The organism is Metabacillus dongyingensis (assembly GCF_019933155.2).
Lineage (GTDB): Bacteria > Bacillota > Bacilli > Bacillales > Bacillaceae > Bacillus_P > Bacillus_P dongyingensis.
This window is the reverse complement of record NZ_CP082944.1, coordinates 3889826-4812571: the sequence shown is the minus strand read 5'-3', so window position 1 is coordinate 4812571 and position 922746 is coordinate 3889826. Positions and strand designations below refer to the sequence as shown.

862 protein-coding genes, 23 tRNA genes, 3 rRNA genes, 1 other RNA gene, 10 pseudogenes, 16 riboswitches and 2 other annotated features (2 of these 917 only partly in view) are annotated in these 922746 nt (G+C 40.4%); of the genes and pseudogenes, 667 read left to right on the top strand and 232 right to left on the bottom strand.

Annotation, left to right across the window (positions count from 1 at the left end; all coding sequences use genetic code 11):
- The 15 genes and pseudogenes from K8L98_RS23780 to K8L98_RS23710 form a co-directional block, all read left to right on the top strand.
- On the top strand, positions 1-1641 hold the 3' portion of the coding sequence (locus K8L98_RS23780) for a S8 family serine peptidase (RefSeq protein WP_275976727.1). Its footprint begins 588 nt before the window's first position; the window shows 1641 of its 2229 coding nt (coding positions 589-2229); its start codon lies beyond the left edge, outside the window; its stop codon occupies positions 1639-1641.
- Between the two features lie 187 nt (positions 1642-1828).
- Positions 1829-2050: an AtpZ/AtpI family protein gene (locus tag K8L98_RS23775; RefSeq protein WP_070877080.1), complete on the top strand. Its 222-nt coding sequence runs from the start codon at positions 1829-1831 to the stop codon at positions 2048-2050.
- 7 nt (positions 2051-2057) lie between these two features.
- Positions 2058-2426, top strand: a complete 369-nt coding sequence (locus tag K8L98_RS23770) for an ATP synthase subunit I (protein WP_223438645.1) — start codon at positions 2058-2060, stop codon at positions 2424-2426.
- A gap of 20 nt (positions 2427-2446) precedes the next feature.
- Positions 2447-3157, top strand: a complete 711-nt coding sequence (gene atpB / locus K8L98_RS23765) for a F0F1 ATP synthase subunit A (protein WP_223438644.1) — start codon at positions 2447-2449, stop codon at positions 3155-3157.
- A gap of 66 nt (positions 3158-3223) precedes the next feature.
- Entirely contained in the window at positions 3224-3436 is a 213-nt protein-coding gene (atpE, locus tag K8L98_RS23760) for a F0F1 ATP synthase subunit C (protein ID WP_029283354.1), read from the top strand.
- Positions 3437-3603: 167 nt separating this feature from the next.
- On the top strand, positions 3604-4122 hold the full coding sequence (atpF, locus tag K8L98_RS23755) for a F0F1 ATP synthase subunit B (protein ID WP_223438643.1): 519 nt from the start codon (positions 3604-3606) through the stop codon (positions 4120-4122).
- A complete protein-coding gene (locus tag K8L98_RS23750) occupies positions 4119-4664 on the top strand; it encodes a F0F1 ATP synthase subunit delta (protein WP_223438642.1) in 546 nt (181 codons plus the stop codon). Before atpF ends, K8L98_RS23750 begins: the two co-directional genes overlap by 4 nt.
- Positions 4665-4679: 15 nt before the next feature.
- Positions 4680-6188, top strand: coding sequence for a F0F1 ATP synthase subunit alpha (gene atpA / locus K8L98_RS23745; protein WP_223438641.1), 1509 nt, complete (start codon positions 4680-4682; stop codon positions 6186-6188).
- Positions 6189-6273: 85 nt separating this feature from the next.
- A complete protein-coding gene (gene atpG / locus K8L98_RS23740; RefSeq protein ID WP_223438640.1) occupies positions 6274-7131 on the top strand; it encodes an ATP synthase F1 subunit gamma in 858 nt (285 codons plus the stop codon).
- Between the two features lie 69 nt (positions 7132-7200).
- The gene (gene atpD, locus K8L98_RS23735; RefSeq protein WP_223438639.1) at positions 7201-8622 is read left to right on the top strand and encodes a F0F1 ATP synthase subunit beta; all 1422 of its coding nucleotides are present in this window, start codon (positions 7201-7203) and stop codon (positions 8620-8622) included.
- 25 nt (positions 8623-8647) lie between these two features.
- Entirely contained in the window at positions 8648-9052 is a 405-nt protein-coding gene (locus K8L98_RS23730; protein WP_070877088.1) for a F0F1 ATP synthase subunit epsilon, read from the top strand.
- Between the two features lie 263 nt (positions 9053-9315).
- Positions 9316-10632 (top strand): MFS transporter, encoded by a 1317-nt coding sequence (locus K8L98_RS23725; RefSeq protein WP_223438638.1) that lies wholly within the window; start codon positions 9316-9318, stop codon positions 10630-10632.
- A 1029-nt stretch (positions 10633-11661) separates the two neighbouring features.
- A complete protein-coding gene (locus K8L98_RS23720) occupies positions 11662-12321 on the top strand; it encodes a TIGR03943 family putative permease subunit (RefSeq protein WP_223438637.1) in 660 nt (219 codons plus the stop codon).
- A 58-nt stretch (positions 12322-12379) separates the two neighbouring features.
- Positions 12380-12630 (top strand): annotated as a pseudogene (locus K8L98_RS23715) (sugar ABC transporter permease); the annotation flags it as partial.
- Between the two features lie 118 nt (positions 12631-12748).
- Entirely contained in the window at positions 12749-13021 is a 273-nt protein-coding gene (locus K8L98_RS23710; protein WP_223438636.1) for a hypothetical protein, read from the top strand.
- Between the two features lie 101 nt (positions 13022-13122).
- On the opposite strand, the gene K8L98_RS23705 is transcribed toward K8L98_RS23710, so the two are convergent.
- Positions 13123-14322 carry an NAD(P)/FAD-dependent oxidoreductase gene (locus K8L98_RS23705; RefSeq protein ID WP_223438635.1) on the bottom strand — a complete coding sequence of 400 codons (1200 nt, stop codon included), beginning with the start codon at positions 14320-14322 and terminating at the stop codon, positions 13123-13125.
- A gap of 152 nt (positions 14323-14474) precedes the next feature.
- Here K8L98_RS23705 and K8L98_RS23700 point away from each other — a divergent pair, with 152 nt between their 5' ends.
- On the top strand, positions 14475-15461 hold the full coding sequence (locus K8L98_RS23700; protein ID WP_223438634.1) for a Gfo/Idh/MocA family protein: 987 nt from the start codon (positions 14475-14477) through the stop codon (positions 15459-15461).
- 192 nt (positions 15462-15653) lie between these two features.
- Here the strand turns inward: K8L98_RS23700 and K8L98_RS23695 are convergent, their stop codons facing one another.
- Positions 15654-16157, bottom strand: a complete 504-nt coding sequence (locus K8L98_RS23695; RefSeq protein ID WP_223438633.1) for a hypothetical protein — start codon at positions 16155-16157, stop codon at positions 15654-15656.
- Between the two features lie 290 nt (positions 16158-16447).
- Here K8L98_RS23695 and K8L98_RS23690 point away from each other — a divergent pair, with 290 nt between their 5' ends.
- From K8L98_RS23690 to spoIID, 16 genes are all read left to right on the top strand, one after another.
- On the top strand, positions 16448-16822 hold the full coding sequence (locus tag K8L98_RS23690) for an NADH-quinone oxidoreductase subunit A (RefSeq protein ID WP_223438632.1): 375 nt from the start codon (positions 16448-16450) through the stop codon (positions 16820-16822).
- Positions 16813-17334, top strand: coding sequence for a NuoB/complex I 20 kDa subunit family protein (locus K8L98_RS23685; protein ID WP_223438631.1), 522 nt, complete (start codon positions 16813-16815; stop codon positions 17332-17334). The genes K8L98_RS23690 and K8L98_RS23685 overlap by 10 nt, the downstream gene beginning before the upstream one ends.
- On the top strand, positions 17324-18649 hold the full coding sequence (locus K8L98_RS23680; RefSeq protein WP_223438630.1) for an NADH-quinone oxidoreductase subunit C: 1326 nt from the start codon (positions 17324-17326) through the stop codon (positions 18647-18649). Before K8L98_RS23685 ends, K8L98_RS23680 begins: the two co-directional genes overlap by 11 nt.
- A gap of 3 nt (positions 18650-18652) precedes the next feature.
- Complete coding sequence (locus tag K8L98_RS23675; RefSeq protein WP_223438629.1) at positions 18653-19753, top strand: NADH-quinone oxidoreductase subunit D; 1101 nt, start codon at positions 18653-18655, stop codon at positions 19751-19753.
- The gene (gene nuoH, locus K8L98_RS23670) at positions 19753-20757 is read left to right on the top strand and encodes an NADH-quinone oxidoreductase subunit NuoH (RefSeq protein ID WP_223438628.1); all 1005 of its coding nucleotides are present in this window, start codon (positions 19753-19755) and stop codon (positions 20755-20757) included. Before K8L98_RS23675 ends, nuoH begins: the two co-directional genes overlap by 1 nt.
- Positions 20758-20943: 186 nt before the next feature.
- Positions 20944-21363: an NADH-quinone oxidoreductase subunit NuoI gene (gene nuoI, locus K8L98_RS23665; RefSeq protein ID WP_070875395.1), complete on the top strand. Its 420-nt coding sequence runs from the start codon at positions 20944-20946 to the stop codon at positions 21361-21363.
- Positions 21364-21365: 2 nt separating this feature from the next.
- Complete coding sequence (locus K8L98_RS23660; RefSeq protein ID WP_223443730.1) at positions 21366-21878, top strand: NADH-quinone oxidoreductase subunit J; 513 nt, start codon at positions 21366-21368, stop codon at positions 21876-21878.
- Positions 21875-22189, top strand: coding sequence for an NADH-quinone oxidoreductase subunit NuoK (gene nuoK / locus K8L98_RS23655; protein WP_223438627.1), 315 nt, complete (start codon positions 21875-21877; stop codon positions 22187-22189). Before K8L98_RS23660 ends, nuoK begins: the two co-directional genes overlap by 4 nt.
- A gap of 30 nt (positions 22190-22219) precedes the next feature.
- Positions 22220-24088, top strand: coding sequence for an NADH-quinone oxidoreductase subunit L (gene nuoL / locus K8L98_RS23650; RefSeq protein ID WP_223438626.1), 1869 nt, complete (start codon positions 22220-22222; stop codon positions 24086-24088).
- Positions 24085-25602 carry a complex I subunit 4 family protein gene (locus K8L98_RS23645; protein ID WP_223438625.1) on the top strand — a complete coding sequence of 506 codons (1518 nt, stop codon included), beginning with the start codon at positions 24085-24087 and terminating at the stop codon, positions 25600-25602. The genes nuoL and K8L98_RS23645 overlap by 4 nt, the downstream gene beginning before the upstream one ends.
- A 6-nt stretch (positions 25603-25608) precedes the next feature.
- Positions 25609-27099, top strand: a complete 1491-nt coding sequence (gene nuoN, locus K8L98_RS23640) for an NADH-quinone oxidoreductase subunit NuoN (RefSeq protein WP_223438624.1) — start codon at positions 25609-25611, stop codon at positions 27097-27099.
- Positions 27100-27248: 149 nt separating this feature from the next.
- Positions 27249-27479: a DUF1146 family protein gene (locus K8L98_RS23635; protein WP_223438623.1), complete on the top strand. Its 231-nt coding sequence runs from the start codon at positions 27249-27251 to the stop codon at positions 27477-27479.
- Between the two features lie 343 nt (positions 27480-27822).
- Positions 27823-28563 (top strand): YwmB family TATA-box binding protein, encoded by a 741-nt coding sequence (locus K8L98_RS23630; RefSeq protein ID WP_223438622.1) that lies wholly within the window; start codon positions 27823-27825, stop codon positions 28561-28563.
- A gap of 32 nt (positions 28564-28595) precedes the next feature.
- Complete coding sequence (murA, locus tag K8L98_RS23625; RefSeq protein ID WP_223438621.1) at positions 28596-29900, top strand: UDP-N-acetylglucosamine 1-carboxyvinyltransferase; 1305 nt, start codon at positions 28596-28598, stop codon at positions 29898-29900.
- Positions 29901-30076: 176 nt separating this feature from the next.
- Positions 30077-30514: a VanZ family protein gene (locus K8L98_RS23620; RefSeq protein ID WP_223438620.1), complete on the top strand. Its 438-nt coding sequence runs from the start codon at positions 30077-30079 to the stop codon at positions 30512-30514.
- Positions 30515-30638: 124 nt separating this feature from the next.
- Positions 30639-31658 carry a stage II sporulation protein D gene (gene spoIID / locus K8L98_RS23615; RefSeq protein ID WP_223438616.1) on the top strand — a complete coding sequence of 340 codons (1020 nt, stop codon included), beginning with the start codon at positions 30639-30641 and terminating at the stop codon, positions 31656-31658.
- A 974-nt stretch (positions 31659-32632) separates the two neighbouring features.
- Here spoIID and K8L98_RS23610 read toward each other — a convergent pair.
- Entirely contained in the window at positions 32633-33130 is a 498-nt protein-coding gene (locus tag K8L98_RS23610) for a GNAT family N-acetyltransferase (RefSeq protein ID WP_223438614.1), read from the bottom strand.
- A 6-nt stretch (positions 33131-33136) separates the two neighbouring features.
- Positions 33137-33565: a VanZ family protein gene (locus K8L98_RS23605; RefSeq protein ID WP_223438612.1), complete on the bottom strand. Its 429-nt coding sequence runs from the start codon at positions 33563-33565 to the stop codon at positions 33137-33139.
- Between the two features lie 175 nt (positions 33566-33740).
- Here K8L98_RS23605 and K8L98_RS23600 point away from each other — a divergent pair, with 175 nt between their 5' ends.
- The 9 genes from K8L98_RS23600 to K8L98_RS23560 all read left to right on the top strand — a co-directional run bounded on the left by K8L98_RS23600 (position 33741) and on the right by K8L98_RS23560 (position 41095).
- Positions 33741-34673 carry a stage II sporulation protein SpoIIQ gene (locus tag K8L98_RS23600; protein WP_223438610.1) on the top strand — a complete coding sequence of 311 codons (933 nt, stop codon included), beginning with the start codon at positions 33741-33743 and terminating at the stop codon, positions 34671-34673.
- Between the two features lie 448 nt (positions 34674-35121).
- Positions 35122-35397 carry a sporulation transcriptional regulator SpoIIID gene (gene spoIIID, locus K8L98_RS23595; RefSeq protein ID WP_070875369.1) on the top strand — a complete coding sequence of 92 codons (276 nt, stop codon included), beginning with the start codon at positions 35122-35124 and terminating at the stop codon, positions 35395-35397.
- A gap of 149 nt (positions 35398-35546) precedes the next feature.
- Positions 35547-36548 (top strand): rod shape-determining protein, encoded by a 1002-nt coding sequence (gene mreB, locus K8L98_RS23590; RefSeq protein WP_223438608.1) that lies wholly within the window; start codon positions 35547-35549, stop codon positions 36546-36548.
- Positions 36549-36761: 213 nt separating this feature from the next.
- Positions 36762-37580, top strand: coding sequence for a flagellar hook-basal body protein (locus K8L98_RS23585; protein WP_223438607.1), 819 nt, complete (start codon positions 36762-36764; stop codon positions 37578-37580).
- Positions 37581-37593: 13 nt separating this feature from the next.
- Positions 37594-38385, top strand: coding sequence for a flagellar hook-basal body protein (locus tag K8L98_RS23580; protein WP_223438606.1), 792 nt, complete (start codon positions 37594-37596; stop codon positions 38383-38385).
- Between the two features lie 17 nt (positions 38386-38402).
- Positions 38403-38660, top strand: a complete 258-nt coding sequence (locus tag K8L98_RS23575) for a DNA-directed RNA polymerase subunit beta (RefSeq protein WP_223438605.1) — start codon at positions 38403-38405, stop codon at positions 38658-38660.
- A 67-nt stretch (positions 38661-38727) separates the two neighbouring features.
- Entirely contained in the window at positions 38728-39162 is a 435-nt protein-coding gene (gene fabZ / locus K8L98_RS23570) for a 3-hydroxyacyl-ACP dehydratase FabZ (RefSeq protein ID WP_223438604.1), read from the top strand.
- 548 nt (positions 39163-39710) lie between these two features.
- Positions 39711-40682, top strand: coding sequence for a nuclease-related domain-containing protein (locus tag K8L98_RS23565; RefSeq protein WP_223438602.1), 972 nt, complete (start codon positions 39711-39713; stop codon positions 40680-40682).
- A 137-nt stretch (positions 40683-40819) separates the two neighbouring features.
- Positions 40820-41095, top strand: a complete 276-nt coding sequence (locus K8L98_RS23560; RefSeq protein ID WP_223438601.1) for a hypothetical protein — start codon at positions 40820-40822, stop codon at positions 41093-41095.
- Between the two features lie 24 nt (positions 41096-41119).
- Here K8L98_RS23560 and K8L98_RS23555 read toward each other — a convergent pair whose 3' ends face one another.
- A complete protein-coding gene (locus K8L98_RS23555; RefSeq protein ID WP_223438599.1) occupies positions 41120-41575 on the bottom strand; it encodes a YwpF-like family protein in 456 nt (151 codons plus the stop codon).
- Between the two features lie 259 nt (positions 41576-41834).
- Between K8L98_RS23555 and K8L98_RS23550 the strand changes: the two genes are divergently transcribed.
- The 3 genes from K8L98_RS23550 (at position 41835) to K8L98_RS23540 (ending at position 43391) form a co-directional block, all read left to right on the top strand.
- Complete coding sequence (locus K8L98_RS23550; protein ID WP_223438597.1) at positions 41835-42233, top strand: hypothetical protein; 399 nt, start codon at positions 41835-41837, stop codon at positions 42231-42233.
- A gap of 157 nt (positions 42234-42390) precedes the next feature.
- Entirely contained in the window at positions 42391-42738 is a 348-nt protein-coding gene (gene ssb, locus K8L98_RS23545) for a single-stranded DNA-binding protein (protein WP_133312790.1), read from the top strand.
- A 149-nt stretch (positions 42739-42887) separates the two neighbouring features.
- Positions 42888-43391, top strand: coding sequence for a hypothetical protein (locus K8L98_RS23540; protein ID WP_223438595.1), 504 nt, complete (start codon positions 42888-42890; stop codon positions 43389-43391).
- A gap of 372 nt (positions 43392-43763) precedes the next feature.
- Here K8L98_RS23540 and K8L98_RS23535 read toward each other — a convergent pair whose 3' ends face one another.
- Both K8L98_RS23535 and K8L98_RS23530 read right to left on the bottom strand, forming a co-directional pair.
- Positions 43764-46520 carry a DEAD/DEAH box helicase gene (locus K8L98_RS23535; protein WP_223438594.1) on the bottom strand — a complete coding sequence of 919 codons (2757 nt, stop codon included), beginning with the start codon at positions 46518-46520 and terminating at the stop codon, positions 43764-43766.
- Positions 46510-48120, bottom strand: coding sequence for an SWIM zinc finger family protein (locus K8L98_RS23530; RefSeq protein WP_223438593.1), 1611 nt, complete (start codon positions 48118-48120; stop codon positions 46510-46512). The genes K8L98_RS23535 and K8L98_RS23530 overlap by 11 nt, the downstream gene beginning before the upstream one ends.
- Before the next feature lie 221 nt (positions 48121-48341).
- Between K8L98_RS23530 and K8L98_RS23525 the strand changes: the two genes are divergently transcribed.
- The 31 genes from K8L98_RS23525 (at position 48342) to K8L98_RS23380 (ending at position 83718) form a co-directional block, all read left to right on the top strand.
- The gene (locus K8L98_RS23525) at positions 48342-48485 is read left to right on the top strand and encodes a YwzD family small protein (protein ID WP_223438591.1); all 144 of its coding nucleotides are present in this window, start codon (positions 48342-48344) and stop codon (positions 48483-48485) included.
- Positions 48486-48641: 156 nt separating this feature from the next.
- On the top strand, positions 48642-48773 hold the full coding sequence (locus tag K8L98_RS26625) for a hypothetical protein (RefSeq protein ID WP_275976726.1): 132 nt from the start codon (positions 48642-48644) through the stop codon (positions 48771-48773).
- Positions 48774-49003: 230 nt separating this feature from the next.
- A complete protein-coding gene (locus K8L98_RS23520; RefSeq protein ID WP_223438589.1) occupies positions 49004-49753 on the top strand; it encodes a YveK family protein in 750 nt (249 codons plus the stop codon).
- Entirely contained in the window at positions 49743-50441 is a 699-nt protein-coding gene (locus K8L98_RS23515; RefSeq protein ID WP_420828807.1) for a CpsD/CapB family tyrosine-protein kinase, read from the top strand. The genes K8L98_RS23520 and K8L98_RS23515 overlap by 11 nt, the downstream gene beginning before the upstream one ends.
- 129 nt (positions 50442-50570) lie before the next feature.
- Positions 50571-51335 carry a tyrosine-protein phosphatase gene (locus K8L98_RS23510; protein ID WP_223438587.1) on the top strand — a complete coding sequence of 255 codons (765 nt, stop codon included), beginning with the start codon at positions 50571-50573 and terminating at the stop codon, positions 51333-51335.
- Between the two features lie 212 nt (positions 51336-51547).
- Positions 51548-52873, top strand: a complete 1326-nt coding sequence (locus tag K8L98_RS23505; protein ID WP_223438585.1) for a UDP-glucose dehydrogenase family protein — start codon at positions 51548-51550, stop codon at positions 52871-52873.
- Positions 52874-52893: 20 nt separating this feature from the next.
- A complete protein-coding gene (gene galU / locus K8L98_RS23500; RefSeq protein WP_223438583.1) occupies positions 52894-53775 on the top strand; it encodes a UTP--glucose-1-phosphate uridylyltransferase GalU in 882 nt (293 codons plus the stop codon).
- Positions 53776-53791: 16 nt separating this feature from the next.
- Entirely contained in the window at positions 53792-54454 is a 663-nt protein-coding gene (locus K8L98_RS23495) for a sugar transferase (protein WP_223438580.1), read from the top strand.
- A 1-nt stretch (position 54455) separates the two neighbouring features.
- Complete coding sequence (locus K8L98_RS23490) at positions 54456-55715, top strand: hypothetical protein (RefSeq protein WP_223438578.1); 1260 nt, start codon at positions 54456-54458, stop codon at positions 55713-55715.
- Positions 55702-56142: a PssD/Cps14F family polysaccharide biosynthesis glycosyltransferase gene (gene pssD, locus K8L98_RS23485; RefSeq protein WP_223443725.1), complete on the top strand. Its 441-nt coding sequence runs from the start codon at positions 55702-55704 to the stop codon at positions 56140-56142. Before K8L98_RS23490 ends, pssD begins: the two co-directional genes overlap by 14 nt.
- Entirely contained in the window at positions 56078-56617 is a 540-nt protein-coding gene (locus tag K8L98_RS23480; RefSeq protein ID WP_223438575.1) for a glycosyltransferase, read from the top strand. Before pssD ends, K8L98_RS23480 begins: the two co-directional genes overlap by 65 nt.
- Positions 56618-57745 (top strand): polysaccharide pyruvyl transferase family protein, encoded by a 1128-nt coding sequence (locus K8L98_RS23475; protein ID WP_223438573.1) that lies wholly within the window; start codon positions 56618-56620, stop codon positions 57743-57745. It abuts the gene before it with no gap.
- Positions 57717-58796, top strand: a complete 1080-nt coding sequence (locus tag K8L98_RS23470; RefSeq protein WP_223438571.1) for a glycosyltransferase family 4 protein — start codon at positions 57717-57719, stop codon at positions 58794-58796. Before K8L98_RS23475 ends, K8L98_RS23470 begins: the two co-directional genes overlap by 29 nt.
- Positions 58781-60085 carry a lipid II flippase MurJ gene (locus K8L98_RS23465; protein WP_223438569.1) on the top strand — a complete coding sequence of 435 codons (1305 nt, stop codon included), beginning with the start codon at positions 58781-58783 and terminating at the stop codon, positions 60083-60085. The genes K8L98_RS23470 and K8L98_RS23465 overlap by 16 nt, the downstream gene beginning before the upstream one ends.
- 90 nt (positions 60086-60175) lie before the next feature.
- On the top strand, positions 60176-62479 hold the full coding sequence (locus K8L98_RS23460; RefSeq protein ID WP_223438567.1) for a triple tyrosine motif-containing protein: 2304 nt from the start codon (positions 60176-60178) through the stop codon (positions 62477-62479).
- A 307-nt stretch (positions 62480-62786) separates the two neighbouring features.
- On the top strand, positions 62787-63896 hold the full coding sequence (locus tag K8L98_RS23455; protein WP_223438565.1) for an alginate lyase family protein: 1110 nt from the start codon (positions 62787-62789) through the stop codon (positions 63894-63896).
- 42 nt (positions 63897-63938) lie between these two features.
- Entirely contained in the window at positions 63939-64190 is a 252-nt protein-coding gene (locus K8L98_RS23450) for a cupin domain-containing protein (RefSeq protein WP_223438564.1), read from the top strand.
- Between the two features lie 263 nt (positions 64191-64453).
- Positions 64454-65479, top strand: a complete 1026-nt coding sequence (locus K8L98_RS23445; protein WP_223438563.1) for a LacI family DNA-binding transcriptional regulator — start codon at positions 64454-64456, stop codon at positions 65477-65479.
- A gap of 103 nt (positions 65480-65582) precedes the next feature.
- Complete coding sequence (locus K8L98_RS23440) at positions 65583-66902, top strand: extracellular solute-binding protein (RefSeq protein WP_223438562.1); 1320 nt, start codon at positions 65583-65585, stop codon at positions 66900-66902.
- A 73-nt stretch (positions 66903-66975) separates the two neighbouring features.
- Complete coding sequence (locus K8L98_RS23435; RefSeq protein WP_223438560.1) at positions 66976-67893, top strand: carbohydrate ABC transporter permease; 918 nt, start codon at positions 66976-66978, stop codon at positions 67891-67893.
- 5 nt (positions 67894-67898) lie between these two features.
- Positions 67899-68753: a carbohydrate ABC transporter permease gene (locus tag K8L98_RS23430; RefSeq protein WP_223438558.1), complete on the top strand. Its 855-nt coding sequence runs from the start codon at positions 67899-67901 to the stop codon at positions 68751-68753.
- A complete protein-coding gene (locus tag K8L98_RS23425) occupies positions 68750-69997 on the top strand; it encodes a CehA/McbA family metallohydrolase (RefSeq protein WP_223438557.1) in 1248 nt (415 codons plus the stop codon). Before K8L98_RS23430 ends, K8L98_RS23425 begins: the two co-directional genes overlap by 4 nt.
- Positions 69998-70012: 15 nt before the next feature.
- Positions 70013-70768 carry a glycerophosphodiester phosphodiesterase gene (locus tag K8L98_RS23420; protein ID WP_223438555.1) on the top strand — a complete coding sequence of 252 codons (756 nt, stop codon included), beginning with the start codon at positions 70013-70015 and terminating at the stop codon, positions 70766-70768.
- A 13-nt stretch (positions 70769-70781) separates the two neighbouring features.
- On the top strand, positions 70782-71747 hold the full coding sequence (locus tag K8L98_RS23415; protein ID WP_223438553.1) for an aldo/keto reductase: 966 nt from the start codon (positions 70782-70784) through the stop codon (positions 71745-71747).
- An 18-nt stretch (positions 71748-71765) separates the two neighbouring features.
- Positions 71766-72512: a sugar phosphate isomerase/epimerase family protein gene (locus tag K8L98_RS23410; protein WP_223438552.1), complete on the top strand. Its 747-nt coding sequence runs from the start codon at positions 71766-71768 to the stop codon at positions 72510-72512.
- 25 nt (positions 72513-72537) lie between these two features.
- On the top strand, positions 72538-74655 hold the full coding sequence (locus K8L98_RS23405) for a DUF5054 domain-containing protein (protein ID WP_223438550.1): 2118 nt from the start codon (positions 72538-72540) through the stop codon (positions 74653-74655).
- Positions 74656-74817: 162 nt separating this feature from the next.
- On the top strand, positions 74818-75717 hold the full coding sequence (locus K8L98_RS23400) for an ROK family protein (protein WP_223438548.1): 900 nt from the start codon (positions 74818-74820) through the stop codon (positions 75715-75717).
- Positions 75718-76426: 709 nt separating this feature from the next.
- Positions 76427-78448, top strand: a complete 2022-nt coding sequence (locus tag K8L98_RS23395) for an endo-beta-N-acetylglucosaminidase (RefSeq protein ID WP_223438545.1) — start codon at positions 76427-76429, stop codon at positions 78446-78448.
- A 77-nt stretch (positions 78449-78525) separates the two neighbouring features.
- Positions 78526-79398 carry a sugar phosphate isomerase/epimerase family protein gene (locus tag K8L98_RS23390; protein WP_223438544.1) on the top strand — a complete coding sequence of 291 codons (873 nt, stop codon included), beginning with the start codon at positions 78526-78528 and terminating at the stop codon, positions 79396-79398.
- 55 nt (positions 79399-79453) lie between these two features.
- Entirely contained in the window at positions 79454-80350 is an 897-nt protein-coding gene (locus K8L98_RS23385) for a sugar phosphate isomerase/epimerase family protein (RefSeq protein ID WP_223438542.1), read from the top strand.
- Positions 80351-80613: 263 nt separating this feature from the next.
- Positions 80614-83718, top strand: coding sequence for a beta-galactosidase (locus K8L98_RS23380; protein WP_223438540.1), 3105 nt, complete (start codon positions 80614-80616; stop codon positions 83716-83718).
- A gap of 66 nt (positions 83719-83784) precedes the next feature.
- On the opposite strand, the gene K8L98_RS23375 is transcribed toward K8L98_RS23380, so the two are convergent.
- Entirely contained in the window at positions 83785-86004 is a 2220-nt protein-coding gene (locus K8L98_RS23375; protein ID WP_223438538.1) for a helix-turn-helix domain-containing protein, read from the bottom strand.
- 13 nt (positions 86005-86017) lie between these two features.
- Positions 86018-86635 (bottom strand): YesL family protein, encoded by a 618-nt coding sequence (locus K8L98_RS23370; protein WP_223438536.1) that lies wholly within the window; start codon positions 86633-86635, stop codon positions 86018-86020.
- Between the two features lie 398 nt (positions 86636-87033).
- On the opposite strand from K8L98_RS23370, the gene K8L98_RS23365 reads away from it, so the two are divergent.
- The 18 genes and pseudogenes from K8L98_RS23365 (at position 87034) to K8L98_RS23275 (ending at position 105560) form a co-directional block, all read left to right on the top strand.
- On the top strand, positions 87034-87945 hold the full coding sequence (locus tag K8L98_RS23365) for an ABC transporter permease (RefSeq protein ID WP_223443723.1): 912 nt from the start codon (positions 87034-87036) through the stop codon (positions 87943-87945).
- 16 nt (positions 87946-87961) lie between these two features.
- On the top strand, positions 87962-88849 hold the full coding sequence (locus tag K8L98_RS23360) for a carbohydrate ABC transporter permease (protein ID WP_223438534.1): 888 nt from the start codon (positions 87962-87964) through the stop codon (positions 88847-88849).
- A 90-nt stretch (positions 88850-88939) separates the two neighbouring features.
- Positions 88940-90523 (top strand): type 2 periplasmic-binding domain-containing protein, encoded by a 1584-nt coding sequence (locus K8L98_RS23355; RefSeq protein WP_223438532.1) that lies wholly within the window; start codon positions 88940-88942, stop codon positions 90521-90523.
- Between the two features lie 118 nt (positions 90524-90641).
- Positions 90642-91499 carry a sugar phosphate isomerase/epimerase family protein gene (locus tag K8L98_RS23350; RefSeq protein WP_223438530.1) on the top strand — a complete coding sequence of 286 codons (858 nt, stop codon included), beginning with the start codon at positions 90642-90644 and terminating at the stop codon, positions 91497-91499.
- 23 nt (positions 91500-91522) lie between these two features.
- Positions 91523-92581 (top strand): Gfo/Idh/MocA family protein, encoded by a 1059-nt coding sequence (locus tag K8L98_RS23345; RefSeq protein WP_223438528.1) that lies wholly within the window; start codon positions 91523-91525, stop codon positions 92579-92581.
- 69 nt (positions 92582-92650) lie between these two features.
- Entirely contained in the window at positions 92651-93943 is a 1293-nt protein-coding gene (locus K8L98_RS23340) for an alpha-L-fucosidase (protein WP_223438526.1), read from the top strand.
- Between the two features lie 139 nt (positions 93944-94082).
- Positions 94083-95378, top strand: a pseudogene (locus K8L98_RS23335) (glycoside hydrolase family 125 protein); the annotation flags it as partial.
- 439 nt (positions 95379-95817) lie between these two features.
- A complete protein-coding gene (locus K8L98_RS23325) occupies positions 95818-96978 on the top strand; it encodes a UxaA family hydrolase (protein ID WP_223438525.1) in 1161 nt (386 codons plus the stop codon).
- Between the two features lie 21 nt (positions 96979-96999).
- On the top strand, positions 97000-97794 hold the full coding sequence (locus tag K8L98_RS23320) for an SDR family NAD(P)-dependent oxidoreductase (RefSeq protein WP_223438522.1): 795 nt from the start codon (positions 97000-97002) through the stop codon (positions 97792-97794).
- A 22-nt stretch (positions 97795-97816) separates the two neighbouring features.
- Positions 97817-98590, top strand: coding sequence for an SDR family NAD(P)-dependent oxidoreductase (locus K8L98_RS23315; protein ID WP_223438520.1), 774 nt, complete (start codon positions 97817-97819; stop codon positions 98588-98590).
- 38 nt (positions 98591-98628) lie between these two features.
- The gene (locus tag K8L98_RS23310; protein ID WP_223438519.1) at positions 98629-99531 is read left to right on the top strand and encodes a fumarylacetoacetate hydrolase family protein; all 903 of its coding nucleotides are present in this window, start codon (positions 98629-98631) and stop codon (positions 99529-99531) included.
- A gap of 14 nt (positions 99532-99545) precedes the next feature.
- The gene (locus K8L98_RS23305) at positions 99546-99977 is read left to right on the top strand and encodes an RbsD/FucU family protein (RefSeq protein ID WP_223438518.1); all 432 of its coding nucleotides are present in this window, start codon (positions 99546-99548) and stop codon (positions 99975-99977) included.
- A gap of 51 nt (positions 99978-100028) precedes the next feature.
- Positions 100029-100862 carry an amidohydrolase family protein gene (locus K8L98_RS23300; protein WP_223438517.1) on the top strand — a complete coding sequence of 278 codons (834 nt, stop codon included), beginning with the start codon at positions 100029-100031 and terminating at the stop codon, positions 100860-100862.
- 332 nt (positions 100863-101194) lie between these two features.
- The gene (locus tag K8L98_RS23295) at positions 101195-101464 is read left to right on the top strand and encodes an excalibur calcium-binding domain-containing protein (RefSeq protein WP_223438516.1); all 270 of its coding nucleotides are present in this window, start codon (positions 101195-101197) and stop codon (positions 101462-101464) included.
- 116 nt (positions 101465-101580) lie between these two features.
- A complete protein-coding gene (locus tag K8L98_RS23290; RefSeq protein ID WP_223438515.1) occupies positions 101581-102033 on the top strand; it encodes a hypothetical protein in 453 nt (150 codons plus the stop codon).
- A 170-nt stretch (positions 102034-102203) separates the two neighbouring features.
- A complete protein-coding gene (locus tag K8L98_RS23285) occupies positions 102204-102719 on the top strand; it encodes a competence protein ComK (RefSeq protein ID WP_223438514.1) in 516 nt (171 codons plus the stop codon).
- Between the two features lie 100 nt (positions 102720-102819).
- Positions 102820-103614 carry a metallophosphoesterase gene (locus K8L98_RS23280; protein WP_223438512.1) on the top strand — a complete coding sequence of 265 codons (795 nt, stop codon included), beginning with the start codon at positions 102820-102822 and terminating at the stop codon, positions 103612-103614.
- A 143-nt stretch (positions 103615-103757) separates the two neighbouring features.
- A complete protein-coding gene (locus K8L98_RS23275) occupies positions 103758-105560 on the top strand; it encodes a cyclin family protein (RefSeq protein ID WP_223438510.1) in 1803 nt (600 codons plus the stop codon).
- Positions 105561-105658: 98 nt separating this feature from the next.
- On the opposite strand, the gene tagU is transcribed toward K8L98_RS23275, so the two are convergent.
- Positions 105659-106606 carry a polyisoprenyl-teichoic acid--peptidoglycan teichoic acid transferase TagU gene (tagU, locus tag K8L98_RS23270; RefSeq protein ID WP_223438508.1) on the bottom strand — a complete coding sequence of 316 codons (948 nt, stop codon included), beginning with the start codon at positions 106604-106606 and terminating at the stop codon, positions 105659-105661.
- Between the two features lie 234 nt (positions 106607-106840).
- Here tagU and K8L98_RS23265 point away from each other — a divergent pair, with 234 nt between their 5' ends.
- From K8L98_RS23265 to wecB, 21 genes are all read left to right on the top strand, one after another.
- Positions 106841-111190 (top strand): leucine-rich repeat domain-containing protein, encoded by a 4350-nt coding sequence (locus tag K8L98_RS23265; RefSeq protein ID WP_223438506.1) that lies wholly within the window; start codon positions 106841-106843, stop codon positions 111188-111190.
- A gap of 142 nt (positions 111191-111332) precedes the next feature.
- Positions 111333-112658, top strand: coding sequence for a cell wall-binding repeat-containing protein (locus K8L98_RS23260; protein WP_223438504.1), 1326 nt, complete (start codon positions 111333-111335; stop codon positions 112656-112658).
- A gap of 149 nt (positions 112659-112807) precedes the next feature.
- Positions 112808-113590, top strand: a complete 783-nt coding sequence (locus K8L98_RS23255; RefSeq protein ID WP_223438501.1) for an SGNH/GDSL hydrolase family protein — start codon at positions 112808-112810, stop codon at positions 113588-113590.
- A 107-nt stretch (positions 113591-113697) separates the two neighbouring features.
- Positions 113698-115587: a cell wall-binding repeat-containing protein gene (locus tag K8L98_RS23250; protein WP_223438497.1), complete on the top strand. Its 1890-nt coding sequence runs from the start codon at positions 113698-113700 to the stop codon at positions 115585-115587.
- Positions 115588-116051: 464 nt separating this feature from the next.
- Positions 116052-120686, top strand: a complete 4635-nt coding sequence (locus K8L98_RS23245; RefSeq protein WP_223438495.1) for a cell wall-binding repeat-containing protein — start codon at positions 116052-116054, stop codon at positions 120684-120686.
- 194 nt (positions 120687-120880) lie between these two features.
- A complete protein-coding gene (locus tag K8L98_RS23240) occupies positions 120881-122989 on the top strand; it encodes a cell wall-binding repeat-containing protein (protein ID WP_223438493.1) in 2109 nt (702 codons plus the stop codon).
- A 58-nt stretch (positions 122990-123047) separates the two neighbouring features.
- On the top strand, positions 123048-123860 hold the full coding sequence (locus K8L98_RS23235; RefSeq protein ID WP_223438491.1) for a hypothetical protein: 813 nt from the start codon (positions 123048-123050) through the stop codon (positions 123858-123860).
- A gap of 48 nt (positions 123861-123908) precedes the next feature.
- Positions 123909-126143 carry a SpoIID/LytB domain-containing protein gene (locus tag K8L98_RS23230; RefSeq protein WP_223438489.1) on the top strand — a complete coding sequence of 745 codons (2235 nt, stop codon included), beginning with the start codon at positions 123909-123911 and terminating at the stop codon, positions 126141-126143.
- Positions 126144-126479: 336 nt separating this feature from the next.
- Positions 126480-127358, top strand: a complete 879-nt coding sequence (gene galU / locus K8L98_RS23225; RefSeq protein ID WP_223438486.1) for a UTP--glucose-1-phosphate uridylyltransferase GalU — start codon at positions 126480-126482, stop codon at positions 127356-127358.
- Between the two features lie 22 nt (positions 127359-127380).
- Positions 127381-128691, top strand: coding sequence for a UDP-glucose dehydrogenase family protein (locus K8L98_RS23220; protein WP_223438484.1), 1311 nt, complete (start codon positions 127381-127383; stop codon positions 128689-128691).
- Positions 128692-129008: 317 nt separating this feature from the next.
- Positions 129009-130721: an N-acetylmuramoyl-L-alanine amidase family protein gene (locus K8L98_RS23215; protein WP_223438482.1), complete on the top strand. Its 1713-nt coding sequence runs from the start codon at positions 129009-129011 to the stop codon at positions 130719-130721.
- 183 nt (positions 130722-130904) lie between these two features.
- Positions 130905-131912 (top strand): methyltransferase domain-containing protein, encoded by a 1008-nt coding sequence (locus tag K8L98_RS23210; protein WP_223438480.1) that lies wholly within the window; start codon positions 130905-130907, stop codon positions 131910-131912.
- On the top strand, positions 131912-134122 hold the full coding sequence (locus K8L98_RS23205; protein WP_223438478.1) for a glycosyltransferase family 2 protein: 2211 nt from the start codon (positions 131912-131914) through the stop codon (positions 134120-134122). Before K8L98_RS23210 ends, K8L98_RS23205 begins: the two co-directional genes overlap by 1 nt.
- Complete coding sequence (locus tag K8L98_RS23200; protein ID WP_223438476.1) at positions 134082-134558, top strand: hypothetical protein; 477 nt, start codon at positions 134082-134084, stop codon at positions 134556-134558. The genes K8L98_RS23205 and K8L98_RS23200 overlap by 41 nt, the downstream gene beginning before the upstream one ends.
- Before the next feature lie 44 nt (positions 134559-134602).
- Positions 134603-136243: a glycosyltransferase family 4 protein gene (locus K8L98_RS23195; protein ID WP_223438474.1), complete on the top strand. Its 1641-nt coding sequence runs from the start codon at positions 134603-134605 to the stop codon at positions 136241-136243.
- Positions 136244-136326: 83 nt separating this feature from the next.
- Positions 136327-137586, top strand: a complete 1260-nt coding sequence (locus K8L98_RS23190) for a nucleotide sugar dehydrogenase (RefSeq protein ID WP_223438472.1) — start codon at positions 136327-136329, stop codon at positions 137584-137586.
- A 119-nt stretch (positions 137587-137705) separates the two neighbouring features.
- Positions 137706-137954, top strand: a complete 249-nt coding sequence (locus K8L98_RS23185) for a hypothetical protein (RefSeq protein ID WP_223438468.1) — start codon at positions 137706-137708, stop codon at positions 137952-137954.
- Positions 137955-138066: 112 nt separating this feature from the next.
- Positions 138067-138846, top strand: coding sequence for an ABC transporter permease (locus K8L98_RS23180; RefSeq protein WP_223438466.1), 780 nt, complete (start codon positions 138067-138069; stop codon positions 138844-138846).
- Positions 138847-139578, top strand: a complete 732-nt coding sequence (locus K8L98_RS23175; RefSeq protein ID WP_223438464.1) for an ABC transporter ATP-binding protein — start codon at positions 138847-138849, stop codon at positions 139576-139578.
- Positions 139578-140795, top strand: coding sequence for a glycosyltransferase (locus K8L98_RS23170; RefSeq protein WP_223438462.1), 1218 nt, complete (start codon positions 139578-139580; stop codon positions 140793-140795). The genes K8L98_RS23175 and K8L98_RS23170 overlap by 1 nt, the downstream gene beginning before the upstream one ends.
- Before the next feature lie 150 nt (positions 140796-140945).
- On the top strand, positions 140946-142091 hold the full coding sequence (gene wecB, locus K8L98_RS23165) for a non-hydrolyzing UDP-N-acetylglucosamine 2-epimerase (RefSeq protein ID WP_223438460.1): 1146 nt from the start codon (positions 140946-140948) through the stop codon (positions 142089-142091).
- A 59-nt stretch (positions 142092-142150) separates the two neighbouring features.
- Here the strand turns inward: wecB and K8L98_RS23160 are convergent, their stop codons facing one another.
- Positions 142151-143383: a glycosyltransferase family 4 protein gene (locus tag K8L98_RS23160; protein ID WP_223438459.1), complete on the bottom strand. Its 1233-nt coding sequence runs from the start codon at positions 143381-143383 to the stop codon at positions 142151-142153.
- 227 nt (positions 143384-143610) lie between these two features.
- Here K8L98_RS23160 and K8L98_RS23155 point away from each other — a divergent pair, with 227 nt between their 5' ends.
- Together K8L98_RS23155 and K8L98_RS23150 are read left to right on the top strand one after the other, a co-directional pair.
- The gene (locus K8L98_RS23155) at positions 143611-144735 is read left to right on the top strand and encodes a glycosyltransferase family 4 protein (RefSeq protein ID WP_223438458.1); all 1125 of its coding nucleotides are present in this window, start codon (positions 143611-143613) and stop codon (positions 144733-144735) included.
- A gap of 136 nt (positions 144736-144871) precedes the next feature.
- Complete coding sequence (locus K8L98_RS23150; RefSeq protein WP_223438457.1) at positions 144872-145954, top strand: glycosyltransferase family 4 protein; 1083 nt, start codon at positions 144872-144874, stop codon at positions 145952-145954.
- A 1414-nt stretch (positions 145955-147368) separates the two neighbouring features.
- Here K8L98_RS23150 and K8L98_RS23145 read toward each other — a convergent pair.
- Complete coding sequence (locus tag K8L98_RS23145) at positions 147369-148370, bottom strand: LCP family protein (protein ID WP_223438456.1); 1002 nt, start codon at positions 148368-148370, stop codon at positions 147369-147371.
- Between the two features lie 19 nt (positions 148371-148389).
- A complete protein-coding gene (locus K8L98_RS23140; protein WP_223438455.1) occupies positions 148390-149025 on the bottom strand; it encodes a YigZ family protein in 636 nt (211 codons plus the stop codon).
- A 149-nt stretch (positions 149026-149174) separates the two neighbouring features.
- On the opposite strand from K8L98_RS23140, the gene degS reads away from it, so the two are divergent.
- The 34 genes from degS (at position 149175) to K8L98_RS22970 (ending at position 180720) form a co-directional block, all read left to right on the top strand.
- Positions 149175-150332: a two-component sensor histidine kinase DegS gene (degS, locus tag K8L98_RS23135; protein ID WP_223438454.1), complete on the top strand. Its 1158-nt coding sequence runs from the start codon at positions 149175-149177 to the stop codon at positions 150330-150332.
- A gap of 71 nt (positions 150333-150403) precedes the next feature.
- On the top strand, positions 150404-151087 hold the full coding sequence (degU, locus tag K8L98_RS23130) for a two-component system response regulator DegU (protein WP_223438451.1): 684 nt from the start codon (positions 150404-150406) through the stop codon (positions 151085-151087).
- A gap of 347 nt (positions 151088-151434) precedes the next feature.
- A complete protein-coding gene (locus tag K8L98_RS23125) occupies positions 151435-152277 on the top strand; it encodes a DegV family protein (RefSeq protein ID WP_223438450.1) in 843 nt (280 codons plus the stop codon).
- A 508-nt stretch (positions 152278-152785) separates the two neighbouring features.
- Entirely contained in the window at positions 152786-152971 is a 186-nt protein-coding gene (locus K8L98_RS23120; protein WP_223438449.1) for a Myb-like DNA-binding domain-containing protein, read from the top strand.
- A complete protein-coding gene (locus K8L98_RS23115) occupies positions 152968-154434 on the top strand; it encodes an ATP-dependent helicase ComFA (RefSeq protein ID WP_223438447.1) in 1467 nt (488 codons plus the stop codon). The genes K8L98_RS23120 and K8L98_RS23115 overlap by 4 nt, the downstream gene beginning before the upstream one ends.
- Before the next feature lie 81 nt (positions 154435-154515).
- Complete coding sequence (comFB, locus tag K8L98_RS23110) at positions 154516-154797, top strand: late competence protein ComFB (protein ID WP_223438444.1); 282 nt, start codon at positions 154516-154518, stop codon at positions 154795-154797.
- The gene (locus K8L98_RS23105; protein WP_223438442.1) at positions 154797-155489 is read left to right on the top strand and encodes a ComF family protein; all 693 of its coding nucleotides are present in this window, start codon (positions 154797-154799) and stop codon (positions 155487-155489) included. The genes comFB and K8L98_RS23105 overlap by 1 nt, the downstream gene beginning before the upstream one ends.
- A gap of 59 nt (positions 155490-155548) precedes the next feature.
- Positions 155549-155965, top strand: a complete 417-nt coding sequence (locus K8L98_RS23100) for a TIGR03826 family flagellar region protein (RefSeq protein ID WP_223438440.1) — start codon at positions 155549-155551, stop codon at positions 155963-155965.
- Between the two features lie 71 nt (positions 155966-156036).
- Positions 156037-156297, top strand: a complete 261-nt coding sequence (flgM, locus tag K8L98_RS23095) for a flagellar biosynthesis anti-sigma factor FlgM (protein ID WP_070878218.1) — start codon at positions 156037-156039, stop codon at positions 156295-156297.
- A gap of 18 nt (positions 156298-156315) precedes the next feature.
- Positions 156316-156795 (top strand): flagellar protein FlgN, encoded by a 480-nt coding sequence (locus tag K8L98_RS23090; RefSeq protein WP_223438439.1) that lies wholly within the window; start codon positions 156316-156318, stop codon positions 156793-156795.
- An 18-nt stretch (positions 156796-156813) separates the two neighbouring features.
- Positions 156814-158334: a flagellar hook-associated protein FlgK gene (flgK, locus tag K8L98_RS23085; RefSeq protein ID WP_223438437.1), complete on the top strand. Its 1521-nt coding sequence runs from the start codon at positions 156814-156816 to the stop codon at positions 158332-158334.
- Between the two features lie 10 nt (positions 158335-158344).
- A complete protein-coding gene (gene flgL, locus K8L98_RS23080; RefSeq protein ID WP_223438436.1) occupies positions 158345-159226 on the top strand; it encodes a flagellar hook-associated protein FlgL in 882 nt (293 codons plus the stop codon).
- Positions 159227-159268: 42 nt separating this feature from the next.
- A complete protein-coding gene (locus tag K8L98_RS23075) occupies positions 159269-159838 on the top strand; it encodes a DUF6470 family protein (RefSeq protein WP_223438434.1) in 570 nt (189 codons plus the stop codon).
- Between the two features lie 27 nt (positions 159839-159865).
- Positions 159866-160294 carry a flagellar assembly protein FliW gene (gene fliW / locus K8L98_RS23070; protein WP_223438432.1) on the top strand — a complete coding sequence of 143 codons (429 nt, stop codon included), beginning with the start codon at positions 159866-159868 and terminating at the stop codon, positions 160292-160294.
- On the top strand, positions 160294-160518 hold the full coding sequence (gene csrA / locus K8L98_RS23065) for a carbon storage regulator CsrA (RefSeq protein ID WP_223438431.1): 225 nt from the start codon (positions 160294-160296) through the stop codon (positions 160516-160518). The genes fliW and csrA overlap by 1 nt, the downstream gene beginning before the upstream one ends.
- A gap of 182 nt (positions 160519-160700) precedes the next feature.
- The gene (gene hag / locus K8L98_RS23060; RefSeq protein ID WP_223438430.1) at positions 160701-161558 is read left to right on the top strand and encodes a flagellin Hag; all 858 of its coding nucleotides are present in this window, start codon (positions 160701-160703) and stop codon (positions 161556-161558) included.
- 519 nt (positions 161559-162077) lie between these two features.
- On the top strand, positions 162078-162410 hold the full coding sequence (gene flaG, locus K8L98_RS23055; RefSeq protein WP_223438426.1) for a flagellar protein FlaG: 333 nt from the start codon (positions 162078-162080) through the stop codon (positions 162408-162410).
- 14 nt (positions 162411-162424) lie between these two features.
- Entirely contained in the window at positions 162425-164203 is a 1779-nt protein-coding gene (gene fliD, locus K8L98_RS23050; protein ID WP_223438424.1) for a flagellar filament capping protein FliD, read from the top strand.
- 17 nt (positions 164204-164220) lie between these two features.
- Positions 164221-164622, top strand: coding sequence for a flagellar export chaperone FliS (gene fliS / locus K8L98_RS23045; protein WP_223438421.1), 402 nt, complete (start codon positions 164221-164223; stop codon positions 164620-164622).
- Complete coding sequence (gene fliT / locus K8L98_RS23040; RefSeq protein WP_223438419.1) at positions 164622-164972, top strand: flagellar protein FliT; 351 nt, start codon at positions 164622-164624, stop codon at positions 164970-164972. Before fliS ends, fliT begins: the two co-directional genes overlap by 1 nt.
- Positions 164944-165354, top strand: coding sequence for a DUF8042 domain-containing protein (locus K8L98_RS23035; RefSeq protein ID WP_476703493.1), 411 nt, complete (start codon positions 164944-164946; stop codon positions 165352-165354). Before fliT ends, K8L98_RS23035 begins: the two co-directional genes overlap by 29 nt.
- A 207-nt stretch (positions 165355-165561) precedes the next feature.
- On the top strand, positions 165562-166134 hold the full coding sequence (gene hpf / locus K8L98_RS23030; protein WP_223438414.1) for a ribosome hibernation-promoting factor, HPF/YfiA family: 573 nt from the start codon (positions 165562-165564) through the stop codon (positions 166132-166134).
- A 142-nt stretch (positions 166135-166276) separates the two neighbouring features.
- On the top strand, positions 166277-166582 hold the full coding sequence (locus K8L98_RS23025; RefSeq protein ID WP_223438412.1) for a DUF4282 domain-containing protein: 306 nt from the start codon (positions 166277-166279) through the stop codon (positions 166580-166582).
- A gap of 239 nt (positions 166583-166821) precedes the next feature.
- The gene (gene secA, locus K8L98_RS23020) at positions 166822-169332 is read left to right on the top strand and encodes a preprotein translocase subunit SecA (protein WP_223438409.1); all 2511 of its coding nucleotides are present in this window, start codon (positions 166822-166824) and stop codon (positions 169330-169332) included.
- Between the two features lie 57 nt (positions 169333-169389).
- A protein-coding gene (gene prfB / locus K8L98_RS23015; RefSeq protein ID WP_223438407.1) for a peptide chain release factor 2 occupies positions 169390-170491 on the top strand; the annotation gives its coding sequence in 2 pieces (ribosomal slippage) (positions 169390-169461 and positions 169463-170491; 1101 coding nt in all).
- 372 nt (positions 170492-170863) lie between these two features.
- Complete coding sequence (locus K8L98_RS23010; RefSeq protein ID WP_223438405.1) at positions 170864-171730, top strand: YitT family protein; 867 nt, start codon at positions 170864-170866, stop codon at positions 171728-171730.
- Positions 171731-171783: 53 nt separating this feature from the next.
- Entirely contained in the window at positions 171784-172116 is a 333-nt protein-coding gene (gene cccB, locus K8L98_RS23005) for a cytochrome c551 (protein WP_223438403.1), read from the top strand.
- Between the two features lie 435 nt (positions 172117-172551).
- Entirely contained in the window at positions 172552-173238 is a 687-nt protein-coding gene (gene ftsE / locus K8L98_RS23000; RefSeq protein ID WP_223438401.1) for a cell division ATP-binding protein FtsE, read from the top strand.
- Entirely contained in the window at positions 173231-174121 is an 891-nt protein-coding gene (gene ftsX, locus K8L98_RS22995) for a permease-like cell division protein FtsX (protein ID WP_223438400.1), read from the top strand. Before ftsE ends, ftsX begins: the two co-directional genes overlap by 8 nt.
- A gap of 67 nt (positions 174122-174188) precedes the next feature.
- The gene (locus K8L98_RS22990; RefSeq protein ID WP_223438399.1) at positions 174189-175535 is read left to right on the top strand and encodes a murein hydrolase activator EnvC family protein; all 1347 of its coding nucleotides are present in this window, start codon (positions 174189-174191) and stop codon (positions 175533-175535) included.
- Between the two features lie 173 nt (positions 175536-175708).
- Positions 175709-177172, top strand: coding sequence for a S41 family peptidase (locus tag K8L98_RS22985; RefSeq protein WP_223438398.1), 1464 nt, complete (start codon positions 175709-175711; stop codon positions 177170-177172).
- A 282-nt stretch (positions 177173-177454) separates the two neighbouring features.
- Positions 177455-177790: a swarming motility protein SwrAA gene (locus K8L98_RS22980; RefSeq protein ID WP_275976770.1), complete on the top strand. Its 336-nt coding sequence runs from the start codon at positions 177455-177457 to the stop codon at positions 177788-177790.
- 93 nt (positions 177791-177883) lie between these two features.
- Positions 177884-179062 (top strand): PDZ domain-containing protein, encoded by a 1179-nt coding sequence (locus K8L98_RS22975; RefSeq protein WP_223438395.1) that lies wholly within the window; start codon positions 177884-177886, stop codon positions 179060-179062.
- Between the two features lie 929 nt (positions 179063-179991).
- Positions 179992-180720: a MerR family transcriptional regulator gene (locus tag K8L98_RS22970; protein ID WP_223438393.1), complete on the top strand. Its 729-nt coding sequence runs from the start codon at positions 179992-179994 to the stop codon at positions 180718-180720.
- A 37-nt stretch (positions 180721-180757) separates the two neighbouring features.
- Here the strand turns inward: K8L98_RS22970 and K8L98_RS22965 are convergent, their stop codons facing one another.
- Positions 180758-180916 carry a hypothetical protein gene (locus tag K8L98_RS22965; RefSeq protein WP_223438391.1) on the bottom strand — a complete coding sequence of 53 codons (159 nt, stop codon included), beginning with the start codon at positions 180914-180916 and terminating at the stop codon, positions 180758-180760.
- A gap of 157 nt (positions 180917-181073) precedes the next feature.
- Here K8L98_RS22965 and K8L98_RS22960 point away from each other — a divergent pair, with 157 nt between their 5' ends.
- Positions 181074-181394, top strand: a complete 321-nt coding sequence (locus tag K8L98_RS22960; RefSeq protein WP_223438389.1) for a ribonuclease E inhibitor RraB — start codon at positions 181074-181076, stop codon at positions 181392-181394.
- Between the two features lie 162 nt (positions 181395-181556).
- Here the strand turns inward: K8L98_RS22960 and cyoE are convergent, their stop codons facing one another.
- Positions 181557-182471 (bottom strand): heme o synthase, encoded by a 915-nt coding sequence (gene cyoE, locus K8L98_RS22955; protein WP_223438387.1) that lies wholly within the window; start codon positions 182469-182471, stop codon positions 181557-181559.
- Between the two features lie 234 nt (positions 182472-182705).
- On the opposite strand from cyoE, the gene K8L98_RS22950 reads away from it, so the two are divergent.
- The 14 genes from K8L98_RS22950 to K8L98_RS22885 all read left to right on the top strand — a co-directional run bounded on the left by K8L98_RS22950 (position 182706) and on the right by K8L98_RS22885 (position 197755).
- Positions 182706-183119 carry a VOC family protein gene (locus K8L98_RS22950; protein WP_223438385.1) on the top strand — a complete coding sequence of 138 codons (414 nt, stop codon included), beginning with the start codon at positions 182706-182708 and terminating at the stop codon, positions 183117-183119.
- A 246-nt stretch (positions 183120-183365) separates the two neighbouring features.
- Entirely contained in the window at positions 183366-183797 is a 432-nt protein-coding gene (locus K8L98_RS22945) for a MarR family winged helix-turn-helix transcriptional regulator (RefSeq protein ID WP_223438384.1), read from the top strand.
- A gap of 202 nt (positions 183798-183999) precedes the next feature.
- Entirely contained in the window at positions 184000-184950 is a 951-nt protein-coding gene (locus K8L98_RS22940; RefSeq protein ID WP_223438378.1) for an ABC transporter permease, read from the top strand.
- The gene (locus K8L98_RS22935) at positions 184943-185893 is read left to right on the top strand and encodes an iron chelate uptake ABC transporter family permease subunit (protein ID WP_223438377.1); all 951 of its coding nucleotides are present in this window, start codon (positions 184943-184945) and stop codon (positions 185891-185893) included. The genes K8L98_RS22940 and K8L98_RS22935 overlap by 8 nt, the downstream gene beginning before the upstream one ends.
- Positions 185887-186642: an iron ABC transporter ATP-binding protein gene (locus tag K8L98_RS22930; protein WP_223438376.1), complete on the top strand. Its 756-nt coding sequence runs from the start codon at positions 185887-185889 to the stop codon at positions 186640-186642. The genes K8L98_RS22935 and K8L98_RS22930 overlap by 7 nt, the downstream gene beginning before the upstream one ends.
- 22 nt (positions 186643-186664) lie before the next feature.
- On the top strand, positions 186665-187612 hold the full coding sequence (locus K8L98_RS22925; RefSeq protein WP_223438375.1) for a siderophore ABC transporter substrate-binding protein: 948 nt from the start codon (positions 186665-186667) through the stop codon (positions 187610-187612).
- 416 nt (positions 187613-188028) lie between these two features.
- A complete protein-coding gene (locus K8L98_RS22920; protein WP_275976725.1) occupies positions 188029-189234 on the top strand; it encodes an amidohydrolase in 1206 nt (401 codons plus the stop codon).
- Positions 189235-189266: 32 nt separating this feature from the next.
- Complete coding sequence (locus K8L98_RS22915; RefSeq protein WP_223438373.1) at positions 189267-190286, top strand: ABC transporter ATP-binding protein; 1020 nt, start codon at positions 189267-189269, stop codon at positions 190284-190286.
- Positions 190283-191299, top strand: coding sequence for an ABC transporter ATP-binding protein (locus tag K8L98_RS22910; RefSeq protein ID WP_275976724.1), 1017 nt, complete (start codon positions 190283-190285; stop codon positions 191297-191299). The genes K8L98_RS22915 and K8L98_RS22910 overlap by 4 nt, the downstream gene beginning before the upstream one ends.
- A gap of 30 nt (positions 191300-191329) precedes the next feature.
- Entirely contained in the window at positions 191330-192280 is a 951-nt protein-coding gene (locus tag K8L98_RS22905; protein WP_223438372.1) for an ABC transporter permease, read from the top strand.
- Positions 192281-192302: 22 nt separating this feature from the next.
- Entirely contained in the window at positions 192303-193223 is a 921-nt protein-coding gene (gene opp4C, locus K8L98_RS22900) for an oligopeptide ABC transporter permease (RefSeq protein ID WP_223438370.1), read from the top strand.
- A 36-nt stretch (positions 193224-193259) separates the two neighbouring features.
- Positions 193260-194873 (top strand): ABC transporter substrate-binding protein, encoded by a 1614-nt coding sequence (locus K8L98_RS22895; protein ID WP_223438368.1) that lies wholly within the window; start codon positions 193260-193262, stop codon positions 194871-194873.
- 53 nt (positions 194874-194926) lie between these two features.
- Positions 194927-196345, top strand: coding sequence for a M20 family metallopeptidase (locus tag K8L98_RS22890; RefSeq protein WP_223438366.1), 1419 nt, complete (start codon positions 194927-194929; stop codon positions 196343-196345).
- An 18-nt stretch (positions 196346-196363) separates the two neighbouring features.
- Entirely contained in the window at positions 196364-197755 is a 1392-nt protein-coding gene (locus K8L98_RS22885; RefSeq protein ID WP_223438364.1) for a M20 family metallopeptidase, read from the top strand.
- A 328-nt stretch (positions 197756-198083) separates the two neighbouring features.
- Here K8L98_RS22885 and K8L98_RS22880 read toward each other — a convergent pair whose 3' ends face one another.
- Positions 198084-198785: an ABC transporter ATP-binding protein gene (locus K8L98_RS22880; protein ID WP_223438362.1), complete on the bottom strand. Its 702-nt coding sequence runs from the start codon at positions 198783-198785 to the stop codon at positions 198084-198086.
- 13 nt (positions 198786-198798) lie between these two features.
- Positions 198799-200262, bottom strand: coding sequence for an ABC transporter permease (locus K8L98_RS22875; protein ID WP_223438360.1), 1464 nt, complete (start codon positions 200260-200262; stop codon positions 198799-198801).
- A 316-nt stretch (positions 200263-200578) separates the two neighbouring features.
- Between K8L98_RS22875 and K8L98_RS22870 the strand changes: the two genes are divergently transcribed.
- From K8L98_RS22870 to K8L98_RS22825, 10 genes are all read left to right on the top strand, one after another.
- Positions 200579-201283, top strand: coding sequence for a response regulator transcription factor (locus K8L98_RS22870; RefSeq protein WP_223438358.1), 705 nt, complete (start codon positions 200579-200581; stop codon positions 201281-201283).
- Entirely contained in the window at positions 201273-202685 is a 1413-nt protein-coding gene (locus K8L98_RS22865) for a HAMP domain-containing sensor histidine kinase (RefSeq protein WP_223438356.1), read from the top strand. Before K8L98_RS22870 ends, K8L98_RS22865 begins: the two co-directional genes overlap by 11 nt.
- A gap of 238 nt (positions 202686-202923) precedes the next feature.
- Positions 202924-204513, top strand: a complete 1590-nt coding sequence (locus K8L98_RS22860) for a peptide chain release factor 3 (RefSeq protein ID WP_223438354.1) — start codon at positions 202924-202926, stop codon at positions 204511-204513.
- A gap of 15 nt (positions 204514-204528) precedes the next feature.
- Entirely contained in the window at positions 204529-204768 is a 240-nt protein-coding gene (locus K8L98_RS22855; protein ID WP_223438345.1) for a CsbA family protein, read from the top strand.
- A gap of 480 nt (positions 204769-205248) precedes the next feature.
- Entirely contained in the window at positions 205249-207231 is a 1983-nt protein-coding gene (gene uvrB, locus K8L98_RS22850) for an excinuclease ABC subunit UvrB (RefSeq protein WP_223438343.1), read from the top strand.
- A gap of 7 nt (positions 207232-207238) precedes the next feature.
- Positions 207239-210115 (top strand): excinuclease ABC subunit UvrA, encoded by a 2877-nt coding sequence (gene uvrA, locus K8L98_RS22845; protein ID WP_223438340.1) that lies wholly within the window; start codon positions 207239-207241, stop codon positions 210113-210115.
- A gap of 201 nt (positions 210116-210316) precedes the next feature.
- Positions 210317-210637, top strand: coding sequence for a magnetosome magnetite crystal formation protein family (locus K8L98_RS22840; protein ID WP_223438338.1), 321 nt, complete (start codon positions 210317-210319; stop codon positions 210635-210637).
- A gap of 74 nt (positions 210638-210711) precedes the next feature.
- A complete protein-coding gene (locus K8L98_RS22835) occupies positions 210712-211800 on the top strand; it encodes a DUF4097 family beta strand repeat-containing protein (protein ID WP_223438336.1) in 1089 nt (362 codons plus the stop codon).
- A 6-nt stretch (positions 211801-211806) separates the two neighbouring features.
- Entirely contained in the window at positions 211807-212016 is a 210-nt protein-coding gene (locus K8L98_RS22830; protein WP_223438335.1) for a PspC domain-containing protein, read from the top strand.
- Entirely contained in the window at positions 212009-212377 is a 369-nt protein-coding gene (locus tag K8L98_RS22825) for a phage holin family protein (protein ID WP_223438334.1), read from the top strand. Before K8L98_RS22830 ends, K8L98_RS22825 begins: the two co-directional genes overlap by 8 nt.
- A 129-nt stretch (positions 212378-212506) precedes the next feature.
- Here K8L98_RS22825 and mscL read toward each other — a convergent pair whose 3' ends face one another.
- Positions 212507-212896, bottom strand: a complete 390-nt coding sequence (gene mscL / locus K8L98_RS22820) for a large conductance mechanosensitive channel protein MscL (protein ID WP_223438333.1) — start codon at positions 212894-212896, stop codon at positions 212507-212509.
- A 111-nt stretch (positions 212897-213007) separates the two neighbouring features.
- On the opposite strand from mscL, the gene K8L98_RS22815 reads away from it, so the two are divergent.
- A complete protein-coding gene (locus K8L98_RS22815; protein ID WP_223438331.1) occupies positions 213008-213910 on the top strand; it encodes a metallophosphoesterase in 903 nt (300 codons plus the stop codon).
- A gap of 34 nt (positions 213911-213944) precedes the next feature.
- Here K8L98_RS22815 and K8L98_RS22810 read toward each other — a convergent pair whose 3' ends face one another.
- The gene (locus tag K8L98_RS22810) at positions 213945-214652 is read right to left on the bottom strand and encodes an N-acetylmuramoyl-L-alanine amidase (protein WP_223438328.1); all 708 of its coding nucleotides are present in this window, start codon (positions 214650-214652) and stop codon (positions 213945-213947) included.
- A gap of 211 nt (positions 214653-214863) precedes the next feature.
- Between K8L98_RS22810 and hprK the strand changes: the two genes are divergently transcribed.
- From hprK to K8L98_RS22710, 20 genes are all read left to right on the top strand, one after another.
- Complete coding sequence (hprK, locus tag K8L98_RS22805) at positions 214864-215799, top strand: HPr(Ser) kinase/phosphatase (protein WP_223438326.1); 936 nt, start codon at positions 214864-214866, stop codon at positions 215797-215799.
- Between the two features lie 25 nt (positions 215800-215824).
- On the top strand, positions 215825-216643 hold the full coding sequence (gene lgt / locus K8L98_RS22800) for a prolipoprotein diacylglyceryl transferase (protein WP_223438323.1): 819 nt from the start codon (positions 215825-215827) through the stop codon (positions 216641-216643).
- A 4-nt stretch (positions 216644-216647) separates the two neighbouring features.
- Entirely contained in the window at positions 216648-217598 is a 951-nt protein-coding gene (locus K8L98_RS22795) for a nucleoside recognition domain-containing protein (RefSeq protein WP_223438321.1), read from the top strand.
- A complete protein-coding gene (ppaX, locus tag K8L98_RS22790; RefSeq protein WP_223438319.1) occupies positions 217588-218229 on the top strand; it encodes a pyrophosphatase PpaX in 642 nt (213 codons plus the stop codon). Before K8L98_RS22795 ends, ppaX begins: the two co-directional genes overlap by 11 nt.
- A 2-nt stretch (positions 218230-218231) precedes the next feature.
- Complete coding sequence (locus K8L98_RS22785; RefSeq protein ID WP_223438317.1) at positions 218232-218744, top strand: acyltransferase; 513 nt, start codon at positions 218232-218234, stop codon at positions 218742-218744.
- A gap of 347 nt (positions 218745-219091) precedes the next feature.
- Positions 219092-220267, top strand: coding sequence for an ATP phosphoribosyltransferase regulatory subunit (locus K8L98_RS22780; RefSeq protein WP_223438315.1), 1176 nt, complete (start codon positions 219092-219094; stop codon positions 220265-220267).
- The gene (hisG, locus tag K8L98_RS22775) at positions 220260-220901 is read left to right on the top strand and encodes an ATP phosphoribosyltransferase (RefSeq protein ID WP_223438313.1); all 642 of its coding nucleotides are present in this window, start codon (positions 220260-220262) and stop codon (positions 220899-220901) included. The genes K8L98_RS22780 and hisG overlap by 8 nt, the downstream gene beginning before the upstream one ends.
- On the top strand, positions 220898-222166 hold the full coding sequence (hisD, locus tag K8L98_RS22770; RefSeq protein WP_223438312.1) for a histidinol dehydrogenase: 1269 nt from the start codon (positions 220898-220900) through the stop codon (positions 222164-222166). The genes hisG and hisD overlap by 4 nt, the downstream gene beginning before the upstream one ends.
- A 12-nt stretch (positions 222167-222178) precedes the next feature.
- Complete coding sequence (hisB, locus tag K8L98_RS22765) at positions 222179-222766, top strand: imidazoleglycerol-phosphate dehydratase HisB (protein WP_223438311.1); 588 nt, start codon at positions 222179-222181, stop codon at positions 222764-222766.
- The gene (gene hisH, locus K8L98_RS22760; protein WP_223438304.1) at positions 222767-223402 is read left to right on the top strand and encodes an imidazole glycerol phosphate synthase subunit HisH; all 636 of its coding nucleotides are present in this window, start codon (positions 222767-222769) and stop codon (positions 223400-223402) included.
- Positions 223399-224136 (top strand): 1-(5-phosphoribosyl)-5-[(5-phosphoribosylamino)methylideneamino]imidazole-4-carboxamide isomerase, encoded by a 738-nt coding sequence (gene hisA / locus K8L98_RS22755; RefSeq protein WP_223438302.1) that lies wholly within the window; start codon positions 223399-223401, stop codon positions 224134-224136. Before hisH ends, hisA begins: the two co-directional genes overlap by 4 nt.
- The gene (hisF, locus tag K8L98_RS22750) at positions 224133-224891 is read left to right on the top strand and encodes an imidazole glycerol phosphate synthase subunit HisF (RefSeq protein WP_223438301.1); all 759 of its coding nucleotides are present in this window, start codon (positions 224133-224135) and stop codon (positions 224889-224891) included. Before hisA ends, hisF begins: the two co-directional genes overlap by 4 nt.
- Complete coding sequence (hisIE, locus tag K8L98_RS22745; protein ID WP_223438299.1) at positions 224888-225520, top strand: bifunctional phosphoribosyl-AMP cyclohydrolase/phosphoribosyl-ATP diphosphatase HisIE; 633 nt, start codon at positions 224888-224890, stop codon at positions 225518-225520. The genes hisF and hisIE overlap by 4 nt, the downstream gene beginning before the upstream one ends.
- A 685-nt stretch (positions 225521-226205) precedes the next feature.
- Positions 226206-227675 (top strand): tetratricopeptide repeat protein, encoded by a 1470-nt coding sequence (locus K8L98_RS22740; protein WP_223438295.1) that lies wholly within the window; start codon positions 226206-226208, stop codon positions 227673-227675.
- 103 nt (positions 227676-227778) lie between these two features.
- The gene (gene trxB / locus K8L98_RS22735) at positions 227779-228729 is read left to right on the top strand and encodes a thioredoxin-disulfide reductase (protein ID WP_223438293.1); all 951 of its coding nucleotides are present in this window, start codon (positions 227779-227781) and stop codon (positions 228727-228729) included.
- A 340-nt stretch (positions 228730-229069) separates the two neighbouring features.
- Positions 229070-229528, top strand: a complete 459-nt coding sequence (locus tag K8L98_RS22730) for an 8-oxo-dGTP diphosphatase (protein ID WP_223438291.1) — start codon at positions 229070-229072, stop codon at positions 229526-229528.
- Between the two features lie 53 nt (positions 229529-229581).
- Positions 229582-230469 carry an RNase adapter RapZ gene (gene rapZ, locus K8L98_RS22725; protein WP_223438289.1) on the top strand — a complete coding sequence of 296 codons (888 nt, stop codon included), beginning with the start codon at positions 229582-229584 and terminating at the stop codon, positions 230467-230469.
- Complete coding sequence (locus K8L98_RS22720; protein ID WP_223438287.1) at positions 230470-231429, top strand: gluconeogenesis factor YvcK family protein; 960 nt, start codon at positions 230470-230472, stop codon at positions 231427-231429. It abuts the gene before it with no gap.
- A gap of 51 nt (positions 231430-231480) precedes the next feature.
- Positions 231481-232431, top strand: a complete 951-nt coding sequence (whiA, locus tag K8L98_RS22715; RefSeq protein WP_223438285.1) for a DNA-binding protein WhiA — start codon at positions 231481-231483, stop codon at positions 232429-232431.
- Between the two features lie 25 nt (positions 232432-232456).
- The gene (locus K8L98_RS22710; RefSeq protein WP_133312653.1) at positions 232457-232714 is read left to right on the top strand and encodes an HPr family phosphocarrier protein; all 258 of its coding nucleotides are present in this window, start codon (positions 232457-232459) and stop codon (positions 232712-232714) included.
- 1334 nt (positions 232715-234048) lie between these two features.
- Here K8L98_RS22710 and clpP read toward each other — a convergent pair.
- The gene (gene clpP / locus K8L98_RS22705; protein ID WP_223438283.1) at positions 234049-234648 is read right to left on the bottom strand and encodes an ATP-dependent Clp endopeptidase proteolytic subunit ClpP; all 600 of its coding nucleotides are present in this window, start codon (positions 234646-234648) and stop codon (positions 234049-234051) included.
- 688 nt (positions 234649-235336) lie between these two features.
- On the opposite strand from clpP, the gene K8L98_RS22700 reads away from it, so the two are divergent.
- From K8L98_RS22700 to K8L98_RS22690, 3 genes and pseudogenes are all read left to right on the top strand, one after another.
- A tRNA-Arg gene (locus tag K8L98_RS22700) sits at positions 235337-235412 on the top strand.
- 287 nt (positions 235413-235699) lie between these two features.
- Positions 235700-236215 (top strand): annotated as a pseudogene (locus K8L98_RS22695) (peptidoglycan recognition protein family protein); the annotation flags it as partial.
- Complete coding sequence (locus K8L98_RS22690) at positions 236195-236722, top strand: peptidoglycan-binding domain-containing protein (RefSeq protein ID WP_223443713.1); 528 nt, start codon at positions 236195-236197, stop codon at positions 236720-236722. The pseudogene K8L98_RS22695 and the gene K8L98_RS22690, both read left to right, overlap by 21 nt.
- Before the next feature lie 236 nt (positions 236723-236958).
- Here K8L98_RS22690 and yvfG read toward each other — a convergent pair whose 3' ends face one another.
- Positions 236959-237174, bottom strand: a complete 216-nt coding sequence (gene yvfG, locus K8L98_RS22685; protein ID WP_223438281.1) for a protein YvfG — start codon at positions 237172-237174, stop codon at positions 236959-236961.
- A gap of 78 nt (positions 237175-237252) precedes the next feature.
- Between yvfG and rpoN the strand changes: the two genes are divergently transcribed.
- The 9 genes from rpoN (at position 237253) to K8L98_RS22640 (ending at position 246473) form a co-directional block, all read left to right on the top strand.
- A complete protein-coding gene (gene rpoN / locus K8L98_RS22680) occupies positions 237253-238572 on the top strand; it encodes an RNA polymerase factor sigma-54 (protein ID WP_223438279.1) in 1320 nt (439 codons plus the stop codon).
- Positions 238573-238586: 14 nt separating this feature from the next.
- Complete coding sequence (locus tag K8L98_RS22675; RefSeq protein ID WP_223438277.1) at positions 238587-238844, top strand: glutaredoxin family protein; 258 nt, start codon at positions 238587-238589, stop codon at positions 238842-238844.
- 120 nt (positions 238845-238964) lie between these two features.
- Positions 238965-239993: a sugar-binding transcriptional regulator gene (locus K8L98_RS22670; protein ID WP_223438275.1), complete on the top strand. Its 1029-nt coding sequence runs from the start codon at positions 238965-238967 to the stop codon at positions 239991-239993.
- Positions 239994-240045: 52 nt separating this feature from the next.
- Positions 240046-241053, top strand: a complete 1008-nt coding sequence (gene gap / locus K8L98_RS22665) for a type I glyceraldehyde-3-phosphate dehydrogenase (RefSeq protein WP_223438273.1) — start codon at positions 240046-240048, stop codon at positions 241051-241053.
- 133 nt (positions 241054-241186) lie between these two features.
- Entirely contained in the window at positions 241187-242371 is a 1185-nt protein-coding gene (locus tag K8L98_RS22660; RefSeq protein ID WP_223438266.1) for a phosphoglycerate kinase, read from the top strand.
- Between the two features lie 29 nt (positions 242372-242400).
- On the top strand, positions 242401-243162 hold the full coding sequence (gene tpiA, locus K8L98_RS22655; RefSeq protein ID WP_223438263.1) for a triose-phosphate isomerase: 762 nt from the start codon (positions 242401-242403) through the stop codon (positions 243160-243162).
- A complete protein-coding gene (gene gpmI, locus K8L98_RS22650) occupies positions 243155-244690 on the top strand; it encodes a 2,3-bisphosphoglycerate-independent phosphoglycerate mutase (RefSeq protein WP_223438261.1) in 1536 nt (511 codons plus the stop codon). The genes tpiA and gpmI overlap by 8 nt, the downstream gene beginning before the upstream one ends.
- 25 nt (positions 244691-244715) lie before the next feature.
- The gene (eno, locus tag K8L98_RS22645) at positions 244716-246008 is read left to right on the top strand and encodes a phosphopyruvate hydratase (protein ID WP_223438259.1); all 1293 of its coding nucleotides are present in this window, start codon (positions 244716-244718) and stop codon (positions 246006-246008) included.
- 9 nt (positions 246009-246017) lie between these two features.
- On the top strand, positions 246018-246473 hold the full coding sequence (locus tag K8L98_RS22640) for a hypothetical protein (protein WP_223438257.1): 456 nt from the start codon (positions 246018-246020) through the stop codon (positions 246471-246473).
- A 422-nt stretch (positions 246474-246895) separates the two neighbouring features.
- Here the strand turns inward: K8L98_RS22640 and K8L98_RS22635 are convergent, their stop codons facing one another.
- On the bottom strand, positions 246896-247807 hold the full coding sequence (locus K8L98_RS22635) for a nuclease-related domain-containing protein (RefSeq protein ID WP_223443710.1): 912 nt from the start codon (positions 247805-247807) through the stop codon (positions 246896-246898).
- Positions 247808-247942: 135 nt separating this feature from the next.
- On the bottom strand, positions 247943-248872 hold the full coding sequence (locus K8L98_RS22630; protein WP_223438255.1) for a DMT family transporter: 930 nt from the start codon (positions 248870-248872) through the stop codon (positions 247943-247945).
- Between the two features lie 182 nt (positions 248873-249054).
- Between K8L98_RS22630 and secG the strand changes: the two genes are divergently transcribed.
- The 10 genes from secG (at position 249055) to K8L98_RS22580 (ending at position 257180) form a co-directional block, all read left to right on the top strand.
- Positions 249055-249288, top strand: coding sequence for a preprotein translocase subunit SecG (gene secG / locus K8L98_RS22625; protein ID WP_070874455.1), 234 nt, complete (start codon positions 249055-249057; stop codon positions 249286-249288).
- 169 nt (positions 249289-249457) lie between these two features.
- Positions 249458-250201, top strand: coding sequence for an alpha/beta hydrolase (locus tag K8L98_RS22620; protein ID WP_223438253.1), 744 nt, complete (start codon positions 249458-249460; stop codon positions 250199-250201).
- A gap of 20 nt (positions 250202-250221) precedes the next feature.
- Complete coding sequence (gene rnr, locus K8L98_RS22615; protein ID WP_240549804.1) at positions 250222-252606, top strand: ribonuclease R; 2385 nt, start codon at positions 250222-250224, stop codon at positions 252604-252606.
- Positions 252607-252706: 100 nt separating this feature from the next.
- Positions 252707-253177 (top strand): SsrA-binding protein SmpB, encoded by a 471-nt coding sequence (smpB, locus tag K8L98_RS22610; protein WP_223438251.1) that lies wholly within the window; start codon positions 252707-252709, stop codon positions 253175-253177.
- Positions 253178-253346: 169 nt separating this feature from the next.
- Positions 253347-253710, top strand: a transfer-messenger RNA (tmRNA) gene (gene ssrA, locus K8L98_RS22605).
- 815 nt (positions 253711-254525) lie between these two features.
- Positions 254526-254846, top strand: a complete 321-nt coding sequence (locus K8L98_RS22600) for a PadR family transcriptional regulator (RefSeq protein WP_223438249.1) — start codon at positions 254526-254528, stop codon at positions 254844-254846.
- Between the two features lie 71 nt (positions 254847-254917).
- Positions 254918-255259, top strand: a complete 342-nt coding sequence (locus K8L98_RS22595) for a DUF1048 domain-containing protein (RefSeq protein WP_223438247.1) — start codon at positions 254918-254920, stop codon at positions 255257-255259.
- 170 nt (positions 255260-255429) lie between these two features.
- Positions 255430-256191, top strand: coding sequence for an ABC transporter ATP-binding protein (locus tag K8L98_RS22590; RefSeq protein WP_223438246.1), 762 nt, complete (start codon positions 255430-255432; stop codon positions 256189-256191).
- Positions 256192-256941: an ABC transporter permease gene (locus K8L98_RS22585; RefSeq protein ID WP_223438244.1), complete on the top strand. Its 750-nt coding sequence runs from the start codon at positions 256192-256194 to the stop codon at positions 256939-256941.
- 80 nt (positions 256942-257021) lie between these two features.
- A complete protein-coding gene (locus K8L98_RS22580; protein ID WP_223438242.1) occupies positions 257022-257180 on the top strand; it encodes a hypothetical protein in 159 nt (52 codons plus the stop codon).
- Positions 257181-257424: 244 nt separating this feature from the next.
- On the opposite strand, the gene K8L98_RS22575 is transcribed toward K8L98_RS22580, so the two are convergent.
- Positions 257425-258654 carry a cytochrome P450 gene (locus tag K8L98_RS22575; RefSeq protein ID WP_223438240.1) on the bottom strand — a complete coding sequence of 410 codons (1230 nt, stop codon included), beginning with the start codon at positions 258652-258654 and terminating at the stop codon, positions 257425-257427.
- Positions 258655-258976: 322 nt separating this feature from the next.
- Here K8L98_RS22575 and K8L98_RS22570 point away from each other — a divergent pair, with 322 nt between their 5' ends.
- On the top strand, positions 258977-259528 hold the full coding sequence (locus K8L98_RS22570; RefSeq protein WP_223438238.1) for a PadR family transcriptional regulator: 552 nt from the start codon (positions 258977-258979) through the stop codon (positions 259526-259528).
- 807 nt (positions 259529-260335) lie between these two features.
- Here the strand turns inward: K8L98_RS22570 and K8L98_RS22565 are convergent.
- The 7 genes from K8L98_RS22565 to K8L98_RS22535 all read right to left on the bottom strand — a co-directional run bounded on the left by K8L98_RS22565 (position 260336) and on the right by K8L98_RS22535 (position 266445).
- Positions 260336-260536 (bottom strand): IDEAL domain-containing protein, encoded by a 201-nt coding sequence (locus tag K8L98_RS22565; RefSeq protein WP_223438236.1) that lies wholly within the window; start codon positions 260534-260536, stop codon positions 260336-260338.
- A gap of 443 nt (positions 260537-260979) precedes the next feature.
- Entirely contained in the window at positions 260980-261156 is a 177-nt protein-coding gene (gene tatA, locus K8L98_RS22560) for a twin-arginine translocase TatA/TatE family subunit (RefSeq protein WP_223438234.1), read from the bottom strand.
- A 75-nt stretch (positions 261157-261231) separates the two neighbouring features.
- Complete coding sequence (locus tag K8L98_RS22555) at positions 261232-262968, bottom strand: metallophosphoesterase family protein (protein ID WP_223438232.1); 1737 nt, start codon at positions 262966-262968, stop codon at positions 261232-261234.
- 307 nt (positions 262969-263275) lie between these two features.
- Positions 263276-264001, bottom strand: coding sequence for an HAD family hydrolase (locus tag K8L98_RS22550; RefSeq protein WP_223438231.1), 726 nt, complete (start codon positions 263999-264001; stop codon positions 263276-263278).
- A gap of 414 nt (positions 264002-264415) precedes the next feature.
- Entirely contained in the window at positions 264416-265198 is a 783-nt protein-coding gene (locus tag K8L98_RS22545) for a DeoR/GlpR family DNA-binding transcription regulator (protein WP_223438230.1), read from the bottom strand.
- A 234-nt stretch (positions 265199-265432) separates the two neighbouring features.
- On the bottom strand, positions 265433-265792 hold the full coding sequence (locus K8L98_RS22540) for a YidH family protein (RefSeq protein WP_223438229.1): 360 nt from the start codon (positions 265790-265792) through the stop codon (positions 265433-265435).
- Positions 265793-265911: 119 nt separating this feature from the next.
- Entirely contained in the window at positions 265912-266445 is a 534-nt protein-coding gene (locus K8L98_RS22535; protein ID WP_223438227.1) for a DUF6944 family repetitive protein, read from the bottom strand.
- 204 nt (positions 266446-266649) lie between these two features.
- Between K8L98_RS22535 and K8L98_RS22530 the strand changes: the two genes are divergently transcribed.
- The 6 genes from K8L98_RS22530 to K8L98_RS22505 all read left to right on the top strand — a co-directional run bounded on the left by K8L98_RS22530 (position 266650) and on the right by K8L98_RS22505 (position 271542).
- On the top strand, positions 266650-267264 hold the full coding sequence (locus tag K8L98_RS22530; protein WP_223438224.1) for a PH domain-containing protein: 615 nt from the start codon (positions 266650-266652) through the stop codon (positions 267262-267264).
- A gap of 378 nt (positions 267265-267642) precedes the next feature.
- Complete coding sequence (locus tag K8L98_RS22525; protein WP_223438223.1) at positions 267643-268449, top strand: SGNH/GDSL hydrolase family protein; 807 nt, start codon at positions 267643-267645, stop codon at positions 268447-268449.
- On the top strand, positions 268442-269359 hold the full coding sequence (locus K8L98_RS22520; RefSeq protein WP_223438221.1) for an ABC transporter ATP-binding protein: 918 nt from the start codon (positions 268442-268444) through the stop codon (positions 269357-269359). The genes K8L98_RS22525 and K8L98_RS22520 overlap by 8 nt, the downstream gene beginning before the upstream one ends.
- The gene (locus K8L98_RS22515) at positions 269352-270332 is read left to right on the top strand and encodes an ABC transporter permease (protein WP_223438219.1); all 981 of its coding nucleotides are present in this window, start codon (positions 269352-269354) and stop codon (positions 270330-270332) included. The genes K8L98_RS22520 and K8L98_RS22515 overlap by 8 nt, the downstream gene beginning before the upstream one ends.
- Before the next feature lie 212 nt (positions 270333-270544).
- Complete coding sequence (locus K8L98_RS22510; RefSeq protein WP_223438218.1) at positions 270545-270871, top strand: nuclease-related domain-containing protein; 327 nt, start codon at positions 270545-270547, stop codon at positions 270869-270871.
- Positions 270799-271542, top strand: a complete 744-nt coding sequence (locus K8L98_RS22505; RefSeq protein ID WP_223438216.1) for a nuclease-related domain-containing protein — start codon at positions 270799-270801, stop codon at positions 271540-271542. The genes K8L98_RS22510 and K8L98_RS22505 overlap by 73 nt, the downstream gene beginning before the upstream one ends.
- A 44-nt stretch (positions 271543-271586) precedes the next feature.
- On the opposite strand, the gene katA is transcribed toward K8L98_RS22505, so the two are convergent.
- Both katA and K8L98_RS22495 read right to left on the bottom strand, forming a co-directional pair.
- Positions 271587-273044 (bottom strand): catalase KatA, encoded by a 1458-nt coding sequence (katA, locus tag K8L98_RS22500; RefSeq protein WP_223438214.1) that lies wholly within the window; start codon positions 273042-273044, stop codon positions 271587-271589.
- Positions 273045-273262: 218 nt separating this feature from the next.
- The gene (locus K8L98_RS22495; protein ID WP_223438213.1) at positions 273263-275758 is read right to left on the bottom strand and encodes a hypothetical protein; all 2496 of its coding nucleotides are present in this window, start codon (positions 275756-275758) and stop codon (positions 273263-273265) included.
- Between the two features lie 291 nt (positions 275759-276049).
- Between K8L98_RS22495 and K8L98_RS22490 the strand changes: the two genes are divergently transcribed.
- Positions 276050-276706, top strand: coding sequence for a helix-turn-helix domain-containing protein (locus K8L98_RS22490; protein ID WP_223438211.1), 657 nt, complete (start codon positions 276050-276052; stop codon positions 276704-276706).
- Positions 276707-276833: 127 nt separating this feature from the next.
- Positions 276834-277754, top strand: coding sequence for a cation diffusion facilitator family transporter (locus K8L98_RS22485; protein WP_223438209.1), 921 nt, complete (start codon positions 276834-276836; stop codon positions 277752-277754).
- A 141-nt stretch (positions 277755-277895) separates the two neighbouring features.
- Here K8L98_RS22485 and K8L98_RS22480 read toward each other — a convergent pair whose 3' ends face one another.
- Entirely contained in the window at positions 277896-278216 is a 321-nt protein-coding gene (locus K8L98_RS22480) for an ArsR/SmtB family transcription factor (protein WP_223438207.1), read from the bottom strand.
- A gap of 147 nt (positions 278217-278363) precedes the next feature.
- Here K8L98_RS22480 and K8L98_RS22475 point away from each other — a divergent pair, with 147 nt between their 5' ends.
- Both K8L98_RS22475 and K8L98_RS22470 read left to right on the top strand, forming a co-directional pair.
- Positions 278364-278744 carry an ArsR/SmtB family transcription factor gene (locus K8L98_RS22475; RefSeq protein ID WP_223438206.1) on the top strand — a complete coding sequence of 127 codons (381 nt, stop codon included), beginning with the start codon at positions 278364-278366 and terminating at the stop codon, positions 278742-278744.
- Entirely contained in the window at positions 278722-280869 is a 2148-nt protein-coding gene (locus K8L98_RS22470) for a heavy metal translocating P-type ATPase (protein ID WP_223438203.1), read from the top strand. The genes K8L98_RS22475 and K8L98_RS22470 overlap by 23 nt, the downstream gene beginning before the upstream one ends.
- Before the next feature lie 200 nt (positions 280870-281069).
- Here K8L98_RS22470 and K8L98_RS22465 read toward each other — a convergent pair whose 3' ends face one another.
- Positions 281070-282020: an L-lactate dehydrogenase gene (locus tag K8L98_RS22465; RefSeq protein ID WP_223438202.1), complete on the bottom strand. Its 951-nt coding sequence runs from the start codon at positions 282018-282020 to the stop codon at positions 281070-281072.
- A gap of 271 nt (positions 282021-282291) precedes the next feature.
- On the opposite strand from K8L98_RS22465, the gene K8L98_RS22460 reads away from it, so the two are divergent.
- The 10 genes from K8L98_RS22460 (at position 282292) to K8L98_RS22415 (ending at position 293570) form a co-directional block, all read left to right on the top strand.
- On the top strand, positions 282292-283557 hold the full coding sequence (locus K8L98_RS22460) for an ammonium transporter (RefSeq protein WP_223438200.1): 1266 nt from the start codon (positions 282292-282294) through the stop codon (positions 283555-283557).
- Between the two features lie 27 nt (positions 283558-283584).
- Positions 283585-284565: a DUF294 nucleotidyltransferase-like domain-containing protein gene (locus tag K8L98_RS22455; RefSeq protein ID WP_223438198.1), complete on the top strand. Its 981-nt coding sequence runs from the start codon at positions 283585-283587 to the stop codon at positions 284563-284565.
- Positions 284562-285293, top strand: a complete 732-nt coding sequence (locus K8L98_RS22450) for an exonuclease domain-containing protein (protein ID WP_223438189.1) — start codon at positions 284562-284564, stop codon at positions 285291-285293. Before K8L98_RS22455 ends, K8L98_RS22450 begins: the two co-directional genes overlap by 4 nt.
- Before the next feature lie 112 nt (positions 285294-285405).
- On the top strand, positions 285406-286296 hold the full coding sequence (locus K8L98_RS22445) for a diacylglycerol/lipid kinase family protein (protein WP_223438187.1): 891 nt from the start codon (positions 285406-285408) through the stop codon (positions 286294-286296).
- 12 nt (positions 286297-286308) lie between these two features.
- Positions 286309-286620: an iron-sulfur cluster biosynthesis family protein gene (locus tag K8L98_RS22440; RefSeq protein ID WP_223438184.1), complete on the top strand. Its 312-nt coding sequence runs from the start codon at positions 286309-286311 to the stop codon at positions 286618-286620.
- Between the two features lie 508 nt (positions 286621-287128).
- A complete protein-coding gene (locus K8L98_RS22435) occupies positions 287129-288148 on the top strand; it encodes a LacI family DNA-binding transcriptional regulator (protein ID WP_223438177.1) in 1020 nt (339 codons plus the stop codon).
- Between the two features lie 100 nt (positions 288149-288248).
- Positions 288249-290363 carry an amylo-alpha-1,6-glucosidase gene (locus K8L98_RS22430; protein ID WP_223438175.1) on the top strand — a complete coding sequence of 705 codons (2115 nt, stop codon included), beginning with the start codon at positions 288249-288251 and terminating at the stop codon, positions 290361-290363.
- 73 nt (positions 290364-290436) lie between these two features.
- Complete coding sequence (locus K8L98_RS22425) at positions 290437-291687, top strand: ABC transporter substrate-binding protein (protein ID WP_223438174.1); 1251 nt, start codon at positions 290437-290439, stop codon at positions 291685-291687.
- Positions 291688-291827: 140 nt separating this feature from the next.
- The gene (locus K8L98_RS22420; RefSeq protein WP_223438173.1) at positions 291828-292727 is read left to right on the top strand and encodes a carbohydrate ABC transporter permease; all 900 of its coding nucleotides are present in this window, start codon (positions 291828-291830) and stop codon (positions 292725-292727) included.
- A gap of 15 nt (positions 292728-292742) precedes the next feature.
- The gene (locus K8L98_RS22415) at positions 292743-293570 is read left to right on the top strand and encodes a carbohydrate ABC transporter permease (protein ID WP_223438172.1); all 828 of its coding nucleotides are present in this window, start codon (positions 292743-292745) and stop codon (positions 293568-293570) included.
- Positions 293571-293635: 65 nt separating this feature from the next.
- On the opposite strand, the gene K8L98_RS22410 is transcribed toward K8L98_RS22415, so the two are convergent.
- Positions 293636-294088 carry an SRPBCC family protein gene (locus tag K8L98_RS22410; protein ID WP_223438171.1) on the bottom strand — a complete coding sequence of 151 codons (453 nt, stop codon included), beginning with the start codon at positions 294086-294088 and terminating at the stop codon, positions 293636-293638.
- 327 nt (positions 294089-294415) lie between these two features.
- On the opposite strand from K8L98_RS22410, the gene K8L98_RS22405 reads away from it, so the two are divergent.
- Entirely contained in the window at positions 294416-294913 is a 498-nt protein-coding gene (locus tag K8L98_RS22405; RefSeq protein WP_223438170.1) for an ImmA/IrrE family metallo-endopeptidase, read from the top strand.
- A gap of 37 nt (positions 294914-294950) precedes the next feature.
- Here K8L98_RS22405 and K8L98_RS22400 read toward each other — a convergent pair whose 3' ends face one another.
- The gene (locus tag K8L98_RS22400; RefSeq protein WP_223438169.1) at positions 294951-295274 is read right to left on the bottom strand and encodes a hypothetical protein; all 324 of its coding nucleotides are present in this window, start codon (positions 295272-295274) and stop codon (positions 294951-294953) included.
- A 100-nt stretch (positions 295275-295374) separates the two neighbouring features.
- Here K8L98_RS22400 and K8L98_RS22395 point away from each other — a divergent pair, with 100 nt between their 5' ends.
- On the top strand, positions 295375-295863 hold the full coding sequence (locus K8L98_RS22395; RefSeq protein ID WP_223438168.1) for a TlpA family protein disulfide reductase: 489 nt from the start codon (positions 295375-295377) through the stop codon (positions 295861-295863).
- A 38-nt stretch (positions 295864-295901) separates the two neighbouring features.
- On the opposite strand, the gene K8L98_RS22390 is transcribed toward K8L98_RS22395, so the two are convergent.
- Positions 295902-296915: a YeiH family protein gene (locus K8L98_RS22390; RefSeq protein ID WP_223438167.1), complete on the bottom strand. Its 1014-nt coding sequence runs from the start codon at positions 296913-296915 to the stop codon at positions 295902-295904.
- Between the two features lie 517 nt (positions 296916-297432).
- Between K8L98_RS22390 and K8L98_RS22385 the strand changes: the two genes are divergently transcribed.
- A complete protein-coding gene (locus tag K8L98_RS22385; protein ID WP_223438166.1) occupies positions 297433-297732 on the top strand; it encodes a hypothetical protein in 300 nt (99 codons plus the stop codon).
- A 411-nt stretch (positions 297733-298143) separates the two neighbouring features.
- The gene (locus tag K8L98_RS22380; protein ID WP_223443703.1) at positions 298144-298686 is read left to right on the top strand and encodes a dienelactone hydrolase family protein; all 543 of its coding nucleotides are present in this window, start codon (positions 298144-298146) and stop codon (positions 298684-298686) included.
- A 194-nt stretch (positions 298687-298880) separates the two neighbouring features.
- Here the strand turns inward: K8L98_RS22380 and K8L98_RS22375 are convergent, their stop codons facing one another.
- The 4 genes from K8L98_RS22375 to K8L98_RS22360 form a co-directional block, all read right to left on the bottom strand.
- Entirely contained in the window at positions 298881-299747 is an 867-nt protein-coding gene (locus K8L98_RS22375; protein WP_223438165.1) for an RNA polymerase sigma-70 factor, read from the bottom strand.
- Positions 299744-301033 (bottom strand): protoporphyrinogen/coproporphyrinogen oxidase, encoded by a 1290-nt coding sequence (locus K8L98_RS22370; RefSeq protein WP_223438164.1) that lies wholly within the window; start codon positions 301031-301033, stop codon positions 299744-299746. Before K8L98_RS22370 ends, K8L98_RS22375 begins: the two co-directional genes overlap by 4 nt.
- A gap of 399 nt (positions 301034-301432) precedes the next feature.
- Complete coding sequence (locus tag K8L98_RS22365; RefSeq protein WP_108586309.1) at positions 301433-301924, bottom strand: DinB family protein; 492 nt, start codon at positions 301922-301924, stop codon at positions 301433-301435.
- 404 nt (positions 301925-302328) lie between these two features.
- On the bottom strand, positions 302329-302859 hold the full coding sequence (locus tag K8L98_RS22360; protein ID WP_223438163.1) for a GNAT family N-acetyltransferase: 531 nt from the start codon (positions 302857-302859) through the stop codon (positions 302329-302331).
- 751 nt (positions 302860-303610) lie between these two features.
- Between K8L98_RS22360 and K8L98_RS22355 the strand changes: the two genes are divergently transcribed.
- Complete coding sequence (locus K8L98_RS22355) at positions 303611-305071, top strand: pyridoxal phosphate-dependent decarboxylase family protein (RefSeq protein ID WP_223438162.1); 1461 nt, start codon at positions 303611-303613, stop codon at positions 305069-305071.
- Between the two features lie 823 nt (positions 305072-305894).
- On the opposite strand, the gene K8L98_RS22350 is transcribed toward K8L98_RS22355, so the two are convergent.
- The gene (locus K8L98_RS22350) at positions 305895-306236 is read right to left on the bottom strand and encodes a DoxX family protein (RefSeq protein ID WP_223438161.1); all 342 of its coding nucleotides are present in this window, start codon (positions 306234-306236) and stop codon (positions 305895-305897) included.
- A gap of 103 nt (positions 306237-306339) precedes the next feature.
- Between K8L98_RS22350 and K8L98_RS22345 the strand changes: the two genes are divergently transcribed.
- Positions 306340-307050: a Crp/Fnr family transcriptional regulator gene (locus tag K8L98_RS22345; RefSeq protein ID WP_223438160.1), complete on the top strand. Its 711-nt coding sequence runs from the start codon at positions 306340-306342 to the stop codon at positions 307048-307050.
- 88 nt (positions 307051-307138) lie between these two features.
- Here the strand turns inward: K8L98_RS22345 and K8L98_RS22340 are convergent.
- A pseudogene (locus K8L98_RS22340) lies at positions 307139-307563 on the bottom strand (transposase); the annotation flags it as partial.
- Between the two features lie 6 nt (positions 307564-307569).
- Here K8L98_RS22340 and K8L98_RS22335 point away from each other — a divergent pair.
- A pseudogene (locus K8L98_RS22335) lies at positions 307570-307704 on the top strand (MBL fold metallo-hydrolase); the annotation flags it as partial.
- A 253-nt stretch (positions 307705-307957) separates the two neighbouring features.
- Positions 307958-308317 (top strand): winged helix-turn-helix transcriptional regulator, encoded by a 360-nt coding sequence (locus K8L98_RS22330; RefSeq protein ID WP_223438159.1) that lies wholly within the window; start codon positions 307958-307960, stop codon positions 308315-308317.
- A 70-nt stretch (positions 308318-308387) separates the two neighbouring features.
- On the opposite strand, the gene K8L98_RS22325 is transcribed toward K8L98_RS22330, so the two are convergent.
- Positions 308388-308915 carry an NAD(P)H-dependent oxidoreductase gene (locus K8L98_RS22325; protein WP_223438158.1) on the bottom strand — a complete coding sequence of 176 codons (528 nt, stop codon included), beginning with the start codon at positions 308913-308915 and terminating at the stop codon, positions 308388-308390.
- A 1144-nt stretch (positions 308916-310059) separates the two neighbouring features.
- Positions 310060-310734: a cyclase family protein gene (locus tag K8L98_RS22320; protein WP_223438157.1), complete on the bottom strand. Its 675-nt coding sequence runs from the start codon at positions 310732-310734 to the stop codon at positions 310060-310062.
- A 1034-nt stretch (positions 310735-311768) separates the two neighbouring features.
- On the opposite strand from K8L98_RS22320, the pseudogene K8L98_RS26745 reads away from it, so the two are divergent.
- The 4 genes and pseudogenes from K8L98_RS26745 to K8L98_RS22305 all read left to right on the top strand — a co-directional run.
- A pseudogene (locus K8L98_RS26745) lies at positions 311769-312053 on the top strand (class I SAM-dependent methyltransferase); the annotation flags it as partial.
- A 97-nt stretch (positions 312054-312150) separates the two neighbouring features.
- The gene (locus K8L98_RS26735) at positions 312151-312348 is read left to right on the top strand and encodes a hypothetical protein (RefSeq protein WP_338036997.1); all 198 of its coding nucleotides are present in this window, start codon (positions 312151-312153) and stop codon (positions 312346-312348) included.
- A 239-nt stretch (positions 312349-312587) separates the two neighbouring features.
- Positions 312588-313817: an FAD-dependent monooxygenase gene (locus K8L98_RS22310; RefSeq protein WP_223438156.1), complete on the top strand. Its 1230-nt coding sequence runs from the start codon at positions 312588-312590 to the stop codon at positions 313815-313817.
- Positions 313818-314192: 375 nt separating this feature from the next.
- Positions 314193-314720: a GNAT family N-acetyltransferase gene (locus K8L98_RS22305; protein WP_223438155.1), complete on the top strand. Its 528-nt coding sequence runs from the start codon at positions 314193-314195 to the stop codon at positions 314718-314720.
- 278 nt (positions 314721-314998) lie between these two features.
- On the opposite strand, the gene K8L98_RS22300 is transcribed toward K8L98_RS22305, so the two are convergent.
- The 3 genes from K8L98_RS22300 to K8L98_RS22290 all read right to left on the bottom strand — a co-directional run bounded on the left by K8L98_RS22300 (position 314999) and on the right by K8L98_RS22290 (position 317466).
- A complete protein-coding gene (locus K8L98_RS22300) occupies positions 314999-315448 on the bottom strand; it encodes an AraC family transcriptional regulator (RefSeq protein WP_223438154.1) in 450 nt (149 codons plus the stop codon).
- Positions 315449-315806: 358 nt separating this feature from the next.
- Entirely contained in the window at positions 315807-317027 is a 1221-nt protein-coding gene (locus K8L98_RS22295; protein ID WP_223438153.1) for an MFS transporter, read from the bottom strand.
- A 4-nt stretch (positions 317028-317031) separates the two neighbouring features.
- Positions 317032-317466 carry a MarR family winged helix-turn-helix transcriptional regulator gene (locus K8L98_RS22290; RefSeq protein ID WP_223438152.1) on the bottom strand — a complete coding sequence of 145 codons (435 nt, stop codon included), beginning with the start codon at positions 317464-317466 and terminating at the stop codon, positions 317032-317034.
- A 145-nt stretch (positions 317467-317611) separates the two neighbouring features.
- On the opposite strand from K8L98_RS22290, the gene K8L98_RS22285 reads away from it, so the two are divergent.
- Positions 317612-317914: a hypothetical protein gene (locus K8L98_RS22285; RefSeq protein ID WP_223438151.1), complete on the top strand. Its 303-nt coding sequence runs from the start codon at positions 317612-317614 to the stop codon at positions 317912-317914.
- A gap of 37 nt (positions 317915-317951) precedes the next feature.
- Here K8L98_RS22285 and K8L98_RS22280 read toward each other — a convergent pair whose 3' ends face one another.
- Both K8L98_RS22280 and K8L98_RS22275 read right to left on the bottom strand, forming a co-directional pair.
- Complete coding sequence (locus K8L98_RS22280) at positions 317952-319301, bottom strand: GntP family permease (protein ID WP_223438150.1); 1350 nt, start codon at positions 319299-319301, stop codon at positions 317952-317954.
- A 297-nt stretch (positions 319302-319598) separates the two neighbouring features.
- Entirely contained in the window at positions 319599-320444 is an 846-nt protein-coding gene (locus K8L98_RS22275) for a MurR/RpiR family transcriptional regulator (protein WP_223438149.1), read from the bottom strand.
- A 219-nt stretch (positions 320445-320663) separates the two neighbouring features.
- Here K8L98_RS22275 and gnd point away from each other — a divergent pair, with 219 nt between their 5' ends.
- From gnd to K8L98_RS22260, 3 genes are all read left to right on the top strand, one after another.
- Complete coding sequence (gnd, locus tag K8L98_RS22270; RefSeq protein WP_223438148.1) at positions 320664-321563, top strand: phosphogluconate dehydrogenase (NAD(+)-dependent, decarboxylating); 900 nt, start codon at positions 320664-320666, stop codon at positions 321561-321563.
- Positions 321564-321839: 276 nt separating this feature from the next.
- Positions 321840-323372, top strand: a complete 1533-nt coding sequence (gntK, locus tag K8L98_RS22265) for a gluconokinase (protein ID WP_420828806.1) — start codon at positions 321840-321842, stop codon at positions 323370-323372.
- Positions 323373-323390: 18 nt separating this feature from the next.
- Positions 323391-324197 (top strand): 6-phosphofructokinase, encoded by an 807-nt coding sequence (locus tag K8L98_RS22260; RefSeq protein ID WP_223438147.1) that lies wholly within the window; start codon positions 323391-323393, stop codon positions 324195-324197.
- 265 nt (positions 324198-324462) lie between these two features.
- Here K8L98_RS22260 and K8L98_RS22255 read toward each other — a convergent pair whose 3' ends face one another.
- The gene (locus tag K8L98_RS22255; protein ID WP_223438146.1) at positions 324463-324900 is read right to left on the bottom strand and encodes a GNAT family N-acetyltransferase; all 438 of its coding nucleotides are present in this window, start codon (positions 324898-324900) and stop codon (positions 324463-324465) included.
- Between the two features lie 237 nt (positions 324901-325137).
- On the opposite strand from K8L98_RS22255, the gene K8L98_RS22250 reads away from it, so the two are divergent.
- From K8L98_RS22250 to corA, 4 genes are all read left to right on the top strand, one after another.
- The gene (locus K8L98_RS22250; protein ID WP_223438145.1) at positions 325138-325773 is read left to right on the top strand and encodes a lysozyme family protein; all 636 of its coding nucleotides are present in this window, start codon (positions 325138-325140) and stop codon (positions 325771-325773) included.
- 494 nt (positions 325774-326267) lie between these two features.
- Positions 326268-327185: an ABC transporter ATP-binding protein gene (locus K8L98_RS22245; RefSeq protein ID WP_223438144.1), complete on the top strand. Its 918-nt coding sequence runs from the start codon at positions 326268-326270 to the stop codon at positions 327183-327185.
- A complete protein-coding gene (locus tag K8L98_RS22240; protein ID WP_223438143.1) occupies positions 327169-327936 on the top strand; it encodes an ABC transporter permease in 768 nt (255 codons plus the stop codon). The genes K8L98_RS22245 and K8L98_RS22240 overlap by 17 nt, the downstream gene beginning before the upstream one ends.
- 15 nt (positions 327937-327951) lie before the next feature.
- Positions 327952-328908, top strand: coding sequence for a magnesium/cobalt transporter CorA (gene corA, locus K8L98_RS22235; RefSeq protein WP_223438142.1), 957 nt, complete (start codon positions 327952-327954; stop codon positions 328906-328908).
- Between the two features lie 51 nt (positions 328909-328959).
- On the opposite strand, the gene K8L98_RS22230 is transcribed toward corA, so the two are convergent.
- Both K8L98_RS22230 and K8L98_RS22225 read right to left on the bottom strand, forming a co-directional pair.
- Positions 328960-329844 carry an ABC transporter permease gene (locus K8L98_RS22230; RefSeq protein ID WP_223438141.1) on the bottom strand — a complete coding sequence of 295 codons (885 nt, stop codon included), beginning with the start codon at positions 329842-329844 and terminating at the stop codon, positions 328960-328962.
- On the bottom strand, positions 329841-330773 hold the full coding sequence (locus K8L98_RS22225) for an ABC transporter permease subunit (RefSeq protein WP_223438140.1): 933 nt from the start codon (positions 330771-330773) through the stop codon (positions 329841-329843). Before K8L98_RS22225 ends, K8L98_RS22230 begins: the two co-directional genes overlap by 4 nt.
- A gap of 228 nt (positions 330774-331001) precedes the next feature.
- Here K8L98_RS22225 and K8L98_RS22220 point away from each other — a divergent pair, with 228 nt between their 5' ends.
- Positions 331002-332333 carry an FAD-dependent oxidoreductase gene (locus tag K8L98_RS22220; RefSeq protein WP_223438139.1) on the top strand — a complete coding sequence of 444 codons (1332 nt, stop codon included), beginning with the start codon at positions 331002-331004 and terminating at the stop codon, positions 332331-332333.
- Between the two features lie 219 nt (positions 332334-332552).
- Here K8L98_RS22220 and thiC read toward each other — a convergent pair whose 3' ends face one another.
- Positions 332553-334262, bottom strand: coding sequence for a phosphomethylpyrimidine synthase ThiC (thiC, locus tag K8L98_RS22215; RefSeq protein WP_223438138.1), 1710 nt, complete (start codon positions 334260-334262; stop codon positions 332553-332555).
- A 122-nt stretch (positions 334263-334384) separates the two neighbouring features.
- A riboswitch (TPP riboswitch) is annotated at positions 334385-334494 on the bottom strand.
- A gap of 133 nt (positions 334495-334627) precedes the next feature.
- On the opposite strand from thiC, the gene K8L98_RS22210 reads away from it, so the two are divergent.
- The 3 genes from K8L98_RS22210 (at position 334628) to K8L98_RS22200 (ending at position 337711) form a co-directional block, all read left to right on the top strand.
- Complete coding sequence (locus tag K8L98_RS22210; RefSeq protein WP_223443699.1) at positions 334628-334756, top strand: Ger(x)C family spore germination C-terminal domain-containing protein; 129 nt, start codon at positions 334628-334630, stop codon at positions 334754-334756.
- 193 nt (positions 334757-334949) lie between these two features.
- Positions 334950-336794, top strand: a complete 1845-nt coding sequence (locus tag K8L98_RS22205; RefSeq protein WP_223438137.1) for a PAS domain S-box protein — start codon at positions 334950-334952, stop codon at positions 336792-336794.
- Between the two features lie 14 nt (positions 336795-336808).
- Entirely contained in the window at positions 336809-337711 is a 903-nt protein-coding gene (locus tag K8L98_RS22200) for a hypothetical protein (protein WP_223438136.1), read from the top strand.
- 107 nt (positions 337712-337818) lie between these two features.
- On the opposite strand, the gene K8L98_RS22195 is transcribed toward K8L98_RS22200, so the two are convergent.
- Positions 337819-338103, bottom strand: coding sequence for a hypothetical protein (locus tag K8L98_RS22195; protein WP_223438135.1), 285 nt, complete (start codon positions 338101-338103; stop codon positions 337819-337821).
- Between the two features lie 19 nt (positions 338104-338122).
- Positions 338123-338332: an HAD hydrolase-like protein gene (locus K8L98_RS22190; protein ID WP_275976769.1), complete on the bottom strand. Its 210-nt coding sequence runs from the start codon at positions 338330-338332 to the stop codon at positions 338123-338125.
- Between the two features lie 313 nt (positions 338333-338645).
- Here K8L98_RS22190 and fumC point away from each other — a divergent pair, with 313 nt between their 5' ends.
- Positions 338646-340031, top strand: coding sequence for a class II fumarate hydratase (gene fumC, locus K8L98_RS22185; protein ID WP_223438134.1), 1386 nt, complete (start codon positions 338646-338648; stop codon positions 340029-340031).
- A gap of 233 nt (positions 340032-340264) precedes the next feature.
- Positions 340265-340759, top strand: a complete 495-nt coding sequence (locus K8L98_RS22180) for a GNAT family N-acetyltransferase (RefSeq protein WP_223438133.1) — start codon at positions 340265-340267, stop codon at positions 340757-340759.
- Positions 340760-340884: 125 nt separating this feature from the next.
- Here the strand turns inward: K8L98_RS22180 and K8L98_RS22175 are convergent, their stop codons facing one another.
- Together K8L98_RS22175 and K8L98_RS22170 are read right to left on the bottom strand one after the other, a co-directional pair.
- Positions 340885-341193: a TIGR04104 family putative zinc finger protein gene (locus K8L98_RS22175; RefSeq protein ID WP_223438132.1), complete on the bottom strand. Its 309-nt coding sequence runs from the start codon at positions 341191-341193 to the stop codon at positions 340885-340887.
- 109 nt (positions 341194-341302) lie between these two features.
- Positions 341303-342124: an SDR family oxidoreductase gene (locus K8L98_RS22170; RefSeq protein ID WP_223438131.1), complete on the bottom strand. Its 822-nt coding sequence runs from the start codon at positions 342122-342124 to the stop codon at positions 341303-341305.
- Positions 342125-342322: 198 nt separating this feature from the next.
- On the opposite strand from K8L98_RS22170, the gene K8L98_RS22165 reads away from it, so the two are divergent.
- The 3 genes from K8L98_RS22165 (at position 342323) to K8L98_RS22155 (ending at position 346098) form a co-directional block, all read left to right on the top strand.
- A complete protein-coding gene (locus tag K8L98_RS22165; protein ID WP_420828805.1) occupies positions 342323-343993 on the top strand; it encodes a class I adenylate-forming enzyme family protein in 1671 nt (556 codons plus the stop codon).
- Positions 343990-345549 (top strand): acyl-CoA carboxylase subunit beta, encoded by a 1560-nt coding sequence (locus K8L98_RS22160; RefSeq protein WP_223438129.1) that lies wholly within the window; start codon positions 343990-343992, stop codon positions 345547-345549. The genes K8L98_RS22165 and K8L98_RS22160 overlap by 4 nt, the downstream gene beginning before the upstream one ends.
- An 87-nt stretch (positions 345550-345636) precedes the next feature.
- On the top strand, positions 345637-346098 hold the full coding sequence (locus K8L98_RS22155; protein ID WP_223438128.1) for an NUDIX domain-containing protein: 462 nt from the start codon (positions 345637-345639) through the stop codon (positions 346096-346098).
- A 109-nt stretch (positions 346099-346207) separates the two neighbouring features.
- On the opposite strand, the gene K8L98_RS22150 is transcribed toward K8L98_RS22155, so the two are convergent.
- Positions 346208-347557: a sensor histidine kinase gene (locus K8L98_RS22150; RefSeq protein ID WP_223438127.1), complete on the bottom strand. Its 1350-nt coding sequence runs from the start codon at positions 347555-347557 to the stop codon at positions 346208-346210.
- Positions 347557-348225 carry a response regulator transcription factor gene (locus K8L98_RS22145; RefSeq protein WP_223438126.1) on the bottom strand — a complete coding sequence of 223 codons (669 nt, stop codon included), beginning with the start codon at positions 348223-348225 and terminating at the stop codon, positions 347557-347559. Before K8L98_RS22145 ends, K8L98_RS22150 begins: the two co-directional genes overlap by 1 nt.
- A 148-nt stretch (positions 348226-348373) precedes the next feature.
- On the opposite strand from K8L98_RS22145, the gene K8L98_RS22140 reads away from it, so the two are divergent.
- The 10 genes from K8L98_RS22140 to hutG all read left to right on the top strand — a co-directional run bounded on the left by K8L98_RS22140 (position 348374) and on the right by hutG (position 362217).
- Positions 348374-349636, top strand: a complete 1263-nt coding sequence (locus K8L98_RS22140; protein ID WP_223438125.1) for a S1C family serine protease — start codon at positions 348374-348376, stop codon at positions 349634-349636.
- Positions 349637-350010: 374 nt separating this feature from the next.
- Entirely contained in the window at positions 350011-351480 is a 1470-nt protein-coding gene (locus K8L98_RS22135; RefSeq protein WP_223438124.1) for a UDP-N-acetylmuramoyl-L-alanyl-D-glutamate--2,6-diaminopimelate ligase, read from the top strand.
- 156 nt (positions 351481-351636) lie between these two features.
- A complete protein-coding gene (locus K8L98_RS22130; RefSeq protein WP_223438123.1) occupies positions 351637-353418 on the top strand; it encodes a sensor histidine kinase in 1782 nt (593 codons plus the stop codon).
- Entirely contained in the window at positions 353393-354133 is a 741-nt protein-coding gene (locus tag K8L98_RS22125) for a LytR/AlgR family response regulator transcription factor (RefSeq protein WP_223438122.1), read from the top strand. The genes K8L98_RS22130 and K8L98_RS22125 overlap by 26 nt, the downstream gene beginning before the upstream one ends.
- 155 nt (positions 354134-354288) lie before the next feature.
- Positions 354289-356079 carry a carbon starvation protein CstA gene (gene cstA, locus K8L98_RS22120; RefSeq protein ID WP_223438121.1) on the top strand — a complete coding sequence of 597 codons (1791 nt, stop codon included), beginning with the start codon at positions 354289-354291 and terminating at the stop codon, positions 356077-356079.
- 171 nt (positions 356080-356250) lie between these two features.
- Positions 356251-356697, top strand: coding sequence for a histidine utilization transcription antiterminator HutP (gene hutP, locus K8L98_RS22115; protein WP_223438120.1), 447 nt, complete (start codon positions 356251-356253; stop codon positions 356695-356697).
- A gap of 118 nt (positions 356698-356815) precedes the next feature.
- Positions 356816-358348, top strand: a complete 1533-nt coding sequence (gene hutH / locus K8L98_RS22110) for a histidine ammonia-lyase (RefSeq protein ID WP_223438119.1) — start codon at positions 356816-356818, stop codon at positions 358346-358348.
- Positions 358345-359997 (top strand): urocanate hydratase, encoded by a 1653-nt coding sequence (gene hutU / locus K8L98_RS22105; RefSeq protein ID WP_223438118.1) that lies wholly within the window; start codon positions 358345-358347, stop codon positions 359995-359997. Before hutH ends, hutU begins: the two co-directional genes overlap by 4 nt.
- Before the next feature lie 14 nt (positions 359998-360011).
- Positions 360012-361295, top strand: a complete 1284-nt coding sequence (gene hutI, locus K8L98_RS22100) for an imidazolonepropionase (RefSeq protein ID WP_223438117.1) — start codon at positions 360012-360014, stop codon at positions 361293-361295.
- On the top strand, positions 361267-362217 hold the full coding sequence (gene hutG, locus K8L98_RS22095; protein WP_223438116.1) for a formimidoylglutamase: 951 nt from the start codon (positions 361267-361269) through the stop codon (positions 362215-362217). The genes hutI and hutG overlap by 29 nt, the downstream gene beginning before the upstream one ends.
- A 185-nt stretch (positions 362218-362402) precedes the next feature.
- Here the strand turns inward: hutG and K8L98_RS22090 are convergent, their stop codons facing one another.
- Positions 362403-363740: a CitMHS family transporter gene (locus K8L98_RS22090; RefSeq protein WP_223438115.1), complete on the bottom strand. Its 1338-nt coding sequence runs from the start codon at positions 363738-363740 to the stop codon at positions 362403-362405.
- A 417-nt stretch (positions 363741-364157) separates the two neighbouring features.
- Here K8L98_RS22090 and nikA (K8L98_RS22085) point away from each other — a divergent pair, with 417 nt between their 5' ends.
- The 6 genes from nikA (K8L98_RS22085) (at position 364158) to K8L98_RS22060 (ending at position 370846) form a co-directional block, all read left to right on the top strand.
- Positions 364158-365780, top strand: a complete 1623-nt coding sequence (gene nikA, locus K8L98_RS22085; RefSeq protein ID WP_223438114.1) for a nickel ABC transporter substrate-binding protein — start codon at positions 364158-364160, stop codon at positions 365778-365780.
- A 16-nt stretch (positions 365781-365796) separates the two neighbouring features.
- Positions 365797-366741: a nickel ABC transporter permease subunit NikB gene (gene nikB, locus K8L98_RS22080; RefSeq protein ID WP_223438113.1), complete on the top strand. Its 945-nt coding sequence runs from the start codon at positions 365797-365799 to the stop codon at positions 366739-366741.
- Entirely contained in the window at positions 366738-367571 is an 834-nt protein-coding gene (nikC, locus tag K8L98_RS22075; protein ID WP_223438112.1) for a nickel ABC transporter permease subunit NikC, read from the top strand. The genes nikB (K8L98_RS22080) and nikC (K8L98_RS22075) overlap by 4 nt, the downstream gene beginning before the upstream one ends.
- 15 nt (positions 367572-367586) lie before the next feature.
- A complete protein-coding gene (nikD, locus tag K8L98_RS22070; protein ID WP_223438111.1) occupies positions 367587-368414 on the top strand; it encodes a nickel import ATP-binding protein NikD in 828 nt (275 codons plus the stop codon).
- A 191-nt stretch (positions 368415-368605) separates the two neighbouring features.
- Positions 368606-369427, top strand: coding sequence for a nickel import ATP-binding protein NikE (gene nikE, locus K8L98_RS22065; RefSeq protein ID WP_223438110.1), 822 nt, complete (start codon positions 368606-368608; stop codon positions 369425-369427).
- A 102-nt stretch (positions 369428-369529) separates the two neighbouring features.
- Positions 369530-370846, top strand: coding sequence for an MATE family efflux transporter (locus K8L98_RS22060; protein WP_223438109.1), 1317 nt, complete (start codon positions 369530-369532; stop codon positions 370844-370846).
- Between the two features lie 188 nt (positions 370847-371034).
- Here K8L98_RS22060 and K8L98_RS27015 read toward each other — a convergent pair.
- From K8L98_RS27015 to K8L98_RS22050, 3 genes and pseudogenes are all read right to left on the bottom strand, one after another.
- A pseudogene (locus tag K8L98_RS27015) lies at positions 371035-371127 on the bottom strand (hypothetical protein); the annotation flags it as partial.
- A 274-nt stretch (positions 371128-371401) separates the two neighbouring features.
- Positions 371402-372079 (bottom strand): response regulator, encoded by a 678-nt coding sequence (locus K8L98_RS22055; protein WP_223438108.1) that lies wholly within the window; start codon positions 372077-372079, stop codon positions 371402-371404.
- Position 372080: 1 nt separating this feature from the next.
- Positions 372081-373619 carry an ATP-binding protein gene (locus tag K8L98_RS22050; protein WP_338036996.1) on the bottom strand — a complete coding sequence of 513 codons (1539 nt, stop codon included), beginning with the start codon at positions 373617-373619 and terminating at the stop codon, positions 372081-372083.
- Between the two features lie 443 nt (positions 373620-374062).
- Between K8L98_RS22050 and K8L98_RS22045 the strand changes: the two genes are divergently transcribed.
- The 8 genes from K8L98_RS22045 to K8L98_RS22010 all read left to right on the top strand — a co-directional run bounded on the left by K8L98_RS22045 (position 374063) and on the right by K8L98_RS22010 (position 382130).
- Positions 374063-375175, top strand: a complete 1113-nt coding sequence (locus tag K8L98_RS22045) for an ABC transporter substrate-binding protein (RefSeq protein ID WP_223438107.1) — start codon at positions 374063-374065, stop codon at positions 375173-375175.
- Complete coding sequence (locus K8L98_RS22040) at positions 375165-375998, top strand: alkaline phosphatase family protein (RefSeq protein ID WP_223438106.1); 834 nt, start codon at positions 375165-375167, stop codon at positions 375996-375998. The genes K8L98_RS22045 and K8L98_RS22040 overlap by 11 nt, the downstream gene beginning before the upstream one ends.
- A 116-nt stretch (positions 375999-376114) precedes the next feature.
- The gene (locus K8L98_RS22035; protein WP_223438105.1) at positions 376115-376969 is read left to right on the top strand and encodes an ABC transporter permease; all 855 of its coding nucleotides are present in this window, start codon (positions 376115-376117) and stop codon (positions 376967-376969) included.
- Complete coding sequence (locus tag K8L98_RS22030; protein ID WP_223438104.1) at positions 376966-377838, top strand: ABC transporter permease; 873 nt, start codon at positions 376966-376968, stop codon at positions 377836-377838. The genes K8L98_RS22035 and K8L98_RS22030 overlap by 4 nt, the downstream gene beginning before the upstream one ends.
- Positions 377838-378851: an ABC transporter ATP-binding protein gene (locus K8L98_RS22025; protein WP_223438103.1), complete on the top strand. Its 1014-nt coding sequence runs from the start codon at positions 377838-377840 to the stop codon at positions 378849-378851. The genes K8L98_RS22030 and K8L98_RS22025 overlap by 1 nt, the downstream gene beginning before the upstream one ends.
- On the top strand, positions 378820-379659 hold the full coding sequence (locus tag K8L98_RS22020; protein ID WP_243550985.1) for a DeoR/GlpR family DNA-binding transcription regulator: 840 nt from the start codon (positions 378820-378822) through the stop codon (positions 379657-379659). Before K8L98_RS22025 ends, K8L98_RS22020 begins: the two co-directional genes overlap by 32 nt.
- Positions 379660-379789: 130 nt before the next feature.
- Positions 379790-380662 (top strand): Cof-type HAD-IIB family hydrolase, encoded by an 873-nt coding sequence (locus K8L98_RS22015; protein WP_223438101.1) that lies wholly within the window; start codon positions 379790-379792, stop codon positions 380660-380662.
- Positions 380663-380789: 127 nt separating this feature from the next.
- On the top strand, positions 380790-382130 hold the full coding sequence (locus tag K8L98_RS22010; protein WP_223438100.1) for a D-serine ammonia-lyase: 1341 nt from the start codon (positions 380790-380792) through the stop codon (positions 382128-382130).
- 464 nt (positions 382131-382594) lie between these two features.
- On the opposite strand, the gene K8L98_RS22005 is transcribed toward K8L98_RS22010, so the two are convergent.
- The gene (locus tag K8L98_RS22005) at positions 382595-383326 is read right to left on the bottom strand and encodes an AAA family ATPase (RefSeq protein ID WP_420828804.1); all 732 of its coding nucleotides are present in this window, start codon (positions 383324-383326) and stop codon (positions 382595-382597) included.
- Positions 383327-383376: 50 nt separating this feature from the next.
- A complete protein-coding gene (locus K8L98_RS22000) occupies positions 383377-384147 on the bottom strand; it encodes an alpha/beta hydrolase (RefSeq protein WP_223438099.1) in 771 nt (256 codons plus the stop codon).
- Between the two features lie 74 nt (positions 384148-384221).
- A riboswitch (SAM riboswitch) is annotated at positions 384222-384329 on the bottom strand.
- A gap of 215 nt (positions 384330-384544) precedes the next feature.
- Here K8L98_RS22000 and K8L98_RS21995 point away from each other — a divergent pair.
- From K8L98_RS21995 to K8L98_RS21975, 5 genes are all read left to right on the top strand, one after another.
- The gene (locus K8L98_RS21995) at positions 384545-384958 is read left to right on the top strand and encodes a DUF4395 domain-containing protein (protein WP_223438098.1); all 414 of its coding nucleotides are present in this window, start codon (positions 384545-384547) and stop codon (positions 384956-384958) included.
- Between the two features lie 76 nt (positions 384959-385034).
- Positions 385035-385148, top strand: a riboswitch (SAM riboswitch).
- Between the two features lie 84 nt (positions 385149-385232).
- Positions 385233-385340: riboswitch (SAM riboswitch) on the top strand.
- An 89-nt stretch (positions 385341-385429) separates the two neighbouring features.
- A complete protein-coding gene (locus K8L98_RS21990; RefSeq protein WP_223438097.1) occupies positions 385430-386461 on the top strand; it encodes a methionine ABC transporter ATP-binding protein in 1032 nt (343 codons plus the stop codon).
- On the top strand, positions 386451-387101 hold the full coding sequence (locus K8L98_RS21985) for a methionine ABC transporter permease (RefSeq protein ID WP_223438096.1): 651 nt from the start codon (positions 386451-386453) through the stop codon (positions 387099-387101). Before K8L98_RS21990 ends, K8L98_RS21985 begins: the two co-directional genes overlap by 11 nt.
- A 13-nt stretch (positions 387102-387114) precedes the next feature.
- Entirely contained in the window at positions 387115-387945 is an 831-nt protein-coding gene (locus K8L98_RS21980) for a MetQ/NlpA family ABC transporter substrate-binding protein (protein ID WP_223438095.1), read from the top strand.
- A gap of 19 nt (positions 387946-387964) precedes the next feature.
- Complete coding sequence (locus K8L98_RS21975; RefSeq protein WP_223438094.1) at positions 387965-389170, top strand: M20 family metallopeptidase; 1206 nt, start codon at positions 387965-387967, stop codon at positions 389168-389170.
- A 31-nt stretch (positions 389171-389201) separates the two neighbouring features.
- Here the strand turns inward: K8L98_RS21975 and K8L98_RS21970 are convergent, their stop codons facing one another.
- From K8L98_RS21970 to K8L98_RS21915, 12 genes are all read right to left on the bottom strand, one after another.
- Complete coding sequence (locus K8L98_RS21970) at positions 389202-390056, bottom strand: SDR family oxidoreductase (RefSeq protein ID WP_223438093.1); 855 nt, start codon at positions 390054-390056, stop codon at positions 389202-389204.
- 152 nt (positions 390057-390208) lie between these two features.
- Positions 390209-391138, bottom strand: coding sequence for an ROK family protein (locus tag K8L98_RS21965; protein ID WP_223438092.1), 930 nt, complete (start codon positions 391136-391138; stop codon positions 390209-390211).
- A complete protein-coding gene (locus K8L98_RS21960; RefSeq protein ID WP_223438091.1) occupies positions 391116-392084 on the bottom strand; it encodes a 1-phosphofructokinase family hexose kinase in 969 nt (322 codons plus the stop codon). Before K8L98_RS21960 ends, K8L98_RS21965 begins: the two co-directional genes overlap by 23 nt.
- A 7-nt stretch (positions 392085-392091) precedes the next feature.
- Positions 392092-392943, bottom strand: a complete 852-nt coding sequence (locus tag K8L98_RS21955; protein ID WP_223438090.1) for a tagatose bisphosphate family class II aldolase — start codon at positions 392941-392943, stop codon at positions 392092-392094.
- 26 nt (positions 392944-392969) lie between these two features.
- Positions 392970-394160, bottom strand: coding sequence for an SIS domain-containing protein (locus K8L98_RS21950; protein WP_223438089.1), 1191 nt, complete (start codon positions 394158-394160; stop codon positions 392970-392972).
- Between the two features lie 52 nt (positions 394161-394212).
- Positions 394213-395304 carry a DUF3472 domain-containing protein gene (locus K8L98_RS21945; RefSeq protein ID WP_223438088.1) on the bottom strand — a complete coding sequence of 364 codons (1092 nt, stop codon included), beginning with the start codon at positions 395302-395304 and terminating at the stop codon, positions 394213-394215.
- The gene (locus tag K8L98_RS21940; RefSeq protein ID WP_223438087.1) at positions 395301-395942 is read right to left on the bottom strand and encodes a YesL family protein; all 642 of its coding nucleotides are present in this window, start codon (positions 395940-395942) and stop codon (positions 395301-395303) included. The genes K8L98_RS21945 and K8L98_RS21940 overlap by 4 nt, the downstream gene beginning before the upstream one ends.
- A gap of 70 nt (positions 395943-396012) precedes the next feature.
- Positions 396013-397620 (bottom strand): extracellular solute-binding protein, encoded by a 1608-nt coding sequence (locus tag K8L98_RS21935; RefSeq protein ID WP_223438086.1) that lies wholly within the window; start codon positions 397618-397620, stop codon positions 396013-396015.
- A 17-nt stretch (positions 397621-397637) separates the two neighbouring features.
- Positions 397638-398519, bottom strand: a complete 882-nt coding sequence (locus K8L98_RS21930) for a carbohydrate ABC transporter permease (RefSeq protein ID WP_223438085.1) — start codon at positions 398517-398519, stop codon at positions 397638-397640.
- A gap of 12 nt (positions 398520-398531) precedes the next feature.
- Positions 398532-399503: an ABC transporter permease gene (locus tag K8L98_RS21925; protein WP_223438084.1), complete on the bottom strand. Its 972-nt coding sequence runs from the start codon at positions 399501-399503 to the stop codon at positions 398532-398534.
- Positions 399504-399533: 30 nt separating this feature from the next.
- Positions 399534-400691, bottom strand: a complete 1158-nt coding sequence (locus tag K8L98_RS21920) for a Gfo/Idh/MocA family protein (RefSeq protein WP_223438083.1) — start codon at positions 400689-400691, stop codon at positions 399534-399536.
- A gap of 144 nt (positions 400692-400835) precedes the next feature.
- Positions 400836-401903, bottom strand: a complete 1068-nt coding sequence (locus K8L98_RS21915) for a LacI family DNA-binding transcriptional regulator (protein ID WP_223438082.1) — start codon at positions 401901-401903, stop codon at positions 400836-400838.
- 246 nt (positions 401904-402149) lie between these two features.
- Between K8L98_RS21915 and K8L98_RS21910 the strand changes: the two genes are divergently transcribed.
- The gene (locus K8L98_RS21910; RefSeq protein ID WP_223438081.1) at positions 402150-402656 is read left to right on the top strand and encodes an RNA polymerase sigma factor; all 507 of its coding nucleotides are present in this window, start codon (positions 402150-402152) and stop codon (positions 402654-402656) included.
- Complete coding sequence (locus K8L98_RS21905) at positions 402646-403209, top strand: hypothetical protein (RefSeq protein WP_223438080.1); 564 nt, start codon at positions 402646-402648, stop codon at positions 403207-403209. The genes K8L98_RS21910 and K8L98_RS21905 overlap by 11 nt, the downstream gene beginning before the upstream one ends.
- A 54-nt stretch (positions 403210-403263) precedes the next feature.
- On the opposite strand, the gene K8L98_RS21900 is transcribed toward K8L98_RS21905, so the two are convergent.
- The 4 genes from K8L98_RS21900 to K8L98_RS21885 all read right to left on the bottom strand — a co-directional run bounded on the left by K8L98_RS21900 (position 403264) and on the right by K8L98_RS21885 (position 405570).
- Positions 403264-404172 (bottom strand): EamA family transporter, encoded by a 909-nt coding sequence (locus tag K8L98_RS21900; protein WP_223438079.1) that lies wholly within the window; start codon positions 404170-404172, stop codon positions 403264-403266.
- 12 nt (positions 404173-404184) lie between these two features.
- Positions 404185-404499, bottom strand: a complete 315-nt coding sequence (locus tag K8L98_RS21895) for a DMT family transporter (protein ID WP_223438078.1) — start codon at positions 404497-404499, stop codon at positions 404185-404187.
- Positions 404499-404837 (bottom strand): DMT family transporter, encoded by a 339-nt coding sequence (locus K8L98_RS21890; RefSeq protein ID WP_223438077.1) that lies wholly within the window; start codon positions 404835-404837, stop codon positions 404499-404501. The genes K8L98_RS21895 and K8L98_RS21890 overlap by 1 nt, the downstream gene beginning before the upstream one ends.
- Positions 404838-404976: 139 nt before the next feature.
- The gene (locus K8L98_RS21885; RefSeq protein ID WP_223438076.1) at positions 404977-405570 is read right to left on the bottom strand and encodes a TetR/AcrR family transcriptional regulator; all 594 of its coding nucleotides are present in this window, start codon (positions 405568-405570) and stop codon (positions 404977-404979) included.
- Positions 405571-405751: 181 nt separating this feature from the next.
- Between K8L98_RS21885 and K8L98_RS21880 the strand changes: the two genes are divergently transcribed.
- Positions 405752-406930, top strand: a complete 1179-nt coding sequence (locus K8L98_RS21880; RefSeq protein ID WP_223438075.1) for a D-alanyl-D-alanine carboxypeptidase family protein — start codon at positions 405752-405754, stop codon at positions 406928-406930.
- A 36-nt stretch (positions 406931-406966) separates the two neighbouring features.
- Here K8L98_RS21880 and K8L98_RS21875 read toward each other — a convergent pair whose 3' ends face one another.
- On the bottom strand, positions 406967-408361 hold the full coding sequence (locus tag K8L98_RS21875; RefSeq protein WP_223438074.1) for a branched-chain amino acid transporter BcaP: 1395 nt from the start codon (positions 408359-408361) through the stop codon (positions 406967-406969).
- Positions 408362-408623: 262 nt separating this feature from the next.
- Here K8L98_RS21875 and gltP point away from each other — a divergent pair, with 262 nt between their 5' ends.
- From gltP to K8L98_RS21845, 7 genes are all read left to right on the top strand, one after another.
- On the top strand, positions 408624-409874 hold the full coding sequence (gene gltP, locus K8L98_RS21870; protein ID WP_223438073.1) for a glutamate/aspartate:proton symporter GltP: 1251 nt from the start codon (positions 408624-408626) through the stop codon (positions 409872-409874).
- Between the two features lie 328 nt (positions 409875-410202).
- Positions 410203-410354, top strand: a riboswitch (cyclic di-AMP (ydaO/yuaA leader).
- A 33-nt stretch (positions 410355-410387) separates the two neighbouring features.
- Positions 410388-410547: riboswitch (cyclic di-AMP (ydaO/yuaA leader) on the top strand.
- An 80-nt stretch (positions 410548-410627) separates the two neighbouring features.
- Positions 410628-410777: riboswitch (cyclic di-AMP (ydaO/yuaA leader) on the top strand.
- 529 nt (positions 410778-411306) lie between these two features.
- The gene (locus K8L98_RS26930) at positions 411307-411426 is read left to right on the top strand and encodes a potassium-transporting ATPase subunit F (protein ID WP_420828803.1); all 120 of its coding nucleotides are present in this window, start codon (positions 411307-411309) and stop codon (positions 411424-411426) included.
- 27 nt (positions 411427-411453) lie between these two features.
- Positions 411454-413121: a potassium-transporting ATPase subunit KdpA gene (gene kdpA, locus K8L98_RS21865; protein WP_223443691.1), complete on the top strand. Its 1668-nt coding sequence runs from the start codon at positions 411454-411456 to the stop codon at positions 413119-413121.
- 21 nt (positions 413122-413142) lie between these two features.
- Positions 413143-415266 (top strand): potassium-transporting ATPase subunit KdpB, encoded by a 2124-nt coding sequence (gene kdpB / locus K8L98_RS21860; RefSeq protein WP_420828802.1) that lies wholly within the window; start codon positions 413143-413145, stop codon positions 415264-415266.
- Between the two features lie 36 nt (positions 415267-415302).
- Entirely contained in the window at positions 415303-415884 is a 582-nt protein-coding gene (gene kdpC / locus K8L98_RS21855; protein ID WP_223443684.1) for a potassium-transporting ATPase subunit KdpC, read from the top strand.
- A gap of 59 nt (positions 415885-415943) precedes the next feature.
- Entirely contained in the window at positions 415944-417095 is a 1152-nt protein-coding gene (gene kdpDN, locus K8L98_RS21850) for a KdpD-like non-kinase potassium sensor (RefSeq protein WP_223438072.1), read from the top strand.
- A gap of 15 nt (positions 417096-417110) precedes the next feature.
- Positions 417111-417524 (top strand): CBS domain-containing protein, encoded by a 414-nt coding sequence (locus tag K8L98_RS21845; RefSeq protein ID WP_223438071.1) that lies wholly within the window; start codon positions 417111-417113, stop codon positions 417522-417524.
- A 30-nt stretch (positions 417525-417554) separates the two neighbouring features.
- On the opposite strand, the gene K8L98_RS21840 is transcribed toward K8L98_RS21845, so the two are convergent.
- Complete coding sequence (locus tag K8L98_RS21840) at positions 417555-418970, bottom strand: amino acid permease (RefSeq protein WP_223438070.1); 1416 nt, start codon at positions 418968-418970, stop codon at positions 417555-417557.
- 146 nt (positions 418971-419116) lie between these two features.
- Positions 419117-419293, bottom strand: a riboswitch (Lysine riboswitch).
- Between the two features lie 225 nt (positions 419294-419518).
- On the opposite strand from K8L98_RS21840, the gene K8L98_RS21835 reads away from it, so the two are divergent.
- Positions 419519-419695: a twin-arginine translocase TatA/TatE family subunit gene (locus K8L98_RS21835; protein WP_223438069.1), complete on the top strand. Its 177-nt coding sequence runs from the start codon at positions 419519-419521 to the stop codon at positions 419693-419695.
- Between the two features lie 147 nt (positions 419696-419842).
- Positions 419843-421636: a M3 family oligoendopeptidase gene (locus K8L98_RS21830; protein WP_223438068.1), complete on the top strand. Its 1794-nt coding sequence runs from the start codon at positions 419843-419845 to the stop codon at positions 421634-421636.
- Positions 421637-421729: 93 nt separating this feature from the next.
- On the opposite strand, the gene K8L98_RS21825 is transcribed toward K8L98_RS21830, so the two are convergent.
- Entirely contained in the window at positions 421730-422464 is a 735-nt protein-coding gene (locus K8L98_RS21825) for an alpha/beta hydrolase (RefSeq protein WP_223438067.1), read from the bottom strand.
- A gap of 118 nt (positions 422465-422582) precedes the next feature.
- Positions 422583-422725: riboswitch (cyclic di-AMP (ydaO/yuaA leader) on the top strand.
- A gap of 156 nt (positions 422726-422881) precedes the next feature.
- Here K8L98_RS21825 and K8L98_RS21820 point away from each other — a divergent pair.
- The 4 genes and pseudogenes from K8L98_RS21820 to K8L98_RS21810 all read left to right on the top strand — a co-directional run bounded on the left by K8L98_RS21820 (position 422882) and on the right by K8L98_RS21810 (position 426846).
- The gene (locus K8L98_RS21820; protein WP_223438066.1) at positions 422882-424129 is read left to right on the top strand and encodes a dicarboxylate/amino acid:cation symporter; all 1248 of its coding nucleotides are present in this window, start codon (positions 422882-422884) and stop codon (positions 424127-424129) included.
- Between the two features lie 67 nt (positions 424130-424196).
- A pseudogene (locus tag K8L98_RS26925) lies at positions 424197-424268 on the top strand (cation transporter); the annotation flags it as partial.
- 342 nt (positions 424269-424610) lie between these two features.
- A riboswitch (cyclic di-AMP (ydaO/yuaA leader) is annotated at positions 424611-424755 on the top strand.
- A gap of 99 nt (positions 424756-424854) precedes the next feature.
- The gene (locus K8L98_RS21815) at positions 424855-425511 is read left to right on the top strand and encodes a potassium channel family protein (RefSeq protein WP_223438065.1); all 657 of its coding nucleotides are present in this window, start codon (positions 424855-424857) and stop codon (positions 425509-425511) included.
- A gap of 27 nt (positions 425512-425538) precedes the next feature.
- Positions 425539-426846: a TrkH family potassium uptake protein gene (locus K8L98_RS21810; RefSeq protein WP_223443680.1), complete on the top strand. Its 1308-nt coding sequence runs from the start codon at positions 425539-425541 to the stop codon at positions 426844-426846.
- A gap of 33 nt (positions 426847-426879) precedes the next feature.
- On the opposite strand, the gene K8L98_RS21805 is transcribed toward K8L98_RS21810, so the two are convergent.
- Complete coding sequence (locus K8L98_RS21805) at positions 426880-427605, bottom strand: ZIP family metal transporter (protein WP_223438064.1); 726 nt, start codon at positions 427603-427605, stop codon at positions 426880-426882.
- Positions 427606-427782: 177 nt separating this feature from the next.
- On the opposite strand from K8L98_RS21805, the gene K8L98_RS21800 reads away from it, so the two are divergent.
- Entirely contained in the window at positions 427783-429384 is a 1602-nt protein-coding gene (locus K8L98_RS21800; protein WP_223443677.1) for an acyl-CoA dehydrogenase family protein, read from the top strand.
- A gap of 83 nt (positions 429385-429467) precedes the next feature.
- Here the strand turns inward: K8L98_RS21800 and K8L98_RS21795 are convergent, their stop codons facing one another.
- Positions 429468-430469 carry an ABC transporter substrate-binding protein gene (locus K8L98_RS21795; protein WP_223438063.1) on the bottom strand — a complete coding sequence of 334 codons (1002 nt, stop codon included), beginning with the start codon at positions 430467-430469 and terminating at the stop codon, positions 429468-429470.
- A gap of 242 nt (positions 430470-430711) precedes the next feature.
- On the opposite strand from K8L98_RS21795, the gene K8L98_RS21790 reads away from it, so the two are divergent.
- The 5 genes from K8L98_RS21790 (at position 430712) to K8L98_RS21770 (ending at position 434678) form a co-directional block, all read left to right on the top strand.
- Positions 430712-431713, top strand: coding sequence for a FecCD family ABC transporter permease (locus K8L98_RS21790; RefSeq protein ID WP_223438062.1), 1002 nt, complete (start codon positions 430712-430714; stop codon positions 431711-431713).
- Positions 431713-432768, top strand: a complete 1056-nt coding sequence (locus tag K8L98_RS21785; RefSeq protein WP_223438061.1) for a FecCD family ABC transporter permease — start codon at positions 431713-431715, stop codon at positions 432766-432768. Before K8L98_RS21790 ends, K8L98_RS21785 begins: the two co-directional genes overlap by 1 nt.
- Before the next feature lie 76 nt (positions 432769-432844).
- Positions 432845-433654, top strand: coding sequence for an ABC transporter ATP-binding protein (locus K8L98_RS21780; RefSeq protein WP_223438060.1), 810 nt, complete (start codon positions 432845-432847; stop codon positions 433652-433654).
- A gap of 2 nt (positions 433655-433656) precedes the next feature.
- The gene (locus tag K8L98_RS21775; RefSeq protein WP_223438059.1) at positions 433657-434388 is read left to right on the top strand and encodes an IucA/IucC family C-terminal-domain containing protein; all 732 of its coding nucleotides are present in this window, start codon (positions 433657-433659) and stop codon (positions 434386-434388) included.
- Between the two features lie 23 nt (positions 434389-434411).
- Positions 434412-434678, top strand: coding sequence for a DUF2573 family protein (locus K8L98_RS21770; protein WP_223438058.1), 267 nt, complete (start codon positions 434412-434414; stop codon positions 434676-434678).
- 195 nt (positions 434679-434873) lie between these two features.
- On the opposite strand, the gene K8L98_RS21765 is transcribed toward K8L98_RS21770, so the two are convergent.
- A complete protein-coding gene (locus tag K8L98_RS21765; protein WP_223438057.1) occupies positions 434874-435089 on the bottom strand; it encodes a hypothetical protein in 216 nt (71 codons plus the stop codon).
- A gap of 121 nt (positions 435090-435210) precedes the next feature.
- Between K8L98_RS21765 and K8L98_RS21760 the strand changes: the two genes are divergently transcribed.
- On the top strand, positions 435211-435753 hold the full coding sequence (locus tag K8L98_RS21760; protein ID WP_223438056.1) for a GNAT family N-acetyltransferase: 543 nt from the start codon (positions 435211-435213) through the stop codon (positions 435751-435753).
- 89 nt (positions 435754-435842) lie between these two features.
- Positions 435843-436565: a gamma-glutamyl-gamma-aminobutyrate hydrolase family protein gene (locus K8L98_RS21755; RefSeq protein ID WP_223438055.1), complete on the top strand. Its 723-nt coding sequence runs from the start codon at positions 435843-435845 to the stop codon at positions 436563-436565.
- A 277-nt stretch (positions 436566-436842) separates the two neighbouring features.
- On the opposite strand, the gene K8L98_RS21750 is transcribed toward K8L98_RS21755, so the two are convergent.
- Together K8L98_RS21750 and K8L98_RS21745 are read right to left on the bottom strand one after the other, a co-directional pair.
- A complete protein-coding gene (locus K8L98_RS21750) occupies positions 436843-437181 on the bottom strand; it encodes a spore coat protein (protein WP_223438054.1) in 339 nt (112 codons plus the stop codon).
- A 12-nt stretch (positions 437182-437193) separates the two neighbouring features.
- Positions 437194-437463: a hypothetical protein gene (locus K8L98_RS21745; RefSeq protein WP_223438053.1), complete on the bottom strand. Its 270-nt coding sequence runs from the start codon at positions 437461-437463 to the stop codon at positions 437194-437196.
- Positions 437464-437637: 174 nt separating this feature from the next.
- Between K8L98_RS21745 and K8L98_RS21740 the strand changes: the two genes are divergently transcribed.
- Entirely contained in the window at positions 437638-438555 is a 918-nt protein-coding gene (locus K8L98_RS21740; RefSeq protein ID WP_223438052.1) for a proline dehydrogenase family protein, read from the top strand.
- A 476-nt stretch (positions 438556-439031) separates the two neighbouring features.
- On the opposite strand, the gene K8L98_RS21735 is transcribed toward K8L98_RS21740, so the two are convergent.
- Positions 439032-439181, bottom strand: coding sequence for a YuzL family protein (locus tag K8L98_RS21735; RefSeq protein WP_223438051.1), 150 nt, complete (start codon positions 439179-439181; stop codon positions 439032-439034).
- Between the two features lie 199 nt (positions 439182-439380).
- Between K8L98_RS21735 and K8L98_RS21730 the strand changes: the two genes are divergently transcribed.
- From K8L98_RS21730 to yunB, 32 genes are all read left to right on the top strand, one after another.
- Positions 439381-441765, top strand: a complete 2385-nt coding sequence (locus K8L98_RS21730; RefSeq protein WP_223438050.1) for a 3-hydroxyacyl-CoA dehydrogenase/enoyl-CoA hydratase family protein — start codon at positions 439381-439383, stop codon at positions 441763-441765.
- 14 nt (positions 441766-441779) lie between these two features.
- Positions 441780-442955: an acetyl-CoA C-acetyltransferase gene (locus K8L98_RS21725; RefSeq protein ID WP_223438049.1), complete on the top strand. Its 1176-nt coding sequence runs from the start codon at positions 441780-441782 to the stop codon at positions 442953-442955.
- A gap of 31 nt (positions 442956-442986) precedes the next feature.
- Positions 442987-444771, top strand: coding sequence for an acyl-CoA dehydrogenase family protein (locus K8L98_RS21720; RefSeq protein ID WP_223438048.1), 1785 nt, complete (start codon positions 442987-442989; stop codon positions 444769-444771).
- 153 nt (positions 444772-444924) lie between these two features.
- A complete protein-coding gene (locus tag K8L98_RS21715) occupies positions 444925-445284 on the top strand; it encodes an arsenate reductase family protein (protein WP_223438047.1) in 360 nt (119 codons plus the stop codon).
- 61 nt (positions 445285-445345) lie between these two features.
- Positions 445346-445729, top strand: coding sequence for a glycine cleavage system protein GcvH (gene gcvH, locus K8L98_RS21710; RefSeq protein ID WP_070874736.1), 384 nt, complete (start codon positions 445346-445348; stop codon positions 445727-445729).
- A gap of 53 nt (positions 445730-445782) precedes the next feature.
- Positions 445783-446028 carry a YusG family protein gene (locus K8L98_RS21705; RefSeq protein ID WP_223438046.1) on the top strand — a complete coding sequence of 82 codons (246 nt, stop codon included), beginning with the start codon at positions 445783-445785 and terminating at the stop codon, positions 446026-446028.
- A gap of 116 nt (positions 446029-446144) precedes the next feature.
- Positions 446145-446492: a toprim domain-containing protein gene (locus K8L98_RS21700; protein WP_223438045.1), complete on the top strand. Its 348-nt coding sequence runs from the start codon at positions 446145-446147 to the stop codon at positions 446490-446492.
- A gap of 25 nt (positions 446493-446517) precedes the next feature.
- Positions 446518-446826 carry a thioredoxin family protein gene (locus tag K8L98_RS21695; RefSeq protein ID WP_223438044.1) on the top strand — a complete coding sequence of 103 codons (309 nt, stop codon included), beginning with the start codon at positions 446518-446520 and terminating at the stop codon, positions 446824-446826.
- Positions 446827-446987: 161 nt separating this feature from the next.
- The gene (locus tag K8L98_RS21690) at positions 446988-447311 is read left to right on the top strand and encodes an SCP2 sterol-binding domain-containing protein (protein WP_223438043.1); all 324 of its coding nucleotides are present in this window, start codon (positions 446988-446990) and stop codon (positions 447309-447311) included.
- Positions 447312-447387: 76 nt separating this feature from the next.
- Positions 447388-447497, top strand: a riboswitch (SAM riboswitch).
- 70 nt (positions 447498-447567) lie between these two features.
- Complete coding sequence (locus K8L98_RS21685) at positions 447568-448890, top strand: O-acetylhomoserine aminocarboxypropyltransferase/cysteine synthase family protein (protein ID WP_223438042.1); 1323 nt, start codon at positions 447568-447570, stop codon at positions 448888-448890.
- Between the two features lie 104 nt (positions 448891-448994).
- Positions 448995-449106, top strand: a riboswitch (SAM riboswitch).
- Positions 449107-449274: 168 nt separating this feature from the next.
- A complete protein-coding gene (locus tag K8L98_RS21680; RefSeq protein WP_223438041.1) occupies positions 449275-450300 on the top strand; it encodes a methionine ABC transporter ATP-binding protein in 1026 nt (341 codons plus the stop codon).
- Positions 450293-450949, top strand: coding sequence for a methionine ABC transporter permease (locus K8L98_RS21675; protein WP_223438040.1), 657 nt, complete (start codon positions 450293-450295; stop codon positions 450947-450949). Before K8L98_RS21680 ends, K8L98_RS21675 begins: the two co-directional genes overlap by 8 nt.
- A 13-nt stretch (positions 450950-450962) precedes the next feature.
- Positions 450963-451796: a MetQ/NlpA family ABC transporter substrate-binding protein gene (locus K8L98_RS21670; RefSeq protein WP_223438039.1), complete on the top strand. Its 834-nt coding sequence runs from the start codon at positions 450963-450965 to the stop codon at positions 451794-451796.
- Between the two features lie 171 nt (positions 451797-451967).
- Positions 451968-452336 carry a carboxymuconolactone decarboxylase family protein gene (locus K8L98_RS21665; protein WP_223438038.1) on the top strand — a complete coding sequence of 123 codons (369 nt, stop codon included), beginning with the start codon at positions 451968-451970 and terminating at the stop codon, positions 452334-452336.
- A gap of 215 nt (positions 452337-452551) precedes the next feature.
- Complete coding sequence (locus tag K8L98_RS26620) at positions 452552-452701, top strand: YuzK family famiily protein (RefSeq protein WP_476703496.1); 150 nt, start codon at positions 452552-452554, stop codon at positions 452699-452701.
- A gap of 175 nt (positions 452702-452876) precedes the next feature.
- On the top strand, positions 452877-453662 hold the full coding sequence (gene sufC / locus K8L98_RS21660; RefSeq protein WP_223438037.1) for a Fe-S cluster assembly ATPase SufC: 786 nt from the start codon (positions 452877-452879) through the stop codon (positions 453660-453662).
- A gap of 17 nt (positions 453663-453679) precedes the next feature.
- On the top strand, positions 453680-454984 hold the full coding sequence (sufD, locus tag K8L98_RS21655) for a Fe-S cluster assembly protein SufD (protein ID WP_223438036.1): 1305 nt from the start codon (positions 453680-453682) through the stop codon (positions 454982-454984).
- Positions 454984-456204 (top strand): cysteine desulfurase, encoded by a 1221-nt coding sequence (locus K8L98_RS21650; protein ID WP_223438035.1) that lies wholly within the window; start codon positions 454984-454986, stop codon positions 456202-456204. The genes sufD and K8L98_RS21650 overlap by 1 nt, the downstream gene beginning before the upstream one ends.
- Positions 456194-456622, top strand: a complete 429-nt coding sequence (gene sufU, locus K8L98_RS21645; RefSeq protein WP_223438034.1) for a Fe-S cluster assembly sulfur transfer protein SufU — start codon at positions 456194-456196, stop codon at positions 456620-456622. The genes K8L98_RS21650 and sufU overlap by 11 nt, the downstream gene beginning before the upstream one ends.
- Before the next feature lie 81 nt (positions 456623-456703).
- Positions 456704-458101 (top strand): Fe-S cluster assembly protein SufB, encoded by a 1398-nt coding sequence (sufB, locus tag K8L98_RS21640; protein WP_223438033.1) that lies wholly within the window; start codon positions 456704-456706, stop codon positions 458099-458101.
- 422 nt (positions 458102-458523) lie between these two features.
- Entirely contained in the window at positions 458524-458706 is a 183-nt protein-coding gene (locus tag K8L98_RS21635; protein WP_223438032.1) for a helix-turn-helix domain-containing protein, read from the top strand.
- A gap of 312 nt (positions 458707-459018) precedes the next feature.
- Positions 459019-459819, top strand: a complete 801-nt coding sequence (locus K8L98_RS21630) for a M15 family metallopeptidase (protein WP_223438031.1) — start codon at positions 459019-459021, stop codon at positions 459817-459819.
- A 393-nt stretch (positions 459820-460212) separates the two neighbouring features.
- On the top strand, positions 460213-460566 hold the full coding sequence (locus K8L98_RS21625) for a DoxX family protein (RefSeq protein WP_223438030.1): 354 nt from the start codon (positions 460213-460215) through the stop codon (positions 460564-460566).
- Positions 460567-460593: 27 nt separating this feature from the next.
- Positions 460594-461355, top strand: a complete 762-nt coding sequence (locus K8L98_RS21620; protein WP_223438029.1) for a pirin family protein — start codon at positions 460594-460596, stop codon at positions 461353-461355.
- 26 nt (positions 461356-461381) lie between these two features.
- Entirely contained in the window at positions 461382-461825 is a 444-nt protein-coding gene (locus K8L98_RS21615; protein WP_223438028.1) for a MarR family winged helix-turn-helix transcriptional regulator, read from the top strand.
- A 30-nt stretch (positions 461826-461855) separates the two neighbouring features.
- Positions 461856-462407: an NADPH-dependent FMN reductase gene (locus K8L98_RS21610; protein WP_223438027.1), complete on the top strand. Its 552-nt coding sequence runs from the start codon at positions 461856-461858 to the stop codon at positions 462405-462407.
- 742 nt (positions 462408-463149) lie between these two features.
- Positions 463150-466614 carry a S8 family serine peptidase gene (locus K8L98_RS21605; RefSeq protein WP_223438026.1) on the top strand — a complete coding sequence of 1155 codons (3465 nt, stop codon included), beginning with the start codon at positions 463150-463152 and terminating at the stop codon, positions 466612-466614.
- Between the two features lie 746 nt (positions 466615-467360).
- Positions 467361-468218: a DUF72 domain-containing protein gene (locus K8L98_RS21600; RefSeq protein ID WP_223438025.1), complete on the top strand. Its 858-nt coding sequence runs from the start codon at positions 467361-467363 to the stop codon at positions 468216-468218.
- 20 nt (positions 468219-468238) lie between these two features.
- Entirely contained in the window at positions 468239-469063 is an 825-nt protein-coding gene (locus tag K8L98_RS21595) for a sulfite exporter TauE/SafE family protein (RefSeq protein WP_223438024.1), read from the top strand.
- A 15-nt stretch (positions 469064-469078) separates the two neighbouring features.
- Positions 469079-470467 (top strand): bifunctional metallophosphatase/5'-nucleotidase, encoded by a 1389-nt coding sequence (locus tag K8L98_RS21590; protein ID WP_223438023.1) that lies wholly within the window; start codon positions 469079-469081, stop codon positions 470465-470467.
- Between the two features lie 74 nt (positions 470468-470541).
- Entirely contained in the window at positions 470542-470844 is a 303-nt protein-coding gene (locus K8L98_RS21585) for a YunC family protein (RefSeq protein ID WP_223438022.1), read from the top strand.
- Positions 470845-470976: 132 nt separating this feature from the next.
- Positions 470977-471744 (top strand): sporulation protein YunB, encoded by a 768-nt coding sequence (gene yunB, locus K8L98_RS21580; RefSeq protein WP_223438021.1) that lies wholly within the window; start codon positions 470977-470979, stop codon positions 471742-471744.
- 135 nt (positions 471745-471879) lie between these two features.
- Here yunB and K8L98_RS21575 read toward each other — a convergent pair whose 3' ends face one another.
- Entirely contained in the window at positions 471880-472827 is a 948-nt protein-coding gene (locus K8L98_RS21575; RefSeq protein ID WP_223443673.1) for a M23 family metallopeptidase, read from the bottom strand.
- 264 nt (positions 472828-473091) lie between these two features.
- Between K8L98_RS21575 and lipA the strand changes: the two genes are divergently transcribed.
- Positions 473092-473988: a lipoyl synthase gene (gene lipA, locus K8L98_RS21570; RefSeq protein WP_223438020.1), complete on the top strand. Its 897-nt coding sequence runs from the start codon at positions 473092-473094 to the stop codon at positions 473986-473988.
- Between the two features lie 323 nt (positions 473989-474311).
- Here the strand turns inward: lipA and K8L98_RS21565 are convergent, their stop codons facing one another.
- The gene (locus K8L98_RS21565) at positions 474312-474977 is read right to left on the bottom strand and encodes a YhcN/YlaJ family sporulation lipoprotein (protein WP_223438019.1); all 666 of its coding nucleotides are present in this window, start codon (positions 474975-474977) and stop codon (positions 474312-474314) included.
- Positions 474978-475090: 113 nt separating this feature from the next.
- On the opposite strand from K8L98_RS21565, the gene K8L98_RS21560 reads away from it, so the two are divergent.
- Positions 475091-475366, top strand: coding sequence for a YutD family protein (locus K8L98_RS21560; RefSeq protein ID WP_223443668.1), 276 nt, complete (start codon positions 475091-475093; stop codon positions 475364-475366).
- Positions 475367-475390: 24 nt separating this feature from the next.
- Here K8L98_RS21560 and K8L98_RS21555 read toward each other — a convergent pair whose 3' ends face one another.
- Together K8L98_RS21555 and K8L98_RS21550 are read right to left on the bottom strand one after the other, a co-directional pair.
- Positions 475391-475678, bottom strand: coding sequence for a cytosolic protein (locus K8L98_RS21555; protein ID WP_223438018.1), 288 nt, complete (start codon positions 475676-475678; stop codon positions 475391-475393).
- 189 nt (positions 475679-475867) lie between these two features.
- Positions 475868-476134 carry a DUF3055 domain-containing protein gene (locus K8L98_RS21550; protein WP_223438017.1) on the bottom strand — a complete coding sequence of 89 codons (267 nt, stop codon included), beginning with the start codon at positions 476132-476134 and terminating at the stop codon, positions 475868-475870.
- Positions 476135-476333: 199 nt separating this feature from the next.
- Between K8L98_RS21550 and K8L98_RS21545 the strand changes: the two genes are divergently transcribed.
- Together K8L98_RS21545 and K8L98_RS21540 are read left to right on the top strand one after the other, a co-directional pair.
- Positions 476334-476771, top strand: coding sequence for a DUF86 domain-containing protein (locus K8L98_RS21545; protein WP_223438016.1), 438 nt, complete (start codon positions 476334-476336; stop codon positions 476769-476771).
- Between the two features lie 82 nt (positions 476772-476853).
- A complete protein-coding gene (locus K8L98_RS21540; protein ID WP_223438015.1) occupies positions 476854-477624 on the top strand; it encodes a TIGR01457 family HAD-type hydrolase in 771 nt (256 codons plus the stop codon).
- A 257-nt stretch (positions 477625-477881) separates the two neighbouring features.
- Here the strand turns inward: K8L98_RS21540 and K8L98_RS21535 are convergent, their stop codons facing one another.
- Complete coding sequence (locus K8L98_RS21535; RefSeq protein ID WP_223438014.1) at positions 477882-478382, bottom strand: phosphatidylglycerophosphatase A family protein; 501 nt, start codon at positions 478380-478382, stop codon at positions 477882-477884.
- Between the two features lie 167 nt (positions 478383-478549).
- On the opposite strand from K8L98_RS21535, the gene yutH reads away from it, so the two are divergent.
- The 7 genes from yutH to K8L98_RS21500 all read left to right on the top strand — a co-directional run bounded on the left by yutH (position 478550) and on the right by K8L98_RS21500 (position 486541).
- A complete protein-coding gene (gene yutH, locus K8L98_RS21530) occupies positions 478550-479548 on the top strand; it encodes a spore coat putative kinase YutH (RefSeq protein ID WP_420828885.1) in 999 nt (332 codons plus the stop codon).
- Positions 479549-479611: 63 nt separating this feature from the next.
- Entirely contained in the window at positions 479612-480577 is a 966-nt protein-coding gene (locus K8L98_RS21525; RefSeq protein WP_223438010.1) for a 2-hydroxyacid dehydrogenase, read from the top strand.
- 51 nt (positions 480578-480628) lie between these two features.
- The gene (locus K8L98_RS21520) at positions 480629-480802 is read left to right on the top strand and encodes a hypothetical protein (protein ID WP_223438008.1); all 174 of its coding nucleotides are present in this window, start codon (positions 480629-480631) and stop codon (positions 480800-480802) included.
- A 281-nt stretch (positions 480803-481083) separates the two neighbouring features.
- Entirely contained in the window at positions 481084-482382 is a 1299-nt protein-coding gene (locus K8L98_RS21515; RefSeq protein WP_223438006.1) for a homoserine dehydrogenase, read from the top strand.
- On the top strand, positions 482382-483440 hold the full coding sequence (thrC, locus tag K8L98_RS21510) for a threonine synthase (protein WP_223443664.1): 1059 nt from the start codon (positions 482382-482384) through the stop codon (positions 483438-483440). Before K8L98_RS21515 ends, thrC begins: the two co-directional genes overlap by 1 nt.
- Positions 483437-484372, top strand: a complete 936-nt coding sequence (thrB, locus tag K8L98_RS21505) for a homoserine kinase (RefSeq protein WP_223443662.1) — start codon at positions 483437-483439, stop codon at positions 484370-484372. Before thrC ends, thrB begins: the two co-directional genes overlap by 4 nt.
- Before the next feature lie 180 nt (positions 484373-484552).
- Positions 484553-486541, top strand: a complete 1989-nt coding sequence (locus K8L98_RS21500; RefSeq protein WP_223438004.1) for a S9 family peptidase — start codon at positions 484553-484555, stop codon at positions 486539-486541.
- Between the two features lie 42 nt (positions 486542-486583).
- Here the strand turns inward: K8L98_RS21500 and K8L98_RS21495 are convergent, their stop codons facing one another.
- Positions 486584-486805 (bottom strand): NifU family protein, encoded by a 222-nt coding sequence (locus tag K8L98_RS21495; RefSeq protein WP_101568137.1) that lies wholly within the window; start codon positions 486803-486805, stop codon positions 486584-486586.
- Between the two features lie 219 nt (positions 486806-487024).
- Here K8L98_RS21495 and K8L98_RS21490 point away from each other — a divergent pair, with 219 nt between their 5' ends.
- Positions 487025-487348, top strand: coding sequence for a YuzD family protein (locus tag K8L98_RS21490; RefSeq protein ID WP_223438002.1), 324 nt, complete (start codon positions 487025-487027; stop codon positions 487346-487348).
- Between the two features lie 168 nt (positions 487349-487516).
- On the opposite strand, the gene K8L98_RS21485 is transcribed toward K8L98_RS21490, so the two are convergent.
- Entirely contained in the window at positions 487517-488584 is a 1068-nt protein-coding gene (locus tag K8L98_RS21485) for an NAD(P)/FAD-dependent oxidoreductase (RefSeq protein ID WP_223437999.1), read from the bottom strand.
- A 286-nt stretch (positions 488585-488870) separates the two neighbouring features.
- Between K8L98_RS21485 and K8L98_RS21480 the strand changes: the two genes are divergently transcribed.
- Complete coding sequence (locus tag K8L98_RS21480) at positions 488871-489113, top strand: YuzB family protein (protein ID WP_070876045.1); 243 nt, start codon at positions 488871-488873, stop codon at positions 489111-489113.
- A gap of 43 nt (positions 489114-489156) precedes the next feature.
- Here the strand turns inward: K8L98_RS21480 and K8L98_RS26920 are convergent, their stop codons facing one another.
- Positions 489157-489375: a DUF2225 domain-containing protein gene (locus K8L98_RS26920; protein ID WP_223437997.1), complete on the bottom strand. Its 219-nt coding sequence runs from the start codon at positions 489373-489375 to the stop codon at positions 489157-489159.
- Positions 489376-489709: 334 nt separating this feature from the next.
- Between K8L98_RS26920 and dapF the strand changes: the two genes are divergently transcribed.
- Entirely contained in the window at positions 489710-490570 is an 861-nt protein-coding gene (gene dapF / locus K8L98_RS21475; RefSeq protein ID WP_223437995.1) for a diaminopimelate epimerase, read from the top strand.
- Positions 490571-490660: 90 nt separating this feature from the next.
- Positions 490661-491023 carry a HesB/IscA family protein gene (locus K8L98_RS21470; protein ID WP_223437992.1) on the top strand — a complete coding sequence of 121 codons (363 nt, stop codon included), beginning with the start codon at positions 490661-490663 and terminating at the stop codon, positions 491021-491023.
- Positions 491024-491075: 52 nt separating this feature from the next.
- Here K8L98_RS21470 and K8L98_RS21465 read toward each other — a convergent pair whose 3' ends face one another.
- Positions 491076-491603, bottom strand: a complete 528-nt coding sequence (locus K8L98_RS21465; RefSeq protein WP_223437990.1) for a hypothetical protein — start codon at positions 491601-491603, stop codon at positions 491076-491078.
- A gap of 129 nt (positions 491604-491732) precedes the next feature.
- Here K8L98_RS21465 and K8L98_RS21460 point away from each other — a divergent pair, with 129 nt between their 5' ends.
- The gene (locus tag K8L98_RS21460; protein ID WP_223437987.1) at positions 491733-492530 is read left to right on the top strand and encodes a hypothetical protein; all 798 of its coding nucleotides are present in this window, start codon (positions 491733-491735) and stop codon (positions 492528-492530) included.
- Between the two features lie 209 nt (positions 492531-492739).
- Here the strand turns inward: K8L98_RS21460 and yumC are convergent, their stop codons facing one another.
- Positions 492740-493735 (bottom strand): ferredoxin--NADP reductase 2, encoded by a 996-nt coding sequence (yumC, locus tag K8L98_RS21455; protein ID WP_223437986.1) that lies wholly within the window; start codon positions 493733-493735, stop codon positions 492740-492742.
- Between the two features lie 389 nt (positions 493736-494124).
- Between yumC and K8L98_RS21450 the strand changes: the two genes are divergently transcribed.
- The 5 genes from K8L98_RS21450 (at position 494125) to K8L98_RS21430 (ending at position 497451) form a co-directional block, all read left to right on the top strand.
- Positions 494125-495348, top strand: a complete 1224-nt coding sequence (locus K8L98_RS21450; protein ID WP_223437984.1) for an NAD(P)/FAD-dependent oxidoreductase — start codon at positions 494125-494127, stop codon at positions 495346-495348.
- 100 nt (positions 495349-495448) lie between these two features.
- Positions 495449-495931 (top strand): NUDIX domain-containing protein, encoded by a 483-nt coding sequence (locus K8L98_RS21445; RefSeq protein ID WP_223437982.1) that lies wholly within the window; start codon positions 495449-495451, stop codon positions 495929-495931.
- Between the two features lie 163 nt (positions 495932-496094).
- Positions 496095-496220: a YuiA family protein gene (locus K8L98_RS21440; protein WP_223437980.1), complete on the top strand. Its 126-nt coding sequence runs from the start codon at positions 496095-496097 to the stop codon at positions 496218-496220.
- A gap of 102 nt (positions 496221-496322) precedes the next feature.
- Complete coding sequence (locus K8L98_RS21435; protein WP_223443658.1) at positions 496323-496613, top strand: YuiB family protein; 291 nt, start codon at positions 496323-496325, stop codon at positions 496611-496613.
- 139 nt (positions 496614-496752) lie between these two features.
- Positions 496753-497451 carry a 3D domain-containing protein gene (locus K8L98_RS21430; RefSeq protein ID WP_223437978.1) on the top strand — a complete coding sequence of 233 codons (699 nt, stop codon included), beginning with the start codon at positions 496753-496755 and terminating at the stop codon, positions 497449-497451.
- 179 nt (positions 497452-497630) lie between these two features.
- Here the strand turns inward: K8L98_RS21430 and K8L98_RS21425 are convergent, their stop codons facing one another.
- Both K8L98_RS21425 and K8L98_RS21420 read right to left on the bottom strand, forming a co-directional pair.
- Positions 497631-498446, bottom strand: coding sequence for a cobalamin-binding protein (locus K8L98_RS21425; protein WP_223437976.1), 816 nt, complete (start codon positions 498444-498446; stop codon positions 497631-497633).
- 12 nt (positions 498447-498458) lie between these two features.
- Entirely contained in the window at positions 498459-498938 is a 480-nt protein-coding gene (locus K8L98_RS21420) for a divergent PAP2 family protein (RefSeq protein ID WP_223437974.1), read from the bottom strand.
- Positions 498939-499095: 157 nt separating this feature from the next.
- Between K8L98_RS21420 and K8L98_RS21415 the strand changes: the two genes are divergently transcribed.
- From K8L98_RS21415 to K8L98_RS21405, 3 genes are all read left to right on the top strand, one after another.
- A complete protein-coding gene (locus tag K8L98_RS21415) occupies positions 499096-499494 on the top strand; it encodes a DUF309 domain-containing protein (protein ID WP_223437973.1) in 399 nt (132 codons plus the stop codon).
- A gap of 15 nt (positions 499495-499509) precedes the next feature.
- Positions 499510-501000: a leucyl aminopeptidase gene (locus K8L98_RS21410; protein WP_223437971.1), complete on the top strand. Its 1491-nt coding sequence runs from the start codon at positions 499510-499512 to the stop codon at positions 500998-501000.
- A 244-nt stretch (positions 501001-501244) separates the two neighbouring features.
- Complete coding sequence (locus K8L98_RS21405; protein ID WP_223437969.1) at positions 501245-502573, top strand: Na+/H+ antiporter family protein; 1329 nt, start codon at positions 501245-501247, stop codon at positions 502571-502573.
- Between the two features lie 121 nt (positions 502574-502694).
- On the opposite strand, the gene K8L98_RS21400 is transcribed toward K8L98_RS21405, so the two are convergent.
- The gene (locus tag K8L98_RS21400) at positions 502695-502838 is read right to left on the bottom strand and encodes a hypothetical protein (RefSeq protein WP_223437967.1); all 144 of its coding nucleotides are present in this window, start codon (positions 502836-502838) and stop codon (positions 502695-502697) included.
- Positions 502839-503026: 188 nt separating this feature from the next.
- Here K8L98_RS21400 and K8L98_RS21395 point away from each other — a divergent pair, with 188 nt between their 5' ends.
- Complete coding sequence (locus tag K8L98_RS21395; RefSeq protein WP_223437965.1) at positions 503027-503560, top strand: DUF6241 domain-containing protein; 534 nt, start codon at positions 503027-503029, stop codon at positions 503558-503560.
- A gap of 46 nt (positions 503561-503606) precedes the next feature.
- On the opposite strand, the gene K8L98_RS21390 is transcribed toward K8L98_RS21395, so the two are convergent.
- On the bottom strand, positions 503607-504191 hold the full coding sequence (locus K8L98_RS21390; RefSeq protein WP_223437963.1) for a biotin transporter BioY: 585 nt from the start codon (positions 504189-504191) through the stop codon (positions 503607-503609).
- A 108-nt stretch (positions 504192-504299) separates the two neighbouring features.
- Between K8L98_RS21390 and K8L98_RS21385 the strand changes: the two genes are divergently transcribed.
- Positions 504300-504896: a sulfite oxidase-like oxidoreductase gene (locus K8L98_RS21385; protein ID WP_223437961.1), complete on the top strand. Its 597-nt coding sequence runs from the start codon at positions 504300-504302 to the stop codon at positions 504894-504896.
- Positions 504897-505070: 174 nt separating this feature from the next.
- On the top strand, positions 505071-506840 hold the full coding sequence (locus K8L98_RS21380) for an ATP-binding protein (RefSeq protein ID WP_223437959.1): 1770 nt from the start codon (positions 505071-505073) through the stop codon (positions 506838-506840).
- Here the strand turns inward: K8L98_RS21380 and K8L98_RS21375 are convergent.
- Complete coding sequence (locus K8L98_RS21375) at positions 506837-507772, bottom strand: DMT family transporter (protein WP_223437957.1); 936 nt, start codon at positions 507770-507772, stop codon at positions 506837-506839. The genes K8L98_RS21380 and K8L98_RS21375 overlap by 4 nt on opposite strands.
- A 287-nt stretch (positions 507773-508059) precedes the next feature.
- Here K8L98_RS21375 and K8L98_RS21370 point away from each other — a divergent pair, with 287 nt between their 5' ends.
- Positions 508060-508791, top strand: coding sequence for a DsbA family oxidoreductase (locus tag K8L98_RS21370; RefSeq protein WP_223437955.1), 732 nt, complete (start codon positions 508060-508062; stop codon positions 508789-508791).
- 68 nt (positions 508792-508859) lie between these two features.
- Here K8L98_RS21370 and ald read toward each other — a convergent pair whose 3' ends face one another.
- Both ald and K8L98_RS21360 read right to left on the bottom strand, forming a co-directional pair.
- Complete coding sequence (gene ald, locus K8L98_RS21365) at positions 508860-509990, bottom strand: alanine dehydrogenase (RefSeq protein WP_223437952.1); 1131 nt, start codon at positions 509988-509990, stop codon at positions 508860-508862.
- 152 nt (positions 509991-510142) lie between these two features.
- On the bottom strand, positions 510143-511375 hold the full coding sequence (locus K8L98_RS21360; protein ID WP_223437949.1) for a sporulation transcriptional activator AdeR: 1233 nt from the start codon (positions 511373-511375) through the stop codon (positions 510143-510145).
- Positions 511376-512103: 728 nt separating this feature from the next.
- On the opposite strand from K8L98_RS21360, the gene K8L98_RS21355 reads away from it, so the two are divergent.
- Positions 512104-516618: a cell wall-binding repeat-containing protein gene (locus tag K8L98_RS21355; protein ID WP_223443656.1), complete on the top strand. Its 4515-nt coding sequence runs from the start codon at positions 512104-512106 to the stop codon at positions 516616-516618.
- A 162-nt stretch (positions 516619-516780) separates the two neighbouring features.
- Positions 516781-517533, top strand: a complete 753-nt coding sequence (locus K8L98_RS21350) for a (S)-benzoin forming benzil reductase (protein ID WP_223437947.1) — start codon at positions 516781-516783, stop codon at positions 517531-517533.
- Between the two features lie 280 nt (positions 517534-517813).
- Here K8L98_RS21350 and K8L98_RS21345 read toward each other — a convergent pair whose 3' ends face one another.
- Positions 517814-518302 (bottom strand): DinB family protein, encoded by a 489-nt coding sequence (locus tag K8L98_RS21345; RefSeq protein WP_223437945.1) that lies wholly within the window; start codon positions 518300-518302, stop codon positions 517814-517816.
- A gap of 160 nt (positions 518303-518462) precedes the next feature.
- On the opposite strand from K8L98_RS21345, the gene K8L98_RS21340 reads away from it, so the two are divergent.
- A complete protein-coding gene (locus K8L98_RS21340; RefSeq protein WP_223437943.1) occupies positions 518463-519029 on the top strand; it encodes a hypothetical protein in 567 nt (188 codons plus the stop codon).
- A gap of 129 nt (positions 519030-519158) precedes the next feature.
- Here the strand turns inward: K8L98_RS21340 and K8L98_RS21335 are convergent, their stop codons facing one another.
- The gene (locus tag K8L98_RS21335) at positions 519159-519620 is read right to left on the bottom strand and encodes a helix-turn-helix transcriptional regulator (protein ID WP_223437941.1); all 462 of its coding nucleotides are present in this window, start codon (positions 519618-519620) and stop codon (positions 519159-519161) included.
- Between the two features lie 239 nt (positions 519621-519859).
- On the opposite strand from K8L98_RS21335, the gene K8L98_RS21330 reads away from it, so the two are divergent.
- Positions 519860-520393, top strand: a complete 534-nt coding sequence (locus K8L98_RS21330) for an HD domain-containing protein (protein ID WP_223437939.1) — start codon at positions 519860-519862, stop codon at positions 520391-520393.
- A gap of 299 nt (positions 520394-520692) precedes the next feature.
- Here the strand turns inward: K8L98_RS21330 and K8L98_RS21325 are convergent, their stop codons facing one another.
- A complete protein-coding gene (locus K8L98_RS21325) occupies positions 520693-521877 on the bottom strand; it encodes an ROK family transcriptional regulator (protein ID WP_223437937.1) in 1185 nt (394 codons plus the stop codon).
- Positions 521878-522272: 395 nt separating this feature from the next.
- On the opposite strand from K8L98_RS21325, the gene yicI reads away from it, so the two are divergent.
- From yicI to K8L98_RS21265, 12 genes are all read left to right on the top strand, one after another.
- Positions 522273-524591: an alpha-xylosidase gene (yicI, locus tag K8L98_RS21320; RefSeq protein ID WP_223437935.1), complete on the top strand. Its 2319-nt coding sequence runs from the start codon at positions 522273-522275 to the stop codon at positions 524589-524591.
- Positions 524592-524640: 49 nt separating this feature from the next.
- The gene (locus K8L98_RS21315; RefSeq protein WP_223437933.1) at positions 524641-525933 is read left to right on the top strand and encodes an ABC transporter substrate-binding protein; all 1293 of its coding nucleotides are present in this window, start codon (positions 524641-524643) and stop codon (positions 525931-525933) included.
- A gap of 134 nt (positions 525934-526067) precedes the next feature.
- On the top strand, positions 526068-526928 hold the full coding sequence (locus tag K8L98_RS21310) for a carbohydrate ABC transporter permease (RefSeq protein WP_223437931.1): 861 nt from the start codon (positions 526068-526070) through the stop codon (positions 526926-526928).
- Complete coding sequence (locus K8L98_RS21305) at positions 526925-527746, top strand: carbohydrate ABC transporter permease (protein WP_223437929.1); 822 nt, start codon at positions 526925-526927, stop codon at positions 527744-527746. The genes K8L98_RS21310 and K8L98_RS21305 overlap by 4 nt, the downstream gene beginning before the upstream one ends.
- 69 nt (positions 527747-527815) lie before the next feature.
- On the top strand, positions 527816-529123 hold the full coding sequence (gene xylA, locus K8L98_RS21300) for a xylose isomerase (RefSeq protein ID WP_223437927.1): 1308 nt from the start codon (positions 527816-527818) through the stop codon (positions 529121-529123).
- Positions 529124-529212: 89 nt separating this feature from the next.
- On the top strand, positions 529213-530709 hold the full coding sequence (gene xylB, locus K8L98_RS21295) for a xylulokinase (RefSeq protein ID WP_223437925.1): 1497 nt from the start codon (positions 529213-529215) through the stop codon (positions 530707-530709).
- A gap of 185 nt (positions 530710-530894) precedes the next feature.
- The gene (locus K8L98_RS21290; protein WP_223437923.1) at positions 530895-531308 is read left to right on the top strand and encodes a MerR family transcriptional regulator; all 414 of its coding nucleotides are present in this window, start codon (positions 530895-530897) and stop codon (positions 531306-531308) included.
- A gap of 84 nt (positions 531309-531392) precedes the next feature.
- Positions 531393-532727, top strand: a complete 1335-nt coding sequence (locus K8L98_RS21285; protein WP_223437921.1) for a hemolysin family protein — start codon at positions 531393-531395, stop codon at positions 532725-532727.
- A 177-nt stretch (positions 532728-532904) separates the two neighbouring features.
- Positions 532905-534059, top strand: a complete 1155-nt coding sequence (locus K8L98_RS21280; protein ID WP_223443654.1) for an AI-2E family transporter — start codon at positions 532905-532907, stop codon at positions 534057-534059.
- A 203-nt stretch (positions 534060-534262) separates the two neighbouring features.
- Positions 534263-534478, top strand: coding sequence for a spore germination protein (locus K8L98_RS21275; RefSeq protein ID WP_223437919.1), 216 nt, complete (start codon positions 534263-534265; stop codon positions 534476-534478).
- A 94-nt stretch (positions 534479-534572) separates the two neighbouring features.
- Positions 534573-535550, top strand: coding sequence for a LacI family DNA-binding transcriptional regulator (locus K8L98_RS21270; RefSeq protein ID WP_223437917.1), 978 nt, complete (start codon positions 534573-534575; stop codon positions 535548-535550).
- Positions 535551-535680: 130 nt separating this feature from the next.
- Complete coding sequence (locus K8L98_RS21265; RefSeq protein WP_223437915.1) at positions 535681-537735, top strand: molybdopterin-dependent oxidoreductase; 2055 nt, start codon at positions 535681-535683, stop codon at positions 537733-537735.
- Here K8L98_RS21265 and hpaB read toward each other — a convergent pair.
- Positions 537726-539186, bottom strand: coding sequence for a 4-hydroxyphenylacetate 3-monooxygenase, oxygenase component (hpaB, locus tag K8L98_RS21260; protein ID WP_223437913.1), 1461 nt, complete (start codon positions 539184-539186; stop codon positions 537726-537728). The genes K8L98_RS21265 and hpaB overlap by 10 nt on opposite strands.
- A 145-nt stretch (positions 539187-539331) precedes the next feature.
- Here hpaB and K8L98_RS21255 point away from each other — a divergent pair, with 145 nt between their 5' ends.
- Positions 539332-539619, top strand: coding sequence for a hypothetical protein (locus tag K8L98_RS21255; protein ID WP_243550983.1), 288 nt, complete (start codon positions 539332-539334; stop codon positions 539617-539619).
- Positions 539620-539698: 79 nt separating this feature from the next.
- On the top strand, positions 539699-540088 hold the full coding sequence (locus tag K8L98_RS21250; RefSeq protein ID WP_223437909.1) for a YueI family protein: 390 nt from the start codon (positions 539699-539701) through the stop codon (positions 540086-540088).
- Positions 540089-540110: 22 nt separating this feature from the next.
- Here K8L98_RS21250 and K8L98_RS21245 read toward each other — a convergent pair whose 3' ends face one another.
- Complete coding sequence (locus K8L98_RS21245) at positions 540111-540329, bottom strand: hypothetical protein (protein ID WP_223437907.1); 219 nt, start codon at positions 540327-540329, stop codon at positions 540111-540113.
- 220 nt (positions 540330-540549) lie between these two features.
- Here K8L98_RS21245 and K8L98_RS21240 point away from each other — a divergent pair, with 220 nt between their 5' ends.
- Positions 540550-541803: a S8 family peptidase gene (locus K8L98_RS21240; RefSeq protein WP_223437905.1), complete on the top strand. Its 1254-nt coding sequence runs from the start codon at positions 540550-540552 to the stop codon at positions 541801-541803.
- A gap of 150 nt (positions 541804-541953) precedes the next feature.
- On the opposite strand, the gene K8L98_RS21235 is transcribed toward K8L98_RS21240, so the two are convergent.
- Positions 541954-542094 (bottom strand): lipoprotein, encoded by a 141-nt coding sequence (locus K8L98_RS21235; protein ID WP_223437903.1) that lies wholly within the window; start codon positions 542092-542094, stop codon positions 541954-541956.
- Positions 542095-542233: 139 nt separating this feature from the next.
- Between K8L98_RS21235 and K8L98_RS21230 the strand changes: the two genes are divergently transcribed.
- The 7 genes from K8L98_RS21230 (at position 542234) to K8L98_RS21200 (ending at position 549501) form a co-directional block, all read left to right on the top strand.
- Positions 542234-543505 carry a tetratricopeptide repeat protein gene (locus K8L98_RS21230; RefSeq protein ID WP_223437901.1) on the top strand — a complete coding sequence of 424 codons (1272 nt, stop codon included), beginning with the start codon at positions 542234-542236 and terminating at the stop codon, positions 543503-543505.
- A gap of 184 nt (positions 543506-543689) precedes the next feature.
- The gene (locus K8L98_RS21225) at positions 543690-544592 is read left to right on the top strand and encodes an aldo/keto reductase (RefSeq protein ID WP_223437899.1); all 903 of its coding nucleotides are present in this window, start codon (positions 543690-543692) and stop codon (positions 544590-544592) included.
- A gap of 150 nt (positions 544593-544742) precedes the next feature.
- Positions 544743-545186, top strand: a complete 444-nt coding sequence (locus K8L98_RS21220) for an Rrf2 family transcriptional regulator (protein ID WP_223443652.1) — start codon at positions 544743-544745, stop codon at positions 545184-545186.
- Positions 545187-545271: 85 nt separating this feature from the next.
- Positions 545272-545922 carry a DsbA family oxidoreductase gene (locus tag K8L98_RS21215; RefSeq protein ID WP_223437897.1) on the top strand — a complete coding sequence of 217 codons (651 nt, stop codon included), beginning with the start codon at positions 545272-545274 and terminating at the stop codon, positions 545920-545922.
- A gap of 124 nt (positions 545923-546046) precedes the next feature.
- A complete protein-coding gene (locus K8L98_RS21210; protein WP_223437895.1) occupies positions 546047-546682 on the top strand; it encodes an NAD(P)-dependent oxidoreductase in 636 nt (211 codons plus the stop codon).
- Positions 546683-546824: 142 nt separating this feature from the next.
- Entirely contained in the window at positions 546825-547433 is a 609-nt protein-coding gene (locus K8L98_RS21205) for a pyroglutamyl-peptidase I (protein WP_223437893.1), read from the top strand.
- A gap of 88 nt (positions 547434-547521) precedes the next feature.
- Entirely contained in the window at positions 547522-549501 is a 1980-nt protein-coding gene (locus K8L98_RS21200) for a methyl-accepting chemotaxis protein (protein WP_223437891.1), read from the top strand.
- Between the two features lie 20 nt (positions 549502-549521).
- Here K8L98_RS21200 and K8L98_RS21195 read toward each other — a convergent pair whose 3' ends face one another.
- Positions 549522-549812, bottom strand: coding sequence for a YuzC family spore coat inner layer protein (locus tag K8L98_RS21195; RefSeq protein ID WP_223437890.1), 291 nt, complete (start codon positions 549810-549812; stop codon positions 549522-549524).
- Between the two features lie 248 nt (positions 549813-550060).
- On the opposite strand from K8L98_RS21195, the gene K8L98_RS21190 reads away from it, so the two are divergent.
- From K8L98_RS21190 to K8L98_RS21145, 10 genes are all read left to right on the top strand, one after another.
- A complete protein-coding gene (locus K8L98_RS21190) occupies positions 550061-550288 on the top strand; it encodes a hypothetical protein (protein WP_223437888.1) in 228 nt (75 codons plus the stop codon).
- Positions 550289-550529: 241 nt separating this feature from the next.
- Positions 550530-550670, top strand: a complete 141-nt coding sequence (degQ, locus tag K8L98_RS21185) for a degradation enzyme regulation protein DegQ (RefSeq protein ID WP_101567816.1) — start codon at positions 550530-550532, stop codon at positions 550668-550670.
- Positions 550671-550842: 172 nt separating this feature from the next.
- The gene (locus tag K8L98_RS21180) at positions 550843-551754 is read left to right on the top strand and encodes a polyprenyl synthetase family protein (protein WP_223437886.1); all 912 of its coding nucleotides are present in this window, start codon (positions 550843-550845) and stop codon (positions 551752-551754) included.
- Between the two features lie 4 nt (positions 551755-551758).
- Positions 551759-551920: a competence pheromone ComX gene (comX, locus tag K8L98_RS21175; RefSeq protein WP_223437884.1), complete on the top strand. Its 162-nt coding sequence runs from the start codon at positions 551759-551761 to the stop codon at positions 551918-551920.
- A 29-nt stretch (positions 551921-551949) separates the two neighbouring features.
- The gene (locus tag K8L98_RS21170; protein WP_223437882.1) at positions 551950-554262 is read left to right on the top strand and encodes a sensor histidine kinase; all 2313 of its coding nucleotides are present in this window, start codon (positions 551950-551952) and stop codon (positions 554260-554262) included.
- An 80-nt stretch (positions 554263-554342) separates the two neighbouring features.
- A complete protein-coding gene (locus K8L98_RS21165) occupies positions 554343-554984 on the top strand; it encodes a response regulator transcription factor (RefSeq protein WP_223437880.1) in 642 nt (213 codons plus the stop codon).
- An 87-nt stretch (positions 554985-555071) separates the two neighbouring features.
- On the top strand, positions 555072-555758 hold the full coding sequence (locus K8L98_RS21160; RefSeq protein WP_223437878.1) for an SIMPL domain-containing protein: 687 nt from the start codon (positions 555072-555074) through the stop codon (positions 555756-555758).
- 290 nt (positions 555759-556048) lie between these two features.
- The gene (locus K8L98_RS21155) at positions 556049-557107 is read left to right on the top strand and encodes a PQQ-dependent sugar dehydrogenase (RefSeq protein WP_223437876.1); all 1059 of its coding nucleotides are present in this window, start codon (positions 556049-556051) and stop codon (positions 557105-557107) included.
- A 13-nt stretch (positions 557108-557120) separates the two neighbouring features.
- Entirely contained in the window at positions 557121-557510 is a 390-nt protein-coding gene (locus tag K8L98_RS21150; RefSeq protein WP_223437874.1) for a hotdog fold thioesterase, read from the top strand.
- A 68-nt stretch (positions 557511-557578) separates the two neighbouring features.
- On the top strand, positions 557579-558139 hold the full coding sequence (locus tag K8L98_RS21145) for a GNAT family N-acetyltransferase (protein WP_223437872.1): 561 nt from the start codon (positions 557579-557581) through the stop codon (positions 558137-558139).
- Between the two features lie 1806 nt (positions 558140-559945).
- On the opposite strand, the gene K8L98_RS21140 is transcribed toward K8L98_RS21145, so the two are convergent.
- The 8 genes from K8L98_RS21140 to K8L98_RS21105 are packed head-to-tail and all read right to left on the bottom strand — an operon-like array spanning position 559946 to position 566388.
- Positions 559946-560602, bottom strand: a complete 657-nt coding sequence (locus K8L98_RS21140; protein ID WP_223437870.1) for a DNA alkylation repair protein — start codon at positions 560600-560602, stop codon at positions 559946-559948.
- Positions 560603-560639: 37 nt separating this feature from the next.
- On the bottom strand, positions 560640-560999 hold the full coding sequence (gene mnhG / locus K8L98_RS21135; RefSeq protein ID WP_223437867.1) for a monovalent cation/H(+) antiporter subunit G: 360 nt from the start codon (positions 560997-560999) through the stop codon (positions 560640-560642).
- Positions 560983-561267 (bottom strand): Na(+)/H(+) antiporter subunit F1, encoded by a 285-nt coding sequence (locus tag K8L98_RS21130; RefSeq protein ID WP_223437865.1) that lies wholly within the window; start codon positions 561265-561267, stop codon positions 560983-560985. Before K8L98_RS21130 ends, mnhG begins: the two co-directional genes overlap by 17 nt.
- Entirely contained in the window at positions 561267-561743 is a 477-nt protein-coding gene (locus tag K8L98_RS21125) for a Na+/H+ antiporter subunit E (protein ID WP_223437863.1), read from the bottom strand. The genes K8L98_RS21130 and K8L98_RS21125 overlap by 1 nt, the downstream gene beginning before the upstream one ends.
- Before the next feature lie 5 nt (positions 561744-561748).
- The gene (locus K8L98_RS21120) at positions 561749-563230 is read right to left on the bottom strand and encodes a Na+/H+ antiporter subunit D (RefSeq protein ID WP_223437861.1); all 1482 of its coding nucleotides are present in this window, start codon (positions 563228-563230) and stop codon (positions 561749-561751) included.
- Positions 563223-563564 carry a Na(+)/H(+) antiporter subunit C gene (locus K8L98_RS21115; protein WP_070876102.1) on the bottom strand — a complete coding sequence of 114 codons (342 nt, stop codon included), beginning with the start codon at positions 563562-563564 and terminating at the stop codon, positions 563223-563225. The genes K8L98_RS21120 and K8L98_RS21115 overlap by 8 nt, the downstream gene beginning before the upstream one ends.
- Positions 563564-564001: a Na(+)/H(+) antiporter subunit B gene (locus K8L98_RS21110; protein ID WP_070876103.1), complete on the bottom strand. Its 438-nt coding sequence runs from the start codon at positions 563999-564001 to the stop codon at positions 563564-563566. The genes K8L98_RS21115 and K8L98_RS21110 overlap by 1 nt, the downstream gene beginning before the upstream one ends.
- The gene (locus K8L98_RS21105; protein WP_223437859.1) at positions 563998-566388 is read right to left on the bottom strand and encodes a Na+/H+ antiporter subunit A; all 2391 of its coding nucleotides are present in this window, start codon (positions 566386-566388) and stop codon (positions 563998-564000) included. Before K8L98_RS21105 ends, K8L98_RS21110 begins: the two co-directional genes overlap by 4 nt.
- 239 nt (positions 566389-566627) lie before the next feature.
- Here K8L98_RS21105 and K8L98_RS21100 point away from each other — a divergent pair, with 239 nt between their 5' ends.
- Positions 566628-566861, top strand: coding sequence for a hypothetical protein (locus tag K8L98_RS21100; RefSeq protein WP_223437857.1), 234 nt, complete (start codon positions 566628-566630; stop codon positions 566859-566861).
- 114 nt (positions 566862-566975) lie between these two features.
- Complete coding sequence (locus tag K8L98_RS21095; protein ID WP_223437855.1) at positions 566976-567533, top strand: DUF5366 family protein; 558 nt, start codon at positions 566976-566978, stop codon at positions 567531-567533.
- A gap of 33 nt (positions 567534-567566) precedes the next feature.
- On the opposite strand, the gene K8L98_RS21090 is transcribed toward K8L98_RS21095, so the two are convergent.
- The 3 genes from K8L98_RS21090 to K8L98_RS21080 form a co-directional block, all read right to left on the bottom strand.
- Entirely contained in the window at positions 567567-567965 is a 399-nt protein-coding gene (locus K8L98_RS21090; RefSeq protein WP_223437853.1) for a thiol-disulfide oxidoreductase DCC family protein, read from the bottom strand.
- Positions 567966-568017: 52 nt separating this feature from the next.
- Positions 568018-569850 (bottom strand): transglycosylase domain-containing protein, encoded by a 1833-nt coding sequence (locus tag K8L98_RS21085; protein WP_420828884.1) that lies wholly within the window; start codon positions 569848-569850, stop codon positions 568018-568020.
- A gap of 160 nt (positions 569851-570010) precedes the next feature.
- Positions 570011-571189 carry an MFS transporter gene (locus K8L98_RS21080; RefSeq protein ID WP_223437849.1) on the bottom strand — a complete coding sequence of 393 codons (1179 nt, stop codon included), beginning with the start codon at positions 571187-571189 and terminating at the stop codon, positions 570011-570013.
- Positions 571190-571425: 236 nt separating this feature from the next.
- Here K8L98_RS21080 and kapD point away from each other — a divergent pair, with 236 nt between their 5' ends.
- On the top strand, positions 571426-572049 hold the full coding sequence (gene kapD, locus K8L98_RS21075) for a 3'-5' exonuclease KapD (protein WP_223437847.1): 624 nt from the start codon (positions 571426-571428) through the stop codon (positions 572047-572049).
- Positions 572050-572083: 34 nt separating this feature from the next.
- Here kapD and kapB read toward each other — a convergent pair whose 3' ends face one another.
- Positions 572084-572467, bottom strand: coding sequence for a kinase-associated lipoprotein KapB (kapB, locus tag K8L98_RS21070; RefSeq protein ID WP_223437845.1), 384 nt, complete (start codon positions 572465-572467; stop codon positions 572084-572086).
- A gap of 146 nt (positions 572468-572613) precedes the next feature.
- Between kapB and K8L98_RS21065 the strand changes: the two genes are divergently transcribed.
- Positions 572614-572826 (top strand): hypothetical protein, encoded by a 213-nt coding sequence (locus K8L98_RS21065; protein WP_338036994.1) that lies wholly within the window; start codon positions 572614-572616, stop codon positions 572824-572826.
- Positions 572827-573022: 196 nt separating this feature from the next.
- On the top strand, positions 573023-573595 hold the full coding sequence (locus K8L98_RS21060; RefSeq protein WP_223437843.1) for a superoxide dismutase family protein: 573 nt from the start codon (positions 573023-573025) through the stop codon (positions 573593-573595).
- A 36-nt stretch (positions 573596-573631) separates the two neighbouring features.
- Here the strand turns inward: K8L98_RS21060 and K8L98_RS21055 are convergent, their stop codons facing one another.
- The 3 genes from K8L98_RS21055 to K8L98_RS21045 form a co-directional block, all read right to left on the bottom strand.
- Complete coding sequence (locus K8L98_RS21055; protein ID WP_223437841.1) at positions 573632-573946, bottom strand: hypothetical protein; 315 nt, start codon at positions 573944-573946, stop codon at positions 573632-573634.
- Between the two features lie 99 nt (positions 573947-574045).
- Positions 574046-575341, bottom strand: a complete 1296-nt coding sequence (locus K8L98_RS21050) for an ATP-binding protein (RefSeq protein ID WP_223443650.1) — start codon at positions 575339-575341, stop codon at positions 574046-574048.
- Positions 575342-575663: 322 nt separating this feature from the next.
- Positions 575664-576830: a MalY/PatB family protein gene (locus K8L98_RS21045; RefSeq protein ID WP_223437839.1), complete on the bottom strand. Its 1167-nt coding sequence runs from the start codon at positions 576828-576830 to the stop codon at positions 575664-575666.
- A gap of 354 nt (positions 576831-577184) precedes the next feature.
- Between K8L98_RS21045 and K8L98_RS21040 the strand changes: the two genes are divergently transcribed.
- A complete protein-coding gene (locus tag K8L98_RS21040; RefSeq protein ID WP_223443649.1) occupies positions 577185-577439 on the top strand; it encodes a DUF1871 family protein in 255 nt (84 codons plus the stop codon).
- A gap of 42 nt (positions 577440-577481) precedes the next feature.
- On the opposite strand, the gene K8L98_RS21035 is transcribed toward K8L98_RS21040, so the two are convergent.
- Positions 577482-578309 carry an alpha/beta fold hydrolase gene (locus K8L98_RS21035; RefSeq protein ID WP_223437836.1) on the bottom strand — a complete coding sequence of 276 codons (828 nt, stop codon included), beginning with the start codon at positions 578307-578309 and terminating at the stop codon, positions 577482-577484.
- Between the two features lie 376 nt (positions 578310-578685).
- Between K8L98_RS21035 and K8L98_RS21030 the strand changes: the two genes are divergently transcribed.
- The 5 genes from K8L98_RS21030 to yugI all read left to right on the top strand — a co-directional run bounded on the left by K8L98_RS21030 (position 578686) and on the right by yugI (position 583766).
- The gene (locus K8L98_RS21030; protein WP_223437834.1) at positions 578686-579186 is read left to right on the top strand and encodes an Lrp/AsnC family transcriptional regulator; all 501 of its coding nucleotides are present in this window, start codon (positions 578686-578688) and stop codon (positions 579184-579186) included.
- Positions 579183-580349: an aminotransferase gene (locus K8L98_RS21025; RefSeq protein ID WP_223437831.1), complete on the top strand. Its 1167-nt coding sequence runs from the start codon at positions 579183-579185 to the stop codon at positions 580347-580349. Before K8L98_RS21030 ends, K8L98_RS21025 begins: the two co-directional genes overlap by 4 nt.
- A gap of 205 nt (positions 580350-580554) precedes the next feature.
- On the top strand, positions 580555-581112 hold the full coding sequence (locus tag K8L98_RS21020; protein WP_223437829.1) for an RNA polymerase sigma factor: 558 nt from the start codon (positions 580555-580557) through the stop codon (positions 581110-581112).
- Complete coding sequence (locus K8L98_RS21015) at positions 581105-582739, top strand: hypothetical protein (RefSeq protein ID WP_223437827.1); 1635 nt, start codon at positions 581105-581107, stop codon at positions 582737-582739. Before K8L98_RS21020 ends, K8L98_RS21015 begins: the two co-directional genes overlap by 8 nt.
- 628 nt (positions 582740-583367) lie before the next feature.
- On the top strand, positions 583368-583766 hold the full coding sequence (gene yugI / locus K8L98_RS21010) for a S1 domain-containing post-transcriptional regulator GSP13 (protein WP_101569160.1): 399 nt from the start codon (positions 583368-583370) through the stop codon (positions 583764-583766).
- A gap of 318 nt (positions 583767-584084) precedes the next feature.
- Here yugI and K8L98_RS21005 read toward each other — a convergent pair whose 3' ends face one another.
- Positions 584085-584318: a DUF378 domain-containing protein gene (locus K8L98_RS21005; RefSeq protein ID WP_223437825.1), complete on the bottom strand. Its 234-nt coding sequence runs from the start codon at positions 584316-584318 to the stop codon at positions 584085-584087.
- 159 nt (positions 584319-584477) lie between these two features.
- Here K8L98_RS21005 and K8L98_RS21000 point away from each other — a divergent pair, with 159 nt between their 5' ends.
- Positions 584478-585641: an iron-containing alcohol dehydrogenase gene (locus K8L98_RS21000; protein WP_223437823.1), complete on the top strand. Its 1164-nt coding sequence runs from the start codon at positions 584478-584480 to the stop codon at positions 585639-585641.
- 143 nt (positions 585642-585784) lie between these two features.
- Complete coding sequence (locus K8L98_RS20995) at positions 585785-587137, top strand: glucose-6-phosphate isomerase (RefSeq protein ID WP_223437821.1); 1353 nt, start codon at positions 585785-585787, stop codon at positions 587135-587137.
- Between the two features lie 200 nt (positions 587138-587337).
- Here K8L98_RS20995 and K8L98_RS20990 read toward each other — a convergent pair whose 3' ends face one another.
- On the bottom strand, positions 587338-587481 hold the full coding sequence (locus K8L98_RS20990) for a hypothetical protein (RefSeq protein ID WP_223437819.1): 144 nt from the start codon (positions 587479-587481) through the stop codon (positions 587338-587340).
- Positions 587482-587557: 76 nt separating this feature from the next.
- On the opposite strand from K8L98_RS20990, the gene K8L98_RS20985 reads away from it, so the two are divergent.
- From K8L98_RS20985 to K8L98_RS20970, 4 genes are all read left to right on the top strand, one after another.
- Positions 587558-588028 (top strand): DinB family protein, encoded by a 471-nt coding sequence (locus K8L98_RS20985; RefSeq protein ID WP_223437818.1) that lies wholly within the window; start codon positions 587558-587560, stop codon positions 588026-588028.
- A gap of 170 nt (positions 588029-588198) precedes the next feature.
- Positions 588199-588540 (top strand): cupin domain-containing protein, encoded by a 342-nt coding sequence (locus tag K8L98_RS20980; RefSeq protein ID WP_223437816.1) that lies wholly within the window; start codon positions 588199-588201, stop codon positions 588538-588540.
- Positions 588541-588665: 125 nt separating this feature from the next.
- The gene (locus tag K8L98_RS20975; RefSeq protein WP_223443647.1) at positions 588666-589124 is read left to right on the top strand and encodes a 2-thiouracil desulfurase family protein; all 459 of its coding nucleotides are present in this window, start codon (positions 588666-588668) and stop codon (positions 589122-589124) included.
- Positions 589125-589517: 393 nt separating this feature from the next.
- Entirely contained in the window at positions 589518-589922 is a 405-nt protein-coding gene (locus K8L98_RS20970; RefSeq protein ID WP_223437814.1) for a YugN-like family protein, read from the top strand.
- On the opposite strand, the gene K8L98_RS20965 is transcribed toward K8L98_RS20970, so the two are convergent.
- Positions 589919-590911, bottom strand: a complete 993-nt coding sequence (locus K8L98_RS20965; RefSeq protein ID WP_223437812.1) for a potassium channel family protein — start codon at positions 590909-590911, stop codon at positions 589919-589921. The two genes, K8L98_RS20970 and K8L98_RS20965, sit on opposite strands and share 4 nt — an antisense overlap.
- A 12-nt stretch (positions 590912-590923) precedes the next feature.
- Positions 590924-591166: an atypical membrane-integrating protein (Mistic protein) gene (locus K8L98_RS20960; RefSeq protein WP_223437810.1), complete on the bottom strand. Its 243-nt coding sequence runs from the start codon at positions 591164-591166 to the stop codon at positions 590924-590926.
- A 165-nt stretch (positions 591167-591331) separates the two neighbouring features.
- Between K8L98_RS20960 and K8L98_RS20955 the strand changes: the two genes are divergently transcribed.
- The 6 genes and pseudogenes from K8L98_RS20955 to K8L98_RS20930 all read left to right on the top strand — a co-directional run bounded on the left by K8L98_RS20955 (position 591332) and on the right by K8L98_RS20930 (position 598415).
- Positions 591332-592636, top strand: coding sequence for a glycosyltransferase family 2 protein (locus tag K8L98_RS20955; RefSeq protein WP_223437808.1), 1305 nt, complete (start codon positions 591332-591334; stop codon positions 592634-592636).
- A gap of 119 nt (positions 592637-592755) precedes the next feature.
- Positions 592756-594069, top strand: coding sequence for a hemolysin family protein (locus K8L98_RS20950; RefSeq protein ID WP_223437806.1), 1314 nt, complete (start codon positions 592756-592758; stop codon positions 594067-594069).
- Positions 594070-594190: 121 nt separating this feature from the next.
- Positions 594191-595001: pseudogene (locus K8L98_RS20945) on the top strand (dicarboxylate/amino acid:cation symporter).
- 222 nt (positions 595002-595223) lie between these two features.
- Positions 595224-596885: a glycoside hydrolase family 13 protein gene (locus tag K8L98_RS20940; protein WP_223437804.1), complete on the top strand. Its 1662-nt coding sequence runs from the start codon at positions 595224-595226 to the stop codon at positions 596883-596885.
- 202 nt (positions 596886-597087) lie between these two features.
- Positions 597088-597492 (top strand): secondary thiamine-phosphate synthase enzyme YjbQ, encoded by a 405-nt coding sequence (locus K8L98_RS20935; protein WP_223437802.1) that lies wholly within the window; start codon positions 597088-597090, stop codon positions 597490-597492.
- A complete protein-coding gene (locus tag K8L98_RS20930) occupies positions 597486-598415 on the top strand; it encodes an MBL fold metallo-hydrolase (RefSeq protein ID WP_223443645.1) in 930 nt (309 codons plus the stop codon). The genes K8L98_RS20935 and K8L98_RS20930 overlap by 7 nt, the downstream gene beginning before the upstream one ends.
- Positions 598416-598474: 59 nt before the next feature.
- On the opposite strand, the gene K8L98_RS20925 is transcribed toward K8L98_RS20930, so the two are convergent.
- Together K8L98_RS20925 and K8L98_RS20920 are read right to left on the bottom strand one after the other, a co-directional pair.
- Entirely contained in the window at positions 598475-598807 is a 333-nt protein-coding gene (locus K8L98_RS20925; RefSeq protein WP_223437800.1) for a DUF948 domain-containing protein, read from the bottom strand.
- Positions 598808-598867: 60 nt separating this feature from the next.
- Positions 598868-599266 carry an HIT family protein gene (locus K8L98_RS20920; protein ID WP_420828801.1) on the bottom strand — a complete coding sequence of 133 codons (399 nt, stop codon included), beginning with the start codon at positions 599264-599266 and terminating at the stop codon, positions 598868-598870.
- A gap of 170 nt (positions 599267-599436) precedes the next feature.
- Here K8L98_RS20920 and K8L98_RS20915 point away from each other — a divergent pair, with 170 nt between their 5' ends.
- From K8L98_RS20915 to K8L98_RS20900, 4 genes are all read left to right on the top strand, one after another.
- A complete protein-coding gene (locus tag K8L98_RS20915; protein ID WP_223437797.1) occupies positions 599437-600534 on the top strand; it encodes an NAD(P)H-dependent flavin oxidoreductase in 1098 nt (365 codons plus the stop codon).
- The gene (kynU, locus tag K8L98_RS20910; protein WP_223437795.1) at positions 600518-601789 is read left to right on the top strand and encodes a kynureninase; all 1272 of its coding nucleotides are present in this window, start codon (positions 600518-600520) and stop codon (positions 601787-601789) included. The genes K8L98_RS20915 and kynU overlap by 17 nt, the downstream gene beginning before the upstream one ends.
- Positions 601789-602409 (top strand): arylformamidase, encoded by a 621-nt coding sequence (kynB, locus tag K8L98_RS20905; protein ID WP_223437793.1) that lies wholly within the window; start codon positions 601789-601791, stop codon positions 602407-602409. The genes kynU and kynB overlap by 1 nt, the downstream gene beginning before the upstream one ends.
- A gap of 81 nt (positions 602410-602490) precedes the next feature.
- Positions 602491-602751 carry a hypothetical protein gene (locus tag K8L98_RS20900; RefSeq protein WP_223437791.1) on the top strand — a complete coding sequence of 87 codons (261 nt, stop codon included), beginning with the start codon at positions 602491-602493 and terminating at the stop codon, positions 602749-602751.
- 17 nt (positions 602752-602768) lie between these two features.
- Here the strand turns inward: K8L98_RS20900 and K8L98_RS20895 are convergent, their stop codons facing one another.
- Positions 602769-603593 (bottom strand): protein-glutamine gamma-glutamyltransferase, encoded by an 825-nt coding sequence (locus K8L98_RS20895; RefSeq protein ID WP_223437789.1) that lies wholly within the window; start codon positions 603591-603593, stop codon positions 602769-602771.
- Positions 603594-603793: 200 nt separating this feature from the next.
- Here K8L98_RS20895 and K8L98_RS20890 point away from each other — a divergent pair, with 200 nt between their 5' ends.
- A complete protein-coding gene (locus K8L98_RS20890; protein ID WP_223437787.1) occupies positions 603794-605188 on the top strand; it encodes an L-cystine transporter in 1395 nt (464 codons plus the stop codon).
- A gap of 46 nt (positions 605189-605234) precedes the next feature.
- On the opposite strand, the gene K8L98_RS20885 is transcribed toward K8L98_RS20890, so the two are convergent.
- Positions 605235-605699: a hypothetical protein gene (locus tag K8L98_RS20885; protein ID WP_223437785.1), complete on the bottom strand. Its 465-nt coding sequence runs from the start codon at positions 605697-605699 to the stop codon at positions 605235-605237.
- A 13-nt stretch (positions 605700-605712) separates the two neighbouring features.
- Positions 605713-606492, bottom strand: coding sequence for a hypothetical protein (locus K8L98_RS20880; RefSeq protein WP_223437782.1), 780 nt, complete (start codon positions 606490-606492; stop codon positions 605713-605715).
- Positions 606493-606626: 134 nt separating this feature from the next.
- Between K8L98_RS20880 and K8L98_RS20875 the strand changes: the two genes are divergently transcribed.
- The 7 genes from K8L98_RS20875 (at position 606627) to K8L98_RS20845 (ending at position 614004) form a co-directional block, all read left to right on the top strand.
- A complete protein-coding gene (locus tag K8L98_RS20875; protein ID WP_223437780.1) occupies positions 606627-608390 on the top strand; it encodes an ABC transporter ATP-binding protein in 1764 nt (587 codons plus the stop codon).
- Between the two features lie 292 nt (positions 608391-608682).
- Positions 608683-609435 carry a DeoR/GlpR family DNA-binding transcription regulator gene (locus tag K8L98_RS20870; protein WP_223437778.1) on the top strand — a complete coding sequence of 251 codons (753 nt, stop codon included), beginning with the start codon at positions 608683-608685 and terminating at the stop codon, positions 609433-609435.
- Positions 609432-610346, top strand: a complete 915-nt coding sequence (gene pfkB, locus K8L98_RS20865; protein ID WP_223437776.1) for a 1-phosphofructokinase — start codon at positions 609432-609434, stop codon at positions 610344-610346. Before K8L98_RS20870 ends, pfkB begins: the two co-directional genes overlap by 4 nt.
- A gap of 24 nt (positions 610347-610370) precedes the next feature.
- Entirely contained in the window at positions 610371-612239 is a 1869-nt protein-coding gene (locus K8L98_RS20860; protein WP_223437774.1) for a PTS fructose transporter subunit IIABC, read from the top strand.
- 99 nt (positions 612240-612338) lie between these two features.
- On the top strand, positions 612339-612653 hold the full coding sequence (locus K8L98_RS20855) for a hypothetical protein (protein ID WP_223437772.1): 315 nt from the start codon (positions 612339-612341) through the stop codon (positions 612651-612653).
- Between the two features lie 256 nt (positions 612654-612909).
- A complete protein-coding gene (locus K8L98_RS20850) occupies positions 612910-613356 on the top strand; it encodes a DUF6376 family protein (protein ID WP_223437770.1) in 447 nt (148 codons plus the stop codon).
- Between the two features lie 33 nt (positions 613357-613389).
- Entirely contained in the window at positions 613390-614004 is a 615-nt protein-coding gene (locus K8L98_RS20845) for a protein kinase family protein (RefSeq protein WP_223437768.1), read from the top strand.
- Between the two features lie 56 nt (positions 614005-614060).
- Here K8L98_RS20845 and K8L98_RS20840 read toward each other — a convergent pair whose 3' ends face one another.
- Positions 614061-614912, bottom strand: coding sequence for a TetR/AcrR family transcriptional regulator (locus K8L98_RS20840; protein WP_223437766.1), 852 nt, complete (start codon positions 614910-614912; stop codon positions 614061-614063).
- A 319-nt stretch (positions 614913-615231) separates the two neighbouring features.
- Between K8L98_RS20840 and K8L98_RS20835 the strand changes: the two genes are divergently transcribed.
- The 6 genes from K8L98_RS20835 to K8L98_RS20810 all read left to right on the top strand — a co-directional run bounded on the left by K8L98_RS20835 (position 615232) and on the right by K8L98_RS20810 (position 622646).
- Positions 615232-618453: an efflux RND transporter permease subunit gene (locus tag K8L98_RS20835; RefSeq protein WP_223437765.1), complete on the top strand. Its 3222-nt coding sequence runs from the start codon at positions 615232-615234 to the stop codon at positions 618451-618453.
- Positions 618454-618801: 348 nt separating this feature from the next.
- The gene (locus K8L98_RS20830) at positions 618802-619488 is read left to right on the top strand and encodes an MgtC/SapB family protein (RefSeq protein WP_420828883.1); all 687 of its coding nucleotides are present in this window, start codon (positions 618802-618804) and stop codon (positions 619486-619488) included.
- 75 nt (positions 619489-619563) lie between these two features.
- Entirely contained in the window at positions 619564-620550 is a 987-nt protein-coding gene (locus K8L98_RS20825; protein ID WP_223437763.1) for a Gfo/Idh/MocA family protein, read from the top strand.
- A gap of 100 nt (positions 620551-620650) precedes the next feature.
- A complete protein-coding gene (locus K8L98_RS20820) occupies positions 620651-621016 on the top strand; it encodes a winged helix-turn-helix transcriptional regulator (protein ID WP_223437762.1) in 366 nt (121 codons plus the stop codon).
- A gap of 370 nt (positions 621017-621386) precedes the next feature.
- Positions 621387-622400, top strand: coding sequence for a DUF3231 family protein (locus K8L98_RS20815; protein WP_223437761.1), 1014 nt, complete (start codon positions 621387-621389; stop codon positions 622398-622400).
- Between the two features lie 18 nt (positions 622401-622418).
- Complete coding sequence (locus K8L98_RS20810) at positions 622419-622646, top strand: hypothetical protein (protein WP_223437760.1); 228 nt, start codon at positions 622419-622421, stop codon at positions 622644-622646.
- A gap of 244 nt (positions 622647-622890) precedes the next feature.
- Here the strand turns inward: K8L98_RS20810 and K8L98_RS20805 are convergent, their stop codons facing one another.
- The gene (locus K8L98_RS20805; protein ID WP_223437759.1) at positions 622891-623838 is read right to left on the bottom strand and encodes a DUF6454 family protein; all 948 of its coding nucleotides are present in this window, start codon (positions 623836-623838) and stop codon (positions 622891-622893) included.
- 51 nt (positions 623839-623889) lie between these two features.
- A complete protein-coding gene (locus K8L98_RS20800; RefSeq protein ID WP_223437758.1) occupies positions 623890-624117 on the bottom strand; it encodes a hypothetical protein in 228 nt (75 codons plus the stop codon).
- A 455-nt stretch (positions 624118-624572) separates the two neighbouring features.
- On the opposite strand from K8L98_RS20800, the gene K8L98_RS20795 reads away from it, so the two are divergent.
- The 3 genes from K8L98_RS20795 (at position 624573) to tatC (ending at position 627327) form a co-directional block, all read left to right on the top strand.
- Entirely contained in the window at positions 624573-626204 is a 1632-nt protein-coding gene (locus K8L98_RS20795; protein WP_223437757.1) for a PhoX family protein, read from the top strand.
- A gap of 149 nt (positions 626205-626353) precedes the next feature.
- The gene (gene tatA / locus K8L98_RS20790; RefSeq protein ID WP_223437756.1) at positions 626354-626533 is read left to right on the top strand and encodes a twin-arginine translocase TatA/TatE family subunit; all 180 of its coding nucleotides are present in this window, start codon (positions 626354-626356) and stop codon (positions 626531-626533) included.
- A gap of 65 nt (positions 626534-626598) precedes the next feature.
- Positions 626599-627327, top strand: coding sequence for a twin-arginine translocase subunit TatC (gene tatC / locus K8L98_RS20785; protein WP_223437755.1), 729 nt, complete (start codon positions 626599-626601; stop codon positions 627325-627327).
- 312 nt (positions 627328-627639) lie between these two features.
- Here tatC and K8L98_RS20780 read toward each other — a convergent pair whose 3' ends face one another.
- On the bottom strand, positions 627640-627795 hold the full coding sequence (locus tag K8L98_RS20780) for a hypothetical protein (RefSeq protein WP_223437754.1): 156 nt from the start codon (positions 627793-627795) through the stop codon (positions 627640-627642).
- A 254-nt stretch (positions 627796-628049) separates the two neighbouring features.
- On the opposite strand from K8L98_RS20780, the gene K8L98_RS20775 reads away from it, so the two are divergent.
- Both K8L98_RS20775 and K8L98_RS20770 read left to right on the top strand, forming a co-directional pair.
- Positions 628050-629303: an ATP-binding protein gene (locus K8L98_RS20775; RefSeq protein ID WP_223437753.1), complete on the top strand. Its 1254-nt coding sequence runs from the start codon at positions 628050-628052 to the stop codon at positions 629301-629303.
- Positions 629304-629372: 69 nt separating this feature from the next.
- Positions 629373-629522, top strand: a complete 150-nt coding sequence (locus tag K8L98_RS20770; protein ID WP_223437752.1) for a hypothetical protein — start codon at positions 629373-629375, stop codon at positions 629520-629522.
- A 187-nt stretch (positions 629523-629709) separates the two neighbouring features.
- Here K8L98_RS20770 and K8L98_RS20765 read toward each other — a convergent pair whose 3' ends face one another.
- The gene (locus tag K8L98_RS20765; protein ID WP_223437750.1) at positions 629710-630531 is read right to left on the bottom strand and encodes an STAS domain-containing protein; all 822 of its coding nucleotides are present in this window, start codon (positions 630529-630531) and stop codon (positions 629710-629712) included.
- Positions 630532-631269: 738 nt separating this feature from the next.
- Here K8L98_RS20765 and K8L98_RS20760 point away from each other — a divergent pair.
- Positions 631270-631884 carry an undecaprenyl-diphosphatase gene (locus K8L98_RS20760; protein ID WP_223437748.1) on the top strand — a complete coding sequence of 205 codons (615 nt, stop codon included), beginning with the start codon at positions 631270-631272 and terminating at the stop codon, positions 631882-631884.
- Between the two features lie 232 nt (positions 631885-632116).
- On the opposite strand, the gene K8L98_RS20755 is transcribed toward K8L98_RS20760, so the two are convergent.
- On the bottom strand, positions 632117-632935 hold the full coding sequence (locus K8L98_RS20755) for an STAS domain-containing protein (protein ID WP_223437746.1): 819 nt from the start codon (positions 632933-632935) through the stop codon (positions 632117-632119).
- 178 nt (positions 632936-633113) lie between these two features.
- Positions 633114-633998 (bottom strand): LysR family transcriptional regulator, encoded by an 885-nt coding sequence (locus tag K8L98_RS20750; protein WP_223437744.1) that lies wholly within the window; start codon positions 633996-633998, stop codon positions 633114-633116.
- Positions 633999-634232: 234 nt separating this feature from the next.
- On the opposite strand from K8L98_RS20750, the gene K8L98_RS20745 reads away from it, so the two are divergent.
- Positions 634233-635468, top strand: coding sequence for an MFS transporter (locus tag K8L98_RS20745; RefSeq protein WP_223437742.1), 1236 nt, complete (start codon positions 634233-634235; stop codon positions 635466-635468).
- 183 nt (positions 635469-635651) lie between these two features.
- On the opposite strand, the gene K8L98_RS20740 is transcribed toward K8L98_RS20745, so the two are convergent.
- A complete protein-coding gene (locus K8L98_RS20740; RefSeq protein ID WP_223437740.1) occupies positions 635652-635831 on the bottom strand; it encodes a small acid-soluble spore protein H in 180 nt (59 codons plus the stop codon).
- A 486-nt stretch (positions 635832-636317) separates the two neighbouring features.
- Here K8L98_RS20740 and K8L98_RS20735 point away from each other — a divergent pair, with 486 nt between their 5' ends.
- From K8L98_RS20735 to K8L98_RS20720, 4 genes are all read left to right on the top strand, one after another.
- Positions 636318-637889 (top strand): CehA/McbA family metallohydrolase domain-containing protein, encoded by a 1572-nt coding sequence (locus K8L98_RS20735; RefSeq protein WP_223437739.1) that lies wholly within the window; start codon positions 636318-636320, stop codon positions 637887-637889.
- A 143-nt stretch (positions 637890-638032) separates the two neighbouring features.
- Complete coding sequence (locus tag K8L98_RS20730; protein ID WP_223437737.1) at positions 638033-638932, top strand: phosphatidylinositol-specific phospholipase C/glycerophosphodiester phosphodiesterase family protein; 900 nt, start codon at positions 638033-638035, stop codon at positions 638930-638932.
- A gap of 356 nt (positions 638933-639288) precedes the next feature.
- A complete protein-coding gene (locus K8L98_RS20725) occupies positions 639289-640905 on the top strand; it encodes an alkaline phosphatase D family protein (protein ID WP_223437735.1) in 1617 nt (538 codons plus the stop codon).
- A 317-nt stretch (positions 640906-641222) separates the two neighbouring features.
- The gene (locus tag K8L98_RS20720) at positions 641223-642602 is read left to right on the top strand and encodes an amino acid permease (RefSeq protein ID WP_223437733.1); all 1380 of its coding nucleotides are present in this window, start codon (positions 641223-641225) and stop codon (positions 642600-642602) included.
- 401 nt (positions 642603-643003) lie between these two features.
- Here K8L98_RS20720 and K8L98_RS20715 read toward each other — a convergent pair whose 3' ends face one another.
- Entirely contained in the window at positions 643004-643255 is a 252-nt protein-coding gene (locus tag K8L98_RS20715; RefSeq protein ID WP_243550981.1) for a YczF family membrane protein, read from the bottom strand.
- Positions 643256-643393: 138 nt separating this feature from the next.
- Between K8L98_RS20715 and K8L98_RS20710 the strand changes: the two genes are divergently transcribed.
- From K8L98_RS20710 to K8L98_RS20700, 3 genes are read left to right on the top strand one after another with little or no spacing between them, the layout of a single operon-like run.
- Positions 643394-645025 carry a spore germination protein gene (locus K8L98_RS20710; RefSeq protein WP_223437731.1) on the top strand — a complete coding sequence of 544 codons (1632 nt, stop codon included), beginning with the start codon at positions 643394-643396 and terminating at the stop codon, positions 645023-645025.
- Positions 645022-646233: a Ger(x)C family spore germination protein gene (locus K8L98_RS20705; protein ID WP_223437730.1), complete on the top strand. Its 1212-nt coding sequence runs from the start codon at positions 645022-645024 to the stop codon at positions 646231-646233. Before K8L98_RS20710 ends, K8L98_RS20705 begins: the two co-directional genes overlap by 4 nt.
- 22 nt (positions 646234-646255) lie before the next feature.
- Positions 646256-647359 (top strand): GerAB/ArcD/ProY family transporter, encoded by a 1104-nt coding sequence (locus K8L98_RS20700; RefSeq protein ID WP_223437727.1) that lies wholly within the window; start codon positions 646256-646258, stop codon positions 647357-647359.
- Positions 647360-647577: 218 nt separating this feature from the next.
- Here the strand turns inward: K8L98_RS20700 and K8L98_RS20695 are convergent, their stop codons facing one another.
- Entirely contained in the window at positions 647578-648294 is a 717-nt protein-coding gene (locus tag K8L98_RS20695; protein WP_223437725.1) for a vanadium-dependent haloperoxidase, read from the bottom strand.
- 189 nt (positions 648295-648483) lie between these two features.
- Between K8L98_RS20695 and K8L98_RS20690 the strand changes: the two genes are divergently transcribed.
- Complete coding sequence (locus K8L98_RS20690) at positions 648484-649239, top strand: SAM-dependent methyltransferase (RefSeq protein ID WP_223437723.1); 756 nt, start codon at positions 648484-648486, stop codon at positions 649237-649239.
- A gap of 171 nt (positions 649240-649410) precedes the next feature.
- Here the strand turns inward: K8L98_RS20690 and K8L98_RS20685 are convergent, their stop codons facing one another.
- Positions 649411-650337, bottom strand: coding sequence for an NAD(P)-dependent alcohol dehydrogenase (locus K8L98_RS20685; RefSeq protein ID WP_223437721.1), 927 nt, complete (start codon positions 650335-650337; stop codon positions 649411-649413).
- Positions 650338-650641: 304 nt separating this feature from the next.
- A complete protein-coding gene (locus tag K8L98_RS20680; RefSeq protein ID WP_223437719.1) occupies positions 650642-652075 on the bottom strand; it encodes an amino acid permease in 1434 nt (477 codons plus the stop codon).
- Between the two features lie 673 nt (positions 652076-652748).
- Here K8L98_RS20680 and K8L98_RS20675 point away from each other — a divergent pair.
- The 4 genes from K8L98_RS20675 (at position 652749) to K8L98_RS20660 (ending at position 655879) form a co-directional block, all read left to right on the top strand.
- The gene (locus tag K8L98_RS20675) at positions 652749-653459 is read left to right on the top strand and encodes a hypothetical protein (RefSeq protein WP_223437717.1); all 711 of its coding nucleotides are present in this window, start codon (positions 652749-652751) and stop codon (positions 653457-653459) included.
- 40 nt (positions 653460-653499) lie between these two features.
- Positions 653500-654042, top strand: a complete 543-nt coding sequence (locus K8L98_RS20670; RefSeq protein ID WP_223443640.1) for a GNAT family N-acetyltransferase — start codon at positions 653500-653502, stop codon at positions 654040-654042.
- A 133-nt stretch (positions 654043-654175) separates the two neighbouring features.
- Positions 654176-655051 carry an AraC family transcriptional regulator gene (locus tag K8L98_RS20665; RefSeq protein WP_223437715.1) on the top strand — a complete coding sequence of 292 codons (876 nt, stop codon included), beginning with the start codon at positions 654176-654178 and terminating at the stop codon, positions 655049-655051.
- A 144-nt stretch (positions 655052-655195) separates the two neighbouring features.
- Entirely contained in the window at positions 655196-655879 is a 684-nt protein-coding gene (locus tag K8L98_RS20660; RefSeq protein ID WP_223437713.1) for an HAD family hydrolase, read from the top strand.
- 81 nt (positions 655880-655960) lie between these two features.
- On the opposite strand, the gene K8L98_RS20655 is transcribed toward K8L98_RS20660, so the two are convergent.
- Together K8L98_RS20655 and K8L98_RS20650 are read right to left on the bottom strand one after the other, a co-directional pair.
- Positions 655961-657508 (bottom strand): multicopper oxidase family protein, encoded by a 1548-nt coding sequence (locus K8L98_RS20655; protein ID WP_223437711.1) that lies wholly within the window; start codon positions 657506-657508, stop codon positions 655961-655963.
- Between the two features lie 99 nt (positions 657509-657607).
- Positions 657608-658513, bottom strand: coding sequence for an exonuclease domain-containing protein (locus K8L98_RS20650; RefSeq protein WP_223437709.1), 906 nt, complete (start codon positions 658511-658513; stop codon positions 657608-657610).
- Positions 658514-658630: 117 nt separating this feature from the next.
- Here K8L98_RS20650 and K8L98_RS20645 point away from each other — a divergent pair, with 117 nt between their 5' ends.
- From K8L98_RS20645 to K8L98_RS20625, 5 genes are all read left to right on the top strand, one after another.
- Positions 658631-659044: a BlaI/MecI/CopY family transcriptional regulator gene (locus K8L98_RS20645; protein WP_223437707.1), complete on the top strand. Its 414-nt coding sequence runs from the start codon at positions 658631-658633 to the stop codon at positions 659042-659044.
- 1 nt (position 659045) lies between these two features.
- The gene (locus tag K8L98_RS20640) at positions 659046-659897 is read left to right on the top strand and encodes a M56 family metallopeptidase (protein WP_223437705.1); all 852 of its coding nucleotides are present in this window, start codon (positions 659046-659048) and stop codon (positions 659895-659897) included.
- A 59-nt stretch (positions 659898-659956) separates the two neighbouring features.
- The gene (locus K8L98_RS20635) at positions 659957-660346 is read left to right on the top strand and encodes a DoxX family protein (protein WP_223437702.1); all 390 of its coding nucleotides are present in this window, start codon (positions 659957-659959) and stop codon (positions 660344-660346) included.
- Positions 660347-660592: 246 nt separating this feature from the next.
- Complete coding sequence (locus K8L98_RS20630; RefSeq protein WP_223437700.1) at positions 660593-661090, top strand: CBO0543 family protein; 498 nt, start codon at positions 660593-660595, stop codon at positions 661088-661090.
- Positions 661083-661556, top strand: coding sequence for a CBO0543 family protein (locus K8L98_RS20625; protein WP_223437697.1), 474 nt, complete (start codon positions 661083-661085; stop codon positions 661554-661556). The genes K8L98_RS20630 and K8L98_RS20625 overlap by 8 nt, the downstream gene beginning before the upstream one ends.
- A 34-nt stretch (positions 661557-661590) precedes the next feature.
- Here the strand turns inward: K8L98_RS20625 and K8L98_RS20620 are convergent, their stop codons facing one another.
- The 6 genes from K8L98_RS20620 to K8L98_RS20595 all read right to left on the bottom strand — a co-directional run bounded on the left by K8L98_RS20620 (position 661591) and on the right by K8L98_RS20595 (position 667038).
- Entirely contained in the window at positions 661591-662913 is a 1323-nt protein-coding gene (locus K8L98_RS20620) for a 6-phospho-beta-glucosidase (protein WP_223437695.1), read from the bottom strand.
- Positions 662914-662915: 2 nt separating this feature from the next.
- On the bottom strand, positions 662916-663236 hold the full coding sequence (locus K8L98_RS20615) for a PTS sugar transporter subunit IIA (RefSeq protein WP_223437693.1): 321 nt from the start codon (positions 663234-663236) through the stop codon (positions 662916-662918).
- Between the two features lie 12 nt (positions 663237-663248).
- Positions 663249-664565: a PTS cellobiose transporter subunit IIC gene (celB, locus tag K8L98_RS20610; RefSeq protein ID WP_223437691.1), complete on the bottom strand. Its 1317-nt coding sequence runs from the start codon at positions 664563-664565 to the stop codon at positions 663249-663251.
- Between the two features lie 5 nt (positions 664566-664570).
- The gene (locus tag K8L98_RS20605) at positions 664571-664885 is read right to left on the bottom strand and encodes a PTS sugar transporter subunit IIB (RefSeq protein WP_223437688.1); all 315 of its coding nucleotides are present in this window, start codon (positions 664883-664885) and stop codon (positions 664571-664573) included.
- Positions 664886-665241: 356 nt separating this feature from the next.
- Complete coding sequence (locus K8L98_RS20600) at positions 665242-665670, bottom strand: hypothetical protein (RefSeq protein WP_223437686.1); 429 nt, start codon at positions 665668-665670, stop codon at positions 665242-665244.
- Positions 665671-665709: 39 nt separating this feature from the next.
- The gene (locus tag K8L98_RS20595; protein WP_223437684.1) at positions 665710-667038 is read right to left on the bottom strand and encodes a 5'-deoxyadenosine deaminase; all 1329 of its coding nucleotides are present in this window, start codon (positions 667036-667038) and stop codon (positions 665710-665712) included.
- Between the two features lie 209 nt (positions 667039-667247).
- Here K8L98_RS20595 and K8L98_RS20590 point away from each other — a divergent pair, with 209 nt between their 5' ends.
- Entirely contained in the window at positions 667248-667466 is a 219-nt protein-coding gene (locus K8L98_RS20590) for a Rok-like winged helix domain-containing protein (protein WP_070875820.1), read from the top strand.
- Between the two features lie 274 nt (positions 667467-667740).
- Here K8L98_RS20590 and K8L98_RS26615 read toward each other — a convergent pair whose 3' ends face one another.
- Positions 667741-669162, bottom strand: a complete 1422-nt coding sequence (locus tag K8L98_RS26615; RefSeq protein WP_275976723.1) for a TerD family protein — start codon at positions 669160-669162, stop codon at positions 667741-667743.
- A gap of 208 nt (positions 669163-669370) precedes the next feature.
- Here K8L98_RS26615 and fabF point away from each other — a divergent pair, with 208 nt between their 5' ends.
- The gene (fabF, locus tag K8L98_RS20575; protein ID WP_223437682.1) at positions 669371-670606 is read left to right on the top strand and encodes a beta-ketoacyl-ACP synthase II; all 1236 of its coding nucleotides are present in this window, start codon (positions 669371-669373) and stop codon (positions 670604-670606) included.
- A 128-nt stretch (positions 670607-670734) separates the two neighbouring features.
- Here the strand turns inward: fabF and K8L98_RS20570 are convergent, their stop codons facing one another.
- Positions 670735-671634, bottom strand: coding sequence for an NAD(P)/FAD-dependent oxidoreductase (locus K8L98_RS20570; RefSeq protein ID WP_223437680.1), 900 nt, complete (start codon positions 671632-671634; stop codon positions 670735-670737).
- A gap of 346 nt (positions 671635-671980) precedes the next feature.
- Between K8L98_RS20570 and K8L98_RS20565 the strand changes: the two genes are divergently transcribed.
- Complete coding sequence (locus tag K8L98_RS20565) at positions 671981-673105, top strand: acyltransferase (protein ID WP_223437678.1); 1125 nt, start codon at positions 671981-671983, stop codon at positions 673103-673105.
- Positions 673106-673146: 41 nt separating this feature from the next.
- Here K8L98_RS20565 and K8L98_RS20560 read toward each other — a convergent pair whose 3' ends face one another.
- Together K8L98_RS20560 and K8L98_RS20555 are read right to left on the bottom strand one after the other, a co-directional pair.
- A complete protein-coding gene (locus tag K8L98_RS20560) occupies positions 673147-674625 on the bottom strand; it encodes an ATP-binding protein (protein ID WP_223437676.1) in 1479 nt (492 codons plus the stop codon).
- Positions 674626-674732: 107 nt separating this feature from the next.
- Positions 674733-675755, bottom strand: a complete 1023-nt coding sequence (locus K8L98_RS20555) for an FUSC family protein (RefSeq protein ID WP_223437674.1) — start codon at positions 675753-675755, stop codon at positions 674733-674735.
- A 538-nt stretch (positions 675756-676293) separates the two neighbouring features.
- Here K8L98_RS20555 and K8L98_RS20550 point away from each other — a divergent pair.
- Complete coding sequence (locus K8L98_RS20550) at positions 676294-677190, top strand: sulfite exporter TauE/SafE family protein (protein WP_223437672.1); 897 nt, start codon at positions 676294-676296, stop codon at positions 677188-677190.
- Positions 677191-677214: 24 nt separating this feature from the next.
- Here the strand turns inward: K8L98_RS20550 and melA are convergent, their stop codons facing one another.
- From melA to K8L98_RS20515, 7 genes are all read right to left on the bottom strand, one after another.
- Complete coding sequence (melA, locus tag K8L98_RS20545; RefSeq protein ID WP_223437670.1) at positions 677215-678546, bottom strand: alpha-glucosidase/alpha-galactosidase; 1332 nt, start codon at positions 678544-678546, stop codon at positions 677215-677217.
- A gap of 43 nt (positions 678547-678589) precedes the next feature.
- Complete coding sequence (locus K8L98_RS20540) at positions 678590-679420, bottom strand: carbohydrate ABC transporter permease (protein WP_223437668.1); 831 nt, start codon at positions 679418-679420, stop codon at positions 678590-678592.
- A complete protein-coding gene (locus tag K8L98_RS20535; protein WP_420828882.1) occupies positions 679420-680259 on the bottom strand; it encodes a carbohydrate ABC transporter permease in 840 nt (279 codons plus the stop codon). Before K8L98_RS20535 ends, K8L98_RS20540 begins: the two co-directional genes overlap by 1 nt.
- Before the next feature lie 180 nt (positions 680260-680439).
- Positions 680440-681696: an ABC transporter substrate-binding protein gene (locus K8L98_RS20530; protein ID WP_223437663.1), complete on the bottom strand. Its 1257-nt coding sequence runs from the start codon at positions 681694-681696 to the stop codon at positions 680440-680442.
- Between the two features lie 327 nt (positions 681697-682023).
- Positions 682024-683055, bottom strand: coding sequence for a LacI family DNA-binding transcriptional regulator (locus K8L98_RS20525; protein ID WP_223437661.1), 1032 nt, complete (start codon positions 683053-683055; stop codon positions 682024-682026).
- A 315-nt stretch (positions 683056-683370) separates the two neighbouring features.
- On the bottom strand, positions 683371-684618 hold the full coding sequence (locus K8L98_RS20520) for a helix-turn-helix domain-containing protein (protein WP_223437659.1): 1248 nt from the start codon (positions 684616-684618) through the stop codon (positions 683371-683373).
- Between the two features lie 329 nt (positions 684619-684947).
- Positions 684948-689156 (bottom strand): S8 family serine peptidase, encoded by a 4209-nt coding sequence (locus K8L98_RS20515; protein WP_223437657.1) that lies wholly within the window; start codon positions 689154-689156, stop codon positions 684948-684950.
- A 594-nt stretch (positions 689157-689750) separates the two neighbouring features.
- On the opposite strand from K8L98_RS20515, the gene K8L98_RS20510 reads away from it, so the two are divergent.
- The 7 genes from K8L98_RS20510 (at position 689751) to K8L98_RS20480 (ending at position 697988) form a co-directional block, all read left to right on the top strand.
- Positions 689751-690536, top strand: a complete 786-nt coding sequence (locus K8L98_RS20510; protein WP_223437655.1) for a 3D domain-containing protein — start codon at positions 689751-689753, stop codon at positions 690534-690536.
- Between the two features lie 166 nt (positions 690537-690702).
- Entirely contained in the window at positions 690703-691560 is an 858-nt protein-coding gene (locus K8L98_RS20505) for a MurR/RpiR family transcriptional regulator (RefSeq protein ID WP_223437653.1), read from the top strand.
- Positions 691561-691585: 25 nt separating this feature from the next.
- Positions 691586-692731, top strand: coding sequence for an amidohydrolase (locus tag K8L98_RS20500; protein ID WP_223437651.1), 1146 nt, complete (start codon positions 691586-691588; stop codon positions 692729-692731).
- A gap of 17 nt (positions 692732-692748) precedes the next feature.
- The gene (locus tag K8L98_RS20495; RefSeq protein WP_223437650.1) at positions 692749-693585 is read left to right on the top strand and encodes a GNAT family N-acetyltransferase; all 837 of its coding nucleotides are present in this window, start codon (positions 692749-692751) and stop codon (positions 693583-693585) included.
- Positions 693575-694684, top strand: a complete 1110-nt coding sequence (gene menC / locus K8L98_RS20490) for an o-succinylbenzoate synthase (RefSeq protein ID WP_223437648.1) — start codon at positions 693575-693577, stop codon at positions 694682-694684. The genes K8L98_RS20495 and menC (K8L98_RS20490) overlap by 11 nt, the downstream gene beginning before the upstream one ends.
- 165 nt (positions 694685-694849) lie before the next feature.
- Positions 694850-696295 carry a DEAD/DEAH box helicase gene (locus tag K8L98_RS20485; protein WP_223437647.1) on the top strand — a complete coding sequence of 482 codons (1446 nt, stop codon included), beginning with the start codon at positions 694850-694852 and terminating at the stop codon, positions 696293-696295.
- A 232-nt stretch (positions 696296-696527) separates the two neighbouring features.
- Positions 696528-697988, top strand: a complete 1461-nt coding sequence (locus K8L98_RS20480; protein ID WP_223437645.1) for a hypothetical protein — start codon at positions 696528-696530, stop codon at positions 697986-697988.
- 312 nt (positions 697989-698300) lie between these two features.
- Here K8L98_RS20480 and K8L98_RS20475 read toward each other — a convergent pair whose 3' ends face one another.
- Entirely contained in the window at positions 698301-698513 is a 213-nt protein-coding gene (locus K8L98_RS20475) for a hypothetical protein (protein ID WP_223443761.1), read from the bottom strand.
- 137 nt (positions 698514-698650) lie between these two features.
- Here K8L98_RS20475 and K8L98_RS20470 point away from each other — a divergent pair, with 137 nt between their 5' ends.
- The 3 genes from K8L98_RS20470 to K8L98_RS20460 all read left to right on the top strand — a co-directional run bounded on the left by K8L98_RS20470 (position 698651) and on the right by K8L98_RS20460 (position 701347).
- Complete coding sequence (locus tag K8L98_RS20470) at positions 698651-699604, top strand: TRM11 family SAM-dependent methyltransferase (RefSeq protein WP_223437644.1); 954 nt, start codon at positions 698651-698653, stop codon at positions 699602-699604.
- 56 nt (positions 699605-699660) lie between these two features.
- The gene (locus K8L98_RS20465) at positions 699661-700500 is read left to right on the top strand and encodes an MBL fold metallo-hydrolase (RefSeq protein ID WP_223437643.1); all 840 of its coding nucleotides are present in this window, start codon (positions 699661-699663) and stop codon (positions 700498-700500) included.
- Positions 700501-700885: 385 nt separating this feature from the next.
- Complete coding sequence (locus tag K8L98_RS20460) at positions 700886-701347, top strand: GNAT family N-acetyltransferase (RefSeq protein ID WP_223437641.1); 462 nt, start codon at positions 700886-700888, stop codon at positions 701345-701347.
- Between the two features lie 85 nt (positions 701348-701432).
- Here the strand turns inward: K8L98_RS20460 and K8L98_RS20455 are convergent, their stop codons facing one another.
- Positions 701433-701750 carry a hypothetical protein gene (locus tag K8L98_RS20455; protein ID WP_223437639.1) on the bottom strand — a complete coding sequence of 106 codons (318 nt, stop codon included), beginning with the start codon at positions 701748-701750 and terminating at the stop codon, positions 701433-701435.
- Positions 701751-702040: 290 nt separating this feature from the next.
- Between K8L98_RS20455 and K8L98_RS20450 the strand changes: the two genes are divergently transcribed.
- The 12 genes from K8L98_RS20450 (at position 702041) to K8L98_RS20395 (ending at position 720949) form a co-directional block, all read left to right on the top strand.
- The gene (locus tag K8L98_RS20450) at positions 702041-704428 is read left to right on the top strand and encodes an immune inhibitor A domain-containing protein (RefSeq protein ID WP_420828800.1); all 2388 of its coding nucleotides are present in this window, start codon (positions 702041-702043) and stop codon (positions 704426-704428) included.
- Between the two features lie 173 nt (positions 704429-704601).
- Positions 704602-706407, top strand: coding sequence for a cache domain-containing sensor histidine kinase (locus tag K8L98_RS20445; RefSeq protein ID WP_223437637.1), 1806 nt, complete (start codon positions 704602-704604; stop codon positions 706405-706407).
- Entirely contained in the window at positions 706382-707998 is a 1617-nt protein-coding gene (locus K8L98_RS20440) for a response regulator transcription factor (protein ID WP_223437635.1), read from the top strand. The genes K8L98_RS20445 and K8L98_RS20440 overlap by 26 nt, the downstream gene beginning before the upstream one ends.
- Positions 707995-709338, top strand: coding sequence for an ABC transporter substrate-binding protein (locus K8L98_RS20435; protein WP_223437633.1), 1344 nt, complete (start codon positions 707995-707997; stop codon positions 709336-709338). Before K8L98_RS20440 ends, K8L98_RS20435 begins: the two co-directional genes overlap by 4 nt.
- Before the next feature lie 374 nt (positions 709339-709712).
- Entirely contained in the window at positions 709713-710207 is a 495-nt protein-coding gene (locus K8L98_RS20430) for a DUF2798 domain-containing protein (protein WP_223437632.1), read from the top strand.
- Between the two features lie 468 nt (positions 710208-710675).
- The gene (locus tag K8L98_RS20425) at positions 710676-711647 is read left to right on the top strand and encodes an ABC transporter permease (protein ID WP_223437630.1); all 972 of its coding nucleotides are present in this window, start codon (positions 710676-710678) and stop codon (positions 711645-711647) included.
- An 18-nt stretch (positions 711648-711665) separates the two neighbouring features.
- The gene (locus K8L98_RS20420) at positions 711666-712544 is read left to right on the top strand and encodes a carbohydrate ABC transporter permease (RefSeq protein ID WP_223437628.1); all 879 of its coding nucleotides are present in this window, start codon (positions 711666-711668) and stop codon (positions 712542-712544) included.
- Between the two features lie 23 nt (positions 712545-712567).
- On the top strand, positions 712568-714172 hold the full coding sequence (locus K8L98_RS20415) for an ABC transporter substrate-binding protein (protein WP_223437618.1): 1605 nt from the start codon (positions 712568-712570) through the stop codon (positions 714170-714172).
- 102 nt (positions 714173-714274) lie between these two features.
- Positions 714275-715747, top strand: a complete 1473-nt coding sequence (locus K8L98_RS20410; RefSeq protein ID WP_223437616.1) for a glycoside hydrolase family 32 protein — start codon at positions 714275-714277, stop codon at positions 715745-715747.
- 7 nt (positions 715748-715754) lie between these two features.
- Entirely contained in the window at positions 715755-716723 is a 969-nt protein-coding gene (locus K8L98_RS20405) for a carbohydrate kinase family protein (RefSeq protein WP_223437614.1), read from the top strand.
- Between the two features lie 100 nt (positions 716724-716823).
- Complete coding sequence (locus K8L98_RS20400) at positions 716824-720510, top strand: GH32 C-terminal domain-containing protein (protein WP_223437612.1); 3687 nt, start codon at positions 716824-716826, stop codon at positions 720508-720510.
- Positions 720511-720649: 139 nt separating this feature from the next.
- Positions 720650-720949, top strand: coding sequence for a hypothetical protein (locus K8L98_RS20395; protein ID WP_223437610.1), 300 nt, complete (start codon positions 720650-720652; stop codon positions 720947-720949).
- A 158-nt stretch (positions 720950-721107) separates the two neighbouring features.
- On the opposite strand, the gene K8L98_RS20390 is transcribed toward K8L98_RS20395, so the two are convergent.
- On the bottom strand, positions 721108-722466 hold the full coding sequence (locus tag K8L98_RS20390; RefSeq protein ID WP_223437609.1) for a glycosyltransferase family 2 protein: 1359 nt from the start codon (positions 722464-722466) through the stop codon (positions 721108-721110).
- A gap of 1202 nt (positions 722467-723668) precedes the next feature.
- Here K8L98_RS20390 and K8L98_RS20385 point away from each other — a divergent pair.
- The 24 genes from K8L98_RS20385 to K8L98_RS26610 all read left to right on the top strand — a co-directional run bounded on the left by K8L98_RS20385 (position 723669) and on the right by K8L98_RS26610 (position 748871).
- On the top strand, positions 723669-724880 hold the full coding sequence (locus K8L98_RS20385; protein WP_223437607.1) for an ROK family transcriptional regulator: 1212 nt from the start codon (positions 723669-723671) through the stop codon (positions 724878-724880).
- Positions 724881-724924: 44 nt separating this feature from the next.
- Positions 724925-725767, top strand: a complete 843-nt coding sequence (locus K8L98_RS20380) for a sugar phosphate isomerase/epimerase family protein (protein WP_223437606.1) — start codon at positions 724925-724927, stop codon at positions 725765-725767.
- A 13-nt stretch (positions 725768-725780) separates the two neighbouring features.
- Complete coding sequence (locus tag K8L98_RS20375; protein WP_223437604.1) at positions 725781-726773, top strand: Gfo/Idh/MocA family protein; 993 nt, start codon at positions 725781-725783, stop codon at positions 726771-726773.
- Between the two features lie 43 nt (positions 726774-726816).
- Complete coding sequence (locus K8L98_RS20370) at positions 726817-727800, top strand: Gfo/Idh/MocA family protein (protein ID WP_240549802.1); 984 nt, start codon at positions 726817-726819, stop codon at positions 727798-727800.
- Positions 727797-728780 (top strand): Gfo/Idh/MocA family protein, encoded by a 984-nt coding sequence (locus K8L98_RS20365; RefSeq protein ID WP_223437601.1) that lies wholly within the window; start codon positions 727797-727799, stop codon positions 728778-728780. Before K8L98_RS20370 ends, K8L98_RS20365 begins: the two co-directional genes overlap by 4 nt.
- 10 nt (positions 728781-728790) lie before the next feature.
- The gene (locus K8L98_RS20360) at positions 728791-730047 is read left to right on the top strand and encodes an ABC transporter substrate-binding protein (protein WP_223437599.1); all 1257 of its coding nucleotides are present in this window, start codon (positions 728791-728793) and stop codon (positions 730045-730047) included.
- Positions 730048-730112: 65 nt separating this feature from the next.
- Positions 730113-731060, top strand: a complete 948-nt coding sequence (locus K8L98_RS20355) for a carbohydrate ABC transporter permease (protein ID WP_420828799.1) — start codon at positions 730113-730115, stop codon at positions 731058-731060.
- A gap of 18 nt (positions 731061-731078) precedes the next feature.
- Positions 731079-731894 (top strand): carbohydrate ABC transporter permease, encoded by an 816-nt coding sequence (locus K8L98_RS20350; protein ID WP_223437598.1) that lies wholly within the window; start codon positions 731079-731081, stop codon positions 731892-731894.
- A 19-nt stretch (positions 731895-731913) separates the two neighbouring features.
- Complete coding sequence (locus K8L98_RS20345; RefSeq protein ID WP_223437597.1) at positions 731914-732792, top strand: sugar phosphate isomerase/epimerase family protein; 879 nt, start codon at positions 731914-731916, stop codon at positions 732790-732792.
- 4 nt (positions 732793-732796) lie between these two features.
- The gene (locus K8L98_RS20340) at positions 732797-733876 is read left to right on the top strand and encodes a Gfo/Idh/MocA family protein (protein WP_223437595.1); all 1080 of its coding nucleotides are present in this window, start codon (positions 732797-732799) and stop codon (positions 733874-733876) included.
- A 275-nt stretch (positions 733877-734151) separates the two neighbouring features.
- The gene (locus tag K8L98_RS20335) at positions 734152-734448 is read left to right on the top strand and encodes a heterocycloanthracin/sonorensin family bacteriocin (protein ID WP_223437594.1); all 297 of its coding nucleotides are present in this window, start codon (positions 734152-734154) and stop codon (positions 734446-734448) included.
- A gap of 164 nt (positions 734449-734612) precedes the next feature.
- A complete protein-coding gene (locus tag K8L98_RS20330; RefSeq protein ID WP_223437592.1) occupies positions 734613-736550 on the top strand; it encodes a putative thiazole-containing bacteriocin maturation protein in 1938 nt (645 codons plus the stop codon).
- Complete coding sequence (locus K8L98_RS20325; RefSeq protein WP_223437591.1) at positions 736547-738487, top strand: TOMM precursor leader peptide-binding protein; 1941 nt, start codon at positions 736547-736549, stop codon at positions 738485-738487. Before K8L98_RS20330 ends, K8L98_RS20325 begins: the two co-directional genes overlap by 4 nt.
- Positions 738488-738511: 24 nt before the next feature.
- The gene (locus K8L98_RS20320) at positions 738512-740083 is read left to right on the top strand and encodes a SagB family peptide dehydrogenase (RefSeq protein ID WP_223437589.1); all 1572 of its coding nucleotides are present in this window, start codon (positions 738512-738514) and stop codon (positions 740081-740083) included.
- Positions 740084-740362: 279 nt separating this feature from the next.
- Entirely contained in the window at positions 740363-741253 is an 891-nt protein-coding gene (locus K8L98_RS20315) for a LysR family transcriptional regulator (protein ID WP_223437588.1), read from the top strand.
- Between the two features lie 212 nt (positions 741254-741465).
- The gene (locus K8L98_RS20310) at positions 741466-742662 is read left to right on the top strand and encodes a M20 family metallopeptidase (protein ID WP_223437587.1); all 1197 of its coding nucleotides are present in this window, start codon (positions 741466-741468) and stop codon (positions 742660-742662) included.
- Between the two features lie 60 nt (positions 742663-742722).
- Positions 742723-744159 (top strand): YfcC family protein, encoded by a 1437-nt coding sequence (locus tag K8L98_RS20305; RefSeq protein ID WP_223437585.1) that lies wholly within the window; start codon positions 742723-742725, stop codon positions 744157-744159.
- A 53-nt stretch (positions 744160-744212) separates the two neighbouring features.
- Complete coding sequence (locus K8L98_RS20300; protein ID WP_223437584.1) at positions 744213-745964, top strand: M28 family peptidase; 1752 nt, start codon at positions 744213-744215, stop codon at positions 745962-745964.
- 30 nt (positions 745965-745994) lie between these two features.
- Positions 745995-746147 (top strand): SRPBCC family protein, encoded by a 153-nt coding sequence (locus tag K8L98_RS26730; protein WP_338036993.1) that lies wholly within the window; start codon positions 745995-745997, stop codon positions 746145-746147.
- A 6-nt stretch (positions 746148-746153) separates the two neighbouring features.
- Complete coding sequence (locus K8L98_RS26725; RefSeq protein WP_338037049.1) at positions 746154-746447, top strand: SRPBCC family protein; 294 nt, start codon at positions 746154-746156, stop codon at positions 746445-746447.
- A 434-nt stretch (positions 746448-746881) separates the two neighbouring features.
- A complete protein-coding gene (locus K8L98_RS20290; RefSeq protein ID WP_223437582.1) occupies positions 746882-747175 on the top strand; it encodes a hypothetical protein in 294 nt (97 codons plus the stop codon).
- 516 nt (positions 747176-747691) lie between these two features.
- Entirely contained in the window at positions 747692-748237 is a 546-nt protein-coding gene (locus tag K8L98_RS20285) for a DUF4352 domain-containing protein (protein ID WP_223437580.1), read from the top strand.
- Positions 748237-748572 (top strand): hypothetical protein, encoded by a 336-nt coding sequence (locus tag K8L98_RS20280; RefSeq protein WP_223437578.1) that lies wholly within the window; start codon positions 748237-748239, stop codon positions 748570-748572. The genes K8L98_RS20285 and K8L98_RS20280 overlap by 1 nt, the downstream gene beginning before the upstream one ends.
- A 173-nt stretch (positions 748573-748745) precedes the next feature.
- The gene (locus K8L98_RS26610; RefSeq protein ID WP_275976722.1) at positions 748746-748871 is read left to right on the top strand and encodes a hypothetical protein; all 126 of its coding nucleotides are present in this window, start codon (positions 748746-748748) and stop codon (positions 748869-748871) included.
- Positions 748872-749031: 160 nt separating this feature from the next.
- Here K8L98_RS26610 and K8L98_RS27010 read toward each other — a convergent pair.
- The 7 genes and pseudogenes from K8L98_RS27010 to K8L98_RS20250 form a co-directional block, all read right to left on the bottom strand.
- A pseudogene (locus tag K8L98_RS27010) lies at positions 749032-749111 on the bottom strand (Nif3-like dinuclear metal center hexameric protein); the annotation flags it as partial.
- 162 nt (positions 749112-749273) lie between these two features.
- Positions 749274-750008 carry a polysaccharide deacetylase family protein gene (locus K8L98_RS20275; RefSeq protein ID WP_223437576.1) on the bottom strand — a complete coding sequence of 245 codons (735 nt, stop codon included), beginning with the start codon at positions 750006-750008 and terminating at the stop codon, positions 749274-749276.
- 253 nt (positions 750009-750261) lie between these two features.
- The gene (locus K8L98_RS20270; RefSeq protein ID WP_223437575.1) at positions 750262-751176 is read right to left on the bottom strand and encodes a class I SAM-dependent methyltransferase; all 915 of its coding nucleotides are present in this window, start codon (positions 751174-751176) and stop codon (positions 750262-750264) included.
- Between the two features lie 281 nt (positions 751177-751457).
- Entirely contained in the window at positions 751458-751844 is a 387-nt protein-coding gene (locus tag K8L98_RS20265) for a RidA family protein (protein ID WP_223437573.1), read from the bottom strand.
- 24 nt (positions 751845-751868) lie between these two features.
- Positions 751869-753062, bottom strand: a complete 1194-nt coding sequence (locus K8L98_RS20260) for a MalY/PatB family protein (protein WP_223437571.1) — start codon at positions 753060-753062, stop codon at positions 751869-751871.
- Positions 753063-753080: 18 nt separating this feature from the next.
- Entirely contained in the window at positions 753081-754640 is a 1560-nt protein-coding gene (gene malX, locus K8L98_RS20255; RefSeq protein ID WP_223437570.1) for a maltose/glucose-specific PTS transporter subunit IIBC, read from the bottom strand.
- Between the two features lie 309 nt (positions 754641-754949).
- A complete protein-coding gene (locus K8L98_RS20250) occupies positions 754950-755711 on the bottom strand; it encodes a MurR/RpiR family transcriptional regulator (RefSeq protein ID WP_223437568.1) in 762 nt (253 codons plus the stop codon).
- Positions 755712-756283: 572 nt separating this feature from the next.
- Positions 756284-756387: riboswitch (TPP riboswitch) on the top strand.
- Positions 756388-756500: 113 nt separating this feature from the next.
- On the opposite strand from K8L98_RS20250, the gene tenA reads away from it, so the two are divergent.
- Genes tenA through K8L98_RS20230 form a run of 4 tightly spaced genes read left to right on the top strand, consistent with a single transcriptional unit; the run spans position 756501 to position 760080 of the window.
- On the top strand, positions 756501-757184 hold the full coding sequence (gene tenA / locus K8L98_RS20245) for a thiaminase II (RefSeq protein ID WP_223437566.1): 684 nt from the start codon (positions 756501-756503) through the stop codon (positions 757182-757184).
- Positions 757184-757780, top strand: a complete 597-nt coding sequence (locus K8L98_RS20240; protein WP_223443630.1) for an ECF transporter S component — start codon at positions 757184-757186, stop codon at positions 757778-757780. The genes tenA and K8L98_RS20240 overlap by 1 nt, the downstream gene beginning before the upstream one ends.
- Complete coding sequence (locus K8L98_RS20235; protein ID WP_223437564.1) at positions 757758-759353, top strand: ABC transporter ATP-binding protein; 1596 nt, start codon at positions 757758-757760, stop codon at positions 759351-759353. Before K8L98_RS20240 ends, K8L98_RS20235 begins: the two co-directional genes overlap by 23 nt.
- Complete coding sequence (locus tag K8L98_RS20230; protein ID WP_223437562.1) at positions 759343-760080, top strand: energy-coupling factor transporter transmembrane component T family protein; 738 nt, start codon at positions 759343-759345, stop codon at positions 760078-760080. Before K8L98_RS20235 ends, K8L98_RS20230 begins: the two co-directional genes overlap by 11 nt.
- Positions 760081-760510: 430 nt before the next feature.
- Here K8L98_RS20230 and K8L98_RS20225 read toward each other — a convergent pair whose 3' ends face one another.
- The 4 genes from K8L98_RS20225 to K8L98_RS20210 are packed head-to-tail and all read right to left on the bottom strand — an operon-like array spanning position 760511 to position 762947.
- The gene (locus K8L98_RS20225; protein ID WP_223437560.1) at positions 760511-760660 is read right to left on the bottom strand and encodes a hypothetical protein; all 150 of its coding nucleotides are present in this window, start codon (positions 760658-760660) and stop codon (positions 760511-760513) included.
- Positions 760661-760678: 18 nt separating this feature from the next.
- The gene (locus K8L98_RS20220; protein WP_223437559.1) at positions 760679-761692 is read right to left on the bottom strand and encodes an alpha/beta fold hydrolase; all 1014 of its coding nucleotides are present in this window, start codon (positions 761690-761692) and stop codon (positions 760679-760681) included.
- 36 nt (positions 761693-761728) lie between these two features.
- Positions 761729-762151 carry a hypothetical protein gene (locus K8L98_RS20215; protein WP_223437557.1) on the bottom strand — a complete coding sequence of 141 codons (423 nt, stop codon included), beginning with the start codon at positions 762149-762151 and terminating at the stop codon, positions 761729-761731.
- Positions 762152-762173: 22 nt separating this feature from the next.
- Positions 762174-762947 (bottom strand): SDR family oxidoreductase, encoded by a 774-nt coding sequence (locus tag K8L98_RS20210; RefSeq protein ID WP_420828881.1) that lies wholly within the window; start codon positions 762945-762947, stop codon positions 762174-762176.
- Positions 762948-763347: 400 nt separating this feature from the next.
- Here K8L98_RS20210 and K8L98_RS20205 point away from each other — a divergent pair, with 400 nt between their 5' ends.
- Positions 763348-763527 carry an LAGLIDADG family homing endonuclease gene (locus K8L98_RS20205; RefSeq protein ID WP_223437555.1) on the top strand — a complete coding sequence of 60 codons (180 nt, stop codon included), beginning with the start codon at positions 763348-763350 and terminating at the stop codon, positions 763525-763527.
- A gap of 1 nt (position 763528) precedes the next feature.
- Positions 763529-763990, top strand: a complete 462-nt coding sequence (locus K8L98_RS20200; RefSeq protein WP_223437553.1) for a spore coat protein — start codon at positions 763529-763531, stop codon at positions 763988-763990.
- A 425-nt stretch (positions 763991-764415) separates the two neighbouring features.
- Here K8L98_RS20200 and K8L98_RS20195 read toward each other — a convergent pair.
- The 3 genes from K8L98_RS20195 to K8L98_RS20185 form a co-directional block, all read right to left on the bottom strand.
- Positions 764416-764488: transfer RNA gene (locus K8L98_RS20195), tRNA-Ala, on the bottom strand.
- 465 nt (positions 764489-764953) lie between these two features.
- Complete coding sequence (locus tag K8L98_RS20190; RefSeq protein WP_223437551.1) at positions 764954-765448, bottom strand: DinB family protein; 495 nt, start codon at positions 765446-765448, stop codon at positions 764954-764956.
- Between the two features lie 54 nt (positions 765449-765502).
- Positions 765503-767179, bottom strand: a complete 1677-nt coding sequence (locus tag K8L98_RS20185) for an AMP-binding protein (RefSeq protein WP_223443622.1) — start codon at positions 767177-767179, stop codon at positions 765503-765505.
- Positions 767180-767295: 116 nt separating this feature from the next.
- Here K8L98_RS20185 and K8L98_RS20180 point away from each other — a divergent pair, with 116 nt between their 5' ends.
- Complete coding sequence (locus K8L98_RS20180) at positions 767296-768198, top strand: DMT family transporter (RefSeq protein ID WP_223437549.1); 903 nt, start codon at positions 767296-767298, stop codon at positions 768196-768198.
- A 14-nt stretch (positions 768199-768212) separates the two neighbouring features.
- On the opposite strand, the gene K8L98_RS20175 is transcribed toward K8L98_RS20180, so the two are convergent.
- The gene (locus K8L98_RS20175) at positions 768213-769295 is read right to left on the bottom strand and encodes a hypothetical protein (protein WP_223437546.1); all 1083 of its coding nucleotides are present in this window, start codon (positions 769293-769295) and stop codon (positions 768213-768215) included.
- 118 nt (positions 769296-769413) lie between these two features.
- Between K8L98_RS20175 and K8L98_RS20170 the strand changes: the two genes are divergently transcribed.
- Positions 769414-769953, top strand: a complete 540-nt coding sequence (locus K8L98_RS20170; protein ID WP_223437545.1) for a GNAT family N-acetyltransferase — start codon at positions 769414-769416, stop codon at positions 769951-769953.
- Entirely contained in the window at positions 769950-770837 is an 888-nt protein-coding gene (locus K8L98_RS20165; protein ID WP_223437543.1) for an NAD-dependent epimerase/dehydratase family protein, read from the top strand. The genes K8L98_RS20170 and K8L98_RS20165 overlap by 4 nt, the downstream gene beginning before the upstream one ends.
- Before the next feature lie 17 nt (positions 770838-770854).
- Here K8L98_RS20165 and K8L98_RS20160 read toward each other — a convergent pair whose 3' ends face one another.
- Both K8L98_RS20160 and thiT read right to left on the bottom strand, forming a co-directional pair.
- Positions 770855-771052 carry a hypothetical protein gene (locus K8L98_RS20160; protein ID WP_223437542.1) on the bottom strand — a complete coding sequence of 66 codons (198 nt, stop codon included), beginning with the start codon at positions 771050-771052 and terminating at the stop codon, positions 770855-770857.
- A gap of 177 nt (positions 771053-771229) precedes the next feature.
- Positions 771230-771802, bottom strand: coding sequence for an energy-coupled thiamine transporter ThiT (thiT, locus tag K8L98_RS20155; protein ID WP_223437540.1), 573 nt, complete (start codon positions 771800-771802; stop codon positions 771230-771232).
- 106 nt (positions 771803-771908) lie between these two features.
- Positions 771909-772010, bottom strand: a riboswitch (TPP riboswitch).
- A gap of 142 nt (positions 772011-772152) precedes the next feature.
- A riboswitch (TPP riboswitch) is annotated at positions 772153-772265 on the top strand.
- A gap of 101 nt (positions 772266-772366) precedes the next feature.
- Between thiT and K8L98_RS20150 the strand changes: the two genes are divergently transcribed.
- The 33 genes from K8L98_RS20150 to K8L98_RS19990 all read left to right on the top strand — a co-directional run bounded on the left by K8L98_RS20150 (position 772367) and on the right by K8L98_RS19990 (position 791525).
- A complete protein-coding gene (locus K8L98_RS20150) occupies positions 772367-772657 on the top strand; it encodes an MTH1187 family thiamine-binding protein (RefSeq protein WP_223437537.1) in 291 nt (96 codons plus the stop codon).
- On the top strand, positions 772632-773420 hold the full coding sequence (locus tag K8L98_RS20145; RefSeq protein ID WP_223437535.1) for an ABC transporter permease: 789 nt from the start codon (positions 772632-772634) through the stop codon (positions 773418-773420). Before K8L98_RS20150 ends, K8L98_RS20145 begins: the two co-directional genes overlap by 26 nt.
- A 15-nt stretch (positions 773421-773435) precedes the next feature.
- The gene (locus K8L98_RS20140; RefSeq protein ID WP_223437533.1) at positions 773436-774428 is read left to right on the top strand and encodes an ABC transporter substrate-binding protein; all 993 of its coding nucleotides are present in this window, start codon (positions 773436-773438) and stop codon (positions 774426-774428) included.
- Position 774429: 1 nt separating this feature from the next.
- Positions 774430-775176 (top strand): ABC transporter ATP-binding protein, encoded by a 747-nt coding sequence (locus K8L98_RS20135; protein ID WP_223437531.1) that lies wholly within the window; start codon positions 774430-774432, stop codon positions 775174-775176.
- Between the two features lie 317 nt (positions 775177-775493).
- Positions 775494-777031: ribosomal RNA gene (locus tag K8L98_RS20130) — 16S ribosomal RNA — on the top strand.
- A gap of 234 nt (positions 777032-777265) precedes the next feature.
- Positions 777266-780195: ribosomal RNA gene (locus K8L98_RS20125) — 23S ribosomal RNA — on the top strand.
- Positions 780196-780326: 131 nt separating this feature from the next.
- Positions 780327-780442 (top strand): 5S ribosomal RNA (gene rrf / locus K8L98_RS20120).
- Together the 16S, 23S and 5S rRNA genes with 21 tRNA genes alongside form the textbook arrangement of a ribosomal RNA operon.
- Before the next feature lie 21 nt (positions 780443-780463).
- Positions 780464-780539, top strand: a tRNA-Val gene (locus K8L98_RS20115).
- Positions 780540-780605: 66 nt separating this feature from the next.
- A tRNA-Thr gene (locus tag K8L98_RS20110) sits at positions 780606-780681 on the top strand.
- 174 nt (positions 780682-780855) lie between these two features.
- Positions 780856-780931, top strand: a tRNA-Lys gene (locus K8L98_RS20105).
- Positions 780932-780944: 13 nt separating this feature from the next.
- Positions 780945-781025 (top strand) — tRNA-Leu (locus tag K8L98_RS20100).
- A 9-nt stretch (positions 781026-781034) separates the two neighbouring features.
- A tRNA-Gly gene (locus tag K8L98_RS20095) sits at positions 781035-781106 on the top strand.
- Positions 781107-781115: 9 nt separating this feature from the next.
- A tRNA-Leu gene (locus tag K8L98_RS20090) sits at positions 781116-781204 on the top strand.
- A 14-nt stretch (positions 781205-781218) separates the two neighbouring features.
- A tRNA-Arg gene (locus tag K8L98_RS20085) sits at positions 781219-781295 on the top strand.
- Positions 781296-781300: 5 nt separating this feature from the next.
- Positions 781301-781377 (top strand) — tRNA-Pro (locus K8L98_RS20080).
- A gap of 17 nt (positions 781378-781394) precedes the next feature.
- Positions 781395-781470: transfer RNA gene (locus K8L98_RS20075), tRNA-Ala, on the top strand.
- 31 nt (positions 781471-781501) lie between these two features.
- A tRNA-Met gene (locus K8L98_RS20070) sits at positions 781502-781578 on the top strand.
- A 7-nt stretch (positions 781579-781585) separates the two neighbouring features.
- Positions 781586-781662: transfer RNA gene (locus K8L98_RS20065), tRNA-Ile, on the top strand.
- 16 nt (positions 781663-781678) lie between these two features.
- Positions 781679-781771: transfer RNA gene (locus K8L98_RS20060), tRNA-Ser, on the top strand.
- An 88-nt stretch (positions 781772-781859) separates the two neighbouring features.
- Positions 781860-781936: transfer RNA gene (locus tag K8L98_RS20055), tRNA-Met, on the top strand.
- A gap of 3 nt (positions 781937-781939) precedes the next feature.
- Positions 781940-782015 (top strand) — tRNA-Asp (locus tag K8L98_RS20050).
- A gap of 58 nt (positions 782016-782073) precedes the next feature.
- Positions 782074-782149 (top strand) — tRNA-Phe (locus K8L98_RS20045).
- Between the two features lie 40 nt (positions 782150-782189).
- Positions 782190-782265, top strand: a tRNA-His gene (locus K8L98_RS20040).
- Positions 782266-782281: 16 nt separating this feature from the next.
- Positions 782282-782355, top strand: a tRNA-Gly gene (locus tag K8L98_RS20035).
- Between the two features lie 4 nt (positions 782356-782359).
- Positions 782360-782436: transfer RNA gene (locus tag K8L98_RS20030), tRNA-Ile, on the top strand.
- 34 nt (positions 782437-782470) lie between these two features.
- Positions 782471-782545, top strand: a tRNA-Asn gene (locus K8L98_RS20025).
- A gap of 5 nt (positions 782546-782550) precedes the next feature.
- Positions 782551-782641 (top strand) — tRNA-Ser (locus K8L98_RS20020).
- A 14-nt stretch (positions 782642-782655) separates the two neighbouring features.
- Positions 782656-782727, top strand: a tRNA-Glu gene (locus tag K8L98_RS20015).
- 814 nt (positions 782728-783541) lie between these two features.
- Positions 783542-785473 (top strand): 1,4-alpha-glucan branching enzyme, encoded by a 1932-nt coding sequence (gene glgB / locus K8L98_RS20010; protein ID WP_223437529.1) that lies wholly within the window; start codon positions 783542-783544, stop codon positions 785471-785473.
- Positions 785427-786572: a glucose-1-phosphate adenylyltransferase gene (locus K8L98_RS20005; protein WP_223443619.1), complete on the top strand. Its 1146-nt coding sequence runs from the start codon at positions 785427-785429 to the stop codon at positions 786570-786572. Before glgB ends, K8L98_RS20005 begins: the two co-directional genes overlap by 47 nt.
- A gap of 81 nt (positions 786573-786653) precedes the next feature.
- Positions 786654-787682 carry a GlgC family sugar phosphate nucleotidyltransferase gene (locus K8L98_RS20000; RefSeq protein ID WP_223437527.1) on the top strand — a complete coding sequence of 343 codons (1029 nt, stop codon included), beginning with the start codon at positions 786654-786656 and terminating at the stop codon, positions 787680-787682.
- Positions 787679-789130 (top strand): glycogen synthase GlgA, encoded by a 1452-nt coding sequence (glgA, locus tag K8L98_RS19995; RefSeq protein ID WP_223437525.1) that lies wholly within the window; start codon positions 787679-787681, stop codon positions 789128-789130. Before K8L98_RS20000 ends, glgA begins: the two co-directional genes overlap by 4 nt.
- On the top strand, positions 789120-791525 hold the full coding sequence (locus K8L98_RS19990; protein ID WP_223437522.1) for a glycogen/starch/alpha-glucan phosphorylase: 2406 nt from the start codon (positions 789120-789122) through the stop codon (positions 791523-791525). The genes glgA and K8L98_RS19990 overlap by 11 nt, the downstream gene beginning before the upstream one ends.
- Positions 791526-791694: 169 nt before the next feature.
- Here K8L98_RS19990 and K8L98_RS19985 read toward each other — a convergent pair whose 3' ends face one another.
- Complete coding sequence (locus K8L98_RS19985; RefSeq protein WP_223437520.1) at positions 791695-792489, bottom strand: TIGR00266 family protein; 795 nt, start codon at positions 792487-792489, stop codon at positions 791695-791697.
- A gap of 108 nt (positions 792490-792597) precedes the next feature.
- Here K8L98_RS19985 and K8L98_RS19980 point away from each other — a divergent pair, with 108 nt between their 5' ends.
- Positions 792598-793050, top strand: coding sequence for an SRPBCC family protein (locus tag K8L98_RS19980; protein ID WP_223437518.1), 453 nt, complete (start codon positions 792598-792600; stop codon positions 793048-793050).
- Positions 793051-793208: 158 nt separating this feature from the next.
- Here K8L98_RS19980 and K8L98_RS19975 read toward each other — a convergent pair whose 3' ends face one another.
- Both K8L98_RS19975 and K8L98_RS19970 read right to left on the bottom strand, forming a co-directional pair.
- On the bottom strand, positions 793209-793955 hold the full coding sequence (locus tag K8L98_RS19975; protein WP_223437516.1) for a TraR/DksA C4-type zinc finger protein: 747 nt from the start codon (positions 793953-793955) through the stop codon (positions 793209-793211).
- 121 nt (positions 793956-794076) lie between these two features.
- Entirely contained in the window at positions 794077-795012 is a 936-nt protein-coding gene (locus K8L98_RS19970; RefSeq protein WP_223437514.1) for a 1,4-dihydroxy-2-naphthoate polyprenyltransferase, read from the bottom strand.
- Between the two features lie 298 nt (positions 795013-795310).
- Between K8L98_RS19970 and K8L98_RS19965 the strand changes: the two genes are divergently transcribed.
- From K8L98_RS19965 to K8L98_RS19920, 10 genes are all read left to right on the top strand, one after another.
- Positions 795311-796735, top strand: coding sequence for an isochorismate synthase (locus K8L98_RS19965; RefSeq protein ID WP_223437512.1), 1425 nt, complete (start codon positions 795311-795313; stop codon positions 796733-796735).
- Positions 796722-798479 (top strand): 2-succinyl-5-enolpyruvyl-6-hydroxy-3-cyclohexene-1-carboxylic-acid synthase, encoded by a 1758-nt coding sequence (menD, locus tag K8L98_RS19960; protein WP_223437510.1) that lies wholly within the window; start codon positions 796722-796724, stop codon positions 798477-798479. Before K8L98_RS19965 ends, menD begins: the two co-directional genes overlap by 14 nt.
- Entirely contained in the window at positions 798476-799279 is an 804-nt protein-coding gene (gene menH, locus K8L98_RS19955) for a 2-succinyl-6-hydroxy-2,4-cyclohexadiene-1-carboxylate synthase (protein WP_223437508.1), read from the top strand. The genes menD and menH overlap by 4 nt, the downstream gene beginning before the upstream one ends.
- Before the next feature lie 26 nt (positions 799280-799305).
- Entirely contained in the window at positions 799306-800124 is an 819-nt protein-coding gene (gene menB / locus K8L98_RS19950) for a 1,4-dihydroxy-2-naphthoyl-CoA synthase (protein ID WP_223437506.1), read from the top strand.
- Between the two features lie 161 nt (positions 800125-800285).
- On the top strand, positions 800286-801737 hold the full coding sequence (locus K8L98_RS19945) for an o-succinylbenzoate--CoA ligase (protein WP_223437504.1): 1452 nt from the start codon (positions 800286-800288) through the stop codon (positions 801735-801737).
- Positions 801730-802839, top strand: coding sequence for an o-succinylbenzoate synthase (gene menC / locus K8L98_RS19940; protein WP_223437502.1), 1110 nt, complete (start codon positions 801730-801732; stop codon positions 802837-802839). The genes K8L98_RS19945 and menC (K8L98_RS19940) overlap by 8 nt, the downstream gene beginning before the upstream one ends.
- A gap of 397 nt (positions 802840-803236) precedes the next feature.
- A complete protein-coding gene (locus tag K8L98_RS19935; RefSeq protein WP_223437500.1) occupies positions 803237-804163 on the top strand; it encodes a metal ABC transporter solute-binding protein, Zn/Mn family in 927 nt (308 codons plus the stop codon).
- 18 nt (positions 804164-804181) lie between these two features.
- A complete protein-coding gene (locus tag K8L98_RS19930; RefSeq protein WP_223437498.1) occupies positions 804182-804931 on the top strand; it encodes a metal ABC transporter ATP-binding protein in 750 nt (249 codons plus the stop codon).
- A gap of 12 nt (positions 804932-804943) precedes the next feature.
- Entirely contained in the window at positions 804944-806272 is a 1329-nt protein-coding gene (locus tag K8L98_RS19925; protein WP_476703492.1) for a metal ABC transporter permease, read from the top strand.
- Positions 806269-807159, top strand: coding sequence for a metal ABC transporter permease (locus K8L98_RS19920; protein WP_223437494.1), 891 nt, complete (start codon positions 806269-806271; stop codon positions 807157-807159). The genes K8L98_RS19925 and K8L98_RS19920 overlap by 4 nt, the downstream gene beginning before the upstream one ends.
- A gap of 80 nt (positions 807160-807239) precedes the next feature.
- Here K8L98_RS19920 and K8L98_RS19915 read toward each other — a convergent pair whose 3' ends face one another.
- The 3 genes from K8L98_RS19915 to K8L98_RS19905 form a co-directional block, all read right to left on the bottom strand.
- Entirely contained in the window at positions 807240-807398 is a 159-nt protein-coding gene (locus K8L98_RS19915; protein ID WP_223437491.1) for a DUF1540 domain-containing protein, read from the bottom strand.
- Between the two features lie 103 nt (positions 807399-807501).
- Complete coding sequence (locus K8L98_RS19910) at positions 807502-808545, bottom strand: cytochrome d ubiquinol oxidase subunit II (RefSeq protein WP_223437489.1); 1044 nt, start codon at positions 808543-808545, stop codon at positions 807502-807504.
- A 33-nt stretch (positions 808546-808578) separates the two neighbouring features.
- Positions 808579-809934, bottom strand: coding sequence for a cytochrome ubiquinol oxidase subunit I (locus K8L98_RS19905; protein ID WP_223437487.1), 1356 nt, complete (start codon positions 809932-809934; stop codon positions 808579-808581).
- A gap of 207 nt (positions 809935-810141) precedes the next feature.
- Between K8L98_RS19905 and K8L98_RS19900 the strand changes: the two genes are divergently transcribed.
- Both K8L98_RS19900 and K8L98_RS19895 read left to right on the top strand, forming a co-directional pair.
- Positions 810142-810384, top strand: coding sequence for a type B 50S ribosomal protein L31 (locus K8L98_RS19900; RefSeq protein ID WP_101565756.1), 243 nt, complete (start codon positions 810142-810144; stop codon positions 810382-810384).
- 91 nt (positions 810385-810475) lie between these two features.
- On the top strand, positions 810476-811402 hold the full coding sequence (locus tag K8L98_RS19895) for a CobW family GTP-binding protein (protein WP_223437485.1): 927 nt from the start codon (positions 810476-810478) through the stop codon (positions 811400-811402).
- Between the two features lie 46 nt (positions 811403-811448).
- Here K8L98_RS19895 and K8L98_RS19890 read toward each other — a convergent pair whose 3' ends face one another.
- A complete protein-coding gene (locus tag K8L98_RS19890; protein ID WP_223437483.1) occupies positions 811449-812486 on the bottom strand; it encodes a metal ABC transporter substrate-binding protein in 1038 nt (345 codons plus the stop codon).
- Between the two features lie 123 nt (positions 812487-812609).
- Entirely contained in the window at positions 812610-813788 is a 1179-nt protein-coding gene (locus K8L98_RS19885) for a GTP-binding protein (RefSeq protein WP_275976721.1), read from the bottom strand.
- Positions 813789-813919: 131 nt separating this feature from the next.
- Between K8L98_RS19885 and K8L98_RS19880 the strand changes: the two genes are divergently transcribed.
- A complete protein-coding gene (locus K8L98_RS19880) occupies positions 813920-814483 on the top strand; it encodes a beta-class carbonic anhydrase (protein ID WP_223437482.1) in 564 nt (187 codons plus the stop codon).
- On the opposite strand, the gene yidD is transcribed toward K8L98_RS19880, so the two are convergent.
- Complete coding sequence (yidD, locus tag K8L98_RS19875; RefSeq protein WP_223437480.1) at positions 814471-814701, bottom strand: membrane protein insertion efficiency factor YidD; 231 nt, start codon at positions 814699-814701, stop codon at positions 814471-814473. The two genes, K8L98_RS19880 and yidD, sit on opposite strands and share 13 nt — an antisense overlap.
- Before the next feature lie 143 nt (positions 814702-814844).
- Between yidD and K8L98_RS19870 the strand changes: the two genes are divergently transcribed.
- From K8L98_RS19870 to purU, 11 genes are all read left to right on the top strand, one after another.
- The gene (locus K8L98_RS19870) at positions 814845-815318 is read left to right on the top strand and encodes an S-ribosylhomocysteine lyase (RefSeq protein WP_070878755.1); all 474 of its coding nucleotides are present in this window, start codon (positions 814845-814847) and stop codon (positions 815316-815318) included.
- 133 nt (positions 815319-815451) lie between these two features.
- Entirely contained in the window at positions 815452-816273 is an 822-nt protein-coding gene (locus K8L98_RS19865; protein WP_223437477.1) for a nicotianamine synthase family protein, read from the top strand.
- Positions 816270-817568: an opine metallophore biosynthesis dehydrogenase gene (locus tag K8L98_RS19860; RefSeq protein WP_223437475.1), complete on the top strand. Its 1299-nt coding sequence runs from the start codon at positions 816270-816272 to the stop codon at positions 817566-817568. Before K8L98_RS19865 ends, K8L98_RS19860 begins: the two co-directional genes overlap by 4 nt.
- Complete coding sequence (locus K8L98_RS19855; RefSeq protein WP_275976720.1) at positions 817568-818455, top strand: DMT family transporter; 888 nt, start codon at positions 817568-817570, stop codon at positions 818453-818455. Before K8L98_RS19860 ends, K8L98_RS19855 begins: the two co-directional genes overlap by 1 nt.
- An 84-nt stretch (positions 818456-818539) precedes the next feature.
- Positions 818540-820111, top strand: a complete 1572-nt coding sequence (gene nikA / locus K8L98_RS19850) for a nickel ABC transporter substrate-binding protein (RefSeq protein ID WP_223437471.1) — start codon at positions 818540-818542, stop codon at positions 820109-820111.
- A 1-nt stretch (position 820112) separates the two neighbouring features.
- The gene (nikB, locus tag K8L98_RS19845; protein WP_223437469.1) at positions 820113-821057 is read left to right on the top strand and encodes a nickel ABC transporter permease; all 945 of its coding nucleotides are present in this window, start codon (positions 820113-820115) and stop codon (positions 821055-821057) included.
- Positions 821058-821083: 26 nt separating this feature from the next.
- Complete coding sequence (gene nikC, locus K8L98_RS19840) at positions 821084-821908, top strand: nickel transporter permease (protein WP_223443615.1); 825 nt, start codon at positions 821084-821086, stop codon at positions 821906-821908.
- 20 nt (positions 821909-821928) lie between these two features.
- Positions 821929-822948, top strand: a complete 1020-nt coding sequence (locus K8L98_RS19835) for an ABC transporter ATP-binding protein (protein ID WP_223437467.1) — start codon at positions 821929-821931, stop codon at positions 822946-822948.
- Position 822949: 1 nt separating this feature from the next.
- A complete protein-coding gene (locus K8L98_RS19830; RefSeq protein ID WP_223437465.1) occupies positions 822950-823714 on the top strand; it encodes an ABC transporter ATP-binding protein in 765 nt (254 codons plus the stop codon).
- 120 nt (positions 823715-823834) lie between these two features.
- A complete protein-coding gene (locus K8L98_RS19825; RefSeq protein WP_223437463.1) occupies positions 823835-825139 on the top strand; it encodes an MATE family efflux transporter in 1305 nt (434 codons plus the stop codon).
- Positions 825140-825269: 130 nt separating this feature from the next.
- The gene (gene purU / locus K8L98_RS19820; protein ID WP_223437462.1) at positions 825270-826121 is read left to right on the top strand and encodes a formyltetrahydrofolate deformylase; all 852 of its coding nucleotides are present in this window, start codon (positions 825270-825272) and stop codon (positions 826119-826121) included.
- Positions 826122-826182: 61 nt separating this feature from the next.
- Here the strand turns inward: purU and K8L98_RS19815 are convergent, their stop codons facing one another.
- Positions 826183-826308 carry an FbpB family small basic protein gene (locus tag K8L98_RS19815; RefSeq protein ID WP_223437460.1) on the bottom strand — a complete coding sequence of 42 codons (126 nt, stop codon included), beginning with the start codon at positions 826306-826308 and terminating at the stop codon, positions 826183-826185.
- Entirely contained in the window at positions 826305-826475 is a 171-nt protein-coding gene (locus K8L98_RS19810; protein WP_223437459.1) for a Fur-regulated basic protein FbpA, read from the bottom strand. The genes K8L98_RS19815 and K8L98_RS19810 overlap by 4 nt, the downstream gene beginning before the upstream one ends.
- Positions 826476-826725: 250 nt before the next feature.
- On the opposite strand from K8L98_RS19810, the gene rpsN reads away from it, so the two are divergent.
- Positions 826726-826995, top strand: a complete 270-nt coding sequence (rpsN, locus tag K8L98_RS19805; protein ID WP_275976719.1) for a 30S ribosomal protein S14 — start codon at positions 826726-826728, stop codon at positions 826993-826995.
- A 36-nt stretch (positions 826996-827031) separates the two neighbouring features.
- Here the strand turns inward: rpsN and folE2 are convergent, their stop codons facing one another.
- A complete protein-coding gene (gene folE2, locus K8L98_RS19800) occupies positions 827032-827934 on the bottom strand; it encodes a GTP cyclohydrolase FolE2 (RefSeq protein ID WP_223437455.1) in 903 nt (300 codons plus the stop codon).
- Between the two features lie 216 nt (positions 827935-828150).
- Between folE2 and K8L98_RS19795 the strand changes: the two genes are divergently transcribed.
- Both K8L98_RS19795 and K8L98_RS19790 read left to right on the top strand, forming a co-directional pair.
- A complete protein-coding gene (locus tag K8L98_RS19795; protein WP_223437454.1) occupies positions 828151-829158 on the top strand; it encodes a permease in 1008 nt (335 codons plus the stop codon).
- A 19-nt stretch (positions 829159-829177) separates the two neighbouring features.
- Positions 829178-830149, top strand: a complete 972-nt coding sequence (locus K8L98_RS19790; RefSeq protein ID WP_223437452.1) for a TIGR03943 family putative permease subunit — start codon at positions 829178-829180, stop codon at positions 830147-830149.
- Positions 830150-830193: 44 nt separating this feature from the next.
- Here K8L98_RS19790 and K8L98_RS19785 read toward each other — a convergent pair whose 3' ends face one another.
- Complete coding sequence (locus K8L98_RS19785) at positions 830194-831546, bottom strand: S8 family serine peptidase (protein ID WP_223437451.1); 1353 nt, start codon at positions 831544-831546, stop codon at positions 830194-830196.
- A gap of 284 nt (positions 831547-831830) precedes the next feature.
- Positions 831831-831989: a YtzI protein gene (gene ytzI, locus K8L98_RS19780; protein WP_223437449.1), complete on the bottom strand. Its 159-nt coding sequence runs from the start codon at positions 831987-831989 to the stop codon at positions 831831-831833.
- 108 nt (positions 831990-832097) lie between these two features.
- On the opposite strand from ytzI, the gene K8L98_RS19775 reads away from it, so the two are divergent.
- From K8L98_RS19775 to K8L98_RS19755, 5 genes are all read left to right on the top strand, one after another.
- The gene (locus K8L98_RS19775; RefSeq protein ID WP_223437447.1) at positions 832098-832538 is read left to right on the top strand and encodes a Dps family protein; all 441 of its coding nucleotides are present in this window, start codon (positions 832098-832100) and stop codon (positions 832536-832538) included.
- 495 nt (positions 832539-833033) lie between these two features.
- The gene (locus K8L98_RS19770) at positions 833034-833444 is read left to right on the top strand and encodes a phage holin family protein (protein WP_223437446.1); all 411 of its coding nucleotides are present in this window, start codon (positions 833034-833036) and stop codon (positions 833442-833444) included.
- A gap of 69 nt (positions 833445-833513) precedes the next feature.
- The gene (locus K8L98_RS19765) at positions 833514-833846 is read left to right on the top strand and encodes a hydrolase (RefSeq protein WP_223437444.1); all 333 of its coding nucleotides are present in this window, start codon (positions 833514-833516) and stop codon (positions 833844-833846) included.
- Between the two features lie 65 nt (positions 833847-833911).
- Positions 833912-834385, top strand: a complete 474-nt coding sequence (gene ytkD, locus K8L98_RS19760) for an RNA deprotection pyrophosphohydrolase (RefSeq protein ID WP_223437443.1) — start codon at positions 833912-833914, stop codon at positions 834383-834385.
- Positions 834386-834487: 102 nt separating this feature from the next.
- On the top strand, positions 834488-835039 hold the full coding sequence (locus K8L98_RS19755; protein WP_223437441.1) for a hypothetical protein: 552 nt from the start codon (positions 834488-834490) through the stop codon (positions 835037-835039).
- 38 nt (positions 835040-835077) lie between these two features.
- On the opposite strand, the gene K8L98_RS19750 is transcribed toward K8L98_RS19755, so the two are convergent.
- The 4 genes from K8L98_RS19750 to K8L98_RS19735 form a co-directional block, all read right to left on the bottom strand.
- Complete coding sequence (locus tag K8L98_RS19750; RefSeq protein WP_223437439.1) at positions 835078-836046, bottom strand: S8 family peptidase; 969 nt, start codon at positions 836044-836046, stop codon at positions 835078-835080.
- Positions 836047-836260: 214 nt separating this feature from the next.
- Complete coding sequence (locus tag K8L98_RS19745; protein ID WP_223437438.1) at positions 836261-837067, bottom strand: ABC transporter permease; 807 nt, start codon at positions 837065-837067, stop codon at positions 836261-836263.
- Complete coding sequence (locus K8L98_RS19740) at positions 837054-837827, bottom strand: ABC transporter ATP-binding protein (protein ID WP_223437436.1); 774 nt, start codon at positions 837825-837827, stop codon at positions 837054-837056. The genes K8L98_RS19745 and K8L98_RS19740 overlap by 14 nt, the downstream gene beginning before the upstream one ends.
- A gap of 12 nt (positions 837828-837839) precedes the next feature.
- Entirely contained in the window at positions 837840-838826 is a 987-nt protein-coding gene (locus K8L98_RS19735; protein ID WP_223437434.1) for an ABC transporter substrate-binding protein, read from the bottom strand.
- 134 nt (positions 838827-838960) lie between these two features.
- On the opposite strand from K8L98_RS19735, the gene K8L98_RS19730 reads away from it, so the two are divergent.
- Positions 838961-839743 (top strand): alpha/beta hydrolase family protein, encoded by a 783-nt coding sequence (locus K8L98_RS19730; RefSeq protein WP_223437433.1) that lies wholly within the window; start codon positions 838961-838963, stop codon positions 839741-839743.
- A 62-nt stretch (positions 839744-839805) separates the two neighbouring features.
- Complete coding sequence (locus K8L98_RS19725) at positions 839806-840048, top strand: DUF2584 domain-containing protein (protein ID WP_223437431.1); 243 nt, start codon at positions 839806-839808, stop codon at positions 840046-840048.
- A 46-nt stretch (positions 840049-840094) separates the two neighbouring features.
- Here K8L98_RS19725 and K8L98_RS19720 read toward each other — a convergent pair whose 3' ends face one another.
- The 4 genes from K8L98_RS19720 to pckA form a co-directional block, all read right to left on the bottom strand.
- On the bottom strand, positions 840095-840865 hold the full coding sequence (locus K8L98_RS19720; RefSeq protein ID WP_223437429.1) for an arylamine N-acetyltransferase family protein: 771 nt from the start codon (positions 840863-840865) through the stop codon (positions 840095-840097).
- A 42-nt stretch (positions 840866-840907) separates the two neighbouring features.
- Positions 840908-841549, bottom strand: a complete 642-nt coding sequence (locus tag K8L98_RS19715) for a FusB/FusC family EF-G-binding protein (protein ID WP_223437427.1) — start codon at positions 841547-841549, stop codon at positions 840908-840910.
- Between the two features lie 233 nt (positions 841550-841782).
- Positions 841783-842046, bottom strand: coding sequence for a CD3324 family protein (locus K8L98_RS19710; protein WP_223443613.1), 264 nt, complete (start codon positions 842044-842046; stop codon positions 841783-841785).
- A gap of 366 nt (positions 842047-842412) precedes the next feature.
- A complete protein-coding gene (gene pckA, locus K8L98_RS19705; protein ID WP_223437424.1) occupies positions 842413-844002 on the bottom strand; it encodes a phosphoenolpyruvate carboxykinase (ATP) in 1590 nt (529 codons plus the stop codon).
- Between the two features lie 310 nt (positions 844003-844312).
- Positions 844313-844446, top strand: a riboswitch (SAM riboswitch).
- A gap of 186 nt (positions 844447-844632) precedes the next feature.
- Here pckA and metK point away from each other — a divergent pair.
- Both metK and asnB read left to right on the top strand, forming a co-directional pair.
- Positions 844633-845835, top strand: coding sequence for a methionine adenosyltransferase (gene metK / locus K8L98_RS19700; protein WP_223437422.1), 1203 nt, complete (start codon positions 844633-844635; stop codon positions 845833-845835).
- A gap of 153 nt (positions 845836-845988) precedes the next feature.
- On the top strand, positions 845989-847878 hold the full coding sequence (gene asnB / locus K8L98_RS19695; protein WP_223437420.1) for an asparagine synthase (glutamine-hydrolyzing): 1890 nt from the start codon (positions 845989-845991) through the stop codon (positions 847876-847878).
- A gap of 115 nt (positions 847879-847993) precedes the next feature.
- Here the strand turns inward: asnB and K8L98_RS19690 are convergent, their stop codons facing one another.
- The 3 genes from K8L98_RS19690 to K8L98_RS19680 all read right to left on the bottom strand — a co-directional run bounded on the left by K8L98_RS19690 (position 847994) and on the right by K8L98_RS19680 (position 850522).
- Positions 847994-849136, bottom strand: coding sequence for a glycosyltransferase family 4 protein (locus K8L98_RS19690; RefSeq protein ID WP_223437418.1), 1143 nt, complete (start codon positions 849134-849136; stop codon positions 847994-847996).
- A gap of 59 nt (positions 849137-849195) precedes the next feature.
- On the bottom strand, positions 849196-849750 hold the full coding sequence (locus K8L98_RS19685) for a phosphatase PAP2 family protein (protein ID WP_223437416.1): 555 nt from the start codon (positions 849748-849750) through the stop codon (positions 849196-849198).
- Between the two features lie 250 nt (positions 849751-850000).
- On the bottom strand, positions 850001-850522 hold the full coding sequence (locus tag K8L98_RS19680; RefSeq protein WP_223437414.1) for a gamma carbonic anhydrase: 522 nt from the start codon (positions 850520-850522) through the stop codon (positions 850001-850003).
- Positions 850523-850615: 93 nt separating this feature from the next.
- Here K8L98_RS19680 and K8L98_RS19675 point away from each other — a divergent pair, with 93 nt between their 5' ends.
- Positions 850616-851404 (top strand): alpha/beta hydrolase, encoded by a 789-nt coding sequence (locus tag K8L98_RS19675; protein ID WP_223437412.1) that lies wholly within the window; start codon positions 850616-850618, stop codon positions 851402-851404.
- Positions 851405-851453: 49 nt separating this feature from the next.
- The gene (locus K8L98_RS19670; RefSeq protein ID WP_223443610.1) at positions 851454-852503 is read left to right on the top strand and encodes a tetraprenyl-beta-curcumene synthase family protein; all 1050 of its coding nucleotides are present in this window, start codon (positions 851454-851456) and stop codon (positions 852501-852503) included.
- 28 nt (positions 852504-852531) lie between these two features.
- Here the strand turns inward: K8L98_RS19670 and mnmM are convergent, their stop codons facing one another.
- Positions 852532-853110 (bottom strand): tRNA 5-(aminomethyl)-2-thiouridylate-methyltransferase MnmM, encoded by a 579-nt coding sequence (gene mnmM, locus K8L98_RS19665; RefSeq protein ID WP_223437410.1) that lies wholly within the window; start codon positions 853108-853110, stop codon positions 852532-852534.
- Positions 853107-854072 (bottom strand): tRNA modification radical SAM protein MnmL/YtqA, encoded by a 966-nt coding sequence (gene mnmL, locus K8L98_RS19660; protein WP_223437408.1) that lies wholly within the window; start codon positions 854070-854072, stop codon positions 853107-853109. Before mnmL ends, mnmM begins: the two co-directional genes overlap by 4 nt.
- A 180-nt stretch (positions 854073-854252) precedes the next feature.
- Between mnmL and K8L98_RS19655 the strand changes: the two genes are divergently transcribed.
- The 15 genes from K8L98_RS19655 (at position 854253) to K8L98_RS19585 (ending at position 866377) form a co-directional block, all read left to right on the top strand.
- Positions 854253-854516 (top strand): YtzC family protein, encoded by a 264-nt coding sequence (locus K8L98_RS19655; RefSeq protein ID WP_223437406.1) that lies wholly within the window; start codon positions 854253-854255, stop codon positions 854514-854516.
- Positions 854517-854528: 12 nt separating this feature from the next.
- A complete protein-coding gene (locus K8L98_RS19650; RefSeq protein ID WP_223437404.1) occupies positions 854529-854690 on the top strand; it encodes a glycogen biosynthesis protein GlgD in 162 nt (53 codons plus the stop codon).
- 158 nt (positions 854691-854848) lie between these two features.
- On the top strand, positions 854849-855238 hold the full coding sequence (locus K8L98_RS19645) for a GntR family transcriptional regulator (protein WP_223437402.1): 390 nt from the start codon (positions 854849-854851) through the stop codon (positions 855236-855238).
- Complete coding sequence (locus K8L98_RS19640) at positions 855231-856109, top strand: ABC transporter ATP-binding protein (protein WP_223437400.1); 879 nt, start codon at positions 855231-855233, stop codon at positions 856107-856109. The genes K8L98_RS19645 and K8L98_RS19640 overlap by 8 nt, the downstream gene beginning before the upstream one ends.
- Positions 856103-857092, top strand: coding sequence for a hypothetical protein (locus tag K8L98_RS19635; RefSeq protein ID WP_223437398.1), 990 nt, complete (start codon positions 856103-856105; stop codon positions 857090-857092). Before K8L98_RS19640 ends, K8L98_RS19635 begins: the two co-directional genes overlap by 7 nt.
- A gap of 14 nt (positions 857093-857106) precedes the next feature.
- Positions 857107-857805 (top strand): ABC transporter ATP-binding protein, encoded by a 699-nt coding sequence (locus tag K8L98_RS19630; protein ID WP_223437397.1) that lies wholly within the window; start codon positions 857107-857109, stop codon positions 857803-857805.
- Complete coding sequence (locus K8L98_RS19625) at positions 857795-859129, top strand: ABC transporter permease (protein ID WP_223437395.1); 1335 nt, start codon at positions 857795-857797, stop codon at positions 859127-859129. The genes K8L98_RS19630 and K8L98_RS19625 overlap by 11 nt, the downstream gene beginning before the upstream one ends.
- 45 nt (positions 859130-859174) lie before the next feature.
- Positions 859175-859579 (top strand): hypothetical protein, encoded by a 405-nt coding sequence (locus tag K8L98_RS19620; RefSeq protein ID WP_223437393.1) that lies wholly within the window; start codon positions 859175-859177, stop codon positions 859577-859579.
- A gap of 327 nt (positions 859580-859906) precedes the next feature.
- Positions 859907-861097 (top strand): MDR family MFS transporter, encoded by a 1191-nt coding sequence (locus K8L98_RS19615; RefSeq protein ID WP_223437392.1) that lies wholly within the window; start codon positions 859907-859909, stop codon positions 861095-861097.
- A gap of 61 nt (positions 861098-861158) precedes the next feature.
- Entirely contained in the window at positions 861159-861377 is a 219-nt protein-coding gene (locus K8L98_RS19610) for a hypothetical protein (protein ID WP_223437390.1), read from the top strand.
- 243 nt (positions 861378-861620) lie between these two features.
- Positions 861621-861944 (top strand): DUF4257 domain-containing protein, encoded by a 324-nt coding sequence (locus tag K8L98_RS19605; RefSeq protein WP_223437388.1) that lies wholly within the window; start codon positions 861621-861623, stop codon positions 861942-861944.
- 168 nt (positions 861945-862112) lie between these two features.
- Positions 862113-862345, top strand: a binding site (T-box leader).
- A gap of 103 nt (positions 862346-862448) precedes the next feature.
- On the top strand, positions 862449-864863 hold the full coding sequence (gene leuS, locus K8L98_RS19600; RefSeq protein ID WP_223437386.1) for a leucine--tRNA ligase: 2415 nt from the start codon (positions 862449-862451) through the stop codon (positions 864861-864863).
- Positions 864864-865099: 236 nt separating this feature from the next.
- Positions 865100-865414 carry a rhodanese-like domain-containing protein gene (locus K8L98_RS19595; RefSeq protein ID WP_223437384.1) on the top strand — a complete coding sequence of 105 codons (315 nt, stop codon included), beginning with the start codon at positions 865100-865102 and terminating at the stop codon, positions 865412-865414.
- A 540-nt stretch (positions 865415-865954) separates the two neighbouring features.
- Positions 865955-866194, top strand: coding sequence for a DUF2553 family protein (locus K8L98_RS19590; RefSeq protein ID WP_223437382.1), 240 nt, complete (start codon positions 865955-865957; stop codon positions 866192-866194).
- Entirely contained in the window at positions 866195-866377 is a 183-nt protein-coding gene (locus K8L98_RS19585; protein ID WP_070876571.1) for a sporulation protein Cse60, read from the top strand.
- Between the two features lie 13 nt (positions 866378-866390).
- On the opposite strand, the gene K8L98_RS19580 is transcribed toward K8L98_RS19585, so the two are convergent.
- Positions 866391-867668: a BaiN/RdsA family NAD(P)/FAD-dependent oxidoreductase gene (locus tag K8L98_RS19580; RefSeq protein WP_223437380.1), complete on the bottom strand. Its 1278-nt coding sequence runs from the start codon at positions 867666-867668 to the stop codon at positions 866391-866393.
- Positions 867669-867851: 183 nt separating this feature from the next.
- Here K8L98_RS19580 and K8L98_RS19575 point away from each other — a divergent pair, with 183 nt between their 5' ends.
- Entirely contained in the window at positions 867852-869474 is a 1623-nt protein-coding gene (locus tag K8L98_RS19575; protein ID WP_223437378.1) for a putative polysaccharide biosynthesis protein, read from the top strand.
- 37 nt (positions 869475-869511) lie between these two features.
- Entirely contained in the window at positions 869512-870237 is a 726-nt protein-coding gene (locus tag K8L98_RS19570) for a pseudouridine synthase (RefSeq protein WP_223437376.1), read from the top strand.
- Between the two features lie 108 nt (positions 870238-870345).
- Here K8L98_RS19570 and K8L98_RS19565 read toward each other — a convergent pair whose 3' ends face one another.
- Together K8L98_RS19565 and K8L98_RS19560 are read right to left on the bottom strand one after the other, a co-directional pair.
- Positions 870346-870570 (bottom strand): DeoR family transcriptional regulator, encoded by a 225-nt coding sequence (locus K8L98_RS19565; protein WP_029278908.1) that lies wholly within the window; start codon positions 870568-870570, stop codon positions 870346-870348.
- A 473-nt stretch (positions 870571-871043) separates the two neighbouring features.
- Entirely contained in the window at positions 871044-872345 is a 1302-nt protein-coding gene (locus K8L98_RS19560; RefSeq protein ID WP_223437374.1) for an NCS2 family permease, read from the bottom strand.
- Positions 872346-872532: 187 nt separating this feature from the next.
- Between K8L98_RS19560 and pepV the strand changes: the two genes are divergently transcribed.
- On the top strand, positions 872533-873927 hold the full coding sequence (gene pepV / locus K8L98_RS19555) for a dipeptidase PepV (RefSeq protein ID WP_223437372.1): 1395 nt from the start codon (positions 872533-872535) through the stop codon (positions 873925-873927).
- A 208-nt stretch (positions 873928-874135) separates the two neighbouring features.
- A complete protein-coding gene (locus K8L98_RS19550) occupies positions 874136-875314 on the top strand; it encodes an MFS transporter (protein WP_223437371.1) in 1179 nt (392 codons plus the stop codon).
- Between the two features lie 111 nt (positions 875315-875425).
- Here K8L98_RS19550 and cysK read toward each other — a convergent pair whose 3' ends face one another.
- A complete protein-coding gene (cysK, locus tag K8L98_RS19545) occupies positions 875426-876358 on the bottom strand; it encodes a cysteine synthase A (protein ID WP_223437369.1) in 933 nt (310 codons plus the stop codon).
- Positions 876359-876601: 243 nt separating this feature from the next.
- Here cysK and thpR point away from each other — a divergent pair, with 243 nt between their 5' ends.
- The 7 genes from thpR to K8L98_RS19510 all read left to right on the top strand — a co-directional run bounded on the left by thpR (position 876602) and on the right by K8L98_RS19510 (position 883510).
- Complete coding sequence (gene thpR / locus K8L98_RS19540; protein ID WP_223437368.1) at positions 876602-877156, top strand: RNA 2',3'-cyclic phosphodiesterase; 555 nt, start codon at positions 876602-876604, stop codon at positions 877154-877156.
- 52 nt (positions 877157-877208) lie between these two features.
- Entirely contained in the window at positions 877209-877589 is a 381-nt protein-coding gene (locus K8L98_RS19535; RefSeq protein ID WP_223437365.1) for a CidA/LrgA family protein, read from the top strand.
- Positions 877589-878278 (top strand): LrgB family protein, encoded by a 690-nt coding sequence (locus tag K8L98_RS19530; RefSeq protein ID WP_223437363.1) that lies wholly within the window; start codon positions 877589-877591, stop codon positions 878276-878278. The genes K8L98_RS19535 and K8L98_RS19530 overlap by 1 nt, the downstream gene beginning before the upstream one ends.
- A 14-nt stretch (positions 878279-878292) precedes the next feature.
- The gene (locus K8L98_RS19525) at positions 878293-879234 is read left to right on the top strand and encodes a nuclease-related domain-containing protein (protein ID WP_223437361.1); all 942 of its coding nucleotides are present in this window, start codon (positions 878293-878295) and stop codon (positions 879232-879234) included.
- Between the two features lie 126 nt (positions 879235-879360).
- Positions 879361-880278 (top strand): diacylglycerol/lipid kinase family protein, encoded by a 918-nt coding sequence (locus K8L98_RS19520; protein WP_223437358.1) that lies wholly within the window; start codon positions 879361-879363, stop codon positions 880276-880278.
- A gap of 71 nt (positions 880279-880349) precedes the next feature.
- A complete protein-coding gene (gene pulA / locus K8L98_RS19515) occupies positions 880350-882488 on the top strand; it encodes a type I pullulanase (RefSeq protein WP_223437356.1) in 2139 nt (712 codons plus the stop codon).
- Between the two features lie 215 nt (positions 882489-882703).
- Entirely contained in the window at positions 882704-883510 is an 807-nt protein-coding gene (locus tag K8L98_RS19510) for a phosphotransferase family protein (RefSeq protein WP_223437354.1), read from the top strand.
- Here K8L98_RS19510 and K8L98_RS19505 read toward each other — a convergent pair.
- On the bottom strand, positions 883507-883785 hold the full coding sequence (locus K8L98_RS19505; RefSeq protein ID WP_223437352.1) for a YtzH-like family protein: 279 nt from the start codon (positions 883783-883785) through the stop codon (positions 883507-883509). The two genes, K8L98_RS19510 and K8L98_RS19505, sit on opposite strands and share 4 nt — an antisense overlap.
- A gap of 377 nt (positions 883786-884162) precedes the next feature.
- On the opposite strand from K8L98_RS19505, the gene trmB reads away from it, so the two are divergent.
- A complete protein-coding gene (gene trmB / locus K8L98_RS19500) occupies positions 884163-884807 on the top strand; it encodes a tRNA (guanosine(46)-N7)-methyltransferase TrmB (RefSeq protein ID WP_223437350.1) in 645 nt (214 codons plus the stop codon).
- 53 nt (positions 884808-884860) lie between these two features.
- Entirely contained in the window at positions 884861-885709 is an 849-nt protein-coding gene (locus tag K8L98_RS19495; RefSeq protein WP_223437348.1) for a YtnP family quorum-quenching lactonase, read from the top strand.
- A gap of 67 nt (positions 885710-885776) precedes the next feature.
- Here K8L98_RS19495 and K8L98_RS19490 read toward each other — a convergent pair whose 3' ends face one another.
- Positions 885777-886088, bottom strand: coding sequence for a PepSY domain-containing protein (locus K8L98_RS19490; RefSeq protein ID WP_223437346.1), 312 nt, complete (start codon positions 886086-886088; stop codon positions 885777-885779).
- A gap of 360 nt (positions 886089-886448) precedes the next feature.
- On the opposite strand from K8L98_RS19490, the gene K8L98_RS19485 reads away from it, so the two are divergent.
- A complete protein-coding gene (locus K8L98_RS19485; RefSeq protein WP_223437345.1) occupies positions 886449-887522 on the top strand; it encodes a M42 family metallopeptidase in 1074 nt (357 codons plus the stop codon).
- 189 nt (positions 887523-887711) lie between these two features.
- Entirely contained in the window at positions 887712-888239 is a 528-nt protein-coding gene (locus K8L98_RS19480; RefSeq protein ID WP_223437343.1) for a DUF84 family protein, read from the top strand.
- A gap of 5 nt (positions 888240-888244) precedes the next feature.
- On the opposite strand, the gene K8L98_RS19475 is transcribed toward K8L98_RS19480, so the two are convergent.
- Positions 888245-888685, bottom strand: a complete 441-nt coding sequence (locus tag K8L98_RS19475) for a YtoQ family protein (protein WP_223437342.1) — start codon at positions 888683-888685, stop codon at positions 888245-888247.
- 137 nt (positions 888686-888822) lie between these two features.
- On the opposite strand from K8L98_RS19475, the gene K8L98_RS19470 reads away from it, so the two are divergent.
- The 6 genes from K8L98_RS19470 to murC all read left to right on the top strand — a co-directional run bounded on the left by K8L98_RS19470 (position 888823) and on the right by murC (position 895895).
- Positions 888823-889323 carry a hypothetical protein gene (locus K8L98_RS19470; RefSeq protein ID WP_223437340.1) on the top strand — a complete coding sequence of 167 codons (501 nt, stop codon included), beginning with the start codon at positions 888823-888825 and terminating at the stop codon, positions 889321-889323.
- A gap of 139 nt (positions 889324-889462) precedes the next feature.
- Positions 889463-889780: a thioredoxin family protein gene (locus K8L98_RS19465; RefSeq protein WP_223437338.1), complete on the top strand. Its 318-nt coding sequence runs from the start codon at positions 889463-889465 to the stop codon at positions 889778-889780.
- Positions 889781-889814: 34 nt separating this feature from the next.
- Positions 889815-890636, top strand: coding sequence for a DUF1444 domain-containing protein (locus K8L98_RS19460; RefSeq protein WP_223437336.1), 822 nt, complete (start codon positions 889815-889817; stop codon positions 890634-890636).
- Positions 890636-891247, top strand: a complete 612-nt coding sequence (ytpR, locus tag K8L98_RS19455; protein ID WP_223443607.1) for a YtpR family tRNA-binding protein — start codon at positions 890636-890638, stop codon at positions 891245-891247. Before K8L98_RS19460 ends, ytpR begins: the two co-directional genes overlap by 1 nt.
- A 157-nt stretch (positions 891248-891404) precedes the next feature.
- On the top strand, positions 891405-894128 hold the full coding sequence (locus K8L98_RS19450; RefSeq protein ID WP_223437334.1) for a DNA translocase FtsK: 2724 nt from the start codon (positions 891405-891407) through the stop codon (positions 894126-894128).
- A gap of 468 nt (positions 894129-894596) precedes the next feature.
- The gene (murC, locus tag K8L98_RS19445; RefSeq protein WP_223437332.1) at positions 894597-895895 is read left to right on the top strand and encodes a UDP-N-acetylmuramate--L-alanine ligase; all 1299 of its coding nucleotides are present in this window, start codon (positions 894597-894599) and stop codon (positions 895893-895895) included.
- A 39-nt stretch (positions 895896-895934) separates the two neighbouring features.
- Here the strand turns inward: murC and K8L98_RS19440 are convergent, their stop codons facing one another.
- On the bottom strand, positions 895935-897050 hold the full coding sequence (locus K8L98_RS19440) for an aminopeptidase (RefSeq protein WP_223437330.1): 1116 nt from the start codon (positions 897048-897050) through the stop codon (positions 895935-895937).
- A gap of 214 nt (positions 897051-897264) precedes the next feature.
- On the opposite strand from K8L98_RS19440, the gene K8L98_RS19435 reads away from it, so the two are divergent.
- From K8L98_RS19435 to K8L98_RS19420, 4 genes are all read left to right on the top strand, one after another.
- Positions 897265-897711, top strand: a complete 447-nt coding sequence (locus K8L98_RS19435) for a DUF948 domain-containing protein (RefSeq protein WP_223437328.1) — start codon at positions 897265-897267, stop codon at positions 897709-897711.
- A gap of 51 nt (positions 897712-897762) precedes the next feature.
- On the top strand, positions 897763-898281 hold the full coding sequence (locus tag K8L98_RS19430; RefSeq protein ID WP_223437326.1) for a YtxH domain-containing protein: 519 nt from the start codon (positions 897763-897765) through the stop codon (positions 898279-898281).
- A 105-nt stretch (positions 898282-898386) separates the two neighbouring features.
- Positions 898387-898713, top strand: coding sequence for a bacillithiol system redox-active protein YtxJ (gene ytxJ / locus K8L98_RS19425; RefSeq protein WP_223437324.1), 327 nt, complete (start codon positions 898387-898389; stop codon positions 898711-898713).
- 88 nt (positions 898714-898801) lie between these two features.
- On the top strand, positions 898802-899413 hold the full coding sequence (locus K8L98_RS19420; protein ID WP_223437322.1) for a class I SAM-dependent methyltransferase: 612 nt from the start codon (positions 898802-898804) through the stop codon (positions 899411-899413).
- Positions 899414-899632: 219 nt separating this feature from the next.
- Here K8L98_RS19420 and pilM read toward each other — a convergent pair whose 3' ends face one another.
- A complete protein-coding gene (gene pilM, locus K8L98_RS19415; RefSeq protein ID WP_223437321.1) occupies positions 899633-901753 on the bottom strand; it encodes a cell division protein FtsA in 2121 nt (706 codons plus the stop codon).
- A gap of 296 nt (positions 901754-902049) precedes the next feature.
- On the opposite strand from pilM, the gene K8L98_RS19410 reads away from it, so the two are divergent.
- The gene (locus K8L98_RS19410; RefSeq protein WP_223437319.1) at positions 902050-903126 is read left to right on the top strand and encodes a bifunctional 3-deoxy-7-phosphoheptulonate synthase/chorismate mutase; all 1077 of its coding nucleotides are present in this window, start codon (positions 902050-902052) and stop codon (positions 903124-903126) included.
- Between the two features lie 306 nt (positions 903127-903432).
- A complete protein-coding gene (gene ccpA / locus K8L98_RS19405; RefSeq protein WP_223437316.1) occupies positions 903433-904437 on the top strand; it encodes a catabolite control protein A in 1005 nt (334 codons plus the stop codon).
- Positions 904438-904629: 192 nt separating this feature from the next.
- On the opposite strand, the gene K8L98_RS19400 is transcribed toward ccpA, so the two are convergent.
- The 3 genes from K8L98_RS19400 to K8L98_RS19390 are packed head-to-tail and all read right to left on the bottom strand — an operon-like array spanning position 904630 to position 907119.
- Positions 904630-905808 (bottom strand): acetoin utilization protein AcuC, encoded by a 1179-nt coding sequence (locus tag K8L98_RS19400; protein ID WP_275976768.1) that lies wholly within the window; start codon positions 905806-905808, stop codon positions 904630-904632.
- The gene (locus tag K8L98_RS19395; RefSeq protein WP_223437312.1) at positions 905802-906446 is read right to left on the bottom strand and encodes an acetoin utilization AcuB family protein; all 645 of its coding nucleotides are present in this window, start codon (positions 906444-906446) and stop codon (positions 905802-905804) included. The genes K8L98_RS19400 and K8L98_RS19395 overlap by 7 nt, the downstream gene beginning before the upstream one ends.
- A 40-nt stretch (positions 906447-906486) precedes the next feature.
- The gene (locus K8L98_RS19390; protein ID WP_223437310.1) at positions 906487-907119 is read right to left on the bottom strand and encodes a GNAT family N-acetyltransferase; all 633 of its coding nucleotides are present in this window, start codon (positions 907117-907119) and stop codon (positions 906487-906489) included.
- 163 nt (positions 907120-907282) lie between these two features.
- On the opposite strand from K8L98_RS19390, the gene acsA reads away from it, so the two are divergent.
- Positions 907283-909001, top strand: coding sequence for an acetate--CoA ligase (gene acsA, locus K8L98_RS19385; protein ID WP_223437308.1), 1719 nt, complete (start codon positions 907283-907285; stop codon positions 908999-909001).
- A 138-nt stretch (positions 909002-909139) separates the two neighbouring features.
- Here acsA and K8L98_RS19380 read toward each other — a convergent pair whose 3' ends face one another.
- The gene (locus K8L98_RS19380; protein ID WP_223437305.1) at positions 909140-912058 is read right to left on the bottom strand and encodes a transglycosylase domain-containing protein; all 2919 of its coding nucleotides are present in this window, start codon (positions 912056-912058) and stop codon (positions 909140-909142) included.
- Positions 912059-912194: 136 nt separating this feature from the next.
- Positions 912195-912424 (top strand) — a binding site (T-box leader).
- A 50-nt stretch (positions 912425-912474) separates the two neighbouring features.
- Between K8L98_RS19380 and tyrS the strand changes: the two genes are divergently transcribed.
- The 10 genes from tyrS to K8L98_RS19330 all read left to right on the top strand — a co-directional run.
- Positions 912475-913743, top strand: coding sequence for a tyrosine--tRNA ligase (gene tyrS, locus K8L98_RS19375; RefSeq protein WP_223437303.1), 1269 nt, complete (start codon positions 912475-912477; stop codon positions 913741-913743).
- A gap of 313 nt (positions 913744-914056) precedes the next feature.
- Positions 914057-914983 carry a GntR family transcriptional regulator YhfZ gene (yhfZ, locus tag K8L98_RS19370; RefSeq protein WP_275976718.1) on the top strand — a complete coding sequence of 309 codons (927 nt, stop codon included), beginning with the start codon at positions 914057-914059 and terminating at the stop codon, positions 914981-914983.
- 54 nt (positions 914984-915037) lie between these two features.
- Complete coding sequence (locus K8L98_RS19365; protein ID WP_223437290.1) at positions 915038-915382, top strand: PRD domain-containing protein; 345 nt, start codon at positions 915038-915040, stop codon at positions 915380-915382.
- Between the two features lie 15 nt (positions 915383-915397).
- Entirely contained in the window at positions 915398-915760 is a 363-nt protein-coding gene (locus K8L98_RS19360) for a DUF2620 domain-containing protein (protein ID WP_223437287.1), read from the top strand.
- A gap of 26 nt (positions 915761-915786) precedes the next feature.
- On the top strand, positions 915787-917085 hold the full coding sequence (locus tag K8L98_RS19355; RefSeq protein WP_223437285.1) for a YhfT family protein: 1299 nt from the start codon (positions 915787-915789) through the stop codon (positions 917083-917085).
- Positions 917086-917096: 11 nt separating this feature from the next.
- Positions 917097-918008: a phosphotriesterase family protein gene (locus K8L98_RS19350; RefSeq protein ID WP_223437283.1), complete on the top strand. Its 912-nt coding sequence runs from the start codon at positions 917097-917099 to the stop codon at positions 918006-918008.
- 15 nt (positions 918009-918023) lie between these two features.
- A complete protein-coding gene (locus K8L98_RS19345) occupies positions 918024-919139 on the top strand; it encodes an aminotransferase class V-fold PLP-dependent enzyme (RefSeq protein WP_338036990.1) in 1116 nt (371 codons plus the stop codon).
- Positions 919120-920298 carry a YhfX family PLP-dependent enzyme gene (locus tag K8L98_RS19340; RefSeq protein WP_338036989.1) on the top strand — a complete coding sequence of 393 codons (1179 nt, stop codon included), beginning with the start codon at positions 919120-919122 and terminating at the stop codon, positions 920296-920298. The genes K8L98_RS19345 and K8L98_RS19340 overlap by 20 nt, the downstream gene beginning before the upstream one ends.
- Positions 920299-920302: 4 nt before the next feature.
- Positions 920303-921499 (top strand): phosphopentomutase, encoded by a 1197-nt coding sequence (locus tag K8L98_RS19335; protein ID WP_223437281.1) that lies wholly within the window; start codon positions 920303-920305, stop codon positions 921497-921499.
- A 15-nt stretch (positions 921500-921514) separates the two neighbouring features.
- Positions 921515-922746 carry the 5' portion of a serine hydrolase gene (locus K8L98_RS19330; RefSeq protein WP_223437276.1) on the top strand. It continues 49 nt past the right edge of the window, so 1232 of the gene's 1281 nt are visible here — the first part of the coding sequence; it begins with the start codon at positions 921515-921517; its stop codon lies beyond the right edge, outside the window.

The window sequence follows — 922746 nt, the reverse complement described above, 5'->3', positions numbered from 1 at the left end:
GCACCGGAAGCGGAAATCATCGCCTACCGGGCGCTTGGTCCTGGAGGATACGGTACTAGTGAACAAGTGATAGCAGCAATTGAAAAGGCCATTGAAGATAAAGTGGATGTCTTAAACTTATCGCTTGGGAATACAGTCAATGGACCTGACTGGCCTACAAGTCTCGCTTTGGATCGTGCAGTTGAATACGGAATTGTAGCCGTGACATCAAGCGGGAATTCAGGTCCCGGAGTCTGGACAATCGGCTCTCCCGGAACTTCAAGTAAATCCATTTCTGTCGGGGCATCTACACCTCCGCAAAAAATACCTTATTTAAAGCTTAGCGGTACTGGAAAAATGGTTCCAATTACAGCCCTTGCAGGGTCAAAAGAGTGGGACCTTAATCAAGGGGAAGAAATCGTCTTTGCCGGCATCGGTGAAGAACATCAGTATAAATCGGATATGAAAGGGAAAATTGTTCTTGTAGAGAGAGGAAAGATTACGTTTACTGAAAAAGCCCTTTTTGCGGAAAAAGTTGGAGCCAAGGCTATTATCATTTACAACAACATGAAAGGTAACTTTGCGGGAAACCTTGAAATTGAAGTAGGTATTCCGGTTGTCTCTATTTCAAAAGAGGATGGTTCTTGGCTTAAAAAACAATTGGGCAATGGGGCGCTTGTTCGAACATTCTATCAGAATGAGTCCGATCAGCTGGCAGATTTCAGCTCAAGAGGTCCGGTTACTTATACGTGGGAAATCAAGCCGGATGTCGTGGCTCCCGGAGTGGCAATTGACAGCACAGTTCCGAAAGGGTATTTAAGTCTTCAGGGAACAAGTATGTCAGCGCCGCATGTTGCAGGAGCAAGTGCTCTCTTAAAACAGGCGCATCCTGATTGGAACCCGGAGCAAATCAAAGCTGCCTTAATGAATTCAGCAGAGCCATTGAAAGACAAGGAGGGAGTCTACTATGAACCAACCGCGCAGGGAACGGGGAGAATCGATTTAACACGTGCACTGGAAACAGAAGCGCTTCTCTATCCCGGTTCATTGTCATTCGGACAAGTTCCCCTGCACGGTGACCGTATCCGGAAAAAAGTGAAGCTGACTCTTGATAATCAGTCTGATGAAAAAAAGGCTTACACATTTAAATATCCCCCTTACACAAAAGGGCTTCAATGGGGGATCCCGCAAAAAGTAGAGGTAGAACCAAAACAGAAAAAGGATGTATTCGTAACTTTGGATATTTATTCAAATGGAATGGAAGCGGGACTTCATCATGGATGGATGGATGTGGAGGCAGGCGGCCGAATCGAAAAGCTTCCTTATCTATATGTAGTAGATGAACCGGATTACCCCCGTGTGATGGGATTTGAATTTGGATTCGGTGATACAGCAGGAACGTATAAGTACGAGTTTTATCTGCCGGGCGGAGCAGACGAAATGGGAATTGCCCTGTATGACCCGGATACACTCAGATTTGAGGGCTTTCTTGACTGGGGCAGGAATCTTCAAAGAGGAGTTGTCAGGAAGACGTTTAAAAAGGATGAGCTAAAGCTGAAAGAGGGACTCTATAAAGCGGTCATTTTTGCAAGAAAAGGCAACAAGGAAGATACAATGGAAACAGATCTTATCCTAGAAGACTCTGAGGGAAAAAAGCGGTAAAAATCAAATGTGAACTTTTTGTGATAGGCTTTTTTGATTGTCAGTTTTTTGGTTTTAAACCAATTGACTTTGACTAGAGCCTATTGTATGCTAGACGAGGGTAAATGATAAGGTTTTCATACCGCTTTCATATACCGCTTTTATCCCCAGAAAAATCCTTTATTAATCTATTAGCGAGGACTTGTGAATGCGCAAAAAAGAGCGTCATCCAATGCAGGCCATGGCACTAATGACAGGCATTCTATCTCAGCTAGTCGGTTCAACACTAATTGGCATCTTTTCAGGAAGATGGCTCGACCGATATTTCCAGACTGAACCGCTTTTTATGATCATAGGACTGTTCATTGGGCTCGGAATCGGTATTTCCGCGATGATCAAGCTAGTCCACCACTTTTTTTCAGGAGACTGAATCATTCATGTTTGATTTGCACCAGATGTACCACAGATATCGCAAGTATATGTTCTACTTATTGTCCTTTTATGCCGTAGGCTGGGGATTTACCGGGTATCAGTCTGTCTTTTTGGGACTGGCGCTTGGAACAGCACTCAGTTTGTTCAACTTATGGTCAATGGTGCGCAAGCAAGTTCAGTTCGGTGAAGCGATTCAGCAGAATAGGAAGGTCAGGTCATTGGGCACTGCATCCCGATTGGCGTCAGCTGGTTTAGCTGCCCTGCTCGCGATCAAGTTTCCCGAATATCTGAATATGGTTAGTGTCATTATTGGATTAATGACAGTTTATATTGTCATTATGATAGATTATGTTTTTCAACACTCACGCGCTTAGCCGGAAGAGAGGTGAATCTATTGCATCACGAAGCTCCTATAGTAGAGTTTTTAGGCCTTACTTTTAACTTATCCAATGTTTTAATGATCACTGTTGCAAGTGTTATCGTTTTTCTAATAGCGGTACTAGCCACTCGCAAATTGGCAATGAAGCCGACAGGGATGCAGAATTTCTTTGAATGGATCGTTGATTTCGTCAAGGGAATCATCAACAGTTCAATGGACTGGCATACAGGCGGGAAATTCTTGACGCTTGGCGTTACGCTCCTAATGTACATATTTGTATCAAATATGCTCGGGCTGCCGTTTTCAATTGCTGTAAACCATGAGCTATGGTGGAAATCACCTACAGCAGATCCAACAATTACACTGACTCTTGCTGTTATGGTCGTGGCTTTGACACACTATTATGGTGTGAAAATGAAGGGCACAGCTGAGTATGGGAAGGATTTCTTCCGACCGATGGCGTTCCTTTTCCCGATCAAGATCATTGAAGAGTTCGCTAACACGCTGACTCTTGGCTTGCGTCTTTACGGTAACATCTATGCCGGTGAAATCCTTTTGGGACTTCTCGCTGGGCTTGCAGTAACTGGTCCAATCGGCGCTTTATCTGCTGCATTGCCAATGATGGTATGGCAGGCATTCAGTATTTTTGTAGGTTCCATCCAAGCATTTATCTTTGTAATGTTAACAATGGTTTATATGTCTCACAAAGTGAGCAGCGACCATTAATTAATATGTTTCAACAGTTTAATCAGAATCAAAAACTTTTTAATAATTTGAGAGGGGATTTATATAATGAATTTAATCGCAGCTGCAATTGCAATCGGCTTAGCGGCACTAGGTGCTGGTATTGGTAATGGTCTTATCGTTTCACGTACAGTAGAAGGTGTTGCTCGTCAGCCTGAACTACAAGGTAAGCTTCAAACAATCATGTTCATCGGTATCGCATTAGTTGAGGCACTTCCTATCATCGGAGTAGTTATCGCGTTTATCGTATTAGGAAGTTAATAAAGAGACAGGTTCTCTACATAAATGGCGAAGATCGTTTTTTACCCTTCTTCGCCATTGCTTTATGTTTCTATTTAAATATGCGGCCGAGAGTCAAACAGAACAATCTCGTGCTTTTTTTTGATAGTAACCCATCATGGAACTCTTGAAGGGAGTGAAACCGGGCAATGTTAACGTCAAATCTAGTAGTTGGTGCAGGTTTACATTTAAATACTGGAGACATTGTATTCCAGCTGGTCATTTTCTTAATCTTACTTGCATTGCTGAGAAAATATGCTCTTGGACCTGTTATGAATATGATGAAACAGCGCGAAGAGCACATTGCATCTGAAATCAGCGCGTCTGAAGCTAAACACGCGGAAGCTAAGAAGCTTGCTGAAGAGCAGCGTGAACTATTAAAGCAGGCAAGACTTGAATCTCAGGGTTTAGTTGAAAGTGCGAAGAAGCTTGGTGAAAAGCAAAAGGAAGAAATCATCCAAGTCGCTCGTTCAGAAGCAGAACGCCTGAAGCAGTCTGCATTTAAAGAAATTGCTCAGGAAAAAGAGCAAGCTGTTGCCGCTCTGCGTGAGCAAGTAGCTTCATTATCTATTTTAATTGCTACGAAGGTTATTGAAAAAGAATTAAATGAAAAAGAACAAGAAAAGCTTATCCAGGATTATATTAAAGAGGTAGGCGAAGGCCGATGAGTAAAGAAATAGTTGCAGCTCGCTATGCATTGGCTCTTTTTCAAATCGCAAAGGAAAACGGCACAATTGACAAGTTCGAAGAGGAATTGCTTGTTATCCAGAAGGTAACTAAAGAAAATCCTGAATTATTAAACGTGCTTAAACATCCAAAAGTGCTTCTAGAAAAGAAAAAATCCATGATGAGTGAAGCGTTCGCTTCTTTATCTCAACCAATTTTAAGTACAATTTTACTCTTGATTGAACGTCAAAGAATCAATGTGATTCCTGAGCTTGCTGATCATTTTGTGAAGCTTGCCAATGACGAACGCGGCACAGAAGACGCCATTGTCTATTCTGTCAGACTGCTGGATCAAGATGAATTAACAGCGCTGTCTGATACGTTTGCCAAAAAAATCGGCAAAACATCTCTTCGTTTAAGAAATGTTATTGATCAGAATCTGATCGGCGGAGTGAAGCTTCGTATCGGCAATCGCATTTATGATGGAAGTATAAGCGGAAAGCTTGAACGTATAGAGCGACAACTTGTTGCAAAAAGATCGTAGATAGGGGTGAAACTCATGAGCATCAAAGCAGAAGAAATTAGTGCACTGATTAAAAAGCAAATCGAAAGCTATCAGTCTGATATCAAAGTTAGTGATGTAGGTACAGTTATCCAGATTGGTGACGGTATCGCCCGTGCTCATGGCCTCGACAATGTCATGGCTGGAGAGCTTGTTGAATTTTCAAACGGCGTAATGGGTATGGCTCAAAACCTTGAGTCAAACAACGTAGGTATCATTATCCTTGGACCTTACTCTGATATCCGTGAAGGTGACGAAGTTCGCCGTACTGGACGCATCATGGAGGTTCCGGTTGGTGAAGCGTTAATCGGACGCGTCGTAAACTCTCTAGGACAGCCTGTTGATGGCCTTGGTCCAATCGAAACAACACATACTCGCCCAATTGAGAGCCCGGCTCCAGGCGTTATGGACCGTAAATCGGTTCATGAACCATTGCAAACTGGAATTAAAGCGATTGACTCTCTAATTCCAATCGGCCGCGGCCAGCGTGAGTTAATTATCGGTGACCGTCAAACAGGTAAAACATCTGTTGCCATCGATACAATCCTAAACCAAAAGAACGAAGATATGATCTGTATTTACGTTGCAATCGGACAAAAAGAATCTACTGTCCGCGGCGTAGTTGAAACTCTTCGCAAAAATGGCGCATTAGACTACACAATCGTTGTTACAGCATCTGCTTCACAGCCGGCACCGCTATTATTCTTAGCTCCTTATACTGGTGTTACTATGGGTGAGCATTTCATGTACAACGGCAAGCACGTTTTGGTTGTTTATGATGATTTAACAAAACAAGCATCTGCTTACCGTGAACTTTCATTATTATTACGCCGTCCTCCAGGCCGCGAAGCATATCCTGGTGACGTATTCTACTTGCATTCACGCCTTCTTGAGCGTGCAGCAAAACTTAGTGATGCAAAAGGCGCTGGTTCATTAACAGCTCTTCCGTTCATTGAGACACAAGCTGGAGATGTATCTGCATACATTCCAACAAACGTAATTTCCATCACTGATGGACAAATCTTCTTGCAGTCTGACTTATTCTTCTCAGGTGTACGTCCAGCGGTTAACGCCGGTCTATCTGTATCACGTGTTGGAGGATCTGCACAGATCAAAGCAATGAAAAAAGTATCAGGTACACTGCGTCTTGACCTTGCTTCTTACCGTGAGCTAGAAGCATTTGCTCAATTCGGATCTGACCTTGATAAAGCAACTCAAGCGAAATTAAACCGCGGAGCACGTACGGTTGAAGTTTTGAAACAAGGCTTGAACAAACCTCTTGCAGTTGAAAAGCAAGTTGCGATTCTTTACGCTTTAACTCGCGGATTCCTTGATGATATCCCAGTTGAAGATATTAAACGCTTTGAAGAAGAGTACTATGTATTCTTAGATCAAAACCATAAAGCATTGCTTGATCATATTCGAACAACTGGTGGACTTCCTGAAGACAACGACTTCAATGCTGCTATTGCTGCATTCAAAAAAACATTCGCGATTACTGAATAATGAGGTGAAGTATGAAGGCAGGCCTTCATACTTTATCTTAAGATAATGAATCAGGTTGATTTTTATAAAAAGGTGGTGAGAACCTTTGGCATCATTACGCGACATTAAATCAAGAATCACCTCAACGAAGAAAACAAGCCAGATTACTAAGGCAATGGAGATGGTTTCAGCCGCAAAGCTGAACCGCGCCGAAAACAACGCAAAAGCGTTTGTGCCTTATATGGATAAGATACAAGAGGTGGTTGCAAACATAGCTTTAGGCAGTACGGGTGTGTCTCATCCAATGCTTGTCAGCCGTCCCGTTAAGAAAACAGCGTATCTTGTGATCACGTCTGACCGAGGATTAGCTGGTGCCCTTAACAGTAACGTTTTGCGTGCCGTTTACCAGGCAATGCAAAAGCGCCACACGTCGAAAGATGAGTACGCTGTAATTGCAATCGGTAAAATTGGACGTGAATTCTTCAAGAAGCGCGGTGTTCAAATCGCTCTTGAAGTGACTGGTATTGCAGATGACACATCATTTGCTGAGATTAAAGATATTGCAACAAACACAGTTAATATGTTCAATGATGGAACATTTGACGAAATCTACGTGTATTACAATCATTTCGCAAGTGTTATTCAGCAGGACGTAACAGAAACGAAGCTTCTTCCTCTTTCTGATCTAGCTGGCTCTTCTAAGAAAACATCTTACGAATTTGAGCCTTCTGAGGAAGAGATTTTAGAAGTGTTATTACCACAATATGCTGAAAGTCTCATCTACGGAGCACTTTTAGACAGTAAAGCTTCTGAGCATGCTGCGCGTATGTCAGCGATGAAAAATGCGACAGACAATGCGAAAGAACTTATCAACAGTCTTACTCTTTCATATAACCGTGCACGTCAGGCTGCGATTACACAGGAAATTACCGAAATCGTCGGCGGAGCTGCGGCACTCGAATAGACAAACAGGCCCAATATATGGGTTCCATAGACAGAAATGTTCTGCACTAGCAAGTTAGGAGGGAAAACGATGAATAAAGGACGCGTTACTCAAGTTATGGGTCCGGTTGTTGACGTAAAGTTCCAAAGTGGTCAGCTTCCTGAAATCTATAACGCCCTTAAAGTTACATTCAAAGGACGAAGCGAAAATGAAGCAGCGTCAGAATTAACATTAGAAGTTGCCCTTCACCTAGGTGACGACACGGTTCGTACCGTAGCGATGGCATCAACAGATGGCCTTGTTCGCGGAAGTGAAGTTTTAGATACAGGTGCTCCAATCTCAGTTCCAGTTGGAGATGTTACACTAGGCCGTGTATTTAACGTATTAGGTGATAACATTGATTTGGATGAAGCAATTCCTGCTGAATCTCGTCGTGATCCAATTCACAGACTAGCACCTAAATTCGATCAGCTTTCTACTGAGGTAGAAATTCTTGAAACGGGAATCAAAGTAGTTGACCTTCTTGCACCTTACATCAAAGGCGGAAAAATCGGTCTTTTCGGAGGTGCGGGTGTTGGTAAAACCGTACTTATCCAAGAACTTATCAACAACATCGCTCAAGAGCATGGCGGTATCTCTGTATTCGCTGGTGTTGGAGAGCGTACTCGTGAAGGAAATGACCTTTACCATGAGATGACTGATTCTGGTGTTATCAAGAAAACAGCGATGGTTTTCGGACAAATGAATGAGCCGCCTGGAGCACGTATGCGTGTAGCTCTTACAGGTCTTACAATGGCTGAATACTTCCGTGATGATCAAGGACAAGACGTTCTTTTCTTCATGGATAACATTTTCCGTTTCACTCAAGCAGGTTCAGAGGTATCTGCCCTTCTTGGCCGTATGCCATCTGCCGTTGGTTACCAGCCGACACTTGCTACTGAAATGGGTCAATTGCAAGAGCGCATCACGTCTACAAACGTTGGTTCTGTAACGTCGATTCAAGCAATCTACGTTCCTGCCGATGACTATACGGATCCGGCTCCTGCAACAACTTTCGCTCACTTGGATGCAACAACAAACCTTGAGCGTAAACTTTCTGAAATGGGTATTTACCCAGCGGTGGATCCACTTGCTTCAACATCTCGTGCATTATCTCCTGAAATCGTTGGAGAAGAGCACTATTCTGTTGCACGTCAAGTACAGCAAACACTGCAGCGTTACAAAGAATTACAAGATATCATTGCGATCCTTGGTATGGATGAGCTTAATGACGAAGATAAATTAGTCGTGTCCCGTGCACGTCGTATTCAATTCTTCTTATCCCAAAACTTCCACGTAGCTGAGCAGTTTACTGGTCAAGCAGGTTCTTACGTTCCTGTTAAAGAAACAGTTCGCGGCTTCAAGGAAATCCTTGAAGGCAAATACGATCATCTTCCAGAAGATGCATTCCGTCTTGTTGGACGCATTGAAGATGTTATCGAAAGTGCGAAGAACATGGGTGTAGAAGTATAATTTGGGACGCAGGAGGGTATAGAGTATGAAGACAGTACAAGTCAATGTCGTTACTCCCGATGGCCCAGTTTACGATGCAGACGTCGAAATGGTAAGCGTAAAGGCTCAAAGCGGTGAGCTCGGAATCTTGCCAGGTCATATTCCGTTGGTTGCTCCTTTGCAAATCGGAGCAGTTCGGTTGAAAACAGGAAAATCCACGGAACTCGTGGCTGTTAGCGGCGGCTTTTTAGAAGTACGGCCTGACAAAGTCACAATCTTGGCACAAGCTGCTGAGACTGTAGAAGATATTGATTTAACTCGTGCACAATCTGCGAAAGAACGCGCTGAACAGCGTCTGAACAAAAGTACAGACGACATCGATTTCAAGCGTGCCGAACTTGCTTTGCGCCGAGCAATGAATCGAATTAACGTATCACAGAATAAAATCTAAGAAAGAAATCCCTGGGACCTGGTCCCGGGGATTTTTTCGTTTTTCTGGAATGATTTCTCGGGCAGCACATCTTTTTATAAATCTTTGGGATTATGATAATTCGGCTATTTTTTGTCGTTTAAAAATAGAAACAATGGCATGTATACCAATATATAAAATTAATGCTACCATTAACTTAAATTTCAACAAAATTCAAACTATTCTTTGTCGATTTATGGATAATTGTCATAATTCGAACAGATACATCAAGAGGAGGATATACAGTGAATCAATCTAGTGAGCGCGCAAATAAGCGTCGAATAACCGGAAACATTTTCAAAGGTTCAGTTGGAAATTTGATCGAATGGTACGACTGGTATGTTTATTCTGCTTTCGCCGTATATTTCTCTGAAGCGTTCTTCCCCAAGGGAGATCCTACCAGCCAGCTGCTCAACACAGCAGCAATATTCGCGGTAGGCTTCCTGATGCGTCCTTTAGGGAGCTTGCTGATGGGCCGTTATGCTGATCGTCATGGCCGGCGTGCAGCACTGACGCTTTCCATTACCGTCATGGCCGGTGGTTCTCTGATCATTGCCTTAACCCCAAGTTATGCCACCATTGGTGTGATGGCTCCCGCTATTCTTGTTCTCGCTCGCCTGCTCCAAGGGCTGTCGCTGGGCGGAGAGTATGGAACATCTGCAACGTACCTTTCAGAGATGGCCAGCAGCGGCAGACGCGGCTTCTATTCAAGCTTTCAATATGTCACACTTGTTGCAGGACAGCTGCTGGCCCTTGGTGTCCAGATTGTCCTTCAGCAAACACTCAGCGAATCCGATATGATGTCCTGGGGATGGCGGATTCCATTCGTCATCGGAGCAATGGGTGCGTTGGCCGTATTGTGGCTGCGCCGCACGATGGATGAATCAGAGCAATTCTCAAACATGGGTTCAAAAAGCAGGGAGAACGCAGGTACTATCAGAACTCTGATGAAACACCCAAAGGCTGTGCTGACAGTGGTTGGACTTACACTCGGCGGAACAGTCGCCTTCTATACATATACGACATATTTACAGAAGTATATGGTGAATACTGTAGGCCTTGATAAGGAAGTTGTCAGTTTGATTAACTTTATAGCCCTGCTTATATTCGTCGTGCTTCAACCGCTAGCAGGCATGCTGTCTGACAAAATCGGGCGCCGTCCTCTATTGATAAGTTTTGGTATCTTGGGTACGCTGTTCACGGTGCCGCTTTTCTTGATCATGGAGCAGACGAAGAGTCCTATCGTTGCATTCTTGCTTATGATGGCGGGTCTCATCATTATCACCGGTTACACTTCCATTAATGCAATTGTAAAAGCCGAGCTCTTCCCGACTGAAATTAGAGCGCTTGGGGTTGGTTTCCCTTACGCACTCACTGTTGCAGTGTTTGGCGGAACTGCGGAGTTTATTGCGCTATGGCTGAAGAGCTCTGGAGTAGAGACATTCTTTTATTTCTACGTAGCTGCATGTATTGCGGTCAGTTTAATCTCCTACTTGCGAATGGGTGAGTCTTCGAAAGTCTCCCATATCGAAGCCGAGATTGATGCCATGAAAAAACGCTAGCTGTCCATGAGCTTTCAAAAAAGATAAATGATCTTGGATTCGGACCATTTCTTAAAGAAATGGTTCTTTGTTTTTAAGAAAGTCTAACCCGAAATCACGCAATGAGTACACACATTTAGGGTTGAACCAGAAAAGGGAAATCATACGCAAGCAATGACTACTCGATTTCAGGATTGAGCCAGAAAAGAGGAATCATACAAACCCGATGAGTACACAAATTCAGGGTTAATCCAGAAAAGAGGAATCAAACACACCCAATGAGTACACAAATTCAGGGTTGAGCCAGAAAAGGGGAATCATACGGACTCAATGAGTACCCAAATTCAGGGTTGAGCCAGAAAAGGGGAATCATACGGATTCAATGAGTACACAAATTCAGGATTGAGCCAGAAAAGGGGAATCATACGGACTCAATGAGTATACAAATTCAGGGTTGAGCCAGAAAAGGGGAATCAAACACACCCAATGAGTACCCAAATTCAGGGTTAAGCCAGAAAAGGGGAATCATACACACCCGATGAGTACACAAATTCAGGGTTAAGCCAGAAAAGGGGAATCAAACAAACCCAATGAGTACACAAATTCAGGGTTGAGCCAGAAAAGGGGAATCATACGGATTCAATGAGTACACAAATTCAGGATTGAGCCAGAAAAGGGGAATCATTCGGATTCAATGAGTACCCAAATTCAGGGTTGAGCCAGAATAGGGGAATCACATACACCCAATGAGTACACAAATTCATGGTTAAGCCAGAAAAGGGGAATCAAACACACCCAATGAGTACACAAATTCAGGGCTAAGCCAGAAAAGGGGAATCATACGGATTCAATGAGTACACAAATTAGAAATCATACGCAAGCAGGGAGTACGCTGACATTTTCAGACGATGATCGGGTACATTGAAAAATATCAGCACGCGCGAAGTAATTCTGGGATTGGAAGTTTCTGCTTTACGAAACTTCCTTCTTTTTTGTTAAACTAAAGAGAGGGCAGTTCCCGGTAATTAAACGGAGTAGGAGTAATGACTTATGAAAAAGTTTTTAACGGCTTTAGGTCTTCTGATCATAGCAGGTATTGTATTTATGATAAGTATGCAGCCAGAAAAAGAAGAGAGAGAGCCTGAAAAACAAGAAGCAACTCAGGAAAAAGAGGAACCATTGGCGAATGCGAAAGAGTATCTGGAAGATCCTGATGGATATATGAAAAAGTTAGATGAAAAATATAAACCTGATCATGAAGATGATCATCATGCGGAAGATAAACCTGATGAATATTATGAAAATCAGAAAAATGATTTATTGAAAATGGATAAAATCATCCTTTCAAATGAAAATTATATCTCCATATTGGAAGTTCTTGATCGATTTCCAAAGGAGTTTGCGGGAAAACAGGTTGAATTGACTGGTTTTGTCTTCCGTGAAAAAGATTTTTCAGAAACGCAGCTTGTTATTGCAAGAAGCGGTGATCCCTGCTGTACAGATGAGCACGACGGGTTATACGGCCTGCTTTCCAGGATGGAAAATGCAAAAAATCTTCTTGATAGTCAATGGGTTAACGTCACAGGGGAACTAAGTACAAATACGTATTCCGGAGCTGAGGTACCTTATCTGCTAATTAAAAAGGCAGTAAAAATAAAACCTCCCGCACAGCCCTATGTCTATGAGGGTAAAGACACCCATACTGACTGAAGAAGAAACGTCTTTCTTTCGGCGCAAAATAAAAAGGCAGTATCGCTGATGATTCGTTAGCGGTACAGCCTTTGCAGGGAACATGTATGAGCTTGATGCCATTGTAGCCTGTGCCATCGGCGGAACAAGCTTAATGGGCGGAATCGGCACCATTCCAGGCGCCATCATAGGAGCCCTTGTTATGGCAAGTCTTGTTAACGGCATGAGCATGATAAATATCGATGCCTACTGGCAGCTGATTGTAAAAGGAAGCATTTTGGCCTTGATGTGTGGTTTGATATATACAGCCGGAATAAGAAGAAAAGATAGCTTTCGAACGCCTGCACTTTGGTGCGGCGTTTTATTCTTTAAGTTTCTATGTTTTGCAAAAGAAAGAAGCGGGTAATTAAAAGTATGCAACAAATTCACTGCGAAAGGAGCAACTTGTATGAGACAGAAAACTTTAATTTCAGGTATTGCCTTATCAACAGTCGGAGTCGGAGTGACATCCTATTTATTAAAGGATAAATCAAACCGTCAAAAGGTAACAGGATTCGTTCAAAGCGCCAAAAACAAGATTCCCTACTTTGCACGCAAAAACACAGATGCATTCCCTGTTGAAAAAGCGGGTCATCCAGATCCTCATGACGTTGAAGATAATAAAATGGTCTCAGAGGGCTCCATGTATCCCGTTCAATACTATGATGAAAAGAAGAAATAAATGGTGCAGCATTGCCTGATGGCGGTGCTGTTTTTTTGTTTGCTGAAAATCGTTTTTTGCTCCCAGCATAAAAAACAGGAAAAGCCAAAGCTTTTCCCGTTTTATCTATCCAATCTCACAATTTCTGCATCAGGATGAGAGTCATAAAGAATCAAGTCCTTTAAGATTTCAGCGCCAAGCATGGAATAGACGGTTCCATTTCCGCCAAAGCCAAGCAAGTAATAAACATTTTTTTTCTTTGGATGCTTTCCGATGAATGGCAATCCGTCGTCTGATTCACCAAAGCTTGCACCCCATACGGAATCAACTTCCATTTCATAACTCGGATAATGCTCCCTGACTTTGTCCAAAATCCGCTGACCGCGTTCGCGGATCGTTTCTTTGCTGCTTGGAGCTTCCATTCTCTCTTCATCAAGCCCTCCGGCAACAATTCTGCCGTCGACCGTAGTCCGCATATAGAAGTAGGGGCGCTTCGTTTCCCAAATCAGGTTTTTGTCTTCCCAATGATTAAGATAGTGTACTGGGGTAGTGACGATCGCAAAAGTTCGATTCACTTCGGCTCCCAATTTTTTCGCGAATGGAATCGTTTCGTAGCCGGTCGAATAGATGACTTTTTTTGCTGCAATTTTTCCATGTGCAGATTGGAAATAGACGTACTCATCATCTCTGTCAGTCTCTTCAATTTCTGTATTCTCAAAAATCCGGACGCCATTGTGATGAGCGTCCTCCATCAAAGTCTGGATAAATTTATACGGGTTCACTTCGGCATCGCCATCTGTCAAAAGAGCGGCCGGCTTCTCAAATCCAAATCGCTCTTTTATTTCGTCTTTTTTAAAAAAATCTACAGGGAAACCATGTTTAGAAAGAGCTTTAAACTCTTTTTTCAGTTTTGATTTGTCACCTGAAGTGCTTGCATAATACAGGCTTTTTCTTCTGATGAAATCGACTTCTTTCGATAAGCTTTTAGCTGCAAGCTCAAGCTCATCTACTGCTTTTAAACACATTTTATAAAAACGGACCGCTTTCTCTTCACCTATTTTTTTGATGAATTCATGGAGCATCGTATCATTTGAAAACTGCAGGAGCCCTGTATTTGCACTTGAACTGCCGCTGCCGACGGTTCTTTTTTCCACTAAAATTGTATCTAAATCATACTTTGAAAGGGTGTGAGCACACAAAGCACCAGACATTCCCCCTCCAACGATGAGGACATCGCATGTTATGGTATCTTGAAGCTCAGGATATGCCTGAACATGGCTGACCGTTTGAGGCCAATATAGAGAACCGTTATGAAGCTTCATTCGTTTTCCCCCTTAGGATATAACAGGCATATTCCCTCTTTTAGCCAAAGAAAAAACCTCTTTTAAAAAAATATCCAAAAATTGAAAAGGAAATCAGGTGTCCGAAAAGGAAGTTACTATATAAGTGTGAAAAAATTCCGGGAGGGAAAAAAATGATTTCAGTCGCAATGCTGAGCAAATGGCACGTTCATGCCGTTGATTATGAAAGAGATATACATAACAGTTCTAAATTGAATATTACGCATGTATGGGATGAGGACAAAGAAAGAGGGCAGCGGTGGGCAAATGAACTGAATGTTCCATTTGAACCTGAGCTTGAGAAGGTTCTAGGCAATCCTGCTATTGAAGGGGTGGTTGTTGACACGCCGACTAACATGCACAAGGAAGTCATCATAAAAGCAGCACAGAATGGAAAGCACATTTTCACAGAAAAAGTACTTGCGTTAACAACAGCTGATTGCAAAGAAATCTTTGAAGCAGTCGAGAAAGCGGGAGTTTCTCTTGTGGTCTCAATGCCTAGGCTCACCACAAACTATTACCTCTATGCTGAAAAAGCACTGAAGGATGGCTTAATTGGAGAACTCAAAATGGCAAGATGCCGTGTCGCTCATAACGGTTCAGTGCCTTCAGCGGAAAACCCTGAAGGATGGCTGCCTGCACACTTCTACAATGCTGAGCAATGCGGCGGAGGGGCTCTCATAGATTTAGGGGCTCATCCGATCTATTTGCTCAACCGCCTTGCAGGAAAACCTAAAGAAGTATCCGCTCATTTTGATTACGTCTATACAAAAGAAGTCGAAGACCAGGCTTCTGTCATCGTTTCCTATGAGGAAGGTGTAACTGGCGTGATTGAAACCTCGTTTGTTTCACACGGAAGTCCGTTTTATCTAGAATTATACGGAACAGAAGGATGTCTGCTGATTCAGGATGGAAAAGTGGAGCTGAGAAATGGCGAAGGTACTCATGTGATTGAACAGCTGCCAAAAGAGCTTCCGATTCCAATGGAACAATGGGCGGATGCCATCCAGTCTGGAAAAACACCGTCTATTTCGAATGAGGATGCCCTCCTGTTAACGGCAGTGAACGAAGCGGCGATTCAGTCGAATACTGAAAAGCGGAGAATAACGATCATCGTATAAAGACGAAGGACTCTTTTTAATGGTCCTTTTATCAAGAAAACACATTTAATGAAGCATATAAAAAAGTGAGGGAGCCATAATTTTTTATGGCTCTTTTTTTGCCAATAAATTCAAAAATAATGAAAAATATCCATCATCTTAAATAGATTAAATATTCATAATCATATAAAATAAAAGGAACCAAACAAAAAACTAGTTTGGTCCCATTTTCTTCGCTTTTCTCTCATATCGCTTATATAATTGATGCATTTTCTGTCCGGATGCGTCTTTTGCAGTCATGTAGTGATCTTCAAAAAGGTTAGAAAAATAAGTCGCCCTGCGTCCGCACTGCAGTCCCATAACATAGGCGCCTTCAGTAAAAGAATATTCTTTGACGATCCATGAAGCTCCATCCAAGTGAATCGTGACGACTTCACCAAAGTATATGCTCATGCATTCTTCCAAGTCCCTAATGGACAACTGAAAGTCACGGAACTTATTTTCCTGAAAAAATGAAAAGTACACTTCTTCAAGTTCAATTAAACTTTTTACCGAATAGTTTAATGTTAAGCCGAGTTCTGCATATATATCTTCTAATAGAGACAAGTTCTCTTTCCGTTGTTCATAGTAATACACTTTGGCCGCTTCTTCATTTTCAAAGACAGGCAAATTCCTGCCATAATCTGTTTCAATTTGATGATTATAAGATTCTAGCATTCTGTCACCTCGCGTCTTTTGTTCAATTGCAAGTATATCATCCTGATGACTTTAATAGAGCAGCTTACATTAAAGCTACAAAGGAGGTGAATTTTGGATTTATAAAATAAATGAACCCGTTCCGCGTTTCGGGGTGTCCTTTTCCGGTGAATTCTTATCTGCCATGCCTGGGCTAAACAGTCGGTTCCGCATTTCGGATTATATACACGAATTGGATAATGATGTTATAATGTTAGCGGTTACATTTATAATATTTTGAGAATTCTACTATTTTTAACAGGGGGAAATGGATGGAATCACTAAACGTATATTTAAATAATTACTTAATCGTTGTCGTTTTCCTGCTCCTTGGCATTTTGCTTCCTGTTGTCGCTCTCGGAATAGGCCGGATTTTGAGGCCGAACGCACCGAGCGAGGCAAAAGCAACCACATACGAAAGCGGAATTGATCCATACCATGATTCACGCGTGCAGTTTAATGTCCGCTATTATATGTTTGGTCTCCTGTTTGTCATTTTTGACGTTGAAACCGTGTTTTTATATCCGTGGGCAGTCGCATATGAGAAGTTAGGCGTGTTTGCCCTCATTGAAATGCTCATTTTTGTCATCATGCTCGTCATCGGGCTAGTCTACGCATGGAAGAAGAAGGTGCTGAAATGGACTTAAATGTAACGAATATACCTCAGGATGAAATGGAAGAACTGAAGCGCAGCGTCTTTTTAACAACGCTTGAAGAGCTGAAGGGCTGGGCGAGAAGCAATTCCTTGTGGCCGCTGACTTTCGGGCTTGCCTGCTGTGCAATTGAAATGATGGGTGTCGGTTCGTCCCACTACGATTTGGACCGATTCGGATCCTTTTTCCGGACATCACCCCGCCAGTCCGATGTCATGATCGTCTCAGGAACAGTGACGAAAAAAATGGCTCCGGTTCTAAAGCGCCTCTACGATCAAATGCCTGAACCGAAATGGGTCATTGCCATGGGCTCTTGTGCAACAGCAGGAGGTCCCTATATTAAATCATACGCAGTTGTAAAAGGAGTCGACCAGATTGTGCCGGTTGATGTGTACATTCCTGGATGTCCTCCTAATCCTGCCGCTCTTATCTACGGAATTAACAAGCTGAAAGAAAAAATCCGTTATGAGGCGAAAACAGGGAGTGAAATAATCCATGAGCGATGAGAAAGACATCCAGCAGCTAAAACGTGAGGCCGCTCAAAAGGCAAAGGAAGCTGCCCTGAAAAAGCTGGCTGAAAAGCAGGCAAATCAAGTAAACATACCTACAGACAGCACAGAGCTTGCGAAACAGAAGGCGGCAGCTGCTGCAAAAGCAAAGGCCGCGGCCCTTGCGAAACAAAAAGCGCAGGAAGCTAAAGCGAATGAAACGATAGATGACGCTAACCTCGCGAAGCAAAAAGCAGCAGCTGCGGCAAAAGCGAAAGCCGCTGCACTTGCAAAGCAAAAGGCAAAGGAAACAGCTGAACCGGCAGATGAGGCAGCTCTCGCGAAACAGAAAGCGGCAGCGGCCGCAAAAGCGAAGGCAGCAGCACTTGCAAAACAGAAAGCGAAGCAAGCGGAGGGAGCCGGCAACGAAACATCAGATGACTTTGCACTTGCGAAACAAAAAGCAGTCGCAGCCGCAAAAGCGAAAGCAGCAGCATTGGCAAAACAGAAAGCGAAGCAAGCGGAGGGAGCTGGCAACGAATCAGCAGATGACCTTGCACTTGCGAAACAAAAAGCAGTCGCAGCCGCAAAAGCAAAGGCGGCAGCCCTCGCGAAGCAAAAAGCAAAATCAGAAGGTGCTCCGGCAGATGATGTAGCCAAGCAAAAAGCAGCAGCTGTCGCAAAGGCAAAAGCCGCAGCAGCCGCGAAAGCAAAGGCTTCCCGTGAAAATCTTTCAGATGACGAGTTGGCTAAAGAAAAGGCAAAGGCCATCGCAGCCGCAAAAGCAAAAGCAGCAGCTGCAGCAAAAGCGAAGAAACTCACTCCAGAAGAGCAGCCTCAACAAGAAGAACCTTCACCAAATGAGCCCATTTTAGAAAAATATGTAAAAGTAATCGAGGAGCATCTCGGCAAAGAAGTTTTAGAAGAATCCTATATTAATAGGCTGTCTAAAGATAATCCGACACTTGTTGCAAAGAAAGAATCCTATTTTACCATCGCCAAGTTTTTAAAAGAACAGGAAGAATTGGCATTTGATTACGTCTCTGAATTGCATGGCACTGATTTTGAAACACATATGGAAATGTACGTTTATCTTTTTTCCTACGTCCACCGCCATACAGTTGTGCTGAAAGTAAAGCTTGACCGCGACAAGCCTGAAATTGATTCCCTTGAACCGCTTTGGAAAGGAGCGGATTGGCCTGAGCGCGAAGCATTTGATTTGCTTGGGATTCATTTTACCGGCCACCCGAACCTGACAAGAATTATGATGCCGGATGATTGGGTCGGGCATCCTCTTCGCAAAGATTATGAACCCTATGATGTGGAGGTGTAGCTTTTGATACGGACAGAAGAAATGCTCCTGAATGTCGGACCGCAGCATCCGAGCACACATGGCGTGTTCCGGCTGGTGATCAAAATTGACGGAGAAATCATTAAAGAAGCTACACCGGTTATCGGCTATTTACATAGAGGCACCGAAAAGCTTGCAGAAAACCTGCAATACACACAAATCATTCCTTATACAGACCGTATGGATTATCTTTCTGCCATGACAAACAATTATGTGATTTGTCATGCTGTGGAAACGATGACAGGTATTCAGGTCCCTGAACGGGGCGAGTATTTAAGGGTGATTGCGATGGAGCTTGGAAGAGTAGCAAGCCACCTCGTCTGGTGGGGCACCTATTTGCTTGATATTGGAGCAGTAAGTCCATTTTTATATGCCTTCCGCGAGCGGGAAATGATTATTAATTTGCTGACGGAGCTTTCAGGAGCGAGGCTCACCTTCAATTACATGAGGGTAGGCGGCGTGAAGTGGGATGCGCCTGAGGGCTGGATTGAAAAGGTTGCAGAATTTATTCCTTATATGAGAGAGCAGCTGAAAGGCTATCATGATCTCGTGTCAGGAAATGAAATCTTCTTAAATCGTGTAAAAGGGGTCGGCATTTACACAAAAGAAGAGGCGCTTGCTTACTCCTTAAGCGGGGCAAATCTGCGCTGTACTGGAGTGAAATGGGACCTTCGCAAGGATGAACCATACTCGATATACGACCGATTTGATTTTGACGTGCCTGTCCGGACAAAAGGTGATGCTTTCGCCCGCTACGAATGCCGCATGGAAGAGATTGAGGAATCCTTGAAAATCTTAGAGCAGGCTGTTGAACAATTCCCTGCTGAGGGACCGATCATCGCAAAAGTGCCAAAAATCATTAAAGCACCAAAAGGAGAGGCTTATGTACGGATTGAATCTCCACGCGGTGAAATCGGCTGCTACATTGCAAGTGAAGGAAAAAAAGAGCCATACCGTCTGAAGTTCAGGCGTCCTTCCTTTTACAATCTGCAGATCCTGCCAAAGCTTTTGGAAGGAGAAAACATGGCAAACCTCATTACCATTCTCGGTGCCATTGACATTGTCCTTGGGGAGGTGGACGGATAATGGTGGAAGGCTTGCTTCAATCATCGCCGGGCATAGGCAACTTTGCGATATTCTTTGGGCTTGCAACAGCATTTCTGTTCGTCGTCCTTGGTTTCGTCACCTATGGCATTCTGGCAGAGCGCAAAGTGATGGGATTTATGCAGGGACGGATCGGCCCTAACCAGGTAGGGGGCAAATGGGGTCTGCTGCAGACTGTGGCAGATGTTTTAAAGCTTCTGATAAAAGAAGACACGATTCCGAAGCTTGCTGACAGACCATTGTTTATTCTCGCTCCTGTCATCGCTTTTGCTCCGGCTTTCATCGTTCTATCAACGATTCCGTTTACTGACGCTTTTCAGTTTGCAGATTTAGGTGTCGGGCTGCTTTTTTACATCGCCATATCGGGTTTAACCACGATTGGCATTGTAACAGGAGGATGGGCTTCGAATAACAAATACTCTCTGCTCGGCGGGATGCGCGCAGCGGCGCAAATGATTTCCTATGAAATCCCTCTTGTCATGTCGGTCATCGGGGTTGTCCTGTTATCAGGGAGTCTGAACTTAAATACGATTGTAGATGCACAAGAGGACGTCTGGTTTATTTTCCTCCAGCCGATCGGGTTTCTAATTTTCCTGATTGCTTCTGTGGCAGAGTTAAACAGAACCCCGTTTGACTTGCCTGAAGCGGAATCAGAGCTTGTTGCCGGTTATCATGTCGAGTATTCCGGCTTCCGCTGGGCATTCTTCATGCTGTCGGAATATGTGTATTTTTTCGCTATGGCTTCCTTAACAACGGTTTTATTTTTAGGCGGCTGGCATCCGGTTGCATTTCTTGATTTCATCCCTGGCGCAATCTGGTTCGGCCTCAAATTCAGTGTGGTCATCTTCACACTCATCTGGTTCCGCGTCACATTCCCGCGGATCCGTGCCGATCAGCTGATGGAATTCGGATGGAAAGTGCTGCTCCCGGTCGCACTCGCGAATATATTCATAACGGCGATTGTGAAGGAGATTTTCTTTAAATAGGAGACAGCTGGAAAATAGAAAGTAAATTCGCCATTTCGGCAAGTAAATCCCGGATTTTGGCTAGTAAAAGAAGCATTCTGGACAGTAAGCAGCCGCAATCGGCAAGTAAAAGCAAGAAACACCTGCCGCAGCCAGGCCTAAAGCCGGCACACCGGCAGGATCCTCACAAAATCAAGGGGTGAGAGCATGCGAGGTTTAGCAAAAGGTTTAACGTATACCCTGAACAACTTGACGAAGAAAAAAGTGACGTATGATTACCCGAATGATGCACTGGCTCTGCCTGACAGGTTCCGGGGCATTCAGAAGTTTTATCCGGAGAAGTGCATTGTCTGCAATCAGTGTGCGAATATCTGTCCGACGGATTGCATTGAGCTGACAGGCAAGAAACATCCGGATCCGGCGAAAAAAGGGAAAATCATTGATACGTATGATATCAACTTTGAAATTTGCATCTTGTGCGATCTCTGCACAGAGGTTTGCCCGACAGAGGCAATCGTTATGACGAATAACTTTGAGCTTGCGGAGTACAGCCGCGATCAGCTTTTTAAAAATCTCGAGTGGCTGGATGAAAATGATGAGAACATCAGGGAGGAGAATAAGGTGTGAGTATAACCGGAGAGTATGTAGCCTTTGTCGGACTCGCAATGGTGGCAATCGGGGGCGGCATTCTCATGCTGAATGTGACAAAAGTGGTTCATATGGTCGTATCGCTGGTGTTTACGTTCGTGAGTATTGCCGGTTTATATGTTCTTCTCTCCGCCGAATTTGTCGCAGCTGTCCAAATCTTAATCTACTCGGGTGCAATAACGATCATCATGCTGTTTGGCATTATGCTCACGCGTCATGAGGACGAGGAACAATCCACAGCGGGCAACGGAAGAAAGCTCATTACATTTCTTGGAATCGCTGCGTTTGCGCTCGTGATGTATCTTGGAATCTATGATCTAAAGCTCGGTGAGCCGACTGCCAATCTGCATGTGAAAAATACGGAGCAAATCGGAATCTCCCTTTATTCACATTTCGTCATTCCATTTGAGCTTACATCTGTTTTATTGCTTGTCGCACTGGTCGGTGCCATCATACTGGCGAAAAAAGATGAGAAGGAGGAGGAGAAAAAATGAGCTCGATTCCATTATCCGCCTTTCTTGTTCTCGCGATGATTCTTTTTTGCATCGGTCTGTACGGAGCCCTTACGAAACGTAATACGGTCATCGTGCTTATTTCGATCGAACTTATGCTGAATGCTGCCAACATTAATCTGGTTGCATTCAGCAAATACGGAGTCGTTCCGGACATTACCGGGCAGGTTTTTTCTCTTTTTACGATCACGATCGCAGCAGCAGAGGCGGCCGTTGGACTTGCCATCCTATTTGCCCTGTACCGCAACCGTAGATCTGTCAATATTGACGACTATCATTCTATGAAGCACTAAAACCTCTAAACAAGAAGGGGATGGAATACAATGATGCCATATGCCTGGATGATCCCGCTGTTCCCGCTTGTCTCATTCCTCGTGCTGCTCCTGTTCGGCAAACGTCTGAGGGAGGGCAGCGCTAATGTCGGGAGCACTCTTATGCTTTTCGCATTTGCGGGCTCGCTCGCTGTATTGTTCGAGCGATTTACACAGCCAACCTTTAAAGCGGAAACCGTGTGGCTCACAATTGGCGATTTTGAGCTGACAGCGGGCTTTGAAATCAATCAATTAAATGCCTTAATGCTGGTGATCGTTTCGCTTGTAAGCTTGGCTGTACATATATATTCAAAAGGATATATGCATGGGGACGAACGCTTTCCTGTTTTTTATGCGTATCTCGGTTTATTTACCTTCAGCATGCTCGGACTTGTCATGACGACAAACCTGCTTCAGCTCTATATCTTCTGGGAACTCGTCGGAGTCGGATCATTCTTATTGATCGGTTTTTATTTTTATAAAGAAGAAGCAAAGGCAGCTGCAAAAAAAGCCTTTATCATGACCAGAATCGGGGATGTCGGTCTGTTCATCGGCATGCTCCTGCTCTTTTGGCAGGTTGGCAGCTTCGAATATGACCAGATCTTTGCAAGTGTCGCAGATGGCAAGGTGCCGCTTGATTTGATCACCCTGATCAGTCTTTTAATCTTCATCGGGGCGATTGGAAAATCAGGTCAGTTTCCGCTCCATTCCTGGCTTCCGGATGCGATGGAAGGTCCGACGCCTGTTTCTGCCCTCATTCATGCGGCGACAATGGTAGCGGCCGGTGTTTATTTAGTGGCTCTCATGTATCCGCTATTTGCCGCAAGTGAAACGGCCCTTCAGGTTGTCGCAGCAATTGGAGCCTTCACGGCTATTTTTGCTGCAAGCATCGGGCTTGTGCAAAAAGACATCAAACGCGTGCTTGCGTATTCTACTGTCAGTCAGCTTGGCTACATGATGCTTGCCCTTGGTTCTGCAGGCTATGTCGCCGGTGTTTTCCATTTAATGACACATGCCTTTTTTAAAGCCCTGCTGTTTCTCGCAGCGGGCAGTGTGATTCATGCTGTTCATACACAAAACATTGATGAGATGGGCGGCTTGTGGAAAAAGCTGAAGTTCACGGGACCGCTGTTTCTAATCGGGACGCTTGCTATAAGCGGTGTCCCGCTCTTCTCAGGATTTTTCAGTAAAGATGAAATCCTGATTGCGGCGTGGACACATGGAAATCCTGTCCTTTTCTGGCTGGCACTGATTGCCGCCTTCTTCACCGCCTTTTATATGTTCCGGCTCTTCTTTCTCGTTTTCACCGGACGTCCGAAAACAGAGCTTTCAAGAGTAAAAGAATCCCCGTCCAATATGCTGATTCCAATGAGTATCCTAGCCGCGCTCGCCATTTTTTCAGGCTACAGCAACACGCCCTGGTTCGGCACATTTCTTGGAGACTGGCTGACGGAAGGTTCGCCGCAGCTTGGGCACGGCCACATTGAAGGGCCAATGTGGATTATGTTCGCGGCAACCGCTGTTTCTCTGCTTGGCATCTTGCTTGCTTACATGATGTACAGCAAACAATCGATCTCTCCTGAAAAAATAAGATCGCGGGTGCCAATGATTCATTCAGTGCTTAAAAACAAATATTTCATTGATGAACTCTACGGAATGACGATCATATGGCTCACGAATACAATCAGCGTCTTCTGCAAGTACCTCGAAAAATTCTTGGTTGAGGGTGCTGTAAAAGGAGTGGCAGGGATTGTCCGGTCAGCAGGAGCCTTGGGATCGAAAATGCAGAACGGGCAGGTGCAGATGTATGGAACCGTTGCTTTTGTCGGACTCGCTATTTTACTTGTTCTATATGCAGTAACAGGGGGGAACTTCTTATGACATCCATTCTGCTCACGGCCCTTGTTTTCTCGCCTGTACTTGGAATCATCGTTCTTGCTTTTATGAAAAAAGACCAGGAATCATCGTTAAAACTTGTCGGGTTTCTTGCGACTTTGCCTGCTGTCCTTTTATCTGGAATCATGTTTGCACAATATCAGATAGGCAATGACCTCGCCCGATTTGCCGAGAATCACGAATGGATTGCGTTTGGGCAATACCATGACATGCAGCCTGGCGTGTTTACAGTTGATTACGAGCTTGCTATGGACGGCTTTTCGCTGATTATGGTTCTGCTCACATCAATTCTTGCGGCTCTCGCTGCAGCGGCCTCTTTTTCCATTAAAAAGAACTGGAAAAGCTACTTTATGCTTCTGCTTCTTCTTGAAGTCGGCATGCTCGGCGTCTTTATGGCACAGAATCTGATTCTTTTCTTCATCTTTTTTGAAATTACGCTGATTCCGATGTTTTTCCTTATTGGAAAATGGGGCTTCATGGCCCGTGAAAAAGCAGCTTATCAATTTTTGCTTTATAACGGATTTGGGTCGGCTATTCTGCTGATTGTGATCATCCTGCTCTTTTCAAAAACAGGGACAACTAATCTTGCCCTGCTGAGCCAATTGCTGAATACGCCTGACGTTCAGCTGATCGGGCCAATCTCAGAGGATTTTAAGCTTGGATTAATGATTGCTCTCATCATTGCATTTGGAGTGAAGCTTCCAATCTTCCCGCTGCATACGTGGATGCTGAGAGTGCATGTTCAGGCTCCGCCGCCCATTGTCATGCTTCATTCAGGAATTCTTCTGAAAATAGGTGCATTCGGTTTAATTAAATTCGGCCTTGGCTTATTCCCAAACGAATTTTCAAAGCTAAGCACCATTTTAATCATACTTGGGCTTGTGAATCTACTGTATGGAGCCTTTTTGGCGCTCATTCAAAATGAATTCAGAATGGTGCTTGCCTATTCGAGTATTTCACATATGGGCATCGTGCTCATCGGACTTGGTGCACTAAATGAAGCTGGTATACAGGGGGCGATCTTTCAGGTCGTTTCACACGGACTAATTTCTGCGCTGCTGTTCTTCTTAGTGGGAGTATTAATCGAACGAACTCAAACAACTCAATTGGATCAGCTTTCAGGCTTATCGAAAGCCATGCCGCTTGCTACAGGCTTTTTATTGGCAGGTGCAATGGCTTCGCTTGGATTGCCGGGAATGTCCGGTTTCATCAGTGAACTGACGGCGTTCATGGGGGTCTTCGATCAGCATCCGGAGCTTGGGGCAATCGGGGCAATCGGCATCATTTTGACCGCCGCTTATCTTTTGAGGGCTGTTCTTTCAATTACCTTTGGAGCCGAAAAAAAATCAGAGCATGTGCACGTTGATATGAAGTGGTATGAGATTATCCCGGTACTCGTGCTGCTGTTTTTCATTATTTTGATTGGTGTCTATCCGAATGGACTTTCCGTTCCACTGCAGCTGACAATTGAAACCATCATGAAAGGGATAGGGGGGTGATGAACAATGGATATGGAAACCTTGCTCAGCTATAAATGGAGTGTCATGACACCGGAGTTCATCATTCTCGGGACGGCACTGCTGCTGTCTATTATTGATCTTTTTATGGGAGACGGCAAAAGCCGTAAATGGCTCGGATGGATAGGTTTTGCCGGTATTGCGGCTGCAGTAATAAGTCTTGCTTTCATGATTGGTGCAAAGGACGCAGTTATTCTTTATGACACCTTTGTTCTGGATTCCTTTGCAAAAGCGTTCAAATTCATCTTACTGCTTGGAGCAGCGATTATTTTCCTGCTGGCAATTGATTATGAACCCCAGGAAGGCTTGAAAGAGCGGGGAGAATTCTATTACTTGCTGCTAGCAGCGCTTCTTGGAGCCATGATGATGGCATCAAGCCGGGATTTAATCACCTTATTTGTCGGGCTTGAGCTGCTGTCCATTTCTTCTTATATACTTGCTGGATTACGCAAGAAAAATCTGCAATCAAATGAATCTGCCCTGAAATATGTGATAAACGGCGGTATCTCAACGGCCATTACCTTATTCGGGATGAGCTATATGTATGGTCTGACTGGCACAACAAGTCTGACAGAAATGATTCCGCAGCTGAATGCCTTAACAGAATCAGGCTATCTCTATATCTCGGGAATCTCTTTCTTGCTCATTTTTGTCGGTTTATCCTTTAAGATCGCAACGGTTCCTTTTCACATGTGGGCACCGGATGTATACGAAGGGGCACCGACACCTGTCACAGCTTTTCTGAGTGCCGTTTCAAAAACAGCCGGTTTTATTATCATCCTCAGATTATGTCTGTCTGTCTTTGGAAACATTCCGGATGAAGACGGTATGCAATCAATACTAGTGGTCTATCAAGGCTTTATCGCCATTTTAGCTGCGATTACGATGATCGTCGGCAATACGGTCGCCCTGAGGCAGAAAAACATCAAACGCCTGCTTGCGTATTCGTCCATTGCACATGCTGGATATGTGCTTGTCGGCTTCGTGTCATTCGGCGGCTACTTTTACTTTGACGCCATCTGGTTTTATTTATTATCGTACGTCATCATGAATCTCGGCGCTTTTGCGATTGTCCAGGCAGTCGGAAGAAAAACAGGCTCAGAGGATGTCACAGCCTTTGCAGGTCTGTATCACCGTTCACCGCTAGCAGCAATCGCCGTCACCATCTTTTTGTTATCGCTTGCCGGACTCCCTGGTACGGCAGGCTTTATCGGGAAAATCACCATCTTCATGAATGCATTTACCAACAGCACGCCGCAGATTGTTCTTGCATCCATCATGATTGCGACTACCGTTGTCTCGTACTTTTATTACTTCGGCATTCTCACTCAGGTCTTTTTCAGGAAAAAAGAAACCGAGGAGCCATTTAAATGGAGTGCACCGCTTCTGATCGTGACCATCATCTGTATGATTGCAACCGTGCTGCTTGGGATTTTCCCAGGTGCGGCTTTTGATTTTCTGAATTTAAATATTTCATAAATTTGCCACTAATCTTTACAAAAAAACCATCAAAGTGCCGGCAGAATTTTATATAATGGAAGAGGTGTAAAAGCCTCTTCTTTTTTTGTTTTCGTAAAAAGTGCTATGCTTGCTATAAGAATAGCTACATATAGGAGTTGTTAAAACCTATGCTTGATTTTAATCAGCAAGCATTACTTGGCCTTTTGTCACATCTTGTATTCATTCCGGTTACATGGTGGGCACTGCAGGCGCTGCATATTGAAAAAGCCATGAAAAAAGGAAAGGTCATGCAAGCGCGTGCGCTGATGATCCTTCTCACGATCGCCATTTCAGGCGCTGTAAGCAACTTTTTTCTTGATTATTTAATATGGTCCCGCCAGCTGCCTTTTTTATTTTAATGAACTTTTCAGTCAGCAAAAGGCATCAGCTTTTTAAATTAAAGGAAGTTATAAATTGATTTTGAGTATTGAAGCAGAGCTGCAGCGTCTAGATCCTCGGCCAGAACGGCTCCGCCAAAAAAGTCAAAACCTGACGTTTCTGCCGGAACCTTATCTGTCTGCCTGAGCTGGCCAAGGCGATTCCTCTTTTCTGATTAACGTTTAACTAATAAAGAACAGGGGAATATGACCTACAGATTACCAGAGAACAGCCCAGAGATTGTCTAACAATGACGACTTTTTCCACGTATACGCCCTTCTCAAACGGTAACAATGTTACTAAGGAGAGAGGACGTGGATTACGATGAAAAAAGTCAGTCTGGCAATTATTATCTTTTTATTATTTCTTACAGGTGCGGTTGTTGCACAAGCTATTGGGTCTGACAAGAAGGAAGCAGAACTTGGAACCATTGTAGAAGGCATGGAAGCACAGGGAATTGATGTTAAAAAGTGGTCTTTATTTTCAAAGGAAATGATTTCAGCAGAGAATCAGTCTTTTGAAGAATTAACGAAACTTTTGCAAACTCAATTTCGTCATTATAAGTGGTCGAATGAAAGTGTGGATGGCAAGCTACATAAAGCATCGGGAATCTTTTTTAACAAGAAGATGGGTTTTACAGAAAAGCTTCAAATTCAGTCAACCGACACAAACGGACAAAAACAATCGTATATCTTGTATGAGCTCAGCGGGGAAGGTTCAGGGAAAAATTGGATTCAGCTACATGAGTATGCGCAAGCTCGTAGCTTCGACATTTTCCATGAAAATCCTACAATTTTCACTTGTGTAAATGGCCAGCTTGATGATAAGATGAGTAGTGTTTTGCAATTGAAGGTAAATGGTTTGCTCAAACAATTTAACGCGGTGCCAGTTGAACAGCTTAAAGAAGATTCGTTCATATCTGTGTCCGCACGTACGTCAGATTGGGATCACCTGATTCCAACAGATGAAGGCAGCATGAATATTCAAATTGCGCTCAGAGGCGCAGGATTGGGCAGTAATACTAGCGTTACAGTAGGAACACCAATCATAACGTCTGAATATTAATATATAGAAATTGGGACGCGGAGGGGAAGACCTTGGAAAAAATCATCGTCCGCGGCGGTCGTAAGTTAAACGGTACTGTTAAAGTAGAAGGTGCTAAAAATGCCGTTTTACCAGTAATCGCTGCATCTTTATTAGCCAGTGAACAAAAAAGCATAATTTGTGATGTGCCTACGCTCTCCGATGTGTATACAATCAATGAAGTGCTGCGCCATTTAGGTGCAGAAGTACACTTTGAAAATAACCAAGTGTTTGTAGATGCATCTAAAGAGCTAAATATGGAAGCTCCTTTCGAATATGTACGCAAAATGCGTGCTTCTGTTTTAGTTATGGGTCCATTACTTGCCAGAAATGGCCGTGCACGTGTGGCATTGCCAGGCGGCTGTGCGATTGGATCACGACCAATTGATCAACATTTAAAAGGCTTCGAAGCTATGGGAGCTACCATTAAGGTTGGGAACGGATTTATCGACGCTGAAGTCTCAGGAAGACTTCGCGGGGCAAAAATCTACTTGGATTTCCCAAGCGTTGGAGCAACTGAAAATATTATTATGGCTGCGGCTCTTGCAGAAGGCACAACTGTCCTTGAGAACGTAGCAAAAGAACCGGAAATCGTTGACCTTGCCAATTACATTAATGCAATGGGCGGCAAAGTTCGCGGAGCCGGAACTGGAACGATTCGCATTGAAGGTGTAGAAACACTTAAAGGCGTTAAGCATCATATCATTCCTGACCGCATTGAAGCTGGAACTTTCATGGTTGCAGCTGCTATTACAGGCGGAAATGTATTGGTTCGCGGCGCTGTGCCGGAACACTTAACTTCTTTGATCGCGAAAATGGAAGAAATGGGCGTTCAGATTTCTGAAGAAGAAGACGGACTTCGTGTCATTGGACCAGAAAAACTCAAGTCCATTGACATCAAAACAATGCCGCATCCAGGCTTCCCGACAGATATGCAATCTCAAATGATGGCATTGCTGTTGAAAGCTGAAGGAACTTCTATGATCACGGAAACTGTTTTCGAAAACCGTTTCATGCACGTGGAAGAATTCCGCCGCATGAATGGGGATATTAAGATTGAGGGCCGATCTGTCATCATCAACGGTCCAGTTAATATGCAAGGTGCAGAAGTGGCAGCAACAGACTTGCGCGCTGGTGCAGCACTTGTACTTGCAGGTTTAGTTGCAGACGGCTACACTCGTGTAACCGAGCTTAAGCACGTAGACCGCGGATACGTTGACTTCCACGGCAAACTTGCTTCAATCGGTGCTGACATCGAACGCATCACTGAAGAAACTACGATTAAATCCGAGCAGGCTGTAAGCGACATGAACGCTTAAACATACGTACATCTAAAGAAGTTGGAGTCCTCGGATTCCAGCTTCTTTTTATATTGTCCAAAATAAAAATACTTTATTAGTGTTGCTGTTTCTACTATGATTTATACATCAGATATCCTATTTTTTTGCATAAAATACCCGGCAATTGACGACGATGAATGCGAAGGAGGGTTTTCATGAAATTCTTAACGGCTTTATTTTTGATCATCGCATTTTCATTGTTCTCGTTTACGAGTGATTTACTGTCTTTGCTGACGGGAGATTATATCGGTCTCACCATTCGGAGAGACCCCGATTTTTCCGACTTGTTTCTCTATCATGATATAGCCCTGCACAGTAAGTTTTATGTTGTCACAAAAATTGGGCACGCCTTTTTCTTTTTCTTTTTTACGCTTATCATGACTTATATGTACCGGATGCGTACAGCGATTTTATGGGCAGTATTTCTCGCTGTATCCTCAGAAATTCTTCAGCTATATGCTATGCGCAGCGGCAGGATTGTGGATATGATCTACGACCTGACAGGGGCATTAGCAGGAATCATTTTAATAAAAATCATTTTTGCTTATTCAAAACACGTGCAAATTGTCGAAGGAAATCGGCGGAAAATGTAGAAATAGACAGTGAAAGCAAAAGGGAATTCTTCAGATTTAAGAGTTTTTCAGTCATAAATGGTTGTCCACCTCCATAGTATTGAGTAGAGACGGTAAACGACATATCGGATATGGAGGCTCTTAGATGAAATCTTTGAAACCAATACTTTTAGTTCTTGTCGGATTATTTCTTATCATATTAATGATCCCGACATTGTTAGTCGCACCTTTTATGAACCAGACCAAAGGTGAACTATCAGAAGACCTTCAAGCCAAAAAGGATGAACAAGTCATGCTTGCCAAATCAATTATTGATGTACCGGTCTATCGGAGCGGTGCGGAAAAAATCGAGAACATTCCATTAGAAGAATACGTCATCGGTGTCGTTGCCTCAGAAATGCCTGCAGATTTTGAAGACGAAGCGCTGAAAGCCCAGGCACTGGCAGCCCGGACTTATATTGTAAAGCAATTAATGAGCGAACAAACGATAAGTGTTCCAGCCGGTGCAGTCGTCAGTGACACGACAGCTCATCAGGTCTTCAAAAGTGATGCAGAGCTGAAAAGGCAATGGGGTAAGGACTATGATTGGAAAATCAAAAAGGTGTACAATGCAGTCGCCACTACACAAGGTCAAATCTTAACATATGAAAACAAACCAATTGAAGCCTCCTTTTTCTCAACAAGCAACGGATACACCGAAAACTCCGAAGACTATTGGGCAGCATCCCTGCCTTATTTAAAGAGCGTGGAAAGTCCATGGGACGAAAAATCACCGAAATACTATGACCAAATCGCCATCAAAGTGAGCGATTTCGAGAAAAAACTTGGAGTGAAACTCGATTCAGACGGAGAAGTAGGGAAAGTCATTGAACGAACCTCAGGGAAACGAGTAGCTCAAGTCGACATCAACGGGAAAAAACTGAACGGCCGAGATATCCGTGAAAAGCTGGGTCTCCGCTCAAGCGACTTCACATGGCAGCTTAAAGGTGATCAAGTCCTCATCACCACAAAAGGCTTCGGCCACGGTGTCGGCATGAGCCAATACGGAGCCAATTTCATGGCGCAGGACGGAAAAAAATACAAAGACATTGTCAGCTACTACTACCAGGGAGCACAAGTGGCGAATGTTGAGCCGTTTGTTACTCAGTTTACGGCCCGGAATTAAAAAAGAGCGCAGGGAAGTTTTTTTCCTGCGCTCTTTTTGTGTCTTAGTTTAGGAGATGATTGGAAAAAGGAAAGTATTTCTTTCAAATTGGAAAGTATTTTTCCTATTTTCGCCAGTAAGAATGGCATTTCGGAAAGTAAAAGTAAACTTTTGGAAAGTAAATCGATATTTTCCTGCTCCATGCACTCGTTATGAAGCACTTATTTCAGGGTAAAGACAATTTTCCTGCTCCATGCACCCGTTATGGCGCACTTATTTCAGGGTAAAGACAATTTTCCTGCTCCATACACCCGTTATGAAGCACTTATTTCAGGGAGGAGCCGATTTTCCTGCTCCATGCATCCGTTATGAAGCACTTATTTCAGGGTAAAGACGATTTTCCTGCTCCATACACCCGTTATGGCGCACTTATTTCAGGGTAAAGACAATTTTCCTGCTCCATACACCCGTTATGAAGCACTTATTTCAGGGTGAAGACGATTTTCCTGCTTCATGCACCCGTTATGGCGCACTTATTTCAAGGTAAAGACGATTTTCCTGCTCCATACACCCGTTATGAAGCACTTATTTCAGGGAGGAGCCGATTTTCCTGCTTCATGCACCCGTTATGGCGCACTTATTTCAGGGTAAAGACGATTTTCCTGCTCCATACACCCGTTATGAAGCACTTATTTCAGGGTGAAGACGATTTTCCTGCTTCATGCACCCGTTATGGCGCACTTATTTCAGGGAGGAGCCGATTTTCCTGCTCCATGCATCCGTTTTGACGCACTTTCAGGGTGGAGTGCATTTTCCTGCTCTATACACCCGTTATGAAGCACTTATTTCAGGTTGGAGTCACTTGTCGGTAAAATTTATATCGAAAGCACAATCGAATGGTATAAAATGGAAGATAAAATTAGAGGACACCATCAAAATAAATGGATTAGAGCAACAAAAAAACGAGCTTGAAGTCGCCCAAGCTCGTTTTTACGTTATTCTGCTACTCTTTTCCCGACAATCACCAAATCACGTTCAATGCCATCAAGCTCCGCGATACCAGGCATGTTCGCCCACTGCTCAAAGCCGAAGCGTTTAAATAGGCGCAGACTTGCTTCGTTATGGCCAAAGACAAAGCCGAGCAGCGTTTTAATGCCAAGCTCAGGGCAAGCATCAATCGCCGCCTGCACGAACGTGGTGCCGATTCCTTTGCCGCGCACGTTCTGATCAATATAAATGCTGACCTCTGCAGTATATTGGTAGGCAGCTCTGCCGTAGAAGGATTCAAAGCTCAGCCAGGCAACAATTTGATCTCCGTCTTCCATGACCCAAAGAGGACGCTGATCTGTGTGCTGATGAAACCAGCCCGCGCGATCTGCAACGGTAACAGGTGTTAAGTCTGCCGTAACGGCTCTGCTTTCTATCGTGGAGTTATAAATCTCAACGATGGCAGGCAGGTCGCCGATCACGGCTTTTCGAATAGGTAAACTCATAGCTGATCACTCCGCATCATTTAACTTTTGAAAAATAGAGGTTATAAAAGAAGGGCGTTTTGCAAAATACGTCACCTTCATAATATAAAAAGATACAAGAACGCCAATAGCATCCTTTACTAAATCAATAACTGTTGCAGACCGGTACGGAACAAAGTATTGATGAATTTCATCTGTTGCCCCATATAGAATGGAAACGATGGCTGCAAGGATACTTGCTTTCATGGTCCAGCTTTGATGAGCCGCAAACGCCAATGCAATCAGCCAATAGAGAATGCCGAACTCAATCAAGTGAAGCGATTCCTTCATTAAGCGGTCAAATGAAAAAGGCGTGTTGATAATCGCATCTGCAGGCAGGCTTGATAGAATCCATATGAGAATCATATAAAGAATGGGTGCCAGAGTCAGCATCCATTTAAGGATGGGTTTCTTCATTATCGTGCTCCTTCAGGTTGCTGATGGAACATAGTATACCATGACTGAAATAAAATTTTTAGAATCTATACATAATTTTATTAAGGGAAGCAGAAAATAAGTTTTTAACTTTTTTTGATAGAGGTGTATATATTTTCAGAATTTTGTTCAGAATGATTGCTGAGGTGATGATAGAATGAGAGAGGAAGAAACTAAACGTACTTCTCAAAACTCGAAAATGCAACAATTCTTCAGAAAGCGTTGGGTATTCCCAGCAATCTACTTAGTAAGTGCAGCATTGATTTTGACAGCCGTGTTATGGTATCAGGCTTTAGGCAATGGAGATTCAGCAAATGATCCGATTGACCAAGGAACATCTTATCAAGATGAGCCGACTCAAGAAGTAAACTCAGCTGTAGAAAATTTCGCAATGCCGGCAGTTGATTCAGACGCAGTATCAGTTATCCGCAAGTTCTATGAAAAAGATGCAACAGCAGCAGAGCAAGAAGCAGCACTCGTTTCCTATAATAATACGTACGAGCCTAGCAAAGGAATTGACTTGGCAAAAGAAGATGGCAAGGAATTCGAAGTTGCAGCTTCACTAAGCGGAACTGTTACGAAAGCTGAAAAAGATCCATTACTTGGAAATGTCATTGAAATCGAGCACAAAGATGGCGTGACAACAGTTTACCAATCTTTAGCAAGCATGATGGTTGCAGCTGGTGACGAAGTTGAGCAAAACGAAATCATCGGACAAGCTGGAAAAAGCCTGATCCAAGAAGAAGATGGCGTACATGTTCACTTTGAAATCCGCAAAGATGGCGTTGCAGTCAATCCATTAGACTTCATGGACAAACCACTTACTTCTTTAAACGACGTGAATGTTGAAAAAGAAGCTGAGCCTGTAAAAGAACAGCCAGTTAAAGAAGAAGAAGGTACTGAAGGCGAAGAAAAAGGTGCTGAAGAAGAAAAAGGCACTGAACAAGAAAAAGAAGACGCTGAAAAAGGCACTGAAGACAAAAAAGGTGCTGAAGAAGACAAAGAAAAAGAAGACGCTGGTAAAGAAGGATCAGAAAAAGGGAATTCACAAGACCAATCTGAAGCTTCAATCAGCACAAAAAACGCTTAATAAGCTACAACATATAGATTGTCTATCCAATAGGGATAGACTATTTTTTTTGTTTTACGTTCAGTCCCCTGGCCTAAATCGACAAATTTCTTGGGAAATAACGAAAGCAATGAAACATTCTAATTGATTTAAATTTCTCCAAAGTTCATTTCTTTCCACATATTTTCGGATGCAATAACCCGAATTTCTGCCTTTAAAACCGCAATTTATAAAAAAATTCGCACAAATCCCTTGTCCCTCTTGACTTTTTAGCATATATCTTCATCCAAGCTAATAAAATGTTACAAACCTAACAAAGAGAGTGTATGAGGTGAGGGATCGTGAATATTTTTCGTAAACGCAGCAATGGTGCTATTATACATTCAGCTACGCGGAAAATGGCTGCTGTAATTAAGTATGCGAGTCTCATTTCACACTTCTCACATCCATTTTAGGGAGGTCGAGTGGTGTGCACGATTACATCAAAGAACGTACTATCAAGATTGGAAAGTATATCGTGGAGACGAGGAAAACTGTTCGCGTGATTGCGAAGGAATTTGGCGTTTCTAAAAGTACTGTCCATAAAGATTTGACTGAAAGACTGCCTGAAATTAATCCAGAGCTTGCGAATGAAGTGAAAGAAATCCTTGATTATCATAAATCGATACGCCATTTAAGAGGCGGGGAAGCAACGAAGCTTAAGTATCGGAAGGAGGATATCCTTCAGGAAGAACCAGTAAAATAAAGAAATCACCTGTCTTTCTTGCAATTTCGACAAATCCCAACAGGAAATTTTACAATTTCATACTTTTTTTAGTGATTTATGATACAATATGAAATTAGGGCACAAAGTAGGAATTGCTGGGATCAGATTGCAAGGAGGATATGGTAAGAATGTTTGCAAGGGATATAGGAATTGACCTTGGTACTGCAAATGTACTAATTCACGTAAAAGGAAAAGGCATCGTCTTAAACGAGCCATCTGTAGTTGCACTTAATAAGAACACGGGCAAGGTTCTTGCTGTTGGAGAAGAAGCAAGAAGAATGGTAGGACGTACTCCTGGGAATATTGTTGCGATTCGTCCATTAAAAGACGGAGTCATCGCTGATTTTGAAGTAACAGAAGCTATGCTCAAGCATTTTATCAACAAATTAAATGTAAAGGGTTTATTCACGAAACCGCGGATGCTCATCTGCTGTCCGACGAATATCACCTCTGTTGAGCAAAAAGCCATTAAAGAAGCTGCTGAAAAGAGCGGCGGAAAATACGTTTATCTTGAAGAAGAACCAAAGGTCGCAGCAATTGGCGCCGGCATGGACATTTTTCAGCCAAGCGGAAATATGGTAGTAGATATTGGCGGTGGAACGACAGATGTCGCAGTCCTTTCAATGGGCGATATTGTCACCGCCTCTTCTATTAAGATGGCTGGGGACAAGTTCGACATGGAAATCTTAAATTACATCAAAAAAGAGTACAAGCTCTTAATTGGTGAACGTACGGCTGAGGATATTAAAACGCAAGTAGCGACAGTGTTCCCAGGCGGACGCAACGAAGAAATTGCCATTCGCGGCAGAGACATGGTATCAGGTCTGCCCCGTACCATTACCGTTAATTCTGAAGAAGTTGAAGGCGCACTGCGTGAATCAGTAGCCCTCATCATTCAAACTGCAAAAAGCGTACTCGAGCGCACACCTCCTGAACTCTCTGCGGACATCATCGACCGCGGCGTCATCTTAACAGGCGGCGGAGCCCTTCTGAACGGTCTGGATCAGTTGATGGCAGAAGAATTAAAGGTTCCTGTCTTAATCGCAGAAAATCCAATGGACTGTGTAGCAATCGGCACAGGCATCATGCTTGATAACGTCGATCGCCTTAGTAGACGCAAGTTTGGATAATTGATTATTGAAAAACATCAGTTTTTGGACTGGTGTTTTTTTGTTTTTTCTCACTTCCTATAAACCTTTCGTCAATCGTGCCGATTTTAAGAGTGTACCTTCGATTTTTTATGAAACTTATAAATTTTTACGGTGATGTTCCAAATAGTCAGATATAATGAAAATAGAAAAAATTGTCGAAAAAAGAGAATGAATCTCTTATGAGGTGAAAGAATGCTACGAGGTTTTTATACAGCGACAGCAGGGATGCTTGCCCAGCAGCGGAGAACAGAGATGCTGTCAAATAACATAGCCAATGCGAATACACCTGGATATAAATCGGATCAGGCAGCGCTAAAGGCATTCCCGGAAATGCTTTTGAAAAGAGTTGAAAGCAGCAAGGTTCCTGCTCCTGCCACGCAGGCTGTCGGAACGCTGAATACTGGCGTGTATCTTCAAGAGATGATTCCTCAATTTACACAGGGCGATCTCCGTGAAACAGGTCTCTCCAGCGATGTTGCCTTAGTTGAAGAGCTGGTTCCCTATAATGAGGAGACGAATGCGAAAGGTGCTTTGCTTTTTGCAGTGCAGAATCAAGCTTTTGAATTGCGCTACACACGCAATGGACAGTTTACACGAAATGAAAACGGCGAGCTTACTCTTGCAGGCAACCCTGTTTTAGGAACGAACGGCCAGCCCATTTCAGTTGCTTCAGATCAATTCGAAATCACATCAGACGGAACGGTTAGAGTGGATGGGGTTGAACAGGCACAAATCGAAATTGTCTTTGCCGGTGACACAAGAACGTTAATTAAAGAAGGAAATGGTCTTTACCGGACCGAGGATGGAAATGGATTGCCGACTGCGGTCAATAATCCTGAAATTTCGTATCAGCTAAAGCAGGGTTATGTGGAAGGCTCAAATGTCGACGTTTCCAAATCGTATACCGAAATGATGACAGCTTACCGCGCTTTTGAAGCGAATCAAAAAGTGCTGCAGGCTTACGATAGAAGTATGGATAAAGCCGTGAATGAAATCGGCAGGGTAAGATAATAGGGGGATAAGCATGCTACGTTCGATGATTACGGCTGCAAATACATTAGGTCAGCTGCAAAAACAGCTGGATCTGATCGGAAATAACATGGCAAACATTGATACACAAGGCTACAAGCGCACACAAACAGGCTTCTCGGAACTCCTTAATCAGCAAATAAACAATGCCGGACTTCAGGACGACCCTGCTGGGCGGTCGACAGCTCTTGGCGTTCGGCCTGGAGTCGGAGCGATGGTAACGGGACAAACCGTGTATACCCAAGGCAGCATCAAGGTGACAAATCGGGAGTTTGACCTTGCCCTGACAAAGCCTGGCCAATTCCTGCAAGTAGAAGTAAGCGGTGAGGTGCAGTATACACGTGATGGAGCTCTATATTTGAATCCTGCAGAAAATGCGCAGCTTCAGCTTGTCACATCTGAAGGCCACGCTGTTCTTGATGAAAATCAAAATCCGATTTTCTTTGATGATACGTTTGAAAATATGAAGGTAACACCTGATGGCAGATTAACGGCAGATCCGGGCAATCAGTCCGTTCAATTAGGAATAGTTGGGGTAAATCAGCAATCTATGCTTGAAAAACAGGGCGGAAATCGGTACGCTTTAAATGAGAACGCACCAAACGGCACGATCGAGTTTTTGAACCGTGATCAAATTGGCGTTCAGCAAGGTGCACTTGAAATGTCAAATGTCGATCTTTCAAAAGAAATGACTGAGCTGATGGTAGCTCAGAGGTCTTATCAATTAAACTCAAAATCTATCACCATGGGCGATCAAATGCTCGGGTTAATCAATAGCGTGAGATAAACAAAGGGGTTTTTACAGTGAGTACAAACGAACGGTCTCGTGAAGAAATGAAAGAAACGAAAAAAACAGAAGAATCCAGCAGCCGCAAAATCAGAATCAGACTATTTCCGATCTGGCTGCGCATTGTTTTATTGCTTTTTTTCATGGCCATTGCCGCAATCAGCGGTGCGATGATTGGCTACGGTGTACTCGGTGATGGAAAGCCAACAGACGTCTTCGATAAAAAAACATGGCAGCATGTCTTTGACCTGGTGGAAAAAGAATCTGAAAAATAAGGAGGGCTAACCCCCTCCTTTTTGTGTATAATAGAACTAATAGGTTGTACTAGGAGGAGGTACTAAAATGCTAGACATCACACAAATCAAAGAAATCATTCCGCACCGTTATCCATTCCTGCTCGTCGATAAAATCCTTGAAGTAGACGAAGGCAAGCGTGCAATCGGACTAAAAAACGTAACAGCAAACGAAGAATTCTTCAATGGCCATTTCCCAGAATACCCAGTCATGCCAGGCGTCCTAATCGTTGAAGCACTCGCCCAAGTCGGCGCTGTTGCCATGCTGATCAAAGAAGAAAACCGCGGCCGCCTTGCCTTCTTTGCAGGCATCGACAACTGCCGCTTTAAAAAGCAAGTAACACCAGGCGACCAGCTCCGCCTCGAAGTTGAAATCATCCGTCTGCGCGGATCACTCGGCAAAGGCAAAGGCATCGCTACAGTAAACGGCGAAGTCGTATGTGAAACAGAATTGATGTTTGCGCTGGGTGAAAAGAAAGAATAGATTTGCGAGCGATCCTTGTCGGGATCGTTTTTTTGTGCTGATTTTTAGGTGGTGCCTGGAAAAAAGAAAGTATTAGCTCCAAACCGGAAAGTATTTACCCGGTACTCGCTAGTAAAAGAGGCATTCCGGCAAGTAAAAGTCCCATTTTGGAAAGTAAATCAGATTTATCCTTGGATCTGAGCGGCTAATCACAGTCAGATTCCATCCAGTTCAAAAGAAAAAACTTAAATAGCCAAGTGCAAATAGAAAAAGCCTGATTGCCGGCAGAAAATAGAGAACTTGAACAGAAAATAGGATTGAACGGTGATCATAGCCTTCGTACCTAGGAGGTATCTGGAAAAAAGAAAGTATTAGCTCCAAAAAGGAAAGTATTTACCTGATTCTCGCTAGTAAAAGAGGCATTCCAGCAAGTAAAAGTCCCATTTTGGAAAGTAAATCACTTCATCCTTGAATCTGAGCAAAAATAAAATTCTATTTTGCCGCGCTGCAAAGGAGTTTAAAAATAAATCTAGAAATAAACAAAATTAATAAAGAGAAGGAGTGATCTTTTGATAAAAAAAGAAAAACAATTACCTGTAAAAATTCAAAAGCTGCAGGCTTTACTAAGGAGGCTGCTCCAGAACCATATAATAAGAGCTAAAATTGAAGAGGAGTATGCTAAAAGTATGGCGGGGTATCGCGGTGAACAGTCAATTGATTATCATTTGCTACCGTTATCAAGTAAAGAGTTCCTTGTGCTGCACGATATTAGACTGCTGAATAAAGAACATTATTTTCAATTAGATATTGTGATCCTAACTAGATCCTATATTCTAATTCTTGAAGTCAAAAACATGAGTGGAACGCTATGTTTCGATCAGACATTTAAACAACTAATACGAACACTAAATGGACGAGAAGAAGCATTCCCTGATCCAATTCTTCAAGTAAGGCGCCAACAGAAAAATCTTCAAACATGGCTGTCTGAACACAATTACCCCAGTATGCCGCTGCATTCTTATATCGTCATCAGCAATCCCGCAGCTATTCTTAAAACCATTCCAAACTACTCAGAAACAGTATTGAAAAAAGTGTTACATGCAGGATCACTCCAAGATAAAATTCGTTTACTGGATAATCGGTATAAAGATCAGATTTTAACAATTAAGGATTTAAATAAGCTGTCAAGGCAACTTATTAAACACCACTCACCAAATAACCCGGATCTACTTCAACAATTTCAACTATCAAGGTCAGATTTAATAACAGGTGTTCATTGCACACAATGCTTTTCAATCCCGATGAAAAAAATTAGCGGAAGCTGGGTTTGCAAAAAATGCATGTTCACATCTAAAGAAGCTTATATCGCCTCTTTGAATGATTACGCTTTGTTACTTGGGCCGACCATTACAAATAAAGAAATAAGGCAGTTTCTAAGAATCTCTTCAATGAGCTCTGCGTCTAAATTATTAACTGTACTAAACCTCCACCACACAGGCTCCTATAAAAACCGCAAATACCAGCTCCCCATTTTAAAATAAACGTTTACATTTCCACATATGTGGTAAATAAATACTGTAACACCTGCTTTAGACAAATTTTCCGAATAAACCTAATCATTCTGGACACCCTAACCACGACCGCTGGATAAAGGTCTAATTAAGGAAGGAGTATGATTATGAATACGAAGTGGATACTTAAAATTTCTGGTACATTATTAGCAGCTATGCTGATTGCGGGCTGTGCGGACGATCAGGATCCTGCACCACCGGAAGATAACAATATTGAAGAAGAAGTGCCAAATGATGACACGCCTCCTGTTGAGGACGAAACAGAGAAGGACATGGAGCAGGATATGGAAGAAGACATGCAGAAAGATGAGAACAACATGGAAGAAGACGAGAAAGATATGGAACATGACATGGAAAACGATATGAAAGACGAAAACAAATAGCAGCATAAATAGAAAAAGTCCCGCTCACGTTTGAGGGGACTTTTTCACGTTTAATTCTCTTTGTTCTTTTAGCTTTTGTTTGAAAGCCTTCTTTAGGTCTTCACCGTGCAAACCTTTTGTCAGCAAATCCTCAAGCAATTTTTCAGGCTCGTTCTTTGCTTTTCGCGCGAGCATCCGCCCCTCAAATAAGACAGAAATATGTTCTTCCAGGACCATGATGGATTTAATCTTCGCCACGATCTCGGCGGGTTTGTTTGTTTTTTTGGAAATTGTTACATAAATATGCAGTTCATTTTTCTTTTGCGAGAGTGTTTCAAAGTATGAGCGGTGTTCCTTTTGTAAAAGAGCCTCAATCATCCAATGATTTTCCCCGTCTTCTTTGTTGATGATCAGTCCGTCCGATAAGGGGATTTCTTCTAAACGAGCACCGTTTTCTCCTTGCACTTCAATTGTCAGCCCTACGAGTCTAAACGTTTTCATAAATACCCTCCTTAGTCCAGTTTATCGTTCATGTATGGTTATTGTTACATTATATCATACAGAAAGAGTGAAGCACCAAACGGAGGGATGAGCAGAATGAATCAATTAAACAGATGAAAAAAAGAGGAAAAAAGAGGAAGAGAGAGGTTTAATACAAAATATGACAATATATGAGTAAAAATGCCTATATCCGGCATTTTTCATAAACTCGTAAATTTGCTATGGTAAAATAGCAAACTTTAAGAAATGAGGCTGATCAATGGAGACGATTAAGTTAAAAACAATTTCAGTAAAAGATCTGCAAAAAACGAGTGAAATAGTGAGAGAAAGGTTAGATGATAAATCATTATTATTAAAAGTAGGGGAGATCATTGCCGGCAAAACAAAGTACCACCACTTCCAAGTACATAGGGAAGCGTCAGTAGAAATATTATACGAAACAAAAGACAAGCTTCAAATCGTAAGAATTCTTTTTGATTTATTAAAAAATGAAATGTCCATCAAATCTTACGTATGGATCGAACAAACCAAGCGTTATGAAGAAACAGCCATTCAGAATGAACTCATCGCATCACAAGCATTTCAAGCTATTCTCCAAAGCATCACTTTTTCAGGTCATGAACAGCAATCCTATTTATTTCAAATACATAGAAAATAGCAGCAAACATAACGAATCGTAAGAAATGAGCCTAGAAAACACTGAAATTCTACTGGGAAAATCACTTTTCAAAACCCAAAAACGACATTTTCAAGATTTTTCCTAATTCCAATTACCCGCTACAATAGCCTTGTAAGCTAAAGAGAGGAGGAATTAGGTGATTAATTCAGTCACGCTGGTCGGACGCTTAACAAAAGACCCGGAAATGCGCTACACAGCGGAAGGGGCGCCTGTCGCCAATATCACACTCGCAGTGAGCCGGTCATTTAAAAATGCAGCGGGTGACATGGACACAGACTTCGTCAACTGCACCCTGTGGAGAAAAACGGCAGAAAACACAGCGAACTATTGCCGCAAGGGTTCAATCGTAGGCGTATCCGGGCGCATCCAGACCCGCAACTACGAAAACTCGGAAGGCAGGCGCGTCTATGTCACAGAAGTCGTCGCTGACTCCGTACGCTTCATGGGCGGCAAAACCCGTGAGCTTGCAGTAACAGAAAAATAACAAAGTTACAAACCCTCAAAACCCCTCACAGAAACAGAATCAAGGAACTCCCCACTTCCTCACTTAACTAGCCGGAACTCTCCGGCTAGTTCTTTCTTGAGAAGGGGAAAGTAGGATATAATAAGACTAAGAAAGCGAGGTATCATTTGATGAATGAAGAGTTGCTAACCCGAATTCTCACTGGTATCGACGGGATTAGAGTAGAAGTGTCAGAGATAAAAACAGACGTTGCAAATTTAAAAACGGACATGTCAGAAGTGAAAGCGGATGTCTCAAACCTAAAAACAGACATGTCAGAAGTGAAAGCGGATGTCTCAAACCTAAAAACAGACATGTCAGAAGTGAAAACAGATGTCTTGAGTTTGAAAACAGAAATGTCTGGAATGAGGGCAGAATTGCTTAAAGAGATGGCAATCATAGAGGGCAAGATTGACGACAATGAAGTAAAAAGCGAAAAAAGAGACAACATGCTGCTTAAAGAAATGGCCGCATTAGAAGGGAAAGTCAATGACAACGCAGCAAAAAGCGAATCTAGAGATAAGACGCTCCTAAAAGAACTGTCATATCAGCGTCTTGAACTAGAATATTTAAAGAAAAAATCAGCAGAGCATGACATAGAAATCTTTAAATTGCATGAACTCAATCAGCCTTAAAAAAGAGGTTGATTTTTTCATGTTAAATTAGGAGGTATCTGGAAAAAAGATAGTATTTACTCTATACTGGCAAGTATTTGTCCGATTCCCGCTAGTAAAAGAGTCATTCCGGCAAGTAAAAACCCCATATTGGAAAGTAATCCAACTGTCTGACGGAATTACCTTACCAACAGCTTCCCCAAAACCTTTAAATACCCCACTGCATCTAGAAAAACCACTAAAAAAATACAAAAAACCAGCCCAATACGGACTGGTCCCAACATAACCCTATTTCCCAACCTTCTTAGCAATCAATTCATACAGCTTCTTCCACTCTGCACTCATTGTTTCTTTCTTCAAATCTTCTTTTTTCTTGCTCATGTCGTGCGCCTCCTAGCTCATGGAGAGGGTGAAGAGCTCTTCCAGTTCGTCTGTGGACAGCTCTGTGATCCAGCTCTCGCTTTGAATAATTTCATCGTTCAGCGATTGCTTTTTATCCAGCATGCCATCGATTTTCTCTTCAATAGTTCCTGTAGTAATCAGCTTATGCACGTGAACGAAACGATTCTGCCCTATGCGGTATGCACGGTCTGTAGCCTGGTTCTCAACAGCAGGGTTCCACCAGCGGTCATAATGAACGACATGGTTCGCAGCGGTTAAGTTCAAACCAGTTCCTCCAGCTTTCAGTGACAAGATCAAAATCGAATACTCTTTATTCTGGAACTGCTCCACCATCTTATCGCGCGCATTTTTTGCCACACTGCCGTTTAAGAACAAGACTTTCTCTCCAAACTCACGCTCAAGCAGGGATTGAATCATCTCGCCCATGCCAATATACTGCGTGAAAATCAAACAGCTTTCATCCTGCTCCCGAATCGCCGTCACAAGCTCAAGCAGCTTCTCAATTTTATGAGAGCGGGTCGTCACTGCTTCCGCACGTTCCTCTTTCAAATAAAGTGCCGGATGATTACAGATCTGCTTCAGCTTTCCGAGCATCTTCAAAATCAAAGCCTTCCGCTGCATTCCAGCAAGCTGTGACACCTGATCAAAGGTATCCTTAACGAGCTGTTCATAAAGAGATGCCTGCTCAACCGTAAGCGGGATATACTCTTTCTGCTCCTGCTTCTCAGGCAGATTCAGCGCAACCTGTTCATCACGCTTCGTCCGGCGCAGCAGGAACGGCTTAATCAGCTGCTGCAAGTTTCCGATAATCGCCGGATCCCGATCCTTCTCAATCGGCAGCACAAATCGCTTATGGAAACTATGCAAACTGCCAAGAAATCCTGTATTGATAAAATCAAAAATCGACCACAATTCCGTTAAGCGATTTTCCATTGGAGTTCCTGTCAGGGCAATATGATGCTGGCCCTTCAATTTCCGAATCGCACGGGACTGCTTAGTGTGCGCATTTTTAATATTCTGCGCTTCATCTAAACAAATCGTGCTCCACGCAACAGAAGCAATCTCTTCATGGTCGGCGTGAGACAGGCCGTAAGACGTCAAAACAATATCCGTATCGGCAAGCGATACATTAAAATCTTCACCCTTTGCCCGATTAGGACCGTAATGAAGATGAACCTTCAAACTAGGAGCAAACTTCTCAATTTCCTTCTGCCAGTTACCGAGAACCGAAGTTGGAGCAATGATTAAAAATGGTGTTTCTCGTTTTTCGTGTTCTAATACATAAACAAAATAAGCGATCATCTGTATCGTTTTCCCGAGACCCATATCGTCCGCTAAACAAGCTCCAAAATGGAACTTCCGGAGAAACAGCAGCCAGTCAACGCCTTGCTGCTGATAAGGACGAAGGTCACCGTGAAACGTCGAAGGAACATCGTGCTTCGGAATATCCGTTATCTCCGTAAGCTGACGAAGCATCGACTTCATCTGTCGGCTAAGCTCAATATGAATATTCGCAAATGCTCTTGAATCAAGAACCTCATCATCACTATCACGTGCGTCAGCCAGCTCCTGCTGCAGAATATCGGAAAAATGCAGACCTTCTTTTTCCGCCTTTTTCAAAATCGACTGCACATGCTTGATAAAAGCAGGGTCTAACTTAATCCACTGTCCTTTAAAATTCACAAGACGGCGGTTATCATTCACCATCCCCATGAATTCTTCCTCGCTCATTTCCACGCCATTCGTCGCAAAGCGCCAGTTGAAATCAATCAGCGAGTTCATGCCGACAAAGGATTGTCCACGCGGGGCCGACGACATCTTCGCCTTCAGCATCACCTTTGAATCACGGACAACCTGCCACCATGATGGCAGGAGAATCTCGACACCGGTATTTACAAACGTTTCACTCGCACTTGTTAAAAAGAGCCACGCCTCATCCTCGGTAATATGCGTGTTTCCATTTTGAAAAGAAAGCCACGGCACAATTTCCTCAAAGCGCTGCTGCTCGCGTTCAATCCGGTCCATATAACCTCGCCAAGGAGTCGGCAAATCCTTTAGCCCCTGAAATAGATGAAACGAATCCGGGTTCTTTCGGTCCCGTAAAAACAGCTCAAGCTTCCAATCGTCGCCATCATAATCAGGCTCGTTTAACCGCAGGCCAATCGTAAACGGAGCATCATCAATTAAGAAGCCAATCTTCTCCAGCCAGTCGCGCTCGTCAAGAAAATGACCTTCAAACTTTTCAGTAGCGGTATAAGCCTCAACAATGTCACTCCATGCCCGCCCTAGATCCGGATTCCTCTCAATTAAATCGCTCACAGCCGCAGACAGCCAATCAGCTGTAAACCCTTCAAGCTCACCAGCAGTATCACGCCATCCAAAAGAACCACTTTTCCACCGTTCAAAATCTGGCATAAACTCGCCGTTCACAATGCAATCGTAAATGGCCTCTGCTGCATCAATCAGCGGGACAGCATCGCCGCTGTACTCGATATCAGCCAGCGAATTCGTCGTATCTTTTCCGATCAGCTCAACCATCATCCATGGGGAAAGCAGAACAGAAGGGACCCCAATGTAGCTCACATCTTCCAGCAGCGATCCAAAGAAAGAGGATTCATGCCATGTGAACAAGTAGCGCCGCATATGATTCGTTCCGAGCGTTTTCTCATCCTTCGTTGTGCACCATACGTAAAAGTGAAAATTCTCGATTTGTTCCGTATGGACGGAGATCTTCAAATCATTCAGCATGAATCAACTTTCCTCTCTTAAGCTCCTCTTGAAAAGCACGCAGGCGCCGGTGCTCATGTGAAAGCTTTTCAAGATAGATTTCAAATTGCGTTTCATTCTTTATCTTCTTATATAACGTACGCACTTTCTTTAAATAGCGCACCGCAAGCTTATAATTCGTTCGCGTCCTGAGAGCGATCTCCTGGCGTATCGCATGGTGATATATGGTCAGCAGCGACTCAGGACTTTCCTTCTCTATCATCTTTAACAAATCACGGTCAATCTCATACAATTCAAACCCAAGCAGCAAATGCAGCTCTGCCCATGTTCTGAATTGCTTACGGTTCACGAGAAAATGATGATACTCTGCGTAGCTAAATGGAAGAAGATTGCGGCAGGCATTCTCATACAGCCGTTCATCCTTGGTCTGAGTCGAATACTCTGACAGCATATCAAGGAAAAAACGAATCGAACGGCGCTTTTCTTCATATGGAATGTCACTATTTAAAAAAGCATCCGATTTCCCAAGCAAATACGTAAACCATTTCGCAGCACGTTTCCAATTTTTCCGGGAAACAAGATCGCCAACCCAGTCATACAAAATCGGAAAAGCTCCATCATTAAAGACTTTCATCTTCTCAAACAAAGCATCATCATCACCCTGCAGGAAATCCATATGAATCAAAGCAAGACGATATTCAGGAACATCCCGTTCACTTAACTGCTCATTCAGCCAGTCAACCTCTCGCTCAATCCACTTCTTCCGATTAAGCAGACCGATCCAAAGAGCACGGTAAAGACTGATCCGTTCAAACTGCAAATAACTGCTGACATCAAGCAGCTGATGAAAAACTTCGATGCTCTCCTCAAAAAGTGAGTCCAGAGAGAAAGGCAACGCGAATTTCCGCATCTCCCGAAGCTCGTATGTAATGGATTCAATACACTCTTCAAAATAAGAATGATAAACATGGTGTAACAAATGATCATTTGGTTTCGTCTCATTAAGTAGACGAAGCATGTAGAACAATGTCGTAAGGTTTGCATGTATAGTATAAAACCGTCTGAGGTCCGCATTTTTCGGAGCCTTCTTCTTCAACACGGGATAGTAATGGTTGTACAAGCTTTGAATCTGCTGAATGCTGCGCGGCCGATTTTGAGCCCAGCGCTTATATTCAAACTCAAAAAACGATAGCCAGCTTGAAAGCGAATCATCGTTCCAGCTCACAGACGGTATCATTTGGCTGGCTGGCTTCAGCTGGGCAAGAATCGCCTGCTGCGTCTTGGCATTCCAAGCGTCCATATATGTACCGACTCGTTCGACGCTTGCATATAAATAGAGAAAAGATGCCATAACATGACGGCAGGGGAAATCTGCAGGACAGGAACATGAACTCATCGTAAAAAAATCAAGCTCAAGCACAACCCGAACAGGCGTTACATCCTGCACATTGGCGCTCACTGTGTGTCCATCTATTTTAACGTTGTACACGCTGCTCTGCCGATACAGCATCAGCCCTTTTTTAACAAGATTGCGATCGTCTTCTAACTCAGGCGAAAGCTGATCCTGCAGCTCTTCACCCGCATGCAGAATCAACTCTTTATCCAGTTCATGCTGAAGCATGGCACACCGCTCCTTTTTTATTCAATTCTTTCATTATAACTGATATTGAACAAAGGATAAAATGGAAAGGGAATTTTCGGTAAGGTTTAGAGTTGAGAATATTCGGGGACATAAAAGATAGTTCGACACGAATGGTATAAATAGTTGCCATACGACAGAAAACGCAGTATAATCTGCTTGTTGTATAAAATTGTAAAATACAAGAAAGGAAAATTTGTAGAATGAAAGAAAATAGCCTTAAACAAGAAGAACTTCTGCAAATTTTAATGCACGCTTACCAAAAAGGCGAGCATTCAAATGAAATTACCACCAAAGAACTGCTGGATGAGCTGATTCTTCAATTTAGAAAAGTATACGCATCATAATAGATTAACACCGAAAAAAGTCCGCAATGAAAAATTTGCGGACTTTTTTCGGTACCATATGACAAAAGTTCTATTACACTATTAGTATTCCCTCCGATATAATAATCATAAACATTTTGACAAATATCGACAGGTTTCGAGGGGGGATTTAGACAAATGAGTCATTGGATTACACCAGAAGAAATGGAAAGAAAAAAAGAGCTGAAAAAGCGTATCATGACAGTTTCCATTCCATTTTTCACAATTTTACTTACAGCGATTGTAACCGTTTTAATTAACGGCCTATGATAAAAAAGGAGATTCGCAAAAAAGCGAATCTCCTTTTTGAATGGACAAAAAATTAATATACAATTTACAATTCCTTGTTATAATTGTATTTGTTGTTCAAAAAAAGATAATAAACGACAAAATATAAGTAAAATATCACTTTCATTGTAAAATTTTGTAGATATCAACTAGGTCTTTTATTATAATAAGCTTTGTGTTTTTTTTATTACAAAAATTAACTGGAGGTCAACATGGAAGAAACAATCAGTTTGAAAGAACTGTTTCAAACCTTAAAGAAACGTCTTTCTCTCATCATTATTATCACGGCAATCGCCGCAGCCACTAGTGGAATCATTAGTTACTTTATTTTAACTCCTATCTATCAATCTTCTACCCAAATTCTCGTGAATCAAGCAAAAAGTGATCAGCAGGCATTTAATCCTGGAGAGGTGCAAACGAATCTTCAATTAATTAATACGTATAATGTGATTATTAAAAGTCCAGTGATTCTAGATAAAGTTATTCAACAATTAGATCTGAACATGACTAGCGGACAGCTAAATGAAAATGTAGCTGTAGAGAGTGAGCAAAATTCACAAGTTGTAACCATTTCTGTTCAAGATGAAGATCCAAAGCAAGCAGCAGAAATTGCAAATGCAATTGCAGCTATATTCCAAAAAGAAATAGCAACGATAATGAATGTAGATAACGTTAGCATTTTATCAACAGCTGATTTAGGTATCGATCCATCACCAATAAAACCAAAGCCGGTATTAAATATAGCTATTGCATTAGTTGTAGGTCTAATGGCAGGTGTGGGTTTAGCTTTCTTATTGGAATACTTAGATAACACAATTAAAAACGAGCAAGACATTGAAAAACACTTAGGCTTACCAGTTTTAGGAGCGATTACTCGCATAGATATGGAACAAGAAATGAAAGATCAAAAGAATGCAGGAAATAAGATAACAAGAACAAGAGGTGAGTCTATTGGCTCGTAAAGACCGAAAGCAAATGTTTCAATTACAAAGCAGAAGTTTAGTTTCGATGACAACACCTAAATCGCCAATAGCTGAACAATATCGCACAATCCGCACGAATATACAATTCTCAACGGTAGATGAAGAAATTTGCTCTATGATTGTTACCTCTGCTGGTCCCGGTGAGGGAAAATCAACAACTGCAGCAAATCTTGCAGTAGTATTTGCTCAACAGGGTAAAAAAGTCCTCTTAATAGATGGAGATCTGCGAAAGCCTACTGGCCACCATACATTTAAAGTTGATAATCATGTAGGACTTACGAATATATTAACTAAACAATCTACCTTAAGCCAAGCTGCAAAATATACAGATCAGGATAATCTGTTTATTTTGACTAGTGGACCCATTCCTCCTAACCCTTCAGAGCTTTTAGCATCTAAAGGGATGAAACAGCTGATTGAAGATGCTAAAGGAGAGTATGATTTCGTCTTATTTGATACTCCACCAGTGCTTGCGGTAACGGATGCACAAATTCTCTCGAATGCGGTTGATGGAGTTGTCCTTGTTGTAAGCAGCGGGAAAACAGAGTTAGAATCAGCTAAAAAGGCAAAGGATGCTTTAGAGCAAGCGCAGGCTAAAATTCTTGGAACAGTCCTTAACAACAAAAAGCAACAGGATAATCAATATTATTATTACGCATCAAAATAAATGATTATTCGACAAAATACACCCCTTTTGGACTAGTTCTTTTTATGCTATTATCTCAAAGTATTATACATGTATAGGTATTAATGCATTTCATAATACCTATACAATTAACAATGGGCGGTGGTTCTTATGATTGATATTCATTCACATATTTTACCTGAAGTAGATGATGGGGCTGACAGTTTAGAAGAATCAATTCAAATTGCTAAAGCAGCTGTTATTGAGGGTATTACAACTATTATTGCAACACCCCATCATCAAAATGGAAAATACATTAACAATAAACAGAACATTCTCGAAAAAGTCGAAAAACTAAATCTATCATTAAAAAAAGAAAATGTTCCTCTAACCATTTTGCCAGGGCAGGAATCAAGAATTCATGGAGATCTGCTGATTGAACTGGAAAATGATCTTATTCTGCCACTAAACCACACAAACTACGTATTTATTGAGCTGCCTTCTGGACATGTACCTAGATATACAGAACAAATGCTATTTGACATCCAAATGAAGGGCCTCACGCCAATCATCGTCCATCCTGAACGAAATTCAGAAATTATAGAAAATCCGGATCTTTTGTACAAGCTAGTAAGCAAGGGAGCACTTACTCAAATCACAGCTTCAAGCCTAACGGGTCATTTTGGAAAGAACATCAAAAAATTCACGCTGCAGCTCATTGAATCTCAGCTGACCCATTTCTTAGCCTCGGACGTTCACAGCCTTAAAAATCGTCCATTTCGACTGGCTAATGGATATGGTGTTCTTAATCATGAATTTGGATCTGATGCAGTATACCTTTTTAAAGAAAACGCAGAGTTACTGATTAAGAATTTGACAGTTTATAGAATGGATCCAAGCAGAATCAAAAAGAAAAAGTTTTTGGGTATTTTTTAAGCAAGAACTGGTGATACCTCCTCCACCATTATCAATGGAGGCACTCGGCTGTTTTATAGGTAGAAAGACCTTAGACGCTTGTAGTCATGGGTGTAGTTTGATGCACAATTTAAATATTTTACTTAAGATATTTAACGAAAGAGTACTTAAAAAAGAGTACTTTTCCGTTAGATATTTTTGAAAGAGAAATTATAAAGAAAAGGTGAAAATAGATGAAAATCGCAGTAGTAGGAACTGGATATGTTGGATTAGTGACAGGTACTTGCTTATCTGAAATTGGACATACAGTTACATGCATTGATATTGATCAAGAGAAAGTAAACAAAATGCGTGAAGGTATATCTCCAATCTATGAACCAGGTTTAGATGAATTAATGAAAAAGAATATACAAGGAAGAAGATTGTTCTTTACAACAAATCATAATGAAGGATTTGAAGAGGCTGACGTAATTTATATTGCGGTGGGTACTCCAGAAAAAGAAGATGGTTCGGCTAATCTATCATTTGTTGAGCAAGTAGCAAAAGATATTGCGACTCATGTTAAAACAGATGTAGTGGTAGTTACAAAAAGTACAGTCCCTGTAGGAACAAATGACTGGATCAAAGAAGTGATTCAAAACAATCTCGTTCATAATGTAAAAGTTGATCTTGTATCAAATCCTGAATTTTTACGTGAAGGTGCTGCAATCTATGATTCTTTTAATGGAGATAGAATTGTAGTTGGAGCAAGTAATGAAAGTGCAGCTAGTATTATAGAAGAAATTAATAAACCTTTTGGCATTCCTGTATTTAAAACGAATGTTCGAAGTGCTGAAATGATTAAATATGCGGCTAATGCTTTTCTTGCAACAAAAATTAGCTTTATTAATGAAGTCTCAAACATTTGTGAAAAAGTAGGAGCAAATGTAGAAGACGTTGCGAATGGAATGGGACAGGATAGTAGAATCGGTTCACAATTCTTAAACGCTGGAATTGGTTACGGTGGTTCTTGTTTCCCTAAAGATACAAAGGCACTTATCCAAATTGCGGGTAACGTAGAGTATGATTTTGATTTACTAAAAGGTGTTGTCAGAGTTAACCAAAAGCAACAAGAAATCCTCCTAGATAAATTGAACAAACGGTTTAACAGCTTAGAAGGAAAGAAAGTTGCAGTTTTAGGATTAGCATTTAAACCAAATACAGATGACATGAGAGAGGCAGCATCTATAGTTATTACGAAACATTTAGTTGAAAAAGGTGCGCATGTTGTAGCCTATGATCCAGTTGCTAAGGAGAATGCGACGAAAATATTAGATTCGAATGTGAAATATGCGACAAATACTGTTGATGCATTAAAAGATGCTGATGTTGCGTTGATTTTAACAGAATGGAATGAATTTAAAGATTTAGAAATAGGTACGTTTGTAGAAAATATGAAACTACCAGTAATATTTGATGGGCGTAATTGTTATGATCCTAAAATTGTTGAAAACTATTTTGTTGAATACCACTCAATGGGAAGACCTTCAGTTAAAAATTTACAGTTACTTAATGTTTGATAAGTCAAGGGGGATTTAAAGTGAAAAAAGTTAGGAAAGCGATTATTCCAGCAGCGGGATTAGGGACACGTTTTTTACCAGCAACAAAAGCAATGCCTAAAGAAATGTTACCAATTGTGGACAAGCCTACGATTCAATACATAATTGAAGAGGCAATTGAGTCTGGGATTGAAGATATTATTATTGTGACAGGTAAAGGGAAACGTGCGATTGAAGATCATTTTGATCATAATTTTGAGCTTGAACAGAATTTAATGGGTAAAGGGAAATTTGACCTTTTAGAAAAAGTACAACATTCATCAGAAATTAATCTTCATTTTATACGCCAAAAAGAGCCAAAAGGATTAGGACATGCAGTATGGTGTGCTAGAAAGTTTGTTGGTGATGAGCCATTTGCGGTATTACTTGGTGATGATATTGTTGAAGCAGAAACTCCTTGTTTAAAGCAGTTAATTAATGAATATGAGAAAACGGGGTCTTCTGTGATTGGTGTTCAATCAGTTGCTGAAGATCAATCACATCGATATGGAATAATAGATCCGCTAGAAAAAGATGGAAAACTCTATAAAGTAAACCGTTTTGTAGAAAAACCTGCACAAGGAACAGCACCATCTAATCTAGCAATTATGGGCAGATACGTAATAACTCCCGAGATTTTTGAATTATTAGAAAATCAAGAAACAGGTGCGGGTGGAGAAATACAACTAACAGACGCTATTCAACACTTAAATGAGAAACAATCCGTATATGCTTTCGACTTTGAAGGTACTCGATATGATGTTGGTGAGAAGTTAGGATTTATTAAAACAACAATTGAGTTTTCCTTAAAACATGAGGATATTAAGGACGACATGATCAGATACATGGAAGACCTATTAAATGTAATGAAAGTTAAAGGGTAAGAGGTGAAAGTAGTATATGGAAGGCTACTCTATTACAGTTATAGAGCCAGAAATTGGAGACGGATTAGAATTAAAACGTCTATACGAAAAGAGAAAGAGAGTTATAGATATTATTGGTTCTTTTATCGGAATAATTTTATTGTTCCCTATCTTTTTACTAGTAGCAATTTTAATCAAATTGGAAGACCCGAAAGGTAAAGTTTTCTTTATTCAGAAAAGGGTTGGTAAAAATGGCAAAGAATTTAATATGATCAAATTCAGATCAATGGTTCATGATGCAGAAGATAGATTAAAAGAATTATTAAAGCATAATGAAGTTCCTGGAGCTATGTTTAAGATGAAGGACGATCCAAGAATTACGAAGATTGGGAAATTCATACGAAAAACTTCTATCGATGAACTTCCACAATTGTTTAATGTATTTAAAGGTGAAATGAGTTTGGTCGGACCACGTCCGCCGTTACCTAGAGAAGTAGAAACTTATAACGAGAACCATTTACAAAGACTACTAATAACACCAGGATGTACGGGACTCTGGCAGGCAACAGAAAGAAATAATGTTGGATTTGAAGAAATGGTTCAACTAGATCTTTATTATCTGAAAAATAGGACGATACTCTTTGACTTTAAAATTATTTTTATGACAATAAAAATAATTTTAATTCCTAATGGAGAATAAAATGAGCAGAATTGTTATTCAAATTCTTTTAGTAGTCTTATTATTTCAGGAACTATTAGCTGTAAATATACATCCAATTATTGATATGACAGATGAGATCATTGTTGTTTTCTTAGCATTTTTGGTTTTGGTTAAATTAATTAAGACTCAAACCATATCAAAACATACAATGATAGTATCTTTACTAGCTATAGCATTTTTAATAATTGGTTTTATATCAAGTTTTTTAAGAGACGGAATCACAATAAATTCTATCATTAGCTCTTTCCTAGTAGTGAAGGGGTTTATTGTATATTTAACAATCTTCGAATTAACGGGAAAAAATGAAAATAAAATTAAGTTAATATTAAAAACAATGATAGTTATTGGATACTTACTTATGTTTTTTGCGGTGATTGACTTTTTATTTTATGAAAGATTTAGAGCATTATTAAATCTGGAATATCGTGCAGATATTAGGGCCGGTTTAGTAAGTGTACAGTCTTTAATGACACATCCAGGTGTCTATGGATGGTTTATGAGTTTATGTGGAATTATTATGTTCTCGAAGTTTTTAAGTAATAAAAACAAAAAAAATATTATTATATCCATTATCTTTTTCTTGTTTGCAATTATTTCGTTACGTTTTAAAGTAATCATGTTACTAGCGTTTCTTATTTCCTATTTACTTTTTAAATCAAAAAATAAGATATTAGGAATAATAGTAGTCATTTTATTTGTAGCACCTACCTTTTTATTTTTCTTTGGCGATTTATTATCATTGACGATTGAAAGATATATCCAAATTGACTATGATGAGTCAGCGAGAAAGGCTTTATATTTATTTTCGTTTGTGATAGCAAAAGATTACTTCCCATTCGGCACTGGCTTTGGAACGTACGGAACATTTCAGTCAATTGATCCATATAGTAGCGTTTACTATGAATTCGGATTAAATCATGTTTGGGGATTAAGCCCAGATAATCCAATGTGGCTGACTGATACTTTTTGGCCAGCGATACTTGGAGAAACAGGATTATTAGGGATCATCCTTTATGGTTGTGTGTTTTTAATTATTTTTAAGAAACGAAAACAAATTAAAAAAAGATTAAATAGTTACTACTATTACATTTTTATCTTTGTTTTTATTCATGCTTTCTTAGAATCTTTAGCTGAACAAATATATTTTTCAAGTCCGCAATTTATCATTATTTTTACATTGTTGGGCTTAATTTCTGCGGAATTAAAGGAGAAAAAAGTTGAAGAAAGTGTTGATAGCTAGTTCAACAGGTGGACATTTTACTCAAGTTAATAAAATAGCTGCGGCTTTAAATAAGGAGGATGTTGCCTATTTGGTTGAAAAGCATCCTTCTATAATGCCAAAGGATGATATGTACTTTTTAAATATGTTTAATAGAAAAGAAAATTTTGTGAAGACTATTATTGCAAACACAAGAATTTCTTTTCATGTATTAAGAAAAACAAAGCCTAAATATATTATCTCTACTGGTGCAGGTGCGGTTATTCCTTGTATGATCCTTGGGAAACTTATGGGTTCAAAAATTATCTTTATTGAAAGTTTTGCGAAGGTAAAATCCCCTACTTTGACTGGTCGACTAATGTATTTCATTGCAGATCGATTTTATGTACAGTGGCCAGATATGCAAAAAGTATATAAAAAAGCTATTTACAGAGGTGGTCTTTATTAAGAAGATATTAGTTCTTTTAGGTACTCAGAAATTTGGATTTGAAAGATTAATAAATCATTTATCTACTTTAGCCGATGATAGTAAGAAGTATGAGTTTACTATTCAAACTGGTTATAGTTCCCCTCCAAAAAATAGTGATATAATTTGGTTTGATTTTAAAAATGCTGAGGAATTAAATGAGTTAATCAAAGCTTCGAATCTTATAATAACTCATGCAGGCACCAGTTCAATTAATCAAGCGTTAACTTTGAAAAAACCAATTATTATTGTACCGAGAAGACAGAAGTATAATGAACATGTGGACGATCATCAATTAGAGATGTCAGATTATTTTCATGGGAAATATGAAATTCCTGTCATTCATGAAATTGAAGATCTTAATGCTGAACTTTTAAATAAGGATTTAAAAATCGCAACGATAACAAATGAAAAAAATCTTATAGATGATTTAATAAATTATATGGAGATTGGTTAAATGAAGATAGCGATTGTTGGTAATTATGGTAACCGTAATGCTGGTGATGATGCGATTTTATCAGGATTAATTCATACAATGTTTACGATTAATAAGGATATTGAAATAACGGTTTTTACGAATAATAAGGATAATACAGATACAGTTGAAGGTGTAGTGAAAGAAAGTCTGATCTATAAAGAGAAAAAATCTAAATTAGTCAATATCATATTTTCTATAAAAGAAATACTCAAATTAAAACAAAAGTTTGACATTGTTATTTTAGGTGGCGGGGGTATTCTAATGGATATGTATCCAAGAGATTTACCTTTGTATTGGTTTATTGTGAAAAATATTGTTAAACGAGATGGCACACTTATTGTGCATGGGGTAGGAGCAGGTCCCCTAAAAACATCTTTGGGTAAGAAAATTGTAAAAAACATCTTAAATTCTTCTAAGGTAATTAGTGTAAGGGATGAAAAGTCCAAAAAAATCTTGAATGAACTGATCTCAGGGAACCGTTCAATCGAAATTATTGGTGACCCAGCCTTTGGCAATGAGCACTTAGCTATATCAAGAGAAGCTGGAGTAAAAAAAATTGGGATAACGGTATTACCCTATTTTGCGGATTATTATTGGCCAGAATATGATAAAGAAAAGTTTGAACAATATAAAAATAACATTATCAAGTTAATTCACGGCCTTTCTGAAAATAAAAATAATCAAATCTACTTATATAGCACAAAGTATCCTGATGATCATAGACTTGCAAATGAAATTTATCAGGAAACAAAAAAACAAAATGTAATTTTGAATGAAGAAATACTTAGTCCAAAATCTTTGATTGAATTCACACAAGATTTAGATGTAGTCGTAGGTACGAGACTGCACTCCCTTATCATTGGTTTATTAGTCAATGCATCTATTTACGGTATCGGTTATCACCATAAAGTAGAAGGCTTTTTTGGTGAAATGGAATTAGAGAATAATTTCTTTAAAATTGATGAGTTAAATGTTGATAAACTTATCGAAGAAATCAATCAATCAGAGAGTAATAAAAATAATATCATTAAGGCGAATTCTATCTATCAAAGCAAATTTGCAAAGGGTGTAAGCATTCTTGAATCAGTTATCGAAGAGAAAAAGTAAGAATAATGAAGTCTTATTAGTAAGTAATATGTTTCCTTCTAAAGAAAATGCTGCGTTCGGTTCATTTGTTTATAACCATTATAAAAGATTAAAAGAGAGTTTTCATATCGATAAGATTGTGATTGATAATCATCGGAAAGGCAAAAAAAATGTTATATCAAAATATTTAACGTTTTTCCTTGAGCAATTAAAAGTGTTCCTCTCTTCTAAAAAATATCAAATTATCCATTTCCATTATGTTTTTCCTACTGCATTATTGATTGACCTTTTCAAATTTCTTGGTTCAAAAACAATCGTCACAGTTCATGGCGGAGACGTTGACAATATGGCAAAGAGGACGAAGCTTCATAAATCAATGACAAAGCATATTTTAAATAGGGCAGATTGCGTTCAATGTGTTAGTGACTATCTAAAGAGTCTTATTGTCAAAGAGTTTGAAGTAAATCCAGAAAAAGTTGTTGTTTTTAATATGGGAATTGATGAATCATTCCTTACCATCCCAAATGAAAAAACAAAAAATTACGATATATTGTTTGTAGGGAATTTTATAAAGTCAAAAGGTGTTATAGATTTATTTGAAGCATTAAAGAATTATCCTCAATTGAATGTTTGTATAGTAGGGTCTTTACATGATAAGAGTGTTTATGAGAAATGTACGGAAATCATAAATAAATATAATTTGAATGTAGAATTTACAGGAGTAATTGGAAAAAGAGAACTAAAGGAGTATTACAGTGCTTCTAAAATGCTAATTTTGCCTTCTCACAATGAGGGTGCTGGTCTAGTAACCTTAGAGGCTATGGCAAGCGGTCTGTTAGTTCTTGGTTCAAATGTCGGTGGTTTATCAGAACTCTTAGCAGAAAATAGAGGGATTTTATTTGAAGCTAAAAATGCAAATGATATTTCTTCTGCGATTAAAAAGGGATTAACAATCGTAGAAAGTGAAGATATGGATAAAATTACAAAAGAAAATATGAAATATGCTCGCAGTATGACCATATCTCAACAAGTATCAAAAGTAGAGAGGCTATATAAATGTTTCCTAAAATAACAAAAAATAAATATTTTGTCTTTATTGTGATCGGAATATTGTCGTTTCTTGGGAAAATTGTTGGCTTCGTTAGAGAACTTGTCATTGCAAATGAATTTGGTACGACACTTATAGCTGATAATCTATCTTTACTATTAAGTATTCCAACTTATGTTTATTTAATAATTGGCGGGGCATTATCAACTTCCATTATTATATTTGCCAATTCGAAAAATAATAATTCAGGTTTTATGAAAGGTTTAAAAACGATTTATAAACATATTGGAGTTGCTTCAATATGTTTATTTCTGTTGATTTTAACCATTTATTTCGTATATAAAGACTTCATTCACCCATCTATTTTAGTGATCTACTGGTCTATTCCTGCCTATGTCTTTTTATCACTTAGGACGAGCTTATTTAATATGATCTCAAAACCGGTATATCCGCAAATTTCGTTGATTATCGCAAATGTGTTTTTTGTCATTTTAATCTATCTTGTTCCCTTGGACTTTTTTAAATGGGATATTTACGTTACATTTAGTTTAGCTTTCACCTTAAGTACAATCATTGGTTGGCTATCATTGTTAATGATGAAAGCTGCATTTGTAACAAAAGAGCCAGTTTATATTAAACCTAATAAAGTAGAAGAAAATGAAATGACTGTAAAAGAGTTTTGGGGCATATCATTACCGATCATTTTTGGCGGGGCTTCATTACAAATAAATAACATACTTCAACGAATGTATGCAACCCATTATGAAGAAGGGGTAGTCTCAGCTGTAAATTATTCGACTAAGTTAGTATCAATCCCGCAAGGTATGATGCTAGTAGGTATTGGAGCGATGATCTTCCCATTAATCTCAAGGAAAATAAGAGAGGGCAAATTAGCATATTTAAAAAATTTGTATTCTAAACTCTGTGTTAGCCTATTTGTTTTATTTTCCATTGTCGCTATTATTATGTTTATGTACTCTGAGTTAATTACAAAACTTGTCTTTATGAGAGGGGAATTTGATCTTGGCTCAGTTAGTATAGTATCTGATGCACTTGGCATTTATGCCTTTACAATACCTCTTTCTATTATTATGATTTTACAAACTAGATTTCTGTACGGTTTTAAAATGCAAAAAGCAGTCAATTATGTCTCGTTAATTTTTCTAGTCATTATTTCAACAGCGGGTTTTTATGTTTTCAAAAGTACAACTTCATTTTTACTAATACCTTATATTAATATTGGTGTACTTTTGATCATGGTTATTATTTTTCATGTTTTGTTGAGGAATAAATTGAAAACAGAACAAAGCTAAAAAAATAAATAAGGTAAATAGTTTAATCGCTAGAAACTATTTACCTTATACATTTATATTTTTATAGAATTGTTTTTTACGGGGGAAACCATGAAATTGCATCAAGTAAGAACAATAATTAAGATTCTTGCAATGATTGTACTGATAAGTACTACAATTTCTTCGCATAGTTTGGCTGTTGAGGATTTGACAGCGCCGGCCTTGGAAAAAGTAGAGCTTGGTACAACTGAATTAAATGCAGGAGATAGTAACAGCATTTATATAACACCGAACGATGACATTTCGGGAGTAAAGTATGTGTTTTTTCATGCAGAAAGTCCGTCAGGTAATCAATCATACGGAGCAAATATCTATTCTGTTGACGAACAAGGAAGATGGTACGGGACAATTCCAATTAATGCGAATGCTGAAGGCGGTACTTGGAAGATAGATATGATTGCATTAACGGATCATGCTGGAAACACCAAATATTATCATAGTGGACAAGACTTCACAGCTGAATTTAGTGTAACTAGCCCAAATGCCGATTCGTCAGCTCCATCATTAGAAAATGTAGAGTTAAGTAAAGCTGAAATAAATGCAGGAGAAAGCAACAGAGTCTTTATAACACCAAAAGATGATATTTCGGGAGTAAAGTATGTGTTTTTTCATGCAGAAAGTCCGTCAGGGAATCAATCATATGGAGCAAATATCTATTCTATTGATGAACAAGGAAGATGGTATGGGACGATTCCAACGAACACAAATTCCGAAGGCGGTACCTGGAAGATAGATATGATTGCATTAACAGATCATGCAGGGAATACCAAATATTATCATTATGGACAGGATTTTACGACTGATTTTAGTGTAACTAACCAAAATGCTGATATATCTGCTCCGTCATTAGAAAATGTAGAGTTAAGTAAAGTAGAAATAAAAGCCGAGGAAAGTAACACCATTTATATAACACCGAAGGATGATATTTCTGGAGTAAAGTATGTATTTTTTCATGCAGAAAGTCCGTCAGGGGATCAATCATATGGGGCAAATATTTATTCTGTTGATGAACAAGGAAGATGGTATGGGACCATTCCAACTAACGCAAATTCCGAAGGCGGTACGTGGAAGATAGATATGATTGCTTTAACAGATCATGCAGGTAACACAAAATATTATCATTATGAACAGGATTTCACAGCAGACTTCTACGTGAACAGTGGAAATGACCATGTAGATTCAGTTACATTATCAGTTGATCATACCGGTCCGGAAGAAATAGGAACACCTATTAAATTAACGGCAAATTCAGAAGGAAGCGATCGTCCCGAATATCGGTTCTTTATAAGAGACGAAAAAGGGGTCTTAACTACAATCCAAGAATATGGAGAAATGAATTCAGCAACGTGGACACCAACTATCCCAGGAACATATAAACTAATCGTTCATGCAAAGGATCAGAGCGGAACTGGCACAGAGAATTATTATGAAGCTAGAGCTGATATGAGTTTCAAGGTGGAAGGTTCAAAGGTAACTGGAGTTAAATTAAACACAGTTACAGCTTCTCCACAACAAGTTGGTTCCTCCATTAAACTGACGGCAGCTGCAGAAGGTGGGACAAATCCAGATTATCGTTTTTTTGTACGTGATGAAGAAGGAATTCTTACGACAATCCAAGAATATGGCAATGGAAGTAATGTAACCTGGACTCCAACAGAACCAGGAACATACAAAATTATTGTGCATGCAAAGGATAAGAGTAGAACTGGTCCAGGAAATTACTATGAAGCCAGGACGGATATGAGCTTTAAAGTAGAAGGAATAAAAGTAACAGGCGTTCATGTAAATGCAGATGTAGTTTCACCTCAAATCATCGGGAATTCGATAAAATTAACTGCGTCAGCTGAGGGTGGAACCAATCCAGACTATCGATTTTTGGTACGTGATGAAAAAGGAACTCTCACCACAATACAAGAATATGGCAATGGAAGTAATGCATCATGGACTCCTACAGAACCAGGAATATACAAAATTATCGTACATGCAAAGGATTCAAGCAGAACTGGTTCAGGAAATTACTATGAAGCTAGAACTGAAATGAAGTTTATGATTGAAGGAATAAAGGTAACTGGAGTTCAAATAAACTCAGATGCAGCTTCTCCACAATTACATGGCCATCCCATAAAATTGACAGCAACTGCTGAGGGTGGAACCAATCCAGACTATCGATTTTTGGTACGTGATGAAAAAGGAATTCTCACTACGATTCAGGATTACGGAAATGGCAGCAGTGCAATATGGACGCCAACAAATCCAGGCACATATAAAATTATCGTGCATGCAAAGGATCGGAGCAGAACGGGCCAAGGAAATTATTATGAATCCAGGAATGAATTACGTTTTATTATTGAGTAAAAAAATTGGTCGATTTTATATCTAAAATCTTCTACAGAATAAAGTCTAGTTGAATGAAATAATCTACATAACAGATTTAACTACTCGTGATTTTATGGATACTTTATCATTCACTCATAAAAGCGTCATTCCAATTGGAATGGCGCTTTTATATGCATTGTAAAGAAAAAAGGATTCAAAAATTATATATATTTTTATAATAAGTGGTAATTTAAAATGAAAAGGTACCTTGGAAGAAGGCTATAGCGTGATGAAAACAGATATTCTGAAGATCTATTATTATATGAATGAGAGGAGGTCACGAAAATTGTTTTTCAAAAGATTCTTTGTTCTCATTTTAATATGTATTATTTTGATTAGTGCTATTTTTTTCCGAGAGAATGAATCTTATGGAATTTATAGTGAACAAGAGTTTCATGAAGTGAAAGAGATGATAAAGAAAGATGATCAAAGACTCGAAGCCTATATACAATTTATTGAACTAGCAAACAATTACTTAAAAAGAAAAGCTAATCCAGTAGATTACTTGTATATTCCCCCAACTTATGTAGATAACAGCGGCCATGCAAAAGCCCGAAAAGATATTACTGAAGATGCTTATGCAAGTTATATATTAGGGCTTGCATGGAAGTTAACAGACCAAGAGATATATGCAGAAAAAGCAATAGACATATTAAATCATTGGTCAAAAACTAATAAACAAATCTCAGCTAAAGATGATACTCCACTGGTAGCTGCAAATAGCGGAATAGGATTTATATATAGTGCTACATTACTACATGATTATAAAAAATGGGATCAATCACAATTCCGAAAATGGGTTGAATCTACATACTTGCCTACCATTCAATTCGCCCGAAATAGATCAAATAATTGGGCGAATTGGGGTAATTTGGCCTCTCTTACTACTTATAGTTATTTAGGTGATAAAAGTAAATTAGAAAAGGAAGTTATGTACACCAAAAAAATAATTGTTTCACAAATTGATGCAAATGGAAAAATGAAGGAAGAAATTGCTCGAAAGGCAAAAAGTATGAGATATACATATTTTGCATTAGCACCACTTACACAATCAGCATTTCTTATTTATAACGAAACAAATACTAATTTATTTGATTTAAATAGTTTAGAAGGTAAAAGAATAAAAGCGGCATTCGATAAATTATATAATGCAGTTGAAAATCCAAATAATTGGCAGTATTATACTAAAACGGATCTAGAAAAACCAAATATGGAAGGAAACAACAATTGGCCGGGTAGTTTAATTGAAGCTATGTCACATATATACCCTCAAGAAAATTATAATCATTTAATAACGGAATATAGGCCGATATTAGGAGGATATATAGCTAACAGGGGACCACATCATTTAGCTTGGAATTTCCCTACACTAATCCCTCCAATAATTTCAAATTAAAGTTAAATGTGGAAGTTCAAACTGTAGCCAGCCGCAACAAAGATGAAAGATGTAACCATTACGACTTTTATAGAAGAGCAGTATTTTACTGTCTGCAAGTGGGAAGTAAATGGACAAGCGTCATTTACGCAGGATCAGCCTTTTCTTCTTTGCAGTGTGATTGAAGGAGATGGCGAGCTTATTCATGATCGTAAAAGCTATCCGATTCCAAAAGGAACTCATTTTATTCTGCCTGCTGAAACTGGAACTTTTTCAATTAGCGGTAAATGTAATTTAATCGTTTCTCATATATAAGAAAAGACAAGGGTTCCGGTGCAGGAATCCTTGTTTTAGCATTCTATAAATTTATTAATCTGAATATTGACTGAATTAAAACTATTTACTATAATGAAGACAGATTAATGAAACCGGTTCGATTCATCTAGAGGAATATTCTACATAAACAGAAATATATTTTAATAGTATCTTCAATAACCCATGAAATACTTCTTTAATATTTCATTATTTTTTTACTGTTAATGAAACCGGTTCGACGAAATGTGGAAGAGGAGATCTTAATGGTCACAATAGGTGATGTAGCAAAGCAGGCTGGTGTATCTAAAAGTACGGTTTCGAATGTATTCAGCAAGAAGCGTCCGATAAGTGAGGATGTGACAAAGCGTGTGATTCGGGTTGCAAAGGAATTGAATTATGTTCCCAATCACATGGCGAGAAGTCTGGCTATTAAAAAGACAATGATTATTGGTCTTAAGATGCCGACTGTCAAAGATTATGAGTTAAGCAGCTTTGAAACGAAAGTGATTAATGGGGTTGTGAAAAAGTCTTCGGAAAGCGGATACCGGGTTCTTTTGGACCGCATTTATGAAGGAGACGACCAAACGAACTTTTCAAGGGATCCTGTTGACGGTGTGATTCTATTAAATCCCCGTGAAGATGATGCGCGTATTGTGCAATACAGGGATTCCAGCATGCCCTTTGTCCTGATCGGGCGGCCAGACAGAACGGACATGGATATCAAATGTGTAGATAATAACAATATTGAAATGGCGAAAGAGGTCGGGGAATATTTAATCGGCAATGGCCATCGCGAGATTTTGTTTTTAAATGCTTCTTATCATATGACGGTAGCAGAGGACAGAAAAGCTGGGCTGATGCAGGCCTATGATAATTACAATATGCCGTTTGACGAGGGGAATGTTGTTTATTATGATCAATCGACCTTTTCAAACGCATCTGAATATGGGTATGTTTCTTTTTTAGAAAAGATAAATGAGAAGAAGTATACAGCGGTCATTGCGGATTCGGATCGTGTTGCACTTGGGGTAATGAGAGCCGCAAGGGAAATGGAAGTGGATATTCCGGGAGATGTTTCCCTGATTGCTTTGAGCAATAATGAGACCCTGGCTCTTGAGACGACTCCTAACTTAACGAGTGTCGAGCTGTTTCCTGAGAAGCTGGGGGAGGAAGCGGCTGAGGTTCTGATTAATATGCTGAACAAACAGCTTGTTCCAAGAATCAGAACAATCCCTGCAAAGCTGGTTATTCGCGATTCTTGTCAAGATATGAAGCATCAAGAAGCGTAATGGATGAAGCATGAGAGGAGGGGAGACCAGGAATCTATCGAGATTCTACATACTAAATTGTAAGGGCTTACAGTAATTAACAACGATTAACAGGGGGATTATGATGAAAAAACTGATATTTTTAGTACTTGCTGTTTTTCTTGTTTTATCAGGGTGTCAATCGAGCACGGGCAGCTCGGGCGGCGGGAAAACGGAACCTGTAAAGGCACCGGATCGCGATTTAGCGGCAGACGGCTTGCCGGAGTTTAATGAAAAGGTTGGAGAATTGGGGAAAACGGATTTGGAAATTTGGCTGGCAGCTGACTATGCCAATACAGCTCCAATTCAAGATGCAATCAAGGAATTTAAGGAAGTCTATCCGAACATTTCAATTAAAACGGTTGGAATTGAATGGGGAGATATGAGCAATAAAGTAAAGCTTGCGGTTTCCAGTGGAGCGGTTCCTGATATGGCTCATGCCCATGCCTTTGCAATGGGTGCACAGGGTCTTGCTGAACCGGTTGATGATCTGTGGGAAGAGTGGGGCGAAGAGGATAAATTTGTTCCAGGCGGTATTGAAGATACGACCTGGGAAGGTGTTAAATACGGAATGCCGATTGATGTAAATACTACAATCTACTTGTATAACAAAAAGGTTTTTGAAGAGAACGGCATCAAAGAAGCGCCTAAAACGCTTGATGAGTTAGTGACTGTTTCAAAGAAACTGACAAAGAAAGATGGATCCAGATATGGAATCGTGACGAGTGCGAGCGGATGGAGTTTCTTCGGAAATGTCATCGCAGCGGGAACGAACACGCTGAAGTTTGATGGGGACAAGGTGACAGCAAATCTGAATGATCCAAAGATTGTTGAAACCATGGCGAAATATACAGGCTTAGCAACGGAGGATAAATCATCTCCTGTTCCTCCGCCGCAAGAAAGACAAACCGATCATCCTGTAGCGATGTTTGGAACAGGAAGAGCTGTTTCCTTCATTTCTGGACCTTGGGATATCGCAAGAATTAAAAATGAGTTTCCAGATTCCTATAAAGACCTTGCAACAGCTCCGCTTCCTGGCGATGGAAATGGTTCTGTATTGGGAGGAGGCAGCTTGTTTGTTCCAAAGGGATCTAAAAACAAAGTCGCTTCCTTTGAGCTGATGAAATGGTTTGTTTCAGACAAGTATGGAATTCGGTTAGCTAAAGAGCAAGGCCGTCATCCGGTGAAAACACATTTATATGAAGATGAAATGTACAGTGATCCATTATTGAAGCCATATGTAGAGACGCTGCAAGAGGCTGTACCGTATAAATTGGAAGCGTATCCAGAAGCAAATGATGCATGGGGTAAAGCTTTGCGTGCTGTGTTTGACGGGGCTGATCCGCAAAAAACGCTGGACGAGGCACAGGGAATTGCCGAAAAGGCTGTTAATTCAGCTAAATAGATACTTTTAAAAAGAGTTGATTTTGAAAGGGTATGTGAAGACATGCCCTTTCCCTTTAAAGGGAGTGATGATAATGAAAACAGAAATGGCTTCTCAAATGAATACTGAAATAAAAACGAAAAAAGAGTTTCATAAATTAAAAGATTATATCGGGTCTTATCTATTTGTTTTACCTGCACTTAGTTTCTTATTTATATTCTCCATAGCGCCTATTCTCTATTTAATTTGGCTGAGCTTTCATGATTACAGCCTGCCTAATCCCGCTGTGTTTACTGGCTTAAAGAACTTTTCTCAAATGCTTCAAGACAAGCTTTTCATTAAGAGTCTCGGAAACACAATCGTTTATACAGCCGGTTCCATGTTTTTAGGGCTGGGCGGCGCGATTGCCGTTGCTGTGCTTCTTAATAGAAAGCTTAGAGGCTTACGATTTTTTAAAGTGTTTTATTTTCTGCCGACGATCACCTCTGAGGTGATTACAGCCATGATCTTTTTGTGGGTGTTTGATAATAACCTGGGCATCCTTAACTATTTGCTGAAGGTTGCAGGTGTCGAAACACCGCCGGCCTGGCTTTTGCAGCCGGCTACAGCGATGATCATTCTGATTCTGATTGGAGCATGGAGAGGCACAGCTTATAATATCCCGATTTTCTTGGCAGCCCTTCAGGCCGTTCCTCAATCTTTATATGAAGCAGCAAGGATTGATGGAGCTAATTCCTGGAAGCAGTTTATACATATTACACTGCCATCGATCACCCATATATTAGTTTACACCATGGTTATGTCTGTCATTGGATCGTTCCAGGTCGTAGCGGTTGTAGATATTTTGACAAACGGCGGACCGATGGACAGCACGATGGTAGTCATTAAACATATTTGGCAGCAGTCGTTTGAATTTAACTATGTTGGCTATGGAGCTGCACTGTCACTTGTTCTATTCCCATTCTTGCTTGCAGTGACCTGGCTTCAATTAAAGCTATCCGGAAAGGACTAAATTCGATGAAAAAGTCAAAAATCCTGAAAAACTTCATCCTGTATTTTTTGCTGACGTTTGTCTTATTCGTGTTTTTAGGTCCATATATTTGGATGCTGATGACGGCCGTGAAGTCTCAGGGTGATGTCATGGTTTGGCCGCCCAAAATTTTGCCAACAGAATTTCATTGGGAAAATTTCCTGAGAATCTGGCAGGAAACAAACTTGCCGAGAGCTTTCTTAAACAGCTTTATCGTATCAGCTTTAGCTACAATTATTAACGTGTTATTTGCGTCGTTGGCGGCTTTTGCCTTTGCAAGACTGACATTTCCGGGAAGAGATAAGCTTTTCCTCTTAGTGCTTGCGACGATGATGATTCCTTCTGGCTTAATGGTTGTTCCGCTCTTTTTCATGATGAAAAATGTACCGTTCGCTGGGCCTGATGGATGGCTTGATTCCTATGTGGGACTCATTCTTCCCTTTGCAGTCACAGGCTTTGCCATTTTTCTGATGCGTCAGAACTTCCTTGCCATACCAAGAGAATTGGATGAGCAGGCAACGATTGACGGCTGCTCAAAGTTTCAAATTTATTGGAAAGTGATCATGCCTTTAAATAAACCGGCGATCGCATTAGTGGCAATCTTTAGCTTCCTGAGTCACTGGAACGAGTATTTATGGCCATTGACGATTGCGAGATCGCAGGAAATGTACACGATACAGATAGCTCTTAAAGCATTCCAGGGCCAATATAACATCGATTGGCCGTTAATCATGACGGGGGCAACTACTGCAGCTTTGCCGATGATTATTTTGTACTTTATTCTACAGCCTCTATTTGAGCAAGGACTGGGAGGACTGGGTTCGGGAGGAAAAGAATCGTGAGCCAGGTTCACAAAGTCACCCTGTCTAAGTGGATTGAACATTCTCAGCAGGGCGAGTACATCACTTTACCTTTCTCTGTCCCGGACGATATTGAAGAAATAAAGGTAGAGCTGTCTTTCAGTCATGCTGATGAAAATATTATTGACTTGGGTTTGGAGGATCCCAATGGTTTTAAGGGGTGGAGCGGCGGTGCCCGCAAGGATATTTTTGTCCGTGAAGACCGTGCGACACCAGGCTACACGTTAGGCGAACTTCCTGCCGGCGAGTGGGGGGTCATCCTGAATGCTTACCGTGTTCCTGTGGCGTGTGAGGTCAATGTTTTAGTCACTCTTATGATGAGCGAAAAGAGATGGTTGAAAGGGGATCTGCACCTGCATTCCAATCACAGTGATGGTGCCTTTACTCTTGCAGAAGTAGTCGAAAATGCCAGGCATGCTGATTTAGATTTTGTGGCATTAACGGATCATAATACGTTCAGTCAAAACTACCAGTATCCGCTGGTTGAAGATCTGGCTGTCATTCCGGGAGTTGAGCTGACGACAAACCGCGGGCATTGCAACTTTTACGGCGTGCACAAGCCCTTTGCCGATTTTCGCTGTGCAACGAAGGAAGATGTTCAAGAGAAGCTTGATGAAGGGATGGCAAACGGCGCCGTTATTTCCATCAACCATCCGCACTGTTCGTTTTGCTCGTGGGAATGGGGCCTGGAGCATTTCGATGTGAAAATAGTGGAGATTTGGAATGGCCCTTGGAGCAAGCAAAATCAAGCTGCTTTAACATGGTGGGATCTGCAATTGCAGCAAGGGAAGAAAATCGTGGCGATAGGCGGAAGCGATACCCATCGCCTTCATGAAACCATTAAATATGGAACGCCAACGACATGGATTTATTCGGATATGCATACGCCAAGAAAGCTATTAGAAGCTTTAACAGCTGGCCAAGTGAGTATTGCCGGCCGTCCAACTTCCCCTTGGATTCAAATGCAGACGGGTGAGACATTGATGGGCGGCACTTTTAAAAGGAATCATGACAGGACACTTATAAAAATTGATATTCCGGAAAGTACTGGCGGTCTTTTGAAAATCATTACGGATCAAGGGGACGTTTTTAAAAGCCATAAACCCGCAGGAACATTGTCTAGAACTGTTGAGATTCCAGACAGCAGCTTATATGTGCGTGCTGAATTATGGGACGCGGAAACCGACACTCCAATTGTCATCAGCAATCCGATTTATTTTTCATAAGAAGCAGGTGAAAAGGTGGATAGAATCTTTCAAGGCAAGAACAGAGCTCTAATTGGCGCTCATCGCGGTGCATCTGCGTATTGTCCGGAGAATACGATGTCGTCTTTTAGCAAAGCCCTGGAGCTGCAGGCTGATATGCTTGAGCTTGATGTCCAGCTGACAAGTGACGGGCATGCGGTTGTCTTCCATGATTTTTCACTTGAGAGGACAACAAATGGAACAGGATTTGTGAGTGAACACACTTTATCTGATTTAAAAAAATTAGATGCAGGTATGTGGTTTTCAGAGGAGTTTGCAGATGAACAGATTCCGGTACTCGAGGAAGTTTTAGCATGGGCAAAGGGGAAAATCGTGCTCAGCATCGAACTGAAGCAGATGGAGCACCTGAAAGAACCATTAGCTAAAAGAGTCACAGATTTAATCCGAAGCTATCAAATGGAAGACCAAATCCAGCTCATGTCCTTTAACCATGCATCCTTAGCTGAAGCTAGGAATCACAGCAAGCACATCCTCACAAATGTCATTTGCTCTTCGCGATTAGCAGATCCTGTCCGTTATTTGAAAGAACTGCAGGCACAAGTATTAAATGTGCCGATCAATCAATTATCTCCAAGTTTAATAGAAGAGCTTCATCAGGCCCGCTATTATGTGCATGGAAGCATGAGCGACGATATCCGTGTATGGAAAACGCTTCAGGAATGGAAAATCGACGCGATGGACACGAATCTGCCTGACGTCATGATAAGAGAAAGAACGATTCATCATTCATAAAGGAGGCCTTTAAATGGAATTTCACAGTTTAAAAGGAATTATCGATCAAAAATATGTTGAGAAAGCATGTTCAAGGTTAATTATGGGGACGGCTCATTTCTATCAATATGACAGCAGGCAGCAGGCATTCGATATGCTGGATGAGTACTTCAAAATAGGCGGAAATATGTTTGATATGGCTCATCAGTACAGAGACAGCGAGGTTATTTTTGGGGAATGGCTGGATTTGAGGAAGAATCGCAGTGAGGTTCATATTTTAACAAAAGGGGCTCATCATGATGATGGTGAACCAGGTCCCCGCGTAAATCCGTCAGCCATTTCTAAAGATATCTCAGAAAGCCTAGAGCGATTGAATACAGACTATATTGATTTCTATGCCCTTCATCGTGATGATGAAAGCGTAGAGGTTGGCGTGATTATGGATGTTTTAAATCAGCATCTTGCTGCAGGGCAAATTCATGCGATTGGGGCTTCAAACTGGTCGCACCAGCGCATACAGGAAGCAAATGAATATGCTGCAGCGCACGGATTAATAGGGTTTACCTTTAATAGTCCGAACCTGAGCCTTGCAAAATGCAGGGAACCAAGATGGCCCGGATGTATTTCAGTGGATGAGCACATGGAGAATTGGCACAAAGGCTCACAGATGCCGCTGCTCTCATGGTCATCTCAAGCAGGCGGCTTCTTCAGCGGAAGATTTGCTCCTGACAGAAAAGATCATGAAGAAATGGTTCGGGTCTATTACACCGAGGATAATTGGAAAAGGTATGAACGGGCTAAGAAGCTTGCTGAAGAGAAGGGTGTTACGGCTATTCAAATCGCACTCGCTTATGTGTTGAATCAGCCATACCAAACGGCAGCCATCATAGGGCCGGAGAATTCAGAAGAATTAATGTCATCAGTAACAGGTTCAGTGATTAAGCTGACGGCTGGGGAAATGAACTGGCTCAATTTGATGGAACGAGAAGCAAGTGTTTAAGGAAAGGAGCGACCAGAAATGAAGCATAAATTCGCTGCCCAATTATATACGCTGCGAAATGAAATTCAGAATGATTTTCCAAGCACATTAAGGGTGTTAAAAAAAATGGGCTGGGAAGCTGTTCAAATTGATGGCCTGTATGGGTATTCACCTGAAGAGATTGCCGGGGTTCTTAACGAAACAGGGTTAAAAACGGCCGGCATGCATGTCAGCTTAGACAGGCTGACTCATGAACTGGATGAGGTGTTAAAGGAAGCCAGACTGTTTCAAACATCAGAAATCATCTTGCCTTATTTAGACGACCATTTAAAAAATGAAGAAGGATACAAAAACGTCAGAAAAGACCTGCTCGCCATTTCTAAAAAAGCAGTGCCGCAGGGATTTCGAATCGGCTATCATCATCATGATTTTGAGTTCGAAACTGAGATCGATGGGGAATATGCTCTGGATTACCTTCTGGCTCCGCCAGAGGTTTTTCCGGAAATTGATACATATTGGGTGAAAAAAGCAGGACTTGATCCATTAAGTTATATTCGCCGCTTTCCAAATCAAATGCCTATTCTGCATTTGAAGGATATGACCAGCGACGGAAAAGAAAATTTTGCAGAGATAGGCGCAGGCTGCATCGATTTTGAACCGATTCTTAAGTGGGGAGAACAAAACGGTGTAGAGTGGTATGCGGTTGAACAGGATATTTGTGAAGGGAGCCCATTCGATAGCTTGGAGCTCAGCCTTGCAAACCTGATCAAAATGACAGCCAAATGAGAGACATACAAGGGGTGACATCCATTTGAGAGAGATTGAAGTTGTTCATGTCGTATTTAAAACACATCTTGATATCGGTTTTACAGATTTAGCAGAAAATGTGACGAATCAATATATTCAGTCCTACATACCCAAGGCGATTGAATTAAGCCGGGAGCTTGAGAAGGAGAAAGACAGTGCCGGGTTTGTATGGACTACGGGCTCTTGGCTCATTCATGAATACTTAAAACGGGCAAATGCTGATGAAAAAAAGGTCATGGATGATGCCATATCTAGAGGATATATCGCCTGGCACGGCCTTCCTTTCACGACACATACGGAATTGATGGACAAAAATCTGTTTAAATACGCATTAACGATCGCGAAGAATCTTGATGCGGAATATGGAAAAAAGACGATCGCGGGGAAAATGACAGATGTCCCGGGACATACAAAGGCTATGATTCCTCTGCTCGCTGAAAGTGGAATCAAGTATTTGCATTTTGGAGTAAACCCCGCCTCAAAGGTCCCTTCCGTCCCTAACCTGTTTGTATGGAAAGCGGAGGATGGCTCTGATGTCATTGTTAATTATGCAGATAATTATGGGGATGTCTTAAGGATAGATGGATTGAATGAGGTGATGGTCTTTGCCCACACCGGCGACAACTGCGGACCGCCCTCGATAGAGGATATTAAACAAGAGTTTGCTGGATTAAGAGAACGATTCCCGAATGCCAGTATTAAAGCTTCTACTATGGATGCCTTTGCAGAAAAACTTCTCGCGATCAAGCATACACTCCCAGTTGTGCATGAAGAGATAGGCGATACATGGATTCATGGAGCGGGCACCGATCCGAAAAAAGTTGCGGAATACCGTGAGCTGATCAGGCTTCGAAATACATGGATCACACAAGGCAGACTTGAAGAAGACAGCGAAGAATTCAAGGAGTTTTCGGATTGGTTATTGTTAATTCCTGAGCATACATGGGGCCTTGATGAAAAAAAGTATTTAAATGACTATAAACATTATGCAAAACAAGATTTTAAGTCGGCTAGAGAGCGGGACTTGATTTCAAAAGATGCGGTTCCTGATAAATACGGCTACATTGGTTCATTTGCAATGCATGAATTTGATAATATGTCCAAGCAGCTTTTTTCAACCACATGGGAAAATAGAAGCTACAGCTTATTTGAAAGTTCATGGAAGGAACAGAGAGGGTTTCTTCAAAAGGCTGTTGGCGCGCTTTCTTCTGACAAACAGCAGGAAGTGAAGGCAGCCCTTGAGGCATTAGTGCCTGTTAAGAATGAAGGGAACTTTTTAGGGGAAATGAGAACAGGCGCTGTATATTCACTTGGGGAGTTCCAAGTATCCTTCTCGGATGATGGCTCCATCTCCCGATTACTTGATCAATCAGGTAAAGAGTGGGCCAGTCAAGATCAGCGGCTTGGTGTATTTTCCTATGAATCTTTCGGAACAGAAAACTATCAGACGTGGTTTAAGCAGTATGTAGAAAATCTTCATCAAACCTACCGCTGGTCAGAGGCAGATCAAGGGAAGCCGGGCATGGAGCTGGTAGAGCCCATTCCTGTACATACTCTTTATCGTCCTGAATTAATTTCCCTGACAAAGCATAAAGATCAGAGCTTAGATCGAGTCTATGTAAACCTTCGTTTGCCGGTTCAGGCTGCAGAGCTGTACGGTGCTCCAAGAGAAGTTGAGATTATCTATACATTTTTAAAGCATGAGCCAACGATTGATATTGAAATGAATTGGTTTGAAAAAGATGCAAACCGTCTTCCTGAAGCGATATGGTTCTCATTTAGTCTGCAGGTAGATAATCCGTCTCTTTGGAAAATGGATAAAATGGGCACCCTGATTTCTCCATATGAGGTTGTAAAAAACGGAAACCGCAACCTTCATGGCATACAGTCGGGAGTAACTTACCATGGAGCCGACGGATGGGCTGTCATTGAAACAAAGGATGTCCCTCTTGTGTCTCCTGGAGAGAAACGATTATTACAGCTTGATAATAAACCTTCGAATTTAGAAAACGGCTTTCATTTTAATTTATACAATAATGTATGGGGAACGAATTTTCCAATGTGGTACGAAGAAGATGCTAAATTTAGATTTTCATTGAAGCTTCATTCATATGAAAAATAAGAAGTTGTTTTTAATAGATCGTTTAAAGAATAAACCTCGGTGAGCTGGATCTCATTGAGGTTTTATTATTAAACGAGAAAATAATTTCAATTTTCCTGTTGTGCACAAGAAGCATAGACAATATGATTAATCTTATACAAGTTTGATGGGATGGTGGGGGAAATGAACATCGGAGTCGATTTAGGCGGGACAAACATTCGGGTGGCAGTAATGGATGATAACGGGATTATTATAGAAGAGCTTGGATGCCCGACAGAAGCGGAAAATGGACCGCTTCCAGCTATTGAAAAGATCATTGCAATGATACAATCACTGCAGGAAAAACATGCTGTACGATCAGTAGGTATTGGAGCGCCAGGACCATTGGATGCAAAAAAGGGAATCATTATTGAACCTCCCAATCTTTCCAGCTGGAAAAATATTGAGTTAACAAAAATGATTGAGTCTGCCATTCATTTGCCGGTGTATCTTGAAAACGATGCCAATGCAGCTGCACTTGCAGAAGCACTGATCGGTGCTGGTAAAGAAGCAGAAAGCGTCTTTTATATAACCGTTTCTACAGGCATTGGCGGGGGGTACGTTTATAACGGAAAGCTAATATCAGGGGCTCAGGGAAACTGCGGTGAAATTGGAAATATGATAGTAGATCCACATGCAATAGATGCTCCTAACCTTAACAAAGGAGCATTAGAGGCACTTGCAAGCGGCACGGCAATTGGGAGAAAAGCTGAGTCTGTATTTGGGCCAGGCCACGGTGCAAAAGAAGTGTTCCTGTTTGCTCAAGAAGGCAATCAAGAGGCAGCTGAGATTATTGATGAAGCGCTTAGCTATTTGGCAATGGGGATTGCCAATATTGTTCATACTTTAAATCCCGAGGTTATCGTTCTTGGAGGCGGAGTGATGAAATCTAAGGATTTGATGCTTGATCCTTTAAAGGAGAAAGTGGTTCCGCTTTTGTATCCAAGTCTTAGACCCCATTTAAAATTAAAGCATGCTTTATTGGATCAGAAAGCTGGAGTGGTTGGAGCGGGGATGATCCCAAGGCAATTTTTGCAGAATTAGCAGATGGAATAACCTAAAAAAACCTTGAGTATATCAAGGTTTTTTAGGTTGTTTTTTTATCTGAAGATTCCCCAAATTCTACAAAAATCCAGACTTGGATACTCATAGACCCCCTATGCTTCCCAAAATTCTACAAAATACCTGACTTGGATACTCATAGACCCCTTATGCTTCCCCAAAATCTACAAAAACCCAGACTTGGATACTCATAGACTCTCTATGCTTCCCCAAATTCTACTAGACCCCAGATTTGGATACTCAAAGACCTCTTATACTTCCCCAAAATCTACAAAAATCCAGACTTGGATACTCATAGACTCTCTATGCATCCCCAAATTCCACTAAACCCCAGACTTGAATACTCATAGACCCTCTATGCACCCCAAATTCCACTAAACCCCAGACTTGGATACTCAAAGACCTCTTATGCTTCCCCAAAATCTACAAAAACCCAGACTTGGATACTCATAGACCCCTTATGCATCCCCAAATTCTGTACTGCACGCCTTAACTAAAATATACACATTCCCAATTTAGCAGAGAATTGTCAGTTACGACACATTAAAAAAAAGATACATATATAAATAATGCTATTAATTTGCAAAGCTATAAATAATTAATTGTTAGATTGGAGGCTGTGTTTAAAAAATCACTTTACTTCATGCTGTGACATTGAGGTATTAATTATTTATTAGGGAGGAGAGAAACGTTGACTAATAGTGTTAAAGGCAGAGAAACGAATCCGGTTCGTCTTCATGGCTATAATGTGAATGATATTAAAAATTGGAGTGCTGAGTCAGATCCCTTTGCAAAATATAATCGGTCCCGTGTTCCATTGGCAAAGAGAATTCCATTTTTTGCACCAACTCAAGTTAATCCCAAACTCAGTCCGCTTCCACAGGTAATGAATTTATCAGCAGATTATGATAAATCAGCAATCAGTTTTAAATACGGTAAATCTTTTGCAAAGAACCTCCTTAAATTTTGGCAGTATACAGATATTTACGGGGCATGGCATGGGCTGCCTATTTTAGATTCACAAGAAGAGAATCCTCAATATGGTGTGATCAATTTACCTAACCCCGCTTATACGGACGCTGCACATCGGAACGGTGTCTTAAGCTTAGGGAAATGGTTTTGGCCCCGTGAAGGCCAAAAATTTTCTGAATGGGTTGAGGAGAAAGAAGATCATACCTTTCCAGTTGCCGACAAACTGCTGGAAATGAGTGAATATTTCGGATTTGATGGATACTTTATTAATCAGGAAGCTACGATCACACAAGAAGACAGTGAGAGTTTAATGAAAATGATGAAATACATGCAAAAAAAAGCATCAAAGCCTTTTCATGTTCAATGGTATGATGCCATTCTTAAAGATGGAAAGTTAAACTATCAGAATGAGTTTAACGAAAAAAATGATAGATGGGTAAGAGATGGGGCAGAAAGGGTCAGCAACAGCATTTTCTTAAATTATGCGTGGAATGATAAGCGATTGGAGTATTCTAATAGCCATGCTGAAAAAATAGGTTTAGACCCTTATACAGAAGTATTTGCAGGAACAGAAAATGATAAATATGGATATAATCCCCCGTATGATACGAGACTGATATTCCCTGAGAACGGTGAGCCTAGAACAGGCTGGGCTCTGTTCGGCACAGATTTTGTATGGAATCGCTACGATAATAAATTGGACCCAGAAGATCAAGAAGAAGTATATAGACGAGAAAGACGTTATTGGTGCGGTCCTACAGAAAGTCCTTTAGATCCTATAGGGAGAACGTTATATAAGCCGTACAAAGATGAATATAAAGCAGTCAATCCTGAAGAGTTTCGCTGCTGGGACGGTGTTTCCCGTTATATACCTGAGAGATCTGTTATTGGTTCCTATCCTTTTCTTACAAGTTTCAATACAGGGCATGGGAAAAGATTCTTTGTAAATGGGAAACTGGCAAGCGCGGAAGAATGGAATAATGCCAGTATTCAAGATATTTTGCCAACATGGCAATGGTGGGTGACAAACAGCAGGTCCGATCACTCAATCTCTGTTTCTTATGATTACCAAACAGCCTACGATGGAGGCTCATCACTTAAAATAAGCGGAGATTTAACGGAAGATCAAGCAGCAGAAATAAGACTTTTTAAGACATGCTTACCAGTAGATGATGATGTTTCTCTTTCATTTACATATAAAAGCAATCTAAAAGATCACTCAAAAGACTTTAAGTTTGGTCTTATTTTTGAAGATCAGCCATATCAGTTCTATTGGGTGGACAGTGAAGAAAAAATGACCTCTGATTGGACTTCAAATTCTCTTTCACTGGCAAACTTTAAAGGGAGAGTAATAGCAGCTATAGGAATACAAGTTGCTAACGGCCAAAGAGATTATTGTCTGAATCTTGGACAAATTCATTTGGCAAAAGGAGAACAAACAGACAAACCAAAAGAGCCAAAAGGGTTTACAATTGATCATCTGAAAATGAGTGAGGGAACAGCCGATGTATTCCTATCCTGGGACTTCGATGCGGAAAATGTCTTATTTTATGAAATATACCATGTAACAGGAGAGAGGAATCGCGAATTAGTAGGTAGAATTTATGATGAAGTTTACTATATTCATCAATTAAAAAATAGACATCATGAACGAAAAACCTATTTAGAATTGCTGGCTGTCAGCCCTGATCATTCGAGAAGCACGGCATTGTGCAAAGATATTACCTGGTCAGCAAACTAGTTTTATCTCTCAATTAGCTTTAAACAAGCAAAAAAACTTATCTTGCAGAATCTTAAAATATAAGGAGTGTATGAATAGTGAAAGTTGGAATTAGTTCTTATAGTTTATTAAAGGATCTTACAAATGGAAGCCTTACCATATTGGATGTTGTACAGTGGGTAGCTGAAAATGGGGGTACTCATCTTGAACTCGTTCCATACGGTTTTTCGGTAGTTGACAATATCGAACTGGCAGATGCAATAAGAGAAAAAGCTCTTGATGCAGGAATCGAATTATCTGCCTATTCCCTCCCGGCTAATTTTATCCAGGAAACGGAACAGGCGTTTTTAGAAGAAGTAGAAAGATTAAAAAAACATGTGGATGTTGTGAACCGAATGGGCATTAAAATTATGCGGCATGATGTTACTTCATTTAGACTAGAGCAAGAAGAAATGACCATACACTATTTTGAAGAGCACTTTGAGCAGATGGTAAGAGGAAGTCAGCTGATTGCTGATTATGCAGATCAATTTGGCATAACAACAACAATTGAAAATCATGGCTTCAACGTACAATCTAGTGATCGTGTACAGCGCGTGCTTCATGCTGTAAAGCGGGATAATTTTAAAACAACCCTTGATATAGGTAATTTCTTATGTATTGACGAAGACCCTCTGGTGGGAGTAAAGAAGAATGTCAAATATGCCAAGACAGTCCATGTCAAAGATTTTTATATACGCCCTTACTATGAGAATCCCGGCGGCGGTGACTGGTTCAGAACGGTAAACAATAATTATCTGCGCGGGGCTATTGTTGGGCATGGAGATATTAATATCCGTGAAGCATTAAGGCTGGTCAAGCAATCAGGCTACGATGGCTATTTAACTGTAGAATTTGAGGGGATGGAAAACTGTCAGGAAGGCACCAGAATTGGCATGGATAACGTCCGCCGAATCTGGGATGAAGTTTAATTTTAGAGTGTGAGTATGACTGAACAGAACTGCTTATAAAGGAAGGAGAGTTAAAATGGATACCAAGAATATAAAAAAATTAAAGAATAAAACGGGTATTATTGTTGACAGTTTGCAATTGCCGCTTGAAGAGGGTTTAATAACAGCAAAAAAGCTCGGTGCGGATGGTGTTCAGATCTACGCTGTTTCAGGTGAAATGAGTCCTGAAAATGTATCATCTGCAGCCAGAAAAAACCTTAAATCAATGATAGACGGATTAGGTTTAGAGATAAGTGCCCTTTGCGGGGACTTAGGCGGACACGGATTTCAAGATCATGGTCTTAATCCCTTAAAAATTGAGAAATCAAAAAGAATACTAGATTTGGCAGTAGAGCTGGGTACAAACATTGTGACTACTCATATTGGAATCATACCTGAAGATCCTGATTCCAGAATATATGATTCTATGCAAAGGGCATGTGAGGATCTGGGTGTTTATGCGAAGAGCCTGAATGCTTACTTTGCCATCGAGACAGGCCCTGAAACGGCTAAACGGCTGAAATCATTTTTAGACTCGCTCAGTACAAATGGTGTTTCCGTTAATTTTGATCCTGCAAATATGGTTATGGTAACTGGAGATGATCCAGTTGAGGGTGTGAAATTGCTTAAAGAGTATCTCGTCCATACTCATGTCAAAGATGGAATCCAATACAAACCAGTTGATCCAAGGAATGTTTATGGGTTCCTTGGCCATGACAGCGGAACGGATCATGAGAAAATTGCCGAGATGGTTAGTTCAGGAGAATATTTTATGGAAGTGCCGCTGGGTAAAGGGCATGTCAATTTTACAGATTACTTCGCAGCTCTTCAAGAGGCAGATTACAGGGGCTACCTGACAATAGAGAGAGAAGTTAAAGCAAATCCCATCCAAGATATTACGGAAGCAATTGCTTTTATACAAAAGTTTAAGTAAACAATGGCCAGGGTGAGGGATGACAAGTTCCTTTCCCTTTTTTATTTGCCTTTTTAAAAAAATAGGCTGTTACTGTGGAGAGAATTTAAATAGATGCCGCAAGAGCAGCAGAAATATCCGGTCTATAATGGAAAGTAAATTCTTACAAAGCCTAGTCATAATACACATATTGTACGAATCAATAGGAATGGTAAACTGATGCAGAGCTTTTCAATAATGAGGTGCTCTTTTATTATCGGCAAACACATATGGGGGGATTTTAGTTGAAGCAGGTTCTGGTATTTTATGATGAAGCGTTTCCCTTTGCTGGATTAAGGCCAACACGTGAATGGTTAAATCTTTTAAAGGAAAAGTTTACTGTTGTGGATTCGAAGAATTTGGAAATGGAACTTAGGAATCCTGTATACAGCAGTTTTATCCACATGCATGGTCCTTATTTTCCTAAAAGATCTTGGGGCCATATATCGTCATTTTTAGAAAAGGGTAAGGGGCTTTTATATCTTGGCGGCATTCCTTTTCGCAAGCCATGCAACTTTATAAATGGTTCGTGGGAAATAGAAAGAGAACAAACCGGATATCACATGCATCTAAACATACATGAAGCGCTCTCAGTAAAATCTAAAGATGTAAAAACCCTGAATCATAATAAGGAAATTCCATTACTTGATGGCTTTGAAGCCCTATTTTCTAAAGAAGACACCTATAATTTTATTTTGCATGTAACAAAAAAAAGTTCGATAGAAAAAGAGATGGGTTCTAACGGACCTATGGATGCCAGAATTTATCCTTTGCTTACAGGTGAAAATAAGGGAGAAAGAAAAATAACGGCTCCTGTTGTATTGATAGAAAATTATAAGGGGAAATTTCCGGGCGGAAGATGGATTTTTATTAATCAAGAGCTGGCAAATCCTTTTTATAATGAACAAAGCATTCACCTGTTAGAAAATCTTTCCCAATACATGAACTGCGGCGTTACAGAAATTTGGCTGAAAACTAATTATGCCTGTTATGAAGTGAATGAATCACCAGCAATTTCTCTTCAATTTCAGTCCATTCATAAGAAGAGCACAGAATGGACCTTTGAGTTAAAAATTACAAAAGATCATGCTGAAGTATTTACTCATAGTTTTCAAGCAACGGTTTCAAGCTACTTGGGTTTTAAAAGAATTCATCCTGATATTACAATATCACCTGGCTTATATAATGTTGTGTGTACGGCGACTTCAAATGCAGGAGAAAAACTGATTTATAAGCAGGGATTCTGGGGAATGGACCGATCTTTATTAAGTAAAGGGGAGCCTTTAGCAGTCGATCGGGATTATTTCCGAAAGAACGGGAAGCCTTTGCCTATTGTTGGCATGACTTACATGACCTCAGATGTATCGCGCTATTTTTTATTTCTGCCTAACCCTGCGGTCTGGGATCGTGATTTTGCCCAGATGAAAAAGGCAAATATTAATTATGTAAGAACAGGCATCTGGACCGCTTACCGCAACATCATGTTTGTGGACGGGCATGTAAGTGAGGAAGTCTTGAGAGCTTTAGATGCGTTTGTTCTTTGTGCAAAAAAGTATGAAATTGATGTTACTTTCTGCTTTTTCTCATTCACGCCGGAAATGTGGGATGGAGAAAATCCATACTTAGATCCAAGGAGTGTAGAAGCACAAAAACGGTTTATTACAACAATTGTGCAAAGACATAAAGAGACGAAGAATTTAAATTGGGACTTAATTAATGAACCATCTATGTTTGATCCAGATCGCGGATTTTCCGGACCGAGATCTCTTCATGATTCATACGATAAAAAGGAATTTCGCAAGTGGTTAAAGAATAAACATCGAACAATTGAAAACCTTCAAGAAAATTGGAATGCAACTCCGGCAGAAATTGCTGATTTCAACAGCATCGATACCCCTGAACCTAGTGAAATCAACTCACATATTCAAAACATGGCTTGGGGAAATCGCGGACTAAAATGGTTTGACTATACCTTCTACACTATGGATATGCATAATAAATGGGCAAAAGATTTAACAGCTGCAATTAAGCATTTCACACCGGATCAATTGGTAACAGTGGGACAGGATGAAGCATTGACGTCTCAAAGACCCTCACCGATGTTTTATGAAGAGGCTGTAGACTATACAACGAATCATTCGTGGTGGTTTATGGATCAGCTTTTATGGGACAGCATCTTTACGAAAGCTCCAAATAAACCAAATTTAATTCAAGAAACAGGAATCATGTATGTCGAGCGTCCAGATAATATCGCAAAGAGAACGGAAGAAGAGTTAAGGAATATTCTCGAAAGGAAATATGCTTATTCTTTCGCCGGGGCCGGGGCTGGCGCTGTTCAATGGATATGGAATACAAATTATTTTATGAACAATATAAATGAGTCTAATATTGGAGCATTAAGAGCCGATGGCACAGAAAAGCCGGAGGCTGATGTATCGTATGATTTTGGGGCGTTTATGAAAGACATCAGCCATATATTTGAAGGAAGAAAAATGGAAGAAGTAGCTGTTATTTTCCCATTTTCCAATGATTTTTCAAATAGGCGTTTGGCTTTTGATTCTACTGCACGATTAACTAGAGTTATGGCCTGCGAATTAAATGTAGCTTTTCGGGCAATAAGTGAATATCATTTGGATGATTTAAGGATAAATCCATCTAAATTAATCATAGTGCCAAGTGCGCATACCTTTAATACAAATGCTTTTGAAAAGCTTCTTGAAATAGTGGAGGCTACTGGAGCTACATTGTTATATACCGGGCCAATAAGCTTGGATGAGTATTGGAATAAGACTGAAAGAGCAAAGCGAATTGTCGGAAAAACTTCAGTCGGAAATATTAGAAGAGAAGAATTTATGTTCATTAATAATACAAGGCATCTCGCATCGTTCCCAGACAAACGAATAGCAGAAGTAATGAAGGAGATCCCGCTGGATTGTATCCAGCCAACAGAGATTCAGCAATACAAGATCGGAAAAGGGAAGCTTTTGTGGTCTCCGTTATCAATTGAACTAAACGAAAGAAATGAACCAATTTCCGAACTTTATAAGTATGCTTTGAATGTTGCTGGTGTCACTGAAGATTTAAGATGGATAAAAGGCAATTATCCAGGTATATATGGACGCAAGCTCAGTTTTCATTCTGAGGATCTGTTTATCTTTGTTTCCGAATGCGGGGAAGATATTGAGATGGAAATACAAAACACGCAAAACGGAACAACATATGAGTTCCTGCTGGAAGCTGAACGGTCTGTGCTTTTTGCAGCCGGGAAGGATGGAAAGCTAATAGGTGTATATCGTGACCATGAAGTATCTGCAGCGGTCATTCAATCTGGTTTCACCCACATTAAGTAGTACAAAGAAAAGAAGCCTTTCCCCATTCAGGAAAAGGCTTCTTGTGTTAGTTTGACTGTCCCTGTGTTATTCCGTGGTTTTTGTATATAATTTTCTGAACTGCCCAGGTGTAATACCTTCAGAGTTTTTGAATTTCCTGATAAAGTTCGGTACATCAATATATCCTACCTCAGATATAATTTTTTTGATGGAAGAATTAGTCTGAAGCAGTTGTTTCTTTACTTCGTCTGTCCGTAAGTTCCATACATACTGTGAAAAAGTTGTTCCTGTCTGTTCTTTTATAAAACGGCTCAGATAAGAGCTTGATAAGCCAAATTGCTCTGCCATTCCTTCTAGGCTTAATTCGTACTCAGCGTAGTGGTTTGAAAGATAATCGAGAATATTTTGCTCTAATTGGTTTTTTTGAGATTCTTTTGTTTTTGAAATTTCTGCACAGATATCAATTGTCATTTCAATTAAGTTTTTTTCAATCTCGATAAATGACTGTCTTTCTATCAATTGATAGATTTTGCCGAAATTACACGGTACATTCATGTCATTCACTGTTTTAGTGATTGTGTTTACTACGTCATAGGTCATCCCTTTTAGTAAATGAATAGATGAACTGTTGTCTCGAAGCCAGTTAAACAAAGTTATGATTGTTTCAGATGCAATTTCAGCATCCCCCTGTTTATAGCTCATCGACAATTTTAAAAGGTATTCTTTTGGGATCCACATTTTTTCATTGAGTTCATCTATTTCTGTAAATGCAATGATATCTCTTTTCTCGCTTAATTTTGCGAATTCCAAGGCTGCTGATGCTTCAATAAAAGAACGATTTATGTGATTAATTCCTTTATACGTTTCACCTACACCAATTTTGGGATTGGGATTGTGCTTCATTAGGATTCTTTGAAATTCATTAATAAGTCTTTCTTTAACAGAAGGATTATCAGAATTTCCATTGGCCACATAAACCATAGTCTTATTATTGATTAATTCAACACTAAAAATAGTTACCTCTTTTATTAAACTGCTGGAAGAAAGCTCAAGTTTCTTCATATCTATGGTGCTTAGCTGCCTGCTTGTTAATTCTGTCGTAAATACAAATGAATAGGGACCATCAATTTGAATGTTCAGCGATTCCAATAAGCCTTCTGACTGCATATATTTATCCATCTGTCCTTGCAAAAGCATCATTAGGCATTGATCACGTACGAGTGGCTCCTGGTGCAATACGATTTTATTTAACTGTTCCTGATTGAGATAAATGTTTTCTAAAGTGCTGCGTACGGTATCCAGTTCGTTATTACTCGAAAATTGTAAGCTTTCATCTTTATTTTTAATAAATTCAATTATTTTTTTGATCGGACGATATTGGTATAAGCCCAGCATGATGGCAAGAATTGAAGCCGCGGTTGCGATCCCAAGTATAATCAGCCATATAAACGTGCTGAATTTTGATACTTTTCCATAAAATTGCTCAGTAGGTATGGCTGCAACAAATGACCAGTTACTTCTTTCTGAGTTTACGGATGAAATAGAATAGGAGTTTCCATCAATTTTAAGTTCGCCAATAAATGATTTTTTTGAAGAAGCGATCTTTTCAATCTGGTTTAAATCGATGGTTTCGGAATACCTATTGTTGGTCGCAATTACTTTATTATTATGATCTAAAATAAAAACTTTCCCCTCGTATGTACCAAGAATATTGTTAATCATGTCTTTAAAGAAAGAGTCTTTCAGTTTAAATATGACACTGCCGTATTGCTTTACAGCTCCTGAGGGAAGCGGATAAATATAGGCGGTTGTATTGTTGGATAATTTCAGATTATTGCTTATAAAAGGGTAGGTTGAGGACTCTATATCCATCAAAAATGTCTTCATTTCCGTATAGGTTGTCTTGTATTCTATGAATGTATTTGTTGACATTAGTCCTTCAGAAGAGTAAATATGATCCTGATCATTATAGTAGAGATAAAGGTCCGTTATGATAGAACTGTTTTCTTTATATTTATCCAGGCTTTTTTTTGCCTCAGGGTGATTTTCCTTCATCTTTATCATATAAGGTGTAAGATTTGGATCATATGATATAAGAGTTCCGATCTTACTAAGCTCCTGCATGCGATTATCTGTCAGGTTTTTCACATGATTTAAATTATGCAAATTTGACAGTTCAATTTCTTCTCTTATACTGGAAACAGAATTGTGATATAAAATGAGGGCCATTACAGAAAATGGAACAAAAAATATAATTAAATAAGAAAAGATGTATTGCAGCAATAATCTCGAAGTCATCTTTTTCATAGCAACACCCCTTTTAATTCATTGATTTTGCTTCTAATTTGTTAAAGGAATGCAGGGAAAACCACATTATTGGAAGAGTTACAACAGAGATCCCCATGAATAAAAAGATAATAGGGATATACAGCGAAAGGATATACGCTGTTACGATCCATAATAAAATGGCCATTACACACAATGGCTGTGCCAGTGATAGGATAAATGCCTGCTTAATATGCTGAAAGATTTTTAAATCATAGTGCACATAGACAGGAAAGAATAAGATCATGGTGCTGCTTAATAACAAACCAAACAGCAGAAGAGGTAAATGGATAAGAGCAGATTTAATAGTAAGTTCATTCAGCTGCAGATCAACCAGCAGTACAGTGCTTAAACATAAAAATATTAAGCCTGCCAAATTTGTCGTTTTCCAGCTTGATTTATAAACGGACAGGAAAAAAGGGAAGGTTTTCAAATCTGTCTCCCCTTGAAGCCACTTCCTAATGATTGAAAAGACAGCTGTAGATGAAGGCATAACCCCTAATACAATTCCTCCTGCTAAAGTAAAAATGATCCACAGCAAATGCAGATACATAGCCTTTAATATCCATTCTGCCAGAGTGTAGAATTTTCCAATCAAAGTGTTAGACCCCATTAACTATCACCACCGTTCGAAATTATTTCTGATTAAGAAAGCGTTAACAAGATTGAAAATTCTAAATAAAATCTATCATAAGGATAACAATAAACCGCAGATTTTTAAATAGAGTCTTTATGAAACCGGCATATGTAGAATTTAACGTGAATGTGTAAAAACGATTATTTATTTGGATTTCCACTATTTTTAAGCGCTTACATAACGAAAATATATGACATATTTACCCCGTATTCAAAATTGTGAAAAAATGAAAACAGAAAAAATATCAAATAAAGGGAGGGGAATTCTTGGGTGTTCTTAATAAGAAGAATGAGGGTGCATCTGCTGAAACTTTAAAGCCTGCCAGTAAAATTATCAAGTTTAGAAAAAAGAAGGAAGATCAGGAGTTTAAAAGAATACAGCGAAAGAAAACCAAGAAAAATGTCAGAGAGAATTGGCAATTGTATCTTTTTGTACTTCCTTTAGTAACGTACTTGATCCTTTTTCACTACATGCCGATGTATGGCATACAAATCGCATTTAAGGATTATTATCCAGTACAAGGTATTTGGGGGAGCCCCTGGGTAGGATTTGAACATTTCAAGAGATTTTTTGAATCCTATTATTTCTGGGACCTGATTAAAAATACGATCGAAATCAGTGTATATAGCCTGATTGTAGGCTTTCCCATTCCTATTATTCTAGCACTTGCGCTGAATGAAATACGTGATGGCATGTTTAAGAAAACAGTTCAAACCGTCACATACGCACCTCATTTCATTTCTATTGTTATTATGTCTGGGATGATTATTACATTTTTATCTCCAACAACAGGAATGATTAATAATCTTATCGAGATGCTGGGGATGGAACCTATTCCGTTTCTGACAGATCCTAAATGGTTTTCGACTGTTTATGTAATGTCGGGAATTTGGCAAAACGCTGGTTGGGGAACCATCATTTATTTAGCGGCATTAGCCGGCGTTGACCAGCAGCTGCACGAAGCAGCCATTGTAGATGGTGCATCAAGATGGCAAAGGATTTGGAATATCAATATTCCGGCTCTAGTTCCAACAATGGTTATTCTGTTTATTCTGGATGCAGGAAGCTTATTATCAGTAGGGTTTGAAAAAGTGCTGCTTCTTCAAAATCCTTTGAATATGGAAGCATCTGATATCATATCTACCTTTGTCTATCGTGTCGGTCTTTTAGAAGGTCAATATAGCTTCGGTGCTGCGGTCGGATTATTCAATTCCGTCATTAATGCAGCCTTGCTCATAATTGTTAACCAAATTGCCCGGAAAAAATCGGAGACAAGCTTATGGTAAAAAGAGGGGTGTTGGAATGATTAAAGATACAGCTGCTGACAGATTTTTTAAGCTTTTATGCTACTTCTACCTATCACTGGCACTTATCATCGTAGTGTATCCGCTAATCTACATTATCAGTGCGTCTGTTAGTGATCCGAAATTTGTGAACTCAGGGGAGATGTGGCTTCTCCCTATCAACCTGACATTTGAAGGATATGAACGTGTCTTTCAAAACGAGCAAATCTGGCTTGGCTATAAAAATACCATCATCTACACAGCAGTAGGAACAGCAGTTAATCTGATGGTGACAATCCCTGCTGCCTATGCGTTAGCCAGGAAAGATTTTGTTGGCCGAGGCTTTATCATGGGAATGATGCTTGTCACTATGTTTATCAGCGGAGGCCTGATTCCAACCTATATTATTGTGAAAAGTCTTGGGTTAATGGATTCTATGTGGGCTTTAATCCTTCCTGGTGCAGCTTCAGTCTGGAATATTATTGTTTGCCGCACTTTTTTCCAAACGTCAATCCCAAATGAATTGGAAGAAGCGGCAAAAATCGATGGATGCAGTAACTTCAATTTGTTTCTCAAGATCATTCTTCCACTATCAGCTCCTATTATTGCTGTAATGGCCTTGTTTTACGGAGTAGGACATTGGAATAGTTATTTCGGAGCGCTTATTTACTTAAGAGATCAGGATTTATATCCTTTACAATTGGTCTTAAGGCAAATCCTTGTCTTACAGGAAATGAGTGCAGATATGTCTGGGGCGACTGCTGAGGCCTTGCAGCGAAAAGCTGAAATTGCGGATATTGTGAAATATGCCGTCATCATTGTAGCAACTTTGCCAATTATCATCATCTATCCGTTTATGCAGCGTTTCTTTGTCAAAGGTGTGATGATTGGTTCTGTTAAAGGATAAATGCCTGCTTTTTTTGGAGGCAGCGAATGCTGATAGAAAAAGCGGCGGTAAGTTCAAGACTACTATCTAATTATTATGAGGGGGATTACTGTGAAGAAAAGATTAGCTTTACCAATGATTTCAATTCTATTGGCAGGTATGCTCTCTGCATGTTCAAACAATCAGGAAGCAAGTTCTGAAAAAGGCAAAAGTGCAGAGATTAACAGCGAAGGTTTTCCGATTGTTGATGAGAAAGTTACATTATCTATGTTTGGCCCCAATGTTGGCCGAGCGAAGTGGGAAGATATGAAATATTTTAAAATGATGGAGAAGAAAACAAATATTCATTTTGAGTTTGATACGCCTCCCAATGATAGTTTTGAAACACAAAAGAATCTCTTATTTGCCAGTAATGAACTTCCTGATATATTTTATGGCGCTTCCTTGACGAACAGTGAAATTATAAAATACAGCGAACAGAAATTGTTAGTTCCATTAGATGACTTAATTGAAAAGTATGCTCCAAATATACAAGCGATGTTTAAAGAGTATCCGGACGTAAAGAAAAGTATAACTGCCCTGGATGGTCACATTTATGCTCTGCCGACTGTAGATAGAACCTTGCAGTGGAATATTCATCCTATGTGGTATAATGGCTCATTTTTAAAAGCTTTAAATGTGAAAGAACTGCCTAAAACAAGTGAGGAATTGTACGACTTATTAGTACGAATTAAAACAGAAGATCCTAATGGAAATGGAAAACAAGATGAAATTCCGCTAACTGCAGCTGAGATGTGGGATATTAATCAATGGTTTATGGGATTCTTTGGTGTTGTGTCAATTGGAGTAGGCACCTATGACGGCGAAGTGAAGTATGGAGCAGCTCAGCCAGGGTTTAAGAATTACCTGGAATTTATGAATAAGCTTTATAAAGAAGAGTTACTGGATAATGAAGTATTCTCTCAGTCTTGGGACCAAAAGGGGGCAAAAGGAAAAGCTAATCGCGTCGGATTGTTTGCAAACTGGGCGCCTGGAGATTTTCTTGGTATGCCAAATGGTACAACAAACCCTATGATGCAGCCTGTTACCGGTAAGGGTGCTGATAAACCTGTTATTGCCATTAGCCCCGGACAAAGTGTCGGACAGTTTGCCATTACGAATGTCAATAAAAACCCTGAAGCTTCTATGCGCTGGGTGGACTATTCTTATTCCAAGGAAGGAAACGAGTTCCTGAGCATTCTGGATGAAGGAGATATTTGGGAGTGGGCAGATAAGGATAAGAATCTAAGAAGACAAATACCTCGTGAAGATGGAACATCGATTGAAGATTACAAAGGAACTTTAACACCAAACTATGGGATAAATGTTCCTACATGGGCTCATTTAGATTCTCCAATTGTATACGAAGGAAATGAATATGATCCATTTGTTGTGGCTGAAACAAAAAATAAAATCAAACCAGTTGGACAAGTAGCAATGCCGCAGGTTTTTCTAACTCCTGAGGAGCTAAAAGAAGTTGCTGCTATCAATGCTGATCTTGAAGCTTATGTAGAGCAAATGGAAGCTAAGTTTATCACAGGACAAGAGCCAATTTCGAAGTGGGGCGAATACATCAAAACCATTGATAAAATGGGCGTGGATAAATTGGTTAAAATCTATCAGAAAGCATACGACCGGTATAAAGAAGAGAAATAAAAGGTCTGGCTTCATTCCCATTCATTAAGGGGATGAAGCCTTACTATTATTTGGTTTACATAAAAAATACTTGATCTCAATTGTTTCTCATTTCCCATTCATACTATGGAGGTTATCTATGAAACTAGGTGTAAGTTCTTACAGTTTTTATTCCGCACTTCGATCAGGAAATATGAACATTTTAGATGCGATTGATTGGCTTAAAGAACATGGCGGAGAACATATCGAAATCGTCCCAATTGGTTTTACGCTAAGTGATAATAGCGCATTGATTAGCGATATTGTAGAAAAAGCAAAAGAAGCAGGGATTGAGATCTCTAATTATGCAGTAGGCGCCAATTTCGTTGACAAAGATGAAGCTCAATTTAATCAAGAAATAGAACAGCTGAAAATGCAGGTTGACATAGCACATGCTCTTGGAGTAAAGCGAATGCGCCATGATATTGCATCAAGAGAAAAAGAAAATACTTCTATTGAACGGTTTGTGAAGGATTTGCCGATTATTATCAAGGCTTGCAGAGAAATTGCTGACTATGCTGCACAGTATGGAATTATTACCAGCATCGAAAATCATGGTTTTCATGTTCAGCATGCAGACCGGATTAGACAGATTGTCCACTCGGTTGATAGAAAAAACTTTAGAACAACTCTGGATATTGGTAATTTTCTATGTGTGGATGAAGATCCATTATCTGCAGTAAAACGCACGATTCCTTTAGCATCAATGGTCCATTTTAAAGATTTTTATATCCGTCCGCATACTCAATTCCCCGGGGAAGGATTTTTCCAGACAAGTGCTGGAAACTTTTTAAGAGGTGCAATTGCAGGACAAGGTGATTTGGATATTTCAGGAATTATTCAAGTTCTCAAATCTTTTGGGTATGACGGGTACATTTCACTTGAATTTGAAGGCATGGAAGATTGCCTCAAGGCCATTGAAATTGGTTTGAACAATATTAAAAGGTTATGGAAGTAGATTTTAAATCGGAGGGATTATCAATGAGGAAACTTAAAATAGGGGTTATTGGTGCGGGTTCAATTGCAGAAATGCATTTAGGCAGTTTTTCAATGCATGAGTGTGCAGAACTTTACGCTGTGTGCGATCTAAACGAAGAAAGAGCAAAAACAACAGCAGAAAAATACAATGCAGAAAAATACTATACGGACTATACAAAACTATTAGAAGACAGAGAAATACAAGCTGTCAGTATATGCACATGGAATAATACACATGCTGAAATTGCCATTGCAGCGCTGAATGCCGGAAAACATGTTTTAGTTGAAAAACCATTAACCACAAGTGTTGAAAAAGCTCTTGAAATTGAAGATGCAGTCAAAAAAAGCGGGAAAATTCTTCAAGTCGGATTTGTAAGAAGGTTTGCAAGCAATACCCAAATTTTAAAAACGTTTATTGAAGCTGGAGAACTCGGCGTGATTTATTATGCAAAAGCTTCAAGTATTCGCCGTTTGGGAAACCCGGGAGGATGGTTTTCTGATAAGGAGCGTTCCGGCGGTGGTCCACTAATAGATATTGGTGTCCACGTAATAGATTTATGCTGGTATTTAATGGGCCGCCCAAAGGTCAAATCTATTTCAGGCAACACTTATGATTTATTAGGGAATCGTTCAAATGTTAAGAATCTCTCTTTTTATAAAGCTGCAGATTATGACGCGACAAAAAATAATGTAGAAGATATGGCAAATGCTCTTATTCGCTTTGAAAATGGGGCTACTCTTTTTGTAGATTCAAGCTTCACCCTGCATGCTAAAAAAGATGAGACAACAATAAAAATTTATGGGGATAAAGGTGGAGCAGAAATAGAGCCTTCCTTAGAAATCATATCTGAGAAAAACAATACGATCCTTAATATTACGCCTCAAATCAATCATGCAACCTTTAACTTTACAGAAGCTTTTCATTCAGAAATCAATCATTTTGTTGAATGCGTGCTTGAAAATAAAGAGCCGATTAGTCCTGTACAGGATGGAGTAGAGATAATGAAGATTCTTTGCGGAATCTATGAATCCAGTGAAAAAGGCATAGAGGTAACCTTTTAACAATCTGCTTTATGAGAGATGACATCCCGCCTGCGGGCATTGTATTTGGAATAAGAAGGAGTGGAGTTTATGACGGAACGCGTATATGACTGGCCAGATCATTACGGAGATTTTCAGTGGTTTATAGAGGATCGATTTGGTCTGTTTATTCATTGGGGATTGTATGCATTGCCTGCAAGACATGAATGGGTGATGACGAAAGAGAAAATACACCCAGAGCAATACAAAAAATACATGGATCGATTTAATCCCGACCTTTTTAACGCGAGGGAATGGGCTGTAAATGCAAAAAAGGCAGGCATGAAATATGCTGTTCTCACAACAAAACACCATGAAGGATTTGCCATGTGGGACTCAGACGCAACGGACTATAAAGTTACAAATTCACCCTATGGAAAAGATATTGTAAGAGAGTTTGCAGATGCGTTCAGAGCGGAAGGAATAAAAATAGGGTTCTATCATTCCCTCATCGACTGGCATCACCCTGAGTTTACGATTGATGGCTTGCATTCACTTCGTGAAAACGAAGAAGAAAAGGCTAAAAAAAGAGAGTTTGACCAGTATGTGCAATATCTGCATCAACAAGTTCATGAATTGTTAACGTCTTATGGGAAAATCGATTATCTATGGTTTGATTTTTCCTATCCGGACAGGGACTGGGACTGGTCCAAAGGCAAAGGGGCAAAAGATTGGAAGGCTGAGGAGCTTGAAGCATTAATTCTTAAACTGCAGCCGCATATCATTTTAAATAATCGGCTGGATCTGAATCGGGGTGTTTATACACCCGAGCAATATCAGCCTAAACGGTCCATAAAAAAAGACGGCTTAGATATCGTGTGGGAAGCCTGTCAAACCTTGAATGGAAGCTGGGGATATGACCGGGATGAACTTCATTGGAAGTCGCCAGAAATGGTCATAAAGATGCTGATCGATACTGTATCTAAAAATGGAAATCTTTTATTGAATATAGGTCCAACCGCCAGAGGAGAATGGGATTTAAAATCGATGGAAATTATGGAAAGAATTTCAGAATGGATGAAGTATCATGAGTCATCCATATATGGTGCAGGGGAAAGTGAGTTTCCTTCTCCTCCAGATTGCCGATTAACCCAAAAAGATCAAACTATTTATCTTCATATTTTTTCTTGGCCATTCAGGACAATCCATCTAAGCGAACTGGCAGGAAAAATAGAATATGTTCAATTTTTACATGATCATTCCGAAGTGAAATTCTATGAATATATGGAGTCTGATATACACCACCATAACGTACCGGTAGTTGAAGATGGAGAAGTGGTTCTTGAAATCCCGGTTATTAAACCCGATGTTTTAGTTCCAGTCATTGAGATCAAATTAAAATAAGAGGACTTGAAACCACAGAAGGCTCATATTATTTCCCATTCACATTGGGACTAGCAATGGTTTATGTTTCAAACCATTGCTGAGGAAAAGATATGACCCTATGAAATTATCACACTAGGATGCAAGGGGGGAATCATTTATGAAAAATAAAGTCATTCCAGCATCACTAAACAGGTTAATTGCACTTGTTAAAGAAACGTTTCCTGAGGATGCAAAACTGCAAACGATGTTTGAACAATGCTTTGTTAATACGTATGAAACAACTTTAAAGTCTCAGAAGGATGGGACAACATTTGTCATCACTAGTGATATTCCTGCTATGTGGCTTCGTGACTCTGCAGCACAGGTGCGCCCTTATCTAATGGCAGCAGAAGAAGACGAAAATATTGCTGAGATGATCGAAGGGGTGATTAGACGTCAATTGCAGTTCATTAATATAGATCCTTACGCCAATGCCTTTAACGAATCTGCAAATGGAAAAGGGCATCAGACTGATCAAACAGAAATGCTTCCCGAAATTTGGGAGAGAAAATATGAAATTGATTCCCTCTGCTATCCTATTCAGCTCTCTTACCTATTTTGGAAGTCTACAGGCAGAGTGGAGCACTTTGATCATTTATTTGTTGAAGCATTGAAAAAGATTCTAAATGTATGGACGGCAGAACAGGATCATGAAAATAACTCCCCATATTCATTTATTAGAGAGACCAACCGTTATTATGACACACTAATACGTGATGGAAAGGGATCGAAAACAGCGAAGACGGGAATGACTTGGAGCGGCTTCAGACCAAGTGATGACGCTTGTTTATACGGATTTTTGGTGCCGTCAAATATGTTTGCAGTTGTTGTATTAAAATACGCTGCAGAGATATGTGGCGAAGTAATAAAGGATATGGAGCTGAAGCGAGCCTGTGAGCAGCTTGCTGATGAAATTAACACAGGGATTGAAAAGTATGCTGTCTTTAATCATCCAGTATTTGATTCTATTTATGCTTATGAAACAGATGGGCTCGGGCGATTTAACCTTATGGATGATGCAAATGTTCCAAGTTTATTATCTATCCCCTATCTTGGTTACACAGGTTTTAGGGACGAAACTTATCTAAAAACGCGCAGCTATATACTGAGTCGGGAAAATCCCTATTACTATGAAGGGGTAAAGGCTAGAGGAATTGGAAGTCCCCATACTCCTGGACAGTATGTCTGGCCTATTGCATTGTCCATTCAAGGGATGACTGCTGTTTCATATGAAGAAAAGTTGAATATTCTTAAGATACTAACTTCCACAGATGGAAATACGGGTTTTATGCATGAAGGTTTTCATGCAGATATGCCTGAAAAGTACACGAGAGAATGGTTTTCCTGGTCCAATTCTATGTTCAGTGAATTTGTTCTTAGTCTTTGTGGAAAAGTGGTGAAAGGGAGTCCGTTACATCTTTCTATCAAGAATAAAGAAAGTTATACAATTGATCTATATTTGAATTATAAAAATGAGACTGGAAATTCATTGCTCTCAGGGGGGAATTATTTCATGGATTCGGTAAATCAATTAAAGGGATCTCAAATATCATGTATTGTCATGAATGAAAATGATAACGTTATCACTCTGCTTAAAAGAGCAGACAAAAATGAATTGCTTACATTCAGTATGGATATAGACGGTCAGCCTCAAACTTTAAGGGCTAGACAGGCTGCTCCATTTGGACATAAACTTGCCCTGCGGAAAATTATAGAAGGTGAAGAAATCATAAAATATGGGGAAGTTATTGGACGGGCAACAGCTGATATAGAAGACGGGGAACATGTTCATGTACATAATTTAATAGGCATTCGCGGCAGAGGAGATCAATCAAATTTAAAGGAGAATATCAATGGCAGCCATTAAAGGATACCGTCGTCCGAACGGAAAGAGCGGCATAAGAAATCATTTGCTGCTAATGCCCACAGTAGTATGTGCAAATCAAGTTGTAACAAAAATTCAACAGCAGATCCCAGGGTCAATTGCCATCCCTCATCAGCATGGCTGCAGCCAAGTAGGCGAAGACAAAGATCGAACACATAAGGTCCTTGTAGGCATGGGAAGAAACCCCAATGTTGGAGCTGTTCTATTAGTCAGCCTTGGCTGCGAAGTGATGGATGCGAAACAAATTCAAAAAGAAATTGCAGAAACCGGAAAACCAGTTGTTTGGATCGATATTCAGGAAGAAGGCGGATCTGTAAATACAATTCATAAAGGAATAGAAATAGCAGATCAGTTAATAAATGAGATTAAAAACACCCCATTGGTGGATATTCCATTATCAGAGCTCATAGTAGGAGTTAAATGCGGAGGATCTGATGCAACATCAGGCTTGTGCAGTAACCCAGTACTTGGAAGAGCATCGGATCTTATTATTCAAGAAGGCGGAAGCATTGTGATGGGGGAAACCACTGAAATAATAGGAGCTGAACATATTTTAGCAGAAAAAGCAGTGAACAATGACGTTAAAAACAAACTCTATCAATCAATCGCCCGGTTTGAAGAAGAAATTAATAGAATGGGTGTAGATATGCGCGGCGGCAACCCCAGTCCAGGAAATATTGAAGGTGGATTGTCCAGCATAGAGGAAAAATCCTTAGGGTGTATAAGCAAAGCAGGGACAGCTCCATTGCAGGGGGTAGTAGATTATGCAAGTGAAATACCTGGAAAAGGATTTTATTTTATGGACTCTCCGGGGAATGATATTGAATGTGTTTCAGGTATGGCAGCAGCTGGAATTCAATTAGTTTGCTTTACTACTGGGCGTGGAACACCTACTGGCAACCCAATTGTACCAGTGATAAAAATCTCTGGTAATGAAGAGATGGCAAGAAGAATGTCAGATAATATTGATGTTGATGTCAGTACAGTATTAACAGGAAAAGAAAATCTAGATCTAGCTGGAAAACGATTATTCAACGAAATAGTAAACGTTTCTTCAGGTCATTTGACAAAAGCCGAGATTCTTGGGCATCAAGAATTCAGCATTAGCCGTATAGGCATCAGTTTGTAGGACAGGGAGGGATTAAAGGAGATGAATAGATTACTGGATAAGGTTGCTTTGGTTACTGGCGGAAGCAGGGGAATAGGTGAAGCGATTGTTATTAGGTTAGCAGAAGAAGGGGCAAACATCGCCATTAATTTTAACTCTGAACGTTCACGCATTCAAGCAAACGATGTGAAAAAAAGAGTAGAAGCAATTGGAAGAAAAGCAATTGTAATTAAAGCCGATGCAGGCAAGAAAAACGATGTGGAAGAAATGGTAGCATTAGTTGAAGAATCACTAGGGGAAATAGATATTCTAGTTAACAATGCCGGAATTGCTCCTTTTGAATCGTTTATGCAGCTCTCCGAAGATACTTGGGACCGAACCTTTAATACAAATGTGAAGGCAATCTATCTCACTTCTCAATCAGCAGCCAGGAGAATGATTCCAAAGAGGAGCGGGAAAATCATTAATATTTTATCCACAGCAAGCTTAATGGTAACAAGCCCTGTCATACCGCATTATCAAGCCTCAAAAGCAGCAGGGCATATGTTGACTAAGGGGCTGGCCATTGAACTGGGGAGGTATAACATTAATGTGAATGCTGTCGGCCCAAGCACTGTGGATACAGATATGTGCACGGACTTTCTATCTGATCCAGAGATCAGACAAAAGGAAACAGAGGCAAATCCAATGAAGCGTTTGGGAACAGCAAGGCAAATAGGAGATGCCGTTGTTTTTCTGGCTTCAAATGAAGCCGATCAAATCAATGGCCATTTATTAATGGTCGATGGCGGTTTAACAGTAAAAGCAGCTCAGCCAGAAGACCGCCTGGAACATTAATAGCAAAGGAGTTTAGCGTATTATGAGATTGAGAGATAAGGTAGTTCTCATAACCGGGGCAGGTTCTGGCATTGGGAAGTCTTCGGCATTATTATTTGCAAGAGAAGGTGCGTCAGTCGTTGTAAATGACCTGGATTCAGTAAAAGGCGGTAAAACTGTATCAGAAATTATTGAATTTGGAGGAGATGCATTTTTTTTACAAGCTGATGTAACAAATCCCATTTCCGTGAAAACTATGGTTGAAGAAGCAATAAATAAATATAAACGAATCGATGTTCTTTTTAATAATGCTGGAATTAGCGGTGTCGGAAAACTTCACGAAACCAACCTAAACGAATGGGATCAAACAATTCGCGTAAATATCAATGGGGTTATGCTCCCTAGCAAATTTGTATTGCCTTATATGATGGATCAAAAAAAGGGATCCATTATAAATATGTCATCATGCATAGCAGAAATTGGGTTAGGCAATCGAGCATCTTATTCTGCTTCGAAAGGAGCAGTTTTAGCACTGACGAAGTCGATGCAAGTTGATTATGCTCCTTATAATATCCGTGTTAATGCGCTCTTGCCTGGTACAATCTTAACTCCATTTGTAGAAACTTATTTAAAAGAGTCCTATGCTGATCCAGAGGAAGCCATTGAGAAAATAAAAACACGTCAATTAAGCGGAGGATTAGGCAAGCCTGAGGATGTTGCTTTTGCTGCGCTTTACCTGGCATCAGATGAATCGAAGTTTATGATGGGGTCCCCCCTTTATATTGATGGCGGAGTGGTTTTTGGGAAAGATGCTTAAAAAATAATTTGAATATTCTTGTAAAAGGAGGTTGTCTTTTGAAGTTTCTCACATTTATAAAAGAAGGAAAAGAAACATTAGGCATTCTTACTGAAGAGGGAGTCATTGATTTGGAAGCTGCATTAACTGAAGAACCAGTCAAAGACATCCCAACTAATATAATGGATGTTATATCATCCGATACAGATACTTTATCTTCGTTAAGTCATTTTGTGAACAGCCTTTTAGAGTCAAATAATTATTCTTATATGATTAAAGAGCATGAACTGCATTTTGGACCATGTGTTACCCGGCCAAATAAGATTGTCTGTGTGGGTTTAAATTATCGAAGGCATGCGGATGAAACAAATGCTCCTTATCCGGAAGTTCCGATCTTATTCAACAAATTCAGCAATACGTTAACAGGTCATAAACAGCCAATTGCTATCCCGAAAGTTACTGATCAATTAGATTATGAAGTTGAGCTTGGGGTAGTAATTGGAAAAACAGCAAAGTATGTGACTAAAGAAAAAGCGTTAAGCCATGTTTTCGGATATTGCACGGCAAACGATTTGTCAGCGCGAGACCTTCAATTAAAAACCCCTCAATGGCTGTTAGGAAAAAGCTGCGATGATTTCAGTCCAATAGGTCCGTATTTAGTCACGGCAGATGAAATTAGTGATCCCAACAATCTGCGGATGAAAACTTATGTTAATGGAGAACTGAGGCAGAACTCAAGCACATCTGATATGATCTTCCATGTTGATGAGATTATCAGTTATATCTCACAGCATATGACTCTTTACCCAGGAGATATCATTCTGACGGGTACTCCTGAGGGAGTAGTATTAGGGAAATCCTCTGATAAGCAAGTATATCTAAAACCAGGTGATGTAGTGTCAGCAGATATTGAACATTTGGGCACGTTGACCAATTCTTTTATTGAAGAACAATTAGTTTGAAGTGGAGGAATCTTATGCTTAAGAATATTCCTGAGATTCTATCGCCAGATATACTCAAAGCCATCTGTGAAATGGGGCATGGTGATGAAATTGTGCTTGCAGACAGAAACTTTCCTGCAGCAAGCCATGCTCAAAAACTAAATAGAGCGGACGGACATACTATTCCTGATTTATTAGATGCACTATTATACCTCTTTCCCTTAGATACATATGTTGATAAGCCTGTTACTTTAATGAAAGAGGAGCCAGGAGATCTGGCCGAATCTAAGTTATGGGACGAATACAGCAAGATTATTAATAACCGGGAAGAAAGAGATATCCAATTTGAGTGGATTGATCGCTTTGCTTTTTATGATAGGGCCCAGAGAGCTTTTGCTATTATAGCAACTGGTGAAAAAGTACCTTATGCGAATATTATCTTAAAGAAAGGTGTTATAAAAACGTAAATGAGTCTTGAGTGTTTTCAAATGTTCTTTTGAAAAGGAGAAGAAAACATTATGGGGATGAAAATTGATTCACATCAGCATTTCTGGATGTATACAAAAGAAGAATATCCTTGGATTAACGAGGAAATGTCTTTGCTAAAACGGGACTTTTTACCAAATGAGCTTGAGCCTTTATTGAATAAGATTGGTTTTGATGGATCGATTGCGGTACAAGCCAGGCAATGCCTAGAGGAAACAAGGTGGCTGCTTGGTCTTTCGAACAAGTACAGCTTTATAAAAGGCGTTGTTGGCTGGGTAGACCTTTGTTCAAATGAACTTAAGCAACAGCTGGATGAATTTACAGCAAATCCTCTGTTTAAAGGCGTAAGGCATATCCTGCAAGATGAGTTTGAGGATCAGTATATGCTTAAAGAGCAGTTCCAAAAGGGCATAAAACTGTTAGGGGATTATGGATTGCCTTTTGATCTTCTTATTTATCCCAGACATATACCTTATGCAGTTGAACTAGTTAAAAAGTTTCCTGATCAGAAATTTGTCCTGAACCATATAGGAAAGCCAGATATTAAACATAAAGTGATCATGCCTTGGAAAGAAGATATCCAAAGACTCGCGGAAAGGGATAATACTTATGTGAAGATATCAGGACTAGTGACAGAAGCTGATTGGAACGAATGGAAAGAGAAAGATTTCAAAGTATATTTAGATGTTGTGTTTGATGCCTTTGGGCCTGAAAGGGTAATGGTTGGATCTGATTGGCCTGTATGCACTCTTAGTGAAGATTATGCTGCTACAATAGATATTGCAGTAAATTATGTAAATCAGTATGCCTCTAAATATGAGCCGCACGTACTTGGGGGAAATTGCGGAAAGTTTTATTCCATTTAAAATCAGATAGATAAAATAAAAAAAAAGACCTTTATAATGCCAACGCAAAGAGTGATCGTGATTAAGATTTGATTGCCTGTGAGAAATAAAAAGAGTTAGTGGGGCCTTTCATTTCGAAAGGCATTAGGTTAGTTTAATAGAAAATAGTACTAAAAAAGATGACTGGATTTCATATGAACCCAGTCATCTTTTTTAGTACATTATGACAATCTCTTGATTATTGGTTTCCTTCACATTTGAAAATTTAATTTTGAGTGCAACATTGCCTTGTAAAATCTAAATTTATCCATTAAGATAAGAAAAAAATAGATTGTGAGAGGAATTAACTACATATGAAGAAAATTTTTACTATTGGGCTTTCTTTAGCACTAGTTTTTGGTTTTTCTTTTACTTCAACAGATACAGCAGAGGCAAAAGCAAAAGCGAAAACGTATAAAAATTGCACAGAGTTGAACAAAGATTACAAAGGTGGCGTGGCGCAGTCATCTAAAGTGAAAAATAAAGGCGGTAAAACAAAGTATAAGCCTTTTGTTTCAAAAGACCTTTATAATGCCAACACAAAGAGTGATCGTGATAAAGATTTGATTGCTTGTGAGAAATAAAAAGAGTTAGTGGGACCTTTCATTTCGAAAGGTCTTTTTTATTTAACAAACCTTTTCGTATTAACCTTAAAACTCCCTCATACACTGTCTTAGACATGCTTAAAAGGGTGATAATCATGCGAAGACGTAAACCTTTCCCTCTTATTCCGATCGTAATGATCGGTGCTGCCATTCTCCTGCTTATCGGGCTGTTTCATCTATTCACGCCATCCTCTCCAAAAAAGGCTGTGCAGCTCTTTTATACTGCTGAACAGACTGGAAACTTTGGCGGTGCCTGGGATCTGTTTCACCCATTGATGCAGGATCGTTTTACAAAGAATGCTTATGTGACAGAGCGGTCTCATATCTATATGAGCCATTACGGGGTTACAACGTTTTCTTTTGAAATTTTAAAGGAGAAAAAAGTTCGCAGGTGGAGGATGGCAAAAGGCGCACCGGTATTTAATGAGGCGCGCCTCATCAAAGTCAGGCAGACTTTTAAAAGTAAGTTTGGAACGTTCGATGTAATGCAGGATGTATATGCAGTGAAGGAAAAGGGAGATTGGAAGATTGTGTGGCTATATGAGTGAGGCCTCTAGAATGGAGGTCTCTTTGTTTGTTTTAATCTAGTGTAAATGTATTATTGATTTATAGTAAAATTTTCCTAGTTTTTGAGTCTTTCACTGAATCTTTCTGTAAAATAATGTTGTGGAAAATTTTTCATGATAAAAAACAGAAGATTGAGGTGGAGAGAATGCTGATGAAAGAAAGTTATGGAGTATGGAGAGAAACAATGGTTGTGAAACCGATGTACACGGAAAATGGGGAGTTGTGGTCTGTTGTACATGAGCTGTACAGAAAGCTGATTGTAAAGATGTCACCCAGGGAAATTATTAACCTCAGCTGTGTTCATGCCGGAGCCTCTTATCAGGGGATGATTGATGCAGCGAAGCTTATTTTGCCGGGCAAAAAAATGCTCCCGGTATGTATTTCACCGGGCTACAGGATATGTATGCTTCCGACTTTATCTCCAGACAGTGAAGAGTGTATTTGGGTTTCCTATCATCATGTGAAACAGGCTTTTGGGAAGAACAATAGAACATTCATTGAATGCAGAAATAGAGAAGAAATTGAAATCCAGGGAAGCGTCGAAAGTTTTTTAATGAAATCGGGACATGCTCAGCAGCTCGTACTGACTTATTTGGACCGTCAAGAAGAGATGTGGGAACTATCTTCCTGTATAGCTGAGTCATATGAGGGGTATGAAGTTTATTAACAGAAAGCAGCCAAGTTCCTTTGAGAATTTGGCTGCTTTTTATACTAAATCCTTCGTGTCTTTAGTAAAATAGAACAAATAGAAAAAAATGGGGTATATCATGGCTGAATTATTGATTGGTCTTATCGGATGTACGGGGCTGTTCTATTTGTTATTTATATTGCCGACACAATGGCTGAAAGTTGAACATATTGATGTTCCGCTTGGAATTAATAAAAAGATCCTGCAGTTATCAGATCTTCATATTGAAAGAAATCGGATTCACCCTGAAAAAATGAAAGAATTGCTTCAAAAGGAAAAACCTGATTATGTGTTTATCACCGGTGATTTTACCGCAAGAGAAAAGCATATTCCGCGCATTAAACCTTATTTAGATGTTTTCAATGAATATGGGATTGAAGTGTATGCGGTATTTGGCAATCACGACTATCGGACTTTTCAGCTGAGTTTGCGGCTGCGGCCATGGCTCGAAGAAAACCAAGTAAAGGTTCTTGTAAATGAATCGATTGAACTGCCAGACTTTACATTGATAGGATTGGATTTTTATAGAGAAGATGAGCTCGGATTGACTAAAGCATTTTCAAAAGTAAAAGGGGATAAGCCGAGTGTTGTTCTATGTCATGATCCCAATGATATAGCTGAAGTTGCAGAGCCATTTGATTTAATGCTTTCCGGCCACTTGCATGGAAAGCAATTCAATGTTCCGTTCTTCTTTACCTTTATCTCAAAGGGAGAGCTTGCGAAGCGAGGAATTTACCAAGGCTTCCATAAGATTGATGGGTCTTATCTTTATATTTCAAAAGGAATTGGACAGGCGCACTGGAATTATCGGTTTGGGGTGAGGAGTGAGGTGACGGTTCTTTCTTTAAATGGCGAGAAAAACAATTCAAATTAAAATCGTACAAAACCGCAGAACTTATTTCTGCGGTTTTTCATATTGAAATGGTTTTAATTTTGCGTGATTTCTTGCGTACATTGAATTCTGCTCGATTTACTGGCACAATAGACAAGGGAATTAGGAATAAAAGGAGTTAACAAATGGATATCGGACGCAACGACCCGTGCCATTGCGGCAGCGGGAAAAAATATAAGAAATGCTGTATGAAGAAAGAAACTTCGCTTGAGGCTATCCGCCATGAGGATCTTGAGAAGCTGCAGATTGAATTGATGGAATTTGCTTCTGCAAATTTTTCGAGGCATATGGATGAAGCAGTTAAAGAAAAAATGGGTAAGCTTGATCGCGATAAGCATCAAAATGTGTACGGTGCTCTATTAGTATGGGCTGTCTTTTCTGCCTCATTTGTTCCCGGACGGGTGATTGAAGCCTTTGTTCATAAGAAGCAGAAAGAAGAAATAAGACCATCTACACTGTCTCAGCTTAAACAATGGACAGAAGCTGCACCTTCGTTTTCTGTCATTGAAAGCATCATTGATGACGAGTGGTTTAATGTAAGAGACATTTTTTCAAATGAAGAAAAGAAAGTAAAAGTGGTACAGGGAGCATCGTCATTTGAAGAGGGAGGTCTGCTGCTTGGCTATCTGCTGCCATACGGGGAGTACCACTCTTATTATTTAATGCAGCTTGAGTTTGAGAAAAATCAAACAGCACACAATAAAAAGCTGACTTTAGATTTATTTAAGGAAAGTGAGTTCATCGATCCGAAAGCATTTATGGAAGATAACTACCCAGAGATGATTATTTCCATGCTGACAGAGCCTGAAGAGATGAAAGCTGAGTCAGAAAAAGAGCTTATTTGGGATAATATGAACTATGAGCTCCCAGTTCGTTTATTAGAAGAAAAATTGACTGCAGGAGATTATTTTGAGGACATTGAATTACTTGAAGAAACAAGGGGGCTTGCAGTACAGCTTATGCACTCTTATTTCCACCGGTTGAATCCATCTATTAAGAAACATGAAATTTATGCAGCCGCTATGCATTATTTCATCGAAAAACACATTCATAAGATGGGACTGACTCAGAAGGCACTTGCTGATATGTACGGAGTAAGCACAAGCTCCCTTTCTAAGCTGTATCGGGAGTTAAAAGGTGAGATGGAGCAGGACTTGCAGGATCTTCAACAAGAAAAAGAGAAGCAACCATCATCACATCATGCTTCTGCTCGGGATCAAGCACAGAAATTGATTTTTCAGGCCATGAAAAGTGATCCGGCGATGAGATTAAAGCTTGCCGAAGAAGCGATAAAAATTTATCCTTATCACCCTGATGCCTACAGTATTCTGGGGGAGGCCGAGCAGGATCTCAAGAAACAGCTGCAATTCTTCAAAAAGGGAATGGAAGCTGGAGAAACAGATCTTGGCAAGGACTATTTTAAACAGAACAAAGGGATGTTCTGGGGTCTCACTGAAACTAGACCTTATATGCGGGCGAAATTTAATTATGCAGTGCTTGAAGCTGCAGCGGGTAACTTAGAAATAGCCATTAAACAATGTGAGGAATTGCTTGACCTCGATGAAAATGATAACCAGGGAGTGCGCTACACACTCTTTGCCATGTATATGGATTTAGGAATGTACAAGCAGGCTGAAAAATTGATGGAGAAGTATGATGAAAGTCATATGGCATCAGGAGCTTACAACCGAGTTTTACTTGAGTTTGCTCTAAATGGAGTCACTTCTAATTTAAAGCAGCTTGTCAATAAGGCGAAAGAGATTAATCCATTTGTTTTTGATTATCTGACAGTCAAGAAAAGTCTTCCTGCTCCTCCTGATTCCTTTGGAATTGGAGATCAAAATGAAGCCGTTCAATATGTTTATGAGAATGAATATATTTGGTCGAAGCATCCTAATCTGATTGAATGGGTGAAGAACAACAGCTGATTATTTTGTAAAGGTGAGGATAGATAAATCTATGTCGTTTTTCTATCATCCTTTTTGCAGAAAAAAGAGCGGATTTCATATGAAATCCGCTCTTTCTATTAATTAGTAGATGCCGTACTAGGTTCAAGCTCCAAATGCTCTTTCAGCTGATTGGATAATCCGGTTCGTTCCTCTTCAGGCACGATATAATAATAAACTCCGCCGATCATATCGCCTTTTCCTTTTATCTGAAATTGCTCCATAGAATTGCGTGCATCTTTGTAGTTTTCCTGAATGCTCCACATTTCGTTCATATCTAGATTTGTCTTCACGTTATTCTCGACGACTTTAAACATTTCCCCGAACTTTGTTAAGGAAGAAATGTTTGCACCTTTTGCGATAACTGCCTGAATGATTTGACGCTGACGATCTTGGCGTCCAAAATCACCGCGCGGGTCTTCATAGCGCATTCTTGTATAACTCAAAGCACTTTCACCATCTAATGAAATGGATCCTTTGTTAAATGTTTTGCCGTCTTGAGTAAATTCAAGCGTATTATTAACTTCTACACCGCCGACTGCATCTACAATATCTTTAAAGCTTTCCATATTGACCTTCACAAAATAATCAACAGGCACGTCAAGGAAGTTCTCAACGGTATTAATGGCCATTTCAGTGCCGCCGAAAGCATATGCATGGTTGATTTTATCTTCTTTGCCTTTTCCGATGATTTCCGTTCGTGTATCACGAGGAATGCTGACCATGTTCATGGATTTTTTATTCGGATTGACTGTTAATAGAATTAATGAATCAGAGCGTCCGCGGTCTCCTTTTCTTTCATCAACACCTAATAGAAGGACAGAAATAGGGTCTTTATCTTTAAATGCCACAGCTTCTGGACGTTTTTCGGATACATCCCTTCCAATATCCTCTTGAATTTTTGCAACAGTATCTGATGCAGTTTTATACAAATAAAAGGCATAGCCTCCTGTACCCAGCACGAGCAATCCAATGATGCTGAGCACAATCCAAAGCCATTTGCGCTTTTTGTTTCGGTTCTCTCTCATAGTACCATCCTTTAATTGAATTAATAACCTATACACATTATATTTTTACCGAATCATGGAAACAATACTTTTTTTGTAAAAATAAGAGATATCTTACTATGAGACGTTGTTCATGAGAGAAAAGTTTCATGAATTTGTAGATTTTTGTCTATAGAATCAAATATACAAGTGATTTTTTCATAACTATAATAGGTTTATATGTTTATAAGAAACTAGGGGGATTACAAAATTACTATGAAAAGAATGCTGTCGATTTTCATGATTTTATCTTTGCTTGTTACAATGGCATTGCCCTATACGGCAGCAGCTGAAGCAGGGACACTTATTGGGTTTCATTCGTATAAAAACACAGGGAAAGGGATTCAGTTATTGTGGACAGTAACATCGGTGTCCGTTGAACCTGAAACATTTATCCTGAAGAAAAATGATCAGGAGAATGGGATTGAAGCCAAGCTTGTAGATGAACTTAAAAATAGAGATGGTTCAACTGCGAGAACATACGAATACATTGATGAAGATGTAAAAGAAAAAGAAACGTATACATATCTTGTAAAGCTTGCCGGGGATGAATCCGTTCAGACAGAGGCGATTACTGTTGTGTACAAAAAAGGCAATGATGACAGCGGAACTCCTGTTAACCCAGGTGAACCAATTGTTGTCGATGATAAATTTATCTTAAATACAAGAGCTGAAGGCACATCTATTATCGTGTCCTGGCCAAAATACAATGTAACTGAAACAGTGGAATATCAATTGTTTCAGGACGGGAAATTTGTTCAGAGCTTCAGTGAGGCAGGTGAATACGTCTCTAAAGATTTAGCGCCTGACACAACCTACGCATTCACAATGAAAGTGATAGCGGGAGACAAGCTTCTCGATACAAAAGAAACAAGTGCTAAAACAGAAGAGGCGCAAAAACCAAACTACACGGTGTTCTTTTACCAAGTAAATGATTCATCGTTTGAAGCAAGCTGGTTTTTAGACGGCGCAGTTACTTATGATGTGTATTTAGACGGGAAATTAATGTTAGAGAAAACAAAAGAAACAGAAAATATCTTCACTGATTTGAAGGCAGCTACTGTTTATGAAGTGAAAGCGGCCGCATTCGATAAAGATGGAAAGATGATCAGCGAAGCAGCAGTTAAAGGAAAAACGAAGGATGCAGCTAAAGGTATAACGATTGAGTTTAAGGACAAAAACCTAAAGCTTGCCGTACAGGAGCAGCTTCGAATTCAAAGAGATGTCACGGAAAGTGATTTAGAAAAGCTGACTTATTTAAATGCTTCTCCATATGAAATCAAGGATTTGTCCGGACTTGAATATGCAGTGAATTTGCAGCATTTAGAACTTGCAGGAAACAGATTGAAAAGTATTGGAGCGTTAAAATCATTTACCAAGCTCGAGTACCTGGATTTATCAATGTCTGGTGCAACTGATTTTTCACCGCTTAATTCTTTAACAAACTTACACAGTCTGCTGCTTGCAGATACAAGCTTCAAGGACCTTAAACACATTCAGAAGCTGACGAATTTAAAGCTTTTGGATTTAAGCTGGACAGGCGTGAAAGATGTGTCTGTTTTAGAGTCATTTCATCAGCTGGAGGAAATCAACCTGTCTTATACAGAGGTTAAGAGTATTAAGGTGCTGGCTAACCTTCCATCTCTTCAAAAGGTCATTATTTATGGATCTGGCTACATCGATATTCTTGATGAGACCGGCCTCTATAAAGACTCTGTGGAATTTGTCTATGATGACAGCTTGAATATGTATATTAATCAAGTTAAGCCCGGAGATACAAACGCAGTTCTTGAATGGGATTATGAAGGCGAGGGGCGGATTGCTTCATATGAATTGATGCTCAATGAGAAAAAAGAAAAAATAGAAACAAGCAAAAAATCATACCGTTATGAAGCATCAGGCTTGAATCCGGATACTCAGTATTCTTTCTCCGTAAAAGCTTTTAATAAGGAAGGAAAGCTGATTGGTTTTACAAACGGTATGTTCTCTACTTTAAAAACGCCGTCTGGAGAAAAAGTGATTTTTGCAGATGCTAACCTTAAAAAAGCGATGAAAGAGTACTTTGGCTTTAAAAGGGACATCGTAGAAAGCGATATGGAGCATCTGACAGAGCTTGACCTGACGGGTGCTGAGATTCGTGATTTATCTGGCTTGGAAACAGCTAAAAATCTGAAAATGCTTGGCTTATCAGGGAATGATCTTAAAAACCTAAAACCTATTGAAAGCCTGACAGGAATGACGTTCCTTCTTTTGGACGGAAACCGTCTGCAGGATTTTTCATCGATAAAGAAATGGCCGAACCTGCAGTATTTAGACCTTTCTGATACAGGTATTAAAGATCTCTCTATCCTTGCTTCATTGAAAGAGCTGGAGACACTTGGTCTTGCTTATAATGAGCTGGAAGATCTTTCTGAAATGCCTGCGCTTGAGCAATTAAGTTCTCTTTATATAGGAGGCAATGACCTATCCTCACTTAACGGGATTGAAAGATTAAAAGGATTAACTGAACTCAGTCTGAGCGAAAATGAATCCCTTACAGGAATTGAAGAGCTTACTGCTCTAAAAGATCTGCAATACCTGGATCTTTCGTTAACATCGATAGAGAGCATACAGCCATTGCTTGCGCTTGATCATTTGGTTATGGTTTTCTTAATGGAAATAGAAACGCTTGATTTAACAGATGGATCAGAGGGTTTGGAAGTCATCACACAGCTCAGGGATAAAGGTGTCTATGTTGAGTATGAGTATGAGGAAGAAGAGTTTTGGATTTATGCTTCAAGATCAACGGAAGACTCACTTGAAATCTCTTGGGATTACTTTGGGGAAGAAGAACTGGATCATTACAAAGTACTAGTCAATGGTGTAGTAATAGCAGATAAAGTAGACGGCTATGAGTACAGTTATTGGATCAGAGGTCTTGAGCCTGAGACATCTTATGATATTGAGGTACAAGCTTATGATTCGGATGGTGAACTGGTTGCCAGCGCAGAAACCACTGAAACAACAGAGTCGGCTCCAACAGGTCCTGTTGTAAAATTCAAAGACAGTGCTTTAAGAGATGTCATAAAAGAACAGCTTGGATTAATCCGTGATGTCCGCGCGAGCGATATGGAGCGTCTTCAGGATTTATTCCTTGCAGATATGGATATTAAAGATTTGACAGGCTTGGAATATGCGTCAAATTTAATGTTTGTGTATCTTATAAACAATGAGTCAGAACTGGATTTATCTCCGCTAAGCGGTCTGTCATCACTAGCAGACTTGCATATCGAAAACACGAAGCTGAAAAGCTATGAAAAGATTGCAGATATAGAAAGCCTGGATTCCCTCTCGATTAGAAGTAATCAGCTTAAAGATCTTTCATTTTTAAAGGGTATGGAACAGCTTAATTATCTTGATCTTTCACATAATAAGATCCGCGACATCTCCGTTCTATCTAATTTAAATGAATTAGAAGGCTTAGTACTGAACGAAAATCAGATCGAGCATTTAGGAGATGAAGGTTTAGAAGGGCTCCTAATCTTAGAAATGTCCAAAAATCCTCTCAAAGATTTAACTGGATTAGAAAGATTTGAGTCACTGGAAACTGTCACATTGGAGAGAACAGACTTAACAAATATTGATGAGCTGTTGGATCTTGAAGCCTTGAGCCTGGTCTCCCTCTACGGAATCAATACGCTTGATCTGTCCTCCGGATCAGATGCTGATCTGGTCGTTCAGGAATTGAGAGAGAGAGGCGTCACAGTCCAGATAGATAGTACGAACTATCCTGAGATCCATATTAATGATGTGACTCAGCATACCATTGCTTTCTCATGGGATAAAATGTTTGAAGGAACAGAAGGTTCTTATACAGTAATCGTTGACGGAGTGTATACAGGAGAAGAAGAGCCTCTGCCTGCATCAAAAACATCATACGAGTTAAAAGATTTAGAGCCTGGTACGACATATCTCATTGAAGTTTATGGGGAAAATGAAGAGTTTGGAAATTTTGCATCGATGGAAGTAACGACTCTTCCTGAAGACGAAGAAGGGATGAAGCAGGCTGAGCTATATCTGATAAATGAAGCTGACCGGCCAGTTGACGAAGCTGAGTTTATGCTAGCTGGACTTGATGAAAACAATGAAGACATTGTATATGATGGCTACTCTGATGAAAATGGCAAGCTGATTGATGACTTTCAGGCAGCTGATGGGGAATTCAATCTGAAAGCCGGTGCCTACAGCCTCTTTGTTTACAGTGAAGGCGTCGAGTACGAATATGAATTTGAAATTGAATTAGATCAAGACTATATGAAAAATCCGCTGCGGTTTGTTTTAGGTAATGATAAGCCTGTGACAGGAGAGACACCGGAGTCTGGAGAAGAAGCTCCGGATAAAGAAGAGCAGCCGGAAAACGAAAGCGGGAATCAGCCAATTTTGCCCGAGAAAGCAAAACCTGCTTCTGGCATTAGGGAGAATGAACTTCCAAAGACAGCTACAACGATGTATCAGTCAGTCTTTTTTGGAGCAATCCTTATGATGGCAGGTGCTGCCTTGTATGCAGCTCGTCGAAAAAAGGTGTAAATAGGAAGCAAAAGACAGCGGAAACGCTGTCTTTTTGTTGTCTATCATCGAATGAGGCAGCAATTTGTAATATACTTGTAAACTGTCTGACTATTAAACTGTTATATAATAGGAAAGGGTAAAAACATCATAGGAGAATGGTATGAAGCGAATAACTATTACAATGTTGAGCTGTCTCAGTCTTTTGATGATTCTTTTGATCTCTCAGCCTAAAGAGGCAGAAGCAGGGACAACAAGCAGAATCTATGGTCAGGATCGTTATAAAACGTCAGTAGCAGTTTCAAATAAGACCTTTCCAAACGGCACATCCAATGTCGTTATTGCAGTCGGAAACAACTACCCTGATGCTTTAGCAGGAGGACCGCTTGCTTATAAGCTTAATGCGCCAATCCTTCTAACGGGAAAAGACGCAATGCCTGCAGCAATTACTATTGAAATTACAAGATTAAATGCTAAAAATGCATACATACTTGGTGGTGAAAGTGCAGTCTCTGCAGCAGTAGCCGGCAAACTGAAAAATATGGGCCTTACTGTAACCCGTATATCGGGCCTCGATCGCTACGATACATCTGTAGCCATTGCAAAGAAATTAAAATCATTGGGAGCTGCATCTACAACAGCCTTTATTACAAACGGAAGCAATTTCCCAGACAGTCTTTCAGTATCTGCGGTTGCTGCGAGGCAGGGCTCACCCATCCTGCTGGTTAAGAAGACAGGCGTTCCAACGTCAGTGAAAAACTATGTAAATGGTTTTACTAAATCATATGTAATCGGCGGAACAGGCGTTATTGCATCGGGCACAGCTTCCCAGCTGCCGTACCCTGAACGTATTGCAGGAGCGAACCGCTATGACACATCAGCAAAGGTAGCAGCTAAGTTTGCAAGCTTCTCTGCGTCGCGTGCCTTACTTGTGTCTGGTAATACGTATGCTGATGCATTAACAGGTTCTATCTATGCAGCAAAGCAAAACATTCCAATGCTTCTTACAAATCAATCAACCCTTCCAGCTGAAATTGGCAAATTAATCGATACTAAAAATGTACAGACCGTCACCGTGATCGGCGGATCGAGTGCAATCAGCAACAGTGTGCTTACCTCGATTTATTTTCCAGTAGACAAGCTTATTGAAACGGCAAAATCCCTGCAAGGCGTGCCTTACAAATACGGAGGCGCAACAACATCAGGATTTGACTGCAGCGGGTATACACAATATGTTTTTGACAAGCATGGAGTGGATCTTCCGAGAACTACGGTTGATCAATGGAATGAAGCTACAGTAGTAGCCGTTCCGGAAAAAGGCGACCTCGTATTCTTTGAAACGTATAAAGCAGGCCCTTCGCATGTAGGAATATTTATCGGGAATAATGAGTTTATCCATGCCAGTTCTTCAAAAGGTGTAACGATATCCACCATGGATAACGTATACTTTGAACCGCGTTACTTAGGCGTGAAAAGTGTGATTAATTAAGCAGTGAGCACTCTCACTGCTTTTTATTATAGAAAGAATAGTAAAATATTGATAAATTAATAATAATTTCCCTTTAATTCTCTTGCAGGTTCTTATATAGATAACTATGATAGAATGTAGAACTTTGTAGATTTTGGAGGAACTTTGACATGAGTAAAGTAATTACAATGTGTGTCATAATCTTAACGGTATGCGCACTTGTACTAGGCAACTATCATTGGAAGCAGAAAATAAGCTCAGCTCAAGAACAGCAGATAGATTCTAAATCAGAAGAACCAGCAGCAAAAGAAGAACAGCCAGAGTGGATGGCCAAAGCTGCTAATCTGCCGGCGCCGATAAAAGAAAAAATGAAGCTTGCAAAAGAAAACGGCAAACCATTAAAAATCGTGGCAGTTGGTTCAGAGAGCACTTCTGTACAGAGCACAGGCTGGCCGGCATTATTGCAAACGAATCTACAGAAAGCATATGGGGAGGAAATGTTCACTCTTCAAGTTTTATCATATCCTGAGGGAACAACCAGAACATTTATCAATGAAAATCATGGTGAAGAAGTCAATAAACTTCAGCCGGATATCCTATTATTTGAACCATTTTCCTTAAACGATAATGGAAATGTTGGTCTGACAAATACTTTGCAGAATTTTAATGGAATTATCTCTGGCTTTAAAGAAAAGAACCCCAAGACATTCATCTATATTCAGCCATCTCATCCAATCTTCAATGCAACCTTTTATCCAAAAGAAGTGGCTGCTTTAAAAGAGCTTGTAAAAGAAAAAGGGCTGACATACCTTAATCATTGGGATAACTGGCCAGATCAGAAAGACGAAAAAATAAAAAATCTGCTGAATGAAGATCAAGCAGCACCAAATGAGGAAGGAAACAAGATCTGGGCAGAATACTTAACAAACTACTTTGTGAAAACCACGGAATAGATCCTATAAAAAGGGATCTATTTTTTTATCTAATTTTGGAAACTAATACAAAACCTGTTGGATTATGTTAAGATTTTACTAGAATCTAAATTTTGGAGGCAATGTACGTGTATTTAAAAAAAATCACCCTTTTCATGTTTATGTCAGTTGTTTTCGTTTTTCTGCTCCCGTCACTGTCTCAGGCCAGCACGCCTGATTTTAATAGCGTGCAGCAAAAAGTCAGTCAGAAGTGCAAGTATAATCCGCAAACAGAATACGGGAAGTTCATTCCTTATCAAACAGGAAATTGTCTTTTGACGAATGCTGCCTTGGAGCTTGAAGTTCCTGCGGAAATTGTAAAAGCTGTTGCGACTAAAGAAAGCATTGACTGGCAGCAATTTAAAAACGGAGAACCTATTCTATCTGGCGATGGCGGTATAGGCATCATGCAGATAACGGTATACCCTGCAGCAGATGAAGAAAATTTGAAAAAGAATGCGATTTTTAATATCTACTCAGGGGTTAAGAGATTAAAAGACTACCTGACTGTACCTGTCGGCTCCAATCAATCTGCACCTCTCGTGCAAAAGGACGATCCAGCTGCATCATATCTTGAAAGATGGTATTTCTCTGCCTTGCGGTACAACGGAATCAAGCCTGAGAACAGTCCTCTCGCAATATGTGAAGGGAATGGGGAAAGAAATTCTGGAGCTTATCAAGAAGAACTATTTGAACTGATTAAGACTGATGAAGGCAAAGGGATACAGGATATCAATACTAAGATTGCCTTAATTGATATGAAGCCTGCAGACTTCACTTATACTTGTAAAACTAGTGAAAATATTACTTTCAATAAAACAGATTTTAAACTAAATGCTCAAATGACAGAAACAAAGCATCTTTTTAATAAAAACGATACTCTTATCACGTTTAATGAAGATGCCGCAGATCCAAAAATTCGTCAGGGCGCAACTGGGTCTTCTCCTGTAGTTAAAGCAGGAAAAGGGATTGTTGTAAAACCCACTGGGGAATTTGTTTATGACAGCAGTGCCGGTTCATCCAACCATTTCGTCTGGTATCCAGTTCAGGTGAAAGATTCACAAACTAAAGGATATGTAGCATCCAGTTATTTAAAACGTATTTTAACGAGATTGGAAGGCGCGAGCCGCTATCATACAGCTGCAGAAATCTCTAAAGAGGGCTGGAAGCAGTCAGATACAGTGGTTCTTGCGACAGGAAGAGATTTTCCCGATGCTTTATCAGGAACGCCTTTAGCTGCAAAATATCATGCACCTCTTCTGTTAATAGACGGCAAATCAAAAACCATTCAATCAAAGAACAATCTTCCGGCTAAACAAGAAATCACAAGATTAGGAGCCAAAAAGGTTATTATTCTTGGCGGAAATGGTGCAATACCATTAGAGGTAGAAGGCGAACTTCGGGGATTAGGCTTATCAGTTACCCGTATTTCAGGATCTAATCGATTTGAAACTTCAGCTAAAATAGCAGAAAGTCTGCCTTCCACTACAGCAATTGTTGCCACAGGAAGAAATTTCCCTGATGCTATATCTGTTGCGGCTTATGCATCTAAAAAAGGCTACCCAATTCTGCTCAGCGAAGTGGACACGATCCCTGAAAAGATTAAAAAGTCATTAACAACAATATCTAAGACAGTCGTAATCGGAGGGGAAAATGCCATTTCAGCTAAAGTATTTAATGAGCTGAAAAGCAAAAATGCAATAAGAATCAGCGGTAAAAATCGATATGAAACAAGCATACAAGTTGCCCAGCAATTAAAACTGGGGCAAAACGAGATCTTCACAGCAAGAGGAGATCAATTCCCGGATGCACTTTCGGGAGCGGTTCTCGCCTCAAAGAATAATGCATCTGTTCTGCTTGTAAATGATACATCATCAAAAACTTTAATCGACAAGTATCAATCGGCTACTATTCTTGGCGGACAGGGAGCAGTAAATGCTGACATCGAAAAAGAAATGATCAGCCTATTAAAAAATTAAACTCTGCTGCTAGACATAGACTGTCAGGTCCTCATCTGACAGTCTTTCTGCATTTTATAAAGAATTTAGTAAAATAAAAATAATTCCCCGGGAAAAGTGTTGAAAAATGCCTGAGAAAAGTCGAACGGCATCAGGACTTTTGCCCCTCCCTTCAAAATCTATTCCAATATACAAATCAATGGATATTTATAATCTTTGTTTAGACGCAGAGCTGTCATCATTTTTTATCTGTTTTTCACTTTAAAACACTGATGCATCAATGTATAACGAGCATCTTAAGGTCCTGGTTTTTGTCGGAATTTGTCCTTAGCACACTAGTGAATAAAAGTTTTCGTAAATGTTTGACTATTCAATATTTTACAAATAAAATGAAAGAGTAAATAATTTCTATATATGTTAAAGGAGGGATAAATTAGTATTTTTTTAGTGAAACACACTGCTAAATTACTAGGGGGGTCAAGTAGTTGAAGGTTAAACTGAAAAGATCGGTATTTTTACTGTTCGCGTTCTTGCTGGTTTTCTCAAATGCAGCATTAGCAGCGGTTCCGACACCGCAAAAGGGAAATGCCAATACTGAGGTTAAGAAAAATGCCGGCAAGCAATCTATTAAAAAATCAGACGCTGAAAAACAATATAAGAGTACGGACAAAGTTCGTGTAATTGTCGAAGTCGAGGGCGAGCCCGCAATTACATATGCAACAAAGCAAGGAAAGAAATTCGGTGCTCTTGCAAAATCAAAGCAGGAAGAGCTGAAAGCAAACGCTTTGAAGGAGCAAAATGCGGTTAAAAACCAAATCGCTACTAAAAGCATCGGAATGAAATTCGAGCAGGAGTTTACAACTGTAGTCAACGGCTTCTCCGGAGAAGTTGAATATGGAAAGATCGCTTTGCTTGAAAAGTTAACAGGCGTTAACAAAGTAACGATCGCTCATGAATACGATCGTCCGGCTGCAGAACCTGAAATGAAATACAGTAAAGACTTAGTGGAAGCACGCGAGTCTTGGGATTTAGGCTATGACGGTGAAGGAATGATCGTAGGTATCATCGATACAGGGATCGATCCAAGTCACAGAGACATGATTCTAAGTGAAGATACAGTTCCTGCTTTAACAGAAGGTTCTGTAGGAGATGCTGTTTCAGACCTTAACTTGCCAGGAAAGTTTTACACAGAAAAAGTGCCGTATGGTTATAACTATATGGACGAAAATGAAGAAATTCTTGATTTAGGACCAGGTGCATCGATGCATGGAATGCACGTAGGGGGAACGGTTGGCGCAAATGGAGATGAAGAAAACGGCGGATTAAAAGGCGTGGCTCCCGAGGCACAGCTTTTAGCTCTGAAAGTTTTCGGAAATGATCCTGAAATGCCTTCTACATGGAGCGATATCTATGTGAAAGCAATTGATGATTCCATTCAATTGGGGGCAGATGTATTGAATATGAGCTTAGGCTCAACAGCATCATTCGTGCTGCCTGAAGATCCTGAGCAGCAAGCTATTGCAAGAGCAGTTGAAAACGGAGTGGTCATGTCTGTTTCTGCAGGTAACTCAGCTCATTTAGGAAACGGCTGGGCAAATCCTTATGCAAGCAATCCTGATGTGGGATTAGTTGGATCTCCGGGTCTTTCTTATGATTCCCTGCAGGTTGCTTCCATTGAAAACTCAACAATTGATCTTGATGCGATGAAAGTTCAAGTAGACGGCGCTGATTTTGGAACTATTGGGTACCAAAAACAGGACGGACCGAAATTCCTTGATAAATTCAAAGGTCAAAAGCTTGATATTGTGTATGTAGGAGATGGACAGCCTGCACAATATGAAGGGAAAGATGTAAAAGGTAAAGTTGTCTTTGCCGTTCGTACAGGGGGATATTTCTATGCAAATATCCAGAAAATGGCTGAAGCGCAAGGCGCTGCCGGTGTAATCATCCGCGGATTGCCTGCACATGGCGACTATGTAAGCATGGCTTTAGACAAACCTTCGATTCCATTAGTTTCTTTAAGCATTGCAGATGGTAATGCCCTTGAAGCTCAAGCGAAGGAAGGCAAGAAACTTGAAGTGACATTTGGAGATGACAAAGTAGCTGCTCCAAATGCTGATGCAGGAAAAATGTCTGCCTTTACATCATGGGGAGTGACTCCTAATCTTGATTTCAAACCTGAAATCACAGCTCCGGGCGGAAAAATCTTATCTACATTCAATGATAATCAGTACGGAATTATGAGCGGAACGTCGATGGCTGCACCTCATGTGGCTGGAGGATCTGCGATTGTGCTTGAGCGCGTAGACGAGTTATTCAATTTAGAAGGTGCAGATCGTGTCCTTATGGCGAAAAACATCTTAATGAATACATCTCAGCCTGTTATCGATAAAGGATTGGTTAATGACGCTTTTAAATGGGAACTTCCTTATTCTCCTCGCCGTCAAGGTGCGGGATTAATGAAACTCTATTCTGCACTTAATACACCTGCAGTTGTAACAGAACCAAAAACAGGTGAAGGAAAAGTGGCATTGAAAGAAGTTGGAGATAAAGTGGAATTTTCGCTTGATCTTAAAAACTTCAGTGACAAAGCCGTTTCTTATGACGTAAAAGCAAATGTTCAAACGGATTTCGCCAATAAGGGATCTCTCGGATATGACTATGATGAGCTTGAAACACAACAATTACTAGATGCTGTTATTAAAGTAGACGGCAAGGACACTGCAAAAGTAGAAGTTGCTGCCGGGGAAACAAAAACAGTAAAAGTCACACTTGATACTGAAAATGCAAAAGTCTTAGGGGATGACTTTGAAACTCCTGTACCAGTGAAGGATGTCTTCAAAAACGGTTACTTTGTAGAAGGATTCGTGACATTCTCTGCTGAAGGTTTATCACAGCTTACCGTACCTTATGTAGGCTTCAATGGAGACTGGGGTAAAGCTCCAATTCTTGATGCGATGAACTTTGATGCTGAAAACGAAACTTTCTATGGGATTTCTGGAGTTGTAGCAAAGGATGGCGAAGACTTCAATTTCCTTGGATATGATGCGTTTAACGAAAAAGTTCCATTCGATGGAAGCAAAATTGCGATTTCTCCGAATGGCGACGGCAGCAATGACCAGTTAATACCGGTTCTTTCATTCCTGCGAAACGCTAAAGAGGTAAAATACAATGTTCTTGATGAGAACAAAAAACAATTGCGTACTATTCGCACGGAACTTGAGGTGCGCAAGCATTACTATGATGCAGGCTCAGGTTCAATGTACACGCTAAATCCTGCAAACCAATGGGATGGAAAGGTGAAAAACGCTCTTGTAAAAGACGGTCAATATTACTTTGAAATTGCTGCAGCTGTAGATTATGCAGGGAAAGCGCCTCAAAAGGTTCACGTTCCTGTTATCGTGGATACAGTTCAGCCAACTTTAAATGCCGAATTTAAAGATAATAAAGTAACATTTGGTGCAGCGGATGAGCGTTCAGGAGTTGCATACATTGATGTTCTTGTTAACGGCCAATCTGTCGTTGGCAAAGATAAAGAAGGAAATCCATTAACACTTGCGCCAACAACAACGGAATTCAAGCTTGAGAATCTTGTGACAGGTTCAACTGTAACGGTTCTTGCAGTAGACAATGCAGGCAACACATCTGCAAAAGAGTTCAAAGGTGTGAATGATGGGACAATTCCATCAATCATTGCCGAGCTTCCTGAAGCCCTCGGAACATATGATACGAATGAAGTTCCTGTAAAAGGCTATGTAACAGATGAGTCTAAAGTGACTAACTTCACGGTAGACGGCCAATCAGTTGAATTGAAATGGAATGCTGAAACAAAACGCTATGAGTTTGAAACGACTCTTACACTAGAAGATGGATTCCATAAAATCAGAATTGCAGGTTCAGATGAAGCAGGCAACGAAATTTCTTTCTTAAAGCAATTCTTCGTTGACACAACTGCACCTGAGCTATCTGTAAGTGCACCTGCAAGTGTAAGTGCTGCTGCAGAAAAAGCAACAATTACAACAAATGTTTCGGATAATTTTGATGAGCTTCGGGTGGCTGTTGACGGGGACGAGGTCTTCTACAACATGCTGAGAGAGCCATATGAAATGCGAGGCATTGAGAAAGAAATCAAGACAGAAGTTGCGCTTCAGCCGGGTGAAAACACATTCATGGTAGAAGCGACTGACTTAGCTGGCCACAAAACAGTTAAAGAAGTAAAAGTATACCGCGGAGATGATAAAGTTAGCCGCATCAGCGGAGAAAACCGCTATGAAACAGCAGCAGCCATCAGCTCTGAAGGCTGGGAAAGCTCTGAGCTTGTCTTCCTTGCAAAAGGACAGGAATTTGCTGATGCATTGGCAGGTGTACCGCTTGCAGCTCAATATGATGCTCCAATATTATTAACAGATTCAAAAGGGTTATCAGGAGCTGCAAAAGCTGAGCTTGAAAGGCTGGGTGCAGAAACAGTTGTGATCCTTGGCGGAACAAGCGCTGTTTCTGTAAAAGTAGAAGATCAATTAGAAAATATGGGTCTTGAAGTAGACCGCATCTTCGGTAAAGACCGATGGGCAACTGCCGCAGCAATTGCTAAAGAAGTCGCTCCGGATGGTTCAGAAGATGCAGTTGTTGTAAACGGAACAAGCTTTGCAGATGCTCTGGCTGTTGCTTCTTATGCAGGTCAGTACGGTATGCCGATCGTATTGTCTCAAAAAGATAAACTTCCTGCTGCATCAAGTAAGGTTCTTGAAGAACTGGGAGTTGAACATACATTGGTAGTCGGAGGCCAAGTGGCTCTGTCTGACAGTGTGTATAAAAAACTTCCAGATGCTGAAAGAGTGTATGGAAAAGACCGCTATGCAACAAGCGTAGCGCTTGCAGATTACTTTGAGCCATCATTAGATGTGGTATATGCCGCAACTGGGCAAAACTTTGCAGATGCATTGGCGGGAGCAGGATTAGCTGCTAAGCATGAAAGCGGAGTAATCCTTGTTGGCAAAACCTTATCTTCAGAAGTTAAAAATTTCTTCGGAGGCAATGAAATTGGACAAGTGAAAGTGTTTGGAGGAAAAGGGGCTGTATCTGATGAGGTCCTTACTGAGATTCATAAATTGATCCAATAAAAAATTCAATTACCTTCCAGCTGCTGGGCTTATTGGCTCGGCAGCTTCTTTTTGCTTATCTGACAAAAGATCTATGTCCTCTAATGCCTTAATGCCTAATTAGCGTTAATGGACATAATCTTATAAGAATGAGAGATTGCGGGTGCTATAATAGGAGAGTAGTAGCGAAAATTGTAGAAAAAGGAGAGTGAATGATGAAAAGCAGCAAGTCATGGGCACTGGGCGTCTTTCTATTTTTAATGCTCTTATTTGCCCCGAATACGGGTTTTGCTGAAAAAGTCCTTGTTATTGATCCTGGTCATGGAGGGAAATTCAGCGGTACATGCGGTTTAACTGGGAACACGACTGGTTTTTGCGAGAAAAAAGCCAATCTGATTGTGTCGCAAAAAGTGAGAGATTACCTTATAACTAGCGGCATTAAAGTTTATTTAACAAGAGATACGGATATGGAATTTGCACCATATTTGAAGAAAGCGGACGGTAGTACAGATGGCGGTGACTTCGATCTCAGAATGCAAAAGGCGAACAGTTTTGCAAAAGGAAATAATGATAACAGCGTATTTATTTCCATTCACCATAATGCTCATCCAAGCAACCCCTACGTAAAAGGATACGAAACCTACTTTTATAATGGCGTAGACCACGCTAAGGAAGAATATCCTCACGATCCCCTGCAAATCAGATACTTAGCAGATAATCAGCGTTTAGCAGGTGAAATTCATCCGGCTGTTTTAGCTAAATTAGGTTCAATCGACAGAGGAATTGCCGATGATCAAAGCTTCTATGTCATCCGCAATGCACAAATGCCTGCTGTCTTGGTGGAAATGGGCTACATGACCAATCGTGAAGAAGAAGCACGAATTAAAACGTCAGATTTTCAAAATAAGGCAGCTCAAGCCATCGCTTCGTCCGTCGTGAATTACTTTAAAGTCTATGAAGTATACGATTCCGGCAATCATAAATTATTAACGACGAAATCGAAGGATCAGGCGCTGCAATTTGCCAAAAAACAGACGAAACCAGTCAGAGTGTTTGATAAGTATGCTCAAAAAGATATCTATAAAACAAGCACTCTATATGAAGTGCACCACAGAACGAATGGAAAATTAGGAGAGTTCTATACATCAAGCGAAGCTATGGCTTTTGCACAACGCTACAGGAATACGAGACTAGTCTATAAAAGCAACGGCTTTACCCTTTGGTCGAACTTCCTGCCTAAAAAATATGATCTCTATGTAAATGGTGCAAAGAAAGCAGGCTACGTCGATTTTGAGCACGCACGTTACATTGCAGGAAAAAATGCGCCAAATGCGAGAGTTGTAAATAATATTTCAGGTGAAGTAGTATTCACAAATATCGCAAACGATAAAGTTACAAGAAAGCTGCCATTAACGAAATTAGTTGGTGCAGATCGTTATCAAACAGCAATCAATGTTTCTAAGAAAATGTATCCTGCAGGTTTTGCAGACAGTAAACCGGATAAAACCATCATTATTGCAACAGGCACAGGATATGCTGATGCATTATCAGCAGGTCCCCTATCAAGAAAGCACGGGGCAGCGCCAATCCTTTTAGTAAAAGGAACTGGAATGGATTCTTACATAACAAATGAAATCACCCGTCTAAAAGCAAAAAAAGCGATCATCATTGGCGGTGAGGGTGCCGTCTCTAAAGGTATTGCCGCACAGCTTCAATCAATGCATCTGACGGTTGAAAGAGTAAGCGGAGCGAATCGTTTCGAGACAAATCAGCTTATTCTAAATCAAATCGGAAATGTAGATGGCTACTTTGTCACATCAGGACGAAACTATGCGGATGCTCTTGGCGCAGCGCCTATAGCTGCTCAGAAAAACTGGGCCATTATGCTGTCCGATACAAATAGTCTTTCAAGTGAGGCAAGAGTGAAACTTAAAGGCAAGCAGGCTCTTATTCTTGGAGGAAATAGCGTTCTCACTTCAAATATTGATACTCAGGTAAAAAATGCAGCTCCAGCAAGCTATGCACGTTTAGCTGGTAAAGACCGCTATGAAACACTTGCAAAAGTACTGTGGCGTTTTGATCCATATCTAAACTCAGATTCTATTTTAGTATCAACCGGAGCAAACTTCCCGGATGCATTAACAGCAGCACCTTTATCATTAGTGACAAAGGCACCGCTGATCCTGGCAGGTTCAACGTTTAACAAATCCCTGGAAACATACATCATGGAATATGGCGGCAAGCATCATATGAAGGAAGTTACGCTTATCGGCGGAGCTGTACCTGATGTGATAACAGGCGAGATTTTCAACAGAGTAAGATAATTCAGATTGATTCGGGCCCACATAAGCCCGAATCTTTCTTAAGTTAAGGATGATTAAAATGAAAAAAATGCTGTCTGTTTTTTCTCTAATTCTCTTATTTTTAGCAGGATGTGCAGCAAGTGAAGAAGAGGCAGGAAAGCAAGAGGAGCAGAAAGAGAAGAAAGCTTCAGTGACTGAACCTATTGATAAAGAAGAACCAGTTAATAAAGAGTCTGATCAAACTCAAACATCGTCAAAAGAAGAACCTGATCAAGAAAAGGCAGAAGAAAATGATCAGAATTCAAAAGGTGAAACAGAAGTAAGTTCAGAAGAAAAAACGGAAAAGCCTAAAGAATCTCCAGAAAATACCGATAAAAAAATGGAGAGTGAACAAAGTACGGCAGGTCCATTTTTGGAATATCGTCCTGAGACGGGAGCAAAAAAACAATTTAAAGAAGGCGGTGTCGTTTTACTCACAGAAAATGTAGTGGCAGCTAATGAAGAGTTTGTTCAAATTGCACTGACATTGGGTGACTCAACAACCACTCAAATTTTTAAATGGACAGGTTCCGAAATTACCCTCGTATATGAGGAGCGTGATCTGCAGGATCATTCTGTCAGTCTGCTGGATTCATTTGAACCGAATATGAATGAAAAGCTGCTGGGCGATGGTGCGGATTGGAAACTGCTTGAAAAATCAGCTGCAGTTGAAACAGATTACGGAAAACTGAAAAATGTTTTCGTCATTCAGAAAATATCAAATGAAGTAGTAGACGAGGAAACCATTTTCACAAGATATTATGCTCCTAAACTCGGACTCGTAAAAGAAGATTTCGAACTTACCGGAGAAAATGGGTACAAGGGTGAGTCAAGTTTGTCTTCTGTGGAATAAACTGCTAATGCTAGAAGCTCTCAATCTATCATAGCGGAGGAACTACTTTTGAATAAGGCTTTTATGTCAATTGTTGCATTAACTCTATTCTTTTTGTTTGCGGAAGAAAATGCGTTTGCTGCTAATAGTAATCCTTCAGAAGTGTCTGTTAATCTCAAACACTATGTCGGCAATGCCAAGGAAGTGACGGTATTGGTTGAAGGTGAATACTATTTGTCCGGAGAAAATGATTTTAAATTAAAAGAAGGCAATACCTATAAAGTCAAAAATGAAAATGGCGCATTGGTCTTGTATAATGGCAGCGTTAAGAAAAAGACTCTAAACAGTTCTGCAGCGTTTATGCCTGCAAAATACGGTACAGGAAATTATATGAAGATCAATGGCCGTTCTTATTTAGGCACGATGAAATTCAAGGTTGAAAACAGTCAATATGTCCGACCGGAAAATGAGCTGCCTCTTGAAGATTATTTAAAAGGGGTTGTACCGGGCGAAATGCCTGCAAGCTGGTCTGTTGAGGCATTAAAAGCTCAAACTGTAACAGCTAGAACGTACGCATTAAAAAGAATGAACCAAACGATTGATGATACGGTGAGCTTTCAAAAATATGAAGGGTATATTTGGACATCTTCCCTTTATAACAATACGAATGAAGCGGTAAACCGCACAAAAGGCCAAGTTCTGAAGATAAATGGGAGCTTGATTGACGCACTGTACAGTTCAAGCAACGGCGGAAAAACAGAAAATAATGCAAATGTATGGACGAGCGGAACACCGCTTTCTTATTTCCCTGCAAAAAATGATCCGTATGATCCTAGAGTAAGCTGGACAATCAGAATGAACGAATCACAAATTGACCCGGCATTGCTTGATTTAACAAAGCCAGGCTATTGGTGGGGAACGGTCAAAGAAAAAGACGCAAAGTATTCAAACAATATTAAGACTTGGTTAAAAACAGACAAAAACTTCACTGGCAAAGACCTCAAAATTGTTAAAGTGACGAAGCTTGCTGTTTCTAATGAAAAAACAAGCGGAGATCGACGTAAAACAGGAAGCTACCGCATTGAATTTTATGTCAAAAATGCAAATGGCACCTATCAAATGAAAGACGGCAAGATTGAAACCGTCGTTAAAGAAGGTACAAACGTTAACGTCTCTACCCTTCGCTCTATGTTCGGCACTGTGGATTTCAAAAGTCATCTGATTGATTCGCTGACATATGAAAAAGGTGTCTATACGTTTAATGGCCGAGGGTTTGGCCATGGAGTCGGAATGAGCCAGTACGGCGCAAAGGTAATGTCCGATCAAAACCAAAACTACATGGAAATCACCAATTTCTATTACCCTGGCACAAACTATGATAATTATATCGATCAAGCCGTTGAAGAAATTGAAGGCGAAGATCGCTATGAAACAAGTGCAGCCATTGCCGAGTTCGGCTGGTCATCTGCAAACACGGTCTTTATCGGCAGAGGAGACAACCCGGTAGATGCATTAACGGGAAGCGTCCTTGCAAAGAAATACAACGCACCACTGTTATTATCAAATCCTAATCAATTATCTGAGTCAGTTAAAAAAACATTAGCGAATCTGAATCCTGCATCCATCTATATTCTTGGCGGCAAATCAGCTATCTCGGACGCAGTTGAAGCCGAACTTAAGGCAATCGCTGCAAATGTTCACCGCATCAGCGGTTCAACACGGTATGATACGGCAGCTGCTGTGGCAAAACAAGCAGGCCACTCAGGCTCGATCTTTATCACATCCGACAGCAGTGACTCACCGGATGCTTTATCGATTGCATCGTATGCAGCTGCTGAACAGATGCCGATTCTTTACACAAAAACTTCTGCTGTTCCAAAAGCAGTAACGGATTTTATAAGAGGCAGCGGTGTACGCAAAGTAACGATTGTCGGCGGCGAGACAGCAGTCTCAGCAAGCGTTCAAACACAGCTTGAGGCTTTAGTAGGTCCAGGCAATGTTGATCGCGTTTACGGAAAAAACCGCTACGAAACCAGCGTGAATATCGTGAAGAAATACAATCTGGACAATCGCAAAGTCTTCTTTGCAAGAGGTACAGAATTTATTGACGCACTTCCTGGATCCGTACTCGCAGCGAATAATCGCGCACCAATAATTCTAGTGGAAAAAGATACAGTTCCAGTGCCTGTCGCAAGTTACATTTATGATCACATGACATTCATTCCGCATATTCATTACCTTGGCGGAAAAGGAGCCATCTCAGAGCAAACTCGCAGCAGTCTGCAAAACTGGTTTCTTCAATAAAAGTTATTAATAAAAACTGGCCCTAAAATCGTTGAAAAGCGTATTAGGAGTCAGTTTTTTTTATTCTTTCAGAAATGATGCCGTTTTTTAACAATGTTGAGGCCTAGCTCAAATCTTTCATACTATACGAAATGCTATCTAACTATCCGGAACGGAACCGGGATCTTCCTATCAGAAGGCCAATCTCATTATCCGAAACAAACCCGGACTGATCTGCCGGACAATTATCTGATGCTTTTTGTGTTTACCAAACATTTAAAAAACGTTAAAGGAATAACTTGTATAAATGTTGTAATATAAGGAGAGAGACTTTTGACATAATCAGGGGGTAGACACATGCATGTAAAAAAAGCGATCATACCGGCTGCGGGTTTGGGAACAAGGTTTTTGCCTGCTACGAAGGCCCAGCCTAAAGAAATGCTTCCTATAGTTGATAAACCTACCATTCAATACATCATTGAAGAAGCGGTTGCTTCCGGAATTGAAGATATCTTAATTGTTTCAGGACGAGGAAAAAGGGCGATTGAAGATCATTTTGATAAATCCTATGAACTTGAAGAGACCCTAATTAAAAAAGAGAAATGGGATTTGCTCAGCAAGGTCCAGGGCATTTCAGAGCTTGCCAACATACATTACATTCGTCAAAAAGAGCCTCTTGGTCTTGGGCATGCCATTTATTGCGCCAGAAGATTCATCGGCAATGAACCTTTCGCTGTTATGCTTGGAGACGACATTGTTCAGTCTGACGTTCCTTGCTTAAAGCAGTTAATTGATGTTTATGATCGATTTCAAAGCACGGTAATCGGAGTGCAGAATGTGAAGCCTGAAGATGTTTCGAAGTATGGAATTGTAAGCTATGATCAACAAGAAAAAAAGGCTGACAATGTTTATAAAGTGAAAGATTTAGTAGAGAAGCCAAAACGGGAAGATGCCCCGTCTAATACAGCTATTTTAGGACGATATATCCTGCGTCCAGAAATTTTTGATATTCTCGCAATGCTTAAACCTGGTTCGGGCGGAGAAATTCAATTAACAGATGCTTTAAAAGAGCTTGCCCATAAAGAAGAGGTAACGGCATATCATTTCATCGGCAAAAGATATGATGTCGGAGACAAGCTTGGCTTTATTCAGGCGACAATTGATTTTGCCATGGATAACGATGAGCTGAGAGAAGATATTCTGCAGTACATAAAAAATAAAGTGGCAAATAGTTAGAGAGAGGTCAGGGGATTATGCAGTGAGAATATCAGTTGCTGGAACTGGATACGTCGGGCTGGTCACGGGTGTATGCTTAGCTGAGATCGGCCATAAGGTAACGTGTGTGGATATCGATGTTAAAAAAGTCGCACTGCTGAATAATGGAGTGTCTCCTATTTATGAACCGGGTCTAGAGGAATTAATGAAGAAAAACGTTCAAACAGGAAGGTTGGCTTTTACAGCAGATTCAAGCTCTGCGTATGGGGAGAGCGAAATCATCTTCATCGCTGTCGGGACGCCTGAAAATGAGGATGGTTCTGCTAATTTGACTTATGTTGAAGCGGCTGCTGTTCAAATCGCTGAACAGATTCAAAACGATGTGATTATCGTTGTTAAGAGCACTGTTCCCGTCGGCACGAATGAACATATTCTTGAGATTGTTAATCAGCATAAGCCGCCATCGATCCATGCGGAAGTCGCTTCTAATCCTGAATTTCTCAGAGAAGGGTCTGCTATCCATGATACTTTTCACGGAGATCGCATCGTCATTGGATCACGCTCGGTTTTTGCTGGGGATACGCTTGAAGAAATCTATAAACCGCTTGGTATTCCTGTAGTACGGACGGATATAAGAAGCGCTGAAATGATTAAATATGCGGCAAATGCGTTTTTGGCTACAAAAATCAGCTTTATCAATGAAATTGCCAACATCTGCGAAAAATTAGGTGCGGACATTGAAGATGTGGCAGAAGGCATTGGCAAAGACGCCAGAATTGGATCACAATTTTTAAAGGCCGGAATCGGATATGGCGGCTCATGTTTTCCAAAAGATACGAAAGCGCTCGTCCAGTTAGCGGGCAACGTGCAGCATAAGTTTGATCTGCTGAATTCAGTCATTACCGTAAACAATCGCCAGCCGTTAAAATTAATCGAGTCTGCCAAAAAGCATTTAGGTTCTCTTGAAGGTAAAAAAATCGCTCTTCTTGGTTTAGCCTTCAAACCTAATACAGATGATGTCAGAGAAGCTGCTTCGCTTGTGATTGCGAAGGAGCTGGTTAAGGAAGGTGCGGTCGTGACAGGGTATGATCCGATAGCTCTGAATGAAGCTCGGAAGGTTTTAAAGGAATCAATCACATATAGTGACAATCTTGCTGAAGCAATCACGAATGCGGACGCTGCTTTTATTGTGACCGAGTGGGATGAAGTCTGCACGGTTCCTATGAACATCTATAAGGAAAAAATGAGCACCCCAATCCTGATTGATGGAAGAAACATCTATCGGCTGAGAGATATTCCTGAATGGATGACCTATGTATCCGTCGGACGCAAAGAGATGATCAAAACGAACTAAAGAGGGCTGTTCTTATGTGTTGAATCACACTTGAGGACAGCTTTTTTCTATTTTTTTCTCCCAAACCTCCAGATACTGTCCAAAATCGGAAAAATACTTGCTGGAATAGCTTTTTTACTTGCTGTACCAAATGAAATACTGGCCGATTGCATCACTTTACTTTCTTTTTTCAACTATCTCCAAATTAACATCCATACATTTTTTTCTAAATAACCCTAAAGATTTCCCGGATTCACTCGATATATAAGCTGAGCAGGCTGTGCGGAAAGTCCCGGGCAGTTGTGCCAGTTTACAAACATCCGGGAGGAAATAATTGAATGAAAAAGCTTTTAACCAGTGTGATTGCCGTTTTTTTACTTGCTGCAGGAATGATTGAATTTTGGACGCCTCAAAAAGCAGAAGCCTCAACTGTTCAATTTACATACTATGCAAAAAATGAGTTTGAATCTTGGACCGGCCCTGGAGACCGCTTCCCAAAAGCCGGAAGAGTCGAATTTCAAACAGCCTTTAAAGTAAAAAAAGGCGGAATAAAAGGCGGTTGGGCGGAAATTCAGCTAAGCGGAAGAACCATGTATGCAAAGGCTGAGGATATTACGAATAAAAAGCCTTCACAGCCAGTTTACTTTAACTATTACACCAAGGAACCTGTGAGTTTTTACGGAGGAAGAGGGACTCAGTCGAAAAGATACGGTTCAATTGCAGAGGATGCTGTCATTAAGGTTGCTAAAGGAACGGTTCTGAATGGCTGGGTGGAAATCCATCATAAAGGAACAAAGTATTATGCTGATTACTCAAAACTGACATCAGCACAGCCAGTATTCTTTACATACTATGCCGTTAAAGATTTCACTTTATATAATGAGAGAAATACAAAAACACCAAAGACGAAAATTGCGCCAGGTTCTGTTGTGAAAGTTAAACAAGGCAGTGTCATCAAAGGCTGGAGCAGAATCGAATACAATGGAGTTAAAGGGTATGCACCATACAGCAGCATCTCCAGTAAGCCTAAATATTTCACTTATTACGCAAATAAAAACACTAGCATTTACAGTTCGAAAAGCACAGCTTCTTCAGTACTTGCTAACTTGACAAGAAATGGTCAAATGAAAATCAGACAGGGCGGCATTTCAAATGGATGGGCTGAAGCCGATTACAATGGCAAGACAGGATATTTAAAATCATCAGATATTGTAAATAAGCCAGTTGCTGCAGAAGAAATTACACCCGAGGAACTAAAGTACTATGTACGCGAGAACTTGAGTCTTCGCTCTCAAAAAAGTACAAGCTCTTCCATCATCCTGACAATCCCGCAAGGAAAAGAAGTTAAAGTGCTGAATCCCTCAGAGCTTAAGGATGATTGGGCATCGGTTATTTATAATGGGAAAACAGGATATGTCTCAGCCAAATATCTAACCCTCGAGCCTATAGCTAAAGAAACAGAGCTGAATAAAGTGATTGTTCTTGATCCTGGTCACGGAGGAAAAGATCCGGGAGCTATCGGGAATGGCCTGCAGGAAAAAGATATTACCCTTGCAGTCGGAAAGCTAACAGCGGATAAGCTTAAGAAACTGGGCTACGACGTTCATATGACCCGAACAGATGACACTTACCTTTCTTTAAATGAACGCACCGATTTCTCATACAGCAAAAGCGCCGGCGTATTTGTCAGCATTCATATGAATTCAAGCACAGCTCCCTCGGCCAATGGAACGGAAACTTTTGCAACAAACGGCAGCTCAAGCTTTAGTACGGCATCCATGACGGATAAAGAAAAAGCGGACAGTGCAAAGCTTGCAGTCTTTATCCAGTCAAGATTGGTTAAGGCGTTAGATACGAGAAATCGTGGAATAAAGGAAGAAGCTTTTTATGTCATTGATAAAAATTATACGAGATCTGTCCTGATTGAAATGGGCTTCATTTCGAATAAAAATGATGCTTCTATCTTTAAAACAAACGATGGCAAGGATGGAGCAGCTGAGGCTATTGCACAGGGAATTAACGACTTCTATCAATGGAAGAAAAATAACTAATACCTTAAGCCTGCAATCTTCGTTTTTGATTGCGGGCTTTTTTTATGGTTGTTAACGAAAGACACTTTTCGATATAATAAGTAGGGCCTTACAGAATACATAGAATAATTCTGCAAAAACTACAATTAAAGAGAATAGAAATTACGTCATTGCCATTTCACATAGCTAATTGGAGGAGTTTCTTTGAGTAAACTTATTATAGATCGTGTTAATGAAGCATATTATGGAGCTTTAGGAACAGATTTCAGCAAGAAAACAAGAGAGCGCATAAATTGGATTGTTACACATGTCTTAGGCAGCAAAGTGCTTGATATTGGTTGCTCACAGGGTATAAATGCCATACTATTAGGTCGGGAAGGCAAAAAAGTAGATGGAATCGATATCTCTCATGAGTCAGTAGAATATGCAAAAACAGAGCTTGGTAAAGAACATCCGTCTGTACAAGCCTCCGTTTCATTTAAAGTTTCTAACTTTATGACAGACCAAGATATAGACACTAATTACGATACGATTTTACTTACAGAAGTTCTAGAACATATCAGTGACCCAGATTCTTTTTTGAAGAAAACGGTGTCACATTTAAAGCCGGGCGGAAGATTAATCGTAACCGTTCCTTTTGGCATTAATGATTTTATAGATCATAAACGTACTTATTATTACTCATTATTAGCTGAACAATTAGGTGCTCATTTCAAAATTGAATCCTTTGAGTATTTGGGAAGGTGGACAGGTGTAATTTGCACAGCTGTTCAAGAAAATAATCAATCTTTTTATACAGCAGAAAACACGAAGCAATTAGAGCAGGGTTTTTATTGGCTGGAAAGAGATTATATGCAGCGCATCGGAACGCTTGCTGGTCAAGCTGCGAAAAATGAAAAAGAACTAAAAGAATTAGAAAAAGTGAAAAAATCATCTGAAAAAATAGAAGTGTTATACGAAGAGCTGAATAGGCAGATAGCTGAAAAGGATGAATACATCCGTCAGCTGCAAATTGAAACGGTCGAGGTGCTTAATCGTGAAGAAGAAGCATTGAGAGCTGCACTGGCCTATTCAAACAAAATTGAAGATCTGAACAGAAAAGTAACGAATCTGGAGCATCGCTATAATGTTCTGAGAAAATCCCGATTTGGCAGAGTTCAATTAAAATATTGGGAATTAAAGAAAAAAATAGCCGGAAGAGGTAAGAAATAATGCTTAAAGTGGAAATACTCAAACGTTTAGAGAAAGTCCGACTAACACGAGCTATGAAAATGGGGTATGACATTGAAAAGGAACATGTCCGAAAAAATGACAAGCCTCTTTATGATAAAGGAATCAGCATTATTTTGCCTACCTACAAAGGTGAAAATGTCATTGTTAAATGCTTAAAATCCCTTGCTGATCAGACCCTTGATGCTGCATTATTTGAAGTCATTGTTGTTATCAACGGAGAAAAAGACCGCACGGAAGACCTGATCAATCAGCTGATTTCTGAAAGAAACCTGACAAACATCCGAGTCATTGCAATGGATGAAGCAGGAGCATCAATCGCAAGAAACAAAGGAATTTCACTTGCTTCACGTGAATACTGCACATTCCTTGATGACGACGATTATCTGTCAGAGAATTTTCTAGAAGAAATGTACAAGCAGGCAAAGCCGAATTCCGTGGTGATTTCTCAAATTTTTAACGTTGAGCCAGACGGGAATGTACAATCCTCCAATCCAATTAATCGCCAGATTTTAAAATCGGTTATCAGCAAGCAAAGTCCCTACATGAAGCTTCATACCGTCTTAACCATCAACGCATGTAAGCTGATTCCGACTTTATATGTACAAAAGTACAAGTTTGATGAAAGTCTGCAAAGCGGAGAAGACGTTGTATTCTTCTCGGAGCTTCTTATTAAAAATGACTTGGAATTTGTTGTAGCGCCAATAACCAAAAAGGCAGTTTATTACAGAACGCTTAGAGAAAACTCTATTTCCAGACAAGCTATGACGTTTGACTTTAATGTGAGACAGCGTGCCGCTTGTATTGCGAAACTGAATGAACTTCTGCAGATTCCTGATATTTCTCATGGAAAACGCGATTTTGTCGAGCGGAAAATAAACGCACAAAGTTCGTTCATTGTAAAATACTATGAACAGCATAAGGATGAATACGACCGGATTATTGAAGAAGTTTCATCCAAAAGACTAACTTACTTCCCGTACCATCTGCTTAACAAGGATAAGGTAGAACAATTGGTCGTTTCTTATTGCTTCCCGCCTTATAACGACACAGCCGGAAACGTTATGGCGAAACGTATGAGGGAAGCAGGCAAGGTATCTGATGTTATCTATAATACAATGGACAAAGTCCGCACAAGAAATACATCATTGAACCAAATGGTGGATGATTTAATTCATACTAGGCTTGCAATCAACTCACCTTCAAGCTTTTCTCACTGGGCCCATATAAAAACGTTTGTAGACATGGGCATGAAAGGCGCAGACGAATTGGTTGAGAAAAATGGTGTTCATAAGCAGGTGTTCAGCCGTGCAATGTGGGCTGCCTCCCACTTTTTAGCGTATGAATACAAAAAGAAATATCCGCAAACGAAGTGGATTGCTGAGTTTTCAGATCCTTTGATCTATGACATTGAAGCGAAGAAACGCCTTGTTGATATCACAGATCAGGGGTATCTAAAACAGCTGGAAGCAGATGTGAAGAAAGCGGGATACCCTTCACCAAACGACAGCAGTTTGTTCGTATGGTGTGAATATCTTCCGTATATCTTTGCGGATGAATTAATTTTCACCAACAAAAATCAGTTCCAATATATGATGGACATGTTCCCGATTGAGGAAATCAAGTCAATCATTAAGCAAAAAGCTGTCATAGAGCCGCATCCGACACTGCCTGAACGTTATTATCATATGGAAGAGTTTAATTATCCTCTGCTTTCGGATGACCATGTAAATGTTGCCTATTTCGGTAATTTTTACAGCAAGAGAAACTTGAACGATCTGTTCTCAGGGTTAAAAGAAGCGAATGAGGATACACAGCGCAAAGTGCTTATCCATGTATTTACCGCTAAACCGACAGATCTCGAGGATCAGCTAAAAGATGATCCGCTTGAAGATTCCATTATTGTCAATGGCTTTGTCGACTTCTATACGTTCCTGAATCTGTGCACAAAATTTGACTGCTTAGTTGTTAATGACTCAACTACGAAAGACAATAAGCCTATAAATCCTTACCTGCCTTCAAAACTTAGTGATTATAAAGGCAGCGGCACTGATATTTGGGGTGTGTATGAAGAAGGAAGTATTTTAGGCCAAAGTGACGGCATTACCTACTTATCACCTCTTGACGATGCGAAAGCAGCTGCAGGCGTTTTTGAAAAAATGGTTTCAAAAAAATTTCCCAGGCGCAGCTGACAATGAAGTCAGCAATATAGTGCCTAAGACCGGGGTTGTTTTTGAAAGGAGCTGGATGAAAACGATGGAGACAGCGAATCATCAGATGACGGGCACAGATAAAGACGAATGTGAACGTTTGAGCCAATTAGCAGACCGTCTGATTCAAGATAAGAAGGAAATGGAAAAGGAATTCAAGGAAATTCTTGCAGCAATTGCCGATGACATTGAATCCCGCGAAAACCTGGGTCAGCTCATCAAAAAACAGGAAGCTGCAGGATTAAAGGCAGCTGGTCTATCCATTGAGTCGATTTCAGCAGGTCAGGAAGAGCAGAAAAAGCTTTTAGAAGAAAAAGACCGGACAATAAATGAGCTCAGAACGAAATTGACAAGACTGCAAAATTCCAAACTTGGAAAATTACAATTGAAATATTGGGAACTGAAACGCAGAAAATAGAGGTAAGTCTCAAATTTTTTATTTGAGGACGGGAGGGGACAGTCTTGATAACAAAAGAGCCGGTTAAAACGGATTCCTTTTTTGATAAATGGCCCAAAAAAACAACGTCAAGCTTTGATGTACAGATAGAGGGCAGTGACCGTCTGGATATTAAGATCACTCAGCTTAAGAAAGACGCCAATCCGATCATCCTTTACTACAATAAAAGTAATAAAGTTGACCGCAGCTTGAACGCTGAGTACACGTATATTGCTAAAATAGACGGAAAAACGTACAGCGGCGTGCAGGTTCAGCAGGTTATCGTCGGTTATGACAAAGATAACAATAAGGTGTATGTTCAGTACAATCCATTAGGCAGTGAAATGAACCTGAGCTTTCCGAAAAATGTAGCCAGCTATTCATTAGGGCTTAGGCTTTCAGGAACCGGAGAAGCGGTGATTACGGATTTTTCTGTTTCTGCCTACAATGTTCCGACTGAAGAAAGCCAGAAGGAATTGTTTTTGAGATATCCTGAGGCGGATTACCTGATTGTGACAAATGTTTATCCTGAAAAGAACACGTACTACCAAAATATGTTCGTGCATAAACGGGTGCTTGCGTATAAAGAGAACGGAATTAATGCAGCCATTTACCGGCTGAATACGTCACCTGCAAGCATTGCTCATTATGTATATGATGGTGTACCTGTCTTTATAGGCGGGGAAGATGCGCTTACGAACCTTTTAAATGCAAAGCCCTACAAGAAAGTATTATTTCACTTCATAAATGAAAGAATGTACAGAGCTGTCAGAAAGTCAAAAGCCCGTTATACTCCGAAACTTATCTGGGTTCACGGGTTCGAAACAACAAAATGGTACCGCCGCTGGTTTAATTTCTACCAAAGCACCAAAGAAATACGCAAAAGCCTTGAGTATGCGAAAAGGAACCAGGAGCAGCTTGACTTTATGGCGGATCTTTATACGGCAAAAGATGACGATATTAAATTCATCTTCGTCTCAAAATGGTACAAAGAAAATGTTGCTGAAAAAGATACAAATACGATCATTAAAAACTACAGCATCATCCACAATGCAATTGATGATGAATTGTTTAATTATGTAGAGAAACCAGAAGAGCAAAGAATGCGGATTTTAACCATCAGGCCGTTTGCTTCAAGGACGTATGCGAATGATTTGACCGTAAAAGCCATTCTTGAGTTAAAAGACAAGCCGTTTTTTAATGATCTTACCTTTGACATCTACGGTCAGGGACCGTTGTTTAATGAAGTGGTTGAGCCAATCAGAGACATTCCGAATGTTCATCTTCATAACTATTTCTTATCTCAGCAGGATATAGCTGAACAGCATAAGTCACATGGCATCTTTTTAAGCCCGTCGAGAATGGACTCTCAAGGTGTTTCCCTTGGAGAGGCGATGTCGAGCGGATTGGTGCCTGTAACATCCGGTGTATATGCCATTCCTGAATTCATAGATGATTCTTGCGGATTTTTAGCTGAAAGCGAGGACTATAAGGGTCTTGCCGAAGCCATTGAATACCTTTATTATCACCCGAAAGCCTTTTTGCAAAAATCCGAAGAAGCTGCACATATCGTCAGGTATCAATGCGGAAAAAACAAAATGATTCAGGCAGAACTTAAAGAAATAACAGAAACGAAAAATGAGAAAGTTCTCTTAGAGCAGCCGTAACTCAAATCATTGACATGCTGTTTTCAAAGCTGTACTGTTGTATGAGAGAAATTTTTTGAACAATCAACTGGAGGAGAATTCACATGAAGATCGCAACACTTGGTCTTGGTTATATTGGACTGCCAACTTCTATAATGTTTGCAAAGCATGGCGTAGACGTGCTTGGTGTAGATGTTCAGCAGCAAGTTGTTGATTCATTAAACCAGGGCAAAATTCATATCGAAGAGCCTGGTCTGCAGGATGCATTAGAAGAGGTTATGGCATCTGGCAAATTCAAGGCAGCAACGAAGCCTGAAAAAGCAGATGTATTCATTATTGCTGTTCCAACTCCAAATAAAGATGATCAATATAAATCTGTAGATTTAAAATATGTTTTAAGTGCTGTTGAAATGATGATTCCTTACTTGGAAAAAAACAACACGGTTATTGTTGAATCAACAATCGCTCCGCGTACAACGGACGATCATGTAAAGCCGCTGCTTGAAAAACATGGCTTTACGATCGGGGAAGATATCTTCTTAGTACATTGCCCAGAGCGCGTGCTTCCTGGACAAATTATGCACGAATTAATTCACAATAACCGCATCATCGGCGGTGTGACAGAAGCTTGTAAAAAAGCCGGAGCAAAAGTATACAGCACATTTGTTGAAGGCGAGCTTATTTTAACAGATGCTAAAACAGCGGAAATGTCCAAACTTATGGAAAATACATTCCGTGACGTAAACATTTCACTTGCAAATGAGCTTGTAAAAATCTGTACTGAGCTTGATATCAATGCACTTGATGTAATCGAAATGGCAAACAAGCATCCGCGTGTAAACCTTCATCACCCTGGACCGGGCGTTGGCGGACATTGCTTAGCTGTTGATCCGTATTTCATCGTTGCTGAAGCTCCTGAACAGGCGAAGCTTATCTATCAGGCACGTGATATCAACGTTTCTATGCCTTCATTTGTTGTAGAAAACGTATCTAAAATGCTTGGCGGCTTAGACGATAAAAAAATCACTGTATTCGGTCTGACATATAAAGGAAACGTAGACGACATCCGTGAAAGTCCGGCAATGGATATCTACCAGCAGTTAAAAATGGCTGGTGCAAACGAAGTGATCGCTTACGACCCGCATGTTCAAAAAGACTGGGTAGAAAAAGACCTTAAAGCAGCAGTTAACGATTCTGATCTTGTTTTAGTTCTGACAGATCACAACGAATTCAAATCAGTCGATGCTGCTGACTTTGCAGGCATGAAAACAAAGAGAATTTTTGACACGAAAAACATTGTAAAAGAGTGCCCGGAAGAGATCACTTATATCAACTTCGGAAACCTTTATAAATTTGTAAAGTAAGTCAAAATTGAATCTACAATGGACCATATTCGTTTATGGTCTTTTTTTATTCTGCCGTAAGGTTTTGGGATGCGAAATTTAGGGGTAATCTAGACAGATAATAGAGGGGAATTCTATTTTTGCTGGTTCTGGTCATGCGCTGGAAAAGGACACGTTTAGCATGTAAAGGAGCTTTCTGCGGCTGCCTGATTTTGCCGTTTGAGCAGTTGCGTGATTACCCTATTACAGAGTTTCAGCTGTTAAAAGGCATATACCATTCCTGCGGTTACTCAATCTCAAGTTTTAACCTGCTGAGGGTTATTATTCAGAGCAATAGAGCAGCATCTGTCATACAATGGTTTCCGCAAAGTACAGCCGGTTTCTATTAGACGTTTTTAATTCGTGTCAATCCTTTTACAATTTGGAGTAAAACTTGAAAGGTGATTTAAGTAAGTATATTATTATTAAGGTGCAACATTTTGCTAGTTAGGAGAACATCTTATGCTATTAGATACAATAAAAACCATAAAAAACAATAAAGACTTAATATATCACTTGACTACTTCAGACTTTAAAGCAAATAACTCAAGGACATATTTTGGTTTTCTATGGTGGATTCTTGATCCGATTTTTTATATGGCAATTTTCTACTTATTAGTTGTTGTCATACTTGATAGAGGCACGCCAGATTATCCAGTCGTCATCTTTACTGGTTTAATTCCTCTGAAATTTTTTACTGCTGCTTTAGTAGATGGAACGAATTCCATCTCCTCCAAAGGGAATATTCTGCAGCAGGTGTATGTACCGAAAATTATTTTTATATTGGTCCGCTTGCTTGTTAACTGTATTAAATATTTGATAAGTGTAGTCGTTCTCTTTTTGTTTTTGGCTATTTACGGTATCGACTTTACTTGGAACGTGCTGTATTTCCCGCTCATCTTTGTCCTGAATGCATTTTGTTTGTTGGGGCTTATGATTTTCTTGGCACATCTTGGCGTCTTTATCCGCGATGTGAAAAACATGATGCAGTATATTACAAGGACTATGATGTATCTGTCCCCTGTATTGTTTGAATTGAAGACCGTTCCGGAAAAATTAATTCCGCTGCTTTATCTGAATCCTTTAACGACTTTTATAGAATCATATCGGGACATTCTGGTGTATGGAAAACCTCCAGAGTTCATGCCGCTGGCTATCTTAACCATTCTTTCAATGGCCGTTTTATATTTAGGCATCCGCTTGCTGAACAAAAATGAAAAAGAATATGCTAAGGTGATTTAATTGAGTGAAAATATAATTGAAGTAAAAGATCTTTGGGTTTCGTACCCGGAGCATACAGAAAAACCATTAAAAAAACTAATCAGTGTTCATAAAAAAGAGGACCGGTTCTGGGCGCTGAAGGGTCTGAACTTCGAAGTGAAAAAAGGCGAGGTTCTTGGCGTAATCGGCCGAAACGGTTCTGGTAAAAGTACGCTCTTAAAGCTGCTCAGCGGCCTGATTTCTCCCGATAAAGGCGAATTCAGCATCATGGACGAGGAGCATCCAGTTCTTCTTTCATTGGGAGCGGGATTTCAGCCTGAGCTGCCTGGGATTGAGAATATCTATCTGAATGGCCTCCTTTTAGGTCATAAAAAGAAAACGATTGATGAAAAAATCGATGACATTATAGAATTCTCCGAGCTTGGCGATTTTATCTATAAACCTGTCCGCACGTATTCTGCAGGAATGAAATCAAGACTCGCTTTTGCTACTGCTATTTCGCTAGATCCTGAGATTCTGCTCATCGATGAAGTTTTAGGAGTAGGCGACACGGCTTTTCAGATGAAATGCCGTGAAGCGATTATGGAGAAAATCAAACAAGAAAGAACGGTTATTCTTGTAACCCACTCATCGAACTTAGTAAGAGCGATCTGTGACCGTGTTGTCTGGATTCATCTTGGCGAGCAAAAGGCTGTTGGCGAAACAGGCCCGATCGTCAAGGAATATGATGAGTTTATGAAAAAGGCAAGATAATGAATATTCTCATGCTGCTGTATAAGGATATTCCTTATGATGCGAGAGTAAAAAGAGAGGCCTTGGCATTAGCTGATGCAGGACATGCCGTATACTTAGCCTGCGTCAGAGAATTCCAGGAGCCTGATCCTTTTTTACATAAAAACATTCACTTGATTCGGATTGGCATTTCAGTTAAAAGCCTGAAAGCTACTATGTCTAAAGGGAACGCCGGCGGCCAAACACGACAATCAGCAATAAAAAAGCTGATCGTCCGCACTGCCAGACTGCCGATTGTTAAAATACCTAAAGACTACCTTGCCTACTATGAGTTTTATAAAAAGGTCAAAGCGAATTTAAAAGATGTCTCGATTGATGCCGTTCATTGTCATGATTTAAATACGCTGTGGCAGGGGCACATGCTCTCAAATGATTTCTCTGCAAAACTAATCTATGATTCACATGAAATCTTCAACGAGATGGCCGGGCGTAACCAGCTTGACCGCATCGTAGGGTACAGCATGGAAAAACGGCTTTTTAAAAAGATAGATTATTTTATTACTGTGAATCCTTATCTGAGAGATTATCTGTTTGAAAAAAACGGTGAAAAACCATGTGTGCTCATTCAAAATATCCCTCTTTTTCACAAGGATATCCTGAATCAGGATAAGCAAATTGACTGGGATTATAGGTTTAAGGAAGAAGATACGATTCTGCTCTATCAAGGGGGATTCTCTCCGTACCGCGGACTCGAATTGATCATTGATGCGATGGCTAAGCTTCCTGAAACCTTTAAACTTGTGATGGTTGGTTCTGGTATTTTGAAAGAAGAACTTGTTAGCCGTACTCATTCCCTTGGACTGTCAGACCGGGTCTTTTTTCACGATCAGGTATCTTCTGAGGATTTAATTCATTATACAGCGAAGGCTGACATCGGCCTTGTGATGTATGAGAAGGTTTCTAAAAACAATTATTATTCAACACCTAATAAAATTTTTGAATACCTTCAGGCGGGCGTTCCTGCTGTTTCTTCCAATCATCCCGGCAAGTCTGTCATTATTGACGAGTACAATACCGGCGTGCTGGCAGAGGAAACGCCGGAAGGCATTGTAAATGGCATTTTGGAGATTATGAATCAATATTCTTACTATCAGCAAAACTGCCTGCTTGCCAGAGAGGTTTTAACTTGGGATGCGGAAAGTAAAAAGCTGATACAGATGTATGACAATTTATCGTAGTGGATGTGGGGTTATAGCACCACATCTTTTTTATAAATATTTAATTAAAATGAAATGAAATTCTAATAATAAAGAAAAATACTCTTTTTCAGGCACATGATATAATGAGACTAGCTGCCTAAATTGGACTATAAAAGGAGTTTCGTATATATGGATCGCAAATTAAAAGTCATGACTATTTTCGGTACAAGACCGGAAGCCATTAAAATGGCACCGCTTGTGCTTGAACTTGAAAAGTATCCGGATGAAATTGATTCAATCGTTACTGTAACTGCCCAGCATCGTCAAATGCTTGATCAGGTATTGGAATTATTTGAAGTCACTCCAGATCATGATCTGAACATTATGAAGGACCGCCAGACGCTGACAGGTGTAACAACAAAGGCGCTCGAAGGCTTAGATGAAGTGATGAAGGAAGTTAAGCCTGATCTTGTACTGGTTCATGGCGATACAACGACAACGTTTGTTGCAAGCTTAGCTGCATTTTATAATCAAATTGCTGTCGGGCATGTAGAAGCAGGGCTCAGAACATGGAACAAATACTCTCCGTTCCCTGAAGAGGTTAATCGTCAAATTACAGGTGTGATTGCAGATCTTCATTTCGCTCCAACGGACAAAGCGGAAGCCAATCTGCTTCAGGAAAATAAAAAAGGCGAGACGATTTACATAACAGGCAACACCGCGATTGATGCTTTAAAAACAACTGTTAAGGATTCCTATACTCATGAGGTGCTTGAGAAGGTAGGATCTGACCGCATGATTCTATTAACCGCTCACCGCCGCGAGAACTTAGGAGAGCCAATGAGAAACATGTTCCGTGCGATTAAGCGCCTGATCACAGAGCATAATGATGTGCAGGTTGTTTATCCTGTCCATTTAAATCCGGCTGTTCGTGAAGTTGCGGATGAAATCCTTGGCAATGATCCTAGAATTCATTTGATCGAACCGCTTGGCGTTTATGATTTCCATAACTTTGCTTCTAAAGCTCATATTATCCTGACAGATTCAGGCGGCGTACAGGAAGAAGCGCCATCTCTCGGAGTGCCTGTCCTTGTCTTGCGGGACACAACAGAGCGCCCTGAAGGGATTGAAGCAGGAACATTGAAGCTAGCGGGTACAGATGAGGAAACGATCTATAAGCTTGCATACGAGCTGCTTAACAATAAAGAACGCTATGAAGAGATGTCGAAAGCCTCTAATCCATATGGAGACGGAGAAGCTTCCAGACGTATCGTGGAAGCCATCCTGCACTATTTCAAAAAGCGTGATGAAAAGCCTGTGCCGTTCCAAGTATAATAAGAAAAGCGCGAAGCTTTATGTTTCTTTTAAATCAAAAAAACGACCTGATCCAAAAATCAGGTCGTTTTTTTTATGCGGTTGATGCTTTGAGATTCATTGCAGCAGTGCAGGGCTTGAGAAAGCTCTGCTGCCTGTGTTTCTCTATTAAAAGATTGAAGAAGATGGTGACGCAGGTTTTTCTTCATTTCTTTAAGTGTCTCTGGCTGACTTTGAGCGATCTTGAGTGCACGGATAAAGTCTTCCGGATTCTCTGGTTCAAATGTGAAGCCGGCATGATTTTTCTCTACGATCTCTCTGGCTTCACCCTCAACACCGATCAGTACCGGCAGTGAAACCGCCATATAATCAAACACCTTGGATGGAATGGTGATTTCGAATAATGGGTGCTTTTTTAAACTGACAATGCCAAGATCAGCGCTGTCGTAGTAGGAAGCCAATTCTTCTTTTCTTTTGCTGTCCAGAAAGAGCACGTTGGTTAAACCATTTGCTTTCACTTGTTCCATTAAAGCTTCTTTTTCAACACCTTCACCTATGAACATAAAGCAGACAGAAGGGTCATCCTTCAGCTTTACTGCAGCTGTTATGATGGTCTTAAGACCTTGCGCTGCCCCAATATTGCCTGTATAAAGTACGAGGAATTTATCTTCGATCCCGTATTTCTTTTTCACATCGTTCCTTTTTATAACAGGTTTTAAGGTATTTGGATTCACTCCGTTTGGAATGACGATGATCTTATCTGCTGAAATACCCAGGTCTATCAGACGATCTTTGTAGCCGTGAGTGACGACAACAATCAGATCCGCTTTTTTATAAATGAAATTCTCAAGCTTTCTGGCGAGATTCAGTAATTTTTTGTTTTTAAATTGACCTAAAATTTCAGCGAAGTCTACCCATAAATCACGGACTTCAAAAACGAACTTTGTTCTGTGGATGCGGCTCAGCACATACCCGGTTACTCCTTGAAAGAGCTGTGGGGAGGTTGCATAAACGATATCCGGTTTTTTTACGAACAAGCCGCTGAAGATGCTTGAGCACATGAACGACAAGTAGTTGGCTAAACGCCGGATTGAACTTTTTTTAGTATCACGTATGCGAAAAGAGCGATAAACGGATAGCTTGTTCACCTTCTCTTTGCTGTACAATTTAGAAGTTGACTCATGATTTGGAAAGGCCGTAAGCACATGCAGATCATGCCCCAAGTTTGAAAGATTCGTACTCATATCAAAGGCACGGCCTTGTGCTGCACCAATTTCAGGCGGAAAGTGCTGTGTTATATAAACGATTTTCATAGTAATCCCTTTCCATTAAAAATTAGGATATGTCAATATAATAGTGTAAAGTATAAATTGAAAAGTTACAACTTAGAGATGAGAAAAGCAGAAGTGCTTTGTTCAGCTCTGAAAGGCAGATTATGCTCTGGCTGAAAAGTCCGGGAGCCGAGGAGCCGGGCACTGGAGAGAACATCAATGCGCTGAATGTTATACTCTGCTATAACTTTAAAAAGGAATGGATATCTATGAAGAAAATCTGTGTAATCACGTCTGTTCATAACGCATATGACGGCCGTATTTATCATAAGCAATGCAAATCTCTTGTTAAGGCGGGGTATGATGTCTCGCTTGTTGCACCAAAACCTGAGAAGATGCTGGAAGATTCAATAAGGCTTATTCCAATCGAAAAGCCAAAGCAGGAATTCAAGCGTTTTTTACATACGTTTACCGTTTTCAAAGCAGCCAGAAAAACAAATGCAGACCTTTATCATTTTCATGATCCGGAGCTTATTCCAGTCGGCGTTCTGCTCCGTATTTTTACCGGAAAGCCTGTAATCTTTGATGCCCATGAGCATTACCCTAATGCGATTATGAGTAAAAAATACTTGAAAAGATGGATGAAAAAACCTGTCCGTTTTATTTACGAGACCATTGAGAGAATTTCCCTGCCTATTTTGTCAGGCGTTATTTATACGACGGACGAAGTAGGGGAGAGGTATCAGAGATATAACTCCTGCAAGATTGAAAACTACCCTTTGACTGAAATGTTCACGCTCAATCACTCTGCGCTGAAAGATCCTGACATGATTCTTTATCTTGGCGGTATAACTCCCATCAGAGGGATTGAACAGTTAACAGAGGCCTTTTCATCAACAGCGGACAAACATCCTGATGCAAGGTTTGTTTTTGTTGGAAGATTTGAGTCTGACGCATTCGAACGGAAAATCAAACAGAAGGTAAAAGCTTACGGATTGGCAGACCGCGTGGAGTTTATGGGAAGTGTGCCTTATTCAGAAATCGAAACCTACCTATCAAAGGCATCAATAGGCATTATTCCTTACTTACCTGAGCCCAATCATTTGGTCTGTCTGCCCAATAAACTATTTGAATATATGGCAGCAGGTGTTGCGATTTTGGCTTCTGATTTCCCTCATTACCGGAAAGTGGTGGAAAATTCACGCAGCGGACTTTTGATTGATCCTGAGAAGCCTGAATCCATTGCAGATGCACTAAATGTGCTGCTGGATAACCCGGAAAAGACAAAAGACTTTGGTATAAATGGAAGAATGAGTTTCGAAACAACCTATAACTGGGAAACAGAAGAAAAGAAGTTAGTGTCATTTTATAAAAAATTGCTGAAACAGCAATAGCGATTATTATTTTTGTTCAAAAAGAGTTCATACTTAGAATAAAGCGTAGACTATCTTAACAAAATAATAATTGCAAGTTTATATATTTTTGCTATGATGGAGGAAGTGAAAATATCTCACACAAGTTGGTGTAAGCATGTTAGATTATTCTAATTATATTATAGCTTTTATAGTATCGTTTATAGTGGCTGTATCTATTACACCACTTATAAAAAAACTTGCGATAAAAATCGGGGCGGTTGATAAGCCCAACAGCAGAAAAATCCATCAGGGCCTCATGCCAAGGCTTGGCGGTCTTGCCATCTTTATCGGTGTTGTGGCAGGCTACCTCTACTTGCGTCCTGAATCAATGTATATGAAAGAGATTATAATCGGTGCTTTCATCATTATCATTATTGGTATTCTTGATGATCGCTTTACTCTTTCGGCAAAGTATAAGCTTGCAGGGCAGTTAGCTGCAGCTGCAGTCGTTGTCTCATCCGGATTGCTTATTAACAAGATTACCCTTCCGTTTTTCGGACTGATCTATCTTGATTACTGGAGCTATCCTGTAACCATTCTCTGGATCGTCGGCGTCACAAACGCCATCAATCTGATCGATGGATTAGACGGGCTAGCAGCGGGCGTTTCTTCTATAGCGATGACCAGTATCCTGATCATGGCGTTTACTAATTTTCAATTTGCAGTTGTATCCCTGTGTGTGATTCTGATCGGAAGCACGCTCGGATTCCTGATTCACAATTTCTACCCGGCGAAAATTTTTATGGGAGATACCGGAGCACTGTTCCTCGGTTATTCCATTTCTATTCTGTCGACAATGGGATTATTTAAAAACATCACGTTATTCGGTTTTATTATTCCGATCATTGTTTTGGCTATACCTATTTTTGACACACTCTTTGCGATTGTGAGAAGACTGGTGAACAGACAGAATATCGCTGCACCCGATAAGCTTCATTTGCACTATTGTTTAGTGGACATGGGATTCAGCCACAGAAAGTCTGTGCTGCTTATTTACTTCTTCAGTGCATGCTTTGGACTGTCAGCTATTGTTTTCTCAAATGCAACGATGTGGATGGCTCTGCTTATCATGATGATTCTGCTGTTCTTTATCCAGATTACAGCTGAGCTCGTCGGATTAATCGGGGAAGGCCATAAACCCCTTATAAATGCATTCAGAAAGCTTATGGCTAAGCCGAAGCCTCAAAAAGATAATTAATTCCGCATAGCTGCTGCTGTGCGGTTTTTTTTGTTTTCTTCATTGGAAATGGAGCTTTGCGAGTTGGAAGCCCGTTTCTGCGAGTTGGACAGGGGTTCTTTCGAGTTGGAAGCTTATTTCTGCGAGTTGAACAGGAATTCTTGCGAATTGGATAAGGTTTTTTGCTGAATGAATGTCGTTTTTTGCGAGTTGGATGCTCTGAAACGAGAGGGAGATGCCTGCACAGCGGAATATCATTCGTTTTCAGCAGCAGCATCGATGAAATGGACAAAACAGGCATTTTTTAATGTAAGTTTTTCCGTTGAAAATAAGGCTTGCGAGTTGGAAGCCCATTTCTGCGAGTTGAACAGGGATTCTTGCGAATTGGACAAGGTTTTTTGCTGAATGAATGTCGTTTTTTGCGAGTTGCATGCTCTGAAACGAGAGGGAGATGCCTGCACAGCGGAATATCATTCGTTTTCAGCAGCAGCATCGATTGAATGGATAAAACAGGCATTTTTTAATGTAAGTTTTTCCGTTGAAAATAAGGCTTGCGAGTTGGAAGCCCATTTTTGCGAGTTGAACAGGGATTCTTGCGAATGGGATAAGGTTTTTTGCTGAATGAATGTCGTTTTTTGCGAGTTGGATGCTCTGAAACGAGAGGGAGATGCCTGCACAGCGGAATATTATTCGTTTTCAGCAGCAGCATTGATGAAATGGACAAAACAGGTATTTTTTAATGTAAGTTTTTCCGTTGAAAATAAGGCTTGCGAGTTGGAAGCTCATTTCTGCGAGTTGAACAGGGATTTTTGCGAATTGGACAAGGTTTTTTGCTGAATGAATGTCGTTTTTGGCGAGTTGCATGCTCTGAAACGAGAGGGAGATGCCTGCACAGCGGAATATCATTCGTTTTCAGCAGCAGCATCGATTGAATGGATAAAACAGGCATTTTTTAATGTGAGTTTTTCCGTTGAAAATAAGGCTTGCGAGTTGGAAGCCCATTTTTGCGAGTTGAACAGGAATTCTTGCGAATTGGACAAGGTTTTTTGCTGAATGAATATCGTTTTTTGCGAGTTGCATGCTCTGAAACGAGAGGGAGATGCCTGCACAGCGGAATATCATTGTTTTTCAGTAGCAGCATTGATGAATTGGACAAAACAGGCATTTTTAATGTAAGTTTTTCCGTTGAAAATAAGGCTTGCGAGTTGGAAGCCCATTTTTGCGAGTTGAACAGGGATTCTTGCGAATTGGATAAGGTTTTTTGCTGAATGAATGTCGTTTTCTGCGAGTTGAGTACCCTAGATGGAATAATACCAAATTTTCATTAGAGCTAGAAAGTCAGTGACCGTCCTCTATAACCGGTTTACAGATCCGCTGAAGCTTTGTTTTAGAATAAAGAAAACTCCAGCCAAGTTTGGCTGGAGCTTTTTCGGTATTAATTGCTGTCTAAGTTATCGTCTTCTGCTGATTTAAGCTCTAAATGCTCTTTTAATTCATCTTTTACTTCTTCAAGGCTTGTATCATCCGGAATCCAGTAAGCGGCGTTGCCGATATATTCCCCTACACCTTCAAGCTTTACAGTTTCAATCTTATTAGTATTAAAGTTGTTGTACTTTTTATAAAAACCTAATAGCTCTGACATTCTCATGTTGGTTTCAACGTTCTTTCCAACTTCATTTGTCAGCTTGTCAACCTTCAGGAGAGTGCCTGCTGATACAATCTCATTGATGACCTCTTTTACAACCTGCTGCTGTCTTTCATTTCTGCCAATGTCATTGTTAGGATCCTGCAGCCTCATTCTTGCATAAGCCAAAGCGTATCTTCCATCCATTTTCATTGGTCCTTCAGTAAACTCAAGTTTTTCGGCTTTTGGATCATCACTGTTTTGAGTGAAATCAAAAGGTACGTCCACTGTTATGCCGCCTACAATATCGATTATGTTTTTAAAGCCTTCGAAGTTAACTGTTGCATAATAATCAATTGGAATATCCAAGAAACCTTCGACCGTTTCAATTGTCAGTTCTTTCCCGCCAGTTGAATAGGCAGAGTTGATTTTGCGCTTTGTTTCTTTTCCTGGTATTTCTACGCGTGTATCACGCGGAAGACTTAACAGTTTCATCGTCTGATCCTTTGGATTAAAGGTAGCCACCATGAGTGTATCTGCCCGTCCGCCGGATCCGCCGCTTGAGTAGTTTTCTACGCCCATTAACAGAATGGAAACGGGATCGTTTGAGATGCTCACGGCCTCATCGCGCAACTTGGATTTATCTCTTCCTAAATCGTCATATGAATTGTTAGCGGCCTGATAGGTTTGATAAAAGACATAGCCTGCATATCCGCCAACTAAAAGAAATAGTATGAAGAACAAAAATAAAATTCGTCTAAAAACGCTTTTTTTCTTCTTTTTCTTTATTTTCTTAACTTCCTGCCTATTCATAAGTTACTCCTCTGTACGTTTAAATTTTTGGCTGTTCTAAATAGATTTGAGTACCTTCGCTGATTTCACCCTGGCCATTTGTCAGCTCTGTCATCCATTCTATGAATTGATCCTTCTGGCCTTCTTCGACAAACGTCTCAACCTCCACGTTATCAAGGTAATGAATTTCTTTAAGCTGATAATGTGAATTTCTGAGTTCATTTTCCACTTTCCCAAGCCATGTATAATCAATCTTAGTATGCATCACACGTGTTAACTTACGCTCGACAATGCCGATTGCGTTCAGTGCTTCAGAGGTTGAGCTGCCATATGCGCGGATCAGTCCGCCTGCGCCGAGCTTTATGCCTCCGAAATAACGGGTAACAACGGCAACTGTATCTTTTAATTGTCTCTTTTTAAGCACTTCAAGGATAGGCACGCCGGCGGTTCCACTTGGTTCCCCGTCGTCATTTGCTTTTTGAATCAGATCATGTTCGCCGATTAAATAGGCTGAGCAGTTATGTGTCGCATCCCAATGCTTCTTTTTTATCTGCTGAATGAAGGCCTGCGCCTCTTCTTCGGTTGCTGCGCGGTTTATATAACAAATAAAACGTGATTTCTGTATGGATATTTCATGCTCTCCGTATCCTTTTACGGTATAATAGTGTGAAAGCATGCTTGTACACCTCCTTGCAAGCTTATAGAAGGCAAATGGAATTATAAATGCACATTCTTATATTATAAAGCGACAAAATTTTCACTTCAATCATTATATTGTGTAATATTGTGTGAAGTTTATTTTAACCCATTAGTGGAGGAGATATAGTGGACTCCAAGAAGCTTGACTGCAAAGTGCTTGATCAAATTCTGGATAAGATGGTATCGACGGTAGACGGCAGCAAAGGCGAAATTTTTAAGATCGGCGAGCAGTCCCGTCAGCAATACGAAGAGCTTGTAGAAGAATTAAAACAAATTAAGATACAGGTTAATGATGTGATTGAACAGGGAGACAAGCTTGAGGTTCACGCCAGGTTTGCCAGAAAGCGTCTGTCTGAGGTGAGCAAGCACTTTAAGCAATTCAGCGAGGAAGAAATAAGGGAAGCTTATGAGAAGGCTCACAAGCTTCAGGTGGAGCTCACCATGCTTCAGCAAAAAGAGAAGCAGCTCAGAGACCGGCGGGATGATTTAGAGAGAAGGCTGCTTGGGCTTCAGGAAACGATTGAGCGGGCAGAGGTGCTTGTGAGCCAAATAACGGTTGTCCTGAATTATCTGCATCAGGATCTTCGTCAGGTCGGCATGCTGATTGAGGATGCACATCAGAAGCAAGATTTCGGTCTAAGAATCATTGAAGCTCAGGAAGAGGAACGCAAACGCGTTTCAAGGGAAATTCACGACGGACCTGCTCAGATGCTTGCGAACGTGATGATGCGTTCAGAGCTGATTGAACGGATTTTCAGAGAGCGGGGGTCTGATGAAGGCTTTAAAGAAATCCGCAGCCTTCGCCAAAATGTCCGCAATGCCCTGTATGAGGTTCGGAGGATTATCTATGATTTAAGGCCAATGGCACTGGACGACCTTGGACTCATTCCCACCCTCAGAAAGTACCTTTATACAATCGAAGAGTATAACGGGAAAACCCGTATCTTATTTTCAAGCCTCGGCGATTTTGAAGAAAACAGGCTTCCGCCCCGTTTTGAAGTAGCGTTGTTCAGGCTGGCTCAGGAAGCAGTCACGAATGCTTTAAAGCACGCCGAAGCCCGTGAGATTCAGGTTAAAGTTGAGGTGAATCAGAATAATATTATTCTGATGATCAAAGATAACGGCAAAGGCTTCGATACGAGAGAAATGAAGCAAAATCAGAAGAAATCATTCGGTCTCCTTGGGATGAGAGAGCGTGTAGAGCTTTTAAACGGCCGAATCACAATTGATTCTAAAATAGGTCTTGGGACATTCATTATGATACAGGTGCCTCTCAATGTCTGAAAAAATAGACCAAAGGCATATTGACGGCATCACCGTATAATAGACTAGAATAAAAAATGGGAGGCGTATGCATGAAGACTAGAATTGCGATTATCGATGATCACCAATTATTCCGAGAAGGCGTTAAAAGAATCTTGGATTTCGAACCAAGCTTTGAAGTTGTATCAGAAGGCGATGATGGCGAAGATGCATTAGTCATCGTTGAAGACAGCAAGCCTGATGTTGTCATCATGGACATCAACATGCCAAAAGTAAACGGCGTGGAAGCTACAAAACAGCTGGTGGAAGCAAATCCGGAAACAAAAGTAATCATCCTGTCGATTCACGACGATGAAAACTATGTAACTCACGCTTTGAAAACAGGCGCTCGCGGCTATTTGTTAAAAGAAATGGATGCAGACACACTGATCGAAGCTGTAAAAGTCGTTTCTGATGGCGGGTCTTACTTGCATCCTAAAGTAACACATAACCTTGTGAATGAATTCAGACGTCTTGCTACAAGCGGATCAGGCGGAGGGACAACAACCATCACGACTGAAATCAGACGTCCATTACATATTTTAACTCGCCGTGAATGTGAAGTGCTGCAAATGCTTGCGGACGGAAAAAGCAACCGCGGCATCGGCGAAGCCCTTTTCATCAGTGAAAAAACAGTTAAGAATCACGTAAGCAACATTCTTCAAAAAATGAACGTAAATGACCGTACTCAAGCAGTAGTCGTTGCCATCAAAAACGGCTGGGTGGAAGTGCGATAAAACCTGCTTCGGCAGGTTTTTTCTTTTACACGGCGCTTTTTAAAAATTGCATATCTATATCTCGCAAATCCCTGTTATAGTAGATAGCAGGGATTTTTATTTAGAAATAAGAAAGTATAAAGTGTTGCACATTAGCTCCATCGCCCAACTTCTCGGCCAGAACAAATCCGGCAAAAAAGTCAAACCCGGACGACCGGATTCTTATCTGTCATGCCTGAGCTAAACGGGCGCTTGCACAATTCTTATTTCTTCACCATTTATTTACATACAAAGTAATGAAATTAGAAGCAATTTCTTATAGAATGAAAAGTACAATAAGAGAAGTCGATTACAAGGATGGTACATATATGAAAACGGCAATAGTTACGGATAGCACTGCTTATATTCCAAAAGAAATACGGGAGCGGTTAAATATAAAGATGATTCCGCTGAGCGTGATTTTTGGCGGAGAAGTGTACCAGGAGGAAGTTGAAATAACAGCTGCAGACTTTTACGAAGAAGTCAAAAACAGAGGCGAGCTTCCGACTACGTCACAGCCGTCAGTTGGCAAATTTGTTGAATTATTTGAAGAACTTTCTAAAGAATTTGATGCAGTCATTAGTGTTCATTTATCAAGCGGAATCAGCGGTACTTATAACGGAGCTGTGTCAGCAGGTCAAATGGTCGATAACATTGATGTTTATGCATTCGATTCGGAAGTCAGCTGCATGGTCCAGGGTTTTTATGCCATTGAGGCTGCGGAGATTGCTGCAGAAGGCAAGACACCTGATGAAATCATCACACGTCTAAACGAAGTGAAAAAATCAATTCAAGCTTATTTCATGGTAGATGATTTATCACATCTTCAGCGCGGCGGACGTTTAAGCGGCGCACAGGCACTGATCGGCAGCCTGCTGCAGGTAAAGCCAATCCTGCAATTTGTCGATAAACTGATCGTCCCTTTTGAAAAAATCCGCACACGCAAAAAAGCGATCAACCGTATATATGAGCTTTTTGATGAAGTAGCTTGCGCAGGAGACCCGATGCGCGCGGTCATCATTCATGCCAACCGCCCGGATGAAGCTCAGCAAATGAAAGAAGAACTTGAAGCAAAGTATCCCCATGTAGAATACTCCATCAGCTATTTCGGACCGGTTATCGGCACACATTTAGGTGAAGGTGCAATGGGTCTTGGGTGGTATAAGAGGTAAGAGGCTGACTCAAAAAGTCGCAACATGCGACTTTTTGGGTCAGTTTTTTTGTTGAAGCCGTATTTGTTCACAATTATCCGGGATGATTTGTGGAAGTCTCAGAATTAATTCGGAAAGTCTGGGAATTAATGCGAAAAGTCTTGGAATTAACACGGAAAGTCTCGGAATTAATAGGAAAAGTGTTGGAATCGGAAAGTCCGGGAATTATTTTGAGAAATCACACGAGAAAATAAATTTATTGAAAGTCAAAATGAAGAATTGATAAATAATTCTCTTCAAAAACAAGGCTCAACCGCTTCCGATTTCTTTACCTTTTCCTTGATTTAGGAGACCGCCATACTATTTCGCTTGTCGAAATAACAACTTTTAAAAAATCAACGAAAAAATAACGAAATTCGCACCGAAAATTTGTTTTCCGCATTTTGTAATTAATGTGACAAGACTAGACAATTTCTGCAAAATTTAACATACTTATGATAATGATTAATTAAACTAGAGGAGTGGTCACATGCAGGAAATTGACTTACAGAAACGCGCCTACCGTCATTGGACAACATTAGAAGACAAAAAGTTAATGGATTTAAGAAAGCAAGGTGTTAAATTCCGGGATATTGCAAGACAGCTAAACCGAACACCCATCAGTGTTGAAAAGAGATTCAGAAAAATTGAAAAAACCAAGTTCAATGAAGAATGAAATTCCACATACATAATGGATTGTTGAAACCCACAGAGAATGACAAAGAAGGGCTTCCAATTTCAAAACATAACCTCCGTGTTAGCCAAATCAATCCATCGTTTACATATTCTAAAGACCTCCAAAAACACCTTCAGGGAAAAAAGCTGCTCATAGATGAAATTCCATTTCCGTTCGAAATCATACACCGGCATTATGAAAACGGCTATATTGAGTATGCGTATGGCTTGGAGAAAACGAATAAACAGCTTAGATGCAATCGCTGCAATAACAGCGATCAAAGCTTGATCGGATCCTTTAAGTGTGCAAGGTGCGGTGAATATTGTTCGTATTGCCGCTCCTGCATCCTTATGGGAAGAGTCAGCGAGTGTACCCCTCTCCTTAAATGGACCGGTCCGGAATCAGACATCCAGCATAAAAAATTTGATGCCATGCACTGGAATGGACAGCTATCAAGAGAGCAGCAAAAAGGGTCAGAAAGAATGCTGCATGCCCTGAAAAATCAAAGCGATTTGCTCATTTGGGCTGTATGCGGTGCAGGGAAAACAGAAATGCTTTTCAAAGGAATTGAACAAGCTTTAGTAGAGAATAAGCAAGTCTGCATCGCTACGCCGCGGATGGATGTTGTCCTGGAGCTTGCCCCAAGGCTTCAGTCCGTTTTTCCTCAAGCAGAAATTGCTGCTCTATATGGAGGAAGCGAAGATCGGTTTAAGCAAGCTAACCTCACTATATCCACGACTCATCAGCTCCTCCGTTTTGAACGAGCGTTTGATTTGATGGTCATAGACGAAGTAGACGCATTTCCCTACTCAGCTGATCAAAGTCTCCAGTTTGCTGCGGGGCGTGCAAGAAAAGAACAAAGCTCCCTCATTTATTTAACGGCAACACCATCCAACAACCTGAAGAAAGAAATTGCCAATCAAGTCAAAATCCCTCAAAGATACCACGGTTATCCGCTTCCTGTACCTGGTTTTTCATGGTGCGGGAACTATAAAAGGGCTCTTCGAAAAGACAAACTTCCTTTAAACGTTCAAGAATGGATTTCCTCCCATTTGGAATCAAAAAAACAAGCTTTTCTATTCGTTCCATCCATACCGTTATTAGAAGAAACGACGGCTCTATTAAAAAAGCAGGATCCCTTAATAGAAGGGGTTTATGCTGAAGATCCTGGTCGTAAAGAAAAGGTACAGCGCTTCCGAGATGGAGAAATTCCCATTATTATTACCACCACTATATTAGAAAGAGGAGTCACCATTCCTAATTCTGATGTCGCTGTGCTGGGGGCAGAGGACAATGTTTTTACAGAGAGTGCGCTGGTGCAAATTGCCGGCCGTGTCGGAAGAAGTGCGAAGCACCCAAGCGGAGATGTGCAATTTTTTCATTACGGTAAAACAGAAGCGATGATTCGTGCCAAAAAGCATATCCAAATGATGAATGCTGAAGCGAAAAGAGTGACTTTGTAACTGTTTAAGGGTATATTTCTATCCAACATATTCTGTCTGTGGCATAATCATCTACAAGATAATGTAGATGGGGGTAGAGCGGTGGTAGTTAATGCGATGGAACGAATCATGATCGATTTATTAGATGAATATAAGACTGCTCTGCAGATGAATTGTACGTGTGAGGAATGCTTAAATGACGTGCTTGCCCTTGTTTTAAACAGGGTTCAGCCGAGATACGTAACCAACCCGGATAAGGTTGCTTATGTGAAAGCGGAATTTGTCGACAAACAGCAAATGACGACTTTAATTGTCAAATTAGCGGAATGTGCAAAGATGGTCTCCGATACGCCGAAGTGCGAAACTTATGTAAGAGGTGAGTGATGAACAAATGTCTTATTTGCCAGGATGAGCTTGAAAAAGCTGTATCCTGGAGGAGCGTATTTTTTTTAGATGAACAAGAGAATGCATGCTGTGCTGATTGTTCATCTAAGTTCTGTTTGATTGAAGGTACTGTATGTCCAATTTGCGATCGGCCCCAATCTGAGGAAAAAGCTTGCTATGACTGTGAAAGATGGAAAGCAGATCCCCTGTTTGGCAGCGTCCTTGCGAGTAATCATTCTGTGTATCATTACAATGAATTCATGAAAGAATTAATAGCCAGATACAAATATAGAGGCGATGCACAATTAGCTGAACTCTTTTACGAGCCCTTCCGAAACGTCTTCTCTAAGCATTTCTCAAAGAATTCCCTTCTTATCCCCATTCCACTCAGTAAAGAGCGGCTTTATGAACGCGGATTCAATCAGGCACGCTTGCTTGCTGACTTACTCAATGCCCCAATTCACGAACCTCTCATGCGTATTCACTTAGAAAAACAATCCAAGAAAACAAGAACTGAACGCCTTCAGACTGAAAATGTTTTTTTCATAAATGGCGGCTCTGAATTTTCCGGGAAAAACCTTCTTCTGATTGATGATATTTATACAACAGGAACTACGATCAGACATGCAGCCAAACTGCTTATAGACCATGGTGCCGAAAGTGTTTCATCTTTAACGCTCGTTCGAGGCTAAACGTTTTCAAACTGATTCCGATAGTAAAGATATATAGTACAATGATAGGAGAATCACCAATGGGAGAACTATCGAACTGTCCGGAATGCTACAAGCTATTTGTGAAAACACAATTTAAAACGGTTTGTGATGCATGTTATAAAGAAGAAGAACATAAATTTGAAGTCGTTTACGGCTTTTTAAAGCAGAGTAAAAATCGTACAGCCACTCTATCAAATGTCGAAGAACATACGGGAGTTGAAGAAGAGCTGATTCTGAAATTTATCAGACAGGGCAGAATTCAGCTCGCCAACTTCCCGAACCTCGGTTATCCTTGTCAGAAATGCGGAAAACTAATCAGAGAAAATAAGCTTTGTATTTCTTGCGGAAAAGACATTAAAACTCAGCTGTTTGAATTAGAACAGGAAGAAGAACGCCGTCAAAAAGTCACAGAAAAGCAAGCGACCTATTATACCTTTCAGCCTAAAAATATCTAACTATATTAACAACAATTATTTTCAGCCGATATAGAAAGTAACGAGAAGAACGAAAGAATGGAGGAAAAGGGATGAAGATCAATCACTTAAACTCAGCAGGGATAAACCCTTATAAACGAAATACAGAGAAGCAGCAGGAAGCAGCACAGCCGGCTAAAAAGCAGGATAAAGTTGAAATTTCAACACAGGCTAAAGAGCTTCAGCAGCAAAATGCCATTGACCAGGCAAGACAAGAAAAGGTAGCTGCAATAAAAAAACAGGTTGAAACCGGCACCTATACAATTGATCCAAAAGCTATCGCAAACAGCGTCATAAAGCATTACCAAAAATAGATTTCGGGAGGACTTGCAGTGTCAGCACAGTCATTAATTCTAAAGCTTGAGAAGCTGCTCGGGCTGAATCGGCAGCTATACCAATTAGCGCAAACAAAAACAGAAGCCTTGAAAACAGAAAACCTGACTGTGTTGCAGCAAACACTCAAGCAGGAACAAATCTATGTACATGCCATTAAGCAAGTGGAAAATGAACGGATCGACCTTGCTTCGGCTTATTTAAACCGGGAAGATGACTTAACTTTATCGGCATGCATAGAAAAAGCAGCGGGAGCAGATAAAGAAAAATTCTCAGATCTTTTTCAGTCATTAACAGAAGTAATGGAGAAGCTGAAACACGCGAACAAGCTGAATCAGCAGCTTACCATCCAGGCCCTGCAGTTTGTCTCCTTATCAATGGACATGCTGATGCCAAAGGAACAATCTCCAGCCTACAAGCCTCCCGGCGGAACGGCTTCAGCACCGAAACGAAGATCTTTATTTGATTCAAAAGCCTAATGCTCGGAGGAATGAACCATGCGCTCGACTTTTTCTGGTCTTGAAATCGCAAAAAGAGGAATGTTTACACAGCAAAGCGCCTTAAACACAACTGGACACAATATTGCAAACGCCAACACGCCCGGCTACACAAGACAGCGTGTTAATTTTGTGCAGACTGAGGCATACCCTGCACCATCCATGAACCGCCCTGAATTTCCGGGCCAAATTGGAACAGGCGTTGAAGCGGGAACAATTGAACGGGTTAGAGACAGCTTTCTCGATATACAATTCCGCTACGAAAATAACAAAGTAGGCTACTGGGATTCCCGTGCTGATTCTCTATTAAAAATGGAAGAAATCATGAATGAGCCATCTGAAACGGGTCTTTCCAAAAGCTTTGACCGCTTCTGGCAGTCCATGCAGGATCTCGCATTAAATCCTGCAAATGCAGGGGCACGTGCGGTTGTCCGTGAACGCGGGGCTGCAGTAGCAGAAACGTTTCAGTACTTATCGACTTCACTTAAAGCTGTTCAAGGAGAACTGAAAAGTGAATTAGAGGTATCGACAAAAGAGATTAACTCACTTGCAAACCAAATTAACAGCATCAATAAACAAATCTCTGAAATCGAACCGCATGGCTACTTGGCAAACGATCTGTACGATGAGCGTGATCGTCTTCTCGATCAGCTTTCAGGCCTTGCAAACATCAAGATTTCAAACGAAAAAAGCGGCGGAAACTCACTTTCTATCGCAGAAGGCTCTGTCACAATTGAAATCATGGATGCGAGCGGTAAATCTCTTGGAACTTTAGTTGATGGCAAGAGTAAATCTGTCAATGAAATCAGCGTTGGTTTTTCTACTGATAATGGATTAGTAGATTCGGTTTCGATAGGAACAAATGCTATAAATATAAAGGATTTTAGCAGTGTCGGGGAAATCCGCAGTTTGATTGATTCTTATGGGTACAATTCAGACAGTTCCGCAAATGGATTGTATCCGGATATGCTCGGACAGCTTGATGAATTGGCATACAGCTTTGCGACAGAAGTGAACAAAGTTCAGGAAGCGGGGTACAGCATCAAGCGGATTGAAGAAAATGGAGCAAACAGTACACCGTTTTTTGATTTTACTAACCTGACAGATCCGCCTAAAGATGCAGCGTCTATGTTAACCCTTCATCAATCTATCATAGACTCAACTGATAATATTGCCGCATCTTCAAACGGCAATATAGGTGATGGGAAAAATGCGCTTGCGCTTTCAGAAGTAAAAAATCAAACCTTCACAATCGGCGGGAAAACGACAACCATCCAGGATTTCTATGAAAGCTTAATAGGAGGCATGGCAGTTGACGCACAAGAAGCAAACCGTCTGGCTAGCAACAGTGATGTGCTCCGTTCTGCAGTTGACCAGCGCCGTCAATCTGTCAGCGCCGTTTCATTGGATGAAGAGATGACAAACATGATCCAATTCCAGCACGCATATAATGCTTCAGCAAAAATGATTTCATTGCAGGATGAAATGCTCGATACAATTATTAACGGACTAAGAAGGTAGGTGAACAATTATGCGCGTAACTCAAAGCATGCTCGCAGGCAGCTCGCTCCGCAACCTAAGCAAAAGCTACGAAAAAATGGGCACCTACCAGGATCAGCTCGCAACCGGCAAAAAAATCAACCGACCATCTGATGATCCAGTTGTCGCAATGAAGGGAATGCACTATCGCACGAACTTAACCGAAGTCGAACAATATCAGCGCAACATTTCTGAGGCCTATCAATGGATGGAAAACTCTGAAGCCGGAATAGAACAGGGCACACAAGTTCTTCAGCGGGTACGTGAGCTGATGGTTCAGGCCAGTAATGGAACGAACGGCCCAGAGGATCTAAAAGCTATAGGTGCAGAGATTAAGCAGCTGAAGGAAGATTTAGTTGGTTCTGCAAATACCCAGGTGGCAGGGAATTATATTTTTAATGGGACGCAGACGAAAGAAGCGCCTGTTACTCTTAACGCTGATGGAACAGTATCAGTAAACATTGATAAATCATCATTTGAAATTGAGGTTTCTAAGGGTGTTCAATTGAAAGCGAATATAAATTCTGACAATGTTTTCAGCGAGGACTTATTTGCGGTGATGGGTTCGATTGAAAAGGCATTAAGTTCAGGTGACGCATCTGAATTAGACGGATTGCTTTCTGACCTTGACGGTAAAATGGACTCCATGTCAGCGGAACGTGCAGAACTCGGAGCCAGATACAATCGCCTGGAGCTTATTGAAGATCGAGTTGGAAAACAAGAGATTGTTTCAACACGAATTCTATCTGAGAACGAAGATGCTGATTTAGAGAAGGTCATCATGGATTTAACTGCACAAGAAAGTATCCATCGCGCTGCGTTATCTGTCGGCGCAAGAATCATTCAGCCGACATTAATGGATTTTTTAAGATAAGCTATCTTTTATAAGGTAGCTTTTTTACTAGGGGGAAAATATATGAACATTCCTCAAATAAGGATAGAAAGCAGATTCGCTAAACTAGGGCTAGAAACGGTCAATGCTTCACTTGAAATTCAGCAGCCTAAAGCGGACCTGTCTATCCAGCAGCCTAAAGCAGAGCTGTCCATTCATACAACGCCAGGCAAGCTAACAATTAATCAAACAAAAGCCAGGGAAGATGTTGATTTAAAGCATATTTCAAAGCGAATAGCAGAAGCAGCGGATCAAGGTCGCCAAGACGTTCTTTCCGGCATTGCAAGACGCATTCAGCAAGGTGATGAACAGATGCGGATCGAAAACGGCGGTAAACCTCTGACTGCCCAGACGAAAAAAAACAGCGAACGCGAAATCAAGCAATTCAACATCGGATTTATCCCATCTCATTTCAGCGTCAAGCTTGACTATCAGCCTGCAGATGTAAAAATCGATGTGCAGAGAAATGCTCCGATCATTGAGAGCAAAATCAACAAGCCGATCATGGATTATAAAGCTGGAGAGGTCAAAGTTGCACTCGCTGAGAGAAACCAGCTGAAAATAGACTTCGTTTCAATCGACAAAAAGATTTAATAGACTTTAAACAAAGGAATGTGAAGCATGTTAATTCAAACGAAATATCATGGAGAAATTACAATTGATGAAGCGCAAAAAATTACCTTCGAACATGGGATTCCAGGATTTGTTAATGAGAAGAACTTTATCTTGCTGCCGCTTGAAGAAGGTTCTTCCTTCTTTATTCTTCAATCCATTCAATCGCAAAACACCGCATTTGTCGTCACAAGTCCCTTTTTCTTTTTCAAAGACTATGAATTTGATTTGGATGAATCAACAAAATATCTATTAATGATAGAATCTCCGAATGATGTCGAAGTGTATGTTATTTTAACAGTCAGTGACCCGTTTACAAACTCAACAGCGAATTTACAAGGTCCGTTGATTTTAAATAAAGGAAAAAGATTGGGCAAGCAGCTTATCCTTAACAAGACAGCACATACAACTAAACATCGTCTATGGGAGGGAGCATAATGCTTGTTTTAACAAGGAAAACTGGAGAAGCCATTCAAATTGGCGATGATATTGAAATCACGGTAATCTCTATCGCTGGCGACCAAGTGAAAATCGGTATTAGCGCTCCTAAAAATGTTGATATCCACCGCAAAGAAATCTATCTTTCCATTCAAGAGGAAAATAACAAAGCAGCAGAAGTTTCACTAGATATGCTTGCTCAATTAAAGAACAGAAAACCTTAAGCACATTCGCTTAAGGTTTTTTTATGAAATATTTTCTAAATACTATAAAACAACTCCTGATCATGTCGATATAAGTAGTGTAACAAGCAGAACCAACAGGCGGCCGACCGTTGCGACTGTGAGTATATAAGAATTCACATGGATGTGGATTACTACAATTATTTCAAGGAGGAAATTTCAAAATGAGAATTAATCATAATATTGCGGCTCTTAATACTTACCGTCAGTTGAACAGTGCTTCTGGTGCACAGTCAAAATCTATGGAAAAATTATCTTCCGGCATGCGTATCAACCGTGCAGGGGATGATGCAGCTGGTCTGTCAATATCTGAAAAAATGAGAGGTCAAATCCGAGGATTAGATCAAGCATCTCGCAATGCACAAGATGGTATTTCATTAATTCAAACAGCTGAAGGAGCATTAAATGAAACTCATTCTATGCTTCAACGTATGCGTGAATTAGCTGTACAGGGTTCAAATGATACAAATACAACTGAAGACCGTACTGCAATTCAAGATGAAGCTAACCAATTAGCAAAAGATATAAATCGAATTGCAAAAGATACCCAATTTAATGGTCAAGATTTATTAACTGGTAAAGGTGGACCAGGAGGAACTGGTGCTTTTACTTTCCAAGTGGGTGCTAATGAAGATCAGCAAATTACACTTACTGTTGCAGATATGACTGGTGGAACTGGTTTATCTATCGCTACTGGTGATGACGAAGCAGCAACTGCTATTGATATCTCTTCAACAGCAGCAGTTGCAACAGCTGCAATTACAACAATCAATGACGCAATTAAAACTGTTTCTGCTGAAAGATCTAATTTAGGTTCTTATCAGAACCGTTTAGATTATGCAATCAACAATCTAAACACATCTTCTGAAAACTTAACTGCCGCAGAGTCTCGTGTGCGTGACGTTGACATGGCGAAAGAAATGATGAACCAAACAAAGAATTCTATTCTTTCTCAAGCAGCACAAGCAATGCTGGCTCAATCCAATCAAATGCCTCAAGGAGTTTTACAACTTCTGAGATAATTGATTAGAAGGGCGTCCAGTTTGGTAACGAACTGGAGTATCACTGGGTGAATTGCTGGAACTTCCTAAAGCTTCATCAACCACAGCGTAGTTGGAAACGACAGGCGTAAAGGTTTGAAAATGATGAAGATGAACAATGGATAATCAGCAGCCAAGCTCCTGGGAGGAAACTCTGGAGAAGGTTCAACGACTAGAGAATACGGTCTAAGGCGAGAAGCTATGACTATGAATCTCGTAGGGCAGTGAAAGCTGTTCGAAGTGCCCAGCCCCATAGTAGTTAAGGGTGAAGATATAGTCTATTCTATGACCGAAAGGCGTAGCGGCAAAGCAAGCCAACCAACAACCACAAGGTGTTCTTCAATTACTTCGTTAATTGGATGAAAGACTCTAGCCATGCTAGGGTCTTTTTTTATATTCAGCTATTCAATATTTAAACTGAATTTAAACTTTAAGACTTCAAAAACCTATATGTACAACCGATATAACCATTAGAACATAAATCCCAAGGAGCGACCCACCATGATGATCGATAAAATGTCATCCCAGCCCGGTCCGCGCATCTCAGAAATCGACACGAAACCTATTAAACTTCCAGAATATAAAAAAGAAGAAAGCATACCCGCATTTCCAAAAGAAGAATTAGAAAAAGTCGTTAACGGCATTAATGATTTTCTTCAGCCAGCTAACACGCATATTCAGTTTCAGCTGCATGAGAAACTGAATGAATATTATGTAACTGTTGTAGACAATCAAACAAGAGAAATCGTACGGGAAATCCCATCAAAAAAAATGCTCGATCTATACGCAGCGATGACTGAGTTTCTAGGCTTTGTTGTCGACAAAAAAATCTAGAGAGGTGATTCAGCATGGTTCGAATAGGTGGTTTGGCAAGCGGAATGGACATTGATTCGCTTGTTGCCGATCTAATGAAAGCAGAGAGAATGCCGCTTGATAAATTAAAGCAAAATAAACAAACGCTTGAATGGCAGCGGGACGGCTATCGTGAAATGAACAGCCTGCTGTTTGCATTCCGCAATGCGACGTTTGATATGAAGCTCTCCGGCAACTACCGTGCACGTGCAACGAACAGTTCGAATTCTGATAAAGTGACAGCCGCTGCTACTAGTTCGGCGAGCACATCTTCTTACAGCATTTCAAAGGTAGAACAGCTTGCGACAGCAGCGACTAAGGTAAATGCAGGTGCGATTTCAGCAGATGGATCAAAGGTTGATCCGTCGAAGTCACTTTACGAAATGAAAGATTCTTTCGCGAACCAGAATTTCAACTGGCAGACAGGTACCGTGAAAAATCAGACGATTACCGCTGATGCAGATGGAAGCACGTTTAATCTCAAATTAGAGACCGGAGAGGTTCTGAAAAACTTCGATAAAGATGCGGTCATAAAAGCAGATGGAAAAACTTTTACGCTTGTAACAGGAACACCGCAGGCTGGAGAAGCAAAGATTGATAGTGACGGGACTCTTACATTCGGCGAGTCGATCAAAAAAGGAAGCACTATAAAAGTAGAGTATGTAATAGACAGTACAGACAATTATATGTCCTTTGATATGCAAACACACACATCCAAAGGGCAAATAAAAGAAAATTTTCTTATACAGGGTACAGAATCATTAAATACCGTTTTTAATAAAATCAATTCATCTGAACTTGGTGTCACCGCTTTATACGATTCTTTTTCAGATAAAATTACGCTTACTAGAAAAGAAACGGGTGACTTTAACACGGCTGGTAATGAAATCATTACTTCAGCTGGTTTCCTGAATAATGTGCTGGGATTTGGTTCTGGAACGGAAACTGGAGGCCAAAACGCAAAATTCACGATCAACGGCCTATCAACTGAACGTACCTCCAACACTTTCGAAATGAGCGGAGTCACTTTCACTTTAAAAGACACATTCGCAGCAACAGACCCTGCAGTATCAGTAAACGTCACAAACGATACGAACGCAGTCTTTGACAACATTAAAAAGTTCGTGACCTTATATAATGAAACAATCGCAAAAATTCAGGCCAAAACAGATGAAACACGCTACCGTGATTATCAGCCGCTGTCTGATGAAGAGCGCGAATCTCTAACTGATAAACAGCAGGAACAATGGGATGAAAAAGCGCAAAGCGGACTGCTCAGAAGAGACTCAATCCTCACAGGTGCACTAAGCCAAATGCGTACAGATTTTTATTCCACTCTATCTGCAGCAACCGGCTCGTCATTCACTCATTTGTCTAACATTGGCATCTCGACAACTTCGAACTACCGTGAAGGCGGCAAGTTAATCATCGATGAAGCGAAGCTGAAAAAAGCGATTGAAGAAAATCCTGAAGGTGTTGAAAAGCTCTTCACTAGCAACGGGCCGACAAGCAGTGAAAAAGGGATTATCACAAACCTTTATAACAACTTAAAAACAACGATGGACAAGCTGAATGCCAGGGCTGGAACGTCCAGTTCCACTAGCCAGCAGTTTACAATCGGCAGGAACCTATCCTCCATTGACTCTCAAATCGACCGGTTTGAAGACCGCTTAACCCAAGTAGAAAACCGCTATTGGGCACAGTTCACGGCGATGGAAAAAGCCATTCAGCGTTCAAACGATCAAATGAATTATCTTATGCAGCAATTCGGTTAATAAAGGAGTAATGAGAAATGGCACTTAACAACCCTTATCAAGCGTATCAGCAAAATTCTGTGAGTACTGCTTCACCGGGCGAATTAACGCTGATGCTTTATAATGGATGTCTAAAGTTTATCAAGCAAGCACGCCAGGCAATTCAGCAGAAAAAAACGCAAGAGAAAAACCTCAATCTTCAAAAAGCACAGCGGATTATTCAGGAACTGATGATTACATTAAATCCTGAAGCTGCCGTATCTGAATCGATGATGTCGATGTATGAATATATGAATCGCCGTTTAGTAGAAGCCAATATTTCAAATGACTTGGTTATTCTTGCTGAGGTGGAAGAGTATGTAACAGAGTTTCGTGATACTTGGAAGCAAGTGATTCAATCGGCCCGAAAGCAGCAGTTCGGACAAGGCGGTCAAGTCTAGTGAGTGCAGTAAACAAACTGCACCAGCTTACAAAGCAATTACTGTCAGAGGTAAACGGTGCACCAGATAAAGACATGAGGGACAGCCACATCGTTAACATCCAGGATTGGATTGAGCAGCGTGACAGTCTGATCAACCAGCTCAAGCCTCCGTACAATCGTGAGGAAAAACAGCTTGGCAAAGAAATTACCGAATGGAACGCCATTATTCATGACAAGCTGAATCTGCTGAAGCAGGAAATTAAAAACGATATTACCCAGCTCAAAATTCAAAAAGCATCGAATCAAAAATACATCAATCCTTATCAGAACGCATCAGTCGATGGCATGTACTATGATAAACGCAAATAAATCCCTCACTCAAAGGGAATATGAGCTCTTTTATTCCTATAATGAGCTGCTTAATTGTATTGAGGAGGATATATATGATTTGATTCAGAGCTTTGAATCCATGGAGTACACAGAAGGCGAGCGTATCATGGATGATCTTGTTGATGCGTTCATTCAAATTGATACCACTCATTCCGGCATGTTCCACCTGGCAGGAGATAATGAGCATCTCCAAAATCAAATTCTCTTATTTGATCAGATCATCGGCGAATTGAAGCCGTTTACATTGAATAAGGACGATACTCTTTCTTTTCAGATCTATATAAAAGATGAGCTTTCCGTATTATTCATCCAATGGAAAAATGAGGTTCAGGCATACCTATTGCCATACCTGCTTCATTAATCTCATCTGCATCCGGATGGGATTTTTTCTATAGCATAAATAAAGATTAACTGTCATATTCTATTCTCATCCTTCTCCGGCAGTCATTCAGCCGCAATCTTCAACAAATTTCACATAGTTTTAACATTATTTTAACGTTTGAGCAGGAATACTAGAGGGAAAGAGAGAAATAGGTTTACATATCCTTAACAAAAGGAGGAGTTCATTTTGAATTATAACGTCAGAGGCGAAAACATTGAGGTAACTCCAGCTTTAAGAGAGTATGTCGAGAAGAAAATCGGCAAGCTAGAACGCTATTTTGAGGATTCAATCGATGCAAACGTAAATGTAAATTTAAAATTCTACAATGATCAAGAATCAAAGATTGAAGTAACGATTCCAATGACCAATTTAGTGTTGCGTGCTGAGGAATACAATGAGGATATGTACGCTGCCATCGATCTTGTGACAAACAAGCTTGAGCGTCAAATCCGTAAACATAAAACGAAAGTAAACCGAAAATTGCGCGAGCAGGGTTCAGCGAAATTCATGTTTACAAATGGGGCAGTTGAGGCAGAGGGTGAACAAGCTCAGCCGCCGGTTCAGGAAGAAGATGACTCCATCGAAGTTGTCCGCACAAAGCGCTTTAACTTAAAGCCAATGGACAGTGAGGAAGCGATCCTTCAAATGAACATGCTTGGCCATAACTTTTTCGTTTTCACAAATGCTGAAACGAATTCTACGAATGTGGTTTATCAGCGCAAAGACGGCAAATATGCGATTATCGAACCAACTGAATAATACCAATAAACCAATGCAGTCCGTTCTATGAGCGGGCTGCGTTTTTATTGTTTGTATTTCTATATTTTTACAACTTTCCTTTCCGCAGCTCATATTTAGTGGTCCTATGGTCATATACATATGGAAAGGAGGAGATGTCTGAATGCAGGATTTTTTAAAATTTAATAAAATGATTACGCCTACTATTATCTCTGTTATTTTTTATGTGGGATCAGCCATTAGTGTCATTGCAGGGTTTGTTTCGATTATTAGCGGGGCTAATGCCATATACGGAGGCGGCGCTCAAATATTTGCAGGGTTATTTATGATCTTGCTTGGTCCTTTTGTTATCCGAATTTATTGCGAGCTGTTAATTGTCATATTTAAAATGAATGAGGCTCTGCAGGATATAACAAAGAATGTTTCATTAAAGGGAAAAAGCAGTGTCTCGTCAAGTGAAACTCTATAATTTCATACATAGAGAAGAAGCCTGAGCATGTCAGCTTGGGCTTTTTTGTTATTTATCAGAATCCTCCTTCAAAAGGGGTTTTTGGCTTTGAATAAGGATAAACTGTTGATATTATTTAAAATATGGTAAAATAGAATTTAGTTTTGAAATGCATAAAAAGATACAGTGAGATGTGAAATACATTCCGATATTACAGTATCTTCATGTATGGCACTTCATTAGACAGAGGAGCGTATAAAATGCTTGGAATCTTAAATAAGGTGTTTGATTTTAACAAACGTGCATTAAATAAATATGAAAAAATGGCTAATCAAATAGAGTCTTTATCATCAGACATGGAAAAGCTTTCTGATGAAGATCTAAAGGCGAAAACACAGGAGTTTAAAGGCCGCATTGCAAAAGGTGAGAGCGTCGATGACCTTTTGACTGAATCTTTTGCTGTAGTCCGCGAAGCTGCAAAGCGTGTTCTTGGCTTATACCCTTATCCTGTTCAGCTTATGGGGGGCATCGCGCTTCATGAGGGCAATATCTCTGAGATGAAAACAGGGGAAGGTAAGACGCTGACGTCCACCATGCCTGTTTATCTGAATGCTCTTTCCGGAAAAGGCGTTCATGTTGTAACAGTCAATGAATACTTGGCAAGCCGTGATGCTGTTGAAATGGGCAAGCTGTATGAGTTTCTTGGATTAACAGTAGGCTTAAATACGAACGGCCTTTCAAAAGAAGAAAAGCGCGCTGCTTATGCCGCTGATGTAACTTATTCTACTAATAATGAATTAGGATTTGACTACTTGCGCGATAACATGGTGCTTTACAAAGAGCAGATGGTTCAGCGTCCGCTTCACTATGCTGTAATCGATGAAGTTGACTCCATCTTAATTGACGAAGCGCGTACGCCGCTGATCATCTCCGGTTCTGCTGCAAAGTCAACGATGCTTTATGTGCAGGCAAACGGTTTTGTGCGTTCTCTTAAACGTGACGAGGATTATACGTTTGATGAAAAAACAAAAGGTGTTCAGCTGACAGAAGACGGTATGTCTAAAGCTGAAAAAGCATTCCATATTGAAAACCTTTTTGATCTTACACATGTTTCATTAAATCATCATATTAATATGGCATTAAGAGCACATGTGGTAATGCACAATGATGTTGACTACGTTGTTGAAGAAGGTCAGGTTGTCATCGTTGACCAGTTTACAGGCCGTTTAATGAAGGGCCGCCGCTACAGCGATGGTCTTCACCAGGCAATTGAGGCAAAAGAAGGTCTTGAGATTCAAAATGAAAGCATGACGCTTGCAACGATTACGTTCCAGAACTACTTCCGCATGTACGAGAAGCTTTCTGGTATGACGGGTACAGCGAAAACGGAAGAAGAGGAATTCCGCAACATTTACAACATGCAGGTTGTTGCGATCCCTACTAACCGTGATGTTGTCCGTGATGACCGCGCTGACCTTGTGTACCGTTCAATGGAAGGCAAGTTCAAAGCAGTTGTGGATGATGTAACGACGCGTTACTTTGCCGGTCAGCCAGTATTGGTTGGTACGGTTGCTGTTGAAACGTCAGAGCTTATTTCAAAGCTTTTGAAGAAAAAAGGCGTTCCGCATAACGTTCTGAATGCGAAGAACCATGAGCGGGAAGCTGAAATCATCGAAAATGCCGGTCACCAAGGTTCCGTTACAATCGCAACTAACATGGCCGGACGCGGTACGGATATCAAGCTTGGACCTGGTGTTATAGAGCTTGGCGGTTTAGCTGTTATCGGTACAGAGCGCCACGAATCCCGCCGTATTGATAATCAGCTCCGCGGACGTTCAGGCCGTCAGGGAGACCCTGGTGTGACTCAGTTCTACCTTTCAATGGAAGATGAATTAATGAGACGCTTCGGTTCTGAGAATATGATGGCAATGATGGATCGTCTCGGAATGGATGATTCACAGCCGATTCAAAGTAAAATTGTTACCCGTGCGGTTGAATCTGCGCAAAAACGTGTTGAGGGCAATAACTTTGATGCACGTAAACAGCTTCTGCAATATGACGATGTGCTTCGTCAGCAGCGTGAAGTCATTTACAAGCAGCGCTTTGATGTCATCGATTCAGAAAATCTTCGCAGCATCGTAGAAAGCATGGTTACATCAACAGTTGAGCGCGTGGTTGCCATGTACACTCCTAAGGACGAGCTTCCTGAGGAATGGAATCTTGAAGGATTGCTTGATTATCTCCATGCCAATCTTCTTGAAGAGGGTACCTTTACGGTGAATGATTTCAAAGGGAAAGAATCGGAAGAAATCACTGAACTTGTGTTAGAGAAAACAAAAGCACGCTACAGCGAAAAAGAAGAAGCGTTCGGCGAAGAGCAGATGCGCGAATTCGAAAAAGTAATCCTGCTTCGAGCGGTTGATACGAAATGGATGGATCATATTGATGCAATGGATCAATTGCGTCAAGGTATTCACCTTCGCGCATATGGACAGACAGATCCGCTTCGCGAGTATCAAATGGAAGGCTTTGCGATGTTTGAAAACATGATTGCATCGATTGAAGAAGATGCTGCAAAATATATCATGAAAGCAGAAATCCGCAACAACCTTGAGCGCGAGGAAGTTGCAAAACCACAGGAGGCCGTTCACCCGAAAGAGGGAGACGAGGCGCCTAAGAAAAAACCTGTTAAAAAGCAGATGGAAATTGGCCGAAATGAAGCATGTGTTTGCGGAAGCGGCAAAAAATACAAAAACTGCTGCGGTAAGTAAATCAGGAAAGAGAGGTGTCAGTCACCTCTCTTTACCCCATTTTAGAGGAGAATTATGATGGAATTATCAGATATCCGGAACGAACTTGAAAAAATGGCTAAGAAATTAGCGGCTTTTAGGGGGTCTCTTTGACCTCGACCACAAACAGGCTCGTATTGATGAGCTAGATGAAATGATGTCCCATCCGAATTTTTGGGACAGCCAAAGTGAAGCACAGGCCGTGATTAATGAAAGCAATGCTTTAAAAGAAGCGGTCAACCAATTCAATGAAATGAACGAAACACATGAGAATCTTGAAGTGACGCATGAGCTTTTAAAAGAAGAGCCAGACGCTGAGCTTCACGCTGAGCTTGAAAATGAAGTCGTTGAACTGACTGCGGCTATGAACGAATTTGAGCTTCAGCTTCTATTAAGCGAGCCTCATGATAAAAATAATGCGATTCTTGAGCTTCATCCAGGAGCTGGCGGCACGGAGTCCCAGGACTGGGGTTCCATGCTGCTCCGCATGTATACTCGCTGGGGCGAAAAGAAAGGCTTCAAGGTTGAAACCCTTGATTACCTTCCTGGAGACGAAGCCGGTATTAAGAGCGTCACGCTTCTATTCAAAGGACATAACGCATACGGTTACTTGAAAGCTGAAAAAGGTGTACATCGTCTTGTCCGTATTTCACCATTCGATGCCTCGGGCCGCCGTCATACATCGTTTGTATCATGTGAAGTTATGCCTGAATTCAATGATGAAATCGACATTGATATCCGCACAGAGGACCTGAAAATTGATACGTACCGTGCGAGCGGTGCCGGCGGTCAGCATATCAATACAACTGACTCCGCTGTCCGTATCACTCATATTCCAACCAATACGGTTGTAACATGCCAAACAGAGCGCTCACAGATCAAAAACCGTGAGAGAGCGATGAAAATGCTTCAAGCGAAGCTCTATCAGCTGAAGCTTGATGAACAGCAGGCAGAGCTTGACGAAATCCGCGGCGAGCAAAAAGAAATCGGCTGGGGATCTCAAATCCGTTCTTATGTATTCCACCCGTACTCTCTTGTAAAAGATCACCGCACAAGTACAGAGAGCGGAAACGTTCAAGGCGTCATGGACGGCGATTTAGATCCATTTATTGATGCATACTTGCGTTCTAAACTTTCATAAAAAGTTATTACGGCTGTCCTTTTGAGGGCAGCTGTTTTTTATTTTTAGGAGAAAAATGCACAAAAGACAGTAAAGCGTTTATAACCGCAAGTATTTTATTAATTCCCGCAAGTAATAGAGTCATTTTGGACAATATTTTCTCTACTTTGGAAAGTAAGCACGATTTAAAGCAGTTTTATAACGAATATTTATCACAGAAAAAAGTTTCAAAACCAAATATGGCTAAATCCATCATTATTAGCAAAAACTAACCTCAGCCCCTTTACCTCTTTAGCACGTTATTACACTGTTATTTACAGCTTGTTCAGACGGGTGCTATACTCTGAAAGGTTATGTCAAAAAACAAGTGTTTTCATAGATGGAGGATACAGCATGTTTCAGCGTAAACGCACTCGTACTTACAATCCGGCTTTAGAAAAGATCACTTCATATTTGTTTATTTTGCTTGGTTCTGGAATCGTTGCCATTGCCTTTAATTTGTTTCTCCTGCCTAACCGCATTGCATCTGGCGGAGTCAGCGGCATCAGTACTATTACAGATTTCTTATTTGGATTTGAACCTGCGTATGTTCAGTGGGCCTTCAACATTCCTTTATTTATCGCAGGAGTTCTGCTCCTTGGAAAGCAATTTGGTTTAAAAACGTTAATAGGAACCATTTTCCTTCCTTTTGTAGTCTTTTTAACAAAAGAAATGGAGCCTGCAACGACAGATCCTTTGCTTGGAGCCATTTTCGGCGGAATCGGCGTAGGTCTTGGTCTCGGTCTTGTTTTTCGCGGAAAAGCTTCAACAGGCGGGACAGATCTTGCGGCACAGATTATCCATAAGTTCACAGGACTCTCTCTTGGTACATGTGTAGCTTTAATAGATGGACTGATCGTGCTGATGGCAACTTTTGTTTTTGATATAGAACGCGGTCTATATGCACTTGTAGGCCTTTATGTGACCAGCAAAACCATTGATATCGTTCAAGTTGGACTTGGACGTTCTAAGATGACGATGATCATTACCAATCAAGAAGAAGAAGTCAGAAAGGCAATTCTGAGTGAAATTGACAGGGGAGTGACCAAATTATCTGCCTTCGGAGGCTATACGGACAATGAGCGGCCGATTTTAATGTGTGTGGTTGATCAAACAGAATTCACCAAATTGAAACAACTCGTAAAAAGCATTGATACGTCTGCATTTGTCGTTGTAATGGATGCTTCTGATGTACTCGGCGAAGGTTTCAAGCGGGCGTAGATAGGATATAATAGAAATGTATTTTATATCCTTATTTGAGGAGGATTTTGGCAATGAAAACAAAACTATTCGCACTATTATTTGGAACATCACTTGCGCTCGCTGCATGCGGAGGCGGAGATAATGCCGGAGAAGAGCCCAAAGAAGATTCAGGAACTAAGGATACGGCAAAAGCTGAAGAAATCGTACAGCAAAACTGCATCAGCTGTCATGGACAAAATCTTGAAGGCGGCGGGGCTGCACCTAGCCTGGAAAAAGTAGGCGGTAAATATGATGAAGATAAAATTGAAAGCATCATTAACAAAGGTCAGGGCGGAATGCCTGCAGGTCTTATTAATGAAACAGACGCAGCTGTAGTAGCAGAATGGCTTGCGCAGAAGAAGTAGCTTCTATAAAAGCCAGCCTGAAAGACAAGGCTGGTTTTCCTATTTTCATCCCCGCTCATTTAACCTAATTCTATCCAATCCGCAAGTAAAACCTTTCGACACTCAGAAAAATTTACCATTATTTAATTCCTAATAAAAGATTGTCTTTTTAGTCAGAAAGTTCTAATATTTAGATTAAAGCGTTTCCAATATCTCCAACAATGGAACCATAAATAATTGTAAATCGATAAAATTCTACAATTTACGACGTTGAAATGAAACTGTAATATTTTTAAGTCTATTTTTGCCGAACTTTGATGTTATAATATTTTTTGTGGGTAATCTTATTAATATATGAAAATATTGGATACATATTCCGAGACACTCTCTTAAATACAATACGAACCAGCGGACACCACGTAATCTACAAAATAAACAGCTTTGGGTGATAAAAATATGATCGAAATGACAGACGTTTTTAAAACGTATTCAAATGGCGTTCTTGCCATTAATGGAATAAATGTAAAAATAGATCAGGGCGAATTTGTTTATGTTGTCGGTCCGAGCGGTGCTGGTAAATCAACATTTATTAAAATGATGTACCGTGAAGAAAGACCAACAGACGGCAAAATCGTGATCAATGGAATAAATCTTGCTAAATTGCGGGAAAAGAAAGTTCCATATTTAAGAAGAAGCATCGGCGTTGTTTTCCAGGACTTTAAACTTTTGCCTAAGTTAACTGTTTTTGAAAACATTGCATTTGCTCTTGAAGTTATTGGAGAGAATCCTAGAATTATCAAAAAGAGAGTGCTGGACGTTTTAGACCTTGTTCAGCTCAAGCATAAGGCTAGATTTTTCCCTAATGAGTTATCAGGAGGAGAACAGCAGCGCGTTTCGATTGCGCGGTCAATTATTAACAATCCTGGGGTTGTCATCGCTGATGAGCCGACAGGAAATCTTGACCCCGATACATCTTGGGAGATTATGAGCATCTTTGAGGAAATCAACAATCGAGGAACGACTGTTGTGATGGCTACACACAACCGTGAGATAGTAAACACCATGAAAAAACGAGTCATCGCGATCGAAGATGGAAAGATTGTGCGTGACGAGGCTAGAGGGGAGTATGGGATTTATGATTAGAACCCTTGGGCGTCACTTCAAAGAAACGTTAAAAAGCTTAAGCCGTAATGCCTGGATGACATTTGCGTCAGTCAGTGCCGTAACTGTCACTTTAATCCTTGTCGGAACGTTCCTGGTTATTATGATGAACTTAAACAACTTTGCTTCTAAGGTTGAAGAGGACGTTGAAATACGGGTGCTGGTAGATGTGACAAGCACTCCGGAGGAACAAAAGCAGCTGAGGACCAAGATTGATAACCTCAGCGGAATTAAAACAGCAAAACTGTCACCAAAGGAAAAAGAACTTGATAACCTGATCAGCAGCATGGGAGAACAAGGGAAATCTTATCAGCTTTTTGAACAGAACAATCCTTTGAATGATGTTATTGTGATCAAAACGGAAGATCCGCGTGAAACCCCTCAAATTGCGAAGAGGATTGAGGGATTTACTGGAGCTTATAAAGTTCTGTATGGTAAAGAAGAAGTAGAAAAACTATTCAATTTTGTTGAAATCTCAAGAAATATCGGCATCGGATTAATCATCGGATTAGTCTTTACAGCCATGTTCCTTATCTCAAATACAATTAAAATTACGATTTTTGCCAGAAGGCATGAAATAGAGATTATGAAACTAGTAGGTGCAACAAATTGGTTTATCCGCTGGCCGTTTTTCCTTGAAGGTTTAATGCTTGGAATTATGGGATCAATTATTCCGATTGTGCTCGTAATGGCTACGTACAACTATTTATATACATGGGTTGAACCGAAAGTTGCAGGTTCATTTGTTCAATTACTTCCGTTTAGTCCATTCGTCTTCCAAGTATCAGCTATTCTGATCTTAATAGGCGGATTAATCGGAGTGTGGGGAAGTTTAATGTCTGTCCGAAAGTTCTTAAGAGTATAAACTGGCAATCTGATAGATTGCTGGTTTCCTCGTTCAGAGGATGATAGATAAAGGGAGGAACTAGAGAGTGAGAAAGAAAATCTTATCACTTGGGTTGGCTGTTATAATAGGGACAAGCTCTGTTATTATTCCAATTACCCAAGAAAAGGCTTATGCAAACGCTGATCTTGAAAAGAAAAAAGCAGATATTCAAAATGAGCGTTCAGGCGTAGATTCAAACATCCAAGAAAAGCAAGGCGAGTTATCAAAGCTTGAAGAAAAAGAGAAAAGCTTAAATAACGAGATTGAAAAACTTGATAAGCAAACAGCGGATACAAATGAGAAAATCCGTGAGCGTCAAGCTGAAATCGATGAAACGAAACAAAAGATTGAAGAATTAAAGGTTCAGATTGCAGAAGTGAAAGAGCGTATTAAAAAGCGTAATCTACTTCTAGAGGACCGTGTACGTTCTCTACAGGAGAGCGGCGGTGTAGTAAGCTATTTAGATGTGCTACTAGGTGCTCAGGATTTCGGTGACCTTGTTACACGCGTAAGTGCTGTAACAACGATTGTCGAAGCAGATAAAGAAATTATCAAAGCCCACGAGGAAGACAAAAAACTTCTAGAGCAAAGTGAAGCAGAACTAAGTAGCCAGCTTCAGAAGCTTGAAACAGCTTTAACTGAGTTAGAAGCATTAAAACTGCAGTTAAAACAGCAAGCAGCAGAAAAAGGCAAATTAATTGAGCAAGTTAAAGCACAGCATCAGGAAACAGAAGCAGCGATCTATGAATTAGAAGATGAATCAGCATTCTTAAAAGAGCAGGAAGCAGCTATTCAAAAAGAAATGGAACGTCAAAAACAAGCAGAAGAACAGCGCAAACGCGAAGCTGCAGAAGCAGCTGCCCGTGCTAAGCAGGAAGCTGATGCACAAGCGGCAGCAGCAAAAGCAGCGGCTAGTAAGCCAGCAGCAGCTTCATCAAACAGTTCTTCAAATGAATCATCAGCACCTGCTCCTGAACCGGAACCAGCACCTGCACCGGCAGTAACTGGCGGCAAGTTCATGTGGCCTGCACAAGGTACATTTACATCAGGATATGGCCATCGCTGGGGTAAATTGCACGCTGGTATTGATATTGCAAACGCAGCAAGCAATGTACCAGTTGTGGCAGCAGCAGCAGGAACTGTTATACGTTCATACTACTCAAGCAGCTATGGAAACTGCGTTTTCATTTCACATAACATCGACGGTAAAGTTTACACAACTGTTTATGCACATTTAGAAGCGCGCCATGTAAGCAGCGGACAATCTGTCAGCAAAGGTCAGCAGCTTGGCTTCATGGGTAACACTGGCCGTTCAACAGGCAAGCATCTTCATTTCGAAATTCACGATGGTGCTTGGAAAAACCCAGTTAACCCAATGCAGTTCTTACAATAATAGCCAAAACCCTAAAACTTCATGTTTTAGGGTTTTTTTACGTTCCTGTATTTTTTAGATAAATCATCTTGTCCTACATGATTTATCCTTTTTTCACATATACTAGAGATACGAGTTTATTTGTAAAGTTCAGGTCCTACATAACGAAGTTAACCTTTAGAAGGAGGAACAAGATGAAGCAAAAAGTCACAGCTCTTATGATGACTCTCTCAATGGCACTGGGTGCGGGCGGCATGTACGCCGGCATGCAGTTTATGGAACATGATCAGCAGGATACAAAAGCAGAAGAGCTTGCCGTTCCTGCTGTGACTGATGTATTAAAGCAAGATCGGGATCAAGAAGTAGAAGGACTCGAAAAAGTGAAACAGGCTTATGAGTTAATCTCGAGCAAATATGTTGAGGAAGTTGACGAGGAGGAGCTGCTTGAAGGAGCAATTCAAGGCATGCTGACCACTCTCGATGATCCTTATTCTGTCTATATGGATAAAGAAACAGCCAAACAATTTTCCGATAGTCTTGATTCTTCTTTTGAAGGCATCGGTGCAGAAGTGGGAATGGATGGCGGCAAAATCATTATCGTCTCTCCATTTAAAAATTCACCTGCAGAAAAAGCAGGTCTGCAGCCGAATGATCAGGTCATTACCATTGATGGTGAATCTGTCGCCGGGGGCGACCTCAACGATACCGTTCTTAAAATCCGCGGAAAAAAAGGAACAAAGGTTAAAATTGAAGTGCTGCGGAACGGTTCAAAAGAAAAACTGAGCTTTGAAGTGACACGGGACGAAATTCCGATTGAAACGGTATTCAGTTCTGTTAAAACAAAAGGGAAATCGAAATATGGCTATATTGAAATCACCTCTTTCTCGGAAGATACAGCTAACGATTTCACAGAGGAATTAACAAAGCTTGAGCAAAAAAACATTAAAGGACTGGTCCTCGATGTTCGCGGAAATCCTGGCGGGTATTTGCAAAGTGTAGAAGAAATTCTGAAACAATTTGTGACCAAGGATCAGCCATATATTCAAATTGAAGAGCGCAACGGCGATAAGAAACGCTATTTCTCCAATTTGACTGAGAAAAAAGACTATCCTGTTACAGTCCTGATTGATAAAGGAAGTGCATCTGCTTCTGAAATTCTGGCAGGAGCTTTAAAGGAAGCCGGCCAGTATGAGATTATTGGAGAGACCTCTTTTGGAAAAGGCACTGTTCAGCAGGCAGTTCCTATGGGCGACGGAAGCAACATCAAGCTGACTCTTTATAAATGGCTGACACCTGAAGGCAATTGGATCCATAAAAAAGGTGTTGAACCAACAATCAAAGTTTCACAGCCTAAGCACCTTGTTACTGCACCGATTCAGCTGGAAAAACCGCTCGCTGTTGATATGAATGATGAGCAAATCAAAATAGCGCAGATTCTTTTAAAAGGATTAGGCTATGACCCAGGACGAGAAGATGGATATTTTGGGAAGAAAATGGCTGTAGCCGTCAAGGATTTCCAAAAGAAAAACAAGCTTTCCGCTACTGGAAATATTGATGTTCAAACGGCAGAGGCCATTAATCAAAAGGTTTCTGAGCAGCGTTTAAATGGAAAACATGATCTTCAGCTTGAGAAAGCAATTGAAACTTTATCCAGATAAATAGTAGAGCCGGCTTGCAAACTAGGGAGCTGGCTCTATTTTTATGGAATTTTCTAACAAAATAACTACATTTAGGATGATTTTTAGATTTTTTGTAAGAATAACGACGAAAATCAGAAAGAATTTCCGTATTTTTATAATTAGTACAGACTTTTCGCGCACAAAAAAATGAAACTTTAGCTAGTTGATTAATCGGGATATTAGTTTTACGATGGAAGTACTGTTCTACAACACACTCTAAAAACAGAAAGATGGGGAGATCAATTGAAAAAAAGGGCAAGTGTGATGAGAGAACAAACTTATCGACAGTTGACAGAAGAATTTAAAGAAAGACTACAAACTGCAAATTCCTCACATGCGAAGGTCAGCAAATGGGTTCAGCTGTTCTGCATGTACTTGGCAAACTACACAGACGTTAAGAGACTGCAGGAAATCGATAAAGTTTGCATTCAAGAATACTTTCACTATTTAACGGAGAACTACAAGCGTCTTTCGTTAAACCTCACGGATATAAAACGGTCTATGCAGCTGATTGAAGAAGTGCTGGATATAAAAGTAGACGACTCACTCCTTGATTTTTCACTTTCGAATTTGCATCTTTGGAGCAAATTAAAGTAAACTCGGTGATATTCATCCTATACTATATCTGATAAAATAGCATTAATCGTTTACTTACTAAGTGACGAAAGCAATCAAGGTGGTGTATGAAGTTTGCTTGAAAACTGGTTGCTGGAAATTCTATTGGCAATGGGAAGGTTTTTTATTCATCCTCTCGTTTATTTTTTCCTTATTTATTCCCTTGTACTTGGGTTTATTCGCATAAAGCGGGAGCGTAAATCCTTCCATACAAGAATTCAAGATATCTATGAAGAAGTACGGTTTACATATTCAAAAGGACTGCTCACAGGTCTTCTATTGTCTGCAGTGACATTTGCTCTTGGCACGATGATTCCGCTTGGTTCAATCATCCTGCTTGCAGCCGTGACAGTTATTCTGTCTCTGACTTTTCAGCTGCGCTTTCTTTCGCCTGCTTACACAATGGGATTAACCATCTTTTCGGTATTTCTTTTGATGCAGGCAGATGCTGTCTCTTTTTTACCAGATCTAAATGAGACAAGCTTTTCAATTCTCGCAATATTAATGGGACTGCTTATGGTTGCGGAGGGTGTCCTTGCTTATCGGACAGCTCATTTAAAGACTTCGCCATTTCTATTAAAAAGCAGCAGGGGTCTTCCAATCGGGAATCATGTTGCAAATCGAACATGGCTGCTGCCGCTGTTTTTACTCATTCCAGGAGGATCCTTAACGGAAAGCCTGTCGTGGTGGCCGGTACTGACTATCGGAGATGAGCCATTTCTTTTTGTGTTCATTCCTTATATCATTGGGTTTCATCAAAGAGTTCAGGGTTCATTGCCTAAAGAAAGTATTATGGTCACGTCTAAGCGCATCATCTGGCTTGGAATGATTATTTTTGCCGTGGCGGTCGCAAGTGTCTGGTTTATGCCGCTTGCATTTGCAGCAGCACTGCTTGCCATCATCGGGAGAGAATTTTTGACTGTCCGCCAGCGGATGAATGATAATTCGGCAGCCTTCTATTTCTCAAAGCGGGATCACGGCCTGATGGTGCTTGGCATTTTGCCGCATTCACCTGCCGTTAAGTTTGAGCTCGAAGTTGGCGAAATCATTATGAAAACAAATGGAGCCTCGGTTAAGACGGTCGATGAGTTTTACCAGGCCCTGCAAATTAACGGTGCTTTCTGTAAAATGGAAGTCATTGGCTTAAATGGAGAGATCCGCTACGTCCAGGGAGCCGTTTACAAAGGCGAACACCACGAGCTTGGCATTCTGTTTGTACAGGATGAGAAGAAGTGGGAGACAGAGGCGGTATAAGCTGTCAGATAATCACTCAGACTATTGTTTGAGTGATTTTTTTGTATGGTTGTAAACTTATGTGCCTTGAAGGCGTAACAGCTCTAATTGGATACTCAAAGGGCATCAATGATTCTTTAAAAAGGTGAAAATGAACAGAATGGATACTCAAAGAGCATCTATGATTCTTTAAAAAGGTGAAAATGAGCAGAATGGATACTCAAAGGGCATCAATGATTCTTTAAAAAGGTGAAAATGAACAGAATGGATACTCAAAGAGCATCTATGATTCTTTAAAAAGGTGAAAATGAGCAGAATGGGGACTCAAAGGGTATCTATGATTCCTTAAAAAGGTAAAAATGAGCAGAATGGATACTCAAAGGGCATCTATGATTCCTTAAAAAGGTGAAAATGAGCAGAATGGATACTCAAAGGGTATCAATGATTCCTTAAAAAGATGAAAATGAGCAGAATGGATACTCAAAGTGCATCTATGATTCCTTAAAAAGGTGAAAATGAGCAGAATGGATACTCAAAGGGTATCAATGAGTCCTTAAAAAGATGAAAATAAGCAGAATGGATACTCAAAGTGCATCTATGATTCCTTAAAAAGGTGAAAATAAGCAGAATGGATACTCAAAGGGTATCAATGATTCCTTAAAAAGATGAAAATGAGCAGAATGGATACTCAAAGGGTATCAATGATTCCTTAAAAAGATGAAAATGAACAAAATGGATACTCAAAGGGTATCAATGATTCCTTAAAAAGGTGAAAATGAGCAAATTGAGTATTCGAGGGCAGGTAAGATTCCCAGAAAGGCCCAAAGCCAATAGTAAGAGAATCAGCTGCAATAAAAATTCCAAACTCTTAATTAAAAAGCTAAAAAAACTAATTGACTCTAACGTAACGTCATACCTTAAAGTAAATAGTGAAGGGAGGCTGACAGCTTATGAAAGTAAAAGAAGTCGCGGATTTAGTTGGAATTAGTGTGCGCACACTGCATCATTATGATGAAATCGGATTGTTAACGCCAGATGGGGTAACTGATTCTGGATACCGGCTTTATTCCAATGAAAATCTCGAAACGCTGCAGCAGATCTTATTTTTTAAAGAGCTTGGTTTCCCTTTAAAGAAAATAAAAGAAGTCATCAGCAGTCCTTCATTTGACCGGGAAGAAGCGCTCAGGCTGCACAGGAAAATGCTGCTTGAGAAGCGGAACCGGCTTGATCAGATGATTGCAACAGTTGAGAAAACTATAAAACATGCGAAAGGAGAAATTGAGATGTCACAGAAAGAAAAATTTGAAGGTTTTGACTTCAGTCAAAATCCTTATGAACAGGAAGCGCGCGAACGCTGGGGCGACGAGGCGGTTGATAAAGCTAACGCTAAAGCAGCGGGCATGACCAAAGAAATGCAGGATAATTTTAATAATCTTTATAGAAAGCTTGCAGATCTTCGTCACGACTCACCTTCATCTGAAGAGTCACAGGCTGCAATCGGAGAATGGTATGAGCTTCTGAACGAGTTTGGCGATTATTCGCTTGATGCTTTTAAAGGACTCGGACAAATGTATGTAGATGATGAACGGTTTACAAAAAACATTGATAAGTTCGGTGAAGGGTTAGCTGCATATATGAGAGATGCAATGGCTGTTTACGCGGATAACCATAAGAAGTAAAAACAGAGCTCAGCCGTTTTTTGGCTGAGCTTTCGTTTTATATGCAAATCTTAAATAAAATAAAGTCCGCGCATACTTTCTTCCTTGGTACATCAGAATATAATTGATACGTTTCGTTAAACTTCATTCTTTTATGAAGCTCCTCTTGCTGCCATTTTCTTAGTTCCTCTAAAACATAAAAGTTGTCTGTACCCATCGTTTCAGCCTCCTTTTGTTCCTTTTATTATATGGAAAAGATTCTTTGAGAAAATTCACCATTGGATTGAAGTTTTCTCAGACTTTAGATGGGGATTGCAATTTCAGATTGTTATAAGATAATGAAGATGCACTTTTTATAAAAAGGAGGAGATACTATGAATTTTCCAAAGGATGAGGATGGAAAAGTACTGAGTATGCTGTACAAAGAAGGTCTTAATTTTAAGAAGCCTCATATGATTGATTTTTATGTGGCGGTTCCGGATCAGGAGAACGGGGAAGCCATTTTAAAGGCACTTTCTGATAAAGGCTACAAATTCATGATGGAGTATGACGATGATGTGGAAGAATGGACATGCTTTGGCTCCGTTAAGATGCATTTAAAGCATAATGAGATTGTGGCCATGCAAAAGAAGCTTGATGCGATTACCAAGCCGCTTGGCGGCTATGCAGATGGATGGAGCGTCATGACTGAATAGAAAAAAGCCAGCCGAAGGGCTGACTTTTTTAAGTTATGGCAAAGTACTCGTATCCAGCTCCTAACTCCTCGGTTGAACGGATCCGCCAAAAAAGTCAAATCCGGACTTTTCCGGCGGGTCCTTATCTGCCTGTCGGAGCTGACCAAGGCGCTTCCGCTTTTCTTATAGAAACGAAACAATAATTAGCATAGTGAAAATGATCGTTAAATGATTCAGTGAGAAGATAAACATCATCGTTGCCCATTTGTAATCATCCATCTTTTTAAAACTGATGATTCCGGCAAGCATCCAGGCAAGTGTCAGGGCGAACATGGAGAAAGCGACGACTTTGCTGAAGGATAAGAACAGGAATGATGATGCAAGAAGCAATATTAAATAAACGATTGTTTGAATTTTAGCACGCGGTGTTCCTTTTACAACCGGAAGCATCGGGACGCTTGCATTCTTGTAATCTTCTAAACGTCTGATGGCAATCGCATAGAAATGAGGAGGCTGCCATAAAAACATTAAAACGAATAGTCCAAGTGCTGCAGGGTGGAACATGTCAGGCGAAATCGCTGCCCAGCCAATTAGAGGGGCAATGGCGCCGGATAAGCTTCCTACCTCTGTGTTATAAATTGTTTTTCTTTTTGTCCACATTGTGTAAGGGACAAGGTATAAGAATAATCCAAGAGCTCCAATAAAAGCCGTTAAAGGTGAAATCAGGAACAAAAACACAATTCCGCTTATTGAAAGCGCGGTGCCAAGCCATAATGCAAACTTGGGATGGATGGATCCTGTAACTGTTGGTCTCTCCATCGTGCGTTTCATAAGAGAATCGATATCGCGGTCGTAATAGTTATTAATCGCACCGGCACCGCCAACAACAGCTGCCGTACCCAGAAGAGCAAGAATGACGACCAGAATATTATCCACAAAACTGATATTATATACAGACAACGCTACTGAAAGGCCTGCAAACATACCGAGAAGGTTTGATTTCACAATGCCGTCTTTGACGATAGCCTTAAAATTACTCCAAGAAAAGATGCTTTTTATAGAAAGAGAATCCTCTACGATTACCTCTGTACTTTTCATCACAATTCTCCTTTTCTTTTTAAATCCAAACCCTTACTAACATACTTGATTATCTAACATATTAACAGTTATTTGTACTGGAAAGTAATAGTCGGGAGCATTTGACAAAAAGATGTCGTATCTTTGTGAACATTTTCTATACGTTTTCTTATTCTTCAGATAATTACCCGATTGAGTATTAGGAAGCTGTCCACTATAATGACAGTATCATCCATTGCGAAGGAGTGTTTGTTTATGAAGCATCAAGCAACACCTTATTTAATGTTTAATGGAAATGCGAAAGAAGCACTGGAGTACTATAAAGGAGTTTTTGGCTGCGAGATTGAAGTAATTCAGACGTATGGCGAAGCCGACTATCCTACTCCTCCTGAGGCAGAACAAAAAATCATGCACGCCCGTCTGAAAAAAGATGATCTGCTTCTAATGATTTCAGATGCTTTTCCAGGCAATACAGTTGAAATCGGCAACAATCTATCATTGGTGTTGGAGTTCGAATCCGAGGATGAAATCAGAACCGTTTACAGTGCTCTAATTGAAAAAGGCACGATTTTGATGGAGCTTCAGGATACATTCTGGGGAGCCACTTATGCTAAAGTGAAGGATGCATTTGGAGTAATCTGGGATCTGAATCTTGAGAAAGTTAAATAAGAATAATCAAAAAGGACCTGCCTGGTAATGCTTTTACATAGTTATCAAGTATTTATGTCTAGCTTGACCGTCCAGCTCCTGGGCCAGAACGGATCCGGTGAATAGTCAAACCCTGACTTTCCGTCGGATCCTTATCTGTCCGCATGCCTAAACGGGCGTTTCCGCTTTTCTTATGAAAACACTTGCATAAACTAGCTTCTTCCTCTACCATTATTAATGGACAGATTGTAAAAGGAGTGTGCAGCTATGAACAATAAATATTATTTGGACAACTCACTCGGATATAAACTGTTCCATGCTTCAAGGCTCATATGCAGCCGATTAAATCAAAACTTAAGAGACTATTCTGTTACGTATGAACAGTGGCAAATCCTGTGCAGACTTTATGAAAAGGATGGCCAAACGCAAAATCAGCTGGCTCTGCTTAATGAAAGAGATCAGCCAAGTGTTTCACGGCTTATTGATAATATGATCAAGCGCGGGCTGGTGAAACGAGTTCCGCACGAAAGTGACGGGCGCATCAACCTTATTTTTTTGACTGAAGCAATGATAGATCTTCAATCTGAGCTCGAGGGGTTAGCAGGTCAAACCATTGCGGATGCTTCAGCAGAGATTAGTGAACACGACATGGAAATCTGTCTGACGGTGCTCGATAAAATAAGAAATAACTTAAAATAAATGTTTTTTGCATAAATACTTGTTTAAACAAGTAAATTTATATTGACAAATGATAATGAAAATCATTATCATTTAAAGTGGATAATAAAAAAGCGAAAGCTTCTTTTTTTTAGGGTTATATGAGAATGATTATCTTTACCAGAGCGAATGAGGTGATTACCCAACATAGAGCTTCAAAAATAAAGGGATGTAAGGAAACATTATGAAAAAGAGATATTTGTTTTTAGCGCTAATAATTTTATCAATTTCCTCCATTTTCATCGGGGTCAAGGACATTACCCCTCTAGATCTTCTGAATCTGCAGGATGATCAGGTGCAAATCCTCCTGATAAGCAGACTGCCGCGGCTCATCAGCATTTTGATTGCCGGTGTTAGTATGAGCATCTGCGGCTTAATCATGCAGCAGTTAACGAGGAACAAATTTGTCTCTCCGACCACAGCAGGTACTATGGACTCTGCTAGATTGGGCATTTTAGTTTCGCTGATGATATTCACTTCGGCAAGTCCGCTTGAAAAGATGGGTGTTGCCTTCGTTTTTGCACTAGCCGGTACGTTCATTTTTATGAAGATTTTAGAGAGAATCAGATTTAAAGATACGATCTTCATTCCGCTTGTAGGTTTAATGTTCGGCAACATCATTGGTTCCATTACAACCTTTTTCGCCTACAAAAATGATTTGATTCAAAACATGTCATCTTGGCTTCAGGGCGATTTTTCTATGATTGTAAAAGGGCAGTATGAGCTGATCTACATAAGCATTCCTCTTGTTATTGTTGCGTATTTCTTTGCGAATCGATTTACGGTAGCGGGAATGGGAGAAGAGTTTTCAGCCAATCTGGGACTGAATTATAAGCAGGTTGTCAATATAGGTCTTGTGATTGTAGCTCTTGTGACAACGGTCGTTATTTTGACCGCAGGCGTCATTCCTTTCCTCGGATTAATCATTCCGAACATCGTCAGCATTTATTTAGGGGACAATCTGAAGAAAAGCCTGCCGCATACAGCTTTGCTTGGTGCAGTATTTATCCTGTTCTGTGATATTTTAGGGCGTATCATCATTTATCCGTATGAAATATCGATTGGTTTGACTGTCGGTGTGATCGGAAGCATCATTTTCATTTATTTACTGTTTAGGAGAAAGGCATATGAATAATAAAACGAAGCTTATCATCCTTGGAGTCATCGCCGTATTATTCGCTGCAATTTTCCTATTCTATGATGTTGGACGGAACCCGGACTATGTTCTTCCAAAACGGGGAGTCAAGATTTTGGCCATTGTTTTGACAGGAAGCTGCATCGCGTTTTCTACGATGATTTTTCAAACGATTACAAATAACCGAATCTTAACTCCGAGCATCATTGGATTAGATTCACTCTATCTTTTTATTCAGACGTTCATCATCTTTGTTTTTGGTTCTCAATCACTGACGATGGCTAATAAGAATGTAAACTTTCTTTTATCTGTCGGGTTAATGGTGCTATTTGCCCTCCTGCTCTTTCAGCTTCTTTTTAAAAGAGAAGGGAGAAACATTTATTTTCTCCTGTTAGTCGGGATTGTGTTTGGAACGTTATTTGGAAGCATGTCCTCGTTTTTGCAGGTGCTGATAGATCCGAATGAGTTCCAGATCGTGCAGGACAGGATGTTTGCAAGCTTTAACAATGTGAACACAGATCTTCTCCTTGCTGCGATTCTTATAACAGCTGCGATTGCGGTTTATTTTATGAAATTCAGTCATTTCCTCGATGTGCTCTCGCTCGGAAGGGAGCACGCTGTAAATCTCGGCATCGACTATGATGGAGTGGTCAGAAGACTGCTGATTATTATTGCCATTTTAGTCTCTATCGCAACGGCTCTCGTTGGCCCGATTACATTCCTTGGCCTGCTTGTTGCAAATGTGGCACATGAGTTTTTAAAAACACATCAGCATAAGTACTTGATTGCAGGGTCGATTTTAATCAGCATTATTGCTTTGCTCGGCGGTCAATTTATCGTTGAGAAAGTCTTCACCTTTTCAACAACATTAAGCGTGATCATCAATTTCATAGGCGGCGTGTACTTTATTTATCTGCTGCTCAGGGAGAATAAATCATGGTAGAAGTCAGCAAGGTTTCAAAACGGTATGGAAATAAGAATGTAGTGGAAGATGTATCAATCCGGGTCGAAAAAGGGAAAATCACCTCTTTTATCGGACCGAACGGAGCGGGAAAAAGCACGCTGCTGTCGATGGTCAGCCGTTTGATTAAAAAGGATACGGGACAGGTATTTATTGACGGCACTGACATTGAAGAATGGAAAAGCAATGATCTTGCGAAAAAAATCTCAATCCTGAAGCAGTCCAATCATTTGAATATCCGTTTAACGATCAGAGACCTGGTCAGCTTTGGACGGTTTCCGTATTCTCAAGGTAATCTCTCAAAGGAAGATATGAAGCACGTTGATGAGGCCATTCAGTATATGGAGCTTCAGGACATGCAGGATAAATACTTAGATCAGCTGAGCGGAGGCCAGCAGCAGCGCGCATTTATTGCCATGGTCATCGCCCAGAATACAGAGTATGTCCTTCTTGATGAGCCACTGAACAACCTCGACATGAAGCATTCCGTGCAGATTATGAAAGTGCTGAGAAGGCTTGTGGATGAGCTTGGAAAAACAGTCGTGATAGTGATTCATGATATCAACTTTGCTTCCTGCTATTCGGATTTTATTGTCGCATTAAAAGACGGGAAAATTGTGAAGGAAGGTCCTGTTGAAGAAATCATTACATCCCCTGTTTTAAAAGAAATTTATGAGATGGATATTGATATTCAAACGATAAACGGCAATCGCATTTGTGTTTATTTTTAAAAAAATAATAGAGGTGAAGAGAATGAAGAAGAATTTATTAGTAGTCCTTTTAACGGTAGTACTGGCTGTTTTTGCAGCAGCGTGCGGAACAAAAGAGGCAGAAAAAACTTCTGCCAGCGGTGAGAAAGAGAAAGAAGAAATAACAGTGAAGCATCAATTAGGGGAAACAAAAGTACCTGAAAATCCAAAAAAAGTCGTTGTTTTTGACTTCGGAACATTGGATTCATTAGATAAATTAGGCATTGAAGCAGCGGGAGTGCCTCAGGAAAACATTCCTTCTTATCTTTCAAAATATGAAGATGCAAAATACGAAAATGTCGGCGGCTTAAAAGAGCCGGACTTTGAGAAAATCAATGAAATGGAACCAGATCTCATCATCATTTCAGGCAGACAGCAGGATTCCTATGAAGAGATGAGCAAGATTGCCCCGACCATTTTCATGGGCGTGGATACAACGAAGTACATGGAATCATTTAAAGAAAATGTAACAACATTAGGCGAGATCTTCGGCAAGGAAGAAGAAGCAGAAAAAGAGTTTGCTAAAGTAGAAGAGTCTATCAAAGAGCTTAATGAGAAAGCATCAGCAGGCGGTGAAAAAGCATTAATCGTCCTTGCAAATGACGGCAAGGTAAGTGCTTACGGAGCAGGATCACGCTTCGGCATTATCCATGACGAATTCGGCTTCGCAGCAGCTGACGAAAAAATCGAGGTCTCTACACATGGACAAAGCATTTCATTTGAATATATTGCAGAAAAAGACCCTGATTACCTATTTGTTATTGATAGAGGAGCAGTTGCCGGCGGAGAGTCCTCTGCGAAGCAGGTAGTGGAAAATGATTTGGTTAAAAATACGAAAGCCTATAAAAATGGAAAGATTATTTATTTAGATCCTGACTATTGGTACCTATCAGGCGGTGGTCTTGAATCTGTTGCCGGGATGACGGAGGAAGTATCGGGTTCAATTGAATAGGGATTAATTGGTGAGACCGCAGAAATGTATTCATTCTGCGGTCTTGTTTTTTATGTAAGAGAAGGAAACCACCATAAGGAATGGTTTGATTGTGAAATGTTGTTCCTTATGTATTTTGTACATTAGGAGTGTAACGGTGCAGACACTCAATAGTTTGTTATATAATCTTCCATTTTCACATCTCTATAAGGATGGATGAAAATTAATACTTATATTAATATTATTTGTCATATAAAGTAACATGATTATTTCAACATCTATTTATATATGATAAGTTATTGAAAAATATAAATGATAGGAGCTGTATAACCATTATCAAAAATATCGGTGCTGAAGGACAAGTATGGTTTTAATTATCTGAATAATATTTAAATTAAGATTATTCAATCTTTATTGTGAGGAATGGAGGAATGAGCGTGTTAAAAGCATGGCATGATCAAGCAGAGGAAATGTTTAGTCAAATGGTGGAATGGAGGCGGCATCTTCACCGCAATCCTGAGCTTTCCTTCCAAGAAGTTGAAACACCGAATATGATAGCGGGTATTCTCAAAGACTATGGAATTGAAGTTCGCACTGGCGTAGGCGGAAGGGGAGTAGTCGGGAAAATTTATGGCGGGAAACCTGGAAAAACGATTGCACTAAGAGCTGATTTTGATGCTCTGCCCATTCAGGATGAAAAAGAAGTCGAATATAAATCGACTGTTCCTGGTGTGATGCATGCCTGCGGACACGACGGTCATACAGCAACACTATTGGCTGTCGCAAAAATATTAAGTGAAAATAAGCATCTTCTTGCAGGGAATGTAGTACTTATTCATCAGCACGCAGAAGAACTTTACCCTGGCGGTGCCATTGCAATGATAGAGGATGGCTGTTTAGAAGATGTCGATGTTGTATACGGAACGCATTTATCGTCAAGAGGACCGCTTGGGACATTTGCCTATCGCAGAGGCTATTCAATGGCCTCGGCGGATTCGTTTGAAATAAAAATCATTGGAAAAGGCGGTCATGGCTCATCCCCTCATGAAACAGTTGATTCAATTGCGATTGGCGCCCAAGTAGTAAATCAGCTTCAGCATGTTGTCAGCAGAGGAGTAGATCCCCAAAAATCGGCTGTCTTATCAGTAGGTTCCTTCCACGCTGGAAATGCAAACAATGTTATTGCTGATTCAGCGGTCATTACTGGAACCGTTCGAACGTTCGACGAGGAAGTAAGGACATATGTTGAAGAGGAATTAAAGAATATTGTAAAGGGAGTTTGTCTTGCCTTCCATGCTGACTGTGAAGTCTCTTATCAAAACGGCTATCCTTCAGTATACAACCATAATGAGGAAGTTGAAGTATTTAAAGAGGTTATCTCTTCTTCATTAGATAAAGGGATGCTGATGGAAACTCCGCCAATTATGGGTGGTGAGGATTTTGCCTATTATTTGTTAAATAAACCAGGAATGTTCTACCATACGGGCGCCAGAAACGAAGAAACAGGAGCAGCTTATCCCCATCATCATCCTAAATTTGATTTTGATGAACGTGCAATGGTGTATGCCGCAAAATCATTGCTGGGACTCGTCTATCATTATGCTGCTGTAATTCCGGAAGAGAAGGCGATTGAAATTGTTTAATATCAGCACGACTTTATAGGGGGGTGTAAAAGGTGTCAGATCCTTTTTTTAAGGTTGATAAATTAAAGACGGCTTTTTCAACAGATAAAGGGGAAGTCGTTTCTGTAGAGGAGGTTTCCTTTGAACTTGAGAAGGGGGAAACCCTCGGAATTGTAGGAGAATCAGGCTGCGGGAAAAGTGTCACCTCTTTATCCATCATGCGTTTGCTGGGGAAGCACGGATACCTTAAAGAAGGTTCAATCATGTTAAACAAAACGGATTTATCCAAATTATCGGAAGCGGAAATGAGGAAGTACCGCGGGAATGAAATTTCCATGATCTTTCAGGAGCCGATGTCGTCACTCAATCCGGTTTTCACGATTGGAAATCAGCTCGTTGAATCGATCAGGCTTCATACGAACATGAATGCAAAAGCAGCCAAAAAGTATGGTGTCCAAATGCTTGAGAAAGTAAAAATCCCAAGAGCAGAAGAAATAATGGATCAATACCCTCACGCACTATCTGGAGGCATGAGACAAAGAGTCATGATTGCGATGGCATTGTCATGCAATCCAAGTTTATTAATAGCGGATGAACCGACGACAGCCTTGGATGTCACGATTCAAGCGCAAATACTTCAGCTGATGAAGGACTTACGTGAAGAATCTAAAACAGCGATTATATTGATTACCCATGATCTGGGAGTTATAGCGGAAATGGCCGATAAGGTGCTTGTCATGTATGCAGGGCAAGTTGTGGAGGAAGCGGATGTGTTTACCTTATTCGATGACCCAAAGCATCCCTATACGAAAGGGCTGATGCAGTCTATTCCGCATTTGGAGTCGGACAAGCATGAGCGGCTTTATTCCATTCCCGGTGCTGTCCCAACGCTGCAGAATATGCCGAAGGGCTGCCGCTATTATGCCAGATGTCCATATGCACGTGATAAATGTTTATCCGAAAACCCAGCTCTGGATTCTTTAGATGAAAACAATCCTCATAAAGTTAGGTGCTGGTTATATGAAGGGCAAAGGAGCAGCGAAGCAGCTTCTGACATGGAGGTACAAGTATGAGTATTCCAATTGCTGAAAAAGAAAGATTCATTCCCGAACCGAACATGGACAAGCCGCTAATTGAAATCAAACAGCTGGAAAAATATTATCCAATCAAGAAAGGGATTATTTCCAGAACTGTTGGCCATGTCAAAGCGGTCGATGGCTTGAATTTTGAAATTTACCCTGGAGAAACACTTGCACTAGTAGGGGAATCGGGTTGCGGAAAGTCTACAACAGGCAGATCAATTGTAAAATTGGATGAGCCGACTGGCGGTCAAATCATTTTCAACGGAAGGGATTTATCATCCTTAAATGGCGCCGATTTGCGAAAAGCCCGCCTCGATCTGCAGATTATTTTTCAAGACCCGTATTCTTCACTGAATCCCAGAAAGAGGATTGGAGATCTTCTTGCTGAGGCGCTGCTTGCTCATAAGCTTGCTAGCAAGGAGGAGGCAGTCAAAAAAGTTGATGATATGCTCGAAATTGTCGGTCTCACAAAATCTCATAAAAACCGCTACCCCCATGAATTTTCAGGTGGTCAGAGACAAAGAATCGGCATAGCCCGTGCATTAATTCTTGAACCAAAGCTGATCGTTTGCGATGAGCCAGTGTCGGCACTTGATGTATCGATCCAAGCTCAAATTTTGAATCTGTTAAAGGATTTGCAGAAAAAATTCCGCTTAACCTATTTGTTTATTGCTCATGGTTTAGGCGCTGTTAAATACATAAGCGATCGCATCGCGGTTATGTATCTTGGGAAAATTGTCGAAATTGGCAAAACGGAGGATATTTTTAAGAATCCGAAGCACCCGTATACACAAGCCTTATTAAATGCATATCCCATACCAAATCCGCATTTCAGGAATCGGGAAAGAATTGTATTGGCGGGTGATGTCCCGAGCCCGGCAAATCCGCCGAAAGGATGCAGCTTTCATACAAGATGCCCGATAGCGAAGGATATTTGCAGGCAGCAAACGCCAGAGCTATTAGGAGGCAGCCAATCAATCGCATGTCATTTTCCGCTGAACTAAGAACAGTCATAGATAAAGGAGGAGATCAGAGTGTTCCAGTATATAGTGCGCAGAATTCTTATTGCCATACCTGTCTTATTTGGTGTGACAGTATTCAATTTTTTCATTGTGAATCTGGCACCAGGCGATCCTGTAGAAATGTATATTAACCCTGATGCAACAGAACAGGATATTGCCATTAAGAAAGAGGCTCTTGGATTAAATGACCCTATCTATGTTCAATACTGGCACTGGCTCGTCAACATCTTGAAGGGTGACTTTGGAAATTCATTTACGACATATGAACCTGTAATCAATATGATATCTGAAAGGGTTTTTCCAACTCTTCTGCTTATGGGGACGGCTTTGATTATAGCTTACTTAATTGCGATTCCAATCGGCATTATTAGTGCGGTAAAACAGTATTCATGGACAGATTATCTCACTACAACTTTCTCATTTCTTGGTGTATCGATTCCGAGTTTTTTCCTTGGACTCGGTGCCATCTATATTTTCTCCTTGATATTGCAAGTGCTGCCAACAGGAGGGATGAACACTCTAGGCGGATCGAGCGGGTTTTTTGATACATTTCTTCACCTCATTTTGCCTGCCTTTGTACTTGGGACTGGGATTGCAGGAAGTATGGTCCGTTATGTGAGGTCAAGCATGCTTGAGGTGTTAGGGCAGGATTACCTTCGGACGGCCAGAGCTAAAGGATTGAAGGAATTTGTTGTTACAAATAAACATGCACTTAGAAATGCTCTTATCCCCATCATCACCATTATAGGTATGGATATTCCCTTACTAATTGGGGGCGCTGTCGTAACCGAACAGATTTTCCAATGGCCAGGACTCGGCCAATTAACCATTCAAGCCATTGGATCAAGGGACTACCCAACCTTAATGGCAATAAATTTACTGGCCGCAGTTAGTGTGCTGTTGTCCAACCTGCTCTCTGATGTTCTTTATTCTGTAGCAGACCCGAGAATCAAGTACACCTAACTTTCAGAAAGGAGTGCGTGCCATGTCTTTTGCTAACCCGAAGGTTGAAGTTGAGGTTAATCTGCCGCCGCGAGAATTGAGAGAGGATTTAGGGAAAGAAGAAAGCAATTTCAAAGAAATTACCAAGAGGTTTTTCAAGCATAAGCTAGCGGTTGTGGGCCTCGTTATTTTTACGATTATGGCAATAATCGCAGTGTTTGCGCCTGTTTTTGCTCCGCTCAGTCCTTATGATATCAAAGGAGAGTTTTCCTCAGCGCCTTCCTCAACACACATTCTAGGTACTGACCAGGTTGGGAGAGATTTATTAAGCCGCCTCATTTATGCATCACGAGTGTCCCTGTCAGTTGGCATTGGAGCCGTTGCCATTTACATAACGATTGGGACAATCCTCGGTGCCTTAGCTGGTTATTTTGGCAAGTGGGTTGATATGATCATCATGCGTTTAACAGATATATTTATGTCTTTTCCTTATTTAATGGTCATTCTTGTTCTTGTCAGTGTGGTAGGTCCCAGCCTTTTTAACATTATCCTAGTTATTGGACTCCTGGGCTGGCCGTCAGTGGCGCGCTTAGTCAGGGGATGCGTACTGTCAGTAAAAGAGATGGACTATATTAAATCCGGTGTTGCGCTTGGATATTCAGCTCCTAAAATTGTTTTTCAGCATATTTTGCCAAACTGTCTTGCGCCTATTCTAGTAAATGCAACGTTTGGAATTGCTTCTGCCATTATCCTTGAAACCTCGTTGAGTTTTCTGGGCATGGGAGTACAGCCGCCAGCTGCCAGTTGGGGAAACATGCTGACTGAGGCACAGTCCTTAACCGTGCTTGGCACGCAGCCCTGGCTTTGGATTCCGCCTGGTTTAATGATTATCCTGTCAGTTCTTTCGATTAATTTCATGGGTGACGGACTGCGTGATGCATTAGATCCGAAAAGCTTTAAATAAAATCAAAACGATTATAGTGAATATGGGGGGAAAACAATGAAGTTGATCAAAAATTCGATCTGTATGATTTTAAGTCTTTTGTTACTCGCAGCCTGCAGTGCGGGTGGAACAAGTACAACAAGCAGTGGTGGTTCAGGAGATAGCAGCATGTTCATTGGAATGGTAAATCCTCCTGTAACCTTTAATCCGATTAATTCTACTGATGTTGCTGCACAATTTCTTGAGAAATTTATGTTTGATACGTTTTTGGATATGGATGCGCCGCAAAGCTTCACACCAAAGCTTGCCGAATCATTTGAGACCACAGATCAACAAAATTACACCGTCAAGATTCAAAAGGATGCCAAGTGGTCTGATGGTGAACCTGTTACTGCTGCTGATGCAATTTTCACAATGAATCTTGTCGCAAATCCTAAAACGGAAACAAGCGTAGGTAACTTTCTCACCATTATTGATGGATTAGATGATAGCGGAAAGCTTCCGGAAGGTGAGACAGAGATCCCTTCAATTGAAGAAGTTGATGAAAAAACATTTACTTTTAAAACGAAACAGCCTGTTGACCCAAATATGGTAAAAGAGCAGCTGGGAGCTAAATTTATGATCTTGCCTAAGCATGTGCTGCAAGATGTAAAGCCTGAAGATCTGTCAAAAGATCCTTTCATGCAAAAGCCAACAGTTACAAATGGACCTTTCAATTTCGTCGTTTATAAGAAGGATCAGTACGTAGAATATGAAGCAAATGAAAATTATTATTTAGGTAAGCCAAAGCTTAATAAAATGTTTGTGAAAATAATGCCGGCAGCTAATATCGTTGCTCAATTGCAAACGGGAGAACTTAGCATGAACGCAGCGGGAGGAATAGGGAAGATCCCTGCAAATGACTATGAAACAGTAGAAAAGTTCCAAAATGTAACGACTAAATTTGAAAAAACATATGGCTATCAATCTATTATGTTCAACACAGAATCGGTTGCAGATCCGAAAATCAGGCAAGCTGTTGCTTATGCAATTGATCGTAAGGCGATTGTGGACAAGCTCCTGAAAGGTGAAGGCGAAATCGTTGATGGTCCCTATACCTCTGTCAGCCCGTATCTAGATAAAGACCTTAAGACGTATACGTATGATCCTGAGAAAGCAAAGCAGCTGTTAAAAGAAGCAGGATGGGATTTTAACAAGCCGTTAAACATCATCGTTCCGACGGGCAACAAGGTCCGTGAACAATCTGCAGATATTATTACTCAAGACTTGAAAGCGATAGGATTAAAAACAAACGTGACAACGTATGACTTCCCGACCTTGCTGGCAAAAGCCAAGGCAGGGGATTATGATGTTATGTTTATTGGATTTACGAATTCGCTTGATCCAGATATTTCCTCCATGTATAAGTCAAATGCGCCTTCAAATTATATGAAATACAACAGTGAAAAGAGTGATGAATTGCTGAATAAGGGGAAATCTGAGCCTGATGTGGAAAAAAGAAAAGAAATTTATTCAGAGCTGCAAAAGCTTTGGAATGAAGACCTGCCTGTTTTCACCTTGTATTCAGATAATGATTTTTCAGCTGTCAGCAAAGAAGTGAAAGAGGGAGAGCCTAAAGTATTTGGCTTTCATAAAAACCTTCAAAATTGGACGATGACAGGGTCCAATTAGCCTTTGAATCATTTTTTTATATGAAGTAAGAAATTTCAAGGAGGAGGCCGATCATGCAAGAGCAGCAAGCAGCTGAAAGAATATCGAATAAGGTTTCGAAAATGATTGAATCGAAGAAAGATATTTTCATATCGATAAGCGATCAAATATGGGAATATGCGGAGACACGCTTTGAAGAATATAAATCGGCAGAGCTTCTTTGTAAAACGCTTGAACAGCAAGGTTTTACAGTAGACAGAGGTGTTGGGAATATGGCTACCGCATTTATTGGAAGTTTTGGAGCAGATGGACCCATTGTTGCTATCTTGGGTGAATTCGATGCCCTCGCCGAGTTGAGTCAGAAAAAGGGGGTGGCGGATCATGATCCCGTCACTCAGGGAGGGAATGGACACGGATGCGGGCACAATTTACTTGGATCAGGTTCACTGGCCGCGGCAGTCGCTGTTAAAGAATTTATGGAAGCGAACAATCTGCCAGGAACAATCCGCTACTATGGTTGTCCTGGTGAGGAAGGCGGGTCCGGCAAAACCTTTATGGTCAGGGAAGGACTGTTTGCAGATGTCGATTATGCGCTGTGCTGGCATCCGGGAACGGGAAACGGTGTCATGAACGGCAGCTCTCTAGCTAACTATCAAGTTTATTTTAAATTCAAAGGCCGCTCGGCTCACGCAGCACAAAGCCCGCACACGGGGCGAAGCGCTCTCGACGCGGTTGCTATGATGAATGCCGGAGTCAATTATCTGAGGGAACATGTCATTCAGGATGCCAGATTGCATTATTCGATTACAAATACAGGTGGTTTTTCACCAAACGTTGTTCAGTCTGAAGCAGAAGTGCTTTATCTGGTTCGTGCGCCAAACGTCAGCCAAGTTGACGAGATTTATAAGAGAGTCTGCAAAATTGCCGAAGGAGCAGCACTGATGACTGAAACCGATCTTGAAATTATTTTTGATAAAGCCTGCTCCAATCTCATTCCTAATAACACGATTCAAAAGGTGCTGCATGAAAAGTTCATAGAGTTTGGAACACCCAAGTTTAATGAAGAAGATTTACAGTTTGCGAAAAACATCCGCGCAACGCTGACTGACGAGGATAAAACATTTGGCCTGTCTAAAGAAATGAAGAATAAGGATTTAGCTGATTCTGTCATCCCTTTGGACGTCACGGTGAACATTGCAGGCTCTACAGACGTTGGCGATGTAAGCTGGGTTGTGCCTACCGGACAGATTCAAACAGCATGCTTTGCTGCAGGCACAGCGTTTCATACATACCAAATTGTAGCGCAGGGTGCCATGCCGCTTGCTCATAAAGGCATGCTTCACGCAGGAAAAGTCATGGCAGCAGCAGCTCTTGAAATCTTAAACAGTCCTGAGTTAATCACTCTGGCAAAACAGGAGCTGGCTGGAAAAACCCAAGATGACCCTTATCGTAATCCAATACCAAATGATGTTGTTCCGTCCGCCAGAAAATAGAAAAGGAGAAATCGAATCATGAGTATCCCTTACTATGAACGTTTATCTCAGCTTATTGAAAAAAAGCGTGACCTATTCATTCACGTCAGTGACGAAATTTGGAGCTATGCCGAAACTCGATATGAAGAAGTTCAGTCTGCTGAACAAATGGCAGAAACATTGGAAATGGAAGGTTTTGAGGTTGAGAGGGAAGCAGGCGGCATATCAACGGCAGTTGTCGGAAGCTGCGGAAACGGAAGTCCTGTCATTGCGATTCTTGGGGAATATGATGCCCTGTTTAATCTAAGTCAGGAAAAAGGGATCTCACATAAATCTCCAATTGAAAATGAGGGGAACGGACACGGATGCGGGCATAATCTGCTTGGGACAGGTGCGCTTGCAGCGGCAGTTATATTAAAGGACTACATGCTGGAATCGGGTTTACAAGGTACAATCCGCTTTTACGGTTGTCCGGCTGAAGAAGGCGGCGGCGGAAAAGGGTTCATGGTCAGAGCGGGATTGTTTGACGACGTGGACGCAGCGCTGACATGGCATCCAGGATCCACTAACCATATTCAATCCTCAGGAAACTTAGCGACTTGCCAGATTTATTTCACTTTTAATGGGAGAAGCTCACATGCTGCAGCAAGCCCTCATTTAGGAAGAAGTGCATTAGATGCAGTCGAACTGATGAATTTAGGCGCCAATTTTTTAAGAGAGCATCTTATTCAGGATGCCAGGCTTCACTACGCCATTACGAACTCAGGCGGAAAATCGCCAAATGTTGTTCAGCCGTTTGCCGAAGTCTTGTACAAGCTTAGAGCTCCAGAATTTGCACAAGTGCAGGAGATATACGAAAGAGTGTTAAAAATTGCTGAAGGAGCAGCGTTAATGACGGAAACAGAGCTAGATGTCCGCTTTGATGCCGGTTCTTCCAATCTCGTATTAAATAAAACGCTGGAATCTGTCATGTTTGAAAACTTCCAAAAAATCGGTCTTCCGAATTTTACGGAACAAGAGCAAGACTTTGCCAAAGAAATTCAGTCAACTTTCTCTAAGGACACATCGTATCCTTATTTATCAGATGAACTAAAACCATACAAATATAATGAGGGTTTTTCTTATGGATCAACAGATGTCGGAGATGTCAGCTGGCTTGTGCCAACCGCACAGTGTTCAGTTGTCACAGCTGCTGTAGGAACTCCTTTTCATACGTGGCAGGTTGTTTCACAGGGGGGAATGAGCATCGGTCATAAAGGCATGCTTCATGCAGGGAAAGTACTTGCTGCGACAGCTGTTGATTTGCTTGTTCACCCAGGGAAAGTGAAGGAAGCCAAAGAAGAACATGCAAGAGCACTAAACGGAAGGCACTATCTTTCGCCGCTTGCAGCTGAAGCAGAACCACAGCCGATCGCAAGTGTTATTTTCTAACGAAGTTCAACTTCGATTCTTCACTCAGTTATTTAAAGAAATTGGGGAAATGTACTTCATTTTAGGCGGAATTCCAATTATGAGCGTTTTAATAATGAGGATATCGTATAGGGTTAGGAGGTAATTGGAAAAAAGAAAGTAAAATACTGCATTTAGAAAGTATTTCTTAATTTTTTTCAAGTAAATAGGACGATTTGGAAAGTAATTACCCTGTATTGGAAAGTAAATGGATTATTTGACGGAATCTTGATTGACACGTGCCCCATCAATTGTAAAATATAAAAATGCCCGCTCCGATCATCTTAGATGAGCGGAACGGGCATTAATCTTAGCTTTTTAAACCAACCGCTTCCCTATTTTGACTCACATAAAAACTCCCCTTAGAAAGCTTCACTGTCACATCGGAAATCGCCGCAATATTTTGATCATGGGTGACAACAATAATACATTTATCTTCCTTATGGGCAAGGTCTTGAAAGAGGCGGACAATGTCTTTGGCTGTGTCCTCATCTAAATTCCCCGTTGGCTCGTCTGCAATGATTAATTCAGATTGACAGGAAAGCGCCCTCGCGATGGAGACGCGCTGCTGCTGTCCTCCGCTTAAGGTCAGCACTTTTTGTCTTGCCTGTTTCTCGGAAATGCCAACTTTCTCTAAGATCTGCAAAGCAAATTCATTTTTGTTTGGCTGGGCCGATCCAGTGATCTCCATAGCCGTCGTGACATTCTGAAGGGCTGTCATATAAGGCAGGAGGTTATAGGATTGAAAAACGATCGATACATATTTATTGCGAAAGTTTGAAAGGCCGATTTTCTTAATGTTTTTGCCTTCATATAATACGGAGCCTTCTTTCGCGACGTCAAGTGCGCTTGCGAGTGCGAGAAAGGTTGTTTTTCCTGAACCTGATGGTCCGACAATAGTATAGAAGCTTCCTTTGTTAAAACCAATGGAAATATCGTTCAAAATCACATGTTTTTTATTTTCATGATGGTACCAGTAGCTGACATTTTCAAATTGCAGCAGATTAGTCATGTATTGTTCCTCCTTAGTCTTGTTTCGTTAAGATTGTTTTTGGCTGAAGTCTCAAAACAGATAAAGCTGGAATTAGTGCTGAAATAATAGCGATTAACAGCCCTATGCCAAAGAGAATGCCTAAGTCCTCTCCGGTCACTTCAATTTGAAGTTCATCAATCGGATCTGCATCTGCAGCAGACTGCTGCATGCCAAACGGTCCGCCCATTCCCATGCCGCCTCGTCCGCCACCGAATGAAGCAGGGTTTGATGCGGTTTCTTCTGTTTGAGTAAGCTCCTGAGACAGCAGCTGATCTCCGAACTGTTTTGCCACAGCTTGACCGGTTACGGATGAAACGCCAAGAGCCAGAACAGCGATAATTAAAATTTCAAACAAGAATTGACCTACTAGCTTCCACTTCTTTTCCCCAATCGCAAGCAGGACGCCCATTTCATATTTGCGTTCACGAATAGACATCATAATGATGAGGCCTAAAATGACTGCACCGGCAATGGTTACTAAATACACAACATTTTTTGAAAAAGAGGCTACATTATTAATCGGACCGATCATTTGCTGATATGTCTGATCATTGGCATCCAATTTGAACGTTTCAAAATCGATGCTGCTGTTTTCTTTTGCCTCATCCACGAAGCTGTCAATTTTCTCAGGATCGTTCATGTAATAAACTGCCTGATCAATGGTTCCTTCGTAATCAGCTCCCTTAAGAGCAGTTGCTGCTGTATATGGAACATAAAGCAGGTTGTATGGATTCATAGCTGTGACGTTTCTGCCTCCAAGATCTGAGCCTGCAGAGGCAGTTTCGTAGATTCCCACAATCTCAAGTTCTAATGATGTCTCTTCATCAGCAGTTGATTGCACAGTGACCTTATCGCCAACTGCTAACTCATTTTCTTCAGCGAGTGTTTTTTCTATGACCGTTACCTTTTTCTCTAAATCTTCATCTGTCAGGTGGCGGCCTTCTACAATAGCAGATTCACTGTTTAAGAAGGATTGGACAGAATCCGTAAACATGACACCCTGCAGTGTAAGATCAGCGGCAGCCATTGCCCCGCCTCCCATTCTGCCCGGAGCAGCTTCTTCTGTTTCTGCAGCATCCGCGGATTCATTTTCGATTGGCTCGAAGTCCGCTGCTGTTCCAAATGTAGAGGATAAGAAGTTATAGCCTTTTACTTGTGAATAGGAGGTCAGCTCCTCAGCTGATTCTTCCTGTATGGGAACAGGCTGAAAGCGAACTCTCTCGCCTTCTTCCGTACTTTCGCTGCGCTGCTGTTCCATCAGTTTTTCCATGTCGACATTAAGAGTCACTTCGCCTCCAAGCGACTCTCTCGCAAGCACACTTGATTTTTCAGCAGCTGACTGAATTGACAGCCCTGATAGGACAAACACGCAAATGACAGTAAAAATAAAGACTTGCAGCAGGCTTTTTCCTGCACGTGCTTTCACACTTAAAAAACCGCGTTTCATAAAATTCATTTTATTACTCCTTTGTATTAGAATAAGTACACTAGTTTTTCTATAATGTTCTCGGTGTCCAGCTCCACTACTAACCCTTCGGTCAGAACAGATTCACCAAAAAAATCAAAACCGGACTTTTCCGGTGAATCCTTATCTGCCTGTCGGGGCTAAACAGCAGGTTCCACTTTTCTTAGAATAGTAGTTAGAAATGAACAAACTATGTCTAAACTATTTCTTAACCTTTAAAAAACAGGGAAGAATTTAGAAAACTGTTGCGAAACATGGAAATTCACTTTACTTTGAAAAGAAAGTCATATTTTTGGATGGTGTAAATATGAAGGTTTTAGTCATAGAAGATAATCAGAGTGTCAGTGCAATGCTTGAGATGTTTTTTTCAAAAGAAGGCATCCAGGGTGCTTTTATAAATGATGGGCTTGAAGGCTACAATGTATTTAAACGCGAAGACTGGGACGTGCTGATTATTGATTGGATGCTGCCGGGGATGGACGGGGTTACCCTTTGCAGAAAGATCAGGGAAGAGAAGAGCTCCGTTCCGATTATTATGCTGACAGCAAAGGACAGCGAATCTGATCAGGTTCTTGGGCTTGAAATGGGAGCCGATGATTATGTGACGAAGCCATTCAGCCCGCTTGCACTTATGGCGAGGATTAAAGCAGTGTCCCGCAGGCACTCAGTCTCGCATGCACCTAAAAAAGAGACAGGCAGTCTTGAAACAGCTTATTTCAAAATCAGCAAACAAACACGAGAGGTCTTGCTTGAAAATAAAAAGGTCGAAAACTTAACGCCAAAAGAATTTGATCTCCTTTTTTATTTTGCGGAGCATCCCCGGCAGGTTTTTTCGCGAGAGCAGCTGCTTGAACGGGTTTGGGGCTATCAATTTTACGGGGATGAACGAACGGTAGACGTTCATATTAAACGATTGCGGGCTAAGCTGGGCTCGCAAACCAGGCCTTTTTTCCATACCGTATGGGGAGTGGGCTATAAGTTTGATGAAACGGTAGATCCGAATGAGAATTAAGTATATTTATCAGCTGTTTTTAAGTCATATCAGCATTCTGATCATTGCTTTTATGATCTTGAGTCTTGTTGTAGCCCAATATGCGGAATCCTTTGTTTATGAAGACAAGGTGGAAGAACTTGAGCAGTATGGCAACAGAATTTTAACAGACGTGCAAAATAACAGAGGAGAGCGCGCTTTGAAAGAGTATGAGCAGGTGCTCAGTGCGAGAGGCATACGGTTTAGTCTTTTTGATGATAAAGGAATGATTTTCTATCCGTATGCAGGGAACGCTCCAAGGTTTCAGCCGACAGAAGAAGAATGGCAGAATCTAAAGGAAGGCGAGAGAATCGTCGTTAAGCATGAAATCAAACGCTTTAACCAGGAGGTTTCTTTAGTTGCCCTGCCGTATCTTGAAAACGGCAATCTTTCAGGAGGAATTCTGTTAGTTTCGCCGATTAAAGGTTCCAGAGAGACAATCAGCGAGATTAACCGCTATCTTTTATATACTATTTTAATCTCCTTATCCGTTTCACTTTTGTTAAGCTGGTTTCTATCAAACGTTCATGTAAAAAGAATTCAGCGGATCCGAAACGCAACCTCAATGATTGCGGAAGGGAAATACGATATTTCGGTGCCATCGTCCAACATAGATGAAATCGGCGAGCTTGCGAACGATTTTAATAATATGGCGGAGCAGCTGAAGCAATCAAATCAGGAAATCGAAAGTTTAGAGAATAGAAGAAGAAAATTTATGGCGGATGTCTCTCATGAACTAAGGACTCCTTTAACAACAATCAGCGGAGTAATTGAAGGGCTTAAAAATAACATGATTGAAGAGGGCGAAAAGGAGAAAGGCATCCAGCTTGTCAGTCAGGAAGCAAAACGCCTGATCAGACTCGTGAATGAAAACCTGGATTATGAAAAAATCCGCTCCAATCAGGTGAAGCTTTTCAAAGAAGAAATTCAGCTTACAGAGGCATTTGAAATTATTAAAGAGCATTTATTTTTTCAGGCAGAGGAAAAACAGGTGGAATTAAAGATTGATGGGAATGAAGAAATAACGGTCTTTGCTGATTATGACCGCCTCATTCAAATCTTAATTAATATTACAAAAAACAGTATTCAATTTACAGAGAGCGGGACCGTTTGGCTGCGCGGAAAAAAGGGATATAAGGAAACAATTATTGAAATAGAAGACACCGGTATCGGGATGGACCCCAAAGAGGTTGAATCTATATGGCAGCGTTTTTATAAGGCGGATATGTCCAGAACCGGCCATCAATTTGGCGAATTCGGTTTGGGATTATCAATTGTTAAACAGCTTGTTCACCTGCATCAGGGAGAAATCGTGATTGATAGCAGGAAGGATCACGGCACCAAATTCATCCTGAAATTTCCTGATAAAAAACATGATTTATAATTGTTAATAATTTAGACATAATTACTTGATAAACTAGTAAAAACAATGCAGTAGGAGGAAAAAAACATGAAGAAGAAGGATACAGCATTTATTATTATCGGTGCGCTAGTGATGGCTGCAGTGAATGTGCTCTTTTTTACAGCACCTGTGTAAGCATGAGAAAGTCCAGAGTGAAATTGTTCTATTGCTCCAAATATGATATATTTCAAACGAAGTAAACTTTGTGAGGGTAATGTAAATGAACATAGATAAAGAAATATCAAAGAGACGGACTTTCGCCATCATCTCCCATCCGGATGCGGGAAAGACGACGTTAACAGAGAAATTATTATATTTCGGTAAAGTCATCCGTGAAGCAGGTACGGTTAAAGGGAAGAAGACCGGCAAATTTGCGGCTTCTGACTGGATGGAAATTGAAAAGAAACGCGGAATTTCTGTTACATCAAGTGTAATGAGCTTTCCATACCATGATTTCCACGTAAACATTCTGGACACTCCAGGACATGAGGATTTCAGTGAAGACACATACCGTACGCTTACGGCAGTAGACAGCGTAGTGATGATCATCGACTCTACAAAAGGGGTCGAGCCCCAAACGATCAAGCTTTTCAAAGTCTGCCGCATGAGAGGCATCCCTATTTTTACATTTATTAATAAGCTGGACCGCGAAGGAAAAGATCCGCTTGAGCTTCTTTCTGAAATTGAGGAAGTGCTTGGAATTGAATCCTATCCGATGAACTGGCCGATTGGCATGGGCAAGCGATTCCTTGGGATTATTGACCGCGAGCAGCATACAGTCGTTCAATTTAAAGGAAACGAGCAGGAAGAGATAATTCCTTCAGATGAAGTAGATGCAACCGAAATTGGGAGTCATCCAACTTATTTGGAAACGAAGGATGAGCTTGAACTTCTTGAGGAAGCGGGCAATCAATTCGACGCTGACCGTGTTAAGCGCGGGGAATTAACCCCTGTTTTCTTCGGAAGTGCGCTTGCTAACTTTGGTGTAAAATCATTTTTTGATGTGTTTTTACAGTATGCCGTTCCTCCGCAGCCGAGAAGAACAAATCAGGGCTTCATTGCACCTGAGACAGAAGAATTCTCTGGCTATATCTTTAAAATTCAAGCCAACATGAACCCTGCCCACCGCGACCGCATCGCCTTTCTTCGGGTGTGCTCAGGACGATTTGAGCGCGGCATGAGCGTACAGCTGAGCAGAACGAATAAAACGCTTAAGCTGAACCAGACGCAGGTGTTTATGGCTAAAGACCGAGAAACGGTTGATGAAGCATTCGCTGGCGACATCATCGGAATCTATGATCCGAACGTTTACCAAATCGGTGATACACTGACGGTCGGAAAAGAAGGCTATCATTATGATGAGCTTCCGCAGTTTCCGCCGGAGATGTTTAAAAAGGTGCGCGTGAAAAACGTCATGAAGGCAAAGCAGTTCCGTAAAGGAATTGACCAGCTGGTTCAAGAAGGGGCCATTCAGTATTTCCGTCAGGATTCAACGGACGACATCATCCTTGGCGCTGTCGGACAGCTTCAATATGAGGTATTTGAATACCGTATGAGAGCCGAGTACAACGTTGAGATCGAATTTGTTCCTATGGGCGACCGCATCCCAAGATGGATCGGCAATGAAAAATTCGAAAAACGTTTCTTTGATTCAAGAAGCCTGCTCGTGCGCGACCGCAATGATCAATATGCTGTCCTCTTTGAAAATGATTTTACCTTCAGGCATTTTAAAGAAAATCATAAAGAGATTGAACTTATCGATCTTCTGCAGGAAAACGACTACCAAAGCTTTTCTGCTTCAGAGAAGTAAGCAGGAGCTGATTCCATGTTACTAAAAGCCGTTCTGGCCCTGACTCTGCCTTTTATTATTTTGACTTTGTTTGCCAGAGTCTCATATAATCACTACGTTGCGACTGTCCTGACCATTGCTCTTTTAGCTGCAGCTTATTCGAAAGGGTATATGGAATCATGGATTATCATAGTACTGGATGCGATATCTGTCGCCGCAGGATTTTTGTATGCTGCGAAAATGGCAAGACGCACAAGACGTGAAAAAACGAATTGAGATTTGAACCTGTTCCCTTTGGGAGCGGGTTTTTTTTACACCATAATTTGTATAGTTTCCAGCATTTATGATTAGCTCCATCGCCCAACTCCACGGTCATAAGCAGTTGTTCACATTTGTACGGGATTATTTTGGTAAGTCTCGTAATTAATCCGTAAAGTCTCGGAATTAATTTTAAAAGTCTTGGAATAAAGTTAGAAAGTCTCGGAATATGTTGGGAAAGTCCTGCTTGTTGAAAAGAGCACTTTTAACAGTAAGCGGGTACTAAATTGCTGGGCGTGAGGTTGCTCTCGGTTTACCAGCTGCCCAAAAAAGGTAATGAAAAAGATAAGCCAGGCATTTAAATAGAAAAATCCGGCGATAATGATAGAATCAAAATGTCGAAAGAAACATGCGAACTATAGTTCGTATTTTTGGTGATTTTCCACCTGTTTATGGTAAAATATAAATACTGATTACATATGAATGGAGGTCCTCCTGTTGAGCGATCGTTTTGATTTAATCTCGAATTATAAGCCAGAGGGCGATCAGCCCGAGGCGATAAAAAAGCTAGTCCAGGGCATAAAAGAAGGGAAGAAGCATCAGACGCTTCTTGGTGCTACAGGTACAGGGAAGACGTTCACCGTTTCAAACGTCATCCAGGAAGTAAACAAACCGACGCTGATTATTGCTCATAATAAAACATTGGCAGGACAATTATACAGCGAATTTAAAGAGTTTTTTCCAAATAACGCAGTAGAATACTTCGTCAGCTACTATGATTATTATCAGCCGGAGGCCTATGTGCCGCAGACCGATACATTCATCGAAAAAGACGCAAGCATTAATGATGAAATAGATAAGCTCAGACACTCCGCAACAGCCTCTTTATTTGAGCGTAGGGATGTTATTATCATCGCGAGTGTCTCGTGCATTTACGGCTTGGGTTCACCTGAAGAATACCGTGATCTGGTGGTTTCTCTTCGCACAGGCATGGAGATTGAACGCAATCAGCTGCTCAGAAGACTTGTTGATGTGCAGTATGAAAGAAATGATATCGACTTTAAACGCGGGACGTTCAGAGTGCGCGGTGATGTAGTCGAGATTTTTCCTGCTTCAAGAGATGAGCAGTGCATCAGGGTTGAGTTTTTCGGCGATGAAATTGACCGTATTAGAGAAGTGGATGCTTTAACAGGCGAAATCAAAGGAGAACGCGAGCATGTCTCGATCTTCCCTGCATCCCACTTCGTCACCCGCGAGGAAAAGCTGAAGGTTGCGATTACAAATATTGAACAGGAGCTTGATGAACGGCTGAAAGAGCTTCATGAGAATGGAAAGCTGTTAGAAGCGCAGCGCCTTGAACAGCGTACCCGCTATGATCTTGAAATGATGCGGGAAATGGGCTTTTGTTCAGGAATTGAAAACTACTCAAGACACCTGACGCTTCGCCCGGCAGGTTCCACTCCTTATACATTGCTTGATTTCTTTCCTGAAGATTTCATGATTGTCGTGGATGAGTCCCACGTTACCATGCCTCAGATCAGAGGGATGTATAACGGTGACCAGGCAAGAAAACAGGTTCTCGTTGACCACGGGTTCCGCCTGCCTTCAGCGAAAGATAACCGTCCGCTTCAATTTGACGAGTTTGAAAAGCATATCAATAACATCCTGTTTGTATCGGCTACTCCTGGCCCGTATGAGCTTGACCATACACCTGAAATGGTTCAGCAAATCATTCGCCCGACAGGACTTCTTGACCCGACAATTGATGTGAGACCGATTCAGGGTCAGATTGATGACCTGATTGGGGAAATTCAGGCAAGGACAGAACGCAATGAACGTGTCCTTATCACAACATTAACGAAGAAAATGTCGGAGGACCTGACGGATTATCTGAAGGACATAGGCATCAAAGTTAACTACCTGCATTCTGAAATCAAAACACTGGAGCGGATTGAAATCATCCGTGAGCTGCGGCTTGGTAAGTATGACGTTCTAGTCGGAATCAACCTTTTAAGAGAAGGTCTTGATATTCCTGAAGTATCACTAGTTGCTATTTTGGATGCAGACAAGGAAGGGTTCCTGAGATCTGAGAGATCGCTGATCCAGACTATTGGACGTGCGGCAAGAAACTCAAATGGACACGTTATTATGTATGCTGACAAAATGACCAAATCAATGGAAATTGCATTGAATGAAACGAAACGGCGCCGTGAAACGCAGGAGGCTTTTAATAAAAAACATGGCATTGAGCCAAAAACGATACAGAAAAAAATTCGCGAGGGTATACGGGCTACGATTGCACCAGAGGACGGGGAAGAATTCGATGCACAAGTTCCAAAGCTCGGCAAGCTGACGAAGAAAGAACGCGAAAAGGTGATCGGACAAATGGAAGCAGAGATGAAAGAGGCAGCAAAAGGCTTGAACTTCGAGCGTGCAGCTGAGCTTCGCGATCTGATTTTAGAGCTAAAAGCGGAAGGATGAAACTAGAATGGCTATTGATAAAATTATTGTGAAAGGTGCGCGAGCTCACAATTTAAAAAATATAGATGTGACGATTCCGCGGGATAAGCTTGTTGTTCTGACTGGCTTATCCGGTTCAGGAAAATCGTCGCTTGCGTTTGATACGATTTATGCAGAAGGCCAGCGCAGATATGTTGAATCTCTTTCTGCTTATGCCCGGCAGTTTCTTGGTCAAATGGATAAACCGGACGTTGATTCAATTGAAGGACTTTCACCGGCGATTTCTATAGATCAGAAAACAACGAGCCGAAATCCTCGTTCAACGGTAGGGACCGTGACAGAAATCTATGACTACCTGAGACTTCTTTTTGCGCGTGTCGGCAGACCGACCTGTCCGAATCATGACATTGAAATCTCATCACAGACGATTGAGCAAATGGTCGACCGGATTTTAGAGTATCCTGAGCGAACAAAGCTTCAGGTGCTTGCACCGATTGTCTCCGGCCGAAAAGGAACACATGCAAAGGTGTTTGAAGATATCAAAAAGCAAGGTTATGTCAGGGTTCGCGTAAACGGGGAAATGATGGAGATCGGTGATGAGATCACTCTTGAGAAAAACAAGAAACACAGCATTGAGGTAGTGATTGACCGGATCGTCATTAAAGAAGGAATCGCTGCGCGCCTTGCAGATTCCCTTGAAGCTGCACTTGGCCTTGGTGAAGGCAGAGTCATGATTGATGTAATTGGAGAAGAAGAGCTTCTTTTCAGTGAGCATCACGCTTGTCCGCTTTGCGGATTTTCAATCGGCGAGCTGGAACCGAGAATGTTTTCGTTCAACAGTCCGTTTGGCGCATGTAATGAGTGTGACGGCCTTGGAACGAAGCTTGAAGTCGATGTAGACTTAGTACTTCCAAACAAGGATTTATCATTAAAGCAGCATGCGCTGGCACCATGGGAACCGACGAGCTCTCAATATTACCCTCAGCTGCTTGAGGCTGTGTGCAATCATTACGGCATCCCGATGGATGTTCCTGTAAAAGAAATCCCATCCCACTTGCTGGACAAGGTTTTATACGGCAGCGGAAACGATGAAATTTACTTTCGCTATGAAAATGACTTCGGTCAGGTGCGTGAAAATTATATTCTGTTTGAAGGCGTCATCCGCAACGTAGAGCGCCGCTATAAAGAAACAAGCTCAGACTACATCCGTGAGCAGATGGAAAAATATATGGCTCAGCAGGCATGCCCTAAGTGTAAAGGGCATCGTTTAAAAAAAGAAAGCCTGTCTGTGCTTGTTGATGGCAATCACATTGGAAATGTCACTTCTTTATCTGTTCATGAAGCAATCGATTTCTTTGAAAAGGTCAATCTTACGGAAAAAGAAATGCAGATTGCAAGACTGATTTTAAGAGAGCTTGAAGAGAGGCTTGGCTTTTTAAACAATGTCGGTCTTGATTACCTGTCTTTGAGCCGTGCTGCAGGAACACTCTCAGGCGGGGAGGCTCAGCGAATCAGGCTTGCTACTCAGATTGGTTCAAGATTAACAGGTGTTCTGTATATACTTGACGAGCCTTCTATCGGGCTTCATCAGCGTGACAATGACAGGCTGATTCAAACGCTCCAAAGCATGAGGGATATCGGGAATACTCTGATCGTTGTTGAACATGATGAAGACACGATGCTTGCTGCGGATTATTTAATTGATATAGGTCCCGGTGCAGGGGTTCACGGAGGGGAGATTATTTCTGAAGGGACACCTGAATACGTGATGAATGATAAGAATTCATTAACCGGACAATACTTATCAGGCAAAAAATTCATTCCCCTGCCGGTTGAACGCCGGAAGCCGGATGGACGTTTCATCGAGATAAAGGGCGCAAGCGAAAATAACCTGAAAAACGTTTCAACGAAGTTTCCGCTTGGCACATTTGTGGCCGTTACAGGCGTATCGGGATCTGGTAAAAGTACGCTTGTAAACGAAATCCTTCATAAATCTCTTGCTCAAAAGCTGAACAAAGCAAAAACGAAGCCTGGCGAGCACAAAGAAATTAAAGGAATTGAAGAGCTTGATAAGGTGATCGATATCGATCAATCGCCAATCGGACGGACACCCCGTTCCAACCCCGCGACTTATACAGGTGTTTTTGATGATATTCGCGACGTCTTTGCTACAACAAACGAAGCGAAGGTGCGCGGCTATAAAAAAGGCCGATTTAGCTTTAACGTAAAAGGCGGACGCTGCGAGGCATGCCGAGGTGATGGAATCATCAAGATTGAAATGCATTTCCTTCCTGATGTCTATGTCCCATGCGAGGTCTGCCATGGAAAACGGTATAACCGCGAAACTCTTGAAGTGAAATACAAAAACAAAAATATTGCTGACATTTTAGAAATGACCGTAGAAGATGCAGTGGGATTCTTCGAAAATATTCCAAAAATCAGCCGAAAGCTCCAAACCATTTATGATGTTGGCCTCGGCTATATTACACTTGGTCAGCCTGCAACAACGCTGTCTGGAGGAGAAGCGCAGCGTGTGAAGCTTGCTTCAGAGCTGCATCGCCGTTCAACAGGACGTTCCCTTTACATTCTGGATGAACCGACAACCGGCTTGCATGTAGACGACATTGCAAGACTCTTGAAAGTGCTTCAGCGTCTCGTCGAGAATGGAGATACTGTTTTAGTGATTGAGCATAATCTTGATGTCATTAAAGCAGCCGATTATCTAATCGATCTTGGACCGGAAGGCGGAGATCACGGCGGGCAAATCGTTGCAACGGGAACTCCGGAACAAGTTGCTAAGGTAGAAGGTTCATATACAGGGAAGTATTTAAAGCCTATCTTAACAAGAGACCGCGACCGGATGAAAAAGGCAATCAAGGAAAAAGAAGCTGTAGCTAAAGCATAAATGGGAGACCCTTAACAGATTTAGTTAAGGGTCTTTTTGCGGTAAACGCTGTTTGGCTGAAAAATCTTTTAATTTCAACGATTAATTAAAAAAACAGGCAGATAATTCCTGAAAATCGGTTGATATTCTAACTGCTCACAGAAATTTAATGAAACTTATCTATTACTCAATCGTATACTTGTTATAAGGAGTTGAAATAAATTGAATACAAATAAATTGCTCTCATCATTATGCTATTTCAGTATTTTTTTCGCACCGTTTTTATTTCCGATTATCGTCTACTTTATCTCTGATGAGCGTGAAGTGAAGCAGCATGCAAAAAAATCATTGCTGTCACATATCATTCCAATCGTAACAATTATTGTACCGTTCTTTATGATTTTGTTTGCAGGAATGTCTGGTGCACCAGAAGCTTTTGCATTCGGAGTTGTCATTTTTGGATTTATCCTGATTGGCATAGTGAACCTTGTTGCGTTTATTTATAACATTGTACAGGGTATTAAAATTTTAAAAACGGTTTAATCACAAAGGCTTTGGGTTTCTTGCTCAAGGCTTTTCTTTTCAAATACATACTCAAATACTGGGGGATGGAAAAAGTGAAGGAACAAAGAAAACGCATTTTGGATCTAGTTGAACAGGGAAAGCTGTCGGCAAGTGAAGCACTGACACTCATTGAAAAGCTGGAAGAGGAGTATAGTCATAAAGAAAGCGAAATGATGACGTCGATGTCTGCAGATGTTTTTTCAAAAGATGCTTTTGTTGAAAAAGAGAAATCCTCACAATCTTCTCTTCCCGCAAAGCTTGTGACTTTCATTGAAACAGCAGTGAAGAAGGTAAAGGAGCTTGATCTTGATTTGAACTTTGGCGGTTCTCTCAATGTTCAGCACATATATCAGTTCAAAGATGCTGATATCCGGGATTTTGATATTCAATTAATCAACGGAAGTGTGAATCTGCAGGCATGGACACAAAACGATGTTCGCGTCGAATGTGATGCAAAAGTATTCCGTGCGGAGAATCAGGAGCTTGCAAGAGAAACCTTTATGCAAAATGTTGATTGCACAGTGGACGGTTCGAAGTTCCGTTTTTACACTGAAAAGAAAACAGTAAAAATCAATATGACCCTGTATGTTCCTGAACAGCAGTATGAGCTTGTTAAAATTAAGCTGTTTAATGGGCCGATCAGAGGGGAAGATTTAAACGTAAGGGATTTTAATGCGAAAACGGCAAATGGTGTTATTACTGTTCTGAATTTCAAGGGTGAAAAAATAGAAGCTGAAACAGCAAATGGTCAAATCCGCCTGACAAACATCGAGGCAGCCCATACTGAAGCGGAAACAATAAATGGGCTCATCCAATTAAACGGAAAAAGCGAGAGAATTGATGTTCAAAGCTTTAATGGAAATATCGTCGTTAAGCTTGAGGACGAAGGATGTCATACTCTGTATGCTAAAACAGCCACTGGAAACGTGGACGTTTATGTTCCGGAAAACGTGAAAATTAATGGGGAACTTAAATCAAATTTAGGTTCAGTAGCTGCTGATTTAAAAGATCTTGAGGTGCTTTTTGAGAAGAATGAAACGATTCAAAAGGAACTGAGGGTTAAATCAAATACAGCAGGTGAACAAACGATGTCTGTTTTTGCAGATTCTAAAACAGGGTCTATTCTATTAAAAGAGAGGTAATTCAATATGAAAAAGAAATTATATAGATCCAGATCTAAAAAAATGGTTGGCGGTGTCATTGGCGGATTGGCCGATTACTTAAGCATGGACGTAACATTGCTCCGGATTTTATTTGTAATTTTGCTGCTCACCACTGCCTTTTTCCCATTCGGTCTTATTTACTTGATCATGATCTTCATCGTACCGAATGAGGGAGATGTCATTAAGCATGATTAGATGGGCCATCAGTATTTTGGTCAATGCCCTCATACTGATTGTTGTATCAGGGTACTTTGAATCGTTTCATATCAGCGGTGTAGGAGCCGCCATTCTTGCAAGCTTACTTATATCTGTTTTAAATGTTTTAGTGAAGCCTTTTCTCATCTTGCTGACCTTGCCGGTCACGGTGGTGACGCTTGGACTCTTCCTGTTTGTCATCAATGCGATTACTCTGATGATCGCGCAGGGGATAATGGGAGACTCCTTTAACATTGATGGTTTTGGCACAGCGATTTTAGCTTCTATTGTTATTTCTCTGCTCCATTTGCTGATTCAAAAAGGTGTCATAGAACCCCTTAAAGAAAGTAAAAAGAAATAGAAAAAAAGGCCGGATCCCATGGATCCTGCCTTTTTTGTTTAAGCCGGAATTTATATAGCTTCCAGCATCCTTGGTTTAGCCCGGAGCGTCTAGATCCTCGGTCATATCAAGGCGTTTGCGCTTTTCTTTCTAAAATTCTCTTTCCTCATGTACATCCTTTTTCAGCAAATCACGGATTTCTGTCAGCAGCTTCTCTTCATTTGTTAATGTAGGCACAGGCTTTTGCTCGTCTTTTCGCTTAAACCGTTCAAAGAATCGAATGAATAAAAACACGGAAAAAGCAATTATAAAGAAATCGAGAACGGTCTGCAGAAATACTCCGTATTTTAAAGGGGCATCTCTAAATGTATATTGGAGCCCCGAAAGATTTACTCCTCCGAGCAGGATCCCGATCAACGGCATCACAATGTCATTCACAAGAGAAGTGACAATCTTTCCGAATGCAGTTCCGATTATGACCCCGACAGCCAGATCAATAACGTTGCCCTTTATGGCAAACTTCTTAAATTCATTCAGCATATGTATGTCTCCTTGTTTTGGTTTCCATATCTAGTATAGACCAATGATCATAAATGTAAATCGTGAACATAAGGACACGCTAGATGGGTACGCTAAAAATGGGTGAAGGTTATGAAAAAAACTCTTATTGCGGCAGTCCTGCTGCTTTGTCTATTTACAACTCCTGCGTACGCGAAATTTTCATTTGAAGATGGCGATGTGACGATTGTCTGGCTATCAGATACTCAATATTACGCAAAAAACTATCCGGAAATCATGATTAAACAAATACAGTGGATTATTGAAAACCGGGACAAATATAATATTCAATATGTTTTTCATACAGGTGATCTGGTGGATCATGCTAATGATGATGTGCAATGGGAAAGAACCGATCAAATACTGAAAATGCTTGATATGACGAGAATTCCATATGGTGTTTTGGCAGGGAACCATGATTTGGTTCATACAGAACAGCCTTATAAGGTGTTTACAGATCATTTCGGCTATCATCGTTTTATTCGGCAGCCGTTTTACGGCGGCTCTTTTGAAAATAACCGCGGCCACTATGATCTTCTGACGATCCACAATCAGCCATATATCATGATTTATATGGGATGGGATGTAAATCGCAGTGCGCTTAATTGGATGAATAAGGTACTTAAGGATTACCGGAATCACACGGCGATTTTAGCTTTTCATGATTATTTGAATTATAAAAATGAGCGAAGTCCTGCAGGAGAAGAACTTTTTCAGAAAGTCGTTTTGAAAAACCCAAACGTGAAACTGGTTTTATCCGGTCATTATTACGGAACGGGTTTTTTAGAAACCCGCCTCTCTGAGGAGCAAAGAGTTTTTCAGATGCTTGCGAATTATCAGGCTGAAAAGCATGGCGGCAACGGTTTTATGCGTCTTCTATTTTTTAAGGCAAGTCAAAAGGAAATTCAGGTTGATACTTATTCTCCATACTTGAATAAATTCCGGCCTAAAAAGCACCTGCCAAAGGAGAGGTTTCTTTTAAAATTAAAAGAGTAGAGACAGTTGTAAGAAATATACTGTCTCTACTCTTTTATTCGTAAAGCACGATGACGCTGTAGCCTCTATTTTTTAATTCATTGGCCAGGGCCACGGCGTTTTCTTTTTCTGCAAATGCACCGACTTGCACTTTGTACAATTTTTCCGGTTCAGGAGACGGAGCAGGAGCTGGGTCGGGTGCCAGCTTTTTCTTAAGCTTATAAAAGGCAGCAAGTGCTTCGACAATAGCTTGCGCACATGTTTTGCGGTAAGCGGCAGATTTTAAAGCCTGCGCTTCCTCTTGATTTGTCATAAAGCCGCACTCAATTAAAATCGCCGTCATATTGGTTTCCCGCAAGACATGGAAGTTGGCAAGCTTAACCCCCCGGTCCTCCCGTTTTGTTTTTTCAATCAGCTTCTTCTGAACCGCTCCCGCAAGAGCAAAGGACTCCTGTGGTTTTGAATCGTGAGCATACGTTTCAATGCCCTTTACATTATTCCATGCTGTGCCTTTTCCAAATGCATTGGCATGAATGGATACAAACACATCTGCTTTTGCAGCATTGGCCTTATCCGTTCTCTCTTTCAGCGGGACATCACGTGTGTCTGAGTGAGTGAAAAGGATTGAAACATTTTCATATCCAGCGAGAAGGTCCCTCATTTCATTTGCTGCAGCACGATTAAATTCATATTCTCTCATACCGTCTGGCGTTCTTTTGCCGGATGTTGTGTAACCATGTCCGGCGTCAATTGCAATCTTCACGTACAGTCCTCCTATTAATTGGTCTTTACCCTACTAATATATTGCAGGATGTGCAATAGAGTAGCGGTGATTGTCCTATGTTTTTTAAAAAATAGGAAAGAAAGATTAAATTGCCGGTAAAGGATTCCCCGTTTCCGTTTAATATGTAAAAGTGCTAAAATAAGAGAGGATTTTATTGGTACCCCTTGAAAGAAAAAGGAGGAGCAGAAGGATGGCAAAAGTTCGAACGAAAGATTTAATTGAAAAATTCCATTTAGAGCTGATCAGCGGTGAAGAAGGAATTAATCGTCCCATTACAACAAGCGATTTGTCCCGCCCAGGGCTTGAAATGGCTGGCTTTTTTACATATTACCCGAAAGAACGCGTGCAAATACTCGGAAAAACAGAGCTGACGTTTTTTCAAAAGCTGACAGATGAGGAAAAGAGAAACCGGATGGATCAGCTATGTACAGATTCAACACCGGCTATTATCGTTTCACGCGAAATGGAGATCCCGCAGGAGTTAATAGACGCTTCAGAAGAAAAGTCTGTTCCGCTGCTTCGTTCTCCTTTAAAAACAACCCGTCTATCAAGTCATCTGACGAACTTTTTAGAAGGAAAGCTTGCTCCCACCACTGCAGTTCACGGCGTTTTAGTAGACGTCTACGGCGTAGGTGTGCTGATTGTCGGCAAAAGCGGAGTCGGTAAAAGTGAAACGGCTCTTGAACTTGTAAAGCGAGGCCATCGTTTAGTTGCAGATGACTGTGTTGAGATCCGCCAAGAGGATCAGGATACATTGATCGGAAATGCACCAGACTTAATTGAGCATCTCTTAGAAATCCGCGGGCTTGGCATCATTAATGTGATGACGTTATTTGGCGCAGGCGCAGTCCGCAGTTATAAACGGATTACCCTGATTATTGATCTTGAAATCTGGGATCCTAAGAAGCAATATGACAGATTGGGCCTTGATGAAGAGAAAATGAAAATTATCGACACAGATGTTCCTAAGTTAACTGTGCCTGTCCGCCCTGGACGAAACTTAGCGGTCATCATTGAAGTGGCGGCTATGAACTTCAGATTAAAACGCATGGGTCTGAATGCTGCTGAACAATTCACAAATAAATTAACAGATGTCATAACAGATACTGAGCATGACGACGCATAATCATCGTTAAGGGGGAATAGAGACAATGGAGGAAAATTTTACGCCTATCGATCCGGTTTTTCTTGAGCTTGGACCCATTCAGGTGCATTGGTATGGCTTGATTATCGGGATAGGAGCTTTGCTTGGTCTTTGGCTTGCTGTCCGTGAAAGTGAGCGGAGAGGACTTCATAAAGATACGTTTGTAGATTTAGTGCTGTTTGCCATTCCAATCGCGATTATTTGTGCGCGTATTTATTATGTGATTTTTCAGTGGGATTATTACTCACAAAACCCGGGAGATATCGTGAAGATATGGAACGGGGGCCTGGCCATTCATGGCGGATTAATTGGGGCATTTGTAACAGGCTATATCTTTGCAAAGGTGAAAGGGATCTCGTTTTGGAAGCTTGCTGATATTGGAGCTCCGAGCATCATCCTTGGGCAGGCCATCGGACGCTGGGGAAACTTTATTAATCAAGAAGCCCATGGCGGCGAGGTAACCCGTCAATTTTTAGAAGGATTGTTTCTGCCAGAGTTCATTATCAATCAAATGTACATTAATGGTGCTTACTATCATCCGACGTTTTTATATGAATCTCTGTGGAGCCTTGTCGGTTTTGCCGGACTTATGCTTCTCAGAAAAGCCAATTTGCGCAGGGGAGAGCTTTTCCTCACCTACATCATCTGGTATTCAATCGGACGCTTTTTCATTGAAAGTATGCGTACCGATAGCTTGATGCTGACGGAATCGCTGCGGGTTGCACAAGTTATTTCTCTAGTATTAATTGCGCTTGCGGCTGCAGTATTAATTATCAGGAGAGTCAAAGGATATTCAAAGGAAAGGTACTTAGAATCAGCTGAGTAAGGGGATGTTTCTGATTAATAGCTTAAAAAAAGGACTTCAGGCAGGGCTTCAAACAACTTGGACGCTTGGCAAGGTTATTTTTCCGGTTACCTTGATTGTGAGTCTTCTTCAGCACACACCGGTTCTTCCGTGGCTGATCAAGCTTATTCAGCCGGTCATGGGAATTTTCGGTTTATCAGGTGAAGCCGCTATTCCGCTGGTGCTTGGGAACATGCTGAATTTGTATGCTGGTATAGCAGCAATCCTGACACTTGATCTATCTGTTAAGGAAGTGTTTATTTTAGCTGTTATGCTTTCGTTCTCACATAACTTGATTATTGAATCAACGGTTGCTGCAAAGGTGGGAATCAAGCTTTGGATCATTCTTGCTGTAAGGATTGGGCTTGCGGTCAGCTCTGCTATTATGATCAATCTGCTATGGCAGGGCGGACAGGAAACGGCACAGTATGGGTTTATTCCAAAGAATACAGCCGATCCGTCCGGCTATGTTGAAATTGGTTTAAGTGCTGTTCAGAAAGCAGGTCTTGGCATTGTGCAGCTCGCCTTAATTGTAATACCGCTGATGATTATCATCCAGGTGCTTAAAGATAAAGGTTTTTTAACTATTTTTTCAAGATGGATGGCACCTGTTACAAGGATGCTCGGAATGAATGAAAACACCTCCATGACAATGGTTGCCGGTTTAACGATAGGGCTTGCATACGGAGCTGGGGTCATGATTCAGGCAGCGGAAGAAGACGGGGTCAGCTATAAAGATTTAACGCTCGCCTTTATTTTTCTTGTCTCCTGTCATGCTGTAGTGGAGGATACCCTGATTTTTGTGCCGCTTGGCATCCCGGTGCTGCCTCTGTTATTGATCCGGATTGTAACAGCGGTCATTCTGACAATGGCAGTAGGAGCGATTTGGAGCCGATTTGAACATACAAACAGAAAGGAAGCAACTTATGAGAATTAACACGGTACTGTTTGATTTGGATGGAACTTTAATTAATACAAACGATTTAATCATAGAATCTTTCCTGCATACGCTGAATCTCTATTATCCGAATCAATATGGACGCGAGGATGTCCTGCCGTTTCTAGGACCTACCCTTCATGAAACGTTTGTAAAAATGGATCCGCTTCGTGTCGATGAAATGATCAGCACCTACAGGAAGTTTAATCATGATCAGCACGATCAATTGGTTACTCAATTTGAAACGGTTTATGAAACAGTTCAGGCACTCCACGAAAAGGGCTATAAGCTTGGCATTGTTACAACTAAAATACGTGATACCGTGAATATGGGTCTTAAGCTCACGGGTCTTGGCCAGTTTTTCGAAACGGTCGTGACACTTGATGATGTTAAAAACGCAAAGCCGCATCCAGAACCGGTCCTGCTTGCTTTAGAAAAACTGAACAGTTCTCCTGAGGAAGCGATTATGGTCGGCGATAATCACCATGATATTGATTCCGGAAAAGCAGCAGGCACCAAAACGGCCGGTGTGGCTTGGACAATTAAAGGCGTGAAGTATCTAGAAGGGTTTAAACCTGACTACATGCTGAACAAGATGAGTGATTTACTGAACGTGCTTGGAGCGGAATAAGTGTGAGAAAAACAACGAGATATCCTGTTAAAGGCCCGAATTCACTTTGGCATGTTTACAAAACAGTTCCATTTTGGAAGGTCGTCCGCAACTTCATTGTCATTCAGGTGGCTCGCTACACCCCATTTCTTTCATTGAAGAGTTGGATGTACCGGAGTTTACTCGGAATGAAGGTGGGGAAGCACACATCATTTGCTCTGATGGTCATGCTGGATGTGATGTTTCCTGAAAAAATCAAAGTTGGCCGGAATACGGTGATTGGCTACAACACGACACTGCTTGCGCATGAATATTTGATACGCGAGTACAGACTTGGTGACATTGTCATCGGTGACGAAGTCATGATCGGTGCCAATTCCACTGTTCTGCCGGGTGTTGAAATCGGGGATGGAGCCGTCGTTTCAGCGGGAACGCTCGTCCACAAAGATGTTCCGGCAGGAGCCTTTGTAGGCGGAAATCCGATGAGAGTTATCTTTTCAAAGGAAGAGATGGAACGGAGGGACACCAGCTTTTAGAGCTGGTGTCTTTTTATTTTATCCAAATGATCCTATTCGCCTTTCTAACTCGCCAGCAAGCATTTAAACCTCAGAACAAATTAGTTCGAAAAAAAAGACCGGCCAACTACTGCTTGGCCGGTTTTCTATGTTAATGGGGGGAAATAATACTTTTTATTTACCCGATTTTCATCGTAATAAACCTAATCAAACGTTTGTTTAAACATTTCTTTTTAGAGGAAATTCGCCAAAGAAAGAGAATGATAAGGAATATTCATACTTGCGAACCTTTCTTTATTTTGGTAGCATGTTACTATATTAGCGAGCTAAAGGATTCGGAACTTTTTGTGAAAGAGGTGCAAGTCAGCATGTTTATGTTTGAAAAACCTCTCGGGATGAGAGATACATTGCCATTATTGTATGAAACGAAAAAACAGCTTCGTCAAAAAATGACGGGTGCAATAGAGAAATGGGGCTTTCAATTTATTGAAACGCCAACGCTTGAATTTTACGATACGGTAGGTGTTCAGTCAGCGATTCTTGAAGGACAGCTGTTTAAGCTGCTTGATCAGGAAGGGCACACGCTGGTTCTTAGACCTGATATGACAGCACCAATAGCAAGGGTAGCGGCTTCAAGATTTTATAAGGAAAATTATCCGCTCAGACTTGCTTATGATGCGAATGTGTTCCGTGCGCAGCAGCGTGAAGGCGGACGTCCTGCTGAATTTGAACAAATTGGGACTGAATTGATCGGCGATGCAACAACAAGCGGAGATGCAGAAGTTATTGCACTTATGATTGCCGTTCTTAAAGAGGCAGGTCTTCAGGATTTTAAGGTCGCAATCGGACATATAGGTTACGCGGATGCTTTATTTAAAGAGATTCTAGGAAATCAAGAGCGGGCAGATGTTTTAAGAAGGTACTTATATGAAAAGAATTATGTCGGCTATCGCGAGCATGTGAAGTCATTGCCGCTGTCGTCTATAGATAAAGGAAGGCTGCTTCAGCTTCTGCAGCTGAGAGGCGGAGAGGATCAGCTTGCAGTTGCAGCCGACCTGGTTTCAAGCAGGGAAGGAAAAGAGGCTGCAGCAGAACTTGGCAAGCTGTGGTCGCATCTTCAGGATTTTGGGGTGCTGGAATCTGTAAAGCTTGATCTAAATCTTGTCAGTCATATGAGCTATTACACAGGAGTTTTATTTGAGGTCTATGCAGGGAATGTCGGCTTTCCGCTTGGAAACGGCGGCCGTTATAATCAGCTGTTCGAACGGTTTGATACACCTGCAGCGGCAACGGGCTTTGGAATCCGCTTAGACAGGCTGATCGAATCTCTTGGAGAACAGGAAGAGACTCCTGACATTCATTGTGTACTTTACAGTCAGGAAAGAAGAATGGAGGCTCTGAAGTCTGCAGATGAGCTTCGAGGACAGGGGAAAAGAGTGATTTTACAGGATATATCCGGAGTAAATGATGTAGATGCCTATACAAAGCAGTTTGCCGATGTAGCTTATTTTATTGGATCGAGAAAGGAAGAGCAGGATGGGTAATATGCTTACAATTGCGATGCCGAAAGGAAGAATATTTGATGAAGCAGCAAACTTGCTCAGAAAAGCAGGATATAAGCTGCCGCCTGAATTCGATGAGTCCAGAAAGCTTATTTTAGAAGTTCCGGCTGAAAACATGCGTTTTATTTTAGCGAAGCCGATGGATGTCACAACATATGTTGAACATGGAGTTGCGGACATTGGCATTGCGGGCAAGGATGTCATGCTTGAGGAAGAGCGTGATGTTTATGAGGTGCTGGATCTGAAAATAAGTGACTGCTACTTGGCTGTTGCTGGCTTGCCTAACATGAGCGGCTCAGATGTTGTTGCCCCTAAGGTTGCAACAAAGTACCCTGGTGTGGCGTCTTCTTATTTCCGCGAACAGGGGGAACAGGTGGAAATCATCAAGCTGAACGGTTCGATTGAGCTTGCTCCTTTAATTGGCCTTGCTGACCGCATTGTCGATATTGTCTCAACGGGCAGAACGTTAAAAGAAAACGGTCTGGTTGAACTTGAACGAATTTGCAGCATTACTTCAAGACTCATTGTCAATCCTGTCAGCTACCGGATGAAGGATGCCCAGATTGATGAACTGGTCAGCCGATTATCAGAAGTTGTGGAAGGAGAAGCAAAATGAGAATTAAAAGATTATCGGGGAATTTTGCCTCTCTGAAGCGTTCGATCGACTCTGGTACAGAAGCACAGAGAGAGGCTGTTAAAAACATCATTGGAGATGTTAAGAAAAAAGGTGATGCTTCTCTTTTCGCCTATGCGGAAAAATTCGATTCTGTCAGTTTGTCAAGTCTGAGAGTGTCTGAAAAGGAAGTGGAGGCAGCTTATCAGGAGCTTGATCAGGACTTAGTTGAGATTATCAGGGAAGCAGCAGAAAATATCCGTTTTTTCCATGAAAAACAAAAACGTGAGTCCTGGATTACATATAAAGAGGACGGAACGATGCTCGGACAGAAGATTACTCCTCTTGATGCTGTTGGGGTATATGTACCTGGAGGCACTGCCGCTTATCCTTCATCCGTTTTAATGAATGTCATCCCTGCACAAACGGCTGGGGTAAAACGAATTGTTCTGATTTCTCCTCCAAACAGGGAAGGTACGCTGCCTGCAGGAGTACTTGTTGCTGCAAAAGAGCTTGGTATCGGGGAAATCTACAAATCAGGCGGTGCCCAGGCAGTAGCTGCACTAGCATATGGAACGGAAACAATCAGGCCGGTTGATAAAATTGTTGGTCCCGGAAATATCTATGTTGCTCTTGCGAAGCGGGAAGTATTTGGGGATGTCGATATAGATATGATTGCCGGACCAAGTGAAATTGTTGTTTTAGCAGATCATACTGCTAAAGCAAATGAAGTGGCTGCCGATCTGCTGTCCCAGGCTGAACATGATGTTCTTGCCTCAAGCGTACTTGTAACAGATTCAATGGAGCTTGCAGAATCCGTATCAGCAGAAGTCACGCGGCAGCTTGAGACTCTTCCGAGAAAAGAGATAGCAGGTCCTTCGATTGAGCAATTCGGATTTATTTATGTGGCAGAGTCAATGGATGAAGCTATTAACGCTGTGAACGAGCTCGCACCGGAGCATCTTGAGGTGTTAACAGAATATCCGATGGAGCTGCTGAACAACATTAGACACGCAGGCGCTATTTTCCTCGGAAGATATAGCTCAGAGCCTGTTGGAGACTATTTTGCAGGACCGAATCATGTGCTCCCTACTAATGGCACAGCCCGTTTTTCAAGTCCGCTGAACGTCGATGATTTTGTGAAAAAATCCAGCATTATTTCTTACAGTGAAAAAGCATTTCAGAATTCTGCCCATAAGATTGCAGCATTTGCCCGTTTAGAAGGCTTAGAAGCACATGCACGCGCTATTGAAGAGCGCTTAAAATAGGAGGAACTGACAATGGAAAGAACATCAAGTCTGCAAAGAACAACAAATGAAACGGATATCTCCCTTTCTCTTTCAATTGACGGAGAAGGAATTTCTGAATTAAATACAGGCGTGCCTTTCATGACCCACATGCTTGATCTGTTTGCAAAGCATGGTCAATTTAATCTGTCTGTTGCGGCTATTGGAGATACGGAGATTGATGGCCATCATACGACAGAAGATATCGGCATTTGTCTTGGACAGGCATTCAGAGAAGCATTAGGCGATAAAAGAGGAATTAAGCGCTATGGTCAGGCATTGGTTCCAATGGATGAAGCCCTTGCCCAGGTAGTAGTTGATTTAAGCAACCGCCCGCACTTTGAATTGAAAGGCGAGTTTCCAAGTCCTACAGTAGGAAACTTTGATACAGAGCTTGTACATGAATTTCTATGGAAGTTTGCACTTGAAGCGCGCATCAATCTTCATGTCATTGTCCACTACGGACGAAACACTCATCATATGATTGAAGCGGTTTTCAAAGCCTTAGGCAGAGCGCTTGACGAAGCATCAACGATTGACCCTCGGATTAAAGGAGTCCCGTCTACGAAGGGAATGTTATAAATGATTGGAATTATTGATTATGGCATGGGGAATTTATACAGCGTCAGTAAAGCGCTTGAGCGCTTGAATATCGGCTATTTCATTTCGGAAAACCCAGAAGAGCTTGAAAAAGCGGATGGCTATATTCTTCCTGGAGTCGGCTCTTTTAAGGATGCAATGGCGATTTTAAATGAAACAAAGTTAACGGACTATATTCAGAAAATCGCTAGTGAAGGGAAGCCGCTGCTTGGTATTTGCTTAGGTATGCAATTATTATTTGATTCGAGCGAGGAAAATGGTTTAACAGAAGGACTCTCTCTTTTAAAAGGGAATGTCGTGCATTTTTCGGAAGACCTGATGAAAAAAGAGCAGCTGAAAGTGCCGCACATGGGCTGGAATCGATTACGCATGCACCAGCAGAGCGATCTTCTCGAAGGTCTTGAAGAAGGCTATTCCTATTTTGTGCATTCTTACTATGTGAAGGCTGAAAAGAGCAGCACCGTGATTGCAAGTGCCGATTATGGCGTTGATGTTCCCGCAGTTGTTGGTGAAAAAAATATATTCGGCACGCAATTTCATCCTGAAAAAAGCAGTCACTTAGGCATAGGCATTTTGAGAAACTTCGTCAAAATCGTTGAAGAGAAGGTGAAATCATGAGTGAATTTATCATATATCCGGCAATCGATATGCGCGGAGGAAAATGTGTCCGTCTTATACAAGGCGATTATGCAAAAGAAACAGTTTACGGCGACTCACCTTACGAGATGGCAAAAGTATTCGCTGATAAAGGGGCAAAATGGATCCACATGGTTGATCTGGATGGAGCCAAAGCCGGCAAAAGAGTCAATGACAATCATGTTCTTGAGGTCGCTGAAAAGCTGAATGTAAACGTGCAAATAGGCGGAGGGATCCGTACGGAGGAAGACGTAGAGTATTACCTTTCAAATGGGGTATCCCGCGTTATCCTGGGAAGCTCTGCTATCTCAAATCCTGATTTCGTGAAAAAAATGCTTGCGAAATATGGCAGTAAAATTGCGATCGGAATTGATGCGAAGGACGGCTATGTTTCTACTGAAGGGTGGATTGAGACGTCAACCGTAAAGGCTGCTGATCTTGGCGTGGAGCTTGCTGCTGCAGGTGCAGAGGTGTTTATTTTCACCGATATCGCAACAGACGGCATGTTATCAGGACCTAACATTGAAGCTGTGCGCGAAATGGCGAAGGCTACCGGCAAAGATGTGATTGCATCAGGCGGAGTCAGCTCTCTGAATGATTTGGTGGAGCTTGCTGCTTTTCAAAAAGAAGGAGTAGCAGGTGCAATTGTAGGAAAAGCGCTCTACACAAATCAATTCGATCTTGCACAAGCCTTAGAAGAGGTGGAGCGGGCATGATTACAAAACGGATCATTCCCTGTCTTGATGTAAAAGACGGAAGGGTAGTAAAAGGCATTCAATTTTTAGGACTGAGAGATGCTGGGGATCCTGTTGAGCTTGCCACCTTCTATGACAAAGAGGGCGCAGATGAGCTTGTCTTTTTGGATATATCTGCTTCTCACGAAGGCAGAAAAACAATGGTGGATGTGGTTGAACGTGTCGCAGCGCAGCTTGCGATCCCCTTTACAGTGGGAGGCGGCATCAATTCGCTTACCGACATGAAAAAAATTCTTCGTGCAGGTGCTGACAAAGTTTCCGTCAATACATCAGCAGTGATGCGCCCTGAACTGATTTCAGAGGGTGCACGATTCTTTGGCTCCCAATGCATTGTTGTAGCCATTGATGCAAGGTTTACTGAAGAAACCGGCAAATATATGGTGTACACACATGGCGGACGAAAAGAAACAGAGTGGGAAGTAACAGACTGGGCCAGAGAAGCAGTTAAGCGCGGCGCAGGCGAAATTCTGCTCACAAGCATGAACAGCGACGGTGAGAAAAGAGGATTCGACCTAACTTTAAATAAAATGGTGAGTGAAGCCGTTACCGTTCCTGTTATTGCTTCAGGGGGTGCAGGGAACGCTGAACATTTCGCAGAGGCATTCTTAGAAGGAAAAGCGGATGCTGCCCTTGCAGCTTCTATTTTCCACTATAAAGAGACGTCAGTAAAAGAAGTTAAAGATTACTTAAAAACGCAGGGAGTGAATGTCAGATGAATCTGCAATCGGCAAAGTTTGATCAAAATGGCTTAGTCCCTGCAATCGTTCAGGATGCAGTCAGCAAAGAAGTTCTTACTCTAGCTTATATGAATGAGGAATCTTTGCAAAAAACAATTGAAACAAAAGAAACATGGTTTTACAGCCGTTCCAGACAGGAGCTTTGGAACAAAGGGGCAACTTCAGGCAATACTCAGGAAGTGGTTGGTTTAAAATACGATTGCGACCAGGATGCCCTGCTCGTATTGGTAAGACCTGCCGGCCCTGCGTGTCATACTGGCTCATACTCTTGTTTTTCAGAAAACGTGTTTGGAGATTCCAGGCAAGCCCAGGGCGAACGCTTTGAAATCCTGAACACACTGGAAAAATTGATCGCCGAACGTGAAGCAGAAATGCCTGAAGGCTCTTATACCACGTACCTGTTTACAGAAGGCGTCGATAAAATCCTGAAAAAAGTTGGAGAGGAAGCATCAGAAGTCATCATCGCAGCCAAAAACCGCGATGCGGATGAATTAAAATGGGAAGCTGCTGATCTATTATTCCACTTAATGGTGCTGCTCCGCGAACAAAAACTTCCGCTTGATGAAGTGTTAAATGTATTGGAAGAGCGTCATATAACGAAAAAATAATGGAAGAGCCCTCGTCTTGAGGGCTTTTTCTTATGAGTAAAAAACCAGCTCTATCCTAAAAAAGTGCATTAAAGCCGCAGAATAGAGCAGGAAAAACGTCTCAAGCTTGAAAAAAGTGCATCAAAGGGTGATATGGAGCAGAAAAATGGCCTTCATCCTGAAAAAAGCGCGACAAAACAAGTGAATGGAGCAAAAAAATGCCTCTACCCTGAAAAATGTGCACATAGATTTTCCATGCTCACCTTCTTATCTGCTTTTTACTCGACGCAGTTGAGTATTTAGGGGTTAAATGCTGGTGAAGACAGAAGAAAAACTTGGCCGGCCATATTTGTGCTCGCTCAAGCAGGGTATATGCAACCCCGAGGTCATTTTCTGCTCGCTCATCAATAGATCTGCCATTTTCTCTTAATTAAAAACCTCATAAACTGCATTTCTATATAGAAAACCAATCTGGTCCCTCATAGATCCAGCACCGTATTTTCATAAAACTCCTTTTCTTCAAACCGCTCAAATATCTCCATCAATTCTGTTTGCCGCACCGCCATTTTGCCTAAGCTAAGACCAAGTTCATAAGGCAATATTCTTGTTTTGTAAAAGGGTTTAATAATTTTTACCATTCCTATTGTTGAACTTCCCCAGTGTGGTATACTAACCTACGGCAGAAGTAAAGAAATGGAGGATTTCAGTGGGAAAACAATCGAGTAACACTCAACAAAAAGCACAGATTGTCCCTTTCTTCCAAGACGGACAGTACTTTTACCGTAAGGGCATGAAAGCCTATCGGGAACGCGATCTTTTAAGAGCGAGCAAGTGGATTCAGCGTGCGATTCAGCTTGAGCCGAATCAGATTGTCATGCTTAGCCAGCTTGCAGCCATCTATACCGAGCTTGGAAAATACCAGCAATCTAATGAGCTTTTAACATATATTCTCAAGGATATTGATAAAGATTTAACGGAATGCCATTACTTTATGGCGAATAATTACGCACATTTAGGTCTCTTTCATGAAGCCTACAAATGCGCAATTGAATATCAAACAAAAGAGCCGAATGGCGAGTTCATCGAAGAAACAGAAGATCTCCTTGATTTGCTCACGATTGAAGGGGCAGATGAAGAGGATCCCTTTTTAGATTCTGATGAGCTGATTGTTAAGCAGGATGCAGCAAAATCACTTCTGGAAAATGGAAAATTAGAAGAGGCCATTGCCTTGTTAAAAGAAATTGTCACGGATTTTCCTGAATTCTGGTCTGCTTACAACAACTTGTCGTTAGCCTACTTTTACATGGGCGACGTTCAGCAGGCGAAAGATTATTTAGATATGGTGCTCGACAAAAATCCGGGCAATCTCCATGCTCTTTGCAATTTGCTTGTGTTCTACTACTACGAACGGCAGGATGATAAAGTAGAAGAATTGTCGCAAAGACTTGGACACATCTATCCTATTCTTTTTGAACACCGCTATAAGCTTGGTGCAACTTTTGCATTGGTCGGGCAATATGAACTTGCCTTTAAATGGCTCAGAGCCATCTATAGACAAGGTTTTGACGGTGATGATACCTTTTATTACTGGCTTTCATATTCTGCTTATTTTACCGGAAAAGAAGAGCTTGCGAGAACCAGCTGGGATCGTGTGATTGAAATCAATCCTGAAAAAGCGGGTTCGCAGCCGTGGTCGAAGGAGAAGAAGCCGGCGGAACGTCCATTGACGATGCCGATTGAAGAGCGTCTGCTTGCGATCTTTTTAGCGGCTGAAACAAAGCAGCTTGATCAGATCCAAATATTTCAAACAGCAAAAGTTCCACAATCAGTCTTCGAAAGAGAGTTTATGGATCTTGCAATTGCGCATGTTAATGGAGAGATTAAAAAAAGTGTCTCTGAGAAATCAAAGTTCACCTACCAGGCAGCGCAAGTCCTGTTTGAAAACAATAAAAACCTGAATGAAGGACTTTATTTGTTTTTCTTTAAAACAGCTTTAAAAGCAAAAAGAGAAGAGATGCCGCTTAAAAACCACCTTGCATGGGCTGGAGCACTCGAATACGTATGGAAAAAAGAAAATGGATATAAAGTGACGCAGACAGAGCTTGCTAAACAGTACTCCATTTCAGGTAAAACTCTTTCAAAGTATTCAGCTTTCATCAAGAATTTATGGACGTGAGCAAAAAAATGGCATGAACCTCTTATCTTTTATAGGATAAGAGTAGGGGAAACACAAGATCCCGAAAATGATCAATTGCTGCGAAGGCAAGGAGTGATGTAGTGTGTCTGAAGAGAAAATTTATGATGTCATTATCGCTGGTGCAGGTCCTGCCGGAATGACAGCAGCTGTTTATACATCCAGAGCAAACCTCTCAACTTTAATGATTGAGCGCGGTGTTCCTGGAGGACAAATGGCAAATACAGAGGACGTTGAAAACTATCCTGGTTTTGACCATATTCTTGGACCTGACTTATCAACAAAAATGTTTGACCATGCGAAAAAATTCGGTGCTGAATATGCATACGGAGATATAAAAGAAATTATCGACGGTGAAGAGTACAAAACCGTTGTTGCCGGAAGCAAACAATATAAAGCGCGTTCTATCATTATTTCGGCTGGTGCCGAGTATAAAAAAATCGGCGTTCCGGGCGAAAAGGAACTTGGCGGCCGCGGAGTTTCTTACTGTGCAGTCTGTGACGGCGCATTCTTTAAAAAGAAAGAGCTGATCGTTATTGGCGGAGGCGACTCTGCAGTAGAAGAAGGCGTGTATTTAACCCGTTTCGCATCAAAAGTGACAATTGTTCACAGACGTGATGAGCTTCGTGCCCAAAAAATTCTTCAGCAGCGCGCATTTGATAATGAAAAAGTAGATTTCATCTGGAATCATACGATTAAAGAAATCAATGAAAAAGACGGCAAGGTAGGCAGTGCAACCCTTGTAAACACTCAAACAGGCGAAGAGACTGAAATGAGTGCGGACGGAGTATTTATTTATATCGGAATGCTTCCTCTGTCAAAACCGTTTGCTTCTATCGGCATTACAAACGAAAACGGATATATCGAAACGAATGAGCGCATGGAAACGAAGGTCCCTGGCATCTTTGCTGCAGGCGATATCCGTGAAAAGTCATTGCGTCAAATCGTAACAGCTACAGGCGATGGCTCGATTGCAGCACAAAGTGCTCAGCATTTTGTAGAAGAATTAATGGAAAAAATGAAAGCTGCCAACTAACTTTCGGTAAAGCTTTAAACAGTTAACAAAAACGTAACTCGGTTTTAACTATCCTGTAACACCACTGAAATAATAATGCGGTACTATATAAGTAGTAATTGACCCCCTTTTATAAATAAACTTTTGAGTACGGGCGCCCTTTCCCGTACTCCTTTTTTTTGTTTATTATCCTTTGAAACTTTTATCCGGGCTCACACGTATATAAACCTCATAAGCCATTCCTTTAAAAAATAAGTCTGTACAAAGCCTCCGTTCATTGTGAGGTTGTCTTTGAAATAGTATAATAAAGAGTGAGTAAATATGTTTAGACTACCCGAACGAACCCAGAGGTGAAAGACTTTTGCAAAGAGTAACGAATTGCGTTTTAGTACAGGACAATAAAATTCTTCTCCTGCAAAAACCGAGAAGAGGATGGTGGGTGGCGCCTGGCGGAAAAATGGAGCAGGGTGAATCGATTAAAGACACTGTCATTCGAGAATATCGTGAAGAAACAGGCATATATTTAAAAAACCCAAAAATTAAAGGAATCTTCACCTTTATTATTAAAGATGGAAATGAAATTGTTTCAGAGTGGATGATGTTTACGTTTTTTGCTACGGAATTCACAGGTGAGAATGTGGCAGAGTCTGAGGAAGGAAAGCTTAAGTGGCATTCTTTAGAAGAGGTCAGTGACCTTCCGATGGCTCCGGGAGACCATCATATTCTTGAGTTTATGATGAAAGGTGCAGGGCTGATATATGGCACCTTTACATACACACCTGATTTTGAACTGCTGGCATATCGGTTAGATCCGCAGTAAACGATCCATTCATTCATATAAAAGCACGGGGAAAGAGAAAGGAGGAAATCTGCATGAGTACAGGCAGTGTTCAGGATATTAAGATGGTGATTATTACAGGTATGTCAGGAGCAGGCAAAACGGTTGCCATTCAAAGCTTTGAAGATCTTGGTTATTTTTGTGTAGATAACCTGCCGCCTAATCTGCTTCCGAAGTTTCTTGAGCTGATGAAGGAATCCGGCTCTAAAATGAACAAAGTTGCACTGGTAATGGATTTGCGGGGACGCGAATTTTTTGAAAGCCTGTTTCAGGCACTGGATGATATGGCGGAAAAGACTTGGATTAATCCTCAAATTCTTTTTCTGGATGCTAAGGATGCTACCCTTGTTACTCGATACAAGGAAACACGCAGGTCTCATCCATTAGCCACCACAGGCTTGCCTTTAGAAGGAATTAAAAACGAAAGAGAATTGCTTGAGGAACTGAAAGGCCGTTCACAGATGATTTTTGACACATCTGAATTGAAGCCCCGCGAACTCAGAGAAAAAATACTGAAGCAGTTTGCGGAAGATGCTGAGCATACCTTCTCTGTAAATGTGCTCTCGTTCGGTTTTAAATACGGAGTGCCGATCGATGCTGATTTGGTGTTCGATGTCAGATTCTTGCCGAATCCGCATTATATTGATCATATGAGACCAAAAACAGGACTTGAAGAGGAAGTTTCCTCATATGTTCTAAAATGGACAGAGACTCAGAAGTTTTTAGAAAAGGTACTTGATTTGCTTACCTTCATGCTGCCTTACTATAAAAGAGAAGGAAAAAGCCAGCTTGTCATTGCAATAGGATGCACAGGCGGCCAGCACAGGTCGGTTACATTGGCGGAATACATTGCGAAGCACTACAAAAATGATTATCTGACGCACGTATCACATCGTGATATTGAGCGCAGAAGCCGTCATTAAATGACTGATACTGCAAATAGGCCAAAGGTTGTCATAATCGGCGGAGGTACCGGATTGTCTGTACTATTGCGGGGGTTAAAAGTATACCCAGTTGATATTACAGCAATTGTTACAGTTGCAGATGATGGCGGGAGCTCAGGCCGGCTCCGTGAGGAACTCAAAATTCCGCCTCCAGGTGACATACGCAATGTGTTAGCTGCGCTTTCAGATGTAGAGCCGTTAGTAGAAGATTTATTTCAGCACAGGTTTAATAAAGGAAATAGTCTCACAGGACATTCTCTTGGAAATCTTATCTTGGCAGCAATGACGAATATTACAGGCGACTTTTTCCATGCCGTGCGGGAAATGAGCAAAGTCCTTAATGTGCGCGGAAAAGTTCTGCCTGCTGCAAATCGAAGCGTCGTCCTTCATGCTGAAATGGAAGATGGAACGATCGTTTCAGGAGAATCAAAAATACCTTACTCCGGCAAGAAGATTAAACGCGTCTTTTTATCACCTGAATCCATTGAACCTCTTGAAGAAACGATCGAAGTGATTCGGCAGGCTGATTTAATTCTCCTTGGTCCGGGAAGCTTGTACACGAGTATTCTGCCTAACCTTCTCGTTCCTAAAATTGGTGATGAGGTATGCAAGGCAAAAGCAAAAAAGGTTTATATTTGCAATGTGATGACTCAGGCAGGGGAAACCCTTGATTTTACTGCAAGCGATCATGTAAAAGCATTGAATGAACACATGAAATGCACGTTCATCGATACAATATTAGTGAATGATGAAGAAATTCCTGATATGATGAAAGCATTATATGCAGAGGAACTGGCTAAACCCGTCTATTATGATATTGAAGCATTGCGTGATTTGGGACTTGAGATCGTTCATGACAAGATTGTTTCCTACGAAAATAACGTCATCCGCCATGATACGGTTAAAGTTGCCAAGCTGCTATATGATATGATCACATAAAAAATAAAGAGTGCAAACGAATGCATTTATAGGATTGGAGGGTGCAGAAAGATGTCCTTTGCTTCTGAAACAAAAAAAGAATTAACCAACATAGAATCTAAAGCCTGTTGTTTAAAAGCAGAGTTATCTGCACTCATCCGAATGAACGGCTCTCTTTCTTTTTCGAATCGAAAATTAATTTTGGACATTCAAACCGAAAATGCAGCAATAGCTAGAAGAATATATACTCTCTTAAAAAAGCAGTATGACGTTTCTGTCGAGCTGCTTGTGCGGAAGAAAATGCGTTTGAAAAAGAATAACGTCTACATCGTTCGGCTGATAGAAAAAGCTCGTGAAATATTAGAGGATCTGGGCATCCTAGGAGAGAACTTTACGTTTGAGAGAAGTATTTCCGAGGAGCTTGTCAGAAAGAAATGCTGTAAGCGATCCTATATAAGAGGTGCCTTTTTAGCAGGAGGTTCTGTCAATAATCCGGAGACTTCATCCTATCACTTAGAAATTTTTTCATTATATAAAGAGCACAATGACTCTCTATGTGAATTAATGAATTCCTTCCATTTGAACAGCAAAACACTTGAACGGAAAAAAGGATACATTACCTATTTGAAGGAAGCTGAGAAAATCTCAGATTTTCTCAGCATTATCGGCGGACACCAGGCACTCCTGCGCTTTGAAGATGTGCGGATTGTCCGTGATATGAGAAATTCCGTTAACCGTCTCGTCAATTGTGAAACCGCTAACTTAAATAAAACAATTGGTGCAGCCATACGCCAAGTCGAGAATATTAAATTCATCGATGAAAAAATGGGTCTTGAAGCACTGCCCGACAAATTAAGTGAAATCGCACGCCTTCGGGTAGAGTATCAGGATGTTACGCTTAAAGAACTGGGTGAAATGGTATCAAGCGGCAAAATCAGCAAGTCAGGCATTAATCACCGTCTGAGAAAACTTGACGAGATTGCAGAACAACTTAGAAATGGCCAGCCGGTAACGATCAAATAAAAAGGGGAAAGAAGAGGGGATTTATATGGTTGAGAAACAGGTCGAAGTTCGTTTAAAGACAGGCTTACAAGCCCGTCCCGCAGCACTTTTTGTACAAGAGGCTAATCGTTATTCATCAGACATCTTTTTAGAAAAAGACGGGAAAAAGGTGAACGCGAAGAGCATCATGGGGTTAATGAGTCTCGCCATCAGCACTGGCTCAGTGGTTACTCTTATCGCAGAAGGCCATGACGAGTCAGAAGCATTAGAAGTTTTATCTCAATATGTGAAACAAGAAGCTTAAAAACGGCCTTTGGCCGTTTTTTTTGATTAGGAGGTATTTGAAAAAAAGAAAGTATTTCGTTGACTTTGGAAATTATTTTACGGGTTTTCGCTAGTAAAAAGGATATTTGGGAAAGTAAAAATCACGATTTAGAAAGTAAATCAGCTTTACTGGCAAACATCGGATAAGAATAAGCCGCTTTCATACGCTCTCTATGAGTATCCAAAACCAGAATTGAGCCTGTAAAGAGAAATCATACGCTCTCATTGAGTATCCAAAACCAGGATTGAGCCTGTTTAGGGGAATCATACGGACTCATTGAGTATCCAAATCTAGGATTGAGCCTGTATAGGGGAATCATACGCACTCTATGAGTATCCAAAACCAGGATTGAGCCTGTAAAGGGGAATCATACGTACTTTATGAGTATCCAAAACCAGGATTGAGACCTTAAAGAGGAATCATACTCACTCATTGAGTACCCAAATCCGAGATTTAGCCTGTAAAAGGGGATCATACGCACTCTATGAGTATCCAAAACCAGGATTGTGCCTGATCAGGGGAATCATACGTACTCTATGAGTATCCAAATCCAGGATTGTGCCTGTAAAGAGGAATCATACGCACTCATTGAGTACCCAAATCTGAGATTTAGCCTGTAAAAGGGAATCATACTCTCTCTATGAGTATCTAAATCCAGAATTGAGCCTGTAAAGAGGAATCATACGCACTCATTGAGTACCCAAATCCGAGATTTAGCCTGTAAAAGGGGATCATACACTCTCTATTAGTATCCAAAACCAGGATTGAGCCTGTAAAGGGGAATCATACGTACTCTATGAGTATCCAAAACCAGGATTGTGCCTGTAAAGGGGAATCATACGCACTCTATGAGTATCCAAATCCAGAATTGAGCCTGTAAAGAGAAATCATACGCTCTCATTGAGTATCCAAAACCAGGATTGAGCCTGTTTAGGGGAATCATACGGACTCATTGAGTATCCAAATCTAGGATTGAGCCTGTATAGGGGAATCATACGCACTCTATGAGTATCCAAAACCAGGATTGAGCCTGTAAAGGGGAATCATACGTACTTTATGAGTATCCAAAACCAGGATTGAGACCTTAAAGAGGAATCATACGCACTCATTGAGTACCCAAATCCGAGATTTAACCTGTAAAAGGGGATCATACGCTCTCTATAAGTATCCAAAACCAGGATTGTGCCTGTATAGAGGAATCATACGCACTCATTGAGTATCCAAAACCAGGATCATGCCTGTTTAGGGGAATCATACGCTCATGCCTCAAAACAAAAAAACAGAACGGCCTTAGGCCGTTCTGCTGTATCTTCTTATTTATTATCAGGCATTGTATTGCGAGTCATCACTTTATCAATCAAGCCGTACTCAAGTGCGCGTTCTGCCGTCATGAAGTTGTCACGGTCTGTATCGCGAGCGATCACTTCCATTGGCTGGCCAGTGCGGTCAGCAAGAATTTGATTCAGCTTATCACGCAAGAACAAGATGCGTTTTGCAGCGATCTCAATTTCAGTTGCCTGTCCTTGAGCTCCGCCAAGAGGCTGATGAATCATAACTTCACTGTTTGGAAGGGCATAGCGTTTGCCTTTTGCGCCGGCTGCAAGGAGGAATGCTCCCATTGAAGCAGCCATACCGATGCAGATTGTTGATACTTGTGGTTTAATAAACTGCATTGTATCGTAAATCGCCATACCGGCTGTAATAGAACCGCCAGGGCTGTTAATGTAGATTGAGATGTCTTTCTCTGGATCTTCAGCTTCTAAGAACAAAAGCTGTGATACAATTGAGTTTGCCACGTTATCGTCAATTCCGCTTCCAAGCATAATAATGCGGTCTTTTAAAAGACGTGAGTAAATATCGTATGCACGTTCACCGCGGTTCGTTTGTTCAATAACTGTAGGTATTAAATTCATCGTATTTTCCTCCTTTTAAATAAAGGTAAATTTTATGTACTCTCATCATACAACTATGGTCAATAAAGGTCAAACGAAACGCTGTTCTTTAAAGCTTTTTCTTGCACCTTATACATATGTAGCAGTTGCTGACTGTAAACATGTTACCCAATTATTCTTTCTTTCAAACAGTTGAGTAAAGCTGTTTCATGCCTCATTTTTTCTGCGTATAATGAACTTCTATAGTGGTGTTTCCTTAGGAGGCTGTAACGTATGTATTCGGCAGGCTCTTTAAAATATCCTTTATATTTTCTTTCGGTGCTGACAAAAGGCATTCACTATTTCACCAGTCTGGTACCCTGCCGTCTTATGATCAGTCGTGCAGCACTTTTCGCTGAAATCTCTTCGGATGTATCCAGAAACGTACTATATGCAGTATAGATCCACATTGTTGCCTTAGAAATGAAAGTTACCCTGATCTAAATCACAGGCGAAAGAGGAACCATTTGAATATGATGTAACCTTTCATCGTCCATGTACTCCTTTGTTCTTTATCACTAATAATTCCTCGATTATCAGAGATTTATATCCTGAAAACCTCCGTTATCTTCAGGAGTTTAGTCATTTCAGCCTGCAGTATAAAAATACCGCTTGATACATAGGTTGTTTTTATCGTATAATAACGCTACTGACTAATTAACTTTTATATGCGCTCGTAGCTCAGTTGGATAGAGCGGTGGTTTCCGGTACCACGTCTGTCGGGGGTTCGAATCCCTTCGAGCGCGTCACTTATAGAAAGAGCTGGTTTTTTAATTAAACCAGCTCTTTCTTTTTTTGTTGGATTTACGCTAATAAAACTACTATGCGGCCGTCAAAGAATAGCAGGACGCCTATACGGAGTACAAGCTCGGGCACAAAGACTCCTTTTTCAGAACGGAGCTGAACACACGCATCTGCTATTTGAATTGCTAGATTCTTTCATAGATTCCTTAAAAATAGACTAATGAGCCAAGAGAGGCGCCTTTCCAAAAGGCGTCTCTCTATCATTTACTATAAAAAGGAGTGATAAAGATTGAGTGTTTCTCAAAAATATCAAATTGAACAGCGCTATATCCGTCTTGGAAATGCACGTTCAGGGGAAAAGCTGACTGGACCTCTATTTATAGTCTCTCACGAAACGGCAAATAACTCAGCTGATGCAGACGATCACTTTAATTATTTTAACAACTCTCAGCCGAGTGCTTCTGCTCATGCGTTTATAGATGATGATAAAATTCTTGAGATCATCCCATTAAATGAAAAAGCTTGGCATAATCTTTACCGGAACCCTGAAGATAATCAGCTCTTCGGTTATGATGCAAATGAAGCAGCTATTGCTGTTGAGCTCTGCCGCACTGGAGAATTCATTAAAGCTTATGACCGGTATGTATGGTACCACGCGTACCTTTGCCGCAGGTTCAATTTAAACCCTTCAACTAAAATAGTCGCACACAGCACACTTGATCCACGCCGAAGATTGGATCCGGACAGCTGGTTCAGTGGACATGGTGTGACTTGGGAAAAATTCATGAGTGATGTGCGTGTTTATTATGATGCATGGGGGAGCAGCGGAACGCCTATTAAAGTTGAACCGCCAAAGCAGGAAACAGGCACTGTGGTAGATGTCACCATTATACGAAGGGGAAACCGGGGCCCGGAGGTAACTTTTTTACAGAAAAAACTGATCTCACTGGGATATGCGCTCCCGAGATTCGGTGCAGACGGCACGTTTGGTGCGGAGACAGCAGCTGCGGTTAAAGAGTTTCAAAGAGATCAGAGAATAACGGCTGATGGAATCGTAGGGCCGGAGACCTTCAGCAAGCTGAATCGGGCAAAACCAAGACGTGGAAAACCGTATCCGGGTACTCTTTACAGATTGAAGTCTCCATATATGAAGAGCGCAAATATCGGAGAAATACAGCGAAAGCTTGGAGTAAAGGCAGACAATATTTATGGACCAATCACTGAGCGTGCAGTAAGGGATTTTCAGCGCAGGCAAAATCTTAAAGTTGATGGTATTGTAGGACCGCTGACATGGCGAAGGTTATTTCTGTAAGAAAAGTGTTTTTAGACGATTTAGACAGATATTGACACTGGGACCTTTAATGCCAATCCGATAAAAAAAGCCCCGCCAAGATAACCTAGGCGGGGCATGATTGAATGGAAACAGAAATAATATGTAAGAGTCCAGTAAGCCGCACTGGACAAGAAGTGTATATTGCCGTGCTTGACGACTCAACAATTCTTATTTTAAAGCATGTCGCGCTTTTTGTGAACAGGTAAATTTTTCAATTATTTATCGGATTTAATCGTAGTGTACGCCTCGTCCAAATTCTGAATCCGTTTTAAGACCACTGAGTTTTTTGTAAGCTGATCCTGAACCAGCGCTGATACGACAGATCGATAATAACGGTTCATGGCATCAAGCTTCGGAACTTGACCTTCATTCTGTTTAATGTGCTCTTTAAAATTTTGCTCAAAGTAGGGCACTGAAAATAATTCACTCATTGATATCTCTCCTTTGAAGTTCTTTCCATACAATGATGGACCGTTTTCGTGTAAAATGAGAAGCAGGGGGAACGAACTATGAATATGAAAGTCGGTTTATTTCAAGAGCAATCATTAAAACTTAATATGACTCAAGAGTTAAAGCAAGCGATTACTCTCCTTCAATACTCCTCTATGGAGCTTGCCTCCTATATAGAGGACCTTACCCTGGAAAATCCCCTCATCGAATTAAAAGAGAAGCCTGATTCAGGCGTATTGTATCATACCTCATCACGGGTGAAAATGACAAGTTCATCAAAGAACAGGGACATGATTGAAAACGTCTCAAGCCTTGGCACAACACTGCAGCAGCATTTAGAAGCACAGCTGCTGGGGATGAAGCTGACTGCATCAGAAAAACGCGCACTTCATATCCTGATACAGGCTCTTGATCCTAACGGGTACATAGAGGCAGATCTTAGTGTGCTTTCAGAAAAATTCAGCATCAGTGCTGAGGAGCTAAATCAGCAGCTAACCGTATTACAGAAGCTTGACCCGGCAGGAGTAGGGGCGAGAAATCTGCAGGAATGCATTTCGATTCAGCTTGCAAGGCTGCCAAAACGAAATAAAACAGCCGAATTAATTGTGAACGACTATTTCTACTTATTCGCAGAAAAATCATGGAAAGAGCTTGCGAAAAGAACGAAGCTTGATTTAAAAGAAATTCAAGGTGTCCAGGATTTTATAAAAAAACTGCATCCGCGCCCTGGGCTTGCCTATCATCACGTTCATGACAGCTATATTGTTCCTGAGCTGACAGTTGCCAAGGTTCACGGGGAATGGCAAGTCATGTACAATGATGACATTTCACCTAAAGTCGCCGTTAACTCTGCCTATGAATCGGATTATTCTTCTATAGAAGATGCAGATGTGAAGCAATATCTGTCTTCAAAGCTCAATCAATGCAGATGGCTGATAAAAACGCTGAATCAGCGGAAAGAGACAATGATGAAAGTGATGAAAGAGATTGTCCGGAGGCAGGCTGACTTTTTCGAAAAAGGTGAGTTGTTTATGAAACCGCTGACATTAAAGACTGTCGCTGATGCTATTGAAGTTCATGAATCAACTGTCAGCAGGACAGTGAGGGAGAAGTATGTTCAGACTCCTCATGGGCTTTATGAGCTGAAGTTTTTTTTCTCAAACGGATTAGAGCAATCCTCTCAGGACATCACTGCTTCCACTGTAAAAACAATCATAGAACAAATGATTGAACAGGAAGATAAGCTTGCTCCGCTGTCCGATCAGAAAATTGTCTCAAAACTCACAGAGGAACATCAAATAGATGTCTCAAGAAGAACGGTGGCCAAATACAGAGATCAGCTAGGCATTGCCTCTTCTTCTGCAAGAAAACGATATTAGGATGTGTAAAAATAATGCTTTTAAAAATGTATTCAAGAAACAGCTGTCCTCTCTGCTCTGAAGCTTTAGAGGAACTTGAAAAGCTGAAAAACGACATGGAAATTGAAATCGAGGTTGTTGATATTTACAGTGACGATGCCCTGCTTGAAAAGTATCAGCTCATGATTCCTGTCGTTGAATATGGAGGTTTGGTGCTTGGATACGGCAAAATTAAAAAAGATTTTATAAGAAAGCGGTTACTTGACGAAAAGCGAGAAACAATAGTTGAATAAGCTTTTTCACCCTGTTAAAATAAAAATATAGCAGGGATGATTTTTTTTAGGGATAGTGGGACATATTACGTCATAGAGGGACATTTTTTGTCCCGTATGTTCTTGAAAGGGAATTTGTACATGAGGTCAATTATAGAAGTCCAAAAAAAATTATTGCCTGATCTGCTTCAAGTTATGCAAAAACGTTATCAGATCCTTCAGTATATACGACTAATGCAGCCAATCGGACGTCGAAGTCTTTCATCTAGTCTCGGGATCAGTGAACGGGTTTTAAGAGGGGAAGTTCAATTTTTGAAAGATCAAAATTTGATCGATATTTTTTCCTCCGGCATGATGTTAACGAAGGAAGGATCATCTCTGTTAAGAATTCTCGAAGAAACGATGAAAGATGTTTTAGGTCTAACGTTTTTGGAAAATACATTAAAGGAACGTTTAAATCTAAAAAACGTCATCGTCGTATCCGGAGACAGCGATCAGTTCTCATGGGTTAAGAAAGAAATGGGCAGAGCCTGTGTTGCATGCATAAAAGAGCGGCTTACAGGAGAAAATATCGTCGCTGTCACTGGAGGAACAACCATTGCCGCTGTCGCTGAAATGATGACACCGGACAGTAAAAATCGCGAACAGCTGTATGTACCTGCCAGAGGCGGTCTTGGAGAAAATGTAGAAAACCAGGCCAACACAATCTGCGCAAAAATGGCTGAGAGGGCGATGGGAAACTACCGTCTTCTGCACGTTCCAGATCAGTTAAGCAAGGAAGCCTATCTCTCTATTATTGAAGAACCGTCGATTAAAGAGCTGCTTATGCTCATTAAATCTTCAAGTATGGTTGTTCATGGAATAGGAGACGCTAAGACAATGGCGGAACGCCGGAAAACACTGCCAGAAGACTACATAAAGATAGAGCAGGGTCAGGCGGTAGCTGAAGCGTTCGGGTATTATTTCAATCAAGAAGGAGAAGTCGTTCACAAGGTGCAGACAGTAGGGATGCAGCTTAGCGACTTAGAAAAGATTCAGGATGTTATTGCAGTGGCAGGCGGAGCATCAAAAGCAAAAGCCATCCGGGCATACCTGAGGCAGGCAGCCGATTCCATTCTTATAACGGATGAAGGCGCCGCGAAAGAGTTAATAAGGGATCTTAATCCCTAATTATATAGCTACAAAAAAATCTCTCACTTATTTAAAGGAGGAAATTTCAATCATGGCAGTAAAAATTGGTATTAACGGTTTTGGACGTATCGGACGTAACGTATTTCGTGCAGCACTTAAAAATCCTAATGTGGATGTTGTAGCGGTTAACGACTTAACAGACGCTAACATGCTTGCTCACCTTTTAAAATATGACTCAATTCATGGCAGATTAGATGCTGACGTGAAAGTAGACGGAAACAACCTTGTTGTTGACGGTAAAACAATCCAAGTATCAGCAGAGCGCGATCCTGCAAAATTATCTTGGGGCGAACGCGGAGTAGAAGTAGTTGTTGAATCAACTGGTTTCTTCACTAAGCGTGCAGACGCTGCGAAGCACTTAGAAGCTGGCGCTAAAAAAGTAATCATCTCTGCTCCTGCAACAGATGAAGACATCACAATTGTTATGGGAGTTAACCATGACAAATATGACGCTGCAAGCCATGATGTAATCTCTAATGCATCTTGTACTACTAACTGCTTAGCGCCATTCGCTAAAGTTCTAAACGACAAATTCGGCATCAAACGCGGTATGATGACAACTGTTCACTCATACACTAACGATCAGCAAATTCTTGACTTGCCGCATAAAGACTACCGTCGTGCTCGTGCAGCAGCTGAAAACATCATCCCTACTTCAACTGGAGCAGCTAAAGCAGTATCTCTAGTATTGCCTGAGCTTAAAGGTAAATTAAACGGCGGAGCTATGCGTGTTCCAACTCCAAACGTTTCTTTAGTAGACTTAGTTGCTGAACTTGACACTAACGTAACAGCTGAAGAAGTAAATGCAGCATTCAAAGAAGCTTCTGAAGGCGCATTAAAAGGAATTCTTAACTACAGCGAAGAGCCATTAGTTTCTGGCGACTACAATGGCGACCCAGCTTCTTCTACAATCGATGCTTTATCTACAATGGTTATGGAAGAAAGCATGGTAAAAGTAATCTCTTGGTACGACAATGAGTCTGGCTACTCTAACCGTGTAGTAGACCTTGTTGATTACATCGCTTCTAAAGGTCTTTAATCCTTAAGTCTCCTGAGGCTTGGATTCAAAGCAAAACTAAGGTTATAATGAAAGCAAGGGGAAGGGGAATACAGGCCCCCTCCCTTTTGCTTTGTATGCCATACCATTCCAATTAAAGGAGGAATTCCTGAAGATGAACAAAAAGTCAGTAAAAGACATCGAGGTTAAAGGGAAAGTTGTCTTCTGCCGTGTAGATTTCAACGTGCCGATGAAAGATGGCAAAGTAACAGATGACACACGCATTCGCGCAGCTATACCAACTATTCAGTACTTAACAGAGCAAGGTGCTAAGGTTCTATTAGCAAGCCATTTAGGCCGTCCAAAAGGACAAGTTGTTGAGGAGCTTCGTTTAAACGCAGTTGCAGAGCGTCTTCAAGAATTACTTGGCAAAAATGTAGCGAAAGCAGACGAAGCTTATGGCGACTCTGTAAAAGCTGAAATCTCTAAGATGCAGGAAGGCGACGTACTTCTATTAGAAAACGTTCGTTTCTACCCTGGTGAAGAGAAGAATGATCCTGAGCTTGCAAAAGCATTTGCTGAACTTGCTGATGTCTATGTAAATGACGCTTTCGGAGCAGCACACCGTGCACATGCTTCTACAGCAGGCATTGCAGACCACATTCCGGCAGTTGCAGGTTTCCTTTTGGAAAAAGAATTAGAAGTATTGGGCAAAGCATTATCAAACCCTGAGCGTCCGTTCACAGCAATTATCGGCGGAGCTAAAGTAAAAGACAAAATCGGTGTGATTGATCACCTCTTAGATAAAGTGGATAACTTGATCATCGGCGGCGGACTTGCTTATACATTCATTAAAGCAATGGGCCACGAGGTTGGGAAATCTCTTCTTGAAGAAGATAAAGTCGAGCTTGCTAAATCCTTCATGGAAAAGGCGGAAAAGAACGGCGTTAACTTCTATATGCCAGTTGACGTAGTTGTAGCTGATGATTTTTCAAACGATGCAAATATTAAAGTTGTGCCGATCGACAGCATTCCAAGTGACTGGGAAGGCTTAGATGCTGGACCAAAATCCCGCGAAATCTATAAAGATGTTATCAGTAATTCAAAGCTTGTGATCTGGAACGGACCGCTTGGCGTATTTGAATTAGATGCATTTGCAGAAGGTACAAAGTCTGTGGCTGTAGCACTTTCAGAAGCAAAAGATACATATACAGTCATCGGCGGAGGAGATTCTGCTGCTGCAGTTGAGAAATTCAACATGGCAGATAAAATGGATCACATTTCAACAGGCGGCGGAGCATCTCTTGAATTCATGGAAGGTAAAGAGCTTCCAGGAGTTGTCGCTTTAAACGATAAATAAATTCTTGTTTGTTAAGGACGGTGTGCGTGATGAGAAAGCCAATTATCGCTGGTAACTGGAAAATGAACAAAGTAATGGGCGAAGCAGCAGCATTCATTGAAGAAGTAAAAGGCTTAGTTCCTTCTGCTGACAAAATTGAATCTGTAGTTTGTGCACCTGCACTCTTTTTAGACCGCCTTGTAGAGGCTGCTAATGGAACTGATGTGAAAATCGGTGCCCAAAACATGCATTTCGAAGAAAATGGTGCATTTACAGGCGAAACTAGCCCTGTGGCACTTAAAGACTTAGGCGTAAGCTACGTGATCCTTGGTCACTCAGAGCGCCGCGAAATGTTTGCTGAAACAGATGAAACAGTAAACAAAAAGACAGCTGCTGCTTTCAAGCATGGTCTTGTGCCGATCGTATGCTGCGGCGAAACGCTTGAAGAACGTGAAGCAGGCAAAACAAACGATCTTGTAGGAGATCAAGTAACAAAAGCACTTGCTGGTTTATCAGACGAGCAATTGAAAGAAGTTGTCATTGCATATGAGCCAATCTGGGCAATCGGCACTGGCAAATCTTCTTCTGCAAAAGATGCAAATGACGTGTGTTCACACATCCGTTCAGTTGTGGCAGATCAGTTCTCTAAAGAAGTAGCTGAAGCAGTACGCATTCAATACGGCGGCAGCGTAAAGCCTGAGAACATTAAAGAATACATGGCAGAGTCTGACATCGACGGCGCTTTAGTCGGCGGAGCAAGTCTTGAGCCGCAATCTTTCTTACAGCTTTTGGAGGCAGGACAACATGAGTAAGAAACCGGTAGCCTTAATTATCCTTGACGGGTTTGCACTTCGCAGCGAAGAAAAGGGTAATGCGGTTATTCATGCGAAAAAACCAAACTTTGACCGTTACTGGAATCAGTATCCTCATGCTACTTTAACGGCAAGCGGCGAAGCAGTCGGTTTGCCTGAAGGCCAGATGGGGAATTCAGAAGTAGGGCATTTGAACATTGGTGCCGGACGTATCGTCTATCAAAGCTTAACGCGTGTGAACGTAGCCATTCGTGAAGGTCAATTTGAGAAAAATGAAACCTTCATTTCAGCAATGAATCACGTTAAAGAAAACGGCACAAACCTTCATATCTTTGGATTGCTTTCTGATGGAGGGGTTCATAGTCACATTGACCATCTTTTTGCTTTGCTGAGACTGGCAAAAGAAGAAGGCGTCAAGAATGTTTACATCCATGGCTTCCTTGACGGCCGTGATGTTGGCCCGCAAACAGCAGAAGGCTATATTAAGCAATTAAACGAAAAGATCGAAGAGTATGGTGTTGGTGCAATTGCAACCCTCTCAGGCCGTTATTATTCCATGGACCGCGACAAGCGCTGGGATCGTGTTGAGAAAGCGTACCGCGCTATGGTATACGGTGAGGGCCCAACTTATACGAATCCGCTTGACTTAGTGGAAGATTCATATAAAAATGGAATCCACGACGAGTTCGTTCTTCCTTCAGTTATGACGAAAGAAGACGGCTCTCCTGTTGCAACAATCAGCGAGAACGATGCGGTTATTTTTTATAATTTCCGTCCGGATCGCGCAATTCAGATTTCGAACACATTTACAAACGAAGACTTCCGTTCATTTGACCGTGGACCAAAGCATCCGAAAAACCTGCATTTTGTATGTTTGACTCATTTTAGTGAAACAGTAGATGGGTATGTTGCTTTTAAAGCAACGAACTTAGATAACACACTAGGTGAAGTTCTATCGCAAAACGGGTTAACCCAGCTTCGGATTGCTGAAACGGAAAAATACCCTCACGTAACATTTTTCATGAGCGGCGGACGTGAAGCAGCATTCCCGGGTGAAGAACGCATTCTAATTGATTCACCAAAAGTCGCAACCTATGATTTGAAGCCTGAGATGAGTGCCTACGAAGTAACGGACGCGTTGCTTGGCGAAATCGAAGCTGACAAGCATAATGCGATTATCCTGAATTTTGCCAACCCGGATATGGTTGGACATTCAGGGATGCTTGAACCGACTGTTAAAGCAATAGAAACAGTTGATGAATGTCTTGGCAAAATTGTTGATGCGATTGTTGCTAAAGGCGGAACGGCTATTATTACAGCGGACCATGGAAATGCAGATGAAGTGACAACCCTAGAAGGTACACCGATGACAGCACATACAACAAATCCAGTTCCTGTAATCGTAACAAAGGAAGTTGCAGGCTTAAGAGAAGATGGAATTCTTGGTGATTTAGCGCCAACCATGCTTGACTTGCTTGGAGTAGACCTTCCGAAAGAAATGACAGGTAAATCATTAATTAAAAAATAACCATTTAAAAGGAGAGAAATAAATTATGCCATACATTGTTGATGTATTTGCTCGCGAAGTATTAGACTCACGCGGTAACCCGACAGTTGAAGTAGAAGTACACACAGAAACAGGTGCTATGGGACGTGCATTGGTTCCATCTGGCGCATCTACTGGTGAATATGAAGCAGTAGAATTACGTGACGGCGACAAATCCCGTTACCTGGGAAAAGGCGTATTGAACGCTGTTAAAAACGTTAACGAAGTAATCGCTCCTGAATTATTAGGATTCGACGTAACTGAGCAAGTTGCAATCGATCACCTTCTAATCGAGCTTGACGGTATGGAAAACAAAGGTAAATTAGGTGCGAACGCAATCCTTGGTGTATCTATGGCAGCAGCTCGTGCAGCAGCTGAATTCTTAGGTCTTCCACTTTACCAATACCTTGGCGGATTCAACGCTAAAACATTGCCAGTGCCAATGATGAACATCATCAACGGCGGAGAGCATGCTGATAACAACGTTGACATTCAAGAATTCATGGTTATGCCGGTTGGAGCTGAAGATTTCCACGAAGCACTTCGCATGGGTGCTGAAATTTTCCACAGCCTGAAATCAGTTCTTCAAGGCAAAGGCCTTAACACAGCTGTAGGTGACGAAGGCGGATTCGCTCCAAACCTTGGATCAAACGAAGAAGCTCTACAAACAATCATCGAAGCAATCGAAAAAGCTGGCTACAAACCAGGCGAGCAAGTAAAACTTGCTATGGACGTTGCAGCTTCTGAAATCTTCAACAAAGAAGACGGCAAATACCACCTATCAGGCGAAGGTGTTGTAAAAACATCTGCTGAAATGGTAGACTTCTACGAAGATTTAGTTTCTAAATACCCAATCATCTCTATCGAAGACGGCTTAGATGAAAACGACTGGGAAGGCCACAAACTATTAACTGAGCGCCTTGGCGACAAAGTTCAATTAGTTGGTGACGATCTATTCGTAACAAACACTAAGAAGCTTTCTGAAGGTATTGAAAAAGGAATCAGCAACTCAATCCTTATCAAAGTGAACCAAATCGGTACATTAACTGAAACATTTGATGCAATCGAAATGGCTAAACGCGCTGGCTACACAGCTGTAATCTCTCACCGTTCTGGTGAAACAGAAGACAGCACAATTGCTGACATCGCTGTAGCAACAAACGCTGGCCAAATCAAAACAGGTGCTCCTTCACGTACTGACCGTGTTGCAAAATACAACCAGCTTCTTCGCATTGAAGATCAGCTTGGTGACACAGCTAGATACGATGGAATCCACACTTTCTACAACTTAAGAAAATAATTTGTATGTATGAAAACCGCCCGGGATTTTGTTTCCGGGCGGTTTTTTTGTGGTGAAAAGGACTTCGCCTCCAATAATATGGTGAATGCAGCAAAAATAGAGTCCTTCGACCTTAAGGAAGTGCGCCAAAACGGAGTTAGCAGCACAAAGAGGGCACTCCGGCAGGAAGGAAGTGCGGCAACATGGAGTTTGAAGCACAAAGAAGGCTCTTCGGCAGGAAGAAAGTGTGCCAAAAAGGAGTTTGCAGCACAAAGAAGGTACTCCTGCAGGAAGGAAGTGCGCCAAAAAGGAGTTAGCAGCACAAAGAAGGCACTCCGGCAGGAAGGAAGTGCGCCAAAAAGGAGTTTGCAGCACAAAGAAGGCACTCCGGCAGGAAGGAAGTGCGCCAAAAAGGAGTTTGCAGCACAAAGAAGGTACTCCGGCAGGAAGGAAGTGCGCCAAAACGAAGTTAGCAGCACAATGTAGGCTCTCGGGCAGGAAGGAAGTGCGCCAAAAAGGAGTTAGCAGCACAAAGAAGGCACTCCTGCAGGGAGGAAGTGCGGCAACACGGAGTTTGAAGCACAAAGAATGCACTCCGGCAGGAAGGAAGTGCGCCAAAAAGGAGTTAGCAGCACAAAGAAAGCTCTCCGGTAGGAAGGAAGTGCGCCAAAACGAAGTTTAAAGCACAAAGAATGCTCTCCGGCAGGAAGGAAGTGCGCCAAAACGAAGTATGCAGCACAAAGAAGGCACTCCAGCAGGAAGGAAGTGCGCCAAAACGAAGTATGCAGCACAAAGAAGGCACTCCGGCAGGGAGGAAGTGCGCCAAAAAGGAGTTAGCAGCCAAAGAAGGCACTCCGGCAGGGAGGAAGTGCGCCAATTATAAAATAGAAAAAACAAACTTAACTTTATCATTGTACATCCGCATAATTAGTAGTTTTTCCATGCCCGACTCTAACAAAATTCTCCCTGAGAATTCTTTGAATCGATCTTTTATTCTTTATATTTCCACACCAATCGTCTATTTGGTCCGCGGTTATTTTCTTGTCAGGGAAAAGCAGTTTGAATTCATTCACGCACCTTAAAACAGCTTCCTTATAGATCTCCGTTTCGTTACAATCACTGCACAGCAATAGTGTTTTTTTATATAACGAAAGATTTAATTTTCCGCATTTCCCACAAACAATCCCCTTTCTAACTTCTTCATACCTATACTCTGGCAAGCGCGAGTAAGGAGATTCATTCATGTGAAGTGACAAAAGCTTTTCCGCAAGCTTCGGGTAAACCCCGTTTGAAGCTATCGCGTTTTTATTAAATTTCTCTGCATAACGATTTAATTGGGAAGGATAAATAATTGGTAAAGTAGGGGGAGCTTGATAAAGATGAAATTCGTGGTTTATAAACACAACATACGCTTCAACTGAAAACGAGAATTTATTTTCCTGCAGCAATCTCCTGAACAAAGATTCGTTTCTTTTTAGCTGTAAAATGGGATTTTTGATTTCGAGCTTTGAAGATGAATACCATTTCTCTCCTTCAATAAAGAAATCTCCTGCATAGTTTTTCACCTCGAAAAGGTAAATTGTGTGAGGAGCAACGTACAAGGAATCTATCTGATAAAATGTATTGTTTGTCTCAAACAAAAGGTCATTCAAAAGGACCCCATCACTCTCACTTGCGTTAATCCAATCATCAAACCTCTTCTCCCCTTCATACCCTTTCAAAAGGTTATCAAAGTGAGTTTTGTCTTTTGGAACCAGATCCATTCGAGAACTCAAGCTCTTATAAATCTTTAACTCTAATGGTTCACATCTCTCTTTCATTATCAATTATGATACCTCCTTTATCACATCATAAAATGAGCATAAAAATACCGCAAATCTCCAAAATCCAATTTTTCAGCGGCAATTCTCATATCCATCCAATAAAAAAACAGCATCCTAAAAAAAAGACGCTGTTTAACCAGAAGACGAAGCTTCATGTTTGTTGAGTTTATGACGATACCTGAATTCTTCATAGGCTCCTGACCCCAAGATGACGCCAGTAACAATGAAGCAAAGTCCGACTAAGTGAGAAGGCAAAATGGCTTCTTTTAAAATAAGAGCAGATCCTGCGAGAGCAAAAAATGTGCTCAGATTCATAAAGATGGATGTTTCTGCAGGACCGACCATTCCAATTGCAAAATTATATGTCATATGCCCGATCGCGGTTGCGAGAATGGCTGATGCGAAAAAGACTCCCCATACAGCAGGTGTACCATGAAAGAGGCTCTTTATTCCTTCAGGTTCAGTAAACAAACTGATGACAAATAGGATCATTGAGCCGAAGAAAAGCATATAGCCTGTCATTAAGCGAGGATCAAGTGTCCGGCACGCTTTTTTAATAATAATGAAGCTGCAGGCCTGTGTGAAAATAGATATGAAGATATAGATATCTCCCGTATTCATGCTGCTGATGCCTTTGCTTCCTGCTAAAATGGTAAATCCTACTCCAGTCAGTCCCAGCACAAAACCTGTAAATCGTATGACTGTCAGTCTTTGATTCAGAAAGAGAATGGATAAGATGGCTGTAAGCATAGGACCAAGGCCAAGTATCAAGCCTCCATTTGTAGAAGTGGTCATTGTCAGTCCTACTGAAAGGAAATAGTGATGGCACACAACGTTCAGCAGGCCGCCGCCTGCAATATACATCGTTTCCTTGGCAGTCGGTTTGCGAAGAAGTTTTAAAAAGGATAAGATAATGAGTACACAAATACTTGCAGTAAAAATTCGTACGGCTGTTACCGTAACAGGCATAAAGCTTTCAACAATGATTTTGAGTAAAGGCACGTTAAGTCCCCATATGAGCATAACACCGATCAAGATAAGATAGATGCGCGTGTTCTTCAAGGTTTTCCCTTCTTTCTGCCAAACTATCTAAGTAGCATATCATATAAGAAGCTTTTCCCTCAAAAGAATTGTTTCGTGAGGCTAAGAATAAAGATGGGACATACATTCGAATGATAGTGACATTTGGCTTTCAATATGGTAAATTGAAAATAATGCTAACCGGGTTTTAGGAGGTGTCGTCCATGCACATTTTATTAATCACATTACTTGTAATTGTAAGTATTGCTCTTATTACTGTTGTTTTACTTCAGTCAGGGAAAAGTGCTGGTTTATCAGGTGCTATCTCCGGAGGAGCTGAACAGCTTTTCGGGAAACAAAAAGCACGCGGAATGGATTTGGTGCTTCATCGTGCGACAGTCGTGTTATCAGTTCTCTTTTTTATACTGACGATTGCGGTTTCGTACGCTGGATTTTAATACATGACATTGATCGAATGGGGGTCTGATTCTTATCAGACTCCCTTTTGTCATTTATCCAGAATCCCTTAATGATTCAACATTTTTGCCCTTTAATCAAACGTTTGTTTAAATAGAAACAGATGATGGAACATTATAAAAAGATACTTACATAAAAGGAGTTTTTAAAATGAAGAGAGTATGGCCAAAACCATTTACATTTGAAGGCGGAGACCGTGCCGTCCTGCTTCTGCACGGTTTTACGGGCAACACAGCTGACGTAAGGATGCTTGGACGCTATTTGAATGAGAGAGGGTATACTTGTCACGCCCCTCAATACAAAGGCCATGGTGTACCGCCTGAAGAGCTTGTTCACACTGGTCCTGAAGATTGGTGGAAGGACGTGATGGACGGCTATAATCTGCTGAAAGAGCGCGGGCATAAATCGATCGCGGTTGCCGGTTTATCCCTTGGCGGTGTGTTTTCTGTCAAATTGGGTTACACTGTACCTGTAAAGGGTATTGTTCCGATGTGTGCCCCTATGTATATCAAGAGTGAAGATGTGATGTACAAGGGGATTTTAGAGTATGCCCGCAACTTTAAGAAATTCGAAGGAAAATCAGAAGCAGAAATCGAAGAGGAAATGAAACAATTTGAAAAAACGCCAATGAATACTCTTAGGGCTCTTCAGGAACTGATTGCAGATGTAAGAAATAATGTGGATATGGTTTATTCGCCGGCATTTGTCGCTCAAGCAAGACATGACCACATGATTAATACAGATAGTGCAAATATTATTTATAACGAAGTAGAATCTAATAACAAGTATTTAAAATGGTACGAAGAATCAGGACATGTCATCACACTGGATAAAGAGCGCGATCAGCTCCATGCAGATGTGCATGAGTTTTTAGAAAGTCTTGATTGGCAATAATCCCAAAAGGAGGGACGCAAATGGATAATAATATGAAGATACATATTGATAAACTGCTTTCTTTTATGAAAGAAGAAGCATACAAGCCTTTAACCGTTCAGGAGCTTGAAGAAGCGTTTGGAATTGAGGATTCTTCTGAATTCAAGGAGTTTGTAAAAGCTCTTGTGATGATGGAGGAACAAGGTCTGATTGTGCGCACAAGAAGCAACCGCTACGGCTTGCCGGAACGAATGAATTTAATTCGAGGAAAAGTCAGCGGACATGCTAAAGGATTTGCATTTGTTATTACAGAGGATCCAAATCAAGGAGATGTGTTTATTCCGCCGAGTGAGCTAAATAACGCCATGCACGGGGATACTGTCCTGGTCAGAGTCAGCACCGAATCGAGCGGGAGCAGACAGGAAGGCACAGTAATCCGCATTGTAGAGCGCGGTCTGAAAGAGGTTGTCGGAACTTATACAGAGAGTAAAAACTTTGGTTTTGTCATCCCCGATGATAAAAAGATTCCAAATGATATTTTCATCCCTAAAAAAGCTTCAAATGGAGCAATTGAAGGACACAAAGTGGTTGTTCACCTGACAACATACCCAGAAGGAAGAATGAGTGCAGAAGGAGAAGTCATTGCGATTCTTGGACATAAAAACGATCCAGGCGTTGATATTCTATCTGTTATTCATAAGCATGGTCTTCCGCAGGCTTTCCCGGTAGAAGTATTAGAACAGGCCAATGATGTTCCTGAAACAATCAGTGAAGAAGATATCAAGGGCCGCAGGGATCTTCGCAATGAGGTCATTGTCACAATTGACGGTGCGGATGCAAAAGATCTGGATGATGCAGTTACCGTTACAGAGCTTGAAAATGGAAATTACAAATTAGGAGTTCATATCGCGGATGTCAGTCACTATGTAACAGAGAACTCTCCAATTGATAAGGAAGCATTAGAGCGCGCAACGAGCGTTTATTTAGTTGACCGCGTTATTCCGATGATTCCGCACCGTTTATCAAATGGCATTTGTTCCCTTAATCCAAAGGTGGATCGCCTGACGCTCTCTTGTGAGATGGAAATCAACAGTCAAGGGGAAGTTGTAAAGCACGAAATTTTCCAGAGCGTAATCAAAACGACAGAGCGCATGACATATTCTGATGTAAAGGAAATACTGGTTGATCAAAAGCCAGAACTGCTTGAGAAATATGAATCGCTAGTACCAATGTTTCAAAGGATGGAAAAGCTTGCGCAAATACTCCGGAATAAAAGGATGACCCGCGGGGCAATTGACTTTGATTTTAAAGAAGCAAAAGTGCTGGTTGATAAAGAAGGAAAGCCTCATGATGTTGTCATACGTGAACGCACTGTTGCTGAACGTTTGATTGAAGAATTCATGCTGCTTGCAAACGAAACAGTCGCAGAGCATTTCCATTGGATGAATGTGCCGTTTATTTACCGCATACATGAAGAACCTAATGCAGAAAAACTGCAGCGATTCCTGGAATTTGTAACGAACTTTGGATACGCCGTAAAAGGAACAGCAAACACAATTCACCCTCGTGCCCTACAGGATATTTTAGATGATGTAGCGGGACAGCCTGAGGAAATGGTTATATCCACTGTCATGCTGAGATCGATGAAGCAGGCTAAATATGATCCGGAAAGTCTGGGGCATTTTGGTCTTTCAACGGAGTTCTATACTCATTTCACATCACCGATCCGCCGTTATCCGGATTTAATTGTCCATCGCTTAATCCGCACCTACTTAATTGAAGGCAAGGTGGATGAAGCAACAAAAACAAAATGGGCAGAAAAAATGGACATGATCGCGGATCAATCATCGAATATGGAACGCCGGGCAGTTGATGCTGAGCGTGAAACAGATGACCTGAAGAAAACGGAATACATGCTTGATAAAGTCGGGGAAGAATATGACGGGATTATCAGCTCAGTAACGAACTTTGGAATGTTCGTTGAGCTTCCTAATACAATCGAAGGTCTTGTTCACGTCAGCTATCTGACCGACGACTATTACCGTTATGATGAGCGGAATTATGCGATGATCGGCGAACGGACAGGTAACGTCTACCGCATCGGTGATGAGATTACAGTACGCGTTGTGAATGTAAACAAAGATGAACGTGCTGTAGATTTCGAAATTGTCGGCATGAAAGGGACAAGACGCCGCCAGCCAAGTGATGCTCCTAAAGTAATCAAAGGAGACCGCGGCAAAAGAAGCGGTGCTAAAGAGGGCAGAGGCAGAAGAAAATCATCAGATGAAGGCAAGAAACCTGCAGAGCGAAGCGGCAGTATTGATGATGGCTGGAGCAATCAAAATCCGAATAAAAAGAAAAAGAAGAAAAAATCGTTTCAAAATGCTCCTGCAAGTAAACGAAAAGTAAAAAAGAAAAAACGTTAAATAGAAAACATTTAGGATGGGAGCCTCTCTGGGCTTCCTTTTCCATTCATATTTTGTTAAAATATAGCCTATCGTTATAGAGAGAGAAAGGGGATGCAGCATGCCTAAAGGATCTGGAAAAGTCGTTGCTCAAAATAAAAAAGCAAATCATGACTATTCGATTGAAGAAACGTATGAAACAGGCATTGTTTTGCAGGGGACGGAAATTAAAGCCATACGTGCTGGACGCGTTAACTTAAAGGACGCTTTCGCAAGAGTGCAGCAGGGAGAGGTTTTCCTTCATAACATGCATATCTCGCCATACGAACAAGGCAACCGCTATAATCATGAGCCCCTTAGAACAAGAAAGCTATTGCTTCACCGCAAAGAAATCAGCAAGCTGATCGGACTTACAAAAGAAGAGGGCTATGCGCTTGTTCCCTTGAAAGTTTACCTGAAAAACGGTTTTGCTAAGGTTTTGCTTGGCTTAGGCAAGGGTAAAAAGAAATATGACAAACGTGAAGACTTGAAGAAAAAAGAAGCGAAACGCGAAGTGGAACGAGCTTTCCGCGACCGTCAGAAGGACTACTGATTGACAATAACTTACAATTGATTTCTTGTTCCTATCTGATATAATAGAACTTGTAAGACAAACAGCACAATTTCATATCCGCTCTGATCTTTCATGAGCGTTTCCGTTTCCCTTTAAGGGACTTCCCATAGTGAAGCTGGATTAACTTCCATGCCGATCTTACAATCATGGGGACGTTACGGATTCGACAGGGATAGTTCGAGCTTTAGTTGCGAGTCGAGGGGATCGTCCTCGTTAAAACGTCACGCCAATAATAACTGGCAAATCTAACAACAACTTCGCTTTAGCTGCTTAATAACAGACTATAGCGGTTCCTCCCTCCATCGCCCATGTGGTAGGGTAAGGGACTCACTCTAAGTGGGCTACGCCTGATGCCTCCGTCTGGGGATAAAGGAAGAGACCAATCAGACTAGCTGCTCCGACGCCCGTTGATAGGCATAAGAGTTAGCGAACTGCGAATATATCAACTACACTCGTAGACGCTTTAGTGGCGATGTTTCTGGACGTGGGTTCGACTCCCACCGTCTCCACCATACATATTTTGGTGAAAAAATAACAATGTGTGATTTTTACCCATAATACTGCCGGATAGGTAAAGATATACTTAAAACTTTCGGCAAAAATATTCTTTAAATTACTTTAATTTAACTAATTAACATTGAGTACCTAACTAATGACTAGGTGCTCTTTTTATTTTGTTGTAAATTACACATCAATCATTGTAAACATAAGACAGTTTAATAAAAACTTGAAAGTTTAATTCGGAAGGAATTGGTCACTGAAAGTAGGATAAAACCTCATCGTTTTCACACCAGAGAAACCGGGAACCTACATATACAGCTGCTGGAGGGGAATAATCCGCGGTGTAATCATTTTGAAAGAAGCATAGGAGGAAGTAAAAGCTCCATAATGAAAATCGGCTGTATCCAATGGGGATAGCTGGTTTTAAAAATATTTAGAAAAGCCAGTTGACTGTCAACCTACTACGTGTTACGATATACCTGTAGTAGGTCACACTGGATACCAACACCACTGAATAGTGAAGTTGCAAAAATATTTCAAGAAAAATAGTTGACACCCCTGCTACTCGGTGTTACAATGTACTTGTAATAAGCAATACTTAATAGCGTAATTTCCCAAAAGCTATTAAGTAAAAATTTTCTTTAGTACTAAGTTATACTGAATATAAGTCAGACAAAATAGAGGAGGCCCTGAACATGGGAAATTTAACTGAAATGCTGAAGGGTTCGCTGGAAGGCGTGATTTCCCAAAAGCTATTCAGTAAAAATTTTCTTTAGTACTAAGTTATACTGAATATAAGTCGGAAAGAATAGAGGAGGCGCTGAACATGGAAAATTTAACTGAAATGCTGAAGGGTTCGCTGGAAGGCTGTGTGCTGGAAATCATCAGCCGCCATGAAACCTATGGCTACGAGATCACCCGCCGCCTGAATCAGCTTGGGTTTACCGAAGTCGTGGAAGGGACTGTCTACACCATCCTCGTGCGATTAGAAAAGAAAAAACTGGTGAACGTAGAAAAGAAACCGTCAGATATGGGGCCGCCCCGCAAGTTTTACTCACTTAATGAGGCTGGCCGCCAGGAACTTGAATTTTTTTGGAAAAAATGGGATTTTGTATCATCAAAAATCAACGTCTTGAAGTCAATCTAGCTTCATAAGATATTCCGTACGATATTTTTGGAGTGTCTTGTTCAGCTTTATTAAAAAGGAGGAAAAATAACATGATGGAAATGTTCAAAAAAATGATTGGTGATAAAAAAGAGTACAAAATGATGATGGCACGGGTTGAAGCCCTGCCAGAGGACTACCAGTTTGTATTTAAGAAAATTCAAAACTACATGTGGAATTTCTCAGCGGGCAGCGGGATGGATATGCTGCACATACAGTATGAATTAATCGAGTTGTTCGAAGCCGGTGCGGCAGAAGGCAGACAAGTGCTGGAAATCACTGGGGACGACGTGGCGTCCTTTGCCGACGAACTAGTGGCAAACGCTAAAACCTATGTCGCCAAGTATCGTGAAGATTTGAATCAGAGTATCAAGAAGCGATTGGGAAAAAAATAAATTCAATAGATAATACCGACTGAATAGCTGGTTACAAATGTGAATTGCCACCTTCGTTATTCAGTTATATTTTCAACCAGTAATAAGTTATACTGATTATCAGTCAGACTAAATAGTAGAGTATAGGCAATCTAGCTCCGCAAGGCGCTTATTATAAGGAGGAAAAAAGTATGAGCAATGCAGCGATTTCTGTAAAAGGGTTAAAAAAATCCTTTAAAGACAAGGAAGTCTTAAAGGGGGTGGATTTTGAGGTGCGGCGCGGCGAAATTTTCGCACTGCTGGGCTCAAATGGAGCGGGCAAGACGACGACGGTCAACATCCTCTCGACGCTGATGAAGGCCGATGGCGGCGAAGTAGGTGTTAGCGGCTTTGACGTCCAGCGTCAACCGGATCATGTTCGCCAGAGCATCAGCCTGACAGGGCAGTTCGCAGCTTTAGACGGCATGCTCACCGGGCGGGAAAACCTGATGATGATCGCCAAGTTGCGGGGAGTTTCCAATCCCGCTCAAGTCGCCGACAATCTGCTTGCAAGATTCAGCCTGACCGATGCAGCCAACCGCCGGGCGGACCAATATTCCGGCGGGATGAAGCGCCGGCTTGACATCGCCATGAGCCTGATCGGGACGCCATCAGTCATTTTTCTCGACGAACCGACGACAGGGCTTGACCCCGAAGCGCGGATTGAAGTCTGGGATACCGTCAAGGAGCTTGCCGGCGGCGGCACGACCATCTTGCTGACGACCCAGTACCTGGAGGAAGCCGAACAACTGGCGGACCGTATCGCCATCCTGCATGGCGGAAAAATCATCACGACCGGTACCCTTAACGAACTCAAAGAGATGTTCCCGCCGGCGAAAGTGGAGTACATCGAAAAGCAGCCGACATTGGAGGAAATTTTCCTCGCGATCATCGGCAAAAAGGAGGAGAAGTAAATGAAAAGCAAAACAGGGGTATTACTAGGGCGTTTAATGCGCAACATCACGCGCAGCCCGGATACGATTATCACGGTGGCGATTACGCCGATTATGATGCTGCTGCTGTTTGTCTACGTATTTGGCGGCGCCATAGAGACAGGCACGGACAACTACGTCAATTATTTATTGCCGGGAATCTTGCTGATGGCTATCGCATCCGGCGTCGCTTACACTTCCGTCCGGCTGTTTACGGATGTAAAGAGCGGGCTGATGGCGCGTTTCATTACCATGCCCATCAAACGCTCGTCGGTATTGTGGGCTCACGTGTTGACCTCGCTTGTTTCCAATGCGCTTACTATCGTGGTGGTTATCCTCGTCGCGCTCTTGATGGGCTTCCGTTCCAGCGCTGATATCCTGGATTGGCTCGCGGTAGCCGGGATACTCGGGCTGTTTACGCTGGCGCTGACATGGCTGGCGGTCATTCCCGGATTGACAGCGAGGTCTATGGAAGGGGCGACAGCCTACTCGTACCCGCTGATTTTCCTGCCGTTTATCAGTTCGGCCTTTGTCCCCACCGAAACCATGCCTAAAATTGTCCGTGCGTTCGCTGAGAACCAGCCCGTGACTTCAATCGTGAATGCGATTCGTGCCCTCTTGTATGATGGGTCTGTTGGCAACGGCATCTGGATCGCGCTTGCCTGGTGCGTCGGAATCATGGTCATCGCTTACTTCTTCGCCAGTAAAGCATTTAAACGCCAGTTAGGGTAAGGACACCACTATGGGATTAGCCATATCAATAGTCAGCCGCTGCGATGAATGCATTTGCTATCACATGGAAGGCTGCTTAAATGCCGGGGGCAACCATCGACGAAACCATGGAAACCCTCAAAATTGGTGTGATTGGTGGCGGCTCGATCACTTATCCCAACGCGAGGTTTGCCATGCATGCTTTAGAAGAATTTACAGCTTGTAGTGCTCTTTCTCAGGAGGAGAAATTAAAAGAATAAAGCCCATAGATATAATTCACAGTAAAAGAGTAGATTCTGAAGCAAAACCGATTTGGTAATCAATGTCATTAACTTAAGGAACTATGGATTACATTTCAGTTGGAATGTGATTCATAGTTTTTTTCGATTGAACTTGCTTTTAGTTGATACTTTAGTTGAAAAAGGATATTTAACCAGAATCAATAAAAAAGAGAACAACAGAAGTGATCTGATGCTCCCAAATTCCACTAACATATCTTAATCCTTACTTGTAAACCTTCATCGGTAGATAAGTTAAGGACTGTCCCGTAGCTGAAGCAGTTAAATTTTTTTCTAATTCAAACTCATTTACTGGTTCGATACGAGAAAACTTTTGTAAGAATGCCTCAAGTGCAATTTTCATTTCTAATCGTGCAAGAGGTGCACCTAAACAGAAATGTGGACCATTTCCGAATGTCAAATGCTTTTTATTGTTTGAACGATGAATGTCTAGAGAGAAAGGATCGTCAAACATATTTTCATCCATGTTGGATGCACTCATCCACGCGATGACTACGTCTCCTTTTTTTAACTCAACGCCTAATAAATTATTGTCTTGTTTTACAGTACGATCTCTTCGTGACATTTGAAAACGGTATCGGAGCATTTCTTCAACTGCGTGCGGCACTAATTCCAAATTATTTTTTAGCACCCCATATAATGACTCATCATCATAGAGAAATGAATAGAAAGTATTGGCGATCGCATGGCTGGTTGTTTCAACACCCGCACCTAAAAGCAACATTGTGACCTGCACTATTTCCTCATCCGTATACTTTTCACCATCTACCTCAACTTGGATTAAGTCAGAGATAATATCGTCAGAAAGATTCAAACGTTTTTGAACAACTATAGGGTAGAGATATTGGAAATATTCGTTTGCGGCGTTTTGTTTTTCTAGTTCAATTTCTTCCAGCCTTTCTTTGTCGTAAGGTTGGAAAAGGATATCAACCCATTTTTTGAATTGATGCCTATCTTGTATTGGTACCCCAAATAAATCGGCTATAACTAGACTGGGTAAAGGAGACGCCAAGGCTTCAACTATATTAACATCAGAGTTCTCTTTTATGTCTTCTACAAGTTCAGCTGCAATCTGTTGAATACGAGGTTCCCAGTTTTTCAAGCTGCGGGGAGTGAAAGCTGCTGCCAATAAAGAGCGACTCTTCCTATGTTGAGGAGGGTCCATATTTGTAATGTTTATAGGAGAAGGCTTTTCTTGTTTGTTATTAGCTCCAACAAAAATAGTTGTTCTAGATCCTTCACTTGAAAAGAATTCATAGTTGCTTAAAACCTGTTTAACATCTTCATATTTAAACACATTCCATGTATTTGTTTTTTCATGATAATAAACAGGATGATGGTGCAACATTTCTTTATACCAATCAATCGGAAAAAATTCCTCTGCACGTGACTGGAAATTTGTGATTTCTTTAATTGGAATGACTTCTTTATTCATAATAATTCTATTCCTCCTTCAAAATGGATTACACAACTTGCCTTTACTTTTTAATAAAGTATCATACCGGTGTGACCACTCCCTAATTCCACATTACTCTAATCAGAGTAATTTTTATAGAGTAAATGGAAATAGGACATGGAACCTGCATATGGTTGGAATTCGGTTTTAATTAGCGTTGATTTCTGGTCTTCGATGATGTCAACAGCTATACATAATAAGAAAATGGAACGATTCGATTGTATAAAGCGGAAGTATGACGAAGCTTAATATGATAAAATTTAAGGGTTTAAAGAATTTTTATCTGAAAGGAGAATTCCTCTTGTCTCTTTCATTATTTATACTCGGGAGTTTAGCCGATGAAAATAGTCATCCTTACAAATTAAAGAAAATTTTGCTTGATGCACTACCTATAAATAAAATGAGTGAAGGAAAATTTTACTATAACTTTGAGGCGCTGAAGAAAAAAGGATTCATTGAACCTGTCGAATCCATTCAGAAAGAAAATCGTCCAAACAAAACCCTGTACAGGATTACTCAGGATGGAAGACATTTTCTTGAACAAGAGATTTACAGCAGTTATAAAAAAGTTTCAAAGGTAGAAGACCTATACATATCCATTTATCTGTTGAAATATATTGATCCAGTTAAAGCCGCTTTTTATCTAGAGGATGCTATCAAACAAGAAAAGAAAAGATGGACTCAATATAGAGAGACTAAAAATAAAGAAGAAATCAAAAAACGTCTTGCACTCCTCGGTGAAAAACAGCAGAAGTCTGTACAATTTATTAGTGAACATGCATTTAGCCAAGCAGAGCAAAATATTCGCTGGATGGAAAAGCTCTTAACTTTTTTAAAGCAGATCGATGATTGAAAAAAGCAGAATCTCTATGTCTGCGTATAGGGATTCTGCTTGAATATTATTTTCTCTTAAGATGATAACCTTTGAATTTTTTTACCTTCATTCAGGGGGTGAGCCAGAAAAGAGGAATCATACGCAAGCAATGAGTACCCAAATTCAGGGGTGAACCAGAAAAGGGGAATCATACGCACTCAATGAGTACCCAAATTCAGGGGTGAGCCAGAAAAGAGGAATCATACGCACTCAATGAGTACTCAAATTCAGGGTTGAGCCAGAAAAGAGGAATCATACGCAAGCAATGAGTACCCAAATTCAGGGTTGAGCCAGAAAAGGGGAATCATACGCACTCAATGAGTACCCAAATTCAGGGTTGAGCCAGAAAAGGGGAATCATACGCACTCAATGAGTACTCAACGTCATCGGTTTGCTGTACCGTAATTAGCCGAGACTGACGTAAACCACATTTTTATTCCTGTTTTATATCACTACTAAATTCTGGATTAAATATATTAATTTGTATAAAAACATCCCATTACAGCAGAGTAAATCAGCAATGTTGAAAAGCAGTTTCAGATAGACAAAGAACACGAGAAGTTTGCAGAATTTATGAGAGGCTATGTTTCAACTAGAATAGAGCACACAATTTATTGGCTTGAAGAGTTAATTAAACGAATTAATCAAGGGGGAAATATCATTATTGTAGTTTGGTCCATAAAGGAATGAGTTCTTTCAGTTAATGAAAAAAGGGAAGAAGTATTTCTACCTTCTTCCCTTTTTTTATAGTTTGAACATTTTATCTACCCGAAATATATACAGCAGTTAGGAAATATTCTTTAATTCCTCAGTTAATCGCATGAATTCTTCTTTGTTTTTATTTTGTAGCGAGTGATCAATTTCTTTTTGGATTTGCTCTTTACGGAAATTAAGAAGAGCTTTGTCTAACACCATTTCGGCGAATAAAGAATCCAGGATTTTTACTTCAGGTTGTTGTGGGGGATTAAGCAAATACTTTTTTTCCATAAGCACTCATCTCCTTACCCTTTTTTCTATTATAAAGATAAATATCGAAATATTCAAATATTTAAATGTAGTAAAATTTGGATGGAAGGTAAAGCAACTTATTGGAGGTATATAATAAGCTTCGCTGTTGCATATTATGGTGATTTGTTGAGGATATAGAACTGCATCAGGAGGATTAATAGGAGAAGGGCAGCATTTCATAGGGACACTATTGGTTGCATATACCCCAAAGGGATGCTTTTGATTAGATACAGATTTTCTCATTTCAAAAAAAGTGGAAGATGTAAGCTTTCTGCTCACATCTTCAAACCAGTTATCCTATATTAACGGGCAGTGTCCTAATGAAAGTGAATCGAAGGTTGGGTAAATTGCCGCAAAGGTCCGTTTGCTCAACAAACCATCAGTGGGGGTGTAGCAAAAGCTCCACTGATGAAAGTTCCATTTTATTTGGATTGTTCCTTTTCTTTATCGTCTGAAATTAAATCCTTAGCAGAGCTTTTAAATTCGCGCAGTGTGCTGCCAAAGGCCCGTCCAATTTCAGGTAACTTAGATGGACCAAATATGATGAGAGCAATGATCAAAATTAAGATTAATCCGGGTATGCCGATATTTTGAAACATGCTGTTCCCTCCTTGAAATATGATTAATGATCTTATATACAGTTCTATATTTTAAATTTTAAGATATTACTAATACTATTCTTTACTTCCTACTGTGAATGTTGTTGAAGCTGCAGACTCATATCCGCTGCCATAGAAATAGACGAATTTATATGTAGCACCTTCTTTGTATCTGCCTGGATTTGCATTGTTTTTTGGGTCATAAGTAAATTTACATGTTCCATCTGTTATTTTAGTATACATCCACCATATTGAAGCAATATCTCCCGGTTTTTCATTTACTTCATATATACCAATCCAGTCACCGTTAGGGATTCTGGCATTTTCAACCGAAACTTCCACAGTATCATCTACACCATTTAACTCATTTTTGGATAAGGTAATCGTTATATCTTTAACCACCCCGTCCAATGTTTTTCCTAATACTTTCAAAGAATTTCTACTTACATTTCCATATGCATCAAGGGCATGTACTTCAATCTCATATAATGTATTAGGGAGCAATCCGTCGATTGGCAATGTCAATGGATTTGGTACAGGATCTTTGTAGAACTCTGAGAACGCAAGGAATTGTTTAGCAATCTCCTTTGTTTCTGCTTTTTTCACTACTACTTTATAGTCGTGCAGGAGAAGATTATCTTTAGCTTGAGTAAACATGATTGCTAAACTGGCAGCCGTCGTTTTTTCATGATCAATGGCAAGCATTGAATTTGGCTTAAAGAAAGGTGCATTTTTGTCTCGATCTTCTGTATATTTAAATTTACGCTTATCAGCAGGATAGCTAATCTCAAATGGTTCCCCTGTCCAAGCATTTTTATGAATATCGCGGCGATGAAGCAAAACTTTGTTGTCATAAACCTCTACCACAAGAGCTTGATTCAGTATATCTGCTCCTTCAGGCACTTCTCCCTGAATTCTTCCGCTATCAAGCCACAGGTAAGCACCTGTAGAAGTCCCAATAGTAGTAAAATCTTTTTGATGGATAATTCTTGGATCATCTAAAGGGTAATGTGTGTGACCGGAAAAAGTAATGGCTTGCGGATATTCTTTCAGCGTATTGTAAAAAAGGTCTTTGTTTTCTGAGAAGCCCCATTCGCTTCCATAAATGGTATCTTTGATAGGCTGATGGTGGAAGACGAAAATTGGTTTTTTTGGATCATCAGCGTTTGCTTGCCTTAATTGTTCACCAAGCCAATCAATTTGCTTTTGTGAAAATGTTCCTTCTGTTCTGCCATCTTCTGTGCCTAAAACAATAAAATGATAGCCTTTGATTACCTTGTGATAGTAAATAGATTTCATTCCTGTTTTCTCGAAAAACCTTTTTTGAGCGTCAGTTACTGATAATCCATTCCAGTAGTCATGATTTCCGATTGCAAACATAGAAACTGCTTTAGATTGTTTTTTGGTATTGTAAGCAGACATAAACTTGTCATACTCTGCAGTAACACCATTATCTGTTAAATCACCAACAACTACAAAAGCGTGCTGCTTTGGCACTGCCCGGTTTAATTGTTCTAGAGTAGTGGTGAATTTTTCTAATGTGTTATTACTGTCCGCATTGATATGAACATCGCTTATAACTGGAAATATTAAATTAGGTTTTTTTCCTTTTGGATTTAAAAAGGAAGGGCTGGAAGTGATTGATGCTGCATTTACTGGTATGCCAGGCAGTGAGCTTGCAAGAGTTAAACCTAAAGCAACTCCGGCCACTCCAGTTGTCTTTTTGATAAAGCTGCGTCGGTCCATTCCTTGGTTAAAAGTATCAACATGCGATAATTCTTCTGTTTTATTTTGTGATTGATCATTGCTCATTGATTTACTCCTCTTTTCATGAAATTTAGTGTAGTCAAAACGTTTCATTCATTGATATCGTTTTTTCTTTCCGGCTCTGCAAATTTACTGATTCATGCTTTCAGCAGAAGTCACGGCTGTAATAAACACTTTCTTCTCATTCTGAAATAGTTTTTCAATGGTGCGGTATGTTAAAACTAAACTCCTTGAAACTTAAGTAATATTTTGTAATAACTCAATCATTTGCTTGTTGAGATGCCAGTGACCGATCACCTCCTTCTCATCCTAATTTATGGACTTGCCCTATTAGGTATAGATGACATAAACTTTACTCCCAGATGAACCTGTCATTTCCATCAATAAGATAATCGACACTCGGAATAACAAAGTGAGCTAGCTGATATAGTTCTTGATAAGAACCAACTCCTGACAAAACACCTACTCCGAAACGAGCACTGCTATTTTTAGCCAGCTGCATATCAATGATTGTATCTCCAACAATGACAACTTCTTCTTTTTTTAGATGAAACTTTTTGCAGAATTCTTCAACCACGTCAGGAAAGGGCTTTTTTTTATATAAATCTGCTGTTCCTAAAAATTGAACATCATTTAAAATGCCTAATTGCTGTAAACAAAGTTTTGTAGTCTCATAGTCATCTGCCGTAGCGATCCCTGCTATGATCCCCTTATGCGTTAAGGAAGAAAAAAGCAGTGACAGGTCGCAAACCGGTTTTATTTTATCTATATGTTCTTTCGTCTTTGCTAACAAACGCTCAGACAGCCACTGGTGCAAATGCGGCATATCTTTTGGGAGTATTTTATTAAATGCATCGGCCATATCTAATGATGTTCCGCAAGCTAAATATCCTTTTTCATCAACTATTCCGTTTCTTAACCCTATTCCATGACACAGCTTCTCTTTTAATGTTGTATTGCCCTTATCTTCTATCCTGTTTAGTAGCTCATCAATAATTTCATAAGAGATTTGAATCCAAATCTCCCTAAATTGTAATAACGTTCCGTCTTTATCAAACAAAATCCCTTTAATTTCCAAAATGCCATTTCCTTTCATTCTCTATTAATTATTTTTTTGTCCCACATTAAAGGTGAGAGCAGGTAATAAAAACAGAAATACATCTGCTGAATTGGGCCTTTAAGTTGTCAGTTTTTGAATAACAAAATAACACTTTATTGCACAAAAAACCTCTTTCATCCATAAATAATACTCATCGATTATTGATTTTATTTAATAATTGTGTAAATTATTGTTGAATATTTGTTAATAAACTTAAAACAACACATTTATACAATTTTCTATATATTTACACTCTATGGATTAACTATATTATCAAGTAATGTTGAATTTATTGAAGCGAGGGGGATGGGGTATTTTTGAAAAAGGATGACTGAGGCCTTTTTAGATAACAATATTTACGAAAAGGGCAAAAAAAAGAGGGAAAGTGGACAGTCACTTTTCCTCAATAATAGACTTATTCGCAATTTCGATACCTTCGTTTTTGTACTTCTGCAGGACTTTTTCTGAAAGTTTGGAATCAGAAATAATGCGCTCGATTCTGTCAAAATGACAAACTTTCAACAAAGATGCAACATCGAATTTGCTGCTATCAGCCAGCACAATGACATTTTGAGAGTTTTCAAGCATACTCATTTTCACTTGGTATTCTCCTAACCCGTAATCTGTAAGTCCTTCAGTCAAAGAAATACCACTTACACTCATAAAAAACGTATCAATGTGAAACCCCTTGAAAAATTCCTCTGCTAAATGACCTACCAGGCATAATTCTTCATTTCGAAGTACACCTCCGGGCATCAAAATTGTATATTGAGGCATATCTGAAAGTTCATTAGCAATGATTAACGAATTTGTGATAACGGTAAGTCTCTGAAACCTCTGTTTTAATTCCTTCGCAAATTCAGTATTAGTTGTACTGACATCCAACGCAATGGATTGACCTTCCGTCACATATTGTACAGCAATTTTTGCTATTTCCTTTTTTTCCTGAATGTTTTTGGCTTCCCTCAATGTGAAATTGACTTCTTGGCTGTTCACATTGTCTAAGACTGCTCCTCCCCTTACCCTTCGTAAATACCCTTCTTTCTCGAGATGTTCTAAATCCCTGCGTACTGTTTCGGTAGATACTCCGAACAGTTTGGTGATCGAAGAGACCTTTAATGATTTATTATTTCGTAAATATTCCAAAATATTTTGATGACGATCATGTGCTAACAATCTTTTCACCTGCTTTTGTATGAATGGATAACCTATTATTAACACAAATTCACATAATTTCACAACCAGGATCATTTAAAATTATTGGTAAGAAGGAGGATCATCCATTATGACAGGCGAAATGCTTGTGGAAGAAGGAATGACTGTTTCTTATCTGAAGGGCGAATGAGAGCCTGTAGATTTGGATGGACATTTTATAAAAAAAAGCAACGGGATTTTTCCGCTGCTTTTTTGTTATATGATCATCATAAAATAAAAGGCAAATCCAAGAATGAAAATTAAAATAATAAAAGAGAGAAGAATAACGATATTCTTTGAAGGCTCAAACGTCTGGGCATCAATCTGTTTCATCTTTTTCAGATAGTCATACGTGGAAAAAAGGACAATCGCAATTCCTGAGATGATAGAAACAATGCCAGTGCCCATTGTGACGGTATCAGTAAGAGAGGAGAGCTTAGGCAAAAAGGTGAAATGGATGTTTGTCATCAAAAATCCAATTCCGATAATTGCAATAGAAGTTCTGATCCATGCAAGGTAAGTCCTTTCATTCGCAAGATGCTGCTGGATGTAATTTGAACTGACTGTCTTATTCATTCTTCACACCTCATTAGTAAGCTTCTATCACTATTAAATACAATATCGTGTATTAATTCAATATAGTTATAATGGCAAGGGGAAAAATGGGCAAAGGACACCAGGAAATGATGTCCTTTTTAGTATTTTGTCTCTCCGATGGCTGAAATTATCGAACCGATTGCCTGAATCCAGCTTCCGGCTACGTTGATGTTTCCCGGATCTTCATTCCGCAGCTCCATGCCTCCAGCAATGGCCTGCATGGAATTCCCTATGACTTGCAGAAGATTGCCGTAGATCGAATATAACTGTTCAATCGATCTTTCCTCCCCAAATGCATCTGCAAGAGCCGCTCCGCCGCCTGTTGCCTGAAGGAGATTACCCTGAACATCAAGGAGTGTTTGAGTGCGTTCGCTGAAATCAATGATGATTCCTGTGACTACAGTAGTATTTCCGATTGCCTGAATCATATTGCCGATTTTATTTAAGGTAAATGTATCTTCTGTATCGGCGAGTATAGCGTTACCAGTACCCTGCAGGATATTTCCCCATAAATTTAAATTTTCAAGCTGCTGGTCTGTGAGTACTTTTGAGGGTGTACTTCCAACGGCTGCAGTAACTGTTCCAATAGCCTGGATCCATGCTCCGAATACCGCTTTTTCTTTATTGCTCATAGCTTGACCGCCTACTCTAAAGTTCTCCCTGAAAGGTTCATTCAATAGGATATGCAGAGCTGGAAATACGTGTACGTCTATTTTATTGTCTTTCTTTATTTCAGAAAATACAGTTCAAATAGTTGTAAGCATAATTAACAGTTTTCAATTTTACAGTCTCTTGTTAAAATTAGGGAGATGCTAAACAAGGAAGGATGAAAAGCCATGTTTAAAAAACTAGCTTCAGAGGCATTAGGGTTATCCGATATTGGGACAATTATCAGTCCGGCTGATTATGACAAAACAGATGCAGATGATTATGTGATGCATGAGGATAATGAGAAAATCTATTTTTTAATTAAGACAAAGGCAGATGAATACTGCTTTACAAATCTTTCTTTTATTCATGTAGACGGGGCAAATGCCGTTTCTTCTAAAAGAACATTAAAACGCTATCCCTACGCCCAGTATAAATTTTCAGATGTTCTGCTTGAAACAGCAGGAAAAATCGATATGGATGTAGAAATTAAATTCAGCCTCGGCAGCCAGAGGTTTGATATTGATGTAAGGAAGGATCAGATTGAACAGCTGAAGGATTTATATAAATCTCTTCTTCGCATAGCTGAAATATCACATGAAAATGCTATATACATAGATATGGCATCAAGCAGTCTTGATAAAGCTGTAAACATCCTTCAAAATTCAAGAACGGATCATAACAAGCTCTCCGATACTTACAGAGATTTAACCGACTTTGGCTTTACATGGATGACCTCTGTACGCGAGCAATATCATATTAAAGATTTCGGAGAAGTTTTTGAGAAATATATAAATAATTGAGACCATAAAGTCTGCTCGGATTCGGGCAGGCTTTTTTTGCTTTGCCGAACGAAAAAGCTGGATGTTTGATGACATAAAGAGAACCTTTTCACGCTCAACTCAGAGTTCCTTCAGCACAAGCCTGTAGGGCAAGTAAGGGTTTATATTCATTTCCCTTTATCGACGCTGACTCCTTTATAAATAACGGGGAGAGTACCGATTGATTAATCAGGGCATCAGCTGCAAAATTCTTTATGCACAAACAAAAATCAATATGGCAATTACTTGAACAAGCCTGCAGATTATCTGAAAATGGAAGCGTTCTTAGTTGCTTATATGTTTTGAAATCATGTAAATTGTTGGGTAACAAGTTTTTAATTAGGAAGAAAAGGTGATCGTTTGAAGATAAACACAGCGAAGTTTATTGCTATCTTATCCGTGCTCGCGACAGTATTATGGATTTTCGGCTTATGCTGGACGATAAATGATTATTTTTTCAGCAAACCGGATTCTCAAGTGAACCAGGATTCATCTGCTGAAGCTGAAGTGAGCGGCATGGATGATGACTATCAAATTGTAGCGCTTGGCGATTCATTGACACGAGGAACAGGTGATCAGTCAGGCAAAGGGTATATTGGCTATTTAGTAGATGATCTTAAAGAAAAAACAGAGCGGGAGATTAAGCTTTCTAACTTAGCGATCAAAGGCCAAGTCTCGGATCAGGCAGTCAAGCAGCTTCAAAAACCTGAGATCAGAAGACAGGTCAGAACGGCAGATGCAATTATCATGACCATCGGGGGAAATGACCTTTTTCAAGGCGGACAAGCACTTGAACATTTATCTTCTGAGGAAAATGATCAAGTTAAAGCTGTTTTTTTAGAGAACTTAGATAAAGTCATTAAGGAAATACGCAAGGTTAATCCGGAAGCATCCGTTTATTACGTAGGTCTCTACAATCCCTTTAATGATTTGGAGGATGCAAAAAAAACTTCTGCCATTGTAAGGCAATGGAATTTTGATTCTGCCGAAATTGCAGCGAAATATCCAAAAGTTGTCATGGTCCCGACATTTGATTTATTTGAGCAGAATGTAAACGATTATTTGTACAGTGACAAGTTTCATCCCAATTCGGAAGGCTACAAGCTGATAGGAGAACGGCTGTCATCTTTGATCGTATTCAGCGGGGAGGATAATCAGGATGACTAATTCAAATGAAACATTGGTTGTTGAAAATCTCCGGAAGAAAATAGGCAAAAAAGAAATCATCAAAGACATCTCTTTTCAGCTTCATAGGGGAGAAGTATTTGGATTTCTGGGCCCGAATGGCGCAGGCAAAACAACAACGATCCGCATGCTCGTCGGATTGATTAAAGCGACATCCGGCAGGATTACCATCTGCGGCCACGATCTTAAATCCGATTTTTCAAATGCGATCAAAAATATCGGCTGTATTGTTGAAAATCCAGAGCTGTATCCTTATTTGACGGGACTTGAGAACCTTCACTATTTCTGGAGAATGGTTCCCGGCCTTCCAATGGAGCGGATTGATGAAGTAGTAGAGCTTGTCGGTCTGCAAAATCGAATTGGCGACAGGGTAAGCACCTATTCCCTTGGAATGAGGCAGCGCCTGGGGATTGCACAAGCATTATTAGGCAAGCCGAACGTGCTGATTTTGGATGAGCCCACAAACGGACTTGATCCAGTCGGCATTAGAGAAATGCGGGAATTCATTCGCTTTTTAGCGGAAAAAGAAGGCTTGAGTGTCCTTGTTTCCTCCCATCTGCTCAGTGAGATTCAATTAATGTGTGACCGGGTTGCGATTATTTCAAAAGGTGCCATTCTTAAGATCGACACCGTAGAGCATCTTCTTGCTGAAAAAGAGCGAGTCATCTGGAGACTTGATCCTTTTGAAAAAGGAAAGGCCATCTTAGCGGCAGAAACAACCTTGCTTACCGATTATAATGACAGAATCGTTACCTATAATGAGGAAGAAAGCATTCCTGATTGGAATGAGAAATTAGTTGGAGCAGGTGTAAAAGTGCGGGAGATCCAGACAAAACTGCCCACACTTGAAGATTTATTTATCGAGCTGACTGAAGGTGAAACCATTGATTAACCTCGTCTATAATGAAATGATCAAAATTATCCGGAAGAAGCGGCTTTTTATCATTGCCGGAATATTAGCTGTACTAGTCGGACTTTTCACATATGCCCAAATGAAAGAAGCTAAAACCCTAGAAGAAGAATTGGGAACAACCGACTGGCGTTCTCAATTGCAGCAGGAAATTATCAATGCGCAGAACAGGTTAAGCTCTAGCGGCATATCAGCTGAATGGAAGAAGTATCTGCAAATCCGGATGGAGCAGCAGCAATATTACCTGGATAACGACATTAATCCAAGTGCTCCCGGAGCACCAACCTTTATGAGAATGTTTGCGGAGAATTCGATTGACCTCCTGCTGCCGCTGATGATCATGGTCATCGCAGCCGATCTCGTCTCCTCTGAGGCAACAGGGGGAACAATCAAGCTGCTGTTAACCAGGCCGGTAAAAAGGTGGAAGATTTTATTAAGCAAGTACATGACATTAATTTTGTCGGTTTCTTTTATCGTATTATCCCTTGGATTACTGTCCTATCTCATATCAGGAATCGTCTTTGGATATGGCGGCTGGAATATGCCGATCCTAACTGGGTTTACAGTCCAGGGAGAGGACTTAAACACCGATCAGGTCCGGCTGGTTGAACAGTGGCAGTACATTTTGATGGAGCTCGGACTTGTGTGGTTCGTGGCGCTTGTCGTCGGAACCCTGACCTTTACTCTCTCCGTGCTTATGAAAAGCACCGCCTCTGTTATGGGAGTGATGCTCGCCGCATTGATTGCAGGAGCGATACTTGCAAATATGGTTTCCTCCTGGGAATCAGCCAAGTACTTTTTCATGGTCAACCTAAGACTGACCGATTACGTAGCCGGCATGGCGCCTCCTATAAACGGGATGACACTGGGATTTTCCATGAGTGTTCTCAGCATCTGGGCAGCAGCCGGACTGATTGTTTCGTTTATCGTGTTTTCGCGCAGGGATATTTATTGAGTTGGCAGCCGCTGGGGAGCGGCTGTTTTTTTGTTAAACTGATAAATTTATATTTTAGACTGATAAAATAGCAAAATACACTGATAAATTTTTGTTTTACACTGATAAAACACTGAATTTGACTGATATATTTTAAAAATAGACTGATAAATATTTTTTGTCTTAGTGTAAACTCAAGATGAACTCGATAATATTAAATGAGGAGGCAGTAAATGATAGTAAAAGAGCGATCTATCCCTGTACATATTCATAAATTAGAAGCTTTATTAAGAAGATTGTCTAATACACATCATAAAAGAAGTAAAATTGAGGAGGATTTAGGAAAAAGACTTGCAGGCTATAAAGGAGAACAGCGAATTGATTATCCATTGAGCTTTTTACCTGAAAAAGACTACTCCATCTTACACGATGTAAGACTATTTGATGGTTCACACTATTTTCAGATGGATACTATAATTCTATCGAATTGCTTTATTTTAATACTGGAAGTAAAGAATATTGCAGGCTCGTATATTTTGACTCAGACTTTAATCAATTAATCCGCACATTAAACGAAAAAGAAGAACCTTTTCCAGATCCTATTTCGCAAGTAGAGCGTCAACAGTATCAGCTATTAAGATGGCTTCGTATCCAAAAATTCAACCATATTCCAATTGAAACTCTTGTGGTAATTAGTTCATCAAATGCAATTCTAACTACTTCCCCTAATAACAGACAAGTCTATGAAAAAGTTATTTTAAGTTCAAAGCTTCCAGCTCACATAAATAAGTTTCTTAAAATACATCCCCAAACAGCTATGGATGAAAAAACATTAGCAAAACTAACTAAAAAAATAGTTAAATGTCATACTCCTCAAACAATAGATATACTAAATCAATTTTCCATTTCGAAAAATGAACTTATTAAAGGTGTGCTATGCACAGGATGCAGGTTAACAATGAATAGAGAGCGGGGTAAATGGGTCTGCAAAACATGTCATCATCATTCAAATGAAGCTCACATAGAATCATTATTGGATTATTCTTTACTAATAAGCCCAATTATAACTAATCGAGAAGCTCGGGGCTTCCTCAACATTACATCAAGTGAAATATCGAAAAACCTGCTGAAATCCCTTAACCTCCCCTTCACAGGAAACAACAAATCCCGCAGTTACAATCTTTCCTCCCTACAAAAAAAGCACCCGCCAACAAAGCGGATGCAAAAATGAGAATAAAATTGAGAACGAATTGTAAAGCTATACCTTCAATTTACTTAAACCTGCTGCGGAACCTGAAGTCCAAGTCCCTGTGCTACACGCTTCCCGAATTCCGGATCAGCTTTATACAGATGCGCAATTTGGCGCAGTTTGATTTCTTCTTTTGTGACAGGAGCCATTGAGTCAACGTAGTTTTTAACAAGACGTGCGCGCTCTTCTTCACTTTGGAGACGATAGAGATCTCCAGGCTGAGTGTAGTGATCGTTATGATCGTAAGAGACGCTGTCTGCAATTCCTTGAACCGGGAAAGCAGCCTGCTTGTTTTCAGCTGATTCTGCTGGTCCGCCGTAGCTGTTTGGCTCGTAGTAGACAGAGCCGCCGCCGTTGTTGTCAAAGCGCATTTGACCGTCACGCTGGTGATTGTTGACTTCATTTTTAGGACGGTTAATCGGCAATGCCTGATGGTTCGCACCTACACGGTAACGGGCTGCATCATGGTAGGCAAATAAACGGCCTTGAAGCATTTTGTCTGGAGATACGTCGATTCCAGGCACGAGTGTTCCAGGTGAGAATGTTGCCTGCTCAACTTCCGCAAAATAGTTTTCCGGGTTGCGGTCGAGTACCATGCGGCCAACCTCAATTAACGGATAATCTTTTTGAGACCATACTTTTGTAACATCAAATGGATCGAAGCGATAGGTGTCTGCATCTTCTAAAGGCATGATTTGTACATACATTTTCCATGCTGGGAAATCGCCTTTCTCAATTGCATTAAATAGGTCTTCAGTATGGTAGTCCGGGTTTTCTCCAGCAATTTTAGCTGCAAGTTCCGGAGCGAGGTTTTGAATGCCCTGTTCTGTTTTGAAGTGATATTTGATCCATACGCCATCGCCTTCAGCGTTTGTCCATTTGAATGTATGACTTCCGAATCCGTGCATATGACGGAATGTTGCAGGAATTCCGCGGTCAGACATCAAAATCGTTACCTGATGAAGAGATTCTGGTGAAAGAGACCAGAAATCCCAAACCGCATCTGGGTTTTTCAAATGCGTTTGCGGATGACGCTTTTGAGTGTGAATGAAATCAGGGAATTTAATAGCATCGCGAATGAAGAACACAGGCGTGTTGTTTCCGACCAAGTCATAGTTTCCTTCTTCTGTATAGAACTTCAATGCAAAACCGCGGGGGTCGCGCACTGTATCAGAAGAGCCGTTTTCTCCAGCTACTGTTGAGAAACGAACGAACATCGGTGTACGTTTTCCTACTTCTGATAAAAAGTCAGCTTTAGTATATTTTGTTAAATCATTTGTTACTTCAAAATATCCGTGTGCTCCTGCACCTTTTGCATGAACAACGCGCTCAGGCACACGTTCTCTGTTAAAATGAGCCAGTTTCTCTAAAAGGTGTACATCCTGAATTAATGTTGGACCGCGGGAACCGGCTGTTATTGAATTCTGGTTGTCTCCAACAGGAGCACCCCAACTGGTAGTTAGATTTTTTTTATCATTAATCATAAATCGAATCACCTCATAGTTTCATATTATTTAACCCATAAACAATGATAACATCTATCAGTAAAAAATCAATACTATTTTATAATTATTATAAATAAATAGTGTATAAAATAGTTGGATAATTTAATAAATTCGGTCCGGCGAATGAAATTCCTTCAAGAATTTTGAAGAACAAGCACATTTGAAAAAACCGCCATATAGAATGGCGGCCAAGCGGCTTATTCAATGATAAGTTTTTGAGCCCGGATTTCATCATAGTAGGCAGTGCTCATGGAATACGAAGTTGTATAAGCAATAAGCCGTGCGGTTTTTGCATTCGAAGGTGCTTTAGCGGTAAGTTCGATATTCTGCCATTTGCCATAGCCTGTTTGAATGTGAACAGGCAGAGAGTTGGCCTCTTTTCCAGACGCATCATAGAACCGGATCATAAAACTTGCTGTTCCGTCCTGGATAAATAGATTGGCAGATGCCCGAATGATGTCTTCGCCAGTGACTTCAATTGGCTGACTCATCAAGGCAGAGGATTTGTTTCTGGCTGAATCTGTGAGCTTTAAGCTTTGTCTTCCCTGGGAGTGCTGTTCGCCTGAAATGGTGTATGAGACTTGCTCATCTGTGCCGAACATCGAAGTCCAGCCGGGGATGACGTCTTCTTTTACGGGCTGTTCAAAATGATGATTTTGTACAGGAAGATCCACTATGCCTGTAATGTCATTTACTTTTATTTTGTATAGCATTGTTCGGTTTGAGCGGGCTGCATAATAGATATCACCAGCGGGGCTGATGCTGAAATTATAGATGCTTTCAATCTGTCTGCTTTCAAGTGTTTGAGGGTCAATGGCTGTCAAATTTCCGCTGAAGTCTGCATAAAGAAGTCCATTTGACCATTCAAGTTCAATATCATGCCAGGCTGATAGAGGCAGAGAATCATAGAGTTTCTTGCTTTTAACAACTTCGAGAGTGTCAGGATTCATGGCAAAAATGGTATTGACTGCAGCGCCCCACAGCAGTCCGTCTGGACCGAATGAAAGCTCGCCGATCGCCGGAGGCTTTTCAAGACTCTCAATCGAAAGGGATACTTCTTTCACTTTTTCTTCGGCGTTTGCATCCCAGACGAAAATTTTTGCTTCCTCAGCCGTTGGATCTGCCCCAAGTCCTCCATTAATCGAGGTTGAGCCGTAGACTTTACCGTCTTTATAATCCAGGCTGATGATGCTTTGATCCTGAACCACATTTCTAAACACTTTATGTTTGATGCTGCCTTCAGCTTCAGGGTCATAAACCGTCAGTGCTCCGCCAAGCTCGCCGTAAAATGGGATGCTTCCAATATAAGCTTTGCCGTCCCCTGCTGTAATATGGCTGATGCGGTTTTGTCCTTCACCAAGCGTAAACAGCTTCTTTGGGTTTGTAGTTGAAGGTTCGAGTGCAGGATCGTATTCTCTAATATCACCATCAGGGTATACGCCGAATAGCATCTTATTGCCAAAAGCCGCCATGCTGTCGCCCTGTCCCATATTAAAAGCTGTTTTTGTTTTTGTCTCCGGATCATAGATCGCGCCCTTGCCTGTCTGGATGCCGCTCATATAGAGGCTGCCTTCCGGACCGGTTTCAATTTTATTGATGACATTGGCAGTTCCTTGAGCAAGAACAGGCGTTTTTACCGTCTTTTTTGTTTCTAAGTTTAAAATGGACACATAGCCGCTGAAGTTAATGGTAACAAGACTTTTTCCCGGCAGATCAGGGGAGTTGAATTCTACCCAGTCCGCACCTCGGAAACCGCTTTCATATGTGATTCCGGTGTCTTCAATTTCAAATGTTGTGAGGTCAATCGTATTCAATTTGTTTTCAGTGGTCATGTAATAGATTTTCCCGTCTAAAGACTCTTCTTCAACATGGAGCCCGCGTACTTTTGGAATGACTACATCAAGCCATTTCTTCGTCTGGGTATCGTAAATATAACCGTTGCTTGAGAGTTCATAGCGAGCAAATAAATACCGGCTATCCACTTTTTCAAGGTCGTAAATGTGTCCTGATTCTCCGATAGACTCGGCAATATCTTCTTTTTCGCCTGTTGCTTTATTATAATGAATGATCTTGCCGTGTCCTGTGCCTGAGTAGACATCATCCTGAATAACAGCCAGTGACCGGATATACTCTTGAGATGATTCTCCGATCATTCTCCCAAGATCTGTTACTTTGTTTGTATCAGGATTGTATTCATACACTTTGCCGCTTGGATATGTTCCTACATAAATTTTTCCATCTTCAGACGTAATTGAGAAAGGAAAGCTTTGACCTGAAAAAACAGCGACTACGCTTGCTGTTTTCGTTGCGGGAGAATATTTCCAGAGCTTTGCCCCGCCTCCTTCCGTTGCGATATACAGATCTCCGTTTGGCATCACTTCATGCGCCCAGGAATTTTCTGAGTTTTCAAGGCTGATGACCCTTAACAGCTTCTTGCTCTCGATGTCGATGACATTAAGCTGAGCAGGCAGTCCTTTTACTGTAGTGTACATCACATGTCTTCCATCCTCTTTGCCGACAGCTCCATTAAAAATACTGATAGCGTCAGTGAGAGGGGTAAACAGCTGTTCAGGTTCACTGAAGTAAGTGCGGCTCAGCTTGCTGTCTGTTTCTGCCTTTACGCCTTCTCCTCCAAAAACTCCCGGCATGATCCATAAAAGAACACTTAAGCATACAATAAGTCCTTTCTTCACTCTCTTTTTCCTCCTTCTATTTTCTGACACAGGTGAAGAGTCTTGGTTTAAATCTGGTTCATCATCAATCGTACAAGAAGTGACAGAAGAATCCAATACTATATTCTGAAAATTTAATATATTTAGGTGGATTCTAGTTTAATAATCGAGGTATTATAAGGGTTATAGAGATTTTGTCTCTTATACGTCATAAATTATGTTTCGTTTTCAGATTCATAGAATCACCATTGGTTTGTATGAATAATAGGAACCAGTTTCGAACCAGGATAAATATATACAGAGGTGAAAAGTATGAAACAACAGCCGCTTTCAGTTGGATTGATAAGAGTGGGTGCCGCAAGTGATGGACTTTCAAAAAGCATCTCTGAATTTGTTTCTGACCTTGAAGGGTATATGGCTGTGCTCAAGGGAAATGAGATTTTATTTTTTTCCTCTACAACTGGGATTGATGAGTTTGCAGATTGCTACATCAGGAGACTGTCCAAAAAGAAAAAGGGTTCTTTCTCATTGGGAATTGGCATCGGGGCTACCGCTTATCAGGCAGCTGCTCATGCAAGGATTGCTCTTTCAGAGGCAGTCATTCTCGGCGAAAAAAGCTGTCTTGTAAACGAAGGTAAGCAGGTAATGTCTCCTTTTGAAAAACAGTTTCCTCTGACATATGATCTTTCCATTACGAGTGAAGTTCTGATGAAAGAAGCAAAACAAGCGGGCGTCTCAGCTGTAGCCTATAATCGATTGCGTTCTCAAATCTCCCGCGCCGGAAAGTATACGTTTACAGCAAATGACTTGTCAGCGATTATGGGCATTTCTACTCGAAGTGTGCACCGCAAGCTGGTAAGGTGGCTTGATGAAGGGCTGATTGGACTTGCAGGAGTAGAAAAGCTTTCGCTAAAAGGGAGACCGCGGCAGCTATTCCATTTGACCTTCTTGGAAAAAGAAGGAGATTAATGTTCCTTATTCATCATGAAAAAGATCGGGTATGTAAATGATAATTGTATCTTGCACAAAACCTGAAATTTTGAAATAATATATATATGAGCATATATTCATATATAAAGAGAGTTGAGGGGATACGATGGGACATTCGCATAGCCACCATGGTCATGATGGGCATCATCATCACCATACGAGCAATAAAAAAGCGCTGCTTTGGGCGTTTGCCATTATTACTCTTTTTATGATTGCAGAAGTGATTGGCGGCCTCCTGACAAACAGTCTGGCTCTTCTGTCAGATGCAGGGCACATGCTGAGTGATGCGGCAGCTCTTGGACTGAGTTTTCTTGCCCTGACATTTGGGGCAAAAAGAGCTTCTTCTTCTAAAACATTCGGATACAAGCGGTTTGAAATACTGGCTGCGTTTATCAACGGGCTGACGCTGATTGTGATTTCGATCTTTATTTTCTTTGAGGCCTATGAGCGGTTCATGGATCCTCCTGAAGTTGCCAGTTCGGGAATGCTGATCATTTCAAGCATTGGCCTTTTGGTCAATATTGCGGCTGCGTTTATCCTGATGCAGGGCGACAAAGATCATAATTTGAATATCAGAAGTGCTTTTCTTCACGTTATCGGGGATATGCTTGGTTCTGTCGGGGCGATTATTGCCGCGCTGCTGATTATGTTTTTCGGCTGGGGAATAGCGGATCCGGCTGCAAGCATTATTGTGGCTGTTTTAATTATTATCAGCGGATTTCGCGTGACAAAGGATTCTTTTCATATCTTGATGGAGGGTGTTCCCGGGAACTTGAATTCAGATGAAATCAAAGCAGCCCTGCTGAAAATGGAGAATGTTTGCGGAGTGCACGATCTGCACGTGTGGTCCATTACTTCTGATTTTCCTGCACTCAGCTGTCATCTTGAAGTAGAGGAAGGTAAAGCGAATCAAACGATTTTAACTGAAGCAAACAGGCTGCTTCATGACCAGTTTGGGCTGCATCATACAACGATTCAAATCGACCGGAAAGGTTCCGGCTGCTGCGGAGATGAACATTGTAATTAAGCTGATTTATTACTGGACGGTTTTGTCGAATAATTTATAAATTCAATTTTTCGATAAGAAAGGTTTCATTTTCGATAAGAAATTGCAGTTAAAAGCATGTTCAAAGGGAGCAGTAAATCCGCTGCTCCCTGTTTCAGGTTTTTAATGCTGGGCATGCTCAATCATCTGTTTGAGAAGCCCGATAACATGTTCGTCATCATGCGAATAATATAAGGTGGTTCCTTCGCGGCGGAATTTGACGAGGCGGAGATTTTTTAGAAATCTTAGCTGGTGGGATACGGTTGATTGGAGAAGAGATAATGTTTCAGCAATTTCATTTACGGAGCATTCACCTTGAGTGAGCAGGTTTAATATGCGGAGCCGTGTCGGGTCTGACAGCGCCTTGAAAGTCTGGGAAGCGATGAAGATGGTTTCTTCGTCCAGATCATGAAACGTGTCTGCTTCTTGTTTTTCTTTTTTCATCGTGGGTCTCCTTCTGACTTCTTATGTAGTTATCATTATAGGGAAGATTAGCTATTTTCACAAACATTCAAATAATTGTTTGACTGTTCATATTATCGTGCATATACTTTAATCAAACGAACGTTTGAATGAATAGGATGTGATGAAGTGAAGCTGCAGGATGTGTGTGAAATAACTTGTGTGGATTCTGAAAAAGTTGAACGGGTTAAGAATAAGCTTCGAGGACGGGAAACGGCAAATGTGGCGAAAATTTATAAAGCACTTGCTGATGATACAAGATTGAAAATTGCTTATGCGCTTTTAGAAGAGGAGCTTTGTGTCTGTGATGTCGCGAATATCGTCGGGGCTACGACTGCAACCGCATCGCATCATTTAAGGCTTTTGAAGAATACGGGGCTTGCTAAATTCCGCAAAGAAGGAAAGCTTGTCTATTATTCATTGGATGATGATCATGTTAAGAAGCTTATTTTGATTGCTTTTGAACATCAAGGGGAGATGAGCCAGCGTGGAAGCAGAACAATCGGCTGAAAAAAATGTATATCGGGTTCAGGGATTCACCTGTGCAGGCTGTGCCGGGAAATTTGAACGCAATGTAAAAGAGCTGGATGGCGTGACAGATGCGAAAGTAAATTTTGGTGCCGCCAAGTTAACAGTTATCGGCAAAGCAAGTATCGATGATATTGAAAAAGCAGGAGCGTTCGAGCACCTTAAAATCCTTCCTGAAAAGGGAGCCGTTCAAGCGCCTGCAGAACCATTCCTTAAAAAATACGGTGCGCTTCTAGTGTCCGCTCTGTTCATAATTATCGGCTATTATTCCTTATTTTCTTACGGGGAAGGAAGTGTCCCATCTATAGCAGCCTTTATTGCTGCCATCATTATTGGAGGATCATCCCTGTTTATCACTGGGTTTAAAAATTTGATTCGACTTGAGTTTGATATGCGAACACTCATGACGATTGCCATTATTGGCGCCGCCATTATTGGGGAATGGAGCGAAGGAGCGGTTGTGGTCATCTTGTTTGCCGTCAGTGAAGCTCTTGAATCCTATTCAATGGACCGGGCGCGAAAGTCCATTCGCTCTTTAATGGATATTGCTCCAAAAGAAGCGTTAATAAGACGAAATGGAATTGAAAGCTCTATTGCCGTTGATGAAATTGAAGCTCTCGATATTATGATCGTGAAGCCTGGCCAGAAAATTGCCATGGATGGTTTAGTTGTTAAAGGGTTTTCGGCTGTTAATCAGGCGTCCATCACGGGTGAATCCATCCCGGCAGAAAAAGGACCAGGCGCCGAAGTGTTTGCGGGAACTCTTAACGAAGAAGGATTGCTTGAAGTGCAGGTTACAAAGCTTGCTGATGATACGACGATTGCCAAAATCATTCATTTAGTAGAAGAAGCCCAGGCGGAACGCGCACCATCGCAGGCGTTTGTTGACAAGTTTGCGAAGTGGTATACACCTGCCATTATGGCGGTTGCCTTTTTAGTTGCCGTTCTTCCTCCGTTATTTTTCAGCGCAGCATGGGACACATGGATCTACCAGGGTCTTGCCGTATTAGTGGTCGGCTGTCCATGTGCACTTGTTATTTCAACACCTGTTTCTATTGTTACGGCAATTGGGAACGCTGCGAGAAATGGTGTATTGATCAAAGGCGGCATTTACCTTGAAGAATTAAGCAGAATCAAGGCAGTTGCCTTTGATAAAACAGGCACTTTAACAAAAGGGGCTCCCGTGGTTGCCGATTTTGAAGTTTTACAATCCGGCATTTCAGAGAACGACCTATTTAAATTGGTAAGTGCGCTGGAATATCGATCGCAGCATCCGCTTGCTTCAGCGTTTATAAAAAAAGCAGAGCAGCAGGAGATCGATTATAAATCACTGATTGTAGAAGATTTCACGTCCTTAACTGGAAAAGGTATCAAAGGAAAGATTGATCATGAGTGGTACTACGTTGGAAATATTTCGCTGTTTGAAGAAATGGGGCTTACATTTGAAGGTGAATTAAAGAACAAGGTTGATTCTTTGCAGAAACAAGGAAAAACAGTCATGCTCGCCGGAACGAATGAAATGCTGCTTGCTGTTTTAGCGGTGGCAGACGAGGTCCGTGAAAGCAGTGTCCGCGTTGTGAAGCAGTTAAAAGAGCTCGGTATTCAAAAAACCATCATGCTGACGGGTGATCATGCAAATACAGCTGCAGCGATCGGTAACCAGTTAGAAGTGTCTGAGATTTATGCTGAGCTGCTTCCTCAGCATAAACTGGATGCAGTGAAAAAGATGCAAAGGGAATACGGGGCAGCTGCAATGGTTGGGGATGGCGTAAATGATGCTCCTGCCCTTGCTGCAGCTTCAGTTGGAATCGCGATGGGAGGAGCCGGGACGGATACCGCTCTTGAAACAGCAGATGTTGCCTTAATGGGGGATGATCTGAAAAAGCTGCCATTTGCAATTGAACTCAGCCGCAAAACGCTTGTTATCATTAAGCAGAACATTGCCTTCGCCTTAGGACTCAAATTGCTTGCTTTACTTCTGGTCGTTCCGGGGTGGCTGACGCTTTGGATCGCGATCTTTGCAGATATGGGAGCTACATTGCTAGTTACGTTAAATGGATTACGGCTTTTAAGAGTGAAAGGAAAGAGAGATAGCCAGATACTTTGAAAGTATGAACTCCTTAGGGGTTCATGCTTCTTTTTTGTATGCAGCTGGCTAGAAAAAGAATGGCGCCTAAAATAGAATAAAATGCGCTAATAACAGCTTGAAAGCAAAAAAAGAAAACTCCAGCTTCTGAAGCCGGAGCATAAATAGCCGTTTGCCTTTTTATAGCTGGTAAGAGAGTTGACTGAAGTTACCCAGCTTTTCTAGTCAAAATGTGGAGCCAGTATTTCCTTCAATATCGCTGCACTGTTTTTAAATTTATTCTGTTCCTCAGCGTTTAGATCAAGCTCAATAATCTCGCGAATCCCCTCGCGGTTAATTACAGCTGGAACACCGATATAGACATCGTTTTCACCGTAATGGCCATCAAGATAGGCAGAAACGGTCAGAACACAGTTTTCATTATGAAGGATTGCCTTCGTAATGCGGACAAGTCCCATTGCAATTCCATAATAGGTTGCGCCCTTTCGACTTATAATTTGATAGGCTGCATCTCTGACGTTCTTAAAAATTTCATCTAAATCTTCTTTTTTAAAGGCTTTGTTTCGTTCAATCATCTTCATGACAGGGATCCCGCCGATATCCGCAGCGCTGTAAACAGGAAGCTCGCTGTCTCCATGTTCACCGATTATGTAGGCATGCACGTTATTTGGAGCAATTTTAAAATAATCGCCCAGCAGGTAGCGAAAGCGGGAAGTATCAAGGATGGTTCCTGAACCTATCACGCGTTCTTTCGGCAAGCCGCTGTATTTCCAGGTTGCGTAGGTCAGGATATCCACTGGATTGGCTGCTACTAGAAAAATCCCCTGAAAACCGGATTTCATAACGCTTTCGGTAATTTCTTTGAATATAGCCAGGTTTTTTGCTACTAGATCGAGGCGGGTTTCGCCTTTCTTCTGGTTGGCTCCTGCACAAATGACAACAATATCTGCGTGTTTGCAATCCTCGTATTCTCCGAGGCGGATGGCGGCAGGATTTGGCGCAAACACTTTTCCGTGATTAAGATCCATTACATCCCCAAGCGCTTTTTCGGCATCAGCATCAATTAAAATGAGTTCATCAGCCATTCCTTGATTCATGAGAGCAAATGCGCAGCTGGATCCGACAAAACCGGTTCCAACTAAGACTACACGGTTTATCTTTTCTTGTGTCATTGTGCAACACCCTTTTCAATGGATTGTGAAATAATTCACAATATAATGTTACCTTATTTAGGAAGAAATGTCTATTGTAAAAGCAACCTATCTGCGATTTTTCAAATTCTTTATTCATTAAAAACATGTAAGGTTTTTTGACGTGAAGTTATAAAAATTTTTAGAAAATTGGTTGACTAAAGAAAAATATACGATAAAATAGAAAATAATAAACTCATGTTATATTTTATAACATATCATGTTATAAAAAGAGCAATAGGGGGACGTTAAATTGGATTCTATCTATTTGTTAAATAGTTTATGGGTGGTTTTAGGGGCGATCTTAGTTATTCTCATGCAGGGCGGGTTCATTTTGCTTGAGGCGGGATCTACACGCATGAAAAATGCCGGTCATATTGCCGGGAAGACGATCTTTACGTTTGGTCTTGCATCCCTTGTGTTTTGGGCAGTGGGCTTTGGGTTTATTTTTGGCGATAATGCTAATTTCCTTGTCGGTTTATCCCACTTTTTCTATTCAGGATATGAGCTTGAAGGGATGAATCTTTCTTCCGCTGTATTCTTTATATTTCAGCTTGCATTTGCCGGTATTGCGATTACGATTGCCCTTGGCGGGTTTGCCGAGCGGGCGAAGCTATCAATCTATCTTGTCTTTACGGTGCTGTTCTCAGCTCTTGTCTATCCTGTAGTTGCACACTGGATCTGGGGCGGAGGCTGGCTTGCTGAGCATGGCAAACAGGATTTTGCAGGCTCTACAGTAGTGCATTTAACGGGAGCAATGGCTGCATTTGCGGCGACAATTTTGCTGAAGCCCCGAATTGGGAAATTCAATCAGGATGGTTCTGCCAATAACATTTTTGGGCATAATCAGGTGTTTACGGCTTTAGGCGTTTTGCTGCTTTGGATTGGCTGGTTTGGATTTAATGCGGCAAGCACGCTTGGAGTAGAGGATGGATTTTTCGGATATGTTGCTCTGAATACTAATCTTGCAGCAGCAGCCGGTGCTGTCGCAGCGCTCATCGTTTCATGGGCGGTGCTTGGGAAATCAGATGTGCCGACAATGCTGAACGGGGCACTCGCGGGTCTTGTAGCGATTACAGCATCCTGTGCGTTTGTTGATACATGGGCGGCTGTTCTCATCGGTTTTATCGCTGGAATCCTGGTTTTCTATAGTGTGAGATTCTTTGAAAAGAGAAAAATAGACGATCCAATCTACGCCTTATCCGTTCATGGTGCAGCAGGGGTTTGGGGTACGATTTCAACAGGGTTTTTCGCAACACCAGAACTGGCGACAGTTGGAAAGCCAGGATTATTGTATGGCGGAGGCTTTGAACAATTAGGTGTTCAGATTATGGGGGTCGGGGTATCCGGAGCTTATGCTTTTATTGTTTCGTTTATCATTCTCTTTGCTGCTAAAAAGCTGATGGGCGGTCTTCGTGTAACGGAAGAAGAAGAAATTATGGGGCTTGATATGAGTGAGCATGGAAGTTACGGCTATCCTGAAGTATTCTTATCAAAAGAGGATAAGATCAGCTCTTAATTCCGGAGCGAAAGGGAAGTGCTGTAAATGGGAGAAAGCTACGAATCGATTCGTGCATGGAAAGATGAAGAGATATATAAATATACATCTGATACGCACACATTAAATCAATTTCATGATCAAGTCATGCGGGCTGTTTTTAACATATCTCTGCAAAGGGTGAAGGAGGAAAAAGGAACTCCTCCTTCGCCCTTTACATGGTTTGTCATGGGGAGTGCAGGGAGATATGAACAGGGGGTCATCAGTGACCAGGATCATGGAATGGTTTATGAAAAAAGCGGTACGGATGCAGATCAGTACTTTCTGGCACTTGGAAAAGAAGTTTCCTTAGGTCTTCATATTGCAGGATATCCTTATTGCGAAGGTAAAGTCATGAGCTCAAATCCTGTCTGGTGCAAATCGCTTGGAGCTTTTGAAAATCAGCTATCAAAATGGATGGATGAAGTCAGCTTCGAGTCGATGCGGTATCTGCAGATTTTTGTTGATGCAAGAGTATTAGAGGGAGAAGAAACATTTGTTAACCACTTAAAAAACGTTATTGATGATTGCCAGAAAAAGTCTCCTAAGCTATTAAAACGGTTTATGGATAATATCATGCACCTCAAACCTTCTGTTGGTCCTCTTGGGCAAATCTTTACCGAAAACAGCGGCCCTTATCAGGGATCATTGAATTTGAAGCAGGCTGCGTTTTTGCCCTATGTGAATGCGGTAAGAATCCTTGCTATTAAAGAAGGAGTACTAGCCGCGTCAACTTTGGACCGGATTGATGAGCTCAGCAATGACGAGTTTTATCGGAATGAGCTGAGCGACTATAAGACCAGCTTTGCAAATCTGCTGCAATTTCGAATGTCTAATTTAAAGAGAATCCAAGATTACGATGATGTACATTACCTTCCCATTCAAAAGCTCAGCCGTGCGGAGAGAAAAGAAATGAAAACCATTCTGAAAAACGGGAAAAAGCTGCATCACTTTGTACAGGGAATCATTGAAAAGGGTGTTCATAAATGAAGTCGAATCCGTTCGTTCATTTTATAAGAGAAGTGCACGGAAAGTTTCAAACAAGCGTTTTTGGAACTGCTCAAAGCGGACAAAACTCTCAGCAAATTGCGTTTCTGCGCCAGCTTCAGCGAGAAATGAAAGCAGAGGAGGCGCTGTCGGTTCCATTAGACGATCTGAATGTGGTTGTCTTTGATATTGAGACAACCGGATTTTTCCCAGAGCAGGGGAACGAAATCATTGCTATCGGAGCAGTGAAGGTGAGCGGGTCCACGCTGAAGGAAGAGGAACGTTTCTACTCGCTTGTCAGACATGAAAATGGGATGTCCGATGAAATCCGTGAGTTAACGGGCATTAGTGATGAAGACTTAATGGATGCTCCTTTCCTTGAAGAGGCCATGATCGAATTTTATAAGTTTGTAAAAGGAGATACACTTGTTGCCCATCACTCTTCACATGAAAAAAACTTTATGCAGCATGCAAGCAGGAAATTGTTCCGTGCACCTTTTAAGCACCGGATTGTGGACACTTCTTTTTTATACCGCATCGCTGAACCGAATTTTGAGTATGTAAGACTTGAAGATTGGTGCGATCATAAGCAGATTCCTGTTATAGACCGTCATCATGCGTTAGGCGACGCCATCTTGACAGCAAAATTATGGTGTAAATATGTAGAGGATGTAAAAGGACTCGGCTGCAGAAACCTGAGGGATATTTATGAGCGGATTGCCATCCTATGATAAGAAACATTACTTCAGTAAAAGGAGTAATGTTTTTTGCATCGATGGTTCCATTTGTCTATTTTAGGGGTAAGGTAAATTATAGGCATTTTAAGTCAGGGGGGAAAATGGTTTGAAGCAGGCAATGTTAATTGTAAACCCATCTTCAGGAAAGGAAAAAGGGACTGAATATGCAGAGCACGCTTTAAAAACAATGAATAAAATGGGCTATGAAACAGAGATCCGTGAAACAAAAGGCGAGGGAGATGCTATGGAGTTTGCCCGGGAAGCCTGTGAAAGTAAGCTTGATTTTATCGCGGCAATGGGCGGGGACGGTACGATAAATGAAGCAATAAACGGAATTGCTGAACAGGAACATCGGCCTTTATTCGGTTTAATTCCACTCGGTACGGTGAATGATTTTGCCAGAGCGCTTAATATTCCGCTCGATCCTGATGAGGCTATTTCCATTCTGGAGCAGCAGAACACAAGAAAAACGGACGTAGGAAAAATCAATGATCGATATTTTATTAATATAGTTGCTGTAGGTGCTTTAGCTGAAGCATCTTTCTCCACGCCTGTGGAGCAGAAAACAAAGCTTGGACCGCTTGCCTACATCATTGAAGGTGTAAAGAAAATGAAGGAAAAGCAGCCTTTTGAACTCAGGGTGCAATCAGATAATGTCGTCTGGGAGGGGGAGGCGCTGCTTATGCTTGTAGCACTGACAAACTCAGTCGGCGGATTCGAAACGATTGCCCCTGAAGCAGAGGTGAACGATGGCATGCTTCACGTCATGATTATTAAAGATATTGCCATGCCGCAATTTCTGCTGCTCCTGCCGAAGATCATAACGGGTGAACTGGGAAACAGCGAGCATGTTGAATACTTAAAAGTGCCAGTGATTGAAGCATCTTCAACTTATGAAATGATTGCGAACGTAGACGGTGACGAAGGGGATAAGCTTCCGATAAAAGTGGAAAATCTAAAGAGACACATTGAAATACTGGTCCCTAAAGAAGAATAGGAGGTTCATTATATGAATATAACAATTACTCAGCAAGCTAAAGACAAATTAAATGAAATACCGGATGATAAGATGATCCAGCTTTCTTTTGACCGAGGCAGCTGTGATATTGTGAATACGCTGTATGAAATAAAGGTCATTAATAAAAGAGAAACAGAAACGTATGAAAAAGTGATTACAACAGAAAAGCTGGATTTTATCGTTGATGATGACTTTGAAGATACATACGACAACGAGCTGACTATCGATTACGCGAACAATTTTTTTGTCTTTAAAAATAAGAATCAGACATTTAATAACAGGATTGGACTCCGATATGTTTAGGGAAGGGCAAAACCATGCCTTTCTCTTTTTTTTTATTGTTTATAAGCATCTTCTCAATTTGCCCAATAAACTAAGAATAAAGGGTCAAATGCAGGAAAAGGGCACTTTAATCCCGGCTTTCGTGTTCAAAATGCAGGCTGCTGAGTAAAAAAGCATTTCCGGCTCGTTGGTTTGAAACGGAGTAGGATGCTTAAAGCGCAGTCGATTAGATAAAGTGGCCCAAGGCAGCTAGTAACTGACAATTTTCATAACGATTTTCCATTGCAAATTGGAGTTTACGAGTTGGAGGCAATTTTCGCGAATTGAATATTGATTCAGGAGAGTTAATGCTGGTTTTTCTCAAATAGAAAGGATATTTTTGCGAGATGGGCAGTTCGGGACCGAATATAAAGCTCAAAATGTAGCAGCCCCAAAAAAACAAATTGTACAGAAAAATATATTGCAAACGCTATCAAGATAAAGTATGATTTCAATCAAAGGGATCCGAAACGTTTTGGAGGAAAGTACTTTGACGACAATTAAGGACATTGCGAAGGCCGCAGGTGTATCAGTTACGACTGTTTCAAGAGCATTGAACGGCTATTCGGATGTGAATGAAAAGACGAGACAAAAGATTTCCAGAATTGCAAAAGAATTAAACTACAGTCCTAACACGCTTGCCCGGGGATTGGTCATGAAGAAGTCAAGAACAATCGGAATGCTCGTTTCAGGAATGGACCGTGTCAGTCCAAAGGATAATTTCACCTTTGAAGTGCTTTCGGGAGTTAATGAATGCATTTCTGAGCGGGATTACGACCTTGTGCTCTTCAGTACAACGACAACAAAACAGCGAGAAAAAACCTATTCCCAACTATGCAGAGAACGGCGAGTGGACGGAGTAATTCTGCAAGGAATGAAAATCGATGATCCATATTTAAAAGAGGTTGTTGAGAGTGATATTCCTTGTATGCTCATTGATATTCCCATTGAATCAAACAGTGTTGGCTATGTGACAACAGATAATGTACTCGGAGCAAAGCGTGCTGTTCAGCATTTAATTGACTTGGGTCATACAAAAATCGCTTTAATTAATGGACATGATCAGGCCTACGTGAGCAAACAAAGGCTGAAAGGCTATTTAGATGCATTAATGGAAGCTAAGCTTGAAGTGAAAGAAGACTGGATCATCAGCGGGGATTTTTCTGAGGAGAAAGCAGAATTGGTCACAGAAAAGCTGCTTAAAGAACACCCTGAAATAACGGCAGTATTTTGTGCAAGTGATTTAATGGCGCTTGGTGCCATGAAAAGTGCGAAAGCAGCAGGCATTCATGTTCCAGAAGGGCTTTCTGTCATTGGTTATGACAACATTCTGCTTGCTGCCTACTCAAATCCTGCATTAACGACGATTGCCCAGAATAAATTTGAACTTGGCTATCAGGCTGCAAATTCTCTAATTGATATGCTTGAAGAGAAAAGCGGATCGAATGTCATAATCCTTAAAACAGACTTGATCATTAGAGAATCAACAACAGAAAACCACAGATTGTAAGTGGTTTTATTATGAAATCCGAAACGTTTCGGGAGTATTGATGAAAATCTATATTTTTTTACATGAAATCCGAAACGTTTCGGGAAAGAGGTGGACAAAGATGGATTACCGTGTGATAAAAGAAAACGACTTATTTTTACTGACAGATACGAACGGAAATATACCGGAAAATCATCCTTACGGCTTAGGACTTTATACAAAAGACACGAGATTTTTAAGCAAACTAGATCTGAAAATCAATGGTGAAGACCCTATCTTGCTCTCATCTGACGCTGATCAAAACTATAAAGCTGACATTCTCTTAACAAATCCCCATATGGAGGAGGACGGGGAACTGATTTTATGGCGAGAATCTGTTGAGATTGAACGTACACGATTCATTTATGATGATGTCCTTTATGAAGAGATAAAAGTTAAAAACTATTTTCCAAAGCCTGTGAATTTTGAAATCAGTATCCATGCTGATGCGGATTTTCTTGATATGTTTGTTGTCCGAGGGTTTCAAAATGGAGATCTTGGCAGCAGAACAGGCCAAACAACTGAAGGAAATACACTTTCCTTTCACTACGCGGGAGCAGACAATGTAGAACGCAGCACATTGATTACTTGGGACAAAGAAGCAAAAAAAGTGGATGAAAAGGGAAAAATCGATTTTGAGTTTGAATTAGCTCATTCTGAGACAGACAGAGTCACACTTGCGATTCGGCCGCAGATTGGTGAACCACAAGTGAACACTGCTGTGAAAAAAGATGAAGCTATGCGGAAACTTGAAGTGTCTTACGAGAATTGGAGTAAACAATCAGCAAGTGTTAAAACAGATTTTGCGCCCCTTCAGCGGCTGGTTGACCGCGGATTGAATGATATGAGGGTGTTGCTGACAGATGTAGGATTTGGTCCATTTCCAGTTGCAGGCCTTCCCTGGTTTGGTGTTCCATTTGGCCGTGACAGCTTAATTGCCGCTTTGCAGATCCTGCCATTTCAATCAGGAATCGCAAAAGGAACACTTCTCACGATGGCGCATTATCAAGGTCAGAATGTGGATCCTTGGAGAGATGAGCAGCCGGGTAAAATCATGCATGAAATCCGGTTTGGCGAACTTGCAGCTACAGGCCAAATTCCGTTTACACCTTATTACGGAACGGTAGATGCCACACCCCTGTTTTTGATCCTGCTCTCTGAGTATGTGAAGTGGACTGGTGACATTGAACTTGCACAGAAACTTGAAAAAACAATTGAAAACGCTTTGATGTGGATTGATGAATACGGGGACCGTGATGAAGATCTTTTCGTTGAATATCATCAGGAATCAAGTAAAGGGATCGCCAACCAGGGCTGGAAAGATTCAGGCGACTCTGTTGTTCACAGAAACGGAGAATACGCAAAAACGCCTATAGCCCTTGCAGAGGTGCAAGGATATGTCTATCAGGCCAAAATGGGAATCGCCGATATCTATGAATCGATTAATCAAACAGAACGTGCAGAACAGCTTCGCAGACAGGCAGTCTCACTGAAGGAAAGATTTGATGAAGAATTCTGGATGGAAGATATTCAGTTCTATGCCATCGCACTAGATGAAAAGAAAGAACAGGTTGGAACGATTACTTCAAATCCAGGACACGTTTTATTTTCTGGAATGCTGAATGAGGACAGAGCGAAAGCAGTGACCGAAATGCTCGTTTCGCAAAAGATGTTCTCTGGATACGGAATCCGGACTATGGCCGAAGGCGAAGCAGGGTACAATCCGATTAGCTACCATGATGGCAGCATCTGGCCGCATGATAACAGCATCTCACTCCTTGGAATGAGCAAAACTGGTTATCAGCAAGAAGCAATCAAAGTCATAAGCGGGCTTATTGACGCTGCAGCGCATTTTGAATATGACCGGCTGCCGGAACTTTTCTGCGGATACGACAGCCAGGCCGGCAAAGCAGTGAAATACCCTGTAGCCTGTTCGCCTCAAGCATGGGCAGCCGGTACACCGCTTGTCTTTATCCAGTCAATGCTGGGATTATTTCCAGACAGCTTAAAGAAGGAAATCAGACTTTTACCGGTTTTACTTGATAGCATGAATGTTCTGGAAGTTCAAAATATCTCTATTGGAGAAGGGAAATTATCTATTCGAGTTACGCGCAGCGGAGAGGCATTTACAGTGGAAGTTCTCAAAAACACGACTGGCTATAGTCTAAAATCATCCGAAACACTTGTTCAAAAATAAGCAGGTTTACTTCAATTTTTAGGAAGGAAGCTTCCTTTAGATTATAAAAAAAGCAATGGAAGGAGAATTTGCAATGAAATCAAGGAAATGGTTAGCGGGGTTTGGAGTTGCTTCAATGTTATTTGCAGTGGCTTTGGCAGGATGCAGTTCAGATGAAACTTCAAAAGATGGCGCAGACGGAGAGAAAGTGGAAGTGACACTGGCTGGATGGGGTGGAAATCCAACTGAAGAAAAGCTGTTAAAGCAGACGATTGAAGACTTTGAAGCGAAGTATCCGAAAATTGATGTCAAGCTTGAGGTTATTACAGAACAATATATGGATGTTATTAAAACGCGTTTGATCGGGGGAGAAGGACCAGATGTTTTTTATCTGGATGCATTTGAAGCTCCTGGTCTGATTGAAACTGGCGTTATTGAACCTTTAGATGAGTATATAACAGAAGGTTTTGATGTTGAAGACTTTGAGAAGCCATTATTGGAAGCGTTTGTTTCTGAGGATAAAACGTACGGTTTTCCAAAAGACTATTCAACTTTAGCGCTTTTTTACAACAAAAAAATGCTTGCCGATGCTGGCGTAGAGGTTCCTAAAACATGGGAAGAGTTCCGCGAGGCTTCTAAGAAACTAACGAAAGACGGGCAATACGGATTTGGCGTTGCGCCTGAGCTTGCACGTCAATTCTGGGTGGCAGAATCACTTGGCGGCGATGTAGTAAAAGAGGATAAAGCAAATTTTGCATCAGATGAAGTAGTAGAAGCATTAAAACCAGTAATTGATATGCATAACGTCGATAAATCTGCAGTAGAGGCTAAAGAAGTAGGCGCGACATGGGGTGGAGAGATTTTCGGACAGCAAAAAGCAGCTATGGTAATTGAAGGAAACTGGGCAATCCCATTTTTAGCAGATACTTTCCCTGATGTTGAGTACGGAACAGCTGAACTGCCGGCGATCAATGGTGAGAAATCAACGATGGCTTACAGTGTTGCATATGTCATGAATGCTGCTTCTGAAAAGAAGGAAGCTTCATGGGAATTGCTTTCATACCTGACTGGAAAAGAAGGCATGGAGACATGGACAAGCAAAGGATATGCTTTGCCGACGCGTAAATCAGTTGCAGAAAAGCTTGGCTATGACAAAGACGAACTGCGCGGTCCGCTTGTAGCAGGTGCTTCCTATGCAACTGTATGGTCAGAAGGCTCAAACCTTCCGATTATCGTAAATAACTTCAACAACCAATTTATGAGTGCCTTCCTTGGCGACCGTCCGCTTGAAGAAGCATTAAAAGAAGCGGAAAAACAGGCAAACAGCGAAATTGATTCAAAATAAAAAATGATTTAGAAAAGGGAAATGAATGTTTCCCTTTTCTTCTTTAATATCTGCACTGGTTCTTTCTGACGAAGTCATTTTTACTTCGTCAGAAAGAGTTCGTGCAGGATTTACTTAAAGTGGGGGGCTTGGATAGCAAAATGAAAAAACTATTTTCCAAACGAACATTAAGAGAGGCTGGACAAGGCTACTTTTTCATGTCGCCTGCATTGTTTGTCTTACTATTATTTATTATCGGTCCCATTTTTTATATTGTCTTTCTTTCGTTCCATAAAGTGCAGCTGCTTGGAACGGCAAGCTACGATTTTGTAGCTTTTGATAACTTTACGAGAATACTCGATGACACCCGGGCGCAGACCGCTTTGTGGAACACTTTTAAATATGTAGTGATTGTTGTTCCGTGTCAGACGATTCTCGCGTTAATTCTTGCTGCAACATTAAATGCAGGCTTAAAGGGTCAAACGTTTTTTAGAATTGTATACTTTCTGCCTACCCTGACATCATCTGCTGTATTAACCTTGATCTTTATGTGGATGTACAACAAAAATGGACTAATCAATAATGTATTGGACACTCTCGGCTTGCCGACGTATAACTTCCTTGGGGACCCGAACATCGCGCTCAATGCGATTATGATTATGAACATTTGGTCGACCGCACCATTTTTCATGGTTATCTATTTAGCTGCACTTCAGGATATTCCGGACTCTCTTTACGAAGCAGCTGAGCTTGACGGTGCTAATACAGTTCAGAAATTCATGAAAATAACTGTACCGCAATTGCGCCCGGTAACATCATTTGTTGCCATTATGGGCTTAATCGGAACGTTCCAGCTATTTGATCAATCCTACATTTTCTCAGCTGGATCAGGGGGACCGGATAATTCAACTTTAACCGTTGTTCTTTTAGTCTATCAGTATGCGTTTAAAAATCTCGGAACGATGGGATACGCAGCGGCCCTTGTCCTGCTGCTTGCGATTGTTATTCTTGTGGCGACATTGCTGCAGCGGAAATTTTCAAAAGAAGAGTCACTCTACTAAAAGGAGGATGGAAAGATGAAAAAAAAATTTGGAATTGGAAAAACGATTGTATATGCGATTCTAGTACTCTATGCCGTTACAACTCTTGTGCCGTTTTTATGGGCTCTTTCCTCTTCGTTTAAAACGCTGCAGGAAATTGTCAGCGGAACACTAAGCTTTATTCCGAAAAACTTTACGTTTGATAACTATAGGCAAATTTTCATAGAGCAGGAACTTTTCCCAAGATGGATGTTTAATAGTGTTTTAATCGCCGTTATTGGAACGATATTAAATCTTTTGTTCAATTCTATGGCCGGGTACGCTCTTGCAAGACTCAGCTTTCCCGGTAAAAAGGCACTGTTTATTACGATTCTTGCTGTACTGATGATTCCAGCTCAAGTCACAATGATTCCAAACTACTTAATTTTAAAAGAGTTTGGATGGCTGAATTCGTATCAGGGAATGATTGTTCCAGCCATGATTAATGCGACTTTCATTTTCATGATGCGCCAGTTCTTTATCAACTTTCCTAAGGAGCTGGAAGAAGCAGCTGAAATGGATGGTCTCAGCAGGCTTGGCACATTCTTTAAAATTGTTCTTCCGCTTGCAAGGCCAGCTCTTGCTGCACAGGCAATCTTTGTATTTATGGGCTTCTGGAACGATTTCATGAGACCGCTGATTGTCATGACGGATATTGAAATGTTCACCCTGCCGCTTGGACTGAATACGTTCAAAGGACAGTTTGTCAGCTACTGGAACTATATTATGGCAGCTTCCATGGTGTTTACATTGCCTGTCCTGCTGATTTATGCATTCTTCAATCGTTATTTTATAAAGGGGATTTCCTTTACTGGGGGGAAATAAAAAGAAAGCTGGTGCGGATGCATCAGCTTCTTTTTATTTAGGAAAGTATATCAATTTCCGCACTATTAGGTCGGAGGCGCTTGCGCTTTTCTAATTTCACAATGTGTTTTGAACTGCTGCAAAAGGGAAAGTGCCAGTTTCTCAGTCAGCTTGCTCGATAGCTTGCCCATGATTTTTGCAAGCTTCGATAAATAGATGATCTCATAGGTTTGAGTGACCTGAGTGTCGCCCTGTACATCTTCAAGGTGATAGGTAATCACCATTTTAAATGCTTTGCTTTCAAGCGAATATGAATATGTTTCCGGTTCGGCAATCACACCATTTTTTCCGTGAAAAGAAGTTCGCATCGCACCTTCTTTTTGTACTTGAATAAATGATGCTCCTTCAATCTTCTCTGCTCTGGGCTGTTCATATTGGATCTTTTCTATTTCTTTTGTCCATGTCTTGCGAGCGGCCGGTGAGGAAAGCTGTTCAAAAACAAATTCAATAGGTGCGTGAATAACGACTTTATGCTTCAAGATAGATAATCCTCCCATTTCTTTGATTGAAGAGCTTCCTTCAATTTCATAAGTGCTGATGTTTCAATGGTTTTTATTTCTTCAATTAATCCTGCCAGATGCATAAACAGCTCCTTGCGTTCAGTCTCAGAAAACTGCAGCTGCTTTTTGACCAAGCAGATCAGCGTTCATTTGTTTATACTCTTCCAAGTTGAAATCTTGACTATCAGCAAAACTCTCAAGTGAATCTGGAGTCTCTAAGCCTTATCTTTCACAAATAGAGAATATCCAAACAAACAAATCTCCGCAGAAAAGCTTTATCAGCTTGCCATCGCGCTTGAAGTAACAATGGGACAGCTAAAGGGGAAAGACGGGCAGGACGAAATTGAAAGGCTTTGTGATGAGGTGGCATCAGAGCTCTTGCTGCCGACAGCTGAATTTAAGCGTCAGATGGAGAAGCATGGCGAGAAACTTGCTTCTTTTAAGCCGCTCTCAAAATACTTTCGCGCTTCATTAGAAGCTGTTGCAGTCAAATTTGCAGGCTGTGCGCAAGATCAGAACCGGGCTATTTTAATGGTGACCGATTTCCATTCAGCAGGACGGAGAGACTTGGCTATTTCAGGTGTGATTCCTCTTTCACATTGGAACATCTTCGTGCCGAAGGGACTTTCAATCGGAAAAGAGCGGCACCTGGCGGATTCTTTTTATAAAAATGCTCCTTTCAAGCAAACGATGCAATTGAGTCTTGGTCATTTACAGGGAGAATATCTTGTGGAAACCTATCCGTCTAAATTTCAGCAGAGCGGGAAGCTGTATAACAAAGGATATATCCTGCTTTCCAAATAAAAAAGCTGATCTTCATACAGATCAGCTTTTTTGTCATTTAATCTACTCTATATTTTAAGTAACTGTAGTTCTCTGTCGGCTTCACTTCTACCGTTTTTCCATCTGCATCTTTAAGGATTTCAAACTCCTGATATGTTTCTACCCAATATCCATCTTTCTCTTCTGATGCGATTTTCTTATCCTCGTACACTGTAAAAAGCGGCTGCTCCTTTGCCGCAGTCTCTGCTTCTTCTTCAGCAGCCATAGGAAAAGATCCTGTTTCGGTATTTTTTGCCTGAAAGGAATCTAAATAGGCCATCGTTCCAATCAGGAGAACGAGAAAAAAGAGAGTGAAGATTTGTGAACTTGTTTTAGACAGCAACACCAGCCGCTCCTTTCAAAAACATCTTAATTCATATGTACGCTCGTCTCACAGGAATATGTCCATTCTTAAAGGAGAATAATAAGGATAAAAAAGGAAGGTGATTATTATAGCACGACTGATTCTGCTTGCTGTACTGCTCAGTCTTTGTATCCCGCTGGAACAAACTGCTGCAGCAAAAGCACCTGAACTTAAGCTGTCGGATATCAATCAGAAAGAACATGAAATAAAACCGCCCTACGATCAGCCTATCATCCTGAATTTCTGGGCATCCTGGTGCGGCCCCTGCAAAATGGAAGCACCTGATTTAGTGAAGCTTGCTGAGAAATATAAAGGTCAGGTGAAAATTTATGCGGTCAATATGACCAATCAGGATTCAGAAGAAGGAGCGTATATGTTCGCTAAAGACTATAGATTTTCATTTCCTGTTTTGCTTGATAAGACAGGGGAAGCTTCAACCATGTTTAGAGTGGCAGCGGTGCCTACCACTTTTTTTGTAGATGAGAATGGTGAAATTGTGAGTGTACTTACCGGGTATGGAGGGACGGAGCTGCTTGAGAAACGGGTTAGGGCATTAATAGCTCATTAATACGAAGGGACCGATCGTAACTGACCGGTCCTCCATTTTTAATTAAGCCCCAGCAATAGAACTAATCCGTACCCCGCAGCAGACAGCAGCACAGACCCTGTCAAACCGGCAATCAGCGGCTTAGAGCCAAGCTTTTTAAAAGTCTTTAAGTTTACGTTTAATCCAAGTCCAGCCATGGCCATTCCAATTAATAGATAGGAAAAAGAGACAAGGAAAGAGGCCGTTTCCTCTGAAGCAATTCCAGCTGTATTCAACCCGCTCATGAAAAGGAATCCTAGAATAAACCAAGGAATAGGCAGGGAAGAAGGAGCGCCTTCTGCCTTTTTTTCTCTAAAAAGGATTCCGACTATCAGAGCAGCGGGTACAAGCAGGGCGACACGGGTTAATTTTACGATAATGGCTAAATCTTCTGATTCGGTTCCTCCAATCGATGCCGCAGCTACGACATGTGCAACTTCATGCAGCGTTCCCCCGGAAAAAGCACCGAAACCATAGGGGGTTAGATTTATAAAAGAATATAAAAAGGTGTACAGCAGGGTAAAGGCGGTGCCTAAAATGGCAATGGTTCCTGCACTTACAGCAGTCTCCTCATCATTCGCCTTCACTAATGGGGCAATTGCCGCAACAGCTGCAGCCCCGCAAATTGCAGTTCCGCATGCGGTGAGTATACTGATTTTCTTATCCACTTTGAGAAAGCGGGAAAGAGCATATACCAGGGGCATGGTAAAGAGGATTACGATTAAGGAAAGGATAAACACGTTAAATCCAGCTTGATAAAGTACTGTCAGATTTAATCTCATTCCGAGAAAAATGATGCCGAGGCGCAATAGCTTTTTGCTTGAAAAAGAGGCTCCTGTAAGCACTGGTTCACTTATTCCGGCAGAAGCTCTCCACAACATTCCCAGAATCATGGCGATGATAAGGGGTCCTATAACGGAAAATAAGGAGAAACTTGCTAGATAAGAAGCAATAGCTGCAAATATGAATGTCAGCAAAATCCCTTGCATAAAAGGCAACCGCTGATGTTTTAGCTTTGTTTGACTGTTCAACATGATGTACACTTCCTAAGCAATTTGTTCTTAAGATAACTTTATCAACTCCATAACTATTAGTAAAATAAATATAAATTATAATATTTATTAGCATTATTAATAATAGGATTCTTCAAAAGAAAAACCCCTGATTATAATCAGAGGGGTTCCGTTTACGGAAGGAAAAAAGTAAATAGCACTAAAAATAGCAGGCTCATTCGCATATGAATTAGACCTGTTATTTTTGTTGATATTACAAGGTTTTCAACCGTTTATGAACAGAAATAGTTACCTATTTAGCAACAGGACAATAACTATTGTACATCATAAAATTAGTGTGCTAATTGGCTTGCGAATTCCCACTTTCTTTTATTGCCTGATGACTACTGACAGACAACGTTTAAGTGGGATTTATCCGCCTCTTCTTATTGAATTAAAGGGCAATTTAGTTGAAGAAATAAATTTTAAAGTAACATAGTTTTAGTTATGGTAAAATATGTTATTAGTGCAAGCTAGAAACTATTAGGAGGTTTTTTATATGAAAGGGAAATTAGTTTTAACCCTTGGTTTTGCAGGAGTTTTAGCATTATCAATTGGTTTTGCGAAAGACTTGCAAAAAACAGAAGCATCAGCGGAAGTTTCCTCAAAACAAACAGATACATATAAACTTGTTACTAGAGAGGAACAAGACCGTAGAGAAGGTATGGTAACTGAAGGTAAAGATGTTACCACAGTTATAACAGTAGAAGAGCGAAATATGGTGGAAAATAGTTCAGCTCAACAAGGGTTTGTTCCACAAGAAAATGGGACAGGTTTCTATTTTACTAAAGAAAAATGAAAATAACACTAACGGGTCTTTTCTTTAATAAGACAACATAAATGATATTCCACAATCGGGGGCTTTAATTGAATAAGTGTCCCAAAAAAATAGAAAAAGCCTTCCGTTAGGAGGGCTTTTATGCTGTCCAATGCTCAAAAGAAGGTATCCGAAAGAATAACCCTCTCCTCCCCTGCTTGTTCAATAAAATGGCCATTTTCTAGAGTGAAAAAAGGCAATTAGGTGGTTCATCTCGAAGTGGTATGTTATTCCATTAAAGGGCAGTATTGTGAAGGATTCAATTTTCTATCTTCCTTAGTTAAAGGACCAGGTTCTTGAGGAACGTTTTTAATGAAAATGGATTTTTTAAAAAATACATCGTGGAAATGTGAAGGTTTTCATTTAAACTAACGGGCAGGTTAGTTTCACGAAATATATGGAATTAACCAACATATGGTGGATTTATGTGAGTTACTATCAGAACAAAATTTTGATGTCATTTGTCCAAATTTATTAGAACAAGAAATACCCTTTGATTATTCTCAAGAGGTAAAGGCTTACCATAATTTTATGGATAATATAGGTTTCACAAACGGATTACATAAAGTAAAAAATATATTATTAGATATTCAAGATGAGTATTCAAAAATATTTATCATTGGATTTAGTGTAGGGGCAACGGTTGCTTGGTTGTGTAGTGAGGAAGAATATGTTGATGGTATCGTTGGATACTATGGTTCACGTATTAGGGACTATGTAAATATATATTCAAAATGTCCGGTGTTGTTATTTTTTCCGAAAGTGGAAGAATCATTTAATGTTGATGAATTAGTTTCAACTTTAGATAAACCAAAAATAGATGTACATATATGTAAGGGTGAACACGGATTTAGTAATCCATACTCTTCTAAATATAATGAAGAATTAGCTCAAAATACATTTAGAGAAACATTGCACTTCTTCAAAAATAACTGAATTTTTTCTTCCGCAAACGGGCCAGATTGCGGAAGATCGTTTCAAAGACCTTATTGAAGAAAAGCCACCTTAGTTCAAGGAGGAAGTAATGATCGATAAATAGTAAAAAACAGTTAGCTTAATGGATGGGCCAGCTGTTTTTTGTGTCTAATTGATAGAGCGAAAACTGTGATTTAGTGATCGTATGGAGTCTTCTAATACAAATGTCGTAGTTTATCGGGATTAGCAACCGAGTAGATCGTCTGAATTCGATTGCCGTTAAAAGCAAAGGAGAACACATATTGTAAGTGATCATCGATTGTTAAAATTAGTCCTGGTAGACCGTTGACAGATGTATATTTGATGGTGAACTTGCCTGCATACATTTTCATGAGGCTTTGGAGCAGTTGAACCACTCTGGTAGCACCGAAAATAGGTACTTGTGCGGCTTTTACTTTGCCGCCTCCATCCGAGTACATTGCGACATCTTCGCTGACAAGGTCCAATAATTGATTTACGTTTCCATTTAAGATAGACTGTACAAACTCTTTTACTGCAGATTCCGCCATTGAAATCGAAGGCTGTTTCTTAGGGTCATATTCCATGCTTTTTTTCGTACGGTGAAAAATTTGCCGACAGTTAGCATTGCTTTTTCCGAGAATTTCAGCTATTTCATCATAAGAGTATTGGAAGACTTCACGAAGCAAAAAGACGGCTCGTTCTATCGCATTTAGTTGTTGTAATAAAAGCAAATATGCGGTGGAGATGGATTCTTGTTGAAAAAAGACTTGTGAAGGATCGTTAGGTGAATTCTCTATTTCAAGCAATGGTTCCGGAAGCCACGGTCCGACATATACCTCACGTTTTTTTGCGGATGACCGTATCAAATCCAGACAGCGATTAGTGACTATCTTACATAGATACGCTTTTTTGTTTTCAATATGTTCGTAGTTGGGAAGTTGATGAAAGGTTATAAACGCTTCTTGGACAATGTCCTCTGAATCCATCACGCTCCCTAACATACGATAGGCTAAGGAAAAAAGCAGAGGTTGATAGGTTTGATAAAGTCTTTCCATACTCATAATTTGATCACCTCTCTAGTATTTAGTAGTTGTGAAACGACTCGTTTAGCGCTAGCTACGGATGTATCAACGAGTAGCTCCCCATGTGAGACCCAGTCACCAGCAACATATAGTCCATCAATTTCAGGAACAGCAGGGCCTGGATTCTCCATTCTTTTCCTATGAGGAAAATCGTGGACAACCGTCATTTTCGGCAGGAACTGTCTTATAACTAATTCTTTCCGCCAGCCGGGTTGAACCACATCTAATACTTGCTCCAACTCACTCTCATCCTTCGCTGCATCTGTTTGTGGACCCTGATATTTAAAAAGCGATATCACTTGTGTTCCATCATCACTTAAGATAGCGGGTCTTGGTTTTCCCTCCCGTGATTGGTGCGTAAAGAAAATTGGTTGATCCAATCCATAGATAAATTGGTGCTTTGGATTAGGCAATTGGCGCAAACCAACATCTAGACAAGCAACTGTAACAGGAATAGCTTGCTTGTTCCACGTGTCGAGTGCTGTTTGATCCGCATGGGGAACTAGTTTGTGAGAAATGGAAGGTGGTGTAGTTAGTATAACATTCGATGCTTCAATTTTAGTGCCACCCTCACATAAAATCGAGTGTACTTTTTGATCTTGATGTTCGACTGCAACCACTTTACAACCGGTGATCAGCTCCACTCCTTGTTGGACAGCAAGTTCACGCAGTTCTTCTACGACTGTCCCCCAGCCTTTATCAAGATACAAAACTCCTTTTAATGAACGCTGCAACTGCTTTAAGGCAGGACCAGCAGCGTGTAATTCAGGTGCAAACACATAAGTGGTTGTTCGGAGCAGTGCATAGAACACGTTGCGCAGCATTGGATTATGCAATTGAGTTTCAATCCAATCGCGGATACTGATCTGGTTCCAAACGCTTGTGTCCATTTTTCCTAATTTAATGAACCATTTTGCCAATTCGAGCTTTCCTTCCCAACTTAGGAGCGGCGTTTGAAAGAAGGAAGATATGTTCGTTGGTATGGGCAACATTTGTTCTTTCCACATCCCGTAAGCATCAATAGACGGTGTGCTTCCCTCAAGTCGTAATCCGAGTTCGCGGAATGCTTCGTACGCTTCCCCTTTATAAAGTGCATGCCCACCCAAATTAAAATATACACCCTGCTTTTTGTTGGTGATGGCCCTGCCTCCCAACCGCTTTTGTTGTTCCAGTACAATGGTTCGTTTCCCTGCTTTTGCTGCATAGATCGCAGCCGTTAAACCCGCAATTCCCCCGCCTACAATAGCCACTTCATATTTTGTCATCGTCATCATCCTTTTCGATTATTTACTAATATAACGGATGAGTGAATGATTCTGTGACAAAATGGAGACAAAAGTTTTTTGATGGAGTGGATTGTTAGGTAATACGAACTGATTTCAAGAAGCTTATTTACGCGCCGCACCAAACGTTTGGTAAAAGAATGGATTGAGATGCATATGAAGTGAGTTTTTAATAGCTACGAAGAAAAGAGTCCCTGATTGGTTAACGAGTATTGCTCCATAATTAAAGTTATTCCATTAAAAGGCGCTATTATGGAGTAATAAAAAAGCCCAATTTCTCAATTTTAATACTGAGAAATTGGGCTTTTATTTGATGTAACAGTTAGATCTGCTTTTAAATCGTTTTGTTGTGTGCGAAACTCAAGCAATTTTAATCATCGTTTATAAATATGAGCGCTTAGCTGGCCATGAACCTTGTAGTTTGCGAAGTTGTACAATTTGTCCTGTATGATAAGCATCGTGCAAAAGGAGATTTAGGTATTGTTGCCAAACTGGCAGAGAAGGACTAGGTTGATCCAATTCTGCTTCTTGAAGGGATGTTAATGAAGATTGTAAGGCATCATGTACGTGAAGCGTTCGCTTCACTGTTTCTTGCCAAGCATCTTCATCATTAGCTCCACCTTGGACAAACGTGTCATCATTATTTTGTGGAACAACAAATGTGTCATCTTGATGTAAGCGGGAAAGTAAGCGCTCTTTAAAGGTTAGTAAATGGTTTACATTTTCCCAAATCGTATTAGCGGCCTTTCCTTCTGGTTGCCAACATGCTTGTGCAGCGGTAAGATTCTTTAACGCTTCTGATATCGGTGGGTACCATTCTTCTTCGTAAAAAACTTGATTGACTCCATTTTGCAAGATTTCTTTTTTACTCATTAGGATAGCCTCCTTGTTTGTAACTATCTAAATTAGGATTCATTAGTTACCATCAATTTATCAAATTTTCCGAAAAAAATACAGAGGAGTGAAAATATACATGGCCTTTATATCTGTGGAGCCTATACCTTAATCAACGATCTTCCGCAATCGGGCGCGTTTGTTGAAAAGTTATAAAAGGATCAGACATATTAGCCAGGTTAATGTTTAATGAAAATAAAGTTGTTGAATTGATAATAAAGTTATTTAAAAAATAATAAAGTTGTTTAAAAATGAAGAACATTACTTATGTCACTAACGGGGCAGGTTAGTTCAATAAGAAAAGATAATCTTAGATAGAAAAATAATTAATAGAATGCCGAAAAAGCCTATATTCATATGAATATAGGCTTTTCACAATTATGTTAATCAGTTTTTAATTTTGAATACATATTTAAATCAATAAACGTGTCTTTTGATTTCTCGGACTTTCTTAAGGTGCCTTCAAATTGAAAATGCAACTTTTCCAAAAGTCTTATTGAGTTACTATTTTCAGGCTCGACTTTTGCTTCAATCCTATTGAGATTAAGCGTATTAAATGCATAATCCAATAATGCGGGAATGGCTTCTGAAGCAAATCCGTTACCCCAGTATTCTTTACCAAGGTCATAACCGATTTCTGCTTTTAAATTCTCAAAGTCTAAGGAATTGTAGCCACAAGAACCGATAATTTGATTTGACTCTGATTGAATAATCGAATAGCGAATAGCTTTGTCTTCTTGATATAAGCCATCAAGCATTTCAATTATTTCTATTGCTTGACTTTCGTCAGTCAAACTATAGATATTCATAAACCTTGTAACTTCAGAATCAGACCAGATTTTAAATAAGCTAGAGGAGTCGGATACCTCCATTTTTTTCAATACTAATCGTTCAGTTCGTAATTCGGTAATCAATATTTTTACCTCCATTTTGTTTTGAAATTTCTTGTTTCAACATTTGGGGTTTAGATATTGATATCTGTGCATAGTTCAGTCCCTTCACGCTTTAAGATAGCGTTATTATATACAATTAAGAAAATATTACAAGTCAGTTTGAAAATACAAACTTGATTTTTGTCGTATTGGAGTACCTGAATAACGTGTAATTAATGCAACTTTTCTTATGACACTAACGAGACATCATTTCTGTAATAATGAACTATTTCATTTAGTAAACCCAATCATTTTGTGGAAAAATACACTTAAACAAACAGGGGCTTTAGTTCAATAAGAATTAAACAACTTTAATATGCTTTTAAGAAACAATATTCTTTTAGATAACTTCGGTTTTAAACAACTTTTAAAAGCCTTATTACATATCAAATGTAGTAAGGCTCTTATTTATTAGAGGGAAATTAAATATCTTTATTATCACTCTACAGTTAATATGTCTGATCCTTTATTTGTATTATTCACGCAAAATAAATATTAAAAAAATGCAAAAAAATGAGCAATAACATTATACATTTTCCCTTTTCTTAATGTTATAAAAAGGCAATAAGGTGGTTCATCTCGAAGTGGTATGTTATTCCATTAAAGGGCAGTATAGTTGTAGAGTGCTGTATTTATTAGGTTTCTTTTATTTTTTATAAGAGGTATTCCATTTTTTTCTTGAATCTATCTGCTCGATTGTTATACTAAGTGCAATAATCCCGAGAGTAGAGTGATGATTATGAATATTAATTTTCTTCCGAATGACTCTTTTATTGAACCAAATGGTCAAAATATTGATGAAGTTAAAAGTCTAATTAGTAAAGTTATGGATTTGGTTATAGAGAATTCTACTAATTCTGAGCAACGTCCATTTTTAGCTCAAAAAGAAAATTATAATTTTGATGAGTTTTCCATAGAAGGGACTCCTACTGAAGATATTCTTTTAAAATTACAAGAGATTTTAAGAAATTCAATGAATCCTCTAACTCCTAACTATATTGGTCACATGGACTCGATGCCAACTTTAATTTCCTGTTTGGGTGAATTTGTAACAACGGCTATTAATAACAATATGTTGAGTCTTGAAATGTCACCTGTATTCTCTCAAATGGAAGTTCAAGTGCTTCAAAAAATTGCAAAGATGTTTGGCTTTGATGAAAAGGGTGGGGGAGTAATGACTAGTGGAGGGAGTCTTGCTAACCTTCAAGCCCTTGCAGTTGCTCGGAACCATAAATTACAAGTTAAAGAGGCAGGATTAACTGGACTAATAGGTCAACCAGTTATTTTAGTATCGGAAGCGAGCCATACCTCTCTTCATAAGGCAGCAATGTTATTAGGATTAGGTACTTCTAGTGTAATCGCTGTAAAAAGTAACCATAATTCTCAGATGGATATCTCCGACTTAGAGAAAAAGATTATTAAATTGTTAGAAGACGGGAAAAAACCTTTTGCAGTTGTGGCAACGGCTGGAACAACTGTAACGGGTAGTATTGACCCCATCTTATCCATTGCAGAAACAGCAAAGAAGTATGGGCTCTGGTTACATGTAGATGCTGCTTATGGTGGGGCATTAGTATTTTCAGAGAAGTATCGTCAATTACTTTCTGGTATTGAAAGGGCAGATTCTATAACTTTTAACCCTCAAAAATGGATGTATGTTGCAAAAACATGTGCTATGGTTTTATTTAAGAATCGTGAATTGTTGGAAACGGATTTCCGAATTTCTGCTCCATATATGAATGATACAAATTTTACAAATTTAGGTGAAGTTAGTGTTCAAGGCACCCGTCATGCTGACATTTTAAAGTTATATTTGTCTCTTCAGCACATTGGATTAAAAGGTTACGACCAACTATTGAATGAAAGTTATTTATTAGTCGAGGAATTTGTAGTACAAGTTAAAAAACGCTCCTACATAGAGCTAGCAAGTGAACCTGATACAAATTTATGTTGTTTTAGAGGAAGACCAAAATATCTCGATTCGAAACAATGGGACCAATGGAACTTAGAGTTGCAACAGTATCTGCTTAATGAAGAACGTGTATTTTTTTCCTTGCCAACTTATAGAGGAGATCGTTGGTTAAGAGCAGTTCTATTAAATCCTTATACACCAATCTCAACTATACAAAAAATATTTAGTAAGATAGATGAATTTTATATAAATCACCATAGTTATAAATCTAAATCCTATTAAATAAACTGGGTGCTAAAGTTCAATTAATAGGATTTAATTTTCAACAAACGTGCGGATTCTTTAATAAGAAGTGCTTTTCTTAATAAACTAACGGGTGTGTTAGTTAAAGAAGAATTGTGAGTTGAGCAATTTTAGGACTGAGGCAATATTGTAGTTATTCCATTAAAGGGGGCGATTGCTTAACAAAGTGTCGCCTCTTGTTATTGAAGTAAAGGGCAGGATTGTTGAATAAGATATTATTAGAAAGGAAATTTTGGAGGTGCGCATGTATACATACGCGTCATTCGAAACATTAGGAGCATTCACATTATTAAGACCTATTTTTTTACACTTATTATTACAGCTTTGTTTATGTTTTTTATTATCATTTTTCCTAAATTAAGGATAAAAATGGCGAGTGGTCTATCTGTGGTGGGACTATCAATAGTATCGGTAATTGCATATGCTCAATTGCTATACTACGATGCAATAATTGTAGATGAACTTGGTTTAGGAGGAGACGCAGTTACTACCTATATGTTCTTGGTAATTTTAATCCTTGGATTTGTTAACCCAATTACCTTTTATATAAGATGTAAAGTCATCGCAAATTAATCATCCGCAATAGGGGGCTTTTCTGTAACAAGTGATGCTTTTTCACATATGGAAGGTCGTTAAAAATATATATTAATAATTCTAACTACCTTGAGGTGAATAAATGGGGTACCGCTAGCAAAACGCGGATTTACAACGTTAAGGATATTCCAGCATTAAAAATCCCAATTTCTCATTTATATTACTGAGAGATTGGGATTTTATTCGAATTAACTTGAAACTGTTTTACTTAAAACAAGATGATCACAATAGACAGAATAAGCATAGCTAAAGCGTTAAGTGCCATTATCGGTTTATGCTTGGCTCTGACGAAGTGAGCGTGTATTGCACCAAGCATTAGAAAGGTAAATAGGACTCCTGAAAATTTTAAGAATTCCGGAATCCAAAATGCAATAACCAATCCAATCACACCGACTAGCTCTAACAAGGTAGTTACATTCATGAACCACATTGGATAACGATATTCATTCCAATGGTGAACCATTGATTTAGTACGTAACAATTTCATAGAAATTGACATTGCAAAGATACAGATTAAAATAATTTGAATGATTACGATTACTGAATCCACGTTGTTTCCCCCTTTAGTATAATAGATGTGTTGCATTACATAGAATGATAAGCTTTCTATTCCCCAAAAAATGTAGTTTAGACTACAATGATAGGAGAACTTCATGGATAAGATTAAATATTTATCGAGAATACAGCTGTTTAGTGAGTTGGAAATAGAAGAATTAAAAAAAATTGAACCTGTCACTCCCATGAAAGTCATAAAAAAAGGAACAATTATTACTTCTCCACACATGGATCAAAAGATCTTGTATTTAATCAAATCTGGTAATGTTCGTTTATATAAATTATCTGAAGGTGGGAAAGAGTTTACGATTGATATATTAGGAACTGGTCATGTATTTGGAGAGATTGGTTCATTTACAACAGGATCAGAAAATATGTACGCGGAAACATGGGAAGATTCCATTATTTGCACGATAGATAAAAATCAATTTGAAAAAATAATACATGATCGGCCTAGTGTTTCCTTGAAGTTTATCGAAATGGTATCAAACCGTTTAAAGGAAGTAGAGGAGCTATTGGAATATATGGCATACAGTAGTGTGCGAAAGCGCCTATTATTTTTATTGCATAAACTAGCAGTAAAGTTTGGGGGAGAATTGCCTAGTAGCAATCCGAAGGAGGTAGATTGGATTCAACTCGAAATTCCAATAACACATCATGAAATAGCAATGATGATAGGCAGTATTCGTGAAACAGTGACATCACTACTAAATGATTTGACTGAAGAAGGCATTGTTCGTAAGGTAGGGAACCGAAAACCGATTAAGATTCATTTTGCTCTTTTGAAAAGGGCATTAGAAGAGGAATGATAAAAATATTGGTTATTGTGCAGTTACGTCAACGGCTTTAGGATTTTAAAAAGTAGTCAGGGTTTTTATGTTTTTAAAAGGTGAATAGCATAAACAAAGCCTGGCGAAGTCTGCTGGATCCTCTTTTGGTTATGCGGTTCATAATGGCTCTGAATTTGCCAGATTCAAAGACACTTGGGTCAACTCCAGCGAACGCCACAAGTTTTTGGGGAGCACTGAATCGTTCAATTTCCCCAATTTCGGAGATAATCGTTGCAGCGCTTTTTCTCCAATGCCGGGAATTGATTGAATGATTTCATATTCTTCTACTTCTTTAGCGAGAGCATCTATTTCAGCTGCCAACTTTGATAGATGCTCTTTGTACTGAAGAAGCAGATCAATGTACATATGCAGGCTTAGAATATGGCTGTGGTAAAGGGCTTTCTGAAACGGATTTCGGATCGCAGCCTCTTTAAGCTGTGTGGCTTTTTCTTTCGCCCACTTTTTAGACCGGCTATTACATAATTCAGCTATAGTGCCCATCCGGCGGTCACACTAGATATGGATACAGCATTTAAATCCCTGAAAAAGTACTTAGATCTCGACATTGAATCTGTGGTTCGTTACCACGGAGGATTAAGTAAGGTAAATATAATGATCAGATTCAAAAAGTAATTTCATATTAAATTTTCAACTATCGGGCGCTTTTCTGAAATGGAAAGCGTCTTTCTTCATGAAAAGGGCCAGATTGTTGAATAAAAAAGAAGTTTTTTAACAGGGGTGTTTTGTTATATCTTTAATTCGAATTAAAGATATAACAAAATTTTATAGCGATCTTACTTTACATTCTTGTGATAAGATTGCATAGTAATTTACTATAAAGTATTCATATTGATAGGATATTCTTATCAGAAGGAGAGTGGGGATTGTGAGTGAAACCTGTGTTCCGACTGGCGTAGAACTAAAAAACACTGGTTTTGGATATACGTTATCCTTAATAGGTGGTAAATATAAAATGATTATTTTGTATTGGTTGTCTGAAAATAAGGTTATGAGATTCAATGAGCTGAAGCGATGTATTGGGACTATTTCCTTTAAAACACTAAGTGTTATGTTAAAACAGCTTGAGGAAGATGGTCTAATTATACGCAAAGAATTTCCCCAAATACCTCCAAAAGTTGAATATTCATTATCTGAACGTGGTTGTTCACTTATTCCATTGTTAGATATGATGTGCGATTGGGGAGAGAAAAATAATTTTCAAGCTCTAGAAAATGTAACAAAATAGGCATAGTAAAAAGGAAGTACCTTCTTGTTTAGGAGGTACTTCTTATTTTAACTTTTATAAAAGTTACCCATTACATATTATCAATGAAATTTAAATAATCTTGAGTGCTTTTTTCTATTTTACTTACAGATGGCTCAAATTCTGCTCCATAAAACGCAAAGAACGAACGATAATCTGCATTACAATAGATGGCTGTCGTCTCAAACGGACGCAGCACTTGTTCAAGTGTATAATGGTATCTTCCAGCTTCACTATAATCCACATTTTTGATCCCGGCAGATATCCCTAAAGCAACTTTTCGATTCTTTAATTTATCTCCTTTTGAACCATAAGCCCATCCATAAAGGAAAACATCATCCAGCCACTTTTTTAAGAGAGGAGGACAGTTGAACCAATATACAGGAAATTGGAAAACAAGGTTTCCGTGTTTTTCAACCAATTTTTGTTCTTTTTCCACATCTATGTTCTCATCAGGATAAACCTTATACAATTCGTGCACAGTATATTTTTCTGGATATTTTTTTAATTCTTCTACCCATCGCTTATTAACAACAGATGTTTCTAAGCTTGGGTGTGTTAGGATAACAAGAGTTTTCAATGTTTCTTCCTCCTTAAGCTGATTTCATTTTTATTGTAAAGCCCAAGCTGAAAATATGTAAGTACACACTTTTATTACAGGTACTTACATAAAGGTAAGTGTTAAATCAGTCATAAAAAATTTTTTCTATAAGGGAGGACCAGCGAACCTATTATCCGCAAAGTAGAATAGCTGCATTCTCAGGTCACCATACGTAATGTGAAAAGATCGTGTACTAAGTCATTATAATTATTCAAGAAAAGGGCGCGTTTGTGTAATAAGCTCCGTTTATTAGAAGAAAAACACCCTGGGTACCAATAAAAGTGCCGAATGGGTGCCAATATCGATATTATTTTATATTGTTGAGTGAATATTCTAGTAGGGAACAAACGTTTCGTTGTGTGTTTTAATTAAGGTTAGATTGTATGATGTTCTCATGTAAAACTCCACAATCTATGGGCGGCATGATGTAATAAAGTGATTTTAATCCCTTATATATCAGGGGGGTATACCACTTTAAATAACATTTCAATTAGAAATGCAAAAATCGAGGATGTATCCAAAAAATTGTATAACTTTTGTGAAGTACCCTTTTTCACTATTTTCTTATGGGTAACATCAGATAATCCATACAGATAATTATTAAGTTCAGTCACGGTTGTTATTAACTATTAGAGCGAGGACAAGGTGAAAGGTGAATTGATTAAGAAACAAGGTAATAAATCGAAGTTGTTAAATTACAAATGGTGTTAGTTGATTATATAGACAGCTTTTAAAAAAAGAAACATATAGTCCTTCTCTATTCCATTATAGGGCCATTTTGGCTGACCTTATAATACGATCGGGGGCGATTGCAGCATAATGCGATCGTCCTTACTTATCAAAAAGTTGGGTCAGAAAATGTCTAAGAAAGTGAGGTTGTTATGAGAGATAGAGCTTCTGCTGTTCTTATGGGGGTAGCGTCAGGAAAATGCGGATATACAAAGTTAAATAAACCGCATTGCACAGTTAACAGATTGTACAAGATGCAAAATAAAGTTCTTAAAGGGGTACCACCAACCATTTATCACATTTCCCACGCTAAGGATAAAACCTTTGATGAATAAGAGTGTTTCCCTTTAACGACCAGTGTTGTGGAACTTATTTTGTTTAAGCACTTGGGAGCTTAACGTTTTTCTGCGAAAATTGTGCTAAAACTGCTGTCAATGCCTTCGATAAACAAAGGTATAGCATAGACGATGTCCACTTCGGAAAAGTCGTGTTTTAAATTCATATCCTCAATAATCAATATAAAATGGCCATCCATCCGGCCTTTCCCTAGAATGATTTGATGAAAAAGGATGCCTTCATCCAACCTTTGTGCGGCTGAGGCGGAAGGGAAGTCAATGCCTATGGCGCGCAATGAATCAAATACCATTAAGTACTTAGCTGCAGATGCTGAAAAACCCGGGTTACGATTGCCGTAGCGAACCGGATCCGAATCGCGGATATTCCCGAATCCTGTACGTACAAGCAACAGATCTGAGCCAGCGATCTGGTTCGCAAAAGACTCCAGATCTTCTTTTGTGATCAGTTCATCATCCGTTTTGGGAATGTCGAGGATCGTCATACGGGTAAAGACAAAATAATCAATGGGCAGTTCGCTGAGCTTTTTACCTTGCGGATTGAAGTGCCACGGACCGTCAATGTGCGTGCCATTATGATTAATGGTCGTTATGAAAAATTGATTGAACAGATCGCCCTTTTGTATACTGAATTGTTGCCGGATCTCAACCGGGGGATTGTCTCTATACACTGGCGTATGCACGCTCAACGGATAGGACAGGACCAATCGCTTCATATTTCGTCGCTCTCCTTTTTCTAATATTTTTCTATAAATGCCGCTAAAAAACGCTTCGCCTGGCCTACGGCGGTATGAATCAGCTGTCAGGCAAAAAACAGGGCTTAGGACTATCATATTATTGAATCGTTTATTCGTGTTTGTTTATATTCAACCTTTGTTAATGATTACAAAAGGGGTACAATCTCAATGATCAGGTAATCTGACAATTAGGGGTATCGTCAGGAAAGTGCAGAGTTACAACGGTTAGATATTTGGTACAAGTCTTATAGGACATTATGAAGCCTAATTTAGAGGTGATTTGATTGTGTATCAATAGGTTTTACTCTATTGAGATTATGAAGGTTTACGTTAATATACCTTTGAGATATTCAAGTATCAGACAGATAGTGGTGGATAGTATTGAGAGATTTATTGATGATTTGGTTGGGGCAATCTATGATTTCTTTAAGTTTATTTTCACAAGTATATGTTACCTTCTCGATGGGATGCTAATTGTTGGAGTACCACATTATCTAATTGCATTGATATTTAATATGTTTAATTAACAGGGACTTTAGTAAAAAAACAAATCCCGACTTACCTATGAAATAAAGAGATAAGTCAGGATTTTTATTATTGAAGCTCTTAACGTTGTAAATCCGCATTTTCCTGACGCTACCCCTTTGATTATTAGTCCATTTTTAGTTGGTTCTATTTTGTTTTTCATCAGCTATTTTATAATATATTATTTTATTTATTGAATATTTTCCAGCAAATAGAATGAACTTGAATGCAACAATAAAAAAACTTATTCATAGTGTGTTATTTCATTACAGGGGGCGATTGCTTAACAAAGTGTCGCCTCTTCTTATTAAGGTAAAGGGCAGGATTATTGAAGAAAAGTACATAGGGTTATAGGGGGGGGGAAATCAATGAATAAATCTATTTTAAATCACGAAGATTTGCTTGAAATGTAGGATGGTTTTTTAAGAGAACCTAAAGAGTTTTGGGAGAATTTTTATAATGATAGGACTAAAGAAATTCCCTTTTTTATGATAAATGGTCCTGATGAAAATTTAGTAGAATACTTTGATAAAGGAGTTGCTCCCGACCGAGTATTAGAATTGGGTTGCGGACCTGGAAGAAACGCTATTTTTATGGCTAAAAACGGCTGCAAGGTTGATGCTTTGGATATTTCTGAAAAAGCAATCAACTGGCGAAGGAAAGAGCAGAGGAAGAGGAACTAAACATCAATTTCCATTGTAAGTCCTTATTTGATTTCAAGTTCAAACCAGATTCCTATGATTTTATATATGATTTTGGCTTATTCCATCATTTAGCACCGCATCGTGTTTGACTTATCTGGAATTGATAAAAAAAGCACTATAGAAAGATGGCCATTTCGGGATTGTTTGCTTTAATACAGATGGTGCTTTGGATACATCTGATTGGGAAGTTTATAAAGAAGGTAGTTTAAATAGAGGAATAGGCTATTCAGAAGAACGCTTCAAAGAAATATTTGCTAACGATTTTACTATAGTTGAATTTAGAAGAATGATTAAAATTAGTCAACCGGCTACGAAATTCGGGGAAGATTTTTTGTGGACCAGTTTGATGCAGATTAGAAAATGAAAAATGAATGTCTTCAAAAATCAGGGGCTATTGCAGCACAAAATGTTCATACCTTTTAGCCATTAGCAATGAAATATAGGAACGGGGAAATGAAATGCTTAAACGGAAATATGGTGACCACAGAGACTGGAAACGTGTAGTCAAGGGCCATATTCTTGAATAACAAAAGCAAGCATTACATCAATTTTTTTACATATAATTCCATGTTGACATTTGAATATAGGGAGGAAATATGTGTAATGATTAATGAAAAATTACAAAAGGATGTCATTGTTGTTGGTGGAGGACCAGCAGGTATGATGCTGGGCTTATTACTGGCTAAGGTTGGTGTTCAAGTAATCGTCTTGGAAAGCCACGATAATTTTGATCGTGAATACCGTGGAGAAGTGCTTCAGCCTCGTTTTATTCAATTGCTTAATCAATTGAAATTACGCGAGTATATCGAACAATTGCCTCATTCTAAGCTAAAGAAAGGTGCTTTTTATCATTATGATAAAAAGAAAGGTGACTTTGATTTTACTTCCATGATTGCAGAAGCACCTTATGCTCTCTGGATTCCTCAGCCTATTTTACTTCAAGCACTGTACAAAAAAGCAAAGGAATATCCAACGTTTGATATGATGTTTCATGCCCCGGTAAAAAAACTGCTCGAGAAGGATGGAACAGTAACAGGAGTGGTTGTTGATGGGGAAAATAAAGAGCTGCTTGAAATTCAGGCGAAAATAGTAGTCGGAGCTGATGGACGGTTTTCCACGATTCGTCGTTTAGGTGGTTTTGAATTAGAATATCAACATTATCCTGGTGATCTAATCTGGTTCAGTGTAAAACGGCCTTCTCATTGGGGAGAAGAATTACGATTTAAAATCACAGAGGGATACAGCTATATAACACTGCCGAAATACCCTAATTTACTTCAAGTAGGCATTGCTTTACCACGGGGTGAATGGAAAGAAACACAGCGTCAAGGGATAGAAAATTTTCGTCAGGAAATTATGCATGCTAACAAAGGATTTGATGAATTTGCTGAATCTTTGGTTGACTTTAAACCATTTGTACCGCTTCAAGCTAAAAATCATATGGTTAAAACGTGGGCAAAGAATGGCTGCATGCTGATCGGTGATGCTGCTCATTGTTCATCTCCTGTAGGAGCAATAGGAGTTTCTTTAGCAGTAACGACAGCAGTTGTGGCGGCTGATGTTATTTGGGATGCGCTACAAAAATGTGATGTCTCAGCTAAAGTTCTCTGTAGAGTCCAAGAAATTCGAAGTGAGGAGATTGAGGAAATTCACCAAATTCAAGAGCGAATGGGAAATTTGTTTTTTACTTCGTCAAAATTTGTGAAAGGGATCCGACCATACATCGTATCTGCTGCTTTCAAGACTCCCCTTTTTTCGATGATCCAGAAGAAGCTATTTGTCATGAAAAATCCTATAGGCATTAACCCTGCATTTATTTTCAATGAAGAATAATTTTGTTCTTGCTGTCTCAAGATTATCTTGATGATGAAAATAAAAATTGGCTGCAAAAAGCAATACAATCACAAGAGCCAGAACATAATTGGCTGCAATTATTAACATAATCTTGTTCAACAAACGGGCGCTTATCTGTAATAAGGTAAGTGTCCTTTTTAATGGAATAAAAGATTGAGTTAATCACCTGATTTTGAAATAATTGGTATTAAGCAATCGGGCAGTTTAATGGAATAAGTATTATCTTATAATTGGATAAAATGTATAATAAAGTAAGAGGTGACCCAATTGAGTATTATCCTCTTTGCTTTATTAAAGACTTGGGCAGGATTGTGGAATAAGAAACCTATAAAACTATATACAAGGAGGGTTAAAATGATTCCGACCTTAGAAACAGAAAGACTAATATTAAGAGAAATAAAGAAAGAGGATGCACCGGGGATTTTTGCTTGTTTTTCTAACAACGATGTCACACGTTTCTACGGGCAAGAAACATTGGAAAGTATTGAACAAGCAGAAAGTTTCGTGGATTTCTTCTCAAAAAACTATGCGGAAAAAAGAGGCATACGTTGGGGGATAGAAAGAAAAGAAACCAAAGGAATAATTGGAACCATCGGATTTAATGCTTGGTTGCCTAAACATAAACGAGCTGAAATTGGTTACGAAATACATCCAGAACACTGGAGAAATGGATACACTATGGAAGCATTATCAAAAGTTATATCATATGCATTCGAAGAACTAGATTTAACTCGCATAGGTGCAGTTGTATTTACTGAAAATGAAGCATCAAATAAATTATTAACAAAAGCAGGCTTTCAAAAAGAGGGAGTATTGAGAGACTATATGTATCAAAATGGGAATGCACACGACACATATGTTTATTCATTCCTTAGAAGGTAATATTACAAAGTGTCGCTTCTTCTTATTGAAGTAAAGGGCAGGATTGTGGAAGAGTGAGTATTTGTTTCTTTGCAACAATCGGGTCAGATTGTTGAAGTTCACTCACAAAGAAATGGTTATTTACTTTAAAACATAAAGGAGATTGTGGAGAGTAACGAAGCAAATTAATAAAAGGAGAACAAGAAGTTATCGGTACTTATAAGCAACTTGTTCTCTCTTTCTATTTCTTATTTTTTGTTGATGATAAAGTATCAGACAAGAAAAGAGCTAATCATCCATTACGGTTTTACTGGGACGCATATTTCGCAATAAGGGTTATTAATCAAATCACCAGTGTATCTTTCCAAGATGGATTTGTTATCAATTTGATATCCATAGCTTTGTATAGATGGAAAAATATCAGAGTATGCTTTTTGAATATCTGCTGCTGTATGTTTGACTTCGTAAATAAGGTATTTTCCACCAGAAAGTTCACTTTCGTAGATTGAATCATCCGTTTGAAAATCCTCTGAAATCACAATACAAGCATCAAACCTACAGCTTTCAGGAAGTGTTGTTCCAGGGTTATCTTGTGGAATTGCAAGTAGGATTGCCGATTTAAGAAGATTTTTCTCCCTAGCCCATTCTTTTAACTTCTCCATTACTTCAATATTTTCAGGACCATATTGACCAACTCGTCGTACATAAGCGATACGATAGTTTGGAAGTGTTTCGATTTTAAATTTCATAAATTCTTTCTTCCTTTCTTTGTTTATATTTGTTTAATACATTTTGAATGTAGCATGCTTTAAAAATATATACATTTTGTTTTTTAAAATTTTTGATAAATTGTCAAATAATGGTTTTATTTATTCTGCGAAAGGGTGCTTTAAATAACTATCAATCTTCAACAATCGGGGGCTATAATGGAATAACTTATTAACTCAGTTCAACAATGAACTGAGTTTTTGTATGCAAAAAAAGACACCGCTTAAAGCGGTGTGAATTAGTGTACCAATCCTATTGCTATTCCCGGTGCTAAATATTGTGTTTTCAGATTTTCTCTCCCAAAACGGAACCCCTTAATTTTAATTAGAGGTTTTAAGATCAGCCATTCGCTTTCAACAGTGGTTCACTGCTTTCATTCTTGTTTTTCAGGCTTGTTTTGTTACCATGCAGAGCGTAATAAACAGCTAGTCCACCCAAGATGAAAAATGAACTGAAGAAATACAGGGAACTAAATTCAATTTTTGTCGTGATGACACCTACAAGGAAGGAGCCAATACCGATACCGATATCAAAAATGGATAAGAAGGTAGCAGTGGCAAGTCCTCTTCTTTTAGGTTCCGCAGATTGAATGGCAATCGTTTGAAAGCTTGGAAACAATGTTCCCCAGCCTAAGCCTATAAGAGCTGCCGACAGTAAAAAGCTTAATGATGTATCTGCCATGCTTAGAAGCACCATGCCAGATGCAAAGCAAACAATCGCCGGATAAATGATGACATTTGCCCCGTATTGATCAAACCATCTTCCCGTGAAGGGCCGTGCAATTAGCATGACGATAGCATATACCACAAAGAAGTAGCTTGCTGCTTCAATTAAGCCAATTTCTTTCGCATATACCGAAACAAAAGAAAGAATAGAAGCGTAGACAAGGGCAAATAAACCGGCAACAAGAGCAATTGAAATGGCGGTTGGTTCAAATAGTCCCCTCAAGCCTTTGTTATCGATTGAAGGCACCACTTTGCTGCTTGTTTTTACAGGCTTTTGCAGCTTGATTATAAGACCGGAGAACAGAGAGAAAAAGGCAGTGAAGATACAGATGCTGAACATCACTGATGTCCCCCATTGTTCCATTGCAGTAAGTCCGAGAAACGGACCGATGACCATTGCAAGGTTCATTGACATCGCATAATAGCCCATTCCTTCCCCGCGCCTGGATTCTGGAATAATATCTGCAACAATCGCCCCTGCTGCTGTTGTAGCCATTCCAAATCCAATCCCATGAAAAAAGCGGAGAAGATACAACCCGTTCATTGTATTTGCAAAATAGTAGAGAAGTGATCCTAAAGCAAAGATAGAAAGAGAGGATATCAGCACAATCCTCTTTCCGTAGAGCTCAATCCACTTTCCTGCAAAAGGGCGGATGACAATCGCTGCCAGAAGAAAAATTGTCACGATCAGTCCAGCTTGTGATGGCTTGCCGTTTAAATTATGAAGAGAATAGATTGGCAGAGTAACAAGCAAATAGTAAAACGATAAAAACAGAAAAAAGCTGCTTAAAGATATAGAGAGAAAATCTTTGGTCCATAGTTTTTGTTCTTTCATACTATCATCCCCGTTCTGAATTTCTTATGTGCTGAAGCCACTGCTGGATGTATGTCCGGAGAGGATCTTGCATGTCATCAGGAATTGCTTTAAGTAAGTCATTCTCCATTTCTAATACGGATTTTTCCCATAGCGCATAATCATTTATTGCTTTATCTGTAAGCTTTATATGCTTTGTCCGTTTATCAGAACCTGGGATTTGAAGAACATACCCTTGCTTCACAAGTCTCTGAATCGTCCGGGTCATTGGCGGAGCTTCAATTGAGAGGTAGTCACAGAGCTCTGTCTGTGTAAGTATTCCATATTTTTTTAAGGTGAATAAAACGGTCCATTGTGCACTGAACAGGCCATGGGGCTGTAAAACCTCGTTCAGCCGTTTTGTAAGCTGCCTTGAAAGCTGCTGAATGGAGTGGAAAATATTCTGATCAATTTCTGACATATTATTTCTCCTCACAAATTAGTTACCTAGGTAATTATAACATAAAATTCTAGAAAAGTTACCTGGGTAACTATTGGGTAAATTTCTTTATAGAATTCATCAATTGTGAGAAAATGTAAAGGAGTTTAAAGGAGCGTGATCAGGCATGATTGTTATGCTCGTTGTTGTTTCTTTTATTTATGCCATGCTAGCTGTTATCTATACGGTTACTTTTATCGAGGCAATTGCTGAGCGAAAGCGATACAAGCTTCCGCATCTCCTGCATCTTATTTTGTGGTTCACAGGAGCGGCAGTGCTTAGCATATATCATGCAGGCACGCATCTGTACTGGATTATTTATTTGCTTGTCTCCATATCAATAGCTGCTGCATGCTATTCAGTCAGTTTTTTTCGGGGAAAACAGATTATTAATAAGACTGTGTTTCAATTAATTAAAATCAGACCATAAAAAAATCCTCAAGCAATCGCCTGAGGATTTTTCTTCTTTATACAAACATACTTAGCAATAAGATAAATACAAGTGCCGCAACTGAAATGATAGTCTCAAGAACTGTCCACGTTTGAAGCGTTTCTTTAACAGTCATCCCAAAATACTCTTTAATCATCCAGAAACCTGAATCATTTACGTGAGACAGAATGAGTGAGCCAGCGCCTGTTGCTAATACAAGAAGCTCAAGGTTTACACCCGGAATTACTGCTGCAATTGGAGCAACGATACCGGCTGCTGTCATCATGGAAACAGTGGCAGAACCAGTTGCAACACGAATCATCGCAGCAATTCCCCATGCAAGGAGAATCGGAGAAACATTCGATTCCTGCGCAAGCTGTGCAATGTAATCACCGATGCCCGAATCGAGAAGAACTTTATTAAACGCGCCGCCTGCACCGATAACTAACAGAATTGTAGCAGTAGGAGCCAAGCAGTCGTTTGTCAGTTTCAAGATCTTATCACGGTTCATGCCGCGGAAGAAGCCAAGACTGAAGAATGAGTATACAGTTGCAATTAATAGAGCAACTACAGGATCTCCAAGGAATCGGAAAACTTCAAATGCTGTGCTTTCTTTTGATAAAAACAGCTCTGCAATCGAAGCAGAAAGCATTAAGAAAACAGGGATTAAAACCGTGATAACAGTATTTAAAAAGCCAGGAAGCTCATTTTCACCTTTTTGTTCTGTCAGCTGATCCCCAATTTCCTTTGGAACAGTTTTGTGGATGCGTTTACCAATCCATTTACCGTATACAGGACCTGCTAAAATCGCAGTCGGAAGACCAACAATAATCGAGTAAAGAATCGTGATGCCTACGTCAGCTTTGAATATTCCAACAGCTGCCATTGCGGCTGGATGCGGAGGCACTAAGCCGTGCACAACAGATAAACCAGCTACAAGCGGAACCCCAAGACTGACTAAAGAAACTCCAGTACGGCGTGCAATTGTGAAAACCAGCGGGATTAAGAGAACGAACCCAACCTGGAAGAATACAGGTATCCCAACGATGAAAGCAACAAACATCATTGCCCAGTGAACATTTTTTTCTCCGAATTTTGCAATCAGAGTATTGGCAATGCGCTCGGCACCGCCTGATTCAGCCATCATTTTTCCAAGCATTGTACCTAATGCAAGAACGATTGCAAGAAACCCTAGCGTATTTCCCATGCCGGCTTTGATCGAATCAATGATGCCGGGCACCTCGGGATTAGTAGAAATAAGCGGCATTCCAGTCGCAAGACCAACGCCGATAGCGGTTACAATTAACGCGACAAAAGGATTCAGCTTTGCCACAGTTATGAGCAGTAGAAGCGCAACGATTGCTGCGAAGACGATGAGTAATAGCATTTATAAAATCCTTTCTTGTTTAAAGAATTTGAAAGCACTTTCAACTAGTGATTCCGATTATATGAAAAATATTTTTTAAAATCAATACATTTATGAAAAAATATTTTATTTTTCAAAGCCGGAAAAAAAGAGAACCGAGGCTCTCTTGTTAAATTATAGGAGTAAATATATACATTGATGTCTAGCTCCAGTGTCTGACTCTTTGGTCAGAGCTGCTCCGCAAAAAAAGTCTAATCAGGACTTTTCCGACGGATTCTTATCTGCCTTTCGGAGCTGATTAAGGCGCTTCCGCTTTTCTTATACGCGTGTTTCCGAAATTGCGTCACGAACTTTTTCCAATGATTTTTTTGCTTCATCTTTGTTTGAAATCATCATGTTTACATAAAGAGCATCAATCAGACTGAGCTGGCCAATTCTTGAAGCGAGCGCTTCTGACCGGTATTCTGTTTCCTCAGAGCTAGTAAAGAGAGTGACATCTGCATTTTGACCGATCGGTGATTTTGGAAATCCAGTAATGCCAATGGTTTTTGCCCCATTTTTTTTAGCCGTATTCATCACCTTAATTGTGTCTTTGTTCGTTCCTGAGTGAGAAATAACGACAGCAACATCACGGTTTGTCAGCTGGGAAGCCGACATCAGCTGAAAGTGCGAATCGATGAACGCATAGGCCGAAATGCCAGTACGTATAAACTTATGATAGGCATCCATAGCTATGATGGCCGACCCTCCCGTTCCATAAAAATTAACGTGATTGGCGTTTGTGAGAATGCCGGCAGCTTTTTTTATGGAAGTAAAATCCAATATCTGAAGTGTGTTTTCGAGTGTTCTGATATTCGAATGAAAAACTTTTTCAGCTACAGCCTTTTCATTGTCATTTTCATTAATTTCCTCAAGGATTTGCTGGATCGGACTCATGATTTCAGAGGCAAGCGCAATTTTCATGGCCTGGTATCCTTTAAAATCTATGCGCTTACAAAAACGGAAAACAGTCGCTTCTGCAACGCCAAGATTATCGGCTACTTCATTAATCGTGCTATGAATAATTTCTTTCGGGTTCTCCAAAATATAATTAGCAATCTTTTTTTCTTTTTCACTTAACCTTGCATAATGAGAACGAATACTTCCTAAACAGTTTTGCCCCATAGAATATGACCTCGCTTACATTTACTAAGAAAAGCCCAAGCGCCATGGTCAGGCGCTGCAGCTAGACATGAATACTGAATTCTTAATACTTTTTATCCTTCGAAAAAAGTATAGCACAAAAAGAATATGAAAAAAAATTTCTTGAAAACGATTGCAGAAGAAAAAAATTTTCGTATAATAGGAATAGGACAAAAACAAGATATAAAGGAGTTTTAAAACATGCAAGTAGGTTTAATCGGTTTAGGGAAAATGGGTTATAATCTTTCACTTAATTTAATAGATCATAAACATGAGGTTATTGCATTTGACATCGATTCAGATGCTGTAAATAAAATTGCTAATATGGGTGCGGCAGGCTCATCTTCAATTGAAGATCTAGTTTCTAAACTTCCATCTCCAAGAACGGTTTGGATGATGGTGCCTGCAGGCGTTATTACAGAAAACGTGCTATCTGAATTAAAAGATCTTCTTGCGCCTGGAGATATCGTGATCGACGGCGGAAACTCAAATTACAAGGAATCCATTCGCCGCGGAAACGAATTAAAGGAACTTGGCATTCATTTCTTTGATGTAGGAACAAGCGGAGGAATGGAAGGCGCAAGAAATGGAGCCTGCACTATGATCGGCGGAGAAAAAGAAGTGTTTGCTTCAATCGAACCTCTGTTTAAAGATATCTGTGTTGAAAATGGCTATTTATATGCCGGCGCTATAGGAAGCGGACACTACTTGAAAATGGTTCATAACGGCATTGAATACGGAATGATGCAATCTATTGCAGAAGGCTTTGAAGTGCTCGAGAAGAGTCAATTTGACTTTGATTATGAGCAGGTAGCACGAGTGTGGAACAACGGTTCTGTTATTCGATCATGGTTAATGGAGCTGTCTCAAAATGCATTTTCAAAAGACTCAAGATTAGATGGCATCAAGGGAGTTATGCATTCATCCGGCGAAGGGAAATGGACAGTTGAAGAAGCATTAGACCTTCAGACTGCTACGCCGATTATCGCTTTATCCTTAATGATGAGATACCGCTCGCTGGAAGAAGATACTTTCTCCGGAAAAGTAGTGGCAGCGCTGCGCAATGAGTTTGGCGGACATGCTGTTGTCAATAAAGACTAACACGTTTAGGCATTAAAAAGAGAAGGGAAGAGGCTTAGTAACAAGCATCTTCTTTTTCGTTGTTTAGAAAATTTTAATCATGAATAGTTCTTGCTTATTAAATTAATTTAATTTGCGTCTAGCTGCGGCGCCTGACTCCCCGGTAAGTATGGATCGCCAAAAACTCAATACCTGACTTTTTCGGGCGGATCCTTATCTGACTGTCGGAGCTGACCAAGGCGTCTGCGCTTTTATATTTCTACTAGAGGTTTTGGCGCAATGTAAGGAGGAGTCATCTTGAATCAGAAATTTGTTATCGGAGTCGATATTGGCACAACAAGCACAAAATCCGTTTTATTTAAAACAGACGGAACAATCGTTTCAACATTTGGAGTGGAGTATCCGCTGTATTCTCCAAACCCTGAAACAGCAGAACAAAATCCGCACGAGATCTTTCAAGCTGTGATCAAAACAATTAAGGAAGTAATCAGCAAAGTGGACCCGGCTGATCTGCTGTGCGTGTCTTTCAGTTCTGCGATGCACAGTGTCATCGCTGTTGACCGGGACGGGACACCTCTTTCAAATTGCATGACTTGGGCAGATAACCGCAGTGCCAAGTGGGCAGAAAAAATAGCAAAAGAACTGAATGGCCATGAGATTTATTTACGTACAGGGACACCTATTCACCCGATGTCCCCGCTGTCTAAGATAACGTGGATCCGAAATGAACAAACAGACTTATTTTTGAAAACGTTTAAATTTATTTCCATTAAAGAGTACGTTTTCCACAAGCTGTTTAAGCGCTTTGTCATCGACTATTCAATTGCTTCAGCAACAGGATTGTTTAACCTGGAGTCATTAGATTGGGATAAAGAAGCGCTTGAAGTTGCAGGAATTACGGCAGAACATCTTTCAGAACCTGTGAATACAACATTTTCTTTAACGGGACTAGATGCTGTTTATGCAGCAGAAATGGGAATTCCTGCAGAGGTTCCGTTTGTAGTTGGCGCAAGTGACGGAGTTTTATCAAATCTTGGAGTGAATGCAATACAGCCTGGCGTTGTTGCTGTTACAATCGGTACGAGCGGCGCGATTCGGACAGTTACCGACAAGCCGGTGACAGATCCAAAAGGACGTATCTTTTGCTATGCCCTGACTGATGATAAATGGGTAATCGGCGGTCCTGTTAATAATGGCGGAATGATCTTCAGATGGGTGCGCGATCAATTAGGCTCTTCTGAAATGGAAACAGCCAAGCGTTTAGGCAAAGATCCATACGAAGTGCTGACTGAGATTGCATCACTTGTAAAGCCAGGCTCTGACGGTTTGCTCTTTCATCCGTATCTGGCCGGCGAACGTGCTCCTTTATGGGATGCAAACGCGAGAGGCTCCTTCTTCGGGCTTTCACTTCACCATAAAAAAGAACATATGATACGCTCTGTATTAGAAGGCGTTATTTTTAACTTATATACTGTGCTGCTTGCACTTGAAGAGCTGATCGGCGAGCCGAAAAGTATTCAGGCTACAGGCGGATTCGCTCGTTCAGAATTATGGCGCCAAATGATGGCGGATATTTTTGATCAGGAGGTTTCAGTTCCAGAAAGCTTTGAGAGTTCTTGCTTAGGTGCTGCTCTTCTTGGTTTATATGGACTTGGACATGTTGATTCTCTTGATGTAGTATCAGATATGGTCGGCGGTACCCACCACCACAAGCCGAACCCAGAACATGTTGAGGTTTATAAAGAATTAACACCAATCTATATTCGCCTTTCACGACTTCTGAAAGAGGAGTACGCAAGCATAGCGGCTTTTCAGCAAAAGCATATATAGAAAAGAAAGAGGGATTGCATGCGCATCGGAGTTCTCGGTATCGATACAATAAATGAAACGAAGTCTATCACCCAGGACATAACAAAGTTCGCCTCTGAAACGAACAGCGTAATAGAAGGACTTGAATGGCAGACGGCTTCATCAGAACTGAAGGCAGAAGCTTTGGAAAACCGGATTCGCTCTGTATCTGAGAAAATACTTATTAAGAATAAGGAAAGTTTTATTAAAGCCATCGAAGCATATGACGCAGTGATTGTATTTGGCGGAAGCAAGAAGGCTGTTGACGTGCTGTCTTTTGCACAAGTGAAATTGCTCTTTCTTCCAATTTCCATTTTATCTGACCGCTCTTTAGGATACGATACAGCTTTGAATGAAGTTGTAACAAATGTGCTGAAAGTAAAAGACACGATCAGTTCTCTTTTATATATGAAGCAGAGAGTGTGCTGTGTTCAGCTCCCTGGAGAAGACCTTTCTGATTTAATGCGCGATGCAGCTGCCGCTGTTGATGGGCTTGTTGTTACCGGAGGAGAATCTGTGTGGATGCACGCTGCAGATTATTTAAGGGAGAAAGATCAAAAAGGAGTGACCTACTCTTTCTTGATTATTAATGAATCCATACAGCCGGAACAGCTGGGAGCATTCCTGCAGCAGCAGATGGACCTTGATTTTAAAGAACTGTTATTTGATGAATCTCAGTGCATGAGCTCACGTCCGACTGCCGCTGACCGGATTATTGAGAAAAATCTTTCTCAGGCAGTATATGAGTGGCTGAAAAACGCGGATGATACAAAAGAACTGACAATCGAAAACAAAGAAGTAAAATGAAGTGAGCCTGCAGCGATAGAATGCTGCGGGCTTTTTTCTTAGATAAAATGGCTAAATGAGCTGTATTCGCTTATTTAGCTAAAATGAAAAATAGCCGAAATCTAAATAGACTTCTGATTCGGCAAAATATCGTTAAAGACCGCAATTAATCCTCGGAATATCGCTAATAAATACACTTTGCAAAATGAAATTCTCCGAACCAGGTTAACTTTGATAAAATTGAGCTGCCGGGCCCGCAACATGAAAAAAACCGCCAGAGGCGGTTCTACAATGGTTTAACCATCAAAACATTAAGCCCTTTAGAAGGCAAGTGAAAACGGTGATCCGTTTCTTTGAATCCCAAGTGCTGATAGTACTCAACATTATTCACGCTTGTTGTGCACCAAAGCATGGATGCATCCAGCTGGGTCAGTTTATTTTCAGCGAATAATAACAAAGTCTGCCCGCGGAGCTGATTGCGGTGATCAGGGTCAATTGCAAGTCCACGCATACGGTAGCCATTTTTCTGCTTAAGTTTTTCATGTGTTTCCTTGAAAAAAGATGCCGTTCCAATTAGCGTTTCTTCCTTAAAAGCGCCAATATGGAGTGTTTCTTTCTTTTTATCACGGGTATATCCGCATTCCTGGATAGAGTGATCAGGCATAAGTACCTTTTGTCTTAAGGTGTATGTATGTTCTGCTTCAATTTGTTTTATTTCAAACATGTATAATCCCTCACTTTAATGTTCAAGAAGTTTCATAGAGTTAAGACGAAGGTAAGTTCAAAAAAGTTTCAGCTAAGTCTCTGGCCTTATGGATAGAAAGACTGCAGACCGTATCTTTCCCTCCTATTCTACCTTATTCTTAGGATGATTAGAAGATGGAAGCATGCTCTCTGTTGATGAGATTGCTAGAATCATTATAATGATAGATACAAGGGAAAAGGGAAACGGAGATAAAACATGATAAAATTCCTTAAAAATAGTATTGGTTTTCTTTTAGTTGTGTTTTTTGGTTTTTTTATTCTGACCATCTTATATTCAGAAGAAACAAAACAGCCGGCTTTCTATCCAAGTGATGCATTTGAAAATGTGAAGAAGTATGAGCCTCTCATTTCAAAGGAACTCGCAGAGTACCAGCTTGAAGAATATACGCCGCTTGTTCTTGCGCTAATGCAGCAAGAGAGTAAAGGAGTGGGCGGAGACCCAATGCAGGCCTCTGAATCTGCCGGGCTTCCGAGAAATACCATAGAAGACCCGGCTAAAAGCATTGAGCAGGGCGTCAAATATTTTCAAAAAAGCTTACAATACGGAAAAGAACGAAATGTGGACGAGCTGACAGTCGTTCAAGCTTATAATATGGGAACTGGCTACATTGACTTTATTGTAAAAAATGGCGGAAAACACAGCGAGGACCTTGCAAAAGAATTTTCGATGATACAGGTGAAAAAACAGCCGGATATCTACAACTGCGGAGGAGATAAAGGGAACTTCCGCTATCCTTACTGCTATGGCGATTTTACTTACAGCACGAAGGTGCAGAAAAACATGAATTCTCTGACGGAAACAGCATCTGCAAAAAAGAATGATCAAATGTAACTCTTAAAGGGACTCAAAGCTTGCGCGGGTCTCTTTTCAGTAGATATTAATATAAAAAAGACCTTGACGCTATACAAAAAGAGAGATATTATTAAGACAGTTACTTTATCGCTTAAAAGCATAAACGCTTAAAAGCGAAACAGAGAAGAGCTTAGTTGAGATAAAGTTTAGAACAGGGAGCGTGCTAATGTCATTTCGATGACCAAGTGTGCTCCCTTTTAGTTTTTAAAATTCATCAGCAATGCTATTTACCCTGAAAACTTCCTGAGTGTTTCATATCAGCAGTTTTTTTCAGGAGATAGGAAATGATAAAATACTGTGAATTGATGTCGTGCCTATTACCCAGCTCTTCGGCCAGAACAAATCAGTCAAACCCGGACTTATCTGCCTGCGCTAAACGGTCGCTTGCGCTTTTCTTATTTGTGTTCCCTGCTATCCTTCTTTCCGAATCTCCATAGTCCGGTATATACTGTTGATATGAGGAGGAATGCTTCATGGAGAAGATCATTCTTAGCGTGAAAAATTTGGACAAGTCGATTGGGCAAAAGCAGCTGCTGCATCAAATTTCCTTAGACGTATATGAAGGAGAAATATTCGGACTGCTTGGTCCCAATGGTTCTGGAAAAACGACATTAATCAGGGCAATCCTTGGACTTATTAAGATTGATTCCGGAGAAATCAGAATCAATCAGCACTCTGTGCACAGCGAATTTGAAAAAGCAATTTCACATGCGGGAGCCATTGTGGAAAACCCGGAATTTTATCCATTTATGACCGGTTATCAGAACCTTTCGCACTTTGCTGATATGCATGGAGATATCAGTAAAAAGCGGATTGAAGACGTTGTCGGTCTTGTTCATTTGAAGGACGCGATTCACGACAAAGTGGAAACGTACTCGCTTGGAATGAGACAGCGCCTGGGAATTGCACAGGCCATTTTACATAAACCTAAGCTGCTTATCCTGGATGAACCGACAAACGGACTAGATCCATCAGGCATCAGGGAGCTTAGAACCTATTTAAGAGATCTTTGCGAAAAAGAGAATGTCTCCATTATCATTGCTTCTCATCTTCTCAAAGAAGTAGAGGAGCTGTGTACAAGAGCAGCCATTATTAGAAGGGGGCAAATCGCTGCAGTAAATGAGATTGGAAGTCAGAAAGATGAACTCATTAAGGTGCGGTTTGAACTAACTGAGGGAGAACGAGCTTTGCAAATTTTAAAGCCTGAATACTCCGCATCCATATACAATAACGGCATCTCTCTATTCATTAAGAAAGAAGATATCCCAAAGATTAACCAAATTCTCGTGCAAGGAAAGATAGATGTCTATTCCATCCAGCCTGTCTATAAGTCATTGGAAGACTCCTTTATCGAGCTTACGGAGGAAATGCTTCATGATGAAGTTAATTAAAATCGAGCATATGAAGTTGCTTTTTCAGAAAAGCACCAATGTCCTTTTTATTACACTTGCTGTGATCAGTATATTAATGGCAGTCATATCAAAACGAATGTTTTCCGGAGCCGGAACAGATGAAAATGTACTGGGGTATGTATCTCTGACTACAGGCTTCTTATTTGTTCTGCCTTTCTTTTCACTTGTAATTGCGGGAGCGATTGTGGCAAATGAATTTACGTGGGGAACCATTAAGTTCCTGCTCATCCGCCCTGTAGTCCGCACGAAAATTCTCCTGTCGAAATACATCACTACTGTTTTGTTCGGATTGTACTTTTTACTCTTCTACTTTGCCCTGTCTATTTTGCTCGGACTGCTTTTCTTTGGGACAGAGGGCGGAACGGGCGATACAGAGTTAATGAAAGGCATCAGCCTGAACTATCTTACCGTTTTGATTGAGATGATCATGATATCAACGTTCGCTTTTATGATTTCTGCGGTATTTAGAAACAGCTCTCTCGCTATAGGCCTGTCGATGTTCATCACGTTTTCAGGTAAAACCTTCGTTCAGCTGCTTGCTCATTATAACCTTGAGTGGGGAAAATACATCTTGTTTGCCAACACCAGCCTCAAGCAGCATCTTGAAGGGAACAGGCCGTTATTTGAGGGGACAACAATGGGCTTTTCAATTGCTGTTTTATGTATTTATTTGTGCATCTTTTTTGCAGCGGCCTGGGCTGCTTTTACGAAGCGGGATGTGTCAATTTAAAGGAGATGGAACAAATTGATTAAGACGATGGCAGTCGATCATAGCGGCAGTATCATTCATTCTGTCGATTTAAAGAATTTTTCACTTGATTCATATAAAATGGTCTGGCTTGATATTTACCCTGAAAAAGATTGGGAAGGGAAAGTGTTAAAGGATCTTTTTAATTTTCATCCTCTTGCAATTGAGGACTGTTTTCATTTTTTGCAGCGGCCAAAGCTTGACTATTATGAAGGGTATCATTTCTTCGTTCTTCATTCTATCAATAAAGAAACAATGGAGGCCGAGGAGCTGGATGTTTTCTTGTCTGATAAGTATATTGTGACCTTTCATTTACATCAGTCTGAAGAAACAGAGCTTCTTTATGAAAAAATAAAGCAAGTAAATCATGTGAAATCTCTTACACCCAATTATGTCTTTTATGAATTGTTAGATAAACTGGTTGATTTCTATTTTCCGCGTATAACAGAAATGGAAGAGACGCTGAATGCGCTTGAGAGCGGGGAATACAGAATAAAGCAGATAATGAAGCAGGTTTTTGAAACGCGTTCAGGGCTTCTTAAGCTAAAGCGGACCATTTTTCCAATGAGAGATTTGCTTTACCGGCTATTAAATTCAGAAAGACTGAGTATCCCAAAGAGTGAAAGAACGTATTTCATGAATGTATATGACCATCTAATAAAGCTGTCCGAGCTGATTTCTGCCAATATGGATTTCACTGCTGAAATTAGAGAAAATTATATCTCAGTCAACTCTTATCGCGCAAATACTGTGATGATGACGCTGACTGTGATTACAACAATATTTATGCCGCTGACATTTATAGCGGGGGTATATGGAATGAATTTTGAGAACATGCCTGAACTCAGGTGGGAGTACGGTTATTTTTATGTGCTTGGCGGAATGGGCTTTTTAAGTTTCATGATGTTTATTTGGTTTAAACGGAAGGGATGGTTTGATAAAGACCAAATATAAAAAAGGTGCCTGACTGTCTCTGCAGTCAGGCATTCGCTATTATAACACCGTTTAAGCACGGCTGAAATGCTGTCTGAGACCTTCACTGATCATGTTAAAGGTGAAAATCAGCAATGTCAGGGAGAGTGCAGGAAAAAATGGAATCCAGAAGCCTCTTAATATATCTGATCTCGCCATGCCGAGAAGAGTAGACCAATTCAGGCTAGTATTTTGCAGTTCTCCATATCCATAGGTAGTCTGAACAAAAACCTGTGTGACAAAAATAGATAGAATCCCGAGCTGGCCCAACAAAAGTGCAACTTTTCCAAGGTCCATAAAAAATTGAACGATCAGCTCCGGCAATAAATTTGGCAGGTAATAGCGAATGAAAAGTCCCATTTGGTTATTGCCGACAGTTACTCCTGCTTCTACAAATTGAGAATGAGAAAGGCTGCTCATCGATTGCTGAATAATAAAAGCAACTCTGCCTGCATCAGTCAGTGAGAGAAAGAGAATAACCCAGAGCACGCGATTGGGGCTGAAGGTAAACATGGGCATTGTAATAAAGAGAATGGCTGCGAAAATTAAGGGAAGACTTGCTGCAAAACCGTTTAAGCCATAAATCAGCAGCCGGAACGGACTTTTTTTGCTGGAGCCTAAAAAAGCAAGTAAGACGGCAGCTAGATATCTTATGGCCGTAATGCTGAAAATTAGGAGCAGTGTGTCTTTTGCTCCCATGATAATGAGGCTGAGAATGTCTCTCCCATCATCATCAGATCCAAAGGGATGCTGCAGTGAGGGAGGGAATGGTGCCCGTTCATAGGTGGTGCTGTTTATAAAAACCATTCTCTGTTCTTCTATCCCTGCTTGTACTAAGGGGAAAAGAGGGCCTATCAGAGAAATCAATAGAATAGCAGCAAGCATAACGCTTCCGAATAACAGGGTTTTATTTCTCATGCCCCTCGCTCCCTTGGATCTATCATTCTTTTAATAAGTCCGCTCGTGATTTGAACAATAAGAACCAGAATCATGAAACAAGTGCCGAATACGATGATGACATTTTGCTCTATTGCTGTGTTCAAACCAACACTTAAGACAGGAGTTACATTAAACGCTTCGTATAGACGGTATGCAGCCCCCTTGTAATCGAGCAGATATTCTACAAGCAACAGATTAGAAAGAAGATAGATCATCATTGAACTTGTATGATTCAGGATTTGGACTGCGCTGTTTTTAAGAATATGCTTAAATGTGATAACAGCCTGCGGCAGCCCTTTTGAATGGGCAACCGTAATATATTGCTTGCTTTCCTGTTCCTGAAAGGTTGCAGCCGTAATGCGGCTTATGTACAGGGCAGGGTAAATGGATACCAATAAAGCTGGAAATAAAAAACTGTACCATTTCTCGTGTCCAAAAATATCGGCATATTCCCTGAAATAGATGATGAGCACCCATTGTAAACAGAGAAACAGAAAGAAATCAGGGATGGCCTGCAGCACCCATGTAAATCCTTTTCCGAAAATCATTCCGAGCGAACTCGGGTGCGCTGCATCATAAACTCCTTTCAGAATTCCGAAAAACAAACCAAGGATGAGAGCAGTCACAATGATTTTCATGCTTCTTGAAAAATACAGTTTCATTTCTTCTTCCACAGGACGTTCATATTTGGTCAGTCCAAAGCTTTTTTCCTGATAAAGACCGCTGAAAAAGGATGTTATGTTTTCTTGATAGGCAGACCATGAAAATTGATAGTCAAATATGACAGTCTGTGCTCTGCCCTCAGCACTTATTTCAACATCTCTTGGGAATAGAACGACTAGAATGAGAGATAGAACGATTAAGAGAAAAAGAAGGATATGCCTGGAGATTTCAATTGTTGATTTCATTTAAAAAACCCCGCGTTCACTTTTCAGAGTATTGTAAAAATTTTACCATGACTATAGGACGATGGATAGGTATAAATAGGGAAAAAAACTTTATGTGAAAAACTTCACAATATTTCTTGCGTTTTTAAAAATAAGGGAATATAATATGAATTAAGCAATGTATGTGAATTACTTCACAATATAATGTGAAAACATTCACAAACTATTTTAAAGGGAGGAACTGCACTTATGAAAATCGCAGTGATTGGATGTACACATGCTGGAACAGCAGCAGTTTCAAATATGACGAAGCTTTATCCGGAAGCAGCAATTACCGTTTATGAAAAAAATGATAATGTCTCTTTCTTATCTTGCGGCATCGCATTATATGTAGGAGGAGTTGTTCAGGACGCACAGGGCTTATTTTACTCTTCACCTCAAGAACTTGAGAACATGGGAGTTGCGATGAAAATGAAGCATGCCGTAACTTCTATTGATTCAGAAGCGAAAACACTCACAGCTGAAAACCTTGAAACAGGGGAAACGTTCGAAGATACGTATGATAAATTAGTGATGACAACAGGTTCATGGCCGATCGTGCCTCCGCTTGAGGGAATTCAATTAAATAATATCGTGCTTTCTAAAAACTTTAACCACGCTAATAATATTATCGAAAAAGCGAAGGAGGCCCAGAAAATTACAGTAGTCGGGGCAGGCTATATTGGGATTGAGCTTGTAGAAGCGTTTGAATCATACGGAAAAGATGTTACTTTAATAGACAGTTCAGACCGCATTTTAAGTAAATATCTAGATCCGGAATATACAGAAGTCATTGAAGATGAATTTGAAAATCGCGGCATTACTCTTGCTCTGGGTGAAACAGTCAGCAAATTCGAAGGCGAAAACGGCAATGTTTCAAAAGTAGTGACAACCAAAGGCGCGTACGAGACAGATCTAGTTGTTCTTTGCATAGGATTTAAGCCGAATACAGGTTTGCTTCAAGGGCAAGTTGATATGCTTGATAATGGCGCTATAATCGTAAATGAGTATATGCAAACAAGCAATGAAGATATTTTTGCAGCAGGCGACAGCTGCGCGATTCTCTATAATCCAACCGGGAAGCATGCTTATATTCCATTAGCTACTAATGCCGTCCGGATGGGAACATTAGTCGCTAAAAACTTAGTGAACAAAACGATTAAATATATGGGTACTCAAGGTACATCAGGCATTAAAATTTATGAAAATAACATCGCTTCAACAGGCATGACAGAAACAGCTGCTTCTTTTATGGATATGAATGTGAAAAGTATCACAATCTTAGAAAACGATCGCCCTGAGTTTATGCCCTCCTATGAACCTGTCACTTTAAAGGTCGTTTATGAAGAAGAGACAAGAAGAATTGTCGGTGCACAAGTGATGTCAAAAGCGGATTTGACTCAATCAATTAATACTCTATCAGTCTGCATCCAAAATCGCATGACGATTGATGAGCTTGGCTTTGTCGACTTCTTCTTCCAGCCTCATTACAACAAGCCTTGGAACTTCTTGAACCAGGCTGGTTTGCAGGCGATACAGTAATAGATGAAAAAAGCGGAATGCATGCATTCCGCTGTTTTTTTATGGTTTAGGAGATTTTTGTAAAAAAGAAAGTATTTCATTCAAATAAGAAAGTATTTTCCTGTTTTTCGCCAGTATTACGGACATTTCGGACAGTAAATGGACCGGTTTGGAAAGTAATACAAGGTTCGCCCCTAAAATGATTCAATGAACCGGCAGAACGTTCACAGCCTAAATGGTCTACTGATAGATAGCTGAACCGTTTTCAACAAATTCTTTTGACTTTTGCTTCAGTCCTTCTTCAATTTCCTGTTCTTTAACAGTATTTCTTAAATCGTGGGAAATTCTCATCGAGCAGAATTTTGGCCCGCACATCGAGCAGAAATGAGCGGTTTTAGCTCCTTCGGCAGGTAACGTTTCATCATGATATTCCTTTGCACGGTCAGGATCAAGGGAAAGATTAAATTGATCTTCCCAGCGGAATTCAAATCTCGCTTTAGACAGGGCATCGTCTCTATACTGTGCATTAGGATGTCCTTTGGCTAGGTCAGCGGCGTGTGCAGCAATTTTATAGGCAATGACTCCTTCGCGAACATCATCTTTATTAGGCAATCCCAAATGCTCTTTCGGCGTTACATAGCAAAGCATCGCGGTACCGAACCAGCCAATCATCGCTGCACCTATAGCTGAAGTGATATGATCATAGCCTGGTGCGATATCTGTCGTTAATGGTCCAAGTGTATAAAAAGGTGCCTCATGGCAAATTTCCTGCTGCTTTTCTACATTTTCGCGAATCATGTGCATTGGAACATGGCCAGGACCTTCAATCATCACCTGTACGTCATGCTTCCATGCGATTTTCGTGAGCTCACCCAGGGTTTCAAGTTCTGCAAATTGTGCTTCATCATTTGCATCTGCAATCGATCCGGGACGCAGGCCATCGCCTAATGAAATGGAAATATCATAACGTTTTAAAATCTCGCAAATCTCCTCAAAATGGGTATAGAGAAAGTTTTCTTCGTGGTGGGCTAAGCACCATCCTGCAAGAATGGATCCTCCTCTTGATACAATCCCGGTTGTTCTTTTAATTGTAAGAGGGATATACCTCAGCAAAACACCTGCATGGATTGTAAAGTAATCGACCCCTTGTTCCGCCTGTTCAATTAAGGTATCTCTGTACACTTCCCAGGTTAAATCCTCAGCAATGCCTTTTACTTTTTCAAGCGCCTGGTAGATGGGCACTGTTCCAACCGGTACTGGTGAATTTCTGATAATCCACTCCCGGGTGGTGTGAATATCTTTGCCTGTCGATAAATCCATGATGTTGTCAGCACCCCATTTGATTGCCCATGTCATTTTTTCAACTTCTTCTTCAATGGATGATGTTACTGCAGAGTTGCCTATATTTGCATTAATTTTGACATGAAAATGTTTGCCTATGATCATAGGTTCACTTTCTCTATGATTGATGTTTGCAGGTATAATGGCTCTGCCGCTTGCAACTTCACTTCTAATGAACTCAGGGTCCATGTTTTCACGAATGGCTATAAACTCCATCTCAGGTGTAATGATTCCTTTTCTGGCGTAATGAAGCTGAGTGACATTGGCATTCTTTTTTGCCCGCAGTACTTTTCTATCGCCAGTAAAGACGTTTTCATTTGAAGTCATATCCCCTTGTCGGCCGTTATCCTCAGGCTTGACTCTGCGACCTGAATATTCTTCCACATCATCCCGTTCAAAAATCCAGCTTCTTCTGACTTCAGGTAACCCCTTTTTAATATCAATGGCAGCGGCTTGATCCGTATAAGGACCACTCGTATCATAAACAAGCACTGGTTCATTATCCTGTGCAAGCTCAATTTTCCGAAATGGAACACGAATGTCCTCTCTTGATCCTGTTTTATACATCTTTTTGCTGCCATCAAACTGTTTAGTGAATGCGAAATCCAATCTTAACTCCTCCTTATATCGTTTAATAGAGTTTTGATCTGCACCCGCGAAAGAAATAGAAAAAGGGTTCTGTTAATGAACAGAACCCTTGGAACAGTATGTGTAAAAAGCCAAAAAAAACGGCCTACGCCACACCGCTTCCCTACGCTGGTATCATCCAGATCAGGTTCAAAGGGTCAAAGAATTGCGTTCTTCTCTCAGTCCAGCATCATGGACTCCCCCAGCAGAATGAAAAAATATTCATTTGTTAGCAATATAGCAGGTAAATCGGCAATCTTGCAAGTGATAATTTTCACAATTATAAATTTTGAGTATGCTTGAGAAACAATCATGTGGTTCATTGTACCTGATTTCAGTCCGTTGGTATTGGGAGAGAGCTCATTGCCTATCATCCCGCTATCTGGAAAAAGGTAAAATGGGAGGAGGATTATCCAAACATCCTGATTGAACCTAAAGTAAGTGTGGAAATAGTCCACCATGGGATTATTAATTAATGGCTAATACGAAGCTTCATTAAAAGTGAGTGAAAATCAACAATGCCGTGGAAGAGTCAAAATTCATTAGAAACACATCCCGTATTGATCATAAAATACGGGCTTTTTATTTATTCGCTACTAGGGCAGTACCTTATTAATTGAATTTTTGATATATTAAGGATATGTATGTATTTGGAGGAGATGGACCGCGATGAAGAAGCAAGAACAGGCTCATGAAGAGAAATTTCTTTCTCAGGAAAGACTCGATGGCTTAATGGAAGTCTATCTTAATCAGCTTGAGAACTCTCCAACCGCATTTTTAATTCACGAAAACCGAAAGTGGACATATATAAATCCTTCTGCCATGAATCTGTTAGAGTTAAAGTGCAAGGAGGATCTCATTGGAAAATCCATCTGGAATTCAATTGATCCTCAGCATAGAGAGATAATTGAGCAGCGGATCACCGATACAAAAAATGGTTTCACACCGTCTTCAATGGAACAGATCTGGTATACCAGACGAGGATTGCCCTTAACCATGGAAGTAACATCACTGCCAAACATATGGGGGGACAGGCAATCCACCCAGGTGATTATAAGAGATGTCACAATTAAGAAAAAACTTGAACAAGAACACGAGGAAACGATAAAAAAGTTCCGTCTGATTACTGAAAATATGCGTGATATCGTTGGGCTTCTAGATGCAAACGGACTTTTCACCTATGTATCTCCGTCTTATAAAGAAGTACTTGGGTATGATATATCAGAAGCAGTCGGATACACTCCTTTTCAATTCGTTCATCCGGAGGACAGGGAGCTGATTGCCGGCCAATTTTATAAAATGCTCAAGGAAAATAGACAGATGACGGTTGAGTATCGATATTTATGCAAGGATCATACTTATATATGGCTTGAGTCGCATGGAATTCCCGTCACTGAAAATGAATCCTTAAAGCATGCGATCGTCATTTCAAGAAACATTACACAGCGGAAGCAAACAGAAGAAAAATTGAGAAAAAGCGAAAGCAAGTACCGGATCATTTTAGAACACAGCAACGACTTAATATGTGTAGTCGATCTTAAAGGAAATTATATATACGCATCGCCCTCTTATAAAAAAGTCCTGGGATACGAGCCTGAGCGTATGATCGGGCAAAATGTCTTTAAATATATACTTGTTGATGATCATGCTAAAGCAGAAGGGATTATACACACCCTTTTAACCACAAAAGGACCTGTCACCATCCCTTATCACAAGATCAGTCATACAGGACAGGCTGTCTTGTTTGAGGGAAAAGGAATGGCTGTTTTCAATCAGCATGGGGACCCAGAAAGCATTGTGTTCATATCAAGGGATATTACTGAAAAAAGAAAAGTCGAAGAATATATCCGCAACTATGAGAAGCTTACCGTACTAGGGGAGCTTGCAGCTGGTGTTGCCCATGAAATCAGGAATCCGCTTACATCCATTAAGGGATTCTTTAAGCTGCTGACTGAAAAAGACAGGGACCAGAATGAGATAAAATATCAGAATGTCATCATGGATGAATTAAGCCGAATTGAGCAGATCGTCAATGAATTTATGGCACTGGCAAGGCCCCAGGCTATTCATCTGAAAGAATGCACTAATGTTGTAGAACTTCTTAAAGACACGATGATTTTATTAAATCCAGAGGCTTCCCTCAGAAATGTGGCTATCGATCTTAAATTTGATTCAGATGCCGCAAAAATAGAATGTGAAAAAAATCAAATGAAACAAGTATTCATCAATGTTATGAAAAATGCCATAGAAGCTATGCCGGACGGAGGCAGCCTTAAAATAAGAGGAGAAAACAAGGATGATTTATTTTATCAGCTGACGTTTGAGGATAATGGGACAGGTATTGATGAAAAGCGTCTGGAAAAACTCGGAACGCCTTTTTTTACAACAAAAGAAAAAGGCATTGGACTGGGTCTTACAATCAGCAACAAAATCATTACCGAGCATAATGGGGAATTCAAAATGGAAAGCGAACTTGGCAAAGGCACAAAGGTAATCATCAGACTGAAAAAGTAGGGGGGCTTAAGGTTATGAAGCAGTTTACAAAGGGGCAATTTCTTAAAGCGCGGAAATTTATGCTTGAAAAAGCGCGAAAGGTTGACCGCGCTTTATATCTTTTTGAATTTGAGAATGGCTCTAAAGAAGATGTGCTAATGGAGCTTAAAACATATCAGAATCAAGATGGCGGCTTCGGGAATGGACTTGAGCCGGATTTCAGATGTTCAGATTCATCAGCACTTGCCTCAACGGTCGGCATGCAGTATTTATCCAGAGTGAACGCGGATGAAGAAGACGAAATTCTTAACAACGCTATTGCTTATTTCATTCAGAGCTATCAACCAGAACTTCATGGTTGGGAAAAAGTGCCCCCTGAGGTAGAATCTGCACCGAGGGCACCCTGGTGGAATTACCAAAAGGCTGGGGCAGATTGGGGAAATCCAAATGCTGAAGTACTGGGTTATTTTTATGAATATAAAAAATTGATACCAGAAAGCATGCTTTCTGAATTGACTGATCATGCAATCAGCCATCTTCAGGGCCTTCAGGAATATGAATTTCATGAATTGCTTTGCTATCTTAGACTTGCTGAAAAAGCGCCGCACGTATCCCGCCGTGAAATGACCGTTCATCTGGATGAATTTGTTAGCAAATGCATCATCAGAAATCCAGAAGACTGGATAGGATACGGACTCCAGCCGACGGGTGTGATTCAGTCACCAAGCTCCAGGTATTATCCATTATTCGCTGAAAGCGTGGAACAGAATCTTGATTTCATCATTGAACAGCAAACCGATGACGGCAGCTTTGCACCAGCCTGGTCTTGGGGGCAATATGAAGATATTTGGCTTCTTGCTAAAGAAGAATGGAAGGGCTGGATTACGCTTGAAAAGCTGAGACTCTTGCGGGAGTTTAACCGGATAGAAGAACTATAAAAAAACCTCAGCGTTTCCGCTGAAGTTTTTTTATTTCTTAAATTATCCTGCAAATTCTAGATCCGGTTTTCACTGTTGTGAGGACTTGTATGTTTCCCGGCAGCCTCTCATGCATGATTTTTAACTCTGCGGGAATAAAAACTGATAACGAAAACAATCATGGCAAGGGCAGCACCTGCCGTGACGAGCATGCCGTCAGGACTATGATGGCTGCCTGTGAGCTTCCACAATTTATAGGGAATAACGGAAGTGGCAATAAGGATTAAAAACCCTAAATATAGTTTAAGAATGTTTTCGTTCTTGTCCTTACTTGAACCCTTCAATTTTGCAAGCGTATCTAAAACAAAAATTAAGAGCAGCAATGCCGCCGTCAGTACGAAGAAATCTCCCATTCTATCACCTCATTAATAGTTAAACAAACGTTTGATTAAGCTGTGAATTTCCTTGGTGCATAAGGGTTTTCTTTAGTTCGTCCACTGATGGCGCCAGAAAATCCGGTGCAGCAGAACCCAGTTCTTTTTTCGAACCATATCCGTATAAAACCCCAATTGAAGCAATGTTATTTTCTCTTGCTGCGATGATATCCTGCTCACGGTCAAATCTCTGATTTCGGGTTAACAGGATAATGCTTCAGAACTTCTGCGATGTTGTCTGACTAGGCGATAAGTGTGCCATCAAGGCTGCTGCCGGCTATTTGATCAAAATAGAAATCCATTTTGAAATGCTTCAGAATTTTTTCTGCAAAAATGGCTGGTTTTGAAGCAGCAAATCTTTTCACGGTGCAAGTCTTAAAGGAGACTGCTGATTCCGGGGTATCCACCGCCGTTTTTCTATATTTTATCAAAAAAGCAGCGGAAGAATAGGTGTGTTAAAAAGGTTTATATGAACTTTTCTTGAATAAAAGGGTAAGGATAAAAATGCGGAGGTGGAGAAAGTGGAATTTCGAATCGAAAGAGATACGATGGGTGAGATTAAAGTTCCTGCAGATAAGTTTTGGGGGGCTCAGACACAGCGAAGCAAAGAAAACTTTAAAATCGGTATGGAAAGAATGCCTCAGGAGCTGATTGACGCATTCGCTATTCTAAAAAGAAGCGCAGCTAAAGTGAATGGAAGATTAGGAAAGCTAAGCGCTGAAAAAGAGAGAGCGATTGTGAAAGTATGCGATGATATCCTAAGCCGAAAGCTTGATGAACACTTTCCTCTGGTTGTATGGCAGACAGGAAGCGGAACGCAAAGCAACATGAATGTAAATGAAGTGATTGCAAACAGGGGAAACGCGCTGTTAAATGAGTCTGATCAAGTCATCCATCCCAATGATGATGTCAACATGGGACAAAGCTCGAACGATACGTTTCCGACAGCTATGCATGTTTCAGGAGTGCTCTCTGTTTTTGATTCATTGGTTCCGGCAATTGATAAGCTCTATTTAACACTTGTAAACAAATCCAAAGAAAATGAAGATATCGTCAAGATCGGCAGAACACATCTTCAGGATGCTACCCCGCTCACATTGGGCCAGGAAATAAGCGGCTGGGTTCATATGCTGCAAAAATCGAAAGATATGATTCTGTTATCTGTAGAAAAAATGAGGGATCTTGCAATAGGAGGTACAGCGGTAGGCACGGGGATCAATGCCCATCCTGATTTTGGGAGACTTGTAGCTGAAGAGATCAGTCTATATACAGCAACAAAATTCCGCACATCAGAAAACAAGTTTCACGCCCTGACCAGTCATGATGAGATTGTCTTTGTTCATGGGGCCTTAAAAGGACTTGCAGCAGATTTAATGAAGATTGCAAATGATGTAAGATGGCTTGCAAGCGGTCCTAGGTGCGGGATCGGCGAAATTACCATACCTGAAAATGAACCGGGAAGCTCCATTATGCCCGGAAAAGTGAACCCAACCCAAAGTGAAGCCATTACGATGGTGGCAGCACAAGTGATGGGGAACGATGCAACGATCGGATTTGCAGCAAGTCAGGGAAATTTTGAACTGAATGTGTTCAAGCCGGTTATTATGTATAATTTCCTGCAATCGGTCAGACTGCTTGCTGACTCGATTCACTCCTTTAATGACCATTGTGCGATTGGCATCAAGCCGAATTTGGATGTAATAGATAAATATTTAAATGAATCTTTGATGCTTGTAACAGCTTTGAATCCTCATATTGGTTATGCAAATGCAGCAAAAATAGCGAAAGAGGCCCATAAAGATGGAAGCACTCTGAAAGAAGCTGCATTAAAGCTTCAATTGCTGACCGAACAGGAATTTGATAAGTATGTGAATCCGCTCGATATGATTGGACCGCGGGGGAAATAGGCTAAATGACGGTGTCACTATTTATCTTGAAGTTTTATAACAAAAAAGTGATTGTCTGAAAAACAATTTTATTAAATGATGTTCAATAAAATGGCGCTTCTAATGGAGAGGCGTCTATCTATATTGGAATATTTGACGGAAGCCACCATAAATAGGTCTTTTGAGAAAAAGAATTTTATCAGAAGGTTCACCAAAGTTTTATCAAGAGTTTGTATTGAGGGGAGTGCAGCTTTTTGGAAATAGTTGAAATACAACAGCGGATAGACTTATTTGACAAGGCAGTTGCTGTTTTTTGGGAAGAGTGGGGAAACGAACACAATTATAAGTTTTATCAAGATTGTATGATTCATTCATGCAAAACTGAAGATGAAATACCAAGGTTCTATATAGCGATAATAGATGATTGTATAGTGGGGACGTTCGCATTAATTAGAAATGATCTTAACAGTCGTCAGGACATATATCCTTGGCTTGCTTGTTTATATGTACTTCCAGAGCATAGAGGAAAAGAAATTGGTTCCCGACTGCTTAAGCATGCCATAGAAGAAACAAGCAGGAAAGGATTTGAAAATCTTTATTTAAGCACGGATTTGGAAGGGTATTATGAAAAGTATGGCTGGACGCACAAAGGAGAAGTATTTGGTGTAAGCGGCGGCTCGTTAAAGATATATATAAAATCAACAAAGGCAGATATTTTTGCAGCAAACGGCGGGGAATGCAGCACATAGTGATTGTTCTATTAAACTATGAGTCGTGCAGTAACAAAATGAGAATGGAAATAACACAGTAGCCAGCAAGATTTAACGGCAGAAAAGTCCTGCTAATCACTATGTGAATATTCAGACCCTATTATTTACCACAATGGCTTATCTTCTTCTGTGTATTCATAGTAGTAAGGCGACAGCAGGACGGATAGCATTCCTGCAAGAATAATGGCTGTTATTCTTACTGCAGCATCAGCACCCGCCATGGAACTGATAAAACTCGCAGCAACGATTGGGATTGCGATAAAGAGTGTTCCCTTTGTTCTTGATTTAGGGGTTGGATACAAGCTTGTTCCGCATTTAGGGCATATTAGAATTCTAGTAAATTTCAGCGTGGTTAGAAGCGTTTCTTTCCAGGTGAATTTATAATGGCAAGACGTGCATGTCGGCAGTTTCAACGCGTGGCCTCCTGGCTGTTTAGTGTCAATTTCCTATATTGTAGCATTGATGGGAATTACAGAGAATACAGGCGGAAAAAAAGTACTCCTAAAAGCAGGAGTACCCGTGTTATTCCGTTTCTTTCTTCCATTTTTCTTCAATCAGCATTTTTCCCGGCCAGGTGTAGGCCATAATTCCGCCATCTGCCGTAATATCTTCTCCCGTCACATAAGAGCTGTCTTCAGATGCCAGGAAAAGAGCTACAGTCGCTATTTCTTTTGGACTTCCTAATCTGCCGAGTGGCGTCATCCACTTATTAGCATCTCTGAATTTCTGTCCCATTTCTTCTTCTTTGCTGCCTGCAAGGGCATCAATTAAGGGTGTTTCAATTGTGCCTGGAGATAAAGAGTTCACCCGAATTCCATTCCGGGCATAATCGATGGCCATAGCTCTTGTAAAGTTTGTGATGCCGCCTTTTGCGGCATTGTACCCTGAACGGTCAAGATCCGCTGCACGGCCGGACATTGAGGAGGTGTTTATAATGGAACCGCCATTTTCAAGCATAAGCGGAATCAAATATTTGCTGCATAGAAATGTTCCGCGCAAATCCACAGCCATTATACGGTCAAACAGTTCAACAGGATATTCGTGCACTTTGCCGCCCTGCTGATCGACACCTGCATTGTTGAAGAGGATATCAATCTTACCGTAAACCTGTTTTATTTTTTCAGCAAAAGAGACCACACTCTCTTCATTGGCAACATCCAGATAATAAGCCTCCGCCTGTCCTCCATTTGAGCGAATGGCTTCAACCGTCTCTTGCAGCTGCCCTTCCTTGATATCTGCACAAACCACGGTTGCTCCCTCATTTGCGAAAACCTCCGCAGTCGCAGCGCCAATCCCGGTTGCAGCTCCAGTTATAACCGCCAGTTTATCCTTTAATCTTCCCATATGGAAAACCCTCCTTTTACTTATCTGCCCTTTATTTTCCCTGTATGTGAAGCTGTAAACATAAAGTGCAAGACGCCCTTTTTTAGAAAATTTAAACAACTTTGTTTATAGAGAGGAAGATTCATTGTATAATAATCTCACAACATACTAACCGGTCAGTTTATCTCTGTTCAATTATAAAGGAAAAGGGGAATGAAAATGACTCAGCTGTCTTATTGGCCATCCTATCTGCCGGAAACCCTGCAATACCGGCATGGAGAAAGACCGCTTCACGAGTATATTGATCAGCATTGTGATGAAAAACCTGATGCAATTGCCTATTCGTATTATGGAAGAGAAATTTCCTGGAAAGAGCTGAAGAAAAAAATCTGCCAGCTGGCCGGTTTTTTAAACCGAAATGATGTAAGAAAAGGGGATGCAGTGGGATTATTTATGCAGAATTGCCCTCAATACATCATTGCGCATTATGCCATACAAAAAATTGGAGGAATCGTTGTCCCCCTTAATCCAATGTACAAAGAATCTGAGCTGTCCTACTTTTTTAAAGAAGCAGGGATGAAAGGAATAATAGCCGGCTGCGAATTATATTCAAGGGTTCAGACAGCAGTTAGTGATCTGGATAATCCGATTCTTTCTATTACCGTTCATTACGGAGATTTTATTCCTGAAACGCCTGCTCTTAAGCTGCCTGAAGACTTACCTATTTCAAAACAAACTTTTGAGTCCGCACATGATATGAATGATATTTTTAGAGAAGAGGATCCGCTGAATAAAAATGCGGAGATTGATACCTGGAATGATATTGGATTAATGATCTTTACTTCAGGTACAACCGGAAGACCAAAGGGTGCACTTCTAACTTATGGAAGCTCTCTTTATAAAACAGCTGCAACTGCAGAAACCAATGAAATGAGGGAAGATGACCGTTCACTGGCGATTGCTCCTTTATGTCATATTGCAGGAATGGTCATGGGTGTGAATATTCCTGTTTACTCAGGAAACACTTGTTATCTATTAACCAGATTTGATCCTGAAACTACTATTGATGTGATTGAAACATACAAAATAACTACTTGGTACAGTGTTGCACCGATGAATGCAGCGATTTTACATACACCGGGTGCGGACAAAAGAAATCTTACATCTCTCAGGCATAATCCCTCTACAAGCTTTGGAATGCCGGTAACAAAAGAACTGGCTGATAAATGGCATGAGCTTACGAAAGGATGCATCATGCATGAGGCATCTTATGGTCTGAGCGAAACCCATACATGTGATACGTTTATGCCTAAAGATAAGATAAAGTTCGGAAGCTGCGGGATCCCAGTCTATGAGAATAAAATCAAAATTATAGCTGGTGAGACAGGGTCTCCGGCTGCTCCAGGCGAAAGAGGAGAAATTGCTGTCAAGAATCCTGGGATTTTCAAAGGCTATCTAAACAGAGCAGATGCAACCTCTGAAACCTTGAGAGATGGATGGGTCTTTACAGGTGATATCGGAATGCTTGACGAAGAGGGGTATCTCTATTTCTTTGGCCGCATGAAGGAGCTTATTAAATGCTCAGGATACAGTGTTTTCCCTGAAGATGTTGAAGCTTTATTGAATGAGCATCCTGCAGTTATGCAAAGTGCTGTCATCGGGATCCCGGATTCTGTCCGGGGCGAAAGCGTTAAAGCCTTTATTGTGCTGAAACCAAATGAGAGAGAAAAAGTGACGGAAGAAGAAATCTTTAACTGGTCTAAAAAACATATGGCTGCCTACAAATACCCCAGAGAGATTGAATTTAGAGATGAACTGCCTTCTACAAGCTCAGGAAAAGTTTTGAGGAGGTTATTAAAAACACCTGAAAATGAGGGGGTAAAAAAATGAATGAAGTAAAGAATTCCGTTCATGACGCAGTTGAGGATCTGAAAAGGAGAAAAGAAAAAGCCAAGTTTGGCGGGGGGCAGGAGAAAATTGATTTGCTCCACAAAAATGGTTTTCAGACTGCAAGAGAAAGAATCCAATTGCTGGCTGATCCTGACAGTTTTTTGGAGCTTGGGATGCTGAATCACTCTGATTATCCAGGTGCAGAAGAAAGAAGCTATGGGGATGGGTTAATAACCGGACTAGCAAAAATTGATGGCCGGCCTGCAGTTATTATGGCTGGTGACAAAACGGTTTTTGCCGGCACAGAGGGATCTGTTCATATAAGGAAATCCAAAAAAGTACATGAATATGCTTTGAAACGGGGATTGCCGCTGTTTAATCTGAATGAGGGAGGAGGACTTAGGATGCCTGATGGGATGGGCTCCGATGGCATTAGCGACAAGCTGTTCCCTCAAGAAATGTTAACCCATTCAAGACAAGTGCCTTTAATGACGGCGATAGTGGGAGACAGTTTTGGAGGGCCGACATGGATGGCGGTATCCTCTGATTTTGTCACGATGCTAAAAGGAACATGTATGGCTATTGCAGGTCCGAGAATGCTTTCGATGGCAACAGGTCAAAAGGTTAATACGGAAGAGCTTGGAGGCTGGCAGGTTCATGCAGAAGAAACAGGACAGGCAGATTCCTTTGGCAGTACGGAAGAACAATGTATAGAGCAGCTGAAAACCTTCTTCAGCTATATGCCGTTAAATGCTGATGATGAGCCTCGTTACATTGAGACAAATGATGATCCGTACCGCAGTGCAGGAAACCTATTGAATATTTTGCCGGGACAGAAAAACAGAGTCTATGATATGAAGGAGATCATTCGGGAAATCGTAGACAATCAGCAGTTTTTTGAATATAAATCTACTTATGGAGAAGGCCTAATTACGGTATTTTCCAGAATGAATGGAAGAGTTGTCGGGATCGTTGCAAATCAGCCAAAGAAATTTGCCGGAGCTGCGGGACCAAAGGAGTGCGATAAGGCCACTGATTTTATATGTCTGTGTGACTCCTATCATATTCCGTTAATCTTCCTGCATGACACACCAGGATTTAGAATAAGTCAAGAAGCTGAGCGGGATAAAATGCCGACTAAAATCATGATCTGGAATCAGGCACTGGCTCAGTCAACTGTACCTAAAATCTCAGTTGTCATCAGAAAAAGCGTTGGCGCTGCTTACGGAAATATGTGCGGACCGACGATGGGGGCTGATTTTGTCTTTGCTTGGCCAACAGCTGAAATTAATTTCACTGGACCAGAGGTCGGCATCAATGTTGTATACGGCAGGCAGCTCCAGAATGAAATCAGTCAGGATGAAGCAAGGAAGAAATTGCTCGGGCAATGGGCCTTTGACAGCTCCCCGTACAAAGCAGCATCCAAGCATTATATTGATGATGTGATCGATCCAAGGGACACAAGGAAATATCTGTGTAAAGCGCTAGAATTTGCCGTTGTTAAAAATGGGACAAAAAGTGAACGCAGATTAGCGAATTGGCCGACAGGATATTAAAAGAAACACTGTACAAAAATGACAATTTTCTCAGAAGTTCCAATATAATTGGGGAGGATGAAATTTTCAGTCAAAAGGAGAACATATATGGTACGTACAGCATCAAAAGCCATTATTATTCAAGAAAGCAAGATTTTGGTCATCAAGAAAGAAGATGAGATTGGACCATTCTACATTTTGCCAGGAGGCGGACAAGAGCATGGCGAGAACCTTCATGAAAATTTGAAAAGAGAGTGCATGGAAGAGATTGGGGTTGAAGTTGAGATTGATGACCTGATTTTTGTTCGGGATTATGTTGGGGGTAATCATGGGTTTGATTGGGATAGAGAATTCCATCAATTGGATTTGATGTTTCTATGCCGCATTAAAGAAGGGCAGCCTGAACCGGCAGCAGGTATCATTCCGGATGACGGCCAAATTGGTGTAGAATGGCTGCCCGTAAAAAATCTTACCGATTATCGGCTTTATCCGATGTCGATGCTGCCTTCCATTATGGAGCTTGAATCTGGGAAGCATCCGGAAAAGATTTATTTGGGAGATGTTAATTAAGATGGGAATTGAAAGAGCAGCATGAAAGCTGTTCTTTTTTGTTATTGGATGCTAGCACAGAAATCATGGACTTCAACATAAAAATACGGCCTTTTAAAAAGGCCGTCTGCTATCTTTTTGGTACTTTCACATAAAACGTACTCATTCTATCCTCATTCATAGCCCAAACTGTACCGTGATGAAGCTCAGCAATTCTTTTTACGATGTTGAGCCCAAGCCCGAATTCACCGCTGCTGCCTTTATGAAATGGCTCAAACAGATGAGGCAGAATGTCTTCTTCAATCGGGGGTCCATCGTTCCATATTTTAAGAAGGAAGTCATTCCCCGCTTTTTTTAGATGAACACCGATTATTGAATCCGCATACCTGAGCTGATTTTCAAATAAGTTTTCAAGCAGCTTGATCCACAGCTCTTCATCGCCATGAATAGCCGCCTGGTCCAGTTTTATTTCATAATCAAGCTCCTGGCGTGACCATTTGATGCGGTCAATGACCTCGCGAACCGTCATATTCAGCTCAACCTCCGCCGATTTGCCTGAGTTGCGTGAAGATAAGTAATCCAGCTTCGTTATATACAGCAAGTCTTTAATTTTTTTCTCAAGACGCTCCGCTTCTTCCTCTATAACATCCATCGTGCTGGTCAGATCGCCTTTAGGATAAATGCCGTCATTTACAGATTTCGCATATCCTCTGATTACCATGACCGGTGTTTTCAAGTCATGAGAGATGTTCTGCAGCAGGGTGCGCTGTGCTTCATCCTTTTGAACAAGCCGTTTCCGCATTACTTCAATTGTTTCTCCAAGTTTTCCGATTTCATCACTTCGATCAAGTACAACCGGTTCATGCCAATCTTCATTCGAAATTCTTTTAACATCCTTTTCTAAAGAAACAATTGGACGCGACAGATACTTCGCAAGCCAAATAGATGGAATCCAGCTGAAAAGAAACACAATGATCATGACTAAGACAAGCTGCTTAAATAAAGTCAAAACAAGATCATTCCGGTAAGAGTCCCATGCATATGAAAGAAGAAAAGCCGGCTGGCCGTCAACTGTCACCTTCTTGATTACAAAAAAGAGCCGTTCATTATTAATTTCCCTTGAGTATTCTTCCGTAATATCCTTTTGAGCAGAAGCAAGTGTTTGCGTTTCTTGAAGAAATCTAAGCGGCAGCTTTTTTTCGTTGTAAAAAAAAGGCGCGCTCTCAGGGAGAATGATGTGCTGAACCGAACGGTCAGGGGAGAGCTTCTCTCCATTTCCGGTAAGAGGATCCATTTGGATATTTCCCTGTAGGTGGTATTCCGTCAATATATGCTGTTCATTTTCAATCGTTGTGTAGATTTCTTTCGTGAAAAAATTCCTGAGTGTAGTCGGGAAAATAATCATCAGCATCAAAGAAATGACGAGAAGAATGCCAGAGATCACAATCCATATTTGAAAAGTCAATGATTTATTTTTCATTATCCTGTCAGCATCCTGTACCCATATCCGTAGATGGTTTCTATTTTTAAGTCAGGCATTTTTTTTCGGAGCCGGCGGACGAGATCATCAACCACCCGGTCTGTGCCAAAATAATCGCTGCCCCAAATGTGCTCAATCATTTGTTCGCGCGAAAAAGCCTGACCTTTGTTATGCAGAAACAGCAGCAATAAATCAAATTCCTTAGAAGTCAGATTTAGATTTTCATTATTCAGCGAGACAGAACGCACACTTTCATCAATGGTATAAGGCGGAAGCTGCACACTTGTTTTAACTGAGCTGCTCTCATAAACACGGGTCAGCAGCTTCTGAACGCGAATCACAAGTTCACGGGGGAGGAACGGCTTTGAAATATAGTCATCGCTTCCAAGCTCAAGCCCAAGCACCCGGTCAATATCTGTATCCCTTGCAGAAATGAAAATAACGGGAGTATCTGACGATGCCGCTTTAATTTCTTTTATTAATTGATAGCCGTCAACATCCGGCACCATGATATCGAGAACCCAAAGGTGAGGAGTTTCATGAATGGCCTGGCGCGCATTTTCCCCATTAGTAAATGAGGTAACCTTAAAGCCTTCCTTTTCCAGATATTTTGTCAGCAAATCATTTAAATTCTGTTCGTCTTCCACAAGAAAAATAGAGTAGGACAATCCAGTTCACGCTCCTTCTTAAACGTAATTATACAATGTCATCACGGATAAGGTCATCATTTGACAATTTCACATAATCTTTTCATCTTTCTCCCAAAATGATTTTTTATAGTAGGGTTAACAAAGAAATTCACTAGGAGGAATCAGGATGGGATATTACGACGATACAGAACGAAAAGATACATTATTAGACCCGGACGCACGCGAGATCATGGTCAGATCGGGACATCCTCAAAAAAAGCCGTCCAGATGGAGAGCGGTTATGTCATCTGTTATCAGCGGGGTAGTAGGCGGAGCGCTGGTGCTTGGGGTACAGCCTTTCCTTGATGATGAGACAAGCACACAGGAACCTTCTTATTCCATTGATTCTAATACGGCTGAAGAAGAAAACGACTCAAGTACTGTGAACACACAGCCTATCAGTCAAACGAGCGACATTGCGGACATGGTCGAAAATCTGTCGCCTGCGATTGTCGGGATATCAAACAAACAGCAGCAGCAGGGTTTTGGCGGCGGAACACAGGATGCTGAAGCAGGCACGGGTTCAGGTGTTATTTTCAAAAAAGATGGGGAAACAGCCTATATTATTACAAATAACCATGTAATTGAGGGTGCAAGCAGCATCGAAATCTCCTATTCAGATGGAGAAAAATCGAAGGCTGAGCTTGTTGGAGCTGATCCGCTGACAGATACAGCCGTTCTTAAAATTGACAGCAAGTTTGCAAAAACAGTTGCCGACTTCGGCGATTCAGGACAGCTTCGTGCAGGTGAAAGAGTCGTTGCGATCGGAAATCCGCTTGGACTGGATTTCTCCCGCACCGTTACTGAAGGTATTATAAGCGGAACGGACCGCACCATTCCCATCTCAACTTCAGAAGGCAGCTGGGAATTGAATGTTATTCAGACGGATGCGGCAATTAACCCCGGGAATAGCGGTGGACCCTTGCTGAACATGAGCGGCCAGGTCATTGGCATCAACAGCTTGAAAATCACACAGGATGGTGTTGAGGGATTAGGATTTGCTATACCAAGCAACGACCTTCAGCCAATCGTTGATGAACTGCTTGAAAAGGGAAAAGTAGACCGTCCGTTCTTAGGAGTAGGACTCCTTGACTTAAGCGAAGTGCCTGAACAATACCGTACAAACACACTTCAGCTGCCGAATGAAATAACAGAGGGAGTCTTCGTTCAGGGAGTAAGCCCGTCTTCACCAGCTGCAGAAGCAGGAATGCAGGAAGGCGATGTCATTGTAGCAATGAATGGAACGAAGATCAAAAATTCAAATGAGCTTCGCAAATTCCTCTATTCACAAACAAGTATCGGCGATAAAATTGATGTTGAATTTTACCGCCAGGGAGAAAAGGTAACGGAAAAAATAACCTTGTCTCAGAAAGAGGTTGTGAATAGTTAATATAGATTACCCCCCTTTTGTACAGCCCCGGTTTTCGGGGCTGTTTTTTTTGTTTTGCTGTAAACCGGGATTCTGAAGAGTGCTGATATGAGATTAAGGAGGTAATTGGAAAGCGGCCACAAATCCGATGAAAGTCGTCAGCAGAAACTAATGCAAAGCGGTCATAAAAACAATGTAAGAAGACAGAACTCTCTTCTTTTTGAGGGATCCCCATAATAATCATCCAGCATTTTCTTCCCGCATCTTCCCTCATAAAACAGGAATCATTACGAACAAATATGATAACGCAATTTCATGCACGCAAATAACATTGCCTAAAGTTACATAAAATAACCGAAATATGAACGGATGCCACCATATAAGGGAGTTCAATCATGAAACTACAAAAAATGTTAGAGGAGACCGGTCATTCTGCTTTCTGCAGCGAAGAACTGGAATCTGTTGATATTAAAGGAATTGAAGCAAATTCTTCTAAAATAGAAGAGGGCTATTTATTTGTAGCCATTACAGGATATCAGCGTGATGGGCACGATTATATACAGGATGCAATAGATAGAGGTGCGGCGGCAGTAATTGGAGAGCAGAATTTGGCAGATTTGACCGTACCCTATGTAAGAGTTGAGAATAGCCGTGATTCTTTGGCTAATCTGGCGGCACATTTCTATGATTTTCCGTCTGCTAAACACATTATGATCGGAATTACGGGTACAAACGGGAAGACTACAACTTCTTTTATGCTCAGACATATCCTTGAATATGCAGGTTATTCTTGTGCATTGTTTGGAACAGTACACAATGTAATAAATGGGCAGACCTATGATTCGAAAAATACAACACCTGATTCACTGGAATTACAAAAGCTTTTAGCCAAAAGCGATGATGATATTGTCATTATGGAAGTTTCTTCACATGGCTTAGCTCAAAAAAGGCTTGAAGGCATTGAATATGACATCGGTCTGTTTACAAATCTTGCTCATGAGCATTTGGATTATCATCATACGATTGAAGAATATTTTGAAGTGAAGCAGCTGCTTTTTTCAAAGTTAAAAGAAGGCGGACAAGCTATTATCAGCACTCATGATGAGTGGGGAGAAAAGCTGACGGATTTGCTGAACCAGAGAAAAATCAAAGTGTCGACTTTTGGAAAAACAGAAAAGGACGATCTTATTTTTGATTCTAAAAGTGAGTTTCACTGCTCAGATTTCGAAGTCACAGAGTCTGGAAAACAGCTTCATTTTCAGATGACAATTCCTGGTCTTCATAATATTTATAATGCTTCCATGGCCTATCTGACCGGAAGAAAAATAGGAATTGAATCTGACCGGCTGATTGATGCATTCAAAACATTTCCGGGAATTCCGGGCAGGTTCGAAATGTACAGTCATCCCAATGATGCCACGGCTGTCATTGATTACGCGCATACAGCTGATGCATTTTCTTACTGTTTAAAAACAGCCCGTGATTGCGGGGCAAAACGAATCCTGCATGTATTTGGATTCAGGGGAGACCGTGATGAAAGCAAGCGGGATGAAATGATGGCAGTCTCATCGCAAATGACTGACTGCACAATTCTGACGTTAGATGATCTTAATGGAATTGATCAAAACGATATGATAGCAGAGCTTGAAAAATATCGTGAGGCTTCCGGCAAAGCAGCGGATCTTATCATACCTGACAGGACACTTGCCATAAAAAAAGCCTGGGATATGGCAGAAGCGGGAGATTGGATCCTTGTCACCGGAAAAGGGAGCGAAGTGTATAAGGACAACTATGAACTCCCGTCTAAATCCGATCAGGAAACTTTCGCATTGCTGATCGATCAAAATACGACAATTGCAACTTGATTTTAAGAATAGGTGTATCAAAAAATGACAGATAAGGGCAAACCAATTATGGTTCTGCTCTTTTTCTTTATAACCGCGATAAGGATAGAGAAATCGACAATAAATTATACTCTGTTGTAAGATGTATGGAATGATAAATTTAAAGGATGATTCCTCATGATGCATTTACTGCCGTTAATGTTAGAAAGAATGGGCATTATTTTTATTGTTGCATTCTTGCTCTCAAGACTTAAATCTTTCCAAAGAATTATAAATAATGATCAGCGGATTTCAGGAAAGATGTTATTGATTGCTGTATTTGGAATTTTTGGGATCATGAGCAACTATACGGGAATTGAAATTAATCCTAATTCTGTGGCGGAGCATACTTGGCTTTTGGAGGTTGAACCTGATAGTGCCATTGCCAATACAAGAATATTAGGTATTGGAATCGGCGCCTTGCTTGGCGGGCCATTTGTTGGACTGGGTATTGGTTTGATTGCAGGGCTTCACAGGTTTACTCTGGGTGGTTTTACAGCAGAGGCATGTGCAATTTCAGCTGTTTTAGCGGGCCTTGCCGCAGGATATATAGGTGTACAATACCGCAAAAAATCCAGGATTACCCCGTTGTTTGCGGTAAGTGTAGGTGTAGTGATGGAAATCATTCAAATGGGGATTATCCTGCTTGTCACAAAACCTTTTGAAATGGCCTTGGATCTTATTAAGGTGATCGGGATTCCGATGATTGTAATTAATGGATTCGGGACACTTTTGTTTATGTTTATTATTCAATCCATCTTTCGCGAGGAAGAACGTGCACGTGCAGTACAAACAAATAAAGCCTTCCACATTGCCGATCAAACGCTGCCTTTCTTTCGCCAGGGTTTGAATCCTGACTCATGTAAAGAAGTGGCGCAAATTTTGTTAAGGCTGACAGATGCAGACGCTGTGGCAATTACCGATCAGAAGCAAGTATTAACACATGTAGGTGCAGCTTCCGACCATCATCTTCCTTTGAAAGGACTTGCGACCGGATTAACGAAAAAAGTGCTTGAAGAAGGAACCATCATAACTGCAAGGAAAAAGGAAGAGATCTTCTGTTTTAATGAAAATTGCCCATTACAGGCAGCGGTTGTACTGCCTTTAAAAGTACATGATAAAACGGCAGGAACTCTTAAACTGTATTTTAAGCATCCAAATCAAATGAATGAAGTTGAACAAGAGCTTGCAGAAGGGTTAGCGAATCTTTTTTCAACTCAATTGGAACTAGCCAAAGCAGAGCTGCAAAGTAAATTGCTGAAAGATGCGGAAATAAAAGCATTACAGGCTCAGGTTCATCCTCATTTTTTGTTTAATGCCATCAATACGATTTCTGCTTTATGCCGTACGGATGCTGAAAAAGCAAGAAAACTATTACTGGAGCTCAGTGTATTTTTCCGCAGTAATTTGCAGGGATCCCGTCAAACGGTCATTACGCTTGAAAAAGAATTGGAACACGTTAAAGCTTATTTATCATTGGAACAAGCACGTTTTCCAAATAAATATACAATCACGTTAAGAATGGAAGAAGGCCTTGAAAAGGTTACTCTTCCTCCATTTACATTACAGCCGCTAGTAGAAAATGCCATCCGTCATGCTTTTTCTCATGTGAAAAGCAAAGGTCATGTTTTGATTCACGCCTATACAAAGGATGAAAAAATGTATGTATTGGTTGAAGATGACGGAAAAGGAATGACTAAAGATGAGACAGAGTCATTAGGAAAACAAGCTGTAAAGTCTAAAGAGGGCACTGGGACTGCACTGGTAAATATACGTGAGCGGCTGGAAGGGATATACAATATGAAAGCTGGCATCCATATCCACAGTGAAGAAGGTATAGGTACAAAAGTACTTGTAACAATACCTCTTGATAAAAAAGGAGTATACGAAAACCATGTTAAAGGCTTTTATAGTAGATGATGAACCGTTGGCGAGAGATGAATTAAAATATCTCCTGCTTAGGAGTAAGAGGATAGAAATTGTTGGGGAAGCCGACTGCATAGAAGATGCTATCCAGCAAATACTTGATCGCAAACCGCATCTCGTGTTTTTGGATATAGAACTTGCCGAAGACAGCGGCTTGCAGTTAGCCGAGCAAATTCGAGCATTAGAACCTTCACCTGCAATCATTTTTGCTACTGCTTATGATGAATATGCTTTAAAAGCATTTGAATTGGATGCAGTTGATTATATTTTAAAACCATTTGATGAATTGCGGATACAACAAACCTTAGATAAAATTTTCAGTCTTAAAACGATTGGCGGAATAGAAACCCAATCAGATACCCGTTCTTATAAAATGGAACAAACAGGGAAAATACCTCTATTGGTTGAAGAACGGATCGCGTTAGTAGATATTCCAGCAATTGTCTACGTTGGTTCTGCAGAAGGAAAAACGCTTATTAAAACAATGGAGCAGGAATATAAAACGGGAGAACCGTTAGTAACAGTTGAGAAGAAACTGAGCCATGATTCGTTTGTGCGTGTACACCGGAGCTTTCTTGTCAATTTGCAGCACATTTCAGAGATTGAACCATGGTTTAACTCAACATATAATCTCATCATGAAAGATGGATCGAAAGTACCGGTAAGCCGTACTTATGTAAAAGAGCTGAAACAGCGGCTGGGATTTTAATTCTTGCTGAAAAAACCGCTTTCATTCTTTTGCATTTCAACCTGACTATTTTGCACCTCATTCCTAATATCCGACAGGTTATCATGAAAACGCTGTGAATTCGCTTTCATTTAGTATGATAATTTTACGAATATGGTTTTAGGAGGCAGTGCAAAATGAATGCGATTACAATTGTAATAGGATCCATGTGTATTTTAATGATAGCTTATCGTTTATACGGCACTTTTCTGGCTGTAAAGGTCTTAAAATTAGATGATTCCAAAAAAACGCCAGCTCATGATCTTGAGGATGGAAAAGATTATGTGCCTACGAACCGCTGGGTTACTTTTGGCCATCACTTTGCTGCCATTGCAGCTGCAGGTCCATTGGTAGGTCCTATTTTAGCGGCTCAATTTGGCTATTTACCCGGGCTGCTGTGGTTATTAATTGGGGCAGTAATCGGCGGAGCCGTTCATGATGCAGTTGTCCTTTTTGCATCAATGAGAAAAAATGGTCAATCATTAGCTGAAGTTGCTAAAGAAGAATTAGGTCCTGTAGCAGGTTTTTGTACAGGCCTCGCGATGTTATTTATTATTACGATTACGATGGCAGGCCTTTCCATGGTTGTTTTACACGCTTTAGAAAAAAATCCGTGGGGAACTTTTTCAGTTGGAATTACGATTCCAATTGCAATGGGAGTAGGTTTGTATCACAAAAAGACCGGAAATCTAAAAGGGGCTTCTATTGCAGGTTTTATTTTGATATTAGCTGCAGTTTTTACTGGTCCATACATTCAGAATACGATCATTGGTGACTGGCTGACCCTTGATTCGAAAACCCTTTCTATTATTTTGCCGATCTATGCTTTCTTTGCCGCAGCTCTGCCAGTGTGGTTATTGCTTGCACCTCGGGACTATCTGAGTAGCTTTATGAAAATCGGAGTTTTTATCGCTCTTATCCTGGGAGTTTTCGTCGTAAATCCCGATATTCCATTTCCAGCTGTAACAGAGTTTGTTAATGGAGGAGGTCCCATTCTGGCAGGACCGGTTTGGCCGTTCATATCCATTACGATCGCATGCGGAGCAATTTCAGGTTTCCACGCCTTTGTTGGATCTGGTACAACACCAAAAATGATCGATCGATGGAGTGATATAAAAGTAGTTGGCTTTGGTGCCATGCTTGTAGAATGTTTAGTAGGGATTATGGCTTTAATTGCGGCCACAGCCCTGCAGCCTGGAGATTATTTTGCAATCAACTCTACACCTGAAGTGTTTAGAACATTGGGCATGGATGTTGTAAACCTTCCAATGCTGAGCGAGGCAATTGGGCTGAACTTAGAAGGAAGAACTGGCGGAGCGGTTACACTGGCTGTTGGAATGACGTATATCTTTACTGAAATTCCATGGTTCAGCAAGCTTTCATCTTACTTCTTCCAGTTTGTTATCATGTTCGAAGCACTCTTTATTTTAACAGCTATTGATTCAGGTACACGTGTTTCCCGTTATCTGATTCAGGATTTCATAGGTGTCTTCTATAAACCAATGAAACGAGTGGACTGGATCCCGGGAGCTGTTTTTGCAAGTGCATTGGCCTGCTTCTTGTGGGGCAGCCTGCTCTTTACTGGAGACATTGGATCCGTATGGGCGCTGTTCGGTGTATCTAACCAATTAATGGCCTCAATCGGATTGATTGTCGGAGCAACGGTTATTTTGAAAATTGCAGATAAACGCAGATACATGCTCACGTGTTTGATACCGCTTGCATACTTGTATGTAACTGTAAACTATGCGGGCTACTGGATGATTAAAAATGTGTATCTTAATTCAGCTGCACCTGGCTACAGCGTGTTAAACGCAGCATTATCCATTATCATGCTGATTTTAGGGATTATTATTATGGTTGCAGCCGTTAAAAAATGGCTTGCAAATTGGAATAGCCCGCGGGCCCAATTAGCCAAATCAGCATAATGTTTGATTGGACCGTCCTTATTATAAGGGCGGTTTGTTTATTTTAAGGATGTATGTCCCTTGGAAAATCTGACAAAACATCCAAAGGCATCTTGACATAAATCCATTTCAATCATACACTAACGGTAGACATTAGTTTATCAGAAAATTCAGTATGAAGTGAGAATAGATATGAGCATACAACCGGATCATCGTATTGGGAGAAATGCCATGCAGCTCGTTCTAATCGGTGAAAATGATCATTTTTACGGGGAACAGCTGACAGAGCAGGGGTTTCAATTTTGTCAGGGGAAAACGGGTTCAATGGAGACGCATAAAGTAGTGGCGGCCATTGAAACTGCAGCAAAGCGTTCAGGTGTGATATCACCTGATGGATACCGCGAAACACACGCTTTATATCATGCCATCATGGAAGCGCTTCATGGTGTGACAAGAGGGCAGGTTCAGCTTGGAAGTGTTTTGCGAACAGTTGGTCTTCGATTTGCCATTGTCCGGGGGAAGCCTTACGAGGCAGAAACAGAAGGTGAATGGATCGCGATTGCTCTGTATGGCACAATAGGTGCTCCTGTCAAAGGATCAGAGCATGAGGCAATGGGTTTGGGAATTAATCATATATAAGATGCGCCCATAGTTAATAGATAGCAGGGGGCTGTATCGGTAGAAAACACGGTTTAACGTGTTTCTATTGGTATGGCCTCCTTTTTGTTTTTCATTTTGATTAAAAGAGGAGCAGATTATGATCGAATTAACGGGAAGTACACTCACAATTGAATCCGCAAAGAAGGTTTTATATGAAAAAGCTATGATCCATATTCCTGACTATGTATGGGATAAGGTGGAAAAGAGCAGAAAAGCGGTTGAAAACATAGTGGCTCAGAAGAAGGTCGTTTACGGTATTACAACGGGATTTGGGAAGTTCAGCGATGTACTGATTGATGCGGAACATGCAGAAGAGCTGCAAATCAATTTGATTCGAAGTCATGCATGCGGTGTCGGAGATCCGTTTCCTGAAGAGGTTTCCAGGGGGATGCTTTTGCTTCGGCTTAATGCATTATTGAAAGGTTTTTCCGGTGTCCGCAAAGAGGTATTATCTTTACTTGCTTCACTCCTGAATCATGAAATTCATCCTGTTGTGCCCGAGCAGGGCTCACTTGGTGCGAGCGGGGATTTAGCGCCTTTATCTCATATGGCTCTTGTTCTTGTAGGTGAAGGTGAGGTTTTTTACCAGGGGCGGAAAATGCAGACTGCAGAAGCGTTTCAGACAGCGGGACTTCACCCTGTTACTCTGCAGGCTAAAGAAGGTCTGGCTTTAATCAATGGCACACAGGCAATGACAGCAATGGGCCTCGTCAATTACATCGAAGCTGAAGCGGTGGCGCTGCAGGCAGACTACATTGCTTCGATGACGATTGAAGGTCTGAGGGGAATCATTGATGCGTTTGATGAGGACATTCATATTGCCCGGGGCTACAAAGAACAAATTGAAGTAGCCGAGCGAATCAGCGGGATTTTAAATGGCAGCTATCTCGTGACGCATCAGGGAGAGCTGAGAGTTCAGGATGCCTACTCATTAAGGTGCATTCCGCAGGTTCATGGGGCAAGTCTTCAGGTCCTTTCTTATGTAAAAGATAAGCTTGAAATTGAAATGAACGCTGCTACGGATAATCCGCTGATTTTTGATGATGGCAAAAAGGTTTTGTCAGGAGGGAATTTCCACGGTCAGCCAATTGCGTTTGCCATGGATTTCTTGAAGGTTGGCATCGCCGAGCTTGCAAATATTTCGGAACGCAGAATCGAAAGACTTGTCAATCCGCAGCTCAATGATCTGCCGCCGTTTTTGAGTCCAATGCCCGGTCTTCAGTCCGGAGCGATGATCATGCAATATTGTGCTGCGTCGCTTGTCTCTGAAAACAAGACGCTTGCACACCCGGCAAGTGTTGATTCAATTCCATCATCAGCCAATCAGGAGGATCACGTCAGCATGGGTACGATTGCCTCAAGGCACGCCTATCAAATTATTCAAAACTGCAGACGTGTTCTTGCCATTGAATTGATTTGTGCGATGGAGGCAGCAGCCTACCGGGGAATTGAGAAAATGTCGGAAACGACAAGAACATTTTATTTTCATGGAAGAACTGTTGTCCCGGCTATTACGAAGGACAGAGTATTTTCAAAGGATATAGAAGCAGCTGCGGCCTGGCTGAAAAAAGCAGATGTAAAGAGATTTAAAAAAGATTATAACGATACAAAGGGGGAAATTTTATCATGACAGCAAAATTCACAGGAGCAAAACGGGGAACTGAATTAGACTGTAAAGGATGGGAGCAGGAGGCAGCGCTTCGCATGCTGATGAATAACCTGGATCCTGAAGTTGCAGAAAAGCCGGAGGAGCTCATTGTTTATGGAGGAATTGGAAAGGCTGCAAGAAATCAGGAGTCACTGGATGGAATCGTCCGATCGTTAAAATCATTGGAGCATGATGAGACACTTCTCATTCAATCGGGGAAGCCTGTAGGGATTTTTAAAACGCATGAACATGCCCCGCGGGTTCTGCTTTCAAACTCTGTACTTGTCCCTAAATGGGCAGATTGGGAAAACTTCCACGAGCTTGATCAAAAAGGCCTGACCATGTATGGGCAAATGACGGCGGGAAGCTGGATCTATATCGGAACACAGGGAATTCTTCAAGGAACCTATGAAACGTTTTCTGCTGTGGCAAAAGAGCATTTTGGCGGGAGCTTAAAAGGCACAATTACATTAACGGCGGGCCTTGGCGGAATGGGAGGGGCACAGCCTCTTGCCGTAACGATGAACGGCGGAGTTGTTATTGCTGCCGATGTTGATCAAAGCAGAATTGAGAAGAGACTTGCGACAAAGTATTGTGACAGGCTGACTCATTCTTTTGATGAAGCGGTGCAGTGGGCAATGAAGGCTAAGTCAGAAGGCAAAGCCCTTTCAATTGGATTAGTGGCAAATGCAGTAGATGTCCTTCATGAAGTGATTAAGAAAAACATAAAGATTGATATCCTTACTGACCAGACATCCGCACATGACCCGTTAAATGGGTATTTTCCGCAAGGTTTATCGATGGATGAAGCGATGCAGATAAAAAGGGATCATCCAGATTTGTATGTTGAGAAATCCAAAAAATCTATGGCTGAGCATGTAAGATGCATGTTAGAGCTTCAAAAGAGCGGAACCATCGTCTTTGATTACGGCAATAATATTCGCCAGGTAGCAAAGGACGAAGGAGTGGAAAATGCATTTGCATTTCCGGGCTTTGTGCCAGCCTATATTCGTCCGCTGTTCTGTGAGGGCAAAGGTCCTTTCAGATGGGCAGCTCTATCTGGAGATCCTGCAGACATCCACCGCACAGATCAGCTGATTAAGGAGCTTTTTCCTGAAAATGAAGCCCTTCTGCGCTGGATTGATATGGCACATGAGCATGTTGCTTTTCAGGGACTGCCGGCACGTATTTGCTGGCTCGGCTACGGTGAACGGGTGAAGATGGGCCTCGCCATTAATGAATTAGTCAGGACGGGAGAACTGAAAGCACCGATCGTCATTGGACGCGATCACCTTGACTGCGGTTCAGTTGCCTCGCCAAATCGCGAGACAGAGGCGATGAAGGACGGAAGCGATGCAATAGGAGATTGGGCAGTGTTAAATGCACTAGTTAACACATCAGCCGGAGCGAGCTGGGTATCCTTCCACCATGGCGGCGGAGTAGGAATGGGCTATTCTCTGCATTCCGGTATGGTTGTTGTTGCTGACGGAACGGAAACAGCAAAACGCAAATTAGAAAGAGTTCTCGTATCTGATCCCGGGATGGGCATTATCCGTCATGCAGATGCAGGCTACGAAGAGGCACAGACTTTTGCAAAAGAACATAATGTACGTATTCCAATGCAGGAATAGAGGGAGGTTCTTTCATGAAATATGATCTAATACTTGAAAATATAGGCCAGCTCTTAACAATGGATTATGAAAAAGAAGGTCCACTCTGCGGCAGGGACATGGATGAGCTGATTGTACTTGAAAACAAGGCACTTGCGATTGCTGATGGGAGAATAGCTGTGATAGGTTCAAACGAAGAAGCAGCTATGTGGACGGCTGAAAAAAGAATGGATTGTGAAGGGAAGCTTGTTACACCGGGCCTCATTGATCCACATACTCATTTAGTGTTTGCCGGATCCCGTGAGCATGAAATGGGACTGAAGCAGCAGGGTGTTCCTTACTTGGAAATCCTGAAACAGGGCGGCGGCATTCTTTCGACTGTAAAAGCAACGCGGGCTGCAAGTGAAGCGGAGCTTTATGAAAAAGCAGCCGGCCATCTTGACCGGATGCTTTCATATGGAATGACGACGGTTGAAGCGAAAAGCGGATACGGACTGAACGCAGAAGCAGAACTGAAGCAGCTTAGGACCGCAAAAAAATTAAACGCGGAGCACGCAGCCGAAGTTGTTTCAACCTTTTTGGGTGCGCATGCCATACCTCCAGAGCATAAGCATCAGCCGGATGTTTTCTTAGAAGAAATGGTTCAGCTGCTTGATGTCATTGAAAAAGAAGAATTAGCCCAATTTGTAGATATCTTTTGTGAAACAGGCGTTTTCTCGATTGAACAGTCCAGAGTGTTTTTATCAAAAGCAAAGCAAAAAGGATTTCAGGTGAAAATTCATGCCGATGAAATTGATCCATTAGGAGGAGCAGAATTGGCTTCTGAGCTCAGTGCTGTCAGTGCAGAGCATTTAGTTGGAACTTCAGATGAAGGCATTAAGCAGCTGGCTGCAAAAGGGGTTATCGCCTGCCTGCTGCCCGGTACTTCTTTTTATCTGAACAAACCGGATCATGCCAAAGCAAGAAAGATGCTCGAGGAAGGAGTGGCGGTGACTCTTGCGACTGATTTTAATCCCGGGAGCTGCCCGACTGAGAATCTGCAGCTGATCATGTCTTTCGCAGCGGTTATCTATAAAATGACGGTCAAAGAAATTTGGAATGCTGTCACCATTAATGCAGCCCATGCCATCGGGTTAGGCGGCGAACGGGGGATAATCGCGCCAATGAAGCAGGCGGACCTTGTCATCTGGGATGCGGGAAACTATGAATATATCCCTTATCATTTCGGAGTGAATCACGCAGGGACCGTTATCAAGAAAGGTGCCATAGTATATGAAAAGGGGGATCACTGTGAACCGTCTTCCCTTTCTTTCACATGATGCAAGATTCGTAGACCGCGGGATTTCACGGGCGGGAACGTTATTGAAAAAACGGGATCATGAAATTGCCGAAGGCATTGGGTTAGTGGGAGTTCCATTATCGAAGCCATCGATCAGTCATTCAGGGGCATCTTTTGCTCCTGAAACAATAAGAAAAATGATGAACGCTTTTACCACCTACTCTGTTCAGAACAATACAGATTTGAAAAAAGAGAGAATCATAGACTTTGGGGATATATCCATGCATGTAACAGATCTATCTGAATCGCACCGGAGGATTGAAACGACGGTGGAAGGAGTTTTGGGTGAACATCCTTTAATGGTTCCTATTTTTCTTGGGGGCGATCATTCTGTTACAGCGCCGATTTTTACAGCTTTTCAAAAAGAAAAAGGAAAGGCTGGGATTATTCAGTTCGACGCGCACCACGATCTGCGGAACCTTGAAGATGGAGGACCGTCAAATGGAACACCTTTTAGACAGCTGATCGAAAAAGGTGTACTGCAGGGAAAACACCTTTATCAAATTGGCATCCGCGACTTTTCAAATGGCAAAGAATATACCGATTATGGCAAAGAAAATGGTGTCCATATCTTCACCGTGCAAGACGTGTACAAAAGAGGAATTCTCTCAATTTTACAAGAGAGTGTGAGTGGGCTCCTGAAAGAAGTTGACGTCATCTACGTATCTCTTGATATGGATGTAATGGATCAGGCGTTTGCACCAGGCTGCCCTGCCATTGGTCCAGGCGGGATGGATTCACGGATGCTGATTGAAGCTATACGATTTTTAGGAGAAGTTCCAGCTGTAAAAGCAATGGATATTGTTGAAATTGACCCGACACTCGATTTTCGGGATATGACGAGCCGTTTGGCAGCTTACTGTGTCTTAACCTTTTTAACAGGTTACAAGAGCAGAAAGTAGAATTGGGTTTTATAAATTGAAAAACGGGATTTCATGATGATAGAAACCTATTTCTGAGGAGCAGATGTTCAGAGATAGGTTTTTTAGTTTGGAGCACTTTATAAAATATATAGAATGAGAAACCCTGTATAAAAAACATCCGGGGTTTCTCTATTTTTTAGGGTTGAATTCCTTCTTTTTAATTATTATAAAGGAATAATTGATAAGGCAAGAGCTACTAAAATCATTACGGCTGTCGATCCGCAGGCCCATTTCAGGAAGGTGCGCTGCAAGTCCCCGAAATCTTCTCCAACCATTCCGACTAAAAGGTATGTCGACGGTACTAGCGGACTTAATAGATGGACAGGCAATCCGAGAAGTGATGCACGTCCAATAAATGCAGGGTCAATTCCATATCCGGCAGCCGCCTTGGCGAGCAATGGCAAAACGCCGTAGTAAAATGCATCATTGGACATGAAAAATGTAAAGGGAGCACTTAGTATCGCTGTAATAAGAGCTAATTGTGAACCAAAGGCATCAGGTATATGCGTAATCATAGTGTTTGCGATGGCATCTACCATTTTAGTCCCTGAGAGAATACCTGTAAAAATACCTGCTGCAAACACCATTGAAATGACTGATAATGCATTATCAGCATAGTTTGAAATCCTCGCTTTTTGGTCACTTAATTTTGGATAATTCATCGTAATAGCAATGGCAAAACCAATCATAAACAAGACAGTAGTTGGCAGGACTTCGTTGATTAGCGCCACTAAAAGCATGATGGTTAACAGGTAATTCACAACAATTAGTTTTGGCCTTTTAATACCAGCTTCCTCTGCAGAAGCCGCCGCCTGCTGCATGGCCATTGTGCTGTAATCAATTTCAAGTATACCCACTCTTTTGCGCTCTTTTTTCCCAAGGCAATAAGCCATGAATAATACAAACAATATTCCGCCAGCCATTGAGGGAATGACTGGAGTGAAAATATCCGACATCTCAAGATTCAATGCCGTCATGGCTCTGGCAGTAGGTCCTCCCCATGGCAGTAGGTTCATAACACCTGAAGCAGATACGGCAATCCCTGCTAATATCAGCGGCCTCATGCCAATTCGTTTATACAATGGAAGCATGGCAGAAATCGTAATTATATATGTTGTGGTTCCATCCCCATCTAAGGAAATCAACAATGCGAGGACTGCCGTACCGATGGCTATCTTTACAGGATCTCCTTTTACAACTTTCAGGATGGTTGAAATAATAGGATCAAATACTCCTGCATCAATCATTATGCCGAAAAAGAGAATGGCAAATAGGATCATTATGCCTGTGGGTGCTACACTTTTTATGCCATCAAGCGCCATGGGTCCGATTTCTTTTCCGAATCCGCCGATTAATGCAAAAACAACTGGAACTACCATCAGTGCAATCATAGCCGTTAGCCGTTTTGTCATAATTAAAATCATGAATGTGATTATCATTAAAAATCCTAATAATGCAAGCATGGTCTTCACCTCTTTTGTTAGTAAATAAAGTGTATACAAAATATTCTGAAATGAAAACGTTTACAAAATAAAGTTATTAAAGTAAGTTAACTATATTTTGTACATTAAGTTCACAGTAAGGACTAATTTTCTGCAGCAAAGTTTTAGTTTGCGAGCCGATTAATAGATGATTAAAATGCTTGTAACGTTTTAAGTTAAGAGGCGCAAAACGGTAAATCAGCACAGCATTTAACAAATTAATGCTGTGCCTTTCTAATATTTAAGGAGGGGGTTTTGGACATTTATTTTAAGAAGGCAATAGCCGTTATTTCGCAAAAGGGCCAGATTGTTGAAGAAGAGTAAAAGTTAAAGGTGTCCATATCGGTTTTCGAAAGTTTCTGACATTGTATTGACAGTATCATGCATACTGATTACAATTGAAAATGATTATCATTAGCGACCTGGAGGAAGTGCATTATGTTTAATGGAAGAAATAGCCGACAGATGTTATTTATAACTGTATTTATTTTATTATTATCAACACTATTATTTGGCTGTACAAAAGCTAACGATGTTTCAGCGCCAAAAGACGATCATGACAATATGCTAACATTGGCTTGGCCGAGAGATGTAGGAGAAATGAATCCGCATATTTATAATCCTTCACAATTATTTGCTCAGTCGATGGTGTATGAACCGTTAGTAAGCTACCAAGAGGGTGGCGAACTAAAACCACATCTAGCTGAGTCATGGGAAATTTCTGAAGACGGGAAAGTATATACGTTTCATTTGCGTCAAGATGTGAAATTTTCCGACGGAACAAGCTTTAATGCAGAAATTGTGAAAAAGAATTTCGATACCATTTTAAATAATGTAGAATTACATAGCTGGTTAGGTTTTATTTCGAAAATAGATCGAACAGATGTAATCGACGAAAATACGTTTAAACTGACATTAACTGAACCATATTATCCAACGATCCAGGAGTTAGCTGTTGTTCGACCAGTTCGTTTCTTAGGCGAAGCTGGATTTCCTGAAGATGGTGATACCTCAAAAGGTGTCGTTGAACCGATTGGTACAGGTCCATGGATTTTGGAAGAACATAAAGCGGATGAATATGCTATTTACAAGCGTAATGAAAATTATTGGGGTGAGCTTCCAAAAGAAGAGAAAATCCAAGTGAAAGTCATTCCTGATGCGGAAACGCGGGTACTTGCTTTTGAAAAAGGTGAGCTGGACCTTATTTACGGAGAAGGTTCTATCAGTTTAGATTCTTTCAAACAATTGGAATCTACTGGAGATTATGAAACTAGCATTTCTGAACCAGTTGCAACAAGGCAGCTCGTCATCAATTCAACGAAAGAACAGCTTTCCGATGAACGGGTACGTCAAGCGTTACATTATGGTTTTAATAAAGAAGCACTTGTTGAAGGGATTACATCTGGTTACGAGGAAAAAGCAGATTATATTTTACCGACAAACCTCCCTTATACGAAGGGCAATGAAGCAAAGGTCATTGATTATGATGTAGAAAAAGCGAAATCGTTATTAGATGAAGCAGGGTGGACGCTTCCTAAAGGAAAAACGGTACGTGAAAAAGATGGACAGACTCTTGAAGTCGAGTTAATGTATGATTCAGCAGAATCAATTCAAAAAACAATGGCAGAAACGCTTCAAGCTGAGTGGGGAGCCATTGGTGTGAAGTTAAACATTGTTGGAGTTGAATTAACAGAGCAAATTCAGCGATTTAAAGATAATAAGTTTGATATTAATTTCTTTAGTAACTACGGAGCTCCATATGATCCACATACGTTCTTAAACATTGTTTTGTCAGAAGGATTTGGCTTTAATGAGGCGATATCAGCATATCCGAACAAAGCTGAATTACTTAAACAAATCGCCGAGGTTCCGAAAACAACAGATGAGCAAAAACGCCAACAGCTTTACTCGTCAATCTTAACATCAATCCAAGATCAGGGAGCCATTATTCCGATCTCTTATGTTAAGAAAACAGCAATCTATCAAAAGGATGTTACTAATTTTACTTTCCCTGCTAATCGAGACGAACATCCATTTACGGGAATTAGCAAAGAGCAGTAAGTAGCAGGAGGCTTTCATGGGCACCTATATTTTTAAACGAATGATATCTATTATTCCAGTTTTTCTTTTAGCAACATTACTTACAACTGGAATGATTCACCTTTCACCGGTAGACCCGGCTGAGGCCTACTTAGCAGCCGCCCATATTCAGCCGACCGATGAGATTTTGGAGCAAAAAAGACATGAGTTTGGTTTAGACCAACCATTCCTCATTCAATATGTAAACTCTATTATGAAGATATGCCAGCTTGATTTTGGCATATCTTATGTTTCGAATAAGCCTGTTTTGGATGAGGTTGCATCGAGATTACCGGCTACCTTTCAGCTTGCTCTAGGAAGTATCGTCATAGCTGTACTAGTGAGTATCCCGCTAGGTTTCCTTGCTGGAGTAAAGAAAAATAGCCTAATCGACCATTTTAGCAGGATTCTCTCCTTTTTAGGGGCATCGATTCCTTCTTTTTGGCTCGGTTATCTTTTAATTTTTTTCTTTTCTGTTAAACTTGACCTTTTTCCAGTTGAAGGAATTGGAACATGGCAGCATCTTGTTCTGCCTTCCGTTACACTGGCCCTTCCTTTAATTGCAATCTATACAAGATTGTTACGTGCGAGTGTTCTTGAAAACTTGCAACAGCCATATGTGCTATTTGCCAGGACAAGAGGAATTAACGAAAAAACGATTATGGCCAAGCATGTCTTAAGGATTGCCATTTCCCCGATGATTACTGGTCTTGGGATGAATCTTGGAAAATTACTGACTGGAACAATCATCGTGGAAGCAGTTTTTTCTTGGCCAGGGTTTGGTCGTTATTTTATTGAAGCTATTTTTAATCGTGATATACCAGTCATTCAATGTTATGTGCTGATTGCAGCCAGCTTATTTATTTTAAGTAACTTACTTGTTGATTTAATTCAAATGTATATTGACCCGCGCATTTCCAGGAAAGAAGGGCAGCAGCAATGATTATAAGTTTACCTAAGATATTCAGAAGTCAAAAAGTTATTTCCATATGCTCGATTATATTAAGTATTCTTGTTATCATTGCTATCTTTGCTCCATGGATTGCACCCAATGATCCGGTTGCTGTCAACTTAGCTTATAAACTTCAGCCTCCTTCTTGGGCCTATCCATTAGGAACAGACCATTTAGGAAGATGTAATCTATCGCGTATTTTATATGGGGCGCGCCTTTCATTAGGTTTTGCGATGCTAATCTTTCTTTCATCCATCCTCATTGGTTTACTTGTTGGAACCTTTTCAGGGTATAAGGGCGGCCTTGTTGATCATGTATTGATGAGGTTTTGCGATGGTGTCATGGCTTTTCCAAGTCTTATCCTTATTCTTGGACTAGTTGGCATATTCGGACCTGGACTTACACAAGTGATCATCGCGTTGATGCTTGTGCAATGGGTCTACTATGCAAGAATGTTCCGAGGAATGGTCCTTAGTCTGAAAGAACAAAACTTTATTGCAGCTGCGAAAATAAGCGGCTCTTCTCAATGGAAGATTATTAAAAATCATATTGTCCCAAATGTACTCCCGCCACTTGTCGTCATGGGTACATTAGAAATGGGCTGGGCCATTATGGATATATCCGCCATGTCGTTTCTAGGATTAGGAGTGCAACCCCCTACACCTGAATGGGGAGCGATGATTCACGAAGGGAAATCGTATATTCGGACAAATCCAGAATTAATGCTTTATCCAGGTTTGATCATTATGCTCGTTATTGTTACATTCAATTTACTAGGTGAAGCGTTATCTGAACGGTACGATGTCAAACGTAGATTTTAAAAAGGGATGAGAATATTGGGTGCAGAACAGTCGAATGTGTTACAAGTGAAAGATTTACATGTACAGGTAAAAACAAAAGATGGTGTTACCCCACTTGTTCAAGAGATAAATTTTGAACTAAAGCCTGGACGTGTACTTGGTCTAGTTGGGGAAAGTGGATGCGGTAAAACTGTTACAAGTATGTCCATTTTTCAACTTCTTGATCGGAAAACGACAACGATTGATGGGAGTATAACATTACAAGGACGTGAATTGAACGGTTTAGCCGATAAAGAAATGCGTAAGATCCGTGGCAAGGATATTGCCTTTATTATGCAAAATCCGATGAATGCTTTTACACCTGTTTTTACGATTGGCCATCAATTTATCGAAACCATTCGATCTCATACAAAATGGAATAAAAAACAAGCAACAGAGCTTGCCATCGAGGCAATGCAGCATGTGAACTTACCCAATCCTGCTAACCTATTAAAATCGTATCCTTTTCAATTGAGTGGCGGCATGCTGCAACGGGTGATGATTGCCATTGCAGCATGCTTACATCCAGCTGTTATTATTGCTGATGAACCAACTACCGCACTTGACGTCAATAATCAGAAGAAAGTGCTGTACCACTTAGATAAAATTCGCTCTGAATATGGTTCAGCTATTCTTTTAATATCCCATGATCTCGGAGTCATTTCGGAAATGGCAGATGAGGTAGCCGTTATGAAGAATGGCAGGATTGTAGAAAAAGCGAATGTGTTTCAGCTATTTGATGAGCCGCAGCATGAGTATACGAAGAAACTACTAAATGCACGCTCACTAATACATTTAGATGAACCTAACATCCATTTGGCTTAGCCTAATAATAGGTATTTACCCCATTCTTAACGGGCAGTAAGTCCCTTACCTAAGATTCAAGAATTTATAAAGCAGCAAAAAAGATAGGTGAGGGTAAACTGCCCGTTAAGATCCGATAAGTTTCGCTACCATTCAGTGGGGGATGAAAAAAACCCCCACTGAATGAAGTCTCACTTTACAGGAGTGAACAAATGAGTTTATTACAAGTAAAAGAAGTCACTCATAGCTACGGATCCCGAACGTTTTTTTACTGGAAAGGTCGCCCTAAAAAAGTACTTTCTGATATTTCGCTTGCGATTGAGGAAGGTACATGCTTAGGAATGCTTGGTACGAGTGGGGCCGGTAAAAGTACTTTAGGAAAAGTGATTCTTGGTTTGGAACGGCCACAAAGCGGACAAATCCTGTTTCAAGGGCATGATATTTATACTGCAGATAAACATACTCGGCAAAAAATCCGTCGCGATATTCAAGCTGTCTTTCAGGATTCATACTCATCAGTCAATCCCCGCATAACAGCCGAACGTATTATTGCAGAGCCTTTAGAAAACTATGAAAAGCTAACAGTTGCTGAACAAAAACGAACTATTGTTGAATTATTGGAAAGGGTCGGACTGAGTGAAAAGGACCTGAAAAAATACCCGCACCAATTTAGCGGCGGGCAATTGCAGAGGATCAATATTGCAAGAGCGATCTCCCTCAAACCAAAGATGATCGTCCTGGACGAATCTGTTAGTAGTCTAGATATGGTTAACCAAACACTTATTTTAGAATTACTAAAGGAGCTAAAAGAAGACTTCGGGCTATCTTATTTCTTTATTACACATGATATTAAAGCTGCCTATTCGATTAGTGATTCATTGGGTGTACTAGAAAAAGGAGAATTAATCGAGCTTTATGATTCAAAAAAACAGTTTTTCACTTCAGAACATCCTGTAGTAAAAGAGATGAGAGGTTCCATACTTGCAGAGCACCCGCGTTTTCGATCGATTAGAACAAGGGTTAGCCATACTTAATTAAAAAGTATTTATATTTATTCGAATGCCTCGATTTCATTCACATAATCGGGGCTTTTATTTTTAGGTTTATCCTAAAATTTTTTGAAGGGGGAAAGTCGGATGAATCATCGTGCGTACCTTGCTTTGGCGATCCCACTAACGATCTCAACCATGACGACGCCTTTATTAGGTGCTGTCGATACAGCCGTTGTCGGGCAACTTCCTAATCCAGCATATATTGGAGGTGTTGCAGTTGGAACCCTTATTTTTAATACGCTGTATTGGGTATTCGGTTTTTTGCGGGTCAGTACATCTGCTTTTGCCGCACAAGCTAACGGGGCAAGTGATTCAGCTCAAGGAGTACTTGCATTATCCCGTCCATTTTTAATAGCTCTAATTGCAGGTATGTGTTTTATTCTCTTACAATGGCCGATTGAATATGCTGCTCTTACATTGATTGCTCCTGATTCGGATGTGAGTAAGTTTGCAGTTGAATATTTTCGAATTCGAATTTGGGGAGCCCCCTTCACATTGTTGAACTACGTTATTCTTGGCTGGTTAATGGGGATGGCTAAGATTAAAGAATCTTTATTTTTGCAAGTGTTCATGAATGTTTTGAATATGATTTTGGCCATTCTTTTTGTCCATGTCTTTTCTTTTGCTGTAAAAGGGGTCGCTGCGGCCACTTTGATGGCTGAAATTACAGCCTTCGTATTAGGATTACTCATTGTTATGAAAGCATCATCTTTTGAATGGAAAATACCATCCATTCAAGCACTTATAGATACACAGTCTATGAAAAAGATGTTTAACGTTAACAAGGATTTATTTATACGAACCATTTGTTTATTAGTCGTTATTAATATGTTTACAGCAAAAGGTGCTTCGTTTGGTACAGAATTTCTAGCTGCAAATGCTGTATTATTTCAAATTCATTACATAATGGCTTATTTCTTTGATGGATTCGCCAACGCCTCTAGTATTCTCGTCGGCAAAGCGGTAGGATCAAATGACAAAAAATTATATAAAAAAACACTTAGTTTATCAAGGCAATGGTCGGTGATAACAGCTTTTATCATAGCTAGCGTATATGGATTATTTCAAGAACAGATTATTGAACTTTTTACAAATCTGCCTGGTGTTATCGAGCTTTCAACAAAGTATGGAGCATGGCTCATTATCTACCCGTTTGCTGCTTGTTTTGGCCTTGTCATTTACGGTGTCTTTACAGGGGCAACTGAAATTGCCCCCGTTCGAAACTCTATGATTTACGCAATGATTATCTATATCATTATACAAATCACTATAACTCCTATCTGGCATAATCATGGCTTATGGCTAGCCTTCATCGTCTATACTATTGGACGATCCGGCTTCCTAGTCATGTATACTCCTAGATTAAATGAAAAATTATGGCATCTAAAGGAAGAGGTTTGAAAATTATCGTTTGGTTCAGTAGAAGTAATAAAAGGAGACCAAAGGGGATTTGTTCACCTGGAGAAGCGATTGAGATTTTTACCGTTTTTCCTGCAGTATTTAAAAATGGAAGCTCTAATGTCTTTGTCCTGCTTTTCTCCTCCTTTCTTATTGGAAACACTTTCCTTCAGTAGATGCTTCGTTAAGCGTTAGGCATCAATTTGATTTGTGTCGTTATGCTCAACAAAAGCGAGTATTTCTGTTTGTAAGCTTGCAATTGCTTGTGCTGCTTGAAGCAATAGGTCAGGTGTTGCTTATGTTTTGACATTTTTGATCTTTTCAATAATAGGGCGCTTATCCAAAACTAGGATAGCGCCTTATTATTGTAATAAATTATTGAGTATATCGTTTGGTTTTGAAAAAATTGATGTTAAGCAAGGGCAGCTTAGAAAGATCACTAAAAAATCTTTAGTCGGGTGAAAGTTTTAAAAGTTGCTGTTTTTTTGTATTTAACATGATTAAAGGTTAACGTTTTGGGCTATTTAGCAGAATCCGTTAAGTTTCTATATCATCCCCTTAAATCGGATAATATTTTCTCTCAGGTCTTCCGACAATTCCATACACCACTTCTGCCTTTAATTGATTAACAGAGGAGAGATATTCCAGATATCTGCGTGCCGTTATCCGGGAAGCGCCTATTTCCTTAGCCACTTCTTCGGCAGAAAGCCCTTCTCTTTTAGCCTGAAGAACGGCATTCACTTTACCAAGTGTGATTTCATCAATTCCTTTTGGCAAACCTTTCCCTTTTCCTGAATTTTCATTTTTACCCTTACTAAAAAGAAGATCGATATATTTCTGATTCACTTGTTGATTGGAAGACAGGAGAGAGTGCTTTTTTATGAATTTTTGAATGATATCGTCAAATCTCTCCCTGCTTACGGGCTTGATCAAATAATTCTCTACTCCATAGCTCAGTGCTTTTTCGAGGAACACCTTATCTGTTGCCGCTGTTATCATAATGATGCTAACCTTCGGAAACTTCTCACGTATGAGGGGAAGCAGCTCAGATCCCAGCATATCAGGCAAATACACATCTAGAAGAAGTAAGTCAGGTTCTTTCATCTTCAGTAATTGAAGAGTCTGCTCTCCATTCAATGATTTTCCAACCACAACGATTTCGTTGAATGTCTCTAAAAACTTTTCATGGATATCGGCGATTCGGAAGTCGTCTTCTGCGATGGCTACTTTTATCATTTCAATTTCTCAGCTCCTTAGGAAGGTACACCGTAAATACAGTTCCTGTATCTGAACTGCTTTGTACCTCAATAATCCCATCCATTTCCTGTACAGCTTCTTCTGCATTCGATAGACCAAATCCCCTTGGCTCATTTCCATCTTTTGATGTAAAGCCTTTGTCAAAAAGAAAAGGAATGTCTCTTTCGCTTATTCCTCTGCCATTGTCCTCAATCTCAAAGATGATATCACTTCCGATGTCTGTAACGAAAAGTTTAACCGTCGGAGATTCCACGCCATAAACGGCTTCGAAAGCGTTATCAATTAAGTTGCCAAGAATAACGATTAAGCTCGAAAGCTTAAAGTGTGATGGCAATTCTTCCAGATAACTGTCAGAAGCAATATCAAATTTCAGCTTCTTTTCTGACGCTTTTCCGAGCTTCCCTAAAAGGATAGCCTGTACCTTGGTATCTTTGATTTGGTTAAAGACTACTGAATTTTGAAATTGCAGGACCTGTGTTTCACTTTTTATCATATTAATCGCCTGGTCGTATTCACCAAGCTGAAGAAGGCCAGATAACACGTATAATTTATTGGTAAACTCATGTGTTTGGGAACGGAGATCTTCTGAATATCTTTTGACTTCCGATACGGTGTTTATCATCTGCTCAATTTCGGTTTTGTCGCGAAAAGAAGCAACCACTCCTCTTATCCCATTTTCATCAATCAGTGGAGTGGTATTTACAATAACGGTTTTATCTTTCCAAACCATTTCCTTATCAACTTGCGGATTCCCATGTTTTAAAACCTCATAAAGATAATCGGAAGGAAACAGTCCATCCACTTTCATATGCCTGACAGATCCTTTAATATGAAGGAGTTTCTTAGCAGGCTGATTCATCATTGTAATGAATCCATCTTTATCTATGGCTAAAATACCCTCTTTTACCGCATGCAGCACAGTGTTTTTTTCTTTATAAAGAGCAGCAATTTCATACGGTTCTAGCCCCATAGTGTCCCTGCGGATATTGCCTGACAGCAAAATACTTCCAATAACGGATATAAAAAAGGCAAAAAGAGATACAAGCAGGACTTTAATGAAGTTCTTCATGATTTGCTGGTTGATGTCTTCTAATAGAAATCCTACTGAAACGAGACCAATAATCTCTCCCTGTTTGTTGAAAATAGGAGATTTCCCTCTAAGAGACGGGCCGAGTGAGCCATTAGCTTTTGATACATAAAATTCCCCTTTGATTATGGCTCTATCGTTATCTCCTCCCGTCATTTTTCTCCCAATTTCCGACTTCATGGGATGTGAATAACGTGTGCCATCTTTATTCCCTACTACAATAAACTCAGCACCTGTTTGTTTCCTGATCTCTTCTGCTAAAGGCTGGATCGTTTCGGAAGGATTCCCAGTTTGAAATGCATCGATAATAGTTGGCATGAGAGCGACAGTTTTTGATAACTCCAGTGCCATTCTACCTTTATTTTCCTCGATTTGTTTACTTTCCATATAGCTGAAAAATCCTGTCAGCAGCAGGATCAACAATAATCCCAATAATAGAACCAGCCCGAGTATTTTAATCTGTAAAGGTACTTTTATCGTCTTCAGGCAGCATTCCTCCTACTATTAAATCCTCTTTTTCTTAATTTTCTAATCTATTAATGAAAGAATACAAGTAAATTTTGCATTCGTCAAAGAACGGTGTATTTTCAGGAATAGGCTGATCATCTAGCCTTTTTTCGTCTGATATGACGGACGCTTGATCTCAAGCGAATACTTGACGATTGAAAAGAAAAAGTTATAAACGAACGGAAACTAGGCCGTTTGGGTTCCGGATATTCTTAAGGATTATGATCCGGACTCCATTCGTTAGTTAAAAACCGATTTACAAAATCTTAACATTGGATTAATGTGGGGTTTATATTGGGTGATTATGATTAAACCGTAATAAACAGTAATGAACATTAAAAATCCCACAATAAATGGAGGTACTTTTTATGAATTACACATTCAAGAAGAATTGTTACAAGTCTATTCAAGCTGTGGTATTAGGAGTGAGTGTACTAGGATTAGCTGCTTGCGGAGCTACTAAAGAGGAGGCTGCTCCAGTTGTTAAGGATCCAAGTTCGTTAACCCTGAAAGAAATTGAAACAAAGGCAAAAGAAGAGGGAACCATTAATAGTGTCGGTATGCCTGATTCATGGGCTAACTGGGGAGAAACGTGGAATGAAGTGATGAAAAAATATACATTGGAACACAATGATACAGATTTATCCAGTGCCGAAGAGATTGCCAAAATAGAATCTGAAGGAGAGAATGCAACAGCTGATATCGGCGATGTAGGGATTTCCTTTGGACCAATCGCGGAACAAAAAGAATTAACACTTGCCTATAAAACTTCCTATTGGGACGAGGTACCTGACTGGGCAAAAGATGACAACGGAGATTGGGTTGTTGGCTACCAAGGAACGATTGCATTCTTTACTAATAAAGAATTAGTGGATAACCCGCCAAAGTCTTGGGATGACATATTAAAAGGGGATTACAAAGTAACAGTTGGAGATGTTCAGCGTGGTACACAGAACCAAATGGCCGTTCTTGCTGCCGCTATCGCATACGGCGGTGATGAAACAAATCTCCAACCGGGAATTGATTATTTTGCTAAGCTTGCCAAGCAAGGCCGCCTTAGCTTAACTGATGCGAAGCCTGCTAACATCGAAAAAGGGGAAGTGGAAGTTGCCCTTGTTTGGGATTTCAATGCCCTTGGTTACGCTGACCAAATCAACCGCGATCAATTTGAAGTCACCATTCCAAGTGAAGGTTCAGTCGTAAGCGGCTACGCAACTATTATCAATAAATATGCAAAGCATCCGCATGCAGCGATGGCAACTAGAGAATATATCTTAAGCGATGAAGGACAAATTAACTTAGCTAAAGGGTTTGCCCGTCCAATTCGGGATGTAGAACTTCCGAAAGAAGTAGCTGAAAAAATGGTTCCAGAAGAACAGTACAAAAATGCAAAACCAATTGAAGATTACAAAGATTGGGAAGAAACGGCTAAAAATTTACCGCAGATTTGGCAAGAAGAGGTGTTAGTCCATGTCAAATAAAGTAATAGCAATAGTTGTTGATGGTATGAGATATGACAAAGCATGTGAGGCTCTTGGATTTATTCAACATCTAGTTGAAACAAATCAGGCAGCACTTTACAAAGTAAAGTCGGAACTCCCAAGTCTTTCCCGTCCATTATATGAAGTGTTACTAACGGGTACACCGGCATCAGTGAACGGAATTACGTCCAATCAAGCTGTTCGCTTATCTACTGAGAAAAGTCTCTTTCATCTTACGAAAGAAAACGGCTTAAGAAACGGAACGGTATCGTATTACTGGATAAGCGAACTTTATAATCGCGCGCCATTCCATTTTTTTGAAGATCGTGAGCAAGAGGATGAGTCTAAGCCGATTCAATATGGAAAATTTTATTGGGATGATGACTATCCAGACAGTCATGTGTTAATGGATGCAGAAGCCTTGCGCAGAAAGTATGACCCGCACTTTTTATATATCCATCCGCTCGGTGTAGACGTAAAAGGAGAAATTTTCGGTTCAGAATCGAAAGAATATCGTGAACAAATCTTAAAAATGGGAAGCTTGTTGGCACAACTTTTGCCAATTTGGATCAAAGAAGGTTACCACATTTTAATTACATCTGATCATGGCATGAGTGAATATGGCAACCATGGCGGCATAACTGATGGTGAGCGTGATGTACCGCTCTTTATCATCAGTCCAAAAGTTGAGCCTGGCGTTTACAGTGAAGTGATTCCGCAATTAGCTTTTGCACCGCTCGTTTGTGAACTTTTAAATATTGAGCCGTCCAATAAAATGATTTCATATCGATTGCCGGGCCTAAACGGAAAAATCACACTTTAAAAGGGATATCATATTCAACATTAAAATGAAGAATGAAGGTTAAGTGGAATTGGTTTAATGAACTTACTTTTAAACCAATTCCTAAATTGTTAGAGAACATAGAGGAGCGAGAAGTCTTGCGAAAAATAAAAAAACAAAAAATTTACTTATTAGCTCTTTTACTGCCGTTTATTATGTTTGTGATTGGATTTGAACTAGGACCATTAGTGGCAATGATTAAAAATAGTTTTTATGCAGACGATGGAATTCAAGTTACGATTAATCAATACATTACCATATTTAAAAGTAAATTTTACTTACAAGCCATTCAAAATAGCCTTGTCATTTCCTTAGTTTCTGCTGTGACTTCTGTGATTATAGCAGTCGTTGCTGCCTATTCGTTTACAAAGTTCTCACAAAAAATACAAAATCGCCTGCTGATGATTGCCAATATGACGTCGAACTTTGAGGGGATTCCCCTTTCATTTTCATATATTATTTTACTTGGAAACAATGGGTTGTTTACGCTGCTTTTTTCTATGATTGGCTGGGATGTGTTTGCAGATTTTAATTTATATTCATGGACGGGCCTCATTCTTGTTTATATTTATTTTCAAATTCCGCTTGCTGTTATGCTCATCTACCCGTCTTATCAAGGAATTAAGAAACAATGGAAAGAAGCCTCTTCATTATTAGGAGGGTCAACATTCTCATTTTGGCTTCACATTGGGATTCCAGTTCTTTTACCTAGTATTGTAGGTACATTCAGTATTTTGTTTGCTAATGCGATGGGAGCTTACGCTACAGCCTATGCATTGGTCGGCAGCAACTATAACTTATTGTCATTGCAAATTGCTTCTCTAGTTGCTAGTGACGTTGCATTAAAGCCTCAGCTAGGCAGTGCGATGGGAGTGCTTCTAGCAGCGACCATGATAGGGGCGATGTGGTTCAATGAACGAATGATGCGCCGCATTAGGAGGGATTTACGATGAAATCTTCATTGACTTTTCATAAAGTGCTGGTTGGATTACTAGTTATCTATTTATTAATTCCGCTAGTAGGAACATTTTTATTCTCGATTGCCGGTAAATGGGATCATACCATTTTGCCTGAGAGTTATACAATGAAATGGTATATTGAATTATTTCAAGATGAACGGTTTTATGATGCTTTTCAACGAACACTGTTTTTAATTGTCATGTCTGTCGGTCTTAGTGTTGTTATTATGATTCCGACTATTTTTATCATCACAGTATATTTCGCTAAATGGGAAGGATTGCTGCAAGCAGCAGCTATGCTTCCTTATGGAATTCCTCCTATTGTTGGAGCTGTTGGATTAATCAAGGTATATTCAGATGGACCAATTCAAATTGCCGGAACACCTTGGATTTTAATTGGTGCTTATTTCATAACCATTCTGCCATTTATGTATCAAGGTATTCGCAACAGTCTTCGTACGGTTAATGCTGTGCAGCTTGTTGATGCAGCTGAATTACTGGGTGCTACAAAATTTCAGGCGTTTCGCACAGTGGTGTTTCCCAATATTATATCTGGGATTTTAGTGTCTACCTTATTATCAGTCGCTCTTTTATTTAGTGAATTTGCTTTTGCCAATTTGCTTGTCGGGGGCCGATTTGAAACCATTCAAATTTATCTTGCTGACAAATTAAACAGCAGTGGTCACTTAACAAGTGCAATTGTTATTACTTATTATTCAGTGATTTTACTTTTAACGGGGACTGTATTAAAACTTACATTTAGAAACGAAAAGAATCCTGTCGTGACAAATAAGAATCGAATTCTTTCATTTTTTAAAAAACAATATCGTCGTAAAAATACTGCTTTAGAAGGTGAAAAATAATGAGCTATGTAACCATCGATCAAGTGACTAAGGGGTATGAAAATCAAGTCGTTTTAAACGATATTTCTATAAAATTAATAAAAGGAGAATTTGCTACACTTCTTGGGCAAAGCGGATGCGGAAAAAGTACATTATTACGTTCCATTGCGGGCCTTGAAGGCGTTGATGCAGGAAGAATCTTAATTGATGGAAAAGATATTACTAATTTATCACCGCGTCAGCGTGAAGTCGGTATGGTGTTTCAGTCTTATGCACTTTTCCCAAATATGAGCGTTTTTGATAATATTGCTTACGGCCTTAAAATGATGAAGGTAAAAAATAGTAAATCAAGAGTAAAAAAGATGATTGAGATGGTTGATTTAATAGGAAAAGAGGAATCTTATCCTCATCAATTATCTGGCGGACAACAGCAGAGGGTTGCTCTTGCACGTGCGCTTGTCATGGAGCCGAAAGTACTGCTTTTGGATGAGCCGTTAAGCGCATTGGATGCTAAAATTAGAAAAAGTTTGCAAAAAGAATTAAAGAGAATACAGAAAGAATTAGATATTACAACTATTTTTGTTACTCATGATCAGGAAGAAGCAATGACGATGTCTGATCGAATTTTTGTCATGAATAAAGGACAAGTTGTACAATCCGGTTCTCCATCAGAAATTTATACATCTCCAGTCAATACATTTGTTGCAAAATTTATCGGAAATTATAATGTTTGTAATATGGAAGTTTTCCGTAAACTTGTTCGCAGCACAGAACTAAAAGGGAATGAAGTCGCCATTCGTCCTGAAGTTTTACAATTAGTTTCTGTTGGTGAAGGTAGCTTGGATTTACAAGAGAACTGGGGAATTAGAGGGGTTATTAAAGAGGTTTCCATGACAGGGAATGTTTTAAGATATGAAGTAGAAACAGAGGAGTCCGCTTTCCATGTAGACTATCTTCACCACCGAGGAAAAATGTTTGAGCAAGGAGCACGCGTTCATATTCTTGTACCGAAGAAAGAATGCATTATTTTATAAATTATTAGATGGTGGAGGAACAAATATGTCTGTTTTGCCAGAAGAAAGAAAGAATGAAATTTTAAAAGAACTGAACAAAATGGGAAAAGTAAAAGTTATGGAATTAGTTGATCAATTTAATGTTTCAGAGGAAACGATTCGACGCGATTTGATGATATTAGAGGAAAAAGGACTTTTAAAGAGGGTTTACGGTGGAGCGATTAAAACAGTCTTTGAATTTGAGGAGCCTCCATTCACACAGCGTACAACGGTGAATCAAGATGCGAAAGTCAAGGTTGGGAAAAAGGCAGTTGAACTCATTTCTAACGGAGATGTGATTGCCATTGATGTAGGAACAACCATGCTTGAATTTGCGCAGTGTATTGAAAATAAAAAAGACATTACAATTTTAACTAATTCTCTTCCTGTGTCGTCTTTGTTAACCGAATTGCTCAATCAAAATAAGTTTACAGGACAAATTCTATTACTGGGAGGACAAATTGATCCAAAACATCAATCTATATGCGGCGGTCTCACTGAACAAATGTTAAATCAATTTAATATTGATAAAGCGTTCATTTCAGCTGGTGGTGTTTCCATTCAAAGTGGGGTTAGTAATTATCATTTACATGAAACATTAGTTTCACGCAAGATGGTCGAGGTATCAAAGCAAGTTATATTGTTAACGGATTACTCTAAAATTGGTGTCGATACATTTTGTAAAGTTTGTCCTCTAGAAAAAGTCGATGTGATTGTCTGCGAGCAGCCATTTCCTGAGGAATGGAGAAATCATTCAAAATTAGAGGAAATCAATTGGATTCATGCATAGTCAATCCATAAAAGGACATATCGAGACGGAAGAGGGAGTTCTCTCTCTTTTTTAATAGATTTTTATTGATAGCAGGTAAAAAGCTAGAAAGAAAATTTAATAGATAGAATGAGAAAAGGAGCTATATAGCATGAGTTTCATTGCGATAGATTTAGACGGGACATTATTAAACGACCAGAATGAAATTAGTGAAGAAAATATAAAGGCGATTCAATATGCCCAAGATAGAGGCTTTGAAGTAGTTATTTCAACAGGACGGGCTTATTTTGATGTTCAAACAATTTGTAAAAAAGCCGGGATTTCCCCATTTGTAATCGGGACAAATGGCGCGACCATTCATTCAAAAAGCGGAAAGTGCATTTCTTCTATTACAATAACTAAAGATCGTGTCGAATCTATTCTCCAATGGTTAGATGAACGGAATTATTATTACGAAGTGTTTACTGATAAAGCCATTTATACTCTTAAAAAAGGAAGAGAACATTTCCATAATGAGATTAAAAGTTTGAAAAGCGCAGATTTGAGTACAGATATGAAAGAATTAGTTGAAGTAGCAGAAAGGCAATTTGACCAGTTTGGATATGTTTTAGTAGAAAACTATCATGATATCTTAAAACAGGAGGAAGAATTCTATAACATTTTAGCATGTTCTTTTGATAAAAAGAAATTAGAGGAAGCATGGAACCAATTCAAAAAGTTTGATGAGTTGATGGTTGTTTCATCTGCTGATCATAACATTGAAATGACTAGTAAAAGCGCTTCAAAAGGAACGGCCCTTGAAAAATTGGCTTTCTCGATGAATGGCTCCTTAGAGCAGGCTATGGCAATCGGGGACAGCAACAATGATTTATCCATGTTCCAGAAAGTTGGATACAGCGTAGCAATGGGAAATGCGAAAGATGTCATAAAAACTGTTTGTACAACGACAACCCTCAAAAATGATGAGAATGGGGTAGCTTATGCGATATATCGATATATGGAGAACTTCGTGGTTCAAAAATAAGTGGCAATGCCGAAGGAGAGAGCGATAAAATAGCATGGATATATATCATAATGGCAGAACTTCTGGACATTAAGATGGCAATATAAAGATACAGAAAAAAGTACGATCCCAATGGAGGAGGAGAGAGATGAAAACTATTCAAGATTGGATAAAAGAATATCCTTTATTAAACGATTTAGTTGCTACAAAGGAAGTATTTTGGTCAAATCCTAAATATGAAGCATTTCAAACTGGATTAAAAAAACTACCGCTTAATGAGAAAGATGTAAAAGATGGCGAGGAAAGGTTAAAGCGTTTTGCTCCTTACATTGCTAAAGTTTTTCCTGAAACAAGAAAACTAAACGGAATCATTGAATCTCCTATTGTACCCATCCCGGCGATGCATCAACAGTTATCACACTTGTATGAGCATCCATTAGAAGGGACATTTTTATTAAAATGTGACAGCCACCTTCCCATTTCGGGTTCCATTAAAGCACGCGGCGGCATTTACGAAGTGTTGAAACACGCAGAAACGTTGGCACTTAAACATGGTTTATTGGCAGTAAATGACGATTATTCCATCCTTGATAGTGAAAGATTCAGAAACTTCTTTTCACAATACTCAATTGCTGTAGGGTCTACAGGCAACCTAGGGTTAAGTATAGGTATAATGAGTGCCAAATTAGGTTTTAAAGTAACGGTCCATATGTCTGCTGATGCAAAGAAATGGAAAAAAGATCTTCTTAAAAGCAAAGGAGTAACGGTTATCGAATATAAGGAAGATTACAGCAAAGCTGTAGAAGAGGGCCGAAAGCAGGCGCATAGCGAACCGAATTGTTACTTTATTGATGACGAAAGCTCTCGTGATTTATTTTTAGGCTATGCGGTGGCAGCAATTCGACTTGAAAAACAATTAGAAGATTTAAATATAACTGTAGATGAAAACCATCCACTATTTGTTTACCTTCCATGCGGAGTAGGCGGTGGGCCGGGAGGAGTGGCTTTTGGCTTAAAACTTATGTATCAGCATCGAGTACATTGCTTCTTTGCAGAGCCTACACATTCTCCATGTATGTTACTTGGGCTAGTAACAGGGCTGCATGATAAAGTTTCTGTACAAGATTTTGGAATTGACAACATCACATCAGCAGACGGCCTTGCGGTCGGAAGGCCATCAGGATTCGTGGGTCAAACTATCGAGTCTTTATTAAGCGGAAGTTATACGGTAAGTGATAATGAATTATTTAAACTATTAAGCTCATTGGTCGATACAGAAAACATTCACCTGGAGCCTTCCGCATTAGCCGGTGTAATAGGGCCGGTAAAGTTATGGATTGAGAAAGAAGGAAAAGAATACATACAAAATCATAACTTAACAGATAAAATGAAAAATGCTACACATCTTATGTGGGCTACCGGTGGAAGCATGGTTCCTAAAGAAACGATGAACGAATATTATAAAAAAGGAGCAACGTTATCACTTTAAATGTTTTAGATCTGATTTGTATTCCTAAACAAGGGAAGTTTAAGTGACTAAAGATATGAAGCAGATTAAAGATAACTTCAGTACCCAGCTGGAGTTTTTCTTTATGATAATTAAAGATCTTCCTAAGAATTATGATATATCTTTTCTTTTATGTTAAAGAGAAACTCCCCGTCTTCGGGTAGTACCAGCAATTAGGAATAGCAAGTTGATTCCAAATATTTTTGCAGAAATAGAACATTACAGTTAGTTTTTAACTTTAAACGTGAAAAACTTGTTTGGTAATGAAGCCTTTGGAAAGCATTCCCGAAGGCTTCTTTAAACATCTCTTTATTCGGATTGGCAGACGTTCTTGCATGGTAAGCTTAAATGTCCCATAAGGTTTATAAGGGGCATAGATTAATGGTGTTAAGGCTCTGAAATCCTAAGGAGCAAAGGCAAGGTGTAAATACTCAGATTATTCTTCTTTAAAAAGCTCTTCCAAAAACCGATTGCGATTTCTCCAAAAAATACTTTGTAATCTGATAATGATCCGTCTCGGTATAATCGATTTCAGCTATGCTTTCCGAATCAAAGCTTAATATATTCGCCCCGGGAAATCCCAGAAGGATAGGAGAATGTGTGGCAATAATAAATTGCGCTTCGCCGTCTTTTGTTAAGTCATGAATGATGCGGAGCAGGGTCAGCTGTCTTGATGGAGAAAGTGCGGCCTCTGGCTCATCCAATAAATAGACGGCTTTCTTGCCATTGCCGAAACGATTGAGAAAGAGGGATAAAAAAGATTCACCATGTGATTGATGATGAAGCGATTTACCGCCATATGGGCCAAAAACGTCACCTGACAATGGCTCTTCATTCAATTCTTCCAGATAGGATGCAAACTGATAAAAGGACTCAGCTCTTAGGAAAAAGCCATTTTTAATTTTAGGCATCCAGGCAAGCTTGATATACTTTCCTAAATCAGATTGAGAGCTTCTAGTTTCATAAAGATGATGGCTGCCGCCAGCGGTATTAAACCCGCACTGATAGGCAATGGCTTCCATCAAAGTCGATTTGCCGGATCCATTTTCGCCTACAAAAAAAGTAACAGGGCTTTTAATTTTAAGTTCATCCAAATGTGAAATGGCAGGAATGGAAAAAGGATACGTTTCAAACGAAGGAATCTCTTCTTTATTTAATTTGATTAATTTTAAAAACATGTTTATCACCTGCACTTAGTTTAGCAGGAATGCCGGATGAATGTCATTGGCTAAACGGAAATTTTGTAGAATGGATGACAGCACAAATGAATGTAATCCGAGGTTCTATCTGCAATAATTTCTTTATCGTAATCCATGGAAGCAACGTGATAGGAGTTAGTTAGACTGATGATTTTTTTCATAGATGATGAGACATTTTCAAAAAGGGTATCGGAGCTGTCCGGAGGGACGACATGGTCTTCTTCGGATTTAAAAACGAGCAGCGGACATGAGACTTCTGAAAGCTTTGGTTTTATAAATTTTATAAGATTAAGGAGATTATGAACGGCTGTAATTGGAACAGCTGAGTAAGTAATTTCTTCGATTCCTTCTGCTTTTATATCCGGTTTTCCTTCAGCAATGAACCTTGGCTCTGTCAGATCTTCGAAAGACTCATATCCAGGCACGCTTAAAGCAGCATTAATCGTAATCACACCGCTGATTTCTTTGTATTTGCCAGCTAAATGCAAAGCTAGGATGCCGCCCATAGACTGACCTGCAATAAATACTTTCCGGCAGATTTTTTTCAGCTTTAAATAAGCCTGTTCAATGTCTTTGATCCAATCCAGATAACAGCAGGCTTCAAGCTCGTGAGCATTTGTCCCGTGGCCTTTTAATCGCGGGGCAAGAACGGTGAAGCCTTTATCAGCAAGCAGTTTTCCCAGTTCTCCAACACTTTGAGGTGTTCCTACAAATCCATGGCAAAGCAGAATGCCAATCTCATTTCCTTTATAAAAAAAGCTTTCAGCACCGGGCAATACAGAGTAAATCGTTTCAGTCATTTGTGATTCCTCCAATTCATACAAATCATAAAATAAAAAACCCTCTCTTTCATTGGCTATAAAGAGAGGTTTTTTCTCTATCAACCAAAGCACAGCAGCTTTGCTGGTGGGAGCACCTTTCCGTTTGCCGGCGGTTGCTGTGAAGTCGCGGAGCCAGATCTCTCGTTCACTCTTGATAATTTATTTAATTCTGATTGGTTTAGTTGGTTTTAATGATCTTATCACGGCCGCCTTCTAACTGTCAATAAACTTTGAGGTTATGAAAGCAGAGAATCAGCGATTTGAGTACCCCATTCACACGCTTTTAAGGGGGGGAAATCCCCTGAAGTTTCTATCTTCACAAATGACAAAAATAGGAGTAGAATACTAATATTCCAATCAGATAGGTGGGATTTAAGTGAATACGATTCCTAAACCTCTTGTATTAACGAATCAATGGTTTATTGTGTTATCTGTCGCAGCCGCTTGGGTTTCAGGATCCGGCTGGTTTCTTCTTATACCTCTTATTCCAGGATTAATGGGGCTTCTTTTTAAATTTAACCCTATTATGAAGACGGCAAAGCTCTTTTTAAGAAAAAAGCCTTCGGAATACATTCCCGAGGATTTCGAACAGCAGCAGTTCAATCAGATGATTGCAGTCATCTGTCTTAGTCTTGGTTTTCTTGGTTATATGATGAACTGGATGACTCTGGCTTATATCTTTACCGCTATGGTCGCGCTAGCTGCATTCGTTGCCATATTAGGCTTTTGTGTTGGCTGCTTTATTCGTTTTCAGTGGCAGCAATACCGATACCGCAGGCTTTCAAAGTAGTCATATTTTTATAAAAAAAGTGTTGACTTTTTGAAAATACCAGCGTAAAGTAGGACTCACATCGAAAATATGAAACTTCTTATCACGAGAGGTGGAGGGATTTGGCCCTTTGAAACCTCGGCAGCAGACTCGGACTTTCCTGAGAACTGTGCCAACTCCAACAAGCGTGATTTCGCTTGAGAGATAAGAAGAGTGAACGGTCTTTTACCTTTGATCTTACCCTCTTCTTGGCTTTCAGGAAGAGGTTTTTTGTTTTTTAGCAAATTAAATAGATTTCTTATCCAGAGAAGCGGAGGGACTGGCCTGATGATGCTTCGGCAGCGGACTTTTATAAAAAAGTACTGTGCCAATTCCAGCAGGCAAAAAGCCTGGGAGATAAGAAGAGACCTAGTGATTCTTTATGAATTCATGCCCTCTTCTTGTCGGATAGAAGAGGGTTTTTTTATTTTCAATATCACGGGAGGAATACATATGATTCAATTTGAAGGTGTCACAAAGGTTTATAACAGCGGCGGAAATGAAGTGAGAGCCCTTAACGGCATTGATCTTCATGTGAAGCAGGGGGAGATTTGCGGTGTGATCGGATTCAGCGGAGCCGGTAAAAGCACACTGATCCGCACAGTGAATTTGTTAGAGCGTCCAAGCTCGGGAAAAATCATTGTTGATAATCTCGATTTAACGGCACTATCCCAAAAGGAAGTAAGACAAGTAAAACGCAAAATCGGCATGGTCTTCCAGCATTTCAATCTGCTGAATTCCAAAACGGTCTTCGCCAATGTTGCGATGCCGCTCCTTCTTGCAAAAGCCTCTCAAAAAGAAATCAAACAAAGAGTAACAGAATTATTGTCGTTTGTAGGGTTAGAGGACAAAGCAAATCAATATCCAGACCAGCTGTCAGGGGGTCAAAAACAGCGTGTCGGCATTGCAAGAGCACTGGCTACACAGCCCTCCATTCTATTGTGTGATGAAGCAACATCTGCACTTGATCCTCAAACAACCGGGTCCATTCTGAAGCTTTTGAAAAAAATCAATCAGGAATACAACATTACAATTTTAATGATCACCCATGAGATGTCAGTTATCAGGGAGGTTTGCGATAGGGTTGCAGTAATTGAGGGCGGAAAAATTATCGAGTCAGGCTCAGTTTTTGATGTATTCTCAAATCCTCAAACAAAAACAGCTTCGAACTTTGTCAGTTCTGTTCTGAATGATTCCATCCCTGAGTCTGTGCTGAAATTAGTGCAGGAGGAGAATGCACAGGGACAGATTTTCAAAATTAACTTTGTCGGCAAATCTTCGGGCCAGCCGCTGCTTTCTCAGATTGCTAAACGGTTTGATCTTGATATCAATGTTTTATTTGGAAACATCACAGAGCTTCAGGGCATCCCGTTTGGACATTTGATTGTCGAGCTGCAGGGAGCAAAAAGCGAAATTAAACGGGCGTTATTAGTAATGAATCAGGAAAATGTCACAGTTAAAGAGGTGGAAGTACATGCTAGTTAATTCACAGCAAATTATTGATGCACTGATCGAAACACTTGCAATGACCGGTTTTTCATTGCTTTTCTCAACCTTGATCGGACTGCCGCTTGGTGTGCTGCTGGTCATTACAAGAAAAGGGCACCTATGGGAAAATGCCATTATTTTTAATATCTTGAACGGTGTCGTCAATATCTTCCGTTCTGTACCCTTCATTATATTAATGGTTGCGATTGTTCCGCTAACCAGATTAATTGTAGGAACATCAATTGGGACTGCCGCTGCTGTAGTGCCGCTTGTCTTTTATGCAGGTCCATATATTGCGAGATTGATTGAGAACTCATTATTAGAAGTGGACCCGGGAGTCATAGAGGCAGCAGAAGCTATGGGAGCAACACCAACGCAAATCATCTTTAAATTCATCGTTCCAGAAGCATTAAGCTCACTTGTATTAAGTCTTACAATCGCAACGGTTGGTCTTGTCGGGGCATCAGCGATGGCTGGAGCTGTCGGCGGCGGCGGACTCGGGGATCTCGCCATTACATACGGCTACCAGCGCTTTGACACAGTTGTCATGATTATTACCGTTACAATCCTTGTTGTGCTCGTTCAGGGGCTTCAATCATCAGGAAACTTATTATCTAAAAAAATCAGAAGACGATAGGGAGAGAAACAAAATGAAAAAATTTATTATCCTAGCACTTATTCTAGTAGTAGGAGCTCTTGCTGCAGGCTGCGGAAATAAAACAGCAAACGGGAAAGAAGAAGTAAATGTCAAAATTGGCGTAAGCGGATCAGATAACCGCATTTGGGATTTCGTTGCAAAGAAAGCCGAAAAAGAAGGCATCAACATTGAGATTGTCACATTCTCAGATTACGTTCAGCCAAACCTGGCACTGGCAGAAGGTGAGCTTGATGCAAATGCATTCCAGACCATTTCTTATTTTAACGCATTTAAAAAAGAACACGATCTTGATCTATCACCAATCGGTACAACTGTGATTGCTCCACTTGGGCTTTATTCTGATAAATATAAATCTATTAAAGACATTCCCAAAGGCGGAAAGATTGCCGTTCCAAACGAAGCAACCAATATGGGCAGAGCTTTCCTTCTGCTTCAGGATGCAGGCTTGATTGAACTGCCAGAGGACTTTGATGGAAATGGTTCATTGGACAAAATTGTTTCAAATCCGAAAAACTTAGAAATTGTTCCTGTTGTTGCTGGCCAGACACCGCGTGTATTACCGGATGTAGCAGGATCGGTCATTAATAACGGCATTGCTGTAGATGCAGGCTTTAACCCAGTGAAAGACTCAATTTTCCATGAAGATGAAACGGCTACTCCATATATCAACATTATTGCAGCACGTACAGAAGATAAGGACCGCAAAGAACTGAAACGCATTGTTGAGCTTTACCAGGAAGAAGATACAGCTGAATTTATTGAAAAAGAATATGCCGGAAGTACGATTCCTACATTTGTACCTTTAAGCAAAATTGGAGAATAAAATCTAAGGAGGGGTAATCTTGAGTACAGTTGTTGAAACTCTGAAAGAAGCAGCGATTTTAAATATTGATACCAATAAGGAGAAGTATCTTCAAATCAGCCACTCCATTCATGAAAATCCTGAGATCGGCAATGAGGAGTTCTTTGCATCAAAGCTCCTCGCAGATCTTCTTCAATCAGAAGGCTTCAGCGTTGAACGCGGAGTTGCCGGACATGAAACAGCTTTTCTTGCCAGAAAGAAATCTGCATTAAAAAGCGGACCGGTTATCGCTTTTTTAGCTGAATACGACGCATTGCCAGGACTTGGCCATGCATGCGGCCACAACATTATTGGCACAACAAGCACGGCCGCGGCTATTGCACTGAGCAAAGTGATTGATGAAACCGGGGGAGAAGTTGTAGTCCTCGGAACACCGGCTGAAGAAGGAGGTCCTAACGGCAGTGCTAAAGGAAGCTTTGTCAAACATGGTCTGCTTGAAGGGATTGACGCTGCGTTAATGGTGCATCCGGCGAATGCAACGAGAATTACCGGAAATTCACTTGCTGTTGATCCTCTTGACTTTGAGTTCATCGGAAAACCTGCACATGCAGCAGCTGCTCCTCATCATGGCATTAATGCCTTAGATGCAGTCATTCAGCTTTTTAATGGCATTAATGCTTTGCGCCAGCATGTAACAGATGATGTGAAAATTCACGGAATCATTACACATGGCGGTGATGCGCCGAATATCGTGCCGGAATACGCAAAAGCCCGCTTTTATATCAGGGCAGATACACGGAAAAAATGCAGTGAAGCGACTGCACGCGTGAAAGCTATTGCGGAAGGTGCAGCACTTGCAACAGGGGCAAAGCTGAACGTCATCGCTTTTCAAAATGAAGTCGATAATCTGGTTTTAAACCGCACATTTGATGCTGTTTTTAAACAGGAGCTTGAAAGTCTTGGAGAGCATGTTGAGACTGGTGAACGCGACGGATTAGGTTCAACGGACGCCGGCAACATCAGCCAGGCAGTGCCAACGATCCATCCGTATATTAAAATCGGTCCGGATACTTTAATTGGACATACAGTTGAATTCAGGGAAGCAGCTAAATCTGAGCGTGGTGACAAAGCTCTGCTTCTGGGGGCAAAAGGTCTTGCTTTGACTGGATTAAGACTTTTGACAGATGAAGCTTTAATCAATGATATAAAGGAAGAGTTTCAGAATCGCAAGGAGTTAGAGAGCTAGAATGGAAAAGAACCCGTCAAAAAGATGGGTTCTATTTCTTGCTGGGCAGCAGTTTTCCAATGATGATCGATTCCCACATACTCCATGGAAGAATTCTTTTTAAAAATAGAGAAAAACGGACCCCTTTTCCAACCGTGTATCTCAGTTTAACACCAGTCTTTTTTTTACAAAGCTTTACAATGAGTGCAGCAACCTCACCTGGATTTCCAAGTTTTTCTCTTCCCCGTTCAAGCTCATCTTCTATTCCAATCATATATTCATAATACGGAGAACTTGCTTCCATTGAGACAGGTGAAACTCTTTTGCCTGTTGTCCAAATATTTGTAGAAAAAGACCCGGGCTCCACCAAAATAACATCAATGCCGAACGGCTTTACTTCAAGGCGAAGGCTTTCACTGAAGCCTTCAAGAGCATGCTTTGACGAAACATACGGCGACAGTCCCGGAAAACCGATCAATCCGCTTATGCTGCTCATATTGATAATCTTTCCGCTTCTCTGTGACCTCATAAAAGGCAGGACAGCCTGTGTAACGGCAATCACACCAAAAAAGTTCGTTTCAAATTGTTCTCTGTACTCATCAGCTGTAATTTCCTCGCCAAAGCCGCCAAATGCATATCCAGCGTTATTGATGAGAATGTCTATTTTGCTTGTTTCATTCAAAAAATGTTTAAGTGCCTGAATGGAGTCAGATGACGTGACATCAAGCACAAGCAGTGTCACATTTTCATCAAGGGCATCATCCTGTATGGACTTCATCAGTCCCGCTTTCTTTTCCAGATTTCTCATTGTGGCAATCACGTGATATCCGGCTTTTGCAAGTCCATGTGCTGCAAGCATGCCAAACCCGCTTGAAGCCCCGGTTATAAGCACTGTTTTTTTGGACATTAAATTCCTCCTTAAACAATAAGTAAAGCTGCATATGATATTTTTTCATTATATAGTGTCTTATCGTTTAGGAGTATTGTAATCCAAAGGAAAAATGAAAATTATAGACTAAATGGATACTTAAAAAGCGGAAGCTAAGAGTACAAGACTTTTTACATTCCTTTCATAACGTCCTGCGACAGCACAAGGTAACCGGCTCCTGCCAATCCGGATAAATTGCCCAGCGAAGGTATGTCAATGCGGGTGTAATCTTGGTAAACTTTCATTGCTCTTTTTTTAAACAGGGAGCGAATGCTGCTGATAAAGTGTTCTCCTTGTTCAGAAATACCGCCCCCAATCAATATAATCTCTGGATTAATAGAATGAGCAATATTGACAAGGCCGGTTACAACGTATTCTAAATATTGCTCATAAACAGAAACAGCAATGGAATCTCTTTTTCTAACCAATTCCATAATGGTTTCCCCAGAAATCTTGTTTGGATAAGGGGCAATGTTGGCAGCATGACAGTATTGACTGATAAAAGCAGAGGTTGAAGCATACCTTTCGTAACAGCCCTTCATTCCGCAAGGACATGGTTCACCGTTAATGGAAATGATCATATGTCCAAATTCTCCTGCTAAACCGTGTTCTCCTTCAACCAGTTTTCCATTGGCAATAATTCCGCTTCCAATGCCTGTCCCAAGGGTAATCATGACGATATGATCTGACTTTTTTGCAATCCCTTTCCATCTCTCTCCAAGGCAGGCAGCTCTAACATCATTTTCAAGAAGAACGGAAAGATCTGTAGCATTCTCCACCTCTCTGACAATCTCAAATCCACTGTAGTCTGGAATATTTGCTGAAACTAGTATTCTGCCATTTTTTTTATCAACAATCCCACAGGAAGAAATTCCGATTCCTTCTATTAAATGAGTTTCCTTAGATTTATTTGCAATAGACTGAATAAGCAGCACAATTTCACTTCGTATGTTCGCTTTAGGGGTTGGGGTCTTGCCGAAATCATAAACCTTTCCTTCTTCATCAATAACGGCATGTTTTATAAAAGTTCCCCCGACATCAAAACAAATCGCCTTTCTCATAATCTAGTCCTTTCTCCGGGAAGATCTGTTCAACTTGTATTTTTTGATAAAGCTCCATGACAGTTGATTCTTTGATAAATCCAGTCTTTTCTTCGGCAGCATTGGCAGTTCCGCATGCACATGCAAACCGAAGGAGGTCTCCCGGATGCAAATGAAGCTGCATTCCAAAGGCAGCACCTGCCAGCATGCTATCGCCGGATCCTACTGGATTTTTAATCTCGATGGAAGGGAGGACGGCCTTCCAGACTCCTTTCTCAGATGCCAGAATGGCACCGTCGGAACCTAAAGATACTAACGTGTAACAGACACCTTTTTCGCATAATGATAGGGCCCCTTTAATTGCTTCCTCCACCGATAATTGCTTTCTCTTTAATAATTGCGAAAGCTCCTGCAAGTTCGGTTTAATTAAAAAGGGAGAGGCTTCAATTCCGTACTTAAGGCTTTCTCCGCTTGAATCAAGGAGCATACGCTTTTTCTCTAGCTTGATTATCTCACCAAGTGTTCGGTAAAAATCAGCTGGAACCCCTTTAGGAAGGCTTCCTGAAAGGATAATTAAGGAAGCCTCTTTCACTTTTGCCCTGAAAAGATCAATAAAATTTTTCATTTCACTCTCGGAAATCTCTGGACCAGCCTCTAAAACTTCTGTCTGACTGCAGCTGGAAAGAATAGCAATACAAGTTCTTGTTTCTTCTTTAATCTCCTGAAAATGATAGGGGATTGAGCTGCAGTCCAATTCAGACTGAATCCACTCACCTTGCTTACCGCCTGAAAATCCTGTTATGAATAACGGTTTATATCCAAGCAGAGAGAGGACCCTTGCAGCATTCAGCCCTTTTCCGCCTGCAGTTTTTTCTTTCAATACTGGACGATTAATGTTTCCGGGCTGGAATTCTGGCACTGAGTAGCGAATATCAACAGCGGGGTTTAAGGATACAACTAAAATCATAATTGTCCTAAACCCGGTTATAACTGCCGCACATTTTAATTTTGTTTTCGACAACCTGCTTTAAGGCATTAATGCCATCTGAAAAATATTCCCGTGGATCATTTGCATTGGGATGCTTTTGGAGATAATCTTTGAGTCCGCTTGAATAAGCAATTTTCAGTTCAGTAGCAATATTGACCTTGCATATTCCCATTTCTATGGTCCTTTGTACCGTTTCACTTGAAAGACCGGAGGCACCATGAAGAACCAAAGGAATATGTATCTCTTTTCTTATCTCCCTTAGTCTATCGAAATCAAGTTTTGGATTGCCTTTGTATAAGCCATGAGCTGTTCCGATGGCTACGGCTAATGAGTCTATGCCTGTTCTTTCAACGAATTCTCTAGCTTGAAGCGGATTCGTATAGATGCCGTCATTTTCATCAACATGCAGATCATCTTCCATACCCGTTAATCTTCCAAGCTCAGCTTCGACTGATGCACCAAAGCGGGAGGCGAATTTCACAACATCTCTTACAGTTTCTACGTTTTCTTCAAACGGCTTATGGGAGGCGTCGATCATGACAGATCTTGCACCCAATTCAATTAATCTCTCAATATCTCTCAAGTCTTCGTGATGATCAAGATGAAGAGAGACAGGAATATCATGTTTTCGATTAGCTGTCTCTGCAATTTGCAGCAAGTAGTCTGCACCCATGTATCGTATTGTGCCTGGGGTGGCTGCCAGCATAACAGGAGATCTTAACTCATCTGCCTTTTCCACGACAGCTTTTATTGTTTCAAGGTTATGAATATTAAAAGCTGGTACAGCGTATCCCTTTTCTTGAGCGTCTTTTAATAGTGATTCAGTAGAAATGAGCATCTTTCTGCCTCCTGACATCTATCTTACTATTTCGAAAATTTATGGTGAGGGTAAATGCGGACCCCCTTGACAACACGGTTAACTTTTCCATCAAGACTTGGATTATCGGGTTTCAGTCCTACAGATATGGATTTGTATAACGCAAGGATTTGAGCAATTATGATGTATGGAAAGGATAATATAATATCTTCTTCTTGATTTTCGACATGTGTTATAAGAAAGTGATCACAATAGGAGCGTGCTGCATCATCCTCCTGTGAAGATATGACAATGACCGTCCCCTTCTTTGGATCTAAGAAAAGTTCTTTTAAAATATCTAAATCATAGTTTCTTGTATAAGAATTAGATGAAAGAAAAAGAATGACAGCTGAATTCTCATCGTAAAAGGTTTTTGGACCGTGTCTGAATCCAAGGGAAGTATCATACATGCAAGGGATGGTCCCGCCTGTAAGCTCCAAAAATTTAAGCGAAGCTTCACATGCCAAACCTTTGAACACTCCTGATCCAAGATAGATAAGCTTTTTGAAAGGCTGCTCTGTTATAGCTTTTAATGAATTTTTATGCTGCTGCAAAACATGAGCGGCAGACACACTAAGAGCTTCGATTGTTTTTTCGGTATAGCGGCCGAAGTAATGCTGAAAAAGAAGAAGACAGGAGAGCATCATCGTTGTAAAACTGCTGGTCATCGCGAACCCCTTGTCATTTGCCTCCTCAGGCATCAATAAAATATAGCTCCTGGAATGGCTGCCTTCCTGATTAGCTAATTCTCCATTTTTATTGCATGTGATAATAATATGGTAAGCATTTTGAACAAGCTGGTTAACCAGCTGTACAGCGGCATAACTTTCGGGACTATCCCCCGACCGGGCAAATGAAATCAATAAAACCGGAAAATCTCTTTCTAAATGATAATATGGATTCGATACGATATCCGTGGTAGGAATACTTTCTAAATCAAATTTTGAGTCTTGTGAAATCATTTTAAGATAAGGCAGGAGTGTATCTCCTATAAAAGCAGAAGTTCCAGCTCCGGTAAAAATGATTTTGATTCGATCATGTCTGCTTTGAATGTTATCCAAAAACAAAGTGATTTGATCAATTTGCTGTTGGATTATTTCAGCTGCTTCTGCCCATAATTTGGGCTGCTGAATAATTTCTTTCGATGTATATAGGGCGCCTGCACTTGCAAGTTCTTCTTTTGAGCTTAATAAATTCATTGCTATCATCCTCTTATAAAGATGTTTTTGTTTATAGAGCTGAGCTTCAATTTTACTGCTTTTGGATTATTTGTTTTGTTATTGTTTTTTGCTGGCCAAAAATATCCGTAATTTTTAGTTCAGCGTTATATGTTTTCTTTTTATCTAATGTGGCTGTCAATATTTCTGAATTAGACCTTGTATCGATACTCGTCACTGATGCTGCTTGTGTATGATTTTCAGTTTCGACAATTGTGATTTCATATTCAAATTGCGGAGAACTGGATTCTTTCAGGTGCCAGTTTATATGCACTTTTTTATTTTTAGTTATGGCTTTAACAGAATCGATTTCGATATCATCAAGTTCTGGTTCTGCTGGCTGGCTGATCGTTAAAGTCGTCGGATTGGCAAGGTTGGGAATGGTTGTGCCGCCGGATTGATACCAAAAGTATTCATCGGTTGCACCTCCTGCCCAATTTGTATTCGAACTATTAGTTGACATTGTCTGCTTATCCCAGGAATTCCACGTTCCAGCAAGTGATCGATTGTAGCCGTTCTTTGTGCGTCCACCTCTTGCGTTCTCTGCAGTACCGGCCCAATCTTCTTGGAAAAGAGTGAATCGTCCGCCAAAATTCACATCTTTAACGGGATAGGCGACTTCTGTGATGAGGGTCCATTTATCAGAGCTGACATCTTTTACCCATTGCCCAAAATGAGTGCCATCCTGCATATCCCATCGCTTGACAACCATTCGATACCATTTTGATAGATCCCATTCATATGGTGTCATTACCTTTAATCCTGTTCCTTCTCCGCCAAAACGCTCAACTTTAGCATCAGGGTGAGAATATAAGGAAACAATGGGAGCTTGAACGGCCATTGGATCCCATAATGCAAAATGTACGGTCCGGTTGGCCCAAGCCCGCTCGTCCTGCTGCTGAAATCCTGCATATCCGCCGCCCTCTGCACCTTGATTCCAGTTTTGAGTGGCCCAATAGGTATAAGGCGCAGTAATAGTTGGTGACCAATCACTCATGACGATATCAGACTCAACACTCTTTAGAGGTCCTAAATAAACGTTATCAGCAGATGCTGCATGAGATAACGAGGGAGATGCTAACAGGGCTGATACTGTAAGCCCTATAGCCAAAAATGTTCCTTTCATTTCTTTTCCTCATTTCTGAAAGTGATTTTTTGATTCCGTTCAAAGGCTTTTAGAGCAAGCTTCATGATGAGGAAGACAGAGATGCTGATTGAAAAAAAAGGAAATAAACCAGGAACGATAAGAAGAATCATGTACAGTACGGATAACCCTAAAATCATTAAGATTGTATAAAGAGGATTGGACAGACCAATCAGAAAAGCTGCACTCAAAACGTTCCGAATAGGCAGTTCAAAATGTACATATATTGGAATCCAATAGAATAAGAGAATGACCCACATCATTCCAATCATGCACATAATCGAAAGAAGTATGAGATGCGGTATTCCATCGGTGATTTGAAGCAGCTGAAAGTTTAGCCAAAGAAGCAAAGTGATGAGGGTTAATAGAAAACCCATAGCATTCGATTTCACAAACTCTTTTTTCACAGCTCTCCAATACTCGCTGAATATGTTCATATCATGATCTTTGTAAAGAATCATTTTTCTAATAACTGTAAAGAGTCCTACAGTAGAAGGAAAGATTCCGAATACAATGAAGCCGCCTGCTGTAAATATAATCCACAGAAGATTTAAATAGGCTGCTAACATAATCTTTTCACAGAGCCTATAGCTTCCCAAAATAAGCATTCTTGCAGTCATCATTTCACCCAGTTTCTTTGAAGAAATTCAGGTAACCTATAAGGAAGTTCATAGGTTACCAAGTATGCCATTATTTCTTGTAATTCTTATAGCCGGATTCATAAATCTCCATGTAGCGGTCTAAGTTCATTTGTTTGAGGGTCTGAACATAATCCTCCCATTTCGATAATGATGTTTTTCCGGAGATAAAGCTTGCTGTCATTTCATCTACATATGTCGTTATATCAGTTGAAATGGTTGACAGCTCTTCTTGTTCTTCTGGGCTGAAGTTAAATGCAGGCCAAATGTCTTCTTGTTTAAGGGCGTAAGGTTCAGATTTCAGTGCATTTTCTTTTGTTGCAGGCTTACCTTCTGCTCCTTTAAAGTATTTTTCTTTAACAATTCCAGGGTAATACCCGCCCGGCCATGTAAGATATTCGCTCAATGCCTGATCCAAATTTAAGCCATCAGGGTTTTTTGTCATATTCTCAGTGTATTCAAACTCTCCATTTTTCTCTTCGTATGTCACACCTTCAAATCCCATAAAGAACATCTTTGTTCCTTCATCCCCGTAAAAGTGATCAATCCACCTAATCGTTGCTTCTGGATTTTTGTTCTTGTCCGTGATGACGAACATTCCGATATTTCCAAGCGGTGAACCCATTGATGTAAGCATTTGATCACCTTTAGGTCCTTTGAGCACAGGTGTTCCGACATAACCTTTTAACTGGTAAATCGTCTCAGGATCGAGTCCGTTGATGACACCGAAGGCTCCATCTGAAGCTTTGGCAGTAAATGCTTGTGGATCAGCTGTGAAAATCTCTTTATCTATTAATCCGTCTTTATAGAGTTTATGAAGGTACTCCAGCATTTCTTTATATTCATCTGACGCAGGAGTGAACCTGAGGTTATTGCTTCCAGGTGCTAAATCAATATATGCATTTGCAGATCCATGATTATTAAGACCGAAAGACCCTTTAATAAATCCGATAGCTTCTCCAATTCCATATGCCCCGGACCATGGAATTTCGTCAGCTTTTCCATTGCCATTAGGATCCTCTTCTTTAAAAGCTTTGAGAACTTTATGAAAGTCATCTAAATTTTGAGGCTCCTCCAGGCCTAATTTTTCCAGCCAATTCTTATTGATCCATGGTGTTCCCAAGTGCAGACCTTTAAATTCTGGATCATAGATAGTAGGAAACCCATAAATGCTTCCATCAGGCATAGTAATCCCTTTTGCAACCACAGGATTTTCTTCCATAATCTTTTTAAAATTAGGAGCATACTGATCAATTAAGTCGTTTAGTTTAAGCAATACACCCTGCTGCCCATATTTAATCAAATCTGCTTTTGGAAGTGCAGATGAGAATAGGACATCCGGATATTCACCGCTTGCAAGAAGAAGGTTTCTTTTTTCTTTTAAACTATCAACTTGTACCGTTTCCCAATCTATTTCAACATTGCTCATCTTTGCATATTCTTCCCATAACTTAAGTTTATTCCAGTCTTGAGAGGCAAAAAATTTCCCTGCAAATCCTGTTAATTCTATTTTCTCATCTGCGATCGGCATACCGGTCTTATTGACTTTGACAGCAGATTCGCTCTTTTCTTTAGAAGCTTCCTCATTCGTACAGCCGCTCAAAATGGAAAATGCAAGAACACCTGATAAAAATCCATATCTCCATTTATTGCTCTTCATTAACATAACCCCCTTTATTATCCTTTTATGGCTCCGATCATAAACCCTTTAACAAAGTATCTTTGCAGGAAAGGGTACAAGAGCATCATTGGTATATTTGATACAACCAGTACAGCATATTTTAGCCCTTCAACACTTAACTGCTGCTTTACAAATGATTCCGAAGTCGCTTTGACCATTTCATCCGTTTGACTCTGAATCAGAATTTCCCTCAAAATTAACTGGAGAGGGAAGAGCTCCCGGTCCTGCAAGTAAATCAAGGCGTTGAAGTAAGAATTCCAGTGGCCAACAGCATAAAATAACACCATTACTGCAATGACAGGCATAGATAATGGCAAAACGATCTTAATTAGAATCTGTATATTGCTGCAGCCGTCAATCATTGCCGACTCTTGCAGTTCAATCGGAATGGTGGTCTGGAAAAAAGTACGCATAATAATGATGTTCCAGATTGCTACTGCATTAGGAATAACCATTACCCAAAAAGTATCCAGCATTCCGAGTTCCTTAATTAATAGATAGGAAGGAATTAATCCTCCACTAAAAAACATAGTAAACACAAAGAATCCCATAATAAGGTTTCTGCCCATGAAGTCCTTTCTTGATAGGGGAAAGGCGGCCATTGTTGTCATCACGACGTTAATGGCAGTTCCAACCGCTGTATACTTTATCGTGTTCCAAAAACCGTTTAGGATATCTTCATTCATAAATACTTTTTTATAGGCATCGAAGTTAATATCCTTCGGAAGGAGCCACATTTCTCCTCTTAAGACATAGAGGGGATCACTCACCGATGCACTGAGGACAAAGTATAAAGGGTACAGCACAAGCAGTGTAATTATGGCAAGTAATAGATAGTTCACGATGTTGAAGACTTTATCTGATGAACTGTTTGTCATATCCCTCATCTCCTACCAAAGACTAGTTTCGTTGATCTTTTTAGCAAATGAGTTAACGACGATCAACATAATGAAATTAATAACGGAGTTAAATAATCCGACTGCTGCTGAAAAACTATATTGGGCATCTAAAATCCCGGCACGATATACAAATGTTGAAATAACGTCAGAAGTAGACATGTTCAGACTATTTTGCATTAAGAATACTTTTTCAAAGCCTACGGCCATAATAGAGCCGGCACTTAGGATAAACATAATAACGATTGTTGGAAATATGGTCGGAACATTAATATGCCAGATTCTCTGAATCCTAGTTGCTCCATCTATGATGGCTGCTTCATGAAGCTGATAATCTATAGAGGCTAAAGCAGCAAGATAGATGATCGAACTCCAGCCCATCGTTTGCCAGACATCAGAAAAAACATAAAGCGATTTAAATAAGCTAGGCTCAGTAATAAAATAAATAGGTTCACCGCCAAATAAGATAATGATTTGATTGACCAGCCCATCAGGCTTCAGGAACAACAGCAGCATTCCGACTACGACAACGGTTGACAGAAAATGAGGAGCATAAATGACAGTTTGGACGAAGCGTTTGTACTTTTCATGCTTTACCTCGTTAAGCATGAGCGCAATAATAATTGGAATAGGGAAAGATAATGCTAACGTATATAAACCGATTCCAAGTGTATTTTTAATTAAGCGCCAAAAATAATAGCTATCAAAAAATCGTTCAAAATGTTTAAGGCCAACCCATGGACTTCCTGATATTCCGTTTACAGGGAAAAAGTCTTTGAATGCAATTTGTACTCCATACATTGGAATGTAGTGAAAGATAATAAAATAAAGTATGACAGGTGAAATCAGCAAATACAGATCCCAGTTTTTCCTGAAGGATATTCGAAATGCAGATAATTTTGTATGTGAGGTCTTAGAGGCTGTACGTGTGTTTGTGTATTTTTCAGGTTTATGTTCAATTTTCAAAAATACCATCCCTTTCAGCTATACTGATGTTTAAAATGCTTTCGGAATAGTTGTGGGGATTGGTTTAATCTTTACAATGTGTCCGCCCGAACGGATCGATTCAGTTGCTGCACATCCGACAGCTACACTCATTCGGCCAGCAAGAGGTGTTGTTAAAGGCTGCTTGCCTTTAAGCACTAAATCTACAAAATCTCTGCATATATTTGGATCGGCTCCGCCATGACTGCCCTCTGCTTTTTTTATTTCATAGGTAGTATCAGAGAATTCTCTCCATGAGTTTGAACGACGCGACTTTACATATATTTTTCCTTCCAGCTCTGAATTTTCGATTCGGCCTTCCGTGCCAATGAATGTGTAATTCCGCTGATAATCAGGGGTGAAATGACATTGCAGGTAAGAAGCCTTAATGCCACCCTCTAACTCCATTATGACCACATTATTATCTTCAACATTTACCTCTTCTCTGAAAGCGCATTCAATTAGTGTGTGGGGACTGGCTTCAGTACATGTATCCCGTTCATTGCACGATGGGCAAGTTAAATCATTTGGCTTGTCCCCGCCATAAAAATCCAAGCCTCCAAATGCTGATACTTTTTGTGTGTAACTTCCGGTAATCCAATGAATGATATCAATATCATGCGAACCTTTTTGTAAAAGAAGAGATGTCGTATTCTTAGATTTTGCATGCCAATCATGGAAATAGAAGTAGCCGCCATATCCTACAAAATGCCGGACCCATACAGCTTTTATTTTTCCGATGACACCGGAATCAACAATTCCTTTCATCGTTCTGTACATATTCATATATCTCATGTTAAAACCAACCATTAAATGCTTGCCTGATTTCTCTGCAGCTTCTATAATCCGGTCACAGCCTTCCACTGTTATAGCTAAAGGTTTTTCACAATACACATGCTTTCCAGCCTGAAGGGAAGCGATTGCGTGTTCCTCGTGCAAATAATCAGGTGACGTCACGGCAATAGCATCAATATCATCTCTTTGCAGCAATTCTTTGTAATCTTGCGTAATAAACGCTTCGGAATTTATCTTTTCCTGAAATTCTTTTAATTTTGAATAAGAAATATCTGCTGCGGCGACTACGATTGAATCACCATCTGGCTTGTGCCAGTATTTTGCAATCCCGCTTCTTAATCCTGCTCCAATTAAAGCAATTCTTACTTGTTTCATTTCCTAATGTCTCCTCTCGAAATATCAAATGAAAAAAACCTCCTTCAATGAAAACAGATCACCTCCTTAAATTGAATTTTCCCCAAATACGGAAAACGTTTTCCTGCTGTGCAAAATAAATGCTTCAATTTAACTCATAAAATTTTAAAGATGCTTCAAGTTAGATTTATTTTCCGATGATTCCCTGGCAATTAACTGATATGGCAGCAAAGTCACGACTGGGAGATCCATCCGTTCCTCTATTTGATTTAAAAGTACATTTACTGCAGCTTTTCCAATTTCATATTTTGGAATATGAATAGTTGATAAAGGGGGATTAGAATATAAAGACATTTCAATGTTATCAATCCCGATAAATGCAACATCCTCTGGGATCTGCAGTTTATTTTCATAAACAGCCCTCATCGCAGCGATGGCCATTGTGTCACTTGCACAAAACATGGCAGTTGGCTTAGAATCAAGGTTTAAAATTTTCTTCATGCCGCTATAACTTAATGAAGGAGTCCATTGGGCATTTACAATCCAATCTGATTCAAGTTCGAGTCCAAATTCATGCAGTGCTTTCACATAGCCTTTATATCTCTCTTCATCAGAAAGATTCACATAGTCAGCACCTGTTCCGCCTCCAATAAATCCGATCTTTTCATGACCTTGTTCAATTAAGTGCTTAATGGCTGCTCTGCATGCAGACTGTCTGTCATAGTCCACCAATGATACATCTAAGCGATCCGTGTGGGCAGTTTCTAAAGCGACGATGCAGGATATCTGATTTTTAATGAAAGACAAGACATTTTCCTCAAAGTTTCCGAAAAGGATTATGCCATCCAATGTATCAGAGTTGATAGTTCTGTAAAAATCAGTTTCCTCAATTTTTTTGTCGAATGAATCAATATAGATTAAGCTGTATTTATGTTCTGTAAGAGTCTTGCTTATTCCATTAAATATAGGTGAATAATACGGATCATATCTTTCTATTAGATGAGGATGCTGGACTAAACAGCCAATCTGCATTGTTTTTTTCTTTTCAGTTTTTTTCTGTGAGGCTAAGTTCCTGGCATTTTGGTTTGGCTTATATCCATAGTCTTTCACGGCATCCCAAACTTTTCTTTTCGTTTCAGGGTGAATATTTCTTGATAGATCGTTATTGATTACTCTGGAAACAGTTGAAATTGATACTCCAACATGCTCCGCAATTTCTTTTAATGTTGTCATAATATACTCCTTACATTTATCCAAACGCTTTCCTATAAATTAATAGTTTTCCGGAAAAAAGTCAATATTTTCTGAAAAATAAAACAAATATAGTTCTACAGTCTTATATTTATGTTACCCGAATTTTAATCTTAAATAAAAGATGGAATAGATCAATTCTGAAAAAACTGATTTTTTTCCATTTAAGTGAGAGAATTAAGATAAGTAACCGTCTAATTAAGTAAAGAGTTCAAACGGGGTGGATAAATGAACGAACACCACAGAGAAATTGAGCGGATGTTTAAGCTGTTCGGAGATGATCTTTATCACTTTTTGGTTTATTACAAAGGATCACACGATGTGGAGGATGATGTCCAGGAAGTTTTTTTCAGGGCTTTAAAAAGCCATTTTCACGGTGATTCCCATCCGAAAACATGGCTGATCAGCATTGCCAGAAGACTTGTCATTGATCAGCGCCGGAAGAAACGGCTTCTTTCTTGGCTGCCAAATCAAGAGCGGCAAAAAAGTCCGGATGATATTTTGATGGAACATGAAAATGTAAGGGAAGTCTACAGAGCAATAGATGAACTGAAAACAGAGTACAGAGATGTTGTCATGCTGAGAGTCATCTCTGAGCTTTCCGTGGAAGAAACCTCAGAAGTCCTGGGCTGGACAAGGGAAAAAGTCAGCCGCACTTACTACCGGGCATTGAAGAAACTAAATCAGAACAGGCAAGATGCTATTAAAGAAGGAGGGGCCAAACTTGAATCCTGAAAACCTTCAGTTTCCGAAAAAAACATTATCATCCGAACAGCGGGAGAAAATCAGCAAGGCTCTCTCCAAAAGGCGGTCAGGATTTTCCCTTGCCGTGATACACCGAGTATTTCAGCTTTCTGTAACAATGATCCTTTTAATCGGAGTCGGCATCTTTTCTCTCTTTTTTGTAAATGGTGAAAAAGGGGAAGATACACGGAATGGGCAATTAAACTACAGTATACAGCTTCCAGATGGAATCAAAACAGAAAGAAATGGAGATAGCCTGATTTTTAAACAAGGAGAAAAGACTGTAGGAGGGGCAGTCCCCAGTACACTTGAGGAAAAGCAAAGCCTTGAAAGCCGGCCGGGGATTTTTGAAAGAAAAGTAATAAACGAATTAAAGTATCCATCAGAAAGAATACTCGAGCATGTTAAAACAATGACTGCCACACAAACCTATCACTATTACGTTCAGACTGATGAAAAAGAATGGATAAGAGTGTACTTTCATACACCTTATATAACAGAGAAACAAGCTGAAGATGCTATGCGTACTTTTTCAGCTGAGTAAGCTTATATCTGGATGCTAAAAAGAGGGTGAACGTTTAATCGTTCACTCTCTTTGTCAAGAAGATATGCTATCCTTCTCAAGCTGCTTATGTTTTAAAAAATGATAAAGCTGCGGTGTTACAATTCCAATTAAAATCATGGCGATTCCGGCTGTCTGCAGGATTGTTACCTGCTCTTTTAAAATAAGAACCGAGCAGAGAATGGCCATTGGCAATTCTGCAGCTCCTAAAATCGTTGCAATGCCTGAACCGATCTTCGGCGTTCCGATTGAAAACAATACAACGGGTATGAATACGCCGAAAAAGCCCAGCAGCAAAGCGTAAATCCATAATCCTGACTGCATGGAGCCATTTGTCAGAAAATCAGGGGAAAAGACGATTAGTAAAAAGAGTGCAGCACCCAATGACATAAACAGACTTCGATTTAAAGACGGCAGCTCAATTGCTACTTTTCCGCTTGCAAAGATAAATAGTGAAAATGAAACAGCTGATAAAAGTCCCCAGATGATTCCGGGATCACTCAGGCTAAAAGCATCATGACCAAAAATGTTTCCCGCCAGAAATGTGCCTATTAAGAGAATGCCTCCAGCGAGTATTTTGTCAGGACCCGGCAGCTTTTTCACAGCTATTGCCTCAATGACGATTCCAATCCAGGTAAACTGAAATAAGAGGATAATCGCAATCGAGGCGGGAATCGTTTCAAGAGATTTTCCGTAAAAAATACCAGTCAGACTGGTAGTGGTTCCTGTAATCATTAAGATGAGCGCCTGCTTAAAAGAAACTTTTCTTCTTGAGAAAAGAGTCACACAGATGAGAAACATGATAAAGCCAAACAAGTATTGGCTTCCGATCACTTCGTTCACTGTAAATCCATGCATGTAGGCAATTTTAATAATGGTAGAAATAACCCCGTAACTGCATGCGCCGACCAAGACAAGGAATGAGTATTTAAATAATTGGCTCACAATGATAACTCCTTATGAAACAAGCTTCAATCCTACTGTAGCTGAGATGATCATACTAATAAAAAGGATTCTTTTCCAGCTGCTTGAATCTCCGTAAAATAAAATTCCCACAAGCGCGCTGCCCGCAGATCCAATTCCTGTCCAGACAGAATATGCCGTTCCAAGCGAAATGGTTTGAAGAGATTGATTTAATAGAAGAAAACTGATGGAAAAGCCTGCAATCATAATCAGCAAGGGAACAATTCCTTTTGAATCTTTCATTTTGTTGATTCCGATGACACCGACAACTTCAAATAGGCCTGCTGCTATCAGTAAAATCCAGTCCATTAGTGCACAGCCTCCTCTTTTTTATCATTAGACAATGTTTTTAAGCCGATAACTCCAGCGACTAATACGAGAATTAACAGTATTTTGATGAGCTGAAATGGCTCGTTAAAGAAGAGAATTTCCGAAATAACGGTTCCTGCAGCGCCAAGTCCTGTAAAGACTGCGTAAACGGTACTCACCGGCAGTCTTTTAGTCGCTCCGATCAGTAAATAAAAACTTACACATATCGTAATAATTGTAATAATCCATTCATACCAGCTGTCTGAGTATTTTAATCCAGCCACCCAGATAACTTCAATGAAACCGGCTAAGAAAACTTTTATCCAGTCACGATTCATGATGTTCTTCCTTTCTTTAATTATTGGATGGGACACAATTTTGCTTATTGCAGCAAGCGCAAATGCCAAACTCCTTGGTCAGAACGGATCCGCCAAAAAAAAGTCAAACCCGGACTTTTCCGCAGGATTCTTATCTGCCTTACGGAGCTGACCAAGGCTCTTCCGTGTTTCTATGTGTTATCCCGTTCCAGTAAACGCTAAAGCAGCCATCCAATCGCTTTTTAAATCTTTCAGCACCGCCATAGAGAATCTCAACCAGAACAGCATCAACAAGTCCCATATAGGCAATTACTGCATCTGATTGGTTTATTGTTATAGCTTTCTGGTCATTAAATATATCCGTCAGCAGCTCTTCAAAAGTATCCAGATAGGTGTACACTTTCTTCATCACTTCATCGTAAAGATGTGCTGGCGGCAAAAAGCTGATCCGCAGCATGAACTTTGTTTTATCATCCTTTTCATAGCGGTTGATATACTCTGACAAGTATTGATAGAGCGCTTCTTTTAATGATGCGGAATTTGAGAAAACAAAGTAGTTTTTAATATACTCAATTTCTTTTTCCTGCACCTCAGCCATGACAGTAAGAAACAGTTCATCCTTGCTTTTAAAATGAGTGTAAATAGATTGTTTCTTGATGCCGACTTCATTCGCTATTGCTGCTAAAGATGCACCTTCATATCCGTGTGCGGCAAAATTGCGTATCGCGGCTTCTTTTATTTGTTGAGATGTCATTTTTTCACCTTCCTGACGTTCGTCAGTTTTATTATAAATCCGGTGCTTCATAAAGTCAAATGAAAGAATATACGACTATTTCTATTTCTTTACATTGTCATGCTTGATTAGTAGCTGTTATGCTTGTATATGGACTGAATAGAGAATAATAATCTTAACTACTATACAGGAGATATTTTTTATGATAAAAGCACCTTTGATTCTTTTAGTATTCATCTTTTCTTTCGGATTATTTTCGTTTAAAACATACGCTGAAGAACTCTCTATAAAAGAACCCGATATTCAAAGTGAATCAGCTGTATTGATTGATGCGAAGTCAGGTCAGATTCTGTACTCAAAAGACAGTGATGCGATTATGTATCCAGCGAGTGTAACGAAGATGGCTACAGCTATTTATGCGATTGAAAAAGGAAATATGGAAGATATTGTGACGATAAGCAAAAATGCCAGAAGTGTTGATGGAACAAGGGTATACCTTGAAGAAGGAGAGCAGGTTCCCTTGAAAAAGCTCATCCAGGGATTGATGATTAATTCCGGGAATGATGCAGGTGTAGCAATTGCTGAACATATCAGCGGAGATACCGAGACCTTTTCTGAGGAAATGACAGCTTTTTTAAAGTCGAAGGTAGGACTTCTGCACACCAATTTTACTAACCCGCACGGTCTGTTTGATCCTGAACATGTAACGACCGCTGAAGACCTTGCAAAGTTAACTCAATACGCTTCACAAAATGAATTATTTAGAGAAATTTTTTCAACAGAAGAATTAAAGTGGGACGGGGAAACGTGGGATACTACGCTTCATAATCACCATAAGCTTCTTAAAGTAACGCCGTATGACGGGATGATCGGCGGGAAAAACGGCTATGTGAGCGAATCGGGGTTTACTTTATCCACTCTTGCTGAAAGAGAGAATATCAGCCTGATTGCGATTATCCTTAATGCTAAAACAGACCGGATTTCATATAAAGATACCGTGAAATTATTAGATTATGGCTTTAATCATTTTACATCAGAATTTATTGCAGAGGATACAGCCTTTGAAGATCAGAGCGGCCAGGAGTTTACACTGAGTGAACCGCTGTATTATGCCAAAAAATTAAATGAAAGCATCTCTGAAGATGTTGATTTAAATGGAATGCTTGCGGTTGAAGGCGAGGATGGCAGGAAAATTGCTTCCCATAAACTAAAACCTGTTATTGCTGATGCAGGCAATGTTGTGAAAGGAACTGTTTCAGATGTACAGCCATCGCTGGGTCAAAGCATCTTGCATGATCACTTGAAATTTATCGTCATGTCTTCATTTGCAATTGTTTTGCTTCTTGTTGGCTACTTCTTTAGGCAAGTAAGAAGATTATAAAAAAATCCTTTCTCCAACACAGGAGAAAGGATTTTTTTATTTCTCTAAACGGCCAAGATTGCTGTTCTTTCTGGCGTATACAAAATAGATGACCGTGCCGATCCCGATCCAGATGAAGAAAGAGATCCACGTAATAGCTGGTAAACTTATCATGAGATAAATGCAGAACAGTGCGCTGATTGCCGGCAATACCGGAACAAAAGGCACTTTAAAGGCACGTTCCAGATTTGGATGTGTTTTTCTTAAAACAATAACAGCGACTGAAATCAGCGTAAATGCTGCAAGTGTTCCCATATTCACAAGATGTGCGAGCGTAGTTAAATCAACAAAACCTGCGATCGCTGCTGCAACGAAACCTGTAATCCATGTATTTTGGAATGGTGTTTTAAAAGATGGATGTACTTTTGATAACCGTTTTGGAAGCAGCCCATCTCTGCTCATTGCAAATGATATTCTGACCTGTGCATACATCATAACAAGAAGTACAGTTGTAATTCCGGCAATTGCTCCAACTGAAATCAAGCCAGCAAGAGAATTCTGTCCTACAAATTGAAGAGCAAAAGAAACAGGGTCTGCGACGTTTAACTGAGTATATGGAACCATCCCTGTCAAAATAAGCGAGACGATAATGTACAGTATAGTACAAACAGTCAATGAAGCAATAATTCCGATTGGCACATCCCGCTGCGGTCTTTTTACTTCCTCAGCAGCAGTTGCTACTGCATCAAATCCAATATAGGCAAAAAAGACTGTAGCTGCACCTGTTACAATGCCATCAAATCCAAATGGTACAAATGGGGTCCAGTTATCAGGTTTAACATACCAGACGCCTGCAACAATAAATATCAGGATTACAGCAAGTTTAACAAATACCATAATGTTATTTACCCGTGTGCTTTCCTTAATTCCCTTTGATAGGAGAGCGGTTATGAGCAGAATAACAATCACTGCAGGCAAATCAATAAATCCGCCTTTTCCTGCCCCTGGTGCTGAAGTAATGACATCCGGCAGTTCAACTCCAAATCCTGCAATAAGGGATTGAAAGTATGCGGACCATCCAGTGGCAACTGCCGAGGTTGCAAGAAGATATTCAAGCATTAAATCCCAGCCAATAAGGAAAGCAAACAGCTCACCAAGAGTTGCATATGTGTAGGTATACACGCTGCCAGAGATCGGAACAGAAGAAGCAAATTCCGCATAGCAAAAGGCTGCGAGTGCACAGGCAATTCCAGATAAAATAAACGATAAAATGAGAGCCGGACCTGCAGTTTCTGCCGCAACGACACCGGTTAGTACAAAAATACCAGTTCCTACAATTGCACCAATCCCAAGCAGTGTTAAATCAAATGCACCCATAGTACGGGCAAGTGATTTTTGCTGACTTTGTGCAAGTAAATCTGTAATAGACTTTTTTCTGAACAATGAACTCATATAATCCTCCATTATTTTAGTCCTATCTTAGAAGTGAACATTTTGTAGTATATTGTCGAATTGATAGAATGTCAACAATTTTTAGAATATTTCTTTGATTCAAATGGAATAAACTTATGGAAATTAATGTTATTGTTAAATAATCAATTTTGATATAATATAAAAAAATGTGATTCATGGTAAATGATAAGATGGTTTAGTTCTAACTATTTTCAATAGACCATTTTATTTTCATAAATAACAAACATAAGGGGTGGATTGAATGAAAAAATTAGGCCTTGCATGGCAGATTTTTATCGGGTTAGTTTTGGGTATTGCACTCGGTGCTATTTTTTACGGTAACCCAACAATCGAAAATTATTTACAGCCAATAGGTGATATTTTTATACGTTTGATTAAAATGATTGTTATTCCGATTGTTATTTCAAGTCTCATTGTTGGCGTAGCAAGCGTCGGCGATACAAAAAAGCTTGGAAAAATCGGCGGGAAAACCATTTTATATTTTGAAATTATTACAACGATTGCAATTGTAGTCGGTTTAGTTGCTGCAAACCTATTTACTCCGGGTGCTGGAGTAGATATGAACAAGTTGGAGAAAACGGATATCAATAGCTATGTGGATACAGCTGAGGATGTAGAATCACATGGTTTTGCTGATACATTTGTTAATATTGTACCAAGCAACATATTTGAATCTTTTGTTCAAGGGGACATGCTTCCAATTATTTTCTTCTCCGTATTATTCGGTCTTGGAATTGCTGCAATTGGAGAAAAGGGAAAACCTGTTCTTGCGTTTTTCCAGGGAACGGCTGAAACCATGTTCTATGTAACAAATCTAATTATGAAATTCGCTCCATTTGGTGTTTTTGCATTAATTGGTATAACTGTATCTAAGTTTGGATTAGAATCGCTGATACCACTTGGTAAATTAGTTATTCTAGTATATGGAACAATGATTTTCTTTATTGTTGTAGTTTTAGGGCTAGTTGCGAAAATGGTTGGTGTTAATCTATTTAACATTATCCGTCTGCTGAAGGATGAGCTGCTTCTTGCTTATTCTACCGCAAGCTCTGAGACAGTTTTACCAAAAATCATGGAGAAAATGGAGAAATTCGGCTGTCCGAAAGCCATTACATCATTTGTTATTCCGACAGGGTATTCTTTTAACCTGGACGGTTCGACACTTTATCAGGCTCTGGCTGCTGTATTTATCGCTCAAATGTATGGGATTGACCTGTCGATCTCTCAACAGATCTCCTTACTTTTAGTGTTAATGGTAACCTCTAAAGGGATTGCCGGTGTACCGGGCGTATCATTCGTTGTGCTTCTCGCTACATTGGGTACGGTAGGAATTCCGGTTGAAGGATTGGCCTTTATCGCAGGTATTGACCGTATTTTGGATATGGCAAGAACCGCTGTAAACGTGGTAGGGAACTCACTGGCTGCAGTTGTGATCTCTAAGTGGGAAGGCGAGTTTGACGAAGAAAAGAATAAAGAGCATATTGCTGCATAAAAGAGAGCCCGATTCTATCTGAATCGGGCTTTTTTTTTATGTATATCATAATGTTATTTCTAATTTTTTTGATTTTAATAATATGTTTTCCCTATGAAAATCTTAATAGTTTGACTGCATTTATAAAGCGAAATGGTTTTTATGTAATCTTTGGAAAAAATCAATCATTATTTCTGATTGATATGTATTCAGAAGGAAAATGATGAATTAGTTAGTAAGGGTCATATTTCCTTTGAAATTTGCAAAGATATAAGGGTATTTACTTGTTTTTTGAGAAATTTCGTGCTTTTTAAGTTCTTTACAAGTTTCAGCCACAGGAGTAATATTACTCTCATAATCGCTTAATCCTGATAAGGAGCGGGGGACCCACATAGGTGTGATGAAGGCACTTTGGGGTGAATCGACGCAGAAAGTGCAAGAGGGGCAACTCTTAGGCCCTAACCCGGCAGCTAACCTCGTAAGCGTCATAAGAGAAGGGACGGTGCACGGTCAAACGATTTTTAAAAATAGAATTCCTATTAATCGCTTAATCCTAAATTAGGAGCGGGGGACCCAAGATTTTGTGACTAAGTGTCACTAGGGGTGAGTCCATTTGAATGTTCAAGTGGTAGGGCTACTCTCAAAGATGCCCGAATCCGACAGCTAACTTCGTAAGCGTTCTGAGAGAGGATACCTTTGTGGAGAACACTGGGTTTATGCCTCAGTGTTCTTTTGTGTGCATTTTTAGTGTAAATGAATTGAATATTTTTTTAAAAAACCTAATCGCTTAATTTCTTAAGGAAATCGGGGGACCCAATCTTTTGTGATTTCTATCACTAGGGGGTGAGTCCATTGAAAAAATGGTAGGGCTACTCTCATAGCCCGAATCCGACAGCTAACCCCGAAAGCGTTGTGAGGGAAAATCAAAATCGCAGTGATTCATCACGTTTCTTTAGTGATGCCAAAAGCCGCGGAAGAGATCCCTCTTCCGCGGCTTTTTATGTTAGCGAAAGGAAGAGAATGCAATGCTCACATGGCTATTAAGGGTTTGAATGCCCGGATGGTATTTGCCCGGAAGAATTATCACCTGCATTTTATAACGGGTAATTATCGTGTGCAGAGTCATTTGCAAAAAAAGAGGATATAAAGACATTTATTTTAATAGACAAAATGCTCATTTTCTAATCATACACCAGCAAATTACACGAGCTTTACAGCACGTGGACATGATAGCCGATACTAGTGCTTGGCTTCATGCGATTGTTCACGTTCCCGGTCACAGTTATTACAAAAAACGCAAGGTGCCCGATAAAACTTAATGCATGGATTGGAGCTAACAAAACAGGTTTTTGCGATTTTTTCTTCAGTAAGAACAAGGGGGAACGACGATGCTTGACAGTATAATGATCATCTCATTTACAGCACTTACACTTGCCATGGCCGGGTTTGTTAAATGGTCTGGAGAGCTTGTGAAAGAAGGAAGGGAAGAGAAATGATGATTGTCTTAATGGGCGGCATCGCTGCTGTCACGATTTATTTATTGTATGCGTTAGTAAATCCAGAAAAATTTTAACTTGCGGAGGGAAAGACGTTGAGCGTAATATCCATCATTTCTATCATTCTTACTTTGACGATGGCTGTGCTTCTGGCAAAGCCGATGGGCTACTATATAGCCCGAGCCTTTACTTATCAATCTACTAAACTGGATGCCGTGTTTGGCCCGGTGGAAAATGCTGTTTATAAAGTCAGCGGATTAAAACAGCAAAACCAAAGCTTCAGGCAATATGCAATGGCACTATTATTTTCGAACATTTTTATGATTTTTCTTGTCTATCTCGTCTTTCGTTTTCAAGGCATTCTGCCGCTGAATCCAAGCGGCATAGCAGGGATGGAGCCCACCCTTGCTTTTAATACAGCAATCAGCTTTATGACAAACACGAATCTTCAGCATTACAGCGGAGAAAGCGGATTATCCTATATGTCTCAGATGATCGCCATTACGTTTATGATGTTCGTGGCTCCTGCAACTGCATTTGCGGCTGCAATTGCGTTAATAAGAGGACTCGCAGGGAATCCGCTTGGAAACTTCTTTGTAGATTTAATAAGATCAATTACACGTGTGCTTTTACCGATTGCTTTTATTACTGCACTGATATTCGTCTTTCTTGGGGTTCCGCAAACACTTGATTCAAGTGTCACGGCCACAACGGTGGAAGGAGCCGAGCAAACGATCGCAAGAGGACCTGTTGCATCGTTTTTATCAATTAAGGAAGTTGGAAACAATGGCGGGGGGTTCTTCGGAGTAAACTCAGCACATCCGTTTGAAAACCCAAATGCGATGAGCAACCTCCTGCAAATTCTATTGATGCTTTTAATTCCGGCAGCTCTTCCGTTTACCTACGGAAAAATGGTCGGAAATGCTAAACAGGGAAGAATTCTATTCGCGGCGATGGCCATGATTTTCGTTGTCTTTCTTGGAACGGCCCTATTCTCAGAATTTCAGGGGAATCCCAGATTTGCAGAAGCAGGCCTTGAGCAGTCTTCCGGCAGTATGGAAGGAAAAGAGGTTCGTTTCGGTACGGTACAGTCAACCCTTTACGCTATTGTAACAACGGCGTCTGAAACAGGGGCAGTCAACACGATGCACGATACGCTTTCGCCAATAACAGGAATGCTTGCTTTATCCAACATGCTGCTGAATACCGTTTTCGGCGGAATTGGCGCAGGGTTCATGAACATTATGATGTATGCGATCATAGCCGTTTTCTTATCAGGGTTAATGGTAGGCCGCACTCCGGAATTCCTTGGCAAGAAAATTGAAGGTAAAGAAATGAAGCTGATCGCTGTGACACTGCTTATTCATCCTTTCTTGATCCTTGCTTCAACAGCTGTTGCTTTATTTACACCGCTTGGATCTGACGGTATATCAAATCCTGGATTTCACGGGCTTTCCCAAGTTCTTTATGAGTACACATCTTCTGCTGCCAATAATGGTTCAGGCTTTGAAGGTCTCGGTGATGCAACACCGTTTTGGAACATCTCAACCGGTATTGTCATGTTTATAGGCAGATATTTTGGAATCATTGCCATGCTTGCTGTAGGAGCATCAATGGCCGCCAAAAAGCTTGTGCCGGAGACGATAGGTACATTCCGTACAGACACTGGCTTGTTTGGAACCATTTTTGTAGGAGCCATATTTATTGTCGGTGCTCTGACATTCTTCCCGGTTTTGGTTCTGGGACCGGTTGCTGAGCTATTAACTTTATAAAAGATAATTGGAGGATCCAAAATGAGTAAGCCATTTTTAGCAGCAGCAGAAAAATCTGCTGAAAGATATGAACGCAAGGCCCCAGTTAAACAAATCCAGCCTAATGATCAAAAGCCTGCAAACAAAAAGGCGATGGAAAAGGAACTGATCGGAAACGCCATCAAGGCATCCTTTTTCAAATTGGATCCTCGGGTAATGGTGAAAAACCCGATCATGTTCATTGTAGAAATTGGATTTGCCCTTACTTTGCTGCTTGCCTTTATCCCTTCTGCTTTTGGGTCAAGTGAAGTAAATGTCTGGTTTAATTTAACAGTGTCCCTCATCCTTCTGTTTACCGTTTTGTTTGCGAATTTTGCAGAAGCACTTGCAGAAGGGAGAGGAATGGCCCAGGCAAATTCTCTTAAGAATTCAAAAAAGGAAATGACTGCAAACAAATTAAAGCCTAATGGCGAAATTGAAAAAACAGACTCTGCCTCGCTCCGTAAAGGGGATATAGTTGTCGTATCACAAGGTGAGTTTATTCCAGGTGATGGAGAAATCATTTCTGGCCTCGCTTCTGTAGATGAGTCAGCAATTACAGGAGAATCTGCACCTGTGATTAAGGAGGCTGGCGGAGATTTCAACTCCGTTACAGGGGGCACAAAAGTTGTCAGTGACCAGATCAAAGTAAGAATCACGAGTGATCCTGGTGAATCATTCCTTGATAAGATGATTTCCCTTGTTGAGGGAGCACAGCGTCAAAAAACACCGAATGAAATTGCATTGAACACGGTTTTAACAAGTCTGACGCTCATTTTTATGATCGTGGTTGTCACATTGCCTTTTTTCACAAATTACTTGGGATTTGAGCTTGAGATTCCCGTATTAATTGCCCTGCTTGTGTGCTTAATTCCAACAACCATTGGCGGTCTGCTTTCTGCCATCGGAATAGCAGGGATGGATCGGGTTACACAGTTTAATGTGATTGCGATGTCAGGGAAAGCGGTTGAAGCGGCTGGAGACATTAATACAATTATCTTGGATAAAACCGGAACGATAACTTTTGGAAACCGGATGGCAAGCGAGTTTATTCCGGCAGGAAATCATGCCATGCAGGATTTGGCTCAGTGGACAGCCATCAGCTCGCTTGAAGATGAGACACCAGAAGGAAGATCTGTCCTTGAACTGCTGAAAAAGAAACAGCTTTCCTATCAAACAGATATCGCGATAGGCGGAACGTTTATCGAGTTTAAGGCGGAAACGCGGATGAGCGGAATGGATCTTGCTGATGGAAGTGTTGTCAGAAAAGGAGCAGTAGATGCCGTTAAGAAATGGGTAATCTCCCAAGGGGGAACCATTCCTTCTGATTTAGACAAAAAAACAGATGAAATTTCAAAGGCGGGAGGCACGCCTCTTGCTGTTGCGATGAACGATCAGATTTTTGGTTTGATTTACTTGAAGGATACGGTTAAACCGGGCATGAAAGAGCGCTTTGATAAGCTGCGCAGCATGGGGATCAAAACCGTCATGTGTACAGGAGACAATCCGCTAACAGCAGCAACGATCGCTAAAGAAGCAGGTGTTGATGAATTTATCGCAGAGTGCAAGCCTGAGGATAAAATTGAAGTCATTAAATATGAACAATCACAAGGCAAGCTTGTTGCCATGACTGGAGATGGAACAAATGATGCCCCGGCTCTCGCACAGGCAGATGTAGGCCTTGCCATGAACAGCGGAACAGCAGCTGCCAAGGAAGCAGCCAATATGGTGGATTTAGATTCGAATCCTACGAAAATAATTGAAGTAGTCTCCATCGGCAAACAGCTGCTGATGACGCGAGGAGCTCTGACAACGTTCAGTATTGCCAACGATATCGCGAAATATTTTGCCATTATTCCGGCTATGTTCATGCTTGCCATACCTGAAATGAATGTGCTGAATATCATGAGACTGGACTCACCGATTTCAGCGATTCTGTCAGCCTTGATATTCAATGCCATTATCATTCCCGTCTTGATTCCTTTCGCAATGAAAGGTGTCAGCTACAAACCGATGAGTTCGAATGCTTTGCTGAGCAGAAATCTTCTAATTTACGGACTTGGGGGAGTGCTGGTTCCCTTTATTGGAATCAAAGGAATTGATGTTGTTCTTGCTCTGATTTTGTAACGTATATTTAAATAGGTAGAAAAGAGGTATTTTATGATGGAAGAAAAACAATCAATTATGGGTCCGATCATCAGAATGAGTTTATTCTTAATGGTGATTTGCGGCATAATTTACCCAGTGGCTGTGACAGGAATCGCTCAAACCATTTCTCCAGCAAAGGCAAATGGCAGCTTAGTATATGATGAGAATATGAATGTAATAGGCTCTGAGCTTATCGGGCAATCATTCAGCGCGGACAGCTATTTTCATGGCAGAATTTCAAGCATTGAAAATAATGGTGCGGGGTCAGGTTCCAACAACTATGCACCATCTAATGCAGATATGATAAAGCGCACGCTGGATTCGATTGAAGAATGGAAGAAAAACAACCCGGAAACGCCAGTAAGTGAAGTGCCAAATGATCTGCTGACGAATTCAGGCTCGGGGCTTGATCCTCATATCAGCCCGGGTGCCGCATATGCTCAGGTGAAACGTATTTCAAAAGCAACTGGAATTGATCAATCAAAGCTTGAAAACATGATCAAGCAGCATACTCAAGGAAGGGAACTTGGAATGTTTGGTGAAGAGAAGGTAAACGTTCTTCAATTAAATCTGGCTTTAAAAAATATGTTGAACTAACGATGATGCACCTCAGCTTCTATTCAGCTGAGGTCATTCAACTTTTCAGAGGTGATGAAATGAGTGAAAAACACCCTTATTTCAGACGAAAAACCCCGCAGGAGCTTCTTAATGAAATTGCTGAAGAAAAGCGGGGAAAGCTGAAGCTTTATGTCGGTGCAGCACCTGGTGTCGGGAAATCTTATAAAATGCTCCAGGATGCCTATGATTTAAAGCTGGAAGGAATAGATGTTGCAATCGGTCTGATCGAATGCCACGGGAGAAAAGAAACAGAGGAACTGATTAAAGATATTGAAGTGGTTCCTCTGAAAGAGATGAATTATAAAGGAAGTATTTTTAGAGAATTGAATGTAGATGCCATCATACAAAGAATGCCTAAAGTCATTGTGATTGATGAGCTGGCCCATACCAACATTCCGGGCTCAAAAAATAAAAAGAGATATATGGATGTAGAAGAAATTTTAAATGCCGGCATTAATGTGATGTCTGCGGTAAACATCCAGCATCTAGAAAGCGTTCACGACATTGTACAGCAAATAACGGGAGTGGCAGTGAGAGAAAGAGTGCCGGATTTATTTGTTCAGGATGCTCATGAAATTCAGCTCATTGATGTCACTCCTGAAACCCTTCGGAAGCGGCTGGCAGATGGGAAAATATATGCCTCGGAAAAAATTGAGCAAAGCCTTACTCATTTTTTTACAGTAACCAATTTATCATCCCTAAGAGAACTTGCCTTGAGAGAAGTAGCAGATGATGTAGACGAAAAAATAGAGCAGATCAGCGGGAATTTAGTGTATGGTCCAATAGGTGTTCATGAAAAAATCCTTGTATGTGTCGGGTATGGGCCAACTGCTGAAAAATTAATCAGAAGAGGATGGCGGATGGCGAACCGGCTAAAAGCTCAGTTGTATATTCTGAATGTAACGAAGAATTCCCCTGAGGCGTTTTCACAGGAAAAACGGGAAAGAACGGAGCAATGGAAAATACTTGCCTCTCAATTTAATGCTGTATTTTTGCTGGAGCAGGAAGGCAGCCGCAAACCCGCTCAGGTCATTATTGATATTGCTAAGCAGTATCACATTACACAAATCCTTCTCGGTCAGTCAGCAAGAACAAGATGGGAAGAAATTAGAAAGGGTTCCATTGTGAATACCATAATGAGAAAGACAGAGAATATTGATATTCACATCGTGTCAGATGGACGATCTTAAAGGAGTTCAGGAGAAATGAATATTGCTTTTTTCCTTATACCCAAAAAGGAAGTTGTTTATTTAAACATTTATGCCACCATGAGGCAGGCGCTTGAACGAATGGAATATCACCGTTATTCAGCCGTTCCGCTGCTTGATGATGAGGGGAAGTACGTAACAACACTTACAGAAGGTGATTTGCTGTGGATGCTGAAAAACACACCTGATTTGCATTTTCATAACACAGAAAAAATCCGATTAACTGATCTTAATTACCATCGAAAGAATGAACCAATATCCATTCATGCTGAAATGGAGAACATTATTACAAGGGCGATGGAACAGAATTTCGTACCTGTTACAGACGATAAGGGAATCTTTATAGGTATAATCAGAAGAAGGGAAATTATTGAATATTGCGCAGCTCAGCTTTTGGGGAAAAAGAATTAAAAAAGGCTGCATTCAACATGCAGCCTTCTATTATATGGTTGAGCCAGTATCTTGTTTTTTCATATATTTCGTCAAAAACGGATAAATCACAAATCCTGCAAAGAAAAGGCCGACTCCAAGTATAAATGTTTTTATATCAGCAGTTCCTGTAACAATCACCCAAACAGAATAAATACAGGCTAGTGAGGCGATGATTCCGTCTTTTACTCTTGACCCTTTAATAAGATCATATGTCTCTCCTTTGGCAATCAGCTTTAAGAAGAAGATAGACGATACAAGGTATGGGAAAAGATAGGCAAGTGTAGCTGATGTTGTTAAGAATGTATAAGCTTCACTGATGGTTCCGGAAATCGTTGAGAAAATAAAGATTTGAGACATTAAATTCGTTATTATCAAAGCATTTTTCGGACTTCCTTTTTTATTTGTTTTAGCAAAGAAAGCAGGGAAAATACCTGATTTTGCAGCCTGGTACGGCACTTCAGATGACAGCAGAATCCATCCGATCGTTGATCCAAACAAAGATACGACAGCCAATAGTGCCATTGCATTTGCACCGGCATCGCCAATAATGATTGAAAGAACATCAACAAAAGGCTTGTCAGATGACTGCAGCTGATCGTGCGGCAGAACGCCCATTGTGATAAGTGTGATAATCATATAGATAAACACAGCAATAATTAGGCCAGTGATGGTCGCTCTTTTTACATCACGCTGAGAAGACGCGCGTCCTGACAGAATGACTGCCGACTCTATTCCTACGAATGCCCATAAAGTCGAGATTGCAGCAAATTGAACTTGATTTGTCAGCCCGTAAGTCACACCAGGCTCTGCTTCCACCGGGAAATAAAATTCTCCAAACGCTGCTGACTCCAGTGCAAATAAACCAGCGATGATGAAAAGCATAAAACCGATTACTTTTGAAGCAGTAGCCACAAAATTCAATTTGCCTGCACCGCTCAAGTTCGTTAAAAGAATGGTATGAGTGCCCCAAAGCAAAATGGTACAAACAATAAATGTAACGGCTCTTCCTAATTGAACATCCTGCGAACCAATTGAAAAAAGAATAGATTCGTCGGACATAATAGGAAAGAATGTAGAAAGGTAGCCTGCGAAGCTTGTGATGATCGCGACATTGCTGATCCAGTTTGCGACCCAATATCCCCACACCATGCTGAATCCGGCGACTTTTCCTCTTTTGGGAGTATCAAATAAAGCTTTAGCATAGCTTTGCGGACCTGCTGTAAGATCAGGTCTGCGGATTGATAAATTTCCGAATACAAGTGCAATCATTAAAACACCTAATCCGGTTACAAGCCAGGCGCTTGTGACGCCAAGCGGACTTGCGGTCTGTGCCAGTGTGCTTGGCAGCATAAAAATTCCGGAGCCCACCATATTTCCTACTACAAAGGCTGTTAAAAGCCAAAATCCCCATTTTTTCTGTTTCACTGCTGAAACCTCCTATAAATAGAACCATAATGTTATGGCTGCATAATTAGTGTGTGTATTTTTTGAAGAAATGGATCATTTTTGACAAACAAAAAGCGCATGGAACAAGTCCATGCGCAAAAATACACAAAAAACTCACTCAAAAATCTCATGATAGCACTCCACAGATTCTCTGTGGCAGTCCAGTACCTATTCGATACAGTCCCAGCAAGAAACAAAGTGGCTGTTTCAAACTTCGGCACCAAGTCCTTTCGAATTTGCAGTCAACAGCTCCACTAGCCTCTTGCAATCTACTCTTAATTGGTGCAACCTCTACCTCACCGAGATTATAGTGAGGATTTATAGTAAAAATAATATTTGAATAAAATAAAACTACCAATTCAGCTTCCTTTTGTCAATGGAATTCATGTATTTCTAAATTTTCCCTAAATAATATTGGCCGAATTTCATTTTGCAATTCATGGATAAATCAACTATAATTTACAAAGGCAGCGTTTTCTTTTTACTGATAAATAATCTATTAAATTGAGATGGAAGAAGGGTTCATAGTGAACTTAGGATTCGGCGAAATTATGTTGATCGTTTTTGTTGCATTGCTTCTTTTCGGACCGAAAAAATTGCCTGAATTAGGTAAAGCTGCAGGCAAAACGCTACGAGAGTTTAAGAATGCTACTAAAGGTCTTATGGACGACGATGATGCAAAATCAGATAAACAAATTAAATAAATAAAATTCGTAAAGGCTATGACACTTCGTCATGCCTTTTTCTTTTGTTTTTAGCCGGTTGAATTGTACAAATTTTTCGTTAATTGTTTTATAATGACAAGTGAGGGATTATTTAGTGTCCCGAAATACATAACAGGGGGAATGGCGATGAAAGCTGCTACGTATGCTGAAACGTGGGATTTAGATGTGTTTTTTGAAGGTGGAAGCAAATCTGTTGCCTTTAAAAAGTATTTAGAGGAGCTTGAAGTTGATGTTCCTTCATTTAAGGTGCAGGCAGAGAGCATCAAAGTACCTCAAACAAAAGAAGACAGCATCCTTTTAGGAGAGGTTCTTGAGAAATTTCAGGGTATTGCAAAACGGATGAGACAGGCAGGAGCTTTTGTCGGGTGTCTGCAGGCTCAGGATACAAATGATAAGCATGCCTCCGTGCTCCGGGGGAAGGTTACTCAACTCAGTTCTCAGTTTCAAAATGCTTTGGCAGCCTTTGATCAAAAGCTCGTTCAAGTTGACGATACGGTTTGGCCTGAGCTTGTAAATGCTGATGCCTTGACTGAATTAAAATTTGCCTTGACCGAGCGCAGGAACAGAGCAAAAAACAAACTGCAGATGGAGCAGGAAACACTGATCAATGCCTTGTCAGTGGACGGCTATCATGCGTGGGGACAGCTATATGATACTCTCGTCTCCAAAGTGAAAATACCATACAAAGAAGATGACAAAGTACATGAATTGTCTGTAGGCCAGGCAGCCAATAAATTCTCAAGCGCGGACAGATCAGTCAGAAAATCTGTGTTTGAAGAATGGGAAAAGGCGTGGGGAAGCGGTGCAGATTTATTTGCCCATACGCTGAACCATTTATCTGGTTTTAGACTGAATGTATATGAAAAGCGGGGCTGGGACGATGTTCTGAGTGAGCCGCTTGAAATCAACAGAATGAAACGCGAGACCCTTGATGTCATGTGGAAGGTGATTTCTGAGAATAAACAGCCGCTTGTAAGCTATTTAAAAAGAAAAGCAGATTTGCTTGGTGTCGAAAAGCTTAGCTGGTACGATCTCGATGCACCGATTGGCGGGAAAGAAGCGAAGGTCAGCTATCAGGAGGGAGCTGAATTTATCTTAGATCAATTCAGCCACTTTGGAGAAGAACTGACTTCATTTACAAAAAAAGCATTTGAGAACCGCTGGATCGAGGCTGAAGATCGTCCGGGAAAAGCTCCGGGAGGTTTTTGCACAAGTTTTACCGAAAGTGACCAGTCCAGAATCTTCATGACATTCTCCGGCACCCCGTCAAATATCGCAACTCTTGCCCATGAGCTGGGCCATGCCTTCCATCAGCATGCAATGGCGGGAGTGCATCCGCTTAACCGCAATTATGCGATGAATGTAGCTGAAACAGCATCAACATTTGCTGAAATGATTGTTGCAGATGCCTCAGTAAAAAAAGCAAAATCTGATGACGAGCGTTTGGCACTATTAGAAGATAAAGTGCAAAGAAGTGTTGCACTGCTCATGAATATTCACGGCCGCTTCCTATTTGAAACTTCTTTTTATGAGGAACGCAAAAAAGGAATCGTCAGTACGGAAAGAATAAATCAATTAATGGAAGCTGCACAAAAAGAAGCTTATTGTGATGCTTTAGGAGAGTACCATCCTCATTTCTGGGCATCAAAACTGCATTTCTATATTACCGGTGTGCCGTTCTATAATTTCCCATATACGTTTGGCTATTTGTTCTCACTTGGCATATATGCGAAAGCATTGGAAGAGGGAACAGCGTTTGAAGAGAAATACATTGCTCTTTTAAAAGATACAGGATCCATGCAGGTAGAAGATTTGGCTATGAAACACTTAGGAGTGGACTTAACAAAAGAGGATTTCTGGCAAAAAGCTGTTCAGCTGACTGTGCAAGATGTAGAAGAGTTTTTGGAAGCGACAAAATAAATAAACCGGAAACAGGCATGGTTCTGCTGCCTGTTTCCGTTTTTTTTTATGGCTTGTAAATGCAGAAAAAAACGAGAAAATCTCCCTTGCCTTTTACTCAATCCGCCCGATCCAGCTGTTTATTTCTCGAATGACCTGATCTTGTTGAACAAAGACATTGATCTGGGCTTTGTTATCTCCTTTTTGTTCTCCGTAAATGCCAAACTGTGCATGATTGCCGCCGTTAATTTTGTAATAAAAGGTATTGTCAGACAATAGGTGTTTCGTTTCTTTTATTTCATCCAGGGTTGTTAATCCGTCATGTTCTGCATAGATGGTCAGAATCGGAAAATGTGTGTTTGAAAAATCACTGGAATCTGCCGGATAAGCAGCAAGCAGGAAAAGCCCTTTTATATTTTCCTGATGTTCAAACGCGTAAATAGAAGCAGCCGAACCTCCGAGAGAGTGTCCTCCAATGTACCAATTTTCAATCTCGTCTCTATCATTTATAATTTTATCTGCTTTGCTGATGCCTGCAATAGCCAGGTTAAAGGGCATTTTAGGAATTAAGACAGTGAACCCTTTTTGAGTTAACTGCTCTGCAAGATAGGCATATGCTCTCGGATCAACTTTTGCTCCAGGATATAGAATGATGCCATTATTCGTTTTTTGGTTTTCAGGCTGAAACAGCAAATACCCATTTTTATCATTTTGATCCAGTAAATTAGTAGTGTAAAACAGTTCTTCAGCCGGTTTATAGGTGATTTGGGACCAGATATAAAATCCTGCAAAAGAGAGAATCAGACCCCCTGATGCAATCAGAAAAAAATTTTTTATCCACTTTTTCATGGTTAAAACTCCTTAAAGTAAGAACGTTTTTTGCTAAATTTTATGTTCAAATCCAATTAAAGGCAAATTTTTATATTTGCAAAAATTAAATCTTGTATTTAGAATAGTAGTATAACTTAATAAATATACGCTTAATCCTAAAATGGGAACGGGGGAACCAAACTGTGCAGTTGCACTGGGGTGAATCCTTTATGGTCAAAAGGTAGGACACTCTTCGTCCGAATCCGACAGCTAACCTCGTATGCGGTGGAGAGACTCATCTGTGGAAATGTTATAATTATTCAAATTGACGAATAAAACCGCGAGAATTCTCTCGCGGTTTTTTGTATTTTTTAAAAAAACTCCCACATATATGTTTCTCTTTCTCTATTTATTGGGAATTAAACACTATCTATTACTTTTTTACGGAGGTTTTATATGAAACTAGCAACGAAAATCATCATTGGTCTTATTCTGGGGGCAATTGTCGGCCTCATTCTTAATATCACGGCTCCGGATTTATTTAAACAGTTAGACACGTTCCTATTTACCCCGCTTGGAAAAATCTTTCTAAACTTAATCAATATGCTCGTCGTACCAATAGTCTTCTTTTCTATTACTCTGGGAGTTGCTGGGTTAGGAGATCCAAAGAAATTAGGAAGAATAGGTGTTAAAACGGTCACCTACTTTTTAGTAACAACAGCAGTAGCCATTGTTATAGGCTTAATCCTTGCACTGACCATTCAGCCCGGCAATGTAGGTGAATTCGATACAAAGTCCGCTGAATATAAAGCTGAAGAAGCTCCATCTGTTGCAGAAACATTCTTAAATATGATTCCGACGAATCCTGTTAAAGCATTTGCCGATGGTAATATGCTGCAAATTATTATTTTCTCAATTTTTGTTGGCCTTGGCATCACGTTTCTTGGAAAGAAAGCAAATACATTATTTAAGGTAGTTGAGCAAGGCAATGATTTAATGATGTATTTAGTAAATCTAGTGATGAAATTCGCTCCATACGGTACTTTCGGTCTTATTGCTACTGCTGTAGGCAGTCAAGGTTTAGACGCCCTTAAAGCAATGGGACTCTACATGGGAGTTGTAATGCTTGCACTTGTGATTCATGCTATTGTCACCTATGGTTCATCCATTCTTTTTCTGGCAAAGCAAAGCCCGATCTGGTTCTTTAAAAATTTCGCTCCTGCCATGGCAGTAGCTTTCAGTACATCAAGCAGTAATGCGACACTTCCTGTATCTATGGAAACAGCGCAAAAGCGTCTGAAGGTTCCAGAGCCGATCTCAAGTTTCGTTCAGCCGCTCGGCGCAACCATTAATATGGATGGAACGGCCATTATGCAGGGTGTAGCAACAATCTTTATCGCTCAAGTCTACAATATTGATCTTTCTTTCACTCAGTTGCTGACAGTAGTACTTACAGCTGTTCTCGCTTCAATTGGAACAGCCGGTGTACCAGGAGTTGGACTTATCATGCTTGCGATGGTCTTAAACTCTGTAGGCCTTCCCGTAGCAGGCATCGCCTTGATCATCGGTATAGACCGTCTGCTGGATATGGCTCGTACAGCAGTTAATATTACAGGAGATGCGGCATGTGCAGTGATTGTAGCAGAAACAGAAAAGAAACATGGAGACTTTAAATTTCCTGAAATGGAAGAAAAATTGTCATAATGAGAAAGACGGCCTAAAGTGGCCGTCTTTTTTATTAAAGACAATAAGCCCTTGCAGAAGCTGATATGGAGCGGCAAGGGCATTCAGTTCGGTTTCCGTTGTTTTGAACACGCTGAGACTGCAAAGAGCCAAACTGTAAACTTCCGGCACAAAGTCCATGTGGGCTTGGTGTTTTTAACTTGCTCATGTGTGATCTGGAAAGATACTGATAGAAATCCGGTTTATGCAGATAAAACTGCAATTTACACTGATAGAACATCAATTTAAATGAATAACGCTTCAATATATGCTGTTAAACCACAACTTCTTCGCATCATATCAGTCTTTCAAAGAATTTAAAATAAACAGATATGCTGAGTAAATAAGACTTGAGAGCGCTTAAACGGTTATATTTGCTCAATTTTAACTAATTTCTGCAATAATTGGCTCTTTACTGTCCAATTCAACAGGAGTAAGATACTTTCATAAATACATTTCAGATATTCTTAATTCGCTTAATCCATTACGGAGCGGGGGACCCAATTTTGCTGGCATCTTTTGCAGCTTGGGGTGAATCCTTTACTGGTAGGGCTACTCTCATTGCCCGAACCCGACAGCTAACTTCGCAAGCGTTCTTGAGAGAGGATAATGAAACTAATGTGATCTTAAAAAATCAGACACAGCGGTTCATGGGACCTCTGTGTCTTTTTGTGTGCAAAAATTAGTATTGAAAGAAGGAAATCCTGTTGAAAAAGCAATTTGCTGTATTTGGACTTGGCCGTTTTGGAGGAAGTCTTGTAAAGGAATTTCATGAGTTGGGGATGGAAGTTTTAGCGGTCGATAAAGATGATGAAAAGGTTCAATATTATTCTCAATATGCGACACTTGCTGTGCAGGCAAATGCAATTGATGAGGCGACACTGAAGCAGCTTGGCGTGCGTAACGTAGATCATGCCTTTGTGTCGTTTGGAGATGATATTGAAGCAAGCATCTTGACATCACTTCTGCTAAAAGAAATGGAGATTCCGCAAGTATGGGCAAAAGCTCAAAATGACTATCATCAGAAGGTTTTAGACAAAATAGGTGTAAACAAAGTCATTCATCCTGAACGTGACATGGCAAAGCGGATTGCCCATCATATTATTTCAGAAAAAATGATTGATTATATTGAGCTTTCAAAGGAATACAGCATGGTAGAGCTGATTGCTTCAGCAAAAATTCACCGTAAAACATTAATTGATTTAGATATTAGGGCAAGATATGGATGTAATATTGTCGGGATTCAGCGGGATGAAGAGATGATTGTTTCGCCTCCTGCCGAAGAATCCATCAAATCAGGTGATATTCTGCTTGTGATTGGACGGAATAAGGACATCAGCCGTTTCGAGGAGGAGGGCATATAGGTGATAAGCTCAAATAAACTGCAAAAAATGATTCGGTTTAATCCATCACAGCTATTGGTTACTATTTTCGCAGTTGGAATTGCAGGAGGATCTGCCTTATTGATGCTGCCTGTTTCAACTCATGAACCGATTAGATGGATTGATGCGTTATTTATTGCTACATCCGCGATGACTGTAACAGGACTTGCACCTGTGGACCCCGGATCAACCTTTACTTATACCGGACAATTTATCATTGCTATGCTGATTCAGCTTGGCGGATTAGGGATCATGTCATTTGGGGTTCTGATTTATATCCTCTTAGGGAGGAAAATTGGCATTAAAGAAAGATTAGTGATGCAAACTGCGCTGAATCAAACCTCCATTGGCGGAGTTATAAATTTAGTAAAGTATTTGTTTTACTTTTCCCTTTCAATTGAATTCATTGCAATGATCTTTTTATCGTTTAGATGGATACCCGAGTATGGGTGGTCTAAAGGTCTTTTCTACAGTTTTTTTCACGCAATTTCTGCATTTAATAATGCGGGTTTCGCTCTTTGGCCGGATAATTTAATGAGGTATGTAGGAGATCCGCTTATAAACCTGGTGCTGTCATCTCTTTTTATAATAGGAGGTATAGGTTTTACAGTGCTTGTTGATGTATGGAGAAAGCGCAGCTTTAAAAAGTTTTCATTGCATACAAAGCTGATGCTTGTCGGTACACTTGTGATAAATGTAACAGCGATGTTTATTATATTTGTTATTGAATATTCCAATCCTGCTACACTTGGAGACCTTTCTTCGGGAAGTAAGCTATTAGCTTCATATTTCCAGGCGGTAACGCCCAGAACCGCAGGTTTTAATACATTGGATATGGCAAGTCTGGAAGATACAACTCTTTTTCTAATGGTCATCCTTATGTTTATTGGAGCAGGGAGTGCATCAACTGGCGGTGGAATAAAGTTAACTACAGCCATCATCATTCTGCTGGCAACCATTACTTTTTTGCGGGGCAGAGAAGAAATAAGCATTGCGAAACGCTCAATTAACACTAGATATATAGTGAAAGCTCTTGCCATTACAGTGGCAAGTCTGCTATTTGTACTAGTGGCCGTGTTTATCTTAACCTTATCGGAAAATCTTACTTTTATGGAAATTTTATTTGAAGTTGTTTCTGCTTTTGGTACAGTAGGACTGTCAATGTCTGTTACTCCTAAATTATCAGATTTGGGAAAAGAAGTGATCATTTTTATTATGTTCTTAGGGAAAGTTGGGCCATTGACGCTCTTGTTCTCTATTGCTAAACCACAAAAACAAAAAATTAAATATCCTAACGAAGATATATTAACAGGATGAAAAAAAGGCTTCGCAGATGCGAAGCCTTTTTTATTATAGATTTGAGAGGATCAGCGAAGCAAGTACGCCTAAAGAAGCAATCAAACCTACAATCGGACCGCCTTCTTCGAATGCTTCCGGCATCATCGTCGAGGCCACCATTGCAATGATGCCGCCTGCTGCAAAGGCTCCAATAAATGCAATCACTGCAGTGTCGGCATTTTGCAGCAGCGAGAAGCCGAGAAATGAGCTGAGAGAAGAAAGAAGTAAAACGATCAGCCACATGAAAAGGATCTTTTTTTTGGAATAGCCATCTTTACGCAATCCGACAGAGCTTGAAAGACCCTCTGGAAAATTGCTGATAAAAACAGCTGTCACCATTAAGAAGCTGACTGTATTCTCCTGAAGCAGGCTGACGCCGATAATAACCGATTCAGGAATAGCATCAACGACAGTTCCGATAAAAATGGATACTCCTGAGTGATTTTCCGGGTTTTGCTTTGAGCGTTTTCTGTCGCTTCCTCCCTTTTTTGTTATCAGCAATTCACACACTGTAAATGTCAAAGATCCAAAAATGAATCCGCCCGATGCTGCCAGCAGTCCCCCGTCATCCACTGATTCCCTAAGCAGTTCAAAGGAAGCTGCCCCGATCAGGACACCCGTTCCAAACGACATAATAAAACCTAAAACCTTGCGCGGTATCTCCTTGTAGATGCCGAGCAAAGCACCTAATAAAATAGAGGAACCAGCAAAAGCTCCCCACATCGCAGCCTGCAGCATTCGACTGAGTCCCTCCTAACTTACTATCTACCGTTAGCTTACCAAATATCTAACAAAGAATGCAAAAAGTACATATCGAATAAAGAGAATATTCTGTAAAATGAGTTGTAAGCGATTTAATAAAGAGAGGTGCTGATTAAATTGGATGCTAATTTGCTGTTTAATCTGAGGAAATTTATGGATGCAGAGCTTTATGAATATACCGTTCAGAGACTGTCAAAATTTCAAAAGCTTTGTTTTGAAGAAATTGATCAGCGTGCAGCGCATACGGATAGAGAGGGACAGCCAAAGCTTATCCGCTATGATAAATTTGGAAATGATGTCTCGGAAGTCTGGCTGAACGAGGGGTATAAAAAAACAATCCATGACACCTATCAAACAGGGATTGTCGGCTATCTGCATAAAAACATTCCTGAATTGAACAGAAAGGCAGACTATCACTATTCATATGCTTTAGGATATCTTCTGTCTCAGGTTGAATCAGGGTTTTATTGTCCGGTCACCCTTACGATGGCAGCTGCCTATTTAATTGACGAATATGCAGATGAGGAATTGAAGGCGAAATATTTACCTCATGTCATCTCAACAGGTGATGTTGAGCTTTATGAAGGAGCTACTTTTTTAACGGAAAGACAGGGCGGATCAGATGTGGGTGCAAATGAAACTAAAGCCGTAAAAGCTGACATGGGGTATCATCTTTATGGTGAAAAATATTTTGCGAGCAATGCGGGTGCATGCAAAATAGCAGCAGTTCTTGCCAGGATGGAGGGAGCGCCTGCTGGAACAAAGGGATTGTCTCTTTTCTTAGTTCCCTGGAAAAAGGACGATGGAACTTCAAATCAAATTCATATCAGACGTCTCAAAGATAAATTGGGGGTAAGAGCAGTTCCATCGGCTGAGGTCGAATTAAATGGGGCGGAAGCATTCTTGATCGGTGATCCATCCAGAGGGTTTTACTACATGATGGAGGCACTTAATCTTTCGAGAATCTCGAATGCCATCGCATCTGCCGGAATAATGAGAAGAGCTTATATTGAAGCAAAAGGCTATGCAGAGCAGCGGATAGCTTTTGGCAAAAAGCTGACGGAATCTCCGATGATTCAGGAAACGCTGTGTAAAATGGCTGTGCGGCAGGAAGTTCAGACCAGTGCATGCTTTGAACTAATTCAGCTTTTTGACAAGGTAATGAGAGAAAAGACTTCCACAGATGAAGAAAAAATGCTGACCCGTCTTTTCATTGCGTTATTAAAAGCAAAGACGGCAGAAGAGGCAATTGCATTTTCGCATGAGGCAATCGAAATGCATGGCGGAAATGGATATATTGAAGATTTTGTAACGCCAAGACTGCTGCGGGATTCTCAAGTACTGACAGTATGGGAGGGTACGGCAAATATACTTGGTTTAGAAGTATTGCGTCTCATTAAAAAGCATGCTGTTCATCTTTTGTTTCTCTCATGGATTAGAAAGAATTCGGCCGGCAGCACAGCCATTCATAACGGGATAAGGGAACTTGAAGATTTGCTTGCTTTTCTGGAAAATCAGAAAGAAGCTGGATGGAAGTTTCATGCGAAAAAATTATCCGCTTTAATGTGCGATCTGCTGTTAAGCACCGTTGCGCTGAAAGATGCAAAATCAGGAGATCAGCGGAAACAGGCAATTGCAGATATATGGCTTGAAGACTGCTGGAACAACTCCTATAAGGATGAAAAAATGCTGGCCATAAAATATTATGATTTAATAGTTGAATATAAGGGATCTGTTATGAATGCATATATATAGAAGAAAACGAAAAAAGTCTTCCGGGTGGAAGACTTTTTTCGTTTAAAAGGGTTAAGCGTATATAAATTGGTTGGGAGACAAAATTATTTCTCGAGAACGATTTTCTCAAGTTCATCGAGCATTAAGTTAGCAGCTTTGACACCGCCTGCAGTGTTCCAAATCGCATCATCAACTTGGTAGGCTTTGCCAGCCTTTACTGCATCAAGGTTTTTCCAAAGCGGATCATTTGTAAATTCTTCTGCCTGTTTTTCAGCATCAGCTTTTGTTTCAGCAGGAGCATAAGTGAAGTAGAATAAATAATCTCCATCCATTTCAGGAATTAGTTCTTTTGTTACTTCGCGAACAAATAAATCATCCGGATTGTCTGAAAATAACTTTTCAAGGTTTGCTGGACGTGCGAATCCTAACTCTTCAAGAATGACACCAGAGAATGTATCTTTATAATAAATGCGTGTTGTTCCAGCCATGAAGCGAACGACTGAAATTTCCTGATCTAGTTTATCACCGGCTTTTGCTTTGATATCAGCAATGCGGGCATCATAGTCAGCAAGCACTTTTTTGCCTTCTTCTTCACGGTTTAATGCTTTAGCGTAGAAGCTGAAGTTTTCTTTCCAGTCGCCTCTAAGTGTTTCAGCATAAACAGTTGGAGCGATTTTGCTTAATTTTTCATATTGGTCTTCCTGACGCATTTTGTTTCCGATAATTAAATCAGGTTTTAATGCAGCGATTGCTTCTACATTAAGGGCACTTTCATCCCCAACAACTTTAACGTCTGTCATTTCATCTGAAATGTGATCATACCAAGGATCGCCTAACCAGGATTTAACAGCACCAACAGGTTTAACACCCATTGCAAGCAAAGCTTCTGTTCCTTCATTTGTCAAAATGACTACTTTTTCAGGTTTTTTAGGCACTTCAGTTGTTCCCATTGCATGTTCAACAGTATATGATTCGCTTTCTTTATCTTTGCTGCCAGTATCACCAGCCGTTTTATCTTTCTCGTTGTTTCCGCATGCTGCTAGAAGTACTGCTGATAAAACGATTGCAATAAGTGACAGCCATGCTTTTTGATATGTAGCTTGCATTTGTTGTTACCCCCATATTTTTGTTTGATAATGATTTTCATTTACAAGTTAAATATTAATTTTTTTACTATCAGTTGTCAATATTTAATTGAAAATGATTTTCATTTGCGGATAAAATATTAATTTTTCTGATTTTGATTGCCAATATTTAATTGAAAATGATTTTCAAATTCAATTGACTTTGTTACAATAGCTTTAGAAAAATATTAAGAAGTGATGGTTTCACATCAAGAGGTATAAATATGTTATTACAGACTAATTTAGTGAAAATAGCTGGACTTATCACTGGTTTTATTTTGCTTTTAGTGAGTATTTGTGCAAGTGTCGTGCTTGGCTATACACAAACCTCGTGGGAAACAGCCATTAATGCGCTTACAAATTTCGATGGTTCTAACGAACATTTAATTATTCAGACAGTAAGGCTTCCTAGAGCAGCAACAGCTGTTGTGGTTGGAGCAAGCCTTGCAGTTGCAGGGGCACTGATGCAGGCTCTTACTAAAAATCCGCTGGCATCTCCGGGCGTATTCGGGATTAATGCCGGAGCGGGATTCTTTGTTGTGATTGCCGTATCCATATTTGGCGTCAGCTCTTTGCAGGCCTTCACTTGGATTTCCTTTTTAGGAGCGGCAGCAGCTGCTTTCACTGTTTATTTTGCAGGTTCTTTTGGGAGAGAAGGATTAACACCAATGAAGCTTACATTGGCCGGAGCAGCGATGGCTGCTTTGTTTTCCTCTCTGACGCAAGGATTTCTTGTAAGTAACGAAGCTGCATTGGATCAAGTATTATTTTGGCTTGCCGGCTCTGTTCAGGGAAGGAAGCTAGAGCTTCTCTATAGTGTGCTTCCTTATATAGGAATTGCTTTTGTTATCTGTGTCTTTCTTGCATCCAAGATCAACCTGCTGATGATGGGTGAAGATGTCGCAAAGGGGCTCGGCCAGAAAACAGGCATCGTCAAATTAATGACGGCTGCCGTTATTATTCTGCTTGCAGGAGGCGCAGTTGCGATTGCAGGTCCTGTTGGATTTGTAGGGATTGTCATTCCGCATATTGCCCGTTTCTTTGTCGGGAATGATCACCGCTGGATTCTTCCTTATTGTGCCGTACTCGGAGGAGTGCTGTTAGTGACGGCTGACATTGGGGCCAGGTTCGTCGCGATGCCTGAAGAAGTGCCGGTAGGAGTGATGACGGCTCTGGTCGGAACACCATTTTTCATCTACATCGCGCGCAGGGGGTTCCAGAAATAATGAAAAGCTATCATTCTTTTAGAATAGGAAAAGGATTTATTTCTTTCCTTATTGATAAAAAAGCCTTAACGGTCTTCTGTGTTTTGCTCCTTGTCACTGCGTTTACCTTTCTTTTCAGTACAGGTATGGGTGATTTGAGAATCGGCCCGATTCAGGTGCTTAAAACACTTGCTGGATACGGGACAGAGATGGATGAGCTTGTCATTCAATCCTTTCGTTTGCCGAGAATCCTGATTGCTCTAATGGTCGGAATATCACTTGCTGTTGCAGGCGGCATTCTTCAGGGAATCATCCGCAACCCGCTTGCATCTCCCGATATAATCGGTATCACCGGCGGCGCTTCCGTTGCTGTTGTGATGTTTTTAGCGATATTCAGTGATAAAAATAATACATTGACTGTTCCGATCCAGTGGATGCCAGTTGCAGCTTTTATAGGAGCGACAGTGATTGCCCTATTAGTTTATATTTTGTCATGGAGAGGCGGTTCTTCTTCAATAAGACTCGTTTTGGTCGGTATTGGACTTTCAATGCTTGCTCAGTCTCTTACGACGTTATTAATGATAAAAGGGCCGATCTACCGCGCGGCGCAGGCAAATATTTGGATTACAGGAACTGTTTATTCAGCAACTTGGGATCAAGTAAAGATTATGGTGCCGATTACAATCGTTTTAGTCATCATCAGCTTTATTTTTGTTAGAAACGTCAACATTCAGGAATTAGGGGATGAGCTTGCAGCTGGCGTAGGAAGCGCTGTACAGCACAATCGATTTATTCTGCTGCTGATTGCAACTGCATTAACAGGGAGTGCTGTTGCATTTGCGGGCGGAATCGGGTTTGTAGGCCTCATTGCCCCGCATATCGCAAGAAGACTCGTAGGGTCATCTTTCGGTGCTTTGCTTCCTGTATCGGCATTGCTCGGAGCGGTGCTCGTTATGGTTGCAGATTTGATTGGAAGAACTCTTTTTGCTCCTCTTGAAATTCCTGCAGGTGTATTCACTGCAGCGATCGGGGCACCTTATTTCATCTACCTGCTTTATAGAAGCAGAAATAATTAGGCTGTTTCCGCAGCACCAGAAATTCATCCCGCAGCCATTAATCAATCCTTATTTGAAAAGGAGCTGGATAGTAAAAATGACAGCTATTAAAACAAAGGCGCTAACATTGTCGTATGGAGAAACAACCATTATTAATGAGCTCGATTTAGAGATCCCAAAAGGCGAAATCACTGTATTCATCGGCAGCAACGGCTGCGGAAAATCAACGCTTCTGCGTTCAATAGCACGGCTTTTAAAGCCTGAAAAAGGTGCAGTTCTTTTAGAAGGAGAAGCCATTGCGAAGCTTCCCACAAAGGAAGTGGCAAAGAAACTTGCCATTTTGCCTCAAGGACCTGCTGCACCGGAAGGCCTGACGGTTCTTCAGCTCGTCAAGCAAGGCCGTTATCCTTATCAAAATTGGCTCAAACAATGGACGGAAAAAGATGAGAAGGCAGTTATGAGCGCTTTAGATGCTACAGGAATGCTGGAATTTGCTGAAAGACCGGTTGATTCCCTGTCAGGCGGACAGCGTCAGCGTGCCTGGATTGCCATGACTCTTGCTCAGGATACGGATATTATTTTACTTGATGAACCGACGACATATTTAGATATGACTCATCAAATCGAAATTTTGGATCTCTTATTTGAACTGAATGAAAAAGAACAGCGTACGATTGTTATGGTTCTGCATGACCTTAATTTAGCCTGCCGGTATGCTCACCATATTGTTGCTATTAAGGATAAGCAAATCTATGCGGAAGGCAGACCCGAACATGTCATTAATTGCAATTTGGTGAAGGATGTTTTTCAAATGAACTGCGAAGTTACAATGGATCCGCTGTTTGGAACTCCTCTGTGCATTCCGCATGGAAGAGGCCGCTGCATTATTAAAGAGGCGGCAATTTAATCATGAACCATTTTTCAAAAGAAGAGCTCGGGCATTTATCGAGATTCAGGCTGAGTTTAGAACGAAGTGAATCAGCCTTATCGATAGAAGCGGCAAACTTGCTGGATCCTGATTTTCTTTCAAGGTACTTAATTGAGATCCAGCCAAAAATTCATTCAGACAGATTGAATGTTACAGGATCTATGCTTGTTAAACGATACGCCTTTCTTGCAGCGATGGCTCTTTTTTCCATGACTGTTTTTGGGAAAAAAATGAATACTGACCCTCTAAATTTAACACTTGAGACAGATGATAAGGATCCTTTATGGCTCCCTTCTTTTTACTTTCACTCTTTGGAGTGTGTTTCTGCTGGAGAAAGCAGAGATGCGTGGAGAGATGAAATACTGAAAGATTTATTTCGGAATCACTTAAGTAAAATTGTGAACATCGTGTCAGTGAAAGCAAGAATATCTAAACTGGTCCTTTGGGAGAATATCGTCCTTTATGTTGTCTGGATGTATAACACGCTGCTTGCAAACATTCCTGAGTATGTTACGATAGAGCAAATACAAGCGGATTATGTGTATGTAGTGAAAGAAGCAGGCGGAGAACTTTTCGGAGAAGGAATGAAAAACCCTTTCTTGCCTTTCTATAGAGAACAGGGACAAGTAACGAGACAAACATGCTGTCTTTACTATCTGACTTCTGAGAAAAGAGATCGCTGCAGTACCTGTCCGAAGCATTGTTTAACATAATGGATGATTAGGAGGAGATCTTGTTGCAGGAAGATCTTAAAGAACCGCTGAATGGCCTGATTGAAAAATACACAGAATTGCTTCTTGGAGAGTCAACGCCTGAACTTCAGGAAAAAGTGAAAAGCTGGTTGATTTATACACACATTGCCAAGTCCATGCCGCCGCTTGCGAAGCATTGGAATGAAACGTATCCGGCAGAGAAAGAAAAGATCAAACAGCTTATTTCTGAAATTAAGCAGCTGAATGAACAGCATCGAGCAAAATTAAAGACAAATAATAAAGAATCATAAATCTCAGAGAACGAATGAAAGCTCTGGGATTTTTTACTTTTGATCGTCCAAAACTCTTTTGATGATTTAATTAATAAGAAAGTATTTTTTTGCTTCGATGTCTGGATCCATATACCCACTCCTCAGCCATATCAAATCCGCCCAAAAAACCAAATCCGGACCTTTTCTGCCAGGTGATAATCTGCCATGCCTGAGCTAAGCTGGCGTTTGCGCTTTTCTTGTAAAGAAATAATAAATAGGCACACATAAGAAAAAGGGTATAATGGATCCTGAAACCGCTTTAATAGATCCATCCTGATAAGTGACTGTGTGTTCCCACTTCAGCCAAACAATTTCAAATGCATAGCCGGCCGCATATAAAATACCTACAGACAACAGATAGATTAGCAAAGATGCTGCATAATATTTCATAGAAAATCAACTCCAAAATTTTCCTTTATTTTAATTATACGGTATATCTTGAAAGAGGGAAAGAGCTGCAAAATCTTTTATCAGTGAATAAATTCTTGCAAAAATGGGGGACTAACAAGTTATGTGTCAGTCAAAAGCAATGATCCGTCCAATTGAAACGAAGGATCTTATTCATTTATGGAAGATCAAGTATAAAGACGAACATCCTGAGTGGAAGAAGTGGGATGCACCTTATTTTGAACATAAGAATCTTACTCTGACAGATTTCCTTTCACAAAAAGACAGTATCGTAAATCAAGAAGATTACTGGGCGATCGTTGCCGGTGAAAAAATTATCGGGACAGTAAGCTATTATTGGGAGCACGAGCCTTCACTATGGCTTGAAATGGGGATAGGCATTTATGATCCTTCTTATTGGAACGATGGACATGGAACGACAGCCTTCCGATTATGGATAAATCACCTGTTTGAGACATTGCCCATTGTAAGAGTCGGCTACACTACATGGTCTGGAAATATAAGAATGATTAAAGTGGGAGAAAAGCTCGGCATGACAATAGAGGGACGCATGAGAAAATGCAGAGTGGTTAATGGAGAATACTACGATTCTATTAGAATCGGTTTATTGCGGGAAGAGTGGGAAGAACGATCTTTAATAAGGTAAATTTTATAAAATGATAATAAGCGGATTCGACCTGGGATCGGATGGGGTATAGATAGAAGAAGAGTAATTCCCAGGGAGAGTGAACATAAATGGATGATTCAAAACCAGTTATCGGCATATCAAGCTCAGTAGTAGATCACGGAGATATACCGAGCGTGCATGTGCATCAAAAATATATCAGTTCTGTCATTCAGGCTGGAGGCATTCCCGTCGTCATTCCTCTTGTAGATGATGAAATGGCAAAGGTTATTGTGTCAATATGCGATGGCTTCATCTTAAGCGGCGGGGAGGATGTGGACCCTCATTCTTACGGAGAAGACCCAGACCCGAAACTAAGAAAAACAAATGGCAAGCGGGATGAAATGGAAATAGCCGTCGTGAAATATGCGAAAGAAAAGAAAAAGCCCGTATTTGGAATCTGCAGGGGCATTGCTATGCTTAACGCAGCTCTTGGAGGAACGGTCATCCAGGATATCGAAAGCAATTACGAAAATCCGATTAAGCATTATCAAACAGCTGACCGCCCAAATCCAACTCATGAAATCACGATTGAGAAAGCCAGCAAACTGCAGAATATTTTTGGAACAGAAACAGTCCGTGTGAACAGTATGCATCATCAGGCAGTCGGAAAGCTTGCAGATGGACTAACGGCAACAGCCAAGGCTTCTGATGGAATTATAGAAGGAATTGAAGGAACCGATAATGAGTGGTATGTGCTTGCTGTTCAATGGCATCCTGAAGAAATGGCTGCCCAGGATGAGGCGATGCATAATCTGTTTAAAACATTTGTGGATAAATGCAAAAAAAAATGAAAGCGGCATAATGCTGTTTTCATTTTTTTTTTGAGTTTGAATGAAATTTCAAACTAGCCGAATCCTGTTTAGGGTGAAGTTCACAATTGTACGGAATTATTTGTAAAAGTCTTGGAATAATCTTAGAAAGTCTCGGAATTAAATATAAAAGTGCGGGAATTAATACGAAAAGTCTAGGAATAAAGGTTAAAGGCATCTCTTCGGTCAGAAAGGATCCGCCAGGAAAGGAAAAAAAGCCTTTTCTGCGGATCCCCTATCTGTAGGTATTCGATTTTCGCTATTGAAGATAAGGTGATTGCTGCTGCAGATAATCAGCAAACTGCTGATAAGATTGCTGAAGCTTTTGGCTGTCTGCGGCTTCAAGCTTGTACCAGCCGTTTTGATACATCACATTATATAATTCTCTTTGGCAATTTTGAGTCTCGTTGTAGATTCCCTGAATATCCTGATAAAGAGAATCATGGCTCATCTCATTTAGGGCTGTGCTATAAGAATTTGTCAAATATTTTTCGGTAGCCAGCAGTTCATTAACAAAGTCGCGGTCATTCATTTGAGGGGTTTTAGGTACTTGTGTTTCAGGGTTGCCGATTTTGTTCTGGTTCTGATTATTATTCATCCTGCACCTCTCCTACTGAAGCTGAATTCCGTATGCTTCCTGATTTGGATTTAAATGAGTTAAAATTTTAGAATAATGCTGTTCATGCATTTTTCCAACTTTCTCAAGCTCGGTTTTTAATTTCTGATCACTGCATTGCGATGCAAAGAAGTGCGCTTTTTTCATGGCAAGCAGGTTCCACGAAAGCATATCTGTTAAATAAAGGTGATCTTTTGTTGTAATAACAGACGGCGGCTGCTGCATCATTCCTTGCTGTGTGCCTGTATTCTGCTGTTGTTGCATAGTTATAACCTCCTTCAAACATTTTCTTCCTTATCGTTCCTCAGCCATAAAATTCTATACGGAATTTTAGTGACGAGTATCAGCAAATGAGCTCAAAATATATTCAAACTATTATAAAAATGATAAAATAACAGATAATTCTTAATTTTTTCGCCGGAGAGCGGGGGACTTCACATGGAGCAATTACTTCGAAGCTTTTTTTTGTTTTTATCAAAAAATAAAGCTCTGACCAAAGCAGCTAAAAGGTATGGACTGAGATTTGGAGCGGCTCGTTTTGTTGCAGGAGAAACAATTGAACTGGCAGCAGCAGTAATTAAAGAGTTAAATAAGAAGGGTCTAGATGTTACCATTGATTATTTGGGAGAATTCGTCGATAACGAAGCAGAGGCAAATGAAATGGCGGATCATTCGATAAAAGCAATTGAAGCAATAGGCAGGGAAAATCTGCAGTCACAGCTGTCCTTAAAGATGACTTCCATGGGTCTTGATATCTCAAATGAGGTTGTCCTACGGAATATGCGGCGGATTCTAGAAGCAGCAAAAACACATAATGTTTTTGTGACCATTGATATGGAAGACTATTCCCGCTGCGGGAAAACAATAGAAATCTTTAAAAGCCTGAAAAAGGAATATGATAACGTTGGAACGGTTATTCAGGCTTACCTTTACAGAACGATCAAAGATATCGATGATCTGAATCAGTTTCATCCGAATTTACGGCTTGTTAAGGGAGCTTACAAAGAATCTCCGCGTGTAGCTTTTCCTGAAAAGAAAGATGTCGACGGAAATTTCAAGAAAATAATTAAAATGCATTTAGTAAATGGGAATTATACAGCAATCGCAACCCATGATGATGCAATAATTGAATTTACAAAAAGATTTGTAAAAGAAAACAACATTCCGAATGGCCAATTTGAATTTCAAATGCTGTATGGCATCAGGCCGGAACGCCAGCTTGAACTAGTGAAAGAAGGATATAAAATGCGGGTGTATGTCCCATACGGAACAGACTGGTACGGTTACTTTATGCGCCGTCTTGCAGAAAGGCCGGCAAACGTTGCATTCGTTTTGAAGGGAATGGTTAAAAAATAAGAAAAAACGCTCAGATGTCTGAGCGTTTCAGTATGAACATGGAATGCTGCTGTTCTGAAAGAATGAAAAGTGCACTGTTAAATTTCTCTCTCATAAAAAATATTCCTTTTCCGCTGTTCTAAAAAAGGAATAACAGACGAATATTGAATACCTTCGCTCAAAGTCTAAGTAAACTCGAAATGGACAGATCTGATCTCCCAGAAAAAATGGCTGTCGGAACATATACTTTTCCTAAATCATCAGGGCCATCTTCATCAACCATTCCTTAAACTCTTCAGAAAGCTCGCTTTTCAAGAATATTTCGCCAAACTCGGCAAGCCTTGCTGGGCTGTCTGTTTGAAGATTTGTAATGATATCATCCGTTTCTTCCTTTGAAAAACCGTAAGGAAATCTGCTCTGTCCCTTCTGACGTAAAACGGGTGACGGAGTGTTTATAGAATAAAAAAGCTGATTCCTCCGAATCAGCTTCCGATCATTTATTCATGTCCCATGTTTTTCTTTTTATATTGCTGATTTGTACTCGAGCGTTTGCCCCCGCCGTCCATTTCATTTGTTGGACCAGAGCTGCCTTTTACGCTGGATGCACTTACTCCTGCTTTAGATGGTTCTTTCTTTAACCTTGCCATAATTGGTCACCTCCTGGCTTTTAGCCTTCCCGTCTGGCTTTTTTTCATGCCGTCACAATAAATATGTGAATTTTTTGTAAATGTATTGAACAAATTTTCGAAATCTTTTATATTGTATATAGAGGAATTGATTCCTGACTATTTTTTTCATCAAAAAATGAATGAGCATTCATTCAAATTGACAAAAGGGGGAGCATTCATGGTCCAGCGAATTAAAAAAGCTGCAGTTTTAGGATCTGGTGTTATGGGTTCAGGAATTGCTGCACACTTGGCAAATATCGGAATCCCTGTTTTATTGCTTGATATTGTCCCGCGTTCACTTACGGATAACGAAGAGAAGAAAGGACTGTCTTTAGAAGATCGATCTGTCAGAAACCGAATCTCTAATGAATCTATCCAAAAGTTATTAAAACAAAAACCGGCTCCGCTGACTGCTAAGGAAAATCTTTCATTGATCGAAGCGGGTAACTTCGAAGATGACATGCACAGATTGTCTGAAGCCGATTGGATTATTGAAGTAGTCGTTGAGAATTTAGACATAAAGAAAAAAGTCTTTACATTAGTGGATCAATATAGAAAACAAGGAAGTATTGTAAGCTCAAATACATCAGGAATCTCTGTTGAGGCGATGGCAGAGGGAAGATCTGAGGATTTTCAGAAGCATTTTCTTGGAACCCATTTCTTCAATCCGCCCCGTTATTTAAAATTGCTCGAAGTCATTCCGACTAAAGCAACATCACAAGATGTTTTATCTTTCATTAAAACGTTCGGGGAAGATGTGCTTGGCAAAGGCGTTGTTGAAGCGAAAGACACTCCAAACTTTATCGCAAACCGAATTGGAACTTACGGTCTGCTTGTCACTGTTCAGGAAATGCTCAAAGGAAACTACAGTGTAGGCGAAGTGGATTCTGTTACAGGACCGTTAATCGGCCGCCCAAAAAGCGCCACATTCAGAACACTGGATGTTGTAGGTCTCGACACATTTACACATGTGGCGAAAAACGTTTATGACCAGGTGGAAGGAAAAGAGAAAGCTGTTTTTGAAATTCCGGAATTTATGAAAAAAATGCTTGAAAATGGCTGGCTTGGAAGCAAATCAGGTCAAGGCTTCTTCAAAAAAGAGGGAAAAGAAATTCTTGAGCTTAATCCAGACACGCTTGAATACGGAGAGAGAAAAAGATTAAAGGCCCAAAGCATAGAAATTGCAAAACAGTCAAAGGGTGCCGCCGCTAAAATGAAAGCGCTTATATACTCTGGTGACAGAGCAGGCCAATTACTTTGGAATATTACAAGTCCGACACTCCTTTACTCGGCACAATTGTCAGGAGAGATCGCAGATGACATCGTTGCGATAGATGAAGCAATGAAATGGGGCTTTGGCTGGCAATATGGTCCATTTGAGACATGGGATGCCATTGGGCTGTCAAAGTCGGTTGAAAAAATGGAGGCTGAAGGCGAGAGTGTTCCGGCTTGGATTAAAGACATGCTTGAGCGTGGATTTACCTCATTTTATAAAAAAGAAGATGGCATCTCATATTTTTATCATGACGGAGATTACAGACGCATTCAGCAAAACGAAAAAGTCCTTGATTTAAAAGATATAAAAGAAAGAAAAGGGATCATTAAAAAGAACAGCGGTGCAAGCTTAATTGACCTTGGTGATGATGTTGCCCTGCTTGAATTCCATTCTCCAAACAATGCAATTGGCATGGATATCATTCAAATGATCAATTTCGCAATCGATGAAGTCAGCAAAAACTACAAAGGGCTTGTCATTGGAAATCAAGGGAAAAACTTCTGTGTTGGAGCAAACCTTGCGATGATATTAATGGAAGCACAGGATGACAACTATTTTGAAGTTGACATGGTTGTCCGTCACTTTCAGCAGGCGATGATGAAGATTAAATACAGTCCTAAGCCAGTTGTAGCAGCACCGTTTGGCATGACGCTTGGGGGAGGAGCAGAAATCTGTCTGCCTGCTGCGCACATTCAGGCTTCAAGTGAAACGTATATGGGATTAGTGGAAGCAGGCGTTGGTTTAATCCCGGGCGGCGGCGGCAACAAAGAGCTTTACATCAAACTGCTAAACAGCATTCCTAAAGGGGTAGACTTTGATCTGCAGAATGTCGCAAATAAAGTCTTTGAGACAATCGCTACTGCAAAGGTTTCAGCCTCTGCTGCTGAAGCGAGAAACAATTTTTTCTTAAATGAGAGCGACTCTGTGAGTATTAATGGAGATCATCTCCTGCATGATGCAAAGCAAAAAGCTATTGAGCTGTTTGATAAAGGATATAAAGCACCTGTCCGTAAAAAGGTTCCGGTTGTAGGCGAAACTGGATATGCAGCACTGCTGCTTGGCGCGCAATCCATGCTTCAATCAGGATATATTTCCGAGCATGATTTAAAAATTGCAAAAAAACTTGCTTATGTCATTGCAGGCGGCAAGGTTCCATTTGGCACCGAAGTGGATGAACAGTACTTGTTGGATTTAGAAAGAGAAGCTTTCCTGAGCTTGGTTCAAGAGGGCAAGTCACAGCAAAGAATGCAGCACATGCTTGTTAAAGGGAAACCACTACGTAATTAGGAGGGTGCACTGTTATGAGAGAAGCGGTCATTGTAGCAGGTGCGAGAACACCTGTTGGAAGAGCAAAAAAAGGATCACTTGCAACTGTAAGACCAGACGATTTAGGAGCTCTCGTTGTAAAAGAAACGCTGAAGCGTGCCGGGGGCTATGAAGGAAATATAGACGATTTGATTATCGGGTGTGCAATGCCTGAAGCAGAACAGGGATTGAACTTAGCGCGAAACATCGGGGCGCTTGCCGGACTGCCTTACACAGTTCCCGCCATTACCGTTAACCGCTACTGCTCATCAGGATTGCAGAGCATTGCCTATGCAGCAGAAAAAATTATGCTTGGCCATTCAGATACAGTGATTGCAGGCGGAGCAGAATCAATGAGCATGGTTCCGATGATGGGGCATGTTGTCCGTCCAAATGCAAATTTGGCTGAGAACGCTCCTGAATATTACATGGGAATGGGGCATACAGCTGAGCAGGTGGCAAGAAAGTACGGCGTTAGCCGTGAAGATCAAGATGCATTTGCCGTCCGCAGTCATGAGCGCGCTGCAAGAGCCATCCAAGAAGGAAAATTTGATGATGAAATTATTGCAGTAGATGTCACACAAAGAAGTGTTGGCAGCGATAATAAGCTTCATGAAAAACATTTCCAATTCTCAAAAGATGAAGGTGTACGTCCTGGAACAAGCATGCAGATTCTTGCGAATTTAAGACCTGCATTTTCCGTTAAGGGATCTGTAACAGCGGGCAATTCTTCACAAACAAGTGACGGGGCTGCGGCAGTTATGGTGATGGACCGTGAAAAAGCAGATGCACTAGGTCTGCAATCCCTTGTAAAATTCAGATCCTTCGCTGTGGGAGGAGTTCCGCCTGAGGTAATGGGGATTGGGCCGATTGAAGCGATTCCGAGGGCTTTAAAACAAGCAGGACTGAGCTTATCTGACATCGGACTTTTTGAACTGAATGAAGCATTTGCCTCTCAATCAATTCAGGTGATTAGAGAGCTTGGATTAGATGAAGATAAAGTGAATGTTAACGGCGGCGCAATTGCACTTGGGCATCCGCTTGGCTGTACGGGAGCAAAGCTGACCCTGTCCCTTATTCATGAAATGAAGCGGCGCAAGGAACAATTTGGAGTTGTTACAATGTGCATCGGCGGCGGAATGGGCGCTGCAGGAGTGTTCGAGCTGGTTTGAAATAAAACTTTAGTAAACGGGGGAACCAAACATGTCTAAAACGACTGAAAATGTAATCAAAGGCGGCAGCTTTTTACTAGATGATGTGACTTTTGAAAGTGTATTTACTCCTGAGGATTTTACAGATGAACATAAAATGATTGCTAAAACGACAGAGGATTTTGTCGTAAATGATGTTTTGCCGCACTTAGAAGATATTGAGAATCATCAATTTGATAAATCTGTGAAGCTGCTTAAGCAAGCAGGCGGGCTGGGTCTGCTTGGAGCTGATGTTCCTGAAGAATACGGCGGCCTTGGACTAGACAAAATCAGTTCAGCTTTGATCACAGAAAAATTTGCACGTGCAGGCAGTTTTTCCTTATCCTACGGCGCACATGTAGGAATCGGGTCGCTTCCAATTGTGCTCTTCGGCAACGAAGAACAAAAACAGCAATATCTGCCAGACCTTGCAACAGGCCAGCGTATTGCAGCTTACGCATTAACTGAGCCGGGTTCCGGATCAGACGCATTGGGTGCAAGAGCAACTGCAAGATTGAATGCTGAAGGCACACACTATGTACTGAATGGAGAAAAGCAATGGATTACAAACTCAGGTTTTGCTGATGTTTTTGTAGTCTATGCAAAAGTTGACGGCGAGCACTTCTCGGCTTTCATCGTCGAAAAAAAATATCCTGGAGTATCAACAGGTCCGGAAGAAAAGAAAATGGGAATCAAAGGCTCTTCAACTAGAACTCTTATTCTTGAGGATGCATTGGTTCCCAAAGAAAATCTATTAGGCGACCTTGGAAAAGGCCATGTTATCGCATTCAACATCCTTAACATCGGAAGATATAAATTAGCTGTGGGAACAATCGGCGGATCAAAACGCATTATCGATGTCTCTGTTCAATATGCAAATCAGCGCCAGCAATTTAAAACGCCAATCAGCAGCTTCTCGCTGATTCAGGAAAAACTGGCTAATATGGCTTCTAAAACCTATGCAATGGAGAGTTCTGTATACCGTACTGTAGGGTTGTTTGAAGACCGCATGAGCCGTCTGTCGCCTGAAGAAGTGAAAGACGGCAAAGAAGTTGCTGCATCCATTGCTGAATATGCAATTGAATGTTCATTAAATAAAGTATTAGGATCTGAGACGCTTGATTATGTAGTAGATGAAGGCGTTCAAATCCATGGCGGATATGGTTTTATGGCAGAGTACGAAGTGGAAAGAGCGTACCGTGATTCCCGTATAAACCGCATTTTCGAAGGGACAAATGAAATTAACCGCCTATTAGTGCCTGGAACATATTTGCGCAAAGCAATGAAAGGTGAATTGCCATTGCTGCAAAAGGCTCAGGCTCTGCAGGAAGAATTAATGATGCTCATGCCTGAAGAAGTTGGTGAAGGCGTTCTGGAACAAGAAAAACATTTATTGAAAAATGCTAAAAAAATCGGCTTGATGATTGCTGGACTTGCTGCACAAAAGTACGGCCAGGCATTGCAGAAGGAACAAGAGGTATTAGTGAACATTGCAGATATCGTAAGCAGCATTTATGCTATGGAATCAGCGATTCTGCGTACTGAAAAAGCAATCAGCAAAGCTGGAGAAGCAAAGAGCGCTCAAAAGCTCCTTTATACTCAAGTGTACTGCCAGGAAGCATTTAATGAGATTGAAGCACACGCGAAGGAATCATTAGTTGCGATTGAACAGGGCGATACACTTCGCATGATGATTTCGGCACTCAGAAAATTCACTCGTCACACTCCGATCAACGTGATTGCCAAAAAACGTGAAATTGCAGCTGCACTAATTGAAGAAAATGGTTACCGCGCTTAAGCAAAGTGTAAGAAATGGACCTTTTCCGTAATGGAAAAGGTCTTATTTCTTTTAGGAAACTGATTTTTACACAATAGAAACTTGGGATTATGATTGTCCAATTGATTGTGGTAAAATAATCTTGTTCAATTACGGTTGCAGGTGGTGAGAAGAGTGGCTCTTACGTTTTATTGGTATCCAAAATGCGGTACATGCCGAAAAGCAAAAAAGTGGTTTGAAGATCACAATTTGCAGGTAGAAGATGTACATATTGTCGAAAATCCACCGACAAAAGAAGAATTAAAAAAGATGCTTGATAACAGCGGGTTAGAAGTAAAAAAGTTTTTCAATACCAGCGGTCAAAAATACCGCGAATTAGGCATGAAAGAGAAGGTTGCTTCTTTATCTGATGAAGAACTGCTTGAGATTCTGGCATCAGACGGCATGCTTATCAAACGGCCATTAACAACAGACGGCAAGAAAGTTACCGTCGGCTTTAATGAAGATCAATTCGAAGCAGCATGGGCAAAGTAGTAGAAGACTTTAACTTCAGTCTTTTTACAAATAAACAAGATAAAACTTGGAGGTAATAAAAATGAACACACCAAAAGAACTTCGCTATTCTGAAGAGCACGAATGGGTTAAAGTTGAAGGCGAAAAAGTACGTATCGGCATTACTGATTTTGCTCAATCAGAACTTGGGGATATTGTATTTGTTGAGCTTCCTGAAGTTGGAGATGAAATTAAAGCAGACGAGCCTTTCGGAAGCGTTGAATCAGTAAAAACGGTTTCAGAGCTTTATGCGCCAATCAGCGGAAAAGTTGTTGAAATCAATGAGGATCTTGATGACAGCCCAGAATTTGTAAACGAATCTCCATATGAAAAAGCATGGATGATTGTTATCGAGCCAAGCAATGTAAGTGATGTTGACAGCTTAATGACTGCTGAACAATATGTAGAAATGACAAATGAAGACTGATAAAGGGCATCAACTCAGGACACCCTAAGCTATAAAAAGGAGGGTGTTCCAGGATGTCATTTGAAAAGAAGCGCTTAGATATTACAGACCGGGTAACAGGACGCTTTTCAGAAGGTCAAATGAACTTGTTTTTTGAAAAAGAGCAAATTGGCACAATGTCTTTTGGTCAAAATGGAAATCAGGTTTCATTGAAAAATGGATATGAAGAAGAAAACCATTCCTTTTTCCAGGATGCAGACGTTTTATCAAAACAAGATGAAAAGTATGTAGATTGTGACGAAGAAAACGGCTGGTGCTAATCGAATGGCAGTGGAATGTTCCACTGCCATTTTTGTTCAATTATTTTAAGAAACAACCTCATGCAATTCGAATAGGTTATAAGATAACACATACTTTAACTGAATAGGTGATGGCGATGTCTGCAATTGAGGTTGAAAAGGTCATAATAGTTGAAGGAACATCTGACAAACGAAAGGTTCTTAATGTTGTCAATGAACCTGTAGAAATTATCTGTACAAATGGAACAATAAGCCTTACTCGATTAGATGAAATGATTGATGCTCTGTTTTATAGAGACGTATATGTGCTTGTAGATTCTGATGAATCAGGGGATCGCCTCAGAAAACAATTCAAGCGGGAACTGCCCGAAGCTGCTCATATATTTATAGATAGAATGTACCGTGAAGTTGCGACTGCACCTGATCAGCATGTTGCTGCTGTGCTTTTAAGTGCAAATATCGATGTTCAGGCGAAATACTTATAAAATAAAGGGAGTCTCATGAAAAGCAATGATTGAAATAAAAGAAGAACAATTAGATATGTTTGCTGAAAAAGAATTTGGCATCCTTTATCTATACACTCCATTTTGCGGAACGTGTCAGCTTGCAAAAAAAATGCTGTCTGTTGTTGAAGAGCTGCTCCCAGCTTTAGCGATTCATACGGCAAACTTAAATTTCCTGCCTAAGCAAGCGGAAGAGTGGGGAATTGAAAGTGTTCCCTGCTTGCTTATATTTGAAAATGGAGCGGTTACCCACAAGAAATATGCCTTTCATTCTGTTGAATATATTTATCAAATATTGAAAGAATATGCCGCCTGAGCAGGGCGGCATTTGACATATTTCTTGGGAAATAGAAAAAACGATTATTTTGTCTCTCCAAGTCCAATAAAGTGTCGAACTTTTCATAAAGGTGATGAGTCGTATTAAAACGAATTAATACGTTATGATCTGATAGGAAAGAAATGGGGAGAAAAAAAGAAATGGACTTATTTTCGTTTGTAGAAAAAATGAATGCGTCTTATTTTATTCAGCCGCTGCTTCCAAACGAAGAATTAAGAATACGGATAACCAGTTCAAAACAAAAACCCATCCTGCTTGTTTTAAAAAAGGGGGCTTGTTGTTTAAGCAGCGACAATGACAATCTTTCAGCACATGTACTGGTTTCAGGTGATGAAAATCATCTTCTTGACTGTTTTCACTCACCAATCAGACTTCTTCAGCTCTCAAAGCTAGGAGCGATTGAAGTAAAAGGATCATTTCGCAATGTACTAAGGCTTGAATCCATTATTCACTTGTCTAAATAATAATCTAAAAATTCAAACTATTAATTGACTGTGTAAATGAAGCGGTGTTACAATTCATTTAGATTCAATAAGTTTAATCTTATCAAGAGAGGTGGAGGGACTTGGCCCTGTGAAGCCCGGCAACCGGTTATTGCAACACGGTGCCAATTCCATCAGAGCAGGTTAGAATGCTCTGGAAGATAAGAAGAGATATGGTGATTCCGCCTCTTCTTTGAAGGGGTTTTTTATATGGAAAAATGAAAAAGGAGATGGGAATATGGGACAAAATAAGTATCGGCTTGAGACGTTAAATGTACATGGGGGTTTGCAGAAGGATCCTGCAACAGGAGCACGGGCTGTGCCAATTTATCAGTCTAACGCCTATGTTTTTAATGATACGGAGCATGCATCGGATTTATTTGCTTTAAAAGAGCAGGGTTACATTTATACCCGGATACATAATCCTACCTCAACGGTTTTCGAAGAAAGAGTTGCCCAGCTAGAAGGGGGAGTAGGAAGTCTTGCTGTGGCAAGCGGCATGGCTGCGATAACGCTTTCCATATTAAATATTGCCGGAACAGGGGATGAGATTGTCTCTGCCTCAAGCCTATACGGGGGGACCTACAATCTCTTTCAAACCACTTTGCCTAAGTACGGGATACAGACTAAGTTTGTAAATGCGGATGATCCTGAGAATTTCAGGGATGCCATCACACCTAAAACAAAGGCCATTTTTGCAGAAACGATTGGCAATCCAAGTCTGCAGGTTCTTGATATAGAGGCAGTGTCAAAAATTGCTCATGAAGCAGGTATCCCATTAATTATTGATAACACTTTTGCAACTCCTTATTTATGCAGGCCAATCGAACACGGAGCAGATATTGTCATTCATTCGGCCACCAAATGGCTGCTTGGAAACGGCACGACCCTCGGAGGAATTATCGTAGACGGAGGGAAGTTTGATTGGAACAGCGATAAGTTTCCGGGCTTTACGACTCCAGATCCAAGCTATCACAATCTTGTATATGCAGAAGCATTGCCGGAGGCAGCCTTTATTGTAAAAGCCCGCGTTCAGCTCCTCAGGGATTTAGGGCCTGCTATCAGTCCTTTTAATGCATTTCAATTTGCTCTTGGAGTGGAAACACTTCATGTAAGAATGAAAGAGCATATTTTTAATACGAGAAAAGTGGTTGAGTATTTAAATGAGCATCCTGCAGTTAAATGGGTGCTGTACCCTGAAGATGAACAGCACCCTGACAAGGCCCTGGCAGATAAATATTTAGCTAAAGGGGCAGGCGCGGTTGTAGTGTTCGGCATTGATGGCGGCCGTGCAGCAGGCGCAAAGGTGATTAATTCTGTTAACCTATGGTCGCATGTAGCAAATGTCGGAGATGCCAAAAGCCTGATCATTCATCCTGCCAGCACTACACATCAGCAGCTGGATGCAGAAGGCCTGAAAAAATCAGGAGTAACTGAAGACTTAATTCGATTGTCTGTTGGGATTGAACATATAGATGACCTTCTGGAGGATCTTGAACAGGCAATTGAACAAGCAACGGGTGTGAAATCATTAATTGAATCATCCGTCTTTTCGAATTAATAAAAAACTTTTTGGTTGACACCGTCTTTTGGCACATGATAAAATCACACTCGTACTACTAACTCACTGAATTTAAACGTAAACTAATTAAATAAATTGTAAGTCTCTTATCCAGAGAGGTGGAGGGAAAGTGCCCTGCGAAGCCCGGCAACCGTCAATTTTATTGAAAAGGTGCCAATTCACTCAAAGCTGTTATTCAGTTTTGAAAGATGAGAGAAAGGTTCTTCTATAGATATGCCTTTCTGCTCATTTATGCAGAAAGGCATTTTTGTTTTCTTAAAAGTTAAAGGGGAACAAGTGGTTCCGCTTTTCTTAATAAAAACATGAACCTGACGTATTTCGTGCAAAATGATAGTGAGTGGAATTTTGGAAGAAGGTGAATTCATGATTACGTTAAAAGATGTCAAAAAAGTCTTTCAATCAAAAAGCGGAAATGTTACCGCGGTTGATTCAGTTGACTTGAACATAAATCAAGGTGAAATTTTCGGAATTATCGGTTATAGCGGTGCGGGAAAAAGCTCACTGATCAGATTGCTGAACGGACTTGAAAAGCCCACAGGCGGTTCCATTCAAGTAGCGGGAAGAAAGATCGATAAAATCCGCGGAGATGAGCTGAGAACGGCTAGACACGAAATCAGCATGATCTTTCAGCATTTTAATCTCCTTTGGTCAAGGTCGGTCCGGGAAAATATTTCGTTTCCATTAGAAATTGCCGGAGTGAAAAAAGAGCAGCGGGTGAAACGAGTGGAAGAGCTGATTAAGCTTGTAGGGCTGGAAGGGCGGGAAGATGCATATCCATCCCAGCTGAGCGGAGGACAAAAACAGCGTGTCGGTATTGCAAGAGCTCTTGCGAATAACCCAAAAGTATTGCTTTGTGACGAAGCAACATCTGCACTGGACCCGCAAACAACAGATTCAATTCTTGAACTGCTGGTGGATATTAACGAAAGACTGGGTTTGACCATTGTCCTGATTACACATGAAATGCATGTTATTCGTAAAATCTGCCATCGTGTTGCCGTTATGGAGAACGGAAGGATTGTTGAGCAGGGTGAAGTGCTCGATGTTTTCAAAAAACCGCAGCAGTCTATTACGAAGCGCTTTGTGAAACAAATTACGGAGCCTGATGATACGCAGGAAACGATGGAATTGATTCTTGAAAAATACAAACACGGAATGGTTATTCAGCTAACATTTGTGGGGGATTCAACAGAAAGTCCGCTCATTACGAATCTTATACGAAACCATCCGATTGAAGTAAACATCCTTCAAGGGAAAATATCGCAAACTCAAAGCGGATCATATGGTACCTTGCTCATTCATATGGACGGGCAACCTGAAGAGCTTGATAAGGCAATGGCATTTATCCGCTCTCAAGAAGTTGAAGCGGAGGTGATTGCAAATGTTTGAGAATGTGAGATGGGAAAATGTATGGGAAGCTACAAGTGAAACCTTATTCATGACAGGATTCTCCGTGGCTGCAACATTTTTCTTGGGCATTATACTCGGGCTGCTGTTATTCTTAACTTCCAGAGGCGGAATATGGGAAAATAAACCGGTAAATATCATTATATCTGCATTCGTGAATATTTTCCGGTCGATTCCGTTTATTCTGCTTATCATTTTGCTGATTCCTTTTACAAAGGCCATTTTAGATACGTTTCTTGGAGCAAAAGCAGCATTGCCGGCTTTAATTATCGGCGCTGCGCCATTTTATGGACGAATGGTTGAAATTGCTCTACGAGAAATAGATAAAGGAGTCATTGAGGCTGCAAGATCGATGGGTGCAAAAACATCAACAATCATTTGGAAGGTATTAATACCTGAATCATCTCCTGCGCTTATCTCCGGCATTACCGTAACCGCAATTGCACTTGTCGGCTACACAGCCATGGCAGGGGTTGTCGGCGCCGGAGGATTAGGAAATCTTGCATTTCTTGAAGGTTTCCAGCGGAATAATAATGCTGTAACAATGATTGCGACAATCTTGATATTAGTGATTGTATTTATCATCCAATTTATTGGGGACTTTATAACATCAAAATTAGATAAACGTTAGGGAGGAAATTCACATGAAGAAATTATTATTAAGTGCTGTATTCGCAACATCTGCTTTCGCTCTTGCTGCATGTGGTTCAGGAGGCGGAAATGGCGAAGGAGAAGAAACAAAAACGCTGAAAATCGGTGCTTCAAATGTCCCTCATGCGGAAATTCTGGAGGAAGCACAGCCTTTGCTTGAGGAAAAAGGCATTGAACTTGATATCGTGCCGTTCCAGGATTATATCCTGCCGAATAAATCTCTCGCAAGTAAAGAAATTGATGCCAACTTCTTTCAGCATATTCCATATTTAGAGTCTCAAATGGCGGAAAATAAAGATTACGACTTTGTTAATGCAGGCGGCATTCATATCGAGCCAATTGGTGTGTATTCTAAAAAACATAAATCATTAGAAGAGATTCCAGAGGGCGGCACAATTATCATGAGTAACTCTGTAGCTGATCATGGCCGCATGCTTTCATTGCTTGAAAGCGAAGGCTTAATTACGATCAAAGAAGGTGTCGATAAAACAACTGCAACAATTGATGATATCGCTGAAAACAAAAAAAATCTGAAATTCAAAGCAGATGTAGAAGCAAGTATCCTTCCGCAGGCTTATAACAACGATGAAGGCGATGCTGTTTTAATTAATACGAACTATGCAATTGGTGCAGGACTCAATCCTCAAAAAGATGCGATTGCACTTGAAGGGTCAGAATCACCATATGTAAACATCATCACAGTCCGCAAAGGCGATGAAGACAAAAAAGAAATTAAAGCTTTAGTAGAAGTGCTTCATTCAAAAGAAATTCAATCGTTTATTGAAGAAAAATATGAAGGTGCAGTAGTACCTGTTGACGGAGAATAAATAGAAAGAGAGCACCCGAAATTCGGTGCTCTCTTTTTTATCTGAAATAACCCAATATAATATAGTAGAAATTAGGAATAAACGCTTCCGAAAAAACTCTTTTTACACATACATCTCCTGAATGTTTTGCATACTAATGATGATTAATATAAGGAATGGAGCTGAAAATTAATGCAGCATTTTGAACCGAGAAATATAAGCGAAGCCGCTTTGCATAATTACAAAGAAGGTCTAGGAGTTTTTACAGAAAAAATGCCTGAGCTTGCACATCTTTATAATGAATTCACTGAAGAATGTTTCAAAGAAGGAACACTTTCCCAAAAAGAAAAGCAGTTGATTGCACTTGGCATAAGCATCTATTCACAAGATGAATATTGTATTATTTATCATACAAAAGGCTGTTTAGACCAGGGAGCAAGCGAACAGGAAATTCTAGAAACAGTCGGAGTAACAGCTGCCTTTGGCGGCGGAGCGGCAATGAGTCAATCTGTTACCTTAGTTCAAGAGTGCATCACAGAATTGAATCACCTAAAGCAATAGCATACTCGAGCATATCAGAGTATTTATAAAAGAACTGTGTCTTAAATACTGACATCCGATATGAAGAACCATGATCCTTTCATATCCTTCTATATGATGATTGAGGCTGTTTTGACCAGGTGTTATCATATAAGAGTGCTAATTGATAAACATTGAAAGGATGATTCATTATCTACGCAAGTCAGCAAAAGCTTGATTTGAATTACACAAGTGAAATGGAAAAAGCCTTAATGCAGTCTCATAAAATGGGATATGCAGTGTACAGCAGAAACCATGAAAAGCGTATGGAAGTAGAAAAGAATCGTGAAAAAGATTATCAGCAAAGCAAACATCTATTTGCAGTATTAGATCGTAAAATGAATTAATATACCAATCAAAAGGAATCAGTCACTGGCTGATTCCTTTTGAGTTATATATATCCGGTCCTTTTTGGGAAGCCTTCGAAAAAGTTGTATTCACATTTCATTTGTTATAAAATTAGAATGAGAATAAATTGAGAATGATTAAATTGAGAATAGATTATTGGAGGTATAGTTATTTATGGCAGGTTCTACTTTAGTTATTAAAGATTTACATGTTGAAATTGACGGGAAAGAAATTTTAAAAGGTGTAAACCTTGAAATAAAAGGCGGAGAATTCCATGCAATCATGGGACCGAATGGTACTGGTAAATCTACACTATCATCTGCGATCATGGGGCACCCTAAATATGAAGTAACAAAAGGAAGCATCACTCTTGACGGTGAAGATGTTCTTGAGATGGAAGTAGATGAGCGCGCACGTGCAGGTCTATTTTTAGCGATGCAATATCCAAGCGAAATCAGCGGAGTAACAAATGCTGACTTCCTTCGTTCTTCTATCAATGCACGCAAAGAAGAAGGACAGGAAATTTCTTTAATGAAATTTATCCGCAAAATGGATTCTAACATGGAATTCCTTGAAATGGATCCTGATATGGCACAGCGTTACCTAAATGAAGGATTCTCAGGCGGAGAGAAAAAACGCAATGAAATTCTTCAATTAATGATGATCGAGCCTAAAATTGCGATTCTTGATGAAATCGATTCAGGTCTTGACATCGATGCATTAAAAGTTGTTTCAAAAGGCATTAACCAAATGCGCAACGAAGATTTCGGCTGCCTGATCATCACTCACTATCAGCGCCTGTTAAACTACATCACACCTGATCATGTACACGTAATGATGCAGGGTCGCATCGTAAAATCAGGCGGTCCTGAGCTTTCTCAGCGTTTAGAATCAGAAGGCTATGACTGGATTAAACAAGAGCTTGGCATCGAAGACGAAACTGTTGGTCAAGAAGCGTAAGCGTTAGGGGGATTAAGATGACAGTAGAGACGAAATTCAACCACGACTATGTCACGGGTTTCTCAAGTGAACTCGGTGAACCGGAATGGCTTAAAGAACTGCGCTTACAAGCTCTTGCAAAAGCTGAAGACCTTTCAATGCCAAGACCGGATAAAACGAAAATTGATAAGTGGAATTTTACACAATTCCAGACTCACTCAGTTAAAAGCAAAGCTTTAGCATCCCTTAATGATTTAAGCGATGAAGTAAAGGCTTTAATTGATCTTGAAGATGAGAACAAAAATCTTTATATCCAATTAGATACAACGCCTGCTTATGCATCTCTTTCTCAGGAGTTGATAGACCAAGGCGTAATCTTCACTGATATCCATACGGCTGCCCGTGAACATTCTGAGCTTGTGCAAAAATACTTCATGACTGAAGGCGTGAAAGTTGATGAGCACCGTTTAACAGCACTTCATGCAGCTCTTATGAACGGCGGAGTATTTGTATATGTGCCTAAAAATGTTGAGGTAAAAGCACCTCTTCAGGCTGTATATGTACATGAAAATCCGGAAACCAATCTTTTCAACCATGTTATCGTTGTAGCAGACGACAACAGTTCTGTCACTTATGTTGAAAACTATATTTCAACGACTGAAACGGAAGAATCGATTTTCAACATTGTAACGGAAGTATTTGCGAATAATAATGCAAAAGTTACTTACGGTGCTGTTGATCATTTGAATAAAGGTGTTACTACGTATGTCAACCGCCGCGGTACTGCTGCCCGCGATGCACGCATTGAATGGGCGCTTGGTTTGATGAATGACGGCAATACGATTTCTGAAAACACAACAAACCTGATAGGTGACGGCTCTTATGGAGACACTAAATCTGTGGTTGTCGGACGCGGAAATCAAATTCAAAACTTCACAACAAAAGTGATTCACTTCGGCAAAAATTCTGAGGGCTACATCTTAAAGCACGGCGTAATGAAAGACAGTGCTTCATCTGTCTTCAACGGAATCGGCAAAATTGAGCATGGTGCTTCTAAATCTAATGCAGAGCAGGAATCAAGAGTTCTTATGCTTAGCGAAAAAGCACGCGGAGATGCAAATCCGATTCTATTAATTGACGAGGACGATGTAACGGCTGGACATGCTGCGTCTGTTGGCCGCGTGGATCCGCTTCAATTGTATTACTTGATGAGCCGAGGCATTTCTAAAGTTGAGGCTGAGCGTCTTGTTATTCACGGCTTCCTTGCGCCGGTTGTTAGAGTACTTCCAATCGAAGGCGTTAAGAAACAGCTTGTTGAGGTCATTGAAAGGAAAGTTAAGTAATGAATATCCAAGATATCCGTTCTCTCTTCCCGATTTTGGATCAGCAAGTAAATGGACAGAATCTTGTTTATCTTGACAGTGCAGCGACTTCTCAGAAGCCGCTGCCGGTCATTGAAGCACTAGACCGCTATTATAGAGAATATAATTCCAATGTTCATCGCGGAGTTCATACACTGGGCACCAAAGCTACAGATGGCTACGAGGGAGCACGCGAAAAGGTAAGAAAGTTCATAAATGCTCAGTCTGTAGAAGAAATCATTTTCACACGCGGTGCTACAACTGCATTGAATACAGTAGCTGCAAGCTATGGACGTGCAAATCTTCAAGCAGGCGATGAGATTGTGATTACGCATATGGAGCACCATGCAAACGTCATACCTTGGCAGCAGCTTGCTAAAGCGACTGGGGCGTCACTTAAGTATATTCCTTTGCAGGAGGATGGCACGATTTCTCTTGAAGATGCCAGAGAAACGATTACAGACTCAGCTAAAATTGTCTCTGTTATGCAGGTTTCAAATGTTCTGGGAACAATAAATCCTATAAAAGAAATTGCAGAGTTAGCCCACAGCAAAGGTGCCATCATGGTTGTTGACGGTGCGCAAAGTGCTCCGCATATGAAAATTGATGTTCAAGATTTAAATTGTGATTTCTTTGCTTTTTCAGCTCATAAAATGTGCGGTCCGACCGGTGTTGGCGTCCTGTACGGCAAAAAAGCACTTCTTGAAAACATGGAGCCAGTTGAGTTTGGCGGCGAAATGATTGATTTCGTCGGATTATACGAATCAACATGGAAAGAACTTCCCTGGAAGTTGGAAGCCGGAACACCAATCATTGCAGGGGCAATCGGCCTTGGTGCTGCCATTGATTTTCTGGAAGAAATCGGTCTTGAAAACATTGAAGCATATGAGCACAAGCTTGCTGATTACGCACTTGAGAGACTGTCAGAAGTTGAAGGCATCACTATATACGGCCCTAAAAAGCGTGCGGGTCTTGTGACATTCAATATTGAAGATGTGCATCCTCATGATGTTGCCACAGTATTAGATGCTGAAGGCATAGCAGTTCGTGCCGGCCATCACTGTGCACAGCCTTTAATGAAATGGCTGAATGTTTCCTCGACAGCTCGTGCAAGTTTTTACCTGTACAACACAGAAGAAGAAGTTGATAAGCTTGTTGCAGGAATCATAAAAACAAAGGAGTACTTCACGAATGTCTTTTAATAATCTGGACACTCTGTACCGGCAGGTCATCATGGATCATTATAAAAACCCGCGGAACAAAGGTGTACTCGAAGATAGTTTAACAATAGATATGAATAATCCTACATGCGGAGACCGAATTCGTTTAACGCTGCAGATTGAAGATGGGTGCATTAAGGATGCAAAGTTCGACGGTGAAGGCTGTTCGATTTCAATGTCATCTGCATCAATGATGACTCAGGCGATTAAAGGGCAATCGGTCGAAACAGCTTTAAAGCTTTCAAAAATCTTTTCAGACATGATGCAGGGAAAAGATTACGATGATGACGTAGAGCTTGAGGATATTGAAGCATTGCAAGGGGTTGCTAAATTCCCTGCACGGATCAAATGTGCAACACTTGCGTGGAAGGCAATGGAAAAAGGGGTCCAAAACAGCTAATAGCTGAACCTTTAAATTTATGCCTTCTTAAGAAAAAGAATGGGGGCAGACCTCATTCTACTATGATTGGAGTGAAAACGGATGGCTAAAAAAATGCCAGAAATCGGCGATTACAAGTATGGATTTGCTGATAAAGACGTTTCGATTTTCCGTTCAAAGCGGGGATTAACTAAAGAAATTGTTGAAGAAATTTCTCGCATGAAAAGCGAGCCTCAATGGATGCTTGATTTCCGTCTGAAATCACTGGAGCATTTCTATAACATGCCAATGCCTCAATGGGGCGGCGATATGGCTTCACTTAACTTCGATGAAATTACGTATTACGTAAAACCTTCTGAAAAATCAGAGCGCTCTTGGGATGAAGTACCTGAGGAAATCAAACGCACGTTTGATAAACTTGGAATTCCTGAAGCAGAGCAAAAATACTTGGCAGGTGTATCTGCTCAGTATGAATCTGAGGTTGTATACCACAATATGAAAGAAGATCTTGAAGACCTGGGTATCGTATTTAAAGATACAGATACAGCTCTTAAAGAAAACGAAGATATTTTCAGAGAGCATTTCGGCAAGGTTATTCCGCCGACTGACAATAAGTTCTCAGCACTAAACTCAGCTGTATGGTCCGGCGGATCGTTCATCTATGTGCCAAAAGGCATCAAAGTTGATACACCGCTTCAGGCATACTTCCGCATCAACTCTGAAAACATGGGTCAGTTTGAACGTACGCTGATTATTGTTGATGAAGGTGCACATGTGCACTATGTAGAAGGCTGTACAGCTCCGGTTTACACGACTAATTCTCTGCACAGTGCTGTAGTTGAGATTATCGTAAAAGATGGCGGTTACTGCCGTTATACTACAATTCAAAACTGGGCGAACAATGTATTTAACCTTGTTACGAAACGTGCAGTTTGTGAAAAGAACGCTACAATGGAATGGATCGATGGAAACATTGGCTCTAAATTAACGATGAAATACCCTGCTGTCATCCTTAAGGGTGAAGGCGCTCGCGGTATGACATTATCCATTGCAATAGCAGGCAAAGGCCAGCATCAGGATGCAGGTGCGAAAATGATTCACTTAGCGCCTAATACGTCTTCAACAATTGTCTCAAAATCAATCTCTAAACAAGGCGGTAAAGTAACGTACCGCGGAATCGTTCACTTCGGCCGCAAAGCTGAAGGTGCACGTTCCAACATTGAGTGTGATACGTTAATCATGGATAATCAGTCTACATCTGATACGATTCCATATAACGAAATCTTCAATGATAACATCTCTTTAGAGCATGAAGCGAAGGTTTCAAAAGTTTCTGAAGAGCAGTTATTCTATCTCATGAGCCGCGGTATTTCAGAAGAAGAAGCAACTGAAATGATCGTTATGGGATTCATCGAACCATTCACTAAAGAACTTCCAATGGAATATGCGGTTGAAATGAACCGTTTAATCAAGTTCGAGATGGAAGGTTCAATCGGATAAAGACTGAAAAGCCTTGGTATATCCTTTATATACCAAGGCTTTTTTATGTTCAAATTCATGGCGTGCCAATTTCGTGCATACTCGAAATCCGGTCAACATATGGAAAAAGCAGTTCGTTAAAAAATCTTCTTCATTATCCATTTAAATACTCAATCGATTCGATCAAAAAAGTTGTATTGTTAACACTTCAGAATATTAATATGATTGTGTCTAGTAGTTTTAAAATTTTAAAGGAGGGATTTTGAATCAAGTTGTAAACTATGCAACATTAGTAGATGAATTTCATAAGCTCATTCCATCCTTTTTATGTAATAAAAGAAAATTAATAGAAGTTTTGTAAAATATTTCGAATAGTATATTATATGAGTTTTACTTTAAAATGGATTTACAAATATCTAAGGGGTGGATAAGGAATATTGAAATTGAGACAATTAGAACATTTTATGGCTCTTTGTGAAGAAATGCACTTTACAAATACTGCCGAAAAACTAAGAAGTGGGCACCCTGCTTTAAGCTATCAAATGAAAGCTTTAGAATCTTTTGAGGTAAGAAAATTAATCTGGCCTGAAGATTTTTTACATGGATACTTACTTATTAGTAAGTAAATATTTGGATATAGAAAACAGAAAGAAACAAATCATAGGCAGTAGGGATTGCCATAACCCAACGTTTTTCTAAAAGCTTGCAAAACTTTTTATTGATTAAAAAGGATGCCTCGTTTTCGGTGAAGAGAAGCTAAAGAAATTCATTCAGCTACAGGCTGAACGGTTAGCGTGTACTGAAATTTGTCCAATTTCTTCATTACAGACGGGTTTTAATTCTTTACCAGATATCGTACAAAAAAATTGAGGAAGTCAATTGACTGGAACCTGCTAAGATAGCATACATTACAAATCGAACTAAAGGATGAGAGTACTTTGAAGAACTATGTTTTACCATCTATGCTAATTGGAAGTGTATTACTCCTTTCGGCATGTAAACCAATTGACTGGGCCGAAAAACAGTGGAATTCCCCTTTCAACAATGTATCAAGTGAAAAAAAAGAAAAAAATACAGAAGATCCAAAAGAAGAGAGGCCTCAAGAAGAAAATCTCCCTTGGCTAGAAGAAACAGTGACCGTCTCAGGAGATGGAAAAGCAGTTGTTCATAATCTAGATGATTTCTTAATCGTAGCTAATAAAGAAAGAAACTTGCCTGAAGATTATGAACCAGCAGATCTAGTTACACCAAATGTGCCTTTTCCATTTAAAGAAGACTTACCAAAGAAAAAAATGAGAAAAGAAGCAGCTCTTTCATTAGAAGTGTTGTTTAAGGCTGCTGAAGATAAGGGTTTAGAACTTCTTGCACAATCCGGTTACCGCTCGTATGATACTCAAGTTTCCATTTTTGCTTTTAACGCTGAAGAAAAAGGGGAAGAAATAGCCAATAAAACCAGCTCAAAACCTGGACAAAGTGAACATCAGACAGGTCTTTCCATAGATGTAACATCATCAGAAGTGAATTATGAACTTACTGAGGCATTCGGAGAAACAAAAGAAGGTAAATGGCTAGCTGAGAATGCACATAAATATGGTTTTATCATTCGTTATCTAAAAGGGAAAGAAGCTATTACAGGTTATAACTATGAACCATGGCATCTAAGATACGTTGGTGTTGAACATGCTAAAAAAATCCACGAACAGGGCATCACCCTTGAAGAATATTTACAAAAACCGTAATTTAATTTAGGACAGCTGTTATGGCTGTCCTTCTTAATGTTTGAACAATCGGAATTCCAATAAGAAAAACAGCTATCTTTAAAAAGAGTGTTTCTCGTTTCATAAAAAGCGTCTCACTTATTTATTGTAAATTTGATTTTAATAAGATTTATTGTTTTACAATAAATTATCACTGAATAAAATTGTATTTTTACTGTTATAAAAAAGCATCTTTAATTTTGGACAAAGATAAATGGCATTCCTCAAAAGAAGTGCTCGCAACAACTCAATAAATATAAATTGAGTTGTTTTTTTGTTGACATATAATATACCCTAATGATAGGATATATTTATTCTAAGTTTAGGATAATTTTTTTCGAGATAAATAATATTAGGATAAAGGGAGAGGTTTTAATGGGTGTTTTATCAATTATTCTTCAAGTTTTATTAGGATTAGGATTCCTAATGTTTGGATTTATGAAGTTCGGTTCAAAGCAAATGGTGGATGAATTTGGGCGTTATGGGTATCCAGGAGGTTTTAGGATATTTACAGGTCTTGTTGAAGTGATTGCAGCGGTACTAGTTATCTCAGGTATTTGGAATGATAAATTAGCTGCGTGGGGTGGTTTATTTATTGTCGGTACAATGATTGGGGCAATTTTCACACACATCAAAGTTAAGGATCCTGTAAACAAAATGATGATGCCGATTGTTTTATTAATTCTTGGATTAATTGTATTATTTATAAATTTTGGATCATTGCTTTAAGTCTATTAACATAAAGGAGGAATTAAAATGGAAATTAATATTATTAAACCACAGGATCAGGCGTTAGAGCAGTTTGATGACGGTAAAATAATAGCACAAAAACCCATTGGCTTTTCTGGTGAAGGCTCCGTCATTAATCGTCTCGGTCCATTGTTTTACTGGGGATGGGGAACATCTGAAGGGGAGGGTGGTATTGGCTTTCATCCTCATCAGGGTTTTGAGATATTAGGCTACTTCACTAAGGGCAGAGGTCGTCACCAAGATACGCTTGGTACGATTAGCGAAGTAGGTGCTGGTGATGTTCAAGTGATGCAAGCTGGCTCAGGTATGCAACATGCCGAATCTCTTCTTGAGCCGTCAGAAGCGTTTCAAATTTGGTTCGAACCGTATTTAAATGAAGCCAAGAAGCGAACACCCACTTACTCAAAATACGGGCATGAAGATTTCCCGCTCACTTCAGAAAACGGTGTAATGGTTAAGACGATATTAGGTGAGCATTCACCAATCAATCTCGTGACAGATGCCAAAATGTACGATGTTGAAATTGGGAATGGTGTAACCTATAAGTATGCTCTTTCACCTAATCGGACACTAGCTGCTTTATCTATTAGGGGTAATGGTGGTGTGATTAATGAATTGGAGGTTTCATTTGAGAATAAGGATTTCATTATTATTCAGTCAGAGAATGTTGAAAGCTTTACCATTCAGCCTAAAGGTGAAGAACTTCGGATGCTGCTAATAGAGATTCCAACTGAAGTTGATTATCCTTTATACAAAAAACCAAGATAACGTTAATTTTAAAAGGAGGTTGTGTGATGCAAGATCAAAGTAATCTGGATTTGAGATTGTTTCGGATTTGGATGAAGGCTTCCAAAGCTGTTGTTGAAAATATTCAGAAGGATATTGAAAGTCATAAAATTAATAATGAAAATTTTATGATTCTTGAATTACTTTACAGTAAAGGTCCTCATCCTGTTCAAAAAATTAGTGAGATACACTCTATTCCTAGTGGAAGTATCACATATGTTGTTGATAAGTTAGAAAAGAAAGGGCTTGTAGCAAGACAGCCAAACCCTAATGATAGAAGGGCTTCTAATGTCGTCCTGACAGAAGAAGGAAGAGCACTATTTGATGAGATTTTCCCAAAACACGTTGCAACCATTTCTCAAAATTTATCATTTATCTCGAATGATGAAAAAGAACAGCTAATTGATTTATTAAAGAGAATTGGAATGGGTGCACAAAATTTAGAAAAATAAATTTAAAAAACGATACAGGAGGAAGAAACAATGACAAATGAGAAATTAAATATTGGAATTATTTTAGGTAGTACAAGGCAAGGGCGAGTTAGCCCGCAAGTGGGAGAATGGGTTAAAGAAATTGCTGACAAACGTGGAGATGCAAACTATGAAATCGTAGATATTGCTGATTATCAATTACCTTTTTTAGGAACAACTGATGGGACTGAACCAGGAATTTCAGCTTGGAACGAAAAACTTAACAGCTTGGATGGATTCGTATTTATCGTTCAGGAATATAATCACAGTATAACAGGAGCCTTAAAAAATGCACTTGATTTCGCTCGTGAAGCCTGGAATAACAAAGCAGCAGGTATCGTTAGTTATGGTTCAACCGGTGGTGCTCGTGCAGCTGAGCATTTACGAGGAATCATGGGTGAATTAATGATTGCAGATGTGCGTGTACATCCTACATTGTCCTTATTTACAGATTTTGAAAACGGGACAGTGTTCAAACCAGCTGAATTACATCTTAATAATGTTAATGCAATGCTTGACCAAGTTGATGCTTGGAGCGGTGCATTAAAAACCTTAAGAAAATAATCAAATATCTTTCGTTTTTACTGAACCAATATGATTGAAAAAAGGTGTCTCTTAAATAAAGAGGACATCTTTTTTTGTTTTTTATTCAACAAACGGGCCATTAATTTGAGTAAGAAGTTGGATAAAACAGCACCCGAATCAATTAAAACCAAATGATTTTCAGCTAGTCATTTTTTATTTGATAAACCCTGTTATTCCGTAACATAAAAATGATTTCGATCAAAAATAAGTGGGATTAACATATGGAAAAACAAATCGTTAAGCATGTCAAAATATTTCCTTTATTATCCATTTGAATACTCAATCGATTCGATCAAAAATCCTGTATTGTTAACTTTTCAGAATACTTATACTATTGGGAATAGTATTTAATAAATTCAAAAGGAGGAGATTTATCCTAGTATAAGTAAAATCATGCAATTTAGTTCACACCATCTAGATACTGGCTTTCTCTCTTCGGAATTTTGCTATTGTGTTTAATTGGAAGGAACAGGTTGATTATGAGAATGAAAGATATCAGTATAGGCAGCGATGTTTTAAAAATTAGGAATTGATTTATTCAGGAATATTTGAACTAAGAGGCAGTTTATTTTCTATTAAAACAGATATTTCTAGACAAATAACTATCAAAGATTAAAAAATGCTGGTTGGCTAGAAAAAGAAGAAAGTGAATGGTTTCAATTTTCAGAATTTATAGTAATTTGAATGATGGGTTTATAACGTTTATAAAAGGAGGATTCAAATGAAAGGGTTAAAAAGGAGAAAACGGAATTTAGTAGCTTTTTTGATGATTTTTCTTTTACTAGGAACAATCTTTCCTGTAAAAGGCGGTGCGGTTCAAAACGGAGGATCGAATCCTACCCCAATGGAAGGAAAGGTGGATCCGAAGGTCATACAGGCCTTTGAAAAAAACAAGTACACGACTGTGATTGTAGAGTTAAAAAACCAAGCGGATGTTGGGAAAATCTCTAATCAAGCTCGGGAAGAGGCTAAGAAAGTGAAGGCTACCCGCTATCAAGAGAAACTCCGCGTCCGTTCAACTGTCGTGTCAGGACTACAAACGAACGCTGAACAAACACAGTATCATATTAAGAATTTTATCCGTCAAAAGAAAGCTGAAGGCAAACTGAAGGATGATCAATCTTACTACATCGTGAATGCGATTTCATTTACATCCACGAAAGAAGTTTTGCAGGAAATAGCAGCCTTTCCGGAAGTCAGCCATATTTACTTAAACGAACGGCACGCTTTGCCGAAACCCAAGACATCTGGAGTCCAAAAAGTAACAAGTGAGCTACCTTGGAACCTGGAAAAAATACAGGCAAAAAAAGCATGGGAAAAAGGGTTGGATGGATCAGGCGTAGTGGTCGCAACGCTTGATACAGGGGTGGACGCAAACCACCCGTCGCTTAAGAAGCAATACCGAGGACTCAATGCGGACGGCACCTATACACACACCTTCAATTGGCTGGACTTGGTTGGGGATAGTCCTGCTCCAATTGATTCAACTGGACATGGTACACATGTGACAGGGACAATGGTTGGCTATGACCCGGAAACAGGCACGCGTACCGGAGTGGCTCCGGGGGCACGCTGGATTGCAGTTCGCGCATTTTCAGAAAACGGCGCGCTGGATACAGACTTGCTAAAAGCAGGAGAATGGCTTCTCGCCCCACGGGATGAAAAGGGAACTCCTCATCCAGAGATGGCACCTGACATTATTAATAACTCATGGGGTGTCAGTTCTACCTTGAATGACTGGTTTCGATCGGTTGTGAAGGCATGGGTGGCAGCCGACATTACACCGGTTTTTGCTGCAGGAAACCACGACGGTTTGACGACGCCCGTCGGGCCAGGTTCTATAGTCAATCCAGCGAATTACCCTGAAACCATTGCAGTTGGCTCAACGGATTCAGCCAACCGAATCTCAGGGTTTTCCTTAAGGGGGCCTTCTCCCTATGGCGGCAGTGAAATAAAGCCGGATTTGGTTGCACCGGGGGAAGCGATTCTTTCAACCCTCCCAAATAACGAATACGGGTTGTCAAATGGGACCTCCATGGCTGCACCACATGTGTCAGGCGCCATTGCCATCTTAAAGCAAATGCAGCCAAACATGCCGATCGACAAGCTTAAAGAAACCTTGTATGCCGGATTGATTCCGTTATCTGATTCACAGTATCCATCTTCCCCAAATGACGCCTATGGGAGAGGGATTGTTGACCTGACAGGTATGGTTAAGAGCGGTTCTAACGGCGTCGGCAGTCTAGTAGGAAAAGTAGGTTATAAAGCTGTCGATAAAAAGAAACCAGCAGCAAGCCATGAGCCTTTTCCATATGCTTATGCTAATGCGCCTTTAAAACTCTCTGTACAAGCCTCTGACGATTTTGCAGTTTCCGCGGTGGAACTTCATTACCAAGTCGACAGAGCACGAGAGCAAACATCAAATGGCACACTTTTTAAAGGCAACTTTAAAAGCGGTTCCTATTCCAGTGAACTCCCTTTAGAACAAGTAAGGGGGAAAGAAATTACGTATTACTGGAAAATTACGGACTATGCAGGAAACAGTACGAAAACCGTCCCTGTTCGCCTACCCCTGAAGAAAGGGCTGTCGGTCGGGTATGCAACAGATTTTGAAACAGCGCCTGTAGGGTGGTACAGTACCGGTAGAAACAGTTCGTGGAATTGGGGGAAGGTTATGCCGACGCATGTCCTGAAGGCGGCTTCAGGGACCAATGCGTACGCGACCTCGATCCCTGACTGGAGAGATAGCATCGAATTTAACTGGAGTTATCACAATAACGAGGAATCCATGCTAACTATGCCTCCGATCCAAGTCAATAAAGGAGAAGAGGTATTCCTTAACTTTAAACAGACCTTTGGATTTCCGTTTTTAGTAGGGGCGAATGATTACGGCCAAGTGCTCGTTTCTGAAGACATGAAGAACTGGCATGTGGCGAAAACAAACGAAGGACATTTATACACAAAATGGGAAGCCGTTTCTGTCGACTTGTCTTCCTTCTCAGGGAAAACGGTATATGCAGCTTACCGTTTCCATTCCGACAGTGACAAAACAAATTTAGGGTGGTACTTAGATGATGTTGCCATAGAAGCCAAGCCTTCCGGCGGCGTATATCAACCCTCCCAATCAACGACTGCATTTGAACCATTTGGGGAGGCTGCAAGGCTGCAAGGCACCCATGAAAAACAAGTTCTCATCCCACTTAGCGCGCAAATACAGATTGTTGAAAATGAAAGGCTTTTAGCGACCGATCCAACGGATGGCAGCTTCAGCATGAAGCTGCCAGCAGATGAATACCACCTGCTGGCCGAGGCCTATGGCTTTAAGCAAAAGATTCAAACGGCAAGAGTAATGAAAGATGCATCGACCAATGTAGATATACAGTTATCCCCATTAGATAAAGGCGTCGTCAAGGGAACTGTCAAGAGCAGCAAATCCAAAAAAACGATTAAGGGAGCCACGGTGAAACTCATTGAAGACGCCGCTGTCGCCCCGGTAAAAACAGGTGCAAACGGCAAATACTCGCTTAATCCTTTTATTGGAACATATACGCTTGAAGTGAGTGCCCCCTATTTTCATACCTACCGGGAACGGATTGAAATTAAAGGCAATGCCATCCGTTCAATCGATATACACTTAAAGCCTTATATCGGTACAGAAGATGAAATCAGCTATGATGATGGCTCGGCTGAAAGTGTCTTTCCGGTCACTGGAATAGACGAGGTCGCATTAAAAATGTCATTGAAGGATGGACAGGAACAAGCATTGCTGACTGCCGGCCTGTTTTATATCGACCCACGCTGGCTTAACCCAGGCGGGGAAAATTTTCAAGTTGATGTATATGATGCCACTGGGCCTGAAGGAGGGCCTGGAAAGAAGTTAACGGAATCCATTCCTGCAAAATCGGATGTCGTTCCTGGCTGGGTCAGAGTAGATCTTAGCCATAACTCCATTTACGTACCGAAGGAATATTTCCTTGTATTCAGCACCCAAGCTCCATATCCATTTGCGCCGACCCTTGGTTTGGATAACAGCAGCCCGTTCTCAGACCGCTTATGGTGGAAAACTTTCAATGAACCGTGGCGTAAAGAATCTGGTGGTGCTGGTCCCCTGGATGGAGTTGGTTCTGAAGCAGGAGGTGCAGGCAATCCAATGATTCGCTCCGTCGTTTCATATGAATCCAAATAAAAATCTATAAAGCAGGGAACATGGAGAGAAAAACGATTCACGTTCAAGTCAAATAGATAGTTGTGCAGTTTGAAAATTTATTAAGTCAAAGGGAAAGTTATAGTTTGATTTGGGACAGTTCACATATTTAAGGATAGGTGAACTGTCTCTTTAATTAGAAATCAGATCGTTAGTTTTAGACTGTTTGAACTTTTCTATTATCTACTTTCCTATCAATGAAAATATATAACTGAAAACGCTGATATATCAACGTTTTTGCAAGCCTATGAAATACTATGAAAAACCTCAATGAATCAAGTTCGAAATGGAAGGCTCTATCGGTTATTAAAGATGGAGAAAAGCTCACCAGTTCTGGTGAGCTTTTTTGTGATTATTGATGAAGGAAAACTTTGAGATCTTATTTCTAACGAACGTTCAGAGGTATCCTTTTGTAAATAGTCCCATACTGTCTAAATGAATGCAGGAACTGTGGATATCAGCATGGCATAGTTAATTCCTATAAAATCTTGTCCATCTTCCCATATCATATATGGCAAGATCCGATAAAAAACGCCATCCATTATTACATTCCTTTTTGCCCTGCACAAATCCCCGCTTAAATCAATATAATATATATTTCCTTTTTTAAAAGTACTTCCAATAACTCAATCTCCGACATCTATTCAGGGCAGTAAATGAATGTCCTTTTCAATGAATTTTTAAATGCCTTGTAGTATCATGAAATAATAAAGGAGGCTGAGGCTGCATTGATTTATATTGGACTTACAGGCTGGGGAGATCATGATGCGCTTTATCCTAATGGTACTTCTGCCGGAGATAAGCTGAAGGAATACTCTGGACATTTTCCGATTGTTGAAGTGGATGCTAGCTTCTATGCTGTGCAGCCTCAGCGCAACGCAGAAAAATGGGTGAAGGATACGCCTGAGAGCTTTCAGTTTATCGTGAAAGCTTATCAGGGAATGACTGGACATCAGCGGGGAGATATACCTTTTGATTCTAAAGAAGAGATGTTCCAGGCTTTTCATCATTCTATTGCACCGTATCAGGCAGGAGGCAAGCTTGGGATGGTTTTATTTCAATTCCCGCCATGGTTTGAATGCAAAAAAGAGAATGTCAGTTATTTGAGATGGTGCAAAGAGCAAATGGGTGAAGTTCCCGTTGCGTTAGAATTCAGGCATCAATCATGGTTTGCACCTAATACATATGAGAAGACCCTAACTTTTATGGAACAGGAAAAGTGGATTCACAGCATTTGCGACGAGCCTCAAGCCGGAAGCGGGTCCATTCCCGCTGTAGTGAGAGCGACAGATAACAATAAAACGTTAATCAGGATGCACGGCAGAAATGTGCATGGATGGACAAGACCTGCAAATGGTGAAGATTGGCGGGAAGTCAGGTATCTGTACCGGTACAATCAACAGGAATTGCAGGAATGGCATGAAAAGATTGATCAGCTGAAAGATGCGACTAAAGATATTTATCTTCTCTTTAATAATAATTCAGGCGGAGACGCTGCAGATAATGCAAAACAAATGCAAAAGCTTTTAAATATTGAGTACGAAGACCTGGCACCCAGACAGCTGGATTTATTCAGCGGTGAATAAACGGAAAAGAGTTGGCTTAAATGGAATGGTTATTTCTTGTCCTGATCGGTTTTATTGCTGGTACGATCGGGAGTTTAGTGGGTCTTGGGGGAGGCATTATTGTTGTTCCGGCTATGCTGTTTTCTTCTGCCTTTTTTACGGTTTTTGAAAACGTAACTCCGCAGACGGCGGTCGGAACTTCATTGCTTGTTGTCATTTTCACTGGCTTATCCTCAACGCTTGCTTATATAAAGGTTAAAAAAGTAGATTATAAAAGCGGATGGATCTTTTTTATCGGAAGCGGTCCCGGAGGTTTATTAGGCGCTTATCTTAATAAGTATTTAAATTTGGATTCTTTCTCTCTTTATTTTGGGTTATTCATGATTGCTGTCTCACTGCTGCTTATGATGAGAGACAAATGGAAGCCGAAATACAGAGAGCCGGGACTGGGTGATGTAATCCGCTATTATCCATCTGAAAACGGCAATGATGCTGTTTATTTTTATAAACCTGCCCCTGCTGTCTTTATCTCATTTGGAGTTGGATTTATCTCAGGGCTGTTCGGAATTGGCGGCGGAGTTCTAATGGTCCCTGCAATGGTGCTGCTATTCTTATTTCCGCCGCATATTGCAGTCGCCACATCGATGTTTATTATTTTTCTATCAGGTCTTTCAAGCTCTGTCATGCATATCGCGCTTGGAAATGTGAACTGGCTTTTTGCTTTAGCATTAATACCGGGGGCGTGGGCAGGCGGGAAAGCAGGAGCCATGATTGCGACAAAGCTATCGGGTAAAACAGTAATCAACTTACTGCGTCTTGTCCTCATTCTGGCCGGTTTAAAACTGATTTATGAAGGTATTTTTTAATAGAGGAGAATGTAAATGGCAGAGACCATTCATCTATATCACACTAACGATTTACACAGTTATTTTGAAAACTGGCCCAAAGTTGCGCACTATTTAAAAAGAATGAAAAAAGAACATGCTGCAAACGGTGAAGAAATGATTTTAGTTGATGTTGGAGATCACATCGACCGTGTTCATCCCATTACAGAAGCAACAGAAGGAAAAGCTAATGTCGACCTTCTAAATGCCCTGAATTATGATGCCGTTACCATCGGCAATAATGAAGGAATTACACTCCCTCATGAAGCGCTTGACACTCTATACAAACATGCGCGTTTTCCGGTTGTTCTTTCAAACTTATATACGGAACTGGGTGAACGTCCGAGCTGGGTGAAGCCTTATGAAATCATCACTTTATCAAATGGCACTAAGGCAGTATTACTGGGAGTAAGCGTTTTTTACGAAAAATTTTATCAATTGCTCGGCTGGAAAATAAAAGATCCGTTTCAAAGTCTTCAGGAGACAATTCAAATGGTGAAAGATGAAGCGGATATGATCATTTTGCTTTCTCATTTAGGAATAAATGATGATGAAATCGTGGCAAAAGAGTTTCCGGAAATTGATGTCATACTCGGGGCTCATACTCATCATATCTTTGAAAAAGGGAAACTTCTGCATGGCGCTTTATTAACAGGTGCAGGGAAAAACTGTGGATTGGTTGGGCATATTTCTCTTACTGTGGATAAAACCAGCACCTTAATAGATAAGGAAGCTGAAGTTATTAACATTCTTTCAGAGCCCGAGTGTGAAGACACAAAGCAGTTTCTAGTAAATGAGACTATAAAAAGTGATGAGATCCTATCTGAAACAGTTACTGTTTTAGAAGAGGATTTATTATTGGACTGGTTTGGTCCATCAGAATTCACTGATCTATTAGCAGCTGCAATTAAAGAATGGTGCAAGGGAGAAGTAAGCATGGTGAATGCAGGAATACTGCTTGAGCCTCTTAAAAAAGGCCCTGTCACCAAAAAGGATCTGCACCGGATTTGTCCGCATCCTATTAATCCATGCACGGTTTATTTAAAAGGAGACGTCCTAAAGGAAGTTATTTTAGAAGCGCGCTCAGAAAGGATGGAGCAGCTGAAATTAAAGGGGCTTGGTTTCCGGGGCCATGTAATGGGACGAATGGTTTTTGACGGGATTGAGGTTTTTACAGAGCCATTAGAAGATGGTTTGCACCATGTAAAAGAAATTCTGGTATCAGGGGCACCTATACAGACAGAACGAATTTATGCAGTAGCTACAGTGGATATGTTTACACTTGGTGTCCTGTATCCATCTATTGGTCATGCGGAAAAGAAAACGTATTATATGCCTGAAATGCTGAGGGATCTGCTTGCCTGGAAGCTAAAACAGGTACATTAGTCCAAGAATGCCTAATTTTCACACTCCATGTCTCCTTTCTTCATAAATTGTAGAAGGAAGGGAGTGAAATAACGATGGTATCAATGACACCAATTATTATTGAAAACAATCAGTTTACAGCCATTACGGTAGCATTGCCAAAAACCAATTTTTTGGCTGTGACAAGTGAAAAGGGATACATTATGTGCGGCGCGCTTGATGTAGCTTTGCTCAATGAAAAATTAAAAGACCGCGGAATTATTGCTGGGCGTGCAGTAGGCGTCCGTACCATTGAACAGCTGCTTGATGCCCCTCTTGAATCCATTACATTTGAAGCGGAAAATCGCGGCATACATGTCGGTATGAGCGGCAGAGAGGCATTGTTAAGAATGCTGTAATGACAGAAAAACAAAAAGCGCCTTATTTTAGGAATAGCTTATTAAATATTCATTTCAAAATCATAGATGAAAAAGAATGCGTACATCCCTCCTTGCCTGCATAAACATATCATGTAAAGGGGGGATTTATTTTTGGCCAGATTCCGCAAACGCCCTCAAAAGAAGGGGCCGCTTCCTTTCCGGTATGTATTCCTGCTTACACTTGTCTTTTTTATTTTTTCTACAGCTGCAGGTCTGTGGATCGTCAATAAAGGAATTGAACCAACATTAATGACTGTTGCAGAGACAGAAACGAAACGGATTGCAACACTCGTTATTCAAAATGCAATCAATAAAGACATAAAAGAAGACGTTGATGTGGATGAAATGTTTGTTGTCGATACAGATGAAAAAGGGAATGTTACTACGATCGATTTCAACGCAAAGTTTGTAAGAAGCGTGCTTGCTAAAACAACAGATAAAATTCAAACGAACTTGAGAGAAGCTTCGAAAGGAAATATAGATGCACTTGAGCTTCCTGAGGGAGAACATATATCAAAAGATGAGCAGGGAGAGGGAATTATCTATTCCATCCCATTGGGCCAAGCTACAAATAATGCGCTTATCGGTAACCTTGGGCCAAGGGTTCCGGTTCGCTTCTATGTGGTGGGAGAAGTCCAGACTGACGTAAAAGAAACCATTCAGCAGTATGGAATTAATAATGCTTTAATTGAGATTGCGGTTGAAATTGAAGTGAATGTAGAAGTTGTCATCCCTTTTTCCACTCAAACCGCTACTGTAAGAAACACAATCCCAATTGCAATAAAAGCTGTACAGGGGCAGGTGCCAAGCTATTACAATGGCGGCGGAGGCAGTGCTCCTCCTGCACTTGATGTGCCTGAGGGCTCATCTGGAAGGTAAAAGAAGATTTGCCTATTTAATCTTCATGTAAAGACGGTGTGCCTTGAGATGCTGTCCTTTTGTTGATAAAACTTAGAGCGGAGCCATTCGATTAAACTAAAAAAGCGGGTCAGCTTATCACGGCCGACCTGCTTTTTATTTTCTTTTTCTTTTTCTGTATTCTGCACGTTCCCAAACTTTTAACTGCGGATAAGGGTCATAAGACCATTCTGTCCTGCCATTATCCTTATACATGCCGTAATGGAGATGAGGAGGGAATTTTCCCGAGGTTCCGGGAGGACCGTAGCCTGAGCTGCCGACTGAACCGATTAACTGGCCAGGCTCTACAATTTGTCCTACCTGGAGACCATCAGCAAATCCGTTTAAGTGGGCAAAATAATGGTAGGTGTTTGAGCTGTCCCGTATACCAAGTCTCCAGCCGCCGAACCTGTTCCAGCCTTTCATTTCAACAATACCATAGCAAGTAGAGCTCACAGGAACCCCGTAATTAGCGAAGATGTCTGTGCCTTCATGTATTCTTCGCCCGCCCCAGCCGCGTGCATCTCCCCATGTATTTTTAAAACTGTAATTGAAGCGAATGGGAACAGGGAAGGAATGCTGATCAAGATCCAATCTTCCATATTTTTGAAAAAGTTTCATATGCCCCGATATCAATCCAATCGTTTTATCACGCTGATAGTAATCCCAAAGACCAATTTTTATATTTTCGAGATCAATTCCATAAGACAGCAAATAGGCTGCAAACGTAAACAGTACATCTTCGTCATTGTCAGGCTCAGCCTTGCCGTCGCCATTTCCATCAATCCCCATACCGCCGAACAAAGAGATGCTCGTTGGGTTTGTGTCAGACTGGTCTGGGTTTTGCATACCTGCCCATACTTCCGGCCTGATATAGATGCCAATTACGCCTTTTGCTTTTGGGATATCATTCCTGGTTCTTCTTACATTTCGCTCATATTGATCAACAGAGGCCAGTACGTACCAGGGAATTTGAGTAATGGTTTCAGCTTTTTTAAATAAGTTCATTCGTTCTTGATTAATTTGTTCGATGCTTTTATCCGCACCAAGCACTTGATTTTGCATAGCGGTACAGAAGAAACAAAGAATAAACAGGATCCATATTTTTCTCACATTACCGGTCTCCTTTAAACCAATTTCATAACCTTAGTTTGGTGTAATAAAGAAAATTCATATGTAGAAAATGTTAGAAATTGCTTAGCTCTCTTTCCCTTGTCCTATCTTGCTCTATTATGTTAAAGTGACTAATGTACATGTTTTATTTTCATTTTCCTTTTATGCTGCAGAAAACACAGAGGATACTTACAATACATACTGGAGATGATTCAGATGGCTAAGAAAGAAGAATACCTGAGAAAGCCGGAATGGCTAAAAATAAAATTAAACACCAATGAAAATTACACAGGCTTGAAAAAAATGATGCGCGAGAACAACCTTCACACCGTTTGTGAAGAAGCAAAATGTCCTAATATTCATGAATGCTGGGCAGTGAGACGCACAGCAACATTTATGATCCTTGGCGCTGTGTGCACTCGTGCATGCCGCTTCTGTGCGGTAAAAACCGGTTTGCCGACTGAACTTGATTTACAAGAGCCGGAACGTGTTGCAGATTCAGTAGCATTGATGAACTTAAAGCACGCTGTTATTACAGCTGTTGCAAGGGATGATTTGCGTGACGGGGGAGCTAACGTATTTGCCGAGACAGTCCGCGCTGTCCGCCGCAAAAGTCCATTTACCTCAATTGAAGTATTGCCATCAGATATGGGCGGGGTTGAGGAAAACCTAAAAACGTTAATGGACGCAAGACCAGACATACTAAACCATAACATTGAAACAGTAAAACGTTTGACTCCAAGAGTTCGCGCACGTGCAAAATATGAGCGTTCCCTCGAATTCTTACGCCGCGCTAAAGAAATGCAGCCTGATATTCCTACAAAATCAAGCTTGATGATCGGACTTGGAGAAACGAAAGAAGAAATTATCGAAACAATGGATGATTTGCGTGCAAATCATGTTGATATTATGACAATCGGCCAATACTTGCAGCCTTCAAAAAAGCATCTTAAAGTATTGAAATATTACACACCTGAGGAATTTGCAGAGCTTCGTGAAATTGCAATGAGCAAAGGCTTCAGCCACTGTGAAGCAGGCCCGCTCGTACGTTCTTCCTACCATGCAGATGAACAGGTTAATGCAGCAACTAAAGCAAGACAGGCACAGGCGTAATAAAAAAGCACCCGTATCTTTGATGCGGGTGCTTTGTATTTGCGGACAGCAGGGTTCGATTGATACAAAATTGAAAACAGGCAGATAATATCAAATTTCGGTGGTTAAATTTCAATAATCGGTGGATATGCATTTAGTGTTGGTCCTTGCCAGTCGAATCCTTATCTGTCTGTCGGAGCTAACCGGGCGATTCCGCTTTTCTATATTGTCCAGCTCCATCTCCTAGCCCCTCGGCCAGAACAAATTCACCCAAAAAGTCAAACCCGGACTTTTCGTGTGAATTCTTATCTGTCTGTCGGGTCTAACCAGTCGATTCCGCTTTTCTATTTATACCTAGTCTGCTCGTAGTTATCCTTCATATCCTGGTCAAGGTTTTCGTTTGTTTCACCGTAGCCTTCTCCGTTTGCGTTTTCACCTTTGTTTAGTTGGCGGCCTTGTGGCGATTTCAGCATTTCTTTTATTGTCTTATTGATGATTTGATCAATATCTCTGTTGTTTGGATCTAGACCTGAGTACCCTTCGATTTGCTTAATCATTTCAGGATTATCTGAAAGGTATACATGGTAGTATCTTGGAACTACAGAAATCGCCGTTTTTTTCACTTGATCGGCTGTATCATTTCGATTTTTAGAATCGGTCTGATATGCGATCAGCACTTCTTCATCGGTTACGAGCGTAGCAACATCCTGAATATTGGGAAGCTGGATAATTAAGCTTGAAATGGCATTGGCAACCTTTTCGTGATCTATACCCGGTACTTTGTTGTAATCTTCGTCTTCGGCCAGATTACTTTTTACATGACGGACATAGCCAAAATCGGATGAATTATTGTCTTTGCCGTTTTCAATGCCGTTTTCAATGCCGTTTTCATTTTTTACATTAACGGTATTGCCGCCGTCTTCAAATAACTCATTTTCACTTGCAGTATTCTGGCATCCAGTTATGATGATCATACCTATCAAGGACGCCGTGAACGCGATTTTCTTCATCGCAAACACCTCCGTAACCTTAGGTTGACCAAAACAAACGCAATCTTTCTTAGCAATTGATGGGGAAATCGATTATGATAGTATTTAGACAGCTTTCATGCGAGGTGATAGTAGTGATAACGGTTCAAAATCATAGCTTTGAACTCATTAAGGATGAAAAGAATGGTTTCAATGAAGAAGCATTTAAAGCGCGTTACTCAGAAATCCTGAATAAATATGATTATATCGTCGGTGACTGGGGCTATAACCAGCTTAGACTAAAAGGCTTTTTTGATGATCAAAATCAAAAAGCTTCCTATGACACAAAAATCAGCACCCTTGATGAATACATTTTTGAGTACTGCAATTTTGGATGCGCCCACTTTGTTTTAAAAAAAATAAAGAAATAAGCCGCGGGGGAAAACCACGGCTTATTATTTTGACGTATATGGAGGTTCTTCATTTTTCTCCGGGTCATCGTGGGCAGGATGCGCTCCCGGATACTGCCTTGGCAGATTCTGATGCAGCGATTTAAACTCATAGTTATAAGCGCTGTAATACCGCTGACCCTCTTTCCACTCAGAGCTTTTGTTTTCCACAGGTTCATCCTTTCCCCGCGGCGCACCGTAAGGCCCCTCTGGGAAAATTTCCGGCAGGACCATATTTCTCATATCTTCAACATTTGAAAAATCAGTATACTCCCGTTTTTCTTTATCATCCATTGTTCCACCTGCTTTTTTCTAGAGAAGAGAGTTTATAGTTCATTGATGGCAAGCCAAATCACCCTATTGCCGGCAAGAACAAATCCGTCAAAATATCAAACGCGGACTTGATCTGTGATCTGCGCCTTTAGCTAAACGGGCGCTTCCGCTTTCCTGACTTAGTTTACGATGAATGACATCATCTTATCCTTACACCATTTCATACAAAAATTCCCTCAGCTCAGTTGCTTCATCTTCCTCGAGGCTGAAAGCATGCTCAATATATCCCGGTTCGTTTAAGTCATCTTCGCCGATAATCGCAAAACGGCTGCTCAATAAATTCATAACAAGGTGTTTTCCATAATAACGGTCTGACTTAACAATGGCTAAATCAAAGCGGCTGTTTTCACCCATGAAACTCACAAAGCGTGTTTTTGTTTCGACTGTATCATCATATAAATAAAATCTTTCGGACATGTTCATTTCCCCCTTAGCGCAGTTCATTTTATCTAATCATAGCAAACGTTTCACTTTACCGAAACAAGTTGTAAACATTTCGTTCAGTGAAAGGAATTATTACGTGAATAAATTGAAATCAGCCAAATTGTGTTAAAATACAATTACTGAGCGGCTCGTGCGTGCCGCACTTGAATGAGAAAGTTGGGAGTGTCAAAAGATGTATTTTGTAGATCGCGAAAAAATCGAAGAAACCCTGGTTTATTTTGAAAAAAACCTTACTCTATTTGCTGAGCACAAAGAATGGAAAACAGACATCGAAGTGAAAGCGCTTGAACGTCTTGCCCAAATGATCATTGAAGCCATACTCGATACCGGTAATGCAATTATTGACGGTTTTATTATGAGAGACCCGGGCAGCTATGAGGATATTATCGATATTATGCTCGATGAAAAAGTGGTTGCCGCTGCTGAAGCTGATGGACTGAAAGAAGTAATCGGTTTCCGGAAACAGCTCGTACAGGAGTATCTATTCATCGATCACACTGCACTTAAAGACATCTTTAATAAACAGTCAGTTGTGCTTGACGGTTTTCCATCCCGCGTAAGAGCTTATCTGGAAAATGAACTTGGACCGGTTTCTGCTTTTAGACATTAAAGAATAAGCGTATTATAATAAATGGACGCTTTCTTATTAAGAAGGCGTCTCATTTTTTTACATATAGCAAGGAGTGAGATGGATGAAGAAGTACAAAGGCTATTTAATTGACCTGGATGGAACCATGTATCGAGGCAAAGAGCGAATCGAAGAAGCAAGCGAATTCGTTAAATTATTAATAGAAAAAGAAATCCCATATTTGTTTGTTACCAATAATTCATCAAGAACCCCACAGCAGGTAGCAGATAAATTAAATTCATTTGATATTCCTGCAGACGAGGATAAAGTATTTACAACAAGCAGGGCAACGGCAAATTTCATTTATGAGAAAAAAGCAGATGCGACCGTTTATGTGATTGGAGAAGAAGGCATTCAGCAGGCATTGATCGAACGGGGCCTGACGCTTGTTGATGAAAATCCTGATTTTGTCGTAACAGGGATAGACAGAGACATTACTTATGAAAAATTAGCATTGGGCTGTATTGCTGTTCGCAATGGTGCAGCTTTTATCTCAACAAATGGCGATATTGCCATACCTACAGAACGCGGACTGCTTCCGGGCAATGGTTCATTAACATCAGTCATTGCTGTTTCTACAACTGTACAGCCGATTTTTATCGGTAAACCGGAAAGCATCATTATGGAACAGGCTTTAAAAGTACTGGGTACAGACTATGAAGATACGTTAATGGTCGGCGATAACTATGATACAGATATTAAAGCGGGCATGAATACAGGTTTGGACACTCTGCTTGTCCATACTGGAGTGACTCTGCGTGAGCATTTGCTGAACTATGAGGAAAAGCCAACTTATACGGTTGATTCATTGTCTGAGTGGTTTGAAAAAATTTAATGAAGCAGATAGCGCATCGGAATTGATGCGCTTTTTTTATTGCAGGAGCTAAAAAAGGGAAAATAAGCTAATAAATAAGCGATAAAAAATTCGACGGCTAAAAAATATAAAATGGGGCTTATCGCTATAAACTAATAGTCCAGCTGCGGCGTTTAACTCCTTTATTAGAAAGGGGTCCGCTATACAAGTGAAAAGCTCCTATATGGAGGACCCTTTTCTGTCTGCCTTTGCTATCCAGGCGATTTCGCATTTCGTTATCACTCAGTATTCTTAGCCCGATGAGCAAGCCTGCTTGATGCTGCGGCTGCTATGGCTCCGATGATATCATCGAGATAGGTATGGACCATTCCGGATGATTTATCATTGAGGAATTTAAGGATTCCAGGTTTTTCTTTGTCGATATAGCCGTAGTTCGTAAATCCGATTGATCCATAGATGTTGACGATGGACAGGGCAATGATTTCATCAACCCCATAAAGGCTTTCATCACTTTCGATGATGGCCTGAAGCGGTTCCTCAAGCATTTTTTTCTCCGCCAGAATATCTAATTGTATGCCGGTTAATATGGCATTTTGCACTTCTCTTTTTGATAATACTCGATCTATATTTTCCAAACATTGATCGATTGTTAATGAAGGATGATATTTGACTTGCAGAAAGTATACAAGTTCTGCGATATCTTCTACCTTTACGCCGCGGTCCTGTATCCATTGTCTTGCTGTTTTTTCAACAATATCCATCTTCGCTTTTTCTTTCATCCATTTCACCCAATCTTCTTTTTACTATTTTACGCAAACGGCCTTCAGAATGTGTAATGAAAAATGTCAATCATTAAAAAGTGTTTAACATAGGAACCAAAATATACATAAATGTGCAAACTTGCGATTACGATAGGGTAAGGACTTTTATATATATGGGGGAGAAACTGGTGGAAAAATTGATTCGGGAACAATATGGACTTAGAGTGGCAGAGACATTCAGAGTAGGTAATTATGAAGCTTTCTCATATCATCAGCATGTCTATTTGATGGTCCCGCTGTCACATATAGACGATGAAGAGCTTTATGAACTGTATAATATGAGTCAATTTCTGCTTGAACGCGGAGACCCGTTTGTGGCGGTTTTTTTGTTAACGAAGCAAGGGAATTTATATATAGAATGGGAAAAAAAGAAATATGGAATTCTGAAAACCTCTTATATTCCAAGTGAGCGGGTGTTTCAGATGGGCAGAGAACTTGCACGATTTCACCAGAAAGCCAGGAGCTATCCCTATCAGGTGTCCAAGATAAGCAGAATTGGCCAATGGAAGGTGCTTTGGGAAAAGCGCACAGATCAGCTTGAGGGGTTTTGGAGAGGAAAAGTCAGTTCGCAGCCGCTTGATTCTTTTGAAAAAATGTTCGCTGAATCCTTTCCATATTATATGGGCCTTGCCGAAAATGCTATTCAATACTTAGTAGACACAGAACTTGACGATGAGCCTCAGCCCATTGATTCAGCAACTGTCTGTCATCACAGATTCAATTCGGATACATGGAGATCATCAGGACTTGTTAAAATTCCGACAGATTGGGTGTTTGATCACTGCAGCAGAGATATTGCCGAATATTTAAGAAACCAATTTTTTGAACATCCCGATATGCTGCGCCAGGATGGATTTTTACTTTTAGATGAGTATGACCGGACAACGCCGCTTTCGTCTTTTTCATGGAGACTCATTTACAGCCGCCTGCTGCTGCCGATTCATTATTTTGAATGCATTGAGGATTACTATTTATCATCAGAGACTGATAAACCCTATTATGAGGCAAAGCTTTCGGAAATGCTCAAGTCTTCCTCCAAATACGAAGGATTCCTGAAATCGTATGCACAATTACTTTCCATGCGGACGAAAAAAATCTATTTGCCGGATATACATTGGCTATAGGCATGTTCAATCCTCTCACACCTAATGTGATAAGATAAAAGAAAAGGGAAAAAGGGTGAGAGGATGAAAACGCCAAAAATATTCATAACACGAAAATGTCCTGAAGAAAGTTTGGAAGCGCTTAAGAGTTTAGGGGAAGTGCAGATGTGGGATAAAGAGGATGAGCCATGTCCGCGAGACCTCCTGCTTGAAAAAGCAAAAGAAGCAGATGCTCTCTTGACGATGCTTTCCGATCAGGTTGACGAGGAGCTGCTTAACAAAGCAGAAAACGTAAAAGTCATTTCAAACCTTGCTGTAGGATACGACAATATTAATCTTGACTATGCGAAGCAAAAAAATGTGATCATTACAAATACACCTGATGTTTTAACAGATACAACAGCTGACCTCACCTTTGCCCTCATCCTCGCTGCTGCCAGGCGGGTCATTGAAGCGGCAGACTATGTGAAGGAAGGGAAATGGACAAGCTGGAGCCCTCTTTTGCTTGCGGGAGCAGATGTTCATCATAAAACGATCGGGATTGTCGGCATGGGAAAAATAGGCCAGGCTGTGGCAAAACGAGCAAAGGGATTTGACATGAACATTCTATATCATAATCGGTCTAGAGATTACGATGCTGAAAATAAATTGGAGGCAGTTTATAAAAGCCTGAATGAACTGCTGGCACAATCAGATTTTGTAGTCTGCATGACGCCTCTTACGAATGAAACGAAAAAGATGTTCAATGCTGACAGCTTCAGGAAAATGAAATCCTCAGCTATTTTTATTAATACATCGCGAGGCGGAACCGTTGTGGAGGAGGATTTGATAAAAGCCCTTGAAGAAGGTGAAATTGCAGGAGCGGGATTGGATGTATTTGAAAATGAACCGATAAGCCCCGATCATCCGCTGTTAAAGCTTCCAAATACAGTAGCGCTTCCTCATATTGGCAGTGCAACGCTTGAAACAAGATACGCTATGATCGATTGTTGTGTTCAGAATATCAAGTCGGTTTTAACAGGGAAATCTCCCATTACGCCATTAAATTAGATTACTGTTTTTAAGAACGGGGTATAGTGTTCTAAAACGGGAGGTTTCAAAATGAACAGTTTTTTAGTGCAGTATACAGATAAAGAAACAATGGAGAGGATCTTTGATGGTCCCATCTTTCCAACGGAGGAAGAAGCCATGCTTGAAAAAGAAAAGCTTGAGCGAAAAGGCCACATTGATGTAATAGTTGAAAGCGAAAATGATATACAGCTTGACCGCGAATAGAAAAAACGTGCGATTTACCGCACGTCTTTTTATTTTACACCAAAATTTTTTGGCTCCTTGGTCAGATCGGATCTGACCAAGGAGTTTCTCCTTTACTTATAAGTATTTTCCAAAAAATATAAACCCAGTATAATTAAAGAAGAAAGCGATTACATAATAAATACTGAAAATTCTCTATTGATAAGCAATGGCACACTGTTTATAATGACAATAATAGAAAATGTCTATCATACATATACAAATGTATTTCTAAGAAGGACATCAGGGGAGTGGATAAATTCATGAAAGCAATTCAAGTTGGTTTGTTGGGACTAGGCACAGTCGGAAGCGGTGTAGTGAAAATTATAGATGATCACCAGGATAAATTGATGCATCAGGTAGGCTGTCCAGTTAAGGTGAAAAAGATCCTAGTACAGGATATTGATAAAAAAAGACAGGTTGAATTCGGAAAAGAGCTTCTGACGAAAAACGCTGATGAAGTTATTCACGATCCTGATATAGATGTCATTATTGAAGTAATGGGCGGTGTCGAGCATACAAAGGAATATATTCTTCAGGCTCTTCGAGCTAAAAAGCATGTAGTTACAGCAAATAAGGATCTTATGGCCGTCTATGGCACGGAGCTATTAGATGCTGCAACAGAAAATGGCTGTGACCTATTTTATGAAGCAAGTGTTGCCGGCGGAATTCCGATTTTAAGAAGTTTAGTAGATGGACTTGCTTCAGACCGGATCAACAAAATGATGGGAATCGTGAACGGGACAACGAATTTCATCTTAACAAAAATGAGCAAACAGGGAAGTCCATATGAAGAAGTGCTGAAAGAAGCCCAGGATCTTGGCTATGCTGAGTCGGATCCTACTGCCGACGTAGAAGGTCTGGATGCTGCCCGCAAAATGGCGATTCTCGCACGCCTCGGTTTTTCAATGCACGTAGATTTAGAGGATGTAAGTGTCAAAGGGATCAGTGAAGTAACGGATGAGGACATCAGCTACAGCAAGAGACTTGGGTATACAATGAAGCTGATCGGCATCGCCAACCGCAACCATAATAAAGTCGAAGTCAGTGTACAGCCTACACTGCTGCCCGATTATCATCCATTGGCATCGGTTAACAACGAATATAACGCTGTTTATGTATACGGAGAAGCTGTAGGAGAAACGATGTTCTACGGCCCGGGTGCAGGCAGCCTGCCGACTGCAACAGCTGTTGTTTCTGATCTAGTAGGCGTCATGAAAAATATGAGACTTGGTGTGAATGGACGAAGCGCAGTTCTTCCTCAATTTGAAAAAGCATTGAAGCAGAGCGATGAAATCTATGCTCAGCATTTCCTGCGCATTCATGTGAAAGATCAGGTTGGTGCATTTTCAACCATTACTTCCTTGTTCTCAGAACGCGGGGTCAGCTTTGAGAAAATTCTCCAGCTTCCGCTAAAAAACAGCAATCTGGCAGAAATTGTGATTGTCACGCATCAGGCATCAAATAAAGACTTTGATGAGATTCTGGCTAACCTGCTTGATCTTGAAGTCGTACAGGGCATTAAAAGCTCATATCGCGTAGAAGGGAACGGTTACTTATGATGTGGAAAGGTCTCTTGAATCAATACCGGAATTACTTGCCCGTAAATGACAACACACCTTTACTTACATTGAACGAGGGGAATACCCCTCTTGTTTTTTTACCAACTCTATCAGAGCAGTTAGGTCTTGAGCTTTATGCTAAAACAGAAGGCGCTAATCCGACGGGCTCCTTTAAAGACAGAGGAATGGTAATGGCTGTTGCAAAAGCGAAAGAAGAAGGCAGTGATACAGTCATCTGTGCTTCTACGGGAAATACATCAGCTGCAGCAGCTGCCTATGCGGCCAGAGCGAAAATGCGCTGCATTATTGTCATTCCTGATGGGAAAATTGCGTTTGGAAAACTGGCACAGGCAGTGATGTACGGAGCAGAAATCATCGCTATAAAGGGAAACTTCGATCAGGCGCTGACTATGGTCCGCAGCATGTCTGAGAAGCTTCCTATTACTCTTGTGAACTCTGTGAACCCTTACAGGCTTGAAGGGCAAAAAACAGCTGCATTCGAGCTTTGTGACGCATTGGGAGCAGCTCCGGATATTCTCTCAATACCCGTCGGCAATGCCGGAAACATTTCTGCTTATTGGAAGGGCTTTTTAGAATATGACAGCATTCATCAGACTGGCCTCCCGCAAATGCACGGCTTTGAAGCAGAGGGAGCAGCTGCCATTGTGCGCAATCAAGTGATTGAAAATCCAGAAACGATTGCAACTGCCATTCGGATCGGCAACCCGGCAAGCTGGGACAAAGCTGTTAAAGCAGCTGAGCAGTCAAACGGCTTTATTGATGAAGTAACAGACGAGGAAATTATTGAAGCCTATCAGCTTTTAGCAAAGACAGAAGGCATTTTTGCAGAGCCTGCTTCTTGTGCTTCCATTGCAGGATTAATAAAGAGCGCCAAGAAGGGCGTTTATCAAAAGGGAGCTAAAGCAGTTGCTGTTTTAACAGGAAATGGATTAAAAGATCCAAACGTGGCTGTTGATCTCTCTGAAATCAAACCAATCGTGCTTCCTAACGATGAACTTGCCGTTATGGAGCAGCTTAAGGGAGTGGGTGCATGGTGAAGGAAGGCGACATGTTAAAGATAAAAGTTCCCGGAAGCACAGCGAATCTTGGACCTGGCTTTGATTCTGTCGGTCTTGCTGTTAATCGTTATCTGGAACTGAGGGTTACTCCTGCTGAAACATGGTCTTTTATTCCGTTAAATGAGGAAATGCTCACTATCCCAAGAGATGAAGAAAACCTCATTTATCAAGTTGCAAAAAGAGTGGCATCATCTTATGAATCTGCCCTGCCCGGCTGTACTGTTGAGGTATGGAGCGATATTCCTATGGCACGGGGGTTAGGGAGCAGCGCTGCTGCTATCGTGGCGGGAGTGGAGCTTGCAAATGAATTATGCTCTTTAAAGTTAAGCATGAAAGAAAAGCTGCATCTTGCCAGTATTATTGAAGGCCACCCGGATAATGCAGGAGCATCTTTGTACGGAGGTTTAGTAGTGGGACTTCATCAGGAGCAAGTAACAGAATTGGTAGCCGTTGATGAAGTCGACGTAGATCTAGTAGCAGTTGTTCCTCCATACAAGCTGTATACAAAAGATGCCCGCGACGTCCTTCCCGGGTATTTGGAATACAGCGGGGCAGTAGAGGCAAGCGCAGTCAGCAATGTTTTGGTAGCAGCTGTTCTGTCAAACAACTGGCCGCTTGCAGGGAAAATGATGCAAAAAGATTTATTTCACCAGCCGTATCGCGGTACTTTGATTAAGGAGCTTTCGAAAGTACAGAAAGCGGCAATGGATGCAGGTGCATATGGCGCAGCTCTCAGCGGTGCGGGCCCTACTGTCTTGGCATTTACGGCTAAAGGGAAAGGGAAAACACTCGCTAAACTGCTTAAAGCGCAATTTCCTAAATGTGAAGTTGAAGAGCTGACACCAGTATTAGAGGGATCAAATGTTTATTATGAAGCCCATTCTGGACAAGTTCGGGATTCGATTGGATAGGGCATTCTCTTATGAGGATGCTTTTTTTGTTTTGAGATGCTGATCAGCCTGTTTTTTGGATGTTTCTGTTTCATTTCAAAATTTAGCTATTTAAAGCCGCTTCAGAAGGAAAATTATTTAGCTTGTCGAAATAAATAAAATAACAGAAAAAATTCAAGGGAAAGTTTGGTGTTGATAAAAATGGAATTTGTACAGCAAAAGAGAGGGATGACAGCTGAGGACTTATACAAGCTGAAATCCGTCAATGATCCTCAAGTTTCACCGTGCGGCACAAAGGCCGTTTACGTTCAAACGTCTATTCACGAAGAAAAACATCAATACATATCAAATCTATTTTTAACCGACTTAGAAAAGAATATTTCCAGTCAATGGACTTATGGTGAAGGTGAAAATACTTCTCCGAGATGGTCTCCTGATGGAAGCCGTCTTGCTTTTATTTCAGATCGGAGTGGCAAGAATCAGCTTTTTCTCATGTTAGCATCTGGCGGGGAGGCTAAAGCACTCACAAAAGAACATTTATCTGTCTCACAGCCGGTATGGAGTCCCGATGGCAAGAAAATACTTGTAGCTATTTCTTTGGCGCCAGATGACAAATTAGACAAAGAGGATAGGGATGAGAAAAAGCTGTCGGAGCCGCTCGTAGTTGAAGATATGAGGTACAAGTCTGATGCAGCCGGTTTTGTAAAGAACCGTAAAAGGCAGCTTGCGGTTGTGGATGTGAAAACAGGGAAGCTTGAACTCATCGGTTCAAGGGAGTTTGATTATAACGATGGAGCCTGGTCCCCTGATGGGAAATCGATTGCGTTTACTTCGAATATGACGGACGATCCTGATCAAACTTTAATCTCAGATGTTTTTATTCTATCTTTAGAAACTAATGAGCAGCAGCAGCTGACGAACAGCAATGGTTTCTTTGGCAATCTTTCCTGGTCGCCTGATGGAAGCTGCCTATCTTTTTTTGGTCATGAAAAAGAATTCCAAAGTGCGACTTTCTCTAAAATTTGGCTGTACAAAATGGAAACAGAAGAGTTATCATGCTATTCAGCTGACTGGGACGTTCACATCAGTGATGCGGTTGTAGCGGATTTTATATCTGGCAGTGTGAATCCAGGTCTTATTTGGACAGAGGACAGCCAGGGATTTTACTTTATTTTAACCGATCAGGGCAATACGGGTGTCTATTATGGATCGCTTGAAGGACAAACCTTGCCGGTAAGGTTTGAACAGGAGCATGTGTACGGGTTATCGGTTCACCCTGGCAGTCATACTGCAGTTCTCGGAATCAGTAGTCCTGATCATCCTTGCGACCTGTATTTCTTTGATTTCAGCACAGGGGAAAATCGTCAGCTTACAAATGTAAATGATGAATTCTTGCAGGAAATTGAGCTTGCTGTACCTGAAGCAATTAAGTGGAATGCAGAAGATGGACTTGAGATTCACGGGTGGATCATGAAGCCGGTTGGATTTAAGAACGGCGAAAAATACCCGCTCGTTCTTGAAATACATGGCGGTCCGCACGCCATGTATGCCAACACTTATTTCCATGAATTTCAGATGCTTGCATCAAGCGGGAAAGCCGTCCTCTATACAAATCCGCGGGGAAGCCATGGATATGGACAGCATTTTGTTGATCAGGTGCGCGGTGATTATGGAGGTAGCGACTATACCGATTTAATGAGTGCAGTGGATTATGCTCTTGAAACCTATGATTATATTGATAAAGATCGATTAGGTGTAACTGGAGGCAGCTATGGCGGTTTTATGACCAACTGGATTGTGGGTCATACAAACAGGTTTAAAGCAGCTGTTACACAGCGTTCAATCAGCAACTGGATCAGCTTCTACGGAGTGAGTGATATCGGCTATTACTTTACAGAGTGGGAAATCGGCGGCAATCTGATCGATGATTTTGATAAACTGTGGCAGCATTCGCCGTTAAAATATGTCACAAACGTAGAAACGCCTCTATTGATTCTTCATGGCGAAAAAGACTACCGCTGTCCTGTAGAGCAGGCTGAGCAGCTTTATATCGCTTTAAAGCGCCTGAAAAAAGAAACAAAACTCGTGCGCTTTCCAGATGCGAATCATGAATTATCCAGAAGCGGCCATCCTAAGCTTCGGATCGACCGGTTAAATCATATAAAAAATTGGTTCAGCGAATATTTATAAGCAAAAAAAAGATGGTGAGCGGGCTCACCATCTTTTTTTGCATTAGAAAACTTGTTCTACCTCTACAACACCCGGTACTTCTTCAAGAAGGGCGCGTTCAATCCCTGCTTTAAGTGTGATTGTTGAACTTGGGCAGCTGCCGCAAGCTCCTAAAAGGCGTAATTTTACGATGCCGTCTTCTACATCCACTAGTTCACAATCCCCGCCGTCACGAAGCAAGAATGGGCGTAATTTATCTAATACTTCCTGTACTTGTTCTACCATTTGAGTTTCTGTTGTCAACTTAATCGACTCCTTCCTTATCCTGCTATTATATTCAAAAAAGCGCTGAAAATCTATTCATATGATTGAAGTAAAATCTGTTAATGCCACTATTTTAACATATTCCGCAGTGAATAAAAATGGATACTTTCAGCATATAAGTTTTCATGGAAAAAAAACGCTTCCTCCCTTACAATGAAACTTAAGAAAAGGGGGAATACGATGAAAAAACAAGTCGAAGTGTATATATATGGAGCTGAAGTATTATGCCCAAGCTGTGTAAATCTTCCCTCCTCAAAAGAAACATATGAATGGCTGGAAGCAGCAATTTCAAGGAAATTCCCGCAGCAGCAGTTTAAAATAGAATATGTTGATGTATTCTCGCCTCAAGACAATCCTGAAAAAAAGAGTTTTGCGGAGAAAATCGCAAATGATGAGTATTTTTACCCTTTGGTTGTTATTAATGGAGTGGTAGTAGGAGAAGGCAATCCGAAATTGAAAACAATATATGCTGAAATGGAGAAGCATGGATATGTTTCTGCTTAGTAATCATTTAATGTGCAAGTGCAGCGGCTGAAAATAATCGAATAATAAGCATTTTGACTGCACAAGACACCGTTTTGACCGCCCGGGGCAAGTTTCTGACCGCTGCCACATAAAAAATCCCTCAGATTAAAGCAAAAACGCAAGGCATCACATTGCCTTGCGTTTTTCTTATCCATTATGGTATTTGTACATCCAAAGTATTCCCGATTTAAGCAGTCGAGGAACTCGTCCAATTAGAGGGCGGTCATTCACAAGGCCGAAACCATGTTTTTTTCCAAGCGACCCTAATACGCCTTTCAGCTTGAAGGCAGGGAAGTCCTGCGGCAATTCTTCACCATTCCACTTTTTAAGCAGAACTTGAACGATTTGTTCAGCCTGAGCTTCAGCCAGCTGTGCACTTGGTGCATGAGGAAGACTTGCACAGTCTCCAACAACAAATGCATCCTCATGATGCGGAAGGTGATGCTGTTTTGTAAGCACTGCTCGGCCCTGAGGATCTTTATCAACAGGAAGATCTCTTACGATTTTGTTCGGCTGAATTCCTGCAGTCCACACGATGGCATCGTATGAAACAGGCTCATCATGATTATAAAGAACATTTTGTTCTACCTTTGTCACGTTGGCACTGTTGATAATGGTTACGCCATGATCTTCGAACCAGCCTTGAACATATTTGCTAAGACGTTCCGGAAAACTGGACAGAATGTTTTTTCCGCGGTCATAAAGCGTGATCTTAAGATCTTTTCTGCTTTCTCGGAGCTCACTTGCAAGCTCAACTCCGCTTAGTCCTGCGCCAACGATTGCAACAGAAGCACCGCCGCTTAAATTGTTAAGGAGCTGGTAGGTTTCTCTTGATTGATCAATTGTCTGAATGCTGTGGGTAAACTCTTTCGCGCCTGGAACATTATGATATTTGTCTTCACAGCCTAAACCAATAATAAGATCATCATATGAAATCGGTTCCTGATTATTCAGATGAACCTTTTTTTCTTCAAGATCAACCGAGGTTATTTCCCCGAACGTTACGTGCAGACGCTCATGCTCTGGAAAATCTACGCGGATATGATGGTCTGAAATCGTTCCCGCAGCCAGTGCATAATATTCCGTTTTTAAACAATGATAGGGATTTTTATCTATGAGTGTAATTTGCACATCATCAGGCAGCTGACCTGGAAGCAGTCGATGAAGGACGCGCATGCCGCCGTATCCACCGCCAAGAATTACTAAGTTCTTCATTGCAGACTCCCCTTTTTCTCCTCTTTTAGTGAGTTAGTTATATTCTTATCTATAGGTTAAATCAGTTATTAAGTAAACCTTTGCAATATGCCATCTAAAAGTATAACGAATTTGATGATAAACCACAATATGTTATGAAAAAGTCATCTATTAATCTGAGAACCTGCCCATTAGTAAATCACTTTAATGGAAATGTGTTGATATTTATGAAAAAAGTATAACATAAAACATAAATAATTGACGATAGTACATAGAAAGGGTAGCATAGGATTGCAGGTGTGAGGTGATGAAGTTGAAACCAATAATAGAATTTTGTATAAGCAATTTAGCGAACGGTTCACAAGCTGCTTTGGAAAAGTTAGAAAAGGATCCTAATCTGGACATTATTGAATACGGATGTCTTGGATATTGCGGAAAATGCTATGCTTCTCTTTATGCCCTTGTAAACGGTGAGGTTGTAACCGGGGAATCATCTGAAGAGCTAGTTAAAAACATATATGATTACCTGGATGAGAATCCTATGTTCTAAGCAAAACGCGTACATTTAGTATGCGTTTTTTTACTGCTTATATTTAGCTTATTGGATACTTTTGTTTCCATTCTCTTATTTCTCGCCAACCTGTCTTTTGCCATTTCGGCGATGGATTTTTCACGGGCATCTTTTCGCCTAACATAGAAGTTCCAATTTCAGTCAAATGAGACGTAAACTCTTCTGAATGAGAATAACCGCAGTCTGGGCATACAATTACATAGTAAATTTTGACTATAATAAGAACAAAAGTCGCTGTCATGTTCGGTTGCGCATATGCAGCTGCTTCTTACTATATCGGACAGTCGTAGAGGAAATCGAGCTTATTCAATGTATGATGTCTAAATAAAGGGCATTATTTGAATAACTAAAAGCAAACAATTACAAAATAAGATTAGACAACTAGCCCCTTTCCAACCTTTTAAGTGCAGTCAGAGCAGGGATTTTCACGTATTAATAATGGAAGAATCACGAATAAAAGCTCCCTGCATCAAAGCAGAGAGCTTTTATTATCTATAACAAACGGGGGATATTTCTATTGTGATCCTGTTTCCAGCAATTTATACTTATAAAAAGAAAAAAAGAGGGAGAACTCCATGAAACAATTCCAATTTACAAAAATGCATGCACTCGGCAACAATTATATATATGTAAATATGTTTAAAGAGCAAATTGAAGAGTCGAAACTTCCTCAGGTTGCAAAGGAAGTATCCAATGTATTTACAGGAATCGGTTCAGATGGACTTATCTTAATTTGTCCATCTGAAAAAGCACCAGTAAAGATGAGGATATTTAACAGTGATGGTTCTGAAGGAAAAAACTGCGGAAATGGTCTTCGCTGTGTTGCGAAATATGCATTTGAGAATAAACTGATAGATGAAAAAGAATTTTCGATTGAAACACTTTCAGGTTTGGTTCATGCAAAGCTCGAAGTGAAAGATAATGAAGTCCGCGGGGTAACAATTAATATGGGGCAGCCAAAGCTTGATCGGGGGGAAATTCCTATGGCCGGCACTCCTGATGAAAAAGTAATAAATGAACAGCTTGAATTTGCCGGCGAAACCTATTATGCTACAGCCGTATCAATGGGAAATCCGCATCTTATTTTCTATGTGGACAGCATAGAAACAGCTCCAGTGTTAACACTTGGACCAAGGGTTGAGAAAGACCCTCTTTTTCCTGAAAGCATCAATGTAGAGTTTGTTGAAGTGGCTTCCGAAAATGAACTTCATTTCAGAGTGTGGGAAAGAGGTTCAGGTGTTACACAGGCATGCGGAACAGGAGCTTGTGCAGCAGTTGTCTCTTCTGTTCTCAATGGACATACGAAAAGAGGAATGGATACAACTGTCCATCTTGCCGGCGGGGACCTCCTTATTAATTGGACGGAAGAAGGGAATGTTTTAATGACTGGCCCAGCAGAGGTCATCTGTACTGGTGTTTATTTTTACGATAAATAGCAGTGCAGTGTGTTTCATTTGAGAGTTCCGGGTGGAAAGGGTATACTTTATGTATAGCCTTTGGATTATTGGCAAAGGAGGAACAAGAAAATGAATGATTTTGTAATAATTACTGAAGCAGCAGCTTATCAGATAAAAGATATGATGAAAGAAAACGGCGAAGAGCAGGCTTTTCTGCGCGTTGGCGTAAAAGGCGGCGGCTGCAGCGGTTTATCTTACGGCATGGGTTTTGAACAAGAACCTAATGAGGACGACACTCAGTTTGAAGTGCATGGCATCAATGTGCTTGTCGATAAAGAAAGCTCCCTTATTTTAAAAGGGACAAAAATTGATTTTAAAGAGTCCCTAATGGGGGGCGGATTTACCATTGATAATCCGAATGCGATTGCTTCATGCGGATGCGGTTCATCTTTCAGAACAGCTACGAATACAGGTACTCCTGAAGAGTGCTGAATATAAAAAAAGACATTTCATTGGCAAAAAAACGCCAGTGAAGTGTCTTTTTTTATTTCTTTTTCCGTAAAAACATTAAGAGAGTGAAAATGAAAAGAATCGCGATAAAAATAATTCCCCAAGTAATGGCATTAGTTCCTAGCTGATGTTCCAGATTCACTTGCTTTTCAGGTTCTTTTCCGGCACCGAGATTTCTTATGTCATCCCCTGCGTCTGTGAGCAAATTTGTTCGTTCGCATAATCCGGTCTCAAGGTTAAACTTATCTCCGTATGCATAAACAAGATAATTTTCACCTTCAATGAAATCAACTCCGCACCCTGCAGAGTCCCTCTCTGTTTCAACAATAAGCTGTGATTGAGAAGGGCCCTTCCAGATAAGATCCACATCAATTAACACTTTTTTCTGACTGCTTCCTGTGATCTTTAATACTTTTCCTGAAAAAATGGCTGTTTTGTTTTCTAATTCTGACTGAACGGAAGGCTGCTGCGCACATGAACAAGCATAGCCTTTTTCTTTATTTACTAAAAAGATGCCTGACATAATTACCGCACATAAGATTAGTTTTAGTTTCCATTTCACACTATTTCCCCCTTCCTTGAAAACATAGTCGAGGATAAATAGAAAAAGGTTTCAGGTTCCAATTTAAAAACAAAGGACAAATAGCGGGCATATAGTATGGATGTGTGAATAGAGAAGGGAGCTTGAATAATGAATTACAACCCATATCCATATCCATATCCATATCAGATGTATAATCAATTTCGTCTTTCATCAACAGATGAATTAAATGAAGGCCTATATAAATGGGTAAAATTAACCTTTACAAACGGTACGGAAAAAGAGGCATTTATATTCTACTTAGATAAACAATCAGGTGCAGTGTTTATTTTGTCATTTCCCCAATTAACGACAAGTCAGGCGAATGTGAATGATATAAAATCCTTTGAAGTGATGCCTGAACCTCCAAAAATGGAAGAAGAGGCTCCTCAAGAATCAGAAGTACAAAACGGCGGGACAGAAGGCGATCAGGAAGTCGGTCAAATGCCGGGAATGGGTCAACCTGAAGAAATGCAGGGCGATCAGGAAAGTCCATTCGGACAAATGCCGGGAATGGGCCAATCGGGAGAAATGCAGGGCGGTCAGGAAAGTCCATTCGGTCAAATGCCGGGAATGGGTCAATCTGAAGAAATGCAGGGCGGTCAGGAAAGTCCATTCGGTCAAATACCGGGAATGGGTCAACCTGGAGGAATGCAGAGCGGTCAGGGAAGTCCATTCGGCCAAATGCCGGGAATGGGTCAACCTGGAGGAATGCAGGGCAGTCAGGGAAGTCCATTCGGTCAAATGCCGGGAATGGGTCAACCTGGAGGAATGCAGGACGGTCAGGGAAGTCCTTTTGGTCAAATTCCTGGAGGTGATCAAAGCGGAATACCGTTTGGCGGCCAAAGATACCAGCAATGGAATCAGCCGGTTTATTACAATCCATACAGCTATTACTGGCAGCAGTAAGTCATGCAGCGTTTATTCCAATAAAAAAGAGGAAAAGCAGACCGCTTTCCTCTTTTTATTGTAGGAATATAAAGTTTTGCACATTAAGGGCCAGCGGAAGCGCCTGGCTCCTCCGTCTGAACGGCTTCGCCAAAAAAATGTCAAACCCGGGCTTCTCACTGGATGGCATCTGTCATACCTGTGTTAACCAAGGTCATCCGATTTTCTTATTATTTTTCAAACAAGCTTGTGCTGTGAAGCGGCTGAACTCTTGCTTTTGGATCCATATAAGCTTTCGCATTATTAACAGCAGTTGGAGCTTCACCAAAACCGCTTGCGATCAGTTTTACTTTTCCTTCATATGTGCAGATGTCGCCCGCAGCATAGATGCCTTCAACGTTTGTTTCCATCTTGCTGTTAACTACAATTGAGTTTTTCTCAATTTCAAGACCCCAGTTTTTGATTGGGCCAAGTGATGAGACAAATCCAAAATTCACGATGACAGAGTCAACATCTATGACTTCTTTGCGTTCGCCTTTCACTTCTTCTAAGACTACTTGTTCAATATTACCTGCACCTGTTAATTCTTTTGGAACGAAAGGAGTGAGAACTTGAACTTTTGAGTTATTCAGGTTTTCGACACTATGCTCATGAGCACGGAACTTATCTCTTCTATGAACAAGTGTTACTTTTTCAGCAATTGGCTCTAGCATAAGTGCCCAGTCAACAGCAGAATCTCCGCCTCCGCAAATAAGAACTCTCTGGCCGGCAAATTGATTTAAATCATCAATGAAGTAATGAAGATTTGCTTTTTCAAATGAAGCAGCTTCTTCAAGTTCAATTTTTCGGGGCTGGAACGCACCGTTTCCTGCAGTAATGATAATCGTTTTAGAATAGTGAACTTCTTGATCAGTTGTTAATTTAAACACGCCGTCAGCCTGTTTTTCAACCGTTTCAACTGCTTGCTCGAGACAAACTGTCTGCTCAAACTTGGCCATTTGCTCTTTTAAATTGTTTACCAGCTCCTGTGCGCGCACTTTAGGAAATCCTGCAACATCATATATGTATTTTTCAGGATATAAGGCAGAAAGCTGACCGCCGAGCTGCGGCAAACTTTCGATGATTTTAACAGAAGCCTGGCGCATACCGCCGTAAAATGCAGTGAACAAACCGACAGGTCCGCCGCCAATGATCGTAATATCGTATACTTTTGTGTCTTCCTTCACAAATATCCCCCCGATTGTAATTGATAATAATTCTTAATTATAACATATCATACCTCTTTAACAATTTCATCTGGTAATTGAGTAAAGAGATGTGCTTGTATGATGAATATGATTATTATAGAGAATGTTTTTATTTTTGTAAAATTCTTAACGTTTCTAATCCTTCAATTTGGTCTTGAAAAATATAATGCAGATGCTATTATGTAATATAGGCATTATTTATATTCTATATTACTACTCACAGAGTTTTCAGTATCATTTTGAAAAGTTAAGTGAACATTTTCACATACTTTTTTAGGCAAAACAAAATAAAATGTTGTGAAGCAGCGGAAGATAATTAGTATTGAAATTATTTCATTCTTTACAGCAAATTCAAAAAAAAGGTGGATGTGATTCGGTTGAGAAAGCCCAAAATAGTAGTTTTAGGTGCAGGTTACGGCGGATTAATGGCAGTTACACGTCTTCAAAAAATGATTGGTGTAAACGAAGCAGATCTTACACTGGTTAACAAAAATGATTATCACTATGAAACAACATGGCTTCATGAAGCTTCAGCAGGTACATTGCATCATGATAAAGCAAGATACCAAGTCAAGGATGTTATTGATAACAGCCGTGTAAAATTTGTGAAAGAAACAGTTGTTTCCATCAACAAAGATGAAAAGAAAATTGTTCTTTCAAATGGCGAGCTTGAGTATGACTACCTAGTGATTTCTCTTGGATCTCATCCAGAAACATTCGGTATCAAAGGCTTGAAAGAGTACGCTTTCGGTATTACAAACATTAATGCAGCGCGTCAATTGCGCGAGCATATCGAATATCAATTCGCTACTTACAACACTGAAGAAGTAAAGCGCGATCAGCGCCTTGCAATCGTTGTGGGCGGAGCTGGCTTCACTGGCATCGAATTCCTTGGAGAGCTTGCTAACCGTGTTCCTGAGCTTTGCCGTGAGTACGATGTTGATCATAAGAAAGTACGCATCATCTGTGTAGAAGCTGCTCCAACAGCTCTTCCTGGATTTGATCCAGAGCTAGTAGAATACGCTGTAAACCACTTAGAGCGTAAAGGTGTAGAATTCAAAATCGGCACAGCCATTAAAGAATGTGTTGAAGACGGCATCATTGTTGCAAAAGATGACGTAATGGAAGAAATTAAATCTGATACAGTTGTATGGGCAGCAGGTGTGCGCGGAAACAGCATCGTTGAAGAAGCTGGCTTTGAAAACATGCGCGGGCGTGTAAAGGTTGATTCTTACTTAAGAGCACCAGGCCATGAAGATGTATTCATCATTGGCGACTGTTCTCTAGTAATCAACGAAGAAATCAACCGTCCATATCCTCCAACAGCTCAAATTGCTATGCAGCAGGGTATTACAGCAGCTAAAAACATTGCTGTGGCCGTTCGCGACCAGGGTGAAATGGAAGAATTCAAACCAGACATCAAAGGTACAGTTGCTTCACTTGGCGAAGATGACGCTGTAGGTATGGTATTTGGCAAGAAAGTTATGGGAACAAAAGCTTCATTCATGAAAAAAATGATTGATAACCGTGCTCTATTAATGGTTGGCGGAGCAGGATTAGTCGTTAAAAAAGGTAAATTTAAATTTTTCTAAGAAGTAGAGTAAAATAAAAGACAAGAGCTTTCTAAGCTTTTGTCTTTTTTTTTATCGAAAAAATCTAATTTAATATAGTAAGTCAAAAGGGGAGATTATGGTGGCAAATAAGCGGGGGAATGTATGGATTGCTGTATCTGGTGTAGTTGAAAATGAAAACGGGGACTGGCTTGTCGTGAAAAAGAAATACGGTGGGTTAAAAGGGAAGTGGTCTTTTCCAGCCGGATTCGTAAATGAAGGGGAAACGCTCGATGAGGCGATTGTTCGCGAAATTCATGAGGAAACGGGAATTGAAGCTGAAGTGCAGGGTGTTATTGGCATCCGGTCAGGAGTCATTCAAAGTACAATCAGCGATAATATGATTATTTTTAAACTCAAGGCGAATTCATCAAAAATTATCGTACAGGAAGATGAGTTATTTGAAGCTGCCTTTTTTCCTCCCAATTTTCTTAAGGATGACGAGGATGCCTCCCTGCTGCTTCAGTCATTTGCAGAGGAAATGTTTGAGAAAATGCTTTATAAAATAGATGGTCTAAACCCCGGTGATCAGTTTGGTTACACGTCATATCGCTTATTTTTATAATTTTCAAAATAATAAGAAAAATTGAGTAAATAGAAGGAAGAGCTTGATGTATTCGCTTACATCAAGAATCCCGTGAGATTTTCTCCCTTTATCCTTTACAAAGAACCTGATATAGTATTTTCAATATCAAAAAAGAGATACTTGACAGAGGGGAGAATAGATTATGAATGCATCTGCTATTGAAAAGAAAGAATGTCCATATTGTTCGGGGAAAGGTTATTTCCAATTGCTTCTTGGCGGTTCAGAAACGTGCGATTGCTGCAACGGAACAGGAAAGAAGTCTTCATAAAACGTTCAATTTTTTTACAATTGACTGAATATCGCTTGTTCAGTACACTTAAATAGGTGTACTGGAGGCGATGACTTGTTTTTACCTGTATTGATAATTTCGATGCTTTTATTCTTTGTTTTATTTTTTGGAATCGGTTTCTTGCTGAATATGCTGCTTCGCATGTCTTGGATCATGGCTATTATCTATCCGATTGTCTGTATATTGATTGTAGATAATGTGAGAGTCACTCAATACTTTACCTCACCTGGACCATCTTTTTCATCTTTAGGAGAGCGTATTCTATCTTTGGCTTTGGCAGATATTCTAATACTGGTCTGCGGTTTTATCGGAGCGATTGTGTCCGGAATTGTTATTAACATGCTCCGCAAAAGAGGCTATCAAATGTTTTAAAAGGTGATCTGTACAAGAGTACAGATCTTTTTTATTTGCAGAAATCAAAACTTGTAAAATATGGATTCCTCTCTATCTTGAATATTTCGTTTATCATTTGGAAACGATTATTGATGTGAGAGGAGTGAACACATCGTAAATGGATAGGACAAAAACCTGGTCAAGGCGTCTATTAATGACACTATTACTGCTAGTAGCGCTCGGTACCACTTTAAAAGCTTTTTCAGGTGTGGAGGCAAAGGATCTGTCTGATATAAATGGGTGGAGCAAAGGCATCTTGGCAAGTGAAAGCCATCCCTATAAGCTGACAGGCCTTATCCCGAAATCTCTGCACAATGAAAAAACGGTCGCAACTGCGATTTCTTCAAGCGGAAGTTCTTTAAATCAAATGTCGCTTGAAAATGAAATTAACTGGTCACAATATCCGAAAAAAGAAGTAACAGCAACCGGATACACGGCAGGCTATGAATCAACAGGCAAAAAACCTGAACATCCAGAATATGGTATTACGTATTCTGGAGTGAAAGTAAAAAGAGATTTGTATTCAACAATAGCAGCTGATTTAAGTGTGTTTCCGATAGGAACCATTCTTTTTATTCCGGGTTACGGCTTTGGTGTTGTAGCAGACAAGGGCGGAGCGATTAAGGGGAATGAACTGGATCTTTATTACGATACTGTTGATGAAGTATTTCAATCCTGGGGCAAAAAAACGTTAGACATATATATCGTTCAAAAAGGAAACGGACGATTAACTGAAAATGAACTGACGAAACTGAATGAAGATAAGTCTATGCAGGCATTTCGTCAAAAATACATGAAGCCGAAAACCAAAAGTTAACTAGCACAGTGACTCCTTGTTGGTCCCGCGGCCCTGAGGTGATTTCAGCGGAAAGTGGTTAATCTTGAAAGTCATAGAATTCAATGAATCACCTTGAAATCATAAGGAATAATAAAAATTTAGAATTAATGAGTATTCCAACTGTGGAAAAAGCCCAGGTTATAGTACCTGAGCTTTTTCTATGTATTAGAAGTTAAGTAATCTGTCTCTTCAGGCTGCGGAAAGTGTTCCCGATGAAGGATGACAGCAAGTTTCGCAAGCCCGTTTAAGAGTCTGGGCGATGGTCTGCAATAAAGCTGTTCCTCAAGAAGATGAATCCGATTTTCCCTTACTGCTGTAAGGTTTTCTGCTGATTCCCGCTTCAGGACATGCTGGACTTTCATTCTGCTTTGCTTAACGCCGACCCATGCAAGACAAATATGATCAGGATTTCTGCGGATAATGTCATCCCAGCTGGTTTGGACACTCGCAAGCTCCACATCATGGAAACTATTGCGCCCTCCTGCCAATTCACACATTTCAGTTAGCCAGTTTACTTGACCAGGTGTAAAAATCGGATTAGGCCACCATTCAAAATAAACAGTTGGACGGTTATCAAGATTTGATGCTTTTTCTTTATAATCCTTTAAAATCCCATAATAGCGGGAGACAACTGCCTTGGCTTCTTTTTCTTTACCTGCCGCTATACCTACGGCCATAAGATCGTTTCCTATATCCTCAAAGGATTGGGGATTTAAAACAAGGTGAGGAATATTCCTTTTTATAAGCTCTTCAACGTTTTTTTCCATACCCGGCACACTTAATGAAGCTAGAACAAGGTCAGGCTGCAGTTGTTCTACCAGATCCATATTAATGGATAAGTCAGGTCCAAGACGCGGCAGATTATTCACTAGTTCCGGCCAGTCTGAATAATCGTCGACCGCGATAAGATCGTCAGTCAGGCCTAAATAGGCGGCAAGCTCTGTGTTGCTTGGACAGATGGATATAAGCCGCATAGCAATCCCTCCTTACATAATGAATAGATAGTGAAGGAACAGGGTCAATAAAATTCCTGTTAATCCTCCGAAGAATACCTCAATAGGCTGATGTCCCAGAAGTTCTTTCAATTTCTTTTGTTTTTCTTTTTCTTCTTGCTGAGGCCATGCTTTTGCCTCGCCGACAAATGTATTAAAGTCAGTTACAAGTTTATTAAGAACTGTGGCCTGCTCTCCGGCGTGTCTTCTTACTCCAGTGGCATCAAACATTGTAATGATAGCAAAAACCGCTGAAACAGCAAAAAGGGAAGAGGCAAGCCCGTTATCAAGAGCGACCCCTGTTGCAAGTGCCGTAACGGCCGCAGAGTGGGAACTGGGCATTCCCCCAGTGCTTAAAATAAGAGACCAGTCAATTTTCCGAGTCGCAATATACGTTATCGGCACTTTTACAAATTGTGCAAAGAAAATGGCTGTCAGGGAAGCTAGCAGCGGGAAATTAAGTAGTATCTCCATGAGGTCGGACATCCTTTCCGTTCAAATATAAATACTCTGTAATTGACTGTATGGTATAGTTCCATGCATACATGTCCTTATCCTCTGTCATTTGTTCAAATAGTATAAAAACTTTTTATCCTTTGATACAATAAGGTCAGAGAGGAGTGCATGCCACGTGACTCTTTACCCAATAGAATATTATCAGTTTTTTATCCATTTTAATGAAGGCGATTATTATACTTGCCATGATTTGCTTGAATTAATCTGGCTGACGGAGAAGGATAACTTATTTCTAAAAGGGCTGCTGCAAATGACAGTTGCTATTTATCATTACGAATATGGCAATATTAAAGGAGCAAGGCTCATGATGCAAGCAGGACACTCTTACATACAGTCCTACCGCCCATTCCATTGGGGAGTGGACCTTGAAAAAGTAAATGCATTCATTGAAGAATGTCTGGTAATTATTCCTTCCGGCATTCAGTCGGTTTCTTTTGAAAAAGCCGGGCAGCTGCCTAAATTGCCTGCTCTTTTTCTATACCTTGAAGAAGAGCATGGAAAACCTAACTATTAATGGAGGTGTGTTTTCATGTTTCATGTTCAATCATCAATTAAATGGAACGAAGAAACAATCATTTTTGGATTATTTCAAAAAACAAGCTCGTTTGATGGCCCCTTAGCTGAGCTTGACCAAAAGCTTGAAGGTCATTTTTCAGTGCTTGTAAAAGAGGGGGATATTTCTGCCAATAAGAAAGAAATCTCGAAAGTACATACTCTTGGTAAAATCGGCGCAAAACGAATTTACTTTACAGGCCTTGGCAAAGAAAAGGAATATGATTTTGATGCTGCAAGAGAGTCTTTTGCGAAGCTGTTCAAATCGCTGCAAAAAGATAAAATTCAATCTTTTTCAATCGTTCTTGATACATTCACAAGTGAACATGTTCAGGCAAACGAAGCTGCTCACGCATTAGCAGAAGTTCTTCCGCTTTCTACTTATAAAATACAGGACTATAAACAAAAATCAAATGAGCCGGAACGAAACGTCAACCAAGTTACGATCATTTCAAATGAGGATGATGCCGAAATACGTTCAAGTCTTGCAGTTGGATCTGCATTCGGAGAAGGAACAAACTCTGCAAGAACGCTTGTCAACATGCCCGGTAATATTTTAACTGCAACGGAACTTGCTAAATACTCTGTGGATATCGCTGGAAAATACGGTTTTGAATATGAAGTGCTTGAAAAAGAAGATATGGAGAAGCTTGGAATGGGTGCTCTCCTTGCCGTGAACAAGGGATCTGATGAACCGCCGAAAATGATTGTTCTTAAATACCAGGGAAAAGAAGAATGGACAGATGTGATTGGTCTGGTTGGTAAAGGCATCACCTTTGATACTGGAGGTTACTCAATTAAGCCGAAAGACGGCATCGTCGGAATGAAATCGGATATGGGTGGAGCAGCAGCTGTTTTAGGAGCGATGGAGATCATTGGAAAACTGAAGCCTGAACAAAACGTACTCGCTGTCATTCCATCAACTGACAACATGATCAGCGGCAATGCTTTCAAGCCTGATGATGTCATCATTTCGATGAGCGGAAAAACGATTGAAGTGCTCAATACAGACGCAGAGGGCCGATTAGTCCTTGCTGACGGCATCACATATGCCAAGCATCATGGCGCTAATTATTTAGTAGATGTTGCGACATTGACAGGCGGAGTCATCATTGCTCTAGGAACACATACAACAGGTGCGATGACAAATAATGAAGCATTATTTGAGCAAGTGTTAGAGGCATCCCATGAATGCGGGGAGCCAATCTGGAGATTGCCGATTACAAAAAAAGACATTGATAAAGTTCGCGGCAGTAAAATGGCGGATTTGAATAATTCCCCTGGACGTGAAGGTCATGCCATCATGGCGGGGACATTTATTGGAGAATTTGCAGAAGGTACTCCATGGGTGCATTTAGATATCGCAGGAACAGCGACATCTTCGAATGCAGATGATCTTGGACCTTCTGGCGGCACTGGTGTCATGGCTCGGACACTTGCAGCATTTGTAGAACGTTTTGAGGTTTAATGACGGGGGAAGGCACTGATTTCAGTGCCTTTTTTTGTATGGAAATGGAATGGATTCATTCATTTTCGGAAAGATTGCATCATTCAAAATAAATCCATCCTTATTCTATAATCCTTTAGTCTGCTAATATAATAAAATTTTAACATTGACACTAAAAAAGAAAATATGTTATTTTAATTCTATTGAATTTTATCTCACTAATACATTAGCATACTAAAGTAAGAAGATTCCGGAGGTTTTATAGATGAATGCAGTTATTTTGGCTGTTTTGGTCATGCTTGTTTTAAGTTTGCTGAGGGTAAATGTTGTATTTTCCTTAGTGGCAGGCGCACTTGTTGGAGGTTTAACAGGCGGACTGGATTTAAAAGCGACAATTGAAACATTTACAGGCGGTCTTGGCGGGAACGCGACTGTTGCCCTGAGTTATGCTCTTCTTGGCGCATTTGCTGTTGCTCTGTCAAAAACAGGCTTGCCTGATGCAATGGTGGAAGCAGCTATTAAGCTAGTTGGTAAAGAAGGAGAAGAGAGAAGGAAAACTCTTTCAAAAGTACTTATTATCATGATTATATTGATTATATCTATTTTCTCTCAAAATGTTGTACCTGTTCACATCGCATTTATACCTGTCTTAATCCCGCCTTTATTAAAGGTATTGAATCAATTGCAGTTGGACCGCCGTTTAATTGCCATTGTCATTTCATTTGGATTAATTACACCCTATATGCTGTTGCCGGTAGGATTCGGAGCCATATACCATGGTATTCTTCAAAAGAGTATAGCAGCAGGCGGCTTAACTGTAAGTTTGAAGGATATTCCTCAGGCGATGCTGATTCCTTCTGCAGGTATGCTCGTCGGTTTAGTCATTTCATTCTTTACGTTCAGAAAGAGACGTATGTATGAGACAAAAGAAATAGCTGGACAGACTCCTGTTGTTTATACGAAAAAAAGTGTGTCTTTTGCTATTCTGGCAATTGTTGTTTCATTAAGTGTTCAGTTGTTCCTTTCTCAGAAACTAGAAGTAGAAGGGATGATTTTCGGCGCTTTGGCCGGAATTACTGTCCTCTATGCAACAGGATCAATGAAATGGAACGAAGCGGATCAGCTTCTGACTAACGGAATGAGGATGATGGCATTTATAGGATTTGTCATGCTTGCTTCTTCAGGATTTTCAGCTGTTATGCAAGAAACAGGTCATATTGATTCTTTGGTGAAAACTTCTGCAGATTTAATTGACGGCAATCAGTCGCTTGCAGCGGTGTTAATGCTGCTTGTAGGCCTTTTAGTTACTACTGGGATCGGTTCATCGTTCTCAACAGTGCCGATTATTGCGACTCTTTTTGTACCGCTTTGCCTTGAGCTGGGCTTTAGCCCTATGGCAACCATTGCACTCATAGGTACTGCCGGAGCGCTCGGTGATGCAGGTTCACCTGCATCTGACAGCACACTTGGTCCAACGTCGGGTTTAAATGCTGACGGAGAGCATGATCATATTTGGGATACATGTGTGCCGACATTCCTGCATTATAACATTCCATTGGTTATTTTCGGATGGATTGCGGCAATTGTCCTTTAATAGAAAAAGAGAAAAGGCCGCCTGCATATAAACAGGGCGGCCTTTTCTCTGCTATTTCGATGCTTAGCTCTGTCTCCTGACAGGCGCCAGAGCTTTTCTATGATGTTAAGCTTCGCTTTTCTTATTTCAATCTCTCTAATAACTCTTCGTCATCCATTTCCAGGATTCTCTCTAATAGTTCCGGCTGTCTTTTTAAAAGAGTATTCTCGTATGTTTCGCGTTCTTTTTCATTTAAGAAATAGCGCTTCATTTGCAATACTGTCATGTAAGCTCACCTCTTTCACAAGATCTCACACTAAGTATTTTCCAATTTAGGAATCTTTTATACATGAAATCTAGGATACTGTAAGATTTTATCGGATTTTGTCTAGTTATGCAACAATCTTTACCGGAGAAGGAGATATAAATAGATGAATAGAACTATTTAGTATAAAAAAGATAGGGGTGCAGTGAATGAAATGGATGAAACAGCATAAGTTTCTCACAGGTGCAATGATATTATTGCTATGCTGTGCGGGTGTTATTTTTTATATTTTCACCGAAACGATCCATACACCTGTACAAAGTACAGAACAAGTAAATAAGACAATTAATGAAAGTTCGGAGAAGCTTGCTGAAATAGATTTAAGCAATAACCCATTTCCAGTAGGCGGAGCGACGATTACAGAAGATCAAATACAAAAATATCTGCACGGGATGTCTCACCAAAAAGTGGAGGCCAAAGATAAGTGGATTCACTTTGAAATCACGGAAGAGAGAATTCTTTATTTAATCAAACAAATTGAAAGCGACAAAGAAGCCTTTGAAAACTCGGATTTATATTTGGATATCCTCAGCAGATGGCTTGAAAATGATTATGCAGATGCTGACAGAGACCACAATGCAATATGGAGCCTTCAGGGCGGTACGATAGGCAAAGCAACAGGCGTGCTGTCCAAAGACGAAGAATTAAAATATCTTGAAGAAAATAAGGGTGAGATCAAATAAAAAACACATGATTTCTCATGTGTTTTTTTCATACGTATCTTTCAGATCAGGCAGCGCGATGCTTCCCAAGTCTCGAAGCTTTATTTACAGCTGTATAAATGCGTGGAGCAATGACAGCGCCAATGGCTGTAAAGATTATATCTTTCACAATAAACCATGTCATCACAAGCCATGCGCCAGTATAGCTCATTTCAACATTCAGCCAATAATTAAGAGCTGCGTACATATAAGACGTTCCGATAATATAGATAAGAGCAATTCCTGCAAATGATGAAAGGAAAAAAACGGAAAGTGCTGGTTTTTTGCTTGCTTCAATAATTTTGCCTGCTACATAAGCAGCAGCAATATAGGATAAAATAAACCCGCCGGTACTGCCGAAAATAACTCCAATTCCTCCGCTGAACTGTGCGAAGACAGGTGCACCTGCTATTCCTGCGAGTGCATAAACAATCATAGATAATGCGCCTAATCTGCTTCCGAGCAGCAAACCTGCTAAAATACAGAAAAAGGGCTGCATTGATAACGGAACCGTTCCAACTGTTAAAAATGAAGTGAGGTTTGCACCAATCGCCATTAAAGCTGCAAACATTCCGACGAGTGCTAAATCATAAGCTTTTAATTTATTTTTCATTCTCTCATCCCCCATAGATGCTGTGTATCTTTCTATAAAAAGAGTACTGAATCCAGTTAAATATGTCAACTTTATTTTATTGAAGTTAACTAAAGAGGAGGTATCAATATGTATTTCGGCAAAGTCAAAAGCAAAGGAGATCCCAATCGGGTTCCGCCTAATCAGCATGTCACAACCAAATTTCCAGTTCTTCACGCAGGCAATGTTCCTAATTACGAGGATATAAGCAAATGGGATCTGCAAGTATTTGGCTTACTTAATCATCCTAAGAGATTTACATATAAAGATTTGATGGAGATGAAGCAAATCGATCAGGGCAACGATATTCATTGCGTAACGGGATGGTCCAAGCTTGATAATGTATGGAGAGGAATCAGCACCCGAGAGCTCGTGAAGGATTTGGGACTGCATGAGAACGCGAACTATTGCATTCTCCATGCCGAGGAGGGCTGGACAACAAATTTGCCGCTTGATGATTTCCTAAAGGAAACGAGTCTGCTTGCTCATTCCCATAACGGAGAACCGCTTACGCCGGAGCATGGTTTTCCATTCAGAGCTGTTTTTCCGCATTTGTACTTCTGGAAAAGTGCAAAATGGATACGTGCAATCCAGTTTACAGAACACAATCACCCTGGATTCTGGGAGAGAAATGGGTATCATATGAATGGAGATCCGTGGAAAGAAGAGCGGTTTACATGGGATTGAAAAAATACACCTGTATGATTCAGGTGTATTTTTTAGGGGTATGAATCTGACTTGAAACTGGACGTACTCAGGTAATACGGAAGCCTCAGGAAAAAATGAGATAGCCGCAATTTCCAAACTTCGTCTATAATGAGAAGGTTGGCAATTTCATACGAAAGTTCGGAGTGACTTACAATGTACTTTACTGTGCTTGGCCTTGTTTCTCTCATCCCTCTGCTGCTTGGGATGATTATATATATGAATGAGAAAACCATCTTATCAAGAGCGATCGTTTATTTCTTAATCATGCTTTTTATTTGGCAAATAGACGTTGCTCTTTTATATGGCACTGATTTATTTTCTATGGAAACAGCAGAAACTTTATTTCAAATAGGTCGTTTTGGGTCGATTATGATCATGCCGATTTTATTTTATTTTATGTACTTAATGATAAATCAAGAAAACGAAGCCGAAAAAAAGCAGTGGTTCCGTTTTATTAATATTAAAATACTCATCATGCTCATTATCTGGAGCCTGGCTGTTTTTGCTATTAATTTAACGTCATATGGAGTATCCGGTTTAAAAATGATAAAGGATGACTTTTTCCCGGATCATTATTATCCGGTTTTTGGACCGTTAAACTGGACGTACTATTTGAATGTCTTTTTTGTATTTATAAACATCATTATGCTTATCGTTGTGTCGAAGAAACTTACTAATAAGGATTTGCGTTCATTCAGTATTTTTTTCTGCACATCGATTTTATTCGTCTTTTTTAATGGTATTCTATCAGGCTATCAAGTGGTTCCGCTTTTTTTATCCAGCTTTGGGTCGGTTCTCTCGACCTTTATTATCTTTATGGCTTACTTCAACATGCATTCAAAAAGAATTCAGTTGATGAACAGGGATTTGAGGGATCAGAAGGATTTTCTTCACAAAGTAATGGATTTAAACCCAAGTTATATTTATGTAAAGAACCATGAGCTTAAGTTTGTTCTGATTAACAAGGCAATGTCCGCTTTATACGGTAAAGAAGTACATGAGTTAATAGGAAAGATTGATTCTGACTTTAATAATCAGCCGGATCAGATCAAGAAAATCCGCGATGAAGAGCTTCGGATTCTTGCCGGGGAAACAGAGAAATGGGCGGAGCCTGAGCTTGCGATTGATTCAGCCGGAAATACTAGGTGGATTGAAGTGACAAAGATCCCTGTAAGATTGGAAGGGGAGACATATATTCTTTGCATCGGCAATGATGTGACACAGAAGAAAAGGGATGCAGAGGTTATTTTAAAAACAGAAAAAATGAGCGTCATCGGAGAATTAGCGGCAAGCATTGCTCATGAGATCCGAAACCCGCTGACATCAATAAAAGGTTTTGTGCAATTTCTGCAGGAAGATGAGCTTATGAAGCAGAGAGGCGAACATTTAAGAGTCATGTCAGAAGAAATTGACAGAATCAACGAGGTAGTAGGCGAGCTGCTTTTAATTGCCAAGCCGCAAATGCAAACAGTCTTATCTGTTGACTTGAAAGCAGTCATTGAAGACGTTCTGACACTAATGAAAAGCAGTGCTCTTCAAAATAACATCAGCCTTGTGCTTAATCACGAAGCAGACTTATTTAAAGTCAGCGGGAATAAAAATCATTTAAAACAGGTTTTTATAAATTTAGTAAAAAATGCAATTGAGTCCATGCCTGATGGAGGAACCGTGGAAACTGCTATAGAGCGTTTGGCAGATGGCAGCATTCGGATCTCTATTTCGGATGAAGGAATTGGTTTAAGTCAAGAACGAATGGAGAAATTAGGTGAACCTTTTTATACGACAAAGGATAAAGGGACGGGCCTTGGATTAACGGTTTGCTATAAAATCATCCGGGAAGAGCATGCAGGAGAGATTCTATTTGAAAGCGAGGAAGGACGCGGAACGACAGTTCATATCATCCTTCCTGCTGAATCCATTTAGTCTGTATCATCTGCTGAATCTCGTTTTTGTTTAAATGCGTTTGTTCCGATAACCCCGGCGATAATGAAAAAAGCACCTATCCAGTGATAGAAATAAATGGTTTCATTCAGGATAACCGCTCCTGCTACAATTGAAATGACGGTTGATAAGTTAGCGAACACACTCATTTGAGAAGCTGGAATTTTCGATAGAATGTAGTTTGACAGAAAAGAAGTCAATAGTGTAGCAAAAACACCTAAATAGAATGTGAATAATAAAAATGGGACGTTTGTCCACAGCGAAATATATTGAACAAAATCACCTGCAGCCAAATGCTGTATCATAGCGTACAGATTAAAAAAGATAAACCCGAATGTCACCATAATAAAACTAAGCTGAAGGGGCGAATATGAAACAGACAGAAATCTCGCAAGAACTGTGTACCCTGCAATCGATAAACAGGCAATGAACAATAAAAGAAATCCAAGCATACTGTTAAATTCGATGCCTGCCCCTTTCATGAAGAATATATAGACAACACCGAAAATCGACATGAAAATAAACAGAACTTGTATCATGCTGGTTTTTTCCTTTAAAAAAACAGAAGCAAGCAAGGCGGTTAAGATTGGCGCAAAAGCCATCAGGATGCCGCCTTCTGCAGATGTTGTATAAAGCAGCCCGAATGCCTGGAAACTAAAAAACATTGTCGGATAAAATAAAGCAAGCAGCAGCAGAAAAGCAAGAGATTTTCCATTATTCTTAAATGATGGCATTTTAATAGGCACAAAGAATTGAAGAACCAGTAAAACAAGAAACCCCAGTGTAAACCGGTATGAGAGTGTATCGATCGGCGAAGCATCTTCAAGCGCAAGCTTTGTAAATAAAAAGGTAAGTCCGACTATTGAGGCATTTAATACAGCGCCAAGGTAAGGAAGTACCTGTTCTTTCTTCATCTTTCATTCCCCGTTTCTATTTTCTTATATTCACCTTACCACTTTTATTAGAGTCTTTGATATGTTCAGATAAGAAAAAGGCCGTTTTTTGAAGAATTGCTGTTCCTGAAATTTTCCATATTAACAGGCAGAGCATGAGCATAGTTTAATGTTGATGTTTAAGGAAATGATACCAATATACAGGGTGGCCTGACTCCCCGGTTTGAACGGAACTAAGCATAGCGCCTGCGCTTTTAAAATAGGTTATGCTACTATAGAAGCAATCTATGAGTGAATGAGGTGTTCTTATGAAAATTGAAGTATGGTCTGACTTTGTCTGTCCATTTTGTTATATAGGGAAGCGCAGATTAGAAGAAGCGCTGGCTGAATTTCCGCATAAAGATCAAGTTGAAGTGGTATATAAGAGCTTTGAACTGGATCAAAATGCTCCACTAAACAGCGGGAAAACAATTGATGAGGCATTGGCATCTAAATATGGCATGACGATTGAACAAGCGAAGGAAGCGAATGCCGGAATCGGGAAACAGGCGAAAAGTGCTGGTCTGACTTTCCGCTTTGACAAGATGAAGCCAACAAATACATTTGACGCTCACCGCCTGGCAAAGTTCGCTAAAACACACGGTAAAGAAGAGGCTATCACAGAAAACCTTCTTTACGCCTATTTTACAGATAATAAAGATCTGGGAGAACAACATACCCTAGCAGATCTGGCAGAAGCATCAGGGCTTGAGCGGCAGAAAGCATTAGAAGTTCTGGGTGACAAAACTGCATATGCGGCTGAAGTGCGAAATGATGAAGGAATTGCGCAGCAATACGGCATAAGCGGAGTGCCCTATTTTGTCATCAATCAAAAATATGCGATTTCAGGGGCGCAGAGGGCAGAAACATTTGCTGGTGCGCTCCAGAAGGTCTGGGAAGAAGAAAATCCTGAACTAACCTTGCAGGACCTGTCTGAAGACAGCGGTAATGACGCATTTTGCGCAGACGGAAGCTGTGCTGTACCTCCGAACAAGGAGTAGTACGTCAAAAAAAGAGCATGGAGGCAGCCTCCATGCTCTTTCTGTATTTCATCAGATTTTTAATCGAATCAGTTTACAGCGATTTCTTTATCAAGTGCTACATCAACAGGAACGAATGTATAGCCAAGATCGCGGGCTACCGCTTCATACGTGATATCGCCTTTTGCAACGTTGACACCTGCTTTAAGCGCAAGGTTGTCAGCGATTGCCTTGTTCACGCCTTTGTTTGCAATTTGCATAGCGTATGGCACTGTTACGTTCGTAAGAGCAAGTGTTGATGTTCTTGGAACAGCTCCAGGCATGTTTGCTACAGCATAGTGAACAACGCCATGCTTCTCATAAGTTGGGTTATCATGAGTGGTAATGTGATCAACTGTCTCAACGATACCGCCTTGGTCGATGGCTACGTCAACGATAACTGAGCCTGGTTTCATTGATTGAACCATTGCTTCAGATACGAGTGTCGGAGCTTTTGCACCAGGGATTAGGACAGCACAGATTAATAGGTCTGCTTCTGCAACTGCATTTGCAATATTGATGGGGTTAGACATCAATGTCTTAATTTGATTGCCGAAAATATCGTCTAATTCACGAAGACGGTCAGCACTTAAATCAATAATTGTAACATCTGCGCCTAAGCCGATCGCCATTTTTGCAGCGTTTGTTCCAACTACACCGCCGCCGATAATTGTTACCTTGCCGCGGCTTACTCCCGGTACACCTGCAAGGAGAATGCCTTTGCCGCCTTTTGGTTTTTCAAGGAATTGTGCGCCAATTTGTGCTGCCATGCGTCCAGCTACTTCACTCATAGGAGTAAGCAATGGAAGTGTGCGTCCAGTTGTTACTGTTTCGTAAGCAATAGCTGTAACACCTTTATTTTTAAGCGCCTCTGCAAGAGCTGGTTCAGCAGCTAAATGCAAGTATGTGAAAAGAATAAGTCCTTCGCGGAAATACACATATTCAGATGCTAAAGGTTCTTTAACCTTCATAACCATTTCAGCAGCCCATACATCCTTAACATCTTCTGCAATTACTGCACCGGCAGTAAGATAGTCTTCATTTGTGAAACCGCTTCCAATTCCTGCGTCTTTTTCGATAAGTACTTTATGTCCAGTTGCCACAAATTGTGTAACCCCGCCAGGCGTTAATGCAACACGATTTTCATTATTTTTAATCTCTTTAGGTACTCCAATAATCATTTGAAACCCTTCCTCCTTTAACAGCCAGTTTATACTGTGCCGCTTGTCTTGAAATGTGTGATGATTTCTTGAATATGAGATTAGTATAAAGCGTTTTCTCACACATTTGTTTGTTTAAAAAAGAGAAAGGATTTCTGATCTTTTGTGAAATTTCACAAACTCATTTTATCAAGCTTTAAGTTAAGATATACAGTTATTTTTTGATTTGGATCTCTTAAATCAAGCTCGGCAATCTGCGAAATGCGTTTGATTCTGTAGCTTAATGTATTGACATGTATATTAAGCGCTTTGGCAGCATCGTTCACATTGCTGTCTTTGTCTAAGTAAACTTCCAGTGTTTCAATAAGGTTTGTGTGATGCATCTCATCATATTCCTTCAGTTTTAGAAGAGGATAGTTTATAAACCCTTCCTGCTTTCGTTTTTCATGAAGTAAATCCAAATATTGATAGATGCCCAGTTCTGAAAAGCTGATGAGCCCGACTGTTTCTGAAACAAAACGTTTTTTAATGTTTTGAACGGCGATTGCTTCTGTATAGCTGAGTTCAATTTGCTCAGCTTCTTTATATATACTTCCTATTGCCGCCTTCACATCGTCGATCATGAATCGCTCTTTAAGCTGAAGGATGGTCCAGTCGACAAATTGTTTAATATCCGAAAGAGGCTCGCCGCTTTTAGGCGCAAGCAGGATAATCAGTTCATTCTGATCAAGAGTAGAAAGGATAATTTGAACCTGCTGAGTTGTTTGAAGCAGATAATTAATTTGTTTTTCAGTGGGATCTTTAATTTCATCGCTGAAACGGAACAAGACAACGGAATGCTGAGAGGGAGGGGTAATGCCGATATCATGAAAGCCATTGATTATGTCAGTTTCCTTGTTGATATGCCCGGTAAGCAGTTTCCAGAAAAACTCCTGGTTCCGCTCTTCCTTTTTCGATTTGCGGTTATGCAGGTTTAGAAGCTTATTTTTAACAACTTGAGCAGCTTTCTTTAAAAGTTCAAGCTCATCATCTGTCAGCCTTTTATTAATTTCCAAGGCCCAGATAAAACCAAGAACTTCATTGTTTTTCCAGATGGATATGGCAATCCTGTTGCCAAGACCCACTTCCTCAATGTTTTTTACGCGGATAGGCTCATCTGTTTGCAGAAGCATTGGAATCGTCCCGTCTTTCCATAAACTGTTAATGACTTTCTCCGGAACGCGCCTTCCGATGATCGTTGATATCCTCGCTGGGTCTGTACAGTCATCATGTGTGCTGTATGCGAGAAGGCGGTGATTTATATCTTCAATCGTGATCGGGCATTGAAGAACCTCGCTGATGCGGTCAGCGACATCTTCAAGACGGTCAGCATTGTATTTAAAGGCTTCATTAGCCGGTTTGTTCATTTCATTTCACCTGCTTCTTTTTAAAAAATATATTATTTGATTTTAACTCCGTTTATCACTTAAAATGATCTATTTTCAAGTAAATTGGTCCTATTTTAACTATATCAAAGTTCACCCTTATGGATATTATGTAACTGGCGTTTGTAAAAATCAACAAAAAGGGTAATTCTGTTTTATGATTTCAAACAATTAAAGTCATATGATAAAAATAAATAATATTAAATTAATTAAAAGCGCTTGAAAAGAGCAAGATATGAAACTTAATACCTGAACCAATAACATGGCTTGCTATCCTCGATCCGTGTTGTTCTGCTGGCTGAAGCGGACTTATGGTCCGTGTATTTTTTATTTTGCAAGTTTAAACGGGACGAAGTGTTCAGATGCAAAACCTAATTTATGGTAATAAGGATTTACGTTTTGTTAACTGTTTGTGGTTTTTTTGCAAATCATCTGTAAATTCGTTAATTTTTGACAAAAAAATGATATATTTAAAGAGTGCTAAATAACAAGGTTTATTTGGAGGTGTTCATTAATCGTCTGATTTAGAACGAAGGAGCCTTTCCGATGGATGATGTATTAGGACGTATTTCGCAGTAAGCGCTTACATTTTGTGGGGCCATCATCACTTTCCGGTTTTTAGTTTAGCGGCAGCTAAAATAAGCGGATAAATGGTACATATGCTTATTTTGCAATTTTATTAAATTTGAGGAGGAATCAGGTTGAAGATTATGAAAAAGCAGTTGTTCATTCTGACAACGATTTTGGCATTGCTTGTCAGTTATATTGTTCCATTTAGCACGACTGTATCAGCGGCAGCCAATTTAACAGTGCAAGAAGCGATCGCCAATAACTCCGGTACAGGTACTGTAGAAGGATATATAGTCGGTTATACAAACAGTGGCACCAGCTATGATTTTGAAGCGCCTTTTAGCGCTGATACAAATTTTGCTATAGCAGACAAGGCAGATGAAACGGATCCGGCAAAAATTCTTCCTGTTCAATTGCCAACAGCGCTGCGGGCAAAATTCGGTCTGAAAACGAATCCTGATATAGTGGGCAAAAAAGTCATTATTACTGGATCATTAGAAGCTTATTTTTCAGTTCCAGGACTTAAAAACCCTACTGCTATGAATTTCGATGGCGAAACACCTGAGGAACCGAAGCCATTTGAAGGAATTGAAGGCTTGCGAATTCATGATATCCAAGGTGCCGGCCATGTTTCACCTTATCAATCACAGAACGTAAAAGCAGTTGAAGGTGTAGCAACCCATGTAGTCGATGCAAGCAACTTCTATATGCAGGATGCGTCACCTGATGATAATGCAAACACATCAGAGGCTGTTCTTGTTTACAAACCGTCACACGGCATAAAAGCCGGTGATCTAGTTTCAGTAGATGGACAAGTAAAGGAATGGGTCCTGGATGGCTATGCAGAGAAGCTTGAAACGGACCTTGCCATGACAGAAATCAATGCTCAGTACGGAAATGTAACTATTAAGTCAAGCGGTCAAGCATTGCCAGCTGCTGTCACCATCGGCAAAGATGCGATTCCTCCGACTGAAGTAATCGACAATGACCAATTGGGCACATTCGATCCGCAGGAAGATGGAATTGATTTTTATGAAAGCTTGGAAGGTATGCGTGTTTCTCTTGAAAATCCGACTGTTACCGGTCCGCAAAAGTATGGTGAAGTACCTGTCATTACAGGAAAAGAAGAAGGAAAAGCCTATACAAAAGAAGGCGCGCCTTTACTAACTAAAGATAATCAAAACCCAGAGAAAATGTTCTTATTATTAGATAACCGCAGCTATGCGGCAAAAGCCGGAGATCAGTTCAGCGGAACTGTTACAGGTGTTGTGAGCTACAGCTTCAGCAACTTTAAGATTCTAGTAAAAGAAACAAATCTGCCTGAATTGACAGAGCGAGAAGTTACATCAGATGTTACAATAATCGAAAAAGAAGAAGATAAATTAACGATTGCAGGCTATAACATCGAAAACTTTGCAGCAGCAGATACGGAAAAACGCGATAAGCTTGCTAAATCTGTTGTTAACAACTTAAAATCTCCAGACATTATCGGTTTGGTAGAAGTGCTGGATGAAAGCGGCGAAACAGATGACGGGACAGTAAAAGGAGATGCAAACTACAAAGCGCTCAGCGATGCAATTGCTGCTAACGGCGGTCCTGCTTACGCATTTACTGAAATTGCACCAGAAGATAAAAAGGATGGCGGCGTTCCAGGAGGGAATATCCGTGTTGGATACCTGTACAATCCTGAAAGAGTCACTTTATCAGAAGGAACAAAAGGTGATGCAACAACGGCAGTAGCTTACGAAAATGGCTCATTGACATTAAATCCTGGACGAATCGATCCGGCAAACCCGGCTTTTGAAGACAGCCGCAAGCCGCTTGCTGCACAATTCACCTTTAAAGGAGAAGATGTTATTGTCATCAATAACCATTTCAACTCTAAAGGCGGAGACCAGCCGCTATTCGGCAAAAATCAGCCTCCTGTATTGGGCAGCGAAGAACAGCGCCTGAAAATTGCTGAAATTGTTCATTCTTTTGTAAAAGATGTTCACGAAAAAAATGAAAATGCGAATGTAGTTGTAATGGGAGATTTAAATGACTTCGAATTCTCGGCACCGCTCCAAATCCTAAAAGGTTCTGAGCTTGCGAATTTAGTTGAAAGCCTTCCTGCAGCTGAACGCTATACGTATAACTACCAAGGCAACGCACAGGTTCTTGACCACATGCTGGCATCGAATCAACTGGCTGCCGGTGCAGAATATGATATTGTCAACTTTAACTCTCCATATATGGAAGAGCATGGCCGTGCAAGTGACCACGATGCTTATGTTGGACAGTTTGACCTATCTTCTGATGACGAGTTCAATCTTTCTATTATGCATACAAATGATACACATGCACACGTTGAAGGCTATCCTCGTTTAATCACAGCTGTAAACGAATTGCGGAGTCAAAAAGAGAACAGTTTACTTGTTGATGCAGGAGACGTTTTCTCAGGAACACTATACTTCCGCCAATATCTTGGACTGGCTGATCTGCATTTTATGAATCACCTGAACTATGACGCTATGACACTCGGAAATCATGAATTTGATAAAGACTCTAAAACACTTGCAAACTTTATAAATGAAATGAAATTCCCAATGGTGTCTTCAAACGTAAATGTTACAGCAGATGCTGATTTAGGTCCCCTTTTCAAAAATGAAATCGGAACACCTGGTGAAGGCGGAAACATCTATCCTGTCATCATCAAAGAAATAGATGGAGAAAAAGTAGGGATCTATGGATTAACAACACCTGATACGGCATTCCTTGCAAGCCCGGGAGAAAATGTTGTATTCGAAGATGTTGTTCAAAAATCAATAGAAACGATCGATATGCTTAAGTCAGAAGGCGTCAACAAAGTTATTGCCCTTTCTCATTTAGGGTATTCTCCAGACTTAAAGCTTGCTGAAGAAGTAGATGGAATTGACTTAATTGTAGGCGGCCACTCTCATACAAAATTGGATGCACCAGTTTTAATCGAGAAAGAAGAGCCTACTGTTATTGTTCAAGCCGGCGAATACTTAAACTTCCTTGGTTTAGTAGATGTGACATTTAACAAAGATGGTGTTGTAACTGGTCATAATGGTCAATTAGTTACACTTTCAAACTATGCTGAGGATGCTGCTGCAAAGGAAAAAGTTGAAGAATACAAAGTGCCGCTTGAAGAAATTAAGAACCAAGCAGTTGGAAATACTTCGGTTGAACTTAACGGAAAACGTGCAGATGTACGCACAAAAGAAACAAACTTAGGAAATCTTATTGCAGATGGAATGGTTGCGAAAGCAAATGAATCTGTAAAAACGCATATTGCTCTTCAAAACGGAGGAGGAATCCGTGAGTCCATCAATTCTGGAGAGATTACGCTTGGCGAGGTTCTGACAGTTTTGCCGTTTGGAAACAACTTGGTGACACTTGACCTCACAGGCCAGGAAATCCTGGATGCCCTTGAGCACAGTGTAAGCGGAGTAGAAACAGGAGAAGGACGTTTCCTGCAAGTATCAGGTATTAAATTCAAGTATGACATAACAAAGCCTGCCGGAGACCGGGTTTGGTTTGCTGAAGCGAAAACAGATAATGGATTTGAAGCAATTGATGCAAAGCAAACATATAGAGTTGCCACCAATGCATTTACAGCAGATGGCGGAGACGGCTATACGATGTTTAAAAAAGCTAAAGATGAAGGCCGTATGACAGAGTTATTTATAGTAGATTATGAGGTCTTTACATCATATCTTGCTAAGAACAATCCAGTTTCACCTGTTGTTGAAGGCAGAATTATTCAAGAAACAGAAGTAAATGAAACTCCTGTAAAACGCATTAAGGGTAAAAATCGTTATGAAACAGCTGTTGAAATCTCTAAAACAGGCTGGGAAACAGCGAAAACCGTTGTTCTTGCCCGCGGAGATTCTTTCCCTGACGCGCTTGCCGGTGCACCGCTTGCTTATAAGCTTAATGCACCAATATTGCTGACAGAAAAGGGATCATTAAATAGAGCAGCGAAAGAAGAAATCAAGCGCCTTGGTGCCGAGAAAGCAGTTATTCTTGGCGGAACAGGTGCAGTTAGCGACTATGTGAAATACCAGCTAAAAGGAATGGACTTAAAAGTGCAGCGTATTGGCGGAGATAACCGCTTTGAAACAGCAGCAAACATTGCAGCTGTTCTAGGCGGAGCACCTGAAAAAGCGATCATAGCAAATGGAAGGAATTTCCCTGATGCGCTATCAATAGCTTCTTATGCAGCGCTTAAAGGATATCCAGTCCTATTAACGGATTCTAAGTTGCTTCCAGAAGCTTCAAAGAAAGCATTAAAAAATATAGACAGTACAATCGTAGTAGGCGGTGAAGCTGCAGTAAATGCTAAAGTATTCAAGCAGCTTGAAAAACCTGAACGCTATTACGGAAAAAACAGATACGGAACAGCTGCTGCCATTGCGACAGAGCTCAATCCATCAAATAAGGTGTTTATTACAACAGGCGAGGACTTTGCGGATGCACTTGCCGGATCTGTACTTGCAGCCAAAGAAAATGCATCAATGCTTCTAGTTAAGCCTAAATACATTCCTTTTGAAACAGAAGCAGCATTAGCGGCGATCAAAGCTGATGAATTTAACGTTCTTGGCGGAGAAAATGCGGTAAGTGAAGAGATAGTCAATCAGTTAAAAAAGTAATAGGCAAGAAATTAAGCTGCCGGGAGATTCCCGGCAGTTTTTTAGTATAAGCATTTCTTTAATGCTGCAAACAATGTCAGCTGAAAATAATTTAGAATCTAATTTCTATTAGACAGCTTAAAACTTTGATAAAATACAGGATAAGAAGGAAGGGGCGATACTATGAATACGACGATTATTACTGGTGCATCCCGGGGACTCGGAGAAGCCATTGTAAAACAGCTGCTGAAACCCAACCATCAAATTATTTATCTTTCAAGGTCTGAGAATAAAGAACTAAGACGTCTTGCTGTTGAAAAAGATGCTGCTCTGCAATTTGTAGCATGCGATTTATCAAACGCTCCTCATGTTGAAGCAGCGATCCCTGAAATTTTCGAAAAAATTGATTTGAATGCTGCAGAAAGGATCACCCTGATTAACAATGCGGGTACGGTTGACCCTATGAAGCCTGTGGGGAAAGCAGAAGCGGCTGAACTTGAAGCGCATGTCCAGCTGAATTTGATCGCACCAATGGTATTATCAAATGCTTTTGCAGATAAAACCAGGAATATAGAAGCCGAAAAAGTGGTAGTCAATATTTCATCTGGCGCTGCCAACAATCCAATCTACGGATGGAATGCTTACTGCAGCTCAAAGGCTGGGCTTGATATGTTCACTAAAGCTTTTGGACTTGAACAGAAACAAGAACAGCATCCTGTCACTGTCCTATCATTTTCACCGGGAATTATGGACACAGATATGCAGGGAAATATCCGTAATACACTGCCTGAGGATTTTGCAGAAGTGGCAAGGTTTCAAGAATATCATGAATCAGGGAAGCTTAGATCCGCTGAATTTGTAGCAAGTGAACTGCTTAAGTTATTAAACGGTCCAATTGAAAATGGAAGAGTATATGACATAAAAGAACTTATATAATAACAGAGCGGAGCATCCTGACATGGGTGTTCCGTTTCTTTATACTTGCCTGGCTCCCCGGTCAGCCGCCAGAACGTCTCTGCAAAAAAAAGTCAAGCCCGGACTTTTCTGTCAGAGACTTATCTGTCTGTCGGGGCAAAACGGGAGATTCCGCTTTTCTATTGTCTAGCTCCGCCTCCTAACTCCTCCCAGAACGCTCCGCCAGTAAAAGCAAAACCGGCTTTTACTGACGGATCCTTTTCTGTCTAGGAGTTAAGCAGCCGGCTCTCCTTTTCGTGTATCAAGACACACTAAGTTCCTTTTTCCAACTTCCTTGGAGTTTACGGATAAGGATAATTTGACCGACATGACTTGCATTGTGGATGGTTACATTCAGCAAAACGGAAATCCACGGCTCTTTATTATCTTCTCGAACGGATGATTGAAGTTCTTCTTCCGACAATTTTTCAAGTTCCTCTATCCATTCTTTTATGACCAGAAAAAGCTTCTCCTTTTGGTCATGCCAATTATCACCATCTTTGATGATGAAGGTTTCTTCATTAGCAGGGTGACTGTTTGACAAAGGCTCTTTTTTAAAAAGTTGAAGATGTCTTGTGTTATAGAAAACCAGATGATTAATAATCTCCCAAATCGAATGAATGTTTTCCTCTTGTTTCCACGAGGCTTGTTCCTCGGTTAAATCCTTTAGGGCTGTTTCAAGGGAGGCAAACCAATTATCTTCAAAAAAGCAGGCTGTTAGTTGTTCTTTGAAAATTTCATTTGAATTCATTCTTCTCATCTCCTTTTAGAAGAATTTCCACAAGTCACTCCGTTTTCCCTTTAGAATTCTATTAAAATAATTTTCACATGATTTCACATAATTCTCTTATTATGTTACGGAATCAGTTGGACATGATAAGGAAGATAGACGAAAAAGGAGTGATGGAAAAATGAAAAACAAGAAATGGCTTATTGCTTTTACTGCACTGGCACTTGTCATTCCAACAACTGCAATGGCAAACACAGAAAAATGGCAGATCAGTGAGCAGCATGAGCCTGCAAATGATGAAGGAATGAAGAAGGACTGGCATGAGACAAAAGCTGAACGGGAGCAAAAGATTCTTGAATTAGTAAGTAAGTATTCACCTGAAACGAAACAAGAATGGGAGAATGTATTTAAGGAGAGAGAAGAGCTTTTCAAGCAGCTGGATAAAACAGGTTTAAGAGAGATGCATCATGCACTTAGAGAAAAGAGAAAACAGGAAATAGCAGAGCTTGAAGAGAAAGTGAAAAAAGGTGAAATAACGAAGGAACAAATGAAAGAGAAGATGGAAGCTTTCAGAGAACATAAAATAAAACACCATCAAGGAAGACAAGAGATGAGAGAGCAGTGGAAGAAAGCAATCGACAGCAAGGACAAAGCCAAAATCAAAGAAATGCTGAATGCAAAATTACAGCAGATGAAAGAACACAATCAGAAGATGAAAACACTAATGAATGAGCAAACAAAAGGATAAACAGCGGTCTGGGACGTCCAAATGGCGTCCCTTTTCTATATCCTCAATATCAACATGATTTTTAATGATTTTCCCTAGGGCAACTCATTAAAATTGACATATATATATTAAAGACAAACTCTAAAATCGTCAGGTTAAATGGATATCTGTCAGCTCATTCAGCTTATTTTCCATTTCTGTCCGGTCAAAGGAAGAGTACCAGCGATAATCGTCTTCATCAATGATCCGAAAATGGAAGCTGATCACATTTTGCTGGAGTTTGAATCCTTTGATCTGATTAACATCCTTCCACCATATTTTTCCACCAAGTGTCTTTTCCTTGCGGGTCTGCATTTTTTGATGAGCAACGAGCTGCAGAATATCTAAGGGGTCACCGCCTGTAGTCTGCTGAAGAATGCTGCTGTGTCTGAAGAGAGCACACAATGCAACGATCGTTGACCATGATGCTTCCTGCCGTCCCTTTTCAATCTGCACGAGCGTTTTTTTGGAGAGCCCAAGTACTTCAGCCATTTCTTCCTGTGTGTAACGGGATTCAGTCCGGATTAGAAGCATTTTTTTAGATAGATTGGCGGTTAGTTCGTGTTTTTTCATGAAAGAGCTCCTTTTCCCTTGATATAGTGTAATTCTACACGAAATGAAAGGCAACTCAAGTATACCTGCTTAAAATATTTAAGAAGTTAGATAGATTTGGTTATCATGTCATACAATATAACAGGATTGTTGCGGCAAATGCCGTATTATGTTAATGTATACAGAAATATTTTTTAAAATACTTCAGCTTTATTATATAGAAATTACCGGTTTCAAACTATTTACAGGGAGGAGATTACATGCGAAATGTAACATTGACAGAGGTTTATTCCCATCCAATTGCTCAAAAATATTTACAGCGTTCAGGAGTAGCGCATGCAATTGCAGTAACCTACCATGCATATAGATTAGCCATTCAGCACGGTGTAGATCCCGATCTTGCAACCAAGGCAGCCCTGCTTCATGATATTGGGCATTATGAGTGGTACACAGATGGGGAATGGGATTATGAAAAGTATAAAGAGAATGATATACATGCGATAAAAGGTGCAGAACGTGCCCATAAGCTTTTGATCCGTCTTGGGGAGGACCCGCAATCTGCTAAACAGATCGCATTGGCTATTTTGCTGCATACAGATTCTTACCTGCCGGAAGGCTCGCTTAATCAAAATTCACTTCAAAAAGTAGTTCGCTTAGCTGATGAAATGGATGAGGAACCAGGCGGAGGCCATCATTACCGGACAATTAGCGAAAAGACTGCATTAAAGAAAATTCAAAAGCTGGATGAAAAAATCAATCAGCTGCAAAGTCCCACCTTGAAAAAATCGGTTTAAATGTTAAAAATCCACCCAAGGAAATGGTGGATTTGATTTGTTTTATTGACTGAATATTTTTCCCGTTGAATCTACGCAGACTGATTGAACAATTGTTCTTTCAAAGATATCTCCATTTTTAGTTTTTCCTCTTATATCAACCGTTATATTATTGATTCCTTCCTGCTTTAGCCCTAGTCCGACACCCGATTGTTTTTTTGATTTTATGTACGTTTTTGTTTGCTTCTCTGAATGAAGAGAATAAATGAAGAAAAAACGAACTTGTTTTTTCTAAAGTTCGTTTTTTATGCAGCTAAATATTATTTTGAAGCTGGATGTGAGCTGTCACCTAACATATTTTGGAATGAGAAATGCTTGATATCCAAAAAAGATGTGCTGTTTACATGTACGCCGCCTAACAGAGTGGCTTTTTCCCGTAAAGTTGAACTTTTGATAATCGTATCGCTATTCATTTTATTGTTGATTTTTTCCTTTATAGAGCCGACCAATCCATCTATATCACTTGTAAACCGGCTGTTGAGAATAAAGACATCGGGATCGAAGGCTGTAAAGATGTTATTTACACTAATGCTTATATAATTGATAAAAGTATTCACGATGTCTAATGCTTCCTGTTCATTATTTTTGTAATCGAGAATAAGCTGTTCAAATGTTAATTGTTTTTGCCCTTTCTTTTTACGGTACACCTCTAGAAGTCGTTTCTCAGAAGCGTATTGTTCAATACAGCCTCTGTTTCCGCAAGGGCATTTTCTTCCGTTTTGATGCACAATCATATGTCCAATTTCTCCGCCATATCCCTTTGAGCCTCTAAACAATTCATCGTTAACGATAATTCCGGCACCTACCCCAGTATGAACACTGATGCTAACGAAATTTGGTACATTGGTTAAAAATATTTTCTCCCCTAAAGCAGACAAATTTGCTTCATTTTCCAATCTTACTGGAATCGTGAAAACCTTTTCGAGATTTTCTACTAAATTTAAACCTTCGAAATTATAGTATGGAGCAAATACGATTTGATTATCATTTACAATTCCATGAATACCTATACAAATACCGATAACACCATAGGTAGTGTGCGGAGCCTGCTCTAGATAATAAGTAATGAGGTCTTTAAGTTCTTTCATGACGGTCCGCTTATTAATGATGATTTCATCAATGTTTTTTTGCAAAATGATTGTTCCGTCTAAATAAGTAAGAATAGATGAGAGATAATTGTCACCTAAATCGATACTAAGGGATAATGCCGCTTTCTCATTAAACGTCACCATAATCGGTTTTCTTCCCCCGCTACTCTCACCAATCCCAATTTCTTTTACTAGGTCTTTTTCTAAAAGATTGTTAACAATAGATGATACGGTTGCTTTATTTAATCCGCACAGCTTGGAAATATCTGCTCGTGAAATTGTACCTTGTTGAATGATTATTTCAAGAACGAGATTCTCATTCATCTCACGAATGTAATATCTATCTGCCACCTTCATAATACTCCTCCAAAATGAAACGTTTTTTCTAAAGAATATCCGGTTTATATAATAAGTTTAATATCCAAACTAACTTTTGGCAATGAATTAACAAAAAAATGATAAATATTTCATAAAAACACCTTGTTAAATCTCGGTTTTGTTATTAATTTCTTATATTTAATAGGGAATTTATTAAAGAAATATCATGGTATCCTTATTTTATTGCAAAAAAACATTTATTTTTTGTTGAAAGTAAACGCTTGCAAGTGAAAATAACGTGTGATAGAATTTTCTCGTAAAGTTAGTTTAATCAACGAACGAAGATAAGGCTGAAATACGGGGTTTAGATCTATTCTTTTTATTGATATTACTTGATTTCTACTCTAAAGCTAATACAAAAAGGGGGATTGGACATGAAGTTCTCTAATGGAAACTGGTTAAATAAGGAAGGTTATATCCTGCAATATCCAATGGAAGTATATGATGTTCGAAAAACAGAGAAGGACCTGACGATATATGCTCCTTTCGATCATATCGTTCACAGAGGAAAAACGTTAGATGGCGGTATGATGACCATTCAATTATCTTCACCAATAGAAGATGTGATTTGTGTGAAAATGTTTCATCACTTGGGGAGCAACAACAAGGGACCTCATTTTGAATTAAATAAAAAAGATGTATCGATCGAAATAGAAGAAACCGAAGATGACATAGTATTTTCCAGTGGCAGCCTGCATGCAAAGTTCAACAAAAAAGATGTATGGAATCTAGGATTTTATAATAATGAAAAGCAATTAACCTCTAGTGAAAGTAAAGCGATGAGTTATATATTAACCGATCAAAAAAATGCCCACATGCGCGAACAGCTGTCCATGGATGTTGGCGAATTGATTTACGGATTAGGGGAAAGATTCACTGCGTTTGTGAAAAATGGCCAAACCGTTGATATCTGGAATGAAGATGGAGGAACAGGCAGCGAACAGGCCTATAAGAATATTCCATTTTATATGAGCAATAAGGGGTATGGCGTCTTTGTGAACCATCCCGAAAAAGTATCCTTTGAGGTTGGTTCAGAAAAAGTATCTAAATTGCAGTTCAGTGTAGAAGGAGAATGTCTCGAATACTATATTATTAATGGTCCGACCATGAAAGATGTTTTGGGGAAATACACAACTTTGACTGGAAAACCGAGTCTGCCGCCTGCCTGGACATTTGGTTTATGGTTAAGTACGTCTTTTACAACAAATTACAATGAAGAAACAGTAAATAGTTTCATAGATGGAATGATTGAAAGAGATATTCCTTTAGATGTTTTCCATTTTGATTGTTTTTGGATGAAAGAATTTGAATGGTGCAACTTTGAGTGGGACAATCGTGTTTTCCCTAATCCAGAAACTATGTTAAAGAGATTAAAAGATAAAGGATTAAAAATTTGTTTATGGATTAATCCGTATATTGGTCAAAAGTCCCAGTTGTTTACAGAGGGAATGGAAAAAGGATACTTGTTGAAACGGCCAGATGGAAGCGTTTGGCAATGGGATAAATGGCAAGCTGGTCAAGGTATTGTCGATTTTACCAATCCGGATGCCTGCAGATGGTTTGAAGAAAAGTTAGAAGCGCTCATCGATATGGGGGTAGATTCCTTTAAAACAGATTTTGGCGAACGGATACCAACCGACGTCGTTTACTTTGATGGATCAGATCCTATGAAAATGCATAACTATTATACTTATTTATACAACGAAGTGGTTTTTAAATTATTAGAGCGTAAGTTTGGAAAAGATCAGGCAGCTGTATTTGCTCGTTCGGCTACAGTTGGCAGCCAAAAGTTTCCTGTTCATTGGGGTGGGGATTGCTGGTCTACATATCCATCTATGGCTGAATCCTTACGTGGCGGATTGTCATTCAGTTTATCCGGTTTTAGCTATTGGAGCCATGATATTTCTGGATTTGAACATGGCACGACTCCAGACTTATACAAGCGCTGGACGCAATTTGGTTTATTGTCCTCCCATAGCCGCTATCACGGAAATACAGAATACAAAGTGCCTTGGATTTACGATGATGAAGCGGTTGATGTAACAAGGGCCTTTACGAAATTAAAAAACAGCCTAATGCCATATTTATATCGGAATGCATGTGAATCAGCTCAAACCGGTGTACCGATGATGAGGCCAATGGTACTTGAATTTCCGGATGATGAAACATGTCATTATTTAGATAGACAATATATGTTTGGTGATTCACTATTGGTTGCACCAATTTTCAATGAAAAGGGAATTGTTAAATACTACCTTCCAGACGGTAAATGGACAAACTTCTTGACTAATGAAGCGATACAAGGAGAGAAGTGGCATACCGAGGAACACGGTTACATGAGCTTGCCGTTCATGGCAAGAGAAAACTCAATCATACCTGTTGGAGCTATCGATAGCAAAGCAGAATATGACTATGCAGATGGAGTGACTTTCCATGTGTTTGAATTAGCAGATGGAAAAGGAACTGCAGCAGATATTTATAACATTCATGGTGAAAAAGCAGGTAGTGTAACCGCAATCAAAGAAGGCAGCAAGATTTCGTTCAGAGCAAACAATATGCCTGATTCTTATAGTATTTTATTACGCAATGTTGAAAAAGTAGATTCAGTAAGTAATGGCAAAATGACTTATACAGAACAAGGAACTTTAATAACAACAAAAGATGAAGCCGTACAAATTCATTTGTCAGAATAATGATAATAATTAATAAAATAATTTCCATATACTAAAGGAGCGAAATTTAATGAAAAAAAGAACTGCATTATTATTAAGCAGTGTACTCAGTGTTTCGTTAGTAGCAACGGCATGTTCATCTTCAAATGTAACAAAAGGAGGGTCTGACGATAAAGTAGTAGTTGATGTTTTCAATATAAAAGTTGAAACAAAAAAACAGCTTGATGAATTAGTAGAAACATATGAAAGTCAAAATAAAAATGTTGATATCAATGTTACTACTGTTGGCGGCGGTCAGGATGCACCAGCAGCATTACAAGCAAAATTCTCTTCAGGTGATGAACCTTCCATTTTTATGATGGGCGGATTAAATGATGCGAAAAAGTGGCAAAAGACTTTATTGGATGTTTCAGAAACGGAAGCAGCAAAGCTTGCGATTGAAGGAACATTAGGGGGAGCAACCATTGATGGAGTTTCATATGGCTTGCCTTATAACATTGAAGGTTTTGGCTGGATGGTCAACAAGGAAATCTTCAAAAAGGCAGGAATTGAAGTTGAATCCATCCAATCATTTGCGGATTTCGAAAACGCAGTTAAAACAATTGATTCAAAAAAGAAAGAATTAGGAATTGATGCGGTATTTGCTTTCAGTGCCAAAGAAAACTGGGTTGTTTCTCAATACTCTAGTAATTTTATGTCATTAGCGTACGAAAATGATTTAAATGCGGCACTTGAAGCTGAAAAACCTTCATTTGAGTATGGTAATCAATTTAATCAATACACTGATTTAATGAACAAATATAACCTTCAGCCGATAGTATCCATCGATTATAGTACATCTGTGGAAGAAAAATTCGCTAATGGAAAAGTTGCAATTATTCATCAAGGGAACTGGATTATTCCGACTTTAGATGGTATTGATGAAACATTCTCTCAAGAGAAATTAGCTTTAGTCCCAATGTTCTTAAAAGATGGTGAACCAGGCACTGTTGCAGCAGGTCCTTCATGGTTCTGGGGCATCAACAAAAATGAAGATGAGAAAGTTGTTGAAGAATCAAAAAAATTCTTAGACTGGGTGTATACATCTAAGGAAGGAAAAAAATCATTAATAGAAGATTTTAAATATATTCCTGCATACAAAGGCAATGACGCAGATTCTATTAAAGATCCAGTTTCAAAAGTAATTTATCAGCATTTATCGGACGGAAACAACACAGTTTGGATTCATGGCAGCTATCCGAATGGTTGGTTCCAAAGCGGTCTTCATCCAGAATTCCAAAAATATCTAACTGGCGATATTACATGGGATGAGTTTACAAAATCAGCATCTAAATCTTGGGAAGAGCTGCGCAGCAACGAATAAATAATGAGGAAGACTTAAAAACCAAATGTGTCTGACCCCACAAAAACAATATTTATTGCTTTTAGGAACACTGGATATTGAGAGTGGAAGTCGGACCCTTTTTGATTCAGTCTCGTCTTAGGAGGTTCATTACAGTGAGTAATAAAAGCGTTTCCTATTGGGCCTTTCTATCACTGTGTCTAGCAGCTCTATTTATAGTTCTTGCTATGCCTTTGATTATGGGCATCTATTATTCATTTACTAATTGGGATGGAAATTATGTGGATAAATTTGTCGGTTTGGATAATTATAAACGTCTGCTTACAGATGAAGGATTTATGAATTCATTAGTTTTTACAGGAAAGTTTGCCGTTGCAGCTGTCATTGGCATTAACGTTATCGGATTAGCGTTAGCTTTGCTGGTTACCCAGAAATTTAAACTTAATACAGCGCTGCGTACGGCGTTTTTTATGCCAAACCTGATTGGCGGAATTATATTGGGTTTCATCTGGCAGTTTATTTTTATTAAATCATTTGAATCCATTTCCGGTATTACCGGATTCTCCTTCTTGTCCGGCTGGCTTTCAACGACAGAAACCGGATTCTGGGGTCTTGTCATTTTATATGTCTGGCAAATGGCTGGATATATAATGATTATCTACATTTCATTTTTAAATAATATCCCTGAAGAACTCTTAGAGGCAGCAGAGATTGATGGTGCTAATTCCTGGCAGCGTTTTTGGAGAATTAAATTTCCAATGCTGGCGCCAGCTTTTACAGTTAGCTTATTCTTGACCCTATCTGGGGCGTTTAAAGTATATGATCAGAATATGGCCTTAACAGCAGGCGGTCCATTCAATTCAACTGAAATGACGGCTATGAATATTTATAACACAGCATTCGGTATTCAAGACATGTCATATGCACAGGCGAAAGCTGTTGTATTCTTAATTATTATCGTCATCATTTCTATAGTGCAAATTTATATTACGAGAAAAAGGGAGGTAGAACTGTGAGAAGCAAAAAGGTTCTTCCAGCTGTCATTGGTATAGTCGGTGTTATAACGGCTTTAGTATGGCTTTATCCATTTTATCTCGTGCTGGTTAACTCCTTAAAGGCAAAGAAAGAGATTTTTGTCAATACTTTAGGCATTCCTCAACAACCAGTTATCGATAACTATTTAGAAGCTTTCGTTGAATTGGATTTCGTAAGAAGTATGATGAATTCCGTCATTATTACCGTTGTAAGCGTATTTGTCTTAGTAGTTTGCGCCTCAATGGCTGCCTACGCTCTATCTCGTAATAATAGTAAAGTAAGTTCATTTATTTATTTCCTTTTTGCAGTGGCAATGCTGATTCCATTCCAAGCGATTATGATTCCGCTTATGACGAGTTTTGGCAGTGTAGGTATGCTGAATCGCGTAGGCCTAGTGTTCATGTATTTAGGATTAGGCAGCAGTATGGCAATCTTTTTATACTACGGCGCACTTAGGTCGATCCCAAAATCCTTGGATGAGGCTGCGACTATTGATGGCTGCAATAAATTGCAAATCTATTGGTATATTATCTTGCCTATGTTAAAACCAACGACTGTTACGGTCATTGTTCTTAATTCTATCTGGTTCTGGAATGATTACTTGTTGCCGTCACTTGTTATTAATAAAGAAGGGATGTATACCATTCCGTTGAAAATGTTCTATTTTTTTGGAGAGTTTTCAAAACAATGGCACTTAGCACTTGCAGCATTATTGATTGCTATTCTTCCTGTCATCATCCTATACGTGTTCCTGCAGAAGCATATTATTAAAGGTGTTTCGGATGGTGCTGTTAAATAGTGAAGAGATGTTATGGTTGAGCAATTTATTTTGAAAAGTGCAATTAAAGGATAATGGAGGAATAGAGATATGAGTTATTTCCAAAACATAAATAAAATTAAATTTGAAGGAAAAGAGTCAAAAAATCCTTTTGCATTCAAGCATTATAATCCGCAGGAAATTGTTTCAGGTAAAACAATGAAGGAGCATTTGCGCTTTGCCGTAGCCTACTGGCATACTTTTACTGCGAATGGATCGGATCCATTCGGTGCGGGCACTATGATTCGCCCGTGGGATGGCGGAAGTGCGATGGATGTTGCTAAAAAACGTGCAGAAGCAGCATTTGAGTTATTTGAAAAGTTAGATGTACCTTACTTCTGCTTCCATGATCGCGATATCGCGCCTGAAGGAGACACATTGCAGGAAACAAACTCAAACTTAGATCAAATTGTTGCGATGTTCAAAGATTACATGAAAACAAACAATATAAAGTTATTATGGAACACAGCTAACATGTTTACCAATCCGCGGTTTGTTCACGGGGCAGCCACATCGTCCAACGCAGATGTTTATGCCTATGCAGCAGCACAAGTGAAAAAAGGATTAGAAACAGCAAAGGAATTAAGATCTGAAAACTATGTGTTCTGGGGCGGCCGTGAAGGCTACGAATCTCTATATAATACTGATCTGAAGTTAGAGATGGACAACCTGGCTAAGTTTTACCATATGGCCATTGACTACGCGAAAGAGATTGGCTACACTGGCCAATTTTTAATCGAGCCAAAACCAAAAGAACCAACAAAGCATCAGTACGATTATGATGCGGCTACCACGATTGCATTTTTACAAAAATATGATTTACACCATGATTTTAAATTAAATCTAGAAGCAAACCATGCTACATTGGCTGGACATACATTTGAACATGAATTACGAGTGGCAAGAGTTAACGGTATGTTAGGGTCCATTGATGCTAACCAGGGCGACTTATTGCTGGGATGGGATACAGATGAATTTCCGACAGATTTATATGCTGTTACTCTATCAATGTATGAAATTCTTGAAAATGGCGGATTACATACCGGAGGCGTTAATTTCGACGCTAAAGTACGTCGTTCTTCCTTCGAAGCAGAAGATTTGTTCTTGGCACATATTGCAGGAATGGATACATTTGCAAGAGGATTGAAGATTGCTGCAAGATTAAAAGAAGAAAGATTCTTTGATAATCTAATTGATAAGCGCTATGCGTCCTTCAAAGAAGGTATTGGCTTAGACATTGTAAACGGAAAGGCAGACTTCAAAGCTTTAGAAACGTATACAATGCAGAACAAAAATATTAAAAATGCTTCCGACCGAATAGAGCATGTTAAAGCAGCGTTAAATGAGTATATTTTCTAAAAAACAGATTAGAAGAAGCGCCTTCTACAAATGGACAGTTTCCCTGTTTGTTGTCAGGAGGCGCTTTTCATATTTTGGGGGTAACTTAAATGGAATACGTACTTGGAATTGATCTAGGAACAAGCTCTGTAAAAGTGGTATTGGTAGACGAAAAAGGTTCAGTTTCAGGAGAAGCAGTACGAGAGTATGAACTATTTCAGCCGCAGGCAGGTTACAGTGAACAAAATCCGGAAGATTGGGTAACGCAAACTCTCAGTGCTGTAGCGGAATTAACCGAAAAGGTATCGATTTCTCCTCAATCAGTAAAAGGAATAAGTTTTTCGGGGCAAATGCATGGGTTAGTGCTAGTAGGCGATAAGGGTCATTCAATACGGCCGGCTATTTTATGGAATGATACAAGAACAACTTCGCAATGTCAGGAAATCGTTGATGTTTTAGGGAACCGGCTGTTAGATATCACGAAAAATAAGTCATTAGAAGGGTTTACATTGCCAAAATTATTGTGGGTAAAGCAGCATGAACCTGAGATTTATGAAAAGGCCATTGCATTTGTTTTGCCAAAGGATTATGTTCGCTATCGTCTCACAGGCGCACTGCATATGGAGTACTCAGATGCTGCAGGAACACTGTTATTAGATGTAACAAACAAAGAGTGGAGCGAGGAAATATGCAGTGCCTTTTCCATTTCTGCCGCTCTTTGTCCAGAGCTTGTATCCTCTTTTGACTGTGTAGGGACTCTTCTTCCGGAAATGGCGAGTTCAATGGGGCTTGCCGAAGAAACAAAGGTGTTTGCTGGCGGAGCAGATAATGCATGCGGTGCCCTTGGTGCGGGCATTGTGAATGATGGGGCTGCACTTTGCAGTATAGGAACTTCTGGGGTCCTTCTGTCATACGAAGAGAAAAAAGAGCAGGATTTCCGCGGCATCCTGCACTTTTTCAACCATGCCAAGCCGAATAGTTATTACCTTATGGGAGTAACATTGGCAGCAGGATATAGCTTAAGCTGGTTTAAGAATACCTTCGCAAAGGAAAAGAAGTTTGAAGAAATGCTTCAAGGTGTGTCTTCTGTTCCAATTGGCTCAAATGGTCTTCTATTTACACCTTATTTAGCAGGAGAACGAACCCCTTACGCAGATTCCAATATTCGTGCCAGCTTTATCGGAATGGATGGTTCACATTCCTTCGATCACTTCGCTCGTGCCGTACTTGAGGGAATTACGTTCTCTTTACATGATTCACTGGAGTTGATGAGAACCACAGGCAAGAAAGAAATTAATAAAATCATCTCCATAGGAGGAGGGGCGAAAAGTGAACTATGGCTGCAAATGCAGGCAGATATTTTTAATGCAACGATTGTTAAATTAACAAGCGAGCAGGGGCCTGCTCTTGGAGCTGCCATAATTGCAGCAGTGGGCTGCGGCTGGTTCGATACTATTGAAGATTGTACAGAAACATTTATTCAGTATGAAAAAGAATTCAGCCCAATCCCTGAAAACGTGATCGTATATGAAGAAATATACCAGATATATAAAGACATATATCAACAAACAAAAGAACTGAATCAACGATTGCATGTATTCAGGTAAAAAGAGAGGCGCCAGGTCCCATCCTTATATTGGATGGAACCTGGCGCCTCTCTGTCACAAATAGTATACAACTGGGGAAGGGCAGGTTAAGAGAACAGCTTCCATAACCGTAACGTTTGACTGTACAGTTAAAAAAAAGGTATGATAGGAGTAATCTTTTTTTATTGGGGTGATAAGATGGGGCATTGTATCGAATTGGCGAACTAGCAAAATTAGCAAACGTATCAAAGAGAACAATTGATTACTATACTCAAATTGGGCTGCTCCATGTAGATAAGACTTCTAAGTCCAACTATCGCCTCTATTCTGAACAGGCACTTAACGACATTCAGTTTATTGAGGAATGCAAGTTATTCAATATGTGTCTGCAGGATATTAAAGAAAGACTGGAACTTAAGAGAAGTCAAACCAATGAAGAAGATAAGCTAATCAAACAAGCCGAAATACTGGCTAAGCATATGAAACAGCTCGAACATGAAATAAATGAGCTGAAACCAATTTTTGATAAAATGAATGGGGAAAATCAGGAAATCATAGCAAGCCGCATCTCTCCGCAGAGCATGGCGCTTATGCAATCATTAATGATTCTGCTTCATTGATTTTATAGTTTACGGATATTTTAAACTGATAACTTACTATTTTAGGAGGTGACTCCTTATTCTCTATTAGGGAATAAGGGTGTTTTGGACATAGTTAACTTGTTATTCGTGGCGATTTTAATTGCTTTAACAGCTTTTTTCGTTGCATCAGAATTTGCGATTGTCAAAATCCGCAGTTCACGATTGGATCAATTGATTGCAGAAGGTAAAAAAGGGGCAGTGGCTGCAAAAAAAGTAACAACTCATTTAGATGAATACTTATCAGCGTGTCAGCTAGGAATCACGGTAACAGCCTTAGGTCTTGGGTGGTTGGGGGAGCCAACAGTGGAACGTCTTCTCAGACCGGTATTCGATAACTTTGAAATTAACGAATCGGTTTCCCATATTATAACTTTCGGTATTGCATTCGCATCTGTTACGTTCTTGCACGTTGTTATTGGAGAGCTTGCTCCTAAAACAGTAGCGATCCAAAAAGCAGAGGCTGTGACACTTTTATTTGCAGCTCCATTGATTTGGTTCTACCGTATTATGTTCCCATTCATTTGGGTGCTAAATGGTTCTGCCCGCGTAGTAACAGGTCTTTTTGGACTAAAGCCTGCATCTGAGCATGAGCTTGCTCATACTGAGGAAGAGCTTCGCATTATTCTTTCAGAAAGTTATGAGAGCGGAGAAATCAACCAATCTGAATTAAAGTATATGAACAAAATTTTCGAATTTGATGATCGTGTAGCAAAAGAAATTATGGTGCCTCGAACTGAAATTGTAGCTGCTTCAGTAGAGAAATCGTTTCAAGACAACCTTGAGACAATGAGTATGGAAAAATATACTCGCTATCCGGTTGTAAACGGAGACAAAGATCACGTCCTTGGTATGATTAATCTCAAGGAGATCTTCACTGACATTTTTTCATTATCCGAAGAAGAACGCAAAAAGAGCACGATTGATAAGTATATCCGCCCTGTTATTCAAGTCATCGAATCGATTCCAATTCATGATTTATTAATAAAGATGCAAAAAGAACGCGTTCATATGGCGATTCTCGTAGATGAATACGGCGGAACGGCCGGACTTGTAACAGTTGAAGATATTATCGAGGAAATTGTTGGAGAGATCCGTGATGAATTTGACCAGGATGAGGTTCCTGAGGTTCAGAAGAAAGGCGAAGGCCATTACTTGCTGGACGGAAAGGTCCTTATCTATGAAGTGAATAATCTGCTCGGTCTAGATATCGATGATACGGATGTAGACACGATCGGCGGATGGATGCTGACAGAAAATATCGACATCCAGCAAGGAGAAAGCATCATTTTAGATGGCTATGAGTTTTTTGCAAAAGAAATGGAAGGCCACTTGATTAGAGTAATAGAAATCTTTAAGCTTGAAAAAGCTGTAGAAGAACTTGTTGCTGAAGAAAATTAATCTGTTTATTATGAAAGCTATGCTCAGTGCATAGCTTTTTCTTTAAATTCAGGAAAAGATTACCAAGATGCTTCATTCAGCTCTGAATGGGTTAAGCTTCATCAAATCTTAATTTGACACTCTTTCATTCTCATAGTACGTTTGAAACAGGCATAATGAAGCAGAGGAGGATGTAACCTGAATAAGTCAAAGGTTCATTTTTGGACGATTGAAATTTTGCTGCTGCTGTTAATTTTTTACGTAAGTACGAAGGTTTCGTTTTTATTTCAGCCGCTGATTGTTTTTGCATCTACGCTGTTCTTCCCGATTTTGATTGCCGGTATCCTGTTTTTTATTTTCAGCCCTGTGGTTAAGCTGTTAGAAAAAAACAAAGTGCCAAGAACACTTGCAATCCTTATCTTGTATCTCATCTTTATCGGATTGATCTTGCTGCTTTTATCCACAGTCGGACCGGTTGTTTCTCAGCAGTTCACAGACTTGTTTAAAAATTTCCCCAGATACATAACTGAAATCAGGCAGTTCATCATGAACCTGTCTGAGTCCCGCTGGTTTACATGGGTGATGACACAAGAATATGTTTCAATTGAGGAAACGATCGACAAAATGGAAAAATCATTGGGCAATCTGACGACAACGCTGCCGGAAAGCATTACATCATCTGTAACAAAGGTTCTGGGTTTTGTTACAAATATTACCCTTATCGTCATCACGGTTCCATTCATTTTATTCTACATGCTGAAAGACGGGCATAAGTTTCCCGTCACAGCAGTCAAAATTCTGCCTGCAGCGTATAGACGTGAAGGCATCAAAATTTTTGAAGACCTTTATAAGACACTTGCCGCATATATACAGGGCCAGCTGCTTGTTTCTCTCTTTGTCGGGACAGGCTGCTTTATCGGATATACGCTGATTGGACTTGACTATGCGCTCATACTCGGGATAATTGTAGCTGTTGCAAACATCATCCCTTATTTAGGACCATTTATCGGCGCTGCACCTGCAGTGGTGATTGCTCTCCTCGATTCACCGACTAAAGCTTTGATCGCTGCAGTTGTTGTAACCGTTGTTCAGCAGATTGACGGAAATATTCTTTCACCATTAATTATCGGCAAGAGATTAAACACACACCCGCTCACCATCATTCTCCTGCTGATTGGCGCAGGCAGCTTTGGCGGTATTTTAGGAATGATTTTAGCTGTGCCGACATATGCGGTACTAAAAGCTGTTCTTTTACACGTCATCAGGCTGGTGAAATTAAGAAATAGGTATAAGCAGGAGACAGATAACCGAAAAAATAACAGAGATGAAAACGATAGAAAGCCGCCGGTGTAACTGGCGGCTTTTCTAGTGTTCATTTGCCCCCTCTGTGATTGTCCTGCTGGGATTATTTCTGTTATCTTATTATTCATTCTATAACGTATAAGCAATCAGCCTTTGGCTGTATGAACTACATTATTATTTTACAGGTCCTTTATTATAAGAAACCCAAGAGCCCTTTTCGGCATAGTCTAATAAAAAATAAAGGAGGAGATTATATGCCGGCTTTTGTTGGTCCCATTATTATTGAATCAAGCACCGGTGCTGTTAGTGCCGGGGATGTCTTTGCCCTCTCGCCAAAAAGCACAAGTAAATTCTCTGTTGGTTCGGGTACACTCAATACAGGAGACTTCACGGTGATTACAGATGAAAAAAGCATTACAAATTTTTATGATTTTGACATTATCGATCAGCCAACTATTTTCAATGGCTAAACGAATGACCCTTTCTTATCCTGAGAGAGGGTTTTCTTTTTGCTTGAAAAAGGGTATTAAAACCTATGAATTCAATGAATGAAGAGGTGTAGGGATGACAACGATCAATGAGATTGCAAAGCTTTCCAAGGTGTCTGCTGCTGCAGCATATGAAGTGCTCCATGAAAATGCTGAATCAACGGTCTCTGAAGAAACGAAATCGAGAATTTTTCAGGCCGCAGAAACATTAAACTACCGATTAACAGAGATGCAAATGTCTTCGGCCAGTAACAACTGCATCCATATTGCACTTGCCATTTTAGATGCTGCGGGCGGAGAGCTGGAAAATCCTTTTTTTATCGCACTAAGGAAGCATGTTGAGCAGGCATGCCTCCTAAATAACGTCCATATTAAAGAGACCATCCGCTATGAAAATATCAATTCGACTAATAAAATGGAGCCTTTGGATGGGATCATTGTCATAGGCCGTTTACAGAAAAACGATTTGGAAAAGCTGAAAAAGGTTTCAAAGAATATCGTGTTTGTTACAGATTGGACTGCCGATTCCACTGAAGATATCGTAAGTATAGATCTTGCTCAAATGACAGAGCTCGTTATTTCGCATCTAAAAGATATGGGACATGAACGAATTGGATACATAGGCGCTTCTAATTGGGGGCAGACAATGAAAGAGCAGCTAGAAAAAGCGAATCTTTTGTCAGAAGAGCATATTTACCTGACAGAACCGTACGGAACGGAAGGATACAGGATTCTAAAGGAAGCTGCTTCAAACAGAAAGCTTGCTGATGCCTATATCATTCAAAGCAGTGTCATGTCCCTTGCCGCTATCATGGCGCTGCGCGAGGAAAATGTAAAGATACCAGAGGATGTCTCAATTGTCAGTTTTTATGATGTTCCTGAAGCTCATTACTTTGCCCCTTCCTTGACTGCCATTCATGTATCATCAGCTGAGATAGCAAAAATCGCATTGAAGCTATTACAAGAGCAAGTAATTGAGCATAGAGATACGCCACTTAAAGTACTGGTTCCATCCACACTGAAAATGAGAGAATCAACATCAACAAAACAATAGGAAACATTGCTGAAGAGAGAGAACTTTCTTCAGTTTTTTTATGTCTAAAACGAATGAAAAAGGAATTCTTGATAGAAAGTTAAAACTATTCTATCATTGAGACAACTATTCTCATAAAAGGAGAAACCATATGCATTCTTATATCGAAAAGCGGGATGGTGTCTTTCCATCTGTTTGTTCATTGGATTGTCCTGATCAATGCGGACTTCTTGTCCATAAGAAAGCCGGCAGAATCATAAAAGTGGAAGGGGATCCGGAGCATCCCGTTACAAAAGGCAGCATTTGCAATAAAGTGCGGCACATGGCTGAACGCATCTATGATGAGAAGAGGCTGCAATATCCTTTAAAAAGGACAGGGAAAAAGGGCTCAAAACAATTTGAGCGGATCAGCTGGAACGAAGCCCTTGGGACTATTACTTCTAAATGGAAAACACTTATTGAAACGGATGGGCCGGAAAGCATTCTTCCATACAGTTTCTATGGAAATATGGGTAATTTGAATGCTGAGGGAATGGATCGCCGTTTCTTTCATAAGCTCGGCGCTAGCAGACTTGATCAGACAATTTGCCAAATTGCGGGTTCAACAGGCTACAAGTATACAATGGGAGGAAGCTTTGGGATCGATCCAGAGGATACTGTACATACTAAGCTGTTTATTATGTGGGGCATTAATGCGGTCAGCACAAATATGCATCAAGTGGCACTTGCTCAAAAGGCGCGTAAAAATGGGGCCAAAATCATCGTCATTGATGTTCACAAAAATCAGACTGGGAGACTTGCAGACTGGTTTATTCCGATTCTTCCGGGAACGGACGGTGCCCTCGCGCTTGGAATCATGCATATCTTGTTTAAGGAAAACATGGAGGACATTGATTTCCTTGAAAACTACACAGTTGGACACGAAGAACTGAGAAGTCATGTAGTTCAATATGATCCGAATACAGTATCAGAAATAACAGGAGTTCCAGCAGATGACCTATTAAAACTGGCTAGAATGTACGGCCAAACATCACCATCCTGTATTCGAATCGGCAATGGCCTGCAGCATCATGATAATGGCGGCATGTGCATTAGGACTATTGCCTGTCTTCCAGCTCTGACCGGCCAGTGGCTGAATAAAGGAGGGGGTGCTATTAAAGGCAATTCAGGATATTTGGCATTTAATACAGATGCTCTGCAGCGCCCTGACCTCCTCCAGAAAAAACAGACCAGAATCATCAATATGAACTTAATTGGCGAAGAGCTTCTAAATGCCGATCCGGCGATAAAGTCCATGTTTGTATATGGAAGCAATCCTGCAGTCGTCGCTCCAGAGGCTAATAAAGTGAAAATGGGATTAGAGCGGGAAGATTTATTTCTGGTGGTCCATGATTTGTTTTTAACCGAGACTGCGGCATATGCTGATATCGTCCTCCCTGCAGCATCAGCCTTTGAGAATACAGATTTTTATACGTCATACTGGCATCATTATCTTCACTTGCAGGAGCCGGTAGTTGAAGCATATGGAGAGTCAAAATCAAACGTCGAAGTGTTCAGGCTTTTAGCGGAAGGAATGGGATTTACAGAACAGGCATTTAAAGATTCAGATGAAGAGATGATTGATCAGGCGCTGAACAATCCTCAAAATCCGTATATGGATAAGATCACTTTTCAGGATTTGAAGAAGAAGAAATATGTGAAAGCAAATGTAAAACCGCTATTTCCGGGAAGACTTAACACTCCAAGCGGGAAAATAGAGCTTTACTCACGTGTCATGGAGAAAGCAGGATATCAGCCTTTGCCGACATTTTCACCGCTCGTCAAAGAAAGCGATTTGCCTTTCCTCTTTGTCCCTGGTCCAAATCATAACTTTTTAAACTCCACGTTTTCAAACAATGAAAAACATAAATTCCTTGAAAAAGCTCCTAAGCTGCATATGAATAGTAAGGACGCCAGGATGCTTCGTTTGGAAAGTGGAGATATGGCTGTCGTTTGGAATGCCCGGGGTGAATGTGAGCTGACAGTTTCAGTTGGAGAGAACGTATTGCCGGGTGTAGTCGTCAGCCAAGGATTATGGTCAGATGAACCCGGGAAAAAACAGCTCGTGAACTCACTTACGCCAGACCGGATATCAGATATGGGCGGGGGTGCAACCTTTTTTTCAGGAAGAGTTGGCGTTAGAAAAAAAGAAAGATCTCATTCCTGAGGTCTTTCTTTCGTTTGATCTAAAAAGTCTTTGACTCTTTCCAGGTATTTTTCTCGTGCATAACCGCTGTATAAATTTTTTGCAAGGCGGATCGGGTCTCCAAAAAAGTATCTTTCATAGTGAGTTTGTCTCGTGCCGAAAGAGCTCATCGTCAGTTCCCATACTAATCGAAACAGCTTTGTTTTTGCTTTTGCATCAAGTGAAGCTCCCTGCAGATACTGCTCAACGTGCCTGCCGATAGGGGAAGTGAAATCCTCCTCTGATGGCAGAACCATTAAACCGCCTGCCCCGATCTGCTGCAGAAGACCAATGTAGTGAGGGTAAAGCTTTGAAAACAGATTGATGGCTGCGTATAACGGATGAGAGCTTGGAGTCATCGTTCCGAAGGCATCTATCTTGGCCTCTGCTTCTGATTTAAGCAGGAGTGCGTGCATGCTCTCAAGACCTAATATCATTTCAGACAGTTTCAGCTGGATATGTTCATACTCAGATACATCCATAGAATTGATCAATAATTGAGAAAGTCCGATTAAAAATTGCATCTTCACTGTCTGTCGTGTGACAACCTGATGAAGGGCATGCGAAATAAACCCGCTTTTGTTAAATAAGTTAAAGGCAATATCCTGTCTATGGTAAAAAAACACGCGATCCCATGGAACCAGAACATTTTCAAAGACGAGAAGCGTATCCATTTCATCGAAGCGTGAGGATAGCGGATAGTTAAAAGCAGATTCACCAGCATGAAACGGTTCGCGGCAGATAAATTTCAGTCCAGGCGTATTTGCCGGAATGCTGAAGGCAAATGCATAATCGTCGCCCAGATTATTGCCGCCAGAAGGGAAAATCAGCACTTCATCCGTCATTCCGCCTTCTGTTGCAAGCAATCTGGCTCCTTTAATAACCAGTCCGTCTGCAGTCTTTTTCATCACTTTTGCTGCGACCGGCTGCCTGGATGTTTCAAAATAATAGGACGAACGATTTACCTGCGGATTAATAAAGCTGTGTGTAAAAGATAAATCCTGTTCAAGCGCAGTTTCGTACATGTTCCGAAGGTTTTTCGAAAACTCTTCATCCTGAGCGCCGACAATGGCAGATGCAGCTGATAAAGACATTAATGCCGTATTCATATAGTCAGGACTCCGCCCCATCATCCCGCATGTTGCATTCGCCCAGTATTCAATCATTTTTCTTCTTTTCTGTAAATCTTCTTTTGTCTTTGGCTCTAGATAGGACATTCCTACACGATTTTGCGTAAATGGGGAAGGGAATGTCATAAAGCTGATATTCTCTTTTTCGACCTGCAAATCATAAAGAGATGCTTTTGTTTGCATAGCCCCTTTATAAACGGGATGCATCATAAGATCTTCTGTAATGGCTTGGCCCTTTAACCAAACATTAGGCTTTAATGCTTTCATGCGCTGCAGATATTCTATCCCTGAAATGGCCGGCATTCTTTTCCTCCTTGCGGTCTATTGATCTGGCTCTTTTCTAATGAACGGTTAAGCCTGATTTGTAAACAGGCAGAGATCGTAAGGGATGTGAGAAAACAGCCTTTGATTTAAACACTATATGCTGCCGAAGAAGTACAGGTGAAACTTGACAAGGAAATCCCCTAAGGGAATGCAGAAAAATAATGAAATGTTTATAGAGGATATCATAAGAAAAAAAAGAATTATAGTTAATGTAAGCGTTTCCTTTTTTTCTGCAGTTATAGAAAACAAAGAGAAGGGTAAAATGCATAGTAAGGAAGATTCGGAGGGAGAGCTGATCATGAAAGATGCTAACTTTTTCAAAGGAATGATCTGGGCAACCATTCTTAGTGTTCCATTATGGGTATCCTTCTTCGGGTGGATTAAAATTATTTTATCATATACTGATTGGTAAACAATCGTATCATTTTATGTCAGCTTTCTGCTCTGATAGACTTATCCTATAATGGACTTTAGACAAGGAGAATGACATCATGTCAGACGATCAGATCGATTTATATATCAAGCAGGGAATTTACGGAACGTTTGAAACGAAGCCGGAAGAGAGAAATGTTTACCTCGGCACATTAAGAGAAAGAATATATGTGGCTCTCACCATTGGACAAGTGAGACAAAATAAAATATACAGTGAAGTGCTTGCCTCATTGGAAACAAGAAAGAACCAAACACTCTTTTTAAATGGAACAATAGATTATGGAGCCTTGTCTAAATATATCAAGGCTGCAAATAAAGAGAAAATCCCATTTACCATTGTAAGCGATCAAAACGACACAAAAATAGGATTAATCGTTGCTTCTGATCATGCGATTGATCATAAAGATATTTATGTGAGAGATAAAATATTTGAACAGACTTTTAAATAAACACAGGGGAGCCTGTGTTTTTTTAAATTCTATATATGATATAAAAAATCAGAATCCAAATTGGAATCGATAGGATAACTCCGTAAAAACAGCCTTTTGCAAATGCCTGATCTTCCCTCATCACATACCCCGCGATTTCTGTCTTATGATTAATATATCTCTTGATGCCGTTATTAATCAATGAATCCTTTGTCTTAAATTGTCGATTAATCTTTAATTTGCTGCCTGTAATAGGATTCATGAACCACCTCACGAAGGTGGTTTTTTTAATTTAAAGCTTTTTTAAAATAAACAGCGGGCTAATAGAGGGATATGGATTAAAAACTAGCATCAATTAGCATAGCTTTACAACAAAGTTATTAGTAAATTTAGATTATTGTGATAATGGTTAATATGTTATATATTTATTTTGCTTATAGATTAAAGTTATAAAACACTAACATTTTGAGAGGGGAAAAGAAATGAAAATCGGTAAAGCGTTTGGAGCTGCAGTATTAAGTTTATCAATGAGTCTTTCAATGTTTGGGACAGCCGCTTTTGCAAGTGAGCAGGTAAAAACAGATGTGAAACATGAATCAATTCGTGTAGTAATCAAGGGAACTGATGCAGAAAAGGGTAAAGTGAAGAAAAGTCATCAGGTCCGGCGCGATTTTGGGAAAGATGGATTTACAGCAACCGTTACACAGAAACAATTAGAAGCACTGCAGAAGAACAGCAAAATCAAGGTTGGAAAAGTTCCGACTTTTAAAGTAGCTGCCGGAAAGCCGATTCAGACAATGGCCCTTCCAAGCACAAGAACCCCATGGGGAATTAAAGCCATTTATAATAACAGCTCGCTGACATCAACTAGTGGAGGTGACGGCATTAAAATAGCTGTTCTTGATACCGGAGTTCAGACAAGCCATATTGATTTGTCGCAAAATGCTGAGCAGTGCAAAGATTTTACAGTTGGGACAACTTATACTAATAATTCATGCACAGACCGCAATGGACATGGAACACATGTTGCAGGAACGGCACTTGCAAATGGCGGTTCTGATGGACAGGGAATCTACGGTGTGGCACCTCAATCTGAGCTTTGGGCATACAAAGTACTGACAGACAGCGGTTCTGGCTACTCAGATGATATTGCAGCTGCTATCAGACATGCTGCAGATGAAGGAACACGGACTGGTTCTAAAGTCATCATCTCAATGTCTCTTGGGTCAAGCAGTAAAGATAGTTTAATTGCAAGTGCAGTAGACTATGCTTATGGCAAAGGTGCATTGGTTATCGCAGCAGCCGGAAACTCAGGATCAGGCAATAATACGATTGGATATCCTGGCGCTCTAGTAAATGCTGTTGCTGTTGCGGCTCTTGAAAATGTTCAGCAAAATGGAACATACCGTGTGGCAAACTTCTCTTCACGCGGTAACTCGGCAACAGATGGAGACTATATTATTGGAGAGCGTGATATTGAAGTCTCAGCTCCTGGTGCTGCTATTGAATCAACTTGGATCAACAGCGGTTACAACACGATCAGCGGTACATCTATGGCAACTCCTCACGTATCTGGGCTTGCTGCGAAAATCTGGTCTTCTAATAAAGGCCAAAGCAACGTTCAAGTTCGTGCAGAGCTGCAGCGCCGTGCAAAGCTGTATGATATAAAAGGCGGCATTGGTGCGGCAACAGGTGATGACCACGCATCAGGCTTTGGATTTGCAAGAGTTCAATAATAAGAGAGCAAAAGAGCTTCCCCATCTGAATCGGGAAAGCTCTTTTGCTATTTCGTCATACTATATTTGGTTCAAATCTTTGAAAATATGTTTTAATAGATAGATATAGAGTGAAGCCATATATCTTCAGAAGTTTATTTAAAGCAGCTGTTAACTATATTGGTTGGCTTTAATAATTCTTGGCCATTCTTCGTCAGCAGTGTGGATATTTTGCTCAGCTTTAGAGCATCCAGTTAAGAGGATTGCCGTACCAAGTGCAAGTAATAAAAGATGTTTTCTGATTTTTTTCATCTCATAGCCTCCATTAGTTCTTTTATTTTAACATTTTAGAAATAAGTAACATTTTGTTATAATTATCTGACAATTAAAATATATACAATTATTCAATTTCTTGTCAATACATATTCAAATTTTTATCAGGAGGCGCCGTATGAATACCGTTGGAATGAAATTAAGACAGCTGAGGAAAAAACAAAAATTGACTCAGAGCGAGCTGGCAATTGGAATAGTGAACCGCAGCTACATCAGCCAGCTTGAAAAAGGAATGGTCCAGCCTTCTTATAAACTGCTGTTGAAATTCAGCGAAAGACTGAAATGTGATATTCACGATTTTTTCGAAGAAGAGGATAAATCACTTCTGTCTTTTGATATAAAAAAAGCTCTTTCCAGTTTGGAATATGCAGTGATAAATGATGACTTTGCAGATGCTGTTGAACATTTAAACGACTTAGAAAAAAATCTTGAATCATTGAACCAAAATGATCTTGCTCTCTATTATTTTTGCCAGGGAAGGATTCTGCAGCGGGTAAAGCTTCAAATGGACGAGGCCATTGCAGCTTATGAAAAAAGCTACGAATTATTCTGCAGCCTGCAATATTCTGAAGAGAGACTCAGAACCAGCAATTATTTGACGACCTTGCTCATTAACCAGGATCAGTTATCAAAGGCATTTTCTTATTTAAATGAGGCTTATGACGACTCAATTGCTTTCAAGGCTTCAGGTGTAGAAAAAATATCTTTACTGAATAACCTTGGTCTTGCACATGCAAAAAAAGGAGAATTTTATTCTGCGATCCGCTTTTTGAAACAGGCACTGGCTATCAGCAGCAAAACATCCATTTACTATCAAACAGGTGTTATATACATGGTGCTTGGCTTGTGCTATAGACGAATGAATGAGTATGAGAACGCGAGTGCGGCCTACGCAAAAGCTTTGCTGTTTTTCGAAGGGACAGACGATCCGCTGAATTTGGCGGGCACATATACCAACTTAGGTATCCTCAGCAGATATTTATTGGATGCTGACAGTGCGATGTCCTATCTTCAATCTGCACATGAAATTTACAAACGGGAAGGTGATGTAAAAGGAATATTAAATACGCTGTATGAGCTGGCCGTTACCTATTATGAGGCAGGACAGGATGATGAAGTACTAAGACTTTATGAAACGTTCCTGGAAGTTTATTTAAGTGATTTCAGCGATTTTAAATATAAATTTCTGCATTTAATCGGAGATTTGCATCACCGGAAAAATCAACAGGAAGAAGCTCTGAAGTTCTATTATGAGATCCTGAATCATTCTGTCCTGGTTGGAGATTCCTCTATCGTAAAAGAGGTCCTGAAAAAAATAGCTGAAATAGCCTATATTACCAAAAATGAAAAAACACTTTTCTATGTTGTAGAAAAATACTTAAAGCTGTAAAACACAAGTTGCTCTCCCCTGAGGAAATTCATGAATGCTATATGGAAGCTGTTCTTTGGTCAAATCATCTTTTAACCCATGATGAAATTGCACATACGAGCTGACAAGAGCCGGCAGGATTCAAATTCAGCTATTTTGAAGCCTGAGCGCATTCAGTTAGAATGATAAGGAAAGGAGAATGATTATGCAGAGAATACAACTTACTGAAGATCTATCATTTTCAAGAATCATTCATGGATTATGGCGTCTTTCTGACTGGAACATGTCAAATGAAGAAGTGCTTAAATTAATAGAGGATTGCTTAGAGGCTGGCATTACAACTTTTGATCACGCGGATATTTACGGAAATTACACATGCGAAAAAAAATTTGGGGATGCACTTGCACTAAAGCCAGAGCTCAGAAAGCAAATGGAGATTGTCACGAAATGCGGCATTAAACTTGTCTCAGACAATCGCCCTGAACACAGTATTAAATCATATGATACAAGCAAAGAGCATATTTTGGCTTCTGTCAATAAGTCCCTTGAAAACTTTCAGACTGATTACATAGATGTTCTGCTTATACACCGTCCGGATCCTTATATGGATCCAGTACAAGTTGCAGAGGCGTTTACACAACTTAAAAATGAAGGCAAAGCCCGCTATTTTGGTGTGTCGAATTTTAAACGCTCACAGTTTAAAATGCTTCAATCATACTTGGACTTCCCGCTGATTACGAATCAGATTGAGCTTTCTGCCTACAATCTTGAGAACTTCGAAGATGGCACGCTTGACTTATGCCAGGAAGAAAGAATAGCGCCGATGGCATGGTCTCCGCTTGCTGGAGGATCTATTTTCTCTGCTGATGACGAGAGAGCTAAGAGCCTGCGTGATAAACTTGAGAGAATCGCTCTCGAAATCGGTGCAAAAGGGATTGATGAAGTCCTTTATGCATGGCTGATCTGCCATCCCGCAAACATTATGCCGATTGTCGGTTCAGGTAAAATGAGCCGCATCGAGTCCGCTATTTGCTCACTTGATTTAACATTAACACGCGACCAATGGTTTGATATCCTGCAGGCAGCAATGGGACGAGAAGTCGCATAGTTTGAAAACCTCCGCTTATGGCGGGCGGAGGTTTTTTAGTTTAGAATCAGAAATAATATGGAAAGCTGCCGAATGTCTACATTAAATAATAACTAGCTGTTGACATTTATTTTTGTTGTAACTATAATGGTTACATCGGAGGTGATTAAGATTAAAATAAGCAGCCGATTTACGATTGCTGTTCATATTTTAACTCTAATAAAGCAAAATCCGCCTTCTGATTGTACTTCTGAATTTATGGCTGGGAGTGTAAACACGAACCCAGTGATCATAAGAAAAATATTGTCCTATCTGAAAAAGGCAGGACTTGTGGAAGTGCGGCGCGGAGCCGGTGGAGCTTATTTGCTGAAAGAATTGCATGACATCACATTACTCGAGGTTTATCGTGCAGTTCAAGTAGTTGAAGAAGATAAGCTGTTTCATTTTCATGAAAAGCCAAATCCGGATTGTCCAATAGGTGCAAATATTCAGAGCGTGCTGGAGCTTATTCTTGTTCAAGCACAGGAAGCTATGGAACAAGTATTAGAAAGCATCACGATGGACCAGCTGTTTACAACACTGCAAAATCAAATACAAAGTGAAAAGAAAGTATAGCATTCTTCTGAATGCTTAATTTTTCACCTCGGTTGTAACCGTATTGGTTACAATGGATAATTTTTAAAAAGCGAGGAATTAAGCCATGACATTAAAAATTAAAGCTTATTCAGATTTTATTTGTCCGTTTTGTTTTTTAGGGAAGGGACCTTTGGATGAAATAATTAAGGAAAAGGATGTGGAGGTAGAATGGATGCCTTTTGAACTGCGTCCAAGTCCTGCTCCAAAAATTGATCCTTGGAAAGAAGCAGATAAATTAGGTTCCTGGGACTCCTTTATTTTGCCTGCATCAAAGCAGCTCGGCGTTGAGATGCTCTTGCCGCGCCTTTCTCCCCATCCATATACCCATTTAGCTTTTGAGGGATGCCAGTTTGCAAAGGATCATGGAAAAGGAAATGAATTTCACCATAGAGTATTCACTGCATTTTTCCAGGAAGAACAAGACATTGAGGATGTAGAAGTATTAACAATATTAGCTGGTGAAGTTGGCCTGCCTAAGGAAGATTTCAGAGACGCTCTGGTAAAACGCAAATATCGAGAGGTTCATCAGGAGGCTCTGAGACATGCTTATGAAGATGCTCGGATTACAGCCGTTCCTACATTTATTATTGGGGACGAAGTGATTCAGGGATTGGCAAGCAAAGAAAGACTGGCACAAGTCATTGATAAGGAATTAGATAAAAAGCACTTACTTTCCATAGATGGTTTGCAGTGTGATCTTAATGGCGATTGCTAAGGCAATTTTCATTTGAACAGCCGGGGAAAAGACCATTCCTGCCTTTATTTTGTAACCGGAAAAATGAATTTGGGAGAGTTAGGTTATTTTTAAAAAAATCGAATAAAATTCGGAGGGATTTATAATGAAAATTGCAATTATTGGAGCCGCTGGCAAAGCAGGCAGCCTTATCATGGAAGAAGCGCTGGAAAGAGGCCATGAGGTAACAGCTGTCGTCAGGGAGGCTTCAAAAGTGAAAAACACAAATGTTCAAGTAATCGAAAAAGACCTTTTTAACCTTGAATCCAATGATTTAAAACCATTTGATGCGGTGGTTAACGCGTTTAATGCTGCTCCTGGAAAAGAACATCTTCATGTTGACGCCGGAAGAGTGCTCATTCAGGCCTTGGAAAACAGCACTAATACGAAATTAGTTGTTGTTGGAGGAGCAGGCAGTTTATTTTTAGATGAAGAAAAAACAACACGGGTAATGGATGATCCAAATTTTCCTGCAGCTTATTTCCCTACTGCAAAAAATATGGGAATCAATCTTGATGAACTTCAAAAAGCAGAAACAGTAAAATGGACATATATCAGTCCTTCAGCAAACTTTGATCCTCAGGGTATAAAAACAGGCACATACCATTCAGGGAAAGATCATTTATTAACGAATTCTCAAGGTGAAAGTTATATCAGCTATGCAGATTATGCCATCGCTGTTGTTGATGAAATCGAAAAACCGAAACACAAAAATGAGCGTTTTACAGTAGTGTCTAAATAATCTTCATGAAAAGAGCAAATGCGTGCCTTAATCCGTATTTGCTCTTTTATTCATTCGGCCAGCATTTACTCTGCATCATTTAATAACCTGAATTTTCTGATATAATAATTTCATTCGAGTGACTAAATAAGGGGACAAAAGAATGAAAAAGGTATTGTTAACAGGATTTGAACCGTTTTTGCATTATACAATTAATCCAACAGCTGAAGTTGTGAAGCAATTGCATGGACAATCTATCGGTCAATTTGAAGTCTGCGGAAAAGTACTCCCTGTTCAATTTTCAAAAACATGGGAGCAATGCCATGTTCATATTGAGGAGGAAAAGCCTGACGCCGTATTGCTGCTTGGGCTTGCAGCAGGCAGATACAAAATTACTCCTGAAAGAGTGGCCATTAACTGTGCTGATGGCGAAAAGGATAATGAGGGAATTGTAAAACAGGATGAATGGATACAGTCCGATGGACCAGATGCCTATTTCAGCACACTGCCTATCCGAACATTTGTAAATGTGCTGCAGGAAAAAGTGCTGCCTGCAGAAATATCCAACACTGCCGGAACCTACTTGTGCAATTATATTATGTATCAGACTTTGCACTATTTTAAAAAAGCAGATCGGGACATTCCAGCAGGATTTATTCACCTTCCTGCATCACATGAGCTTGCTGTGGAAATAGGGAATGTTCCAAGTTTTTCTCAGCAGGATTTAACAAAAGCTGTTTCTATCATGATCCAGCATCTATCAGAGGCTTAATCGACTTTCTTTTTTTTTTTTAGCCTAATATTTAGTGCTGAATTGACGATATAACCCCTATACACAGAAACTAGTGGGGGAAATGAAAATGTTCAATAAGCTTCAAGTTAAAATTACTTTGTTTTTGGCGCTCATCATCATAGCAGCGCTTTCTGCCGTACAGATCTTCTCACATTTTTATCTGCAATCGGAAATGCACGAAGATGCAAAAAGAAATGGTACAGGCATTATTCAGCAGCTGAAAAGCAATATTGAATTAAGTCTGAGTGATTATGAGAAAAGCCTCATCAGGTTTGGAAAAGATAATCAGCTCGTCAGATTGTTAAGTGAAGAAGGAAATGAAGCAGATGTTTCACAGCAGTTTCAAACCTTTCTAGAGACGAACAAGCAGGTAAGCTTGATTTATGCAGGGAGCGAAAAAAAATCGCTGTTCATTCGGCCTTCGGTCGAACTTCCTGAGGATTTTGATCCTACAACAAGGCCCTGGTATACTCTGGCTAAAGAAAGCCCGGATAAGGTGGTATGGACTGAACCTTATGAAGATGCTGTAAAGGGCAGCTATATTGTGACTGGTGCGAAAGCAATTGTGAAAAATAATGAGGTAATAGGTGTCATTGCCTTTGATTTGTCGTTAGATGCGGTCAATGACATAGTGAACAGCGTAACAGTTGGTTATAGCGGATATTCCTTCTTAATTGATCAAAAAGGGATAGCATTGTCTCATCCAAAAGAACAGGGAAAAGACTTATCTAAGTTAGATTTTATGAAATCTGTGATGGAAAATAAAAAAGGGTTAGTAGAATATGTTTTTGAATCTGAAGACAGAATGCTTTATTTTGAGACAATTAACGGATTGAACTGGAAGATTGGAGCGGTTTATAAATATGATGACCTAATGGAAACGGCCAATACAGTTTCCTTAACAAGTACGCTGATTACACTTGCAGCACTTTTTATTGCTGTTGTAATTGGATATTTCGTCTCTAAATCAATTGCAAATCCTATCATTCGTATAGGAGAAAGTGCAAAAGCCGTAGCAGCGGGAGATTTAACTCTCAAAGTGAACGTTTCGAATAAGGATGAAGTTGGAACGCTGGCAGAAAACTTCAACACTATGGTTTCTGAAATGAAACGCATGATTAAGGAAGTGGATTTGTCTATCACAACGATCAATGATTCCGCAGAGAATTTAAGTGCGGTTTCTGAAGAAACGATGGCAGCCAGTGAGCAAGTTGCAGGTGCAATGGAAGATGTTGCAAGAGGAGCATCTGAACAAACTTCTGATGTTGAAAATATGAATGAACGCACAACCAGCCTATCTTTGAAGATTACTAAAGTAAATGAATCCATTTCACATATTCAGACCTTGTCTGCTAAGTCAGAGCATGCAAGCTACGATGGGCTGGAAAAATTAAATGTTCTTCAGGTTAAATCAACAGTATCGAATAAAGAGCTTGCTTCAGTGGAAGGAGTATTATCTGATCTTGCTGGTAAGATTAAACAAATTGAAGAAGTGGTGACGGTCATTTCAGCCATTTCGGATCAAACCAATTTGCTGGCTCTAAATGCAAGCATTGAAGCTGCAAGGGCAGGAGAGAGCGGGAAAGGATTTGCTGTAGTCGCAGCTGAGGTAAGAAAACTTGCAGAGCAGTCAGCCAGAGCTACTGGCAGGATTACGGAAACGATTTTCGGCATTCAGCAAGAATCCATTAAAGCAGTTGATGCAATGATTCGCACAAAGGAAATGAATAATGAACAGCATAAAGCAGTTCAAAATTCGGGTGAGGCCTTTCAGACCATTGCAGTGATGATGAGTGAGCTTTCACAATCCATTTCGACTGTCACTGAAGATATTAGAGAAATGACACTGCAAAAAGAACAGGTTATAGAATCAATAGTAAATATCTCGGCCATTACAGAACAATCTGCTGCAGCTGCAGAAGAGGTAAATGCTTCAACAGACGAACAGCTCAGAGCTCTTTCAACAGTTGCAGATTCAGCTGAAAATTTAAGCGAAGCCACTAAGCAGCTTCAGGAGCTAGTGAAAAGATTTAAAATTGGAGGATGACGATACTCGTCATCCTTTTTTTACCATCTCAGCACCAATATTAACTTGCAGCAATTCAAGTCAGGATTTTTATAAGAAAGGATGAGTCTGACACTGTCCGGATTAAACTCAGTTTCTAACTCATTTGTAATGCCGGAAGCGAGCAAAAGTTTTTTTACCAAGACGCTGTTGGATGCCTGAGCGGCAGCCATGATCTTTTTTGTCTGTTCTTTTGAAGTTGAGAGGTAAGTGGTCAATTTTTTAGCATCAGTCAATAGTCCATCCGTTTGTGAAGCGGAATGAACAAATTGACTTGAATCAATTTCCGGCATAGGTCTCCTCGTACATTGATAACATGGGAAATGAGCTGGATAATAAGGGTTGAAATAAAACGGCCGTAACCATTGTTGCCTTTGCACCCGCAAAATAATTCACCTCCGAGTGAACTTGCTTCTTATATATATGTTAGGTTTCTTGTCCGTGCTTTTTCTATAAAATGAAAATGTTGCAGGAATACTGCTGCTTATGTCGAACTTGGATAATTGTTAAACTACTTTTTTCGGGGGAGGTTCAGCTCTCTATGCGCGTGCGGCCATCCATATATGTGCTGGATGATAAAACGGTTGCGGTATTTTCGGTTGCAGAAGGCGAATGTAAGGTTAAAATGGAGTGTTTACTGTCAGAACAGGGAATTCTGGATTACACCTTAGAGTTTAGCGGACCGATTGAAAAGAGAGATGAACTGACGAAAATTGCGCTGCAAGAAGCACAGAACATTTATTTGAACACAATTATTGCCGCAAAGTGACAAGTCCCTGTATCTGGGGCTTTTTTTTTGTTAAAAATTATGAAAATGGAATTATATTCTATCTGTATAAAAACAGATACAATGGACTATTGCGCCGTTTGCGGTATCACGCATTGATTATTTCGCATTATTTTCGGTGAAAATACTTTCTGCATCCTATAAAATTTGAAGTAGGGAAGATCAAAACAAGTGTTTCGTTCACCATGCATAATTTGATCTTTTACAGAGGAGTGTGGAAACGATGAAAAAGCACAACATTGAAGAAATAACTCAATTATTGAAACGTCTTGAGAAAGAAATTCAGGAAACGAAACAGTCACTAAGATCAATTAATAAAAGCATTGATAAGTATGATAAATACTCCTTTATAAACGTGTCATAAGACTTGGCCTTTCGAGCCAAGTCTTTTTTTTTATGTCTATTTTTTCAAAAATATGTTAAATGTTTTATATTTATGTAAAAACATTGTTTTATATCTACTATATTGGTCGCGAATATTGTAATATAATTTCGAAGGGGTGATTGCAATTAGATTACATTTGGACTATAAAGATATGATTTGCAGTCAGAAAGCTGCAATTTCTTCATATATAACGAACAAAGAGTTATTGCATCTTATCCTGTCGTTCTCAGAAACGAAAAAAACCTTTCCGTTCGGTCAATTGACACATTTGCATTACACAGCTTTTGGCGGAGAAGAGAAGGAAATCATTCATCTGTCAGCTGCAGTTGAACTGCTTGCGCTATCATTCGACATCTTAGATGATCTTGAAGACCTAGATAACTATGAAGAGCCATGGATGAAAATAAACCCATCTCTCTCACTGAATGCCGCTACTGCTATGTATACAATCAGTCTGCAAATGCTTCATGAATTATCAAGCGTACATAAATGGAAGATCATCAGCACGTTCCAGCGTTTTGCCTTGCAGGCAATGGAAGGTCAGCACGCAGATCTTCAAAATGAAATCGCAACTGAAGAAGAGTGCATCTCTATGATTGAAAAAAAATCAGGTTCACTGATTGCTTTAGCATCAGTCACAGGCGCCATGCTTGCCGCAGGAGAAGAATTAACATGCGTTGAACATTATTCCTATCAAATAGGACTTGCTGCCCAAATTGAAAACGATTACCGTGATTTATTTCATGAACATAAAAATGATCTATCTGCACAGAAAAAATCGCTGCCGCTCCTCTTTCTAAAAAGAGGGTTTAACGAGCATGCAAAGGAGCTTACCGATTTTATTTCAAGCAGTGAAACATTTATTGAACACTACGGGAGTATTGATGCATTTAAATCGAAATTGTTACAATCTGGTGTTGTCCATTACCTGAATGTAATGAAGCAAATTGCGATTCAAAAGGCTTCAACCCTGATTGCAGAATTACCCTTACCTCAAAATCAAATTGAGCTTCTAAAGTCTCAATTGATCATAAATTCAGCTGAAAATAAAAGGAGAGATTAAAGCCATGCAGGAAATCGTAAATTTTCTAGTAGAAAACCCGGAAGTAATCGAAAAAGTAGCTAACGGTGAAGCAAGTTTACTGGGTGTGAAAAATGTGGATGAAGTGTTAGGATTAGTAGAAGGACTGTTGAGTACAGCTAGAACGACGAACTTGTATTGGTATTAGAGTTTAGCTTAAATTAAGAAGGTTTTAAAATGAAATATTTAAACTTTAACAAATTATATTTTATTACACTATTTTTTAGTTTTATTTTAGTCGTGTATTTTTTAGCAATAGGTATTAAATACCCTTACGTAGGTGCCAGTGTTAGATTCAATGATACAGATAAGCTAGAAATAACGCTTATTGAACCTAACACTTGGGCTTCAAAAGTCGGTTTGAAAATAGGCGATACTGTAACCAGAATTAATCATGAACATGCACATGAACACTACCCTGCAGTTCGCTATGGGATGCTTGAACAGTTAGAAAATGTAACAATTGAAAGAAACGGAAACGATATTAGTTACATTGTTAAAGATTCAATAATAAGTCACCAGAGTCTTTTTTTAGTTGTGGTTCCTATTATTTTATATGTCCTTTGTTTATTTTGCAGTTATTTTATTTATAAAACAAATAAAAAATTAAAATTGCAGTCAGCGTTTCTACTAAATATTTTCCTATTAATGATTACATTAGCTCATTTCAGCGGAACAGGTTCTTCTAGAGGAGATGTGTTAAGTAGGTACTTGAATCTAAGCTTCTTTTTATCAGTACCTGTTACCTATATGTCTTTTCTATATTACTACTTTAAAGAATTGGGTGAAAAACTTTTCTCTGAAAAGTTTTTATATGTGTCTTTCTTAATTGTAGCTATTAATATAGTTGCAGAACTTTGTACAGAAACTGTGAATCTTTCTTATAGTTTTTTCTATATTTTCGTAAAAAACTTAAATTTAGCTTCGTTTGTCATTTTATTTGCTTTAACCTTCATTGTTAAATTTGTAGGATTAAAAAAAGTTAGATACTCAGCACAAGGCTACCTGGTTAAAATTTTAATAATAACAAATATTGTTGCATTCTCACCTTTTGTTTTACTATACATTTTGCCGTATGTCTTTTTAAATAGACATATTTTCCCGCCTAATATATTGGCAGCATTTTTATTATTAATTCCTTTTTCTTTGGTTTACCAATTTCTCGCTACTAAAATTTATGATATAGAATTTATTTTAGGACGTGTCAGATACTACGCTTTACTAGCAGTTTTACCTACTGTTGTGTGTGTAAGTATTATGTTAATTATTAAAGAGAATAGCCCAACATTCTATCCAATTAAACTATCAATCTTCATCTATATCACAATGCTTGTAGTCTTTTATATTAAGGAAATTCTCGACTTCCGCTTTCGCTTTAAACGTTTTTCCGAAAAATACAATTATCAGGATAGTATTTTTAAATATACGCAAAGCATTCGAAAGGCAAACAAGCTTCATCATGTAATTAATGAACTGAAACAGGTGATTACAGATGTATTGCTTGTCAGCAGGGCGAATTATGTTGAAGTGGATAAGAGCGGGAACATCATTTCAGTCGAGATTAATATGAAGGGTACAGATTATCTTTCATATGAAAAAGAGATTAAGAAGGCAACCCAAGAGATCGGAAAGATTATCGAAGTGGATCGCGGTTTTGTGATTAATGTAGGGGAGACAGATGACCGAAGTTATGTCATGGTTTGTTTGTCTATGCTTAATACTCCAATGCTGAACCGAGATGAAATTTCCTGGTTAAAGACGCTTTCTTTTTATACGAATATATCCCTTGAGAACTTCCTTAAGATAGAAGAGCTGATGAATCATTTACAGAAGATTAAGAGCGAAGGCAGTAACCCGGCCTGGCTTACGAAAGTTTTATTTTCAATAGAGGAAAAACAGCGTTCTAACTTGGCAAAGGATTTGCATGATTCTGTTTTGCAGGATTTAATTTCTTTAAAGCGGCAAAGCGAGCTCGCCCTAGCTGAGCTTGAAATGGCTCCGACTGTTTTCAGGGATCAGCTGAAGGATATGAACAGCTCGATGACCAATATCATCAAGACTACGCGGGAAACGTGTCAGGAACTTCGTCCGCAGCTTTTATATGATCTTGGGCTAGTAAAAGCCTTGCAGAAGCTTGCAGCTCAATATAATGAGTCCGCAGCCTTTGATGTGAGATTAAATACAGGAAACTTCACTAAAGCGATTGATATTGATACACAGCTGAATTTGTACCGGATCGTTCAGGAGCTTTTAACAAATGCCGGAAAGCACTCCAATGCACTCAATGTTCTGATAATGCTTGTTTGCATAAAGGATAAAATTGTTCTTCATTATGAGGACGACGGCATCGGTTTTGATCAAAGTGAACTGTATTCCAATAATCAAAGCATGGGTCTTTCCGGTATAACGGAGAGAGTAAAAGCACTAAACGGCTCCCTTCATATTGAGACTTCAAAGGGAAATGGCTTTAAAGTAGTTGTAGAAATCTGAAAGAATAGTTCAGACTTGGCATTTGCCAGGTCTTTTTTATAAAATAGAGACTAGATGCTCGGAGCAGAGAGGTTGATTACATGATACATATTTTAGTTGTGGATGATCATCCAGCAGTACGTGAGGGAACAAAAGCGATATTGGAAACAGAGCCGGATGTCAGGGTATCCTGCTTAAATCCCCCTTATTCAATTGATGTTATTAAGCATATCAGCTTTCATGAATACGATGTTGTCCTGATGGATATGAATCTCGGAGATATTAATGGAATGGAGCTTTCCACAGAAATTATTAAGCACTCCGAGGATTGCAAGATTATTCTGTATACAGGCTACGATGTAGAAGATTATTTTGAAGAGGCAATTCGCCTTGGGATTCACGGGGCGATCAGCAAAACAGAGACAAAGGAAAAGATTCTTTCTTCCATTCGGCATGTTCTCTCAGGTGACATTGTTGTGCCGTATACCTACTTAAAATCTCTCATTCTTCAGCAAAAAATGAAAAGCAGTTCCGGTTCAAATGATATAGAAGCATTGAATGATCGTGAGAAAGCCATACTGCAAGAGGTTGAAAGAGGTCTGACGAACCAGGAGATTGCCGATAAGCTTCATTTAAGCAAGCGGTCAATTGAATACAGTTTAACCTCTATTTTTAATAAATTAAATGTCGGTTCAAGAACAGAAGCTGTGTTAATTTCAAAGTCAGAAGGAATTATTGATTAGTGTGCAAGTACCATTCTTGCGCACTTTTTTTTATTGCTCAGGCATATAGATGGAAAAGAGTGTTAGATTCTGAGAGGAGTGAGGCTTATGTTTCCGGTGTATGGGCAGCCTTTTGATCCGGCTTACAGAACAAGCGTGAGAGAACCAAAATCAAAAAACATGATCTCTGTTCGCGGGACGGGAAGAGTGGAAGCAAAACCAGACACAGCCGTTCTTCAGCTTGCAGTAGTTACTGTGAACAAAGATGTAACTGCAGCTCAGCAGGAAAATAAAAGACGCGTTAATCAGCTTATTCGAGCCCTTCAGTCAATTGGAATAGAAGAACAGCAAATTGAAACCATTTCCTACACCGTTTTTCCTCAATACGATTATAGTGCGGGTACGGATCCAGTCTTAAAAGGGTATGAAGTGACCAATACAATATCCATCACAACTCAAAATTTAGATGAGATTGGTTTGATTTATGATACAGCCTTTTCTAATGGAGCCAACCGGGCAGATTCTGTACAATTCTCGCTTTCCAACCAAGAAAAGTGGATAAATGAGGCTCTGAACCTTGCTGCAAAACAAGCTTTGGATAAGGCAGCAGCAATTGCCCATTCCTATCAGCTCAATCTGCATCGCAAGCCTGTAAAAATAACCGAAGAACCTAGAGGATTTTTCCCATTGTCTAAAGAATTAAGTCTAGGTGCACAATCTTCAGGACAGACCCCTGTTTTTGCAAGGAAAATTGAAATTGTTGCAGAACTGACGGTTTTGTTTACGTATCAGTAAGCATAAGTTTACAAACTTTAAACTTTCTCTCAATATCGCCATCATAATCCTGCGCTAAGATGGAATCTAATTACAGATTCAAGTGTTGGAAAACGCTTTCTTACCGGGGGGTTTTTGATGGACGTGATCACGGTATTACCTGCTCTTATGATATTGATTGTTTACTTTTTCTTTGCTGTATACGCCCTTCGAAAATAAAAATGGAAGTATAAATTCGTGAATCCTTTTTTATTATTCGTTAAACTTAAAGAAAATGGGAATATGAGGTGATTTTCCTGAAGAGGTTATGGGTGATTATTTTCAGCAGTTTGGTCATAGCGGGATGTCAGTCCTTTCAGAATGAAGATCAGGAAGACAAAGAAGTGAGCGGCCAGTCTGAGAGGCAGGATACAGAAAGTATTCTAAAGGAAATGGATGTTCCGTGGTCTATTACAAAGAGTGATGATGTTTTTTACCTGAGTGAACGAACTGGGCAAATTGTGAAATGGAACCAGGTGTCTGATGAAAAGGTGACTCAAAAGGTGAAATTGAAAAAGAAGCTGCATCTAGAAGGCGAGGGCGGATTTCTTGGCTTTGAGCTTTCCCCTGATTTTGGAGAGAGCAAGCAAGCCTTTGCCTACCATACATATAAAGATGGAAACAAAGTAAAGAACCGAATCGTTGTTCTAAAGGAAAATGCAGACCATTGGGAGGAAGTAAAGACTGTACTAGAAGATATTCCAGGTGCACGTGTCCATAACGGAGGGCGACTCAAAATTGGCCCTGACGGCAAGCTTTATGCAACAGCAGGCGATGCGATGAGTCCTGAGTTTGCACAAGATAAAAATTCTCTGGCAGGAAAAATCCTAAGACTTGAACTTGACGGATCGGTCCCGGATGACAATCCTTTTCAAAATTCCTATGTATATTCTTATGGGCACCGTAATCCTCAAGGGCTTGCATGGGACGAGAAAAATTCACTGTTCAGCACAGAGCACGGCCAGTCTGCTCATGATGAAATTAACTGGATTCAGCCGGGGAAAAATTATGGCTGGCCAGTAATAGAAGGGGACGAGCAGCAGGAAGGTATGGAAACACCGCTCTATCAAACCGGGGAAGAGACTTGGGCGCCTTCTGGCCTTGCCTATAAGGAAGGAATCTTGTATGTGGCGACATTAGCCGGAAATTCTGTTAAACGATTTGAAGTCCATACAGGAGAGGTGCAGATTTACCTGGAAGGATGGGGCAGGATGCGCGATGTTATGATTGAAGATGACAATTTGTATACAGTAACGAATAATCGCGATGGCAGAGGAAATCCGCGCAAAGATGATGATCAAATGCTGCGAAAGAAACTAAGTCCGCAATAGAGGAGGAAATATAATGGAATACAATGTTGAAAATACACTGCTGAACTCACTTGGTATTGAGGTGAAAAGCGTAACAAATGATGGAGTCGTTGCTACAATGCCTGTGGATGACCGTACGAGACAGCCTTTTGGCATTTTGCATGGCGGGGCTTCTGTAGCGCTTGCAGAAACAGTTGCAAGCATAGGTGCCTATCATTTAATCAACCAGGAAACAGAAATGTGCGTTGGACTTGAGATTAATGCAAATCACATAAGAGGAAAGCAGGACGGCACCGTTACCGCTCACGCCATCCCTATGCACCGAGGCAAAACAACAATGGTTTGGGAGATTAAAATTGTCGATGAAAGAGAAAGCCTGATCTGCATTTCCAGATGCACGATGGCAATTTTACAGAAAAAATAATTCAGGTTGACTGCATGCCCTGATGTTTAACAGGGCATGTTTTCTATGAGAAAAAGGGGAAATAACAGATGAAAACAAATTTTCCAGTCCTCTATACAGAGCGTTTTGTTTTAAGGAAAATGGATGAGAGCGATGCGAATGAGGTGTTTGCTTATTTTTCAGATGATGAAGTCACAAGATACTATGATCTGGAAAGCTTTACTGAAATAGATCAGGCAGTTCAGGTGATTAACCGCTGGGGTGAAAGGTTCGATAAAAATGAAGGATACAGATGGGGAATTGCTGATAGAGAAACGAATAAAATTATAGGCAGCTGCGGCTATCACAGCTGGGAAAAAGAGCATTTTAAAGCAGAAATAGGCTTTGAATTGAATCGCTCTCATTGGAGAAAAGGGGTAATGACCGAGGTTTTATCACCCATTTTGGAGTTTGGTTTTGCCCAAATGGGCTTAAATCGCATTGAAGCTTTTTATGATCCGGACAATACGGCTTCAAAGCTGTGCCTTGAAAAAGCAGGATTTATATATGAAGGTGTCTTAAGACAGGCTGCATATGAAAAAGGGGTATTTTGTGATGCAGCAGTATGCTCGATTTTAAAAGAAGAATACGGAAAAAAACAGAGCATTTAACCATAATGAGTACCGTTATGAAGGAGATACAGCAAATATAGAAGAAAACGGGTACAAAATTGCACCGCAATTTGTATCCGTTTTTTTTGTTATTATCACTTCTTTTAAAAAAAGATTATTTTAATTGGGGAATCAACCGCGCGCAATAAGTACTTCAAGCAAAATGGAATTCCGTTTTTGGGTACTCAAGTGGAAGTCTGTTTTTGGGTACTCAAAGGCACTCTATGAGTACTCAAAACCAAGTGGAAATCTGTTTTTGGGTACTCAAAGGTACTCTATGAGTACTCAAAACCAAGAGAATTCCGTTTTTGGGTACTCAAAAGCACTCTATGAGTACTCAAAACCAAGAGAATTCCATTTTTGGGTACTCAAAAGCACTCTATGAGTACTTAAAACCAAGTGGAAATCTGTTTTTGGGTACTCAAAGGTACTCTATGAGTACTCAAAACTAAGAGAATTCCGTTTTTGGGTACTCAAAAGCACTCTATGAGTACTTAAAACCAAGAGAATTCCATTTTTGGGTACTCACCAGCGCTCTATGAGTACTCAAAACCAAGGGAATTCTATTTTTGGGTACTCAAAGGCACTCAATGAGCACTCAAAACCAAGAGGAATGCCGTTTTTGGGTACTCAAAGGGACTCTATGAGTACTCAAAACCAAGAGGAAGCCTGTTTTTGGGTACTCCAAGGCACTCAATGAGTACTCAAAACCAAGAGGAATGCCGTTTTTGGGTACTCAAAGGGACTCTATGAGTACTCAAAACCAAGAGGAAGCCTGTTTTTGGGTACTCCAAGGTACTCAATGAGTACTCAAAACCAAGGGAATGCCGTTTTTGGGTACTCAAAAACACTCTATGAGTACTCAAAACCAAGAGAATTCCGTTTTTGGGTACTCACCAGCGCTCTATGAGTACTCAAAACCAAGAGAATTCCATTTTTGGGTACTCAAAAGCACTCTATGAGTACTTAAAACCAAGAGAATTCCATTTTTGGGTACTCAAAGGCATTCTATGAGTACTCAAAACCAAGAGAATGCCGTTTTTGGGTACTCAAAAGCACTCTATGAGTACTCAAAACCAAGTAGAAGTCTGTTTTTGGGTACTCAAAGGCACTCTATGAGTACTCAAAACCAAGTGGAAATCTGTTTTTGGGTACTCAAAGGTACTCTATGAGTACTCAAAACTAAGAGAATGCCGTTTTTGGGTACTCAAAAGCACTCTATGAGTACTCAAAACTAAGAGAATGCCGTTTTTGGGTACTCAAAAGCACGCAATGAGTAACTTAAAACCAAGAGAATGCCATTTTTGGGTACTCAAAGGCACTCTATGAGTACTCAAAACCAAGAGGAATTCCGTTTTGGGTACTCACCAGCGCTCTATGAGTACTCAAAACCAAGAGAACTCCATTTTTGGGTACTCAAAAGCACTCTATGAGTACTTAAAACCAAGAGAATTCCATTTTTGGGTACTCAAAGGCATTCTATGAGTACTCAAAACCAAGAGGAATTCCGTTTTTGGGTACTCAAAAGCACTCTATGAGTACTCAAAACCAAGTGGAAGCCTGTTTTTGGGTACTCCAAGGCACTCAATGAATACTCAAAACCAAGGGGATTCCGTTTTTGGGTACTCACCGGCACGCAATGAGTACTCAAAACCAAGTAGAATTCCGTTTTTGAATACTCAAAAGCACGCAATGAGTACTCAAAACCAAGAGAATTCCATTTTTGGGTACTCACCGGCACGCAATGAGTACTCAAAACCAAGAGAATTCCATTTTTGGGTACTCAAAAGCACTCTATGAGTATGATTACAGATACTTCATTCCTTCACGCCTGCTTAAAGAAGGCAATTCATTCCCTGCAATAAATGTTCTTACGGAATCAGGATTTGTTTTCGAGTATTCGCGCAATGACCAGCCAATTGCCTTTTGAATGAAAAATTCGGCTGATGCTGAGTGCTTTAGGATGACATCGTAAAGCCAGGCTTCGTCTGTTTTTTGCTTGTATTTTAATTGATGCAGGATGGCCGTTCTTTGAAGCCAGAAATTGTCCGAGTCAGTCCATTGATCGAGGTGTGTTTCCCGCAATTCGGGATTCTTTATAACGAGGTGACCGATTATGTTAGATGCAATTAGATCCACTGTATCCCACCAGGAGTTTGTAATGATCAGGTGTTTTATCCATTCTATGTCCAGCTGCCCAAGCTTCTTTTTTTCAAGCAGAAGAATATCGACCGCAGCATATAATAGTTCCCTTTCTTCAAACGTCCAAAGTTCCAATATCGTGGTTTTTAAGTGATCAGGCCGTCCGTGGTGTTTAAGGAATTGCTTCGTAATTTCTTTTCTTTCAGGTGATTTTATTCCAAAAAAACGAAATTGATTGCGCATATACTTCTCCATCGCAAAAGCTTTTTCCTGATCTGCATGCTGTGAAAAAACGTCTCTAAGCTTAATAGCGTAGGTCATTTAATTTTTGCTCCTTTAAAAAAGGATGAGACGGATCTCATCCTTTTACACTTTCACTTTTCCGGTCTGATTCTAAATCGTCCTGAACACTTTTTTCCCAAAGCGGTACTTTCGTGTTATAGGCAGCCCTCATAATGAGGTGCCCGGCAACCGGTGCTGTCATAAAAACAAAAACAATCCCCAGTATGATTCGTGCATTTAAATGGCCTTCAATCAGCCAAAAATAGAAGAATACACCAAGCAGGATACTGATGACGCCAAGCGTTGCGCTCTTGGAAGCGGCATGATTGCGCGTATAGGCATCAGGCAGGCGGACAACCCCAAAGGCTGCTATCAGACTCAGCAGTGCCCCCTGAAGAATGAAATACCCAATAATGATATTAGCTATTACGATCATTTTCGATAATCTCTCCCTTCTCAAGGAACTTTGCAAAGGCAACTGTTCCAATGAATGTCAGGATTCCAAGCAGCAGAATGACCTCTAGGAAAGCATTGGTTCGGAGTATAACTGAAATGATGGCCGTAATACAAATCAGGTTAATTCCAATGGCATCAAGCGCAATGACCCGGTCAGGAATCGATGGCCCTTTGATCAGCCTGTACAAGTATAAAACAGTTGAAATAGCTATGATGAGAAGTGAGATTCTTAATACCAGGTCGAGCATTAGCGGCTCACCTCCTGAATGGCTTTCTCAAACGTGTTTTTAATATCTTTTCTTGCTTCTTCTGCGTCTTCTAAGTCCATCGCATGAATATACAGAAAGCGGTTATCGTCTGAGACCTCAACGACAAGAGTTCCGGGAGTCAAGGTAATTAAATTGGCCAGAATGGTAATTTCCCAATCTTTTTTCAGTTCTGTTTCAAGCTTGAAAATCCCGGGCCGGGTTGTGATTTTAGGTGCAAGCACGATTTTTAATACCGCAAGATTAGACATAATCAGCTCACGGTTGAAAATATAAAGGAGCTTTAAAACGGCGATAATATTCCATAGATAGAACCGGTGATTGAAAAAACGGCGCAGCGCAAAGATCATCAGCAGTCCGAAGAAGTAGCCGTTAAAAAAGTCTCGGACGGAGTATTCGCCCTTTAAGAACATCCATGTAAATGCAATAGAGAAATTAAGTAAAATTTGAAAGGCCATAACATCTACTCCTTCAGCACGGCTTGAATATAGATTGATGGATCGAGCAGCGTTTCAGCAGCTTGAGTGATATATGGTGCAGCTGCTTCCGTTCCAACCCCAAAAGCAATCGATAGAGCTATCAGGACAGCGATTGGAAAGAGAAGACCTTTTGTCGAGCCTTTCTCCTGTTCTTTCGCAAGCTTGACTTCACCCCAGAATCCATTGATAAAAATTTTCATAATGGAGTAGAGAACAAGCAAGCTTGATATCAGGACAAATAAAGCAAAGACATATTCTCCGGCTTCAAAGCCGCCCTGGACAATTTTAAGCTTGCCGACAAAACCGCTTAATGGAGGAATTCCAGCAAGGGCAATGGCGGCAATAAAGAACATCCACGCAAGGAGAGGATGATTTTTCAGCAGTCCGCCCATTTTCCGTAAATCACTTGTGCCTGTAATCACAATCATGGCACCTGTAAGCATAAAGAGGGCGCCTTTGATGATCATATCGTGGATCAAGTAGTAAATGGCCCCTTCAATCCCAGGTGAATTGAAGACCGCAACTCCAAACAAAATGACGCCTACTGCGACAATGATATTATAAATCACAATCTTTTCTATATCCCAATATGCAACTGCTCCAATTACTCCGAACAGAATGGTCAGAACAGAGAGCCATGCTAAAATCTGATGCGTATAGCCCGTGTCATGAATGAAAATGAGTGAATATACCCGAGTAATGGAATATACGCCGACCTTTGTTAACAAAGCTCCAAATAAAGCTGTTACAACAGCTGGAGGCGCCTGATAAGATCCCGGCATCCAGAAGTAAAGCGGAAAGATTGCACCTTTCATGCCGAAAACGACTAAAAATAAAATCGCAATAACAGTCAATATCCCTGTTTGTCCGTTTTCACTGATTATCTGACTCAAATCTGCCATATTCAGTGTGCCTGTTACTGCATATAAGTAAGCAACGGTGATGACGAATAAAGCTGAGGAAAAAATGTTCACGATAATATATTTAATAGATTCCCTCAGCTGCGGTTTTGTTCCGCCAAGGACAATCAGTACATACGAGCTCATAAGCATCACTTCAAAAAAGACAAACAGGTTAAAGATATCGCCAGTTAAAAAAGCGCCTGTTACACCAGTCAGCAGGAACTGAACAGCCGGATAAAAGTAAAAACGCTCTCTTTCAGCCCCGATTGAACGGAAGGCAAACAGAATAGAAGTCAGCCCGATAATGCTGGTTGTTAAAACGAGCAGGCTGGAAAACATATCTGCAACGAATACAATCCCGTACGGAGGCGCCCAGCTTCCGATTTCTACTGTGAGAATACCATTTTCTCTGACATCCAAAACGAGCAGAAAAGAGATGATACCTGCTATTAAAGAGGCAATGACGCTCATCCATTTTTGGACGGTTATATACTTATTGAAAAAGATTAAAAGAATGCCTGCCAATAATGGAACAATGAGAGGCAGCATCACGATATTATTCATTATGATCATTTCCCCTTAACTGATCCATATCATCACTTCCAAGTTCCTGATACGCTCTGTAAGCTAAAACAAGCAAGAAGGATGTAACACCAAAGCTGATAACAATTGCCGTTAAAATCAAAGCCTGCGGCAAAGGATCGACATATGATGAAGCTTCTTCGCCAAGAAGCGGTGCTGCGCCTTTTTTCAATCCGCCCATAGTAAGGATCAAAAGATGGGCGCCATGGCTCAGCAAACCTGTACCGATAATAATGCGAAGCAAGCTTTTAGATAGCATTAAATAAGTTGCAGCCATAAACAATATACCAACAACGATTGCCATTAAAATTTCCATTATTCTGTCTCTCCAATCGTCTGAATAATGGTCAGGGTTACACCGATTACAACAAGATAAACGCCAAGATCAAACAAGACTGCTGTTGCAAGCTCCGTATCCCCAAGAATCGGCAGATCAACATGACCGAATGTATGGGATAAAAACGGAACGCCGAAAAAGAAAGATCCGACGCCTGTTAAAACGGCGATCAGCAGTCCCGCTGCAGCAAGATTAATGTAATTGACAGGCAATATATTGATGACTGTTTTTACATCATAAGCGAGCAGAAGCAGCACAATTGCAGAGGAAGTCATTAATCCTCCGACAAATCCGCCGCCAGGTGTGTAGTGTCCGGCGAAAAAGAGATAAATTGAGAAAATGATGATAATGAAGAACACAACTTTAGTAATCGTCTGCAGGATCACGTCGTTTGTTTTGATATGTGTTTTTTTCATCCTTCCTCCCCCTTTGCCATCCGCAGTTTGACCATGCCGTAAATACCAAGTGCAGCAATGCCAAGAACGGTAATCTCAAATAAAGTATCAAATCCGCGGAAATCTACTAAGATAACGTTGACCATATTTTTACCGCCGGCTTCTGTATAACTGTTTTCAATAAAGAAAGACGAAATCGTTTCGCCGACGCGATTGCTATTGGCCGAAATAGCAACCAATGTGACAACAAGTCCCACTCCCAATGAAATAAAGAAATTCACTAATCGGAAGCTGAGCTTCTTTTCTCTTTTCTTGAAAGAAGGCAGGAAGTAGAAGCAGAGTAAAAACAGCGCCACCGATACCGTTTCAATTACAAGCTGGGTAAGGGCCAGGTCTGGTGCGCGAAACAGGACAAAGAACAGGGCTAAACTGTAGCCGACTGATCCGAGTGCAATAATAGCGGTCAATCTGGATTTTGAAAATAAAATCGTGACCGTTCCAAGCACCATGGCAAAAGCAAGAACAGCCTCATAAATGCCAATCTCCGCTGTACCATCCAAAGTGAATGAAAAGCCTCCTTTGATGACCATCGTTCCGCCTGTTATCACAATCAGAAAAACAAAAATATAGGCAAGATAATCTCTGATGAACCCTGTCATGTAAAAGCGCGTAAATGTATTTGAATAGCGTTCCATGCCGCTTAAAGAAGCATCATAAAATTTATTGAGCGCAAGTTTTTTTGGGAACAGATCGTATACTTTTCTCCATTTTCCAAGCGTCAAGTATCCAATTGCGCCAAGCGCTATAACCCCCATTGTCATAAAGAGCTCAGGTTTGAATCCATGCCAGAAGGAAATATGAACTTCAAACTTTTTGCCTTCAGGAAGCAGAGACGGCATGATCGATTCTACTGCAGGCTCAATTAGTGTATAAGACAGCAGATTCGGGAAAAAACCGAAAATCACAACAAGTGAACCGAGAATGATTGGAGAAATCAGCATGCCGAGCGGTGCTTCATGCGGTTTGCGCTCGAGCTTCCCCAATTGAACAGGACCTGTAAATGTTTTAAATACAAGCACCATGCTGTATAAGAACGTAAAGATACTTGCAATCCATGCGAGAACAGGGAACAAAAATCCCCATGTTTCCATATTGAAAATATCCATTTTCGTTGCGTTGAGCATTCCGGTAAAGAACATTTCTTTACTTAAAAATCCGTTAAATGGAGGCAGACCGGCCATTGAAAAAGCCCCAATAACAGCGATTGTGAACGTGATCGGCATAAAGCTCATCAAACCGCCGAGCTTTCGGATATCACGTGTGCCGGTTTCATGGTCAACAATACCTGCTACCATGAAAAGACTGCCCTTAAATGTTGCATGATTAATTAAATGAAAAATTGCTGCAACAGTAGCTACCGTATAAAAATTATCGTCAAGTGAATCGTAATGTAGAGCGGCTGCGCCGACTCCGAGCAAAGACATGATTAACCCAAGCTGACTCACCGTTGAGAAAGCGAGAATCGCTTTTAAATCGGTTTGCTTTACAGCATTTAATGAGCCCCAGAACAGCGTAATGATTCCGAAAATGCTGACAAGCCAAAACCATTCAGCCGTCATCGCAAATACAGGGCTGAACCTTGCAACAAGATAAATCCCTGCTTTAACCATCGTCGCTGAGTGAAGATACGCGCTGACAGGCGTTGGTGCCTCCATCGCATCCGGAAGCCAGATATAAAATGGAAATTGGGCTGATTTCGTAAAAGCTCCCAGCAGAACAAGTACAAGAGCAGGAATAAACAGCTGGTGGGTCATGATGCCTGGAACAGCTTCAATCATTTCACGGATGCTGAACGTTCCTGTCATTAAATAGAGCAGAACAAAACCCCCGAGCATTGAAAGTCCGCCAAAAACTGTGATCATCATCGACTTTAATGCACCGTATCTTGATTTTTCTCTGTGATACCAATAGCCGATTAATAAGAAAGATGAAAGGCTCGTAAATTCCCAGAAAGTGTAGAGCACAATGACATTATCCGATAGAACAACGCCAAGCATAGCTCCCATAAACATTAGCAGATATACATAAAAATGATTTAATTTTTCTTTTTCTTTTGAGAGATAATAAATCGAATACAGTACGACGAGCGATCCTATACCTGTTATCAGCAAAGCAAAAAGCAGACCAAGCCCGTCCACATAAGCTGTAAAATTAATGCCGAGCGATGGTATCCAATTGACAGTTGATTGAACGGTCTCGCCGATAAACCCAAGAAAATAAACGAACAATACAATCGGCAAAATGAGAACAAACCATCCAGTATGTACGCTTCTGAAATATTTATAAAGGAAAGGTATCAGAATGGCCAGTAGAAATGGTGAGATGATAGCCGCATGTAATAACGTCATTTTTGATCCTCCTTATGATGAAATTTCACGGTCATAAGACCCTATATTGAATTTAAAATTAATTATAACGTAAATATTTCGTTCATGCATTCCTTACACACGTATTATTGACCTCCTTTATCTGTTCTATTAAATAAGAAGAAAGAAACGAAAATCAGCCAAAAAATAACGGATTTTTTTCACTGCAGGCTTGTATATTTCCTTTTTTGAATGAGCATGCTAGGGATGAGGTGATCCATATGAATAAAAAGAAGATCATCACTGCTTCCTTTATTTTTACAGCCATGTTCACGAGTGCATGGGCTGCAAATGAAAAGACAAAACGAACCTACATTGATCCTGATTCCTTTAATGAAAGCAAAGCGGAAATGTCTGAAACAGAAGAGCCGTTTTATTTGTCTAATGAGGAAAAAAGGATGCTTGAGAAATTTAAGCCGAGAGAATACATTCGGATTGTGAATGTGAATAAGTAAAACTGAACGTCAGTCTTGGGACGTTCTGTTTTGTATGTGGAAAATAGTTCTTGTAACCCAGATAGCACTCGGTCATAATGAATGAGTATTATGACAGATTAGGAGATTCATGGAATGAAAAATACATATTTTACAAGCTATTTCCCCTTGATTTCCATTCTGCTGTTCAGCACCTCTTTTTCCATCTCGACTGTCATGATGGTTTTAAAGGTGCTTAAGAGGCTTGGTGTTTACGGGGGAATGCTTGAATTCTTTTCAGCGAATGGAATCAAATTAGCCTTGTTTATTGTTTTTGCTCTTATTTATTTTATGATTTTTTCCGCTCTAAAGCTTCTTGCAGACACAGTAACAGAGCTTTCTCTGCTTTTTTTTTCAAAGGATGTGGACGGAGAAAGTCTAAAGAAAATCAGGCTTGGATCAGCGATCTATCTAATAGCAGCTGCTCTTTCCCTGCTGCTCATCCAATATGGGATTGGAATTTTCGCTGTCTTTCTGCTGGCCACGCTTTGTTATTTCATATTTGTTGTTTATCAGTTCAGCTTTTTCTTAACTTCGTTCTCGTTAATTGGACTTGTTTTGTTTCATGTGCTGTTCTGGTCCATCTTTTTGTTCGGCATCCTTTATATTTGCATGAGATTGTACAACAGCGTGATGGCGAGTTTGCCCGTATAGAAGAAGCCCCTCGGCTATTGCGAGGGGCTTTTCTTATAAAAATCTTTCTCTTTCTTCAGGAGAAGGGAGTGTACACGATTCCTTCTTTCCAAACCATTTGTATCTGTTTTTTGCAAGAAGGCTATAAACATAATCCCTGATAGGCCTTGGGATGACTATAAATAAAAAGGTTAGCCGGAATAAACCGCCAAGCTCCTTTAATACGTGCAGAGCAGCCGTAGATTTGAGGTAAACCTTGTCACCATCCACATAAACGAAACTGTCAAAATCGGAAAGAGGAAGGCTGTGATGAGAAAGAATTTGCTGTCCTGCATCAGACTGAAGGGAGGCAAACTTAAAAACAGCCTTTTTATCGTGCTTTAACACAAATTGCACGGTTCCATCACAGAAATTGCACACACCATCAAATAATAAAATTTTTCCCTTTGTCATCATTTCACCCTCAATTACAAGCTATATCGTTACTTTTCCACGAATAAACAATCTAAAACGGCCGATTTTTCGTGATATCCCTCCATATAAGCTGATGCGGGGCTGATTTGGCTAAATTCACTATGCTGCCTGATTTGTCTTTGCCAATCCACACGCCGGCTGCATATCGATCGGTTAAACCGACAAACCATAGATCTTTATAGTCATTAGTCGTACCTGTCTTGCCGCCTATATAGGGAGCTGCATGATTGGCTTTTGTTCCGGTTCCGCTTGCTGTAACAGCCGATAAAAGCTTTCTCATTTCATTATTAGTTGTGCTTTTCCACACTCTTGCCGGTTCTTCCTGCCATTTGTATAGATCGTTCCCTTGTAAATCTGTTATTTTGATAATGGCATGGCTTTTATGGAAGACGCCATCATTTGCAAAAGCCGAATAGGCTTGCGTTAGTTCTAAAGGTGAAAAACCATTTGTGAAGCCGCCGATTGCTGATGGAAGCACGTAATCAGCAGGCGTTACCGAACGGAAACCGAACGGCTTTAAATAAGAATATCCTTTTTCAATGCCAACTTCATCAAGCATTCTGACAGCAGGTGTGTTGTATGATTTTTTAAAAGCCGTTTCAAGCGTCACATTTCCGTAAGTTTTCTCATCATAATTTTTGGGGCAATAGTCTTTCTTACAAAATGGTCTTGCGCTTATAAGGGACGATGCAGCAGCATTTTTTACATCTATATACGGAACATAATCCAGCAATGGTTTTATGGCTGATCCTGGCTGGCGATAGGCCTGGTAAGCGCGGTTGAAATCAAATTTTTGATAATTATGGCCGCCATATAAGGCTTTTATTTGATGAGCATGATGATCAATTACCACGCTCGCTCCTTGAACAGAAGAATCACTTAGATTATTTTTAAAAGCATCAGCAACGTTAGCCTGCAGGGCTGGATCAAGAGCCGTATGGATGATCACGCCTTTTTTCACTACTTCTTGCACTCTGTTTTTAAGCTCTTCCTCAAGGACAGCTTTTTCATCCTTGTCTGCATCTGCTGCTCTTTTTGTGTAGCCTTCATTTTCAGCAATAAGGCGTTTTAGTTCATCATGTACATAGGTGACATAGTCAGGATAGCGGTCTGTCCGATGATGCAGATTTAATCTGATCTTTTCTGCTGAAGCAGAGTCGTATTGTTCTTGAGTAATATATTCATCGTCTAATAGATTTTTAAGCAGCAGCAGCTGTCTTTTCTTTGTATTTTCAAAATGCTTGATCGGATCATATAAGGTTGGATTATTCGGAATAGCACTGATAAAAGCAATTTGAGCCAGTGTCAGCTTGTCGATTGGCTTGCTGAAATAATAATTGCTTGCCATTTGAACCCCGTAAACCCCGTTATGAAAATAGACTGCGTTTAAATAACCTTCGAGAATTTCTTCTTTTGAAAAGGTTCTCTCTATGTGATAGGAATACAAGAGCTCGCTCAGCTTCCGATTATAGGTTTTCTCGTGAGATAAAAAGACATTGCGGGCAAGCTGCTGGGTGATTGTGCTTCCGCCTTGTTCGATGGATTGGTTTTTGGCATTAATCATGACCGCTCTCGCCATCCCGGCAGGATCAAAGCCAATATGTTCATAGAATTTTTGATCCTCTGAAACGATGAAAATGGTTTTAACAGCTTCAGGAATCTTGTCAATTGGGACAAAGCTCCGGTTTTCCTGATTTGTGACGATCTCAGAAACGAGGGACCCGTTTTGATCAACGATAAAACTATTTTGTGTCAGAGGAATTTCTTTTAAAGGAATCTTTTCGTCTAAAACTGCTGATAAAGCTTTCACATTTTTTACTTCATCCCCAGAGATGAAAAATAAATAAATAAGTACGGGGGCCATGATAAACAGGCATATCCAGCCGATTATTGAACGCAATACTGTCACTCGCTTTATAGGTTATTAGTGTTCACCTTATAGTACCATCTGCTGAAATAAGATAGAAGATATTTCCTGATGGGGCGCAGACGAAAAAACGCGCTCCAATTTGGATAGCGCGTTTTCAGCTCGCTTTTGCCAGGGCTTTTTGTTCACTGCGCAGGCTTTTCCATAATAGAACCGCGCTGCACAGAAACAAACCGGCTGTTACATAAAAAACAGCAGAGATTCCGAAGCTGCCTGCAATGATTCCGCCAAGAACAGGTCCGACAACATTGCCGAGAAACTTAAAGCTGACATTGTAGCCAAGGACCTCGCCCTGCATAGCTACAGGTGCTGTCTGGCGGATGAATGCCGTAATGCAGGGAATGATGCCGCCAATCGCCATGCCAAACAGAAAGCGGAAAATCATCAGCTGCCATAAATTTTGGACAAGCGCCTGCGGAATAAAACAGAAGACAGAGGCAACCAATAATCCAATCAGCACTTTTTCATGTCCAATCCGATCACCAAGAGAACCCCATCTCCTTGAAGCGATTAAATTGCCGGCGCCAGTAGCGGAAAAAGCGAGTCCTGAGAAAAATGCCAGATTGACCGGGCCGTGAAGTTCGCTCACATAAAGAGCTAGCAGCGGCTGTATGCTGAAATTGCCAATTTGGACAAGGAGGGTTAAGAACATAATGGTTAAGAGGAGAGGAGATTTAAAAATATGCTGCAAGACTTGTTTTCTTGTGTACGATTTCTTTTTTTCCTCTTTTACTCTGAGCGGTGCTTCTTTAATCCCAAAAGCAACAAGAAGGACAGATATGTATATAACGCCTGACGTAATGAAAAACGTGTACGTAAAACCAAACTGGTCAGCGAGAAGACCTCCAATAAGCGGTCCGAATAAGCCTCCTGATACCGTCCCCATCTGAAGGGTTCCGAGCGTGCGTCCTGCTACCTCCTTTTCAGTCTGGGCTGAAATTAAAGCGAGAGAAGTCGGGATAAATCCAGTTACAGCACCCATCACCAGCCGCAGTAAAAATAACTCATGAACAGATTTTACGAAACCCATTAAAAGAATGCTTGTGGCAATGCCGGAGCCTGTAATCAGCAAAATTTTCTTATAGCCATACTTATCTCCAAATCTTCCCCATAATGGCGAAACAAGAAAAGCCATCAAAAAAGAGATGCCAAATACATAGCCAGCCCATTTGCGCACATAGTCATCTGAAAAATCGCCAAATGTGCTCAAGTATAAAGACAAAAAGGGCATAATCATGGTCGCACTTGCTGCAACAAAAAAGTTAGCCGTCCACATGATTAAAAAATTTCGTTTTAGTATAGAAATAAAAACACCTTCTTTAGATAAAAGCCCGGTTTTTATTTCGGGTCCCTTAATATTATAAATCAATCCTTTCGTTTTTAGAAATAATATCTGAGCAATATTCATTATTTTTAGAAAAATAAAGCTATATTTTACATTTCGGTGATATAATAGTAATAAAAAGGAAATTTCTTTTTTTGTCTAATAAATAAGTTGAAAGGAGGGTTCGTATGGCAGATCACCATCAATTAATTTTTATTGATTTTGAATTTACCATGCCAGAAGGAAAAGCCAACCCGCGCGGATTTTATCCTGAAATAATCGAAGTAGGAATCGTCTCCATCATCAATCAAACCGCACATAAACAATTTTCCTCTTATGTAAGGCCAGTTCAGTTTCCCTTTTTATCAAATCGCTGCAAATCATTTCTGCACATTTCTCAGGCACAGGTTAACTCAGGTATTTCCTTTCAGGAATTGATCACGATCTTAAAGGAGTTTGCAGACTATCCGAAGACAACCGTTGTGACGTGGGGGAATATGGACATGAAAGTACTCAGGCAAAATTGCCAGAAAAATAATGTTGATTTCCCTTTCTCCGGCAAATTCAGAGATTTATCAATGGAGTACAAGAAGTTTTTTGGAGACAGAAATCAGACGGGTTTATGGAAAGCTGTTGAAGAGTATGGGAAAAAAGGAACAGGCAGGCATCATTGCGCATTAGATGATGCACTGACCACCTACAATATTTATAATCTTGTCGAAAATGACAAACGATATTTGCAAAAACCAACACCAACGACAATCGGAGACAGGATTGATTTTTCAAAAGTCATGAACAAATTTGCAACATAAGCCAAATCACCTTACACGTGATTTGGCTTATTGATTATTTAAAGTAATCTGCCTTTAACAGCTGGATTTTCTCAAGTGACTTTTTTGCCCATGGCCTTGCATCATCTTTAAGGTCATTCTCAAGTTCTGCAACAGCTGTGATAAGAGATTCATGGTAAGACGGGATGCTTCCTTCATATTTACGGACCATGCTCTTTGGAATATTGGTTTGCTCATGCTCTGCAAGGGCCCTGCGTTCATGAAAGAGAGGTACCTCTGCTTCCTTTGGCATATGCAGGTCTCCCTGAAGCGGATGTTTCATAACGGCCTTTACTTTTACCAAATAATGCTCTGGCCGTACATTTGTGATTTCTCCGATATATTTTCCGGTTTTATAGTTGCCTGTCACGATTTCCCCAATAAGAAGTTCTTCTCTCATTTTTATGCCCCCTGTTTTTAAATGGTGCAAATCCCCATTTATTTTTGAAGTTATTTTAATAATAGAGTGTTTATAGACATCAGTTCAAGAAATAGTGTGGAGCTTGGGGCTGAAACTTGTTATAGTTAAGTGGATAAAGGTAAGGAGTGATCGTTTTGTTGAACGCTTTCATAGTAGGTTTGTTTCTCTATTTTCCTGAAGACAAGTCTGAGTACCTTCCAGCTGGGATTACCATGTTCATCTTTTTCGTGGCCGCTGCAGCAGCGTTCATGTTAATTAAAAAAATCTCGAAAAAAGAAGAACTGAAAGCAGAGGAATTTGAAAAAAAACTTAAAGCCGCTCATAAAAATAAATTGTAAGTTGAAAGTTCCAATTTTGGGGTTGGTATTTTTTATAGGATCAGATTTTAAATATTCTACTGCATCTATGCCAAGCTGCAGATCCTCGCTTAAAACGCTTCTGAACAAGAGCGCTTTAAGCTTTTCTTAATTTTCCAGAATAAAAAACTCACACTATGCAAAAAATGGTAAGAAGTACATATATCTGGAGGGAACAATGAAGAAACGTATCGTTCCGGCTGTTTTATTTCTTTTATTTTTAAGCGGGTGCATGGAAGAGGCACCGACAAAATTAGATGTAGAAATGTTTAATGCAAGCGGAGATTCTCTTGGAACAGTGAAAATCTCCGAACAGGCAAAAGGCGTAAAATTGGAATTGGTTTTAGAGGGTCTTCCTCCTGGAGAGCATGGTTTTCATATTCATGAGAATGCAAAGTGCGAGGCGCCGGAGTTTAAAAGTGCAGGCAATCATTTTAATCCTGATGAAAAGCAGCACGGTCTGCTGCATCCAAAAGGATCTCATGCAGGTGATCTGCAAAACCTGATTGCGGATGAAAATGGGCTTGTTGAGGCGGAAATTGCAGCACCTGCTGTGACGCTGAAAAAAGATGAAAAAAACTCTTTATTAATGAAAGAGGGGACAACGCTCATTATAACTGAACTAAAAGACGATGGAATGACTCAGCCATCCGGTGATTCAGGCACACGCATCGGATGCGGTGAAATTACTGAAAAAGAAGGAAAGCGTTCTGATAAGAAGGAAGTAAAGCCTGCAGAAGAAAAACAGTGATCACTTAACAAGTAAAAACGGCCCTTCAGGCCGTTTTTACTTTATTTCTGCGATTTGATTACAGTCTGCTTTTACTTTTGAGAGAGGCAGTCCAAAAAATGTATAAAACTGGACAGTCGTTTCATAGCATTTTTGACTAGACCCTTTTTGCTCTTTGATGCTCAGCACTTCCTCGTTCAGGGAAAGTGCACGCTGAAACGAGTTAAAGTGAAGTGTTTGAATCGTGTCAATCGCAAGGGCAGCTTCTTGCTGCATTTCTTCATTCGGTATTGCTTGTGCGCCGTTCCCTATTTGCTTCGGGATAAAGAAGGCTGCGGTTAATAGGCATAAGGTCAGCAGAAAAATCAGCATGAATCGGTTCTTCAGTAAAACCCCTCCTCATGTTCTTTTCGTCTGGTCACTTTTCGTCTCTATGGTCAGTTTATTAAATAATCGAAAAAAACATTCGAACTATTGAACATCTGATTGAATTGGCAGAGAAACGGTGACAGTTGTTCCTTCGCCAACGGAACTCTGATAGCGGATAGTACCGCTGTGGTGATGGATGATGGAAAAGGTTACTGTTAACCCAAGACCGGTTCCTTTTTCCTTTAGTGTAAAGTATGGTTCTCCCAAGCGTTCAAGCTGGTCTGCTGTCATTCCGTTTCCATTATCAGTGATTTTGATTCTGATGTATTCATGTGAAGAATAGGCTCTGATGAAAACTTTTCCTTCAAAATCCGGCACCGCTTCGATCGCATTTTTTAAAAGATTGATAAATACTTGCTTTAGTCTCGGATTATCTCCATACACGACTAAATCCGAGTTGATTTTTGTTTCGATTGTGACCGTTTTGTAGTTGGCATAAGAGCGCATTAATTGATCGACTTCAATAAGCAATGAGGATAAAGAAACTTTCTCTTTTTCAAAATATTGCTGTTTTGCTAAATTTAGATAATCGGTAATAATATCCTGAGCCCGATCAAGCTCTGATAATACTAATTCGAAATAGTCCTTATTTTTATGTTCGTTCTCCTGCAGTTCCTGACCCATCAATTGAATAAAACCCCTCACTACCGTTAATGGATTGCGGACTTCATGAGCAACGCTTGCAGCGAGCTCGCTTATGATGGAGAGCTTTTCGTTTTTGATAATCTGATAACGCATCATTGCGTTTTCACGAATGTATTCAATGGCATATTGCGAAAGAAATAATGCAGACATGAGGAAAAGCCAGTCAAGCACTAAGGTTATCGTATTGTTCCCTGTGAAAATCATAGGAGTAAGACCAAGTGTTCCAGTCAAATACATGGCAGAATAAGTGACTGCGGTTTTAATATTGCCAATCAGCAGAATAAACATCATTTTGCGCTGTTTATTATAAAAAAACCATTTTCTTTGAAGATAGTAAGGAAGAATAATATAGAAAGGAATGGTAATCATACTCAGCAGCAGCCAGTATCCGCCTGTATAAAAATGGTAGGCAAACACAGTGAGAATAACAAGGGCGCCAGAGAGCGGCCCTCCATATAAAATGCTGATGACAATGGGGATGGAATGCAGATCAAAGCTTAAATCATCCACAATATGAAGAGGGTAGGTTATACAAAGAATAGCAGAAGGTGCACAAAGCAAATAAATAAGAGTTTTGTTACGGCTGGGAGGCGATTTGAAAGGCCTGCTCAGCCAAGCAGTCTGATAAATGAAGACAGGAAAAAGAATGAATGTCATATGCAGGATTAATTCTTTAATCGATTCGATTGTCATGGTCAATGGACTCGACACCTTTACAATTTTCTGAATTCATTATACCATTTAAAAAATTAATATACTTCAAAATAGTTCAATTAATAACAGGGGATGTTCTGTCTAATGACGCTGATAATTAAACCGTTTCGCAGGTATGACAAAGCTATTCTTGAAAGACAAGGAAAGACGAAGCGGTGAAACATCTGACCTTTCGGAACACTCCCTGAAGAACATACTTATCTAGAGAAAATACAAGGTTCGCCGTTTTTCTGACTGTCATTTATAAACAGGATTTTTTAATATACAAAAAGCCATAATCTCAGATTATGGCTTTTGCTGATTAAGAAAATGCTTTTTCAAGCCGTTTTAACCCCTCAATTACAACAGAACGCGGACAGCCAATATTCATTCGGACAAAACCTTCACCGCCATGACCGTATTTAGTGCCTTCTTCAAGAGCAAGTCTTCCTTTTTCAAGCAGCAGCTCCTTCAATTCAGCATCTGTTTTTGAGAGGCTTCTGCAGTCAATCCAAACGAGGTAAGTGGAATCTGGCTGAATCACTTTTAACTCCGGCAACTTTTGAGCGATAAAGGAAGTGACCGTTTTTACGTTCCCTTCTAAATACGTTTTTAACTCCTCGAGCCAAGGATCGCCATAAGTATAAGCAGCTTCCATGGCTGTGATGCCGAATGTATTTAGCGTGAAAAAGCCCTGTCTTTTTTGAAAATCCTCATATTTAGCCCGAAGATCTTTATTTGGAATGATAATCGCAGAAGATTGGAGACCTGCAAGATTGAACGTTTTGCTTGGTGACATGCATGTAATAGAAAGGTTGGCAAGCTCCTTGGAAATGGAGGCTAAAGGCACGTGCTTATGCCCGAATAACATTAAATCCGAGTGAATTTCATCTGATACCACGATTACATGATGGGCAGCACATAACTCGCCAATCTTTCTCAATTCATCTAAGGACCATACTCTGCCTCCAGGATTGTGGGGGCTGCACAGCAGCATGAGCTTAACATCAGGATCTGAAAGCTTTTTTTCAAGATCTGCAAAATCAATTTCATAGTGCCCCCTTACAAGACTTAATTGATTATTAACGATGGTGCGATTGTTTTTTTCGGTGATATCAAAAAAAGGATGGTAAACGGGAGACTGAATGAGGACACTGTCACCAGGCTCTGTCAGTGACTGAATGGCCATGCTTAAAGCTGTCACAACACCTGAGCTGAAAACAATCGATTCTTGTGTAATGTCCCAGTTGTGGCGTTTTTTCATCCACATTTGCACGGATTTTTTTGCCCCGGAACCTGGAGATGTATATCCAAAAATACCATGCGCTGCCCGCTCTGCAAGTGCTGCAACTACTTCTTGAGGAGCCTTAAAATCCATATCCGCCACCCACATAGGCAGAACATCTTTAATACCGAAAATTTCCTCCGTATAATCCCACTTCACGGATTGAGTATTGGATCTGTCAGTTGTCTGATCAAAAGGATTCATTTTTAACCCTCCTACTTTCCTGTATGTGTGTGCACTATAAGGGCTGTTCTGCTTTCTGGTGACTGCTCCATCTTGCAACCCTTGTCATAAAAATTTATCCGAAAAGTCAAAATCGGACTTTTCGGTTGACTCCTTATCTTTTTGCCGGGTCTGTTCAGTTGGTAATGTTTTTCTTTGTCCAGCTCTAACTCCCAACTTCTCGGCCAGAAGAAATTTCCCCAAAAAGTCAAACCCGACTTTTCGGATGAATTCTTATCTGTCTGTCTGCTCTAAACAATTGCTTCCGCTTTTCTTTTATAATATATATGATAAAATAGCTATGCAAATGAAATGGATGGGTGATATTAAGTGGAAATGAAAGAAGCTAATGAGCAGATGCTCGAAATTTTATATAAGTGGGATCCCTTACATTACGGTGCGGAAGCTTATGAAACAGAAGTATTCGATGTTTTGCAGGCTGTTCATGTTTCAGAAGCGCCTTCCCATTTGTCCAGAAAAATTCAGTCTATTTATGAATTCTCCTTTGAAGAAATTATTCCATTAAAAGAATGTGAAAAAATAGCTATTGAATTGCTTCTTATAAAAAATAATGCAGCTTGTGAACGGTAAACTGCCGTTCTCAGCTGCATTTTTTGTTTCTGTATTTGGATGTTACACGCAAAATTCGAAAATTCGCTCGGACACAAAATCAGGACGCTCTTCTGGAACTAGATGTCCTGTATTTTTTAACGAAAAGAAATGAGAATTTGGAAGATCTTTGTTCATGCGTTCACCGATTTGTACAGGGACGACTTTATCTTCCTGACCCCAAATAAGCAGGCTCGGTGTTTCAATTTTTCTTAAATCCTCTGCAGATAAATCACCTTCACGGTCACGAATCATGCGTGATAAAGCCATAAAAATCCGGTCATCATAAAACGGCTGAATATAGCCATCCATCATTTCCTGATCAATCAATGAATGGTCATAAACGACATTGCAAAGGTTTTTCCATACTCCCTGCCGGCTCATAATATGTTTGATGCAAAGATAGAAATAAGGCACATATGAACCGAATATAAGGGAGGGATGAGATCTTTTCATATATCCTGAACTGCAAAGAAGGACAACCTTTCTGAACATCTCAGGCATTTCTTTTAAAGCATACAAGGAAATTTGCCCGCCCATCGAATGTCCAACAAGAATGGCGTCATCCACTTGAAGATTTTTTAAAAGCTCAATGACGACTTTAGCCATATTGCGGTATGAATAAACAAATGCGATGGACTTTTCCGACTGCCCAAAAGGAGGCAGGTCAACCGCAATAATACGATATTCATTTCTTAAATACGGGATCAGCCGCCGGTAGCTGAATGTGGAAGAAAGAAAGCCGTGGATCAATACCATTGTAGGTTTTCCAGGGTTCTCATAGAGCTCATAATGAACATGAATGTCCTGTATCATCATCTTGAATTCCTGTTTATTTTCAAAAGTCACCATAGTCGTTCACTCCAGCATTTATTCTGATTTTCTTTGAGAGATAAGAAAATATAACATTTTGCGCATTGATGGCAAGCGGACTTGTCCAACCCCTCGGCCAGAATGAATCCGGCAAAAAGTTTAACTGTCATACCTGAGCTAAACGGCGCCTGCGCTTTTCTTCATACGACATGAATTCGTATCCTTTGACAAAAAGCTGACGGTTATCAGTATTTTTGCCGCAGTAGTTTCTACTATTTTAACCTTGAATACAGAAATAACTCATGTAAAATCTACCCGTAATTTGAGGAAAAAAAACGGGAAACCCCATGTCTGTTTTCTCCTGTTCATGCTATAATTATCAGAACATTCTTAAGGATAAAAGGAGGACGGCGAAATGAAGCTTTCTCAAAAGGAAACGGAAATACTTGAGCTTTTAGAGGAAAACAGCAGACTGACTCCTCTTGCAATTGCCAAAATGGTGCAGCTGTCAGAGGAAGAAACGATTGAAGCGATTAAACGCCTTGAAGAATTGAAGGTCATTATTGATTATTCGACAACTGTCAACTGGCGCAAAGTAGACGGTCATGAAGGTGTAACAGCTATGATTGACGTAAAGGTCGCTCCAAAAAGAGGAACAGGTTTTGATGCGATTGCTGAACGAATATACAGATTTAAAGAGGTAAAGTCGGTGTACCTCATGTCAGGGGCCTACGACTTATCGGTTGTGATTGAAGGCAGGTCGATGTCAGAGGTTGCCCATTTTGTTTCAGATAAGCTATCTACTCTTGATTCTGTGCTGTCAACAACGACTCATTTTATTTTGAAAAAATATAAGCATGACGGCAAAATTTACGAGCAGGATGATGAAGACAGACGAATTGTGGTGTCTCCATGACACAAGAGAGGTATTTATCTAAAACCGTTTCACAATTAAAGCCTTCCGGCATCCGCAAGTTCTTTGATCTTGCGGCTGGCATGGAAGGTGTTATTTCGCTTGGAGTCGGAGAACCGGATTTTGTCACTTCATGGAATGTCAGAGAAGCATGCATCTTATCGCTCGAGCAGGGATTTACCTCTTACACAGCGAATGCAGGTCTTGCAGAGCTGAGAGTGGAGATTGTCCGGTATTTGCAAAAGAAATTCAATGTTTCTTATCGCTATGAGGACGAAGTTATTGTAACTGTAGGAGCCAGTCAGGCTTTGGATATTGCGTTAAGAGCAATCACCGATCCTTTAGATGAAATATTGATACCAGAGCCTTGCTTTGTTTCTTATGGACCTTTAGTATCGCTTGCAGGAGGGGTGCCTGTGCCTTTGCATACAAAGGCAGAGGATCAATTTAAGCTTCTTCCTGAACACATAGAAGCGGCGATTACAGACAGGACAAAGGGATTGCTGCTGTGCTCGCCAAGCAACCCAACAGGAGCCGTGTTAAATAAAAAGGAGCTCGAACAAATCGCTGAAATGGCTGAAAAACACGATCTAATCATTTTAGCCGATGAGATTTATGCAGAACTTACATATGATGAGGCCTATACAAGTTTCCCAAGTTTAAAGGGCATGCAGGAGCGTACCATTTTAATCTCCGGTTTTTCAAAAGGCTTTGCGATGACTGGATGGCGACTTGGATTTGTTGCGGCACCCGCTGCACTCTCTCAAGCCATGCTTAAAATACATCAGTACGCTATGATGTGTGCTCCAACAATGGCCCAGTTCGGAGCAATCGAAGCGCTGAAAAACGGACTGCAGGATGTTGAGCAGATGAAAAAAAGCTATAGGCAAAGAAGAAATTACTTCGTTGACTCCCTTAATGAAATTGGGCTGCCTTGCCATCTGCCGGGAGGAGCTTTTTATGCATTTCCTTCAATTGCGAATACCGGACTCAGTTCTGAAGAATTTGCTGAGCGTCTTTTGCTCGAACAAAAGGTAGCTGTTGTGCCTGGCCATGTTTTTGGCGAGAGCGGAGAGGGCTTTATCAGATGCTCGTATGCTTCTTCCTTAGAACAGCTGCAAGAGGCGTTAAGAAGAATTTCTATATTTATGAAAAATTTTCAATAGGAATTCTAAACAAAAAAAGGACAAAACCGTTTGGGTTTGTCCAATAAACAAAAGGGGGGAATACTAGAAAGCTTATACGCTAATAGTATTCCCCTTTTTTTGATTGATAAACCTCTTATTTACATTTTTTCTCTTCTAAATAGATATATTATGAAACAAAAGATACTTTGCCAGCGTTTCATAGATGTCAGAAGGAGGGAAGAACATGAACGATGATGAGTTGGTTTTAAAAGCAAAAAAAGGCAATATGAATGCGTTTCAGGAGCTTGTTGAGAAATACACTCCAGTTGTTGAAAAGTTTGCTTATCAGCTGGGGAACCGGCGTGATGATATAGATGATATTACTCAGGAAGTATTTATACGCGTGTACCGTTTTCTTGATCAATTTTCAAAAGCGAAATTTTCGACCTGGCTTTATAAAATAACCCTAAATGTCACGCGTGATGCTGCAAGAAAACGAATGTCAAATATGAAAAAGGTCTTTAAAATTCAAAACGAGCCTGCCTATGATTATCCGGAGGTAGAAGCTCATGTTCTTCAAAATGAAGAAGACAGGGCCCTTCATCTTTGTCTTCAAAAGCTTGATGAAAAATATAGAGTTCCAATTGTGCTTTATTTTTTTCATGAACTGAAATATGAAGAGATTGCTGAAATTATGTCGATCACGTTATCTACTGTTAAAACAAGAATATTAAGAGGAAAAACAATGCTTAAGAAGATATTGGAGGAGCACGAGAAGAAAGAAGGTGAAACTCATGGATGATCAAATCTTTGAGAAAAGATTATCGAAATTAAAACAATCATATAAGCAGCTGCCATCGCAAACTTCTTCCGATAAAATAATGGAACGAATTAAAAAGGAAGAGAAAAAGAAACGGAGCTTTTTCTCTGCTCAAACCCTATATGCCGCAAGCTTCATTGGCGTCTTAATCATAGCGGGACTGCTGGGTACCCAGCTTTTAATGCGGGGAAATGGAGGAACTGGCGATCAGCCTCCTGCAGCAGTTGTGCCGCCTTCAGCTGAAGACATTGAAGAAAGGCATAAAGAAATAAGACAGCTATATGAAGATCAATTAACTGCATTTGATGAAGCTGTCAGCATAGCTGATGCGGAACAATATGCTTTTATACAAGATGCAGGGAAAGCTGTTGCTGATTTTGAAAAACGGGAAACCTATAAATCAAATCAGGAGCTTGAAAATTACTACAATACGGTGAAGCAGACGGTTGAGCAAAATGTCTCAGTTCCAAGTGAACAGCTTGCCAAGTTGCGTGCAAAAGCTGAAGAAGGAAAGCAAATTAAAGATGAAGAAATCATCAGTTTGCTTGAAAAACAGCGTGTGATGAATGAATATTACTTTGAAAAGTGGCTGTCTGTATCACTGAACTTACACTATACAGATGTGTTTGCTTTTGCTGATGAATTGAATCGTACTGGCACAGACGACCCTGAAGCAGGACCTATAGTGAAAGAAATTAAAGACAGCGGCTATCGTTTTTATCATGAAGGTGAAGGGATGATTAATTTTCAGCCTGACCTGACTTTATTGGAAACCGAACTAAGGCCGAGCACGCAGATGAAGAAGTATTTTGAAGTTGAAAATCAGGCTCAGGTGACGGAAGACGGTGCAGTCAGTGTTTCACCTCAGGAGCTTGCAGATCGAACACTTGCATTAGAAGATTTTATTAATAAAAATCCGAACTTTAAATATGGTGAAAAGTTGAAAGAGCGGTATGAATTTTGGCTGTTTTTACTCTTAAAAGGGCTTACGAATTCGGAAGCAATTGATGAAGAGAATCGTTTGAAAGAGGAATGGAAGTCGGCACTCGAATATGTAATGGAAAAGGATCCAAATAGTCAAACGGCGGAAGTTGTTACAAGGTTCTATAACGAATTAAAAGAAAAAAACTTTACGTTTGATTCTAGAGAACAATATGAGCAATATCAGGTGGATGTTCCTGAAGGTTTAGTTCCTGCTGTTTCATATAAGAGGGGCAGGGAATTCAATATCCTTCCCCTTCCTGACAAGATTCACAAGACATACCTCGTATATAAAGAGAATGGAGATATCCAGGATCTCAGAGACTTGCAGCCTCCCGACATCATCCGACTTTACATGTATGCAGTTGTAAAAGGAGATGCAGATACTGCTTACGGCCTTCTCTACAAAGGAGAAGGAACACCGGCTAAAGAAGAGTTTGAAATGGAAATAAAGAATAAATCAGCTGAGTTTCAAGATATTTCCAACAGAGTGTATAAGGTTTACGAAGAATATAATGAGGAAGGTGATACAGCAACATTTGAATTGATATTTAAAGATGGATCCTCAATCAGTTATAAAGTGAAAATTGATCTAGGTGACTACACTTCAAGTGTCGTTTATCAATAAGAAGGCTGCTCCGTCGTTTCACAGATAAATTCTTAATTCAGATGGAAATTTCGGTTGGAAAATCTGAAAAACCTGTAGTGGATAAATTTAGTAAACAGGTTGATAAAAGTTCAACTTAGGCGGATAAGATATAGTCGATTCAGCCGGGCGCTTGTTGCCCGGTTTTTCTAATAGGTAAAAGGATGCGTTCGATATGCAGATTCAAACGGATAAGCTTGCTGTTCGAAAATTAGTGAGACTTTCTGACGAAAGGATGTCTTCAGTTTTATGAGGAAAAGGATAATCCGATTTCTTTGGAAATGGATGGAAAGAAATTTTACGATCGGAATAACGAAACCGTAAGATGTATCATAACCTATGATCATATCCCGATTGGCTATCTTCTGTTTTTTGAATTAATTCAAAAAGAGTGGTGTATTTATGATACCCAGAGGGATCTTTTTTTGGAATGGATCAGTTTATAGGATAGCCGGATTCTTGGAACAGGGGAATCGGCTAAAAGCATCTTCTGAAAGCTCAAATGCTTGACATAAATAAAAAACTTCATTGAAAAAAATGGGGATATATGATATAGTTTTAAATTGCGTATATTAAACGAGAAAAATACAACTTATATAGGAGTGTTACCATGAGCACAAAATACGAAACAGGTTCTGTTCACACAGGCAAAGTAACAGGAATCCAACGCTACGGAGCGTTTGTAGCATTAGATGAATCAACACAAGGTTTAGTTCACATTTCTGAAATCGCACACGGTTTTGTTAAAGATATCAACGAGCAATTAAAAGTAGGCGACGAAGTTCAAGTGAAAGTTCTTTCAGTTGACGAGCAAGCTGGTAAAATCAGCCTTTCAATTCGTGCAACTCAAGAAGCTCCAGCACAAACTGAAGCTCCTAAAAAGCCTAAAAAGCGCCAAGCTACAGTGAAAGCAACTCCTGCTTATTCTAACGAAACTCCACAAGGTTTCAACACTCTTAAAGAAAAGTTAGAAGAGTGGATTGAGCAATCTAAACAAACAAATAAATAAATCCGGCCTTATTTAAAAGAATGCATCCTTAGCGGATGGATTCTTTTTTTGTGTGAAAAATGATTGTCGGAGAAAAGAATTTGTGGCAGGAAACGATTTGCTGCAGCTAATAAAAACAATTTTAGGCATTTATCGAAACCTTAAGTCTAAATAGGCTTTTGTATTTCGCTAAATAAATTGCTTTTTCGGCTAAATGATTCCGAGTTTCAGCTAGATAAAAGCAGAATGCGGCTAAATAAAGTTGAATTTCAGCGATAATAAATTTCTGAAAAACAAAAAAGCACCGAATGATGGCATTCGGTGCCTGCACATATTATTTTATCGTGCTTCTGGTTTTGGCTCGTCGCGAGCAATTTCAGCTGCCGGCTTGAACAGAATTGCAAGGTTGATAAGGCCGGCAATTCCAACTAGTCCGTAGATAATTCTTGATAATGCAGAGTCTTGGCCGCCGAAAATAGCAGCTACTAGATCAAATTGGAAGAAGCCGATTAAACCCCAGTTTATCGCTCCGATAATAGTAAGTACAAGTGCTATGCGTTGTAATGCGCTCATGATGTTACCTCCTTCAGATATGAGAATGCACTCATAGAGTTTGAAGAAATCAGCAGAATTATTCATCCAGGCAAAAAAAGAGTTTGCCGAGCGCATTTCTTGCAAAAACAATCGAAAGAAGGCCATACTTATTTTATAAAAAGTAAGGAGGCGATGATTGTGGAAAATTTTACATACCATAATCCTACTAAATTAATTTTTGGCAAAGATCAGCTTGAACAGCTAAAAACTGAGGTGCCTAAATACGGCAAAAATGTTCTCCTTGTTTACGGTGGCGGAAGCATTAAGCGTAATGGTTTATATGATAAAGTACTTGCACAGCTTGAGGAAATAGGAGCAAATGTTTTCGAACTTGCAGGGGTTGAACCAAATCCAAGGTTATCGACTGTAGAGCGCGGCGTAAATCTTTCTAAAAGCGAAAATATTGACTTCCTTTTAGCTGTAGGCGGAGGAAGTGTAATTGACTGTACAAAGGCAATCGCTGCAGGAGCAAAGTATGACGGAGATGCTTGGGATATCGTTACCAAAAAACATATGCCGACAGAAGCTCTTCCGTTTGGAACAGTTTTGACATTAGCTGCAACTGGATCTGAAATGAATGCAGGTTCTGTTATCACTAACTGGGAAACACAAGAGAAATACGGATGGGGAAGTCCTCTTACATTCCCGAAATTCTCTATTTTAGATCCTGTTAACACATTTACAGTTCCAAAGGACCAAACCGTGTATGGAATGGTTGACATGATGTCGCATGTGTTTGAACAATATTTCCACCATACGAAAAACACACCGCTGCAGGACCGTTTCTGTGAAGCTACTTTAAAGACAGTAATTGAAACAGCTCCTAAGCTGATGAATGACTTAGAAAATTATGAGCTTCGCGAAACAATCCTATATTCAGGCACAATTGCATTAAACGGATCTCTGCAAATGGGTTACCGCGGCGATTGGGCGACTCATAACATTGAGCATGCTGTATCAGCTGTGTATGACATTCCGCATGCAGGAGGTCTCGCAATCCTATTCCCTAACTGGATGAGACATACGCTGGAAGAGAACGTTGACCGCTTCAAACAAGTTGCTGTACGAGTATTCAATGTTGATCCTGAAGGGAAATCAGATCGTGACATCGCATTAGAAGGCATTGATAAGCTAAGTGAATTCTGGAGCAGCTTAGGCGCACCAAGCCGCTTGGCTGATTACAGCATCACAAACGAGAAGATTGACCTGATTGCCGATAAAGCAATGTCTAACGGAGAATTCGGCAACTTTAAAAAGCTCAAAAAAGAAGACGTACTTGCGATTTTAAGAGCATCTCTATAATAGAAGAACACTCTGTTTCGGCAGGGTGTTTTATTTATTTTTGGAATGAACGCGTTTACATCCGGAGGCTCGCTTGATTTACTATCTCAGTTTCGTTAAAGTGAAAGAGGATAAAAATTTTTATATGCGATGGAGGAACTGCAATGACACATGTTCGTTTTGATTATTCTAAAGCGTTGTCATTTTTTGGTGAACACGAACTTACATATTTGCGCGATTTCGTTAAAGTGGCACATCATTCAATTCATGAAAAAACAGGTGCGGGAAGCGACTATTTAGGATGGGTTGATCTTCCGTCTGAGTATGATAAAGAAGAATTTGCACGCATTCAAAAAAGTGCAGAAAAAATTAAATCTGATTCAGATGTTCTTTTAGTTGTCGGAATTGGGGGTTCATACCTTGGGGCACGTGCTGCTCTTGAAATGCTGAATCATTCTTTCTACAATGCTCTTTCTAAAGAACACCGCAAAACACCTCAGATTATTTTTGTGGGCAACAATATCAGCTCAACCTATATGAAGGATTTAATGGATCTGCTTGATGGGAAAGATTTCTCTATCAATGTTATTTCCAAATCAGGCACAACAACTGAGCCTGCGCTTGCATTCCGTATTTTCCGCAAGCTGCTTGAAGAAAAATACGGCAAAGCTGAAGCTAAATCCCGTATTTACGCAACAACAGACAAAGCCCGCGGTGCATTAAAAACACTCGCAACTGAAGAAGGCTACGAATCATTCATTATTCCAGATGATGTCGGAGGACGTTACTCAGTTTTAACAGCTGTTGGCTTATTGCCAATTGCTGCTGCAGGAGCTGACATCGAGGAAATGATGAAAGGCGCGGCAGCAGCAATGGAAGATTTTGCAGCTTCTGAGCTGGAAGATAATGCTGCATACCAATATGCTGCTGTTCGAAATGCTTTATATAACCGCGGTAAAACGATTGAAATGCTGATTAACTATGAGCCGGGTCTTCAATACTTTTCAGAGTGGTGGAAACAGCTGTTTGGCGAAAGTGAAGGAAAAGATCAAAAAGGCATTTTCCCTGCTTCAGCAAACTTCTCAACGGATCTTCACTCAATGGGACAATACGTTCAAGAAGGCCGCCGCGATTTATTTGAAACCGTGCTGAACGTAGAGAAGCCTCGTCATGAATTAACAATTGAAGCAGAAGAAAATGATTTGGACGGCTTAAACTACTTAGCTGGTGAAACAGTTGATTTCGTTAATAAAAAAGCATTCCAGGGCACAATGCTTGCTCATACAGACGGTGGCGTTCCGAACTTAATCGTGAATCTTCCGGAAATGAACGAGTACACATTCGGATACCTTGTTTATTTCTTCGAAAAAGCATGTGCAATGAGCGGATACCTGCTGGGCGTCAACCCATTTGACCAGCCAGGTGTTGAAGCTTACAAAGTGAACATGTTTGCTTTACTCGGGAAACCAGGTTTTGAAGAAGTAAAAGCAAAGCTTGAGAAACGCTTAGAGGAATAAGGGTTTACGCCACTTTCCTAAGTGGTATTTTATAAGGTAATTGCATAGTTCTCGGGGTATAAAAAGGGCGACTGACCACATTCCTTGCTAAAATGTGTTTGAGCCGGCCATATACTCCGAGAATTTTTTTATTGATCTGGCTTCCATATATTTTGTAAAATGGTAATAAATAGTTTATTCGGCCGTAACATCCTTGTGTCCTAATTTTTCTTAATCTCTAATTGTGCCGGTGCCGGTAGTTTGGCAAGGATTTGCACTAGTAATCCATATTCCGCGAAAGAAACTGAATCCTTTTTCTTAGACTCCTCAAACTTGTCTTTATATTCTTTATCCTTATTTTTCATAATTGTTCATCATTCATACTCTATATCGAACGTTCATTCGTGTATAATTAAGACATACTTTTCAAAGGAGGAAATTATGAACTCAATTGATTTGATTATCTTAAATTTTAATGAAGTTAGAAGAAGAAGCATAAAGGTTTGGACTTCTATTCCCGCAGAAAAACTTAATTGGAAACCAGATGATAAAGCTATGACTTGTTTAGAAATGATTAGACATGTATTAGAAAGTGAACATTACTATCACTTGGCAATTAAAAACAGAGGGAGCCTCTCTACTTTTGATTCTCCCTTTGAAAACCTTCCCTATACATCAGTAGAAGCAGAATTAGAGTTTGCAGACCTGTATAGAAAACAGTTCATAGATACAGTTAAATCGTTTTCTGAAGAAGATTTAGATACCATAAAAATTGACAGATCCGAATCTGGATACATAAGAAGTCTGGGAGATATGCTGCTGCGTGTGGCCTATCATGAATCTGTCCACACTGGTCAGTTATTAGATTATCTAAGATCTGCAGGCATACCCAGAGTTCGAATTTGGGACTAAGTAGGCAGATAGAAGTAACAAATACTTCGGCTATTTTTTCTTTGTGCAGTTTCTTTAAAATGGAAATTAGAGAAACGGACGCGTTTAGTTGACAAAGATAATGTTTTTTTAGTCTATGGCCTGAATTTAGTCCATTAAAAAAGAATAGATTTGCGAGGAGTATAAGATTGATGAAAAAAGGTCAATTAGAGGTTATGAACTTAAATGAATTAATAAAAGACCAAAAGGACTACACAAATTTTATTGTAAGTGAAGTAAATGACCACGCTCTTAGAATAGCTGTGATAAATGGAGAATTTCACTGGCATAAACACGAGGATTGCGACGAGTTATTTTATGTATTAGAAGGTGAACTTTTCATAGACTTAGAAAACGGTGAAACAGTTTCATTAACTCCAGGTGAAATATTTACTGTACCTGCTAATACAAGGCATCGAACTCGTTCAAACGAAAGAACAGTCAATCTTTGTTTTGAAAAGGCAATTAACGATATAAAAGGGAGCAAAAGTTAATAGTAAATCAATCAATTAAATTGCCCCGGTTGGCATAACTTCATAAAATATTGCTGTTTTTTTGAACAATTGGAACCATTTGGTTGTACAAGAAGGTCCTACTAGCTTGAGGGGATATGAAAGAAATGATATTAGTGAGTTCTTGTTTAGCAGGGTTAGAGGTAAGGTATAATGGTACGCATAGTCTAGATAACAAGATAAGTAAACTAATAGAAGAAAATAAGGCAATAACCGTTTGTCCCGAATTGCTTGGTGGTTTTTCAACACCAAGAGAACCTGCTGAGATAATAGGCGGCAACGGGGAAGATGTACTGGATGGGAATGCCAAAGTAGTCGAGAAATCAGGAAGAGACGTAACTGAACAGTACATAAAAGGAGCTTATGTAACTTTTAATAAAGCAAAAGAGGTTAATGCAACAATTGTTGTTCTTAAAGAGGGTAGCCCATCCTGTGGGAGTTCAATGATTTACAATGGTGAATTTATAGGTAAGAAAATTGTTGGAAATGGAGTCACAACTGCTTTACTAAAAAGAAACGGGTTACGAGTAATTTCAGAAGAACAGTTTTCGGATAATCTCGGGTGAGATAATATAATTTATCTTCAGGCTAAGCGTGCAGTAATAAAGTATTGTTGAGAAATGTTCATATCTAATTTCATACTTTCGTTCTTAAACAATCGGACGCATGCCAGAACAAGCAGTAAAAGGCTGATAAAAATTATACATGTTTGAAAAAAATAAAGCAGGAGCCGGGGAGATTGAAACCTTTCCCCGGCTTGCTTGCGTTCCCTGAAAGAGTACTTTGCTATTCAACTAAATAGGGAGATTATTTAAAGAGTGCTGAACACATTCTCTTAATTTGATTTCCCTTCTCTTACTTCCTTGAATTTCTAATTAAGCTTTATAACGCAATACGTTGTGCTTTTTTTATAAAATCTCTCCACGTTGTAAATCATAATAAAAAAGGAGGTCGAAATTATGATTGAAATTCCGTCAAAGCTTGAAGGAAAGTCGTTTAAACTTTACCATCTTGAACAGCAGCTAAAGCCGCTTGGCTATTCAATTGGCGGAGGCTGGGAGTATGATCATGGGTCGTTTGATTACAAAATTGACGATGAAGCAGGCTATCAGTTTCTTCGTGTGCCATTTACAGCAGTGGATGGCCAGCTTGACTCGCAAAATACTACCGTTAAGCTGACAAATCCATATCTGCTTTCACATAAATACCAAATTGGACTTGATGATAACGTTCGTATCGGAAATGTGAAAGCTTCGTTTGATCAATTTCAGGAACCACAGGATAAGGATGCTGAGTTCCCTGAAAAGTATATCGATATTGGCAAGGATTTAGTGAAAGAACTTGAAGCGGTACTGCTGGATTAATGAGTAATCAGAATGAGAAGATCATCCTGTTGCAGGATTTGGGAGATAGGCGGGTTCAACTTCGTCTCATCTCCTTTTTTGATGCCGATTAACAGCATCTCTTTTTCAAGCAGGGCGTGGCTTGCCGCATGAAAAGTTTCTCCAATTAATTCTTTTGGAATCGGTTTGATTTTAAAAAAGTTTCCTTTTGCAGCGTTCAGTTCAGAGTAAATACTGGATAAGCCGTATTTTGCTAAGTAACTGTTCATCATTAAATGACTTGACAGCTGATACGATTTAATAATTTCATCTGCTCCGGCACGCTTTGCGTTATTCACATGCATTCCCGTTACGAGCTCAATGACTGTATATAAATCAGGATTTATCCCTTTCAAAGCAAGTAAAATGAGAATGGAGTTCATATCTGCATCCGATTCATTTTTATGCTGGTTGGCTGTAATGATGGCTGCATCTGCGTGTTCGACATTTGCTCTCACTAACGTCCGGTCTATTGTCGGGTTGCCTTTAATAAAATGAAGATTTTCAATAAGAGGAGACTCCTCAAGCGTATCATCAATTAGTACGAGGTTTTTGTATGGTTTTATTTTCTGGAATGTCTCAATCAGTTCGCTCGTTTTCTCATTCCATCCAATAATCACAATATGATTGTCATGTTTAAAAGCAGTATCCCCTTTTAGATAAGAATGCTGTTTTTGAAAAGCTGCAGCTGACAATGTTGCGAAATAAGTTGTGACAAAACCTGCTCCGATTAAAATGAGCACCATTCCAACAGAGCGCCCCGCAACAGTTTCAGGCACATAGTCTCCGAAGCCTACGGTGGATACGGTGACAAGCGCCCACCAGATTCCATCAAACACGGTTGGAAAGACTTCAGGTTCAATAAGAGAAATAATTTGACCGAAAAGAAGCACGATCAGCATAACGATCAAAACAATTCTGAAATACAGGGGCCATTTCAGCCAATCAATTAATAGTTTATTCGTTTTCACCAAACTCACCTCTTATTTATCTTTCGGAAGAAATGAAAGAACCTCTCTGATAATAGAATTGATTTTCTCTGTGACAGCCTCTTTTCCATAGACGCCTATAGCTTTTTCAATGGCTGACATTGTTTTCTCATAGAATTCAATTATAGGCTTATCCTCTTCTGCGTCATTATAGAATTGGATAAAGACATCAAGACCTTCATTCATTTTATCAATCGCATCGCTGAGTGCGTTTTTTTCATCTTCAGTCAATTTCATCGTTTCACTTCCTTATGTCCGTTCAATACGTATTCCTCTGTAGTATGTGCAATCTTGCTCTATTTTTTCGGCAATCGGTAAAAGTTCTAAAGTTTGTCTTCCGGCATGTTATTTTTTATTTTGTAAAAGATAAAAAAAATAGGCATAACCTGAGGTTGATAACTAATGAAAAAAAGATATGTATCTGTAAAAAATAAGTTTTGGATCAGTCAGACAGCCGCAATCCTTTGGATGAGCGCCTCGATTCTGATTTCATTGCCGTGGGTCAGGGAGCTTGCAGAAATCATCGGGCTTCCTTTTGCCATTTTTATTATTGCCGGAATTGCGTATATTCCGGGATATTTAAATGCATTTTTAGTATGCAGTCTGTGGATTGACAGACAGCCGAGGCCTAAGATCATCAGCCCGGATGTGCCGGTTACGGTCATTATTGCTGCAAGAAATGAGGAAAGAAATATTGGGACCACGATTCATTACATCTCTAAACAGGATTATGAAGGCGAAATGCAAGTGATTGTGGTTGATAATGGTTCAACAGATGAAACGGTTGCCAGAGCAAAAAAGGCGGGTGTTGAATTGAAATTGAACATTCGCGTATTGCTTGAGGAGGAAACCGGAAAGTTTCATGCTTTAAACCGGGGAATCAGTGAAACAAATTCGGGATTTGTTCTGACACTTGATGCAGATACACTTTTACATAAAAGCGCCATTAGGCACATTGTGGCAAGAATGGTCAGCTCACCAGAAGATGTATGTGCCGTCGCGGGTACGATTCTTGCCAGAAACAGCCGCGAAAATTTACTGACCAAAATGCAGGAATGGGATTATTTCCTTGGAATTGCAGCCATTAAGAGACTTCAGGGGCTTTATCAGGGAACGCTTGTTGCACAAGGAGCTTTTAGTCTTTATAAAACAGAAGCAGTTAAAGAAATCGGCGGATGGCCTGAAGCAATTGGTGAGGATATCGTGCTGACATGGCGATTCCTTCACCGCAATTACAGGGTATACTTCGAGCCTCTTGCTGTTGCATTTACTGAAGTTCCATCGACATTTCGTCATTTTGCAAAGCAGAGATCAAGATGGGCAAGGGGAATGATAGAAGCTTTAAAGGAAATGAAGCCTTGGCATCAGCCGGTTCTGTTCGCCAAATTTCTGACGGGCATAAACTTTATCATGCCATACCTGGATTTTACATACACAGTTTTTTGGATTCCTGGACTTATTCTCGCTTTTTTCGGTTACTTTTGGATCGTAGGACCGATGACCTTATTTGTTCTTCCGATTACCTTAATCAGCTATTTCAGCATTTACTCTTACCAGAAAAAAGTCTTCATGGAGCTTGATTTAAGAGTCAGAAAAAATACAGCCGGCTTTTTCTTATTTGTCTTAACGTATCAAATCTTAATGTCACCAGTATCTGTATGGGGCTATATTCAAGAATTTTTTCGTTTGAGGCGAATATGGAAATAAATGAGATGTTAAATGCCATCTATTAAGTAAAGAATAAAAACTATATATCAAGAATTCAGCGAGATGGATTTCACCATAGAAGGGAGGTGACCTTATCCGAATTACGGGTAAGGGAACTCTTGATTGCCACAAATTTGATATTGGTAGCCCTGTTAATTGCTGCAACCGGTTTTTTTGTCGCTGCGGAATTTGCCATAGTAAAGGTGAGAAGTTCCAGAATTGATCAGCTGGTCGGAGAAGGAAATAAGAATGCCATTGCTGCAAAAAAAGTGACTGGAAGCCTTGATGAATATTTATCTGCCTGCCAGCTGGGAATTACAATCACAGCTCTTGGACTGGGCTGGCTTGGAGAGCCGACAATTGAACATCTGCTTCATCCGCTATTTGATTCATGGGGATTAAACCCATCTCTTTCCGGCATTTTATCATTTGTGCTCGCTTTTATTGCCATTACTTACTTGCATGTAGTTATTGGAGAGCTTGCGCCAAAGACTCTTGCCATTCAAAAAGCCGAGTGGGTGACTATGACGCTGTCCCGTCCGCTCATTTTCTTCTATAAAATCATGTATCCCTTTATAAAAACGCTGAATGGTTCTGCTTTATTTATTGTCAGGCTCTTCGGCCTGCATGCAGCATCCGAGCATGAAGTTGCCCATACAGAAGAAGAGCTGCGGATTATTCTGTCTGAAAGCTTAAAAAGCGGGGAAATCAATCAGTCAGAATATAAATACGTCAATAAGATTTTTGAATTTGACAATCGAATTGCCAAAGAAATTATGGTTCCAAGAACAGAGATGACTACGGTATCCCTTGAAGATTCTTTCGAAGAAAATCTGGAGATCATGAGAAGCGAAAGATATACAAGATATCCGCTCGAACATGAAGATAAAGATAACATTGTTGGTCTAATCAATATTAAAGAAATTTTAGATGCCCTTTACATGTCAAAAGATGGTGTTCTGCTTAAAAATTATATACGTCCCGTAATCAAGGTGATCGAAACGATTCACATTCAGGATTTATTGCTGAGAATGCAGACAGACCGGATCCACATGGCAATCCTGGTAGATGAATATGGCGGTACAGCCGGACTTGTAACAGTAGAGGACATTCTTGAAGAAATTGTCGGAGAAATCCGCGATGAGTTTGATGTGGACGAACTGCCTAATGTTCAAAAGAAAAGCGATTTTCATTACATTTTTGACGGCAAAGCACTTATTGAAGAAGTAAATGATCTCCTTCAGCTCGAGATTGATTCAGAAGATGTCGACACAATTGGGGGCTGGGTGCTCACAGAGAAAATCGATGTGAAAAAAGGAGACAAAATCATGTCTGACGGCTACGAGTTTACTGTAACCGATATGGAAGGGCATCATATCAGAACGCTTGAAGCTAAAAAAAAGATGGAAACAGCAGCAGGTAATCTTGAATGATTGCCTGTTTTTTGCTGACTAGACCAATCTGATTTTAATCCCCCAGCGAAACACAGAATTTCTCTTCTTGAGGGCTGGAACTATCTTGAAATCAGGCTGCAATCTATCCGCCATAAAAATTATGTGTTTCCAGTATTTCAGTATTGTCCAACTCCATCGCAGAACATCATCCCAAAAAGAGTCAAAAGGGAAACCGTTTGCAAGCTTTCTTTCTTTTGGATCAGAAGTTTTGATGAAGCTGGTTTCATTAATTATGTATTATGCTCCGATCGGACTTGGTGCTTATTTCGCCACTTTAGTCGGAGAATACGGTCCGATGTTTTTAGGTACTTATTTTAAAGCGGGTGTCATGTATTACGTCTCAGCATTTATCATTTACATTTTACGCATTCATGTCAGGCAAAAAGAAGGCTGTAGCTGTTTTCTGGAAAAACATGCTTTCTCCAACCGTGACTGCACTTGCTACCTGCAGCAGTGCAGCTGCAATTCCCGTGAACCTTGAAGCGACACGGAAAATGGGTATCAGCGCTGATATTCGCGAGACAACTGTACCTTTGGGCGCTGCTCTTCACAAAAATGGATCTGTCCTTGGCGGTGTGCTGAAGATTGCCTTCCTTTTTGGAATCTTTGAAATGAACTTCTCAGGATTGGGCACATTGACGAGTGTTGTCCTCGTTGCCATTCTCGTTGGGACTGTAATGGGAGCTATTCCAAGCGGCGGAATGATTGGTGAGATGCTGATTTTGACGCTTTACGGATTTCCTCCGGAAGCCTTGCCTATCATTGCGGCAATCTCCACGATTATTGATCCGCCTGCAACGATGCTCAATGCAACCGGTGACAATGTCAGCAGCATGATGATTTCGAGATTAGTGGAAGGAAAAGACTGGCTGAAGAAGAAATCAGCTGAGCCTGATTCCAGAATTGCATAATTTAGGAAGGTATCCAGTGCAGATACCTTCTTCTTTTTTCTATAAATACAATTAGAAGGAATTCAACAGAAATTGTTCAATCTTTAACATAATTAGAGTATAATATTTTTTAGTAATGACAACTTTTAATAAATGTAAGCGAATACTTTGCTTTTTAATATTTTATTCCTATTTTTCATTCGTCTTACTTGACGTTAAGGTTGATATAAAGGAGTGTTTAAGTTGAAAAAGATTTGGTGGAAAGAAGCGGTTGCATACCAAATATATCCTAGAAGCTTTATGGATTCCAACGGTGACGGAATTGGCGATATCCGCGGGATTATTTCTAAATTAGATTACTTAAAAGATTTCGGCATTGATGTAATCTGGATTTGCCCGATTTTCACATCGCCTAATGCTGATAACGGCTACGACATTAGCGATTATCAAGACATTATGGCAGACTTCGGTACAATGGAGGACTTTGATGACCTTCTCTCTGAAGTGCACAAGAGAGACATGAAGCTGATTCTTGATCTGGTAGTGAATCATACTAGTGATGAGCATCCTTGGTTTATCGAATCACGATCTTCAAAAGAGAACGACAAACGTGACTGGTACATCTGGCGCGACGGCAAAAATGGCAAAGAGCCAAACAACTGGGAAAGTATTTTCAGCGGTTCTGCCTGGGAGCTTGACGAAGCAACAAATCAATATTACATGCACGTATTCGCAACAAAACAGCCTGATTTAAACTGGAAAAACCAAGAAATGAGGCAATCAGTTTACGATATGATTAACTGGTGGCTTGATAAAGGAATAGACGGCTTCCGTGTAGATGCAATTTCCCATATTAACAAAAAAGACGGCTTCCCTGATCTTCCTAATCCGAATGGACTTGATTTCGTTTCCTCTTTTGATTACCACATGAATGTAGAAGGCATTATGGAGCACCTAAGCGAGCTGAAAGCGCAAACGTTTGCACGTTATGATATCATGACAGTCGGAGAAGCGAATGGCGTTAAGCTTGAGCAGGCAGAAGACTGGGTTGGCGATACAAATGGAATCTTCAACATGATCTTCCAATTCGAGCATCTCGGATTATGGGATAATGGCACAGAAGGAACAGTCGACCTCATTAAGTTAAAAGAAACATTAACAAAATGGCAAAAAGGGCTGGACGGTTCCGGCTGGAATGCATTATTTCTTGAAAATCACGACCAGGCCCGCTCTGTATCAACCTGGGGAAACGATAAGGAATTTTTGACAGAAAGTGCAAAAGCATTAGCAGCCATGTACTTCTTAATGCAGGGTACACCATTTATTTATCAGGGACAGGAGCTTGGAATGACAAATGTTCATTTCCCGTCGATTGATGATTATGATGATGTAGCCATGAAAAACCTTTACCGCATTGAAACGGCAAAAGGACGTTCACATGATGAGATCATGGAAATTATCTGGCATAAGGGCCGTGATAATTCCCGTACACCAATGCAATGGAATGAAGAGAAAAATGGAGGCTTCTCTGCTGGCACACCGTGGTTTGGAGCGAATGATAACTATAAAAAAATTAACGTTGAAAAGCAGTTAAAAGATGAGAACTCGGTCTATCATTTTTATAAAAAGATGATTGACCTGCGTAAAGAGCATCTGGTTTTCGTTTATGGATCATATGATTTGATTCTTCCAGAGGATAAGCAAATCTATGCTTACACAAGAACTTTTGAAGGCAGAACAGCACTGGTTATCTCAAACATCAGCAACAAAACGGCTTTTTACCAGTACAGCAAGCTGCCGTTATCTAAAGAACAGCTGATTCTTCAAAACTACGAAGTTGCTGAACATAAGCACACTACTTCATTTACATTGAAACCATTTGAAACAAGAGTTTACGTTCTCTAAAATCACATAACTCCCAAGAAGGATAAATGCCTTTTTGGGTTTTTTTATTAAGTGGATAAATTCTATTAAGTAAGCATATAAGCGGGAAAGAGGAGATGAATTTTAAAGTGAGCAGCTCAAAGCTTGCTGGCAGCTCCAACGTGCCGGATTAGGCTGCTTAATGATACAATGCAACCAAAGGGAATAAGGAGGGACTCGCATAATGCTGAAAAGGTTTACTATAAAAACAAACTCTCGCGACGAGATGGCAGATGTGACTTCAAGTGTTGAAAAACTAGTGAGAGAAGCTTCCATAAAAGAAGGAACTGTCCTTATTTACTGCCCGCATACTACAGCAGGCATTACAATTAATGAAAATGCTGATCCAGACGTAAAAAAAGACATGATCAGACGTTTTGATGAAATCTATCCATGGCACCATGAGAAAGATCGGCATGATGAAGGAAATACTGCTGCTCACATGAAAGCGAGCACAGTGGGTGCATCACAGCATATTATTGTATCAGACGGACAGCTTGTTCTCGGCACGTGGCAGGGAATTTACTTTTGTGAGTTTGACGGTCCTAGAGAACGTACTTTTTATGTAAAGGTTCAGTCTTCATTGTGAAAAAGTATCAAAATCTTGACGATGTTCAAAATACGAAGAACTTTTCTGATTTGAGAAAGTGGATGAAAGAAAGAAGGAGCAAGCAAAAGGATCTTTCTCTATCGATTGAACGAACAGAAAAAACAGTTGAAGCTGAATTAAAAAACAATCGATCAGATATGAGCATCACCTGGATCGGCCATTCTACTTTTCTGATACAGCTAAATGAAAAAAATATCCTGACTGATCCGGTATGGGCAGAAAGAATGGGTGTTCAAAAACGGCTTACAAAGCCGGGTCTTCAAATACAGGATCTTCCTGAGATCGATTTTGTTCTAATCTCGCATGGACATTATGACCACCTTGATTTTGCGAGCATTAAACAATTAAAAGGAAATCCGGTATATTATGTGCCGGAAGGCTTGAAACCTGCTTTTAAAAGAAGAGGATATAAGCAGGTAATAGAAGCAAATTGGTGGGATTCATTTGAAGTATATGGCGGAAAGCTATCCTTCGTTCCTGCTCAGCATTGGACAAGGAGAACTCTTTGGGATACCAACTCTTCTCATTGGGGAGGGTGGTTGATAGAGGATACTGTCACGCCCTACACAGTATATTTCGTTGGTGATACAGGTTATTTCAGAGGATTTAAAGAGATTGGGAGCAGATACGATATCGATGCAGTCCTAATGCCGATTGGAGCCTATGAGCCGGAGTGGTTTATGAAGGTTTCCCACATAAATCCGGAAGACGCGATTCAGGCGTTTCTTGATTTAAATTCGAAAGGTCCATTTATCCCCATGCATTATGGCGCATACAGACTGGCAGATGATACAGGACCCGAAGCCCTCGGGCGCCTGTATTCAGAATGGGAAAGACTTTCGCTTGATAAAGAGCTGCTTAAGGTCATGAAAATCGGAGAAACTTGGTGGAGAAAGCAGTAGAACCTGCTCCTGGAAAATCATAAAAAGAAGGCGGCTCATTCAGACGAGCCGCCTTCTTTTTATCCCCGTACCTTATGAGTAAACCGTTCATTTTTTTTAGCCGGCAAAAATTCTTTAAAGCTTTTTAATGTTTCAGGTGTTTCTTTGGCGATCTCAATTGTTGTCTGGACTGTCTGTTTTTTGTATTCCACATCTGACATGATTTTCTCCTGTGTTGCAGTTAGCTTGGTTGTTTCGGTTTGTATGCCCTCTGTTTGCTTTTGGATGCGGTTAGCCGTTTCTTGAAGATCCTGCAATGCAGGCTTTGCTTTTTTAAACGTTCTAAAAGCAGAGGTTCCTAAATAAATTAGTGCACAAACTACTAGCGCGATGCTTATATAAACAATCGTCATCGGGTAAAAACTCCTTTCTATTTCTTCTCTTTTTTATTTTTTACCCTATAAGGGCATTTCTTAATCTATGATAGAGGGCCTCATATTGTCTATATCCTTCAGCCAGGAGCGAATGCCGCGTCCTGCATAAGGCTCGTCTTGGAAACGGGGAATAACATGCAGGTGAGCGTGAAAAATATGCTGTCCGCCTGTTTCTCCTGAATTCCATCCTATCGTATAGCCATCAGGCTGATCCATATCATCGAGCCATTTCTTCACTTCCTTCAGCAGGCTGAAAGTTGCGTGCCACTCTTCTTCTGTTAAATCGAAAACGGTTGGCCTGTGCTCTCTTGGAACGATTAAGCCCGAGCCTTTCAGTACTTTTTGAGGCATTTGCAAAAAGAGGCAATGTTCATTGGACAGAACGGCTTTTTGATCTTCTATCATTTCGGGATTGCAAAGCGGGCATAACTCTTCCAACTAAGACAACTCCAATCTATCCTAATCTATTTTTTACCATTTTAGCATAATCAGCAAAAATGAACTCGATATTTGCTTCTATGCGGGTATTCCTTTTAGTATGGCAGGGAACAGCGGCCGGCATGTAGAAGAAGATATACAGCATTCTTCAGAGATGGGAGGAAAACTGAATGACATGGAATCATACCTCTATAAGCAGGCTGCTTAAGATTGAATACCCAATTGTTCAAGCACCGATGGCAGGAGGAATTACTGTCCCGAAGCTGGTCAGCGCAGTCAGTGAGGCCGGAGCATTGGGATCAGTCGGTGCAGGGTATTTAACGTCCCTTCAGCTTGATCAGCAAATAAAAGAAATAAAAGGTTTAACAGGCAAACCCTTTAATGTGAATCTTTTCGTCCCTGAAAAAGAAGCAGGGATCAGCAAAGATGATATTTTGGCGATGAAGGGTGTCCTTGAAAAATTCAATATGCCGGCGGAGGATATTTCATTCACATATGAAAAGAGTCAATTAAATTATGAGAAGCAGCTTGAGGCCGTTCTTCAAAATGATGTGCCGATCTGTTCTTTTACTTTTGGTCTTCCTTCAATAGAAGCAGTCAGGGAGCTTAAACGGGCAGGCCGGATTGTGATGGGCACAGCTACAACAGTGGAGGAGGCTCTTTTGTTCGAAGAGCGGGGTGCAGACGTTATCGTTATGCAGGGAAGCGAAGCAGGAGGACACCGAGGTACATTTAAAAGCTCCGCTGATTCTTGCATTGGCACAATGGCTCTTGTACCTCAAGCAGCAGACGCTCTAAGCCTTCCTATTATTGCAGCCGGGGGAATTGCAGATGCAAGAGGAATAGCAGCAGCGCTGATCCTTGGTGCAGATGCAGTTCAGCTGGGAAGTGTTTTTATTCCATGTACAGAAAGCGGAGCCCCTTCTGCTTACAAAGCAAAGGTATTAAGCAGCAACGAAGATGAGACCGTTTTGACAAGAGCCTTTTCCGGCAAATATGCCCGTGGAATTAAAAATGACTTTATTCAAAAGATGAAACCATTTGAAAACAGCATTTTACCTTATCCTGTACAAAATGAAATGACAAAAAGTTTGCGCAGTCATGCTGCACAAGAGCTCAATTCGGAAAACATGTCATTGTGGGCAGGACAGGGTTTAAGAATGATTACAGAATCTCTGACTGCCAAAGAGATTTTAGAAAGATTAATTGGACAAGTGAATGCTGTTACAGATTCCAGCTGGAAGGGATTGAATGCAAATGGATCTTAAAAAGGCGGCAGCCCTTGATGAGAAAGATGAACTTGCCCATTTTCGAAATGAGTTTTATCTGAAAAAAGATGTGATTTATTTAGATGGAAATTCCCTTGGACTGCCTTCAAAAAGGGCAGAGGCCGCATTGATATCCATGCTTGATGCCTGGAAGGAGTATGGGATTGACGGCTGGACTCAAGGAGAAAAGCCTTGGTACACCTTATCAGAAACGCTTGGCGAGCAATCTGCATTTTTAATAGGGGCGAAGTCTGATGAGGTAGTTGTGACCGGATCAACAACAGTCAATCTGCATCAGCTCGCTGCAAGCTTTTTTCATCCAGAGAAGAAGCGTACGAAGATTCTGGCAGATGACCTGAATTTTCCATCTGATATTTATGCGCTGCAGAGTCAGCTGTCTTTAAGAGGGCTCGATCCGAATGTTCATTTAGTTAAGGCGAAAAGCAGGGATGGCCATACCCTCGAAGAGGACGATATCATTGCTTGTATGACAAATGAAATTGCATTAGTTGTTTTGCCTACCGTTCTTTACCGGAGCGGACAGCTTTTGAATATAGAAAAGCTGACGAAAGCCGCAAGAGACCGGGGGATTTTGATTGGGTTTGACGGGTGCCATTCAGTGGGGGCAGTGCCGCATGAGTTTCACAAATGGGGAGTTGATTTTGCCTACTGGTGCAATTACAAGTATTTAAACGGAGGACCCGGGGCTTCTGCAGGACTCTTTGTTCATGAAAAGCACTTGGGGAAAATGCCGGGCTTAAGCGGATGGTTTGGATCGAATAAAGAGTCTCAATTTGATATGGACCACAGCTTTACTCCTGCTGCCTCTGCCGGAGCCTATCAAATTGGAACGCCCCATATTTTCAGTACAGCGCCTCTGTCTGCGTCTCTTCAGCTTTTTAAAGAAGCTACTCTTTCAGCCATTCGCAAAAAGTCGCTGAATATGACAAGAATTATGATGGATTTAATTGATTCTGAGCTTTCAGGATTTGCTTTTCGCATCATCAACCCTGCTGAAGATGACAGACGCGGGGGCCACGTAGCTCTCCAGCACCCTGAAGCAGCAAGGATTTGCAAAGCCTTAAAGCAGGCTGGCGTCATCCCGGATTACCGATCGCCAAACATTATCAGACTGGCACCAGTTGCATTGTATACATCATATGAAGAACTTTGGAAAACAATACAGTTTCTAAAAGACATTATGAGGGAAAAAAGATATGAACAATATGAAAATAAGCGTGAGGTGATCGCATAATGATTATTGATATTTCAAGACCTATTCAAAAAAGCACGCCAACGTGGCCAGGCGATACGCCATTTGACTTTGAATTAATGTGGACAAAAGAAGCAAGCGGATCCGTTAATGTAGGCAAACTTGAAATGAGCACCCATACCGGTACGCATATAGATGCACCCTTTCATGTTGACTCAGAGGGGAAAAAAGTGCATGAGCTCGATCTATCAATCTACTGCGGAAAAGCAAAAGTGATACACCTTCAGGATGTTGAAGTGATTACAGCGCACGAGCTGAAAAAAGCAGATCTTTCTGAAACAGAAAGGCTGTTGATCCGAACAGATTCGTGGGATGATCCGTTAAGGTTTCCGGAAAAGTTCTCCTATTTTCACCCTGATGCAGCTGCTTACTTGAAAGAGATCGGAGTCAAGCTGATAGGTGTGGATGTTCCTTCTGTTGATTTTATGAAAAGCAAAGAGCTTCCTGCCCATCATTCATTTTTGGAGCATTCAATTTTCATTTTAGAGGGGCTTGATTTAAGCGCAGCCGAACAGGGAGATTATGAGTTAATTGCTTTGCCGCTGCCGATTGTAGATGGAGATGGAAGTCCTGTAAGAGCGATTTTAAGAACGTTTAAATAAGGCTTGTCAGGAAAAAAAGAAAACCGATTGTTTCTTTTCTTTTTGGATCGGAACGTGTAATCTACTTGTAGGTGATGGAAAATGAAAATCATTCATTATTCTTATAGGAAACACGGCAGAATTGAATTTTGGTTTGATAAGTGGCCGAATTCACCCGTTGTTTTCACTCCCATTAAAGAATACTATTTTATTAGAGTTGTAAAGTGGAGTGAGCTCGATCCGCTCGTTACCAGAGATGACCTTGGCAAGATGGAGCTGATTGTCAATCAGTACCTCGGACGCGAACAATACTACTTGCAGCGCAAATATTTTGATAAGAACCAGCTGCGGCTGCCTAAATAATAGGCAGCTTTTGTCTGTTATTTTAGATAAACAGCCGAGCCGATCTTAGAAATGATTTTCTGATCATCAGCGAGCGGGAAAGTTCCCTGGATTTCTCTGCCTGCCTTTCTGTAAACATATAAATATCTGTAATCCAGCCTTGTAACCTGTGAAAGCAGATATGCAGTCTGAACAGCTCCCTCTTTCCGGTATTTATTCAATGAAGCGATAATTCCTTCTGCATCTTTTATTCCAATTCCATGGCCGTAATAGAGATCATATCCCATATCGATTGCATTTTCTCCGCGCCACTGAGGCTTTTCAGGATCGAAATCCGGGTTTTTAAAATATACACAGTCCCCCGGTAAATAATCATTTCCCCTTCTTGTAAAAACGCCCAGATCATCATCGTAATGCCAGTCATAGAGAATCATTCCGGCAAATAGCCGATTGAAATGACGCTCTTCAATGATCTCAAGCACCGCTTTGTAAAAGACGGCCACAATGGCGGTCGCGCACTCAAAGGCATAAAGCTTTCCGTTTGCATAAAGATCCCGGATCCCTTCTGACGGCAGAACTCCCGGCTTTATGACAATCGCCCCTTGCCTTGTCAGATTCCACAGTGCCGGGTTGCAGCGGGAATTTTCAAAGGTGGTGAACTTTACGCCGCTTTGATACAAAGCTGTTGCCGCTTTTACAATTTCAATTCTTAGGTCCAATTCGAATTTTAGCTGATTAAAATGTTCATAGGAATAAACTTCTTCATACTTTACCATTAAATCCAGGATCTCTTTTTGCTCGCCGGTTAATATGGATGTATTTAATATATTATTGCTTTGATAAGCATTCTGTATTTTAATCACAGCAATCATTCGCCTCCCAATATGAAGCTGATTTAATAATTTATGAGGGCACACTGTGAGTTGGAACCCCTGATGAATATTTCCTTGAGGAACAACGTATGATGAAGAAAGTCATCTGTGTCAGTAATTCCTACTTGACTGATTGGAATAATTGCATTATATTTTTTTAATAATAAAGGAAAATGTTAGGGGGAGAAAAAGTGTCATCTATTTTAGTTATTATTAATATAGCCGTGCTTCTTGGTCTTATCTTTTTATTATTTTTCATGCAGAAAAAACATGTATCGTTTTCAAAACGTGTATTTGCTGCACTCGGTTTAGGTATTGTTCTCGGGTTTGCATTTCAATTTATTTATGGACCGGAAAATGAAGTACTGCTTGAATCGATTGGCTGGTTTAATATCGTTGGAAGCGGCTATGTGAAGCTTCTTCAAATGATCGTAATGCCGCTTGTTTTCATTTCGATTCTGGCAGCATTTACGAAGATGAAATTGTCAAATAACATCGGTAAAATCAGTGTTCTTATTTTAGGAATTCTTGTTGGGACGACTGCAATTTCTGCTGCAATTGGCATTGGCACTTCTCTTGGCTTTAATTTAGAAGCTGTCCAAATTGAGCAGGGTGAGGCAGAAACAGCAAGAGGAGAAGCTCTTGATGCAACTTACACAGAGATTCAGGATCAGACATTCCCTCAAAAAATCCTTGAATTACTGCCTGGTAATCCATTTCTTGATTTTACTGGAGCACGTCCGACATCAACGATTGCGGTTGTCATTTTTGCTGCAATCTTAGGTCTGGCATTCTTGGGTGTTAAACGGAAAGAACCTCAGCATGCAGAGTTATTTGCAAACATTGTGGATGCATTTTACGCAATCATTATGAGGGTCGTCACGCTCATTCTTCGACTTACTCCATACGGCGTGCTTGCCATCATGACAAAAACGGTGGCTTCAAGTGATCTTGATTCTATCTTAAAACTTGGGAAATTTGTTCTCGCTTCTTACGTTGCGCTGCTTATTATGTTTATCATTCACTTGCTGCTGCTAACACTTGCTGGTCTTAACCCAATCACATATGTTAGAAAAGTCCTTCCTGTATTGACGTTTGCCTTTACTTCACGTACGAGCGCAGGAACGCTTCCTTTGAATATCAGCACACAAACTAAGAAACTCGGTGTGCCAGAAGGAATCGCAAACTTTGCAGGATCTTTCGGTCTTAGCATCGGACAAAATGGCTGCGCAGGCATCTATCCCGCAATGCTTGCAGTTATGATTGCACCGACTGTCGGCATCGATCCTTTAAGTCCTTCTTTCATTTTTACATTAATTGCGGTGGTTGCCATCAGTTCATTTGGAGTTGCCGGTGTCGGCGGAGGGGCTACATTTGCGGCAATCCTTGTCCTCTCAACCATGAATATGCCAATTGCATTGGCAGGTCTGCTTATATCAGTTGAACCTCTTATTGATATGGGCCGTACGGCATTGAATGTCAGCGGCAGCATGACAGCTGGAGTGTTAACTGGAAAAGTGACAAAAGAATTAGATACAGATACGTATAATAATAGCGGCTCATCACAATTGGAGCTGGAAGCTTAATAAAAAAAAGCAGTTAGCAACTGAAAAACTTCAGTCTAACTGCTTTTTATTTTACAAACCCGATTGCGATGGCATAGTTATCCAAAAGAACTTGCTGTATTCTTCTATGAAAATCCTCATGACATTCAATCACTATAACAACTTCTGTTTCTTTCTTTTTAGAAAAAGGCTTTAATTTTTTCTTTTTAATCACACAATAGTAGAAAAAATTGAGAAGAAATCCAAGTAAGAGTCCGCTGCAAGCTCCGATCAAGCCCCAATAAACCGGCCCCCACGCTAAACGGAACCCAATGCTTACGCCTATTACAGCAAAAGCAGTGGCGAGTGCTGCGCCAGTATCAAACAGACTGACTCCATCAGAGTGATGAATCGAATCCATCAGTTTCATTGAATCATCTGTAGTATTTAATGAGACGGCCAGTATCTTCTCTTTAGGAATTCCTTCTTGTTCCATCTGAGAAATGGCCAGTTCTAGATAAGTGCAGTGATCAAACGTAGCAAAAACTTGCAATGGATATCGCCTCTCAAACTCTTTCAGGAAATTTAACCCGGTATTGCTGATAATTTTTCACAAGGAAATTTCTCTGCTCTTTAATAAAAAGTTTATTGTTCTCAACCGTATTAATATAAGCGTCATAGACTGCAAAACCGTACACAGAAGGCACAAACATCAGCCATGAAGGATTCAGAATATCAGTAGCATGCTGTACTTGCCCCAAAAATAAAAAATGAACGGCAAGCAGACACTTAGAATAATATACAAAAACAACCGTCCATATCAATGCGAAGAAACCAGTAATGATTCGGTGATTATAAAGCTGTCCTGTTCCCGGCATCAGAAAAGACCAAATGACCGCCATTCTGGGGTTTCGTTTGTCTAAATAATTGATTTCCAAGGCCCCTATTGAGAACGTATTGATGGGGGCATTTTCCCGTTCAGCAAGCAGAAAAACATGATTAGAATCAATCGTAGTCCGGTAACTGTCCCAGATTGCAAAGATGTAAACAGGAATATAAAGAAGAGTCCAGCGGTAATCAAGTGCATCCCGTGCCTTGTCGATTTCTCCGCAAAAAGAGTAAACCATGGCGATGTTTAAATGAGATTGCATGTTAATAAATACTTCCCAGACAAATAAGATCAGGCCCCTTAAATATTTTGACAGGAGCAGATGTCCAAATCCCGGAAAGGCTGCAGACCACCATGCAATTATGTACGGGTTTCTCAAATGAAATTGTGTCGTTCCAAACATGCTTAGATGAGCTTTATACCGTCTGTACTGATTGGCGCCTGAATAATTATCCATCTTTTCTCCTGCTGCTTTCTATAGTTATGCAACTTATCTTTTCCTTTTTTATGGAAATAAATGCGGGAAATTAACCTTTTTCTGAAAGGAAATGTATAATAAAGGATAGCACGCAAGATAGGAGACAAAATGAGATGAGTTTACAAGTGACAGGTAGCAGCTGGGGGGAATTCTTTCAGCTGATACGAAAGACAAAGCCATCAAAAAAAAGAATGGCGATTGCAGGTACGCTCAGCGTTTTATCCACAGTTGTCGGTCTGGTCATCCCATTATTCACTAAGAATTTAATTGATGATTTCAGCTTTGATAATTTTGGAAGTGTACATATTTTTCTGCTGATATCAGCATTCATAGCACAGGCCATTACAAGCGGGGTTTCAATTTACCTGCTCAATCATGTCGGACAGCATGTCGTTGCAAGGTTAAGGGAAAGACTTTGGAAGAAGCATATCCACCTTCCCGTCCGATTTTACGACGACCATAAAACCGGTGAAATGATCAGCCGGATGACAAATGATACAGCCATCTTAAAAGGGTTAATTACAGATCATATAACAAACTTCTTTACAGGTATTATTGCCATTATAGGATCATTCGGCATTCTCCTTTATCTGGACTGGCAAATGACGATAATCATGCTTGCATTAATTCCTCTCTCCATTCTGATACTGCTTCCGCTGGGAAGAAAAATGTACAAAGTCTCTAAAGGTCTTCAGGATGAAACGGCGGGTTTTACAGCGTTATTAAGTGAAGTATTATCTCATGTCCGATTGGTGAAATCCTCCAATGCGGAACATAGAGAGTACAGTTCAGGGAAAAGCGGAGTTGGCCGCCTTTTTCAATTTGGTCTGGCTGAAGCAAAAATTCATGCATGGATTGGCCCGTTAATCTCACTTGTGATTATGTCGCTGCTCGTAGTGATCCTTGGCTACGGAGGCTTAAGAGTTCAAGCCGGAGTTTTGTCCTCAGGAGATTTAGTTGCTTTTATTCTTTATCTCTTTCAGATTGTCATTCCAATGACTCAATTTACGGCTTTTTTCACACAGCTGCAAAAAGCAATGGGTGCATCGGAGCGGATCATTGAAATTCTTGAAGAAGATGAGGAAGACCTTCACTCAGGCAAAGAAGTAGAGCATATTCACCAATCGATCCGCTTTAAAGAGATTGAATTTGCCTACAAAAAAGAAGAACAAATTTTAAACAAGATTACTCTTGAGATTAAGCCAGGTCAGACCACGGCTATTGTCGGACCGAGCGGAAGCGGAAAAACAACGCTGTTCTCATTAGTTGAACGTTACTACTTGCCGACAGGGGGAGCTATATATCTGGGGGATGAACAAATAGACAGCTTTACCCTTGCTTCGTGGAGGGAGCAAATTGGCTACGTCTCTCAGGAAAGCCCAATTACCTCAGGTACTATTAAAGAAAATATCTGTTATGGATTAACTCGGGAAGTGACGGATGCAGAAATAGTCAAAGCAGCGAAGATGGCCTATGCGGATCAGTTCATTGAAGAATATCCTGACGGCTATCATACTCAAGTAGGAGAACGGGGTGTTAAACTCTCAGGGGGGCAGCGTCAGCGCATCGGCATTGCCAGAGCACTGATCAGGGATCCTAAAATTCTCCTTCTCGATGAAGCAACCTCAAGCCTTGACAGCCATTCTGAAATTGTTGTTCAAAAAGCACTGGGCAACTTAATGGCAGGACGAACAACGATCGTCATCGCTCACAGGCTGTCCACGGTCATTGATGCTGATCAGATTATCTTTTTAGATAAAGGAAGAGTTACTGGAACAGGCACACATGCTGAACTGCTTGAAACGCATCCAATGTACAGGGAATTTGCAGTTCAGCAATTAAAGCTGAATGATATAAGATTGAATGAGACTGTCTGATATTTGATCAGATGGTCTTTTTTTTGCTATTAAAAGGAGTTTATTGGACTAAAGAAAGGATATCTTCCATAAAGGAAAATATTAGAATATCAATTTCCCATAAATTCAAAATCATAGCGGTTCTCACATGCTGATTCTGACTTTGTTTTGATTGTTTTTGGTTGAATGATAGATTATTTGATTAGTAATGATTGTTTTTGAAAGTTTTTGGTTGATTTATGAAAAGGCTTACGTTAGAATGAATTCATGGTAAGTTTTTAGGCAATTTGAACGATTAGCTGGAGGTGACTGAATGATTACACCAGAACGGCACAGGATTATTATTAAGGTATTGGGTGAAAAGCAGGTCGCAACGATTCAGGAATTAGTTGATGCTACTTCTTCTTCAGAATCAACCATTCGAAGAGATTTAAGCCAGCTTCAAAAAGAGAAAAAACTAAAACGTGTTCATGGCGGAGCTTCTCTTTTTCATCAAAAGGGAGAAGAGCTCAGTGTCATCGAAAAGTCCTCACAAAATGCCGCAGAAAAAGAACGAATTGCTAAGTTTGCAGCAGACCTTGTGAAAAACGGAGACAGCATATATATTGACGCAGGTACAACAACCATGCAGATGATTCCATATTTAAAGGACAAAGAAATAACAGTCGTGACAAATGGCGTTTCACATCTCGAAATGCTGCTTGAAAATCAGATCCCAACCTACCTGATTGGAGGCATTGTAAAGCCGAAAACAAGAGCGCTTGTAGGCAGTGCAGCACAGTCAGGAATAAATGCATACAGATTTGATAAATGTTTTATGGGTGTGAACGGTATTCATCCGGAAGCAGGCTATACTACACCGGATCCGGAGGAAGCCGCAATCAAGAGGCTTGCCATCACCCTGTCTCAAGAAGCATATATCCTTGCAGATGATACGAAATTCAATGAAATTTCGTTCTCTAAAATTGCCGGCCTGTACGAAGCAGCGGTAATTACGAACGAACTGGATGAAGACACAGCATATGATTTTAAAGAAAAGACAGAGATAAAGGTTGTGACAGCATGATTTATACATGTACGCTGAACCCTTCCATCGATTATGTCGTGAAGGTAAACGATTTTAAAGAAGGGCACCTTAATCGCACGGATAGCGCAAGCGTTTTTCCGGGCGGGAAAGGAATCAATGTTTCAAGAGTTCTGAAGCGGCTTGGAACAGAAAGTACAGCACTTGGCTTTGCAGGCGGATTTACAGGCCAATTCATTAAAGAGTTTCTCTCATCAGAAGGAATTACACATGATTTTATCAGTGTTTCAGATCAAACGAGAATTAACGTCAAGCTAAAATCTGTTAAAGAGACAGAAATTAATGGACAAGGCCCTGGGATTACTGCTGAACAGAAGCTTGAGCTGCTGGGGAAAATCGGTGAAATGCAGGCTGAGGATGTCCTCGTTTTAGCTGGAAGTATTCCATCCGCTCTTGATGAAACCTTTTACAAAGAAATAGCTGATACATGCTTGAAAAATGGTGTGAACGTTGTCATTGATGCTTCAGGCGATGCTTTAAGAAGCACATTCTCAAGCAAGCCGTTCCTGATTAAGCCGAACCATCATGAATTAGGGGAGCTATTCGATACAAAGGTCAGCAGCGCCCAAGAAGCTGTTCATTATGGGAAGAAGCTGCTTGAAGAGGGCGTGCAGAATGTGATTGTTTCAATGGCTGAAAAAGGAGCCATTTTCATTAATCGGCATGGAGCTTTTTTTGCCAATGTACCATCTGGAGAAGTAAAGAATTCAGTGGGTGCAGGAGATTCAGTTGTTGCCGGCTTTATTGCAGGATTTAAACAGCATGGCGATTTTAAAAAAGCCTTTAAGCAGGGCGTTGCAACCGGAAGTGCAACTGCTTTTTCAGAAGATTTAACTACAAAAGAGTTTGCTGCTGAGCTCATAAATGAAGTAAATGTCAATGAGATAATTTAGATATTCATTGAAGGGGGAAGAAAAATGAAGATTACAGATTTATTAACAAACGATACGATTATCCTGAACCTGCATGCAGATTCAAAAACGGATGTTATCGACGAAATCATTGAATCACTTGATCGGGCAGGCAAGCTGAAAAATAAAGAAGAGTATAAAAAAGCGATTTTGGACAGGGAAGAGCAGAGCACTACAGGAATCGGAGAAGGGATTGCCATTCCTCATGCAAAAACAAGTGCAGTGTCAGTACCTGCAATTGCATTTGGCCGTTCTGCAGAAGGCATAGACTATGAATCTCTCGATGGCCAGCCTGCTCATCTGTTTTTCATGATTGCGGCTTCTGAAGGAGCAAATAATGAACATTTGCAAACGCTTTCGAGACTTTCTAGTTTTTTAATGGACCCCGCTTTTAAAAAGAAGCTTGAGGACGCCGATTCAAAAGCAGAAGTACTTGCTGCTATTGATCAAAAAGAAAAAGAGATGGAGGCAGAAGAAGAACCTGCATCATCCTCTTCAGGCAAGAAAATCCTTGCTGTCACAGCATGTCCCACTGGAATCGCGCACACATATATGGCTGCAGATGCCCTGAAGGCAAAAGCGAAAGAAATGGGCGTAAGCATCAAGGTTGAAACAAATGGATCCGGCGGAATTAAAAATGGTTTGACAGATGAGGACATTGCAGAAGCCGAAGCAATTATCGTAGCTGCTGACAAACAGGTGGAAATGGATCGTTTCGCAGGCAAGCATGTCATTCAGGTGCCTGTTGCCCAAGGAATCCGAAAGCCTCAGGAATTAATTCAAAAAGCGCTGGATCAAGATGCGCCTGTTTATAAAAGCAGCGGTGAGAAGAAAACGGCTGACTCACCTAAATCAGGAAGAAACGGTTTTTATAAGCATCTAATGAATGGTGTTTCAAACATGCTCCCGTTTGTCGTGGGCGGAGGGATCCTGATTGCGATTTCCTTTATCTTTGGAATTAATGCCGCAAATCCAGAAGATCCATCCTACCATCCAATCGCAGAAGCATTAAGCACAATTGGCGGAGGCAATGCCTTTTATCTTATGATACCAGTATTAGCTGGATTTATTGCGATGAGTATTGCGGACCGGCCTGGATTTGCACCAGGTATGGTCGGCGGCCTTATGGCAGCTACAGGCGGAGCTGGTTTCCTTGGCGGATTAATCGCCGGTTTCCTCGCGGGTTACTTGGTTGTCGGACTTAAGAAAGCATTCAGCGGCCTGCCAAATTCTCTTGAAGGCATAAAGCCTGTACTGCTTTATCCATTGTTCGGTATTTTACTGACAGGTCTGATCATGATGTTTATTGTCATCGAGCCCGTTAAAGCATTAAATGATGGATTAACAGTTTGGCTTAAGGGAATGGGAACTGGAAACCTTGTGCTGCTTGGATTGATTTTAGGCGGAATGATGGCGGTCGATATGGGAGGACCAATCAACAAAGCGGCCTTTACATTTGGAATTGCCATGATAGACGCTGGAAACTTTGCACCTCACGCAGCAATTATGGCAGGAGGAATGGTGCCTCCGCTAGGTCTGGCACTTTCAACAACTTTCTTTAAAAAGAAATTTACAAAAGCAGAGCGGGAAGCAGGGAAAACAAATTACGTCATGGGAGCATCTTTTATTACTGAAGGAGCCATTCCATTTGCAGCAGCAGACCCGGCACGTGTCATCCCGGCAGCGGTCATCGGATCTGCAGCAGCAGGAGCGCTTACAATGATTTTTGGAATTGGACTTCGCGCACCTCATGGCGGGGCATTTGTTATCCCAATTGTTGATGGAAATCCATTGTTATATATTGCAGCAATCCTGATCGGATCACTGATCACAGCTGTGATGGTAGGATTTATGAAAAAAGAAGTAAAAGAATAAATGAATGGCCTATTCACTTGATGAATAGGCCATTCTTACATAGAGTCTCCAGTTTTGATACAATAAGGATTATCTGCTTAATTGCTGGGAGGAACAACTATGACAGATCACATCTATTACGATTTTTGGTATTTGAAATCGGAAGAAATCAAGCTTGACGGTTCTGATACAGGAGCTGTAGCTTATGAAATTGGCATCAATGTGTTTGCTGATGAAGAATTTGATCACCTTTTGGATGATGTCCGGATCTCAGGATTGAATAAAGAAGAGATGCTGAGTTTTGATGTGCCAAACGCAGTTCGCTTATTTTCAAAGCTTGAAGAAGAAGGACTTCACAGTGTCGTCCGTGATATTAAAACAGCCGGCTTTTATTTTGTGATGGGAGAAAAAGTATCTGTCATCCAGAAACGGTAAGAACCTTTAAAATTGACCGCGCAGCTTGATTAATTGTATAATAATAGTAACTTAAATATCTCTTCCTTAAAGGGGAGTAGCTTTTACAGCAAAGTCGTCAATACGGGAATGTTCCCCGGCTTTGCTGGCAGCGATGCTGTTAGCGAGACCTTTGCCGATTATTTGGTGAAGTCTCTTTCGAAAAAGACGTTATGACCAAGTAATTGGATCTGACGTCTTTTATTTTTTCCGAAAATGAAATTAAAGGAGCTGTACGATGATGAAAATATTTAAAGTATTGGCTGTTTTATCCATAGTTTTCCTGAGTGGGTGTTCTTTGCTTGAAGGCGTTAATTCTTCTTTACAGTATGCAAATGATGCAAAGGATTATATTAATCAGGCAAGCACATTTGCAGAGGAGCTTCCTGCCCTTGCTGAAGAGGCTGTAAATAACGAAGAAGCAAGAACAGAGCTTGAGCAGAGTTTAAATAATATGAAGGAAGAAATAAATACATTTAAAGAATCGGATGCGCCGGAGATTGCTGAAGATGCACATAATCAGCTTGTCAGCTACAGTGAATCACTTGAAAGCGGAATTGATTCTGCTTTGAAGCAAATTGAAAACGGAGAGTGGAATCTTAAGCTGCTTGAAGACACAGAAATTGTGAAAACCGTGTCTGAAATGAAAAGCATCTTAGATCAAATTGAACAGCTTGGATCTTGAGAAACAAGGTAAAGAGGAAAGGAGGTTCTCAGGATGAAAGGATATAAGCAATTTGCAGATAGCGTCAAAATAGGAGGGAAAGGGACACGTGCCAAGCTAAATGGCCATGATTCTTCCTTAACCTTCATCGGAGCTGGCAGAAGCGCATTTGTTTTTAAACTTGCGAATGAGAATAAAGCTTTAAAGGTGTTCTTTCCTTCATTTACTCATATTGCAAAGGAAGAAGCTGAGATTTACAGGACCCTTCAGGGGATTGAGTATTACCCCAATCTATATGAAGCGGGAGAAAACTATTTAGTCATTGATTATATTGAAGGAAGCACTCTCTTTGATTGTGTCAGCACGGGAATATCCATAACTGATAAGCATATAGCAGAGATCGATAAAGCTCTTATGCATGCTAAAGAAAGAGGGCTGAACCCGTCTGATATTCACCTTCGCAATATATTCATTACCGATGGGGGCGAAATCAAAATGATTGATGTCGCAAGGTTCCGTCAAACAAAAAACTGCACACAATGGGACGATTTAAAGACGGCTTTTAATAAATACTACCGCAAGACTTATTTTCCTAAAAGAATACCGGCTGCCATGATGAATTTTATTGCAGCTTTGTATAAGAAAAAGCTGATTTCATTAGCATCATAAAAAACGAGAGATTTCTATAAAAGAGATCTCTCGTTTTTTTGCATGGAAATAATGATCTATAAAAGTTTAATTTGATAATAAGCAGCAATGCTCTTCTGAAGCTCTGCTAAAGCCGGATCTTGATTCAAGTTAGCAAGCATCCCCTGTATGACGGCAGTCCGAGGTGAATCCTCTTTAATTTCTGCTTCCAGCACCTCAAGTGTAACAAGAAGATCTCCGGATAGCTGCTGCTTGCTTTGCTCAATTTTGGCTAATAATTCATCAAGGTGTATGGCTGTACAAAAAGAGAAAAGATTTTTTTCTCTTTCACTTGAAAGAATGGGTTTCTCTTTTGAAACCTTCAATCCTGATGCAACATCATCCACCCTGTTTAAAAGAAAAGCTGCGAGTTCATCGAAATCCAATTCTGCTTTTTCAAAGATAATGAATTTCAAATAAGAATGAATCATGCCCTGAAGGATTGTGCTTAAATCCCAGATATATTCTTCAATGGACTCACCGTAAATGGCTAGAAGCGCATTTTTAACAAAAAGGTTGGAATCTGCATTCATTTTTTGAATGAAAGCTGCCATTGAAGGGTTATTTGGTATGGCATTCTCCCGCATTTGCATAATAATGAAATCTTTATGTTTATTAATCTCACTCAGCTGGCAGGATAGCTGGGCGATTAAAAGTGCGCGGGGTTCGAGGTCCCGCTGTCTGACAGCCTCCATTTTTGAATGAATCAGCTCAAAATGATATTTGAACGTATCAAGCAGGAGAGCTTCCTTCGATTTAAAATAAAGGTAAAAAGCCCCTTTTGAAATTCCGCATTCGTTCGCAATATCCTGTATGGACGTTGAGGTAACACCTTTTTTAGCGAAAAGGCTCATAGCCGCTTCAATGATCCGCTTTTCTTTTTCCTTCATCGTGTATTCTCCTTATATAACAGTAAAGAATGAATATAGTACAGAATGGCTTATGCCACTATATAAGTCAAGCAAAACTTTCTGACTGAATGTTCACATTAAAAAAGATTCATTTAAAAAAAGATTAATTATGATTGACTGTAAACGACTGGTCATTTATATTATTAATTATTATGACCAGTCAGTCAACAAGGAAAGCGTAACGCCGATTTAGCTCAGGCATGACGGATTCGTTCCCGGCCGAGGGGTTGGGCGCTGGAGCTATACATCATAGCGCCACTTTATACTTTCTTAAAAAAATAAATTGCCGGAGGACAACATGAATCAAATCATTAATTTTGTTTTGAAGAACAAATTTGCAGTGTGGCTTCTTACTATTATTGTGACAGTTGCAGGGCTTTACTCAGGTTTGAATATGAAGCTTGAGACAATTCCGAACATCACAACCCCAATCGTAACAGTCACAACTGTCTATCCAGGTGCTACACCGGAAGAAGTAGCAGAAAAAGTAACAGAGCCGATCGAACAGGCGGTTCAAAATTTAAATGGAGTGAACGTTGTCAGCTCCACATCCTTCCAAAATGCCTCATCCATTCAGATTGAATATGAATTCGAAAAAGATATGGACAAAGCAGAAGAGGAAGTAAAAAGCACTGTATCAGATATCTCTTTTCCTGAAGGAGTAAATGATTCAGATGTTTCAAGACTCAGCATCAACGCCTTTCCGATTCTAGCTTTAAGTATATCAGATGATGAAGGATCTTTAAGTGATCTGACTGCACTTGCCGAAGATGAAATTGTCCCGGCAATAAAAGGACTGGAAGGTGTTTCTTCTGTTGGGGTGTCAGGTCAGCAAGTAGAAGAAGTCCAGTTTTCATTTAAAGAAGAGAAGCTTGAAGAATACGGTTTAGATGAAGAAACCGTTCAAAATATCATTAAAGGATCTGATGTTAATTTTCCCCTTGGATTGTATACTTTCGGGGATAAAGAACAATCTGTCATTGTAGATGGAAACATCCTGACAATGGAAGATTTAAAGAATATGGAGATCCCGATATCTCCGGGTGGAGGAGATGCTTCTGGACAAGGTCAAAGCAGCATGCCGGGCCAGAATGCTCCAGGGGCAGAGCAGAATCCAGCTGGATCAGTCCAGACTCCAGGGCAGGCACAAGGCTCAGCTCAAGCACCAGCAGCTGGCCAGACACCTCCTGCAACACAGAATATAGAACTCCCGACGGTGAAGCTGTCAGAGCTTGCAGATATTAAAACGATCGGTGAAGCTGAATCCATTTCCAGAACAAATGGAGAAGAAGCAATCGGTCTTCAAATTGTGAAATCCGCAGATGCAAATACAGTTGATGTAGCAAATGCTGTAAAAGAAGAGCTTGACGGTTTTGAAAAAGAGTATGATAACCTTGAGATCCAGTCCACGCTCGATCAGGCTGAACCTATTGAAGAATCCGTCAGCACGATGCTGAGCAAAGCATTATTTGGAGCTGTTTTTGCGATTATCATTATTCTCTTATTCTTAAGAGATATTAAATCAACCTTAATTTCAGTTGTTTCCATTCCGTTATCTTTATTAATTGCGGTTCTTTTACTAAAGCAAATGGATATTACTCTTAACATTATGACACTTGGAGCCATGACTGTTGCAATCGGACGCGTGGTTGATGATTCAATCGTTGTCATTGAAAATATCTACCGCAGAATGTCATTAAAGGGCGAGAAATTAAAAGGAATGGGCTTAGTGCGGGAAGCTACTAAGGAAATGTTTGTTCCGATTATGTCTTCAACAATCGTAACAATCGCCGTATTCCTGCCGCTGGCACTTGTAAAGGGAGTAATAGGAGAATTATTCCTTCCATTTGCATTAACCATCGTTTTTGCATTGCTTGCTTCATTGGTCGTTGCCGTTACGATTGTGCCAATGCTGGCACACAGCCTCTTTAAAAAAGGACTATACGGCGAAACGGCTAAAAAGCATGAGGAACACAAACCAGGGAAAATGACTGGTGTTTACAGAAGTATTTTGAACTGGTCTTTAAATCATAAATGGATTACATCAGGTTTTGCAGTCCTAATGCTTGTCGGCAGCTTATTCCTAGTTCCGGTTATCGGCGTCAGCTTCTTGCCTTCGGAAGAACAGAAGCTTGTCTATGCAACATATAAGCCTGAACCAGGTGAAACAAAAGAACAAGTAGAGGAAGTCGTTGCAAAAGCAGAAAATTTGTTAATGGACCGCAAAGATGTTTCTTTAGTTCAGTTCTCATTAGGAAGCGAAAATCCAATGAGCCCTGGAGATTCAAACAGTGCCGTATTCTTTATCGAATATGAAGATGATACAGAGAATTTTGATAAGGAAAAAGAGAAAGTAATTGAAGATCTTCAAGCTGAGACTGCTCAGGGCGAATGGTCTGCACAGGACTTCACTCAGAGCGCCGGCAGCAACGAAGTTCAATTCTTTGTATATGGAAATGAATTAGAAGACATTGAGCCCACTGTCGGGGAAATTGAAAAAATTCTAAACGACAACGGCAGCTTTAAAAATGTAAGCTCAAGTCTTGCCGAGTCATACGATGAATATACCCTTGTTGCCAATCAGGAAGAACTCAGCAAGCTTGGCCTGACAGCCGGTCAAATCGGCATGGAGCTTAGCCCGCAAAGAGATCGTCCAGTTCTGACTCAAGTTGAAAAAGACGGGGAAGAACTAAATGTTTATCTTCAAACAGAGAAAGAAACGTTTGAAAATGTAGATGATTTAACCGAAAAAACAATCACTTCTCCGCTTGGCAAAGAAGTGAAAATCGGAGATGTCGTAACAGTTGAAGAAGGAAAAACATCAGATACTGTAACACGACGTGATGGCCGCATTTACGTACAGGTTTCCGGTGAACTGACAACGGATGATGTTGCAAAAGCATCTTCGGAAGTTCAAAAGAAAGTGAATGATCTTGACTTGCCGACCGGTGTGGACATAGACACAGGCGGAGTAACAGAAGACATTCAGGAATCCTTTACACAGCTTGGCCTTGCCATGCTTGCAGCGATTGCCATTGTGTACCTGGTCCTTGTGATTACATTCGGCGGTGGACTTGCACCTTTTGCGATTCTGTTCTCACTTCCATTTACCGTAATCGGTGCATTGGTTGGATTATTGATTGCAGGAGAAACGATTAGTATTAACGCAATGATTGGGGCATTGATGCTGATCGGTATCGTTGTCACAAACGCAATTGTCCTGATTGACCGCGTTATTCACAAAGAACGTGAAGGTCTATCGACAAGAGAAGCATTGCTTGAAGCAGGAACAACACGTCTGCGTCCAATTCTGATGACAGCGATCGCCACAATTGGAGCGCTCATACCGCTTGCAATCGGAATCGAAGGCGGCAGCGGCATCATTTCAAAAGGTCTCGGAGTAACAGTAATCGGCGGATTAACAAGCTCTACACTGTTGACACTTCTGATTGTGCCAATTGTTTATGAGATGATGAGTAAATTCAGACGAAAAAAAACGAGAGCAGTTGAGGAAGAATAATGCATGATTAAAAAAGCACCCGGCCGGGTGCTTTTTTTTTATAAAGAAAGCATAAGCTAAAAAGATGTAATACAGGCAAGTAAAGACGTATTTTGGTAAATAATTTTCTATTTGACTGAAAATAGAGAAGAAAGAATTTCAAAAATTGGCTGTTCCGAACCTAATTGCCCTAATCCAATAATCAATCCGATGCCGAATAATATCAGGACTCTTAGAATAAACTCAAAAATCATACCCTGCGTAAGGCCCGACAAATTACACATATATTCCGCGCCTGCTGAATGGTATAATGATTGAAATTAAAATAGACCAAACTAATAGAGAAGAGGGGGAGCGATTTTGGAGGATATTATTGTACATCAGCACACAATCATAAAATTGTTTTTATCCCTCTTAGTCGGAATTATTATTGGACTTGAGCGGGAAATTAAGAAAAAGCCGCTGGGACTGAAAACAACAATTATTATTGCAGTAAGCTCGTGTCTCTTGACCGTGATTTCAATTGAAGCTGCTTATACGTTTTCTAACGATTATAATCGTCCGATGGATCCGCTTCGGCTGGCAGCACAAATTGTATCAGGCGTCGGATTTTTGGGCGCGGGAGCGATTCTCCGCAGAAACAATGATGTCATCAGCGGTCTTACAACGGCAGCGATGATCTGGGGAGCTGCTGGCCTTGGGATTGCCATTGGAGCCGGGTTTTATCAGGAGGCACTTATAGCGCTTATTTTCATGATTGGGTCAATTGAGATCATTGCTCCGTTAGTAAAGAAACTGGGCCCAAAAACGCTAAGACTGAAAGAATTGAAGGTAAAGCTGACCGTTCCTGTTAATATCAATATATCTGATATCTTACACTCGCTTCGCAAAAAAGATATGAAAATCAAGTATGTGAAGATTAAAGATGTTATTGACCGTGATTTGAGAACGGTAGACTTAATTCTGCTGATTAAAAATGACCGTTATACATCAGATGTGTATGAGGATATTAAAGAAGTAAAAGGTATTGAGTCCGTTGAAGTAGAGCTGATTTAAGCAGACGTCAAATAAGACGTCTGCTTAATACATATGGTATTGTAAGAACAAACAAGGTATATAGGAGGAAACAAATTGATACGCTTTGGAATTATCGGAACAAACTGGATCACTGACCGCTTATTAAAAGCTGCGATGCAAATCGAGGATTTTTCGCTGAAGGCTGTTTATTCAAGAAGCAGCGAAAAAGCTGAAGAATTCGCTGCTAAATATGGGGTGGAGACTACGTTTACAGATTTAGAGAGCATGGCAAAAAGCGATGCAATTGATGCCGTATACATAGCAAGCCCGAACTCATTGCACGCTGAGCAGGCCATTTTATTTATGAATCACAAAAAGCACGTGCTGTGTGAAAAGCCGCTTGCATCAAATGTTAAAGAGGTTACTGAAATGATACAGGCTGCAAAAGAAAATCGCGTGCTGCTTATGGAAGCGATGAAATCAACATTCTTGCCTAACTTTAAAAGCATTCAGGAAAACCTGCACAAAATTGGCACCGTGAGAAGATATACAGCAAGCTACTGTCAATATTCATCCCGTTATGATGCCTATCGGTCAGGAACCGTGCTGAATGCATTTGATCCGACCTTCTCAAATGGATCACTGATGGACATTGGAATCTATGCGCTGTATCCTTCGATTGTTCTTTTCGGAAAACCGGAAACCATTAAAGCGAGCGGGCTGCTATTAAGCTCTGGTGTTGACGGCGAAGGAAGCATTCTTCTTCAATATAAAGACAAAGATGCTGTAATGATGTATTCCAAGATAACAGATTCAGCACTTCCATCGGAAATTCAGGGAGAAGAAGGTACAATTATTATTGACCGCATCAGTACGATTGAAAAGGTGGAAATTCGCTACCGCGACGGCAGATTAGAGGATATTTCAAAACCTCAAAAAGAAGACACCATGTATTATGAAATGAAGGAATTCATCGACTTAATCCAAAATGACCTGTATGAATCAACAATTAATACTTATGAGAATTCAATAAAAGTAATGGAAGTCATGGATGAAGCAAGAAAACAAATTGGTGTTGTTTATCCGGCTGACCAAAACTAAACCAATCCTATCAGGATTGGTTTTTCTCTGCTTTGGGGAAATTCATCTCAAATGGCTATAATAAACATAAACACCCCGTTAACTAAGGAGGACCCTGAAAATGAAAGAAAGAAAGCGGTATAACATTCCGGTAGAGGCAGCTCTCGAAGTAATAGGCGGAAAGTGGAAGTGTGTGATCCTTTGTCACTTGATGCGGGGGAAAAAACGGACGGGCGAACTGAAAAGGCTGATGCCGAGCATCACACAAAAAATGCTGACCCAGCAGCTGCGGGAACTCGAAGAAGATGGAATCATCAGCCGCATGACCTATAATCAAGTTCCTCCAAAAGTGGAATATGAACTAAGTGAGTATGGATGGAGCGTCACAGGAATTCTTGAGTCTTTATCCGCCTGGGGGCTTCATCATATTGAAAAAGTATACGGAGATAAATCAGCTGTACTTGAGGATAACATTTTGAATATCTAATGGTGAAAAGTTAAGGAGGCACTACTCTTACATTTTGGGATATAAGGATTGAAGGAGTACTTAATATCTAAAACATTTGCTTTTTTTGTGGATATTGGATGGAAAATCACATCATCACAATTCTTATAAATTTCTTTTAGAATCCGTTTTTTATCGATTAGTTTTAATGGGATTTCATTAGCCAATTTCGTTCGTTGCTTTAAATGGTAATACTTCCCCCTTTTTTATGAACTAAAGGGGGTAGGGGATATTATCAATAACTAAAATTCGGAAACCAAATTAGAAATGCAATCTAAAAAACACAGATTGATTAATAAAATTTTTCAAATTGGTAAAGTTAAAGAAAACGAAAGGGTTAGGAGGCTTTAGGATGAGCAGTTCAAATCAAGTACCAATTACATCTTCAGAATTAGGAAACTTGTGGATGACGTATCAAGACAAAACAATGATTATGAGAGTTCTGGAATACTTTCTTGAACACGCTGAAAAAGAGGAAACACGGCAAATTCTGCAGTCTTATTATGAACGTTGTGCTGAAAGTGCAGAGTTTGTGAAATCTATTTTTCAACAGGAAGGCGCAGTTATTCCAGTTGGATTTACTGAACACGACGTGAATAAAGGAGCTCCCAAGTTATTCGACTTTATGTATGATGTCATGTATTTACATATGATGGCTAAAATAGGAACTTGTCTTTACGCGCTCTATTCGACTATGTCTTACCGACAAGATATAAGACAATTTTTCAGACGTTTAACAGCTGAAGCACAAGAGGCATATGACCAAACGACAAATATTCTTTTAGAAACAGGGGTTCTTTCTCGCCCCCCGTTTGTTTCGATGCCAAAAGAAGTGAAGTTTGTACAAGATAAAAATTATATGGCCGGGGGATTGAATTGGTTTAGTAATGAAAGATCCTTAAATACAATTGAGGTTTCTCTTATTCATCACTCAATTGAGACAAACCTTACGGGGATGCAATTAATGATCGGATTTGCACAAGTAGCACATAATCAAGAGGTCCGAAACCATTTTATTAAAGGGATGGAACTAGCAAAGAAAATCGAGACATCGTTAGGTGAATTTTTACGTCAAGATTACATTGAACCACCAGCCACTCATGCCGGAAAAGCAACAAATTCAACCGTCGCTCCATTTTCCGATAAATTGATGATGTATAATACCAGTTTGTTAAGTACATTTGGGCTCGGAAGCAATGCACTTGGCGGCGCCTTTAGTTTACGAAGTGATTTGCCTGCGAAAATGGCGCTCCTTGCAAAAAATATTTTTGATTTTGCAAAACAAGGCGGAAAAATTATGGTCAAAAATGGCTGGATGGAAGAACCGCCACAGGTTGAGGATCGTAATCAATTGACAAAAAGGTAGGATAGGTATTTTACCGGAGTGACTATTCAAGGATGCAATTCAAAATGGTCAAATAAAGAAGCAGATTTATACTGGTACTATTGCCCGTTTTTCTCCTTATTAGAAGTAGGAAAGGAAGGAAGTTTGGTTCTAAAGGCCAGTAGCAGAATGAGTGAACGTCCTGTTAAGCCGTTAATAAAAGTCTCATTAGTTATTGTTTATTTTAAAACATCCGATGAAGATAAAGAAAATTTGAGGATGATTTAAATGAGGCACTTAACTTGGACTTAGACTGCCCAATCGTGAGGATTATAAATAATACAGAATATCATCAGTCGAAAAAGGATTGCAGCAGCAATCCTTTTTATGTTTTTTAATCTTTTAATCAACATGGCACTTGTTAGTGGTAATCTAACATTCATTAATAAGTTTTGATAAAAAAGTATCAATTAAGAATCTCTAATTAGTTTTTCAAAAGTTGCATACCTTATATCCTTATGCTTCCTATAATTTATTTTTTACTGACTATTGTTTCATACACTAACATAGAGGATTGATCATCGTCCGGTACAGTGTACATGATTAATCCCTGTTTTGTATTTTCAAGAAATACTGGATTGCGTGTTGCAGCATGTCCGTTTTGAGAAAATAGAGTAATTGGCAGTTCGTGAACCATATCCATTGTTTTTATATCCAGTAAGGCCAGACCGCCCAATTCATATTTAGAAGTGGAAACTCCTTGCTGCGGCAATTCAGTAATACCGCTGCATATCATGTTGTCTTTTCCTGCATTCTCGCAGTCCTGATAATCGATAAAGTGGCTGGTATTATTTGATTTACGGAGCACTTTTCCTTTTTCATTGAACTCATAAAACATTCTTGAACCCCAGCTTACAGCCTTTAGAGTTCCTTGTTTTCCATCACGAAGAATTCCTCCAATATGGTCATTCGTGCGGAACACTTCTTCTGAATTCATCGTTTCTGGATTTACTTTATAAATGATTGACTTGCTATTTGGCCGGTACTCTGCAACTGAAATCCAGATTGATTTGCCATCATATGCAATTCCTCCGGGATGGTATATAGTACCTTCACCAAGCTTTAAATCCTTTAACAGCTTTCCTTCTTTAGTAAATACAAATAGATGACCGATGCCTTTACCAGGTGTGCGGTCGTATCCATCATGAGGCTGGTCGTATTTTACCGTTTTTTCGATGATTTCTACAGAAGACATGAAGTACAAGTCTCCGACTTTCGTCATTCCTTGCGGATGAAATGTGTTAAATTGCAGATCAACTTTTTCTTTCTGTTCCCAAACATTATTGCGGGTAAGGTGCTGGAATTTTTCCGCAAGCTGTTCACCGTTCTCCCCGGAATTCATCGCATCAGAGTATGCAAACGCTGTTGTTACAGTTCCAATAGTTAGAGCGGCAGCCAGTGCAAAAATTATTGTTTTCATTATCCATCCTCCTCAAGTTGCAAGTGATTTATAAAAAGGTTTTTTTGTTACCTAGGCAGAAGTAATTTTTTCATCAACTGATGTTACAGTTACCTCAGGAGATGTGTTTACCATACCTTTTATAACAAACTCCTCATTTAGGGAATTTCTATTAATCATATTCTCTGCTAATTTTCTATCCATCGGACATTTCTGACAGCAATCCTTATTTATTGAATAATTAGAGCAGAGCCTATGTATTCTCTCCCTATCTTTATTCTTCTTTCTCGTCTGCTTCATCCTTTTTCAGCTTCTCTCATTAACAGCATCTTGAATTCCAATGTTTTTCACTCCTTAGATGTGTATTATCCAGTACAGACATATTGTTAACACAAATAGAATATGAGCTGAATAGAATTTACTTATTTCATATATAAACTATAAGAAGAATACCTTTTCTTAACTTTCGAATAGAAATCTTACAAAAAACTTAATGAATTTACATTTTGAAATGCTTCTCAATTTAAATAGTCCATCAAAAGTGACTATATAACCCCGTATTTTTACACTTATTTTTAATAATTATGTAAAATTAAGGAAGTATATAAAGTGAATTGCGACTTTATCATCAGATTAACTCTATGAATATATTCCTGAAAATAAGAAAATAGGAATCTTTACAATTATTTAAATTCAGCTTAATTCTTTTTCTATATCATTTGATATGCATAACTAACAGAAAGAGGTGCGGATAGATGCCCCCAGTATTAAATCGAAAAAAATTTTTAACATACCTAGGAACTGGTACTGTTGCACTGGCAGCAGCAAGTACAGGACTTGATGGATTAGTAAAATCAGCAGAAGCAAAAACTCCTTTTCACTATCCAGAATATAAAAGGCCAAAAAAAGGTCCTTTAAAATTCCAGCCAATTGAACCAACAACAAAGGATGATCTTGTTCTTCCAAAAGGCTATAAATATGAAGTTATTGCTGCATATGGCGACAAGATTAATCAAAAAGGAGATACATTCGGATACAATAACGACTTTACTCTCTTCTTTCCATATGAAGATGAAAAGGACCGAGGATTGTTATGGGTAAATCATGAATATATCTCAGATTTGTTTGTTTTCGGTCAAACAATTAAGGGCGGCTACAGCTCCGAACAGATAAAAACAATGCTTTATAATCAAGGCGGTTCGATTATCGAAGTAGTTAAAGACAGAAATGGCTGGAAAATGGATACGGAATCTAAATATGCCCGACGCGTAACAGGGCTGACACCTTTTGCATTAACCGGACCTGCAAAAGGATCAAAAGCTGTTAACGGTGCAGAAATCGTTCAAGGTACATTTGCAAACTGCTCTGGCGGAAAGACACTTTGGAACACGGTTTTATCCTGTGAAGAAAATTATGAATCCACTTCAAAATCGGCTAACTTAGATGAAACACATTATGGATGGGTAATCGAAGTGGATCCATTTGATCCTGCCTATCAAGTTCGCAAGCACACAGCTTTAGGCCGCTTTAATCATGAAAATACATGCATGGGTCTTTCAAAAGATAACCGAGTTGTTGTGTACATGGGCGATGATAAGAGAGATGCCTGTGTCTATAAATTTATTAGTAAAAATAAATATAATCAAAAAGATGGAAAGAAGAATTCGAAACTATTAGAAGAAGGAACTCTTTATGTAGCTAATTTTGGCGAAGGAAGATGGGTAGCTCTGACGATTGAAGCTGTACAAAAAGCAGCTAAAGGGAACGCTGAACTGCTTAAAAAATTCCAAACACAGGCAGATGTTGTTGTAAACTGCCATGAAGCAGCCATCCTTTTAGGAGGAACACCTACAGATCGCCCAGAAGACTTAGAAATCAGTCCGTTTGATGGATCAATCTTTATTGCACATACAAATAACAGTAATCATGGAAACTTCCACGGTCATATTACTCGTTTCTTTGAAAAAGATAACGATCACGGCTCAATGGAGTTTCAGTTTGCAATCTTTGCAGCAGGCGGTATTCAAAGCGGATTTAGTGCACCAGATAATCTGTTATTCGACGAAGATGGAAACCTTTGGACTGTTACAGACATTTCAAGCGGAAGTGTTAACACAAAAATTTGGGAGCCATTCGGCAACAACGGTCTATTTGTTATCCCTACAGAAGGGAAAAACGAAGGAGAAGCTTTCCAATTTGCATCCGCCCCAGTTCAAGCAGAATTAACAGGGCCTTGTTTTACTCCTGATGAGAAAGCACTATTCCTTTCTATCCAGCATCCAGGTGAAGAAACAGAAGACCTTGCAAACCCAACAAGCAAATGGCCGCATCGCAGCGGTGATAAAATGCCGCGACCAGCTGTTGTTGCTATTACAGGATTTAAATAAGATAAGTGAATGCGCCTAATTCATCCCCGACAAGCACAATGCTAGCCAAACTTGTTGTTTTAAAAGGAAGGCTAAATCCTATGTCGTGGCAGGTGTTGGAGCTCAACATGATTGCTGATAATTTTAAAAAATAAAGGAGCGAAAATAAAATGATACAAAACATCGGTATTCCAGGGCTAATTCTTATTTTAGTCATAGCACTAATTATTTTTGGTCCATCAAAACTTCCTGAAGTTGGACGTGCTTTCGGCAACACGTTAAAGGAATTTAAAAATGCGACAAAGGATTTAGTATCTTCAGACTCTAAAAAGGAAGATGAAAAACTTTAAATATTGAAAAGAGAAAAAGGATAAATTTCTTATCTTTTTTCTTTTTCATTAAAGAGGTGAAATTCATGAAGGATCAGGAAGTTGCATTAACAGTACACCTAGAGGAATTGAGAAAAAGGCTTATCTATATCCTTGCAAGTTTTTTGGTCTTCTTCGCTGTATCATTTGCTTTTGTAGAGCAAATCTACAGTTGGCTGGTTAAAGACTTAGAATTTAAGCTCGCCTTACTTGGACCAGGAGATGTTTTATGGATTTATTTCAAGATATCAGCCGTATGTTCGATTGCTCTTACCATACCTTTAGCTGCATACCATGTTTGGCGGTTTGTTTTGCCTGCTCTTCAAGAGCATGAAAGAAAAGCAACCTTTATGCTCATTCCAGCTCTGTTTTTACTATTTATTCTCGGAATTTCCTTTGGCTATTTTCTTGTGTTTCCTATTGTTCTATCATTCATGCAAGAATTAGCAGGAGAAGGATTTCAGCAATTTTATACGTCTGAAAAGTACTTTAGTTTTCTGATCAGCCTGACTGTTCCTTTTGGAATATTGTTTGAACTGCCTGTCGTCATTCTGTTTTTAACCGCGATAGGAATTTTAAATCCGCAGATGTTAAAAAAATCCAGAAAGATTGCATATTTTGTTATTCTCATAACGTCTGTGTTAATTACACCTCCGGATTTAATTTCAGACATACTCGTATTAGTTCCGCTTGTATTAATCTATGAAGTTAGTATCAATTTGTCATCCTTTATTTATCGAAAAAAATTATTGAAGACCGAAACCCTTTCTTCATGAAACAGATGTTCATTTGCGTTATAATCTGATAACCCAGTCAAAAAGGAGGCGGCCTACATGCTGGCTCTTTTTTTGGTATTAGATTGTTATTGCTGAATTCCTCCTATTCAGCCTTGCCTCTCACGTTGATCAAAGACCATGACCGTCATAAATAAATAGCGAGTTTTTCATCTTTAGACGGTCATGACCATTTGTTCTCCAAATTGGACGATTCAATTGTCATAAGGCAAAAGGGTGTTTTTCCATTAATCCAATAGTTTGTATCTTGCCTTGAAAGCATAATAAAACACCGTGAGATAACGGTGTTATTGTTCAACTTGGATCGTTTTCATCAAGAGATAAAGTGGTTACTTTCGTGTAATCGCCATTATCAATTTCTTCTTCGGTAGCGTTTCTATTCAATTCATCTTCTGTATTGATTCCTTCAGCAAGTGTTTTTTCATCAGCTGAGCGAAATTCTTTTTTCATAAGCACACCCCCTTCGGGATTAAAATGCCCGTACATTTTTCATTCCATACATCTTTTAAGCTGCTCAGTCAGCTATTCCAATGAGTGCCCATGTAATGGAAAAATTTTATTTGGTGAAATCAAACCTACTGATCATGAGATATAAATCAATTTAGCGTAATTCCTCTTTCCACACAAAGTTTAATTGTGAGAATCATCAATATGTTCTTATTTTATGCTATGATATATGGACTATTTACATAAGGGGAAATGAGATGAAATACACGGGACAGATTGGTTTGGTGATTATTTCAATTTTATTTACAAGCTACCAAAAGGTTGTGGGACAAGAACCTTTTTTTACGATAGACTTTTTTATTTTCACCCTTATTGCTTGGCTGGTCGGATGGCAATATGATACCGCTAAATATTATGGAAAAAAAGAACGTGCGAATGAGACAAGCTATAAACAGATGATTGATTCGTTGCCTGAATCGGTTTTGATTCACCGGGATAATAAGATTGTTTATTTAAATAAAGCTGCTGTCAGCATGCTTGGAGCTGCAAGCAAGGATGAAATAATCGGCAGATATTTGTTTGATTTTATTGTACAGGAGTATAAAGCCCCTTTGCTGGAACGAATTAATCAGGTAAAGAATGAGAAACAGCCATTAAACAATATTGAACATAAATTTAAACGTTCCGATGGATCGACATTTTACTTTGAATTGTCTTTATTGAATATTATATTTGGTGAAAAAGAGGCTGTCCTTTCAATAGGAAAGGATATTACTGAAAGGAAAGTAAAAACAGAACAGATGCTTCAAAAATCTGAGAAACTCGCTCTTTTGGGACAAATGGCAGCTGGTATTGCTCATGAAATTCGTAATCCACTCACTTCAATAAAAGGATTTATTCAATTGTTAAAATCCAATCATCCTGATGAAGAGTACTACACTATTATGTTATCTGAGCTAGATCGAATAAATGCTATAGTGAGTGAATTTCTAGTTCTTGCAAAACCGAATGCTGTCGTTTTTGAAGAGCGAGATGTAAAAGTATTAATAAAAGATGTTGTTACCTTAATTAACTCTCAGTCAATTCTAAATAATGTTCAAATCTTCTCAGAATTTGACAGGGACTTGCCCAAGGTATTCTGCGCAGAAGGTCAATTAAAACAAGTATTTTTAAATATTTTTAAGAACGCTATTGAAGCCATGCCAAGGGGCGGAAATATTGATGTGAAGGTTGAGCTGAAGGGAGATTTTGAGATTTCTATCCAGATTATCGATCAGGGAATTGGTATTTCAAGAGAGCGGATTTCTACACTTGGAGAGCCATTTTATACAACAAAGGAGAAAGGAACGGGTCTCGGGCTAATGACCTGCTATCGAATTATTGAGAGTCATAATGGGACATTATCATTTCTAAGTAAAGAAAATGAAGGAACAACCGTTGAGATTATTTTGCCTGCCGTAATTAATAAAGAAAGCCATTCTCGGGATATGGCTGACACTCTTGGAATTTGAAAAATTCAGGAAGGCATCTTAAGGATAATTGAAGAATTTGAAAAAGAAGCAAAGGGAAGGGTAAGCGACATGAGATTGTTATTAGTTTGTGCCTATGATTCAGAAAGAATCCCCGACTGGCTGAATACGGCGTTAATGACATGTCATGAATTTATTATGACAGAAGATGGAGTAGTACTCTCTAACTTATATATAAAGTCAGAATCCAAGTTATCCTAGTAAAAATCAAACTTTTGAAGAGAAGGAGCTTAATGCAGCTCCTTTTTTGCTGCCTTTTAATCAATTTGTAATAGTCATTGAAAGATTAGCTTACTCAAAAAGAATATCCAGTGCTGGAGAAAGCTTATAGCGACAGCACGAGGAACTCTCCTCTAATATTCAGCCTGTTAAATGTAAAACATTTCGTTTATCTCATTAAATATTCATTTAATGCTTGTTGTAAAGTTCCTAATGTTTTGGTGTTTGTATCGAATGTTATTCCTAAACGTATCATTTTTCTAACAACTTCAGCTCTTAACCCTGTAATCACAGTATGGCATCCCATCATTGAAGTGCCAGCTATAATCTTCAATAAATGGTCAATTACTTCATTCTCCATCTCTGCAATTCCAGATAAGTCAATAATCAATGTTTGAATATGTAATTTTCCAACTTCCATTAAAATTTTTTCCTCAATAATATTCGTTCGAATTGTATCAACCGAACCAATCAGAGGCAAAATACATATAGTGGGTGTTATTGGTATTATAGGCACCGATAGATTTTCTACCAATTGTCTTTGAGCCATTATCAATGAATCCTTGTATTTTGAATAATTAATAAAAAAAACATTCAAAAATTGGTCTATTTGACTGTTTATTTGTTTTTCCAACGAAAAAAAATCATCGATTACAGCGTTATTCGTTAACTTGTTATAGTTTTGCAGGAATTCCCACAAGGTTCTGCGAATGGCCTGAACCCACTCTAATTTGAATGATAATGTCATTTCGTGTGTCGCCCACACTATCCCTTCATGTTTCGCAAAAGATTGAAGTTCTTCATCTTTACCATCAACAACGAATTGAACCAGTTTATGGGCATTATTTATGAGATCAATATTTCCAACTCTTAGAATATCTTGAATTTTATCTTTTACATTAGCTGCTTGGCTTAATAATGAATTTTCAAAACTCTGTTTATTAGTTTCGGTGTATTTCATGAATTTATCTGTATCAAACATTATCTCCATTATTAAATCCCCTTTTAGATATATTTCCACAGTACTTAAATACCCTTTACTTGTAAAAACTAAACCACTTCTACTTAAAAAGTTCATTAATTAAATAATAAATCCTTTCTAATATTTACTTTTAATTCAACTAACGGGATTTACATTTAGTTCGATAAGGCTTATAGGAAGTGTAACTAGTTTTAATTATCTTGTTTGAGTAAACATTATTGAATAGTCTTATTCGTTAGGGGACACAGAATATGGGAAACAACTATGAATACCGTATTTTCACTGAAGAATTAAAGCGGTTACACCTCGATTACCAACGATGTAATGATATGAGAATTAAACGAGAGATATATAAGGATATTGAACTTCTAGAAAAGACTATTGAATATATAATTTTGAACACCTAACCAAATGATCAGGTGAGTTTTTGTGATCATTTTTTAAACTGTTGGTTCGGTTCCTTATTTAACCAATAAAGAGCTAGTTGAATTAATAGGGAGAGTCTTATGACGGTCTTAGGTATTCCTCCTTCAATTAAAGGGGGCGATTGCAGTACGTTTGGTGTCGCTTGAGCTAAGGAATTCCTTTCATATAGAAAAGAATTTGTTATTTTGTCCCATTTATATATCATCTAACATTAACCTTACAAGATTGTTACATAAAACCATAAAATGTAATTTGAATCGATGGCAGATCACCTAGCTCTCTTTTAAGATGTAGTAAAGAGAGATAGGATGGTGACTGGGTTTGGATTTTTCTGAAGTTAATATTGCATTATTTAGATTGGTTAATGACTTAGGAAAAGAATATACATATTTAAATCCTGTTTTCAGTTTTATTGCTGAATATATGGTTTTTTTACTTGCACTAAGTGTTCTTATTATTTGGTTTAGACGGGACAAAGACAGCAGATTAATGATTCTTTGTGCAACTATCACATTTATATGTGCATTTGCAATGGGTAAAATATCAGGTGAATTTTATAAAAATTATCAGCCATTTGCAGAATTATCAAATGTAAATAAGCTGATCGAGAAAGAAAAAGATAATTCCTTTCCCAGTGACCATACAATCTTATTCTTCTCATATTGTCTTTCTTTTTGGCTTTTCAGAAGAGGCTGGTCATTCTTATGGATAATGCTGGCTGTTCTTGTTGGCATCTCCCGTATTTGGGTTGGTGTTCATTATCCTTTTGATGTTTTAACAGGAATACTAATAAGCTTTGCAGCTGCAGTTTTCATATATTTCACTGTACCTAAATTAAGTGTTACAGGCAATATTTTAAAGATGTATGAAAAATGCGAGGACATTCTTTTTCAACCATTAAAAAAGTCAAAAGGAAACAAAACCAAAAACTACTAATGTTTGGGCTTTTAATAATCTTTTATTTCAAGCTCTGTTAACCATTTATGTTGATAATTAAGCATAGAAAAAGGGCCAAAAATCTTGGTCCTTTTGTACGTCTTGTTCAATTAACGTTCCCGTTAGCCAACTTTGCTGCAAATAGCAGCTCCACAGATGATAGAATTTTTACCGTTCTTTCAAGGGAGCTCAGGAAACATACACTGTGTATTTTACAAAGTGAGCCATAAGATTACTTAATACTTTCTAATGCTTTCTTAACATTAGCAAAAGTCTCGATAGCAGAGATATTAATCCTGCTATTTATTACTAGTTGTGCCAGTTCAGGACGCAAGCCTGTAGTAATTACATGGATACCCATTAATTGAAGCATGCTTCCTATTTGATGGATATGTTCTGCAATGTCTATATTAATTGTAAAAATACCTGAAAAGTCTGCAATGACGTGATTTATATCCATGTCAGCTATTTTCGGAACAACATATTCCATAATATAATTTGCCCTGTAGCTATCAATATAGCCAACTAAGGGAAGGATCACGACACCGTCTTTAACAGGTATAATAGGGGCTGATAATGCTGCCAGTTCTTTTTTCGTTTCTTCCCTAGCTTCATCTAGAAGGCGTTCGAAAGCGAAAACTGTTTCATTTAAGCTGATGTCTAACATTGTGTTTATCCGTTTTATAATAAGCGCATTTTCCTTTACTGACAGCCCCAGATCTATACTGATTTTCGTTAATATTTCCGTAAAGACGTCCCTGGTTGGCGAATAACGAACCGCAATTTCTGAAATTTTCCCTCTTGAAGATACTTGCATTGCCGCATTCCTTTTGCTCCAAACGATAAAAGTATCGGGAACTAAATCTTTCCCTTCGTTAATAAGTGATTCTCCGAAATAGCTTAATAGCTCAACATATATCGCAATTGCTTGTTCTTTCTCCCATTCAGGGATGTCTAATTTCATTCTGTGAAGTACACTTTCAACCACTTCAATAGCTAAGGACTCCACATTTTCCCTGATGTATTTAGAAAAAATAAAAAACAGGCTCATTGTTATTCACTCCCTATTTTTATACTAATTTAGTTATAACCTAATAAAACTCTTACTCAATCAATCTGTCCCGTTAGCTTTAAATTGAAGGGATTTTATCAGTGCTGTCTATGTAATGTGGACCTGAAAATCTGAATGCATATGGTCGCTGATTTATTTCGACATCTTTTCTTTACAATTATTTTATTTGGTTGAATTTCTCCAAAACAAAGGATTTAAACTGTTTAGTTGCAGGTGATATATACCTGCCCTCAACCCAAGCAATGCCAATTGTCCTTTGGCTCTTCGGCCAACTTACAGATATTTGTACTAATTTACTTTTATCTATTCCTTTTAAATCCGGTAAAAGCGAAATCCCTAGTCCTGCAACGACAAGCCCTGCCACAGTGTCTGCTTCTTCTCCTTCAAATGTTATATTTGGTGTTAATCCTGCTTCTTGAAACAACTGCTCCACGGTTATACGGAGGGAATAACCCTTTTTTAAATGAATAAATGGTTCATTTGCTAATTGTTCTAACCCAATGCTTTTACGATCAGCGAATTTATGATTTTTAGGGACTGTAACAAAAAGCTCCTCACTCCAAAGCTTTTCCCATTGAATCGGATGGATGACTTCGTTAGGTGCAATTAGACAAAGATCCATTTCTCCAGATTTCAGCTGCTCAAGAAGAACATGTGAAGGACCTTGCCCAAGTTGAAAGTTAATTTTGGGATAGTAAATACGAAAGCAGGAGATTAAATCTGGTATGAGATTTGTGCTTAGTGTATGCAAAAAACCTAATGATATAGTTCCTGACTCTGGTTCAAGTAAATCTTGTATTTCTTGTTTTCCCTCATAGAACTCTTTCATAATATTCTCTACTCGTTTTAAAAAAATCTGTCCATATTGATTTAGTCGAATAGATCGCCCTTGACGATCAAATAATGGTACCCCTATATCATCCTCTAATCTGGCAATTGAACGGCTAAGAGCAGATTGAGAAATTGAGAGTGCTTCTGCCGAACGGGTAACGTGCTGCGTTTTGGCGAGGGTTTGGAAGTATTCAAACTGCTGCAAATCCATTTAATAACCTCCTATATCTTAAACAATCATAATCAATTACATTTTCGCATTAAAATCATCATTATAATGCATTATACATTATAAAAATTAGGTGTTACTATAAATTCAGAAGTTACTTGCAAGGACTTTTGAAGGAAATACTATCATTTATAAAGAGGTAACATTTTTATGAAGGAAGCGATTGTTTATTATGCTGCAAGAGGAATGTTTTTATATTATTGGATTGATTAATTTATGACTTACATCCAACAAGGTACGCAAGCCTTCCGGAAAGCAAACTTTGCTTTTTTTGCTGCAGGATTTAATACATTTTCTATTCTTTATTGCATGCAGCCTTTAATGCCTGAATTCACGAGAGATTTTGGCATTTCTCCAACTAGTGCAAGCTTGTCTCTCTCAGTGACAACGATAGCATTAGCTGTAAGCATGCTTTTTTTTGCATCATTATCTGATGCTTGGGGACGTAAACCTATTATGGTAATTTCTATGTTTATTGCCTCTTTCTTGTGTCTGCTGACTGCATTTAGTCCAAATTTTCATATTTTGCTGATTCTCCGAATATTGGTAGGTATTTCACTTGCTGGTCTGCCATCAATAGCAATGGCTTATCTCGGAGAAGAAGTAGATCCTAAGAGTCTAGGGAAGGCGATGGGATTATATATAAGCGGCAATGCTTTAGGTGCTGTATTTGGCAGGATTTTTACAGGCATTCTTACTGATTATTATGATTGGCATTTCGCACTAGCAGGGGTCGGAGCAATAAGTTTAATTGCCACCCTCATTTTTGGTGTCAGCCTGTCTCCTTCAAGAAATTTTAAGCCGTGCAAATTAGAAATTAGAGGCTTAGGGATGTCCTTAATTAAGCATTTAAAAGATCCTGGGCTAGTTTGTTTATTTTTAATGGGATTTTTTCTGTTAGGAAGTAACGTGGCTTTGTTTAATTATATTGGTTATCTATTAATGGATGAGCCTTATTCATTAAGCCAATCTTTCATAAGCTGGTTCTTTTTGATTTACCTCATTGGCATGTTCAGCTCTTCCTTTATTGGAAAACTAATTGATAAACACGGAAGATCCAAGGTTCTATTTATAAATCTAGTAATTTCAATTCTAGGTGTGTTTTTAACTTTATTCCCATCATTACTAATAAAAATAATAGGTCTTGGTTTGTTTATTTTTGGTTTCTTTGGGGGGCATTCCATTGCTAGCAGCTGGGTAGGGCAGCGTGCATTAATTAACAAGGCTCAAGCATCTTCATTATATCTTTTTTTATATTACGCAGGCTCAAGTATTGGTGGTTCTCTGGGAGGGGTTTTTTGGACTCTATTTGGATGGGCAGGGCTAATTTGCATGGTTGCCGTTTTTTTACTTCTAACTCTTATACTTACAGTATGTCTTATAAAATTATCAAAACCCACTTCGATTGAAAAACCATTCATTTCTTTAAAGAGGTTAGGGACAAAATATTAGTTTTAGAAAGGGAATGCTGCGGCAATCCCTTTTTTTATTAAGCTAAAGCGGGGATACTCATACAAGGGAATAACATTCAGAAAAATCCTGCAAATTATTCCTAATAAATATTTATTTATTGAATTGAACTAGTGAAACCATCACCCGCAGGTGAAGGTTTATCATGGGGAAATACTTCTTAAATTAATGTTCAGTCAAGCTTGTTACAGAAACACTTTGTTTATTATTTGGTTCTTTTAGTGAATGGATTGTAGCTTTTCCATTTTGTTCATCCACGTGCTCAATGTAAATACTTTCTCCATTATAAGTGACATTAACCATATTTGGCGAAGAAAAAATTTCTTGTGCTCGTTCGGCATTCATTGCAGTTACCTCCTTTTGCTTTTCAATAGTTATAATATTTGTTCCAAATTACTTAGATATACTTGTTCTAATTAAAACTGCTTTAAAGTAGTTAATCTTTCTGGTAATTGAACAATGATATGTAAGCCTGCTGCCTCCCCATGACCTCAAATCTTCTCCATTTCAATAAGACTTGAAGTCAAACCTTATCAAAAATCTGCCGTTTCAATTGGATAATCCATTGGTGTTTCTCCTATTATGCAATTTCATTGGTTTTTTAAAATAAATTTTTTCAACTCACTGTAACCGCTAGACCTAAGCAAACTTATCTATAATAGTCTGGAACCTGTCGGGATTTTTCAAATATGCTGATGATTTGAGAAAGCAGGTAAATTGTTTATAAGTGCTTTCTCTTTTTACTTAAACGATACAAACTATCTATATTTGCTTAATAATATTTTCATAAAATAGGTTTGTATATATTAATTCAACACTTCGGAGGTTTATATGTTAAAAGTATTCAAATTAATTACCATTGTGGTTCTGGGTCTGACCGTCCTTGCTCAGGGACTGCCGGCAACTGCAAAAGAAACTGAAAGGAATTTCGAGGAGAACACCGGCGGAAGATGGATGAAGGGAGAGTATCATGCCCATACTTCTCAATCAGATGATGCTCAGTCCTCCCAGACGCTTGAACTGCTGTTAGACAATGCGTTTGACAAATATGATATGGATTGGATGGCTGTTTCTGATCACTTGAGAATGTCTTCGCGAGATGCTGATGGAAATGTGATTCCAGGCGGCCCAATCCCACTGTCTCAAGGCATCATTCAATATCAAGTCCCGAAAATAAAACAGCTTCTTAGTGAAGGGAAGTACCGCAATAAAATTATCTTTTCTGGATTCGAATGGGACATGCCTACATATGAGCATGTCGGGATTGGCATTATAGGGGAGCAAGCCGGATCGGCAATAAGTTTAAAAGCCGGAAGCCAATTCGAGTATTTGTTTACGAACCGTGATGAAAAGATGTTTGAGCCGGAAGATGCAGCTGCTTGGAAAGCTCAGGATGAAAGAGCCTACAGTACGTCACAAGATGCACGAACAGCGCTGGCATGGCTTGAAAAAAATTATAAAGAGACAAGTTATGCGATTTTGAACCATCCTTCAAGAAAAAGAGTTTACACGATTGCGGATTTCCGAGACTTTAATAATATAGCTCCGCATGTAGTTTTTGGATTTGAAGGCATGCCCGGCAATCAAATGGAACCTGATAGGGGCGGCTTAAATTTGACCACTCCAGAAAACCGCACTTACGGCGGTTCAGATTACATGCTTGCTAAGGTAGGCGGCTCATGGGATGCACTCCTTGGAGAAGGAAGAAGATTTTGGAATTTTTCCAATTCGGATTCTCATTTTGAAATCAGCGACAACCGTCTTTATTCTAGCGGATATTGGCCCGGTCAATACTCCAAAAATTATACATGGGTAAACGGATCGAATGCGCAGTCAGTTCTTGAAGGCATGCGTTCAGGAAAATCATTCTCTGTGTTTGGAGACTTGATTAATGAGCTTGATTTTCAAGCTGAAGGCATGGGCAGCAAGGCAGAAATGGGTGAAGAGCTTAAAGTGAAAGAAGGTCAAATGATCAAATTTACGATGCGATTTAAGAGTCCAAAAAAGAATAACAATGGTGATTCAGTTCAAGTTGATCACGTGGACCTGATTTCTGGTGAGGTATCGGGGAAAGCAGTACCCGGCACACCTGCTTATAACAAGGACACTAACGATTCGACTAAAGTCATTAAACGTTTCACAAGCAAAGACTGGAAAACAGATCGTAATGGCTACAATGTAATCACATATAAAGTAAAGGCAAACAAGAATCAGTACTTCCGTCTAAGAGGCACTAACCTTGGATTGAATGTACCGGGAGAAACGAAAAACGGTGAACCGTTGATTGATCAAAAGACTGACATTGAGGATAACGAAACTCGTTTTGCTGAAATCAACAAGCGAAATTATCAAGACCTATGGTTCTATTCTAATCCTGTATTTGTAAGTGTGTATAAAAAGTAGCAGTTAGAACCCAAAAAGTGCAGGTGTCTACGGCGCGCCTCTGTATTATTTATATTTTTATCATTCATTAAATGATTTTATATGAGTTTCCGAACTTATGATCTATCAATCTCTCTACTAAATAAAGAAGGAGCGGATTTAATGTGAGAAAGATTACCGTATTGTTAATTGCTATGTTTTTGATTGGAGTGATTCTTCCCGCTGTTCCTGCAGGAGCAAAAGAAAGAGAAGATGATTATGCAAAACCTGTTTTTGGGAAATCGACCGCAGTGCCGCTTTCAAAAGCGCACGCCCATAACGATTATGAGCATGAACGCCCACTATTTGATGCCCTTGATCATGGATTTACCTCTGTAGAAGCCGATGTGTGGCTCGAAGACGGTGAGCTGCTCGTAGCTCATGATCAAATTGATATAAAGCCCGAACGTACGCTTGAATCTCTATACCTAAAACCATTGAGTGAACGAATCAAAAATAATAAAGGGACAGTTTACAAAGGATATGACCAGGATTTTCTTCTATGGATTGATATCAAATCTGAAGATGAAGCGACATATCTCGCCATTCATGAACAGCTGAAAAAGTACAATAAAATGCTGACAAAGTTTACCGATAACGGAGTTAAGCAGAACGAAGTTACCGTAATAATTTCTGGCAACCGCCCGCGTGAACTTATGGAAAACCAGCGCGTGCGCTATGCCTCGTACGATGGCCGGATGAGCGACCTCGGTTCTGATGTCTCCAACCATTTTATGCCGGTTATCAGCGACAATTGGACAAAGCATTTCACTTGGCAGGGATATGGCGAGATGCCGCAGCATGAACGCGAAAAGCTTAATCACATCGTTACAGAGGCACATAAAAACGGGCAGATCGTCCGTTTTTGGGCAACACCAGATTTGCCGCTTCCAAACCGTAAAGCCATATGGGATGAGCTCTTAAAAGCTAGCGTGGATCTGATTAATACAGACGATCTGCCAGAACTGCAAAAATACTTAAATGAAAATGACCCCCAACGAACGAAAAAACATATAAACTGGTAGTTAAATTTAAAATTCGAAAAAGGCGAGCTTGACTTATAGTCAGGCTCGTTTATTCAAAAAGCGGAAAAAAAACACTATTGAATGGGCGGGGTAGGTATTCATTTATAACAATACTTGACATCATTGAAGATGGGCAAAGTTATACAATAAATAAAAAGGATTTTGCATATAAACTCACACTTTATATCTGAACTGCTCCATGAATAATACAAAGCCCTGACACGGGCTCTTTTCTTGTTCCTAATAAAACAATTAATCTACTTTTTTCCGCTATTTACAAATCTTTCACAATGAGGTCATATCTTCTAAATAGTTCTTATATAAAATGGTCAATGAGAATAAAAGGAGGGTTAAAAGTGAAAGATTCTAACCATAATTCAAAAAAGTTCAATCGCAGAAATTTTTTAAAGAAAACAGGAAAAGGAGTGGGAATTGTACTTGGCGCTTCGATTGTCAACACAATACCGATGAATTTCGCCTCTGCACAGTCTAAGCGCTTATCATATCCTTTTACATTAGGAATTGCTTCGGGTGACCCATTGCAGGATAGTGTTGTTTTATGGACAAGACTTGCCCCAGACCCGCTTAATGGAGGAGGCATGTCACCCCATCCATTTCCTGTACAATGGGAAGTTTCTCTAGATCCAGAATTTAAAAAAGTCGTAAAAAGAGGAACAGAGGTTTCAAAGCCTCAATTGGGACATTCCGTCCATGTCGAAGTCAATGGCTTGGATGCTTCAAGTTGGTATTATTACCGTTTTAAGGCCGGTTCTGAGATCAGTCCAGTAGGCCGAACTAAGACTGCTCCTGCTTTACATAGTCAGGTAGAAAAGCTAAACTTCGCGTTTGCTTCCTGCCAAAATTGGCCAACTGGCTACTACACAGCTTATCAGCATATGGCCAAGGATGACTTGGATTTGGTTATCCATTTAGGGGACTATATTTATGAAGGTACTCATAACTCAAACGGTGTTCGGCCTATCGAAAAAGATTTTCCAGAAATCTATACGATTGACGATTATCGCAACCGTTATGCCTTATATAAATTAGACAGTGATTTACAGGCCGCCCATGCCAATTTTCCGTGGCTAGTAACACTTGATGACCATGAAGTGGATAATAACTGGGCTGGAGATGTTCCCCAAGATCCTGAAAAGCAGTCCGAGGAAGCTTTCTTAAAAAGAAGGGCTATCGCCTTCCAGGCATATTATGAACACATGCCTCTCCGACGTACATCCTTCCCAAATGGAAGCAGTATGCAAATATACCGCCGACTCTCCTTTGGAAATTTAGTAGATATCAGTCTGCTTGATACACGTCAATATAGAGATGATCAGGCTAATGGTGACGGATGGGACAGTCCGACACCTGAGTCGCAGGATCCATCCCGTACCCTTCTAGGCGAAAAACAGGAGCGTTGGCTATTAGATGGGCTTGCTTCATCACAGGCAAAATGGAAGGTTCTTGCACAACAAGTCTTCTTTGCAAGACGTGATGGCGCTATTGGTCCAGATAAGGAGTCCTACAGTATGGATGCTTGGGATGGGTATCCTGGTGCACGCCAACGTGTACTGAACTTTTTAGAGGAGAAAAATATTTCAAATACTGTTGTCTTGACCGGGGATGTTCACACGAGCTGGGCAAATGAGGTTAAAGCTAACTTTGATGAAGAAAACTCGAAAAATGTGGCGGTTGAGTTTGTCGGAACATCTATTACCTCTGGTGGAGACGGTTCCGATGTAAATAGCAACACTGAACAAATCCTGCAGGAAAATCCTCATATTAAATTTTTCAGTAACCAGCGCGGTTATGTGCGGTGCAAACTAACCCAGCAAAAGTGGCAAACAGATTATCTGGTAGTTCCATATGTATCTAGACCGGGTGCACCAATTGAAACACGCACTTCATTCATTGTGGAAGATGGGAAATCAAGCTTGCAGCAAGTAAAGACAGAGGAAGCGCTTCCTGTTTAATCATTCAAAAATTCTTTTTCTCATTAATTATGATTGAGTGCCTAAAAAGGTACTCTTTTTTTATACCTTATTTTGATCTGAATTATCTAGCTGTTGAAATTGCAAAGAGCTTACTAAATATGCCTAGAAGGGTAGATTACTATACCTTTCTGCAGCAAGAATTCGAAATTGGTAGTTTTTTATGCGGTCGAACTACCTGATAATATGTTAAGCTTTTAGTTGAATGTTAATTTGCAATTATCTGATTTTAAATTTATTATTAAAATATTTATAATCAGCAAATGCAAAAAGACTAGAAATAGAGAGTGGGGAATTATATGCAGGAACAAGAATTGTCGAGAGGTCTTAAAAACAGGCACGTACAACTAATCGCTATCGGAGGGGCAATAGGAACAGGGTTATTTCTTGGAGCAGGAAAATCAATTCATTTAGCAGGACCATCGATTTTATTTGCTTACCTGATTACAGGCGTTATTTGTTTTTTAATCATGCGCGCACTTGGAGAATTACTCTTAAGCAATTTGAACTATCATTCTTTTGTTGACTTTGTAAGAGACTATTTAGGTAATATGGCAGCATTTATGACTGGCTGGACCTACTGGTTTTGCTGGATTTCAATCGCAATGGCTGACTTAACTGCAGTTGGTCTCTATACCCAGTATTGGTTTCCTGATGTACCACAATGGATGCCAGGATTAATTGCGCTTGTCATTTTGCTGATTATGAACCTTGCAACCGTAAAACTTTTTGGTGAAATGGAATTCTGGTTCGCATTAATTAAAGTCATCGCTATTCTAGCACTAATTGTTATCGGTATTTTCATGATTATTAAAGGATTTTCTACTAATTCAGGCGCAGCCAGTTTTGCGAATCTATGGAGCCACGACGGCATGTTCCCAAACGGCATAAATGGTTTTATCCTCTCATTCCAGATGGTCGTGTTTGCGTTTGTTGGCATTGAACTTGTAGGACTTACAGCAGGTGAAACAGAAGATCCGGAAAGAGTTATCCCAAAAGCAATCAATAATATCCCTATTCGGATTATCATTTTCTACATTGGCGCACTTATTGTCATTATGAGTGTTTATCCGTGGAACGCAATCATTCCAACGGAAAGCCCATTCGTCCAAGTATTCGTGGCAGTCGGTATCGCAGCAGCAGCTGGTATCGTCAATTTTGTTGTCCTAACATCGGCTGCGTCGGCTTGCAACAGTGCAATCTTCAGTACTAGCCGGATGGTATACTCACTTGCCAAAGATAAAAATGCACCTGTACCATTTGCAAAACTTGATGCCCGTAAAGTACCATCCAATGCATTGTTCTTTTCAACTGTTGTCATTCTAATTTCCGTTGTTTTGAACTATGTTATGCCAGAAGGCGTATTCACACTGATTACAAGTATTTCTACAGTATGTTTCATATTTATTTGGGGAATTACTGTCATCAGTCATTTGAAATACCGTAAAACAAGACCAGACCTGGCAAAAGCGAACAAATTTAAATTGCCGCTTTATCCATTTTCAAATTACTTGATCCTTGTATTCCTAGCGTTCGTCCTTGTCGTGCTCGCACTTGCGGAAGATACTCGCGTTGCCTTATTCGTAACTCCTGTTTGGTTTATTTTGCTGATTGCGATTTATAAGATGCGGAACACGAAGGCAAATCAAGCGAATCAGGGAAAGGTAGCGGAAAATTAAGAAGCATCGGAAAAAGCTTCTTGAATGTGATTCCGAGGTCACTAAGTGAAATGAGTACCCTCAAGGAAACATCGTGGATGATTTACCTTGAATTATATAAAGATGGAAGATTCCCTGTCCTTTTTTCAAGACAGGGAATTTTCTATGTATATAAATAGTACTGTTACAGCTTTTGTCTTTTCAATTATTGGGCGCTTTAACAAAGAAACTTACAAGTTGTTAAAAATATATCAATCGTATACTAGGTCCTTTTTTTGCCTAAGGAAGCCTGAAGACTAGTTGTCCGAAAAATACGGCTGGCAATATCCTGCTTACCCTAGCAAACTTATAGAGTGCTTAGGTATAAAAAATTGAATGAATTCTAGGGAGTTGCGGAGCAGCTCCCTTTTTTATGCCCTCTTTTAGGATTGCGGCTGCTTTTTGGAATTCTTAGTTACATTTTTTCTTTTTCTATAAAAGGCGAAAAAGGCATCCATTACAAAACAAAACAGAAAAAAAATGAAAACAGCTAATTCGGGTGTTTCCATCACAAGAAAGGGATTCACAGCATTAAAAAGAGATGCTCTCAATTCGAATCCTTGAAGAATATCGATCCCAAATGACATCCCCGTTAACATCATCATCATAACTATTGGAATGGCAATCATCTTCATTAAATATCACTCTCCACTACCTATTTGAAAAATTATACTGTTATACATTTAGCGAATAATTTCTAGATATTGCATAACAAATAGATACGATGAAAAAGATAAAAAAAGGAAAGAAAGAAAAGAAAGGTTTTTAATACTATGCCCTCATTTTTTAAAAAGCTTAAATCAAAAAATGTAAATGAAAAGAATAAAAAAAATAGTGAAGGTCATTCAAATAATGAATCTTCAGAGCTCATAGGCATATCTCTGGCAGAAAATATTGCAACTATAAATCAAAAAACAGGAAACAGCTCAGATGTCATCATTCGAATGCTGAAAATCAGTAAATATCCTGAAATTAGAGCAGCAATTGTTTATATTGAGGGTATTGTAGATAACCAATCCATCAACGATTTTATAATTGAATCAATAATGGATGATTTTGATTTAAAAGAAAGAACAGATAACCATGAAGAAATCATAGACAGCATGGCAGACAAGATTGTTTCTTTAGGCAGTGTAAAAAAGATAAATGATTGGAATGAACTGTTGTTATCCTTAATGTCGGGTGAAACCATTATATTAGTAAACGGTACAAATATAGGGTTGAGTGCTAGCACAAAAGGAGGGGAAAGGCGTTCAATACTGGAGCCTGGAACTCAGGTGGCAGTCCGTGGTTCTAGAGAAAGTTTTACTGAATCAATTGGTACGAATACAGCCATGGTTAGGAGAATTATTAAAAATCCAAACTTATGGATTGAGTCTATTAAAATTGGCACCGTTACGAACACAGATGTTGTCATCATGTATATCAATGGTATTGCCAAAGATGAAATTATTAAAGAAGTTCGCAAAAGGCTAGAGAGAATTAATCTCGATAGCATTCTTGAGTCTGGCTATATTGAACAGATGATTGAAGATCAGTCATTTACAACATTTCCAACACTCTATCATACAGAAAGACCAGATATGGTAGCAGGAAATCTCCTGGAAGGAAGAGTGGCCATATTTGTAGATGGCACGCCATTTGTGCTGTTAGCTCCAGCATTATTTATCCAGTTTTTTCAGTCATCAGAAGATTATTACGTTCGGTTTGATATCGCCACTGCACTGCGTTTCCTGCGCATCCTAATTTTCTTTATATCCCTGATAGCACCTGCTGTTTATGTTGCTGCAACAACATTCCATCAAGAGATGATCCCAACACCTCTCTTAATCGCAGTTGCAGCCCAGCGTGAAGCCGTACCTTTCCCATCCCTTGTTGAAGCAATCGTTATGGAAGTGACATTTGAAATATTACGAGAAGCTGGGATACGAATGCCAAAAGCGATTGGATCGGCAATCTCAATTGTCGGAGCTCTTGTAATTGGGCAAGCGGCTGTACAGGCCGGTATAGTATCGCCAGCCATGGTGATTATTGTAGCCATCACTGCGATTGCAAGTTTTGCTACTCCTTCATATGCTATAGCCATTTCTGCCCGTTTGATACGATTTATCTTTATGCTGAGTGCTGCTTCATTTGGTTTTTATGGAATTATTCTTACATTTATCATGATGATTGTTCATCTATGCGGTTTACGATCTTTTGGTGTACCCTACATGGCACCATTTGCCCCCTTTATTCCGACGAATACAGGTGATACAATTGTTCGATTGCCATGGTGGTCTTTAAAAGAAAGACCAAGATTAATCAATAAAAATATGAATCGGAGAGGGAAAGACCAGAAGCCTGGCCCCCCTGAAAACCGAGGAATGGTAAATATTAAGTTCAAAGAAGGACGATCAGAATGAATCTAAAAGCATTATTTCTTCTCTTGATCATAATACCTATTCTCTCTGGATGCTGGAGTAAAAAGGAATTAAATGATCTGGCATTAATCTCAGCTCTGGGAATTGATAAAAATGATAACGGTGAGTATGTTGGAACTTTTCAAATTATTAATCCAGGGAATGTAACAGGAGGCACGCAAGGGGGCGGAGGCGGACAGGGTCCTTCCGTTTCTGTCTTTACCTCGACAGGTAAAAATTTAGTGGAAATGAGCCGGCGTGCATCAACCAAGATTTCGCGAAAACTATATTACGCACATACAAACCTGCTGATCATCAGCGAGGAACTGGCAAAAGAAGAAGGTATCAATAAAATGTTTGATGCTTTAGTGCGGGACCCTGAATTTCGAACTACAGCCACAGTTGTGATCGCACATGATACGAATGCTTCAGATATTGTAAAGACATTAACTGCCGTGGACAAAATTCCTGCAAATAAAGTGATTAAAACGTTAAAATTCACGGAGAGACGATGGGGAGAACATTTGAATGTCAACATTCAAGAAGTTGTTAAAAACCTTCTATCTTCTGGAAAAGAACCAGTGATCAGCGGTTTTCGCTTAGTGGGCAATAAAGAACAAGGAAAAAAGATGGAGAATATTCAACAAACTGCCCTAGATGCATTCCTTCAAGCTGAGGGCCTTGCCATATTTAAAGAGGGTAAGCTGGTTAATTGGCATCAAGGGAAACCTGCTAGAGGCATATTATGGGTGCTTGATAAAATCAAAGCAACGGATGTAAATGTCAGCTACGAGAAGGATAAAGATGCGATTGCCTATCAGGTCATCCGTCAAAAGACCAAAATTTCTGCTGACATGAAAAATAATCGTCCTCATATTTCCATTCATGTACGTGCAGAAGGGGATATTGGCGAGGTTACTGTTCCTGTCACTCTGAATGACCCCAACGTTTTGTTTAAAATCGAAGAATTATTAGAAAAAGAAATCAAGAAAGAGATCAAAGAGGCAGTACAACTGGCAAAGGAAGACAAAACGGATATTTTTGGGTTTGGTGATGCTGTATATCGCTCCAATCCAGTTGAATGGAAAAAGCTAAAAAATGATTGGAACGATGTTCACTTTCCAGAAGTAAAGGTAGATGTGAAAGTTGATGCTTTTATTCGCAGAACAGGTATGATAAAAAAGCCCCACTTATCTGAAATGGATAAATAATTAAAAGGGAAGTGACAATTCAGTGGAGAAGGCGAAAATTAGCTCATATCAGCTGTTTGTCCTTATTTTACTGTTCGAACTTGGAAGTGCATTACTGTTTCCGCTTGCTACCGAGACAAAACAGGATGCCTGGATTGCAGTTCTGCTTGGTATGCTGGGCGGTTTCGTCCTATTTGTAGTCTATCATGGCCTTTACTGTTTTTATCCTGATATGCTTCCAACAGAATATACTCAAAAAATTATTGGAAAAGTACTCGGGCGCATCCTTTCCTATCTTTATATTTTATATTTTACATATCTCGCTGCAAGGGTATTGCGAGACTTTGGAGAATTATTGGTAACGTTTGCTTATCCAGATACACCGTTGTTCATTATAAACGCATTATTGACGCTGGCTGTTGTCTATACCATTCGAAAAGGAATCGAGGTATTGGCAAGAACAGGTGAATTGCTGTTTGTATTAATGTACTTGCTCGCAAGTACAGGCTTCATCCTTGTTGTAGTCTCAGGATTAATTGATATTAATAATTTAAAGCCGGTACTTGAAGATGGAATTCTCCCGGTTTTAAAAGCCGCAATGACTCAAACCTTGTATGTCCCTTTTGGAGAAGTCATCGTATTTACGATGATTATGCCTTATTTAAATAAATCGAAAAAGGCGAGAATGACCGGTTTGTTTGCTTTGGGATTAAGTGGAATAAATTTAGCTATTGTAATGGCATTTAACATAAGTGTTCTAGGCGTGGATCTTACCACCCTTGCTGCATTTCCTCTTCTTAGTACAATACAAACCATTCAGGTTGCAGATTTTTTGGAACGGCTTGATGTGTATTTTATGCTTGCCCTTATTATTGGCGGCTTCTTCAAAATAAGCATCTATTGTTATGCAGCTGTTACAGGAACTGCAAACTTGTTTAACATCAAAGAACCTTCACGAATGGTTTATCCAATTGGTCTCGTCATTTTGACTTTGTCTATAACGATGGCAAGTAATTTTTCTGGTCATCTGCAGGAAGGTTTACAGATAGTTACACTATATTTGCATCTTCCATTTCAGGTGATTATTCCAATTATCCTTCTAGGTATTGCCATTATAAAAAATAGAATAAGACAAAAAGGCAGGTAATATCGAATACCCATGATTTGGAGCTTGGATGAGCTTTATTTGATATAATTGCTGATCAAAAAGCTGTTCTAGCAGCGGAACGCGATTTTTAAAGCAGCAAGTTTAACTTGCTGCTTTTTTTTCTGTGTGGCAATCCAGTTGCGCATTCTTCGCACATCATCGGGTGCAATATTATCCTTTAATAAATAAAATCAACCTTAATTACATGTTTTTTTATACTATTGAAAATCATTGATGTTTTGTGCTTTCAATACATTTACAACCATACCGCCGATTTGCTTGCCTAATCTCAAGCCTTCATCATTATCTGCTTTAAAATGTACGCCAGCGTACAAACGTGATAAAGCGCATTGTTCCATTGTGTTTTTTATTCCTGATTGCTCTGGTGGAAAGAAATAACTTAATACCGATTCTGCACATCCTGCAACAGTGGCGTGTGCAGAAGGGTAGGATGGAAAACGCGGTGTAGTCAACACAGGGGATAGGTTTCTGCCATATTGATTTGGACGTGCCACATTCCAAAGATATTTAAAATACCACGACATCACAAAGGCATCATTAACAGCAGCGTGAAAATATCCGAGTGCTCTGGCAATATGCGGTGATCCTAGTTTATATTTTTTTGCGTAACTGAAAATCATAGGAGTCATATTCTGAGTTGCTTCGACCGTCCCCCAGTATTGTGCAATGCGTATTTGTTGAGGCTTTATGGATGACAATGTTTGTTCTACTATAGATAACTCTGTACCCCAATCAACTTCAAAAGGATTTTTAATTTGCCAATTAATACGCTGCTGAAAGGGATCCAGGAATTGATTGTTTCCTTGCCTGAAAATAAAAAACATTGGAAAATACGCTGGAGCTGTATAAGCTTTAGGCGGGGTTTGCTCTCCTGGGTAAGGATATTCAGACCATCTTCTGTAATTTGTTCTCATTAAATCTGCCCCCTTATATTTTTTCTACTTATTCCTTATGAGTAATAGCAATAAAATATACAATATATGTTGTGATGGATTATTAGATTGGTATTTTTAAAGGGCAGAATAAGATACTAAATAAAGGTTAAGTTTTCCAATAAGTTGTGCTAGTATTATTTTAATTCTTATTTTAAGAGGTGAGTTTAGTTGAGCAGAGTTGAGCAGAGTATAAAGTTAGATTTAGAAAGAATTGTTTTTATTGGGAGAACCTTTGAAGAGTATTTGGATATGTTTTCCCTTTCGGTAGAATCACTGAAGGGGAAAAAAATACTGGATTGTCCAGCAGGAGCTTGTTCCTTCACTGCTGTTGGCAGCAAACATGGTCTAGATGTAAAAGCTGCAGATATTGCATATTATCATTCAGAGGAAGATCTATATAATAAAGGACTTCAAGACATCGAGCATGCTATGGAACTTATGGATAAGGCAAAAAGTAAATATATTTGGGATTATTTTAAAGATATAAACGGTCTTAGAAAATATCGTCTGAGTGCCTTAAATGATTGTGCAAAGGATATTAGGAAATCGAGTGGACGATATGTTCCTGTCACTTTACCTTCTTTGCCATTTAATGATGCAGAATTTGATATTCTTCTTTCCGCTCATTTTCTATTTATGTATGCGGACCGATTAGACTACCAATTTCATATAACAACGCTAAATGAGTTATTGAGGGTTACTCAAGAGGAAATTCGCATTTTCCCTTTAGTTGATTTGGAAGGAAAACGATATGAGCATTTAGATAAATTAATAGGTTATCTCGCTGATAATGGATGTTTAGTCGAAGAAGTTAAAGTACCATATGAATTTCAGGCAAATGCTAACTCGATGTTAATAATAAAAAAAGGGGAACAAAGAAAGGGGCAGCGTTCAGCGTTATCGTTAACTAAAGGGGTCTTATGAATTAAGCCAATATGAAAAGAAATGCCCAGAGTACAAAAATCTGAGCATTTTCTATTTCAATTGTGTATTATCGTCTTTCTGAATAAATACAAAATACCGTCATTTTATTAATTCATTACTTTATATGGAGGAAAAGACACTTGACCGAACAGCATTTGGCGGAGAGCTTTGTCAGGTTTTGTTAATATGATCAAAAGTTATGACTACATTTCCCTTTTTATGTCCTTTTTCTACATATCTGTGAGCCTCAGGTATTTGTTCGAGCGGGTAGCGTCTATCTATGGCGGAATTTATCTTTCCCGTCTCAATAATCTCACTAAGGATAATTAAATCTTCAGTGCGTACCTTTGCTATCCCTTGCCCTGCAACTGATACATATTTTCCGTTCGGAGTCAGGGCTTTCTTGCAATTTGATTTTGAGTTTTTTCCAACTGCATCAAAGATGATATCATAATGCTCTCCACTTTTCGTAAAATCCTCTTGGGTATAATCAATTACCTTATCGGCTCCCAGAGATTTCACCAATTCTAAATTTGTGGTACTGCATACTCCGGTAACTTCTGCCCCAAAGTACTTGGCAAGCTGTACCGCGGAGGTCCCTACTGCTCCAGAAGCTCCATAGATAAGAACTTTTTGACCGTTTTGGATGTTTCCTTTTCTAAGAAAGTGCAAGGATGTAGTTCCCCCAAAGGGAACGGCAGCGGCTTCATCAAAGGTCATATTAGCAGGTTTTTTTGCCACCAATCCGTTTTCAGGCAGACATGTATACTCGGCATGAGCACCAAAACTCATCCCAGTTAATGCAAAAACATGGTCACCTTTCTTAAATCGCCTTACATCTTTGCCTATTGCTTCTATTTCTCCGGCTAATTCCACACCCAGTATAGGTTTTCTTGGTTTACTGAGACCTAAGACTATTCGCATGGGGATCCAGTACAAGATAGGGCTTTCGAAACTTCGAACTCTGCAGTCCCCGGTTGTAACTGTTGTGGCATGAACTTTTACCAGGATTTCATTGTCCTTTGGAGAAGATTTTTCTACCTCTTTAAGCTGAAGAACATCTGGTGATCCGTATTTTGTGCAGACAATTGCTTTCATAAGTCTCCTCCATAATTTCATTTATATGTGATAGTTTCATCTTATGATAGTAATCACATATAAATGTCATAGTACTTGTCATCAAACCATGACGAACTTACTTTTCGGGTGTGTTAACAAGGTGAAATCCTCTTATTTAATAGACCATTGCAGCACATCGTGATCGTTCCCGTTAACTAAGAATTTGGAAGGATCATAGAACGAATCTTGATGGCGGACTGATTGGATCAGCCCCGGAATTATAAGATATCTGTTTGAATAAAGGAAAAAGGACCTTTTAATTGGTCCTTTTTCTTTTTACCTGTTATAAGATTTTTTTTCTATCCAATTCCATTAAGTCCCGCTCTTGAACGAGCCGTTTCTTCTCCATCTTGTCCTTTGCGGCAAAACGATAATATAAAGCGCACCCTATCAGAAAAGGAATTCCGCAGTATAGTGCCATTCTTTGGTCTGGAATGAAAGCTAGACTCACCATCACCAGTACATTGGCAGACAGCGCAGCTAGAGGGACGATTGGATAAAATGGCGTCCTGAACTTCAGGTCACTGACCTTTCCGCCGTTTTTCAAAAACTTTTTCCTGCCTAAGTAGTTGGAAAGAGCGATGGATGCCCATACAAATACTGCTCCAAAACCGGCGATAGACAGCAGCCACAAGTATACGGTGTCTTCGGCAAAAAAGCCGCACAATAGGCACAAGCAGCCCACAATCATGCTTGCAGCTAGAGCATTGATAGGGACTCCGCTTTTATTCAGCTTCCCGAATCTTTCATGAATCATCCCCTGTCTGGACATCGACCAGAGCATACGGGATGTAGCGTATAATCCAGAGTTTGCGACTGATAACACTGCAGTGATAATAACAAAGTTCATAATGTCCGCCGCATATGGAATCCCTATGTTATCAAATACAACGACAAACGGACTTTCCACAAGTCCTGCTTCTTTCCATGGAAACAGTCCAGCCAATACAAAAACAGAGAGAATGAAGAAGATAAGAATGCGCCAAGCTGTACTATTGATGGCTTTTGGAATTGTTTTTTCAGGGTTCTCACTCTCCCCCGCTGCGATTCCAACGAGTTCCGTTCCCTGAAAAGAAAAATTCACGCCGATCATAGTAATTAAAATTGCCGCTATTCCATGCGGAAATAATCCGCCGTGATCCGTATAATTGCTTAAAAATGGAGCAGGCTCTCCGCCCCCCATCTGAAGAAATCCAAACATGGCTGCTCCGCCTAAAAGAATAAAAGCGATAACGGTAATTACCTTGATGCCTGCAAACCAAAACTCAACTTCTGCAAAGCTTTTTGTAGACAATGCATTGATGCTAAAAAGCAGGATAGCAAATACGATGCACCAAATCCACGGTGAAACGTCCGGAAACCAGCGCTTCATCAAAATACTGACCGTAAGCAGTTCCAGGCCAATAGTGACAGACCAGTTCAGCCACGACATCCAGCCTACCACGTAGCCTGCTCCCGGTGATATAAACTTTGTTGCGTATGTTTGATAAGATCCTACGTCTGGGTTCGCAACGGCCAATTCACCGAGGCAAAGCATTGTCAAATACATGACAAAGCCGCCAATCAGATACGCGAGAATTGCTCCTCCCGGTCCCGCCTCGCCAATGGTATACCCGGTGCTCAGGAATAGTCCTGTACCGATTACACCGCCTAAGGCAATCATCAAAATATGCCTTTCTTTTAATTCCTTTTTCAATTCCTGATTCTGATTTAACATGGAGGCCTCCTTTTAAGTAAGCGTTTACAGAATTATAAAATCCCCATTATTTTATCACTATTTAGTATTATATGAAAATTAATTTTTTGAAAATAAATAAGACTTCTTGAAAATAAGGGGCCATAAAGCCTATGAAATGGCTATTTCTAGGAATATACTGTTTGGCTATTATTCAATTTTGGAGGAAAGAGGTTATTTTAGAATAATTTGAATAAATATGCATCCGATTGATGAACTGCATGCAAATTGTTAGGCGCAAGCAACAATTGGAGGTGGAGTTTGGATGGCTTAATTTAACGGCATAAGTACAGCTGCCAAGAGGAATTTGAAATGACAATTAAAGCAGCAGGTTCTGTTTCCAAGAACTAAATTACCCGAAAGTTTCCCAGCTTTCTAATGAAAGAAAGGATTGAGTAAATTGTTTCATTTTGAAATAATTGGTATGAAGTAAATGTGCAAATTGGGAGAATAAGTTTCTTTCTATTAACTGATTTTCCGGAGGATGGAGAAATGAGTAATGCATGGAGTAACTTAGCTGTAAATATCCTTATTCGTATATTCATGCAGAATGAATGTTCCATGCAATCTTCGCTGAACGTGTACATTCGAATAACGAATAGAAAGAAGAAAACGGGATGTAAGATTCCACATAGACCAAAAGGAGACTGTTATTATGCCGATTATAAAAGATATTCAGCTTTTAGTTCCAGCGGATATGGATCAGAATAGGCTATTCTTTAATCAGACAAGAAGCATATCTTTTTTATACAGCCGGCTTCTGCCAAAATTGCATGCGAAGGATGATAGAGGAATTCAGATCAACTGTGTAGAAAATCTGGAAAAAGGAAAGCAGCTGGATCCTTATGATCACATCATATTTAACTATTTTCCTGTATTTGTAGAGGTGGATGTTCAGGGATTTTTAGAATTATCTGATAGGAAGAAGAAAGTTAAAACCTTAGAAATCGTTCACGAAGGAATGAAGCTGGCTGCTTGTGAATTTAACTGGGACACATCTCTTCTTGATGAAATTTATGAGAAAGTCAAACAACTGGATTATCAGAATATCTATCCACTTATAAAAAAAAGCAGCCCAAATAAGAAATACGTGGGCAGCATCCTGTGTCATCATGAGGTGTCTACAATCGATGTATACATGGAAATTAAGAAAAGAAACGGTAAAGTTGTAGGCAAGGATAAAATTTTCTCCGTGGAGAATACAGATGAACAAAACTTATTCAGTGAATACTGGATCCTTGTATGGAAGCTCAATAATAAATTAGAGTTTGCTGATGATAGATTTAATACCGTTTACAGCTTAACATTCCTTGAAAAAGATGAGCCAGATCAATTAGTGTGGAAGATAAAAAAATTAAACAGTTAATTGAAAGAGAAGTAATAATTACAGTTGGAGGCATTGATCCCTGAGAGTTACTCAAAAAGAATTCAACATTAATGATTTACGTTATATTGTAAGGTCTGCAGTAGAAGAAGATGCGAACAATTTGTCTGATCTAAGATTGCAGATAGATGGGGAAACAGAAAATTTAGATAGAGAAAAAGGAGAGGCGTACATAGATGAATCAGGATTTAAACAGATTATTAAAGATGATACAGAGAGGCTGAATAACCTTTTTTTAGTAGCAGAAGTAAATGGAAGTATAGTAGGTTTTTCAAGATGTGAAGGGGGAAAATTGAGAAGAATTTCTCATAAAGCAGAATTTGGAATCGGTATATTAAAAGAATATTGGGGATATGACATAGGAAAAAATCTTTTAAAAGAAACTGTCTATTGGGCAGACTCTAATGGAATCAGGAAAATGACGCTGAATGTTTTAGAAACCAATGAAAAAGCTATAAAGCTTTATAAGGGCTTTGGTTTTGAAGTAGAAGGAATCTTAAAAAAAGACAAAAGGTTATCTGACGGAAATTATTATAATACTATATTGATGGGAAGGATTAAATGATAAGTTCAACTGCAGTTTAATCAAAATTAATAGTGAGAATCCGAGAATAATAAGACCCTGCATAAGTGTGCACGAAATGTCGGGCAGGAACCAGTCTTCCCCTGTTAATCTATTGATAAAGGAGGTCACCCGAATGGATTTGCTTAAGAACATGAATGGAGCGATTCAGTACATTGAAGAAAACCTTACTGATGATCTTGACATGAAAGAAGCTGCAAAACTGTCTTTATGCTCTGAATATCATTTTAAAAGGATGTTTTCTTTCCTTGCAGGTATTTCGCTATCGGAATACATCCGCCGCAGACGACTAACACTTGCAGCGTTTGAGCTTAGAGACAGCAGTTTAAAGGTCATTGATATTGCAATGAAATACGGATACAGTTCACCAGATTCTTTTGCAAGGGCATTTCAAAATTTGCATGGAATCACACCGTCGGAAGCCAGAAATAGCGGCCATTCACTGAAAGCTTACCCACGGATGGCCTTTCAGTTATCAATTAAAGGAGGAAGTGAAATGAACTACCGAATAGAAGAAAAAGAGGCATTTCGCATTGTTGGTATGAAGAAAAGAGTACCTGTTCAATTTAACGGGGTTAATCCAGAGATTGCTTCTATGTGGCAAAGGTTAGATACTGAAACGATCAATCAACTAAAAAATCTTTCTAATGTTGAGCCTATTGGAATAATTAGTGCCTCCACGAACTTTTCTGAAGGGAGAATGGAGGAAAAAGGGGAGCTTGACCACTATATTGGCGCAGCAACAACTAAGGAATGTCCAGATGAACTGTCACAGCTAGAAGTTTCATCTTCAACATGGGCTGTATTTGAAGCAATCGGGCCATTTCCTGATAAACTGCAAGAAGTATGGGGACGAATTTATTCCGAATGGTTTCCATCCTCAAATTATGAACAACTAGAAGGTCCGGAAATCCTGTGGAATGAAAATAAAGATACAAGTTCTAAAGCGTTTAAAAGTGAAATATGGATACCTATTTTAAAAAAGTCTTAGGTGATTATAGATTAAGCTTTTAACAAGAAAAAGGCGCCATTCTTTAATAAGAAGGCGTCTTTTGAAATGGACCAAAAAGAGAGGTATTTAGTCTATTGATAAAGAAGGAAACAAGAATTGTGTTTATAGGGAGAGAATACAAAAATGATTAAGGCAGTCATCTTTGATTTAGATGGAACGCTGTTAGATCGGGATGCTTCAGTACAGAAGTTTATAGCCGGGCAATACGATCGATTGAATAAATGGGTAGGTCATATCCCAAAAGGAAAATATACTGCAAGGTTTATAGAGTTAGATTCTCGGGGGTATGTATGGAAAGACATAGTGTTTCAGCAATTGGTCGATGAGTTTACCATTACTGCGATCACTTGGGAGAGTTTACTTCAGGATTACATAGATCAATTTAAGAATTGCTGTATCCCTTTTCCAAATCTTATCAGTATGTTAAAAGGGTTAAAAAGCAAGTCCATTAAATTAGGAATCATAACGAACGGAAAAGGCAAGTTCCAAATAGATAACATAAACGCATTGGGAATTAAAACGTATTTTGAAACAATCATTGTTTCGGAATGGGAAGGTGTAAAAAAACCTGATCCTCTAATATTTAAAATAGCTTTAGAGCAATTAAATGTTTCACCGGACGAAAGTATTTACGTTGGGGATCATCCTGAAAACGATGTAAGTGCTGCTCAAAAAGCTGGAATGAAAGGAATTTGGAAAAAGGACTCTCAATGGGGCAGTTTTGAAACAGATTTCATCATTGATGATTTGGCAGATTTACCTTTAATCATTGAACGATTAAGGAATGAATGTGGAAAGTCATCTTAAAATAACAGACACAAATGTTAAGGAATATTTTCAGCACTTAAAAGATCAACTTCCCTGTAAGTTGATCTTTCACACAAATATTCAGCGAATGACGATAAATGGCCGCATCATTTCGTAATCTTCATGCTCTAGTATATGGCAATGCCAAACATACAATCCGGTGTAGGATCCAAACTTCATAATGATTCGTGTTACCTGTTCAGGATTCGCTCTGACAGTGTCTTTCCAGCCTCTTTCCTGAGGCTCTGGCGGAATGCTCGGTCCTGTGTAAGAAATGACTTTTTTCTTTTTAAACTTCTCTGCATCAAATGGTCTTCGATCAAGGATCTGGAAATCAACGAGGTGAATATGAATGGGGTGGGCGTCATCAGTTAAATTGATCAGGTGCCAAATTTCAATTGTGTCAAGTCTCGGCTTCTCGCTTATAGGATCATCCCATGTTTTGTTGTCTAATAACATCAGCTCGCGGCCATATTGATCATGATTGTCATCCAGAGTTAAGAATCGTGTTCTCGAGATGGAGTTCTCCTTAAAGACTGGATAAGGCAAAAGAAAAGATGGAATGACACTCGTATCGATTGAGGAGAGCGGAAGCGACACTCTGAATTCCATGACCGCGGCTGTATTCTGATCAGGCATCTTGCCGCCTGGAAAAGGAGCTTTTGCATGATTTTCCAAAATAATTTTTCTGCCCTCTAAATTTGTAAAATCAACGATGACATCTGCTCTTTCAGCCGGAGCCAGCATGATTTCCGGTACACCGATTGGAAATTCCATTAATCCGCTATCCGTTCCGATTTGATAAAAAAGCTGGCCAGAATCAAGCTTCAATAGATAAAAACGGGAGTTTGCCGCATTCAGCAGCCTGAACCTGTATTTTCGGGGCTCAACATTTAAATATGGCCATACTTTGCCATTAACCAAATTGACATCTCCGAAAAATTCAGGTGAAACAGATGCCTCAAGTCCCGGTACTGGATTTTCCGGCTGCTTTGGATAATAGAGAGATCCATCTTCATTAAATGATTTGTCTTGTATCATCAGGGGTATTTCATACTGACCAAAAGGCAAATTCAACGACCTTTCATGCTGATCCCGTATGAGATAGAATCCTGCAAGACCCGCATAAATATTTAGTCTTGTAATACCGAGAGCATGATCATGATACCAAAGTGTACAGGAGCGCATCTTATTTTCATATTCGTACACTTTTTTTCTGAAATAGGGACCTTTTTGCTTAAATCCATTTGTAAACCACGCCTCAGGATACCCGTCGCTTTCCCATTCAACACTTGCGCCATGCATATGCACGACGGTTCTAACTTCTGGTACATCCTTATGAGCGCCGTGAACGGTATAATCAATGGGCAAAAAGTGCTTAGACGGGAGATTGTTAATCCATTTTATATAGGTTTTCTCCCGGCTTTCAACTTCAATTACAGGACCTGGATAGGAGTTTTCATAACACCAGAGAGCGGAAGGGTTTAATTCGCTGTGAAGAGATAGTCTGCATTCAGTCATTCTCACTTTATAATATGTAAAGCTGTTTCCTTTTTGATGTGGCCCAAGCTGCGGAATAATGGGCAAGGCATCTGTAAACTTAGTAAGCTCGGGAGTTTTATGTGTCATCAGCGTCTTCTCCATTTCATTTCAACTATACATTCAGTCTATTCAGAAACCCTGCCCGCAATTTGTAAATATAAAAAAGAACAGCTGCATGCTGCTCTTTTAACGGTTAAATGAATGCTCTTTTTTCTTCGCCTGTTCTTCGATGCTGATTTCAATCCTGCAGCCGTGCTCTCCTTTTTCATTAAGAAGGATCTCAAGAACTTTTGCTGTGAGCTGGAAAGATTCTTTTATATAGCCGGCTAATTTTTTGCTTTGGGCAGCGCCAATGAAGCCCAGATAGTTTTGGCCGGTGGTATACACATGAAACCGATCTGTTTGCTCTTCTTTTTTTAACAGCAAAGTTTCGTTTTGAGTAATATGGGGCAGATATGCCTGCGGACTCATCCCGTCTGCACTTTTTTGTTTTACACCGGAAAGTAAACATTTAATCGACTTTGGCTTTGGTGCAGAAGCACGTTCTGTTAAAGCGATATTCAAGTAGGATGTGCCTTCGTAATTCGGGCTCTTCAGCAGCTGGTGAAGCTGTTTTACATCATCCAGTGCACGGTGAGTCTGCACAGCTGCCAGCTTGTGGCTATGTAATAGGCTGATTAACTTGGCACTTTGGTAGCCGTATTTCTTCCACGGAATATTTCTGGCAGAGCAGTACCATTTCTTTGAATGCAGCTCAGGATACATTTTAGCAGTGAAGCTCCGGTCAAATGAAGCATTATGAGCAATAATAAAATCAGCCTTATGGATCGCTGACTTTATCTTTGTATCATCAAATGTTTTGCCCTTAACATCTTCAAAAGGAATTAAATGAATTCGAAAGGCAAATTCATAGTTTTTTCTGGCTGAAAGAGACAAAGGCTCTCTTAAAAAAGAGTGCTCTTCTAGAGTTTCTAAAAAGACATCTGTATCTGTATCATAACGAAACAGCAGGAAACCAATTTCTATTATTTCATCCTGAATGGGCGATAAGCCTGTTGTTTCCACATCGAGAATCATACCGGTAAGAATCATTCAAGTTTTCCCCCTTTCTACTAATCTACCATCTACCACTAGACCGAAACAACTTTAAGAATCATTTGACTATGGAGTATTTGCACATTACAATGTGTAGTGTGAGGTGTTGTCATTGTGAAAATCCAGAATTTTAAATTTAATGAAAAAGGCTTAAATCGTTTTTTTGGTCCATTAGAGGCTAAGATTATGAATATCCTTTGGAATTCATCTGAAATGTCGATAAAAGACGTTCAGCAGAAGCTTGAAAAAGAGAAAAAAATGAGCTTTAACACGGTGATGACAGTCATGAACCGCCTCGTCGAAAAAGATGTCCTAACTAAGCGGTCTGAGGGAAGGGGATCGCTGTTCCGTCCGGTCCTGACTAAAGAAGAATTTCTTTGTGCACAATCCAAAGAGCTGACAAACGGACTGATTGACGAGTTTGGACAAATTGTCGTAAGCCATATGATTGACAGCATTGAGAAAGCAGATGAGAGCTTGATTGCAAAGCTTGAGCAAAAAATAAAAGAAATGAAAAAGGAAAAATAGAATGTGGGAAAAAAGATCAAAGCAAGTATTTTTAGCTTGTGTGTCCATCTCAATGATTCTGCTCATTCAAATGACAATCTATCTTTTTCGAAAATTGCTCGGCCTGCCGATTGAGTTTAATCTGATTCAATTGTGCAGTACAGCCCTTCAGTCCATGGGGTTTTCGTCGCTTGAATATTTACTTGAAGTGATTATCTATGCGACCGTAGCCATGACAGTTTACAAGATTATAAAACAGCTTTACCTCTCACATACCATTCATAAAAAAATGGCTAAACGGATGAACATATCTTTAACGTCTCAATACAACCGGCAATTCTCTCTGCCAAAAGAGACCATCCTGGTGATTGAAGAGGATGCTATTCTGTCATTGACAATGGGGTTTTTCCGTCCGAAAATCATTCTTTCTACCGGACTATTGAATTTGCTTGATGAAGGAGAAAGACATGCCGTTCTTTTGCATGAGATTTATCATCAAAAAAACAGAGATCCTTTGAAGCTTTTTGTATTATCACTGTGCTCATCTGTGATGTGGTATATCCCGATTCTCGGCTGGTTTTATCAAAAATACAGAATGATCCGCGAGCTGCTGGCAGATCATTATGCCATCAGCAGACTTCGATCTTCAGCAGATTTAGGAAGTGCGCTGCTCAAGATCTTGAAAAAAAATCAAAAAAAGAAGCTTCTATCATTCTCGTATGCACCATTTGCAGATACCGCTATCAATCTTAGAATCCAAAAAATTCTTGATCCATTCGCAGAGACACCGTTAGATCTGCCGTTAAAAAAGGCCGCGGTCTCTATGCTGGTATTTTTCATGCTGCTGATGATGTTTTTGATCGAGCTGTCTTAAAAATTTTTAAGGAATTACACTACAATATGTAGTATGAAATAAAAAGGAGTGTTTTACATATGACAAAGAATGCAGAACTTGGCGGACTGATTTTACGCATCGCATTAGGATTTATTTTTTTCGTTCACGGTTTAACGAAATTTCAGGGAGGAGTCGAAAACACAGCAGGATTTTTCGACAGTATAGGAGTATCTGGTTTTCTCGCTTATCCTGTGGCCATAATAGAGGCAGCAGGAGGAATTCTTTTAATGCTTGGACTTGGTACACGAATTGTTGCCGCTCTTTTTGGGCTGATTATGCTTGGAGCCATCTTTACAGCTAAGCTTGGCAGCGGATTTATAGGCGGATACGAGTTGGATGTGGCATTACTTGCTATGTCAATCTATCTGGTTCTAAGCGGAAGTGAATTTCTTTCACTGGAAAAGGTAATCATTAAAGATAAAGACTAAAAGGACGTGTTCAGCGTCTTTTTTTTATTCTAGTAAATAAAAATTTCAGAGCGTGCTTCAGGTGCCCGAATGTGACAGGATTACTGAAGTCGATGCCCCGCTGAACCCGAGGTTTGCGCGATTTCGGGCACTTCCCTGTAATCTGAGTACGATCGCTTTTAAAAAATCCAACATCCTATTTCTTCTTACATAATTTTCTGATTTTAAACCGATAGTAATAAAAAAATGGAAATGGGAAAAGAGACTATGATCATTGAAAGATTAGTGATTGCCGGTGCAATCTTGTTAAGTATTCTTTTAATATGGAAATTTGTTCCGAGGGAAAAAGCCAGAGAAGCCTGGGTGCCCTTTCTTTCACTTAGCTCACTGACATGGGCAGCAGGGTTATTTGTTGTGGAGATGGGGTGGATCAGTTACCCCGTACAGCTTTTCAGCAAGGAGAATCAAGTGAATGAATCGAGTTTTACATTTGAGTTTTTTTTGTTTCCTGTATTGGCTATTTTATTTAGCCTGTATTATCCTTCGTCAAAAAAAATTCAGACTAAGTGGCTCTATGCAATCATCTTCTCTGGCATTTTTACTATTGCTGAGGTCATTCTTGAAACGTACACGAATTCAGTGAAATATGATGAATGGAAATGGTACTGGACATTTTTCTCAGTGATGCTGGTCTTGATGGTGAATCATCAATATGTAATCTGGTTTAAAAAAGGTCTCAAACCTTCTGGAGAAAATCATGCGTGAGATTCTTGTTCTGATTTCACTTTGGGGATTGGCCATATTAATGCTTGTCTGGAAAGTCCCCAAAAATAAACGAAGAGATGCGCAAATTGTTCTTTTATTTTCTCAATCGATTGGCTGGCTTTTCGTTTATATTCAAACGCTATTGGGAAGAATGAAATTTCCATTCCGGGAATTTCCGGATGCTACAAAAATGAGCTTTACCCTGTATTATCTTTTTTATCCGACTATCGGGGTCTTGTTTATTCTTGGTTATCCTAAAAAGGGTTTTTGGCACAAATTCCTTTACTTTTCTTTAACTGCATTCGGCATTCAATTATCAGCGTGGCTGCTTGCTGAATACACAGATTTGATAGAGTATACCCGGTACAGCTGGCTGCTTACTTTTGCCGTTAATTTTATGATCTTGGTGATAATCCGGATTTTTTACGTTTGGTTTCAGAAGGGATTTACATATGAAAGAGGATAAATAGAGGAAAACCGGCACAAAGGCCGGTTCTTTTTCACTTGAAAAATTGAGGCAGATGCTCTTTATGAGCTTCAAGCATTTCATCAAGTATTTTTTTACCTGTTGCATCGGAAGCGACTAGTGGATTAATTGTCATTGCGAGCAAAGCTGTACTGTAATTTCCGGTAACAGCAGCTTCTGCTGCGACACGTTCAAAGGATTTTATTTGCTGAACTAGACCGCGGACAGCAATAGGCAGATCTCCAATGGCAATCGGCTTAGGGCCATCTTTTGTGATGACAGAGCTGATTTCAATTGCAGAATCATGGGGAAGACTTGCAATCGCCCCATTATTCATTGTATTTACTGGCTGAATGTCCCTTTTGTCTGTATAGATGGAGTGAATCAGCCGTACAGCAGCATCACTGTAATAAGCACCGCCGCGTTTTTCGAGCTGTGGAGGTTTAATCGCAAGCTCCTCATTTTGATAGAGTTCAAACAGCTCATCCTCAAGCTTTTTCACAACTTCTGCACGGGTACCGGCGGTTTCAGCGTTTTTCATCTCTTTTTCAACCATTTCCCTCGTTTTGTAATAATACTGATGGTATGGGCAAGGGAATACATTCAGGGCTTTTAAAAATTCAGGCTCCCATCCGAGCGCAACGATATTCTGCATCGTGACGGATTGTTCTGGATGTGTAATAAGATCAATCACTTTCTGTTTAACGCTTACCCCGTCTAAATACACATCAAGTCCATATACCATGTGATTTAAGCCCGCAAAATCAATCCGGATCCGGCTGTGCTCAACATTCAATAGCTTTGCCGCACCCATTTCCATGCCGATCGGCACATTGCATAGACCAACAACCTTGCGGATATTGCTGTATCTCAGGACGGCCTCCGTTACCATTCCGGCTGGATTGGTAAAATTGATCAGCCAGGCATCGGGGCAAAGGGTTTCCATTTCCCTGCAGATGCTGAGGATAACAGGAATGGTGCGCAAACCTTTAAACAAGCCTCCAGGACCATTTGTTTCTTGGCCAAGAACCCCATATTTAAGCGGAATACGTTCATCTTTTGCCCGTGCTTCCAAAAGTCCTACACGAAATTGAGTGGTAACAAAGTCTGCGTTTTCCAATGCTTCGCGCCTATTAAGAGTCAGGTGAATGGAAATTGGCACATTTGCTTTTTCAACCATTCGTTTAGCGAGGCTTCCTACGATCTCTAATTTTCTTTTTCCCTCTGGAACATCAGCAAGCCATATCTCTGATACGGGAAGTTCATCATAGCGTTTAATGAACCCCTCAATCAGCTCAGGCGTATAGGATGAACCGCCGCCAATCGTTGCGATTTTTAATCCATTTTTATTCGTCATGCTTACACCTTCTTTGTCCGCTGATAAATTTCAACGATTTCTATGGCAAGATCTTTGACAGTCATCGCTGTCATTAAATGATCCTGTGCATGGACAAGGATGATAGGGAGGTCGTACTTTTCACCGCCTGCTTCTTTTTGAATCAGCTCTGTTTGGAACCGGTGAGCATTAACGAACTCCTTATCGGCTTCTTTAAGTTTTTCAACAGCAAGTTCAAAGTTTCCTTTTTTAGATGCCTGTATCGCTTCCATCGCAAGGCTTCTTGCATTGCCGCTATGGGCAATCAGATGGAAGGAAAGCTCGTAAAGCTGTTCTTTATTCATAGATTCCCTCCATTAGGAAGCAGCTTGATTTTCTTCGCTGAATTTCTGTTTATCCCACATGCGGAAGAAAGGATAGTAGATAAAGAAGGCAATCACCATGTTAATCAGCTGCATGATGAGCCCTGATATTTTTCCGCCAGTTGCCAAGTACCCGCCAAAAAGGGGAGGCATTGTCCATGGAACTCCGATTCCCGCTGGTCTAGCAACAATTCCCGTCGTCATGCAAATGTAGGTTGCGATTGTAATCGCAATAGGTGTTAAGATAAATGGAATGATCAGCAGAGGATTCATGACAATCGGCATTCCAAACGTGACCGGCTCATTAATATTGAACACACCCGGTCCTATGGACAGCCGCCCAAGCTGTTTCATTTGCTGGCTTTTGGCAAGGAAGAGCATACAGAAGACCAGTGACAGCGTGGCTCCCGATCCGCCAATATATATGAATAGGTCAAAGAACTGCTGAGTGAAGATATTTGGCAGAGCTTCTCCCGCTTGAAAGGCAACCCTGTTTTCATCCATAGAAGTCAGCCAGATTGGACCCATGACTCCGCCGACGATACTTGCTCCGTGAAGTCCTGTTGACCAGAGAAGCTGAATCAGGATTACGGCGACGAGACTTCCAATCAAACTTCCGCCAAGGACGCCGAGCGGTTTGCCAAGCAGGATACTGACGACATTATGAAGACTTTCAAAGGACGTATTTTCAACGAGTAACCGCAATAGCCAGACAAATGTAAGAATAAAGAATCCAGGTATAAGCGCTATAAACGAACGGCTAACTGCCGGCGGTACACCGTCAGGCATTTTGATCACAAGGTTTTTCTGAATGACGAACCTGAATATTTCAGTTGATAGGATGGCAAGAAGCATTGCAACAAATAGTCCTTTGCTTCCCATTAAAGCAGCAGGAATGGCGCCGCCGACCATAACAGCTTCTGATGCACCTTCTGCTAGAAACGGAACTTGGTAGGGAGTGGCCAAGAGGAATGCTGCAACAGAAACCGCCCCAGCTGTAAGGGCATCAACATCATATTTTTCAGCAAGGCGATAGGCAATCCCAAAAGATGCAATCAGCGCCATGATGTCAAACGTAGCCCCGACTGGATAGAGAAGCTTTGTCAGCCATTGGTCCCCAAACACGCTCGCCATATATTCCGGATAGCCTTCGATCGGAAGAAATCCGAGAATTAAAAACACAGAACCGATAATAATGAGCGGCATTGTAAGAATAATACCGTCCCTTAATGCCTGAAGATGCCGCTGACCTGCAACCTTTGCAGCAGTCACCATAAATTTTTCCTCAAAGAAGCGATTGACCTTTCCCATTCTAGTCACCCCTTAGCTGAATTAATAAGTCCAAGCGCAAAATTTAGAACTTCCTTTCCATTGCATGTTCCATAATGCAGCATATTGATGGAATCAACCGGAATTCCGCGTTCCTGCCCCTTTGTCTTTAATTGCGGCAGCAAATAGCGGACTTGCGGTCCTACGAGCAGGACATCCGCCTGATCCAAATGCTTGTTTACTTCACTGGCGCCAACAGCCCATATCCTGCAATCAAGTCCTTGCTCCTTCGCGCTTGCTTCCATTTTAGAAACAAGCAGGCTTGTTGACATCCCAGCAGCACAGCATAGTAAAATATTCACTCTAACAGCACCCTCCTTTGTAAGCGATTACATTAAAGTTTGTAAAAAATATACGAACTTAGTAATAGGTATGGAGTTTTTTTTGAAATATGTATAAGCTGTCGACGTAAGAGCAGAAAAATATTTTGGGGGGGGCGGAGAACCTAATTGAGTGGTTTCGGGGTAAATAATTAATACTGATAAACTCTCGATTTACGCTGATAAAACTTGAAAATAGACTGATAAACATTTAATAGGCACAGACTATTGACCAGATAAGCTGCGATAACAGCATAAGAAATTGGGGGCATGGATTTCGCTTTTTCCGATTTCTAAGGCACCATTCTAAAAAGAAAAGAGCCCCCGCAGGAGAGCTCTTACAGATCAACATCCTCATTTTTGTCACGCTTGAAAATACCTCTGATGATCAAGAATGCAAGAATGAGTCCAATATAAATCAAGAACATGGCAACAAATCCCCAAAGTCCTACTATAGCATCTATAAATTCCATGTTGCCTCTATTAGTCAGGGCCTGCTGTATCTCTATTCCAAATACGAGAACAAACATAAATGTCAGTGTATAAAAGAATGAGAGAGCAGTAATGCCGAATGGCAGCTTTGACAGCCATTTAGATAATAGATAAACGAACACAAATACGCCCATTCCGATAATGCCCATAATCCAAAAATGCAAATCTTTATCTGTCACGTTCAGTCCAAGCGTCTGGTAGGCAGCCGCATTGATCATATCGTGTATATTATTAACGATTTCAGCTATAAGCTTAATAAAATCTTTCAGAATCATTCACTCATTTCTATAAGGTGATGATTCTATTATACCTCACTAAGTCAATGCCGCTCTTTTCAGCAGGCGATGAATGGAGCGGTTGGCTTCTCTTAATATGACTTCCTTATTCATTGTTTTCATGAATCCGTTTTCCATCACGATTTTTCCATTAATGATTGTTGTCTCAACATCACCTCGTCCGGCAGAGTAAACAATTCTTGAAATTGTATCTGCTTCTGAAGGGTATGTGTGGAACTGATTGAGATTCAGAATGACCATATCTGCTTTTTTCCCAATCTCAAGGCTGCCGATTTCATCTTCTAAGCCAACGGCCTTTGCTCCGCCAATCGTCGCCATTTTAAAAACCGTTTTCGCATCCATGGCTGCAGGGCCATGAATCGGCTTTTGAAGAAGGGCAGCAAGCCTCATTTCATTAAACATATCCAGGTTATTATTGCAGGGAGCACCATCAGCTCCAAGACTTAAACTCACATTCATATCGAGAAGTCCCTTTGTATCTGCTACACCGGAAGCGAGTTTAAGATTTGAACCGGGACAATGGCTTACATGTATGCCGCGTTCTTTAATAATCCGCTTCTCATTCTCATCCAGCCAGACGCAGTGGGCAAGAATAAGGCGTTCATTCGCAAGACCGAGATGATCTAAATAGACGATGTTTCTCATGCCTGTTTCTTCAAGAACGATCTTAATTTCTTCTTGATTTTCAGAAGCATGTGTATGTACTTTCACATCATATTCAATCGATAATCCTCTTACTTCCTTTAACAGCTGCTCTGTGCAGGAAATGACAAACCTCGGAGAAAAAGCATAACGGATCCTGCCGTTATCATATAAATTCCATTTCGCAAGCAAATCAACACTTTCCTGGATTGAGGTCTCCGTTTTCTCTCTAAGTCCTGCCGGCACGTCAAATCCTTTATCCATCATGACTTTTCCTGATAACGCACGTATTCCGCTAGCAGCAATGGCCTGAAAAGCAAAATCGGTATGGTGTACGGTTTCCATATCAACGATGGTTGTGGTACCGCTTTGAATCAATTCCCCAATTCCAAGCATCGCAGAATAATAGACAGATTCCCCGTCATGGGATGCTTCAAGAGGCCAAATTCTTTTTTTCAGCCAATCCAATAACTCAAGATCGTCTCCTCTGCCGCGGAATAGAGTCTGGCATAAGTGAATATGTGTTTGAACAAACCCCGGAATAATAGTCCGCCTCGCAGCATCAATGACTTTTTCAGCAGGGTTCTGCAGATTGGTTCCAATCGCTGCAATCAGATCATCTTTTATGAAAATATCTCCTGTGAAAATATCATTCTGTTCATTCATTGTAATGATCTCAGCATTTTTAATAAGAAGAGAGCCCATAGAAAACCTCCGCCTTAAAGTGACATGAATTCATTATATGCAACTTTCTGAGTGAGAATTTTATAAAATAAGAGGTAATAAAAAGTTAATATAGGAATATAGTAAAAATATGAATCAACGCTTTAACGTTTTAAAACGTTGTAGATTTAAGGGGGATTTCCAAGTAAAATAGAAAAAATAGGATTTTTATCAGAAGGGGATGGAGAACTGTGAGATATACAAAAAAAGAGTCAAATGAATTGATTGCAGCTGCTTTTCACCTTTTAAGGAACAGAAAAGTAGCTACTCCTAAACAAATTGCAGATGATCTGGAAGCACAAACGGGCAAAAGGGTATCGTCTCCCTCCGCGTTTATGGTAAAGGTTATCGAGCGCTATCCTTCTGTCGTAAAACCAAGAAGAGGGGTTTATATGATCAGGGAAGGATAAATTTTTTTCTGATTTTCTCTTATTCTACTATAGAAAAATCAAAAGTACTCTAAATGCGTGAGAAAAGGTAACAGACTATTTTTAAGTGAAAAAGAACCCCTGATCGATCAGGGGTTCCATTTTTTTATGGATAAAAAAGTATATAGGTTTGCTTATTCATGTCTAGCTCCAGCGACTAGCACCTGGTCAGAACATCTCCTCCAATAAAGTCAAAACCGGACTTATCCGCCGATCCTTATCTGCCTATCGGAGCAGACCGAGGCCATCCGCTTTTTTAAGAAAGAAATTCATTCGGATTCAATCCGAGTTCATTGCAGATATCAGCTACCACTCTTTGTTCATTGTGGTCGAAATGACCGTCAGCATAGCCAATTGCGATGCAGTAGCGTGCAACAAGTCTTGCAATTTCAGGCTTTGATCTGACTTTGCCAAGTGCTTTAAATGCTTCAGCACGGCCGATCATAGGATCCCTTTCAATGCGCTGTACATATAGATTGAACTGCTGAATGACTTTATTTGTATCAAAAACGCGCAATTCCTCACTCTGATTCACAAATTCCATCATTTTTTGGCGTTCTGCCGGATCTAATCTGCCATCTGCCATTCCTACTAGTGCGCATGCGGAAACTACAGCTTCAAGCACATCCTGGCTCTTGTATTTCTGAAACAATTCCATTGCTTTTCTTTTTTGCTGGTTGGCCCAGTCTGCATAATCCGTCTGATTTGGAGACCAGGAATTTCCGCAGCTGTTGCATGTGAACTTCAGCTTGTTTTTTCCGATAAATCCTCCCAATAATCCGACAGGACCAAGAATTAATCCGCCGACAGCCGCTTTACCAAGACCAAATCCTTTTTCGCCTGTCCGGACATTTGTTGAATGACAGCGGATACAGCTGATGTTCTCGCCGCTGTATGTCTGTGATCCTTGAGCAGGAGGCTGAGAATTTGTTTGACCATGCGCAGGTTGACCAAACGATGGAGTTTGCTGATTATAGGACGGACTCTGCTGTCCAAATGCCTGATTCTGCTGCCCGTATACTGGTGAAGGCTGGGAGTATGAAGGCTGAGCCTGGTTTTGCTGAAATCCTTGTGAATGAATTCCTGCCGCTGGTGCAGGCTCATCATCAACAGATACCCCGAAATTGCGGCACAATGCTGCAAGGCCGCCTTGGAAGCCGCTTGCAATCGCATTGAATTTCCATTCGCCGTTATGTCGGTAAAGCTCTGCTGCCACAATCGCTGTTTCAACTGTGAAGTCTCTGCCAAGATTAAATCGAATGAGCTCTTCATTATTAGCAGGATTAAAGATTCGCACATATGCATTTTGGACTTGTCCGAAGTTTTGCTGCTTCATTTGTGCATCATGAATTGTGATTGTAAAGGCAATGCGGTGAATGGACTGGGGAACAGCTGTTAAATGAATCTGAATTTGTTCATCATCCTGATGTCCTGCACCTGTGCGATTATCACCAGTGTATAGAATCGAGCTATTTCCGCCGTTCGGATTATTGTAAAAAACGAAGTCAAGATCACTATTTACTTTGCCGGACTGTCCCAGCAAAAACGCCGAAGCATCGAGATCGTACGTAGATCCATGCTGGCTCACGTCCCATCCTAATCCTACAATGACATTCTGAAGACCAGGATTGGTCTTTGTTAAATCAACTTTTTGACCTTTGCTGAGCGTAACACCCATTCAATTGTTCACTCCTTAGGTAAATTTTAAATTATTTCAAAAATATGTAAAAATAGTAAATTCCCTTACTAATTAAATACTAAGTCTTTTAAACTATTTTTTCAATGATTAGCTGTTATTTCTTTAATAGAAGAGGATTGGTGGCAAGTGCCTGAAGCTTGATGGTAAAATAGTCTATACAGAAACATTTTCAGGGAGGGGATTTAGCATGAAAAAAAGAGTTGTTGTAACAGGTCTTGGAGCCATCACTCCGGTTGGAAATACAGCGGAAGAAAGCTTTGACCGCATTAAAAAAGGGATAAGCGGAATTGGACCCTTATCTCATATTGATTCTAGTATCTATAACGTGAAAGTTGCTGCAGAAGTAAAAGATTTTAAACCCGAAGAGTATATGGATATGAAAGAAGCGCGAAGAATGGGCAGGTTTACTCAGCTGGCTGTAGCTGCAAGCAAAATGGCTGTGAAAGATGCTGAGCTTACAATTGATGAAAACAATGCAGAGAGAGTCGGAGTCTGGATTGGTTCGGGCATCGGCGGTTTAGGAGAGTTTGAAGAGCAGCACATTAAATTTCTGGACAAAGGTGTAAGACGGGTAAGCCCCTTTATTATTCCAATGCTGATTCCTGACCTTGCAGCTGGGAGAGTATCTATTGAGCTTGGTGCAAAAGGAATCAACTCTTGTACAGTAACGGCCTGTGCGAGCGGGGCTAATTCAATAGGAGATTCCTTTAAAGTGATACAGCGGGGAGATGCGGATGTCATGATTACCGGCGGAACAGAAGCAGCCATTACTCCAATGACGGTTGCCGGGTTTTCAAATATGACAGCCTTGTCTGCAAATCCTGATCCTCAAACAGCCTCCAGGCCTTTTGATAAAAACAGAAATGGATTTGTTATCGGAGAGGGGGCAGGCATTTTAATACTTGAAGAGCTTAATCATGCACTGGCCAGGGGAGCCAAGATCTATGGAGAAATTGCCGGGTATGGGGCAACAGGTGATGCTTTCCATATTACAACACCTGCACCAGAAGGCGAAGGCGGTCAGCGTTCGATGATAATGGCGCTGCAGGATGCAGAATTAAAGCCTGAAGATGTAGATTATATTAATGCTCATGGCACAAGCACTCATTATAATGATCTTTACGAAACACAGGCCATCAAAGCCGTCTTCGGCCGTCATGCCTATAAGCTCCAAATTTCCTCAACCAAGTCCATGACAGGTCACCTGCTGGGTGCAGCCGGTGCTATAGAAGCTATTTTTTCTGTCATGGCTATTAGAGATAAGGTGATTCCGCCTACAATAAATTATGAGACAGCCGATCCTGAACTTGATTTGGATTACGTTCCGAATGAAGCAAGAAATCAGGACCTGAACACTGTTTTAAGCAATTCACTTGGATTTGGCGGTCATAACGTGACGCTTGTTTTTAAAAAATATAATTAGAAGTTAGCCGGCTGATGAGCCGGCTTTTCATATGCAGTTTATCCATTGATTTTCGGATATTATCAATGGATTTCAGCCATTTATCTCCCTATTTCCCCTTTTTATCTTCCATTTTTAAATGTATCCTGCTAAAGCAAACTCTTGTGAATCCAAATTGCAGCCTGACAGCCATCTCCCATGGCAATCGTAACTTGTTCAGAATGAACTCCGACATCTCCAGCAGCCCAGACATGCCGGACACTCGTCTCTTTAGTTCTTGGATTCACCACTACATGCTTGTTCTCGAGTCTTTCTGCTCCGAGCATTCCGGCCAATTCAGAATGAACAGTATTGCCTCCAAACGCAGCAAATGCACGGTCACCGTATATCCTTCTTCCATCAGAGAGCTGAACTCCTGTAAACGCAGAAGATCCATTTACTAATACAGAATCAATTGCTTCATCCACGCAGCCAATCCCTTCTTCACGCAATTTCATTTTTAGATCCTCAGGCAAATCTTCTTTTTCATGATTGATATAGGTAAGATCTTTTGTCCAATATGTAAGAGTGAGAGCCATATTAGCTCCAGAAGACCCTGATCCTAGCACCAATGTTTTTTTTCCCTGCACCTCATAGCCGTCACAGTCAGGGCAGACATAAATACTAATCCCAAGACATGGGTACAAATTAGGCAAGTGAGGCAGGCGATCAGTTAAGCCGGTAGCCAGTAAAATTCTCATTGCCTTATAACTCTCACCATTTTCTGTCTTCACATGAAAGATAGAATCAGCTTTACTGACACTTGTTGCATACCCATTTAAGAAATGAACACCTGACCGTTCTGCCTGTCCTTTACCAAGTTCACGAAGCGTTTTTCCGCTTACGCCCTCAGGCCATCCTAAAATATTATGGTAGCTCCTGCATAAAGAAGAACGGCCTGAACCTGAATCAATCACCAGAACCCTGCGATTATAGCGTCCAAGCTGTATAGCAGCCTGAAGACCTGCAATACCTGCGCCGATGATAATGCATTCGTATGTATTTTTCATTGATTAACACGCCTTTGTTGAAAAGATAGTGTTAGGATGTGTTAATTTTGAAATGTGATTCTTCAGGTTCATTAGCAATGATAACAAATTCCTTCATTTCTCATAAAAAAGAAACATTTACCAAATATCAATGACCATTCAACCGACTTTTTCAGAAGGAGTTTTTATGGGTATAAAAACTTACATACAGCCACAGTTGATAAAGCGCTTACAAAATAAAAACTTGTATCATATGTCACCTTTGCAGATTCCGTTCTAAAGAACGCTTTTTTACAAAAACAACCACTTGTATGATGATTCCAATTAAACTAAAATGGGACTTTAGAAAAAGGGAGGGAAAAAATGAATGTCTGCTCAGTCAACAGGTGCAACGAGTAAAAAAAGCAGAAATTACATTTTTGAGATTCATTTCTTAAGGGCATTTGCCTGCATCGCAGTAGTAGGAGTACATGTAACTGCGACACATTATTATGCTAATGAACAAACATGGCACTGGTTTACGTATTTTCTTAATCAGTTAGGCAGGTTTGGTACTACGACATTCGCTGTCATCAGCGGTTTTCTCCTTTTTTACCAGGTAAAGAGGAAGGGCTTTGAAATGGGAAGCTTTCTTAAATCACGCTTTTCTAAAATCCTGATGCCTTTTCTGATCTGGAGCTTGGTATACCGTGTTCTTACTTACCATTATGATAATCAGGCCGCCGGAGATCTTTGGGAAGAATTAAAGAAGATTCTGATGGGAGAATCTTTTTATCATCTCTATTTTGTTGCCATTGTTGTTCAGTTTTATTTTATTTTCCCTTTTATACAAAAGCTGTTTCGGACAAAGACGCTAATGCTTGTATTTGCATTTATTGCTCTCATAATCAGTTATAAATTTTTTGGATTTAACCCGGGAATAGAAGGGGACTTGGGAGAGTTTTTAGCCAGTAAAACATTTATGCCGATCTGGGTGTTTTATTTTGCATTTGGCGGTGTACTAGCTTACTTTTGGGAAGAAATTGTCCGTTTTGCAACAAAACGTCCTTGGCAAATGCTTGCTCTTGCTCTGATTATTTCTGCCGGAGCAGTTGTAGAGTACAAGGTGACTGGACAAGTATCAAACCGGAGGCTGACAAATTTGATCAACCTTCCGCTCCTATGTATTGCTACAATAGGCATATATCCTCTGCTGTCAAAGTGGAGAGTGATTAATAAATCGCTGAAGCTAATTGGGCAATATTCAATGGGTATTTATCTCATTCATCCGATGATCCTGTATCTATTTGCGAATCATATGCCGAAACATTATTGGACAGTAGCAAATGTACCTCTGATGTTTGCAGCGGTTATGCTGATTGCAGTCCTGTTTATCCGGATCCTGCAATTTATACCGCTTAGCGGCTTTATCATACCTGTACCGAAAATCAAAAAATCAAAGCGTACTGTTCAGTCAGAATTTGTTGAGAATAAAGTACAGAAGTCTGCATAAATGAAAAGTCCAGTATATAGCTGGACTTTTTTTAAATCCTTTTATTCTCCATCTGATTTGGCAGGAAATAAAAGCGTGAAGCATGTTCCTTTATTTACCGTGCTGGTTACCTCGATTTGCCCCCCGTGGTTTTGAACGATTTTATAGCTTACCATCAGTCCAAGGCCATTTCCATAAGACTTTGTTGTGTAGAAGGGTATGCCGAGTTTCTGGATTTCTTCATCTGACAGTCCAATTCCTGAATCTTGAATGGAAACCTTGATTTGTTTTAAATTTTTTTCAATGGAAACATAAATGTTCCCGCCTGCTGACATGGATTCAATTGCATTTTTCAGCATATTTAAAAAGACTTGTTTTAATTGATTGCTTTCCCCGAAAATGGAAACTTCATCAGACGGAATCGATAAGGAAATGACAACATTCTTCAAAAGCGCTTCAGGCTCTAATAGCTTTATCACACTCTTAACGATTTCCGAAAGGCTGCACTTGCTGAAATAAGTCGCATGAGGTTTTGCAAAAACCATAAATTCACTGACAATAAAATTGATCCGTTCAATTTCAGCTAAAATTGTATCCGCATATTTCATTCCGTCAAATGACTCGTCCAATAATTGGACAAAGCCTTTAATTGCGGTCATCGGATTACGGATTTCATGGGCGATGCCGGCTGCGAGCTCTCCTACCATTGATAATTTTTCAGCTTTGCGAAGCATATCCTCCGTTCTTTTCGTATCTGTAATATCATATTGAATGGAAATATGCTGATAGGTTTTTCCATGGTCATCTAAAAAGGGAACGATTGTCGTATCAACCCAATATTCAGAACCATCTTTTGCTCTGTTAAGAATTTCGCCCTTCCATACATGACCGTCTTTTATCGTCGTCAGGATTTCTTCGAAAAATGACGTTGGATGAAAGGATGAGTTTAAGAGATGATGATTTTGGCCGATAAGCTCTTCCTTATCATATTTTGAGATTGCGCAAAATTTATCGTTAACATATGTAATCACATCATTTTTATCTGTAATGGCAAAAATAGTGGCTTCATTCAGCGCTTTTTTGAGATCAGCAAGCTCCTTCAATGTAATCTGCAGATCTTTATTCGATTCATCCAGTTCAAATTTCGCCAATAGAAGATTTTCATGATAGTGGGTCAAAATAGAAGCGGACATCATCTGCAGCAGTGGATCAAGTTTTTTCAGAACCTCAAATATCGCAGACATGGGAAAGTCTGCTGAGTGTCTTTCAAGAAAATCAATTAGAACTTTCCGGACAACAGAGACGCTTTTCAGGGATGCATCTGTTGATGAGGGGGTGCTAATTAATCTTCCTGCAAATAATTTAGCATAGGACGTGAATTTATGCTCAAGCTCTTCTTGTTCACTGTGCAAAAAGTCCCCGATGATTTGATAAAAAGTCACAAGAATCGATTCATATTCTTTTAGGCTTGGAGAGAGCTCAATGGTTTTAGCCGCAAGGTCTCCGCCAGAAGCTTTGATTTTTTCGCAAAGGGTTTCCATTACTCATCCCTCACAACTTTTGATACCTCTTAAATTAGACATATAGTCGGAGATATCCTTTGAGTGAATGAAAAAAAGCCCAGTGAAGGGCTTTTTATTTCCTTATTTTATGTTCTTTTCACCAGCCGGTCGACAAGCTGATCAAGTCGCTGCAATTGGAACGCATATTCATAAATAGCTGAAGCAACAACAGTCAAACGCTGATTATTAAGCTTTTCAGAATCGGACTCCATCATTTGAATAAGGAATATTCTGCTTTCGCGGATCAAGGTGTCATCTTCGAACTGATCATTAACCTTAACTTTCCCCTCATACTTAAAGAGAAGATATTCATGCCACTTTATTAATTGTTCAATCTGGGAATCAAATAATTGATCGTCAACCATCGTGCTGCGGCTCTGAAAGTAATGTTCTTCAATGACTTTTAAGACATCTGCAGCCTGCTGAATGGTTTTCAGCATTTGTTTATAAACGACCAGCTCCCTTACATTCACCGGATTTACCTTTGCCATCTTTTCCCGTTCTTCGTCAAAGATATCGTATATATCCTCCAGTTTTTGAAGCTCGCTTCTAAATTCCTTTTGTTTTTCCTGAAAGTATTTCTCCGTTAATTCATCTGAGATGGCTGTCCTCATCAACAGGGACATGATTTCAAAAACAGATTGAACTTTTGCGTAGTAATTTTCTTTATACTTGGGCGGAAGAATCAGCAGATTAACAAGAAAAGCGGAAGCAATGCCTATCAATATAATCAAGAATCGATTCCAGACAAATAAGAAGTCTTCATTGCCGGGAGCGCTCATAATCGCCAAGACTGTTACTAGAGTCAGTGAAATGGTCGCTTCCATTTTGAACTTTAAGCTGATTAAAATGACAGAAATCACAACAACCCCGATTACAATCGGATTGCTGCCGAAAAAGAAAATGGCAAACAGAGCAAGCAAGGCTCCAAGTGTATTCGCCTGTACTTGATCAAGCACTTGTTTCCATGTCCTGTATATGGAGGGCTGAATCGTAAAAATAGCAGAGACTCCTGCAAATACTGAAGGCTCAAGCTGAAAGATAGAGCAGATAAATAAAGCAAGTGTAACTGATAATCCAGTCTTTAAAACTCTGGGTCCTAATATCAAAGGGGGAGACACTCCGTTTCTAATATCTTGTGTTCCACTTAGTTTATCAGATTTTCAAATCCAAGAAAAAATGAATTTGTTGAGTGCTGCCCCAACTTGTGAAGGATCAGGTCATGCTTTTAGTCGCGCTATTTGTGAAGGAATTGGCAGATCGCGTAAAAATTCAGGCTGAACGCGCCCAAATTTCCATGAGCGAACCCATATATAAGGTGAACGCGCACAAATTCCCCTGAGCTTGCACATATATAAGGTGAGCGCTAGAAAATGGCATGAGAGGCATGAATGGATTTTGATCAATAATGAATTAGACACATTCCCTGCTCAAACAAGAAAATGAGTGATCTTTTTGAAAAAGCAGCATTCACAAATGTAAAAGAGAGGGCGAAATAAAAAAAAAAATTAATCCTTGTAAACTCATAGGAATTATATATAATAAAATTACATTAAAAAATTTATAATAATCAGACTGATTGGATAACCAAAGGTCCTTAGCATTTTGTTAAGGGCCTTTTTCGTTTCCAAGTGGGGAGGAATTGCTTTGAGGAAATTAATTATTTTTGCTTTTATCGGTTTTCTGGCACAGCTTATTGATGGTTCTTTAGGAATGGCCTATGGTGTTACATCCACAACAATGCTGCTTACGTTTGGGATAGCACCGGCAGTTGCCTCTGCTTCCGTTCATTTAGCAGAAGTAGTTACAACGGCCGCTTCAGGTGCCTCACATATAAAATTTGGGAATGTTGATAAGCAGGCAGTCTACAAACTGATTATTCCAGGTTCTATTGGGGCCTTTGCAGGAGCAGCCTTTTTGAGCAATTTGCCTGGTGATTTGGCAAAACCCTTTATAGCCATCTTTCTTTTGGTATTGGGTCTTTATGTCATGCTGCGGTTCTTATTTCATTTTGAAGCACGTGAGCAAAGTGAATCTCTTCCACTAACACGGAAAAAATCGATACCTCTTGGGTTAATTGCCGGCTTTGCAGATGCTACAGGCGGCGGGGGATGGGGACCGATTGCAACTCCTGTACTTTTATCGCAAAAAGGGTCATCCGCACGAAAGGTTGTCGGAACGGTCGACACAAGCGAATTTGCTATCGCTGTTTCGGCTACCCTTGGATTTTTCATTGCACTTGGCTGGGAGCAAGTAAACTGGTACTGGGTTTTTGCTCTTATGATCGGAGGAATCGTAGCTGCTCCGATTGCAGCATGGCTTGTTAGAAAATTGCCGGCTTATCTTCTGGGTGTCCTTGTTGGAGGATTTATTGTTCTGACAAATTCAAGAACCCTACTAACTACTTGGGCTGTTGACGTTTCTGTAGTGTCATTTATTTACGGCTTCATTTTGATTGGATGGGCACTCGCAGTTGGATATGCGGTCAAGAGAAACCGGGTAAAGGTGGAGGAAGAAATCAGTATAGAAAAAAGGAGGGCTTAGGCTCCTCCTTTTTTAAATTCTTATTTACAGCGATTTAGAGACTGCCTTTGCTTTCTTAGCAAGATTTCTTCCTTTTGTAAACTTTGGCAATCGATCACCGTGCGCTTCTATCAGCTCAGCAGTCATATCCCAGATTTCGTTCAGTGACAAAACAGACGAGGTATGGGGATCAAGCATAACCGCTTGATAAACGTAGTCTATATTTCCTGTAAGAACAGCTTCAACAACTAACTGCTGGACATTAATATTTGTCATATTCATCGCTGCTAAATGAGGCGGCAAATCTCCAATATGAATTGGCTGGATTCCGCGTTTATTGACTAAGCAAGGTACTTCAACACAAGCGTTTTCCGGTAAATTAGATATGAGGTTTGTGTTCAGAACATTCCCCCAGATCTCCCTGTTGACACCCGTTTCGATGGAATGAATAATAGGTGCACCATATTCGTGGCTTTTTTCAACCTCAAAAGATTCATTTCGGTTAATGATCTGCTTCATCTCATCAAAATGTTTAAGGTTTTCTTCACTTCTTCTAATGTATTCATCGATTGGAATATCAAAGTCCTTTATTAAACTGTCACGTTTAATAAAGTATGGGGTATATTCTGACATATGTTCGCTTGATTCAGTAATAAAGTAGTTTAATCGTTTCATCATTTCAAACCTTACTTTATCTTTTGCAAAAATTTCTTCTTTTTCCATGCTTTCAAAAAGGTCTGGGTATAAATCTTTTCCATTTCGCTTAAGCTCTAAAAACCAAGCCATATGATTAATGCCTGCTACCTTATATTCTAACTCATCTACCGGGAGGCCCAGATAGGATGCCAATTCCTCAGCTGTATTTTGAACACTGTGGCAGAGGCCGACGGATTTAATCGGTGTCGCCTTTTGGATTGCCAGCATGAGCATGGCCATAGGGTTCGTATAATTTAAGAGAAGGGCGTCAGGGCATACCTCTTCCATATCTTTGCATATATCAAGAAGGACTGGGATTGTGCGCAATCCTCTAAAAATTCCGCCTACTCCGAGTGTATCTGCAATTGTTTGTTTTAAACCGTACTTTCTAGGAATCTCAAAATCAAGCAAGGTAGATTCATGCATTCCGACCTGTATTAAATTCAGTACATAATCAGCATCAGCAAGTGCCTGTTTTCTGTCTAAATAAGCCTCGACTTGTGCCAGGTTTCCATTTTTCTCAATGATTGATTTCGTCATTTTTTCTGCTGTCTGAAGCCTCTCCGCATGAATATCCGTTAAAGCAAAAGTGGTTTCCTGTAATTCTGAATAACTTAAAATATCTGAGATTAAACGTTTTGCAAAAACAACGCTGCCTGCACCTATAATAGTAACTTTCATTGATAGTTCCTCCTATATTTACGTTATTTGATACTCTAAGTCATTAACCTTTAACAGATCCTGAAGCTAATCCTTTTACAAAATGTTTTTGCAAAAGCAAGAAAAGAATGGCCATTGGGGCGACTGCCATGATGGCAGCTGCTGCAACGAGATTAAGATTATTTGCATTTTGTCCAAAGAATCCTGCCAGTGCTACAGTCAATGTCTTCACTTCTTCGGCCTGAAGGAAAAAGATGGCAAATTGATAATCATTCCATATATAAACACTGGAGATAATTAAAATCGATGCAGTAACAGGTTTTAATAATGGAAATACGATTTTAAAAAAGATTACCAGTGTATTTGCACCATCGATTTTAGCTGCTTCTTCAAGCTCCTTTGGCACCGTTGAACGGATGAAACCGGCATATAGAAAAATGGCAAGAGGCAAATAAGCAGCGACATTATTAAAAATCGCAATTTCATGCGTATTCATCATTCCGATATCAACAACAAGCTGATACAGAGGCACTAGTGCTGTTAAAGGGGGAATGACCATTATCGCGATGAAAAGCATGTAAACAAATTTGTTTAATTTCGTCTGCCTTCTGGCAAGAGCGTAAGCTGCCATAGATCCAAAAAAAATTAGCAGCAATGCTGAAAAAAATGTAATAACACTCGTATTAATAAATGCATTCCCCAGATTTGCCATATTCCAGGCTTCAGTAAAATTTTCAACAGTAAAATAATCTGGGAAAATCCATTTTGAAGTAAAGTCTCCCTTTGCTTTTAAAGAGGTCGTGATTAAAATGTAAAAGGGAACTAAATGAAATAAAGCAATCAAAGATGCAATAATTGACAAAACAGCCTTTTTTCTCTTATTCATATAGTCCATTAGGCTTCGACCTCCTTGCGTTTAAAATACATCAGCGCTGCAAGACTGATCACTAAAATAATGACAGCCATTAAAATACCTTGTGTTGCTGCATATCCAGCATCCTGTCTATTAAAATAAAGATCGTACATAAAAGTAGACATCGATTGTGAGGCATTCCCCGGTCCGCCGTTTGTAAGTGCAACGATGACATCAAATAATTTTAGACCTCCGATAATATTCAGCACCATATTGATTGTTATAGAAGGCATCAACAGCGGCAATGTAATATTTTTAAATTGCTGAAGAGAAGATGCACCATCAATTTGCGCAGCTTCATAGAAATCTTTGGATATGCTCTGCAGTCCTGCAAGATAAATAATCATAGCAACACCGACAAACTGATACGTATTCACAAATACAATGATCCAAGTATTGATTGCAGGGTCTGCTAATGCATTAATTTTATCTAATCCCAGAAAAACCAGTACGTCATTTAATGCTCCTCCCTGAAAAGAAAAGAAGAAATACCAGATGTATCCCATGATTAAAGGACTGATGATAACCGGCAAGTAGATAATCGTCCGTGTAATAGAACGCATTTTAATGCTTTGATTCAAGAGCAGGGCATACAAGAGTCCAATGATATTTTGGAAAAATGTACTGCCGAGTCCATAAAGCAGGGTATTTTTCACAATAAGCCAGGTATCAGGATCCTGCAGCATGCGCAGATACTGACTGAATCCAACATAATCATAGGTTTGTGAAAATCCATTCCAGTTCGTAAACGATATCTTCAAACCATTAAGAAAAGGATATAGAATGAAAAAACTGACTGCAAAAAGGGCAGGGAGGTACATCCACCATAAAGAGGATTCTTGCTGTTTTTTTAATCTGCTTTTTAATTTTGATTTCGTTATAGCTGTTTTTTGCGTTTCGACTCCAATCATTATCCTTCCAACTCCTATTTAAGGCATTTGGGATTTAATTGAAAGGGGCAGAATGCTGTCTGCCCTTTCCGGATCAGCAACATCAAACGTTTATTTTTGATTTAATAATCGATCGTATTCTTCACTCATTTTGTTTGAAACCTGTTTTGGCGTCATTGTTCCAGTTAATAACTCTTGACCAGTTGCTCCCATTGGATCCCACATTCCGCTTGGCAAAAAGACTCTGTCAAAGTAGGGCTGTACCTTTATGTCTTTATATTTTTCGAAGTATTCAGAATAATAATTTTTGGATTCAGTGTTTGTTAAACCTGGAGGAAGAGATGTTCCTTCAGCAATCTCTTTTACAATTTCAGGCTGTGATATAAATTCAATGAATTTTTTTGCCTCTTCTTTTTTCTTTGAATCTTTCCAGACAGCTAAGGTATGCCGTTCCCCGCCAATCCAGCTTTGCTCATCACCTTCGTGAATAGCGGGCATAGGGATGACTCCAAGCTGTACGTCAGGATTAAGCTCCTCCACTGAAGGTCCAAGCATCCCCCCGCCGATGATAAACCCAATTTTATTCTGAGCCATCAGTTCAGTCATTTGATGGTTTTGTGCAGTTAAAACATCTTCATTAAGAAGTCCCTTATCAAACATTTCTTTTAGCTTCTCTGGCAAATACGTATAATTCGACCAATCAAACGAACCATCCAGCAATTCTTTTTCAAAGTTATTTTCCTTGTCTGTAACTAATAATGGGGTAGAGAACTGATCAAAGAATTGTCCAAATGCAGACTTGTCTGATCCTGCAAACCATAGAGGTGTCACTTCTCCATTGCTTTTCTTTTTAATCGTTTCAAGTGCTTTCATAAATTCATCAAAAGTAGATGGCGGTTCTATCCCGTATTCCTCTAATAAAGTCGCATTATATGTAATACCGTCTTTTGCTTGGTTTAGAGGATAGGCATATACTTTACCTGAATCGTCTTTAAGAATCGGATTTAAAGCAGGATCAAGAGACTCAGCCCAAGCCATGCTGCTTAAATCTTCTGTATATTCACCGTAGCGATTTTTAGCCCACCCATGTGTATCGAATAGGTCTGGCATATCATTTGCTGCCATTTTTACACGAAGCATGCCTTCATACCCATCAGCCGGATAATTTTCTTTTATATCAATATCCGGATTTTTGTCTTCGAATTTTTTAATGACTGCTGTAAGGGTTTTTTGATCAGATTCATTGGTTACTGTTGAGAAAAGTGTCAATTCCGTTTTTCCATTACCGCTTGATCCTTGGCTGCTGCAGCCTGACGCTATTGCAGTCATAGCTGCTGTAAGAATAAATGCCTTGAATAATTTCTTCATAAAAAGGCCCCCAAATTCCTTTAGTATTAGCACAAACTAAATTCTTCATTTTTAGATAAGCATTTCAATTCCACAGCTAAAAGAGAAAAATTTGTAATTCTTGATAGTAGAATGGGGCTACTATATAATGATAGTGGCTCCATCGATTAGGAGTTAAAGTTTAATAGTCCTGTAGATTTGTGATTGGCCGTCACTGTTATTTTCTGATTTAATAAAAATTAGAAGTCAGGACTATTAAGCTTCTAATTGTCACCTCTGTCTGCAGATTTCCTCCCAACGCATCACCTCCTTATCAATTTTAATATGGAAACTTATAAATTTTACTTTTCATGTAGCATCTTGAGACACTCCGCAGCTCTGCCTTATGATTAACTCCGTAGATACGGTCACTTTTAACGGCATCTTTCTTCCATGAATCCTATCTATTAAAAGTTTAACTCCTGTTTTGCCCATTTCTTTTGTATGAACTTTCACTGTCGTTAAAGGGGTACTGCAGAATTTGGCCATTTCTATGTCATCAAAGCCAATGATGGCAACATCATCAGGCACGGAGAGGCCTGCTTCCTGAACAGCTCTTAATGCTCCAATTGCCATGGGATCACTTGAAATGAAAAAGGCTTTAGGATAAATAGGATTGTTCAATGCTTTTTTCATAAGTTCATATCCGGATGCCATTGTAAATTCACCTATAAAAATAGACTCCTGATTAAGTATTCCTTCTTTTTCCATGATTCGCTCAAAGGTAATAAGCCGCTGATTTTCAACCACTACCTTTGCATGATTTAAATGCTCACGCTCAACTCCTCCAATAAAGCCTATTTCTGTGTGTCCAGCATTCAGGAAATGCCTCAATGCTCTTTCAGTCCCTTTTTCAAAATCTATGATGACAGAATCGTAGAGGTCTTCATCGGGTGAATGATTGACATAAACGACGTTATCACTATGGTTACTGATCATTTTTAATGCCTGATCATTAATAATTCCAACAACTAAGATACCGTCTAAGTCGCGAACCATCTGATTCGTCTCCATGTCATATAATCTGAACATAGCGCTATTGTTGATTCCCTGGTTTTTCAGCTCTTCTTCAATTCCTTGCCTGATGGACAAAAAATAAGGATCATTCAGCTCTTCTTCTAATGATTGGCAAAGCACGATGCCTATACTAAGGCTTTTTTTTTCTGTTCGTTTTGTAATTCGGCGTTCATAGATTGTCTTATACCCCAGCTCCTTGGCGGCTTCAAAAATCCGCATCCGGGTTTCCTCTTGTACCGAAATCAATTTGTCATTATTCAGCACTCTAGAAACTGTAGAAGCCGATACATTGGACAATAAGGCAATATCTTTTATAGTGGCCATCTGTATTACCTCTCATCGGCTGTTTTATTTTTAGTAATAAAATCAATATATTTACTAAATTGTTTACTAAGAGAATGATACCAAATTATGAAAAGGCTTACAATAATTATTTTTATTTTTCTGATAATTAAAGTGTTTTAAGGTTTAAAAATGCTGATGTTACAGGTTTTGTATAAATGGAGAAAAAGAATGATATATTTTTATTTACTAAATTATTTATCAAACTTAAAATAATTATAGAAAGATACAAGGTTAACAGAGGAAGAGAAACAACAAAAACCCCTTTTAATAAGGGGTTTTTTCATCCGGAGAAATTCATTCATAATCATAAAAACTTCTTTTGCCTTTAAGCAAGGATTCAGCGAGATTTAAAGCTTTTTCCGTTTCATTGTGTTTTAAAAAGTAATGGAATAATTTCTTCTCGTAATGATCAACAAGGATATTATAGCCGCTGTCGCGAAAATGGTTTAGGGCAGTTGATTCTATATATTGATAATAACGGATTTCCTGCTTTTGAAATAAGTAGAGCAGCAGCTGAAAATCAACAAACCTTCTATCATTTCTCTTTTTGCATAGCTGCAATCCTTCTTTAGCAAGTGAGATCAGCTCTGTCTCAGGCAATAGCTTTCCTTTGTGGCAGGCTGAAAGGTAGCTTTCGAATGTAGTTAAATAATGCGGGTTTTCAGTGGTAATGAGTCTCATTGCAGTCTGATAAATGTCAGATGCTTCTCTATATAATTTGCGCCTGGAGTGTTCAAACGCAAGGTTATGATAGAGCTTTGCCTTCCGGTCCTGTGCCTTACAGGCATCACACAGTTTCAGGAGGGAGTCATACTTTCGCTTCGTATCTTCAAAGTCATGAAGCTCCTTTGCGTTAAGCTGGGCGATCATAATAGTTTCAGTATCGATGATTCTTAAGATGTTTAACGTTCTGCGAAAGTAATGAAGGGCTTTTTCCGCGTAATAATAGGATGTTATATTTGAATGAATGGAGTGATAGGCAATCGCAAGGTGATAATAGAATTCATGATGATTATATTGTGTTTGGTCAATGCTTTTAAGAATCTGTATACAATCATTGAATTGCGCGCTCAGAAAATAATAGATTCCAAGGACATGCTTCAGAAGATTCTGTTCATATGCGGGAAGAGAGTGCTCCTGCTTGTTTAACGTGAAAATGAGCTGTTTCGCTTTTTCCAGCTGGTTTGTAAAAAGATAATATTTAGAAAGCAATAAGCGGTATAGAATTAAATAATCCGGCAAGTCCTTTAGCGTTTCCTGTTCGATTTCATTTTTAAGAATCTCCACTTCCTGTGTTCTTTGCATGATCATCGCTTCGTGCCATTCCGTCAGTTTTTCATTGAGTTTGTTATAGCGGATCACTTCTGTTTCCAAATCAATTTTTAATCTTTTTGATAGTAAAAAAGTGATCTCTCCTGAATACTCCGTTATGCCCCGTTCAATTTTACTTAAATGGGTGACAGAGCAAATGCCCTGTACGAGTTCACCTTGTGTGAATCCTTCTTTTTCGCGATAAAATTTAATCAGTTTCCCCTCTAACATTTGTTTCACCCCGGCTGCAACTTTTCTACTATTATAGAAAAGTTTTGAGAGTGAATCTAGCAGGACAGAAAAAAAGACTAATAAAAAACGTCTTCCTGTTTAAGGAAAGACGACTAAGAAATAATCTGTACAAATGATGCAATAAGCAAAGCGCCTGATATTCCAAAGATCAGGTCTTGTTTTGTCATATCCAATTTCTTTAATAGATTTATCATAATGGATTTCCCCTTTTATGTTTTTATATAAATAAGACGGTCCTTCTTTTTGATTTGTTTCAGAAATAAAACAAAAAAGAACAGCAGAATCTGCTGTTCTTTTTTTATCTAATATTAGCTGTTTTTAGGTGCAAGACCAATCTTCTTTAAAAATTCAGCAAGACCATTTTTGCCGATTTTCTCTTTCGGTTTGGCTTTTTCAGGTGCTAAAGCCCCAATTGCTAGGAAATTCTTTTCTATAAAACGTACGTCTGTTTCTCCAACGATACCGTCTTGGTCTATATCAAGGTTTGGATTGCTTGGATTTGTTTTGCCGTAATGATTGACTGCAATCTCGAGGTCACGGATATCAATCATTTCATCCCGGTTGATATCTCCAGCAAGATTTGTATTTGGATTGATTCTTTGGCTGATGCCATATAGCTTTCCATCTACCGGCTTGCTCAGCATTACTTTAGTTGCAGTTATTGTATGGCCGTTTGCTTCAATATAAACTGTATGGAAATCTTTAGAAACTGGGATTCCTGGAATTTTAAACTGGCCTCTTTCATCGATTGTTCCCGGATAGGTGCTGCCGTCAGCTGCTTTTGCGTATACTCTGAAGCCCATTTTACTGTAATCATTTTTATTCTCTAAATAGCCTCCCGAAGTCAAAAATGCTTCTGGGGAAATAGAACCCGTAACTTGTGAGTGTTTGGAGATGAAATTAAATCTTTCTAAGCTGTAAGCAGGCAAAATAGTCGGCTCCGTTTGTCCAGCTTTGATGTATGAAAGCTTAGTCACGTTGAAAAGTGCCAATGAACTGTAAAACGTATCATCGATTATCTTAAAGGTTACATCCAAGAATGGAAGATCACCGTCGAATCCTTTGAAGCCTTCTTTAGATAAGGAAGCTCCAACTTTTACGGATTTTTCGGTCACTTCTGCTTCATGAAGGTCTACCTTAACTCCTTTTTGCTTAGCAAGAGCATCGAAGGCTCTATTTACTTTTACACTTTGGAATTTAAAAATATCAGAGTACGTATTGTCAATTTCAAATTCACCGGACATAAATCGTTTCACATTATTCAAGTCAAGAGTCATCGTAATTTCACTGCCGATTTTCACACTTTGTTTGTTATAGCGGTTTGTTGCGTGCTCTGTGCCTTCTTTCATAAATACATAGTTAGGTGAAGCAAAAACATTGGCTGCAGTCGCAATATCCCAAGGGAAAATACGAAGCTGATAAGGCTTTGTTTCGTATTCTTCAGGAAGGACGCCGAATTTCGTATCGCCATTATCCTCAAGCTTCAGAAAGCCCCCAATAAACGGTCCGTTGTTTTCATAATAAGCAGCTGTATTTGATTTTTGTGTATAATCATAGCCTTTTGATGCGAGCAGATCCACAGTTGAATCTGTTATACTGCCGTGAACCCACAGTCCGCGGTAGCCATCTTCCTCTGTCAGCATGCTGTCGTCAATTTCCACAACACCCGGCTCTACATCAAGATCTACTTTAGGCGGAGTATTATCAACTACAGCAACGTTTGCAACGCTGTATGTTTTACCATCTTCATCATGACCGATCATTTCTAAAGAATATTCACCAGCAGGGACTCTTACAGGTGCCTCTGAAATAGGCTGGTCTTCATTTCCTGTAAATGGGAAAATAATTCCTCTAAAAGCAAGCCTAATGAAATATTCACGGTCCGGAACAGCGTTTGTTCCGTCGAAGCTTCCGGTTATACCTAATGGCTCACCCGTTTTTGCGTCTTTTAATACAAGATCAAACTGCTTTAATGGACTTTTCAGCTTAAAGATCATTGGAGAACCGGGTGATGCATATTGATGGAACTGCGTATCGTTTGTGACGGATGGCTGCAATAGTTCCGTATAGTCTATTCCTTTGTCAGTGACTCGGATCGCAAAAGGAACTTGAAATTTCTCTTCAGGATTTTGTTCATTCACTAAATGAATATATCCTTCGTAACGGCCGATTTCCGCGTTTTCCGGGACCGTAATTTTAGCTTGAATATCTTTCGTTTTTCCGGCTCCAACTTTAAGGGTATCTGGGACAGCTACCTGAATTTTATTTTCAATGGCATCCTGAACACCTTTTCTTGCTTGATGATATTCCACATCTGTACGGTAAGTCTGAGCTTTGCCGGTTTTGTTTACAATTTGGAGGGTTCTGCTGTCTTTCACTGCAGCTCCTTCTTTTGTATAGCGGGAACCATAACCGATCGATCCTGTAACTTCAGGAATGTCCACATATTCACCATTCTCAATATTTTCTGTCGTATCCAGCACTTTAACCGAAACTTTGGAATGTACCGCATTGTAAGCATCTACGCGACCGGCACCGACTTCAAAAACGGAATAATTCTGTTTAAGGTCATCAGCTGTATTCATAATAGCCGTTTTTACTTCAAAAGGATCAAGATCAGGATTCTGCTGCAGAACTAGAGCTGCTACACCCGTAATATGCGGAGCGGCCATAGAAGTTCCTTGCATCCGCGTGTATGCTGCTGTGTAGTCATTTCCGTCTTCTGGATGATTCATATACTCAGGATAAGTAGAGAAAATAGACACCCCTGGAGCAACAATATCAGGCTTGATATCGTAATTTCCGTTCACAGGTCCTCTTGAGCTGAAGTCTGCAAGGGAATCACCTTCTGTTTTTACTTCTTTTAACTCATTAAAGGTAATGGAGGATTCTGTTAATCCCTTGATTTTTTCACCGTCTGCTTTTGACAGCTGGAAGGTTGGAACGTACTTTGTATTTTCACCAATGTAGGTTGGAATGTCGCCATCTGCATTGTTGTAAATAATGACAGCCGCTGCCCCGGCATTCTTAGCATTTTGAACTTTAGCATCAAATGTCAGCACGCCGCGCTCAATAAGAGCGACTTTTCCATTGAAATCTTTTCCATCAAAATCTGCTGGGTTTCCAAGTCCTGCATAGATGAATGGCAGCGTTTGACCTTCAAGTTCATTTAACTGATCCGCAAAATTTTTGCCTAATAGCTTCATAGATTCAAAGCGGATGTCATTCACAGCAGCAGTAAATGACGGGATGGAAATGGCAGCGTCAGATGCACCGACTGAAATTCCAAAAGCACTGGTTCCCGGTGAACCAACCGTTTTTTCATTTGGTCCCGCGTTTCCGGCAGATACGACGGATACGACACCGGAGAGCATGGCGTTATTAATGGCTACAGATGTTGGATAGAGCGGATCATTGACTGAAGCTCCTAATGAAAGGTTGATAACATCCATTTCGTCGCTGACAGCTTTATCAATTCCCGCCAGCACATCTTCTGTATAACCGGATCCGTAAGGGCCTAAGACACGATATCCATAAAGGTCAACCTCAGGAGCAACTCCTTTAACTGCATAATCCACATTGTTTTTCTGCTGAGCTGCAACGGTTCCTGAGACGTGCGTTCCGTGAGAAGTGTAATAGGATGAGCCTGTAGATGGATTTATCTCAGGATCACTCGTTTCTTTCCAATCATTATAAGTTGTCTCCATTGGATCTGCATCATCGGCTACAAAATCCCAGCCTTTAACAGAAGCAGGATTCACGGCTGCCGGATTTTGTCCGGTCTGTGCTTTATATCCCTTGTAAGCACCGGCTAAGTCAGGATGTGTGTAGTCAATGCCAGTATCAAGAACTCCGACTTTAATTCCTGCACCTTTGATGTTTTCATCATGGAGCCTATCAACGCCAATTTGCGGAATACTGTCCGCCATTTTAGGCGAGATGCCTTTTGCTTCAGGCGGAAGCTCAAGCTGAACCTCTGCGTTGCTCCAGATTCGTTTAACCGTGCCCGAATGAAGCAGTTCCTCTACCGCAATGCCCGGCAGAGTCATTGATACACCATTAAAGGCATTTTTATACTCTTGTTTAATTTCTACTTCTGCCGTTTCGAAAAGAGCTTGTTTCTTTTTTGATTTGATGGAATTTACATAAGCTTTAAATTCTTTATGAGATGCCTCTACTTTTTCTTTTGCGGAGGTTAAGGAGATTTTTTTTCCTTTTAAGGCTTCTTTTTGAAGATCTACTTTAGCAGGTGCCTGGTTAAATTCTACGATGACTTGAACGAGTTCCGGGCTTGTTGTGTTTATCTTTGGATCAATTGTGAAGCCTGGGCCCACATCCAGCTGCTCAAGAGCTCTTCTTTGTTCTTCAGATAGATTGCTTAACACTTTTTCAACATTGCTGATCTTAGCTGTTTTGATAGGGTTTTCTGCGAGTGTATTGTACGGAATTGAGGCGGAGAGTAATAAACCCATCGCTAGTGTGCCTGTTATGAGCTTCTTGCCTTTATTATTTTTCATATATTTCCCCTTTGAATTTTTTATATTTGCGGGAAAAATCCCACTATTACAAAATTAATAGTATAGGCACAACAGTTTCTTTGTAAATTGGGGTAATTTAAGAGGGGATAGGCTTATAATTAATAGTTCTATTTGCATAAGAGATTAAGGGGAAACCAGACATCTAAGCTGATCTTCTCTGTTAATAAAAGAAGGTGTTAACAGAAGAACTAATTATAAAAAATAAGCCTATAGGTCTTTCAGGGTGTGAAATTACCCCAAAATTGGGTAAAAATAAGATGTTTCTTTAGGTAGAATCGGAAATACAGAAAGAGGCTTTTTATAAAACATCACTCTTTACTAAATGAACTTTCATAAATACTAAACTGGGCTAATATAACGAAACATTATAGTAGAATGGTGATTAATTAACTAGATTGCAAGGAATTTTTAAAGGAAAACAAGGAATAAAGTGGGAATTTTCAGTTTGTTAGTAAGGTTATTGTTATAGCGCTGTTACAATTGTAATGGATTTATCACCTCACTGTTTTTTATAAGCCTCCTTTTTGTGATAACATGGGAAACATTCGTAATTGCTGAAGGAGGAAGAAAAATATGAAAAAAACTATCTTTTCATTAGCGGCTGTAGCCGCTCTAACAACTACAGCAGGAATTAGCGCGCAAGCAGAAGAGGTCGTAGTAGATAAAGGAGACACTCTGTGGAGCCTATCACAGGAGCACAAAGTTTCAGTTGATGATATTAAAAACTGGAACAACTTAACATCAGACATAATTTTTGCAGACAATACATTAAAAATATCAGATGAAGAAGTATATACAGTTGTTGCAGGCGACACGCTTTGGAGCATCGCAGAGAAATTTGACGCTAGTGTAGAGCATATTTCTGAGAAAAACGAGTTATCAGGAGATGTCATCCACCCTGGTCAAGAACTAGTGATCTTCAGTGATGCTGACAATACAAGCCCAGCCCCAGCCCCAGCTCCAGAACCGAAGCCTGAAGCTAAGCCAGAGCCTAAGGATCAAAACCCTTCTGTAAATGAAGCTTCTGCAAGTGCTGTGGCAGAAAACGACGTCAGTGAAGAAGGCGTTGCGAAAGAATTAACCGTAACAGCTACAGCATACACGGCAAGCTGTGAAGGCTGCTCAGGAACAACTGCTACAGGCGTTGATTTAAAAGCGAACCCTGATAAAAAAGTAATCGCGGTAGACCCGAGCGTCATTCCGCTTGGATCTAAGGTATATGTTGAAGGCTACGGCTATGCAACAGCAGAAGATACTGGCGGTGCAATTAAAGGAAACCGCATTGATGTCTTCATTCCGACACAAGATGCTGCAGTATCATTCGGTAAGAGAGAAGTTAATGTGAAGGTATTAAATTAATAGATTAGCAGATTGATAATATGCGGCAGATCTCTCTATTGGGGATCTGCCGTATTTTTTATCGGCTAATTTCTGAATAATAAAATAATGATTGAATATGAAGGAAAAAATTTAATATAATATAATAAATGAAGTTTTTCCTTCATATGAATGAAAAGGAGCAGACATGAAACCAAAATCAATCTCTCAAATTATTAAGGAAAATTATTCCTCTTTATCGCAAGGTCAGAAAAAAGCTGCTGAATTCCTTACTCTGCACAGGGAAGAAGGGGTATTGCTCACTGCTTTTCAATTAGGGAAAAGAGCAGGCGTAAGTGAGACAACCGTTATTCGTCTGGCCTATGCACTAGGTTTTAAAGGTTATTCAGACATGCAGGAGGCGCTGCGCAGGAATTGGCTGGAAAAGAAACAGGGGGCAGGGCTTGAAGAATTGCCTGCAGAATTGAAACAACCAAATGAAACGAGCATTTTCAGTTCGGTCATCGAGAAAGAAACATCTGTATTACAGCAATTATTAATGCAGGTCGATGAGGGTGAGATTTGGAAGACGGTTGATCACTTTATTCAGTCTGACCGCATTTATATAGGCGGATTTGGAAGTTCCTATGGAGCTGCCTATTGGCTGCATTATACCCTCAAGCTATATAGGGATAATGTAGCACTTTCAAGTCCAGCGGGCTTTTCACTTGAAGATATTCTAGATCTGAATCAAAATTCTGCGGTGATTATTTTCTCGTTTCCAAGGTACAGGCAAGAATCCTTAGAACTTGCAAAATGCTCACAAGCTCAAGGGGCAACAGTGATTGCCATTACAAACAGACAGTTTTCTCCTGTTGGACAGCTTGCTGAAATTACGTTAACAACGGAGGAGGAGCTGGACTCGGGGGATCATTCGATTGCTTCTGTTGTCAGTTTACTGGAAGTCATCATGGAAGGTGTTAAGCATCGGGATCAGGACAGAATCAGCCTTCGTCAGCAAAAATTAGAAAAGCTTTATACGGATCAGGAATTATTTTTAGAGTAAAACCAAACACAGGGGTGGGATTTGAATGGATGGAGTGCCGCAATTACATGGAATGCACGCTGCAGACGAACACAAGGAAGAAATAATTAAAACGTATCAGGAGCTGCATATGCTTGCAGAGCCCAGCTGGGAGGAGGAAAAAACCTCACAATATATAAAAGAAAAACTAGTCAATGCAGGCTTTATTATTCAAACCTATGAAGGGCATTTCGGTTTTATCGCAGAGCTTGAGGGGGAGCAGTCCGATGTTATTGCTCTCCGTGCAGATATGGATGCACTGATTCAGGAAGTGGACGGGGCGGTCGTGCCCAACCACTCCTGCGGCCACGATGCTCATAGCACAATGGTCCTATATACCGCACTCATTCTCTCAAAACAGAAGATGAAGCATACGGTCCGTTTTATCTTCCAGCCGGCGGAAGAAAAGGCAGCGGGTGCCCTTAAGATGATGGAGGAAAACGTCCTTCAGAAAGTGAAGTTTCTTTTCGGCATCCATTTGCGTCCAGTGATGGAAATTCCGTTTGGAAAGGCCGCGCCAGTTATTCTTCATAGTTCAACGGCAAGCATTAAAGGAGTAATAAAAGGGGTGCCCGCTCACGCTGCCAGACCGGAACTGGGCAATAATCCGCTTGAGGCAGCCGCTCTGTTAATCGGGGCGATACGCCAAATTCAATTGAATGCATCTGATCATTATTCAATTAAAATAACGGAACTGCATGGGGGAGAAGCCTCCAATTCGATTCCTGAGAACGCTCGCTTTACACTTGATTTGAGAGCAGAATCGAATGACACGATGGAGATGCTTCTGGAAAAAGCGAAGCATACGATTACAAAAATCGAAGAGTTAACCGAGACGGAAATTACTTCAAAGGTAGAGGAATACTCACCCGCAGCGGTAAAGAACCTTCCTGCGATTGAGATAGCAAGAAAAGCGATTGTTTCCATACTGGGTGAAGAGAATACCGAAGAGGCCTGTGTTTCTCCCGGGGCAGAGGACTTTCATTTTTATACAGCGGAAAATCCGGCGATTGCCGCCACAATGATAGGGCTCGGCTGTGGCCTAAAGCCTGGTTTGCATCACCCAAAGATGCAATTTAATCAAGAGGCTTTAGTTTATGGCACTAAGATTTTAACACAAATGCTGCTGGAAGCAGATCAGCAGCGATGGTAAACAAGGAGGATAGAATCTTGAAAAAAGAAGTGCAGGAATCAATGATTATCCGCAATCTTCAAACGGCAAAAGAGCTGGAAGAAGTCAGGCGCCTTGAGGCAATAATCTGGAGTATGGAGGATTCTGTTCCTGTTAATCAAAGTGTGGCTGTTGTGAAAAATGGCGGCTTTATTCTGGGCGCATTTTATAAAAATGTGCTCATTGGCTTTCAATACAGTTTTCCGGGATATGACGGGAATAAAGTGTATCTCGTTTCCCATAGCTTAGGCATCCATCCGGATTACCGCAAATTCGGTATCGGAGAAAAACTGAAAATTGCACAAAAAGAAACAGCACTTGAGATGGGGTATGACCGGATCACCTGGACATACGATCCGCTGGAAACCGTCAACGGAAATCTTAACATACATAAGCTAGGTGCAATTGCCAAGGAATATATCCCTAATGTTTACGGCGAAATGGCGGACAATTTAAATGCTGGTATACCGACAGACCGTTTTTTAGTCGAATGGCATTTGAATGAGCAAAACAAAGTAAATGTGAAACATGTATATGTGAAAGAAGCAAACATTCCATATGCGCTTTATACAAATGAAATAGACAATTTTCCTTTTCCGGAAAAAACAGACCTATCCCTGCATGATCCGCATATTTTCGTTCCCGTGCCGGCACAGTTTCAGGAAATCAAAAGGGCTGATTTACAGCTTGCTAAAAAATGGAGAGAGAAAACTGGCGAAGTGTTCTCTCATTATTTAAGTCAGGGATGGGTGGTATCCGATTTAGTGAAAGATAATCGTCACATTGGCCAGTATCTATACCTCTTAGAGAATGGGGGACAAGGAAATGGAAATTAAAAGCATTATCCTAAGGCAAATCAAGATGGATCTGCTGCATCCTTTTACCACAAGCGTCGGAACAGAAGAAGATAAAGACATCATTTTAGTTGAAGTGAAATCGAAATCAGGGTTATCAGGCTGGGGAGAATCTGTTTCCATTACGCAGCCAATCTATAATGAAGAAACGGTCAAAACGAATTGGCATATGATTAGCGATCACTTGATTCCGCTTCTTTATCAAGAGCCTGTCACTCATCCAGATGAGGTGTCAGAGCGGTTTATAAAGATACGCGGTAACTACAATGCCAAAGCCGCGATTGAAATGGCTGTTTGGGATCTCTATGCAAAAGAGAAAAACATGACTTTGGCGAAAGCGCTCGGCGGTGCAAGAGACAAAATCGAAGTAGGTGTAAGTGTCGGGATCCAGCAATCTCAGGCGAAAATGCTAAAACAAATCGATGGTTACTTGAAGGCCGGATATAAGCGGATTAAAGTGAAAATTATGCCGGGCTGGGATGTTGATATTATTAGATTAATTCGTCAGGAATTTCCGCATATTCAGCTGATGGCCGATGCAAACTGCGCTTATACGCTGAATGATATAGAACACCTAAAAGCACTCGACGAATTCGGATTAACAATGATTGAACAGCCGCTGGCCCATAATGACATTGTTGACCATGCAAGGCTGCAGGATCAGCTCAAAACTCCTATTTGTCTCGACGAAAGCATACATAGTGCAGAAGATGCGAGAAAAGCAATTGAGCTTGGAAGCTGCAGGATTATCAATCTTAAAATCGGACGTGTCGGCGGGCTCACAGAATCAAAAAAAATTCATGACTTATGTGAGCTGCACAACGTTCCGATGTGGTGCGGCGGAATGCTTGAAGCGGGAATCGGCAGAGCTCATAATATTGCCATAACTTCACTGAACAACTTCACCCTGCCTGGAGATACAGCCCCTTCTTCTCATTATTGGAAGCGGGATATTATTACTCCGGAAGTGGAAATGAAAGATGGATACATTTATATCCCGGAAAGTCCTGGAATCGGGTATGAACCGGACCTGGAACAGATCGAGAATATAACGTCATACAGCAGATTTTATCATTATTAATTTAAACATAGGAAAAGCAAGAAGGGTTATACTTTCTTGTTTTATCGTCCGCGGATAAAATGAATCAAAAACCAATATTTATCACGCTCTAACAGCTATTTCAAGTATAATGATGATTCATGAGTTAAATACTTGAAAAAACACAAGAAAAAATGAGGTTGCTAAATGAGTCATAAAGGGTTTATTGATTATAAATTAAGCGCGGAGATTGTGAGGGCGCTGGATCGTTTAAATTATACGGAACCGACAGAAGTTCAGAATAAAGTCATTCCTGTCGCTTTAGAAAAGAAGGATCTTGTTGTGAAATCACAAACAGGGAGCGGGAAGACGGCGTCGTTTGGCATTCCGCTCTGTGAAATGGTGGAGTGGGAGGAAAACAAGCCTCAAGCTTTAATTCTGACCCCAACAAGGGAGCTCGCTGCACAGGTAAAAGAGGATATAACAAACATCGGCAGGTTCAAACGGATAAAAGCGGCAGCCGTCTATGGCAAACAGCCATTTGACAGGCAGAAAATTGAGCTGAAGCAAAAGACTCATGTTGTAGTCGGAACACCCGGAAGAGTCCTTGATCATATTGAAAAAGGGACGCTTGCGTTAGAAAAGCTGCAGTATCTGATTATTGACGAAGCGGATGAAATGCTGAATATGGGCTTTATCGATCAGGTAGAAGCGATTATTGATGAACTTCCTGCGGACAGAGTTACAATGCTCTTTTCAGCTACTTTACCAAAGGATGTAGAAAATCTCTGCCATAAATATATGAAAAAACCGGTTGAAATTGAGATAAAAGCTGCAGGACTGACGACTGCATCAATTGAACATTCGTTAATTGTGGTGAGAGAAGATGAGAAGTTCCCGCTTCTTAAAGCTGTGACTGTCGTTGAAAACCCTGACAGCTGCATCATCTTCTGCAGAACACAAGAGCAGGTTGATGCCGTTTTTAAACAATTAGACCGCGCCAATTATCCTTGTGATAAAATTCATGGCGGCCTTTATCAGGAAGATCGCTTTTCTGTCATGAATGATTTCAAAAGGGGGAAATTCCGCTATTTAGTTGCGACAGATGTCGCCGCCAGAGGAATCGATATTGATAATATTACACACGTCATTAACTATGACCTGCCGCTTGAAAAAGAAAGCTATGTTCACAGAACTGGCAGAACGGGCCGGGCAGGCAAAACAGGAAAAGCGATTACCTTCATTACGCCCTATGAGGAAAAATTCCTTACCGAAATTGAAGATTATATCGGCTTTGAAATTCCTAGAACACTTGCCCCTGCGAGCGAAGATATTTCTAAAGCAAAAGGTGCATTCGAAGAAAAAATAATATCCCGTCCTGAAATTAAAAAAGACAAAAGCGCCCAGCTGAATAAAGGAATTATGAAGCTCTATTTCAACGGAGGAAAGAAAAAGAAAATCCGTGCTGTCGATTTCGTCGGAACGATCGCCAAGATTCCCGGAATGACAGCAGGCGACATCGGCATCATCACCATTCAGGATAACGTTTCTTATGTAGAGATTCTAAATGGAAAAGGACCAATCGTTTTGAAAGCAATGAAGAATACAACGATTAAAGGCAAGCTTTTGAAAGTTCATGAAGCGAATAAATAAAGTAAGAAAACTCCGTTCATTCTTGGCGGAGTTTTTTTTGCTGTTCAAATTCATTTTTGATAAATATTCAACATAATTCTTTAGAATGAATATGCCTGAGTCATTTTTATTTATAACAGAATATCAGATAGCAGCATAAAATATCTGAGCTAATTAACTTCTAAAAGGAAAAAGGCATCAATATTAGATAAATTGTAAACAAAAATCCGTAAATTAAAACGGGAGGAACAGCATGAAAAATCAGGAAGAAGAGCTGAAAAATCAGGAAAGACAAGATGAGAAGAAAGCCGAAAAACAAAAGAAAAAAGAACTGAAAAAACAACAAAAAAAGGAGAAGAAAAAAGCTGAAAAACTAAAAAATGAAGAACGGAACAAGCAACAAAAAAAGGAGAAGGAAAAAGCTGAAAAACAAAAAAAGGAAGAACTGATCAAGCAACAAAAAGAGGAGGAGGAAAAAGCTGAAAAACAAAAAAAGGAAGAACGGAACAAGCAACAAAAAAAGGAGAAGAAGAAAGCTGAAAAACTAAAAAATGACGAATTGAAACAACAAAAAAAGGAGAAAAAAAAAGCTGAAAAACTCAAGGAAGAAGAATTAAAACAACGAAAACGAGAAAAAGAAAGCAATGAACCAAATAAAAAGGCAATCGCATCTAAAAATGATGCAATAAAAGCTGAAGAGATGTTAAAAAGCCAGGAAAAGACTGCTGAAGAAAATAAAGCTTTGGATGAACAGGCGTTCGTGCAACTGACTGCTAAGGCTCAAGCACTCCTGCAACTGACTGCTGATGCTGCAATAAAAGCTGAAGAGAAGTTAGAAAGCCAGGAAAAGGCTGCCGAAGAAAATCAAGCTATGGAAGAACAGGGGCTCGTGCAGCTGGCTGATGATGCTGCAATAAAAGCTGAAGAGAAGTTAGAAAGCCAGGAAAAGGCTGCCGAAGAAAATCAAGCTATGGAAGAACAGGGGCTCGTGCAGCTGGCTGATGATGCTGCAATAAAAGCTGAAGAGAAGGTAGAAAGCCAGGAAAAGGCTGCCGAAGAAAATCAAGCTATGGAAGAACAGGGGCTCGTGCAGCTGGCTGATGATGCTGCAATAAAAGCTGAAGAGAAGGTAGAAAGCCAGGAAAAGGCTGCCGAAGAAAATCAAGCTATGGAAGAACAGGGGCTCGTGCAGCTGGCTGATGATGCTGCAATAAAAGCTGAAGAGAAGTTAGAAAGCCAGGAAAATGCTGCCGCAGAAAATAAAGTTATGGAAGAACAGGGTCTCGTGCAGCTGGCTGATGATGCTGCAATAAAAGCTGAAGAGAAGTTAGAAAGCCAGGAAAATGCTGCCGCAGAAAATAAAGCTATGGAAGAACAGGGGCTCGTGCAGCTGGCTGATGATGCTGCAATAAAAGCTGAAGAGAAGTTAGAAAGCCAGGAAAATGCTGCCGCAGAAAATAAAGCTATGGAAGAACAGGGTCTCGTGCAGCTGGCTGATGATGCTGCAATAAAAGCCGCAGAGAAGTTAGAAAGCCAGGAAAAGGCTGCTGGAGCTGACGAAAAATCCCAAGAGGAGCTGAAAAGTCAGGAAACGATTATTCAGGAAAACAGTCAAATAAATACCAGTGGTGCTGATGAAAAAATAGCCCCTCAAAGTACTCAGTCTGCTTTCTTAATCAATTTTTTCTTGTCTAAAGAGAAGGAAGAAGAGTAGTCTAAACCAAATAATTTTAGTGAAGAATCTCCCAAAAAGTTAAGTGCAGGTTAATATATAGCAGGAAAAGATTTGCCGGCAGGAAGGTATAAAACTGTGCCAAACGGTGAAGGAAGCAATTTCTTCGTCTAAGATACAAGCGGAACGGAAGCGGTCAACACGATCCTTGGGAATGTTTCATTCTCAGTGCCGGAATATGTGTTTTTCTGCGATGACGGTAATATCATTGAAACGATGCACCTGTTAAGTTAATCCCTGCAGAATAAAAAATACGCACTTTCACTTGTATGTGAAGGTGCGCTTTTTTTCTATTTATTCTTCATCTTCACGTACAGTATCATCCACAATCGCAAAAAGCTGGCGGTCAAATAAATCGTCACTGCATAACAAATGTTCATCTGGTGTCTGTACGATCTCATTTAATTCCCCTGCATCGCCTTTTGCATTTATAATCTCGAATATCTGATTCAGACCCTCAGAAGTTTGATCATCTTCTTGGCTTATAATTGGTTCTCTCTCTTTCAAGACACTTCAGCCTCCTTTTATACGTAGCATTTGCTCAAAAAGAAGAAATTACCCATCTGGACAATTGCATTTCTCCGCAAATACAGATATGGTTTTGAAAGGAAGAATATTTTAAAGCGCTAAAGGATGGGAATAGATTGAATAAATTTAGCCGAAAACCGGCATTTATATATACATTTGCATGTACAGAAGAGGAGCTTTTATTGTGTCACTTGGAAATGCGTTCTTTTTTTGGCTTTCAGTCCGATGGATTCAGTTTGAAAAGTGACGTTGACATTGATCCAAGCAGAAGTCCTTTTATGAAAGAGAGATTGGAAGTCATCTATGAAGGAAACGAGCTTTCTGAGATTGTAAAGCAGGTTGAGCAGATTGATATTGGAACGGATACGTTTAAAATAATTTTTCTGAAAATCAATGATCTTGAAGATTGTGAACAAATTAGTTATCAAGAGCGCAGAAATATTGAGCGGCAGGTTGGCTGGCCCTTTAAAGCAGAGGCAGATGTCCGGAATCCAGATCAGACGTTTGGCATTACAATTCATGAAGGACGCTGGTATTTCGGAAAGTACCTCAGGAGCGAACCGGTCTGGCTGCATCATTTAAAAAAGCCGCGGGAATATTCAACTGCACTTAGTACAAGAGTTGCAAGGGCAGTTGCCAATATTGCTGTTCCACATCCTTTTGGTGTAAAAGCGATCGATCCGTGCTGCGGAATTGGAACCGTTCTTGTTGAAGCATTATCCATGGGCATAGATATTATCGGACGAGATATCAATCCGCTTGTAACAGATGGATCGAGAGAAAATATCGCTCATTTCGGCTATGAATGCGACGTCAGGACAGCACCGATATCAGAAGTCACAGGCAAGTATGATGTCGCCATTATTGATATGCCCTATAACCTTTATACTCACGCTACACCTGATGAGCAAATGTCTATATTAAAACATGCCCGCCGAATTTCGAATAAAACGGTGGTTGTGACAAGTGAAACGATGGATCACATGGTTGAAGAAGCAGGTTTTCGCATAGCAGACCGCTGTACAGTGAGGAAGCAGATGTTTTCAAGGCAGATACTGGTTTGTGAATAAAGAACGGCAGACCTGAGGATACTAATCCTTTGAACCATACATAGGAGGTATTAGCAATGAGTGACCAAATGGAGAGCTCCTTTGAGAACAAATGGATGCCGATGACATCTGTTGCAAGCGGACTGGAATTCGATGTCCTGCCCGGGGTATACTGCTACACCAATCAAATCGTAAATGTAGTTTTTTTAAGAAGCGGCAATGACTGGTATTTAATTGATGCGGGCATGCCGCACTCTGCAGACACGATTAAATCGGCTTTTGAAGCGCATGCCGGCGTAGAAGTTGCGCCTAAAGCAATATTGCTGACACACGGGCACTTTGATCATGTGGGGGGCATCATTGAACTCATCGAACAGTGGCAGGTTCCAGTCTATGCTCATGAACTTGAACTGCCTTACCTGACCGGTCAAAAAGATTATCCGGAACCGGATGGAAGCGTTGAAGGCGGCTTGATTGCCAAAATGTCACCGCTTTTTCCGAATGATGCTATCAATTTAACTGATCATGTTCAGGCATTTGGAGAAAATGGACAAATTCCAGGATTATCAGATTGGAAATGGATCCATACTCCTGGTCACACACCTGGACATGTTTCCTTCTATCGCGAAGAAGACCGCACTTTGATCGCAGGAGATGCGTTTGTAACTGTAAGACAGGATTCACTCTATAAGGTGTTTACTCAAAAGCAGGAAATTTCAGGTCCTCCAAAGTACTTCACAACAGACTGGCAAGCAGCCTGGAACTCAGTGAAAACCTTGGAAGCACTTAAGCCATCAACTGCTATTACAGGCCATGGACTGCCAATGTCAGGCGAAGTCTTGAGAAAAGGACTTGCCGAATTAAGCAGGGATTTCAAAAAGCTTGCGATGCCTGATCATGGGAAATATCTTCAATAGGAAACAGCCGGAGCGAGATTATGCCGGCTGTTTTTTTTATGGAATTTTCTAGCCGGGAGCGATCCTTATAGCATAGAGTATCAGCTAATTCTGCAGGCTGCGGCTAGGGAGGAATTTTTCATGGGCTGTAGAAGAAGTAACCAAGAGATAATTTTAATGAAATCAAAAAAAATACCAGTCACTATTCATACTCTCAAATTAAATCACTTTAAAGGATTTAAAAAGCATGAAACAGCAGGTTAACATAAAGTCGAGTGAATATGTTGCTTAGGCAACTTTTTTTATTGTTCCGTCCACTTGGCAGTTTAGTTAAAGAAGAGGTTACATTACCTGGCATAAAGTGATAAAAAAGAGTGAAAATCAAATTTTGAAAAGGAGAGATTCTATGAAGGTGCAATTGAAACGGGTTACGAGAGAAAATTGGGAGGAAGCTTTGACTCTGAAAGTTAAGAAGGAGCAAAGTGATTTTGCTCCCCCAGTTGCCGTATCCCTTGCAAAAGTCTACATTAAACCAGACGGTGATAACGTCGAATACATTCCCTTTGCTATTTATGACAAAGAGAGAATGGTCGGATTTATTATGCATGCATACGAAGAAAATACGACTAATATGTACTGGATTAACGGATTTATTATTGATGAAAGATATCAGGGAAACGGCTGCGGCAGGTCTGCACTATCCGAGATCATTCAATGGATAGTAAGTGAATTTTCTATATGCAAAGAAATTCGTTTAACGGTCTGTAAAGAGAACAAAATTGCTCGTGAATTATATAATAGTTTTGGCTTTCTTCCCACTGGGGAGGTATATGCAGGAGAAGATGTATTGTTTCTTTCTGTAGATTAACTATATTGTTTAATAAAAAAAGGACCAGTTGATGGTCCTTTTCCTTTGGGTGATCAGAGCCACTTAAAAAGATGATTGCAATCCGTTAATTCTCCTCCGACTCACTAACCTTCTCAATCTTCTCTACAAACATCTGATAAACTCTGCGCTTCTCTTCCAGCTCTTTTATATAAAGCTTCAGCTCATTGAATTTTTCTTCGAATGGCTTTTGATAGGTTGTTTTGATATTGTTGATAATTTCATCGTTTATAGTAGATTGAATGACTTGTTTTGTAATGCCAAATTTATAGGAATATAACTGAAGTTCGCTTTTGACTTTGTCATATTCAGTGTCTATTTCATTCTTTTGCTTCAGCATATCCTCTTTCCATTGATGCAGAGAATCTTTCACATATGATTCCATCTTTCCCCTCCTAAGCGGCTTATTCGCCTATGTATCTCAATACACTATTTATAATCTATGACTATTTTGTGGGGGTAATCAGGGGATTTTCGTCCTTCTTCCCTGCTTTTGCGACAGGAATATAGGCTAAATGAAATAGGAGATGCTTGTTCCTATTGATCTATTATCCCAGTAAAATTTTTCCGATTATAGGAGAAAAGGTCAATTCTATCTAATTATGATTGTGCTATCTTTAAATATGTAGAAAAAACAGAAAATTCTACATGTTCTTACAAATAGGAGGGGTAGTATTGGCAAAGTGGAGCAAGAAATTCGGAACATCACTTTTGGCAACAAGTTTGGCCGCAGGTTTATTCGCACCAGCTGCGTTTGCGAAAGAACCAGTACCAACAGACGTTCAAACAGCATTGTCTGCACCAATTGATCTGAACATTATCAATGAAGACCGCCTGGCAAATGCATTAAAAAAACAAGGACTCATTCCGCAAAAAGCAAGTGACAAGGAAGTCGCTGCAGCCGTGAAAAAATATATTGAGAAAAAGCAAGGTGAAAAACCGACACTTGATCTCCATGAAGATAATCACAATGCAAAAGTGGACATGGATAAGAAATCAAAGGATTTCTTAACAAAGCAGAAAGAAAAGCTGACAAAGCAATTAAATAAAGGTCATGAAAAACTGGAAAAAAGTAAAAAGGACGGCTTTGTAAATGTAAAGCCGGCAAAGCAGTCTGAATACAGTGGGACTGTAAGAGAAGACAAAGTTCTAATCTTGCTTGTCGAGTTTGAAGATTTCAAGCATAACAATATTGTCAAAGAAGATGGCTACATGTACTCTAATGATTTCAGCAAGGAACACTATGAAAAAATGCTTTTCGGAGACAAGCCGTTTCAGCTATTAGACGGTAAAAAAGTACCTACATTCAAGCAATATTATGAAGAGCAATCAGGCGGAAGCTATACAGTAGACGGCACAGTTTCTGAATGGCTGACTGTTCCTGGCAAAGCAGCTGATTATGGCGATGACAATCCTGCTGGAGGCCATGACAACTTGGCGCCAAAAGGACCACGTGACCTTGTGAAAGATACGCTTAATGCGGCAGCTAAATCTGGTATGGATCTCTCTCAATATGACGAATTTGATTTATATGATTTAGATGGAGACGGCAATCAAAACGAGCCGGACGGACTTGTTGACCATTTGATGATCGTACATGCTGGAACCGGACAAGAAGCTGGCGGCGGCAAGCTGGGCAATGATGCAATTTGGTCTCACCGCTGGACGCTGGACGGAGTATACAAAGTTGAAGGAACAAAAGCAGAAGTACCATACTGGGGTGGACAAATGGCTGCATTTGACTACACGATCCAGCCTGAAGATGGTGCAGTCGGCGTATTCGCACATGAATTCGGACATGATTTAGGTCTTCCTGACGAATATGACACGCAGTACTCCGGAAACGGCGAGCCTGTTGCCTCATGGTCAATCATGAGCGGAGGCAGCTGGAATGGCCAAACAGCGGGTACAGAACCGACAAGCTTCTCCCCGCAGAACAAAGAATTCTTCCAAACTGTTATGGGCGGAAACTGGGCGAACATCCAGGAAATTGACTACAAAGATGTGACAGCTGAAGGAACAGCAACATTCCTCGATCAAAGTGTCACAAAATCAAATAACCCAGGAATCGTCAAAGTCAACCTTCCTGAAAAACAAGTAAAAAGCACAATTCAGCCTGAATTCGGTGAAAAATATTATCACAGTACAAAAGGCGATGACCTTCATACAGTGATGGAAACACCTGAATTCGATTTAACAGGAAAAACAAATGCAACATTCTCTTACAAAGCAAACTATGACATTGAATACGGCTGCGCATGTGACTCATTAACCGTAAAAGCAGAGACAGCAGATGGCACCAAAGTTCTTGAAATATTAGGCGGCGATGTGACAGACGGCGACGCTACTAAAGGAACAACAAACGGAAAATGGATTGACAAATCCTACGACCTCAGCGAATTTGCAGGCAAAAAAGTAAAACTGGTATTTGAATATTTAACAGACGGTGGCCTTGCACCTGAAGGGTTTGCTTTAGACAACGCAGTTCTTACTGCTGATGGCGAGCAAGTTTTCAGCGACGATGCAGAAGGTGCATCTAAATTTACATTGGATGGCTTCAAAGCATTTGAGGGAACATACCTTGCACAGCACCATTATTACTTAGAGTGGAGAAACTACGCTGGATCTGACAAAGCATTAGCTTTCTCCCGCGGTCCTAAATACAATACAGGCATGGTCGTCTGGTATGCAGATAACAGCTACACAGACAACTGGGTTGGCGAGCATCCTGGTGAAGGGTTCCTAGGAGTGGTCGACTCTCATCCGCAGCCATTATACGGATTGCTGGACGGAAAACTGACAACAACACAATCAACCCGCTATCAAATCGCAGACGCAGCATTCTCTTATGACAAATCTGCGTCTTGGTACGTAGACAGCCCGACACGCGGCGAATACAGCTACAACGGTTTAAAAGGAGTCACATTCTTCGATGACTCAAGATCATACATGAATGAAGTCATTCCAGACGCTGGACGCAAAGTTCCAAATTACGGCCTGAAATTCCAGGTTGTAGGCGAAGCGAAGGATAACTCTGCTGGAGCGGTTTGGATTCGGAAATAAGAGAAAAGGCAGCTTTTAAGCTGCTTTTTCTTTTTTTATGGAATGATGTCTAACTCCCGACGTTTTTTACCAAAAGGGTGTTTATAAAAATACAAACCAGCCACCCCCGGTTTGTATTATACTTTAAGAAAATAGAACTAGCAGAAACTTTTGAAAAGTTCCCGGGAGGCTCCATGTTTTATTCTCTGAGAAATCGTTTGTTCATCATTTTTACCATTCTCCTGACCGTTCCATTTCTTGTTTTATCCCTTCTTATTCCGGCATGGTTTACATCCGTCATAGAAGATCAGACAAAAGATTCAACAGTCGAAATGATGGAGCAATACTCCATCTATATTAACTCCGTCACCTCACAGGCAGAGGATTTGGGAAAGCAGGTACTTGTCAATCAGGCAACACAGGAGTGGCTGCATTCAGAAAGTGATCCGGCTGTCCCGTCTGCTGAACGGCTTCTAATCAAAAATCAGCTGAAAATGCAGCTTTCTTCCATGATGGTCAATAATTCAAATGGTATGGGTATTTCTGTTTTCTTAAACGATGGGACAGGAACATGGGGGAATAACCCGCTGCTTGCTGAAACAGAATGGTACCAGGAATTTTTAAAGGGAGAAAAGCGATGGGTCAACCATCACCGTGACCCGTATCAGCTCCATCAAACTATGAGGGAAGCAGAGGTAAACAGCTACTTAATTCCTCTCTTTGATTTGCAGGTGCTGGACCTATCTGGAATGATCAAAGTCAGTTTTCCATCTTCGCTGCTTGAAACGGCACTGGGGAAAATTAAACTTGGCGAAAATGGACGTGTATATTTGCTGGATGATAATGGAAATAACGTTTTATCCGGAAAGGTAGAAACTCCATCTTCTGTTATAAATGACAGTCTTGGAAAAATTCAGCGAATGAAGCAGCCTAATGGACTAATAGAAACAGCGTACAACGATGAAGACTATCTTGTCTTTTTTCAAAAACTGAAGATAGGAAATTGGACGCTGGTCAGCGAAATTACAAAATCTGAACTGTTTGCCAAAATCGATAAGCTCCAGCAGAATTTATTGGTTTTCAGTGCCATCATCTTTCTGCTGACGATCCTTGCTTCCTACGTCCTATCCTCAAACATCGTAAGACCGCTCGGTAAGCTTACAAATGCTATGAAGTTCGTTGAAAAAGGGGATCTTGATGGTGCAAGGAAGTTTATGCCGACAATTAAATCTTATAATCATGAGGTCGGGTATGCTATAAAAGTTTTTGATCATACAATCGGAAAGCTGAACGAGTTAATTAAGACAGAATACAAGGCGAATCTCCGGAGGAAAGATGCTGAATACAAAGCATTGCTTCTTCAGATCAATCCTCATTTTTTAAACAACACGCTTGAAGTTATCGGCAGTCTCGCCCTGCAGAATAAACAGAAGGAAGTTCTGGATGTGAGCATCTATCTTGGAAGAATGATGAGATACTCGTTAAACACCAAATCAGACATAGTCAGGTTAAGGGAGGAGCTTACCTATATCAGGGATTTTATTGAAATCCTGAAGCTGAGGTACGATGGTGCCATCAAGTTTAGAATTGAGGAGGATCAAGCAGCTGCTTCGTTTCCAATCTGTAAATTTATTATCCAGCCGCTTGTTGAAAATGCAGTGAAATACAGTTTACTGGAAAAAACAGATGCAGAGATTCTGATTCGGACAGAATGGAGAGAAAACAGGTTAACCATAGCGATAGAAGACGATGGCATAGGCATGTCCCAGGAGATGATTTCGCAGCTTTTGGCAGAAGAAAAAGAATATGAAACCATGGGCGTATTGGACAGCAGCGGAAGCAGCATTGGCCTTAGAAATGTGATTGGAAGATTGAAGCTCTTCTGCGGCAGCCGCTTTTCAATTGAAATCAAGTCAGAAGAAGGAGCCGGGACAAGAATTGCATTATGTATAAAGGGAAATGAGGGGGATATACATGATGAAGGTCATTATAGCGGATGATGAAATTCAAGTCCGCAGAGGGCTGAAAATGAAAGCAAAGTGGGAAGAAGAGGGATTCCAGATTGCCGGAGAAGCATCAAATGGAAAGGAAGCGCTTCAATTAGTGGAAGAAATAAAAGCAGATCTGGTCATAACAGATGTACGGATGCCGGTCATGGACGGAATTGAATTCGCTAGAAGGTGCCACAGGAAATTTCCCCATGTAAAAGTCATCGTTTTATCGGGGTACTCAGATTTTGAATATGTTCGATCTTCTCTTGTTGAAGGGGTGAAAGATTACTTGCTGAAGCCTGTAGCTCCCGATGAGCTCGCAGGAGCTTTGAGAAGAGTGAAAGAAGAAATTGTCCTTGAAAAAAAGCAGCTGCTTGAATCCGAAAAAATCTCCAGGATGGTTCACACACAGCTGGAAGAAATGAAAGAACAGTACTTGCTGCAGCTGGTAAAGGAAGAATGGTCTGAACCATTTCTCGCTGCAGAAAGACTCCAGCACCTTAAGCTGGGCTTTCTAGCGGAGGAAGAAAAACACGTTCAATTCTTCACAGTTGAACTTAGGGCGTCAGAAGAACATTCAGTAAAAGAGCTTTGGCTCCCGTTTAGGATGCTCTGCAAAGAAATAGCCGAACAGTATGAAGGGACTTGTGCATATTATGATGCGGGCTATTCAAACATGCTTCACTTTCTTCACTGCATAGATAGAAAGAAACCTTTAGAAACCTTGAGTATTGTGAAAAAGGTACAAACGTATGTTAAAAAGTATCTCAAAGCTGAAACAGTGATCGGAATGGGCAAGAAGGTAAGTAATCTGACGGAGTTAAAAACAGGCTATATTTCTTCTTTGCTTGCCTGGAGCCAGAGTGATCCGGGACTGAAATCACAAGTAATCGATGGAACGCATCATAAGGACGTTTTCGAACTCTCTCCTGATAAGGAGAAAAAAGCAGCAAACTTGATTGAAAATGGCAGCCTGAAGGAAGGCAGGAAGCTGATAAATGACCTTCTGCTTGAAGCAAAGGCGGGGTCCATGCTGTCTTTTTCTTTTGCAGCCAATCGGCTTCTCCTTCTGCTTGAATCACTTGCTGCGAAATATGATATGGACAGAGCGGAAATCAATCAGACGATGTGGTCTTGTCAGCAGAGCATCGGAGAACTGACCGCCCATGAAAAAGTCATTGAGCAAGTAACTGAATTTGCTCACAGGATTATCCTTCTGGTAAGCAAGTCACGTTCTTCGCCAAATGGTTTGGCCATTGTTGAAAATGTCCGCCGTTATTTGGATCTGAATTTTGCAAATGAAGTCACGCTGACCTCTTTATCTGAACAATTTCATATCAATAGTGCCTACTTATCTGAACTTTTTAAGCTTCATGTCGGCCAGAACTTCAGTGATTATTTAGTGGAGGTACGGATGAAGCATGCATGTGAATTATTAAAAGACAGACAGCTGAAAGTGATTGATATCGCATACTTGACAGGTTATTCCAATTCCGGCTACTTCAGCACCGTTTTTAAAAAACACGCCGGACAGACTCCTGCAGAATATCGGAAGGCTGCACTAAACATGGATGAAATAGCAGGCAGGGAAAGACGATGAAAAAAAGAGCTGCCATTTTTATACCAGTCATTCTGCTGTTCATTGCAGCAGGCTATTATGCCTTTTCTTCATTCAGCTTGTTTTCAGATGAGGAAAATAACAATCCGGGAGTGCTCTCCGGGAAATCAGAGAACATTGAACTGACTTTCTGGAGGAATTATGGCACCAAGCTAGAAAATGAAGCTTATAAAGAACTGATAGCAGCCTTTGAGTCCTCTCATCCCGGAATCACGATTAAAATGAATGCCATCCCGTATGGTGATTATGAGTTAAGACTGAGAACGGAAATTGCGGCCGGAAGCCCGCCTGACATTATGTCGATCGACAGTCCTAACCTCGCCCTCTATGCCAATTCAGGTGCGCTGCTGTCGATTGACAAGGAAATGAAAGAAGAAGGAGAGATCGAGGATATTCCTTTTTCAACACTTGAAGGCATGAAATTTGAAGATGAAATCTATCTGTCTCCTATTGCAGAATCAGGTGTGGCCTTATTTTATAATATTGACCTATTTAAAAAAGCCGGATTGCCTCTTCCATCCGATGATCCTGCTTCCCCAATGACATGGGACGAGGTAGTGGAAATGGCCAAAAAAATAAATGATCCCGGGAATGAAATCTTCGGGATTGATCCTGCACAGGGATTCAGCGACGGGGAATCTCCAAGCTACTTCAAAACGCCTTTATTATGGCAATTTGGTGCGGATGTTTTGAGCCCTGATGGAAAAACTGCCTCCGGTTATCTTAATTCTAAAAACGCGGTACAGGCCCTGCAATTCTATCAGGACCTCTATCACCGCTACAAAGTGGCGTCTGTTGATCTGCCTCCCGATCCGTTTATAACAGGACACCTGGGCATGACTGTCTTGGGATCATGGATGCTTGGGGAAATTGAACGGAATAACCCTGATTTTAAACTGGGTGAGGACTTCGGAGTAGCTCCTTTGCCAAAGGGAAATTATCAGGTTACTCCAAATGGAGGCTGGGCACTCGGCATTTCGGCTAAATCCGATCATCCGGAAGAGGCATGGAAGTTTATCAGGTATATGACAAGCTTTGAGGGCTCAAAAAAATATGTGGATATAACTGGCGATATGCCAGCGAGATTTTCCGTCTCAAAAGCATTTCCTGAGCTGACAGCCTATCCAAAAAATATCTTTGTGCAGCAGGCATTGAAGTACTCAAAAAACCGGCCTGTTTCACCTGCATACCCAGTTATAAGCGATGCTCTTAAGGAATTATTTGAAGAAATCGGCATAGGCGGGAAAGACGTAAAAGCATCTGCAGATAAGGCAGTGGCGAAAATAAACAGCGGGCTGGATGATATAAATGACAAGGAATGAAATGGGGTCGCTGCACAAGGTGTTCCATTTTAAAGGAGAAAAATACAATTTTCATTTGAAAACAAATTTGCATACGATTCACAGGGATTTTTCCATTTAAAATGAATAAAACATAGAATAACCAGCCCGCCAGAAAAAGGGGCTGGTTATTCTGTCGTTGGAAATAAAAGTTAATATAGTGGTTTCCGTTATTCTATTAGGAGGATTAGATTTTTTTCTTCTTAAGTTAAAGGGCAAGATGACGGTAGAAGAAAAAGGCTAAAACAATAAATGAGTAAAGCAGATAATACATTGTTCACAAAATAGTCACTTATGAAGAGATTTCCCTTTTCGCTATAATAGCAAGGTACTTAAAAGAAGGGATGTAGGAAAATTTGCCGACAACTAAGAGAGAAAGTTTTTATTTTGGGCTAATCATGTGCTTGGGCATGGTCGTAGTCATGACGTTTTATAATTTATTGATAAATGGCTTGATTGGAATGGTACCCATTAAAGGTATACTTATACAACTTATGCTGGGTTTTATTATTGCTTTCTTACTGGAGCTATTTATTGTCGGTCCAGCGGCACAGAAAATTGCTTTTTCTTTGCCATATGACAAATCTAAAAAGATCTTTGTCATTCTATCTGTTTCATTTTTTATGGTAGTTGGAATGGTTCTTTTTATGTCTCTTTATGGATTAGGGACTGCTTATTTTTATAACGGCTTAGGCGAAGAATCATTATTTATAAGCTACTTTTCCATTGTGTTTAAAAATTTAATTTTTGCTTTCCCTCTGCAGCTTATCATTATGGGACCTTTAGTTCGGTATATATTTGCTAAATTCTTTAAAGATCAAAGAATGATGGAATCAGGCAGTATAAGTTAGGGCTTAAAGTTTTGATTAGTATCTCAATCAATTACATCGACGCTAATATACAAAAAAGTCACAGTCGGAGAAATTGCAGAGATGCCTCTGGCAGAGTTTTTAACTTTGCCGATAGTGAAGAGAACTAGTTTGCAGTCATGGGGAAAAGGGAGTAAAAAACAACTCCTGTTTCTAAAACGTTTTTAGTCGGTTCCATTTGGGATCGGCTTTTTGATTCACAGTACTGGTATTTTTGATTTTTATAGGATGGATTTTAGGTTCTCCCTCACTTAACGGAACCCGCAGTCTTCGGACTCGGGTTTTTACTTTTTTTAAGTGCCAAAAATATTAAACTCCTTCATCCAAAGAATTCAAACTTTTTCAAAATGCCTGTTTGATAAAGTGGAATTACAGAGAACACAGATAGAAATCTCTGAACGCAAATTATGAAAGCGCTTATAAGTGTTTTCTATCAAGGGGGGGAGTTGCATGCAGGAGGTAGTGAAGGCCAAAGATGATGGCGCTGTCATTAGCAGGCCGGAAAAGAAGACCAAAGCAAAGTACAAATGGGACTATATAAAAAAGAATTACTTTTTGTACTTGCTGATCGCACCTGCTGTTATTCTGACAATCGTTTTTAAATATGTTCCGATGTACGGAGCCATCATTGCTTTTAAGGATTTCAGCACAATTAAAGGGATATGGGGCAGCGAATGGGTCGGCTTTAAACATTTTGAAGAGTTTTTGACCTCGCCTAATTTCGAAACAATCTTTATGAGCACACTTAAGCTCAGTTTATACGGGCTTTTGCTTGGGTTTCCCATTCCAATCATTCTTGCCTTAATGCTGAACCAGGTCAGAAGAGCAGCCATTAAGAAAAATATTCAGCTGTTTTTATATGCGCCAAACTTTATTTCTGTCGTTGTCATTGTTGGGATGCTGTTTATCTTTTTGGCCCCGACGGGTCCGATCAATCATTTTCTTGCGTTTTTAACCGGTAAGCCGGTCATGTTTATGTCTGATCCTGAATACTTCAGATCCATTTATATTATCTCTGGAATCTGGCAGGCTGCTGGATGGTCGTCCATTGTCTATGTTGCCGCTTTGGCGAACGTGGATCCTGAATTGCACCAGGCAGCGACGATTGATGGAGCAAACATTCTTCAGCGGATGATCCATATTGATCTGCCGGCTTTAAAGCCGCTTATGGCTATTATCTTTATTTTAGGTGCAGGCGGTATCATGGCGATTGGGTTTGAAAAAGCTTTTCTGATGCAGACAGCCATGAACTTGCCGACATCGGAGATTCTTCCGACCTACGTTTATAAAATTGGTTTGCAGGCAGGAGATTACGCTTATTCAACTGCAGTTGGCCTGTTCAACTCAGTCATCAACGTCATTTTGCTTATTGTCGTGAATTTTGTTGTCAAAAAACTGAATGAAGGAGAAGGACTTTATTAACCTGAGAGGAGGATTTATATGATTAAACACACAAGAATAGACCGGATCATCCTGTCTCTGAATGCTGTATTTCTTTGTCTGGCTGTCCTTGCCGTCCTGGTCCCGCTCGTTTATGTCGTCATCGCTTCATTCATGGATCCAAATGTTCTTCTGAATCAGGGTTTGTCGTTTAAAGTGTCTGATTGGAGCCTAGAGGGATATAAACGGATTCTATCCGATGATTCAATGGTTAGGGGATTTATAAATGCCATGCTTTACTCTGCAGGATTTGCCATTATTACCGTCGTTGTCTCCATATTTGCTGCTTTTCCTCTGGCGACTCAAGGGTTTGTCGGTAAAAACGCTTTTATGACATTCTTTCTTTTTACGATGTTTTTCAGCGGCGGATTAATTCCGACGTATCTGGTTGTCAAAGATCTCGGCATGTTAAATACGGTCTGGGCGATTTTGCTGCCGGGAGCAGTCAATGTGTGGAACATCATACTTGCCAGAACTTACTTTAAGGGGATACCGCATGAACTGCATGAAGCAGCTAAAGTGGACGGGGCCTCGGACTTGCTTATTTTCTTCAAAATCGTGATACCGCTTTCTAAACCGATTATTTTTGTTCTCGCGCTCTATGCGTTTGTCGGCCAATGGAATTCCTATTTCGATGCCATGATTTATCTTGAAGATCCTAAAATGCATCCATTGCAGCTTGTTTTACGATCCATCTTAATTCAGAACCAGGCTGAACCCGGCATGATCAGCGATCAATTGGCAATGGCAGAGCTTGCTAAGGTTTCAGAGATGATTAAATACTCGGCGATCGTGATCTCAAGCCTTCCGCTGATCATTATGTATCCATTCTTCCAGAAGTACTTTGAAAAAGGGGTTATGGTCGGTTCATTAAAATAACAAATGATACAGGGGGAAATGTAATGAAACATGTTAAGAGAGCTATAGGAACTGCCGCTATTGCAGCTGTTTTATTATCCGGCTGCACAAGCAAAAATGTCTCATCTTCAGAAGACTATGAACTAAAAGATGTCTCCTTCCCGCTTAAGGAAGAAGTTACGCTGAAATTTATCACGCAAAGCTCGCCGCTTGCGCCTAAAGATCCAAATGATAAACTCATTTATAAGAGACTGGAAGAAAAAACGGGTGTTCAAATCCAGTGGAAAAACTATACGAACGATGTGTTTGCGGAGAAGAGAAATCTGGCTATGGCAAGCGGTGATTTGCCGGATGCCATTATGGATGCAGGCTACGGCGACTATGACTTGCTGAAGCTTGCAAAAGATGGAGCGATTATTCCAGTTGAGGATTTAATTGAAAAACACATGCCGAATCTGAAAAAAGTGCTCGATTCTTCACCAGAATATAAAGCAATGATGACAGCTCCTGACGGTCATATCTATTCCTTCCCATGGATTGAAGAGCTTGGGACAGGCAAAGAGAATATTCATTCAGTTGATGATTTTCCGTGGATTAATGTGGAGTGGCTCAATAAGCTGGGCTTAAAAATGCCGGCAAATACAGAAGAGCTAAAGAACGTATTAGTTGCCTTTAAGACTCAGGATCCAAACGGAAACGGAAAAGCGGACGAAATTCCAATGTCCTTCATCATTAATCATGGCGGTGAAGATCCTGCCTTCTTATTCGGAGCATTCGGCCTTGGAGATAACTGGGATCATACAGTTGTAAGCAATGAAGGCAAAGTGATCCTGACAGCAGCTGAGGAAGGGTATAAAGATGCCATCATGTACTTCAGCGATCTTTATAAGGAAGGCTTAATTGATGTAGAAGCGTTTGAACACGACTGGAACACGTATCTTGCAAAAGGCAAAGATGAACGGTACGGCATGTACTTTACCTGGGACAAAGCAAACATTACCGGCATGAATGACAAATATGACCTTATGTCTCCAGTAGCTGGACCGGATGGAAATGTAAACGTTGCCAGAACAAATGGAATGGGCTTTGACAGAGGGAGAATGGTCATTACAAGTTCAAATAAAAATCTTGAGCTTACCGCTAAATGGATTGACCAGCTGTATGATCCGCTGCAGTCTGTTCAGAACAACTGGGGAACATACGGAGATGACAAACAGCAAAACATCTTTGAATATGACGAATCTGCAAATATGCTGAAGCATCTGCCGCTTGAAGGAGCTGCACCAGTTGAAGTTCGTCAAAAAACAAGTGTTAACGGACCTCTTGCAATTTTAGATGAATACTATGGATCCGTTACCACGAAGCCGGATGATGCTGCTTGGAGACTGGACTTGATGAAAGATGTTATGGTTCCTCATATGAAAGCTGAAAATACGTATCCAAAAGTCTTCTTCTCTATTGAAGAGCTGGATAAGCTATCATCCATTGAAACGGATCTATTTGCTTACATTAACAGAAAGCGCGCTGAATGGATGACAAACGGAAAAGCGGAAGCAGAATGGAAGGAATATTTAGCTGAACTTGACCGTTTAGGACTTCAGGAGTGGCTTGAAATCAAACAGACAGGCTATGACCGCAATCAGCAATAAACAATAAACAATAAACAATAAACATTAAACATTAAACATTAAACTAAAGAGGCTGTTGTTCTTTTCTGCAGTCTCTTAATCTATGGAAAAGGAGTTTTTTTCGTGAAACCGATTTTAACAGAAAAATATCGTCCCCATTTTCACTTTTCGCCACTCGGAAAATGGCTGAATGATCCTAACGGAATGGTGTTTTTTAACGGTGAGTATCATCTGTTCTACCAGCATCATCCCTTTAGTACAATCTGGGGTCCGATGCATTGGGGCCATGCGGTCAGCAAGGATTTAATTCACTGGGAGCATCTTCCTGTCGCGCTGCATCCTGATGAACATGGAGCCATTTTCTCAGGAAGCGCAGTCGTCGACTGGGATAATACGACCGGTTTCTTCGACGATCAGCCTGGGCTGGTTGCGATCTATACAAGCCATGATTCGTATCCTGACTCAGAAAGGCCGCGTCAGCGCCAATGCATCGCATACAGCAAGGATAACGGGAGATCATGGACAAAGTACAGCGGCAATCCGGTCCTTATTGACGAAACAAAAACAGATTACCGTGATCCTAAAGTTTTCTGGCACTCTGAAACCAAGCACTGGATAATGGTTCTTGCTACAGGCCAGAGCGTGACGATTTACAAGTCTATCAATTTAATTAACTGGCAGTTTGCAAGTGAGTTTGGAGAAGGCTCTCATGCCGGGTTCTGGGAATGTCCTGATCTGTTCCCCCTTAAGGTTGATGGAGACAAGGTGAAATGGGTGATGCTTGTCAGCCTGGGGGATACCGGCGAACATGCAGAAGGCTCTTGGACTCAGTATTTTATAGGAGATTTCGATGGAGAGACCTTTATTAATGATCATGACAAAGAGACCGTTCTCTGGCTGGACTACGGAAGGGACAACTACGCTGGAGTCAGCTGGTCTGACATGCCATCAAGTGACGGCAGAAGAATTTATATCGGGTGGATGAGCAATTGGCGCTATGCCAATCAAGTTCCTACAAAAGAGTGGCGGGGTGTCATGACGATCCCGAGGGAATTATCCCTAGCCTCAAGTGCGGATGGAGTCCGCATTATTCAAAAACCTGTTTCAGAAGCAAGAGTGCTGAGAAAGAGGAGCAATACTTTTAAGGATAAGCTTTTAACACCGGATCAGCCGCTTTCCATTCCTTTGGAGAGCACATTGCTTGAACTAAATCTGGAAGTTGAATTTCAGGACGCTTCCATTGCTGAACTGACGATTCAGCATTCTGATTCAGAAAAAACGGTCATCCGTTATGATGCAGAAGCGGAAATCCTGTCAGCAGACAGAACACTTTCAGGTGAATCTGACTTTTCATCTTCATTCCCTGCGGTGCAGGCTGCACCCTTAAAGATGAAGAAAAACGGCGTTCGTTTGCAGTTGCTTTTAGATGCCTCTTCCATTGAACTTTTCGGCAATGACGGTGAATGCGCCATTACGAGCCTTGTGTTCCCTTCATCTGAAAAGAGCGAATTGCACCTGGCCGCTTCAGGTGGAAGCATAAAAGTAAAATCATTTGAGCTGCATGAGCTGTCTTCCATTTGGAACAAGGAAGGGTGAAAGCAAGGTGGGTTCGTCTGTTATTTGCATCGGGGAATTGCTGATTGATTTTTTCTGCACGGAAACAGATATTAATTTAATGGAAGGAAAGAAGTTTGAAAAACAAGCGGGAGGAGCTCCTGCCAATGTTTGTGCGGCTATAGCTAAATTAGGAGGCAAGGCTTCCTTCTGCGGAAAAGTGGGAAACGACCCTTTTGGTTCTTTTCTGAAGAAAACGCTTGATGAAGCGGGCGTTGATACGTCTATGGTTGTATTTGATCCTGTACACAAAACATCGCTTGCCTTTGTATCGCTTCAGGCGGATGGAGAGAGAGATTTCCTTTTTAACAGAGGGGCTGATGCTTTTTTATCTGAGCAGGATATTGATGAGGAAAAAATAAAACAAGCGGGCATTCTTCATTTTGGATCAGCAACAGCACTGCTGGAAGACCCGTTTCGAACGCTTTATTTTGACATGATGAAAAAAGCAAAGAACGAAGGGAAATTCATTTCCTTTGATCCGAATTTCAGAAACGATCTGTGGAAAGCAAACACAGAAGAGTTTATCAGCTTGGCAAAAATGGCAATGGGGCTGGCTGATTTTATTAAAATGAGTGCGGACGAACTTGAACTGATTTCAGGAGTGAATGGTGTCACTGCAGGACTCGATGCTCTTCAGGAAACCTGCGAAGGACTGATTGCCGTCACATTAGGGAGCGCCGGGACCATCGTTTCAAATGGAAGAGAGAAGAAGGCTGTCCCAAGCATCTGCGTCAAATCAATTGATTCAACAGGTGCCGGTGATGCATTTGTAGGCGCATTATTATATCAGATCGCACATTCAGAGAATCCGAAGATGGCTGCAGCTAATATGGATTTGGTCACAAAGATGGTTTCCTTCAGCAATCGGATTGGAGCGATCGTCTGTACAAAAGTAGGTGCGGTATCTGCCATGCCTTCTTTGAAAATAGTAAATCAAGAAGTCGTCATCAGCTGACATATTGTTTTTAAAGGGATTGTTGAAAGTTACTCTACAATCCCTTCTTTTTTTAGAAGTGAATGAAAGCGCTTTATTATAACTGGAAGGAGTTATATAGATGAAAAAAATGACTTTGGTTAAACTGGCGGCCGCTGCTGCCCTGCTCTTTTCAGTATTTTCTTTGGAGGGATTCAGAGGAGAAGCCGATGAACATAAAACGGCGATATTCGGCTACACCGCTTTGTCGGGAAGCTGGAATAAGGAAACGGATGGCTCTCTTAAAGGGGTTGCAGCTAAAAATAAATCTGCACTTATTCTATCAATTTCAGAAACAGGCAGCTATCTGGTCTATGAAGCAACGATAAAACTCGCTAAGAACAGCGCAGGGTCACTCGTCTTCCGCGCAAATCAGACAGGCACAGAAGGATATAAAGTAAGTCTGGATTCCAAACGGGACCGCGTTTTTCTTTCTGCACTGGATGAGGACCGTATTCTGAAAAGTGTTCCGTTCAAAGTGAAAGCGAATGCTGAGACAAGAGTGAAAATAACGTCAGATGGTCCGTCCATTAGCGTATTTGTGGATGAAAAAAAGGTAATGGACCTTAAGGATTTCAGTCATTCTAAAGGATTTACAGGCTTTCATGCGGAGGGCGGAAAGCTTGTCTTCAGCAAGGTTCAAATGAGTGAAGTGCGGACGAATTTAACAGGGTTAAAAACAAAAACCGGCAAATGGCAGGCAGGTTTTGAAGGGTTAGAGGCTACCCCTGAGCAAGGAGAGAATATCTATTCCATTTCCACGACTTCTTCTGCTGATTTCACCTTTGAATCGGATCTTCTCCTAAAAGACAAAACTGCAACCGGCTCCTTGTTATTCCGGTCTGATAAAGCAGGATTAAAGGCATACCAAGTAAAGGCTGATGCAAGAAAAGACATTTTGCAGCTGAAGGATGTCAATCAGAACAGAGTTCTTTCGGAAGCAAAGATGCCGATTGAACCCGGAATCCTTTACCGCATAAAGGTAAAAGCGGAAGGTTCTTCTTTGCAGGTCTTCTGGCAGAATGGAGGGATGCCAGTTTTGAAGGCAGATGACGACACCTACACAAGAGGGCTTTTTGGCTTACATGCAAGCGGAGATGCCGTTTTTCAAAACATTCAAGTGAGTGATTTGCAGTCCAATTTAGAAGGGTGGCAATCCATTAATGGTGAGTGGACTCCGCATCTTGACGGGACGATGGGGCAGAGCCCTGCAGAACAAAATACTTACCGGATGGCAGAAACAACGGGAGCTGATTTCGTCTTAGAAGGAGATGTAAAGGTAGATGATGAAGCTCCTTTTGGTACGGCAGGACTTGTATTCAGAGGAAATGGAGATGGCAGGGAAGGATATATGCTAACTCTGGATCCCAATCTGAACAGGATCCGTCTCCTTGATTTGAAAGGAGATCGTACTATGGGAATGGCTGAGCGGAAGATAGAAACAGGCAAAACCTATCATTTTGAAATTCATGCTGATGGAAATGATATGAAAATCTATTTCGATGGATATGCCGATCCGGTGATTTCTGTAAAAGACTCAGCCTACTCAAGCGGAAAATTCGGATTGAATGTCGATAATGGAACCGCGTATTTTCAGCATGTCTACGCCACTCCATTTGACGACTATTATTCTGAGCTATACCGGCCGCAGTATCATTTTACGCAGGCAAGAGGCTATGCAAGTGACCCGAACGGCTTAGTTTATTATGAAGGGGAATATCACCTTTTCCATCAGGACGGCGGAAAATGGGCACATGCGGTAAGCACGGATCTTGTCCACTGGAAGAGGCTGCCGATCGCGATTCCATGGAATGAGATGGGACATGCATGGTCAGGTTCTGCTGTCGTTGATAAAACCAATGCGTCCGGATTATTTAACGAGGAAGGATCGGGGCTGATTGCCTTTTACACATCGTTTAATCCTGAAAAGCACAATGGCGATCAGAAAATCGGCGTTGCTTACAGCAAAGATAAGGGGCGTACATGGGAATTTTATGATGGCAACCCGATCATACCGAATATCGGTGAATTTTATGGCGGCCAGGGCTGGGACTTCAGGGATCCGAAAGTCGTTTGGGATGAGGATCATAAGCAATGGGTCATGGTCATATCCGGGGGAGATCACATCCGTTTCTTTACCTCTCAAAATCTCCTTGACTGGGAAATGATTGAATCATTTGGGTACGGGGATTTCGTCAGAGGGGGAGTGTGGGAATGCCCTGACTTCTTCCAGCTGCCGGTTGACGGAGATCCAAACAAGAAAAAATGGGTTCTATCCATCAGTACTGGAGCGAATCCTAAAACCGGCGGATCAGATTCAGAATACTTTGTGGGGACATTTGACGGAAATCGTTTCGTCAGCGATCACCCTGCAGGCACTGTGCTGAAAAATGAGTTTGGCAAAGAAATGTATGCAGCGATGTCTTTTTCGGACATTCCAGACGAAGACGGACGCAGAATTTCATTAGGATGGATGAGCAACTGGGATTATCCATTCAGTTTTCCCACCTCACCATGGAAAGGGCAAATGTCCATTCCGCGGGAGCTTACATTGAAGACTGTTCCTGGTGAAGGAATCAGACTGTACCAGGAGCCGATTGAAGAACTGGAGAAGCTAAGAGGATCAGCTTCATCATGGAGCAGCAAAACAGTAAAGCCAGGAGATGCCAATCTGATGGCAAACGAAAAAGGTACATCCTATGAAATTGCTGCAGAAGTTGAACTGCCTGAAAACAGCCAGGCAGAATTTGGATTCAGGCTAAGGGAATCTGACTCTCAGAAAACCGTTGTGGGCTATAAGGCAGCAGAGGCTAAGATATTCTTTGACAGGTCTGAATCAGGAGACATCAGTTTTTCTGACAAGTTTTCCACTTATCATGAAATAAATGCAGCACAAAAAAACAACCGAGTGAAAATGCGTATTTTTGTAGACGAATCTTCTATTGAGGTATTCGGCAATGATGGCCAGGCAGTCTTCTCGAATGTTGTGTTTCCTGACGGGGCAAGCGATGGCATGAGCTTTTATACAAAAGGCGGTAATGTGAAAATCGTTTCCCTCGATGTTTATCCATTAAAAGGAGTCTGGAAGGATGAAGGTGCAGCTCCTTTTGAAATGTTCATGGACCATGAAAAGCTTGTTCTCCCACTCGGCGGAACGCACAAGCTTTCGGCAGCTATCCTTCCGGCAACAGACAAGCATAAAAAAATAAGATGGCAATCAAGTAATCCAGATGCAGCCGAAGTTAAGAAACTGGATGAACGCAGTGCAGAAGTCAGGATGACAGGGCACGGCAGAAGCATCATTACTGCTACTTCAAATAATGGAAAGCTTATCGGCAGAACAATCGTTGACAGCAAGGCGGCCTTTAAGATTGCTGATAAGACAACCGGTAAAATCCTTACACCTGAAGGGAATTCAAATGGTTCTAAAGCAAGACTTCAGACAGACGGGGAGCAAACGTGGAAGATTGATGGGGTTTCCCCTGGAGCATATAAAGTTCACGCAGGTGACAGCAAGTTCGTACTGGATGCATCCGGAATCACTCCCGGAGACGATGTGCAAGTTTGGGAGTATCTGGGCTACGGCAACCAGCAATGGAGAATAACCGATCACTGGGATGGAACGTATCGTTTCAGTGCTGTTAACAGCGGCAAAGTTCTGGGAGTTAAGAATAACCGGCCAGAGGATGGTACACTTGTGGAAATACAAGAATTAGGGGAAGGGGAGTTTCAGGAATGGAAGCTCATTGATGCTTCAGATACCCCATGATGAAAGTTTTTTCAGACACTCAGATTTACTGGGTGTCTATTTTTTCTAAGTATTGTCTCATTCCAATCTGCAAACCGTTTTCTCATGCTATAAGTCTAGTTTTAATAGCCATATTAATCATTTACTTTTATGGAGGGAAATGCAGCTGAATAAAATGAAAACTCTGCTTCCTGCAGCACTCAGCCTGACTCGCCTGATTGTGTGGTTCTGCCAGAGAGGATCGGATGTTATTTTAAAGAAAAACCAGTGGAGATACCAGAGCCGGAATCCTACAGCGGGGGAATTCTGTTCACAAACGGAAGAAGAGAAAAAAGCAGAAGGTGAAGCAAGTAGAGTAGGAAAAAGTATATGGAGCGGACGGCGGAAATTTCTTGAACGGAGCGAAGGAAAACCTCACAAGCCAAGTCATGTCCTTGATAAAAAAGGCAATATCTTTTAGCGTTTTGGAAGTTGGGATTAGAAAGAAGGCGAATTGAGAATTCCGCATGATATAGCGGTGGATCAGAGTGGAAATTGTATGTCGTAGATTTTGAGAATAAGAGGCTGCAGGAATTTAAACTGAAAAAAAGGTGCCGGTTTTGGCACCTTTTTTTGTTATTAAGCCGCTGTTTCTGAATCAGTCTGATAATCCCTGCCTGTTCTCTCAACCTTATTCCAATTCTGATTAAAGAAATAGGCAATGCTGCCGTACATAATGAATATCATCGTGGCGAGCCGGTAGATCAGTACGTCAAAAAGAATCGCCACCAGCAATTTCGGAATTTCTCTCTTTTTAAAAGAAATGCCATAATGTCTGCTCATTCGAACGGCAGCTAGATCATATATCAAACCGAATATCAGTATGTAAATGAAAAAAAACAACAAGTAGTCCATATAGGAAGATGGGGGATGAATCATTCCGTTTACAACAATTAATCCAGTCATTACATAAGCTGCAATGGTTCCCGCCAGAAAGGATTCGATCAAATAAAAGAATGAAACAGGTTTCTTAAACAGGGTTTTCCCCAGAAATCCCCTGAAATGTATGACGCAATCGATAAAGGCTTTTTGCCAGCGGATCCGCTGCTTAAATAAATCCTTCCAATTTTCCGGAAGCTCCGTATAGCAGACCGCTTCAGGTATGAAGATAATTTTCTTTTTTTTATGATTGGAAATATGTCTATGGATACGCAAGGTAATATCAATATCCTCTCCTATCGTCGTTCTGAATCCTCCGACTTCGATCAGCACTTGCTTTTTAAAAATACCAAAAGCACCTGAAATGATCGCTAAAGCATGGAAGCGGGCAAGCGACATTTTGGTAATATAAAAGGCTTTAAGAAAGTCGAGAGCTTGAACGCTGACAAGAAGATTTGCACGAAGCAGAGATAAAGATTTCAACGGTTCAGCAGTTTTCGTCTGAAGCACATGAACCATTCCCCCTGCAGCAACAACGTTCTCATCCTCAAAAGCATCATTCACCACAGGAAGCGCCTTATCTGTCAAAATCGTGTCTGCATCAAGAGTAATCACCAGCTCTTTTTGTGCAAGCTCAATTCCGGCGTTTAAAGAGTCTGCCTTTCCCCCATTCACTTTATCTATTACATAAATATTCGGGTAAAGCTCAGATTGATAGAATCCCAGAATCTTTTGGTGGGCTATTTTTCTAAGCGGCTGCTTAGAGCTTGGCTTCAGCTGCAGGAATTGATTCATCAGAAGCATAGTGTCATCAGTAGACCCATCATTAATGTAAATGACATCGTACTCTGAGTAGGACAGAGATTGCATACTGAAAATAGAAGTGTCAATAATTCCCTGTTCATTGTAGCAGGGAATTAAAATGCTGATGCCCTTATCCTCTTTTGCAGGAAACTTAAACTTCTCAGTCTGCCTTTTGAACCAAGGCAAACTATGAATCAGATGAATCACTGGAAATACGATACATAAAGAAAAGAGCAATAAACTGTAAAAATCCAAAAAAACACTCCTTCGTTAAAAATGAAAAGATATCATATATGTTCTTGAAGAATGTTTTTTTGTGAGGGTAATTGTAAGAAGGGTAATAGACTTGAGTGATTTATCGATAGGAAACTTTAGTATAAACCTCCTCATATAGGTGTGATTAATGCCTTCATATAAGAGACATTCCTCTAAAAGCATGTAGATGTATAAAGAAAGCTTAATACTTTGATCCGTATAACGTTTTTGTGCAATAAACTCTTCAATTAGTAAGCTGAATAACAGCAGTTTAATATTTTTTAGATACCTCTATAGATTACTTCATAACCATTAGTCCACTCGGAAGTGCATTTTAAAAATATCAACAGTACGCTGCATTTGAGAAATCACGTTAGGAGTCAATTGGGAATGTAACTGAGTATACATTTTTGAATCATATTGAAGAATCATTTAAAAAATGGTCTAATCACGCTGCTAAATTACTAGAAATCATCCAGGATTTCGTTTTCGTTTTGATAAATAGGTATTTTGTCATTAATGTCATTTCCTTTTATTAGGAAAGGCACGCATAGCGACACTAATCATTGTAGCGCTTGTAATTTAAGTCAGGTATTTCTTTGAGCTATTAAACTAATGCAATAAAAGTGAGAGGATAACCGCAAGGTAATATAATTGTTAATTGTTTACAGATGTTGAACTCACAGAGATAAAATATAAATTTGAGCTTTTATGAAATCAATCCCATATGTAACTAGATTGCATAGGTATTCATAAATTAAAAAATACGTTTTTTTCTATAGTTAAGTATCGGAAGAGGATGAGAATTAGAGAAAGAATAAGAAGAGATACATGGCTGATGAACTATAATGACTATTTTTTAGAAAATTAAGAAAATAGATATATTTATCCATTTATTAGCAGATTACATGCTGTTTATAATAAAGGAGAAATTCCACTTAATAAACTCATTGGAAAAAGAAAGTGTTTCATCCTTCATCAAAAGATATACCACAAATGGAATCAACAAATCCTTCTCCCCTCATCATGATTATACAAATACTGCTGGAAAAACATCACTTAAAGAAAAAACCACACTTCAAATCACAAAGATTTACTTCTGCTATCACGAATGATAAGTCTAGTCCTAATCATCCTATCTTAATAAAGCCAATGGAAAAAGTATGTATTGAAAAATGAATATGTCAGGGGTGTATACCTTAATGCGAAGAACTGGGGACTTAAAACTAATCCAAGAGATAAACCGTTCTATTATCTTAGATATGATTCGAAAACAAGCCCCTATTTCTAGAAGCGAAATTGCGAAACGGATTAATATTAGTCCTACTACAGTTACATCAGCTGTTAATGAATTGATGAATGAAGGTTTCGTCCGTGAAGATGGAATTGGTGTATCAAATGGGGGCAGAAAACCAGTGCTGCTGCGCTTTGATCCTAATAGTCATTTTATAATTGGTGTCTCCATTACTAATTCATTTATAAAGATTGCGGAAATGAACTTAGAGGCTGAAATACGCCGAAAGGAAATCTATTCAACCAATCTTCTGTTCGGACAATCGGTCATTGAACATGTATTGGAACTGATCAGGCAGTTTCTTGAAAAAACAGAGTATATGAATAGATGTGTCGGTATTACTATTATTACTCCAGGGATTGTTGATGCCAAGAAAGGGATCATTTCTTATAATACAAAATTGGATCTGCGTGATGTTCCTTTAAAACAATTAGTTGAGCAGCAATTTGGTTTACGGACTTATTTAGAAAATGATACGAATGCTTTCGTTTTAGCAGAGAAACATTTTGGGCCTTATGATCAGTTTAAAGATTTGCTTTATATTACAGTTGGTGACGGTCTAGGATCAGGACTTATGATTAACGGCTCAATTTACCGGGGACATAAAGGCAGTTCTGGAGAATTGGGTCATACAACGGTTGACCGCGGAAGCGGAGTGAGATGTGAGTGTGGGAATGTTGGCTGCCTTGAGAGCTATGTACGCTGGCCGGCTATTTATTCGAAAATCTTATCCGCGATTATGACAAGGGGACAGTCTACGAAGATCCAAGAACTTGTGCCTGATGATATTAGCCAAATTACTCCAGCTATTTTTATCAAAGCTTTAAATATGGGGGACGAGCTATGTCTGAAAATTTTAGAGGAAGTCGTTTCGTATTTAGCTGCAGGAGTCATTAATTATATCCATTTATTTAATCCGGAAGTCATTATTCTTGGCGGTGAGATTGTTCAAGGTAATCCAATCTTTTTAGAGGCGATCCAACAGCATGTTTCAAAGCATGTCATTCCGGTTTTAAGAGAAGACATAACGATTCGTCCAACGACTCTTGGTACAGAATTTGAAATGTTGGGCGCCGCTGCTGTTCTATTGCAAGAAAAATTTCAATCGCCTGTAATCTAGCACACTGTGAAAAATCTGAATATTTAAATTAAGGTGGGGTTTATATGCTGAAGGGAATTAACCAATGGTGTTACCCAGAAGGGACGTCATTAGAGAAGGTTTTTGAATATAGTTCCAATGCTGGATTTGATGCGGTGGAGCTGAATGTTTATGAGAAAAATGGGATTGGCTTAACATTAGATACAACCGCTAGGGAAGCAGAAATGATTGTAAAGCTGGCAGAAAAGCAAGGTCTAAAACTTCCGAGCTTATCGACAGCTCTCCTGTGGAAAGCACCTCTTTCATCACCGGATGAAAGGATTCGGGAGCACGGAAGGAACATTGTAAAGAAGCAATTAGAGCTGGCCAGTGTTATGGGGATCGATACGATTTTAGTTGTTCCAGGACTCGTGAATGCAGAAACATCCTATGAAGCCTGTTATGAACTTAGTCAAAATGAGCTGCGGAACCTGTCAGCTGTTGCAGAAACGAAGGAGGTACATATTGGTGTTGAAAATGTTTGGAACCGCTTTTTATTGTCACCGCTTGAAATGGCCCGTTACATCGATGAGATTGATTCAGACTATGTAGGTGCCTATTTTGATGTCGGGAACGTCCTGCAATTCGGATATCCTGAACAATGGATCCGAATACTCAAGGACCGTATACGTAAAGTACACGTCAAAGATTTCTCAACGCAAGTGGGGAATATTACAGGATTTGTACCGCTTTTATCTGGAGATGTGAATTGGACGTCGGTAATGGAAGCACTTCGCGAGATTGGCTATCATGACGTGATTACAGCTGAATTAACGCCTTATCATATTTCCCCAAATGAATTAGCAAATGATACGGCGCGTCATATGGATGTTATTTTAGCAAGCGGAACAGCTGCACAAAGAGTATAGGGGGAGAAAAAAGATGGCAAACGTAAAAGTTGGATTTATTGGAGTTGGCGGAATTGCTTCCGTCCACTTGAAAAATATCAGCAGTATTGAACATGCAACAATCACTGCAGTCTGTGATATTTCTGCCGAACGGGTTAAGCAAGCAGGAGATCAATATAGAGCAAATGGCTACACCAATGTAGATGAGATGCTTGATAACGAATCACTTGATGCACTTTTTATTTGTGTACCGCCTTTTGCACACGGAGATATTGAAGAAAAAGCTGCTGCACGCGGTATTCATATGATGGTTGAAAAACCATTGGGACTTGATCTGGAAATTGTTGCAGCAAAGGCCAAAGTAATCGAGGAAGCAGGAATTATTTGTTCAACCGGTTATTGCCTGCGCTATTTGGATACAGTCTCAAAGGCAAAAGATTATTTACGGGGTAAAGAAATTGCAATGGTTCGAGGGCATTATATTACATCATTTGTTCAAACCCCTTGGTATCGTCTGATGAATAAGTCAGGAGGACAATTAGTGGAGCAATCTACACACACACTTGATTTAATCCGTTATTTAGCAGGTGATGTAACCACTGTATATGCAAATATGGCATTGCAGCTGATGGGAGATATTTCAGATATCGATATACCGGATGTAACATCTGTAAGCATGACGTTAGAGTCAGGTGCGATCGGACACCTTGCCAGTTCCTTTACACAAGCAGATCATTATACCGGCATTGAACTATTAGGGCGTGACTTTAGAGTAGTGCTGGATAACTCAACATTACACATCATTGATAAAGAAAAAACGATTTCATATAAATCAAGCCACGATTTTTATGGAGAGCAGGATCGAGCTTTTATTGATGCGGTGCGCCTAAACAATCAAGAGTTAGTGTTGGCCCCGTACGGAGAAGCAGCGAAAACGTTAGCTGTCACTTTGGCTGCGAATGCATCCAGTAAAACAGGCAAGGCTATTCATTTATCAGAATTTATGTCAGCTTCTTCCGTGTGTTAACCAATAAAATGAGAAATGAGGTGGAATGATGAGGAGAGTGGCTGTGGTTGGTACAGGTACAATGGGGACTTTGCATTTGGAAGCTTGGAAAAATGCAGGAAGCTGTGAAGCTGTTGCTGTTATCGGACGGACTGAGCAAAACATCATTCAGCTTGCTGAACAATTTAATGTAAAAGGTTTCCATCATTTACAAACAGCACTTGAACAGCTGCCTATTGATATTGTTGACGTTTGTGTTCCAACGCACCTTCACGAGGAAGTCATTAAGATCGCGGCGCAAGCTGGAAAAACGGTCATATGTGAAAAGCCATTAGCGGCTGATGCGAAAACGGCAAGAAGAATTGTGGATCTATGTGAAAAATACGATGTACCTCTATTCGTTGGACATGTCCTGCGATTCTCTCCTGAATACAAAGCAGCAAGACAACAAGTCATAAATGGAGCAATTGGAAAGCCTGGTGTGATGAGATTAACAAGGGGCTGTCCATATCCAAAAGGCCGTGATGAATGGTATCGGGATGAATCCAAGAGCGGTGGCGTTCTATTAGATTTAGGCATTCATGATTTTGATTGGCTCCTTTGGACATTCGGTGAGGTTGAACGTGTAATGGCGAAAAGGATCAAACGAGAAAACCTTGAATATGCTCTTGTCACATTACGTTTTGCTTCAGGCGCAATTGCCCATGTGACCTTATCCTGGGGTATTACTAAATTTTCAGCTTCCTTTGAGCTTGCTGGAAGCGAAGGAATGATTACGTATAAAAGTTCTGATCAAGACCCTGTTGTAGTAGAACTTTTTCACGAGATTGACAGAAAGCAAGAAAGAGTTGCGGTTCCGAGCTATCTTGTTGAACGTACACCTCTGGAAGATCAGCTTCAGCATTTCGCAGATTGTCTTGAAAATATGAGAAGTGCCATTGTAACTGCAGCAGATGCCGTTAAAGTGATTGAAGTGGCAGAAGCTGCATTAGAATCAGTGAAAATTGGCCAGCCAATCCAGCTCAAGAAAGGGGGAGTGTTGAAATGAAAGTAGGCATCATCAGTTTCGCCCATATGCATGCCGTGAGTTATGCCGAACATTTAACTGAACATGCGGATGTCGAACTGACAGCGATTTGGGATGAGGATATTGAAAGAGGAAGCATGATGGCTGAACGTTTTAACTGCCAGTACTATTCCAATCTCACCAGCTTCCTCCAAACAGATCTTATAGCCGTTGTCATTTGTTCAGAAAACGCGAACCATAAAAAACATGTAATGGAAGCAGCGAAGGCTAAAAAACATATTTTATGTGAAAAACCAATTTCAACAGAAGTCAAGGATGCACAAGAAATGATCGGCATATGCAAAGATCAAGGCGTGATCCTGCAAGTGGCCTTTCCCGTACGTTTTGTTCCTGCTGTCAAAAAGGTAAGAGAAGTGATTCGAAGCGGAGGACTGGGAGAAATTGTAGCAATTGATGCAACAAATCATGGGCAAATGCCCGGGGGATGGTTTGTTCAAAAGGATCTATCAGGCGGAGGAGCTGCTGTCGACCATATTGTTCATGTTATGGATCTTATCAGATGGATATTAGACGAAGAAGTGAAAAAAGTGTATGCCGAACTTGATACCCGTTTTTATAATATCGATGTCGAGGATTGCGGAATTGTCACATTAGAACTAGAGTCCGGTACGATTGTGACGATTGATCCAAGCTGGTCACGTCCCAAAACATTCCCTGCATGGGGAGATGTAACGATGGAAATTGTCGGAACGAAAGGGACAATCTCACTCGATGCCTTTAAACAGCATCTTGTGTTATTTAATGACCAACAGAAAAAGGTGCAGCATATTGGATGGGGAGACGATATGGATTCAGGACTTGTAAATGACTTCATTGATTGTGTACAAAGGATGCGGACTCCATCGATTTCAGGAGAAGACGGTCTTCGTACATTAGAGGTGGTTCAAGCCGCTTACCAATCTGCAAAGGAAAAATCAGCAATCACATTAATAAGAGAATAGGGGGATCAACATGAAAAAGTCTTATGCGTACTTATTAAGTATCATATTGGTATTTGGAGTATTTTTAGCTGGCTGCAGCAGCAATGAAAAATCTTCAGGTGATGAAAAAGTAACCTTAAATGTTGCTCTCTGGGACGAAAATGTGAGTGAAGTAGTGGATAAATCAGTTGCATTATTCGAGAAAGAACATCCAAATGTAAAAGTGAACATTACCTATACACCTTTTGCTGATTATTGGGCAAAGTTAAAAACGAGTGCAGCGGGCGGCAGCGGACCAGATATTTTTTGGATGAATGGACCAAACTTTCATCAATATGCTTCAAACGGTTTGATTAAAGATCTGCAGCCTCTTATTGAAAAAGACAAGATTGATACAAGTGTTTATACACCGGCATTAGTGGACTTATATACGTATGAAGATCATTTATATGGAATGCCTTACTTTTTAGACTCAGTAGCTCTTTACTATAACAAAAAAATGTTTGATGATGCAGGTCTTCCGTATCCTGATGAAACATGGACGTGGGAGACAATTGAAGAAGTAGGAGAAAAATTAACGGACAAAGATAAGAAAATCTATGGGTATATTGCTTCAAATCTCAGTCAGCAAGGCTACTACAACTTAATTCACCAGGCTGGCGGTTATGTTATTAACGAGGATAAAACAAAATCTGGATATAACCTGCCAGAAACAAAAGAAGCATTTGAATTCACGAAAAGGTTAATGGATAAAGGGATTTCACCTTCCGCAAAAACGCAGGTTGAAACAAAAGGCGATCAGATTTTTGGTTCAGGTAAAGCAGCCATGGCACCGGCCATATCTGTTATCGCTCCAACCTATTATGAGATGCTGGGGGAAGATCTTGGCATAGCGCCTCTGCCTAAAGGCAAACAAAAAGCAACAATTGTTCATGGCTTAAGCTGGTCAATGAATGACAAGACAAAACACGAAGACTTAGCTTGGGAACTATTAAAAAAGCTTTCTGGTAAAGAAGCAGGTCAATACATGGGTGAATCTGGTTTTTCCATTCCGGCTTATCAGGAGGCAGAATCCCTATGGGTAGAATCAATCCCTTCAATCAACCTTAAAGTATTTACAGATTCCTTAGAATTTGGAGTTCCTTATCCAATTTCAAAGGATACAGAAAAATGGCAAAATGTTGAGGTTAAAGAATTTAAGGAAGCCTTCTTAGGAAAAAAATCAATTGATGAAGCAGCGGAAACTGTACAAAAAGAAATGGATGACATTCTTAAAAACGAAAAGTAAAACATAGAAACGAAAGGTAATAGAATGCTGTATTCTATTACCTTTCCTTGAAAGGAGAGTTTAGCTTGAATAACTATCCTAAAGCATTAAAGATTGAAAGAAAAGAAGCAGTTGTTATCAAAGCGGAAAAAAAGAAGTTAAATAAGGAAGCGATTGGCGCATATCTGTTTATCGCTCCAGTTGTCCTTGGTCTTTTTATTTTTTATATGGTACCAGCAGCTGCTTCATTTTATTTATCCTTTACAGAATGGGATGGGTTAACAGCACCAGTTTTCAATGGCTTTGAGAATATGATGAATTTAATGAAGGACGAAACGTTTATTCGTTCCATGAAAAACACGGTGATCTTTACTTTCCTTTCTGTTCCGCTCTCTATCATCTTAGCGATTCTTGTAGCTGTGCTGCTGAACCAAAAAATAAAAGGCATGGTTATTTACAGGACACTCTATTTCTTACCTGTTGTCACTATGCCTGTTGCCGTGGGTATGGTTTGGAAATGGCTGTATAACTCAGAATTCGGGTTAATAAATTATGTGCTCGGAATCTTTCATCTCCCTCAGCCTGAATGGCTGTTTGATGAAAAAATTGCACTAATCTCTATTATTTTAGTAAGTGTATGGATGAGCATCGGGAACAATATCGTGCTTTTACTTGCAGGGCTTCAAGGGATAGGCGCCTCTTATTACGAAGCAGCCAAGCTGGATGGTGCATCAAGAATAAGTCAATTCTTTCATATAACGGTTCCTTTATTGACGCCAAGCATTTTTTTCGTCTTCGTCATGTCTATGATCAGCGCCCTGCAGATGTTTGATTTAATCTTCATCATGGTCGGGACTGAGACCTCTTTGCTTGACCCAATGAGAACAGTTGTTTATGGCGTGTGGGAATCCGGATTTAAATACTTTGAAATGGGATATGCATCAGCCAAAGCATTCATTTTGTTCATCATCATCTTAATTATTACAGTGATACAGATGCGTTTGCAAAATAAATGGGTACACTATGATTCCTAAAGGAAGGAGAGATAGAAAATGAAAATACAAAAATGGTATATTCATATTTTGTTAATCTTCGGGGCTTTTATAATGGTGATCCCATTCTTGTGGATGTTATCAACATCATTAAAAACATTTACTGAATCGATGCAAGTACCGCCAACTATTTTTCCAAAAGAATGGAAGTTCGATAATTATCTGGAAGTTTTTACAGCAGTTGATTATTTGAAATATTACTCAAATACAATCATTGTTACAGTCGGCAGAACGGCTGCTCAATTATTATTATGTTCATTAGCCGCATTTGCCTTTGCACGTTTAAAGTTTCCTTTTAAAAATGTTATTTTTATCCTCCTTTTATCCGTTCTAATGGTACCTGCTCAAGTAGTCATGATTCCAAGCTTTGTGATCATGAGCAAACTAGGGTGGATTAACACATTTTATGCCTTAATTGTTCCTGGAATGTTTAGTGCATTCGGTGTCTTTTTACTGCGGCAATTCTTTATGTCAATTCCAAAAGAACTGGATGAAGCAGCGAAAATTGACGGCTGCACACTATGGGGAATTTATTGGAGAATTATCCTGCCATTATCAAAACCGGCTCTTGTAGCGCTTGCTATCTTCACCATTCTTGCTTCTTGGAATGATTTCCTGTGGCCATTAACGATGACGAACTCAGAGGATATGAGAGTTCTTTCAGTTGGAATTGCAACGTTCCAGGGACAGCATGCAACAGATTATCCGCTGCTTATGGCTGGAGCATTAATGGCAACTGTACCGATGATTCTTTTGTTTCTTTTCCTGCAAAAATATCTAATTGAGGGAATTACGCTAAGCGGTGTCAGAAAGTAATGAAAAGGCGGTGAGAAAAATGAAATTTGGACTGAGTTCCTATAGTTTACAAGAGGCGCTTCGATCAGGGGAAATGACCATTTTAGATGTGATACGCTGGGCTGCTGATCATGGAAGTGAACACATTGAAATTGTTCCTTTAGACTTTTCCTTAAATGGAAATGAGGCGCTCATCAAGCAAATTTGCAGGACTTGTGAAGACAGCGGAATCGAAATTTCTAACTATGCAATTGGGGCTAACTTTGTGAAAGAGTCGGAAGATTCATATGAAGCTGAGATTGATAGAGTATTACAGGAAGTAGATATAGCGAATCAGCTCGGTGTCAAACTCATGCGTCACGATGTAGCATCACGCCCATTAAATGAAACATCAATTCAACATTTTGAACAAGATTTGCCTGCAATTACTGCTGCTTGTCAACGGATTGCAGATCATGCAAAAAAATATGGGATCACAACTAGTGTTGAAAATCATGGTTATTATATCCAAGCAAGTGACCGGGTGCTGAGGCTAGTGGATGACGTAAACAGAGCAAACTTTAAAACGACACTTGACGTGGGGAATTTCCTTTGTGTTGAAGAAGATCCTGTTTCTGCTGTAAAGAAGACGATTCAATACGCCTCCATGATTCATATTAAAGATTTTTATTATCGTCCTGCTGTTCAAAATCCCGGGGAAGGCTGGTTTAAAACTGCTTCAGCGAATTATTTGCGGGGTGCAATTGCTGGAAACGGGGACATTGATATTCGCGAAATCATAAAGATTATCAAGAATTCTGCCTATGATGGCTTTATATCAGTAGAGTTTGAAGGGATCGAAGAATGCAAAAAAGGGGCAAGAATTTCCTTGGAAAATGTGAAACGAATCTTTTCAGACGTAAAGGCGAAGGGAGCATAATAATATGAGAAAAGTAAAGATAGGAGTAATTGGAACAGGATCTATTTCTGATGCGCATTTACAATCTTATGAACAAAATGATCGGGCAGATCTTACCTCCGTCTGTGATTTAAATGAAGAACGGGCAAGATTAAAGGCAAAAAAGTATGGCGCTTCAAAAGTCTATACGGATTACAGAGAGCTTCTTCATGACGATGAAATTGATGCAGTCAGTATTTGCACATGGAATAATACACATGCAGAAATTGCAATTGCAGCACTTGAAAATGGGAAGCATGTATTAGTGGAAAAGCCATTAAGTAAAACATTAGACGAAGCGCTGAAGGTAAAACAAGCTGTTGAAAACAGTGGAAAGATATTGCAGGTAGGCTTCGTACGCCGCTATGACAATAACATCCATACATTAAAGAAGTTCATCGAGAATGGAGATTTAGGTGACATTTATTATGCGAAGGCATCTTCACTTCGCCGACTAGGAAATCCAGGCGGCTGGTTTTCTGACAAGGACATATCTGGAGGGGGTCCGCTCCTTGACGTTGGAGTCCATATCATTGACTTATGCTGGTACTTAATGGGGAGGCCAAAAGTAAAATCGATTAGCGGAAACACGTATTCTCAGCTTGGAAATCGTTCAAACATTAAAAATCTCTCTTTTTATAAAGCCGCTGATTATGATCCAGCCAAAAACACAGTTGAGGATTTAGCGAATGCAATCATTCGTTTTGAAAACGGTGCCTCTCTTGTTGTGGATGTATGTTATACTCTCCATGCTCAAAAAGATGAAAGCATAATCAAACTGTATGGCGATAAAGGTGGAGCAGAAATTGATCCTGAATTCAAAATCATTACGGAAAAATACAATACAATTTTGAACATCACCCCACAGGTAGACAGCGCAGGTTTCGATTTCGCTTCAGGATTTCAAAATGAAATTGATTGTTTTATCTCAAGCTGCTTAGGTGAAGCAGTCCCATTAAGTTCAGTAGACGATGGCGTTGAAATGATGAAAATATTAACAGCGATTTATGAATCGAGTCAAAAAGGGATTGAAATTCAGTTTGATAAAGGAAAAGTGCAAATCTAAAAATCTGCCTAATTACAAGGAGTAAATTTAGTGAAAAGGGGCTGACACAAAAGAACACTTAAAGTGACCTTTTGGAGTCAGCCTTTTTTTTATTAACAGGAATTTAAAATAAGGAAATAGGTATTTGAATCAGGAACAATGCCCAAGCAGTGGTCATATTTTGTTGAGGAAAGCATCAGAAGTATTAGCTGAGTCACTCTTGTTGCACAGTTGTTTTCGTTCTAATCATTTTTATGATAGTAAACATGATTAATTAAAATTCGGAGGTATGAAAAATGAATAATTTCCAAAATGAACTTCAATCGCTGAATATTGGTGATTTCCAGGCGAACGAGGCCACTTATTGGGATCCAAACCAATACAATCAATACAATATGAATGAAGATCGACAAGTTGGAGTCTTTTTTAGCTGCTTTAATTGTTTTAACTGTTTTAACTGTTTTAATTGTTTTCGCTGTTTTAATTGTTTTCGCTGCTCTAATTGTTTTCGGTGCTCTAATTGCTTTAGATGCGGTGGAAATTGTGGCGGTCGCTGCGGAGGTCGTTGCGGCGGGGGACGCTGCGGCGGTTGATAATTTTCGTATAAGTGATCTAAGGAGAAAAGCCCCTGCAGAATTGCAGGGGCTTTTCTCTTTAAAGATTAGACATAAGAGACAAATTACGGTACATAGGCTTATAGTGAAATGAAAAATGATGCTATAGATTTGAGGACAGCTCACGGGTAAGGAGGAGCGGAATGACAAATTTGAACCCTTCTATGCGTCTGAAAGTGAAAAGGGACACTTTTTTTCTCCCTGATCCAGACAGCGGTGTTTATTTTCGAAATAATGTAAGTTCATTCCATATGAAAGGCAGTACGATCCATCAGTGGGTTAACAAGCTGATGCCAATGTTCAATGGAGAGTACACGTTGGAGAATTTGACACACGGATTGCCGGTTCAATATCGAGATCGTGTATATGAAATTGCAGAAGTGCTGTATAAAAATGGGTATGTTCGGGATGTAAGTCAAGACCGTCCTCATCAATTGGCGGATCAGGTTCTTAAAAAGTATGCTTCTCAAATTGAATTTTTAGAAAGTTTCGCTGATTCGGGTGCGTACCGTTTTCAAGCCTATCGTCAGGCCAAAGTGTTGGCGATCGGCTCTGGCCCTTTTTTTGTCTCGCTGGTTTCTTCGCTGGTTGAATCTGGATTGCCCAAGTTTCATGTGCTGATAACGGACTCAGTACCGACCAATCGGATGCGGTTAGAAGAATTGGTGGTACATGCCCGTAAAACAGATCCCGAGGCAGCAGTAGAGGAGGTCATCCTGAAAAATGGGGGGGAAAGTTCTTGGCGGGAGATCGTGAAGTCGTTTGATTCGGTTTTGTATGTGTCGCAGGAAGGCAATGTAGAGGAACTGCGAGCTCTTCATAGGATTTGCAGGGAAGAGAAAAAGCTGTTGCTCCCCGCTATATTTCTGCACCAGGCGGGTCTGGCAGGTCCTCTGGTTCATCCAGACTCTGAAGGATGCTGGGAGTCTGCTTGGCGCAGCATACACGAATCAGTGTTTGGTAAAGAAGAGCAATTACACAGTTTCACTTCCACAGCAGGAGCGATGCTGGCCAATGTGATCGTATTTGAATTGTTTAAAAACGTTACGGGAGTTACTGAATCAGAACAGAGGAATCAATTCTTCCTGCTTGATCTGGATACGATGGAAGGTAATTGGCATGATTTCATGCCTCATCCGCTTGTGACCGGACGCATTACAGCTGAATGGATTCAAGATCTTGATTTGCGGCTCAAACAGAGTTCAGGCAAAGGGGAATTGGGCGTGCTGCTTCTGTATTTAAGCCATTTGACATCAGCGGAATCAGGTATTTTTCATATTTTAGAAGAGGAGGATTTAAAACAGTTACCGTTAGCACAGTGCCGCGTACAGGCAGTTGACCCGCTGTCTGTGGGACCTGCAGAGCTTCTGCCGAGCATTGTCTGTACAGAACTGACACATAAGAAAGCACGGAAGGAAGCGGGGCTGTCTGGTATTGAAGCGTATGTGTCTCAAATGGCCGATGTAATCGTTTCCGCTCTTCCTCTTCTTCGACAGAAAGTTGAATCCGGAGAAATTGTTGGTGTTGGAGCGGGAGAAACAATTGCAGAAGGCGTTTGCCGCGGATTGCAAAAGTGTTTAACAGCGGAGCTGAGCAAACAACTGGCCGATCAGAAGAATGTTGTCTCCCGGGTTCAGTTAAGTGAAGTAGAAGATGAACGTTGCCGGTATTATTTACAGGCACTGACCACCATGCAGGGTGCACCAATCATTGGTTTGGGAAAGGAAGTCTCCGGATTCCCTGTGGTATGGGTCGGTACTAATGATCGATGGTATGGCAGTGTAGATTTGAATTCAACAATGGCGCTGCAAAAAGCGCTGCAGCAGGCGCTGATGGATGGAAAAATTCAATCGGAACAAGCAGCGTTGCCGAATTCGTCCGTGTTTCTGGCAGAAAAGCCACCGCAAAGCCTTTTAATCCGTACGAGTGAAGAGATATCCGAGGTTTTGCAGTCCGCCATGCAGGTCCTGAAACGGAACCGCAAGCGAATCATGGTTTTCGAACTGGGATTGGAACCCATTTTGAAAAAGGAACTGGTAGGCGTGTATGGTACGTTGCTGAGAGAGGAGGAATCCCTGTGAGTGCAGTCGTAGTGGTTGTCGGAGAAGGAATGTTAGCTGACCACTTGTGTGAAGATTTATCTGCACAATACCAGGTAGTTCGTCATGTGGATTTCGAGACAGGAGTACCTGAAGCGACTGATTTGGTTCTAGTGCTGCACGATTCCTGGAATCCTTCCGTTCATCAAAAAGCGGAAGAAGTGTTACGTTTAGCCGGTATTCCTTGGCTGCGAGGATTCGTCTCATTTGGAGAAGGCGTGGTAGGACCGCTGGTTCGCCCGGATACACAGGGGTGCTCCCAATGTGCGGATATGCGACATCTCATGGCAGGACGAGACCGTAAAGAGATGTGGGAAATTGGGCAGAGGATAGCTGCGAACGGAGGAATCCCGCGTGACGCTTGGGCATCGAGCACGGGGCTTTTACAGATAGCCAACCTGCTTGGGGCGGAGGTGCAAAGAATCTTGCAAGGTGATGAGGCGCACTCGGAAGGACGGGTATGTTTACTCAATCTGAAAACACTGAAGAGTTCGTGGCATCCTTTTCTGCCCGATCCGTTATGTCCGGTTTGCAGTCAATTACCTGACGATTCACCGGACGCGGCCCGAATTTCACTAAAACCAAGTCCAAAAATGGAAGGCAGTTACCGCTGCCGTTCGATGGATGATCTGAGTAAAGTTCTAGTTAAAGACTATCTGGATCACCGGACGGGCATTTTTAATGGGAAAATGTATGACCTGGTACCGCCTTTTGCTGATGTAGGTGTAAATTTGCCGTTATTCTCAGGGGACGAGGGAGTAGCAGGCCGGACTCATTCATACGCAGTAAGTGAGTTAACTGCTATTTTGGAGGGCTTGGAGCGGTCCTGCGGTATAACGCCCCGTGGAAAACGGACGGTGGTCTATGATAGTTACCGTAATCTGAAAGATCAAGCGCTCAATCCTATTAATGTAGGAGTGCACGCGAAGGATCAGTATGCCCGTCCTGGTTTTCCATTTGAACAGTTTAACCCTGATCGTCCGATAAATTGGGTATGGGGCTATTCGTTCTTGCAAGAACGTCCAATTTTGGTTCCTGAGCTGCTTGCCTATTACAGCTTAGGGTGCGGAAATGGATTTGTCTATGAAACTTCCAACGGATGCGCATTAGGAGGAAGTTTGGAGGAAGCCATTTTCTACGGTATTTTGGAAGTGGTGGAACGTGATTCGTTCCTGATGACCTGGTACGCAGAGCTGCCTCTCCCGCGTCTTGACCCTTATTCGGCTAATGATCAAGAATTGCTGTTAATGATCGACCGTGTGCGGGCAGTGGGGGGCTATGATCTGCATTTTTATAACTCGACAATGGAGCACGGAATTCCAAGCGTTTGGGCGATGGCAAAAAACAGGAAGCAAAAGGGATTGAATATCATCTGTGCTGCCGGAGCTCATCTGGATCCAGTCCGGGCGGTGAAAAGCACGGTTCACGAGTTGGCTGCCATGATGCTGACGCTTGATGAGAAATTAGAGACGAACCAGGATGAGTTTGTGCGAATGCTGCAAGATTCTTCCTTGGTGCAGAAGATGGATGATCACGGCATGCTGTACGGTTTGCCGCAAGCGGAAGAGCGCCTGCAGTTTTTGCTGGACGATAATCATCCGTTGCGGTCGTTTGATGAGGAATTCAAGTGGAAGTCGACACATGCAGATCTGACCGATGACCTGCAGGACATTCTTCAGAAGTTTCGTCGATTGAACCTCGATGTGATTGTGGTGGATCAGTCAACACCGGAAACGAAACGAAACGGACTGCATTGCGTGAAAGTGCTGATTCCAGGGATGCTGCCAATGACATTCGGACATCACCTTACAAGAGTAACAGGGCTTGAGAGGGTGCTGAGGGTACCGATGGAACTTGGATATACCAAGCAGCCGCTCACACTTGAACAGCTCAATCCACATCCACATCCGTTTCCATAAACGGTACCTAGGAGGGGCAGGAGGATGGGTCTCGATACATTTCTGCACAATCTGCATTTTGACATCGACAAGGCAAGCCCAGCGGACTGGGAAGTGGATTGGGATGATGCACCGCTTCCGTATAAGATTTACCGTGGCTTGCCTGTTTTTTCATTATCTCTGGAAGTGCCGCTGACGCTTGAAGAATGGGAAGAACCAGAACAGCCTAACCTTCGGAAAATCAGTCACTTTCTCTGGTACGTATTTGGCCTTACTCAATTTTCCCAGTCAGCTTTTCCCACTGAAGATCATGCGCCGGAACTAATGCAGTCGTATCGGCGGTTTGTACCTTCCGGCGGGGGGTTATATCCAAACGAATTGTATGTGTATCTGAAGACGGAGGATTTTCCTGTTGGAGTTTACCATTATGATGTGGCACACCATCGCTTGGTGCTGTTGCGAGAAGGCAATTTCGATTCATATATAGCCAAGGCTCTTGGTAATCGCTGTGACGTGTCTGCTTGTTTTGGCACCGTTTTTGTGTCGACAATGTTTTGGAAAAACTTCTATAAATACAATAATTTTGCCTACCGTCTTCAAGGGTTAGATGCCGGGGTGCTGATTGGACAGTTATTGGAAGTAGCAAAACGGTTTGGTTTTGCTTCGGGGGTGTACTTCCAATACCTTGATCGGGCGATCAATCATCTGCTTGGACTAACTGAAAAAGAGGAGAGTGTGTATGCAGTTATCCCGCTGACAGTTGAACCTACGAGCTGGTTTACTAATGGGAGCGGCAGAGATGAGCTTGTTTCTGCTGCTGAACTGTGCCGGGAACTGAAAGCGATTCAAACTAATTACTACATCCAATCACAGAGGATCAAGACGTTTCCGATGTTAACGAAGATGAATGAAGCGTCCATGCTGGAATCAACGCAATCGTTTCGGCAAATAAAGGCGCGTGAGAAGTTGAATGTGGAGAGTCAAGTGGTAACTCTCCCTCATATGAAGCGATTATCGTATGATCTGGCGTCGGTATGTCAAAAGCGATTTTCACCGGACATGGATTTCATTTTTGGTAATGTCAGTCAATCGAAGCTTTCGACTCTTCTGCAGGAAGCAACGTCCGCATACTTGTATCGTAATGATTTGGATGAACCGCATAAGAAGCTCGAGTCACGAGTATCACTGTATGGCTGTCTGAATAATGTTGAGGGCATTCCGGACGGTGCTTATCAATATGATAGCGCTGATCATGCTTTACGACAGGCAGATCTTGGTGATCATCGACTTAATTTACAATACGGAATGTCAGCAGGAAATGTGAATTTGTTCCAAGTGCCGCTCTGCTTTCATGTGGCAGGCGATAAAGATCACTTCATATCGGAACTGGGGTACAGAGGATATCGTATTCAGCAAATGGAAGCGGGCATGCTCGTGCAGCGATTACTGTTAGTGGCGTCAGCCCTTAAGATGGGAGGACATCCACTACTAGGATTTGAAGCGAAATTGAGTGATGAGATCTATAAGATGAATAATCAAGGAAAAACCAGCCTGATCCAAATCCCGATCGGTCCCTATCGGCCCCGCCCTTGGTTACAGGGGAGTTTGCAAAGCTAAGTTATGGCGAGAATGATGTCTGCAGAGCCAATGCTGAAATGGAATAAATGGAAAAACCATCTATCATTGACCTGATAGGTGGTTCTTTTCGTAACCCGCGGAGATTTGCAGATTAAATGTTAAGATTTACAAGGAAAGTGATTCTATAAATTTTCACAGAAGTTATTCGTTCCTAGAATCAAGGTTAAATCCATAAGGTAAAGACAGCACCCTCACTCTATGTTTAAATAGAAGATAGCTTATTAAATATCTATATAAACTATAGGGCAGGTGAATGTTTTGGATGAGAAGGATTGTCTGATCTTGCAGTATTTGTATAAGGATCCGAATTTAACAAAAGCTGCAGAACATTTTTATATGACGCAGCCAGCTTTGACCTACCGTTTGCGGCAAATTGAAAAGGAGTTTCAGATTCAGATCTTCTCAAAGAATGGGAAAAACATTAAGATAACACCTGCTGGTGAATATATAGTCGGGTATGCGAAAAAAATGCTTACTGACTTGCGCAGTACGAAAGAATACTTACTGAATATGGGAAATGAAGTGCAGGGGAATTTTAAAATAGGCGTGAGCAGCAACTTTGGTCTATACGAATTGCCTTCGATTTTAGAATATTTAATGAACCAATATCCGAAAGTTCATGTGAATGTGGATACAGGCTTTAGTACGGAAATGATCGATTTGCTCATAGAAGGGGAAATTGATGTTGCTATAGTAAAAGGGGATTATAATTGGTCAGATCAAAAATATCTTCTTAATGAAGAAAATATATGCCTTATCTCTAAGAATGAAATGGATTTAGAGCAACTTCCTAACTACCCGATGATTAATCGAAAAGAGCCAGCCGTTTTAATGAAATATAAAAATGTATCATCAAGTCCATTAGATAAAAGCATAGATCGCTGGTGGGATGAAAGATACGATCAGCCGCCGTTTATTTCCATGCAAGTAGACAGTTATGAGACGTGTAAAGAAATGGTGAAAAAAGGACTTGGGTATGCAATTATACCAAGGGCATTTATTCACGAAATGGATGAATTAACAAGTCATGATTTAATTTTTAAAGATGGTCAGGAACTGAAAAGAAGAACATGGATGATCTATCGTGAGTCTTCCTTGCAATTAGCGACAGTCTCGACAATTGTAAATTATATAAAGAAAAGATATTAAAAATGAGAAAGAGAACACTGCATGTGGTGTTCTCTTTTTTTATTTTTAATATTTTTTAATAGTAATTAATAAAGCATTAAGAGCTTGTATATTTATACTATAAAAAAAATTTATAAATAACCAAAAAAACATTATGTGTACTTATAGATCGGAGGAAAGTAAAATGAATAAAAAATCATGAATTTTCTGAATGTTGGGGGAGTTGTATATTTATGAATATCGGTGAAATGGAAGGGAAAAAGGCAATTCAGGCTGCAGTAGATGCTCTTGACCTTGAGCTGCGTGAATTATCGTTAAAGATTCATGCGAATCCTGAACTTAGTTTTCATGAATATCAAGCGATGGAATGGTTGACGGAGCCTTTAAGCAAAGCTGGTTTTGCAATTGAAAAAGGAATAGCTAATCTGGAAACATCGTTTAGAGCAACATGGGAAGGACAACCTGGCGGACCTACAGTTGCCTTATTAGCTGAATACGATGCCCTAAAAGGACTCGGCCATGGATGCGGCCATAATATTATTGGAACTTCTGCGGTAGGTGCAGCTTTAGCATTAAAGGCTGCTCATCCGAATCTGCAGGGGAAAATTGTTGTATTAGGCACACCTGCTGAAGAAGAAGGCGGAGGCAAAATCTTAATGGTTCAAGACGGGGTATTTGATGATGTAGATGCAGCAATGATGTGCCATCCCCAAAAACAGTCAATGGTGCTTCGCGGCGGATTAGCATGTGTCGATGCAACATTTAAATATTTTGGAAAATCTGCGCACGCATCTTCTGCTCCAGAAAAAGGAATTAGTGCTCTTGATGCGGTTATTAACACTTTTGTTGCCGTAAACTCATTGAGACAATTTTTCAAAGATGATGTTAGAATTCATGGAATTATCACAAAAGGCGGAGAAGCAACAAATGTTGTACCGGACTATTGTGAAGCTGAATTTTTACTTAGAGCTGAGACCGTTGAAGATCTTACTATTGTTCGCCGCAAGGTATACGCAGCTGCTCGCCATGCTGCAGAGGCTGTGGGTGCAAAGCTCGAACTAACAGAGGGTCTCGTCTATGCGGAACGAAATAATAATAAAACTTTAGCCTCCCTATTTAAAGAGAATTTGGAACTGTTAGGTGAAGAAGTCATCGAACCGCCCAAAAAAGGAGGAATTGGTTCGTCTGACATTGGAAATGTCGGACAGGTAACAGCTGCGATCCATCCATATATCAAAATAACGGATGATGCGATCACACATACTCCCGATTTTGTTGAAGCTGCTAAGTCAGAGGCTGGCATGCAGGGCTTAAATAAAGCAGCAAAAACATTAGCTATGACAGCTTATGACGTATGCTGCAATCAAGCTTACTTTCATGCGATCCGAAAAGAATTTGAAGAGTGGAAGAAGAAAAAGCAATCTAAGTAAGAACTAGTTGAAATCCTAATAGTAAAAACCAAAAAAACTCTATGAAAGGTGGTTTTAATATTGAATACAAAGACAACAATCGAACCTAAATCAAAACCTCCATCAAAATTTTCAAGCTTTATTAAAATGCCGCATACACTTGTCATTATTGTTTTTATTATTTTAATTTGTGCGCTATTAACGTATATATTGCCGGCAGGTGAATTTGATCGAGTTGAGGATAAAGAAACGGGCAACACCGTTGTTGTTGAAAATACGTTTCATTCCGTTGAACAAGATCCTGTAAGTATCATCGACGTACCATTAGCCATTGTCCAAGGACTGACCAGTGCCAGCGATACAGTCTTTTTCATATTTATTATTGGCGGAGTGTTCCAAATTATTAATTCTACAGGAACGATTGAAGCAGTAACAGCAAGGGTCGGAAAAGCCTTTATGAATCGCGGGCTCGTTGTCATCCCTATTTTCCTGGCTTTATTTTCTGTCGGCGGTTTTACAATGGGAATGTCTGCAGAGGTAATGGCGTTTGTGCCAATCGGAATTGCGATAGCAAGATCGTTGGGATATGATGCGGTAACAGGAACTGCGATGGTTATGTTAGGTGCCGCAAGCGGCTTTACAGCAGGGCTCTTAAATCCATTTAATGTAGGGATTGCCCAATCGATTGCTGAGATTCCATTGTTTTCTGGAATGTGGCTGCGGGTTATATTATTAGTCATTTTATTAGCTGTTACAAGTGCTTATATTATTCGCTATGCCAAAAAGGTGAAAAAAGATCCTTCCCTCAGCTTTTCTTATGAACTTGAAAAAGAAGAAGGGATGGGAAGAACAGATTTAATAGCCTCTTTACCACAAATAAAAACAGCTCATTATTTAACAATCATTGCTGTGGCTGCAGGTTTCGGTGTCTTAATTTGGGGTGTCTCCAGCAAAGGCTGGTGGATGGAGGAGCTTGCAGCGTTTTTCTTATCATTAGGAATTATTGTCGGATTTTTAGCAAAGTATGGACCCAGTAAAATTGCCAGTGAGTTTGTTATTGGAGCAAAGGAAATTACCTTTGGCGCCTTTATCGTCGGAATTGCCAAAGGGGTTGTTGTCGTCTTAGAGCAGGGAGCTATTATTGATTCTGTAGTTAATGGTTTGTTTACCTCTATTGCTCATTTACCAACTCAGATCCAAGTTTTAGGGATCTATATTGTGCAAAACATCATGAACATTTTTATTACTTCTGGAACCGGACAAGCTGCAACAACCATGCCAATTTTAGTACCGCTCGCTGATTTAATTAATGTAACAAGACAAACGACGGTTTTGATTTTTCAATTAGGAGACGGCCTATCAAATTGTATCCTTCCTACTTCTGCTATGCTAATGGGAAGTTTGGCTGTTTCAAAAATTAAATATCAGGAGTGGGTCAAGTTTTTCTGGCCGCTGCTGCTGATTTGGATGGTCATTGGGGCTGGATTTGTTTTGTTTGCAGATTTTATTCAATATTAAAAATTGGTACATGTCTAATATGAATTCTGTACGAAAGCAAAGGGTGAAGAAATTTGGTTAATTATAAATTCAATCCCTCAGAATATGCTGAACTGATCCAATTGATAGAGAAAGAACAATTGGATCAGCATGTAAAAGCGTTGACCCAATGGGAAAGATTAAGTGGTGAAAAAGAGGCAGAAGCAGCAGCTGATTATATTTTAGAACAGCTGAACAAGTTTGGCGTGCATTATGATCGATATGAATTTGATGGATATTTCAGTGATCCATTACATGGAGAAGTCAATGTGATTTCTTCGGATATTTTTAGTGTAAAGGCAAAATCACGATCATTTAGTCTTCATTGTCCAGAAGGCATCGAAGGAAATGCCGTTTATGACTTCTATAGTGAAGAACGTCATAACGGTGCGGATCCAATTGATCGTTATACACATTTACAAGGGAAGATTGTTGTCAGCTGGAATTTTTATGAGGATTATGTCAAGAAAATTGAAAGTGCTGGTGCGAGGGGGTTAATTCATATTTGGCCATCACCTGAAAAGGTCATCCATGAAGAAACGGTTGGAGCAGTATGGGGAACGCCTACAATTGAAAATGTGGATCAGTTAACAAAAATACCTGTCGTTGGGATTACTTTTCAAGATGGTATGAAATTATTGGAACGGATGCAAAAAGAGGAAATCAAAGTTGTCGTGAAAACGGCCGTACAGACTGGAATCAAACGAGTAAGTTTACCGATTGCATCGATACCAGGTAAGGCTGATCAATACATTTTAGTCTCAGGTCATTACGATTCATGGCATAAAGGCGCAACCGATAATGCTGGCGGGAATGCCTTATTGCTTGAATTGGCACGGATATTCTCGAATAAAAAAGGAGGTTTGACTCGAGGGATCAAATTGGCATGGTGGCCTGGACATTCAAATGGAAGATATGCAGGCTCTACATGGTATTGTGATCATTTTTGGCATGAAATCAATGAAAAATGTATGGCACACATCAATGTGGATTTCCCTGGAACCATGGGGGGAATCAATGTCATTCCAAGGTCAAGCTCCATCGAGGATGAAAGGTTACCAGAAAGCATTATCGCTTATTTTACAGGTAAAAAGCCAAATCATTCCGCATACCTCCCTCGCGGGGCAGACCAATCCTTTTGGGGGACGAATGTCCCGATTCATATTCAGTTTAAGTATGAACCGATTGAAACGGATAAAGTCTATAATACTCCTGGCGGTAATTGGTGGTGGCATACAGAGGAAGATTTGTATGACAAAATAGATTTAGAGCTATTAATGAGAGATACGAAGATGCATGCTTCGCTTGTCCATGAACTAGTCAATTTGGAAACTCTGCCGATTAATCTAACAGCATTTATCTATAATGGCAGAAAAATCATCGAAGAAATTGATGGAAATTCAGATGAGCAATTTGATTTCACACCGATTTATGAATCCCTCAATGTACTGACAGAACAAGTAAAAACACTCTCAGAAACTGAAATTGTACATGCTGATGCGTATAACAACATGTTAAAAGCAGTGGCTGGAACATTAAATAGACTAATGTTTTCTTATTCCAGCAAGTATGAATTTGATAGTACCTTTCCATTTCACCCATATCCAGGTTTAGCAAAAGTGAAAAATATCTACTCGGCTAATATATCATCAGAAGATTTTTTGTTTGCAAAAACTTATTATGTCAGGCAAAGAAATCGTTTTGTGAATGAAGTCAGAGAGGCATGCTGGAAGATTAATGAATATATAAAGTCTGATTTGACATGCCTGAAAATTACAAGCTCATAATAGATATAAACGTAATGCGAGAGGATGAAAATGAAATTGTCAATTTCTATTCCTGATCTATCATTAAGACCATTTTCTTTGTCGGTAGAACGAGTAATGGATTCATCACCCGAGGTTCTGTTCAAAGCATGGACGAAACAGTTTGGCATCTGGTTCGCTGCACCGGGCAGCGTTATCATGTAAGGAGAAATCAACACGGTTTTCTACTTTGAGACTTCATTTGAGGGAAAACGTCACCCCCATTATGGAAGGTTTTTAAGGATTGAGGAAGACCAGCTTGTAGAACTTACATGGGTTACTGGGGCTGGGGGAACAAATGGTGCTGAAACAGTTGTCAAAGTAGAGTTTGAACCAAATGGAGTCGGAACCAAACTGCGTCTTACACACACAGGGTTTCCAGATGATGAGTCAAGGACTCAACACAAAGAAGCTTGGCCGATTGTACTTGAACAGTTGGAAATACGTGTGAAGGAAAGGTCCTAAACATTCATATCACCCAATAGGATGAAGCCGACATATACTTGTTGGCTTTTTTTAGTGCATATCAGGATGAAACTGTGCAGTCACATATACAATCTGAATTCGTAAAACTTCACATTCATTTGTATGAAAATTGTAAAACAGCCAATGATAATAGACAAATTAAAGATTGGTGTGGCATCAATGGACATAATATGAGTGCCGCTTTTATTGGGGATAATCCTGTTCCTAGCTGGGATTTTTATCATAATATTTTTTGTGAAAAATTGGGCTGAAAATAAAAAAAAGAAAAACGGTATTGATCCAAATGAAATTGTGGTGAAGAATCAAGATGAATTATGATCTTTCAGTTTCCAATTCTATAGTCAAATCTTAGGTTATAAAGATATCTTCCCCTTCATATTCTTAATGGTACTGTTTACGAAGGGGGAGATTGCATGGATACAGAAAAAAGCGTTTCAATTGAAGAAATTGAGCTGCCTCATTTATTCACTTTTGAAAAAGAGCAGGAACAAGTCGAATTTGGTTCTGAAAAATACTTTAAAAATGTTTACAGCGAAAGAATAAACAACCTTCTAAGTGAATTCCTTCACTGCAATATTGAACAGGTAATTTCAAATTGTGATGGGAATGTAGAAGAAATCAAATTAAAAATAAGTAACCTTATAGAAGTTTATTATCAAGCAAGACTTAAGTTTGAAAAGACAAAGCAGCAACTAAGGGTTTTTTAATCATAAAAAAGAAGATCCTCAACCAGTTAATGGTTGGGATCTTCTTTTTACATTAGGCGGTCTACAGGATGAAATTAAGGAGTGTACATCTGACTAAGTTAAATAAATAAACTAAATTAACATCTTTTATACCTTTTGTTATAGACAATCTTTTAGACTAATTTCCACTAAAAATACACGAAAAATATCTAAATTAAATCGCTCGAAGTTAAAAATTTTAAATGAATGGGTTTTGAAACAAATACTATAAAATTAAACAGCTTTTTCTTTGTAAGATATTTGTTCGTTTCTGGGACATTAATAAATTATGCGAATAGTCATACTATCATTAAAAATCTCGCTCGAAGTGCCGCATAATTTTTTTTAATGGATACTATGATAAAGTGTTCATTTTTTATCAAAAAGGTTTGAATTTTAATTTTTTAGGAAAAGTGGAAAATATGTACTTAATATGAAATTTTTATTCTAACATTATTCTCGGGATGAATACCAAAAAATTAATGGAGGAGAGGAGAAATGAACAAAAAAGTATTCGGAGTTTTATCAACAGCATTTTTACTCGGCGGTTTACTATCAGGTTGTGGCGATGCAGAGGTTAAGGAAGTATCTAGCTCTGGCGACAAACAAACAGATGAATCGAACAAAAAAGAAGCAGCAGGAGCTAAAACTGAATATAAGGTTGGTGAAACTGTTTCAATCGATGGAATGGAAGTTACGATTAAGTCATTATCTTGGGGAAAACCTATCGATGGTGTGCCTGCAGAAAAAGGGAAAATTTTGCGAATTGAAGTATCAGCAAAAAATAATTCATCTGACAATGGGTTCGTGGATTCTAGCGAATTCCAAGTTTACGATAAAGAAGGAAATAAATTAGAAATGTACTTCGGCAACAATGACGCAAATATGTTTGGTGGAGAACTGAAACAAGGAAAGCAATCAGCAGGTGCTCTAGAGTTTGATGTTCCAGAAACGGAGACATATGAAATTTATTACGAACCTTCATTCACTTTTAAAGAAAATGCAGAAGTGAAATGGATTGTTCCGACAGGAGAGATTAAATAATGAAAACTTGGATTCCTATTCTAGCAATCCTTGGCGGTATTAGTGGTGTAGTTAGTGGAGCTTTAGTTGGTGTAGCTGGCGGTGTGTTCGGTGATGGAAACATGGCCGAGTCAGGTGGCTGGGTGTTCTTCATATCCTTTCTAGCAATTGTTCTTGGATTTACAGCATGGAAATGGTCTAAAATCTCCGGCTGGTTATTAATTGCTATATCTGTAATTGGTTTAATCATGAACGGGTTATTCTTTGCTCTTGCTTTCATATTCTTATTGATCGCCGGTATCATGGCCACTCGTTACGGATCCCAAAAGAATAAAAATAATTCTGTGTCCGTATAACGTGAAAACATTATTGACCTTGATATTGCTAACTTTGATAGTGTCAGGCTGTGGCAAGCTAAAAGGTGAAGTGCGGCCATTTGCAAATGCAGTAATAACAGATGTGAACGATTGGTCTCAGTGACCCTTCTTTTAGTTGCTGCTTGTATATCCGGTTGCAAGAAGGAGATATATTGGATGAAGATGTTATTAATGTTGAAGAAGAAAGAGATTATTGCCGCGACTTTAAGGAAGGAGATGAGGTAAGCGGTTCTTATATCGATGGAGAAGAAACAGATTCCTTGGTTCAAATGGAATAATGAACAAGAGGTCCCTTGATGGGGCCTCTTACTCCTAAACCAATAAAGACATATAAAGGAAAAACAATTGCTGCTATTAAGAGTGCGTTAGGGATTAAGTAAAAAAATAACAATCATTAAAACAACTGCCTGTCTCTTATTTTGAGAAACAGGCAGTTGTTTTTGTATTTTCGTAGTCATTATCAATGTGACAATGTATTTCTCCTGTAATTATGCCTGTGCCCCTTTTTCCTCGGGTTCTTGAAAATCCGTGAATATAAATCCATACGCTCGCTAATATAACCAGCCTTCATTATGTGATATATGTTACCCATTGATCACGATTTTCTGCCCTCTGAAGCACTGATCAAGTTTTTTACGATATTATGCACTGTTCCCTTTGGTTCCAAAAGGAACCCTTCTTCATTCTCCGTCAACTATTTTTGCAAAGTCATCAAGAGTAGTTGAATACTTGATATAGATTCGTGGTAAAAGATAGAGTTCGTCTTTAATGCCCTTCTCAGAAAATGGTTCAGGAGTTGTCGTTAGTCCAATCAAATAGTATTTTTTCGTTTCTGCTGTGACTTTGTTATTGAAGTTACCGTATGGATACGCAAGAGCATGAACTGGTTTGCCCGTAATTTTTTGAATTTTATCTTTGGACCCTTTAAGTTCATATTCATAATTTTTTATTTTCGTCAAATCAGGATGTGTAGCAGTATGAGACTGGAATGAGATTATACCCGAATCAGCCATTATTTTTATATCCGATTTCGATAATCGGTTGGAGCGACCGATAAAGTCAGAAATAACAAAAATGGTACCAGCTGGTTTAAAACGTTCGTTTTTCAGTTCTTGAAAGATTGCAAATGCATTCAGATTGTTTTTGTATCCGTCATCAAAGGTAATGAATATGGGTTTGTTTACTTTATAAATGTCTTGCCAACGATCAAAAGTTAATAAGGTGTAGCCATGGTCTCGTAAATAAATCATTTGTTTCTCGAAATTCTTCGGGGTTACATATAACTCTTTAGAACCGTGCCCATTAAACTCGTCAATCGAATGATAAATTAAAATAGGTACTTTTCGTTGAGCAAATACTTGGGATGGAAGAATTAAGATAAGAAAACATAGGAAAAAAATTGCGGCCTTTTTCATAAAACTCCTCGTTTGTATCCTTTTTATTTCTCTTTATTTATTGTTCCTCAAAGGGATAGTTCTATTATGATTTTTCCTATATTTCATTCAGCTTCCATGATTGTAAAGTTTTGAACTTAAAGTAACATAAGCAGTTTATTTCAATAAAAAAGCATATGATTTTAGACATATTAGACTGCGAATAAGCTTAAATAATATACAACCTCCCAATCCTTAAGGATAGATTGAGAGGCAAGTCTGTTTCACTGAAATATTATTTTTTTATAGCATGGATATAATGAATCGTTTCGAATGCAGACAAATAATCTGTCCGATTACTAAAGAAAAGGTCATTTATCGCAGCTGGCGATAAATGTTCATAAATTAGTAAACCTGATTTCTCTAACATATTCTCGATTTCAAAATAAGTGAAACACGATTTCATTGGTTCTCCACTTACTGAAGCCATTTTCACCATATTTTCAACTCTATTAGACATACCTTTTTCTTTAAAGAGTTTTTCGTCTGCATAATCAAAAACTATAGAACTTCCTGATGGGACTTTAGCAAATAAATTATTTATCAAGCTTGAATTTTCTTCTTTAGTTAAATAATAAGAAACGCCCAATAAGCTAAAGAAAGTTTTTTTGTTATTGAATCCTTCATCTATTAGATTTTGATAAGAAAACTTATCGGTAAAGTCCATAGAAACGAAATGAAGATTACTCGGGATTTTAAAATTGGCATTATCCAACTTTTTCTTTTTGAAATCCTGTGTAGCTGGATAATCAACTTCAAATATTTCTAAGCTGTTTTTCAATTCTGGATGTCGGAAACAAAAAGTATCTAACCCAGCTCCAAGTATGACATATTGTTTTAATCCTAACATTACTTCATTAAGTAATACTTTTTCGCAATACGCAGCTCGTGCTAGAGGCGTTGGAGAAAGCTGGACTTGGGTAATCCATTTTAAAATTTCATCTGGATCATTTTGAAACCTTAGAGCAATATCTTTGTTGAAAAACTGTATTCCTTGAATCATATTCTCACTAATGTCTGAAAACTCTTTTTGGGATATGAGATCTTTTAAAATAAAATCATCGAAAATTTTTAGTGTGTCATATTTACTGTGATAGGCTCGACCAAAAGCTGCTATTATGGAAGTTAAACTGGACTCATTATGCTTCATACAATTATCCTCCCGTATAAACAAAAATAAGATTCCCCGGCCAGGAGAATCTTATTATACACAGGAATTTTTAAAAGGTAAATTATAGCATAAATAAATTTTTTTGTCAATAAAAATACCTATTTTAAATCTAATATATTGCCATTAAAGGGCGTAATTCTTATTCTCTTTAGTAAAAGGGGTGTAAGCGAAGCCTGAACAACTTCGCTTACACCTACTTCATTATGCATTCCATATATGAAGTAACCTTTACCTTCATTGGATGGAGCAAAGATCTGATGTCAGTTGTCTTCCGCCAAAGCAATAACTTCGACTTCACATAATACACCTTTAGGCAGCTCTTTAACTGCTACACAAGAACGTGCCGGCTTATTCTCAGTGAAGTATTGCTCATACACACTGTTGAAGTCTGCAAAATCAGCCATATTCGTTATAAAACAAGTCGTTTTAATCACAGTATTAAACGAAGCATTGCCTTCTTCTAAAACAGCTTGTACATTTTTCATGACTTGATGTGCTTGCTCAGTAACCTCTCCATCTACTACTTCTCCTGTATTAGGATTAACTGGGATTTGGCCTGAAGTAAAGAGTAATTTATCTAACTTTATTGCTTGAGAGTAAGGTCCAATTGCTGCTGGTGCTTCTTTAGTGAAAATTGTTGTTAACACGCTTCATTCTCCTCTTAAAGGTAATTATTTATATTTATTTTCAAGATAATCTAAAGCTTTTTTAAATCTCTGTAATCCATCGATTACTTTTGAAGAGGGGCATCCCACATTCATACGCAAGAATCCTTTTCCATCTTTTCCGTACATCTCCCCCGGCATTATGGCTACTTTACCATGATGAATCAGTGCATCTTGCAGTTGTTCATCAGTATATGGCAGCCTAGATATGTCAATCCATGCTAAATAGGTTGAATCAGGAATTTCTAAATGGGCAGAAGGGATATGGGTATCAAGAAATCCCTTCACTAGTTCCATGTTTTTTTCAATATAAGCGTTTAATTCATCCACCCATTGACCACCGTCAAGATAAGCAGTCATTAATCCAATTGCACCTAGAGTACTTGTGGAAGAAAGTCCATCTATATTCTTCAAGGTTATGAGGAAACGCTCCTTTAATTCTTGATTAGGTATAATCGCATAGGATCCTCCTAATCCAGGTGTATTGAATGTTTTGCTGGCTGACGTACAGATACACACATGATCTAGATTTTCTGCAGCATTTACAATTGGAATATGCACATTAGGCCTGCTTACAATATCCATATGAATCTCATCGGAAATAACATAAACCTGATATTTCTTGCATAGAGCAATCATTTTTTTTAATTCTATTTTTGACCATACACGTCCAGTCGGATTATGAGGACTGCATAATAGAAAAACTTTTGCACGAGGATGAGCAAGTTTTTTCTCTAAATCCTGAAAATCAATGAAGTAAGAGCTATTTTCATAAAGCAGCTTGTTCCCAGAAAAAAACCGCTTATTTTCTTCTACTAGTTTAAAGAAAGCATCATACGCCGGAGTTTGGACAACGACATGATCCCCCTCTTCTGTCATGTGTTCGATCAGCTTTGAAATCGTATAAATAACTGTAGGACTATATATAATCCAATCCTCTTTAATTGATGTAGAAAATCTCTTCAGGTACCATTGTTGAATTGCACCTTTAAACTCTAGATGATTCCATCTCGTATATCCAAAAATCCCATGGTCTACACGCTTTTTTATTGCAGTTAGTATTTCGGGCGGGCATAGAAAATCTGTATCTGATATAGAGAATGGCAAAAGGTCCTTTTCTCCAAATCGATCTTCAATATAGTCCCATTGAGTACAATAGGTACCTAATCTATTTACTACTTCATCAAATGAATAGTTCATTTTAATCAAACCTCATCTTTATGCTAATTTATCCAATTGTGTTTTAACAGATGCTACTTGTGTTCCTATAATAACCTGTACATTATGTTCATCAAGTACAACAACACCAAGTGCTCCACACTCTTTTAAGACGGGTTGATTTACTTTATCCATATCTTTCACGACAAGACGTAAACGAGTAATACAGTTATCTAATGACTCAATATTTTCTTTTCCGCCTAACGCACTTAAAATTCGATCTGCATCATATTTCCCTTTTTTCTTATTAGTAATGATTTCTTCACTAATTTCTTCGGTTGCTTCTTCACGTCCAGGAGTTTTCAAATTGAATTTTGCAATTGCGTACCGGAACACTGTGTAATAAACAGCAAACCACACGATCCCTACTGCGAGTACGAGATACCATTTAGTATAGGTGCCTTGTAATATCCCGAAGATTAAAAAGTCTAATACACCGCCATCCGTGTTGCCGATAACCACTCCAAGCAAAGACATAACCATAAATCCTAATCCTGTCAGGACTACATGAATTCCATATAACACTGGTGAAACGAACAAGAATAAAAATTCAATAGGTTCTGTAATTCCGGTTACAAAAGCAGCAAGAACACCAGAAATTAATAGCCCTTTAATTTTCTTGCGATTCTCAGGCCGGGCAGTATGATAGATCGCTAATGCAACTGCTGGTAATCCAAACATAAATGATGGCATTTTACCTTGAGATAAAAAGGCTGTTACGGAAGGACTAATTGCTTCTCCACTTTTTAACTGAGCATAGAAAATATTTAATGCACCGGATATCGTTTGACCATCAACAATTTGCGTACCGCCTGCTTCTGTAAAACGAATCATCGCTACAAGAATATGGTGTAATCCAAACGGAAGCAGCAATCTCTCCCCGGCACCAAATAAAAATGGGCCGAATGCGCCTGATTGTTGAATGATTGACCCTACTCCTGCAATTCCAAGTGCAAATATTGGCCAAATGATCGGAAGCAGAATCCCAACAACCGCCAATGTCAAAGAAGTAATAATTGGAACAAAGCGTGCTCCTCCAAAAAATGCAAATGCGTCTGGCAGCTGGATATCGTAAAACTTATTGTGCAGGAGATAAACGATAACCCCAACAATAATCCCGCCGAGGACTCCCATTTCTAAGGTTTGAATTCCCATTACCATTCCTTGTCCAGCCTCGCGCAACTTTTCTGCTTCAGCAAGCTGATTGGTTTCAGTTAAATAAAAGTTAATAGATAAATGCATGATCACATAACCGATAAATCCAGAAAAAGCAGCTACACCTTTTTCATACCTTACAAGTCCCAATGGAATGGCCATTGCGAATAATACTGGTAAGTAGGTGAATGCAAAACCGCCGATTGTAGACATAAAACTAAAGAGTATTTGTAAAATAGGATTTCCTAAAAAGGGGATGGTTTCAATCGTAGTTGGACTTGTAAATGCACTTCCGACCCCTAACATTAATCCCATGAATGCTAACAGTGCCACAGGTAGCATAAAAGTTTTCCCTAAGCCTTGAAAAAACTCCCAAAAATTCGATTTCATGCTTTTCTTTTTCATACTGGACTCTCCTTTTTCCAACGTCAGGTTGCGAGCAAGCTGCTCATGTAAGTTTTCTATCAACTTACGGGTATAGCATAGCTTTATTAGTACTGTGTTGCAATCGCTTTCATGTTTGTTGTACACAGTTACTTTTTTTGTAACGAGCTTACATACAAAAAGAGTATAGAAGTTCTGAAATCCCGCTCATATTCTTTACCTCACCTCAAAAATTAAGTCTGAAAGGGTTTCTTTTATTGAAGTTTTAAGTTTCGTTCCCTTTGCCTTCATAAAAAAAAGTTTCTAGTATTTACTAGAAACTTCTTAGTACTAATGATTCATATACGTCAGGATAATGAAATCCAAAATAATGCTTAACGGAAATCTCGAACTCATATCTAATTCGCCATAATATCCGTTTGTAATATGTGCATGAAAAGTGAGATCAACTTCTTGTTCCAACCGGCTATTCCGTCGGCCAACGACGGCTATTGTCTTTACGTTCTTCTCTTTTAATATATTTGCAAACTCTAGTATATGTAATGTTTCTCCACTATATGATACTAAAATGGCTAAATCATTTTCAGATAAACTATTGGCCACGCATCTTAGTTCATCCCAATCTTCACGTGCACTGCAGATTCTTCCTGAAAAGGTAAGCTTTCTAGCAGCTTCCACACAAGTTGGAAGTGATGCCCCAACCCCAAAAAACTCAACATAATTACTTTCTTTAATATACGCTGCAGCTTTTTGAATCTTTTCTTCATTGAGATTCTGTAAGGTTTGCTCCATTTCTTTTTTTACTCGATCTATTTGAGTCAATATCGTATTAGAAGAAATAATATTTTCATCATCTTTATCATGATCAACATATTTACTTAACGTGTATTTTAAATCTTGGAATCCCTCGTAGCCTAACTGTTTACAAGTTCTGCTAATCGTTGCGGTTGATACAAATAATTCTTTGGCAAGATCATTCACATTGGACTGAACAACGAAATTCGGGTTTATTAAAATATAGTCTAATACCTGTTTCTCTAACTGGCTTAATTGATCTCTGCGTTGAGATAATCGCTTTAAGAATGTTTTCATCGTTCATCACCACTCTATATTATTCCTTATACTATAGCATATCCATGAAACTCTAAAACAAAAGCTTTTATTGGTATACAGTAATCTTGGGATCATCTTTTTTTCATCTTCAGTTCCATTTTAGTTAATCACATTACCTATGTCATTTTATGCAAGTTCCAGAAAAAAGAGTCAGGATCATTTCTGATGGAATCAAAGTGGTACGGTGGATAATAAATTGATTCCTGCCGAAGGAAAACTAAAAGGTAAGCACGTAAAGATTCTGCCATCAATGTTGAGAGCAGTGAGAACTGCACTTTTTGATTGCTGTAAAATCTGATGTCAGCTGCAAATATACAGCTAGAATTGCGCTCTTTAATTATATTGAGGCCAATTAATCGAAGAATTTCTTGTGGGATTTATGGAGATTTTGAAATGATTCTTATTAAAGGTGTCTCATTATCCCGAAACTTCTAATCATAACTTCAGGGCTCTTTAACAAATGGAGTTAACAAAGTTTCATACTAATCCTGTAATTATAAATTGATTGACTTTAATAGAAAGCATGTGTACAGTAAATATTAAATTAATAGGAAGACCACTAGGGGAGCCATTTTATGGCTGAGACAGGAGTTATCCTGGACCCTTTGAACCTGATCTAGTTCATACTAGCGTAGGAAAGTGGAGTCCGTGTATGAATATATACAATTATTCTGCCGCTCCATTTTTGGAGCGGTTTTTTCGTATTTAACTTATAGTAGCCGCTCCCTATAGTGTCTTCCCGTTATAACCAATAAGGGGGCTAAATATATGAGTTTTTCAGCAGAACTAAGAAAAGAAGCAAATCCTATCTTTCATGCGATTTTCGAACATCCTTTTGTCCAAGGAATTGCCAATGGGGAATTAAAAAAGGAACAATTAATTCATTATGTTAAACAGGACTTTGAATATTTGAGTTCCTTTATCAGAATCTATGGAATAGCGGTCTCGAAGTGTGAGAATCGTGAAGATATGGATATGTTTAATCAGCAAATTTCATTTATATTAAAAAGTGAAATCCACCCGCATAATAACTTTTGTCAAGTAGCGGGAGTTCCATATGAAGTATTACAAGGGTATCCGTTATCACCATCTTCCCATCATTACATACGTCATATGCTTACAGTTGCACACGAAGGAACACTAGGGGAAATTTTAGCTGTCTTATTACCATGTCCGTGGACATATTGGGAGATTGGGAAAAGAATATTAAATGAAGTTAATCCAGACCGCTCTCATCCATTTTATGATTGGATAAATTTTTATGGGAATCGTACAGATTCGATTACAACCAAATTTTGTGACCGGATAGATGAGTGGGCAAAGGAAGCAACAGAGAGAGAAAAAGAAAAGATGAAAGAACATTTTTTAATAAGTTGTCAGCTTGAATATATGTTTTGGGATATGGCCTATAAACTCGAAGAATGGCCTGTGAAAATGGAGGTAGTTAAGTGATGAGCTGGAAGATGAAAGAAGTAGTTCTTGCTGTCATTCTAGCGGTGGCTTGTGGAGTTATTTATTTAGGATGGTCTACTCTTTGGATTCCGATTTCCGCTATTGTGGGGCCGGTGGGCGCAGGATTTATGTTTGGGATTTGGGTGATTGCCAGTCCAATAGTAGCGTATATTATCCGAAAACCGGGTGCGGCGCTTATTGCAGAGGTTGCAGCGGCAGCAGTAGAGTTATTAACAGGAAGTCATTTTGGTCTATCGGCCCTTTTAATTGGCGTCTTTCAAGGTATTGGTTCAGAAATCGCATTCGCGATATTCAGATATAAACGCTACAACCTGTTTACATTAATGCTGTCTGGGGCTCTTGCAGCGGTTGGAAGCATGATCTATAACTTAATCGCCAACGGTTTTGGATATTACACGACAGAAGTATTTTTTGTTACGTTAGTAATTCATGTGATAAGCGGAATGATTCTCGGTGGCTGGTTAGCGAAAGCAGTCGTGGACTCACTGGCAAAAACAGGTGTTTTAGAACAATATGAAATTATGAAGGAAAAAAGGAAAAGGGAACACTTAAATGGAAATGTTTCTGGGATGTAAGGATCTATCTATTCGCTTTTATAATCGTTCTGAAAAAATACTCAGCAATATCACATTATCAATAAATAAAGGTGAGAAAGTATTAATACTAGGGCCTAGCGGGAGTGGGAAATCTACTTTGATTTCCGCTCTTGCAGGTATTATCCCTGAGCATATTGAGGCAGAAGTGAGTGGTGAAGTATTCCTCAGGAAAGATGCCGGCGTTATGTTTCAAGATCCTGATTCTCAATTTTGTATGCTTCATGTGGGTGAGGAGATTGCTTTTAGTCTCGAAAACCGATCTATTCCGCGAAACGATATGGACAAAATGATTTCTGACTTGATGGATAAAGCAGGGCTAAAGATAGATAAGAAAACACCAATTGAAACATTATCCGGTGGTATGAAACAAAGGTTGGCATTAGCTTGTTTATTAGCATTAGAACCAGAAGTCTTGTTCTTTGATGAACCAACAGCCCAATTAGACCCTGCTGGCAGGAACGAGATATTTGATTTATTGAATCAAATTTCGCAAAAGACAAACCAAACGATGGTTTTTGTAGAACATGTATTAGACGGCTGCATCGAATGGATGGATAGGGTCGTGATCATAAATGAAAGCGGGAGTATTATCGGGGATGGGAAGCCGAAAGAGATTCTGCTGAATTTTAATAATCAAATGAAAGAAGCTGGTATTTGGAGGCCGAAATTATTTCCGGAAAAATGGATGGAAGTTGTTCATAATAACTCACACCCGTTATCTATCAAACTTTCAAATATGATAGAAACGAAGTCAATTTCAAAAACCAAAGAATACAAAAAAGAGGATATTTTTATCAGCATCGAAAATGTTGAAATTGGTTATAGGAAGAAGGCAATAGTGAGAGACATTAATATAAAAATCCATAAAGGGGAATGGATTTCGATTGTAGGTGAAAATGGAAGCGGGAAAAGCACCTTCTTAAAAAGTCTTATTCGCTTGGAGCCAATTAAAAAAGGGGAAATTCACTTTCAAGATACTGAACTGAAAAAATGGTCAGATCGAGAATTATATGAAAAAGCGGGCTTTGTTTTTCAAAATCCAGAACTTCAATTTATAACGGATACGGTATTTGATGAAATTGCCTTTGGCGGCCGACAAAGAAATTGGCCTGAAGAGCTGATTCATACAAAAACGAACCAATTACTACAGGAGTTTGGATTGGAATCTTATCACAATGCTCACCCTTTTACATTGAGTTTAGGACAAAAACGGCGGTTAAGTGTAGCGACTATGTTGTTGTTTGATCAAAATTTATTATTACTTGATGAACCAACTTTCGGTCAGGATGAAAAGACAGCCAGAGAGCTTATTAAACGCCTGAAAGAGAGACAGGAACAGGGAACAACCATTGTAATGGTGACTCACGATATGGATTTAGTTGATGATTTTTCAGATAAAGTAATTCTCTTCAACAAAGGGAGAGTGACCTATCAAGGGACACCATATCGGTTGTTTTCTGATCAAAATCTTCTATGTAAAAGTGCGTTAATTCCGCCGCTCCATTACCAATTGATGCATGCACGAAAGGAGAGTATTTTTTATGAAGGCTAACCATTCATTTCTCGCTACTCTAAATCCTTCATGCAAATTACTTTCCCATTTTTTAATTATGTTTATATTGATGACAATTTCACATCCAAAAGTGACTTTATTGATATGGTTTTTTGCGGTATTACTCGGGATATTTTTAGGCGGATGGCGAATTTCATTCCTTATGAAAAGGCTTTTTCCTTATTTAGGATTTTTTATTCTTGTATTTTGGATGATGGCGGCATTTGGTGAAGGGCAAGAAACAATTTGGAAATGGGCCTGGTTTCATATTACCCAAGAGAGTATGAATCATGGCTTAACTTTAGCATTACGTATGTTAGGGTTTGTAACGTATGGATTATTATTCACCTCTACAACAGACTTAACTTTGTTCATTATGAGTTTGATTCATCAATGTAAACTTTCACCTAAATGGGCGTATGGGCTATTAGCAGGGTTCCGCTTTATCCCATTATTCCAATCTGAACTAAACCAAATGAAGACTGCTCATAAAGTAAGAGGCTATAAGCAAAAAAATAGTTGGAAAGCTTTTATGAGGTACTCTTTACCGCTGTTTACTCAAGGAATACGAAAATCAGAACGAATTGCTATAGCAATGGAAGCACGTGGATTTACGGGTACAAGACACCGAACGTATTATCAAACAACTAAAATAGCAGCAAAAGACTTGGTCTATTTATTTTCTTTGTTAATAGTTGTACTGGGAATTCTTATTTTTATTGAATAATGAGGCCTTTCGCAAACTGGCTGATAGTTTTCCTAATGAGGAAAGTTGATTATACTTATTATTAATCTTGTAAACTGGACAGTTAAACCCGCATCAAATGCTATTAAAAAAGAATCAATTCAAATAAAATTTCATTAAATAACGCTTTATGAAGCGGTGACTCCCTTCTTCATTGAGAGCAGAATTTGTAAAATAGATAAAGCTCGTAAATGGCATTATGGTATTGTTAATTAACTTTTCTTAAGTATTCAGAAAACGCAGCAAACAGCTAGGCGTATTGGGTTGTTTGTTGCGCTCCTAATTGAAAATATTGGATCTTTAGTAAAACCTGGATTAAAAGGTGTTACTTTACTTATCTAATAGTAGAAGCACCTGATGGAACATTTACACTTACACCTTGAACATGCAGTAAAATGGTACTTTATTTTCTTTAAACAGTGAAAGCTAGTGAATGAATGTCATATTTATTATTTAATGCAGCTAATTTGAGGTCAGCAAGGAAACTGTAATATACGATGCCAGAAAACCCAGTCAATTCAATGTATGGATCTGTTTCGTAATATTGATACATGTTCTCCAAATTAATCTCCTTTCTTACTTAAGATCTTGGGGGAAGCCATTGATCTATATACTCAGGTAAATGTCCCTTTTTCACTGTAAAGCCGGCATGACCATTTTTGCTTAGTGCGTACGTTTTATCCTTACTGGAAGCAAGTTCAATAATTGAATATGTCTGCTCTTTTGATACTAGCCGATCTTCCTCTGAAGATATAACCAGTAAATTACACGTGATATTCTTTAGATTAGCTTTCTTGCCATTTATTAAAAGTTTTCCTTTAACAAGTTTATTATCTTTCACTAAGTCATTCATAAGATTTCTAACTGTAGCTCCTACAAGAGGAAGATAACTTTTCATCCATCTGTTAAAGCTCAGCCACTTTCGTACATAAGCTTCATCATTTGCACGGCTGATAAGGGAGAGGTAAGGAGTAATGTAGACAGGTGAGGTAAGAAGGCGCATTCCTACTTTTACAAATGCAGGCGGCAGGATTCCGAAAACAGTAATAATTTCATCAAAATTCACAGCGTCTTCTCTTAATGCTTTAGCCCAGGTATCAAAGGATGGAACTGTGCTAAAATCTAGAGGTGTTACGTATAAAATTAAGTTCTTTACAGGTTCTTTAGCAATTGCTGTATAAATTGCAGCTAATGTTCCTCCCAGGCAGTAACCTATTACAGTAATTTCTTTAGCATTAGAGTGTAACAATGCTCTCTGAACACCTTTTTGAATGTACTTTTCAATATAATCATCCAAAGTTATATCCTTATCTTCATACCCAGGTGTTCCAAAATCAATCAAGTACACGTCAAATCCATTTAATATAAATGATTCGATCACACTGAGACCAGGGTGAAGGTCCAAGATATCAGGTCGGTTAACCAGAGAATATATAAGAAAAATAGGAGTAATATATTTCTTTTCTGGAGATGGATAATACCATAAAGTAGCTTTATTCCTTTTCCATATAGAGTATCTAGACAAATTAGAATTTTTGGTATCAATAGAAGAGAATATGTTATTAATACCTAATATTTGATTTTTATTTTTCATCTTACCACCACTTTTCAATTCAATAATATTAGCTTTTTAGCCTCTTCTTCTTTTTGTATTTTTCATTAGGATGAGAGTATCATTTCTTTGTTTGTCCTCTTGAAGGTTAATTCCTTCTTTTTCTTCTTTTATCAGGAGCCTTTTAACATCCTCAATTGATTTATTAAGCTGCATCATATTTTCTTCCAATGAATCTATTTTTTCTTCAGATTGGATAACGAGTTTTGATGTATTAGCAATATCGTTCTTTGTAGGAAAGTTAAGGATATTAGAAATAATTTCCATAATCTGTTGGAGTTGAACTATTTTCTTTGCTTGTAAACTGCTTTTCTCTGAAAGTGTTTTAATTACCTTTTCATTATTTAATCTTTTTTGAATATGAGCGTTTAGTTCCCTCTCTGTCTTAAGTCCATATTTCTTAATAATATCGGCCAATGGAGTATCTTTTTTGTTGTCCAAATTTTATCCCCCTTTAATTAAACTAAACTTGTGCGGTTATTCCACCATCGACAACTAGAATATGACCAGTCACATAATTGGAAGCATTAGATGCTAAGAAAATAGCCGCTCCTTTTAGGTCTGAATCATTTCCAAAACGTTTTGCAGGTACTTTTCCCAATATACTCTGACTTCCTTTCAGAATTTCTTGAGTCATCTTAGTCGGGAAGAACCCTGGTGCAATTGCATTTACTTGGATATTGCTGCGTGCTAATTTAACGGCTAAATCTTTCGTAAATGTCATAACGGCCCCTTTACTTGTGTTATAGGCAATTGTGTCGAGAAGCTCTGGAGCAGTCCCTCCAAAACCTGTGACAGATGCGATGTTAATAATTTTTCCTCCTCCTTGCTTCACCATGACTTTTCCTGCTTCCTGACTAAATAAAAATACTCCTTTTAAATTTACATTCATTACTTTGTCCCATTTGTCTTCAGGCAGTTCAAGTGATGGAGATATCCAAGATGTACCACTGTTATTTACTAAAATATCTACTGTTCCGAATACCTTCATTGTTTCAGATAATACATTTTTTATGTCCTGGTGGTTAGTAACGTCACATTTAAGGGCAAGTGTTTTTGTACCTGTTTTCTGTAGCTCATCACACATCGATTCACATGCTTTTATGTCACGTGAGCATAAGACAATATTAGCGCCAGCTTCAGCAAGAGCTATTGCAATCTGGGATCCAAGACCTTTACCTCCTCCAGTAACAATAGCGGTTTTGTTTTTTAAATCGAAATAGGAAAGCATAACTATTAAAATCAACTCTTTCTGTATAATTTTTATTTAAATGGCAATAGAAGAAAAAAAGACAGGTGAAAATCTCACCTGTATAAATAGGAAGGAAAACAACAGAATTATAGATTGACCATCTAATAATAAATCCGACTACAATATATAATTCTATAATTATAGAGTATGCAAACTTTTAAGTAATGGAATAGGTTATAGATATGCATAAAAAGCACATTTTTGTCATTTGAGGTCGGAAAAATTGTTGAAAAAATTATGAAGATTCTTCCGCAAGATAATGTCCATCCAGATGATTTCTCCGAAACATATAAAAAAATAGTCGAAAAATGTGTATTTGCCGGAGTATATTCCCCCAATCGACTGCTCACTTCATGAATAAAATATGGTGAAAGGAGAGATCGCTATGGACAGGAATACAACAAACCTATTTGTTCAAATGCTATTAGAAAAATACGGTATTAATTCAAAGCTCAGAGCCATTCCAGAGGAGAAGAAGAAGCCTCTAAAACAAATGGTTACTCAATTAAATGATCAAGTAGAAGAATTTCTTAAGAATGTAATGACTCAGAAAGGGGGGAAATAAATTGGCTAGAAACAGAGTGATTTTTCAAAATTGTAATGGAAATGGCGTTGGCGGTGAAAGAGAAAATGAAAACAATCAACTTGAAGGAATAGAAGTTTCTCAAAGAGCTCGAAACAGTGCTCGTATTTCTCAAAGATCTTCAGAAAGAATTAAGATTGTAGATTCTACTGATGTGAACGTATTAACGATTGATGTGCAGGCTGCAGTTGCACTTCAAGCAGCAATTCAAGCAGCAATTACCCTAATTGTCAGACTTTCATTTGCTGATGATAGTGAGCAAGCTGATAGATTTACTCAAGAGTTGTTCCAGTTTGCAAGAATTGAACAAGAAAATGAGCAAGAAATTATCATCCAGGATTCTCATAATGTTAACGTAGGCGCATTAGATTTAGATGTTGTTGTTACAATTCAAGTTTTAATTCAAGTATTAGCAGCTTTAGCAATCAGCTTGGATATCCTTTAAGTTTCAACAATAGAAAAAATTTGTTCTCTATATAACGGGTTCCGTTTTGAGGAGAAAGCATAAAAATAAAGCCAAAATGGGTATTAAATTGCACTGCAATTTATACCCGTTTTTTTGATGATATAAAAGGTTGGAATGGAGATTAGCAACGTATTTAGCAGAAAAAAATGCAAGGGGATTTGTTGAAGCGGGATAACATTATATATACCCTGCAAAATGAGAACTGATTTCTAAGTGAATTATCTTGCATATTTAGACAAAAAAGAAGTTTGAGAATACAAAAAAAGCCCTGAGTATGTACATCGGGCCTTTTAATAATTAAGAAGGCTATTCCGCAATAGCCCCCTTTAGAAGAAATACAATTTAGAGAAATTCTTCTTTTGAATGAAATTAGAAAAACCCTTGATATTCAAGGGTTTTTTTGATGGAGCATAACGGGATCGAACCGATGACCTCTACGCTGCCAGCGTAGCGCTCTCCCAGCTGAGCTAATGCCCCGTATATAGGAATCTGCAAAATTTCATTTGCGATATTATAAATTATACTGCCTCTGAAGCATTCTTGCAATAGGAAGTAACAGTCAAAACAAAAATATTTTGACTGTTACTTTAGAATAGACTATTAAAGCCTCACTCACTCTCAACCACGCTCGAAAAGTCCTCATACACATACCCATTAATTACGATATCCAAGTTATGAAAATAGCGGTGCAGGGTTTGGATGGTGTCGGCGTTTCCGTTTATGACACTTTCGGAATGGCGGATAATGGACTCAAAGTCCATTTTTAGTGCTTTCACCAAGCGGGTCGAAGTGTTTAAGTTGCCGATTCGGTCCCAGCCTGTGGTTTCGGTATAGAAAACGGAAATCGCCAATGAATTCACCGCGTCTGTATACTCGGGTTTTTCTATTAAATTCCATTATTAAACGATATGTCTGCTATAAAAAAGCAAGAGGAAAATCCTCTTACTTCTTAATAGCCTCACTTTTCACTTCTGCTAATTGCAGCAAATGCCTTTTTTCATGATACCCAATAAACTCAACCCATTGCTTTAAGGAAAGCTCGCCAAGGTAAGGGTGCTTCATTGCTTTTTCTTTCAGGGCTTGGACGGGTGCCGTTTCTGCAAAGTTAATCAGCTCTCGGCGTGATTCTTCAAGTTTTGATAAAAGTTCTTCTTTTACGTATGATCCTTCGGCAGGTTTGAGGTTTTCGGGTGCATGGACTTTGCGGGAACGGTCGATGACCAATTCCAGCGGTTTTTCGCTTATTTCTTTCTTTTCGCCCGACATGAGAACCTGTTTCATGCCTCCTGTGATGACACGCTCCATTAAGTAAAGATGTTGAAGGATTTGGCCTGGGCTCCAAACGTCCTGTGATGGTTTTTGGTTGAACTGTTCATCTGTCATGTTTTTGACTTCGATCAGTAATTCAGCGCGTACTGCCTGTGAATGTTCCAGCATCTTGATCTCTCCCTTCATCTTAATTCTATCAAAGTGATGGACAAAGTTCTTTTTTCAGCTTCTTCCTGACAGTTCCTGTGTTAGATGGTTTTTTACTTGCTCTCTGAGCTTGTATTTTTGGATTTTTCCTGAAGCGGTCATCGGGTAGTCTTTGACGAAATAATAGTATTCAGGAATTTTATAATGGGAAAGCTGTCCTTTGCAGAATGCTTTTATGTCTTCTGCCGTCAGGGTGGCTCCTTCTTTTGGAACGATGCATGCAGCTACTTTTTCTCCGTATTTTTCATCAGGAACGCCAATTACCTGAACATCCATGATATCTTCATGACGATAAAGGAATTCTTCAATTTCACGAGGGTAGACATTTTCTCCGCCGCGGATGATCATGTCCTTCAGTCGTCCGGTAATGACGATATAGCCGTGTTCATCCATTGTAGCCAGATCACCGGTATGAAGCCAGCCTTCTTTATCAATCGCTTCTTCTGTTGCTTCAGGCATTTTGTAGTAGCCTTTCATGACGAGGTAGCCCCTTGTGCAAAGCTCTCCCTGAACTCCAGGTGCTGCTTCCTTGCCTGTAAGCGGGTCAATGATTTTCACTTCTACATGAGGATGGGATTTGCCGACTGTTTCAACTTTGCGTTCAATGGAGTCTGTCACTGTTGTCTGTGTAATAACAGGTGAGGACTCTGTTTGGCCGTAAGCAATCGTTACTTCTGACATGCCCATTTCATTGATGACTTTTTTCATGACTTCAATTGGACAGGTTGAGCCCGCCATAATCCCTGTTCTCAAGGTTGAGAGGTCATAGTTTTTAAAGTTAGGAGAGTTCAGCTCAGCGATAAACATCGTTGGCACTCCGTGAAGTCCTGTGCATTTTTCTTTTTCAACGGTCTGAAGGACAAGATCGGGATTAAACTCCACGATTGGCACCATGGCTGCTCCGACAGATACACATGCCAGAACGCCAAGAACGCAGCCGAAGCAGTGGAAGAATGGGACCGGGATGCATAAACGGTCCTGATTCGTTAAATTCATTGAGCTTGCGACAAGGAAGCCGTTGTTGACAATATTGTGATGAGTGAGCATGACACCTTTAGGGAAGCCGGTTGTGCCTGAGGTGTATTGCATATTGATGACGCCCTCAGGAGTTAATAGGCTCTCTCGTTCGGCAAGCTCTTCATCAGTAACTTTAGATCCATGATCGAGAAGCTCATTCCAGCTGTACATCTCATGGGGTGCTTTTTGATTTCCTATGTAAATGAGGTTTTTTAAGTGCGGCAGTGCTTCAATTTGTTTGTATTTCTCTGCAGAAGCTGAATTCGTGATGGAGCGGACAATGTCGACATAAGATGTTCCTTTAAAGCCGTCAATTAAGAACAGAGTGGTGGAGTCAGACTGCTTCAGCAGGTATTCGAGCTCGCTGCTTTGGTAGCTTGTGTTGACGGTAACAAGTATGGCGCCAATGCGTGCAGATGCGAACTGCAGCAGGAGCCACTCAGGGACGTTGGTTGCCCAAATGGCAATGTTTTCACCCTTTTTTACGCCAAGACCCATTAAGGCTTTTGCAAGCTTCGTTGTTTCGCTGTAAAATTCATCATACGTATAGCGGATGTTTTCCTTTGAATAGACAATGGCATCCTGGCTTCCGTATTTTGACACAGTTTCCTTCAATAATTGGCCGATGGTTTTATTTTTTAGTGATTGCATGGGACCTCCCTGGACAAAAAGAATGATTACGCTTTCATTATAAACTATTTTTAGAAAGTTTTGAAAACTATTATTCTCTAAAAAATGCAGAAGCAGTTGCAGTATAATAGAAGAAATGTATTTTAAAAAGGGGAACGATCATGAATAAATCAACATTTTATCCTTATCTGGCACTCGCAATTGGAGTTGCGGCGGTTTCAACATCTGCTATTTTTGTAAAGCTGACCTCTGCACCTGCTCCAGTTATCGCGTTTTATCGCCTGTTTTTCTCAACACTCATCGTTCTGCCGCTGTTTTTGGCAAAATCGCTGCCTCATATTAAAACGTTAACGAAGAAAGACTGGAGCTATTCAATTTTGGCAGGTGTACTGCTTGCTTTTCATTTTATTCTCTGGTTTGAATCGCTGAACTACACTTCTGTAGCAAGTTCAGTTGTGCTGGTGACTCTTCAGCCGCTGTTTGCGTTTATTGGCACCTATTTCTTCTTTAAAGAGAGGGTGTCAGCGAGGGCTATACTTAGTGCCGTGCTTGCAATTGCAGGCAGTGTTGTGATCAGCTGGGGAGATTTCCGGATCAGCGGGCTTGCGCTGTTTGGAGACTTTCTTGCGCTTGCAGCCTGTGCGATGGTAACGGCTTACCTGCTGTTTGGCCAAGGTGTGAGAAAGCGCCATACGCTGACGCTATACACGTTTATCGTTTATGCGGTCAGCTCAGTGACATTATTCCTTTACTGTGTGCTGTTAAGCTATCCTCTGACAGGTTTTCAGAAACAGGATTGGCTGTACTTTTTGCTGCTTGCAATTGTCCCGACATTGCTTGGGCATTCGCTATTTAACTGGTCGCTGAAATGGATTTCGACAAATGTCATTTCTGTTGCCATTCTGTTTGAGCCGGTTGGATCGATTATTCTTGCGTATTACTTCCTTGAAGAGACGGTTATTCTTACGCAATTAATTGGCGGAGGAATCATTATCATTGGCGTCATGCTGTTTCTTTTTGAAAAGAAAGACGTGGCTGAGATTTCAAGTGAACAAGCGCTGTAAACAAATAAAAGGACTCAATTCCGAGTCCTTTTTTGTTTTTCCATGATTTTCTTTTCCAGATCTTTAAACGTATACTTCGTCTTCTTTTTCAAAGCTTTTTCAAAGCTGTTTTGTTTTCCTGTTTCAAGAAGGAGATCCCGGATAATGTCTTCTCCAAATTCATCTGCCAAAATTTTAACGGCGTAGTAGCTCTGAGTATACACTTCCGCTTCCGGACTGTCTTCCAATGCATTTGCCCAGCTTCCGGGATTTCTTAGCTCATCGAAAGGGATCACCTTGTCGATGGGGATTTTTGCATCCTCTCCGTTATAGCCAGCATATTCTGCAACGCCCTCATTAAACCAGATTGGAATTTTCAGCGATTCGATTTCCATTTTCTCTAATGCTTTCTCCATATAGTAATGGGCATATTCATGGTAAAAGGTTTCCACGACAAGCGGAGATGCGGCATCGAGATCATCCGGAATCACGATGGCCATGGTTTCTTTCACATGATCGTAAAACCCCATATAATCCAAATATTCAAGCTCCTGCAGCGAGTCCGGCGATTCATCAAGGAGAATCAGGTCAATGGGCTGATCCTCGATCTTGCCGAACAAGCGGGTGCTGATGCTCCTTGCGTGATCGAATTCGTCTTCAACCAGCTGGATATCCCTTTTATTAAGAGAGGAATAGTAAACAGTAAGATGAGAAATTTTCTTCGTTTCAGCAGTTTCTTTGTATTCTTCATAAGGATCAATCGGCAAAAAAGCGTTCACCTGAAACTCAAATTTCTCCCTGGGACTGATATTTTGATAGTTGAAATGAGTCGTCATTACATTCATTAGGACTACGAAGAACAAGGTAATAATTAAACTGAAGGTTGTGATGGAAAGGAAGATGGATCCTGACAGTCCCTTGAAAAAGAGCAGATTCCTTTCCTTGCGGTGGATCAACTCGTATATAGAATAGATAAACAAGCCAAGCAGCAAAAGCGTTATAACGCTTCCTGCGATTACGCTTGCAGGTATATTTAAAAAGAGAAACAGAACGTAAAACACACCGGTGAAATAAACGATATACAGGATTGATAAGAAACTATGCAGAAGTATTTTCACTTGAAGCCTCCGTTTTGCCTTAGTCTATGAACATATTCTGTTTTATGAAAAGAAACTCCTTTTAGAGGTAGGGATTTAATTTTCGCTTGTCGAATTTTTTCAGCAAGGAGTGTTGAAAATGAATTTTAGAATAAGAAAAGCTGTTAAAGAAGATGCGAAGCAAATCGCAGTTGTTCACGTGGACAGCTGGAGAACAACCTATAAAGGTATTGTAGCAGATGAATATCTTGAAAGTCTTACATATGAAAGCAAAGAAAAAATGTGGGTGTCTATTGATCCGGAGACTGTTTTTGTGGCAGAAAATCAGGATGGCCAAATAGCAGGGTTTGCAGGCTTCGGACCAGAGCGGACAAAGGAATATGGATTTGATGGGGAATTATATGCGATCTATCTATTAAAAGAAGTGCAGGGAGCAGGCATCGGGCGCAGGCTTGTAGAGGCAACTGCAAATGAACTGCTTCGGAAAAACTATCAATCTATGCTGCTGTGGGTAATGGATGAGAATCCTTCAAAAGGATTCTATGAACGCTTTTTGCCCGAAAGGATCGCAGAGGACGTCTATACGATTGATGGGACAGATCATCAGGAGACCGCATTTGGATGGCGTGATTTGTCGAAACTGGCAGCTGCATTGAAAAGGAAAGAGGGATCACTGTGAATCGAGCATTAATACTGGGCGGAACGCAATTTTTCGGCAAAAGACTTGTTCATAATCTGCTTGAAAATGGGGCAAAAGTGACGATTGCAACAAGAGGAAGAACTCATGATGACTTTGGAGATGGCGTAGAGCGTCTGATTATCGATCGTGAAAACAAAGAATCAATGATTAAAGCCTTTGATCATAAACAATGGGACGTTGTTTATGATCAATCGTGTTTTTCGCCGCTTGAAGCAAAATCTGCTTATGAAGCGCTACACGGCAAAATCAGGCATTATATTTTCACTTCGACAATGGCAGTCTATGAATTTGGGAGAGGGAAGACAGAAGAGGACTTTGATCCTCTGTCGTATGAGCCTTCTTTTAAAGAGCGCAAAGACTATAAAGGGATAAGCGGCTATCAGGAAGCGAAACGCAGTGCAGAAGCCTATCTTTTTCAGAATGCGGATGTGCCTGTTGCCGCTGTAAGACCTGCTCTGGTAATCGGAATAGATGATTATACGGAACGCTTTTTATTTCATGTGAAAAAGGTGAAGAACGAGGAACCGATTGGAATTGCAGATCCTGGATATTTTTACAGCTATACTTCAGCTGAGGACGCAGCGGGATTCTTGTATATGGCTGGAGAAAAAACCTTAACGGGTGCATACAATGCCGCTTTTGAAAAAAGTCTGTCACTGAATGATCTTCTGCTTAAAATCGGATGTGCTGTCGGGAAAAAAGCGATTGTGACAAGGGAGATTGCGAAAGAGAATGCTTCACCTTATGGATTATCAGGTGAATGGACACTGAATGTGTCAAAGGCTGAAAGTGCTGGATACTCATTTGAGGAATTGGATCCGTACTTAGAGAAATTAATAGAGGTAATGAAAAAAGAAACGTGACCTTGTCGCGTTTCTTTTTAGTGGGGTAAAACCTGCTGATGAAATACCGAAGCAAAATATGCGAATACAAACCCAAGCGGGAAAGAGAAAATCATAGACCAGCCGTTGACTAATTCTTCTTCGTTGCTGATCCTTATCGCTTCAAAATAACCATATAGAAAATGAATAATCGACAATAAAAATGTTATCATCATCAATGAGAAGGATAGATTCATCATTTGCCCTCCATAAGAAATCTATTACTACTAGTACATGCTGATGATAGAGTGTTTATGACAAGAAATAAGTTCTGACCGAAGAGTCAGGCGCTGGAATAGACATGAATGGAAGAAATTATATAAATTTTAATAGGATAAAAAAGCACCGAAAAAAATCGGTGCTTTTGACAGAATCTATTTTCTTTTTAAGACAAGTGATTTAGAAGCAGTGAGCATCAGTACTAAGACGATTGAGCAAATGATAAATGTAGGCACCATGTAGGAAGCGTTATAGCCGGCTGAATACAGCAGAACGGGCTTATCGCCTGCAAATTCTGCAAAGAAAATAGCGCCGGCAAGTGTATGTGCAGCAAATCTAAGGAAGCTTCCCAGAAAAGCCGCTGCTACTACGTAAGCAATTAATCGTCCTCTGTTAAGAGGATTCAGAGAGCTTTGGACTTGTTTATAGAAAACTCCTCCGGCACCTACCACGGTAAATGCAACAAAATAGTCAAGAAAACCCTGGACTGGATGCACAATTGTGGTGTAGCCCATAATCGTCTGCAAAACGCCAAGTAAAAAGCCTGTCAGCAGTCCTCCCTTTAATCCGTGGCGAAAACCCATGATCAGGACTGGAATCATTGCAAGCGAAATTGACCCTCCCTGAGGCATTTTGCCAATGAAGCTTGTTGCTAAATCAAGCAGAAATGCAATTGCTGATAGAATCGCTGCTTCTACTAAAAAAACTAGACGTGTATTTGTCTGCATAGCTCTTCCCCTTTTCAGCATTGACCGGGGCAGTTTTTTTCCATAATAAAAAGCAATGCGGGGAATGTCGGATGGTTTCCACGCACTGCTTTGGTTGGGTTATCACTTGAATCCATCGCCACATCCCTACGTAAGCTTTAACTATACAGGTTCAACGGGTCTGAACATAACGTTCACTCTCAGCCGAATGGCTCCCCAAGTGGTCAAATGCAATATATGATTTAGACACTACTATACAGGAAGTTGCAAAATTCGACAAGACTAAATCTTGATTTTTTTCAGAAAAGAATGGAAAGCTCTTTTATCTGTCTTTACAAGGATCCAAAATCTTGCTATAGTTTCCATGAATTCAATATATGCAGGGGAGCTGAGTGAACTTGGCTGAGAGGATACTGATTCTTGTATCGACCCTTTAACCTGATCTGGGTAATGCCAGCGGAGGGAATGCGGAAGATGCATTACTTTTCCATAACTTTGCGAATGCGTTAAGGCTGCCCCAGTGGCAGCCTTTTTTGTTGTTCGGTCAGATATTCATATATTAATAAATTTTAAGGAGGATAAAGAATGTCCAGTGTAAATCTAGCATTTCAGGTGCTGCCTAAATCATCAGAAGGGAATACATATGAAATTGTCGACAAAGCGATCGAGGTTGTTCAGCGATCAGGAGTTAAATATGAGGTAGGTGCGATGGAGACGGTTATGGAGGGAGAGCTAGATGAATTGATTGATATCGTTAAGCAAGCGCAGGATGCCTGTATTTCAGCCGGTGCAACCGAGGTAATGACTCACATGAAAATTCATTACCGCCCAAAAGAAGGGGTCACAATGGATGAAAAACTTAAGAAATACCGTTAAAACACTTTCAGGAATAGCGCTTCCTGGTATAGTGCTGCTGTCATTCCTCTTTTTGTGGGAATTGGCTGTCATCGTTTCAAAAGTGGAAAATTGGATTCTGCCTCGTCCGACTCATATTTTCATCACGCTTGCTGAAATGAGGGGAACGATAGGCGGACATATCCTGCAGACTCTGTCGGAAGCAGTACTTGGTTTATTGATCGCTGTAACAGCGGGCGTATTGATTGCTATCTTAATAGACCTGTCAGATTGGGTTCGAAAAGCAGTTGAACCGCTGCTTGTTCTTTCACAAACCATTCCAATAATAGCGCTTGCTCCATTGCTTATCATCTGGTTTGGATTCGGCATTTTTCCTAAAGTAATTGTCGTGGCGCTCGTTTGTTTCTTTCCGATCGCCATCAATCTTTCTGACGGCTTCCGTTTAGTAGACAGGGATATGGTGAAGCTCATGAGAACGCTTGGAGCAAGCCGCAGACAGATGTTTTTAAAATTGAAGCTTCCAGCTGCAACACCTTTCTTTTTTTCAGGGTTGAAAATAGCCGGAACATACAGTGTGATGGGGGCGGTTATCGGAGAGTGGCTGGGTGCAAGCAAAGGACTCGGAATTCTATTGACTCGATCCTCCCAATCGTTTCTGACAGATAAAGTATTTGCAACAATCGTCTTAATAGTAGGTTTAAGCTTAATCATTTTTACACTTATTGAAATACTGGCAAGAATCATGATGCCTTGGAAATATAAGCAGCAAAAGCATTCTAACTAGCACGGGGGAGAAAAAATGAAACAACTCGTATTTATTCTATTTAGTTTAGTGTTCATCTTATCTGGATGCGGATCGGCAGAAAAATCCTCTGATGAGGAATTAAAAAAAGTGAAGATTATGCTGGATTGGTTTCCAAATACAAATCATACAGGCATTTATGCAGCGAAAGAAAATGGCTTCTATAAAGAAGAAGGTCTTGATGTTGAAATAGTTGAACCTGGTGAAGGAGTCAGTGCGGATCAGATTGTTGCCTCTGGTGAAGTTGATTTTGCTGTCAGCCATCAGGAGAATATTACACACGCAAGATCAACAGGTGTGCCGATTGTTTCAATAGGAGCAATCATACAGGAGAATACTTCTGCATTTGCTTCTTTAAAAGAAGAAAACATCACTTCTCCAAAGGATTTTGAAGGAAAACGTTACGGGGGATGGGGTTCTCCTACAGAAGAAGCTGTTATTAAAGCTGTAATGGATAAATCGAATGCAGACTTTGAAAAAGTGGATTATGTCACGCTTGGAGCAACAGACTTTTTCAAGTCGATCGGACGCGATACAGACTTTCAATGGATTTTCCAGGGATGGGATGGGGTTGAGGCTGCTCGCCAGGGAATTGAATTGAACTACATCTATTTAAAAGACCTTGATCCAGCATTAAACTATTACACTCCGGTTATTGCAACCAGCGAATCCAAAATTGCAAAAGACAAAGAAATGGTTCAGTCCTTCATGAAGGCTACATCAAAGGGTTATCAATTTGCCATTGAAGAGCCGGAAGAAGCAGCGGATATTCTGATTAAAAATGTACCTGAGATTAATGCTGAGCTAGTAAAGGAAAGCCAAGTGTGGCTAAGTGATCAGTATCAGGGAAAAGCGAAGCAATGGGGCATTCAAGATGAAAAAGTCTGGAAAAGATATGCCGATTGGATGTATGAACGAAAGCTGATTGAAGAGAACATTGAACCAAGTGAAGCTTTTACAAATGAATTCCTGCCTGAAGGAAAGAAATAGCATGCTGACTCTTTCTCAAATCAGCAAATCTTATTCTAAAGACCAGAATGTCCTGATGCCGACAGACTTGAATGTGAAAAAGGGTGAATTTGTAAGCATTATTGGACCAAGCGGCTGCGGAAAAAGCACATTGCTTGATATTATAGCCGGCATCAATAAGCCGACTAAAGGCAGTGTAAAGTATAATGGAGAAGATATTACAAATAAAACCGGTCTTGTCGGCTATATGCCCCAAAGTGATGTATTGTTTCCATGGAGAACGGTTTTGGATAATGTTATTCTTCCATTAGAAATACAAGGTACCGGGAGAGATGAGGCGCGCACTCAAGCTCGCGGTCTTTTCCCGAAATTTGGGCTTGCAGGATTTGAAGAGCATTATCCCTTTATGCTCTCAGGCGGAATGCGGCAGCGTGCCAATTTCCTAAGAGCATACCTAAACAATAAAGAACTTCTTCTATTAGATGAACCATTCGGCAAACTTGATGCGATGACAAGACTTGAACTGCAGAAGTGGTTTATCCAAATATGCGAGGAAACAGATCAGACAGTGATATTCATTACACATGATATGGATGAAGCTATCTTCCTGTCAGACAGAATCTTCATCCTCTCACCAAGACCTGGATGCCTAATAGAAGAAGTGAACGTAGAATTTACACGGCCAAGGAAAGAAAATCTCATTACTAGTTCGGAATTTGCTTTACTTAAAAGGAGATTGCTTGATGTTCTTCATTTAAAACAGTCCTGATTCGAATATGACGCACTGAATTTCAGACAAATTCAGTGCGTTTTCGATAATTAAAATCTTTTTTTATAAAATGATAAAAAAGCTATTGCAAAGGGAATTTCAGCGTGGTATATTATTATTCGTTGCCGCGAAAAACGCGAAAAAGCAACACAGCCTAAAAAAAAGAAAAGTAAAATTAACGCTTGACTTTAAAACGGCAAAATGTTATATTAATAAAGCTTCGCTTGAAGCAAATGATCTTTGAAAACTAAACAAAACCAAAAGCGTACCAAACGTTTTAAATTTTTGAAGTCAGCAACAAATTGAGTCACAAATTTTCTTCGGAGAGTTTGATCCTGGCTCAGGACGAACGCTGGCGGCGTGCCTAATACATGCAAGTCGAGCGGACCTCTTCGGAGGTCAGCGGCGGACGGGTGAGTAACACGTGGGCAACCTGCCTGTAAGACTGGGATAACTCCGGGAAACCGGAGCTAATACCGGATAGTATCTTGAACCGCATGGTTCAAGTTGGAAAGACGGTTTCGGCTGTCACTTACAGATGGGCCCGCGGCGCATTAGCTAGTTGGTGAGGTAATGGCTCACCAAGGCAACGATGCGTAGCCGACCTGAGAGGGTGATCGGCCACACTGGGACTGAGACACGGCCCAGACTCCTACGGGAGGCAGCAGTAGGGAATCTTCCGCAATGGACGAAAGTCTGACGGAGCAACGCCGCGTGAGTGATGAAGGTTTTCGGATCGTAAAACTCTGTTGTTAGGGAAGAACAAGTGCGAGAGTAACTGCTCGCACCTTGACGGTACCTAACCAGAAAGCCACGGCTAACTACGTGCCAGCAGCCGCGGTAATACGTAGGTGGCAAGCGTTGTCCGGAATTATTGGGCGTAAAGCGCGCGCAGGCGGTTTCTTAAGTCTGATGTGAAAGCCCCCGGCTCAACCGGGGAGGGTCATTGGAAACTGGGAAACTTGAGTGCAGAAGAGGAGAGTGGAATTCCACGTGTAGCGGTGAAATGCGTAGAGATGTGGAGGAACACCAGTGGCGAAGGCGACTCTCTGGTCTGTAACTGACGCTGAGGCGCGAAAGCGTGGGGAGCGAACAGGATTAGATACCCTGGTAGTCCACGCCGTAAACGATGAGTGCTAAGTGTTAGAGGGTTTCCGCCCTTTAGTGCTGCAGCTAACGCATTAAGCACTCCGCCTGGGGAGTACGGTCGCAAGACTGAAACTCAAAGGAATTGACGGGGGCCCGCACAAGCGGTGGAGCATGTGGTTTAATTCGAAGCAACGCGAAGAACCTTACCAGGTCTTGACATCCTTTGCCACTTCTAGAGATAGAAGGTTCCCCTTCGGGGGACAAAGTGACAGGTGGTGCATGGTTGTCGTCAGCTCGTGTCGTGAGATGTTGGGTTAAGTCCCGCAACGAGCGCAACCCTTGATCTTAGTTGCCAGCATTCAGTTGGGCACTCTAAGGTGACTGCCGGTGACAAACCGGAGGAAGGTGGGGATGACGTCAAATCATCATGCCCCTTATGACCTGGGCTACACACGTGCTACAATGGATGGTACAAAGGGCTGCGAGACCGCGAGGTTTAGCCAATCCCATAAAACCATTCTCAGTTCGGATTGCAGGCTGCAACTCGCCTGCATGAAGCTGGAATCGCTAGTAATCGCGGATCAGCATGCCGCGGTGAATACGTTCCCGGGCCTTGTACACACCGCCCGTCACACCACGAGAGTTTGCAACACCCGAAGTCGGTGGGGTAACCGCAAGGAGCCAGCCGCCTAAGGTGGGGTAGATGATTGGGGTGAAGTCGTAACAAGGTAGCCGTATCGGAAGGTGCGGCTGGATCACCTCCTTTCTAAGGAAGATATGAGGACGCTTTTGGTTTTTGTTTAGTTTTGAGAGATCATTCTCTCTATGATAGAAGACAAATCATCCGATTTGTCGGTTGTTCTTTGAAAACTAGATAACGTAATTGATAACAAGTAATTCACTGAGATTTACGCTTACCATAATTAGTGATTTTCTAGACATTTATGTCTAAACAAACAACGAAATGCGAAACGCATCTTATGATGCGGTTGACCATTTAGGTTAAGTTATGAAGGGCGCACGGTGGATGCCTTGGCACTAGGAGCCGATGAAGGACGGGACTAACACCGATATGCTTTGGGGAGCTGTAAGTAAGCTTTGATCCAGAGATTTCCGAATGGGGAAACCCACTGTTCGTAATGGAACAGTATCTTTATCTGAATACATAGGATAATGAAGGCAGACCCGGGGAACTGAAACATCTAAGTACCCGGAGGAAGAGAAAGCAAACGCGATTTCCCAAGTAGCGGCGAGCGAAACGGAATTAGCCCAAACCAAGAGGCTTGCCTCTTGGGGTTGTAGGACACTCTATACGGAGTTACAAAGGAACGAGGTAGATGAAGCGACCTGGAAAGGTCCGTCAGAGAAGGTAATAACCCTGTAGTCGAAACTTCGTTCCCTCCAGAGTGGATCCTGAGTACGGCGGGACACGAGAAATCCCGTCGGAAGCAGGGAGGACCATCTCCCAAGGCTAAATACTCCCTAGTGACCGATAGTGAACCAGTACCGTGAGGGAAAGGTGAAAAGCACCCCGGAAGGGGAGTGAAAAGATCCTGAAACCGTGTGCTTACAAGTAGTCAGAGCCCGTTAACGGGTGATGGCGTGCCTTTTGTAGAATGAACCGGCGAGTTACGATCCCGTGCAAGGTTAAGTTGATGAGACGGAGCCGCAGCGAAAGCGAGTCTGAATAGGGCGTTTTAGTACGTGGTCGTAGACCCGAAACCAGGTGATCTACCCATGTCCAGGGTGAAGTTCAGGTAACACTGAATGGAGGCCCGAACCCACGCACGTTGAAAAGTGCGGGGATGAGGTGTGGGTAGCGGAGAAATTCCAATCGAACCTGGAGATAGCTGGTTCTCTCCGAAATAGCTTTAGGGCTAGCCTCAAGTATGAGAGTCTTGGAGGTAGAGCACTGATTGGACTAGGGGCCCTCATCGGGTTACCGAATTCAGTCAAACTCCGAATGCCAAAGACTTGCTCCTTGGGAGTCAGACTGCGAGTGATAAGATCCGTAGTCAAGAGGGAAACAGCCCAGACCACCAGCTAAGGTCCCAAAGTATACGTTAAGTGGAAAAGGATGTGGAGTTGCTTAGACAACCAGGATGTTGGCTTAGAAGCAGCCACCATTTAAAGAGTGCGTAATAGCTCACTGGTCGAGTGACTCTGCGCCGAAAATGTACCGGGGCTAAACGTATCACCGAAGCTGTGGACTGTTCTTACGAACAGTGGTAGGAGAGCGTTCTAAGGGCGTTGAAGCTAGACCGTAAGGACTGGTGGAGCGCTTAGAAGTGAGAATGCCGGTATGAGTAGCGAAAGAGGGGTGAGAATCCCCTCCACCGAATGCCTAAGGTTTCCTGAGGAAGGCTCGTCCGCTCAGGGTTAGTCGGGACCTAAGCCGAGGCCGAAAGGCGTAGGCGATGGACAACAGGTTGATATTCCTGTACCACCTCCTCACCATTTGAGCAATGGGGGGACGCAGGAGGATAGGGCAAGCGCGCTGTTGGATATGCGCGTCCAAGCAGTTAGGCTGAGAAGTAGGCAAATCCGCTTCTCATAAAGGCTGAGCTGTGATGGCGAGGGAAATTTAGTACCGAAGTTCCTGATTCCACACTGCCAAGAAAAGCCTCTAGCGAGGTGAGAGGTGCCCGTACCGCAAACCGACACAGGTAGGCGAGGAGAGAATCCTAAGGTGAGCGAGAGAACTCTCGTTAAGGAACTCGGCAAAATGACCCCGTAACTTCGGGAGAAGGGGTGCTTTTTAGGGTTCATAGCCCTGAAAAGCCGCAGTGAATAGGCCCAGGCGACTGTTTAGCAAAAACACAGGTCTCTGCGAAGCCGCAAGGCGAAGTATAGGGGCTGACGCCTGCCCGGTGCTGGAAGGTTAAGAGGAGAGGTTAGCGCAAGCGAAGCTTTGAATTGAAGCCCCAGTAAACGGCGGCCGTAACTATAACGGTCCTAAGGTAGCGAAATTCCTTGTCGGGTAAGTTCCGACCCGCACGAAAGGCGTAACGATCTGGGCACTGTCTCAACGAGAGACTCGGTGAAATTATAGTACCTGTGAAGATGCAGGTTACCCGCGACAGGACGGAAAGACCCCGTGGAGCTTTACTGTAGCCTGATATTGAATTTTGGTACAGCTTGTACAGGATAGGTAGGAGCCTTGGAAGCCGGAGCGCCAGCTTCGGTGGAGGCATTGGTGGGATACTACCCTTGCTGTATTGAAATTCTAACCCACAGCCCTGATCGGGCTGGGAGACAGTGTCAGGTGGGCAGTTTGACTGGGGCGGTCGCCTCCTAAAATGTAACGGAGGCGCCCAAAGGTTCCCTCAGAATGGTTGGAAATCATTCGCAGAGTGTAAAGGCACAAGGGAGCTTGACTGCGAGACCTACAAGTCGAGCAGGGACGAAAGTCGGGCTTAGTGATCCGGTGGTTCCGCATGGAAGGGCCATCGCTCAACGGATAAAAGCTACCCCGGGGATAACAGGCTTATCTCCCCCAAGAGTCCACATCGACGGGGAGGTTTGGCACCTCGATGTCGGCTCATCGCATCCTGGGGCTGTAGTCGGTCCCAAGGGTTGGGCTGTTCGCCCATTAAAGCGGTACGCGAGCTGGGTTCAGAACGTCGTGAGACAGTTCGGTCCCTATCCGTCGTGGGCGCAGGAAATTTGAGAGGAGCTGTCCTTAGTACGAGAGGACCGGGATGGACGCACCGCTGGTGTACCAGTTGTCTTGCCAAAGGCATCGCTGGGTAGCTATGTGCGGAAGGGATAAGTGCTGAAAGCATCTAAGCATGAAGCCCCCCTCAAGATGAGATTTCCCATCACATTAGTGAGTAAGAACCCTGAAAGATGATCAGGTTGATAGGTCTGAGGTGGAAGCGCGGTGACGTGTGGAGCTGACAGATACTAATCGTTCGAGGACTTAACCACAGTCTAATAAAGTGTAAAATCTAAGTGAAAACTTGTTATCATACGTTATTTAGTTTTGAAAGAATAACTTCTTTCGAAAAAAAAAGCTTGAAATCTTCGGATTTCATAGTATAATAATTTTTGTCACTATGTCTGGTGATGATGGCAAAGAGGTCACACCCGTTCCCATGCCGAACACGGAAGTTAAGCTCTTTAGCGCCGATGGTAGTTGGGGGTTTCCCCCTGTGAGAGTAGGACGTTGCCAGGCTAATGACAAAAGTATTCAAGCGGAGGATTAGCTCAGCTGGGAGAGCATCTGCCTTACAAGCAGAGGGTCGGCGGTTCGAGCCCGTCATCCTCCACCATTTACTCTTGTTGTTAACATGCTGCAAAAGATCAGCAAAAAAAGTATTGCTTACCTTACTTTAAATGCCGGTGTAGCTCAATTGGTAGAGCAACTGACTTGTAATCAGTAGGTTGGGGGTTCAAGTCCTCTTGCCGGCACCATTCGGTCTTAAACTGAATCAAGATATGATTTAATACGTGCCATTAGCTCAGTCGCTAGAGCACGAACGAGTAATCTTCGAAGCTTACGCTTCAGCACACAAATCGAGCCACTCCTTGAATAATCTTTCTGAGATTTGGGTGTCTTGCAAAACTAAAGAGTGTTTTCTTAACTAAGTGCCATTAGCTCAGTCGGTAGAGCATCTGACTTTTAATCAGAGGGTCGAAGGTTCGAGTCCTTCATGGCACACCATTTTCCTTAATATGCGGGTGTGGCGGAATTGGCAGACGCGCTAGACTTAGGATCTAGTGTCATTGACGTGGGGGTTCGAGTCCCTTCACCCGCATCATATTTTGCGGAAGTAGTTCAGTGGTAGAACACCACCTTGCCAAGGTGGGGGTCGCGGGTTCGAATCCCGTCTTCCGCTCTTACTTGCGCCGGGGTGGCGGAACTGGCAGACGCACAGGACTTAAAATCCTGCGGTAGGTGACTACCGTACCGGTTCGATTCCGGTCCTCGGCACCACTTGTTTCATAAATGCGCCCGTAGCTCAATTGGATAGAGCGTTTGACTACGGATCAAAAGGTTATGGGTTCGACTCCTATCGGGCGCGCCATATAACGGGAAGTAGCTCAGCTTGGTAGAGCACTTGGTTTGGGACCAAGGGGTCGCAGGTTCGAATCCTGTCTTCCCGACCATTTTCAACTTTTAATTAGGGGCCTTAGCTCAGCTGGGAGAGCGCCTGCCTTGCACGCAGGAGGTCAGCGGTTCGATCCCGCTAGGCTCCACCAATTATATAGAATTAATTGACTTTGTTCCTGGGGCGGTGTAGCTCAGCTGGCTAGAGCGTACGGTTCATACCCGTGAGGTCGTGGGTTCGACTCCCTCCGCCGCTACCAAAAAAAAGGACCTTTAGCTCAGTTGGTTAGAGCAGACGGCTCATAACCGTCCGGTCGTAGGTTCGAGTCCTACAAGGTCCACCATTCTATTTAGTCTTTCGGAGGTATACCCAAGTCCGGCTGAAGGGATCGGTCTTGAAAACCGACAGGGGAGTCAAATCCCGCGGGGGTTCGAATCCCTCTACCTCCTCCATTATTATTTTAAACAGTGAAATATCTTACTTCAGCAAACCGGTTAATATACAGCATAATCGGATGAGAAAGAACTTGATTATTATTATCGCGGGGTGGAGCAGTCTGGTAGCTCGTCGGGCTCATAACCCGAAGGTCGCAGGTTCAAATCCTGTCCCCGCAACCAAATGGTCCCGTGGTGTAGCGGTTAACATGCCTGCCTGTCACGCAGGAGATCGCCGGTTCGATCCCGGTCGGGACCGCCATTTTTACTAGATTTACGCAGTATTAGTAAAATGCGGTGAAGATTTAATTAATACAAATGGCTTGGTAGCTCAGTCGGTAGAGCAAAGGACTGAAAATCCTTGTGTCGGCGGTTCGATTCCGTCCCAAGCCACCATTTACCTTAATGATGTAAATGTTAAAAAAATATAATTGTGGCGGTTGTGGCGAAGTGGTTAACGCACCAGATTGTGGCTCTGGCATTCGTGGGTTCGATTCCCATCAGTCGCCCCATTTTTATATTCATATTGCGGGTGTAGTTTAATGGTAAAACTCTAGCCTTCCAAGCTAATGTCGTGGGTTCGATTCCCATCACCCGCTCCATAATGGGCCTATAGCTCAGCTGGTTAGAGCGCACGCCTGATAAGCGTGAGGTCGATGGTTCGAGTCCATTTAGGCCCACCATTTATGTTTTGGTAAAATAAGGTTTCAATATTATTCCGCAGTAGCTCAGTGGTAGAGCTATCGGCTGTTAACCGATCGGTCGTAGGTTCGAGTCCTACCTGCGGAGCCATATCTGGGGAAGTACTCAAGTGGCTGAAGAGGCGCCCCTGCTAAGGGTGTAGGTCGCGTAAGCGGCGCGAGGGTTCAAATCCCTCCTTCTCCGCCAGAAAGCCTGTTTTTGGCCCGTTGGTCAAGCGGTTAAGACACCGCCCTTTCACGGCGGTAACACGGGTTCGAATCCCGTACGGGTCATACTTAAAAGAGTGCTGCACATAGTGCAGCGCTTTTTTGTTGATTTTTATTGCTGAAACTTAGATTGTAAGATTGTAAATCGGTCAAGTCTACTATAGATTTTTTAAGTAATAGTCTTCGCTGGTTATGATTCAAGCTGTATCCGTCGTACCTGCTAACCGAAATGATTTTCCTGCTCGCAGATTGCCCTTCCAACTATCAAAAGTAGTGTTCTAGTTCGCCAGACTAATTCCACTTATTAAAAACAACTCAATATCATTCTGAAAACTCGTATAAAAATTCTGCTCATCAAACCTTCAGGACAGGTCATATAAAAAATGATTCACTTTCTATCCCCGGCCTAAAAAATATATTTTCAACAAATAATATAAATTTTTATAAAAATATCGAGACAGAAGGTTTCATTAATCACAAACAGAGGTATAAGTAATGGTAATAAAGAAAACAAAAGTGAAGAATAAAAAGATTTCGACAATTCTTACTCATTTTGTCGAATTAACTGTTTTTGTGATATAACTTTCTCGAATTATACTATCGGAATGTCATGTTAGAAATTCCTGTATTTTCTTACACATAATGAATTATTTAGTATATTTGACTGATGTTTTTTCGCCAAATTCTTCTATTATCCTTATTTCTTTCGTTTCTTTATTCGACATTTTTTTATAAGTCATTTTAAAAGAATAATTTTTTGAAAAATGAATAATGATTCATGACATATCATGTCAATAAGTAGAAGCGCTTACAAAAAAGGAAATCCTTCCTTCTGATTGAATTAAGAATTAAGATAACTTTATAGAAAGGGTGATTAGGAATGAATCTTGCTACGCCAACTGATTTTGAGGTTCATCTTTTCCATGAGGGAAATTTGTTTAAAGCTCATGAATTATTTGGTGCTCACAGCAGCGTACGGAACGGTGTTTGCGGTACTGTGTTTACTGTTTGGGCTCCTCATGCGCTTGAGGTGCGGGTTGCAGGTGATTTTAATCACTGGGACGGCTCGAATCACAAGCTTGAAAGAGTGAATGATCAAGGTATCTGGTCTGCTTTTATTCAGGATATAAAAGAGGGCGACCTTTATAAATACGAGATTATTACACAGAAAAATGAGAAAATTCTAAAATCTGATCCGTTTGCTTTTTATGCTGAGGTAAAACCTAATACCGCTTCGATTGTTTATGATCTGGCAGGATATGAATGGAACGATCAGAAGTGGCAGAAGAAGAAGCGTCAAAAGGAAATTTATAACCGTCCGATGTATATTTACGAGCTTAATCTTTGTTCTTGGAAAAAGAAAGAGGACGGCAGCCTTTATACATATTTGGAGCTAGCGGATATATTGATTCCGTATGTTCTCGATCATGGATTTACTCACATTGAGCTTTTGCCTATTATTGAACATCCTTATGACCGTTCATGGGGATATCAGGGAACAGGATATTATGCGGCTACAAGCCGGTACGGAACTCCTCATGAACTAATGAAATTCATAGATCTTTGTCATCAGAATAATCTTGGCGTCATCATGGACTGGGTGCCTGGCCATTTCTGCAAGGATGCTCATGGGCTTTATTATTTCGACGGGGAACCGACATTTGAATATAAGAGATATGAAGACCGGGAGAATGAGGTTTGGGGTACGGCTAACTTCGATTTAGGAAAGCCTGAGGTTCAGAGCTTCTTAATCTCAAATGCTCTTTTCTGGCTTGAGAAGTATCATATTGATGGATTCAGAGTGGATGCAGTAGCTAATATGCTGTACTGGCAGAATACAGAAGAGCCTCACGAGAACCCATTTGCCGTGAACTTTTTGAGAAAGCTGAATGAAAATGTATTTGCGTATGATCCTGGTGTTTTAATGATCGCAGAGGACTCAACAGACTATCCTTTAGTGACATCACCTACCTCTGATGGAGGGCTTGGGTTTAACTATAAATGGAACATGGGCTGGATGAACGATATCCTCAAGTACATGGAAGCTCCGCCTGAACAGCGGAAGCACCTGCATCACAAGGTATCATTCTCTTTGATCTATGCCTTTACTGAGAATTTTATCCTTCCGCTTTCACATGATGAAGTAGTTCATGGAAAACGTTCGCTGCTGAATAAAATGCCGGGTGATTATTGGCAGAAGTTTGCTCAATATCGTCTGCTGCTCGGGTATATGATGACTCATCCAGGCAAAAAGCTGCTGTTTATGGGCGGGGAGTTTGCCCAGTTTGATGAGTGGAAGGATCTTGAGCAGCTTGATTGGGTGCTTGATGATTTTGACATGCATCAAAAGGCAAGAAGCTATTTCAAGGAACTGCTGGCTGTTTATAAGAGACAGCGCCCTCTGTATGAGCAGGATCACTCTCATGAAGGCTTTGAATGGATTGATGTGAATAATTCCGAACAAAGTATATTTTCCTTTATCAGAAGAGGCCTAAAGCCTAATGAGCAGCTTGTTGTAGTCTGCAACTTCAGACCGCAAACCTACCACGATTATAAAGTGGGGGTGCCGGCTGATACAAAATACATTGAAATCATGAACAGCGACGACACTGTATTTGGAGGATCAGGCCAGGTTAATAAGAAAGATCTTAAAGCACAAGAAGGCATGCAGCATAATCAGCCTTATCACATATCAATGACCATTCCGCCTTATGGAATATCCATTTTACGCGCAGTTAAAAAACGAGAGGAGACAATCAACCATGGTGAAAAAAAAGTGCGTCGCAATGTTATTGGCAGGAGGAAAGGGTAGTCGTTTAAGTTCGTTAACGCAAAACCTTGCAAAACCCGCAGTTCCATTTGGCGGAAAGTACCGCATTATCGACTTTACATTAAGCAATTGCTGCAATTCAGGTGTAGATACCGTTGGGGTGCTTACACAATATCAGCCGCTTGTCCTGAATTCTTATATCGGGATCGGCAGTGCATGGGACCTGGACCGCAAAAATGGAGGAGTTACAGTGCTCCCTCCATATGCAGAATCATCAGAGGTTAAATGGTACAAAGGAACGGCAAGTGCCATCTATCAAAACATGAACTACTTAAAGCAGTATGATCCTGAGTATGTCCTGATTTTATCTGGTGATCACATCTATAAAATGGATTATTCGGAAATGCTTGATTACCATGTTGAAAAAGATGCAGACGTATCGATCTCTGTTAAAGAAGTCCCATGGGAAGAAGCAAGCCGCTTTGGCATTTTAAATACAGATGCAAATTTAGAAGTGGTCGAATTTGATGAGAAGCCTCAAAATCCTAAGAATAACCTTGCATCAATGGGTATTTATATTTTCAAATGGTCGATATTAAAAGACTTTCTGGAGATGGATGAACGGAATCCATATTCAAGTCATGACTTTGGCAAAGACGTATTGCCTTTGCTGCTTGATGAAAAGAAAAAACTTGTGGCTTATCCATTTAAAGGCTATTGGAAAGATGTCGGAACGGTTAAAAGTCTTTGGGAAGCCAATATGGATCTCTTAAATGAAGAGCCAGAACTTGATTTGTTTGATAATAACTGGCGGATATATTCTGTGAACCCGAATCAGCCCCCTCAATATTTATCAGAGGGTGCAGAAGTAACGGAATCTTTGGTGAATGAAGGATGCGTGGTTTATGGAACCATTCTCCATTCGGTTTTATTCCAGGGTGTAACAGTAGGGCAGCATTCGTTCCTGAAAAACACGGTTGTCATGCCGGATGCGGTCATTGGCAATAATGTATATATTGAAAATGCGATTGTTCCATCAGGTTTAGTAGTCCCGGATGGCATGGTGATTCGCTCGGATAAAGATATTGAAGAAGTCATTTTAGTAACGGAAGAGCTAGTAGAGCAAACGGCAGGAGCATAACCGATAAGTTCGATGTGCAAACAGCAGAGAAACCCTATTTATTTCCGATGAAAATAAACTAATGCGAGAGGTGGAACAGCTATGAATCAAAGGATGCTGGGAATTATTGATGCAACAACGTATACAAATGCCATCGAGGACTTAACGGTGAATCGGTCGATGGCTGCTATTCCGTTTGCGGGGCGTTACAGATTAATTGATTTTGTTTTATCTAATATGGTGAATTCAGATATTGAAAGTGTAGCTATTTTTCCAAAATACCAATATCGTTCCCTGATGGATCATTTAGGGTCAGGCAAGCAATGGGATCTTAATAGAAAGCGCGATGGGCTGTTCTTTTTCCCGTCTCCGCATTTAAATGATCAGTATAATGAATTCGGATCTATTCGCCAGCTGTCAGATCACATTGACTATTTCTTGAGGAGCAAACAGGAATACGCGGTGATCACAAACAGCTATACAGTCTGCAACATTGATTTCAAAGATGTTCTCTCGAAACATGTGAAAATGGGCTGCGATATTACGGAAGTCCGCAAAGACGGCGAATCTCTGCATATGTATGTAATGTCGACAAAATTATTACTGAATCTTATCCATGATAATAATCAGACGGGTTATAAAACCATTGCACAAGTAATCATGGAGAATACTCATAAAATGATGATTTGTGATTATGAGTTTGATGGATACGTTGCCATTATTGATTCAATTGAAAGCTATTATCGCCACAGCTTAGATATGCTTAAGCCGGAAGTGTGGCAGCAGTTATTTATTAAAAACCGTCCGATCTTAACCAAGGTGAAGGATGAGCCGCCTGCCAGACACGGACAGAATGCTGTTGTGAAAAATTCAATGATCGCAAACGGCAGCATAATTGAAGGGTATGTAGAAAATAGTATTATTTTCAGAGCTGTTCATATCGGAAAAGGAACAGTCATAAAAAATGGTATTATTATGCAAAAATCTCAGGTGGGAGAAAACTGCGTGCTTGAGAATGTAGTTCTTGATAAAGATGTAAAAGTAGGCAGCGGCATCGAATTAAAAGGATCTGCTGATCTGCCGATCGTACTCAGAAAAGGAACAGTACAAGGAGCGCTGATGAAATCGTGAAGGTATTATTTGTTGTATCGGAATGTGTCCCTTTTGTAAAATCAGGGGGTCTGGCGGATGTTGCAGGGGCGCTGCCCAAGGAATTAAAGCGTCTTGGAACAGATATTCGAGTGATTTTACCTAAATACGGTCAAATTCCGGAGCGGTTCCGGTCAAAAATGAAAAAAATCAAAGATATTGTTGTTCCTGTCGGATGGAGAAGACAATATTGCGGAATTGAACAGCTGGAATTTGAAGGAGTCACGTATTATTTCATCGATCACGAATACTATTTTAAGCGTGACTCTTTATATGGCCACTTTGATGATGGGGAGCGTTTCTCTTTTTTCTCCAGAGCAGTTCTGGATTCGATTAAAGCAGTCGATTTCCAGCCTGATGTGATTCATTGCCATGATTGGCATACAGGCATGGTGCCATTTCTATTAAAAGAAGAGTACGCTTCTCAATCGTTTTATGAAAATATGAAAGCGGTTTTTACGATTCATAACCTGCAATTTCAGGGTATTTTCCCAAGAGATATTCTGCATGATTTACTTGGTCTTGATGACCGGTATTTTAATGCAGATCAGCTTGAATTCCATGGCTTTGTGAACTTTATGAAAGCTGCTCTTGTGGCTTCAGATCTGATTACGACAGTAAGCCCTACCTACAAGAATGAGATTCAGACCCCATACTTCGGTGAGCGTCTTGATGGGCTGCTGAGAGTGAAAGAAGCATCCCTTGTAGGGATATTAAATGGAATTGATGATGTAATTTATAATCCTGGGGACGATCCATACATAGCGTTTCCTTATAATGAAAACTCTGTCAAAAACAAAGCAAAGAATAAAAAAGAGCTTCAGAAGATGTTTGGCCTTCCGGAAAAAGAGGATACGCCTCTTCTTACAATGGTCACTCGTTTAACGCAGCAAAAGGGCCTTGATTTGGTCGAGCGCGTCCTGCATGAAATGCTTCAATCAGATATGCAGATTATTATCCTTGGAACCGGAGAGAAAAAGTTCGAAGATTTCTTCAGGCACATGGAATGGCTGTTTCCGGATAAGTGCAAAGCATACATCGGATTTGATGAGCCGCTTGCACACCGCATCTATGCGGGCTCGGATTTCTTTTTAATGCCTTCTCAGTTTGAACCATGCGGTCTTGGCCAGCTGATCGCTCTTCGCTACGGATCAATTCCGATTGTAAGAGAAACAGGCGGCCTGAATGATACTGTAACATCCTACCGCGATGATACAGGCGAGGGGAACGGTTTTACGTTCACCAACTTCAATGCTCACGATATGAAGAACACAGTTAATCGCGCATGCACTATTTATAAAAATAAAACCATTTGGAACAGCCTTGTCAAAACAGCGATGAAAGAAGACTACAGTTGGGCGCAGTCAGCGTTTAAATACAACCAGCTTTATGCTGATTTAATGACTAGGAGTGGGAGTCATGTTCTCTAACAAAAATGAATTTAAAGACAGTTTTCTAAAGCGCTTGGAAATGAGTTATGGAAAAAAATTTGCTGAATCAACAAAACGTGATCAATACCAAACGCTTGGAAATATGGTAAGAGAACATATCAGCAGCAATTGGATCACAACAAACGAATGGAACCGGGCAAGCAACAACAAGCAAGTTTATTATTTATCGATTGAGTTTTTGCTTGGGAGACTGCTCGGACAAAATCTTTTAAATTTGGGCATTCGCGACGTTGTACTTGAAGGATTTGCTGATCTTGGCATCAACCTTGAAGAGATTGAAGAAAGTGAAGCAGATGCAGGTCTTGGCAATGGCGGTTTAGGCCGCCTTGCTGCTTGTTTTCTAGATTCTCTTGCTTCATTAAATTTGCCGGGACATGGTCTTGGCATCAGGTATAAACATGGTCTTTTTGATCAGAAGATTGTAGATGGCTATCAAGTGGAGTTGCCTGAGCAATGGTTAAGGCACGGAAATGTATGGGAAGTCCGTAAGCCGGATCAGGCGATGGAGATTCCGTTTTGGGGAAAAGTTGAACATGTATACGAAGATGGGAAGCTTGACTTCCGCCATGTTCATTCTGAAAATATTATAGCTGTACCATATGATATGCCTGTGATTGGATATGAAACGAGCACAGTTAATACGCTGAGGCTTTGGAACGCTGAGCCTGCACCAAATCCGCCTCACCGTGATGTACTTGCTTATAAACGTGAAACAGAAGCAGTATCAGAGTTTTTATATCCGGATGACACGCATGACGAAGGAAAGATTCTCAGACTTAAGCAGCAATATTTCCTTGTCTCTGCAAGCTTGCAGTCCATTGTCCGGTCATACCTTAAAAAGAATGATACCCTGCATGAATTCCACAAGCATGTTGCCATCCATGTAAACGATACTCATCCCGTTCTTGCCATCCCGGAGCTGATGAGAATTTTACTTGATGAAGAGCATATGGAATGGGAAGAAGCTTGGAATATTACGATTAATACGATATCTTATACGAATCATACGACATTATCTGAAGCGCTTGAAAAATGGCCGCTGCATATCTTTAAGCCGCTGCTCCCAAGAATCTATATGATTGTAGAGGAATTAAACGAAAGATTCTGCAAAGAGCTGTGGAATCGTTTCCCTGGAGATTGGAAGCGTATTGAAAATATGGCGATTATCGCTCACGGCGTCGTGAAAATGGCCCATTTAGCGATTGTCGGAAGCCACAGCGTCAATGGTGTCGCAAAGATCCATTCTGATATTCTGAAAAACCGTGAAATGAAATTATTTCATCAAATCTATCCTCAAAAGTTCAATAACAAAACCAATGGAATCACTCACCGCAGATGGCTGCTTAAAGCCAATCCAGAATTGACAAATCTCATTACCGAAACAATTGGGACCGACTGGATTAAAAACCCGCACCTCATGATTGAGCTAAAACGTCATATCTATAATCCACATTTAAAAGAAGAATTTGCAGCCGTTAAACGAAAAAGAAAAGCGATTCTTGCAGACATTATCGAAAAGAAAACGGGAATTTCCGTCGATAAACATTCGATTTTTGATGTTCAAGTTAAGCGTCTTCATGCATATAAACGACAGCTGTTAAATGTGCTGCACATCATGTATCTTTATAACAGGCTGAAAGAGGATTCAAATTTTACAATCTATCCAAGAACGTTTATATTTGGAGCCAAGGCATCTCCAGGCTACTATTATGCGAAAAAAATCATTAAACTAATTAACTCGCTTGCAGATAAAGTGAACAGCGATCCTAAGGTTTCGCAGATGATGAAAGTCATTTTCATGGAAAATTACCGGGTTTCGCTGGCAGAGCATATCTTCCCGGCGACAGATGTCAGTGAACAAATCTCAACTGCCAGTAAAGAGGCATCTGGAACAGGAAACATGAAATTTATGATGAACGGTGCGCTCACAATGGGAACTTTGGACGGAGCGAACATTGAAATTTTGGAAGAAGTCGGAAAAGAGAACATCTTCACTTTTGGTTTAAAGGCCGATGAGGTTCTGAATTATTATGAAAATGGCGGGTATCGCTCATCTGAGTATTATCATCATGATCTGCGGATCAGACAAGTGGTCGATCAGCTCACAAACGGATTCTTCCCTGATACAGAAGATGAGTTTGAAGCAATTAAAGACTCTCTGCTTTATGAAAATGATCAATATTTTGTTTTACGTGACTTTGCATCCTATGTTGATGCCCAGGAACAGCTTGAAAAATCTTACAAAAACCAAGATAAGTGGCTTGAAAAAGCACTTCTTAATATTGCTCACTCAGGCTATTTCTCAAGTGACCGGACGATTCATGAGTATGCTGATGGCATTTGGGATATCCAGCCGATTCCTGTTATTCATTAAGTCTTTGAAAACCCGCCTGGTTGAGCGGGTTTTCTGCTGTTTAGTTTTATTAAGGATTTGCTAATATGTCCTCTGATTTCGAAAAAAATCAAGATTTTCGATGTACAAGCTTTAGATAATGGCATTGAAAGTAAGTTTGAAAAAAACGAACTTTCATGCGTCTGCCGAATTATCGATTATCTCCATCAAGCAATCGGCCAAGTCCGCCCAGAATACTGCCTTCTCCTGAAGCGTTTCCGCCTGTGCTTGGAGCATTGGCGAATATGCGGTCAGCAAGACGGCTGAAGGGGAGTGATTGTACCCATACTGTCCCAGGACCTTGCACAGTTGCAAAAAATAATCCTTCACCGCCGAAGAAGGCCGTTTTGACTTTCCCGACATATTCAATGTTGTAGTTAACGTCCCTCGTCATCGCGACAAGGCAGCCTGTATCAATTTTCAGGCGCTCCCCAGGTGCAAGCTGCCGCTTATGTATTGTACCTCCAGCATGCAAAAAAGCGAGTCCGTCTCCTTCTAGTTTTTGCATAATGAATCCCTCACCGCCAAAAAAACCGGTTCCTAACTTTTTCTGAAAATCAATTCCGACAGACACACCTTTAGCAGCACAGAGGAAGGCGTCTTTTTGACAAACGACTTTTCCCTGCATTTCATTTAAGTCGACAGGAATGATTTTGCCTGGATAGGGCGCTGCAAATGAAACTTGCTTTTTGCCTCCAGCTTTATTTGTAAAGACCGTCATAAATAAACTTTCTCCAGTAATAACACGCTTACCGGCACCTACTAAACGGCTCATCAAGCCCTTTTGCTCTGATCCGTCACCAAAGATGGTTTCCATATCAATGCCGTCATCCATCATCATCATACCTCCGGCCTCGGCTACTACACTTTCACTTGGATCGAGCTCAATTTCAACAAACTGCATGTCATCCCCATAAATCTTGTAATCAATTTCATGTGCGTTCAAAAAGGTCACCTCTTTACTTTTTTTTGTAAACATTCGTCATAAAGAAAGAAAACCCTTCTGTTTTCCATTTATAATGAAAGAAGTTCGTCATATAAAGGGGATAAGTATATGCCTGTCATTAGAAATACAATTAGTATTAAAGCGCCAATCGAAGTCTGCTTTGACCTCGCACGGAATGTAGAGATCCATCCGAAAACGACTAAAAAAACAAAAGAGAAGGCGGTTGGCGGTGTAACCACCGGGCTTCTTGAAGAAGGTGATACCGTTGAATGGGAAGCCTTGCACTTCGGTATAAAGCAAAGACTGTCTTCCAAAATAACAGAGATGAACAGGCCTTATGAATTTAAAGATATGATGGTTAAAGGAGCATTTAAGTCTTTTATTCATACCCATACTTTCGTTGCTTCAGGAAATGAAACAGTGATGATTGATCACTTTGACTATCTGTCTCCATTAGGATTTTTGGGCAAAGCCGCCGATTTTTTATTTCTAGAGAGATATATGCAAAAATTTCTCTCAGACCGGGCGGAGGAACTTAAAAAAATCGCAGAAACAAATTAAAACAGAGTTCCGTGGCGGAAACTCTGTTTAAGATTATTGAAAAGCATAAAGTTTTAAGCATTTAAGTCCAGCTTCTAACTTTTGATCAGAACCGATTCGCAAAAAATGGCTTTTCTGCCGGATTCTTGTTTTCGTAGCTTAACAAGGCGCTTTCGCTTTTAATCCTCACTATATGGTTCTTTTTCTGATGCAGGAAGATCACCGAAGGGAGTCATCAGTCCTTCTTCATCGAGTGTATGTTCATACTGTCTATGCTGTATGTTTGGATACACTGTTACGTTCTTTCCTTCAATATCTGTAGCCGCGAAATTTTCATAATCCTCTACATACCCTGTTGGGTCATCGTTCTCCATGTATACGTCGTTGTATGAATCAACAGGATATTCCATGTCAGAAGGAGTTTCAGAGTTGCCGAAGCGCTCTACGTCCTGATAAGAGTCTTCCGCATCATAGGCTTCCGAATCGCTTTCATCGTATTCGAATTGCCCGAATGCCGGCTCAAGTATGCTTTCCTCTATCGGTCTCGAGTGAGAAATTGCCTGCTCCGGAGAATGTTCCTTGCAGGTTGTTGCAGTCGGAAGCACTTCAAGTCTTTCTTCGGGTATGTCTGTTCCGCATACTTCACATACCCCGTAAGTTCCCTTTTCAATGGCTGCAAGTGCTCGGTTTATATCACTTAATTCTTCCTCCACATGCTCATTTAAAGCGATATCTTTTTCACGCTCATAAAGCTCTGTACCCTCATCGCCCGGATGGTTGTCATAGCTTGAAAGCTCTCCGGTAGAATCATGCCCGAAGCTTTGCTCAAGTCCAAAATGGTTGTTTTCCTGCAGGTGCAGCTCGATTTCTGCTTTTCTTGCGTCAAGCTGTGAGCGAAAGGAAGCCATTTGTCCGCTATTAAGCATTCCATTCACGCTCCTTCCTTAAGAAGTAATTTCTTCTTTTTTTAGTATGAACAGAAAGGGCAAAATCATGATTGTAAATTATGCGCAAAAAAAATACGGCCCTCAAAGGGCCGTGTAAAGTTTAGATTGTGCTTATGAATAAACCAAGTGCGAGCAAGAACCCAAATTGAATATTTGTCTGAGCAGTGGCTTTCATTGCAGGCATCATTTCAAGCGGCAGTGATTTGCCGACGAATTTTTTTACGGCACTGTATGCTTTAGGGGTGCTGATTAGAACTAAAAGCGCCCAAAAGGACAAGTGGCCGAGTGCTATCATTATCAAGATGACAGCATAAGAAGCAGCGAACATGGAAGCGAGGAAAATAATTGCTTTTTTGCGTCCAATCAAGATCGCCAGCGTCTTGCGCCCGTTTTCTTTATCTCCATCGAGGTCGCGGATATTATTTGACAGCATAATGTTTCCAACCAGGAAAGCGATCGGAATGGAAATAATGATGCTGATCGGTGAAATCGTTCCAGTTTGAATGTAATAAGCAAGCAGGATAATAACCATACCCATAAAGAAACCTGCAACCAGCTCCCCAAATGGAGTGTATGCAATTGGCACAGGGCCTCCTGTATAAAAATAGCCGGTAGCCATGCAGATTAATCCAATAACAGCAATCCACCAAGTGGAGGTCATGCAAATATAAACCCCTAAAAGTGCTGCGGCTGCGAAAAATGCAAAGGCAAGGTTTAGAACTGTCTTTGGTTTTACACCGTTTCTGACAATTGCTCCGCCGATGCCGACAGAATTTTCATTATCAAGTCCGCGCTTAAAATCGAAATATTCATTGAACATATTGGTTGCAGCCTGAATTAAAATGGATGCAATCAGCATAGCTAGAAATAATAAGATATGAACCTGACCATCATTTAAAGCAAGCACCGTACCGATCGTCACAGGAATGAAGGCTGCAGACAGTGTGTGCGGACGCAGCAGCATCCACCATACTTTCCAGCTTTTATCCGGTTTGATGGAAGGCACGTTTTGTGTAGTGTTTGATTGTGTATGCATCAAAGATTTCTCCCCTTTTTGTAAACCAAATGGAGCACGTTTGCTTCCCAAAATTAAGTGTAGGAAATTTACAATATTGTGTCAATCCTTTTACAAATGTTTGAACAATTATTTAATTCCTGACCGGGAATTTTCTTCCGCGAGAGCTTTTGATTTTATTGTTGTCAGGGTAGTAATATAATAAGGATAATAGTCGTTATTTCTATTATACCATTTCTTTGCCCAAGTACTATTGACACCTCTTTCCTCTGAGGTGTATCTTAATATAAGCGATTTTTCGGTTTTGGAGGGATTTCCAATGATTACGGCATTAAAACATACATTTACGGAGATTATGAAGCGTGCTTTGGAGGAAGCCAGACAGTTTGATAAACCGGTCATATTAAGTCAGGTCAAGTCGTTGAATGATTCGATGAACCCCCTCCATTTTTATGCGGCTGGCGAGCGGCTTTTTTTAGGTGAGCGGTTTTATTGGGCAACTCCTGGTTCACGCTTTACGATTACAGGCTTGGGAAACGAATGTACAGTAGAGAATGATTCTGCTGAAAGCGATCGTTTCGGGCGGATTGAGTCTGATTGGAAACGCTTTAAAAAAATGGCGCATTACGAAGATGGCGCAAAATCTCATATAGGTACAGGCGCTTTATTATTCGGCGGTTTTTCTTTTGATCCGCATAACCGCAGAAACGAGCGCTGGAATAACTATCCTGAGGCAAAATTCTTTTTGCCGTCCGTCATGCTTACAGTAAAAGACGGTGTTTCTTTTCTGACAATCAATCGTGTGATTAAGCCGGAAGATGATCTTGAATCATGCTCGGCGCATTTCACAACGATTGCCAACGAAGTACTGACAGGGAAGGCAAGCACTGGGGAAGAGTCCGTAAACAATTACACTCTAAAAGAGGCTGATACGGGAACATGGCTTTCAGCCGTACAAAAAGCAACAGATTTAATTAAAAGCGGTGAGCTGGATAAAGTCGTGCTGGCACGAGAAGTGCAATTAGAATATGATCACAAAATTAATATCTATTCAGCTTTAAGCAAACTGCAGACAGAGCAGCCTACAAGCTTTATCTTTTCTTTTGAAAATGGCCGTCAATCGTTCATTGGAGCAACGCCTGAGCGTCTGATCAAAAAGGAAAACAGCAGGCTGCTTTCAACATGTCTGGCTGGTTCCATTAAAAGAGGGAAGAGCAAGCAAGAAGATACGGAGCTTGGAACAGAGCTTTTGAATGATGAAAAAAATCTGATTGAGCACGCGATTGTTGTGAAAATGATCAAAGATTCGTTTGAAGAATGCTGCAGTGAAGTAAAGGTTTCAGATCACCCGCAATTATTAAAAACGAAAAATATTCAGCATTTGTATACACCGATTGAAGGATCAATGAAAGCAGGTTATTCCTTATTGAGCTTAACAGAGAAGCTTCATCCGACACCTGCCTTGGGAGGATATCCAAAAGAGGCTGCTGTTGAAATGATCAGAGAAATTGAACCTATGGACCGCGGCTGGTATGCCGGTCCAGTCGGGTGGCTTGATGCTGAAAACAACGGAGAGTTTGCAGTAGCCATCCGCTCCGGCTTAATTGAGGGCGAGCAGGCAACCCTGTTTGCAGGATGCGGCATTGTAGCAGAATCCGATCCTCAAATGGAATATCAGGAAACACTGATCAAGCTTAAGCCGATGCTCTCTGCGCTGGGAGGTGTCAACCATGAGTGCAAATAAATCTTTAACCCTTTATGCAGCAAGTTTTGTTGATGAATTATCTAAAGCGGGTGTTCGGGATGCGGTTATTAGTCCCGGTTCAAGATCAACCCCTATGGCCATGCTGATGGCTGAACATCCTGATTTGAACATTCATGTTTTGATTGACGAACGATCAGCAGGTTTTTTTGCCCTTGGCATGGCCAAGATGCAGCAAAGACCCGTTGCTTTGCTGTGTACATCAGGAACGGCAGCAGCTAATTATTATCCGGCAGTTGTTGAGGCATTCTATTCAAGAGTGCCTTTGCTTGTTTTAACAGCAGACCGTCCGCATGAACTTAGGGATGTTGGTGCTCCGCAGGCAATCGATCAGATGCATTTGTTCGGCCGCTATGCAAAATGGTTTGCGGATATGGCAGTTCCGGAGCATACTGCTGAGCTTCTCCAATATGGAAGAACAATGGCGGCACGTGCAGCGGGCAAAGCGATTTCTTCTCCATCAGGACCGGTTCATCTTAATTTTCCGTTCAGAGAACCCCTCGTACCTGATTTAGAATCTGAGGATTTATGGACAAGCTTGAATAGCCGTCCTAAACAGGTTCAAGTAACAGCGGGTTCTTCAGTTATTGATCTTTCCGAAGTGCAGCGCTTAGCTGGTCTCCTTTCAGAAGAAAAGAAGGGATTGATTATATGCGGAGAGCTTCGAGATCCTGATTTCGCTGAAGCAGCGGTAAAGTTATCCTCAGTCCTGAAGTACCCGATTCTTGCTGATCCTCTTTCAAATTTAAGAACAGGGTCTCATGATCAAACATCTGTCATTGAATGCTATGATGCCTTTATGAAGGATGAATACATAACAGAGCAGCTAAAGCCAGAAGTCATTATCCGGTTCGGAGCTATGCCGGTTTCAAAGCCGCTGTTTTTATTCTTGAAGAGAACAGCTGATATCCGTCAAATTGTTGTCGATGGCCAAGGCGGCTGGAGGGAACCAACCTTAATGGCGGCGGAAATGATTGAATGCAAGGAGAGCTGGCTGTGCCGTGAACTTATCAAACAGGTCAAAATACAGGAAGATACGGATTGGCTGCAGTCATGGAAAAAAGTAAATCTCGTTTCGCGTGAGTTATTAGGATCAGCCGAGGATAAAGGCGGCGACCTGTTTGAAGGAAATGTCTTTCGTGAATTGCAGCATGCGCTTCCCCAGAAGTGTCATGTGATAGCAGGAAACAGCATGCCAATCCGTGACCTTGATAATTATTTCCTGAACACGGAAAAGAACATTGCCGTTTATGCCAACCGGGGGGCGAATGGAATCGATGGGATCGTTTCAACAGCACTTGGAATGAGTACTGGTGCCGGCACAGATCATCCAACTTTTTTAGTCATTGGCGACTTATCCTTTTATCATGATATGAATGGTCTCCTTGCTGCGAAAATGCACAAGCTTAATTTGACCATCATCCTTGTTAATAACGATGGGGGCGGCATCTTTTCGTTTCTTCCGCAGTCAAAAGAAGAGAAGCATTTTGAAACCTTATTCGGCACGCCGACTGGTCTTGATTTTAAACATGCTGCCGATCTTTATGACGCTTCATATTCACTGCCGGCAACATGGGAGGAATTCCGATCAGCAGTGTCAGATGCTGTCATTAAAAAAGGTTTGAATATTATTGAAGTGCGCACAAATCGTCAAACCCGTGTCAGCATTCATCGTGAATTGATGAATCGTGTTTCCCAGGAAATAAGAGAGAAGTTCTTTAAATGAAGTTGACGATAAGAGGAGTATCCTATCATATTGAAACATTTGGAGAAGGAATCCCTCTAGTTCTTCTCCATGGATTTACAGGCTCAGCAGAAAACTGGCACCCTTTTCTGGACATGTTCAGCCATTATAAAGTGATATTAATTGATCTTATCGGACATGGGCTGACAGATTCACCTTCAGAGTTTGAACGGTACATTATGGATGAATCGGTTAAGGATTTACATGTTATTTTTGAAGAGCTCCAACTTAATAAAGCAATTCTTGCAGGCTATTCTATGGGAGGCAGACTGGCATTATCCTATGCAAGCAGGCATCCTGAGCGGATTGACAAGCTGGTTCTGGAAAGCGCATCTCCTGGGTTGAAATCAGTGGCTGAGAGAATGAGCAGAAGAGAAAATGATCGAAAGCTCTCTCAATTTATAAAAGAACAGGGAATGGAATCCTTTATAGATTTCTGGGAGAATATACCGCTGTTTGCCTCTCAGAAAGCTTTGCCTGGGGACGTTCAAAAAAATCTGCGCAGCCAAAGGCTGAAAAATGACGAGGCAGGGCTTGCAAACAGTCTTTTAGGAATGGGGACCGGATCACAGAAATCCTTATGGGATAGCCTTGATTCTCTGGAAATTCCCGTTCTGCTCATTAGCGGGGAATTGGATGAAAAGTTCTGCGGGATCGCAAAAGAGATGAAAGATTTGCTCCCGCTTCCGACATTTATTAAAATAATTGGTGCAGGTCATGCGGTTCATGTGGAACAACCGCAAATCTTTGGTAGAATAGTAAATGAGTTTATTAATACGTAAACGTATTTATAAGGAGGCAGTACAAAATGACAGTAGAATGGATTGCTGAACGCAAGTACGAAGATATTTTATATGAAACGTATAATGGGATTGCCAAGATCTCTATTAATCGTCCAGAGGTACATAATGCATTCCGTCCGAAAACGGTAATGGAATTAATTGATGCTTTTGCTTATGCAAGAGATGATGCAAATGTTGGAGTTATTATATTAACTGGAACAGGTGGAAAAGCATTCTGTTCAGGCGGCGACCAAAAGGTGCGCGGACATGGCGGTTATGTTGGTGAAGACCAAATTCCGCGTTTGAATGTTCTTGATCTGCAGCGTTTAATCCGCGTGATACCAAAACCGGTTATTGCCATGGTGGCAGGATACGCAATCGGAGGCGGCCATGTGCTTCATATTGTCTGTGATTTAACAATTGCAGCAGACAATGCTGTTTTTGGCCAAACGGGACCAAAAGTAGGCAGCTTTGATGCTGGCTATGGTTCAGGATACCTTGCCCGTATTGTCGGACATAAAAAAGCACGCGAGATCTGGTTCCTATGCCGTCAATATAATGCACAGGAAGCGCTTGACATGGGTCTTGTCAACACGGTTGTGCCTTTAGAAAAGCTTGAAGAAGAAACAGTTCAATGGTGCGAGGAAATCTTAGAAAAGAGCCCGACTGCCATTCGTTTCCTTAAAGCTGCATTTAATGCGGATACAGACGGCCTAGCAGGCATTCAGCAATTTGCAGGAGACGCAACTCTTCTGTACTATACAACGGATGAAGCAAAAGAAGGAAGAGATGCATTTAAAGAAAAACGCAGCCCTGACTTCAAGCAGTTCCCAAGATTCCCTTAAATAACATGCAGCAGCTTGATGATTTCATCAAGCTGCTTTCTTATAGTATCAGAATATTATTTAGAGTTTGAGACATGTCTAGCAAAGGCGTCTAGCTCCTCGGTCAGAACGGATCTGATCAAAGCGCTTGCGTTTTTCTAATATAAAGGCGGTGAACAGAAGTGAATACAATGCCTAATTGGTTAAAACAACGTGCCTATTTGACTCCTGACAGAATTGCGCTCATGACTGACGATAAAACATTAACGTTTCGGGAGCTGCATGAACTGTCCGAACAAAAAGCGTATGTCTATCAGCAAATGGGGATAAAAAAGGGACAGCATGCTGCAATCCTTATGAAAAACAGTATAGAGATGGCTTCTGCTATTCATGCGCTTACATACCTTGGAGCAACGGCCGTTCTGTTAAATACAAGATTGACGGCCTCAGAGCTTGATTGGCAATTAAGGGATTCAGAAGCAAAATTTCTTATTTGTGATGCAGCCCTTAATCAAGAATGGGAGAATCCAAGCTGGACAACGATTGATAGCATAGAGCATGCATCAACTATAACTGGTCCTGTTCAATATGAATATTCCTTTCAGTTAGATCAGACAGCAACAATTATGTATACATCAGGAACTACCGGTAAACCAAAGGGTGTTCTACAAACATACGGCAACCACTATTGGAGCGCTGCCGGCTCATCTTTGAATCTGGGCCTTCATCATGATGACAGATGGCTGTGTGCCGTTCCGCTCTTTCATATCAGCGGGCTGTCCATCCTAATGAGAGGGGTAATCTATGGAATGACCGTCATTCTCCATGAATCCTTCCACCCATCAAGAGCTAACCGCGCCATCATGGAGAAGGGAGCTACTATCGTTTCAGTTGTCCAGACAATGCTTTCTCAAATGCTGGAAAGCCTTGGAGAAAGCACATATCCGGGAACCTTCAGATGCATGCTTTTAGGCGGAGGGCCGGCACCTATTCCTTTATTGAAAGAATGTGAAATGAAAAAAATTCCGGTATATCAAACATACGGAATGACAGAAACCTCCTCGCAAATTGTCACACTATCACCAGAGTACAGCCTGACAAAGCTTGGTTCTGCAGGAAAACCGCTTTTTCCCTGCGAGATTAAAATTATGAAGAACGATCTTGCTTGCCCGCCTTTTACAGAGGGAGAAATTCATGTACAGGGCCCGAACGTAACGAAAGGGTATTGGAAGCGTGAAGCAGAAATTCATAATGGATGGCTTCAAACAGGAGATATGGGGTATTTGGATGAGGAAGGCTTTTTATATGTCCTTGACAGGCGATCAGATCTTATCGTCTCAGGCGGAGAAAATATTTACCCTGCAGAAATAGAAGCTGCCCTTCTTTCTCATCCTTCGGTCATTGAAGCCGGGGTAACCGGAATGCCTGATGCAAAATGGGGTCAGGTTCCGCACGCTTTCATTGCTGTAAATAATGCAGTAAGCGAGGAAGAACTGATTTCCTATTGTTCCGCTATGCTTGCAAAATATAAAATACCAAAGCGAATTCACTTTTTAAGTAAGCTGCCGAGAAATGCCTCAAATAAATTAGTGCGACGAAAGCTTGCAGAGGCTCTTGGAGGTACTCATGATTGATGTGCAGGCAGTTAAGCTACATCATCTTGAAATGAAGCTTGTTTCACCATTTCAATCCAGTATTGAAACAGTTTATAAGAGAGAGAGCATACTAATTGAAATACAGGATCGAAGCGGACAGATTGGATGGGGGGAAGTCGTTGCTTTCTCTTCACCATGGTATACCGAAGAAACGATTGGAACATGTCATCACATGCTGAAGTCGTTCCTAATCCCTGAGCTGCTTAAGAAACCATATCAAAATCCGGAGGGATTCATTGACTCTTTTTCTTATATTAGAAGAAATCAAATGGCTAAAGCAGCAATTGAAGGTGCTGTTTGGGATCTTTATGCAAAGGTGCAGGACAAGCCGCTTGCAGCCATTTTAGGCGGAACAAATAATCAAATTGATTCTGGTGTAGTAGTGGGCATGGCTTCAATCGATCACATGCTTGAAACGATAGGGAAGCATGTCAGTGATGGATATAAAAGAATAAAGGTGAAAATAAAGCCGGGATTAGATGCTGTCCTGCTCCATGAAATCAGGAACCGCTTTCCGGATGTTCCATTAATGGCTGATGCCAACTCTGCGTATACGCTTGATGACATCAGTCTTTTAAAGCAGCTCGATGAATACAATCTCATAATGATTGAACAGCCGCTTGCACACGATGATATTATTGATCATGCCGTTCTTCAGTCCCAATTAGAAACCCCGATTTGCCTTGATGAGAGCATTATTACTCTGAACGATGCGAAAAAAGCGATTCAGCTTGGCAGCTGCCGCGTCATCAATATTAAGCCTGGAAGAGTGGGCGGTCTTTCAGAATCCAAGAAAATCCATGATTATTGTCTGCAGCACAGCATTCCAGTTTGGGTAGGAGGAATGCTTGAGACAGGGGTTTCACGCGCACATAACATCGCTCTTGCATCCCTTCCGAATTTCACGATACCCGGTGATATCTCTGCTTCTGCACGATATTGGGAAGAAGATATCATTTCTCCCCCCGTTACCGTGCATAATGGGAAAATTGATGTTCCTCGAGGGCCAGGGCTCGGATTTGAAGTGAACCGCAGCAAATTAGCAAAATACTGTACACATACCGAACGTTTTTCGAAGTAAAATAGATTTTTCTTTAAGTGAAAATCAGATTTTACCCTTACAAAATCAGATTTTGCGTTTTTGTAAAATTTCGCATTCCATGATAAAAATAAAAGGAATGATGCTAGAGACATCATTTCGACAATCAGCCCTCTCTGCTTCAATCTTAGACCAGCTATTTATGTAGCTGGCCTTTTTTTGTCGAGAAAGAATGATTGACAGAAAGATAAAAATGCTTTAAATTGTTGCGTATAGGCAAAATAATTATACTAATCAACAAATCATGAAACAAGCTAACTTATTAGCACAGTACCTAACTTTCTTTCATAAAATGGTTTTTGCGAAGGAAAGTTCTTTTTTTACTTAAAAACTTGCACCAGGGAAACATTTGTTGACGAAGGAAAGAGGAGGATCATGAATGAAAAAGAGATTGCTAATGCTGATTTCAATTCTGGCACTGTCCGCTATTATGACAGCGTGCAGCCAGGGCGCGAGCGGGGAAGACAATGGAAAGATAAAGGTAACGACAACAACTGCGCAAATAGCGGATGTCACACGAAATGTTGCGGGCGACGCAGTAGAAGTAAAGTCTTTAATGGGGCCCGGTATTGATCCCCACTTATATCAGGCTTCACAAGGAGATATTCAAAAGCTGAATCAGGCAGATATTATTTTTTATAACGGTCTGCACTTAGAAGGCAAGATGGGTGAAATTTTTGAAAAAATGTCTAATGAAAAGCCTACTGTGCCGGTAGCAAGTGCCATTCCCGAAAATAAATTAATAAATGATAAATCGAACGCCAATATACACGATCCCCATGTATGGTTTGATATCTCTTTATGGATTCATACCGTTGATATAGTAGAAGAAGAGCTCAGCAAGCTTTCACCTGAAAATAAGGATGAATTTGCGGAAAATGCTGCTTCTTACAAGAAAAAGCTTCAAGAAATGGATCAATATGCGAAAGAACAGGTTGGGACCATTCCTGAAGAAAGCAGAGTGCTTGTAACAGCGCATGATGCATTTACTTACTTTGGAAACGCCTATGGATTTGAAGTGATGGGTCTTCAAGGATTGAGCACAGATTCTGAATACGGTCTGCGAGATGTGCAAAATTTAGTCGATGTCCTGGTCGACCGTGAGATTAAAGCAGTATTTGTGGAAAGCAGTATATCTGAAAAGTCGATTAACGCCGTTGTGGAAGGCTCAAAAAAGAGAGGCCATGAAGTCGTTATTGGCGGACAGTTGTATTCTGATGCCATGGGTGAAGAAGGTACCGAAGAAGGAACCTATTTAGGAATGTTTAAACACAATATCGATACAATTGTTTCATCATTGAAATAATAAGGCAGGTGTATTTCTATGTATCCAGTAACTGTTGAAAATTTGACAGTAGCCTATCACCGCAAACCAGTTCTGCAAGAGGTGGGGTTTGAAGTTCCGGAAGGAAAATTAATTGGGATTATCGGACCAAATGGAGCCGGGAAATCCACTTTAATTAAAGCTGTTTTAGGATTGATTCCAGTTGCATCCGGAGAAGTTGAAATCTATGGTGATCATTATAAAAAACAGCGTAAACGCGTCGGTTATGTCCCACAGCGCGGATCAGTGGATTGGGATTTTCCCACGAATGCTCTTGATGTTGTTCTCATGGGACGATATGGACATATTGGCTGGCTAAAGCGTCCGGGAAAAAAGGATACAGAATTTGCCCGGGGATGTCTCGAAAAAGTCGGCATGCTTGATTTCGCTGACAGACAAATCAGCCAGCTTTCAGGCGGACAGCAGCAGCGTGTGTTTTTAGCAAGAGCTCTTGCACAGGATGCAGATGTGTATTTCATGGATGAACCGTTTGTGGGTGTTGATGCGGCAACTGAAAAAGCGATTATATCCCTTCTAAATGAATTAAAAGCAAGGCAGAAGACGGTTTTAGTTGTTCATCATGATCTGCAGACAGTTGAAGAATATTTCGACTGGGTTCTGCTCCTGAATTTAAGGAAGATTGCATTTGGTCCAACAAGTGAAGTCTTTACCATGGATAATCTTCAAAAAACATACGGAGGCAGGCTCACATTTTTACAGAATCAAAGTGTGCTTGTGGATGAAACATAACAGGAGTGAGTGATGATGATGGATGAACTATTCTATCAATTGCAAAATCAGAATACGCAGTGGGTTTTGCTTGGCACGATGCTGCTTGGTCTTGCAAGCGGAGTTCTCGGAAGCTTTGCTCTCCTCAGGAAACAAAGTCTGATTGGAGATGCGATGGCACATGCTGCCTTGCCGGGTGTGTGTATGGCATTCCTTCTTTACGGATCCAAATCATTAATTTGGTTTCTTGTCGGAGCAGCCATTTCAGGGATGATTGCTGCATGGCTTATCCAATTTATCATTCATAATTCCCGAATTAAAGAAGACTCAGCCCTTGGGCTAGTTTTGTCTGTATTCTTTGGATTTGGAATTGTGCTGCTGACTTTCATTCAGCACAACCGCGGGGGAAATCAAAGCGGCTTGAGTGATTTTATTTTCGGAAAAGCAGCTTCAATGGTCGGGCAGGATGTTCAGATCATTACGTGGATTGCAGCCATTTTGCTCCTGCTGACAGCTGTCTTTTTTAAAGAATTTAAGATTCTGACGTTTGACCCTCAATTTGCAAAAGGAATTGGGCTGCCAACATCTTTTTTAAATGGCCTGCTCATGGTATTAATTGTTTGTGCAGTCGTTATTGGTCTTCAGACAGTAGGGGTCATTTTAATGGCAGCTATGCTGATCACTCCTGCCATCGCAGCGAGATATTGGACAGATAAACTTGGTCATATGGTGATCATTGCCGGTATTATCGGAGGAATCTCCGGCGTGGCTGGAACGTTCCTGAGCACAACGACAAAAGGAATGGCAACAGGTCCGCTGATTATCGTTGCAGCTACATTGCTCTTTTTAATCTCGTTGATTTTTGCTCCGAAACGCGGCCTTGTTTCAAAAGCAATTAAGCAAATGAAGCTGAGAAAAAGAACATCTGTTGAGCAGCTGCTTCTGTCTTTCTACGATTTGACAGAACGTGCAGGGGACAAATATTCAGCTGCATCCTTCCCGCTTGACGAAATAGTGAAAAAAAGAAAAGTTGCAAACAAGCTGGTCAGCAAATCATTAAATGAGCTTTTGAAAAAACGGCTTGTCATGAAAACAGAAGGGGATACATGGAGGCTTACAGAAAATGGCCTGCAGCTTTCCTATCAGCTTGCTTTAAATCAGCGTCTTTATGAAATGTATCTTATGCATGAAATGGAACTTGCCCAGCTTCAAATTACCAGCCGTGATGATGTTGATGTTGAAATGATGTCAGGTGATATAAAGGATCGATTAATGAACCTGTTAAAAGATCATAATAGAGAGCCAATGCTGCTTCCTGAATCTATGAATAACCTGAGCAGGAAGGAGTGGCTATATCAATGAGTTATGATGCATGGATCTTACTTACAGGTTCACTGGTTGGTGTAACCTGTGCCATGATTGGCTGTTTTCTGATCTTAAGAAAAATGGCTATGCTTGCAGATGCGATCAGTCATTCTGTTTTGCTCGGCATCGTGTGCGCATATTTTGTAAGCAGAAGTTTAGATGGGATCTCGATGTTTATTGGAGCGGCTATTGTCGGATTGCTTACAGCCTTTCTCGTACAAATTTTAAATGCCAAAGGGGTTCAATCAGATGCGGCAATCGGAGTTGTTTTTACATCTCTCTTTGCCATTGGCGTTATCCTGCTTTCTTTGTTTGGAGGAAACATCCATCTGGATGTGGATCACGCGCTGATGGGAGAAATAACTTTTGTGCCGTGGGATACGATCACGATATCAGGTGTTGATCTGGGTCCAAAAGCAGTATGGATGCTTGGTTCCGTCTTTTTCATCAATCTATTGATAATCGTTCTTTTTTATAAGGAATTTAAGATTTCATCGTTTGACCCGCAGATGGCTGTCGCAATTGGGATACCTGTGCTGCTCATTCATTATCTGCAAATGGGAATGCTCTCTATAACTACGGTTGCATCATTTGACAGTGTAGGGGCTATTTTAGTTGTAGCCATGCTTATTGTACCTGCATCAGCTGCTTATCTGCTGACGGATAAATTGCTTCATATGCTGGTCATCAGTTCAATGATCGGGATTTTATCTGCTGTTGCAGGCTACTATGCAGCAACATGGCTGAATGTCTCGATTGCAGGGGCAATGGCAACTGCTGCAGGACTGATCTTTTTCCTTACATTTATCTTTTCACCTAAACATGGGTTAATATCTAAGCTCCTTTCAAGAAGAAAATTTGCTTCGGCCGAATTGAACGAATAAAGATTGTGGAAAATATGAATAAAAATGATTCTCATTATCAATAATAGAGAAAAAGGACAGCGTGAAGCTGTCCCTTTTTCTTAAAGATCATGAGGTTTAAAGGTTTTACAGTCTGTTTCCTCGCTGCGGGAAGCAGTATCTCCTTTATGGCTGACTACATAGATGGAATCAGCTTTACACAGATTGCCATTGCCCCAATACTCACAGTTATTGACTTCACACATTACTTCTCTTGGCATTCATCAACATCTCCTTGTTTAGGGTTCAACAGTTAGTTTTGCTTAGTAAAGGGTTTTTCATTCGCAGGATTTAAGAAACAAGGTGCAGCTGCACCTTGTTTTTTCATGATTCATTTTGCTTCAAATACCGTTTGTCCTTCATAAACAAGCGCCAGAAGTAAAAGAATCCAGGAAAGAGAATGGAAAATCCAACTATATAAGTAATAAACACAGCATGGAAGGTGTTGGGATGAGTAAAGCCATCCTGGATGGAAACATCTGGGTACAGCATATAAGGCAAGTGTGCCCGCCCGTATGCATAGCTTGCAAGTAAATATTGAATGGTTACGGCAACAACCGCGATTCTTGGTCTCCCAATCGTTCTTTTGTCTTTTTGCGATGGTAAGAAAAGAGCACCGCCCGCAATCATAAACATCGCAACAGATCCAATCAGGAAGGGCAAATATTCCATCATGTTTGTATATAGCCAGTTTGCTTCCGTGCGCAGGGTCAGCATAATCAAAAAACCCATTACAAGAGATAATGGACCTAAAATTAGCGCATCACGGCGGTAAACTTTATAGGCTTCCGGTTCATTGGCCGCATTTGAGTAATCAGAAAGCAGCAGCGATGACAGGAAAAGTGTGCTTGTAATCGCGAATCCGCTGAAGGCATAGGCGTTTGGACTTGTAAATAATTGATCGAGCTGAAGCTGATGGGAACCGTTCACTACCTCAATATACCCGCCATGAGTGATGGGCAGCACCAGCAATAAAATAGCAGGAATGATGAAGCCGGAAATCCCGGAAACATAAGTAAGTGCTTTTTCATACCCTTTAGAATAATGGGAGAACACAAGGAATCCGCTTCGAATCGCCAGAAGCAGAAGAATGATGCTTCCCGGAATCAGCAAGACAGTTCCGAGAATAAATGTAGCTCCCGGAAAAAAGCTGAACAGTGCTACGACAATGGCTACAATAAATACATTTGTTACTTCCCAAGTAGGGGATAAATAACGATTGGCGATATTGGTCGCATTCGTCTTTTCTTTATTAATGTAGATCATCGACCAAAAGCCTGCTCCGAAATCCATTGTCGCCATGACAGCATAGATAAAAACAAAGCCCCATACAAGTGTAATGGCAAGCAGCGCATCTGTTGTAATCATTTCGGTAACGCCTCCATATCCATAAATGCCGTTTTAATAAACACTGACGCTATCCCCATCAGACGCCGGCTTATCAAGTTCTTTTTCAACTGGATTTCGTTTGAAGTAATAGACAAGAACAAGAATAACAGCGAGTCCTAATATCGCATAAACCAATGTGAAAAGAATAAAAAGTGTTCCAATTTGGCCAGAGGCTGTCACGACATCCTCTGTTTTCAGCAAACGGTAAATGACCCATGGCTGTCTTCCTGTGCAGGCAAAAATCCAGCCGAATTCAATTGCCAGCATGGAAAGGATCCCAGAAGGCACAAATAAGACAAGCATCCATTTAGGAAAATGAGGTCGCTTTAATATCTTGAACCAGAAGAATCCGATAAGGGAGAGGAAAATCAGCAGACTGCCGATTCCAACCATTGCATTAAAGAGCGTATGGACAAACAGCGGCGGCCAATATTCCTCAGGAAAGTCATTCAATCCAATAACCTCGGTTTTAAAGCTGTTGTCCGCTAAAAAGCTCAGTGCCCACGGAATTTCAATGCCCCATTTAACCTCTTGTGTTTCCCGGTCGGTAAAGCCCCCAACTGAAAGAGGAGCATATCTTTGAGTTTCAAATAATCCTTCGGCTGCAGCGAGCTTCTCGGGCTGATATTCATGGAGCAACTGCGCTGATTCATGCCCGTTCAATGCTGTTAAAAATGAGAATATTCCCCCCACAATAAGGCCCATCATTAAAGCTTTTCGATGAAAACGGTAAAGGCGGTCGTTTTTTAAATTTCTCAGCATTTTATAAGCAGAAATAGAAGCAATAACAAATGCGCCGGTCATAAACGCTGAAACAACAACATGTCCTGCTGTGACAATAAAGCTGGGATTGAAAAAGGCTGCCCATGGATCAACATCAACAATTTCCCCATTTTCAATCCTGAAACCAGCTGGAGTGCCTTCAAATGCATGAACATTTGTAATTAAGATCGCTGAGGCTGCAGCTCCGAACAAGACAAGAGAAACACTGACAATTCTCATTCGCGGCGAGATTCTGTCAGCGGCATAAACATAAATGGACATAAATAAGGCTTCCACAAAGAAAGCATAGATTTCTATTTGAAAAGGCAGCGCCATTACACGTCCGATAACCTCCATAAAGCCCGGCCATAACAAAGCAAGCTGAACACCGGCGATCGTCCCGGTAGGAATGGCAACACCAAGGAGCACCGCCTGACCTTTTGTCCATCTTTTCGCCATGACCGCATAATCATGATCCTTTGTTTTTTGAAAAAGAAGCTCTGCAATCAGAATCATGAGAGGAAGACCTACACCAAGTGATGCAAAGATTATATGAAAGCCCATTGTCGTCCCGAACAGGGATCTGGCTAATACGAGATCATCCATCTTTTTTCCGCCTTTCTTTCCCAAGGTTGTAATAATCTTCCCTTATTGTCTTCATTATTTCAGGAAATATGCGGTAAAAATGGGACGTATTTATTTCTAAGTTTACTTATAGAGCCGAATTTTAGGCAATTCACTTACATTGACAAACAAGGACAAACCATGTAATATATAAAACGTAATAATTACGATTAAGGGAGTGCTTTTACAATGAAACAAGGAATCCATCCGGATTATCATAAAGTTGTTTATATGGACACAAACAGCGGGTTTAAATTCTTGAGCGGATCAACAATGAAATCAAACGAAACAACAGAATGGGAAGATGGCAATACCTATCCTCTTATTAAAATAGAAGTAAGCTCAGATACGCATCCATTCTATACAGGCCGTCAAAAATTCGCAGACCGGGATGGACGCGCAGAGCGCTTTAAGAAAAAATACAATATGTAATCCATCAAAGGGGCCTGGGAACAAATTGTTCCCGGGCATCTTTTTTATGACTGCAAAACTTGATACTCTTACATTTAGAGGAGGCTTGAATATGAAAAGAATACCTGTATATACCATCAGCGGTTTTTTAGGCAGCGGAAAAACGACAGTCTTAGGCAAGATGGCCGATGAGTTTAAAAAGAGAGGAAAACATGTCGGCATTATTTTAAATGAACTTGGCGATGAAAATGTTGAAAAGCATTTATTTGCGGATCAAAACGTCCATGAACTTTTAAATGGATGCATTTGCTGCACCATTCAGGATGACCTCGTAACTACACTCAAAGGCTTTTTAGAAGGCGAAGAAGTTGATGTGCTTTTAATTGAGGGGACGGGAGTAGCAAATCCATTAGAGATAAAAGATATCCTGCTGTCTCCAGAACTGATTGAGGAATTTAAACTTATGTCAATGATCGGAATGGTTGATACAAGCCACTACCTTGATTATCAAAGCATGTTTGCAAGCTCTAAGGAAATCCGGTCTCTTTTAAAAGAACAAATTATTTCATCAGATCTTATCATTCTTAATAAACTAGACATTGTTAATGAAAAAGAACAAGAAAAAGTCAGACATAAAATTGAAAAAGTGATCTCACCCGGTGTTGAAGTACTTGAATCCTCATACGGGAATGTTCCATTTGAAAAGCTTGCTCTGCAAAGGCAAAGTCTTGTAAACCTGACAGATGAAGCAGGGCATCATCATCATCATCATTCTATAGGAACCGTAAAAATAACAGCCCTTCCAGCTGTTCGGCTGAAAAAGCTTGAAACATGGCTGAAAGGAATAAATGGGCTGATCCGTGCAAAAGGATATCTGCTCATTGAGGGAGAAAGCGATCCGCGGGAAATGCAGTTTGCTGCAAAAAAAGCCGTTCTTTCCGATACTAAAATAGATACAGAGAAAACGGTCTTGATTTTGATTGGACAAAATTTGAATACTGAGGAGATCAGAACGTCATTTCATCAGTCTTTTCAGTAAAATATCCATATAAAAACTACCGGCCAAACTTGGCCGGCAGTTCTTTTTACTTCGATAATGCTGTTCTAAGAGTTTCCAAATTTCGTTCCATTAAACTGAAGTAGTCCTCATTGTTTTTCGCATCTTCTTCAGAGATTGACTCAAGATTAGACAGGGTCAGGCTCTCCGCTCCAATTTCTGTCTTTACGATATCTGCGATTTTACTGTTTACGTTGTTTTCAAAAATAATATAGTTTATATGATGTTCTTTTGCTGTTTCAATAATGGATTGAAGCTGCTTTTGTGACGGCTCCTGAGTTGGCGATAACCCGAGCACGCTGATTTGTTGAATGCCGTAGCGCTCCTCCCAGTAGCCGTAAGCTGCATGTGATACCAAAATTTCTTTTTTGTCTGCGGCATCAATTGTTTCTTTATAATCTGCATCCAATTTTTCAAGATCAGATTTTAGTGTTTCAAAATTCTTTTCAAATTTATCTTTAGATTCTGGCTGAATTTCAATTAATCCATTTTTAATGTTTTCAGCCATTTGAATGGAGAGGGCAGGATCCAGCCAAATATGTGGATCCTTATCTCCGTGATCATGAGCATCACCATCAGCGTGCTCATGATCGCTTTCCTCATCTGCATGCTCGGCATGATCTTCTTCATCAGTGTGCTCATCATGGCTTTCCTCATTAGCATGCTCCTCATGATTTTCTTCATCATGGGAAGCATCAGCAAGCTCAATGCCATCACCTGCTTTAATGATTTTCACTTCTTCAGACTTTAGGGTTTCTGTTGCTTTCTCTGCGAAGCCTTCTAAACCAACACCTGAATAAATAAATGCGTCTCCCTCTGCCATCGCAACCATATCTTTTGTAGATGGTTCAAATGTATGAGCATCTGCATTTGCAGGATAGATGCTTTCCACTTCAACAGCATCGCCGCCAATTTTCTTTGTAAAGTCCTGAACAGGGAAGATGGTTGTATAAACCTTCAGCTTTTCTTCACCGTTATCCTTTGTATTTTGATCGTTCTCTGCACACCCTGCAAGTGCTGTTCCAAGCATTAGCGCAAGTGCCATTGTCAGTCCTGTTTTTTTCATCATTTACTCCTTATATATGTGGTATTCAATTAACTTCAATATGTCCTTTCACATTATATCGTAATACTTACGATTTGAGAACCGGGAAAATTCAGAGCGAAAAAAGAAAAAGGATTCAAATAATTATGAAAAGGCAGGCAGGGGATCTATTAATACAGACCAATCTGATGCCATTTCTTCATCCGTCAGAAGACAGCCGTCAAGAGAGGTCTCTACTTCAGCTTTTGAAAGATCAATTCCGATAAAAACTAGTTCAGTCATGCGGTCTCCAAATGTATCATCCCAGCGTTCAAGCAGTTCAGGTTCTTCTGTCAACGTTTGTTTTTGTTCTTCTTCTGAGTAAGAGGCAACCCATTCTCCTGCACCTTGAATCATGATGGACGTACCAGCCTGTGAAAGAAGCCCTGTCGTGTCATTTCTAGTGGCGATCCAGAAAAATCCTTTTGCCCGAACAACATCAGCAGGCCAATTTTCAAGCCATTTCATAAAGCGCTCAGGGTGAAAGGGCTTTTGTCTTCTGTAGACAAAGGAAGAAATTCCATATTCTTCTGTTTCAGGGGTATGCTCTTCATTTAATTCTTTTATCCAGCCCGCAGACTGACTTGCTTCTTCAAAATCAAAGCTCTTTGTGTTAAGTATTTCTGATAAGGGTACATTGCTGAATGCTGTTTTCAGGATCTTGGCATCCGGATTCAGTTTCCTGAGAACCCCATACAATTCATCTATATCTTCTTCGTTTAAAAGGTCGGTTTTGTTCAATAAAAGCACATTGGCAAATTCAATTTGATCAATTAACAAATCAATCACTTCTCTAGTGTCGTTTTCATCTGTTCCATGCTTGCGGTCAAGAAGATTTTCTCCTGAGGAAAAGTCGAACCAGAAGCGATTGCCGTCAACAACCGTTACCATTGTGTCCAAACGGCAGGTTTGCGAAAGATCAATGCCGACTTCTTCATCAATATACGTAAATGTTTGGGCTACAGGCACAGGCTCACTGATGCCAGATGATTCGATCACAATGTAATCAATATCGCCATTCTTAACAAGGCTCTCTACTTCCACCATTAAATCTTCGCGAAGGGTACAGCAAATGCAGCCATTTTGCATCTCAACCAATTTTTCTTCGGTCCTGCTGATGGGATTCTGTTTAATTAAGCTTGCATCAATATTAATTTCGCTCATATCGTTTACAATGACAGCCATTCGTCTGCCTTCTTTATTCTCAAGAATATGCTTTAAAAGAGTTGTCTTGCCTGCACCTAAGTATCCGCTCAGCACGGTAACGGGTATTTGGTCTATCATGAAAAATTCCTCCTGTATCATATAAATAATAATGATTACGATTTACAAAAAACATCATATAGCAAAACTAACCTAAAAAACAAGTGTTGTGATATATTAAATAAAAAAAAGATTTATAAGGAGAATTGCAGATGAGATTGTTAGATGAGATTATTGAGCATAATACCCAATTTGTAGAAAAACGCGAATACGAAAAGTTCCAGACCACCAAATTTCCTGACAAAAAAATGGTTATTTTATCCTGTATGGATACTCGGCTTGTAGAATTGCTGCCTCAGGCTATGAATATAAAAAATGGCGATGTTAAAATTGTGAAAAGTGCCGGTGCGATTGTAGCTCATCCTTTCGGCAGCATCATGAGAAGTATACTGGTAGCGGTCATGGAACTTGGGGCAGATGAAGTATGTGTAGTCGGCCACTATGATTGCGGAATGAGCAGCCTTAATCCGGATTCTTTCCTTGAGAAAGCCATGAAACGCGGAATATCTCAGGATAAAATTGACACCCTGAATTATTCAGGCCTTCATTTAGAAGAATGGCTAAAAGGGTTTGATAACGTTGAAGAAAGTGTAAAACATAGTGTGAGCGTTATTCGCAACCATCCACTGCTTCCAAATGATGTACCTGTACATGGATTAATCATCGACCCGTCTACGGGAAAATTGGACCTTGTAGCAGACGGTTACCTGGAGTGATCCTTTTTTTCAGGTACAGGGTCAAATCCTCCGGGATGAAAGGGCTGGCACTTCAAGATCCGCTTAAAGGTCAAATATCCGCCTTTAAGTGCGCCGAATCTCTTAACTGATTCCAAACCGTAATGAGAACATGTCGGATAAAACCGGCAGGATGGCGGCTTCAGCGGAGAAATGAATTTTTGGTAAAAACGTATAAGTGCAATTAATAGCTGTTTCATATATGTCACCTCTTCTTATGCCTTAAGTATACTGCAAGAAGAGAAGAAGTTAAAATTGGAAGATTTAATTCGGACAAAATAGATGAATTTTATCGGAATTAATTGTATGATGAATAAAGAAGTCTTATTAAGGAGTGGTATTTATGCCATCAGTTGAAAGTTTTGATCTGGATCATAATGCAGTAAAGGCACCATATGTCAGACATTGCGGCGTACACAAAGTAGGAAGCGATGGACTTGTGAATAAATTTGATATTCGTTTTTGCCAGCCGAACAAGCAGGCAATGAAACCAGATGTAATCCACACATTGGAGCATTTACTGGCGTTCAATATCCGCACACATTCAGAAAAATACGATCACTTTGATATTATCGACATTTCTCCTATGGGATGCCAGACAGGCTATTACCTTGTCGTAAGCGGTGAGCCGACAGTGGAAGAAATCATTGATCTTTTAGATGACACGCTTAAAGATGCTATTGAGATTACTGAAATTCCTGCTGCAAACGAAAAGCAATGCGGACAGGCAAAGCTGCACGATTTAGAAGGAGCGAAGCGTTTAATGCGCTTCTGGCTTGATCAGGATAAAAAAGAATTGGCAAAAGTATTTGGTTAATCGCTATAAAGTAAAAGCAGGCCTTCATTCAGAAGGCCTGCTTTTTTGAGTATTTTTGCCTGATTGACGGAAGAGAGCGGATAATGATACACTTCAAAACGTAATAATTACGATTTGTAAGGAGGGTTATTATTTGAGCGATAAGTATGCGTTTTTATTTTCCATTAAGATGCTGCAGCATGAAATTTCAGAGCTTTCTGACTACATAAAAGAAAGCGACTATTGTTTCCGGCTCCTCACAGATAAGCTTGATGATCTTTCAAAATTTGTAATGGATGAAAAAAATGACACGGAGTGGCGGTTATGGGGAGAGGATCCAGATATCAGAAAATATTCTGAAATACTCAGGGGAACATCTGCAAAAGCCATCAGTACGCTGGAAAAATATCAGTCTGCCTGTACGGCTAATCAAGAAATGGATGCATCAGAGTATCTGCTTTCTCTTTCAGAATCAGTTAAAAAGGAATTAGACAGCTATGGGATTACAGCGTGCTCGAATGTTGTCTTTATAGGGTCAGGAGCTTTTCCTCTTTCTGCACTTACAATCGCAAAGGAGACAGGGGCTCAGATTACATGTCTGGATATCGATGTTGAAGCAGTTGAAATGGGGAAGAACATTGCAGTGATAACAGGACTCGAGTCTGCTGTCTCCTTTACACAGCATCCGGTTTCCCAAGTACCTGTTCTCAGAGATGCCACGCATGTCATTATAGCCTCTCTCGTACAGGAAAAGGCAGAGATTCTAGAAGAGCTAAAATCATTGATTCCAGTAGGAGCAAAAGTGATTATCCGCTATGGAAATGGCTTGAAGTCCATCTTTAATTATCCTTTTGATTTCACGTTATCAGCGGAATGGGATCAGGAAAAAGTTGAACAAAAGAATCTCTTTTACGATACTCTCGTTTTAAAAAGAGGCATGACTGGCGTGAACGGAAAGGGTTTAGACTACATATGACATTACATAACTTTGTTGCAGCTCCTTTTGGAAATACATTAATCGCCGGAACAGGACCCGCTGCCATTAATATGGCCGTTCAAGCCGCAAATGGCTGGACTGACAAGCTTGGACTGGTTAACCGTCCGGGAGCTCATACAGACCGTTTAATCAATTATTTCAATCAGAATGAAAAAATAGTGAAATCCAGGTATTTGACAGAAACGAATGCTGATTTGGGCGGCGAAGCTAAGCTTGATTTTTTTTATGGTGACTACCGCTTAATAGATGATATATGGGAAACAGTTATCATCTGTACACCAAGTGACAGCTATGTCGAAGTCCTGAACCAGCTGTTTAGCAGGAAATTAACTAGGCTGAATAAAATTATTTTCCTTTCTCCCGGAATCGGATCGAACATATTAATCGGCCGTCATTTTAAAGAAGAATTAAAAGAGATTGAATTGATTAGTATGTCTGCCTATTACGGAGCGACAAAATACGAAGAAGACGGTATAAATGTCCGGACTAAAGCATTAAAAAAACGTATTTATCTCGCTTCATCCAACAAAAAAAGCGGACATATTCATTCTGTTTCCAAGTTTATTGAAAGTCTAAGAGTAGAAGCAAGAATCGTTTCAGCACCGATTGAAGCGGAAAGCAGAAATGTCACAACCTATGTACACCCTCCTTTTTTCATGAATTCATTTGCAATGAGGCAGATTTTAACGAAAAATCAGTCACTCAAGTCTATGTACAAATTATATCCCGAAGGACCTATTACGCAGCATTCCATCCGTGTGATGGTGAAGCTTTGGAAAGAGATATCCAAAGTGGTTGAGTATTTTGGCGCGAAGCCGGTTAATCTTCTTCAGTTTTTAAACGACGATAATTATCCTGTTCATAATGAGACTCTCTCACGGGAAGACATTGAACAGTTTCAGACCTTCAGTGAGGTGAAGCAGGAATATCTCTTGTACATCAGATATTCAGCCATTTTGATCGATCCTTTTTCCAGGCCGGATGAGTACGGGAGATATTTTGATTTTTCAGCTGTTCCTTTTAAGCAAGCTGAAAGGGACACCAGGGGAAGATGGGCTATCCCAAGAATTCCGCTTGAAGATTATAGGAAGTTGAAAGGGATCTATGAGCTTGGCCAAGCTGCCGGAATAGAAATGCCTCATGCTTTAGCGCTCATAGAGACGTTTGTAGCGGAAGTGAACGGTTTTGCCGAGAAGACACAAGCGGAGTACTCTAATTTTGACAGAAAAATTGAAAGCCGGCTCTTTTCAGGTCATGGAAGGAGGGAGCTATGATGAAAAACGGAGTCATCCTGGCGATTCTCTCTTCTTTCGTTTTCAGCATCATGAATGCCCTTGTAAAAACCGTCAGTCTAAACATTCCTGCTGCAGAAGTGATGTTTTTCAGGAGCATCATCGGAACAGCTATTATCTTTGTCATGATGAGACAAAGCAAGGTTGCTTTTTCTAAAAAAGGAGTGCGGATGCTTTTTGTAAGAGGTCTTCTCGGTGCCCTGTATTTATATGCCTATTTTTATGCCATATCTAAAATACCGCTCGCAGATGCAAGTATAATTGCCCATTTATCAACGATATTTGCGATTATTTTATCTGCTGCATTTTTAAAAGAGAAGGTATCAAAAAGTACGTTTTATATTTTGCCGCTTGTTTTTGTCGGAGCAATTTTACTTGTGAAGCCGTTTCATTATTCTTCCTATTCCGTCTATGCACTTGCAGGGGTTTTGAGTGCTTTGTTTGCAGCAGGGGCGGCTGCTTCTATCCGTTATTTAAGCAAACTGCATCATTCCTATGAAATTGTGTTTTATTTTCTTGCAACGGGCACCATTCTTTCAATTCCGCTAATGTGGAACAGCTTTGTGATCCCGACGCCTCTCGAATTCTTTTACTTGGCATGCATCGGGGTTGTTTCCCTGCTTGGCCAGATCTTTCTTACCAGAGCCTTCACGCATGAGAACATTGTAGTTGTGGAGGTTACAAGATATATAGGAATTGTCTTTAATGCGCTTTGGGGCTTTTTATTTTGGACTGAGGTGCCAGATGCTTATACGATTATAGGAGGCACACTGATTATTGCTGTATGTATCATGCTTTCTATAAAAAAGAGAAAATTAGATACAGGAAATTCAGGTCTTGCTAAGGGATATATTAAAAAAATAAATTGACTCATATGGAATTGAAAAGTAATATTTAGAATACAAATCGTAATTGTTACGAATTAATAATATTACATAAGGATGGCTGATGAAATGAAAAAGAAGATTCATAGGACAAAAAAACTCCTTTTACTATTATTGGGCTTAGTGATTCTGACTGCAGCCGGCTGTTCATCTGATAACAGCTCATCACTGTCCGGCGGAGAAAAATCAGGAGAAACAGAAAAAAAGGTAAATATGATTTTCAGCTTTAAATCAGCTGACATGGATCCGCATAACGTTTTTACACCGGTTCGTGCAGGTGTAACAGAAACACTGCTTAAGCTGGGTGAAGATTCAAACATTGAAGGCTGGCTCGCAGAAAAGTGGGAAACCTCGGATAACACGAAATGGGTATTTACGATACGAGAGGGCATTACCTTTCAGAACGGGGCAAAGCTTGATGCAAAAGCTGTTCAAGAATCACTTGAAAAAAGTATGGAAGCAAACGAATCCCTCAGTGCCTCATTGAAAATCAAATCAATGGAGGCACAAGAGCAGACGCTTACTATTACGACTGCAGAACCCTATCCTGCTTTACCTTCTGAACTGGTAAACCCTTATACATCCATTGTTCATGCAGCTTCTGAAAAAGAAATGGGAAAAGAAGCATTTATAAATGCGCCAGTTGGAACGGGGCCGTTTAAAGTGAAGAAATTCACGCCGAATCAGGAAGTGATTGTAGAGAGAAATAACAGCTATTGGGCAGGCAAGCCAAAGATAAAAGAAGCTGTCATAAAATTTAATGAAGATGCTAATGTCCGGGCGCTTGCTCTGCAATCCAAAGAGGCAGATGTAGTTTATAATCTTCCGGCTGAGGGACTAGAGTCAATTGAAAAGGACGAAACTTTGAAAGTCGAATCAGTACCCGGCCTAAGATCACATATTATTCTTTACAACCAGAAAAGTCCATACGTTTCAGATCTTAAGGTCAGAGAAGCTCTGAATGTTCTCATCGACCGCAAGAGCATTGCAGAAGACATAATGCTGGGGCATGGCATACCTGCGAACGGACCATTTAACAGTACACTGCCATTTGGAATTAAGGATGAAGTGAAGGAATTAGACGTTGAAAAAGCAAAAGAGCTCCTTGCTGATGCTGGCTATAAAGAAAATACTGACGGCAAAATGGAAAAGGACGGAAAACTGCTTAAGCTTGAATTGATTACTTATAAAGCAAGACCTGAGCTGCCATTAATAGCCCAGCTGCTGCAATCAGATGCAGCAAAAGCAGGCATTGATATTGACGTAAAAACAGTAGAAAATGCAGATACTCATTTAGCTGAACATACAGATTGGGATTTGGCTACTTACAGTAATAATACTTCACCGCGAGGAGACGGCAGCTACTTCCTGAACACTGCATTCACAGAAACAGGTGCACTAAATGTCGGGAAAATTAGGAATGAAGAATTGATTGATGTTATTAATACGCTGAATCGCACTGAGGAATTTAAGGAGAGAACGAAAATTACCCAGGAGGCAGCAGCTGTTATTAATAAGAATGCTCTTCACAGCTACGCTGTTTATCCTAATATTCTTATAGGGATGAGTGACAGAATTAAAGACTGGAAGCCTACAGCAGAAGAGTATTACATTTTAACCCATACAATGGATGTGGAATGACGTGCTTCTTCTTATAAGAAAAAGATTTCTTCAATTAGTGATGGTAATCTTCCTTTTATCTGTTTTTACATTCAGCTTAATGAAGCTTGCTCCGGGTGACCCGGTTCTGTCCATTCTGAATGCAGATGAAATGATGGTGACACAGGAGGATCAGGCAAGGCTCCGTACGGAACTTGGCTTTGATCAGCCTCTTTATAAACAATATGGACAGTGGATGCTTGGAATAGTGAAGCTTGATCTTGGCACATCTTATATGAGCGGGAAGCCTGTGTGGGATGAAATGATGGATCATTTGCCGGTCACCCTGCAGCTTACTGCTTTCGCCCTGCTCGTCATGGTGTCTATTTCAGTTCCGCTTGGGATTCTTTCTGCCCGTAATCCAGGCAAATGGCCTGATCATATCAGCAGAGTGTTTGCTCTTATTGGAGCATCTATTCCAAGCTTTTGGCTTGGCTTGATATTTATTTACTTTTTTGCTTTCAAACTTGGGCTTCTTCCTTCTGCAGGGATTGGAACATTTCCTCAAATGATCTTGCCCTCCCTGTCCCTCGGACTATCTTTGGCAGCAGTTTATTCAAGACTCATCAGGGCAGGACTGCTTAACACATTTTCGGAAGACTACGTTCAAGCAGCTCGGGCAAGAGGAGTGAAGGAATGGAGAATCCTCTGGTTTCATGCCTTTAGAGCAGCGCTTCTTCCGGTCATAACGGTCTTTGGATTAAGCATGGGCAGCCTGCTTGGAGGTGCGGTGGTCATAGAGATCTTATTTTCATGGCCAGGCCTTGGCAGCATGGCTGTTGATGCAATTTTCAGCCGCGATTATCCCCTTATTCAGGGATATGTCCTTTTAACGGGTGTTTTTGTTGTTGCTGTGAATCTGCTTGTAGATTTATCCTACCAGCTTATTGATCCTAGAATAAATCAGGAAAGGGGGAAGACTGGTTGAAGGTCTCTTTAACTTGGAAAAAGAATATGCGGGGTGCTTATAGAATGAATTCAGCAACGATGACATGGATAGGGATCATCTCTCTATCTATCATTGTCCTTATTACTCTTCTTGGACCAATCCTTGTACCGAATGATCCTTTAACTGCGAATATGGCAGAGCGTCTTTCCCCGCCAAGTTTAACTCATCCTCTAGGGACGGACCACATGGGCAGGTGTATCTTTTCAAGACTTGTGATCGGATCTCAAGCTACACTCGGCATAACCTCCCTTGTTATTGCAGCCGTAGTTTTAATCGGCATTCCATTTGGTTTGCTTTCAGGATATATAGGAGGTCGGATTGATACATTGATAATGAGGCTGGCAGACGGTCTGGCTGCACTGCCTGAATTTATTTTAGCCATTGCCATTGCAGGCTTTCTGGGTCCGAGCTTAGTTAATCTTATGATTTCGGTCGTACTTGTGAAATGGATCAGCTACACAAGAGTAGTAAGGGGCATTGTTTTATCAGAACGTGAAAAGGAATATGTGTTGGCAGCTAAGGTTGGAGGATGTCCCGCATGGAAAATTATCATTAGGCATTTGCTTCCGCAAATTCTGTCACCAGTTCTTGTGCTTGCAGCACTTGATGTAGGGAAAGTCATTCTGATTATTTCCTCTCTCTCCTATCTTGGACTTGGCGCTCAGCCTCCTGCACCGGAGTGGGGTGCGATGTTAAATGACGGCAGGCCATATTTTCAAACTTTTCCTGAAATGATGGTATATCCAGGATTGGCCATTTTTCTTGTAGTATTGTCCTGCAATTTAATTGGAGAAGGTTTAAGAGACAAGCTGGATGTTAAGAGCATCTAGATTTGGGAGGCGGAAAAAAGATGACTGAAGTCATGGAACTTGAAAGAATCCAACATATAGACACATCGAGAGCTGATCAGGCTGTTCTTCTTGAAATAAGGGACCTCTCTATTTCATTGCGTTTGAGTGAAAGAAAGCTTGTGGAAAAGGTGAATCTGACTTTAAAGCGCGGGGAAATGCTTGGACTTGCGGGTGAAAGCGGAAGCGGAAAAAGCTTAACTGCTCTGGCTGTTTTAGGATTGCTTCCTCCTGAGCTTTATGTTGCTGAAGGTTCAATCATGCTAAACGGCAAAAAGATTACATGCCTTTCCGAAAAGGAATTGAGAGTCCTGCGCGGCAGGGAAATTGGTTATATCTTTCAGCATTATCAGGGAAGCTTTACTCCTTTTATAAAAATTGGCAAGCAGCTTGTTGAAGCAATTAGAAGCCATTTTGAACTAACTAAAAAAGAAGCTAAAGAAAAAGCCCTTATGTGGCTTAACCGTGTACAGCTCCCTGCAGAAAGAATCTTTGGAAGCTACCCCCACCAGCTTAGCGGCGGCCAGCTTCAAAGGGCTTCCCTTGCATCAGCGCTTATGCTTGAACCTTCCCTTATTATTGCTGACGAGCCGACAACAGCACTGGACGTGCTTGCAGGGGAAGCTATTCTTGATTTATTCGCACAGCTTCAGCATGACCTGTACTGCAGCGTTTTGCTGATTTCTCATGATTTGAAGCACTTGTTAAAAAGAACAGATTCTATGGCCGTTATGTACGGGGGACAAATTGTCGAAAAGGGATTGACGGATACCATCAAAAACAGATCCATCCATCCATATACAAAGCTTCTGCTGAATGCAAGACCTGTATTGAGCCGTGAGCAGCCAAAGGAATTAACTGCAATTCCGGGAGATCCCGGACTGGTTGCCGGTGACGGATGTTCGTTTGCGTTAAGATGCCCTTTGGCTTTTGAACAGTGCAGGGCCGTTCCAGCATTAGAAGAAGCAGAGATCTTGCATTTTGCAGCTTGCCATGCAGCATGTGATCGGAGGCATGAATGAAATGCTAGAAGTTAAAAACGTATCGAAATCCTATCAGTCAACGCTAGTCTTAAAGGATATTTCCTTTCAAATGGCCCAAGGCGAATGTCTTGGGCTCATTGGCGGAAGCGGAAGCGGGAAGAGCACGCTTGCAAAGCTGATATTGGGAATTGCACAGTGTGATGAAGGTGAAGTTATTCTAAATGGTGCTGATTTTCAGAGTCTAAAAAAAGGTGAGCTGAGAAGGGCAAGACGTCATGTGCAGGCTGTATTTCAGGATCCTTCAGCTTCCTTGAATCCAAAGCTTCGTATTTGGAAGTCAATCATCGAACCACTCGAAAATTACCCGGATGCAGTCCCTCCTTTTTTGATAGAGGTTAAAGCGGACAAAAGAAAGATGGCAGAAATCCTTCTGAGTAAAGTAGGCCTGCAGCAGGACTTAATGAACAGATATCCTCACCAGCTTAGCGGCGGTCAAAGACAAAGAGCCGCAATTGCAAGAGGCATCAGCCTTCAGCCAAGTCTGCTCATCTGTGACGAGCCTACATCCAGCCTGGATGTGTCGATACAGGCCCAGATTCTGAATCTCCTCAGAGAGCTGAAAAATGAATTTAATATGTCTTACCTGTTTATTTCTCACGATATGGCAGCGGCTCGATATATGTGTAATCGGTTTGCTGTCCTTAAAGAGGGTTCACTTGTTGATCTTTTTTCAGCAGATGACCTTTTTGGAGTGAATCGTCATCCCTATACAAGGAAACTTATTGCAGCTGCAATGGAAAGCTGAAAGCAGAACAGCGGCTGAATCCGCTGCTCATGTATGATTCTTGATTATTTACAAAGTTTTGCTGAAATCCCTTATCAAAAGGGATTTTTTATTTCAGATAACAAAGTAGAGGTGTTTATTATGAATCATAAAAAATATATCATGCTTGCTATTCCCCTTACTCTTTCTGCGATGACTACACCTCTTATTGGAGCTGTCGATACGGCTGTAGTCGGACAGCTCTCTGATCCAGCTTTTATAGGAGGAGTGGCGGTAGGGGCTGTTGTGTTTAACACGATGTACTGGCTTTTCGGATTCTTGAGAGTCAGCACTTCCGGCTTTACGGCACAGGCACACGGAGCCATGGATGAGAAGTTAATGACTCTCAGTCTGGTTAGGCCTTTGATCTTGGCGATATCTGTCGGCATTCTATTTGTCCTTTTTAGAAATCATATTTCTGACCTTGCCATGACAATCATTGAACCCGCTGATGGGGTCAAGGATTATGCGCTGCAATACATTGATATCCGAATATGGGGTGCGCCATTTGCATTAATTCAATATGTTATTCTTGGCTGGCTGATGGGTTTGTCGAGAATTAAAGAGGCTTTCTATTTGCAGATAGGGATGAATGGAATGAATATCATCCTGGATATCCTGTTTGTTCAAGGATTTTCATGGGGAGTGCAGGGGGTTGCGGCCGCAACTCTGATAGCGGAGGTTTGTGCGGTCATCGTTGGATTTTTCCTGATCATCAGCAAAAAGAGCTTTTCCTTTACATCTCGCGAATTAACAGAGATATTCGCATGGAGAGAAGTTCTGACTATGCTTTATGTGAATCGGGATTTATTTATTCGGACTGCCTGTCTACTGATTATGTTTAACCTCTTCACAAAATTTGGCGCTTCTTTCGGGACAGAAATGCTCGCTGCAAATGCCATTTTAATTCAGATTCATTATTTAATGGCTTATTTCTTTGATGGGTTTGCAAATGCTTCAAGTATCCTGTGCGGGCGGGCAATCGGATCCAATGATAAGAAGGATTTTTCCAATACCTTATCCCTTTCTTTTCAATGGTCAATTTACACAGCACTCTTTGTCACATTCATTTATCTTTTGTTTAAAGAAGCACTTATTCGTTTGTTCACCAGAATAGAACCAGTTGCAGATCTTGCTTCGGAATATGGTAATTGGCTGTTAGTATATCCTGCAGCAGCTGCCTTTGGTCTTGTTCTTTATGGAGTGTTTACGGGTGCTGCTTCTGCTGCGCCTGTGAGAAATTCCATGATCTATTCGTTGTTTGTATACCTGATTGCTTTATGGTCTCTTTTGCCTATTTATGAAAATCATGGCTTGTGGCTCTCTTTTTTATTGTTCGGCATAGGGAGGTCTCTTTTCCTGATCATGTATATTCCTGGACTGAAAAAAAGAATCCATGCTCTTTAAACCTTAAGAAAATACCCAGACTGTAAAATCATTCAGTTGCGATGAAGCAGCTATTTCTGTATACTGTTCTCATTGTTTGTACATATGTCCGCATAAGAGATACACAATGCGGATTAGGAGGAAGCTTATCATGATAGGAAGATTATTGATTTCATGTGAGGACCGGCCTGGAATTGTGGCTGCGGTCTCACGTTTTTTGGCAAATGAGGGAGCCAATATTATTCATTCGGATCAGCATTCAACAGATCCTGTAGGCGGTCTGTTTTTTATGAGAATCGAATTCCAGCTGCTTGGGATTGAAGATAAGATTGAGGAGATCAGAACCCGATTTGAAAAAACAGCAGAACCGTTTCATATAAAATGGCGCATGTCCTGTGCCAGCGATAAAAAGAAAATTGCCATTTTTGTTTCTAAAGAAGATCATTGCCTGCAGGATCTTCTTCAGCGTTTCCGGCTTGGAGAGCTGTCTGCGGAAATCTCAATGGTAGTCAGCAACCATGATGATATGAGAGAAATTGTGAAGCCATACGGCATTCCGTATCATCATATACCTGCAACAAAGGATACTAGGGAGGAAGCGGCTAAACGCCATCTTTCTTTACTTGAAGAAGCCCATGTGGATACAGTTGTGCTTGCGCGTTACATGCAAATCATACCGCCTGTTATGATTGAGAGGTATAAAAATCAAATCATCAATATTCATCATTCGTTTCTCCCGGCATTCGTCGGCGGAAAACCGTATAATCAGGCATATGACCGCGGTGTGAAAATCATCGGTGCTACTGCGCACTATGTAACAGAAGAGCTAGATCAGGGTCCGATTATCGAACAGGATGTCGAACGTGTCAGTCACCGTTATCAGATTAAGGATTTAAAGAGAATTGGAAGAGATGTCGAGAAGCTTGTTCTTTCAAGAGCGGTTGGCTGGCATTTAGATGATAAAGTGCTCGTTTATGAAAACAAGACTGTCGTGTTTCCATAAGATAATGATTCATGCAAAAAATCCGCTATGTGCGGATTTTTTGCGTTTGATGCAGAGGGGTCTATTTCTTCACACTCTGCTTTAAATCAATTTTTTCGTATACTTTATCAAGCAGGATTTTGTCATTTAAAATGGTTTGCTTATTTTCTTCAACCAGTTCCTTAAATGATTTTTTTTTAATTCTCATCCGTTAATCCCCTTTCGCTGCATTCTGTCGCTGAATTCCTTTTCAAGCTTAGATTCGCAGAGCTCATAAAGCTGGCCTTCTGCCGTTCTATATATCCCCATATCAAGCAGCTGTTCAATTAATTCATTTTTCCTTGATTCAGCAGCTCCATGAATCGTTGTTTTCATAAAGAAAAGTTCACCTCAATATAAATGATCATGATAATCATTCTCAACTAAATTATACTTGCTTTTAGTAAGCAAAGCAAGTTCTTCCTGAATTCTTATAGGCCGAAAATGGTTCCTATTATATATATCACCAAATGAAAAAAACAAAACCAGAAAATTTGTTTTTAAAGAAAAGATGGTTTATTATATAAATAGTAACCATTACGATTTATTTTATCATAACATCCTGATAAATGAAAGGAAGAGGAGATTGGCTAGGAAAGCAAAGGCAGTGAAAGAACGGAAACGACAGGCAATGGTTGAAAAATATAGAGAACTAAGAACACAGCTGAAAGAGGAGGGGGATTTGGAGGCTTTAAGGAAGCTCCCGCGTGATTCCTCCCCGACTCGCTTGAAGAATCGCTGTGAAATCTCAGGAAGGCCGAGGGGATATATACGCAAGTTTAAGCTTTCAAGAATTGCTTTTAGAGAATATGCCCACAAAGGACAGCTCCCGGGAGTGAAAAAAGCTAGCTGGTAGGGAAAAGGCGGGTGATGCATGATCACCCGCCTTTTACTATTTTCGATAAGAAAGCTCGGCAACTGCATCATGTAGATGAATGGATTCTTCATTTCGGCATTCGACATGAAAGGCAGCCGCAAAATCTAGCTCATAAAGGTCTGCTGCTACTAATCGCACCATATCTTCTACGAAACGAGGATTTTCATAGGCTGTTTCTGTTACCATTTTTTCATCAGGACGCTTTAGGACGGGATGGATCATGGCACTTGCATTTGTTTCTGCTGCAGCAAGCAGCGCTTCTTTCCAGTCCTGTTCCTCGCGAAAGTCTTTTGTGAATTCTACATCCATCGTGATAAACCCGCGCTGATTATGGGCACTGTATTCACTGATTTCTTTTGAGCATGGACAAAGAGTTGTTACGGCGCAAGTAAGCTTTGCGCTGGATGTGAACCCTTTTCCTTCTTCATACTTAATTTTTAAGCCTGCCGTTGCATGGTTCAAGCCGGCAAGCTCAGAGCTTGGTCCCTTTCGCTCATAAAACCATGGAAAGGTAACTTCTATTTCAGCATCCTTTTGTTTAAGGCGTCCGGCAAGCTCTTTTGTAAAATCATACAGCTCTGTTAGTGAAAGAGTGAAACCTCCATTTAATCGGTACTTCTCAAGCTGCTCTGTAAATCGGCTCATGTTTGTGCCTTTAGCTTCATAAGAAATGGATGATGTCATTTTAAAGGAAGCAACGGTCGTTTGTTCCTTTGGACTTAATGAAGATATGATACGAACGGGATATTTCACATTGCTGATTCCAACTGCATTTATATGAAAAAGAAAATCTTTTTTTGAATTTTGCAGATCTGGCATTTTGTCTTTTTCGGTGGGTTTCGTCTTTAAACCTGGTTCAACGGAACCAAAGAGTCTATGTCTCTCTTTTTTCGGCGGTAATGTTATCTCTCTAATCATGGATGATCTCCTCTCAAGTGCCTCAATAATAGAGAGTATACTTTACAAAGATAGGTAACGGCAATTAAAAATGTTTAAAATAGAGGTGTTAAGGCAAGTATCACGAATGATTTTCACAATTCGGCAAGAATAAATTTTTCACTGAATTTGCATAATTTAAGGACAAGTCCCGTATGATATAATGCTAGAAGAAAAGAATAGGATTGGAGTTTTATGATGAAAAAACCAGCCTCTTCTATTGTGAAAGAGTCATTTGCTCTTGCATTAATAGGATTGTTTATTTATCTTTTTATTTTCATAGATTTCGGAGATTTTCAGATTGATGCACCAAAAGCATTTCTGAATTTGAATACCATTTTCTTAAGTATCGTGCTTGAGGCCATCCCTTTTATTTTGCTTGGTGTTTTTGTATCGGCTCTTATTCAATCGTTTGTATCAGAGGAGATGATTCAGCGGTTTCTGCCGAAGAACGCAATTATTGCTCTTTTTCCCGCGGCCCTGCTCGGCATTATTTTTCCTGTTTGCGAGTGTGCGATTGTCCCAATCGTCAGACGCTTAATTAAAAAGGGGATGCCCCTTCATGTCGGAATTGTCTTTTTAGTTGCCGCTCCGATATTAAATCCTGTCGTCTTTGCATCTACATATTATGCTTTCCAATCTTCAAAAGAAATTGTTTACGGCCGGATGGGACTCGCATTTGTCGTTTCCATCTTGGTTGGATTCGTTGTGTATCTACTTTTTAAAAACCGCGATCAGCTGAAGTGGACAAGAGAAGAATTGGTTGGAAGAAGTGCAGGAGCAGAGCCTGTTAAAGGAGGGAACAAATTTAAGGAAACACTTTTCCATGCAAGTGATGAGTTTTTCGAAATGGGAAAATATCTGATTCTGGGAGCATTTATTGCGAGTGTTTTCCAGACATTCTTGGATCGGTCTATGCTTGCAGAACTAGGTTCGAGCGACTTTTTATCACCAGCAATAATGATGGCATTCGCTTATATTCTCTCGCTTTGTTCAGAAGCTGATGCGTTTGTTGCCGCTTCATTCGGAGGAACATTCACACCAGGCTCGCTGCTTGCTTTTCTCGTGTTCGGTCCAATGGTCGATTTAAAGAATACAATCATGCTGTTTGCCTTTTTCAGAGTGAAGTTCGTTGCAGCATTTATCGGGATAGTAACGGCTGCCGTTTATGTGTCCGTCTTAGTGTACCAGCAGTTTATATTATAAAGGAGGGAATCCTAAAGCAATGGAAAAACAAAGAGATTACCGTTTTCACATCTACCTGCGCGGAATTATCTTAATGGGGTTTACGATGCTCCTATTTAAGCTGATCATAACGGGAGATATTCAAAATTTTATTGCTCCCCGCATGCTGCCATTTATCTATTTTGCAGTGATCATCTTTTTGCTTTTGGGTGTTGTGCAGATTTGGAGAAGCGGCAGTAAAAATGAAGAAGAATTATACTGCAATTGCGGCTTTGATCATTCGGGGAAAAGTACGCCGATTCAATCGATTATGATCTATTCCATGTTTGTTTTCCCGGTTGTGACCGGTTTTGTCTTCCCTGATGTGGTTTTAGACAGTTCGATTGCCGCAAAACGCGGTTTTAAATCAGGGTTAAGCGGGTCTCAAGAAACGGCAAAAAGTGAAGAGCCTCCAATGGATGAGGATTTAGCCGAGCTTTATTTACAGGATCCTGATGAATATATGAAGCAGCTTGAAGAGAGGGTTCAAGAAAAATCTCAATCGCCGGAATCCAGTCCAGATGTGCCTCTTGAACATCCAGACGAATTCCAAATCCAAGCTCCTCCAGACGGGTTCTATGAAGAGCTGGAAGCAAAAATGCTGAAAATGAAAAAAATTGTTTTAACAGAAGAGAATTACATTGCCATGACAAACATTATGGATAAAAACCCTGAAAAGTTTGCCGGTAAGGAAGTAGAAATGCTCGGATTTGTTTATCGGGAAGAAGACTTCAAAGAAGATCAATTCGTGGTAGCACGATTCGGACTATCGTGCTGTGTTGCCGATGCATCTGTATATGGAACGCTTGCTTCGATTGATGATGGAGAGAAATATCAGCAGGATGAGTGGGTGAAAGTCTCCGGTATCATTAAAAGTGTGCAATACCAGGACTGGGTTCTTCCTAATGTAGAGATCCAATCTATTGAAAAAATTGAGCAGCCAAAAGAACCTTATGTGTATGAGAAATATTAATAGAAAAAACCAGCAGGATTTTAATTTCCCTGCTGGTTTTTATCTTATTTTAGAGCATTTACAGCATTGATTAATCCATGACCTGCTTCACCATCATATCCATTTTTAAATAAATCGATAGAAGAAGATTGAACAATGTGCTTTACTTGAGCCGGAGAGAGCTGATCCTTTCCATGCTTTGCGATGATAACTCCTGCAAGTGCAGCTGCTTTAGGAGCTGCCATTGATGTACCTGCTTTGTAGCCGTATCCTCCAGGTACAGTGGCTAAACATAGATAAGTATTATCTCTGCCTGCCCCGGTACTTGGATTGTAATTCGGCCCTAAATCACCGCCTGGAGCAATCACGTCAATTTTCCCAACTCCATAGTTTGAGTAGAAAGCCAAGTTTTTAAGCTTTCCGCCAGCTGAAACACGAATCATGCTCTGGCTGCTCGGGCTTCTGTGAGTAGATCCATTATCATCACCAGAGAGTTTGCCCGGACTGCTGATATCAACTGCGTTGTTGCCCGCAGAGCCTACAACTGTTACGCCTTTTTGAATGGCATACTTAATTGCACGATTAAAGAGCTGGACATCAGCAACGATATCTTTAGTAGCGAACTCAGGATTTTGGTACCAGTCGTAACCGCCCAAGGACATGTTTACTACATCTACATTATCATCAGCAGCAGCCATAAGGGCTTCAGCGATATGAGCGGTTTCAGCTCCTCCTGTTGGTCCAAATACACGGTATGCAGCTACTTTTAAATCAGGCCCGACACCCATTGTTCTTCCTTTAGCTGCAATCGATCCGGCAACGTGTGTGCCATGTCCGTTTTCATCTTTAGGATCTGTAAGACCCGGTACAAAAGATTTTCCGTATGCGTAGTTTTCTTTTAAATCAGGGTGAGTATAATCAATCCCTGTATCAATGACGCCTACTACAATATCTTCTCCGACAGCTGCTTTTCCAGTACCGCCTGGAAGTTTCCATGAGGCGCCGTTGTCTGTAACCTGCTTAATATCCCATTGAAGCGTCTCATACAGATCTGCTTGTGCTGTTTCAGCTTCCTGGAGCGTTAATTCTGCTTCAACTGCAGGTGTCTCAGGGTACAACTTGTTCTGAATGCCTGCCTCAGCAATCTGGGAGGATTTTTTAACTTCTGTTAAAAATTCAGGATTTGCAGAAGTAACTTCTACTGCACCAACATGTTCAAGCGTGCTGCTTATTTTTCCTCCAGCATCTTCTACTAATTTTTTATACCCAGACGGTAAATTAGCCTCGTTTTTGAAGATAACTATGTATTTTTTCTCAAGTGTCTGAGCCTGTCCTGTTTGTGCAGCCCCTGCAAATACGGCAGAACCACAAAGTGAAATAGTCAAGATGCCTGCAAAAATAACTTTCTTCAATGTCATTATTTATAACCCCCTTTGTTTTCTTAATTTTCATTATATTATAAAGAATATGGGAAAAATGAATATTATTCGTCATATTTCTTGCTCTTGAGGCGGTTGAATAAACCTATTGCTATAAGATTATTATCCATTTTGAAGGATTTGGAAAACAGTAGTGACTTTTAGGCTGCAAAGGATGCTGTTTAATATTGAGCATGGTCAATCATTTTGTCGAAATGATCGTCCTTTTATCATGATTTCTTTTTAAATTCCAAAAAAAAATACGCCTGATCATGTCAGACGTTTTACTTGTTATGTTGTTTAGAATCTGATTCCTGTGTGTTTTCTTCTTTATGAAGAGGATCAATCTTATGCTCGTATTTATAAGCTTTTGACGTAGTCAGAACACTAAGCACCAGCACAATAATAATAATAATAATGCAGATCGCAAAAATATAAAACATGTGATAATCTCCCCCTGTATACCATAATTGTATCAGAAATCCGACAGTAAGCTGTTTTATTTTTTCTTAAAAGGGGTAATTTATAAGTACACAAGGAGGAGATTGAAAATGTCTGATAAATTAGTGCAAACAGTAAATAAACAAGTAGCTAACTGGACTGTTTTATATGAAAAATTACATAATTACCATTGGTTTGTAAAAGGTCAAAACTTCTTTACACTGCATGAAAAATTTGAAGAGCTGTACAATGAAGCACATGTTCATATTGATGAACTTGCAGAACGTCTATTAGCACTTGATGGAGAGCCTGTAGCGACTCTAAAAGAATGTCTTGAGCTTTCCACAGTAAGCGAAGCAGAAGGCAAAGAAACAGCAGAGCAAATGGTGAAAACAGTCTATGATGACTTTTCAAAAGTTGCCGATGAACTGAAAGAAGGTATGGATCTTGCAGATGAGGTCGGCGATGAAACAACAGGAGACATGCTCCTTGCTATTCATCAAAGCTTAGAAAAGCATAACTGGATGCTGAAATCATTCTTGGGAAAATGAGGCTGCCGCAGGGCAGTCTTTTTTTATACTCTAAATAAAGTGTTTTCAAAGCGGTGATAGAACTGAAAAATCGCCTCCACTATGAAAAAAGTGCGTCAAAGAATACCAAAATAACTAGTAGATTTTCCTTGCCGTCCGCCGATGATAAAATAGAGAGAAGGGTAATAATGACGCTAAGTTCAATAAGGGCAGGTCAGCGAGCTGCAGAAAACATTAAGAATTGCTCCATAGACAAATGGCCACGCAGGCTGTGACAAACATGATGGAGGATTTTACAAAGTCATCACTTCCAATTCATCCATCTCTTGGATCTTAGATTGATAAAAAGGCTTAACTGCTATAAAAGACCGGTCCGTGTATAATGGACCGGTCTTTTATGTGCTTTGCCCTGGCTTATTCAGTACATTTTTTTACTGCGGGGTATCTGCTAGAGCAAAGAGGGACAGGAAACATAAGATATATGGATTCTATTAATTTTGAAAGGAAGGCAAGAAGATGTCTCGTCCAGAAATGGGCTTACTAATGTTTACTTCAATTTACTTTTCCGTGCTCACCTTCATAGTTGGCGAGCTTCATGAAATTTTTTTAATTCTGCTGTCGTTAATGTTCATTGAGTTAGTCACATTTATTCTGGCTGATGCCCTGACGCTGACCAATACTGGAAATTTGCTTAGAAATTCGATTTCAAGACTTGGTGCAAAGGTTATCATCATTTCAGTCGTGGCTGTTGCAAATTTAATTGACTTGGTACTTAATACGAACTATCTACTGCGAGATGGAACGATCTGCTTCTATATTGTTTTCGAAGCTCTTCGCATATTAAGAAATGCTCATAATGTGAAGCTGCCTGTCCCGAAGTTTTTAATTAGGATTTTAGAGTTTATTGAGCAATTGTTTAAAAAATGAGTGCCGAATAATTTGTTCACGAATAGGAAAAAAATAAACAATGGACAAGTAAAGGGGTGCTTTTAGGAAATGTCAGATACGAAGCAAACTTATTATGTAACGGTTGCGAACGGTGAAATATCACAGCTGAGCACGTCAGCTCCGTGGGATTATAAGATTGAAGCGACGGAAGAAGAAATTACATCGCTCAGAGAGTATTTTGATCAGGTGTATTCATCTGACTGGCAGGGTTTCTTCAGAGCCCATGTACCGTATTTAGAATATCATTATGACAGGCAGAATGATGCAATTGATCAAACGAATTATAAAATTTATGAAATGATTTATCAGCTTGGAGACGAAGAAGCCAAGAATCACATTCGCTCCCAGGGAATTTTAAAAAAGATTGAAGAACAACAATAGGTCTTATACAAACTCTTTCATTGTGATAAGATTTTTATGGACACATAGAAATTGAGGGATAGAAAATGTTTCGATTTAAAGATTATTATCACAATGAAGTTCATCTGTCTTTTGAAGAATATCCATTCTCAAAAGAACCTAAGCATGTTTGGGTCATTTGCCGGTATGGGGATCAGTGGCTGCTTACGATTCATAGAGACCGCGGATATGAATTTCCCGGCGGCAAGGTCGAAAACTCAGAAAGTCCTGATGATGCTGCGTTAAGAGAAGTAAAAGAAGAAACAGGAGCAACTGTATCAAAACTAAGATATATAGGTCAGTATAAGGTGCTCGGAAAAGAAAAAACCATTATTAAAAACATCTATTACGCAGAAATTGGCGAGATTACCCCCCAATCCGACTATCTTGAGACTAAAGGACCAATCTTATTTGCAGCACTGCCTGAGGATATCGGGAGGAATCGGAAGTTCAGCTTTATTATGAAAGATGATGTATTGGTTAAGAGCCTGGAGAAAGTCCTGGCTGAATATGTGGTATGATTCCGGTATTGGTTGCCGGGATTTTTTTTGTTTAAAAAATAAAACGTCCCATTGGAAAATATAGTAATATTAATGAGGAGATGAAAGCAGGGGGATTAAAAAATGACTCACAGTGAACCAAGATACATTTGGATGGCCATTTCTTTAGTATTAGTCGTCTCAAGTTTTTTTGTGATCCTGATTGTTCCGTATACCATTCATAACATTTTATTTCACACAATGAATACTGCTGCAATCCAAACGCCGAAGCTTGTGCTGTATATGTACGGAATATCAATTGGAATGATCGCACTTGCAAGTTTTTTGATGTATTTGAATCAAAAAAAATTATGGAAAGCTGCCTTGCTGTTAACTCTTATTGGGTTTATTGGGATGGGACTTGGAACAGATCACTATAAAGTGGTGACTTATGATGAAATTAAATTCAGCAAACCATGGTCTTTTGCTGAAACTAGCTACGAATGGAAGGACGTTAAAGAAATTATCACGGAAGAATCAGATGATGAGGCGGTTAACTGGCAGGTGAAGCTGTTATTTAAGGATGGAGAAGAGCTTGTCTTTCTTCGAGACAGAAGATTCAACAGTGATCATGCAAATTTTTATTCTGCTGCAAAAATGAATGGGGTTCCTTACAAAGGCATAAATGATAAATAAAAAGGCTTTCGATTACCGAAAGCCTTTTTATATTGAGCTTATACTCCAATCGATGAAGCAATATCTTCTTTTTTAAGAAAATCTGCAAGCAGGTCTGGAGCCGTCAAGTATATTAAGCCGTTTCCTTCAAGACTTTTTGGAAAGCCGAGTGGTATCGTGCGTTTCATCAGCTGTGCATAGATTTCCGGCTCTGAAAGCTTTCTTTCGAATTCACTCTCAGCCATCAGTTTTACTAATGCAAGAGCGCCTGAAACGTGCGGTGCGGACATTGATGTTCCGCTGAAAACTGCATATTTTCCGCCTGGAATGGTAGAAATGATTTTCTCCCCTGGTGCAACGGAATCTATTTCATTATTGGAATTTGTAAAGTAAGAAGACTTTCTTTGAAGGCTGATTGCTCCGACTGAAATGACTTCATTGTAGCAGCCAGGGTAAGAAAATTCAGATGTTTTGCTGTTGCCATCGCCTTCATTTCCAGCTGCACAAACAACAAGAATTTGATTTTGAACGGCCTTCTGAACGGCCTCATGAAGCTCAGGCACATCTGTTGGTCCGCCGAGAGACATCGAGATAATATCAGCCTTTTCGGAGATAGCATATTCAATGGCATTAATAATCCACTCATAGGCACCTGATCCTTCTTCACCGCCAAGTGCTTTTAAAATAAGAAGCTTAGCTTCAGGTGCTACACCAATAACTCCTGAGTTAGCATTTATAGCAGCAATCGTACCGGACACATGTGTTCCATGGCCGTTGTAGTCTGTAAATACTTCCGGATCTCCATTATCATCATCGGTAAAGTTGCGGCCGCCGATTACTCTGCCCTCTAAATCCGGGTGCTGAGCATCACATCCTGTATCAATTACTGCGATCAAAACATCTTTCCCTTTAAATCCTTTGCTCCATAATGCGGGGGCTTGAATTAAATCCACGCCTTCCGGGATTTGCTGTGCCTCTACGAGCTGATTGTCAACTTTGTACGGAATTAATTTAATAGACTTTTCCATTACAACCCCTCCTAATCATTTCTTAAGAAACAAATGTTAAGGCCAGAGACAGAGGTAAAATAATCGGAACTTTCTGTTAAATTCTATCATTTTCCTTCAATTCTAGCAAATGCCAAATAGACTAGGGATATGAATAATGAAAATGGCACAGGATCTATTAAAACTGATAATCCAGCAGTAAAATAAAAATACGGCCCAATCAGGGCCGTATGAGCTATTCATCATCCTTAACCAGCTTTCTCTCCAGCAGTTCAACCGCCTGATACATAATGGTTGCAAAGCAGGCGATAATGATAAGCGAGAGAAGAACGAGAGTGAAGTTGAAGACCTGAAAGCCGTAAATAATCATGTAGCCCAAGCCTTTTGCGGATACCAGGAATTCTCCGACTATGACACCAACCCATGAGAGTCCTACATTGACTTTCAAGGTAGAAATAATCGTAGGAAATGATGCGGGCAGTACGGCTTCTTTAAACATCTGCCATTTTGAAGCGCCAAATGTCTGAAGCACCTTTAGGTAGTTAGAATCAATTTCTCTGAACGCCGTATAAACTACGATTGTTGTAATAATGATAGAGATGATGGCGCCCATCGCAATAATAGAGAAATAACCCGGTCCAAGTGCAACGATTAATATAGGTCCGAGCGCAACTTTTGGCATGGCATTTAAAATGACCAAGTATGGATCAAGAATATTTGACAGCCGCTTAGACCACCAGAGAACAGCTGCAAGCACAGTGCCGGACAGGGTGCCGATTATAAACCCAAGAACGGTTTCAAATAAGGTGACGCTCAAATTTGATAAGAGTGATCCATCTGCTGCCTTTTCCAAAAACAAGTTCCATATTTTAGAGGGGTAACTGAACAGCAGGGGGTCAATCCACTCTCTCTTTCCAGCTAATTCCCATAGTGAGAAAAAAGCGATAAAGATAAGAATCTGATAAAACCTTACCCAGTTTTTTTCTTTTTTCAAGCCTTTTAAATAAGATTCATGCAATCTGTTTAATTCATTCTTTTCCATCAAGCCGGTCCAGCTCCTTCCAAATGTGCTGAAAAAGATCTGTAAAGGAGGGATGCTGTCTCGCTGTAAATGGGGTCAGGTTCTTTAATTCCTCTGGCACGTGAAAGATTTGTGCGATCCTGCCTGGTTTTGAGGAAAGAAGAAAGATGCGGTCACTCATAGCGATGGCTTCACCGATATCATGAGTAACAAGCAGGGCTGTTTTCCTGAAATCCTTCAATGTGCTCCATACGAGGTCTTCGAGTTTTAGCTTCGTTTGATAATCAAGTGCTGAAAATGGTTCATCAAGCATAAGAAGCTTAGGGTTTGTAGAGAGCGTTCTGACCAGAGCTGCACGCTGCCTCATGCCGCCCGAGAGCTGCCGGGGGTATTTCTTCTCGACATTCTCAAGTCCCATATCTTTTAGAAGGGAAAGGCTTTTCTCTTTCGCTTTTGCTGAAAGGCTGCCTCCGATTTTCAAGCCGAGCAGAATGTTTTCTTCAATTGTTTTCCACGGGAAAAGGTAATCCTGCTGCAGCATATATCCAATGGCAGAAGAGTCCTTTTTGACTGGTCTGTCTTCCATTAAAATACTTCCTTTTGTTGGTGAAATCAGACCCGCGATTATGGACAGCAGAGTAGTTTTGCCGCATCCGCTGGGGCCAAGAAAGGAGATGAATTCTCCTTCCTCTATTTGTAAATCAATATCCTCTAATGCAAGGGTTGCTGATTCTTTTGTAAAATACATATGGTGGATATGCTGGACCGTCAAGAAAGACATGCTGAAACCTCCTTACTTTGCAGCGTCTTCTGCGAACTTCGTATTAACCAGAGTCTCGTGTTCAATACGTTCCGGCAATTCGTTCGCTTCTTCCATGATGTTTTGAAGATTGGTCCACTCCGCCTCATCAAGGATTGGATCAGTCGCAAAAGATCCCTGCTCTTTATAGCGTTCAACTACTGTTGTAATAATCTCAAGGTCTGTATCTTTAAATTGCGGGGCAATGGCCTTTGCAATGGTTTCAGCGCTGTTTTCTTCAACCCATTGCTGTGCTTTATAAATGGCTTTTGTGAATTTTTCTGCTGCTTCTGAATCCTCTTTTAAGTAGCTTTCTTTTGCCATAAATGTAGTGTAAGGAACCTTACCGGATTCACTTCCGAATGATGCCACAATGTGTCCTGTGCCTTCTTTTTCAAAAATGCTGGCTGTAGGCTCAAACAGCTGAACGAAATCGCCGGTTCCTGAAGCAAATGCACTCGGAATATTAGCAAAATCAATATTTTGAATCAGATTTAAATCATTCTGCGGATCAATTCCCTGCTGCTTTAATACAAATTCACCAGCCATTTGCGGCATTCCGCCTTTGCGCTGACCAAGGAAAGTAGTGCCTTTAAGCTGATCCCAGCTGAAATTCTCGATTTTTTCTCTTGAGACGAGGAACGTTCCATCTGTTTGTGTTAGCTGGGCAAAATTGATAACCGGATCTTTAGAGCCTTGTGCAGAAACGTAAATCGATGTTTCAGAGCCAACAAGTGCAATATCAGCTCCGTCTGAGAGAAGAGCTGTCATTGTTTTATCTCCGCCCCATGTTGTTGTCAGCTCAACATCCAGGCCTTCTTCTTCAAAAAAACCTTCAGACATTGCTGCATATAAAGGAGCATAAAAGATGGAATGGGTAACCTCAGCCAACCTGATTTTTTCTGGCTTGTTTTGATTGCACGCACTTAGTGTAAAGATAAGAAGAGCGAGTACCGCAAAGCCGATGAGCCTTTTTTTCATATGAAATCCTCCTTGGTGACAGACACCATCAAAAAATATTAAAATGAGTATCCAGTTTTGTAACGCCTAAAATAATGTATGATTGTGAAAAAAATGTGTGAATGCCCATAAACGATTTTGTGAGGTGCAAGGAAATGGATAATGGTTCAATAATTGAGCGTCAGCTGCTGCCGTCGCCTAATCCTAAAATCAGACTGCAGCTAGTTACCTATTTTTCTGAAGGGCTTAAGGTAAAGGGACTCCTTGCCGAGCCTGCAGAAGAAGGAAAGTATGATGGTTTTCTTTATTTAAGAGGCGGAATAAAAAATGTAGGCAAGGTCAGAGCCGGACGAATTGTACAATTTGCATCAGAAGGCTTTGTCGTTATGGCTCCATTTTACCGGGGGAATCAGGGAGGAGAAGGGAATGAAGACTTCGCCGGAGATGACAGGTACGATGCGCTGCATGCTCTGACGCTTTTAAAAAACCATCCTAAAGTTGATAAGGAACGAATCCATGTCTTCGGATTTTCAAGGGGAGGAGTAATGGCGCTTTTTGCTGGAATTTTAGATCCTGAGGTCCGTTCATTAGTTACATGGGGCGGTGTTTCTGATATGGCTCTTACATACGAGGAACGGGAAGATTTGCGTAGAATGATGAAGCGGGTTATAGGGGGGACACCTTCAAAATATCCTGAAAGATACAAGTGGAGAACTCCGCTGTATGAACTTGGTGCATTAAAGGCTCCAATTCTTATTATTCATGGCGCTCATGATCAAAACGTTTCAGTCGAACATGCTTATCTGCTTGAAAAAAGACTTGGAGAACTTGGAAAAAGAGCAGATACGATGTATTTTGAGGAATATACACATTATTTTCCTCCTGCCGTTAACAGAAAAGTAGTACGAGAGCTGACTTCTTGGATGAAAAAACAATAAAATCGGGAATCGGGCTAAATGAATATGTTAAAATAACTGTATATGAAAAAGGAGTGATTAAGATGGGTATGCCTTTAGAATTGAACACGATGATCGTGACAAAAGGGAGAGAAAACCGATTGGAAGAGAATCTTTTTTCTCTCGAAAAAGAGGGCTATCGCATTTATCCGCTGGAGATTCCCGTTGAAGTCAGAAAAACAAAAGAAGGGGAAGTAAGCGGACAGGCTCTGATTAAAAAACTTGAGCTCTCTGATTCTAAAACCATTCTGACTTATCAGCTGATTGCACTGAAATCTACAAATTAACATTCATACGAAAAAAGCTGCCGGCAGGCAGCTTTTTTGTGTTTTACTACATGTTAAAATATTTTTCAGCAAGTGATTCAAAACTTGCTTTGTCTATTGATTCTTTCTTCACTTCACCATTCACAGACTGTGTAAAGGATGTGTCGGTCAATGTGATGTTTCCATTTTCAGTGAATCTTGTCAGCAGGCGATTTTTATTAAAAGTTGATTCCGCTGAATCACGGATGATTTCTTGAATTTTGTTCAGTTCAGTCATATAAATGCTTTCAGAATCAAAAGCATATCCTTTTTTCCATTCCTTATCTTTATATTTCAGCTTCATTTCCAGACAGTAATCTTTTTGCAGATCAGGAGTCTTCATAATTCTGAATTGCCCGTTCTTAGAGGAAATGATTTCACCATTAAAAGGAACGGGTTTAAGCGGCAGATTTCCCCCAAACCCAGTATCTATTAGATAGGTTTGTTCATTTTCCATAAGGAGGATGGCAGCGTGGGTATTGCCGGTCCTGCTCCAGTCTTTTGCAGCATGATCATAAACAATCCCTTTGACCAATTTTGCATGAAAATCATTTTCTATCAGGAAAAAATAAAAAAGGGGATTCAGCTCATAACAAAGACCGCCTTGTTTACTGATCAGCATTTTAGAAATTAAGTTCTCTTTGCTGATCTCTAAAGTCTTGTTATCTATGATGCATAAGTTTTCAAAAGGAATGGCTTTCGCCGTTTTTTCAAGAATTTCGTCCAAATCTCGAAAAGTGATTTTTGCGTTTTCGGGAAAGCCGATTCGTTTTCTGAATAATTCATTGAGCTCATTCATTCTTTTCTCCCCCATTCATTACGATCACCTTGGTTACAAGAACTATTTTTTCATCCAGGATAGAAAATCATTTAACTTCGTCAATGAAGTGATATTCTGATTGCACCTATGAGGGTCCTGGCAAATGTAATTTCCGCGTTTAATGAAAGTTCCAGGTTCGTTCCCTTTAATTTCTGCAGTAAACATCCCAACTTCTTCAAACCGGTTGCAAATCGTACAGATGCCTTTTTGATTGATGCTGTTGAACGTCCCCTGCAAGCCTGTGAGCTTATTGTTTTGAGGGGCTATTATATATTGTCTCCCTGATCCTTTATCATGCCAGCTCAAGTAAGAAATTTCAGTATAATCCAGTTCTTCTAATGATGTAGGAGCCTTTATTTTCTTAGCTTTAGGAAACAGCTTTTTAATAGTTTGCTCGGTTACTTTTTTAAATGGAATAACAAAAGGTTTTATTTGAGATAGAAAGACATCCGCATCAGATTTGTCTTTGACATCATTTATGGGTGTGAGCAGATCATTCTCTTCAGGTCCAATTTCGTCGAATAACATGAACGTCCTTTCCTGTGCAAGAGATTTTAAGGCCTTTAACACGTTTGGGTCATTAACCGTTCCATACCCATTCACAAGCAGTTGTGTCTGCGCTTTAATATAGTTGTATTGGTCGCTTCTTATAAATGGTTCCATTGCAAGATCCTCCATTCAGGCCATAATAGTAAAAGGTTTAATTCTATAATAAAAGAACAGTTATATATTTTATATGGTTAAAATGAATAGGAATCAAACTCTGCATAAGAAAAGCGGATTTGTTCTGGCCGAGGAGTTGGGCAATGGAGCTAAACATCAATGAGCAAAATTTTATATTTGCTTATCTATAAAAAAACACTGATCATCTTTTGGATCATCAGTGCTTTTTGCTTTTATTTCGTATAGACAATCTTTTTGATTGTTTCAGCTGAAAGGTAAAATTCTTCAGCTAATTCCTGAATTTTTTTGCCGCTTTTAAAACTGCGCTTAATCGAACGGTTTCTGTCATCGAGCACTTTTCTTCCTCCGGACCGGGTGCCCCACTTATAGTGAGCTGTTTCCGGTTTCGGGATGTAGATGGTCTCTCCCTGAATGTACTGCTGAATTTCTGCAATCAGTTCTTCAGGTAAAATAGCGTTTGCGTTCATATATTTCATTTCTGCCAGCCCCTTATTTGTAATCGTAAAAATAAGGTGCAAAGCCGCAGTACTTAAAAAGGCAAACGCTGATGCGGGCGATTTAAATAAGTGTCCGCCCCATGCAAAGTATCGCCTTTTTACTGCCGGGCTTTGCATGAGACGCTGCAGAATCTGGCAAACGGACTGAATTCGCCAAAACATCACCCCCTTAAAAGAAATGATTGATTTACTTTTTTATACAATTTTATCATATGGATCTGCCTTGAAAAAAGGAAAAACGTCAGAATGATTCAAACTGAGCTCTTTTCCAATTTATCAAGAGAGCTGTGATACATCAAAAAAAGCTATGCCAGTGTGTGGCATAGCTTTTGGAGTTTTGGAGTGTTATACTTTTGGTCCGCCAAGAGTTTCAATCTCTTCTGAAACGTGATTGAACTTTTTGAAATTTTGTTTGAACTTGCCTGCAAGCTCTTTTGCTTTTTCATTATACGCATCTATGCTGTCCCAAGTTTTAACTGGCTGAAGCACTTCATCCGGCACACCAGGAACGTGAATTGGAATTTTCAGTCCGAAGTTTTCATCTGTAACAGTTTCCACGTTGTCTAATTCACCTTCAAGAGCGGATTGAACCATTGCGCGTGTATATTTCAATTTCATGCGCTTGCCGGTTCCGTATTCTCCGCCAGTCCAGCCTGTGTTGACTAAGAATACATTTGCCTGATGCTCATCAATTTTCCGGCCGAGCATCTCGGCATAAACAGTAGCAGGAAGCGGCAGGAAAGGCGAGCCAAAGCACGTAGAGAATGTAGCCTGAGGTGATGTAATGCCTCGCTCTGTTCCGGCAAGCTTGCTTGTATAGCCGCTTAAGAAGTGGTACATGGCCTGTTCTTTTGTTAATTTGCTGATAGGAGGAAGAACTCCAAATGCGTCAGCAGTTAAAAAGACAATCGTATGCGGGTGGCCTGCAATACTAGGCTTCACAATGTTATCCATTGCTTCAAGGGGATAGGCCGCTCTTGTATTTTCAGTAAAGAAGGTATCGTCATAGTCAGCAATTCTTGTGTCATCATCAAGTACTACATTTTCAAGCACTGACCCGAATCTTATTGAATCAAAAATTTGAGGTTCTTTTTCACGTGAGAGGTTGATGCACTTTGCATAACAGCCTCCTTCGATATTAAAAACACCGGCATTTGACCATCCGTGCTCATCATCGCCGATTAATTTGCGTTTAGGATCAGCAGACAAGGTTGTTTTTCCTGTTCCAGACAGACCGAAGAAAAGGGCCACATCGCCTTCCTGACCAACATTTGCAGAGCAGTGCATCGGCAGGATACCGCTTTCAGGAAGAAGGTAATTCATGACAGAGAAAATAGATTTTTTCATTTCTCCTGCATATTCCGTTCCTCCGATTAAGATCGTTCTTTTCTCAAAAGAAATGATGATAAAAGTTTCAGAATTTGTTCCATCTACTGACGGATCTGCTTTAAAGTTTGGTGCAGACACGATCGTGAATGGATTATCATGCTGAATCAGCTCATCTCCGCTCTCTGGCTGAATGAATAATTGCTGTGCAAAAAGGTTATGCCAGGCGAATTCATTTACAACCTGAATCGGCAGGCGGTATTTTGCGTCAGCTCCGGCAAAGCCTTTGAAAACAAAAAGCTCATTGCGGTCTTTTAAGTATGAAAGAACTTTTAAATACAATTTTTCAAATGCCGTTTCAGAGAAAGGCTGATTAACAGCACCCCACTCAATTTTGTCATTTGTTGAATTTTCTTTTACAATAAATTTATCTTTAGGTGAACGTCCTGTGTAAGTACCAGTTGTTGCACGGACTGCTCCCGTTGAAGTTAATGTACCTTCTTTGCGCTCTAATACTTTCTCTACAAGAACGGGAACTGATAAGTTATGAAATGCATTTTCCCCTTTAAGTAAAACATCAAGCTCATTTGTAATTTCAATTGAATTCATCCCATACCCATCCTTTACCTATATTTCTATTATTATTTTCAACTATATGTTAAGTGATTCTTCTTAATTAGTATAACACATTAAAATGAATAGTCTATACTATTTAACTTATTCTACGTACAAATTGATGAAATGGAACGGTTTTAGAAACGTTTTTGATGAAAATGATACATATATAATAGGAATGTTTTTATTTCGGCATTTTGTGGAATCATATAAAAAGGGTTCTGAAAAATCTTATGCGAAAACCTTGTCAGTTTTTGTTGACACCTGAAGGAAATATACGATATTATATGTCCTTGAACGGATTCTCTTATCCCGAGCTGGTGGAGGGACAGGCCCAATGAAACCCAGCAACCTGCTTTATCTTGAAAATTCATTCGTGAATTTTTGCGAGCAAAGGTGCTAACCTGATGCAAGGCGAAAGCCCTTGATCGATAAGAGCGAAAGGCTACGATTTTAGTAAATAACCTTTCCTCGCGGGAAAGGATTTTTTATTTCAAATATATTTTGCCTGAAAGTACTCGTGGATTCTCCTAAAACATGCCAACTGAAATATTTTGCCGAATGGTCAAAATATGAAAGGGAATGAGTTCCGTATCATCTAACCTTTTGAGGAGGAAAACTTTAATGACTAAACAACGTCGTCTGTTTACTTCAGAGTCTGTAACTGAAGGTCATCCTGATAAAATTTGTGACCAGATTTCTGACTCGATTTTAGATGCAATCCTAGAAAAAGATGCAAATGCCCGTGTAGCTTGTGAAACATCTGTTACAACAGGTCTTGTTCTGGTTGCTGGTGAAATTACAACTTCTACTTATGTAGACATTCCAAAAATCGTTCGCGAAACGGTTAAAGAAATTGGCTACACTCGTGCAAAATATGGTTTTGATGCAGAAACATGTGCAGTACTTACTTCAATTGATGAACAGTCAGCAGATATCGCGATGGGTGTTGATCAGGCGCTTGAAGCACGTGAAGGAAAAATGACAGATGAGCAGATTGAAGCTATTGGTGCAGGTGACCAAGGATTGATGTTCGGTTTTGCAAATAACGAAACGAAAGAATTAATGCCGCTGCCGATCTCACTTGCTCACAAACTTGCACGCCGTTTAACAGAAGTCCGCAAAGAAGAAATTCTTCCGTACCTTCGTCCTGACGGCAAAACTCAAGTAACAGTTGAGTATGATGAGAATGACAAGCCTGTTCGCATTGATACAATTGTTATTTCAACTCAGCATCACCCTGAAATTTCATTGGAGCAAATTCAGCGCAACGTAAAAGAACATGTAATTAACCCGGTTGTACCGAATGAATTAATTGATGAAGATACAAAATACTTCATCAACCCGACTGGCCGTTTCGTAATCGGCGGACCGCAGGGCGATGCAGGCTTAACAGGCCGTAAAATCATCGTTGATACTTACGGAGGGTATGCTCGTCACGGAGGCGGTGCATTCTCTGGTAAAGATCCAACAAAAGTTGACCGCTCTGCAGCTTATGCAGCACGCTATGTAGCTAAGAATATTGTAGCAGCTGGCCTTGCTGATAAATGTGAAGTTCAGCTTGCATACGCAATTGGTGTAGCTCAGCCGGTATCAATTGCAATCGATACATTTGAAACAGGGAAAGTGAAGGAAGATGTGTTAGTGGATGTTGTTCGTGCTAACTTTGACCTTCGTCCGGCAGGAATCATCAACATGCTGAATCTTCGCCGTCCAATTTACAAACAAACAGCTGCCTACGGACACTTCGGCCGTAATGATCTTGACCTTCCATGGGAAAGAACAGATAAAGCAGAAGCTCTTAAAGAACAGGCTTTAAACCAATAATAAGTAAAAAAGGATGAGAATACTGCTGTATGCAGCTCTCATCCTTTTTTTGTCGAAAAAATCGGGATTTTTGTTTAATTTTGTGAAAAAATGCAACAATCTCTTACTAGTCTTCGTTTTATAAGTGGAAAGACACTTTTGGAGGCGAATAGGATGTGCGGATTTGTTGGAATTATTGATTATCGTAAACAAACGAGAGATCTTTTATTTAATACATTCATTGAGAAGGCAAGCAGAAAAATAGAACACAGAGGTCCGGATGACAGCGGAATTTATCAAGATGAGCAGGTTCTTCTGGCCTTTCAGCGGTTAAGCATTATTGATGTTAAAAGCGGACACCAGCCTATGGCTTATGGATCTGATGACCGCTACTATATTGTGTTTAACGGTGAAATTTATAACTATATTGAGCTCAGAGAAATCATTTTTTCCCATGGATTTAAGTTGAAAACGGATACGGATACAGAAGTGATTGTTGCGCTTTATTGCATTTATGGCCAGGAAACGCTTCAACTTTTAAGAGGAATGTTTTCATTTCTTATTTGGGACAGACAGGAACACTTTTTATTCGGTGCGAGAGATCACTTTGGAATAAAGCCTCTTTACTACATAGAAAACGGCGAAATGAATCTTTTTGCTTCGGAGCTTAAGAGTTTAACTGATTATCTTCCAAATCCTCTTATTAATGAAGAATCCTTAGAGCACTATCTCTCTTTTCAATATGTACCGGACCCAGGCACGATGCAGAAGCATATTAAGAAAGTGCCTCCAGGCTATTTCTTTACAAAAAAAACGGGAGAAGCATTAGAGCTTACAAGGTACTGGAAACCGAAACTTGTACCCGTACGTCCAACTGACGAAAACAGGCTCAAAGAAAAAATTCAGGATGCCTTAATTGATTCGGTCAAAGTCCATATGCGAAGCGATGTGCCTGTTGGATCTTTTCTGTCGGGGGGAGTGGATTCAAGTATTATTGCATCCATTGCGAAGGAATTTCACCCTTCACTTAAAACGTTTTCTGTCGGCTTTATGCAAGAAGGCTACAGCGAAATCGATATAGCAAAAGAAACAGCGGATGCGCTTGGCGTTGAGAATTTTTCCTATACCGTTGATCATATGGAATTTATGAGGGAGCTTCCAAAAATCATTTGGCATATGGATGATCCAGTGGCAGATCCGGCTTCTATTCCTCTTTATTTTATTGCACGTGAGGCAAGCAAGCAGGTGAAAGTCGTTTTATCTGGGGAAGGAGCAGATGAGCTTTTTGCAGGCTATAATATTTATAAAGAACCTCAAGATCTATCTGTCTTTGGACATCTTCCTCACAGCTTTAAGCAAAGATTAAAACAGCTGGCTGCGGTTTTTCCTGAAGGAATGAAAGGAAAAAGCTTTATTGAGAGGGGGACAACCCTTTTAGAAGATCGGTATATTGGAAATGCCAACATCTTTTCATCTGCCGAAAAACATGAATTGCTTTCTGCAGATGTTCATTTTGATCCAACAGATATAACAGGGATCCTTTATGAAGATGTCAGTCATTTAGACAGCATCTCAAAAATGCAATATATTGATGTGATGACCTGGCTCAAAGGGGATATTCTTGTGAAAGCAGACAAAATGACAATGGCGCATTCATTGGAACTAAGGGTGCCTTTCCTGGATAAAGAAGTTTTTAAAATTGCTTCAACCATTCCGCATGAGTTAAAAATCAAACATGGCGAAACGAAATATCTGCTTCGCCAGGCTGTCCGGGACATTGTTCCGCCGCACGTTCTCAATCGAAAAAAACTGGGTTTTCCTGTTCCGATACGGAATTGGCTGAAAAATGAGATGTATGATTGGGCAAAAGTGATCATATGGGAGAGCGGGACGGGAGATCTCATTAATAAATCGTATGCCGCACAATTATTAGATCAGCATTATATGGGAGAGGCAGATCACAGCAGGAAGATATGGACTGTTTTAACGTTTATGATTTGGCACCAGGTGTTCATCGAAAATGTCTACCATTTTGATGATGCTGCACAATTGACCGCAACATAAAAAAGCCTCTTGCGCATTGAAGAGGCAGCTTGCGGAGACGTCTTTGCAAGCTTTTTTTATTTGCAAAATTGTTTTAGTCTGATTGTGCTGCCTTGCGTGAATGGGGCGGTTCATCTTATGCATAACGTATGAATTCACGCTGATCCAGTACCTCGCTGTAGGCACTCAGTAAACCTTCAAAAATGCTGTCCCAAGTTTGACTGAGGGCATAAGCACGGGCACTCATTCCCATCTGATACCTCAAGGCGTCATTTTGCAAAAGGGTGTCAATGGCACTTATAAACTCGGCGGCAGACCCTGTTTCACATAAATAGCCGGTTTTTCCCTGCTGAATTATATTTTTAACTCCGCCGGAATTTGCCCCTATAACAGGAGTTCCGGCAGCAAGTGATTCAAGAACAACGTTTCCAAAGGTTTCAGTCGGTGAAGGAAATATGAATAGATCTGAACCTGAATATATTTTTGCGAGCTTTTCACCGCTTGCATAGCCTGCAAACGTCATGTTATCCGGTGATTCTTTCATCATTTCTTCTTTAGATGGCCCGTCTCCCACAATCAAAAAGTGCACTTTGCTCCTTAAGTGTTCAGGTAGCTGATGAGAGATCTTCATTAATGTCTGAACATCTTTTTCCGGGGCGAGTCTGCCGACATAAGATAAAATGAATTTTTCTTTTATTTGATATTCCTGGATGATTTCTTTACGCAAATAGTTGGGATGAAACAATTGGCAATCTACACCTCTTGACCAGATATGAACATTTTCAAATCCCTGATTTAGAACCTGCTGTTTTGTTTCTTCAGATGGGACAAAGATTTTCTGTAAAGGCCTGTGGAACCAAAGCATATATTTCCACAAGAGCTTTGAGAATAATTGCAGATCATAAAACTCTAAATATTGATCAAAGTCTGTATGATAAGAACCGACTATGGGGATATTTAATTTTTTGGCATAATGCAGTCCGCATAGACCAATGTTAAAAGGAGTGGCCACATGAATAATATCAGGTTTAAATCTGATGAGCTCTGACTTTACCTGCAGCATGTTCGGCCAGGCAAGTCTGCACTCCGGATACAAATAAAAAGATGAGCTTGCAAACCTGTGAATATGACTTGAAAAAAGAGATTCTTTTGTGCTTTCGGGAGCAAATACTTTATAATCATGGCCTTTGCTTTCTAAATAATCGGTAAGACGTTTTAACGTTCTCGCAACACCATTTACATCTGGTGCAAATGTGTCTGTGAATATCGCAATTTTCATCTTATCCCTCCATAAATCAGTTACAGCAGCCTGAGTTTATTTCAAGTTCAGAAACGAAATTAGAGAATTAGAGAAGCTCCGAAATATTTATTTATAAGAAGAAAACAAGTCATACCTGCGGTAGTGCCGAGTAAACAACCCGCCAGTACATCAGAGGGATAGTGCAGTCCGAGATACATTCTAGACACCCCGATGCTGATTCCAAGCGGAAGAAGCAGGATGGCTGCCTGTGGAAGAATAAAAATAAATGGAATAATGACTGAAAAAATGGCTGTCGTGTGTCCTGATGGAAAAGAATGATCTTCTAACGGATTAGCGGTAACTTTTGTTTCCAATAAAGCAAGATAAGGGCGTTTTCTCGGATAGCGTTTTTTGACAAATGCTACCGGCAGATGGCTGATGAGTAAGGCTGCGGCACTTGCGATTGCCGCCAAGCGTGTTTCGCCGCCTGTTATTAGGATAAGCAGCAGGCAAATTGAAATCGTGAAGGTGGCTCCGCCTGCATGTGTAATGCTTCTGAAAAAGCAATTCATAAATTTCCGGTCGAAATGACGGTTTACACTGCGGAACAATCTGCATTCGAAATCGTACATATTTTCCATTATTTTGGTCATCAATCGGATGCTCCTTTTCAACACTGTTTAACCACATTGTAAAACACAAATATTTAGCAAATAATAAGGAAATGTAAAATTTATAAGTAAATAATTTACAAAATATAAGCGGGAAATCATGGGGGGAATCTGCAGCCAAAGAAAGGTAAAAAAAACCCGTGAAACCGCAGACGAAAGCAATTTCACGGAAAGTCAGAAAGATGAAAACACCCTTTTCCCGGTGTTAACTTATATGAAGAGAGAGAATATTTTATTCTTGGTTTTCCTGGATCTTTTTATAATATTGACCTTTTTCAACATACTCGCGGCGAATGCGCTCCATGTCTTTTCGATCTTCCTCATTTAATTCGCGGACTACTTTTGCAGGCCTGCCGAATGCAAGTGTATTTGGGGGAATCTTTTTTCCCTGAGGGACTAAGCTGCCGGCTCCAATGAAAGCACCTTCGCCTATTTCGGCCCCATCGAGTATAATGGAACCCATCCCGATCAATGATTGCTTTCTAATGATCGAACTATGTAAAATAACCTGATGGCCGACAGTCACCTCATCTTCAATAATTAGTGGCGCATCAGGGCTTTGATGGAGGCAGCACTGATCCTGTATATTAACCCTGCTGCCAATAATTGTCGGAGAAACATCGCCTCTTATTACTGTATTAAACCAAATGCTTGATTCATCACCTATTATGACGTCACCGGTAACCACAGCGGAGTTTGCGATGAATGCCGAATTTGAAATTTGCGGAAAGCTTTCTTTATAAGGGTATATCATAAATTTCAATCTCCTTTATATATGTAAGATGTATGCATCGTTATTATAGCAAACTAAAACTTATTTTCTTGAAAGAAAGGTGTGAACAAGATCATGTGGAAATGGGAATGTGAAGATCCTAATCCTAAGGGTGTTATTGTGATTGTCCATGGTGCAGCAGAGCATCACGGACGTTACCGCTGGCTCGTTGAAATGTGGAAGTGCTCCGGGTACCATGTCATTATGGGGGATCTGCCGGGCCAGGGTACATCGACAAGAAGGCGCGGGCATATCTTATCATTTGATGAGTATATTATCGAATTTAATGTATGGGTGGACGAAGCCCGTAAGCTTGGTCTGCCGCTTTTCCTCTTAGGCCACAGCATGGGCGGCCTGATTGTGATTCGGGCAATGCAGGAAAAGCACCAGCATATTAACGGTGTTATTTTATCTTCTCCATGTCTTGGGCTCGTGTATAAGCCAAGCAAAGCAATGGAGCTGATTTCTAAGCCTTTAAACATCATTGCACCTGCCTTGAGAGTGGATTCCGGCTTATCTGTCAGCATTGCTACAAGAAACAAAGAAGTGAGAGATGCTGATGAGAATGATACACTTTATGTGACAAAAGTGTCGATAAGATGGTATCGTGAATTAATTAAAGCAATTGAGCAGGCGCATATAAACGTGAAGAAATTTCCTGATTTGCCGCTGCTTGTCATGCAGGGCGGTGATGATAAAGTTGTCGACAGCTCTGCTGTTAAAACTTGGTTCAACCGCGCTGCTCTGTCAGAAAAAGCTTTTAAAGAGTGGAAAGGCTTCTATCATGAAATCTTTAATGAGCCTGAGCGGGATCAAGTATTCAAGTACGCTCAAACTTTTGTCGATGCGCATTTAGAGAGCTGATAAAGAGGTGATCTTATTGACGGCAATTCCGCAGCATCCGCTGCGATTAATGGCGAAAATTTATAAAGATATTTTTCCGGCTGTGCATGTCCATCTGGATAAATGGAGAGAAAAAGCAAATCAGATTCCAAACGCAGAGCTTAGAAATCAGGCGCTGTCAAGTATAAATGGTAAATCCTTCCACTGTGAGGGCGGAGGGATTTTTGCGCTTTTGTCAGAAACAAACAAGCATGAATGCATTGAATTTATTGTCGCTTATCAGACCATAAGTGATTATCTTGATAATTTATGTGATCGAAGTACTTCACTTGATCCATTAGATTTCGCGATGCTGCACCAATCGATGATTGATGCTCTGACTGCAGGAGCACCGCTTAAAAATTACTATTCTTACCGGACAGATCAAAATGACGGCGGATACTTGCATGCTCTCGTTTCTACATGCCAGAATATATTAAGCAGACTCGGCAACTACCCTCTAATTGCAGAACATTTACTCGAATTGTCGTGTTATTACTGTGATTTACAAGTACATAAGCATGTAACAATAGATGAGCGCATTCCGAGACTTGAAACATGGTTTGAAAAAAACAAACAAGGATTGCCGGATATGCAGTGGTATGAATTCTCTGCGTGTGCGGGATCGACTTTAGGCATTTTTTGTCTGGTCTCATATGCATTCAGAGAGGACTTCAACGAAAGGGAAGCCTTCCGGATCCGTGAAAGCTATTTTCCATACGTTCAAGGCCTGCATATTCTGCTCGACTATTTAATTGATCAAGAGGAAGATCGAATAGGAGGAGATTTGAATTTCTGCAATTACTATGAGACAGAGAAAGAAATGATGAAGAGGCTTGAGCATTTCGTCCTCCAGGCTGAATCCAACCTCAGCGGAATCCCTCATGAAAACTTCCATAAACTCATTCATAGAGGACTGCTTGGCGTTTATTTATCCGACGAGAAAGTAACCTCAAGAAAAGATCTCGGAAAGCTTGCCAGACAATTAATCAAACTTGGAGGAAGAACGTCCTCGTTCTTTTACTGGAATGGACGGGCATACCGTGCTATTCAGAAGCTTGCTGCTTCAAGAAGCTCTTAAAAGACCGGGATCATAACCCGGTCTTTTTCTATGCCTGCATTTTTTCAATTGCAATAATAAATGGAGCGCTGTTCTTCTGATTAAGAAATTGATACTTCAGAACGTGCGCCTTTTTTTGATCCAGCTGACAGGCATATTCCATAATAGCATCACGTTCAATTTTTCCGCCAGGATGTCCGTGATAAATAACAAGAATAATGACTCCTCCCTGCTTCATCAAGGAAAAGAGCTGTTCAATTGCCTGAATAGTCGATTCTGGCTTTGTGATAATTTCTTTATCGCCGCCGGGCAAATAGCCCAGATTAAAGACAGCTGAAGCTACCCGTCCGGAGATACCCTTCGGCAAGCAGTCAGCTGCATGTTCATGGCTTTCTTTAAATAGTGTCACACGTTCTGTAAAAGAGTGATCAGACAGTCTTGATGATGTAGCTTTGATTGCATCATCCTGAATATCAAAGCCATAAACATGTCCGCTCTCACCGACAAGCTCTGCAAGAAAGACCGTGTCATGTCCGTTTCCAATTGTTGCGTCTATTGCAATGTCCCCTTGAGCAACAGTCCTTGCCAAGATGGATTTTGCAAAAGGAAGCACCCGTTCTAGTTTCATTCTGCGATTACCTGTTCTTTCTTAAAATATTTTCCCTGAAAACTTCCGCGGTTCTTAAGTTCTGCATCTATCGAGTTGAGAACATCCCATTTATTCACACTCCACATTGGGCCAATCATTAGATCAATCGGTCCATCTCCTGTAATCCTGTGGACGATCATATCCGGAGGCAGAATTTCAAGCTGGTCGCATACTAAGCTTACATAGTCTTCTTTTGTTAAAAATTCCAGCTTGCCTTTCTCATACTGCTTTACCATTGGTGTCCCTTTCAGTAAATGGAGAAGATGGATTTTTATGCCCTGAACATCGAGCTTTGACACAGCTTGGGCTGTTTCCATCATCATTTCATTTGATTCAAGCGGAAGTCCGTTAATAATATGGGAGCAAATTCGAATGTTATGTTTTCGCAGCTTCTCCACGCCTTTTTTATAGCACTCATAGTCGTGAGCACGGTTTATAAGCAATGATGTCCGTTCATGCAAAGTCTGAAGCCCAAGTTCCACCCACAGGTACGTTCTTTCGTTTAATTCGGCCAAATACTCAACAACATCATCGGGCAGGCAGTCTGGCCTTGTGGCAATAGATAGTCCGACAACTCCATCCAATTCCAGTACAGACTCAAATTTCTCACGAAGGACCTCAACGGGTGCATGAGTATTTGTATACGCTTGAAAATAGGCCATGTACTTGCCGTTTTTCCACTTTTCGTGCATCTTTTCTTTTATTTGATTGAATTGAGTAACAAGATCCTCTGCGCGGTTTCCCGCAAAATCTCCTGAACCGGCAGCACTGCAAAATGTGCAGCCGCCATATGCAGCTGTACCGTCACGATTGGGGCAGTCAAATCCTCCGTCTAATGCTACCTTAAACACTTTATGTCCAAAGTGATTTCTTAAATGATAATTCCATGTATAATACCTTTTTTCATCTGATGCATATGGAAAAGGGTTAATCTGCTTCAAACTAGAAAAACCTCCTTAATTGGTAAATAGCCATCAGAGCATTTTATCATGGTGTTTGCCTTGATGACAAACACCTGAAAAGTCTTTTTCCAATTGTTTTCCCGTAATTTGAATTCTAATGTTGTGCAAACTATACGTAATGAAGTGAAATGCTTCATTTACTTATAGGGGGTTTGCAAAATGGCAACAAGACAATCTGTAACTGAATGTCTCGACCGATGCACAAATTCGTATGACTATGCCAGAAATCAATTCGCTGAAGGATCTAAGCAGGAGCATTACAATGACACAGAGTATTCAAAAGCTCAGCAAATGCTTGAAGATGCAGTAAATGAGTGCAATTCCTTAACATTAAGCGCCAATGATCAGCAAAAAGAACAGCTTTACAGAATGCGTCTTCAGCTTCAGCAGCTTCAAAATGAAATGATTTTACTGGATCATTAGGAGGCCTTTCAGATGAAAAAACGTTCAAAACAGAATAACCCTGAACAAAAGACAAGAAACGGCTCTAATAACCAGGATGTAGAATTTGGGAAAGACTTTGAGCCTGTTAAGCAATCAAAGAAAAAGTATGAGCAGCAGGGTCAGCCTGTAAAATCGAAACAGCGTTCCGAATAAGTTTGAAAACTGCTTCCGTTATGGAGGCAGTTTTATTTTATAAAAACCAATTGACAATGTATGTAAAAAAACATATTGTATTAAGTGTACTATATTAACTATTACACTTAATACGACAGAGACGGTACATATCTCGGTTAAAGAAAGAAGGGAGACCGATGATTCAAATTGATCCGCGCAGTTCAACCGCGATTTATGAGCAAATCATACAGCAAATGAAAGAGCTTTGTTTAAAGGGAATAGTAAAGCCCGGAGAGAAGCTGCCGTCTGTCAGAGAGCTCTCAACAATGATTATTGCAAATCCAAATACAGTCAGCAAAGCTTATAAAGAATTAGAACGGGAAGGCATTATTGAAACATTGAGGGGCAGAGGAACGTTTGTATCGGAGAATGCCCAAATAACATTGGATCAGGGGAAGATGGAGATGATTAAAGAACAGTTGAAACCCCTCATCGTAGATGCTGTATATGCAGGGGTAGACATTGAAATTATCCATAAATGGATTGAGGAAATCAGCAGGGAAATGAGAGGTGGAAGAAATGATTGAGCTGAAGAATCTTTCGAAAACGCTTGATGGAGAAAAAGTACTTGATTCCATCTCCCTGAAGCTTGGAAAAGGAGAAATCTTTGGATTACTTGGCCGGAACGGTTCGGGAAAAACCACGATTTTACGGTTAATTCAGCAGATTATTTTGCCTGATGAAGGAGAGGTTTTGTTTGATGGCGTCACCATTAAAGAAAATCCTCTTGTTAAACGGAAAGTGATTTATGTGTCTGTTCAGAATCCTTTTTATGACAAATACACTTACAGAGAACTAGTACGTATTTTAAAGCCGCTCTATCCAGATTTTGATGTGACTTACTCAAATGAATTGATTAACAGATACGGAATACCGGAAACAAAAAAATACCGTGAATTATCAACTGGTTTGAAAAAACAGCTGTCCCTGATTCTTGCATTTGCCACACGTCCTGCAGTGATTCTGCTTGATGAGCCTACTGATGGCATTGATGCTGTTACCCGTCATGACCTGCTTCAGCTTATGATCGACGAGGTCGCAGAAAGAGAAACAGCGATTCTCATCACATCACATCGCTTAGAAGATATTGAACGAATCTGCAGCCGGATCGGTTTTTTAGAGGGAGAATCACTTGAAAATGTGATGGATATGGATTCTGTAAAAGAAGATTACATGAAAGTTCAGGCTGTATTCGAAGAAGATGTTCTTCTTAAAATCAGAGAACGAAATATCTCCATTTTGGATTTCGCAGGTGTATTCTATACACTTCTCTTAAAATGTGATGACAAAGAGAACCAGGATTGGCTGAAATCGTTAAGACCGAAAGTGTGGAATCAGCTCCCGGTTAATTTAGAAGAAGTATTTATCGCTAAGTTTGGAGGGAAGCGAAGATGGTAGGAGGAGGTCTTTTTGAAAAAGAGTTTAAGCAAGTACGATCGCTGTTTCTCTTGTTAGTAATATTTAATTCGTTTGCAGTGCCATTTTCCGTATGGTCCCAGTATTCAGGTCATATGGAATTAGTAAAAAAATACCCAGATTACACGCCAGAGCCGTTTGTTTTTCAATTTGGAGCAGATCCGCTTCTTTTCATCAGCTCATTGTTTGTCTTTTTTATTGCTATTAACCAAATAGGAACGGAACGGGCAAAAGGAATAATGGATTTTACTCTGTCCCTTCCATATATGAGATCTAAAATATTTTTCGTGAAATGGGTTTTAGCTTTTGGAATGATCGTATTATCCACGCTCATATCGCTGATTTTAACAGGCAGCTATATCGAATGGCACGATATTGCTGTATCTCAGCCGCTGTTCAGTTATTACTTTCTCTATTTTTCATCCCTTGTAATGTTTTATACGCTAACTTTGTCTGCGGGAGCCCTAACCGGAACGCCTTTTGCACAGGGACTCACAGCAATCAGTGCTTCAGTCCTGCCTCTGCTGTTTACATTTGTCATAACAGGGAATATTCAGGCATTCAGCAATGATTCCTATGTGGAAATGGAAAAGTGGTATGAAGCAGGGTATTTACTTACTCCGGCTATTCAATTTTTCGGAGGAATAATATTTCGGGATATCCCTTCCGAATACAGATACTATTTCTTGATTCCTGGCTGTATGGCCATTCTTTTCTACCTTATCGGCCATTTTTCATTCATTAAGCATCCAAATGAGCGAAACGGCAATTTCTTTTTATGGAAAGAGCTGAACTTACCAGTTCAAATGATTGTCATTCTGCTGGGTGTTCTTGGTTTCAGTTTAAGCGGTTATGGCATCTCCAGCGGAAATTTCTCAGGTTATATAATTGGAGCTTTAATCGGTGCTGCTATAAGTATTTTACTCGGCTATTATTTAATCTATAAAAAATCAAAGCAGGCATAGGAGAGGGAACGAAGATGATTAAGGTACAACATTTGCATCATTCCTTTAAGGTTGGGAAAAAAGGCAGTGAAAAAGAAATTCCTGTTCTAAAAGATGTATCGCTTGAAGTGAAAAAAGGGGAAATTGCATCGATTGTCGGCAGAAGCGGTTCCGGAAAATCGACTTTGCTGAACTTAATTTCAGGCTATATCCCTCCTACAGCAGGAAAGATCATTGTCGGCGGGACGGAGGTTACTGAATTTAATGAAAAAGAGTGGGCGGAATTTCGTTTGAATACATTCGGGTTTATCTTTCAAAGCTTTCAGCTGATACCAAGCCTGACTACATTTGAAAATATTGAACTCCCTTTAACTCTGAAAGGGATTCCATCATCAGAACGGAAAACACTCGTTACGGAAATGCTGTACCGAATCGGATTGGAAAATCACTCTGCCCATTATCCTAATGAGCTTTCCGGAGGGCAGCAGCAGCGTGTCGGTATTGGACGAGCCCTGATTACTAATCCGGAAATTATCCTTGCTGATGAGCCTACAGGCAGCTTAGACTCTGAAACAGAGAAAGAGATTCTTGATTTGATAAAAGAATTGAATGCTGAAAAAGGAATCACCTTCTTCATTATTACTCATGATGAAGAGGTCGCAGAATACAGTGACCGCAAGTTTGTCCTTCAAGATGGCGTGTTAAAGGAAAGGGGCGTTCCTGTTGAAATTTAAAGATCAGCTCAATCTGGTGAGACGCAATATGAAAAAAAATCGGATGCGGGTATTCATGACCGTACTTGCTACAACGATAGGATGCGCTTTTTTAATTGTCCTCGCGTCTGTTGGATTCGGCATGCAAAAAAGCATGCAGGAGGAGTTATTAAGTGCACAGAAGCTAAATGAAATTCAAATCAGCGGAAAAGAAACAGACGGTCAATTTGAACAAGCAACAAAAGAGCAGATTAAGGAGCTTGAAAATACCGAACATGTGGCAGCAGTCGTTAGAAGATCAGGAGTATCCCAGACTGCCCAAACAGAAGTCAAACTGTCGGACCGGACGTCTGCCTTTGCGGGTCCCGTTCTTACGAATATGGAACAGGAGCTGAAGGGAAATACGAAACTAGTGTCTGGAAATGCTCCCAAAAGCGATAATGAAATCATTGTAGGCTATCATTTTGGAAAGTCACTTTTAACTGAAGCTGAGAAAAAGCAGCTGGATAAAAGAAATGAGAATCCAGAGTCGAAACAAGAATCACCAGAGGGATATAAAGGTGAACTCATTGGAAAAGAGATTGTTTTTTCGATGACAGAACAAGTCGAAGATAAATCGGAAACAAAAAGCTGGACGTTTAAAATAGCAGGCGTAGCTGAAGCGCCGGCAAGAGATTTTATGGAGGACTCCAATATTTACATCAGCGAAAAGTGGAAAAGCGAGATGAGGGCTTTTGCTGAAAAAGCAGATGGAGCAGAGGAGTTAGAAGTACCGGAGTATTCGGAGATAAATGTTTATACAACAGGTATTGAGCAAGTAAAAGAAGTGACAGACGCTTTAAAAGAAAAAGGCTATCTTGTGTATTCCGTCACGGAAGAACTCGATAACCTCAACTTATTCTTTAATGCGTTTAAAGCCGGGCTGATATTTATCGGAACAGTAGCAGTTCTTATTGCCTCAATCGGTATTTTTAATACGATGACAATGGCTGTGACAGAACGAACACAGGAAATCGGAATTATGAAAGCCATTGGCGCGCAGCCGGGAATGATAAGAAGAATTTTTCTGCTTGAAAGTGCATTTATCGGCATACTTGGCTCTTTGCTAGGTGTTGCGATTGCGTACGTGATCAGCTTTGCTGCCAACTTAGCAATCCCTCTCATCCTGGAGACGGTCTCGGAAGGAAGCATGGATGGAGTGGATTTAACTTTCTCTTCTATTCCGCTTAGCCTAGTTCTGATTGCAAGCGGCATCAGCGTGGGGGTTGCGGTTATCTCAGGCTTAAGGCCTGCGGTGAAAGCAACTAAAATTAATGTGCTTTCGGCATTGAGACGTGAACTATAAGAAGCAGGCGGAATTTGCCTGCTTTTTTTAGAGAGGAGTATTTGTATGAAGAAATGGGTTCAAAATCTGTTGATTGCGTTTATCCTGCTGCTCTTATTTTTTCTGCCTGTTAAAAATGTGTTCACCAGCGGACTGAAAATCTCCGTGGAAAATCGAACTGGACAAGAAATCAGCGGTTTGGAGATAACTTATTACTATAATGAGGAAAATATACCCATTCCTTCACTGAAACAGAATGAGCAGCATGAGATTACAATTGTTCCTGATGAGGATTTCGGTGAAAGCATCATGCAGCTTGTTTACACAGATCAAAACGGTAAGCAGAGACAGGAAATGATATTCGGCTACTTTGAAAAAGGATACCGCGGTACTGCAAAAATTACCGCTAAATCAGCAGACAGCCAAGGGGTTATTACATTCAAGGTGGAAGAAAAATTGTATAGCTTTTGAAGACCCCGCCAAGCACATCTATTCTGCTGGACAATAAAACATGTTTTAGCTAATCGCAGAGAAAAGGCGGTTAATAACAAAGTATCGGATAAATAGTCCAAAACAGTTGACTAAAGCTGAAATTCCGCTATAATAGAATCATTTTAAATAGTGAATTATCGATTCCAGCTAAATGAGAAACTTCAGAGCAGCTGTTTGTCGTGTTTAAAATTTCCTTATTGCAATCTCCCTAAAAAAGGACTACAATTTCAGGTGGATTAGAAAAAGACGCGAAGGCACAGCGATGCCTTCGTGCTTTTTTGTGAGTTTTTTGAAGGAGGTTTTCTCATGCCGCGTTCTTTATGGCTATTGATTATTGGCATGCTGATCAATGTTACAGGATCATCGTTTCTATGGCCTTTAAATACGATTTACATTCATGATCATCTCGGCAAATCGTTAACCGTTGCGGGTGTGGTTCTCATGTTTAACTCTGCTGCGAGTGTGGCAGGAAATTTGATTGGCGGTGTTTTATTTGACCGCTATGGCGGATACCGTTCGATCTTAAGCGGAATTATCCTTACATTTGCAGCTATTTTAGGTCTAGTGTTTTTTCATGGCTGGCCATCATATATCTTTTTTTTGACGCTGGTCGGTTTTGGATCCGGAATCGTGTTTCCATCAATGTATGCGCTCGCGGGAACGGTTTGGCCTGAGGGGGGAAGGAAGGCTTTTAATGCCATTTATGTCTCTCAAAATGCAGGGGTCGCTGTCGGAGCAGCGCTTGGAGGATTAATTGCGGGGTATTCATTTCAATATATCTTCATTGCAAATGCAGCCTTATATGCTGTTTTTTTCTTGCTTGCATGTTTCGGATATCGAAATATAGCTGTACGACCATCTGCACAAACATCGATTTTGCAGCAGTCATCTAAAGTAAAAAACAATGATAAATTTACCGCTCTTATCATTCTATGCTCAGGATATGCTCTTTGCTGGGTGGCCTACGTACAGTGGCAATCAACTATTGCCGCACATACCCAGGAGCTTGGCATTTCCCTCACCCAATACAGCTTAATATGGACTGTCAACGGGGCATTAATTGTTTTTGCCCAGCCTATAGTGAATACCTTTGTTAAGTATTTTGCCAAATCTATAAAAAAACAGATGATGATTGGATTTGTCATTTTTATCGTTTCCTTTGCAGCAGTTTCGTTTGCGGATGAGTTCAGCGGCTTTATGGCTGCGATGATTATTTTGACCGTTGGGGAAATGCTTGTCTGGCCAGCAGTTCCAACAATAGCAAATGACCTTGCGCCTAAAGGAAGGGAAGGTTTTTATCAGGGTTTCGTCAACAGTACAGCCACAGGAGGAAGAATGATTGGTCCGCTGCTTGGCGGTGTGCTGGTAGATCTGTACGGAATAAACATGCTTTTCATAGTATTATTTGGCTTGCTGGTTCTTGCAATGTTTACAACATCAATCTATGACAAAAAATTAAAGAATCAAAAACTGGGAGAAGCCATTCTGACTTCCTAACATAACCAAAGGTGAAGCGGGAATGAATTCTCGCTTTTTTTATTTCGGGAGCGAGTGCCAATTGTCCCGGTTATGCCATCATTCTTTTTTTATCATCTTCAATAAAATTGTGCCCAAACAATATCAGAGATTACTAAAAGAAGCTGATAAATATTTCATTGCTGAAAAAATGCGGCGAGTGTCTGAAAATGCTGATTATGCTCTGATTTTGGATGGTCAGAAACTTATAGATTTTACACATCTGCAGATTGAAAATTCAGGCGGCTGCACGGTGCCGTAATGAATGGTACTTATCACATAGGAGAAAAACCGAAAAAACGTTCGGTCTAGTGAAAAAGTACGATAAATAGTTTCCTGAAAATTCCTTCTATTTAATCAAGCTTGTTTAACCCATATTCACATATAATGGAAGTAAAACAAGCTTCTATTTTTTCATAAACCTGTACAAGCAAAAGAAGAAGCTTAAATATCTTGTACCTGAAGTCGCGTGCCGAAATTATTACGGCTTTAGGAAGGTGATCTTATGCTGCAGACAGTAGTTGTAGCGTCGTTGATTGGGGGGTTAATGGGTTTACTTGGACATGTCAAAAAGAAAGGAAGGATCGAAAAACCAAGAATGACAAAACGGTTTATCTACTTAGGATTCTGGGAAGATATCGCAATGGGGATAACAGCTTCTATCCTGCTTGTTTTATCGACAGAACCCTCATCCTCATTTCAGCTTGTCGTGCTTTCTATTATCGCTGGTTACAGCGGGGAAGCGGTATTAAGGAGTTTTGACTTTGTCAGACAGCAGCAGGACAACACAGTGCAGCCAGAAAAAGACAATGAGCGTCAAGCAAAATAATCTCCTGATGACAGCAAACTCACTTCTTAATCTCTCAAAATCTAACACTTCTCATTTCGCAGAAAATGAACATATCTGCCGCCCATCATCCGATTTCCGCTTTTTCTTCATTTAACAACTTGCATCACGGAAGCAATTTCTATAAAATACAATATATAAAGGTATACGATATGAACGGTGATAAGGAATAGTAACAGACTTTAGATGCTCAGAGAATTGACGGAAGGTGCGAGTCAATCATCCATTGCCTGTGAACTCACCTTTGAGTTACAGACGTCAACTGCAGAACTGCCTGCACAGTAATGTCTGTCGTGATCCACGTTACGGATGCTTAAGTGAGTGCCTGATTGTTGGCGCTAAATTGGGTGGTACCGCGGGAAATTAAACCTCTCGTCCCTTATTGGGATGAGAGGTTTTTTCTATTGTGCGGTTTAATCTTGGGGACAGCCGTTCAGACTGAATACTAAAAGCGAAGAGCAACGCACCAATTTGAGGAGGATTTATATGAGTTTTAAGCACGATAAAGTTGAGAAAAAATGGCAGAATTACTGGCTTGAAAATAAAACATTTAAAACAACAGAGGTCGAAGGTAAACCGAAATTTTACGCTCTTGATATGTTTCCATATCCATCAGGTGCCGGTTTGCACGTTGGCCACCCTGAAGGCTTCACGGCAACTGATATTTTGTCCCGTGTTAAACGGATGCAGGGTTTCAATGTTCTTCATCCGATGGGCTGGGATGCATTCGGACTTCCAGCTGAGCAGTACGCACTCGATACAGGTAATGATCCTGCTGAATTTACAGCAAAGAATATTGATACATTCCGCCGTCAAATTCAGAGCCTTGGTTTTTCATATGACTGGGACCGTGAAATCAATACAACAGACCCTGAGTATTACAAATGGACGCAATGGATCTTCCTTCAATTATATAAAAAAGGTTTGGCATACGTAGATGAAGTGGCTGTAAACTGGTGTCCTGCACTTGGAACAGTTTTGGCAAACGAAGAAATTATTGATGGCAAGAGTGAACGCGGGGGACACCCTGTTGAGCGCCGTCCAATGAAACAATGGATGCTTAAAATTACAGCTTATGCTGACAGATTAATTGAAGACTTAGAAGAAGTGGATTGGCCTGAGAGCATTAAAGAAATGCAGCGCAATTGGATTGGCCGCTCAGAAGGTGCTCACGTTCATTTTGGCATTGACGGTCATAATCAAACGTTTACTGTCTTCACTACTCGTCCTGATACGCTGTTTGGAGCTACTTATGCAGTGCTTGCACCTGAGCATGCGCTTGTTAAAGAAATTACAACTGCAGATCAAAAAGAAGCGGTTGCAGCTTATATCGATAAAATGAAAAGCAAAAGTGATCTTGAAAGAACAGATTTAGCTAAAGAAAAAACGGGTGTATTCACAGGAGCCTATGCGATAAATCCTGTAAATGGCGAGAGAATGCCAATCTGGATTGCGGATTATGTTTTAGTCAGCTATGGAACAGGAGCCATTATGGCAGTACCTGCTCATGATGAGAGAGATTTTGAGTTTGCAAAAACATTCGACCTTCCTATTAAAGAAGTAGTAGAAGGCGGAGATGTCGAGAAAGAAGCTTACACTGGCGAGGGACTTCATGTAAACTCTGATTTCCTGAATGGCTTGAATAAACAAGACGGAATAGAAAACATGATTAACTGGCTTGAAACAAATCAAAAGGGTGAAAAGAAAATTACGTACCGTCTTCGTGACTGGTTATTCTCCCGTCAGCGCTACTGGGGAGAGCCGATTCCGATTATTCATTGGGAAGACGGCACTATGTCTGCGGTGCCTGAAGATCAGCTTCCATTAACATTGCCGAAAACAACAGAAATCCGCCCATCCGGCACAGGTGAATCACCGCTTGCCGTCATTGAAGAATGGGTGAATGTGACAGATCCTGAAACAGGCAAAAAAGGAAGACGCGAAACAAATACAATGCCGCAATGGGCCGGAAGCTGCTGGTACTACTTGCGTTATATTGATCCAAAGAATTCAGAGCACCTTGCTGATCCTGAAAAAATAAAAGAGTGGCTTCCTGTTGATACGTATATCGGCGGGGCCGAGCATGCTGTTCTTCACTTGCTGTACGCAAGATTCTGGCATAAGGTTTTATACGACCTTGGCATTGTGCCGACAAAAGAGCCATTCCAAAAATTGTTTAATCAAGGAATGATTCTTGGTGAAAACAACGAAAAAATGAGTAAATCTAAAGGGAACGTTGTAAATCCGGATGACATTGTAGCAAGTCACGGAGCAGATACTTTACGCTTATACGAAATGTTTATGGGACCCCTTGAAGCCTCAATTGCATGGTCTGAAAAAGGATTAGACGGAGCTCGCCGTTTCTTGGATCGAGTATGGCGTCTATTCGTTGAAGATAACGGGGCATTAAGTCCAAAAATTACAGATGAAATGTCTGACAGCTTAGAGCGTGTTTATCATCAAACGGTTAAAAAAGCTACAGAAGACTACGAAGGCTTGCGCTTCAACACAGCCATTTCTCAATTGATGGTTTTCATCAATGATGCATACAAAGCAACTGTGCTTCCAAAAGCCTACATGGAAGGGTTTGTGAAATTATTGTCTCCTGTTGCTCCGCATCTTGCTGAGGAATTATGGGAAAAGCTTGGACATGAAGGTACGATTTCTTATGAAACATGGCCTGCATATGACGAAGGCAAATTAGTTGAAGACGAAGTTGAAATTGTCGTTCAGGTCAACGGTAAATTAAAAGCAAAATTAAATGTTCCAAAAGATGCAACACGCGAAGAAATGCAGGAAATTGCCCTGTCTGATGCCACAGTTAAAGAACAGGTAGACGGGAAGACTGTCCGTAAAATCATTGCAGTGCCAGGAAAGCTGGTAAACATTGTAGCAAACTGATAAGAAAAGCGGAACCGACTGTTCAGCTCCGACAGGCAGATAAGAATTCGCCGCAAAAGCCCGGGATTGACTTTTCGACCGAGGAGTTAGGAGATGGACAATAAGTAAAGCAGGAGCAGGTGCTGATGCAGCGCCTGCTTTTTCTCTGATCTCGCTGTATGGATGTCTTAAACTGGTATGAGCACAGTCTGCTTTGGTATAATAAACTCATCTGCCAGTGAAAGGAAGTAATCCAAATGAAAGAAATTTCGACAGAAGAATTACATAAGAAACTTATAAACGGGGAAATATTGAATCTTGTAGATGTTCGCGAGGATGACGAAGTAGAAGAAGGCATGATACCAGAAGCGAAACACATTCGAATGGGAGAAATCCCTGAAAATCTCGATGCTTTTGATAAAGAGAAAGAATACATCATCGTCTGCCGCTCAGGCGGACGCAGCGGGAATGTCTGCGCATACCTGGAGGACCAAGGCTATAAGGTCACAAATATGGCCGGCGGAATGCTTGACTGGAAAGGCGATACAAAACGCAAAAGTGAATTAGCTTAAGATAAGATCCCTGTTTAGAACAGGGATTTTTTTATGTTTTAGCATTTCTTCCGAGTTGAGCTCAGGATAGTTAGGACAAAGTTCTGGATCGTGAACCCTTGTTTGCAGATCGTTACAGGGCTTATCGGATAGTTGCCCCGATTTAGGAGAATAAGCATATTAATGTCCAGTTCATAAAATGTGTACTTTTACACTTCTGGAGGGATCAATGTACCAAGGGCAGCTGGAAAAGGCCATTCTGGTGTTAAAATAAGTGTTTTACGATCCATTTTATCGATTTCACACTCGCACAAATCTATAGTGCAGGATAATAAGAAACAACCGATCCGGGGTCTTCAAACGGAATTTATTTTACTTGCCGGAATAGCTTCATTACAGGCGGAAACCTGAGAAATACTTGCCGATTTGGATGAATTACTATCTTTTTTCCAGATACTTGCAAATTAAAGTGTAAGGGAATAGTTAAATTCAAACAGAAAATGAAAACGCTATCATAATCTTATACCCTCCAAAATACAATAGAATAAGGAGGGATGTGATATGTCTGAATATCACAAGCTTGAAGTAACGGGACGGGTGCTTGCAAAGCTCCATGGAGAATTCATGGAATTGTATATTGGGAAGGAATACATCGGAAAGCTTGTCATAACTTCTGAGGGACGGGAATATGAATTAGTAAGCGGATTTGTTGTGGAAGGGGACAGGTTTTACCGAATTTATGAACGGAATTGTGAGCTTCAGCAGCAATATGCAGAAGGGTATGATATGGGATGGTGTTAAATGTACAAGGTAGCCGTTTTTGATAAGGAGCATGAAAAAGATCTGGAACGTGAAATCAACCACTTTTTAAAATCCATTTCAGACGAACAGCTTGTGGATATAAAGTACAACGTGGCAGCTGCCTGCAATGAAGATGGCGAGCAGCTTTATTGTTTTTCAGCATTAGTCTTATACAGAACCTAAAAAAAGGAAGCAGCTACAATTTAGCCGCTTCCTTTACATATTCTGCGGCATTTTTGCCTGCGAGTCTGCCTGTAACAAGCGCAGACGTTATGTTGTACCCTCCGGTATATCCATGAATATCAAGAATCTCTCCGCAAAAATATAGACCGTTCATCAATTTGGAAGCCATTTGTTTAGGGTGTATTTCTTTTACAGATACACCTCCGCCTGTTACAAATGCTTTGTCGATGGACAGTGTTCCATGCACGTTGAACTGAAACTGATTGCAGTCTCCGACAAATCCGCGCAATTTCTCCATAGATAAGTTCGCAAACGTCACCTGCTGGTCAATTCCGTTCCGCTCTAATAAAAAGTGAAGATATCGTTCAGACAGAAATCCTTTTAAAACATTTTTAACGGCCTTTTTAGGTTCTGCTTTTAACAGCTTAACCGTTTGCTGGAATAACTCCTCTGCATTTTGATCAGGAAATGAATCGATGCTCATTGGAATGGAAGTTGTTTTGAACTTTTTCATTGCTTTTACAACATACTGACTGCAGCGCAGGACAGCTGGGCCTGATATGCCGAAGTGGGTGAAGATCATGTCCATTTGGTGAGTTTTTATAACTTTTCCTTTCGGATTCAGGACACTTAAAGCAACATTCCTGAGCGACAGACCCTGCAATGATTTTTCCTGAATGAATGGCTCATTTGAAGTGATCGGAACTTCTGTAGGAAAGAGCTCTGTAATGGTATGGCCTGCTTTTTCAGCCCAAGCATAGCCGTCACCCGTGCTCCCTGTGTGGGGAACGCTTTTACCGCCGACTGCAATAACCACTGCATTTGTGCTGATGTATTCTCCGTTCTTTAATAGAACTCCCGCGGCTTTGCCTTCTATATAATCTACGGTTTCAACAGGTTCATTTGTCCTTATTGTCACATGAAGTTTTTTCAGCTGATTCAGTAAAGCATCTACAACAGATTGAGCCTTATCTGATACAGGAAACATCCTTCCGTGATCTTCTTCTTTCAGCGGTATGCCAAGCTTTTCAAAAAAACGAATGATATCTTCGTTGCTGAATTCTGAAAAAGCGCTATATAAAAAACGTCCATTTCCCGGGATATGCTTTACAATTTCATCGATCGGAAGGCGGTTCGTTACATTGCAGCGGCCGCCGCCGGAAATCGCGAGTTTTCTGCCGAGTTTATTTCCTTTATCAAGCAGGAGTACATTAGCACCCTGTTCTCCGGCAGCAATTGCCGCCATCAAACCAGAAGGGCCGCCTCCGATAATGACCACATCATAATTCATTTGCTCACAACCTTTTTCTTTCTAAAAACCTTATTTCCTATCTTATTATAGCTGAATCCTAAAGAAATCAAAATACGGCCGTTTTATTATCGGACGAGCTGTATACAAACATTATTGTTATGGAGGTTTATTGTGTTAAAATAGAAAAGTTGAATCTTCAGAGAGAAATTGGTGATTTCATAAATGTCGAATAAATTATTAAGAGGGACGTTAGTATTAACGCTCGGCACATATATTTCTAGAATATTAGGGATGATTTATGTCATTCCATTCTTTGCCCTGATCGGTGAAGACGGGGGAGCACTATATCAGTATGGATATGCTCAATATGCCGTTTTTCTGGGGATTGCCACATTGGGGTTTCCTCAAGCGGTTTCAAAGTTTGTATCAAAATATAATTCCATCGGTGATTATGCAACGAGCAGGAAGATGTTCAGAGTCGGTATATCCGTCATGTTTGGAACTGGTGTTATAGCGTTTGCCATTCTTTATTTCCTGGCGCCGTTTTTTGCTGAAAGTGCATTGGGACAAAAAGAACTTGGAAATACTACGGTTGATGACGCGGTTTTAGTTATTCGGATGGTCAGTCTTGCTTTGATTGTTGTTCCAATCATGAGTTTAATACGCGGTTTTTTCCAGGGCCATCAGTCAATGGGTCCTACTGCTGTTTCTCAGGTGATTGAACAAATAGTCAGAATTGCTTTTTTGCTGATAGCTGCTTATCTCGTACTGAGGGTTTTTAATGGAAGTCTTGTAACGGCAGTAGGGTATGCAACGTTTGCTGCCTTTGTCGGGGCAATAGGAGGATTGCTTGTCCTATTCATTTACTGGCAAAGACGAAAGCATACGCTTGAAGCTATGAGAGAGAATCTGGTGCCTGTCAGTGATATTACAACAGGCGGAATGTTCAAAGAGCTTTTCTCGTATGCAGGTCCATTCGTATTCGTGGGATTAGCGATTCCATTATACAATTATGTAGACACAAATACTTTTAATAGAGCCATGACATCTGCCGGTTTTGCAGATATTTCGGCGAATATCTTCTCAATTGTCACGTTATATCTGCCAAAGCTTGTCATGATTCCAGTATCACTGGCAACAGCATTTGGTTTAACACTTGTACCTACTATTACCAGATCTTTCGTAGATAAAAACATGCCGTTGTTAAACCGGCAGATCGATCAGGCATTTCAGATTATCATTTTCTTAGTATTGCCGGCTGTTGTAGGACTGGCTGTGCTTGCAGAACCTGCATATATGCTCTTTTACAACGATAACCCTGCAGGTGCAGAGCTGTTAAGATGGTTTGCTCCAGTTGCGATTCTGTTTTCATTCTTCACGGTAACTGCAGCTGTTTTACAAGGGATCAACAAACAAAAGCTTGCTGTTATCTCACTGGCCTTTGGATTAATCATTAAAATGGCTGTTAACGCGCCTTTGATTGTGATGTTTCAGGGACTTGGCTCGATTATGGCCACTGCCATTGGCTTTGGAGCTTCAATCATTTACAGCTTTGCCATGATTCACCGTCATGCCAAGTATTCCTTCAGGCTTCTTTTTAAAAGAACCGTTTTTATCGGAATACTGACAGCCTTTATGGCCATGATCGTTTCTGTGTCGCAGTCCGTGTTGTCTATTTTTATAGATTATTCAGATGGGAAGATCCCGTCAACGATTATCTTAATTATATCGATAGGTCTTGGAGCAGGTGCTTATTTATACATTGCCTACCGGTCTCATTTGCTTGAAAAGCTGTTCGGAAATCGTTTTTCATTTTTAAATCGAAAGAGGAAGGCTGCTGAATAAGAGCCTTCCTTTTTAATAGGTCAGGAGCAGATTGTTTATGAGAATAGATAAATTATTATCAAACATTGGCTATGGGAGCCGAAAAGAAGTAAAACAGCTTTTAAAGACAGGTGCTGTAAAAGCGGATGGAGTCAGCATTAAAGATGCCAAGACACATGTTGATCCCTCTGAACAAGTGATAACCGTGCATGGGGAGACGGTCGATTATAGGGAGCATATTTATTTAATGCTTAATAAACCAGGGGGCTATCTATCAGCAACAGAGGACTCTGTGCAGGAAACCGTTATTGACCTGCTGGAAATGGAAGACGCCGTTTACAAGCCGTTTCCTGTTGGGCGTCTTGATAAAGATACAGAGGGACTTCTGCTGCTTACAAATGATGGCCAGCTGTCACATCAGCTGCTGTCTCCTAAAAAGCATGTACCGAAAACGTATTATGCAACAATCCTTGGAAAAGTAACTGAGGAGGACGCTGCGGCTTTTAAACAAGGTGTAGAGCTTGATGATGGATATGTTACAAAGCCTGCATCTCTTGTGATTCTTTCTGCAGACGAGCAGTCGGAAATTCACATTACCATCACAGAAGGCAAGTTTCATCAGGTGAAACGAATGTTTGAGGCTGTCGGGAAAAAAGTAACCTACTTAAAAAGAATCAGCATGGGCCCGCTATTGCTTGATGAAAGCCTGGAGTTAGGCGAGTACCGCGAGCTTACAGAAGAAGAAGTGGAAGCATTGCAGAATGCTAAAGCGGTTGAATTATAAAAATAGATTCCGAAAACGGTATATCAGCAGAAAAAAACCAGCCATCTTATTTTGGCTGGTTTTCTTATGTATACAAAACGTTTTGATTTTCCATTGTTCAGTCTCTTTTTAAGAAGACATTTTTCTAACCTTCTTTTGTGTAATTGTCCATTTGCCTCTGCTTGGGCTCCGAACCAGGTCATTATACGCTAACACATTTAAATCTCTTTGAATGGTTCGTGGTGTAATACCAAATTCGTCGACAAGCTGCTGAGTTGTCACAGTACCTCTTTCATGGATAAACATGTAGACAGATTTGATACGAGTTAGCATACGGTTTGTTGAAGGTTTCAAAAAACCACTCCTTATCATTTGATCGTACGGCATAGCCTACTACAACCTACGATGTCCCCTACTGCAGATGTTACTGTTCTTATTTATCTTATGAACGCTACAACAATATTTTACACGATTTCGACAGCTTCATACTAGTAAAATGCTCGAATTAACAAAATTTTTACATAGTTTTAATCTAATTGCAAAAAGTTAAAACTTATATATCATATTTTACTATATGTAGTTAATTCTGAATAGTATGACATTTTTGTGTTTTTATATGAAAAAGCATCCATCTTTAGTATGGATGCTTTTAAGTATTTTATAAATAATTTTCAATATGCCGAAGGTTTTCAAAAACTCGGCTGTATCAATTCATTTAATTGTGCTCGGAAAAAATCTAATTTTTTATTCAGTTAAAACCCTAATAAAAAACCCCCAAAAGTCCACGACTTTTGGGGGAGCCTCTTTCACTTCCTGCGAAAAAGCGATTAATGCCCGCCCAGGAAAACCAGCTGTATAAAGAATAAAACAGCGAAAATGTAAACAAACAGATGAACTTCTTTCCATTTCCCTTTTGCAATTTTCATAAGAGGATATGAAATGAATCCAAGTGCAATGCCCGTTGCAATGCTTGATGTAAGCGGCATGCTGATAATGACAAGAAACGCAGGGAATGCTTCATCAATTTCATTCCAGTTAATTTTTGCAATGTTGCCCATCATTAAGCTTCCGACAATAATTAATGCAGGAGCCGTGATGGCAGCAATTCCAGAGACAGCTCCGACAAGCGGGCTGAAGAAAGCAGTTAAACCAAATAGTACGGCTACAGTTAAAGTTGTAAGTCCAGTACGTCCTCCTGCAGCAACCCCCGCAGAAGATTCAATGTAAGCAGTTGTAGGACTTGTTCCGAACATAGCCCCGACTGTTGTTGCAGCAGAATCAGCTAAAAGGGCTTTGCGGGCGTTAGGCAGTTCATTGCCTTTCATTAGACCTGCTTGCTGAGCTACCCCAATCATTGTTCCAGTTGTATCAAAGATAGTAACAAGCAGGAATGAGAATACAACGGCATAAAGGCCATGCTCAATTACTTGCCCGATTGCTTCAACAGGATTTAAGATAATAAATCCTTCCGGCAGGCCGGGCATGGAAACGAATCCTTCTTTAAAAGAAAGTTCCCCAGTAAAGAAAGCGATAATACCAGTAATGATCATTCCGAAAAAGAGGGCGCCATGTACATTTAAACTCATTAATACCAGCGTAACAGCAAGTCCAACAAGTGCGAGGATCACAGGGGGAGAAGTCAAATCTCCAAGCGTTACAAGGTTTTCTGGATGATCCGTAACAATTCCAGTTAAACGCAGGCCGATAAAGGCTATAAAAAGACCGATTCCTGCTGTAATGCCATATTTTAAATTAGACGGAATCGCTTCAATCAATTTTTTGCGGAACGGAGTTAAAGATAATATCAGAAAAAGAATACCGGCTACAAATACGGATGCAAATGCAATCTGATAGCTGACTTGATGACCGCCGACAACCGAATAAGCAAAATATGCATTCAATCCCATACCAGGAGCAATTGCAATCGGATAGTTCGCTGCAAGCGCCATCCACAATGTACCGACAATAGCGGCGATAATTGTTGCTGTAAACACCTGGTCAAAAGGAACACCAGCGTCAGCAAGGATAATAGGATTAACGACGACAATGTAAACCATAGTTAAAAACGTTGTAAGTCCAGCCAGCGTTTCTGTTCGCACAGTCGTTTGATTTTCTTTTAATTTAAACATGAGAGCCTCCAATTAACGAACATTTTTACAAAACATTTATAATAATATTCGTTTTTTAGGTAAAATGCAAGGGGTTTTCATTTTACACCCATTTTAGTTTCTCCTGTCCAAGCTTTCTTATGTCCGCATCCTTTGGTATCTTACTAGGTAAGGACTTATTGAAATAAATATGAAAAGGGGTTTAAAGATGGATTGGATGCAGGAAGTTTTAAGCAGGAAAGAAGATTTTATTAAAGACACTCAAGAATTTTTGCGCATTAAAAGCTTGCTTGATAAAAAAACAGTCAAGGCAGGCGCTCCATTTGGAATAGGAATTAATGAAGCTCTGACTCACATGCTCGAAAAGGGAGAAAAAGACGGATTTATTTCAAAAAATCTCGAGGGCTATGCCGGTCACCTGGAAATGGGACAAGGGGAAGATATCGTTGGAATTCTGTGCCACGTTGATGTTGTACCAGAGGGTGACGGCTGGAGCAGTGATCCTTTTGGGGCGGAAATAAGAGACGGAAAAATTTTTGCACGCGGAGCCATTGATGATAAGGGTCCTACAATGGCGGCCTATTATGCAATGAAAATCGTAAAAGACCTCGGACTGCCATTGAACAAAAGAGTCCGCATGATTCTTGGAACAGATGAAGAAAGTGACTGGGGATGTGTGGATCACTATTTTAAACATGAAGAAATGCCTGCACTCGGCTTTGCACCTGATGCAGATTTTCCGATTATCAATGCTGAAAAAGGAATCATCGATGCAAAGCTTACATATTTCTTTGATAAAGCACTAAGCAGCAAAAGCGAGACAAAACTGCTTTCTTTTCAATCTGGAAGGCGCTTCAACATGGTTCCGGATTATGCAGAAGCTCTTATTCGGTCTGATGATGCAGAGGGGCTTACAGAAAAATACAGCAAATATTTAAACCAATATGATATAACAGGCAGTGCTTCTGAAAAAAATGGAGTGCTTACACTTAAAGCTGAAGGTGTTTCGGCACATGGAAGTTTGCCGCAAACAGGAAAGAATGCAGGACTGCTCCTTTCCCTTTTCCTTGCAGATGAGGAATTGGATCATAACGGGAAACTATTTATCAGACAGATTGTTGCCTTTTTCAGCAATGACACGAGCGGTGAGAAACTTGGCATTCAATATGAAGATGAAGTGAGCGGCCCGCTTACTGTGAACCTTGGCATCATTTCTTATGATAGTGAAAAATCAGGAGAGCTTGGTGTGAATATCCGCTATCCTGTAACTGGTGATGTTGAGCGGATTTCAGAAGGATTGAAATCCATTACCGAGTTTCAGTTAGCTTCTCTAAGTGATTCAAAGCCTCATTATGTTGAGGCAGAGCATGAATTAATTCAAATACTTAAAAAAGTGTATGAAGAACAAACAGGGGATCGTGCTGAATTGATTGCTATAGGGGGCGGTACCTATGCACGTTCACTGAAGGCTGGTGTGGCGTTTGGCCCAATGTTCCCGGGAAGACCTGATGTTGCTCATCAAAAAGATGAATATGTCATCATTGACGATTTGCTTAAAGCTACCGCTATTTATGCACAAGCCATTTATGAATTGGCAAAGTAATGTTAACGAATTCCGCCTGTTGTGGTAGGATGAGTAAAGAAGCTTTTTGGCCGCTCTCTGTTATCGGAGGGCGGTTTTTCTGGGAGTTTTGCCTTTTAGAAAGGCTGTGCCCCAAATATCAATTTCGTATTTAAAAAGGGTTATACGTTCTTTTCTGGTTTTAAATTTGAAAGTTAGAAAAGAACCTAAAAGAAAGAAGGCTGCTGTTTTGGAATATTCATTGCAAAGAGAGCATCGTACAACTAGAGTTCACTTTTATTCTTTTTATTTTTTTGTTTTTTTTGCTTTCGGTTCGCTATTTCCGCTGCTTCCTGTGTATCTTAAAGACAGTGTCGGGCTTTCAGGAAGTCAAATAGGAATGATCATGAGCATCAGTCCGGTTGTAATGATTTTGATTCAGCCTCTGTGGGGTATTTTAAGTGACATGACGCAAAAACCGACTGTTTTATTAACGATTGCGCTATCGCTTGCAGGGATATTTGGACTTGTTTTTTCAATGATTGATACATATATTTGGCTGATTGCCATTGCTTCGCTCCTTGCGATTGTACAGAGTGCGCTCATTCCATTATCAGACAGCATCTCAATGAATTACGTACAAAAAACAAAAACAGAGTACGGTTCAATCCGTCTGTGGGGTGCGGTTGGATTTGCGGTTGCTGTTATGGCTGTAGGGCAGCTTTCAGAGCTTTTTTCATTAAGTATGATTTTCTATGCATTTGCCTTTATTTTATTTATTGCTGTTTTTTTCGCCTATCAGCTTCCGAATGAAACCAAAACATTGCAAATCAGCATCAGGGAAGGAATAAAAGAGCTTGCTAATGTCCCAAGGTATTTCATGTTTTTATTTGTTGCTTTTCTGGTGATGGGACCAATCTTAGCAAACAATATTTACTTTGGAATTTTTGTGGCAGAGCTTGGCGGGGGACTGACAGGGATAGGCATAGCATTCCTTCTTGCAGCCGGCAGTGAAGCGCCTTTTATGAAATTCGCAAGCAGCTGGATCAGCAGGCTTGGGATGATGAATATTCTTATGATGGCTACTTTTATTTCAATCCTGAGATGGTTTCTGTACTTCTTGGAGCCTCCGCTTGAAGTTGTTTATGTTACGACCATTGCACAAGGATTGTCTGTAGGCCTGTTTATTCCGGCAGCCCTTCAATATGTGAGAGATCTCGCGCCAATTTCTGTAGGGGCGACAGCCATTTCCCTCTATTCATCAGTAGGGAATGGACTCGGAAACTGGTTCTGCACATTTTTCGGCGGTTTAATCTTAGAAGGTTTTTCTATCCTATATGTATATTTATTTTTTGGTATTCTTTCAACGGTCGCGTTAGCTGTATTAGCTATTATGAATATACGAATAAGAAAAGCTGCTCCGGAATAAGTGCCGGGCAGCTCTTTCTGTTGCATGGTAAATTATAAGTCAAACCCGGACGGTTCTGTCGAATTCTTTTCAGCCTGTCGGAGCGGGCATTGGCGCCCTGAGCTTTTGTTCTTATTCCTGGAGAAATAAATCACTTGATAAATAGCGCTCACCTGTGTCGCAGGCGATGCACACGACTACATCATCAGGAGTCAGACGTTTCGCTACTTCCAGTGCAGCAAAGCAGGCTGCACCAGATGATGGGCCGACTAATATGCCTTCTTCGGCAGCAAGACGGCGGGTAATGTCATAAGCTTGTTCGTCTTTAATTTTGAAAATTTCATTATAGACGTTCTGATTCAGAATTTCAGGTATGAATCCAGGACTTGTGCCTACAAGCTTATGCTTGCCTGGCTTACCGCCAGAAAGGACAGGAGATCCTGCAGGCTCAACAACGTGAACTGTTAAATCAGGATAATGGTCTTTCAGCCTTTCGCCAGTTCCTGTAATTGTTCCGCCTGTACCGGCAGTTGCCACAAATGCAGACAGTTTTTTGCCAAGCCCGTCCATTGCAGAAATGATTTCAATGGCGGTTGATTTGCGGTGTGCATCTGAGTTTGCTTCATTATCAAACTGCATAGGAACAAAGCTGTCCGGGATGTCTTTTGCCAGTTCATTCGCTTTATTGATGGCACCATTCATTTTCTCATCGCCAGGAGTCAGCACCACTTTAGCGCCATATGCTTTCAATAGATTGATTCGTTCCTGTGTCATCGTGTCAGGCATAACAAGTATGGCTTTATAGCCTCTTGCAGCAGCGTTCATTGCAAGTCCAATGCCAGTATTGCCTGAAGTCGGCTCAATTATGGTGGAATTCTTATTTAAAAGGCCCTGTTTTTCAGCCTCAAGGATCATATTTAATGCAGCTCTGTCCTTTACACTTCCGCTTGGATTGAAAAATTCAAGCTTCAAATAGACGTCCGCTCCGTTTTCCGGGTTCAGCCGATTTAATTTCACCAAGGGAGTATCGCCAATTAAATCTGCTATATTTTCAACTACACGCATTTATCACAGCTCCTTTATTTGATATGATAGCATATATTTTTTCGGCAGCCATCCAAAAGCGCTTGATTATATTCTTGCCTGTTACTTTGATAAGATGAAAACGAAAGGGATTTTTCTCGGTTGTCGGATAAAACTATAAAAAGCTGAAAGATGTTTTAATTCAGCAGAAAATAATCAAATGTTGGCTGCAGGGTATTGTGAGTTATTGCCTAAACAGCCTTCAGTGCGAATAAGGAGACTGACATGACAGCTTTGAAACACTATTTTATAGGTATATCACTTCCTGAAGAAACGGCAAAATCGATTTATAATCAAGCATTTTCTTTAAGAGAAGAAAAACAATTTAAGTCTTGGGTGCATCCGCTTGATTATCATCTTACTCTGGCATTTTTAGGACATCCGGAATCAGAAAATCAATTAGAGCAGGTGAAACATGATCTTGAGAAGTCCCTTGTAAATAATCATGCCTTCCAGCTGCAGACAACTACATTCCAGACGTTCGGAAGACCGCAGTCACCAAGGATTTTCTGGCTGGGAACAGAGGATTCAAAAAAGCTTGCAGAGCTCAGGAGCCAGGTTTATCATATTTGCAAACATGCTGATTTCAAACTGGATGAGCGCCCGTTTACTCCGCATGTTACCATTGCAAAAAAATGGATATCAGAAGAAAATTTCTTAGATCAGCGGATAGCTTCACCTGAACAAAAGAGCTTTACCGTGGCTGGTGTGGATCTCTTTGAGACAAATCTTGATAAAATTCCTAAATACCATTCCATACACAACGTGATGCTGCGCTGAATAAGATTTGCCTGTCATCCTGTGTAACAACAAATGCAAAGCAGGGATAACTATGAAATGGATAAAAATATTAATTCAAATTGCTTGTTTATATCTTTTTTACCAGGCAGGAGTTTTTATACAGCAGTATTTGCAGCTTTCTATGCCCGGAAGCATTATCGGAATGTTTCTTCTGTTTTTCTGCCTTTCATTAAAAATCATCAGGCTGCCTCTTTTAAAAGAAGGAAGTTCTATGCTGTTAAGTCATTTATCACTGCTTTTTATACCGGCCACAGTCGGTTTAATCGATCATTTTGATCTGTTCAGCGGTAAAGGATTAGTAAGTGCGCTTGTCGCTCTTTTCAGCACGGCCCTTGTTATGATTTCTTCCGCTGCCATAGGTCAGCGGCTTACCATGAGAACGGAAGCTTCCGAAAAAAGAGGAGAAGTCTAATGTTTTCTGCTGTCCTATACATACTGTTAACGATTGTCTTGTATGCTGCAATGAGGCAGCTTTATAAAAAATATCCCCTGCCTATACTTGTGCCTATAGCGACATGCACTTTTATAATCATTCTTCTTTTATTGAGCACTGGAACGACTTATTCAGAATACTTGAAAGGCGGAATCTGGATTGATGAGCTGCTTGGACCTGCGGTTGTGGCTTTGGCTTATCCTTTATATGAAAGCCGCCGTATTCTGAAAAAATATGCCTTTACTATTCTAGCAAGTGTTTTTGCAGGAAGCATCATTGGCATTGGCAGCGGAACACTTCTTGCAGGGCTTTTTCATGTGGATGAGGAGCTGATTTTGTCTCTTGCCCCTAAATCAGTGACAAATCCAATTGCGATGGATATTGCAGACATGATGGGAGGTATACCGGCGCTTGCTGCAATCTATGTCGTCATTGCAGGTGTTTCAGGCGCAATGTTTGGACCGTCTTTGCTGCAGCTTTTTGGCATTCATCATTCCGTAGCAAAAGGAATTGGACTTGGTGCAGCATCGCATGGAACAGGTACAGCAAGAGCACTGGAGCTGGGTGAGCTTGAAGGAGCCATCAGTTCGATTTCGATGACTTTATGCGCCATTTTTACAGCGATAATCTGCCCGCTGCTCGCACCATTTATTTTAAGCATCCTATAAGGAGTTGAAAAAAATTGGCTCAACTAATCAAGATCCATTCTTGCATTTCAAGGTACGAGATGGATTTATACCGCTACCAAAGCCAATTTCTGCGTTTAAAGAAACAGCAATGGCAAATGATCATGTATGCTTATGAAAATAATGAGTTTCAGCAATTTGTAAGACCTCAAACAGAGACAATGGACGGGGCAGAAGGGAAAAAGGAAAAAGAAAATTTTCTCAGAAAGGTCCGTAATAGGTTGGGGAAAAAAGGAGAAATAATTTCATGCGATTTGAACATTCCAGCTGCTGATCAACAAGCAGAAACAATGGAATACATCTTTGACACCGTTCCGCAATCATTGGATGAATTAAAAGCAAAATTTATGAATCACATCTTTCAGTTCCAAATGAAATGGGCCACGTCTACCATTCGTGAAAAATCATTTGCAGATGCTTCTTTTTATGAAAATGAGAGATTGCTTGAACTTCTTCAAAAATTGCCTGATCAGCATCTCATTATGTATAATCCTGTTTTTAAAATAAAAAATACGTCCATTGGGCTTGATCCGATTTTAATCAGTCCTGGAGAAATCGTATGTATCCATTATCTCGAAGGGGGACAGCACGACGTTATTGAAGGTTCAAGTGAACGCTTCTGGACAGTGAATCCGGGAGATCATGAAAAAAAACAGCTTTCTCCTTTAATCAGCTTGAATCGAACAGGAACAATTGTTAAGCAATTACTGAAAGAGAGCAAGATCAATCTGGAAGTGAAAAAGGTACTGGTGTACAAAAGCGGATTCATCGAGTTTCCCGAGGCACCATTCGATTTAACACTTGCAGATAAAAGAAATTTCAATGGATGGTTCCAAACTTACAGAAATTCCACATCGCCAATTAAGCATGATCAGCTGAAAGCTGCTGAGATTCTTTTGTCCAAATGCTTGATTGACTCTTTTCGCAGAAACGATTAATGCGCCGGCAGGCGTATTTTTTTATAGATTCGTACATACAGTTTCACTAAAAAAAGCTATAATTTTACTAGACTGGGAATATCTACGCGGATATTCATGGAATCGCTGAAGATAATGGAGATTAGGATGAAGAACAGCATATACTTTATCATTAACCCCCTTGCCGGGAATGGCAGATCATTACGTGTTTGGAAAAAGGTAAAAGCTGAACTCGAGCTTAAATCTATAGACTATCGTTCTTTTTTAACGGACTATTCTGGTCATGCTGAAATTCTGGCCAGACAAATTGCGACGATTCAGGATTATCACTTGAAGACGGTCATTGGAATCGGCGGAGACGGCACGATTCATGAAATCGTAAATGGGCTGAGTGAGTTTAATCATGTGCAGATAGGGTTTATTCCAGCTGGATCCGGTAATGACTTTAAGAGAGGGTATGGCCATTCTAGAGAAGATTCATCCATTTTCCTCAGGTTAAAAAGGCAAGTAAAAAGCTTTGACCTTGGTCAATATCAAACAGGCCAGATGAACCGTTCCTTTGTAAACAGTATTGGTGCAGGGTTTGATGCCTATGTTGCGAAGCTTTCAAACGAAATGGAAGTGAAGAAACTGCTGAATAAATTACGTGCAGGTTCTTTAATATATATAGCAGCCCTTCTGAAAGGACTTATGAATTATCAGCCAAGTACCGTCACTGTGACAGTTGATGACACGGTTCACGTATTTGAAAATGTCTGGCTTGCGGCAGTAAGCAACCACCCTTTTTACGGGGGAGGCATGAAAATTTCTCCAGCTGCAAAACCGGATGACGGTGTACTTGATCTCATCGTTGTACATGATTTATCAAGATTAAAGCTGCTTCTGCTCTTTGGACTGGTTTTTGCGGGAAAGCATACACGACTGAAAGAAGTTCATACGTTCACGGGAAAGGAAATAAAAATTGCTGGAGCAGCCCCGCTCATGATTCATGCGGATGGAGAATACATAGGCGAAACACCGGTCACAGTCACATTGAGACCTAAAAGCATAAAGTATTATACGTAAATCTAATATCAAGTTGTTTCTCAATGGGTATACTGTTGTGATGAAACAACTTTTGCAGGCAGGTGACTAAAATGTTATCGGTACAACGTGCATATCATGCATACCTCGATGAAATGGACTTAATTACAATCCTTATCCCAAAAGACATGCAGTCCTCTGACAATAAAACATTTTTTCTTCTGGATGGCGAAATCAGGCTGAAGCTGCAATGTGAGCGTCAGCAGGATATTGAAAACAGAGTGAAATACCAATGCAGACTGGATTCATCCATAAAACCATTTGGAAAATTGTATGAAGTATGTGATGAACTGGGTAATAAAACAGATCTGCAAATCGGTGCAGTAATTCGGACGGATGAATTTGATGACCACTTTTATTATGAAGGGGATGACCTTGGGGTCCGTTTCAGCAAAGACTCTGTAACAATGAAGTTATGGGCTCCGACTGCGACGGATGTACGGGTGAAATTACTGTTTCCAAGCGATCAGCGGGAGGAAACTCTTCCACTAAAGCGAGATGACAGCGGAATTTGGACAATCGAACTGAAGGGTAATTTTGACAGCGTTTTCTACACTTATCTCGTGTGTGTTAATTTAATTTGGAATGAAGCGGTTGATCCATATGCAAAAGCCGTATCCATGAATGGGGTTTATGGAGTCATCGCAGATTTTGGTCAAACAGTGGTAGAGAAACGAAAACCAGCTCCTCTTGCTCAATTAACGGATGCCATTATCTATGAAGCGCATATACGTGATTTTACCATCCATCCAAACAGCGGAATTAACCAAAAAGGCAAATATGCTTCATTCACTGAAACTGACACAAAAACAGGGAAGGGAATGACATCAGGTATATCCTATCTGAAAGAACTTGGCATTACCCATTTGGAATTGCTCCCTTTTAATGATTTTGAAGGAGTCAATGAGCAGAATGTTCTTGAGCATTACAATTGGGGATACAACCCGCTTCATTTTAATGCTCCAGAAGGCAGCTACTCATCTGATCCGGAAAATCCATATACAAGAATAAAGGAATTAAAAACAGCCATCCAGGCTATTCATGCAAACGGGATAAGAGTCATTATGGATGTGGTTTACAATCATGTTTACATCAGAGAAAATTCCTCTTTTGAAAAGATTGTTCCGGGATATTTCTTTCGTCATGACCAGAATGGGCTTCCTTCAAATGGTACTGGAGTAGGCAATGATTTTGCTTCAGAAATGAAAATGGCCAGCAAGTTTATTGTAGATTCAATTACTTTTTGGCTGAAAGAATATGATGTTGACGGTTTTCGCTTTGATTTAATGGGGATATTGGATATTCACACAATGAATAAGGTGAACGATATTTGTAAGCGGTTAAAACCTGATATTTTTATTTTAGGAGAAGGCTGGGATTTGCTTACCCCGCTTCCATATGAAGAAAAAGCCATTATTGCAAATGCGGGTAAAATGCCTGGCATCGCCTTTTTTAACGATCAGTTCAGAGACAATATTAAAGGAAGCACGTTTGAAGTGCTGGACAAAGGATTTATTCTTGGCAACTCTGGAAATCCGGAAATGCTTGCAAAAATCATGAGCGGTTCGATTGCACATTTCACAAATCCTGCACAATCCATCAATTATGTAGAATCGCATGATAATTATACGCTATGGGATAAGATGAATTTGTGTCTCCCAAATGAGCCAGTTGAAAATAAACAGCTCAGGCAGAAGCTTGCTGCTGGTATGGTCATTCTTGCACAGGGAATTCCATTTCTTCATAGCGGGCAGGAGTTTTACCGAACAAAACAAGGCGTGGAAAACAGCTATAACTCACCTGATGAGATCAATCAGCTAAACTGGAATGAAAGAGAGCAGTACGCACATGATGTCAGGTATATTCAGCATCTTATTTCTCTAAGGAAGTCCCATGGAGCATTCAGGCTCAGTTCATCACAAGAAATAAGCAGACATTTTCAGATTTTCAGGAATGAGGATGGCATTTTCGCGTATTGTTTAAACGATGTAGGTGCATATGGGCCATGGAGCAAGATTGCAGTCATTCATTGCAGTCATCGAAATGGCAAGGTTATATCTCTGCCCTATAACGGTGAATGGGAGCTTGCCTCAAGCCCATTTATTTTCCAGAGAGAAGCAAACTCAGTCCAGTTTGTAAGCGAATCAATTGAGGTGAAAGAAATAGGGACTTTTGTCTTATTCCAAAAGTAGGTTTTCGGTTTTTCTTGACTAAAATTGCTTGGAAACGATAAAATTTAAAAGGATAGCTATCTGTAACAGATTCTTCATCTTTGAATAGCTGTCTTTTTTAATTGACTTAATGAATGATATATAAGGTGAAGGAAACAGGCTGTACACTTTATTCGATCATGTTCGCGTGTGCCCTGATGCTTTCCCTATTCCAAACTTATAAATGAAATGTTGGGTTGAAATTGAAGGTGAACTGGTTGGAACAACTACTAGGAAGCGAGTGGGAGCTATCTCCTGCTGGCGGAGCAACAGGCGATGCATATTTTGCACAGCGAGAAGGGCAAAAATTGTTCTTAAAACGAAATAGTTCTCCATTCTTGGCCGTTCTGTCTGCTGAAGGAATTGTTCCTAAGCTAGTATGGACAAAAAGGCTGGAAAATGGCGATGTGATTACAGCACAGCACTGGCTAAGCGGACGTGAACTGAAGCCTAGTGATATGAATGGCGAAAATGTAGCGGAACTGCTGCATAAAATCCATCATTCCAAGGAACTGCTGGATATGCTGAAACGTCTGGGAAAACAACCGCTTACTCCTTCAATTATATTAGAGGATTTAAAGCAAACGGTTGAGTTTGAAAACTTTTATCTCCCAGAAGTCATGCAGGCTATTCATTATCTTGAATCCAATCTTCCATATGTGGATTGTGATGATAAAGTGGTCTGTCATTGTGATGTGAACCATAATAATTGGCTGTTATCCAATGATGAACAGCTATATCTGATTGACTGGGACGGAGCATTAATTGCAGATCCTGCAATTGATATTGGCATGCTTTTATACTGGTATATCGACGAAAAAGACTGGGAAAGCTGGCTTTCTACATATGGCCTGAACTTGACCGATCAGCTTCTTGGAAGAATGTACTGGTATGTGCTTGCGCAAACGATTACCTATACCCTTTGGTATCGAGCAAAACACAATGAAAAGGAAACAAATGAATGGCATAACTACCTGCGTCAAATGATTTCTAAGTTAAATTAAGAAAATGAATCAATATCATCAATCCATTGTGTAAGAACATTTTGCTGAGATGTTATATAGGAATTCAGTTCTGAAGAATTTTTTCCATCCTGACTGTAAGAATAAATATTTTGCAGTACGTTTTTTAAATCCTGATGAATGTTTGTATTCACCATCAGTGATTTGATGACCCGCTCCAGTTGTTCACATTCTGCAACTGTTCCGCAGCAGTCACTTTGATGTTCTGTCAATATATCCTTTAATAATTCAACTTGATGCTGATATTCTAGCGGCATGGCAAGCACTCCTTTACAGATTCTTGTCTTAACTTGTGCAGGAAGAAGCCATTTCATTCTGAATAAAAATGACCAGATCCACGCGGGCCAGGTCATTTTTTGTTGCAGTTAAATCCACACAGTTATTTGCTTTCGATTAAAGCCTCATGTTGATAAGATTCATTGCTTATAGAACTCATTTTCATTGATTAAACAAGGGTTAACTCGTATAAAACCTGGATTTACACTTATAAACCTTAGAATTATGCTGATAGAACACAGGTTTGCACTGATAAAACCTATTATAAAATACAGATTTTAACATGGAATTTCTCTTGCACACCCTCCCATTTCATGATATCTTTTATGGCGACATTAAATCGATAGAGGTGTGCATCATGCGATTGCGGAATAAGCCATGGGCCAATGATTTCATTGCCGGGCATTCAAATATTGTGATTCAGAATCCTAAAGAACATAAAGGTAAATGGAATGAACTTTTTGGGAATGATAACCCGATCCATATTGAGGTAGGGACAGGAAAAGGGCAATTTGTTGTTGGAATGTCATGTGCTCACCCAAACATTAATTATATTGGAATTGAATTGTCTGAAAGTGTCATTGTTGGTGCCCTTCAAAGAGCAGCCCAGGCAGAACAAACAAACATTCTGCTGCTTAATGAGAATGCCGAGGATCTTACTGACATTTTTGCCGATGGCGAAATCGAGAGAGTCTATTTGAATTTCTCTGATCCATGGCCGAAGACAAGACACGAAAAACGGAGATTAACCTTTAAGACCTTTCTTAAGAGATATGAAGATATCTTGGTTGATGAAGGTGAAATTCATTTTAAAACAGATAATCAGGGATTGTTCGAGTATTCACTTCAAAGCTTCTCAGCCTACGGACTGCTCTTAACATATGTAAGCTTAGATTTGCATAACAGTGAGTATGAAGGCAACATCATGACGGAATATGAAGAAAAATTTTCACAAAAAGGGCAAAGAATTTATCGCTCTGAAGTGAAATATATAAAAAAGTAACCCCTGTCCACGGACGCGGGTTTTTTTGTTATGATGGAACCGGAGGGGATAATATGGAAACTTTAAAAATAGGTCAAACAACATTAACATGGCTTGATGGCGGGGTTACTTATCTTGATGGGGGTGCAATGTTTGGAGTCGTTCCCAAACCGCTCTGGTCAAAAAAATATCCTGTTAATGAACTCAATCAGATTGAGCTTCGCACAGATCCAATACTAGTTCAAAAAGAGGGCATCAATTTGCTGATTGACAGCGGCATTGGCTCAGGAAGACTTACTGATAAGCAAAAGCGAAATTTTGGTGTGACAGCTGAATCAAATGTAATCGCTTCATTAAATGAATTGGGTCTGAAAGCTGAAGATATTGATTATGTCCTGATGACTCATTTGCATTTCGATCATGTTTCCGGGCTTACAAAGCTTGAAAATGATGAACTTGTATCTGTATTTCCACATGCAAAAATCATCACTTCTACTATTGAATGGAATGAAATGAGAGAACCAAATATTCGTTCAGCTAATACATACTGGAAAGATAATTGGCTGGCAATCGAAAAACAAGTCGTTCCTTTTGAAGGGAAAACGGAACCAGTGCCAGGCATTGAAATGATTCACACTGGCGGACATAGTGACGGTCACAGCATTGTTAAAATACAAGACAATGGAGATATGATTCTTCATATGGCAGACCTCATGCCGACGCATGCCCACAGCAATCCATTATGGGTGCTGGCATATGATGATTATCCAATGAATTCAATACAGCAGAAGCAAAAATGGCTCGGGTTTGCAAGCGAAAAACAGACTTGGCTGTCTTTTTATCATGATGCCTATTACAGGGCCATCAAATTCAATGAAAAAAAAGAAATTATCGATAAAGTGGAAAGAAATCGACCAGAATAAAAAAATGGCATGGAGAGCAGTGTCTCCATGCCATTATGCATGTTCAGCCAGGTTTTTATGTGATGGATTATGCAATTTGTTCTACGTGAAGGATATTTCCGCTTTTTGCATCCACAAAAGCTTCATATTGTTCGAGCTCCGAGTCAGCCGTTCTGGTAATTCCAGCTTTGTAAATACTGTATGTCTCTCCAGAATCGGTATAGAACTCGCGGACTGTATAGATCCATGATCCATTGATCGGACCTTTTTCTTTAAATGCATTTTTCACAACAGTTAGAGCTTTTTCAGAAGTAATATATGCCGGCTTTAATTGATCCCTAAATATGTATGCAGCAGCCAGGCCAATACCAATACCAATGAATGCTTTTCTGCAATTCATCACGATCTCCTCCATCCTTAACACATTGATTTAAGTATACAGAAGATTCCTTTTCTTGTTAAGGGTGGTTATGCCTTTTTAAGAAGCAGAATATTTTTTGAAAGTCTGCTATCTATTTCGGACCTTTTCTTGCTGGGATATCAGAATGGTTTGGTTAATAAAATGGAAAACAGGTGGATAAGATCCAAATTACGCTGATAAAATTCCAATGCAGGTGTTTTGGCTGATAAATCCCGGAAGTTGGCTGATTTGTCCTTATCTGCCTGTCGGGTCTGAACATCGGGTTTGCTTTTCTTTAGTAGCACGAAACGATAACTTTCTGTAAAATAAAAGAATACATACGTAAAGGGGATATGATGGATGAACCAAGAGACGTTAGAGCTTTTTAAGACATTGACGGAACTTCCGGGTGCACCGGGGAACGAGCATGCTGTGCGTAAATTCATGCGTTCCGAGCTCAGCAAGTACTCAGATGACATTGTTCAAGATCGGTTAGGCAGTATTTTTGGGGTGAAGCACGGTCATTCAGAAGGTCCCAAGATTATGGTTGCAGGGCACATGGATGAAGTAGGGTTTATGGTAACGGGTGTAACGAAAAACGGAATGATAAGGTTCCAGACGCTTGGAGGCTGGTGGAGCCAGGTGCTTCTTGCACAGCGCGTTGAGATCATAACAGATCAAGGCCCAATTCCCGGAGTAATCGGTTCGATTCCTCCTCATTTATTAAGTGAAGATCAGCGGAACAAACCGATGCAGATTAAAAATATGCTTGTTGACATTGGAGCGGATTCAGAAGAAGATGCAGCGGAGCTTGGCATTAAGCCGGGACAGCAAATTCTTCCAGTTTGTCCATTTACTCCAATGGCCAATCCTAAAAAGATTATGGCTAAGGCATGGGATAACCGTTATGGATGCGGATTGTCGATTGAATTGTTAAAAGAACTGAAAAACGAAACCCTTCCAAATACTCTTTATTCTGGTGCAACCGTACAGGAAGAGGTAGGGCTTAGAGGAGCACAAACAGCTGCCAATATGATTCAGCCTGATTTGTTCTTTGCTCTTGATGCGAGTCCTGCCAATGATATGAGCGGAGCGAAGCATGAATTCGGCCAGCTGGGCAAAGGCGCCCTGCTCCGTATTTTAGACCGTACAATGGTGACACATAGAGGAATGCGGGAATTTGTTTTAGACACGGCAGAATCTAACAATATTCCTTATCAGTATTTCGTGTCACAAGGCGGAACAGATGCAGGCCGTGTTCATACTTCAAATGATGGTGTTCCTTCTGCAGTTATTGGAATTTGTTCGCGTTATATTCATACAGCAGCTTCTATTGTCCATATAGACGACTATGCTGCTGCAAAAGAATTAATTGTCTCTCTTGTAAAAGCTTGTGATCAAACGACATTGGATACAATAAAACAGAATTCATAAAGTAAAGAAGCGGAAATCACTGATGTGGTTTCCTTTTTTAAGAGATAAGAAAGTATAAAATTGTGTACATTGATGGGAAGCAAATCGCTCTCCCTGGCCAGAACAAATTCGGTCAGCCGGATTCTTATCCGTCATGCCTGAACTAAACGGGCGAATGCGCTTTTCTTTATATAAAGGAGAAAGAATTAGATGAAAATAGCTATTGGAACCTTAAATCCGGCCAAAGTTAATGCGGTAAAGGCATCTCTACCTGATTTTGAGCAGTTTACATTCAAAAGTGCAAAAGTTCCATCTGGAGTATCCGACCAGCCGTTTTCAGATGATGAAACCATACAAGGCGCCATTAACCGAGCAGAAAATGCCAGGGAAATGGAGCAGGCTGATCTTGGCATAGGTCTTGAAGGAGGCATCATTGAGACAAATCAAGGTTTTTATTTATGCAACTGGGGAGCCATTGCAGGTGGCGATATCAGACCAATCATTGCAGGCGGCGCCAGAATCCTTCTGCCGGATGAAGTTGGTAAGAAGGTGAAGTCGGGCGCTGAGCTTGGAATCGTCATGGATCAATATGCGAATCAATATAATGTCAGTCAAAATGAAGGGGCAATCGGGATATTTACAAATGGCATGGTGAATCGAAAAGAAATGTTTACTCATATTTCTAAGCTGTTATTTGGTCAATATTTTTACATGCATAAAAAGAGCAGCGGCAGATAGGGCCGCTACTCTTGTTCAAAAAGATAGGATAACACTGCAATGGCCTGATCAATTGTTTCTACCGTGACATCAGCTTTAGAAGAAAGTTCTTTAAGCGGGTGATGCAGATTCTCAGGTCTTATGATAATTAAAGGTTTTTTGTTGGTTAATGCACTGCTTGCATCCATTGCTGTATTCCACTGTTTATATTTTTCTCCAAATAAAGCAATCACAATATCGGCTTTATCCATTAAAACTTTTGTTCTGAAATTATTAATTCTGGATGCAGCTTCGTCTTTTAAAATAGCATTAGGCTGTGAACCTAATATTTCTTCTCCAATAAAATCAGACCGATCATGGTTTTCCATTGGTCCTGTAAAAGTTACCGGGAGATTCCGGGCCTTCTCTTTTACTTCGTTTCTCCAATTACTATGTATTTCTCCTGCCAAGTAAACATTTATATTCACTTAAAAATTCACCTCTTTTTTTAGAATTCATTACCCTGTTTTTCTTTTCATAAAACATGGTTCACTTGTCAAGTCTAAAATAAAAGGGTTATTATAGAAAAGGGTCCTATTTTCCTATTGAATAAGGAGGGTTTTTCTTGAAAAAAATTCTAGCAGGCGTGATCTTTGCTTCTCTTTTTTCCTTATTAGCCTGTTCAATAAATGAAGAAGAAATGCAAACTGCAACGATAGATCAGACAAAAAAGACTTTTACAAGCAAGCCGGCAGCCGCCAATGAAGAAAGCGGTTCTTTTAAATATCATTTGCCCGAAGGCTATAAAGTCGAATCTGCAAAAAATAATAACTTGATTTTCAAACGGGATGATGAGCAATTTATATTATTTGTAAATGATAAAGAAAAAGAGGACAGCACCGTTTTTTATGATTCGCTGCTTGAACAATATAAAGATCCAATAGTAAAAGAAACCTTTGAGGATAAAGATCGGTTCGGTTACGTTCTCGTAGATAAACTTGAAGAGGATGAGTATGAGGTTTCGGCGGGAATCGGCGGAGTTAAAATGACAACGCAAACAGACGGCCGCAATGTCGCAGATACAGCTGAACAAATGATGGAAATTGTGTCTTCTGTCAATTATTAATAAGAGAAATCCCCCTTTGCTCTGCAAAGGGGATTTTTCTTTACCAAAGGCTAAACTATTGGTAACTAAAGGCTACTTTTGGTATGATGCGAAATGATGAATGTACAAATTGGAAACGATATTATTGGAGGTTTTAACAATGGAAAAATTACAATCAATGGCTCATTATAACGAAGTAATTCAAAAAGAAAAAGTGATTCTTATGTTTTCAGCTGACTGGTGTCCTGATTGCCGTTTTATTGACCCGTTTCTGCCGGAACTGCAGTCTGAAAATAACAAATTCACATTTTATTATGTAGACAGGGACGAATTTATCGATCTTTGTGCTGAATTAAATGTATTCGGAATACCTAGTTTTGTCGGATTCCACAACGGACAGGAAACTGGCCGCTATGTGAACAAAGACCGTAAAACGAAAGAGCAGATTCAGGAATTTATAGACGGATTATCATCATAAAACAGTTACTAATTGGCAGGGAGCGGAATGAATCATGAAAATGACTTCAAGGAAAATGGCCGAGACAATCAAGGAACGCTTAAAACATAAAGACTGGACAAGCCATTTTGATAGAGAAAAGGATCAATTGCGCGTTGAAGACGATGCTACTAAAAAAGGCATCACGATATCTCTGCCTGGCATTATTGCAAAATGGGAAGAGAAAAAAGATGCGGCTGTTGATGAATTGGTTTATTACATCGAGGAAGCTTTGACAGTTATGAATGAGGAACAGGAACTGACAGGCAAAGAAAAAGGAATTTTTCCGGTTATCAGATCAACATCCTTTCCAGTCGAATCCTCTGATGGCGTTTTGCTGATACACGAAAAACATACAGCTGAAACGAGAATCTATTATGCGCTTGATCTTGGGAATTCCTATCGTTTGATTGATGTGAAAATGATGGAAAGAGAGAACTGGACGTTCAGCAAAATTAAAGAAATGGCAAGGTTCAATCTCAGGTCCCTGCAAACAAGTGTAAAAGAAGATCATGTAGCAGGAAATGTTTTTTACTTTTTAAATGCCAATGATGGCTATGATGCAAGCCGTCTGCTTAATGACACCATCCTAGATTCTTTCCATGAAAAAATGGAGGGTGCGATGGCCATTGCAGTACCGCATCAGGATGTTCTGATTATTGCAGACATCCGAAATGATACAGGTTACGATATTTTAGGCCAGATGGCCATGAGCTTTTTTGCAAGCGGCAGGGTCCCGATTACAGCTCTATCTTTTCTGTATGAAAACAAAGAGCTGGAACCTATATTTATTCTTGCAAAGAACCGGGCAAAAAAGGAAGAGGAAGGTAAACAATGATGCGCGTATTTTATAACAAAGAAGGTGTAGGCGATACACTGATGATTTCAGTGGCTGAATTGCCGCCAGAAGACAGAACTTTTGAAAAGAAGGGGGATGCAGTGCGAATTTACAGCAGTGCCTCAGGTGAAACTGCCGGATTCAATCTTTTTAATGCATCTTCTTATCTTGAAATTGAGAGCAGCGGCGGGGTTGTTGAACTGACTGAGAATCTGCTCAGCAAATTGAACGCAAGCCTTCTTCAAAATGGATTTGAGGAACAGCTGCATGCTGATCTAACACCCAAATTTGTAGTTGGGTTCGTAGAAACAAAAGAAAAACATCCAAATGCCGATAAATTAAGTGTATGCCAAGTTAACACAGGCAATGAAAAACTTCAAATCGTATGCGGTGCACCTAATGTAGACAGCGGGCAAAAGGTTGTCGTTGCTAAAGTCGGAGCAGTCATGCCAAGCGGCCTTGTGATAAAAGATGCTGAGCTCAGAGGTGTTGCTTCAAGCGGCATGATCTGCTCTGCGAAGGAATTAGATCTTCCCGATGCTCCTCAGGAAAAAGGGATTTTAGTTTTAGAGGATCATTATGAAATCGGCACAGATTTTTTAAAAAAATAATGGACTCCCATAAACCTATTGTCTAAATCGAATAATTTAATTAAAAGTTATAAAGTCACTAGGAAATTTTCTAGTGGCTTTTTTCATCTTTAAAAGATAGGATTAACTGTTACAATAGAATAGTAATAAAGAAGAAACCTTTGAAAGAGTGGTTTTTATGAGTTGGTTTTCAAAAATGATCAATTATTTCGCCGGTGAAACAGAGACAGATAAGCATTTAGAAAAAGCATCAGCTGAAAAAAGGCAAATTCCAGAACAGCAGCAACCTGTACATAGAGCACCTGTACCGCCCAAAACTCAAACTTCGAATGTGAAAAATGTAGAAACAAAAGTAGCCTATCAATATCCAAAAGGAAACTTCAAATTTCCGATGATTCCTGATAATCAAAACACTCGTCCAGAACCTAGAAGGAAAAGTTCAGCAAGTGAAAAGATCGAAAGAACGAAACCTCAAAAACATAGCAGCACAGGGCGTATTCCGGGAAAAACAGCCAGAATAAAGACAAATACAGATTCAAAGAGGCCTTTTCACCCAACAGAGATTCCTTCGCCTATATACGGCTTCAGGCCAAGAGACAATCAAGAACCATTAGAGTATCGAATTAGTCCAAGAGATGAAGCAAATCAAACCGGCAGCGAGTCGGGTTCAAGTTTATTTAAAAGCTTTCAGCAAGCCGCGCAGTCTACTGAATCCGTTCTGTCAAGGTTAAATGAACATAAACGGGCTGAGCTTCTTAAAAGAGAAGCTGCGAGAATGAGGGAAATCGAAGACGTGAGAATTCCGTCAGCAACTCTGCATGAAAAGCTGGTAAAAGATGAACCAGCCATTTTAAAAACAGAAGCAGCAGATTCTGTACCTGAAATCATTCCAGAAAACAGCACGCAAATATCAAATATTCCAGTTAAAGGTCTGAATAAAGAAAAGGAAAACCCAATTATGACCTTTTCATCTGATGAGGATCTTGAAGAAATCAACAGTGATACGGTTGAACATGTAAATGAAACAACAGAAGATACATTCCCGCTGCCTTATGAGAATAAAGAAATAGCGGTAACTGCTGAGGAAACAGAAATCGTTATGTCAGAATATGCACATCCGCCTATAGTAAAGGCAGATGAAACCTTCAGCACCATTGATGAAAACGAAGAGAAAAAAACGCTTACTGAATGGACGCAAAACGAAGAGCATGCAGAAATTCCAGATGCAGACGTTCTGACTGCAAGCGATAGTGAGCTAATGCTGCATACGGCCAATGCTGATAAGAATCATAATGAAAATGAAGAGGAAAATAGTGCAACAGATGAACCAGCCATTAACAGAACTGAAAGATCGAATGAAGATCCTGCTGAAGAAGTGAAAGAAAATCGATCAACAAGATCAACTGTTCCATTTAATGTCATGATGTTTGGAAGAGATAAACAAAAAATCCTAAAGTCAGAAGACTCTTCGAATTCTGGAGCATCCTATCTTTTCCCGTCATTGCAGCTTTTGAACATTCCGCCTAAGGAATATGTAGATGATGTGGATTGGCTTAGAGAACAAACAGAATTGCTGAATGTGACGCTTGAAAACTTCAATGTAAAAGCAAGAGTTGTTCATGTTACACAAGGGCCAGCTGTTACACGTCTTGAAGTCCAGCCTGAACCTGGAGTGAAAGTAAATAAAATTACAAATTTAACAGATGATATCAAACTGAGCCTATCAGCTAAAGATATCCGCATAGAAGCACCAATACCCGGCAAGAACAGAATCGGCATTGAAGTTCCGAACAGACACAGTAAAATGGTCTATTTGCGAGAAATCTTAAGAAGTGCGGAGTTTAGAAATAATCCATCTCCGCTGACCGCTGCCCTGGGCCTTGATATTTCAGGTCAGGCTGTTGTGACAGATCTTAAAAAGATGCCGCATGGACTAATTGCGGGAGCGACCGGTTCCGGCAAAAGCGTGTGTATCAATACGATCCTGGTAAGCCTTCTTTACAAAGCTTCCCCTCATGAAGTGAAGCTTCTTCTGATTGATCCAAAAATGGTCGAGCTTGCCCCGTATCACAATGTTCCTCATCTAGTCAGTCCGGTTATTACGGATGTAAAAGCTGCTACTGGAGCATTAAAATGGGCTGTAGAAGAAATGGAAAGAAGGTATGAGCTATTTGCTCATGCGGGAGCAAGGGACATTTCCCGATACAATGAACTTGCTGCAAAACATAATAGCGGTGAACATATGCCATACTTGGTCATTGTCATTGATGAGCTTGCTGATTTAATGATGGCAGCTCCTGCTGATGTAGAAGAAGCGATCTGCCGCATTGCTCAAAAAGCAAGAGCGTGCGGAATTCATCTAATAGTTGCTACACAAAGACCTTCCGTTGATGTCATAACTGGATTAATTAAGTCAAATATCCCGACCAGAATTGCTTTTTCTGTATCATCTCAAGTGGATTCACGGACAATTATTGACTCAGCAGGAGCAGAAAAATTGCTCGGTAAAGGGGATATGCTCTTTTTAGAAAATGGCACATCTAAAGCTGTCCGTATTCAGGGGAATTTTGTATCAGATGAAGAAATTGAACGTGTCGTTAACCATGCCAAAAAACAGATGAAGCCGGTCTTTTTATTTGAGCAGGAAGAACTGATGAAAAAGTCCAGTATAGGAAGCGAAGAAGATGAACTGCTGCTTGAAGCGTGTGAATATGTGGTTGATCAGGGAGGGGCATCTACATCAAGTCTGCAAAGAAGATTCAGAATCGGCTATAACCGTGCAGCAAGACTTATGGATATGATGGAAAAGCAGGGAATTATTTCAGAAGCAAGAGGAAGTAAACCCCGTGAAATCCTAATTTCTGAGCAGGACCTCGAAACCATTCAGGAAAGCGGAATGTAATAGAGAGCTGGGTCTGCTGATGATTTAGAGGAAATATTCATTAAAATATTTGTCTGAAGAAGTTATTATCTTCAGGAATTGGGAAAACTGCTTTTAAACAGTTTCCCCAATTTTCTTCTCGATTTAAGACATACTCAGAAGCACCTGCCCGTAATGTTTAGAGGGGTCAGGAAAACATTTACTTCTTATTCCGCACTTGCCAAGTTCATGGATATCGTTTAATATGCATTGGGCAGGATAAATTGATCCGCCATGTATTTATTCAAAAAAACTAACAGGTCTGATTTATGTGTCATCACGAGCAGCTGCTTTTCTAATAGTTATCTATATTGCATTCTGCTATAATGTTAAATCGTAAGCTATACTACATATCCGCTATCTTATGCATTCTAATTAAACCTGGAGTTGCAAATTGGGATAAGAATCATATAATGTCAAACAGATAGACGTTTGTTGGAGGTTCTATTTATGACTGTTTACCATTTCGTTGGAATAAAAGGGACTGGAATGAGCGCCCTTGCCCAGATTCTGCATGATATGAACTATGAGGTTCAGGGATCTGATATTGAAAAAACCATTTTCACTCAAAAAGCTTTAGAACAGCGCGGTATTCCGCTTTTTCCATTTTCAAAAGACAATATCAAACAAGGATTAACTATTATAGCGGGAAATGCGTTTCCTGACTCGCATCCTGAAATTGAGGAAGCACACAGCCTCGGGCTAACAGTAATTCGTTATCATAAGTTCTTAGGTGAGTTTATGGAGAAATTTACCAGTGTCGGCATTACAGGTGCCCACGGCAAAACCTCGACTACAGGATTGCTTGCCCACGTCATTCAGGGAGCAAAGCCAACTTCATTTTTAATTGGAGATGGAACTGGAAGAGGAATGGAACAAAGCGAATACTTTGTTTTTGAAGCATGCGAATATCGCAGACATTTCTTGTCCTATTTTCCGGATTATGCGATCATGACGAATATCGATTTCGATCATCCGGATTACTTCAGCAGCATCGATGATGTGTTCAAAGCATTTCAAGAGATGGCTATGCAAGTCAAAAAAGGCATTATTGCCTGCGGTGACGATGAGTATCTTCAGCATATTCAGGCAAATGTGCCTGTCGTTTATTACGGCTTCAGTGAAGAAAATGATTTCCAGGCCCGCAGTGTTGTAAAAGCGACTGATGGAACAAGTTTTGATGTGTTTGTCAGAAACACTTTTTATGCATCTTTTAAAATTCCGACTTTTGGCGATCACAGTGTACTGAACGCACTTTCTGTTATTGCACTTTGCCATTACGAAGAGATTGATGCAGAAGTGATTCAGGCCCAGCTTCAAACGTTCGAAGGTGTAAAGCGCCGTTTCAACGAGAAAAAAATCGGCAATCAAGTTCTGATCGATGACTATGCGCATCATCCTACTGAAATCACAGCAACAATTGACGCAGCAAGACAGAAATATCCGGACCGTGAAATCGTAGCGGTATTCCAGCCGCATACCTTTACACGCACACAATCGTTTTTAGATGAATTCGCGGACAGCCTGCAAAAAGCAGATACGGTCTATCTTTGCGACATATTTGGCTCTGCCCGTGAAAACATTGGAAAACTGTCCATTCAAGATCTTCAAAATAAAATTGACCGTGCATCATTAATTGATGAAGAAGAAACAGCCGTCTTAAAGCAGCATGAAAATGGAGTTCTCGTTTTCATGGGAGCAGGAGACATTCAAAAATACCAGCAGGCCTACGAAAAGGCTCTTGCATAAAAAAACATGGGCCAAGGCCCATGTTTTTTATTTTTATGCTTATTTCAGGTTTTCAGGATTTAAGCCTTCTAATTCATCAATCACAAAACGGCCGTCTTTACGGACAAGGACGCCGTCAAAATACATTTCTCCGCCTCCATATTCAGGGCGCTGAATGTTTACCATATCCCAATGAATATTAGAATGGTTATCATTAAATGCATCATCATAGCATTGTCCAGGTGTGAAATGGAAACTGCCGTCGATTTTTTCATCAAAAAGAATATCCTGCATTGGATGCTGAATGTAAGGATTCACGCCAATTGCAAATTCGCCAATATATCTTGCACCTTCATCGGTATCGAAAATACTGTTGATGCGTTCTGTATCATTTGCAGAGGCCTCAATAATTTTTCCATCTTTAAACGTAAGCTTCACGTTTTCAAATGTAAAGCCGTTATATGGGGACGGAGTATTGTATGTAATTGTTCCATTGACAGAATCACGAACCGGAGCCGTATAAACCTCACCGTCTGGGATATTCATTTCCCCTGCACATTTAACAGCAGGAATGTCTTTGATAGAGAAAACCAAATCCGTTCCTGGACCTGTAATTTTTACTTCATCCGTTTTGTTCATTAATTCAGCGAGTGCGTCCATAGCTTTGTCCATTTTTCCATAATCAAGGTTGCACACATCGAAATAAAAATCTTCAAATGCTTCTGTGCTCATCTTAGCAAGCTGAGCCATTGAAGAATTCGGATAACGCAAAACAACCCATCTTGTTTTAGGGACGCGAATATCACGATGCACCTTTTGGCCAATTGTTCTGCCGTGAAGCTTCATTTGCACGTCAGGCACATCAGCATGCTCATTTATATTGTCTCCTGAACGAAGGCCGATATAGGCATCCATTTTGCTCATGACGTTTGCTTCAAACTCGGCCATCATGCCAAACTGTTCCTCCTGTCCCCCGAGCAGGAGAGCGCGGTCAACCTGCTGATCTTTAAGAGAGACAAATGGATGCCCGCCAGCAGCATATGCTTCATTGACGAGCGCTGTAACCAATTCTCTTTGCAGGCCAAAGTTTTCAATCAGTACTTTTTCTCCTTTTTGGAGCTTGACTGAATAATTTATCAGGTTCTTTGCGAGCTTTTGAATTCTTGGGTCTTTCACTTTTTTTCCTCCCGGTAAACGAATAAGTAATACAAGTATATTGTAACCGATGTCAGAAAAAAATTTAAAATATTTATTGAAAATTTAAAAACACGGCCATAATAGGAAAGGAATCCAAATTTTTTTGTAGAATACTAGCTTTATGAAAAATCTTTATGTTTATAATTAAATACTTGCGGGAAACAGGTAATATCGCTTATTGGAGGTGCTGAAGTTGGAAATTATTTTATATTTAGCTGTTGCACTAATTGCAATTGCATTCACAGTACTGGTCGTTTTCTTGTCTAAAACGTTAAAATCCCTATCCTCTACCTTAAACAATGTTGCCGGAACACTGGCAGGGCTTGAGAATCAAATCCAGGGAATAACGCTTGAAACGACTCAGCTGCTACATAAGACAAATGCTTTGGCAGAGGACATTCAGGAAAAGTCAGAAAAGCTGAACACTGTTGTCTACGCGGTTCAGGGTGTAGGTTCATCTCTTCAGAATTTCAATGATTCTGTTCAGAAAGTATCAGCATCAGTAAGTACAAATCTTGAGAAAAACCAGGATAAAATCAACCAGGTTGTTCAATGGAGCAATGTTGCAATGGACGTTTGGGGAAAATGGAAGCTGAAAAAGCAGAAACAAGAGCGTCAGCAGAAACAGCCAAGTATATGAATTCGTTTTAAAAAAATATAAAATAAGAATCGCAATAGGGAGGAATTTATCATGAGTAAAGATGGAATCAACAGTAAAGATTTTCTTATCGGAACACTAGTTGGAGGAATTGTAGGGGCAACTACTGCACTATTCCTTACACCTAAATCAGGTAAAGAACTTCGTGATAATATTGGAGAGCAGGCAGTCATTGTTAAAGAAAGAACAGGAAAAATCACAAATGATGCTATAGAGAAAAGCAATGAATTAGCAGCACTTGCAAAAGAAAAGTCAGCTAATCTGACGCAAGTTGTTTCAGATCAGTCTTCTCAAATCATGAACAAAGTCCGTGATTTGAAAAGCTCTAAAGATCAAGATCAAGAGCAATCTGAAAACAATCCTGAAGACGTAAAGCTAAACTTAGCGCCTGAAGCACCAATTGATGATCAAAAGCTTAACTCTTCAGTTCAAAGCCCTGTCAATGAAACAGTTCAGCCATCTACTGGATCTACACAGCATGCTGAAGAATTAAAAAAACAAGTAAACAAAGAAATTGAAGATGCAAAAGAAGCATTATCAGAAAAAAAATAGTACAATGAATCGGCAAAGTTAATCGCTTTGCCGATTGTTTTTATTTTCAAATGAAATCATGTACAATGAACGGACCAACCTGAATTTAGGAGTGAATGAAACAAGATGCCGAAATCTAAGATTGATACAGTGGAAGAATTTCAGCAAATCGCTGATAGCGGAGAATCCTTTTTATTTTTCAAAAATAGCTTAACATGTCCAATAGCACAGGCAGCCTACGAGCAATTCGAAGCTTTTGCGAAGGAACATGACTCGGTTAATGCCTATTACCTGAATGTCCAGGAAGCAAGACCGCTTTCAAATTATATAGCAGAAACTTACGGTGTGAAGCACGAATCACCGCAGGCACTTCTTTTCAAAGACAAACTGGTCACATGGAACGAGTCACATTGGAAAATTACAAAGGACACATTAACTAAAAACGTTTTATAAAGCGGAGGATGGGACAGAGACTTTACTGCTCTGTTCCATTTTTATGTTATTTATAATGTGAGTTCAGGACATGAATAGGAGAAAGTAAATGAATGAACGAGCTTTTGATGAATTATTAAATATTAAGACGGAAGGCAGCCAGAAAGGGTTCGGCAAGTCACTTCATTATCACCGCTATGAACCGACACCATATGCGGCACTGGAGTTGTTATTTCGTGAATATGAGCTGAAAAGCAGTGATCATGTAGTTGACTTTGGATGCGGAAAAGGCAGATCTAACTTCTATATACATTATTTAAGCAATGCTACAGTCAAAGGGGTCGAAATGAACGAGGCAATCTATCAGGAAGCGACCCAAAATCGTGATCGTTATTGGAAGAAAGCAAGGAGCAGGAAAGGGCAAATCCAGTTTTATTGCTGCTTGGCGGAAGAGTATAAAATCGATCCGTCAGATAATCGTTTTTATTTCTTTAACCCCTTTTCGATAGAAATTTTTATGAATGTCATAAACAATATACTGCAGTCGGTTGAAAAGGAAAGGCGGGATATCGAACTGATCATATACTATTGCTCAGATGAGTATCTATTTTTCTTAGAAAACCAGACTGCTTTTGAATTGAAAAAAGAAGTCGTTCTGCCTGGGTTTAATGACCGGAATCCGTCTGAACGATTTTTGATTTATCGGCTGGATTATAAATAAAAGGCAATACAAATACTAAAAGCCCGCCAAATTTGCAGCAGGCTTTTTCCAGAAGTTTTTGATCAGCATGAATGTGCCTGTCAGGGCGGACAGCGGGTTTCTCTTTTTCATGGTGTCCACCTTCTCTTTCCTTGGTCAGAACGCCTCCGCCAGTAAAGGCAAAAACTCCTTTTTTGCCGGATCCTTATCTGCCTGCGCTAAACAGCGGTCCCGCTTTTCTCAGAACCATTTAATACTTAGCCGGTCACCAGGCAGCAATTCTTCATGAAAAGCTGTTTCTTTTTCATTTTTTAACAGAAGGAATTTATTGCTTCCCTCTGAAGGAATAGTCACGTCGACAGCAGTAAAAACATCCTGAAAAATAAATGAGCCTGCTGGCTGCTTCTTAATGGTTAAATAATCGCCATTATTAATTTTATCCTCTAGTGAAAGAAGCATATCGTCCCTATAAACTTCAGCCATCATCTTCTTAATCGTCAGCGGCTCCTGGTTATAGAGAACTGTCAGTGATTCATATGCTTTTATTTTAAGCTCGGTCAGCACTTGGCTTAGAGAAGGTGATTCTGTTTTAACAGCTGTTATTTGATCCCATTCCTCAAATCGAGATGAAGGGTGGGCAGGGACGTGATTGATCAGGATTTTTCCAGAGAATGCATCAACCTTGATCCTGCTGCCGTCCACTGAAAGAAAAAATGGTGCAAAGGAGTATTCATCAGGCAAAATCTCTTTTACCTGATCAGGAAACGAATAAGTGACTGAATCCCTGTCAGCTATCAGATCCGTTAAAGAAGCAGGCTTTCCATTCAATGCAAGATTTGCCTCAACTTGAACCCGCTCCCCATTTAAAATAACTTGTTTTGCTGGAACTACATCAATCAAATCAGAAATGGCGACACTGAGTGAACGGCCGTCTTTCCCTTTTTCAATTATGATTTCATCCCCATTTTTGATCTCCTCATCAACTGAACATACTTTTCCATTTTTAAAGAGCAAAGGTGCTTCTCCATAGGTGCCCGGTATGGTTATAGATTGTCCGTTTAATGCTGCAATAAATGCAAGTCCTGGCTTCCCGTAGTATTTATTCAGCTGTATTCCTGATGAGAGCAGACTGTCTGAAACCGTCAGCTTTCTCATATGCAGCAGCCGGACAGAGCGTCCATTTACTTTGACGCTGACATACTGTATCGGATTTTGATTGGAAGAAATGGCGATTCCGATGGGGGTAACAAGTTCTGGACCTGTTTTCAGATGTTCTGCAAACCTGAGCTGCTTGATGGCGTCAATTCCTCTTATCGCCACCCTGTTTAATGGCAGATTCAGTTTTTCAGCGATTAATTCAGGAAGCTTAGGTGTTAAGCTTCCTCCTCCAATCAGCATGACTGCTTTTGGGGAAGACTCCTGGTTTAAAGAATAAATTTCTTCCTTAATCGCATTTGCGAGGCTGTCAATGGCACTGTGAATCAGCGAAATAGCTTCTTCTTTTAAGACTTCATTTTCAAACCCTAAAATATCTTTAACAAGGATGCTCTCAGATGTATGCAGCTCTCTTTTTGCCCGTTCAGCATCGTGAAAATCCAATAGAAACTGGTCAGAAATCGCTTCAGTTATTTCATCTCCGGCCATTGGGACCATTCCGTACGCCGTAACAGTTCCTTTATTTGTTATCGCGATATCAGATGTACCTGCTCCTATATCTACAAGAGCAACATTTAATCTTCTCATTGAGGAAGGAATTAAAACGTTTATTGCCGCAATGGGCTCCAGAGTCAATGCTTTCATTTCCAGGTTTGCTCTATTTAAGGCGGCAAGGAGAGACTCTACAACAACTTTAGGCAAAAAAGTCGCGATGATTTCAGCAGAGGCTACCTTGCCCTGCTGATCTACTAAACTGCCAATCTCTTGATGATCGAGTTTATAATGAATAACAGAGTAGCCGACACAATCATACTCCTGCATGGCTTTTTCTTTTTGGGCAAGCTGTTTCTGAGCTTCTTGAACGGCCATCAGCTCGAGGTGAAAAACCGTTTCTGTCTGAATAATGGGTTTGCCCTCTATTTCGATCTGAGCTTCTGCCCGTATGGTTTTTAGAGCTCTTCCTGCTGCAGCCACGCAGACTTCACGAAGGGTTCCATGCTTTTCTTCAAGCTTTTCCTTAACAGAAGAAATTACGTTCGAAACAGAGATGACATCATGAATCTGTCCATCAAGCATCGAGCGTTCTCCATGTTCCTGAATAACAGTGTCAATGACTTCATAGGTGCCGTCTTTTTCGGATAATAATAAACCAACTACTGATCGGGTGCCAATATCCAGTGCAAATGTATAAGTCTCTTTTCTCAAAATAAGCACCTCTTTTATTAAACTATAAAGATAAATCAGCATTGTAATCACTCAAAAAAACGCTTTACCACTTAAAAGCGTTTAAATGTTAAAGAAAAATGCGTGACAACACGAAAGATTTTGTATATAATTATCACTAATTACTAAAGAAAATGTATCATATTTTCTTTTTTTAAGAAAGCTGGTGCAGTTTTGCATCGCTAAAACAATAGTTTTGAAGGGATGCATGTACAAGCCGGATTCCGGCTTTTCATAAGATTTTCTTCAATTTTAAAAAACGCGAAAGGATGAGAGAGATGAGTAACGCCGAGTTAGAAGCATTGCGAGTGAGAGCAGAAGAGATTAATCTGCAGATTTTACAGCTGATTAATGAGCGAGGAAAGTTAGTACAGGATATAGGTAAAGCCAAGGAAGCGCAGGGCGTTAATCGATATGATCCCGTCCGTGAGCGAAGAATGCTTAATAAAATCAAAGAGAACAATGATGGACCTTTCGAAGATTCCACATTGCAGCATATTTTTAAAGAAATCTTTAAAGCAAGCTTAGAGCTGCAGGAAGACGATCACCGCAAAGCGCTTCTTGTATCACGCAAAAAGAAGCCTGAAGATACAATTGTTGATGTTAAAGGTGTCAAAATTGGCGACGGCAGCCAAGTATTGATTGTTGGGCCTTGTGCAGTTGAAAGCTACGAACAGGTAGCTGCTGTTGCAGAAGAGGCTAAAAAACAGGGAATCCGCTTATTGCGCGGCGGAGCATTCAAGCCACGCACAAGCCCTTATGACTTCCAGGGTCTTGGTCTTGAAGGCTTAAAAATATTAAAACGTGTTGCAGATGAATATGATATGGCTGTTATCAGTGAAATTGTCAATCCTGCTGACATTGAAACTGCTATTCAATACATTGATGTTATCCAAATCGGAGCGCGCAACATGCAAAACTTCGAATTATTGAAAGCTGCCGGTGCAGTTAAAAAGCCTGTTTTATTAAAACGCGGTCTTGCTGCTACACTTGATGAGTTTGTAAATGCAGCTGAGTACATTATTTCACAAGGAAACGATCAAATCATTCTTTGTGAACGCGGTATCCGCACATACGAAACAGCTACTCGAAATACACTTGATATTTCAGCTGTGCCGATTCTAAAACAAGAAACACATTTGCCGGTAATGGTTGATGTTACGCATTCAACTGGCCGCCGCGATTTGCTTATTCCTTGTGCTAAAGCAGCGCTTGCGATTGGTGCAGACGGGGTAATGGCTGAGGTTCATCCGGACCCTGCAGTCGCACTGTCTGATTCAGCTCAGCAAATGGATTTCGATCAGTTCGCAGAGTTCATGAATGAAATTAGACCGTTAACAAAAGTAAAAGCATAATAAAACAAAAATCAGGTGACTCAGAGTAGAATGTGTGAAACATTCTATCTCCAGGGTCACCCTTTTTTATATTGACTTGCACTTTTCCTGTATTTTCTTTAAGATTAAAAACAGTGAAATTTATCATAAGTTTGCTCAATCTTGAACAAAATAGATCTTCTTAGATAAAAACACTGTAAATAGATTGCTTACGTTTTCATAGTATCGTATCATTATGTACATAAATCGTCATTATGGTGACATTTTACTTTAAAAATTGTAAATGCTAACTATACATAGATATGGAACCAGAAGGAGTGTAAGAAAATGAATAATATTACAATTTACGATGTAGCCCGCGAAGCAAATGTTTCAATGGCTACTGTTTCACGGGTTGTAAACGGCAATCCGAATGTAAAACCAACCACACGCAAGAAAGTATCGGAAGCAATTGATCGTCTAGGCTATCGCCCGAATGCTGTTGCACGTGGACTTGCAAGCAAAAAGACGACAACAGTAGGCGTTATTATTCCTGATATTTCAAGCACATTCTATGCTGAGCTTGCACGCGGTATAGAAGATATTGCTACAATGTACAAATACAACATTATTTTGAGCAACTCTGATCAAAACCGTGATAAAGAATTACACTTGCTTAATACAATGCTTGGCAAACAAGTAGATGGTATTGTTTTCATGGGCGGGAATATTACGGATGAGCATGTAGAAGAATTTAAACGTTCTCCTGTACCGATTGTGCTTGCTGCTTCAATTGATGTGAATGAGGTTACACCATCTGTTAACATTAATTATGAGCAGGCAACATTTGATGCTGTTTCCATGCTGATTGAAAAAGGGCATAAACGCATTGGCTATGTGACTGGTCCAATGGAAGAGCCAATCAATAAAGAGATGAAAATGAACGGATACCGCCGTGCACTGACTGAAGCAGGAATTACCGTTGATGAAGACTTAATTACTGAAGGTGACTACACCTATGATTCAGGTCTAGAAGCATTCGAAAAAATTAACGAATTATCGGATAAGCCTACAGCTATTTTTGCAGGCACGGATGAAATGGCATTAGGAGTCGTTCATGCAGCTCAGGATAATGGCTATGTTATTCCGAATGATATTGAAATCATCGGGTTTGATAATACGAAATTAGCAACTATGGTTCGACCTCAATTAACAACAGTTGTTCAGCCGACATATGATATCGGTGCTGTAGCGATGCGCCTTCTGACTAAACTGATGAACAAAGAAGAAGTTGAAAATCATATTGTTGAGCTTCCGCATCGAATTGAAATCAGACAATCAACCAGAGCTTAAAATAGAAGAGTATCGGCTGTTATAGCTGATGCTCTTTTGTTTTCTTTAAGAATAAAAAAGGATGAAATTAGATGTTAGCCTTGCCAAAAAGCAAAAGCATGGATCTGCTTGTTCCATGCTTTCAGCTTCGTTTTAGGAAATGAGAAAAATTAATAGGCAGTGAATGGTTAAATAAATATATTGAGCCTTTGTTCATGAAAGTGTCTTTCTGTCTTTTCCATGATTTTGCCGGAGTGGAAAGAGAGCTTTCTCCACAGTTTGTGCGTTTTTTTCTTCTATTTCAAGTTTTCTTGGAATGGCTTTATATTGATCCTTGCCGTCTTCCCATATAGAGGGAAGGGTTACGGGTGCTTCTGGCTGCCAGCGTTTGATCCATTCCTCAGGGAGAGGGCCGTTTACAGTCAGCTGTTTCATCTGCAGCCAGATCATGGCCCAAGCCCGGGGTACGACTCTCCAGATATCATAGCCTCCGCCTCCAACCGCAATCCATTTCCCGCCGCAGTATTGATCCGCAATTTCCTGAGCTATTTTTGGTATTTCCTTGAAAATGGCAGTTGTTGTTGCAAAATGGGTTAAAGGATCGTAGAAATGCGCATCTGCTCCATTCTGTGTAAGAATGACATCAGGCTTGAAGAAAGCGGCAATTTCTCTTATAGATTGTCTGTAGGCATCGATCCATGATTCATCTTCTGTAAATGCATCAAGCGGAATGTTAAAAGAGTAGCCATAGCCCTGTCCTGCACCCCGTTCGGTAACATTGCCTGTCCCAGGAAATAAATAGCGGCCCGTTTCATGAATGGATAATGTGCAGACACTTGGATCATCATAAAACGTCCATTGCACCCCATCGCCATGATGAGCATCTGTATCAATGTATAAAACTTTTGCGTGGTATTTTTCCTGTATATATTTGATTGCCACGGAACTGTCATTGTAAATGCAGAAGCCTGAAGCTTTTCCGCGGAAGCCGTGATGAAGGCCGCCTCCGAGGTTCAGAGCCCGTTTAGCTTTGCCTTCCATTACGTGTTCAACTGCGGTCAAAGTACCTCCAACGAGCAGTGCGCTTGCTTCGTGCATGTTCTTGAAGATAGGTGTATCCTCAGTCCCGATTCCGTAATTAAGCGCTTCGTTTGGATCTAATTCTCCCGAACCTGCTTTTTTTACAGCATCGATGTACTTTTGATCGTGAACAAGAGTAAGTTCTTCATCCGTCGCTATTCTTGGAGATGCAAGCTCATCATCTGACAATGCGTTCATCTTTTTCAGAAGGTCATATGTTAATTCCACCCGCAGCTGATTGAAAGGGTGATCCTGGCTGAATTTATATTGCTGAAAAAGAGGAGAATAGATGAAAATATTTTCTTTCATGATGAAATCCCCGGGATGTTAGGCCATAATACGGTATATCCTTCTTTATCAAGCTCCTCAATCAATGCCATGGGATTCATGGTCTGCACTCTGAAAACAAGAACTTTGAACCGTTCGTCTTTGTCAGGATAAACAAGAACACTGGCAATGTTCACTTTGCTTTTTCTGAAAACATCAGACACCTCAGAAAGCATGCCCGTCACGTTTGGAACCTTTACCTCGATTTGGGAGCCGGGCTGATTGGCACCTGTCAGCTGAACAAATGTATGCAGCAAATCCGTTTCCGTTACAATCCCTACTAATTTGCCATGCTTAATAATAGGCAGGCATCCAATTTTGTGCTCATAAAAAATAGATGAAATCTCCTCGACAAAATCTAGGGGATGGCCTGTAATGGCATCTGTTTTCATGATTGATTTTAAAGGTTTATTCAAGGCTTCTTTATTTTCACTCAGATGAAAGATGGAAGGACTTGCATCTTTAATGTCCCGGTCGGAGACAATCCCGGCCAGGAGGTCATTTTCAGCTACAATCGGGATATGGCGAATCCGGTATTCAGCCATTTTTTTAATGGCTTCTGCAATTGTTGCATCAGGTGTGAGTGTCACAATATCTTTCTTCATAATTTGTTCAACTATCATACTTATAACCCCTTTGTTTTAAAGCGTGAACGAAAGAAGATCAGTACATAAAGCGGTTTTTAAATCTGAGCTGATCGAACTGCTGAATTGAATCCTGATCCACTCTTTTTCCGATTTTAGCCATCAGGCAATTTGCTGGGTGGGAGCTGATTTCGGGCTCATCTGTTGCGTACCACTCCAAGCCGCCGGCATTCATCATTTTCTCCATCACTTTTCGGTATTCCCACACATTAAGTCCTGTACCTTTTAAATCCCAGTGCCAATAATACTCTGTCGTAATGGTAATATAATCTTCCATTGCATCATCCATCATGGAAACCCTCAGGAGATTTTTTCCGACAGAATAGCCCCGGTATTCAGGAATCACCTCGATTGCGCCAAGTTCAATCAGGTTTTTCATCTTGCCTTCTGACCATCTTTCCAGTGGATCTGGATATAAATATGTAACATACCCGACTATGGTATGGCGATTTCTGGCTATAATAATTCTTCCTTCTGGCAGAGCAGCTATCTCAATTAAAGCTTTGTGCTGCTGCTCAGGCTGTCTGAAAGCTACCAGGTCATGATGAAATTCAAGACCTGCCAGTTTCTCGGCTTTTATTGGACCTTCTATAATAAGCGGTCCATAAGGAGTTTTAATCTCTTTTGCGTTATAGGTTTTAGGATGTTCCATTCATTCACCGCCTTCTATTGATGCTGGACATAAATCTATTATACTAGAAAATACAATAAATGAAGCGGTTACATTAAAAAACTGTGAACTTTTTAAAAATTGAGAAAAGATAGAATCTGTTCTATAATAGAAAATGTATATACTGAATAAGGGGGAGTTAAGGATGAAGTTGGAAGCGCTGCCAGCAGCAAAGGGGAACCACAATCTAGAAGACTATGCTAAAGCCTACGAAAATTTTGATTGGGCAGATGCAGAAAAGCATTTATCGTGGTCTGAAACAGGAAGAATTAATGCTGCATATGAAGCAATTGACAAACATGCGGAATCATTCCGGAAAAACAAGGTAGCCTTATATTACCGTGACCCTGAAAGAGAAGAAAAGTATACGTTTAAAGAGATGAAAGATCACTCAAATAAAGCAGGAAACATTCTTCGTCAATGTGCAGACGTAGAAAAAGGCGACCGTGTTTTCGTCTTTATGCCAAGAACTCCGGAATTGTATTTTACAGTGCTTGGAGCAATTAAGCTGGGTGCCATTGTCGGTCCTTTATTTGAGGCGTTTATGGAGGGGGCAGTGAGCGACCGCCTGAAGGACAGCGAGGCGAAAGTCATTGTCACAACTCCAGAGCTTCTTGAAAGAGTTCCATTTAATGATCTGCCTGCTCTAAAGCATGTTGTGCTGGTTGGGGACAATGTTCATGAAGATGGTCCATACATAGATTTCTTAACAAGAATGAAGACAGCAAGCAATAAGCTTGAAATAGAATGGGTAGAAAAAACAGATGGCCTGCTGCTGCATTATACATCCGGTTCCACAGGCAAGCCGAAAGGTGTTCTGCATGTTCATCAGGCTATAATTCAGCAATATCAGACAGGCAGCTGGGTTCTTGATTTAAAAGAGGATGATGTTTATTGGTGTACAGCTGATCCAGGATGGGTCACAGGGACCGTTTACGGCATCTTTGGGCCTTGGCTGCACGGAGCATCAAACGTCATCGTAGGGGGCAGATTTAAGCCTGAACAATGGTATGAAACGATCCAGAATTACGGAGTAACAGTATGGTACAGTGCACCAACGGCATTCCGCATGCTTATGGGTGCCGGGGATGAGCTGGTGAAACAGTTTGACCTTAGTTCATTGAGACACATCTTGAGCGTTGGTGAACCATTAAACCCTGAAGTTGTCAGATGGGGCATGAAAGTCTTTCACAATCGTATTCATGATACATGGTGGATGACAGAAACGGGTGCACAGGTAATCTGCAACTATCCATCTATGGAAATCAAGCCGGGATCTATGGGAAAACCAATTCCAGGCGTACAGGCTGCGATTGTTGATGACCAGGGCAATGAAGTTCCGCCATACCGCATGGGGAATCTGGCCATAAAAAAAGGCTGGCCTTCCATGATGCATTCAATCTGGAACAACAAAGAGAAGTACGAGTCTTATTTTATGCCTGGGGACTGGTATGTTTCGGGTGACTCAGCGTACAAGGATGAAGACGGCTACTTCTGGTTCCAGGGAAGAATTGATGATGTAATCATGACATCAGGCGAGCGCGTCGGCCCGTTTGAGGTCGAAAGCAAGCTTGTTGAACATCCTGCCATTGCCGAAGCTGGTGTAATCGGCAAACCGGATCCAGTCCGCGGGGAAATTATTAAAGCATTTGTTGCGCTTCGGGATGGGTACGAAGCAACAGATGAACTAAAAGAGGAAATTCGCAATTTTGTTAAAAAGGGACTTGCTGCTCATGCGGCTCCGCGTGAAATTGAATTCCGCGATAAACTGCCAAAAACTCGAAGCGGAAAAATTATGCGCCGCGTCTTAAAAGCGTGGGAGCTCGACTTGCCGACTGGCGATTTATCGACAATGGAAGATTAATAGAATCTATTAAAAAAGCTTGCAGACAATCTGCAAGCTTTTTTTTGATTCTATTTTTAAACATATGACTTTTGTATTTTAATATGTTTCTGCGCAGTACAGCTGAAGAAACGTCCAGCAAGAAATCTGCGAACAAGGTCAGCCGTTCGGTTTTTCTGCCGGAGGAGTCTGCTCTCCGTTATCTGCAGGTTTTTCCGGAGGCTTTGGATCCGGTTTTGGATCAGCTGGTTTCGGGTCTTTAGGCTTTGGGTCCACGGGTTTTGGATCAGCTGGTTTCGGATCTTTTGGCTGAGTATCAGCAGGCTTTGTTGCCGGCTTCTGAGCTTGATAGGATCCGCTTGTTACAGTTGCAGATGCTGGTGATTCTTTGCCTGCTACGTCAACTGCTGCTATATAGTAGGCAGCAGGTGAACCGCCAATAGATGCTGACAGGCTTTTCGAAGCTGGGATGCTTGCTACTTTTCTGAAATTCTTTGAAAAGTTACCGGCAGCATAAACGCGGTATCCTATTACATCTGAATCACCGCTCATGTTCCAGCTCAGTTGCCCGCCGCTGATTCTTACTCCGGATACCTGCGATGGAGCTGATCCGTTGTCTCGGATCTGATTTCCATCCGTTACAACGATATTGCCCCAGTTTGTTTTGTTTGGCAGCAGTTCTTTTAAATCGCTGAAGCTGCTTAAATTATGCTTTTGCAGAATTTCTTTTTTTAACATCACACCTTGCTGAACAAATTCAGAAGGAGCAGAAGGGGGCACCTGGTACGCCCTGTCTTTTACATAAACATACTTTCCTGATGTTAAGCTGTCATCTGTTTTTGTCGGAACAAACTTCGCATTAAAGAGATCTGTTGCAACAAGTCCTGCCTGCTGGCACATGGCAGAAGGCAGATCCCCGGACAGTGCGCAATATGATTTCTGAACAATTCCGCCGGGCATTTTAAACGTTTCTTTCGGTGCAATGAGACCCGGATTAACTTCATGGGCTGCATTCATCAGCTTCGACCATAAAAGAATGTTTCTGCGGCTGTAGGACATGCCTTTATAATCTTTTTCAACAGATTTAGGGGTGTCGTATCCCATCCACGTTCCAAACGAGACATTTGGATTCGTTCCGACAAACCATATATCCTTATACTCTTGACTTGTTCCTGTTTTTCCTGCCCAGTCTGCACTGAATGACAGATAGTTCTTAGCGGCTGTACCTGTTCCTTGTTTAATAACATCGCGCATCATATCGATTGTTAAGTAGGAAGTCTGAGGTGTAAAAACATCAACGGCTTTTGATTTGTGCTGATAAATGACTTCGCCTGATTTTGTTTCAATTTTTTCAATGAGATAAGCATCGATAAACTTTCCTTCATTTGCAAATGTTGCAAATGCATTTACGTTTTCTTCGACGGTTATGCCATTAGTAAGTCCGCCAATTGAAGTAGCTGGACCCCCATCATTTTCAGAGATAGTTGTGACTCCCATTTTCTTTAAATAATTAAGAGGATTTTGATCTATCACTTTTAAGTAAGACTTAATGGCAGGTATATTATAAGACTTTTCAAGTGCATATCGGGCGCTTGTAAATCCGTGGAAGCGGCCATCGAAATTTTTAGGGTTCCATTCGCCGATTTGCAGCGGTACATCTGCAAGTACTGAACCTGGCTGAATGGCACCGGTTTCCATTGCAGGAGCATAAGCAAGCAGCGGCTTCATCGTCGATCCGTTTGATCGGGGAGTATCTGTTGCATGATTAACTTGTTCTCTTTTATGATTTCTTCCCCCGACGAAGCTGATGATTTTCCCTGTCTTATTCTCAATTAAAACAGCTCCAACCTCAACGGGCTCCTGAACCTGTATTTTCTTCCCGGTATCTTTGTCTACCTTCACTTCCGTCTTATCGCTGCCGTAGTATTCATACGATTCAGCAATGGTTTTCATTTTGTCATAAATATCTTTTTGAATGGTTGTATGAATTTTATAGCCATTTTGACGTAAGTTCCGGTCAGCAAGGGCTTTGTATTCTGCATACAATTCTTTATTTTTTTTCAGTTCGTCCAATTTGTGGCCGTCTTTTTCAGCCAGCTGCGTTAAGATAATATCAGTGGCGCGTTCTTCAATTTCGTAGGTGAGCCATGGATATTGTTCAAAAGAGGAAGGCTTGGCCTTGGCGAGACTTTTCCTTAAATCAAATGTGGCTGCTTCTTCGTATTCTTTTTGCGAGATGAAGCCTTTTGCATACATGCGTTTAAGAACAGTTTTCATCCTGGACGTTCCTGCATCTAGATTTTCCTTTATTTCTCCCCTGTTTGTAAAAGGGGTATAGCCGAATGGGCTCTGTGGCAGACCTGCAATAAAAGCAGATTGAGGAAGAGTTAAATTCTTCGCATCCACACCGAAAATACCTTGTGCAGCGGCCTGAACTCCCGCAATATTTCGGCCTGAAGCATTTCTGCCCAAATCAGCAACATTCAAATAAGCCTCCAAGATTTCCTCTTTTTCAAAGAAGCGCTCAAGTCGGAGAGCAAGCAGAATTTCTTTTGCTTTGCGGTCAAAAGAAACTTCGTCTGTGAGAATTTGATTTTTGATCAGCTGCTGTGTAAGTGTACTCCCCCCAGAGCGATTAGAGGAATTTGTCACTTCCTGAAAAAGAGCGCGCATAATCGCTTTAGGGACGACCCCGTCATGCTCATAAAAAAATTCATCCTCTGTAGCAATTACGGCATTCTTTACATGCTTTGAAATATCATCAATCTTTACTTCCTGTCTTTCAATATCTGCACGGAGCTTTCCTAAATACACCGAATCAGAAAAATAAATCTGCGAGGTTTCTTCGTAATTATAAATATCTTTTTTCATGGAACTATAAGTGCGGAGAGGTTCATCCTTAACCAATGACGCAAAGTACCCTGCGCCGAGTCCGCCGCCAAACGATGCGGCAATTAAACCGATGACAAAAAAGATCAGCATTAGGTTCCAGACGACCCCGTATGTAATATTAAACCCTTTTACTGTTCTATGTTTGTACGGCATAAATTTGCTGTACCAAGATTTAAATTTATCCATAAATGTATCATCCCCCTATACAATCCACCCACTCAATTATATCATATAAAAACAGTACTTTTGTATGATCTTGTCAGATGCTGTTGAACCGTTTGACAAGAGACATTCTATATGGTAAAAAAGATTTATTAGAATTGAAAATGCTTTGAATGGAATTAGTAGTGAACATCTCCCTGTTTTAGAAAGCTGATGGCCGATGAAAATCAGCACACAGATGAATCATGAATTACCTCCAGGAGCTTCTTTTGTGAAAGGCAGCTAATGCCCAATAGCGAAAGACGGTTAGAATGCCGTTATATATGCCGAGATAGGAATCAGTTTATCTTTTTCCTAAGTAGGGTGGTACCGCGTAATCACGCCCCTTCATTTTTGAAGGGGTGTTTTTTGTATTTTATGAAAAAAAGGAGCTAATCAGAATGAGTGAATTATTGAATGATTTGCAGTTCAGAGGGTTAATCAATCAAATGACAGACGAAGAAGGTCTGAGAAAGTTATTAGAAGAGGAATCAGTAAAATTATATTCTGGTTTCGATCCGACGGCAGACAGCCTGCACATCGGGCATTTACTTCCGATTTTAACTCTTCGCCGCTTTCAGCAGGCAGGACACCGCCCAATTGCCTTAGTCGGCGGAGCAACTGGCTTAATTGGCGACCCAAGCGGAAAGAAAGCGGAAAGAACGCTTAATACTTCCGATATTGTTCAGGAGTGGTCAAACAAAATTAAAGGTCAGCTTTCCCGTTTCCTTGATTTTGATACCTCAAGTGAAAATCCTGCTACTCTTGCCAACAACTTTGACTGGATTGGATCTATGGATTTGATCACATTCCTTAGGGATGTAGGAAAAAATTTCGGTATTAATTACATGCTTGCAAAGGATACGGTGTCTTCAAGAATTGAATCAGGAATTTCCTACACAGAGTTCAGCTACATGATTCTGCAGTCATATGACTTTTTAAATTTATACAGATCCCAAGGCTGCAAGCTTCAAATTGGAGGAAGCGATCAGTGGGGCAACATTACAGCAGGCCTTGAATTGATCCGCAAATCCGAGGAAAATTCCAAAGCATTCGGATTAACAGTTCCATTGGTTACAAAATCAGATGGAACAAAATTCGGCAAAACAGAAGGCGGAGCTATCTGGCTCGATAAAGAAAAAACGACTCCTTATGAGTTCTACCAGTTCTGGATCAATACAGATGACCGCGATGTCATTAAATACATCAAGTTCTTTACCTTCCTTTCTCATGAAGAGATTGCGGAGCTTGAAGAGGAACTGACAAATGCACCAGAAAAACGCGCTGCACAAAAAGCGCTTGCCGAGAATATGACAAAGCTCGTACACGGAGAAGAATCTTTGGAGCAAGCAATCAAAATCTCTCAGGCTTTTTTCAGCGGAAACATTAAAGAGCTTACTGGAGATGAAATTGAGCAGGGCTTTAAAGATGTACCGGCATTTACATCAGAAGAAGCAGAAATCGGCTTAATCGACCTGCTTGTCAATGCAAAAATTTCTCCTTCAAAACGCCAGGCAAGAGAAGATGTTTCAAATGGAGCAGTATACATCAATGGCGAGCGAATTCAGGAGACAGACAAAGTCCTTGGAGAAGACGACCGCATTGACGGCAAATTCACTGTTATCCGCAGAGGGAAGAAGAAGTACACGTTAATTCAATACAAGAACTGATGAAAAGCCTCACTTGCTGGAACGGGCTAGCTTGAAAGGTGCATACCACACTTCTATAAACCTAAGAAATAGCACATCAATTAGCAGTCTAATTGGTGTGCTGTTTTTTTATTATTAAGGATTTTTTATAGATTAACTTGATTTATACGATACACATTACACCTTATGTTTAATCTTCGGTAAAAAAAGATAGAAAGGAGCAGGTAATCATTTTAACAAATTATTCAGAAAAATCAATCTTGTAAACAGCTTAAATATATGGTAAATTTGCATCAATGAATGAATATACAAATAATTGTACAAGAGTGGTGCTATGGAGATTTTTGAGTCGCTCCTTTCTAAAAAGGGGTTAATTTTGCAGAAGATCGCAGAGGATCTATTATTTATTGAACTAAATGAGCGGATACCAAAAGTAGGAGATTTTTCAGAAAGATTTAATGTTGGCAGGGGAACAGTACAGACAGCTCTGAAATATTTAGAGCAAACCGGAAGCATTAGTCTTGAACCTAAAGGACATATGGGCACCTTTTTAAGGAAGAAAAATATTCCCTCTTTGTTCAAGTATTGCGGTGCTGAAAGAATGACCGGAGTGATGCCTTTGCCGTATTCCAAAAAATATGAAGGGCTGGCATCCGGCCTTACGTCTCAATTTGAGGAAAACCAATTGAATTTAAGCATTGCTTTTATGAGAGGGGCTAAACTGAGAATTGATGAAGTGAGCAAAGGGAGATACGACTTTGCCCTTGTTTCCAAATTCTCAGCTGCAGAAGCATTGAAACAGGACCCGGATCTTTCTATTGCTCTTGCTTTCGGGAGCCATACGTATGTTTCAAAGCATGCGGTCTTCTTTTCAGAAAAAGGAAATCTTGAAATCAAAAATGGCATGAAGGTAGGAATTGACCATAATTCAACCGATCAAAAGATTCTTGTTAAAGCGGAAACAAATGAAAAAAAGGTAGAGTTTGTTGAGCTCAATTACATGCATCTGCTGCAGCATTTAAGAGCGAAAACGATTGATGCGACCATTTGGAACATTGATGAAATTGACAGCGGGTTATACAATACGATACCGCTTTCCTCTGAAATAGCAAAAAAAGAAGAGTTGAATATAGGTGAAGCTGTCTGCGTCATTAGAAAAGAAAACAAAAAGGCGGAGTATATTCTGCAGCATTTGGATTTACATGAGATTAAAAGAATACAAACACTGGTGGAAAAAGGGGATTACATTCCGAAATACTAAGAATCCCTTTTTATATTCAAAATACAATTTATTGTACATTGGGAGGGCGCACTCATGAAAGAACTGTTTGAAAGACTCGAAATACTTAAATCAACGGATGCCATTACAGAAAATGCTCAAATCATCTGCCATAAAACGATTGATGCATATGTGTCTCAAACGGAAGCGGCTAACTATCAAATGTTAATTACTCATTTGGCCATGGCAGTGACAAGGATGGAGAGAAACGAACCGCTGAATGCTCCTCCGCCATCGATTATGAAGGAAATATATAATTCTCCAAATCTTGAAGAAGCGCAAAGACGGGTTAAATGGATTGAAATTGAATGCCGCATCACCATACCCAGAGAAGAAAAAGAATTTCTATATATGCACTTTGTAGCAGCATTAACAGCATAAAGGGAGGAATAAAAAATGAAAATTGTAGTAGGCGGTCAGGTGGAGAAAAAAGAGATTGAGAGTTTAGTTAAGAAATACGGAGGAGAGCAGGTAGAAGTGACCGTGAAAGCTGATTTAGAAGCAGCGATGCTGCTGAAATCAGGGGGAGCGGATTATTACGTCGGCGCCTGCCATACCGGCGGAGGGGGAGCTTTAGCTATGGCAATAGCGCTGCTTGGAAAACCAAAGTGCGCAACCATCTCTATGCCCGGCAAGACTCCGATAAAAGAAAACGTGCAGTCTGCAGTCGACCAGGGGGCAACAGCTTTTGGATTTACGGGGGATCACAAGGAGAAAGCTATTGAGTATTTGATGGAGGCTTTATTAAAAAACAAATAGATTGATATGGGGATGGGGGATGAAAGATGGTAGAAGTAATTTTAATGGCTTGTATTGGGGCGCTTGCAGCCGTCATGGCAAATTTGGGGATTGCGGTCTTTAACGATGGGCTCAGACCGATTGTTCCGGAAAATCTTGAAGGGCGGATGAGCCGAAAAGAGCTTGGTGTAACCGCCTTTGCCATGAGTTTCGGTCTTGTCATCGGATTTGGGATTCCGATTTCAATTGCGGGAAGCATTATTCTTATTCATAGTATTTTGCTTGGAACAGATATCATTGGTCTTGCATTCAACAGAGGAAAAATTAATTCCGTGCTCGCAGGGGCAGCAGGAGCTTTATATGGCGCTGGCATTTACTATGGTCTGCAAGTTGTCGTTGATGCATTTGCGATGCTGCCGCTGAATTTTGCTGAAGGATTTAATAAAATCGGCGAACCGGTTGTCGTTTCCTTCATGGTGTTCCCGGCCATTGCTGTTGCTCTTCAATTTGGAATTAAAAAAGGGATTTTGACGTTTATTGTGGCGGCTATTGCAAGACAGCTCATCGTTTTTGCAAACACGGATAAGCTGATCAGCATCAATGGGACGCAGGTTGTTTTAAGTCCGGAAGGGATTGCTCTTATTATTGGAATGATTTTCTTAATTGCATTTGCTGTACGGGAAAAGTCTGATGAGAAGAACCTGTCCGCTTTAGCGGCATTGTTCACAGAGCGCGTCTCGAAGATTAAAAAATATGTATGGGTACTTATGATAAGCGGCGGACTTGTAGCTGCAGCAACGAGTCAGCTTTTAATTGCAGGCGACCCGATCTCTCTTAACCTGCTATCGGAAGGGAAGATTGCCGAAGGCGGTATTGCCTCTCTTGCAAAAGCAATCGGATTCGTTCCACTGATCGCAAGTACAGCGATTGCTACAGGTGTATATGGTCCAGTAGGGTTTACTTTCGTTTTCGGGGCTGGAATTTTCTCCCCAAATCCATTCATCGCGGCTATTTTAGGAGCCGTAATCATCTTAGTGGAAGTGATGATTTTGACTCAATTAGCAAAAGTCCTCGACCGTTATCCCGGTATTCGGGCATCTGGTGAAAACATCAGGACAGCGATGACGCGTGTATTGGAAGTAGCGCTTCTTATTGGAGGCGCAAATGCTGCGAACGCCATTGTTCCAAGTCTGGGCTTCTTCGCTATTGCCGGGATCTATTTACTGAATGAAGCAGCCGGACGTCCAATCGTCCGTATGGCAGTTGGGCCTGTTGGAGCAATTGCAGTAGGAATTATCGGAAACATCCTGGTACTTCTTGGGCTCTATGTACCGCCAGCAGGATAAGGAGGCTTTTAATGTATATTCAAACCGTTCTGGGTAAACTGGAGCCGCAGGAGTTAGGTGTGTGTGCCTGTCATGAACATCTATATGTGGACTTAAGCAGAGTGAAAAAGAACGAAGATACTTGCTTGCAGGATATTGAACTCGTCACGGAAGACTTAGAGAGCTTTGCGGCTCTTGGAGGTAAAGCAATTGTAGAAGTCACAAATGAGGGGATGGGAAGAGACGCAGAGCAGCTTGCGGAAATTAGCCGGAAAACCGGTCTGCAGATTATCGCGAGTACGGGCTGCTATAAGGATCCATTCATTCCGGATGACAAAAAGAAATGGAATCGGGATCAATTTGCAGAGTGGATGATCACGGAAATCAAAGATGGAATAGGGGAGACAGGAATTAAACCGGGGGTAATCGGTGAGATCGGGAGCAGTCTGAATGAATTTAAACCGATCGAAACCGAGCTATTCCATGGAGCCATCGAAGCGGCCAAAACCACGAAGCTTCCGCTCTCTACCCATACAACGCTCGGCACTTGTGCTCTAGAGCAGATCAATCTTTTTCAAAAAGAAGGTCTGTTTCTTGAAAAGGTGATTATCGGCCATCAGGATCTGAATACGAATGATGAAATTGTGCTGGAAGTATTGAACAGCGGAGCATTTGCTGCGATGGATACGATCGGCAAAGAAAATTACCGGGCGGATGAAGACCGGATCAGGTCTTTGCTGACATTTATTGAAAAAGGCTTTGAAGATCAGCTCTTGCTCTCTAGTGACCTGACAAGGAAATCCCATCTGAAGTCACTCGGAGGGCAGGGATATGATATTGTTCTCAGGTCGTTTATACCGGCACTGAAAAACCATGGAGTCAGCGGCTCTATTATAAATAAACTGCTCGTAGCCAATCCTCAAAAGGCATTCAGCATCGGTTAGGAAGGATGATGGAAAGTGGCGTTGAAATATGCAAATTCCGTACTTATCAATCGGACGATGGAAGAGGCAAAAGAACTTCAATTCAAACTGATTGATGAAATGACGAAGGTGTTTCGAAACAATGCCTTTTTTGAAACAGGGGATGTGGGTCTTCACCCGGAGTACCACCGCCCGAAAACAACAGCAGCCGCCGAGAGGGTGTTATCGAACGTGTTCGATTCCGAGGACTGCGCCCTTGTAAGAGGAAGCGGTTCCGGTGCGATCAGGATTGCACTTAGTATGATAGCGGAGCCGGGAGATTCTATTTTTGTCCATGAAGCACCGATGTACATGACCACAAAAGAAACGTTTCGGATGATGGGATTCAAGCAAGAGGCTGTAAATTTCAATCACATGGACAAGGTGAAAAATGCATTAGAAACAAAGCTGCATATAAAGGTATTTTACATTCAGCATGCAAGACAGCAGCCGACTGATACTTATGATTTAGAAGAAATAATCGCTCTTGTTAAAAAGTCAAGGCCGGATGTCATCATTTTGGTTGATGATAACTACTGTGCAATGAAAATGAAGGGCATTGGCGTTGAGTATGGAGCGCACCTTTCTACTTTTTCCGGATTTAAAGTACTTGGACCTGAAGGCATCGGCCTTATCCTCGGTTCAGGTGAAATCATTGAAAAAATACATCAAACCAATTATTCCGGAGGCGGTCAGGTTCAAGGGCACGAAGCACATGAATTGCTGCGGGCCATGACAGTGGCTCCAGTTATGCTGGCGATTCAGAATGAACAGGTGGAGCAGCTATGCGAAATCCTTAATCACGGCGGTTTTTCATTTGTTAAAGAAGCGTATATCACAAACTCTCAATCAAAGAATGTGATTGTTGAACTCTCAGCACCGATCGCACCAAAAGTGATTGAAAAAGCCTCTTCATTCGGAGCGGCAACCTATCCAGTCGGAGCAGAATCAAAGTACGATATCCTGCCAATGATTTATCGTGTATCCGGGAGCTTTTTAGAAAGCCAGCCTCATTTAAGAGAATACGGTTTGAGAATCAATCCAATGAAAGCATCCGCGGAAACCATTTTACGGATACTTGAGCTTTCAGTTAATGAGATCGTTAGGGGATGAGACAGCCTTGTTCTTAGACATGATACAGAAACGAAACCCTGCATTAATTAAGGCAGCGGCTGCCTTGCATCAAAGCGGTTCTATCCCTCCGAATACGTACGTCATCGACTTGGACTCATTCGAGGCAAATGTACGAGCTCTTGCAAAATCAGCCGAGGCAAACAGCGTTAAGCTGTTTTATATGACAAAACAAATAGGACGAAGCGGTTTTGTCGGGAAGACCATCCAGCGAAACGGCATCGAGAAAGCGGTCGCAGTTGATATTGATGAAGCATTCAATCTTTCAAAGGCAGGCTGCAAAATAGGGAACCTTGGTCATCTTGTACAGCCTGGAAAAAATCAATGGGAAACGGTCTTAAAACAGCTCCGGCCTGAAGTGGTCACGCTTTTCTCTCTAGAAAGAGCAAGACAGCTGTCAGATGCAGCCGTCAGACTGGGACTGAAACAGAACGTAATATTAAGGGTGATCAGCAAGCAAGATTTCATTTACCCGGGTCAATACGGCGGATTTTTAATTAACAACTTAGAGTCGAGTATACGTGAGCTGCAGCTGATGCCGGGAATAAACGTCATTGGAGCAACGTGTTTTCCGGTCTTGCAGCTGAACGAGGCCAAAACCGATTTTGAATTCACCAGTAATTTGCAAACCCTGCTCAAATCCAGAGACATTCTTGCTAACCAGGGAATAGAAGTAATTCATCTTAATGCGCCGAGTTCCACTAGCTGCCATACGATTCCCCTTATCCGCGAATATGGGATTACGCACGGTGAGCCGGGGCACGCCTTGACGGGAACGACTCCTTTGCATGCGTATTCTGAAAATCTGACAGAGAAACCGTGCATGGCTTATTTATCGGAAATTTCTCATATGGATGAAGATCAGGCATACACCATTGCAGGCGGGTTTTATGCCCGCTCCAATATGAAAAAGGCACTCTTTGGAGATCGCTTGGATCAGGAAACAGAGGTTCATCAGGCTTCTTCAGAAAACATCGATTACTACGGAAGCTTGAAGCGGGATCCAAGGATGAATGTTGGTGATACGGTTCTTTACGCTTTCCGAACGCAGATTTTTGTTACGAGATCCCACGTGGCTTTTCTTAAAAATGCAGATTCAAAAACTCCTGAGGTGGTTCATTTTCAGAGGAGAGGGGTGTAGGAAAATGGGAAAGGTATCGTTATTTATTCTGGACGGTTTCGGCATAGGAGCGATGCAGGACTGTGCAATTGCCAAACCTGAGGACATGAATGCGAACACATATCAGCACTTGAAGGAAGCATCTGGACTGAACATTCCTTTTCTATATAACTCCGGTTTAAATCAGCTGGCTGATGGAACCGGATTACCAGCGGCTGCGTATGGAAAAAGCAACCTTGCACATGATGGAGCGGATACGTTTATGGGGCACCAGGAGCTGATGGGCAGCAAACCTGGGGTTCCTAATAAACGGCTGATGAAAGAAGTCAGCAGTCGCATCAAGTCGAAGCTCATTAAAAACGGCTGCCATGCAGAGTATCCGGTTCCTGAAGCTCCGCTTTTACTGGTGAATGGCTGTATTGTAATTGGCGACAATCTGGAGTCCTCACCAGGAAACATTATTAATTTAATATGCGATTTAAATCAAATTGCATTTGAAGAAGCATGTGAGATTGCAAGAATTGTAAGAAACTGCGTGGACACGAGCAGGGTTATCGTATTCGGAAATGAAAAAACGACTATTGTAAAAATATTATCAGCCGTAATGAATAAGCCGAACGGTCAGTGGGGGGTCGACAGTCCGAATGCCCATGTATACGGCGAAGGCTACCATGTGCTGCATCTTGGATTTGGAGTGGATTACAGCAGACAGTTTGCCCATCTGGCAGAGAGGGAGGGTCTGCCAGTCTACCGGATTGGGAAAACCGCCGATGTCGTTCAGGCAAAGGGATTCAGTGACCCCGCTGTTGAAACCGTCAAAGTGCTTTCGTCTTTTGAGCACCACTACCGGAAAGCAGAAAAGGATGCGATTTTTCTTATAAATGTCCAGGAAACCGATCTAGCGGGACACAAACAGGATTGCGAGTGGTATCGCTCGGTGCTTGAGCAATCCGATTCCTTTCTTGCAGAATTCCGGGAAAAACTCGAAGATGATGATTTGCTGATCGTCACAGCGGATCACGGAAACGATCCGACAATCGGCCACTCCAACCATACAAGAGAGCAAACACCAATTCTTGTGATTGGAAACAAAGTCAAGCCAGTGTCAATCGGAGAACGGGAAACGATGGCAGATATTGCGGCAACCATGGCCGAATATGCCAATCTCCCCGCTCCTGAATATGGAAGAAGTTTTTTGAGAGAAATCTTGAATGCGAAGTAAAAAGGAGGGCAAAGAATGAAAAAGATAGGTGTATATCTGATAATCATCTTCCTATTTATAGCTCCAGTTTCAGCCGGCGTATCAGCCAAAGAAAAGCCTGGCAAACTGAGCTATGGGAATTCTAAAACAGAAGGTATGGATCCAAAGATTCTATCAGAAATCGATGGTGCTGTTTACCGTGCAATAGAAGATGGAATTACACCGGGAGCTGTCGTGCTAATTGCAAGAAACGGAAAAATACTCAAGGAACAAGCATACGGTGATGCTCAAAAATACGATATGGGGAATCTTCTCGATCATCCTAGAAAAATGAAAAAGGATTATATTTTTGATTTAGCCTCTGTTACAAAAGTGATGGGCACAACACAGGGGATTATGAAGCTCGAGTATGAGAATAAATTATCCCTATCCGATCCTGCAGCTAAATACATTCCTGAATTTGGCCAGAATGGAAAAGAGCATGTGACCATAGCAGATTTATTAACGCATACGTCGGGATTAACCCCTTGGTATCCTACCTATCTTTACGCCCGCAATTCAAAAGAAGTACTGAATTATATTAATAAGCTGCCGCTTGAATACGAAACAGGCACGCAGCGGAAATACAGTGATTTCAGTTTTATGACACTTGGATTTGTGATTGAAAAAATCACTAACCAGCCCCTTGATCGATACTTGGAAAACGAAATCTACAAGCCTCTCAAAATGAAGAATACGATGTTCACGCCAGATCCGAAGCAGAAGAAGAAAATCGCCGCTACTTCATGGGGCAATCCGTATGAGTATAAAATGATTGATGATCCTGACTTTGGATACGATGTAGAGGAAGATCCAGACATGTTTCCTTATTGGAGGAACTATACACTCGTTGGAGAAGTGAATGATGGCAACAGCTTTTACGGAAACGGCGGAGTTGCCGGTCATGCCGGTTTGTTTTCAACGGCTAAGGATTTAGCCGTATTAGGACAGGTCATGCTGAATGGCGGTTCCTATGGCAAAGTGGAAATTTACAATCAGGAAACGGTCAACACCTTTACTTCTGACCAAGCGTTCGGTCAAGGGTATGGATTTGAGAAAGCGAAAAACTGGTACATGGGTGACCAGTATTCAGAAAAAGCCTTTGGTCATACAGGATTTACAGGAACTCAAGTGATCATAGATCCGGAATACGACCTGCAGATCATCCTGCTCACCAACAAACAAAACAATGGACAGCTCCCGAGCGGAAGCTACGCGAGCACAGGACC

Coding starts and splice junctions, on each gene's coding strand:
- K8L98_RS22925 (WP_223438375.1), top strand. CDS start 186,665: ATGAAGAAGAATTTATTAGTAGTCCTTTTAACGGTAGTACTGGCTGTT.
- K8L98_RS22405 (WP_223438170.1), top strand. CDS start 294,416: ATGGGACAGCTAAAGGGGAAAGACGGGCAGGACGAAATTGAAAGGCTT.
- K8L98_RS20235 (WP_223437564.1), top strand. CDS start 757,758: ATGGAAATGTTTCTGGGATGTAAGGATCTATCTATTCGCTTTTATAAT.
- K8L98_RS23720 (WP_223438637.1), top strand. CDS start 11,662: ATGAAAAAGTTTTTAACGGCTTTAGGTCTTCTGATCATAGCAGGTATT.
- K8L98_RS22985 (WP_223438398.1), top strand. CDS start 175,709: ATGAAGCAAAAAGTCACAGCTCTTATGATGACTCTCTCAATGGCACTG.
- K8L98_RS21960 (WP_223438091.1), bottom strand. CDS start 392,084: ATGATTTTAGTTGTATCCTTAAACCCCGCTGTTGATATTCGCTACTCA.
- K8L98_RS22225 (WP_223438140.1), bottom strand. CDS start 330,773: ATGAAATCAACAATTGAAATCTCCAGGCATATCCTTCTTTTTCTCTTA.
- K8L98_RS22575 (WP_223438240.1), bottom strand. CDS start 258,654: ATGAATAAAGAAGTCATTCCAATTAAAGAAATCACAAATTTCCAGTCA.
- degU (WP_223438451.1), top strand. CDS start 150,404: ATGAAGACTAGAATTGCGATTATCGATGATCACCAATTATTCCGAGAA.
- K8L98_RS21775 (WP_223438059.1), top strand. CDS start 433,657: ATGAACCATTTTTCAAAAGAAGAGCTCGGGCATTTATCGAGATTCAGG.
- K8L98_RS19530 (WP_223437363.1), top strand. CDS start 877,589: ATGTTTTCTGCTGTCCTATACATACTGTTAACGATTGTCTTGTATGCT.
- K8L98_RS26730 (WP_338036993.1), top strand. CDS start 745,995: ATGAAATTGTCAATTTCTATTCCTGATCTATCATTAAGACCATTTTCT.
- K8L98_RS20135 (WP_223437531.1), top strand. CDS start 774,430: ATGCTGACTCTTTCTCAAATCAGCAAATCTTATTCTAAAGACCAGAAT.
- flaG (WP_223438426.1), top strand. CDS start 162,078: ATGATGATCGATAAAATGTCATCCCAGCCCGGTCCGCGCATCTCAGAA.
- K8L98_RS23580 (WP_223438606.1), top strand. CDS start 37,594: ATGCTACGTTCGATGATTACGGCTGCAAATACATTAGGTCAGCTGCAA.
- K8L98_RS23695 (WP_223438633.1), bottom strand. CDS start 16,157: ATGCTAGAATCTTATAATCATCAAATTGAAACAGATTATGGCAGGAAT.
- K8L98_RS20365 (WP_223437601.1), top strand. CDS start 727,797: ATGAAAGTAGGCATCATCAGTTTCGCCCATATGCATGCCGTGAGTTAT.
- K8L98_RS22885 (WP_223438364.1), top strand. CDS start 196,364: ATGAGTATCCCTTACTATGAACGTTTATCTCAGCTTATTGAAAAAAAG.
- K8L98_RS19490 (WP_223437346.1), bottom strand. CDS start 886,088: ATGAATTGCAGAAAAGCATTCATTGGTATTGGTATTGGCCTGGCTGCT.
- K8L98_RS21430 (WP_223437978.1), top strand. CDS start 496,753: ATGGATAGGACAAAAACCTGGTCAAGGCGTCTATTAATGACACTATTA.
- K8L98_RS22950 (WP_223438385.1), top strand. CDS start 182,706: ATGAAGCATCAAGCAACACCTTATTTAATGTTTAATGGAAATGCGAAA.
- K8L98_RS20460 (WP_223437641.1), top strand. CDS start 700,886: ATGAAGGTGCAATTGAAACGGGTTACGAGAGAAAATTGGGAGGAAGCT.
- K8L98_RS21045 (WP_223437839.1), bottom strand. CDS start 576,830: ATGAATCCTTTTGATCAGACAACTGACAGATCCAATACTCAATCCGTG.
- K8L98_RS19340 (WP_338036989.1), top strand. CDS start 919,120: ATGAGATCGTTAGGGGATGAGACAGCCTTGTTCTTAGACATGATACAG.
- K8L98_RS19650 (WP_223437404.1), top strand. CDS start 854,529: ATGAAAAAACGTTCAAAACAGAATAACCCTGAACAAAAGACAAGAAAC.
- K8L98_RS20485 (WP_223437647.1), top strand. CDS start 694,850: ATGAGTCATAAAGGGTTTATTGATTATAAATTAAGCGCGGAGATTGTG.
- K8L98_RS21745 (WP_223438053.1), bottom strand. CDS start 437,463: ATGCAACAACAGCAGAATACAGGCACACAGCAAGGAATGATGCAGCAG.
- K8L98_RS22710 (WP_133312653.1), top strand. CDS start 232,457: ATGGTTGAGAAACAGGTCGAAGTTCGTTTAAAGACAGGCTTACAAGCC.
- K8L98_RS22260 (WP_223438147.1), top strand. CDS start 323,391: ATGCGCATCGGAGTTCTCGGTATCGATACAATAAATGAAACGAAGTCT.
- K8L98_RS20455 (WP_223437639.1), bottom strand. CDS start 701,750: ATGGAATCATATGTGAAAGATTCTCTGCATCAATGGAAAGAGGATATG.
- K8L98_RS23125 (WP_223438450.1), top strand. CDS start 151,435: ATGAAAACGGCAATAGTTACGGATAGCACTGCTTATATTCCAAAAGAA.
- K8L98_RS23550 (WP_223438597.1), top strand. CDS start 41,835: ATGGAGACGATTAAGTTAAAAACAATTTCAGTAAAAGATCTGCAAAAA.
- K8L98_RS23260 (WP_223438504.1), top strand. CDS start 111,333: ATGAAGCGAATAACTATTACAATGTTGAGCTGTCTCAGTCTTTTGATG.
- K8L98_RS20380 (WP_223437606.1), top strand. CDS start 724,925: ATGCTGAAGGGAATTAACCAATGGTGTTACCCAGAAGGGACGTCATTA.
- K8L98_RS21780 (WP_223438060.1), top strand. CDS start 432,845: ATGACAGCTATTAAAACAAAGGCGCTAACATTGTCGTATGGAGAAACA.
- hisG (WP_223438313.1), top strand. CDS start 220,260: ATGGGTAATATGCTTACAATTGCGATGCCGAAAGGAAGAATATTTGAT.
- K8L98_RS19965 (WP_223437512.1), top strand. CDS start 795,311: ATGATTACGGCATTAAAACATACATTTACGGAGATTATGAAGCGTGCT.
- mnmM (WP_223437410.1), bottom strand. CDS start 853,110: ATGAAACTAGAACGGGTGCTTCCTTTTGCAAAATCCATCTTGGCAAGG.
- K8L98_RS21785 (WP_223438061.1), top strand. CDS start 431,713: ATGAAAAGCTATCATTCTTTTAGAATAGGAAAAGGATTTATTTCTTTC.
- K8L98_RS20445 (WP_223437637.1), top strand. CDS start 704,602: ATGTTTTATTCTCTGAGAAATCGTTTGTTCATCATTTTTACCATTCTC.
- K8L98_RS19615 (WP_223437392.1), top strand. CDS start 859,907: ATGCCGCGTTCTTTATGGCTATTGATTATTGGCATGCTGATCAATGTT.
- K8L98_RS20655 (WP_223437711.1), bottom strand. CDS start 657,508: ATGACACATAAAACTCCCGAGCTTACTAAGTTTACAGATGCCTTGCCC.
- K8L98_RS21735 (WP_223438051.1), bottom strand. CDS start 439,181: ATGGCAAGGTTAAAGAAAGAACCATCTAAAGCAGGAGTAAGTGCATCC.
- dapF (WP_223437995.1), top strand. CDS start 489,710: ATGAAACAATTCCAATTTACAAAAATGCATGCACTCGGCAACAATTAT.
- K8L98_RS22535 (WP_223438227.1), bottom strand. CDS start 266,445: ATGAGCAATAAAGAAAAAGCGGTATTCGGAGCATGGATCCAGGCTATT.
- K8L98_RS21395 (WP_223437965.1), top strand. CDS start 503,027: ATGAAATGGATGAAACAGCATAAGTTTCTCACAGGTGCAATGATATTA.
- K8L98_RS20990 (WP_223437819.1), bottom strand. CDS start 587,481: ATGAAAAATAAGGATAAAGAATATAAAGACAAGTTTGAGGAGTCTAAG.
- K8L98_RS21705 (WP_223438046.1), top strand. CDS start 445,783: ATGTCATTTGAAAAGAAGCGCTTAGATATTACAGACCGGGTAACAGGA.
- murC (WP_223437332.1), top strand. CDS start 894,597: ATGACTGTTTACCATTTCGTTGGAATAAAAGGGACTGGAATGAGCGCC.
- K8L98_RS20240 (WP_223443630.1), top strand. CDS start 757,184: ATGAGCTGGAAGATGAAAGAAGTAGTTCTTGCTGTCATTCTAGCGGTG.
- K8L98_RS19990 (WP_223437522.1), top strand. CDS start 789,120: ATGTTCTCTAACAAAAATGAATTTAAAGACAGTTTTCTAAAGCGCTTG.
- K8L98_RS19815 (WP_223437460.1), bottom strand. CDS start 826,308: ATGAGAATTAAAAAAAAATCATTTAAGGAACTGGTTGAAGAAAATAAG.
- K8L98_RS21055 (WP_223437841.1), bottom strand. CDS start 573,946: ATGCTGATTTTTCTGCTGACCTTATGCCTATTAACCGCAGCCTTCTTT.
- K8L98_RS23340 (WP_223438526.1), top strand. CDS start 92,651: ATGACGGAACGCGTATATGACTGGCCAGATCATTACGGAGATTTTCAG.
- K8L98_RS19790 (WP_223437452.1), top strand. CDS start 829,178: ATGGAAAAACAAAGAGATTACCGTTTTCACATCTACCTGCGCGGAATT.
- K8L98_RS20780 (WP_223437754.1), bottom strand. CDS start 627,795: ATGAAAAAAGAATTTCGCTCAGCTGATGAAAAAACACTTGCTGAAGGA.
- K8L98_RS20680 (WP_223437719.1), bottom strand. CDS start 652,075: ATGTTAAATCAGAATCAGGAATTGAAAAAGGAATTAAAAGAAAGGCAT.
- K8L98_RS21080 (WP_223437849.1), bottom strand. CDS start 571,189: ATGTGGACGGCTAACTTTTTTGTTGCAGCAAGTGCGACCATGATTATG.
- K8L98_RS19630 (WP_223437397.1), top strand. CDS start 857,107: ATGATTAAGGTACAACATTTGCATCATTCCTTTAAGGTTGGGAAAAAA.
- K8L98_RS20565 (WP_223437678.1), top strand. CDS start 671,981: ATGTCTGCTCAGTCAACAGGTGCAACGAGTAAAAAAAGCAGAAATTAC.
- spoIID (WP_223438616.1), top strand. CDS start 30,639: ATGAAATCTTTGAAACCAATACTTTTAGTTCTTGTCGGATTATTTCTT.
- nikB (WP_223438113.1), top strand. CDS start 365,797: ATGGGCACCTATATTTTTAAACGAATGATATCTATTATTCCAGTTTTT.
- K8L98_RS20705 (WP_223437730.1), top strand. CDS start 645,022: ATGAATCTAAAAGCATTATTTCTTCTCTTGATCATAATACCTATTCTC.
- K8L98_RS19725 (WP_223437431.1), top strand. CDS start 839,806: ATGGGTATGCCTTTAGAATTGAACACGATGATCGTGACAAAAGGGAGA.
- atpD (WP_223438639.1), top strand. CDS start 7,201: ATGAATAAAGGACGCGTTACTCAAGTTATGGGTCCGGTTGTTGACGTA.
- galU (WP_223438486.1), top strand. CDS start 126,480: ATGCATGTAAAAAAAGCGATCATACCGGCTGCGGGTTTGGGAACAAGG.
- K8L98_RS22970 (WP_223438393.1), top strand. CDS start 179,992: ATGAAAGTAAAAGAAGTCGCGGATTTAGTTGGAATTAGTGTGCGCACA.
- K8L98_RS23750 (WP_223438642.1), top strand. CDS start 4,119: ATGAGTAAAGAAATAGTTGCAGCTCGCTATGCATTGGCTCTTTTTCAA.
- K8L98_RS22670 (WP_223438275.1), top strand. CDS start 238,965: ATGAGGTCAATTATAGAAGTCCAAAAAAAATTATTGCCTGATCTGCTT.
- nikA (WP_223437471.1), top strand. CDS start 818,540: ATGAAAAAGAAGATTCATAGGACAAAAAAACTCCTTTTACTATTATTG.
- K8L98_RS23115 (WP_223438447.1), top strand. CDS start 152,968: ATGAAATTCCACATACATAATGGATTGTTGAAACCCACAGAGAATGAC.
- K8L98_RS23160 (WP_223438459.1), bottom strand. CDS start 143,383: ATGAAAATCGTTTATATAACACAGCACTTTCCGCCTGAAATTGGTGCA.
- K8L98_RS19590 (WP_223437382.1), top strand. CDS start 865,955: ATGTCTGAATATCACAAGCTTGAAGTAACGGGACGGGTGCTTGCAAAG.
- cccB (WP_223438403.1), top strand. CDS start 171,784: ATGAAAACAAAACTATTCGCACTATTATTTGGAACATCACTTGCGCTC.
- K8L98_RS19390 (WP_223437310.1), bottom strand. CDS start 907,119: ATGGAACATCCTAAAACCTATAACGCAAAAGAGATTAAAACTCCTTAT.
- K8L98_RS21540 (WP_223438015.1), top strand. CDS start 476,854: ATGAAGAAGTACAAAGGCTATTTAATTGACCTGGATGGAACCATGTAT.
- K8L98_RS20505 (WP_223437653.1), top strand. CDS start 690,703: ATGAAACCAAAATCAATCTCTCAAATTATTAAGGAAAATTATTCCTCT.
- rpoN (WP_223438279.1), top strand. CDS start 237,253: ATGAATATGAAAGTCGGTTTATTTCAAGAGCAATCATTAAAACTTAAT.
- hisB (WP_223438311.1), top strand. CDS start 222,179: ATGGAAAGAACATCAAGTCTGCAAAGAACAACAAATGAAACGGATATC.
- K8L98_RS22420 (WP_223438173.1), top strand. CDS start 291,828: ATGAAAAAACTATTTTCCAAACGAACATTAAGAGAGGCTGGACAAGGC.
- K8L98_RS22595 (WP_223438247.1), top strand. CDS start 254,918: ATGATGGAAATGTTCAAAAAAATGATTGGTGATAAAAAAGAGTACAAA.
- K8L98_RS22450 (WP_223438189.1), top strand. CDS start 284,562: ATGAAGTCGAATCCGTTCGTTCATTTTATAAGAGAAGTGCACGGAAAG.
- K8L98_RS21425 (WP_223437976.1), bottom strand. CDS start 498,446: ATGCGGCTTATATCCATCTGTCCAAGCAACACAGAGCTTGCCGCCTAT.
- K8L98_RS22880 (WP_223438362.1), bottom strand. CDS start 198,785: ATGACTAATCTGCTGCAATTTGAAAATGTCAGCTACTGGTACCATCAT.
- K8L98_RS26620 (WP_476703496.1), top strand. CDS start 452,552: ATGGAAAAAGCCTTAATGCAGTCTCATAAAATGGGATATGCAGTGTAC.
- K8L98_RS23240 (WP_223438493.1), top strand. CDS start 120,881: ATGAAAAGCAGCAAGTCATGGGCACTGGGCGTCTTTCTATTTTTAATG.
- K8L98_RS20880 (WP_223437782.1), bottom strand. CDS start 606,492: ATGGATAATTATTCAGGCGCCAATCAGTACAGACGGTATAAAGCTCAT.
- hag (WP_223438430.1), top strand. CDS start 160,701: ATGAGAATTAATCATAATATTGCGGCTCTTAATACTTACCGTCAGTTG.
- csrA (WP_223438431.1), top strand. CDS start 160,294: ATGCTTGTTTTAACAAGGAAAACTGGAGAAGCCATTCAAATTGGCGAT.
- K8L98_RS19430 (WP_223437326.1), top strand. CDS start 897,763: ATGAGTAAAGATGGAATCAACAGTAAAGATTTTCTTATCGGAACACTA.
- ppaX (WP_223438319.1), top strand. CDS start 217,588: ATGAGAATTAACACGGTACTGTTTGATTTGGATGGAACTTTAATTAAT.
- tagU (WP_223438508.1), bottom strand. CDS start 106,606: ATGAGAGAGAACCGAAACAAAAAGCGCAAATGGCTTTGGATTGTGCTC.
- K8L98_RS20285 (WP_223437580.1), top strand. CDS start 747,692: ATGAACAAAAAAGTATTCGGAGTTTTATCAACAGCATTTTTACTCGGC.
- K8L98_RS20925 (WP_223437800.1), bottom strand. CDS start 598,807: ATGACGATTGTTTATATAAGCATCGCGCTAGTAGTTTGTGCACTAATT.
- K8L98_RS21525 (WP_223438010.1), top strand. CDS start 479,612: ATGAAAACGCCAAAAATATTCATAACACGAAAATGTCCTGAAGAAAGT.
- rnr (WP_240549804.1), top strand. CDS start 250,222: ATGGATAATAATATGAAGATACATATTGATAAACTGCTTTCTTTTATG.
- K8L98_RS21970 (WP_223438093.1), bottom strand. CDS start 390,056: ATGTCCAAAAAAACAGTGCTTATAACCGGGGCTTCAAGCGGGTTTGGC.
- tenA (WP_223437566.1), top strand. CDS start 756,501: ATGAGTTTTTCAGCAGAACTAAGAAAAGAAGCAAATCCTATCTTTCAT.
- melA (WP_223437670.1), bottom strand. CDS start 678,546: ATGAAAGTTACTATTATAGGTGCAGGCAGCGTTGTTTTTGCAAAACGT.
- K8L98_RS19685 (WP_223437416.1), bottom strand. CDS start 849,750: ATGACCAAAATAATGGAAAATATGTACGATTTCGAATGCAGATTGTTC.
- gltP (WP_223438073.1), top strand. CDS start 408,624: ATGAAAAAATTAGGCCTTGCATGGCAGATTTTTATCGGGTTAGTTTTG.
- K8L98_RS20515 (WP_223437657.1), bottom strand. CDS start 689,156: ATGAAAAATAATAAAGGCAAGAAGCTCATAACAGGCACACTAGCGATG.
- K8L98_RS20375 (WP_223437604.1), top strand. CDS start 725,781: ATGGCAAACGTAAAAGTTGGATTTATTGGAGTTGGCGGAATTGCTTCC.
- tatA (WP_223437756.1), top strand. CDS start 626,354: ATGATACAAAACATCGGTATTCCAGGGCTAATTCTTATTTTAGTCATA.
- hutI (WP_223438117.1), top strand. CDS start 360,012: ATGAAATATGATCTAATACTTGAAAATATAGGCCAGCTCTTAACAATG.
- K8L98_RS19765 (WP_223437444.1), top strand. CDS start 833,514: ATGTCAGATACGAAGCAAACTTATTATGTAACGGTTGCGAACGGTGAA.
- K8L98_RS22160 (WP_223438129.1), top strand. CDS start 343,990: ATGAATGAAGTAAAGAATTCCGTTCATGACGCAGTTGAGGATCTGAAA.
- K8L98_RS22455 (WP_223438198.1), top strand. CDS start 283,585: ATGGGAGAAAGCTACGAATCGATTCGTGCATGGAAAGATGAAGAGATA.
- K8L98_RS21650 (WP_223438035.1), top strand. CDS start 454,984: ATGAATATCCAAGATATCCGTTCTCTCTTCCCGATTTTGGATCAGCAA.
- K8L98_RS22930 (WP_223438376.1), top strand. CDS start 185,887: ATGGTAGAAGTCAGCAAGGTTTCAAAACGGTATGGAAATAAGAATGTA.
- K8L98_RS21945 (WP_223438088.1), bottom strand. CDS start 395,304: ATGAAAGGAACATTTTTGGCTATAGGGCTTACAGTATCAGCCCTGTTA.
- K8L98_RS21385 (WP_223437961.1), top strand. CDS start 504,300: ATGTATTTCGGCAAAGTCAAAAGCAAAGGAGATCCCAATCGGGTTCCG.
- K8L98_RS21800 (WP_223443677.1), top strand. CDS start 427,783: ATGGATGCAGAGCTTTATGAATATACCGTTCAGAGACTGTCAAAATTT.
- uvrA (WP_223438340.1), top strand. CDS start 207,239: ATGGCTATTGATAAAATTATTGTGAAAGGTGCGCGAGCTCACAATTTA.
- K8L98_RS23440 (WP_223438562.1), top strand. CDS start 65,583: ATGAAAAAACTGATATTTTTAGTACTTGCTGTTTTTCTTGTTTTATCA.
- menC (WP_223437502.1), top strand. CDS start 801,730: ATGATTGATGTGCAGGCAGTTAAGCTACATCATCTTGAAATGAAGCTT.
- K8L98_RS20535 (WP_420828882.1), bottom strand. CDS start 680,259: ATGTACCTCCCTGCCCTTTTTGCAGTCAGTTTTTTCATTCTATATCCT.
- pulA (WP_223437356.1), top strand. CDS start 880,350: ATGTTATCGGTACAACGTGCATATCATGCATACCTCGATGAAATGGAC.
- K8L98_RS19915 (WP_223437491.1), bottom strand. CDS start 807,398: ATGCCAAGAGAAGTAATGTGTGAAGTCAATAACTGTGAGTATTGGGGC.
- K8L98_RS20520 (WP_223437659.1), bottom strand. CDS start 684,618: ATGTTAGAGGGGAAACTGATTAAATTTTATCGCGAAAAAGAAGGATTC.
- K8L98_RS23370 (WP_223438536.1), bottom strand. CDS start 86,635: ATGGGGTCTAACACTTTGATTGGAAAATTCTACACTCTGGCAGAATGG.
- hisA (WP_223438302.1), top strand. CDS start 223,399: ATGAGTGAATTTATCATATATCCGGCAATCGATATGCGCGGAGGAAAA.
- K8L98_RS19620 (WP_223437393.1), top strand. CDS start 859,175: ATGAAGAAATGGGTTCAAAATCTGTTGATTGCGTTTATCCTGCTGCTC.
- K8L98_RS20935 (WP_223437802.1), top strand. CDS start 597,088: ATGCTGAAAAGGTTTACTATAAAAACAAACTCTCGCGACGAGATGGCA.
- K8L98_RS20360 (WP_223437599.1), top strand. CDS start 728,791: ATGAAAAAGTCTTATGCGTACTTATTAAGTATCATATTGGTATTTGGA.
- K8L98_RS19335 (WP_223437281.1), top strand. CDS start 920,303: ATGGGAAAGGTATCGTTATTTATTCTGGACGGTTTCGGCATAGGAGCG.
- K8L98_RS19795 (WP_223437454.1), top strand. CDS start 828,151: ATGAAAAAACCAGCCTCTTCTATTGTGAAAGAGTCATTTGCTCTTGCA.
- K8L98_RS21345 (WP_223437945.1), bottom strand. CDS start 518,302: ATGAATTCAAATGAAATTTTCAAAGAACAACTAACAGCCTGCTTTTTT.
- K8L98_RS20160 (WP_223437542.1), bottom strand. CDS start 771,052: ATGAATCTATCCTTCTCATTGATGATGATAACATTTTTATTGTCGATT.
- K8L98_RS20635 (WP_223437702.1), top strand. CDS start 659,957: ATGACAAAGAATGCAGAACTTGGCGGACTGATTTTACGCATCGCATTA.
- K8L98_RS20525 (WP_223437661.1), bottom strand. CDS start 683,055: ATGGCCACTATAAAAGATATTGCCTTATTGTCCAATGTATCGGCTTCT.
- sufC (WP_223438037.1), top strand. CDS start 452,877: ATGGCAGGTTCTACTTTAGTTATTAAAGATTTACATGTTGAAATTGAC.
- K8L98_RS19645 (WP_223437402.1), top strand. CDS start 854,849: ATGATTCAAATTGATCCGCGCAGTTCAACCGCGATTTATGAGCAAATC.
- K8L98_RS20275 (WP_223437576.1), bottom strand. CDS start 750,008: ATGAAAAAGGCCGCAATTTTTTTCCTATGTTTTCTTATCTTAATTCTT.
- K8L98_RS19920 (WP_223437494.1), top strand. CDS start 806,269: ATGAGTTATGATGCATGGATCTTACTTACAGGTTCACTGGTTGGTGTA.
- K8L98_RS19460 (WP_223437336.1), top strand. CDS start 889,815: ATGAAAATGACTTCAAGGAAAATGGCCGAGACAATCAAGGAACGCTTA.
- K8L98_RS21245 (WP_223437907.1), bottom strand. CDS start 540,329: ATGAATCCTATTACAGGCAGCAAATTAAAGATTAATCGACAATTTAAG.
- K8L98_RS23145 (WP_223438456.1), bottom strand. CDS start 148,370: ATGAATAGGCAGGAAGTTAAGAAAATAAAGAAAAAGAAGAAAAAAAGC.
- acsA (WP_223437308.1), top strand. CDS start 907,283: ATGAAGTTGGAAGCGCTGCCAGCAGCAAAGGGGAACCACAATCTAGAA.
- K8L98_RS20385 (WP_223437607.1), top strand. CDS start 723,669: ATGCGAAGAACTGGGGACTTAAAACTAATCCAAGAGATAAACCGTTCT.
- flgM (WP_070878218.1), top strand. CDS start 156,037: ATGAAGATCAATCACTTAAACTCAGCAGGGATAAACCCTTATAAACGA.
- nuoH (WP_223438628.1), top strand. CDS start 19,753: ATGGTGGAAGGCTTGCTTCAATCATCGCCGGGCATAGGCAACTTTGCG.
- K8L98_RS21340 (WP_223437943.1), top strand. CDS start 518,463: ATGAAAAACAAGAAATGGCTTATTGCTTTTACTGCACTGGCACTTGTC.
- K8L98_RS21105 (WP_223437859.1), bottom strand. CDS start 566,388: ATGACGTTATTACATGCGGCTATCATCTCACCATTTCTACTGGCCATT.
- K8L98_RS19910 (WP_223437489.1), bottom strand. CDS start 808,545: ATGATTACAACAGATGCGCTGCTTGCCATTACACTTGTATGGGGCTTT.
- K8L98_RS23605 (WP_223438612.1), bottom strand. CDS start 33,565: ATGAAGAAACCCATCCTTAAATGGATGCTGACTCTGGCACCCATTCTT.
- K8L98_RS23275 (WP_223438510.1), top strand. CDS start 103,758: ATGGATATCGGACGCAACGACCCGTGCCATTGCGGCAGCGGGAAAAAA.
- K8L98_RS22150 (WP_223438127.1), bottom strand. CDS start 347,557: ATGAAAAATAAATCATTGACTTTTCAAATATGGATTGTGATCTCTGGC.
- K8L98_RS22295 (WP_223438153.1), bottom strand. CDS start 317,027: ATGAAAGAACAAAAACTATGGACCAAAGATTTTCTCTCTATATCTTTA.
- K8L98_RS22300 (WP_223438154.1), bottom strand. CDS start 315,448: ATGAAATTTAAAATCGAAACACTTCCAAACTATCGTATCGCTTATGTA.
- K8L98_RS21670 (WP_223438039.1), top strand. CDS start 450,963: ATGAAGAAATTATTATTAAGTGCTGTATTCGCAACATCTGCTTTCGCT.
- K8L98_RS21940 (WP_223438087.1), bottom strand. CDS start 395,942: ATGACTGCAAGAATGCTTATTTTGGGAAGCTATAGGCTCTGTGAAAAG.
- K8L98_RS19535 (WP_223437365.1), top strand. CDS start 877,209: ATGAAATGGATAAAAATATTAATTCAAATTGCTTGTTTATATCTTTTT.
- menC (WP_223437648.1), top strand. CDS start 693,575: ATGGAAATTAAAAGCATTATCCTAAGGCAAATCAAGATGGATCTGCTG.
- K8L98_RS19595 (WP_223437384.1), top strand. CDS start 865,100: ATGAAAGAAATTTCGACAGAAGAATTACATAAGAAACTTATAAACGGG.
- K8L98_RS20465 (WP_223437643.1), top strand. CDS start 699,661: ATGAGTGACCAAATGGAGAGCTCCTTTGAGAACAAATGGATGCCGATG.
- K8L98_RS21885 (WP_223438076.1), bottom strand. CDS start 405,570: ATGACATCTCAACAAATAAAAGAAGCCGCGATACGCAATTTTGCCGCA.
- ytzI (WP_223437449.1), bottom strand. CDS start 831,989: ATGTTTTATATTTTTGCGATCTGCATTATTATTATTATTATTGTGCTG.
- K8L98_RS22855 (WP_223438345.1), top strand. CDS start 204,529: ATGTTACTAAAAGCCGTTCTGGCCCTGACTCTGCCTTTTATTATTTTG.
- K8L98_RS20715 (WP_243550981.1), bottom strand. CDS start 643,255: ATGAAGATGATTGCCATTCCAATAGTTATGATGATGATGTTAACGGGG.
- K8L98_RS23435 (WP_223438560.1), top strand. CDS start 66,976: ATGAAAACAGAAATGGCTTCTCAAATGAATACTGAAATAAAAACGAAA.
- fliD (WP_223438424.1), top strand. CDS start 162,425: ATGGTTCGAATAGGTGGTTTGGCAAGCGGAATGGACATTGATTCGCTT.
- K8L98_RS20820 (WP_223437762.1), top strand. CDS start 620,651: ATGAAAGAAAGAAAGCGGTATAACATTCCGGTAGAGGCAGCTCTCGAA.
- K8L98_RS21410 (WP_223437971.1), top strand. CDS start 499,510: ATGTTTCATGTTCAATCATCAATTAAATGGAACGAAGAAACAATCATT.
- K8L98_RS23525 (WP_223438591.1), top strand. CDS start 48,342: ATGAAAGAAAATAGCCTTAAACAAGAAGAACTTCTGCAAATTTTAATG.
- hutH (WP_223438119.1), top strand. CDS start 356,816: ATGATCGAATTAACGGGAAGTACACTCACAATTGAATCCGCAAAGAAG.
- K8L98_RS21040 (WP_223443649.1), top strand. CDS start 577,185: ATGAAAGAAGCTAATGAGCAGATGCTCGAAATTTTATATAAGTGGGAT.
- K8L98_RS20600 (WP_223437686.1), bottom strand. CDS start 665,670: ATGATTCTGAAAGATTTTATTAAGCTTATAGCTGAAATCGTTAATAAT.
- K8L98_RS19885 (WP_275976721.1), bottom strand. CDS start 813,788: ATGATAGACCAAATACCCGTTACCGTGCTGAGCGGATACTTAGGTGCA.
- K8L98_RS19575 (WP_223437378.1), top strand. CDS start 867,852: ATGTCGAATAAATTATTAAGAGGGACGTTAGTATTAACGCTCGGCACA.
- ytkD (WP_223437443.1), top strand. CDS start 833,912: ATGTTTCGATTTAAAGATTATTATCACAATGAAGTTCATCTGTCTTTT.
- K8L98_RS26920 (WP_223437997.1), bottom strand. CDS start 489,375: ATGACAGCGACTTTTGTTCTTATTATAGTCAAAATTTACTATGTAATT.
- yicI (WP_223437935.1), top strand. CDS start 522,273: ATGAAGTTCTCTAATGGAAACTGGTTAAATAAGGAAGGTTATATCCTG.
- K8L98_RS22390 (WP_223438167.1), bottom strand. CDS start 296,915: ATGTTGAACAGTCAAACAAAGCTAAAACATCAGCGGTTGCCTTTTATG.
- nuoI (WP_070875395.1), top strand. CDS start 20,944: ATGCGAGGTTTAGCAAAAGGTTTAACGTATACCCTGAACAACTTGACG.
- K8L98_RS21875 (WP_223438074.1), bottom strand. CDS start 408,361: ATGAGTTCATTGTTCAGAAAAAAGTCTATTACAGATTTACTTGCACAA.
- K8L98_RS21015 (WP_223437827.1), top strand. CDS start 581,105: ATGGATGATCAAATCTTTGAGAAAAGATTATCGAAATTAAAACAATCA.
- xylB (WP_223437925.1), top strand. CDS start 529,213: ATGGAATACGTACTTGGAATTGATCTAGGAACAAGCTCTGTAAAAGTG.
- K8L98_RS19450 (WP_223437334.1), top strand. CDS start 891,405: ATGAGTTGGTTTTCAAAAATGATCAATTATTTCGCCGGTGAAACAGAG.
- K8L98_RS20560 (WP_223437676.1), bottom strand. CDS start 674,625: ATGGAAACCCTTTGCGAAAAAATCAAAGCTTCTGGCGGAGACCTTGCG.
- K8L98_RS23495 (WP_223438580.1), top strand. CDS start 53,792: ATGGAAGGCTACTCTATTACAGTTATAGAGCCAGAAATTGGAGACGGA.
- K8L98_RS21760 (WP_223438056.1), top strand. CDS start 435,211: ATGTGTCAGTCAAAAGCAATGATCCGTCCAATTGAAACGAAGGATCTT.
- K8L98_RS22520 (WP_223438221.1), top strand. CDS start 268,442: ATGACTAATTCAAATGAAACATTGGTTGTTGAAAATCTCCGGAAGAAA.
- K8L98_RS20205 (WP_223437555.1), top strand. CDS start 763,348: ATGGACAGGAATACAACAAACCTATTTGTTCAAATGCTATTAGAAAAA.
- K8L98_RS21420 (WP_223437974.1), bottom strand. CDS start 498,938: ATGGAGATACTACTTAATTTCCCGCTGCTAGCTTCCCTGACAGCCATT.
- opp4C (WP_223438370.1), top strand. CDS start 192,303: ATGTCTTTTGCTAACCCGAAGGTTGAAGTTGAGGTTAATCTGCCGCCG.
- K8L98_RS22130 (WP_223438123.1), top strand. CDS start 351,637: ATGATGCATTTACTGCCGTTAATGTTAGAAAGAATGGGCATTATTTTT.
- K8L98_RS20350 (WP_223437598.1), top strand. CDS start 731,079: ATGAAAATACAAAAATGGTATATTCATATTTTGTTAATCTTCGGGGCT.
- K8L98_RS23635 (WP_223438623.1), top strand. CDS start 27,249: ATGCTTGATTTTAATCAGCAAGCATTACTTGGCCTTTTGTCACATCTT.
- nikA (WP_223438114.1), top strand. CDS start 364,158: ATGTTTAATGGAAGAAATAGCCGACAGATGTTATTTATAACTGTATTT.
- K8L98_RS19750 (WP_223437439.1), bottom strand. CDS start 836,046: ATGGAAAAGTCTATTAAATTAATTCCGTACAAAGTTGACAATCAGCTC.
- K8L98_RS20190 (WP_223437551.1), bottom strand. CDS start 765,448: ATGCTGGAACATTCACAGGCAGTACGCGCTGAATTACTGATCGAAGTC.
- K8L98_RS21500 (WP_223438004.1), top strand. CDS start 484,553: ATGGAATTTGTACAGCAAAAGAGAGGGATGACAGCTGAGGACTTATAC.
- pepV (WP_223437372.1), top strand. CDS start 872,533: ATGGATTGGATGCAGGAAGTTTTAAGCAGGAAAGAAGATTTTATTAAA.
- K8L98_RS20625 (WP_223437697.1), top strand. CDS start 661,083: ATGCGTGAGATTCTTGTTCTGATTTCACTTTGGGGATTGGCCATATTA.
- fabF (WP_223437682.1), top strand. CDS start 669,371: ATGAAAAAAAGAGTTGTTGTAACAGGTCTTGGAGCCATCACTCCGGTT.
- K8L98_RS20840 (WP_223437766.1), bottom strand. CDS start 614,912: ATGAAGGAAAAAGAAAAGCGGATCATTGAAGCGGCTATGAGCCTTTTC.
- K8L98_RS26615 (WP_275976723.1), bottom strand. CDS start 669,162: ATGGGTGTTACGCTCAGCAAAGGTCAAAAAGTTGATTTAACAAAGACC.
- flgK (WP_223438437.1), top strand. CDS start 156,814: ATGCGCTCGACTTTTTCTGGTCTTGAAATCGCAAAAAGAGGAATGTTT.
- ytxJ (WP_223437324.1), top strand. CDS start 898,387: ATGCCGAAATCTAAGATTGATACAGTGGAAGAATTTCAGCAAATCGCT.
- K8L98_RS23730 (WP_070877088.1), top strand. CDS start 8,648: ATGAAGACAGTACAAGTCAATGTCGTTACTCCCGATGGCCCAGTTTAC.
- K8L98_RS19900 (WP_101565756.1), top strand. CDS start 810,142: ATGAAACAAGGAATCCATCCGGATTATCATAAAGTTGTTTATATGGAC.
- hisIE (WP_223438299.1), top strand. CDS start 224,888: ATGAATCTGCAATCGGCAAAGTTTGATCAAAATGGCTTAGTCCCTGCA.
- K8L98_RS22010 (WP_223438100.1), top strand. CDS start 380,790: ATGAAAACTATTCAAGATTGGATAAAAGAATATCCTTTATTAAACGAT.
- glgB (WP_223437529.1), top strand. CDS start 783,542: ATGAATCTTGCTACGCCAACTGATTTTGAGGTTCATCTTTTCCATGAG.
- K8L98_RS22385 (WP_223438166.1), top strand. CDS start 297,433: ATGAAAGGGAAATTAGTTTTAACCCTTGGTTTTGCAGGAGTTTTAGCA.
- K8L98_RS19835 (WP_223437467.1), top strand. CDS start 821,929: ATGACTGAAGTCATGGAACTTGAAAGAATCCAACATATAGACACATCG.
- K8L98_RS20955 (WP_223437808.1), top strand. CDS start 591,332: ATGAAAAAAAGATATGTATCTGTAAAAAATAAGTTTTGGATCAGTCAG.
- K8L98_RS21020 (WP_223437829.1), top strand. CDS start 580,555: ATGAACGATGATGAGTTGGTTTTAAAAGCAAAAAAAGGCAATATGAAT.
- K8L98_RS21515 (WP_223438006.1), top strand. CDS start 481,084: ATGAAAGCAATTCAAGTTGGTTTGTTGGGACTAGGCACAGTCGGAAGC.
- K8L98_RS22165 (WP_420828805.1), top strand. CDS start 342,323: ATGACTCAGCTGTCTTATTGGCCATCCTATCTGCCGGAAACCCTGCAA.
- K8L98_RS20740 (WP_223437740.1), bottom strand. CDS start 635,831: ATGAATGCCGAACGAGCACAAGAAATTTTTTCTTCGCCAAATATGGTT.
- K8L98_RS21690 (WP_223438043.1), top strand. CDS start 446,988: ATGGACTTATTTTCGTTTGTAGAAAAAATGAATGCGTCTTATTTTATT.
- K8L98_RS23560 (WP_223438601.1), top strand. CDS start 40,820: ATGAATACGAAGTGGATACTTAAAATTTCTGGTACATTATTAGCAGCT.
- K8L98_RS19380 (WP_223437305.1), bottom strand. CDS start 912,058: ATGGATAAATTTAAATCTTGGTACAGCAAATTTATGCCGTACAAACAT.
- K8L98_RS21950 (WP_223438089.1), bottom strand. CDS start 394,160: ATGAATTTATTAAGCTCAAAAGAAGAACTTGCAAGTGCAGGCGCCCTA.
- mreB (WP_223438608.1), top strand. CDS start 35,547: ATGTTTGCAAGGGATATAGGAATTGACCTTGGTACTGCAAATGTACTA.
- K8L98_RS21680 (WP_223438041.1), top strand. CDS start 449,275: ATGATTACGTTAAAAGATGTCAAAAAAGTCTTTCAATCAAAAAGCGGA.
- hisD (WP_223438312.1), top strand. CDS start 220,898: ATGAGAATTAAAAGATTATCGGGGAATTTTGCCTCTCTGAAGCGTTCG.
- K8L98_RS21520 (WP_223438008.1), top strand. CDS start 480,629: ATGAACAGTTTTTTAGTGCAGTATACAGATAAAGAAACAATGGAGAGG.
- K8L98_RS20480 (WP_223437645.1), top strand. CDS start 696,528: ATGAAAAATCAGGAAGAAGAGCTGAAAAATCAGGAAAGACAAGATGAG.
- K8L98_RS22170 (WP_223438131.1), bottom strand. CDS start 342,124: ATGGGAAGATTAAAGGATAAACTGGCGGTTATAACTGGAGCTGCAACC.
- K8L98_RS21215 (WP_223437897.1), top strand. CDS start 545,272: ATGACATTAAAAATTAAAGCTTATTCAGATTTTATTTGTCCGTTTTGT.
- K8L98_RS22585 (WP_223438244.1), top strand. CDS start 256,192: ATGAAAAGCAAAACAGGGGTATTACTAGGGCGTTTAATGCGCAACATC.
- K8L98_RS22540 (WP_223438229.1), bottom strand. CDS start 265,792: ATGAATAAGACAGTCAGTTCAAATTACATCCAGCAGCATCTTGCGAAT.
- K8L98_RS21400 (WP_223437967.1), bottom strand. CDS start 502,838: ATGACAGTATTGCAAATGAAGCGCTATTTCTTAAATGAAAAAGAACGC.
- ccpA (WP_223437316.1), top strand. CDS start 903,433: ATGAATAATATTACAATTTACGATGTAGCCCGCGAAGCAAATGTTTCA.
- K8L98_RS20440 (WP_223437635.1), top strand. CDS start 706,382: ATGATGAAGGTCATTATAGCGGATGATGAAATTCAAGTCCGCAGAGGG.
- K8L98_RS19980 (WP_223437518.1), top strand. CDS start 792,598: ATGCCTGTCATTAGAAATACAATTAGTATTAAAGCGCCAATCGAAGTC.
- K8L98_RS20595 (WP_223437684.1), bottom strand. CDS start 667,038: ATGGGCTCTCTTCTTATTAAAAATGCTGAGATCATTACAATGAATGAA.
- K8L98_RS19365 (WP_223437290.1), top strand. CDS start 915,038: ATGAAAGAACTGTTTGAAAGACTCGAAATACTTAAATCAACGGATGCC.
- K8L98_RS23410 (WP_223438552.1), top strand. CDS start 71,766: ATGAAGCATAAATTCGCTGCCCAATTATATACGCTGCGAAATGAAATT.
- K8L98_RS21565 (WP_223438019.1), bottom strand. CDS start 474,977: ATGAAGAAAATCGCGTTCACGGCGTCCTTGATAGGTATGATCATCATA.
- eno (WP_223438259.1), top strand. CDS start 244,716: ATGCCATACATTGTTGATGTATTTGCTCGCGAAGTATTAGACTCACGC.
- yidD (WP_223437480.1), bottom strand. CDS start 814,701: ATGAAACAGCTATTAATTGCACTTATACGTTTTTACCAAAAATTCATT.
- pckA (WP_223437424.1), bottom strand. CDS start 844,002: ATGAATTCAATTGAAATTACAAATGAGCTTGATGTTTTACTTAAAGGG.
- K8L98_RS19465 (WP_223437338.1), top strand. CDS start 889,463: ATGGAAAAATTACAATCAATGGCTCATTATAACGAAGTAATTCAAAAA.
- K8L98_RS21545 (WP_223438016.1), top strand. CDS start 476,334: ATGTATTTTGTAGATCGCGAAAAAATCGAAGAAACCCTGGTTTATTTT.
- K8L98_RS22690 (WP_223443713.1), top strand. CDS start 236,195: ATGAGTGATGTGCGTGTTTATTATGATGCATGGGGGAGCAGCGGAACG.
- K8L98_RS21920 (WP_223438083.1), bottom strand. CDS start 400,691: ATGAAACAAGTAAGAATTGCTTTAATTGGAGCAGGATTAAGAAGCGGG.
- K8L98_RS19855 (WP_275976720.1), top strand. CDS start 817,568: ATGAAAAACGGAGTCATCCTGGCGATTCTCTCTTCTTTCGTTTTCAGC.
- kynU (WP_223437795.1), top strand. CDS start 600,518: ATGCAAATGGATCTTAAAAAGGCGGCAGCCCTTGATGAGAAAGATGAA.
- K8L98_RS21555 (WP_223438018.1), bottom strand. CDS start 475,678: ATGGATGATAAAGAAAAACGGGAGTATACTGATTTTTCAAATGTTGAA.
- K8L98_RS20970 (WP_223437814.1), top strand. CDS start 589,518: ATGATTGAAATTCCGTCAAAGCTTGAAGGAAAGTCGTTTAAACTTTAC.
- K8L98_RS23215 (WP_223438482.1), top strand. CDS start 129,009: ATGAAAAAGCTTTTAACCAGTGTGATTGCCGTTTTTTTACTTGCTGCA.
- K8L98_RS21370 (WP_223437955.1), top strand. CDS start 508,060: ATGAAAATTGAAGTATGGTCTGACTTTGTCTGTCCATTTTGTTATATA.
- kapB (WP_223437845.1), bottom strand. CDS start 572,467: ATGAGAGAAGAACTTCTTATTGGGGAAATCGTGACAGGCAACTATAAA.
- K8L98_RS20270 (WP_223437575.1), bottom strand. CDS start 751,176: ATGAAGCATAATGAGTCCAGTTTAACTTCCATAATAGCAGCTTTTGGT.
- K8L98_RS20850 (WP_223437770.1), top strand. CDS start 612,910: ATGATGAAAATATTTAAAGTATTGGCTGTTTTATCCATAGTTTTCCTG.
- K8L98_RS21005 (WP_223437825.1), bottom strand. CDS start 584,318: ATGAGCGCATTACAACGCATAGCACTTGTACTTACTATTATCGGAGCG.
- K8L98_RS21025 (WP_223437831.1), top strand. CDS start 579,183: ATGACACAAGAGAGGTATTTATCTAAAACCGTTTCACAATTAAAGCCT.
- K8L98_RS20845 (WP_223437768.1), top strand. CDS start 613,390: ATGAAAGGATATAAGCAATTTGCAGATAGCGTCAAAATAGGAGGGAAA.
- tatC (WP_223437755.1), top strand. CDS start 626,599: ATGAAGGATCAGGAAGTTGCATTAACAGTACACCTAGAGGAATTGAGA.
- K8L98_RS21090 (WP_223437853.1), bottom strand. CDS start 567,965: ATGACAAAGGGAAAAATTTTATTATTTGATGGTGTGTGCAATTTCTGT.
- K8L98_RS19755 (WP_223437441.1), top strand. CDS start 834,488: ATGACTCACAGTGAACCAAGATACATTTGGATGGCCATTTCTTTAGTA.
- K8L98_RS22240 (WP_223438143.1), top strand. CDS start 327,169: ATGATGAAGTTAATTAAAATCGAGCATATGAAGTTGCTTTTTCAGAAA.
- K8L98_RS19355 (WP_223437285.1), top strand. CDS start 915,787: ATGGTAGAAGTAATTTTAATGGCTTGTATTGGGGCGCTTGCAGCCGTC.
- K8L98_RS19670 (WP_223443610.1), top strand. CDS start 851,454: ATGGCGAAAATTTATAAAGATATTTTTCCGGCTGTGCATGTCCATCTG.
- K8L98_RS22345 (WP_223438160.1), top strand. CDS start 306,340: ATGGATAAGATTAAATATTTATCGAGAATACAGCTGTTTAGTGAGTTG.
- K8L98_RS19635 (WP_223437398.1), top strand. CDS start 856,103: ATGGTAGGAGGAGGTCTTTTTGAAAAAGAGTTTAAGCAAGTACGATCG.
- K8L98_RS21790 (WP_223438062.1), top strand. CDS start 430,712: ATGTTATTACAGACTAATTTAGTGAAAATAGCTGGACTTATCACTGGT.
- K8L98_RS22425 (WP_223438174.1), top strand. CDS start 290,437: ATGAAATCAAGGAAATGGTTAGCGGGGTTTGGAGTTGCTTCAATGTTA.
- K8L98_RS21765 (WP_223438057.1), bottom strand. CDS start 435,089: ATGAAATATTATGCAGCATCTTTGCTAATCTATCTGTTGTCTGTAGGT.
- K8L98_RS19420 (WP_223437322.1), top strand. CDS start 898,802: ATGAATGAACGAGCTTTTGATGAATTATTAAATATTAAGACGGAAGGC.
- K8L98_RS19710 (WP_223443613.1), bottom strand. CDS start 842,046: ATGAAATATATGAACGCAAACGCTATTTTACCTGAAGAACTGATTGCA.
- hpaB (WP_223437913.1), bottom strand. CDS start 539,186: ATGCCGGCCATTTCAGGGATAGAATATCTGCAGCGCATGAAAGCATTA.
- K8L98_RS21355 (WP_223443656.1), top strand. CDS start 512,104: ATGAAAAAGCAGTTGTTCATTCTGACAACGATTTTGGCATTGCTTGTC.
- K8L98_RS21435 (WP_223443658.1), top strand. CDS start 496,323: ATGCTTTTATTCTTTGTTTTATTTTTTGGAATCGGTTTCTTGCTGAAT.
- K8L98_RS23505 (WP_223438585.1), top strand. CDS start 51,548: ATGAAAATCGCAGTAGTAGGAACTGGATATGTTGGATTAGTGACAGGT.
- K8L98_RS21265 (WP_223437915.1), top strand. CDS start 535,681: ATGCATTCTTATATCGAAAAGCGGGATGGTGTCTTTCCATCTGTTTGT.
- trmB (WP_223437350.1), top strand. CDS start 884,163: ATGCGATTGCGGAATAAGCCATGGGCCAATGATTTCATTGCCGGGCAT.
- nuoL (WP_223438626.1), top strand. CDS start 22,220: ATGATGCCATATGCCTGGATGATCCCGCTGTTCCCGCTTGTCTCATTC.
- K8L98_RS20755 (WP_223437746.1), bottom strand. CDS start 632,935: ATGAGCCTGTTTTTTATTTTTTCTAAATACATCAGGGAAAATGTGGAG.
- K8L98_RS21620 (WP_223438029.1), top strand. CDS start 460,594: ATGGAAATTAATATTATTAAACCACAGGATCAGGCGTTAGAGCAGTTT.
- K8L98_RS20805 (WP_223437759.1), bottom strand. CDS start 623,838: ATGAAAACAATAATTTTTGCACTGGCTGCCGCTCTAACTATTGGAACT.
- K8L98_RS20710 (WP_223437731.1), top strand. CDS start 643,394: ATGCCCTCATTTTTTAAAAAGCTTAAATCAAAAAATGTAAATGAAAAG.
- K8L98_RS21550 (WP_223438017.1), bottom strand. CDS start 476,134: ATGTCCGAAAGATTTTATTTATATGATGATACAGTCGAAACAAAAACA.
- K8L98_RS19690 (WP_223437418.1), bottom strand. CDS start 849,136: ATGAAAATTGCGATATTCACAGACACATTTGCACCAGATGTAAATGGT.
- K8L98_RS20150 (WP_223437537.1), top strand. CDS start 772,367: ATGTCCAGTGTAAATCTAGCATTTCAGGTGCTGCCTAAATCATCAGAA.
- K8L98_RS22565 (WP_223438236.1), bottom strand. CDS start 260,536: ATGGAAAAAAAGTATTTGCTTAATCCCCCACAACAACCTGAAGTAAAA.
- K8L98_RS22055 (WP_223438108.1), bottom strand. CDS start 372,079: ATGATAAAAGTAGCCATCGCAGAAGACGACTTCCGAATCGCCGATATC.
- K8L98_RS23235 (WP_223438491.1), top strand. CDS start 123,048: ATGAAAAAAATGCTGTCTGTTTTTTCTCTAATTCTCTTATTTTTAGCA.
- K8L98_RS23300 (WP_223438517.1), top strand. CDS start 100,029: ATGGGGATGAAAATTGATTCACATCAGCATTTCTGGATGTATACAAAA.
- K8L98_RS22870 (WP_223438358.1), top strand. CDS start 200,579: ATGAAGGTTTTAGTCATAGAAGATAATCAGAGTGTCAGTGCAATGCTT.
- K8L98_RS21360 (WP_223437949.1), bottom strand. CDS start 511,375: ATGAACAAACCGGCTAATGAAGCCTTTAAATACAATGCTGACCGTCTT.
- K8L98_RS22490 (WP_223438211.1), top strand. CDS start 276,050: ATGAAACAACAGCCGCTTTCAGTTGGATTGATAAGAGTGGGTGCCGCA.
- K8L98_RS19745 (WP_223437438.1), bottom strand. CDS start 837,067: ATGGAAAAGAATGAATTAAACAGATTGCATGAATCTTATTTAAAAGGC.
- yugI (WP_101569160.1), top strand. CDS start 583,368: ATGAGCACAAAATACGAAACAGGTTCTGTTCACACAGGCAAAGTAACA.
- K8L98_RS22415 (WP_223438172.1), top strand. CDS start 292,743: ATGAAAAAAAAATTTGGAATTGGAAAAACGATTGTATATGCGATTCTA.
- K8L98_RS23035 (WP_476703493.1), top strand. CDS start 164,944: ATGGCATGTACTATGATAAACGCAAATAAATCCCTCACTCAAAGGGAA.
- K8L98_RS21730 (WP_223438050.1), top strand. CDS start 439,381: ATGGTCCAGCGAATTAAAAAAGCTGCAGTTTTAGGATCTGGTGTTATG.
- K8L98_RS20615 (WP_223437693.1), bottom strand. CDS start 663,236: ATGAATAAAGAACAGCTTTACGAGCTTTCCTTCCATCTGATTGCCCAT.
- K8L98_RS21405 (WP_223437969.1), top strand. CDS start 501,245: ATGAATGCAGTTATTTTGGCTGTTTTGGTCATGCTTGTTTTAAGTTTG.
- K8L98_RS23775 (WP_070877080.1), top strand. CDS start 1,829: ATGCGCAAAAAAGAGCGTCATCCAATGCAGGCCATGGCACTAATGACA.
- K8L98_RS21050 (WP_223443650.1), bottom strand. CDS start 575,341: ATGACAATCGAATCGATTAAAGAATTAATCCTGCATATGACATTCATT.
- K8L98_RS19395 (WP_223437312.1), bottom strand. CDS start 906,446: ATGATAGTTGAACAAATTATGAAGAAAGATATTGTGACACTCACACCT.
- nikC (WP_223438112.1), top strand. CDS start 366,738: ATGATTATAAGTTTACCTAAGATATTCAGAAGTCAAAAAGTTATTTCC.
- K8L98_RS20220 (WP_223437559.1), bottom strand. CDS start 761,692: ATGAAAAATAAAAATCAAATATTAGGTATTAATAACATATTCTCTTCT.
- K8L98_RS22045 (WP_223438107.1), top strand. CDS start 374,063: ATGAATTACACATTCAAGAAGAATTGTTACAAGTCTATTCAAGCTGTG.
- asnB (WP_223437420.1), top strand. CDS start 845,989: ATGTGCGGATTTGTTGGAATTATTGATTATCGTAAACAAACGAGAGAT.
- K8L98_RS22430 (WP_223438175.1), top strand. CDS start 288,249: ATGGATTACCGTGTGATAAAAGAAAACGACTTATTTTTACTGACAGAT.
- K8L98_RS23025 (WP_223438412.1), top strand. CDS start 166,277: ATGCAGGATTTTTTAAAATTTAATAAAATGATTACGCCTACTATTATC.
- K8L98_RS23700 (WP_223438634.1), top strand. CDS start 14,475: ATGATTTCAGTCGCAATGCTGAGCAAATGGCACGTTCATGCCGTTGAT.
- K8L98_RS20770 (WP_223437752.1), top strand. CDS start 629,373: ATGAGATTGTTATTAGTTTGTGCCTATGATTCAGAAAGAATCCCCGAC.
- sufB (WP_223438033.1), top strand. CDS start 456,704: ATGGCTAAAAAAATGCCAGAAATCGGCGATTACAAGTATGGATTTGCT.
- K8L98_RS20985 (WP_223437818.1), top strand. CDS start 587,558: ATGAACTCAATTGATTTGATTATCTTAAATTTTAATGAAGTTAGAAGA.
- K8L98_RS20320 (WP_223437589.1), top strand. CDS start 738,512: ATGGGTCTCGATACATTTCTGCACAATCTGCATTTTGACATCGACAAG.
- K8L98_RS19605 (WP_223437388.1), top strand. CDS start 861,621: ATGCTGCAGACAGTAGTTGTAGCGTCGTTGATTGGGGGGTTAATGGGT.
- K8L98_RS22530 (WP_223438224.1), top strand. CDS start 266,650: ATGTTTAAAAAACTAGCTTCAGAGGCATTAGGGTTATCCGATATTGGG.
- K8L98_RS21755 (WP_223438055.1), top strand. CDS start 435,843: ATGGATGATTCAAAACCAGTTATCGGCATATCAAGCTCAGTAGTAGAT.
- K8L98_RS20170 (WP_223437545.1), top strand. CDS start 769,414: ATGAATTTTAGAATAAGAAAAGCTGTTAAAGAAGATGCGAAGCAAATC.
- K8L98_RS22860 (WP_223438354.1), top strand. CDS start 202,924: ATGAACATAGATAAAGAAATATCAAAGAGACGGACTTTCGCCATCATC.
- K8L98_RS20735 (WP_223437739.1), top strand. CDS start 636,318: ATGTTAAAAGTATTCAAATTAATTACCATTGTGGTTCTGGGTCTGACC.
- K8L98_RS23290 (WP_223438515.1), top strand. CDS start 101,581: ATGCGAAGACGTAAACCTTTCCCTCTTATTCCGATCGTAATGATCGGT.
- K8L98_RS21205 (WP_223437893.1), top strand. CDS start 546,825: ATGAAAAAGGTATTGTTAACAGGATTTGAACCGTTTTTGCATTATACA.
- K8L98_RS22890 (WP_223438366.1), top strand. CDS start 194,927: ATGCAAGAGCAGCAAGCAGCTGAAAGAATATCGAATAAGGTTTCGAAA.
- K8L98_RS23445 (WP_223438563.1), top strand. CDS start 64,454: ATGGTCACAATAGGTGATGTAGCAAAGCAGGCTGGTGTATCTAAAAGT.
- clpP (WP_223438283.1), bottom strand. CDS start 234,648: ATGAATTTAATACCTACAGTTATTGAACAAACGAACCGCGGTGAACGT.
- K8L98_RS23265 (WP_223438506.1), top strand. CDS start 106,841: ATGAAAAGAATGCTGTCGATTTTCATGATTTTATCTTTGCTTGTTACA.
- kdpDN (WP_223438072.1), top strand. CDS start 415,944: ATGAGTGAAAAACACCCTTATTTCAGACGAAAAACCCCGCAGGAGCTT.
- K8L98_RS20650 (WP_223437709.1), bottom strand. CDS start 658,513: ATGATTCTTACCGGTATGATTCTCGATGTGGAAACAACAGGCTTATCG.
- K8L98_RS21880 (WP_223438075.1), top strand. CDS start 405,752: ATGATAAAAGCACCTTTGATTCTTTTAGTATTCATCTTTTCTTTCGGA.
- K8L98_RS23180 (WP_223438466.1), top strand. CDS start 138,067: ATGCTATTAGATACAATAAAAACCATAAAAAACAATAAAGACTTAATA.
- K8L98_RS19770 (WP_223437446.1), top strand. CDS start 833,034: ATGTCTCGTCCAGAAATGGGCTTACTAATGTTTACTTCAATTTACTTT.
- menH (WP_223437508.1), top strand. CDS start 798,476: ATGAAGTTGACGATAAGAGGAGTATCCTATCATATTGAAACATTTGGA.
- K8L98_RS23450 (WP_223438564.1), top strand. CDS start 63,939: ATGAAAGATGTAACCATTACGACTTTTATAGAAGAGCAGTATTTTACT.
- K8L98_RS19870 (WP_070878755.1), top strand. CDS start 814,845: ATGCCATCAGTTGAAAGTTTTGATCTGGATCATAATGCAGTAAAGGCA.
- thrC (WP_223443664.1), top strand. CDS start 482,382: ATGTGGAAAGGTCTCTTGAATCAATACCGGAATTACTTGCCCGTAAAT.
- K8L98_RS21825 (WP_223438067.1), bottom strand. CDS start 422,464: ATGAAAAAGTGGATAAAAAATTTTTTTCTGATTGCATCAGGGGGTCTG.
- K8L98_RS22000 (WP_223438099.1), bottom strand. CDS start 384,147: ATGACTGAAACGATTTACTCTGTATTGCCCGGTGCTGAAAGCTTTTTT.
- K8L98_RS23320 (WP_223438522.1), top strand. CDS start 97,000: ATGAATAGATTACTGGATAAGGTTGCTTTGGTTACTGGCGGAAGCAGG.
- K8L98_RS21335 (WP_223437941.1), bottom strand. CDS start 519,620: ATGAAAAAACACGAACTAACCGCCAATCTATCTAAAAAAATGCTTCTA.
- K8L98_RS22960 (WP_223438389.1), top strand. CDS start 181,074: ATGAATTTTCCAAAGGATGAGGATGGAAAAGTACTGAGTATGCTGTAC.
- kapD (WP_223437847.1), top strand. CDS start 571,426: ATGGCAGATCACCATCAATTAATTTTTATTGATTTTGAATTTACCATG.
- K8L98_RS21200 (WP_223437891.1), top strand. CDS start 547,522: ATGTTCAATAAGCTTCAAGTTAAAATTACTTTGTTTTTGGCGCTCATC.
- K8L98_RS19895 (WP_223437485.1), top strand. CDS start 810,476: ATGAAAAGAATACCTGTATATACCATCAGCGGTTTTTTAGGCAGCGGA.
- K8L98_RS20875 (WP_223437780.1), top strand. CDS start 606,627: ATGAGTTTACAAGTGACAGGTAGCAGCTGGGGGGAATTCTTTCAGCTG.
- K8L98_RS20745 (WP_223437742.1), top strand. CDS start 634,233: ATGACTTACATCCAACAAGGTACGCAAGCCTTCCGGAAAGCAAACTTT.
- K8L98_RS21195 (WP_223437890.1), bottom strand. CDS start 549,812: ATGCCGGAAATTGATTCAAGTCAATTTGTTCATTCCGCTTCACAAACG.
- K8L98_RS20855 (WP_223437772.1), top strand. CDS start 612,339: ATGACAGATCACATCTATTACGATTTTTGGTATTTGAAATCGGAAGAA.
- K8L98_RS20695 (WP_223437725.1), bottom strand. CDS start 648,294: ATGAGAACAAATTACAGAAGATGGTCTGAATATCCTTACCCAGGAGAG.
- K8L98_RS20425 (WP_223437630.1), top strand. CDS start 710,676: ATGCAGGAGGTAGTGAAGGCCAAAGATGATGGCGCTGTCATTAGCAGG.
- K8L98_RS21125 (WP_223437863.1), bottom strand. CDS start 561,743: ATGGCCTTTCAAATTTTACTTAATTTCTCTATTGCATTTACATGGATG.
- K8L98_RS22830 (WP_223438335.1), top strand. CDS start 211,807: ATGAAAAAGAAATTATATAGATCCAGATCTAAAAAAATGGTTGGCGGT.
- gpmI (WP_223438261.1), top strand. CDS start 243,155: ATGAGTAAGAAACCGGTAGCCTTAATTATCCTTGACGGGTTTGCACTT.
- K8L98_RS22125 (WP_223438122.1), top strand. CDS start 353,393: ATGTTAAAGGCTTTTATAGTAGATGATGAACCGTTGGCGAGAGATGAA.
- flgL (WP_223438436.1), top strand. CDS start 158,345: ATGCGCGTAACTCAAAGCATGCTCGCAGGCAGCTCGCTCCGCAACCTA.
- K8L98_RS22025 (WP_223438103.1), top strand. CDS start 377,838: ATGAGCTATGTAACCATCGATCAAGTGACTAAGGGGTATGAAAATCAA.
- gcvH (WP_070874736.1), top strand. CDS start 445,346: ATGAACACACCAAAAGAACTTCGCTATTCTGAAGAGCACGAATGGGTT.
- wecB (WP_223438460.1), top strand. CDS start 140,946: ATGGATCGCAAATTAAAAGTCATGACTATTTTCGGTACAAGACCGGAA.
- K8L98_RS22365 (WP_108586309.1), bottom strand. CDS start 301,924: ATGAGTAAAAAAGAAATCTTGCAAAATGGAGTCAATCAAGTTTTTTAC.
- K8L98_RS21060 (WP_223437843.1), top strand. CDS start 573,023: ATGAAGAAACGTATCGTTCCGGCTGTTTTATTTCTTTTATTTTTAAGC.
- kynB (WP_223437793.1), top strand. CDS start 601,789: ATGATTATTGATATTTCAAGACCTATTCAAAAAAGCACGCCAACGTGG.
- K8L98_RS19830 (WP_223437465.1), top strand. CDS start 822,950: ATGCTAGAAGTTAAAAACGTATCGAAATCCTATCAGTCAACGCTAGTC.
- K8L98_RS23285 (WP_223438514.1), top strand. CDS start 102,204: ATGAAAGAAAGTTATGGAGTATGGAGAGAAACAATGGTTGTGAAACCG.
- K8L98_RS20395 (WP_223437610.1), top strand. CDS start 720,650: ATGCAGCTGAATAAAATGAAAACTCTGCTTCCTGCAGCACTCAGCCTG.
- K8L98_RS19585 (WP_070876571.1), top strand. CDS start 866,195: ATGTACAAGGTAGCCGTTTTTGATAAGGAGCATGAAAAAGATCTGGAA.
- K8L98_RS19350 (WP_223437283.1), top strand. CDS start 917,097: ATGTATATTCAAACCGTTCTGGGTAAACTGGAGCCGCAGGAGTTAGGT.
- K8L98_RS21665 (WP_223438038.1), top strand. CDS start 451,968: ATGCAGCATTTTGAACCGAGAAATATAAGCGAAGCCGCTTTGCATAAT.
- sufU (WP_223438034.1), top strand. CDS start 456,194: ATGTCTTTTAATAATCTGGACACTCTGTACCGGCAGGTCATCATGGAT.
- K8L98_RS21830 (WP_223438068.1), top strand. CDS start 419,843: ATGAAAGCTGCTACGTATGCTGAAACGTGGGATTTAGATGTGTTTTTT.
- smpB (WP_223438251.1), top strand. CDS start 252,707: ATGCCTAAAGGATCTGGAAAAGTCGTTGCTCAAAATAAAAAAGCAAAT.
- K8L98_RS22320 (WP_223438157.1), bottom strand. CDS start 310,734: ATGAAGCGATTGGTCCTGTCCTATCCGTTGAGCGTGCATACGCCAGTG.
- leuS (WP_223437386.1), top strand. CDS start 862,449: ATGAGTTTTAAGCACGATAAAGTTGAGAAAAAATGGCAGAATTACTGG.
- K8L98_RS22220 (WP_223438139.1), top strand. CDS start 331,002: ATGAAAATCGCAGTGATTGGATGTACACATGCTGGAACAGCAGCAGTT.
- K8L98_RS23690 (WP_223438632.1), top strand. CDS start 16,448: ATGGAATCACTAAACGTATATTTAAATAATTACTTAATCGTTGTCGTT.
- K8L98_RS23460 (WP_223438567.1), top strand. CDS start 60,176: ATGAAATTGCATCAAGTAAGAACAATAATTAAGATTCTTGCAATGATT.
- K8L98_RS21895 (WP_223438078.1), bottom strand. CDS start 404,499: ATGGACTGGATTTTACTGATAGCAGCAGGCCTATTTGAAGTTGTCGGT.
- K8L98_RS21750 (WP_223438054.1), bottom strand. CDS start 437,181: ATGAATAATAATCAGAACCAGAACAAAATCGGCAACCCTGAAACACAA.
- K8L98_RS20980 (WP_223437816.1), top strand. CDS start 588,199: ATGAAAAAAGGTCAATTAGAGGTTATGAACTTAAATGAATTAATAAAA.
- K8L98_RS23685 (WP_223438631.1), top strand. CDS start 16,813: ATGGACTTAAATGTAACGAATATACCTCAGGATGAAATGGAAGAACTG.
- K8L98_RS20960 (WP_223437810.1), bottom strand. CDS start 591,166: ATGAAATTGACTGAAGATGAAAAAAACGCACTCAGCGATGCGATTGAT.
- K8L98_RS20230 (WP_223437562.1), top strand. CDS start 759,343: ATGAAGGCTAACCATTCATTTCTCGCTACTCTAAATCCTTCATGCAAA.
- K8L98_RS23610 (WP_223438614.1), bottom strand. CDS start 33,130: ATGAGTTTACCTATTCGAAAAGCCGTGATCGGCGACCTGCCTGCCATC.
- K8L98_RS23530 (WP_223438593.1), bottom strand. CDS start 48,120: ATGCTTCAGCATGAACTGGATAAAGAGTTGATTCTGCATGCGGGTGAA.
- K8L98_RS19880 (WP_223437482.1), top strand. CDS start 813,920: ATGAGATTGTTAGATGAGATTATTGAGCATAATACCCAATTTGTAGAA.
- K8L98_RS19410 (WP_223437319.1), top strand. CDS start 902,050: ATGAGTAACGCCGAGTTAGAAGCATTGCGAGTGAGAGCAGAAGAGATT.
- K8L98_RS21120 (WP_223437861.1), bottom strand. CDS start 563,230: ATGAATAATATCGTGATGCTGCCTCTCATTGTTCCATTATTGGCAGGC.
- K8L98_RS23680 (WP_223438630.1), top strand. CDS start 17,324: ATGAGCGATGAGAAAGACATCCAGCAGCTAAAACGTGAGGCCGCTCAA.
- K8L98_RS19360 (WP_223437287.1), top strand. CDS start 915,398: ATGAAAATTGTAGTAGGCGGTCAGGTGGAGAAAAAAGAGATTGAGAGT.
- K8L98_RS20420 (WP_223437628.1), top strand. CDS start 711,666: ATGATTAAACACACAAGAATAGACCGGATCATCCTGTCTCTGAATGCT.
- K8L98_RS21225 (WP_223437899.1), top strand. CDS start 543,690: ATGCAGAGAATACAACTTACTGAAGATCTATCATTTTCAAGAATCATT.
- K8L98_RS20860 (WP_223437774.1), top strand. CDS start 610,371: ATGAAGATTACAGATTTATTAACAAACGATACGATTATCCTGAACCTG.
- K8L98_RS19905 (WP_223437487.1), bottom strand. CDS start 809,934: ATGGATGATCTCGTATTAGCCAGATCCCTGTTCGGGACGACAATGGGC.
- fliS (WP_223438421.1), top strand. CDS start 164,221: ATGGCACTTAACAACCCTTATCAAGCGTATCAGCAAAATTCTGTGAGT.
- hisH (WP_223438304.1), top strand. CDS start 222,767: ATGATTGGAATTATTGATTATGGCATGGGGAATTTATACAGCGTCAGT.
- comX (WP_223437884.1), top strand. CDS start 551,759: ATGCAGGAAATCGTAAATTTTCTAGTAGAAAACCCGGAAGTAATCGAA.
- mscL (WP_223438333.1), bottom strand. CDS start 212,896: ATGCTGAATGAATTTAAGAAGTTTGCCATAAAGGGCAACGTTATTGAT.
- thiT (WP_223437540.1), bottom strand. CDS start 771,802: ATGCAGACAAATACACGTCTAGTTTTTTTAGTAGAAGCAGCGATTCTA.
- K8L98_RS21160 (WP_223437878.1), top strand. CDS start 555,072: ATGTTTCCGGTGTATGGGCAGCCTTTTGATCCGGCTTACAGAACAAGC.
- K8L98_RS23490 (WP_223438578.1), top strand. CDS start 54,456: ATGAGCAGAATTGTTATTCAAATTCTTTTAGTAGTCTTATTATTTCAG.
- K8L98_RS21820 (WP_223438066.1), top strand. CDS start 422,882: ATGAAACTAGCAACGAAAATCATCATTGGTCTTATTCTGGGGGCAATT.
- cysK (WP_223437369.1), bottom strand. CDS start 876,358: ATGCGTGTAGTTGAAAATATAGCAGATTTAATTGGCGATACTCCCTTG.
- K8L98_RS23535 (WP_223438594.1), bottom strand. CDS start 46,520: ATGCTGAATGATTTGAAGATCTCCGTCCATACGGAACAAATCGAGAAT.
- ald (WP_223437952.1), bottom strand. CDS start 509,990: ATGATTATTGGAGTACCTAAAGAGATTAAAAATAATGAAAATCGTGTT.
- nikC (WP_223443615.1), top strand. CDS start 821,084: ATGCGGGGTGCTTATAGAATGAATTCAGCAACGATGACATGGATAGGG.
- K8L98_RS19930 (WP_223437498.1), top strand. CDS start 804,182: ATGTATCCAGTAACTGTTGAAAATTTGACAGTAGCCTATCACCGCAAA.
- K8L98_RS20620 (WP_223437695.1), bottom strand. CDS start 662,913: ATGACGAATAAAAATGGATTAAAAATCGCAACGATTGGCGGCGGTTCA.
- ftsX (WP_223438400.1), top strand. CDS start 173,231: ATGATTAGAACCCTTGGGCGTCACTTCAAAGAAACGTTAAAAAGCTTA.
- K8L98_RS23620 (WP_223438620.1), top strand. CDS start 30,077: ATGAAATTCTTAACGGCTTTATTTTTGATCATCGCATTTTCATTGTTC.
- K8L98_RS21085 (WP_420828884.1), bottom strand. CDS start 569,850: ATGGCCCCCGTACTTATTTATTTATTTTTCATCTCTGGGGATGAAGTA.
- K8L98_RS21700 (WP_223438045.1), top strand. CDS start 446,145: ATGTCTGCAATTGAGGTTGAAAAGGTCATAATAGTTGAAGGAACATCT.
- K8L98_RS19810 (WP_223437459.1), bottom strand. CDS start 826,475: ATGAAAACAACGATTCATGGAGCTGCTGAATCAAGGAAAAATGAATTA.
- K8L98_RS23360 (WP_223438534.1), top strand. CDS start 87,962: ATGATTAAAGATACAGCTGCTGACAGATTTTTTAAGCTTTTATGCTAC.
- K8L98_RS22465 (WP_223438202.1), bottom strand. CDS start 282,020: ATGACACAAGAAAAGATAAACCGTGTAGTCTTAGTTGGAACCGGTTTT.
- K8L98_RS22815 (WP_223438331.1), top strand. CDS start 213,008: ATGAAAAAAACTCTTATTGCGGCAGTCCTGCTGCTTTGTCTATTTACA.
- K8L98_RS22865 (WP_223438356.1), top strand. CDS start 201,273: ATGAGAATTAAGTATATTTATCAGCTGTTTTTAAGTCATATCAGCATT.
- K8L98_RS20570 (WP_223437680.1), bottom strand. CDS start 671,634: ATGAAAAATACATACGAATGCATTATCATCGGCGCAGGTATTGCAGGT.
- K8L98_RS23075 (WP_223438434.1), top strand. CDS start 159,269: ATGAACATTCCTCAAATAAGGATAGAAAGCAGATTCGCTAAACTAGGG.
- K8L98_RS22940 (WP_223438378.1), top strand. CDS start 184,000: ATGAAAAAGAGATATTTGTTTTTAGCGCTAATAATTTTATCAATTTCC.
- K8L98_RS21495 (WP_101568137.1), bottom strand. CDS start 486,805: ATGGTAGAACAAGTACAGGAAGTATTAGATAAATTACGCCCATTCTTG.
- K8L98_RS19775 (WP_223437447.1), top strand. CDS start 832,098: ATGTCTGATAAATTAGTGCAAACAGTAAATAAACAAGTAGCTAACTGG.
- K8L98_RS20330 (WP_223437592.1), top strand. CDS start 734,613: ATGACAAATTTGAACCCTTCTATGCGTCTGAAAGTGAAAAGGGACACT.
- K8L98_RS21210 (WP_223437895.1), top strand. CDS start 546,047: ATGAAAATTGCAATTATTGGAGCCGCTGGCAAAGCAGGCAGCCTTATC.
- K8L98_RS22935 (WP_223438377.1), top strand. CDS start 184,943: ATGAATAATAAAACGAAGCTTATCATCCTTGGAGTCATCGCCGTATTA.
- K8L98_RS22480 (WP_223438207.1), bottom strand. CDS start 278,216: ATGAAAAAAGAAAAACAAGAAGCAGACACGTTTCATGATCTGGACGAA.
- K8L98_RS21275 (WP_223437919.1), top strand. CDS start 534,263: ATGCCGGCTTTTGTTGGTCCCATTATTATTGAATCAAGCACCGGTGCT.
- K8L98_RS23400 (WP_223438548.1), top strand. CDS start 74,818: ATGAACATCGGAGTCGATTTAGGCGGGACAAACATTCGGGTGGCAGTA.
- K8L98_RS23705 (WP_223438635.1), bottom strand. CDS start 14,322: ATGAAGCTTCATAACGGTTCTCTATATTGGCCTCAAACGGTCAGCCAT.
- K8L98_RS23140 (WP_223438455.1), bottom strand. CDS start 149,025: ATGCTTTCACACTATTATACCGTAAAAGGATACGGAGAGCATGAAATA.
- K8L98_RS19495 (WP_223437348.1), top strand. CDS start 884,861: ATGGAAACTTTAAAAATAGGTCAAACAACATTAACATGGCTTGATGGC.
- K8L98_RS21110 (WP_070876103.1), bottom strand. CDS start 564,001: ATGAAAAAAACACATATCAAAACAAACGACGTGATCCTGCAGACGATT.
- K8L98_RS23375 (WP_223438538.1), bottom strand. CDS start 86,004: ATGAAAAAGATGACTTCGAGATTATTGCTGCAATACATCTTTTCTTAT.
- K8L98_RS20775 (WP_223437753.1), top strand. CDS start 628,050: ATGAAATACACGGGACAGATTGGTTTGGTGATTATTTCAATTTTATTT.
- K8L98_RS19890 (WP_223437483.1), bottom strand. CDS start 812,486: ATGAAAAAAACAGGACTGACAATGGCACTTGCGCTAATGCTTGGAACA.
- K8L98_RS23510 (WP_223438587.1), top strand. CDS start 50,571: ATGATTGATATTCATTCACATATTTTACCTGAAGTAGATGATGGGGCT.
- sufD (WP_223438036.1), top strand. CDS start 453,680: ATGACAGTAGAGACGAAATTCAACCACGACTATGTCACGGGTTTCTCA.
- K8L98_RS20530 (WP_223437663.1), bottom strand. CDS start 681,696: ATGAAGAAATTATTCAAGGCATTTATTCTTACAGCAGCTATGACTGCA.
- K8L98_RS20815 (WP_223437761.1), top strand. CDS start 621,387: ATGAGCAGTTCAAATCAAGTACCAATTACATCTTCAGAATTAGGAAAC.
- K8L98_RS21810 (WP_223443680.1), top strand. CDS start 425,539: ATGATTCGGTTTAATCCATCACAGCTATTGGTTACTATTTTCGCAGTT.
- K8L98_RS22230 (WP_223438141.1), bottom strand. CDS start 329,844: ATGAGAAATAAAACCCTGTTATTCGGAAGCGTTATGCTTGCTGCTATT.
- K8L98_RS21845 (WP_223438071.1), top strand. CDS start 417,111: ATGAATATTGCTTTTTTCCTTATACCCAAAAAGGAAGTTGTTTATTTA.
- K8L98_RS22310 (WP_223438156.1), top strand. CDS start 312,588: ATGATTAATGAAAAATTACAAAAGGATGTCATTGTTGTTGGTGGAGGA.
- K8L98_RS23645 (WP_223438625.1), top strand. CDS start 24,085: ATGACATCCATTCTGCTCACGGCCCTTGTTTTCTCGCCTGTACTTGGA.
- K8L98_RS21380 (WP_223437959.1), top strand. CDS start 505,071: ATGTACTTTACTGTGCTTGGCCTTGTTTCTCTCATCCCTCTGCTGCTT.
- K8L98_RS22290 (WP_223438152.1), bottom strand. CDS start 317,466: ATGTCAGAAATTGATCAGAATATTTTCCACTCCATTCAGCAGCTTTCA.
- K8L98_RS22795 (WP_223438321.1), top strand. CDS start 216,648: ATGTTTCTGATTAATAGCTTAAAAAAAGGACTTCAGGCAGGGCTTCAA.
- K8L98_RS19925 (WP_476703492.1), top strand. CDS start 804,944: ATGATGATGGATGAACTATTCTATCAATTGCAAAATCAGAATACGCAG.
- K8L98_RS19560 (WP_223437374.1), bottom strand. CDS start 872,345: ATGTTTAAATTAAAAGAAAATCAAACGACTGTGCGAACAGAAACGCTG.
- gap (WP_223438273.1), top strand. CDS start 240,046: ATGGCAGTAAAAATTGGTATTAACGGTTTTGGACGTATCGGACGTAAC.
- K8L98_RS21935 (WP_223438086.1), bottom strand. CDS start 397,620: ATGAAGAGCAATAAATGGAGATATGGATTTTTATCAGGTGTTCTTGCA.
- K8L98_RS22200 (WP_223438136.1), top strand. CDS start 336,809: ATGAAGCAGTTTACAAAGGGGCAATTTCTTAAAGCGCGGAAATTTATG.
- K8L98_RS20675 (WP_223437717.1), top strand. CDS start 652,749: ATGCCGATTATAAAAGATATTCAGCTTTTAGTTCCAGCGGATATGGAT.
- K8L98_RS22280 (WP_223438150.1), bottom strand. CDS start 319,301: ATGCTATTACTCATCGTCTTCGCAGCAATCGTTGCGCTTCTACTGCTC.
- K8L98_RS21140 (WP_223437870.1), bottom strand. CDS start 560,602: ATGACCTACGCTATTAAGCTTAGAGACGTTTTTTCACAGCATGCAGAT.
- K8L98_RS23170 (WP_223438462.1), top strand. CDS start 139,578: ATGAATATTCTCATGCTGCTGTATAAGGATATTCCTTATGATGCGAGA.
- fabZ (WP_223438604.1), top strand. CDS start 38,728: ATGCTAGACATCACACAAATCAAAGAAATCATTCCGCACCGTTATCCA.
- K8L98_RS21470 (WP_223437992.1), top strand. CDS start 490,661: ATGAATGATTTTGTAATAATTACTGAAGCAGCAGCTTATCAGATAAAA.
- hprK (WP_223438326.1), top strand. CDS start 214,864: ATGGCAAAAGTTCGAACGAAAGATTTAATTGAAAAATTCCATTTAGAG.
- K8L98_RS20280 (WP_223437578.1), top strand. CDS start 748,237: ATGAAAACTTGGATTCCTATTCTAGCAATCCTTGGCGGTATTAGTGGT.
- pfkB (WP_223437776.1), top strand. CDS start 609,432: ATGATTTATACATGTACGCTGAACCCTTCCATCGATTATGTCGTGAAG.
- nuoK (WP_223438627.1), top strand. CDS start 21,875: ATGAGCTCGATTCCATTATCCGCCTTTCTTGTTCTCGCGATGATTCTT.
- K8L98_RS21180 (WP_223437886.1), top strand. CDS start 550,843: ATGATTTGCAGTCAGAAAGCTGCAATTTCTTCATATATAACGAACAAA.
- K8L98_RS21610 (WP_223438027.1), top strand. CDS start 461,856: ATGACAAATGAGAAATTAAATATTGGAATTATTTTAGGTAGTACAAGG.
- folE2 (WP_223437455.1), bottom strand. CDS start 827,934: ATGATTAGAGAGATAACATTACCGCCGAAAAAAGAGAGACATAGACTC.
- fliW (WP_223438432.1), top strand. CDS start 159,866: ATGTTAATTCAAACGAAATATCATGGAGAAATTACAATTGATGAAGCG.
- K8L98_RS21990 (WP_223438097.1), top strand. CDS start 385,430: ATGATTCAATTTGAAGGTGTCACAAAGGTTTATAACAGCGGCGGAAAT.
- K8L98_RS20250 (WP_223437568.1), bottom strand. CDS start 755,711: ATGAAAACATTCTTAAAGCGATTATCTCAACGCAGAGATCAATTAAGC.
- K8L98_RS19480 (WP_223437343.1), top strand. CDS start 887,712: ATGAAAATAGCTATTGGAACCTTAAATCCGGCCAAAGTTAATGCGGTA.
- K8L98_RS22440 (WP_223438184.1), top strand. CDS start 286,309: ATGAATATAACAATTACTCAGCAAGCTAAAGACAAATTAAATGAAATA.
- gnd (WP_223438148.1), top strand. CDS start 320,664: ATGCAAGTAGGTTTAATCGGTTTAGGGAAAATGGGTTATAATCTTTCA.
- K8L98_RS21480 (WP_070876045.1), top strand. CDS start 488,871: ATGAAGTTGAAACCAATAATAGAATTTTGTATAAGCAATTTAGCGAAC.
- K8L98_RS23415 (WP_223438553.1), top strand. CDS start 70,782: ATGGAATTTCACAGTTTAAAAGGAATTATCGATCAAAAATATGTTGAG.
- hisF (WP_223438301.1), top strand. CDS start 224,133: ATGATTACAAAACGGATCATTCCCTGTCTTGATGTAAAAGACGGAAGG.
- K8L98_RS23010 (WP_223438405.1), top strand. CDS start 170,864: ATGTTTCAGCGTAAACGCACTCGTACTTACAATCCGGCTTTAGAAAAG.
- K8L98_RS20800 (WP_223437758.1), bottom strand. CDS start 624,117: ATGAAGCAGACGAGAAAGAAGAATAAAGATAGGGAGAGAATACATAGG.
- K8L98_RS22945 (WP_223438384.1), top strand. CDS start 183,366: ATGAACAATAAATATTATTTGGACAACTCACTCGGATATAAACTGTTC.
- K8L98_RS21150 (WP_223437874.1), top strand. CDS start 557,121: ATGGAATACAATGTTGAAAATACACTGCTGAACTCACTTGGTATTGAG.
- K8L98_RS22355 (WP_223438162.1), top strand. CDS start 303,611: ATGATTATGAATATTAATTTTCTTCCGAATGACTCTTTTATTGAACCA.
- K8L98_RS22910 (WP_275976724.1), top strand. CDS start 190,283: ATGAGTATTCCAATTGCTGAAAAAGAAAGATTCATTCCCGAACCGAAC.
- K8L98_RS20510 (WP_223437655.1), top strand. CDS start 689,751: ATGAAAAAAACTATCTTTTCATTAGCGGCTGTAGCCGCTCTAACAACT.
- K8L98_RS22305 (WP_223438155.1), top strand. CDS start 314,193: ATGATTCCGACCTTAGAAACAGAAAGACTAATATTAAGAGAAATAAAG.
- hutU (WP_223438118.1), top strand. CDS start 358,345: ATGACAGCAAAATTCACAGGAGCAAAACGGGGAACTGAATTAGACTGT.
- K8L98_RS23295 (WP_223438516.1), top strand. CDS start 101,195: ATGAAGAAAATTTTTACTATTGGGCTTTCTTTAGCACTAGTTTTTGGT.
- K8L98_RS23385 (WP_223438542.1), top strand. CDS start 79,454: ATGGATACCAAGAATATAAAAAAATTAAAGAATAAAACGGGTATTATT.
- K8L98_RS21795 (WP_223438063.1), bottom strand. CDS start 430,469: ATGCAAGCTACATATCAAAAAGCATGGCTGTCACTTATTGCAATCGTT.
- K8L98_RS20340 (WP_223437595.1), top strand. CDS start 732,797: ATGAGAAAAGTAAAGATAGGAGTAATTGGAACAGGATCTATTTCTGAT.
- K8L98_RS20915 (WP_223437797.1), top strand. CDS start 599,437: ATGACATGGAATCATACCTCTATAAGCAGGCTGCTTAAGATTGAATAC.
- K8L98_RS23555 (WP_223438599.1), bottom strand. CDS start 41,575: ATGAAAACGTTTAGACTCGTAGGGCTGACAATTGAAGTGCAAGGAGAA.
- K8L98_RS20765 (WP_223437750.1), bottom strand. CDS start 630,531: ATGGAGATAATGTTTGATACAGATAAATTCATGAAATACACCGAAACT.
- K8L98_RS19740 (WP_223437436.1), bottom strand. CDS start 837,827: ATGTCTTTCTTGACGGTCCAGCATATCCACCATATGTATTTTACAAAA.
- K8L98_RS22720 (WP_223438287.1), top strand. CDS start 230,470: ATGACTGATACTGCAAATAGGCCAAAGGTTGTCATAATCGGCGGAGGT.
- K8L98_RS22660 (WP_223438266.1), top strand. CDS start 241,187: ATGAACAAAAAGTCAGTAAAAGACATCGAGGTTAAAGGGAAAGTTGTC.
- K8L98_RS22060 (WP_223438109.1), top strand. CDS start 369,530: ATGAATCATCGTGCGTACCTTGCTTTGGCGATCCCACTAACGATCTCA.
- K8L98_RS19730 (WP_223437433.1), top strand. CDS start 838,961: ATGGATAATGGTTCAATAATTGAGCGTCAGCTGCTGCCGTCGCCTAAT.
- K8L98_RS19860 (WP_223437475.1), top strand. CDS start 816,270: ATGACATTACATAACTTTGTTGCAGCTCCTTTTGGAAATACATTAATC.
- K8L98_RS21585 (WP_223438022.1), top strand. CDS start 470,542: ATGGTATCAATGACACCAATTATTATTGAAAACAATCAGTTTACAGCC.
- K8L98_RS19680 (WP_223437414.1), bottom strand. CDS start 850,522: ATGATATACCCTTATAAAGAAAGCTTTCCGCAAATTTCAAATTCGGCA.
- K8L98_RS20900 (WP_223437791.1), top strand. CDS start 602,491: ATGAAAATCATTCATTATTCTTATAGGAAACACGGCAGAATTGAATTT.
- K8L98_RS21485 (WP_223437999.1), bottom strand. CDS start 488,584: ATGAAGAACTTAGTAATTCTTGGCGGTGGATACGGCGGCATGCGCGTC.
- xylA (WP_223437927.1), top strand. CDS start 527,816: ATGAGTTATTTCCAAAACATAAATAAAATTAAATTTGAAGGAAAAGAG.
- K8L98_RS20640 (WP_223437705.1), top strand. CDS start 659,046: ATGTGGGAAAAAAGATCAAAGCAAGTATTTTTAGCTTGTGTGTCCATC.
- K8L98_RS21130 (WP_223437865.1), bottom strand. CDS start 561,267: ATGCTCGACCTGGTATTAAGAATCTCACTTCTCATCATAGCTATTTCA.
- K8L98_RS19785 (WP_223437451.1), bottom strand. CDS start 831,546: ATGACATTGAAGAAAGTTATTTTTGCAGGCATCTTGACTATTTCACTT.
- K8L98_RS21460 (WP_223437987.1), top strand. CDS start 491,733: ATGAATTACAACCCATATCCATATCCATATCCATATCAGATGTATAAT.
- K8L98_RS23255 (WP_223438501.1), top strand. CDS start 112,808: ATGAGTAAAGTAATTACAATGTGTGTCATAATCTTAACGGTATGCGCA.
- menB (WP_223437506.1), top strand. CDS start 799,306: ATGACAGTAGAATGGATTGCTGAACGCAAGTACGAAGATATTTTATAT.
- K8L98_RS21095 (WP_223437855.1), top strand. CDS start 566,976: ATGAAAAATACATATTTTACAAGCTATTTCCCCTTGATTTCCATTCTG.
- K8L98_RS20975 (WP_223443647.1), top strand. CDS start 588,666: ATGATATTAGTGAGTTCTTGTTTAGCAGGGTTAGAGGTAAGGTATAAT.
- K8L98_RS22255 (WP_223438146.1), bottom strand. CDS start 324,900: ATGTTTGAAATAAAACAAATTGAAGCAGAACATACATACACCTTAAGA.
- K8L98_RS19570 (WP_223437376.1), top strand. CDS start 869,512: ATGAGAATAGATAAATTATTATCAAACATTGGCTATGGGAGCCGAAAA.
- katA (WP_223438214.1), bottom strand. CDS start 273,044: ATGATTAATGATAAAAAAAATCTAACTACCAGTTGGGGTGCTCCTGTT.
- K8L98_RS23520 (WP_223438589.1), top strand. CDS start 49,004: ATGGAAGAAACAATCAGTTTGAAAGAACTGTTTCAAACCTTAAAGAAA.
- K8L98_RS21270 (WP_223437917.1), top strand. CDS start 534,573: ATGACAACGATCAATGAGATTGCAAAGCTTTCCAAGGTGTCTGCTGCT.
- K8L98_RS21115 (WP_070876102.1), bottom strand. CDS start 563,564: ATGGAAATTTTAATGGCAATCGTTGTTGGTATATTGTTTATGGCTGCA.
- K8L98_RS21615 (WP_223438028.1), top strand. CDS start 461,382: ATGCAAGATCAAAGTAATCTGGATTTGAGATTGTTTCGGATTTGGATG.
- K8L98_RS21685 (WP_223438042.1), top strand. CDS start 447,568: ATGGGACAAAATAAGTATCGGCTTGAGACGTTAAATGTACATGGGGGT.
- K8L98_RS23155 (WP_223438458.1), top strand. CDS start 143,611: ATGAAGAAAATCTGTGTAATCACGTCTGTTCATAACGCATATGACGGC.
- K8L98_RS23430 (WP_223438558.1), top strand. CDS start 67,899: ATGAAAAAGTCAAAAATCCTGAAAAACTTCATCCTGTATTTTTTGCTG.
- K8L98_RS20435 (WP_223437633.1), top strand. CDS start 707,995: ATGAAAAAAAGAGCTGCCATTTTTATACCAGTCATTCTGCTGTTCATT.
- K8L98_RS23345 (WP_223438528.1), top strand. CDS start 91,523: ATGAGGAAACTTAAAATAGGGGTTATTGGTGCGGGTTCAATTGCAGAA.
- K8L98_RS22640 (WP_223438257.1), top strand. CDS start 246,018: ATGAAAACCGCCCGGGATTTTGTTTCCGGGCGGTTTTTTTGTGGTGAA.
- K8L98_RS23105 (WP_223438442.1), top strand. CDS start 154,797: ATGAACAAATGTCTTATTTGCCAGGATGAGCTTGAAAAAGCTGTATCC.
- ytpR (WP_223443607.1), top strand. CDS start 890,636: ATGCGCGTATTTTATAACAAAGAAGGTGTAGGCGATACACTGATGATT.
- K8L98_RS20000 (WP_223437527.1), top strand. CDS start 786,654: ATGAATCAAAGGATGCTGGGAATTATTGATGCAACAACGTATACAAAT.
- K8L98_RS19975 (WP_223437516.1), bottom strand. CDS start 793,955: ATGCTTAATAGCGGACAAATGGCTTCCTTTCGCTCACAGCTTGACGCA.
- K8L98_RS22620 (WP_223438253.1), top strand. CDS start 249,458: ATGAAGAGAGTATGGCCAAAACCATTTACATTTGAAGGCGGAGACCGT.
- K8L98_RS22155 (WP_223438128.1), top strand. CDS start 345,637: ATGGTACGTACAGCATCAAAAGCCATTATTATTCAAGAAAGCAAGATT.
- K8L98_RS22635 (WP_223443710.1), bottom strand. CDS start 247,807: ATGAAAGAGAGATGTGAACCATTAGAGTTAAAGATTTATAAGAGCTTG.
- K8L98_RS21240 (WP_223437905.1), top strand. CDS start 540,550: ATGAAAATCGGTAAAGCGTTTGGAGCTGCAGTATTAAGTTTATCAATG.
- K8L98_RS20500 (WP_223437651.1), top strand. CDS start 691,586: ATGGATGGAGTGCCGCAATTACATGGAATGCACGCTGCAGACGAACAC.
- tyrS (WP_223437303.1), top strand. CDS start 912,475: ATGAGTGAATTATTGAATGATTTGCAGTTCAGAGGGTTAATCAATCAA.
- kdpB (WP_420828802.1), top strand. CDS start 413,143: ATGAGTAAGCCATTTTTAGCAGCAGCAGAAAAATCTGCTGAAAGATAT.
- malX (WP_223437570.1), bottom strand. CDS start 754,640: ATGAAAAAGAAAAGCATGAAATCGAATTTTTGGGAGTTTTTTCAAGGC.
- K8L98_RS23150 (WP_223438457.1), top strand. CDS start 144,872: ATGTTAGATTATTCTAATTATATTATAGCTTTTATAGTATCGTTTATA.
- K8L98_RS21170 (WP_223437882.1), top strand. CDS start 551,950: ATGAAATATTTAAACTTTAACAAATTATATTTTATTACACTATTTTTT.
- K8L98_RS21725 (WP_223438049.1), top strand. CDS start 441,780: ATGAGAGAAGCGGTCATTGTAGCAGGTGCGAGAACACCTGTTGGAAGA.
- hutP (WP_223438120.1), top strand. CDS start 356,251: ATGAGCATACAACCGGATCATCGTATTGGGAGAAATGCCATGCAGCTC.
- K8L98_RS19655 (WP_223437406.1), top strand. CDS start 854,253: ATGGCAACAAGACAATCTGTAACTGAATGTCTCGACCGATGCACAAAT.
- K8L98_RS23585 (WP_223438607.1), top strand. CDS start 36,762: ATGCTACGAGGTTTTTATACAGCGACAGCAGGGATGCTTGCCCAGCAG.
- secA (WP_223438409.1), top strand. CDS start 166,822: ATGCTTGGAATCTTAAATAAGGTGTTTGATTTTAACAAACGTGCATTA.
- cyoE (WP_223438387.1), bottom strand. CDS start 182,471: ATGAAAAGTACAGAGGTAATCGTAGAGGATTCTCTTTCTATAAAAAGC.
- K8L98_RS22195 (WP_223438135.1), bottom strand. CDS start 338,103: ATGGGAGATTTCTTCGTACTGACGGCGGCATTGCTGCTCTTAATTTTT.
- K8L98_RS19735 (WP_223437434.1), bottom strand. CDS start 838,826: ATGAAAAAAAGGCTCATCGGCTTTGCGGTACTCGCTCTTCTTATCTTT.
- K8L98_RS20345 (WP_223437597.1), top strand. CDS start 731,914: ATGAAATTTGGACTGAGTTCCTATAGTTTACAAGAGGCGCTTCGATCA.
- K8L98_RS22485 (WP_223438209.1), top strand. CDS start 276,834: ATGGGACATTCGCATAGCCACCATGGTCATGATGGGCATCATCATCAC.
- K8L98_RS19485 (WP_223437345.1), top strand. CDS start 886,449: ATGAACCAAGAGACGTTAGAGCTTTTTAAGACATTGACGGAACTTCCG.
- whiA (WP_223438285.1), top strand. CDS start 231,481: ATGTCCTTTGCTTCTGAAACAAAAAAAGAATTAACCAACATAGAATCT.
- K8L98_RS20630 (WP_223437700.1), top strand. CDS start 660,593: ATGATCATTGAAAGATTAGTGATTGCCGGTGCAATCTTGTTAAGTATT.
- K8L98_RS20750 (WP_223437744.1), bottom strand. CDS start 633,998: ATGGATTTGCAGCAGTTTGAATACTTCCAAACCCTCGCCAAAACGCAG.
- K8L98_RS21605 (WP_223438026.1), top strand. CDS start 463,150: ATGAAAGGGTTAAAAAGGAGAAAACGGAATTTAGTAGCTTTTTTGATG.
- yvfG (WP_223438281.1), bottom strand. CDS start 237,174: ATGAGTGAATTATTTTCAGTGCCCTACTTTGAGCAAAATTTTAAAGAG.
- K8L98_RS19520 (WP_223437358.1), top strand. CDS start 879,361: ATGAAGAACAGCATATACTTTATCATTAACCCCCTTGCCGGGAATGGC.
- K8L98_RS20795 (WP_223437757.1), top strand. CDS start 624,573: ATGCCCCCAGTATTAAATCGAAAAAAATTTTTAACATACCTAGGAACT.
- K8L98_RS20665 (WP_223437715.1), top strand. CDS start 654,176: ATGGATTTGCTTAAGAACATGAATGGAGCGATTCAGTACATTGAAGAA.
- K8L98_RS20835 (WP_223437765.1), top strand. CDS start 615,232: ATGAATCAAATCATTAATTTTGTTTTGAAGAACAAATTTGCAGTGTGG.
- atpF (WP_223438643.1), top strand. CDS start 3,604: ATGTTAACGTCAAATCTAGTAGTTGGTGCAGGTTTACATTTAAATACT.
- atpE (WP_029283354.1), top strand. CDS start 3,224: ATGAATTTAATCGCAGCTGCAATTGCAATCGGCTTAGCGGCACTAGGT.
- K8L98_RS20260 (WP_223437571.1), bottom strand. CDS start 753,062: ATGAACTATTCATTTGATGAAGTAGTAAATAGATTAGGTACCTATTGT.
- nuoN (WP_223438624.1), top strand. CDS start 25,609: ATGGATATGGAAACCTTGCTCAGCTATAAATGGAGTGTCATGACACCG.
- K8L98_RS23100 (WP_223438440.1), top strand. CDS start 155,549: ATGGGAGAACTATCGAACTGTCCGGAATGCTACAAGCTATTTGTGAAA.
- K8L98_RS21490 (WP_223438002.1), top strand. CDS start 487,025: ATGAAAAAACAAGTCGAAGTGTATATATATGGAGCTGAAGTATTATGC.
- K8L98_RS20685 (WP_223437721.1), bottom strand. CDS start 650,337: ATGAAAGCAATTGTCTGCACAAAATACGGATCACCAGATGTTCTTCAG.
- degQ (WP_101567816.1), top strand. CDS start 550,530: ATGAAAAAGCACAACATTGAAGAAATAACTCAATTATTGAAACGTCTT.
- K8L98_RS21100 (WP_223437857.1), top strand. CDS start 566,628: ATGAATAAAAAGAAGATCATCACTGCTTCCTTTATTTTTACAGCCATG.
- K8L98_RS23540 (WP_223438595.1), top strand. CDS start 42,888: ATGAATGAAGAGTTGCTAACCCGAATTCTCACTGGTATCGACGGGATT.
- K8L98_RS21315 (WP_223437933.1), top strand. CDS start 524,641: ATGAAAAAAAGAACTGCATTATTATTAAGCAGTGTACTCAGTGTTTCG.
- K8L98_RS22875 (WP_223438360.1), bottom strand. CDS start 200,262: ATGAATTTTATGAAACGCGGTTTTTTAAGTGTGAAAGCACGTGCAGGA.
- yhfZ (WP_275976718.1), top strand. CDS start 914,057: ATGGAGATTTTTGAGTCGCTCCTTTCTAAAAAGGGGTTAATTTTGCAG.
- K8L98_RS23280 (WP_223438512.1), top strand. CDS start 102,820: ATGGCTGAATTATTGATTGGTCTTATCGGATGTACGGGGCTGTTCTAT.
- K8L98_RS20335 (WP_223437594.1), top strand. CDS start 734,152: ATGAATAATTTCCAAAATGAACTTCAATCGCTGAATATTGGTGATTTC.
- menD (WP_223437510.1), top strand. CDS start 796,722: ATGAGTGCAAATAAATCTTTAACCCTTTATGCAGCAAGTTTTGTTGAT.
- K8L98_RS23315 (WP_223438520.1), top strand. CDS start 97,817: ATGAGATTGAGAGATAAGGTAGTTCTCATAACCGGGGCAGGTTCTGGC.
- atpA (WP_223438641.1), top strand. CDS start 4,680: ATGAGCATCAAAGCAGAAGAAATTAGTGCACTGATTAAAAAGCAAATC.
- K8L98_RS19505 (WP_223437352.1), bottom strand. CDS start 883,785: ATGCCGCTAGAATATCAGCATCAAGTTGAATTATTAAAGGATATATTG.
- kdpC (WP_223443684.1), top strand. CDS start 415,303: ATGGAAGAAAAACAATCAATTATGGGTCCGATCATCAGAATGAGTTTA.
- K8L98_RS22370 (WP_223438164.1), bottom strand. CDS start 301,033: ATGACAAAATATGAAGTGGCTATTGTAGGCGGGGGAATTGCGGGTTTA.
- K8L98_RS22140 (WP_223438125.1), top strand. CDS start 348,374: ATGGGATATTACGACGATACAGAACGAAAAGATACATTATTAGACCCG.
- purU (WP_223437462.1), top strand. CDS start 825,270: ATGATAGGAAGATTATTGATTTCATGTGAGGACCGGCCTGGAATTGTG.
- K8L98_RS22510 (WP_223438218.1), top strand. CDS start 270,545: ATGATAGTAAAAGAGCGATCTATCCCTGTACATATTCATAAATTAGAA.
- K8L98_RS19935 (WP_223437500.1), top strand. CDS start 803,237: ATGAAAAAGAGATTGCTAATGCTGATTTCAATTCTGGCACTGTCCGCT.
- K8L98_RS20145 (WP_223437535.1), top strand. CDS start 772,632: ATGAAAAACTTAAGAAATACCGTTAAAACACTTTCAGGAATAGCGCTT.
- K8L98_RS21575 (WP_223443673.1), bottom strand. CDS start 472,827: ATGCAAAATCAAGTGCTTGGTGCGGATAAAAGCATCGAACAAATTAAT.
- K8L98_RS21720 (WP_223438048.1), top strand. CDS start 442,987: ATGTCTAAAACGACTGAAAATGTAATCAAAGGCGGCAGCTTTTTACTA.
- lipA (WP_223438020.1), top strand. CDS start 473,092: ATGGCTAAGAAAGAAGAATACCTGAGAAAGCCGGAATGGCTAAAAATA.
- K8L98_RS22250 (WP_223438145.1), top strand. CDS start 325,138: ATGATAAAATTCCTTAAAAATAGTATTGGTTTTCTTTTAGTTGTGTTT.
- K8L98_RS21740 (WP_223438052.1), top strand. CDS start 437,638: ATGGAGCAATTACTTCGAAGCTTTTTTTTGTTTTTATCAAAAAATAAA.
- secG (WP_070874455.1), top strand. CDS start 249,055: ATGCACATTTTATTAATCACATTACTTGTAATTGTAAGTATTGCTCTT.
- K8L98_RS22030 (WP_223438104.1), top strand. CDS start 376,966: ATGAAATCTTCATTGACTTTTCATAAAGTGCTGGTTGGATTACTAGTT.
- K8L98_RS20290 (WP_223437582.1), top strand. CDS start 746,882: ATGGATACAGAAAAAAGCGTTTCAATTGAAGAAATTGAGCTGCCTCAT.
- rapZ (WP_223438289.1), top strand. CDS start 229,582: ATGAGTACAGGCAGTGTTCAGGATATTAAGATGGTGATTATTACAGGT.
- lgt (WP_223438323.1), top strand. CDS start 215,825: ATGGAGGAAAATTTTACGCCTATCGATCCGGTTTTTCTTGAGCTTGGA.
- K8L98_RS20660 (WP_223437713.1), top strand. CDS start 655,196: ATGATTAAGGCAGTCATCTTTGATTTAGATGGAACGCTGTTAGATCGG.
- K8L98_RS19715 (WP_223437427.1), bottom strand. CDS start 841,549: ATGGAACCATTTATAAGAAGCGACCAATACAACTATATTAAAGCGCAG.
- K8L98_RS22895 (WP_223438368.1), top strand. CDS start 193,260: ATGAAGTTGATCAAAAATTCGATCTGTATGATTTTAAGTCTTTTGTTA.
- K8L98_RS23325 (WP_223438525.1), top strand. CDS start 95,818: ATGGCAGCCATTAAAGGATACCGTCGTCCGAACGGAAAGAGCGGCATA.
- K8L98_RS22555 (WP_223438232.1), bottom strand. CDS start 262,968: ATGAGCAATGATCAATCACAAAATAAAACAGAAGAATTATCGCATGTT.
- K8L98_RS22375 (WP_223438165.1), bottom strand. CDS start 299,747: ATGAGTATGGAAAGACTTTATCAAACCTATCAACCTCTGCTTTTTTCC.
- K8L98_RS26930 (WP_420828803.1), top strand. CDS start 411,307: ATGGTCTGGAGAGCTTGTGAAAGAAGGAAGGGAAGAGAAATGATGATT.
- K8L98_RS23475 (WP_223438573.1), top strand. CDS start 56,618: ATGAAGATAGCGATTGTTGGTAATTATGGTAACCGTAATGCTGGTGAT.
- K8L98_RS21980 (WP_223438095.1), top strand. CDS start 387,115: ATGAAAAAATTTATTATCCTAGCACTTATTCTAGTAGTAGGAGCTCTT.
- K8L98_RS20415 (WP_223437618.1), top strand. CDS start 712,568: ATGAAACATGTTAAGAGAGCTATAGGAACTGCCGCTATTGCAGCTGTT.
- K8L98_RS19580 (WP_223437380.1), bottom strand. CDS start 867,668: ATGAATTATGATGTGGTCATTATCGGAGGCGGCCCTTCTGGTTTGATG.
- K8L98_RS22135 (WP_223438124.1), top strand. CDS start 350,011: ATGAAACTACAAAAAATGTTAGAGGAGACCGGTCATTCTGCTTTCTGC.
- K8L98_RS20720 (WP_223437733.1), top strand. CDS start 641,223: ATGCAGGAACAAGAATTGTCGAGAGGTCTTAAAAACAGGCACGTACAA.
- K8L98_RS19970 (WP_223437514.1), bottom strand. CDS start 795,012: ATGCATACACAATCAAACACTACACAAAACGTGCCTTCCATCAAACCG.
- ftsE (WP_223438401.1), top strand. CDS start 172,552: ATGATCGAAATGACAGACGTTTTTAAAACGTATTCAAATGGCGTTCTT.
- K8L98_RS21985 (WP_223438096.1), top strand. CDS start 386,451: ATGCTAGTTAATTCACAGCAAATTATTGATGCACTGATCGAAACACTT.
- K8L98_RS22675 (WP_223438277.1), top strand. CDS start 238,587: ATGCTTTTAAAAATGTATTCAAGAAACAGCTGTCCTCTCTGCTCTGAA.
- K8L98_RS23465 (WP_223438569.1), top strand. CDS start 58,781: ATGTTTCCTAAAATAACAAAAAATAAATATTTTGTCTTTATTGTGATC.
- K8L98_RS21965 (WP_223438092.1), bottom strand. CDS start 391,138: ATGAGAAAGGCGATTTGTTTTGATGTCGGGGGAACTTTTATAAAACAT.
- K8L98_RS23600 (WP_223438610.1), top strand. CDS start 33,741: ATGAGAGAGGAAGAAACTAAACGTACTTCTCAAAACTCGAAAATGCAA.
- K8L98_RS26625 (WP_275976726.1), top strand. CDS start 48,642: ATGAGTCATTGGATTACACCAGAAGAAATGGAAAGAAAAAAAGAGCTG.
- K8L98_RS21235 (WP_223437903.1), bottom strand. CDS start 542,094: ATGAAAAAAATCAGAAAACATCTTTTATTACTTGCACTTGGTACGGCA.
- K8L98_RS20995 (WP_223437821.1), top strand. CDS start 585,785: ATGACACATGTTCGTTTTGATTATTCTAAAGCGTTGTCATTTTTTGGT.
- K8L98_RS21190 (WP_223437888.1), top strand. CDS start 550,061: ATGCGCGTGCGGCCATCCATATATGTGCTGGATGATAAAACGGTTGCG.
- K8L98_RS21035 (WP_223437836.1), bottom strand. CDS start 578,309: ATGGTGACTTTTGAAAATAAACAGGAATTCAAGATGATGATACAGGAC.
- K8L98_RS22965 (WP_223438391.1), bottom strand. CDS start 180,916: ATGGGTACAGACAACTTTTATGTTTTAGAGGAACTAAGAAAATGGCAG.
- K8L98_RS23480 (WP_223438575.1), top strand. CDS start 56,078: ATGTACAGTGGCCAGATATGCAAAAAGTATATAAAAAAGCTATTTACA.
- K8L98_RS21325 (WP_223437937.1), bottom strand. CDS start 521,877: ATGAAGGTGGCAGATAGATATTACATTCGTGAGATGAATGAGAATCTC.
- K8L98_RS22245 (WP_223438144.1), top strand. CDS start 326,268: ATGGAGAAGATCATTCTTAGCGTGAAAAATTTGGACAAGTCGATTGGG.
- K8L98_RS20540 (WP_223437668.1), bottom strand. CDS start 679,420: ATGGACTATATGAATAAGAGAAAAAAGGCTGTTTTGTCAATTATTGCA.
- K8L98_RS22285 (WP_223438151.1), top strand. CDS start 317,612: ATGATTGTTATGCTCGTTGTTGTTTCTTTTATTTATGCCATGCTAGCT.
- K8L98_RS21030 (WP_223437834.1), top strand. CDS start 578,686: ATGAAGCTTTCTCAAAAGGAAACGGAAATACTTGAGCTTTTAGAGGAA.
- K8L98_RS21955 (WP_223438090.1), bottom strand. CDS start 392,943: ATGCTCATTTCTACTGAATCACTATTAAAAGACGCTCAAGAAAAGGGA.
- K8L98_RS20140 (WP_223437533.1), top strand. CDS start 773,436: ATGAAACAACTCGTATTTATTCTATTTAGTTTAGTGTTCATCTTATCT.
- K8L98_RS19825 (WP_223437463.1), top strand. CDS start 823,835: ATGAATCATAAAAAATATATCATGCTTGCTATTCCCCTTACTCTTTCT.
- metK (WP_223437422.1), top strand. CDS start 844,633: ATGACTAAACAACGTCGTCTGTTTACTTCAGAGTCTGTAACTGAAGGT.
- K8L98_RS21590 (WP_223438023.1), top strand. CDS start 469,079: ATGGCAGAGACCATTCATCTATATCACACTAACGATTTACACAGTTAT.
- K8L98_RS22205 (WP_223438137.1), top strand. CDS start 334,950: ATGAAGAAGCAAGAACAGGCTCATGAAGAGAAATTTCTTTCTCAGGAA.
- K8L98_RS22580 (WP_223438242.1), top strand. CDS start 257,022: ATGCCGGGGGCAACCATCGACGAAACCATGGAAACCCTCAAAATTGGT.
- K8L98_RS21625 (WP_223438030.1), top strand. CDS start 460,213: ATGGGTGTTTTATCAATTATTCTTCAAGTTTTATTAGGATTAGGATTC.
- K8L98_RS21915 (WP_223438082.1), bottom strand. CDS start 401,903: ATGACAACATTAAAAGAAATTGCGGAGCATGTTGGAGTATCAATTTCA.
- K8L98_RS20870 (WP_223437778.1), top strand. CDS start 608,683: ATGATTACACCAGAACGGCACAGGATTATTATTAAGGTATTGGGTGAA.
- K8L98_RS22275 (WP_223438149.1), bottom strand. CDS start 320,444: ATGGGGCAAAACTGTTTAGGAAGTATTCGTTCTCATTATGCAAGGTTA.
- K8L98_RS20310 (WP_223437587.1), top strand. CDS start 741,466: ATGAATATCGGTGAAATGGAAGGGAAAAAGGCAATTCAGGCTGCAGTA.
- nikE (WP_223438110.1), top strand. CDS start 368,606: ATGAGTTTATTACAAGTAAAAGAAGTCACTCATAGCTACGGATCCCGA.
- K8L98_RS21675 (WP_223438040.1), top strand. CDS start 450,293: ATGTTTGAGAATGTGAGATGGGAAAATGTATGGGAAGCTACAAGTGAA.
- celB (WP_223437691.1), bottom strand. CDS start 664,565: ATGGGAAAGGTCAATCGCTTCTTTGAGGAAAAATTTATGGTGACTGCT.
- K8L98_RS21535 (WP_223438014.1), bottom strand. CDS start 478,382: ATGAAAGAAAAAGCGAAGATGGATATTGTTGAAAAAACAGCAAGACAA.
- K8L98_RS22040 (WP_223438106.1), top strand. CDS start 375,165: ATGTCAAATAAAGTAATAGCAATAGTTGTTGATGGTATGAGATATGAC.
- K8L98_RS21890 (WP_223438077.1), bottom strand. CDS start 404,837: ATGAATCGTGACTGGATAAAAGTTTTCTTAGCCGGTTTCATTGAAGTT.
- K8L98_RS22015 (WP_223438101.1), top strand. CDS start 379,790: ATGAGTTTCATTGCGATAGATTTAGACGGGACATTATTAAACGACCAG.
- K8L98_RS21165 (WP_223437880.1), top strand. CDS start 554,343: ATGATACATATTTTAGTTGTGGATGATCATCCAGCAGTACGTGAGGGA.
- tpiA (WP_223438263.1), top strand. CDS start 242,401: ATGAGAAAGCCAATTATCGCTGGTAACTGGAAAATGAACAAAGTAATG.
- cstA (WP_223438121.1), top strand. CDS start 354,289: ATGAATGCGATTACAATTGTAATAGGATCCATGTGTATTTTAATGATA.
- K8L98_RS20180 (WP_223437549.1), top strand. CDS start 767,296: ATGAATAAATCAACATTTTATCCTTATCTGGCACTCGCAATTGGAGTT.
- K8L98_RS21330 (WP_223437939.1), top strand. CDS start 519,860: ATGCGAAATGTAACATTGACAGAGGTTTATTCCCATCCAATTGCTCAA.
- K8L98_RS21350 (WP_223437947.1), top strand. CDS start 516,781: ATGAATACGACGATTATTACTGGTGCATCCCGGGGACTCGGAGAAGCC.
- K8L98_RS22825 (WP_223438334.1), top strand. CDS start 212,009: ATGATTAGATGGGCCATCAGTATTTTGGTCAATGCCCTCATACTGATT.
- K8L98_RS21250 (WP_223437909.1), top strand. CDS start 539,699: ATGTCAGACGATCAGATCGATTTATATATCAAGCAGGGAATTTACGGA.
- K8L98_RS23120 (WP_223438449.1), top strand. CDS start 152,786: ATGCAGGAAATTGACTTACAGAAACGCGCCTACCGTCATTGGACAACA.
- K8L98_RS22005 (WP_420828804.1), bottom strand. CDS start 383,326: ATGTTTTTAAAATTAATCAAATTAAATAAAGAAGAGATTCCTTCGTTT.
- K8L98_RS23630 (WP_223438622.1), top strand. CDS start 27,823: ATGAAAAAAGTCAGTCTGGCAATTATTATCTTTTTATTATTTCTTACA.
- thpR (WP_223437368.1), top strand. CDS start 876,602: ATGACAGCTTTGAAACACTATTTTATAGGTATATCACTTCCTGAAGAA.
- K8L98_RS21440 (WP_223437980.1), top strand. CDS start 496,095: ATGAATGCATCTGCTATTGAAAAGAAAGAATGTCCATATTGTTCGGGG.
- K8L98_RS21695 (WP_223438044.1), top strand. CDS start 446,518: ATGATTGAAATAAAAGAAGAACAATTAGATATGTTTGCTGAAAAAGAA.
- mnhG (WP_223437867.1), bottom strand. CDS start 560,999: ATGATCGTAATAGCTAATATCATTATTGGGTATTTCATTCTTCAGGGG.
- K8L98_RS21375 (WP_223437957.1), bottom strand. CDS start 507,772: ATGAAGAAAGAACAGGTACTTCCTTACCTTGGCGCTGTATTAAATGCC.
- K8L98_RS19640 (WP_223437400.1), top strand. CDS start 855,231: ATGATTGAGCTGAAGAATCTTTCGAAAACGCTTGATGGAGAAAAAGTA.
- K8L98_RS22600 (WP_223438249.1), top strand. CDS start 254,526: ATGGAAAATTTAACTGAAATGCTGAAGGGTTCGCTGGAAGGCTGTGTG.
- K8L98_RS21595 (WP_223438024.1), top strand. CDS start 468,239: ATGGAATGGTTATTTCTTGTCCTGATCGGTTTTATTGCTGGTACGATC.
- K8L98_RS23205 (WP_223438478.1), top strand. CDS start 131,912: ATGCTTAAAGTGGAAATACTCAAACGTTTAGAGAAAGTCCGACTAACA.
- tatA (WP_223438234.1), bottom strand. CDS start 261,156: ATGTTTCAAAATATCGGCATACCCGGATTAATCTTAATTTTGATCATT.
- K8L98_RS23710 (WP_223438636.1), top strand. CDS start 12,749: ATGAGACAGAAAACTTTAATTTCAGGTATTGCCTTATCAACAGTCGGA.
- K8L98_RS23350 (WP_223438530.1), top strand. CDS start 90,642: ATGAAACTAGGTGTAAGTTCTTACAGTTTTTATTCCGCACTTCGATCA.
- K8L98_RS21910 (WP_223438081.1), top strand. CDS start 402,150: ATGAACGAACACCACAGAGAAATTGAGCGGATGTTTAAGCTGTTCGGA.
- K8L98_RS22780 (WP_223438315.1), top strand. CDS start 219,092: ATGTTTATGTTTGAAAAACCTCTCGGGATGAGAGATACATTGCCATTA.
- K8L98_RS21390 (WP_223437963.1), bottom strand. CDS start 504,191: ATGAAAAATAAATTAAAAGCTTATGATTTAGCACTCGTCGGAATGTTT.
- K8L98_RS21145 (WP_223437872.1), top strand. CDS start 557,579: ATGAAAACAAATTTTCCAGTCCTCTATACAGAGCGTTTTGTTTTAAGG.
- K8L98_RS22590 (WP_223438246.1), top strand. CDS start 255,430: ATGAGCAATGCAGCGATTTCTGTAAAAGGGTTAAAAAAATCCTTTAAA.
- K8L98_RS19720 (WP_223437429.1), bottom strand. CDS start 840,865: ATGAATGAGCTCAATGAATTATTCAGAAAACGAATCGGCTTTCCCGAA.
- K8L98_RS21230 (WP_223437901.1), top strand. CDS start 542,234: ATGAATACCGTTGGAATGAAATTAAGACAGCTGAGGAAAAAACAAAAA.
- K8L98_RS21805 (WP_223438064.1), bottom strand. CDS start 427,605: ATGCTGCAGGCTGCGATGTGGGGAGCTTTTGCTGGTTCCTCTATTTTA.
- K8L98_RS20400 (WP_223437612.1), top strand. CDS start 716,824: ATGAAAAAAATGACTTTGGTTAAACTGGCGGCCGCTGCTGCCCTGCTC.
- K8L98_RS23190 (WP_223438472.1), top strand. CDS start 136,327: ATGAAGATCGCAACACTTGGTCTTGGTTATATTGGACTGCCAACTTCT.
- K8L98_RS23770 (WP_223438645.1), top strand. CDS start 2,058: ATGTTTGATTTGCACCAGATGTACCACAGATATCGCAAGTATATGTTC.
- K8L98_RS21930 (WP_223438085.1), bottom strand. CDS start 398,519: ATGACAAACAGTTCATCAGATAAAGTCTTCAACATCGTGAACTATCTA.
- K8L98_RS19675 (WP_223437412.1), top strand. CDS start 850,616: ATGTGGAAATGGGAATGTGAAGATCCTAATCCTAAGGGTGTTATTGTG.
- K8L98_RS23305 (WP_223438518.1), top strand. CDS start 99,546: ATGCTTAAGAATATTCCTGAGATTCTATCGCCAGATATACTCAAAGCC.